The sequence below is a fragment of the Yoonia sp. R78084 genome, from assembly GCF_044595625.1.
Classification (GTDB): Bacteria; Pseudomonadota; Alphaproteobacteria; order Rhodobacterales; family Rhodobacteraceae; genus Yoonia.
This window is the reverse complement of the sequence record NZ_CP138993.1, coordinates 1,407,425-2,110,000: the sequence shown is the minus strand read 5'-3', so window position 1 is coordinate 2,110,000 and position 702,576 is coordinate 1,407,425. Positions and strand designations below refer to the sequence as shown.

Here is a 702,576-nt window from a genome sequence, read left to right as displayed (position 1 = left end):
CTGTCTGAACATCGGAGGACCACCTTCGAAGGCTAAGTACTCCTTACTGACCGATAGCGAACCAGTACCGTGAGGGAAAGGTGAAAAGCACCCCGACGAGGGGAGTGAAACAGTACCTGAAACCGAACGCCTACAATCAGTTGGAGGGCCCATGCGGCCTGACAGCGTACCTTTTGTATAATGGGTCATCGACTTAGTGTATCTAGCAAGCTTAAGCCGTTAGGTGTAGGCGCAGCGAAAGCGAGTCTTAATAGGGCGACTGAGTTAGATGCATTAGACCCGAAACCGAGTGATCTAGGCATGTCCAGGATGAAGGTAAGGTAACACTTACTGGAGGTCCGAACCCACACCTGTTGAAAAAGGTCGGGATGAGGTGTGCCTAGGGGTGAAAGGCCAATCAAACTCGGAGATAGCTGGTTCTCTGCGAAATCTATTTAGGTAGAGCGTCGGACGAATACCCTCGGGGGTAGAGCACTGAATGGGTAATGGGGGCCCACAGCCTTACTGATCCTAATCAAACTCCGAATACCGAGGAGTACTATCCGGCAGACACACAGCGGGTGCTAACGTCCGTTGTGGAGAGGGAAACAACCCTGACCTACGACTAAGGCCCCTAATTCATGGCTAAGTGGGAAAGCAGGTGGGACGACCAAAACAACCAGGAGGTTGGCTTAGAAGCAGCCATCCTTTAAAGATAGCGTAACAGCTCACTGGTCTAAATAAGTTGTCCTGCGGCGAAGATGTAACGGGGCTCAAGCCATGAGCCGAAGTCTAGGATGCACATAGTGCATGGTAGCAGAGCGTAGTGTGACATAATTCCATGCGTCCTTAACCGCCTCGGCGGTATTGGACGCAAGGAATTTTCTGTGAAGCCGGCCTGTGAGGGATCCGGTGGAGAGATCACTAGTGAGAATGATGACATGAGTAGCGACAAAGGGAGTGAGAGACTCCCTCGCCGAAAGTCCAAGGGTTCCTGCTTAAAGCTAATCTGAGCAGGGTAAGCCGACCCCTAAGGCGAGGCCGAAAGGCGTAGTCGATGGGAACCAGGTTAATATTCCTGGGCCAGGAGGATGTGACGGATCTCGAAGGTTGTTTTCCCTTATCGGATTGGGAAGGCTGCTGAGAGGTTCCTGGAAATAGCCCTCCGCTAGATCGTACCCTAAACCGACACAGGTGGACTGGTAGAGAATACCAAGGCGCTTGAGAGAACCACATTTAAGGAACTCGGCAAAATACCTCCGTAAGTTCGCGAGAAGGAGGCCCGTTCAGAAGGCAACTTTTGGGCGGGGGCACAAACCAGGGGGTGGCGACTGTTTACTAAAAACACAGGGCTCTGCGAAGTCGCAAGACGACGTATAGGGTCTGACGCCTGCCCGGTGCCTGAAGGTTAAAAGGAGGAGTGCAAGCTCCGAATTGAAGCCCAGGTAAACGGCGGCCGTAACTATAACGGTCCTAAGGTAGCGAAATTCCTTGTCGGGTAAGTTCCGACCTGCACGAATGGCGTAACGACTTCCCCGCTGTCTCAAATGTGGACTCAGCGAAATTGAATTTCCTGTCAAGATGCAGGATACCCGCGGTTAGACGGAAAGACCCCATGCACCTTTACTATAGCTTCGCATTGGCATCAGGCACAGTATGTGCAGGATAGGTGGTAGGCTTTGAAGCAGGGACGCCAGTCTCTGTGGAGCCTCCCTTGAGATACCACCCTTATTCTGCTTGATGTCTAACCGCGGCCCGTTATCCGGGTCCGGGACCCTGCGTGGTGGGTAGTTTGACTGGGGCGGTCGCCTCCCAAATTGTAACGGAGGCGCGCGAAGGTTGGCTCAGAGCGGTCGGAAATCGCTCGTTGAGTGCAATGGCAGAAGCCAGCCTGACTGCGAGACTGACAAGTCGAGCAGAGTCGAAAGACGGCCATAGTGATCCGGTGGTCCCGAGTGGAAGGGCCATCGCTCAACGGATAAAAGGTACGCTGGGGATAACAGGCTGATGGTGCCCAAGAGTCCATATCGACGGCACCGTTTGGCACCTCGATGTCGGCTCATCTCATCCTGGGGCTGGAGCAGGTCCCAAGGGTACGGCTGTTCGCCGTTTAAAGAGGTACGTGAGCTGGGTTTAGAACGTCGTGAGACAGTTCGGTCCCTATCTTCCGTGGGTGTAGGATATTTGAGAAGAGTTGCCCCTAGTACGAGAGGACCGGGGTGAACGATCCACTGGTGGATCTGTTGTCGTGCCAACGGCAGTGCAGAGTAGCTATGATCGGACAGGATAACCGCTGAAGGCATCTAAGCGGGAAGCCCCCTTCAAAACAAGATATCCCTGAGAGCCGAGGTAGACCACCTCGTCGATAGGCCAGAGATGTAAGCGGTGTAAGCCGTTCAGTTGACTGGTACTAATTGCTCGATAGGCTTGATTTGATCCAGTAATAGGTAGACTGGAAAAAATCAAAGTTCATACACACACAATCATCAGTATACGATGATCAAGGAACAACACGGTCGTGAAAACAACCAGCTGATGTTTTGTGCTTCTTTTTTGGTTTGGTGATCATAGCGCGAGCAAAACACCCGATCCCATCCCGAACTCGGCAGTTAAGTGCCGCAGCGCTGATGGTACTGCGTCTTAAGACGTGGGAGAGTAAGTCATTGCCAAACCTAATAAGAAGCACAATATCTCTCTAACGATGCACCTCAACACAATCAGAGGTGCGCCAATGCGCGGGATGTAGCAGACCGCCTGTGCGACAAACTCTTCTCAAGAGTTTGATTAACACAAACGCCTCGTCAGGATCACCTGATCAGGAACTGCAACACGGTAGCGCGGGATGGAGCAGCCCGGTAGCTCGTCAGGCTCATAACCTGAAGGTCGTAGGTTCAAATCCTACTCCCGCAACCAAATCTTACCAAACAAAATCAATATGTTAATGGCCACCCTCGGGTGGCAGCTTGCATTCGCAAAACAGCGCTGCATGTAATGTGGAAGAAGGCAAAACTCACGACAGTGTTGTCGAAACACCGGAAAGTAATATCCCCCAGCGCACTTCACCGCTGTGCCTTAAGCAAAGTCGGAAAACCAAGACCGCATTCAAACAAAGCAATAACAACGCGAGTGTGAGGCTAAATGAATAGCTGCCGCACCACAGACAGCCGACCCACCCACCCAATTCTCAGACGCATCTGCTAATAAATCCCACGTTTTGCGCCGGAAAAGCGCATTTCGCTCTTTTCAAGCCGCCCAGGATTACCCACAAGTTGAATGGCCAAAACACGGGGAGTTGCTGTGTCTCTCTTTATCATCGTTGCATTGCCATTCTTTGGTGCTCTCTTGCCTGGATTGATGAATCCTGCGGGACGAACCGCCTGTGCGGGGGTTACATTTACCGTCACCCTAGCCGCCTTTGTCGGTTTGCTGACCAACTTGCCTGCCGTCCTTGCAGGAGAAGTTGTGACAGCAGGTATCGACTGGATGCCTGCGCTTGGGCTGAATTTCACATTGATGCTCGATGGTCTGGGCTTCTTTTTTGCCCTGTTGATCCTTGGTATCGGTCTGCTCATTATCGCTTATGCGCGGCAGTATCTGAGCCGCAGTGACAACATGGGCGAGTTTTTTACCTATTTGCTGCTGTTTCAGGGCGCGATGGTCGGGATCGTACTGAGCGACAACATACTCTTGTTGCTGATTTTCTGGGAACTCACCTCGCTCTCGTCATTCCTGTTGATCGGGTATTGGAAGCATCTACCCGCAGGACGGCAGGGGGCGCGCATGGCGCTGGCCGTGACCGGGATGGGCGGGCTTGCGATGATCGGTGGCATGCTGATCCTTGGCCAGATCGTGGGCAGTTATGATCTGAGCGTTATCCTTCAGAACCGCGAGCTTATTCAGGCGGATCCGCTCTATCTGCCCGCGCTCATCCTGATTTTGCTGGGGTGCTTTGCGAAATCCGCGCAATTCCCGTTCCATTTCTGGCTACCGCACGCGATGGCCGCACCGACGCCGGTATCGGCCTATCTTCACTCTGCGACCATGGTGAAAGCCGGTATTTTCCTGATGGCACGCATGTGGCCGGTTTTGTCCGGTACGCCCGAGTGGTTTGTGATCGTCACCACGGCCGGGCTGGTGACGATGGTCTTGGGGGCGGTGATTGCCCTGTTCAAACATGACCTGAAGGCGCTGCTTGCCTTCTCCACCGTTAGCCATCTGGGTCTGATCACAATGCTCTTGGGAACCGGCACAGCGTTCGGGGCAATGGCTGCGGTGTTTCACATCCTGAACCACGCAACCTTCAAGGCTGCTTTGTTCATGTCCGCCGGCATTATCGACCACGAAGCACACACACGTGACATCAGGCGCTTGGGAGGCTTGCGCAGCCTGATGCCTGTGACCTTTGTCATCGTATCTCTCGCGGGTTTGTCCATGGCCGGCATCCCGCTGCTCAACGGCTTTTTATCCAAGGAAATGATGCTGGAAGAGGCCAACCACACGGTTCTGTTCAACAGCCCGTGGTTGGTGCCTGTGCTCGCGACGATCGGCGCGTTATTCTCGGCGGCTTATTCCTTCCGCCTGATCAGCCATGTCTTCTTTGGTCCGGTGCGCGATGATTATCCGGCCAAGCCGCATGACCCGCCCGCGGGCATGTGGTTGCCGCCTGCGCTCCTGATTGTTCCCGTCGTGCTGATCGGTGTGGCCCCGTTCCTGGCCGAGCCATTCGTCAAACTGGTGACGGCCGCGGTGCTGGGGGATGCTGCGGAAATGCCGTCGGCGCATCTGAAGATCTGGCATGGACTGGTGCCCGCGCTTTATATGTCGATCATTGCCGTTGTCGGTGGTTTGACCATGCTTGCCGTCTTCAAACCTGCCTTGCGCGTCTGGGATGCTTTGCCGCGCCCCGAAGCGAAAACGATTTTCGATGCGATCATTGCGGCAGCCGTCAAGCTGGCGCAGATGCTGGTCTTGCCGCTCCATAACGGCGCGTTTACCCGCTATGCCGCAATCGGCACCGTCACAATCGTTGTTGCCGGTTATTATGCATGGACGACCGGTACAGTGGGTGCGCCAGTTCATGCGTTGCAGACGCCTGACCCTGTCCTGCTCTCCGGATGGGGGATGCTGGTCGCCGCGACCATCGGTATGGTGTTCCTGCACCGCAACCGGTTCCTGTCACTGATCCTGATCGGGATTGTGGGGCTGATGGTCTCGATCGGGTTTGTGTTCCTGAGCGCCCCCGATCTTGCGATGACCCAGTTTACGGTCGAGGTGGTGACGATCATCCTGATGCTGCTTGCGCTGAACTTTCTGCCCAACCGGACCCCTGTTGAAAGCAGCGTGCTGCGCCGGATGCGTGATGTGGCGGTCGCCACGGCCGGAGGATTGGCGAGCTTCGCACTGGCCTATTACTACATCCTGCGCGATCCGGTGAGCACTTCGATTTCCGAGTTCCATCTGGCGAATTCCTACAAAGGTGGCGGCGGCACCAATGTGGTGAACGTCATTCTGGTGGATTTCCGTGGTTTTGATACTTTCGGCGAGATCATCGTACTCAGCATTGCAGCCTTGCTGATCTATGCGCTCACCGAAACCTTGCTGGGTGGCCCTGTCCGGGCGCGCCTTTTGAACCGCAAACCCGATCAGCCGCAGGCAGGCGGTGTCCACCCGATGATGATGGTGGTTCTGACGCGGGTCATGATGCCTATCGTGATGATGGTCGGCTTCTACATCTTCCTGAGCGGTCATAACGAACCGGGCGGCGGGTTTATCGCAGGTCTGATCGTTTCGATCGGTGTTGTCATGCAATATATGGCCAGTGGGTTTTCGTGGGCCTCCGCGCGCCTGAGGTACCCGTATCACGGGGTGATCGGGGCAGGGGTACTTGTTGCGGGCCTGACCGGTATCGGATCGTGGTTTGTCGATAAACCGTTCCTGACGTCGGCCTTCACCTATGTCCGCATCCCGCCCTTCGAGAAATTCGAACTGGCGACGGCTGCCCTGTTCGATGTCGGCGTGTTCCTTTCTGTAGTGGGCGCGGTGATGTTGTCACTCGAGAGCTTCTCACGGTTGGCGCGCCGCTCTGAATCAATTGAAAGCGAATACCCGATGGATATTGATCCTTCGCGAGAAGACCTGCCCACCCAAACCACGCGGGAGGGTGTGTAACATGGAATTTCTGATTGCTTCCGCCATTGGCATTATGACTGCTGCGGGAATTTATCTTGTGCTGCGTCTGCGGACGTTTCCGGTGATTTTGGGCATTTCGCTACTGACCTATGCGGTGAACGTCTTCTTGTTCACCTCGGGCCGCGTGATCGTCGGTGCTCCGCCCGTCCTGCGCGATAATGTCACGACATATACAGACCCGTTGCCTCAGGCCTTGGTTCTGACGGCGATCGTGATTTCCTTTGGCATGACAGCGGTGGTTGTCATGATAGGCTTGGGTGCCTTCCTTGGCTCTGATGATGACCATGTGGATGATCAACCCGACACGGCCAATGACAAGCCGGAGGGTTCAGCATGACCCATTGGCTTATTGCACCTGTTGTGCTGCCTGCGATGCTCGCGCCTTTCATCATCCTGGCGGCGCGTTTTCATATCGGTATCCAGCGCGTGTTCTCGATCGCCGGTGTTGTGATCCTTGTTGCGATATCCGGTGCTTTGGCATGGGCGACTGCTGACGGAAGCATCATGCTCTACCAGTTGGGCGACTGGTCAGCCCCTTTCGGAATCGTTCTGGTGGGTGACCGTTTGTCGACGATGATGATCCTGCTCACCTCGGTTCTGGCACTCTTTGTGCTGATTTACGCGGTCAGTTCCGGCTGGGATAACCGCGGCTGGCATTTTCATGCGCTTTTCCAGTTTCAGCTGATGGGGATCTTGGGGGCGTTTCTGACAGGGGACCTGTTCAACCTGTTCGTGTTCTTCGAAGTGCTGCTGATCGCCTCTTATGGGCTGATGATCCACGCGGGCGGCACGGTGCGTTTGCGCGCTGGTGTCCAATACGTGCTGTTCAACCTGATCGGATCAACGTTGTTCCTGTTCGCACTGGGGGCGATTTATGCGGAAACGGGCACGCTCAATATGGCTGATCTGGCTAATCGGGTCACGCTGATCAGTGCGGAAGAGACCGTTGGTATTCGCGTGGCCGCTGTGCTGCTTTTGCTGGTCTTTGCGATCAAGGCGGCGTTGGTGCCTCTGCACTTCTGGTTGCCGTCGAGCTATGCCGAGGCGCCAGCGCCGGTCGCGGCACTCTTTGCGATCATGACGAAAGTTGGCGCTTATGCGATCATCCGCGTCTATACCCTGATCTTCCCGCCTGATCTGGAAGTAACCGCCGGTTTGCATGACACGTGGCTGCTTCCGGCGGCCCTTGTCTCGCTGGCGATCGGGATGACGGGTGTGCTGGCGGCGAAACGCTTTGACAGACTGGTCGCCTTTTCGATCATCGGGTCAATGGGCATGGTGATGGTGTCCATTGCCCTGTTCACGCCCGAAGGGATCGCCGCTGCCCTTTACTACATTGTCCACTCGACGCTTGCAGGGGCTGCCCTGTTCCTGATTGTGGACCTGGTGCGATCCAGTCGTGCAAATCTTGAACTGACGCCACAAGCGCCTGTTGCAAGTGCGACCCTTACCGCCAGCCTGTTCTTTGTTGCGGCAATCGCCATGGCGGGCCTGCCACCGCTGTCAGGGTTTCTTGGAAAACTGCTGGTATTGGATGCCGCATTCGGCACAGATCATATGGTCTGGATCTGGGCAATTGTGCTGGGCTCAAGTCTGATCAGCATCGTGGGGTTTGCACGCGCTGGCAGCGTGTTGTTCTGGAAAGCACAAAGCGTGCAACCGCCCGGCGACGCAGCTAAAGTGACGGCACCTGCAACCATGTCTTATGTGGCGATAGGCGGGTTGATCTTGTGTTTGATCCTGCACACAGTTTTCGCAGGTCAGGTGCATCGGTACACCAATGCGATTGCGGCGCAGCTGTTTAGCCCCGCGCCCTATATCACGACAGTTGTCGATACACCGGGCAAACTGAGCGAACCAACGGAGGATCAATGACATGAGCCGCGCATTCTATTGGTTGATCCCGCACCCGCTTTTGACATTGATCCTGACGATCGTCTGGATACTCCTGCAAAACGAAATTTCGGCAGGGATGATGGTCTTTGGATTTATCTTGGGCATCATTATTCCTTGGGGCACCTCCGTGTGGTGGCCCGACACGCCAAAGAGCTTTCGTGTGGGTAAGATGGCTGTCTACAGTCTTGTGGTGATCTGGGACATCATCGTTGCCAATATCGAAGTCGCCTGGATCGTGCTGACAGTCCCGACATCAAAGCTCAAACCGGCATGGATCGTGGTGCCGCTTGAGCTGCGCGAGCCAGAAGCCATTACCATGCTCGCCGGGACCATCACGCTGACACCCGGGACTGTTTCGGCGGATCTATCCAGCGACGGGCGCAGCCTGCTGGTGCACGTCCTGCACACGGATGACCCTGATGCGATCCGCGATGATATCCTCACACGCTATGAGGCACGTCTATTGGAGATATTTGCATGATACTTGCAACGCAGTTTCTGAATATTGCCTTGGCGATCACCTTTCTTGCGCTCGCGCTGGGGCAGGTGATGTCGATGGTCCGTCTGGTCCTTGGTCCGACTTCGGGTGACCGCGTCCTTGCGCTTGATACGATGGTGATCAACGCGCTGGGGCTCGTGATTGTTCTGGGCATCTTCAAAGGCGTGCAAATCTATTTTGAGGTGGCCCTGCTGATTGCAATGTTGGGTTTCGTGTCGACCGTTGCCTTGGCACGTTTCATTTTGCGGGGGGACATCATCGAATGACGGCACAGATTATCGGAACCTACTTCGTTTGCCTGTCCTTGATCATCGGGTCCGGCTTTGTACTGGTCGGCGCCATTGGTTTGCTGAAGTTCAACGATCCCATGACACGCCTGCACGCGCCGACGAAGGTCGGGACGATCGGCATCGGTATGTTGCTGGTCGCGTCTATTATCCATTCCTTTGATATCGGGCAGCCATCCAGCCATGAGCTGCTGATTATGGTGTTTCTTTTTGTGACGGCGCCGATCTCGGCGAATTTCATCGCCAAGGTGAACATGCACCGTCAGGCCTGTGACACACCGCCACCGCCGGTGAATGGTGATACGTGGTCCACACTTGATGTTCCAGACGCGGAAAAAGACACCTGATCGCTGATCCTAGGCGTCCCGCTCCATGATCCATGCGACCTCGGGCGCAGGGACGAAGCGCCATTTGCGCTTGGGACCCGCCATAACATTGAGATAATACATCTCGAAGCCGTAGGGCGCACCGCAGGGGTGGTGCCCGCGTGGAACGCAGACAACGTCGCCGTCCGAGACGGCCATGGTTTCGTCTAGCTGGCCATCATCCGTATAGACCCGCTGGATACCAAAGCCCGAAGCAGGGTTCAGGCGGTGATAATAGGTTTCTTCCAGATAGGTGATGCGGGGGTAGTCGTCTTCGTCATGCCGGTGGCTGGGGTAGGAGGACCAATGCCCCGCCGGTGTGAAAACTTCGGTCACCAGCAGGCTATCGCAATAATCCTCGTTCTCCATCGCGATGTTGTTGATATGGCGGGTGTTTGTCCCCTTGCCACGTTCCGTCAGCGTAATGCCGTCAGGGCCAATGCGCCGCGCCGCGTGTCCGCCAATGCCAGGTGCGCTGCAAACTGCTATGACGCAGTCGGTCTGGGCCGTGGCCGCCCAGTCGCTGCCATTGGGCAGGTAAAGGCAATGTGGCGGGGTCTTTTCAAAAACATCCATCCGCTCGCCCAAGACACCCCAGTCCTGCCCCGCGCCCGTGATCTGCGCCTTCCCCTCAACCATCACCAGAATGACTTCGCGGTCACCTGTTGCCTCTGCTGAGGTATCGCCTGCCTTCAGCCGGTAAAGCGAAAAGCCGACATAACGCCACCCTGCGCTTTCAGGGGTGATCTGGTGCACTTTCCCACGCGTGCCAAAAGGTTTCTTCAGAAGGTCAGACATCGATAGTTCCTTATGCTTGTGGATCCGGCTTTATGAAAAATGCGTAGATGCAAATCAAACCAAGGCACAGGGCAAAGATGGCCCATCCTGGTGCGCCGAAAACAAGTTCAAACAGGCCATAGACCGCAATCACCGCCACTGTGGCAATCCGCCGGATCAAGGGGCGGAAAAACGGATGGTGGAGGCCAAGGAAGTCTATCATTGCGCGACAGCAAGCCCCGCTTTGGCACAGGCGGCGACAATATAGTCATAGCCCATCTTGGAATAGTCATAGGGCGGGGCTGCGGCAGGGTCTTGTTCCGCCTCGACAACGATCCAGCCGTTGTAATTCATTGATTTGAGCTTGGCCGTGACTGCATCAAAGTCGATACAGCCTTCGGGATCCCCCGGAACAGTAAAGACGCCGCCTGCAACAGCATCCAGAAAGCTCGCGTCCTTGGCATGGATCGCGTCCAGGACCGGCTGGCGGACGTCTTTGTAATGGACGTGATGCACACGCTCCGCCCATTTGTCCAAAACAGCGATCGGGTCAGCGCCGGCAAAATGCAAATGACCCGTGTCAAAAAGCAGGCCCAAGGCAGGATCAGAGCCTTCCATCAGCCAGTCGATATCCTCGGCATCCTGGATCATCGCCCCCATATGGTGGTGATAGGCGAGCTTGACGCCTTGCTCTTGGGACCATTTGGCAAGCTCGGAGAGTTTCGCGGCGTAGTCCAGCACCTCGTTCCGCGTCAGTTTTGGACGCGTGGACACCGGAACGCCCATTGCGCCCTGTATCGTGTTGGAACATTCGGCATAGACGATGCACGGCGCTTGCAGCGCTGCGAACTGTGCGACCTGTTCGGCGATCGCGTCCGCTTCTTGCGCGACGGTCGACACCATCAGGTTGCCGGAACACCAGCCGCCGCAAAGCGACACGCCATAGGCATCAAGGTATGTGCGAAGGCCTTCGGTGTCCGCGGGCATCCGGCGGCCCCGCTCAACGCCGCTGTAGCCGATGCGTGCGGCGTCTGCCATCGCGCCTTCGGTCGTGTAGTCTTTGGTAAGTTCGGGCAGATCATCATTCTGCCAGGCAATCAGTGAAATGCCCACTTTGACAGTCATTTAGTCAATCCTTTGGGATTTTTTGTTTTCGATATAGCCTGCATAGGCCGCGTTCACTTCGGCCCGCTCCGAGACTTCGGGGACACCGACATCCCACCAAGTGCCGCCATGTGGTGTGGACGGGTAGGGATCGGTATCAATGACGATGACATAGGGGCCCTTGATGTCGTGGCGTTTCGCCAAGGCCGCTTCCAGTTCGGCAATCGTGCCGACCTTGACCGACGTGGCCCCCATAGATGCCGCATGGGCCGCGAAATCGATTGACGAATTCTCTCCGCCTGTCGCGTGCGCCAGCAGATTGTTGAATTCCGCACCACCCGTGCCCATCTGCAACCGGTTGATGCAGCCATATCCACGGTTGTCAGTGACCACGACAGTAAATGAAACACTCAGCATCGCAGCGGTCGCCATTTCCGAATTCGCCATCATATAGGTGCCGTCTCCGGTAAAGCAGATCACATCGCGCGTGGGTTGGGCCATTTTGATGCCCATGGCGCCTGCAATCTCGTACCCCATGCAGCTAAAGCCGTATTCCATGTGGTAGGCGCCTGGCTTGTTGGCCTTCCATAGTTTATGCAGCTCGCCCGGCATGGTGCCTGCCGCACACATCGCCACGGTTTCTTCCGTTGCACCGCGCTGGACAGCACCAATAACCTGCATGTCTGTCGGCAGAGCATTACTTTCCGCTGGCGCATCGGTCAGCGGATCAACCTTGCCGAACCAATCGCCCTTCAACGCAGGCGCGGGTGCGGTCGCCTTGTAGCTGCCAATCGCGTCACCAAGTTCGGCAAGGCCCACTTTGGCATCGGCCATCAAAGGCATGGCACCATGTTTGGCCGCATCATAAGCGGCTGTATTCAGGCTGATGATTTTGCGTTGAGGATTGGCGAACAGGCCCCACGATCCGGTCGTGAAATCCTGAAACCGCGTGCCGACACCCAGCACGAGGTCGGCTTGCGCACAAACCGCATTTGCCGGCTCACCACCCGTCACGCCGATGGGCCCGAGGTTCAACGGATGGTCCCATGCCAGCGCCGATTTTCCGGCCTGCGTTTCCGCAACCGGAATACCGTGGGCTTCGGCAAAGGCCCGTAGGTCCTCACATGCATCCGCGTAATGCACACCACCCCCTGCAACAATCACGGGGTTCTTGGCACCTTTGATAGCCTCTGCCACGCGCGCCAACTCACCCAGATCAGGACGGATGCGGCGCTGGTGCCAGACCTGCGGCGCAAAGAAGCTTTCTGGGTAGTCAAAGGCCTCAGCCTGCACATCCTGACACATCGACAGGGTGACAGGGCCGCAATCCGCCGGATCCGTCATTGTGCGAAACGCCCGTGGCAGCGCGGTGAGCAGCTGTTCAGGGCGCGTGATGCGGTCGAAATACCGGCTGACCGGCTTGAAGCAATCATTCACGCTGACCGTGCCGTCATTGAAATCTTCAATCTGTTGCAGCACGGGATCCGGCCCGCGATTTGCGAAGACATCACCGGGCAAGAGCAACACAGGCAGGCGATTCACATGTGCAAGGCCCGCTGCGGTGACCATGTTCAACGCCCCCGGCCCGATAGAGGATGTCACGGCCATCGCGCGTTTGCGCTTCAACTGTTTGGCATAGGCGATGGCCGCATGGGCCATGGTCTGTTCATTGTGGCCTCGATAGGTGGTCAGGGTATCTTTGGCACCGTGCAGGGCCTCCCCGATACCGGCGACATTGCCGTGGCCGAAAATCGCCCAACAGCCAGCGATGAAGCAATCGCCATCCTCGTTGTGTTGCGCACCAATGTAGCGCACCAAAGCCTGCGCTGCGGTCAAGCGGATTGTCTTAGTCATTTTTTGCTCCTCAGGCGGCGTTTAGCCGGACATCTGCGCGCGCCTTGTCCCACGTCTTGCACAACCGATCAAAGCGGTCGGCCATTTGCGATACGGCTTCTGCATCAGTCATGTCGCCCTTCATCCAAGCACGTGCCGCATCGCCAAAGATTGTGCGCCCAACGGCAAAGCCTTTGACCAAGGGCTGTTTGGCCGCCAGTGCAAAGCTTTGTGCCAATTCATCCTCTGGCGCATCAAGGCCCAGCACCACGATCCCGCGGGTGCGTGGATCATTGGTTTCAATGGCATTGACGGCATTGGACCACGCGGCGTCTGTCTTGAAGGGCTCAAGCTTCCACCAGTCAGGATAGACGCCAGCATCATAGAACTGCTGGATCAATTGGGACGTCGTAGTGTCATCCACCGGACCAACTTTGGAGGGGATGATCTCCAACAGAAATTCAAGTCCATTGCGCCGTGCCGCTGTGAACAGTCGCTTTACGCGTTCTTCCTGCAAGGCGCGCAGGTCAGGCGTGTCGGTCGGGTGACAAAAGACCAGAAGCTTCACGATGTTCTCACGAGCCCATTCGCGGAACTGGCCGAAATCCTCGCCAAGCTCGGGTTCGAACGCAATCGGGCGGCTGCCGGGCCATTCGGTCGGGCGGCCAATCCAGAGACCAGAACCGGACGCGCGGTGCAGGGCAGAGCGGCCAATTCTGTTGTCACACAGGATACCATAACCGTCCTGGCCGTCCGCCACTTGCAGCGCTGCATCAAGGCAAAGCTCTTTGAACGCAGCCCCCTTTTGCGCGGAATAGCCTGGGATTTCTTCAAGCTGCGAGCGGTGATCAAAAGCAAAGGTGCGCACGTGATCCCATGTGTTGCCCGTGCGGGTGATACGCGTGCTTGTCCAGTGCACCTGTTCAAGTTCCGCGTCATTGCGCAAATCCGGTTGCTTGATGCCACGATCAAAGAAGAAATTCAGCTCTTCCCATGTAGGATAGGCAGGGGTGCATCCGTGACGGCTGACGGCAAAGGCACCACAGGCATTGGCGTATTTCAACGCAACGGGCCATTCTTCGCCATCGAGCCAGCCTTTGAGCAAGCCCGACATAAACCCGTCACCCGCCCCAAGGACGTTGAACACCTCGATCGGAAATCCGGGACCTGTTTCGCCATCATCAAGGCTGGCGGGAATGTCGCCGGTAAAGGCTGTCGCCCCAAGCGCACCGCGTTTGCACACCAAAGTTGCCCCCGTGACGGCACGCACAGCGCGCAGCGCCGCCAAGGTGTCGGTTGATCCACCTGCGATATGGAACTCTTCTTCGGTGCCGACGATCAGATCGAACAGATGCAGCGATGCCTGCAGCTTTTCGGTGACTGCCGCACTTTCGACAAAACGGCTTTCGCCGTCGCCATGACCTGCCACACCCCAAAGATTGGGGCGATAGTCGATGTCCAAAGCTGTTAACTGTCCGTTCTCGCGCGCGAGGTTCAGCGCCTTCAAGGTCGCGGCGGCCACTTGCTGGTTGCTCAGATGGGTCCCCGTGGCGACAATCGCACGCGCCCGTTTGATGAACTGCGGGTCAATGTCGTCTTCGGTCAGCCCCATATCGGCGCAATTCTCGCGGTAGAAAATCAGTGGAAACTGATCCTCGTCGCGGATGCCAAGCAAGACCAGAGCGGTCAGGCGATCCGCGTCGACTTTCACACCATCAATTGCCACGCCCTCGCGCTGAAGCTGTTCGGTAATGAAACGCCCCATGTGTTCATCGCCTACACCTGTGATAACGGCTGATTTCAGACCCAACCGTGCCGTGCCGCAGGCAATATTGGTGGGCGAGCCGCCGATGTATTTGTCAAATGACCCCATGTCTTCCAGACGGCCGCCGATCTGGGCGCCGTAAAGGTCAACCGATGAACGCCCGATCGTGATCAGATCCAGATCAGACATCTTCGATTCTCACCGGTTTGCCTTCCTTGGCCGAAAGCGTTGCCGCCTCTGCCATCGCCAGCGCGTTGACGCCATCCTGCAAGGTCACGGGCATCGCCGTACCCTTGGTCACTGCGGTTACAAAGCTATCCCATTCGGCGGTGTAGGCGGGCATATAGCGTTCCAGAAAAAAGAACGTGGGTTTCGCACCGGTAACACCCTGCTTGGTGGACTTGACCACAAGGTTTTCCAGCATGTTCTGGGCCTGCAACAACCCCTCAGAGCCTAGCACTTCAAGGCGTTGGTCATAGCCATAGGCCGCACGACGCGAATTCTTGATCACGGCGATCCGTCCATCGGCATAGGTCATAGTCACAACAGCCGTATCGACATCGCCCGCTTCGCCAATTGCGGTGTCAACAATGCTTGTCGCCGCAGCCGTCAGACTGACCGGTGTGGCACCCATGATAAACTGCGACATGTCGAAATCATGGATCATCATGTCGCGGAATAATCCGCCAGAGACGTTTACATAGGCCACAGGTGGCGGGGCAGGGTCGAATGAGGTGATGCTTAGGAGCTCGGCCTTGCCGATCTCGCCCGCGTCCAAGGCCGCTTTCAGCGCTCCGAAACTTGGGTCAAAGCGGCGGTTGAAGCCGATCATGACCGGTTGACCGGTTTCTGCCACGATCTTTTGGCAGGCGCGCGCGCGTTCAAGGCTGAGGTCCACCGGTTTTTCGCAAAGCACGGCTTTGCCTGCGGCTGTCGCTTTCTCCATCAGGTCCGAATGCGTATCGGTGGAGGTGGCAATCAGGATCGCATCAATCGCGGGGTCCGCGATAATGTCATCTGTGCTGCGGGCCTCACAGCCATATTCGGCCGCCAGTTTCTGGGCGTTTTCGGGGATAAAGTCCGATACCGCAACCAAAGTACTTCCACCATGCGCAGTGATCGCTTTTGCATGGACCCAGCCAATTCGGCCCGCGCCGAGGAGACCAACTTTCAACATAAGATTTGCCTTCGTTTTCGTCCCAAGGCAGCAGCCGGTTGGGCGTTGATGTAAATTGGAGCCGCACGGTGCCGGGCGGCTGTTGGTATCTGTTTACTGGCCCTGCTTGCCCAGTTCAGGCACGAGTTTGGCAAGTTCGTCGCCACCTGCCATCATATCGTGCAATTCGTCATATTCGATCTCGCCGCGTTTGGCCGTACCAAGTGTCTGACCACGGTTCAATACTGTAAAACGGTCACCCACAGCCAGCGCATGACGCACGTTATGCGTGATAAAAACAACCCCGATCCCCTGTTCGCGTACCTTATGCACGGTGCTCAGGACGTTGGCGGTCTGCCGCACACCCAACGCGGACGTCGGTTCGTCCAAAATCAGGACCTTTGCGCCGAAATAGACCGCACGGGCAATAGCCACTGTCTGACGCTCGCCACCCGACAGGGTGCCAACAGCCTGATCGGGGCCACGCAGGTTAATGCCCATTTTGCGCATTTCCTGCATGGTGATCTCATCTGCTTTTTGCTGATCGAGAAAGTTGATCCCGAATTTCTTTTTCACAGGTTCGTTGCCCATAAAGAAGTTGCGGCTGACGCTCATCAGCGGGATCATCGCAAGGTGCTGGTGTACCGTCGCAATTCCGGCTTCCATGGCATCCCGCGGGTCTTCAAAGGACATGGGCTTGCCTTCGAAAAAGATCTCTCCCGCGGTTGGCTTGTGAACCCCCGACATCGTCTTGATGAAGGTCGATTTACCCGCACCGTTGTCACCCAAAAGGCAGTGGCATTCGCCGGGGAAAACATCAACCGACACACCGGCCAGAGCAATGACAGAGCCAAAGTGTTTCTGAATGTTTTTCATCTGAATGATGGGATCAGACATATCAACGCTCTCCTGTGATGAGACGGCGGATGTAGGTGTTCAGGATCACAGCACCCAAGAGGATGGCGCCCAGGAACACGCGGAAAAGCGAGCTTTCAACACCGGCGAAAAACAGGCCCTGTTGTACGACGCCAAAGATCAGCGCGCCCAATGCGGCCCCGATGACCGACCCGTAGCCGCCCGTCAGAAGCGCGCCGCCGATCACGACGGCGATGATCGCCTCGAACTCTTTCAAAAGCCCACGGTCCGCACCTGCTGACCCGAACTCCATCACCTGACAGGTTGCAAAGACGGTCGCGCAGAATGCAGTGAACATGAACATCTGGATTTTGACCTTGGTCACCGGCACACCCGAGTTGCGGGCTGCTTCCGCGTCACCGCCGGCGGCAAAGATCCAGTTGCCAAAGCGTGTGCGGGTCAAAAGCACATGACCGAAGATAACCAGACCAAGGGCCCAGACGATCAGCATCGGAATGCCATCGACCACAGGTTCACCGGCACGGGTGCCGCGTTCGAACACGTCGATGATCCCCATGTCACCCAGCCATGTAAAGAGCGGGCCGCCTATTTTGCCGCCAAAGACAGGGGCGAGCCAATCGCCCTCAGCGGCCTCTTTGATGCCGCCGATGATTGTCTTGCGCTCGAACGTCTGTGGAAAAAAAATGGTAAAGCCGCGCAGAATAAACAGGAACGCCAAAGTAACAATGAAGCTTGGCAGGCCGGTCCGGATGACGATGAACCCGTTCAGTGCACCGATCGCGATGCAGATTGCAAAGGTCAGCAGGATCGCAATCCAGACAGGCCAGCTCAGGGTGACCGAGAAAATTGCAATCAACATGCCCGCGAACCCGATCATCGAGCCGACCGACAGATCGAACTCGCCCGCGATCATCAGCAAGCAGGCACCAACAGCGATAATCATGAACTGGGCCGATACGACAGACCAGTTCAGAATGCCCTGGGTGTTGAACATACCGCTATCAGAAGCGGTCAGCAGGAAGAATGTAAACACAGCGATGGTGCCGACAATTCCGCCGAGTTCTGGACGAATAAGAGCCTTGCGGATGAACGAGGTTTCCTTGATCCGCTCGTCTGCAACTCCCGCTTGGGTACTACCGGTCATGGCGCAGCATTCCTTTGTCAGATTTGGTGGGTTTTGTTGGTATCAGGGCGTCCGGAAAGGACGCCCTGAACCGCGTGTCGGTCAGGGCGCACCGCACCCTGGCACGACAGGGAGGAGACCTTAGCGGTACTCGCCGGCGAACTCTTCAATCTTCGCCAGGCCGTCAGCTGTCACAAAGCCGGGGCCAGAGTTGATGTTGTTACCGGGCAGAACGCCGTAACGGTGATAGTTCGCCAAGACGATCACGGGCAGATAGGCCTGCAGAAACGGCTGCTGGTCGATACCCCAGTTGATCACGCCGGACTTCAGGCCATTGACGATTTCTTCGCCCAGATCGAACGTCCCGAAGTAGATGTCACCAGCCATGCCGTTTTCCTCCAGCGCAAGGATGGTAGGATCAGCGGATGTCGGCCCGAGTGTCAGAACAGCTTCGGTTTCAGGGTTGGCAGACAGGTAGGCCAGAACCTTGTTCTTGATTTCCGCAGGGTCCTGACCGCTGTCGATCATCTGGTTGCCCAGTTCCACACCCAGACCATCTGCGAAGCCCTGGCAACGCTCTGTGGATGAAGGCGAGTTGATATAGTGGTTCACGCACAGGAACGAACTGATGCCATCGCCCGCCGCGCGCTGACCGGCCGCGAAACCTGCATCATATTCAGGCTGGCCCACATACATCAGCGCGCCCACTTCGCGGGCCTGATCCGGCGAACCGGAGTTGATGATGATGACATCAACACCACTATCGACAGCCGCGCGGATCGGACCGGACAGAACGTCATAGTCGGCCAGCGTTGTGATGATGCCGTCAGGGCCAGAGGCCGCAGCCTGTTCGATGATACGGGCCATGTCGGCCAAGTCACCCGTTGGCGGGTTGCGGTACTCGACCTCAACGCCCATTTGATCACCCGCAAGTGCGACGCCATTCTTGATGGTGTTCCACCAGCTATCGCTGTCTGGTGCGTGGCTGACCAGTACATATCTTTCGCCCTCGGCATGCGCCGGAGCGACAACACCGACGACAGCAAATGCTGCCGCAGCAATTGCGGTAAATGTCTTCTTCATGAGAACCTCCCGTTGTTTTCTCCCGGCCAGTTCCTCAGCTGACCGCACAGAAAGAATCATCTCTCCTGCAAATGGAATTATTATTCTATTTGAGGATTAATCAACATGAATTTGTCATTTATTGCGATCTTCGGGCGCCGGTTGCAACCGCCAATGAGATCGCCAGAGATAAAGTTGCCGAGAGGGAACGGAACGCGCCAAAGTCAATTTCCGAGACGATGAGCGGCACAAGAGATGTGCCTTTTATCGGCAAAGAAGGGGTGTCGCTCATCAGGATGACAGGCAGCCCGCGGCTCACCGCTTCATCCGCAAGTGCAATGGTTTCAGGACTGTAAGGCGCAAATGTGATCGCGACCAAAGCGTCTCCCTCACGCATGGCTTCGGCATGGGTCAAGCGCCCGCCACCACCATGCAATACACTGGGTATATGCAGCTTTTCAAAGGCGTAAGACAGATATGACGCAACAGGATATGCCCGTCGCATCCCTACCACATGGATCAATTGGGCCTGTGCGAGCGTTTCCACGGCCTGCTCCAGTGAAGCTTCGTTTACAGTTGCTGAAAGCTGTTCCAGGGATTTCCGGCCGGCTTCAACGAACTCTGCCAAAATTGCGGTCGGGCTGTCGTCGCCGGATTCGCGCAAGTTCTGAATACGTTCGTTGTAGTCGGGCATCTTTGGCTGGATCGTCTGCCGGACAAGCTTTTGCATGTCCGTATAGCCGCCAAAGCCGATGACCTGACAGAACCGCATAACGGCTGACGGCTGTACATTTGCCCTTTCGCTGATTTCGGCAACAGTGGAAAAGGCAATCTCGTGCGTATTCTGAAGAATGTAGTCGGCGCACTGGCGCAAACGCTTGGGCAATGTCTGCTGCAATTGCGCAATTCTGTCGGTGAGTTCCTCTAGGTTTTCCGGCGATCGGACTTCATCCATCTCTTGCGCTCCTCACGGGTTTTCAGTGAGGGTAGAATGAAGTCTCGAAAAATGGAATGCGTATTCCAGAGTGATCGCGCAGTTGCGCCTTCAGGTCAAACGAGAACTCAGGCCGCGCTGGGCCATCTTATGGGTCAAGCAGCGGCTGCCAGCGCGTCCAGACAGTGACCACGCATCGCCTGCAATCTACGGCTTGGCTTCGGAAATTGCCGTCAAAGCGTTGGCTATGGCCTGCATATATGTTTGGTCATCAACCCCCTGCGCGAGGGTCGGGAAGACGATGTTTGCAAGGCCAAGCTCGGCCGCGACAGCAAAAGCTTCTGCCGGGGGTGCGGCTTCCCAGATCAGGACCTGCGCGCCTGTTTGCGTGGCAAGTGCGACAAGGTCAGCCTGTTCTGCATCGGTCGGCATGGCGCCGGCTTCCCATTCCAGCGAAGAGATCGACAGGCCATAGCGCTGTGCCAGGTATTGATAGCGCGGGTGCGTTGCGATCATCGCGATGTCTTGCATGCCATCAAATGCGCCGGTGGCCTGCCTGTCCAACTCCGCAAGGTCCGCCCGCAACGCGTCGAGCCGCGTTGCGACCGCATCATCAGGTGCGATCCCGCGTGCTGTGATCGCCGCAGCAACGGCTTCGGCCTGCGCGATGGCCAGCATCGGGTCAAGCCAGGTGTAGGATGCCAACCCTTCGTGCGAATGTTCGTCGCCGTCACCATGGCTGTGTGTGATGCTTTCGGTGCGGATGAACTGGTCTTCGATTGCCGTGGTCGTATTCGCGACCTTGGCGCGCGGCAGGGAAACCCGATCAACCCAGGTGGCAAACCCCGCACCGTTCAACAGGATCAGATCGGCAGACTGGATCGTGCTGATATCGGCAATGGACGGGCGCCAGAAAGAAGGGTCAACATCCGCCGGAACCGGAAAAATGACCTCTGCCGCATCCCCTACGAGACGTTCGGCGAAATACTGTAGAGGATAATTCACAGCAACAACGCGCGGACGATCCTGTGCTGCGACAGAGCTTGCAACAAGAAATGTCATCACGACGGCAAGGAACGGTTTCAGCAGGGGCATGGTCATCAACTCTGGCAACTGCGTGCAATGTCGTCGGGTGTCACGATCCAGTAATTATCGTGGCTGCCGGTGTCGACTTCGATCACAAGACCGCCGGAATGGTCCACGCTGTCAAGCGGGATTGCGACGGTGCCATCCTCGTTGATCGGCAACGTGAGCAGCAAGGTGTTGTTGCCATCCAGCACGCGCACATCGGCGAGCATGACGGGATTTCCGTTTGAAAACTTGGCTTCGACTGTCACCATTTCGCAGTTGGTTGCGGCGAATACCGTCAACTGATGTGCCGCCGCCCCCATGGGGGCGACAGCACAAATGCTAGCCAAGGCAATGGCCCGGATCATTGTCCGGTCCATTCTTCGAAGTGAACCCAGATCACGGCGCCAAGTTCGACGGCCTTCTCTTCGCCCGATGTTTCTTCGACCAAAGTATAATCAGCGGTGTTCAGAGCGGCGAAACCCCACCAGCCATCGGATGGTGGCGCGTAGGTGAAGACACCGTTCTCATCGGCCTTGACCGTCTGCGTAATCATCAGCTCGTCCGGGACGGTCGCCCCTGCGCCATCATTGAAGAATTCGACCTCGACCTCTGCATAGGGCACGGCTTCGCCGTCCATCTTGACGATGCCCTGAAAGACGTTGTGCTCCCACAGGCCGAAGGGTTTGGACAGCGGGACAATCTCGGTTTTCAGGCCCAGTTCGGTATCCCAGCCCTCGTCGTCGCCATAGGCGGTCACATAGGTTTTTGTGTAGTGGATGATAAAGGCATCTTCGGCAGGTTCCCAATAGGGCTGTGGTTCCATCGCGAAGATATAGGTGCCGGGACGGTCCAGCGGATAATCAAGCGTGTAGCCCTGATCGTCCATCACGGTCGCACTTTCAAGATCGCCGAGCAGGTCCGTGGTGGTGCCCTCATGTGTGACCGAGAATGCCACAGGTGTATCAAGCATCATGCCGTCCATTTCGAACGGATGCGAGAACGACATCGTCAGCGCAACACTGCGTCCGTCTTCCTGACTGATCATCGGATCATTGGGAATAATCATGCCGTAATGGGCCAGGGCGGGCGTTGCAGCGATAATGCTGGCGAGTGATGCAGTGATAAAATGACGTTTCATGGAGCCTCCTAATGATCATGAACCGAGCGCGAGTAGCCAACCTACCCAGGCTTCTGAATTGCGCGACACGATGGCCGCGCCTGTTGCAGCAATAAGTGCTGAAAGAGATAGTAATGTGATTGTCTCGGCCGACAAGAGACGCAAAACCATGCCGCGACGCGCCCCCAGTTTGACGGCCGTTGCGATCTCGCGGGCCCGCAGGCGGTAGCTGAGGAACACGGCAAGCCCGATCGCGGCCAATGCGGCAATCGCGATAATCAGCGTGACCGCGTCGAGCAGCGCTTTGATCCTGAAAATACGGTCCACAAGGCTCTGGATCACGCCGGCGGGCTCGATCAGTTGGGCGGGGTTTTCGCTATCCAGATAGCGGCCCTTCAAGATTGTGCCAGACCGCGCGTCATTGGGCACCACGATCACGGCAGTGGTCGGGAAACCGTCCTGACTGCCATGAAAATGAAAGCTGTCGATATTCTCGTCAGTGATCCGTTGATATTGCACAACGGCCGCATTCGACAGTGCGGCGGTGCCTGCGGCGACCTCGGCCGCCGTCACCACGTCTTCATGTCCATGCCCAATACCCTGAATGACCCAGGCGGTTTTGATATCCACAAAAATTGCCTGATCATCAGGGGAATTGGTGGGTGCCAGAACGCCCACAATCGGCATCTCGAGGGGGTAGACACCATCCAGATCAAACAGGTTCTCAGGCGAGGACACCAGAGTGTCACCAACGCCTTTGCCAAGTGATTGTGCAACATCAGCGCCAATCACCGCATCACCAAGAATGGAAAGGCTACGCCCGTCCGACACGGTCAGGCCGCGAAAGTCGAAGTAGTCCAGCGTCGTGCCCACAATGCGGAACCCAGCCGATGAAAAAGCAGAATGCACAGGGATCGGCACCGCCAGCCCGCTGTCCCAGACCGCTTCAACCTCGCGCATAGTCACAGGGTCGGGCCTTTCGTCCGAAAAATAGAGGGCAGCCATTGTCAGGTCCAATTGCGATCCCCGGCTGCCCAACAACAGCGGCGTCGCATCGCCCCGCGCAACCAGCGCACGTTCGCTGGTGGACAGCAGGATCTGCGTTGCAATCGGAACAAACATGATCAGGGCTGCGACCAGTGTCAGCACAAGGCTGCGGCCCCAGTGATAGCGCAGATAGGCAAAAGCAAGGTAGAGCGCGTTCATGCGTCGGCCCCCTGTCTGAACTGCGCGAAATCCAGCACACGCTCGAACCGTGGCAAGAGTTCGTGGTCATGGGTTACGGCCAGAACGGCAGCACCCGCTTCGCTGGCCTGCTCAAACAGCAGATCAAGGATGCGGGCTTTGCTTTCAGGGTCAAGATTGCCAGTGGCCTCATCCGAAAGGATCAGTTTGGGCTGGGTCACCAAGGCGCGACAAATGGCGACGCGCTGTTGTTCACCCTGGCTCAGTGCGGTTGGATGACGGTCCAGTTTGTCGCCGATCCCGCAGGCTGCCGCCAAGGCTTCGGCCCTTTCGCGGGCGGCAGCGTTCAACGTCAGTGCGGGTGTGATCCGGTAAGGGTAGAGAATATTCTGCCGCGCCGACAGATAATCCAGCAGCGCAAAATCCTGAAACACAAAGCCGATTGTGCTGGCGCGAAAGCGGCGGCGTTCCACCTCGGAGAGGGTGGCGACATCGGTGCCTGCAACGTCGATCCGGCCCGCCTCTGGTGTCAGGATGCCCGCGATCAGGTTTAGGAGCGTGGTCTTGCCGCTGCCGCTTGGGCCCACGATGGCCACGCGTTCGCGGTCTCGCAGATGAAACGCAGGGATGCGCAGACCAAAGCTGGTCGCGCTATAGCGGAAAGAAAGGTTTTCAACGGTAATCATCAGTTGATTTGCGGGGCCAGAAAGGTTTCACCGGCGGCATCCCGATTGACTTCCAACAGTTCGAAATCGGTGATCCGCCAAGCCCCCTCGACGGGCGAGACCAAGAGGTCCGCGCTATAGGTATTGCCGCGCACATGCAGGTGTTCGGCATGTCCGACCGTGCCGATGACCTGCCATGAGGCGTCAATGGCCAATGCGGCACCATCGCGCGAAACGCGTGTGTTCAGCAGCTTGATTTCGTGGATTGTCTGATCTGCCTCTTCAAGGCCACCGCCCGCCATCGCGCCCACGCGCTCCAGATAAAGATACTCGAGGGCGTCGCCATGTGTAACACTGGCAAGCGTGTCATAGATCGCATCTTCTTGGGTCTGGCCGAATGCATCATAAACCACCAACAGCAACGCGGGCGTCAGGCGCCAGAACTCTGTACGCGCCTCTTCAATGGTCATCGGATCAAGGCCGGGTGCGGCAAACGCGTCGGTTTCCGACACCGCATCCCGCATCGGCAACATGAGAAACGCACCAACTGCTGCGGCGCCCAAGACGGCAAGACCGGAAAAAAGAGGAATTCGGTTCATCGTCCGCGCGCGTCCGTGTGAAAAATCAGCTATCCCAATAATTTGTCGCATAGCGGCAGGGACTGCAAGCAGGCAACATCACAATGTCGGCATCCACAGCGCGGTAAAGGGCCACTCAGGGGTCAGATCTGTGCGAGGCGCGCAGAACAAGCGGACATTCCATCCGCTCTGTCACAACCAGCTGTGCGTCTGGCGAAAGAAGCTGTTCGACACACCATTGGCCCATTTCACGGTGAGGCAAGAGCACGGTTGAGAGGGCAGGGGAAAGGTGCTGTGCAATTTCCTGATCGTCATAGCCCATCACGGCGACAGACTTGCCAACCTGGACCCCCAGTTCCTTGAGTGCTTCATAGCAGCCCACTGCCGTCAGATCGTTCGCACAGAAAATTGCATCTGGCGGCACGGATGCCTGCATCAGTTTCAGCGTCGCGTCACGCCCTCCACTTGGTAGAAAATTCCCTTCCATGATCAAAGACGGATCAACGGGAATGCGTGCCGCGCGCAACGCCCGCTCATAGCCTTCCATCCTTTGATCCGATGCCTCCATCCACGGCTCACCCGAGATAAAGGCGATCCGGCGGTGCCCTGCGGCAAGCAAGGCTTCCGTCGCGACCTCGCCGCCGCGGCGTTCGGCGGGCACCACAGACGAATACTGTTTGTCATGATCATAGCAATTCAAGAGAACGGCGCGGTGCCGCGCCAACCCTTGCGGAGGGACCAGTTGGCGCGTCAGGATCGATCCGTAGACAACACCGATTGCATTGTCGCCGGACCACTTTTTCAGCACCTCGGTCTCGTAGTTCTTGTCGCCGCCAGTCATGACGACCTCTACGATCAGATCATTTTTCCACGCTTCTTCCTGAACACCCTCGATTGATATCGCGGCAAAAGGGCTGGTCGCGATCTCATCAATCATCAGGCCGATGACACCGGTCCGGTTCGACTTGGGCGGGCGGCCAGCGCCGCGGGGGCGGTAGCCAAGTTCATCGACCGCCTGCATGACGCGCTTGCGCGTTTCGCGGCTGATGCGCATGTCCTCCAAGCCGTTCAACACAAAAGAAACAGTGGACTGGGAGACGCCCGCATGCAGGGCAACATCCTTCATTGTTACCCGCGTCGGGGTCTCTTTCTCGGTCAATTTCATTCCAGATCCGATTTCCCTTGTCGGATGCTAATAAATATTGCTAATAATATTAGCACAAGAGGAATCGGCATAGCTCTGGGGGAGGGAGAGATGCGGACCAGAACTTCAAGACGAATGACCCAAACGCAGGCGGCCTATACGTTGCTGCTCCCGTTTCTGGTGGTCTATGCCCTTTTCCTGATTTACCCCTTCTTTCGCGGGGTCTGGATCAGCCTGCATGACTGGAACCTGCTTGCTGTCGCGTTCAACCCTGACGCCAAGGAATTTGTTGGCCTGCGCAACTACGAGCGCGTGATGTGGGGCCGCAATATCGAATGGTCGCTGTTTGCAGCGCCATTCTGGCAGGTCCTTGGCCTGATTGGACTGGCGCTGTCGGTCCTGTTGCGCTTTGGGGGCAAGTTAAGCCGTTTCAATGCGATTGCCCTTGGTGTGGCGTCGGTCTTGCTGATCGTTATCCCCGGTTTTCACGCGGGCGAGGGTGGTCGCTGGTTTGACCGCAGGTTTTGGCCCACCGTTGGCAATACGCTCGTCTTTGTCGGTTTGGCAGTGCCGGGCGTGACGATCTCCGCGCTCTTGCTTGCGGCTGCCGTCAATCGTGAAACCCGCGCCATGTCCATGCTGCGCACGCTGTTTTTCCTGAGCCAGGTTCTCTCTGTAACTGTTGTGACATTGATCTGGCAGATCATGTTTTCGCCCCGTCAGGGCCTGATCGCAAACATCACCCAAGCGGTGGGTGGCACGCCGATCAACTGGCTGACCGACCAGCAATTCGCCATGGCCGCCATTGTGATCGCCACAATCTGGTGGAGCCTCGGGATCGCGATGATCCTCTTTCTCGCAGGTTTGCAGGATATTTCGAAAGACCTTTATGAAGCGGCGGCGCTTGATAACGCCACGGGCGCGCGGGCGTTCTGGTACATCACCCTGCCAAACCTCAAGCGCACCATCACGGTTGTCGTGATTTTGCAGATCATCCTGCACTTTCAGGTTTTCGGGCAATCGCATCTGATGACCCAAGGCGGGCCGAATGACAGCACACAGGTCCTTGTCCGCTACATCTACCAGACGGGGTTCCGCGATAGCGAGCTTGGTCGGGCAAGTGCGATGGCGGTCTTTCTTTTTGTCATCATGGGCTGCTTTTCCATCATCCAGTTTGTTGTAGGGCGGGAGAAACCGGAATGAACCGTTCATATTACTGGCTCGTCACAGCGCTCGCCATTCCCGCTTTCATCTGGCTTGTCCCGACCGTCTGGATGGTCTCGCTCTCTTTCCAGCCCAATGATGTTCTGGCGCGGACGACGTCCTCCACTGCCTTCGGGCTGATCCCTTTGCCGTTTACATGGGACAACTACGCCGCCCTTTTCAGTTTCGGACAAACACCTGCATGGTTTTTGAATTCTTTGATCGTTGCCGTCGGCATGACGCTCGGCGTGCTCGCGGTCTCAACGACAGCGGGCTACGCGCTTGCACGGCTAGAGTTCCCGTTCAAGAAGACGATCACCGTGATTTGCCTCATCGGGCTGATGGTGCCGGAACAGGCTGTTTTCATTCCGCTTTACACGATGTTCGCTGATTTCGGCTGGCATAACAGCTATCACGCGCTGATCCTGCCGCGCATGGCCGTGCCGATCGGTGTTTTCCTGATGATGCAGTTCTTTCGTGCGATCCCGGAAGACATCGAAGAGGCCGCACGGCTTGATGGCGTCACATGGCTCAGGATTTTCTGGTACGTCATGCTGCCGCTCGCGCGGCCTGCCATGATGACCTTGGCGATCCTGACGTTTCTTTATGCGTGGAACGATTACCTGTGGCCACTCGTCAGCGCCCAGCAGCGTGAATACTTCACGATCACTTTGGGCCTTGCGTCCATCCAATCCAACTTCGCGCAATCGGAAGGGCTGGGCCGTGTCATGGCCTCGGGCGTTATCGCGTCCCTGCCGGTTGTCATCCTGTTCCTGATTTTCCAGCGGTACGTGGTGCAAGCCATGACCGTGGGCGGATCAAAGGGCTAACCGCACATTCTAGGGAGGAATACCATGAAACATGTGCTACTCATCGCGGCCGCAACCGCGCTCATTGCCACCGAAAGTGTGGCGCAGGAGATCACACTCGGCCGCTTTTTCGGCGCCTGCGAGGATGCAGGCACCGACACCACGACAAGCGCGGGCGAGGCTTGCATCATCCAGTCGATCATCAATGCTGCTGATGCGGAACTGGACGGGATCAGCATCAACACGCTGCCGACCGACTGGGGCAACTACTACGACCAGATCAAGGCGGCCTACGCCGGTGGCACGCCGCCCGATGTGCACGTCATGCACCGCCACCGCATCCCTGAATTTGCCGGTCTGGGGGCGCTCGCTGAGATTTCCGGTGAGCTGGAAGCGGCAGGCATCGACGCATCCGACTGGTCCCCTGCGGCACTTGATGCAGTCAGCTACAATGGCGGGATCTACGGCGTCCCGATGGATTTCCACGCCAACCTCTGGCATGTGAACATGGACATCATGGAAGCAGCCGGATTGGTCGAGAACGGCGCGCCCGTATTGCCAACATCTCCGGCCGAAATGATGGAACATGCGGCAATGGTCAAAGAGGCCACCGGTCAGGACTATCTGGCAGCAGACTTTGCACAGTTCCCGATTGGTGTGCGTCTGGTGCTTGCCCTGATGTGGCAGCAAAACGCGAACATCTTTACAGATGACGGCACCGCCACAATCAACACCGAAGCCGGCAAGAACGCCATTGAAGCGATCACACAGCTCTTCGACGCTGGCTACGCCAACCCGCAGCTCAACTATGCGGACAGCCAGCAGGCTTTCCTGAACGGCGAGGCTGCGGTTCTTGTGAACGGCACATGGGTCGTGGACTTTTACAGCGCAGAGGCTGCGAAAGAAGAGGTGGCGCTTGATAACTACTATGTTGCCGACTTCCCAACACTCTTTGAAACAGGCGCAACCTGGGCGGACAGCCACATGTGGGCAATCCCTGCATCGCTGGAAGGGGCCGAGCGCGAAGCGGCGCTGAAAGTGCTGGCTTTCATCAATGATCACAACATCGACTGGGCGCGTACCGGCCACATGTCTGTGCGTCAGTCTGTGGTGGACAGCGAAGCCTATCAGTCATTGCCACACCGCGATGAATACACAGGCACCGCCGCCATCGCCAGGGACACGCCACCATCCGAGCGTTATGGCGCAATCCAGGATGTGCTGAACCGCGAATTGCAGGCCATCTGGCTGACCGACAAACCGGTGGAAGCGGCCCTGCAGGATGCAGAGTTCGAGGTGCAGGACTTGCTTGATCGCTAGGCACGCCGCCCTGTCGCTCCGATCTCTTGGGTCGGGGCGACGTCTTCACTATTCTAGCTTTACGGACACGCGCATGGACCGCTGGACAACCAAAGACGCAAACGCATGGTGGGACGCCCAACCTTGGGTATGTGGGTTTAACTACTTGCCATCCACGGCGGTGAATTTTCTCGAGATGTGGCACGCAGACAGCTTTGATCTGCCAACAATCACACGGGAACTGCAATGGGCGGCAGACATCGGCTTCAATGCGATGCGGGTCAATCTCCACCCGCTTTTCTGGGAGCACGACCGCGCCGGTTTTCTGGAGCGTATCGACAGCCTGCTGGCGGTTGCAGACCAGTGCAGGATCAAGACCGCGCTCTGTCTTTTTGATGACTGCGGTTTTGGTGGGGTCGAACCTGTCTATGGTCCACAGCCGGATCCGATTGCGGGGGTGCATAACAGCCGCGCGATTGCCAGTCCGGGGCGCGATGTGGTCATGGATGCCGAACGGCATGACACCCTGCGGGCCTATGTCATCGGCGTTGTGCGCGCTTTCCGGAATGACCGGCGGATCCTGTTCTGGGACATCTACAATGAACCCGGCAACAGGATGCAATTCAGCAAAGACGGCTTTTCGCGCTACCCCCGTGATCTCGAAAGCCATTCGCTTGCCTTGATGGAAAGCGCCTTTGCATGGGCGCGCTCGCAATATCCCATGCAGCCTTTGACGGTTGCTGCCTGGACAACACCATTGCCGGGCGAGGCGGCACACCCCTATCAGACAGAAATTGACCGCAGCGCATTGCTGCATTCAGACATCATCACGTTCCACGCCTATTGGCGCACCGATCAGGTAGAGCGCTTTATTGATTATCTGTCCGTTCTCGATCGTCCGATGCTCTGTACCGAATGGATGGCACGGGCGGTGGACAGCACAATTCCCGACCAGTTGCCCATGTACCACGACCGCAAGGTGGGTTGCTTCCAATGGGGATTGGTGCAGGGCCGCTCACAAACGCATCTGGCTTGGCCCCATGATCTCGTGCGCGCCCATGGAGGGCACGCAACGGATGATCTTTGGTTCCATGACCTGCTTTATCCAGATGGCAGGGCTTATGAGGCCCGTGAAGTCGAGACGATCCGCACCCTCACAAAGGGCCACCAAAACCAGTCTATCAAAGGAGCCTGATATGTCCGGTGTCACGATGCACAGCATCATCAAGAAATATGGCGACGTTCAGGTTATTCACGGCATCGATCTTGAGATTGATGATGGTGAGTTCTGTGTTTTCGTTGGTCCTTCCGGCTGCGGGAAGTCAACCTTGCTGCGCATGGTCGCCGGGTTGGAGGAAACGACCGAAGGCCAGATGCATATCGGTGCCCGTGATGTGACACGGCTTGACCCCTCGGACCGTGGCGTGGCGATGGTGTTCCAGACCTACGCCCTTTACCCGCATATGACCGTCAAGGAGAACATGGGCTTTGGGTTGCGCATGAACAAACACCCCAAGGACGTGATCGCGGCCAAAGTGGCCGAGGCCTCGCGCATTTTGAAACTGGATGACTATCTTGACCGCAAACCCGCCGCTCTGTCAGGCGGGCAACGTCAGCGCGTGTCCATCGGACGCGCCATCGTGCGCGGGCCGGACGTATTCTTGTTCGACGAGCCGCTGTCCAATCTTGATGCCGAGCTGCGTGTGGAAATGCGGGTGGAAATCGCGCGTCTGCATAAGGAAATCGGCGCAACGATGATCTACGTCACGCATGATCAGGTCGAGGCAATGACGCTGGCCGATAAAATCGTTGTGCTTCGCTTGGGGCGAATTGAACAGGTCGGCGCACCGATGGAGCTTTACCGCGACCCCGACAACAAGTTTGTCGCGGGTTTCATTGGTAGCCCCGCAATGAATTTTCTGGATGGAACAATCACCGAAGCGGGTGTGAAAATAAATAGTCTCAAGCAGACCGTGCCGACCGGTCTCGCAGGTGGCCACAGGGGGCGGCGTGTCACTGTGGGTCTGCGCCCCGAGCATCTGACGATTGATCCGGCGGGTGACGCCGTGACCGTCGATCTGGTTGAAAGCCTTGGTGGGGTCTCATATGCCTATTTGCTCACGGAAGATGGCGAGCGGATTGTCGTCGAGGAACGTGGCGATAAGCGTGTTTCGGAAGGCCAGCGCGTTGGTCTGACCTTCGAGACGAAAAGACTGTATCTGTTCGATCCGGAAACCGAGCAGCGTATCCGCGACTAAGTCTTTGGGCGCGTGCCATATGCGGGATTATTGCCCGAAGAAAAGGCCTGCTTGGGCTGCCAAGTGCTGTGCCGTCCCATTACCGTTCAAGGCATGCGGGCCCTCTGTTAACGACAGGGGCGCTAGGCGTGGTCCAAAAGCGTCTGTACCGCAGAGAAATCTATCAGAGTTGTGATTTCGACAGGATTGAGCGGGCGCCCAAGTCTTTCTTCCAGAGACAAGACAATGCGAAAATGTGCCAGACTATCCCATTCCGTGGTCGTCATCAGGCTCGTTTCTGCGGTGATGCTCTCTTCGCTCACACCAAGCGCTTTGGCGATGATCGAGACGGCCTCACTGTGCATCTGTCTTGTCCTGTCCATTGCGTTTCTTTTGCCAGTCTTCTGCCAGCATCTCGTAATAGATTGTATCGCAATGTTCGTCTGTGACGGGGGATAGCCACGCCTTGCGATCATAGCCGATCATGCGGAACCCCATCTTGTTGTAATTGTAGATTGAACTGAAGTTGCGACTGAGCACACGCCCCTGAAACCGGACAACGCGGTCAGAGGCGCTAAAGTGATCCATGAGTCCTGTACGGACCTCTTCAAAGACATCCTTGCCCCACCAACTCCGCGCATGGATGACGAGTGCAAGGCTTGCATTGCCTGACCTGTCGATGGTCACCCTATGCGTGCCGATCGTGCCTTTGATCTCTTTCGCAACAATCGCATGAAAGAACCGCGAGTGACCATCTGGCCGCCCGATGACCTTGACCCACTGAAAATCGGTGTAGGCTGCCTTGGGCATCATCAGGTTATGCAGAATTTCACTGTCGGTCCGCCACGGTGCTGTGGATTTGATGGCTTGCTGACGCGTACAGTTCACCAGATTGAAGCGATCGGTAATAATCGGCTTGCACAGATAGGGATCAGGGGGCTCTTTTCGGCGCATGAGTTTCAGGACCATTTGGCAATCATCCTTGCTTTGACATCAACTCTTGCAATCTTACCGCGGTCATTCTTGGGGATTTCACCAACAATTTCAATCTTGGAAGGCACCGCGTCCGCCCGCGCGTTCTCTCGGCACCACAGGATCAGATCCTGTGCAAGCAGATCGGGGGTGCGTGCCCGGACGATCGCTGCGACGCGCTCGCCTGAAACGGCATCCGGAATACCGAAACTACATGCTTCCGCAACGTCTGGATGTGACTCAAGCAGCATGTCAACTTCTTCGGCAAGGACCTTGATCCCCGCGATGTTGATTTCGTTCTTGCTGCGTCCGACCAGCCGGAGTGACTGGTCAGCCGAGAGCTGCCCCAGATCGCCTGTCAGCAAAAAACCGTCCATCATCGTTTCGCGCGTCTTGTCTGCATCGCGCCAGAAACCCAGCATCTGGCCCGGGCTCTTGACGGCGATTTCCCCCTCGCCAGTGACATGCAGATGCCCGTCGCGGAGAACCCTGAATTCACCACCCCAAGGGCGGCCGACATAGCCGTCGGTGCTTTCGGTTTCAGCGAAGGCTCCGCCGGAAATCCAGTTTGCGGTTTCTGTCATCCCGTATGTGTTAAAGACATTTCCGGTCCCGCACCATTCACCGATTTTCCGCCACAGGTCCGCCGATAGCGGCGCTGAACCAACGTGGACGCGCTGCATCGGCGCTTTTGGCGGGGGTGATATTGCCAGAAGCATACGCCAGAATGATGGAACGGAACTGAAGAACGTAATCCCGTTGCTATCGAGAGTGGCCCCAAAAGAGGAAAGTTCGTTCATCTGCACCTTGGGCCAAAGAAAGAGATGCTGTCCTGCGTAGAGTGCCGTGAGCGCGTTTCCAATCAGCCCGTGGCCGAAGAACAGGGGCAGGGTGCAAAGGGTCCGCTGCAGCGCCGCTGGACCGATCGCCTTGAGGTTTTCTTCAAGTCGCGCCTGCAGTCCGGCAAGACTATGGGTCACGCCTTTGGGCACGCCTGTCGTGCCAGACGTCATCAAAATGAGTGCGGCGTTCTTGATGTCATCATCGCGAGGATCAAAGGCAAGGGGCTGAACCGCGTGGCCGTCTTCAAGCCATAGCGATGCGCCAGTGCTCTGCGATCACATTTCCCCGTTCCTTGTCTTTGATGTCCGGATTGACCATGACAGCGCATTTGCCGCACTGCCAGACAGCAAAGAGGCTGACAAGGCAGTCGATGGGGTCATTTATCGCAATGACGATGCGGGCAGGGCTTGGCGGTATGTGCTTTTTGATCTCCGTTGCACGGGCATCAACCAGCTGCCCGAACGCGGGACGATCAACCGTACGACCGGACCTGACACAGGTCATGCGCGCGGGTCCAGATATGAGGTTGCGCAAGGCGTCGTCTACTTCTGCCATCGATTTGAAACGCCCATTTTGCCATCCTAGTGTCAGCGTGCCTCAGGCCTGATAGGTTGAAACCTTCATGTGCCGTTGTCTTCACTATCGTTAACTTTTTCTTGCTTCAAGTAAGCCCGCTGCTTAGCATAACACGCGACAGTACTTTAAAAGAAAGGGAGAAGGGTATGTTTAAGGGAATTAAGGCTACGCTCACCGCAGCAACGGCCATTGCGTTGTCGGGAACAGCTGCAACGGCTGGTGGCTTGGCCGACGAGATCGTAGAAGCGCCCGTCGTCGTAGAAGATCCGGTCGAGGTTGCACCTGCTGCCGGCAGTATTCCCAGCTGGGTTATTCCTGTTGCTGTTGTGGCGCTGTTTGTCGGTCTGGCCTCGCGTGACAGTGGCGACAGCGGCGGCGAAAGCGAAAGCGAGCCTGACGAAAAGGAGTTTACTCCAATCGAAAAGTTCTAGGATAAAGCGACTGCACAGCGCGGATTGACTAGCCTTGTCCTGAATCCAATAATGGATGATAAGACAGCAGCTTAGCTGTCAAGATCGTACAGACCTCCGGCGTTCCCGCCGGGGGTTTTCTTTTGGTGGCGGCCTCTAGAGTCCTGATTGTAACAGTCGTTTGACGGCTGCACGATCCTGTTCGGCGGTTGCAGATATCGCCTGAAACCCGTGCGAAATTGTAATGGTGCACAGGGCAGGGCGCAGCCGTCCGCAGCGGAGTCCAGCAAGGTTTGCTGCGCGCATGAAACAGTGCGGCCATGACGTGCGGCGTATGTCCGCATGTCGCGCGCAAGTGTTTCATACTGTTTGACGCGCGGCGCGAAAACCAATAGCCAGTTAGTCACCAGGGGCGCCGAAAGGCTGAGATGTACCCTTTGAACCTGAACCAGATAATGCTGGCGGAGGGAGGTCGTATGTTTCTTTGCGCTGCATACATAGTCCCTCTTTTTGCCTGCAAAAAAGAGGAATGACCATGGCCGCGCACGACCTCCTGACTGCCCTTAGAGCCCAAAAACCCCTCGTGCATTGCATGACAAACTATGTGGCGATGAATATCGCGGCAAACGTCGTTTTGGCGGCGGGTGCCTCGCCTGCGATGGTCCACGCAGCCGAAGAAGTGGCCGAGTTCACCCCGCTTTGCGGCGCGCTTTCAATCAATATCGGGACAATTTCCGCGCCATGGTTTGCCAGTATGACAGAGGCGGCGGCAGTGGCAAACACACACAACATTCCGTGGGTTCTGGATCCGGTGGCGCATTTCATCTCGGCGTATCGCCGGGGAGCTGCACAGAAACTTCTGGCCCAGCGTCCCGCGATTGTCCGTGGCAATGCGTCAGAAATACTGGCGCTTGCGGGCGAAGTCGGTGCTGGCAAAGGTGTAGATAGCGGGGATAGTGTGTCGGCTGCTCAGGGCGCTGCAAAGGCGCTTGCGATGCAGTTTGACACAGTTGTAGCTGTCACAGGGCCCGTTGATTACCTGACCGATGGCAAGCGAGAGGCAGAGGTCTCGGGTGGCTCGGCCCTAATGCCACAGGTCACCGCGCTGGGCTGTTCGCAGACCGCATTGATGGGGGCCTACGCTGCGACCGGTTCCGCCTTTGATGCAGCACTTGCAGCCCTTGCGCATTTCAAAGTCGCAGGAAGCGCCGCCGCAAAGCGTGCGCATGGGCCTGGCAGTTTTCAGATGCATTTCCTCGATGCACTCGCCACTGCCCAGCCGGACGATCTGGCGGGGGTCATCGGCTGATGGGGACCCTCAGAAATCAATTGCGTCTCTATTTGGTCACCGATCCGCGGCTTTGCGCGGGGATCGGCGTTGTGGAGAATGTTCGCCGCGCTGTGGCGGGCGGTGTGACCATGGTGCAGTTGCGCGATAAACACGCCACCACCGCCCAGCGGACCGATCTGGCTGTCGCCCTGAAAACAGCTTTGCAAGGGTCAGGCGTGCCGCTTGTGATCAATGATGATGTCGTGGCGGCTGCGGCGGCCAACGCGGATGGCGCGCATATCGGGCAGGGGGATATCTCGCCTGCACAGGCGCGCGCGATCATGGGTCCGGGCAAAATACTCGGGCTGTCGTGCGAAACGCCGCAAGCGGTGCGTGATGCTGATCCGTCTTTGGTGGACTACCTCGGTCTGGGCCCTGTGTTTGGCACGGCCACAAAGACCGATCATGCGCAGCCGATAGGTTTCGACGGTTTGGCGCAGCTGGTCGCGTTGTCATCGTTGCCGAACGTAGCGATTGGCGGTCTGAAGCCCGATCATATCAGCGGTGTTCTTGCCAGCGGTGCAGATGGCATGGCCGTTGTCTCCGCCATTTGCGGCCAGCCTGACCCATGCATCGCATCCCGTGCATTCGCGACGTTCCAACCGGAGGGCCGCGCATGATACCCAACGTGCTGAGTATTGCCGGGTCCGACCCGTCGGGCGGGGCCGGCATTCAGGCCGACATCAAGGCGATTTCCGCCAATGGCGCGTTTGCGATGGCCGCCATCACGGCTTTGACGGCGCAGAATACGACAGGTGTCGAGAGCATCCATCTTGTACCACCCGCCTTTGTCCACGACCAGATCGCAACCATCTTTGCCGATATCCGCGTGGACGCCATCAAGATCGGGATGATCGCCAACGCGGATATTGCAGCCGCAGTGGCGGACGCACTGGCCAGATACAAGGGGACTCCAATTGTGCTTGATCCTGTGATGATCGCGAAAGGGGGTGCGGCATTGCTGCAACCGGACGCAGTCAGAACGCTGCGTGACGTGCTCTTGCCGATGGCTGCGGTGCTGACGCCGAACTTGCCCGAAGCGGCGCATTTGCTGGGCGCTGCCCCTGCGAGCACGCGTGATGCGATGGCAGCGCAAGGCAAGGCGCTCTGTGATCTGGGTGCGACCGCCGTGTTAATGAAAGGCGGTCATCTTGAGGGGCCGGACAGCCCCGATTGCCTTGTGACCAATGACGATGTGACGTGGTTTGAGGGCCTGCGCACCGCAACGGCAAATACCCACGGTACCGGCTGTACGCTCTCGTCTGCCTTGGCGGCACATCTCGCCAAAGGGCTCAGCGTCGCGCAGGCCACATCCGCCGCCAAATCCTATGTCGCAACAGCCATTGAGCGGTCTGGTGATTTGTCCGTCGGCAAAGGCCACGGCCCCACACACCATTTTGTCAGCCTTTACCCCAAATCAGAGTGAGTATGCTATGAGAACCACTATTTTAACCACTGCAAATCACATTGGCCGCTGTGCGACATACGGGACGGTTACGGCTGATGTGGGTCAGTTCCCGTCACGCCATCCTGCTGATAATACCCACTCTCTGGGGGCCGTGGCATGACCGGTTCCGTTTATGGTGAAACCTTTGCCCATTGGCGGGCCGGTTGCCCGGGTCCATGGCGCGACTATACCCATCATGCCTTTGTCGAAGGTCTGCGGAACGGTTCTTTATCGCGCGCATCTTTCCTGCATTACCTTGTACAGGACTATGTCTTCCTTGTGCATTTTGCGCGGGCGTGGTCCCTCGCCGTGGTCAAGGCCCAGACGCTGGACGAGATGAAGATTTGTGCGGGCACAGTTGATGCTTTGGTCAATCACGAGATGGCGCTGCATGTGACAACATGTGCCGCCCAAGGCATTGATGGGGCGGCACTCTTTGGCGCAGTCGAGGAATTCGAAAACCTTGCCTACACGCGATATGTGATGGACGCAGGGCTGCAAGGCGATTTCCTTGATCTGATGGCAGCACTTGCCCCATGTTGCTTTGGTTACGGGGAAATCGGCCTGCGGCTTGCACGCTCGGCTGCCCCGGACACGCCCTATCGCGACTGGATCAACACTTACAGCGACCCGGAATATCAAACCGTGATGGCGTCAGTCGGTCAGATGATAGATGGTGCAATCGCACAGCGATTGGGCCCCGACCCAACCACATCCCAGCGCTGGCCGAACCTTCAGGCACGGTTCACAACAGCAACCCGGCTCGAGGTTGCGTTTTGGGATATGGGACTGCGCGGCGGGTGACCTGCCACCGGACTTTCATACAATTGCGACCGGAGCCAAGTGATTGCGCCGGAGTATCTTCAACGTGCCCCAAAATGTGAGCCAAGCTTTCAGCGCGAAAACAGGGGAGGAAGGCTGGCTGGGATGGTAGGATTCGAACCTACGGTACACTGTACCAAAAACAGTTGCCTTACCACTTGGCTACATCCCATCAGCGTGGGGCTAGATACTGCGAAGGCGGGATTGGTTCAAGCCCGTTTTGCAAAGAAATGTGCTATTCTTTCATGCTGTCCTGACGCAGCAAATCTTCGGTGATTTCTTCCTGCCTTTCAGCGTCCACAATCCGGTCCAAAGCGGCGTCTTCACTGGCCTCGACAGTTTCCACCTGCGTGCTTTCCTGAAGCTCTTGCGGGAGCGCTTTAGTCTCTCTCGTCAGTTGAATGGCCTGCGTCGCATCGGGAATCACAATGCCGGCGGCTTGTATGGCAAGCTTTACCTGCCGCAGCGCTTCACCTTTGGCACGCACGATGGATGTCTCGTTCTGGTCAACCCAGCCAGTCACCACAAGCTCGACACCAGAGGCGTGCAACGCCTCGATCCAGGTTTGTGCGGCAGGTTCCTCCAAGATGAAAGGAAGCTCCTGCACCGTCTGTTCCACCATCGCGCGCGCCGCTTGCAGGTCGGTATCCCGCTCAACCATGATCGAGAACATGAACCGGCGCTCGGCGTTCTGGGTGTAATTGATAATCCGGCTCTTGAAGACAGACGAATTGGGTATCCGGATGTGGTTGCCGTCAAAGGACAAAAGAATCGTCGCGCGGCTGGTCAGGCGGATGACCTTGCCGATATCGCCGTTGATCTCGACCGTGTCATTGGGGCGGAACGGTTGGCGGAATGACAGCATGACCGAGGCGATAAAATTCTCCACCGTGTCGCGCACCGCAAAGCCCAATGCCAGACCGATGATACCCGCGGCACCCAAAATTGTGCTCAGAAGTGCTGTGGCATTGAGGATATCAAGCGCGATGACGATACCAAAGATCACAAAAGCGATGCGCAAAAGCTGGCGGTAGATCTCGGCGATAAAGGTATTGGGCGCGAGCCGTTCCCACGGTTGGCGCATCCGCGCCAGTGCAAAGCCCAAAAACACCACAAGCGCAAAGGCCGCGCCAGCGATCAGCGCAAGCGGCACAAAGGCAATAAACTGGTCCAGACGCGCCCTGAACCGGTCGATTGCGGGGTTCAGCCTGTCGCCGATATCGGTTGTTTCGGTCACCTGGTTGCGCACGGCCACGACACCGGCAACACGCGCGGCCAGCGGATCAAGAGCAACCGCCTCAACTGCAGAGGTGGTTGTGCCCCGCAGTGTCACCACACCTTCGCTGACCGTGACGGTCACGTCTTCATAGTTGCCCAGTTCGCCAAGAATTTCACGGATGCGCAGGGCGATGGCCGCGTCCTGCTGGGCAGAGGTTTCGGTGGCAATCGGGCCGGTGGCCTCTTGCGCCGGAGCAGGCAGCGCTACCGCAAAAAACAGTGCGAAAAGGAGGAAAAGGCGCATGTGAGTAATCCAGCTGACAATGCGCCCTTATAGCAAGGAAAATCGCTCTGTCACACGCGCAGAGGTTCCGCCTTGGCAAGTGCGTCAAACGCCATCAGGCTCTTGATCACGCCGTCCATCTGATCCAGCGGGATCATATTCGGTCCATCGGACGGGGCATTGTCGGGGTCTTCGTGTGTTTCGATAAACACCGCTGCGATCCCCAAGGACACGGCCGCGCGGGCCATCACAGGGGCAAATTCGCGCTGTCCGCCCGATGATCCGCCCATGCCACCAGGCTGCTGGACCGAGTGGGTCGCATCCATAACCACCGGATAGCCGGTGCGCGCCATAATCGGCAAAGACCGCATATCCGCCACTAGCGTGTTGTAACCGAACGAAGACCCGCGTTCGGTCAGCAAAATCCGTTTGTTGCCTGTGCTTTCAATCTTGGACACGACATTGGGCATATCCCAAGGTGCAAGGAACTGACCCTTCTTGATGTTGATCACCGCGCCGGTTTCGCCGGCAGCGAGCAACAGATCCGTCTGGCGGCACAGGAACGCGGGTATCTGCATCACGTCGCAGACCGCGGCAACCGTCGTGCATTGCTCGGGGCTGTGGATATCCGTCAGAACGGGGCAGCCGATGCTGTCCTTGACCGACTGCATGACCTTGAGGCCCTCATCCATGCCAAGGCCGCGCTTGCCGCTCAGCGAGGTGCGGTTGGCTTTGTCGTAGGAGCCTTTGAAGATAAATTGCGCGCCATGGGCGGCACAGATTTCGGCCATCTTGCCTGCGATCATCTGCGCGTGGTCGATACCTTCGAGCTGGCAGGGGCCCGCAATCACCAAAAGCGGGTTATCATTGCTGACCGAAAGATCGCCGATTTGTACGTTATGCATCAAGAGCTTACCTGTTCGCGGAGGATCGAAGCGGTGATCGAAATCATCAGGTAGATGCCTGAAAAGATCAAAAACGCGAGGACCGTGTTTTCAAAAGCACGTGGATAGCTGGCCTGATCGGGAATGACCGGCCGCACGCTTTGCGACAGGTAACGGACCTGACGGTTGGCTTCAATGCGGGCCGTTTCCATTTGTGTCAATGCCTGCTGCACCATGGCCGTCTGGAATGCGTAATTCTCTTCGGCTGTGCGCAATTCTGTATTCCGTGCCGCCAAAGACACTTCTTCGCCCGCGCCGCCGACAAGCTGGTCGCGCAATTCAGCGATCAGGTTATCGATATTGGCGATCTGGTCGCGCAAGGACTGTACTTGCACTTCGCTTGGCCGGTCCACGTTCAGGCGGGATTGCAGAACAAGCTCCAGACGCTGTTTTTCGCTCTCAAGCGAGTTGATCTGCCCCATGCGGGCGGCACTCTCGCTTTGCGGGTCGATCTGGCGCACGTCCTCTTGAATGGCAAGCCATGTGGCAAGCGCATCCGCGCGGCGCTGTTCGGCCTCTTCATAGCTTTGCAGCGCGCCACGCATCTGGTCTTCGCGCAGACGCGCGGTCAACTGATCCACCTGTTCTTCGGCGTAACCGATCAGTGCTTGCGAAAACTCATAGCTTTTGACGGGATCCGCGGCGATCACTTCCATCCGGATCAATCCCTCGGTGGGGTCGTAGCTGATCTTCACATGGTTGCTGTAAAGACCGAATGCCGCTTCGTTCGTGGCGTTCTCTTCCAGACGTTGAATGGAATCAATCGCGGGGTCCGAAAAATGTTCCTTGAACCCGAAATCGGCATCGAGCCGCAGCATCGCTTCGCGCGATGCCAGATAGGATTGCACTGCAATACTGTCCTGCTGGGTTGCCATGGACGTGCCCTGAAACAGCGTGGCAAGTCCGGTCGGGCCGCCGCCTTGGGGTTGTGCCTGCTGGATCACGATTTCGGAATTCGTGGCATACATCGGAGTGGCAATCTTGTAGAAATACCAGCCGACAAGAAAGGTGGGCAGAAAGACAAAGAACGACAGCCGCGTGAACAGCAGGGCAAGCTTGCGTCTGCGCCGCCGCGCGATGTCGCGCTGGATTTGGAGAATCTCCGATGCATGCCGGTTCAGGGTCGCGGCACTATTGGTTGAAGGGAGAGAGATGCCCTCCTCTTGGGTCGTATCCGGCAACTGGATGCGCCCGCTCCGGCCGGGGATTTTCGCACTATCGGGTTTAACCAGTTCAAGTATCGAACTGCGCTGGAACGGATCAATCCCTGCCGCACGCAATTGCCGCACGGCATCATAATCTGACGAGGCCTGAAACCCGTTCTTGACCGCAACGCGCCGCGCCATCCGCAACTGCCGCCCTGTCAGCCCCTCTTTGCTGATCGCGGCAATCTGCTCAGCGTGGGAAGGGGCCTTCACCTCTTCGGATGCGTCTACGCTCGGCTCCTGCTCTTGCGCTTCATCCGTCTTGCGCCGGATGCGGAATTTTTTAACCTTGGGTTTGGTAGTCATAAAGCACGCGCGCCTCTTCCAAGGTGTCAAACATATGCAGTTGCCCGTTTTTGAGCACCGCGGCGGATTTACAAAGCCGTTCCAATGTGGCCGGCTGGTGCGAAACAATAATCACTGTCGCTTTTTCCAATCTTTGCCGCAGGATTTCACCTGCTTTGCGGTTGAATTCCGCATCGGTCGCACCGGGCATCCCTTCGTCAATCAGGTAGATATCAAAATCCAGCGCCAAAAGCAGCGCAAAAGAGAAACGTTGTTTCATGCCCGATGAATAAGTGCCCAGCGGCATGTCAAAATATTCTTCCAGACCGCAAAGCCACCGACAGAAAGCTTCGACATAATCGGGGTCCAGACCATAGAGGCGGGCGATGAAGCGGCTGTTTTCCATCGCCGACTGGGTGCCGTCCGTGCCCCCCATAAAGCCCAAAGGAAACGAGATCCGGCAACCGCGACGGATTGTGCCCTCATCGGGTTTTTCCAGACCGGACATCATGTTGATCAGCGTTGTCTTGCCGGTCCCGTTGGGGGCCAGAATCCCCAGTGAATTGCCCAGCTCCACGCGGAAAGAGGCGCGATCAAGGATGACCTTGCGCTGCGTCCCTGTCCAAAAGGATTTGCTCACTTCTGCAAATTCAAGCATGCCGTTTCCGCTCTTGCCCGCTGACCGGTGCGTATTTTTCTTACAGGCAAGGTATTAACATGCCTACGCCGTTTTCCATACAGCGACTTTGTGGCATCAATATAGCGACAATTGCGTGAGCGGGCATGCGCCGCATCATCAGGCCGAGAGCGTACCTTGAGAAATCTCCAATACGAAATTTCCGCATGTCGGATTTGCGCTGATCGTTTTGCGCAGACGAAAACACGGCACAGCCCGCGCCCCGTGGTGTGGTTTCAGAACAGCCCCCGGATTCTGATTGCAGGTCAGGCACCCGGATTGCGTGTGCATGAAGCAGGCAGGCCGTTTGCCGACCGTTCTGGCGACCGTTTGCGCGATTGGTTGGGGATGGACAGCGCCGGCTTTTATGACCGCGAAAGGGTTGCGATCGTCCCGATGGCGTTTTGCTTTCCCGGATATGACGCAAAGGGCGCTGATCTGCCGCCGCCTGCCATCTGCGGAGCCACATGGCATGACCGCGTGATGGCGGCCCTCGGCGATGTGCCGCTGACGATCCTTGTCGGCGGTTACGCGCATCGCTGGCACCTTGGACCGCAGAAATCCGTCACTGCGACGGTGGCAGGGTGGCGCGGCCTTGCGCCGCGTGTCTTCCCCTTGCCTCATCCGTCGTGGCGCAATACCGCTTGGCTCAAGAAGAATGCGTGGTTTGAAACGGACCTGCTGCCGTCATTACGCAAAGCTGTGAAAGATGAATTACAATGACCGACCTTGATCTGGCCCATGCCGCAATGGAAGCGGCCCCCGATGACGACACCGCGCGCCTGCGGTTTTACGAACGCCTTGCCGATACCGAACTGTTCATGCTGCTCGGCGCCGAGGCGGAAGGCGACCAGATCACGCCCGAGCTTTTCGACATCGAAGACCAGCGCTTCGCCCTTGTTTTCGACCGCGAAGAGCGGTTGTCGCAATTTGTCGGCCGCGCTGCACCCTATGCAGGCATCCCGGGCCGCGCCTTGGCGCAAATGCTGGCAGGGCAGGGGATCGGTCTGGCGCTCAACCTCGAAGTCGCGCCTTCTGCCATGCTGATCCCGGCCGAGGCCATTGATTGGCTGGTGCAAACCCTGTCACACGGGCCCGACGAGACCGAGGCCCGCCTGACCGAAGTCTTGGCCCCCAAAGGCCTGCCCGAGGCGGTCGTTACCGGGCTTGATCGCAAACTGGCGATCGCCGCAGGGCTGGCGCGTTTCGCCTATCTTGCCGCCGCCACCTATGAAGACGGTGCGCGCGGCCATGTTCTGGCCTTCGTCGATGCGCTGGAAGGGGCGGAAAAGGCGCTGGCCTCCGCCGCAAGCGAGGCGCTGACCTTCTCGGGCATTGAGGCAGGCATGATGGATGTGCTCTTTGTGCGCGCCGCCGATCCGCTGGCCGCACATCTGGCACGCGTCGGATTGCGCTTTGATTTGCCCGTGCTGGAAGCACCGCAAACCCCGGGCAGCGCACCGGGGATGGACCCCGCGAAACCGCCGAAACTGCGCTAGTAGCCGCGCGCGCGATCCACCAGATAGTGAAACGGCTGGCCCGCTTCACCGCGCACGATGTTGTCCACGATCACTTGGGCTGCGGTCTCGGGGCGTGTGGTGGATGCGATATGCGGCGTCACCGTCACCTGCGGATGCGCCCAAAACGCATGCTCCGCCGGCAGCGGTTCAATGCGGAACACATCCAGCGTTGCATGGGCAATCTGGCCCGCATCCAAAGCGGCCAGAAGTGCTGCATCATCAATCAGCGGCCCACGGCCCGGGTTGATGACGAAACCGCCCTTCGCCATCAGCGCCAGGGTCTCGGCGTTCAGAATATTCGTCGTTTCCGGCGTTTGCGGCAGCAAAAGCACGACAATCTGCGCGTCGGTCAGCGCCTCGCGCAGCCCGTCATCGCCGTGCAAGCAGCGCAGACCGGTGATATTTTTGGGATTGCGGCTCCACCCTGTCACTGGAAAGCCCAAAGCCGCAAGCGCCTGACCGCAGGCTGCCCCCAAGGCACCGATCCCGAGGATCGTCACGGGGCGTTTGGCGGCCACAGGCGGAAAGCTGTCATCGCGCCATACACCATCCTGTCCAAAGATATGGGTATCCATCCCCAGATGATGGCGCAGCGTATGCCCTGTCACCCATTCCACCATCCCCGCTGTCAGGCTCTCATCCACCAATCGGCAGAGCGGTTGCGTCAGGGTTTCATTGTTCACAATCGTCTCGACCCCCGCCCAAAGACCCATTACCGCCTTGGTTTTTGTATAGGGGCGAAAGTCCGTCACGGGCCCGTTAGGGGCAAAGATGATGTAGTCGACATCCCGCGGCGCGTGCGTGCGCGACAGGTTTGCGGACAGGCCAGCCTCGGTCAGGGCTGCATTCAGCGGCCCTTCATATTCCTCCCACGCGGCAGGTTTGGCAGAGAAAAGGATATTCAGCATCAGCGTGGCCTATGGATATGGGCGCTCTGAACAAGGCCGAAAGCCACCAGCAGGACCAGCATGGCGGACCCGCCATAGCTGACCAGCGGCAAGGGCACACCGACGACAGGGGCAAGGCCCATCACCATCGCCATGTTCACAGCAAAGAAGAGAAAGAAGGTCATCGCGACACCGAGCGTCAGCAAAGAGGCAAAGCGGTCACGGTTGCCCATCGCCGAAATGATGCAGAAAACGACGATCAGCAGATAGAGCACCAGCAAGGTGAAAGCACCGACAAAGCCGAATTCCTCAGCCAGGGTCGTGAAGATAAAATCGGTATGTTTTTCGGGCAGGAAATTTAGCCGCGATTGTGTGCCTTGCATGAAACCCCGTCCGGTCCACCCACCAGAGCCCAACGCAATCTTGGCCTGCGTGATGTGATAGCCCGCACCCAAGGGGTCATTTGCAGGGTCCAGAAAGGTATCAATCCGGCGATACTGGTAATCCTGCAAAAGCTGCCACGGTGTGCCGCGGCTTTGCAGGGCAGCGACAACAGCGGCGATCCCGCCCCCGCCCACGGTTGCAAAATAGGCCCAATGGACCCCTGCAAGGAACATCACCGTGGCGCCACCGATAAGCAGCAAAAGCGCTGTCCCCAGATCTGGTTGGCGCAAAACCAGCAGTGTTGGCACGACAATGATGACCACCGGCACGACCACCCAAAGCGGATGCGAGGTTCTCTTGTTGGGCAGCCAGTCATAGTAAGCGGCGAGAAACATCACCAAGGTGATTTTCATCAACTCCGAAGGCTGCAAGCGCATGAAACCCAGATCAATCCAGCGCTGGGCGCCCATGCGTACCTCGCCGAAAAACTCAACGCCTAGGAGCAAAACCAACGATCCGCCATAGGCGACAAAGGCCATGTTGCGCCAGAACCAGATCGGCACCATCGCCACGATCAGCATCAGGACCATGCCAAGCGCAAAACGCTGCATCTGGGGTTCGACCCAAGGCGTCATCGACCCGCCTGCGACCGAATAAAGCATGAGAAAACCGGCACTTGCGACCGCAATGAGCAACAGAATAATCGCCCAGTTCAGGTGCAGCACCTTGCGAAATCCGGTCGGGACATACTTGGTGTTATACTCAAGATAGCTCATACGCGGCTGCGCCCTGTTGCACCCTGCGGAACACGGGCTTCAATCCGGCGTTGTTGCTCGGCGATGCGGTCACGAACTGCGGCGGGATAGGCCTCAAGCGGGGGCGGGCCGCCATATTGGGCCTGCAACAGAATATCACGCGCAATCGGTGCCGCAGCCGCCGATCCGCCACCGCCATGTTCCACGACGACCGATACGGCATAGCGCGGGTTGTCAAAAGGCGCATAGCCCACAAAAAGCGCGTGGTCGCGGCGTTCCCACGGCAGATCTTCGTTACGGGTCACACCGGCGGCGCGTTCTTCGGGCGTGATGCGGCGCACCTGACTTGTGCCGGTCTTGCCAGCCATCTTGTGCGCTTCGTCAATAATCCGCGATCCGTAGGCAGTCCCTCGCCGGTGGTTGCACACATCCTCCATCGACGCGCGAATGCGGCGCAGTGTGTTTTCATTCAACCCGAGACTTTCGCCCAAGCCGGAGGGTTGCTCGACCCCGTCAATCAGCCGGATCAGGCGCGGTGTCACGACACGGCCCGTGGCAAGCCGCGCTGTCATCACGGCAAGCTGTAAGGGCGAGGACAGCACATAGCCCTGTCCGATCGAAGCGTTGACGGTATCCCCGATCCGCCACTCTTCGCCACGCACGCGCGCTTTCCATTCCTTATCGGGTGCCAGCCCTTCGGCCACCGCCGAGAGGGGCAGATCATGGCGCACGCCCAAGCCCAGCTTGCGGGCCATCTCTGCCATCTTGTCGATGCCGACGCGCTGGGCGATCTCATAATAGTAACAGTCGCAGCTTTGCTTGAGGCTTTCGTGCAGGTTCATATTGCCGTGGCCACCACGTTTCCAGCAGTGGAACCGGATGTTGAAAACATCCGTATAGCCCGGGCAATAAACCGTCTCATCAGGGGTGACGACACCCGCCTCCATCGCCGCCAGAACCGTCACCATCTTGAAAGTCGAACCCGGAGGATAGGTGCCTTGCACCGCTTTTGCGGCGAGCGGGCGGTATTTGTCTTCGTTCAGCGCAGTCCAGTCCGCCACGGAAATACCGCGCACAAAAAGGTTGGGATCAAAGGCAGGCGCAGACGCGATGGCGCGCAAATCACCATTCTCAAGGTCGATGACAACAGCACCGGCGCTTTCATTGTCCAGCCGCGCCTGCACATAGCTTTGCAGCCGGCTATCCAGCGTCAGTTGCACATCCTTGCCCGGATCACCCTCTTGGCGGTCAAGCTCGCGCATGATGCGGCCTGCGGCATTCACCTCGATCCGGCGCGTGCCCGCAGTGCCGCGCAGCGTGCGTTCCAGCCGGTTTTCCGCACCTGTCTTGCCGATCTGGAACTTCGGGATTTGCAGCAGGGGATCAGGATCATCAATCCGGCTGAGATCATAATCACTCACAGGGCCGACGTATCCGACAACATGGGCCAGATCAGCCCCCCAGGGGTAAACGCGGCTCAGGCCAACTTCGGCCTGAATACCGGGCAGGGCAGGGGTATTGAGGTTGATCTGTGCCACATCTTCCCAAGAAAGACGGTCTGCAATCGTGACCGGCACAAAAGGCGATCGACGGCGCATCTCTTCCATCGCCCGCGCAAGATCACGCGGGTCGATTTCGACAATCTCGGTCAGCTTGGCCAAAACCTCGCCCACGTCGCCCGCATCTTCGCGGACCATGACGACGCGGTAATTCTGCTCATTTGCGGCGATCGGAATACCGTTACGATCAAAGATCAGACCGCGCGACGGGGGAAGCAGACGAATGTTGATCCGGTTTTCCTCGGCCAAGAGGCGGAACTGGTCGGCCTGTTCGACCTGCAAGGACTGCATCCGCCAGCCCAGGGCCCCCACGATCCCAAGCTGGACACCGCCCACAACCAGCGCGCGGCGACTGACAGTGCGTGCGCCTGCAATCACATCTTTGGGTGCGCGCTTCATAGAACCTGTCCCTTACTGCCAACTTCACCCGGTGACATGCGTGACACCCCGAAAACGAAATGCGCTGCGATAAGCACGATAGGATAAACCAGAATAGTCGCGACCATTTCAATCAATGTCGGCGCCAAAGGTGCCACTGGCGCCATAACCACCACGAGCACGATACGGTTGATCACGGTGATGGCAACAATCCCGAAGGCGATTGTGCCCCATTCGACCAGGAAAGGCATCGTACGGAATTCGCGATGCTGGCGGCGGATCGTCTCGGAGAGCACAACAACCAGTGCCGCCCAAAGCCCCGGCGGGCGCAGGAACAGAAAGTCAGTCAAAAGCATGATCATCGCAATGATGAAGACAGGAACATAGCTTGGCTTGCGCGCGACCCAGGCAAGTGTCGCCGCCAGTAGCACATCCGGTGCGGCCCAAAGCGAAGGGCGCATATCCAGCGGCACCAAATCAAGCACGATCAACACAAAGGCCAATGCGATAAAGACAAGCCTGTTCGACCACGTTTTGCTGTCCGCCCATTCAGCCATCGCCAAACTCCGATGCGTTCAATGCGGCAGGGTTGATGGCTGCGGGGCCAAAGAACTCGGCCTCGGGCGCAAGCAGATTTCCCGGATCGCCGATGCGTTCGTGGGGTTGCGAGCGCAGAACACGCAAGAATTCCAGTCTTTGATAATCGGCCGCCAGACGGACCCGCAACCGGTTGTCCGTGCCCAAAGCAACCTGACCCACCAACAGATCAGCCGGAAACACACCGCCATCACCGGACGAGACAACCCTGTCACCGGGCCGGACAAGGGCTGCATCCTCCAGAAACTCCAGTGGCGGGTTTAGGGAATTGTCGCCGGCAAGAATAGCGCGTTGACCAGAGGGTTGGATGGTAACGGGGATGCGGCTCGAGGTATCTGTCAGCAACATCACACGGCTGCTGTTTTGCCCGACACCCGCAATCCGGCCCACCAGCCCGATGGCATCCATCGTGGGCCAGCCATCAAGAATGCCGTCGCGCGCGCCAACATTCACGAGAACCGATTGGCGGAAGGGCGATCCGCTATCTGTAATCACGACACCCGTGACAACAGTGAGTTTCGGATCAAGGCTCACGTTATTCAGATCAAGCAGCTTCGCGTTTTCCTGTTCCAGCTGTAGTGCGGCCTCGCGCCATGCGCGCATCTGCTGCAGCTCGCGGCGCAAATCCTGATTTTGGGCGCGCAGTTGCTGATAGCTTTGAAAATCGCTCACCAGATTGGCGGCGCCGGTGATCGGGGCCATCGCCCAATTGAAAGACGGCACAACAGCATCAACGGTGGCCGCGCGCAGCCTTTCGACGCGCGGACTGTCGATCCGCCATACCAGAAAAAGACCGACAAGCGCCAAGACCAACACCCCAACCAGCAATCTGCGGATCGGGCCAATAAAGTCTTCACTATTCTTGTCGCGTGCCAAGGGCGGATATTCCCTCGCTATCTGTTAGCTGTCGTAGTCTATCACATGCCGCAGCTGTTTTTCATATTCCAGTGCGCGGCCCGTGCCTAAGGCTACACAATTGAGTGACTCGTCGGCGACAGAAATCGCCAGACCCGTCTGTTCGCGCAGCGCCAGATCAAGCTGGCCCAGCAAGGCACCGCCTCCCGTCAGCATCACACCACGGTCCACGATGTCGGCGGCAAGATCCGGCGGTGTGGCCTCTAGCGCGGTCATCACAGCCTCGCAGATTTGCTGCACTGGTTCGGCCAGCGCCTCGGCGACCTGCGCCTGACTGATTTCGGTTTCCTTCGGCACGCCGTTCAGCAGATCACGGCCACGGATATGCATCGACTGGCCGCGCCCATCGTCGGGCATACGGGCGGTTCCGATTGATGTCTTGATCCGTTCCGCAGTGCTCTCACCGATTAACAAGTTATGCTGACGGCGCAGATAGTTGATAATCGCCTCATCCATCCGGTCGCCACCAACGCGCACCGAGCGGGCGTAAACGATGTCGCCCAAGGACAGGACCGCCACCTCGGTCGTACCGCCACCGATATCAACAACCATGTTTCCGGTCGGATCGGTGATCGGCATGCCGGCCCCGATGGCGGCGGCAATCGGTTCGGCAATCAGACCGGCACGGCGCGCACCGGCAGAGAGAACAGACTGGCGGATCGCACGTTTTTCGACAGGCGTTGCACCGTGCGGGACACAGACGATGATCTTGGGTTTCGAAAAGGTCGAGCGGCGGTGCACCTTGCGGATGAAGTATTTGATCATCTCTTCGGCGGTATCAAAATCCGCGATCACACCGTCGCGCATCGGACGGATCGCCTCGATGCTGCCGGGCGTGCGGCCCAGCATCAATTTGGCATCCTCGCCCACCGCAAGGACCTTCTTGACGCCGTCCTTGACGTGGTAGGCCACCACAGACGGTTCAGACAAAACGATGCCCTTGCCTTTGACATAGACCAGCGTGTTCGCCGTGCCGAGGTCAATCGCCATATCTGATGAAAACAATCCGCCAAAGCCTGCCATTTGAGAGGTCGTCCCGATAATAAAGTGGTTGTCCCGCTCCACTGCGCACTGGCGGGTTTCAGTTGGTTATAAAGACACTCTCGAAGGGATAGAAGCCCTCCATTTTCGAAACGCGGCGGCAATCTGCCACTTGTGATTTATCAATCTGAGAATGATAAAATTTGCCCCAAAATGCCCACTGGTTATACTTTTGCAATATCGTGTGTGATATCGGGTCCTGTCATCTTTATGACCCTTGCCGCCGAACGACAAACGGCGACCCAAGTCAATGGATCGCCGTTTGTTCATTGAGTCGGTGCAGATTGCCTCAGGTGTCCTTGTAGCTGACACCCTTTACGTCATATCCGGGCTCTGATTGTTCGCGGCGCACAAGCAGGCGGTTCAGCGCGTTGATATAGGCTTTGGCACTTGCCACTACGGTATCGGTATCGGCCGATTGTCCCGTCGCGATGCGGCCCTCTTCTTCCATCCGGACCGAGACTGTCGCCTGCGCATCGGTACCCTCGGTCACTGCGCTGACCTGATACAGTTGCAGGCGCGCACCATGCGGGAACAATGCTTTGACGGCGTTGAAAGTCGCATCCACCGGACCGTCACCTGTGGCCGATGTTTCAACATCGGCGCCGTCAATTTCCATCACCATATCGGCTGTCTGGGGGCCTTGGGTGCCGCAGACAACACGCAGGGATTTCAGCTTCAGCCGGTCCTCGGCGCTGTCGTTTTGATAGACCAGCGCCATCAGGTCATCGTCAAAGACTTCCTTCTTGCGGTCTGCCAGATCCTTGAAGCGCACAAAGATATCGTTCAACTGGTTGTCCGCCAGATCAAACCCCAGCTCCGCCAGTTTCGCACGCAGTGCTGCACGGCCCGAGTGTTTGCCCAAGGGCAGGGATGTCCCCGCCAGACCCACATCCTCGGGTTTCATCACCTCGAATGTCTCGCGGTTCTTCAGCATGCCGTCCTGGTGAATGCCGCTCTCATGGGCAAAGGCGTTCTTGCCGACGATGGCTTTGTTGAACTGCACCGCAAAGCCCGACACTGTCGCCACGCGGCGCGAGATATTCATGATCTTCCGCGTATCAATCTTGGTGGTGTAGGGCATGATGTCATGGCGCACTTTGAGCGCCATCACGACCTCTTCCAGCGCGGTATTGCCCGCACGTTCGCCCAGACCGTTGATGGTACACTCGATCTGGCGTGCACCACCCTCGACGGCTGCCAATGAGTTGGCGGTCGCCATCCCAAGGTCGTTGTGGCAGTGGGTTGCGAAAATCACGTCATCCGCACCCGGCACATTTGCGATCAGGCGGCGGATCAGATCGGCGCTTTCGCGCGGCGCGGTGTACCCAACTGTATCAGGAATATTGATCGTGGTGGCACCCGCCTTGATCGCAATCTCGACCACACGGCACAGGTAATCCCATTCGGTCCGTGTCGCATCCATCGGCGACCACTGCACGTTGTCACACAGGTTGCGCGCATGGGTGACCGTATCGTGAATACGCTCGGCCATTTCATCCATGGTCAGGTTCGGGATCGCACGGTGCAGCGGGGATGTGCCGATAAACGTGTGGATGCGCGGAGATTTCGCGTGTTTCACTGCTTCCCAGCAGCGATCGATATCCTTGTAGTTGGCGCGCGACAGACCGCAAATAGTGGCGGATTTCGACAGTTTCGCAATCTCGCTCACCGCCTGAAAATCACCTTCCGAGGCAATCGGGAAACCCGCCTCGATAATATCAACGCCCATCTCGTCCAGCAGTTCGGCGATTTCGAGCTTTTCGTTATGGGTCATGGTCGCGCCCGGAGATTGCTCGCCGTCGCGCAATGTGGTGTCGAAAATCAACACTTCGTTCGATTTGGTCATTTTGGTATTCCTTTTGTCCTTAGCATATCTTGGCGCGTTTCACCCTCTGAGCGGTCGCGCCGACAGGCACGCTCAGAGGCAGCTAAGGAGTAGGATGTCGCGCGAAAGCAGCCCTTTGGAGGCAGCAGAAGTGATATGTGCACGGTTCATCATGCGCGCGACTATAGACACGATTTCCGTGATGAAAACCCCGAAATGCCATCCCGGGCGCGGAAATTACGCCCTAAAACATCAGGCAATCGGATTCCGGTGGCAGTGGCGGGGCACCGTCGGGCAGGGTGGGCTGGTAATCAAAGGCCGCAATGCTGGCGCCGCTGTCAAAGGCGATAAAGACCTGGTTTGATCCGGGGCGGATCGATATTCCTTCCGGGTCCCGCCCATACGGCAGCAGAGACGTGGTGCCCAACAGTTCACCATCGGCGTTGAATTCATAAAGGCTATTGGTGCCTTCCATGTCATCCACGATCAGCAAATGCCCTGTGCGCGTGTCCCGTGCGATGCCTTGCGCCTCGGACAGGGGCGGGTTCAAGGACATCGTGTTGATTTGTCGCTCCACTTGGCCTGTGGGCGACAGCCATGTCATGCGTTCGGGATCATCCTCGACTGTCACGATCATGCCATCGTCATCAATCACCATACCTTCGGTATCGGCCCAGCCCTGACTTGATGCGAAAGGGGCCTCAAGTGCGACACCATCCTTGCTGATCCGCTGGAAATTCCCGAAACCGTCCGCGACCAGCAGGTGGTTGTCCTCAACAGTCACGGCCTTGATACGGTTCAGATCACTTTGAAAGCGGCGCAATTCATCGCCCTGCAAGGTCACCAGCAGCACCTCGCGGCTTTCATTCGCAATCCACAGGCCGCAGAACGTGGGGTCGTAATCAAGGCTGGAGGGCCGCGCGAGGTCGTAGCTCGTCTGGAACGTCAGCTCCAGCGCCGCCGCAGGGTTGGCCAGCAAGGCCAGCAGTGGAATTACCTGACGCATGGGTCTTCCTCCTTGTCCCTTCCAAAGGTGGCGCTAAATCGCGGCAAGTCAAAGGAGAAGAACATGCGTGCATTGGTGATCGGGGCAACAGGCGGCATCGGGGCGGCGGTCACAGCCCAACTACAGGGCGATGGCTGGGACGTCACCGGCCTGTCACGGTCGGTTGATGGCTTCGATGTTGGCAACCCGGCCTCGGTAGAACGCTGCATGGCGGCGCAAGAAGGCCCGTTCGATCTGATCTTCATCGCGCTTGGGATCCTTGCCCCGCTTTGGGGCACACCGGAGAAATCCCTCTCTGCGATCAAGTCCGAGGACATGGCAGCGGTCTTTACCGTCAACGCCATCGGTCCGGCGCTGATCCTGCGCCACGCCGCGCGCCTTTTGTCCAAAGACGACCGCGGGGTGATCGCCACGCTTTCGGCACGGGTCGGCTCGATCGGGGATAACAAGATCGGCGGCTGGTATTCCTACCGCGCGTCCAAGGCGGCGCTGAACCAGATCGTGCATGGCGCCGCAATCGAACTGGGCAGGTCGCACAAGCAATCCATCTGCGTAGCCCTCCACCCCGGCACGGTCGCGACATCATTTACTGCGGATTATGCAGGCCGCCACAAAACCGTGGAACCACAGGACGCCGCGAAAAACCTGTTGAACGTCATCGCGAACCTGACCCCTGACAACACAGGCGGCTTTTATGATTACGCCGGTCAGGAGATTGTCTGGTGAGGCTGCTTCTCGTTCTGGGAGACCAACTCTCGCCCAACCTGTCGGTGCTGCAAAAAGGCGATAAGGCCCAAGACGTCGTGGTCATGGCCGAGGTCGCGGACGAGGCGTCCTATGTGCCCCATCACCCCAAGAAAATCGCCTTTACTTTTGCTGCCATGCGCAAATTCGCGCAAACCCTGCGCGATGATGGCTGGACTGTCGCCTACACCCCGCTTGATGATCCCCATAACAGCGGCTCCATCACTGGCGAGCTGATCCGCCGCGCGTCCGAACATGACGCTGCCGGTGTCGTCTACACCGAACCGGGTGAATGGCGGCTGATCGCGGCCTTGGGGGACATGCCGCTGAAAACCCACTGCCTGCCGGACACCCGCTTTATCGCGTCCCATCAGGAATTCGATGATTGGGCCGAGGGGCGTAAACAGTTGCGGATGGAGTATTTCTACCGCGAGATGCGCCGCAAAACCGGCCTCCTGATAGACGGCGATCAGCCTGAGGGCGGCAAGTGGAACTATGACCACGACAACCGCAAACCGGCCCCCGATCAGGTCACCTATGGCGGGCCGATGCAGTTTACGCCGGACGACACGACCAAAGAGGTGCTGGCGCTGGTCGCGGACCGTTTCGGTGACAACTTCGGCGATCTGGAACCTTTCTGGTTCGCCACCGACACCGGACAGGCGCGCCAGCATCTGGCCCATTGGATCAAGGGCGGTTTGCCCAATTTCGGTGACTTTCAGGATGCCATGCTTGATGACAACCGTTTTCTCTATCACGCGGTGATCGGGCTTTATATCAATGCGGGCCTGCTTGATCCTCTGGAGGTCTGCCAGAAAGTCGCACAGGCCTACCGCGACGGTGACGCGCCGCTGAACGCGGTCGAAGGGTTTATCCGGCAAATCATCGGCTGGCGCGAATATGTGCGCGGCATCTATTTCCGCGAAGGCCCCGACTACACCGCCCGCAATGCCCTGGGCCATGACCGTGCGCTGCCCGCGATGTACTGGGGTGCGGAGACCAAGATGAACTGCATGTCCAAGGCGATCGGACAAACCAAGGCCGAGGCCTATGCCCACCACATCCAGCGTCTTATGGTGACGGGTAATTTCGCGCTGCTTGCCGGCATTGACCCCGCGCAGGTCCATGAATGGTATCTTGCGGTCTATGCCGACGCCTACGAATGGGTCGAGGCACCGAATGTCATCGGGATGAGCCAGTTTGCCGATGACGGGATCATCGCCTCCAAACCCTATATTTCGTCAGGCAATTACATCCACAAAATGTCCGACCACTGTGGTGCCTGCGCCTACCGCGTGCAGGACAAAACAGGGGACAAAGCCTGCCCGTTCAACCTGCTTTACTGGCACTTCCTTGACCGCCACCGCGACCGTTTCGAGGGTAACCCGCGCATGGGCAACATGTACCGCGTCTGGGACCGCATGGATGACGCGCGCCGCGAAACAGTCCTGTCCGAAGCCGAAGGGTTCCTCAAGAAGCTGGAAGCGGGTGAAAAGGTCTAGAGGCAGTGACAATCAAACGCGGCAACGGGTGCAGGTCTTTCAGAAAGCTTTGCGCCGAGCGATTTTTAGCGCATTCAGCCAATTACACTGTGGCAAGCGCGTTCACTGTTGATCCTGGATTGTCGCAAGGTAGAAGACCAACTCAAGCACACGGGCTTGTGCTGTAGGCATTCCGCTACGACCAGTCCCAAATTCCCCTTCTTGGGCAATGATATCAGCGTTAAATCTGTTTCCCCAGATTGGCATTTCGCTGGTTCCATGACCACGGTTCTGATCAGCGTCAGCGATGACTTCATAAACGCGTTTGAAAGGAAACTGCCCGCCATTTCGCTCTGAAAGTCCCGTCAGGTCAGAGGGCGCGGTCTTCAAGAAGTCGAGAATTGGGCCATTGCCGGTTCCATCCGCACCATGGCAAGCTGCGCAGTTCGCCATAAACGACGCCTCTCCTATTTCTTGCGCGGCTGACGCACCAGGAATGGCAAGGATGACTGCCATCGCCGAAAGAAAACGTTTTGTATGGTCGATCATTGCCTTCTCCAATTCCAGTAGATGAGTTTTCCAATGAAATTTCAGGCTAGCTAGTTCTTGATGATCGCGTGTTGATTTTTATCAATGCGTAGGCGCCGCACTCAGACGTTTGCAGCTTTGCCCGTGGTCCGGTCATAGAGATGGTCTGCATGCTGCACGAACGGCTGTCTTCGGCAGGGCCCTGAGCTGGGTTATCTGCGCATAGACTGGCAGCTCTTGGCATTTCCAATGCGACCTGAACAAAAGCAAAAGGGCCAGAGAAACCCCTGACCCTTCGCTATCTTTATCCGGTATCTTTAGTTGCCGGTCGTCTCTGACACCAAAGCGCCGTCTGACCAGATGCCAACGCTTTCCTGCCCTGTGGCATAGCGCATCGTGCCTTCGCCTTCGCGGCGGCCACGGACGAAGCCACCCTCATAGACGTCGCCATTGGCATAGGTCGCAACACCTGTGCCGTTGATCACACCGTCCTGCCATTGGCCGACATAGGTAAAGCCATCGGGCAGGGTGATTTCACCCTGACCGTTACGCTGTCCGTTCAGGAACTCGCCCACATAGACCGCGCCATCGGCGTAAACCGCCCGGCCCAGACCGTTGCGCTGGCCCTCGGACCACTGGCCTTCATAGACATAGCCGTCAGCATAGGTCATTTTGCCTTGGCCATGGTTGCGGGCATTCAGGAACTCGCCCTCATAGACCAGACCGTTGCCAAGCGTCGCAACACCAACGCCGTTGATCACGCCGGCGTCCCATTCACCTTCATAGGTCGACCCGTCTGTATAGGTGATTTTGCCGGTGCCATCGGCAAGGCTGTTCACAAAGGTGCCGACGTAAACAGAGCCGTCCGGATAGGTCACTTCGCCTTGGCCTTCAATGCGGCCTTCAACCCACTCACCCACATAAACATACCCATCTGTACCACGGAAAGTGCCTGTTCCATGCCGCAGATCGTTCACAAAGGTCCCTTCATAGACGTCGCCGTTGGCATAGGTGGCCACGCCTTCGCCTTCACGTTTGCCATCGACGAAATTTGCCACATAGACATCACCGTTAGGCTGCGTGAGTGTGCCAGCACCCTGAATGCGCCCATCGACCCATTCGCCGGTGTAGACCAGGCCGTCCGCCATGGTCATGGTGCCGGTGCCATCGCGTTCGCCGGCTCTGAGCGTACCTTCATAGACGGCACCATCCGGATAGGTGATCTTGCCCTCACCTTCCTTCTCGCCATTCACCCACGCGCCTTCATAGATATAGCCGCCGGGGCTGGTCATGGTGCCGATGCCGTTATGCATCGCGTTGCGGAATTCACCTTCGTAGACAACACCGTTGGCATATTCGGCAATGCCTTGCCCGGTAATGTTGCCATCGACCCATTCGCCTTCAAATGTGCCGCCGTCAGCAAATATGATTCGACCCTGGCCTTCGGGCTTGCCTGCGACAAAAGCCCCCTCGTAAACAGACCCGTTGGGGAATATGGCTCTGCCTTGGCCGCGGATTTCACCTGCAACCCACTGGCCGGTGTATTCATACCCGTTCGGAAGCCGGTAGGTGCCGGTGCCATCCTGCTTGCCATCGACGAAGGTTCCTTCATAGACACCGCCGTCATCATATTGTTTTGTCTGGACATCCTGGGCGAACCCGCTGGAAGCGATGGTTGCGGCCAATATCGCAATAGTCGCAGTCTTTGGTAGTACAAACATCGTCATCCGTCTCTCCGTTCACTTCCGTGTATCTGCAGCTTATGAGAGGAGTTGCCGCCTGACAACGGCCTTGGGCCGAAGTCGTCTAACGGCTTTCCCCCGCGCTTCTTTCTGCTACATGCATGCCAAGGCTTTTGGACAAAACTATGACAAAATTATTTCGCCTTACAATGGCGCAGCTCAACCCGACCTTGGGCGACATCGCGGGCAACGCCGATCAGGCGCGTGCGGCGTGGTCGGCGGGCAAAGCCGCTGATGCCGATCTTGTCGTGCTGCCCGAGATGTTTCTGGTCGGCTACCAGACCCAGGATCTGATCATGAAACCGGCCTTTGTCGCTGATGCGATGGCGCATCTGACGCAGCTTGCCAAAGACTGTGCCGACGGCCCCGCCCTGTCGATCGGTGGCCCTGCGCTGGAAGACGGCCGGCTTTACAATGCCTATTTCACGCTGCGCGGTGGCAAGATTGTTGCCCGTGCCCGCAAACACTTCCTGCCCAACTTCAACGTCTTTGACGAAGTCCGCCTGTTCAAAAGCGCCGATATCGCAGGCCCCTTTGCGCTGCCTGACGGCCCGCGCATCGGCCACCCCATTTGCGAAGATGCTTGGTACCCCGATGTCTGTGAAGCCATGGTCGAAAGTGGCGCCGAGATTTTGGTGGTGCCCAATGGCTCGCCCTATTTCCGCGATAAATTTAACATCCGCATGCAGACCATGCTGAACCGCGTGATCGAAAACGATGTGCCGCTCGTCTACCTCAACATGGTCGGCGGACAGGACGACCAGATGTTTGACGGCGGCTCCTTCGTGCTCAATCGTGGCGGCAAATTGGCGGTGCAACTGCCTGTGATGGATGCCACCATCACACATGTCGATTTCGAACGCACCGATGACGGGTGGGTGGCCAAAGAGGGCGAGAAAGCATTGCTGCCGGATACGCTTGAGCAGGACTACCGCGTGATGGTCGAAGCCTTGCGCGACTACATGCGCAAGACCGGTTTCAAAAAGGTCCTGCTGGGCCTGTCGGGCGGGATCGACAGCGCCATCGTCGCTTCCATTGCCGTCGATGCGCTGGGCGCGGGCAATGTGCGCTGCGTGATGCTCCCCTCCGAATACACTTCCCAAGGCTCGCTCGATGATGCCGCCGCTGCCGCCAAGGCTTTGGGTTGCACCTACGACACAATCAGCATCGCAGGCCCGCGCGCTGCGGTAACCGAGGCGCTCGCGCCACTCTTCGCGGGGCTTGCGCCCGACCTGACCGAGGAAAACATCCAGTCCCGTATCAGGGGCCTTCTGCTGATGGCACAATCCAACAAATTCGGAGAAATGCTGCTGACCACCGGCAACAAATCCGAGGTCGCCGTTGGCTACGCCACGATCTACGGCGACATGGCGGGCGGCTATAACCCGATCAAGGACATGTATAAAACGCGCGTCTTTGCCGCCTGCCGCTGGCGCAATGCCAATCACCGCGACTGGATGTGTGGCCCTGCCGGCACGGTGATCCCCGAAGCCATCATCGACAAACCCCCTTCGGCGGAGCTGCGCCCTGACCAGAAAGACGAAGACAGCCTGCCGCCCTATGATGTGCTGGACGGGATATTGGCAATGCTGGTGGATCAAGAGGCCTCGGTCGCCGATTGCGTGGCGGCCGGTTACGCGCGCGAAACTGTCAAACGGGTCGAACACCTGATCTACATCAGCGAATACAAGCGCTTCCAGTCGGCCCCCGGTCCACGGTTGTCGGCGCGCGCCTTCTGGCTTGACCGGCGCTATCCGATCGTGAACCGTTGGCGTGATGACAGCTGACACGCATATCACCGAGAGTTTCCGTATCCGTCGCGTGGGTGGCGGCCTTCTGATCTTTATCGGGCTGCCGCTGACATTGATCACTGTGCGCTTCTTCGCGTGGTCCTGGGCGCAAAACATGCTGGCCGTCCTGTTTGCTCTGACCGGTCCAGCATTGGTTTTAGCCGGACTTTGGGCCGCCTTCCCAAGGCGCAAACCTATGCTGCGTCTCACAGTTAGCGATGATCGAATCACGATCCATTCGCTACCTGCCACCATCCCCCTTGACGCACTTCAAAGTATCCGCCACGCCAGACCCGTCTTGGCAAAACACAATCTCCTCATCTTCAAAACACAAACACGCGAAATCACTTTCAACGTGATAAATCTGACCCATGAGGCGCCTGACATTATCAACCTGATAGGTATGCGCCTTGAAATGCTGGGGCGCTTTCTGCGCGAAACCCGTTCTGATGTGCTCGGCGCGCGCACAGGCCTCTGGGAGGTCGTCACGGGCGCCGCCTTTGAGCAAAGGCCCTAATCTGCTAAAGTGCGGTATGCCAGCGAACAAGACACAAGCCACCGATCAGGATGTGCGCGCCTTTTTGGCAGCCATCACACACCCCACACGAGCGGCCGATGCGCAAACGCTCGACAGGTTGTTCCGGCAAATTACAGGCTGGCACCCCACAATATGGGGAGACAGCATCATCGGCTATGGCCGCTACGACTATCGGTACGACAGCGGGCGTGGCGGCTCATTTCTGGCAACGGGGTTCAGCCCGCGAAATCCAGCCTCTCCGTCTACATCATGCCCGGCTATGCGGATTTCGGCAGCATCCTTGCAAGGCTAGGCAAACACAAAGCCGGCAAATCTTGCCTGACGATCAACACGCTCTCGGACATCGACATAGACGTGCTCGCCGAACTGATCAGCGCGGGCCTAAAAGACCTCAACACCAGATGGCCGGTCAGTCCCGGCTAACCTGCTTTCCATGTCCAATCAAACTTCGGGGTGAGGCGCAGCCGAGGGGCAGCGCCCCTCCAGCTACCCCTCAACTGGACATCGCGCGCATCTCATGGTCAAAGCCCCTTCAACAGGAGATGCACCCATGACCACCACCAGATTCGCCCCATCACCCACCGGTTGGATCCATATCGGCAACCTGCGCGCCGCACTTTTCAACTATGCGATTGCCCGCCAGAACGGGGGCACCTTCATCCTGCGCATTGACGACACCGATGGCGAACGCTCCAAGCCCGAATATGTGGAGGGCCTGAAAGAAGACCTGACATGGCTCGGTTTCACCTGGGACCGCGTGGAACATCAATCCGCGCGCATGGAAAACTATCTGGCAGCCAAGCAGAAACTGATCGACATGGGGCGGCTCTATGAATGCTTCGAGACGCCGACCGAGCTCGACCTCAAGCGCAAGAAGCAGCTCAACATGGGCAAACCCCCGGTCTATGACCGCGCGGCTCTGGCGCTCTCGGAGGATGAAAAAAACGCACTGCGCGCTGAACGCGGTTCGCATTGGCGCTTCAAACTCGATCACAAACGCATCGAATGGACCGACGGCATCATCGGCGACATCTCGATCGACGCGGCCTCGGTCAGCGATCCTGTGCTTTTCAAGAACGACGGCCAGATCCTCTACACGCTGGCCTCGGTGGTCGATGATACCGAAATGGACATCACCGATATCGTGCGCGGCTCTGACCACGTGACAAACACGGCCACCCAAATCCAGATGATCGAAGCACTGGGCGGCACCGTGCCGACATTTGCGCACCATTCGCTCCTGACCGGCCCGCAAGGCGAGGCGCTCTCCAAACAACTCGGCACCTTGGCATTGCGCGATCTGCGCAAACAAGGCATCGCGCCACAGGCGATCCTGTCGCTGATGGCGCGTCTCGGCTCGTCCGAGCCTGTGGAACTGCGCACGAATATCGACGAGGTTGTCGCCCATTTCGATCTGTCGAAATTCGGCTCGGCCCCTACCAAATTCGACGCAGCCGATCTGATCCCGCTCACCGCCCGCCATCTGGCCACGCTCAAGGCCGGTGATGTGGCCGATGTCCTGACATCGGCTGGCGTGCCCGCCGCTCTGGCCGAGCCTTTCTGGCAGCTTGTACGCGACAACATCAACAGCCTCGACGAGGTTGCCGATTGGTGGGCGCTCATGCGCGATGGTGCCGCGCCGCTGGTTGACGACGAAGACCGCGATTTCGTGGCGCAGGCTTTCGCCATGTTGCCCCCCATGCCCTACACTGCAGACACATGGGGCACGTGGACCACTGCTGTGAAAGAGGCCACAGGCCGCAAGGGCAAGACCCTTTTCATGCCCCTGCGCAAAGCCGTCACCGGCCGCGCCCGCGGTCCTGAAATGGCCGAACTCATGCCGCTTTTGCAAAAGGCGCCCAAGCTGGATTGAGGGACAAGGAAAGGGTAGCACGATGCCTGCTCAGGCGTGCCCCTTTCTGCGGGACAAAGCCACCTTTTTCGGCACCTACTGCACCGCATTTGGCAAGGCAGTGTGTCAGTGAGCCATTCTTGACTGTCTACATCGATGCTTTACCAATCCTACGTGGTCCAGAGTGGGGTATCCGGCAAGGTACGACTATTGTGTCCATGATTGTGTTTCCGCAGCCATCGCCTTGAGCCACAGAATGTCAAAGCCGGCGATGATGCGATAACCCTTCGCGAAAAGCGCATCAGCCTGTGACTTTGCAAGGCCAACGTTGCCTAGCGGGATACCTGCCGCGTTTGCGGCTTTTTCTACCTTTGCAATGGCCGCAAGAAAATCTGGGTGGTCGAACTGGCCCGAAATGCCCAAATCTGTCGATAGGTCGAATTGCGCCGGAATAATCGCATCAATCCCCGGCACCGCACATATCGCCTCAATGTTTTCAATCGCATCCCGTGTCTCGACCAGTAAACAGCAAACCAGACGACCATCGACGGTTCCGCGGTAGTCCATGAGTGACGTCCCCCAACGGGAATGTGCGAGGAATGGCCCGAAACCTCGCGTGCCATTTGGCGGGTAACGCAGCGAGGTGACAGCACGGGCAGCATCTTCGGCACTACGGATCAACGGAAACACAATACCTTCAGCACCAAGATCCAGCACACGTTTTACCTGTGCCGCATCGTTTACTGTGACCCGGACAAGCGGAGCACATGACGTGCCGGCAGTTGCTGCGATCATTGCATGGGCCGACGCGTAATCAATCGCCCCATGTTCCAGATCAATTATGACCGCGTCGCTGCCAGCGGCTGCCATCGCTTGGGTCACGGTTGCAGAGGGTATGGTGCAGACATGCGCCGTCAGTCGTTTGCTGGGATCGGACAACTTTTCTTTGAATGTCATAGGCTGGGATTGCATGGGGGCCTCAATTGAACGGTGCTGTCATGAATGTCGTTGGTGGCCACGTTCGCGGTTGAAACAGAACTTATCAAGCGTCTTGTTGCGCCAGCGTTCAAAGCTGACGTGCACTGCGCCGCGCTGCTTCTGCTATTTGCGTATAACCCGCCTTGTCATCCCCCCGTCCTGCGCGTCATGGTGACGGTGACGCATGATGCAAGGCACCCCCGCATGGCCGACACCCAGGCAAAATTTACCCAAGGCAGCCTTTTCGGCCACATCTCTGTGATGTCCCTGACCGCCTCGGTCGGCCTCATGGCGGTGTTTCTGGTCGATTTTGTCGACATGATCTTCATCTCCATGCTGGGCAAGGCCGAGCTCGCGGCGGCGGTCGGCTATGCCGGTGCTATCCTGTTTTTCACCACCTCCTTCGGCATCGGTATGGCGATTGCGGCAGGGGCCCTCGTTGCCCGCGCGCTGGGCGCTGGCGCACGCGAAGAGGCCCGCCGCCGCGCCACCAACGCGCTGATCTATGGTGTCATTTTCGGTGCTGTCTTCGCGGCCCTTGTCTGGATGAACCTCGCCACATTCGCGGCCCTGCTCGGTGCCTCGGGCGAAACACTTGACCTTGCCGTCCACTATCTGCAGATCATCGTGCCCTCGCTGCCATTCCTGATGATCGGTATGATCGGTGGTGCAATCCTGCGTGCGCATGGCGATGCGCGCCGTGCCATGATGGCGACAATCTGGGGCGGTTTGGTCAACGCAGTCCTTGATCCGATCCTGATCTTCGGTCTTGATCTCGAACTGACAGGGGCCGCCATGGCCAGCGTTTGTGCGCGGGTGGCCATCGCCGTGACGGCGCTGCTGCCCCTGATCCGTCACTACGGCGGCTTTGACAGGCCCACCCCAGCCAGCCTGAAAATCGACCTTGCCCCGATCCTTGCCATCGCCTTTCCCGCGATCCTGACGCAACTGGCCACCCCGATCGGGCAGGCCTATGTCACCCGGGCAATGGCGCAATTCGGTGAAGAGGCCGTGGCAGGTATGGCCATCGTCGCGCGTATGTCGCCCGTGGGCTTTGCGGTGATCTTCGCGCTTTCAGGGGCCATCGGGCCCATTATCGGACAAAATGCAGGCGCCGGACTGCATGACCGCGTGCGTGGTGCGTTCCGCGACGGGCTGCTTTTTACCGCCATCGTGGTGGTGGTGGTCTCGGGGTTGTTTTTCCTTGCCCGCCCCGCGATCCAGATGCTGTTCAGTCTCGACAACGGTGTAGCTCTGACCATCGTGTTCCTCTTTGCGGGCCCGCTGTCGCTGATGTTCTTTTTCAACGGCGTCATCTTTGTGGCCAATGCCGCCTTCAATAACCTTGGACACCCTTTCTATTCGACAATCGTCAACTGGGGCCGCCATACCCTCGGGACGATCCCCTTCGTGATGGTGGGTGCCGCATGGTTCGGTGCGCCGGGCGTACTGATCGGGCAATATCTCGGTGGCGCTGTCTTTGCGATCATCGCTTTTTGGCTGGCGCGAAAGGTGATTGCAGATCAGGGGGAGAACCCCGAAAAGGGCGAACCCTTTGCAAGACAGGCACGTCTCTTTAGCCTACTTCATCACCGCCGCTAGATGCGCATCGACAAGCGCTGTCTCACGGGCGGTCAGAAGCTGATGGCGGGGATAGAGCGGGGCCGCACGGTCATCAAGAACCGGCATGGTCCAGCCATCGGTTGCCTCAAAGAAATGCGCAACGCCCGCCACGCCATGGACGCGCAGATAGCCCTGCACAACAACGTCCAGATAGCTGCGCAAGATGGGATGATCCGCAGCGTCTGACAGATGCGCGGGCTTGACCTGATAGACGGCTGTTTGCGCTATGTCGCCGTGATGCTGGATGGCGCTGGTCACATCATGGCGCTGATATGCGGCCTCGCGTTGGTCAAGGGCCAGCCAATCGGCTCCTGGCACGCACGCAATCACCCCGTGCAGCGCGGTATCAGGGCAGGGGACGACCGACAAAAAGGCTGCCTTGCGCAGGTTTGTCCGCTGCCAGACGCGCCGCCAACCGTGCAGAACTGCCGGACGCGGATCATCGTAGCTGTGGGTGGCAAGGTTGACGAGGCTGCCGTACCCGAAAAAAGCCGGATCGCTCATTCGCGCGCCCGCAGCACCTGCGCCGGTTTTGCGGCAAGTGGGCCCCACGCAAAGGCCAGCCCCGCCAGCAGCGATGCCAGAACGCCGCCGCCGATGATCAGCAGGGCATTGGACCAGATCACGGTATAGCTTGTGTCCATGATAAAGGTCGAAACAGCCCAGCCGCCTAGGATACCTGCGCCAAGTGCCACACTTCCTGCGGCAAACCCGAGGATCGCCGCACGCAAGGCAAAGCTCAGCATGATCCGCCCGCGCGAGGCACCGAGCGTTTTCAGCACCGCCGCTTCAAAGGTCCGCGCCCGCTCACCGGCCGCCGCAGCCCCGATCAGCACCAGAAACCCTGTAACAAGCGTGATCAACGCGCCATAGCGCGTCGCGGCCGAGATACCGCCCACCAGTTCGATCACCTGATCAATGGCATCACGAATACGGATCGCAGTAATGTTGGGATAGGCCGTCGCCAGATCGCGCAGGATCGCGGCCTCGGCCTCTGGCGTGGCATAAACGGTTGAAATCCAGCTATGCGGCGCCCCCGCCAGAGCGCGCTGGTTCATCGCGAGCACAAAGCCGATCCCTGCATCTTCCCAACTGACATTGCGAAAACTCGTCACTTCGCCGGTGATGTCACGGCCCAGAATGTTCACAGTCATCATGTCGCCCAGTTGCAGGCCGATCTCTGCCGCTTCTTCGGCAGCAAAGCTGATCTGGGGCGGCCCGTCATACCCTTCAGGCCACCATTCCCCTGCGGTGATCTCGGTGCCACTAGGCTGTGCATCGGCATAGGTGATCCCGCGGTCCCCGCGCACGACCCAGTGACCACCGGCCACCTCTTCTGCGGGGCGGCCATTGATCTGCGTGATAATCCCGCGCAGCATGGGTGCGGTGTCATAGCGGCTGACTGCGTCATCGGCATCAAGCCGCGCACCAAAACCTTCGATCTGGTCAGGCTGGATATCCACAAAGAAATAACTGGGTGCCACAGCAGGCAAATCATCCGAAAACGATGTGCGCAGGTTCCCGTCAATCTGGCCGACCGCCGCCAGCACAGTCAGGCCCAGCCCCAGTGATAGCACGACCGATGTTGCCTCACCCCCGCGCGCGCCAATCGCGCCAAAGGCCAGACGCAGGGCAGGGCGGCCGCGTGTCGGTTTGCGAAACCGCCGTGCAATCCAGCGAATGGAGACAGCGGCAAGCACCAGAATGGCCAGCGCCCCCGCAATTCCGCCTGCGGTCCAGAGCGTCAGGAACACGGTGCCGGAAAACAGGATCGCGGCCCCGATCAATCCGGCCAGCAACACGGCAATCGCCACCAGATAGCGCGGTGCGGGCAGGGTGGCACTGGCTGCAAAGGCATCACGAAACAGGGTTGCAGCGCGAATGTCCTCGGTCTTGGCCAGTGGCCAAAGGGTAAAGATCAGTGCCGCCAGCAGGCCATAGACCGCTGCTTCGAAAAGCGGTGCAGGATATACGGTAAAGACCGCAGGAATAGGCAATTGTGCCTCAATCACAGGGCCAAGCAGCACAGGCAGCCCCGCGCCAATCACGAGCCCCAGCACCACGCCTGTAAGGGTCAACACGCCGATCTGTATGAAATAGGTCTGAAAGATCACCCTCCGGGTCGCCCCAAGCGTTTTCAGCGTGGCAATGACTTGTGTCTTGCCTGCCAGATAGGCCCGCACCGCGGCCGACACACCCACGCCACCCACAGCCAGACCTGACAGCCCCACAAGGATCAGAAACGCGCCGATCCGGTCCACGAATTGCGCGACACCGCCCGCACCACGGCGGCTATCGCGCCAGCGCAATCCGCTGTCACGAAACTGGGCCTCGGCGCTGTCTTCCAGTGCTTGCAGGTCTGCGCCCTCGGGCAAATCCAGCCGGTATTGCGTGGAAAACAACGTCCCCTCGACGATCAGACCCGAGTTTGCCAGATCCGCAGTCTTCACAATCGTGCGTGGCCCAAGACCGAAACCACCCGCGGCATTATCCGGATAGCGATCCAGAATGGCCCGCAGGGTAAAATCCTGTTCGCCCAACCTGAAACGATCACCGGGCGCAAGGGCCAGCCGATCAGCCAGCACCCGCTCCATGACCCCGCCATGATCGGCCAGCGCTTCTGCCAGCGGGATCGGCGGATCAAGCGTCACCTGACCAATCAAAGGATAGCGATCATCGACCGCGCGAATTTGCGTGAGCCCGCGCTCTGCCGCGCCACCGCGTTCCACCACGGCCATCGAGCGGAAATCAACCGTTTCCGACACACGTGTTGCAATGCTGTTCAGCCAGGCCAGTTCCTCTGCGCGCGCGAACCGATAGGTAAATTCAACCTCCGCATCGCCGCCCAAGAGCGCCGCACCATCCCGCGCCAACCCCGCCTCAATGCCTGCACGCACGGTGCCAACAGCCGCGATTGCCGCGACACCCAGCGCCAGACATGCCAGAAACACACGAAAACCGCGCAAGCCACCGCGCAATTCGCGCGCGGCAAACCGTGATGCAATCGCAAGGCTCATTCCGCAGCCTTCGCAACAGGGCTGTCGATGCGCCCGTCACGCAGACGGATCACACGGTCACAACGCGCGGCCAGTTCATTGGCGTGTGTCACCAAAATCAAGGTCGCCCCGTGGCGGTCCCGCAGATCAAACAGCAGATTGATAATGGCAGCGCCGTTCGTTTCATCCAGATTGCCCGTCGGCTCATCCGCCAGCAAAATCTTGGGACGCGGGGCCGAGGCGCGCGCCAGAGCCACCCGCTGCTGCTCACCGCCCGACATCTGGTTGGGGTAATGATCCATGCGATTGCCAAGCCCCACAGCCTCCAATTCGGCGGCCGCCCGCGCAAATGCGTCCTTCGCGCCGGCCAGTTCCAGCGGGGTTGCGACATTTTCAAGCGCCGTCATTGTCGGGATCAGGTGGAAAGACTGGAACACGACCCCCATATGGTCTCTACGAAAGAGGGCAAGCTGGTCTTCGTTCATCGCCGTCAGATCCTGGCCCAGTGCCGTGATTGTGCCCGATGTCGCCTGTTCCAGCCCGCCCATCAACATAAGGAGCGATGACTTGCCCGATCCACTTGGCCCTACCAGCCCCAGCGTCTCGCCGCTGGCCACCTCAAGCGAGATGTCATGCAGAATGTCGACGCGGCCTGCGTTGCCGTCCAGCGACAGGTGCGCATGGGAAATGGAGAGAACGGGATCGGTCATCGCGGGTGCCTTTTGTCGTATCAATGCCTTTGCATATGGGGCCGTTTTGCGCTGCAGCAACCTTCTCGCGGCGGTTTTGCTGACCACAACGTTGGCACAGGCCGAGACCGTCACAGTCGCGGCTCTGGGCGACAGCCTGACACAGGGCTATGGGCTGCCGCAGGCTGATGGCTTTGTGCCGCAACTCCAAACTTGGCTGGCAGATCAGGGCGCGGATGTGAACGTAATCAACGCAGGTGTGTCGGGCGACACCACAGCAGGCGGGCTCAGCCGTGTCGGCTGGACACTCACCCCCGAGGTTGACGCGATGATCGTGGCCTTGGGCGGCAATGACTATCTGCGCGGTCTTGATCCGGCGATCAGCCGCGCGAACCTCGACGGTATTCTTGCGGCAGGGCAAGAGGCGGGCGTGGCAATGCTTTTGGTGGGGCTGACGGTCGGGGGCAACTATGGGCAGGACTACAAGCAGGATTTCGAAAACATGTATGCCGATCTTGCCGCAAAATACGACGTTCCCCTTTACCCCGACTTTCTGGGCGCATTGCGCGCAGAGGCGGGCACGCAAGATGCCGCGCGCGCATATTTGCAAGCCGACGGAATTCACCCCAACCGTGAAGGTGTTTCCCTGATCACGGCCGCCATCGGGCCGTCTGTGCTCGCGCTTGTGAATGCCGTGCCATAGCCGGTCGGGGGCAGAACCCCGTCACATGCAAAAAATGGGCGCCAAATGCAGGCGCCCATCGAACATACAGATTAATCAGCCCACTTTAGTCGGCGAGGGTCAGGTTCACAGCGCTTTCGCGCCCGTCGCGGCCTGCTTCGATGTCAAAGTTGACCTTCTGGTCATCCTTGAGACCTGTCAGACCCGACCGCTCGACAGCTGAAATATGGACGAAAACATCCTTGCTGCCGCCGTCGGGTGCGATAAAGCCATAACCTTTGGTAGTGTTGAACCATTTGACAGTGCCTGAAGCCATGTCCTTGTTTCCTTTATATTCTCCGCTCGCGGGACTGCAGCGGACCGGCTCGGTCAAACGTGATCGAGAGACTGGGCCGTAAGTGGAAACAGTGGTCGATAGGTCAACGTTGCACACCAATGATGCCACATTATCCGTATAAAATCAAGGAAACTTGGATGATTGTGCGCTCTCGGCGTACAATGGGTGGCGAGCGCGCGCTAGGGCGCGCGCTACAGCCGTCTTTTCAAAATTCGCTTACGCGAGTGCGAGGTTCACAGCGGATTCGCGACCATCACGGCCAGCTTCGATGTCAAAAGTAACTTTTTGATCATCCTGCAGGCCTGTCAGGCCAGAACGCTCAACAGCGGAGATGTGAACGAAAACGTCCTTGGATCCGCCATCAGGTGCGATAAAGCCGAAGCCTTTAGTTGTGTTGAACCATTTCACGGTGCCAGTAGCCATCGTGTTTTTCCTTTAGTATCAGTGCTGTCCGCGATATTGCGACAGCTCGGCTTAGTCAGTGTCAAAATCGAGAGACTGTAGCCGAAAGGGAAAACAGTGGTCGAGTTGCATAACGTCTGCACCCCGCGTGTGAGGGGTAGCACCGCAAAAAGCAAGTGAATTCTCAAGAAAAACGCCGATAAGCGAAAAATGACCGGCGTCTTGTCATCCTTGCCTGGCTAGCGCGGTCCGGATGGATTGATCTGGCGCCGTGACGGGCGGATGGCAGTTATGACGACATGGTCCCGGCCATTCCGGCGCCGCCTATACTGTTTGCGATTCACCAGATCAGGGCCTTCAGGCGCACAGGCCTCTTGTCATGAAATTACCGTATAGTTCCGCCCTTTTGCGTTGGAATGTTGGCAATCATGCCCGAACGACATTATAGTCCACAGATCGGCGACAGTATTAAGGCTTTTTTGGGTCTTTTGGCGTCGTCAACTTGCTTTGGCCGCCAATAAGGTGACACATATAACGAAAGAGACCTTGGCGTCTCTCGTAGGACCAGTTGGATCTGTTTGATCAAAGGATGACGTTATGACCGTGAAAGAGATTAACCAGGCGTTGGAAAGCTGCCTGACAAGCAAAAGCAATTACGCAGGTCTTGTGCATAACCTTTACGAATTGGAATGCTCTGACGAATTGATCGAAGCAATCGTTGTCGGCGCATTGGGTGAAACGGTCCGGAGCCGGATTGCACCACTGATCACCATGGTGCGTGCCTATGAAAACCTCACGTCATCCGAGCAAATCGACATGCTCTATTCCATCGTGGACAAGCAGGACGCGCGTTCACAGAGCGATGCACTCGACAAACGCCTGACAGCCTAAACCGGTCCGGCGACATCGTGTTTCCCCGTCGTTACGCAGATCGGGGAAACTCTGGCCCGGTGGCCCGTTCAATGTACCACGATAGCCCGCGCTTGTTGCCACAGCGCTTGCAGACAAAGTCCTTGGCGACGGTCTCAAGCGGGAGATGTTCGTGAAAGCGCGCATAGATGACATGGGGTGCCACCCGATAGGCCTTGTGGCAGGCTGGGCAGGATACCACCAGTAAATCACGTCCGGTCAGGTGATGGACCCTGACGGCGAACTTCAATCCAAGCGTGACTGGTTCATATGGCATTCCGCAAAACTACAAGAATGTTCATGTTGTGTTCTAGCCCAAATCTCGTATCCTCATGCAAAAAAGATCAGCCATCTGTCAGGTGTTGTCCGCGTGGCCCAAGCGGCACCGTCATCCTGCGTCACTATCCGCATTGACGAGGCGCAAAAACCCCACCATATCCCAGTTATGACAGACCTTTCGCACATCCGTAATTTCTCGATCGTTGCCCATATCGACCACGGGAAATCGACCCTCGCAGACCGCCTGATCCAATCCACCAATACGGTGGCGGAACGGGATATGAAGGCGCAGCTTCTTGATAGCATGGATATCGAGCGCGAGCGCGGTATCACGATCAAGGCCAACACGGTGCGGATCGACTATGTCGCCGACAACGGCAAGAAATACGTTCTCAACCTGATCGACACCCCCGGTCACGTGGACTTCGCCTATGAGGTTTCGCGCTCGATGCGCGCGGTCGAAGGCTCGCTTCTGGTGGTCGACAGCACCCAAGGGGTCGAGGCGCAGACGCTGGCCAACGTGTATCAGGCCATCGACGCCGACCACGAAATCGTGCCGGTCCTGAACAAGATCGACCTGCCCGCGTCAGAATGTGACCGTGTTGCCGAACAGATCGAAGACGTGATCGGCATCGATGCCTCTGGCGCGATCCGCGTCAGCGCGAAAACCGGCATCGGCATCCACGAGACACTCGAAGCCATCGTCAACCTGCTGCCCGCCCCCACAGGCGACCGCGATGCGCCGCTCAAGGCGATGCTGGTCGATAGCTGGTACGACAGCTACCTCGGCGTCATCGTGCTGGTGCGCATCATCGACGGGGTGATGAAGAAAAACGACCGCGTGAAATTCATGTCCAACGGGGCTGTCCACGGCATCGACAAGATCGGCGTCTTCCGGCCCCAGATGCAGGACGTGGCTGAACTCGGGCCCGGTGAGATCGGCTTTATCACAGGCTCGATCAAACAGGTGCGCGACACCCGCGTCGGCGACACCATCACATCCGAGAAAAAGGGCGTCGAAAAAGCACTCCCCGGCTTTAAACCCGCGCAACCGGTGGTCTTCTGCGGGCTCTTCCCCGTGGACAGCTCCGAATTCGAGGACCTGCGCGACGCCATAGACAAGCTCGCCCTGAACGACGCCTCTTTCAGCCACGAGATGGAAACATCCGCCGCCCTCGGCTTCGGCTTCCGCTGCGGCTTCCTCGGGCTGCTGCACCTCGAAGTGATCCGCGACCGGATCGAGCGCGAATATGACATCGAGCTGATCACGACCGCGCCTTCCGTGGTCTACCACGTCTATATGCGCGACGGCGAGATGATCGAACTGCACAACCCCGCCGACATGCCCGACCTGACCCATGTGGACCATATCGAGGAACCGCGCATCAAGGCGACGATCCTTGTGCCCGATGACTATCTGGGCGATGTGCTGAAACTCTGCCAGGACCGCCGCGGCGTGCAGTTGGACCTGACCTATGCAGGCTCCCGCGCGATGGTGGTGTACGATCTGCCACTGAACGAGGTGGTGTTTGATTTCTACGACCGCCTGAAATCCGTGACCAAGGGCTATGCGTCATTCGATTACCAGATGACAGGCTACCAGCAGGACAATCTGGTGAAAATGTCGGTGCTGGTGAACGACGAACCTGTCGATGCGCTCTCCATGATGGTGCACCGCGACCGTGCCGAGATGCGGGGCCGCGCGATGGTGGAAAAGCTCAAAGACCTGATCCCCCGCCACATGTTCAAAATCCCGATCCAGGCGGCCATCGGCGGTAAAGTCATCGCCCGCGAAACGCTCTCTGCACTGCGCAAGGACGTGACCGCCAAATGCTATGGCGGCGACGCGACGCGCAAACGCAAACTGCTGGACAAGCAGAAGGCCGGTAAGAAAAAGATGCGGCAGTTCGGGAAAGTCGATATCCCGCAGGAAGCGTTTATTTCGGCGCTGAAGATGGACAGCTAAGCTGGCTATTTTTGGAGCGCGTGCGGGGAGGGGATTGCGCAATGAAATGCGGCCGCAATCGGTTGCTGGTTGGGCATGGGACGGTTTTGTAGGTGGATGCGTGAGCGGGTAATGCCACGGAAGCTAGCAAAAAAGGCTTATTCGGTTTGGTTGGGCCTTGTGCGGAGTCCCTTACTAGTTTTGTTCAGCCACCGATGTTTAGCATAGTACAACGTTGACACTGCATTTTGCTTAAACGCTACATGTTGAACTGGTGCTTTCTCCTTATATACTTTGATACATTGTCAATTTCAGGGAAAAGTGTTCGACCGTTAATATTGAGTATATCAAGTTCCGCGATGAGGTTTTGCTTGTTGTCTTTTGGAATTGAATATTGCGTTACATCAATAGATGTAGATTTTTCTAACGCTTTAAAACGCAACAAACCCGCTGCCAAGAATGCTCCTGACTGTGCGATGAGTCTTGGGTGGCTCCTCTTTGGCCAAACAAAGAAATATCTGGTTAGATCGGAGGGACGGACGTCGTTCAGGAAGTAAGGCTTCTCTACTCGAACAAATTGAACCAGACGTTTTACTTCGGGCTGTGCGTTGAACCATTTCTTAAATTTCTTCGTTTGTATGCCACCTCTTTTATCTCTTTCAGGCGATTGGAGGTAGCGACCTATCCGCTCACGCTCTTCGAAGTCAAGTCTAGCAAGGTTTGATATGAGGCTCATTCGATCGCTATCAAATTGAAGTATTCTATCTAGCTTGATTACTGAAAAGCCGAAGACTTTGCCATCCTTCTCTTGCGAGTCTGAGCAGGCAAAATAAAGTGCTACCAAAGGGTTTAAGGATACGTCGAGAAGGCGGGTTGGTAGTTGATAATGCTGAGCTCGCACCAATTTTTCGAACATGGTTTGATCGTTTTCAAAGTTTGTTGGTGAGTCGGTAAGTAGCTCTCTAACAGATGCCTCTTCCGCATGACTGACGTAGTCATCTCGGTATACTCCGGGTATTGGTTTCCAGCGATAATAAGACTGTCCCCGGTAACACATCAGTGCACCGTCTGTCTTATCATTCATAATAAGATCTATGAATTGGCTGACGCTTTGAATTTCGACATATTTCTTTCTCATCAGCCAATCCAGTATTCTGTACGCTCGACTACGCCTCAAGTTGTACATTTATTTTGCAGAACGGCACGCTGTTTTCTAAGAAACCGTAGGTTGGTGAAACCCACGCGCCCGACAAACAACCCCTCACGCGTGGGTTTCACCCACCCCGCACCTCCCGCCACCCATCCTCATCCACCGCCTTCAACCGCGCGAGCGCCGCTTCGGCCTCGGCCCGCAGCGCCTCTTTCGCGTCGGCTTTCACCGTCTCGACTTCCGCCACCAACGCGTCGATCTCGGGCAGGGGCGTGTCTGTCGCGGCCGAGAGCGCCTGCAGGGCCTCCAGCACTTTGCCGAGTTGTTTGCCGTAGCTCGCGACCTCGCGCACGACCTTTTCCTCGATCGCGGGGCTGCCTTTGATGTCGGGGGACAGAAAGCGCGGCGTGATCTCTTGGGTCACGTCACCGGAAAAGGGCGCGCGGAAAATCGGGGACCAGATGTCAAACGGGGTCGGCATGGCAATACTCCTGATGAAAAATACCGGAAGTATCGCTGCGGTGCAGAAAATCTGTCAAGTGGGCAGGCGGGCTGCCCTTGCCCCGCCCTTAGAGCGAGCGGTCGATGGCCGCGCCCGCGTTGGTGATATCACGCCCAACCCCTTGCACGGTTTCACAAGCAGCAAGACCAAGGATGGCGATGATCAGGGCGATACGGGTCATGGAAGGCTCCTTCGAGAGTGATGTTTTGGCAATCCTAGCACCGCCCCCCGCCGTGGCAAGAGAGTGCATCGCGTATGTACAGGGTGTGTACGCTCTGTGTACAGGATGTTTACGCCAGAAATGCGCTAACCGCCGCTGCGAACTCGCGCGGTTTTTCCGCATGCAGCCAGTGCCCCGCGCCGGGAATTTTGGCAAAGACCGCATTCGGGAAAAGCGCCTTGATCTGCGGCCGTGCCTCGCGCTGGACATAGGGCGAATTGGCCCCCGACAGGAAAAGCGTCGGCCCGTCGAATTGCCCTGAGATTTCCGGAAATCCGATGATCTTGTCCATCTCGGCGGCCAGCACATCCAGATTAAGCCGCCAGCGTTTCTCTTTCATATCAAGGCTTTGGAGCAGAAAATCCGCGACACCCGGTTCCAGCCCTGTCAGCTGCGCCTTGGCGTCCCCGCGGCTTTCGATACCTGCCAGATCAACGCGCCGCATCGCCGCAATCGGCCCCATCTGGCTATGGGTATAGGTCACAGGCGCGATATCGGCCACGATCAGCCGGTTCACAAGCGCAGGCTGCGTCAGCGCCAGCACCATCGCCGCCTTGCCCCCCATAGAATGTCCAATGACATCAGTGGGTTGCGTGATAACCTCGGCCAGATCGGCCGCCATATCAGGATAGCTGTGACTGTCATACCATGCGCTGCCCGCATGATTGCGCATATCAACGGTGATCACGGGCCGCGTGGCCGACAACCGCTTGGCAATCACCCCCCAGTTCCGCGCGGACCCGAACAGCCCATGCGCGATCAGCAAAGGTGTGCCCGCAGGCCCGTCATATGTCACCGTGTTCAACATGCATCTACTTGCTACCTGTCTGTGCCATCGTGTGCCAGAGGGATTGAGCAAATTTCCGACACGCACTAACGGTTGCCCCATGGCAGAAACGATGCGTCAATTGGTGGATGAGGTGCGTGCCGCGTTGCAGGACAAGCTGCGCGTCCGCGGGCGTACGTTGGAAAAGCAGCTCCGCAGGGCAGGGCGTCAATTGCCCCGCCACGTCCGCAATGATGCCACCTATTTGGCGCAGGCTGTGGCGTTGAGTGACAACCCCAAACTTGCGCGCATGATCGATATGGCCAAGGCAAAAAAGGCCCATCGCAATATACTGGCCCATCTGGAGACGGTCGATATTGGCGCGCAAAGACGCAATGCCGCACTGAATATGCTGGCATCGGTCATGTTTGCATTGCTGGTGACGGGGGTTCTGCTGCTCGGCGTGATGTGGCTGCGCGGCTTTATCTAGGCAGCGGGCGTGCTGCCCGGCGTTGCCGCCGGGCTGCTTGATCTTTTACAGGTTCGGATAAATCGGGAAGCGGTCACAGAGCGCTTCGACTTCGGCGCGAACTTTGGTTTCGACGTCACCGTTGCCGTCCTCACCATTGGCGGCCAGACCTTCGGTCACTTCCACGATCCAGTCTGCGATCTGGCGGAATTCAGGCTCGCCAAAGCCGCGTGTCGTACCGGCGGGTGACCCCAGACGGATACCGGATGTGACCATCGGGCTTTCCGGATCAAAGGGGATGCCGTTTTTATTGCAGGTGATATGGGCGCGCTCCAACGCCTTCTCGGTCGCGTTGCCTTTGACGCCTTTGGGGCGCAAATCAACCAGCATCAGGTGCGTGTCGGTGCCGCCGGTGACAATATCAAGGCCACCTTTCATCAGCTGGTCGGCCAGCGCTTGGGCGTTTTTGACAACCTGTTCCTGATAGGTCTTGAATTCAGGGCGCAGTGCCTCGCCAAAGGCGACAGCCTTGCCTGCGATCACATGCATCAGAGGGCCGCCCTGAATGCCCGGGAAGATGGCCGAGTTGAACTTCTTCGCCAGTGCCTCGTCATTGGTCAGGATCATACCGCCGCGAGGGCCGCGCAGGGTTTTGTGGGTTGTCGTGGTCGCCACATGCGCATGGGGGAAGGGCGAGGGGTAAAGCCCCGCTGCCACAAGACCTGCGAAATGCGCCATATCCACCAGAAGGTAGGCCCCGACGCTATCCGCGATTTCGCGCATTTTTGCAAAGTCGATGATGCGCGGAATGGCCGAGCCGCCGGCGATGATCAGCTTGGGCTGATGTTCGGTTGCCAGTTCCTGCACCTGATCATAATCCAGCAGGCTGTCCTGCTGACGCACACCGTATTGGATGGCGTTATAAATTTTGCCTGACTGGTTCGGTTTTGCACCATGTGTCAGGTGGCCACCCGCATCAAGCGACATGCCAAGGATGGTGTCGCCCGGTTTGATCAGCGCCTGAAACACACCCTGGTTAGCCTGAGACCCGGAATTGGGTTGCACATTGGCAAAACTGCAGCCGAAGAGTTCGCAAGCGCGCTCAATGGCGAGGTTCTCGGCCACATCCACGTGCTCGCAGCCGCCGTAATAGCGCCGGCCGGGGTAGCCTTCGGCGTATTTGTTGGTCATCACGCCGCCTTGCGCTTCCATCACGGCGGCACTGACGATGTTTTCCGACGCGATCAGTTCGATCTCTTTGCGCTGGCGTTTCAGCTCTGCCTGCATCGCGGCGTGCAGCGCCGGATCGCGCGTTTCCAGTGTTTCGGTGAAAAATCCGTTGTCGCGGACAGTGACGTTCATGGGTGCATCCCCCCTAAAGGTGCCAAAAAATAACAGACTTGCGCCCTCTTACCCTAGGTCGTGCCGCGCCAAAAGCATCAAAACGACCAAGATGTTTATGAGCGCGCCATTAAGGGTTTCGTATCGGCGGCTTGCGTTTCGGGTCCGATCACCGCACAACTTATCGGAACTGAAAGGTTTTTATGTCATGCCGCGCCCCAAGATCGCCTTTGTCGCCAGTCCCGTGCCGATTGCACAAAACGCCTTGCGCGCTTTGGCCGCAAAGCATGGGGACGTGCCGCAGGATGAAGCTGATGTGATCGTTGCCCTCGGGGGGGATGGTTTCATGCTCCAGACCCTGCATGCCACGCAGGGACTGGATGTGCCTGTCTACGGGATGAACCGCGGCACTGTCGGGTTCTTGATGAATGAATATCACGCCGACGATCTGCAGACGCGGCTGGATGAGGCCGAGGAGGAGGTTATCAACCCGCTGACCATGACCGCGCTGACCGTTGATGGCGCGATGCATGAGGCGCTGGCAATCAACGAGGTCAGCCTGCTGCGCGCGGGCCCACAGGCGGCGAAACTGCGGATTACTGTGGATGGCAAGCTGCGCATGAATGAGCTTGTTTGCGATGGCGCGCTGGTGGCAACGCCTGCGGGGTCAACGGCCTACAACTACTCCGCCCACGGGCCGATCCTGCCCATCGGGTCGGACGTGCTGGCGCTGACGGCAATGGCCGCCTTCCGCCCCCGCCGCTGGCGCGGGGCGCTGTTGCCGAAACGGGCCGTCGTGCGGTTTGATGTGATTGATCCGGGCAAACGCCCCGTGATGGCCGATGCCGACGGGAAATCGGTGCGCAACGTGGTGAGTGTGGAAATTCATTCAGAGCCCAGCATCCGCCACCGGATCCTGTTTGATCCGGGGCATGGGCTGGAGGAACGGTTAATTAGGGAGCAGTTTGCCTGAACCCACGGGCCATGAGGCGCGGATGGAGAACTGCAATGCTGGCATAGTTGGCCTTTTCATTTCTCACAAAATCAGCCTCACAGCACAACCGGCCGGCGCAGTCCGGCCATCGCCCGACCTCCCCCAGGAGGGCGATTTTGCAACACTTTCAAAGGTATCCAACCCCGCTTTTGCGGCACGCCCCCGTGCCTCTGACGCCGCACAGCCCTCCAGGTCGGACGATGGCTGGACTGCGCCTCGGGTGCGAAGCCGCCATGCCCGACCTAACCCCGAGCATACCCCAACGGCTTCAACGCGTCCCTGATCTCATCCAGAATGGCCGGATCATCGATTGTCGCAGGCATCTTGAAGTCTTCGCCATCGGCGATCTTTACCATCGTGCCGCGCAGGATCTTGCCGGATCGCGTCTTGGGCAGACGGTCCACCACGGCGACCAGTTTGAACGCAGCCACGGGGCCGATCGTATCGCGCACCCGTTTGACGCAATCTTTCACGATCTGTTCCGGCGTCGTTTCACAGCCTTTGTTGAGGCAGACAAACCCCATGGGCAGTTGCCCTTTAAGCTCGTCTGTCACCCCGATCACGGCGCATTCACCGATGTCGGGATGCCCCGCGAGCACCTCTTCCATCGCACCCGTCGAAAGCCGGTGCCCCGCCACGTTGATCACATCATCCGTGCGCGCCATGATGTAGAGGTACCCGTCCTCGTCGATCATGCCCGCATCGCCGGTTTCATAGTAACCCGGGAAGGTCGTCAGGTAGGATTTCACAAAGCGGTCTTCGGCGTTCCAGAGCGTCGGCAACGTGCCGGGGGGAAGCGGCAGTTTGACAGCAATGGCACCCAATTCGCCGGGTTTCATCGGGTGGCCAGCTTCGTCCAGAATCTGCACGTCATAGCCCGGCATCGCGACAGTGGGCGAACCGATCTTGACGGGCAGCGCCTCGATCCCTGCAGGGTTGCCCGCGATGGTGTAGCCGGTCTCGGTTTGCCACCAGTGGTCATAGACCGGCACGCCCATAATACGCTGGGCCCATTGAATCGTGTCAGGGTCCGCACGCTCACCTGCCAGATACAGCGCGCGCAGGCCGGAAATATCGTAGTTCTTGATCAACTCGCCCTTGGGATCCTCGCGTTTGATCGCGCGGAATGCTGTGGGGGCGGTGAAGAAGGATTTGACGTTATATTCTTCAATGACGCGCCAGAAGGTGCCTGCGTCGGGTGTGCCTACCGGTTTGCCCTCGAAGACGACGGTGGTGTTGCCGTGGATCAAGGGCGCGTAGCAGATATAGGAATGGCCCACGACCCAGCCCACATCCGAGGCAGCCCAGAAAACTTCGCCGGGATCGACGTTGTAGATTGCCTTCATCGTCCAGTTCAGCGCCACAAGGTGGCCTGCGGTGGGGCGGACCACACCTTTGGGCGCGCCGGTCGTGCCCGAGGTGTAGAGGATATAGGCGGGATGATCGCCTTTGACGGGCACACATTCAGCAGGTTCAACACCGGCCTGAAACCCGTGCCAGTCGTAATCACGCCCCTCGATCAAGGCGGCAACTTCCTGTTCGCGTTGAAAGATGACGCAGAAATCGGGCTTATGCGTCGCCATCTCTATGGCTCCGTCCAGCAAAGGCTTGTAATGCACGACGCGCCCCGGCTCGATCCCGCAGGACCCTGCGATGATCGCCTTAGGGGTAGCGTCATCAATGCGCACCGCCAGTTCGTTGGCCGCAAAGCCACCAAATACAACCGAGTGGATCGCGCCCAGTCGCGCACAAGCAAGCATTGCCTCGAGCGCTTCTGGGATCATCGGCATGTAGATGATGACGCGGTCACCTTTTTCGACGCCTTTGGCGCGCAAGGCCCCCGCAAGCGAGGCCACGCGCGTCTGCAATTCCGCATAGGTGATCGTGTGCTTGGTATGGGTGACGGGGCTGTCATAGATGATTGCCAACTGTTCGCCGCGCCCGTTTTCCACATGGCGGTCAACGGCGTTGTAACAGGTGTTCACCTTGGCATCGGTGAACCAGCGGTAAAGCGGGGCCTTGCTGTCATCAAGCGCCTTTGTCGGGGGGGTGACCCAGTCGATTGATTTGGACTGCTCCATCCAGAAACCTTCCGGATCGTTCTGCCACGCGCCGTAAACCTCAGCATATCCCATGTCGTCCTCCCAAACGTATTGGCAGGATTGTTACGGTTCGGGTCAAGCCTCTGCAAGCATCGCTGCGGCGCAAATGACCGATCTAGTCAAAAACTTAACTAGCCGTAATGCGCCACGGGTGTCCCTGCAATGGCGGACATGTTCAAAAGGCCGCGCGCGGTGATGGATGGTGTCACGATATGACAGCGGTTGCCCATCCCCATCAGGATCGGCCCGACCTCGAGCCCGCCCCCCTTCATCTTCAGGATATTGCGCACGCCAGAGGCGGCATCTGTGTTGGCAAACACAAGGGTGTTGGCGGCCCCCGGAAGGTGCGCCGCAGGGAAGACGCGGTTGCGCAGTTCCACATCCAAAGCGGCATCGACATGCATTTCGCCCTCATAGGCAAAATCACGTGGCGCACTGTCGAGGATTTCCATCGCCGCGCGCATGCGGCGTCCGCTGTCGCTTTCAAGATTGCCGAACTGGCTGTGCGAACACAGTGCGATTTTTGGATCAACACCAAAGCGGCGCACGTGCCGTGCCGCTCCGATCACGGTCTCGGCGATTTGGGCGGGCGTTGGTTCGGGATGCACTTGGGTGTCGGCAATAAAGAGCGGGCCATCCTCAAGGATCATCAACGACAGACCCGCAATGGGGTGATAGCCGTCAGTGCCCAGCACCTGACTGACGTAGTTGAGGTGCCAGAGATACTGGCCGAATGTGCCACAGATCATGCTGTCAGCCTCGCCGCGTTGCACCATGACGGCGGCAATCGCGGTGCTGTTGGTGCGCATCACGGCCTTGGCCAGATCAGGGGTCACCCCCCGACGGGCCATCAGATCGTGATAGGTGCCCCAATAATCCCGATAGCGTGGATCGTCCTGGGGGTTCACGATGCTGAAATCCACACCCGGTCTGATTTTCAGGCCCGCGCGTTCGCAGCGTGCCGCGATCACCTCGGGACGGCCGATCAGGATGGGCGTATCTGTGGTTTCTTCCATAATCGCCTGAGAGGCACGCAGCACGCGCTCGTCCTCGCCCTCGGCAAAGACGATCTGGCGGGTGACTGTGCGCGCAGCCTCGAACACAGGACGCATGATCATGGCGGATTTGAACACGGAACCGTCAAGTGCCGCCTTATAGGCCTGCATATCGTCGACAGGGCGGGTGGCGACACCTGTTTCAATCGCGGCACCGGCCACGGCGCTGGCGACAACACCCATCAGGCGCGGATCAAAGGGTTTCGGGATCAAATAATCGGCCCCGAAGGTCAGTTTCTCGCCTTGATAGGCCGCCGCGGCCTCGGCGCTTGTTGTGGCGCGGGCAAGTGCGGCGATGCCTTCGACGCAGGCAATCTTCATCTCGTCGTTGATCTCGGTCGCGCCAACATCCAGCGCCCCGCGGAAGATGAAAGGGAAGCACAAGACGTTGTTGACCTGGTTTGGAAAGTCGCTGCGCCCCGTGGCGATGATCGCGTTGGGGTTCACTGCGCGGGCTGCTTCGGGGTCAATTTCAGGGTTGGGGTTGGCCAATGCAAAAATGATCGGGCGTTCGGCCATTTTGGCAACCATCTCGGGCTTGAGAACGCCAGGTCCGGACAATCCAAGGAACAGGTCAGCGCCTTCAATCACTTCGGCCAGCGTTGCAGGCGTTGTCCCTTGGGCGTATTCGGCCTTTTGTGGCGTCATGTCTTTTTCGCGGCCTTCGTAGACAAGGCCCTCGATATCGCAAAGGTAGACATTCTCGCGCTTCACGCCCAGTTTCAGCAGCATATTCAGACAGGCAATGCCCGCCGCACCGCCGCCCGTGCTGACGATCTTGATCTCTTCGAATGTTTTGCCGGCGATCCGCAAAGCATTGGTCGCCGCGGCACCGACAACAATTGCTGTGCCATGCTGGTCATCGTGGAAAACGGGGATATTCATCCGCTCGCGGCAGATTTTCTCGACGATAAAGCAATCAGGGGCCTTGATGTCTTCAAGGTTGATCGCGCCGAATGTCGGCTCAAGCGCGCATACGATATCGGCGAGCTTTTCCGGGTCGGGCTCATTCAGTTCGATATCAAAGCAATCGATATTGGCGAATTTCTTGAATAGAACCGCCTTGCCTTCCATCACCGGTTTGGAGGCCAGCGCACCGATGTTGCCAAGGCCCAAGACGGCCGTGCCATTTGTGACAACCGCCACCAGATTGCCGCGCGAGGTATAGTCGCGGGCGGTGTCGGGATCATTCTTGATCTCGATACAGGCCTCGGCAACACCGGGTGAGTAGGCGCGCGCAAGATCGCGGCCTGTGGCCAGTGGCTTTGTGGCGCGGATTTCGAGTTTTCCGGGCTTGGGGTACTTATGATAGTGAAGTGCGGCCTCTCTCAGGCTGTCTTTTGCATCGTCTGTCATAGCGTCCTCCAAATATGGTTTAACGTTAAACCATTTTCCCTTGTCCCTACGGAAAGCACAGCGCGGGGTCAATTGCGTAGCGCCTACTCTTGCAAATATTTTGCGACAAGGACAGGGTGCAAAAGATGACAGAGTTGAATGAAATACGTGCCGAGCTGTGCCTGCCAACAACTGACCTGCGGGCTGATCTCGGGTTTTTCGGCGGCACCTTGGGGATGCGGCTCGATATGATTTATCCTGCCGATGACCCCTCCGTGGCGGTCTATTCCGGTCACGGTGTGCGGGTGCGGCTTGATCAGGGCACCGGCGATAGCCCTGGCCTTTTGCGTATTCTGACGGATGATGCAGGATTTGCGGATGGGCAAAAGACGCTGACATCCCCGGGTGGCACACGGGTTGAGGTGCATCCGCTGCACCCGCCCTTGGAACTGCCGCCAACCGATCACGCCTTTGTCGTCCGCCGCCTTGCGGATCAGGCACCTTGGGTGATTGGCCGCGCAGGTATGCAATATCGTGACCTGATCCCGACCCGTTTGGGCGGGTCGATCATTGCCAGCCATATTCGTATTCCAGACGGCGGGCCGGTTCCGGATATGGTGCATTTTCACAAGGTCGGGTTTCAGTTGATCTTCTGCTACCGTGGCTGGGTCGATGTGGTCTATGAGGACCAAGGTCCCCCGATCCGCCTGACCGCAGGTGATTGCTTTATCCAGCCCCCCGAAATCCGCCACCGCGTGCTGGAAGCCTCGGACGGGATTGAAGTGATCGAAATCGGTGTGCCCGCAGAACACATCACCGAGATTGATCACGACATGACGTTGCCGACACCGCACCTGCGGCCTGATCGCGAATGGCAGGGACAGAAGTTTGTCTTCAACGAAGGGGCCAAGGCCGCGTGGGAGCCTGCCCGCCTGCCAGGTTTCATCGCGCGTGACACGACAATTGCGACAAATACGAAAGGCGTTGCAGGTGTACATGTCCTGCGCAAAGGCGCGGGCGATCCGGTCTGGTCCAGCCATGATGCCGACATCCATTTTACTTTTGTGATGGAAGGCACGATGACATTGGAAGGAGAGGGCAAAGACCCGTTCGCCTTGTCCCCCGGTGATGCCTTTGTGATCCCGCCGGGTATGCAGACGCGCTATGCCGATCCCTCGGATGATCTGGAGCTACTTGAAGTCACCTTGCCGGGCGTCTTTACGACGACCTAAGCCTCTTGCATCCGCACGCGGTCCGTCACACTCTGGACACCATCAATACCGGAGGCCTTATGTCATTGATTGATCACGCGCGCGCGGTTCGCGAAAACGCCTATGCGCCATATTCGAAATTCAAAGTCGGGGCGGCGCTGCGGGCGACCTCGGGTGCTGTGCATGTCGGCTGCAATGTCGAGAACGTGGCCTATCCCGAAGGCACCTGCGCCGAGGCTGGCGCGATTGCCGCGATGATTGCGGCAGGCGATACCGCTATCGCTGAAATCGCTGTGATTGCCGACAGCCCCAAACCCGTCAGCCCCTGTGGCGGATGTCGCCAGAAGATCGCGGAATTCGCCAAGGGCGATGTCAAAGTCACCCTGACAACTATGGATGGAACAGTGCATGAAACCACGGTCGCAACCCTGTTGCCGGGCAGTTTCGACGCAGACTATATGAGCCGCGTCTGACATGGACGCCCGTGCTATCATCGCCGCAGTCAGGGACAAGAGGGCCCCCACGCAGGAGGAACTGACATGGTTCGCCAAAGGGTTGGCCAGTGGTGCGGTCAGTGACGCGCAAGCGGGTGCTTTTGCCATGGCGGTGGTGTTGAACGGGCTGGGTGATGCGGGCCGCACGGCGCTGACGATCGGGATGCGCGATAGTGGCGACGTGATGACCTGGGATTTGCCGGGCCCCGTGATTGACAAACATTCAACCGGCGGTGTTGGCGATTGTGTGTCGCTGATCCTTGCGCCGGTGCTGGCGGCCTGCGGCGTCTATGTCCCGATGATTTCAGGGCGTGGTTTGGGGCATACCGGCGGCACGCTGGACAAGCTTGAAGCGATCCCGGGTGTGAACATCAACGTCTCTGAAAAGCAGTTGCGCCTGATCACCCGCGAGGTGGGTTGCGCGATTGTCAGTGCGACCGGCCAGATTGCCCCTGCCGACCGCCGCCTTTACGCGGTCCGCGATGTGACGGCGACTGTCGAGAGCATTGATCTGATCACTGCGTCGATCCTGTCCAAGAAGCTGGCGGCGGGGCTGGATAGCCTGATACTGGACGTCAAATGTGGTACGGGTGCGTTTATGAAAACGCATGATGAGGCGCGTGCGCTGGCACGGGCGCTGGTAACTGCCGCCAATGGTGCGGGTTGTACCTCGGCGGCAATGATCACGGATATGAATGAACCTCTGGCCCCCGCGCTGGGTAATGCGGTCGAGGTGGCGATCTGTATGGAAGTACTGGCGGGCAATACAGAGGTCGCACCGCGGCTCTATGACCTGACCGTCGGGCTGTGTACCCAGCTTTTGATGATGCAGGGCGAAGAGACCGCCCCTGCCGTGCAGCGCGTCAAGGAGGCCCTCAGCAGCGGTGCCGCGATGGAGCGGTTTTCCCAGATGATTGCAGCCTTGGGCGGCCCGCCCGATATGGCGCAGGACTGGCATACGCATTTGCCCAAGGCGCCTGTTGTGGGCGATGTGACCGCGCCTGCGTCGGGCTATATCTCGGCCATTGATGGTGAGGCGCTGGGCCTTGCGGTCGTGGCCCTCGGGGGCGGACGGAATGTGGAGACCGATCAGGTTGATCCGGCGGTGGGTCTGACCGAGGTCGTCCGGCTTGGTGCAAAAGTTTCGCGCGGCGATCCACTTTGCGTGGTTCATGCCGCTGATGAGGATGCGGCCATTGCCGCGGCGATGGCGGTTCAGGCCGCCATGACAATCGGTGAGGCGGTCACCCCCGGCCCGCTGGTTATTGAAGGAATGACCTGATGGCACGCGCCTTTTTGATCGTCATTGACAGCGTCGGGATCGGCGGGGCACCGGACGCGGACCAGTTTTTCAATGGTCAACTGCCCGATACAGGTGCCAATACCGTCGGTCACATTGCGCGGGATGTCGGCCTCAATGTGCCGACACTTGAGGCGCTGGGTTTGGGTGCTGCGGTAAAGCTCGCCTCGGGCGAGGCAGCGGTCGGTCTGGATGCCACCCCAACAGGCGCATGGGGCGCTGCAACGGAAATCTCGCGCGGGAAGGATACGCCGTCAGGCCATTGGGAACTCGCCGGTGTGCCTGTGCCATGGGACTGGCATGTGTTTCCCGATGCCGACCCTGCCTTTCCACCGGAGCTTACTGCGCTGATCTGTGAACTGGCGGGGACCGAAGGTATCTTGGGCAATCGTCATGCATCGGGCACGGCGGTGCTGGATGAAGAGGGCGAAGCACACCTGCGCACGGGCTGGCCGATTTGTTATACATCGGCCGATAGCGTGCTTCAGATCGCCGCCCATGAAGAGGCGTTCGGGTTAGAGCGGCTGATCAAGCTCTGCCATGACCTTGCCCCCGCCGTGCATGATATGCGGGTCGGGCGGGTCATCGCCCGCCCGTTCCTTGGCGAAGTCGGCAATTTCAAACGCACTGCCAACCGCAAGGATTTCGCGATCGCGCCGCCGTCACCCACGATTTGCGATTATGTCCATGATGCAAGGCGCACTGTGCATGCGGTCGGAAAGATCGGCGATATCTTCTCGATGCGGGGGATTGATGATCTGCGCAAAGGGCGGGATGCGGCCCTGATGGGGCATATCCATGATTTGGCGGACGCGGCGGCGGACGGGGATTTTGTTTTTGCCAATCTGGTCGAATTCGACAGCGAATACGGACATCGGCGCGACGCGGCTGGATACCGCGACCATTTGCAGTGGTTTGACGGGGAACTGGCGGCACTTTTGCCCAAACTGAAACCCGATGATCTGTTGATCGTCACCGCAGACCATGGCAATGACCCCACATGGGCTGGCACTGATCACACGCGTGAACGCGTGCCGGTTTTGGTGCATGGCTTGGGCGCGCGCGCGCTGGGCCAGCTGCAATTTGTTGACGTGGCCGCCACCGTTGCCGCCCATTTGAATGTGCCTTACGCAGGCCAAGGAAAGAGCTTTTTATGAGTTTTCGCACCCTCCCCAAAGTCGAGCTGCATACACATCTCGAAGGTTGCGCGCCGCCGGATTTTATCAAAGGGCTGGCTGCGGAAAAGAAGATAGATATCAGCAAGATATTCACGGCTGACGGCGGCTATGCCTTTCGCGATTTCGACCATTTCCTGAAGGTCTATGAGGCGGCGTGCACGACACTGCAAACGCCTGATGATTTTCGCCGCCTCACCATGGCCGTGCTGGAAGAAACGGCCTTTCACGGTGTCGTCTATATGGAAACCTTTGTGTCCCCTGATTTTTGCGGCGGTGGCGATCTGGCAGCTTGGAAAGATTACCTTGCCGCGATGGAAGATGCAGCAGCCGAAGGTGAAGAGAAGCTGGGGATAACCCTGAAAGGGATTGTGACAGGTATCCGCCATTTCGGGCCCGAGGCCTGCAAACCCGCCGCACGCTGCGCCGCCGAAACTTACGGTGATTTCATCGTGGGCTATGGCATGGCCGGCGGCGAAATGGTCGGACGCCCCGGCGACTATCGCTATAGCTTTGACATGGCACGCGAGGCGGGGATGCCGCTGACCTGCCATGCGGGCGAATGGGGTGGGGCGGCGATGGTGTCTGAAACCCTGCGCGAATTGAAAGTATCGCGCATTGGTCACGGGATAGGGGCGATTACCGATCCTGCGCTGATTGAAGAGATCGCCGAGAAAGAGATCGTGCTCGAGGTCTGCCCGGGCTCGAATGTGGTTCTGAAAGCTGTCAAAGACTGGGACAGCCACCCGATTGCGAAACTGCGTGACGCCGGTGTGAAGGTGACTGTTTCAACAGATGACCCGCCCTTCTTTCACACGACGATGACCGACGAATACGAGATGCTGCACCGCACCTTTGGCTGGGATGAGGACGATTTCAGAGCCCTGAACGAAACGGCCATTGCCGCAGCCTTTTGCAATGACGCCACCAAAGCTCGCATCACCAAAAAACTGGAGCCCGCCACATGACCGAACATGTCACCCACGTCACCCACCCGTTGGTCCAGCATAAGCTGACATTGATGCGCCAGAGTGATACATCGACGGCCTTGTTCCGCCAACTGTTGCGTGAAATCAGTCAGTTGCTGGCCTATGAGGTGACCCGTGGTCTGCCGATGACAACCAAACGTATCGACACGCCGCTGGAACCAATGGATGCGCCGGTGATTGACGGCAAGAAGCTGGCACTTGTGTCGATCCTGCGGGCGGGGAACGGGCTTCTGGATGGGGTATTGGAATTGATCCCGTCTGCTCGTGTCGGTTTTGTCGGCCTTTACCGCGATGAGGAAACACTCAAGCCGGTACAGTATTATTTCAAGGTGCCAACAGAACTCGAAGACCGTTTGGTCATTGCCGTCGATCCGATGTTGGCAACCGGCAATTCCTCTGTTGCGGCGATTGACCTGTTGAAACAGGCAGGGGCAACAAATATCCGGTTCCTTTGCCTGCTGGCCGCACCCGAAGGGATAGCGCGCATGCGTGAGGCCCATCCCGATGTCCCGATTGTTACAGCGGCAATTGATAGCCATCTCAACGAGAAAGGCTATATCGTGCCGGGCCTTGGCGATGCCGGTGACCGGATGTTCGGGACAAAGTAACGCCTAGATATTGCAGATATTCTGTAGGCTGACCCAGTCGCTATCTGTCAGGATGAGGGGGGCGGTCTGACCGTCAAGCGGATCAGGGCCGAGGTCCGGCATATTGCCACTGCGGGCATCTGCTGCCGCCAGATAGGGGCCTTGAGGTATCTGCGCTGCGGCCAGTGTCTGGCTTAAAACTGCGGCATCTGGTGTGGCCGCAGGGCCTGCCAGCAGAGTTGCCGCATTGTCGCGCAGGATCGCATCAGGGATTTCGCCGGTTGTCAGCAGACGGAATGTGGTGCCAAGCCCCGCTTGTTGCAGCAAGGCTTCCAGCGGATCCATGTGCAGAACCGAGGCGCGCGCGGCAAGAATAAAACCTGCGGCAACCGCCGGATCATCCGAAAGCTGCAACACCCCGTAATCGAGCGCCACGATGCTACCCGGCAAAGCCAACGCGCCTTGCGCAAGCGCGGGCACCACAATGATCCGCGCTGCGGTTTGCGGCCCGAAAAGCCGCCGTGCAAGACGTCCCGCCGCGGCATTTGCCCGTGGCGACTGACAGGCCGCACCGGTCTCTTCCTGCACATAGCCCAGAAGTTTCGTTCCGATCTCCATGCGCTTGGGGGCTGGCACCACAGCAAGGGTCTGCCGTGTCAACGCACCGGGTAGCCAGAAGATGGCCAAGAGCAAGGTCACAACGATCAGCCCAGCCGTCAGCCAATGGCGCAGGGTTCCCGGATGGGGGCGCGATTTTGCGAGGGCCTTACGCACTTCCTCGATCGCATCAATCATGGTGATGTCAGCGATTTCCAGTATCTCGCTGGCCTCTTCGTCTGGCGCGTAGATCGCAGGAGTCTCCTCGGGGTTTTGCCGGATCAACGCAGGCAGCGACCAATGGGCCAAAGGACGCCCCGTGGCATCCGCAATCACAAGTGTCGCATCGCCGAACGACAGCGTGACATCGCGGCGCTGCCCTTCCGGCTCAGACCGCCAGAGCGCTTCGCTTTCCAGCCGTACGTATCGGTCCAGTGCCGTCATCTGCTCTATGCCCTTTTGGTCACAGCGTACCGATTTCGGACTGGGTTGTCATGTCGGAAACAACCAGCGGGTGGTATCATGCGGCGCACGACCTGATGCCTCCGGCGGAAGTTTGATTGGACATGGAAAGTGGAAAGGTTGCGCGCTGGCCGGTTGCCCGGTCCAGGCTGATCTTTTCAGATCCCCGCCAGCGCGACTTTCCACGTCACGGTCATCAACGCTTCCGCCTGTACCGTAGCCGCGAGTTTAGAGTTGCTTGGTTAACGAAGCCTTGATTTTCCATGTCCAATCAAACTTCCGCCGGAGGCATCCTGCCGCCTGCCTAAAACGTCTTCGCCAGATTGCGGAGTTCAAACTTCTGGATTTTTCCGGTCGATGTTTTGGGCAGTTCCTGGAACACGACTTTCTTGGGGCATTTGAACCCTGCCAACCGTGTTCGCGTAAATGCGATGATATCTGCTTCTTCCGCGCTGGCGCCATCCTTCAGTTCGACAAAAGCACAGGGGACTTCGCCCCATTTGTCGTCCGGCTTGGCGACCACTGCACAGAGGTTCACTGCCGGGTGGTGCATCAGTGCACCCTCGACTTCGACCGAACTGATATTCTCACCGCCGGAAATGATGATGTCCTTGGCACGGTCGGAGATTTGCATCGCCCCGCCCGGGTGCTGGATTGCGAGGTCCTCGGAATGGAAATACCCGCCTGCAAAGGCCTTTTCCGTGGCTTGGGGGTTCTTGAGATAGCCTTTCATCACAGCGTTCCCGCGCATGACGATCTCGCCTTGTGTCGCTCCGTCACGCGGGACTTGCCGCATGTGTTCATCGACCACGGTCACATCTTCCATGATTGGAAAGCCGACGCCCTGGCGTGCCTTGATCGCCGCCTGGTCGGCTTCGGGCAGCGCATCCCATGCGTCATCCCAGATACATTCCGTGACGTGCCCGTATGTCTCGGTCAGCCCATAGACCTGTTTCACGTTGAACCCCAGTTTGCCGATCGCGGCCAGCGTTGCAGGGGCAGGGGGCGCGCCGGCAGTAAAGACCTCAACCACATGATCAAAGGTGCGGCGTTCGGCGTCTTTCGCGTTTACCAGCAGGTTGAGAACGATTGGCGCGCCGCCAAAATGCGTGATCTTTTCATCGCCAATCGCGTCGTAAATTGCCTTGGCCGTTATATCGCGACAACAGATCGCTGTGCCGCCCAAGGCGGGCAGCATCCACGTGTGGTTCCAGCCGTTGCAGTGAAAAAGCGGGACGATTTGTAGGTAGCGCAGAAAGAGCGGCAACTCCCAGCTGATCGGTGTGCCCATCGTCATCAGGTATGCACCACGGTGGTGATAAACCACGCCTTTGGGGCGGCCGGTGGTGCCGGATGTATAATTGAGCGCGAGGCTTTCCCATTCGTTCTCAGGGAGGATCCATGCGAACTCCGGATCACCTGTTGCCAGAAAATCCTCATAGTTCTGCTGCGCGCCCATTGCATGGACACCGGCCTGATCATCCGGCACTTCGATGATCATGGGGGCAGGGCCCTCCATCAGGTCAACTGCGGCCATGGCAAGCGGCAGGAACTGGCTGTCTACCAAAGCGACCTTCGCTTCGCCGTGGTCAAAGATATAGGCCACCGTATCCACATCCAGACGGGTGTTGATTGTATTCAGGACGGCACCACAGGCGGGAACACCAAAGGCTGCTTCGGATTGCGCAGGGATATTGGGAAGGAGTGTTGCCACAACGTCACCCGGTTGCACGCCAACCTTGGTCAGCGCCGAGGCCAGCCGCGAGACCCGCCGGTAATATTGGGCATAGGTTATTCTGGTCTTGCCATAGACCACCGCTTCACGATCAGCAAAGATCAGTGCGGCGCGCTGCAAATGCGACAAAGGCGTCAGCGGGACATAGTTCGCCGCCCGCTTTTCAAGCCCGGTTTCATCGCGCATCCAACCCATGACATGATCCTCCCGCAGATTGTCTTTGGACGGTGAGTATTGCGCTATGTTGTTGACTTGGAAAGTGGGAATTGGCCTGCGAGGGGTCCGCGGGATTGCCCTCCGTGCATCAATACTTAGTTGAATTGCTAACTATAGGTTCGAAGGCAGTGCTTTGTAGCGAAGCTTTCATCTTGAAATGCGCAATTCAAAGCATTGATTCTGAGAGAAAAATATTATGGCGCACCCCATGGGCGGGGTGCGCCATAATCGTTCAGGCCGCTTGGGCTGCTGCGCCGAAGCGCTTGTAGAACTCTTGCCCTTTATCAGCCATTTCACGCAACAGAGCAGGTGTTGTGAAACGTGCGCCGAATTCTTCGGTCAGCTGATCGCACCGCTCGGCGGCATAGGGTGCGCCGATGATGTCGAGCCAGCTGAACGGCCCGCCCGACCAAGGAGCAAAGCCCCAGCCGAGGATCGCACCCACATCGCCTTCGCGGATGTCTTCCAGCACGCCTTCTTCGAGCGCGCGGACCGCCTCCAGCACTTGCGCAAAGAGCAGACGGTGCTGCACGGTTGTCAGGTCTGGCTGTTCGTCCGCGACAGGATACTGCGCGGCAAGCCCATCCCACAGGCCCAGACGCTTGCCCTTGTCATCGTAGCTGTAGAAGCCCGCGTTGGATTTGCGGCCCAGACGGTTCTGGTCGAACATCCAGAACAGCACTTCATCGACTTCGCCATCGGGGTAGGCATCGCCCATCGCAGCTTTTGTCGCCTTGGCGATCTTCACACCTAGGTCGACAGAGGTTTCATCAACCAGTTGCAGCGGGCCCAGTGGCATGCCGACGAGCTTGGCCGCATTCTCGATCAGGGCCGGTTCCACCCCTTCCTTCACCATCCGAATGCCTTCGTTGATGTAAGGAATGATGCAGCGGTTGGCGTAGAAGAACCGTTCGTCATTGACGACAATCGGGGTTTTCTTGATCTGGCGCACATAGTCGAGCGCTTTGGCCACGGCCACATTGCCGGTCTCTTTGCCTTTGATGATCTCGACCAGCAGCATCTTGTCCACGGGGCTGAAGAAGTGGATGCCGATGAATTTCTCGGCGTCCACCGATGCCTTGGCCAGTTCGGTGATCGGCAGGGTCGATGTGTTGGTCGCAAAGATGCAGTCAGGGCCAGTGACGGCCTGCACCTTGGCAGTGACGTCGGCTTTGACGCCCACATCTTCGAACACGGCCTCGACGATCAGATCGCAGCCCTTTAGCGCGTCATAATCGGTGGTGGCGTTGATCAGGCCAAGGACGGTGTCTTTCTTCTCTTGGGTCACCTTCTTGCGGGCCATGCCCTTGTCCAGATGTGCCTCGGTATAGGACTTGCCCTTGTCTGCGGCCTCTTGCGTACTGTCGATCAGGACAACTTCGATGCCAGCCAGCGCCGAGACCATCGCAATGCCTGCACCCATCATGCCTGCGCCAATGACGCCGACCTTTTTGACCTTCTGGTCGGGGGCTTGGGGGCGGTTGGCCCCCTTTTCCAAAGCTTCCTTGTTGATGAAAAGGCTGCGGATCATAGCCGAGGACGAGGGGTTCATCAGGACATTGGTGAACCAGCGCGCTTCGATTTTCAGGGCCGTGTCAAAAGGCACCAGCGCCCCTTCGTAGACGGCGGATAGCAGGGCCTTGGCCGCAGGGTAAACGCCCTGGGTCTTGCCGTTGACCATTGCCGATGCGCCCACGAAGGTCATGAAACCGGCAGGGTGGTATGGTGCGCCGCCAGGCATTTTATAGCCCTTTTCATCCCATGGCTTGACGATATTCGGCTCGGACAGAACCCATGCTTTCGCCGCGGACAGCAGTTCGTCTGCGGGAACCACCTCGTCAATGACGCCAGCCGCTTTCGCCTTTTGCGGGTCGTTCAGCTTACCCTCAAGCAAGAGCGGCGATGCACCCATTGCGCCCAGCTTACGCGACAGACGTGTCGTGCCGCCAGCACCGGGAAAAATACCGACCATGATTTCCGGCAGGCCGATCTTGGCCTTGGGGTTGTCGGCAGCAAAAATGCGGTGACAAGCCAGCGGCACTTCAAGGCCGATACCAAGGGCTGTGCCGGGCAGGGCGGCTGCGATCGGCTTGCCGCCTTTGTTGGTCTTTGGGTCCATACCAGCGCGTTCGATCTTGCGCAGGATCGCGTGCATCCCCATCAGGCCGTCAAACAGGCCGCGCGCAGGATCGTCTCCTGCGCTGTCTTTCATCTTGGCGATGATGTTCAGGTCCATGCCGCCCGCAAAAGAGCCCTCTTTGCCGGACGTGATGATGACACCCTTGATGCCGTCATCTGCCAGCGCCTGATCAATCAGTGCGTCCAGATCGGTAAACCCTTGCTGGTTCATCACGTTCATGGATTTGCCTTGCGTATCCCAGACAATCGTTGCGACGCCATCGGCGTCAGTGGTCATGGTAAAGTCGGTCATTTCATTCTCCAAATCCGGGAGGTTATTGTTCAGTCCGCGCCGGGCGCGGTGTATCTTTGAGTGTGGCGCCTTGGCGAAAGGCCATCGCCTGCCACGAGGTATCGTTGATGGCATTCTCGGACGATGTGACCCGCCATGTGCCTTCGATGAATTCCAAGGTTGCCCAGACCTCATAGGGATCACGCAACCGGTTGCCGTTGCGCAAGAACTCGGTGGTGTGTGACGCGATGATTTTAGTTGGCGTCAATACCGCAGCACCGGTGCAGATCCGGATGAAATCGGTCACACCAAGCCCTTTCAGGTAACCGCGAAACGCGTCAAAGGCCTCTTTCATCTGGGCACAGGTCGTGATCAGCTGCTCATTTCCTTTGGTGCTGTATCGATGGGGGACATGTAAGGCGTTCTGAAAAGCGTCGAAATCATTCTCGAAATAGGCAGCGCAGATTTTGTCCAGCAGGTGCTGGTAAATTTCGACTGCCATTTCTTCGGTGATTTGCGACGCCATTGGTTACACCCGCTCGATGATGGTCGCGGCCCCCATACCTGAAGCAATACACAGCGTAGCAAGGCCTGTGCCTTGGCCCGTGCGCTCCAGTTCGTCCAGCAATGTGCCGATGATGATCGCACCGGTCGCGCCCAGCGGGTGACCCATCGCGATGGAACCGCCGTTGACGTTGACCTTGCTGTTGTCCACATCAAAGGCCTGCATGAAGCGCAGGACGACCGATGCGAACGCCTCGTTGACCTCGAAGAGATCAATGTCGCTGATGCTCATGCCGGAATCCTTGAGGATTTTTTCGGTCACAGGAACAGGGCCTGTCAGCATGATCGTCGGATCGGTCCCGATCTTGGCAGTCGCCTTGATCCGTGCGCGCGGTTTGAGGCCCATCGCCTCGCCCCATTCCTTGGACCCGATCAGCACGCCAGCGGCGCCATCCACGATCCCCGAAGAGTTGCCCGCATGGTGGATATGGTTGATCCGCTCCAGATGCGGGTACTTCATCAGCGCGACCTTGTCGAAGCCGGGCATGACTTCGCCCATGGCCTGAAACGCAGGGTTCAGTGAACCCAGTGTTTGCATGTTCGTCTCGGGGCGCATGTATTCGTCGTGATCCAGAATGGCCAAACCGTTGATATCGCGCACAGTGACGACGGATTTATCAAAGCGCTTGTCGTCCCAAGCGGCTTTCGCGCGCTTCTGGCTTTCCATCGCAAGCTGGTCGGCATCATCACGGCTGAACCCATATTCGGTGGCGATGATATCGGCAGAGATGCCTTGCGGGACAAAATACGTCTCCATCGCAATCGACGGATCAACGGCAATGGCCGCGCCATCCGAACCCATGGCAACACGACCCATCATCTCGACACCACCGGCGATATAGGCCTGACCTGCACCGCCCTTCACCTGATTGGCGGCAAGGTTCACCGCTTCCATGCCCGAGGCACAGAACCGGTTGATCGCGAGGCCGGGGATGGACTGATCCAGATCCGAGGCCAGCACGGCCGTGCGCGCAAGACAGCCGCCCTGTTCGCCGACTTGGGTGACGTTGCCCCAGATCACATCTTCAACGGCGTGACCCTCAAGGTTGTTGCGCTCTTTCAGCGCGTTCAGCACGCCTGCGGACAGGCGCGCAGATGTCACCTCGTGCAGGCTTCCGTCCTTGCGGCCCTTACCGCGCGGGGTGCGGATGGCATCATAGATATAGGCTTCGGTCATAGTGTCCTCCGGTTACGCAGGCGCAGGAAAGGCGCGCTGCATCAATTCATAAGGTGGTTTCCAACCGGGCTGGGCGGCGATGGCATCAAGCCAGCGGTTGATATTGGGGTAATCGGCACGGTCAAATGTGAACGGCTCGGGGTAAAACAGGTAGCCTGCGCAACTCAGGTCTGCGACGGTGATGTCATCACCGGCAAGCCACGCGTGATTGCTCAACTGATCGTCCAGCGTTTTGAGTGCGCTGGCCAGACGTCCCGCCAGAAAGGCGATGACATCGGCATTGCGTTTCTCTTCCGGCAGATAGTTCATTTGGAACCGCAGAATGCCTGCAATGCTCGAGACTTTGTGGTTGTCAAAGAACATCCACCGCAGCACTTCACGGCGTGCATCGGCGGAACGGCCGCCCATCTTGCCGGTCTTTGAGCTGAGGTAATCAAGGATCACGCCTGATTGCGTCAGGGTCAGGTCACCGTCTACCAGCACGGGCGCTTCGCCCATGATGTTCAATTCCCGGTATTCCGGACTGCGGCTCTCGCCTTTGAAGAAGTCGATGAAAACCGGCTCCCATTCGACATCCATCATCGAGAGCGCCATCGCGACCTTGTACGAATGGCCGCTTTCGCCAAAGCAATGCAGTTTCATGGTCATAGTGTAGGCCTCCCAACCCGTATCGGGGAATTCTGCGGGCAGAAATCCATTGAGGGCGCACCAAAAGCGGCGCGCCCTCAAAGAGCTTAGAAGTTCGCAGCCTCAAGCGCCATGACAGTATCGCCGCCGGTGTTGATGCGCGCGAGGTGCATCGCAGTGGCAGGTAGTTGGCGTGCCATGTAATAGCGGCCGGTCGCGATCTTGGTTTCATAGAACCCGGTGTCGGATGCGCCGCTTTCTAGTGCTTCCATTGCCGCTTTCGCCATGCGCGCCCACATCAGGCCAAGGCAGACATGACCCATCATGTGCATGAAGTCATATGACCCCGACAGCGCATTGTTCGGCTTGGTCGCGTTCTGCATGAAGTACATGCCAGCGGCCTGAAGATCCTTTGACGCCGCTTTGAGTGGCACCAAGAAGTCCTTGTTCAGGGCCTCATTGCCTTCGTTTTCCTTGATGAAGGTTTTGATCATCTCGAAGAACGCCATCACATGCTTGCCGCCATTCAGCGCCAGCTTGCGACCCACGAGGTCAAGCGCCTGCACGCCGTTGGCACCTTCATAGATCATCGCGATCCGCGCATCACGGGCGTATTGGGACATGCCCCATTCTTCGATATAGCCGTGGCCGCCGTACACCTGCTGTGCGGCTGTGGCGTATTCAAAGCCTTTGTCGGTCAGGAAGCCTTTGATCACAGGCGTCATCAATGAGATCAGGCCATCGGCATCCGCGTCTTGGTTCTTATGCGCGCGATCGATCAGATAGGCGCCCCAATAAGTGAATGCGCGTGCGCCCTCGACGAATGACTTCTGGTCCATCAGGTTACGGCGAATATCAGGGTGCACGATCAGCGGATCGGCAGGCCCGTCAGGGTTCTTGGCGCCGGTCACATCGCGCCCTTGCAGGCGGTCGTTGGCATAGGCCACGGCATTCTGATAGGCACTTTCGGCCTGGGCATAGCCCTGCAGGCCAACACCCAGACGCGCTTCGTTCATCATTGTGAACATGGCGCGCATGCCCTTGTGCTCTTCGCCGACAAGGAAACCGGTCGCTTCGTCATAGTTCATCACACAGGTCGAGTTGCCGTGGATGCCCATCTTTTCTTCGATCTTGCCCACGGACACGCCGTTGCGTGCACCCAGCGAGCCATCCTCGTTGACCATGAACTTGGGGACGATGAAGAGCGACACACCTTTGATGCCCTCAGGCCCGCCCTGAATTTTGGCCAGAACAAGGTGGATGATGTTTTCGGCCATGTCGTGCTCACCAGCCGAGATAAAGATCTTCTGACCAGAGATTTTGTAGGATCCGTCACCGTTCGGCACGGCCTTGGTGCGCATCAGGCCCAGATCGGTACCGCAATGCGGCTCGGTCAGGTTCATTGTGCCGGTCCACTCACAGGTGGTCAGCTTGGGCAGGTAGGTCTGCTTTTGCGCGTCAGACCCGTGCGCATAGATCGCGGAATAGGCGCCGTGTGTCAGGCCCTGATACATGTTGAACGCCATATTCGCGGACACAAACGGCTCCTGTGCGGCTGTGTGCATGACATATGGAAGGCCCTGACCGCCATACTCGGGGTCACAGTCCATGGCGGTCCAGCCGCCCTCTTTCATCTGCTGGAAGGCTTCTTTGAAACCAGTTGGCGTGCGCACGACACCGTTTTCCAGCACACAGCCCTCTTTGTCGCCGACCACGTTCAGCGGATGCAGCACTTCAGAGGCCACTTTGCCCGCCTCTTCGACCACAGCGGCGGTAAAGTCGCGGTCAAGGTCCTCAAAGCCCGGAATGTCCTGTTCGCTGACTTTCAACAGGTCATGCAGTACAAACTGGATGTCTTTGGTGGGTGCATTGTAGATTGGCATCTGAAGTCTCCGGTTGGTCGTTTTGGGGCGGCGCCTATGTGTCAGGCAGCCGCCGTTTTTTCTTTGGCCAGTTGGGCAAGCTTTTCAGCGCCCCAGGCCATCTGTTCTTTCAACTCGCCAATCGCCTCTTCCAACTCGGCCTTCTGGGCCTCCATGTCGGCAAGGTGGCGCTCGGCAAGAACATAGGTCTTTGACAGTTGCGCTTCTTGCCCGTCGTCCATGTGATAGAGGTCAAGCAATTGGCGGATTTCTTCCAACGAGAAGCCAAAGCGTTTGCCGCGCAAAATCAACTTCAGGCGCGCGCGGTCGCGTTTGGTGAAAAGGCGGCGCTGGCCTTCCCGAATTGGAAAAAGCAGTTCTTTGGCTTCGTAAAAACGAAGCGTGCGTGGTGTGACATCAAAGGCGTCACACATCTGACGGATATTCAATGTATCGGTCGTCATCACTCATATCTTTCTGTGCATGGGGTTAACGAATGCCACGCAACTGCAAAGGATATAGACAGCATACAAGTAAAGTTGACGCGCACGTAAACGTAACGTGGCGTCACGGTTCGGTTGACGAAAGGTCAGGAAAGATGACGCTGGGTGATGCGCAATAAAAAAACGGGGAAAACGCGGCGTTTTTCCCTCTAAACCGTAATTTTTACTGGTGTTGCTGAGTCGCGTTGACGGGCGCTGTCGCCTATCCGAGGGTCTTTGCCGTCTCGTCCCGCAGGTTCTTGAGTTCGGCAATCGTATCTTCAAGCTGCTTTTTCTGCTCGGCAAGCTCGACCAGTTGCTTGTCCGCCAGTGTCACCCATTCGTGCATCTGCGCCTCGGTGCCCTGATGTTCGTAGATCAAGAGCCATTGGCGGATATCCTCCAACGAAAAGCCGAACCGCCGTCCGCGCAGGATCAGTGTCATGCGCGCGAGTTCTTTTGCGCCATAAAAGCGCGACCGTCCTTCGCGTTCGGGCCGCAAGAGTTCGATATACTCATAGTAGCGCAAAGTGCGCGGTGTGACGTCGAATTTCGCGCACATCTCTTTAAATGACAGCCGTGTTTCGGACATCTGCTTCTCCCTCGGCGCAATGGTAGCGGCAACAAAGAAACGGGGCAATATGGATTGCTAGCCACCAGGCGCGTAGAGGTGGTCAAAACCGCAATTCAGCGTTACCCATCTCAAGAACCTTTCAGGAGCACACATGTCTGATGCGCAGAAAACCCGCCGCGATAAATTGGCCCGCCAGTTTATTGCCGCAATCCCGCATGCCCAGGCCTTGGGGATGCAGGTGACCGAAATTGATGACGGCAAGGCTGTGATCGCCATGGATTATGATGCCCGTTTCATCGGTGATCCCGAAACCGGGGTCATCCACGGGGGCGCTGTTTCGGCGTTGATGGATACCTGCGCAGGGGCGGCCGTGATGGCGCATCCGGCGGCAGCGCTTGCGACGGCGACGCTGGATTTGCGCATCGACTACATGCGCCCCGCCACTCCCGGTGACCGGATCACGGCAACAGCCGAGTGTTATCACGTGACCCGTTCGGTCGCCTTTGTGCGCGCCACGGCCGTGGATGCCGACCCGTCGCGCCCTGTCGCCACGGCTACAGGGGCCTTTACGATCGAAAGGGGCAAATCATGAGCCGCCGCCCTGAACCTGTGCAGGTCATCAAGCAGCGCCGTGATGCGACCCTTGCTGCGCTGGTCGCCGGCGTGCCTTACATCCAGTTTCTGGGTATTCGGATTGACCGGCGCGGCGATGAGCTTACCGCTATTTTGCCCTATGACGACAAGCTGATCGGCAACCCGATGTTGCCTGCCTTGCACGGCGGTGTCACGGCCGCCTTTCTGGAAGTGACCGCGATTGTTGAACTGAGTTGGGCCATGATCTGGGAGGATATGGAGGCGGGCAAGTACACGGACGATACGCCGCGCATTCAACTGCCCAAGACAATCGACTTTACCGTCGATTATCTACGCTCGGGCCTGCCGCGTGATGCCTATGCGCGCGCGCGCGTCAACCGTTCGGGCCGCCGCTATGCCTCTGTCCATGTCGAGACATGGCAGGATAACCGCAGCCGTCTTTTTGCCTCTGCCACGGGTCATTTCCTGATGCCCGAACGCGATGGCTAGCGCACTCACCCACAAACGGGTGCTTGCGATTGCCTTGCCGATTGTGCTGTCGAACGCGACGGTTCCGATTTTGGGGGCCGTGGACACAGGTGTTGTCGGACAATTGGGCGAAGCCGCACCGATTGGCGCGGTGGGCATCGGCGCGATCATCCTGTCTGCGGTCTACTGGATTTTCGGTTTCCTACGCATGGGGACCACGGGTCTGACATCTCAGGCAAGTGGGGCAGGGGACAGGGATGAGGTCGATGCGCTTTTGGCGCGCGCGCTCTTGATCGGCATATCGGCGGGCCTTGTGATGATCATCGCGCAGGTCGCGATTTTCAACGCTGCCTTCTGGATATCCCCTGCAAGCGCCGAGGTGGAAGCCTTGGCACGCGCCTATATGGTCATCCGCGTCTGGTCTGCCCCTGCCACAATTGCGCTTTATGGTATTACCGGCTGGCTGATCGCGCAGGAACGCACGCGGGCGGTGCTGGTCATTCAGGTGGGGATGAATGGTGCCAATATTGCCCTGAGTTTCTGGCTTGGCCTGCAACTGGGCTGGGGTGTTGAGGGTGTGGCTTGGGCCACGTTCATAGCCGAATGGGGCGGTCTGGTGTTGGGGCTGTGGTTTTGCCGCGGTGTCTTTGGGCGTGCGGCCTGGTTGTCGGCGGCGCGGGTGTTTGATCTGGTCCGGCTGAAGCACATGGCGCTGGTGAATTCCGACATCCTGATCCGCTCTGTTTTGTTGCAGGCGATCTTTGTGAGCTTCCTGTTCTTCGGCGCGGACTTTGGCGATGTGCAATTGGCTGCTAACCAGATCCTGATGCAGTTTTTGCAGGTCACCGCCTACGCGCTTGACGGGTTCGCTTTCTCTGCAGAGGCGCTCGTCGGTCAGGCGCTGGGCGCCCGTGCGCGGGCCGCTTTGCGGCGCAGTGCGGTGTTGAGCAGTCTGTGGGGCGGCATTGTTTGTGCAATCCTGGCGCTGAGTTTCGCGCTTTTTGGCGGGCGTGTGATTGATATTATGACAACTGCACCCGAAGTGCGCGAGGTCGCGCGCATTTACCTGCCCTATATGGTGCTGGCCCCGATTGTGGGCGTTGCGGCATGGATGCTGGACGGGATTTTCATAGGTGCCACCCGCACCAAGGATATGCGCAATATGATGGTGATTTCTGCGCTGGTCTATTTCACCACGGTGTTGCCGCTGATGGCGCTGTTCCAGAACCACGGGCTCTGGATGGGCTTGTTGCTCAATTTCGTGGTGCGCGGTGCAACGCTGGCGTGGAAATACCCCGCGCTCGAGGCCGAGGCCGACAGACCACGCTCAGGTCCAGTCGCCGCGCCCTGATCCCACAGCGTCGGCGACAGTCGCGAAACCATCGCGTTGCAGCAGAGTGTCGAGGCCTTGTGCGATCTCACCTGCGAGAGAAATGCCGCCGTAGACAAGGGCTGTGTAAAGCTGTACCGCAGAGGCCCCTGCGCGGATTTTCTGATAGGCCTGTTCCGCCGATCCAACGCCGCCCACACCGATAATCGGCAGTCTCGTCAGCCCTGCCAGTTGCGCGAGCACCCGCGTGGATTTTTCAAACAGCGGTTGGCCGGAGAGCCCGCCCATTTCCGCCTTATGCGGCCCATGCAGACCCGCGCGATCCAGCGTGGTGTTCGTGGCGATGATGGCGTCGATGCCCGAAGCATTTGCGACCTCGGCCACTTCTGCAAGTTCGTCGGTGCTCAGGTCCGGTGCGATTTTCAGGAAAACAGGGATCGGGTTAGCCAGCGTGGCGCGTGCCTGCATCACCCCGTCAAGCAGTGCGGCAAGCGCGGCTTTGCCCTGCAGATCGCGCAGCTTTTCCGTGTTGGGCGAGGAGACATTGACCGTCGCGAAATCCACGACCGGACCACAACGCGTCAACACCGTTGCGAAATCTGCGGCCTTGTCGGCACTATCCTTGTTGGCCCCGAGGTTCAGGCCGATCACGGCACCTTTAGGCCGTTGGGCAAGGCGGGTGGCAATCGCCTCCATCCCGTCGTTGTTGAACCCGAAGCGGTTTATCGCGGCCTGATCCTGGGTCAGGCGAAAGAGGCGGGGTTTCGGATTGCCGGGCTGGGCGCGAGGCGTGGCGGCACCAACCTCAAGAAAGCCAAAGCCGGTGCGTGAAAGCGCATGCAGCGCTGTTGCGTTCTTGTCAAAACCGGCGGCAAGACCGACAGGGTTTAGCAGGTCCAGTCCGGCCAAGGTGGTGCGCAATCGCGGGGACGTAACGGGACCGCTGCGCGGACCAAGCCCGGCGTTCAACGCCTTGAGCGCAAGCCCGTGGGCCGTCTCGGGGTCAAGCAGGCGCAGCGCGGGCAGACCGATTTGTTCTAGCGCTTTCATCACAACTCCGGAAACTGATGCACGCCGTCAACCACAGGCAATGGCTTGCTCCACACCACATCATCCATGCGCAGGGTGCGGTAAAGATGCGGGAACAGTACGTTTTCGCGGGCTGGCTCCCATTTCAGCGGGTCCAGCGTGTCGGCCTCGACCGCCAAGAGCACCAGTCCTTCAACACCGGCAAAGTATTTGGCCGCCGTCTCGGCCACGGTCGCTGCGGTCGAGAAATGGATATAGCCATCCGCGACATCAATCGGTGCACCGACAGTTTCGCCGTCGGCCTGCAGTGTGGCCCATTCATCGGCCCGGAATATTTTATAAATCAGCATGCGGGTGTCATGGCTATTACACATGCGTTGGTCAAGCATCCACGCACAGTCAGTTGACGCAAGGGCCACTAAACTAGGCATTTATTAAATTTGACTCTCGCAAATCGCCTCGCCACTCTGACAACATTCCAACCTTGGGGGACCTAGACCTATGATGTTACGTATCATGACAACGACCTGTGCCATGGCCATGATGGCAAGCACAGCTATGGCCGAATACACTTTGCACGTTATTCACACCAATGACCTGCACAGCCGGATCGAGCCGATCAACCGTTTCGATTCGACCTGTAATGCCGAAGATAACGCGGCTGGCGAATGCTTTGGCGGGATCGCACGGGTCATTACGAAAATCAACGAACTGCGCGAGGAACTGGCAGGCGAAAACGTCATTCTGCTTGATGCGGGCGACCAGTATCAGGGCAGCCTGATGTACACGACCTATAAGGGTGATGTGGAAGCCGAATTCATGGAACTGATCGGCTATGATGTGATGGCTGTTGGCAACCACGAATTCGATGACGGTGACGAAGGTCTGCGCAAACTGACCGACGCGGTTTCCTTCCCTGTCATCTCCGGCAATATCGACGTCTCAAGCTCGAATATTCTGGCAGGCCAGGTCGACAACCATGTTGTTCTCGAAGTCGGAGGCGAGCGGATCGGCATCATCTCGGCACTGGCTGTTGATACGGCCGAGACATCCAGCCCGTCGGACGCGGTGATTTTCACGCCCGAGACCGAGAGCCTTGCGGCGGACGTCGCGGCTCTGGAAGCGGACGGTGTGACCAAGATTATCGCGCTTAACCACGTTGGTGTGACGAAGGATATGGCGATTGCCGAAAGCGTCGCAGGCATTGATGCGGTTGTGGGTGGCCACTCGCATACGCTGTTTTCAAACACCGAAGAAGGCGCGATGGCCTATCCGACGATGGTTGGTGATGTGCCCGTTGTGCAGGCCTATGCCTATTCAAAATACATCGGTCATCTGACACTGGTGTTCGACGACGCCGGCAATCTTACATCTGCGACGGGTGATACATATCTGCTGGATGCCAGCGTGGCGGAAGATGAAGCCGCGGTTGCGCGTGTCGCCGAACTGGCCGGTCCTATCGAGGTCATGAAGACCCGCATTGTCGCCGAGGCTGCAGATGTGATTACCGGTGACCGCGAAGTCTGCCGTGCGATGGAATGCCCGATGGGCAACCTTGTGGCGGATGCGATGCTTGATCGTGTCAAGGATCAGGGTATCCAGATCGCAATCCAGAACGGTGGCGGCCTGCGCGCAACCATCGACGCCGGTGAAGTGACCATGGGCGAAGTGCTGTCGGTGCTTCCTTTCCAGAACACGCTGTCGACCTTCCAGGTGACTGGCGCAGATATCGTCGCGGCGCTTGAAAACGGTGTTGGCCAGATTGAAGAGGGTGCAGGCCGCTTCCCTCAGGTCGCAGGCATGTCCTTTACGGTTGATGCTGCTGCAGCGCCCGGTTCGCGTATTTCTGATGTGATGGTCGGCGGCGCGCCGATTGATCTGGCAGCGACCTACGGCGTGGTTTCAAACAACTACGTGCGCAATGGTGGTGATGGCTACAGCATGTTCGAGGATGCAATGAATGCCTATGACTATGGTCCCGACCTCGCTGATGTGACGGCAGAGTACCTTGCCGCGAACGCACCCTATCAGCCTTATACGGACGGTCGCATTACCATGCGTTAGGCCCGATAGGTTGAAAATCAGATGCGCTGCGGGGAACCGTGGCGCATTTTTTGTTTCGGTGTGTAAAGGATTAATCAAACTTCATTCTTGACGCGCGCAAAGAAATTGTTTCCGATGGAAAAAGTGCGCTCGGTACAAAGGATGGGTCGCGATGGCCGAGAAAAAGATCAAGAATATGGAAGAGTTTTCAGCCGTCAGCGGTATTTCGCGGCCGACGGTGTCAAAGTTCTTCAACAACCCAGACAGCGTGCGCCAATCGACCCGTGCCAAGATCGAAGCGGCGGTCGAGAAATACGACTACCGACCCAATATTTTCGCGATGAACCAGAACCGCAAGCTGACTAAGAATGTCGGGATTGTGGTCCCATTGCTGACAGACCCGTATTTCGCCGAAATCGCGCGCAACCTGGAACAGCGCTGTCTTGATGCGGGCTATCGGCCCACGCTGTTCAGCGCGCATGGCGATCCTGCTCTCGAAGTCGAGGTTCTCGACAACCTTCGGTCGATGAAGCCGGCAGGTGTTCTATTGGCACCCTTAGGGCGCGCATCGGACCGCGTCGCCTTGGAGAAATTCTGTCGGGATGTGCCGACTTTGATTTTTGACAGTAGCGTGGATCAACTGGGTCTGGCCTTTGTCGGATCGGATAACTTTCAGTTTACATCGCACATTACGGACTATCTGTGCCGCACCGGTGAGCCTCCATGCTTCTTCGAGATGAAGACACCCGCAAACCCCAACGCGCACAGGCGCAGGCAAGCCTATCTGACCGCCATGGAAACCTTCGGCTATACGCCGCAGGTGATTTCGGTTGAAGGTGAAGGCTGGGGCTTTGAGGAGATCGGGCGTCTGGGGGGGCATGATGCCTTGGCGAACCGGAGCTTTGGCACCAATACGGTCCTGTGCAGCAATGACCGTTTGGCGATCGGTCTTTTAACGGCCTGTTATGAACGGAACGTCCGTGTGGGGCGCGGACCTGACTGTACAATTCGTGTGGCCGGGCAGGACGGGCATCCGCATTCACGCTATACCTGCCCGCCGCTCACGACGATTTCACATGACTATGACGCCGTTTCGAAGCGTGCCGCCGAGGCGCTTTTTGAGGCGATCGACGGCGATGTATCACCTTGGAAAAGCACGCGAATAGAGGGCAAGCTCGTCCTGCGGGACTCGGCCTAGCCTCCAAATACTTTACGCGCGTAAAAATTTAGTTGACGGCGCGTTGTTCTTTCCCTTAGCGTGGGTTCATCACATCCAATAGGGAGGAACACCGGATGTCTTTGAAGAGCACTCTTTGTGCTGCCACTGCGCTTACGCTGGTCACAGCTGGCGGCGCTTTCGCAGACGCACACTCCGCAACGATCACCATCGCGACCGTGAACAACGGCGACATGATCCGTATGCAGGGTTACACCGATCAATTCACTGCAGAAACAGGGATCGCCGTTGAATGGGTGACGCTGGAAGAAAACGTTCTGCGCCAGCGCGTCACAACTGACATCACCACAAACGGTGGTCAGTTCGACATCATGACTATCGGCATGTACGAAACACCGATCTGGGGTGCAAACGGCTGGCTGGTTGCGCTGGATGATCTGTCCGCAGAATACGATGCGGCCGATATCCTGCCTGCGATGGCCGGTGGTCTGTCCTATGACGGGACACTTTTTGCAGCGCCATTCTACGGCGAAAGCTCAATGGTCATGTATCGCACAGACCTGATGGAAGCAGCCGGTCTGGAAATGCCAACTGCGCCGACATGGACATTCATCCGCGAAGCCGCGGCTGCGATGACTGACCGCGACGCGGAAATCAACGGTATCTGCCTGCGCGGCAAGGCCGGTTGGGGCGAGGGCGGTGCTTTCATCACAGCAATGTCCAACTCTTTCGGCGCACGCTGGTTCGACATGGACTGGAACGCACAGTTCGACACAGAAGCTTGGGCGAACACGCTGAACTTCTTCAAGGGCATGATGGACGAAAGCGGCCCTGCCGGTTACGCGACCAACGGCTTTAACGAAAACCTGTCGCTGTTCAACCAGGGCAAGTGCGGCATGTGGATTGACGCGACTGTTGCGGCATCCTTCGTGACAGGCGCTGACTCGACTGTTGCTGACAGCGTTGGTTTCGCACTGGCACCTGACAACGGTCTGGGCAAGCGTTCCAACTGGCTCTGGGCATGGGCGCTGGCAATTCCTGCGGGCACACAGCAGGAAGCAGAAGCCAAGCAGTTCATCGAGTGGGCCACGTCCAAGGACTACATCGAGCTGGTTGCAGCCAACGAAGGCTGGGCAAACGTTCCTCCCGGTGCGCGTACATCCCTGTACGAAAACCCCAACTACCAGGCGGTGCCTTTCGCGCAGATGACGCTAGACTCGATCCTGTCGGCTGATCCGAACAACTCGACCGTTGAGCCAAGCCCATATGTTGGTGTTCAGTTCGCTGCGATCCCGGAGTTTGCAGGCATTGCGTCGGAAGTAAGCCAGGAATTCTCTGCCGCATATGCTGGTCAGCAGACTGTCGAAGAGGCGCTCGCCAAAGCACAGGCGATCACCAACGAAGCAATGGAAGCTGCTGGCTACCGCTAGCACTCCTCCCAGGCCAAGGGGCAGTACCCGTAGCTGCCCCTTGGTACAAAACCCTTCTGCACTTACACTTTCACCTGACAACAACGCGTAATTATTCCGTGGTTGTGACCAGAGGAGATGCATCCAAATGGCGACCAAAGCTTCCCGATCCGCTGCCAGACTAATGATGGCACCCGCTGTGATCCTGCTCTTGGGCTGGATGTTGGTTCCCCTCATTATGACCTTGTGGTTCTCGTTCCGTGTCTATCTGCCGCTGCGTGGCGGTGACCAAGGCTGGGCCGGATTTGACAACTACACCCGCTTTGTGACCTCGAGCGCCTTCTGGCCCTCGGTCCAGACCACCCTGATTATTGTGCTGGGTGTCTTGGTAATCACTGTCGTCTTCGGCATCTTGATCGCACTCTTGCTGGATCAGCCGATCTGGGGGCAGGGCGTTGTCCGTATCCTTGTCATCGCGCCGTTCTTTGTCATGCCGACTGTGTCGGCACTGGTGTGGAAGAACATGTTCATGGATCCTGTGAACGGTCTTTTCGCCCATCTGTGGCGCTTTTTCGGGGCCGAGCCTGTCAGTTGGTTGTCCGATGCCTCGCTGCCCTCGATTATCATGATTGTCAGCTGGCAGTGGCTGCCGTTTGCCACGCTTATTCTGCTCACGGCTGTGCAGTCGCTGGACAGTGAACAACTCGAAGCCGCCGAAATGGATGGCGCACCCTGGCACAAACGCTTCTGGTTCCTTGTGCTGCCGCATCTCAGCCGCGCGATTACGATTGTGATCCTGATCCAGACCATCTTCCTGCTTGCGATCTTTGCCGAGATTTTCGTGACCACAGGGGGCGCTTTTGGAACACGGACGCTGTCATATCTTATCTTCCAGCGTGTGCTGGAAAGCCAGAACATTGGTCTTGGTTCCGCCGGTGGTGTCTACGCCATCATCCTTGCAAACATCGTCGCGATCTTCCTGATGCGGATCGTCGGTAAGAACCTGGATTAATATCATGGCACGTTCTGTTACCCCCCGCCGGAAGCTGATCAATACCACCATCGCCTGGGCGATTGGCCTGCTCATCTTCTTTCCGATACTTTGGACGATCCTGACCAGCTTCAAGACCGAGGCACAGGCGATTGCCGCGCCACCGATCTTTCTCGGGTTTGAGTGGACGCTTGAAAACTATCGTGTTGTGTTGGAGCGCTCGGACTATGCCCGTTTCTTGTGGAACTCGATCATCATCGCCGGTTTGTCCACGCTGATTGGTGTTGCAATTGCGGTGCCTGCCGCGTGGTCGATGGCCTTTGTGCCATCCAAGCGGACGAAAGACATCCTGCTCTGGATGCTCTCGACCAAGATGTTGCCTGCGGTGGGTGTGCTTTATCCGATCTACCTGCTGTTCATCCAGCTGGGACTTCTGGATAGCCGCGCCGGTCTGGTGGTCGTCCTGATGCTGATCAACCTGCCGATCATCGTCTGGATGCTCTATACTTACTTCAAGGAAATTCCCGGTGAAATCCTCGAGGCGGCCCGGATGGACGGTGCGACCTTGCCACAGGAATTGCTCTATGTGCTGACGCCAATGGCCATTCCGGGCATTGCATCAACTATGTTGCTCAACTTCATTCTGGCATGGAACGAAGCCTTCTGGACCCTCAACCTGACAGCCGTCAATGCAGCACCATTGACCGCCTTTATCGCCAGCTATTCCAGCCCCGAGGGTCTGTTCTTTGCCAAGCTTAGCGCGGCCTCGACCATGGCGATTGCGCCGATCCTCATCCTTGGCTGGTTCAGCCAGAAACAACTTGTCCGCGGCCTGACGTTCGGCGCGGTGAAATAAGGAACTGTAGACATGGGACAAATCGAACTGAAGCAGGTGACCAAGTCTTTTGGCGACGTACAGGTCATTCCACCGCTTGATCTGACCATCCACGATGGCGAGTTCACGGTCTTTGTCGGCCCATCTGGCTGCGGTAAATCCACGCTTTTGCGGCTGATCGCAGGGCTTGAGGATATCTCATCGGGCCATATCGAGATTGACGGCAAGGATGCCACCGATCTGGTACCCGCCAAGCGCGGCCTTGCGATGGTGTTCCAGTCCTATGCGCTTTACCCGCATATGTCGGTGCGCAAGAACATCGCTTTCCCATTGCGCATGGCCAAGATGGACCCCGCCGAAATTGACCGTCGTGTGAATGCCGCCGCCGAGGTGTTGAACCTCGCTGATTACATTGACCGGCGTCCGGGGCAGTTGTCCGGTGGTCAGCGTCAGCGCGTGGCGATTGGCCGTGCGATTGTGCGCGAACCTTCGGCCTTCCTGTTTGACGAACCTTTGTCCAACCTTGACGCGGCTTTGCGTGTGGGTATGCGGATGGAAATTTCCGAGCTGCATAAAAAGCTCAAGACGACCATGGTTTACGTGACCCACGATCAGGTTGAAGCCATGACAATGGCCGATAAAATCGTGGTCTTGCAGGCCGGTGTGATCGAACAGGTCGGTTCTCCGCTCGAACTCTACCGCCGCCCGCGCAACACCTTTGTGGCAGGCTTTATTGGCTCGCCTAAAATGAACCTGATCGACGGTGAAGAGGCTGCCAAACATGACGCCACCACGATCGGAATTCGTCCTGAACATATCGACGTGGTCGAAAGCGGCGGCATGTGGCAGGGCACTGTTGGCGTGGCTGAACACCTCGGCTCTGACACCTTTTTCCATATCCATAACACCGGTCTGACGGAGACAATCACCGTGCGTGCCATTGGTGATATCAACCTGACACATGGTGACACGATCCATCTGAACCCGCGCATGAAGGAACTGCACCGCTTTGATGCCCAAGGCCTGCGGATCGACTGATGCAACTGGCCGGGAAAACTGCGCTGATTACAGGGGCCGGCCGTGGCATCGGGCTTGCCTTTGCCAAGGCTTACACGGCTGAAGGCGCGCGCGTTGCGATTGCGGATATTGATCTTGCGCGGGCGCAGGCGGCGGCATCTGAAATCAAAGGGGCCGTCGCTGTAAAGATGGATGTGTCTGATCAGGCCAGCATCGAAGCGGCGGTTGCCGAGGCGGCCAATGCACTGGGGCAGATTGATATTCTGATCAACAACGCCGCTATTTTTACGGCAGCCCCGATTGCCGAGATCACGCGCGCCGACTATCAGCGGGTCTTCGATATCAACGTCGCGGGCACGCTTTTTACGATGCAGGCCGTTGCAACCCATATGATCGAGCGCGGTGTCAAAGGCCGCATCATCAACATGGCGTCGCAGGCAGGCAGGCGGGGTGAAGCCCTTGTTGCGGTCTACTGCGCATCCAAGGCGGCAGTCATCAGCCTGACGCAATCGGCAGGGCTGAACCTGATCGCCCACGGGATCAACGTCAACGCCATCGCACCCGGAGTGGTGGACGGCGAACACTGGGAGGGGGTGGATGCGTTTTTTGCCAAATACGAAGGCAAGGCCCCCGGGCAGAAGAAAAAAGAAGTGGGCGAGGCGGTACCTTTTGGCCGGATGGGCACTGCCGAGGACCTGACAGGGATGGCCGTCTTTCTGGCCAGCGATGCGGCAAATTATATCGTTGCGCAGACTTACAACGTCGATGGCGGGAATTGGATGAGTTGATGAATATCCGGCAGAGAACCGATCTGGTGAAACTGAGTGATCAGACGCTTGCAGAGCTGCCTGAGGATATCTTGCGGCCAACCTACGACCGCTCCGCGCTTACGGCGGGGATCGTCCATATCGGTCTGGGCAATTTCCATCGCGGGCATCAGGCATGGTACTTGCATTGCCTGATGCAAAAGGGACTGGCTCATGACTGGGCGATTGTCGGTGCTGGCGTGCGTGCTGGCGACGCGGCGCAGCGTGAACGATTGGCCGCACAGGATTACCTGACCACACTGATTGCCTTGGATCCGGCAGGAAGCACAGCCGAGGTTGTCGGTTCCATGATCGATTTCGTGCCGGTCGAGGAAAGCAACGCCGCGCTGATTACGCAGATGGCCGACCCTGCAATCCGCATTGTCGCGCTGACCGTGACCGAAGGCGGCTATTATCTGGATCCCGCCACCAAGGGATTTGATGCCGAGCACCCTGATATCCTGCATGACGCAAAGACGCCGGACGCACCGGTCACCGCTTTTGGCGCGATGATCGCGGCCCTTAAGAAGCGCCGTGCCGCGGGGGTTGGCCCTTTCACCTGCCTGTGTTGTGACAACCTGCAAGGCAATGGCGGGATCCTGCGCCAAACGGTGGTATCCTTGGCGCGCCTTTCTGATCCGAACCTCGCGGACTGGATCAATGACAACGCCAGTTTCCCCAACTCGATGGTCGATTGCATCGTCCCTGCGACGGGTCCGAATGAGCTCGCACTCGTGCGCAGCCTCGGCATTGATGACGCCTGCCCTGTGACGCACGAGACCTTTCGCCAGTGGGTGATCGAGGATGATTTTTGCGCTGGCCGGCCTGATTGGGACCTTGTTGGTGCGACCTTCACCGATGATGTGCATGACTTTGAGGCGATGAAGATCCGCGTGCTGAACGGCGGTCACCAGATCATTGCGAACGCGGGCGAGTTGCTGTCGATCGAGACGATCTCGGGATGTATGGCCAATGACGATATTCGCACGCTCTTTGAAAAGGTTGCTACTTCAGAGATCCTGCCGCACCTCAAAGCGGTGCCCGGCATGGAACCCAATGCCTATGTTGATCTGATCTCGCGCCGGTTCTCCAACACACGGATCGTCGACACGACGCGGCGTGTGGCCTTTGACGGCTCATCGCGGCATCCCGGATTCCTTATCCCGTCCATTCAGGACGGATTGGCGGCAGGCACGCCCGTTGCAGGGCTTGCATTGGTTGAGGCAATCTGGGCGCGCATGTGTGCAGGCCTGCGCGAAGATGGCAGCGAGATTGCACCGAATGATCCCAATTGGGATACGTTACAGTCATTGGCGCAATATGCGCGCGAAAATCCGGCGCTGTGGCTCAAGCAGACAAAGTACTACGGCACACTCGGTCATGAGGCACGTTTCGCCGATGCCTTTGCGGCGTGGCTCGACATGCTCTGGACAAAAGGCACGACGGCAACGATCCGCGCCTATCTCACGGTTGCGGGCTAGATTTTCCTCTCTTGCATCACGATGATGGAGCTTCGGATATTTGTCTTGCAGAGCAAGACAGCCAAAGCAGGGTGCCGCAATGACGATGGCTGACATACAAGGTGGAAATCCCGGAGCCGCAGACGCACAGGGTTTCTGGATGGACGATGCGCGTCATCGCGCGTGGCTTGGTGCCCAAAGTGAAAGCCAGTTGAGATTTTTCGCTGCCAGTGCAGGGGACGCGCCGGGCTTTTCAATGCTGGATCACGGCGGCGAAGTGCTGGGTTCGGATGTGCAGGAACTGCATGCGACCACGCGCATGATCCACGCCTACAGCCTTGGCCACTTGCGCGGGTATCAAGGGGCAGACCGGATCATTGATCAGGGCATGGCCTATATTGCAAGTCACCACAAAGACCCTGTGCATGGCGGCTATTTTTGGGCGCTGTCGGACAAGGGCGTGCATGATGAACGCAAGCTGGCTTATGGCCACGTCTTTGTATTGCTGGCCGCGAGCAGCGCAAAGATCGCGGGTCATCCAGAGGCCGATGCGCTTTTGGCGGATATCGCCGAGGTGCTTGACCAAAGGTTCTGGGAGGAAGACGCCGGTCTGTTCAGCGACGAATGGAACCGCGACTGGACCCCGTTTTCCACCTATCGCGGGATGAATGCCAATATGCACGGTGTCGAGGCTTTGCTGGCAGCTTATGAAGCGACGGGTGAGGCCCTGTTTCTTGACCGTGCCGGACGTATCCTCGATTTTTTCGTCTACCAGATGGCATCGCAGAATGCGTGGCGTTTGCCCGAGCATTATACGAACGATTGGAAGATTGATCGTGCCTACGCGGGCAATCATATGTTCCGCCCCGCAGGCACCACGCCGGGCCATTCGTTTGAACTGGGGCGTTTGGCGCTCCAGCACTGGGATTTGTCTGGGCGGCCTGCGAACGGCGCACGCAAAGCTGCGCGCAAACTGATTGAACGTGCCCTTGCCGATGCATGGCTGCCGGAGGGTGGCTTGGCCTATACGCTTGATTTTGAAGGAAAGGTTGCCGATGGATCGCGGTTCTGGTGGCCCGTTACCGAGGCGATTGGTGCGATGGCGGCCCTGATTGTCATGGACCGAAGCCCAGCCGATGAAATCTGGTACAGGCGGTTGTGGGCTTTCGCGGATGCGCATTTCATCGATCACGCGCGCGGCGGCTGGTATCCTGCCATTGACGACCATGGCCAGCCCACAAGTTCAATCTTCACCGGCAAGCCTGATATCTACCATTCATTGCAGGCCTGTTTGTTGCCTTTGGCGGGTCGTCTGTCACGTCTGGTGCTTGCACCCGGGACGTAAGTCGGGTCATGTAGCGTTAGCGCTAACCCTTTTGGTTGACGTAGCGTGGTGGCACTGCTTGAGTCAGCCTCGTTAGGTAGCAGTGTCTTGCATGTAAAGAAATTCGTCGGAGTGACACCATGACAAATTCTGATCGCGTCGATAGACCGGATTTTCTGACGCAGGATGTACTGGTGGCGCTGAATGGCGGGGGACACGCGGCGCCCTATGAGGTCTTGGGGCCGCATAAAAGTGGCCGGAAACGCTGGATTGTCACGTTCCAGCCCGCAGCGGTTGAGGTTTTTGCCACTGTTGCAGGGAAAGACACCCCTCTGGCGCGTATTGCGGGCGATGTTTTTGCGGCACCTGTGGCAGGCAAAACCTATACGCTGACCATGCGCTACCCAGACGGCAGCACCTTTACCACACGCGATCCCTATGCCTTTGATCCGGTACTCAGCGATGTCGATGAATACCTGATCGGTGAAGGCACCCATAAAGAGCTTTGGCGCGCTTTGGGCGCGCATGTGATGAAACATCAGGGTGTTGCGGGTACCCATTTCGCGGTCTGGGCCCCCAACGCCCAACGCGTCAGCGTGATTGGCGATTTCAATACATGGGACGGACGCCGCCACGCTTTGCGACCCGTAGGGCAGACCGGTGTGTGGGAGATTTTTATCCCCCAGGTTGGCGATGGTGCCCTTTACAAATATCAGGTCACCGGGGCTGATGGACAGACCCGCGACAAAGCCGATCCGATGGGGTTTGGCTCGCAACATCCGCCCGAACAGGCGTCGGTCGTGCGTGATCTGGCGGGCTATGGCTGGAAAGATGCCCAATGGATGAAGTCGCGCGCTGCGCGTGCTGACCGGGCCAGCCCGATGACGATCTATGAGGTGCATCTGGGCTCTTGGCGGCGGCGCTATGATGATGGTGGGCGGCCGCTGAGCTATAAGGAACATGCCCGCGATCTGATCGCTTATGCGAAATACATGGGCTTTACCCATATCGAACTGCTGCCTGTCTCCGAGTTTCCTTTTGACGGATCATGGGGCTATCAGCCTGTAGGGCTTTATGCACCCACAATCCGATTTGGTCCCCCGAATGAATTCCGTGATCTGGTGGATACAGCCCATGCCGAAGGCATCGGCGTCCTGCTGGACTGGGTGCCGGGGCATTTCCCGACGGATGCGCATGGTCTCGCGAAATTTGATGGCACGGCGCTTTATGAACATGCCGACCCCCGCGAAGGGTTCCATCAGGACTGGAACACGTTGATCCCGAATTACGGGCGGCGCGAAGTGAAGAATTACCTTCTGGCCAACGCGCTTTATTGGCTTGAGGAATACCATCTTGACGGACTCCGTGTCGATGCTGTGGCGTCCATGCTCTACCGCGATTATTCCCGCGCCGATGGCGAATGGGTGCCCAACAAAGACGGCGGGCGCGAGAATTACGAGGCGATCGCCTTTTTGCAGGATATGAACATTGCAGCCTATGGGGCTGATGCCAGCATCATGACCGTGGCCGAGGAAAGCACATCATTCCCCGGTGTGTCGCAGCCGGTGCATGCGGGTGGGCTTGGGTTCGGGTACAAATGGAACATGGGGTGGATGAACGACACCCTGCGCTACATGGAAAAAGACCCGATCTATCGCCAGTATGATCACCATCTGATGACTTTCCCGATTGATTGGGCCTTTACCGAGAATTTCATCCTGCCGATCAGCCATGATGAGGTGGTCCATGGCAAAGGCTCTATGATCGCCAAAATGCCCGGAACCGAATGGGAAAAATTCGCCAACCTGCGTGCCTATTATGCTTTCATGTGGACTCAACCGGGCAAGAAGCTTTTGTTCATGGGGTGCGAGTTCGCCCAGCCCGAAGAATGGAACCACGACGCGGAGTTGAATTGGGGTGCGGCCGAACAGCCCGCCAACAAAGGCGTGCAGCAATTGGTGCGTGACCTGAACAGGCTGTACCGTGAAACGCCCAGCCTGCACGTCAAAGACTGCGAAGCGGCGGGTTTCCAGTGGATTAGCAATGATCCGAGCCAATCGACAATTGCTTTTCTGCGCCGTGGCAACGCGGGTGATGCACCTGTTGTAGTGGTTTGCAACTTTACGCCCGTGACCCGTGAGGGCTTTCAGGTCGGCGTGCCAGAGGCCGGTTTCTGGGAGGAAGTGCTGAATACTGACGCCGCAGTCTATGGCGGTGACAACCGTGGTAATCTGGGAGGATGCACGACGGAAAATAGCCCCGCTGACGGGCAGGCGCAGTCGATCCGGCTGACGCTGCCGCCCTTGTCGGTGGTCGTTCTGCGTAAGCAAACTACGTAAAATTAAAGATAAAAGAGGGGGAGACGACATGCCAACAAAGCGTATCACACAAAGATCTATGGTTTTCGTGCTGGCAGGGGGACGGGGAAGCCGCCTGAAGGAACTGACCGACCGCCGCGTCAAACCTGCGGTGCCGTTTGGCGGCAAGGCACGAATTATTGACTTTGCCCTGTCGAATGCCGTCAATTCCGGCATCCGCAAAATGGCGATTGCCACGCAGTACAAAGCGCACAGCCTGATCCGTCATACCCAGCGCGGCTGGAACTTTTTCCGTGCTGAACGCAACGAGTTTCTCGATGTGCTGCCCGCCTCCCAGCGCGGAGGCAATGAAAGCTGGTACAAAGGCACTGCCGATGCCGTGACCCAGAACATCGATATCGTGGACAGCTACAACGTGGACTATGTGATCATCCTTGCGGGCGATCATATCTACAAGATGGATTATGAAATCATGCTGCGCCAGCACGTGGAAACTGGTGCAGATGTCACCGTGGGTTGTCTGACTGTTCCGCGTCAGGAGGCCACGGCCTTTGGTGTCATGGATACCGACGCCGAGGGGCGGATCACCAGTTTTCTGGAAAAACCGGCCGATCCGCCGGGCATGCCCGACAACCCCGATATGGCGCTGGCGTCGATGGGGATTTATGTCTTTGATTGGAAATTCCTGCGTGATCTGCTGATCAAAGACGCCGAAGACCCCAATTCCTCGAATGATTTCGGCAACGATCTCATCCCCGATATCGTCAAGAACGGCAAAGCCATGGCGCACCGTTTCGACGAAAGCTGCGTCCGCGCCGACGGCGCGCCGGCCTATTGGAAAGACGTCGGAACCGTTGATGCCTTCTGGCAGGCCCATATCGACCTGACCAATTTCACGCCCGAGCTTGATCTCTGGGACAAGAACTGGCCGATCTGGACCTATAACGAGAGCGTGCCGCCTGCAAAATTCATCCATGATGAACGCGACAGGCGCGGGATGGCGATTTCGTCGATGGTATCGGGCGGCTGCATCATATCAGGGACAGAGGTGCGCAATTCGGTGCTTTTCACCAATGTGCACACCAATTCCTACGCCGTGCTGGATCACGCTATTATATTGCCTGATGTCGTCGTCCACCGCTCGGCCAGACTGCGTCAGGTCGTTGTCGATGGTGGTGTTGTGATCCCCGAGGGTCTTGTGGTGGGTGAGGACCCGCATGAGGATGCCAAGTGGTTCCGTGTCACTGACCGCGGTATCACCCTGATTACCCAGGATATGCTGAACAAAAGGGCCGCTGCTTTATGACCAAAGCCCTCTTTGTCGTCTCGGAATGCGCGCCGCTGGTAAAAACCGGCGGTCTGGCTGATGTGGCGGGCGCATTGCCCGGCGCATTGGCGCAGCACGGTGTGGCTGTGCGTGTTCTACTTCCCGGATACCGTGTGGTGCTGGGACAGATTGGCAAGGCAAAGGTGGTAGCGACCTACAAAGACCTGTTTGGCGGCGCGGCGAAACTGCGCGCCTGCAACATCGCGGGTGTCGATCTGCTGATCCTTGACGCCCCGCATCTTTATGATCGCGATGGTGCGATTTATGGCGATGCAACGGGCCGTGACTGGCCGGATAACCCCGAACGCTTTGCAGCGCTTTGCAAAGTGGGCGCAATGATCGCGGCCGAAGGGGTGGACGGCTGGATGCCTGACATCGTGCATGGTCATGACTGGCAAGCGGGCCTTACGCCTGAATATATGCGGGACTTGAGCGTTGATGTGCCCTTTGTTTTTACGATCCACAACATCGCCTTCCACGGGAATGTGGATGCAGGCAAGCTGAAAGCACTTGGTCTTGATCCTGCGCGCTTTACGACTGAGGGCTTTGAATTCTGGGGGCAGATATCGGCACTCAAGGCGGGGTTGGTCGGTGCTGCCAAGATCAATACGGTCTCGCAAACCTATGCAGAAGAGTTGCTGACGCCTGAATTCGGCATCGGCATGGACGGCGTTTTACGGATGCGACAGGCGGACCTTTCGGGGATCGTTAACGGGATTGATTTGGATGCGTGGAATCCGCAGATCGATCCGAATATCACACGATACAAAACGGCAAGCGGGAAAGACGCTAACAAGAAAGCGCTCCGCAAAACCTTCGGGCTTGGCAAATCGGATGGTCCGCTCTGTGTTCTCGTTTCCCGCCTGACCGAGCAGAAGGGGATTGATCTGTTGTTGGAGGCGCTGCCTGCACTGTTGGATCGCGGCGGTCAGTTAGCGCTTCTGGGTTCGGGTGATCCCAAGCTTGAGGTGGCTTTATTGGAAGCCGCAGCAAGTCACCCAAATGTTGCTGTCAAAATCGGCTATGACGAAGCGCTGTCCCACAAAATGATGGCAGGGGGCGATGCAATCCTTGTGCCTTCACGGTTCGAACCCTGCGGCCTGACCCAGCTTTACGGGTTGCGCTATGGCACCGTGCCACTGGTGGCGCTGACTGGTGGTCTGGCCGATACGGTGATCAATGCTTCACCCGCAGCCCTTGCGCGTGGTGTCGCAACTGGCGTCCAGTTCTTTCCGATCAATGCACAGGCGCTGGCCAATGCGTTCACCCGCCTTGGCGATCTTTACGCGGACGGCAAAACGTGGAAAGCGATGCAGCGCAACGCCATGAAACAACCTGTCGGCTGGGAGACCTCGGCCTTGGCGTATAAAGCCATCTATGCAGACCTGACAGAGGCAAAACCTTGAACCTTGGACCTTTCGCAATCCGGCCCGGTCGTCCGACACCTCTTGGGGCAACGGTGGACCCTGACGGCGTAAACTTTGCAATTTTTTCGCGCCATGCCACCAAGGTGATGCTGTGTTTGTTTGATGAGAATGGCGTTGAGAACCAGATCATCACGCTGCCCGAACGGGAAGGCCATGTCTGGCACGGCTATTTCCCCGGTATGAAGGCAGGCCAGCAATACGGTGTCCGGATGGACGGGCCATATGCGCCCGAAGAGGGGCACCGCTTTAATCCGTACAAACTTTTGATTGATCCCTACGCCAAGCAACTGACGGGTCATCCGACGTGGCATAATGCGCTCTTCGGATATCAAACGGGGCATAAAGACAAGGACCTCAGTTTCGACAAGACCGACAGCGCGCCTTACATGCCGCGCTGTGTCGTTGTTGATCCAACGTTCAACTGGAACAACGCGAACGAGCCCCACCATGCGATGGAAAGCACAGTCATCTACGAGGCCCATGTCAAAGGCCTGACAGCCGGTCGTCCCGATATTCCCAATCGCGGAACCTATCTGGCGATGGCCTCGGACCCAATCCTTGAGCATCTTAATAATCTTGGTGTTACAGCCGTCGAGCTTTTGCCGGTCCAGGCCTTTATCAACGACAAATTCCTGCTGGATCGTGGGCTGACGAACTATTGGGGCTATATGACGTATGGGTTCTTCGCCCCCGATCCACGCTATATGCAAGGCACGGATATTGCTGAGTTCCAGCAGATGGTGCGCCGCTTCCATTCCGCGGGCATCGAGGTGATTTTGGACGTGGTCTATAACCACACCGCCGAAGGCTCAGAGCTTGGGCCGACACTGATGTTCCGGGGACTGGATAACGCCAGCTACTACCGTCTGGCCGATAACCCGCGTTATTACATTGATGATGCGGGCTGCGGGAATACACTCGATTTCGAAAACCCCTTTGTGATCCGGCTTGTGATGGACAGTCTGCGCTACTGGGTTGAAGTCATGCATGTGGATGGCTTCCGCTTTGATCTTTGCACAGCACTTGGGCGCACCGCACGGGGGTTCGAACGCGACGGGCCGTTCTTCCGTGCGATTGGCCAAGACCCTGTGCTGAACAAGGTCAAGCTGATCGCAGAGCCTTGGGATATCGGGCCGGGGGGATATCAACTTGGTGCATACCCGGCACCCTTTGCAGAATGGAACGACAAATACCGCGACAATGTGCGTGAATTCTGGCGCGGGGATGCGGGTAAGGTTCCTGACATGGCGGAACGGCTCACAGGCTCTGCGCCCTATTTTGACCATGACGGGCGGGCCGCGACATCGTCTCTGAATTTCCTGACGGCGCATGACGGTTTCACCCTTCACGATACCGTCAGCTACAGCCGGAAGCACAACAAGGCCAATGGCGAGGATGACCGCGACGGTCATGCGCACAACTATTCGGACAATATGGGTATTGAAGGGCCAACCAAGGACGCGGATATCAATGCCGCCCGTATGCGCCGCAAGCGCAATATGATGGCCACATTGATGCTGTCCCAAGGCACGCCGATGGTGCTGGCGGGGGATGAGCTCAGCAATTCGCAAGGTGGCAACAACAATGCCTATTGTCAGGACAACGAGATCGGCTGGGTCAACTGGCCCGACAAAGAAGACCCGTTCTTTACCTTCTGCCTGCAGGCGATTGCCTTTCGCAAAATGCATCCGCTGTTGCGCCAGACCCGCTTTCTGCATTCGCGCCAGCGCCTGATTGATGGCGAGCCTGATCTGTTCTGGCGGCGTGTCGATGGCAAGGCGATGAGCCAATATGATTGGGACGACGCGGGCCTCGATACATTGGTGGTTGAAATGCGCATGGCGTCGGGATCACCGGAATATGTCAAACGTGAAGGCGCTTTGTTGGTCGTTCTGAACCGTGGGGAGGCGGTTGAGATTACGGCACCCGAGTTGCCAGAAGGCGACCAGTGGGTGCGCCGCTTTGATACGAGCCAGGAGGATGCCATTAAAGTGACGCCGGGGCTCACCGTCGCGGCAGACAGCGTTGTGGTATTTTCACACGAAAGCGCAGAGAGGTAATCTGCGACAACGACGAAAGGGAGGACGAGATATGCCGATGCAAAATGTACGGACCACTCCGATCGAAGGGCAAAAGCCTGGAACCAGTGGGTTGCGCAAGAAGACAGCCGTGTTCCGCCGTCCGCATTTTCTGGAAAACTATGTCCAGGCGATCTTTGACGGGATCGGCGGTGTCGTGGACAAGACCCTGGTCGTGGGTGGCGATGGGCGGTTCTTCAATGATGACGCGGTTCAGATCATTTTGCGCATGGCCTCTGCGAATGGTGCCGCGAAATGCATCGTCGGGCAGGGCGGTATTCTGTCCACGCCTGCTGCGTCGCATATGATCCGTCTGCGCAAAGCGGATGGTGGTTTGATCCTTTCGGCCAGCCATAACCCCGGTGGTGCGGATGCGGATTTCGGGTTGAAATACAATGGACCGAACGGTGGCCCCGCTTCCGAGGCCGTCACCGATAAGATTTACGAATGCACCAAGACGCTTGACCTTTACCGTATTGTTGCGGCCGCGGATATCGACCTTGGCGCGCTGGGCGAACAATCAGTCGAAGGGATGAAAGTCGAGATCGTTGATCCGGTCGCCGACTATGCGGCTCTCATGCAAACAATCGTTGATTTCGACAATATCCGTGCGCTCTTTGCCGGTGGTTTTACCATGTGCTTTGACGCCATGCATGCGGTCACGGGGCCTTACGCCCACGCGATCCTTGAGGGAATGCTGGGTGCGCCGAAGGGCACGGTCATCAACGGCATTCCAAGCCCCGATTTCGGCAAGGGCCACCCTGACCCCAACCCGATCTGGGCCAAGACTTTGATGGACAAGATGTATGGCCCGGGCGCACCTGATTTCGGTGCCGCTTCTGACGGGGACGGTGACCGCAATATGATCGTGGGGCGAGGGGCCTATGTCACACCGTCCGACAGTCTGGCGCTCTTGACAGCCAAGGCGCATCTGGCCCCGGCCTACCGGGGTGGTCTTGCTGGTGTGGCACGCTCGATGCCGACTTCGCGTGCGGTGGACCGTGTGGCGGAAAGCCTCGGGATTGATTGCTTTGAAACGCCGACGGGGTGGAAGTTCTTTGGCAACCTGCTGGATGCGGGCAAGGTCACGCTCTGCGGCGAGGAAAGCGCCGGTACAGGTTCGGATCACTTGCGCGAGAAAGACGGGCTTTGGGCGGTGCTGTTATGGCTGAATATTCTGGCCGAGACCGGGCAATCCGTGTCTGACCTGATGGCGGATCTGTGGAAGGCGCACGGGCGTTGCTATTACGCGCGCCACGATTATGAGGATGTCGAAAGCGCGCCCGCCCATCAGATGATGGATGGTCTGCGCAGTAGGCTGGCCACTCTGGGAGGCAGCGAGATCGGTGGGCTGACCGTCTCAGAAGCTGATGAATTCGCCTATCTCGACCCCGTTGATGGCTCAAAATCCACAGGCCAGGGCATCCGGATCAATTTTGAAGGCGGCGCGCGTGCGGTGTTCCGCCTGTCAGGAACGGGCACGCAGGGTGCAACGATCCGGCTTTATCTAGAACAGTTGATGACCGATCCGGACCGTTTGATGGACGATCCGGAACAGGTGCTGGCTGCGGTGCGCGATGCGGCACTTGGCCTGTCGGATTTGCAGGCGCTCACCGGACGCGACGCGCCCGATGTGATCACCTAGAGCGGCGCTTTCGGCCCGTGCTTGAGGTAGGCAAAACCGTTGCCTTCCAGCGTCAGCGTATCCACATTGATGCTGGCCGCTTGTCCCACGGCAATCTCTGCGGGGGCGTTCAACGCAAGCGCGTGGGTGTCCTTGGAGAGGTTGAAAACACAGGTCAGCGTTTCGTCCTCGGCTTGGCGGGTGAAGGCCAAAAGCGGTTCGGGCAGGTTGATGAACGTGGTCTTGCCGCGTGTCAGCGCGGGGCTGTTTTTGCGGTAGGCAATCATGTCCTTGTAGTAGGACAGGATGCTGTCCGGCCCTTGCTGCTGATCCACCGCTTTCGCGGCTTGTGGGGCCTTGACGGGCAGCCAAGGCTTACCGGTTGAAAAGCCCGCGTTCGGCGCGTCCTTTTCCCAGACCATCGGTGTGCGGCAGCCGTCGCGGCCTTTGACCGACGGCCAGAACCGCAATGCGGGCGGATCGGTCAGCTCGTGATATTCCATTTCGGTTTCGGTCTGGCCCAGCTCTTCGCCCTGATAGATGCCGATTGTGCCTTCAAAGGACATCAGCATCGCACAGGCGAACCGCGCCATACTGTCTTCTGACACCGCATGCTCGGCCCAGCGGGTCACCTGACGCGGTACGTCGTGGTTGCTGAAGGACCAGTAAGGGTGGCCGTCGGGCGCGCCGCGCTGGAAGCCTTCGATGCAATTGCGGAAATGCTCGGCGTTAAAATCAGGGCCCAGCATCGCAAAGCTGTAGGCCATGTGCAGACGGGTATTGCCAGCGGTATATTCGCCCATAATCTCGATAGAGCGGTGGCCCATTTCGCCCACCTCGCCGACCATCATTATGTCATCGTATTGGTCGGTCAGTTTGCGCAGCTTTTCCAGAAACCCGAGGTTTTCGGGCCGTGTCTTGTTGTAGAGGTTCCGCTGCATCCCATAGAGATCGGTCGCCATCACCTGCGGGCGTGTTTGTGCCGGCGGGTTTGAGCGCAACTCTTTGTCGTGGAAATAATAGTTGACCGTATCAAGACGGAACCCGTCAAGGCCGCGATCCAGCCAGAATTTGCAGGTCTCGAGGATTGCCTCAACGACATCAGGGTTATGGAAGTTCAGATCAGGCTGCGAGGTCAGAAAGTTGTGCTGATAATACTGCCCGCGCTGGGGGTCGAATTCCCAAGCGGGACCGCCAAAATGGCTATGCCAGTTTGTAGGCGGCGAACCATCGGGCAGCGGATCAGCCCAGACGTACCAGTCTGATTTGTCGTTATCGCGGCTCAGGCGCGATTGCTTGAACCATTCGTGTTTGTCCGACGTATGCGACAGCACCTGATCGACGATCACCTTCAGCCCGCGTGCATGGGCCTCTGTGATCAAGGTATCAAAGGCGGCCAGATCACCGAACAGCGGATCCACGGCCAGATAGTCGGACACATCATAGCCCATATCGGCCTGAGGCGATTTGAAGATCGGCGACAGCCAGATGCAATCGACCCCCAGTTCCGCGATATGGTCCAGGCGGCTTGTGATGCCGCGCAGATCCCCGACGCCATCGCCGGTGCTGTCCTGATACGACCGCGGATAGACCTGATAAATCACGGCACTTCGCCACCATTCGCGCATGATGCGGCTCCTTGTTTTAGCGCTAACATTCCTGAATTGCGTAGTGCGAAACACGCAAGAGGTAAACCGTCTCGGATGTAAGGCCACAGGATTTATTGCCGCGGGTGATAAATTGCCTGTTGTGGCGTGTTTTACCTCTGCGCGTTCTCTATGCTGCAGTGGGTTCGCTGCCAATCCAGCAGGCAGTTTACAGGTTTCCTGCGCAATAATTGTGCATCTGGCAAAAGCCGTCTCGCATCCCCTCTGTAGACCTGCCTTCGCCGCGCAGACTATGCGCAAACTCTAAGCGAAATAAGAATCTCCGGAGCATCAGATTAACCGTCCCGTCCATATCACGCCGCAAGACGCGCAAGCCGTGCAACCGCGTGCGCGGGGCAGTGCCTCTTTGACTGTGGCAGGGGACGTGAATGGGCGAACAGGGCTTGTTGATCTGCGCCATGCGGGATCGTCCAAACTGGTTTTTCCGCGCAATTTCAACAAAGGGCTGGAAGCAATCCTTGTGAACACCGCAGGCGGGATCACGGGAGGCGACCAATATACGCTTGAGGCGACGGTACGGGCTGGCGGGAGGATGACACTGACCACACAGGCTGCCGAGCGCGCCTATCGCGCGCAAGTCAGCGAAATTGGCCGCGTTGAAACCACCCTGACGGTCGACGCAGATGCTACGCTTCACTGGCTTCCTCAGGAATTGATCCTCTTTGATCATTGCGCCCTGCGGCGGCGTTTGCAGATTGATCTGCATGGCAACGCGAACCTGCTGATGGTTGAGCCCGTCGTGCTGGGGCGTGCTGCGATGAAAGAAACACTCCGCCAGATCTACTTTGAGGACCGTATCCGCATCGATCGTGATGGTGCGCCGATCTATATCGACGGCATAGATTTTTCTGGTGACGCAGCCGCCCATGTTGCCCGCCGTGCGATTGCGGATGGTGCACGTGCAATGGCGAGTCTTGTCTTGGTCCGCCCGGATGCCGCTGCGCAACTGGACGTCCTGCGCGCCATGTTGCCGCCCACTGCAGGTGCCAGCCTGCTGGCCGATGATGTGCTGGTCATACGCCAGCTGGCCGAAGACAGCTTTGTGTTGCGCCGTGATCTGATGCCGATCCTCAGCCATCTGACGAACAATTCCCTGCCCATTTCATGGAGGCTTTGAGCCATGCAACTGACCCCCCGCGAAAAAGACAAATTGCTGATCGCCATGGCCGCCGAGGTGGCGCGCAAGCGGCTGGCGCGCGGTGTGAAACTCAACCATCCCGAGGCAATTGCCCTGATCACCGATGCGGTCGTTGAGGGCGCGCGCGATGGTCGCTCCGTTGCCGATATGATGGAGGCGGGCGGGCGCGTCATTACCAAAGACCAGTGCATGGAAGGGATCGCCGAGATGATCCACGAAGTGCAGGTCGAGGCCACGTTTCCCGACGGCACAAAGCTTGTCACAGTTCACAACCCAATCAGGTAGGCGCATATGATCCCCGGAGAACTCTTTCCCGCTGACGGCAATCTTGTTTTGAACGCAGGTGCGGCCGCAATCACCCTGATGGTAGCCAATACAGGTGACAGGCCCGTGCAGGTCGGCAGCCATTACCATTTTGCCGAGACCAACCCTGCGCTCGATTTTGATCGTGCTGCGGCACGCGGTATGCGTCTTGATATCGCATCCGGCACCGCTGTGCGCTTTGAACCGGGCCAGCGCCGCGAGGTGCAGCTGATCCCGATCAGCGGCGCACGGCGCATTTTCGGCTTTAACCAACAAATCATGGGGGACCTGTAATGCCTGTTGAGATTTCCCGCGCCCATTACGCCGCTATGTACGGACCAACCAGGGGCGACAAGCTGCGCCTTGCCGATACCGATCTGGTGATCGAGGTTGAGCGCGATCTGACCACCTATGGCGAAGAGGTCAAATTCGGGGGCGGCAAGGTGATCCGCGATGGTATGGGCCAATCACAGGTCACGCGTGCCGGTGGTGCGGTTGATACCGTCATAACCAACGCGCTGATCGTCGATCACTCCGGTATCTACAAGGCTGATGTTGCGCTCAAAGACGGGTTGATCCACGCCATCGGCAAGGCAGGCAACCCTGATACCCAGCCCGGCGTTGATATTATCGTGGGCCCTGGGACCGAGGTGATTGCGGGTGAGGGGCGTATCCTGACCGCAGGCGGCATGGACAGCCATATCCACTTTATCTGCCCCCAGCAGATGGAGGATTCCTTGCATTCCGGTGTCACCACCTGCTTTGGTGGCGGTACGGGGCCAGCGCATGGCACATTGGCCACCACCTGCACACCCGGTCCGTGGCATATCGGGCGGATGCTGCAAAGCTTTGATGGTATTGCAATGAACATCGGCCTGTCGGGCAAGGGCAATGCCAGCCAACCCGAGGCTTTGGTCGAAATGGTCAAAGGTGGCGCCTGTGCGCTGAAACTCCACGAGGATTGGGGCACAACACCTGCCGCAATTGATTGCTGTCTGTCGGTGGCCGATGACATGGATGTGCAGGTCATGATCCACACCGATACGCTGAATGAATCGGGCTTTGTGGAACACACCGTCGGCGCGATCAAAGGCCGGACGATCCATGCCTTCCATACTGAGGGCGCAGGTGGCGGCCATGCCCCTGATATCATCAAGATTTGTGGTGATGCCAATGTGCTGCCGTCCTCGACCAACCCGACACGGCCTTTCACCGTCAATACGCTGGAAGAGCATCTGGACATGCTCATGGTCTGTCACCACCTCGACAAATCCATCCCCGAGGATATCGCCTTTGCGGAAAGCCGTATCCGCCGTGAAACCATCGCTGCCGAGGATATCCTGCATGACATGGGCGCGTTTTCGATCATCGCCTCGGATAGCCAAGCAATGGGCCGCGTGGGTGAGGTGATTATCCGCACATGGCAGACCGCCGATAAGATGAAAAAGCAGCGCGGGCGGCTGGCCGAGGAAACCGGCGAGAACGATAATTTCCGTGTGCGCCGCTACATCGCGAAATACACGATCAACCCCGCGATTGCCCAAGGTGTCAGCCACGTACTGGGTGATATCAGCGTCGGCAAACGGGCCGATCTGGTGTTGTGGTCGCCCGCGTTTTTCGGGGTGAAGCCCGAGATGGTGCTGATGGGCGGTATGATTGTCGTGGCGCAAATGGGTGATCCCAACGCCTCGATCCCGACGCCACAGCCCGTTTATACGCGGCCCATGTTCGGGTCTTATGGTAGCGCGCTGCGACATACGTCTGTCAGCTTTATTTCCGGTGCGGCAGAGGCTGCCGGTTTGCGGGACCAATTGGGTCTTGCCAAGCAAACTGTCGCGATCAAGAACGTGCGCAAGATCGGCAAAGCGGATATGGTCCTGAACGCGGCCTTGCCGAAAATCGACGTGCACCCCGAAACCTACGAGGTGCGCGCTGATGGTGTCTTGCTAACCTGTGAACCTGCCGAAAGCTTGCCGATGGCGCAGCGTTATTTCATGTTCTGAGGGGCACCATGCAACAGTTACCAATCGCGCGAACCATTCACCACGCGGGCCATTGGTCCGGCTCTGCCGCGCAATGCGAACTTGATTATGCCGCGCGGTTCCTGCGCCGCAAACGGCTGATGACCACCACCGGCGAGCCTTTCCTGATTGATCTGGCGCAGACGATGTCGCTGGATCATGGGGACGCTCTGGAACTGGACGACGGGCGGTTGGTTGAAATCATAGCCGCCCAAGAGGAGCTCTACCGCATCACCGCAAGCGACCTGACACGCGTGGCGTGGCATGTGGGCAACCGCCATACGCCTTGCCAGATTGCGGATGATCACCTGTTGATACAGGCCGATCCGGTGATCGGACATATGCTGGAACATGTCGGTGCCACGGTCACACCTGTTACGGCAGCATTTACCCCCGAAGGTGGCGCATATGGCCACGGACGCACCCATTCCCACGAACATGTCGCCACTGCCCATGACCACTAACCGCGACATCCTGACCTTGGCGCAATGGCTGTCGCCCGCCTTTCCCGTGGGGGCCTTTGCCTATTCGCACGGGCTTGAGGCCGCGGTTCGGGCGGGGTGGGTTGCCTCGGGCGATGATCTGGCAGCATGGCTGGCGGATGTGATCGCCCATGGCAGCGGGCGCAATGATTGTATCCTGTTACGCGCGGGCTATGAGGCCGAAGGACCGGAGGCGCTGGCCGAGGTCAACGCGATCGCAAAGGCAACGGCCGCATCAGGCGAACGGCAGTTGGAGCAGGTCTTGCAAGGAGCTGCCTTTTGCAAAACCACTGGTGCGATCTGGGGTGCTCAGGGTGCTGAATACCTTTATCCCGTCGCCGTTGGTGCTGCCGCCGCAGAGCTACGGATTGACGTCACCCTAACCGCTGCCATGTATCTGCACGCCGTCACCAGCAATCTGATTGCCGCCGCGCAACGTCTGATGCCGCTAGGCCAGACCGAAGGGCAGGCGGTGCTCTTCGCGCTTGCGCCGCTATGCGAAGAGGTGGCACAAGCCACGGCCGCGCTCGGATGCGATGACTTACAAAGCACCGCCTTTCTGTCCGATATCGCCGCCATGCGGCACGAAACACTTCAACCAAGGATTTTCCGGTCATGACGGCTATGAATGGACCGCTTCGCGTGGGTATCGGCGGCCCTGTCGGGGCAGGCAAGACAACGCTGACGGCAGCATTGGCGCGTGCGCTGCATCCCACCTATTCCATCGGCGTGATTACCAACGATATTTACACACAGGAAGACGCCGAGGCCCTGATGCGAATGCAAATTCTGCCGCAAGACCGTGTGATCGGCGTGGAAACGGGCGGCTGCCCGCATACGGCGATCCGCGAGGATGCCTCGATCAATCTGGCGGCAGTGGCCGAGATGCAAAAGCGCCACGCCGTGCTTGATCTGGTGCTGATCGAAAGCGGCGGTGACAATCTCTCTGCCACGTTCAGTCCCGAACTGGCGGACCTGACGATCTATGTGATCGACGTCGCGGCAGGCGAGGAAATCCCCCGCAAAGGTGGCCCTGCGATCACGCGGTCCGATCTGCTGGTGATCAACAAGACCGATCTGGCCCCCCACGTGGGCGCTTCATTGGACGTGATGGACCGTGACAGCAAGCGGATGCGCGGGGATGGTCCGTTTGTGTTTTGTGCACTTCGCCACGGTAAAGGCGTCGATGCCGTTGTGGACTTTATCAAAGAGGCAGGCGGGCTTAGTGCGTCAGCATAGGGTAGAGCGAGACCACCAAGAGAACGGCCATCGTCACGTTGAAGACCCTTAGGCGCCGTGCGGTGCCGAGCCAGCGGCGCACCTGTACGCCCATCCATGCCCAAACGGTGACGGACGGCAGGTTCACGGCGGCAAAGACGACGGCGACCATCACAGAGCCGACAATCAATCCGCGATCTTGCGGCGCATAGGCGCTGATCGCGGTGATCGCCATGAACCACGCTTTGGGGTTGACCCATTGAAAGGCTGCGGCCTGAAGGAAAGTGAACGGTTTGCCCGTCACCTCTTTTGCCTCAGGCGGGACAGCGTTGGCGATTTTCCACGCCAGCCACAGCATATAGGTGGCGCTGAGCACCTTTAGCGCGATGTTCAGCACTGGATAGGTCATGAAAATCTGCAGCAAGACAATGCCGACCATCGCCACCATAAACGCATGGCCAAGGGAAATCCCCAGCATATGCGGCAATGTGCGCCGCAACCCGTAGTTTGCGCCCGAGGCCATGAGCATCAGATTGTTCGGCCCCGGTGTGACCGAGCTTGCAAAGGCAAAGCCGACAAGTGCGATGAGGATTTCATAAGTCATAAGCAATATTGCGCGACAACCGGCACAATGAAATTGCCAAGTTGTGCGTTTTTACAATATCTCTGCAACTTATGATGAAAATTGATTCAATTAACCATAATATATTGCGCTGTCTTTCTCGTGACGGGCGGATCAGCAATATCGAACTTGCGGACCGGGTCGGCCTGTCGCCGTCGGCTTGCTTACGACGCGTACAGGAACTGGAAAAATCGGGCGTGATCAAGGGCTACCGGGCGCGTCTGGACCCCGCCCAGACCGGTCGCGCTTTTGTGGTTTATGTTGCCGTTGGCCTGTCGGAACATACAAAGGCTGCGCAAACGGCATTTGAACAGGCGATGGAACGCACCGATGAGGTAACTGAATGTCACAATGTCGCCGGGGCGTTCGAATACATGCTGCGTGTCGAGGTTGCGGACTTGCGCGCCTATAAGGCGTTTCACACTGATATATTGGGAACTGTGCCGCATGTGCGTTCGATCACGAGCTATATGGTGATGGGGTCGCCGAAAGACGTGCGCGCATAAAAAAACGGCCATGCCCGGGAGGAGGTGGACATGACCGTCTTTATTTATCAGCGCCTCCTTGCGTCTCGGGAGGAGAAGAAGCAAGGCGCGTCCTCGCTGGCGTTGCTCGGGAGGAGGTGAGCGCGGCCTGCGGTATCATCGGTTCCACCCGGGAGGAGGATGGGCGGTTCCGAAACTGGTGTGATAAAGCGGCGGCACCCGGGAGGAGGTGGATGCCGCCACCTTATTGCTGACCCAAAGCCTCGGGAGGAGGTGAAGCGATGGGCCTTGGTTCAAATCTGCCTAAAGGGAGGAGGTAGCAGATCTGAATTCGTGAATTACTTTCCGTATGCGGCCTCATAGGCGACAGACTGGATCATGCTGCGCGACATGCCCAGATCGGCAAGGTCACGCGAAGACAGGCTTTGCAGTTCACTCAGCGTTTGATTGTAAACGCGGCGCTTGGCGGCTTTCACCGCAAGCTCGGCGCGGAATGAAGCGATGCGCTCACCCAAGGAAGTGCCAGCGAAGAATGTTTCGGTACGAACGGTCATTTTACTACTCTATTATCTGTTTGCTCTGCGACTTCTGCCGCTGTGTTGTGGCCAAGATGTATGATTATGCTGCAGTTGCACAATAGTTCTTTCTGCAATGCAGCTATGCGGTAAATGCATAAGCACTCCTGACCTATTGTTATGAAACTGTCACAAAATTAAGCATCGGCGCCCGAGGCCTTGCGCTCCGACATAAACCTGCCAAAGGTTGGCGCGAATTTGAACACAAACGAAACAAGGGTCCTGTAATGGCTGTCACACGCGATGAAATTTTAGGCGCTCTGTCCCGACTCACTTTGCCCGGTGGAGAGGATCTCGTGTCGCGTGACATGATCCGCGCCTTGACGATTGAGAGTGGTGCCGTTCGTTTCGTGATTGAGGCGGCTGATCCGGCCGAGGCCGCCAAAATGGACGGGGTCCGCCGCGCAGCCGAAGATATCGTGCGCCGTTTGCCCGGTGTTGAGGCGGTCTCTGTGGTGCTCACGGCGCATGGTCCGGCACCAAAACCCGCCGCGCCGCCCTCGCTGAAGGTCGGGCGTCACCCGACGCCGCAGGCTGGACCTGTAAAGGTGTCCGGTGTCGATCGCATTCTGGCGATTGGTTCAGGCAAGGGCGGGGTCGGTAAATCTACTGTGTCTTCCAATCTTGCGGTTGCACTTGCGCGCGAGGGGCGTCGGGTGGGCCTGCTGGACGCGGATATCTATGGCCCGTCGCAGCCCCGCATGATGGGCGTGAACAAGCGCCCCGGCAGCCCGGATGGCAAGACCATCATTCCGCTGCAGGCGCATGGCGTCACGATGATGTCCATTGGTCTGATGCTGGAGGAAGGAAAGGCTGTTGTCTGGCGCGGACCGATGTTGATGGGGGCTTTACAGCAGATGCTGGGACAGGTCCAGTGGGGCGAACTCGACGTGCTGATCGTCGATCTGCCGCCCGGGACAGGTGATGTGCAATTGACACTGTGCCAGAAAACCGAATTGACCGGAGCGGTTGTCGTCAGCACCCCGCAGGATGTGGCGTTGATTGATGCGCGCAAGGCGCTCGATATGTTCAACAACCTTGGCACACCGGTTCTGGGGTTGATCGAGAATATGTCGACCTTCCACTGTCCGAACTGCGGGCATGAATCGCAGATATTCGGTCATGGCGGTGTTGCTGCCGAGGCCGAAAGGATTGGAGTGCCGTTTCTGGGTTCATTGCCGATTGATCTTGATACGCGGCTTGCAGGCGACGGTGGGACGCCGATTGCGGCGGGCGACGGGCCGATGGCCGATGCCTACCGTGCCTTGGCGCGGCGCTTTATCGAAGGTGGCATGGCCTGATGATCCGCAAGGCCGAGGCTGCGGATTTCGATGCCATCTGGCCGCTGCTGCATGATGTCTTTCGCGCAGGCGATACCTATGCGGTCGATCCTGCAATCAGCAAGGAGGACGCGCTGCGCTATTGGACGGGTGGTGTGGCCTGTTACGTGGTCGAGGACGCGCGGGGGATCATCGGCACCTACTATATCAAGACAAACCAGGCTGGCGGCGGCGCGCATATCTGCAACTGCGGCTACATCGTGGCACCCGCCGCGCGCGGGCAGGGACTGGCCGCGAAGATGTGCGTGCACAGCCAGAACGCGGCCCGCGCGCTGGGCTACCTGGCGATGCAATTCAATTTTGTCCTTGCCAGCAATACCGGCGCTGTCCAGCTGTGGCATCGGTTGGGTTTTACCACGGTTGGTACGATCCCCGATGCGTTTGCGCATCCGGCACAGGGCTTTGTTGACGCCTATGTCATGCATAAACGGCTGAGTGATTAGCGCGACGGCGATGAAAACCGCGTCAGACCGCCAGCAAGCGGGTCCGGCTCTCTCTTTCTAGATTCACTTCGGGATTTCATGGAATCCGGTCCTAATACGAATCGGAATTCGTTGAGATTCGGCGGAAAACGGGGTTAAAGTGAACGTCTCGCCCGTCTTTAACAGCGGCGGCTACCGGTCGTATCTGAAAAAAGTGCCGTTTTGCGGCTCATCGTCGAAATCATTTTTGCGCACTAGATATTGTGCCATGTTCACAATTTTTTCCCACAAATATGATCTATCCGCTCAATTTTTTCTAGATGTTGTTCGCGGCATAGCCTTGAAACACCATGTAGTACCATAAAATCCCAAAAAACTGTTGATCGAAGCGGCAACTGGTGCCACAACTGTTTCACGGTAATGACGAACACGACTTCAAAGGGGCAAATTAAGAACCCCAACCGGCAAAAGCAGGTTTCATACAGGCTTCGCCATTACCGAAACTAGATCCGGCGCGTGAGCGAGCAGACATCCCCCCAGGTGGCACGCGCAGTCGGACTTCCCGTAAGGGACGAGACGGCGGATTGATCAGTGGCAGCAGATCAATCCGCCGTTTTCACATCTAAGGCAAATTCGGGGGTGTAAGGACGCAAGGGGCAGTGGATCAAAGTTTCACGGGCACACACACCCAGAAGGTGGACGGAAAGGGGCGCATGTCGATCCCTGCAGATTTCCGCCGTGTGCTTGAAGCGGGCGATCCTGACTGGGCTCCAGGCCTTTTTCCCCGCATGTATCTGCTTTACGGCGATCACCTGAAAAATAACCTGCAGGGCTATACGGTTGATGAATTCAACGCGCTGGCGGCCCAGATCAAGGCCTTGCCGCGCGGTTCGGAACGCAAGCGCAAGCTGTCGCTTCTGATTATCGGTCAGTCCATCAAGCTGGACGTTGATAAAGACGGGCGCACCGTCATGCCGATCAAACAGCGCGAAAAACTGGGCCTGACCGATGGCGAACTGACGTTCGTGGGCCTCGGTGACTATTTCGAAATCTGGAAAGCAGACGTCTTTGGCGCGGTGTCCGAAGGGGTCACCGGCTGGCTGGGCGAGCAGGGGGAAGACTTTGACCCGCTCATCCTATTGGATGAATGACCCATGTCTGCTGCCGCTGAAAAATCACCGCATATCCCTGTACTGATCAGACCGCTCATTGCAGCGGTCTCGCCTGTTTCCGGGGTCTGGCTGGATGGTACATTTGGTAACGGTGGCTATACGCGCGCATTGCTGGCAGCGGGGGCGGATAAAGTCATCGGCGTGGACCGTGACCCGCTGGCCTTCGAGATGGCGGCGGACTGGATCGGCGACTATGGCGACCGGATTGAAACGGTCGCGGGCGTCTTTTCGAAACTGGATGAATATGGCACCGATCTCGATGGTGTCGTGCTCGATCTCGGGGTCAGTTCCATGCAGCTTGATCTGGCCGAACGTGGCTTTTCCTTTATGCGTGATGGGCCGCTTGATATGCGGATGTCGCAGGACGGGCCTTCTGCCGCTGATCTTTGCAATTCGGCTGATGAAGCCGAGTTGGCCGACATCATCTATCTTTACGGCGAAGAGCGCGCATCCCGGCGGATCGCCAAGGCGATTGTTGCAGCGCGTCCGCTGACGACAACACTACAACTGGCCAAGATCGTTGAGGGCTGTCTGCCGCGCGCAAAACCCGGCCAATCACATCCCGCGACGCGCACCTTTCAGGCGCTGCGCATTGCGGTGAACAACGAATACGGCGAATTGGCCGAGGGCCTGATGGCTGCTGAACGCGCCTTGAAACCCGGTGGCCAACTGGCCGTTGTCACCTTCCATTCCGTCGAAGACCGCATGGTGAAACGGTTCTTGCAGGCACGTTCCGGCAATACGGCTAACGCAAACCGTTATGCACCAGAAACGGAACAGGTGACGCCTGCTTGGCGCATCGAGAAGCGCAAGGCGATCGGACCGGATGAACAGGAACTGGCCGAGAACCCACGGTCGCGTTCGGCCAAGTTGCGCGTGGCCATCCGCACAGATGCGCCAGCCGAAGCGATTGATCCGGCGCTCTTGGGGATGCCGATGAAAAAGAAGAAAGGGGGCCGGTAAGTGCGGGGTTTGTTTTATGTTTTGACAGCTATGGCCGTCATGGGGCTCGCGTTTTGGGCCTATCACGAGAATTACAAGACCCAGGCGGCAATCGCGGAAGTGCGTGACCTGCACGGGCAAATCGGCGCGGCACACGAACGTATCAGCATGTTGCGTGCCGAATGGGCCTATCTGAACCGTCCCGACCGTCTGGCCGATCTGGCGGATCTGAATTTTGATCGTCTGGGTCTGCTGCCCCTGATGCCCGATGCTTTTGGCGCCGTGGACCAGATCATCTATCCGCTGCCGCCGATCCTGCCGATCACAAACCCGATCGAACTGTCGTATGATCAATTGAAAGCGATGGAGAACGATCTGTGAGCCGTATTCCCCTTCGCCCGCTGGCCCGTATCCTCAATGCCCGTGCACGGGGCGAAAACCCCGACGCGATCGAAGCCGAAAACCGCGCCCGCCGGCATGAGGCGATGGCCGACAAACAGCGCCAGCGTGCCGAAGGGCGTCTGCTGGTGCTGGGTCTTGCGTTTTTCTGTGCCTTCGGGGTGATCGGTCTGCGGATGGGGACTTTGGCTTCGTCTGTGCCGGAAGAGCCGCGCGCCTCGGCGGTCGGTAACCCGATTATCGGTCAGCGCTCTGATATCGTTGACAGAAACGGGCGCATTCTGGCCACGAACCTGCAGACCCATTCGCTTTACGCGCACCCGCGCGACATGATTGATCCGGCCAATGCCGCCAAAGGTCTGGCCGAGATTTTCCCCGAACTTGATGAAGACGAGCTGCTCAAGGATTTCCAGGGCGACCGCCGTTTCCTATGGATCAGGCGCCAGATCAGCCCCGAACAGATGCAGGCCGTGCATGACATTGGTTCGCCCGGTCTGCTTTTCGGGCCGCGTGAAATGCGGCTTTATCCCAACGGCCCGCTGGCTGCACATATTCTGGGTGGTGCCAGCTATGGCCGTGAAGGTGTCGCCAGTGCCGAAGTCATCGGTGTGGCCGGGGTTGAGCGCCAGTTCGACAGCTACTTGCGCGATCCTGCAAACGAAGGTGCGCCGCTGCAATTGTCGCTTGATCTGACAGTGCAGGCCGCAGCCGAGCAGGTGCTTGCAGGTGGCATGTCGATCATGAATGCCAAAGGGGCTGCGTCGGTCTTGATGGATATCCACACCGGCGAGATTATTTCGATGGTGTCACTGCCGGACTTTGACCCCAACAACCGTCCGCGTGTCCTGACAACAGGTGACCAATCGGACAGCCCTTTGTTCAACCGTGCAGTGCAGGGCGTTTACGAGCTTGGCTCGGTCTTCAAGATATTCACGACCGCCCAAGCGATGGAGCTTGGGCTTGTGAGCGCCAATACGATGATCGACACGCAAGGCCCCCTCACATGGGGCCGGTTCCGCATCCGTGACTTTCATGATTATGGACCGGAGCTCAGCACCACGGACGTGATTGTCGAGAGCTCGAACATCGGGACGGCGCGGATCGCGATGCAGATTGGCGCCGAACGCCAGCGCGCATTTCTGGATTCGCTTGGATTTCTGGAACCAACACCGCTGGAAATGATCGAGGCCCCGACCGGTCGCCCCTTGCTGCCGCCCAACTGGTCCGAGATTTCGACGATGACCATTTCTTACGGCCACGGTCTGTCTTCTTCTCCGGTCCATCTGGCGGCGGGATATGCGTCGCTCTTGAACGGCGGCACTCGCGTCACGCCGACCTTGCTGCGCCGGACGTCGACAGAACCAGGCCCGCGGGTGGTGTCCGAAGCCGTAAGTGCGGCGTCGCGCAGCATGCTGCGTCAGGTGGTTGAGCGCGGAACCGCCTCTTTCGCAGAGGTCGAGGGTTATGCTGTAGGTGGCAAAACGGGAACTGCAGACAAGCCGCGCGCCGCAGGTGGCGGATACTATGATGATAAGGTCATCTCGACCTTTGCATCTGTGTTCCCTGCCAATGATCCGCAGTACGTTCTGGTCGTCACGCTTGACGAGCCATCAGAGAATTCAGGCGCAGAGCCGCGCCGCACTGCGGGCTGGACTGCGGTCCCGATTGCGGCCGAAATGATCCGGCGGACCGCACCTCTTTTGGGGCTGCGACCACAAGTAGACAGGCCTCAGCAGGTCGGTGTAACACTGACCTCAAACTGATCGAGGGCGGGCAATGAAATCACTGGCGGAACTTGGGCTGACAGCACGCGGTGGTGCTGAGGCGCAGATCACGGGGCTGGCCGTGGATAGCCGCGAGGTAAAGCCGGGGTATCTCTTTGCCGCATTGCCGGGCGCGCGCGTGCACGGAGGCGAGTTTATCCAATACGCATTGCGCATGAAGGCCGCAGCGATCCTGACCGATGCGCAAGGCGCCGAGATTGCCGCCAAAGAGTTGGTTGGTAGCGATGTTGCGCTGATCGTGGCGCAAGACCCGCGCGCGACGCTTGCGCAAGCGGCGTCACTTTGGTTTGGCGCACATCCCGCCACGGTTGTTGCTGTTACCGGCACCAACGGCAAGACATCTGTGACGACATTTTGCCGCCAGATCTGGGAAGAACTGGATTTGCCTGGTGTGAACCTTGGCACGACTGGCGTAGAGGGCGCGTGGAACCACCCGCTGAAACACACAACGCCCGAGCCGATCACGCTGCATCGTGTGCTGGCCGAGGCGGCAAAAAACGGCATCACCCATGTCGCGATGGAGGCCTCATCGCACGGCTTGGACCAGCGCAGGCTGGATGGCGTTATTTTGGCCGCCGCCGGTTTTTCGAACTTCAGTCAGGATCACCTTGATTATCATGAAACCTTCGAGGCCTACTTCGATGCCAAAATGGGGCTGTTTCGTCGCGTCCTCTCCGAGGACGGTGTCGCAGTGATCAATCTGGACGACCCCAAAGGCCCCGAGGTTGCAGCAATCTGCGCCGCCCGCGGCCAGGAGGTGATCGGCGTAGGCCGCCACCCCGATGCGCGCTTACGCCTGACCGGACAGCGCTTTGATGCCACCGGGCAGGACCTGCTGTTTGAATGGCAAGGCCGTTCGCGCCAGACCCGGCTGGAACTGCTCGGCGGATTTCAGGCTGACAATGTGTTGCTTGCTGCCGCTTTGGTGATCGCGGCAGGCGCTGATGCGGCGGATGTCTTTGACACTCTGCAATATCTGACGACCGTGCGGGGCCGGATGGAGCTTGCAGCGACACGCGAAAGCGGCGCTGCGGTATTTGTAGATTATGCCCATACGCCTGATGCAATTGAAACCGCCCTGAAGGCGATGCGCCCGCATGTGATGGGGCGGATCGTTGTCATTATCGGCGCAGGTGGTGACCGCGATGTGGGCAAGCGGCCTTTGATGGGGGCGGCAGCGGCGCGCAATGCGGATACGGTCATTGTGACCGATGACAACCCGCGCTCTGAGGACCCCGCCGCAATCAGGTCAGCCGTGATGGCGGGCGCACTGAACGCAGGCGGCACGCAAAGCATCAGTGAAGTGGGCGACCGTGCCGAGGCAATTTTGCGCGGCATAGATATGCTGGGGGCAGGGGATGCCTTGTTGATTGCGGGAAAGGGCCACGAAACAGGCCAGACCGTGGGGGACACGGTGCTACCATTTGACGATGTGGAACAGGCCAGCGTGGCCGTCGCCGCTTTGGAGGGTTGGGTATGACCCCGCTCTGGACCTCAGCCGAGGCGGCTGCGGCGACGGGTGGACATGTCACCCAACAATGGCAAGCAACTGGCGTTTCGATTGACACGCGGACCTTGCAGAAGGGCGATCTTTTCGTCGCACTGGCCGATGTGCGCGATGGCCATGATTTTGTCGCGCAAGCCTTGGAGAAAGGTGCCGCTGCCGCTTTGGTGACGCATGTCCCTGATGGTGTGGCCGCCGACGCGCCGCTTTTGATCGTACCGGATGTGTTGGATGCATTGGGCGCCATGGGCCGCGCCGCCCGTGTGCGCACGGCTGCGAAAGTTGTCGCGATCACCGGTTCTGTCGGTAAGACATCGACTAAAGAGATGCTGCGCGCTGTGCTGGCGCGCCAAGGCAAATGCCACGCGGCAGAGGCCTCATATAACAACCATTGGGGTGTTCCCTTGACCTTGGCAAGGATGCCTGCCGATACCGACTATGCTGTGATCGAAATCGGGATGAGCAACCCTGGTGAGATCACGCCTTTGTCGCAAATGGCGCGCCCGCATGTGGCGATGGTGACGACGGTGGCAGCGGCGCATCTTGCGTCATTCGAAAGCCTTGCGGGCATTGCAGTGGAAAAAGCCTGCATCATGGACGGGCTGGAGGCGGGTGGTATTGCGGTCCTGAATGCGGATATCGAGACCAGCCACATTTTGCAGGACCATGCCAAGGCACTCGGTGCCAAACAGGTGCTTTTTGGTGAGACTGCAACTGACTGGGTCGTCAAAGACGTGCGCATCGCAGGCGATGTCACGGTTATCACCGCCACAGGCGATGGCGTGGATTATCTGTTCAAACTCTCTGTCCCCGGCCGCCACTTTGCGATGAACGCCGTGGGTGTGCTTGCTGTGGTCGAGGCGCTCGGGGCCGATCCGGTGGCGGCGTCACTTGATATCGCCGCTTGGGTGCCGCCTGCGGGGCGGGGCACGCGCGAAATCATTGTCACAGATATGGCCAATGACGGCGAAAGCCTCGAGCTGCTTGATGATGCTTTCAACGCGAACCCCACATCGCTTGCCGCGTCGCTTGAGGTGCTCGCGGCGTCCTCACCGTCAGATAACGTGGGGCGGATCATCAAGGGGCGGCGTGTGGCGATCTTGGGTGATATGCTGGAACTGGGCACCGCCGAGGTCGCAATGCACCGCGACATGGCGCAAAACGAACACCTGAAGTCACTTGACCTGATCCATTGCGCGGGTCCGCTTATGCGCCACCTCTGGGAGTCGCTGCCGGAAGAACAACGGGGCCGCTGGGCCGAAACGGCGGCAGAGCTTGTTCCGCAAGCGTCGCAACTGGTGGATGCCGGCGATGTTGTGCTGGTCAAGGGCTCAAAGGGCAGCAAAGTCAGCCTGATTGTTGACGCCATCCGAAAACTGGGGCATCGCCGCCTGTAACAAGATTAAGGTATCAAAATGCTCTATTGGCTTACGGCACTTTCGGACGGCGGCGACTTTTTCAACCTGTTCCGCTATATCACTTTCCGAGCAGGTGGGGCGTTTATGACGGCGCTGCTGTTTGGTTTTGTCTTCGGCCCCCCGTTGATCAACGTGCTGCGGCGCAAGCAGGGCAAGGGTCAACCGATCCGTGATGATGGCCCCGAAGGGCATTTTGTGAAGGCAGGCACGCCAACGATGGGTGGTTTGCTGATCGTGGGTGCGCTGACATTCTCGACACTGCTTTGGGCGCGGCTGGATAATCCCTTTGTCTGGATGGTACTTTTCGTCACGCTGTCTTTCGCAGCCATCGGTTTTGCGGACGACTATGCAAAGGTGTCCAAGCAGAACACCTCGGGCGTGTCAGGCAAGGTGCGGATTTTATTGGGAATTCTGATCGCAGGTATCGCGGGATATTGGGCGGCTGCCTATCATCCCGATGATCTGACCAACCAGCTGGCGCTGCCGATCTTCAAGGATACTCTGATCAATCTGGGCATCCTGTTTATTCCCTTCGCGATTGTGGTGATTGTCGGGGCGGCCAATGCGGTGAACCTCACCGACGGGCTGGACGGGCTTGCTATCATGCCGGTGATGATCGCTGCAGGCACATTTGGCGTGATTGCCTATGCTGTCGGACGCACCGATTTTACCGAATATCTGGACGTGCACTATGTGCCGCAAACCGGCGAAATCCTGATCTTTACCATGGGCCTGATCGGGGGCGGTCTGGGCTTTTTGTGGTACAATGCGCCACCGGCAGCGGTCTTTATGGGCGATACAGGCTCGCTTGCCTTGGGCGGTGCGCTGGGTGCGATTGCTGTGGCCACGAAGCACGAGATCGTGCTCGCGATTGTTGGGGGGCTTTTTGTGGTCGAGGCGCTCTCGGTCATCATTCAGGTGCTCTATTTCAAGCGCACCGGCAAGCGCGTGTTCCTGATGGCTCCGATCCACCATCACTATGAGAAGAAAGGCTGGGCCGAGCCGCAGATTGTGATCCGGTTCTGGATCATCTCGCTGATCCTCGCGATGATCGGCCTTGCGACGCTGAAGGTGCGGTAATGATACCGGTTCAGGGATATGCGGGCCAGACTGTGGCTGTTCTGGGTCTGGGGCGGTCCGGGCGCGCAACAGCTGCGGCATTGCAGGAAGGCGGCGCGCATCCGGTTGTTTGGGATGACAGCGCAGTGGCCCGCGATGCGGCAGAGGAAGCTGGTTTTAATCTGCGTGACCTGACCAAGCCGCGTGCTTTTGAAGGCGTTTCTCTTCTTGTTGTCAGCCCTGGCATTCCGCATCTTTACCCCGCCCCGAACCCTGTGATCGCGGCGGCATGGGATGCAGACGTGCCGGTGGATAACGACATCGGCTTGTTCTTTCGGTCCTTTGCGACCGCAGAATGGGAAGACTTTGAAACAATGCCGCGCGTGATTGCCGTGACGGGCTCGAACGGGAAATCAACGACTTCGGCATTGATCCACCATATTCTGGTCGAGAACGGCCGTCCCGCTCAATTGGCGGGCAATATCGGGCGCGGTGTTCTTGATATCGAACCTGCGCATGATGGCGAAGTGGTGGTGCTGGAACTCTCTTCATACCAGACCGATCTCGCGCGCAGCCTGACGCCGGATGTGGCGGTTTTCACAAACCTTAGCCCCGATCACCTTGACCGTCATGCGGGTCCAGGCGGGTATTTCGCCGCCAAACGCCGCCTTTTTGCAGAAGGCGGGCCGGATCGTGCGATCATCGGTGTGGATGAGGTCGAAGGGCGCTACATGGCCAATCAACTGAGCGAAGGGCCGGGGGATGACCGCGTGATCCGGATTTCCTCGGGCCAGAAGCTGACGGGTGAGGGCTGGAACGTCTTTGCGCGCAAGGGGTTTCTGGCCGAGCACCGCAAAGGACGGCAGATCGGGTCGATTGATCTGCGCGCGATTGCGGGATTGCCGGGCGCGCATAACCATCAAAATGCCTGTGCGGCCTATGCGGCGTGCCGGACTTTGGGGTTGGGGCCCAAGGGGATCGAAGCTGCGATGCAAAGCTATCCCGGATTGCCGCATCGCAGTCAGGTGGTTGCCGTTAAAGATGGCGTCACCTTTGTAAATGACAGCAAGGCGACGAACGTGGATAGTGCCGCCAAGGCGCTGGCGGCTTTCCCGAAGATCCGCTGGATTTGCGGTGGTTTGCAGAAAGAGGGCGGGCTTGACGGTCTGCTGCCGTATCTGGACCACGTCAGTAAAGCCTATGTCATCGGGCGCGAGGCCGAGAGTTTTGCCCGCCAGTTGACCGGCTCGGATGTAGAGGTTTGCGGCACGATGGCCAAGGCTGTGGCGCAGGCAGCGGCTGATGCCGAGGCCGGAGAAGTCGTACTCTTGGCGCCTGCGGCGGCATCGTTTGATCAGTATGACAGTTTTGAGCGGCGCGGCGAGGATTTCATCCGTTGTGTGACAGAAGCGGTGGGGTAAGGTGGATTGAAATCCACCTTACGGGTTGGCAATGGCTTGCCCCGCCGCCCATCCCGAGGACCATGCCCACTGGAAATTATAGCCGCCCAGCCAGCCGGTGACATCCACGCATTCACCAATGAAATAAAGTCCTGGCACTGATTTTGCGGTCATGGTTTTGGACGATAGCGCGTCTGTATCAACGCCGCCCAAAGTCACCTCTGCCGTGCGGTAGCCCTCTGATCCGGCGGGCGTCAGGGTCCAGTCGGCCAGTCTCTCGCAAAGTGCATTCAGCTTTGCATCACTTTGATCGGCGATATTGCCGTCAAGCGGCAACTCTGCCTTGAGGTGATCCACAAGTCGGGCAGGCAGGTGTTGCGCCAGTACAGTGGTCAGCGCTTTGCGCCCGTCGCTTTGGCGATGGCTTTGCAGTCCTGCCAGAAGATCGCCTTTGGGGATCAGGTTCACGCTGATCGTCTCGCCCTCGTGCCAATATGATGAGGCTTGCAATACCGCAGGCCCCGAAAGGCCGCGGTGGGTGAAGAGGATCGCTTCGTCAAAGCTGGCGTCATTGGCCGATACGCGCGCATGGGTTGCGACACCTGCAAGCGGTTTGAATCTTTCATCCGAGAAGGTCAGCGGCACCAGCCCCGGACGCGGGTCGATCACGGGCAGGCCGAACTGTGTCGCGATCTGGTAGCCCAGCCCCGTCGCGCCCATTTTCGGGATGGATTTGCCGCCACACGCCACGACCAGATTGCGTGCGGTTACCGTTTGATTGCGTCCTTCACGGGTCAGGGTCGCGCGAAAGCCACTGCCGTCGTGGCTGATCTCGCTCACAGCGGTTTGCAGCCAAAGCTGCGCACCGGCCTTGTCCATTTCGGCGCGCAGCATTGCGATAATGTCTTTGGCACTGTTGTCGCAGAAAAGCTGCCCCAGCGTTTTTTCATGCCATGCGATCCGGTATCGGTCGACCAGCGCAATGAAATCCCACTGCGTATAGCGCCCGAGGGCAGATTTGCAGAAGTGTCTGTTCTGACTGATGAAGTTCTGCGGGCTGGCATAGAGGTTCGTGAAATTGCACCGTCCGCCGCCCGAGATCCGGATCTTTTCACCGGCCGCTTTCGCATGATCGACAACGAGCACGCCGGGCCCTGCGTGGGCCGCGCACATCATGCCTGCAGCACCTGCGCCGATGATCAGAGTTTCTACCTTCATAGCGGCCCATATGGCGCAAGCGCTGCGGGAGATCAAATTCAGAAAATTTGATCATGCCTCCGGCGGAAGTTTGATCGGACATGGAAAGTGGCAGGCAGCGGTTTTTCAGTGGAATCGTGGTCAATTGACGGTTAAGGTACCAGCAGACCCGGCAAACGGGCGATATAGGCAAGTGAGCGGTGATCCATGACGGAAATGGTCTATGGGACGGTCCCGGTGCAGTCCGGCGACCCGGTTCTGCCCCGATGGTGGCGGACAATTGATAAATGGACAATGTCCTGCATCCTGATCCTTTTCGGGATCGGGTTGTTACTGGGCCTGGCCTCGTCGCCGCCTCTGGCTGCCCGAAACGGGCTGGAGCCGTTTCACTACGTCACCCGACAGGCGATTTTTGGCGGCATGGCAATGATCGTGATGTTTGTCGTCTCGATGATGTCGCCGACACTGGTGCGGCGTCTGGCGGTCTTGGGGTTCCTGTGCGCCTTTGTGGCTTTGGCCTTTTTGCCGGTCTTTGGTACCGATTTCGGCAAGGGGGCAACCCGCTGGTATTCGCTGGGCTTTGCCTCGGTGCAGCCGTCCGAGTTTCTCAAGCCCGGTTTTGTGGTGATGGCGGCGTGGCTTTTGGCGGCGTCCCAGCAATTAGGCGGACCGCCAGGCAAGGCTTATTCCTTTGTGCTGACGATCATGATCGTTCTGATGCTGGCGCTGCAGCCCGATTTCGGGCAAGCGGCACTGATCCTCTTTGCCTGGGGTGTGATGTATTTCGTGGCGGGTGCGCCAATGCTATTGCTGATTGTTCTGGCTGGTCTCGTCGTCTTTGGCGGAACCATCGCCTATAGTTATTCCGAGCACTTTGCCCGCCGTATCGACGGCTTTCTGTCGCCTGACCTCGACCCAAATACGCAGTTGGGTTATGCGACAAATGCAATCCGTGAGGGCGGATTTTTCGGCGTGGGTGTCGGCGAAGGTCAAGTGAAATGGTCGCTGCCTGACGCGCATACCGATTTCATTATTGCGGTTGCTGCTGAAGAATACGGGCTGATCTGCGTTTTGGTGATTATTGCGCTTTACGCCGTGATTGTGGTGCGCTCTTTGCTGCGGCTGATGAAAGAGCGCGACGTGTTTATCCGCCTTGCAGGCACGGGGCTGGTTTGCATCTTCGGGGTGCAGGCGATGATCAACATGGGCGTTGCTGTGCGCTTGTTGCCTGCCAAGGGGATGACCCTGCCTTTCGTGTCCTATGGCGGTTCGTCCCTGATCGCGGGCGGGATCGCGGTGGGCATGCTTTTGGCGTTCACGCGCAGCAGACCGCAAGGCGAAATGGCCGATATCCTGATGCGCAGGGCAAACCGCTGATGGCGCCGCTTCTGATCATTGCCGCTGGTGGCACAGGCGGGCATATGTTTCCGGCACAGGCCCTGGCCGAAGCCATGCTTGAAAAAGGCTGGCGTGTGCATCTTTCCACGGATGCGCGTGGGGCGCGGTACACGGGTGGTTTCCCTGATGCGGTCAAGGTCAATGTCGTCGGTAGCGCGACTTTTGCCCGTGGCGGGATAGTGCAAAAGCTGGTGGTGCCCTTCCGGATTATGGCGGGCATTGCTGCGGCCAAATGGCGGATGTTGCGTGACCGTCCGGCGGTTGTTGTGGGCTTTGGCGGTTACCCTGCGATCCCGGCCATGACTGCCGCATGGGTGCTGCGTGTCCCGCGCATGATCCACGAACAAAATGGCGTGCTTGGGCGCGTGAACCAGCTTTTTGCTAAGCGGGTGAACCAGATCGCCTGTGGCACATGGCCGACTGAGTTGCCGGGTGCGGTGGAGGGTGTGCATACCGGAAATCCTGTGCGGGCGGCGATTTTGGAACATGCCGGTTCGCCCTATATTCCGCCGGGTGATTACCCCATGTCGATCCTCGTCATGGGGGGGTCGCAGGGTGCGCGGATCATGTCCGATATCGTGCCCCCCGCAATCGCAGCCTTGCCGGAACACATCCGCCGCAATATCCGGGTCAGCCATCAGGCACGCCCTGAGGATCTTGACCGGGTCTCTGCCTATTACGAGGCCGAGTTGATTTCGGCGCAGGTCCAGACCTTTTTTGATGACGTGCCGCGCCGGATGGCGGATGCACAACTGGTGATTTCCCGTTCGGGGGCTTCAACCGTTGCGGATGTCAGTATCATTGGCCGCCCGGCGATCTGGGTGCCTTACGCCGGTGCGATCCGGGATGAGCAGACCGCAAACGCGCGCCAGCTTGTCGAGGCGGGGGCGGCGGTGCTGATGCCTGAGGCGGAATTCGAGGTGGCGACTTTGACGGCCAAGCTGACCGAGCAGTTGTCCGATGAGAAGGGCATGCTGCAAATGGCCCAAAAAGCACTGGCCTGTGGTGTGCCGGACGCCACGACGCGGCTTGTACAATTGGTTGAAAATCTGGCAGAGGCGGGAAAGAAATAATGGATGGGAACCCTGTGATGAGCGCTGCAACCAAACTGCCACTTGATGTGGGCCCGATTCATTTTGTGGGCATTGGCGGGATCGGGATGTCCGGCATTGCCGAGGTGTTGTTGAACCACGGCTATACGGTTCAGGGGTCTGATCTGAAGGCATCGAAAATCACGGATCGCCTGAAATCACTGGGCGCGATCATCTTTGAGGGCCAGCGCGCCGAAAACCTTGACGGCGCGGAGGTTGTTGTCATTTCCTCTGCCATCAAACCGGGTAATCCCGAGCTGGATGAGGCCCGTGCCAAAGGGCTGCCTGTTGTGCGCCGCGCCGAAATGCTGGCCGAATTGATGCGCCTCAAATCGAATGTCGCGGTTGCCGGAACCCATGGCAAGACGACGACCACTACCATGGTTGCGGCACTTTTGGATGAGGGCGGGATTGATCCGACAGTCATCAATGGCGGCATTATCCATGCCTATGGCTCGAACGCACGTATGGGGCAGGGCGAGTGGATGGTGGTTGAGGCCGACGAGAGCGACGGGACATTCAACCGTTTGCCCGCGACCATCGCGATTGTCACGAATATCGACCCCGAACATATGGAGCATTGGGGAACGGAAGAGGCGCTGCACAAGGGCTTCTACGACTTTGTGTCGAATATTCCGTTCTACGGGCTCGCTGTCTGTTGCACGGACGATTCTGATGTGCAGTCTTTGGTGGGCAAAATTACCGACCGCCGTGTGGTCACCTATGGCTTCAATGCCCAGGCCGATATCCGCGCCATAAACCTCACTTATGCAGCAGGTGTCGCGCATTTTGATATCGCGCTTCAGGCCGAAGGTGCGCTGATCGAGGATTGCGAATTGCCAATGCCGGGTGACCATAATGTCTCGAACGCGTTGTCGGCTGTGGCCGTCGCCCGTCATCTTGGCATGAAGAAAGAGGAAATCCGCGCGGCGCTGAAAGGGTTCAAGGGCGTGAACCGCCGCTTTACGAAAGTGGGCGAAGTGAATGGCGTGACAATCATTGATGATTACGGGCATCACCCTGTTGAAATCGCCGCCGTTTTGAAAGCGGCGCGTCAGGCCACCGACGGGCGCGTGATTGCTGTGCACCAACCCCACCGTTTTACCCGCCTGTCACATCACTTTGATGAGTTCTGTGCCTGCTTCAACGACGCAGATGTGGTGGGGATCGCCGAGGTCTTTTCGGCAGGCGAAGCCCCGATTGAAGGTGCGAGCCACCGTGATCTTGTCGCCGGTCTGATCCGGCATGGCCACCGTCACGCCCGTGTCGTGGAAAGCGAAGACGATCTGGAACGACTTGTCCGCGAACAGGCCGGTCCGGGTGATATGGTCGTCTGCCTCGGGGCAGGGACGATCAGCACTTGGGCGAACGCATTGCCGGCCCGCCTGAACGCGTGACAGACCCGGTCATTCTGATCGGGCTTTGGGTCGTGCTGGCCTTTGCCTTGTCGGCATTCCCTTCAAACGACAATCATTGGCGGCGGGCCTATGTGCTGCTGGCAATCGGAGCGCCGCTTCTGGTTTGGATTGCAATCCAGCACGGGCTTTTCATGGGATTGCTGGGTTTGGCAGTTGGAAGCCTCGTGCTGCGCTGGCCGGTCTACTATCTGTGGCGCTGGATCAAGAACAACATCGCGAGGTCATAGATGGCGGATCTTTGGATATTCCTTGGCATGCTGCTCTGCGCGATGATCCCTTTCGCCGCGTTGACAAGGTTCATGCGGGCGGGGCGGTCCGGCCTGTCACTCAGTATTGCGTCGGCCATCGGTGCCGTGCTGGTCATCGCGATTTATGCGAGCGGCCGTCCCTTTGGAGTTGATCCTGTACTTGCCATGACTGTTGCGATGCTCGCCTGTGTGCCTGCGCTTCTGGGCGCTATGGCCGGGGCGCTTCTGGGATGGTTGCTGCGCCGTCGGGATGACCGTCTGCTATAATAGGCGGCTGCGCTATCGCATAGATTTCCGTAAGCGCTGAAAATAGTCATTGAACATCGTTCATAATTCGCGTAAATATTGAACATTGTTCACAAAAGGGTAGAATCATGGGTAGCGAAGAAATTGCATTGATCGGGATCGGGTGTGGCAGCTTTCTTATTCCGCTGGTGCTGAGCTTTTTGGCAGGTTTGCGCAGAAGCAAGATGGCACTGGCCGCGATGACCTTCCTTTGGGCGGGATTTACCGTGGTCATGTTTTATCAGCTAAGCATCACCGGAGGATGGGATGCGCTTCTTTACATCCTTCTGCTGCTCTTTGTCAGTGCACCGGCGGCAGTGGGCGGACTGATTGGCGGCCTTGTCGGATGGGCCAGAGCAGATCAGGCTCACCCAATAGAAGGAACACCTGCTGTTTTAGCCAGCGGTGTTGATGAGAAAGGATCAACGGCATGACCTTTGGTGACTTTATGGCTTACGGGATCCCATTTTCCATCTTTCTTGCCACAGGCTTTGGCAACTACTGTTTGGCCAAGCGCCACCTCACCACTGGCATCAAGATCTACTGGATTGTCTGGGCACTTTTCACGGTTGGCATGCTTTTTGGCATGGCCGCACTAGGAAGTTGGGACGGACTGCTTTATGTCGCGCTCCTGATCGGCATCAGCGCACCTTCGGGGCTTGGCGGCGTAGTTGGTGCCTTGGTCGGAAGGGCAAAGCAAGAGAGAGCAGAGGATGATCAGACTCCCTGAAGTGCGGGGCACATTGACGGCCAATCGCCCGCTGGCCGATTTGACGTGGATGCGCGTGGGCGGCCCTGCCGAGGTGCTGTTTCAGCCTGCCGATATGCAGGATCTGTCCGATTTTCTGGCGGCTCTTGATCCTGCGGTTCCGGTGTTCCCGATGGGTGTCGGCAGCAACTTGATCGTCCGCGATGGCGGGATCAGCGGTGTGGTGATCCGCATGGGGCGTGGCTTTAACGGGATCGAGGTCAGTGACGATGCAGTTATCGCAGGGGCGGCGGCGCTTGATGCGCATGTGGCGCGCAGGGCTGCCGATGCCGGTTTCGATCTGACGTTCCTGCGCACGATCCCCGGCACAATCGGCGGGGCGGTGCGCATGAATGCCGGTTGCTATGGCAGCTATATGGCGGATGTGCTGCGCGCGGTCACCCTGGTGCTGCGTGACGGGACAATCACCGAACTGTCGGTTGATGCGCTGCAACTTGCCTATCGCCAAAGCGACCTGCCTGCGGGGGCAGTGATCGTCTCGGCCACGCTTGCACCGCCCAAAGCCGCGCCTGTGGACCTGCACCAGCGGATGACAGAACAACTGGCCAAACGCGACGAGACCCAACCGACCAAGGACCGTACAGCGGGGTCTACGTTCCGCAATCCAGCCGGTTTTTCCTCAACGGGGCAGGCTGATGACGTGCATGATATGAAGGCCTGGAAAGTGATTGATGACGCGGGCATGCGCGGCGCGCAATTGGGCGGGGCGGTGATGAATACCAAGCATTCCAACTTTCTGACGAACGCAGGTGATGCGACCGCCGCCGACCTTGAGGATTTGGGCGAATGGGTGCGGAAAAAGGTTTACGATTCCCAAGGGATTACGCTACAATGGGAAATCATGCGGGTCGGTGATCGTTTGGGCGCAGACACCGCAAAATAATTGGCCAAAAAGGCCGCGATCCGAGGCAAGGATCAAATCAATATGACAGGTCACAAAAGACCTGCGTTTAAGGCGGTAGGGTATGTCGAGCAGGACAAACCCGAAAGTTGTTGTTCTGATGGGTGGCCCATCGGCTGAACGCGAAGTGTCGCTCAGCTCGGGCCGTGAATGTGCAGCGGCTTTGCGGGAAGCAGAATGTGACGTTATCGAGGTCGATGCCGGCCCCGACGTCGCTGCGCGTTTGATCGAGATCGCACCCGATGTTGTCTTTAATGCGCTCCACGGGCGCTGGGGCGAGGACGGCGCGATACAGGGCGTTCTGGAATGGCTGAGAATTCCCTACACACATTCGGGTATTCTGGCCTCTGCGCTGACATTGGATAAGCAGCGCACGAAGGACGTATACCGCAAGGTAGGTCTGCCGGTCGTTGAGAGTATCTTAGCCTCCGCCGATGCCGTGCGCGCGGCCCATGTTATGCCGCCGCCCTATGTTGTGAAGCCCTATAACGAAGGGTCGAGCGTCGGCATCTATATCGTGGATGAAGCCGCAAACGGCCCGCCGCAACTGTCCGATGATATGCCAGAGAAGGTCATGGTCGAAGCCTTTGCGCCCGGCCGTGAGTTGACCACGACAGTGATGGGCGACCGTGCGCTGACGGTCACCGATATCATCACCGATGGCTGGTATGACTATCACGCCAAATATGCGCCCGGCGGATCACGGCACGAATTACCCGCCAAAGTGCCGGCCGAGATTTTCGATGCCTGCATGGAATACGCCCTGCGTGCGCATCAGGCCTTGGGCTGCCGCGGTGTCAGCCGGACCGATTTTCGCTGGGATGAGAGCCGCGGGCTTGACGGGCTGATCCTTCTGGAAACAAACACCCAGCCGGGGATGACGCCCACGTCTCTGACGCCAGAGCAGGCCGCCCATGTGGGTATTTCCTTCCCTGAACTGTGCCGCTGGATGGTGGAGGACGCATCATGCGATCGCTGATCCGCCGCACCTCTCCCGATGCGCTGCCGCGTGATCCCGCACCCTCACGCATGGGGTACCGTTATCAGCGGATGATGCTGACACCGGGGTTTCGCGGGACCGTGCGGATCGGGGTGCCGATCCTGTTGATCCTGATCATTGCGGGGTCGTGGTATTCCAAACCCGAAAACCGCGCAGCGCTTGCCGCGACAATCGCAGAAACAAAACAGAGCTTTCAGGAGCGCCCGCAATTCATGGTGCAAAGCATGAATGTCGTGGGCGGCGATTTGGCAGTGCTGACAGAAGTGGCCGCGCTGCTGCCTTCTGAATTCCCCGTGTCGTCCTTTGATCTCGACCTCGAAAAAATCCGTGCAGATATCGAAGCACTGGACCCGATCAAGTCCGCCTCGGTCCGCGTGGGGCAGGGCGGTGCTCTGGACGTGCAGTTGAACCCGCGTGTGCCTGTGGCGCTTTGGCGGGATGGCACAGTGCTGCGCTTGATTGATGCCGATGGCGTGCAGTCCGGCGAAATCATGGCACGGGCCGACCGTCTTGATTTGCCCCTGATCGCAGGGGACGGGGCCGAAGACAACATCGCCGAGGCGCTGCGTCTCTTTGCGGCAGCTGGCCCCTTGATTGACCGCGTGCGCGGCCTTGTCCGTATGGGCGAGCGGCGCTGGGACATGGTACTGGACCGCGAGCAGCGGATCCTTCTGCCCAGCGAGAACCCCGTTGCTGCCCTTGATCGGGTGATCGCGCTGAATGACGCGCAGGATATGTTGAGCCGCGATGTCGCCGTCGTGGATATGCGCAATACAAAAAGACCCACACTCCGGATGAACGAAGAAGCCGCAGAGGCGCTGCGCCGGGGAAATACAACAATAAGCACAAATGAGGCAGGTAACTAAATGGGCGATCTCTACGACAGCCAGCGGGCAATGCGGCAAATGCGTAAGGCGGCGATGCAGCGGGGCGTCGTGGCCATTCTGGATGTGGGCACTTCCAAAATCGCCTGTCTGGTACTGCGCTTCGACGGGCCCGAGCAGTTTCGCAGCAGCGATGGTGTCGGCTCACTTGCGGGCCAATCGCAGTTTCGCGTGATCGGTGCCGCGACCACACGGTCGCGCGGTGTGCGCTTTGGCGAGATTGACGCGATGCAGGAAACCGAGCGCGCCATCCGCACGGCGGTACAGGCCGCTCAGAAAATGGCGAATGTACGGGTGGATCACGTCATCGCCTGTTTGTCGGGCGCGCGTCCGCGGTCTTACGGGCTTGACGGTACACTCGATGTCAGCGGCGGCATGGTGACTGAACAGGATATCAGTCAGGTCATGGCGTCTTGTGATGTGCCTGATTATGGCGCGGACCGCGAAGTCTTGCACGCGCAGCCGGTGAATTTTGCGCTGGATCACCGCTCAGGTCTGGCTGACCCGCGTGGTCAGGTTGGTAATCAGCTCAAAACCGATATGCATATGCTGACGGTGGATGCCACGGCGATCCATAACCTCTTTTACTGCATCAAGCGCTGCGATCTGGAACTCGCGGGGCTTGCATCTTCGGCCTATGTCTCGGGCATGTCGTCTTTGGTCGAGGACGAGCAGGAACTGGGTGCGGCTTGTATTGATCTGGGCGGTGGGTCGACCGGTATCTCGGTCTTTATCAAGAAGCATATGATCTTTGCCGATAGCGTTCGGATGGGTGGGGAGCACGTGACCTCTGATATCTCGATGGGTCTGCAAATCCCTGCGGCAACGGCTGAACGGATCAAGACATTTTATGGTGGCGTTGTGGCGACCGGGATGGATGACCGTGAAATGATCGAGATAGGTGGCGACACCGGCGATTGGGAACATGACCGCCGCACGGTCAGCCGCGCCGAATTGATCGGCATTATGCGCCCCCGTGTCGAAGAAATTCTGGAAGAGGTGCGCGAGCGTCTGGACGCGGCGGGCTTTGAACACCTGCCGGGCCAGCAGATCGTGTTGACTGGTGGCGGCAGCCAGATTCCGGGTCTTGATGGATTGGCCAGCAAAATTCTGGGCCAACAGGTCCGTTTGGGGCGTCCGTTGCGCGTACAGGGGTTGCCACAAGCCGCCATTGGCCCCGCGTTTTCCAGTGCTGTCGGCCTGACGCTTTTTGCGGCCAACCCGCAAGATGAATGGTGGGATTTCGAGATTCCCGCAGAGAATTATCCCGCGAGATCGCTCAAAAGAGCGGTCAAATGGTTTAAGGACAACTGGTAATGCGCAAGATATTGCCCATTGGCCGAAATCCGGCAGTAAAGCGAAGGTTTTTGTCCAGATTTGGTGGCAATTTTGTGTTTTTGTCGTGACCTTTCGGCATCACTTGGTTATCATGAGTCTCAATAAGCAGTAACGGCCCGCGGGCACGGGCAATTTTAAAACAGGCGGATCGCGTTATGACATTGAACCTCTCCCTTCCGGGACATGAAGAACTGAAGCCACGGATTACTGTGTTTGGTGTTGGTGGCGCGGGCGGCAACGCCGTGAACAACATGATCGAGCAAGAGCTTGATGGCACTGAGTTCGTTGTCGCGAATACGGACGCACAAGCGCTGCAGCAATCGCGTGCCGCGGCGAAAATCCAGATGGGTCTGAAAGTCACCGAAGGTTTGGGTGCTGGCGCGCGTGCATCTGTCGGTGCGGCCGCTGCAGAAGAGAGCATCGAGCAGATCGTTGACCACCTTGCCGGCGCACATATGTGTTTCATCACTGCAGGCATGGGTGGGGGTACCGGTACCGGTGCCGCCCCGATCATCGCACAGGCTGCGCGTGAACTGGGTGTTTTGACTGTCGGCGTTGTGACCAAGCCCTTCCAGTTCGAAGGCGCAAAGCGCATGAAGCAAGCTGAAGAAGGCGTTGAAGCCCTTCAGAAAGTTGTCGACACGCTGATCATCATTCCGAACCAGAACCTGTTCCGTCTGGCCAATGAAAATACGACATTCACCGAAGCCTTCGCGCTGGCCGATGATGTCCTGTACCAGGGCGTCAAGGGCGTAACCGATCTGATGGTGCGTCCCGGCCTGATCAACCTCGACTTTGCGGACGTGCGCGCCGTGATGGACGAGATGGGCAAGGCGATGATGGGCACAGGCGAAGCCGAGGGCGAGAACCGTGCCATTCAGGCCGCCGAAAAGGCCATCGCGAACCCGCTTCTGGACGAGATTTCGCTGGAAGGTGCAAAGGGCGTGCTGATCAACATCACAGGTGGCTATGATCTGACACTCTTTGAACTCGACGAAGCCGCCAACAAGATCCGCGAAAAGGTTGATGGCGACGCAAACATCATCGTCGGTTCGACACTTGATCCAAGCATGGAAGGCCGGATGCGCGTGTCTGTTGTTGCAACAGGGATTGACGCGCTGGCCAAGACGACAGTGACACCTGTGCCGCGTCGCTCCATGGCGGCACCGCTCGCACCTGTTGCAGAAGTTGCCGCACACGTCGAAGAGACCTTGCACGAGGCGCCGGCTGCGGCTGCTGCCGAACCTGTCGCGCAAGAGCGGACGCTTTTCGAGGAATTCGAAGCACCTGCGCCGGTGCAGCAACCTGCTGCTGCAGCCTATCAGCCGGCACCACAGCCGCAGGCCGTGGCGGATGATCTGCCACCACCGGCATACACCCCGCGCCAAGAGCCGGAAATGACCGAAGCCGACAACTTTGTTGCACCACGTGCGGCAGCGGCCCCGGGCACACCGTCACCAGAGGCGCTCGCGCGGTTGCAGGCGGCTGTGAACCGCGTTCCAAACAATGCTGGCGCGGCACCTCAACAGCGCGCATCCGCACCGGCCGCTACGGCAACGGAAGCAGACAAACCGCGGTTCGGGATCAACTCTCTGATCAACCGTATGACAGGCGCGCAGGCCGAAACAGCAGCACGTCAGCCGGCACGGGCACAGCCGCAGGTGACCGCAATCCGTGAAGAGCCAGAGCACAACGAAGAGCAGGATAAGATCGAAATTCCTGCATTCTTGCGCCGTCAGGCAAACTGATCTCTGCATATATGTTGCTTTGACGTGACGTCGAAGTTGATAGGAAGGCCGCCATTGTGCGGCCTTTTTTCATTTGTTTCGAATGGCTTGTGCGATCAAAAGTGAATCTGCGACCGTTTGTAACACAAGTGTTTCAGTCCGTCGCAAAGAGTGAGTTGAGTGATCTGATGTCGCAGCCTAATTGAGGGTAGCGTAAAAATGCTGCAAGGGCGAAATAGGCGTGCAAACGACACTGAAATCCGACGTTGTTTTTGAGGGCACCGGTTTGCACTCTGGCGAAGCTGTGCGTGTCGTTCTCAAACCCGCAGCGGCAAATACGGGTGTCGTCTTTCGGCGCACAGATATTGCGGGGCAACCGAAACTGCCAGCCGATTTTCGCAATGTGATTGTATCACCGCTGAATACCCGCCTCAGCAATGACACCGGTGTTATCGTTTCGACCATCGAGCACCTGATGGCGGCATTGGCTGGCTGTGGTGTGCATAACGTCCTAATCGACATTGACGGCCCTGAAGTGCCAATTCTTGATGGCAGCGCGGCCAGCTTTGTACGCGGGATCGTGGCGGCGGGTCTGGTGCGCTTGTCCGCACCGCTGAAAGCGATTGAAATCCTGCGCGATGTCGAAGTGGTCGAGGGCGAAGCACGCGCAAAGCTGTCGCCCTCCACGACGCTGCAGATTGATTTTGAAATTGCCTTTGCCGATGCCGCGATTGGCCGTCAGCAGAAGATGTTGAATATGGCCAATGGTGCCTTTGTACGCGAACTCTGCGACAGCCGGACGTTCTGCCGCTCTGCGGATGTTGATGCAATGCGCGCAAATGGTCTTGCCTTGGGTGGCACCTATGAGAATGCGGTCGTTTTTGATGGCGATAAGGTTCTGACACCCGGTGGTTTGCGCCACGCAGATGAGGCCGTGCGTCACAAAATGCTTGATGCCTTGGGCGATCTTTACACCGCTGGTGCACCGATCCTCGGGCGCTACACCGGTTCGCGCGCGGGCCATGCAATGACGAACAAGCTTTTGCATGCCTTGTTCGATCAACCTGACGCGTGGCGTTTCGTGACCTGTGACGTACAGATCGCTGCCCGTTTGCCAGGTGTCGGCGTTAGTCTGGCCGATCTGGACGCAGTCGCCTAAATTCAGTCTCCCACTGACAGTTGATCACCCGTGCTGTCAAAAGGCATTTTGCACCCGATTTTTCTATGTTAGACCAAGGCGGAACGACGCGGGGCTACTCCGCAGGTCAAGCAGCCATTGTGTGAGTGAGGACGCGAAAATGTCAGTCAAGAAGGGCACCGCCAGCCGTTGGGTGTTTCGTGTTGGCGCCGTCGTCAGCTTGGCCGTTTTGGTGGCCTGTAGTGGCGAAGGAAGCGGTGAACCGCTTGATAGTCTCAGCGCGCAGGCCATTTTTGAACGCGGTGAGCGGCAAATCGCGAACGGCAATCCCGATGATGCAGCCTTTACCTTTGGCGAAATTGAGCGGCTTTACCCCTATTCGGAATTCGCAGAGCGTGCGCTGATCATGCAGGCCTTTGCCTATCACCGCGATGAGGACTACCCCAACAGCCGCGCGTCTGCGCAGCGTTACCTTGATTTCTATCCCGCCGAAGAAGATGCTGCCTATGCGGCCTACCTCTTGGCACTTTCCTACTACGACCAGATTGATGAGATCGGTCGCGATCAGGGTCTGACCTTTCAGGCCCTGCAGGCCCTGCGCCGCGTGATCGAACAGTATCCAGACAGTGAATATGCGCGCACATCGGTGCTCAAATTTGATCTTGCCTTCGACCATCTTGCCGCAAAAGAGATGGAGATCGGGCGCTTCTACCTCAAGCGCGGTCACTATGTTGCAGCCGCCAACCGGTTCCGCACGGTGGTTGAGGATTTCCAGACCACAACCCACACGCCCGAGGCGCTGCACCGTCTGGTGGAAAGCTACCTGTCTTTGGGTCTTGTGGAAGAGGCGCAAACCGCAGGCGCGATTCTGGGCTATAACTACCAATCAAGTGAATGGTACGAATCCAGTTTTGCTTTGCTGACTGGCAGGGGTCTGGCCGCCGAGGCTGCGGGCGACAACTGGCTGGCCTCGATTTACCGGCAGGTGTTGCTCGGTGAGTGGTTGTAAACATCGCGGGGCCATCCCCGTCCTTTGGACTGTGACATGCTCCGCGGATTAGACATCAGGGACATGCTGATCATTGACCGTCTGGAACTTGCGTTTCAGCCGGGGTTGAACGTGCTGACTGGTGAAACCGGTGCGGGCAAATCCATCTTGCTTGATGCTTTGGGCTTTGTGTTGGGCTGGCGCGGTCGTGCCGAACTGGTCAGGCAGGGGGCAGAACAGGGCGAGGTGACGGCCTGGTTCGATCTGCCCGCGGGTCATGCGGCCCATGCCGTGCTGGAACAGGCGGGGATTGCAGCCGAGGATGAGCTGATCCTGCGCCGGATCAACACCCGTGACGGGCGCAAAACGGCATGGGTGAACGACCGCCGCGTGAGTGGCGAGGTGCTGCGCAACCTTTCCGAGACACTGGTTGAATTGCACGGACAGCACGATGACCGCGGTTTGCTGAACCCGCGTGGTCACCGCCAGATGCTGGACAGCTACGCGGACCTTGGCGCGGTTCTGGACACGACGCGGGACAGCTGGCGCGCGTTGTCCGCAGCACTGCGCAAGCTTGAAGCCACAGAAGCAAAGATTGCCGAGGCGCGCGCGGAAGAGGATTTTCTGCGCCACGCCGTCGCAGAACTGGATGCTTTGGCACCAGAAGCCGGCGAGGAAGCCACGCTTGATACGCAACGCCGGCTGATGCAAGCCGCTGAAAAAATCCGTACCGATATTGCAAAGGCGGCCGAGGCGCTGGGACTGCAAGGTGCCGAAGGCTTGGTTGGTGATGCGTCGCGCTGGTTGCAAGGTGTGGCAGGCGATGCCGAAGGGCGGCTGGATGCGCCGCTCGAGGCGCTTGAGCGCGTGATGATCGGGCTGGATGAGGCGCAGCGGCAGGTGTCGGATTGTCTGGACGCCTTGTCTTTCAACACATCTGAATTGGAGGAGGTGGAGGAGCGCCTTTTTGCCATCCGTGGTCTTGCACGCAAACATGGCGTTCTGCCTGATGACCTGAGCGACTTTGCAGATGAATTGCGCGGCCGTTTGGCGGTCCTGGATGATGGCGCGCGCGATCTGGCGACGCAGAAGGCGGCAGTGAAGGCGGCAAAGGCCGCTTATGATGATGCAGCCCAAACCTTGCGAAAACGTCGCGAGACAGCTGCCGCGCAGCTCGATGCTGCAATGGCCAAGGAACTGGCCCCGCTGAAGATGGAACGCGCGGTTTTTGCCACGCTGATCTCGGAAGCAGACCAACCGGGACCGGAAGGGATCGACACAGTGGCCTTCACGGTGGCCACCAACCCGGGTGCACCCGCAGGCCCCTTGAACAAAATCGCCTCAGGCGGCGAGCTGAGCCGCTTCCTTTTGGCCTTGAAGGTCTGCCTCACGCAGGAAGCAGGCGGGCTGACGATGATCTTTGACGAAATCGATCGCGGTGTAGGTGGTGCGACCGCTGATGCCGTCGGGCGACGGTTGGCAGAGCTTGCGGCAGACGGGCAGGTGCTGGTGGTGACACACTCGCCCCAGGTGGCGGCGCTTGGTGGGCATCACTGGCGCGTCGAGAAACAACAGACCGCTGATATGACCCGCTCGACTGTTGTGCCCTTGGATGCAGATGCGCGGGTGGATGAAATTGCCAGAATGTTGTCAGGGGACAAGGTGACAGAGGCGGCTAAGGACGCTGCACGCGCGCTGATTAACACCTGAAATCGAAGTGGGCGCCGCAATCAAGCGACGCCCTGAACATTCACCGGTTACCATTCCCACTCGTACTTGCATGTCTCGGCCACTCACCTCCTCGACATACATTGTTCATTTTCCGAGAGCCTTGATCGGCCCTCAAATACCAACAAGTGCTTTGCAATATTTCTGAGCAAGCACTCTGCTACTCACCACAGTCCGAGGCCGAAACACGCCTCTTGACGTAAAGGTAACAGACTGGCACGCCCGAGCAACCTGTACCAAAGTATATCAATATTGCTGACCTAACTATCGAAGGTTGCAATTTTGGCCTGATGTCGGGGGCGAGAATTTTTCTGATACATTGTAAATAATGCATCAAAACAACTTAATATTGATACTTGGCTGCTTCGCCGTGAACTTTTCATGCCGTATTTCAGTACGACATGGAAAATGATATTTTAGACGGCTTATTCATCCACAGGTAGATTTTCTACGGCATGTCGGTGCAATCCAAACCGTTGCATGTTTTTCGCAAGATAGCGTTCATCACCGCAATCTTGCAGTAGCGAATCCGGCAGTCAGCGCGAATCGTGCCTGAATTTCCGCTTGGAAGCCCTTGGCGCATGACTTAGACCTGCAGGGGCGGTCATGAAGCAGGGGCCGCAAGTTGCATGTCCGCCAAAGCCACCGGCAAGAGAGCAAACTTGATGGGGAAGTCAGCCAGAGCGTTGCTAGAGCAAGGGATTGCTGGTGTGGCGACGGCTTGCAAAGATGCCGCAGTGGTCATGAAGACCCACGGTCCCAACCAAATACAGTTCTGGTTCATCGCATTGGCGATCGGGATCGCGGCGGGGTTTGCCGCTGTGTTGTTCCGGCTCGGGATTTATGCAATTCAAACAACCGCCTACGGGACCGATGATGTTCTGACGCTGCATTCGTTTGCCGCTGGGCTGGCATGGTATCAAGTGTTGCTCATTCCCATCTGCGGTGGCCTGATCGTTGGCGTGATCCTTGACCGTTTTACGGACGATGGTCGCGTCCGCTCGGTGGCTGATGTGATCGAGGGTGCCGCATTGTCGGAAGGTCGCGTCGAAGTGCGGCGCGGCCTTGCTTCTGCGGCGGCTTCGATGATTACCCTATCAACGGGCGGCTCGTCTGGCCGGGAAGGGCCGGTCGTCCACCTTGCAGCAGTAATTTCGACAGCCGTGTGTCGCTGGATCAACGCCAACGGCATCACCGGGCGCGATCTTTTGGGATGCGCCGTCGCGGCCGCTGTTTCCGCCAGCTTTAACGCGCCCATTGCAGGGGCGCTCTTTGCGCTGGAAGTTGTCTTGCGGCACTTTGCTGTGCATGCCTTTGCCCCGATTGTTATCGCCTCTGCCGCAGGGACCGTCATCAACCGTTTGACCTTCGGGGATGTGACGGAATTTACGCTCTCGGGCCAGAACGCGCTGGCGTTTTATGTCGAACTGCCTGCCTTTCTCATTCTTGGGCTGGTTTGCGGGTTTGTTGCGGTGGCATTGATCAAGGCGATCTTCTGGGCCGAAGATCTTGGCACTTACCTGCAAAGGGAAACCGGCATTCCCCGCTACCTGCGGCCCGCGATTGCGGGCGCACTTCTGGGCGGGCTTGCCATCTGGTGGCCGCACATCATTGGCGTGGGTTACGAGACGACCTCTTTGGCGCTGACAGGCGAGTTGTTGTGGCATGAAGCAATCGTCTTTGCTGTGCTCAAGGTTGTTGCCGTGGCGATCACCATGGGCGGACGCATGGGGGGCGGGGTGTTTTCGCCCTCGCTCATGGTGGGCGCGCTGACCGGCCTTGCATTCGGTATTATCGCAACGGCGATCTTTCCAAACGTGTCGGGCAGCGGCACGCTCTATGCGCTCGCGGGTATGGGGGCCGTTGCCGCAGCTGTCCTTGGTGCGCCAATATCGACGACGCTGATCGTGTTCGAATTGACAGGTGACTGGCAGACAGGTCTGGCTGTCATGGTCGCTGTCTCGCTCTCGTCGGCACTGTCGTCGCGTTTGATTGACCGGTCGTTCTTTCTGACCCAGTTGGAACGGCGCAACGTACATCTGGCGGCAGGGCCACAGGCCTATTTGCTTGCGACCTTCAAGGTCTCCTCGATCATGCGAGAGATGGACGCCAAGAATGCGGCAGAAGAGGACGCGTGCTGGGATATGATCCGCGACGGCGTCTATATTGACGGGAACGCCACGCTGGAACAGGCCATGCCCATGTTTGACGGCGGGGGGCACCGCTTTATCCCTGTGGTCACGCTGGGTGGCGAAGATGCCCCACCAGAGCTTTGGGGGGCTTTGTTCCATGTCGATGCTCTGCGCGCGATGAACCGTGCCTTGTCAGAGACAGCCGCCGAGGAACACTCCTAGACCTGTTCGACCGCTACTTTGTCGGTATAGAAGGCCAGATGCTCTTTGATCTGGGCAACAGCGTCTTTGGGGTTTTCGTACGACCACGCCGCATTTGCGATCGGCCCGCTTTTTGCTTCAATCGTAAAGAAGCTGGCCTCACCCTTGTAGGGACAGGTCGACCTCAGGTCCGTGCGCTCAAGAAATGCCATCGCAAGATCAGCGCGGGGGAAGTAGATCACCGGCGGGTAATCCCCCTCGACAAGTTCAAGCGCATTTGTGCTTTCGCCAATCACAGCGCCCGCTGCGCGCACGACCCAAGTCCCCGTTGCAGGACGAATTTTGATATGATCAGCCATGGTCGCTTCCTTTTCATTAGACGACCTGCCACGGGAACACCCAAGCAGGTTCAGTATGCCTAGCAGTACGCTATCTCAGAGTGGCGCGCAGGCTTTTGCCAGCCAATCCCGGGTGTGTGTATCCAGTCGCGGCGCCAGAAGCGCAAATGTATCGCTATGATAACGATCAATCCAGTCCCGTTCTGCATTTGTCAGTAGGTCGGCGTCAATCAGACGCCTGTCGAACGGAACATAGGTCAGCGTTTCAAAAGACAACATCTCGCGCGCGTCAGCACCGGCCAGGTCAGGGGCATCAACCGTAACGATCAGGTTTTCAATGCGAATCCCAAACGCGCCTTCACGGTAATAACCCGGTTCATTGGACAGGATCATACCCGCCTTGAGTGCCACTTCGGACCGCCGCGATATGCCCTGCGGGCCTTCATGTACGCTCAGATAACTGCCAACACCGTGGCCGGTACCGTGGTCATAATCCATGCCCGCCATCCACAGCGGTGCGCGCGCCAGCGCATCAAGATGTTGCCCGCCCACGCCTTGGGGAAAACGGATACGGCTGATCGCGATCATACCTTGCAGCACGCGGGTATAGCAGGCGCGTTGTTCTTCCGTCGGTGTGCCAATCGCGATTGTGCGCGTGATATCGGTTGTGCCGTCGATATACTGGCCACCACTGTCGACCAGCAACAACTCGCCGTTCTGGACAGGCCGGTTCGTCTTCTCGCTGACGCGGTAGTGGACAATCGCACCGTTCGGGCCGGACCCGCAGATCGTCTCGAAACTGATGTCGCGTAGCGCATTTGTCTGCGTGCGAAACCCTTCCAGCGCTTTGACCACATCAATCTCGGTGAGACCGCCTTTCGGCGCTTCGGCATCGAGCCACGAAAGAAACTGCACCATCGCCACCGCGTCACGCGTGTGGGCGGCCTTTGAACCGGCAATCTCGGTCGCGTTCTTGCACGCTTTGGGGATGATGCAAGGATCTTGGCCGTGTACAACGTCACAGCCCGCCTCCTTGAGGGTGGACGCCACGATGTCGGGGCAGGTCCGCGTGTCGATCAGGACCTTACCCTGAAGGTTGGTCAGTGCCGGTATGAAATCACCAGAGTCATGCACAGTCACATCCGGACCCAGATGCTCTGCAATCTCGGCGGTTTTGCCGGCACCGGCAAAAAGATCAACGCGGCCGCTCTGGTGAAGGATCGCAAAGGCCTGTGGCACGGGATTGCGTGCAATATCCGTGCCGCGGATGTTCAAGAGCCAGGCGATGCTGTCGGGCAATGTCAGCACCGCCGCAGTCTCTTTCAGTGCAGCCGAAAGGCGCGCCCGTTTTGCGTCATGGGCCTCGCCCGCATGTTCGAGCGCGTGGGCTGTGAAAGGGGCTGATGGGGCGGCAGGTTGATCCGCCCAGATCGCATCGACCAGATTGTCGGTTGCCACCAGTTCAAAACCGGAAAGTTTTTCCCGCAACCCCGCAATCTCGGAGACCGTGTGCAACCATGGATCATAGGCCAGTTTGCCACCCTCCGGCCTTTGCGCGGGCAACCAGTCTGCCAGTTGCGTCTCGGGCCAATGGACAGGGGTGAAATCATCCGCGACCTGCGCACGGACCTGCACGCGGTAACGACCGTCAATAAACACACCCGCCACGTCAGAGAGCACAGCACAAAAACCTGCCGATCCGGAAAAGCCTGTCAGCCATTCCAGACGCGCATCACGCGGGGCGACATATTCGCCCTGATGGGCATCGGCACGAGGGACGAGAAAGACATCAACGCCGCGTTGCGCCATCAAGGCGCGCAGAGATGCCAGCCGTGGTGGGCCTTGTTCAGGTGAAGATGACGCTTCAAAGCTTTGAAACATTTCAAAAATCCCACTCTTCTTTATGTTTGCTTACGTGCTGGATACCTGCGGCGGTCCAATCACACCCTAGCTGGCCCGGCGCATCCCCAACACACGGGCGCGTTTGCGCGGATCGCTGTCAAAGAGGCTCGCGAGCTGCTCGGTCATCGCGCCAGCAAGCTGTTCGACATCGGTGATTGTCACCGCGCGTTCGTAATAGCGGGTGACATCATGCCCGATGCCCACTGCAACAAGCTCGACCGCCTTGCGTTTCTCGACCATCGCGATGACGTCGCGCAGGTGCTTTTCAAGATAATTGGCAGGGTTCACAGACAGGGTTGAATCGTCAACCGGCGCACCATCGGAAATCACCATCAGGATTTTTCGCTGCTCTTGGCGGCCAACGAGACGACGGTAGGCCCATTCCAGCGCCTCACCGTCGATATTCTCTTTCAGAAGGCCCTCTTTCATCATCAGCCCAAGGTTGGGCCGTGTCCGGCGCCAAGGTGCATCTGCGGATTTATAGACGATATGGCGCAGGTCGTTCAGACGGCCCGGGGTGGCGACGCGCCCGTCGCCCAGCCATTTTTCACGGCTCTGTCCGCCTTTCCATGCTTTGGTGGTAAAGCCCAGGATCTCGACCTTCACGTCACAGCGTTCCAAGGTGCGTGCCATTACATCAGCGCAGATCGCCGCGATCGAGATAGGACGCCCGCGCATAGAGCCTGAGTTATCCAGCAAAAGGGTCACGACAGTATCACGGAAATCGGTGTCTTTCTCCACCTTGAAGGACAATGGCGTCGTTGGTGATGCCACGACACGCGCAAGGCGGCCGGCGTCAAGAATGCCCTCTTCGCGGTCGAATTCCCAAGACCGGTTCTGCTGGGCCTGCAGGCGACGTTGCAGTTTATTGGCCAAACGTGACACGGCACCTTTCAGCGGCTCAAGCTGCTGGTCAAGATACGCGCGCAGGCGTTCCAGCTCGACCGGTTCGGCCAGATCTTCGGCGGCGATTTCTTCGTCAAACTCGGTGGTGAACACGCGGTAATCAGGATCGGCATCCGATACAGGCTGCGGGGCAGGCGGTTCCAGCGGGGCCTCGCCCTCGGGCATCTCGGCCTCTTCGCCCATTTCGGCGTCGGCCTGATCATCCATGCTGACCTGCGCCTGGCTCGCGTCCTGACTGTCCTCCTGGCTCTGCTCGGGCGTGCCTTCGGCCTCTTCGCCTTCGCTGTCATCCTCGCCGGTGCTATCGGGTTCGTCCTGATCGTCGCTGCCTTCTTCGGCCTCATCTTCCTGATCATCATCAAGGTTGTCGGGATCGTCACCCAATTGATCGCCATAGCCCATATCGCTGATCAGCTGGCGTGCGAATTTCGCAAATGCCTGCTGGTCATTCAGGGTGTCTTTCAGGTCTTCCAAGGTGTCGCCGCAGTGATCCTCGATAAAGCCCCGCCAGAGCTCCATGACGTTCTGCGCACCTTTGGGCAGGTCACGTCCCGTGGCAAGGTGGCGGATCAGATAGCCCGCAGCAACCGCCAAAGGCGCGTCGGATGCTTGGGTGATCTGGTCATAGCCCTTGCGCATCGCCTCATTACCGATCTTGGCGTCAATGTTGCCTGCGGTACCCGGCATATGCTGCGCACCAACGGCTTCGATGCGGGCTGTCTCCATCGCCTCATAGAGGTCTTGCGCCATCTGGCCCTGCGGCATGTAGCGTGCCGAAACCTTGGGGTCGTGGAATTTGTGCCGCAATGCATAGGCATCGGCTGTGCCGCGCGCCAAAAGCACCTCGTCCCGTGTCATGCGGCGCGAGACCTGCGGCAGACGGATCGTGTCTGCTGTCTGGCCTGCTGGATCAACCGAATAGGTGACGGCCAAGTCTGGATCGTCCGCCATGACTTTCGTCGCTTCGGCGAGCGCTTTCTTGAACGGGTCAGCGGGATTGTCAGATGGCTTTTGCATAGCACCGATAAAGCACCGGATGCGCGCAGGAGCAAGAGGGACAGCACATCTATCCTATTTTTGCACAGGTGCTGTGTTGTGGTGTGCCTGTGCGGGGCAGGGGGCACTGCCTAAGTCCATGACACAACAATTCAACGCCCGGAGATTACCATGACTGTAAAACCAAAAATTGCCCTCATTATCGGTTCCACGCGCCAGACCCGTTTCGCCGATAAACCCGCCGCCTGGATGCTGAAACAGGCACAGGCGCGCGATGATATGGAGGTCGAGCTTGTTGACCTGCGCGACTATGACCTGCCGCTGTTTGATGAGGCCGCAAGCAACCTGTGGATGCCATCAAGCGATGAGCGCGCCGTCAAATGGCAGGACAAGATCGGCGAATTCGACGGCTATATCTTTGTCGTCGCCGAATATAACCGCTCGATCACCGGCGCTTTGAAGAATGCGCTGGATCAGGCCTACAAGGAGTGGAACCGCAAGCCGATGGCGGCAATTGGTTATGGTGCCTTGGGTGCGGCCCGCGCTGTCGAACACCTGCGCACCATCGCCGTCGAATTGCAGATGGTGCCAACGCGTAACGCCGTCCACATCGGTGGGAGCGATTTCTTTGCCGTGCACCCGATGGGCGCAAATGCCGAGATCGACACAATCGCGGATCACCTGTCGGCCTCAGTGACCGCAACGCTGGATGATGTCGTCTGGTGGGCCAATGCCACGAAGGCCGCACGCGGCTAAATATTTGGTGCAGGGCGGGTCATGATCTGCCCTGCGCCACAACTTTGGCGGAACTACTCGACCGGATCGATTGCGAATGTGATTTTCGCCTCAGGCGCGATTTCAAAAGGGTCTTCGGCCAGCTCGTGCAGCGTGACCAGTTCGGCAACACCGGGCAAGATTGCGCCTGTGTCGTCGACGAAGGCCAGGCGCGGGCGGTAGGTTTTTCCACCGATCTCGATTTCGCCTTCATCGAAAAGATAGGCCAATTCGGTCAAAATCCCTTCGACGTTCGCTTTGGCGATGTCCTCGGGCATGTTTTCGGCGAAGAGGGGCAGCAACACCTGCGCCATCAAGGCTGTTGTCGACTCAGCAAGGTCTTCATGGCTTGGTACATAATCTGCTGGCAGTTCTGCCCCGATTCTCATCTTCATGATTGGCTCCGGTCTGTTTCGTGTTGCCCCGATATCATGCGTAGAAAAGACACTTCGTTAAGACAAGCGTTTGTTTTCGGCCTGCCCCGGCAATCTAGCTGAGCAAAAGCCCCGTACATTCCTGTTCAAGGCGGCCTGCTTGAGTGCGTGCCCATGCGGCATCGCGGGTGTCGTTGTTAAAGCTTGCGCGGCTCAAAAGCGCGGCTTGGGCCACCTTCGCAGAGATGCGCCATTGCAACACTTCGCCCCCGCGCTCTGCGGGCATGACCGCCTCGACCAGTTCAAGCACAGCGTCGCGGAGGTCTTCGGTGTGTTCCGAGGCGGGGCCATCAAACATCCACTGATGTTCCATCACGGCTGACAGACGGCCGGCGCAGGTGGCAAAGGTTCTTAATTGTTCATCAGGATCAATGGGTTGTGCAATAGCAAACGGCGCGCTGAGGAGCGCTGCCGTCAGGGCCAGACTATGTGCAATAGTTTTCATACCGCTCATACATCAAGCATGACGGTAAATTTACTGCCTATCAATCAGGCATTTTGAAAACTAATTATCCGCTGCGTACGGCGGAGCGTGCCTTGTCCTTTACCCGAGGCTCAGGCTCGCAGCACTTTCTGGCAGTTCTTCGTCGAAGCAGCGCTGATAGAACTCGGCAACGGTCTGGCGCTCGAGCTCGTCACATTTGTTGAGGAACGACAGGCGGAAGGCGTAGCCCACATTCTGGAAGATGCGCGTGTTCTCGGCCCAGGCCAGAACGGTCCGTGGTGACATGACGGTCGACAAATCGCCGTTCATAAAGGCGGTCCGTGTCAGGTCTGCGACAGTCACCATCTGGCTGATCGTCTTGCGGCCCTTCTCTGTATTGAAGTGCGGCGACTTGGACAGGATGATCGCGGCCTCGGCGTCGTGGCTAAGATAGTTCAGCGTTGCAACAAGGGACCAGCGGTCCATCTGTGCCTGGTTGATTTGCTGGGTGCCGTGGTAAAGGCCGGTCGTGTCCCCCAGACCAACGGTGTTCGCCGTGGCAAAAAGGCGGAAATAGGGGTTGGGCGTGATGATCTCGTTCTGATCCATCAGCGTCAGCTTGCCGTCGGTTTCCAAAACGCGCTGGATCACGAACATCACGTCGGCACGGCCCGCGTCATATTCATCAAACACGATTGCAACAGGGTTGCGCAGCGCCCATGGCAGGATGCCTTCGTGGAATTCCGTGACCTGTACGCCGTCGCGAAGTTTGATAGCGTCCTTACCAATCAGGTCGATCCGGCTGATATGGCTATCGAGGTTTACGCGCACGCACGGCCAGTTCAGGCGTGCTGCGACCTGTTCGATGTGGGTCGATTTGCCGGTGCCGTGATAGCCTTGGATCATTACGCGGCGGTTATAGCCAAAACCTGCAAGGATCGCCAAAGTCGTATCGGGATCAAACTTGTAGGTGCTGTCGATTTCAGGCACGCGATCGGTCCGCTCGGCGAACCCCTTGATATGCATATCGCTGTCGATGCCAAAAACTTCGCGGACCGAGATTTCTTCGGTGGGTTTTGCTTGCATGTCAGTCATACCATCCGCCATTTTTGGAGCCTTTGTATTTCGTCAAACCTTCTGACGACCGAGATGCAACATAACGCGCGCCTCTGCAAGGGAAAGGGCGCATTGGTCTGGTGGGACGCCCAAGACTGGACGGAGAAGGGCTGACAACTGCCGTGATTGCCCGATGCTGAATGCTTGATTCGAGCCGTGGATCGTCTCGCAAGCGTGTTTTGCGTAGGAGAGTTAACGAAGCATTTACAAAGAAGCGTTCCGGTCAAGTCAGCCATTTCTAATTGAAGCACAAAGAACCCCAAGAGAGCGCATTGTTCATAAATACGTTTCAATCTTTGCTTCTTTCTTGAAAATTGTGACATTTTGTGGCAATTTCATGCCTATAGATGATGCTAAGGTTGTGACAAATTACACAGATCCAACCCTAAGTTCCTGTGTAAAGAGTCGGTATATTAAAGAGTAATGGGAGCCAACGCGATGTTTACGCGTTTCGCAGAAAAATTCTATCTAACAAGAGACCGGCGGCCTTACGCCTTTGGCTGCGCGGCAATTGTCGCACTAACGTCGCTTGTGACCGTTTTGATCATGATCGGGCTTGATGAACCTTACACGCTTCAATTCACAGCATCGAATGCCACCTATTGGGTGATCTTTGCTGGCGCGCTGAGCGGTGCGATTGCGCTTTACCTTGCGCGTGGCTGGATGGGGGCTTTGGGCGCTCTGGGCTTTGCCAGAGCCATTGTCGGCAGCCTCGCAATTGCAGTGATTGCTTCCATCGTGGCCGGAACGCTGATTGTACCCGCCGGCGGCACAATTTACGCCCCGGTTCTGATGGTTTCGGCGTTTCTTGCCAAGCCATGGATCGCTGCCATCTGGTTTGCGGGCACGCTCGGTGCGCACTATCTCATGGCGTCCGTGCAGGACGATCAGGACTACGGTTACACACGGCCAACCGGTCGGCTTGCCACCGAAGAATTGAGTTCATTGTCACGCGCGAACCTGTACCGTCGCAATTGACCTGATGAACAATTCTATAATGACGATGAAAGGCGCCTGCGGGCGCCTTTAGTCTTTGTCGCGAAAGTTGCGGCTGACCTTGATCTGATCCCAGGCCCAGACAACCTCTGACAGTTGTTCTTCCTGGCTGCGGTCGCCGCCGTTCATGTCAGGGTGCAGAACCTTAATCAAAGCCTTATAGGCTTTGCGTATTTCCTGCTTGGACATGTTGTCCTTTGCATCGAGGATCTCAACCGCGCGCCGCTCTGTCGGAGGCAGTTTGCGCCCAACAGCAGCACCACGGCCCGGATTGCGTGTTGCGTTCTCACCCAGCACCTGATGCGGGTCATCCACACCCAAACGCGCCCATGCGGCCTCTTCTACTGTGCGTTTAAATGGCTTGGTCGGGCGGTCCCACACACGGTCGCTGTCCATCTGTGCCGCCAATTCCGCCTCTGATGTGGTATCGAAGAAATTCCACTTCAGATTGTATTCGCGGACGTGCTGCTGACAGAACCAGAAGTAATCATCCAGAACATCAGGCGATTTCGGCGCACGATACTTGCCTGCCTCTTCACAGCCCTCATGATCACAAACCCGCGTCGATGTCTCGGACGCACCGGACATGCCACGCCGCCCGCGCGGGTTCTTCTTCTTCGAACTCGACACGGACATGTCGAAACCAAAGGGATCATCTTTCTTCATTCTGTCTCTTACCTTTTCAACTCGGAGAAGTAACATTAAACTCTGCAGCAGAAGATTGAAGAGGGCAGAGGAAAAATAATGGCACTTGAAACAGAAATTCGCGCAGCACTTGGCGAACTTGCGCCCGAGCATCTAGACGTGATCAACGAAAGTGCCTTGCACAGCGGACATTCCGGCGACGACGGATCAGGCGAAAGCCATTGGCGTATCGTAATCAAAGCCGCCAGTCTGGACGATATGTCGCGTATCGCACGCCACCGCGCGATCCACAGCGCACTGGGTCAGGATATTATCGGGCGGATTCACGCCCTCGCAATCGATATTCAGTAACTACTGGGCCGCAACGTCGGGCGCGGGGGGCGCAGGCTTTTCTGCCTCCGGCTTTGCGACGATTTTCTTTGCTACCGCTGGTGCAGGGGGCGGCGCACTCACCGCTGGAGCAGGGGCGGAAGGTCTGGCGACCGCTTTCGCACGGCGAAAGACCAGCATGTTCTGATAGACGGTGGTTTTGCTCATCAGACCTTCGCGCTGTTCGCTTGGCAGCGTATCCGCACGCAAATATTCCCAACCGTCGCGGGCAAGGTCGTTCATTGCGGTTTCCAGCGCCAGCGCAAACCGGTCTTCTGCGGTTTTCACGCCTTTGGCTTTCAGTCCGCGCAGGGGGGCGGGAACGACTTTGTACTCATAGGTCATGGCAATACCCTTAATTTATCCTGACGGATGTACCAAAACTGGCGGTGGCTGCCAACGCATTCCGCGTTCCGGGGCATTAAATCCCCAGTTTCGCCGATACGATTTCGTTTACAGCCGCAGGGTTTGCCTTGCCGCCGGTTGCTTTCATGACCTGGCCGACAAACCAGCCCACCAGTTTCGGGTTCGCCTGCGCCTTTTCCACCTGTGCGGGGTTGGCGGCGATAATTTCATCCACCGCAGCCTCGATCGCACCCGTATCAGTCACCTGCTTCATGCCTTCGGTTTCGACAATTTCGGCAGGGTTACGACCCGTTGTGTAGCAAATCTCGAACACATCCTTGGCAATCTTGCCGCTGATGTCGCCTGACTTGATCAGCCCGATCAGTTCACCCAGCTGCGCCGCCGAGACGGGGCTTTCCTCGATCCCGTGGTCCTCTTTCTTGAGACGACCGAACAGTTCATTGATGACCCAGTTCGCGGCCAGTTTGCCGTCGCGCCCTTCGGCGACTTTCTCGAAATATTCCGCGTTTACCACTTCGGCGGTCAGCACCGAGGCGTCATAGTCAGACAGGCCAAAATCATTGATAAACCTTGCCTTTTTCTGGTCAGGCAGTTCCGGCAAGGCTGCCTTGATGTCATCCACCCATGCCTGCTCGATCTCCAAAGGCAACAAATCGGGATCGGGGAAGTAGCGGTAATCATGCGCCTCTTCCTTGGACCGCATGGACCGTGTCTCGTTCTTGTCCGGATCATAAAGGCGGGTTTCCTGCACCACCTCTTTGCCGTCCTCGATCAATGCAATCTGGCGGCGGGCCTCATAATCAATCGCCATCTGGATAAAGCGCATCGAGTTCATGTTCTTGATCTCGCAGCGGGTGCCAAGGTGGCTGAAATCCTGCGTCGCCTGATATTTCTCGTAGTCACCGGGGCGGCAGACCGACACGTTCACATCGGCGCGCAGGTTGCCGTTCTGCATGTTGCCGTCGCAGGTGCCCAAGTACCGCAGGATCTGACGCAGTTTCAGCACATAGGCCGCGGCCTCTTCCGGGCCGCGAATGTCGGGGCGGCTGACGATCTCCATCAGCGCCACACCGGTGCGGTTGAGGTCCACAAAAGACATATGCGGGTCCATGTCGTGAATGGATTTGCCCGCATCCTGTTCAAGATGTATGCGCTCGATCCGTACGCGGCGCGCCTGACCGTTGCCCATCTCAACCAGCACCTCACCTTCGCCCACAATCGGGTGGTAAAGCTGGGAAATCTGATAGCCTTGCGGCAGGTCTGGGTAGAAATAGTTCTTGCGGTCAAAGGCCGACACCAGATTGATCTGTGCGTTCAGCCCCAGACCTGTCTTCACCGCCTGCGCCACGCAACCTTCGTTAATCACCGGCAACATCCCGGGCATGCCCGCATCAACGAATGCCACATTGCTGTTGGGTTCTGCGCCGAATTGCGTTGACGCGCCCGAGAAAAGCTTGGCTTTGGTCGCAACCTGCGCGTGCACCTCAAGTCCGATCACCAGTTCCCAATCACTGGTGGCACCAGCAATCACTTTGGGGGTCGGGGCTTCATAGGTGAGGTCGAGCATCAGGCGCTTCCTTTTACTTGGGATACGTTCATGTAAAAGAAGGCGGGGGCAGCTTCAAGAGAACATCATGGCTCTAGTCAAGTTGTGTACGGCGTGCCCAAGCGCGCGATGTTGATACAAGGTTCACCGCAGGCGCGTGTTTGCCGCCCAAAGCGAGCGTGGCCTTGCGCAACATGGCAATCCCGTCTTCTGAATTACGCGGGATTGCTGCGGCAGAAATCGGCTCGCCCACGGTGACCTGAAAGGGCTGTCGTGCTTTGTTCAGGGTCTCGTGGAAAAGGGTGATGTCGCGCATCGTCGGGTGGATCTTGTCAAACAAATAAAAGAGCGCGGAATTGCGGGCCTGAATGTTGACGGGGATCACGGGAACATCAAATTTGTGCGCCAGCATAGCAGCCGATGCCATCCACGGACGCTCATGCAGACGCAGGCCGCGCCGTTTTGCCAGACGCCCCGAGGGAAAGATGATCCCAAGGCGGCCAGCGGCGGTGGCATCGCGCACATAAGCCATTGTTGCACGGGTCTTGGCGTGGCTGCGTAGTTCTTTGCGCCATTCAACAGGCGCGATCATCGTGTCCATCTGCGGAAAAACCCGCAGGATATCGCGATTGGCAAAGAAATAGGCATCAGGCCGCTTTGCCGCGATCAAGCCATGCAGGATGATCCCGTCGGCGATCCCCGTGGGGTGGTTGGCAACGATAAGCGCAGGTCCATGGGTTGGAATATGTCCAAGGCCGCTGGCCGTCACCATTGTTGAGAGGCGCGCGGCCATTTGATCCATGATCTCGTTGGCGGGCGCGTCTTTCAGGGATGTGGCGATTTCAACGGTTTTATCGTACCCCAGCAACCGGTGCAGGCAGCGTTTGGCAATACCTGTGCCAGGCCTGTCGCTATACAGCCAAGGTGCGCGTTCAGCGATCAGCGGTTCAATGCGGTGTTCCATTGCTTATCCTTGCGCTGCGTGATGTGACGTGACTACGACAAAATGACGAAGGCTTTGTAACGGCAATGACTTGCGTCAATGGGCCTGATCCTCGGCGACATTCAGCCTAGCAGTCGTGTCACCATCTCGTTTGTATCGCCAGACAGTCCTGACGTTCCTGCAATGCGTTCCAATGCCACGCGGATTTTCCTCTGCCTCTCCATATCATAGCGTTTCCATGTATCAAAGGCCGTGATCATCCGTGCGGTCGTTTGCGGGTTCAGAGGATCAAGCCTGATCAGCCAATCGGCCAGCAGATTATACCCCGCGCCAGAGCGGTGATGAAACCCGGCTGTATTCACGCGCAATCCGCCAAAGACCGCACGAAAGCGGTTGGGGTTCTTGATATCAAAATCGGGATGCACCGTCAGTCTTTCTGCCGTGGCCGCCGCTTGGTCCGCAGGGGCAAGGCTGACCTGCAGCGCAAACCATTTGTCCATGACAAGCCTGTCGTGACCCCACTGCGCCGCAAAGGCCGCCAGTTCGTTTTCGCCTTTCGCGATTTGCAGCAATGCCCGCAACGCGCCCAGTTGCTGGGTCATGTTGTCGGCACTGGCGAATTGCTGGGCCGCAGCCTTGCCGCCATCAAGCTTGCTTTGCAGCGCCAACACAGCATTACCCAAAGCGCGTTTGCCTGCGGGTTCCGCATCAGGCGTGTAGGGGCCTTCTACGGTCATGTCGGCGTAAATGCGGGGCAGGGTGTCTTGCAGATGTTGGGCGATGTGCAGCTTCAGCGTTTCATGTACATCATTGATCACGGCGGGGTCGGGGGTGTGGCCTGCGTCAAACAGTGCCTGTGCGGTGTCCTCTTCGCTGGGCAGGCGCAGGACCAGTGCGCGGAACGCAGGATCCAGTGTGTCATCGCGCAGCACAGCCGCAAGGCCGTTAAGGAAACCCGTGTCAGGTGTGGCGTTATCGCAGACCATACGCATGAGCAGGTCTTGCGCCAATGTGCGGCCCGCGTCCCAGCGGTTGAACGGATCGGTGTCGTGGGCCAGCAGGAAGGCGCGTTCGGCGTTTGTCTTGTCATGTTTAACAATCACAGGGGCCGAGAAATTCCGCAGAATGGACGCCGTTGGTTTGCCGGACAGTCCCGCGAAGCTGAAGGTCTGTTCCGCTTGCGTCATTTCCAGAACAGTGGTCGGCACCACCTCGGCACCGTTTTCATTGAGCAGCCCCACAGCGATCGGCAGCACGAGCGGTTTTTTCGTATCTTGACCGGGCGTTGGCGGCGTTTCCTGACGCAGATGCAGCTGATACGTGCCATCCGCGTAGCTTTCATTCACGGTCAGGCGCGGTGTACCGGCCTGACTGTACCACCGGGCGAACTGGCGCAGGTCGCGTCCGGTGACGTCTTCGAACACGCGCAGCCAGTCTTCGATGGTGGCGGCGTCGCCATCATGGCGGTCGAAATAAAGATCAAGCGCTTTGGCATAGTCCGCATCGCCCACCAGAAGCTTCAGCATGCCGATGACTTCCGCGCCCTTCTCGTAAACGGTGGCGGTGTAAAAATTGTTGATCTCGACAAAACTGTCGGGACGGACCGGATGCGCCAGGGGGCCGTTGTCTTCGCGGAACTGATGCGCGCGCAGGACCATGGCATCGTCAATCCGTTTGACCGCGTGACTGCGCATATCGCCGGTGAACTGCTGGTCGCGGAACACCGTCAGACCCTCTTTCAGGCAAAGCTGGAACCAGTCACGACAGGTGATCCGGTTGCCGGTCCAATTGTGGAAATACTCATGGGCAATGATTGCCTCGATCCGCTCGAAATCTGCATCTGTGGCGGTTTCGGGCGAGGCAAGCACGGCAGAAGCGTTGAAGATGTTCAGACCCTTGTTCTCCATCGCGCCCATGTTGAAATCATCGACCGCGACGATATTGAACAGATCAAGATCGTATTCGCGGCCATAGACCTCTTCATCCCAAGCCATGGATTTTTTCAGCGCTTCCATGCCAAAGGCGCGCTTGGCCTCATCACCCCCGGGGCGGACCCAGATATTCAGGTCAACCTTGCGGCCAGACCGCGTCGTGAAACTGTCGGACAGTGCGACCAGATCACCGGCGACAAGCGCAAAAAGATACGCAGGCTTGGGCCAGGGATCGTGCCATTCGGCCCAACCCTCACCCTGTGCAACAGGGTTTCCGTTTGACAGCAGTACCGGCAGATCGCCCTCAATCCGCACGGTAAAGACGGCCATCACATCGGGGCGGTCGGGGTAGTAGGTAATCTTGCGAAAACCCTCGGCCTCGCATTGGGTGCAATACATGCCATTGGACATATAGAGCCCTTCAAGCGATGTGTTGGTGCTGGGGCTGATCTCGACCTCGGCTTCAAAGACAAAGGGGGCATCGGGCGCATTATAGCGCAGGCCCTCGGCGCTGAGATCGGGGGTAATCGGTGCGCCGTCAATCCTGGCGCCGATAAAGCGCAAGTCCTGCCCGTGCAGAAAAAATTCCTTGCTGGTGGCATCCGGGTTTGGCCGGAATGCGATGCGTGAGATGACTCGGGTGTCGGTCGCCCCAAGTTTGAACGTCAAATGGACACTGTCGACCAGATAGGCCGGCGGGGTGTAGTCGGACAGATAGATCGTCTGTGGGGCCGGGTTTTTCATGGTGGTATCCTTACTGGTTTGTCCAAAGCTAGGACGCCAAGTGCGGATGTTCCACCGTCAATCGGGTGCAACAAAATTTTTGATAATCCCCAGTGTCGCTATATCTTTATGTCATGCCAAAAATGCGCCGCAAAGCTGACCTACCCCAAAAAACCTGTGCCACCTGTGGTAGGCCTTTTGCATGGCGCAAGAAATGGGCCAAGGTGTGGGACGAGGTCCGCTATTGCTCGGATCGCTGCAAATCGGGCCGCACGGCCGCGCCCCGCTGATTTGCGCGCAGAAATCTTGCCGCTGTTTGTTGCCTATCGGAAACTTTCGCACTAACTCGTTGCGCGAAGGCATGTGTGTGCCGCCGTATGCAGACCGCTAAGGGGAACTTGTTATGACAGACCGCATTGAAAAGCACGGGCTTAAGGTGGCCGCAGAGCTTGCCGATTTTATCGACGCACGCGCGCTTGAAGGAACGGGCATCTCAAGTGACCAATTCTGGACAGGCTTTGCCAGCTTGGTCGAGAAAATGACCCCGCGCAACCGGGCGGCATTGGCCAAGCGTGAGGAACTGCAAGAAACCATCGATGCGTGGCATGTGGCCCGTCGTGGCGTTCAGCTGGACCGGACCGAATATGAGGCGTTCCTGCGCGAGATCGGGTATCTGGTCCCAGAAGGGGATGACTTCACGATTGAAACCGAAAACGTCGATCCAGAAATTGCGACGGTTCCCGGCCCCCAGCTTGTTGTGCCGATCACCAATGCCCGCTTTGCGCTGAATGCGGCCAATGCCCGCTGGGGTAGCCTTTATGATGCGTTCTACGGCACCGATGCGATGGGCGTGCAGCCCCCGAAAGGCCCCTATGACCGCGGCCACGGTGCCCGCGTTGTTGCCCGTGCCCGTGTTTTCCTTGATGAGGCATTTCCGATTGTCGGGACCAGCCACGCTGATGTGTCGCGCTACTATGTCCATGACGGCGCCTTGCTGGTGGATGACCAGCCCCTGCGCGAACCCGAGAAATTCGTAGGTTACCGTGGCAATCCCAAAGCACCGGATGCGATTGTGCTACGCAACAACGGCCTTCACGTGGAACTGGTCTTTGACCGCGCGCATCCCATTGGTAGCCGTGATCAGGCGCTGCTCGCGGATGTCCGTCTGGAAAGCGCGGTTTCTGCGATCATGGATTGCGAAGACAGTGTCGCTTGTGTGGATGCCGAAGATAAGGTCGAAGCCTATAGCAACTGGCTGGGTCTGATGCAGGGCAACCTGACGTCCGAATTCGAAAAGGGCGGCAAGACGATGACCCGCCGTCTGGCTGATGACATCACCTATACTGCCGCGGGCGGGGGCGAACTGACCCTGAAAGGCCGCGCGCTCTTGTGGATCCGCAACGTGGGTCACCTGATGACGAACCCGGCAATCCTTGATGCCAACGGTGATGAGGTGTTCGAGGGGCTGATGGACGCGATGATCACCGTTATGATCGCGATGCATGACCTCAAGCGCGATGGCGGCAACTCGGCCCTTGGCTCGGTCTATGTCGTGAAACCCAAAATGCATGGCCCCGACGAAGTTGCCCTGACAAATGACATCTTTGAAATGGTCGAAGACGCGCTGGGCCTGCCGCGCGACACCGTCAAGATCGGCATCATGGATGAGGAACGTCGCACGACGGTCAACCTGAAAGAATGTATCCGTGCGGCGAAATCACGGGTGGCCTTTATCAACACCGGTTTCCTTGATCGTACCGGCGACGAAATCCACACCTCAATGGAGGCGGGGCCGTTCAGCCGTAAGGACTTTATCAAGCGCAAACAGTGGATTGGCGCCTATGAGGACCAGAACGTCGATATCGGTCTGGAATGTGGTTTTTCGGGTAAAGCGCAGATCGGCAAAGGCATGTGGGCCATGCCCGATATGATGGCCGCGATGCTGGAACAAAAAATTGCGCATCCGCAATCCGGTGCGAACTGCGCGTGGGTGCCCAGCCCGACAGCGGCGACATTGCATGCGCTGCATTATCACAAGGTTGACGTGATGGCGGTGCAGAACAAACTGCGCAAAGGCGGACGCCGCGCCTATGTGTCCTCTATTCTGGATATTCCGCTGGCACAGTACCAGCGCTGGACCAATGCGCAGAAGATCAAGGAAGTTGAAAACAACGCCCAAGGTATTCTGGGCTATGTCGTGCGCTGGATTGATCAGGGCGTGGGCTGTTCCAAAGTGCCGGACATCAACAACGTCGGCCTGATGGAAGACCGCGCCACCTGCCGGATTTCCAGCCAAGCGCTGGCCAACTGGCTGCACCATGATGTTGTGAGCGAGGAACAGGTCATGGAGGCGATGCGCAAGATGGCGGCTGTGGTCGATGAGCAGAACGCAGGCGATCCGGCCTATCGTCCGATGGCCCCCGAATATAACGGGATTGCATTTCAGGCCGCCTGTGATCTGGTGTTCAAAGGTCGCATCCAGCCGTCAGGCTATACCGAACCTGTGCTGCACCAGCGCCGGTTGGAGCTCAAGGCGCAGCGCAATCATTGAGGACGCGTGGGTTTCACCCACCCTACGAGGAAGGAAAAGAAATGGCTGAAATCTCGGCAAACAAAGCCCGTACGATCATCCGCAAGGCGCTCGCTAAAGGTGACGAAATGGGGTTCAAACCGCTTTCCGTTGTGATCCTTGATGCGGGCGGGCATGTGAAAGCATTCGAACGCGCGGATGGTGCGGCGCCCGGGCGTTTCGGGATCGCCCATGGCAAGGCCTATGGTTCGGTCATGCTTGGCATGGCAGGCACCGCGCAGATGGCACGCGCCGAGCAGCAGGCCTATTTCATGGCCGCTGTGAATGGTGTTTACGGCGGGCAGGTCGTGCCTGTGCCAGGTGGCGTTCTGGTCCGTGACAAACGCGGTGCCGTCATCGGCGCTGTAGGTGTCACCGGCGATACCTCGGACAATGATGTGATTGCCGCAATGGCAGGGATCGAGGCCGCAGGCCTGATCGGCGAAGCCTGATTTTCGTCAAAGCCCCGAAAATTTCGCATATGCTGCCGAAAAAAGCGGCATATGCGCCATAGTGGGCGTTTCAGCACTGCGGACCATCTTTCAAAACCGCCACAGAGACGCTAATTTCGCGGAGAACTGAAAGGGTACCAAATGGCGCGTCCTGTTGTCGGCATTATCTCGAATTCACATCTGATCAATGACCAGTATCTGGTACAGGGTGCGGGTGCGATGAACGTGCAGGCTTTGTCGCGTGTGTCCGGCGTCGTGCCAGTCATCATTCCGGTCGAACCTGATCTGGTGCATATCGAAGAGCTGATGACATCCTGTGACGGCTTTTTCTTTCCAGGTGGGCGCCCGAATGTGCACCCCGAAGAATACGGCGAAGAAGAAACCGAGGCACATGGCACATTCGAGCGGAACCGTGACCGTCTGACCCTGCCGCTGATCCGCGCTTGTGTGGCACGTGGCCAACCGGTCATGGGCGTCTGCCTTGGTTTTCAGGAAATGAATGTCGCGATGGGTGGCTCGCTGTACCCTGAAATCCGCGATCTGCCGGGGCGCGATAACCACCGGATGCCCCCTGATGGGACATTGGAAGAAAAGTTCGAACTGCGCCATGAGGTTACGCTGACCGAAGGCGGGCCGTTTCACCGGCTGTTCGGCCGTCACAAAGTCATGACCAACACATTGCACGGGCAGGGTATCAAAGAACCGGGGCCACGCATTGTGATCGACGGACACGCGCCCGATGGCACGCCCGAGGCGATTTATGTCAAAGATGCGCCAGGGTTCACCATGTCCGTCCAGTGGCACCCAGAATGGAACGCCGCAGATGATCCGGTGTCGCGGCCACTGTTTGAGGCCTTTGGCGATGCATGCCGCGCATGGGCATCCGGTGGGCTGCGCAAAGCAGGCTAACTGATTTCGATCAATCAGGCGTCACGCGCACTTTGCTATGGTCCCACCAGCAGCAAGGAGCATCACAATGAATATTCTGATCGCCTATGCCTCGACCGAGGGGCAGACCCGCAAGATCGCACGTTATGCCGCTGATTATCTGAACGGGCAGGGGCATACTGTTGAACTTGTAGGCGCTGAAGACGCCAAAGACGCGGAGTTGGCCCGTTTCGATGCGGTCTTGCTCGCAGGGTCGGTTCATGCGGGCAAATATCAAAAACCGCTGGTGGCCTTGGCCAAGAATAAAGCGCGTGATCTGGCCCACGTGCGATCTGCTTTTATGTCAGTCTCATTGGCCGCTGCCGGTGATGACCCCGATGACTGGCAAGGCTTGTCGGACTGCGTGGCACGCTTTGCGGAAAAGACAGGCTGGACACCCCCGACCGTGATGCATGTCGCAGGGGCGTTCCGTTTCTCGGAATATGATTTCTTCAAATCATGGGCAATGCGTTGGATCGCAGCAACAAAAGACCAAGAGGTGAAGCCGGGGCAGGACAAGGAATACACCGACTGGGCGGCCCTGAAAAAGACGCTCGATGGGTGGCTGGCAGGCGGGTAAGCCCCGCCCGCGCCTCATAAAATCAAGTCAAAGGTCTTGATCAGCGGCAATTCCCGCGCACGCGTGCCTGTCAGATCGAACAAAGCGTTCCCCAAAGCAGGCATGGATGGCGGCGTGCCGGGTTCACCTGCCCCGCCCATGAAGGGGTTGGTTTCCAGCAGGCGCACTTCGAATTCCGGCACCGTGTGCATCCGCATCGCGTCATAGTCATAGAAGTTGCCTTGCTCGACCATGCCATCCGCAAAGGTGATCTCTTCCTGCATCGCCGCAGAGAAACCGTAGATCGCCCCGGAAGTCATCTGCGCCTCGACGATACTTGGGTCCAGCACCGTGCCCAGATCGGCCGCGATCCAGCATTTGTTGATACTGATGCCGCGCCCTGTGTCCTCGACCTCAACGACCTGCGCAACGGGCGTGCCGAACGAAAAGCTGAAGGCCACACCGCGCCCGATATTGGCGGGCGTTTGGCCGGTCCAGCCCGCCATCTCGCCCACTGCTTCGATCACGCCGGCAGACGGGGCGTGTTCGGCGCGCGCCAGATCCAGCCGGAATTGCAGCGGGTCGGTGCCAGCGGCATGGGCCATCTCGTCAATGAAAGTATCCAGCATAAAGCCGTTGATCGAGGCCCCTACCGAGCGCCAGAACCCGATCGGCACGTCGATATTCGTCAGGTGACCGGCGATGCGGAAATGGGGGATTGCATAGGGTTGGTCGGCGGCCCCTTCCACATGCAACCGGTCAGGGCCGGGGGGCACCGCACCGGTCTGGCGCAGCGAAGAGCTGTGAAACACCGAAGGTGCGGCGACCTTGCCGTCCACCAGCACCGCCTTGCCATCCTGCACCACACCGCGGAACTGCGCGATGGCCGCGGGTCGGTAAAAATCGCGCCGCATGTCTTCCTCACGGCTCCAGATCATACGGATCGGCGTGTCAGGCATGGCGGCGGCGATGCGCGCGGCAAGCACCGAGAAGTCCATCTCGCCACGGCGCCCGAAACCGCCACCCAGATAGGTTGTGTGCAGCGTCACCTGTTCCGGTGTCAGACCCACAGCCTTTGCACAGGCATCGCGGATCATCGTGGGTGCCTGATTGCCCGACCAGACCTCAAGCTTGTCACCGGTGTAAAGGGCCGTCGCACTCATCGGCTCCATGGTGGCATGGGCAAGCCAGGGCACATAGTATTCTGCCGCAATTTCAGTGCCTTCCACGGCGCTTGTCACGTCGCCATCATCGCGCACCATGCTGTCGGCATCTTCATCGAGAGACGCCGCAATTGCAGCACGCAGCCCCTCGGTATCGGCAGGATAATTCGCAGGCGTCCATGTGATATCAACCGCATCGGCCGCCTGCATCGCAAGCCATGTATTGCTGGCAATCACCGCGATCCCGTCGCCCAGATCAACAATCGCCTCGACCCCGTCCATGTCGCGGGCGGCGCTGTCGTCATAGCTGTCCATGCCCGCACGCGTCGGGCTCATACGGACGGTGGCGAATTTCATGCCGTCCAAACGGGTGTCGGTGGCAAACTTAGCCGTTCCGGTAACTTTTCCAACCATGTCAAGGCGGGGCATGGATTTGCCAAGATATTTCCATGTCGCAGGATCACGCAATGCCACGTCAGGGGGCGTGATGCCCGCCAATGCCTCGGCCAGATCACTATAGGCGATGGTCGTGCCATCGGGGGCAATCACGGTGCTGTTTTCGGTCCGCAGGTCGCTGGCAGGCACACCAAGCCGTTCCGCGGCTGCCAGTTTCAGCGCCTCGCGCGCCGACGCGCCCGCATGGCGCATCCGCTCGTAGAAATCCTTCATCGAGGTTGATCCGCCGGTCGCCTGCAGGTCCAGCAATTTGCCCACCTTGCCCACCTGTTCGCGCATCGCGTGCTTGAACGGCGTGTCCTTGTAATGCGCGCCCGGGATCGCCATGCCCAGAAAGACCGAGTTGTAATACGCCTGTGCCGGTGGGCCGTGCAGCACGGTGATGTCTTCCCATGCCACGTCGAGTTCCTCGGCGGCCAAAGCCGCCAGCGTGGTCTGCACCCCCTGGCCCATTTCCGCGCGGGGCGCGATCAGAGTCACACCGTCGCGGGTGATCAGCACGAAAGGGTTCAGCGTCGCCTCGCCGTCGCCAGCCACCAGCGGGTTCGGCGCGTCCTTGTTGATCTGGTAGATGCCAAAGGCGGCACCACCCACGATCGCGGCAGAGCCGATCAGGAACGTCCGGCGAGCGATTGTCTTGAGACGACCCATCTTATGTCTCCTCTGACAGACGCTGGGCGGCATCTTTGATCGCCGCGCGAATACGGGGGTAGGTGCCGCAGCGGCACAGGTTGCCTTGCATCGCATCGTCAATGTCCTGATCGGTCGGGGCAGGCGTTTGCGCGAGAAGGGCCGCCGCGTTCATGATCTGGCCCGACTGGCAATAGCCGCATTGCGCCACCTGATGATCGACCCATGCCTGCTGGATCGTGGCCATCGCGTCAGGTGTGCCAAGCCCTTCGATCGTTGTCACCTCGCCCCAGACATCGGCCAAAGCCACCTGACAGGACCGCACCGCTTCGCCGTCAATATGAACGGTACAGGCGCCACAGGCGGCCACGCCACAGCCGAACTTGGTACCCGTCAGCCCGATTTCGTCGCGCAAGACCCACAACAGAGGCACATTTTCAGGTAAATCCACGTCATGCGCGGTGCCGTTGATGGTGAGGCGAGTGGCCATGATACTGCTCCAAATGTGAACTGGATAGTTTAGTTTAGGTCAGATATTTGTCCCGTGCAATGGGCTGTGTCGTGGCGTCATTTACGCGAGGCGCAACCCCTTGATGTCACCCAGAAGGGCGGGAATTCTATCCTTGAACCGGAAGAACCCGTGTGTGGCATGCGGCCAGGCCGCACTATCGTAAGGCCGGATGATTTTGCAGAGACGGACATCCTTCAGCGCATCACGCGTCGGGCCGGTTGGTATGTAGGGGGTGACGATTTGCTCGATGTTATGCGCCGCCACCCAATCCGCCACAGTTTCGGGCGTGACCTGCGCGATTGACCCCAGTTTGTCGGCATAGCGCGCTGCTGCATCTTTTTGTGCATCAGTCACAAATGCCGTGACATTGTCGCTCACCGTTAATGGGCTGCGCGCGGCGGTTGTTTGCACCATCGCCACTGTGCAGGGCTGGACCTGCTGGGCCAGCCATCCCGGTGACAGATCTTCTTCGGTGATCAAGAGCCCCGTGCGTAATGCGGGATCGAAGCTATCCGACACAGGTATAGCCCCGCGCGGCGGCGCGGGTGGTCCTTCCAACGGTGCCGCAAAAGTCGCAAGGCCCTTGGGATCAAACCACCCTTCGGTGTATTTCGCGATATTGTCGGGACGCGCCAGATAGGTCTTGCCAACCGTCTGCAACCCGCCGACCCAGCGCCAAGACAGGGTATTGGAGGCCGGATCGCCATCCAGCAGGTGCCGCATGAAAAAATCCGCGCCCAAAGTCCACGGCAGGCGCAATGTGAATATCCAGATCGAAGCAAACCACATCCGCGCGTGATTATGCAGATATCCGGTGTCCGCCAACTGCCGCGCCCAGTGGTCAAAGCAATCAATGCCGGTCTCACCTTTGCAGGCCGCCTCCCAATCCTGCCGCAGGCCGCTTTCTGTCTGAATGCGGTTCAATGCGCCGTTCAGATCGGCGCGGTACATGTCCCAGACGGCAGGGCGCAATTCAAGCCAGCCCTTCCAGTAGGTGCGCCAATAGACCTCTTGGATGAATTTTTCTGCCGCAGTGGCGCTATGGCGGGCCAGAACGGTCTTGAGCACATCTTCTTCGGTGATCATCCGGTGCCGGATATAGGGCGACAGGGCCGACACATGGGCCATGTCGTCATAATTGCGTTTGCCCGCATAATCGCGCCCCGCCTTTGGGGCGAAGGCGTTGAGACGGGACAGGGCTGCGGCATAAGTCGGATCAAACATGCAGTGGAGCTAAGGCGCGTGCACGCGCTTTCAAGCGACAGTCTGTCGCGAATATCGCTGTGGTGTTCTTGACACCGGCGAAAGGGCAGGACAACGCTGCCTGCATGGTTGATTTACGCCCCGTGGGATATGTGATCGGTCTGCTGGTGGCATCGCTTGGCCTGACCATGCTGGTCCCATTGGCGATTGATCTAATGGCAGGCAATGGACATTGGTTTGTCTTCTTCGAAAGCGCGGTCATCACGATCGTGACCGGGGGCCTGATTGCGCTTGCCTGTGCAAATGGCGTGTCAGAAGGGCTGAGCCTGCGGCAAACCTTTCTGCTGACGTCGCTTGTCTGGCTGATGTTGCCCGTTTTCGGGGCGATCCCCTTTATGCTGGGTGCGACAGACGCCAGTTTCACGAACGCCTTTTTTGAGGCGATGTCTGGCCTGACCACCACGGGGGCCACCGTCTTGACGGGGATCGAAAACCTGCCTGACGGGCTCAAACTCTGGCGCGGTATCCTGCAATGGCTGGGTGGGGTCGGGATCATTGTGGTCGCGATGGTCTTTCTGCCCGAACTACGCGTGGGTGGCATGCAGATCTTCCGGTCAGAAGCATTTGATACGATGGGAAAAATCCTGCCCCGAGCAGGTCAGATCGCAAGCCGTATTTCCGTGATTTATATTATTCTGACTATCAGCTGCGCGCTGGCTTATTCTGTGACCGGCATGGTGCCCTTTGATGCCATCGTCCATGCAATGACCACGGTCTCGACGGGGGGAATGGCGAATTCGGATGCCTCTTTCGGGCTTTACGGTGCGGGCGCGCATTATGTGGGCGCGGTCTTCATGGTGCTCGCGGCATTGCCGTTTGTGCGCTACGTTCAACTGATCGCCGGCACCGCACAGCCGCTTTGGCAAGATACGCAGATTCATACGTTTTTCTGGATTGTTCTTGTCACCGTTCTGCTGATGACGTCGTGGGTCTGGGGACGTGAAGGGGTTATGTCAGAGATCGCTTTTCGTGAGGCGCTATTTAACATCACGTCAATCATTTCAGGGACCGGTTATTCCAGTGCCGATTATATGACATGGGGAACGTTCCCTGTCGTCCTGTTCTTCTTCATCGGCCTGATCGGGGGCTGTGCGGGCTCAACCTCTTGTTCGGTCAAAGTGTTCCGCTACCAGCTGGTTTTTGCCGCGATCAAAAGCCAGATCCGCCAAATCCATTCCCCACATGGTATGTTCACCCCACGCTATGACGGACGCCCGATCAGTGAGGATGTGCTGAACTCGGTGATTGCGTTTCTGGTGGCATTTATTCTTGCTTTGGGGGGCACTGCGGTGCTGCTGGGGCTGACAGGCCTGGACTTTATCACGTCGGTTTCGGGTGCTGCCGCAGCCATTGCCAACATTGGCCCGGGTCTCGGGACCGAGATCGGACCGGCAGGCAACTATGCGAACATCAACGATACCGCGAAATGGATTTTGGCGATTGCCATGTTCGTGGGGCGCTTGGAAATCATGGTTGTGTTGACGATCCTGACGATCAAATTCTGGAGAAACTGATGACGACACGTCCCCTTGGTGCGCAAATTTCACATATGCTCAGGGCTCGCGGGGTGGATACCATCTTTGGCATCCCTGGTGTGCATAATCAGGAAATGTATCGCGGCATCGAAGAGGCGGGGATCACCCATGTGCTGGCGCGTCATGAACAGGGCGCTGGCTTTATGGCCGACGGCTATGCCCGCGCGACGGGCAAGGTGGGGGTGGCCTATGTGATATCGGGGCCGGGCCTGTGCAATATCATGACTCCGATGGGTCAGGCCTATTCGGATAGCGTGCCGATGCTGGTGATTTCGTCGGTGCTGGATGAGACCGAGGCCAAACGCGGCCAGTTGCACCAGATGAAAGATCAGGAAGGGGCGGCAGCGACCGTTTGCGATTGGTCCGTCACTGCACGGTCGGCCGAGGCAAGCTATCAGCTGATTGACCGTGCACTGACCGAACTTGCGACCGGTGTGCCATCACCCAAACACATTCAGGTCCCGATTGCGCAGCTCGAAGCCAATGCCGCCCCTGCGCCTGAGCGTGCGGATGAGTGGCCCTACCGCCCCGCAGCGGCCCCCCTGCAGCAAATATCCCTGATCGACCAACTGAATGCGTCCAAGCGCCCGCTCTTTATTTTTGGCGGTGGTGCGGCACATGGGGTGGAGCGCTGGATGCCGCATTTTCAGCGTTTGAATGCGGCCTCTTTCACGACCTACGCCGGACGCGGGATCATTCCCGATGACAGCCCGCTGCACTTTGGCGCAACGCTTGCCCGCGCCGGAAGCGAGGCCGTGATCGCCTCGGCTGATCTTGTGGTCGCTGTCGGAACGCGGCTGAGCGAGGTCGATCTGTGGCGCGATCATCTGGGCCATACGGCACCGCTGGTCCGGATTGATCTGGACCCCGAGAGCCTTTCAGACCGCCACAATGCCGATACCCGCATCCTTGCCGATGCCAGTGCGCATCTGACCGAAAGCCTGATCCAGATGGAAGGCGTCAAAAAGACCACATGGACTGCCGAAGAGGTCAGATCCACCCGTGCCCGCTGGCGGGCCGAGCTTGATGCCGAACGGCCCGGTATCCTGCCTGTCGCGGATGCGCTCAAAGAAGCGGTCCCTGCCGACACCATGTTTTTTTCCGATATGACCCAATTCGCCTATGCCGCCAAAGAGGTCTATCCGATGGACCGCCCCGGACACTGGCACCACCCCTACGGTTTTGGCACACTGGGTTACGCGTTGCCCGCGGCGATCGGCGGCAAGATCGGGGTTGGCGACCAGCCTGTTATCGCCATTTTGGGTGACTATGGCTTTCAATACACCGTGCAGGAACTGGCCGTCGCGGTTGAACTGGGTCTTACCCTGCCCATTATCATCTGGGACAACGGCAAGTTGGGCGAGATCGAGGACAGCATGGTGCGCGCCCAGATCGCGCCGAACGCGGTGATCCAGCGCAACCCTGATTTCCTCAAGCTGGCAGAGGCCTATGGCGCCGCAGCAATCCAACCTGCAAATCTGGACGCATTCAAAGCGGCCGTTCAGACGGCCCTTGCCACAAAAGGCCCGACTGTGATTCGGGTCATGTCGGATATCGCGCTTACCAGCAGCTGACCAATACGGTGACATTCGCGGCTTTTTCGGTCAGTGCATGGGCTGACAGGGCAGGGCCAGCGTCATTGCGCGTTGGCGTGATGTTCAGTGTCTCAAGCGTCGCTATGATCATCTCGGCATCCAGCGCGAATTGCACGTCCGCAGGCAAGGTCTGACCGCCATCGCCATTGCGAGGCAACAGCATGCCCAGCACATTGCCGCCCTGATCCAGTACAGGACCGCCCGCATTGCTGGGCTGGGTAGCGACCGAGAGGCGCGCGATCCGGTCATCACCCGTCAGGTCGCGGATATCTTCCAGCGTGCCAAAGGTCAGTGTCGGTGCATTCAGGGCGCCGTTGAAGGGATAGCCCGCCACTGCCACCGGATCTTTCAGGCGCGGTGTCCGCGGTTGGAACGCAGCGACTTCGATAGGTGACAAGGCCTCAAGCGGGCGCAGGAGCGCAAAGCCGAGAGCGGGGTCGCTGGCCAGCACTTCGGCCTCTGTATCGCGGTCAAAGGTGATCCGCGCGCAGCTCTCCACCGCTTCCGGCGTCGTGACGACCAGGCCATCGCGGGATACATAAAACCCAGACCGTGACAGTTTCGGCTGCCGCACCGAAAGCCCTGCGATCATATCTATGGCCTGATCCTCACTGGCGGGCACAAGGTTCGGATCAAGCGTGCCGTCCAGCCGTGCGAAACTGGAATTCATCAGATCCAGCACACGCGCACGACGCCGGTCGTCACCTGCGGGCCAGACCAGCACAAAGCCCTTGATCTCGCCGTCCTGCAAGCTGGCAGTGGCATAGGAATGGATATCGTCGCCGATCCCTTCGATGGTAAAGCTATTGCCCTGCAGCCTGCGCGGTCCCTCGGTCGGCATGATGTCGAGAACCTGCAAGACCTCGTAGAGCCCTCTCAGACGTCCCGCATCACCAGGCTGCGAGATCATCAGCACCCGCGCGGCAGAGAGATCACCTTGACCATCGTATTGGGCAAAGGGTGGCTGATACTCTGTGAAAGCCACCGCAACCGTAGGCAGTTGCATTTGAATGCCTGCGGCATCATCACGCACAAGCTGCATATCCAGACCGGCGATCACAGCATTGTATTGCAACAATAGCAGCGCACGCTGGCGGGCCGTCAGAACCCCCGTCGGCTCTTGATTATAGGCGCTCTGCCAAGCAGCCATGGCACTGCGCGTGCCGCGCCCGAATGCGCCATCAATCGCTGAATTGTAAAAACCGGCCCACCGCAGTGCCAATTGCAATTCTTCACGCGCCTCACGCGGCAAGGCGGCCTCGGATGCGCGGGCCTGACCGAGTGTTTCTTCGGGCGCGTTCAGGTCCACCTGCGGCAAGGCGGGTAGCTCTGGTGCGCGGTCCGGTGCGGTTGACACAGTGGATGCTTGCGCGCCGCCAATTGGCCAGAACTGCTGCTCGAAACGGCGTCCGTTTTGCAGGTAGCTGTCAGAGGGGATTTGTCCGCTGCTCAGCAGGCGGGATAACTCGGCGCGGGCAAGACTTTCGCTATACGGCCCTAGCACAATGCCATAGAAGCCGCGCCCCAGATAATACCCTTCAACATCACTGAAGCGCCGCGCGTAAAAGCGTGCGCGCTCTGTCGCTTCGGTCAGTGTCTGTCGCGCCTCGATCTGTACCCAATAGCGGTCCTGTGCCTGGGCCTGCATGGCAGAAACGAAAATGACGAGTGCGACGACGAATGCCCTGAACATGGAAAACCTCGGAAGTAAAAAACCCTTTCGCTTGTGGTGGCGGCCAATACGCCGCTGCGCAAGCCAAACTCTGGGCAAACCGCGTGTTCACGCACAAAAAAATCCGCAGGCGTTGCCCAATTGACCCTGTCGGCCCAGCACCCTATTGAGCGCACAAAGCACTTGAAGGGTTTTGAGATGGCAGACAAACCACGCAGTTTTCAGGAAATCATCCTGCGGCTCCAGACATATTGGGCGAGCAAAGGCTGTGCGATCCTGCAACCTTACGACATGGAAGTGGGGGCAGGGACATTCCACCCTGCCACGACCCTGCGCGCGCTGGGCAGCAAGCCTTGGGCGGCAGCCTATGTTCAGCCCTCGCGCCGTCCGACCGATGGCCGCTATGGTGAAAACCCCAACCGTTTGCAGCATTATTACCAATATCAGGTGCTGATCAAACCCTCGCCGCCCGACATGCAGGACCTCTATCTGGGTTCGCTTGAGGCGATCGGCATTGATGCAACCCTGCATGACATCCGCTTTGTCGAGGATGACTGGGAAAGCCCGACGCTCGGCGCATGGGGTCTTGGCTGGGAAGTCTGGTGTGACGGCATGGAAGTCAGCCAGTTCACCTATTTCCAGCAGGTCGGCGGGCATGACTGCAAACCTGTCTCGGGCGAGCTGACCTACGGGCTGGAGCGTCTGGCGATGTATGTGCTGGGCGTTGATCACGTGATGGACATGCCCTTCAACGACCCGCAAACGCCAATCCCGCTGACCTATGGCGATATCTTCAAACAGACCGAGCAGGAATATTCGCGCTGGAACTTCGACGTGGCCGACACTGCCGTGTTGTTGCAACATTTCGTGGATGCCGAGGCCGAGTGCCAGCGTATCTTGGATGCCCCCGCAACGGACCCCAAGACAGGCGCAAAAATCATTATGGCGCACCCCGCCTATGACCAGTGCATCAAGGCAAGCCACGTCTTCAATCTGCTCGACGCGCGCGGCGTGATCTCAGTGACAGAACGGCAGGCTTATATCGGACGGGTTCGGGCGCTGGCTAAGGCCTGCGCCGATGCCTTCGTGCAAACCGAAGCAGGCGGGGCGGCGGCGTGATTGCAAAACATCAAACATCGGGCACGCTAGAACGAGGCCCGGCGACCCGCCGCGTCAAAGAGGCACCGCGCAGAGCTGCCTTTTTTCAAAAGATTTTGCGTCGCATGACGGGTGCGTCAATGGCACGCTGGGCGACACGGGCATCTGCCATGACAGGGCGCGCTGATATTCGGTTTTCCTATGATCCCGACAAGGCGATCTATATCTGCCATGACGGCGGCGCGCACGCCTTTGCGCATCCACGCCGTCTTTGGACTCTGTTTGATGGAAGAGACATGCGCGGCAACCGTCTGGCCTATCAATATATGCTGGATCAGTTGGATTTTGCGCCGAACGACTGGATTGTTGATGTGGGGGCGAATACAGGTGATTTGACGTTGCTGTTTTCCGCAATCGATTGCCCAGTGAATTATATCGGTTTTGAACCCTCACCAGGCGAATTTCGGGCATTGGAATATAATCTGGAAGCCAATCTCGCACTGAAAGAGAAAACGGCGCACCATCTAGCGCTCTGGCACGACGACTCGGCTGAATTGGTCTTCTACCTCAAGTCGGCAAAGGGCGATTCGTCACTGTTTCCGATTGAGGGCGCCACCGAGGAAATAAAAGTACCAAGCGCACGCTTGGACAAAGTGCTGCCAGTGAGGAAATACAAACTTCTCAAACTCGAAGCTGAAGGCGCAGAACCAGAAATTCTGGAAGGGGCTGAGGGCATCATCCGGCATTTTGAATATGTTGCGGCAGATGTCGGGTTTGAGCGCGGTGTCACATCGGAATCGACGCTTCCGGCGGTCACCAATTATCTGTTGGCGCGCGGATTCGAGGTTTGCGCTTACAACGGCTCAAGGACCTGTCTGTTGTTCCGCAATACAGAGTTGGAACACACATGAGCGTGGCGCGTATCTTTATTGTGGGCATGCTTTTGGCGGCGGCTGTGCTTGGCGGTGTGCTCTACTACCAGCAGGTCTACGCCTATTATGATGAGGTGCAGGCAAGCGGTGACGCCGTGCGCCTGACCTCTGTCAGCACCGGTGAAGCCGAACCGATAATGGTGGAAAACTTCCAAGGCATCGACGCGATCAGCAGCCCGCTGCGCTACCGGGCCTGCTTTGAAACCACGCTCAGCCTTGCGATGCTGACAGAGACGTTTGAAATCGTAGATAACGCCGAACCGCGTGTGGCACCCCGCTGGTTCGATTGCTTTGATGCAGCCCAGATCGGGGCAGACCTGCGCACCGATGCCATTGCCTTCATGGGCGTTGAAAACATCGTATACGGGATCGACCGGATTGTTGCCATTTACCCCGACGGGCGGGGTTATGCGTGGCACCAGATCAATGAATGCGGCGAAGTTGTTTTTGACGGCAACCGCCCGCCCGAAGACTGCCCCCCAATTCCAGAAAGCACCGAGTGATGCCTGATCTTCTGATTGAACTCTTCTCCGAGGAAATCCCCGCGCGGATGCAAACCCGCGCCGCCGACGACCTGCGCAAGCTGGTGACGGACGGTCTGGTCGAGGCAGGGCTGACCTATGCGGGTGCAGCCGCCTTTTCGACGCCGCGCCACCTGACACTGTCGATTGAAGGGCTGACGGCGGAAAGCAAGGCAGTGCGCGAAGAGCGCAAGGGGCCAAAAGTGGGTGCGCCGGATCAGGCGATTGAAGGCTTTTTGCGCGGTGCAGGCGTGGCCCGCGAAGACCTTGAAGTACGCAACGACAAAAAGGGCCAGGTCTATTTTGCGGTGATCGAAAAACCGGGGCGGATGGCGGCGGATATCATTGCCGAAGTGCTGGAACAGACAGTGCGCAATTTCCCTTGGCCCAAGTCGATGCGCTGGGGTGATGGCCCGCTGAAATGGGTGCGCCCGCTGCATTCCATCCTGTGCATCCTCAGTGACGAGGCAGGCGCGCAGATCGTGCCGCTGGATGTTGACGGGATCACATCGGGCAACACCACGCGCGGGCACCGTTTCCTTTCGCCAGGTGCATTTTCCGTCACGAATTTCGATGATTACGAGGCGAAGTTGAAGCGCGCCAAGGTCATCTTGCGGGCAGACGAGCGCGCCGAGGCGATCTGGCATGACGCCACCCATCAGGCCTTTGCGCTGGGGCTTGAGGTGGTCGAGGACCGTGGTCTGCTGGCCGAGGTTGCGGGGCTGGTCGAATGGCCTGTGGTCCTGCTGGGGCAGATTGATGACGCCTTCCTTGGCCTGCCTCCCGAGGTGCTGCAAACCTCGATGAAAGAGCACCAGAAATTCTTTTCCGTGCGCAACCCCAAGACGGGCCGGATCGAACGTTTCGTGACCGTTGCCAACATGGAAACCGCCGACAACGGTGCGACCATTCTGGCGGGCAACCAGAAGGTGCTGTCGGCGCGCCTGTCGGATGCGAAATTCTTCTGGGAAAACGATCTGCGCACGGTCGAACGGCAGGGGATGAAGGCGTGGACAGATCAACTCGCCAACGTGACCTTCCACGCGAAACTCGGCTCACAGGCCGAACGGATCGAACGCATCGCGGCCCTTGCGCGCGAAATCGCCCCGCATGTGGGCGCCAAGCCCGATCTGGCGGAAGAGGCCGCACGGATCGCCAAGGCCGATCTGGCCTCTGAAATGGTCTATGAATTCCCCGAATTGCAGGGGCTGATGGGGCAGTATTATGCCAAGGCCGCAGGGCATGATGACGGCGTGCCAGAGGCCTGTCTGGAACACTGGCAACCACTGGGCCCGTCTGATGATGTGCCGACCGCGCCGGTGTCTGTGGCCGTGGCGCTGGCCGACAAGATCGACACGCTGACAGGCTTTTGGGCGATTGATGAGAAGCCGACGGGGAGCAAGGACCCCTTCGCGCTGCGCAGGGCCGCGCTGGGGGTTATTCGGTTGGTTTTGGAGAATGGTGTTCGTCTCAATAAAACATTACTTGCGACGGCTTTCGTGCAGAACGAGGGCGATCACTTTGTGCAAACATATGCAGAACCTTTTTCGCATGATTTTGAAGATGATGATCTAAAGCTGTTCCGAAAATCTCTGCGTACAAAGGATGGCTGGATCAATTTTGATATGGCGCAAAAGATACTGATCAACTTTCAGGCGTATTCAAGTTACGGTTCAGAGCCAGAAATTGAAGCAGCGAGAAAGCGTGAACAAATAGAACAAGGTTCGCTTGAACAAGTCTCCGACCTCCTCTCCTTCTTCCACGACCGCCTCAAAGTTTTCTTGCGTGACAAAGGCATCCGCCACGACATCATCGACGCCTGCATTGCGATGCCGGGCAATGACGACCTGACGCTGCTGGTCAAACGGGCCGAGGCATTGGCTGCGACACTTGCCACCGATGACGGTGAAAACCTCATTCAGGGCTTCAAGCGCGCCAACAACATCCTGACGCAGGCCGAGGAAAAGGACGGGGTGGAATATTCCTATGGCGCGGACATCAAATTCGCCGAAGACGATGCCGAAAAGGCACTTTTCGCCGCTCTTGATGCTGCAGATGCAAAAATTGCGCCCGCGATGAAAGAAGAGGATTTCAGCACTGCAATGACTGCTATGGCAGCACTGCGTGGCCCGATTGATGCTTTTTTCACCGATGTGCAGGTGAACGCGGAAAGCGAGATCTTGCGCCGCAATCGTCTTAACCTGTTGTCACGTATCAGAAATATCTGCCTCAGCGTCGCCGATCTGACGAAAATCGAAGGCTAGACACAAAATATGTAAACTTATGTGTACAGCGCGCCAGATTTCCTTCTATGCTGCAACTGAACAATAGATCGGTGCCGCAGTGCAGCAACAGTCAACATATGGGCCATTGACGCTTATCACGCCAACTGCGGCCATGAAGGCCTCGGTCCATGGCGGGCGGGCGAAGTGTCTGCAGCGGCTGGTGCGTCTGGATATGCCGGTGCCGGTGACGGTCGCCCTGTCATTCGATGCGGTCCATGCGGCGGCCATTGGCAATCTGCCCGATATGGACACCCTGCTGGCCCCCTTTGGCGATGCACCGCTTCTGTCTGTGCGCCCGTCCAGTCAGGACCCCGATTGGGGTGGCCCCAGCGCGATCCTGAATGTCGGAATGAATGATGCCCGCCTTGCCGAACTGACCCAGCGGATCGGGGCCGCAGCCGCGACGAAACTCTACCTGCGTTTTGTGCAGTCCTACGCGATCCATGTGGCGCGTCTTGATCCTGATGAATTCTACCTGCCCGATGTGGCCGATGCCGCCAGTCTGAAAACCATGCTCGACACGTTCGAGTTTGAAACGGATGAACCCTTTCCGCAGGACCCCGCTGTGCAATTGGCCGAAGTGCTGCGTTCCATGGCCCGTGCGTGGGATGGGACCACCGCGCGACTGCTGCGGCAGGCCAAGGGGGCGCCGGCAAATGCAGGGCTCGGGCTTGTCGTACAAGCAATGGCCTTGGGAACAGGGCAGGGCGAATGTGGTCAGGGTGTGATGCAGTTTGTGGATTCCACGTCCGGCGCGCCCAAGATTATTGGCCGCTATCTGAGCGCCAGCAGAAGCGACGCCTATGATCTTGGCCCCGATGCCGAGGGCGCGCTTTATCTGACACGTGACGCGCGTGGTCCGGCACTTGAGGATATCTGCCCCGATCAATACGCCCAGCTTGTGTCATATGGCGATATCTGCCGCCGCCGTCTGCGCGAAGAGATGGAAATCAAATTCACGTTGCAAGACGGTGTCCTGCAGATTTTGGATGCCGTGCGCGTCCAGCGCAGTTCGCGCGCGTCGGTGCGGATCGCCGTGGCCTTGGCCGAAGACGGTGTGATCCCCCGCGAGGAAGCGGTCATGCGCGTGCAGCCGTCAGCCCTGTCAGAGTTGTTGCACAGGCAGGTCGATCCGGATGCAAAACGTGACGTGATCGTCGGCGGGATCGCGGCCAGCCCGGGTGCGGCCACGGGCCGGATAGTGCTGACCGCGCACGAGGCACAAGCCAGTGCCGCGCGCGGCGAGGCCTGCGTTCTGGTGCGGCGAGAAACCACGCCGGAGGACATTCGCGGCATGCATGCCGCCCACGCGGTCCTGACGATGCGGGGCGGCGTGACCAGCCACGCCGCTGTGATCGGGCGGGGGATCGGTTTGCCCTGCGTTGTGGGGGCGTCTGACCTGACGATTGACCGCAAGAATGGCGTGATTACGGCCCCCGACGGGCGGCAGTTCAGGGCGGGTGACATCATTACGGTGGATGGCAGCCGTGGTCAGGTTCTGGCCGGTGAGCCGCCGATGCTGGAAGCCGCTCTTGATGGCGCCTTCCAGACCTTGCTGGAATGGGCTGATGATTTTCGCGATATCGGGGTGCGCGCCAATGCCGACACCCCCGCCGACGCGCAAACCGCCCGCAACTTTGCCGCCGAGGGTATCGGGCTGTGCCGCACCGAGCATATGTTCTTTGAAGGCGACCGTCTTGGCGTGATGCGCGAGATGATCTTTGCCGAAGAGAGCGACGACCGCAAAGAGGTGCTCGACCGCCTTTTGCCGATGCAGCGCGCCGATTTTCAGGCCCTCTTCGAGATCATGGCAGGCAAGAACGTGTGCGTGCGCCTGTTCGACCCACCGCTGCACGAGTTTCTACCTTCCGATAAAGCAGGCATGCGTGATCTGGCCGAACAGGTCGCTTTGCCGCTGCCGGATGTGATCGAGCGGATTGATGCGCTGGCCGAATATAACCCGATGCTGGGGATGCGTGGCGTGCGTCTGGGAATCGCTATTCCCGAGATTTACGACATGCAGACCCGTGCCATCTTTGAGGCTTTGGTGGCTGTCGGGAAGAAAGGCATCTCGATCAATGTCGAGATCATGATCCCGCTTGTCAGTGCCATGCGCGAAGTCGAGCTGCAAAAGGCGCGGATCACCGGGGTAGCAAACGCTGTCAGGGCGAAAAGCAAAGCGGATTTCACTTATCGGCTCGGCGTCATGGTTGAGACCCCGCGTGCGGCACTGCGCGCACAGGATATTGTCGAGCATGCCGAATTTTTATCCTTTGGCACCAATGACCTGACCCAGATGACCTATGGTCTGTCACGCGACGATGCGGGCCGCTTCATGTCGTCTTATGTGCAGCAGGGCGTCTATGTCGAAGACCCGTTCCATACGCTGGATATCGAAGGTGTGGGCGAATTGATTTCTATCGGCGCGGCGCGTGGCCGGTTGGGCCGCAGCGATGTTGTCTTGTCGCTTTGCGGCGAGCATGGGGGCGATCGTTCGGCGATCGCGTTCTGTCGTGCCCAGCAGTTCGATTACATTTCCTGCTCCCCTTTCCGGGTGCCGGTGGCGCGCCTGACGGCGGCGCAGCTCGCTTTGGCCGATAAGGTGTCACCGTAATACAACGCTGCATTTAGTGGTGAAAGCGCGGCAATCCACTGCATATTGTGGCGTTAAGGCCGCACCCTGTGCGTAATCTTGCCGGTTTTGGACCGTTCGGGCCCAAGGGGTAGACCTTCGCGGTTGTTTCCCCTAAAGACTGCCGCGCTGGCGCGGAGCTAACCCGCGAAGTTTCCTGGGTGGGAAGAATGACTGTATTGAAGGCGATTATCGCCGCATGTTTTGCGGCTGTTATTTCTGTTGGGGCAACATCAGCCTTTGCAGATGAAGTGATGGCAAGCCGTTTGGAAGCCATCCTGGGTCAAGAACGTCAGGCTTTATCGGTCGTGCCTGACAGCCGTTTGAGCATGTTGACCAGTCTGCCGCCTGCACAAGAGCGTGGCGTCGAAACACAGACCGGGTTGGTCTATGATCGTGATTATCTGGCCGAGTTGCCTGCCGCAGATGGCGGATCAGAATGGCAATGTCTGGCTGAAGCTCTCTACTTCGAAGCACGTGGCGAATCTGTCCGCGGGATGTTCGCAGTTGGCGAAGTCATCATGAACCGCGTTGACAGCAGTGCCTATCCGGATTCGCTTTGCGCAGTGATTAATCAGGGTACAGGCCGCCGCTACGCTTGCCAGTTTACCTATACATGTGATGGCAAACCCGAAGTGATTGCCGAGCCCCGTTCGTGGGAGCGTGTCGGTAAGGTCGCCCGTATGTTGATTGATGGTGCACCGCGCGCATTGACCGGTGGTGCGACACACTACCATACCAAAGCCGTCAACCCTTCTTGGGCACAGCGTTTTCCGCGTACTGCTTCCATCGGGTTCCATTACTTCTATCGCCAGCCTGTGCGCACGGCATCAATGTAAGTCGCATGATTGCGGACGAGCGTCGCGCCTGACGCTTGCCGCACCGCGTCGGCCCTTGTATCCCACACGGGTAACTTGACGTGTTGGACGCCCCCATGACTGATGATATCCGCCTTGCCTTTGCCCACCCAAGCGAGAGGGCAGAGGCCAGTAGCAGCATCCCTTATGATCGCATTTCACTCCGCGACTATGTGGTCGAGGTCGAGATTGGCGCGTTTCAACAAGAGCGCGGAACGTTACAGCGCGTCCGATTCAATGTTGTGGTCGAAGTCCTGCCGCTCAGCGGGCCTATTGATGACGATGTCGACCGTATCTTGTCTTATGACAAAGTAACCGAAGCGATCAGCAGCGAGCTGGAAGCCGAGCGGATCAATCTGCTTGAAACGCTCGCGGCGCGCGTGGCTGAGCGCATTCTGCTCGAGCCTCAGGCAGAACGTGTTTTCGTACGGATTGAGAAACTGGACCGTGGTCCGTTCTCGCTCGGGGTTGAGATCGTCCGTGCGCGCGATGGTGTCGATCCGGGTGGGCAAACTCATGTGGCCGCTCCGCATCCGCGCATTGTCTATTTGTCGAATGCTGCGGTTGAGAGCCCGCAGATCGGGGATTGGATTGACCAATTGGCAGCAATGGACGCGCCGCTCATCCTTTGCGTCGGGCCTGCTGACGTGCCTGCGCCTCAGGCGGAAAATGCCCTTGCCCAACGCCGGATTGATCTGCTGGCGATCGAACAAAATGCATGGAGTTTGGCCGCGCGCGACCGCCGCTGCATGGTTGTCAATTCGCGGACGGAACTGGATTGGGCAATGAAGAATGGCCAGATCTGTATCTGGGCCCCCTCCAAGATCGTTCTTGATGCAGTTGATGGTCCCTCTGCAAGTCCGCGCGATGCCGTAGCCCTCGTGGCATGGTTTGCCGACGAGATGCAGGCGAAGGAATTGCTTGTCATCGGCCAGCCTGCGCCGCAAACGGATGTGCCTGTCCGTGCCGTTCCATCAGAGACCTTTGACCTGTCATGACCCAGTATTATCGCCCGATTGCGCGCTTTGGTGAGACGCCGACACCCCAAAGCTTTCCACTGGCGGGTGGTCTGTGCTGGTTTGATACCGTTGCGGTTCACACGCGCGGCGGCGGTGTCCGGTCCATTCCTGCGGGCGACGTGCCTGCAGAAGTGCTGGAAAACCTGATACGCGCGCGCACGCCTGTCGCGGGTATGGCGATGACTGGCCCGCGTATCATGGGTATTTTGAATGTCACGCCCGATAGCTTCTCCGATGGCGGGCAATTCAATGCACCCGACCTTGCACTGGCACATGCGCTTGCAATGCAAGAAGAGGGCGCCGAGATCATCGATGTGGGCGGTGAAAGCACACGTCCCGGTGCGGCCGAGGTGCAGACTGCCGAGGAAATCGCGCGGACAGCCCCTGTGATTGCAGCCATTCGCGCGCAGAGCAATGTGCCGATCTCGATTGATACGCGCAAATCCGATGTGGGATTGGCAGCAGTTGAGGCGGGTGCGACCCTGATCAATGATGTGGCGGCTTTTACCTTTGATCCGAAATTGGCCGCGGTCGCAGCCGCAGCCAGAGTTCCGGTTTGTGTCATGCACGCCAAAGGGTCGCCCGAGACAATGCAGAACGATCCCACCTATGATGATGTGCTGCTCGATGTCTATGACTTCCTCAGCACGCGGGTTGAGGCCGCTGTGGGCGCAGGGATTGCGCGTGACCAGATTATCGTGGACCCCGGGATCGGGTTTGGCAAAACGCTTGAACACAACCTGATTCTCTTGCGCGGTATCGCACTTTTCCACGCGCTTGGCTGTCCGGTGCTGCTGGGCGCGTCGCGCAAGCGGTTTATCGGAACAATCGGCGGCGGCAAGGACGCATCGGACCGCGTGAGCGGATCTGTGGCAGTCGCTCTTTTTGCCGCAAGGCGGGGCGTGCAAATCTTGCGCGTTCACGATATCTTCGCAACAAAGCAAGCACTAGACTTGGAATGGGCAATTGGCGGGGCGGCAATGACATGACACGGAAACTCTTTGGCACCGACGGTGTGCGCGGCAAGGCAAATACCTTTCCCATGACCGCAGAAATGGCGCTCAAGATCGGTGCCGCTGCAGGGCGCTATTTTCGCAATGACGGGTCCAACGGGCACCGCGTGGTGATTGGCAAAGACACGCGTTTGTCCGGTTATATGTTTGAAAACGCGTTGACCGCCGGTCTGACCAGCACGGGCATGAACGTACTGCTCTTGGGGCCTGTGCCGACGCCGGCTGTTGGCCTTTTGACAACGTCTATGCGCGCCGATCTGGGCATCATGATTTCCGCCAGCCACAACCCGCACCATGACAACGGGATCAAATTCTTTGGCCCTGACGGTTTCAAGCTCTCGGATGAGGCAGAAGCCGAGATTGAAGCGATTATCAGCGGGACCATCGAACCGGCGCAGGCGCAGAATATCGGGCGCGCCAAGCGGATCGACGATGGCCGTTTCCGCTATGCCGAGCGGATCAAATCGACATTTCCGTCAGGTATGCGGCTTGATGGTCTGAAGGTGGTGATTGACTGCGCGAATGGTGCCGCCTACCGCGTCGCCCCCGAGGTATTGTGGGAACTTGGCGCAACGGTGATCCCTGTGGGTGTGTCACCTGACGGTTTTAACATCAACGAAGGCTGCGGCTCGACAAACACGGCTGCTGCTGCGGCAAAAGTGGTGGCCGAGGGCGCGCATGTGGGGATATGCCTTGATGGCGATGCGGACCGCGTGATGATCCTCGATGAAAATGGCGCAGTGGCCGATGGTGATCAGCTGATGGCGCTGATGGCGGGCCGCTGGGCGGATCAAGAGCGCCTGAACGGTGGTACTTTGGTTGCAACCGTGATGTCCAATCTCGGGCTTGAGCGGTATCTGGATGGGCGCGGTTTGCGCCTTGAGCGCACAGCTGTCGGTGACCGCTATGTGGTTGAGGCGATGCGCGCGAACGGCTGGAACCTTGGCGGCGAACAATCCGGCCATATTGTGATGACCGATTACGCGACGACCGGTGATGGTCTTCTGGCGGGCCTGCAATTTCTGGCCGCAATGATCGAAACTGGACTGCCTGCCAGCGCGCTGACCAAGAGCTTTGAAACTGTGCCCCAGATGCTCAAGAACGTGCGCTTTGCGGCGGGCCAGGACCCGTTGGGCGCAGAGCTTGTCCAGAAATCTATCGCAGATGCGGAAGCCAAGCTGCAAGGCAAGGGTCGTCTCTTGATCCGCAAGTCGGGCACCGAACCACTCATCCGTGTGATGGCGGAATGCGAGGATGATGCGCTCTTGGCGCAGGTCGTGGACGGGATCGTGGCCGAGGTCGAGGCTGCGGTCTAGCGCAGCAGCAGCTTGCGCAGATTGCTCCACTGGCTGATGGCAAGGCCAAAGAGGATCAAACCCAGTGCCACGAAGAACCGCAGCGGCAGCACCTCGCTGAGCACGATTGCGCCAAAGAACATCGACCAGAGCGGCACCTGATAGTTCACCAGTGTCATGAAAATCGCGCCCGCTGACCGGATCGTTGCCACGCGGATCAGGGCCGCCAATGCTGTCGGGATGAAGCCGAGGAAAATAATCGCAATGGTCGGGCGCATGTCCCCGATCGCGGGGACCCCTTCGATGAGCAGCATCGCAGGGATCAAGGCGACCGAACCCACCGTCAGCAAGAGTGCGGCCATTGTGATCGGATCAATCGGCGGGCAGCGACGGGTCATGATACTGGACACCGCATAGGATACCGAGGCTGCGACGCATGCGATTTGCCCCAGCGGTTCCCACCCTGTGCCGATACGCAGAACACCGGGGCCAATCAGGACGGTCGCCCCGATAAAGCCCGTGATCACGCCAAGTGTATTGCGCAGGCTCATCTTTTCGTCGGTGAAAAGATGCGCCAGCGGCAGCACAAAGAGCGGCAGCGCGGCCATGGAGATACCGGCAAAGGCGGAAGGCACATACTGCTGCCCCCAGCTGAGCAGGGCAAAGGGCAGTGCGGTATTCATCAGGCCAATGGCCACCAGATAGCGGGTCATCACAGGAGTAAAGACCGGCAAAGGACGGTTCAAAACTCGCATCAATAACAGCAGTGCAATCGCCCCGAGTGTTGTACGGGCACAGGCCACGGTCAGCGGGCCGTATCCTTCCAGCGCGATGGCAACAACCATGAAGGTCGCCCCCCAGATCAATCCGAGAAGGACGATGGAAAGCCAGTTTGCTGGTGTGGGTTGCGCGGTCATGGTGGGGCCTTTTCAAGACAAAAGGCCCGGACAGTGCCCGGGCCTTTCGGTGCGTAAGGTGGATCATGATCCACCTTACATGTCGATCAGTTTTTCGCTTTGTCGACCATTTTGCCTGCGGAAATCCAGGGCATCATCGCGCGCAGTTTCTCACCGACCTGCTCGATCTGGTGCTCGTCGTTGATGCGGCGTGTAGCCTTGAAGTAGGGCTGGCCAACGGCGTTTTCCTGCATGAAGTCACGCACGAATTTACCGGTCTGGATGTCGGACAACACGTCTTTCATGCGCTTCTTGGTTTCCTCATAAGGCAGGATGCGCGGACCAGAGACATATTCCCCATACTCGGCTGTGTTCGAGATGGAGTAGTTCATGTTCGCGATACCGCCTTCGTAGATCAGGTCCACGATCAGTTTCACTTCGTGCAGACACTCGAAATAGGCCATCTCGGGCTCGTATCCGGCCTCGACCAGTGTTTCAAAGCCCATGCGGATCAATTCGACCAGACCACCGCAGAGAACAGCCTGTTCGCCAAAGAGGTCGGTTTCACATTCCTGACGGAAGTTCGTTTCGATGATGCCGGAGCGTCCGCCACCGATGGCAGAGCAGTAGGACAGGCCGATTTCCATCGCCTTGCCGGATGCATCGTTGTGGACCGCTACAAGGCAGGGCACGCCGCCACCTTTGGTGTACTCGCCGCGCACGGTGTGGCCGGGGCCTTTTGGTGCCATCATGATGACGTCAACGCCGGGCTTGGGTTCGATCAGGCCGAAGTGTACGTTCAGGCCGTGGGCGAACGCGATGGCCGAACCCTCTTTGAGGTTGTCGTGGACGTATTTCTTATAGGTTTCTGCCTGCAGCTCGTCGGGCATTGTGAACATGATCACATCACACCATGCTGCGGCTTCCGCGATGCCCATCACGGTGAGGCCTTCGCCTTCGGCTTTGGCCGCAGAAGGAGAGCCTTCGCGCAGCGCCACAACAAGGTTCTTGGCACCGCTGTCACGCAGGTTCAGCGCGTGCGCGTGCCCTTGTGAGCCATAGCCCAGAATGGCAACTTTTTTGTCTTTGATCAGGTTCACATCGCAATCGCGATCGTAATAAACGCGCATAGTCGTCGTCCTTTATGTGGTTTCTGGGGTGGGTATAACGTATCTCCCGCCTGAAAATAGTGTTGTTCCTTGAGTATTTTTGGCAAGATGATGATTGTTATGCGTATTCTATTCGAATAGTGTAATTTTTATGCTTGATGATACTGATCGCCGCATTTTGCGCCTTTTGCAGGCAGAACCCGCGACCGCGATGCCGGAACTGGCCGAGGCAACGGGGCTGACACCCGCACGCGCGATGCGACGCGTGGACCGTTTGCGTGAAGACCGGATTATTCAGGGGAGCCATGCCATCATTCATTGGCCCGCATTAGGTTATGCTGTCTCGGTCAGTTTGCGTATTACACTGGACAAGACGGTAGCGCGCGCCTTTGACGAGTTCATTTCGGCCGCACGGGCGGTGCCAGAAGTCATCGAAATCCAGACCTTTCTGGGGCGTGTTGATGTACGCCTTTCGTTGATAGCAAAGGATCTGTCTGATTATCAGCGTATTTACCGCGAAGAGGTCCTGACCTTGCCGCATATCGCGGACATCGAGGCACTGATGACCGTCGCATCGGTGAAGTCTGACGAAAGCCTGCCGCTATGACGCTGGATGATCTCGACTTCGCGATCCTGCGCGCGCTTTCGGCAAACACGGATCAATCGACAACACAGTTGGGTCAGAAGCTCGGGCTCAGCCAGCCTGCGACGTGGCGGCGGATCCGTCGCCTGCAGGAAGCGGGGGTGATCGCGGGGCGCAGGCTTGTGCTGGATGCCGAAAAACTGGGGTTCGGCGTGACGGTATTTCTGGGCGTCAAATTGGCCACCAAGGGGCGTGTGAGCCTTGAGGATTTTGAGCGCGCGGTGGGGGCCATTCCCGAAGTGCAGACAGTCGATCACGTGCTGGGTCTCTATGACTACCGTCTGCGCGTCGTGGCCCGCGATCTGGCTGATTTCGAACGTGTCTTGCGGCGCCGCATCATGACGATGCCGGGTGTCGGTAACGTCGAAGCAAATGTGCTCTTGTCAGAAGAACGCAGGCCGGGGCCAATTTAGGCAGGCGCCGCTTGCTTTGTGCCGGTTCTGCACATAGCCATACGGATAAGCAGCTAGGAGATGGCAATGGACAACGCAATTTCAGGGGTCGACCCGGACGGTTTGATGGAGTTCTCGGTGGTTTTTACCGACCGGTCACTCAACCACATGTCGAAGGTTTTTCAAGGTGTGATGACCGATATCTCGGACATGCTCTGCGAGGTCTACAATGCCGATAGCGTGGCCATCGTGCCGGGCGGTGGCACCTACGCAATGGAGGCCGTTGCGCGCCAGTTCGGTGCCGATGCCCATGCCTTTGTGGTCCGCAACGGATGGTTTTCCTATCGCTGGAGCCAGATCTTTGAAGCAGGCAAGTTTGCGGCCAAGACAACAGTGATGAAGGCGCGGCAGGCGGGCAATGATACGCGCGCGCCATTTGCACCGGCACCGATTGAAGATGTCACAGCCGCAATCAGGGATGCGCGCCCTGATGTTGTGTTCGCCCCCCATGTGGAAACCTCTGCCGGGATCATCCTGCCGGACGGCTATATCAAAGCGCTTGCCGATGCGGCTCATGACGTGGGTGCGCTGATGGTGCTCGATTGTATCGCCTCGGGCTGTGCGTGGGTAGATATGAAAGCAACCGGCGTTGATGTGCTGATCTCGGCACCGCAAAAGGGGTGGTCGTCCACGCCTTCTGCGGGACTTGTGATGTTGTCGGCACGTGCCGAGGCACGGATGGCGGAAACCACTTCCAATTCATTCACCGTCGACCTGAAGAAATGGCACAGCATCATGCAGGCCTACCTGAATGGCGGTCACGCCTATCACGCAACAATGCCGACCGATGGCTTGCGGGCTTTCCGTGATACAATGCTCGAAACCCGAGAATTCGGTTTTGATAAACTCAAAGAGGCGCAATGGGCCTTGGGCGATGCTGTGCGCAAGGTGCTGGCCGATAAGGGGATCAGATCGGTTGCCGCCGAAGGGTTCGGTGCGCCGGGTGTCGTGGTCAGCTATACCGACGATCCGGCCATCCAGAATGGGTCGAAATTTGCCGCCGAAGGCATGCAAATTGCCGCTGGTGTACCGCTGCAATGTGACGAGCCAGACGATTTCCGCACATTCCGCCTTGGCCTTTTCGGGCTGGACAAGCTCTATGATGTGGACGCCACGCTGGCGCGTCTGGTGCCTGTGCTGGACAAGGTGCTTTAGCGCGCCCCAAGGCCCAACTGCATCAGAGTCTGCCGGACGGGCGTAGCACCATACAGTGCCTCAATCCCTTTGGCGCGAAGCGACTGCATCATCGGGCTTCCGGCAATTGACGCGCGATTGAGCGCGTCAATCCCTGTCACCCGCAACTTGATGTCGGGATGGCGTTTGCGGGCATAGGTATCAAGCATCGCAGGTGCACCCAGTTGGTCGGGTGCCGCTGCCGCGAGATCAAGCAGACAGGACAGATCACGCAACGACATGTTGAGACCCTGCGCGCCGATGGGTGGCATCACATGCGCGGCCTCCGCCACAAGCGCCGTGCGCGGCGCGGTCAGGTGGTCGGCGATCTGGCTTATGATGGGCCACAGGGTCCGCTTGCTGGCGAGTTTCAGGGGCCCGTAAAGATAAGCGGAGCGGTCGTTTGCCGCAGCCTCGAACGCCGTTTCCGGCAGGGCATGCAAACGGTTGGCTTCAGCGCCGCCTTCCATCCAAACCACGGCAGAGCAGGGCTTGCCCTCGTGGTCCGGCAAAGGCACCAGCGTGAATGGCCCGCCAGAGCGATGGATTTCGGTTGAGACATTGTTGTGCGGCGCATCATGGGTGACGGCAAAGGTCAGTGCCTTTTGCCCGTATCGCATTGTTTTCACGCCAATTCCGGCGCTCTCGCGCACGGCTGATCCGCGCCCGTCAGCCCCGATGACAAGTTTCGCGGAAAGCTGGCTGTTATCCGAGAGCGTCACCAGCGCCTCATGACTGCGCGCCACCATGCGGGCAAAGCCGACACCTGCGCGGAAATCGACATTCGGCAGCTCAGTCAGCCGCGCAACCATTTCGCGCCGCAAAAGCCAGTTGGGCAGGTTCCATCCGAAGGGCTGGTCCGAAATATCGGCGGCATTGAAATCGCGGGTGACATGTTTGTCGGTCCCGATATCAACGATCCGCATGACCTGAAGCGGCGCAGCAAAGGGCGCCAGCCGCGTCCACAGCCCTGCGGCTTCCAGAAACTGCTGGGCGGGCTGCAAAAATGCGGTGGTCCGCAAATCGGACCCTTCCGCATCGCTGGTGGTCACGGGGGGCGTGGGGTCAACGATCGTTACGTCAAAGCCCGCGGTGCCAAAGGCGGCTGCTGCGGTCAGGCCTGCAACTCCGCCACCACTGATCACGATATCTGTTGTTTTGCGTTCCATGGGAAAGACATAGGCCGCTTGGCCGCGCCCTGAAAGGGCTAGCGCGTAAGCTGCGACAAGAAATCCGTCAGATGATCGGTATGATGGTGGATATGTGGGGCAGGAAGGGGCGTGTCGTGTACGTGCACCGTTCGCATTCCCAAGGCATGGGGCACCGCCAGATTGCGGGCTTCGTCCTCGAACATGGCGGATTTTGTCGGGGCTAGCCCGTCTTTTGCAAACACACGGGAAAAGGCGTCTTGCCCCGGTTTCGCTTTGAAATCAGCATGCTCAACGCCGTAGACGGCGTCAAACTGGCGTGTCAGGCCACGGGCGGCCAGAACACGTTTTGCATGGTTTTCCGAGCCGTTGGTAAAGACAATTTTCCGCCCCGGCAGTGCGGCAATCGCAGAAGCCAGCAGCCCGTCTTCTTCCAGATGTGAAATGTCGATGTTATGTACATCCGCAAGAAAATGATGCGGATCGACATCGTGATTGTCGATCAAGCCAAGCAGGGTCGAGCCGTAGTCGTTCCAGTATTGCTTGCAAAGGTCCAGCGCACGCGGCTGATCGTGCCCCGTCAATCGTGCGACATAGGCCGCAAAACGCGCGTCCATCTGACCGAAAAGATCAGCGGACGGCGGATAAAGTGTATTATCGAGATCGAAGACCCATGTGTCTACATGGCTAAAGTGATTGGCTACCATACGCGCACACTATGATGGGCGGAAGCGCGCTTCAATCGCTTTGGCTTGATTGCAGGGCAGGCAGAGGCATATGGTGAAACAGTTACGAAAGGTCCGACCCGATGCAAGATACCCGCGTGTCCCAGAAAGACGCCTACGCCCTGATCCTCGAAGCAATCGATAGCCATATCTACAAGCCGGGTGACCGCCTTGTGGAAAGCGAATTGGCCGAACGGTTTGGCGTATCGCGCACCCCGATCCGCGAGGCACTGCAACGGCTTGAGACGCAATCGCTGCTGACGCGGGACGGACGGTCGCTGATTGTGGCATCTCTGGATCATTCGCAACTGTCCGAGCTCTATGTCGTGCGCGGTGAACTGGAAGGGCTTGCCGCCCGCCTTGCGGCCCGCCACGCGGCCCCGGAAGAGGTGAAGGTGCTGCGCGATATGCTCGAGGCCGATCAGAAACTGGTTGGTGATCCAAAGGCCATGAGCCGTGCGAACCGCCGCTTTCACAAGCAAATCCACCTCGCCTCGCACAACCGTTTTCTGGTCCAGCAACTGGATCTGGTGCATCGGTCCATGGCGCTCTTGGCGACGACGTCAATTGCGGCCGAGGGGCGGGGGGCGGAAACGCTGCGCGAACATGCGGCCATTGTCAAAGCGATTGAGGATGGCGACGGCGATGCGGCCTATCAGGCGCTGCGCGACCACATCTCACAGGCTTTTGTCACGCGTCTGAAACTGGACGCAGAGGCTGTGGAAGCTGCAGAATAACCCCGAACTGCAGCCCACACCGGTAAAGTGCACGAAGCAAAATTAACACCGTCGACTCACATGACGGCTTCGTGTGAGCAATTTGAACAAAATAAGTTAACCAGAGGTTAATCGCTCATCGCCTCGGCAAATCTTTCGAACAGATAATAGCTGTCCTGCGGACCGGGGCTGGCCTCTGGGTGGTATTGCACGCTGAAAACCGGCCGGTTTGCGATGCGAATACCGCAGTTGCTGCCATCAAACAGCGACACATGGGTTTCCTCGACACCTTCAGGCAGCGTCTGGCTATCAACGGTAAAGCCATGGTTCATCGAGGTAATTTCGACCTTGCCGGTCTCCATGTCTTTGACAGGATGGTTTGCACCGTGGTGGCCGTGGTTCATCTTGATCGTCTTGGCACCGACCGCAAGCGCCAGCATCTGGTGCCCGAGGCAGATGCCAAAGACCGGCAGGTTGGCATTAAGCACACCCTTGATCATGGGGACGGCGTAGACACCTGTCGCGGCAGGATCGCCGGGACCGTTCGACAGGAAAACCCCATCAGGGTTCAACGCCAATACGTCTTCGGCGGTGGCCGTCGCGGGCAACACGGTGACATCGCAGCCAGCACTTGCCAGACAGCGCAGGATGTTGCGTTTGGCACCAAAATCAATCGCGACAACCTTATGCTTGGGTGCTGTCTGCGGCTTGTAGCCTTCGGGCCAAGCCCACCGCATCTCATTCCACTGATAGGACTGGGCACAGGTCACTTCCTTGGCGAGGTCCAGCCCTTCCAACCCCGGGAATGCGCGGGCTTTCTTCACCAGAGCAGCAATATCGAACTGTCCGTCCGGGTTATGGGCCAGTGCCACATGCGGCGCGCCTTGCTGGCGGATCGCCCGCGTCAGACGCCGTGTATCGACGCCGCCCATCCCGATCCGGTTACGTTTGGTCAACCATGCGGTCAGCTCTTCGGTCGCACGCCAGTTTGATGCCTGCGTCGGATCCCATTTGACGACCATGCCCGCTGCAACAGGATCAGCGGTTTCATCGTCTTCGGGGTTGACGCCCGTGTTGCCGATGTGCGGGAAGGTAAAGGTCACGACCTGTCCCGCATAGGACGGGTCTGTCATGATTTCCTGATAGCCGGTCATGGCGGTGTTAAAGCAAAGCTCGGCCACGGTTTCGCCGGTGGCGCCAAAGCCCATCCCATAGAAGATCGTACCGTCCGCGAGTGCCAAACAGGCTGTTGGTTTCTGCGCCATAATCGATCTCCCCAGATGTCAAATTGGTGCGGGTGTACGCAGGCCGGCGGCGCGGGTCAAGGCCGGATTGCGCCCTTGCAAACAAGGGTGACGTTGCGCACTGGGCGCTTGTCACGCTGGCGGGTTCACACTATGTTAGCGGTTCGTTTGACGTCAGATGTACGGGACACATTTATGGACATGCGTGACAGGGTCTCAGCGGCCCTTAAAGATGCGATGCGCGCGAAAGAAGCAGATCGCCTATCAACGCTGCGGTTGATCAATGCCGCAATCAAGGACAAAGACATCGCAGCGCGCGGCACAGGCGATGATGAAGGCGGGGTGTCGAACGAAGGCATTCTGGCAATCTTGGGCCGGATGGTAAAGCAACGTCAGGAAAGCGCGCGTGCCTATGAAGAAGGTGGGCGGCTTGAGCTGGCAGAGAAAGAGCTGTCAGAGATCAAGATCATCGAGGAATTCCTGCCCAAGCAATTGAGCAAAGACGAAGCCGAAGCGGCCGTTGACGCAGCAATTGCCGAAGTTGGTGCCGAAAGCATCCGCGACATGGGTAAAGTCATGGCCGCACTCAAGGCCAAGTACACAGGACGTATGGATTTCGGCAAAGCCGGGCCGATGGTCAAAGACCGGTTGGGGTAACCGGCTCGCGCCCTGCGCGGAGCGCGATTTGTAGCTCATCAAAAAGGACAAGGCGTTCTTCGGAATCGAGGAACGCACCGATCTCGACCTCGCGGTCCCCGCCGCGCAGGGTGATATAGTTTTCAACCGGCCCGCCTTTGGGGTGCAAGTGGGCTGTCACCCAATAGCGGTTGGCCTCCCATTGCTGCACATCGCCTTTGGGATTGTGCCGCGTCAGGTAGGCGCGGGCTTCATCCACGGTCAGTTCTTCCAACACCTCGCCACGCCGGTAGCTGACGTGTAGCGCGTACCACACCCCTGCGAGCATCATCCCGAAGAACGGCAGAAGCCCCCAAAGCACCGCTTGCCCCAGAAGTGTGAGCAGGGGGAGCGACACGAGCGCGGCGGTGCCGCCGATGAACAAGACAAAGTCTTTGCGCAGCAGTGAGCGGTACGGCCACAGGCTCAGTTGCCAAAGGCGATCATTATGGGGCGGGGTCGGGGTCCATTCGTAAGGCATGACGCAGTTGTAATGCGCGCCGCGCCGCCGTCAAACCGATAGAATGCCGCATGTCTGTCGCGGCAAAAAAAGAAAGCCCCGCGCGATGGCGGGGCTTTCTTTTTTCTTATCAAAGCAACGTCTAATGCGCGTGCTTTTTGTCCCAGTCAGACTGCTTTGGCAGCGTCTCGAACGTGTGCTCTGGTGGCGGGCTTGGCAGTGTCCACTCCAGTGTGTCCGCATATTCGTTCCAAGGGTTGTTCTCGGTGACGCGCTTGCCCTTTGTCAGGGTCCAGACCATCACACCGATGAAGAACAGGAAGGACGCGAAGGACAAGAATGCACCCCAGCTGGAGACATAGTTCCAGTAGGCGAATGCCTCGGGATAGTCGATGTAGCGGCGTGGCATACCCTGACGGCCCAGGAAGTGCTGTGGGAAGAAGGTCAGGTTGGCACCGACGAACATCGCCCAGAAGTGCAGCTTGCCTGCCCACTCAGGGTACATGCGGCCCGACATTTTCGGCAGGTAGAAATAGATACCCGCGAAGATCGAGAAGACCGCACCGAGCGACATCACATAGTGGAAGTGCGCCACAACATAGTAGGTGTCGTGATATACACGGTCCACACCGGCCTGAGACAGCACGATGCCGGTCACACCGCCCAAGGTGAACAGGAACAGGAAGCCCATCGCCCAGAGCATTGGTGTTTTGAACTCAACCGACCCACCCCACATCGTGGCGATCCAGCTGAATATCTTCACACCTGTCGGTACCGCGATCACCATCGTGGCCAGCATGAAGTAGGACTGCTGTGTCAGCGACATGCCCACGGTGTACATGTGGTGCGCCCAGACGACGAAGCCTAGAACACCGATTGCGACCATCGCATAAACCATCGGCAGGTAGCCGAAGATCGGCTTGCGGCTGAAGGTTGCAATGATGTGGCTGATGATGCCAAAGCCTGGGATGATGATGATGTAAACCTCGGGGTGACCGAAGAACCACAGAATGTGCTGGTAGAGAACAGGGTCACCACCGCCTTCAGGCTGGAAGAACGTCGTGCCGAAGTTCCGGTCCGTCAGCAACATTGTGATCGCGCCAGCCAGAACGGGCAGGGCGAGAAGGATCAACCATGCAGTCACAAAGATCGACCATGCAAAGAGCGGCACTTTGTGCAGCGTCATGCCCGGTGCGCGCATGTTCAGGAAGGTTGTGATCATGTTGATCGCGCCAAGGATCGAAGACGCACCTGACAGGTGAACCGCGAAGATCGCAAGGTCCATCGACATGCCTGTCTCGGAGGTCGAAAGCGGGGCATACATAACCCAACCAACGCCGGAACCGGCCTGACCGTTACCACCTGGTGCCAGCATCGACGCGATGCCAAGAGATGCACCAGCGACGAACATCCAGTAGGACAGGTTGTTCAGGCGGGGGAACGCCATATCCGGTGCACCGATCTGCAACGGCATAAAGTAGTTACCGAAACCACCGAAAAGGGCCGGAATAACCACGAAGAACATCATCAGGACACCGTGATAGGTGATCAGAACGTTCCAGAGGTGGCCGTTTGGCGTACATTCACCTGCGGCTGCCGCGGTAAAGCGTGCACCTTCAAGGCACATGTACTGCACGCCGGGCTCCATAAGCTCCATGCGCATGTAGACGGTGAACGCCACCGAGACAAAGCCCAAGAAACCTGCGGTAAACAGGTACAAGATGCCGATATCTTTGTGGTTTGTGGACATAAACCAGCGGGTGAAGAAACCGCGCTCGTCTTCGTGTGCATCGCCGTGGATGGCTGCGTCTGCCATTTTGGCTCTCCTCGTATTGGCTACTTTTGATGTCGCCGAGTCGTTGCCCGACGCACATTTGCGTTGGTTCTAATGGGTTGATGCTAAAGGGGCAACAAAGGATGCGTCTCTTTGCATGGGTTAATTTGGCGCAGGGGGGAGATGAATGCATCTGTTGCGCTGACAGGCGAAGCGATTTCCGCTAGGCTGGGCCGGAATTTGGAGGTCACGCATGGCAGACAAAACCCCGCCGTTTACGATTGGCATCGAAGAAGAATACCTGCTGGTCGATCAGACGACGTTTGCTTTGGCGCAAGCGCCAGACAGTCTGATTGCGGCCTGCAAGAAAGACCTGGAGGGGCAGGTCAGCCCGGAATTCCTGCAGTGCCAGATCGAAATCGGGACGGGGGTTTGCCAGACAATCGGAGAGGCGCGCCGTGATCTGGCGCATCTGCGCCACACCGTGGCGCGCCATGCTGCGGACTATGGGTTAGCGCCCATCGCCGCCTCATGCCATCCGTTTGCGGACTGGAAAGAGCAGCATCACACCGACAAGGAACGCTATCACCAACTGCGCCGTGACCTTGCCGGCGTTGCACGGCGGATGCTGATCTGCGGGATGCATGTCCATGTGGGCATCCCTGATCAGGACATGCGGATCAATTTGGTCAATCAGCTCAAGTACTTTCTGCCGCATCTTCATGCGCTGTCCACCTCTTCGCCCTATTGGCAGGGTGAGGATACAGGCATGAATTCCTATCGTCTCACGGTCTTTGACAATCTGCCCCGCACCGGCCTGCCGCCCGCGATGGCGGACTGGGCCGAGTTTTCGTCAACGGTTGACACGTTGATTGACCTTGGGCTGATCGAGGACGCTTCAAAAATCTGGTGGGACCTGCGCCCTTCGTCGAAATTCCCCACAATTGAATCCCGCATTTGCGACGTCGCCCCGCGCATGGAGGTTACGCTGACATTGGCGGCGCTGACGCAGTGCCTGACGCGGATGCTGTGGCGGAGGTCGCGAACGGGCGAGGATTGGCCTTTGGTCCAGAATTTCATGGTGGAAGAGAACCGTTGGCGCGCCCAGCGTTATGGCACCTCGGAGGGGTTGATCGACTTTGGCCGCAAGGCGTTGATCCCGTTTTCGCAAGCGGTAGACGAAATTCTCGCGTTGATCGCAGAGGATGCTGTCGCGCTTGAATGTGAGGCCGAGGTGAAAGCCGCCCGCGAGATCGTGGCCAATGGCACCAGCGCAGACCATCAACGCGAAGTCTTTTCCCAAGCCAAACAGGCGGGTGCGACAGACAAGGAAGCACTCAGCGCTGTCGCTGCGTCATTGGTGGCGGATTTCGCAGTAGATCTATAGCATAGACCGTCTCGGGGCCAAGCAACGAAAGCTGCTAAAACGGTGCGCCGTATCTTATCATAGCCCATTTGAAAAGAATAAGCCCGATTGAAAACAACGCGGCTTGTTTAACCCAGAAAAACATGATCAGCCACACACCTGTCGCGGTCAGGACGCTCCAATAGAGTTGATCATAATATGCGCCCAGACCCATCGGTTCGATCAGGAAAGAAATCTCGGAAATCGGCCGCAGGAAGACCCCGAAAATGCCGCTCAATCCAATGGTCAGGAATACCGCCCCGACAAACATTGTGATTGCCTGGGAGAGCATGAAAGTTACTTTTTCGTAGACTGAACGCGACATCGTCACACCAATGCTTTCGGGAGGCATGGTACGGTCGCTAGCATACTAAATTATGGACGTAAACGCTGGCTGAAACAGTTTAGGGTTGTTTTATTGACTTCTGCCGGCTTTGAACAACGCACAGTTAGACATGCTTTTCGCGTGCTGGAGATTCATCACATTTGTTCATTGCGCACGGACGTTGTGAAGACGGGCCGATCAACACGACGACGGCCAAAAGTACGATGAGAAACAATTCAAACATTTAACAAACTCCGAGTACGCAACGCCCGTGATTCTTCTGAGAGCGTCGATCTACGCATGGTCTTAAACGCTGCATACAAAAAAGCATACCTATCCTAAAGGTCAGTAAAATATAGTAAATTTGGCATTCTCGCCACAATGGCGCCCGCCTTGCGCCGTAATCTAGGTGTTTGCCCAAAGAAAGCCAGAATGCGACTGCGCAATCGGCAAAAAAATGCATACGCGCTGACGCATGCTTGTCTCGCGCATTCCGATGAGCTGCTGTGGTCTGGCGGCTGAAGGGATAGGCTATGGGCCAAAATGACGGTGAAAAGTCTGCCTTAACGCCACGTCCACATCATCCATTGTAACCGGCAACCCTAGGTCGACGAGCGATGTCACGCCGTGATCACGAATCCCGCAGGGAACGATACCCTCAAAGTGGCTCAGATCGGGTTCTACATTGATTGACATGCCGTGAAACGACACCCACTTGCGCAGGCGGATACCAAGGGCTGCGATTTTGTCTTCTGCACATGAGCCGTCAGCGTTTTGCGGTTTTTCGGGTCGTTCCACCCAGACACCGACGCGTCCTTCACGGATTTCGCCTTTGATGTTGAAAGTCTCGAGTGTCGCGATCACCCATGCCTCAAGATCTTTGACGAACCGGCGCACGTCATGCCCGCGTTTGCCGACATCCAGCATAACATAAACCACCCGCTGCCCCGGGCCGTGGTAGGTGTATTCGCCACCGCGCCGCGCCTCAAAAACAGGAAAACGGTCCGGATCGACCAGATCTTCAGGTTTTGCCGAGGTGCCGGAGGTATAAAGCGGGGGGTGTTCAAGCAGCCAGATACACTCATCCGCGGTGCCATCAATAATGCCCGCAACACGGGTTTCCATAAAGGACAGCGCCTCTTGGTAATCGGTCAGCCCGTCTGTTGTGATCCATTCCACCATGCATGTGAGGTAACGCCGGCATGTTGCGTTGAAAAGGGGGTGTTTTCCCTCTTGGCATCGCAAAACGCCTCGTCTATGAGTGCCGCACTTACCAAGCTAGTGGTCTTGCGGTCGTGGCGGAATTGGTAGACGCGCAGCGTTGAGGTCGCTGTGAGGTAACACTCGTGGGGGTTCGAGTCCCCCGACCGCACCAGTCTTTGTCCTGATTGTTGATCGGACAGGCGCCGTAAGCCCCATATACATTACTTGTCGCGTCCCGGCTCACTTTGGTCGTTCGAAAATAATGCGATCTTGTTGCCATGTGGGTCGCGCAGGTAGCCAACGTAAAAATGCGGACCATAGGACGCGCGAAAACCCGGTTTGCCCTCGTCCGTTCCGCCGGCGGCTAAAGCTGCTGCATGAAGGGTGCGCACCTGCGCCTGATTGCGCGCCTCGAATGCGATCATTGTCCCGTTCCCGGCAGTGGCAGGTTGCCCGTCGAAGGGCGCTTTGACATAGAAGTCCGGTAGCGCAACGGACTGCCCCGGTTGTTTGGGCAAGATGTAACTCAAGTCACCGTGAAATTCTTCCAGCGCATAACCAAGGTCTGGCAAAAAGGCCGAGTAAAACTGTTCTGCGCGCGCGATGTCGTCAGCACCAACGGTAACATAGGCAATCATCGTGTGCTCCTTCTTGCGCCTTGGGCGCTTGGCACTGGTTTGGCACAGTTTGTCATGCCCGATCAATCCTGTGCGGCGAACCGGCACTTATGTCGGGTTGGCCTCTAGCCATGCCCCGCTTTCAATTCCGTCCAGCGTCCAGTTCCCGACACGCCATCGCACCAGCCGCAATGTCGGAAAGCCGATATGCGCCGTCATCCGCCGCACCTGACGGTTCCGCCCTTCGCTGATGGTCACCTCGATCCATGTATCCGGCACAGATTTGCGAAACCGAACGGGCGGATCACGTTCCCACAAAGCGGGCGGATCAATCAGGCGGACCTTTGCGGGGCGGGTGGGGCCGTCTTTGAGCGTGACGCCTTCGCGCAGCGGGGCGATGTCTTTGTCCGTTGGCGCGCCTTCGACCTGTACCAGATAGGTCTTGCTCATCTTGTTTTTGGGGTCAGCGATGCGGGCCTGCAACTTCCCGTCGTCGGTCAGCACCAAGAGCCCCTCGCTATCGCGGTCCAGCCGCCCCGCAGGATAGACCCCGGGCACGTCCACAAAAGAAGAAAGCGTGGGCCGTGGTGTCGGGCTTTTCGCGTCTGTGAACTGCGACAGCACGCCAAAAGGTTTGTTCAGAAGGATCACACGCGACATGCGCCTGACTAACGCAAGCGGTGCCATGCCGTCCATGGTCTTGTGCGTTTCGGTTGTCGTTGTCAGTTCGGTGCCGTCACGTGCGCTGCGCAAACGCCAAACAAGCCTGCGGTATACAGATGTACTCTGGTAACATATTATAAATGAATAACTTTTTGATTTACTTGCGCGCAAACGCGACTAGATTGAAGATCATTGATGAGTAAAAAGGCGCGCCAATGCCCCCAATCGCCGACCACCCCTTGCGCTATGCGATGGCGAATGAGTTGCACGCCCGGCCGTTTCCCGCTGTCGGAGCCCCCAGCCGTGCGGCCTTTCTTGCGATCAAACCTGCCAGCAACGCCGCGGGCCGTGATCGCGGGGCGGACCGTACCCATCTGATTGATCTGCTCGACAGATTTGGCGCGCAGCATCCCCAGCCCGATGCGACCCATTATTTCGGAAAGATCGGACGCCATCATCTGAAATGGGAAAGTCATACCGAGTTTGTCACCTACACGATCTTCGGCGAGGGTGTCGCGGATCAGCCTTTCGACGCCGCAACCTTTTCAATCTTTCCCCAAGACTGGCTTGAGGCCGCACCCGGTGTGCGCGTCACATCCGCGCTGATCCGCATCGAAGTGGCCGATGGGGATGACGGGATCATCGAGAAAGCGCGCGACTGGTTTGTTCCTGAAAGCCTGGCCATCAGTCGGGTGATCGAGAATGATCTGGTTGTTGCGGGTGATTTCCGCATTGATCACGCCGGACACACGCGTTTTGCCGTCTTTGCGCGGCCCCATGTCGGCAACCGTCGTGTGGGCCGCGTTGTCCAGCGTCTGTGCGAGATCGAGACCTATAAATCCATGTCCATGCTGGGTCTGAGCCGCGCGCGTGAACTGGGCCCGCGGATGGCGGCCTTCGATGAAAAGCTCACAGGTCTTCTCGAGGATATGCGTGGATCAGAGGGTGATCCGGCCAAGGTTCTGCAGTCCTTGCTCGAAGTGTCGGCCGAGATTGAGAATACGATCGCGCAAACCTCGTTTCGTTTTGGCGCCACCGTGGCCTACGAGAAGATCGTAAACCAGCGGATCGAAGTCCTGCGCGAAACCCGTTTTGAAGGGCGTCAGACCTTTAGCGAATTCATGATGCGCCGGTTTGACCCTGCGATGCGGACCGTGAATTCAACCAAAGAGCGGCTGAACGCGATGTCGGACCGTGCCCTGCGTGCCGGTGATCTCTTGCGCACGCGGGTGGATGTGGAACGCTCGGCACAAAACCAGGAACTGCTGACCAGCATGGACAAACGCGCCGACCTCCAGCTGCGTCTCCAGCGCACGGTTGAGGGGCTGTCGGTTGTTGCAATCAGCTACTACGCCGTCAATCTGGTGCTCTATGTCATCGCGCCGATCAGTGAGCCTCTGGGCATCGGCAAGGTGCTGATGGCCGCTCTTGCAACGCCGGTTGTTCTGCTGTTCGTCTGGCTGATGATCAATCGCATCCGCAAACATATGGAATAATCCGTCGCACTTGTGCGCGAAGGAAACCATGGTAACACTTTGCCAAGATAGGGGTGGAGGTACTATGCGCATTGTCTTGGGATTGGTTGCCATCATCGGCGCGGACGCCGCTTTTGCGGACGGGCTGCCCGCACCTTTGACCGATGCGGATTTCGCCCCCGTGCGTGAGGTCGAGGCCCGTTTGGGCCAGCTTTTGTTCTACGATCCCATCTTGTCCGGCAACCGCAATGTCTCATGCGGCACCTGTCATCATCCGGCGTTCGGCACCGGTGACGGCTTGTCGCTGGGTCTTGGCGATGGTGGCATCGGTTTGGGCCCGAAACGTGTGGCTGACCCTGACAATATGCCGGAACAGCGGATCCCGCGAAACGCGCCGGCTCTCTTCAACCTCGGCGCATATGAGTTCACGGTGCTCTTCCATGATGGCCGGATCGAGGTCGACCCCGACCGCCCCGGTGGACTGCGGACACCACTTGATGCGGATATGGTTACTGGCTTTGCCTCGCTGCTTTCCGCACAAACCATGTTTCCGGTGCTCAGCCCCGATGAAATGGCCGGTCACTACAGCGAAAATGAAATTTCCCAAGCGGTGCGGCGCGGCGTCATCACAGGGCAGGGTGGCGCATGGGACCTGATCTCGCAGCGGGTACGCGACATTCCCGCCTACGCCGACAGCTTTATTGCGACCTATGACCATATCGCGACGCCCGATCAAATCACCTTCGCCGATATCTCGAACGCCATCGCGGCCTTTATGGAATTCGAGTGGCGCTCTGATAATGCCCCTTTCGATGCGGTGCTGCGCGGCGAAGCCACGTTGCCCGAACCCGCCGCCACCGGCATGAACCTGTTTTACGGTGACGCAGGATGTGCAAGCTGCCACAGCGGCCCGTTCCTGACCGATCATGAGTTTCACGCAATGGGCGCCCCCCAGATCGGTCCCGGCAAGGCCGCGCGCTTTGAAAGCCACGCCCGCGATGAAGGCCGTTTCCGCGTAACAGGTGATCCTGCCGATCTCTACGCCTTCCGTACGCCGTCGTTGCGCAACGTGGCCTTGACCGGCCCTTACGGTCATGCTGGCGCGCACCGCGATTTGCGCAGCTTTATTGAAGCACATCTCGATCCGGTTGCGGCGCTGGGAACCTATGATGTCAGCAATGCGGTCCTGCCCGCGCTTCCCGTAGATGACACGCGCGGCTTGGCGGATAGCCCTGCAATCGCGCAGGCCGTCACCTACGCTCCCCGCCAGATCACTGATGCACAGATCACGTCCTTGGTGGCGTTTCTGGACGCGCTCACTGACCCCGCCGCGATTGATGGAAAACTGGGCATTCCTGACGCCGTGCCAAGCGGGCTGCCGATAGACCAGCCCTGACCCTTATTATCAGCCCCTAAATATCCCCGCCGGAGGCATCTTTCCGCGCGTCAGCGCGTCAACCGCACCCGCTGATTTGCTTGGGCCTGATGGCTGGTTTGCTGCCCATCCGGCCAGACTACGGTCACTGTGACAGTCTCTGCCGTACCCAAGCCGAAGTGCAACGGCAATGCTTTGCCACCGCCATGCCCGCCACCGACGGTCAGTTGCTGGCTTTGGCGGTTTCCTTCCGCTTCCACCACGACAGTCGCACCCACAGCATTCATATTGCCGCCGGGCTGGGTGAGCGCAATCTCCAGCCAGTTTCCGGAGTCCGGAGTGACATTGCGGTAAAGCTCCATCGGCGCACGCCGGTTCACAACCACAAGATCCAGACGCCCGTCACCGTCAAAATCGGCCAATGCCGCGCCGCGCGCGCGCTCTTTGGTCGCAACACCTGCAATCGCTGCAGTCTCGCGAAAGGTGCCATCGGCATTTTGCATCAACAGGTTATTGGGGTCCTGGATCGCCAGCCCCGGCATCTGGTCGACGTTGCCTTTAGCGATGAACAGATCCGCGCGCCCGTCGTTGTCTACATCCGCAAACTCTGCGTGCCAGCCTGTCGAGGGGCGGCCGTCATCGCCGGTATGGGGGCGCTGGGCATAGGTACCGATCGTGAAAGGGGCAGCAGCATAGGTGCCGTCCTCTTGGGCCAATTGCATCAATTGATCGCCCATGGAGGTCAGCATGACCTCATCGCGCCCGTCACCGGTCAGATCACGGCTCGCGATGCCCATGCCCCAGAGCGAGACGTTCTTCCATCCGTCATCGGCGCCCAGAAAACGCTGCTCGGCGATATCCCACATCTGCTCATAGCCTTTGCGGACATAGTAGTGCCGGTCGTTCGAGAGCCGCAGGGTCGGGCGTCCGCGTGCATCATTGGCCGCCAATATCGACAGAGGGCAGAAACCCGGGGTCAGCGGGGTGCTCTGATAACCTGATGCGCCGGGACGCAGGATCATATTGTCATCGCAAGCCCCGAAAGGTCCCTCAGGATCGGCACGGTCTACATAATTGCCTACGGCCATGACAGGTTTGCCGTCATCCTCCCACCAGGCGGTGAAAGCGGTCGACCACGCATCATCTTGAGGAAGCTCATTGCTGGCGGTAAAGCGGCAATTACCCCCACCCATCAACAACTGGTTTTGGCCAACGCGCAGCACGAAGAGGTCCATTGCCCCATCTGCGTTTACATCCAGCGGATAGGCTCCGGTGACGCCTGTCAGTTCAGGTACCCCGCCTTTGGAGAACGTAAAATCTCCGCGGTTGACCATCAGTTGCGCGGGGTTTGCACCACCCGCGGCAAAGAGATCAGGCAGTGCATCGCCGTTGCAGTCGAAGACCGCAACGCCACCGCCGACGAAATGCTCCCACTCTCCGCCATAGATATGTTCCGGCAAACCCGCCGAGCGATCCTCGAACAAGGGGTCTGCCGCAACCGGTGCGGCTGCGACAAGCAGCGCCAAGAGCCGGATCATCCGCGGGCCTCTCCCAATGCAGCGGCCGTGACGGCCTCAAGCGCCAGCGCCGTGGCACCGCGCGCCCAGATCATGCCGCCCCAGGCGTGGACTTCGACCTCGCAAGGCGTGCGCCCGTCGCTCAGGGTCAGTTTCTGCATCTCGGCCAACACCTCTTTGGAATAGAGATAGTCATATTGCATCCGCTCGCCCGACAGGATGATCAGGCCGGGATCGAAGAGCTGGATCACGTTGGAGAGCCCCAGCGACAGATACCGTCCCGCACGGCGAAAGATCGTGCGCGCGGCCTCATTGCCGGATTTGGCCTGTGCGAAAAGCGCATCCAGCATCACATAGGGGCTTTGCGGGGTGCGGGGGTTGCGATCCAGCGCCGTCGCAGCCTCACGCGCCAATGCGTAATCCGCGAGATAGGCCTCAAGACAGCCGCGCTGGCCGCAGCGGCATAGCGCACCATCAAGCTGCACCTTTGTGTGGCCCAGTTCCAGCCCCATGCCGCGCGCGCCGCGAAACAGCCTGTTGTCCAGCACAAGGCCCATACCGACGCCATTCTCGATTGTGACGACAACAAAATCCGCAATTGTGCGACCGGCCCCGAACCATAGCTCTGCAAGGCTGAGCACATTCGTATCGTTGTCCACGTAAACCGGCATGCCAAACCGCGCCATAAAGGCAGTGCGGATATCAACCTCTGTTTCAATCAGGAAGGGTGACCAAGTTACGGTGCCCGTGTCGTGGTCCACAATGCCAGGAATACCCATACCGACTGCCGAAATCTCTGGCAGGCTCATGTCCGCATCCTTAAGGACGCGGTCAATCAGGATATCAATTTCTTCCAGAACCGTATCGAGCGATTTGCGCCCGGGCGATGAGGGCAGGGTGGCATCTGCAACGGGGCGACCTGCAAAATCAGAGAGCACGGCAGAGTGCGTTTCATCCGAAAGTTTTATCCCGATGACGTAGCGTGCCTCTGGCACGACCTCGAGCGCAACGGGCGGGCGCCCGCGGCCGCTTTCACGGGGCAGGCCTTCGACTTCGCGCAAAAGCCCCGCGCAGATCAGGTCGGCAGTCAGCGTTGTGGCTGATCCGGCACTAATGTTGAGTGCGCGGGTGACATCGGTGCGTGCGGCACGCCCCGTCGCGCGGACGTGTTCGAAGACTTGTTGTCGCAACGGCTTGGCGTCGGGCGAATCTGACGCCAACAATGGACCACAGCCGTTCGGACCTCCCGATTCGTCGTTTTGGTCAGCCATATTGTCGTACATAGTTTAATCTCTGAATTAATAGGCCTGCCGCGCATCCTAAAATTCGCTCGCTTTTGTACAGTGCCTAAAAATTTTGCGTGTTCAAAGCGTTTTTTTCACAATTCGCGTCAATTTTTATTTTGACAACTGAATTTAATAAGTCATTCTAACGACCGTAGGGTCAAATGGCCCACGCCCCAATGCATGGGGCACACTATGGGAGGAAAACATGCATAAATCCGTTATCGCGGCAGCAATTGTGGCTGCCGGTTTCAGCACGTCTGCCTTTGCTGACGCCCACGGCATCACTGTCGGCGTAAGCTGGTCGGACTTTCAGGAAGAGCGCTGGAAAACTGACGAAGCAGCGATGCTTGGTGCGCTGGAAGCCGCTGGCGCTAGCTACCTGTCTGCCGATGCGCAGTCGTCCGCTACAAAGCAGCTGGCCGACGTTGAAAGCCTGATCACACAGGGTGTTGATGCCCTGATTATCCTTGCACAGGACGGCGCGTCCATCGGCCCGGCACTTGATGCTGCCGAAGCTGCCGGCATTCCTGTCATCGGTTATGACCGTCTGATCGAAGACCCGCGCGCATTCTACCTGACATTTGACAACGTCGAAGTTGGCCGGATGCAGGCGCGTGCCGTGTTCGATCTGGCGCCCGAGGGCAACTACGTCATGATCAAGGGCTCGCCAACCGATCCGAACTCCGACTTCCTGCGTGGCGGTCAGCAAGAGGTGCTGCAAGCTGCCATCGACAGCGGTGCGATCACCATCGTTGGTGAGACATACACCGATGGCTGGCAGCCTGCGAACGCACAGCGCAACATGGAGCAGATCCTGACACAGACCAACAACGAAGTTGACGCTGTTGTGTCTTCCAACGACGGCATGGCCGGCGGTGTTGTTGCGGCTCTGGCCTCTCAGGGTATGGACGGTATTCCTGTCTCTGGTCAGGACGGCGACCACGCGGCACTGAACCGTGTTGCACTGGGTACACAGACCGTATCGGTCTGGAAAGACAGCCGTGCGCTGGGCCGCAATGCAGGCGAAATCGCTGTTGCATTGGCCAATGGCACAGCTATGGCTGACATCGAAGGGTCTGCCACATTCACATCACCCGGTGGTGTTGAAGTGAACTCCATGTTGCTGGCACCTTTGCCAATCACGCAAGACAACCTGGACGTTGTTCTGGAAGCTGGCTGGATTGAAAAAGACGTGCTCTGCCAAGGTGTGACAGGCCTCGCAGTCTGCGAATAATCTGAACCTACAAACAAAGGCCCCATCCGCAGTGTCGGGTGGGGCTTTCTTACAAGCCAACCCTGCCACGGGTTGAAAGGGGAGGGAACCAATGTCTGGCGGACTTGGTAAGCTAATCAAAACATTGCAAATCGACACGCGGCTCTTGGGCATGATCGGCGCATTCGTAATCATTGCGCTGGTGTTCCACGTTGCAACGGGGGGGACGTTCTTGACCCCGCGCAACCTGTTTACGCTGACATTGCAGACCGCATCGGTCGCGGTGATGGCCACGGGGATGGTGTTTGTCATCGTCACCCGCAACATTGACCTGTCCATCGGGTCCCTGCTGGGGATCGTTGGCATGATCATGGGTGTCATTCAGGTGCAAATCCTGCCTGATATCGTCGGTTTCGGCAGTCCCTCCATCTGGATCATTACCGTCATCGCGGGCCTTTTGCTTGGCGCTGCTATTGGCGCGTTCCAAGGCTGGTTGATCGGTTACCTTCTGATCCCGTCCTTTATTGTCACCTTGGGCGGCCTGTTGATCTGGCGCGGTGGTGCTTGGTGGGTGTCCAAGGGCACAACCATTTCACCGCTTGATCCCAATTTCATCATGCTTGGCGGTGCGACCGGTACGATTGGTGTCACGGCAAGCTGGGCGCTGGCGATCGTTGGATCCATTCTGACAATCCTTTTTCTGATCAACACACGGCGCAAACACATCAGCCATGGCTTTGCGGTCAAACCGATGTGGGCCGAGTATGCCCTGGGCGCGATCCTTGTGGGTGCGATTTGCGGGATTACCGCGATCATGAACGCCTATATGGTCCCGACCCGTATTCTGGAGCGCCGCTTTGCTGCCGAAGGGCTCGAGATGCCCGAAGGCTATACCGAAGCCTACGGTTTCCCCATCTCGGTCCTGATCGTTCTGGCTGTCGCCATCGGTATGACGATCATCGCCAAGAAAACGCGCTTTGGCCGTTATATCTTTGCGATGGGTGGCAACCCAGACGCGGCAGAACTGTCAGGCATCAATACGCGTTTGCTGACGGTCAAGGTCTTTGCCCTGATGGGCGCGCTGACAGCAATTGCTGCCGTCATCGCCTCGGCCCGTCTGGGATCTGCCGGATCATCCTTGGGTGAGCTGGACGAATTGCGCGTGATCGCGGCGGCCGTCATCGGCGGCACTGCCCTAGCAGGGGGCGTCGGCACGATCTATGGCGCAATCCTTGGCGCATTGATCATGCAGGCACTCGTGTCCGGCATGGGCATGGTGGGCGTTGATTCACCACTGCAGAATATGATCGTGGGTGGCGTTCTCATCATCGCTGTCTGGATCGACATCATCTACCGCCGTAAAACAGGAGACGCATAATGAGCACCCCACTTTTGGAAATGCGCAATATCTCGATCCATTTTGGCGGGATCAAAGCAGTCGACAATGTGTCTATCGACGTGATGCCGGGCGAAGTTGTGGGCCTTTTGGGCCACAACGGGGCGGGTAAATCGACGCTGATCAAGATTCTCTCGGGTGCGTACAAGAAAGACGCCGGCGAGATTTTTGTCGACGGCAAGAAGGTTGAAATCAACAGCCCGATTGATGCGCGTATGCACAATATCGAGACGATCTATCAGACACTTGCCTTGTCGGATAACCTGGATGCGGCCTCGAACCTGTTCCTGGGTCGTGAGATCACAACCAAGTTCGGTTTGCTGGATGATACCGCGATGGAAGCGGAATCGCGCAAGATCATGGCGCGTCTGAACCCGAACTTTCAGCGTTTCTCGGAACCCGTCCGCTCGTTGTCCGGTGGCCAGCGCCAGTCCGTGGCGATTGCCCGTGCGGTCTATTTCAACGCGCGCATCCTGATCATGGACGAACCGACTGCGGCACTTGGTGTGCATGAAACGGCGATGGTTGCGGACCTGATCAAAGAGCTGAAAGCGCAAGGTCTGGGCATCTTCCTGATCAGCCACGACACGCGTGAAATGATGGAACTCTGCGACCGTGTGTCGGTGATGAAGAACGGCCAGTTGATCGGGACCGAGCGCGTCGAGGACGTGACCGAGGATGATATCCTGTCAATGATCATCATGGGCAAAAATCCCAAACGGGCCGCCTAATGTTCATTGGCCTTGATCTGGGAACATCGGGTCTCAAGGCTGTTTTGATCAACGATAGTCAGGCGATTGTCGCGGAAGCGACAGCGCCGCTGACTGCGGCACGTCCTCAGATGGGTTGGTCAGAGCAGGATCCTGCGACATGGCTGGATGCCGCAGATGCCGTCATGCAGGCCCTCGCTGGGCATGTCTCATTGGCGCAGGTGCGCGGCATCGGTTTGTCGGGGCAAATGCATGGTGCGACCTTGCTGGACCGCGATGATGCAGTGCTGCGCCCGTGCATCCTGTGGAACGATACGCGCGCGGCTGTGGAAGCGGCAGCGCTGGACGCCGATCCAAGGTTCCGTGCGTTGACTGGCAATATTGTCTTTCCGGGTTTCACCGCGCCGAAACTTGTCTGGGTGGCCAAACACGAGCCGGAAATCTTTGCAAAAACGGCCCGTGTGCTCTTGCCCAAGGACTATCTGCGCCTTTGGCTGACGGGCGAGGCCGTGGCCGAGATGTCGGATGCCGCGGGCACAAGCTGGTTTGATGTCGGTAAACGCGACTGGTCGGATGATCTCTTGGCCGCGACCGGCATGTCGCGTGCGCAGATGCCGCGCCTGGTCGAAGGCTCTGAGGTATCGGGGCAGTTGCGCGATAAGCTGGCCGAGCGCTGGGGCTTGCCCAAAGGTGTCGTTGTGGCAGGTGGCGGCGGTGACAATGCCGCGAGTGCCGTGGGCGTCGGTGTGGTCAGAGCAGGCGATGCGTTTGTGTCGCTTGGCACATCTGGCGTGTTGTTTGCGGCTTCGGATGCCTATCAGCCGGATGCGGCGACCGCCGTGCACACATTCTGTCACGCCCTTCCGGATACATGGCACCAGATGGGTGTGATCCTTGCCGCCGCCGATGCGCTGAACTGGTTTGCGAGGATCATGGATAAACCCTCGGCCACCCTGACGGGTGTTCTCGGGGATTTGCAGGCGCCGGGACGTACATTGTTTTTGCCGTATTTGGGCGGCGAGCGCACACCACACAATGATGCCAATATCCGGGGATCGTTCCTGCATCTGGACCACGGCACCGATCAGTTGGCGATGACGCGGGCTGTGCTGGAAGGTGTCACACATGCAATCCGCGACTGCTATGACGCGCTGTCGGCCACAGGCACGCAGATCAACCGCCTGATCGCGGTCGGGGGCGGGTCGAAATCGGACTATTGGGTGCGGGCGATCGCCACCTCTCTGGAGATCCCGGTGCAACTGCCTGTCGCAGGTGATTTTGGCGGTGCATTCGGCGCGGCCCGCCTCGGCATGATGGCCGCAACTGGTGCAGGGGTCGAGATTGCAACCGCCCCGCAGATTGCCCGCACGATTGATCCCGATCCCTCACTCACCGGCGCCTTTCACGAGGCGCACACAAGATACCGCGCAAGTTATGGCGCGTTGAAAGGACTGACATGACCGATTTTTTCAAGGGCATCCCCGCCATCACCTATGAAGGCCCGTCGACAGACAATGATTTTGCCTTCCGCCACTACAACCCCGACGAGGTGGTGATGGGCAAGGCGATGAAGGACCATCTGCGTTTTGCGGCCGCCTATTGGCATTCCTTTGCATGGCCCGGTGGCGACCCTTTCGGTGGACAGACCTTCGAGCGTCCATGGTTCGGCGACAGCATGGATGCCGCGCGGATGAAGGCCGATGTGGCCTTCGAGATGTTCCAGATCCTTGGCGTGCCGTATTTCTGTTTCCACGACGCCGATGTGCGGCCTGAAGGGGCGAGCTTTGCCGAGAGCACAAAGAATCTTGAGGCCATCGTCGATTGCTTTGCCGAGAAGATGGAGGCGACCGGCGTCAAGCTGCTGTGGGGTACGGCGAACCTCTTTTCGCACCGCCGCTTCATGGCAGGAGCCGCGACTAACCCTGACCCTGATGTATTCGCCTACTCAGCGGCCACCATTAAGACCTGCATGGATGCGACCATGAAACTTGGTGGTGAAAACTACGTCCTTTGGGGCGGGCGGGAAGGCTACGAGACGCTGCTGAACACCGACATGGGCCGCGAACGCCAGCAGGCGGGGGCCATGTTGCAGATGGTCGTGGATTACAAACACAAAATGGGCTTCAAAGGCGCGATCCTGATCGAACCAAAGCCGCAGGAACCCACAAAACATCAGTATGATTATGATGTGGCGACGGTCTATGGCTTCCTGAAAGACTTTGGTCTTGAGGGCGAGGTGCAGATGAATATCGAACAGGGCCACGCGATCCTTGCGGGCCATTCTTTTGAACATGAGCTGGCCCTGGCGCGCGAATTGGGGATTTTCGGCTCGATCGACATGAACCGCAACGACTATCAAAGTGGCTGGGATACCGACCAGTTCCCAAACAACGTGCCCGAGATGGCGTTGGCCTACTACGAAGTGCTGCGAGCTGGAGGTTTCACCACAGGCGGGACGAACTTTGACGCCAAACTGCGCCGCCAGTCGCTGGATGCAGAGGATCTGATCCTCGCGCATGTGGGCGGGATGGATGCCTGTGCGGCGGGCCTGAAAGCGGCTGCGGCGATGCTGGAGGACGGCAAACTCGAGGCTGCACGCAACGCCCGTTATGCAGGTTGGGATACCGCTGAAGGGAAGGCGCTGCTGGCCAGTGATCTGGACAGCATCACGGCCAAGGTGCAGGCCGAGGGCATCAACCCCGAACCCCGTTCCGGCCGTCAGGAGCGGTTGGAAAATCTGGTGAACCGCTACCTGTGATCCCGCACTCTTGTGCCGCCTGCCGCCCGTGCCTAACGTGGCTGCGGGTGGCAGAGGTGTAACAGCGTGATCGGCACAATCTTCAGGACTTTCGGGCGTAGATACATGGATGTGTCATTGCGCGCCGGTGCCGACTATGTGGTCCGTATTGTCGAGCGTCCCGGGGTGTGGATGGATGACGCCGCACTTTCCGCGCTGAGCGCTGATCTGCGCCAAGTGGCGGCGCGCACGCTCGATGCGGGCAGCCTGACTTATGGCGTGTTTTCAGGGGATAAGTCGCGGATGGAAGCGGTGATCATCACGCTGGTCTCGCGCCGCGATGGCACCCCCGTTGCATTCAACGCACTGGCGGCAATGACGTTGGACACGGCCCCGCACCCGATCGAAGTCTTGCATCTCGGTCTGGTCATGGTGGACCCCGACGAGCGATCCAAGAACCTGTCATGGGTGCTTTATGGCCTGACCTGTTTTCTGATCTTTTTCCGCCGCCAGTTCCGCCCTGTCTGGGTCTCCAACGTCACGCAAGTCCCCGCTGTCGTGGGTATGGTCAGCGAGATGTTTTCCGATGTCTGGCCCAGCCCGAACAAGGGGCGGCGCACGCTGACACACCTGCTCCTGGCGCGCGAGATCATGGCGACCCAGCGGCATGTTTTCGGAGTGGGCGCGGATGCGGGGTTTGATGAAGAGCGCTTTGTCATTACCGATGCCTATACCGGCGGGTCGGATGATCTGAAAAAGACATGGGAGAGCGCGCCCAAGCACCGCGATTCGCGCTATAACGCTTTTTGCCAAGAGGCGCTGGACTATGCCCGTGGCGATGACGTGCTGCAACTGGGCCAGATGGATGTGGCGGCAATGCGCACATACCTGACACGCGAAGTGCCGAAATCCGCGGTGATCGGATTGCTGCTGACGGGGGGGATCGTGGCGCTCAGACGTATTGTTTTGCCAGCGATCCATTGGGCCGATAGCACGCAGGAATGGGGGCACCTGCGCCCCTACGCGCGGCGCAACGGATGATTGCCGCTGCCACGATCATGATGCAGCTTTTCCTGTCTGCGGCGGCGTTGACGGGACTCTTTGTGTTGCAAACCGTGCTGACGCGCCGTGATCGCGATGATCCGATCAACCAGCGGTTTCTGTTTGGCGTGCGGGTCACGATGGTGCTTTTTGCGGGGCGCGCGCTGATGATCCTCACAGGGATTGAGGCGTTTCGTATTCTCACCCTGCTTGGAGCTGCAATCATTCCTTTGGCGGTCTTGATCCTGACCGAGGGCTTGTTGCGCCGCCACGCGCCGCCATTGGTCAAGGCGGTGATCGGGGGCGGGGCTGTGGTCTTTGCGGTATCTTCGCTGTGGTATTCAGGCAGCATTGATCCCACGCGGCTGTTTGCGCTTTTGGGGTTTCAGTTACTGGGGTTTGTGATGTCGGGGTGGCTGATCATAAGTCGCGACAAGGCCTCGTTATCTGTCACCGAAAACGCAATGGTCGTGCGCTTGGGGCTGTCGTTGATCCTGTTCATACCGCTTGCGGCAGGTGATTTTCTGCTGCTTTCCGTTGGGTTGCCGATCCAGTTTTCGGCGCTGGGGGTGCTGATCCTATGCTGGTTGGCCATCGGATTGGGGCGTCCACATATCGGGCATCGCGCAACGCTTGCAAACCTTGGCGTGATGGTTGTGGCGGCCTGTGGTGTGGGGGCGATGATTGCCACTTTCGCACAGATGGGGCGTGATGGATATCTACTTTCCATTGCCGCGATCATGACCACGCTCTTTGTCGTGGCGATCCTGAATGATGCGCGCGCGCTGCGTCTGGAAGAACAGAGCGTTGGTTTGTTGCGCCAGCTTGCTGTGGCGCGCACCGATGATCCGATGACGTTCCTGCGCGATCTGCAAGACCATCCACTTGTCGAAGGCGCGGTTGTCGTCAGCGAAGAGAGCCTGCAGGGTTTGCAGGATGATGTGCTGGACCGGATTTTCGCAGCCGCCCCCGTCTTGCGCAGAAGCGACCCGCCGCAATTGGGACCAGTGGCCGATGATCATATCGCCTATCTGTTCGCGCGCTATTCTGCGACCCATGTGATGTTGGCGGCTTCGCGCCCAAGGGTGCTGGTCGCATTGGCGATGCCTTCGCTTGGCGCGTCGCCTTCGGCAGAGTTGGAATTGCAGATCGTGCAGCGTATGGCGGCCTTGATAGCCATGAGGAAAGGGGATCGTGATGAAGGATGACCGCGCAGAGGTGTTGCGGATTTTTCAGGCGGGCGTGAAGGCGGCCGATCCGTATCTGGCGGTTTCGGAGGCTTTGGAAGATGTATCTGTCCCTGCCTTGATCGTCGCGGTGGGCAAGGCTGCCCGGTCGATGGCCAAGGCGGCCTTGGTGCGGTTTGCAGGTGTGAAATGCCTCGTGGTGACGAACTACGAGAACGCCAGTGATCTGGATGGGGCGGTGGTGATGGCAGCGGGGCATCCCGTGCCCGATGAAAACGGCGCAGCGGCAGCGAAGGCCGTAATTGCAGCCTTGGATGCGGTGGAGGGTCCGGTGCTGGCGCTGATATCGGGGGGCGGGTCAGCTCTGTTGCCTGCGCCTGCAGGGGCGTTGACCCTTGCTGATAAAGCACGGGTGAATGACCTTCTGCTGAGATCGGGTCTTGATATCGTGGCGATGAACCTGATCCGCCAGCAGTTGTCTGACCTGAAAGGTGGCGGGTTTCTGCGTCATGCGGCCCCTTCGAAAGTAACGGCGCTGATCCTGTCAGATGTGATCGGCGATGATCTATCGGCCATTGCGAGCGGTCCGACGGTTGGACCGATCGGGACAGCAGAGCAGGCAACGGCTTTGTTGCAGGCGCATGGGTTGTGGGAGGACCTGCCGGAGGTCGTGCGTGATCATCTACGTCAGGCAGCACCGCCCGCGCCCTTGCCGGAGGCCCGCAACATATTGGTGGGGTCGAACGGGAAAAGCGTGGCAGCGATGCAAGTTGCAGCCCCCGAAGCCCACGTGATTGCGACACCCATCACAGGTGATGTGGCGGATGCAGCGCGGATGATTTGTGATCAGGCGGTTGTCGGCACGACTGTTTGGGGAGGTGAAACCACCGTCGTTCTGCGCGGTACGGGACGCGGGGGACGCAATCAGGAACTGGCGTTGCGGATCGCGCAGGAGGCCGCGCTGCGCGGCTGGACAGACTGGACCTGCCTGCAAGCGGGCAGTGATGGCCGTGACGGGCCGACCGATGCAGCGGGGGGAATTGTCGATCAAGATACTCTTGGCAGGATTGGTAATCTGGACAGGCTGTTGGCAAATAACGACAGCTATGCCGCGCTGAAAGCTGCGGGTGATCTTCTGATAACAGATGCGACGGGCACCAACGTGGCCGACCTCGGGGTGATGATCCGGCGGGGCTAGGCACTCTACGGCGGTGTCGGAGCCTCCGGCGGGGATATTTTCGGGCCAATAATAACAGGTTGTAGCGAATTCAATCGACGGGGAGGCCGCTGGGGACGGTGTCAGGGCGGCCCATCGGGCGGGTCTGGGCGGCTTCGCCGGTCAGCGCGTTCAGGAAGGCGATGAGGTCTGTGATTTCTGCTTCGGTCAAAGCAATGGGGCGCATGTCGATCGCGGCAGATTGTCGTGCTATTTCCAAACGGTCCTGGCGGATCGCGAAGTCAGCCGCGGCGAGCCAGGGAATTTCGGGCAGGTTGGCTTGTGCCGGTGTCCATGCCGCACCCGTGCCCATGGGGTCGGCGTGGTGGCGGATGATACCGTCCAATGTGGCATAGGCACCGTTGTGGCCGTAGGGCGCGGTCAGGGCCACATTGCGCAATGAGGGTGTCCTGAACTTATAGGCATCCTGCGGCAGGTTGGTTTCGGCCATACGGCCCACATCGCGCGAAATCTGATCCCAGGGCCGCGTGCGCCCGGGGCCGAAAGCGGGCAGGCCGAGCGCATGGAAACTCTGATCGGTAAAAAGCGGCCCTGCGTGACAGGATGCGCAGCGACCCGTGAAGAAAAGTTGACGGCCCCGTTCGGCGTCCTCGGGCAGTGGCGTGCCCGCAAGCCATTTGTCGTAGGGGCTATCGTAGGATTGCCATTCGCTGATGATGAAAGCGCCCAAAGCATTGCCGATTTCCACGATGGTTACATCAGCGGGTTCTTCAATGTGGTCAAAGGCCTGGACAAACATGTCGCCATAAGCAGGGATCGTGCGCACGCGTTTGGCAAGGATCGGCCAGGCCACATCAATGCGGTCATGCGTGGCGCCTGCGATTTCGTTTTCGCGGGGGTTTCCGGCCATCTCGAATTGCGACACCATGGGAAAAAGTGCCTGTGCAGCCACGAGGTTATCAAGGCCCGCCGGCAGCCATTCCTCGGCGGGGGAATCGTAGCCGTTGCCGTAGATATCCGAGCGCGTCAGACGGCCGTCATGGAACAGCGTCTCAATGTCGTTATGTCCGAGATTCCAAAGGCTTGGCGCGTTGCGGGGAATGCGTTTGCGGATCGCGTCGGGCCCTGATCCGGCGGTGCGTTCGGGGCCGACGCCGATGCCGCCTTCGCCGATCCCGAGCGAGAGGCCGTCACCGCCTGCGTGATCGTGGTGGTGACAGGTCCCGCAGGAGATATTCTTGTTTCCTGACAGTATCTTATCGTAAAAAAGAAGCTGGCCGATGCGGGCTTGATCCGGGTCGACTTGGATGTAATCATCGGGACTTATCCCCTGTGCCGTCGCCAGACTGGTGCCCAGAAAGAGCCAAAGGACCGCCGTATGGAACGCGTACACAACCTGTACACAACCTGTACATACATTTGTGCAGCCTTGTTGTTTTTTTCGGCACCTGCGCAGGCCGATATGGAAGTGGCGCGCGATCTGATGGAGGCGGGCGACTATGCCGAGGCGCGCGCGCTCTTTGAGGTTTATGCGCGGTCCGGCAACGCCGAGGCTGAAGAGTTGATCGGCGTCATGTACGCGCTTGGCCTGGGTGTCGCACGCGATGACGAGCGGGCGTTTGACTGGTATCTGCGGGCGTCTTTGAAAGGGCATCCTGGCGCACAATCCGGCTTGGGGTGGTACTATGAAGTGGGCCGGGGCATTCCCGCGCCTGATATGGTAAGAGCGTATCTTTGGTACGCATTATCGGCAATAGGCGGGGACCCTGATGCGCTGGATTCGCTGGAATTGATCACCCCGCGTCTGACGCCGGAAGAACGCGCGCGGGCGGAAGTGCTGATTGATGACTACAAAGGCTGGATGTATCCGTTTCGCTGAAGGGGTGGATATTTCCCAACAAAAACAGGATTTTTGTTTGTTTTCAGTGGCGCAAAGAGCGTGAAGACCGGTATATACCTTCGGTTTATTTCGCTGGTCTAAACCTTTGCTCGATTGAGAGGCCTTGTTTTTTTGGGCCAAGGTGATGGCACTCACCTGCCGCGTTCGAGTGGCAATACTTCACGCCAAGGTGCGCAATACCGTACCGAGGACAAAGAAGAGAAAGACAGGATACGATGACAGACAAGACAACTTCAGTTTCACGCCGCCAGCTTTTGACACGGATCGGCGGCTTGGCCGCCGCCGCTTATACGGTTCCTGCATTTACAACGATGTCGATGGCGCATGCTTCGGACGGGGCCTCTGCACCTTCCTCTAACAGCCCGGCAAGCGCACCGAGCAACCCCAGCGCACCAAGTGACCCCAGTGGCCCAAGCAACCCGAGCTCACCAAGCAGCCCGAGCACACCAAGCATGTCTTCCGGCCCAAGCGACTCTTCCACCGATGCGAATGGTTGCGCTGCGGGGACAAGCTGGGATGGCAGCACATACAATTCCAACGGAAAGGTTTGCACGCCCGACTAAGATGAATGTGTCCTTACACATCGCTTTGGTCAGTCTGACCCGTGTGGGAAGGTTGACCCATATCGCGGCCCCTGCAAAGGGGCCGCTTTGCCATGGCTGACAGTCCAGTCCAGTCTCTTGGGTTTGCCGGTCTGGATACACCCTTGCGTGTTGCCAATCCTGCTGTCGTGCGTCCTTTGCTGGATCCGGTGATGGCGGCTTGGCCCTTCACCGTGACCGAAAATGACCCGCCAGCCTCCGCTGCGTTTGCAACGATCAGTCCGGCAGAGACGGGTAAGTGGCGGCTCGAAGCGCCGCTGGCGGCCAAACCGGTCACCGAATATGATCCGGTAAACGCGATCTGTGATCTTGTGGTCGAAATGTCGTGGGAACGCCTGCGCAGTCGTCCGGATCTCTTGTGCCTGCATGCTGCTGCGCTCACTTTCAACGACCGCCTCGTGATCTTTCCCAATGCCCGCCGTGCCGGCAAAAGCCTGTTGTCCGCGACGCTGGCACAGCGGGGGCATGCGGTCTTCTCTGATGATTTTGTCCCCTTACAGATCACGCCGCAAACCGGTGCGATCAGCGGGATCGCCAATGGCATTGCGCCGCGTTTGCGTCTGCCTTTGCCGGATAATCTCTCTGCAACAATGCACAGTTGGATCATGGACAGGATTGCCGTGCGGAATAAGCAATACGGGTATCTGACGGATATTGATTTGCCGCAATCAGGCACGACCGCACCGGTTGGTGCGATTGTTGTGCTTGAGGGCGATCCGGCGATGACAGAGCCTGCGTCGCTGACGCCAGTGACCCAAGAAGAGGCGATGGCCTCGCTGGTTACACAGAATTTTGGCCGTCAGGTGCATGCCGGGGCCATTTTGCGGGTGGCGGAGGCATTGACCCGCACGGTGCCTGTGCTGCGGTTGCGCTATAACAGCGTTGAGGATGCAGCGGCGCTTTTGCATGAGACCCCTCTCTTGCGTGATCTGCCTGCGGCGCAGATGGCAGAGGCGGATATGTCTGCAACCTTGCCGCTGGCGCCGCTGGACCTTCCGGATGTGGTAGTAGACAGGCCGGTTGATCTTGATTGCCACTTTGCAAAACTGCCGGACTTTACCGCCCTCGAGGCCGGCACTGCTTTGTATCTTGCCGACGGCGACGGTTTCGCGATCCATCGGTTGAACCCGGTCTCTGCGATCATCTGGACACTGCTGGATGAGGGGCTGACCGGTGCCGAGATGGTTGAGGTCCTGCAGGGATTATACGTTGAAATCTCGCAGGAGCAGCTTCGTTCAGATGTTGCGGGCGCATTGGCGTTCTTGTGGCAGCAACGGCTCATTGCGCCGTCCTGACCCCGCGCGACGGGAGAGTCCGGTGGGGGCAAGGTGCAGGACATACACCAAACCTGTCTGACTGGCCCACCGAACAAAAAAGGCCGCCCCGATGGAGCGGCCTTTCGTTTTTTCCGTGCCGGACCTTAGTTCAGGTCGCTGGCATAATCAGCGGCCAGTTCGGCCTCGACCTCGGCTGTGGCTGCGATCAGCGCGTCCAGCATCTCACTGCCGCCGTCCACGTTTTCACGGAACCATGCATATACGGGGGCTGCGGCTTCTGCGAAGGCCGCTTTCTCTTCCGGGCTTGGCACATAGATGTCGCCGCCACCTGCAACGAAAGCTTCATAGGCTTCGATGGATTTGCGCTTGGGGGATGCGAAGGTTGCCTGCTGTAGCGCAGAGAAACCGTCAACCACAACGCGGCGCAGGTCTTCTGGCATGGCCATGAAGTTGTCGTTGTTCATCCACCACAGCGCACCCATGTAGGAGTGGCCGTCCAGTGTAAGGTATTGCAGACCCGCATCAGGGAACTTCATGCCCATGATGTCGGTGATGCCATTGGCTGTACCTTCAACAACGCCAGTTTGCAGCGATGTGAACAGCTCTGGCCACGGGATCGGTGTCGCAGAGGCACCCATGGCTTCGACCAGTTGCACAGGCAGATCGGCCACAACGGTACGCAGTTTCAGGCCGGCCAAATCGCTTGGCCCCTGCACGCGGCGTTCGGTGTTGGCAAAGTTGCGCCAGCCGCCGGTGTTGCCGACGGTCATCAGGCGCACGGTGTTGCCGCTGTCCTCAAGCGCCTTGTCGCGCAGGGTGCGGACGAAATCACCTGACAGAACGGCCTCGGCCACGCGGTCGGATGACATCAGGTAAGGCAGGTCAAGCACTTGCACATAGGGGAAGATGCCTGCGGCACCGCCGGATGTGGAAATGTAGACGTCGATGGAGCCTTCAGAGACACCTTCGAGGCATTCCGCACCGGTCGCGCACAGCTGGGTGCCGATGAAGAGTTCCACGGCAATGCGTCCGTTCGAGGCCGCTTCGACGTAGTTTTTGAACACAACCAGACCATCATAGTCCTCGTCGTTCTCGTTCGAGTTGGCCGTGGCGCGGATTGTGAAATCCTGTGCCCAGGCCGCCAGCGGGGTCGCCAGCAGTGCGGCGGTGGCCGCGATTTTTGTGAACTGTCTCAGCATTATTCTCTCCCTGTTGATGCTGTTAGTTGATGCCCGGTGGTGGGCTAATGCAGGCGCTAAACCCGACTTCGGGGCCGCAGCCCAAGAAGCCTGCAAGGTAAGGCACTGTCATGGAAATGGCGGGGATGTAGGTGATCAGGAAGATCACCAGAATTTCCACCGCAAGGAATGGCAGGATCGCTTTGGCGATGGTTTCAACCCGTTCGCCCGACACCGTACTGGCCACGAATAGGACAAGCCCCATGGGCGGCGTGGCCAACCCCACGGTCAGGTTCACGCTCATGATGATGGCAAAGTGGACGGGGTGCACGCCAAGGTCCACAAAGATCGGCCCGAGGATTGGTCCCAGAATGATGATCGCGGGCCCTGCATCAAGGAACATGCCCACGATAAAGAGCAGGATGTTGATCAGGAACAAAAGCATCAGCGGGTTTTCTGACAGCGACAGGATATAGTCGCTGAGGATCTGCGGGGCGTATGACAGGGATACGACAGTCTTGAAGGCAACTGCCGCCCCCACCAACAGGAGCACCGCCGAGGTGGCCAGCGCCGAACGCGTCAGCACCTCGCCCAGATCGCGCAACTTCATGGAGCGCAGTACAAAGAAGCTGACGATCAGCGCATAGGCCACGGCCACGGCAGAGGCCTCGGTCGGGGTGAAGACACCCACAAGGATGCCGCCCAGAATGATGATGGGGGTTTGCAGAGGCGCGATGGCCTTCTTGCAGACCATGCGGAAATCATGGGTCACGCGCTTGCGGTAGCCCATCAGCATGAAATGGGCGGCGATCAGCAGCAGGCCGAAGACGACCCAGAGGTTGAGGTTATGCACCTTGTCGCCGGCCTCGTTGATTGAAGACAAACCGACAAGGCCCGACAGCCCAGCGTAAAGCGCCATCAGGAGGCCTGCCAGATTGATCCGCACGAGCGCAAAGCTGACCCAGTATTCAATCGGCGTGATCGTCTGGTTCTTGGTGACGATCCGCTCTGCCTTGGGCAGGTCATAGCGGTCGGCCATCAGGCGGACCATCACCATCAACCCGACGCCGACCATGATGCCCGGCACGATACCCGCAAGGAAGAGCGAGGCCACGCTTTCGCCCATCACATAGGCGTAGATGATCATGATGCCCGATGGCGGGATGATCGGGCCGATGACCGATGAGGCGGCGGTGATCGCGGCGGCGAATTTGCGGGTGTAGCCGTTTTTCTCCATCGCGGGGATCATGGTGGAGCCGATGGCAGAGGTATCTGCAACGGCAGAACCGGAAAGGCCCGCGAACAGCATGGATGACAGGATGTTCACATGGGCCAGACCGCCGCGCAAATGGCCCATGAAGGCCTGCGCGAATTCAACCAGCCGCAGGGTAATGCCCCCACGGTTCATAATCTCGCCTGCCAGCATAAAGAAGGGCAGCGCCATCAGCGGGAAGCTGTCCATGCCGTTGTAAAGGTTGCGATAAAGCCCTGCGACGACATTGCGGTTGTCACCTTCGAGCATGATCAGTGCGAAAGGTGAGGCCAGCAATGCAAAGACCACTGGCAGGCCGATCATGATCAGGACAAGGAAAAGGGGAAGGAACCATAAAAGCATCAGTCGGCTCCCTGAAAGTCATCGGCATTGAGCGGTGTGAGGCGGTCGCCCTGGCCCAAGAGCTTGATGATCTGGCGGATGATCAATTCCACATTCACAAGGATCAACAGGTTCACGCCTACAAAGAGCGATGCGTATTGATAGTTGTTCTGGAACTTGGCACCGCATTTGCCGATCTCGATCCCGAAGGGCCAGCGCAGCGAGGACGAACACCCACGCCCTGAAAGCGTCTGGACATGGTTGTTCAGCCCGCGTTCCCACGCGATGACAAGCACCCAAAGGGCGATGCCAAGGATCAGCAGCGTGAGCAGGCCGGAAACAACACGGGGCAGGGCGCGTTCAAGCATATCGATCGATACAAACCCGCCCATGCGGAATGCCAGCGGCGCCATCAACCCCGTCATCCACAGCATACCAAAGCGCGCGCCTTCTTCGGTCCAGTTCGGGGCATCGCTGAGCACATAGCGGAAGAAGACCTGCCCCAGGATCAGCGCGACCATGATGGCGAGGGCGATCACCGCGATCACCTTGCCGATGGCAAGGACCACGGTGTTGAACCGTTCAAGCGGCCATAAAAGACCAAACAGGACCGACATCGGCTCCTCCCCTGTTTCATGTGCGGGCTTGCGCCCTTGTGTTCTTGGGGCTTTGCCCCCGCCGCATGCTGCGGCTCCCCCAGAGTATTTAGGGCAAAATGATAAGTTCAGGTCGCGCTAAACTCTCCGTATTTTCCTGCGTGAAAGACGAGCGGTTCGCCGCCACGGTGGTGGGCTTTGGTGACGCGGCCCACAACAATGACGTGGTCGCCAGCGTCATGCGAGGCCTCGAGATTGCACTCGAACGTGGCAAGCGCGCCTTCAATGATCGGCATGCCGCAGTGCGACAGATGCGTCGGCACGTCTTTGATCGCGGTCTTGGATTTGATGATTGCCGCACAGATATCGCGCTGGTCCGCTGCCATTACATGGACGGCAAAGCGGCGCGAGCCTGCAAAATGTTCAAACCGCCGCGAGGATTTCGCAGGCGACCACAGCACCAGTGGCGGATCGAGTGACACGCTGGCAAAGCTGTTGGCAACGATGGCAACCGGTCCTTCGGGGCTATCGGTGGTGATGATGGTCACACCGGTGACGAAGGTGCCCAAGGCACCGCGAAAGCTGTCGCTGTCAGTGCTGGGGTCGAATGTGGCGATCGTGCCTGCGTCCATTATGGTACCTCTGCGCCAAGTGCGGCTGTGTAAAGTTCGAACCATGTTTCACGGTCCATATTCACTTTCAAAGCGTCTGAGAGTGATTTGATACGATTGATATTATTCGTGCCCATGACCGGCATGATGTTTGCCGGATGCGCCAGTAACCATGCCACTGCGACGGCGGCATTGTCTACGCCATTCTCGGCCGCCACTTTGGCCAGCGCGTCCTGGGCCGCGCCTGTGCCTGTCATCAGGCTGCCGCCACCCAAGGGCGACCATGCCATGATCGGGATATTGCGCTCTTGCAGGTAGGCGACATCGCCGTTGGTAAACCCTGCATGCGCGGTCAGCGACAGTTCGATCTGGTTGGTCACCAGCCGCGTTTTCATGGCCGATTGCAGCAGGGTCCAGTCGTGCAGTTTGAAGTTGGACACACCGATCGAGCGGACCTTGCCGGAGGCTACGACCTCATCCAGTGCCGCTCCGGTTTCATGGTGGTCCATCATCGGATCGGGGCGGTGAATCAGCAGGGTGTCGATCTTGTCGATGTTCATCAGCCGCAGGGAATGGTCCACGGACGCCACGATATGCGCGCGGCTGGTGTCATAGTATTTCACCCGCGCGTCCGCATAGCGCCCTGCGGGGGCGACGATATCGCATTTTGTGACGATCTCGATCTGGTCCTTCAGCGCAGGGGCCGCTTTGAGAGCATTGCCCAGAACCTCTTCGGCCTCATAGCCGCCGTAGATATCGGCCTGATCCATCGTGGTGATACCTTGGGCAAGGCAGGCTTCGATCTTGGCCTGAACATGCGCAACAGAAGTGTCGTTGTCGTCGCTAAGCCGCCACATGCCATAGACGATACGGCTGAAGGAAAGGTCGTTGGTGATCGAGATACGGGTCATTAACGGCGGGGTCCTGTTCCTAGGGGTGTTGCGGGTGTTTCGGCCGGGACACGCCCGTAGGCGTGGGGGAGCGAGCAGGTTTTCAGATGCGGCATGACGCGGGCGCCAAAGTGTTCGGCCTCGTCGATATGCGGGTAGCCCGAAAAGATGAAAGCACGGATGCCCATCTTTTGATAGGCTTCGATTTTGGACATGACCTGATCGGTCGAGCCGACCAATGCCGCACCGCAGCCCGAACGGGCGCGGCCTACGCCGGTCCAGAGACCGGGTTCGGTGTAGCCGTATTTATCCGCCAGTTCGCGGGCCCGCGACTGATGTGCGACACCCAGCGAAATGCTGTCATGGGCGCGGTCGCGGATCAGTTTGCCGTATTCATCATCCAGCTTGGAGGCGATGTAGTCGGCGTATTCCTTCGCTTCTGCTTCGGTATCGCGCACGATCATATGGACGCGCAGCCCGTAGTCGAGTGTCCGGCCATGTTCGGCCGCGCGGGCGTGCACGTCTTTCATGCGCTGTTCCAGCATGTCGGTGGTTTCGGGCCACATCAGATAGACATCGCATTGCGCGCCGCAAAGTTCGAGAGCCGCAGGCGAGTAGCCGCCAAAGTACAAGAGCGGCCCGCCGTTCTGCTGATAGGGTTTGGCGGGATCGGTGGTGAGTTTGGAGATCTGGTAGATCTCGCCGTCATAGCTGACTTCATCCTGCGTCCAGCATTTGCGAAGGATTTCAACAACCTCGTGGCTCCGTTTATAGCGGAAAGCACTGTCTGCGACTTCGCCTGGGAAGTCCGAGCTGATGACGTTGAGCGTCAGGCGCCCTTTGAGCATGTGATCGAGTGTCGCAATGGTGCGGGCAAGCATGATCGGTTGCACTTCGCCACAGCGGATCGCGGCGAGGAAATTGATCTTTTCGGTGAGCGGGGCCATGCCTGCGACAAAGGACAGCGTGTCTTGACCGACCTGATAGGACGAAGGGGCGAGGATGTTGCGGAACCCTTGTTTTTCAGCCGTGAGCGCGATGTCGCGGCAGTGCTCCCATGAGGAGCGCAGTTCGCCGTCAGGCACGCCCAGAAACTGGTAATCGTCCGAACAGAGCGCGGAAAACCATGACACTTCCGCAGCATCCAGATCGGGGCTGGTGATGGGCACGATGGTCATTGATTCTCCTCCCCAGAAGATCGTGTTTCCACTTGCCTAGCACGCAAATATCTGTGCAACAATAGTGTATCAATTTTCATGTGTCGGCTCGGGGAGGTGCCGCCATGGCGACAACCTCTGCACTGCCGAAGTTCATTCAGTTGAGTGAAATGCTGATCCGAGAGATTGCCGCGGGGCATCTGGCGGATGGTGCGCGATTACCACCCGAGCGCGAGATGGCGGATGAATTGGGCGTGGCCGTGGGGACGTTGCGCAAGGCGCTTGCAGATGTCGAGGCCAAGGGATTGCTGGACCGTGTGCAGGGGTCGGGCAACTATGTGCGCCACCGCCCTGCGGTGAATTCGGTCTATGCGTTTTTCCGGCTGGAGCTGCTCAAGGGGGGTGGTTTGCCGACTGCAAAGGTGCTGTCTGTCGATCGCTTGGCCAAGCCGATGGGCTTTGCGCGCTTGGGTGGTGATCCGCAGGGTCACCGGATCAGGCGTTTGCGGTCGCTGGATGGCGTGTTGGTCGCGCTCGAGGAGATCTGGCTGGATGGGGCGGCGCGTGACCGGATCGCTGTGTCGGATCTGTCGGACTCGCTCTATCACTTCTACCGCCATGAACTGGGTGTGGTGATTGCATCGGTCGAAGACCGGATCGGCGTTGATGTGGTGCCCGATTGGGTGCCAGCCGCCTTTCATCTGCGCCCCGGCGCACCTGTGGGTTATATCGAGCGGGTCAGCCTGACCGCCACCAAAGACCCCGCAGAATTTTCGCGCACTTGGTATGACGCCAAGCGCGCCAACTACATCTCTCGTATGGGCAAAGGTTAAGCAACGTGGATACGGTAAACTACGGCCTGATTGGCTGCGGCATGATGGGTCGCGAACATATCTTGAATATCAATCTGCTGCCACAAGGCCGCGTGTCGGTGGTTTATGATCCGGTGGCGGAGCTCGCAGAATCAGCCGCGACCTTGGCGGAAAACGCCCATGTTGCGGGGTCGATTGAAGAGCTACTGGCCTTTGAGAATCTGGATGCGGTGGTGATCGTCAGCCCGAATTACCTGCATGTCCAGCAACTCCAGCAGATCGTGGCGACCCGCCCGCTGCCGATCCTGTGTGAAAAGCCGCTTTACACTGACCCCGCCGATGCGCCCGTGTTGGAGGCGCTGTTCAAGGATTATCCGCATCCCGTCTGGGTGGCGATGGAATACCGCTATATGCCTCCAGTCGCGGCCCTGATTGCACAGGCCGAACAGGCCACCGGTGGCATCAAGATGCTGACGATCCGCGAGCATCGGTTTCCGTTCCTGCCGAAGATCGGCGACTGGAACCGGTTCAACGCCAAGACCGGTGGGACCTTGGTGGAAAAGTGCTGTCACTTCTTTGACCTGATGCGCCTGATTTTGCAGGATGAACCGGTGCGTGTGATGGCGAGTGCGGGGCAGTCGCTGAACCATATTGACGAGCGCTATGATGGTCAGGCGCCGGATATCTGGGACAACGGCTATGTGATCCTGGACTTCGCCAAGGGCGCGCGCGCCATGCTGGAATTGTGCATGTTCGCCGAAGGGTCCAAGTATCAGGAAGAGATCAGCGCCGTGGGGCCGAAAGGCAAGATCGAGGCGCTGGTGCCGGGGCCGGGGCGGTTCTGGCCGCAACTGCTGGGCGCGCCGCCGGTGCCGCAGATGATCATCAGCCCGCGTGCGCCCAAGGGCCCGTATGTGTCGGAAATTCCGGTTGACCCCACTTTGCTGGAAGCGGGCGATCACAACGGATCGACCTTCTATCAGCATCAGCGTTTCAATGCGGTCATGCGCGGTGAAGGTGACGTCGAAGTCACCCTTGCCGACGGGGCAAGGGCGGTTGCGATCGGGATGGCCGCGCAGGAGAGCGCGCGGACGGGACAGGCGGTGACGCTCTAGCTGTCCGCAATCATGTTGGAGGTGGCTGCCTCACAGGCGGCCCCTTCACATGAGACCATCGCCGCAGGAAGGCGCATTTCGCCGTTTTCTGTCATGATGATATAGGCTCCTTCGGCGAAGCCCATATACTGTCCGACAACTGTGAAGTTTTGCTCCTTCAACGTCAGTGAGATCTGTTCTGCACTGACGCCTGAAGGGGAGATGAGTGCGATGGCACCCAACATCATTGTACCAATGATACCGTTTACTGATTTCAACATTTTACTCGCCAATTTTCTAATTTTTTACACATCAACAAGGTCCACCTATTGAACCCGCACTGACCGCGTCAATGAAATAATGCCCAAAAATATCATTCCCTTACCTAAAGGACAGCCGCATCATTTTTTGCACGAAAAACGGCCTGAATGCTGCCGCAATTGGGCATTGAAACGCCATATTTTATTGGGTCTAGGGGCGTTTTTCGGTGATCAGCCGTATAGGTGAGTCGCAGCCAAGGACCGCTGCAGTCTAGCCATGATCGGGCAGGTCGATCCTGAGCCCGTCAGATCCGACAAACAACGTCCCGTCGAAATGACCGGCCACAGCCTTGTGCCAGTCTTCAACGCCGTAGGCGGGGTCATCCGAGGGCAGCAGATGCGACAGGGCCAGCCGCTTGACGCCGGCATTTGCGGCTGTTCTCGCGGCTGCATCGGCGGGGCTGTGGGAACGCAGCAAGTGTTCCATCAGTTTTTCCGAGCCGTTGCCGACACGTTCGGTCAGTGCCGGAAGCGCCTGTTCCAGCATCGCTTCATGGATCAGAAGGTCTGCGCCGCGCGCGAAATCCTCAAGTGCTGCGATGGGTGCGGTGTCGCCTGAAAAGACCACATGGGTGTCGGCGGATTTGAAAGAGAAGGCAAAGCAATCAATCAAAGGCGGGTGGACTGTGCGCATCGCTGTGACTGTCACGCCGCCATGTTCCATGACGTGGCCTGCGTCGATATCGTGCAACTTAACCAGCACGCGTAGGTCAGGGCGGCCTTCGTCGGCGATCCGCAGGTCGATGTCGGCTTTCATAGAGGCCAGAAAGCTGTCCCAATAGGTCTTGATCCCGACCGGCCCATAGATATCGACCTGAGTTTTCAAGCCTGCCGTCCATGCGGTGTGGATGAGCGGGCCGAGTTCAAGGTAATGATCGGAGTGCAGATGGCTGATGAAGATCAGCGAGATGTCCTTGAGTTGCATCCCTTGATCGACCAGCCCTTTGGTCACGCCCAATCCGCAATCCACGACCATGCGTTGCCCGTTGATGCAAAAGAGGTTGGCCGTCGGCATGGAGGACCCAGGCCGGATGGCAGGGCCGCCTTTGGTGCCCAAAAGCACGACGTAGTTTTCGGACATGCTGGCTCCTTTTCGATCCCTTGATCCATTATGGAGGGCAGGCGCCGTGAAGCAAGCACCGCCGCGCACGGTGCCTGCAATTCTTTCAGGCGGCTACGGTGCGCCTGCCGGGGCGCAGGTACCAATACCAGACGCGGTAGGCCTCAAGTGCGATCAGCGGGACGAAGTGGGCCATCGCCGGCGCAATGCCGCCCCAGTCGTGCAGGGCTGCCCAGTGGATCAGGGTCAGCACGGCGGCGGCATATGTCCAGCGTTGCAGCCATTTCCACCATGTGCCCATCTTGCGCACGAAGTAATCCATCGACGTCAGGGCAAGGGGAATAAAGACGATAAACGCGATCCAGCCTGTCCAGATGTAGAGCCGCGAGAGTTCGCGAGTCACGCTCGCAAACGAGCCTTTGTCGATCAGGTAGAACACGGTATGCAAGAGCGCGTAACCGAAGGCCGCAACACCCAGATAGCGGCGGTTCTTTTTGAGCCACTGCGGCCCGCGCCACCCTTTCAAGAGCATTGCCAGCGGTGTGGCCATCAGGGTGACGATCAGAAAGCGGGCGGAAAACTCGCCCGTGGGATGGACCAGAATATGAAAGACCCGGGGATCATCCGAGGTGAGGGCTTCATAGCTCATCAGCACGGCAGGCAGGGCAAAGAGCGCCCAGAGCCAATAGGGGTGCAGGGCAGAAAGGGTTTTGCGCATAATCTCATCCTTGAAATGTCGTATTTGCTGGGGATTACACGCAAGGGCGCTGGCTTTCCGTCGCGGGAAAGTCCGAAAAATCAACTTTTCAAACTTGTTTAGGCTCTTGGTGGCCTTATCCGATCCGCGTGATCCGCGTTGCCAAATCATGCGCAACCGACAGGCTGCGCGCCGTGACTTCGGCCATTTGTGGCAGGATCATCCACTCCAGCACCCATGCCGCGCCAGAGCGTTCCTGTTCATGGATCAGCGCGTGGTGCATCCCGGCAAGCTGTGTCGCGTTGAACCGCGCATTGGTGACCAGCAGTTCGGCCAGCACGGGGTTCTGTTTATGCGGCATGGCAGAAGATGCGCCGCCGCCTTCCAAGCCGATCTCTTCGATACCCTGTTGTGCCATCAGACAAATATCCTGCCCCATCTTGCCGAGGCTTCCGGTGATCAGGGACAAGAGGTTGGCATAATCGGCGATATGGTCGCGCATCGCATGGGGCGCTTTGGACGGATTGTGCAGCCCAAGGTCAGCCGCCATGGCCGCGGCGATGGCATCGCCATGGTCGCCGAGAGCTGCCCGATCTCCGACGGCCCCGCCAAGGCTGAGCACCTCGATCTCGGGGCGCAGGCGGGAGAGCCGCAGCGCGTGCCGCGCCATAGGTTGCGACCACGTGGCGAGCCGTTCCGAAAAGGCGATGGGCAGGGCCGCCTGCATGCGGGTGCGCCCCATGATGGTGCGGTCGCGAAACTGGTCCGAGAGCGCGTCAAAATCGGCGGCCAAGGACGTGAGCCTGTCGCCAAGCAGATCGTTAAAGGCCTTGATGGTCAGGGCCAGCGCTGTGTCGACCACATCCTGCGACGTGGTGCCTGTATGGACCGCACCGGCATCCGGACCCGCGGCGCGTTTCAGTTGCGCTACCAATTCGGGGACAGGTACACCGTCGCGCATCGTGGCGGTGTTGATCGCATCAAGATCGGGTTTGAAATCGGTAATCAGCGCGGCGACCTTTATCGCCTGATCCATGCATATCTTGCCTGTGTGCCCCAAGGCGCGCGTAAAGGCTGCCTCGCATGCCAGCATATGCTGCATCTGCTGCGCCGGCCCCCAGATCGCGGCGGTTTCGCTGTCGCCGAGCAGACCATTCAGCCATGGATGATGCGTGAACCCTGTCATTGGATCCTCTTATGCACCGCAATGATCGCTTGGGCCACCGTTTTGGGGGCCTCGATACAGGGCAGGTGGCCGCAGTCCGCGATCACCTCAAAGGTTGCACCTTGGATCAGCGCGCTGAGGGCACGCACAAGGTCAGGTGGCGTTGACAGATCCGCGCTGCCTGCGATGCAGTGGGTGGGTACGGTGATGGTTCGGGTGGCCGCAGTTGAATCCGTGTCGCGCAGGGCGGCGCAGACGGCGGCATAGCCGTCGGCGGGGGTACGGGCCAGCATGTTGCGGTAAATCGCAAGGGCGGTGGGCTGTTCGGTCCTGAACTGCGCGCTGAACCACCGCTCAAGGATGGCAGGTGCCATTGCGCCGATCCCGTCAGTCTGGACCGCGGCAATCCGCGTGTTCCACATGGCCGCATCGCCGATTTTCGCGCCCGTACAGCACAGCACCAGCCCAGAAACGAGGTCGGGGCGCGTTGTTGCCAAACCCTGCGCAATCAAGCCACCGACGGAGACGCCGCATATAAGGGCAGAAGTCAGACCGGTGTGGTCCATCAGCGCGGCGACATCACCGACCAGATTTGGCATGGTGATATCATTGCCATCGCTGAGACCGTGGCCGCGTTTGTCGATACACAGCACAGGCGTCTCCGCGGGCAAGTGCGCGATCACCGCGTCCCAGATACGGAAATCCGTGCCGAGCGAGTTGAGAAAGACCACAGCACGCCCCTGGCCCGCGTGGAAGCGGTAGTGCAGGGTGGCCCCGTTGAGTGTTGCAAACATCATTGAGCGCGGTCCTGCGGGCTGATCATGCAGCGCTCTTTTGCAGGCCGAGAATCGCGCGCGCCTCTTGCCATGTGGCGACGGGGCGTTCGTATTTGTCGCACAGATCAACAGCGCGCTGCACCAATGCCGCATTCGACGGGGCCAGCGTGGTGCGATCAAGACGGATGTTGTCTTCAAGGCCGGTGCGGGTATGCCCACCCTTGGAGATGGCCCATTCATTCACCGTCAGTTGCGTAGGCCCGATGCCTGCGGCACACCACTGGGCATCAGGGGCCAGCCGTTTCAGGGTCTCGATGTAGAAGTCAAAGATCGGCTCATCTGCGGGCATCGCGTTTTTGACACCCATCACGAATTGTACGTAAAGTGGCCCCTTCAAGCGCCCGTCACCTGCCATGCGGGTGGCCTGGACAATATGGCTGAGGTCAAAGGCTTCGATTTCGGGTTTGACGTTATAGGCCAGCATTTCCGCCGCCAGCCAATCCACAAGATCGGGACTGTTTTCATAGACGCGCGTGGGAAAATTGTTGGAGCCAACCGAGAGTGACGCCATGTCGGGGGCCAAGGGCAGCATGCCGCCGCGTTCGCGCCCCGCGCCTGAACGCCCGCCCGTGGAAAGTTGCACGATCATGCCGGGGCAATGTGCCTCGATGCCTTCTTTCAGCCGCGCAAAGCGTTCTGGATCAGAGGTGGGTTTGCCTGCGTCATCGCGAACGTGGCAATGGGCGATAGTGGCACCGGCCTCGAATGCGGCATGGGTGCTTTCGATCTGTTCGGCGATCGTCACAGGCACTGCCGGATTGTCGGCTTGTGTCGGGACAGAGCCGGTGATGGCCACGCAGATGATACAGGGGTTTGTCATGGTCGGTTACACATCCAGAAAGACGGTTTCATTCTCGCCTTGCAGGCTGATGTTGAATTCATAGGTGTTTGCCTCGCCCTTGGCGATCAACGTGTCGCGGCGGTGCGCCTGTTCGATCAGGTTCAGCACCGGATCGCTGGGATTGGCACTCTCATCGTCAAAATACATCCGCGTGTTCAGGCCCACATTGATACCGCGCGCGACCAGCCAGAGGTTCAGGTGCGGTGCCGCCGTGCGCCCGTCCGTGCCGGTAACGGGGCCGGGCTTGACGGTCTCAAAGGTGAATTTGCCGGTGTCAAAATCGGGGATCACACGGCCCCAGCCGCGAAAACCCTCTTCGACATCGCCCGCACCGGCATAGATGCCTGCGGCATTGGCCTGCCAGATCTCGATCAGCACGTCCTTGACCGGCGCGCCTGTGCCGTCGGTCACGATACCTGTCACGGTGATCCGCTGGCCCTTGGCGTTGGGTCCGGCGATATCGCGGCCCAGTTCCTGTGCGTAGATATCAAACCCCGCATCACCGGGGGCGAGGCCGATATGTACATAGGGGCCTGCCGTCTGCGAGGCGGTTTCTTTGAGGTAGTCGAGTGATTGGGTCATATCAATTTCCCTCCGGACGGTTTTCAAAGAAGGTCGAACGCTGGCCGCGCAGGATGATGTCGAACTTATAGGCGATGCTGTCGAGCGGGACTGTCGCGTTGAGGTCGAGGGCTGCGACGAGTTGATCCACCGCGCGCTGGTCGGGGATGGATTTCACGATGGGGCATTTCGCGATCAGCGGGTCGCCTTCGAAGTACATCTGGGTAATCAGGCGCTGGGCAAAGGCCGTGCCGAAAACCGAAAAATGGATATGTGCCGGACGCCAGCTGTTGATCCAGTTGCGCCACGGGTAGGCGCCCGGTTTTACGGTGCGGAAGGTGTAATAGCCGTTCTCGTCTGTAAGGGTCCGGCCGCAGCCGCCGAAATTGGGGTCGATCGCGGCAAGGTAGCTGTCTTTCTTGTGCCGGTAGCGCCCGCCTGCATTGGCTTGCCAGATTTCCACAAGCGTGTTGGGCACTGGACGCCAGTTTTCATCCAGAACACGGCCATGCAGGATAATCCGTTCGCCGATGGGATCACCGGATTTGGCGTAGTTGCGCAACAGGTCATTGTCGATGGCGTCGATGTCGTTGTGGCCGAAGGTCGGGCCTGTGAGTTCGCTGGGCGAGCCCTCGAGCGACAAAAGCGCGTTCTTCGGGGACCGGCCGAGGCTGGTCTTGTAATCCGGTGCCAGTGCAGGGGGGTGCCATTCGCGGTCGCGTTGGTAAAGCGGTGATGTCATGTCTGATCCCCTTCCATTTCGGCATAGGTTTGTTTGGCAAGCTTGATCGCGTGATTGGCCGCAGGCACGCCCGCGTAGATCGCGACATGCTGAAAGGCCTCGATCACGTCCTGTTTGCTGGCACCGGTGCGCGCTGTCGCGCGGATATGCATCGGGATTTCCTCAAAGTTCTTGGTCGCAGCCAGCAGCGCCAGTGTGATCATCGACCGTTCACGCTGCGTGATCGCATCTGACGCCCAGACCGTGCCCCAGGCGGCTTCGGTGATCAGCGTCTGGAACGGCAGATCAAAGTCGGTCTTGGCGGCTTCTGCCTTATCCACATGCGCGTTGCCCAGAACGGCACGCCGTGTCGCCATGCCTGTGTCAAACCGGTCTGTCATTGTGATCCTCCGTCGTGAGTGAATGTCAGACGCGCGCGTAAATCAATACGGCAAGCCCACATAGTTTTCAGCCATCGCCTTTTGCGCGGCTTTGTTGGACCGCAGGAATTCGAGATCGGCGACCTGCATTTTCAGATCGAATTCGGATTGATCGGGATAGCGGTGCATCAGAGACGAGAACCACCAGCTAAAGCGCTCGGCCTTCCAGACGCGGGCGAGGGCCTTTTGCGAATAGCTGTCGATGCCGTCAGTGCTGCCGTTGGCGTAGAATTCGGTCAGGCCGTCATAGAGGTAATGGACATCAGAGGCCGCTGTGTTCAGGCCCTTGGCCCCCGTGGGCGGTACGATATGGGCGGCGTCACCGCACAGGAACAAGCGCCCCCAGCGCATCGGTTCGGTCACGAAGGACCGCAGGGGCGCGATGGATTTCTCGATCGACGGGCCTGTGACCAGATTTGCCGCCTGATCGGCAGGGATACGGCGTTTCAGCTCTTCCCAGAAGGCCGCGTCCGTCCAGTCCTCGGGTTTGTCGCTGAGCGAGCACTGGATGTAGTAGCGGCTGAGGTTTTCGTTGCGCATCGAGCAAAGAGCAAAGCCGCGCGGTGAATTGGCGTAGATCAGTTCGTGGTTAACGGGGGGCGTCTCCGACAGAATGCCAAGCCAGCCAAAGGGATAGACCTTTTCATATTCGCGCCGCACATCCAGTGGAATTGTCTGGCGGCTGACCCCATGGAACCCGTCACAGCCTGCGATGAAATCACACTCAAGGCGCCGCTCTTGGCCATCAACCATATAGGTGATGGAGGGGGCGTCAGTGTCGGCGTCGTGGATCACCACGTCTTCGACGTTGAATTCAATCTGCCCACCTGCTTTTTCGCGCGCATCATAAAGGTCACGCGTCACGTCGGTCTGGCCGTAAACGACAACAGGTGTGCCTGTGTGTTCGGTGAAATCGACGCGGAACATCTCATCGCCGTAAGAAATCAGTGTGCCGTCATGCAGGATCCCCTCTGCATGGAGGCGGTCGGCACAGCCTGCTTCTTCCATGAGTTTGACCAGACCCTGCTCAAGCACGCCGGCACGAATGCGCCCCAGAACGTAGTCGCGCGTCTTGCGTTCCAACACGACGCTTTCAATGCCGCGTGTGTGCAGCAATTGAGACAATAAAAGACCCGATGGTCCGCCACCGATGATCGCCACTTGCGTTTTCATGTTTGAAATGCCTCCTGCGAAAGGGAATGGCATATTGAAACGGTGATGAAAATTGATTATTCGCGTCATTTAGTTGCTATTTTGGGAAACTAAATGGATCACAGGATCAAATTTCGCCATCTCAACGCGTTCAGTGCGATTGCCCGTGCGGGCAGTCTGAAGGTCGCGGCAGAGCAGTTGCACCTGACCCAGCCTGCGATCTCAAAAGCACTCAAAGAGCTGGAAGAGATTATTGGCGTCGTATTGCTGGAACGCAGCCGTGCGGGCGTGAAACTGACGGCAGAGGGCGATACGTTCCTGCAATTCGCCGAACAAAGCACTTCGGCCTTGCGACATGGATTGCGTAGCGTGCGGGCGACGGGGTTGTCGGCGGGAAAGCTGCGCATCGGGGCGCTGCCCAGTGTGGCCTCACATCTTTTACCGCAGGCGGTGTCGGATTTTGGTGCGCGCAGCCCTGATACGCTGATTGAGTTGCATGAGGGGCCGCATCAGGACCTGACGACGCGGTTGCGCAGCGGGGGGCTTGATCTGGTTGTGGGGCGATTGGGGCGGCCTGAAACGATGACGGGCCTCGAATTTTTGCAACTTTACACCGAAGCAGTGGTAGTCGTCGCACAGCCCGAAAGCCCCGCCTTGGCTGTCCGCCAATTCGCAGAGCTTGATGCGTTTCGCGTTCTTTATCCACCGCAAGACTTTGCCATTCGGTCGCTCGTGGCGCGTTTGCTGATTTCGCAAGGGGTGCCGCTGTTTCGGGACCGGATTGAGTCTGCCTCATCTGCTTTCGGGCGGGCCGTCACGCTGGCCGATCCCAACACTGTTTGGGTGATCAGCTACGGCGTTGTGGCCGCTGATCTGGCCGAGGGGCGATTGGTGGCGCTTGATCTGGATACATCGGCCACCACGGGGGCCGTGGGGGTGATGTCGCGCGCCGAAGAGGTGCGTTCAGTTGCGGCGCGGGCGTTTATCAGTGCGCTGGTACGTGCGGTGCCGGAGTAGGCGCAATCGTCGGCGGCGCTGCATTCAGCCGGTCGATGGCAAAGCCTGCGGCGGCTTTGTAATCGGCCATAAAGGCCGCACGCTCAGCGGCGGGGATCACGTCGTCGATATTGTCGAACACACCGCCACAGCGGTCATCCAGCAGATTGAGCAGGCCAAACGGCCCTGCGCCGCGGTTGCGCAGGATCAAGGCAGAAACAGGTGCGCAAAGCTGCGCGTCATAGGCCGCAAGCGCCGCAGGGGTCACGCCATGCGCCAGCATTTGTGCACCGATCACGCGGGCGTCGACGATGGCCTGGCTCGCCCCGTTGGACCCTGTGGGATACATTGCATGGGCTGCGTCACCCATCAAGCCTACGGGTCCATCGACCCAAGTGGGGATCGGATCGCGGTCGATCATGGGGTTTTCATAGGCATTGTCGGTGCGCGCTAGCATGGCAGGGACATCAAGCCAGTCGTACCGGAATTGATCAAAATGGTGCGCGAAGCTGTCCACGTCGACCGGGCGGAACCAGCCTTGTTCCTGCCAGCCGCCTGCGTTGTCACGCGTCACTTCGGCGATCCAGTTGATCAGGGCTGTGCCGTCTGCGGCGGGGGCCGAGATCGGATAGATCACCATGCGGTGTTCATGCGTGCCCAGCCCGATGAAGGATGATCCGGTGCGCATCGGTTTAGCGCGGATGGTGCCACGCCACATGACAGCACCGCCCCAATTGATGGGCGGTTGGTCAGGGTGCATCTGGGCGCGGATGGCCGAATGGATGCCGTCGGCCCCGATCAGAAGCTTGGCTTTGAGGTCTCGGGTCGTGCCGTCTGCATCGCATAGTTCTGCGATCACGCCGTTTTCCGTCGTGCGATAGCCTGTGACACGCGTACCAAGGATCACGGCATCGGCCCCCAACCGTTCCACGACCTTGCGGTACAGCAGCATATGGAATTCACCGCGATAGGCTGCGTATTGCGGCCATTTGTATCCGGCCTCGGTGCCACGGGGTTCGGCGTAGACTTCCTTGCCGTTCAGCCCCACCAAGGCCCATTCGCGTGCGGGCACGCCAACGGTATCAAGATCGGTGGCCGTGATGCCCAGATCGAAGAGTTCGCGCACGGCGTTGGGTTGAATGTTGATGCCCACGCCCAAAGGCTGCATGACAGGTGCGGCCTCGATCACGCGGCAGGACACCCCGATCTGGTGCAGCGTCAGCGCCATGGTCAGCCCGCCGATGCCGCCGCCTGCGATAATGACGTCTGGGTTGGTCATGGGGTGATCCTTCTAGCGTGCTGTTTGCGCAAGGCGCAGCAGGTCTTGGGGGGCATGGTGATGGTGTGCCACATGGGCGATCTGCGTCCAAGAGGCTGCGCAGAACAATTGCGCTGTTTCCTGCGCGAAAGCGTGGGCCTGGGGAAGGGGATCGGCGGCGCGGGTCATCTCTGCCCGCCAGCCTTGCCAAGCGTCAAGACGGGCCAGAACCGTCTTTGATCCATGTGCAAGTTCGGTGATCAGCTCTGCGAATTCATCTGCGCCGCCCCCCGGGCGCAGGCCGCGTGTGGCGATGCTGCGTTCGTGGATACCGTTTGCGCCTTCGTAGATCGCGCAGATGCGGGCGTCCCGCCAGATCTGGTCAAGCCCGTATTCGGTCAGGTAACCATAGCCGCCCAAGATCTGGATCCCGAGATCAGCGGCGCGGATGCCTGCCTCGGAGCCGAAAACCTTGCACAGCGGGGTCAGGAAATCGCCAAGCGCAGGACGGTCGTTGCGTGCAAGCGCCACCAGCGCGATGTGGCACATGGCCCGCGCGCCCATGGCAAGTCTGCGCTGTTCGTTCAGCATCCGCAGCACATCGGCATGATGATGCAGTTGTGCGGGCGCGCCATCTGCCTGACGGCCTTGTGTGCGCTCGGCGGCATAGGCGGCGGCGATCTCGGCGGCTCGGCTGGCGTGGGCGACCCCTTGCAGCGCCACATCAATTCGGGCGTGGTTCATCAGGGTGAACATAGCCGCAAGCCCTTGGCCTTCCGCGCCGATCAGTTCTGCCCCTGCGCCGTCAAAGCGCATCTGGCAGGTGGGCGAGGCGTGCAGCCCCATTTTGTCTTCGATCCGAGTGACGCTGACCTGTGCCTGTGCGGGGCAAAGGTAGAGCGAAAGGCCCTTCATCCCCGAATCTGCAGGCCCGCTGCGCGCCAGCACCAGATGCAGGATATCGGCGGACATGTCCTGATCGCCGCCAGAGATGAAGATCTTTTCGCCGGTGATTGTCCAGCCATCGCCTGTGTTTTCAGCACGGCAGCGGATGGCGGACAGATCAGACCCCGCCTGTGCTTCGGTCAGACACATGGTGGAGAGCGTATCGCCCGAGGCGAGTTTGGGAATCCAGTGGTCCTGCTGGGCGGGGCTGCCGTATTTCAGCAGTGTCGTAATCGCGCCGGGGACCAGATTGCAGACCATTTGCAGCGCGTGGTTGGCGCCGGAAAACACCTCGGATACTGCCGCCGCGATCAGTGGCGAGGCTGCCATGCCGCCAAACCGTTCGGGCGCTGTCAGGCCTTGCCAGCCATCGCCCGCAAGCTGCGCATAGGCTGCGCCAAAGCCTTCGGGCATCCGCACGCGGCCATTGACCAGCTGTGCATGCTGCTGGTCGCCGATGGCGTTGAGCGGGGCGATGACGCCTTCGGCGAAGCCTGCGAAATGGCCCAGAATATCGCCTGCAAGCTCTGCGTCCCAGTCATCAAGCCTGTTGGCCTGTGCGACATGGTTGAGCGAAAAGAGGATGTCTTCGGTGGGGGCTTTGAAGGCTGTCATGGGCGGCGCTATTTCAGCAAGACAGGGATTTGCACGGGGCCGCGAAAGCCAAAACCGCGCCAGATGACGGCGTCAGTGTCGGGAATTTCCATGTCGGGGAACCGGTCAAACAGGATCGGCAGCATCACCTTGCCAACCGCGCGACGTGCGACATGCGTACCTTGGCAGAAATGCGGGCCGTTTCCAAAGGATTGATGGGGGTTCTTGTCACGGTAGACCTGAAACGCCTCGCCGTTGTCGTAGAGCTCTTCATCGCGGTTGGCGCTGGCTTGGATGGTCATGACCGTGTCACCCTTGGGAATCAGATAGCCGCGAATTTCCGTGTCCTCGGTGACGAGCCTTGATGAGGCCGAGATCGGGGCGACCCAGCGCACGCCTTCTTCAAAGGCTTTGTCCCAACCGTCGTTGCGCTTGACCTCTTCCAACTGGTCGGGGTTGGTCAACAACCCGTAAAGGATGGTGTTGAGCGCATCGCGCGGTTCGTTGATCCCGCCGCCGATGGCGATTTTGATGTTGGCGTAGATTTGCGACATCGCGATCGGATCGTCGGCGTTCAGCATGACCGAAAAGGCCGAGTTGTTGGGCGCGGCGCGGTGGCGGTCCTGAATGCTGTCGAGCAACGCATCAATCGCGTCATTGGCGCGGTCGCTGCGCGCAAAAGGCGCGTCGCGCCAGCCAAAGTTGCCCGCCCCTTCGATCAGCGCTTGCGACCATTCGAGCATGTCTTCATCGCTGGCCTCTTCCATCCCCAGCAGGATCGCAAGGCCGCGCGCGGCGTAGGCACCCGACAGGATTGAAAAGAGGTCAACCACCTCGCCGCGCGGCAGGCGGCCGACATAATCACGTGCGATTTCCTCGTAGCGGGGCATCCAGTCGTTCTGGATCACCCGTGCCGCAAAGGCGGGGGCCATGGCCATCCGTTCGCGGCGGTGTTCTTCGCCGTCCTTGCGCATCAGGGTATGGGCGCGGAAGGCGCGTTTCATGGGGGTGTTTGGGTCGTCCGAGCTGAAGATCTCGGGGTTGTCTTTGACGTATTTGGTATCGGCAGCTTTGGTCAGAAGGGTGCGCCCTGCCGCTTTGACGCGTAGCACAGGGGCCTCGGCGCGCAGACGGCGGTAGATCGGAAACGGATCGCGGTCCAACTGTTCCAGCGTGATCGTATCGTCCAGAGGTGCTTGTTTAGTCATTGTCGCAACCTTTCCGGTGTGGGGGCCTAAACGCTTTCACCCAAAATGCGCAGGGCGTTTTCCTTCAGGATCAGGGGGCGGACCTCGTCTTTGAAGGGCGCGTTTTCGAAATCTGCCAACCAGCGGTCCGGTGTGATCGCGGGCCAGTCGGAGCCGAACAGCATCTTCTTTTTCAGGATCGAATTGGCATAGCGGATGAAGGTTTCGGGAAAGTATTTGGGCGACCAGCCGGACATGTCATAATAGACATTGGGCTTGTGCTGGGCGACGGCGAGGCCTTCTTCGGTCCACGGGAAAGACGGGTGGGCCAGCACGATGGGCATGTCGGGGAAATCAACCGCCACATCATCAAGGTGCATGGGGTTGGAATACTTCAGCCGCATTCCCATGCCGCCGCGCATGCCGGACCCAACACCGGTCTGGCCGGTGTGGAAAAGCGTGATCGCCCCTTCTTCGGCGCATGCTTCAAGCACGGCATAGGCGGTGTCGTGGTCGTTGGGAAAAAACCCCTGCATGGTGGGATGGAATTTGAAACCGCGCACGCCGAATTCGCGCACCAGACGGCGCACTTCGCGCGCGCCAGCCTTGCCCTTGTGCGGATCAACCGAGGCAAAAGGGATAAGGATGTCGTCGTTCTCGGCGCAGATTTTCGCGACTTCTTCGTTCGAATACCGCCGGAATCCCGTTTCGCGTTCTGCATCGACCGGAAAGATCACGGCGGCGATATTGCGTTCGCGGTAGTAGTTGGCGGTGTCCTGCACGGTGGGCAACATGCCCTGCGCGCCTGCGGGATTTTTGAAATAGGCAGCCATGCCAGCCTGAAATTCATTGTACCCGTCATCGCGATGGTTACAGCAGGGTTCTTCTGCGTGGGTGTGAAAATCAATTGCTTTCACCGAGGCGAAATCGACCATGTAATCCTCCCGCATGACCAGTCCGTGCAAAAAAAGATATACAGCAAAACTGTTAACCTATACAACAGTTTTCAGAATTGAGTTTTTTACGGAGAGAATGATGCGGTCTTCGGAGCTGGATACCTCTGTCACACGCGTTGACGTGGACGGCGATATTGCGACCATCGTTTTCAACCGTCCTGACAAGCGCAATGCAATGAACGACGCGCTTGTCGATGCGCTCGACGCTTTCTTCTCCAACCCGCCAGAGGGCGTGAATGCCGTTATTTTACGGGGTGAGGGCGGGCATTTCTGTTCCGGTCTTGATCTGGCCGAACATGAATGCCGCAAACCGATCCCCGGCGTTTTCCATTCACGCAACTGGCACCGTGTGTCCGAGTTGATCGAGTTCGGCGGGCTGCCTGTCATCTCGGTTCTGACCGGTGCGGTCATTGGTGGCGGGCTTGAAATTGCGACATCGACTCACGTGCGGATTGCGGAACCATCGGTGCGGTTTCAACTGCCCGAAGGAAGACGCGGCATCTTTGTGGGTGGCGGGGCGACTGTCCGGGTTGGCCGGATTCTGGGTGCTGACCGGATGCGCGAGATGATGTTGACGGGCCGCAGTTACGGGGCCGAGGATGGACTGGCGATGGGGCTGGCCCATTATGCCGTTGAAGAAGGCGAGGGTCTGGCCCTTGCGCAGAAGCTGGCGCGCCGGATTGCGGATAACGCGCCGTTTTCAAATTACCTGATGATCAATGCGATTTCGCGCATCGGGGATATGTCGCGGAGTGACGGGCTCTTTACCGAGAGCCTTGCGGCAGCAATGTCTCAGTCATCTGATGGCGCAAAAGAAGGGCTGCGCGCCTTTCTTGAGAAGCGGGAGCCAAAATTCAGGTGACAAGAGGCTGGATCAACGCGCAGTGTGAAAAACGCACGACGCACTAACTCAAAATCTTTGGGAGGAGATACCATGAAAAGAAGAGACTTTCTGAAAACCACTGCTGCCAGTGCGCTTGCCGCTGGTGTTGGCCCCAATCTGGCCTTTGCACAGGATGCGACCTTGCGGTTCCACCAGTTCCTGCCGCCTGTCGCACCGCTGCCTGCCGCTGCGTTCAAACCTTGGGGTGAGCGTCTTGAGGCGGCCTCGGGCGGGCGTTTGCGCATCCAGCACTTTGACGCGATGGCCCTTGGCGGGCGTCCGCCTGAATTGCTTGACCAGGCGCGTGACGGTGTTGTCGATATCGCGATGTCTGTTGTGGGCTACACCCCCGGACGATTCCCACGGACCGAGGTGTTCGAATTGCCTTTCATCATGAAAGATTCGATCGCCACCTCACTGGCATTCCAGCAGATGATCGAAGAAGACTTTGCTGAAAGCGAATACGGCGACTTCAAAGTGCTGGCCGGTTGGGTCCACGGCGCGGGCCTGATCCACTCGGAAGAGCCGATTACCCGGCTCGAGGATATGGCGGGCAAAACTCTGCGCGGTCCAACCCGCATCATCAACGATCTGCTGTCCGAGCTGGGTGCTGAACCCGTCGGTATGCCGCTGCCCGCAATCCCCGAGGCGCTGTCCAAAGGTGTCATCAACGGCACGGTTATTCCATGGGAAGTGACACCGTCGATCCGTTTGACGGAACTTGTCAGCAACCACACCGAATTCGGTGGACCAGAGGCGCTCTATACCGCGACGATCATCATGGTGATGAACAAGTCCGCTTATGAAGCGCTGCCAGATGATCTGCGTGAAATCCTCGATGCCGAAAGCGGTGCGGCGATGGCGCAGGCCTTCTCGCAAGTGATGTTCGACTACGATGCACCAGGTCGCGAGATTGCGGTGAATGCAGGCAACAACATCATCACGCTGGATGAAGCCGAGGTGGCGCGCTGGAAAGAAGCCGCACAGCCGGTCATCGACAGATGGGTTGCTGAAATGGATGCCAAAGGCATTGATGGTCAGGCGCTGATTGACCGCGCGAAACAGCTGATCGACGAGAAAACAGCGATGCTTGCGGGCTAGCAGTTTTAGCGATTGATCCGGGCGCCTGCAAAGACGCCCGGATTTTTGCTGCGCTTGGGAGGGTGCAATGTATGTGATGCTTTCACGAATGGCTGGTGTTGTGGCACGCCTTCTGGCGCTTGCGGGCGGTGCGTTGCTTGTGGCGATCGTGGTCCTGACGGTCGTGTCAATTGCCGGGCGCGCGTTGTTTTCAGCCGGTGTCTGCTGTGGCCCGATCCGTGGAATCTATGACTATACCGAGATTGCCGTTGGCGCCGCGATTTTTGCCTTTTTGCCGTGGTGTCAGTACATGAACTCCCATGCGGCTGTTGATCTGTTCAAATCGACATTGCCCGATGTCATGAACCGGTCTCTGAATGTTTTGATTGATGTGGGCATGCTGGTTCTGGCGACGCTGATTGCCCATCGGCTTTGGTTGGGCCTGCTGGATAAACAGCGTTATGGCGAAACCACCCTGATTGCCCAAATCCCTGTTTGGATCGGCTATGCCGCCTGTCTGGTGGGGGCAGTTGGTTTTGTGCTTGTCGCCGCATTTTGTGTGATCCGGTCCGCACGTGGGCTGATCTGGAAAAACGCCCAAATGGAGCCCTTGTCATGAGCGATCTTGCGCTGGCCCTGTGGTCGTTTCCGGCCCTTCTGCTTTTGGTGTTTTTGCGGGTTCCGATTGCCCTGTCGATGATGGCTGTCGGCGTCTGCGGTTCATATCTGATTTACGGCACCTCGCTGCCGGTGCTGAATGCGTTCAAGAATGTCACCTATGGCACGTTCTCGAACTATTCGTATTCGATTATTCCGTTGTTTTTGCTAATGGGCCAGTTTGCGACCCTGTCGGGCATGTCGGCCTCGCTGTTCCGTGCAGCTGAAAGTTTCCTTGGCCACCGCCGGGGCGGTGTGGCGATGTCGGCAATCGGTGCCTGTGCCGGCTTTGGTGCGATATGCGGCAGCTCTCTGGCAACCGCCGCCACGATGGGGCAGGTGGCACTGCCGGAGTTGAAGCGCTATGGATACCCCGGATCCTTGGCGACAGGCGCTTTGGCGGCAGGGGGGACCTTGGGGATCCTGATCCCGCCGTCAGTGATCCTCGTGATCTACGCCATTCTGGCCGAGCAAAATATCGAAAAGCTTTTCGTGGCCGCTCTGGTGCCGGGCATTCTGGCGGCACTCGGTTATATCATCGCGATTTCGGTCTGGATGCGCGTGTCGCCCAATTCCGCGATGGTCAAGGACCGCGTGCCGTGGTCTGAGCGTCTGGTCGCGCTGGGCAAGGTCTGGCCCGTCCTGACGATCTTTGTGGTCGTCGTAGGCGGTATCTATATCGGTGTCTTTACACCGACGGAAGCTGCAGCCGTGGGGGCCGCGGGCACGGGGCTGATCAGTATTCTTTCGGGGCAGATGACATGGGCGAAACTGGGCCAGGCGATCCTTGCGACCGCAAGCGCCTCGGCGATGATATATCTGATTATTCTGGGTGCGGGGTTCTACAACAGCTTCTTGGCACTCAGCCAATTGCCACAGGTCGCCGCAGCCTGGGTCGGGGATGCGGGGCTTTCGCCTTGGGTCGTTTTGGCCGTGGTCCTGTTCATGTATCTGATTTTCGGCTGTGTGATGGACAGCCTGTCGATGGTGCTTTTGACGGTGCCGATTATCTATCCGATTATGATCGTGCTGGATTTTGGCATGTCGCCGCAGGATTTCGGGCTGTGGTTCGGCATTCTGGTGCTGATCGTGGTCGAGGTCGGGCTCATCACGCCACCGGTGGGTCTGAACCTATTCATTATTAACGGGATGGCCAAGGACACGCCGATCAAGGAAACCTATAAAGGCGCGTTGCCATTCGTGATCACCGACCTGATCCGCGTGGTCATCCTGACCGCGTTTCCGGCGATTACGCTTTGGCTGGTCTGGTTTATCGACAGCTTCTAGACAGCGATGACCGCAGGATCATCGCTGTAAAGACGGGCGAGCGTCTCTGCGCGGTTGCTGCGCAGGGCGCGCTGGTTGAGCGAGCCTTTTTCGGTCACTTCGCCTTTGTCGAAACTGGGCTGTTCGGTCAGCACGATGATCCGCCGCACGCGGCTGGCAGATCCGGTGGCGGCCTTGGCGGCCGCTGCCAGTTTCTCGGTCAAGGCGGCGCGCAGCGCGATCGCATCCATCTGTGCGGCGGCGGGTGACAAAAGCACCATCGCGCCAAGTTGGGCCTCATCCTCGCCGGTGATCACAGCGTCACGGATCAGCCCGTCCATCGCATCGACCAATCCGGCGCGCACGGCACCGACGGCCACCCATGTGCCGGTGGAGAGTTTGAAGTTTTCCGCGATCCGCCCGTCAAAGAAGAACCCTTTCGAGAAATCATCGGGGTCAGCAGGGCGCAGGGCGTCGCCCATGCAGTAGTAGCCTTCTTCGTCAAATGCTTTGCTGGTCTGTTCGGGGTCGCCATAGTAGCCCGGAAAGATCGTGGGGCCTTTGATGCGCGCCTCGAGCTTGCCGCCATTGGGGACAAGTTTCAGCGCCAGCCCCCGCGAGATGACACCGACATTGCCGGATTTTTCCTGCGGTTCGGTGCAAGCCAGCGCGAAGGGTGCAGTCTCGGTCGCACCAAGCCCTGTGGCCAGCAATACTTCATGGCCGGTGGTCGCACGCCCTGCGGCGCGCAAACGGTCCCATGTGCGCTGGGCCATGCCCGCACCGGCATAGAACATCATGCCAAGCTTGCCAAAGAAGGTCTGCGCAAGGGCAGGGTCCGCCTCAAGCTGGTCAACCAGCATGTCGTAGCCCATGGGCACGTTGAAGTACCATGTGCAGGATATTTCGCGCAGGTTGCGCAGGGTTTCGTCAAACTTGCCCGGCACAGGGCGGCCATCGTCGATGTAGTAGCTGCCGCCATTTGTCATCACCAGATAGAACACCTTGTTACCTGCCGCGGTGTGGTTCCATGGGCCCCAGTCCAGAACGACGGGCGGTTCTTTGGTCAGGAAGCGGTAGCAATCGCGCACGACGGCCTGCATGGCACAGATCATGCGGTTGGTATTGATCACCGCCTTGGGTGATCCGGTAGACCCTGAGGTGAAGAGGTATTTTACCACCGTATCGGGGGTCAGATTGGTGCGGGCGGCTTCGGCGGGCGCGGGGTCTGTCGCAAGCAGGCTATCGAAGCTGACGGCCCCATCCACAAGGTTGCGCAGATTGATCACCTTGCGGTCTGGCGCGCTGATCGCGTCTAATGCCTTGGCGAATTGCCCCCCATCGTCGGCGAAAAGTGCGCCGGGATTAAGCAGCGTGGCGATATTGCGCAGCTTGGCGTGATCGGTCGAAACCAGCGCATAGGCGGGAGAGAGCGGCGCATAGGGCACACCTACGTAAGCGCAGGCCATGCCAAGAAGTGCATGTTCAAGGCTGTTCTCAGAGAGCACCAGCAGGGGGCGGTCTGGCCCAAGTCCCATGGCCAGCAGGCCCGCGCCAATCGCTTTGGCCATCGTGCGCCCTTGGGCATAGGTGATATGCCGCCAGTCGCCGCCATCCGCGCGGCGCGCAATCCAGGTGGTATCCGGGGTTTCTTCGGCCCATTTGTCGAGATAGTCGGCCAGTAATTGGGGGTGATCCGGCAGGTCGCCTTGCTGCCGGATGATGACCGTGCCGTCGTCGCGGCGTTCGTAGTCAAAAGCGGGGTTCCAGAAATCGGCGGAGGCAGAGGTCTGTGCCGTCATGGCCTTGGGTCTTTCTAGCGTGGTGCCATCCGGATTGCGCCATCCAGACGGATGACCTCACCGTTGAGCATCGGGTTGCGGGTGATGTGATCGACCAGTTCGCCGTATTCGGCGGGATCGCCCAGACGGGACGGGAACGGCACCTGTGCGCCAAGCGAGGCCTGCACTTCTTCGGGTAGTTCGCGCAGGAGCGGCGTGAGGAAAAGCCCCGGTGCGATGGTGCAAACGCGGATGCCCTTGTCGGCCAGATCGCGGGCCATCGGCAGGGTCATGCCCACGATGCCGCCTTTGCTCGCAGAGTAGGCCAACTGCCCGATCTGCCCGTCATAGGCCGCGACCGAGGCTGTGTTGATAATCACACCGCGCGCGCCATCCGCGTCAATCGGGTCTGCTGCCACCATACGCGCGGCCGCCTGACTGGCGCAATTGAAGCTGCCGATCAGGTTCACGCGGATCACGCGGTCGAACATATCTGCGTCGTGGGCTTCGCCGCGCGACACGGTTTTGGCTGCGGCAGCGATGCCTGCGCAATTGACCAGAACGCGGGTCGCGCCATGGGTGGCCTCGGCCTTGGCAATCCCGTCTGCGACAGATTGGGGGTTTGAAACATCGACGGCGGCAAATGTGCCGCCGACCTTGTCGGCCTGTGCTTGCCCCGCGGTCGCATTCATATCAAAGATCGTGACCTTCAGCCCGCTGGCTGCAAGTCTTTCAGCGGTTGCGGCCCCAAGGCCAGAGGCCGCACCTGTGACGATTGCGCCATGTCCCGACCAGTCCTGCATTACAGGCCCTCCTTATCTGTGAGGCGGATTTTTTTCAAAAGCTGCATCAGCGTTTCTTTGTCCGAAGCGGAGAGATCGGCCAGAAGGCGATCTTCATGTGCCTGAACCGTTGCCAGAGTGTCGTGATAGGCCAGTTGACCATCCGGCGTGGCAACCAGCGCCTGTATGCGGCGATCATCAGGCACAACGCTGCGCGTCAGAAAGTTGCGGCGTTCAAGTTCGTCAATGATGGCAACGAGGCCGGAGCGTTCGATCCCGAGCATCCTTGCGAGGCTGCTTTGGCTGATATTGGGGTGGGCGACGACCAGTGACAGCGCCGAGAAAGTGCGTGGCGAAAGCCCGCCCTCGCCAAGTGCTGCGCGAAAGTCCTTCTGGATTGCCACATAGGCCCGTTTCATGTTGTAGCCAATCAACGTCTCGAGATCTGAGACGACGGGTGTCGTGTCGGTCTTTATCTGTTTCGCAGCCGCGCGAGGTGCCATGATGTGCCTCCCTAAGTCTCTCGACAGACATAGCGTATATTGTTAAGTAGGTAAACAGTTTTGCACACGTGCCACAGAAAGGATGACTGTGATGAACTTGCCCGAACCAAAGCTTGTCTGGGTCACTGATCTGACGGTTCATCTGGACCCGATCCGCGCGATGGGGCAGGGCCGTGCTGGTGGGCGCCGGATCATACCGATTGTGGGCGGTACGATGGACGGCCCGCAACTGAAGGGCCGGATTCTGAACGTCGGGGCAGATTGGCAGACCATCTTTGCTGACGGTCTGGCGGAACTGGACACACGCTATGCGCTGGAAACCCATGACGGTGCCACGATCGAAATCGTGAACTACGGGTTTCGTCATGGCCCGCAAGAGGTGATCGCCGCTATTGCGCGCGGCGAGGACGTCGCGCCCGACAGCTATTACATGCGCACCCATGCAAGGCTGGAAACCGGCGATAGCCGCTACGGCTGGGTGAACCGCACACTGTTTGTCGGGGTCGGCGCGCGCAAAGAGCAAAGCGTGCTGATGCGGCTTTACGCGCTGATGTAGGCCGCACTAGAACCGGATCAGACGTGCGCTATTGCGCCAGAAGCGCGACCCGCGCATGAACAGCGTCATGGTCCGAGAGTGGGCGTCCGTTGGGATCGAGCGACGCCAGCACACCCTTTGACAGGCAAGTCACCCCACGCCCGCATATCCAGTCGAGCTTCATCTGGCGTGCCGGGTGCCGCGTGATCAGACTGGGGCGGGTCGTCATTCCGTCGGCCGTGAAGGACCAGTCGTAGCCTTCTGCTGCGGCATTGGCAAAGAGGGCTTCATCGCGCCAGTCAAAGTCGGGCGGCATGTGGTTGCCCGTGTTCAGGTCACCGCCGATCACAACCGGCAGACCGGGGGCAAAAGCATCGACTTTTGCCATCAGCAGGTCGAACTGTTTGGCGCGGTGCGCGCCATCCGCGTTGCTTTCAAGGTGGGTCGAGACAACGCATAACGGGCCGTTGATTGTCGGAACGACCGCTGCAATCGCATTGCGCCCACCCACACGTGGCTGGCCCGCATCACCGCCCGCGTCGGGGGTGAACCAATGGCCGTGATCGTCAAGGCGGATCATTGTTACTCTCTCAAAAGGGACAGCGCTGAGAATTGCGTTGCCGTGCCATCCGCACGCGTTGAAATCATCATCGCAAAACGCTTGCTCGGTCGGACCACCAAGATCCATCTCATAGAACTCCACCCCGAAGGCGTAGGTCATCCCAAGCGCCTGCGCCATGTCGGCTGTGGTATGGCGCTGCTTGGTACGGGCCATGCCGTGGTCCATTTCGGACAGCAGAACGATTTGCGGGGCAATGCCGGACAGATGGGCGGCGCTGTCTTGCGGAAAGAGGCAGCGTTCGAGGTTCCATGCAACAATGGGAAAATCTGCGGGAAGCCGTTGCGCGCGGGCAGTCCCGCCCTGTTGCACGGCGTTCAGCCCCGGCAGACTTGCCAGTAGGGCGCGATGCGCCGCAGAGGTGCGCGGTGCGGCCATGATCAGGCTGCGATCCGCGGCGCTGACGATCTGCAATGTATCCACTGTGGGGGTCATAGGCGCTTGCCGTCGGTGGCGTTGAAAAGGCAGACAGCATCAGGCCTGACCGACAGGCGCTGCAGGCCGGTTGCCGCTGCGATGTCGTTGCTGACATGCACCGTCACGGAATGCGCGCCAAGCGTGCCGTGCAGCAGCCGGTGCGCGCCAAGCTCTTCGATGATCTGCACGTCCATGGACAGCGGGCCGGTTGCATCAAGGATAAAGTCTTCGGGCCGGATGCCTGCCGTCACTGCACCCTGTGCCGGAGCGGCGCAGAGCGGCTGGTCGCCCAGCATGACCTGACCGTCCGTCATCTCTGCCGGAAACAGGTTCATCGGTGGTGCCCCCATGAACGCGGCCACAAAGGTGGATGCAGGGTTGTGATAGACCTCGGAGGGTGTGCCGATCTGTTCGATCCGGCCCGCGTTCATGACGATGATCCGGTCAGCCATCGTCATCGCCTCGACCTGATCGTGGGTGACGTAGATCGACGTGACACCAAGGCGGCGCTGCAAGGCCTTGATCTCGATCCGCATTTGATTGCGCAGTTTGGCGTCAAGGTTCGACAGGGGTTCATCAAAGAGAAACAGCGCCGGATCGCGCACGATGGCGCGACCCATGGCCACCCGCTGGCGCTGGCCGCCCGACAACTGGCTTGGCTTGCGATCAAGGTAGTCGCCAAGGTTCAGCAAGGCCGCCGCCTCATCGACTTTCTGCGCGATTGCCTGCTTGGATGTACCGCGGTTTTTCAGGCCGTAACCGATATTCTTGCGTACCGTCATATGTGGATACAGGGCGTAGTTCTGGAACACCATGGCGATGTCGCGTTCAGCGGGTTCGACGTTGTTCACCACGCGTCCCGCAATCTGCAATTCACCCGATGTGATGTCCTCAAGCCCTGCCACCATGCGCAAGAGCGTGGACTTGCCGCAGCCCGACGGGCCGACAAGGACCGTGAATTCGCCCTCGGCGATCTCAAAGCTGGTGGGGTGTAGCGCCTCGAACCCGTTAGGGTAGGTCTTGCCGATATTGTTGAGTTGCACCTGTGCCATGTTTATTGCCTATTTGTCGGATTCAGTGAGGCCCTTGACGAACCAGCTTTGGAAAAACACCACCACAAGAACCGGTGGAATGACGGCCACGAGGGCCAGAACATTGGAGCGCCCGAACTCGGGCACCACCGCACCTTCGAGAACCTGCACGATCTGTTTGATACCCCGCACAAGCGTGTACATGTCTTCATCTGTCGTGATCATCGTGGGCCAGAGGTATTGGTTCCAGCCATAGACGAACATGATGATGAACATGGCCGCGATCATCGTCTGGCTGAGCGGCACAAGGATATCGATGAAGAATTTCACAGGCCCTGCACCGTCGATGCGCGCGGCCTCGACCAGTTCTTCGGGGACTGAGCGGAAGAATTGCCGGAAAAAGAAGGTGGCCGTCGCAGAGGCGATCAGCGGGATGATCAGTCCTTGGTAGGTGTTGAGCATGCCAAGCCACTGCACCACCTCGTAAGAGGGCAGGATGCGGACTTCGAGCGGCAAAAGCAGCGTCGTAAAGATCAGCCAGAAGGCAAAAGTGGCAAAGCGCAGGCGGAAGTAGACGATGGCATAGGCTGCCATCATCCCGAGGACGATCTTGCCAAAAGCAAAGCCGATGCCAAGGATCATGCTATTCTTGAGCATCGACAGACCGGTGTTTTCACCGGAAAAGCCGGAGGCCTCGAACATTGCTTTGCGAAAATTGTCATCCAGCTGGTCGCCAATCGTCAGTGACGGGCCGGTGCGGATGATTTCGGTGTCCGGCACGGTTGTCATCTGCAACAGCATTAACAGCGGCAGTATCATGAACAGGCTGCCCGCAATGAGAACAGCGTGATCGAGCACGGTCGACAGCTTGAGGTTACGCATTTTTCCGACCCTTATGTATAGTGGATGCGTCTGTCGATCAGACGGAACTGGAAGATCGTGAGCGCCAGCACCAGCACCATGAGGATGACCGATTGAGCTGAAGACCCGCCAAGGTCATTGCCGCGAAAGCCGTCGACATAGACCTTGTAGACCAGTGTCATCGGGTTGTTGCCCGGCTCTCCTTTGACGACCGTGTCAACGATGCCGAAGGTGTCAAACAGCGAATAGGTGATGTTGATGATCAACAGAAAGAAACCGGTTGGTGCCAACAGTGGAAAGGTCACGTCCCAGAACCGCCTTGAGGCCGAGCCGTTATCAATCAAAGCGGCTTCGCGCACCGAACGCGGGATCGATTGCAGGCCGGACAGAAAGAAGATGAAGTTCACCGGTACCTGTTTCCAGACCGAGGCAAGGATCATCGAAAAGGCGGTATCGTTGAAGTTGACCCCGACCATGTAATCATGGCCGAAAAACCCGAAGAATTCGGTGAGCGGCCCCCAGCTTTGGTTGAACATTATGACGGCGATGAAGCCCGCCACCGGAGGGGCGACTGCATAAACCCACATCAGCAGGGTCCGGTAGGTGCGTGCGCCGCGCAGCACCTTGTCGGCCTTGACGGCAAGAACCAGGGCGATGGCCAGCGAAAAGAAGGTGACCAGCAATGAAAAGACCACGGTGAAGGACGCAATCCTGCGATACTCGCGACTGCCGAAAAGGTCGATGTAGTTTTGCAAGCCCACGAATGTGGAGCCAAAGCCGAAGGGGTCTTGCAGGTAGAACGAAGACTGCAAAGCCACGACCGTCGGCCAATAGAAAAAGACCGCGATGATCACAAGCTGGGGCAGCAAGAGCAGCACAGGTAAAGAGACAGTCGTAAATCCGGCCCGTTTCATAAGTGTTCCTTCTGGTACGTGAGAACGGCCGCCTTTTCCGGCGGCCGTTCGGGTATTATTGGATGATTTGGCGCTAGCCTTGGGTCTGCGCGAAGCGTGACAGAAGCTGATTGGCTTCTTCTTCGATCGTCGCAAAAGCGTCCTCGACCGATGTTTCACCGGTCAGGATGCGGCCGTATTCACGGTTCATCACGTCACGGATCTGCACGTAAAAGCCCATGCGGTACCCGCGGGTGTTTTCGCCTGCGGCAAGTGACAGCTGCTTGATGCCGATCTCAGCGGCAGGTTGCTCTGCGTAATAGCCTTCGGCAGCGGCCATCTCATAGGCGGCTTCGGTGATTGGCACGTAGCCCGTCTCCTTGTGCCACAACACCTGTGTTTCAGGCGCTGTCAGATACTCGAAGAACCGTGCTGTTGCTGCATTTTCCGCGTCAGATTTGCCGGACATGGCAAACAGCGCCGCGCCACCGATGAAGGTCTGCTTTGGCTCTGATGTGACGGCTTCCCAGTAGGGCAGGTAGGTTGCGGAGAAATCGAACCCTAGGTCCTTTTGTGCAAGACCGCCGAAGGACCCCGACGAGCCGAGCCAGATTGCAACCTTGCCCTCTTCGAATGGTGTCTGGTTGTCGCCCCAGCCGGTGCCATACCATTCAAAATAGCCCGCATCCTGCCATTCGGTCAGCGCGGTGAAATGGGCCTTGATGGCATCGTTGTTGACGAGGATCTGTGTGTCCAGACCGCCGTAGCCGTTGTCGTTTGTCGCGAAGGGCAGGTTGTGGCGGCTGTGGAAGTTTTCAGTGAAGATCCATGGCAGGTGGGATTGTGCCAGCGGGATATAGCCTGCGGCTGCCAGGGCCGGTGCAGTTGTTTCCTGGAACTCTTCCCATGTTGCGGGCGGTGTGACGCCGGCAGCTTCGAGCGCATCGACATTGTAGTACATGATGGGCGAGGAAGAGTTGAACGGCATGCCGATCATTTTGCCGTCGCTGTCGGCGAAGAAGTAACGCACGCCGGAAATGTAATCTTCGATGTTGAAGTCTACGCCGTTGTCGGACAGCAGATCCTGCACGGGGATCGTGGCACCTTTCGCGCCGATGACCGTTGCGGCACCGGCATCAAACACCTGCATGATGTGCGGCTGTTCGCCCGCACGGAACGCGGCGATACCAGCAGTCAGGGTTTCTTCATAAGTACCCTTGAACACAGGTGTCAGCCGGACATCATCCTGAGAGGCGTTGAAGTTCTCGGCGATCTGGTTGACGGATTCACCAAGAGCACCGCCCATGGCGTGCCAGAGCTCGATCTCGGTCTGCGCAGAGGCAGCTGTGGTCAGCGCAAGTGACATGACGGCGCTGGTAAGCGTAATACGGGACATTTACGTTCCTTCCATTGAACATTGCCGCTTGGGCAAAAAGAGATGGTTGTCTGTGGAAGGGGGCGCAAAACCTGTCTGGCAGAGCCGTCTGTCCGGCCGAATGAAACTACCGCAGCAGGGCCCCCACCCACACTACCAACGCTCCAATGGTCCCCGAAGGTCACGCGTATTTAACAAACATGCAAAGTTTTTGTAACATCGCAGAGGTTGTAGTGCGTGTGGTGCATTACTCGTGTCATACAACGGTTCAGGTCAGATTTTAAACCAGTAAGAAGGCACCACAATATACTGTAATTAATAAATAAAATGCGCCCGTGGAAGTGATCCACAGGCGCAATAGTGGTCTTGTTTACGGGTGTGGTCAGGGTTGTATTGCGAAGAACATCGTCTCACCTGAGTGGTCATCTACACCATCGTTGTCTGTCGAGACCCACATGGTCCCGTCGTCGGTGATGGCCAGACCCTCGACCTTGTCCAGAACGTAGCCGCCCGTGGAGGTCAGCGCAGGTAGCAGATCAACAACCAGTTCGGGCTCCAGAACCGCAGGGGTTTCGCCCAGTGCAACCATGCCATCCATCGCGCTCAGCGGCACGCTGGTGATCTGCTTGGTCACGGCACGCGCATCAAGCTGGTTGTCGCGCTCGATGAAGTAAACTCTGTCATCATGGGCTGTGATTTCGGACAGTCCCACCCAGCCTGTTGCGGGCACGGTCAGCGGATAATGGATGACGGACCATTCCTCGCTGTCGAGGTTATACCCCAACACCTTTGCGTGGTTTGCCGGATCATCGCGCCATTCGCGCTGCACGGCGATGTAAAGCATATCGCCCACCCGCGTGATGCCTTCGAACCCGAAGCGGGCTTCGACGGCAAGCAGTGCGTTGGGCAAGGTGATGAAGTCTTCAATCGCGCCATCAGATCCGACGTGGTAGATCGCGTGCGGGACAAGGCGGTCGGAGCGACCTTCGGACGCGATCCAGAAACCGCCCTCACCATCCAGCGTGATACCTTCCATGTCCATCAGCTGGGCCGGCTGGCCTTCGCGCGTGACACGGATGGCATCGACGATCTGCGCGGGTGTCTGGCTGACGTCGATGTGGAAGATTGTCGGCTGCATTGCGTAAAAGCTGTCGTTGACTGCGTAGATCGTCCCGTCCTCGGCAGCGACCTGACCGGAAATCGCCCCCCAACCGGTCAGCGTCTCCATGCCTGCGGATGTCAGATGCGGATAGGTGGCAGGCGCGTCCTGATATTCAAAGATCATGACATGGGCGCGCGGGCCCGCGTCGTCGGTCTCATTGGCAGAGATCAGCAGGTTACGTTCCGGAATGGTCACATAGCCTTCCGGCCCGATGCCCGATGGTAGCAATTGGGCCAACACGGGTGCGGCGGGGTCGGTGATGTCATAAACACCGACGACCGATGCGCGTTCCGCGCCGACGAAGACGTAAGGTGTGCCGCCGAAGGTATCGAAGGTCACGCTTTCGGGTTCCACACCCTTGTTGCCTGAACGTTCCTCAGGGTAGTGGCCGATCTGGATGATCGCATTTTCGAAATCCATCCCGCTTTCATAAACAAGGTCACCGTCCTGGCTGAAGATCGTCCAGCCGCGCGATCCACCGTCCATGTCGCCTTCGTTGGCCATGGCGAAATGGGTGTTGTCGATCCAAGTGATGCTGTCGGGTTCGCGCGGGACAGTGATGGTCTGGTCAAACACCAGCGCGCCTTCTTCTTCTGTATCGACGCCTTCAAGCGTTACTTCGCCGGCAGAGAAGTGGCTCAGCACCGCGCCCGCGGAGGACAGAACGACAATGTGGTTGTTTTCCTGCAGGGTGACCACAACTTCGTTTTCGGCGTTGATCGAGACAAACTCGGGCTCGGGGTCTTCGGGGGCGATATCGGCCAGACCGGTGATATCAGCGACGCGGGCTGTGGCGCAGTCGATCAGGCCGTCGGCGGTCAGGTCAACCATGAAGACAGAACCGGCAGGCATCTGGCCGACGCGACCATCGCCAAGGTCCTCGTCGCGTTCGTTTTCAATGGCCACTGCAAGGTATGACCCGTCCGGCGCGATGCCCACGCTGTCAGGCTGGCCCGGCAGGTCGCAACGGCCGACTTCCTGTTGTGTGGTCATGTCGATTTCGACAAGAAAGCCTGAGGGTTCAGTGTAGCTGGGGGATGTGTTCACACCGGCCAGCGCGTAGTTGCCGATAACGGCCACAGATGTCGGTTCGCCGTCGGGCGTGAATACACCGGCTGCGACAGGGTTTGCCGGATCGGTGATGTCGATGAAGCCGATCGAGGCGCCCGGGCTGTCTGTGTAGACCAAGGTCATGCCATCTTCGGAGGCCGCGATGATCTCGGCAGACGTCTCCTCCGCTTCGGGCAGGTTGTCTGCGACCATGAAAGAGGCGATGCGGTTGAAGTTCATGTCCTGCGCGAATGCGGGGGCCGCAAGCAGGGCAAGGGCGGACGTCATCGTCAGCGAGCGATAGGTCATTCGTTCTTCCTGTGTGATATCAAATTGACAGGCGGAAAATGACCTATGACCAAGAACAAAAAGTCACAGCTGTGCGACAGATTTGTAAAATCATGATGGAAAGGATGTGGCGGACGCTTCCGAAGCCAAGCCAATGGCGTGGTTCTTCATTCTTGCGGCCTCGTAAGGCGGCCTTGGCATCGGTTTAGCCTATGACACGGTTCTGGGGTGCAGCGACTGCCAGAGCGGACGGCGAGGGTCCCGACCCTAGGATAATGCGACCAAGGCACCGCGTGATTGAATAACCTTTGACGCCAGCTGCGCGCCACTTCTGACGGCCTCGGATAGTGGTGCGCTGCGGATTGCTGCGGCGAGAAAGCCTGCGTTGAAGCTGTCACCGGCGGCTGTCGTGTCGACCACGTCCTTCACGGCAACAGGGTCATGCCACGCCCCATGACCTCCGTCACAGGTGAACATCGCACCGGCACCGTTCTTGACCACAACTGTCTGCGCGCCTGCGGCGGCATAGCGCCATGCGGTTGCTTCGGGGGCGCGGTCGTTGAACCATGTGGCTTCATCTTCATGCGATGGCATGACCATCGTGCTGATCGCAGCACTCGCCATGATTTCATCGCGCATCTCTTGCGGATCGGACCAAAGCGCCGGCCGCAGATTGGGGTCGAAGACGATCTGACCCCCCCGCGCACGCAGCGCAACGAGGGCATCCCGCAGGTGGGCACGGTCTTGGGGCGGGAGGATCGCGAGGGTTATGCCAGAAAAATAGGCGTAGTCGGCATCTTTGAGGACTGCTTCCAACACTGTATTGTCCTGCGCCAGCGTGCGCGCAGCACTTTGTCCGCGCCAGTAGCTGAAACTGCGCTCACCGTTGTCCAACTGAATGAGATAAAGACCGACACTGCGGTCATTGCGCTGCACGATATGGTCAACGCCGAGCCCTGCTTGGCGCAGGAAGGCCAGCATTTGTCGGGATGCAGAATCGCCGCCCAAGGCTGTGAAATAATCCACCTGATGTTCCGCGCCGAGCAAGCCGCGCAGGTACCAAGCGGTGTTCATCGTATCGCCCGCGAATCCCATCTGGAACTGGCCGGTGATATCGGTGGGCGCCATTTCGATCATGCACTCACCGATGCAGACGGTGCGTGTCACGTGTCAGTTTCCTGAAAGAAGCTGTGTTGCTGTTTCTTGACCTCGTCGATCAGGACGACAATGCGCGACAGGTGTTCTGTCATCGCGGCTTCGGCAGCATCTGCATCGCCAGCTGAGATGGCATCCAGAATTGCGATATGTTCCTGAAGCGCCAACTGCTGGGAAGTTGTATTCAACGATAGCATGCGAATGCGGTCCATATGCGCCTTGCTTTCGTGGATCAGATCCCAAACGAAGCGGACATCGGCTAGCTCACAGATGGCGATATGGAATTCCTCATCCAGCGCATGGAACATGTCGCGGTCTTTTGCTGCGATGGCGTCTTTTTGGCGGGCGATCAAAGTATGCAAGGGGGCAAGGGCCTGCGCCGTTGCTGTTTCACATGCTTTGCGGCAGGTTTTGACTTCAAGTGCTGTGCGGATGAATTGCGCACGCAGCACGGCTTCTTCCGAGATCAGGCTGACAGTTGTCCCGCTTTGCGGGCGAATTTGCAGAAACCCTAGTTTGGCCAGCCGTTTGAACGCTTCCCGAACGGGTTGCCGCGAGACCCCCATCATCCTTGAAACTTCGGTTTCGGAAATCTTGGTTTGCGGGGGCAACTCCAGTGTCAGGATGCGTTGCTGGAGCGTGTCGAATACCTGATCTGCAACAGTGGGTTGTGGCTGCTGTCTGATCAAAGGCAAGGAAATGTCCATTGTCCCCGGTAGAATTGGACCGTTCATTGTCATGGCCGTCTCTCCATTCGGCAGGCTTTGTTCCATTATCCTGCAGAAAGTTCCAACATGCAACTAGGATATTAGTTGACAGATTTTTTACTGCAAACTAGGATACTAGTTAACGACGGGCCAAAAGCATGTCCGACGGCCGGGGGGATTGATGGCTTTACTTGACGAGAATCGTTTATTTCCGACGGATCCGGTGGTTCGTGGGCTGGCCCGTGAACTGTACGAAGGGGTCAAGCACCTGCCGATCATCAGCCCGCATGGCCATACCGATCCGCGCTGGTATGCCGAGAACGACGCATTTCCTGACCCTGCCAAACTGTTTGTCACGCCTGATCATTATGTTTTCAGGATGCTGCATAGTCAGGGTATCGCCCTTGAAGACCTCGGTGTGCCCCGCGTTGATGGCGGGCCGACGGAACAGGACCCGCGCAAAATCTGGTCGCTGTTTGCCAGCAACTATCATCTGTTCCGCGGTACACCGTCGCGCATTTGGATCGATCACGCGCTACAAGAGGTGTTCGGCGTGACAGAGCGCCTGTCGGCAGGGTCGGCGAACGCGATCTATGATCATATTGACGACTGTCTGAAGCAGGACGCATTTCGGCCGCGGGCCCTGTTTGAGAGATTCAACATCGAGGCGATCTCGACCACTGAAAGCGCCATTGATGATCTGAAGTGGCACAAGATGATCCGCGACAGCGGGTGGAGCGGCAATGTCGTGACGGCCTATCGTCCCGATTCTGTCATTGATCCGGAATTCGACGGGTTCGCGGACAACGTCGCAAAGATGGGTGACATGGCGGGCGAGGACACCACTTGTTGGTCTGGCTATCTGGCGGCACACCGCAATCGCCGCGCCTATTTCAAGCAGTTTGGCGCGACCTCTTCAGATCACGGTCATGCAAGCGCACGCACCGAAGATCTGCCGCAGGATGAAGCGGCGCAACTGTTTGATCGGGCGTTGCAGGGCAAATGCAGCGCCGAAGAGGCCGACCGCTTTCGCGGTCATATGCTGACCGAAATGGCGCGCATGTCGCTGGACGACGGGTTGGTTCTACAAATCCATCCGGGCGCAGTGCGCAACCATGCAGCGGGCGTGATGGCGCGCTTTGGCTGTGACAAGGGATACGATATTCCCATGCGGACCGATTATGTCACAGCCCTCCGCCCGCTTTTGAATGCGGTCGGTGGAGAGGCGGGGCTCACGATCATTCTATTCACGCTGGATGAGACATCCTATGCGCGCGAACTGGCCCCTTTGGCCGGTGTCTATCCTGCGCTGCGTCTGGGCCCGCCGTGGTGGTTTCATGACAGCTATGAGGGGATGATGCGGTTCCGTGAAATGGCGACGGAAACGGCCGGTTTTTACAACACAGTCGGGTTCAATGATGACACCCGCGCCTTTTGCTCAATTCCCGCGCGGCACGATGTGGCGCGCAGGGTTGACTGTTCGTTTCTTGCCACACTGGTCGCTACGGGCCGGTTGGACAGGGATGAAGCGCCCGAGGTTGCGTATGACCTCAGCTACCGGCTTGCAAAACAGGCCTACAAGCTCTGACGAGCATTTTCTGGGAGGAAAAAATGACTTACACCAAGACACTCGCTGCGGCCTTGCTGGCCACTGTCGCGACCGTCTCTATCGCGTCCGCCTGCGAGACGACACTGCGGTCGTCCGACACGCATCCTGACGGGTATCCCACGGTTGCGGCGGTCGCGGAAATGGGACGGCTCTTGGAAGAGCGTACCGGAGGCCGTTTGTGCATCGAAGTGTTCCACTCTGCCCAACTGGGCGAGGAAAAGGACACAATCGAACAAACACAGTTCGGCGTAATCGACATGAACCGTGTCTCGCTTGGGCCGTTTAACAACATTATCGAGGAAACGCAGATCCCGTCGCTGCCCTATATCTTCCGTTCGACCACGCATATGCACACGGTCATGGACGGTCCTGTCGGCCAGCAGATCCTTGATGCGTTCACCGATCACGATCTGGTTGGTCTGGCCTTCTACGATGGCGGATCGCGCAGTTTCTATAATTCCGAGCGCCCGATCAGATCAGTTGAAGATCTGGAGGGAATGAAGTTCCGCGTTATGCAGTCGGATATGTTTGTCGACATGGTTTCGGCGCTTGGGGCCAATGCCACACCGATGCCTTATGGTGAGGTTTATTCCTCGATCCAGACCGGCGTGATTGACGGGGCAGAGAACAACTGGCCGTCATATGACAGTTCAGGCCACTTCGAGGTGGCACCTTACTATACGCTCGACCAGCACCTGATCGTGCCCGAAGTCCTCGTCATGGCGAAATCCACCTTCGACGGGCTGAGCGCAGAGGATCAAGAGATCGTGCGGCAGGCTGCCAAGGACTCTGTCCCGGTCATGCGCGAGCTCTGGGCTGCGCGTGAAGCTGAATCCGAAGCACGCGTGCGTGCGGCGGGCGTCGAGATCATTGCTGATATCGACAAGACGCCGTTCATTGAAGCGATGGTGCCGGTCTACCAGAAGTATGTCACTTCGCCGGTATTGCAGCAAATGGTCGCCGATATTCAGGCCACCCAATAATCGCACAATCGGCCCGCCGCTTTCACGTGGCGGGCCGGTTTTCACGGGGAACATCATGCAGCGGACAATGGAAAAAATAGCGGTCTGGACAGGGCATCTTGCCCGGCTTGCCTTGTGGGCCGCAGGCATCGGGCTTGTTCTGATGACCTTGCTGATCGCCGCGCAGGTGGTGTGGCGCTATGTCCTGAACGACAGCATTGTCTGGACCGAACCCGCCTCTGTCATGATCATGGGGTGGTTCATCTTTCTGGGTGCTGCCGTGGGTATCCGCGAAGGCTACCACCTGTCCTTTGACGTTCTCCTTTATTTGCTCCCTTTGCGCGCCAAGCTGATCCTGTTCTCGATTTCGGACATTGCTGTGACGGCTTTCGGGGCCGGAATGATCTGGTACGGATGGCAACTGGCGGCGCGCACAGCAGGTAATATGCTGCCAAGCCTGGGGATATCGGGTGCGTTCGATTTCGCACCGATTGTCGCCGGTGGTGTCCTGATCGTTCTGTTTTCTATCGAGCGCGTGTTCCGCCGCGCGGCGGGCCTGCCCACGGCGCGTTTCGGCGACGATTCGGGGCCTGCGTAGCATGGAGCTTTATGTCCTCTTCGGGTCATTCGTTGTCCTGCTGCTGATTGGCACGCCTGTTGCGTTCTGCCTCGGGATCTCCAGCTTTGCGACGATCGCCTATCTGGACCTGCCGCCTGTTGTGGTGTTCCAGCGGTTGAATTCCGGCGTATCGGTCTTTGCCCTGATGGCCATTCCGTTTTTCATCTATGCAGGCGATCTGATGGTCCGTGGTGATATCGCGCGGCGCTTGGTGGCACTTGCCAGCGGTTTTGTCGGGCATCTCCGCGGCGGTCTGGGGCAGGTCAATGTGCTCTCGTCCGTCATGTTCGGCGGCGTGTCGGGGTCTGCGGCGGCGGATGCCAGCGCGGTGGGCGGCCTGATGGTCCCCCAGATGAAAGAGCGCGGCTATGACGTGGATTACGCCGTCAATATTACGGTTGTGTCGTCGATTATCGCGCTACTGCTTCCCCCGTCACACAATATGATCATCTATTCGATTGCCGCAGGCGGGCGTATTTCCATTGCCGACCTGTTCACTGCAGGGATCATTCCGGGCTTCTTGCTCGCGCTTCTGTTGATGCTGACCGCGTGGTGGGTTGCAAAGCGCAAGGATTACCCCGTCCAGCCCTTTCAGGGGTTTCGCATGATCGGCACGCTCTTTGTCTCGGCAGCACCGGGTCTGATCCTCGTGGCAATCATTTTTGGCGGGGTCCGTTCCGGTATCTTCACGGCTTCTGAATCGTCGAATATCGCGGTTGTCTACGCACTTTTGGTGACATTTTTTGTCTATCGCAGTCTGAGCTGGCACGACTTCAAAGAGGCCACATTCGCCGCCGTCCGTACCACGGCAATGGTTCTTCTGGTGATCGGCTGTGCCGCCTCTTTTGGCTGGCTGCTGGCCTATACCAAAGTGCCTGCTTCGATGGTCGCGCTGTTGCAGAACGTGTCGGACAATCCGATCGTGATCCTGCTGCTTTTGAACCTGATCCTGCTGATCCTTGGCACGTTCATGGATATGTCACCGCTGATCGTCATCACGACGCCGATCTTTCTGCCCGTTGCGACGGCCTTTGGCGTTGACCCGGTGCATTTCGGGGTAATCCTGATCCTTAACCTCGGCATCGGGCTGTGTACCCCGCCGGTGGGGGCCGTCCTCTTCGTGGGCTGCGCTGTTGGCCGGATTCCCGTCTGGGATGCGGTGCGCACAATCTGGCCCTTCTACGGGGCTGCGTTCTTTACCCTGATGCTTGTCACTTACATTCCTGCGCTGTCCCTGTGGTTGCCAGCGCTGTTCAGATGAGGCCCGCAATGTCCTATCCCGTCGTTCCAACCGACCCCGGCGTGACCCGCCAGATCCTTGCCGAGAACCCCCAGCTTATGGTGGTGGCTTTCAGGTTCGATGCGGGTGCCGAGGGCAAGCTGCACGCCCACCCCCATGTTCAGGCCACTTACGTCGAAAGCGGGCATTTCACCTTCACGGTTGATGGTGAGGTCCATGAGCTGGGTCCGGGCGACAGTCTTGTTATCCCATCCAATACACGCCACGGTTGTATTTGCGCCAAAGCGGGCAAACTGATCGACACTTTCACACCCCGTCGCGACGATTTCCTCTAAACCAGAAAGATCAAGAATATGCTGAGAACCGAAACCCGCCACGCCATTGATCCTGCCACGGCCAAAACGCTCGATACCGATCAGTTACGCGACCATTTCCACGTGGCCGGTTTGTTCGCGGATGGCGAGATCAATCTGGTCTATAGCCACTATGATCGCCTGATCCTGGGTTCAGCGGTGCCAGCAGGCAAGGCACTGACACTGGACAAGGTCGAGGCGACGGGAACGGCCACCATTCTGGAACGCCGCGAAATGGGCGTGCTCAACATTGGAGACACCGGCACAGTCAGCGTCGGTGGTGAGGACTATGAACTTGAGACTGGCGAGGTCCTGTATATCGGGATGGGCGCTGGGCCGGTCACATTCGCCGGTGCGGGGCGGTTCTATGTGCTGTCCGCACCTGCGCATCAGACCTATCCGACAACCCTGATCAGACTTAAGGATGCCCGCCGCGTCGAAATGGGCACGCGCGAGACCGCGAACGAGCGGGTGATTATTCAGTTCCTGCATCCCGAGGTCTGCAAATCCTGCCAATTGCTGATGGGCTATACGCAGTTCGCCGAAGGGTCGGTGTGGAACACCATGCCTGCGCATCTGCATGACCGCCGGATGGAGGCCTATCTTTATTTCCAGCTTCCCGAAAACCAGCGCGTTTTTCATCTGATGGGTGAACCCAGCCAGACCCGCCACATCGTGATGGCAAATGAGGAAGCGGTGATTTCGCCACCTTGGTCGATCCATGCAGGGGCCGGCACGTCGTCCTATACATTCTGCTGGGCGATGGCGGGCGACAACGTCGATTTCACGGATATGGATATGGTCGCCATGGGGGATTTGCGGTGAGCAACCCCTTTGATCTGACAGGCCGCCGCGCGCTGGTCACGGGTGCCAACACTGGCATCGGGCAGGCGATTGCCGTTGGGCTGGCGCAGGCCGGAGCAGAGGTGATCTGCGCCGGGCGTCGCACCTGTGATGAAACCGTGGGCATGATCTCGGATGCGGGCGGCAAGGCGTCGTCCGTGCGGGTTGATTTCGCTGACCCGATGGCGGGTCGGGAGCTCTTTGATGATCAGGCGATTGATATTCTGATCAATAACGCGGGTATCATCCGCCGCAACGACGCGGTCGACTTTACCGAAGAAGATTGGGACGCGGTTATGGATGTGAACCTCAAGGCGCTGTTCTTTACGACTCAGGCCTTTGCCAAGGCGGTCATGGCCCGTGGCGGCGCGGGCCGCGTCGTCAACATCGCGTCGCTTCTATCATTCCAAGGTGGTATCCGCGTGCCAAGCTATACCGCGTCGAAACACGGCGTGGCGGGGCTGACAAAGCTGCTGGCCAACGAATGGGCGGCCAAGGGCATCAACGTGAATGCTGTAGCCCCCGGATATATCGAAACCAACAACACCGAAGCACTGCGCGCCGATCCGGATCGCAACAAAGCGATCCTTGAGCGTATTCCGGCAGGCCGCTGGGGTGAGGCCTCTGATATTGCAGGGGCTGCGGTCTATCTGTGTACGCCCGCAGCCGGCTATGTGCACGGTGCCGTTCTCAATGTCGATGGAGGCTGGCTTGCCCGCTGACGGTCAAACCTCTGCCGCCACGCGGCCCGCCACCGGGATCGTGCATCTCGGGCTTGGTGCGTTCTTTCGCGGCTTTGGTTGTGTTTATGTTGCTGATGCCATGGCCGCGTCAGGGGGTGACTGGGGCATTGCCGGTGTGTCGCTGCGCAGCCCCGCGACCCGCGATGCGCTGCGCCTGCGCGATTGGCGCTATACGTCTGTGACGCTGGCACCCGAAGGCGAAGCGCCGCGTGATATCAGTGTTTTGAACGATGTGCTCGTCGCGCCGGAAGACCCCGAAGCGGTGCTTGCGATCATGGCCGATCCTGCCGTGCGGATTGTCACGCTGACCGTGACCGAAAAGGGCTATTGCCATAATCCGGCCACCGGAGAGCTGAACCTCGACCACCCGGATATCCAACATGATCTGACGCAGGACCTGCCCGTTTCTGCACCGGGCTTTCTGGTGCGTGCGCTGGCGCGACGCAAGGCCAATGGCACGGCGCCGTTTACCGTGCTGACCTGCGATAACCTGCCAAAGAATGGCAAGCTGGTACGCGGCATGGTCCTGCAACTGGCCAGCCGGATTGACCCCGCGCTGGCGGACTGGATTGCGCAAGAGGGCAGGTTTCCCTCCACGATGGTGGATCGGATCACCCCCGCCACGACCGACGCCGACATTGCGCGTATCACGACACTGACCGGCACACCCGACGCAGCACCCGTGCTGCACGAGCCGTTTTCCCAATGGGCGGTTGAAGATGATTTCGTGGGCAACGCTCGCCCCGCCTTGGAAGATGCAGGGGTCGAGATGGTTGTGGATGTGACAGCGCATGAAGACATGAAGCTGCGGATGCTGAACGGCACCCATTCTGCACTGGCCTATACCGGCTATCTTGTCGGGCATGAAACAATTGCCGATACGGTCGCGGATCGCGACTTTGCCCGTTACGCGCGCGCCTTATGGGATGAGATCATGCCCGCTGTCACCGCGCCTGAAGGCGTCAGTCTGACTGACTATGCCGATGCGTTGATGAGCCGCTATGCCAATCCTGCAATCCGCCACCGGACATGGCAAATCGCGATGGACGGCAGCCAGAAACTGCCGCAGCGGATCCTTGGCACCGTAAGGGATAACCTTGACGCAGGCCGATCTGTCGAGGGGCTTTGCACGGCCATTGCAGCATGGATGCGCTATGTTAGCGGGACCGATGAGGCAGGCGAATGCATTGATGTGCGCGATCCGCTTGCCGACCGCCTGCATGCACTGGCGCAAGCACAGAACAGCCCTGCGGACATCGTCGCTGCCTTGCTGTCGGTCGAAGAGATATTCCCCGCTGATATGGCCGTGCGTCTGCAAGATCCGGTGACACGCGCGGCGACGGTCCTCTGGGACAAGGGCGTGCGCGCCGCCATCGCGAGGGGCGTATCATGATCGAAAGCTGGCGCTGGTATGGTGAATTCGACAGTATCTCTCTGGCAGAGGTGGCGCAGACGGGCGCACGCGGTATCGTTACCGCCCTGCATGACATCCCCTACGGCGAGGTCTGGCCGCAAGAGGCTATCGCGGCACGCAAGCGCCAGATCATGCAAGCGGGCTTTGACTGGGTCGTGGTCGAAAGCCTGCCAATCCATGAGCGCATCAAGAAAGGTGAGGGCGATCTGTCCGCCTTATTCGCAAACTACCGCCAGTCCATGGCCAACCTCGCAGCCGTAGGTGTAAAGACGATCTGCTACAACTTCATGCCGCTGCTGGATTGGACCCGCACCGATCTTGCCGCCCCCGTCACGGGTGGGGCCACGTGTTTGCGCTTCGATGCTGTCCGCATGGCTGCCTTCGAGGTCCATATGCTGGGTCGTCAAGCGGCCGAGGCCGCCTATTCCGACGCCGTCCTTGCGCAGGCGGGGGCGTGGTTTCAGGTGGCGAGCGACGACGAGCGCAAGGGTCTTTTGTCGGCGATCATGGCAGGTCTGCCCGGGGCTTTTGACCGTTACGATATTGCTGGTCTGAGGGTTGCGCTTGCGGCCTACGACGGGATTGATCGTGCGGCTTTACGCGCCAACTACAAGAGGTTTCTGGTCGAGGTTGTGCCCGCCGCCGAGGATTTGGGTATACGTCTTTGCGTGCATCCCGACGATCCGCCGCGCGACATTCTGGGCCTGCCGCGCATTGTCTCGGATGCCGACGATCTGGATTGGGTTTTGGAGGCTTATGACAGTCCTGCCAACGGGATTACGTTGTGTTCCGGCTCGCTTGGCGCAAACCCAAAAAATGATGTGCCCGCGATTGCGGCAAAGGTGGCCGACCGCATCCATTTTGCCCATCTGCGCAATGTGCGCAAAGACGCGGACGGATCGTTCGAGGAAGCAGCACATCTGGACGGTGACACCGATATGGTCGCTTTGATCCGCGTCTTGCTGGACGAAGAGACGCGCCGTCGCGACGCCGGCCGCGCGGATCACGCAATCCCGTTCCGGCCCGATCATGGCCACCACATGTTGTCGGACCTGACGCGCGATATGATCCCGGGCTATCCGCTGATCGGGCGTTTGCGGGGGCTGGCGGAATTGCGCGGTGTCATCAGGGCGTTGAACCATGCGTGAACCTTTGATCCTGCACCCCAACGATACCGTCGCGGTTTTGACCGAACGCGCGCTTGTCGGTGCTGATCCTTTGGGTCTTGGCGCGCCTTTGCCAGCGGCTATGGCATCAGGCCACAAGATCGCGCGGGTGGCGATGCCTGCGGGTGCGCCGGTTATCAAGTTCGGACAGTTTATCGGGCGTGCTTCGGTGGCGATTGCCGCAGGCGAACACGTGCACACGCACAATTGCGTCTTTGCCGAGCGCGATCAGGATTATGCCATCGGTGCGGACCTGAAGGCAGCTTTAGCGGCAGTCCCCCAGATGGAGGCGCTGCGTTTCGCGGGATATGCCCGCGCGGACGGCCGCGTTGGCACGCGTAACTACATTGCACTGGTGGCCACCGTGAATTGCTCGGCCACTGTGATCCGGCGCGCCGCAACCGAGATCGAGGCAAGCGGGCTGCTGGTAGATTATCACAATGTCGACGGAATCGTGGCGCTCGCGCATGGCTCCGGCTGCGGGATGGCGGACAGCGGACGCGGGTTCGACATCTTGAACCGTGTCTTGTGGGGCCACGCGACACACCCCAATGTCGGCGCGACAGTGTTCGTGGGTCTCGGTTGCGAGGTGATGCAAATTGCGCGGATGCAGGCGCGGTTCGGTGATGCGGGTACCGACCGCTTCCACGCGCTAACCATTCAGGATACCGGCGGCACGCGGGCCACGATTGACGCAATTAAGGCGCATGTGACGCAGATCTTGCCGCAGGTGAACGCGATCACCCGCACCAGCCAGCCGATGAGTGCCTTGCGTATCGCCCTGCAATGTGGCGGGTCGGACGGTTTTTCGAGCATCACTGCAAATCCGGCATTGGGCGTCGCCAGTGATCTGATCGTCGCACAGGGTGGTACCGCGATCCTGTCGGAAACGCCCGAGATTTACGGCGCAGAGCAGTTGTTGTTGCGCCGTGCAAGCAGCCGCGCGGTGGCTGACAAGCTGATCGCGCAGATCAGGTGGTGGGAAGACTATGCCGCGCAAAACGGCGGTTCAATGGACAACAACCCCAGTCCGGGCAACAAGCAGGGCGGCATCACGACGATCCTTGAAAAGTCGCTGGGGGCAGTGGCGAAGGGTGGTGCGACCCCGTTGGTGGCAGTCTATGACTATGCCGAACAGGTTACGGTGTCCGGTTTTGTCTTCATGGATACGCCCGGATATGACCCTGTGTCGGCGACCGGGCAAATCGCGGGGGGCGCCCAGATTGTCCTGTTCACCACCGGCCGCGGTTCGGCCTTTGGCTCGAAACCCGCACCTACCATCAAACTGGCCACTTCGGACCGCCTGTTCAGACAGATGCCGGACGATATGGACCTGAACACCGGTGACATCGTGTCAGGCGGGATCAGTCTGGCGGAAAAGGGCCAGCAGATATTCGACCTGATCCGCGCGACCGCTTCGGGCCAGACCACCAAGTCAGAGGCCTTGGGTCTTGGCGACAATGAATTCGTACCTTGGCAAATCGGAGCAGTGATGTGACCGCAACCCCTGTTACCATAGCCTACATCGGTGGCGGCTCGCTGAATTGGGCGACCAAGCTGATGGCCGATCTGGCCCATGACACGACGCTGGCGGCACAGGTGCGGCTTTATGATATCGACCACGCTGCTGCGGAAAGAAATGCCAAAATCGGGACGCGGTTCGCCGATGTCTCCAAGGGAACGCCGGCGCGCTATGCGGCCGTGCCCTCGATTGAGGAGGCATTAAGCGGGGCTGACGTCGTTGTCGTATCAATCCTGCCTGGCGCCTTCGATGATATGGCCTGCGACGTAGACATCCCCGCGCGCTATGGGATCAAGCAGGCCGTGGGCGATACCGTGGGTCCTGGCGGGTTTGTGCGGGCGCTGCGTGCCATTCCGATGATGATCTCGATTGCAGAAGCAATCCGCGCAAATGCGCCGCGCGCTTGGGTCTGCAATCTGACAAATCCCATGAGCGTGCTGACCGGTGCAATGTATCAGGCCTTTCCTGCGATCCGGTTGTGGGGCGAGTGCCACGAGGTGACGAAGCTGCGCCATCAGGTGGCGTGGATCGCGAACCAAGAGGCGGGCGCGGCGCGCTACAGCCACCGTGATGTTGAGGTCAACGTTTTGGGCATCAATCATTTTACCTTTGTCGATGCGATCGGCCTTGAAGGGCGCGATATGTTGCCCGCCTACCGCGCCTTCGCCGGTCAGCACGGCAACAGCGGCTGGTCCCCGCGCGAGATTGATCCGACGGACGAACATGATCTGTATTTCATGGACCGTAGCCGTGTGAAGTTCGACCTGTATCGCCGGTTTGGCATTCCCGCAGCCGCAGGCGACCGTCACCTGGCCGAGTTTATGCCGCAGGGCGAATACCTCGACTTGGCCGCAGATTGGGAGTTCACGCTGACGCCGGTGTCTTACCGCGTCCGTGACCGTGCAGAAAAGCGCGCACGTGCCGATGCTTTGGCGGCGGGGCAGGGCGTGCCCTATGCCGACCGGTCGGACGAGGCCCTCGTTGACCAGATCAAAGGGTTAATGGGTCTGGGCCAATTCGTCAGCAACGTGAACCTGCCCAACCGGGGGCAGATGGATGGTCTGCCGCTGGGCACGATTGTGGAAACCAATGCACTGTTCTCGTCTCTGGGTGTGACACCTTTGGTGGCCGGGCGGATGCCCGATGCTTTGCTGGCGATCACAGCGGATCATGCAGCGCGTCAATCTGCCTTGCTGCAGGCGGTTGGTGAAGGGCGCTGGGACGATCTGTTTGAGCTGTTCCGCACCGACCCGCTGGTGGTGCCACTCCCTGCGGAGACGGCGCGGCAAATGTTTGATGAAATGGTGCAGGCAACTGCACATCATTTACCCCGAGATCTGTTGAAGGAGGCATCGTAATGGGTGGTGACAGCAAGTTTTTGGGGATGGCCTATGTGTCGCCTTACATTATCGGGCTGTGCATATTCACAGCGTTTCCGTTCTTGGCATCGCTCTATCTGTCGTTCACGGATTACGATCTGTTGTCGACACCGGAGTGGGTTGGCCTTGATAACTACGAGCGTCTTTTCACCCGCGATCGCACGTTCAGCAAATCCCTGACCGTGACACTGCTTTATGTGTTCATGACCGTTCCGCTCAAGCTGGGCTTTGCGTTGCTGGTGGCGGTGGTGCTGAACTACAAACTCAAAGCGATCGGGTTTTTCCGCACGGCGTACTACGTCCCGTCGGTGCTGGGTGGGTCTATCGCGATTGCGGTCCTGTGGCGCTATATCTTTGCGGACGTGGGCCTTGTGAACATGGGGCTGACGGCCATCGGCATGGAGCCTGTCAACTGGTTTGGCGATCCGCAGAATGCTCTGTTCACCCTGACGCTTCTGCGCTGCTGGCAGTTCGGATCGGCGATGGTGATCTTTCTTGCCGCACTGCAATCGGTGGACAGATCGCTCTATGAGGCCTCCAGCATCGACGGTGCGACCAAGTGGCAGCAATTCCGCTATATCACCGTGCCGCTGATCACGCCGGTGATCTTTTTCAACCTGATCATGCAGACAGTGCAAGCGTTTCAGGAATTCAACGGCCCCTACATCATCACCGACGGTGGCCCGCTGAAAGCCACCTATCTGCTGCCGCTTTATATCTACGACAAGGCCTTCAAGAGTTTTGACATGGGCTATGCCTCTGCCATCGCCTGGATCTTGTTCGTGATCATCATGGTTTTGACCCTGATCGCCTTCTGGTCGTCGAAAAAGTGGGTCTATTACGCCGGCGACAAGAGGAGCTGAGACAATGGTATCCTTACCTGACCTAGAACCAATGCCCCTTGGCGAACGCACGCCTTCCGCGCAGGAACTCAAAATCCAGCGCGCGCAGCGCCGCGGTGCCATCATCCGCTATGTGATCCTGACGTTGTTCGGCCTTTTGATGCTGTATCCCTTGATCTGGCTGGTGGGCGCATCCTTCAAAACAAACGAGGAAATCTTCAGCTCGGCGTCATTCTGGCCGGAAAATCCAACCGTGCAGGGCTATATCGACGGCTGGGAAACGTCGACGCCCTATACCTTCGGGCGGTTCTTTCTGAATTCGCTTTATATTGTTATCCCCAAGATGCTGGGCACAGCAATCTCGTCAGTGATCGTGGCCTACGGCTTTGCCCGATTTGAATTTCCCGGCAAGAAGATACTGTTCGGCATTCTGATCGCCACGTTGCTGTTGCCCGATGTGGTTACGCGCATTCCGCAGTATCTGCTGTTCCGCGAGTTGGGCTGGCTTGACACCTATCTGCCGCTGTTCGTGCCGCAGTGGTTCGCGCTTGAGGCCTTTTTCGTCTTTATGCTGATCCAGTTCATGCGGTCGATCCCGCGGGACATGGAAGAGGCCGCGCGCGTCGACGGGGCCAACACCTTTCAGGTGCTTTGGTATGTCGTGGTGCCGATGCTCATGCCTGCCATCATTTCGGTCTGTCTGTTCCAGTTCATGTGGACCATGAACGACTTCCTTGGACCGCTGATCTACATCTCTTCGGTCGAGAATTATCCTGTCTCTCTGGCGCTGAAGCTCAGCATCGACACAACCGAGGCGTTCAACTGGAACCAGATCCTTGCAATGACTGTGCTCGCACTGACGCCGTCACTGATCGTGTTCTTCATCGCCCAGAAATATTTCATCGAGGGCATCTCAACTGGGGGGGTCAAAGGCTGATGGCTGATCTTCAACTTACATCTGTCGAAAAGATCTATGGCGGCGGTTTCAAGGCGGTGCATGGCATTGACCTGCATGTTGCGGACGGGGAGTTCATGGTGCTGGTCGGCCCGTCGGGATGTGCCAAATCCACCACATTGCGCATGATTGCAGGGCTGGAGACGATCACAGGCGGCGAAATCCGCATTGGTGAGAATGTCGTCAACGATCTCGTACCTGGCAAACGGGGGATCGCGATGGTGTTCCAGAACTACGCGCTTTACCCGCATATGAAGGTGCGACGGAACCTGTCGTTCGGTCTCAAGCTCAAACGTGAACCGTCAGCCAAAATTGAAAGCGCGACACACGAGGTCTCCGGTATTCTCGAGATCGAGGAGCTTCTGGACCGGTTGCCAAAGCAGTTGTCGGGCGGTCAGGCGCAGCGTGTCGCTGTCGGCCGTGCCCTGATCAAGTCGCCGGACGTGTTCTTGTTCGACGAGCCTCTGTCGAACCTTGATGCCAAATTACGCGCCTCGATGCGGATGCGCATTACCGACCTGCATAAGCGCCTGCGCGATGAAGGGCGCCCTGCGACCGTGGTCTACGTGACCCACGATCAGGTCGAGGCAATGACCATGGGCGACCGCATCTGCGTCATGAAAGATGGCCATATCATGCAGGTCGCCGATCCGGTGACACTCTATGAACGTCCTGCCAATGCTTTTGTTGCAGGGTTTATCGGGATGCCGGAAATGAACCTTGCGCCTGCGGTTCTGGCCAATGATGGCAAGCTGACGATTACGCTGGCCGGTCAGACGATTGCGGTGCCCAAGGGGCTGGCCGAACGGCTCGCGCCGCATGAAGGGCCTGTGACCTTCGGTATCCGTCCGCAACACGTCGAGATCGTGGATGCGGACACCGCCGATGCGTTCTCGGGGACGGTCCATAACATCGAGTTCATGGGACATGAAGTGAACCTGCATGTTCACGTGGGCGAGAGCAATTTCATTGCCGTTATACCGACCGACAAATTCGACACGGAAATCCAACGTGGTGACGCCGTCTGCCTACGACCTGACGGCGCACGTATTCATCTTTTCAACGCGGAAAGCGGTGCGAACATCTCGCTTGCCGACCAAACCACTGTCATAGGGAGGAACACATGACATATTTCAAGACATTTATCGCAGCAGCACTTGCCACAACGACTGTGGCCGGTACGGCATATGCCGAGGAATTGCGGATGAGCTGGTGGGGGGGCGATAGCCGCCATGAGGCCACTCAGGCGGCACTTCAGGTCTGTGGCGAGGCGCTGGGCCATACGATCAAGCCCGAATTCACCGGTTGGTCCGGCCACTTCGAAAAAGTCGCCACTCAGCTGGCGGGCGGCACCGAGGCCGACATCATGCAGATCAACTGGCCATGGTTGCCGATTTTCTCGGAAAACGGTGACGGCTTTGCCGATCTGCGGGACTTTTCCGACACCATCGACCTGTCGCAGTGGTCCGACGAAGAGCTTGAGGCGTCCAGCCGCAACGGTGCGTTGAACGGTCTGCCCGCGTCTGTTTCGGGCCGTATCTTCTTTTTCAACAAGACCACATTCGACAAGGCCGGTCTGGCGATCCCGACCACCTTTGAGGAACTCATGGCCGCAGGTCCGGTCTTTGCCGAAAAGCTGGGTGACAACTACTATCCGCTTGAAGGTATCGGTCTGGATGCCTCTTTGCTCATCCAGATGATCGTGACCCAGCAGACTGGCCGCTCCTTTATCAATCCTGAAACCAACGCGGTTCAGTGGTCACAGGACGAATTACAGGCTGGTATCGACATGTATCAGGCCATGGTCGACAACCATGTGATCAAGGGTTGGCCAGAGCGCGCAGCGCAAGGCAACATTGCCCTACATGAAAACGCCGACTGGACCTCTGGCCAGATCGCGGGCAGTTATCAGTGGGATACGACCTATTTCAAGATCTCTGATCCGCTGTCGGACGGGCAAGAGCTTGTGCCTGCAGGCCTGTTGCGGGTCGCGGGTGCGCAGAATGACGGTGTGTATCGGAAGCCGTCCATGGTCTTCTCGATTTCGGCCAATTCGCCGAACCAGCAGGCGGCCGCAGAAGTGCTGAACTGTCTGTTGACCCAACCCGAAGGGATTGCGGCGATGGGCTCGGCACGCGGCGTGCCATCGTCGGATGTGGCCGCGGCACAGCTACTTGAGAACGGCGGTATCAAGCAGATTCAGGTAGATGCGCAGAACATGGTGATGGAAGCCAATGCGCCAGCAATCAGCCCGTTTAATGAAGACCCGGATGTACGCGCGGGTATCGAAGACACGCTTGAACTGTTCGCCTACGGTGAATTGGACAGCGCAGAAGCCTCAGAAGAAATCCTGATGCTTGTGAATGAAGCGCTGGAAGACAAGTAAAAACAACTGCGGGCGCCGGTCTGGTCCGGCGTCCGCATTATGCCCCTTGGCAGGAAGAAACCGAACGTGCTGAGCGCCCTTGCAGTTACGCCTTACACGGTGACCGTTCTCATCCACGCAGATACGGCGCGGTATCATCTGGAAAGGCCCTTCTCATGGCGCCTTGAAGGGACGGAACTGCGCGGCGTTTCGGACATTGTTCCAGTATTTCTTGAAGGCCTCCTTCCAGACAGGGTTTATACCTTCTGGGCAGGTCAGGAGAAATTGTTCTTTCGCACGGCGCCCTGTGCGGGTTTGATCGACGCGGCTGATTATGGCGTCTCACCCGATGCAGCGGACAACGCCCCCGCCTTTGCCGCGGCGGTAGCCGCCGTTCCAATGGGCGGGACCTTGCGCGTGCCAGAAGGGCGCATCGCCAGCGGGCCGATATTTTTGAAATCAGACATGACCTTTTGGTTGCCGGAAGGCGCAACGCTTGCTGCTATAGCCGACCGCGCGGGCTGGCCGATCCTGCCCGACCATGACGCCGCTGGCCGCGTTGTCGGCACGTGGGAGGGGTTGCCCGCCGCGAGCTTTGCTTCGCCTGTCACGGCGATCGGGTGCAACAACCTTGCCATCACCGGACGCGGGACACTCGATGGCGGTGGAGACCGTGGTGATTGGTGGACATGGCCCAAGGAAACCCGCGAAGGTGCCCGCCGCCCGCGCACGCTGTTTCTGGCCCATTGCACCGATGTCGTCCTGTCCGGCATGGGGGTGTGCAATTCGCCATCCTGGACGGTGCATCTCTACCGTTGCGACCGTCTGACCGCCGCCGCCATGCGGATCACAAACCCTGCCGATAGCCCAAATACCGACGGGTTTGATCCCGAAAGCTGCACACAGGTGCAGGTGCGTGGTCTGCACATCAGCGTCGGAGACGATTGCATCGCAGTCAAGGCGGGAAAACGCGGAACGGGAGAGGACACGCGCGACGATCACATCGCTCCGACGCGGCATCTGACAATCGCGAACTGCCTGATGGAGGACGGCCACGGTGCGGTCGTCATGGGGTCGGAGATGAGCGGTGATATCACGGATGTAGACATCACGCGTTGTGAATTCAAAGGCACAGACCGCGGCTTGCGGATCAAGACGCGGCGTGGGCGCGGGGGGCAGGTCGCCCGCATAGCGATGGTTGATGTCGCGATGGACGGGGTGGGGACGGCCCTTGCCATCAATGCTTTCTACTATTGCGATGCGGACGGGAAATCGGCGGCGGTGCAATCGCGCGATCCCGCGCCGGTTGATGACACCACGCCGCTGATTGCCGACATTACTGTCACGAATGTCCAGTTGCGCGGTGTGCGCCACGCTGCGGGCGCATTCCTAGGCTTGCCCGAAGCGCCCCTGCGCGGGCTGCGCTTGACTGGCGTGACGGTGGGCTATGACGCCGACGCAGAGCCGGGCGAAACGCTTATGGCCTGTCATTTGCCCAGCGCCCGACACGCAGGATTGCTGCACCGGTTCGCGCAGATCGAAACGGATGCCGCTTTGACAGATTTGCTTGAGGATATGACCGATGTTGGCTGAGTTTCTGGATGACTACGCACGCAGCTATCAACCCTACAAGGGGGGGAAGTGGTGCTATGAGGATGGATGCCTCTATCGCGCATTGGAGCTGTGGCACGTCGAGACCGGAGAGGCGCGCTGGCTTGATCATCTGGACCGGCTTGCAGATCCTCAGATCGGCCCTGAGGGGGACCTTTTGGGCTACGGGCTCTCTGATTACAACATCGACAACATCCTGCCTGGCCGCACGCTGCTGTATCTGTATGGGCTGACGGGCGAGGCGCGGTACAGGAAGGCCGCTGATTTGCTGGCGCGCCAGTTGCAGACACATCCCCGCACGCAAAGCGGCGTTTATTGGCACAAACTCCGCTATCCTTGGCAGATCTGGCTGGACGGGTTGTATATGGGTCAGCCGTTCCGGATTGCACATGCGCAGTTGAGCGGGGATGAAGCCGGTGTCGCGGACAGCCTGGCGCAGCTTTCGACCGGGCTCAATACGCTTATTGATCCTGCAAGTGGCCTATATTGGCATGCATATGATGAAGCCCGCGAGCAGCCGTGGGCAGACCCCGGAACCGGGTTCAACAAGGCGTTCTGGGCCCGCGCTATCGGCTGGCTGGCGATGGCATTGGTGGATGTTGCGGATCTGGTGGGTGAGGATTTCGCCCCCTTGCGAGCGCGCACCTGCGCCCTTTTGGAAAAAATCGCGGCCTTGCGGGTTCCGGATGGTCTCTGGCTTCAGGTGATCGACCGGCCTGATCTTGAAGGCAACTATCAGGAAACCTCGGCCTCTGCGATGTTCACCTATGCGCTGTTGCGCGGGGCGCGCTTGGGCCTCAACGACATCGCCGACGGTTTGGCACCCTTGGTCATGGACAAGGCGCTGCGCCCCAAGGCGGGCGGCGGGCACGAGATGGTCGAGATTTGCGAGGTCGCCGGTCTTGGCTGGTACGAGAACCGCTTCCGGGATGGCAGCGCCGCGTATTATCTGACGGAGGCACGCGTCAAAGATGACGTCAAGGGCGTCGGGCCGCTGATGATGGCGGCGGCTTTGATGCAGCGCTGATGCGACCCCAGTTGAGCGAGGAAGAAGCGGACAGATTTCGCCGCAACAATGTCTTGCGTTACGTAAGGACAGCGGGAGCGGAGCGGGATGATCCATGGTCCCCGACGCCACTTGATGCAGCGGGGCTCACGCCGGACTATGTCGTTGGGCCGGGCGGTGGGTGCGCCTCAGTGCAAGAGGCGGTGAACCGTGCCTTGCGAGAACAGCGCAAGGGCCGCGTGATCATCGGCGTTACGGCGGGGCTTCATCGCGGACTTGTCTACGTGCCGCCTGCATCTCTTGCGGTGACCTTGCTTGGATTGGGGGCGTCTCCGTCCGATGTGGTTCTCGCCGAGAACATCGACGCCGAAATGCAGGGCTCTGAATTTACCCGCCGCTTTGCTGCACATTTTGCTGAGGCGCCTGAGAGTATCACAAAGCTCTATCGGCGCATCGCAGGTCTATCCCCGATCAGTACGGCCAATGCGTCTGTTGTGCGTGTCGAGAATGACGGCTTCCAGCTTTTGAATTTGACCGTTCAGAATACCTACAATTGCGACCGCTCTCGGGGCGGCGATCTGGCCGTGAATGCCCTTGGCCAATGCCGCAACGGCCAACATCAGGCGGTGGCGCTGCTGGTCGCGGGGGCGGATCGCGTGCAGGTCCAAAACGTTGCCCTGCGCAGTTTTCAGGACACGCTGTATCTGCAATCTCCCCGAAAGGGCGAAACTGTCCGGTCTTGCTTCACGGACTGTGAAATCGCAGGCGATGTGGACTTTATTTTTGGCCAGTCGACAGCATGGTTTGAGGGCTGCACCATCCGGTCTCTTGGTGGCCGTGCCGCGACGACATGGGCGACGGCACCAAGCACTGACATCCGCACATCCTATGGATTTGTGTTCGAAGACTGTGATTTCATTCATGATGGATGCGCCAAGGGAAGGCACTTTCTGGGCCGACAATGGTTTGAAGGAGTGCGCGCAACGCCGTTCGGGACGCCCGATATTGCGGGCTACCATGTCGTGATGGGCCACCAGTCTGCCTATGATCCCCCGCGTGGAACGATCAGCACTGCGACGCTGAACTCTGTTGGCAAATGCGTTATCATGCGCTCACGCATCGGAGATCATATCAATGGCGCTGTGCCGTGGGATGACTGGGGGGGCAATAGATGGAATCCCCGTTACCGGCCCGCGCTTTATTGCGCGCGAGCTATGATTGAATATCTGCAGGACTGGCTTGACGCGCAGGGGCAGGGCTATGCAGATTTGGACACCGATGCGCCGTTTCTTGCCGAGTATGTGAATTCGGGTAACGCTTCGTAAAGGCCGGTTTGGTAAGGCTTGCCATCTGATCCTAAGGCAGGTCCGCCAGTTGCCGAAGGCAGCGGCGCAGAATTGCGTTTTCCTCGGCTGTGAATTGCGCGGAAACTTCGCGATCAAACTCTCCCGCCTTTCCACACAGGGCCTCGTAGGCCTTGTATCCCTCTGGTGTCAGGCACAGGGTTTCAAAGCGGCGGTCATCTAGGTCTTTCTGACGCCTCAGAAAGCGGAGTCTTTCCAAAGCGCTGACAGCACGGCTCACTTTTGTTTTATGCGTCCGCGCACGGGCGCAGATATCACGCGCGGTCATGTCGCCGTAGCGGCCCAGATGAAACAGCACACGCCATTCGGTGCGGGTCATGCCGTATTGGGTCTTATAGCTGGTCTGGAACCCGCTGCTTGTGACCTCACCGGCAATATTCAGCAGATAGGGCAGGAAATCCTTGAGGTCGAAATGCGCGTCATCGTCCTCGGGGTGCGGGGCTCTCATAGGACATTTCCGTTGATAGTTACATTTTCAACTAATACCAAAGCGGTAGTTTCAAATGCAACGATTCGATCTGATCTGCCGGAAGGGGTTTCCATGAACAAGCAATCGCCGCGTTCCATGCAAGTCGCGCAATCTCCCGTCGGGACAACCGAGGGCTATATGCCGGGGTTCGGCAATGATTTTGAAACCGAGGCGCTGCCCGGCGCATTGCCGCAGGGCATGAACAGCCCGCAGAAATGCAACTACGGTTTGTATGGTGAGCAGTTGTCGGGAACGGCATTTACAGCCCCCAGCCATCAGAACGAACGTACATGGTGCTACCGCATCCGCCCGTCGGTCAAACACTCTGGCCGTTACAAGCGCATTGACGTCCCTTACTGGAAATCCGCACCGCATGTGATTGATGACGTCACCAGCCTCGGGCAGTACCGCTGGGACCCGCTGCCCCATGCCGAAAAGCCGCTGACGTGGGTGACAGGCATGCACACGATGACCACGGCGGGTGATGTGAACACGCAGGTCGGCATGGCGTCGCATGTCTATCTTGTGACGCAAAGCATGAAGGATGCATATTTTTATTCGGCAGACTCCGAATTGCTGGTGGTGCCGCAAGAAGGGCGCCTGCGGTTCTGTACGGAACTTGGCATTATTGATCTGGAACCCAAAGAGATCGCAATCCTGCCGCGGGGGCTGGTGTACCGTGTCGAAGTGATCGAGGGGCCTGCACGCGGTTTCGTGTGCGAAAACTACGGCCAGAAATTCGAACTGCCCGCGCGCGGGCCGATCGGGGCCAACTGCATGGCCAACCGGCGTGATTTTAAAACGCCTGTTGCCGCCTTTGAAGACCGCGAGGTGCCAAGCACGCTGACGATGAAATGGTGTGGGCAATTCCACGAAACCGAGATCGCCCAAAGCCCTTTGGATGTTGTGGCGTGGCACGGCAATTACGCGCCGGTCAAATATGACATGCGCAATTACTGCCCGATCGGGGCCATCCTGTTTGACCATCCCGATCCGTCGATCTTTACCGTACTGACGGCGCCATCCGGTGTGCCCGGCACGGCCAATATTGATTTTGTCCTGTTTCGCGAACGCTGGATGACAATGGAGGATACATTCCGCCCCCCTTGGTATCATAAGAACGTCATGTCCGAGCTGATGGGCAATATCTATGGCAAGTATGACGCCAAGCCGAACGGCTTTGCCCCCGGATCCATCAGCCTGCATAACATGATGATCCCGCATGGCCCCGACAAGGAAGCGTTCGAGCGGGCGTCGAACGCGGATCTCAAACCGGAGAAGCTCGATGAGACGATGTCGTTTATGTTCGAAACGCGTTTTCCGCAGCACCTGACGGCATTCGCCGCGAAAGAGGCACCGTTGCAGGACGATTACATTGATTGCTGGGCGTCGCTGGAAAAGAAATTCGACGGGACACCGGGCAAAAAATGACGCGCCGTGCATATCCAGACGTGAAAGGCTGCCGATGCCCTTGATGAAAAGCTGGGTGGCCAGCGCCAATTCCGCCGAGACACCTTTTCCACTGAACAACCTGCCATACGGCGTCTTTTCACTGGCGGACGAAGATCCGCGCTGCGGTGTCGCAATCGGGGATATGATCCTTGATATGGCGGCGCTCGAAGCGGCTGGACTGATTGAACTGGACGCGGAAGCGGTATTCGATCTGCCGTTCTGGAACCAGGTGATGGAACTGGGGCCAAGGGTTTGGGCTAATCTGCGCGCGCGCCTGCAAGAGATGCTGGCCGAGGGGTCTGGCGACCAAGCCACCATCACACCCTATCTGGTGCCACAGGCCGATGCGCAATTGCACATGCCGTTTATGGTGTCCGAGTACACCGATTTTTACGCCGGTCGCCAGCACGCGGAAAACATGGGCGCAATCCTGCGCGGATCCCCTGATCTGCCGGCAAATTGGCTGCACATTCCGATTGGTTACAATGGCCGTGCGTCATCGGTTGTGGTGTCGGGTACCGAGATAACCCGCCCCAATGGCCAGTCAAAGGCGCCGGATGCCGATATGCCGTCTTTTGGTCCGTCCAAACGGTTGGACATCGAGCTTGAAATGGGCGCGATTGTCGGCACACCCTCGGACTTTGGCGCGCCGGTCACAGTGGATCAGGCCGACGCCATGATCTTTGGCTTTGTTCTGCTCAACGACTGGTCGGCGCGTGATATTCAGGCGTGGGAGTACCAACCGCTCGGGCCGTTTCAGGGCAAGGCCTTCGGGACCTCGATCTCTCCGTGGATTGTGACGAAAGCCGCATTGGAACCGTTCCGGGTGCCGACACCCGCGCGCGAAAAAGGATTGCTGCCGTATCTGGATGGCACAATTGACGGGCTCTACGACATCGCGCTTGAGGTCCTGATGCAGCCCGAAGGTGCCACCAAAGCGACGTCGATCTGCAAGACCAACGCCAAGCGGCTGTATTATTCTGCTGCCGAGCAATTGTGCCACCATGCAAGCGGCGGCTGCGGTATGAATGCGGGTGATCTTTTGGGGTCGGGGACGATCTCGGGACCTGAAAAATCCGAATTCGGATCACTGATGGAACTCAGCTGGGCAGGGCGCACGCCGTTGACGCTCGACACCGGTGAGACACGCACATTCATTGAAGATAACGACACGTTGATCCTGCGCGGTGCCGCACTGGGTGACGGGTATCAAATCGGCTTCGGGACCTGCGAGGGCACGATCCGCCCTGCGGTCAAATTCCCTGCATAAGAGGACAAATAAAATGGCAAAAGCATTCGCATCCCAAGGGGATATGACCGAAAAGAAGATCACCTTTGACGAAGTCGGCGAAGGGCTTTGGGCCTTCACCGCCGAAGGCGATCCGAATTCGGGCGTGATCATCGGCGATGACAGCGTCATGATTGTCGAGGCGCAGGCAACGCCGCGGCTGGCCAACAAGGTCATCGAAAAGGTGCGCGAGATCACCGACAAACCGATCAGCCATGTTGTGCTGACCCATTACCACGCGGTGCGCGTGCTGGGGGCATCGGCCTATGGTGCCGATCAGATCATCATGTCCGATACCGCCCGCGCCATGGTTGTCGAGCGGGGTCAAGAGGATTGGGACAGTGAATTCCAACGTTTCCCGCGTCTTTTCGAGGGCCATGAATCCATCCCCGGCCTGACCTATCCGACCACGACCTTCAGCGATGCCATGACCGTCTATCTGGGTAAACGCCGTGTCGATATCAAACATATCGGCCGTGCCCATACGGCGGGTGATGCGATCATTCATGTGCCGGATCAGAACGTGATGTTCACAGGCGATATCGTGGAAGACCATTCCGCCTGTTATTGTGGCGACGGCTATTTCGGCGATTGGGGCCAGACGCTCGACAACATCAAGGCCTATGATGTGGATGCAATTGCACCGGGGCGCGGGGGGGCGTTGATCGGCAAAGAGGCTGTGGAGCGCGCCATCGAGAGCACCCGTGATTTCGTCGCAAGCACGTTTGAACCTGCCAAGAAGGTCGCCGTGCGGGGTGGTTCACTCAAAGACGCATGGGACGCCGTGCGCGCGGAATGTGATCCGAAATTCAGCGATTATGCAATCTACGAACACTGCCTGCCGTTCAACGTCAGCCGCGCCTATGACGAGGCCCGCGGGATCTGGCACCCGCGCATCTGGACCGACAAGCGTGATCTGGAAATGTGGGCGCAGTTACAGGGCTGAGGGTTCGTCAGGGGAGGTCAACATATGGTCGACGTGCGCTACGACATCGCATTCAAGCTCTATCCTTACGAAAAGGTGGCTGCCATAGGGGCCGCACCTCTGCGCCATCCCGTCGTCATCATCGGGGGCGGACCTGTGGGTATGGCTGCCGCCCTTGATCTGGGACGCAAGGGCACGCCGGTGCTGGTGCTTGATGACCATGAAGGGGTCGGGCAGGGCAGCCGTGCCATTTGTTTTGCCAAACGCACGCTCGAGATCTGCGACCGGTTGGGCGCGGGGCAGGCGATGGTCGACAAGGGCGTCGTCTGGAACGTGGGTAAAGTGTTTCATGGCGACCAGAAGGTCTTTGAATTCAACCTTCAACCCGAAGACGGGCATAAGGCGCCTGCCTTCATCAATCTGCAACAACCCTATTTCGAGAAGTTCCTTGTGGATGCCGTCCGCGAGGCCCAAAGCGAGGGTTGCCCCATCGAAATCAGGGGGCAGAACGCTGTCACCGGCATAACCGTGCATGAGGATTTTGTCAGTGTCGAAATCGACACGCCTGACGGGCCCTATCAGCTTGAGGCCGAATGGCTGATCGCCTGTGACGGTGCGCGTTCGCCCACCCGCGATATGTTGGGGTTGCGGTTTGACGGGCGCGTGTTCGAGGATAACTTCCTGATTGCCGACGTGAAAATGACAGCGGATTTCCCGACCGAGCGGTGGTTCTGGTTCGAGCCGCCTTTCAAGGACAGCGGCGCGTCGGCCTTGCTGCATAAACAACCCGATGACATCTGGCGCATTGATTTTCAGCTTGGATGGGACATTGACCGCGCCAAGGAACTGAAGCCCGAAAATATCCGTGCGCGGGTTGATGCGATGTTGGGTGAGGGGGCGGACTACGCGCTTGAGTGGACGTCGATTTATACATTCCAATGCCGCCGTATGGAAAGCTTCCGCCATGGACGCGTGTTGTTCGCAGGTGACAGCGCGCATCAGGTATCGCCATTTGGCGCACGTGGTGCCAATTCGGGCGTGCAGGATGCCGACAACCTCGCGTGGAAGCTTGATCTTGTCGTCAAAGGGTTGGCACCGGAGAGTTTACTCGACAGCTATTCCGAAGAGCGGGTGCATGGGGCGGATGAAAACATCCTCAATTCAACCCGCGCGACAGATTTTCTGACGCCGAAGACCGCGATCAGCAAGGTCTTCCGCAATGCCGTTCTTGAGTTGGCGCAGAAACACGCCTTTGCACGGCCCCTGGTCAATTCCGGCCGCCTGTCGGTTCCTTGTGCCTACGACGGGCTGTCGTTGAACGGGCCGGATGAACTGAACGGACCCGCGCGGAGCCGTGTCGGGGCCAGTTGTGCCGATGCGCCTATGGCGGATGGTTTTCTGTTGGAACAACTCGGCGGCGATTTCACGGTTTTGGCGCTGAACACCGCGCCGCCTGATGTTGCGGATGTCGATGGCATTGCAGTGCGGACGATCAGGCTGGACACGAGGCGGGATGATCCGACGGGGGCGCTTGCGGCAAGGTATCTGGGGGATGAACCCTGTGGTGTCTATCTGATCCGGCCCGACCAGCATGTCGTCGCGCGCTGGGCTGTGGCAGATGCCGCAGATATCAAGGCCGCCGTGCGGACGGCAACAGGACGGGGAGTATGACTTTGGAACTCAATCTTGCACCAAACATCAATGACCCTGACGGGTTTTACGATGAACTTCTCGGCGCGCATAACGGGCTGAGCAAAGAGGAAAGCGATGCGTTCAATGCGCGGTTGATCCTTGTTCTGGCCAACCATGTAGGCGACAGGAGCATTCTGCGCGCCGCGTTGGAAGCCGCGAAATAGCGCGGCTAAATCTCAGGTCGTCTTGGCGTTGCAACTGCCGCGGCCAAAGTATTCCGGCCTGTCAGGATTTTGCAAAAGCAGGCGCGTTCGACTTACAACGCGCAGCGATCAATCGGCGGAGTCGCGGATTTCAAGGATCGTTGTTTCGGACAGTTTCTGGATCAGGGTCTGCTCCACCTCGGTCATCACCTTGGACACACGATCATGCAGCGCATGTTCGACGCTGCATCCGTGCGCAGTGTCGTCAATTTGTGGCGCGGCCAGACGCTCATCAAGGGCAAGGTAGACATCTGCAAGCGTGATCTCTTGGGGCGGGCGTGCAAGGCGCCAACCGCCAGAATGACCCGCCTCGGACACCAGAAGCCCGGCCTGCCGTAAATTCCCCAGAACCCTGCGCACCACGACCGGGTTCGTGCCCGCATGGGCAGCAATATCGGCGGATTTGCGCAGAGTGTCGGGCGCATGGGCCATATGGCTGAGCGTGTGCAGGGCCAGTGACAAGCGGCTGTTGCGTTTCACGAGGTGATCTCCCGATATACGACCATTCACGTAACAATGTGAGTTGCGGGAATCGCGTAACTTCTCTAGTTACGGGAATCAACGCCCACATTGCAAGGAAGCCAGCCATGAACCAAGACCGTCTCCCCGTCACAGTCCTGTCAGGCTTCTTGGGTGCTGGCAAGACAACGCTGCTTAATCGCGTGCTGAACAATCGCGACGGGCGGCGCGTTGCGGTGATCGTGAACGATATGTCCGAAGTGAACATCGACGCCGATCTGGTGCGCGCCGATGGTGCGCTGTCGCGCACCGATGAGACGCTGGTCGAGATGTCGAACGGCTGTATCTGTTGCACGCTGCGCGATGATCTTCTGCAAGAGGTGCGCCGCCTCGCAGCTATGCGGCGCTTTGACTATCTGCTGATCGAATCCACCGGTATCTCTGAACCCTTGCCTGTCGCGGCCACCTTCGATTTCCGCGACGCGGCAGGACAAAGCCTTTCGGATGTGGCGCGGCTTGATACGATGGTGACGGTTGTCGATGCGGTGAACCTGTTGCGTGACTATGCCAGCCACGGTTTCCTGAGTGATCGGGGTGAGATGCTTGGCGCGGAGGACGACCGGACGCTGGTGAACCTGCTGGTCGAGCAGATCGAGTTTGCCGATGTGGTGATCCTGAACAAGATCGATGATGCCGGACCCGAGCGGACGGATGCCGCGCGCAAGATCATCCGCAGCCTGAACGCCGATGCACGGATCATCGAAACAAACCATGCCGACGTCGCAGCGGACGCGATCCTTGATACGGGTCTTTTTGATTTCGAAAAGGCGCATGAACATCCGATGTGGGCCAAGGAGCTTTACGGATTTGCCGACCATGTGCCGGAAACCGAGGAATACGGCGTTTCATCCTACGTCTACCGTGCCCGCCAACCCTTTGCGCCTGAAGGCATTCTCGCCGTTCTGAACGGCGATTTGCCCGGGGTCATCCGTGCCAAGGGCCATTTCTGGATCGCGACGCGGCCCGATTGGGTGGCCGAATTCTCGCTTGCGGGTGCGCTCTCGTCGGTCAAGCCGCTTGGCACATGGTGGGCGGCTGTGCCCCGCGACCGTTGGCCCGACGATGACAGCGCACGGGCCTATGCAGCACAACATTGGTCCGAGCCTTGGGGTGACCGGCGGCAGGAGATTGTCTTTATCGGTGCGGGGATCGACTGGCCTGCGATCCGGGCACGGTTGGACGCCTGCCTGGTGCCCGAGACTGTGGCGACCGGTCCTGACAGGCTGCCCGATCTGCCCGATCCTTTCCCGCTTTGGCGGCGTGCGGACGGACCATGACCGGCAATCTCGGCGAAACGGGTCTGAAGCGGAAAAGGCGCAGGCAGGATCCGATGCAGGCCTATGACGCCCTGCCGCCTGCATTGCGGGGGTGGCTGGCGGATGCCGCCTTGCCATGGTCGCCCGTGTCATGCCGCCGCATCTGGCAGCGCGCCCGTGCGCGGGGTGAACCGATCGAGGCCGTTCTGGCGCGCCTTGAGCGCGCGCAGGCGCACACCCTTGCCAAAGATCCGATCTTGCGTGCCTCTCGGGCGGGTCAAGAGCGCGGTCACAACCGGATCACGTCACGTGATCGGTATCCGTGACAACGCCGGTCCTGGCCGCCTCCCGCTAACGCCCCTCGATCTGGATCGAGAAACTGCGCCGCGCGCCTGCTGGCGGGGTTGGAAAGGGGCCTGCGCCGCGCACCAGTTGCAGCGCTGCCTGATCCAAGGCATCCGAGCCTGAAGTGCGGGCCAATGACACCGAGGCCAATCCGCCCTGCGGGCCGATGCTGAAGGAGACAACAGCAGCGCCACGCGCGCGCACACGCGGTTTACCCGCCTGTGACAGGATCCGCATGACCAGACCAGGGTAGTCGCTTGCCGCGGCATTTCCCGCAGCCTGCTGACGCCCGCCAGGCCCGCTTTGTTGCGCGACGGCGTCCTGATTTCCAGATGCTTCACCCGCCTGCGCGTTGCGATCTGCATTTCCCGGCGCGGGTCTTGCGGGTGGTTGCTGGCGGGGTGCCGCCACCTGCACGGGCGCCTGCGTTTCCGCAAAATCTGCGCGGCGTGCCTGAGGGCGCATTGAGCGTGCCACAGCAAGGCTGTCGGCGGTTTCGGCGACGATCCGTGCCGGTCGCGGTTGTACCGCTTCAGGCGTTGCGGAGGCGGTGTTGCGCATCACAGGCAAGGCTTGCGTGGGTACGATACGCTCGGGCGTTTCGCTTTCGGCAGTCGCGGTCACGTGTTCGGGTGGCACTGTCTCTGCTTCAACTGGCACGGCCTGATCGGCTGTCTGTGCCGGTGGTGTCTCTGTCGGTGGCGTTTCTCGGGCCGCTTCCGGTCGCGTAGCACTCAAGGTACCGGCCGCCATGTCTGCAAATGCGCTGCCCAGCCGGACCTCGGCGGCACCGCCGCCACCCTCGGTCTGTGGCGTTTCCGGCGCGACAAACGTAATGGCCAGCGCACCATGCGCAACAAGAGCCAGAGACAGGGCCACTAACTTGGCCGGACCGGCATGGCGCATTACTCCAACCCCTGTTCGGTAACAATCACAACGCGCTCCGCGCCTGCTGCGCGCAAGGCACGGCCTTGGGTGACCAGCATTGACGCCGGCAGATCACGGTCCGGGATGATACGCACGCGCGCGCGCGCCGTTTCGGGGAGGCTGGCGACAAAAGCTGCGGTCGAGGTGACGACTGCACCTTCATAGGTCATGCGCCCGTCGGCGTGCAAAACCAGCGCACCCGCGGGTGTGGCACCCGCAAGATCAGCGGTGCGAACCAGCCGCAGATCCTTGTCCAGCGGTGTGGCCAGTGTGCCTGCGACAAGAAAGAAGATCAGCATCAGAAAGACGATATTGATCAGCGCGATGGTCGGTTCGCGTTCGCTTCTGGTGCGGCGCCGTCTCATGTCGCCTCCAGAACCGTCACCGTGATGTGCGGGATCGCGCGGAGAGCCACAAGCAGATCTGTGAGCCGTTGTGCCGTCACATCAGCGCCGGTCGAGACTAGCACCCCAAGGGGGGTATCACCGGTCCTGTGCGTGGCCAATGCCGAGGGCAAGCGATCAAGTGCCGTTTCCGCGCCGTTCAGACGTAACGATACTGTGGCCAGTGACACAAAGACCGGACGTTCAGCGGATGCGGTACCACCAGAGCGGCCCACGGCAAATTCGACTTCGGAAAAGCGGGTGAAGGTTGAGGACAGCATGAAAAACAGAAGAAGCAGGAAGATGACATCAATCAGGGATGTCATCGACAGCCTGCGCCTGCGTCGCATGTTACGCATGGGCGGGCGCCCCTTGGAGGTGTATGACTTTACCAACACCAGAAGGCGACAGCACGGTATGCAGGGCCTTTTGCGCCAGCACGCGGTCTGCATCCATACGCGCCTCGAACCAGCTCAGCATGACCGAAGTGGGCATGGCGACGGCAAGGCCTGCGGCAGTGGTTAACAGGGCCACCCAGATACCACCTGCAAGGATCGCGGGGTCGACCTGGCTTCCTGCCTGCTGAAGCGCCTGAAACGCAGAAATCATGCCCAGAACTGTACCGAACAATCCCAGCAGTGGCGCAAGCTGTGCGACGGAATCGAGAAACCTGAAGCCGCTTTCCAGTCGGGCAAAACGCGCTTCGGCCTCTGCTTCGAGGCGGGCTGCATCTGTCTGGCCGTCAAGCGCCATGGTCACAAGCGGGACAAGGTAGCTGCGCGAGCGGCTGAGGTGATCGCGCGCGGCTATTCTGTCGCCGGTATCCCAGGCTGCGATGGCATCCTGCAGCGCCTTGTGGCGTCCGACACCTGCCGCCGTAAATTGCCAGAGTTTGAACAGAACCACCGTCAGAACCAGAACCGAAAGCACGCAAAGCAGCAGCACGACCGGTCCGCCAAGCGCTGCCAGCTGCCGTATACTCTCTTGAAGCTGGACGATCATCCCAGCACCTCGACATCGGTGCGGCTGTGAAGTACGAGCCCTTCGCTGCAAGCGCCTGCAGGCAGATTGTCTCCGGTGCAGGTTTCGGCGCCGTTGATCAGAAGGCTTCCCAATGACGCACAGGCAAGACCGGGCACCACAAATTGCCGCACGCGGGGCCGCGCCGCGGGCAGGGCGCCGAAATCAAAGAGTGTGAGCCGGTCAACACGTCCTTGCGTGTCAAAAAGCACCGCCTCATAGACCGCTTGCCCGATATCTTGGCCATGTCCGTTCTGGACAAGAAAACTGATCCTGCAGGCGTCTTCGACAGGCTCTACGGCATTGAGTTCGATAGAGATATGCGCGCCCTGCGCCTCTTGTGCGAGGGCAGGCGCAGCCGACAAACAGGCAGCCAGAATGAGAGCTGCACGCATTGATTTGAATTTGGACATTCTTCCAGCCTTCGATTTCCCGATGGGTCATCTGGCTGGGGCATCACGCCCTTGCTGGATGGCGCTTTGTTACCATCCAGCAGGTTCGTGTTCAATACCTGATTAAATTAGTATGTCTTTTTCTGCAGAGGCGCAGGACGAGGACCGTCCTGGCCGCTTCAGGCCAGGTGTGACCGCAGCATCCAGGCGAATTTCTCATGTACCTGGCCGCGCGCAATGCAGAGATCTTCGGTCAGCGTGTCACCATGACCTGCGGCAAGTTCACCTGCGCCTGCAATCGTTTCGGCCAGTGTTTCCTGCGCTTCCTTCATGAGGCGGATCATCTCTTCGGCCGTAGGCACACCGTCAACTTCCGCGACTTTGGAGCGTTTCAACATTCCGGCGAGCGTGCCCTCTGCATGGGCGTCGAGCGCCTTGATCCGTTCGGCCAGATCGTCCTGTCCGACGAAGTGGTCTTCGTAGATTTTCTGGAACAGATCATGCAGGGGGCCAAAGGCCATGCCGGTCACGTTCCAATGGAAGTTCTGTGCCAGCATCGTGGTCACTGCGGTTTCCGCAACGCATTGATTGAGTGCCTCGGCAATCTGTGTGGTTGCGTCGGTTGAGAGTGTCTGGGCGGTTTGGGTCAAGGGGGCCTCCTGCATCAAAAAAATAAATTTTGTGCTGGCTGGCGGTTAGCTGGCTTGCACCACCTTTATATATGGTGGAATTGCATCGGACAAGCAGTTTTAGAACGATTCTAAACTTGAGTAAAACTGTCAGTTACATTGCGTAGAAGGAACACCAGATTCCGGTGCGCATGCTTCGGAACACGCGAATTCAGAAGGAAAGTTGCGCTGACCTCATCGCCGTTCTTGAGGCTGCGGGCCAATGCGAGCAGCCACTTTTCATCAAACGAGGTTTCCTGCTCTCCGACACGAAAGAAAGCCGGGCGGCGTTGCAAAGCCTGGGACAGGCACCGCACCAGCACTTCGGCTGCCGCATGTCTTGCGATATTGCGGTTCGCCGATAGGGCGGCACAGGCACCGAAAAGCTCGATATACGCCTTGCACCGGTTGGTGCGCGCGACATCGCGCAAGTGGTCGATCAGTCCTTCCGAGGCATCCGAACCATCCGGCGCCAAAGCGCGTTTGGAAGAGATCTGACGAACGGATGCAGACATCTCGTCATGGTCCTTATTATTGGGACTTTTGCGGCGCAACCTATTCAAGCGGCCTTCCCGCCATCCAGCATCGTGAGGGTCACCTTTTTCTTGCGGCACCGCTTTTCATACGCCTGTTCCCAGTGTTTGTAGCGCCCCATGACGGACTGTTGGGCGACGACAAGCGCGACAAAGGCCTCGCGGTGTTTGTTCTTTTTCAAGGCCTTGAAGGTCGACTTTTGCGCTTTGGTCATGGAACATCCGATGCAATGGCCTTCGCGTTTGAATTTGCAGACGCTGATGCAGGGGCTGGGGATCTTGGACATGATAGGCTCGCTGGGTGATGGGCACGGTGCCCGTTCTGGCTGGGGCGTGTAGTTCAGTGAAGGGTACGGTCTTCGCGTCTGTGTCGGGGCAGGGGGGTGGCGGGCCCTGTTTGCACCATACGCTGCATCGCGAGGCCGACCCGCGCCGCCATAATGGCAACCGGTTCGGCATGGCGCGCAGGGACAATCAAGCTTGCGATCATCGCCGCCTCGCCCAGATCACCGCGCGCGGCTTCGCGGACAAGGGTTTGCAGGATCGCTTCGTCCGAACCGATACAGGTGCACCCAAGCCCGTGCCGGACAAGCGGCCTGCGGGCAAACCTGCACAGATCAGACAGCAGGCACTCGAAGTTACGCAGCTCTGCAAGCCCCTCAACGGGGCCAAAATTCTGCGCAAAACCGTTCCAGACTTCGGCCTGACTATCAGGACCCGCCATCCAGAACCGCACCGACATGATCAGTTCGGCTTCCCAAGGTGCGACGTCGGTCAAATGGCCGACCACGCTGGAGCCTGTGGTATGTGCGGTACCTGTCATTTGGTCAGGATCAGCTTGCCTGCGCGCGTGATGCGCAGGGTGTAGGTCTGGCCATCCAGCACAATGTCGGCCTTAAGGCCGTTGCGGATCAGATCGCGTGCGTCGTAGGTGTCCGTGTCAGCGGTCCGGTCGACTGGACTGGGGCGCGGCATTTTCTGCATCAGGCTCATCGACCCTCTCCTGCCGTGCGCATGCGATTGCGTTGCAAGTCGATCAGATGTTCAAGTGCAAATCCTTCTATCTGCGCGCTATCGGCACCGGATTGCACGATTTCGCGCCATGTAGAGCTGGCAGTTTCAGGCTTCTGGCTGGTTGCCCGGGAGACGGGTGTCATTGCGATTTCATCCTTATAGTTGACATCCGGGCTGCCGTTCGCGGTGGCTTGGACGGGCATCGAACGATGCCTTGCGGTATTCTGACTAAATAAGTCAGGTTATACACCATGCCTACAGTAATCCGACAGTTTTAGTCAAGAACATAGATGTGCCTAAACGGCTGCGGGGTTTCAGGCGTCATGCGCTTTGCAGTGGGTCGATTTTCTGGATTGCGGTGAACCCCTCAAAACGTGGCGCGCCCTCATGCAGCTTGCGGCTTTGACCCGCGCGGGCGTGTGAGGCGCGGAATTCTGCGCTGGTTGTCCATGCGCGGAAATGTGCCTCCGACTGCCACAGGGTATGCGAGGCATAGAGAATTTTCCCGTCGTCCTCGGGGCCCTTCAGCATGTGGAAGGACACGAAACCGTCCATGTCCTGCAATTTGCTTTCCCGGGTCAGCCAAAGCTCTTCGAATTCAGCGGCATTTTCCAAGGGTACAGTGAAACGGTTCATCGCGAGGTACATCTTTTTCTCCTTAGTTGGATGTCAGGGATTTGCAGGGGTCGTCACGTTCAGTGGGCGGGACGATGCGGACCTCGTTGAAAGGAAGTCCTGCGTCTTCTTCGACAAAGCCGATCGCATAGGTTGTCACCTCAGGGGCCGCTCTGGCGATCTTGGCGGGTACGCCCCAATCGGTGCGGGCGTGGCCGTTTCCGGCGATCACGGCGACGGGTGGTCCATAGGTTTCGAGCGCCTCAAGTGCGGCGCGGGCAAAAACCGCATCGCGGTAGCGCTGCACGGTGACCATACCCGCCATCATCGCAAACGGCATGGCTTCGCAATGCGCCTCGAATTGTAGTTGCATGCGTGTCTCTTGCTGGCTTTCCGGCAAAGCCACATCCAGACCGAAACGCGCGGCGTCTTCACCGAAAAGGGAAGTGGCACCATCACTGTAGACACTCTGGATCGCGTCGCGCGGGGCTGCAGCGCCGACGATGCGCGCCTCGCCCATGGCCTCAAAGATCGGTGCATAGGTCGGGAAATCACCCCAACCGCTCGCCTCCCAAGCGGCGGCGATCTGGGTCCGGTCGGCGTCGGCACGCGCGGCTTGCTCTGCGGTCAGCATCTCGAACACGACCGCGGTGGGCCGCAGGTCCTGCAGGGCGGCGGCTTGCCCCAGATGTGCAGCAGGGTTGTCATGGACCTCGCCAAGAATAACGATGTCGGCCACAGGTTCGGCCGCGGCAGGCAGGGCGAGCACCAATAACAGAGCAGTCAGTCGCATGGGGTTCCTTTCAGGCCGATGCCGCGTGAGGCAGAACAAAGGGGATGTTGGCGGGCGGTGGGGCCGAGACGCGCAAAGCGCAGCCGTAGGCGTCCGACAGTATCTCATCCGTCAGTACCTCTTGCGGCCGTCCGAAGGCCATGTGTTTGCCTGTCGCAAGCAGCGCGACACGGTCTGCATAAAGCGCTGTCAGGTTCAGATCATGCATCACCGCGATGACGCCACCACCCGCGCGGGCAAACCCGCGTGCGATGTCCATCACCTGGAGCTGGTGCGCGATATCGAGACTGGAAACCGGCTCATCCAGCAAGAGCCAGCGCGGTTGACCGTGCTCGAAAGGGGCCCAGACCTGCGCCAGAACACGGGCAAGCATGACCCGTTGCGCTTCGCCTCCGGACAATTCCTGAAAGGTCCTGTCAGCGTAATGCGCGAGACCGACGCGGGCCAGCGCCTGCATCGGCACCTCGGGTCTGTCTCCTGCGGTGCCTGATTGCAGGCCCAGCCGGACCACCTCAATGACTGTAAACGGAAATGCCAGACGCGACGCCTGGGGGAGGACAGCACGTTGTGCTGCAAGTTGCCAAGGCTTCATGCCGCGTATGTCCTGCCCGTTCAGGCTGACCGCACCGCGATAGGGCAGAGAGGCCGTGATCGCCCCGAGCAAGGTGGATTTGCCAGAGCCGTTGGGGCCAACGATGGCGGTCACTTCTCCGGGCAGGGCGGTCAGGCTCACGCCGCGCAGCGCCTCGCGCTTGCCGTATGAGACGCGGATATCTTCGGCAATCAGGCTCATAGTTCCACCAATCCGCGACGTTTGAGCAGGATCCACAAAAAGACCGGTGCGCCAAGGACGGCTGTCACGATCCCGATGGGCAGTTCTGCGGGGGCAATGACCACGCGCGCGATGACATCGGCGAGGATCAGCAGGGTCGCCCCCAGAAGCGCTGAATTCAGTAGCAGCGTCCGGTGATCCGGACCGGAGGCAAGACGCAGCAGATGCGGCACCACGATCCCGATAAACCCGATCCCGCCCGAAACAGCGACCGCCGCACCGGTGGCACCGGCGACGGCAAGGATGGCGATGGATTTCATGCGCTGCACATTGATGCCGATATGGGCGGCGGTCGCTTCGCCCAGGGCCAGCCCGTTAAGCCCGCGCCCCAGCATCATTGCCGTGCCAAGAGAAAGCAGGATCAAAGGAGCGGCTGACAGCACCTTGGCCCAGCTCGCACCCGCAAGCGAGCCTAGACCCCAGAAGGTCAGATCGCGCAGTTGTCTGTCATCGGCGATATAGACGAGGATGCCCGACAAGGCCCCTGCCAGCGCGCCAAGCGCGATGCCCGCCAGAAGCATCGTCGCCACAGATGTGCGCCCGTGCCGTGTGGAGACGCGATAGAGCAGGATGGTCGAGCCCCAGCCGCCCAGAAAGGCGGCAAAGGGCACAAGGTGGTTGCCTGCGCGGTCGATCATCCAGACGGGCAAGAGTGCGCCCAGCACGATGGCAAGGATCGCACCCAGCCCCGCACCGGCGCCTACGCCAACGATGCCCGGATCGGCCAGAGGATTGCGGAACAGACCTTGCATCGCAGCCCCTGATACGGCCAGGGCTGCACCGACCAGTATACCCATGGCAAGCCGGGGCAGGCGGATGTCAAACAGCACCACGCGCTCGATCTGGCTCAGCGTCTCACCCTGCGCCAGTTTTGCCAGCACGGATGACAGGGTTACGTCTGTTGCGCCAACCTGCAGATTCACAAGACAGGCCAGCCCCAAAGCAACCGCAAGAACCCAATGCAAGGCGCGGGCGTGGCTCAACCGGTCGCGCGGGACGACCCCGATATCCGATACGACAGTCACCGGTCAGGTTCCCTTTGCATAAAGCGCGTCGTTCAGCATCTGCACGGCCTGCGCCGTGCGCGGCCCGAAGCCCAGCATCAGCAGGCCATCCATGCGCACGATCGAACGCGTTTGCGCGGCGGGTGTCAACCGGACCGCAGGCATGGCGAACAATTCGTCATCTGCCAGCCCATGATCGCCGCCCCTGTCCATCATCAGGATCACATCGGGTGCGGCCAGCCCGACCGCTTCGTCGGTGATCTGTTTGTAGCCTTCGTAATCGGAGACCGCATTCACACCCCCCGCCATCCGGATCAGCGCGTCCGCTGCCGTGCCTGTACCAGAGGCATTGATCTTGCCGCCCTGCGTGGACAGCACAAAAAGCACGCGCTTCTTGTCATCCTCGGGACGTTCAGCGTCCGTGAGCGCCGCCACGAGATCGGCCTCAACTTCGGCCATTAATCCGGCAGCGTGTTCCGGCACACCAAGTGTCTCGCCCACGATCTCGATCTTGCGCAGGATGCCTGCAACGCTCAGGGCGTCGGGCACTTCGACAAGGGCGACATTCGCCGCGCGGATCACATCGAGCGCCTCTGGGGGGCCAGCGCCTTCCTCGGTCAGGATCAGTGATGGCCCAACCGAGAGCACACCTTCGGGAGAAAGGGCGCGCATGTAACCCACATCGGGCAGGTCGGCGACACTGGGTGGATAACTGGACGTTGTGTCGCGCGCCTTGAGGCGGTGCGCCTGACCAAGGGCTGCAATGATTTCGGTGACTGAACCGCCGATTGACAGCACATCGGCCTGTGCCTGCGGCGTATCTGCGTTTTGTTCGGCGTTGACGTCCATGGCAAGAAACGTGCTGCACAAAGCTGCGCATAATCCTGTCCGGAAGGCGGTTTTACGAGGCCAGTGTCTCATGCGGGCACCTCGACAAGCGTTGAAAGGCAATCCACGATCTGGCCCCATTCTGCGCGTGAATCGCGCCCCTCCTTGCCGACACCGAACACCTGAAAAATCATACCGCCTTCAGCATCGAAGGCTTCGACCGATACGGCAGGTCCGCGTTGCGTGGGTTTGTGCACGGCCCAGACCTCGGCCACCTTGTCGAGGCGCAGATGCAGGTTGAACCCGGGATCCATGACGTTCTGCCAAGGCCCCATCGGTTTCAGGCTATGGATCTTGCCGGTATGGATCTGGATGCAGCCACGGTTTCCGACAAAGATCATCACCTCGATCCCGGCATCGCGCACAGCCTGAAGCATCGTATCAGCGGCCTTCGGGGCAAGCTGGCGCACCCAAGGTGCACCGGCAATCCGGTAGGCCCCGAGCCGGTTCATCTTGAGTTTGGCACACAGGCGCAGGAATTGGTGCGTATCCGTCAGCTTTGCCCATTCTGCCCGCAGAATGTCGGCTTTGTCGGCGCGCGATTTCGGGCCCTCGACGGGCACGCGCGCCGCGACCACCTGACTGTCCGACTGATCAGCGACGGCCAGATCGGCGACAATTGCGGGCCATGCCGCGTGGTGTGATCCGTCGCGCAGATGGATTTTGTGCACCGCATCGCCTGCTGCATCGAAAATCTGCAAAGAGCGTCGCACGCCCTGCGCGGTCTCTGTCTCGACGGCGAAAGCATGCACCCAATGAGACGGAAAGATGCGCAGGTCGATATTCTCGGTCAGGGTCATCGCCGCATGATCGCCACGGTGGTAGTTGCCGTATGCGCCTACCTTTTCATGTACGCAGGCATCAACACGGGTCAGCGCCATGACTTCGCCCAAGGCTTCGGCTGCGGAAATGATCCGGTCGGGGTGGGCCGCGATTCGGGTAGTGCCATAGCCGATGCCGGCAGCAACGAGCTGCGCCTCGGCAATGCCTTGGGCGTCTGCCGCATCGCGAGCGCGCAATTTCGGGTTTTCCGCAAGAAAAGTGCGAATATCGGAAGGATTGGCAGCGCTATGCTGTGTCATGGGCGTCCTCGGATGTTTGTTTATGGTCCGATGGCTGCGCCCGAAAGACGTGGTGCGTGGCTGTCTAATTACTTGACTGTTTTAGTTGGGTAAGTTTAAAGCTGCAACCCGTTGCGGTACGTTGTAGCGCAAAATCATGAAAACTGCCGCGCCAGCCTTCGCAAGCTTCGGCCTGAAACACACGAAGGATGGCGCAATGCTTACCTCTTTGATGCGCGGCACGACCGCGCTTGTCTGCTTGTTGCTGGCCATGCCAGCCACGGCACAAGACAGTGATCCCGGCTTTCTGGGGACACTTATCCTCACCGGCGGTAAACGCGATCTCAGCTTTGGCACCGCGCTATCGCGGACGGTTGTTGGTGAAGAAGAGATCATGGACCGACAAGCCAGCACGGTCGCACAACTGATCGACAGCGTGCCGGGTGTCACCTTGGTGAACGGCACAACCCCGCAAGGGTCGGGTATCAATATCCGGGGCTTCGGCGCGAACACGACATTCGGTTCGGACCAGAAAATCGCGATCCAGATCGACGGCGCCTCGGTCGGGTCGGAAGAACTCTATCGCATCGGAACACAGCTTTTCACCGACCCGCTGCTCTATCGCGAAGTCGAGGTGTTGCGCGGGACTATCGGCAGCTTTGCCTATGGGTCCGGTATTGTCGGTGGGGTTGTGAGGCTGGAAACAAAGGACGCCTCCGATTTTACAGGGGGTGTCCCTGGCTTTGGGGGCTCACAGACCCTTTCGTTCAGCTCGAACGGCAGCGGTTTGGTCAGTTCGACCAACCTTGCATGGATGCCGACCGAAGGTGCCGAATTTCTGCTGAACTATACCCTGCGTGATCAGGACGACCTGACGGCAGGTGACGGGACGACGATCGGAAACAGCGCGTTCCGCACGCCTTCGTTCCTCGCGAAGGGCACATTCACCTTCGGGCAGGACGACGCACACTCCCTGATGTTCAGCCATTCAAGTACGGTCGCAGACGACAAGGATGTCCCCTATGACCAATTCGTGACGACGGCGGATTCCTTTGGTCGCGTAGACCGCCTGACCGAAACGACACAGACAGCTGTCGAGTATCGTTTTAACCCGGTCACGGATCTCGTCGATCTGCGCGCCAATCTCTCTTATGCCGATCAGGCTATCGACTCAGACTACATTCCCGGGTCCTCGCCTTTGGAAGGCACGCCGAGCTTCCCGTTCCTTCTCGAAACGGTAAATGCCGACCAACGCTATGAAACCGCCAAGCTGACCGTGACAAACCGCGCCTTGTTTGACACGGGCGCAATCGCGCACGACATGCTTGCAGGGGTCGAGGCGCAGCGCCGGACCCGTGCCGATAACGCGGCTGGCGGTGCGCCGGGTGGCACAAACGATCGTTTTGCCCTGTTTGTTGTTGATGAAATGAGCATGGGGCAATTCACGGTGACACCGGCCATGCGTTATGAAAGTTCCAGCATTGAAAGCGAAAACGACCTTGCCGGTGTTCCCGATACCTATGAAAAAGACGCCCTGATGGGTGGTCTGGCTCTGGCGTATGATTTTGGCGTGGGGCTCTCTGTCTTTGGCTCGGCGGCCTATACCGAAGGTCTGCCGATCATTGATGATCTGGGGACCAGCGACACCGCACAGCGGCGGATCGGCATGTCAGAGAAATCCAACACATTCGAGCTTGGGGCCGAATACACAAGCACAGATGTCTTTGCCAATGGTGACACCTTCACCATGCGCGGCAATCTCTATCGGACCGAACTTAGCGACATCACCAGTTACACGGTGGCAGGTTCGATGGCGACGGAACTGGACCGTGTGGAGTCGAGCGGGTTTGAACTGGAAGCCTCATACGGCACGGCAAGCGGCCTCTACGCCGATTTTGCCGGACATATCGGCGAGGGTACTGAATTCAACCCCGATGGCACCGATGCAACATGGCGCAACACGCCGGCGGATCGGGCGCAGGTGACTTTGGGCAGAAAATGGGAAGACCGCCTGGATCTGAGTTGGGAAATCATTCATGCGGTTGATCGCCGCGATGCCCTTGGCGATGATCTGCCGGACAGTACTGTGCACAACCTGCGTGCAACATGGACGCCCCAAGCCCAAGGATGGCTTGATGGCAGCGAACTGCGCCTCGGGGTCGAGAACGCTTTTGACGCTGATTATGTGGGACATCTGTCATCCCCCAGCAGGAAAGCGCCGGGCAGGTCGTTCAACGTGTCGCTGACGAAATCTTTCTAGGCGGGACAGGAAGTGTCTGGTCCGCCCTTATGAAGGGCGGGCCAATGACCGGTGTGAATGAAAACACCTCCGGGCTTACGACAAGCGTTTTACGATCATTTTCCATATGCCCTTGGGGTGTCATCGAACCGGTCGTCTTACGCGCGACCGGACAGATGGATGTCTTGCCGCAAACGGCTTTGACGCAGCAATTCCACCAGCTTTTCAAACAGTCCCGCGCGGGCGGAATTCTGTCGCCACGCAAGGACAACCTGTCGTGGGCAGGCGTCAGGAAGCGGGGTTAAGCGCACTGTGGACTTGGACACGATGCCGGCATCAACGGCCAGATTGGGCAAAAGCGTGACGCCAAGCCCCTCTGACACCATGGCGACCAGCGTTGTCAGGCTGGTCGCCGCAAAGGTCTCATCCTGGGCGAGGTTCCGGTCAGGATAAGCCTGAAGGGCGTGTCGCTGAAGGCAGTGACCTTTTTCCAGAAGCATCAGTTGGCCTGCGTCCTCCAGGGCGGAATGGCCTGTTGTTTGTGGACGTGGCGCGTTTGGCGGAGTGGCGAGTTGATAGCCGTCTTCGAACAAATGCGCGATTTCGAGCGATCCTGTGTCGAAGGGCAGGGCGATCAGGATCAGATCCAAACGCCCTGCGTTCAGGCCCTCGATCAAGGCTTCTGTCATTTCCTCGCGCAGGTAGAGCCGCAGGCCGGGAAACTGCACGCGGATCAGCGGCAGGGCCTGCGGGATCAGATAGGGGCCAATCGTGGGAATGGCCCCCAGCCGCAAGTCGCCCTCTTCGGGGTTTTGATGTGCGCGCGCCAAGTCCTCGATCTCTTTGGCATCCAGCAGCAGTGCACGGGCGCGGGCCACGATCTGCTCGCCCAGCGGAGTGAGCATCACACTGCGCCTTGTGCGCTCGATCAACTGCACGCCGAGACGGTCTTCGAGTTCCTTGATCCCCGCGCTCAGCGTCGGCTGGGTGACAAAGCTGATGTCCGCGGCGCGCGAAAAGCTGGCGGTATCAGCGACGGCAATCAGGAACTGAAGATGGCGGAGCGTAAACATATAGAGAAATCCTATTACTATAAGTAATATATTCAATTTCTCTTATAAGTAGCAAGTGACTACCTCTGGGTCATCGCAACGATCACCTGAAGGAACAAAGAAATGACTGACACAGTGACACCCACCGGCCCACGCCTGAACGAACCTGCCCCTGCCTTTGATGCGCCCACCACCGATGGTCGCAAAACGCTTGAGGACTATCGCGGCAAATGGTTGATCCTTTTCTCGCACCCCGCCGATTTTACGCCTGTGTGCACCACCGAATTTATAGCCTTTGCGAAAAAGCATGATGAATTCACCGCCATGAATACCGCACTGCTGGGTCTGTCGATCGACAGCCATTACAGCCACATCGCATGGATGCTGAACATCAAGGAAAAGTTCGGCGTGGAAATCCGGTTCCCGATCATTGCTGACCTGAATATGGCCGTCGCCCAAGCCTATGGAATGATCCAGCCGGGTGCATCTGATACGGCTGCTGTCCGCGCGACATTTATTATCGACCCCGAGGGCGTTCTGCGCGCGATGGTCTATTATCCGATGAATGCGGGCCGGTCAGTTGACGAAATCCACCGCCTGCTGGTGGCGTTGCAAACCGCAGACGCAAACCAGTGCGCAATGCCTGAAAACTGGAAGCCGGGTGATGAGGTCATCGTGCCGACACCGGCCACACCAGAGGCCGCAATGGCCCGTGCGGGTGAAGGGTATAATACGGTCGATTGGTATTTTTCGACACGCGCCCTTTGACGCTTTGCGGTTGGGCAGGGCGGGGTACCGCCCCGCCGGTTCACCGCAGCAAGCCGAAACAAACGTGAGGTTGCCGCGCAATGCGTGCGGCAATCACAGATAAAGGAGTAAACCCATGTCTAACCCTATCGTAAGACCTTTCTGGGACGCGCCGACAGGAAGCTGGCAGTACGTGTTCCACGACCCCGACACCATGCAAGGTGCCATCGTCGATCCTGTGCTGGATTTTGATCCGCTTGCCGGGGCCACATCGACAGCCAATGCCGAAAAGATCCTGGCCTACATTCAGGATGCAGGGATCGAGATCGTCTGGGTCCTCGACACCCACCCGCATGCTGATCACTTTTCCGCAGCACCATGGCTGGCTGAAAAGCTGGGGGCGCGAACAGGGATCGGCGCACGGGTGACCGGTGTGCAGAACCTGTGGAAGGATATCTACAACCTGCCGGCAGATTTTCCCGCCGACGGAAGCCAATGGGACCACCTGTTCGAGGATGGTGAGCAATTCATGGTCGGGAATGTGCCTGTGAAGGTCATGTTTTCGCCTGGCCATACTCTGGCATCCATCACCTATGTTGCCGGAGATGCGGCCTTTGTGCATGACACGCTCATGATGCCGGACAGCGGATCATCGCGCGCCGATTTTCCGGGCGGCAGTTCCAAGGCCCTCTATGACAGCATTCAGGCCATTCTGGCGCTGCCGGACAGTACCCGCGTCTTTGTCGGTCACGACTATGCGCCGGAGGGGCGTGATGCAGCCTGCGAAGCGACTGTTGCTGCGCATAAAGCATCCAACATCCATTTTCAGGATGATCCCTCCGAGGACGCCTTTCGTGCCGTGCGGGATGCCCGCGATCAGACCCTGCCTCTGCCGAAACTGATGCTGGCAGCACTTCAAGTGAACATCCGGGGTGGTCGGTTGCCCGAGGCGGAAGACAACGGACGATCCTATCTCAGGCTGCCGATGAACTACTTTGTTTCGCGCTAACGCTGCTTTTGCGCAGGGGTAAAACCCCTGCGCAAAGTGCCTATTTGATCTACATCAAGGAAACATTCCACATTTGGAATGTATTGTGGGCGCAATCATACAATTGCTGGAGTAAATGCAATGGACAGAAATCACACAAGACCCGCTGACACCTATTCACCGCTCTATTTTCTTGCGTCGCTTGGCGCAGGCGGGCTGAGCGTGACGTTCTTTATGTATCTTATGTTCTGGGTCCCTCATGTCGGGCGCCCCGTACCAATTTTCGAAGATCTGATGGCGGTCTTTGCCAACGGGGCATTGCCGCTTCAGGTGGCTGTTGTCGTTGCGATGGCGGGGATTGCCGTGTTTGCCTTTCTGAACGTCAAGTCCCTGATCTGGAACCTGTCCGCGCTCTCGCGCTTTCGCAAGACACCGCAATACGAAGCGCTGCGCGCGTCAAATGGTGAAACCACCTTGCTTGCCGGACCTTTGGCTGCGGCCATGACCGTCAATGCAATGTTCATTGTCGGGCTCGTCTTTGTGCCCGGCCTGTGGCTGGTGGTGGAATACCTGTTTCCTTTGGCTTTGATCGCGTTTCTTGCCATTGGTGTCTGGGCGCTGCTTTTGATCGGTGATTTTCTGGGGCGCGTTTTGACCAAAGGTGGCGTTTTCGATGTGACCGCGCACAACTCTTTTGCCCAGTTGTTGCCAGCCTTCGCCCTTGCGATGGTCGCCGTTGGTCTGGCAGCTCCGGCTGCCATGAGTGGGAACACGCTGGTTGTTGGCACGTCGCTTGTCCTGTCGACCTTCTTTGGAACAGCGGCCATCCTGTACACCGTCGTTGCCGCTATCACGGCTTTCAGCTCCATGTTGCACTATGGGACTGCCCGCGAAGCAGGGCCGACACTGATGGTGATCGTGCCGATCATGACCGTGCTGGGCATCATGTCCCTGCGTCAAAGCCACGGCTTGCATATCGGGTTTGACCTGCACCAGACTGCGGGTGAGACCATGTTCTTTCTTGCGCGCCTTTTGACTGTGCAGGTTCTGTTTCTGCTGCTCGGGATGCTGGTGCTGCGCCGTCAGGGATATTTCGCTGACTTTGTTCTAGGTGATAAGACTTCGCCCGGTTCATACGCGCTGGTCTGTCCCGGGGTTGCCTTGTCGGTGATGCTGCACTTCTTCATCAACAAGGGTCTGGTGGCTGCGGGGCTGATTGCCCAGTTCGGCATCGCATATTGGAGCCTGACAGCCATTGCACTGCTGGCCCAGATCCTGATGATCGCCCTGGTGTTCCGCCTGAACCGCCAGCACTTTTCCGCACGCGGATCCTCGGCCAGCATGGTGCCTGCCGAATAAAGCTCACCTGAAAAATGAATTACCCCCGCCTTGTTCAAACAGAGCGGGGGTAATTCATTTGCGAAACAACAGCTTCGTCATTGGGCCTGCGTTTCAGGCCACGATTGCTGGTTAGGCAGACAGGCCGCAAGACATGGGTGGTCTGGGCGCCATATCCAACAGCGCAGTCAGCCCGCAGTTGCCTTTTACAAGATCGGAAAGTGTCACCATATCCAGTTCGTGATAGAAGGCTTCGAGTGCCCGTGAAATGTAACTGCGCAGACGACAGGTTGGGGACAGGGGGCAAGAGTTGGCTTCCGTGTCAAAACATTCCGCGAAAGGCACCCCGCCCTCGAAGACGCGAAAGACAGCGCCGATCGAAATCTGGTCCATTGACCGCGCGAGACGGAGCCCGCCCGTGCGCCCGCGGATCGTTTCCACAAACCCGTTGCTCTGCAAAAGGTTGACGACCTGCAACAGGTGATGCGTCGATGCATTGCATTTTTCAGCAATCTCGGATGTGCGAACTGTCACGCCGTCGTTGACGGCGCAGGCCATCAGAATGCGGGCTGCAAGGTTCGTGCGAGTGGTGAGGCGCATATAAGTCCCATCAAGGATTCGTGTTTCACCACTTTGCTCTGCGTTGCGGAACATTTGTTTGATCTAGATCACGCCCTTACCAAGAAAACTTCTTTATCTGGTATTCAAGAATCAAGTTATGAGGTTTGCGTGGCGCATAAGAATGGCCTGACCGACGCACAGGACAAAACAATTGGCCCACGTGATTGGCTGTCACCTGGCCGGAGCCTTCAGAAAAAAGCGGCTGTTTTTGCAGTTTTGGCCAACCTTGTCTGGCCGGTGCAGGCAGGGCTGGTCGCCTTCGCGTTGGGTGGGCTGCTGACGGGGGAGCAAGTGTCCCCGTTTCTCGTGGCGGCGGGCTTTTTCATGCTTGGGGGGCTCCGTGTCATTCTGGGGGTCAAATCCGAAGCACTTGCGGAAACGGCCGCGCTGCGCGTGGTTCATGCGGCACGGTTGCAGATCGTGGCGTCCGAAGCGCGGCGTGCATCCGATAGTGCCTTTGGCGGTGCCGGTAGCATTTCAGCCCTGGCCGCGGAGAAGCTGGATCTTCTGATCCCTTACATCACCCGCTATGCATCGGCCCGCGCGCGCGTGATGATCTTACCGTTTGTCATCTTCGCCCTTGCGCTTTGGTTTTCATGGGCGGTCGCCGTGGTCCTGATGATATCGGGGCCATTGATCCCTGTCTTCATGGCACTTGTCGGACTGGCGGCCAAAGATGCCAGCCGCCGCCAGATGGCCGAGATTGGCACCCTCAACGATCTTCTGGTTGAGCGGTTGTCGGCACTTGTCGACATCCGTCTTTTGGGGGCAAGCAAACCGGTGCTTGATGGCTTCTCTGCGAAGGCAAGCGACTTGCGCCACCGCACGATGGCCGTCCTGCGGGTTGCGTTTCTATCCTCGACCGTGTTGGAGCTTTTTGCCGCGATTGGTGTTGCAATGGTTGCGGTGTTTGTCGGTTTCTCGCTTCTGGGGGCCCTTGAATTCGGCACTTGGGGTGGTCCGCTCACGCCGCAGGCCGGTATCTTCTTGCTGTTGTTGGCCCCTGAATTCTATCAGTCGATGCGCGATCTGGCCGCGGCATGGCATGACAAAGCCGCCGCTGATGCGGTGTTTGACGATTTAAGCGCATGGGACGGAGCCGAGACGCTGACCTTGCTGGGGCAGGGTGGGCCGGAAAGCCCGCTCAGCGGCCCTGCCAGCGTGTTATTGAATGGCTGCGCTTTGCCGGGTGGTGCCGTTTTGGATGATATTGCCATAGCGCCCGGCGAAACAGTTGCCCTGATGGGGCCAAGCGGGGCAGGCAAGACGTCTGTCCTGCGCATGATCGCTGGCCTGCTGCAGCCAGCATCGGGCAAGGTGACGGTGGCGGGGCGGCCGCTTGATCAAGATACGGCGGATGCATGGCGGGCCCGGATCGGATGGATGCCGCAGTCGCCGCATTTTCTCAATGCCAGTTTGCGCTACAATCTGACACTGGGGCGCGCGACCGATCCGACGCAGGCCTTGGAACTGGCGGCGGTCGGCGATGTTGTGGCCGGCCTGCCGCAGGGATTGCATACGCGGCTTGGCGAGACCGGTGGGGGCCTCTCGGGCGGCGAGGCGCGCCGCATCACATTGGCGCGGGCCATTCTTGGGGCGCCGGATGTCATTCTGGCGGATGAACCAACCGCTGATCTTGATGCAAAGACCGCGGCGGCAGTGACCCAAGGTCTGCTGACACAAGCGCAACGCGGTGCAACGCTGATCGTTGCGACCCATGATCGTAATCTCGCGGCAAAGATGGACCGGATCATCCGGATCGGAACCATGCCATGAAGGCTCTGTGGCGTATTTTCCGACTGATCCTGCGTGAACAGCCCACCTCTCTTTGGCGGGGTGCCGCGCTCAGCTTTGTTGTGCTCGCGATGGGGGCCGCTTTGCTTGGGCTGTCGGGCTGGTTTATCACAGCCGCCGCTGCTGCAGGTCTGGCAGGGACAGGTGCGGTCTTTGACGTTTTTCGCCCGTCCGCGATGGTGCGCTTTCTGGCGCTCGGCCGCGCTGCGGGACGTTACGGAGAGCGCGTGCTGACCCATGACGCCACACTTCGCGCGCTGGAATCGTTACGTGTGCGGTTGCTTGGCGGATTTGTTACGGCCTCATACGACAGAATGATCCGCACCCGCGGGGCACAGGCGCTCAACCGTTTGACGGCTGACATTGATGTTCTTGACGGGGTGGTGCTGCGGCTTGTGCTGCCGGTTCTGTCGGGGCTGCTCGTCCAAGCGGCTGTGTTCGTCGTACTCTGGGCCTTGATCGGACTGTCGGTCGCACTGTGGATTTTCGCGGGATACGTTTTGGGCAGCGCCGCGATCTTTTTATACGCGACGCGCAAGACCGCGTCTCTGTCCCGCCGCACAGAGGCGGCGGCCCAGGCGTTCCGGTCGCGCCTGATTGATCTGATCCGGGGGCGGCGCGATCTGGCCGTGCAGGGCAGATTGATTGCGCAGGCTGATTTCGCAGTGACGGCGGACAGCCGACGCCGCGCACTACAGGTACAACAAGACCGCGCCGAGCGTCTGACCGGTGCGGCGCTGCAAATGCTTGGGACGCTGGTCGCGGGTGGCACTCTTTGGCTAGGTATGACCAAGGCGCAAGCGGGCGAATTTGCGCCGGCATTCGCGGCCCTCGGGTTTTTTGCCGCTCTTGCATTGGCAGAAACGATTGCGCCTCTGCGCCGCGCCGCAAGCGATTTGGGGCGCATGGCAGAGGCGGCCAGACGTGTCTCTCGCGACATCAAGGTGTCACCCGCAGAGCGGCCGGTTTCTGCGGGGGCGGTCGGATATCTGAATATCCATGGTGTGCGGCTGACCCGTCCGTTTTCCAGCGTTCCTGTCTTTGACGATCTGACCCTTACTGTGGGTCCCCGTGAGACCGTCGCTCTGACCGGTCCGAGCGGGTCCGGGAAATCAACTCTGCTTTTGTCTGTTGCGGGCCTGCATCCGGTTGCGGCGGGCATGATGACGCTGGGCGGTTTGCCGGTCGCGGATTGGGATGAGCCGTCGTTGCGTGATACTGTCGTGCTCTTGCCGCAGCGCAGTGCTTTGATGGGTGGAACGATCGCAGAGGCGCTTCGCCTCGCGGCGCCTGAGAGCGACGATACCACACTGTGGCAGGTCCTCGATGCGGTTCAGCTTTTGGATGTCATTGAGGCAAGAGACGGGCTGCAAACCATGCTCGGTGCGCGTGGCGAAGGGTTATCGGGGGGCGAGGCGCGCCGATTGGTTTTGGCACGTGTTCTGCTACGTCGCCCAAAGGTTTTGCTGCTTGATGAACCAACGGAAGGGTTGGATGAAACCACTGCCCAAGCCGTACTCGAGGGTGTCCGCCGGTTCTTGCCCGATGCGGCCATCCTGATCGCGGCCCATCGCCGGATCGAGACCGCATTTGCGGATCGGACAGTGAGCCTCATTTAAGTTGTATATGAAATACATCTTATTGATCTAGATCAAGGCCCACCGGCTCTTCGCATCAGATACATTCCATAGTTGGAATTTGAAATCGGGGGGATTCGTCCCCCGATATCCGGAGCAAGAGATATGGAATTTGGGATCGTTGAACTGTCGCGCCTGCAATTTGCGCTGACAGCGATGTATCACTTCCTCTTCGTGCCGCTGACGCTGGGTCTGTCGATCCTCGTGGCGATCATGGAGACGGTCTATGTGATGACAAACCGCCCGATCTGGCGGCAAATGACGAAGTTTTGGGGCACACTTTTTGGGATCAACTTTGTTCTCGGGGTGGCAACGGGCATTACGATGGAATTCCAGTTCGGCATGAACTGGAGCTATTACAGCCACTATGTCGGCGACATCTTTGGCGCGCCTTTGGCGATCGAAGGTCTGATGGCCTTCTTCCTCGAGGCCACATTTGTCGGGCTATTCTTTTTCGGTTGGGACAAGCTGAGCAAAGTCGCCCACCTGACCGTGGCTTGGCTGGTTGCCATTGGCTCGAACTTCTCAGCGCTCTGGATCCTGATCGCCAATGGCTGGATGCAAAACCCGGTCGGGGCTGAATTCAACCCGATGACCATGCGTATGGAGATGACGGATTTCTTTGCCGTGCTCTTCAACGAGGTCGCGCAGGCGAAATTTGTGCACACTGTTTCGGCAGGCTATGTCACCGCGTCGGTCTTTGTGATCGGTGTCTCTGCCTGGTATCTGCTCAAGAGCCGCCACATCGAACTGGCCCGCCGGTCCATCACAGTGGCTGCCGCGTTCGGTCTGGCCTCTGCGTTCTCGGTTGTCCTGCTTGGTGACGAATCCGGTTATTCCGCGACACATAGCCAGAAGATGAAGCTCGCCGCGATTGAGGCAATGTGGGAAACCCACGAAGCACCCGCACCCTTTAACCTTGTCGGCTTTCCTGATCAGGAAACACGCGAGACACATTACGCCATCGAAATTCCATGGGCGATGGGCCTGATCGGAACACGGTCTTTGACCACCGAAATTCCCGGGATCAACGATCTGGTGGCGCAGGCCGAGGACCGTATCCGGTCCGGTGTCATTGCCTATGACGCTTTGATGGAGATCCGCGAGCAACGTGAAGCGGCGGCCCCTGCGGTCACTGCACAGTTCGAAGCGCATTCTGCCGATCTGGGCTTTGCCTTCTTGCTGAAACGCTATGTGGATGACCCGCGTGACGCGACCGAAGAGCAGATTGTTTTGGCCGCAAACGACACGGTGCCGACAGTCTGGCCGTTGTTCTGGGCTTTCCGGATCATGGTGGGCCTTGGGTTCGGGTTTATCGGCACCATGGCGTATTTTTTCTATCGCGCATCCTTCAAAGGCATGAACTTCCCGCGGCCCGCCCTGCATCTGGCGGTCTGGATGATCCCTGCACCATGGATTGCCGCCGAAATGGGCTGGTTCGTGGCTGAGTTTGGCCGCCAGCCTTGGACTGTGGACGGGGTTCTGCCCACTGCGATGTCCGTCTCGGCCCTGTCGATGACAGAAGTCGCGATCACACTGGCGGGTTTCATCATCTTCTACACGGTCCTGTTCATCATCGAGATGGGCCTGATGATCAAATACATCCGCAAGGGACCGTTCCAGGATGTTGAAGAAACCGACGCGTGGGTGGCGCGCCACCACGATCGCCTTGCCGGCCGTCGCAACGCAGACGCAATCGCCCAGCCCGAAATGCAGCCAGCGGAGTAACAGTTATGATCCTGCATGAATTAGTCAGCTATGAAGTACTGCGCGTGATCTGGTGGGGCCTGCTTGGGGTCTTGCTGATCGGATTTGCCCTTACGGACGGGTTCGACATGGGGGTTGGCACCCTGCTGCCCTTCGTCGGCAAGACCGATATCGAACGCCGCGTGGCGATCAACACGGTCGGCCCCGTTTGGGAAGGGAACCAGGTCTGGTTCATCTTGGGTGGCGGCGCGATCTTTGCCGCATGGCCGCCGCTCTATGCGGTCAGCTTTTCGGGCTTCTACCTTGCGATGTTTGTCATTCTCGCGGCCTTTATCGTACGTCCAGTCGCGTTCAAATACCGCTCCAAGCGGGATGATCCGCGTTGGCGTAATGCATGGGACTGGGCGCTGTTTGGCTCTGGTGCGGTGCCTGCGCTGCTTTTTGGGGTGGCTGTCGGCAATGTGATCCAGGGCGTGCCGTTCCACTTCACCGATGACCTGCACACGATCTACGAAGGTGCGTGGTACATGAAGTTCATCGGCCTGCTCGATCCGTTCTCGATCCTTGCGGGTGTGGTGTCTTTCGCCATGCTGGTGATGCATGGTGGCGCTTGGCTGACGCTGAAAGCTGAAGGTGTGGTGCAGACACGTGCCCGTGCGATTGGTTCGATTGCAGCACTGGTCGCCGTGGGGGCCTATGTGCTTGCGGGCCTGTGGATGGCTGTCGGGATCGACGGTTTCCGCATCGTTGGTGACTATGTAACGAACGGTCCGTCAAACCCGCTGCACTTCGAGGTTGAACGCACAGCAAGCTGGCTATCGGCCTATGGCGACCGGCCTTGGATCGTTGTGGCCCCAGTTATGGGGATCATGGGCGGACTGCTCACTTTTATCGGCCTGCGGGCAGGTCGTGAAGTCTCGACCTTGCTGTTCTCCAAAATGGCAATTCTTGGTGTGATCTCGTCTGTTGGCCTGACCATGTTCCCCTTCATCATGCCCAGCTCCAGCGATCCGCAATCGTCGCTGACCGTCTGGAACAGTTCGTCCTCGCACCTGACGTTGTTCATCATGCTGGTGGTTACGGCGATCTTTATGCCGCTGATCCTGATGTACACCGCCTGGGTCTACAAAGTGCTGTGGGGCAAGGTCACCGAGGACGATGTCTCGGAAAACTCCCACTCCGTTTACTGAAGAAAGGAAACCCCGATGTGGTATTTCGCTTGGCTCCTTGGCCTCCCGCTGGCCGCTATTTTCGCCGTTATGAATGCGATGTGGCTTGAGATGAAAGAAGACGAACAAACAATTGCTGAAGGTTCGGCAACCCGAATTCAGGATCGTCGATCCTGATTTGGCGGCGGTGCGGCGGCGGCCCTCCCCTTGTTGCCGCCGCACCTCCAACCCGACATTTCAACGCCAAAGAGTAGACCCATGACAGACACAGCGACGGATCATCAAAGCCACGCGCGGCTTGCCAACTTTCCGATCACACTCTTTGCTATTGGCATGGGAATGATGGGGCTGACGCTTAGCCTGCGTGCGGCAGAAACCACTTTTGACAGGACGCATATCGTTTCAATGGCGGTGCTTGCGCTGTCCGTGGCAATGCTGGCTGCCGTGGCGCTGGGCTATCTGGCCAAGGTGCTGCGCTATCCGGACAAGGTGGTCGGGGACTGGCGCCATCCGGTCAAAATCGCGTTCTTTCCAGCAATCTCGATTTCGCTGCTCCTTCTGGCGACAGCCCTTGTGGAGGTCGCACCACGCGTTGCCGCGCCACTATGGCTTTTCGCCACTGCCTTGCAGGGCGTTCTTGCCCTTGCGGTGATTTCTGCGTGGATCGGGCACCGTCCGTTCCAGACCGGCATGATGACACCGGCATGGTTCATTCCTGCGGTTGGTAACGTCATCGTGCCGCTTGCGGGGAGCCACTTTGGTTACATCGAAATTTCTTGGCTGTTCTTTTCGGGCGGTCTGATGTTCTGGGTGGTGCTGCTGACCTTGGTCATGAACCGCCTGATGTTCCACGATCCCATGCCGGGCAAGATGGTGCCCACGCTGATGATCCTTGTCGCACCGCCTGCTGTCGCGTTTACGGCATGGCTGCGTCTGGAGGGCGAAGTTGGCGCTTTCGGGCATTTCCTGCTCAGCGTGGCCTATGTCTTTGCGCTGCTGGTGACGACACAGGCTGCGAAGCTGCGCAAATTGCCTTTCGCCCTCTCGTGGTGGGCACTTTCGTTCCCGATCGCCGCACTTTCCATCGCCAGTTTCGGCTATGCGCAGGCCGTCGGATCCGCTGCACACCGGTTTATCGGGGCAAGCCTCTTGGTGCTCCTCATCGCGGTTGTGGCCCTTTTGATATTTCGCACAGCACTGGCCGTCCGCGCAGGTAAAATCTGCGTGCCGGAATGAGTTTTTGGTCCAAATACGTTCGCTTGCGCAACCTGTTTGCGCACGAACAAAAAGAAGGATGTCGAAATGAGCCACATGAATGAATTGAAAGCCTCGCGCCGCGCATTTCTGGCGCTTGCCGCAGGCGGGCTTGCAACAGCGGCGGCTGTCCGCCCGGCAAGGGCACAGGCGGTCCAAACCAGCGCCCGTATCGTGATCATCGGGGCAGGGGCCGCAGGCACGGCATTGGTCAACCGGCTGGTCAGACGGTTGGAGGGTGCCGATATCACGATCCTTGATCCCAGTGCCGAGCACCTCTATCAGCCTGGCCTGTCGCTGGTTGCGGCAGGCCTGAAGCCCGCGTCCTACACCCAGTCAAGAACCACGGATTGGTTGCCTGCGGGCATCACTCTGGTTCCAGAGGCCGCCGCTGCAATTGATCCGATCACCAAGGTTGTTGATACGTCCGGTGGACAATCCCTGTCTTACGACTTCCTGATTGTGGCGCCCGGTCTGGTGCTGGATCACGACGCCATCGAAGGGTTCTCGCTGGATATGGTCGGCACAAACGGCATCGGTGCGCTTTATGCCGGACCGCAATATGCGGCCAAAACATGGGAAGCAGCATCGCGGTTCGCGGAAGAGGGCGGTGCTGGTGTTTTCACGCGCCCTGCGACGGAAATGAAATGTGCGGGCGCGCCGCTCAAGCATACATTCCTGATCGAAGACATCGCCACCCGTACCGCTGGTGCGGGCAAGCATGAAATGCACTATGCCGCCAACAACAACAGTTTGTTTGGCGTGCCGATCGTCTCCGAGAAAGTGCGGATGCTGTTCGAGGACCGTGGGATCAACCCCCACTATAGTCATGTGCTGAAGGCCGTTGACGCGGGCCGCAAAATCGCAACCTTTGACACCCCCGACGGGGACACCGAGATGGCTTATGACTACCTTCACGTCATCCCGCCGCAACGCGCCCCTGACGTCATTCGGCAGTCGGGTTTGAGTTGGGCCGACAAGTGGACAGATCAGGGCTGGGTCGAGGTTGACCAACATACGCTCCGCCATCTGCGTTATCCCGATATCTTTGCGCTGGGCGATGTGGCGGGGGTGCCCAAAGGCAAGACTGCAGCTTCTGTGAAGTGGCAGGTCCCTGTCGTTGAAGATCACCTGATCGCAGCGATTGAAGGGCGTGACGCAAGCCTGATCTACGAGGGCTATACATCCTGCCCGCTGATCACCCGCGTCGGTCGCGCGATGCTCATTGAGTTCGACTACAACAACAACCTGACCCCGTCCTTTCCGGGTGTCATCGCACCTTTGGAAGAGCTCTGGATCAGTTGGTTGATGAAGGAAGTGGCGTTGAAAGCCACCTATAACGCCATGTTGCGCGGCAAGGCTTGAGGAGTAGCCAGATGGAACAACTGACTTTTGAAACAATGATCGCTGTCTTCGAAGAGATTTTCGGGCGCGGCCTGTTCTGGACCATGGTCGCGGCGGCGGCTGTCGTCACGCTGGCCTACCTCTATGTGCTGTTCCGCGACCGCGCGATGTCGATGCGCAAGTTCCTCATGGCGCAATTGTCCATGCCGATTGGCGCTGTTGCCGCTGTTGTCTTTGTGCAGGCCATGACGCACTCGCATCTGCGCGACATTGGCGGTCCTGTTGACGTGATTGTGCTGTTGGGTGTTGCCGCGATGGGGGCAATCGGGATTGCGATATTGGTCTATACCGCACAATCGCTGATCCGTGGAAAGACGGATGACGTCTAGTTGCCAAGCAGGAAGAGCGGCCTGGGCAAGCCTGGGCCGCAAAACTTGACCGCAAAGACCCCAACGGACAAACGATAAACCGTGCACGAATAGCATCGCACGAAAGCGGCGACGCCATTCCCGACCTTGCTCTTGAAACAGCGAAGCGATTGGAAGCCTTCAGACATAGGCAGGTGGTGATGCCAGTGTGGAGCGCGCATAAGGCTGGATGCGCGCTTGTCCTCTCGCGCTGCGGGGCTGGACTGTCCCAAGGCGCCTGCAGTATGTGTGCCCCATGACCCTGAGAACCGGACCACGCACCCGAGACGCTGGCTCAATGCCCAACAACGCAGCCACCGCGGCAGCGCGGTTATCTTGTGCCCCCATGATGGATGGTAGCGATTTAGTCGTGTTTTCATTTTGTTAGATCGTATCATGTGCAGCACATGTTGGTGTTTTGATCGCGCAATGTCTTGCTGCGTCGCGTTAGCTTCGGTTCGTCATGTGCGAAACGGCGAAACTCAATTCCCGAATTTCACTTGCCGAAATGTCAGCGAAATGCGCCGCGTTCGTTGGGACCTCTGAACTTTGACAAGATATGTCTTTGTGCCCTGGATGGCATGCGTCCAGTCATGGCGGGCTTCGCTAGCGATAACCAAAAGGCTGTCGGGCTGAAGCAGAAGATCCTTTTGCCGAGAAGACTTCTGTGAGGCAAAGCGTATCACACACTCCGAAAGCAAGCTCAGGGATGCTATCGTCTCCCCAAAGCAGGGTAGTCAGTCGATATGGGCATAGATGTCCTGTCCGGGCTGATATTCGTTGACGATGATCTGATCCGGAACGGCTTGAAAATGTCCTTCAGAGGTCAACCGTTCCGCCAGTTGCTGAAACAGGTCTGGCAGTAGCCCGAGATAGTCTTCTCGCCGGGCCTGCCGCGCCTTGTAGTCGTAGCGATAGCCGTAATGCTGGACGCGCCGCTTCAGATCGGTGCGCCAGGGCGCCGCGTCGATCTCACGGACGAGCCTTTCGGCCTCATCCTCCTGAATGTAATTTTCCAGATAGGTCAGCCCGTCCGGCCACTCATCCGGGGAAAATGAAAGTTGCGAACGCGGTGTGGCCATCGGCAGCAGACTCCTCGTTGGCCGTGTTCTGGTGTGTGTATCCATGGTACACTCGAAACGCTTCCAATGCTCATGCGGGTGGCGAAGTTAGATTTAGCCGCCACCTTGGCCAGCTTCTTTGTCGACACGGCCCGAGATCTGAGCGCCTAGTAAATGGCCTCTCGAAGCGTTGCGCCGGTCACATTCAGATCGCATTCTGTCGCGCTGGATTGCGTCTGCTTCGGTGGACAGGCTTCGAAATGGCGGATCTCAATTCTCCGGCGTCACCGGCCAGCGGTTAGTTCATCGTGGCAGGGAGCCACAAGGCAATGGCCGGAAAAGCCACGAGCAGGACGATCTTGACAAGGTCCGCACAAATGAAGGGGATGACACCTTTCATCACGCGCCCGATAGGTTGATCTGGCTGTAGGCTTTTCAGGACGAAGAGGTTTATTCCGAAAGGTGGCGTTATCAGTCCGATTTCGACGACCACCAGCATCAGGATGCCCCAATGATAAACGTCAAAACCAAGACCAACCACCAGCGGTGTAACCACGGGAACAGTGATAACCATGACGGCGAAACTGTCCATGACAGCGCCAAGCAGCAGGTAGAAAACCAACAGCACGGTCAGGATCACGATCGGCGTCGTGTCGATATCTGCAATAGCGCGCGCCAGCGTCTCGGGCGCTTGACCAAGATTGACGAAAAACGAAAAGATCAGCGCGCCGAAAATCAGACCATAAATCAGTGCCGTCGTGCCGGTGGTTTCTGACAGAACTTCAAGAAGTCGACCACGATTGAGCTTGCCACGGAGCAGCGCCAGCAGGAACGCGCCTACGGCCCCGACCGCCGCGCTTTCGGTTGCTGTAAAGAGGCCGCCGTAAAGGCCGCCGATCACAACACCAAAAAGGATGGCGACGGGTGCGGCGCCCCACAGAGCGGCCCCGAGCGGTTCAGGTTCGATCGCGACGGCAGGTGCGCGCGACGGGTCAAGGCGAAGCGTGATGAAGATGGCCGCAAAATAGAGAAGCAGCGCCAGCAACGCCGGCCCCATTGCCGCGATGAACAGGACGCCGATGGATTGTTCCGTGAGAAGCGCGAACAGGATGATCGCTCCGGATGGCGGCACGAGGGCACCAAGGGTTCCCCCGGCTGCGACAGTTCCTGAGGCCAGTGCCGGGTCGTATTTGTGTTTCGCCATTTCCGGCAGGGCGATACGTCCAAACGTTGCTGCCGTCGCGACAGACGATCCACTGACCGCGCCAAATCCAGCGCAGCCAAAGATTGTCGCATAGGCCAAGCCGCCTTTGATCCGCCCCAGAAGCGCGTTGGCAAGGCGATAAATGTCGTTTGAAATACCGGCAGCGACCGCGAAGCTGCCCATCATTAGAAACATCGGCAAGGTGGCGATCTGCCAGTTTGTCAGGAACTCCATCGCATCATTGGCGAAGACACGCCCCGTGGATTGCAAGCCGAGAACCAGTGCAGTTCCTGCGATGCCAAGCAGCGCTGTTGCCGCGGCCAGCGGCACCTGACAGAGCACCGCCAACCAAAGAAGGCCAAAGGCAATGACGACGAGAAGGCCGGGCTGACCTGCGGCCAATGATTGTAATGATGCAAGATCGAGGGCCGCCCAGATTGCGCCGCCAAGAACACTCGCGCCAAGTAGCGTCGCCATGCCGATCCCCACCCAGGTTGAACGTCCGGCCTGATTGGGTGGCGGACAAACAGCATCGCGGTAGAGTTTGGCCGCCTGTACAAAGGTGGCAAGTCCCATTGCAACCGCGGCGAATACATAGGTCGGCCCAAGCGGCCATTGCAGGATCAGTGTATCCCGGCCTTGTGCAACAAAGCGCATGCCCAGTTGCCAGACATAGTAGGTCAGTGCGGCGAAAAAGAGCAAAAGCGCGATCGACCCGGCCACCGCCAGCAGCCGCGACAGCGTTGGCCCGAAATGACCCGACATCAGATCCACCCTGAGATTCACGCGCCGCGACACACCCGCCGGCAAGGTGGCGGCAACCGCCATACCGAACATCTGGCCCATGATCTCGTTCAGGGCAGTCACCCCACCCAGACCGGTGGCACGAAGCGAGACGTCTGTGACGATCACCATCGCGCCTGCCAAAAGGCCCAGGACTGCGACACCGGACACCAGACCCGTCGCGCGATCAATCCATCGGTCAAACCTGTCGAGTCGCGCAAAAGGTTCAGTCATGGAAAACTGCGACAGCCCGGCACCATCCGGCCGAGGCGTTTGCCACCTTCACCGGCAGCGCCATTACCTCAAAACCTGAATGTGGCAGTTGGTCGAGGTTGGTCAGCTTTTCGATATGGCAATAGACACAGTCGGCGCCGGCCTTGTGGCCTTCCCAGAACAGAGAATAGTCGCCCGTTTCCTTCGCGTGCGCCGCCTGTCCGGCCAATGGCGGGTCCCAGCTCCATGCGTCGGTTCCGCAGACCCGCACCCCTTGTCCCGCCAGCCAAAGCGTTGCCTCGCGCCCGATGCCACAGCCAGCAGCCAGAAAGTCGGGCTGGCCGTAGCGCGCGCCGGCGCGGGTGTTGACCAGCACGATATCACCCGCCTGAAGGCTGTGACCAATTCGCTGCAGCTCGGCCTGAACCTCATCAGCCGTGACAACATGGCCGTCCGGCAGGGCGCGAAAATCCAGCTTCACGCCCGGACCGATACACCACTCCAGCGGCACCTCGTCGATCGTCATTGCGCGCTCTCCGCCGTTCATCGTCGGATGATAGTGCCAGGGTGCATCAAGATGCGTCCCGTTATGGGTGGTCATGTGGACGCGCTCAGAGGCGGGGCCAGCGCCCTCGATTTGCTTTTCGACCGGAATGCCAAACATGGCCTCGAATTCGGCAGCGCCAGCGGCATGGTCAAGATATTCGATGTTGGGCATCAAAGGGGGCGGGTCTGCGGGAACCCCATTTTCGATGGCGACAGACAGATCTATAATCCTGCGGGTCATGGTTTATCCCATCCTCGGTGCAAGGCCCTCGGCCTCAAGCGTTTGTTGCATCATGGACTCTTTGTTCAAAGCACGGCGCACAGCAGGGCGCGCATCCATCCGCTCTGTGTGGGCCAACCAAAGCGGGTAGGCGTCTGCGGGAAAGCCAGCACCTGTGATGCGGAATGAAACCCAATAGATATAGGCATCCATGATCGACCATTGCGCGCCATACCACCATTCGTTTTCGCCGAGCTTTGCCTCAACGACCGATGCCATCGGATGCATCGCCTCGATGGATTTTGCCTTGACCGAGGCAATGGCTTCAGCGCCTTCGGCCATGAACATCGGCACCCGCATGCGGCTGACGATGGGGTGCAGCGTGGCCGCGCAAAAGGCGAGATCGGCGGCAATCATGGCCTCTGCGTAGGGTGTGTCGGCTTCGGGCAGCAAGCCGCTATGACGGCTGGCCAAATACAGCGCGATGGCAATGTTTTCCGTGACAGGCCCGTCCGGCGACACAAGGCACGGCACTTTGCCTTTTGGGTTCAATGCCAGATAGTCGGGCTGTTTATGCGCGCCTTTCAGGAACCGGATCAGGTGCAGGTCGAAGGGTGCTTGCGCTTCTTCCAAGGCAATCAAGGGCACGCGGGAACAGGCACCAGGCGCGGCGTAAAGCGTATACATCAGATCGGTTCGCACATCAGCTTGATCGATTGTCCGGTCAGTTCGCCTGCATCGAAGGGCGGAATTTTACCCATCTGCATGTCACCGATACGGATCGAATTTTCGGCCACGAAAGCCACGCGATCAAACCGCCGCGCGCGATAGGCTTGAAAAGCGGTTTCGGTGTCATCGGCTCTGGCCAGCTCCTCCGCCAGAACAAGCCCGTCCTCGATGGCCATGCCGGCCCCCTGTGCCAGATGGGGTGTCGAAGCGTGCACCGCATCTCCAAGAAGCACGACCCGCCCCTTGTGCCAGGGATGATCCTTGAGGAAAATCACTTCCATCGGACGCGCCACAACGCCTTCGTCATCCGTTATCTGATCGAGCAGTGCCGAAATCTGCGGCGGTGCCATCTTCGTCCGCGCGCGCATTGCTGCCGCTGCCCCCTGAGTCGGCAATGTCATGCCCTCCTCCTCCTGAGAGACGAGAAACATATACATCAGGTCATCGGTCATCGGCACGAGCCCTGCATTGCAGGGGCCCGCGAAAATTTCGATCCCCTCAAGGCTGGCAGGGCGTGGCAGGTTGTAGCGCCAGACCCATTGACCGGTGTATTCTGGCTTGGGCGCGTCTGGCACAATCGCCGCACGCGTCGCCGAGAAGATGCCGTCGGCGCCGACAACGATGTCATAGCGACCCGATGTGCCGTCTGAAAAAGTGACATCCACACCTTCGCCATCGTCCTCCATGCGAACGATGGTCAGTCCGAGCCGCACCTTGGCGCCGAGCCGTTTTGCCTCATCGCCCAAAACCTGTTGCAAATCCCGCCGGCGAATACCGGCATTGGAGGGGTGCTGTGGCCCTGCCAAGCGCGGCGTTTCGAACCTTGCGCTCTGCATGCCGTCCGGCCCCGCGTAGATTGTTGTCGTGGAAAAGCCGCTACCCTTCGCGAGATAGGCCTCAAGCACACCGATGTCATTCATGGCGCGGACGACATTCATCTGCTGGATTATGCCTACGCCGTAGACCGACCAATTCGGATCCCGTTCGATGATCTCTACAGGATATCCTTTGCGACGCAGCGCGATGGCTGCTGTTAGCCCGCCGATGCCCCCACCGACGACCAGAACAGAGTCCAGATCCATAGTTAAGCTCCTCCCAATTGAAAGCACACTAGCGATTGGAGCGGCATTTCAAAAATTGAAAGACACAATCCGTTGTATTCATATTATGAATGACTTGTCAGGTTTCCAGCCGCTCTCTCAAACACATCGCGGATCCACATGATTCCCGGATCGTGTTCGCGATAGCTGTGCCATTGCATCATCTGCCGGAACACAGGGGCGTCGAACGGCAGCGGGTGGATGACAAGGTCGCTGGTCTGACGGGCGATCTCTGCCAGACTGCGGTGCACCGTCGCAATGCGTCCGGTATTGACCACAAGGTGCGGCAGCGCCGAGAAGGAAAAGGTCGAAAGTTCTACGTTTCGCGTGATCCCTGCCCGTTCCAGAATCAAGGACTCGGCCGGTTTGCCGTCCGAGGATTGGGGCACCATGATAGCATGTGGGAGGGTCTTGTAGGCCTCAAGGTCGATATGGGCCTTGGAATGTGGGCCCTTGCCACAGGCCAGCACGACATACTGATCCTCGAACAACAGTGTGGAGGGATGATTGGGGGAGATGAAGATGTCTGGCGTGATCAAAAGGTCGGCATCGCCGCGCTCTAGGGTCAGAAAGGGGGATTCACTTTGGGCCAGCAGGTTAAGTCTGACCCGCGCCTCTTGACGATCCATCTCTGCCACCACATGCGGCATCAGCACGCGCAGCGTAAAGTCAGACACCAGAACATTGAATTTTCGGGTCGAGACGGTCGGGTCGAATTCCGGCTGTGTGTCGATTGTTGCTTCAATCCGTACAAGGATGTCCCTGATTGCCGGCTTCATGGCTTCGGCGCGCGGGGTCAGTTCCATGCGTTTGCCAACCTGTACCAGCAGCGGGTCGTCAAAATAGGTTCGCAACCGTGTCAGTGCGTTGGACATGGCAGATTGGCTCATGAACATCTTGTCGGCTGCGGCGCTCACCGAGGTCAGCGTCATCATGTGATCAAGTGCCACAAGCAGGTTGAGGTCAAGTTTCTTAAATCGCAAGGTCCACCTCTGCATTCACCAGATCAATGTATTATATCCAGTATTACAATTTTAGAAATGCTAGAAGAGGTTCTATCCTCACGTCAACCAAGCATGAGGGTATGAATATGCGAATTATCGGGGCCGACGAATTGGTCTTTGGCGTGGATGATCTGAACGCTTGCAAACAATATTTGCGAGATTTCGGGTTGGAAGAAAGCGGCGAGGGCCGGTTTGAGGCGCTTGACGGGACCGCCCTGACGGTGCGTGCAAAGGACGATCCGTCGCTCCCGGCACCTTTGCCGACGGCGACCATGTTGCGCCAGACAGTTTGGGGTGTAGAAGACGCGGCCACGATTGATGCAATCGAGGCGGAGCTGTCGAAGGATCGTGACGTTGTGCGCGATACGTCAGGCCGGATCTGTTGCCGGGACGATCTCGGATTCGAGATCGCGTTTCAGGTGACCACGCGCAAAGAGATGGATCTGCCGCCGGAACTGATCAATTCGCCCGGCGCGGCCCCCGGCAGGCCGGCGAATGTTGTTGGCGCCAATGAGGACGCCGAGGCCAAGCCGCGCACGCTTTCGCATGTCGTGTATTTCGTACCCGATATGGACAAGGGAGCCAACTTCTACATCGACCGGTTGGGCTTTGTGGTGACAGACAAGTTTGCCAACACCGGCCCGTTTCTGCGGCCGCAAGCCAATGACGATCACCACGTGCTGTTCATGATCCAGACGCCTGAGTACATGCAAGGTTTGGAACACGTGGCGTTTCACATGCAAGGGCCGACCGAGCTGATGCTGGCGGGGTCGCGCATGGTGAAGAAGGGATACGAGAGTTTCTGGGGGCCAGGACGGCACAAGTTCGGTTCAAACTGGTTCTGGTACTTCAACTCGCCGCTTGGCACCCATGTGGAATACGATGCGGACATGGACAAGCATGATGGCGACTGGATTCATCGCGAAGAGCCGATGTCAAAGGAAAGCGCACAGATGTTCCTTTTTGAGAACGTCGCGAAATGGGCTCCGACTGGCGGGCCTCCTGATAAGTCGTGATTGTTCTGTGTCAACTTGGTGATATCGCTGACGGCAGATCCAAGGGCGTGTTGCCCAACGATCGTGGCCGCGATCGTGTGCTTCTGGTGCGGCAGGGAAGCCGTATTTACGGCTATATAAACAACTGCCCGCATTATGACCGCGCGCCGCTGGGATGGAAGCGGGACGAATTCCTGTCCGGAGACGGCAGCCACATCATGTGCGCAGCCCATGGCGCTTTGTTCAGGATCACGGATGGGGCCTGTGCGCTGGGTCCGTGCTTGGGTCAAAGCCTCACGCCTGTTGCCCTGCGTGTCGTGGACGGGGCTGTGATAATCGATGCGGAACCCGTGAAATAGTATTCACACTATCAATGCAACTTCTTGATAAAATAAATTTTATCAATTCACCCCTTAGCCGTAGGCTACTTGACAGCACGATTTTTGAGTTTCTGGGAGGAAAACATGAACGTCAAGACAACAACACTTTCGATCATCGCGGCAATGGCGCCACTTATGGCGAATGCGCAAGATCTGGTCTTTGCCAGCACCAACGCAGAGCCGGTCCCGATCAACCGGTTCTTCGAGCAATGGGTTGAAAAGGTCAATGCAGAGGCCGGCGGTGCGGTGAATATCGACCTGCGCCACGGGCCGACACTGGCCAACCATACCAATTTCTATGACCGTGTGGTGGACGGCGTGGTCGACATGTCTTGGGGCATGTCCGTGTTCAATCCAGGCAAGTTCCGCAATTCCTTGGTGATGACAATCCCGTTCTTTGTGGAAAGCTCCGAGCAGGGATCGCTGGCGGCGTGCCGCATGTATGAAAACGGCGCGTTTGGCGAGGATTACGAGGGCTTGAAGCCGCTTCTGTTCGCCAATTTCCCACAGTCTTCGTTGCACACGGCGGACACACCAATCACCGACGGTCTGGAATCCATGGCAGGCCTGAACATTATCGCGACGTCCCCACCGGCCGTCGAGATTACCAAGGGGAACGAAGGTACGCCATTGTCCGTCAACATCACTGAAGCCTATGAAGCTCTCCAGCGTGGTACGGCAGACGGCATGATCATGAGCTTTACAGCCTTTCCTGCGTTCAAGCTTGGGGATGTTCTCAAACATCACTATGTTGCCCCGTTGGGCGGCGCGTTGGGCGCTGTTTTCATGACGGAAGAGAGTTACAATGCTCTGTCCGATGACGCCAGGGCGGCCATTGACGCGCATTCGACCTGCGAGGCGTCGCGTGAACTTGGGGCTTTTGTCGATGACTGGAACAACGGTGCAATGGAAGCGCTTCGGAATACCGAGGGGCACACCTTCAGTCAGATGACGCCTGAAGAAGTGCAAGGCATCATCGGTTATGTCGGTGACGAGATTCTGGCCAGTTTTGCAGAGGCGTTCCCGGGTGGGCAGCCCCTTGTGAACGAGCTTTTGACCCAGTTGGAGGCCGCAAAGTAAGGCCTTTTGGTCGCTCCCAAGGCAGGGGCCGTCTTCGGGCGGCCCCTGACGTTGACGGACGTCAGGTTTTCCGCGTCGCGCCCGAGAGGGATCAACTACCAAAAAATTTTTCAATGGCTGGCTTGTCAATAGATTGCAGCCCGATCGACTGCGAGGAGACACGATGTTCCGCTTTTTCCCAACCAATTACCCGTGGGATCTGTCCGTAAACCTGTCTATCGAGATGGGGGCCAAAATGGGCGAAATTCAAGAGATGTGCGGACCGCTGGCGGAGGCGGCCAAGGCGCGGGATGCTGAAGGGACCGCCATGTTCCGCCAGACATGGGTGACCATGGCGGACAAGTTGCTGGAGCTCGCCCGTGACGATCTGGACCACGGGCGTAAGATTTCAGGGGGTGAAAAGTACATTCGCGCCGCCAATTACATGATGACGGCCGAGCGTTTGCTGGCGCATGGCTCGGATGGGCGCCTTGCCCTTTATGAGCGTTTGCAGGACACGTTCTACATGGGGCTGAAGCTTTCGGGTTCTCGCGCCGAGAAAGTGACCATTCCTTACGACGACAACCATCTGACGGGAATTTTCTACCCCGCCGAAAATGTCCAAGGTCGGCAACCTGTGCTGGTCCAGCTCAACGGGCTCGACAGCACAAAGGAAATGAAATTCCTCGTCGGTCTGCCGGAATGGCTGGCCAAGCGCGGCGTCGCTTCGCTTGTTGTCGACCAACCCGGAACCGGCGACGCGCTGCGCCTGCGCAACCTGACCGCGCGCTATGACAGCGAGCACTGGGCCTCGAAAATTTTCGATTATCTCGAAACCCGCGAGGATGTCGATCCTGCGCGGATCGGGTGCGAGGGCGTCTCGCTTGGCGGCTATTACTGCCCGCGCGCCGTGGCCTTTGAGCCGCGTTTCGCTATGGGGGTTGTCTGGGGCGCCAACCACGACTGGCGCGACGTGCAAAAGCGCCGGAAAGAGGCCGAGGGCGATTTCCCTGTGCCGCATTACTGGGGCCATGTGCGCTGGGTGTTCGGGGCAGAGACGGATGAAGAGTTCATGGAAAAGGCGGAAGACATGCACCTGCATGGCGTGTTGGACCGCATCAAGGTGCCGTTTCTTGTGACCCATGGCAAACACGACAGCCAGATTCCGCTGAAATGGGCCCATGAAACCTATGACCAACTGGTCAACAGCCCCAAACGCGAATTGAAAATTTTCGACGAGCGCACCGGCGGTGTGCAGCATTCCAGCTTTGACAACTCGGCCAATGCGGGGGCTTATATCGCCGACTGGGTTGCCGAGGTCTTGGGCGGCCACACCGCATGAACCCTTTGGTCGGTTTTCAGGTCGATCCGGGCGATCTGGCCTTCGTGGGGCAGGGTCTTGAACGCCCCGAGTGTATTCTGGCCGAGCGCGATGGCACGCTTTGGAGCGCGGACGGACGCGGGGGCGTAGTGCGGATTGACCCTGATGGCACGCAAGCGCTGATCCTACAGGGCGCGCCCAACAAGGCGGCCGACTTCGAAAGTCGTCTGGTACAGGCCGAAGGGAGCTTGCCCAACGGTCTGGCGTTCGATGTCGACGGGTCGATCCTGATTGCGAACTGGGGCTCCGAGCGGTTGGAGCGCATGTCGCGGGATGGCCTTCGTACTGAGGTGCTGCTGGACCAGATCGACGGTCAGCGGATCGGCAAGGCGAATTTTGTCACCCGTGACAGCAAGGGCCGGTTGTGGCTGACCGTGACGACCCAGCTTCAACCATGGACCGATCATGTGAAAACCCATTCGCGCGATGGCTATATCGCGCTGATTGACGAAAAGGGCCCGCGGATCGTGGCCGATGGCCTGTGCGGCACCAACGAGCTGCGCTTCGATGCCTCCGAAGACTGGCTTTATGTGGCCGAGACCACGGATCGCAAGGTGACGCGCTTTCGAGTGGATGGCGACACGTTGACCGACCGCGAGACCTATGGTCCTTCGCGTTTGCCCGGTTTCAATGATGGCATCGCTTTTGATGCCTATGGCAATCTGTGGACGACGCTGATCATGACCGACCGGCTGGTCGCGATCACGCCGGAGGGTGATTTGCTCACGATCCTTGATCTGGGCGGAGATCCCAAGGCGCTTGCCGCCTTGGACGCCGCGTGGGAAGCGGGAAAGGTCACGCCTGAATTGATGGGGGCGGCAGGCGGTGATGTCTGCCGTTGGATGGCCTCACTAACCTTTGGCGGACCGGATCTGACGACCGTTTATCTCGGTTCGTTGCAGGGCAACCGTATTCCGTATTTCACATCGCCCGTGGCGGGCCTGCCATTGTTGGGTTGGTGAGATGATCGTCACCGTCATCGGGGCAGGGGGCTTTGTGGGGCAAAGGGTTGTCCGCCACCTGGTCGCGCGTGAGGATGTCGCCGAGGTTCGGGCGGTCGATCGGGCCAATCTTGAGCATCTCTCTGGGGTCCAGTGTTTCAAGGGCGATTTTTCCGACCCGTCTGTTCGGCACGCGGCGGTCAAAGGGGCCGACGGGGTGATCCACCTTGCCGCCGTTCTGGGCGGTTCGGCGGAGGCGGACCCGGGCCTGGCCCGTCGCGTCAATGTCGATGCCACGCTCGATCTGATCGAGGAGCTAAGAGGCTCGGATACGCGCTTTGTCTTTGCCTCCACCATTGCCGCCTTTGGAAAACCGCTGCCCGATCCGGTGACGGATGACACACCGCTCGCGCCCAGCATGCTCTATGGTGCGCAAAAGGTGATGATCGAGGTGGCCCTGTCAAATTTTGCAAGACGCGGCTGGCTGGACGCGGTGTCACTGCGCCCTTCGGGCGTCATGGCGCGCGACGGCGCGGACGCGGCTCTGAAATCGGCCTTCATGTCTCGGCTTTTCTATAGCGTGGGGCGTGGCGAGGACATCACCTTACCTGTGGCCGAAGACAGCCGGACATGGTTGGCCTCGGTCGACAATGTGGCGCGGAATTTTGTGCATGCGGTGATGATGCCGGACCTTGGTGAAAACCGTGCGCTGACCCTGCCGGCGCTCTGCCTGAGTTACGGCGAGCTGGTGGCGGCCTTGTTCCGGCGCTTTCCGGACAGCCGGTCAACCGTGCGCTATCAGCCGGAGGCGGAGGTCGTCGGGCTGTTCGGGCAGGCCCCCCGACTGGTGACACAAACCGCCGACGCCCTCGGTTTCAGCCGTGATTTGAATGCCGACGCGCTTGTGCGCGACGCAATGGAGGATATCAGATGAGATTTGCGACCCTGCCCAACGGCACCCCCGACGGAGAGCTGCATGTTGTCAGCCGAGACAACACGCGCAGCGCCCCCTGCAAGGCGGCAACCACGCTGCAAGATGCGCTTGAGCGTTGGGACAGCCTGCAAGAGGCGCTCAAGGAAGAATACGACGACCTCTGCGCAGCCGGTGGCGTGCCGTTTGATCCGGCAAGGGCGCTTGCGCCGCTGCCACGGGCGTGGCAATGGCTGGATGCTTCGGCCTATGACAGTCACGGCAAACTGATGGACAAGGCATTCAAAGTTATTGCCGAGAAAATCCCCGGCAAGCCGCTGATGTATCAGGGCGTGTCGGATGAATTTTACAGTGCGACACAGGACGTGCCGTTTCCAACCGAAGACGACGGGATCGACTTTGAGGGCGAGTTCGGAGTGATCACGACAGCCGTACCGATGGGCACCCGGAACACGGAAGGCCACATTGCGCTGTTGATCCAGCTGAACGACTGGTCGTTGCGCAAACTGGCTCCCGCCGAGATGAAAACTGGCTTTGGTTGGCTTCAGGCTAAACCCAAATGTTCGGTTGCCCCTGTTGCGATTACGCCGGATGAATTGGGTGTGGCGTGGCGCGACTGCCGTGTGGACCTGCCGCTGCATGTGCAATGGAACGGCGAGACATTCGGGAAACCGCAAGGCTACCATATGTCGTTTGGCATGGATGAGTTGGTGGCGCATGCAGCCTATTCCCGCGCCTTGCCCGCTGGCACGATGATTGGCACCGGAACCGTGTCCAATGATAGTTACCGCGAGGTCGGCTCGGCCTGCATCGCCGAACGCCGTGGGATCGAAATTGTCGACCATGGTGAGCCTCGAACGCCGTTCATGTCCTTTGGCGATCATGTGCGCATGGAATGCACCGCCGCCGATGGCGGCCCGCTCTTTGGACCGATCGAACAAAAAGTCGTGCGCGGGTGACGCCACGCAGCTTCGCCGCGCGATATTGGTGGCTGATGCCGTGACCGGTAAAAGCCGACCTTCACTGCGCGCGTGGTCAATGATCTGGTTGCGGTCGCAAGCGGACTTTTGCAGTTGTGACTAGTTCTAACGGAGCGGTCCTTTGCGAGTTCAGCAAGGTGCCAATTATTAAGCGGCGTATATCGCCGAAGTGATCATTTAATGCGGCAAGGATCGGCGCTGCAGAGGGCCGCTTGTGCGGCAAACTGATCAGGCACACAAAATGCGGGGCAATGCAACGACTCAAAAAAGGCCTGCCGAACCGGCGAGCCTATCGAAGATATCAAGCGCGGAACTAGGAGATCGTAATCAAACCACGCGTATTTGCATGGGGTGTGCAACGGTATTTGAACTTTCCAGCACCACCAAACGTCATCTTGCCTTCCCAAGCTAATTGCGACCAGAGTCAACCAGCTTGGCAATGCCGACAGCGGGTATCGCGGTTACCATCAGACCGCGCAAAGTATGAAGTCACGCGGAAAACGATGGTGCTTGAAAAGTGACTTCCGGGATATGCGCGACCTCAAAAGCATTAACGTGACCAAATGCTTCGAATAATGCAACGGTCGCCAATGCTGAACTCGACCTGAATCGGCTAAACTCACTGTCACCGCACGGGAAAAACGCTGGTGGATGCTGCGTCGCGGCGGTCGCACAGGCACATGGCTCGGTCAAGGCCTACCTCGACCAGGTAGCGCTAAACTCAGCGCGCGACCACCACGGGGCGACCGGCATGATGCAGTACCTCGAACGGTGTATCGAAGACCGCGCCAAGCGTTACGGGGGTTAGGATCTTGCGGCTCTCGTCCTGTGCCACGACCCGCCCGTCCTTCAGGGCAACGACTCGGTCCGCCCAGCCAGCGGCGGCATTTATGTCGTGCAGCACTATCACGACGCTGCGGCCGGCGCCCCGCGACAACTCATGTAGACGCGCCATGAGGTCGCGCGCATGGCGCGGATCGAGCGCGTTCAGTGGCTCGTCCAGCAAGAGCCACGGCGTGTCCTGCGCCCAGGTCATCGCAATGAAGGCGCGCTGGCGCTGACCGCCAGAAAGCGTTTCGATCTGGCGTGCGGCCAGATCATGAAGCCCGAAGGCAGAAAGCGCCGTTTCAACGATCTCCGCATCATGTTGCGAGGCACGTCCGCGATGATGCGGCCAGCGCCCGAAGGCTACAAGCTCGCGCACGGTCAGGCGGCTGATCACCGTGGGTGATTGCTGCAGCAGCGCAATGGCGCGCGCGCGCTCCGGTCCTGAAGATGCAAACGGGTCAAGCCTGTCGATCCTCACCTTACCCGACGTCGGTTGCAGAAGCCCAGCGATGCAATGCAGCAGTGTTGACTTGCCCGCACCGTTAGGGCCGATCAACGCAGTGATCCCGCCTTCTGGCAAGGACAGGTCGATGCTGCGCAGGATTTCGGCCGAACCGACACGCAAAGTCAACTTTGAAACCGTGATCATGTGCGTACCTTTCTCAGAACGAGGGCGAGGAACAGTATCCCACCCAGGAATTCCACCACCACTGCCAACGCTGACTGCTGGTGCAGCAGGCGTTCAAATACGAACTGCCCAGCAACAAGGATGAGTGCCCCGATCAGCGCTGCGGCGGGGATCAGCACGGCATGCCTATGCGTATTTGTGATCTGTCGCGCGAGGCTGGCCGCAAGCAGGCCAAGGAAGGTGATCGGCCCCACCAGTGCGGTCGAGACCGAGACCAACACCGCAATCAGCATTAGCGTCACGATCACCACACGGTTATGGTCAAGTCCCAAACCCAGTGCCGTGCTGCGCCCCAGCCCCGCCACATCCAGCGCTGGCGCCATGCGCAGCGCAGCGATCATCGCCAGACCAAGGCACAGCGCGGCAGTGGCAAGCTGCTCGGGATCGACCCACCCGAAAGAGGCGAACATTGCCTGTTGCACGACGGCGAATTCCGAGGGGTCCAGCAGTCGCTGCACCATGCCTGCTAGCCCCCGCAACAGCACGCCAATGATGACACCGGTCAGGACCATCCGGGTTACATCGCCCGCATCGCGTCGCAACAGCAGGCTAAAAAGCGCCGTCGCCGCGATGACCAACACAAGCGTCTCAAGCGTAAATCTGAACATGCCGGGGATCTGCGCCAATCCCACGCCGCCCAGTGTGGCCACAAGCAGTGTCTGCATCAGCACAAAGAGCGCATCAAAACCCACGATACCCGGCGTCAGCAGCCGGTTCATTGTGATAGTCTGAAAGAGGATAGTTGCTGCTCCGGTGGCAGCCCCCACGCAAATCAGTGCGGCCAGCTTCATCACACGCAATTCAAGGATAACGCCATAGGGTGCGCGCAACTGCCACCCCAGCAAGCCTGCGCCACAAATGCCAAGCCCAAGCCAAAGATACAACAGACGCCGCTCAGCCATGGGACCGGCGCGGTGCTGCGTGTAAAAGCCAAAGAAAAACGGCCGCTCCGAAAACGGCAAAGACCGTGGCGGCAGGAATCTCGAAGGGGTAGCGGATCAAACGCCCGATCACGTCGGCTGCGAGAACCAGCGCCCCGCCCGCTACGGCCACAAGAGGAAGATTGGCGCGCAGGTTGTCACCGCGCCAGCGCGACACCAGGTTCGGCGCGACGAGACCTACAAAGGGGAAGGCGCCCACAGTGACAAGTACGAGCGCGGTCAGCGCCGCAACGATTGTCAGGCCAAGCGCCCGCGTCCGTGCGTAATCAAGGCCAAGCGAACGCGCCTGCCGTTCGCCGAGACCCAGCAGGGTGATGCGGTCGGCGCTGGCATAGAGTAGCGCAGCCAGAACCGCGACCGCCCACAGCCATTCGTATCGCCCCATCATGACGCCAGAAAATTCGCCCAGCATCCAGATGCCCAGATATTGCATCAGATCGGCTGACCAGGCAAACCAGGTGGCTGCAGCGCCGATGATCCCGCCATAGATCAGTCCGACGATGGGCAGGAGCATCGGATCTTGGCGCGGCACGCGATCAGCAAGCAGAAGAAACCCCGCCATGCCCAAAAGCCCAGAAGCGGCGGCGACAAGCATCTTACCCGCCACGGCGAGCCCCGGCATCACCAGCGTGACCACTAGCAGGCCCAGCATGGCCGCTTCTGGCGTGCCGGTCAGTGACGGCTCTACCAGTCGGTTCTGCACCGCTTGCTGCACAACGACCCCAGCAAGTGCGAGCCCCGCGCCAGCCAGCAGCGCGGCGGCCGTACGCGGGATCCGGCTGACCATAAGCAGCCAGCCGCCGTCTTCAGACAGCGAAGCCGCACCAAGCGCGAGGCTCGCCATGATGAGCATGGCCAGCGCTGCTGGAAGCCAGAGGCGGTACATCGTTTGATCAGTTGCCGTCGGCGCCGAAGGCCATGACTATCTGGTCAAGCGTTTGCATCATTGAAGACGCGCCGCCGCCGGCAATATAAAGCGGTGTAGCGTCGAGATAAAGTATGCGCCCGCTCTGTGCTGCCTTAGTCCCTGCGATCAACGGATTGTCCAGCGTCGCAGCACCTGCTTCAGTTTCGGCACCGATGGCGGCACCGCGGTCGACCACCAATAACCAGTCGGGATCGGCTTCCGCCACAAATTCGAAGGAGACCGCCTGGCCATGTGTTTCGGTTTCGAGCCCCTCGACTGCCTCGGGCAGGCCGATCTCGGCATGCAGCCAACCAAAGCGGCTATTGGCACCATAGGCGGAAATTTTGCCACCATTTGTCAGCAGAATGAGTGCATCGCCTTTATTTGCTACAGCGTCCTGAGCTTCTGCGAACTTGGTGTCGAGTGATTGAGCAAGCGCCTCGGCCCTGTCTTCTACAGAGAAGAGAGTGCCATAAGCGGCAATGCGCGCGCGTGCCTGCGCGCCAATGGCCTCGCCTGAGATCGTCATGTCGATGGTAGGCGCGAAACCTGACAGGGCTTCGATCTGAGTGGAAGATCTGCCACCCGCCACGATGAGGTCAGGTTGCATAACCGCCAGCGCCTCGAAATCCGGCTCGAACAGCGTTCCGATGACTGTTGCCTGTGCCGCGACCGGGGCAAGGCTGTTAAGGTATACTTTGTCAGTGACTCCGGCAACAGTGATCCCGAGGGCGGCAAGCGTATCAAGTGCTGCAATGTCGAAGACCGCCACAGTTTGGGGATTGGCGGGCAATGTCGTGGGCCCGAGCGCTGTTTCGATAGTCACGTCCTGGGAAAATGCCGGTAGAGCCATCGCGATTGCGAGACAGCCACCGAGAAGAGTAATGCGCATAACACTAGTTCCTTTGAGTTTGGCGCGTGGCTGGCTCTCGGCGTGGCTGAGCGTAGTTTGGGCAGGTTTACGGATTGCACTCTATGCTTGCAAGTCATATTCTGACAAAAATAGTCGGAAAGGATGTTAAATGCCGATAGTGGAAACCGCCCGCTTTGAGACGCCTCATGGATCGAAATACCTGCAGCAACTCTGCAAACACCTCGCACACAAGATATCAGTGGAGTATGACGACCGCAAAGGCAGTGCCGCCCTACCGACCGGACCAGCAAGCCTGACAGCTGACGAAGCCGCGCTCTTGGTCGAGATCAGCGCAGAAGACGAGGCCGGGTTGGAGCGTGCACGTCACATCATCGACCACCACCTCAAGCGCTTTGCCTTTCGCGAAGCATTCGACGGCATGGACTGGAAGCGCGCCAATTCTGCAACCTGAGCAATTGTAAAGGCGAACCCTACGCAGTCACGGTGGGCGGGCGGTCGATCTGCAATGCGGCCTCTTGAAGAAACAGGACGGCATCCTGCACCGCCTTCACAGTTGTCTCAGGTCGCCAAAGACATCCAAGAAAGGGTTGGGTCTGTGTCAAGTCGGATTGAATCTCGACCAACTCTCCGCTTTGCAACCAAGGCAACATGATCGAACGCGGCATGAGCGACAGGCGCCTACCACCTTCAAGCAGCTCCCGCGTTAGCTCGGGGATATGTGCGTTGATCCGGCAGAGCCGGAGAACGGGCCAACCATGTCGCTTGAAGGCATCTTCGAGCCGTGCGCGCGCTGCGGATCCGACACGGTGGTCGAGCCAAACGGCCTCACCGAACGCGCGAGCATCCACCTTGCCCTGTCCGGCAAGCGGATGCGACGGATGTGCGATCACCGTCAGTCGATCCTCGACACAGTCAACAAATTGCCAACCCTCCGGAACCACCAGCGGCCGGCGCGTGCAGATCACGTCAAATTCACCTAAGGCAAGACCTGACGCAATTGTTTCGATGACGGGTTCGACAATCTGCAGATGCGTATCAGGAAATCGTTGGTTGAACTCTTCGAGACGTCCTAGAAGCATCGCTCCCGCCGCTGCTTGGGTCGCCGCAATGCGGATAAACCCATCGCCGTACTCTATGCGGCTTGACATGCGCTCTGCCGCGTCATCGAGGGTCGACAAGATCGACTGCGCTGCAGGAAGCAGTTCCTTCGCGGCAGCGGTGGGCACCACGCCTCGGGCATGGCGATGAAACAAATCCGTATCGATCAGCCTCTCAAGCTCGGCGACCATCTGTGAGATGGCTGGTTGCGTCATATGAAGCGCCGCCGCAGCACGCCGCATGCTGCCCAGTTCGGCAAGGGCGACGAGTATCTGCATATGGCGGAACTTGGCGCGTAGCATGAAACGGTTGCGCAGGGCGGTGGCAGTGAGAGTCAAGACATGCAGCTTTCTTATCGACTATTTTAATAAGTTATCACGGCGGTGAGGCGAAACAATAGCTGATGGACCGCTTATCCAATATCCCTTTGATGCGGGTAAAAACCGCGAGAAAGCGGCAAGATCAATTGCGGGAAAGGACCCTTCGGAAATGAGACAGCATTTCATCTTTACATTCCTGGCCTTTCTCCTGTCTGCGCAAAATGCTCCGGCACAGCAAGAGCAGGCAACGATGGATCAGGCCCTTTTGCACGCGCGCAATGGACTTGACGCAGCAACAGACTTTCCAGGCTATGCGTCGCTTTGCGATCTTGAGGCACGCATCCGGAACGTGAACGCTCCACGTGAGCGCGCGCCGCGCCCTGCAGGTTCGACCCAGCAGCGGGAGCGCAGTTTCGGCCCGCAACCAATTCCACCAACACAGATTTTTGACAATCTCTGGATTCTTGGCACAGAGTCAGTGGTGGCCTTCCTTTACGGTTCGCCCGCAGGATATATCCTCATCGACGGACTGAACAACGATGCCGAAGCAGAGGAATATGTATTCAAAGGATTGCCCGAGGCAGGGATAGATCCGGCCGCAATCAAGGCGGTTCTGGTAACGCATGGCCATGGTGACCATTATGGCGGCGCTGATCTCGTCGCAGAACGGCTTGGCATTGATATCCTTATGACGCAGGAAGATTGGGATCTCGTGGCAGGCTTCGGCGTACATCCCCGCTTCGGACCGCCTCCAAAGCTAGGTGGTGTGGTGACTGATGGAGAGATCCTGTCATTTGGCGAATCGACGCTGCAAATCTTTGTCACGCCTGGACATACCCCTGGCACGATCTCGCCAGTCCTTGAGTTGTATGACGGTGACCGCGTTCACCGCGCTCTACTTTGGGGTGGCACCGGTTTTAACTTTGGGCGCTTTGCGTCCATTTTCCGGCAATACGCCGATTCCGCCCAAAAGGCGCGCGCCATCGCGCGGGAGAAAGGAATCGATGTCCTGCTCTCGGCCCACCCACGGCGCGACGGTACACTTGAAAAGCTCGCGCGATTGACAGACCGCGCGCCGGACACAGCGCACCCTTTCGTTTCCGGAGAAGAGGGATTAGCGCTCTTCACCGTGCTTGAGCAATGCGCGCTGGCACAGGGGGCACGGATCGAAGTTGAAGGACCCTAAGCGATAAGCTAAACCTATACCTAAACACGGTTATTAATATCTCCGATTGTCCCGTCTGCTTGCCGACAGCGTCACTGCTGGACTAGTCACCCTACATCATCCAGGCAACGCCCTCTGCGCGCGACACCCAGACATTTCATACAGAAACGAGGGTCTATCATGGGCGGCGCAGCCACTTCTATCTATGCAACCATTGCCAGCCTTGCGCTGTCTTCCCTTTCCAATCACGCCGCAGCACAAGAGGCCGAACCCTTCGATCTGGGGACACTGATCCTGTCGGCTGCGGGCATCGCAGTTGATCCGTTGACCGCGCCTGCCAGCGTGACCGTCGTCACTGGCGAACAGCTCGAGGCAGCAGGGCTGACCGATCTGACCGATGCAATAAGCGGCGTACCCGGCGTTGCTGTCGCAGGCGGCAGCGATGCTGAGAACATCTTCATCCGCGGGATGCCATCGGAATACACACTGCTTCTGATCGATGGGCAACGGCTCAACTCGCGCCAGTCGCGCACCAATGGCAGCGGCGGTGTGGACCAGTATTTCATCCCGCCCGTATCGGCCATCGAACGGATCGAGGTCGTGCGCGGTCCGATGTCCTCGCTTTATGGCTCTGACGCGATCGGTGGCGTTGTCAATGTCATCACCAAGCCAGTCGCCCCAGAATGGACCGGCTCGGTGTCGGTCGAAATGAAAACCCCGTCTGATGAAGAAGACAGCGCACAGCGGCAACTATCCTATTACCTCAGCGGCCCTATCGGAGGCGAAACGCTCGGATTGCAGGTTTGGGGTAGGCGGCTTGATCGCGAGGGTTCAACCCGGATCGAAGACGGCGCCATTGTAGGTGCCGATGCGCGCAGCGTGAATGACTACACTGCGCGGCTGACCTGGCTTCCCGCACAGGATCATGAGGTCTTCCTACAGTTCGGCATGACCGACATGAACCGCGAAAGCGATAGCATCGCACGCGGTGTCTCCGAATTCGACGACCTGCGCCAAACGACTTCGCTTGGCTATGATGGTGTACTTCAAAGTTGGGACATCACGGCATTGCTGGCGCGCGAAGAAGCCCAACGCGAGACATCGACATCACGCACCGATCGCAAGCCCGAGATCGCTACAACGACCCTTGACATCAAGGCATCGGATGAACGTGATTGGTACGGCAACCATGCGCTGACCTTTGGTCTGCAGATATTGCGCGCCGAGATAACCGACCAGAACCTTGGCCTTGGGCAAACCGACAACACCGCGTTTGAAAACACCCAATGGGCCTTGTTCGGCGAGGACGTCTGGAGTGTCACTGACCGTTTTACGCTCACCTTCGGGGCTCGTTTAACTCAGGATGAACGCTTCGGCGGCAAGCTAACGCCGCGAACCTATGCAACCTATGCCTTGAATGATAGCCTCGTCCTCGCTGGCGGTATTGCGACCGGCTACAAGACGCCCGAACTTCGGGAATCGGTCGCGGACTACTATTCCTGTACCGGCGGAAGCTGCACACAGGCCGTCGTACCTGGCAATCCTGACCTCGCACCAGAACAAAGCATAAGCTACGAATTAGGACTGCGCTTCGACAACGGTCTAACGACGGCGGGTATCGTGGCCTACAAAACCGACTTTCGAGATCGCATCGACAGTCGCGACACCGGCACACAGTTTAGCGGCCAGACCGACCTTTTCGAGTGGTACAACACTGGCAAAGCCCGCGCACAAGGGATTGAAATCACCGCAAGCCATGCCGTCTTAGATGGTTTTGAGGTCGGTGGCAGCTATACCTACACGGAGTCCGAACAGCTAACCGGTGACCTGCAGGGCGAGCCTTTCGCGCGTACTCCCTTGCACCAGGCGAGCCTGCGGCTCGACTGGCAAAGCAAGGTAGAAGGTCTCGATCTTTGGGCAGCTGCCAACCACGTCGGCGACAGCAGCATGGCAAGCATCGTACGCGGGGCAAAGGTGGTCGAAGAGTACGACAGTTACAACACGCTAGACCTGGGCCTTACCTACAGTCTTAACGACACGCTCACCTTCCGTGGCGCGCTGTTCAACGTCACCGATACAAGGATCACGAACGAAGATCACGGATCGGCGAAAAACGGGCTTACCGTCCTGCTTGGTATCTCAACCGAATTCTGAACTGAGTGTGGGAATAGACTGATACACTTTAGCGGCATTATTAAGTTGTTTGGGCGTATTTTTGGCTCTGTTGCAAACGGTTGATGAGGACGGAGTTGTACTGTCGTTTTGCGGGCTCATGCAGCGCGTTGCTGCTCGATGAAGGCCATGGCCTCTGACATGACGCGGGGGCCAACACCGAAAGCCCGCTCAATCATTCGTTTCTTGCCGATAGGATCGCGTTTCAGATTGAAAGCCCTGGCCTGGCCTTTTCGTAAAGCGCGCATCACCTCAAACCCCTTGATCGTGATGTCGGCTGTTTTCATCGTCTTAAAGCCACGCACCGGTTTAATCAGCTGTTTCAGCTTGCCATGATCCGCTGCGAAGACGTTGTTCAGATACTTGAGCTGCCGGTGTTCAACATCCTTCGAGCATTTGCCTTCCTTCTTCAGCTCAGCCAACGCGGAGGCATAGGCGAGGCCTTGTCAGTATTGATCACGCGCGGCTAATCCCAACCTTCCAAGCCTTGCCCAGAAAGCGTTTAGCGGCTTTGGTGTTGCGGGTGGAAGATAGATAGAAATCGATGGTGCAGCCGAGCTTGTCGACCCCTCGATACAGGTAGGCCCACTTGACCAGGGGCCTTGATATAGGTCTCGTCAAACCGCCAGTTGTCAGACATTGGTCGCCGCCACTGCCAACGCATGCGGCGCTCCATTTCGGCGGCTTACTCTTGCAACCGAAGGTGGATCGTGCTGTGATAACTCCGAAGGCCACGTTCGGCCATCATGGTTTCGAGGTCGCGATAGCTGATGCCATAGCGGCAATACCAACGCACCGCCCAAAGTACGACTTCATCAGTGAAATGACGCCCTTTGAAATCCTTCATAGCTAAACTCCGCCGATCACGGCCCGGTCAGTTTTCCCAAACAAGCAAAGGTTTGCAACAAAGCTGTCCATCTGTTCGCCAGTTACTTATCTGTTACTTCGCGCATCTATCACGCGCATAATCGTGGATATATTTCGCCCCAAGCGCGACCACCAATTTGGGAGAATTTTATTATGTCATTGATCATTACAGGCGTCTTGGATGGCCCGCTCACCGGCGGATTGCCGAAAGCGGTCGAGATTTTCGTGACCAAGGACATCGCCGACCTTTCGATCTATGGCATCGGCTCAGCCAATAATGGCGGTGGATCGGACGGTGAGGAATTCACCTTTCCCAGCGTTGCTGTCACTGCCGGAACATATCTTTATGTCGCGTCAGAAGTCGCGGGTTTTACCGAATTCATGGGATTTGCGCCCGACTACACGGCGGGTGCTTTGTCGATCAACGGCGATGACGCCATTGAGCTTTATCAGAACGGTTCAGTGATCGACCTCTTTGGCGACGTCAACGTCGATGGCAGCGGCCAGCCTTGGGAGTATCTTGATGGTTGGGCTGCGCGCAATCCGGGTGCCACCGCCAGCCCCGTTTTCGATATTGCAGAATGGAGCTTTTCCGGCCCAAACGCCTTTGACAATCAGGTCAGCAATGCCACTGCGACAACGCCCTTCCCGACCGCATCCTTTGAAGACGTTGTGACCGACCCAACATTCACGATCAACGAAATTGACGCCGACCAGGACGGCACCGACAGTGCAGAGTTCATCGAGATCTACGATGGCGGCGTCGGCAATGCCGCGCTCGATGGTCTGACGGTCGTTCTTTACAACGGGAACGGTGATGCGGCCTATGACACGATCTCGCTCGACGGGTTTTCGACCAATGCAGATGGATATTTTGTGATCGGGTCTGCTAATGTGCCCAACGTCGATCTGATCGCATTCACAACCAATGGATTGCAAAATGGCGCGGATGCTGTTGCGCTTTATGATGGCCCTGCGCCTACTGCGGCGACGACGGACAACCTGCTGGATGCGATTGTCTACGGCACAAACGATGCCGACGACACCGAGCTGTTGACGGCACTTGGCCAGACCTTACAGGCCAACGAAAGCGCGAATGGAAATTCAACCGGTGACGCAATCGCGCGCCAACCTGACGGAACGGGTGACTTTGTCGCCCAAACACCCACGCCGGGCGCCAGCAACACAGTTGAACCTCCCGTTGAGATCACTTTGATCAGTGAAATTCAGGGCAGTGGCGGCACCGGTGATATGGCGCAGATTGGCGTGGATGACCGCAGTGCGCTCGAAGGTGAAACCGTGACGGTGCGCGCCATTGTGACAGCCGACTTTCAGGATGGTCTGTTCGGCAGCATGGGCGATCTGAACGGGTTCTACATTCAGGAAGAAGAGATCGACTACGATTTTAATGACCTGACCTCGGAAGGGATCTTTATCTTCGATGGTGCCGCCCCATTGGTCGATGTCAACGTTGGTGATCTGGTGGAAATCACAGGCACCGTGACAGAGAACTTTGGTCAGACACAGATCACGGCCACAACGGTCGCTGTGCTTGATACCGACCAGATGTTGCCCGATGCAGTTGAGGTGACGTTCCCGACCGCCAGCGTGATGCTGGATGACGACGGTAATTATGTCGCCAACCTGGAAGCCTACGAAGGCATGCTGGTCAATATCTCGCAGGATATGACGGTTTCAGAACTGTTCAATCTGGATCGCTTTGGCGAATACACCGTCAGCGCCGATGGACGGCCGGTGCAATTTACCCAAGACAACGCGCCGGATGTCGCAGGATACGATCAGCACCTGCAGGACCTGGCCGCGGGCCAGATCACACTGGATGACGCGCTGTCGGGGCAGAACCCTGACGTTCTGAACATCATTGACGGGAACGACGGGGTTCTGACCGCTGATGATGTTTTCCGCATGGGCGATACGATTTCGTCGATTGAAGGTGTCGTCGGCTATGGCTTTGACGAATTTCGCATCCATGCACCCGAAGGTGATTATGAGCAGGGCAATCCCCGTCCGGAAACCCCGGAAGACCTTGGCGGCAATTTCAAGGTCGCCAGCCTGAACGTGCTCAATTACTTCACCACGATTGATGCGCCAGGTGTAACAACCGACAACGGGTCTGACCCGCGCGGTGCTGACACAGCAGAAGAGTTTGAACGTCAAGCGGACAAACTTGTGAACGCCATTATCGCCATCGACGCGGATGTGCTGGGATTGGTCGAAATCGAGAACGATTTTGCAGGCGACACATTCGCGATCAAAGACATCGTGGATCGCGTCAACGCCGCACTTGGGTCAGAGGTCTATGCCTTTGTCGATCCGGGTCAGGAATTTGTTGGTGGCGATGCGATTTCCAACGGCATGATCTACAAGGTGGACGAGGTTGGCTTGCGGGGTGACATGGCCATCCTCGAAACCTTTGACGGGCGCAACTTCCTTGACCCGTTGGACGCTGGCCGCGACCTGAACCGTCCCGCAATCGCGCAAACATTCGAGGACCTCGATACCGGCCAGACCATCACGATCTCGGTCAATCACCTCAAATCCAAAGGGTCGCTGTCCGGGCTGGCGGCTGATGAGGATCAGGGGGACGGTCAGGGCAACAACAACGCGACCCGCACCGAGGCCGCCGATATTCTTGCCGCTTGGCTGAACAGTGACCCGACCGGCCAAGGCTCAGAGAACACACTGATCCTCGGCGATCTGAACGCCTATGCGCAGGAAGATCCGCTGACAGTGCTGGCCGATGCAGGCTTTGCTGATCTGGCGGCGGCAGAGTTGGGTAATGAGGCCTATTCCTTCGTGTTTGACGGCCAGATCGGCACATTGGACTACGCCCTTGCCAATGGAGCCCTCGCCGACAACCTCGTCGGGGTGACAGAATGGCATATCAATGCCGATGAGGCCGATGCATTCGACTACAACCTCGATTTTGGGCGCGATCCGTCGCTTTTCGACGGCGACAGTGCGTACCGCAACTCCGACCATGATCCGGTGATCGTCTCGTTCCAGTTTGATCCGGTCTATAACCAGATTGCAGGAACGGACAGGCGAGATTTCCTGTTCGGCACCGAAGGCAGGGATGAGATTGACGGCATGAATGGCAGAGACTTCATCTTTGCAGGCTCAGGGGATGACCTGATCAGCGGCGGGCGCGGGCGGGACAAAATCTTGGCTGGCAGCGGAAACGATGAAATCGACGGTGGAGATGGCAACGATCTGGTCTTGGCCGGAGCCGGGGATGACATCATCATCAGTGGCAATGGCAAACGCGACATCACATGGGGCGGTGAAGGCGCGGATACGTTCGTCTTCTCGGCAGCTTTGGCTGAAGACGGGTCAAGGGATAAGACTATCATCATGGATTTCGATGTCACGGAGGACGTGATCGACCTTGGCGGCGCTGAAATCGCTGATATCCGCGAGACCCATGGCGCCGTCCGGATTACACTGGCGGGGGGCAACGACATCATTGATCTCAAGGGTGTGTCCGACTTTGATGATATCGTTTTCGAGAACGAGTTCGTTTTTGTCTGAGTGCCAAAAGCAATGATGCCACTTTAACGTTCACGCGGTGGAAGGTGCCGAAGAAAGGCGTGCTCTGCTGCGCGATCGTGTAGATTGCATCATTTCTTGTGGGATTCCCTTAATTTCGGATGCTTGGCCGCACCAGAAATTTGCGGCTCAATGCAAGAGCGCTTTTTCCGGTTCGTGCCGGAGGGCTGGGCCTTTTGCCGGGGCAACGTCTCTGGCTACTTTGCGGGACAAAACAGACCTTCGTTTTTCCCGCTTCGCTCATGCAGCATTTCCACGCACGCGCAACACGGAAATTTTGGCGGCGCAGCGATTTGCACCGAACCAGTCATTCAAACGAGTCGAAAACGGTCGATGCAAAACCGTCCTTTCGCTGCGCCCGGCATGACCTCGAAGGACGCAGGACAAAGTGAGCTTTCGAAACGATCGTGCGAACGCTCGCCTTAGGAAACAGGTCGACTTCAGTAACGAGCAGAGTTGCCATTGTAAACAATTATAAGTTGCTTTGGCGGAAGCGGTTAGTATGGTCATCGAACATCCCACCTGAAGCTAAGTTGGCAAGTCGGAGGACGGGGGGCTAGGATGGCGAGGGCTGGAGGAGCCAACGCTGCGTATTCAAATGCTCGGATGGTCCAACGAATGGAGGGGAAATTCCGGCACTAGGGAGGAAGACTATGAAAAAGCCAAATTGGAATGTGTCACTCGCGACGCTGACCGCGTCGGTTGTTATTGCCTCAACTGCGTCGGGCGACGAATTGCCAACATTGGGGGCGGCCTCGCCTTCTTCTCTTGAGGTTTGTGAAACACTGGCTGCTGATTTTGATTTTCAAAACACTGTTCTGACAGAGGTTAGCCGTGTCGCAGCAGCAGAGGGAGACCCGGAATATTGCCTCGTCACCGGCGAAATGAATGATCGCACCGGCCCAATCGATGGCGCTGATTACGGATCAATATTCGAGATGCGTTTGCCCACAGAGTGGAACGGCCGCTTTCTGTATCAGGCCAACGGGGGCGTTGATGGAAACGTCGCTGATGCTGTCGGGCGCATTGGCAGCCCGCAAGAGACGGGTTTGCAAAAGGGGTTTGCGGTCATCAGCTCTGACGCAGGGCATCCAACGCGATCAGCCAGTTTTGGTGTCGATCCACAGGCGCGTTTGGACTATGGTTATCAGGCCGTTGGTTACCTGACCCCAATGGCCAAAGCCCTGATCGAGGCGGCGTATGGCAGGGGGCCAGACCGCTCTTATATCGGAGGAAGCTCCAACGGGGGGCGTCATGCGATGGTCGCAGCCGCGCGCTATGGCGCCCAATATGATGGGTTCCTCGCGCTGTATCCGGGTGTCAAACTGCCCAGAGCAGCATTGTATCAAATCTGGGGTGCCCAACAGTGGGACGACGTTGCGACCGAATTCGCAACGCCGACCGATCCCGACACGGGACTTGCGACAGCGCTGACTGGTGCCGAACGACAGGTCATCGCAGATGCGATGAATGGCCAGTGCGACGCACTTGATGGAATCGAAGATGGCATGATTTTGAACACGCTTGCCTGTCAGGATGCGTTCAGTCCCATGCGCGATATCCCGGTTTGCGAGGGGAACCGCGACGGGACCTGTCTGTCAGTGGCCCAGATCGACATATTGCAGCGGGTCTTTGCCGGTGGGCAGACGTCCGACGGGCGCGACATCTACAGTGACTGGTATTTCGATAGCGGCATTGCATCGCAAAATTGGGCGGATTGGAAGTTTAAATATTCGACCGACAACCGCCGCGATGCGGTCGCGCTCAGCTATATCTTCATGACACCGCCGCAGCCGGTTCAGCCCGACCCTGAGAGCACGTATGCTTTCAGCACATCGCAAGACATTGGCGCAGCTTTGGATGCGATCTATGCCAGCGACGAGACATACACCGAAAGCGCGTGGGAGTTTATGACGCCCCCTGATCCGACCAATCTGGATACGATCCGCGACCGTGGCGCAAAATTGCTCGTCATTCACGGTGTATCGGATCCGGTGTTCTCTGCCAAAGATACAGCAGCTTGGTTCGAAGAACTTGATGCACAGTACAGTGGCAGCGCTGAAGAACTTGCGCGGTTCTTCCTTGTTCCTGGCATGGGCCATGGAACCGGTGGGCCATCGACGTCAAGCTATGATGGCCTTGATGCAATCGTTGCTTGGGTTGAGCGTGGAGAAGCGCCTGACGTGATCATTGCACAACCGGATGCCCGAAATGCAGACGTGCCCGAAAACTGGTCGGCGACCCGCAGCCGTCCGCTGTGCCTTTATCCCGCCAGCGCGTTCTATACAGGTGGCGACATCGAACGTGCCGAAAGCTTCGAATGTCGGTAAAATTCGGAATAGACTTGAAGTGAGCGCCCCAGCCGCATTCACGTAGGCTAAGGCGCTGATCGGTCTCTGCAAGTTAAAGTGAGAAGCGTTTCGCTGATTTTGGTCGGAACTTGCACATGGGCCCCTTGTTGACGTCGAAGAGTAACACGCTTTGGCCTCGTCACAGTCATTCGCCGCACCAAGCGCGAACGTCCGCTTTCCGAAGCGCGTCGCGGATGAGGATGATCCAGGTTTGAAACACGACCAGTAAAGGTCCAGAAGTAGGATCGGAGGCAGCCCGGCCCTGTTACCGCCGAATGCTTGTCGTTTCACAGGGCAGGGTGGCAGGGCGGGCACAATGTGCGTATGTTGTGCACTATGGGTCGTCCTAGGTTCTGGCGTGCCCGAGGAGATCGATTAATGCCCAACAACGCAGCCACCGCGGCAGCGAGACTGTCTTGCGCGCCCATGATGGACTGGACGGACCGCCATTGCCGGTTTTTCCACCGCCTGATGTCGCGGCACGCGTTGCTTTACACGGAAATGGTGACGGCACCGGCTGTGGTGCATGGCGACAAAGAACGCTTGTTGGGGTTTGATGCGCGCGAGCAGCCTGTCGCACTTCAGTTGGGCGGGTCTGATCCGGCGCAGCTGGCGCAAGCGGCGCGGATTGCCGAAGACTTTGGCTATGCCGAGATCAACCTCAATTGCGGTTGCCCGTCCGACCGTGTCCAGTCAGGCAGTTTTGGCGCCATCTTGATGGAAAACCCCGCTTTGGTGGCCGAATGTGTCGCCGCGATGATCGCGGCCGTCCGCGTTCCTGTGACCGTCAAGTGCCGGATCGGCGTGGATGATCAGGATCCGGCTCTGGTGCTGCCCGACTTTCTGGCGCAGGTGTCGGCGGCGGGGGTGGACAGGTTTTCGGTGCATGCGCGCAAGGCGTGGTTGCAAGGGCTCAGCCCCAAAGAGAACCGCGACATCCCGCCATTGAATTATGATTTAGTGATGGAAATGAAGGGGTTATTTCCCCATCTTCATATCAGCGTCAATGGTGGTATTGCCACATTGGACGATACGGTGGGTTTCCTCGATCGCGGGTTGGATGGCGTCATGATCGGGCGTGCGGCCTATCATACACCTGCGGATATCCTGCTCGAGGCGGATGCGCGTATCTTTGACGATCCCTTAGGGCGGACAGCCGAAGAGGTTGTGCATCTGATGTTGCCCTATATCGCGGATCACCTTGCAAAGGGCGGCCGTTTGGGGCAGGTCACGCGCCATATGTTGGGGCTGTTTCAGGGCCGCCCCGGTGCGCGGGGTTGGCGCAGGCATTTGTCCGAGAACGCCCATGTCGACGGGGCAGGGCCGGATGTTGTCTTGACCGCCCTCGAACACGTGACGCGGCTCGCGGCCTAAAGGAAAAATATATGGACGATGTGATGCTGCTGGCCACAATGGCGGGCCTTCTTTTGGTGCTGGGTGCGGTTGCCGGCGTGTTGGCGGGCCTCTTCGGTGTGGGCGGAGGTATCATCCTTGTGCCGGCGTTCTTCTATGTCTTTGGCCAGCTTGGCTATGACAGCCCCGAACTGATGCAGATCTGTTTGGGCACTTCATTGGCGACGATCATTGTGACGTCGCTGCGCTCGGTTGCGGCACACCACAAAAAGGGCGCCGTTGACTGGGCAATCTTGAAGGGCTGGGGGGCTGGTATTGCCATCGGTGCCGTTGTCGGCGTGCTTGTGGCGACATCGCTGCGCTCGGGGACGTTGCAAGCGATCTTTGGCGTGCTGGGCGTTTTTGTGGGTGCCTATATCACTTTTGGACGCGAGCGCTGGCGTCTGGGAACACAAATGCCCGGTGGGGTCTTGCGGGCGCTCATTTCTCCGGTGATCGGGTTTTTGTCGGTCCTTGTCGGTATTGGAGGAGGCTCTTTCGGCGTGCCAACGATGACATTGTTCAACGTGCCAATCCACCGCGCTGTGGCGACGGCTGCGGGGTTCGGTGTCATCATCGCAGTCCCTTCGGTCATAGGATTTCTCTTGGTCGATATCGCTGTGGTGCCGCCCTTTACCATCGGAGCGGTGAACTTTCTTGCCTTCGGTCTGGTGGTGACGATGACCCTGATTACGGCACCATGGGGGGCTGCATTGGCGCACCGGATGGATGCCAAACCACTCAAGCGTATCTTTGGTGTTTTCCTGATCCTGGTTGCGCTGAATATGTTGCGTAAAGCGTTGGGATGGTAGGGCCGGACGGCTTTCGCGTCTTTCCGCATGATCCTGCGGTGGCGCGGTGGGTCGCGGCTGCAAAACTGGCCGCCATCGAGGTGCTTGCCGGTGGTGCCGATCGGCGCCATGGCAACACTTGGTTTGTCGGGGTCGATGCCTTGCCCAATGCCCCTGACGGGAGCATCGGTGGCGTGCCTCTGGCGGGTGCTTGGCAAGCCCACGTAAAGGCGCCGCCCACTTGGCACCGCGCGCAGCTTTCTGTTGTTTTTCCGGGGTATCCGCAACAGGACCCCGGCGAAAGTGACGCTGCACATCGGTTCCGGCGGGATCGTGATGCCGCGCATGTGGACGGGCTTTTGCCGGAAGGGCCGCAAAAGCGGCGGCATCTGCGCGAACCACACGGGTTTATTCTGGGACTGCCGCTTGATGAGGTGCGTGCCAGCCCGCTAGTGGTCTGGCGCGGCAGCCAAGACATCATGCGTGCGGCGTTCCGTGCGGCTTTTGCAGGTATCCCGCCTGCGCAATGGGGTGAAGTGGATGTCACCGAGGTCTATCAGGATGCGCGCCGCAAGGTTTTCGCGACCTGTGACAGGGTCGAAGTTGTTGCCGAACCCGGTCAGGCGGTCTTGCTTGATCGTCATATTCTGCATGGTGTCGCACCTTGGACGCAGGATGCAGATGGCGAGATGCGTATGGTCGCCTATTTTCGGCCGCAGATCGATTTTGCGGACTGGCTCTAGGCCTTGAGCCGGTTGAAATCCTTCAGCGATTTACCAGGTTCGTCGACAAAGAGGCTTGGCAGAATACGCTGGCTGGTGATCTGGTCGACCCTGATTTCATCGAATTGCGCAGTGGTTTCACACCAGACGACGCAGGTCCAAAGGCGGCCCCAGTAATCAAGCTGTAGCGGCCGCACGATGCGCTTTTTGTTGTCCATGACAAGTTCCAGTTTCTGCCGCGTCCGCATGGCCTGACGCAGGATCGGCAGATGCTGAAAGCCCCGCGCGGCATCGGCAAACGGATAGATTGCAAAGCCATAGCCGCTGGGTGCGCGTCCGCGGTCTTCGGGCATTACGGCATCAATCTTGCCCGAAAGGGCGCGGGCAGCCGAAGAAAGCTCGGGGTCGTTGCTTTGGATCACGGCGCTTAGTCCCAGATGCAGGGCCTCGACCTCGGTCATGGTCAGGTTCAGCGGTGGCAGGGTGATGGCGGCGGTCACGCGGTAGCCGATCCCGCGTTCGCCCTCAATCGGGACACCGGATGCAGCGAGCGTTTCCATGTCACGGTAAATCGTGCGCAGCGACACATCGGTTGCCTGCGCGAGATCACTGGCGCGGTGCAGTGATCCGTCCCGCATGATTTGGACAAGACGCATGAGACGGTCGGCGCGGCGCATGATTTTCCTTTCGATTCGGCCCAGTTTTGTCAATTTTCTGGCAACTGACAAGTTTTTGTCACAAGTATCAAAAAACCCTTGCAAAAAAGGCTCTTCAAGCCATCAAAATTGCCAGTTCCCGCTTCCCTTGTCGCGCATCCGGCCCTATTTGTCCTAAATAGAGAACGAAATGACGCAGGGCGCGCCCGCGCTATAGGAGAAGAGACATGCTTAACAATATCGGCCTTCCCGGCCTTCTTTTGATCGCTGTTGTGGTTCTGGTTCTGTTTGGCCGCGGCAAGATTTCCAGCCTGATGGGCGAAGTCGGCAAAGGTATCACAGCGTTCAAGAAGGGCGTTGATGACGGCAAGAAAGAGATCGAGGACGGCATGGCCGAGGCCAAAGACGTGACCCCTGCAGAAGAAAAAGACAAAGTCTGATCGCTTTGCCGCATAATAAGGACTGCGTCTGATGTTTGGTCTTGGCTGGAGCGAATTGCTTGTTGTCGGCATTGTGGCCCTGATCGTGATCGGGCCCAAGGACTTGCCAGGTTTGTTCCGCACGATGGGGCAATTTACCGGTAAGGCGCGGATGATGGCACGCGAGTTTTCGCGCGCGATGGAGCAGGCCGCCGATGATTCAGGCGTCAAGGATATCTCCAAAACGCTGAATGCGGCAGCCAACCCCAAGAAATTCGGCGTCGACAAGATCAAGGAAGCGACCGGTGTCACCGAGACACCTTTGTCGCCCGAACGTCAGGCCGCAAAAGAGAAGATGAGCAAGGCGATGGGTGATGCAGCGCTTGCCCGCCAGGCGCGTGAGGCAGAAGAGGCCGCCGCGAAGGCCGCGGCTGAGGCCCCCAAACCCGAGACGCCCGCACCAGAGGCCAAGACATGAGCGCCCAAGACGAGATTGAAGACAGCGCAGCGCCGCTGCTGGAACACCTGACCGAGCTGCGCTCGCGGCTGATCTATTCCGTGATGGCTTTCCTCGTGGGCATGATCATCTGCTTCTCTTTTGGCGGCGCGCTCTTGGATTTTCTGCTAGGGCCGATCGAGCGCACCATGCGGTCCTTGGGCAACCCCAATCCGGTAATGCAATACACGGCGCCGCAAGAGTATTTCTTTACCCTGATCCGCATTTCGGTTGTGGGCGGGCTGGCGCTGTCCTTTCCGGTGATCGCTTATCAGCTCTGGCGTTTTGTGGCGCCCGGCCTTTACCGCAATGAAAAGAACGCGTTTTTGCCGTTCATTATCGCCTCGCCTGTGTTGTTCCTGATCGGGGCGGCCTTTGCGCATTACATCGTCGTCCCGCTGGCGATGGCGTTTTTCCTTGGTTTTGCAGATTTGCCCTCTTTCGTGCAGGCCATCGCGGCAGAGGCCGTGCCCAACCCCGGAAGCGCCCTTCTGCCGGGGGCAGGCGGCGGGCTGTCATTGCCGAGCGTTGCGCCTGATCTGAGCCAACAGGGTGTCGATATTGTCTTTAACGGCAAGGTGAACGAGACGCTCGATATCACGCTGAAAATGATCGTGGCCTTTGGCGTCTGTTTCCAGCTGCCTGTGCTGCTGACCCTGATGGGATCAGCCGGATTGGCCAGTTCGCGCGGCCTGCGCGGGACGCGCAAATACGCTGTTGTCGGCATCCTGATTGTTGCCGCCCTTGTCACACCACCTGATGTCACGACGCAGTTGATCCTCTTTGTCGTCGTCTATGGCCTGTATGAGATTTCAATCCATCTGGTCGCTGCTGTCGAGCGCAAGAAAGACCGCGCCGCCCGTGCTGAAGGCATCATTGGCGAAAACGAGAGCCTCTTTGACATCGACGAGGATGATCTGTCAGATGGCGAGGCTGCGGCTGATCAGGGTACCAAAGGGTGAGCAAGAAGGCCCTGAAACGGATCGCTGCCGCGCTTGAGCGTATCAGTCCGGCCCCCATCGGCACCCCTGATTTCGGCGCGGCCTCGGCCTTTGTCTGGCATCCTGATCCTGATCGCCTTGTCCCTGTCGCGCGGGTGAACCGCGTCGGTGTTGAACTGCTGGTTGGCGTTGACCGGTCGCGCGACACACTGATGGCCAATACGGTGCAGTTTGCCGCCGGATTGCCTGCGAACAATGCCCTGTTGTGGGGTGCGCGGGGAATGGGAAAATCGAGCCTTGTCAAAGCGGTACATGGCGCTGTGAATGCAGATTATGCGGGATTGAAGATTGTCGAGGTCCAGCGTGAGGACCTGCCCAGCATCGGCCGCTGCCTCAACCTGCTGCGCGGCGCGTCTGAGCGGTTTATCATGTTTTGCGATGACCTGTCGTTCGGGCACGACGATGCACATTACAAGTCGCTCAAGGCTGTTCTGGATGGCGGGATCGAAGGGCGCCCTGATAATGTCGTGCTCTATGCGACATCCAACCGGCGGCACCTCATGCCACGGGATATGATCGAGAACGAACGCTCATCCGCGATTTCGCCGTCAGAGGCGGTGGAAGAGAAGGTATCGCTGTCGGATCGCTTTGGCCTGTGGCTCGGGTTCCACCCCTGCGATCAGGACGAGTATCTGACGATGATCCGCGGCTATTGCGATGCCTATGGTGTGGCGATTGATGACGCGACATTGCGGGCCGAGGCCATCGAATGGCAGGCCACGCGTGGCAGCCGCTCGGGCAGGGTGGCCTGGCAGTATTTCACGGACCTGGCCGGCAGGCGCGGTGTGAGCCTTTCGTAAGGTGGATCATGATCCACCTTACGTGGCTCGGCCCTTATTGCAGGAAATCATTCGGATCGAGGCTTTGCAGGCCACGGCGCACTTCAAAGTGCAAGAAGCTGGGGTTTGCGGCCCGTACCTTGCCGATCACCTGACCGCGTGACACGCTGTCGTCCTTGCTGACGGTCAGATTGTCCATCTGTGTATAGACTGTCAGCAGGCCGTCACTGTGCTTAAGCACAACAATCGCGCCGCCACTGGTATCTGTGGTTACAGCGGCAACGGTGCCCGAACCGGCGGCCCGCACGTCCGATCCGGCGGATGCGCCAATATCAATGCCTTCGTTGGTGCCGGGCGCGTAATCGCGGATGATCGACCCCTGGATCGGCATGATAAAGCGCGCGTCACTGCTTGCGGGCTGTGCTGTTGTCGTGCCCAGATCCGGCGTCGCGGGAACGACGGCCGCGGCTACAGGGGCGGCTGGCGTTTCACTTGGCAGCGGGAGTGCTGCACTCGGTGGTACAGGTGTCGCGGTGCCAACGCCCGGGGCTGTTACAGCCGCAGAGGCTGCCGCCGGTGCAGGCGCGCTGCCGCCTTGCGGGATCAGCAGATACTGGCCCTCGCGAATTGTGAATTCGGTATTGAGACCGTTCCATTCAGCGATGTTGGTGACAGGGACGTTATAGAGCCGCGAGATCGAGAACACGGTTTCACCGCGCTGCACCTGATGGCGAATTGGCTCGGTGCCGCGCACGACAGGTGCGGCGGTGGTCGTCGCTGCCGGCGCAATTGGCGTGGCCGTCACGGTGCCAGCCGCATCAGCGCGGTCAAGCGCTGTTGTAGCCACAGCCGTAACATCAAGCGGTTGGATCGGTCCGGTGCCGATGGCGCCGGTGGCAGGCGAAGGTTCGGTGACGCGCGACGGCAGGGCGATGATCTCATCGCGGCGCAGGATCACGTCAGGCCCGATCCCGTTATACTCCGCCAACTCATCGGCATCGAGCCCCAGCCGGATCGCAATGCCGCGAATGGTGTCATCGCGGCGCGCCACAACAACCTGATAATTGGGATAGGAAATCACGCCACGATCATCGGGGCGCGGCCTGCCGGGCAGGCTTTGTACCGCTGCGGATGTATCAAATCCGTTGCCGATATCACGCAGGTCGGCGTCAAAGCCGTCACATGCCGCGAGTGCTGCCAATGTCATCCCTGTCAATGCAATGCGTCTTACAGGGTAATTCCTGTTCGCCATCCTACCGCTCCTTTGCCTAAGTCGCCCCTTATCTATGGGATCATACTATATTTTGGGGTAGTTTACTCTTGTCCGAGCCCTTCTAGCAAGGGCACAAAGCGGACAGCGCGCAATTCATCGTATTCGAGCCCTGTTTCCGTGCGCGTCACGCGGATCAGGCTTTGCACTGCGTCGGATTGACCGACAGGCAGAACCATGATCCCCCCGACCCGCAATTGCGCCAAAAGAGGACCCGGGGGGTCCTCTGCTGCGGCGGTCAGCAGGATGCGGTCAAAGGGGGCCTGTTCGGCAAACCCGTGGCTGCCATCGGCGGTGAAAGCCGTGATGTTGGTGATATCATTGGCTTCAAATACCGCGCGCGCGGCCTGCACCAGACGGCGATAGCGATCCACCGTATAGACGCGCCGTGCCAGTTTGCTGAGGATCGCGGCTTGATACCCTGATCCTGTGCCAATTTCGAGAACCTTGTCGCGCGGGGTGATCTGGAGGGCCTGCGTCATCAACCCCACAACAGAGGGCTGGCTGATGGTCTGTCCGCAGGCAATCGGCAGCGGCATATCATCATAGGCACGATCCGCGAAAGTGCCCTTCACGTAATCGGCGCGGTCGACCTGTTCCATCGCTGTCAGCACCCGCGTGTCCGTCACGCCCTTGCTGCGTAAGGCGTAGAGGAACTGCATCTTGGTGGCGGCATCGAATGTCACTTGAGCACGTCTTTCAGGGTCTCAACCATTGTGTAGTCAGTCAGGTCCACACGCATCGGTGTGATCGAGACATAGCCGTCAAGGTTGGCTGCGGCATCCGTTCCGGGGCCTGTCGGCTCATGCTGGGGGCCGCCACGGACCCACAGGAACTTACGCCCTGTGGGCGAGGTCTGTGCCTCGGCGCGGAAACGTGTGTTGAGCCGGAACCCTTGGGTCGTGGCCTGCATGCCTTTGACCTTTTCGGCAGGAATGGGGGGAAAGTTCACGTTGTAGAAAACCTGATAATCCGCATCGTCCCAAAGCGTGTCGTTCATAAGCTTTCGCACAACTTCTGCTCCATGCGCCGCTGCGGCCTCAAATGGATTTTCCAGATTGGTATTTTCCGGGCCGTAAAACTGCGACAAAGCAATGGAACGCACGCCTTGCAGCGCCCCTTCGATGCACGCGCCGATCGTGCCGGAGTAAAGCGTGTTTTCAGCGGCATTATTGCCCCGATTGACGCCTGAGAGGATCAAATCAGGGGCCTGATCCTTCAGCACATCATGGATCCCTGCAAGCACACAGTCCGCAGGCGAGCCTTCTGCCGCAAAGCGCCGGGGTTCGAGTTCCGTGATCATTGTGGGGTGGGTGTAACTGATACAGTGGCCGACACCCGATTGCTCAAAGGCAGGGGCCACGGTCCAGACTTCGCCCTTTGGTCCTGCGATCTCATGGGCGATCTCGGTCAGGACCCTCAGCCCGGGTGCGTTGATGCCGTCGTCATTGGTGATGAGAATGCGCATGCCGCCGCCTTTTTACTGTCGCCACGTTCCTAAGCCGTGACGCGGTGGGCGGCAAGCGCGGAACGCGCCGACAAGGCGTGTTCAGGTCAGACCGTAGACAAGCGGTCACGGTTTAGGCAGTCGCACCCTCAAGGATCGCAGGCAAAAGCCGTGCGGCCTCGTCTGCGGGGCTGGACAGGGCATTGCGATCCTCGCCGGGATAGAAGCGCGCGCGGGTCGCGGTTGGCATGGGCGCAGGCGTCAGCACATCCACACGCGGTCCGGTCTTGGCGGTTTCCGCGGCCCAGCTGCGCGCAAGGGCAATCTGCGCTGCTTTTGTTGCGCCGTACGCACCAAAGAACTGATCGCCGCCACGCGGGTCATTGAAAAAGACGGCTTTGCCTGTTTGCCCCAAGAGTGGGCTGACATAGGCGATCAGCCGCGATGTGGCCTCGATATTGACGGTCATGGATTTCGCGAGATCCTTCGGCCCGATATGGCCTGCAGGCGCCAACGGCGCCGCATGAATGGCCGTATGCAGCCAAAGATCAAGGCTCCCCCAGCGATCAAAGATGCCACGGCAAAGCTGCTGCATTGCTTCATCAATGCTAATGTCCATGGGTGCCAGCGTCGCCTGTCCGCCAGCCGCCTGAATGGCGTCGTCAAGCTCTTCCAGCGCGCCGACGGTTTTGCCGACGGCGATGATGTGATGGGTGGGGGCAAGGGCCTTGGCCAAGGCTGCCCCAAGGCCGCGCGATGCGCCGGTGATGAGTGCTGTTTTTGTCATGGCGCGGTCATGTGCCGAACTGCGCCCGAGGTCAAGCATTAGCTGTGCGGCAACCCCAAGGATTGGGTCCGACCCCAGCGATCTGTGAGCAGAACCTGCGCATCACCAATCGCCGTGATCTGCACGCCGAATGCGCTATCACCAACCTGCACCCGTGCGATCTCGCCACGCGAAGACCGTAGCAAGGCGGCAATCCCGTCATGCGCGTCCATCAGGCCGATAACCGACAATTCACGCAAATCAAGCGTGTCGGGCAGTGTTGCTTTTTGCCCGGGAAGGGGGGAGGTCGTTGTCTCGTCTGCCATACGTCACTGTTTCAACGTTAAGAATTTCTTACGCCGCCTTGCCAGAACAGGACCGGAAATAAAAGGGGCTGGTATGACGCACCGCAAAACCCTGCGCATCTTGCGCGGCTATACGCGCATTGCCGCAGCGGGGGTCATTCTGCGGCTGTCTTGGCCTCGAAACCCTGCTCGATCATATCGGAGGGGGCGACGGGATATTCGCCAGAAAAACATGCATCACAATAGGCGGGTGCCTTGGGATCGCGCCCGCCCGCTTCGCCCACCGCACGGTAAAGCCCGTCGAGTGAAATGAATTTGAGGCTGTCCACACCCAGATGTGTGCGCATTTCCTCCTCGGACATCGTCGCCGCCAGCAGCTTTTCGCGCTGCGGCGTGTCCACACCATAAAAACAGGGCCAGGCGGTGGGGGGTGATGCAATCCGGAAATGCACCTCGGCGGCCCCTGCATCAAGGATCATTTCCTTGATCTTGCGGCTGGTGGTGCCGCGCACAACGCTGTCATCCACCAATATCACCCGCTTGCCTTTGATCAGGGCGCGGTTGACGTTGAGTTTCAGACGCACACCCATGTTGCGGATGCTCTCGGTCGGTTCGATAAACGTGCGGCCCATGTATTGGTTGCGGATGATGCCCATCGCATAGGGAATACCCGATTGCAGCGAATACCCGATGGCTGCGGGTGTGCCGCTGTCAGGAACGGGGCAGACAAGATCCGCCTCGACGGGCGCTTCTTTGGCCAGTTCGCGACCGATGTTCTCGCGTGTCTCATACACTGAACGCCCGCCCTGAATGCTGTCGGGGCGGCTGAAATACACGTGCTCGAAGATGCAGAAACGGGACCGGGCAGGGCGGAAAGGATAGTGGCTGGACACACCCTTTTCGGTGATCACGACCATCTCGCCTGGTTTGATTTCGCGCACGAACTCGGCCCCGATGATATCCAGCGCGCAGGTTTCCGACGAGAGCGCCCAGCCTTCGCCGATCTTGCCCAGCACCAGCGGGCGCACGCCCAGCGGGTCACGGCAGCCGATCAGCTTGGTGCGTGTCATGGCCACGATGGAAAACGCGCCTTCGACTTTGCGCAGCGCTTCTTCCATGCGGTCAGGGATCGTGCGGCCCATGGAGCGCGCCATCAGGTGGATGATGCATTCGCTGTCGGACGAGCTTTGAAAGATCGACCCCCGTTCGATCAACTCGCGGCGCAGGGACAGCGCATTGGTGATATTCCCGTTATGGGCAATTGCCGCGCCCCCCATGGAAAATTCACCAAAGAAGGGCTGCACATCGCGCATCGCGGTCTGGCCCTTGGAGCCAGCGGTCGAATAGCGCACATGCCCGATGCCGATTGTGCCGGGCAGGCGTTCCATCATGGATGCCGAGGTAAAGTTATCGCGCACCAGCCCCATGCGGCGCTGTTGGTTGAAACCTGTTTCGGGAGCATGCGTGACAATGCCTCCCGCTTCTTGGCCCCGGTGTTGCAGGGCGTGCAGGCCGAGGGCTACAAAGTTGGAGGCGTCAGTGACACCAACGACACCAAAGACGCCGCATTCCTCCCGTAGCTTATCATCGTCGAAAGGATGGGCGGGGGGCATCTGTGTGGACAAGAGGTCAGCTCCGAATCCGAGTATGGGCGGTTGTCCCTGTCTTAGTAGGTCCAAGGCCGCGTGTCACGGAACGATCATCGCCTAGACGCTAAAAACATGGCTGCCATCGCCGCTGAAACAGTTCCTGTTAAGGCTTGCGCGCAGGATCATCCGGTGTGCGGCAAGGAATTGCGCACCAAAAAGATATGCATATTGAAATCGGCACCACGCCGCATAGTTTAGAAATATGACAATGCTCACAGCCTTATACTTTTTCGTCCCTGTCGTGATTTTCTTAATCATGGTGGTCGTTGCTTACCGTAAGATCGGCCCTGATCGCCCAACGCGATTTGACGAAGATATCAACCAAGCAGCGCAGCAGGCGTGGCAAGCAGGTCGCGAGGATGCACAGATGCGCCATGGCGACCGTTATGATCGGTAAGCCTTTCCAACGCCCCTAACGGAAAAGGCCACCGACAAAGCGGTGGTCTCTCAGATGTCTTTGGTTCGTGCGCCTTACTCGGTCGGAACGGTTGGCTCAACCGGTGCATCCGGTGCGCCACAGCTTCCGACCAGCTGCTGGTACTGTTCAGTGATCCAGCCCAAGGCCTGCTCGGGGTTTTGCTGTTCGATCTGGCCCGTCAATTGGGCAAAGACCTCGGCCGAGCGGCTGTCATCAATTGCGGCGAACTGCTGGGTGGCGAAAATTGTGTCGTAAACAAAGAACGCGACCGCAACCAACAGAATGCCGCGCAACACGCCAAAGAAGAAACCAAGCCCCTGATCAATGCCACCCAATGCAGACCGCTGCACGACAGTTGAAAAGAGCGGTGTGAAGATGGACACAACGACCAGTGCCACCGCAAAAACGGCTGCAAACGCCGCGATGATGGCCAACTCACAGCTGTCGCCAATGAAGTCGCCCAAAATCGGGATCTGGCGGATCAGCGGTTCGACCTGATCGGCAAAAATGAATGCAACGACGGTCGCGCCGATCCAGCCGACAATCGCCATGGCTTCGCGGACGAAACCCCGACTGTAAGCCAAGACGCCAGACACCAAAATAATGATTGCGACGCCTGCGTCGACAAGTGTGAAACCTTCCATGGTCCGTCTCCTGCGATTGGCGCTATCTTGCGCCAAATACCTCTTCTACAAATCCAGCCAAGTCTGTCGCATTGCGCAGGCTTATGCCGTCCACGCGGGGCTGCTTGGCCTGTTGTGGTATTATCGCAGTTGTAAAACCAAGTTTTTGTGCTTCTTTCAATCTATTTTCAGTTTGCACCACAGGACGGAGCGCGCCAGACAAACTGATTTCACCGAAAATCACGGCTTCCGAGGGGAGCGCAGCATCTTCGCGTGCAGAGACGAGGGCGGCGGCCACAGCAAGGTCTGCGCCGGGCTCCGAGATGCGCAAACCCCCTGCTACATTGAGATAAACGTCCAATCCGGTGAAAGGGACACCGCAGCGCGATTCGAGCACGGCAAGGATCATGGCAAGCCGTCCGCCATCCCATCCGACGACCGAACGGCGGGGTTGGCTGTGTGGCGAAGGTGCCACAAGTGCCTGTATCTCGCAGAGCATGGGACGGCTGCCTTCAATGCCTGCAAACACGACCGAGCCAGGGGCAGGGGTGCCGCGTTCGGACAGGAACAGAGCCGAAGGATTCTTGACTTCCGCCAGGCCCTTGCCGGTCATTTCAAAGACGCCGATCTCGTCAGCGGGGCCGAAACGGTTCTTGACCGAACGTAATATACGGAACTGATGGCCGCGCTCGCCCTCAAAATAAAGCACGGTATCGACCATATGTTCGACAACCCGGGGGCCCGCGATGGTGCCGTCTTTCGTGACATGCCCCACCATCACCACGGCCATGCCGTTGCGTTTCGCAAAAGTCGTCAACTCATGCGCCGATGAACGCACCTGGCTGACGCTGCCCGGTGCGCTGTCGACGTTGTCAGCCCACATCGTCTGGATGGAATCGATGATCGCGAGGTCAGGTTTTTCGGCCTCAAGCGTCGTCAGGATATCGCGCAGGTTCGTTTCCGACGCGAGCATGACAGGGCTTTTCTCTAGCCCCAGACGACGGGCGCGCATCTGCACTTGCGCGTTCGATTCCTCGCCAGAAATATAGATGACTTTCAGGCCGTTACGGGCAAACCTTGCAGCAGCCTGTAAAAGAAGCGTTGATTTGCCGATGCCGGGATCGCCGCCCACAAGTAGGGCAGACGCCTTGACCAGACCACCGCCCAAGACGCGGTCCAATTCTCCGACGCCCGCTTGGGTGCGGGGCGGCTCTTTCTCCTGTGTTTCCAGATCGGTGAGCGCGATCGTCTTGCCACGGATTGCGCCCAGTGATTTGCCTTTGGGACCGCTGGACAGGGCCTTGGATTCACTGATTGTGTTCCATGCCTGACAGGCATCGCATTGCCCCGACCATTTGCGAAAGGACGCGCCACATTCAGAGCAGGAAAAGGTGAGATCTTTGGCCATGTTCACCTTTTGGACCAAAAGGTGAACCTTGGCAATGATGCTTAGGCTTTCGCCTTGCCCTGCGGTGTGAGGGCCGAGATGACGATTGAGGCCAGAATACAAGCGGTGAACAGGTAAAGCCCCCAACCTGTTTCGATCTTGCCGATCCCGACGCCCTTGAACAGCACGATGTAGAGCGCAATCAGGAACACATCTGCCATCGCCAGCTTGCCGATCCATGACAGCACAGGCAACGTCTTGTCTTTCAACAGGTCGAAATGCACCAGCGCGATGCCGATGGTCTTAAGGTAGGGTGCGAACATTGCAAAGGCTGTCACCAGCAGTGCCAACGCAACATCACTTTCCCAAAGCGCCTGCATGCCCGAGATGACACTGATTTCGCTGAGGCCGAAAACGGGCAACAACCCTGCGCGCATCAGTGGCGCAAACCAAGCAATCGGAAAGAGAACAAGAAGGGCAAGGTTCGCGATGCGCAATATGTTCAGCATAATAAATCCTAGATATGACTAGGGGTTAAGTAATGAAGCTCGTGCTTTGAGACAAGTTTATTTGCCAAAAGTCTTGCGATTGTAGCGCGCACCGAGCTGTGTGAGCACCTCATACCCGATGGTATTTGCGGCGCGTGCCAGATCATCCACGGTCTGCTGCGGGCCGATCAGGGTCAGCTTGCTGGGTGTTTCTGGCAGGTCGGTGACGTCGATCGTCAGCAGGTCCATCGACACCCGTCCAACCAGCGGGCAGGCGGTGTCGCCATGATAAAGCGTGGCCTTGTCGGACAGGATTCGTGCGATGCCGTCCGCATAACCACCGGATACGGTCGCAATCCGCGAGGGACGGGCCGCTTGCCATGCATTGGCATAACCGACGACTTCACCCTCGGCCACGTCACGCACTTGCACCACTGGCAAATCCAGTTCGATCACGGGTGTCGCATTCTCGAAAGGTAGGCCGCCGTAAAGACCGATCCCCGGACGCGTCAGGTCAAAGTGATATTCAGGTCCTAGCAGGATACCGCCCGTTGCCGCCAGAGAGCGGGGCGCTGTGATCCCGTCGGTCATCTTCTTGAACTGGTCGAGTTGATAGGGGTTCATCGGATGGTCGGGTTCATCGGCACAAGCCAGATGCGACATGACCAAACGTGGGTCTTGCGACAGGGCCACTTCGGCCACGGCCGCCCATTCCTGCATTTCCATGCCCAACCTGTTCATGCCGGTATCAAGCTGGATGCCGAAAGGGTGGCCGGGCAGGGCTTCGAAATGGAGCGTCAGTTGTTCGACAGAATTCAACATCGGCGTCAGGCCCAGATCGCGGATCAGCGCCGTATCGCCCTTCATGTGACCGGAGAACACACAGATTTCGGGTTTTGGGCCCAGTTCTTCGCGGATCGCCACGGCTTCTTCGGCAACGGCCACAAAAAACTGGCGCACGCCTTCCTTGAACAGCGCCTTCGCGACATTCCCTGACCCAAGTCCATAACCATTGGCTTTGACTACTGCACCGGTTTTGCAATTTGTCATTGCATCCAGTGCGCGCCAATTGGCGACAACGGCGTCAAGGTCAATAATCAGGCGTCCAGTACTCATGGCGACCTTTTGTCAGGGGTGTTCGCGTGGGGCAAGTGTTTTGCGAACGCAGACCTGTTATTCTGGGCAGTCGCCCAACCCGTTCAGTGCATCTACCATTTCCATCGCCCGTTCCAGCGGCATGGCTTGGGTGATCGCAAAGCCGGTTTCAATGGGGGCCTGAACAGCGATGTTCTCAAACGATTGTCCGCAGACTGTGAAGGTGACGGACTGATTGACGTGGGTTCGGGTGAACAGCGCGAAGGCAGCCGTGGCCTCTTCATTCATAGCAATAGCCACTTGCGCGGTCTCGTCGGTTTCTCCCGAAAGTCCTGCACGCACGTCAGGCTGGAACAGCCGCAGATCGCCCAGAAATCCGGTAAAGCGCACCAGATAGTCTTGCGAAGTTTGCGCCGCAGCGGGCGGTGCCAACAGGGCCAATACAAATACAAGCCGTTTGATAATGCGTTCCTTTCTAGAACTGCTGGTCGTCCCCTTGTTGCCAGGGTTTGACCAAATTGCCGAACCGCGTGAACTCTGCGGTAAACGAAAGCTCGACCGTGCCAATCGGGCCGTGCCGTTGTTTGCCCACAATAACCTCGGCTTTGCCATGAAGGCTCGACATTTTTTCCTGCCAGGCTGCGATTGCTTCCATATTGTGGTCTTCAGGTTTCTCACGCTCGACATAGTATTCACCACGGTAAACGAACATAACAACATCCGCATCCTGCTCGATAGAGCCGGATTCGCGCAAGTCCGAAAGCTGTGGGCGCTTATCTTCCCGGCTCTCAACCTGACGTGAAAGCTGGGACAGCGCGATGACAGGAATGTTCAATTCCTTGGCGATGGCTTTGAGGCCCATCGAGATTTCACCGATTTCCTGCACACGGTTGTCGGACGTGCCGCGCACGAGCTGCAAGTAGTCCACGATCAACAGGTCGAGCCCGTGTGTCCGCTTGAGCCGCCGCGCGCGTGCCGCCAGTTGCGAAATCGGGATCGCGGCAGTGTCGTCGATAAACAGCGGGCAGGATTCAAGCTCTTTGGCGGCATCCACGAAGCGACGGAATTCGCCCTCGGTCATGTCACCTTGGCGGATTTTATGGGACGAGATTTCGGAGGCTTCCGCCAGAATGCGCCCTGCAAGCTGCTCTGCACTCATCTCGAGCGAGAAGAACCCGACGACGCCACCGTCGACTGCGCCTTCGGTGCCGTCCTGCAACTGGCCTTTGCGGTAGGCTTTGGCGACATTGTAGGCGATGTTGGTCGCAAGTGAGGTTTTCCCCATCGAAGGGCGACCGGCAAGGATCAGAAGGTCGGATTTATGCAGGCCGCCCAGTTTCTTGTCCATATCCACAAGACCGGTCGAAATCCCCGCAAGCCCGCCATCGCGTTGATAGGCGGTATTGGCGACATTCACAGCCTCGGTGACGGCAGCAAGGAACGACTGAAAGCCCTTCTCCGACACACCCTGTTCGGCCAGCGAATAGAGCGCCTGTTCGGCCTCGACAATCTGTTCGCGGGGTTCGTGATCGACATCGACCTTGGCGGCCTTGTCGGTGATGTCACGACCCAGTTTGATCAATTCGCGCCGCGTGGCCAGATCATAGATCATCTGCGCATAGTCGCGCGCGGCGAAGGCGGAAATCGCAGCCCCTGCAAGGCGGGCAAGATAGGGCGGGCCACCCAGTTCCTTCAGACCTTCGTCGTCTTCCATGAACGCCTTGAGTGTCACGGGGCTCGCCAGCATGTTGCGGCCAATGCGCGTGGCGGCGGTTTCGAAGATGCGCGCATGAACCGGATCGTAGAAATGTTTGGGCCCAATGATCGACGCTACACGGTCAAACACATCGTTGTTGGTCAGAATAGCACCCAGAAGCTGCTGTTCGGCTTCAATGGAGTGCGGCATCAAGTCGGCGTCGGCTTCTTGAACGCCGGAGGCATTAAAAGTTGTTATTTCATTCATTGCTGCTCACCTGTTCCCGTGGGCGTCCTAGCAGTTCAGGCCTGCGCTACGCCAGCCAAATAGCTGTGGATACTCTCGGATAACTTTCCAAGAGCATCACGGATTATGCCGATTCGATCAACATGTAGCGCCAGTGCCATCACCGCCGTCAGGATATGCGCCGATCCCTCTGCATTTTATACACAGCTGTGGAAAAGAAAATTACGCGGGTGTCCAGCCGGCCGGATCTTTCAGATAGGCCTCGACCGCAGTGAGTGTCGCGTCGTCATAGGCGCCGCGCGCTTTGGCCTCGGCCAAGACATCCCACCATGTGCACAGCGAAATCAATTGCACGCCGTGATCGGCCAGTGTTTGTTCCACGCCTTCGAAAATACCGTAGTAGAAGATCACGGCAGTCGCCGAACAGGTCGCACCTGTCTCGCGGATCGCGTCTACGAAAGAGAGTTTCGAGCCGCCATCAGTGGTCAGGTCTTCGACCAGAATGACACGCTGGCCTTCGGTCATTACACCTTCGATCCGCGCGTTGCGCCCGTATCCTTTAGGTTTCTTGCGCACATAGGTCATCGGCAGGGCCAGCCGTTCCGCCACCAGCGCCCCAAAGGGGATACCCGCCGTCTCACCGCCTGCGACGTTGTCAAAGGCCTCGAACCCGGCTTCGCGCATGATCGATACCGCCATGAAATCCATCAGCGTAGACCGGATGCGCGGGAAGGAAATCAGCTTGCGGCAATCCACATATGTCGGGGCCTTTTTGCCCGAGGCATGGGTAAAAGGTTCGGACGCGTTGAAGTCAATCGCACCGATTTCAAGCAACATACCGGCGGTGAGGCGGGCGATCTCTTCTTTGGCGGGAAAAGAGGTGGGGATCATCGGGTGGCCTTTCTATTCTTCGACACGCCAGTGCAGGTCAAATCCGGGGTCAAAGACGGTGACAGGCCCGTCCTCGGTGTCGATATGGGCGGGATAGCTGACAGGATCGCCCTTGGTCAGGGTGATCGTGTCTTCGTTCGGTGTCAGTCCATAAAAGCGCGGGCCGTTGAGTGAAGCAAAGTCTTCCAGCTTGTTGATCTTACCGGCTGCATCAAAGACTTCGGCCAGACAGGACATGGTGTTTGGCGCGGTAAAGATACCCGCACAGCCGCAAGACTGCAGTTTCAGCGCATCGGTATGGGGCGCGCTGTCAGTACCAAGGAAGAACCGTTTGTCGCCCGAAACGGCGGCCTGCACCAAGGCGATGCGGTGCGCTTCGCGTTTCGCGACCGGCAGGCAATAGAAATGCGGTTTGATCCCGCCCGCCAGAATATGGTTGCGGTTGATAATCAGGTGGTGGGTCGTGATTGTTGCAGCAAGGTTCTTGCTGCTGTCGCGCACGTAATCCACTGCGTCTTGGGTGGTGACATGCTCCATCACGACCTTCAGGTCGGGCACTTTCTTGCGCAGCGGTTTCAGGATTCTGTCGATAAATGTCGCTTCGCGGTCGAAGATATCAATCTCGTGATCTGTCACCTCGCCATGCACACAAAGCGGCATGCCGATCTCGGCCATGACCTCAAGCACAGGGCGTACTTTTTCAAAGTCGCGCACGCCGGATGCAGAGTTTGTCGTCGCCCCTGCGGGATAGAGTTTCACCGCAGTCGCAATCCCTGCGGCGTGGGCTGCGCGCACATCTTTGGGGTCGGTCGCTTCTGTCAGATACAGCGTCATCAGCGGGGTGAACGTGTCGCCCTCGGGGATGGCCGCAAGGATACGGTCGCGATAGGCGGCAGCATGTGCCGCGGTCACAACAGGGGGCACCAGATTTGGCATAATGATCGCGCGTGCGAAATGCCGTGTGGTTTCTGGCAAAACCGCCCGCAGCATGGCACCGTCACGCAGGTGCAAATGCCAATCATCAGGGCGGCGGATGGTGAGGCGGGTCAGGTTTCTATCTGGCATGTTTTCCGATTACACCGTTGCGCCGCAGGACGCCATAGCCCTTTCGCGCGCAAACCGCTTTCCTGAATGCCCTTGCACAGCCTGCGGCAATTCATGATATTTCCGGCCAAGACACTGGTTCAAGGGAGAGACAGGATGCTTGGATTTCTGATTGCGGCCGCCGCCGGGTTTCTGACACCACAGATCGAGGGCCCCGTTGCAGCGCCGATCGTCAAAACGCTTGAGGGCTATTTTGAAGTCACACCGGCAGAAAAGCGTCTTGTGGCCTTCATGGTGGCGCTGCTTGGCGCGGCAATCATCGCCGCTGCTTTTGATAGCGGATCGGTCTTCGGGATCATTATCGGCGCGATCCTGGGTTATTTCGGCACGCGGATCTTCAATGTGCTGAAAAAGGTGATCGAAGGCCGCCAAGACGCGGGCTAAACACGCTGGCATGCGTTTGCTGCAATGCAGCAATGCAGGTTTGGCTGTTTTCATGGCGGTTAGGGCGTCTATCTAACGGGGGAAACAAATGATCCCGATAGGACAGCCATTATGGCCAGACATACTTCTTCCCACACGGCGCCGTTGCCGTTCCTTGCTTTCTTCGGCGCCATCGCAAGCGCTGTTTCTCGGCTTTTGGCCGCGCAAAACCGGTCCGCACAGGTGCTTCGTTTGCAAAAGCTCAGTGATGACGAATTGGCCGATATCGGTCTGAGCCGTGACACAATCCTGCGACACGTCTATCGCGATACCTACTACGTGTGAATGTCTTCGTTCGGCGTGAGTTCTTCACGCTTGTCGATGAAGAACGCTTTGTGGCCACGCCGGATCATGTATTCACAAACGATCAGGCCCAAACGGGGATGGCCCGTCACCACCAAACGGCGCACGAGCGCACGGACATAGGTAGGGTCATAACGCCGAGCGCGTAACAGCCGCGTGAAACGGCGACGATCCAGCATATCATCCATGGCCAGTTTGATGATCACGTCATGGATGCCCATGCGGTCAAACGCCTGATCCAGATCATCACCCAGCAGCGGGCAGGGCAGGGCGATCACTTGAGGCCGCCGGAAGAGTGCCGCGTGGCAGGCATCAAGCCGCTGGATCGGGTCATAGGCAATAAAAACCTTGTCCGCTGCATCAATCATCTCGGGTGCATAGCCGTAGCGGTCGTTAAAGTTCTTCCGGCGCACGTGTTTGTAACGCGGGTCCCAGCCGGCCAGTTCCGCATCAAGCGTCGCCTGGGGGCGCAGCGCGATGACCGTCGCACCCGGTGCAGTCACCGAATAAGCTGCGGCAGCGTATGACGCACCGCCGCCGCCACCATGAAAGATGATCTTTTCGAACTGGTCGAAAAATCCTTCATCGACCAGCCGGTCAAAGAATTCATAAACATGGTGATCGCGAAACCAGCTCTCCTTGAACGAAAACAGTGACAGCAGCGACCAGCCTTCGTGGCGGGTATAGGCAAAGCCGCGCGGTTCCGCATCGAGGTTATTCTCGCGGACCAGTTGCGCGTTCTCAAAGGTGACCAAAAGCTTGTTTCCGGCCTCGAGAAAGCCCGCGCAATGCTCGCGTCCAAGCTGCTCGAAGAAGCCGTGATCTTCGCAAAAATCGTCTATCCGACCCAACCAATCGTTGGCGCTCAGGTCCGTCAGACTGATATCGATGGCTAACTGCCCGTCATTCATACTCATTACCCCGGGGGCGGAACAACACCCGCCCCTGTCACCTGAGTATATACAAATCGGGCAGTAAAATAAGCAACAAAGACAGGTTTAATGTTGCGCTGCTGGCCTAAAAGAAGGCCTGCAGCCCCGTTTGTGCACGGCCAAGGATCAATGCGTGCACGTCATGCGTGCCCTCGTAGGTATTTACCGTTTCGAGGTTCACCATATGACGCATGATTTGGAAATCTTCGCTGATTCCATTCCCGCCATGCATGTCCCGCGAGGCCCGCGCGACATCCAGTGCCTTGCCACAGTTGTTCCGCTTCATCATGCTGATCATTTCTGGAGCGGCTTTGCCTGCTTCCATCAGGCGGCCCAGTTGCAGCGCGGATTGCAGCCCAAGTGTGATCTCGGTTTGCATATCCGCCAGCTTCTTTTGGAAAAGCTGGGTCTGTGCCAACGGCTTGCCGAATTGCTTGCGGTCGAGCCCGTATTGGCGCGCAGCATGCCAGCACGCTTCGGCCGCGCCCATCACACCCCAAGCAATGCCGTAGCGCGCGCGGTTCAGACAGCCGAACGGCCCTTTCAGACCTTGGACGCCCGGCAGCAGGGCATCTTCACCCACGGCGACGTTATCCATCACGATTTCACCGGTCACAGAGGCACGCAGGCTGAGCTTGCCGCCGATTTTCGGGGCCGACAGGCCTTTCATGCCTTTTTCCAGCACAAAACCACGGATCTTGCCGCCATGTGCCTCGGATTTGGCCCAGACGACAAAGACATCGGCGATCGGCGCGTTGCTGATCCACATCTTTGATCCGCTGATCACATAGCCATCATCAGTCTTTTTCGCTGTGGTCTTCATACCGGCAGGATCGCTACCTGCATCTGGTTCGGTCAGGCCGAAACAGCCGATCAGCGTGCCCGCCGCAAGCCCGGGCAGGTATTTCTGGCGCTGTTCCTCGCTTCCGTATGCGTGGATCGGATACATCACCAGCGAGGATTGCACCGACATCATGGACCGATAACCGCTGTCCACCCGCTCGACCTCGCGCGCGACAAGGCCGTAGGTGACATAGCCCGCGCCCAGACCGCCATATTCTTCAGGGATCGTCAGGCCGAGCAAGCCTGCGGCGCCCATTTCTGCAAAGATATCAGGATCAACGGTCGCATCGCGATAGGCGGCTGTCACGCGCGGTTGCAGCGTATTTTGCGCAAACTCATTGGCCGCATCGCGCAACATGCGCTCGTCCTCGGTCAGCTGGTCTTCAAGGCGCAGCGGATCGGACCAGTCGAATGGTCCAAGGTCAGGACCGAAACCTGTGGCTTTGATTGGCGTGGAATTGTTCATTGTCTTTGCTCCCAACTTGTCGCGCGCAGGGTAGGACGTCTGCGGGTCAGGGGCAATGGACGGCTTGACGCGGCGGTGCGGGGATGCAGTTCTAAGGCATGGGAGGATCACAGAATGGCATTTGCAGACATTGATGAGGTGCAGGCCGCACTGGCGGCAGAAAATTACGTCTGCGGGAGGGCATTGGCGACGGTGGTGTTTCTGAGCCTCAAACTGGGCCGTCCGCTGTTTCTGGAAGGCGAGGCAGGGACCGGCAAGACCGAGATTGCCAAGGTGATCGCGCAGGCTTTGGGCCGCCGTTTGATCCGGTTGCAATGCTATGAGGGGTTGGATGCGTCTTCGGCGGTTTACGAGTGGAACTTTGCCGAACAGATGATCGCGATCCGCACTGCCGAGGCCGCAGGCGGCACTGACCGGGATATGCTGAAGTCCGAGCTTTTCACCGAAGATTACCTGATTGAAAGACCGCTCTTACAGGCCATGCGCCCGCAACCGGGTGGCGCGCCGGTGCTCTTGATTGACGAAATCGACCGGACCGACGCCCCGTTTGAAGCGTTCCTGCTTGAGGCGTTGAGTGATTTTCAGGTGACGATCCCCGAACTTGGCACGGTCACTGCACCGGAACCGCCCATTGTGATCCTGACCTCGAACCGGACCCGCGAAGTCCATGATGCGCTCAAGCGACGGTGTCTCTATCATTGGGTCGATTACCCCGATTTTGACCGTGAAATCGAAATTCTCCATGCCCGCGCACCCGAGGCCTCTGAGTCCTTGTCGCGCGAAATTGTGGCCTTCGTCCAGCGGTTACGCGAAGAGGATCTGTTCAAAAAGCCCGGCGTTGCGGAAACAATCGACTGGGCCAAATGTTTGCTGGCTCTGGATGTGATTGACCTGTCACCGGCCACCATTGCCGATACATTGGGGGCGATCCTCAAGTATCAGGACGATATCCAGAGGCTACAGGGGTCCGAGGCCAAACGTATCCTTGATGCCGCCAAGGCCGATCTGGAAAAGGCGTGATGGTCCAATACCCCGCACTGACCCTGCCGGATGAGCCCAAACTGGCGCAGAACATCACGCATTTCGCGCGTGCCCTGCGCCGTGCGGGGCTTTCGATTGGTACGGGGCGGGTGATTGATGCGATCCATGCAGTCAGTGCAGTGGGGTTCTCGCAAAGGCAGGATTTCTTTTGGACGTTGCATGCCTGTTTTGTCAGCAAACCCGAGGAACATCTGATCTTTGCCCAGCTATTCCGGCTTTATTGGCGTGATCCGGAGTACCTTGAACATATGATGTCATTCCTGCGCCCGATGGTGCGCGGCACACAGGAGGAACGCGCAGCAGCTCCGGCTGAAAAACGCGCGGCCGAGGCGCTGCTTGACGGGGAAGAACGCCCGCTACCGCCGCAACCCGACACCGCTGATGAGATCGAAATTGACATTGATGCGACGCAAACCGCATCGGCAGAAGAACGGTTGCGGACACTGGACTTCGAGTTGATGAGCAACGCGGAAATGAACGCGGCAAAGGCGGTTCTGGCAAAGCTCTCCTTGCCTGTGCCGCCGGTCCTCAGCCGCAGGACTGCGCGGCTGGCGGGGACGTTACCCGACTGGCAGGGAACGATGCGACAGGCCATGCGCAAAGGTGGCGAAGTCACTGATTTTGCAACGAAACGGCGCAAGCTGCGGTATCCGAACCTTGTTGTGCTTTGCGATATATCCGGCTCGATGTCGCAATATTCGCGCGCAGTTTTGCAGTTCGTCCATGCCGTGTCGAACCGGCAGGGGCAGGGTTGGGCGCAGGTCCATGCATTTACCTTTGGCACACGGCTGACAAACATCACCCGCCACTTGCGCAGGCGCGATGTGGATGCGGCTCTTGCAGCGGCTGGGGCCGAGGCGCAGGATTGGCAAGGCGGTACACGGATCGGGGCCTGTTTGCATGACTTCAACCGCGACTGGTCGCGCCGCGTCGTGGGGCAGGGCGCGGTTGTACTGTTGATCACCGACGGGCTTGACCGTGACGCAGGCCACGATCTGGGCCGCGAAATGGAGCGCCTGCGGCTGTCCTCGCGCCAGTTGATCTGGTTGAACCCATTGCTGCGCTGGGACGGGTTTGCGCCCAAGGCCAAAGGGATCATGCAGATGCTGCCGCATTGTTCGAGTTTTCGCGCAGGCCACAATATCGCGTCGCTGGCAGGCTTGGCAGAGGCGCTGTCACGTCCTGACGATACTGGCGAAAAAGCGCGCCTGCTGGCGCGATTGTGATGCGGCCAGTGTTGAGCTGTGATAAAGCAGGCAGCATGCGAACGAGGGTATGGCTACCATGACAGATGACATCAATGACCTGCCGAAACTGGCGCTTGAATGGTACCGCGCAGGCCGTGGTGTTGCGATCGCGACAGTCGTGCAGACCTGGGGCTCTGCTCCGCGTCCTGTGGGCAGCCAACTGGTGATTGATGCCGATGGCGCAATGGAGGGGTCCGTGTCGGGGGGCTGTGTCGAAGGGGCCGTAATCACCGAGGCGATTGACGCCATTGCCGACGGCGAACAGCGCTTGCTGAGCTTTGGCGTGAGCGATGATGAGGCTTTTGCCGTCGGTTTGGCCTGTGGCGGTGAAATCAAGGTGCTGATCGAGCCTGTGGGCCCTGTGATGCCGGTTGATATTCTTGAACGGCTGGCCGATGCGCGCGCTGAGGCCACTCCTGTCGTCTACGTCACCGATATTATCGCAAGCCGCCCGCGGTTGCAGGCGGCGTGGACTTATCCTGACCGGCAGCGCACCGATACGTCAGGGATTGAAGAGGACGGGCGCACCTTTGTGGCCGTGCATAACCCGCCTTTGCGTATGGTCATTGTCGGGGCTGTGCATATTGCCCAGCATCTGGTGCCTATGGCGCGGGCCTGCGGGTACCGGCCGATCCTGATTGATCCGCGTCCGGCCTTTGGATCGCAGGCACGGTTTCCGGACGAAACCATCCTTGATGACTGGCCGGATGAGGCCCTGCGCGCGCTCAGGATTGATGCCCGCACGGCGGTGATCACGCTCACCCATGATCCAAAGCTGGACGATCCCGCGATTGTGACGGTGCTGGAATCCGAGGCTTTCTATCTGGGTTGCCTTGGATCGACGCGCACCCATGCCAAAAGGGTCGCGCGCCTCAAAGAGGTGGGTTTCACCGATGAAGAGATCGGCCGCATCCATGCGCCGATCGGGCTTGATCTTGGGGGGCGCCAGCCTGCTGAAATTGCGGTGAGCATCATGGCAGAGGTGACGCAGGCCTTGCGGAAAAAACCGTGAAATTCGGACCTGTCCCGACACAAGAGGCGGCGGGCGCCGTCTTGGCGCATTCCGTGCCGGTGAAGGCGGGGGCGCTGCGCAAAGGGCAGATCCTCTCTGATGCGGATATCGCAGCCTTGCTGGCGGCGGGACACGCGCAGGTGATCGTCGCGCGCTATGATCCCGGTGATCTGAACGAGAACACCGCAGCAGCACAGTTTGCTGCAGCGATTGCAGGCGCTGGGCTGCACATCAGCAAAGCCGCGACAGGGCGCGTGAACCTCTTTGCCAAAGGCCCCGGTATTGTGCAGATCGACGCCGCGCGGATTGACGCCGCAAATGCCGTCAATCCGATGATCACGGTTGCCACAGTCCTACCACTGCAACGGGTAGAGGAAGGGGCGATGGTCGCGACAATCAAGATTATTTCCTATGCCGTTCCTGCCGATGATGTGACGGCTGCCTGTGCGGCTGGCAATCGGGCATTGGCGCTGTTGTCGCCCCGCGTGACGACGGCGAGCCTGATTGAAACCGATATTGGCAAACCACCCGCAACCAAAGGCAGGCGCGCACTGGCGTCACGGTTGTCACGATTGGGCGTCACGCTGACCCCCCGCGTGATTGTGCCGCATGCGCAAACGCCCTTGGCGGAAGCCATCAAGGGGGCGGAAGGCGAGGTGATCTTTATCCTCACCGCCTCAGCCACGTCGGACGTCGAAGATGTGGGGCCTTCGGCGTTGCGGCAGGCGGGTGGCAAGGTCACGCAATTCGGGATGCCTGTTGATCCGGGGAACCTGTTATTCCTAGGAAACCATGGGGAAAAACCCGTTGTCGGCTTGCCTGGATGCGCGCGTTCGCCGGCCTTGAACGGGGCTGATTGGGTGCTGGAGCGGGTGATCTGCGGCCTCAGCCCGACACCTGCCGATTTTACCAAGATGGGCGTCGGGGGACTGCTCAAAGAAATCCCGTCCCGCCCCAAACCACGCGCCAATCTCTAGGTACAAATCCCCGTTACTTTGCAGGTGCAGCGGAAGTAGGGTGTTCTCAAGTCTCGTTTGGCGTGTTTAACTCATTCCAAAGCACATAAGTTTTTGGGAGGAAACAATGGCGTCGGTAACTATGACCGTGAACGGAAAATCCGTGTCGGGTGAAGTGGAGGGCCGCACGTTGATGTCGGATTTCCTGCGCAATGACCTGCGACTGACAGGCACGCACGTGGGGTGTGACACCTCGCAATGTGGTGCCTGTGTCATCCATGTAAACGGCGAGGCGGTGAAAGCCTGTACGATGTTCGCGGTTGAAGCGGATGGGGCCGAGGTGGCGACCATCGAAGGGCAGGCGAATGCAGACGGATCGCTGAATGTGATCCAGCAGGCGTTTCAGGATCACCATGGACTGCAATGTGGTTTCTGTACGCCCGGGATGGTGATGTCTGCGGCGGCATTGCTGAAAGAGAACCCGACACCCACGGAACGCGAAGTCCGTGAATATCTGGAAGGCAACATCTGCCGCTGCACCGGATACCACAACATCGTCAAAGCGATCATGGCCGCATCCGGTCAGGATGTGTCGGCCATCGCCGCCGAGTAAGCAAATTTTCGAGAAAAATTTGGGGCCAATTTTTCGATGAAAAATTGCGGCTCCGACAGGGAGGAATGAGAATGCCAAAAGATGGTGGAATAGGTGCCAGCACAACGCGCCGCGAGGACGTGCGCTTTCTGACTGGGAAGGGAAAATACACCGCAGACATCAATGTCTTTGGCCAGGCGGCGGCGATTTTCGTCCGCTCGACCGTGGCCAATGGTGTCATCAAATCCATTGATACATCGGCGGCAGAGAGCATGCCCGGTGTACTGGCGGTCTTTACCGGCGCGGATTTCGTCGATGTTGGGGGCAACCCTGCAGGCTGGCTGATCAACAGCCGCGACGGCGAGCCGATGAAAGAGCCCAAGCGCCCGGTGCTGGCCCATGGCAAGGTGCGCCATGTGGGTGATGCCTATGCCGCTGTCATCGCTGAGACCGAACAGCAGGCCCGCGACGCCGCCGAGGAGATCATTGCCGATATCGAGGAGCTGCCTGCGATCATCAACATGGCTGACGCCTTGGCGGGTGACAATCTTGTGCATGACGAGATCGGCACCAACCAGTGTTTCGACTGGGGCTGGATCGAGGACAACCGTGCCGCCACCGATGAGGCGATCAAGAACGCACCGCATGTGACGACGCTGGAACTTGTGAATAACCGTCTGGTGCCCAACGCGATGGAGCCACGGGCCTCGATCGGGACTTATGACGCGGCAGGCGATTCCTATCTGCTGCAAACGACTTCGCAGAACCCGCACCTGACGCGGTTGCTGATCTCGGCATTTGTTTTGGGTATTCCCGAAAACAAGCTGACCGTCATTGCCCCTGATGTGGGTGGCGGTTTCGGCTCGAAAATCTACCACTACGGTGAAGAAGCGCTTGTGCTGGCGGCCTCGAAAAAGGTTGGACGGCCTGTGAAATGGGTGGCCGATCGCACCGAAAGCTTCCTGAGCGATGCGCATGGGCGTGACCACGTGACCAAGATTGAACTGGCCTGCGAAAAGGACGGCACCTTTATTGCTTTCCGTACCACCACGCTGGCCAATGTGGGGGCGTATCTGTCGAACTTCTCGACCGCGACGCCGACCTTCCTGCATGGCACCTTGATGGCGGGTAACTATACGGTGCCCAACGTTTATGTGAATCTCAAAGCAGTGTTCACCAATACCGCCCCAGTGGACGCCTATCGCGGGGCCGGGCGGCCAGAGGCGACCTATTCGATTGAACGCGTCATCGACATGGCGGCTCGCGAACTGGGGATGGACCCCGTGGAACTGCGGCGCAAGAACTTTATCAAGCGCGAGCAGTTTCCTTTCACCAGTGCGGCCGGACTGGAGTACGACAGCGGCGACTATGATGCGCTGATGGACAAGATGGAGGCAATTGTAGATCGCAAGGCCTTTGAAGAGCGCCGCAAGGCGAGCGAGGCGAAAGGCAAGCTGCGCGGTCTGGGCATCAATGCCTATGTCGAAGCCTGCGGTATTGCGCCCTCAAATCTTGTTGGCGTGCTTGGGTCCCGTGTGGGCCTGTATGATGCCGCCACGGTACGCGTGAACGCGACTGGCAACCTCAGTGTCATGGTGGGCGCGCATAGTCACGGGCAGGGACATGAGACGGTGTTCCCGCAGATCGTGGCGGATATGTTGGGGATTGATCCTGCAGCGGTCGATATCGTGCATGGTGATACTTCGAAAATTCCATTCGGGATGGGCACTTACGGATCCCGCAGCCTCGCGGTTTGCGGATCGGCCATGGTCCGTGCGACCGAGAAGATCATCGCCAAGGCCAAGAAGATCGCAGCGCATATGTTGGAAGCTTCTGCCAATGATGTGGATTTCGCCGAAGGGCAGTTCACGGTCAAAGGCACGGATAAGTCCGTCAGCTTTGGTGAGGTCGCGCTCAAGGCCTATATCCCGCACAACTATCCGCTTGAGGATATTGAGCCGGGACTGGAGGAGACAGCCTTCTATGATCCGGCCAACTTTACCTATCCGTCAGGCGCCTATGCCTGTGAGGTGGAGGTTGATCCAGAGACTGGCAAGGTCACGATTGAACGCTTTACCGCCTGTGATGATTTTGGCAACGTCATGAACCCGATGATCGTCAGCGGACAGGTGCATGGCGGTGTTGTTCAGGGTATCGGGCAGGCCCTGCTGGAAAACACCACCTACGACGAAAACGGCCAGCTTTTGTCGGCAAGTTACATGGATTACGTCATGCCACGCGCCGATGATCTGCCGTTTATCGCGGTCAGTCATGATGGTGGGACGCCCTGCACGCATAATCCTCTGGGGGCCAAAGGCTGTGGCGAAGGCGGTGCGATCGGATCGCCACCTACGGTCGTGAATGCGGTGATTGATGCGCTGCAATCGGGCGGCAAGAACGTGACCCATATCGACATGCCTTTGACGCCTGCGCGCGTCTGGGCCGCCATGAACAACGCATAAGGGAGACCACAGATGTATGCTTTTGATATTGAACGGCCTTCCACGATTGCGGATGCGGTCAAAGCGTTGAAAGAAGAGGACGCGCAGGCGCTGGGCGGGGGGCAGACACTGATCCCCACGCTGAAGCAGCGCCTGGCGATGCCCTCTGCCTTGGTCAGTCTGACGGGCATTGGCGAGATGAAAGGCGTGTGTCTGGCCGATGACGGTGCGGTTTGCATCGGGGGCGCGACCAACCATGCCACTGTCGCCAAAGAGGCGGCAGCGCATTATCCGGGGTTGGCGGGGCTGGCCGCCAATATTGGTGATCCTGCGGTGCGCAACCGTGGCACCATCGGCGGATCGCTTGCCAACAATGACCCGTCCGCTTGCTATCCTGCGGCGGCATTGGGATCAGGCGCCACGATCATCACCAACGCGCGCGAGATTGCGGCGGACGACTATTTTCAGGGGATGTTCGAGACCGCCCTTGAAGAAGGCGAAGTGATTACCGAAGTGCGCTTTCCGGTGCCTGAAAAATCGCACTACCAGAAATTCGTGCAGCCCGCATCGCGTTTTGCCTTGGTGGGTGTCTTTGTGGCGAAATACGCGGATGGCGTCCGTGTGGCCGTAACAGGGGCCTCTGAAAACGGGGTCTTCCGCTGGAGTGAGGCAGAAGCCGCATTGTCGGCGGACTTCTCGGCCGCGGCACTTGACGGGCTGACTGTGCCCGCTGATGAGATGATCGCGGATTTGCACGGCTCGCCGGACTATCGCGCACATCTGGTCAAAGTCATGACGGGCCGGGCGGTTACTGCTGCGGCCTGAACCAAAAAGCCCCCGCGATTGCGGGGGCTTTTTTCAATTCCAGACGTTCCGGTCTTACTTCGTCAGTGGTCCGATCAGCATAACCATCTGACGGCCTTCCATTTTCGGGAAGTTCTCGACCTTGCCGGCTTCTTTGGTATCTTCGGCAACACGCTCCAACAATTGACGGCCCAATTCCTGGTGCGCCATCTCGCGGCCGCGGAACCGCAGGGTGATCTTTACCTTGTCGCCGTTTTCAAGAAACTTGAAAACATTGCGCATTTTCACTTGGTAGTCGTTGATATCCGTGTTCGGACGGAATTTGACTTCCTTGATCTCGATGATCTTCTGCTTCTTACGCGCCTCAGCTTCTTTCTTCTGAGTCTCGTACTTGAACTTGCCGTAGTCCATGATCTTGCAAACCGGCGGGTTGGCGTTTGGTGAGATTTCCACCAAGTCCAGGCCAGCTTCGTCGGCCATTTCCATTGCACGTGCGGGAGTTACAACGCCCACATTTTCGCCATCCGCCCCGATCAGGCGGATTTCATCCGATCTGATACGCTCGTTAATACGTGGGCCGGTTTCGCGTTGTGGTGGTGCGTTATGAGGTCTGCGTCCTATGGTCTTTATCCTTGCGTTGTTCCAAAAAGGTAAGGGGCAAACTAAACCTCTCGCTGGTTACCTTCAACCCGGAAAAGATGCGGTTTTCCGCCGATTTTTCCCCTGCGATTGCACTTTCTCATTCACTGCCCATCTGACATACCGCACAGCAAGGCCCAGTGGGGGCCCAAATATATCAATTTGGAAGGAGATGACCCATGCGTGCGATCATTATTCTCGTCGTTTTGGCGGTCGCTGGTTTTTTTGGATACCAATATGCAGCCCAAGGGCGGACACCGGGTGAGGCCGTTGGTGTCTTAACAGGGGCCACACAAGAAGCAGAACGCGCCGCTGCAGAGGCGCAAGCCGCCGCCGAGGCTGAAGCTGCAGAAGCAGCGGCATTGGCAGCCGAGCAAGCCGCTGCAGCGGAAGCTGCGGCAGAAGCCGAAGCCGCTGCTGCACAAGAAGCGGCAGAGCAAGCCGCTGCCGAAGCAGAAGCACTTGCCGCTGAACAAGCTGCCGCTCTCGAAGCTGCAGCGCAGGCCGCTGCTGAAGAGGCCGCAGCTGCAGCACAAGCCGCCATCGATTCCGCAACTGCTGCGGGCGATCAGGCAGCGGATGCTGTCCAGGGCGCGCTGGATAGCGCAACGGACGCAGCAACTGATGCCGTCAACGCGCTGAGTGGTACAACCGAAGAAGCCGTTGATGCCATGACCGAGGACGCAGCCCCGGCAGAAGCTGACGCCACACCGGACGCTATGCTGTCCGAGGACGGCGAAGTGCTGACCGTCGAAGGCTTCGACTTTGATAGCGTTCTGGAGATCGTGCAGAACTCCGAACTGTCTCAGATGCAGAAGACAGTATTGACCACGTCGCTGGAAGGCGCGCGTAACCAGCCGGAATTGCTTCAGCCTGTGCTTGAAAGCATCCGTGAAGCGCTTGGCATGTAAACCCGTGATAGCAACAAACAAAGAAGGCCGCGTGATCACTCACGCGGCCTTTTTCTTTGTCTTAACGGCGGCTTAGTCGAGGAATGCTTTTTCCACGACGTAATGCTGTGGGTTCGAATTTGCCCCTTCAACCAGCCCGTATTCTTCCAGCATGTCCTTGAGCTCAAGATTGAAGGCAAGGTTGCCGCAGATCATTGCGCGGTCGGTTTCGGGCGACAGTGGCGGTACGCCCAGATCGGCAAATGCCTCGCCCGAGCGCATCAGGTCGGTGATCCGGCCCATCTTGGGGCTCTCTTCGCGGGTGGTTGTGGGGTAGTATTTGATCTTTTTCCAGAACCCTTCGCCGATCACTTCGTTCAGCAATTCGTCGGTTTTCAACGCCTCGATCAGGTCGCGGCCGTAGGTCAATTCACCGACTTCACGGCAGGTGTGGGTGATGATCACCTCGTCATAATCTTCGTAGGTCTGCGGTTCGCGCAGCAATGACGCGAATGGCGCAAAGCCTGTGCCGGTGGCAAAGAACCAGATTCGCTTTCCGGGCAAAAGAGCGTCATGCACCAGCGTGCCCACAGGTTTGGGGCGCAGGATCAGTTCATCACCGGGCTGGATATGTTGCAGGCGGGATGTCAGCGGGCCGTCTTGCACCTTGATCGAATAGAACTCCAACTCTTCATCCCAAGAGGGCGACGCGATGGAATAGGCGCGCAGCAGCGGCTTTTGCTTGCCGGTTTTGGGGTCGGGATCGCCCATCAGGCCAATCATCACAAACTCGCCCGACCGGAACCGCAGCGAGGCAGGCCGCGTTACCCGAAAGGAAAACAGACGGTCCGTGTAGTGCTTTACTTCGGTCACGGTCTGCGCGTCAGGCAGGGTGGGCACGGCTTTGGCGGTATCTAAAGTCACAGGTTTTTGCTCGGTCATATCATTCATGGCAGCCCTGATAGGGCCGCCCTCCGGTTTAGTCGTTGATCTGGATCAGGGAAAGGGGTGCGGGTCTATTCTTTGCCGATTAGCCGCGCAAACGGGCCTGATAGTGGTGCTTTTGCCAGTCTGCACGGTAGAGCCATTGCTCTTCGGGCTGGCGTGCGGCGAGGGCGTCATCAATCTCGATCTCGTCAAAGCCGGACCGGCGCGCCATCGCGTATTGATCGGCCAGCACATGACCCTTGGCGCGCAAGCGTCCCTGATAGCCCGCCCGCCGCAACAGTGCCGCAAGCGTAAAGCCGCGCCCGTCTGCCGAGGATGGAAAGTCAATCCGGATCATCTTGGCCTGTGTCAGATCGGCCAAGGCGTCAGGTGACGTGTCGGACGGCAGGTCGATGCCATAGCCGCAATCATTTGCGGCTTTTTCACCCAAGCCGACAAAACCTGCGGTGAAATCATCCGTTTGAAACCCGCGGTCTGTTATAATCACACTCATGCTGCCTGTCCTTGTCGTACGGCTTTGCCATTCTCAAAATGAATCCCGCATTCGGTTTTGTCGCTACCACGCCAGCGCCCTGCGCGCGGGTCTTCATGGTCGCTCACGCGGGTGGTGCAGGGCAAACAGCCGATGGAGGGATAGCCTTTGGCCACCAGCGGATGGCGTGGCAGGTTGTGATCGGTAATGTAAGCGTTCAGATCGGCAGAACTCCACTGGACAAGCGGGTTGATCTTGATCTTGCGGCCGTCCTTTTCAAACAGCGGGAGCGACGCACGACTGCCGCCTTGAAACTGTTTACGGCCCGTGATCCAGCCGTCAAAACCCTCAAGCGCCTCAGCCAAGGGCCGGGTCTTGCGCAGATCACAGCAGGCGTCTTTGTCGGCCTGATGCAAAAGCCCGTCCACATCCTCGGTCAGCACCGCGTTGCGGTTTGGCGTAATCACGCGCACATCACGCAGGCCAAGATGTTCCGCGACCTCTTTTTGATAGGCCAGTGTTTCCGCGAACAGCATTTCGGTATCGAGGAAAATGACCGCCGCGTCCTTGTCGATCTCGGACAGCATGTGCAAGAGCACGACACTCTCGGCCCCGAAGGATGACACCAAAGCAATTTTGCCAAGTTCCACATCATCCAACGCATGGCGCAGCACAGTTTGCGCATCACTCTTGCGGTGCAGGATATTGCGACGTTCAACGAGTTCTTTAAGCGGCATTTGCTTTATCCTCTCGTGGGTAAAGGATGGCTTTGAAAGGCTCCATTCCCAGACGGCGATAGGCCTGCAGGAAGGTTTCATCCGCGTCTTGGCGCAGCGACAGGTAACCAGTCACAAGGCGTTCGATGGCAGGCACGATTTCATCCGCAGAAAAGCCGGGACCGGCGCGTTCACCGATTGTCGTGGTCTCGGTCCCGTCACCGCCCAGCGTGATCTGGTAGTTTTCCACGCCCGCACGGTCGAGGCCAAGGATACCGATGTGGCCCACATGGTGGTGCCCGCAAGCGTTGATGCAGCCCGAGATTTTGATCTTCAACTGGCCGATTTCGTGCTCGATCTTGAGCTCGTCGAAACGGGTCGCGATCTCTTGTGCAATGGGGATCGAACGGGCGGTGGCCAGCGCGCAGTAATCCATGCCGGGGCAGGCGATGATATCGGACGCAAGGCCGATATTGGCCGTCGCCAGATCCGCCTCACGCAGTGCCGCATAGACCGCAGGCAGGTCGGATCTATGCACATGGGGCAGGATGACGTTCTGCTCGTGGCTGATGCGCAATTCACCGTGACCGTATTGCTCGGCCAGATCGGCCATCACGCGCATCTGGTCCGAGGTCGCATCGCCCGGCGTGGCACCGTGTTTCTTGATGCTGATCGACACGATGGCATAGCCTTCGGCCTTGTGCGCGGCGAGGTTTGTGTCGCTCCATGACCGGAAGGCGGGGTTTGCAAGGCGCGCGGCCTCATACCCGTCAGTGGATTTCGTCACAAAGGCGGGTGGCGCAAAGGCGGCCTCAATCTCGGCCAGCAGTGCTTGGTCGTGGCCTGTGAAATCAGTGCGGATATCGGCAAAGCGGGCTTCGACCAGCTCTTGTATCTTTTCCAGCCCGTTTTCATGCACCGTGATCTTGATCCGCGCTTTATACTTATTGTCGCGGCGGCCCAGCAGGTTGTAGACGCTGACGATCGCCTCGCAATACGGCAGCAGATCGGCCTTGGGCAGGAACGCCCGCAGCATCTTGCCCACCATCGGCGTGCGGCCAAGACCACCACCGACGATAACCTCAAAGCCCGGCTCGCCCGCGTCATTGCGGACCATGCGCAAACCGATGTCATGCGCTTTGGTCACTGCGCGATCATGCGCCGCACCGGTCACGGCGATCTTGAACTTGCGCGGCAGGAACTGGAACTCTGGGTGATCCGTGGACCACTGGCGCAGCAATTCGGCAATCGCGCGCGGATCCTCGATCTCATCGGCAGCCGCACCGGCAAAATGATCGGCGGTCACATTGCGGATCGTGTTGCCCGAGGTCTGGATTGCATGCATGCCGACATCGGCCAGCGCATCAAGCATATCCGGCACATCCTGCAGCTTGGGCCAGTTATACTGGATGTTCTGGCGTGTGGTGAAGTGGCCATAGCCCTTGTCCCAACGGTCCGCGATATAGGCAAGCTGGCGCATCTGCGCGGGGTTCAGCGTGCCATACGGCACCGCGACCCGCAGCATATAAGCGTGCAATTGCAGATAAAGACCGTTCATCAGGCGCAACGGCTTGAATTCATCTTCGGTGAGTGACCCGTCAATGCGGCGTTCCACTTGCGCGCGGAATTGGGCGACGCGGGTGCGCACGAAGGCTTCGTCAAAATCGGTGTAGGTATACATGATTACAGTTCCACTTGCTTGCCGTGGGCGTAGTTTGAAGGACCGCGTGTGCGGAATTCTTCGCGGAAATGGGTCGGCGCAGGGCCGTCTTCGGTGGCTTTGGCATCCGCCAGATAGGCCCCTGCGATTTCATCCCTGCGCGATTGCGCCTCAAGCAGGCGAAGCTCGGCGTGGGCCTCATCTGTCAGCAGCTCGGCTTCGCGGATGTCGCGTGTCCATGTGTCATCCTCTGCCAACCAGACGGCATCGCCTTCCAGCAAGGCGTTGGCGGTGACCACTTTGGGTGTGAATGTACGGGCCATTATGCAAATTCCTTTTGGCTGATCGCCAATGCTGCGGCGTCACGGGGGGCAAGGCCGAGGAAGGTGATGGCCGGGCCTTGCAAATTGGCTTGGGTCAGGGTGGGTTCGAGTTCGGCCAGCGTGGTCGCGATGATCTGTTGATCGGCGCGGCTGACGTTTTCGATAATCGTCACAGGTGTTGCCGGATCAGCGCCATGCATCAGCAAGCGGCCCTGGATAAAACGGGCCGATTTCTTGCCCATGTAGATCGCCGCCACTTCACCGGGGGCGGCCAATGCTCGCCAGTCGTGATCGGCATAGCCTTTGGTGTCATGCCCCGTGATAAGGCGCACCGCTGAGTTGCGCCCGCGCTTGGTCAGGCTTTGCCCGATGTTGGCGACAGCGGCAGAAGCCGCCGTGATGCCCGGGATGATGGTGTAGGGGATGTCATGCGCCGCGATTGCGGCGATTTCTTCGTCCAAGCGGCCAAAGACTGTGGGATCGCCGGCTTTCAGGCGCACGACATGGTGGCCGTCCAGCGCGTGTTGCACGATCAGCGCGTCGATATCGGACTGCGCCATCGCTTTGCCAAAGCCTTCTTTGCCTGCGTCGATGATAATTGCTTCGCGGCGGGCAAGTTCCAGAATCTCGGGCGTTACCAACCGGTCGTGAATAACAACATCGGCCTTATCCAGCGCATTGCGGGCCTTCAGCGTCAGAAGTTCCGGATCACCGGGGCCTGCGCCGACAAGATCGACGGAACCGGATTTCCGCTCCTGCATGATGTGGCTGTCCAGAAGCGTCTCCAGTGCGGGGACAACCGCGTGTTCACCTGCATCGGCCAACGCCTTGGGGCCTGTGCCGAAATAAAAGGCCGACCAGAAATCACGGCGCTTGCGGCCCATCGGCAGCACATCAACCGCGTGGCGGAAGGTTTTGCCGATCCGCGCAAGCACACCCAGCGATGTAGGCAGCCGTGCTTCCAGATCGGCTTTGATCGCGCGCGCCAAAACAGGGGCGGCACCCTCTGTCCCGATTGCGATTGTCACCGGATCACGATCCACAATGGCCGGGGTAATGAACTGGCTGTCAGCAAGGTTGTCGACGATATTGACCAACGCACCCTCGGCATGGGCAATCGCAGCCACGCGGGCGTCTTCGGCGTCATCCTCGTTGGCGCCATAGAACAGCGCAGCGCAAATTGCGTCACCTGGCTCCATGGCGCGCTCGATGATCCGCAGCTTGCCCTGATCGGCCCATTTGCGGATATCGGGTGCGATCTCGGCGGCGATGACGGTCAGATGCGCCTCGGTCTTCATCAGCAAACGCAGCTTGGCCATTGCGGCATCACCACCGCCTGACAGAACGATGCGGCGGCCTTCGACGGCAAGGAAGATCGGGAAATGCTTCATAGCGAACCTCAAATTTCTTAGCTTCAATATAGAACATCGTTCTGCTATTTGCCTCCCCATGATGCCAGTTAAGGACATATGTTCTGCCTTGCTGCGAATTTGGACTGCCTGTCCTATGATTGAGGGGATTTAAGAATGTCGGTACGCATAGACGCCACAGACCGGAAGATTTTAGCGGCACTTCAGGCGGATGCGGCGCAATCGCTGGACGATATCGCCAAGGCTGTGGGGTCCTCCAAGACGCCTGTTTGGAATCGCATTCGCAAATTGCGTGAGGCGGGGGTGATCGGCCAGCACACAGTCTTGCTCGATGCCGAGGCGCTTGGGTTTGAGGCCTGTTTCTTTGTTCTGATCCGCACGTCCGAGCATGATGCCGAGTGGCAGGGGCGGTTCCTCAAGGCATTGAAGTCACGACCTGAAGTGCAAGAGGCGCATCGTTTGGCGGGGGATATTGACTATATTTTAAAGGTGCGCGTGCGCAATGCGCGGGCCTATGACACGTTCTATCAAGCCCTGATTTCCGAGGTGAAAGTGCATAATGTGACAGCACTTTTGTCGATGGAAGAGATTAAGTCGACCGTGGCTCTACCACTCTAAAATGAACGATGTTCAATATTTTTGTTGACGGCGCAATTCCGGCTCTCTAGATATGTGAACAATGTTCATATTTGGAGAGACACCATGCGAACGATAAAGATCACAGTCACCCTCGCGACACTTGCTTTGGCAGCAGCCTGTGCTGCACCCAGCGCACAGCATACTGCCCAATCCGCCAACCACATCGCGGAAGCCGCCAGTCATGGCGCGGCGGCGGTGGCATCAGGTGCCGCGACTGTTTCGGCGGTGCCGATCATCGCGACAGGAGCTGCGCTTTCAGTAACCGGCGCGGCAATTGAGAGCGTCGGGACCACCTCTGTGGCGGTTGGTAGCGACGTGTTGGAGGCGGGACTGGGCACCTGCCAGACCATGCAAACGGCAACATGTGTAGCGGCTGATGGCCCGCCACGGTTGGACTAGGGGGAGGCCATGATGAAACGTCTTTTTATTATTCTTGTGTCGGCGATAGCTGCCTTCACCACGCCGTCTTTCGCAGGTAGCAGTGCAGCCGGCAACCCCGTTCTGCCCGCCGATGAGGTCGCCAGTTTCGCCAACCGTGTGCAGCGCGATCTTGCGTCGCGCGGCGCCAATGTGGCCATTGTTTCGCGGGTCGGGCGTGATCCGTCCGTCCTGCCGGACGGGATCAACTATACTCATGTCGCTTTTTGGGTTTTCGCGCAGATCACCCGCGCTGACGGCTCAACGGGGCAGGGGTACCGCGTCTATAATCTCTACCAGCGCGAAGGTGATCTGACCCAGAGCGACCTTGTCCAAGACACACCTGCCGATTTCTTTGCTGGAGCGCATAGTCTGGACGCCGGTGTGATCATCCCTGATCCGCGCCTGCAGCGCAAACTGCTGGCCGTGATTGACAGCCCGACCTATGCCGCCCTGCACAACGCCAACTATTCGGTGCTGGCCAATCCGCGCACGGCACAGTTTCAGAACTGCACCGAGCATACGTTGGATGTGGTGATGGCAGCCCTCTACGACACGGATGATCGCGCCCAAATAAAAGCCAATATCGCCGCCTATTTTGCACCACAGCCCGTGCCAATCAACGGATTGCAACGCCTTTTGGCGCCCGCTGCGTCACAGGCGCTGACCACGGTCGATCATGGTGCGCAGGTCGGTACAGCAACCTTCGGCTCCATCGCGCGGTTCATGGGCGATAATGACCTTGCAGCAGAGATTTACCGGATCACGCCCACGGCGCTGACACGGTTCTGACCCTAACGGCTGGTGGAGACCATCAGCCGTTCCAGCCCGTGAAAGTGATACACATCGCCATAGACCGGAGCTTCGGTCAGGCGCAGATCGGGGCAGCGTTCAAACAGGACCTCAAGGGCGATCTGAAGCTCAAGACGGGCCAGTGGCGCGCCAACGCAGAAGTGGATGCCGCCCCCGAAACTTGTGTTCTGCGGGCCTTTGCGGGTCGGATCAAAGGAATCAGCGTCCGTATAGACCTGCGAATCGCGGTTTGCAGAGCCCAGCAGACAGGCGATCTGGTCACCGCGCTTGAAGGACTGGCCGCCCAGGGTCACATCCTCATAAACCCAGCGCGTGAACAGATGCAGGGGCGGATCGTAGCGGATCACTTCTTCGACCAAGGCTTCGTCGATCTCGCGCAGACCCTGTTCCAGCAGCGTCTTGGTGCCATTGCCCAAAGTATGCACTGTCGCCTCGTGCCCTGCATTCAAAAGCAGGATGCAGGTGCTGATCAACTCATCCTCGCTCAGACGAGCGCCGTCTTCTTCGGCGGCAATAAGGGTCGAGATCAGATCATCGGCAGGAGTCTTGCGGCGGACCTGAATGTAGCCGCGCATGAAGGCGACAAAATCATTTGTGGCGGCTACAGCGGCTGCCTCGATCTTTGGGGTGCGGCGGGCCTGATACATTGCCACCATGGCGTTGGACCAGCGTAGCAAATCATCGGCGCGTTCTTCGGGAACACCGAGAAGGCGCGCGATAATGACCACCGGCACTGGTTGGGCATAATAAGTTAGCAAATCAAAGGGTTGATTTGGAAACCTATCAATCAACTCATGGCAGAGTTGGCGGATGTCAGGGCCGAGTGCGGCGACTGTTCTGCTCGTAAACGCACGCAGAACAAGGGATCGCAGACGGGTGTGGCGTGGCGGTTCAATCGCCAGCATCGAATGGTCCTCAACGTCATAAAACGGCCGAAGATGTGTGGGGATATCGGGTGCAAGTTCAGGTGGACATTCGCGCCCCATCCGTTTGTCGCGTAGCACTGCATGCACCATCTTATGCGACACAGCACAGGCCATCTCAAAGTCGTCCCACCAGATGAAATCACCTGCACCACGGGCCTGCGCATAGAACGGATATGGGTCTTGAACAAAGGCCGGATCAGTGGGGGATTTTTGAAATTTTTGCATGTCAGAACATTTGTCCGACCGCCCTGCAGATTGCAAGCGGCAGCGAAATATTTGCATGTCATGCTGCACCTGCGCCGCGACGTTCTGACGCGGTATGCGGCCAGTTTTCCCATGTTAACATGCATACAGTTGGATACAAATAGTCGTCGGGAACAGATGACATTGTGAATTCCGTAGCCAACATGGGAGGGACGTTCATGGCCAACGCGCCTATGGACGAGAACGCGTTTGATCGCTCAGAGTATCGTAGGGCCGACCGCCATTTCCGGTTGGTCGGAGAGAAACTGCCGGAAGAGGCTGTCTCGGCCCTTGCGCGCGAAGTTGTAAGGCGTCTTGCTTTTCGAATGCCACATGCGTTGAAAAAAGAAGATTTGCCAACGAAGTCAGATATCGAGCAGTTGTGTGGCGCATTGCTGTCGAAAACTGATGATGCGGCAGACAACTTTATTCTGTCGGCGCGACGCGACGGTGTTGCGCTTGAGGCGATCTATCTGGGCTATGTGGCAGGTGCTGCCCGCCGCTTGGGCGAGATGTGGGACAATGACGATATTTCGTTCATTGATGTCACACTGGCCTGCGGCAAGCTCTATCGCATCATCCGTGGCCTGCGCCATGTGATTGCCCCCGGAATTTTCGGCGACAGGGACGACTGGCCTGCGATGTTCGCGCTGGTGCCAGGTGAAACCCACACGATCGGGATCGAGATCGCCACTGATGTGTTCCGCCGTGAGGGCTGGGATGTGGATATGATGGTGGCGCTGGATCATGACACGCTCATCGAACAGTCGGAGCGGCGCAACTACAAAGCTATTGTGCTGGTTGCCAATTCCGACGGGATGATCGAAGCGCTGACACGGTTGGTGCTGGCCTTGCGTATCTCGCAACCGCTGGCGCATGTGATTGTGGCGGGCAATATCCTGACGCACCATGCGGATATCATTGATGTGGTCGGTGCGGATGCTGTGATGGAAGACATCGAAACCGCGGTCCATACACTGCGTGATCTGATCAATATCGACGCGGGCTAGGCCTTTTCGAGTGCCGAAATGATGGGCGAGAAAGCCTCGGCGGTCAGGCTGGCCCCGCCAACTAGGGCACCGTTCACATTTGGCACGGCAAAGATCTCTGCGGCGTTACTGCCTTTGACAGAGCCGCCATAGAGCAGTGACATTTCTGTCCCGTCACTAAAGCGGTCTTGCAGGCGTTTGCGTATATGGGCGTGGACTTTGGCAATCTGGTCGTTTGACGGCACTTTTCCGGTACCGATCGCCCAGACGGGTTCGTAGGCAATGACCGTATTCAGCGCATCCGCTGTTGCCGGTAGCGAGCCTGCAAGCTGCCGATCAATGACATCAAGCGTTGTGCCGTTTTCACGCTCGTCGAGTGTTTCTCCGATGCAGATGACCGCAATGAGCCCCGCATTATAGGCCGCTTGCGCCTTTGCCGCGACCAGCGCGTCGGTTTCCCCGTGGTCAGTGCGGCGTTCGGAGTGACCCAGCAGCACATAACTGGCCCCGGCGTCTGCAAGCATTTCAGCGCTGATGTCGCCGGTATGTGCGCCCGCCTGAGCTGTGTGGCAATCCTGACCGCCGATATCAAATGGCGTGTCTTCGCAGGCGGAAATCAGGGTGAAGGGGGGGCAGATCAGGATCGCGATATCCGCATCGCCATGTTTGTCTTCGAGCTTCTCTAATTCGGCCAGTGTGCTTTGCGTCCCGTTCATCTTCCAGTTACCTGCGGCGATCTTACGGGGCATAGCGGCGTCCTTATTCCGGTAAAGCAAGAGTGCGTTTAGCTAACTCGCAGGCCTCTTGGCCCACGTCAAGGGCAGCCACGGCATTGGACCCGCAGCACCGCAGTGAATTGACAGGTCACCGACATTTTTCGGAACAGGCCGGCCGTCGCGGGTGGCTCTTGCCGGAACGCGCAAAAGGACTCTCTGCGCGCTTGCTCAGCTGGTGGAAAGGTTCTCGTCAAACTTGATCAACTCGCCGCAACCACATGCGTCAACAACGTTGGGATTGCGGAATTTGAAGCCCGCTTCGAGGAGTGAGACTTCGTAATCAATCTCCGTGCCGAAAAGGAACATCTGCGCCATTGGCGCAATCATGACACGTGCGCCATCCTGTTCGACCACCTCATCCAGCGGATCAACCTCGGTCACATAGTCCATGGTGTATTCCATGCCCGCACAGCCGCCTTTCTTGACGCCGATGCGCAAGCCCTGATGACCGTCTTTTGCCATCAGCTTGGCGATTTGTGCCGCGGCTTTGTCGGTGATGGTAACCGCTTGTTTGCCTGGAATGCCGAACATGAAGTGCTCCTTTGCATCCAATGTAGGTGAGATGGACCGCGCACTCAAGGTGCGGCTGTGCCAATGCCAGAGAATGTGATCAGGCTGGCGGCAGTTTACATGAAGCCCAGTTCAAGACGCGCTTCGTCTGACATCATATCCATACCCCATTGCGGCTCGAACGTCATCTCGACATCAACCTGTTTCACGCCCGGCAGGGGTTCAACTGCATCGGCGACCCATCCGGGCATTTCACCAGCCACAGGACAACCCGGGGCAGTCAGGGTCATGATGATGTTAACGGCGTTATCTTCCGAGATATCAATCGTGTAGATCAAACCCAGATCATAGATGTTCACCGGAATTTCAGGGTCGTAGACAGATTGGCAGGCCTTGACGACATCCTCGTAAAGGGGGTGATCGGTCGTTGATGGCGCAATCATTGGCGCACCTTCAAGCTGAGCGTTACTATCTGTCATGGTCTTGGTTCCCGCAATTCCTGAGCAAACATATAGGGATTGGGCGCGGGGGCGTAAAGGGGGTGCGAGGCAAAGTGCCAGATCGATGACACGGTCGGTCGGGGCAACGCGGGCCCGTACAGCCAAAATTGGCGCAGGATCAATGACGCCGTGTCTTAAAGGGCCATAAAGCGACCCAGTTCACGGTGTTCCAGTCGATTGTTTCTGGGGGCAGTTTCTTAATCAGTTCGCGCCTGCATTGCTGCGCATCCTTTGGGCAGGCGCTGGCGGAGCGCATCACCGCGACCAGTCTTTCGATATCGAGGTTGACCGGGACATCGCCCTTGGCGCAGTGCTGCGGGCGGATCGCCTTTGTTTGTTTTTGTTGCACGGGCTCTTGAACGGGGGGGACCGGTGCGAAGGTATGTGGGAACATTTTCATCAGACAGAACTTTCACTAGTACACTTACGGCCCAGTTGCATGTCCATGCCAAGGTTCGGCACATTCTTCGCCGGGATCGATAGACGCGATGGCAACTGCCAAAGCGCCGAGTTTGCAGCGAATATACAAGCGGTCTATTCGCTGCGGCAGACTGTGGCGACCACGCGATTGAGGCGGAAGCCACTGGTTGCAGCCTGATCAGTAAATTTCAGGAATAACTGAAAGACATTTACTCATCATAAGGCGCTGCGTTCTATTCGAGAGGCTAATTTTGATAAGCAATGATCAAGATATAACAATTTCTATGTATGAAGTACACCTGACCTAAAGACTAGTAAGCAGTTGTAATCATGTCATTTTTGACATATTTTCACCCGTTTTTCGCCGCAATCCCCCACATTGCCGCCATCCTAGGCAGCATTTGGGTCTGCATTATTGCTCTGCCTGTCGTGTCCTTCAGCGGGCAACAGGCGCCTGATGCGCTCAGACTGACCTTGCGGGGTTACTCATCCGAAGGAGGCCTGCCAAAAACCGAAGCCCCTTGGCAAATTCAGCGATATCGGGGAAGAGGGGCGTATGACCCAACGCTTTTCATTCGCCCTGACCGCCACTGATGGCAAAGCCCGCACCGGCGTAATCTCAACCCCGCGCGGGGATATTCGCACGCCTGCATTTATGCCTGTTGGCACCGCCGCCACCGTCAAGGCAATGATGCCTGAAAGTGTCGCTGCGACCGGTGCTGATATCTTGCTCGGCAATACCTATCACCTGATGCTGCGCCCCACGGCGGAGCGGATCGACCGCCTTGGTGGTCTGCACAAATTCATGAATTGGGACAAACCGATCCTGACCGACAGCGGTGGTTTTCAGGTCATGAGCCTTGCCGATTTGCGCAAGCTGACCGAGAAGGGCGTGACCTTCAAAAGCCATATTGACGGCTCCAAACATGAGCTGACGCCCGAGCGCTCGATGGAGATACAAAAGCTACTCGGGTCCGACATTGTGATGTGCTTTGACGAATGTCCGGCACTGCCCGCTGATCGCAAACGTATTGCCGAAAGCATGGAATTGTCGATGCGGTGGGCGCAGCGGTCGCGTGATGCCTTTGGTGACAGGCCGGGCCATGCGCTTTTTGGCATCCAGCAAGGCGGCTTGGAAGAAGATCTGCGCGCGCAGAGTGCCGAAGCGTTGAAAGCTGTCGAGTTTGATGGCTACGCTGTGGGCGGTTTGGCCGTGGGCGAAGGGCAGGAGGCGATGTTCGGCGTGCTTGATTTCGCACCTGACCAATTGCCCGTCGATAAACCCCGCTATCTGATGGGCGTGGGCAAGCCCGACGATATCGTAGGTGCTGTCAAACGCGGGATTGATATGATGGACTGTGTGCTTCCCAGCAGGTCCGGCCGCACCGGCCAGTTGTTCACCCGCCGCGGTGTGATCAATATCAAGAACGCGCGCCATGCGGATGACCCCCGGCCACTAGATGAACATTGCACATGTCCGGCTTGTTCCCATTATTCCCGCGCTTATCTGCACCATGTGTTCCGTGCGCAGGAAATGATTTCCGGTATGCTTCTGACATGGCATAACCTGCATTATTTCCAGGAGATCATGCAGGGGATGCGTGATGCGATTGCAGCAGGCCGCTTTGCAGACTGGGAGGCCGAATTCCACGCCACCCGTGCGCTTGGGGATATCGCGCCGCTGTGACCCAGTCATCGGTTCTCATTAACGCAAGTGACGTAACACTTGCGGGAACGTTGGTTGTTCCGGATGCGGCTAAAGCGGTTGTTATTTTTGTGCATGGCTCTGGCCCGATGGATCGGGATGAGAACAGTAAAGGCGCGAAGCTGAATATCTTCAATACCTTGGCGGACGCGTTCTTTAATATTGGCGTTGCGTCCCTGCGGTACGACAAGCGCGGCGTCGGGGCCTCTGGCGGGGATTTCAAACGCTTGCACCAGTCTGAAATGGTGGCGGATCTCATAGCTTGCATAGCGTGGGTGCAGAGCCACGGTCTGGGGCCTGTCTATCTGTGCGGTCACTCCGAAGGAACGGCCATTGCACCCGCTGCCGCGGCACAGGCCGATGTTGCCGGATTGGTTTTGCTCTGTCCTTATCTGACGCCTGGTCCGGATTTGTTGCGCTGGCAGGCGCAAAAAGCGCAAGCCGATATCGCGGGTCTGACGGGGATCACAGGGGTGCTCGCACGGCTAATCACCAAGGTGTTTGGTGGTCCTGTTGCATTACAGGAAAAGCTGATTGCGCGGGTGCTGGGCAGCAGTGCCGATTTCGTCTGGCTGGCGGGAAAGCGTGTTCCGGCGCGCTGGTTGCGTGATTTCCTGAAGGCAGATGTGGCGGCACTTCACCGGACAAACCAGCGCCCCACCTTGGTTTTGGCGGCCGGACGTGACTGTCAGTGCCCGCCTGCGGATGCAGCAAAAATCGCGCAGATGAACCCGCAGGCGCGTCTGGCGCAGATTGATGACTTGTCGCACCTCTTGCGTGCGACCTCTGAAGCCGGCTTTATGGACTACAAAAGACAATTGTCTCAGCCGATGGACCCGCGTGTGGCAGACTTCGTCTGCGCGTGGCTTGCCGAGAAGACGTAAGCTCACCACAGGCGACGTGCCACGAGCATCGCATATTTTGCGGAAAACTTTTCGTCTTTGCAGGTTGCGGTCACATCGCGGGACAGGCAATCTGCGACAAACACATCAGATGTCTGTTGAAACCAATCAAGGTTCACCCCACATATTGATGCCAAGAGGAGACGCTCCATGTTGCCGCTAAAGCGGGACCGGCGCGTCTTGCCGAGAAAAGGAAAAGAGCATGCAAGAACCGTTGAGTTCATCCTATCCCGTCCTGCCGTTGCGCGACATTGTGGTGTTTCCACATATGATCGTGCCGCTTTTCGTGGGCCGTGATAAATCTGTCCGCGCCCTTGAAGAGGTGATGCAGGACGACAAGCAGATTTTGCTGTCCAGTCAGGTCGACCCCGGTGAGGACGACCCCAAAGAGGACGGCATCTACAAGACAGGCGTTCTGGCCAATGTGCTGCAGCTGCTGAAGCTGCCGGACGGTACCGTGAAGGTGCTGGTCGAGGGCCGTGCGCGCGTCAAGATCACAGGTTTTGTTGCCAACGACAGCTTCTTTGAGGCGTCATGTGAATACCTGACTGAAACCGATGGCGATCCTGCCGAGATCGAGGCGCTTGTGCGCAATGTCTCGGCCGAGTTCGAGCGTTATGCGAAGGTCAAGAAAAACATCCCCGAAGAGGCCATGGCCGCTGTCGGCGATGCGACCGAGCCTGCGAAACTGGCGGACCTTGTTGCCGGTCATCTGGGTATTGAAGTCGAACAAAAGCAGGGGCTTTTGGAAACGCTTTCCGTGTCCGAGCGGCTGGAAAAGGTCTTTGGCATGATGCAGGGCGAAATGTCCGTGCTGCAGGTCGAGAAAAAGATCAAGACCCGCGTCAAATCCCAGATGGAGCGCACCCAGCGTGAGTACTATTTGAATGAGCAAATGAAGGCCATTCAGAAAGAATTGGGCGATGGTGAGGACGGCCAAAACGAGGTGGATGAGCTTGAGGCGAAAATCGCCGAGACCAAGCTGTCCAAAGAGGCCCGCGAAAAGGTGGATGCCGAGCTGAAGAAGCTCAAGAACATGTCGCCGATGAGCGCCGAAGCCACTGTTGTGCGCAACTATCTGGACTGGATTTTGGGCGTGCCATGGGGCACCAAATCCCGCACGAAAAAGGACCTGCACAAAGCGCAGGCGATCCTTGATGCGGATCACTACGGTCTTGAGAAGGTCAAGGAACGCATTGTCGAATACCTTGCGGTGCAACAACGCTCTGCCAAACTAAAGGGCCCGATCATGTGTCTGGTCGGCCCTCCGGGTGTGGGTAAGACGTCGTTGGGCAAGTCGGTCGCCAAGGCCACAGGGCGCGAGTTTATCCGCATCAGCCTTGGTGGTGTGCGTGACGAATTTGAAGATCCGCGGTCACCGCCGGACCTATATCGGCTCGATGCCCGGCAAGATCATTCAGGCGCTGAAAAAGGCGAAGACCACGAACCCGCTCATCCTGCTCGACGAGATCGACAAGATGGGTCAGGATTTCCGTGGTGACCCTGCATCGGCAATGCTTGAGGTGTTGGACCCTGAACAGAACAGCACATTCGTCGATCACTATCTGGAGGTCGAATATGACCTTTCGAACGTGATGTTCCTGACGACGGCGAACTCCTACAACATGCCCGGGCCGCTTCTGGACCGGATGGAGATCATTTCGCTCTCGGGTTATACCGAGGACGAAAAGGTGGAAATCGCCAAGCAGCACCTGTTGCCGAAGGTCATGAAAAACCACGGTTTGAAGGCCAAGGAATTCTCGGTCTCCGATGACGCATTGCTGGCCATGGTGCGGGTCTATACCCGTGAAGCCGGCGTGCGGAACATGGAACGTGAGCTGGCCAAGGTCGCTCGCAAGGCTGTGACCATGATCGTCAAGAAAGAAGCAGATGTGATCGAAGTCACGGCTGCCAATCTTTCCGACTTCCTCGGCGTGGAAAAGTACCGCTTCGGTCTTGCCGAAGAAAGCGATCAGGTCGGTGTTGTGACGGGTCTGGCTTGGACCTCTGTGGGTGGCGAGCTTCTCAATATCGAAGCGCTGCGCCTGCCGGGTAAAGGCCGGATGAAAACCACCGGTAAGCTGGGCGATGTGATGAAGGAATCGATTGATGCGGCGTCATCCTATGTGCGCTCTATCGCGCCCGAAATCGGGGTGAAGCCGCCGAAATTCGATACCATCGACATTCACGTCCACGTGCCGGACGGGGCGACACCAAAGGACGGGCCAAGTGCCGGTCTGGCGATGGTGACGTCGATTGTGTCGGTGCTGACGGGTATTCCGGTCCGCAAGGATATCGCCATGACGGGTGAGGTGTCTTTGCGCGGCAACGCGATGCCGATCGGTGGTTTGAAGGAAAAACTGCTGGCGGCGCTGCGTGGGGGTATCACCACAGTGCTGATCCCGCAGGACAACGCCAAAGACCTGCCCGATATCCCGGACAACGTGAAAGAGGGGCTGACCATCATCCCTGTCAGACATGTCTCTGAGGTGCTGGAACATGCGCTGGTCCGCAAGCCCGAGCCGATCGAGTGGGACGAGGCCGCGGAAGAGGCAGCCGCCGCCGCACTCAAGGCGCAGGACGGCGGTGAAGGCGCGCGCGCGCACTAAGTTCGGAACATCGTCTAAAACAATGAGGCGCCCTTGCTTGCAAGGGCGCCTTTTGCATGTGCTATCTGCTTGACGTTGCTGGCCGCAAGGGACGTAATGCCGCCAACTAGTAAAGGGATGAACGCACATGGCACGGACGCCGAAAGAAGAGCCGGAAACTGCGAAAACTGATGAGGCAATGCTCAAAAAGCCGGAACTGCTTGATGCAGTGGTGGCGCGCACGCACCTCAAGAAGCGGGATGTGAAACCCGCCGTTGAGGCCGCTTTGGCCGTGCTGGGCGAGGCACTGCGCGACGGGCAGGTCGTGAACCTGCCGCCTTTGGGCAAGCTGCGTGTGGTCAAGACAAAACCACTCGATGGTGGTGCTGCCGTTGTCACGCTGAAATTACGGACACCGAAGGATGCTACTGTGGCTGCCTCGTCCGATCCTGACGACGCGTGAACGAGGCACCGTTTTACCCGCAATGAGCTTTCCTGAACTCTATATCCTGCGCCACGGCGAAACGACGTGGAACGCCGAAAACCGGATGCAGGGGGATTTGAACTCGCCCCTGACTGACAAAGGCCTGCGCGATGCGGCAAAGCAGGGTGTAATTCTCGGTGCGCGCGATTTGACGGGCTTTGTGTTTCTTACCAGTCCGCAGGGCCGTGCGTTCCAGACGGCAGGAATTGCTCTGGCAGGGATTGCGGATCATATCCGCACCGATGATCGTTTGCGCGAAATCGGGGTCGGGGATTGGTCGGGGCGCCTGCGCCATGAGCTGCCCATGCCGAAGGGCAAAGACCCGTTCATGGCGCAATATGAAATCGCTCCGAACGGCGAAGGCTTTGCGCGGCTCAAGCAGCGATGCCTTGATTTTCTGGCAGATTTGCGCGGGCCGGCGGTGCTTGTCACGCATGGGATCACCAGCAGCATGATCCGTGGTCTGGTCGTGGGCGAAAAGGCCCATGCGCAGCGTAACAGCCATGGCGGGCAGGGCTGTGTTTACCACCTCAAAGATGGCGAACAATTCCTCTTGGAATAGGCTTGCACTACCCTGAACACTCGTCTAAATGATGCCGCATCGGGTGATTAGCTCAGTTGGTAGAGCGCTTCCTTTACACGGAAGATGTCGGGAGTTCGAGCCTCTCATCACCCACCATTCTTCATGACATCAAAGTGATACCGCGCTTGAAGGTGATTTGGCTTTCAATAGCACACTGATCGGCCACCCATTTGATCGTATCATGCCCTTTGGACCTGTGATCGCGGCTTTGACACGCAGCATCCTGCTTTTGGATTTCACCGCGGCGATGTGCCGAGCGTCGCGCTGCGTATGATACTGATCGCGCTGCTCGTGCCGTCAATCAGCGGGACAGGACAAGAGGCGCCGATCTTGGCCGCAAGACCTGCCAAAGGACCGCCGCCCATCACGATGCTCGTGGCGCCACGCTGCTGCATTTCGGAACATAGCTGGCCAAGTTCACGCCTGTATCGGCATTGCACCGTGCCGGGATCGCCGAAATCATTTATCGCGAGCGCATCAACGCCAATCAGTTGGCCCCCGACACCTGCCTCTTTCGCTTTGTCCGTCAACCCCGGGACAAGGCTTTGGCCAAATGTCACGATGCCGAAGGGTCCGCCAAGGGCGCCTGCGACGGCAAAAGCCGCGGTGGCGATCCCGATGACGGGGACATCCGGCCGCAGCGCACGGACTTCTTCTGCGCCCGTATTGCCGAAAGATGCCAGCACAATTCCGTCGCAGGGAGCGTTGTAGGCTTTCACAGTCTCGACCACAGCACGGCTGGCCAGTTCGGCATCTTGCGGTGTCACAATCAGTTCAGGGCCGAATGACGGGCATATCGTCGTGAAATGGTCGTTAGGCTCTGCTGCGGCATTTGCGGCCTCTCTGATGCGGTCAGTTACACCTTTGGAGGTGTTTGGGTTGATGATCAGCAAACGCATCAGAGGATGACCGATGGCAGCCAGAGAGACAGCGCAGGAAACAGATTGATCAGCAACAGGGCAATCAGCATGGCCCCGATGAACATCAGCATCGAAGGGATGATCTTGGCGATGGAAATCTTGGCGATGGCGCAGGTGATCAAGACAACCGAGGCAACCGGTGGGGTCTGTTGCCCGATCCCGAGGTTGATTGTCAGGATCAAACCGAAATGCACGCGGTCAATGCCCAGCTGATCTGCCAGTGGCAGGAAAATGGGCACCAGCATCAGGATTGCAGGTGTGCCATGAATGATTGTGCCGGCCAACAGAAAGAAGATGTTGATGACAAGCAGAACAACCCAGTAGTTGTCGGAAAGACCCAGAATGGCCTCTGCGATGTCCTGCGGAATGCGCTGGTTGGTCAGATACCAACCCAAGAGTGTGGACGTTGCGACGATAAACATCAGCATCGCCGAGCGCTTGCCGGCAATACGCAGCGTATCGACAACAGTGCCCATGCGCACCGTCCGGTAAACACCCATCGCCAAGACGATCGACCAGAAGGCAGCAATGGCACCGGCTTCTGTCGCTGTGAAGACACCGCCAAGGATGCCCGCCAGCACAAGTATCGGCAGGGTGAGCGGAAGGGCGGCGTCCTTACCTGTTTCAAGCACACGCGCGAATGAGAACGCGCCTTCGGTCGGGTAGCCGCGCTTGACGGAAATTGCATAGGCCGTGCCCATCAGAAGCGCGCAGACAAGCAGTCCCGGCACAATCCCGGCGGCAAACAGTTCGGCAATCGACGCATTGGCGACATAGGCATAGAGGATCAGGTTCAGGCTGGGCGGCACGATGATCGCCATTGTGGCCGATGTCGAAGTCACAGCCGCCGCAAATGCGACCGGGTAACCGCGCTTTTTCATCTGCGGGATCATGACTGATCCGATCGCGGCCGCGTCCGATGTCGCTGTGCCCGAAATCTCGGAAAAGAACAGCGATGTCAGAATGTTGACATGCGCCAGACCACCCCGGATATGTCCGACGAGTGAGGAAGCAAAGGCGATCAGTTTCTCCGCGATCTTGCCCTGGTTCATGATCTCGCCCGCGATCATGAACAAAAGAGCAGCCACAAGCAGATAGTTGTTCGCACCACCAAAGGGGATCAGACCAATGATCTGCGGCATGACCGCCGGATCGAGAATGATCATGGTTGCGGCCGTAACACCCAACACAAAGGCGATCGGCAGGCCTGCGATAAGCAGGGTGACAAGCAGGATGAGAATCATCCATCCGGGATCAAGAAACATCAGGCGTCACTTTCGGGCAAAAGGTCCAAAGGGTCGATACGGCCGGACACGATGCCGACCAGCCTTACCGCACAAAACAGAGTAATCAGGGCGCCGCCAAAGGGCATTGCCCCACGGAACAGGGCCATCGGGGCGTCAACAGAGATCAAGGAGCGCGCGCCAAAGCTGGCTGCGGCAATCCCGCCGTACCACGCGAGAAGCAGCCCGAAGAACCCCATCAGGATCAGGTTCAAAGCGGTGACGACGCGCATCATCTTTGGTGGCATGACACGCAAAACCGCATCAAACCCCAAATGTTCATTGGTCCGCGTCAGGTAAGCTGCGCCGATGAATGTCAGCATTGCCAAGAGATGGGCTGGCAATTCCTCACCCCATGACACGCTGTCGTTCAGAACGAACCGGGCGAAGACCGCCCAGTTCAATAAAAAGAGCAGAAGGCCGGCAAGACCGATCACAACCACATCCAGCACGGCACCAAGCCAGCGGTCCAATTGCGAGAAAAAGGCGTCAAAACGGTCCATGCGTGCTCTCCTGTCCCGCTTTACTCGATACCGAGAGCGGTTTTGGTCGCTGCGATCATATCCGCGCCGATCACGTCAACGAAGGTCGGGCTTTCATAGAGCGGTGCGGCAGCACTTTGGAACGCGGCAAAGTCAATCTCGTTAATCGCGATCCGGTCAGAGAGGGCTGCGATGGTTTCAGCGTCGGTTGTCTCGCCCCATGCAAACGACCACGGTGCTACCTCTTGGGCTACGGAAATCACGGTTGCGCGCAGCTCGTCGTCCAGTGATGCAAGGAAGGGTTCGCCGATCATCAGAAACGTGGGCAGATAGACGTGGTTGGACAGCGACATATAGTCCTGCACTTCGAAGAGCTTGGCCGTATCAACAACGTTTGCGGGGTTTTCCTGCCCGTCAATTGTGCCCTGATCCAGAGCGGAATAGACCTCTCCAAACGAAAGTGGTGTGGCGTTGGCACCCAATGTATTAAACATTTCAACGCGCTGGCGGTTGGTGGGTGTGCGGATTTTGAGACCGTCAAGGTCGGCCGGCGTTACAATCGGGCGCACGTTATTGGTGATCTGGCGAAAGCCGTTGTCCCACATTGCGGCCAATACCATTCCGGTACCATTGAACCCGTCAGCCAACATCTCGCCCGCAGGGCTGTCGATGAAGGTTTGCACTGCTGCGCGGTCCTCGAACAGATAGGGCAGATCAAAAATTGATGTGCGTGTATTGATTTGCGCGACAGCAGATGCCGACAAAGAGGCCTGATGCGTGCCGAAACCGAGGCCTTGAAGAACGTCTTCTTCCTTGCCCAACGTGTTGGACATGAAAATCTGGACGTCGATTTCGCCGGGTGCAGCGGCCTCAAGTCGCTGCTCGTATTCCAGCAGGAAGACATGCGCGAAAGAGCCTTCGGGCAATGATGAATTGATCTGCATCACAGCTTCTGCGCTGGCAACGGCTGGTAGAAATGCGGCGCTTGCCACGGCGAATAATTGGGTACGGGAGAAAGTCATGCTTTTTTCCTTTGCAACGGGTTGGGATCGAAGAGAATCGAGGATTACGTCTGGAAAAAGATTTTCTTAGTAACGCATACAAGAAAACAATTTTTCTTGTATTTGCCCTAAGTTTTCATGCGCTGCCTCATTTTGCGGCAGCGTTTTTGCGCTTTTCTCTGGAAATGATCAGGTTTTGTACAAGTTCCGCGACGCCCTGCAGGGTCTGGGGCGCGCTGGCTTATAGTTCGTCAAACCGTCTGTGGCCGTCTTCGATGGCTGCCATCCGGCTTCGGCCTGATGCGCCGGACAGCGCGATTGTGCGCGCAGCAACAAGATTACACACGGCCATGGTACTGACGTGGTTCATCAATGGACCGTCGGCAGAGGTTACGCATGTCATCTGCCACCGCGCGCCAACGGTTTCAGGGCTGGGTCGGTCTTCGATCACCGCAAGGGCGGCTCCAGCGTGCACGACCGCATCCGCCACTGCGGCAAGGAGCTTTGGTTTGCGGCGCAAGGCGATAAGCACGACAACGTCCTGCGGCGACAAGGATGCAAGGCTTTCCGCCAGCGTTTCCCCCGCTCTGGGCATCACGCTGACATTTGCCAAGACCTGCGATGTCTGCCAGCCCAGATATTGCGCAAAGGGCTGGCCCGCACGAAACCCGACAAACCAGACCCGCGGCGCGGCGATAAGCGCCTCTGCAAGATCGTCGATCAACGCATCATCTATCGCACCATAGGTCAGTTCAAGGTTCTGCTGGCTTGTTTCGAAATGCGCAGCAACCGCGCCACCGCGTTGCGGGGTTTCAGACGAAAAGCGCAGCAAAGCCGTTCCTGCGCGCTGTTCATCCCTGACCGCGCGGCGCGCTTCGTCAAACGACCCATAGCCGATCCGCCGTACAAAGCGCGACACGGTGGCGTTGGATACATTCGCAAGCTCGGCAATTTCGGTTGCGGTATAGCCCGCCATCTCGCCCGGGAAATCCAGCACAAGTTCAGCAAGCTTGTGTTCGCTCGGATGCAGTTCCGGCAAGGCGTCGCGTACGCGCAACAAGAATGGCTTGGTCACATCTGTGGTCATATGTGCAAAATGCGTTGAGTTGGTGGCGAGGTAAACAGATTAAAGTTGTTAGTCAGGATTATTTGCTCTTGTCGGGAAAGGCGCGATACGCATGACCAAGACATGCTAGCAGCGCATAAGTTTGGATTCTGTTACCCCTGAGAGCAGCAAGAGGCGATTAAGATATGATGCCGGTCTCTCCCGCTCGGGTTTGACAGCTGCCTTTCACCTGCCCTTAGGCACCCCCTTTTAAGCGTGTTGGGGCCAGTTCTGCGCAATTTTGCACATATCGTATAAAATGAGTGGCGTAGTATATTTCAGCGCACATGTTAAATTGGCTAAGACATAAATAATGGAGCACAGAGATGAGCTGGAATCCGAGTTTGAATACGCACAACCCGACCGGTGACGCGATTGATGCGATCGACACCGTCATCGTCTCCCGTGCCCGTGATCTGGGTGGGTTTGAAGTGCGCCGCGCTTTGCCCGCACCTCGCCGGCAAATGGTTGGGCCCTTTATTTTCTTTGACCAGATGGGTCCGGCCGAGTTTCTGACGGGCGAGGGCATTGATGTGCGCCCGCATCCGCATATCGGTTTGGCGACCGTCACCTATCTGCATAGCGGGACGATACATCACCGCGATAGTCTGGGGACGGACCAGTGGATCGAAGCAGGCGATGTGAACCTGATGGTGGCGGGTCACGGGATCACCCATTCGGAACGCATTGATGGAATCCAGCGGATGAAGCCGCAGCGGATGTTTGGCATCCAGTCATGGATCGCGCTGCCCAAAGGGGCCGAGGATCGCGAAGCGGGTTTCATCCATGCGCCCAAGGAGGAATTGCCCTTCATGGAAGGTGAGGGCAAGCAGGTGCGCCTGATTATGGGCGAGGCTTATGGCGAACGCGCGCCTGTCGAGACGCCGTCTGAAATGTTCTACCTCGATGCAGTGCTGGAACCTTTTGCGGCTATGCCGCTGCCGGACAACCACGAAGACCGTGGGGCCTATGTGCTTGAAGGAGAAGTGGAAATCGCGGGTCAGGTGTTTGATCAGGGCAAGATGGTCACCTTCCGGCCTGGTGACCGGATCAGCATGAAAGCGGGGCCTTGGGGGGCCCGTGTGATGTTGCTTGGTGGGGCGACCATGGAAGGCGACCGTTATATCTGGTGGAACTTTGTGGCGTCGAGCAAGGAACGCATTGAGGAGGCCAAAGAGGCCTGGCGCAAGGGAGATTGGCAGAATGGCCGCTTTCAATTGCCCCCCGGTGATGACACGGAATTTATTCCGCTGCCTGAGCGTTAAGGGCGCTTGACGGGGCGGGTTTGCGCACTTAGAAGCAGCGCACGTTCAGCGCTTGCTGGACAAGCAGATGCGCGGTTGTAGCTCAGTTGGTTAGAGTACCGGCCTGTCACGCCGGGGGTCGCGGGTTCGAGCCCCGTCAACCGCGCCACTGCCTTTCCCCCACTGATCAGAAGATGACGCAACGCCCTTGGCGGCACCGTGGCCTTGGACTGCGTTTACCTTTTTTCCTGGCAAAAATCAGGTACACAAGCCGTGCAGCATCCGTACACAACCTGTACACACAAAGGCGGACATCCGTGCAGGTTAACGCACCGCGCGCGGTGAATTCTGACCAAGATGTAAATTCTGTCGGACCATTTCGGAAAAACCACACTGCGATGAAGATTCGGCGTTGACGCCCCGCGCATCCGCGACTATTCCGCCCCCTACGCGCGGTTGTAGCTCAGTTGGTTAGAGTACCGGCCTGTCACGCCGGGGGTCGCGGGTTCGAGCCCCGTCAACCGCGCCATTTTCCCAAGTTGCTGCTTAAAAGGTGGGTCATGGCCCACCTTCTTTTTGACGCGCGCTTATTCCAGTTCCGACGAGCGGGCCCAGAGGTTGATCGCTTCCTCGGAACTGATCTCGTCGATCTGTTTCAACTCTGCCTCGGTAAAGTCGAGGTTGTCGATGGCACCTGCGCAATCAATGATTTGTTCGGGCCGTGACGCACCGATCAGTGCTGTGGTCACGCGACCGCCGCGCAGGACCCATGCGATGGCCATTTGCGCAAGGGTTTGCCCCCGTGCCTGTGCCATGTCATTGAGCGCGCGCACGCTCGCGAGCGAGCTTTCGTTGATCATGCCGTCGAGAAGCGATTTGCCTTGTGTCGCACGGCTGCCTTCGGGAATGCCGCCCAGATATTTTGACGTCAGGATGCCTTGTGCCAATGGTGTGAAGGCGATGGAGCCAACGCCCAGATCATCCAGCGTATCCAAGAGCCCGTCATGCTCGACCCAGCGGTTCAGCAGGTTGTAGGACGGCTGGTGGATCAGGCAGGGCGTGCCGAGGTCTTTGAGGATCGCCACTGCCTCGCGTGTGCGTTGGGAATTGTAGCTCGAGATGCCCGCATAAAGCGCGCGGCCTGAACGCACGATATGATCAAGCGCGCCCATAGTCTCTTCCAGCGGAGTATCGGGATCGAAGCGGTGCGAGTAGAAGATGTCGACGTAATCCAGCCCCATCCGTTGCAGCGATTGGTCACAGGATGCGATCAGGTATTTGCGTGATCCCCATTCGCCGTAAGGGCCGGGCCACATGTCGTAGCCTGCTTTGCTTGAAATGATCAGTTCGTCGCGGTGGCCGTTGAAGTCGGTCTTGAGGATGTCGCCAAAGGCCTCTTCTGCCGACCCTGCGGGTGGGCCGTAGTTATTGGCCAGATCGAAATGTGTGATCCCCAGATCAAACGCCGTCTGGCACATGGCGCGCTTGGTGGCGTGCGGTGTGTCCTCGCCGAAGTTGTGCCACAGGCCAAGGCTGATGGCGGGGAGTTGCACACCCGAATTGCCACAGCGGCGGTAGACCATTTTGTCATAGCGGTCAGCGGCCGGGTGGTAGGGGGATGTGCTCATATACGGGGGGCGTGATGTATTACTCATGCGCCTAACATGGGCGAATGCGGGGGCATGTCAAACGGATCATGCCCCCGCGCTGTCTTAGCTTGTCATCGCGTGCAGGATACGTGCCCAGCTGCGGATGCCTTTGTGAAAGGACGACAGATCGAATTTCTCGTTCGGGGAATGCAGCCCGTCATCGTCTTTGCCAAAGCCGATCAACATCGTGTCCATGTCGAGGATTTCCTTGAAGTGCCCCGCAATTGGGATCGACCCGCCGCCGCCGGTAAAGGCCGCCGCGTTCGGCCATTCATCCGAGAGCGCCTTGCGGGCCTGTGCAAAGGCCGGATGCGTGGTGGTCATCACCGAGGCCTTGCTCGCGCCGTGGTCTTTGAAGCTGACGCTGCAATCGGCGGGCAGCATATCCTGCACCATTTTCCGGAAGGCTTTACGGATTTCGTGGGGATCCTGTGTGCCGACAAGCCGGAAGCTGATCTTTGCGGAGGCCTTGGACGGCAGCACGGTTTTGAAGCCATCGCCGGTATAGCCCGACCAGATCCCGTTCACCTCGCAGGTGGGACGTGACCAGATCATTTCCAGCGGGCGGCGGCCTTTCTCGCCTGCAGGCTCGGAGAGACCGACTTCGCCCAGAAAGCTCTCGTGATCGAATTTCAGGTCGTCCCAAGCGGCCGCGAGTTCGTTCGAAAGCTCGGGCACGCCTTCATAGAAACCGGGCACGGTGATCCGGCCCTCATCGTCGTGGAGTGCCGCGATGATGCGCGCCAGCACGCGGGCAGGGTTCATAGCGACCCCGCCGTACATGCCTGAATGCAGGTCGCGGCTTGGGCCTGTGATGGTCAGCTCTTCGCCCAAGAGACCGCGCAGTTGCGTCATGATCGCGGGTGTGTTTTCGTCGAAGAGCGAGGTGTCCGAGATCAGCGCGATATCGGCGGTCAGCTCGGCGCGGTTTTCTTCCATGAAAGGGGTCAATGAGGGCGAGCCAGATTCTTCTTCGCCTTCAAAGAACATCGAAATATTGGCGGGCAGGGTGCCATGTACGGCTTTCCATGCACGGCAGGCCTCGACAAAGGTCATCAGCTGGCCTTTGTCGTCCGCGGCACCACGACCGCGGATAACCTTGCCCTTTGGCGTTTCCTCGATGCGGGGATCAAAAGGGTCGTTGTCCCAAAGCTCAAGTGGATCAACGGGTTGCACGTCATAGTGTCCGTAGAACAGTAAGTGCGGCGCGTCCCCGCTGGAGTGGCCGACGACCATCGGATGGCCGGGTGTCGGCCGCTTGGAGGCGTCAAAACCGATGGATTTCAGATCCGCCACAAGCCAGTCAGCGGCCCTGTCACAGTCTGCCTTGAAGGCAGGGTCGGTCGAGATCGAGGGGATGCGCAGCAGTTCAAACAGGCGCTCTGTGGCTTGGGGGAGATCTGCGTCGATCCGTGCAAGGACGGGGTCTAGGGTCATATTGGGCCTCATATTTAGGATTTTGGCGCAGGGTTGTCGGAAACCGGCGCAACGTCAATGGGGGCGCTGAAAGGGGCGCTGCCCCTCGCGCCTTTGGCGCTCACCCCGAAGTTTGAGGAGACATGGAAAGTTGTTGATGCAGATCAATGAACCCGCCGGGGGTGCCCTTCAAAAAGGGACGGAAAGGGGGGTGACACTTTGTAACGGCTTGTCCCGTGCGGTTGTGCCCTATATGACGCTTAGAACGATTCAAAAACCGCTGCAAAAAGTGGCTTTTGGTCCGACAAAGAGGACGAAAGACGTGGATTATAACGCCAAGTTGGACACTGCGATCGAACGGTTGCACACCGAGGGTCGCTACCGGACCTTCATTGATATCGAGCGCAAACGCGGTCAATTCCCCCATGCGACGTGGCGTAAGCCTGACGGATCAGAGGCGCCAGTTACCGTGTGGTGCGGGAATGATTATCTGGGTATGGGGCAGCATCCTGTCGTTCTGGCCGCTATGCACGAGGCAATCGAGGCCACTGGCGCGGGGTCGGGCGGTACACGTAATATTTCTGGCACAACGGTTTATCACAAGCGTCTTGAGGCCGAGCTGGCCGACCTGCACCACAAGGAGGCGGCGCTGCTGTTTACCTCGGCTTATATCGCGAATGATGCGACGCTGAGCACTTTGCCAAAGTTGTTTCCGGGTCTGATTATCTATTCCGACGCTTTGAACCATGCGTCGATGATCGAAGGTGTGCGCCGCAACGGGGGCGCCAAGCGGATTTTCCGCCATAATGACGTAGCGCACCTGCGCGAACTGCTTGCGGCTGATGATCCTGATGCGCCAAAGCTGATTGCTTTTGAATCAATTTATTCGATGGATGGTGATTTCGGACCGATCAGGGACATCTGCGATCTGGCCGATGAATTCGGTGCGCTGACCTATATCGACGAGGTGCATGCAGTAGGCATGTACGGACCGCGCGGGGCAGGCGTTGCCGAGCGTGATGGTCTGATGGGCCGGATTGATATCATCAACGGCACTTTAGCCAAGGCATATGGTGTGATGGGTGGCTACATCGCCGCCAGCGCGAAAATGTGTGACGCCATCCGCTCTTACGCGCCGGGGTTCATCTTTACGACATCGCTGCCGCCTGCTGTTGCAGCGGGTGCTGCGGCATCCGTCGCCCATCTGAAGACAGATCAGGCGCTGCGCGTCCAGCACCAGACCCAGGCGAAAATCCTCAAGCTGCGTCTGAAGGGAATGGGCCTGCCGATTATTGATCACGGCAGCCATATCGTGCCGCTGATTGTCGGGGATCCGGTCCATACGAAGAAGCTGTCCGATATGCTCTTGTCCGACTTTGGCATCTACGTGCAGCCGATCAATTTCCCGACCGTCCCGCGTGGCACCGAGCGTTTGCGCTTCACCCCGTCGCCGGTGCATGGTCCGCGCGAAATGGATGCATTGGTAGGCGCTTTGGATGGATTGTGGTCACATTGTGCGCTGAATCGTGCTGAGTTGGCCGGTTAACACTATATACACCTGTGCATAACTCTTTGTGACGTGCTAACGTCTTGATAGGCGCAGGCTTTGTTTCGATTCGTTGAACGGTACGCGCTTAGGGGCATTAAGCGACGGGACAGTCGATGATCGGGAAGACCTTCAAGCGTGCGGACGCGTCGGAGGACGCAGAGGCAAGAGGCTTTGACGCCTATGACCTGCGCTTGGGTGACGTGATGCGTGGCGAGCGTGCGACATTGGGCAAAAGCCTTCTGGATGTGCAGCGCGAGCTGAAAATCAAAGCAGCCTATATCGCAGCCATCGAGAATGCAGACCCTTCTGCTTTTGACACGCCCGGTTTTATTGCGGGTTATGTGCGCTCTTATGCACGCTACCTTGGCATGGACCCCGAACAGGCGTTTGCAGGCTTTTGTGCTGAAAGCGGGTTTGCCACCGCGCACGGGATGTCGGCTGAGGCCTCTTCTCTGAAGGGCAAGACCTATGATCCTGCAGGTGTACCGCTGGGCAAGGATATTTTCTCTGCTTCCGCCACGCCTTTTATACCGGCAGGCGATGCAATGCTGGCCGGTATCGAACCGCGCGCCATTGGCTCTGTTCTGGTGCTGGTTGCGTTGATTGGCGGTCTGGGCTTTGGCGGATGGACAGTGCTGCAGGAAGTCCAGAAGGTGCAATTCGCACCTGTAGAGCAGACACCCGTTGTTGTTTCGGATCTTGATCCGCTGGCCGGTGCCACAAATGCGATCGAGCCGAGCGATGCCTTGGCCGGATTTGAAGCGCCTTCCGCGCAGTCTCTGGATCGTCTTTATCGCCCTCAGGCGTTGGATGTGCCTGTGCTGGTTGCGCGTGATGCGCCGATTTCCAGTTTGCGGCGTGACAGCATTGGCGCAATCCTGCCGCAGGAAGACCGCGCCTTGTCACCTGATTTGCAGTTGGCAGAAACGGTGACCACCGAAACCTTGCCACCGGTGCAAGTGGTCGAGCCTGACGTACCGGAACTGCAACTTGTTGCTGTGCGTCCCGCATGGGTGCGTATCCGCGCCGCCGATGGCACAATTATTTATGAAGGCGTGATGGAGCCGGGGCAAAACTTTGTTGTGCCTGCGACCGAAGAGCCCGCAACGCTGCGTGTTGGTGAAAGTGGTGCTTTGTACTTTGCGGTCAACGGTGTGCACTACGGCCCTGTCGGCCCATCGGGCGTGGTGACGTCCAATGTGGCGCTGAGCACCGACAACCTGACGCAAACCTATGCCGTAGCGGATTTGAGCGCAGATGAAGATCTGGCCGAAATCGTGAATGTGGCCGAGGTTGTCGCAGAGGAATAGCGCGACTGTCGCTTGATGATGTGCGCCTGCCGACATAGGTTGGGCGCAACGCTAACGCATCTGAAAGTCGATCTGACATGTCCCTGAACCATATCCGTCCGTGGCGCAATATCTACCGCCGCAAGTCGCGCCAGATCATGGTGGGTAATGTCCCCGTCGGGGGGGATGCGCCGATTACCGTGCAAACCATGACGAACACGCTGACCACGGATGTCAAAGCAACCATCGCGCAGGTGCAGGCCGCCGCCGATGCCGGTGCCGATATCGTGCGTATTTCTGTGCCGGATGAGGCGTCAAGCGCTGCCTTGAAAGAGATTGTGCGCGAAGTGTCCGTGCCGATCGTGGCCGATATTCATTTCCATTATAAGCGCGGCATCGAGGCCGCAGAGGCGGGGGCTGCGTGCCTGCGCATTAATCCTGGCAATATCGGGGATGAAAAGCGCGTCAAAGAGGTGATCAAGGCCGCGCGGGACCATAATTGTTCCATCCGGATTGGCGTTAACGCGGGGTCGCTGGAAAAGCACTTACTGGATAAATACGGCGAGCCTTGTCCCGATGCGATGGTGGAAAGCGGGCTGGATCACATCAAGATCCTGCAGGATAACGATTTCCACGAATTCAAGATTTCGTGCAAAGCCTCTGATGTCTTCATGGCCGCCGCGGCCTATCAGCAATTGGCCGATGCCACCGACGCGCCGATCCATTTGGGGATCACCGAGGCGGGCGGTCTGACCTCTGGCACCATCAAATCGGCGATTGGGCTGGGAAATCTGCTCTGGATGGGGATCGGTGATACGATCCGTGTCAGCCTTTCTGCCGATCCGGTCGAAGAGGTGAAGGTCGGTTACGAGATCCTGAAATCTCTGGGTCTGCGCCACCGCGGTGTGAACATTATCTCTTGTCCGTCCTGTGCGCGGCAGGGATTTGATGTGATCAAGACGGTCGAGGCGCTTGAAAAGCGTCTTGAGCACATCAAAACGCCGATGTCGCTGTCGATTATTGGCTGTGTCGTGAACGGCCCCGGAGAGGCGCTGATGACCGATGTGGGCTTTACGGGCGGCGGGGCAGGGTCCGGCATGGTCTATCTTGCAGGCAAGCAGAGCCACAAGCAGTCCAACGAGGATATGGTCGATCATATCGTCGAACAGGTCGAGAAAAAGGCCGCTGAACTGGAAGCGCAAGCCGCAGCGGCGGAGTAGGCGCAGGTTGCGCGGCCTGCCTGTCTTGCTGGTTTTGCTGCTTGGCAGTTCTGCCGCATCTGCGCAAACCTGCCCTGATTTTTACCGTTTTGTAGATTTTGGCCTGACAGGCGGCGATGGCGTGACCTATCGCGGCGGCATCGTGCTGCGCGCCGAAGGGTTTGGTGGTGCGCCCTTGCTGCTGACCGCGCAGACCCTTTGCCGTGATGTACGTGATCTGGCGGTGGACGGGCGCGGCAATCCGATCCCTGTGGTCAGTTCGGTTGCCTATGATCCTGCGGCGGCTGGGATTGCACTGCGCGATTTGCGCGTTGCGCTCTGGCCTGATGCCCTTGCCGAAGCGCAAGAGGCGGCAACGGCACATCTGGCGGCGGTCTATAATCCCAATATGACGGTGACGCGCGGAGAGGATTACCTCTGTGCACTGGCGCCAACCGGCGCGGTCAGCTGTCAGGTGCAGCCGCCTTTTCCAAATCAGGCGCCTGTCGTGGCCTATTGTGACGCGGGGCTGTGCCGGATGCCAGTGATGGCGATCAATGCAACTTTGGCCGTCAATGCGACATGGGCCAGTGACGTGGCCGATCCCGCAGCGATCGGCACGCAAGTGTCGCAAAAGGCGCGGCAGATACATGATTTTCTGGTGCCACTTTCGGCGGCCTTCTAGCGGGCCATTGACCTTGACCGCCTGACAGGGGCAAACAGGCACCTAAACATAAGAGGCAGGCTATGCGACGCTCAGACAGAGGTAATGTCGATCCTTTCATCGTGATGGACGTGATGGAGGCCGCGCGTCAGGCCGAGGCGGCAGGACGGCATATTATTCATATGGAAGTGGGCCAGCCGGGCACCGGTGCGCCGGAGGCAGCGAAAGCGCGATTGGTTCAGGATCTGGCAGACCCCTTGGGGTACACGGTGGCGCTGGGTTTGCCGGAATTGAAAGCGCGCGTGGCCCAGCATTATGCCGATTGGTACGGGGTGACGCTTGATCCGGCGCGCGTGGTGATCACCAGCGGGGCTTCGGGTGCGTTCCTGCTCGCGTTTTCGGCGTTGTTTGACAATGACGCGCGGGTCGGGCTGGGCACGCCGTGCTATCCGTCCTATCGCCAGATTTTACGGGCCGTGGGCCTGACCCCGATTGATATTCCCACGACATTTGCGCAGCGTTTTCAGCCGGCACCTGCCGATGTGGCAGCGCATGATCTGGACGGGCTGATCGTCGCCTCGCCCGCGAACCCGACGGGGACGATGCTGGAGCGTGACGGTTTGGCCGAATTGGCGGCGGCCTGTGCAGCACAGGGTGCTGCGTTCATTTCAGACGAGATCTATCACGGGATTGATTATGATGTGGCCCCTGTCTCGGCGTTGCAGGTCACCGATGACGTCTATGTCGTGAATTCCTTCTCCAAGTATTTCTCGATGACCGGTTGGCGTGTGGGCTGGATGATTGTGCCCGAGGATCACATCCGGCAGGTCGAGCGTCTGGCGCAGAATATGTTCATCTGTGCGCCCCATGCCGCCCAGCGGCTGGCTTTGCATGCGATGGATTGCACGGTGGAGCTTGAAGCGAACAAGGCTGTGTACCGCGCCAATCGGGCACTGATGATTGAAGGGTTGCAGGCCGCTGGCCTGACCCGTTTTGCGCCGCCTGACGGGGCGTTTTATGTCTATGTGGATGTGTCGGAATACACAGATGATGCCTTGGCATTTGCTGCCGAGATTTTGGAAAAGGCAGGCGTTGCCGTCACGCCGGGACTTGATTTTGATGCCGCACGCGGCCACCACTGGTTGCGGTTTTCCTATGCGCGCTCCACGGCGGATATCACCGAAGGGCTGGACCGGCTGGCGCGGTTTATGCAGGGGCGGCGGGCATGATCCGCTGGCTGCTGTCTTTCCTCTTTATCGCCAATCTGGCCACCGCTCAGGTCACGGTCGACCCTGAGCGCACCAGCGTCAGCGACGGCTGGTGGACGCTTAAGGTTGCCATGGGGCTGGACCGGATCACGCCTTACCGCGTGTTCACGCTGGATGATCCGCGCCGTCTGGTTCTGGATGTGGAAGGGGCCTCGTTTGCGGGGCTTGATGCCGCTGCGGTATTGTCGGGCGATCGGGCAACAGATGTGCGCTTTGGCCCGCTGCGCCCCGGGTGGTCGCGGATGGTGGTTGATCTGGCTGAACCCCTTGTCATTGCCGAGGCGGGCATGGCGCGCACCGATGCGGGCGCTGATCTGAAAATCGTGCTGGAGCGTGCGAGCGCCGATGAATTTGCCGCCGCCGCAGGCGCGCCACCCGATCCGGGCTGGGATGTTGTGACAGGGTTTGATCCCGATGCCGCCGCAGCCCTTGCTGCGAGTGAGGATTTCATCGTGGTGATTGATCCCGGACATGGCGGCATTGACCCCGGTGCCTTTCAGGGCGGCATCAAAGAGGCCGATCTGATGCTGATCCTTGCGGCCGAGCTTGCGGTCATGTTGAACGCGCAAGAGGGCGTGCTGGCGGTGCTGACCCGCAAGGATGACGTCTTTGTCCCACTCTCGGCGCGGATGACATTTGCGCGGCAGGTGGGCGCGGACCTCTTTTTGTCGCTGCATGCGGATGCCTTGGGCGAAGAAGACGTGCGGGGGGCCTCGGTCTACACGCTTTCATCCGATGGTGGCGATGCTGCGGCCCAGCGGATCGTCGAACGCCATGAACGCGGTGATCTTTTGGCGGGTGTTGATCTGAACGACGCCGAGGACCGCGTGGCGACCGCGCTGATGGATTTGGCGCGCGCCCGCACGGGACCAGAGGGGGTGCGGATTGCCGACGCACTTGCGGCGGCGATGCAGGCGCAGGGCGTTCCGATGAATACCCGTCCGCGCCGCGAAGGGCAGTTTGTGGTGCTGACGGCGGCGGATTTTCCCAGTGTGCTGATCGAGGCGGGGTTCTTGTCGAATGCGCAGGACCGCGCGTTTCTGGCAACCCCCGAAGGACGGGCACGGATTGCCCGCGCGATCCGCGACACCGTGGTGCTTTTGGCGCGGTAAAGACCAGCGGCCTGCTGCTCAAAAAGTGACCGAATTGCAGGCATCTTCTGGCCGAACGTGGCATTTGGCCTTTTGACCCTAGGGGGTGGAGCGCGTATAACGGCGCCTGAAACTATCAGGACTGGGTTCCCTTTCGTGTTGCGCTTTATTCTTTCTTTCTTCGGCGGCTTGTTCACACTGCTGACGCTCGGGGCCTTTATGGGGGCGCTGGCGATTGGTGCTGTGCTCTATATGTATGGCCGCGACCTGCCGAGTTATGAGACCCTGTCGCAGTACACGCCCAAGACAATCAGCCGGATTTATTCTGGTGAGGGGCAGATTATCGACGAATTTGCGGTCGAGCGTCGTCTGTTCACCCCCGCCGAGGAAATTCCCGATATCGTCAAGCAGGCCTTCATTTCTGCCGAGGACAAGAATTTCTATGAACATGGCGGTTATGACGCCATGGGTATGGTGTCGGCCTTTGTGGATGCGGTGGAATCGCGCGGCGAAAACCTGCGCGGGGCGTCCACGATCACCCAGCAGGTGATGAAGAACTTCCTTCTGGATGGGTCACGTTCGGTCGAGCGCAAGATCAAAGAGATCATTCTGGCGGTACGCATTGAGGGGGCAATGCCCAAAGAGCGTATTCTGGAACTCTATCTGAACGAGATTTTTCTGGGCCAGAACAGTTTTGGCGTAACCGCTGCCGCGCTGACCTATTTCAACAAGCCTCTGACCGAACTGACCCCGGGCGAGGCGGCTTATCTTGCGTCTTTGCCGAAGGCGCCGAGCAACCGTCACCCTGTGCGCGACCGTGACGCCGCTGTCTTTTGGCGCAACAACACCCTGCGCGAGATGTTCGAGAACGGCTATATCGACGAAGAGACCTATGAGACCGAGCGCGCAGCCCCGCTTCTGTCTGTGCAGGGCGGAGATTATGAGGATTTCCGCGAGACATTGCCCGAGCGGGATTATTTCACTGATGAAATCCGCCGCCAACTGAGCCAGAACTTCGGGGAAGAGGAATTCTTCTCGGGCGGTTTGTCGATCCGTGCGACCATCGATCCCGAGTTGCAGGTGACTGCGGCCCATTCCCTGCAGCGCGCACTGGAGGAGTATGACCGCGCGCAGGGCGCTTGGCGCGGCACCGAACTGACGATTCCGCAAGAAGCTTTGGCCAACGAAGAGGACTGGCGCGCAGCCCTTGCCGGTCTGAACGTGCCCCGCAGCATTGATCTGGACGGTCAGTGGTATCCGGCGGTGATCCGCGAGGTGGCCGAGAACACGCTCACGATCGGCATTGAAGGTGTGGAAGAGACAGAGGCCGAACCCTTTGTGGTGCCGCGTGTCGATATCCGTTGGCTGGTGGGTGATTTCTTTGACAATTTCACGCCCGGTGACGTGGTTCACGTGCGTCGTTTGCTGGACGGCGACGGCAATTTTGAACGCTGGTCCTTGCGACAGGTGCCCGAGGTGCAGGGCGGGTTTATGGCGATGGACGTCAACACCGGCCGTGTGATCGCGATGCAGGGCGGCTTCAGCTATGAAAGCTCTGTATTCAACCGCGCCACACAGGCGCAGCGCCAGCCCGGATCATCGTTCAAGCCGTTTGTCTATGCGGCGGCTTTGGACAGCGGCTATTCGCCAGCCACGATCATTGTAGACGCACCGATCACGATCAACACACCGCAGGGCACATGGCGTCCGCGCAATTCATCCAACCAGTTCTATGGCCCCACACCAATGCGGACGGGGATCGAGCGGTCGCGGAACCTGATGACGATCCGTCTGGCCCAAGAGATCGGGATTGATACGGTCGGGCGCTATGCGGAACGCTTTGGCGTCTACGAGGATATGAACCGCGTACTTGCGGCCTCGCTCGGGTCCGATGAGACCACTTTGTTCAAGATGGTTGCCGCTTATGCGATGTTCGCCAATGGTGGTGAACGGGTCGAGCCGACGCTGGTGGACCGCGTGCAGGACCGTTACGGCCACACGGTTTACCGCCATGACCAGCGCACCTGTCTTGATTGCGATCAGGCCAATCTGCCTAACGGTGACGGGCCGCGGATCATGTCGAACCGCGACCGTGTGATGAATGAAATCACCGCCTATCAGCTGACCTCGATGATGCAGGGTGTTGTGCAGCGCGGCACCGCGAGCGGCACTGTAAACCTGCCTGTGCCGATTGCGGGCAAGACCGGTACGACCAATGACGCCAAAGATGTGTGGTTCGTCGGCTTTTCGTCCAATATCGTCGCAGGGTGCTACATCGGCTATGATACGCCGCGCACCTTGGGCCGTGGTGCCTCGGGTGGCGGGTTCTGTGGGCCGGTTTTCAACCGGTTCATGCAAGAAGCGATCGAGAAATACGGCTCGGGGTCCTTCCGTGTGCCTGCCAATTGCCAGTTCATCAATATCGACCGTTTCAGCGGCGCACGCCTGCCTGATGATGCTGCGGGCGATAATGTCGTACGCGAATGTTTCCGCCCCGGCGAGGAGCCTTTGTTTGGCATCATGTTTGATGGCGGTTTTGCCATGGCGGCCGATTTGCCGCTCTTTGATGAAGCCCAGGCCGCACAGCGTCAGGTGACCACATCAACGGGTGAAACCGCGACTGTGGGTGATAAGGCGACCTTCGGGACGCTGTCTTCGGGTGGTCTTTACTGACCATGTGCTTGTCGCGCTCCTAAGGGCGCGCTAAGACCGCATCACCAAATATCATTGACGAACAACAGGTGCCCCATGCGCGCGGAAATGCAAAATACTATTGCGGCCATTCAAAAGTCGCTTGCCTTGCTAGCGCAGCGGATGGACCGCGAAACAGCGCCCCACCGCCTGGAAGAATTCAACGCGCGCGTTGAGGACCCGACCCTTTGGGATGATCCCGAAGGCGCACAAAAGCTGATGCGCGAACGTCAGTTGTTGCTGGACGCTATGACCGGCTATGACAGCATCCAGACCGAATTGTCCGACAACATCGAATTGATCGAGATGGGCGAAATGGAGGACGACGCCGAGATCGTCGCCGAGGCCGAAGCCGCTCTGACCGCGCTGGCTGAAAAGGCCGCCAAGAAAGAGTTGGAGGCCCTGCTGGATGGCGAGGCTGACGGCAATGACACCTTCCTTGAAATCAACGCCGGGGCCGGTGGCACCGAAAGCTGTGACTGGGCCAATATGCTGGCGCGGATGTATGTGCGGTGGGCCGAAAAGAAGGGCTATAAGGTTGAACTGCAGTCCGAACAGCCCGGCGACGAGGCGGGGATCAAATCGGCCGCCTATAAGATCAGCGGGCACAATGCCTATGGCTGGTTGAAGTCTGAAAGCGGTGTGCACCGTCTGGTGCGGATTTCGCCTTTTGACAGCGCCGCCAAGCGCCATACGTCTTTTACCTCGGTCAAGGTCTATCCGGTTGTCGATGACAACATCGAGATCGAGGTGAGCCCCTCGGATATCCGCATTGATACCTACCGGTCCTCCGGTGCAGGTGGTCAGCACGTGAACACCACCGACTCGGCCGTGCGGATCACGCACATGCCCACAGGGATCGTCGTGACAAGCTCCGAGAAATCGCAGCACCAGAACCGCGATATCGCGATGAAGGCATTAAAGTCGCGCCTTTATCAGATCGAGTTGGACAAGCGTTCGGCCCTCGTGAACGAGGCACATGAGAACGCCGGTGATGCGGGCTGGGGCAACCAGATCCGGTCTTATGTCCTGCAGCCCTATCAGATGGTGAAAGATCTGCGCACGAACTATGAAACTTCCGACACCAAAGGTGTGCTGGACGGTGATCTGGACGGGTTCATGGCGGCCACTCTGGCGATGGCTGTATCGGGCAAGAGCCGCGCGGAAGCGAACGCCGAATAAGCTTGGTGCTTGCCAAAGTCGCGCCTGCGCGCTTGGATAGCGCATGGGAGATTTTCTAGAATGGACTGCGCATGACCTGATCGCCGCCTTACGGGGTGGCGGGCTGAGTGCGGCCGATGTGATGCAGGCGACGCTCGCGCGGATTGACGCGGAGAATCCGCATTACAACGCCATTGTGTCGTTGCGCGACCCGGAGGTGCTCTTGCAAGAGGCCCGCGCAGCCGATCAGGCCGATAGCAAAGGGCCGCTGCATGGTGTGCCCGTGGCGGTCAAGGATCTGGCCGATGTGGGCGGGATGCCGACATCGCAGGGCTCGCCCCTTTTTGCAGGCCAAATTGCCCCCGAAAGCGAGATCATGGTGCAGCGGATGCAGGATGCGGGCGCCATTGTGATCGGCAAGACCAATACGCCTGAATTCGGATTGGGCAGCCATACATATAACCCGGTCTTCGGCGCGACCCAGAACGCACTTTTGCCGGGCTGTTCGGCAGGGGGGTCATCTGGCGGCGCGGCTGTGGCACTGGCGCGGCATATGATCTGTCTGGCGGACGGGTCTGACGCGATGGGCAGTTTGCGCAATCCGGCGGGTTGGAACGGTGTGTATGGAATGCGCCCCACGTGGGGGCGTTTGCCTGGGGCACCAGCGGGCGATTTGTTCATGCATCAGCTCGCGACCAATGGGCCGATGGCACGGACCCCGCGCGACCTGGCGCTTTTGCTTGGCGTGCAGTCGGGGCCTGATCCGCGCGTGGCCTTTGGCTTGCCGAAGGCGGATTATACGGACGCGCTTGATGGCGATGTCGCAGGCCGCAAAATCGCATGGCTGGCCGATTGGGGCGGCGCCTATCCGATGGAAGAGGGTGTGTTGGCTGCGGCGCAGGCCGGTGTCGCACGGTTTGAGGAGTTGGGCTGTACCGTCGAGGCAATCGCGCCCCCCTTTGATGCAGCGGCACTCTGGGAGGCATGGACGGTGCTGCGGGCGTGGTATCAGGCGGCGAAATTCGGCGCGATCTATGACGATACGCAACGCCGGGATCTGCTTAAGCCCGAAGCCGTGTGGGAGGTTGAGAAGGGCCGTGCCCTGACGGGTACAGCAATTCAACAGGCAAGCACCCTACGGTCGGATTGGTACCGCGCTGCGCAGGGGTTGTTTGACCGTTATGACGCCTTTGTGCTGCCTACGGCGCAGTGTTGGCCGTTTCCGGTGGACTGGGACTGGCCCAAGCAGATTGGTGGCTTGCAGATGGATACCTATCACCGCTGGATGGAGGTGGTCATTCCGGTCAGCCTGATCGGGCTGCCTTGCGTGGCGGTGCCCATGGCGGGGGCACGGCCGATGGGTTTGCAGATTGCTGGGCGTCGCGGTGACGACCTTGGTGTGCTACAATTGGGGGAAGCATGGCACAGAGTGACATCATAGAAGCAGAGCCGGCGGTCGTTCTGAGACAGTTGACACTGTCGGACATAACGGCGGTCTTGCGGGCGGGTGTGCGCGATTTCCGCCGTGCGCCGCAGTTCGGTCTGTTTTTTAGCGCCGTCTATGTGGTGGGTGGATTTCTGCTGATCTGGGTCGGGGCAGGGCATGTGAGCTGGACCTTGGCCACATCACTTGGCTTTCCGCTGGTTGCACCGTTTGCGGCGGCAGGGCTTTACGAAGTCAGCCGCCGGATGGAGGCGGGCCAACCGCTGGAATGGCGCGCAATCTTGGGGATCGTCTGGAACGAGCGCACAAGACAACTGCCGTGGCTGGGCGCGATCATCGTGATTTACTTTCTGTTCTGGACCTTTCTGGCCCATATGATCTTTGCCCTGTTCATGGGGCTGTCGACGATGACCAATATCAGCGAAAGTCTGGAAGTGTTTCTGACGCCAAGCGGCTTGATGATGATCGCAGTGGAGTTGGGGGTGGGGGCAGTGCTGGCGTTCTTGCTGTTTTCCATGACAGTGGTGAGCCTGCCATTGGTGCTGGACCGCGAGGTCGATTTCGTCACGGCGATGCTGACCAGTATAAAGGCCGTGCGCGAGAACCTGTTTGTGATGCTGGTCTGGGCGATGATCATCGCCGTGCTGTCATTGCTTGCGCTTTTGCCGTGGTTTCTGGGGCTGATGGTGGTGCTGCCCATTCTGGGCCATGCGACGTGGCATCTTTATCGCAAAGTCGTTGCCTGAAACGAAAAGGGCGCCCCGAAGGACGCCCTGAAATAGAGTATCTTGTGTCTTACGACTTGGTGTCGGTCGCGGCCGTTGTCGGCATCTTCTTGGACCCAGTGGACAATGGATCGTCCTGACGCTGCACGGACCCTTCGAAGTGCGCACCGCTCTCAATCGCGATGGTCTTGTGGATGATATCACCCTCGACCCGTGCGGTTGATGTCAGGCGGACCTTGAGGCCGCGCACACGGCCAACAACACGGCCGTTGACGACAACATCGTCTGCAACCACTTCGCCTTTGACGGTGGCACCTTCGCCGACGGTCAGCAGGTGGGCGCGAATGTCGCCCTCAACCTGACCTTCAACCTGAATGTCACCGGTTGTCTTCAGGTTGCCGGTGATCAGCAGATCAGAGCTCAGCACAGACGGAGCCGGCTTTGCCTTTGGCGTTGCAGATGCCTTGAAATCAGAACCTGCGGGCTTGGCTGTGTCCGTCCCTTTGGAGGTGTCAGTTTCGGACGCTGCTGGTCCGGGTTCGTTGATTTTGGATTTAGAAAACATCTTGTCCAGCTCTTATATAAGTCATGGGGTTGACGGGGTTGCCGTTCACACGGACCTCGTAGTGAAGGTGGGGTCCGGTCGAGCGACCAGAATTCCCCATAGCACCAATTCGCTCGCCGCGCGAGACCCTTTGGCCGACGCGTACATCCATTGCGTTAAGATGGGCATAACGCGTCTCGATGCCAAAGTCATGTTGGATCTTGATCAAACGCCCGTATCCGGACGACCAACCCGCATGGGTGATCACACCATCGGCGGTGGCGTAGATTGGTGTGCCGATCGGACCGGCAAAATCAGTACCTGCATGTAACCGCCCCCAGCGTGGCCCAAAACCGGAGGTATAGCGAAAGTTCGACTTTACGGGGATCGAGAAGGGCGCCTTTTCAGCGGCGATCCGGTAAAGGTTGATGCGGTCCATGGCCGTCAGGATCGCATTGGCGCGCAGTGCATCGGGGTCAGGATCACCGCCGCGCGTCGAGAACTGGATCGGGGTGAGCGGACCTCCCATGCCGGAATAGCCACGGCGCACCTGTTCGATCAGATTGTCCGGGTTCATGCCTGCTGCGCGGAACATGTCGTCTAGCGGTTCGACAGAGACCAGCATCGCCTCTTCCAACTGGCGGAAGATCTGGTCGTTGCGTTCCTGCAGGAGCCGCAGTTCAAGCTGCATTTCTTCGGCCTGCGCGATGGCGAATTCCGCATCGGCGGCGATCTGGTCGCGCTCTGACGCGGTATCCGCAAGGGCCGAAGCCAACAGCCCGACGGTGCCTGCCGCGTCATCGCTGATCGAGGCGGACCCTTCATTCTGGTTTTCGGACGACAGGGTCGCAACCTCGCGGCGGGCTTCTTCGCGGGCGCGCATTGTGTCGCGCAACGTGGCCTGAACAACTTCAAGGCCGGTTTCAAGTTCGCGGCGTTTTTCTTCGGTGGCAAGCAATTCCGACTGCATGATCGAGATCTGTTGCAGCGCGGAGGTAAAGCGTTCCTGTGCGGCGAGTGCCTCCATCGCGCGGGCGTCACGTTCGGCGGAAAGCGCGTTCAGGCGTTGTTCGTAAGTGAGCTGGTCGCGCTGCGCCTGTGCACGGAAATTTCCGGCACCGATACTGTCCATCAATAAAATAGCAGTGGCGATGATTGTCCAGGCGACGACGATGATGCTGCCGGTCCATGCCACCAGCTGTGTTTCGGATGTCAGACGGATAAAGCGCGTCTCACTGTCGGAGCGCAGGAACAAACGTCTTTCAGGGAAAAACCGTTCCAAAACGCCATGAATGCGTGCTGTTATGCGTGATCTCACGTTGGTGCCTGTCCTGTCCTGTTAGCTTGCGCCGGTGCCTCGCCAGCAGTGATCCGTTCCCGTTTAAGTGCCTCTGCCGCGGGCTGCAAGAAATTTGCGGGATTTTTATGCCAAGATCCCGCGCTTAATCGTGGCTGGGCGGGGTTTTGCCGATGTCAGGAAGAACCCGCCGAAACAGCGCCCGTTCCGGCGAGCGGCCAGTAGAAATCGGGGGGGATTCCGGCCTCTGCGCGCTTTTCTTCGTTGAAGGGCGGTTTGAGATTGCCGTGGAAATACTTGCGGACCAGATCGTGGAACACGCCGGTCGGGTCAAGGTCATGGCGGCCACACAGGAAGTGGAACCATTTGGACCCGTAGGCCACGTGGTGAACCTCTTCGGCGTAGATCGTTTCAAGCGCTGCAACTGCAGAGCTGAGCTTGGCCTGTTTGAAGATCTTGATCATCCCGGGCGTCACATCCAGCCCGCGCGCCTCAAGCACCATGGGCACGACCGCAAGCCGGCCCATCAGATCGTCCACGGTATCTTCTGCCGCGCGCCACATGCCGGCGTGGGCGGGCAGGGCACCATAGTGGCTGCCAAGCTCTTCAAGGCAGTCGCACATCAGGTTGAAGTGTTTGGATTCCTCATCTGCCGCTTTGACCCAATCATCATAATAGCCCAAGGGCAGCTTTGTGTCCGAGAACCGCGCGATGATATCCCAGTGCAGATCGACAGCATTGAGTTCGATATGCGCGACGGCGTGCAGGAGCGCGATGCGCCCCGCCTCGGTGCCCGGTTTGCGGTGGGGGACGTCGCGTGGATCAAGGAGTTCCGGCTGGTCTGGCCGCGCAGGGCGCAAGGGCGGCGTCGCTGTCCCGATTTCGATGACTTCACCTGCGGCGCGTGCCGCTTGCCAACGCGCGGCGTATTGGCGCGACAGGGCGGTCTTGGCGCGGCCGTCGGCGGTAGTCAGTACCGCGACGGCCATCTCTGTGAGGGTCACGCCGCGCGGACCGCTTCGAGTACGGCTTCGACGTGGCCGGGGACTTTGACCTTTCGCCACGCTTGGGCAATCTTGCCATCCGCACCGATCAGATAGGTTGCCCGCTCGATGCCCATGTAGGTCTTGCCATACATGCTCTTTTCCACCCAGGTGCCATAACGCTCGCACACGTCGCCGTCCTCATCCGACAAAAGCGCGATTTTCAGGTCATGTTTGGCCACGAATTTATCGTGCTTTTTGACGCTGTCTTTGGACACGCCGAGCACGATGGTGTCTTCGGCTGCAAATGCCTCAACCATGTCGGTAAAGCCGATGGCCTCTTTCGTGCAGCCGGGGGTGTCGTCTTTGGGGTAGAAATAGAGTACGACCTTTTTGCCTTTGAAATCGGAAAGGTTCACGATCTCACCACCGTCGCGGGGCAGGCTGAAGTCGGGGGCGGTGTCACCGATTGCGGGCTGTGTCATGGGGGCGTCCTTATTTGCGTTTCACTTTCCTGGTTTTGTTTTAGGTCATGACAGGCAAAGATAAAGAGCAAAGCGCGCGCCGTGCTGCGCAAGATAAGGCCATAATGACCGAAGAGACCGATCCGAAACCGACCAAGCCCGCACGGCCCAAGGGAATGCGCCCTTGGGTGTTCTGGCTGCGTGCGGTGTTTGTGGTCTGCATGATGCCCCTTGTTTTTCTGGCCGCAGCCGCCGTCATGGTCATTGACCGCGATATTACCGCACCCAGCTGGATCACGGATCGGATCGAGGCGCGGGCTGATGCGCTCTTGGAGGGTGGAAGTCTTGAGTTCGGGGCGATGACCGTGCGGATCGGCCGTGACCTGCACCCGACCGTGCGCCTTGTGGACACGCGGCTGGTGGATGCCGGCGGGTTAACGCTCACGCGGGTGCCGCTGGTTGAGGGCGGGATTTCGCCGCGCGGATTGATTCTGCAACAGGAGGTCCTGATGCAGAACGTGCGCCTGATCGGTGCGCAGGTGAATTTGCGTCGTGCGCGCGACGGCTCGGTGTCTTTTGCGCTGACGGCTGGGGGCGGGGATCTGGGGCAGGCGCGGTCTTTGCCTGAATTGCTTGAACAGTTTGACCGCGTTTTCGAACGCCCCGCACTTGAGGCGCTTGAAACCGTGCGGGCGGACGGGTTGATCGTGAATTTTGATGATGCGCGGGCGGGGCGGAGCTGGGTTGTTGATGGCGGCAGTGTGGCGCTTGATTTGCGCGGAGGCGAGACGGCGATCAATGGCAGTTTTTCGTTGTTGTCGGGCCGCGCTGATGTGACAGGGGTGGCCCTGTCCTATCTCAGCCCGCGCGGCAGCCGTGCTGCGCAGGTGGGCATTAACCTGACCAATGCCGAGGCGAGCGATATTGCAGCGCAATCCCCTGCGCTGCGGTGGTTGCAAGGCGTCGAGGCCCCGATCACCGCCGCTTTGCGCACCGAGCTTGATGAAGACGGCGCCCTTGGGCCGCTCAATGCTTTCCTTGAAATCGGTACCGGTGTTTTGCAGCCGAACCCCGCGACCGAGCCTATCGCCTTTGATGATGCCAAGGCCTATTTCACCTATGATCCGGTGCGCGATCTGATCGCCTTCAGCGAGGTGTCGCTGGAAACCGCTTGGGGCAGTTTGCGTGCCGAAGGTGACGCATACTTGCGCGAATTCCGCGATGGCTTGCCGCGGGCCTCATTGGCGCAATTCCGTTTTCGCGATGTGGCGCTGAACCCGCCGGGTTTCTTTGACGCACCACCTGAGATTACAGAAGCGTCGATTGATATGCGGCTGCGGTTCGAGCCGTTCTCGGTCGAAATCGGGCAGGCGGTAATGACGGATGGCGATGTGCGGCTGGATGCAAGTGGCGCCTTGGCGGCAACTGACGCGGGCTGGCAATTGGCGCTGGATGCGCAGGTTGCAGCAATCACGCCCGAGCGGCTTGTGTCCTTCTGGCCGGTAAACATGAAACCCGGATCACGGCAATGGGTGTCCAACAACCTGACAGACGGGCGGTTGTTTGACGTGGATATGGGGCTGCGGATCGCGCCCGAGCGTGCGGCACAATTCGCGGTGGATTTTGAATTCGAAGGCACCTCGATCAAGTTTTTGCGCAACATCCCACCCGTCACCGGTGCGCGCGGTTCTGCCAGTATCGCGGACAGCCAGTTGGTTGTCGGATTGGATGATGGTGTCGTGAATGCGCCACAGGGCGGGCCGATGCAATTGGCCGGATCGGATTTCACCATTGTGGATATGCGGCTGAACCCGTCGCCTGCAATCCTGAACCTGAAGGTTGACAGCTCTCTGACCGCCGCTCTGTCTGTGCTCAATCAAGAGCCTTTTGCCTACATGGACAAAGCCAATCTGCCGGTGACCCTCGGCGACGGGCGGGCCCTAACAGAGGGTCAGATCACGTGGCCTTTGCAACCGCGCCCCGCACCGGGAACCGTTCTTTTCGAGATGACATCGCAGTTGCGCAACGTGCGCAGCGATGTGCTGATTGCGGGTCGCAGTTTTGCGGCCCCCCGTCTGACCGTGACGGCCAGCAGGCGCGGCGTGAATATCGCGGGTCCCGTGCGTGTTGGCGATGTGACCGGCGTTGGCGAATGGGACCAGCGGTTTGGCGATCCTGACCGTCCTGGCAGCCGTGTGACGGCGAATGTGGCACTATCGCAGGCATTTCTGGATGAGTTCAACATCACACTGCCGCCCGGCACGATCCGGGGCAATGGTACAGGTGCGCTTGCGATTGATTTGCAGCGTGGGCGCCCCCCCGCCTTCAGTTTACGCTCCGATTTGCAGGGTCTGACGGTGGCGATCCCTGCGGTCGGGTGGTCCAAAGGGCCCGGAACGTCCGGGAACCTGCTGATTGCGGGAACTCTGGGCGCGGTGCCTTCTATCGACACGCTCGAGATTGCTGGCGGCGGCCTGCAGGCGGCGGGGCGCATTACGCTGGATCCTTCAGGGGCGCTGCAGACCGCACAGTTCACCCAGTTCCGCGTCGGCGATTGGTTCAATGCGCCGCTGACGCTGCGCGGACGCGGTGCGGGCCAACCGCTGGGCGTCGAGATTACCGGCGGCACGCTTGATCTGCGCAACGCAGCTTTCGGCGGCGGGCAGCAGAATGGCGGGCCTGTGGAGATTGCGCTGGATCGCTTGCAGGTGACCGAAGGGGTGGCCCTGACGAACTTCCGCGGCGATTTTCGCGGTCAGGGCGGATTTCGGGGCGAGTTTAGCGGGCAGATCAACGGTGAAACCGCAATTGCAGGCACGGTCGCGCCGCGCGACGGGCGCTCTGCGGTGCAGTTGCGCAGCGATGATGCGGGCGGTGTTCTGCGCGCGGCAGGGTTGATGCGCAACGCGGTGGGTGGCACGGCTGAGTTGACGCTTCTGCCCGCGATCGGGCCGGGGACCTTTGACGGAACCCTGCGGGTACGCGACATCCGTGTGCGCGATGCGCCTGCAATTGCGGCCTTGCTGGATGCGATCAGCGTCGTCGGGCTGTTGCAGCAGCTGGACGGGCAGGGGCTGGCCTTTGACGAAATGGATGCGCGGTTCCGTTTGACGCCCCAACAGGTGATCGTGTCGCAGGCAAGTGCGGTCGGTCCGGGGCTTGGCATTTCGGTGGACGGCCTCTACACGCTGGCCAATAAACAGATTGATCTGCAGGGCGTCGTGTCACCATTTTATCTGGTCAACAGTATCGGTTCTTTCCTGACCCGCAGGGGTGAGGGATTGATCGGGTTCAACTTCAACATTGGCGGCACGTCTGACGCGCCGCAGGTGGCTGTGAACCCGTTGTCGGCGCTGACACCGGGGATGTTCCGCGAGATCTTTCGCAGGCCAGCACCGGAACTTTCCCAATGAAACTGAGCGACTTTGACTTTGACCTGCCTGAAGAATTGATTGCCACACGGCCAGCGCGCCCGCGCTCGTCAGCACGGCTCTTGCTGGCGCAGGGGACGGCCATCGAGGACCGGATTGTCAATCAACTCCCAGACATTTTACAGCCTGGCGACCGGTTGATCCTGAACGATACCAAAGTGATCCCTGCGCGTCTGTTCGGCGTCCGTCATCGCAGTGGCGAGGCGGGCGAGACTGCTGCGAAAATGGATGTCACCTTGCTGGAACCGCGGGCGGATGGCGCGTGGTCTGCGCTGATCAAACCGCTGAAAAAGGTGCGCGATGGCGAGGTGATTGTCTTCTCGGATGAATTAAGCGCCGAAGTTGTCGGGCGCGGTGACGGGCAGGGGTATCTGCAATTCAACCTCAAGGGTGATGATTTCGATGCGGCGCTGAATGCGGTGGGGGCGATGCCTTTGCCGCCCTATATCGCAGGTAAACGGCCAGCGGACGAGGCGGACAAGCAGGATTACCAGACCTATTGGGCGCGTCATAGCGGGGCGGTGGCGGCACCGACAGCGTCACTGCACTTTGATGGCCCCTTGCTCGCGGCGCTGGCGGCGCGGGGTGTGGAATTCACCCATGTCACATTGCATGTGGGGGCGGGGACGTTTTTGCCGGTGAAGGTGGACGATGTGCGCGATCACAAGATGCACGCCGAATGGGGCGAGGTCACGCAGCAAGCAGCGGCAGAGATGAACGCGACGAAGGCCGCAGGCCACCGCGTGATCCCTGTCGGTACAACGGCGCTGCGCCTGATCGAGAGCGCAGTGAAAGACGGAAAGATGAAGCCCTGGACGGGACCTACCGATATTTTCATCACCCCGGGCTTCCGGTTCCAGATGGCGGACGGGTTGATGACAAATTTCCATTTGCCGAAATCAACGCTGATGATGCTGGTGTCGGCACTGATGGGCACGGATAACATTCGTGCGATTTATGACCATGCGATTGCGGAAAAATACCGCTTCTTTTCCTATGGTGACAGCTCGCTTCTCTTGCCCGCGCAAGAGGGCGTGAATGGTTGAGGCCCTGTCGCTTCTGTGATGAATTCTTAGGAGAATCGTGACATTGCACGGTTCTTGCTGTGCTGAAAGGGCGTGTCATGTTTCAGGTATTTACCGGCTCTTGGGCTTTGTTCGTCGGCATGTTCATGTTGATGGTGGGCAATGGTCTGCAAGGCACGCTTCTGGGTCTGCGCGGCGAGGCAGAGGGGTTCAGCACCTTCGAACTCTCGATCGTCATGTCGGCCTATTTCTTGGGGTTCTTGTTCAGTTCGCGCTACACGCCCGAGCTGATCCGCCGTGTCGGACACGTGCGGGTGTTCGCAGCCCTCGGGTCGATGATTTCGGCGGTGCTTGTGGCCTATCCGGTGCTGATCGAGCCTTGGGCATGGACCATTGGCCGCGTGATCATCGGGTTCTGCTTTTGTGGCGTGTATATCACCGCTGAAAGCTGGCTGAATGATGCGTCCAGCAATGAAAACCGTGGCAAATCCCTGTCGCTCTACATGATCACGCAGATGGCGGGGATCGTGTTTGCCCAGTGGATTGTCAGCCAGGGGGATGTTTCGGGCTATGTCCTGTTCATCATCCCGTCCATTCTGGTGTCTCTGGCCTTTGCGCCTGTGCTTTTGTCGGTGCGCCCGATGCCTGCCTTTGCATCCACCAAACCGATGAAGCTGCGTGATTTGATCAACGCCTCGCCGCTGGCCTGTTTCGGGATGTTCATGCTGGGCGGCGTGTTTTCGGCGCAGTTCGGCATGTCGGCGGTGTACGGCAGCCGCGTGGGGCTGACAGTGTCCGAAATCTCGTTGTTTATTTCGGCCATTTATATTGCAGCACTTGTCTTGCAGTACCCGATCGGGTGGCTGTCTGACCGCATGGACCGGCGGGCCCTGATCGTGTGGATTTCCCTGTTCGGTGCGGCGGGATCAATGATCGCCTTCCTTGTGCCCGGCCACTATGTGCTGATCGTGATAAGCGGGGCCATTGTGGGCGGCATGTCGAACCCGCTCTATGCGCTGCTGATCGCCTATGCCAACGACTATCTCGAGAAAGAGGATATGGCGGCGGCCTCGGGCGGGTTGTTGTTCATTAACGGGGTGGGGGCCATTGCGGGCCCGCTGACTGTGGGCTTCATTATGGATAGCATCGGTGACAACGGGTTCTGGCTGTTTACAGCCGTCCTGATGGCGTCTGTCGGATTTTATGGCATCTACCGCGCAACACAGCGGAGCCGCGAACATCTTGAGACCGAGAGCGTGACTGTCCCCTATGCGCCGGTCTCCGCGGCTTCCACACCTGTTGCGGCCGAACTGGCGCAAGAGATGTATATCGAAGAGGTTGAACTCGAAGAAGAGGCGACACAAACGTGATCTTGCGGCACCAAGCCGACCTCTCATGTCATTTCGCAAGATGATGTGACCTTCTAAACACTTGTCAGGCACCAATTAGTCTGTTTGCAATGGGACAGGAGTGAGGATCATCAAGGAGCGGTGCCGTGGTAACCCCCCAAGAGGTGTTGGCGTTTTGGCTGGACGAATGTACGCCTGCCGACTGGTATAAGAGTGATCCTGCGTTTGACGCATTGATCCGGGACAGGTTTGGGGTGGCGTGGCAGGAAGCGACCGAAGGCGCTTACGGTCTTTGGCTCACATATCCATCGGGCGTCCTGGCCTATATCATTCTGACCGATCAGTTTCCGCGCAATATGTTCCGCGGGAAAGGCGAGGCCTTTGCCACGGACGGAATTGCGCGTGCGGCTGCCAAGATGGCGATTGATCGCGACTGGGATCTGAAGATTGACGAGCCTGCACGCCAGTTTTTCTATCTGCCCCTTATGCATTCGGAGAATCTGTCGGATCAGGATCGTGCCGTCCGCCTGATTCACACGCGGATGCCGGAGCATGGAGCGGGCAATCGTGATCATGCCTGCGCGCACCGCGCTGTGATCCGCGATTTTGGCCGGTTTCCCTATCGCAATGATGCCCTGGGGCGCAAAACAACGCCGGCCGAACAGGCGTTTCTGGATGAAGGCGGCTATGGTGCGGCCTATCGCGCGCAGCAGGAAGCTGCAAAATAGCGCCGTTGCGCCAACCGGTTGGCTGTTATGACCTAAGGTCACTGGAGGTCGTCCGGAAAATAGTTTAGTGTTCAACTAAATTTCGAATTGGAGGGCCACCCATGGCTGCACAGAACTTTGACCTGATTGTAATTGGTGCCGGACCGGGCGGCTATGTGGCGGCAATCCGTGCCTCGCAGCTTGGCATGAAGGTTGCCATTGTCGAGCGCGAGAACCTTGGCGGGATTTGTCTGAACTGGGGCTGTATTCCCACCAAGGCGATGCTCCGGTCATCGGAAGTCTTTCACCTGATGCACCGTGCCAAAGAATTCGGCCTCAAGGCGACCGGCGTTGATTATGATCTGGATGCGGTGGTCAAGCGCAGCCGCGCGGTTGCGGGGCAGTTGTCGGGCGGGATCGGTCATCTGATGAAGAAGAACAAAGTGACCGTCTTCATGGGTGAGGCCACGATCCCAGCCAAAGGCAAAGTCACCGTGAAGGGCGAAAAGGGCACGGATGAGCTGACAGCCAAGAACATCGTGCTGGCGACAGGCGCACGGGCACGCGAGTTGCCAGGCCTCGAGGCCGATGGTGATCTGGTCTGGACCTACCGCCATGCGCTCCAGCCCAAAAAGATGCCAAAGAAGCTTCTGGTGATCGGCTCGGGCGCGATCGGGATTGAATTTGCCAGCTTCTACAACACGCTGGGCGCTGACACGACTGTGGTCGAAGTCATGGACCGCGTGCTGCCTGTGGAAGACGCCGAGATCTCGGCCTTTGCCAAGAAGCAATTCGTCAAGCAGGGCATGAAGATCATGGAGAAATCAACGGTCAAGCAACTTGATCGTGGCAAAGGCAAAGTCACTGCCCATATCGAGACAGGTGGCAAGACCGAGAAAATGGAATTCGATACGGTCATTTCCGCTGTGGGGATTGTGGGCAATGTGGAAGGTCTGGGGCTGGAAGAACTGGGCGTGAAGATTGACCGCACCCATGTGATCACCGATGAGTTCTGCCGCACCGGTGTTGAAGGGCTTTATGCGATTGGTGATATCGCGGGCGCGCCATGGCTGGCGCATAAGGCCAGCCACGAAGGGGTGATGGTGGCCGACCTGATTGCGGGTAAACACGCGCATCCGGTCAAGCCGGAAAGCATCGCGGGCTGTACCTATTGCCATCCGCAGGTTGCGTCAGTCGGCTATACCGAGGCGAAGGCCAAAGAACTGGGCTATGACATCAAGGTCGGGCGGTTCCCGTTCATCGGCAACGGCAAGGCGATTGCCCTTGGTGAGCCGGAGGGCATGATCAAGACAGTGTTTGATGCCAAAACAGGTGAGTTGTTGGGCGCGCATATGGTGGGTGCCGAAGTGACCGAGCTGATTCAGGGCTATGTTGTGGGGCGTCAGCTCGAGACGACCGAGGAAGACCTGATGAACACCGTCTTCCCGCATCCGACGCTATCGGAGATGATGCATGAAAGCGTGCTGGATGCCTATGACCGTGTGATCCACATGTAAGGTGGATCGAGATCCACCTTACGCCATGCAAAACCCGCCCCTTGCTGAAAAGGGCGGGTTTTTTGGTGCCAGTAGAAAGCCTAGTTCGGCAGCATCGCAGCGAAACCTGTGTAGGCGCGCATGCCTGCATCGGCCATCATGGTTGCCTCACCGGTGGTCAGGTCGATGCTGTAAAGACCGGATGTATCCGCACCTTCGAGCATCAGAATGGCATAGGCCATGTTTTCGCCTTCGGCAGGCGAGACAATTTCAAAACCGCCCATGATCGACAGATCGGCAACTGCACCGTCAATCGTGATCGGAGCGACCGTGGTCAGAGTACCCGCGTTATTGGCAAGTGTGACCAACGCATTGGTTTCGGCATCCAGCGCGTATTGCGCGGTTTCTGATGCTGTCATGCCGTTGATGGCGTTGGTGTAGGCGTTGGCAAAGATCATGGCTGCACTGCCTTCGTTGGCATCACCGGCGGCATAGGCCAGATCGGTAAAACGCAGGACCGAGTTTGCGCGCGCGTCCATGTCACCAAAGCCCATGGGGAAATAGACAAGGTTCACCCCATCGGTCGTGACGGCGCGCACCGCGTCGATCTGGTTGTTAAAATCAAAGCCCATCGCCGCATCTGCACCGATCATCACCTCGGGGGCGACAGTGTTCTCCATGGCCGTGACTGCGCCGGTGACGGTGTCGATCCCGTAGACCATGCCGTCACGGGTGATTCCGATCACATCTCCGGTAACAGGGCGGTAGGCGATAGCGTCGACAGGGGTGGAGAGATCAACAGATGCGCCTGCCTCGACAAGGCCGGGAAACATCACAAGCGTGCGGCCGTCGTTCGTCAGGCCATAGCCCGAGGCAGGGCTTGCGTGGCCTGCGGCAAATGCGGGGGCAGCGAGGATTGTGAGAGCTGCTGCGGAAATCAGTGTCTTTTTCATGGTCGTTTTCCTTTCGGTTTGCGTCGGCTGCTGGGCCTGACTTGACATAAGGAATCCAATCTAACTCATTGAAAGTAAATAGATTAAACTTTATTGTGAAAGTGAAACTATCGGCTTCGCGCTTGCGTGTATCCTCGCTGTTTGTGCCTGATGGCGTGGCTGTTTTTTGCCAAGCTGCGTGAAGGCTGGTCTGTCCTTTGGCGAAGATTTCTGCAAAATGTTTCACGAATGTTCCCAAGACGGGCTGGCGGTTCGCTTCGGGACTGCTATCTGATGTCTGTAGGCTCTGGGGGTCGAGATGGCTGAACTGAAGAATATCGAAGTGCGCGGTGCGCGTGAGCATAACCTGAAGAACATCGACGTGGATATTCCGCGCGACCAGTTGGTCGTGATCACGGGCCTGTCGGGGTCTGGCAAATCGTCTTTGGCGTTCGACACGATCTATGCCGAAGGGCAGCGGCGCTATGTTGAGTCGCTTTCGGCCTATGCGCGCCAGTTTCTGGATATGATGGAAAAGCCGGATGTCGATCACATCAGCGGCCTGTCCCCCGCGATTTCGATCGAGCAGAAGACAACATCAAAGAACCCGCGCTCGACCGTCGGCACCATTACCGAGATTTACGACTACCTGCGCCTGCTTTTTGCCCGTGCCGGCACCCCTTACAGCCCCGCCACCGGCCTGCCGATCGAAGCACAACAGGTGCAGGATATGGTCGACCGCGTCATGGCGCTGGAAGAAGGGACGCGTGGCTATCTGCTCGCGCCGATCATTCGGGACCGCAAGGGCGAGTATCGCAAGGAGTTCCTGGATCTGCGCAAGCAGGGCTTTCAGCGCGTCAAAGTGGATGGGCAGTTCTACGAGCTGGATGAACCGCCGACGCTGGATAAGAAATTCCGCCACGATATTGATGTGGTTGTTGACCGGATTGTTGTGCGCGAAGGGCTTGAGACACGATTGGCCGACAGTTTCCGCACAGCACTGGATCTGGCGGATGGAATCGCAATTCTCGAAACCGCGCCCAAAGAGGGTGAACCCGAGCGTCTGACCTTTTCGGAGAATTTTGCCTGTCCTGTGTCCGGCTTCACCATCCCAGAAATCGAGCCACGGCTGTTTTCGTTCAATGCGCCCTTCGGGGCTTGCCCTTCTTGTGACGGTCTGGGCGTTGAGCTGTTTTTCGATGAACAACTTGTTGTGCCCGATGTGACCCTGAAAATTGCTGATGGCGCTCTGGCCCCGTGGCGCAAGGGCAAGAGCCCGTATTTCCTGCAAACTATCGAGTTGATCGCCAAACACTACGGCTTTAACAAAAACGCCCGCTGGAAAGATCTCGACCCGAAGATACAGCAGGTGTTCCTGTACGGTTCCGGCAAGGAAGAGATCAAGTTCCGTTACGATGAAGGCGGTCGCGTCTATCAGGTTGAACGCGCGTTCGAGGGCGTGATCCCGAATATGGAACGCCGCTATCGCGAGACGGACAGCAACTGGATCCGCGAAGAGTTCGAGAATTTCCAGAACAACCGCAATTGCGGCACTTGTGGCGGCTACCGTCTGCGCGAAGAGGCCTTGGCGGTCAAGATTGGCGGCTTGCACGTGGGGCAGGTCGTGAAGATGTCGATCAAAGAGGCCTATGACTGGTGTCAGGATGTGCCGTCGTCACTCAGCAAGCAGAAAAACGAAATTGCCGCTGCGATCCTGAAGGAAATCCGCGAGCGTTTGGGTTTCTTGAATAACGTTGGTCTTGAATATCTGACCCTGTCGCGCAATTCCGGCACGTTGTCGGGTGGTGAAAGCCAGCGCATCAGGCTGGCCAGCCAGATCGGCTCGGGCCTGCAAGGTGTGCTTTACGTGCTGGATGAGCCGTCAATCGGCCTGCACCAGCGCGACAACGACCGTTTGCTGACGACGTTGAAGAACCTGCGCGATCAGGGCAATACCGTGATCGTTGTGGAACATGACGAAGAGGCGATCCGCGAGGCGGATTACGTCTTTGATATTGGCCCCGGGGCAGGGGTGCATGGCGGTCAGGTCGTGGCCCAAGGGACGCCCGCCGAGATTATGGCGAATGAGGCGTCTGTGACCGGTCAGTACCTGATCGGGGCGCGTGAAATTGCGGTCCCTGCCAAACGCCGGAAGGGCAAGGGCAAGAAGCTGACGGTGGTCAAGGCCACCGGCAACAACCTGCAGAATGTGACCGTGGATTTCCCGCTGGGGCAGTTCGTCTGTGTCACCGGTGTCTCGGGCGGGGGGAAGTCGACCCTGACAATCGAGACGCTGTTCAAGAATGCGTCGATGAAGTTGAACGGTGCGCGCCAGACGCCGGGCCCGTGCGAGACGATCAAAGGGTTCGAGCATCTGGACAAGGTGATCGACATTGACCAGCGCCCCATCGGGCGCACGCCACGCTCGAACCCTGCCACCTATACGGGGGCCTTTACGCCTATCAGGGAATGGTTCGCCGGTATGCCCGAAGCGAAGGCGCGGGGGTACAAACCGGGGCGGTTCAGTTTCAACGTCAAAGGCGGGCGCTGTGAGGCCTGTCAGGGTGACGGTGTTATCAAGATCGAGATGCACTTCCTGCCGGATGTCTATGTGACCTGCGAAACCTGCAAGGGCGCGCGCTATAACCGCGAGACGCTGGAGATCAAGTTCAAGGGCATGTCGATTGCCGATGTGCTGGATATGACCGTTGAGGATGCGCAGACCTTCTTTACCGCCGTGCCGTCGATCCGTGAAAAGATGGATGCGCTGATGCGTGTGGGGCTGGGCTACATCAAGGTGGGCCAGCAAGCGACGACGCTGTCAGGCGGGGAAGCGCAGCGCGTGAAGCTGTCCAAGGAACTGGCGCGGCGGTCGACGGGGCGCACGCTCTATATTCTGGACGAACCGACAACTGGTCTGCATTTCGAAGATGTGCGCAAGCTGTTGGAAGTGCTGCACGAATTGGTCGATCAGGGCAACTCGGTGATTGTGATCGAACACAACCTCGATGTGGTGAAAACCGCTGACCATATCATCGACATCGGACCCGAGGGTGGTGATGGCGGTGGTCAGGTTGTTGCCACGGGAACGCCCGAGGAAGTGGCAGAGGTGCCCGAAAGTCATACGGGCCGATATCTCAAAGAGATGCTCTCGGCCCGTAAAGTTGCTGCTGAGTGATCAGTCGTAATTGTAACTGAAGGTAAAGACCTCACCGTCGCTGGTGGTGACTGTGCGGGCATAGATCTCTGGCACGGGGCCGTCATCGACAAGCCCTGCAACAGTGACTTCAGCACCTACGGAAACCGGAACGAGGTTAGGTCCAAGATAAACCTCGATCTCGCCGCTTGGGTCGCGCAGGATGAAGGTGTCCTCGTCCGCGATACGGTCGACCACGCCGGTGATCGTCACTTGCGTGTCAGGCTGCAGGTCTGCAATTGTCAGTTCGGCAAGCGCAAATGAGGGCGATGCCAGCAGAAGGGCGGTAACAATAGCTTTTGTTTTCATGGCTTAATCCAGTGCCACGCCAAGCAGAATAACTGCCACCGCAGCGGCAAGGGCAAATACCCAACCGGGTGCGCTGACGGTGATGTCTTTCTTCAACCAGTGGGACACTGACGAAGCGTTAAGGGTGGTTATCTTGTTGTCTTGCACGGTAATCTCCTTTTTCCTGACTGAATGTGTCGGAAATCGGAGGCGCCCAGATCATTTTCAAGATGACTCACTTTTTTGTCAGTGGCACTGCGCCGCTGACTAGCGGATTCCCGCCTATCACGGTGTTTGTCGGCTATGCGGTCACAGCCGACCCTAGCTGCGCTTGCGCGTTTCAAATCGCGGCAGCATGGCGGAGAAGTCCTTGCCCCGCCCGTCCTCATCATCCACAAAATGTGCATAGAGATCGCGTGCGGCCAGCCCCATTGGTGTATCGGCATCGACGGCCTCGGCTGCCATCTGGCTCAGGTTCAGATCTTTGAGCATCAGTTCGGCAGCAAAGCCCGGTTTGTATCCGTTGTCTGCGGGGCTCTGCGGGCCAATCCCCGGGGCGGGGCAATAGGCATTCACGCTCCATGATGCTCCGGATGACGTGCTGACCACATCGAACATTGCCTGCCGGTCCAGCCCCAGTTTGTCGGCCAGCGCGAAAGCTTCGCAGGTGGCGATCATCGTGACGCCAAGGATCATGTTGTTGCAGATCTTGGCCGCCTGGCCGTTTCCTGACGGCCCGCAGTGCACCGCCTTCTGCCCCATGATCGCAAAGAGCGGTTCGACAGTGGCGAAGGCTGCGGCAGGGCCGCCCGCCATGAAGGTGAGCGTGCCGTTGACGGCCCCGCCGATGCCGCCTGACACGGGAGCGTCGATGGCAGAAAGGCCTGCGGCCTCGGCCTCTGCGGCTACGGCGCGCGCGCTTTCAACATCGACGGTCGAGCAGTCAAGGTGGATAGCCCCTGCCTTCATGGCGGGGTGAATTTCGGCTGCGACTGCACGCAGGATATCGCCGTTGGGCAGCATGGTGATGACGACGTCGGCGTCTTTTGCAGCCGCTGCGGCGCTTTGCGCAAGGGTCAGGCCGGCGGGTGCAGCGATGGTATCAAAGCCCACCACCTCATGCGATTTGGCGAGGTTTGCAGCCATGGGCGCGCCCATGTTGCCCAGTCCGATGAAACCGATTTTCATGTTGTTTCCTTCCATTGCAAGGCGTTTGGCCCGAGGTCTTGGGTCATTGCGGCGACGTCTTCATCTTTTACAGCCTCCCAACTGGCGTGCTGCCATTTCGGGCTGCGGTCACGGTCAATGATGGCCGCGCGGATGCCTTCGATAAAGTCCCCCTGTGCCACACAGCGATAAGTGTAGCGGAATTCGCGCTCCAAAGCCTCTTCGATGCCGGGGGTGCGGCGGGCGGCCTGTATGATCCTGACCGCGACAGCCATGCCCAACGGGGCGTTCCGGTCCATCAGCTTGCGCGCGTGGGTGATGGCAGGGCCGTCCGGCGTGGCCGCCATGGCTCGGTAGATGTCGGAAAGTGCAGCACCGCCAAAGCAGCTGTCGATTTCGGCTTGCCATGTGGCCAGCCGTGCGGGCGGCGTGGGTGCTGATGCGGCTTCGACCAAGGACGCGTCGCCCGTGCTGATCAGCGTCTCTTTCAGGTCCGCCCAACCCTCTTGCGGGATAAACTGGTCGGCGAAACCGGCGTAGAGCGCATCGCCGGTGTCCATACGGTCCCCGCTGAGCCCGAGGAATTCACCGCAATGCCCGGGTGCTTGTGCGAGGAGGAGTGAGCCGCCCACATCGGGGACAAGACCGATGCTGCACTCGGGCATGGCGATCTGGCTGTTTTCGCAGACGATACGGTGGGACGCATGACAGCCGACACCAACCCCGCCGCCCATGGTAAAGCCGTGCAGGAAGCTGACGACGGGCTTGGGATAGCGTCGGATCTTGGCATTGAGGCGATATTCGTCACGCCAAAAGCGGCGGCCATAGTCGAGATCGCCCTTTTGGCCAGAGGCGTACATTTCCGCAATGTCGCCGCCGGAACAAAAGGCGCGGTCGCCTGCGCCGTCGATGAGGATCAGGGCGACCTCGGGATCGGACCGCCATGCATCCAGTGCTGCCTCGATTGCCAGACACATATCCCATGTCAGCGCATTCAGTGCTTTGGGACGGTTCAGCGTGATGAGGCCTGCTTTGCCGGATTTGCGGATGATGATGTCAGTCACTTCGGTGGGCCCTTGTGAGGTTCCGGATCGGGGTCCGGGACGGCGTGAGTTACTGGATCATATGGCGCGCGGTGATCAGGCGCATGATTTCGTTGGTGCCTTCCAAAATCTGATGCACGCGCAGATCACGCACGATCTTTTCGACCCCGTAGTCAGCCAGATAGCCGTAGCCGCCATGCAATTGCAGGCACTGGTCGGCCACATTGCTACCTGTTTCGGTGCAGAGCTTCTTGGCCATGGCGCAGAATTTCGTGGCGTCCGGTGCGCCTGTGTCAAGCTTCCATGCCGCTTGGCGCAGGAAAGTGCGGGCCGATTGCAGGGCGATTTCCATATCGGCAAGCCGGAATTGTAGCCCCTGAAACTGGTCGATGGATTTGCCGAAGGCGCGGCGTTCGGCCATGTAGGCCACGGTTTGATCAAGGGCGGCTTGGGCGGCACCGATCGAACAAGCCGCGATATTCAGACGCCCGCCATCAAGGCCGGCCATGGCGTATTTGAAGCCTTGGCCTTCTTCGCCCAGCAGGTTCTCGGCAGGGGCAGGGCAGCTGTCCATCTGCACCTGCCGCGTGGGTTGCGAACGCCAGCCCATTTTATCCTCAAGCCCGCCGAAAGACAGACCAGCCGCACCATCCTCGACCACGATGGCGCTGATCCCTTTGGGGCCATCATCGCTTGTGCGCGCCATCACGATATAAGCGTCGGAATAGCCGCCACCCGAGATGAACGCTTTGGTGCCGGTCAGAAGATAGCCGGAATTGTCGCGTGCTGCTTTGGTCTTGAGTGCCGCCGCGTCCGAGCCTGACCCGGGTTCAGTGAGGCAGTAGGACAGGATCGTTTCCATGCTGAGCGCCTTTGGCAGCATGCGGTCCTTTAGCGCGTCGGTGCCATAGGCGTCAATCATGCGCGCGCACATGTTGTGGATCGACAGGAAGGCCGCGACAGAGGCGCAGGACTGCGACAGCGCCTCGAAGACCAATGTCGCATCAAGCCGCGACAGACCGGTGCCGCCGCGCTCTTCGGACACATAGAGCCCGCCGAAACCGAGTTCCGCAAGCTTGGGCCAGAGTGCTTTGGGGATGGTGCCTTCGGCCTCCCATGTGCGGGCATGGGGCGCGATATGTTCGGCACCGAAATCGCGGGCCATGTCGAAAATGGCAGACTGTTCTTCGGTCAGAGCGAAATCCATCTTTGCCTCCCGTCAAGGAATTGAACGCTTGTTCATATCTTGCGCGGAACAGATGTAGTTGGCAAGTCCTAGCTGAGGCGGACGGCTTGAAGGCGTGCAGATAATGACGTCATCCGTCTGCGCCGGTTGACCTACCCGAAAAGCCTTCACTGAAGAACCCGAACGTCGCAAGCGCCATCCCGTTCAAGCTGCTCGGGGGCATCGCCACGCGCCAAAGTCTTCACCATGTTGACAGCTTCGAGACCCCGGACCCTGTTGCGAGTCCGCGTTTGAGAAAGATCAAAACCCGTTGATGCCGGGTGAAGTAGTTCCTTTCGCAAGATACACCTATCAAAGAGGAGTACGGATATGGTTGAGAAATCCCACACCAGCGGCTTTTGGCCATCACTCTACGATCCATTTCGCCAACTGGGTGAACGTGTCTCGGAATGGCTGGCGCCCGCGTCCGAAGCTTCAGGAGATGATGATGCGTACCGCATTGCTGTCGAGCTGCCCGGCGTGGAAGAAAAGGACATCAACCTCAGTGTCGAGGACGGTGTCGTTCTGCTGAAGGGCGAAAAGCGCACCGAGCGCGAAGACAAGGGGGATACATGGTACTTTTCGGAGCGGCACTATGGCGCCTTCAGTCGTTCGTTTCGTCTGCCCCCTGACGCCCGCGGCGAAGATGTGGATGCCCAGCTCAAGGACGGTGTGTTGACCATCACCATTCCGAAGACGGCCCCGAAGCAACGGGAAGCCGCGAAGGTCGAGATCCGCAAGGGCTAATGCGAGAAGGAACTGCCGGAGCGGCATTTGAAAGGGCAATCGGCCTGACCAAGTGCTGCGTTGTTGCGCGCCGCTGTAGTGCGGGCAGCGTCTGTCTATGCGCAAAACGCCTGCACCTGGCGCTGGCCGGGCAAAGCAGCCGGCAGCAACCAAAAAGGCCCACCGTTTCCGGTGGGCCTTTGATGTTTTAGTCCATCAAGGGGATCGAGAACTCGCCGCCTTCTTTTATGCCCGATGGCCAGCGCGATGTGATCGTCTTGGTCCGTGTGTAGAACTTGAAAGCATCGGGGCCGTGCTGGTTGAGGTCGCCGAACATGGATTTCTTCCAGCCGCCGAAGGTGTGGTAGGCCAGCGGTACGGGGATCGGTACGTTCACACCGACCATGCCAATGTTGATGCGGTTGGCGAAATCGCGGGCGGTGTCACCGTCGCGGGTGAAGATCGCGGTGCCGTTGCCATATTCGTGGTCCATGGCAAGGCCGATGGCCTCTTCATAGGTTTTGGCGCGGATGGTCGACAGGACGGGGCCGAAGATTTCGGTCTTGTAGATGTCCATGTCCTTGGTGACGTTGTCAAAGAGGTGCGGGCCGACAAAGAAGCCGTCCTCGTATCCTTGCAGTTTGAAGTTACGGCCATCAACGACCAGTTTCGCGCCTTGGTCGATGCCGGTTTGCACCAGACGTTCGATGTTGGCCTTGGCGGCAGCAGTGACAACGGGGCCATAGTCCACGTCATTGCCTGCAGTATAGGGGCCGACCTTCAGCGCCTCGACTTTGGGGACGAGCTTCTCGAGCAGACGGTCAGCGGTCTCATCACCCACGGCCACAGCCACCGAAATCGCCATGCAGCGTTCGCCAGCAGCACCGTAGCCTGCGCCGACCAGCGCATCGGCGGCCTGATCCATGTCGGCGTCGGGCATAATGATCATGTGGTTCTTGGCACCACCAAAGCACTGCACGCGTTTGCCCTGCGCACAGCCTGTCCCGTAGATGTATTCCGCAATCGGCGTTGAACCCACGAAACCGACCGACTGGATCGTGTCGTCGTAAAGGATCGCGTCGACCGCTTCCTTGTCGCCGTTGACGACCTGCAGGATGCCTTTTGGCAGCCCTGCTTCTTCCATCAGTTCGGCCAGCATCAGCGGCACGGACGGGTCACGCTCGGAGGGTTTGAGGATAAAGGCGTTGCCGCAGGCGATGGCGGGGGCGAACATCCACATCGGGATCATGGCGGGGAAGTTGAAGGGCGTGATGCCGGCGGTGACACCCAAAGGCTGTTTCATCGAATACATGTCGATGCCGGGGCCTGCGCTGTCGGTGAATTCACCTTTCAGAAGCTGTGGCGCACCGATGCAGTATTCCACGACCTCAAGCCCACGGATCACGTCGCCTTTGGCGTCTGGCAGGGTTTTGCCGTGCTCGCGGCTGAGTGCCTCGGCCAGTTTGTCCATATCGCGGTTCAGAAGACCCACAAAGGCCATCATCACGCGGGCGCGGCGCTGGGGGTTCACTTTGGCCCATGCCGGTTGGGCTTTCGCCGCGATTTCAACGGCTTTCGCCATTTCGGCGGCGTTTGCGAGCGGCACTTTGGCCTGCACTTCGCCGGTGGCGGGGTTGAAGACGTCGGCAAAACGGCCGGACGTCCCTTTGACGTGTTCGCCGTTGATGTAGTGGGTCAACTCTTGCATGGGATCCTCCAAATGTTGGTTTGGTGCGATTATATCCTTGCGTTTTTCCGCGTAAAAGAACCAATATTCCAAAATCATTTTGCAAAAATGCAAGGGTGCTATGGAAAACTGGGATGATATGCGGGTGTTTCTGGCCGTCGCGCGGGCCGAGGGCCTGTCGGCGGCCGCACCTGTGCTGAAAATGGACCCCTCGACCTTGGGCCGCCGGATTGCGCGGCTTGAGCGCAATCTGGGTGCCGCGCTTTTTGTGAAATCTCCGCAGGGTTATGCGTTGACCGATCTGGGTGAACGGATGAAGGAACGCGCGGCCGAGGCCGAGGTGCATCTTGCACGGATTGCCGATGAGGGGCAGGGCGAACGTGCGGGGCTGACGGGGCAAATCCGGATCGGGGCGCCGGACGGGGCGGCGAATTACCTTTTGCCGCAGGTTTGCGCGGCTATTCAGGCAAGGAACCCTGATCTTGAGGTGCAAATTCTGGCGCTGCCTCGTGTCGTCAACCTGTCACGGCGCGAGGCAGATATGGCGATTACCGTCAGCCCGCCCGCCGCAGGGCGGCTGACAGTGCAGAAGATCACGGACTATCAGCTGCATCTTGCGATGCGTTCGGATGCGCCCCCTTTGCAGAGTCTGGCCGATCTGAAGGGGCGGCGGATCGTGGGTTATATTCCGGATATGATTTTCGACAAAGAGCTGGATTACCTCAGCGCGATTGATGTGGCTGGCGTGCAGATGGCGTCGAATTCCGTGGCGGTGCAGTTACAGATGATCCGGCAGGCGGGTGTCGGGATCGTGCATGATTTCGCGCTGCCCTTTGCGCCCGAGGTGCAGATGGTGTTGCCTGACCAAGTGGCGCTGACGCGGTCATTCTATCTGGTGCGGCATACCTCGGACCGGCGGCTTGACCGTTTGACGCGGTTTGCGCAGGCGCTGCGGGCGGGAATACAGGACGAAGTTGTGCGGCTCGAACGCACAGCACGCTTGACAGCTAGCCCCCCCGTTTGACACGCTGAAATTCCGGAGGAGAACCAAGGAGTTCCACCCATGTTAGTTTCCCAAATGTTGAAGTCGAAACCTGAGGTTGGTGTGATTTCGGTGACGCCCTCATCATCTGTGGCTGATGCGGCCAAGCTCTTGTCAGAGCACCGTATCGGTACCGTTGTCGTGTCTTCTGATGGTGCGGCTCTGGATGGCATCCTGTCCGAACGTGACATTGTGCGTGAATTGGGCAAACGGGGGGCGGCCTGTTTGAGTGATCCTGTCAGTGCGCTGATGACGGCAAAGCTGACCACCTGTACCCCGACGGATTCGGCGCTGGAGGTGCTGGAAATGATGACCGCCGGGCGGTTCCGCCACCTGCCGGTCATGGATGGGGGCCGTATGGTGGGCCTGATTTCTATCGGGGACGCTGTAAAGGGCCGCTTGTCGCAACTCGCGATGGAAAAAGAGTCGCTCGAAGGCATGATCATGGGCCACTAAGGCCCGCCTTGCATTCTGCTGCGCAATAATGTTGCTTGGCAAAAATTCAGAACACCAAGAGGTTTGCCATGCGCGTAGGACTTTATCCCGGTACCTTTGATCCGGTCACGCATGGACATCTTGATATCATCCGCCGTGCTGCCACGCTGGTGGATCGGCTTGTCATCGGTGTGGCGATCAACCGAGACAAAGGCCCGTTGTTCACCTTGGAGGAACGGGTCGAGATGATCGAGGCCGAGGTGAAGCTGCTTTCTGCAAAGAGCGGATGTGAAATCGTGGCCCATCCGTTTGAAAACCTGCTGATTGACTGTGCCCGCGACGTGGGGGCCTCGATGATTATTCGCGGTTTGCGTGCGGTGGCGGATTTTGAGTATGAATATCAGATGGTTGGTATGAACCGTGTGCTGGATAATTCAATCGAGACCGTGTTTCTGATGGCCGAGGCCCAGCATCAGGCGATTGCGTCCAAGCTGGTGAAAGAGATCGCGCGTCTTGGGGGGGATGTGTCTAAATTCGTGACACCCGCCGTCAACACCGCGTTGAAAGAGCGGTTCGGCGGTTGAGCTGGCTCTGGATGCTGGTTGGCACCTATCTGCTTTATGCTGCCGTGATGGTGGTTGCCCATCCCCGCATCATCTATCCTTTTGGTGCTGACGCCTTTGAGAACCCTGCGTTTCGTCAAGAGACGGTATCAGACCGTGATGTTTCTGTCGCGATCTCTGAGGGCCAAGATGACATGGCGGTGTTGTTCTTTATGGGGAACGGCGGGTCGCTGGCTTATTTCACCTATTCGCTGGATGCACATCAGGATGCGGGCAGGACCGTTGCGGCGCTGGAATACAGGGGCGGGGCCGGTATCGCGGGGCGCCCGTCCGAGCAGGGCCTCAAGGCCGATGCGCTGGCCGCCTATGATTGGCTCGCCGCACAGCACGACGGGCCGATTGCGGTGCACGGGTTTTCGCTGGGCACCGGGCTAGCCATTCATGTGGCGGCACGACGGGATGTGGCGGCGGTGTTGCTTGATGCGCCCTATCCCACGCTTTGTACATTGATGACCAAAGGGTCCTATCTGCCAGCCTGCTTTCTGCCTTTCGTGCAGAAGTGGCGGTCGCTGGACGATGTGCCTGCTCTGAATGCACCGGTTCTGATCCAGCACGGCACGGCCGATCAACTGATCCCCATCGGCTATGGTGCGCAACTGGCGAACGCGATGGATGTGGCGGGCCTGTCTGTCACCTTCCATGAGGTCGCAGGTGCCACCCATAACAATCTGGCCGGACAGGCGGGGTATCGGGACAGGATCAATGCTTTCCTGAACGGGCTGCCCAAAAACTAAAGCCGCACCCGAAGGCGCGGCCGGTCTTCTGTCCGTGATCGTAAGCGTTTAGCCGTAGATGCGTTTGGCTGCGATTTTCGCGGCGTCCTCACGGAACATGCCAAGGTCGATGGCTGTTTCCAGTGGCATTGAGGCCAGTTCATGCTTTAGGCGGCTATAGGCCACGCGTTTCTGGACGGCGGTGCGAACTATGTTCAATACGGTCATATGCGTGCTCCTTTGTGTGCGTTTTGCTTCATTCCGTGCACTACAGATAGCAATGCTGCAGCGCAGAACAACTGACAGTTAGCGCTAGCGGTTATGCATCTTTTGCATGGCGGTTTTTGCAAGTTGCACAAAAAAAAGCCGATCCAGGGGACCGGCTTTTTCACGTCTAAGGTGGCTGGATTAGATCAGCTTGCCCATCGCAACGGCTGTATCCGACATGCGGTTCGAGAAGCCCCATTCGTTGTCGTACCACGTCAGGATCCGCACCATGTTACCGTCCAGCACTTTGGTTTGATCCAGATGGAAAATCGAGGAATGGGGGTCGTGGTTGAAGTCCGAGCTGACCATCGGCAGGTCGGTATAGCCGAGGATTCCCTTCAACGGGCCATCGGCGGCGGCGATGATGGCGGCGTTCACCTCTTCGACGGTCGTGGCGCGGCTGGCCTCGAATGTCAGGTCCACGACCGACACATTGGGTGTTGGCACACGGATCGCCACACCGTCAAGTTTGCCGTTCAGTTCCGGCAGCACAAGGCCCACGGCTTTGGCCGCACCGGTCGAGGTGGGGATCATCGACAGGGCGGCGGCACGGGCGCGGTAAAGGTCTTTGTGCATCGTATCCAGCGTCGGCTGGTCGCCGGTGTAGCTGTGAATTGTAGTCATGAAACCTTTGGTGATGCCGATCGCATCGTTCAGCACTTTGGCCACGGGCGACAGACAATTCGTGGTGCAGGATGCGTTCGAGACGATGATATCGTCAGCCGTCAGCATCCCGTCATTCACGCCGTAAACGATTGTTTTGTCGGCATCCTTGCCGGGGGCCGAGATCAGAACACGGCTTGATCCGTTATCAAGATGCGCCTGGCAGGCCTCTTTGCTGGTGAAGATGCCGGTGCATTCCATCACAACATCCACGTTCGACCAAGGCAAGTCTGCGGGATTGCGGATGGCAGTCACCTCAATCGGTCCGCGGCCCACGTCGATGGTGGTTTCGGTTGTCGTCACCGTGGCGGGGAAGCGCCCGTGCACGCTGTCAAAGCGAAGCAGGTGTGCGTTGGTTTCGACCGGTCCCAGATCGTTGATCGCGACAACCTCGATATCGGTGCGCCCGCTTTCGACGATTGCCCGCAGGACGTTGCGGCCGATGCGGCCAAATCCGTTAATTGCTACTTTGACGGCCATGGTACTCTCCTCAGGGTCAATGTTGGCGCTAACATTGCGATTTATACGGAAAGGTCAACCGTTGATCGCCTTTAGCGCCAAAACGCGAGCCACTCGATAAGTTCGACAAATTTGCGCGAGAGAAACAGCGCATACGCCCCGTCGTACTGCAGGTAGTCAAAACCAAGCAAGGCGACCAAGAACAGACCAAGAAGAACAGCAATGGTATTTGTCATGGGCCGAGGTTTAGCCCAGATGCCACAAATGGCAAAGCCCGCGTGAGCGGGCTTGCAGCGTTTTGTGCCTTGCAGGTTGTGTTTAATGCAAGCGCCCCATGGTGGCCGCAACATCGGCCATACGTGCCGAAAAGCCCCATTCGTTGTCATACCATGCCAGCACCCGCACGGTGCGGCCGCCCACGACCTTGGTTTGATCCGGTGCAAAGATCGAACTTTCGGTGGTGTGGTTGAAGTCGATGCTGACCTTTGCCTCGTCGTCGTAGGACATCACCATGCCCATATAGCCAGAGGCCGCTTCGGCGACAATGGCGTTGACCTCGTCGACGGTGACGGACTTGCCGGCCTCGAACGTCAGGTCTACGGCGCTGACATTGGGGGTAGGGACGCGCATTGCCGTGCCGTCGAGCTTGCCTGCGAGTTCCGGCAGCACCTCGCCCAGTGCCTTGGCCGCACCGGTAGAGGTGGGGATCATCGCCATTGCGGCGGCACGCGCGCGGTAAAGATCGTTATGGCGGCGGTCCAGTGTCGGCTGGTCGCCGGTATAGCTGTGGATCGTTGTCATGATGCCGCGTTCAATGCCGATGGCATCATTCAGGACTTTGGCCAGCGGCGCCAGACAGTTGGTCGTGCAGGACCCGTTCGACACCATGTTTTCGGTTGCGATCAGTTCGCGGTGGTTCACGCCGTAAACGACGGTGCGGTCCACGTTCTTGGCGGGGGCCGAGATCAGAACCTTTTTCGCACCGCGCGTCAGGTGGATGTTGGATTTCAGACCATCGTTGAATTTGCCGGTACATTCCAGCACCACATCGACGCCATCCCAATCAAGCTCTTCGGGATCGTAGGTCGACATCACATCAATCGGGCCGCGGCCCAGATCCATTGTGTTGCCCTTCACAGTGATCGGGCTGCCAAAGCGGCCGTGCACACTGTCGTATTTCAGCAGATGTGCGTTGGTTTCAATCGGGCCGGTGGCGTTGATTTTGACGACCTGCACATCGTTGCGCGCGGCCTCGGTGATATGGGCCAAAGTGCAGCGTCCGATACGCCCGAACCCGTTAATCCCGATGGTCACTGTCATAGCTGAAGTTCCTTGCCGCTCTGTCGTCGTTGCAAGTGGTATACGCAGGTGTACGTCCGAGGGGAACGAAAAACGTTTTATTCATCAATATGTTAACGATAACAATTGGTGTTAGCGATAACGCGATTGCGGACCAAAGGGATGTTAACGCAAACAATCAGGGCGGCTGTCGAATCATGGTTTGATTGCGTAAGAAGGGGCAGCTGAAAGGACACCAGATGCATCCGCTCATTACGCAAGACCATATCGAGACCTACCAGCGCGACGGGGTTGTCCTGATCAAGGGCCTGTTTGCCGATTGGGTAGAGCCGCTGCGTGAAGGCATTGCCACCAATATGGCAGAGCCCGGGCCCTACGCCGCCGAAAACCTGCATGACGGTGAAGCAGGGCGTTTTTTCGACGATTACTGCAACTGGAACCGGATTTCCCCGTTTGAAGATGCTGCCCGCCATTCGCCTGCCGCCGAGGTGGCCGCAGATTTGATGGGGTCGCAGACCTGCCAGCTCTTCCATGATCATGTGCTGGTCAAAGAGCCCGGCACCTCGAAGCCGACGCCGTGGCATCAGGACAGCCCCTATTATTTTGTGGAAGGTCAGCAGACCGTGAGCTTCTGGTCGCCGCTTGATCCTGTGCGCGAAGCCTCGCTGCGCTGTGTCGCAGGATCGCACAAATGGCCCAAAGAGGTCTTGCCGACGCGGTGGCTGTCAGAGACGGATTTTTATCCCGATGACAAGGATTTCATGCCGGTACCCGATCCCGATGCGGAAGGGATGGAGATTGTTGAATTCGCGATGGAACCGGGCGATGCGGTGGCGTTTCACTACCGCATACTGCATGGGGCACGCGGCAATGAGGCCAAGGCGCGTCGCCGGGCTTTTTCCTTGCGTCTGCTGGGTGATGATGCGCGCTATGTCGCGCGTCCGGGTCCTACATCGCCACCGTTTCCGGGGCATGACATGGTGCCTGGGCAAAAGCTGCGCGAAGACTGGTTTCCTGTGCTGTTCAGCCGCGATTAGTCGAACCGTGCTTCGAGTGCTTCCAGCGTAAAGCTGCGCGGCACGTAACCTGCGTCGTCCGGATTGTCATTCGGGTCCGTGATGACGCAGGGCGCGCGGCACAGCTGGCGTGCGATGCGCAGCTCGTGGTCGATCAGCCACAGTCGTCCGCCGGGGGTACTGATATAACCGTCGATCCCCGTTTCGATATCGCCCCGCATGTCATCAAGCGAAGGCACCTCGTTGTCATAGACGTCCGAATAGCCGCCATGCGTGTGGTAAGAGGCAATGACGTTTGCTGCGGGGGCGGGCAGATCGCAATAGTCTTCCTGACCGGCCCTTGGCGCGGTTGCGGCCATCCCGCCATCCGTCGTGAGAAAGATATAGCCGCAATATTCGCGGCTCTGCGCAATCGACCGCGCCTGCACGCTGTTCAGCACCGTTCTTGCAAAAACGTCAACGTCGTCGGTTGATGCAACAATGGGCGGTGTGTCGGGCGTGCAGCTGACAAGCGCTACTAGCCCCATTGTCGCCACTGCGGTGCCGACTTTTATCCATGTCATCGCAGTGGCGTTCATTGCTTATTTGATCAAAGACTTGACCTTGGCGGCCGTATCCTCGGCGGTGATCCCGAATTCCTTGTACAGACGCTCGGCCGGGGCAGATGCGCCAAAGCCGTGCATGCCGACAAAGCCGGATTTTTCGCGCTTGCCGCGCTCGCCGAACAACCAGCGGTCCCAGCCAAAGCGGATGCCCGCCTCGATCGCGACGCGCACAGGGCCACCAGGCAGGACACGCTTGCGGTAGCTCTCTTCCTGCTCTTCGAAGAGTTCCCAGCACGGCATTGACACAACGCGGGTGCCGATCCCTTCAGCCTGCAACAGATCACGCGCGGCCAGCGCGATGCTGACCTCAGAGCCTGTGGCCAGCAGGATTGCTTGGCGCTTGCCCTCGGCATCGGCCAGCACATAGGCGCCCTGGGCGACCATGTTCTTGTTCTTATGCTCGGTGCGCACTGTTGGCAGGTTCTGACGGGTCAGGGCCAGCACGCTGGGCGTTTTCTGCGATGTGAGCGCGATTTCCCATGCCTCTGCGGTTTCCACCGTATCGGCAGGGCGGAAGACGTTCATGTTTGGCGTGGCCCGTAGCATGGCGAGGTGTTCGACAGGCTGGTGTGTGGGCCCGTCTTCGCCAAGACCGATGCTGTCATGTGTCATGACATAAGTCGTCGGCACGCCCATCAGCGCGGACAAACGCATCGCGCCGCGTGCATAATCTGTGAAGCACATGAACGTCCCGCCGTAGGCGCGCGCACCGCCGTGCAGCGCCATACCGTTCATGGCCGCTGCCATCCCGTGTTCGCGCACACCGTAATAGATGTAACGGCCTTTGCGGGTATCCGGGTGGAAGGTGCCCATGTCTTTGGTCAGCGTGTTGTTCGATCCTGTCAGGTCCGCCGAACCACCGATGGTTTCCTGCATGATCGGGTTGATGACTTCGAGAGTCATTTCGCTTGACTTGCGGGTTGCGACCGAAGGGGCGCCTTCGCTGATCTGCTTTTTCAGCGCGCGGATCGTGGCTGACAGGCGCTTGGGTGCCTCGCCTGCATAGATGCGCTTGAACTCGGCCTGTTTGTTGGCCGAGAGCGCGTTGAAACGGTCGTGCCATTCTTTATGGGCCTTGGCCCCGCGTGCGCCGATTTCGGCCCATTGCTTGAGCGCGTCAGCGGCGACTTCGAAATCACCCATCGGCGCGCCATAGGCTTCTTTCGCGGCTTTCAACTGGTCGGCGTTGGTCAGGGCGCCGTGGCCTTTGGAGGTGTCCTGTGCCGCATGGCCCAATGCGATATGGGTCTTGCAGGCGATTATCGACGGGCGGGGGTCGTTCTTGGCCGCGGTGATGGCCGCGTCGATGGCCTCTGGATCATGACCGTCGATGGACTGGACGTGCCAGCCCGAGGCCTCGAACCGCATCGGCTGGTTGGTGATGTCGGCGATATCGACGGTGCCGTCGATGGTGATGTTGTTGTTGTCCCAGAACACGATCAGATGCGAGAGTTTCTGCATACCGGCCAGCGCAATCGCTTCCTGGCTCACGCCCTCCATCAGGCAGCCGTCGCCGGCCATGACGTAGGTGTGGTGATCAATGATCTTTTTGCCCCATGTGGCGCGCTGGATTTCCTCTGCGATGGCGAAACCGACCGAATTGGCGATCCCCTGGCCAAGTGGACCCGTCGTTGTCTCAATCCCGCGCGCATGGCCGAATTCAGGGTGGCCTGCGGTGCGGGCACCCCATTGGCGGAAGTCCTTGATCTGCTCAAGCGGCATATCCTCGTATCCGGTCAGATACATCAGGGAATAGAGCAGCATCGAGCCGTGGCCTGCGGACAGGATAAAGCGGTCCCGATCTGGCCAGTGTGGTGCTTTGGGATCGAACTTGAGGTGTTTTTCAAATAGCACAGTTGCCACGTCGGCCATGCCCATCGGCATGCCGGAGTGGCCGGAGTTCGCTGCGGCGACCGCATCCAGCGTGAGGGTACGGATGGCGGTGGCTTTCATCCAGTGGTCGGGGTGTGCGGTGCGCAGGGCTGCAATATCCAAGTGATCAGGTCCTATTTACGAATGGTGAACGTCAGGCGTTGGCAGCGTCATATCAGGACCGAACCCAAGATCAAGCGTGACGGCTAAGTTACTCATATTCTTGGCACGCTGTGGTTTGCGGCAGGGCCATTGTTGGCATACGCTTGTTCTCAACAGGCACAATTCGGCTCTCTCGGCCGGGGCAGTCGGGCCGAAAAACAACTAGTTGCAAAGACGATGGCAAAGACGGGCACGCCTGTTGCGCCATGAAAGGACGGGCGGATGAGTGATATCAGTACATTGGAAAGCCGCATCACCGCAGCGCTAGACCGGATCAGGCAGGGCCTTGATGCCGCCGGTGGGCAGACTGCCGCCGATCCCGCGTTGCAAGCGGCGCTTGATCAGGAGCGCGCGCAAAATGCCGAACTGGTTGAACGTGTGCGTGTCCTGAAAGAGCGGCAGGATACGCAGGTAGCCAGCCTGACCCTGCGTGCAGAGACACAAAGCAAGCATCTGATGAAGCTGGACGAGGAGTTGCAGCAATTGCGCGCGTCGAATGTGCAGTTGCGCGAGATGAATGCAAAGCTGCGCGAGGCTGTGACCACAGGCCTTGCGCCGGAATTGCATGATGCGGCGATCAATGCCGAAATCGAGGCTCTGAGCGCACAGCGTTCTGCCGATGCGGCCGAGATTGATGCCATTCTGGACGAATTGAAGCCCCTGATCGAGGAGACATCCCATGCCGCAGGTTGAGATTGCTATCGGGGGGCGGACCTTTGAGGTCGCCTGTCAGGACGGTGAAGAGCATTTCCTGCATTCCGCTGCGGCGATGCTGGATGCGGAAGCCAGCCATCTGGCGGATCAGATTGGCCGGATGCCCGAGGGGCGCATGCTTTTGATGGCCGGTCTGATGCTGGCGGATAAGACCGCATCACTTGAAGACAAGGTGCGGCAGCTGGAAACAGAAGCGGCCAATATGCGCGCGCAGATGGAAAACCTGCAAAGCCAACCGGCACCTGCGCCCCTGCGTGTCGAGGTGCCTGTGGTGCCTGCGGCTGTGACGGATGCTTTGGCAGAGATCGCGGCGCGGGCCGAAGCTTTGGCGGATCAGGTCGAGGCGCGATAGACAAAAGGCGGGCAGGGCGCCCGCCTCTTTCTTTGTTAGCTGTTTGCTTCGCGGATCTTTTCGGCCGCGTCTTTATCGAAGGCGACACCGCTTTCTGAAAACAGCGTGTCGAGTTCGCCCGAAAGCGTCATTTCCGTGATAATGTCGCAGCCGCCGACGAATTCGCCTTTGACGTAAAGCTGCGGGATGGTCGGCCAGTCAGAGTAGTCCTTGATCCCCTGACGGATGTCGTCATCGGCCAGCACGTTCACATCGGCATATTCGACCCCCATGAAATTCAGAACGCCTGCGACACGGGACGAGAACCCGCACTGCGGCATGCTTTTGGTGCCTTTCATGAAAAGAACCACATCGTTGGTTGTGACGGTGTTTTTGATCTTGTCTTGGGCTGTCATGTTCTTCGGTCCTCTTGCTCGGCGTCAAAGTCTTTGAAGACTTTGGGCCAAATTTTTGAAAAATTTGGGCTAGTTGGGCGCTTTGGTTGTCAAAGCGAGCGCGTGTAACTCGCCATTGCTGCCATCCATCTTGCCTTTGAGCGCGGCATAGACGGCCCGTTGCTGTTGAACGCGGTTTTTGCCGCGAAAGCTTTCGTCGATGACTTCGGCAGCAAAATGGGACCCGTCGTCACCCTGCACGTTGATTGTGGCGTCAGGGAAGGTTTCGCGCAGGAGGGTCTCGATCTCGAAGGCGGTGATAGGCATTTGCGGTCCTTTTGGTCGGTTGGTTCTAAATTAGGGCCGCTTGCGCCGGGGGACAAGTGGGGATGCCTCCGGCGGGAGTATTTTGGGCAAGATGATAATCAGGCGACCGCGTTTTCAAATGAGGTGCGGAACATCCGGCTGAGTTCTGAGAGCGGTGCGCTCTGGCTGCCAAAGGTGATCTGGTCGCCGCCCACTTTGCCCACTGTCGCCAGTGGAACGCCTGCCTGACTGGCCGCGATCATCAGTGCTTCGGCCTGATCGAAGTTGCAGGCAATCAGGTAGCGCGCCTGATCCTCGCCAAAGAGGGTTGGTGTGTCTTCGGCATCCAGCGTGATCCCGACCCCTGCCGCCTCGGCCAACTCGAAGGCCGCAAGGGCCAGACCGCCGTCGCTGAGGTCGGTGCAAGCCTTGATATAGGCGTGGTTGGCGCGGATGAAATCACCATGCGCTTTCTCTGCGGCAAGATCGACGGGAGGCGCATCGCCTTCGGCGCGACCGTAAACTTCCGCAAGCAGCGCGGATTGCCCGAGGTGGCCTGCGGTTTCGCCAAGCACCAGCAGCACATGGCCTTCGCGGATATCGCCGGTGATCATGTGATCGGGGTGGTGGATGATACCGACGGCGCCGATGGTAGGCGTGGGCAGAATGCCCTTGCCGTCGGTTTCATTATAAAGTGACACGTTGCCCGATACGATCGGCATGTCGAGCGCTTTGACAGCCTCGCCGATACCTTGGATCGCGCCCACGAATTGCCCCATGATCTGGGGCTTTTCGGGGTTGCCGAAGTTCATGTTATCGGTCGTTGCCAAGGGGGTCGCACCCACGGCGGTCAGGTTGCGGTAGGCTTCGGCCACCGCCTGTTTGCCGCCTTCAACGGGGTTGGCTTTGACATAGCGGGGGGTTACGTCGCTGGTGAAGGCAAGCGATTTCTCGGTGCCATGGACCCGCACGATGCCCGAACCGGCACCGGGTGTGCGCGCGGTGTCGCCCATGACCTGCTGGTCATATTGCTCATAAACCCATTGTTTGCCTGCATAGTTGGGGCTGTTGATCAGCGCCTTCAGCCCGTCGATGGGATGCACACCCGGCACCTCGCCCAATGGGGCCGCAGGGGGTGTGGGTTCCCACGGGCGGTCGTATTCGGGGGCAGAGCCGGAGAGGGTGGCCAAGGGCAGATCGGCCATGATCTTGCCATTGTGCTCGATGATGAAACGATCTTCTGCGATTGTTTCGCCGACGATGGCAAAGTCGAGGTCCCATTTGACGAACACGGCGCGCGCCTCGGCCTCAAGCTCGGGCTTGAGCACCATCAACATGCGCTCCTGGCTTTCGGACAGCATCATCTCATATGCGGTCATATTCTCTTCACGCTGGGGAACGGCATTCAGGTTGAGTTTCACACCCAAACCGCCCTTGTCGCCCATTTCCACGGCAGAGCAAGTCAGACCAGCGGCGCCCATATCCTGGATCGAGATCACGGCGCCGGTGGCCATCAGCTCCAGCGTGGCCTCCATCAGGCGTTTTTCGGTGAAGGGATCGCCGACCTGCACGGTGGGGCGTTTTTCCTCGATGGTGTCGTCGAATTCGGCGCTGGCCATTGTCGCACCGCCGACACCGTCGCGGCCCGTCTTGGCGCCCAAATAAACCACAGGCATGCCAATGCCGGAGGCGGCGGAGTAGAAAATCTTGTCCGCATCCGCGAGGCCTGCGGCGAAGGCATTCACAAGGCAGTTGCCGTTATAGGCGGGATCAAAGCGCACTTCGCCGCCCACGGTGGGCACGCCAAAGCAGTTGCCATAGCCGCCGACACCGGCGACCACGCCGTTGACCAGCTGCCGAGTTTTGGGATGTGCCGGCTCGCCGAAGGAGAGCGAGTTCATCGCCGCAATCGGGCGGGCGCCCATGGTGAAGACATCACGCAGGATGCCGCCGACGCCTGTGGCTGCCCCCTGATAAGGTTCAATGTAGCTGGGGTGGTTGTGGCTTTCCATTTTGAAAACCACTGCTTGCCCGTCACCGATATCAACGACACCTGCGTTTTCTCCGGGGCCACAGATCACTTGGGGGCCTGTCGTTGGCAGGGTCCGCAGCCATTTCTTCGACGACTTGTAAGAGCAATGCTCGTTCCACATTGCCGAAAAAATGCCGAGTTCTGTAAAGGTGGGTTCGCGGTCTATGATCTCAAGGATGCGCTGATATTCATCAGGCGAAAGCCCATGGGCTGCGATCAGGTCTTCGGTGATTGCTGGCTCTTGCATCTTGGTCCCCCGCGCTTGAGTCGCGCGTGTTTTACGGGGTTGCGCGTAGGAGGGAAAGAGAGCTGTTGATTTGTGCGCTTTAGAAACATGAAGATGCAGTATTTCTGGAATGCCGGCACGGACCGCACGGCCCCAAAAAAATGCCGGGCACAAGGCCCGGCGAAGTCCAACAGGGAGGTGAAGGTGATGAGCGCTATCGCATCGTCGCCTTCGAGAGATCAAATAGGGTGCGTTTTTTGACCAATCAAGAAAAAATGGGTCAAATTTTCGCAATGCCGATATGTCCTCAATGCATAGCTTGCGGCTCGGTTTACATTCGTGAGGGGCTTTGGCGTTGTTTTTGAAGCCAAATTCTCCTTAGGGTTGTCTCGGGCTAGATTTCGACCGCTACGCGCATTTTCCGCCGATGCGTGAAAATCTCGTCCTGCACGAAGTCGCGAAAGGCCGCGATGCGTTTGGATTGCCGCAATTCTTCGGGATATGCGAGGAAAACGGGCACTTCGCCGCTTTCCAGATCCGGCAGGACGCGGACAAGATCAGGGAAATCCTCGGTCAGGTAGTCAGGAAGGACGCCGATGCCGATATTGTTGATGACGCCCTGTAGCACCCCGAAATAGTTGTTTACCGTAAAGGTATTGGGAATGTCATAGGTCATCAGGTGTTGCAGCAGTGTTGCCCCCGCAGCGACCTGAATGGAATTGAGGCTTTGACAGATCAGCCTGTGGTCAGAGATATCCGATATCTCGACTGGCGCTTTGTTGGTTTCCAGATAAGTTTTCGACGCATAGAGGCGCATCCTGACCGACATCAGCCGCTTGCGGATCAGGTCTGCCTGTGATGGCTCTTTCATGCGGATCGCCACGTCAGCCTCGCGCATGGGCAGGTCAAGGACGCGTTCTTCCAGCATCAGGTCGATTTTCAGATCAGGGTAGAGTTCGTAGAGCTTGGGTAGGCGCGGGGCGAGCCAGAGCGTGCCAAAGCCGGTGGTCGTGGTGACGCGCAATTCGCCAAATACTTCTTCTTCGCTGTCACGGATGCGTGCTGAGGCGGCCTCGAGCCGTTTGTTCATGCTTTTGGTGGCGTCAAACAACAATTCGCCCTGTTCCGTCAGGATCAGGCCGCGCGCATGGCGGTGAAACAGTGTTGTGTTGAGTGATTCTTCCAGCGCACGAATTTGTCTGCTGACCGCCGATTGCGACAGGTGCAGTGTATCTCCGGCGTGCGTCAGCGATCCCGCATCCGCGACGGCGTGAAAGATTCTTAGTTTATCCCAGTCCATAACGGCCTTTTTAAAAATAATTTCTTGTATTTGATTTACAGACATTACCCGAAACGGATGTTTTTATGCAAACCACGATCTGATTTATTTTGTGCTTTGTAGGTCAGTAATTTTGACCTATAGTTGAGGGGTATTCGACGCGCGGGGAGGTGCGGGATGACCCATCAGAATGTATCGCTCAATGATCGTTATGATTTGGATAAACACCAGATTTTGCTGAACGGCACGCAGGCGCTTGTACGTCTGATGCTGATGCAGCGCGCGCGGGACGAAAAGGCGGGGTTGAATACTGCAGGCTATGTGACCGGCTACCGCGGATCGCCGCTGGGTGCCGTTGATATGCAGATGACCCGCGCACGTGATGTGCTGGAACCCGCGCAGGTTACATTCCAGCCCGGATTGAACGAAGATCTTGCTGCGACCGCCCTTTGGGGCAGCCAGCAGGCAGAGCTTCGGGGTGAAGGCAAATACGACGGTGTCTTCGGCCTGTGGTACGGTAAAGGGCCGGGTGTGGACCGTTCGGGTGACGTGATGCGCCATGCCAATATGGCAGGCACGTCGCCACATGGCGGCGTGATCATGGCGATGGGCGATGACCATACCGGTGAAAGCTCGACCACGCTGCATCAATCGGACTGGGCGATGATTGATGCCTATATGCCGATTGTGTCGCCTGCAGGTGTGCAGGAAATTCTCGATTACGGGCTTTATGCGTGGGAGCTGTCACGCTTTGCCGGTGTCTGGGTGGGCCTGAAGACGATGAAAGACACAATCGAGGTCACGTCCGTGGTAGACGGTGATCCCGACCGGATGTCCTTTGTGCGCCCCGAGCTGGATTTGCCCGAAGGTGGTTTGAATATCCGCCTTGTCGATACGCCGCAGCTGCAAGAGGCGCGGATGATTGACCACAAACGCTTTGCCGCCGAAGCGTTCAGCAGGGCCAACAAGATGGACCAGCGCAAATGGGGCAAGCCCGGTGCAAAAATCGGCTTTGTTGCGGCTGGCAAGAACTGGCTGGATTTGCAGCACGCGCTGGCATTGCTGAATATTGATGAGGCTGAGGCCGAACGGCTGGGCATCACCACCTATAAGGTAGGTCAGGTCTGGCCGCTGGATATGGCGTCGTTCCATGAATGGGCCGAAGGGCTCGACCTGATTGTGGTGATCGAGGAAAAACGCAAGCTGATCGAAGTGCAGGTCAAAGAGGCGCTGTTTGACGACCGCAACGGGCGGCGCGTTTACGGCTGGCACAAGGGCGATGAACATTCCGCTGGGCGCCGCGAAGAGGTGTTCCAGACCAAGGCGGACTTGAACCCCATCGTGATCGCCGAAAAACTGGGCGGCATCTTGGTGGAAGAGGGCTGTGGGTCGGCGGGTGTTGAGGCAGGCCTTGCGCAACTGGCCGAGGCGCGCCGCGCCGACAACGCGCCCGAGATTGCGCAGCGGTTGCCCTATTTCTGTTCGGGCTGCCCGCATAACTCATCAACCAAAGTGCCCGAAGGATCGCGCGCTTACGCAGGTATTGGCTGTCACTACATGGTGCAGTGGATGGACCGCGAAACCGTGGGCTTCACGCAGATGGGGGGCGAGGGCGCGAACTGGGTCGGCGAGGCGCCGTTCTCGACCCGCGACCATGTGTTCCAGAACTTGGGCGACGGTACCTATAACCATTCAGGCGTGCAGGCCATTCGGTTCGCGCTGATGGCGGGAACCAATATCACCTACAAGATCCTCTATAATGACGCGGTGGCCATGACTGGCGGTCAGGGCAATGATGGCGGGCTGACGGCCGATCAGATTTGCCGTGAAATTCAGGCGATGGGGGTGCGCAACGTGGCCCTTGTCTATGATGAGAAAGAAGATATCGACCTTGCACGCTTTCCCAAGGGATTGGATGTGCATGAGCGGGCAGAGATGCCAATCGTCCAAGAGAAGTTCAGCAAATACAAGGGTGTGTCTGCCATAGTTTATGTCCAGACTTGCGCTGCCGAGAAACGCCGCCGCCGCAAGCGCGGGCAGTTTCCTGATCCTGACAAGCGGGTCTTTATCAATACCGACATTTGCGAGGGCTGCGGCGATTGCGGGGTGCAATCCAACTGTGTGTCCATCGTGCCTGTTGAAACGGAACTCGGCCGCAAGCGCGCGATTGACCAGTCGTCGTGCAACAAGGATTTCTCGTGTGTCAAAGGGTTCTGCCCGTCCTTTGTGACGATCGAAGGCGCGCAAATCCGCAAGGAGGCGACAGCGGATGTTGATCTGCCCGACATGCCGGACCCTGTGCTGCCTGCGATCAATGGCACCCATAATGTCGTGATTACGGGTGTTGGTGGCACCGGCGTTGTGACCATCGGCGCTGTGCTGGCGATGGCCGCGCATATCGACGGCAAAGGGGCGGGCATGATGGAGATGGCGGGGCTGGCCCAAAAGGGTGGTGCTGTGCATATCCATTGCCGGATCGGCGAGAAGCCGAGCGATATCAACGCGATCCGTGTCGCAACAGGTGAGTGTGACGCGCTGATTGGCGGTGATCTGGTTGTCTCTGCGGGTGCCAAAACGCTGGGGTTGATGAAAACGGGGCGCACCAAAGGTGTGGTAAACAGCCATGAGATCATCACTGGCGATTTCACCCGTAATACCGAATTCCGGCTGCCAAGTGATGAATTGAAGGTCTCGCTCGGGGCGCGTTTGTCGGATGGTTTGGCGATGTTTGATGCCTCCGATCTGGCCAAGGCGCTTTTGGGCGACAGCATCTATTCAAACATGATGGTCTTTGGGGCGGCATGGCAATTGGGCGCAATTCCAGTGGGTTACGATGCGATCTTGCAAGCGATTAAGCTGAATGGTGCTGCTGTGGAGCGCAATATCCGTGCCTTCGAATTGGGCCGCTGGGCCTATCTGCATCCGGCGGATGCGCAGGCTTTGCTGACGCCGAATGTTGTAGCATTGCCCAAATCCACGGCCGAGAAGATCGCCTTCCGCGAGGCGCATCTGGTGGCCTATCAGGGCAAGCGGTTGGCCAAGCGGTATCGTAAGATGGTGGACCGTTTCATGGATGACGGGATGCGCGCTGCGGTCGCAACAGGCTATCACAAGCTCTTGGCGTACAAGGATGAATACGAGGTGGCACGCCTGCTGACGCAGACCGAAGAAAAGGCAAAAGCCGAGTTTGATGGCGATCTGAAGCTGACCTATCACCTTGCCCCGCCCATGCTGACCAAGACAGGCCCAGACGGGCGGCCTGCCAAAAAGGAATTCGGCCAGCGCATGGCATGGGCGTTTCCGAAGCTTGCGAAGCTGAAATTTCTCCGTGGTACGCCCTTTGATCCGTTCGGGCGCACAGCCGAGCGCCGGATGGAGCGCGCATTGATCAAGGAATACGAGGCGGACATGGCCGAAGTCCTGCAAATCATGCGGCCTGACACGCGGGATGCGGCGATGGCCCTGGCGGCCTTGCCCCGTGAAATTCGTGGCTTTGGTCCGGTAAAAGAGACGAATGCGCGCAAGGCTGCCAAGCGCCGCGAAGAGCTTTTGGCGGTCTTGCGGGCGGCCCCGATGCAGCAGGCGGCGGAATAGTCACTTTGTCATGGTATTTTCGTATTTGGCAGGTAAACGACCCGGAATCGTTTCTTGGATAACCCTGCCATGCCTGCAACCGACCGTGATGCCGCCCGTGATATTACCTATGCCTCGTCCGCCAAGCGCCGTTCCGGGCGTGCGGTCATCCGTGTCATGGAGAACGCAACGGGGCGCTTGCGGCTGATCCGGAAGGCGAAAGGCTATGGCGCCGAGGTCGCGGCGGGGGCGGATTTCTGGGAGGTCATGTGCACCCGCTATGGTGTCGAACTGGATGTGATTGGCGGGTCGCTTGAGAATATCCCGCGCACGGGGCCGCTGATTGTGGTGTCCAACCATCCCTACGGGATACTTGATGGGCTGATGATGGGTCGTATCCTTTGCGAGCGCAGGCAGGGCGATTTTCGTGTGCTTGCGCACCGGATTTTCCGGCGGGCGGCCGATCTTGAACGGATTATCTTGCCGATTTCCTTTGATGAGACCAAAGAAGCCGCCAAGCTGAACCTTGAAACCCGCATGAAAGCAATTGCCTACCTGCAAGAGGGCGGCGCGATCGGCATTTTCCCGGGCGGGACGGTGTCCACTTCGGCCACGCCCTTTTCCAAGCCGATGGACCCCAGCTGGCGCACCTTTACCGCCAAGATGGTGGCGAAATCCGGGGCAACAGTGGTTCCGGTGTTTTTCGAAGGGCACAACAGCCGCCTGTTCCAACTGGCCAGCCACCTGCACAGCACCCTGCGCACGGGCATGTTCATCCGTGAATTCAAGGCCAAGATCAACAAACCCGTCCGCGTAGTCATCGGTGAACCGATCCCGCAAGCGACCTTGGAGCGTTTCAAAAAAGACCCCAAAGGATGCATGGATTTTCTGCGTAAAGCCACGTATGAGTTGAGCACAAGCCCGGTGGACCCGACCCACCTGGGGCATGAGTTCGAAGCGAAATACAAGGTACGCAGCAATGGCAGTGGGCATATTCGATAGTGGTCTTGGCGGGCTTACGGTGCTGGACGCTGTGGCCAAACGCCTGCCTGATCTTCCGCTTGTCTACATGGGTGACAGTGCGCATGCGCCTTACGGTGTGCGCACGCCGGATGATATTTACAACCTGACCACCAAATCCACGCAGCGCCTGTTTGATGCGGGCTGTGATCTGGTGATTTTGGCCTGCAACACGGCCTCGGCCGCCGCTTTGCGCCGGATGCAAGAGGGCTGGGTACCCGAAGGCAAGCGCGTTTTGGGCGTGTTTGTGCCGCTGATCGAGGCCTTGACCGAACGGCAATGGGGCGACAACTCGCCACCACGCGAAGTCGATGTGAAGCATGTCGCATTGTTTGCCACACCTGCCACGGTCTCAAGCCGCGCATTCCAGCGTGAACTGGCCTTCCGCGCGATCGGCGTGGATGTCGAGGCGCAGGCCTGTGGCGGTGTTGTCGATGCCATCGAAGATGGCGATATGATCCTTGCCGAGGCGTTGGTGCGCAGCCATGTGGATGCGCTCAAGCGCAAGATGCCGGAACCTGATGCGGCGGTACTGGGCTGTACCCATTACCCCCTGATGGAAGAGGCATTTCAGGCCGCCCTAGGCCCGCATGTTAAAGTCTTCAGTCAGGCCAATCTGGTCGCAGAGAGCCTTGCCGATTACCTGCAGCGCCGGCCCGAGATGGTCGGCCCGGGGATGGACTCTGCCTTTCTGACAACGGGTGATCCGGACCGCGTGTCCAATCGGGCGACCCAGTTTCTGCGACGGAAAATCACCTTTACCGCCGCATAACCGATTTCAAGACCTTTTCATCCTGAGGGATAACCAAATGACCTATAACGTCGCCATTCTGGGCGCTTCCGGCTATACCGGTGCCGAACTTGTCCGCCTCATCGCAACACACCCCGGCCTGCAAATCGTGGGCCTGTCGGGCAATTCCAAAGCGGGCATGGCCATGGCCGATGTATTCCCGCACCTGCGCCATCTTGATCTGCCTGTACTGACCACCATTGAGGACATGGATTTCGACGGAGTCGATCTGGTGTTCTGTGCTTTGCCACATGCCACATCGCAGGCCGTGATTGCGGAACTGCCCAAAACGCTCAAAATCGTTGATCTGTCCGCAGATTTCCGGCTGCGCGACCCTGCCGATTATGAAAAGTGGTACGGCAAAGCCCATGCGGCGACCGAAATGCAAAAAGAAGCGGTTTATGGCCTGACCGAGTTTTACCGTGAAGACATCAAAGCGGCGCGGCTGGTTGCGGGCACGGGCTGTAACGCGGCCACAGGCCAATATGTGCTGCGCCCGTTGATCGAGGCGGGCGTGATTGATCTGGATCAGATCATCCTTGATCTAAAAGCGGCAGTATCGGGCGCAGGGCGTAGTCTGAAGGAAAACCTGTTGCACGCAGAATTGTCAGAAGGGGCGCATGCCTATGCGGTCGGGGGGACACACCGGCACCTTGGTGAGTTCGATCAGGAATTCTCGGCCATTGCCGGTCGGCCTGTGAAGATCCAGTTCACGCCGCATCTGATTCCCGCCAACCGCGGCATTTTGGCCACCACCTATGTGCAAGGCGATCCTGACGTTATATATAATACGTTGAAAGCCGCTTATGCGGATGAGCCGTTTATTGAGGTACTACCGATGGGACAACATCCGTCGATCAAACATATCCGGGCATCGAATTTCTGTCATATCGGTGTCGTGGCCGACCGTATTCCGGGACGCGCGATCGTGATTGCAGCCCTTGATAACCTGACCAAGGGTTCTTCGGGGCAGGCGATCCAGAACGCCAACCTGATGCTGGGCTTGCCTGAAACAGAGGGCCTGATGATGGCGCCGGTGTTCCCATGACGGGTGGTCTCAAGAGCCTCAAGAAGCGCCGCCGCGTTCAGGTCATGTCGATGGCGGGGGTGAGTGTTGCGCTCGTTCTCGCGCTTCTCTGGTTCCTGCCTGATGACAGCTTCCAGTTCTTCCGCTCGCCTTCCGAAGTCACCGAAGCACCGCCGCCACCCAATGAGCGGTTCCGCATTGGCGGGTTGGTTGCTGAAGGCTCGCTCGTGCGCGGTCAGGGCGAGCAGGTCAGCTTTTCAGTGACGGATGGTGGCGCTGTGGTGCCTGTGGTCTACACCGGCATCCTGCCTGATCTGTTTGAAGAGGGTCAGGGCATGGTTGCGCAAGGGAACTACATCAACGGTCGCTTTGAAGCCGTTGAAATTCTTGCAAAACATGATGAGACCTACATGCCTTCCGAGGTGCTCGATGCGCTGAAGGAACAGGGTCTCTATGTTGATCCGGACGGTGCTATCGTCACGAATTAACGAATTGAGAGCAGGCTTTGCCCCATCCATACGGAAGGGGCGAATATGCCGACAGTCACCGAAATTGCCACAGATATCGTGGACCGCGAAGGCGGCTATGTAAACGACCCCGATGATCCCGGCGGGCCGACCAATTTTGGCGTAACAGTACATACCATGCGCCGTTTGGGGCTTGATCTGACGAAGGACGGCCAGATTGACAGCAGCGATGTGCGCGTGCTGACACGCGCCCATGCGGTGTCGATTTTTGTGGAACATTATTTTCGGGGGCCACGGATTGACCGTCTGCCTGTGCCGCTTCATGCCAGTGTTTTCGACATGTATGTGAACGCAGGGGCCAATGCGGTGAAAATCCTGCAACGCTTGCTGCGTGATATGCGGATTGAGGTGACCGTTGACGGGATCATCGGGCCTAAAACGATAGCGGCGGCCCGTCAGGCGATGGACGCTGCCCCCGATCATCTGGTTGATGCCTACGGGATTGCGCGGCGCAACTATTACTATGATCTGGCCGACAGGCGTCCGGCCAGCCGCAAATATGCGATGCGCCGTGACGGGGGCAAAGGCGGTTGGATCAAGCGGGCCGAGGAGTTCATCGCCGCCCGCTATCACCTGACAGAAGCACAACATAAAGCGAGGGTTGCACAATGGGTCTGATTCCAACCGTGATGTCGTTTCTCTTTGGTGATAATCGCAATGTGATCGTCGAGACGGCACAGATATTCCGTGAAAACGCGGAAAACGGGGCGGTGCGGGATGCGTCGGCACGCACAGACAGCCTGACACAGCTTGCCGCCGAGTTTGCGCGTCCGCAGCGCGGGCTCTTTGACCGGATCGTTGACGGGCTGAACCGTCTGCCGCGTCCTGCGCTTGCGTTGGGGACAATCTGGCTCTTTGCGATGGCGTTGCAAAACCCCACGCAGTTTGCAAAGGGGATGGAGGGCCTTGCGCTGGTGCCGGAACCACTCTGGTGGCTGATGGGGGCGATTGTAAGTTTTTATTTTGGCGCACGCCATCAGGTGAAATCGCAGGAATTTCAACGCTCTGTGGTGCAAAGCCTGAGTGTGTCAAAGGCGCTGCAGGCTCCGTCTGCACGGCCCGCCGATAATCCGGCACTGTCGGAATGGCAGGCCAAAAATGGAGAATAACTGGGCCAGCCAGCTCGAGCGCCGTATCGTCGCGCTTGAGATGCGTAATGCGGTGGATGAGGTGCACAGGGCCAATGTGGCCCGCCGTCTTGGGGCGATTGAAGACACGCTCAAATGGTTGGTACGGCTGGTGGTTGGCGGGCTGTTGATGGCCGGGCTGACCTATGCTGTGGGCGGTGGTCTGGCGCTATAGGCCTGCGCCAAAATGTACCGCATATGTGACCGCTCGGGTATGTTGCCTGCCAGATAAATGCGTTATCTATAGTTCATGTTGATAGAACTTGGACACTTCGCTCTGATTCTGGCTTTTGGCATTGCCATTTTCCAGATGATCGTGCCGATGATCGGCGCGCACCGTGGCAACGCAAGCTGGATGGCTATGGCCGAACCCGCGGCCACCGTACAATTCCTGCTCACCGCATTTTCCTTTGCGGTGCTGACATGGGCCTTTGTGACATCCGACTTTTCGTTGCAGCTGGTCTATCTGAACTCCCACACCGACAAACCGATGATCTACAAGATCACGGGTGTCTGGGGTAACCATGAGGGCTCGATGCTGCTCTGGATGGTGATCCTGACGCTCTTTGGCGCGTGCGCCGCTTGGTTTGGTGACGGTTTGCCGGCGCGATTGCGCGCAAGGGTGCTGTCGGTGCAGGCGGCAATAGGTGTCGCGTTTTTCGCTTTTGTTTTGTTCACCTCGAACCCGTTCCTGCGGTTGGAAGTTCCACCCCTGAACGGGCGCGACCTGAACCCGCTTTTGCAGGACCCAGGTTTGGCCTTTCACCCGCCGTTCCTGTACCTCGGCTACGTCGGCCTGAGCATGTCTTTCTCTTTCGCGATCGCCGCACTGATCGAGGGGCGCGTCGACGCCGCCTGGGGCCGCTGGGTCCGTCCGTGGACCTTGGCGGCCTGGATGTTCCTGACCGTTGGCATCGCGCTCGGCTCCTGGTGGGCCTATTATGAGCTGGGTTGGGGTGGTTTCTGGTTCTGGGATCCGGTCGAGAACGCTTCTTTCATGCCTTGGCTGATCGCAGCCGCGTTGCTGCACTCGGCCATTGTGGTGGAGAAACGCGAGGCGCTGAAAAGCTGGACAATTCTGCTGGCGATCATGGCCTTTGGCTTCTCGCTGCTTGGTGCGTTCATTGTACGCTCGGGCGTGCTGACCTCGGTGCATGCTTTTGCAAACGACCCGGAGCGGGGCATGCTGATCCTGATCATTCTCGCGGTATTTCTTGGGGGTGCGCTGACACTCTTTGCCTTCCGTGCAGGCGCGATGGAATCAAAAGGCGTCTTCTCGACCGTCAGCCGTGAAAGCGCGCTGATCCTGAACAACATTCTGTTGTCAGTAAGCTGCTTTGTAGTGTTCATCGGGACGATCTGGCCACTGGTGGCCGAGATGCTCTTTGACCGGACGCTTTCCGTGGGACCACCGTTCTTTGACGCGGCCTTTACACCCTTCATGGTGGCGCTGGCGATTGTCTTGCCGCTCGGGTCGCTTCTGGCATGGAAGCGCGGAAATCTGGCGCGGGCGTCAAAGTCACTGGTGGGTTGGCTTGTGCTATCTGTCGCCATTGCGGCACTCGTCTACGCTGTACAGAGCGGCAACTCGGCCTTGGGGCCGGTTGGTGTGGCGCTTGGTGTTTGGGTCGTCGGTGGCGCACTTCTTGATCTGTGGTTGCGCAGTGGCCGTGACGGTTTGATGTCGCGCCTGCGCCGCATCGCGCGCTTGCCGCGCGCGGATTGGGGCAAGGCGACGGCGCATATCGGGATGGGTGTGACGATCTTTGGCATCGCCGCGATGCTGGCGTGGCAAAAGGAAGATATCCGCGTGGCCCAGATCGGCGACGCATGGACCGTTGGCCAGTTCGAGTTCCGTCTTGATGACGTCAACCAACTACAAGGGCCGAACTATATGACCACGATGGCCGATATGTCGGTCTGGCGCGGCGATAGGCAGGTCGGCGATCTGCACCCTGAAAAGCGGTTCTATCCTGTCGCGAACATGCCCACGACCGAAGCCGCGATTTTGAACGGTTTTGTACGCGATATCTATGTTGTCGTAGGTGATCCGCAGGCAAATGGCGGCTGGGCGGTGCGCGTGTACCTCAAACCCTTTGCGAACTGGATTTGGGGCGGCGCGATCCTGATGGCGCTTGGCGGCTGCTTCTCGCTCTCTGACCGGCGTTTGCGGGTGGGCGCGGCTTCTGCCAAGAAAACCCCTGTCGGGGCGGTGCCTGCGGAATGAAGCGTCTTTTGCTCATTCTTCTTCTGCTCGGTGGGCCTGTCTGGTCCGTCGAGCCCAGTGAAATCCTTGACGATCCTGTTCTGGAAGAGCGCGCGCGGGATCTATCGCAAGGCCTGCGTTGTCCGGTTTGCCGCAACGAGAATATTGATGCCAGCAACGCGGCCCTGGCCAAAGAACTGCGGATCGTGCTGCGTGAACGACTGGTTGCCGGTGATACAGACGAAGAAGCGGTTGATTTTCTGGTTGCGCGCTATGGTGAGTTTGTTTTGCTGCGGCCGACGACCGAGGGTGCCAATATCCTGCTGTGGCTTGCGGCACCTGTGCTGCTGCTGATCGCACTGGGCGTCGGGTGGTCCACCATTCGCGCCAAACGCGAAACAGCGCCAGCCTTATCCGAGAGCGAACAAGCGGAACTGGAGAAAATACTGCGGTCGTGACGTGCCGTAGTGCTTTCCTAAACGGATCAGTTCACTAGAGTGTCGGGAAACTGTTAAGGGATCCCGCTCATGGACTATCAGGCCATTCACTTCGCCATTCGCAATTCTATCGCAGAGATTACGCTGAACCGCCCCGACATGATGAATGCGCTCAACACACAGATGCGCGCCGAGATCACCCACGCCTTCAAAGCCGCTGAAAAAGATGCGCGGGTGGTTGTCCTGACTGGGGCGGGCAGGGCGTTCTGTTCCGGTCAGGATCTTGGCGATGGCGGGAGCGCGGCGACGCTTGATCTGGAACGCACCCTGCGTGACGAATATGTGCCGATGCTGAAGGCGATCTTCGATTGCCGTGTCCCGACAATCGCGGCGGTGAACGGTCCCGCAGCCGGGGCCGGAGCGAACCTCGCACTGGCGGCGGATGTGGTCATTGCATCCGAGGATGCGTATTTCATTCAGGCCTTCACCCGCATCGGCCTGATCCCTGATGCCGGCGGCACCTATTGGTTACCGCGCCAGATGGGTGCTGCCAAGGCGATGGGGGCCGCCCTTTTTGCCGACAAGATCAGCGCGCAACAGGCGGAGCAGTGGGGAATGATCTATGAAACCGCCCCCGCCGCGACATTCAAAGACCATGTGGCCGGGCGCGCCGCCCATCTGGCACAGGGTCCGACGGTGGCTTACCGGCAGTTGAAAAAGGCCATTCGCGGGTCGTTCGAGAACTCATTGGACGAGCAACTGGCGCTGGAGGCAAAACTGCAAGGGCGCTGCGGCAAGACGCGTGATTTTCAGGAAGGTGTTGTCGCGTTCCTGGAAAAGCGGAAAGCGGTCTATGAAGGCCGCTGAAGCGCGAAATACACGCTGTCTGACCATTCCCCGTTTATCCAGTATGTCCGCTCTGCCCTGTGGGTTTCCTTGAACCCCAGTGATTTGAGGATACCAACAGAAGCTGCATTTCTGGGGTCTACTTCAGCGGTGAGTTGCGCGTGATCCGTGATGGCAAAGAGGTGCGGAATAATCGCGCCCATGGCCTCGGATATGATGCCTTGCCGCCAATAATCCGGATGCAGGATAAAGCCCACCTCATCGGCTTGATGCATGCCTGCGGTCCCGATCACGCGCCCGTCCTTTTCAATCACGAAGTAGGTCAGCAACCCGTCGGCATGGGCGATCAAACGGTCAAGGTTTTTCTGCGTGCGTGCGGGGCTGTCATGGGGTGGTGTTGACCAATAGCGCATGGCGCGCGGATCACTGAAGATCACATAGAGGTCCATCAGGTCGCCTTGCCCCGCGGCGCGTAGGGCCAAGCGTTTGGTCACAAGGGGCATGATTGAAAAGGGCCGCCCGAAGGCAGCCCCAAAGTCTTAGCGTTTTTCGATATCGACATATTTGCGTTCCATCTCGCCCAGATAAAGCTGGCGCGGACGGCCGATCTTCAACTGTGGATCGGCAAGCTGTTCGGCCCATTGCGAAATCCAGCCCACGGTACGGGCAACGGCAAAGATCGGGGTAAACATCGAAGTCGGGAAACCCATCGCCTCAAGGATGATGCCGGAATAGAAGTCGACGTTCGGGAACAGCTTCTTTTCGGCAAAATACGGATCGGCCAGCGCTTGTCTCTCAAGCTCTTTGGCGACTTGCAGCACGGGGTTGTTTTCGACACCCAGAAGCTCCAGCACCTCATCGGCACTTTGCTTCATCACAGTCGCGCGTGGGTCAAAGTTTTTATATACACGGTGGCCAAAGCCCATCAGACGGTATGGGTCGTTCTTGTCCTTGGCGCGTGCAATAAACTCAGGAATACGGTCGACGGTGCCGATTTCCTTGAGCATCTCAAGACAGGCCTGGTTTGCACCACCGTGCGCAGGGCCCCAAAGACAGGCGATACCAGCCGCGATGCAGGCAAACGGGTTGGCGCCAGAGGAAGAGGCCAGACGCACGGTCGAGGTCGATGCGTTTTGCTCGTGATCGGCGTGCAGCGTGAAAATACGGTCCATCGCGCGGGCAAGGATCGGATCAACGTGGTATTCCTGCGCGGGCACAGCAAAGCACATGTGCAGGAAGTTCGCGGCATAATCCAGATCGTTGCGTGGATACACAAACGGCTGGCCGATGGAGTACTTATAGGCCATCGCCGCAACGGTTGGCATCTTGGCGATCAGACGGATCGTGGCGACCTCGCGCTGGTGCGGGTCATTGATATCGGTGCTGTCGTGATAGAATGCAGACATCGCGCCGACGACACCCACCATCGTGGCCATCGGGTGCGCATCACGGCGGAAACCACGGAAGAAGTTGTGCATCTGTTCGTGGATCATCGTGTGATTGGTCACAAGGGATTCGAACTTTTCCAACTCAGTGGAAGAAGGCAGCTCACCATAAAGCAGCAGATAGCAGACTTCGAGGTAGTGCGACTGGGATGCCAGCTGGTCGATCGGATAGCCACGGTGCAGCAGGATACCCTCTTCGCCGTCGATAAAGGTAATGGTGCTGTCGCAGGCTGCTGTGGACGTAAAGCCAGGGTCGTAGGTGAACACGTCGGCTTGGGCGTAAAGCTTGCGGATATCAATCACGTCTGGTCCGCCTGTGGGGGAGTAGACGGGCAATTCGTAAGTCTTGCCTTTGAGCGTCAGCTTCGCGGTATCGGTAGTTTCAGCCATATTTCATTCCCTTTCGGTCCTGCGACCAATTCAGTCGCAGCAGCAGCATCAATCAACATTGGTTACCAGCGGATAATCACGCGTGTATGACGCAGATATTAGCGGCTGGCATCCTGCAGGCGGGCGATGGTTTCATCTTGCCCGAGGACCAACATCATGTCGAACACACTCGGTGAGACCGCGCGTCCAGCGAGAGCCGCCCGTAAAGGTCCGGCCAGCTTGCCTAGTTTCATGTCATGAGCTTCGGCAGTGGATGCGACGATCCCTTCCAGGATGTCACGAGACCAGCTAGCATTTTGCAACTGCGGCGTCAATTCTCCCAGTATACCACGGAATACATCCGTCAGATGGGCCGCAGCCTTCTCGTCCGGCACGATCGGGCGGGACGTCAGAACAAAGTGAGCCTTTTCAATCAGTTCCGGAAAGGTCTTGGCCCGTTCTTTAAGGCAGTACATCGCTTTCAGCATGCCATCTTTTTGTGTCTCGGTCAGCGGTTCAGCCGCTGTTGCCGCAAGGTAACCGTGCATTTCTTGCAGCAGTGCAGCATCGTCCGCGACCGCAATATGCTGACCACAGATATTTTCGAGCTTTTTGAAATCAAACCGTGCGGGTGATTTGCCGATTCCGTCCAGATCGAACCATTCCTTGGCCTGTGCGTCGGTGAAGAATTCATCATCCCCGTGGCTCCACCCCAGACGCGCCAGATAGTTGCGCATTCCGGCCGCAGGATACCCCAGCGCCTGATATTCGGCAGCGCCCGTCGCCCCGTGGCGTTTTGACAATTTCTTGCCGTCAGGGCCAAAGATCAGCGGGATATGGGCCAGCACCGGTTTCGCCCAGCCCATCGCCTCGTAGATCATGTTCTGGCGGAAGGCGTTGGCAAGGTGGTCGTCGCCACGGATCACATGGGTCACACCCATGTCATGATCGTCCACCACCACTGCCAGCATATAAACCGGTGTGCCGTCCGAGCGCAGCAGGATCATGTCGTCCAACTGGTCATTGGCGAATGTGACATTGCCTTGCACCTCATCGTGCAGCGTTGTTTGTCCCTCTCGCGGGGCCTTGATGCGGATCACGTAGGGTGCATCAGGATGGTCTGCTGCGGCCAGATCGCGCCAAGGCGAGCGGAAGAGGGTGGATGTTTTCTCTTCGCGGGCCTTTTCACGGAAAGCTTCGATTTCATCTTGGGTGCTGAAGCACTTATAGGCCGCGCCTTTGGCCAGCAGTTCGTGGGCAACAGCGGCGTGACGGTCGGCATTAGCGGCCTGGCTGGTTGGTTCGCCATCCCAGTCAAGGCCTAGCCATGTCAGACCATCAAGGATCGCCTGGCGGTTTTCGTCTGTGGAACGCGCTTTGTCTGTATCCTCGATCCGCAGCAGGAATGTGCCACCGTGTCCGCGGGCATAAAGCCAGTTAAACAAGGCCGTGCGCGCACCCCCGATGTGCAGGGCACCGGTGGGGGACGGGGCGAAGCGTGTGACAACAGACATGGGTATATTAACCTTTCGCTAACCAGCTTTCCGGTAAGATCCCGGCTTGGACGTGGGATAGAAGACTGCGGGGTGAAGGACAAGTGCGTGCGCGGATCGAAGACGCGCTTCTGGCGCAACGCGGGCAATTGATCGGCTGGGTGCCTGTGTGTCTCGGCGTTGGTATTGGCACCTATTTTGCACTGTCATTTGAACCTGGTGTCTTGCTTATGGCCGGTTTCACCATTGCTGCGGCCGGTTCGTTGCTTGCTTTACGTCTGGTGCCCACGGCTTTTGCGCCTTTGCTCATGGCCCTTGTTCTGGTGGTTGCAGGCGCGGGCGTTGCCAAGCTGCGTGTTGCGGCGGTCGAGGCGCCGATCCTGACCTTTCGCTATTATGGGGCAATCGAGGGCCGGATCGTGAATATTGATCGCTCGGCCAGCGATGCGGTGCGGCTGACGCTGGACCGGGTGGTTCTTGAACGCATGTCGCCTGACCGCACACCGCACCATGTGCGTGTGTCGGTCCACGGGCAACAACCGCTTGCGGTGTTTACCCCCGGTGATGTCATCATCCTGACGGGGCATCTCTCACCGCCCGCAGGGCCCGCGGAGCCGGGCGGCTTTGATTTTCAACGCCATGCGTGGTTCATGCAACTGGGTGCTGTGGGCTATACGCGCACCCCGGTCCTGCGTCGGGTAGCGGCGGATAACACCACGCTTGCCGCACGCCTTTTTGCGCTGCGCATGGCTCTATCGCGCGCGGTGCAAGCTTCCATCCCGGGCGAGGCGGGGGCCTTTGCCGCCGCCATAATGACCGGTGATCGCTCCGGTATGGGGCAAGAGACGTTGCGTGATTTGCGGACCTCCAATCTTGCGCATCTTTTGGCCATTTCCGGCCTGCATATGGGGCTTTTGACGGGCTTTATCTTTGCGGTCGTCCGGTATGGTTTGGCATTGATCCCCGGCATCGCCTTGCGCTGGCCCACCAAGAAGATCGCCGCAGTCTGTGCGCTGGCCGTGGGGGCGTTCTATCTGGCCCTCTCGGGGGGCAGCGTTTCCACAGAGCGCGCCTATATCATGGTTGCGGTTATGCTGGTTGCGGTCTTGCTGGGGCGCAAGGCGCTGACACTGCGCGCAGTTGCGATTGCGGCAATTCTCGTGCTGTTGTGGCAACCCGAGGCCCTGATCGGGCCGGGTTTCCAGATGTCATTTGCGGCCACTACGGCGCTTGTCGTGGCGTTCGGGGCGCTGCGAAAGGTTGATTTGCGCCGCCTGCCGCGATGGGCGCGAGCGGTCCTGTCCGTGATCCTGTCATCCTTTATTGCGGGGATTGCGACAGCACCTTTCGCTGCGGCACATTTCAACCAGATTGCCCATTACGGATTGATCGCCAATGTTCTGAGCGTGCCGTTGATGGGCGTTCTGGTGATGCCTGCGGCGGTGCTGGCGGTCTGCCTTGCGCCCTTGGGGCTGTGGTGGATCGGGCTTGGGTTGATGGACCTCGGCCTGCGCTGGATCCTGTGGGTGGCGCGGACCGTATCCGCACAAGAGGGGGCGTTGGGGCATGTTGTGGCGCCGGATTGGTATGTCTTGCCGCTCTTGGCCATTGGGCTTCTGGCGTGTGTGCTGATCGTGGGACGCGGGCGGTTGATCGGGGTTGCCGTCGTTTTGCTGGCCGCTGCGTTTTGGCAACAGACATCGCGCGCCGCGCTGCTTGTCGCCGATAGCGGTGCGCTGATTGGGCTGAATGGAGCGGAAGGGCGGGCGCTGTCCAAGCCCACTGGCAATGGTTTTGTGGCGGATATCTGGCTTGAGAATGATGGCGCGCCCGTGGCCCAAGAGGTGGCCGCCGCGCGTGACGGGCTCTTGACCGAGGGGCGTGTCACGCGGGCCGATCTGGGTGGATGGCAGGTTTTGCAGGTATCCGGCAAAACAGCTCTCGCGGAATTGCGGGACTGTGATGGGGCCGATGTGCTGATCAGCAACGAGATTGACGCAGGGACGCGTCCCTGCGCGGTCTATGATGTGGCGCGGTTGCGCAACACGGGCGCTTTGGCACTGGATGTGGCGGGGAATGGTGACTTGCGGATCACGACGGCACATCAAATCACAGGGCAGCGCCCATGGAACAGTTGGCAAGGACCATGGCCTGCGCCCGTCACGCTCCCTTATGCACAACAAAAAAGGGCCGCCGAAGCGACCCTTCCGAGATGAATTGGAGCGCCCCTAGTAGGTGCGGATCAGGCCGACCAATCGGCCTTGGACCTTGACCTGATCATCACGGAACACCCGTGTTTCATAGGCAGGGTTCGCAGCCTCAAGTGCGATAGCAGAGCCGTTGCGGCGGAACCGTTTCAGCGTGGCTTCATGGCCTTCAACAAGGGCCACGACGATATCACCGTTATCGGCAACGGAAGTTTCACGGATCACGACGACATCGCCGTCGTTGATGCCTGCCTCGATCATCGAATCGCCTTTGACTTCAAGCGCGTAGTGATCACCGCTGCCCAGCATGGACTGCGGCACAGAGACGTTGTGCGAGGCTTCGCTGATTGCCTCGATCGGGACACCTGCAGCAATGCGGCCCATCATCGGCAATTCGATCGCACCGGATTCAACGGCCATCGCGTCAGCGGGGGTGCTGTCGGGTTTGTCCCCGTCAATGACGCGCGGCTGGAAACCGGTCTTGCCCTGCATCGCATCCGGCAGTTTCACGATCTCAAGCGCACGGGCGCGGTGCGCCAAACGCCGGATGAAACCACGTTCTTCCAGTGCGGTAATCAGACGGTGGATACCGGACTTGGAGCGCAGATCGAGCGCTTCTTTCATTTCATCGAAACTGGGCGGGACACCATCGCGCTGGACACGCTTGTGAATGAACTCCAGAAGATCGAGCTGTTTTTTCGTCAACATATGACTGCTCCGTTGCCACGTTTTGCATATGTTCTATGCATGTTCTTGTTTTGTGTCAACTGATGGCTGTTCCGTGCGGATAGTCCGGGATGCTTCCGGCGGAAGTTTGATGGGACATGGAAAGTCCAGGTTCAGAGGCGGATGATTTCGATCTGGTCGCCAGTGTCGCGGGCGGAATCGTTGATCGGGCGCACGGCAAGGCAATTGGCCTCGGCCAGCACGGTGAGCAGCGCGCTGTCCTGACGGTCAAAAATCGTGACACCCTCAGGGCCGAGATGCGCGCGCATATAGTGTTCGCGGGGCCCGTTGGCGGGGGCGGGTTTGGCGAGAGGGTGGGTTTCGCGCAGGGCAGGGTACGCGCCCAGCCCCAGCATTTTGCGGATCACGGGGGCGAGAAACACATGCCCGCAGACCATGGCAGAGACAGGGTTGCCGGGCAGGCCGATCATTGTGGTGCGGCCCATGCGCCCTGCCATCAGCGGTTTGCCCGGGCGCATCGCGACTTTGTAAAAGGCGCGGTCCATACCTTTGTCGGCGGCGACTTCGCCCACCAGATCATGATCACCGACGGAGGCACCCCCGATTGTGACAATGAGGTCTGCATCCGCGGCCAGATCAAAGGCTAGCGCGAGCAACGCGCGGGTGTCGCGCGCAATCGGGAGCAGGCGCGGGTCAGCGCCAAGCTGGCGGATGAGCGCTGCGAGCCCGTAGCTGTTCGAGGCGATGATCTGATCGGGCCCCGGTGTCTCGCCCGGTTGGACGAGTTCATCGCCCGTTGCGATAATGGCGACCGATGGCCTGCGGGTGACAGACAAGGTCGCGATGTTCATCGACGCGAGCAGGGCGATATCGGACGGGGTGAGCACACGCGGCGCGCGGATGGCATCACCCGCCTTGAAATCGGCACCGGCAGGCCGCACGAAGGGGGTGTCAATGGCGCTGTCATCAAGGGTGATTGTATCGCCCTTACGGGTGACATTTTCCTGGATAATGACGTGATCTGTCCCGTCGGGCAAAGGGGCGCCGGTAAAGATACGCACGGCCTGCGCCGGACCAACCTGACCTTGCCATGCATGGCCAGCGGCAGCCTCGCCGATGACTTCATAGGTCTGGCCGGTTCTGATCGATGTGGCGTCGACCGCATAACCATCCATTGCGGAGGCGGCGAAAGGAGGCTGGTTGCGTGTGGCATATACGTCTTTTGCAAGCACGCGGCCATGCGCCTTGATCAGCGGGACGTCTTCGGCGTCCAGCGGTGAGGTGAGCGCGAAGAGATGGGAAAGGGCCTCGTCGACCGAAATCATGGGTTTTCGAACCGTCCCGATTTGCCGCCGTCCTTGAAGGTGAGCCGCACACCGCCGATTTCCATATCTTTTTGTACGGCTTTGACCATGTCGTAAACGGTCAGGGCTGCGATGTTGACGGCTGTCAGCGCCTCCATCTCGACACCGGTTTGACCGCCGGTTTTGACGGTAGCGGTAATCCGGATGCCGGGCAGGGTGGTGTCCGGGGTCAGATCAAGCGCGACCTTTGTGATCGGCAAAGGGTGGCAGAGCGGGATCAGATCGGCGGTTTTCTTGGCGCCCATGATTCCTGCGATCCGCGCGATGCCCAGCACATCACCTTTGTCGGCGCGGCCTTCGGTGATCAGAGCGAGCGTCGCGGGCGTCATCCTGATATAGCCTTCCGCAATCGCCGTGCGCGCGGTCACGGGTTTGTCCGAGACATCAACCATATGCGCTTTGCCGTCGGAATCGAAATGCGAAAGCCCTGACATCACAGGCGCCCTGTGGCGGGATTGGCAAGCAGGGTGCGGGTGGCTGTGGCCACATCATCCTGCCGCATCAGGCTTTCACCGATCAGGAACGCACGCGCGCCGTAGCGGGCCATATCAGCCAGTTCCTCGGGTGTGTTCAGGCCGCTTTCGCAGACGATCATGCGGTCTGCGGGCACCAGTTTTGACAGGGTGCGGGTGGTATCAAGCGTGGTTTCAAAGGTTTTGAGGTTGCGGTTGTTGATCCCCATCAGCGGAGACTTCAACAGCGTCGCGCGTTCCAGTTCTGCCGCGTCATGCACTTCGATCAGCACATCCATATCCCATGCAAAGGCGGCCTCTTCCAACTCTTGCGCCTGGGCGTCGCTCACGCTGGCCATGATGATCAGGATGCAGTCGGCGTGCAGGGCGCGGGCCTCGGCGACCTGATAGGTGTCATACATGAAATCCTTGCGCAGGGCGGGTAGATCGACGGCGCTGCGGGCCGCGGTCAGATAGCTGTCGTCGCCTTGGAAAGAGGGGCCGTCGGTGAGGACGGACAGGCAGGTGGCACCCCCGTCGGCATAAGCCTTGGCGAGCGCGGGCGGGTCGAAATCGGCACGGATCAAGCCCTTTGAAGGGCTGGCTTTCTTGATTTCTGCGATCAGGCCATAACCTTCACGTATGGCGCCTGCCAGCGCATCGGCGAAACCGCGTGTCGGCGGGGCTTCTTTGGCGCGGGCTTCGACCTCGGTCAGAGGAACCGCTGCTTTGCGCGCGGCCACATCGGCGAGTTTGTAGGTTTTGATCTTTTCGAGAATATCGCTCATGGGTCCGCCCAGTTGATTGGCTCTTGGCCTTGTTCAATAAGCCACTGGTTCACCTTTGAAAATGGGCGCGACCCGAAAAACCCGCGATGTACGGAAAGCGGGGACGGGTGCGGCGCGCGCAGGATCAGGTGATCGGGGCCAAGGTGTTTGGCATAGGCCTGTGCAGGTGCGCCCCACAGGATAAAGGCGCGGGGGTGATCGTCGAGACGTTTCAGCGCTTGGGTGACCAGCGTTGACCAGCCCAGTCGGGCGTGGGCTTTGGGCTGGCCCGGAGGCACCGTCAGCGCGGTATTGAGCAGCAAAACGCCCTGATCTGCCCAATCCTGAAGGCTAGTCTTCGTGCGGACATGGCCTGTATCGCTTTGAATTTCTTTGAAAATATTGCCCAGGCTGTCAAGGCGTCCGCCAAAGTCATCTGGAATAGAGAACGCCAGTCCATCGGCTTTGCCGGGGGTATGATAGGGGTCCTGGCCGAGGATCACGACACGGGTCTCATCGGGTTGGGTGCGTTTGAGGGCGGCAAAGGTCAGCGCGGGGGGCGGCAGCACATCCCCCTCAATCCGGGCGGCTATCTCCGGCAGGTCCTGTGTAAAAAACGGCAGATCATCCCACGCGCCAAGATCGGTCAGATCAAACATCACGCGGCAGAGGTAATCCGTGCCAGTGTTGCGAGCGCCTTTTTGGCTTTGCCGCTGTCGATGCTGTCGCGGGCGATTGCAACCCCTTCTTTGAGATCGCCTGCTTTGTCGGCCACGACCAAGGCGGCTGCGGCGTTCAAAAGCACGGCGTCACGGTACGCGCCTGTCTCGCCATCGAGTAAAGCAGAAAGGGTCGCGGCATTTTCTTCGGGCGTGCCCCCGATGATATCGCGGAAACTATGGACCGGAAGGCCCGCATCCTCGGGGTGGATTTCGCGGGACCTGATCTTGCCGTCCTCAAGGGCCGCAACAGCCGTGGGGCCGCAGATCGTGATCTCGTCGGTGCCGTCGCTCCCGTGCACGAGCCACGCTTTTTCGGTGCCAAGCTGTTGCAGGGTTTCGGCCATGGGAAAGATCAGGTCAGGAGCGAAAGCGCCGGTTAGCTGGCGCTTCACGCCTGCGGGGTTAGTCAATGGTCCCAGTATGTTAAAGATCGTTTTTGACCCTAATTCGACGCGGATGGGTCCCACATGTTTCATCGCCGGATGGTGTATCGGCGCCATCATAAAACCAATGCCTGCTTCTGCGATCGCTTTCTCTACCACCTCAGGGCCAACCATGACATTGATGCCGAGCGCACCCTGTACGTCTGCGGTGCCCGATTTCGAGGACAGGTTGCGGTTGCCGTGTTTGGCCACGGGTACGCCGGCACCAGCCACAACAAAGGCGGTCGCGGTCGAGATATTCAACGTGTGTTTGCCATCACCACCGGTGCCGACGATATCCATCGCACCTTCGGGGGCTTTGACGGGGATGCAATGCGCGCGCATCACTGCGGCGGCTGCGGCGTATTCGGAGACAAATTCGCCGCGCGCACGCAGCGCCATCAGAAACCCGCCAATTTGCGCAGGGGTCGCGGCCCCTTCAAAGAGATAGCCGAAGGCCTCTTCCGCCTGCGACCGCGACAGCGGGCCTTCGGAGGCTGCGAAAATCAGCGGCTTCATTGCGTCACTCATGCGGGCACCTTCGTGTTGGCAAGAAAGTTCTGGAGAAGCTGATGGCCGTGTTCGGACCGGATGCTTTCGGGGTGGAATTGCACGCCGTGGATCGGCAGGTCGCGGTGTTGCAGGCCCATGATGGTGCCGTCTTCCAGCTCTGCCGTGATCTCAAGGCAGTCGGGCAGGGTGGCGCGGTCCACCACCAGCGAATGATAGCGCGTGGCCTCAAACGGGCTTGGCAATCCGGCAAACAGCCCTTTGCCGGTATGATGCATCGCACCCATTTTGCCGTGAACGATCTCATGGCACCGCACGACATTGCCGCCGAAGGCCTCGCCGATTGCCTGATGCCCAAGGCAGACACCCATCAGCGGCATCTTCACCTCAGCTGCGGCATGCACGAGCGCGAGACAAATCCCCGCTTGGGCCGGATCACAAGGGCCGGGCGACAGCATGATTGCTTCGGGGCGCATGGCCATCGCTTCTTGTACATCAAGCGCGTCATTGCGTTTGACCACGACTTCCGCACCCAGCTCGCCCAGATAGTGGACCAGATTATAGGTAAAGCTGTCATAGTTATCGATCAGAAGCAGCATAGTAAAAACCCGCGCATGTGACAAAAAGGGCTACCGTTTCCGGTGAAGTGAACGGTATAAGCCCGCCATACATGGGCCGGGACGCAAGGGCACGTCAAGGTCGAAGAAAAAGGTGTGGGCAGATGAAGGGCTATGTAAAGGGCAGTCTCTGGGGGCTGATTTGCGGCTGCGTTGGTTTGGGTATCGTCTCGCTTGCCAATGAACAGCCGGATTTTGCAACCGGCCCTGCCGAACCGCAGTTGGCATCGCCTGACATGGTCCCTGCTGTGACGACAACGCAACTGCCCGTGCCGCTCCCCAGCAGCCCTGAAGATGTGCCGAATTTTGCAGACTCTGTCCCGCTGAGCGTTGCGACGCCGGATAGCGAGACCCCACCGGAGGTGTCGACGGAAACCGCCGAATTGCCCGTCGTAACGGCCGTGGAAGAGCCAGCGCCGCAAGCGGCAACGACGGCCACAGCACCTGTCTTGGCGGATGATGCCGTTGAGGCACTCGACGTGGCCCCGCCTGTGACCGCCGCACAGGATGATACACCAGCCGCTGTTGCGCCGCCTGTGATTGTTGTCGAGGATCAAGCCGAAGCGGTTGCTGCGGATGCTGAAACTACAGCGACCGCGCCAGCGGCAGAGCCCGCGCCTGAACCGCAAGAGGCGGCACCGGCAGCAGAGGACACCTCGCAAAACGAAGTTGCCGAGGTTCCGCAGGACACGCCGATGGAAGTTACAGCAAGTGATGAGCCTGTGAGCGAAGCTGCAGTTGAGACCGCGCAGGCTCCTGTCGCAGCCGAGACCGTCATGGTAACGCCGGAAGAAACACCTGTGCCCGAGCAAGAAAACACTGCCCCAGAGGACGAAGCGACGGTGCCAGAGCAAGCACCCGCCGCGTCAGACCAGCAGGTGATCGTGGCGCAAGCCTTGCCACAAGCATCAGGCGGGGTGCGGATCAACCGTCCGGGGGCAGAGCCGGAAGAGACCGAGACCGTCGCACCGACACCCGCCGAGGCCGACGTATTGCCAGATGATGCCCCTGCCTTGTTGCGCTTTGCGGCACCGTTTGAAGCGACAGAAGGCCTGCCGAAGATCGCCGTTGTGCTGGTCGATACCGATGCGATGGTGGATGCGGCTCCTGCACTCGCGGGCCTCGGTTTTGCGCCGACAGTTGCGATCAACGCGCTGGCCGACGGGGCAGGCGAGAAGATGGCGGCCTATCGCGCGGCGGGGCTTGAGGTGGCACTTCAGGCTGATCTTCCCTCGGGTGCGCGCCCTGCGGATGTGGAAGTGGCCTTCGAGGCGGCGTTCCAGCTCTTGCCCGAAGCCGCGATGCTGTTTTCATTGGGCGCAGGCGCGATCCAGGACCGCGCCGTCACTGCGCAGGTGATGCAGATATTGGCGGCTGACGGCCTTGGCTTTGTCACCGTCCAGCGTGGGCTGAGCGATGCGACACGCGCGGCGGAACAGGCCGGTGTGCCTGCCGCGACGATCCTGCGTGATCTTGATGGCGCGGATGAAGACAGCGGTGCCATTGCGCGCGCGTTGGATCAGGCCGCGTTCCGTGCGCGCCAGACCAGTGACGTTGTGATCATGGGGCGGATGACGCCGGACACACTCGCAGCGCTGCGCGACTGGGCGGCCGGGCTTGACCAGTCCACGCTTGCGATAGCGCCCGTCTCTGCGATCCTGCTTTCACAGGACGAATAAGAGCCAACGCCGGAGTTTCAGCCGGTAATGCGCTAGTTACCGCTGCCGCGAAACATCGTGGCGTCGGCGGCGGCCTTGCGGATGGCGTTCGATTTGTGAACCGTTTCCTGATATTCCGCCTCGGGGTCGCTGTCGTAGACCACACCGCCACCGGCCTGAATATATAGCTTTTCGTCCTGCAACACGGCGGTGCGCAGCGCGATACACATATCCATATCGCCGTTGGCGCTGAAGTATCCGCACCCGCCGCCGTAGACGCCGCGCTTTTCGGGTTCCAGCTCATCGATGATCTCCATCGCGCGGACCTTGGGTGCGCCCGAGACCGTGCCGGCAGGCATGCCTGCAAAGAAGGCGCTCAGCGCATCCTGATCATCGGCCAATTCACCCACCACGTTGGACACGATGTGCATGACGTGGCTGTAACGCTCGACGATGAATTGCTCGGTCGGGCGGACGGTGCCGATTTTGCTGACCTTGCCGGTGTCGTTGCGGCCCAGATCAAGCAGCATCAGATGCTCGGCCAGTTCTTTCTGGTCGGCCATCAGATCGGCTTCGTTCGCGTTGTCTTCTTCGGGGGTCGCACCGCGTGGGCGGGTGCCTGCGATAGGGCGGATCGTGACCTCTTTGCCGAAGACACGGACAAGAATTTCAGGGCTGGCCCCGATCACCTGAAAGCCACCGAAATTAAAAAAGAACATGAAAGGCGACGGGTTTGTGCGCCGCAGTGACCGGTAAAGCGCGAAAGGGGGCTCCACAAAGTCCTGCGTCCAGCGCTGGGACGGGACCACCTGAAAGATGTCACCGGCGCGGATGTATTCTTTGGCCTTCTCAACAGCGGCCAGATAGGCCTCATGCGCGAAATTCGATACAGGCGGTGCGACCTGTGCAGGTTCGGCCAGATCACGTGCTTCGCTGGGCATCGGGCGCTCAAGGGCGCGCTGTGCGTCCATCACACGCTCTGCTGCTTGCGCATAGGCCGCGCGGGCGGACACGCCCGGCGTCACATAGGCGGGCGCCACAAGGATTACATCGCCTTTGACCCCGTCCAGCACTGCAACAACCGAAGGGCGCAGCATCATCGCATCCGGCAGGCCAAGGGGGTCAGGGTTCATATCGGGAAGATGCTCGACCAGACGGATCATGTCATAGCCCAAATACCCGAAAAGCCCCGCAGATGCCGCAGGCAGGCCGTCAGGCAGATCAATGCGCAATTCGGCGATCAATGCCCGCAGGGCAGTCAGCGGGTCATCGGCCATGTCTTCGAATGCATCGTCATCAAAGCGGGCAGAGCGGTTGACCCGCGATGTGGTGCCGCGACATTCCCAGACCAGATCGGGGTTCATACCAACGATGGAATAGCGCCCGCGGACTTCGCCGCCCGTCACGCTTTCGAGCATGAAGGCGTTTTTGCCCGCGCCGGACAGTTTCAGCATCAAAGAGACAGGCGTGTCCAGATCGGCTGCGATCCGTGTGTAAACCACTTGACTAGCGCCCGCGTCATAGTGTGCGGCGAAACTGTTGTAATCGGGCAAGAGTGCCATAGGGCCGCCTTAGAATTGCGCGTTGACCGCGTTGATGGTTTGCTGGTTCAGCAATGTCTCGGTGCGTTGCTGCACTGATGTTGCATAAGCGTCAAAGATATCCTGTGCGATCCCGGCACGCGCGTTTTCGGCCAGCGCATCGCGCTGTGCGATGACTGACGGATCAGTCAGGTCAGGGGCTGCGATATTGTCCAGACGGACAATCAGGGCGCGATCAAAGGCGTCCACGACGCGAACCTCGCCAATCGACATGTCGAACAGCACATCATTGAAGTTAGGCGGTGTGCCTTCCACAAAGCTCCGGCGTGTCAGACCTTGCTCGATCACAGGGTCAAGGCCCAGCGTGTCAAAGCCCGTCAGGGGCAGGATATCAGCGGCAATCTCCTCGGCTCTTGCAAGGATTGCCTCCTGGCGGGCCTGGGCCTCCCACGCTTGCGCGACCGCTTCGCGTACATCCTCAAGCGGTTGCAGTGTCGGCGGGGTGATGCCGTCCAGTGTCAGCGCGAAAATACCGCCATCCGCAAGGTCGATGATTTCGGGGAAAGCACCTTCCTGCACGGTGGCCGCGGCATCGCGGAAGGCGTCATAGGCGGCAATCCCGTCAATCGTGTCTGGTGTCCAGTTCACGGTGCCAAGTTCCATTTCCGTGCGTTCGGCCAGATCGGCCATGGACGCGCCGCCCGCCAACAGGTCGATGATCGCATCGGTGCGGTCATTGATATAGTCACGTGCGGCATCTGCCGCCAATTCCTCGCGCAGGTCCGGTGTCGCCTCTTCCAGCGTCGTCACTTGCTCGGACAGCACAGCATTCATGCGGAACAGGGCAGGGCCCAGGTTCGAGTTGAACGGCCCCACGACCTCACCGGTATCGGCGGCAAAGACGCCGTCACCTGCGGCGCGCAGATCTTCCTTGCTTACATCACCAAGGTCGACGTCGGTGAGCGACAGGCCACGCTCTGCGACCAGTTCCTCAAAGGTGGCTTCGCCTGCGTTGAGCCGTGCCATTGCTTCTTCGGCACGGTCTGCATCCAGATAGACCAGACGCTCGACCAGACGGCGCTCGGGCTGGACGAATTCGGCAATCCGTTCATTGTACAGACGCTCTACCGCTTCATCAGGAACGACCATCTCGTCCAGAATCATCGTGGGCGTCAGCCACGCATAGGTAATATTGCGGGCTTCGGGCAGGGTGAATTCGGCGGGGTTTGCGTCATAATAGGCCTGCTGTGCGGCTTCCGTCGCACCCGGCACTGGCGCGGTCAGGTCTTCGGCGTCCACGACGGCCCAAGTGATATCACGGCTTTCGCTAATGTATTGCACCATGGCATCTGCATAGGCCTGCGGTGCCGGCACGCCGCTGACAACAGCGCCCTGCAGCAGGGTGCGGGCGGTTTCTTCGCGGATGCCGGCTTCGAACTCGGCTGCGGACTGGCCTGATTGCTGCAAGGCAAGGCGATAGGTCTCGCGGTTAAAGCCTCCGGCACCCTGAAAAGACGGGATCGCCCGCAGGCGTTCAAAAACGCGTTCGTCGCCGACAGAAATACCCAACTGGTCCGCTTCGTTATCAAGGGTGCGCAGCAAGACAACCTGACTAAGCGCAAGCTGGTCAATGCCGAAGGCCTGCGCCTGCTGGAAAGTAATCTGTTGGCCAAACTGGGCCGATACCGCGCGAATTTGATCGTTCAGGGCGCGCTGGTAAGAGGCGACGCTCACCTCTTTCTCACCCACTGTCCCGATGTTGCGGATGTTCCCGCTCAGGCCGCCCGAGCCAAAGCCTGCAAGGCCTACAAGAATAACGCCGACAATGATCCATGCGCCATAACGAGGTTTGTCTTTTTTAGCCATTTGTTGCCGCTCCACCCGCTGGTTTGCGTCTGAATAAGGGGCCGGACGCGGCGGTGCAAGGGCTAGAGTTCCAGCAGTGACAGCCTGTTGAAGAGCGTTTCGACACCCGCGCGGTCGATGTTGGCAAAAGCGATCCGCAACTGGCTGTCGCCGCCTGCGATATCATCGGGCATGAACATGGTGCCGGGCAGCAGCAGAACGCCGGCCTCCTTGACCAGAATCGGTGCGAGATCAGCGGAAGACATGGCAAACGGGTGCTTCACATAGGCAAAATATGCGCCACAGCCCAAAAGTTCCCAGCCTTTGTCCGCGAGCAGATGGAAATTCTCTTCAATCGCCGCGCGCCGGTCGAGGATTTCGATGCGCTCGCCGGCCAGCCACGCGCCGAGGTTCTGCATCCCCCAAAGGGCGGCACGTTGGCCCAGTTGGTTGGGGCAGATCGTGACGGTATCAAGAAATTTTTCGATTTCGGCCAAGCGGGCAGGGCTGGCGACAACGGCTCCAATGCGGTGACCGGTCAGGCGGTAGGCCTTTGAAAAGGAATAGAGCTGGATCAGCGTGTCGTCCCAGGCGGGATCGGCGAACAAATCATGTGGTGCGCCCGTGCGGCTGTCGAAGTCGCGGTAAGTTTCATCGACGATCAGGGCAATGCCATGCGCGCGGGCCAGATCACGGAAGGCGTGCAGGACGGCAGCGGGGTATTCCACACCGCAAGGGTTGTTGGGGCTGACCAAGGCAATGGCGCGGGTTTTGGCAGTGATCAGTTTCGCCGCATGATCTACTTGCGGGATCATGCCGTCGCCTGCCAGCAAAGGAACTGTTTTGACGCCCGACATATCCAGCCACATGCGGTGGTTGAAGTAGTACGGGACGGGGACAATCACCTCGTCACCCTCGGTGCAGAGTGTTGCGATCGCGGCTGCAAAGGCCTGATTGCAGCCTGACGTGATTGCAACCTGATCTGCGGCGATATTTCCGCCATAGCTGGTGCTCCACTGTGCGGCGACTTCCGCCCGCAGAGCGGGCAGGCCGAGGACAGGGCCGTAGAGATGCGCATCGGCGTCGTTCAGGACGATGTCTGCCATCGCTTCGCGCAAAGGTGCGGGGGGCGGATCGACAGGGGCCGCCTGACTGACGTTCAAAAGCGGGCGGTCAGCCGGATGGGTGACACCCGCAAGCCAGCGCCGCGCCTCCATGACAGGCGGAGGGAAAGTGGCGCTGGTGCGTGTGCCTGTCATAATGTGTTCCCGAAGTGCTGTTCAGTCTTTGCCGCGGTAGGGTTCGACGTATTGCAATGCCATGTCCCAAGGAAAGAAGATCCATGTGTCCTGGCTGACTTCGGTAATGAATGTGTCAACCTGCGGGCGGCCCTTGGGTTTTGCATAGACCGTTGCGAAATGCGCTTTGGGGTACATTTCGCGCACCAGTTCAAGGGTTTTGCCGCTATCTACCAGATCATCAATGATCAGAATCCCGGTGCCATCACCCATGAGTTCGGCATCAGGGGCCTTCAGCACGCTGGCCTCCGATTGGTCCTGATGGTCGTAGCTTTTGACGCTGATGGTATCGACGGTGCGGATATCCAGTTCGCGCGCGGCAATCATCGCGGGGGCCATGCCGCCCCGTGTGATTGCGACAACGGCGCGCCATGCGCCATTGTCGGGGCCTTTGCCGTCAAGGCGCCATGCCAAGGCACGGCTGTCACGATGGATCTGGTCCCAACTGATATGGAACCCTTTTTCATGTGGCAAACGGTCGGTCATAGCGCGCAGTCCTATTCTTTGGTGATATCGGGGGCGTCTACGGCCTTCATGCCGACGACATGATACCCTGCATCCACGTGCAGGACTTCGCCAGTTACAGCGCTGCCCAAATCTGACAACAAATAAAGCGCGGAATTGCCCACTTCTTCTTGCGTGACGGTGCGGCGCAGGGGCGAGTTATACTCGTTCCACTTCATGATGAGACGGAAATCACCGATGCCCGAAGCTGCCAGTGTCTTGATCGTGCCTGCGCTGATGGCGTTGACGCGAATCTTATCCTTACCCAGATCCTCGGCCAGATACCGGACCGAGGCCTCAAGCGCGGCTTTGGCCACGCCCATGACGTTGTAATGTGGCATGACTTTCTCGGCGCCATAATAGGTCAGCGTCAGGCAGGAACCACCATCTGTCATCATCTTTTCGGCGCGCTGCACAACGGCCGTAAAGGAATAAACCGAGATATCCATGGATGTCAGAAAGTTGCCGCGGGTGGTATCGACATAACGGCCGCGCAATTCGTTTTTATCTGAAAAACCAATTGCATGTACGATGAAGTCCAACTTGCCCCAACGCTCTTCCAATGCCGCAAAAAGTGCGTCAATCGAGCCTTCATCACCCACGTCACAAGGCAGGACAATGTCAGAGCCAACCGAAGCAGCAAGCGGGTCGACACGCTTTTTCAGCGCTTCGCCCTGATAAGAAAACGCAAGTTCCGCGCCGGCATCCGCACAGGCTTTGGCAATGCCCCAGGCAATAGATTTGTCGTTGGCGAGGCCCATGATCAGGCCACGTTTGCCCTTCATCAGTTCCGATGTCATTGCGCAAATTCCTTTGTTGTTTGCCTCTGGCTCATACTTCGTTTAGGCGATTGCGCGCGGGCCAGCAAGTATCTGAACAATGATGCAAAATGCTTGCCACTGTTCCTATTTCCCCATAGCGTGGCGGTGGGGGTTTTGTTTGGGGATCAGCTATGTCTGACCGTGGCGGCATTTTTGCGGGTACAGATCCGTTTGTTATTGCGCAGGAATGGCTTGACGCGGCGGCTGAAACGGAACCCAGTGATCCGAATGCGATCGCTCTTTCCTCGGTTGATCAGAACGGCATGCCGAACGTGCGCATGGTGCTTTTGAAGGATATCGAAGTAGACGCCTTCGTTTTTTACACTAATTATGAAAGCCAGAAGGCGCAAGAAATCGCGCAATCTGGGAAGGCTGCATTCGTTTTGCATTGGAAATCACTCGCAAGGCAGATACGGGTGCGGGGGCTTGTCTCGAAAGAGGATGGCCCAATCGCTGATGACTATTACAAGTCGCGTTCTCTTAAGAGCCGAATTGGAGCATGGGCATCACAACAGTCTCGTCCTTTGGCGTCGCGTGCGTCGCTGATGGCTGAGGTTGCAAAAGTAACGATACAAAAAGGTGCGGACCCGGAACGGCCACCTTTTTGGGGCGGTTTCCGGATTGTGCCTCTGGAAATCGAGTTTTGGTCTGATGGCGCATTTCGTTTGCACGACCGGTTTCGGTGGTCGCGCAGTGAAGTTGGCCAGGAGTGGGAGATTACCCGACTGTCACCGTAATGTCTTATGTGAAGGCTTATGGGCTAGTTTGGTTAACTCGACGTCTTGGTTGGGGCGATAGACAAATACGGATAGCGGCAAGTAAATTGCCGCTGTTCAAAAGGAAGACATGATGGAAACGCAGGATACCGGTACGCCGCGTAAGGTACTGGGCCAGGTGAAATGGTTCGATCCCACCAAGGGATTTGGGTTTGTTATCTCCGAGGAGGGCGGACCCGATATTTTGCTGCATGCGAATGTGTTGCGCAATTTCGGTCAGGGGTCCGTTGTGGACGGGTCTGAGATCACGATAATGGTGCAGGATACCCAGCGTGGATTGCAGGCAACGGAAGTGCTTTCAATCACACCGCCGGCCAGCGAAGAAGCGCTCCCGCTGCGCGATATGGTCGAGTTTACGGCCGAAGATATTGCCAGTCGGCCGATCGAGCCCGCTCGGGTGAAGTGGTTTGACAAGGGCAAGGGCTTTGGTTTTGCGAATGTCTTTGGCAATAGCGAAGATGTTTTTGTGCACGTCGAAGTGTTGCGGCGTTCTGGCTTGTCCGATCTGCAATCAGGCGAGGCAGTTGGATTGCGCATGGTAGATGGCGAACGTGGCCGCATGGCCATTGAAGTCATCGGCTGGGAGGCTGCAGCCAAGTGAAGCTAGCCAGTTTTGTGGGGGTGCTCATGGTGGCCGCTGCGCCACTTTGGGCCACATGTGCCGATGACCGGATCACGATCAGGGGCGAATTTGGTCAGGCGACCTTTACCATTGATGTGGCCGATGATGCGCGCGAACGCGCACAGGGGCTGATGTTTGTGGAAGAGCTGCCTTTGCTCTCGGGGATGCTCTTTATCTATGAGCAGCCCCAAAGCGTGAGCTTCTGGATGAAGAACACGCTGATTCCCCTCGATATGTTGTTCGCCAGCCCGACAGGTGAAATCCTGCATATCCATGAAAACGCGATTCCCGGAGACACGACGTCGATCTCGGGAGGCGAGGGTGTGCAGATGGTTTTGGAGATCAATGGCGGTCTTTCTTCCCGTTTGGGCATCGCTGCTGGCGACGTGATGCAGCACCCCAGCTTTGGGACAGACGCTATTTTGCCTTGTGCGAAAAACGAGGGCAATTAGGGCTTTTCAAATCAGTTTCGGGGGGCTAAAGACACGCCATGGTTCGGGGCGTAGCGCAGCCTGGTAGCGCATCTGTTTTGGGAACAGAGGGTCGGGAGTTCGAATCTCTCCGCCCCGACCATTTTCAGGAAAATGATCGTCTTGGATAGAACGCGGGAAGCTACAACCCGTTTGTGCGGTTTACTCTACCCTGCCTGAGGGGGTTCGGTGCTCGTGGAAGATACAACACCGTAGCGTCGAGATGCTTTGCCGAACAAATAGGGTACAACAGCGTATGCGCGCGTCATATGTTCAAGCCCGATCCCGATTGTCTTTTTACCAAGGGAACGATCGAAGGGGAGTGTCAAGGCGCCCGACGTGAGGGCGGCCAGTCCCTTCCCGATGCTTCTTATTGTGCGACGCGTGAGCATGATAGCCATGGGGCGCGGTTTTTTCAGTATGTGGTCTTTCCTATGCAGCGCGGCAATGTAATAGCCGCACATTTGCGTGCAAAGGGTCCGGTTTAAATGGTAGCGCAGTGTTAACCGATGTCCGCGTTGTTTTTCATAAACACGGGCGTTTGGCCAACCGGACAGGACGATTCCGTGCTGACGCTTAGCCCTGAGAAAGAACTCTGCGTCCTCTCCACCGATATGATTGAAATCGGGATGAAAACGTAAACCCAATCCGCCGTTACGTGCAAAGACTTCGCGCGAAATGGCATAGTTCCCAGTTGCAAGTACCCGTGGCGGTTTCCCTTCCGCTGGCTGCGCAAATTGGCGCTGAGGGATGAACGGACTGACCGCGTCAGAGAACATCAACTGGATATCGCTGAGCAATATCTTGGCCTCCATCTTGGATGTTCCCTGCATCCACTGAGCCAACCAGTCTTTGGCTACCGTGGCATCATCATCAACGCCGATCAGCCAATCGGCGCCGGTTTCTTCAGCCAGCTCAAAAAGCCGGTTGCGGGCATGAACAAGGCCTGTGCGCGGTTCGTGAACGATCCTGACATTGTAAGGGGTGCTCTTCCGGACACGATCTTGTGGAACTGAAGGTGTTGGATTGTTGTCGACGATGAGAATGACAACGTCGGCATCAATTTGGCCTGTCTGGGCGCCGATTGATTCAAGCAACTCAATCAACGGTTCAGTGCGCTGGAACGTGCAAATCCCGACAGCAACAAAAGGCCGCGAGGATATTCTCGCGGCCTTTTCGTTCTTACCAGATTCGTTCGCGCGCAATGCGAGCAAGGTTAGCGCAGGTCAGAGTAAGGGTCGCTGCCATCTTCTTCGTCGTCACCGCCGGACACAGCAACGCCGATCAGCACCAAAGCGATTGCCGCCGGGATGAGCCAGCTAGGCACGCTTGATTCTGCTGCGACGGGCTCGACCATCGGTGCAGTTTCGGTAATCGCATCGGCCAGACCGCCTGCGTATGCGGATACGCCAGCAACAAGCAGCGCGCCCAGAATGATCCAGAATTTGTTCATTGATTTTCTCCTAATCAATCGAGTTTCTTCGACATCTTGCACGTAAAGCGCACAAAGTCGCTGCAAACCGGCAAACTACACACCCAAGGCCTAGTCAATTGTTATCGCTGGCTGATCGTACAAGCTGTGACAGCCTGTGTTGATTTGACCACGTTTTTCTGTCGGGGGTTGCGCGCAACTGCATGCCCGATGAGAGCCAATAGGTCATACGGCGAAACGGAACCTTTCGCAGCGTGACTATCCTGCAACGGCCCGTCTGGGGTGCATTCCGCAGAGCCGATTCATATCATGCCTGCGCCGTGAGAGTTGACAGGTTGCTTGAAGCGGCATGGCTAAGTTTGCGAAGTCAAACAGTTTCTCGTAACGCGGCTGAATGCACAGATCTGTGGACAAGTTTGTGAGTGAATCACCTGCCCAAAAGGGCGGGCATGTGAGGACCGACAGGTCAATCAATTTAATCCACATTTTGTGTTAAAAAGCCGTTGACCCACGAGGGCTAGATGCGTCAGGTTGTGCAGGCCGACGAACACGACACAAGATGTGGTAGCGGCACGGGGACAGTTCAACAGGCGGGCGTAGCTATTCAGCGCCCAGAGACGTGCGCTCGATCTTGGATCGTAGGCAGTGTGGCGTCGACAGCTGACACGTTCTTTTCCGGATTGGTCGCGCAGGCGGCCTTGTTGAGAATTTAGCCGCAACGACGGCGCAGACTAGAATGGGGCAGACCAATGAAAATTGACCGTAATTTCACGAAAGCGAAAACAGGCGCCTATGGCGAGCTCGAGTTCAAGACGACGACGTCGGAGATTCGCAATCCCGACGGCACAGTTGTTTTCAAACTCGACAATTGTGAAATTCCGGCCGGTTGGAGCCAGGTTGCCTCTGACGTCATCGCGCAGAAGTATTTCCGCAAGGCGGGTGTGCCCTCCGAAGTGAAGCGCGTGAAGGAAAAGGGCGTGCCTGAGTTCCTGTGGCGCTCGGTTCCAGCAAAGGACGCAACATTTGGTGGTGAAACATCCGCCAAGCAGGTGTTCGACCGTTTGGCCGGTGCATGGACATATTGGGGCTGGAAGGGCGGCTATTTCACATCCGAGGATGACGCGCGCGCCTACTTCGACGAAATGCGTTATATGCTGGCGACACAGCGTGCCGCCCCCAACAGTCCGCAGTGGTTCAACACCGGCCTACACTGGGCTTACGGCATCGACGGCCCGGCACAGGGGCACTACTACGTCGATTACCAGACTGGCGAGCTGACAAAATCCGCATCCAGCTATGAGCACCCGCAGCCGCACGCTTGCTTTATTCAGTCTGTTGACGATGATCTGGTGAACGAAGGCGGCATCATGGACCTTTGGGTCCGCGAAGCGCGTCTGTTCAAATACGGCTCCGGCACAGGCACCAACTTCTCGTCGCTGCGCGGCGAGGGCGAGGCACTGTCTGGCGGTGGCAAATCATCCGGCCTGATGGGTTTTCTCAAAATCGGTGACCGCGCCGCCGGTGCGATCAAATCGGGCGGCACAACACGTCGTGCGGCCAAGATGGTGATCGTCGATGCCGACCACCCCGATATCCAGGAATTCATCAACTGGAAGGTCATTGAAGAGCAGAAAGTGGCGTCCATCGTTGCGGGCTCTAAAATGCACGCCCGTTACCTGAACGCGATCTTCGCGGCGATCAAATCATGGGACGGGCAGGAAGTTGCGGCCTATGATCCCAAGACAAACGAGACGCTGGCCGCCGCTGTCAAAGACGCGAAACGCTCTGCGATCCCCGAGACTTACATCAAGCGCGTGTTGGATTACGCCAAGCAGGGCTACACCAGCATCGAATTCCCGACCTATGACACCGACTGGGATTCGGAAGCGTATTCTTCGGTTTCCGGTCAGAACTCCAACAACTCGATCCGCGTAACCGATGCCTTCCTTAAGGCCGTTGAGGACGACGCCGACTGGAAACTGATCAACCGCAAGAACGGCGAGGTCGCCAAGATCATCAAAGCCCGTGAATTGTGGGAGCAGGTGGGCCATGCCGCATGGGCCTGTGCCGATCCGGGTATCCAGTACCACGACACGGTCAACGCTTGGCACACATGCCCCGAAGATGGTGAGATTCGCGGCTCAAACCCTTGTTCCGAATACATGTTCCTCGATGACACGGCCTGTAACCTTGCGTCGATGAACCTACTGACATTCTATTCGGACGGGAAGTTCCAAGCCGAAGACTATATGCACGCCACACGTCTGTGGACCGTAACATTGGAAATCAGCGTGATGATGGCGCAGTTCCCCTCCAAGGAAATCGCGCAGCGGTCCTATGACTTCAGAACGCTTGGTCTGGGTTACGCCAACATCGGTGGCCTTTTGATGAACATGGGCCTTGGCTATGACAGCGACGAAGGCCGCGCGATGGGTGCTGCCCTGACCGCGATCCTTTCGGGTGTCTCCTATGCCACCTCTGCCGAAATGGCAGGCGAGCTGGGCGCCTTCCCGGGTTATGCCAAGAACAGCAAGCATATGCTGCGCGTCATCAAAAACCACCGTCAGGCGGCCTTGGGCAAGAAAGACGGCTATGATGCACTGGAAGTGAAGCCTGTGCCGCTGGACCATGCAAATTGCCCTGATCAGCGTTTGATCGAACTGGCGGTTGGCAGCTGGGACGAGGCGCTGAAGCTGGGCAAAAAGCACGGCTACCGCAATGCGCAAGTGTCCGTTATCGCGCCTACAGGCACCATCGGTCTGGTCATGGACTGCGACACCACAGGGATCGAGCCGGACTTTGCGCTGGTGAAGTTCAAGAAACTGGCCGGTGGCGGTTACTTCAAGATCATTAACCAGTCGGTGCCAGCCGCCCTTGAGAAACTGGGCTATGGATCTGCGCAGATTGAAGAGATCATTGCCTATGCGGTCGGTCACGGTTCGATCGGGCAGGCGCCAGCGATCAACCACACCTCGCTGATCGGACACGGCTTTGGTCAGGCGGAACTGGATAAGGTCGAAGGCGCGCTGGCCTCGGCATTCGACATCCGCTTTGTCTTTAACCAGTGGACGCTTGGCGAAGAGTTCTGCACCAAGACGCTGGGTATCCCGACCGAAAAGCTGAACGATCCGACCTTCGATCTGCTGCGCCACCTCGGCTATTCCAAGCAGGATATCGAGGCCGCCAACGATCACGTCTGCGGAACCATGACGCTGGAAGGTGCCCCGTTCCTGAAAGAAGAGCACTATTCTGTATTCGATTGCGCCAACCCATGCGGGAAGAAAGGCAAACGTTATCTGAGCGTTGATAGCCACATCTACATGATGGCTGCGGCCCAGTCGTTCATCTCGGGTGCGATTTCCAAGACGATCAACATGCCGAACGATGCGACAATCGAGGACTGCCAGAAGGCCTATGAATTGTCGTGGTCATTGGGTGTGAAGGCGAATGCGCTCTACCGTGATGGCTCCAAACTGTCCCAGCCTCTGGCGGCAGCACTGGTCGAGGACGATGAGGACGCGCAAGAGATCCTGGAAAGCGGCAACCACCACGAGAAAGCCGCCGTTCTGGCCGAAAAGATCGTCGAGAAGATCATCGTGCAAGAGGTGCGCAACCGTGAGCGCGAAAAGATGCCCCAGCGCCGCAAGGGCTATACCCAAAAGGCGATTGTCGGCGGGCACAAGGTGTACCTGCGCACCGGTGAGTATGAGGATGGCCAGCTTGGTGAAATCTTCATCGACATGCACAAGGAAGGTGCCGGTTTCCGCGCCATGATGAACAACTTTGCCATCGCGGTATCGGTTGGTCTTCAGTACGGTGTGCCCCTTGAGGAATTCGTGGATGCCTTCACATTTACCAAGTTCGAGCCCGCAGGCATGGTTCAGGGCAACGACAGCATCAAGAATGCAACGTCGATCCTTGACTACATCTTCCGCGAACTGGCTGTGTCCTACCTCGACCGCACCGATCTGGCGCACGTCAAGCCGGAGGGCGCATCGTTTGACGATATCGGCCGTGGCGAGGAAGAGGGCGTGTCCAACGTGAAAACACCGACCGAAAGTGCGGCTTCACGCTCGCTCGAGGTGCTCAAGCAGATCTCGTCCACAGGTTACCTGCGCAAGCGGATGCCGCAGGATCTGGTCGCCTTGCAAGGCGGCGTTCGTCTGGCGCCGGTGGACAGCAGCATTGACCCTGTTGCGACCCTGCAAACCATCGTCAGCGAAAGCGTGACATCAACGACCGCCACAGCAACAATCTCGGCCCGCGACAAGGCCAAGATGCAGGGCTATGAGGGCGATCCTTGCGGCGAGTGCGGCAACTACACGCTGGTGCGCAACGGCACCTGCATGAAGTGCAACACATGCGGCGGGACAAGCGGCTGTAGCTAAGATTTTTCGACGAAAAATCTTATGCGCGCAGAAGGAATTTCGGCGAAATTCCTTCGCTGATGAAGAGCTTCGGAGCGGGTGCGCTCGCTCCGGCGCGGATTGGGCCGCAGGCAAACAAACCGAGCGGTATAATGAGTGAGCCTGATCAGCGAAACTCGGGGGGAGCATGCGCTCCCCCTTTTTTATTCTGGAGACTAGCGCGGGATATCCACGCCGGGTGCGGCGAGCGTGAAGCCTGCGAATTCAAACCCGGGTGAAACGGTGCAGCCGACGAGTGTCCAGTCTCCTGTCGTGGCCGCCATCTGCCAGTGACCTTCGGGCACGATGGCTTGCGGCAGCTGTCCTGCGGCAAGGTCCGGTCCCAGCATGTGGTCAGTGGCTGGCCCGTCAAGGGTGGGGGCCAATGACAAAACCAGCGGCGCGCCTGCGTAGTAGTGCCAGATCTCCACCGCATCGACCGCGTGCCAATGGCTGGCCTGTCCGGCCTTCAGCAGGAAATAGATGCAAGTGCCCGTGGCGCGCCCCTCATTCTCCGCGACCCAGGTTTGGCGGTAATACCCGCCTTCAGGATGCGGGGCGAGGTCGAGCTGGGCGATGATCTCGTCAGCGGTCATGTCAGGCATGGTACGTGGGGTGCTGTGTCTGGAGAATGATGGCCGTGCAGGCGCGGATCGGGGAACACCTCGACTGCGGTCTGATAGGGGACAAACCCTGCTTTCTGGTAAAAACCCAAAGCACGCGGATCGTCCCAGTTGCAGGTATGCACGAAGAATCGGCGGATCTTGCGGGCAAAGGCGCGGGCTTGCGCCAGTGCCATCATCGGGCCGCCAAGCCCTTGGCCTGTCGCCTCTTTCACGATACCAAAATAGGCCAGCTCACATTCATTCTCCGGGCGGAAATCAAGCTCGGCAAGGCCAATAGCCGCGCCGTTCTTGCGGACCACCCATGTCTCGGTCCTGTCGTCGCTCAGGATCGCCGCCAATGCAGCATCATCCATGACGAGGCGCAGGGTCCAAAGCCAAGGCTCACCGACCGCGCGAAACAGTGCGCGGTAGCTGTCGTTGTCCATCCGCTCGCGCGTGGCGGTCACCCCATCGGGAAAGGGCTTTGGCGTCATCGCGGGGGCTGTCATCTGCAGATAGGTGACAACCGCCGCGACGTGTCCTTGCGGGATAGGGTGCATCCCTTCGGTGATCATCCTTTCAGGATGCTCCGGCCAGCATAGACAGCCGTTTCGCCCAGCATTTCTTCGATGCGCATCAACTGGTTATACTTTGCCAGACGGTCGGAACGAGACAGCGAGCCAGTCTTGATCTGGCCGCAGTTGGTAGCAACCGCAAGGTCGGCAATGGTCGCATCCTCGGTCTCACCCGACCGGTGCGACATCACGTTGGTGAACTTTGCACGGTGCGCCATATCGACGGCCTGCAATGTCTCGGTCAGCGTGCCGATCTGGTTGACCTTGACCAGCATGGAATTGGCAGAGCCTTTGGCGATACCGTCGGCCAGACGGGCAGGGTTGGTGACAAAAAGGTCGTCGCCCACAAGCTGCACCTTGTCGCCAATCATATCGGTCAGCGTCTTCCAGCCGTCCCAGTCATCTTCGGACATCCCGTCTTCAATGCTGATGATGGGGTAATCTTCGACCAGTTTGGCAAGATAGGCCGCGTTTTCGGCGGATGTCAGGGACACGCCTTCGCCGACCATCTCGTATTTGCCGTCTTTGTAGTACTCAGTCGCGGCGCAATCGAGCGCGAGGTAGATATCCTTGCCCGGCTCATAGCCTGCCTTTTTGATCGACGTCATGATGAAATCAAGTGCCACACGGGTGCTGGCAAGGTTCGGCGCAAAGCCACCCTCATCGCCGATGCCTGTGTTGTGACCCGCGGCAGAGAGTTCCTTTTTCAGCGTATGGAACACCTCGGACCCCATGCGCACGGCTTCGCGGATGTTTTCCGCAGCGACCGGCATGATCATGAATTCCTGAATATCAATAGGGTTATCAGCATGTTCGCCGCCATTGATGATGTTCATCATGGGCACGGGCAGGGTGCGGGCAGAGGTGCCGCCGATGTAGCGGAACAGCGGCTGTGCGGTAAAATCTGCCGCAGCTTTCGCCACCGCCATGGACACGCCAAGGATCGCATTTGCGCCAAGGCGGGCTTTGTTCGGTGTGCCGTCCAGTTCGATCATCGCCATGTCGATGGCGACCTGCTCGGTCGCATCAAAGCCAAGGATCGCTTGGGCGATTTCGCCGTTCACGGCCGCCACGGCCTCAAGCACGCCTTTGCCCATGTAGCGGGACTTGTCGCCATCGCGCTTTTCGACCGCTTCATGCGCGCCTGTTGATGCGCCCGAAGGGACAGCGGCGCGGCCCATGGTGCCGTCTTCCAAAATCACGTCAACCTCGACGGTCGGGTTGCCCCGGCTGTCCAGAATTTCGCGGGCGTGGATGTCGATGATCGTGCTCATGGGGATGCTCCTGAGGGCGGGTGTTAGCGTTATCAGCGCTTCTATAGCGCGGGTCCGGGTTGAAGGGAAGCGCGGTGCAGGCGGGCCTCGCGCCACAAGGTATAGATGCCGGTGGCCATGATGATCGCCGCCCCGATGACCGTGGGCATATCGGGAACTTCGCGGAACATCAGATAGCCGACAATCAGTGCAAAGATCATACGGCTGTAACGGAATGACGAAATAATGCCTGCATTGCCGCCACGGGTTGCCGCGAGGATCGCGAGATAAGCAATCATGCCCACCACGATGGTGCCGAAAAGGATCAGCGATTGATACGCATCCGGCATGACAAAGCTTTGCCCGCGCAAGACTGTGACCAGCAAACCTGCTGGCACGATCAGGGCAAAGGTGTGGGTTGCAAGTTGCGGGCCATTCAGTTTCACGGTCAGGCTGCGGGTAATAAGATCACGCGCCGCAAGCCCCAGCATCCCCGCGACCGCCAGCAGGGTGGCGGGGGTAAAGCCTTCCATGCCGGGGCGGATGATGATCAGCACGCCAATGAACCCGATCACAATCGCGACCCACCGCCGCCAGCCGACCGCTTGTCCAAGAAAGAGCGCGGCCCCAAGGGTGACCACCAGTGGTGTGGCTTGAATGACCGCTGAAGCCGTTGTGAGCGGCACAAGCGCCAGCGAGGTGGCGAAAAGGATTGAGCCTGCGGTGTCGGAGGCACTGCGCAGCAGGACTTTGCGATTGAGATAGTCCGGCTGCCATAGCGCATCACCCTTGATCGCAGACCAGACCAGAAAACCGATCAACCCGCCAAAACAGGCAATGGAAATGATCTGTCCCACGGGCATATCCGCCGCCAACAGCTTGATCATGCCGTCCTCGACGGCAAAGCAGAGCATCGCAAAGACCATGAAGCCTGCGCCGCGGATATTGTCCACGCTTAGTCGTCCTTATCTGTGAGGGGAACCGCGTAGAGCTCGAGCCGGTGTCCCATCAAACGGTACCCCAGTTTCGCCGCGATCCGTTCCTGAAGCTCTTCGATTTCAGGGTCTACAAATTCGATCACCTCGCCCGAATGCACATCAATCAGGTGGTCATGGTGTTCGCGGTCCGCGGCCTCATAGCGCGCACGGCCGTCGCCGAATTCATGCTTTTCAAGGATACCGGTCTCTTCAAACAGTTTGACTGTGCGGTAAACCGTTGCCAGTGAAATCCGCGCATCGACCGCTGAGGCACGGTTGTAAAGCTCTTCGACGTCCGGATGATCCTCCGCTTCCTGCAATACCGCAGCAATCGTGCGCCTCTGGTCTGTCATCCGCAGCCCGTTGGCTTCGCAGCGCTCAAGAATGGTCGTCGTCATACCGGCCTCTTTTTGTCCTGATGTTCTGATAACGGGGCAAGCCGCCGGTTTCCAGAAGATTAGACCACAAGCGTGCCTTGCATCGTCCGTACAGCTTTGCCCGCGATCGTGACGGCAACAGGATTGCCATGGCGTGTGGTGGCGGAAATATTGGACGGGCGGCCCATCTTTTCGCCCTGCAGGATCTCAAGCGTCAGGTCTTGGCCCAGTTCCTCGGTCAGCAATGCTGCCAGCGTGGCTGCCGCACTTCCTGTGGCGGGGTCTTCGGGGATATTGTCAAGCGGTGCGAACATGCGTGCGTCAACGTGGTTGCCGTCGCGGACATAGGCATAAAGAGCGAAATCTATGCTGGCAGGGTAGGTCTTGGCCCCTTGCCGGATATGGTCAACCGAAGGCGCGCAGGCATCCAGATCGTCTTTGCTGCGCAGAGCAACCAGCACGAAAGGCAGCCCGATTGTGGCTTGCAAAGGGGCATGTGTGGTCAGATCAATCGCCGATTTCTCCAGCCCAAGCGCCTGTGCGACTAATGCCGGATCGGGGGTCGCAAGCCGCGTGAGCGGTGCGTTGATTGTGAACGCGGCGCTATCGCCTGCAAACTCACAGATGATCGGGCCAATGCCCAGTTCAAGGGTCAGCGGGCCTTCGTGGCCTGCATCGCGCAGCGCGATTGCCGTGCCGATGGTGGGATGACCCGCGAAAGGGATCTCCATTGTCGGGGTGAAGATGCGCACCTTTGCAGTATGTGCGGGATCCTTTGGCGGATACACAAAGGTCACTTCCGAGAAGTTGAATTCGCGCGCGATCTTTTGCAGATTTGCCTCGGGCAGCCCCCGCGCATCAGGAAAAACCGCGAGCTGATTGCCGCCAAAAGCCGTGTCGGTAAAGACGTCGTAGACCAGATAATCCGTCATTGCTTTACCTCTGCCTTCCGCTAGCCCAGTTGCACCAAAGCGTGACGTTTCTTACCCGCGCTCAGCTTGATCGGTGTGGCAAGCTGGCTTGCATCCACCATCAGGCCCGCATCGGTCAGCGGTTCATCATTCAACCGCGCACCGTTTTCGGCGATAAGGCGTTTGGCCTCTTTCCCGCTTTTGGCAAGGCCCGATTTCACAATCAACTGCACGATAGACATACCACCGCCCAACTCATCGCCTGTTAACGTGAGCGTCGGCAGATCATCACCGACGCCGCCCTTCTCGAAGACTTCGCGCGCGGTCGCTTCCGCTGCCTGGGCAGCCTCGGCGCCGTGCAATAGGGTTGTGACCTCATTGGCCAGAATAATCTTGGCCGCGTTGATCTCGGAGCCTTCCAGCGCGCCGAGGCGTTCACATTCCTCAACAGGCAGTTCGGTAAATAATTTCAAGAACTTGCCTGTGTCGGCATCAGTTGTATTGCGCCAGAACTGCCAGAATTCGTAAGGCGACAGCATATCGCCGTTCAGCCAGATCGCACCGCCTTGGGACTTGCCCATTTTGCGCCCGTCCGATGTGGTCAGCAGCGGTGTGGTCATGCCGTAGATTTCCTGATCCAGCACGCGCCGCGTGAGGTCGATCCCGTTGACGATATTGCCCCACTGGTCCGAGCCGCCCATTTGCAAAAGGCAGCCATAGCGGCGGTTCAGTTCAAGAAAATCATAGGCTTGCAGGATCATGTAGTTGAATTCGAGGAACGAAAGTGACTGTTCGCGGTCCAGCCGTGATTTCACGCTTTCGAAAGACAGCATCCGGTTCACGGAAAAATGCCGCCCGATATCCCGCAGGAAAGAGAGGTAGTTCAACCCGTCAAGCCATTCGGCATTGTTGAGCATGATCGCGTCTTTCGGACCGTCGCCATAGGTCAGGTATTGCGCAAAGACTTTCTGCATGCCTGCAATGTTGTCGGCAATCGCCGCATCGTCCAGCAAGGGGCGTTCATCCGCACGGAACGACGGATCGCCCACCTTGGTGGTGCCGCCGCCCATCAGGGTGATCGGCTTGTGTCCGCATTTTTGCAACCAGCGCAGCACCATGATGTTCATCAGGTGCCCGACATGCAGCGATTTGGCGGTGGCGTCATAGCCGATATAGGCAGGCACGACCCCTTTGCTCAGCGCCTCGTCAAGGCCCTGATAATCCGTGCAGTCGGCCAGAAAGCCGCGCTGCATCATGACGTTCATGAATTCGGATTTCGGATGGTAGGTCATTGGCTTGTTCCCGGCATTGTCTCGGTGCACTCTATAGTGAGGACGAAGGCATAGGGAAAGTACATGTTGCAAGATGGCGTGATCACGGTGCTTGGCACCATGTCGGGCACCTCGCTTGACGGGGTGGATGCGGCGGTTTTGCATACCGATGGCAGGCAGATTGCGGGTTTCGGGCCCAGTGCCTACCGGCCCTACAGTGCCGCAGAACAAGCGGTCCTCAAGGCGCATTTGGGCCGCTGGCAGGACGCGGATTGCAGCAAGGCGGCACAGATTGTCGAAGACGCCCATATCGCTGTGATGGCACCTTTCGCGGATATCCAGCTTGCGGGGTTTCATGGGCAGACCCTTGCCCATGATCCCGGTGGGCGCGGTACCCATCAATGCGGCGACGGGGCGCGGCTGGCGGCGGCCTTGGGGTATCCTGTGGTGTGGGATTTTCGCACCGCCGATGTGGCGGCTGGCGGGCAGGGGGCGCCGCTGGCGCCTTTCTATCACTTTGCATTGGCCAAGTGGATCAAAGCGCAAGCACCGGTCGCCTTTCTGAACCTTGGCGGCGTCGGCAATATCACATGGGTCAATCCTGCCTGCGCCGCGCCCGAAGACCCCGCGGCCCTGCTGGCCTTTGATACCGGCCCTGCAAATGCGCCGATGAATGACCTGATGCGCCTGCGCCACGGGGTGGGTTATGACGCGGACGGCGTACTGGCGGCGCAGGGGCAGGCGGATGCCGGTATCCTTGCGGCCTTCATGGCCCATCCGTATTTCACCAAATCCGCCCCCAAATCGCTCGACCGCGACGCCTTTGACGGGTTGGTCCGGGCCGTTGCGGATTTACCTGACACCGATGCACTGGCCACACTTGCCGCAGCCGTGGTGCAATCTGTGGTCGCGGCCCTGGCCCTTTGCCCCACCATGCCCGCACAGCTTTTGGTCACCGGCGGCGGGCGGCACAACAAGACCGTCATGGCCGGTTTGGCGCGGGCGCTGTCCTGCGCAGTGACCTCGGTTAAATCCGTGGGTCTGGACGGCGATATGCTCGAAGCACAGGCCTTTGCCTATCTGGCGGTCAGGGCCGTGCGAGGGTATCCGTTATCAAGCCCGCAAACGACCGCTGTGCCGACCCCGCTGACGGGTGGGCGGCTGAGCACTTAGGCAAAGCCGACAAGTATAAACGATCACGAAATCGTGCGATTGATCTAAGGCAAAAGACGGGTACTTACCTGTTTTTCTTAGAAAATCGGCCAGTTTTGGCCGACGCAAAGCGCCGCGCTCCGCCAGTTTTGGCCGATGGCAGTCACAGCCGCGTGAGCCTGGTTGAATACGGCAAAGGAAGTGTCATCTGTGGCTCGTACAACAACCGAAAAACGGAGACTACAATGTTTATGACTTCAAAAATCGCCCGCACGAGCATGTTGGCTGCACCTTTGGCGATCGTCGCCGGTATGGCAACTGCTGGCGGACTGTCCGAGCCAGTTGCAGCACCTGCACCCGCACCTGTTGCTGTTGCGCCTGCCCCTGTGATGATGGGCAATGACTGGACCGGCTTTTATGTCGGTGGTCAGCTTGGTTATGGTCAACTGGATCCTAACGCGGCAACAACGCCATCCGAGCCTGACGGCGTGATCTACGGTGTCCATGCTGGCTACAACTATGATTTCGGCTCCATCGTCCTGGGTGGTGAGGTTGATTATGACCTGACAGATATCTCGTTCGATACGCCAAACTCTGATCTGGATGGCGTTGCACGCGCAAAAGCCAAACTTGGCTATGACGCAGGCGCATTCATGCCATACATCACCGCAGGCTACGCACAGGCGCAAACATCTGATGATCTTGACGGCGACACCGACGGCACATTTGCCGGTCTCGGCCTGTCCTACATGATGAGCGACTCCATCGTGTTGGGTGGTGAAGTTCTGCAGCACCAGTTTGAAGATGTTGCGGACAACGACGGCCTCGACGTCGATGCGACAACGCTGACGCTGCGTGCATCGTTCAAGTTCTAAGAACTGACCAAAAGGTATCCAACCGCACTGTCCCTTCCCCAAAAAACAATTGCATTGGATGCTTTTATGGGGCCTGTCAGAATTCTGACAGGCCCCATTTATTTTGGCTTGGGCCTGTCTATGTCAGCAGATCGTCAATGATATCGCTGCTGATGCCTTTCTGAAGCGCGGAAAAATCACCTGATCCGAACATGGCGGTCGCGGCATCATAGATCGCGCGGTGGGTGATCCGTGAAAGCGCAGAGCCAAGCGACAAGCGCGCCACCCCGATGTTTGCGAATTCAGTCTGGGTGTGGCGGTTGAAAGGCCCTGCAACCAGCGCATTGACCGGTGCTGTTGTAGCTTCACAAATCCGTGCCAGCGCGGCCATATCCGGTGGCAACGGGGCGTAAAGGCAATCTGCCCCCGCAGCCTCAAACGCCCGCAAACGGCGGATTGCTTCATCCGTGTCATAAGCGCCAGTCAGAATGCCGTCGGCGCGAGCTGTCAGCACAAAATCATGCGCTAAACCACGCGCAGCCGCCGCAGCCGCCGCAATCCGTTCGACGGCGAGTTCGAAATCATAGGCCGTCTGATCGGGAAGGGCGGTATCTTCGATGCAGATGCCAGCCAAACCTATCTCGGCGGCCATACGCACGGTCTCGGCGCAAGTCTCGGGATCATCGCCGAACCCGTTCTCGAAATCACCTTGCACAGGCAGCGGTGTGGCGCTGACAATATCCTGCGCATGCGCCAGTGCCTCGTCCCGAGTGAGGGTGCCGCCATCGGGCCGGCCGAGCGTAAAGGCATGGGCCGCCGACGATGTCGCAAGGGCCTTGGCCCCCATGTTCGCCATCATCTTGGCCGACCCGCCATCCCAGACGTTCACCATCAAAAGCGGATCACCTTTGATGTGCAGTGCGCGAAATGTAGCACCAATATCGGTCATGGCTGTCTCCTGTCAGCATAGTGTTTTTCAAGGTCGATCAGATATTGCTTGCGCCAAAGCCCGCCGCCATAGCCTGTCAGCGATCCATCCGCGCCAATCACGCGGTGGCACGGGATGACGATTGCGATCTGGTTGGCGCCATTTGCGCGGGCCACAGCGCGGGTGGCAAGCGGCGCACCGATGGCGGCGGCAATCGCGCTGTAACTGCGCGTTTCACCCGCCGGAATGGTGCGTAGGGTGGCCCAGACGTTGCGGGTGAAGGCGGTTCCATGCAGGGCAAGCGGCGTGGCAAACTGATCCGAGGTCTTGGCAAAAAATGCCTCAAGTTCCGCTTCGATCTGGTCATGTGTTGCAAAGCGCCCGATCCCGATGCTGCCCTTTGCCGCCTTGCGCAGCCGTTGCATTTCCGCAGGAAGGGCCCTGCGGTCTGCGAATTCCAGCAAGTGCAGCGCGCGGTTGTCGCAAACCGCAATCATATCGCCCAGCGGTGTTTTGATGTGGTCGGCGCGCAAAAGCGCATCCTTGGCAAGGCTGCCGGGGGCCACCCCCATCAATTTGCCAAAGGCCGCGCGAAAAGCGGAGGGGCTTTCAAAGCCCGCATCCAGCTGTGCGGCGATGACCGATCCGCTGCTCAGGGCTGTGAACCCCAATGCCAACCGCCTGCTGCGTGCCATTTCAAGGAATGTCAGCCCAAAGTGCCGTTTGAAGGCGCGGCGCACGGTTGACGGATCAAACCCCATGCGGGTGACATCTGCCTCGGACCAGCGTTGCTCCGGTTGTGTCTCAAGCGCTGCAAGCAGTGTCGTGACCGCCGGATCGCCCTGCGCCGCAGGTGACAGCGGGTGGCAGCGTTTGCAAGGGCGAAAACCTGCCTGAAGGCAGGCCGCTACATCATTGTAAAAATGACAATTTTCGCGCTTCGGTTTGCGCGCGGGACATGTCAGCCTGCAAAAGATACCTGTCGAGGACACGCCGACAAATGCCCGCCCGTCATAGTCGGGATCGCGCGCCAAAAGCGCATCATAGAGCGTGTCATCATCAGGCAGGTCAAACATCATGACCCGACGCTAGCCGATTCTATACCGCTGTGCCGCCTGAAATCGGGCGCCTATTGCGCAGCCAGGCCGCTGGCGAAACGGATCAGGCGATTGAGCGCATCTACATATTGATCATCCGCAATCGTCATCGCGACCCGCACATGGCCTGCCGCCGCCGCACCAAAGCTTTCGCCGGGCATCACCGCGATATGTTCGGCATCAAGCAGCGCATTTGCGAAGTCTTCACCGCTCATGCCGGTCGCGCGCAGGTCAAGCATCACATACATCGCACCCTGTGCAGGCACCGCGCGCACCACGTTCTGGCCTTCCAGCGCCTGCATTGTGAGCGCACGTCTGCGGCGGAAGGGGGCTGCGACCTCTTCCTCCACCGCATCACCCTGATTCAGTGCGAAATCTGCGGCGTCCTGAATGAAGCCAGCCACGCCATATGTCGTGTGTGTGGCAAGGTTGATAATCTGGCTGATCGTCTCGGTCGGGCCACAGATCCAGCCCACGCGACTGCCGGTCATGGCATGGCTTTTGGACATGGATCCCACGACAAGCGTGCGCTCTTCCATGCCGGGCAGGCTGCGGGGGCTGACATGGTGGCCTTCCCAGACCTGCGTGTCATAGACCTCATCCGAGATCAGCCACAGATCATTAGCGATGGAGGCCCCTGCAATGGCTGCGAGGGTCTCTTGCCCGTAGACAACACCTGTGGGGTTGTTGGGGGTGTTGACCAGCAAAGAGGCCGCGCCTTTCGTCGCCTCTTGTAGCGCCGCAGCGGTCGGTTGAAAGGCGGTGTCCGGTGTTGTCACGATCGCCTTGGGCACAGCACCTGCACCGCGGATCGTGCCCGGGTAGGTGGCATAGTAGGGGTCGATATAAACCGCGATGTCCCCGGGATCGCAGACAGCCATATGGGCTGCAAAGAGTGCGGCCTGTCCGCCTGGTGTGATCAGGATGTTTTCCGCAGTTGTGGGCACGCCGGTGCGCGCGGCAATTCTTGCGGCAACCGATTTGCGCAAAGCAAGTGTGCCCGGAACCATGGCATAGCCCGTATGGCCGCCCGTGGCCGACCTGTTCATCGCCTCCAGAATGGCAGGGCTGGTGCGGATATCATGTTCGCCAATGGTCAGTTCCGTGACAGAAATGCCCTCGGCGATCATGCGCCGCGCTTTGTAAAAGACGTCCCAGCCGTCAGAGCCGCCGCCGGTGATATTTGTGATGCGATGCGAGAGTTTCATGGGGCGCAGAGGAACCGCCTGCCACGGGGAGAGTCAAGTGGTTGTGGCGATGAGATTGCGCGGCCCGACACCTTCGGCCGCTTTCACATCGGCAGGGTTATAGAGCGCACAGGATTTCAGGCTCAGACAGCCGCAACCGATACAGCCGTCCAGCTTGTCACGCAGGTCCTCTAACGCAGCGATGCGCGCGTCGATATCCTTTCGGAAGGCGGCACTGATCCGTGTCCAGTCGGCTTTGGACGGTGCTTTGTGGTCGGGGAGGCGACGCAGATGGGGTGCGATTTCAGACAGGCTGAACCCCAGCTTTTGCGCGGCCATGACAAAGGACAAACGCCGGATGTCAGACCGCCCGTAGCGGCGATGACCGCCCTTGTTGCGCAGGGGTTTGACGATGTCGTGGGTCTCATAGAACCGGATGGCGGACACCGCCAATCCGGTCCGCGCGGCTAGGTCTCCGATGGTCAATCCCTGGGGCATGAAAATTAATCCTTGATCTCAAGTTAACTTGAGGAATGAAAACAGATTCGCACTCAATTGAACAGAGGAGAGAACTGATGCCAAACCACCGCACAACGCGCTATTGCGCAGACCCCGAGGCGCTTTCGGCCATGAAACGTGATGGCTTGGGCTGGGGGCATGACCTTGAATGTGGCTGTTTCCTTGCTGTTGCCCGCAGTACGGCACCCGGCCCATTTGCCCGCGTCATTGCGGCGTTCAAAAGGAGGACCTGAAGATGGCACAGCTTGAACATGTCAACGTCACCGTGTCGGACCCGAAGCGGACAGCGGCCATGCTGGTGGACCTTTTCGGCTGGCGCATCCGCTGGGAAGGGTCTGCCATGAACGGAGCGGGATATACCGTCCACGTCGGGACAGACGACAGCTATGTGGCCGTCTATGCGGGATCACAACCCGATCAGACAGTGCCGAAAACGGATGCAAGCTATCAGACACGCGGCGGGTTGAACCATCTGGGTGTCGTTGTGGATGATCTGGATGTGGTTGAGGCGAAGGTGAAGGCCCGGGGTTTCACACCGCACAGCCACGCCGACTATGAACCCGGTCGCCGGTTCTATTTTCACGACAGTGACGGGATCGAGATCGAGGTCGTCAGCTACGCCTGAGCAATCGCATCGCGGGTCTTTTTTGGCAGCGCTTTGAAGATGATGTCATATGACACGGCAATCCGATGGCGCAATTCATCTTCAGCGCTGGCAAAACTGACAAGCACCCAGCTTTTGTGGAAATAGGGGGCTTTGGTTGCAGCGCCTGCATCAATCAGCATGGCGGCGGTGTCTACGCTATCGGTCTTGACGCAGACACCGTCAATCCGGTCACCGAAACAGGCAAACATCTTGCCGCCCACCTTCCAGCTATCAAGCTCGGTTGCGGGGTCGGCGGCGGTGGCACCGGGCAGGACTGTGCAGATTTGGTTGACGAGGGCGCGTGACATGGCGCGAGGATGCCCGAGATGTGGGCGGTTTGGAAGGGTCCTTTGCGGCACTTTTTGCGCGTTTCACTGCAAGCGAAATACGATTGGCTTGAAAGCCCGCGCCGACACCAAGGACAGAAACCATGCCTACTCAAGCTGACAGCATGTTTGGAAGTGCTAGGTTCGTGTTCTTAAATGTTAAAATTCCTACGATCCGTTACCCCACTTGGACGAGCGGGATAACGGGGGACGTCTTCAAGTCCGCACTTTGTCTGGCAATGATTGGCCGCACAAAGCACGGCTCATCGGCTGATCATTTGTTTGCAGTACTCGGGCCGTCACCCTTGCCGCCCGGTTGCGGGAATGGATTGTCCGTCCGCTGACCATCCATAGGAGCAGCACGCGGTCCCGGATCGTTGTTGCCGCTATTGCCCGTAATGCCGTCCCAAGGACTGTTGCCGACAGGCTTAGCATTGCCGGGGTTACTGCCTTCCGGTTCCTCCGGCGGCGGTGGCGGTGGAGGGCAACCGTCGGGGCAACCATCTGCGAAGCTGGCTGAGGCCAATCCCAAGGATATGACGGTAAACGTGCTGAGCATCGTAGTTTTAAGAATATTCATCTTGCTTCCCTTTGCACTATCAAACGCGCCCAAGAAACGCTGGACGTATATAATTTTAGCAAAAACTGCATGAACGCTGAATTAACGGTCATTCTGGACGACGGTTTCGCGGTCCTTCCGACTTTGACCGGAAGGCGTTTTGCGTTGCCTTGCACGTGCGGTTCATCTGGGCTCAAACCTGACTTCCCCACTCAATCCAAGTTCATGTGGACGCAGTTGTTATGACCTGCTATCCCGTCTCCATGAAGAGTAACTGCATCATTACCTGCTGCATTATTATCTGCTGACATCTGTCGCGGGTTGCTCTTTCACGTTTCAAAACAAAACTGAACTTGGTAAGCCCGCGGCGTAACGCACGTGCGAGGCACCTATGACGACGATCCGCTTGAACAATACAAAGACCCGCCGCCGCGAGGACTTTGTCCCGATTGATCCGCAAAACGTGCGTTTGTACCTCTGCGGGCCGACGGTCTATGACCGCGCGCATATCGGGAACTTGCGGCCCTCGCTGGTGTTTGATGTGCTGTTCCGCCTTCTCAAAGAGGTCTATGGCGCGGATCACGTCACCTATGTGCGCAATTTCACGGATGTGGATGACAAGATCAACGCGCGTGCCGCCGAAACGGGCCGTGCCATTGGCGATATCACAGCAGAAACGATCCAGTGGTATCACGATGATCTCGATGCCGTGGGTCTGCAACGCCCCACACATGAGCCGCGCGCGACCGACCACATCCCGCAGATGATCGCGATGATTGAGGACTTGATCACCAAGGATCACGCCTATGAAGCCGAGGGGCATGTGCTCTTTGCGGTGGAAAGCTATGAGGCTTATGGCGCGCTTTCCGGCCGCTCCATTGACGATATGATCGCAGGTGCACGGGTCGAGGTGGCCCCCTACAAACGCAATCCGATGGATTTCGTCCTGTGGAAACCCTCGGGTGACGGTGTGCCGGGGTGGGACAGCCCTTGGGGCTATGGCCGCCCGGGCTGGCATATCGAATGCTCAGCCATGAGCCATGAATTGCTGGGCGAAAGCTTTGACATTCACGGCGGTGGCAACGATTTGCAATTCCCGCACCACGAAAACGAGATCGCGCAGTCCGCCTGCGCCCATCCGCAGGGTGAATTTGCCCGCTATTGGATTCATAACGAGATGCTGCAGGTCGAGGGCAAGAAGATGTCCAAGTCCTTGGGCAATTTCTTTACAATCCGCGACCTGCTGGATCAGGGTATCCCGGGCGAGGTGATCCGCCTTGTGATGCTGGGTACGCATTACAGCAAGACGATGGACTGGACCGAGGCCCGCCGCGCCGAGGCCGAAGGCACCTTGCGCAAATGGTACGGGATTTTACACGGGCATGGTTTTGGCCCCGAACTTATTGCCGCCCTGCGCGCTGAAGACAAATGGCAGCCTGATGCCGAATTTCTTGGTGTTTTGGCCAATGACCTGAATACCTCGGGCGCATTGGCACGGCTGCATGTGTTGTCCAAGGGGAAAACGCCGGTTGCGCTGGCAGGTTTTGCTTACGGCCTTCAAATGCTGGGGCTGGTGAACGACTGGGCCCACATCCCGCAATTCGACGGCGGCGAGGCCGGTGATGGTGTCGCCCCAGCGATTGCCGCGCGCGTTGATGCTTTGCTGGCCGAACGCGCCGCAGCGCGGGCTGCCAAGGATTGGGGGCGTGCCGATCAAGTGCGCGATATCCTCAATGCCGCAGGTGTGCAGGTCACGGACGTGGGCGGGCAGGCGACATGGGCGCCGGGTCCTGATTTCGACGCAGCCAAGCTGGAGGGGATGTGATGGCCAAAGAACGCCTCTACCTCTTCGACACAACGCTGCGCGACGGGGCGCAGACCCAGGGGGTGCAGTTTTCAGCTGGTGAAAAGCACCAGATCGCCGCTGTGCTGGACGGTCTGGGGATCGACTATATCGAAGGTGGCTGGCCCGGGGCGAACCCGACCGATACGGATTTTTTCGCCAATCCGCCGCAAACCAAAGCGACCTTCACCGCTTTTGGTATGACCAAGCGTAACGGACGCTCGGCTGAAAATGACGACGTGCTGGCGGCTGTGATGAATGCGGGCACGCCTGCAGTCTGTCTGGTGGGCAAGGCGCATGATTTCCATGTGACGACCGCATTGGGCATCAGCCTTGAAGACAACATCGAAAACGTGGCCGCCAGTTTTGCCCATATCAACGGGCAGGGGCGTGAAGGGTTGTTTGATGCCGAACACTTCTTTGATGGCTATAAGGCCAACCCTGACTATGCCTTGCAGGTCGTGCATGCAGCCTACAAGGCTGGCGCGCGCTGGATTGTGCTCTGCGATACCAATGGCGGTGTGCTGCCGCATGAAGTGTCGCAGATCGTCACGGAGGTGATTGCCAGCGGAATTCCGGGCGATCATCTGGCGATCCATACACACAACGACACCGAAAACGCGGTGGCCAATTCACTGGCGGCAGTGCTGGCGGGCGTGCGGCAGGTGCAAGGGACGCTGAACGGGCTGGGCGAACGCTGTGGCAATGCCAACCTGACAACGCTGATTCCGACGCTGTTGTTGAAAGAACCCTACGCCAGCCAGTTTGAAACCGGTGTCACGCCCGCGGCGCTCAAAGGTTTGCGCCGTGCGTCGCGCCTGCTGGATGATATTCTGAACCGTGTGCCTGCCAAACAGGCGCCCTACGTGGGGGCCTCGGCCTTTGCGCATAAATCGGGGCTGCATGCCTCGGCCATTGCCAAGGATCCCAGCACCTATGAACACGTCGACCCCGCGCTGGTCGGCAACACGCGGATCGTGCCCATGTCGAACCAGGCGGGGCAGTCCAACCTGCGCGCGCGTCTGCTAGAGGCAGGGCTGGAGGTCGCGGCCGATGATCCCGCCTTGGCGCGGATTGTCGAACGGGTCAAGGAACGCGAGGCGCAGGGCTATTCCTACGACACCGCACAGGCCAGTTTCGAGTTGCTCGCGCGTGAAGAATTGGGGACTTTGCCGCGTTTCTTCGAGGTTAAACGCTACCGTGTTACCGTCGAGCGGCGCAAGAACAAGCGCAACCAGATGGTGTCAATCTCCGAGGCGGTTGTTGTCACCAAGGTGCGCGGGCAGAAAATGCTGAACGTCAGTGAAAGCCAAGGTCCCGATGGGTCGGATCAAGGCCCCGTAAACGCGCTGTCACGTGCTTTGTCCAAAGACCTCGGCCCTTATCAGGACATCATCGACGATATGCAACTTGTTGATTTTAAAGTGCGTATTACCAATGGCGGCACTGAGGCTGTGACCCGTGTCATCATCGACAGCGAGGACGGCAAGGGCAGGTCGTGGTCGACTGTGGGGGTGAGTGCGAACATCGTGGATGCCTCTTTTGATGCGCTGATTGATGCGATCAACTGGAAACTGATCCGTGACGGCGCAAAGGCAGATGCATGAGCTTTGAGGCCTGCGCTGCACTGGTTGAAAAGGCCGATCCGCTGCGTTTTCGCGCGGCCATGGCAGCACCCGTGTCAGCGCGCAAGATCCTGTTTCCGCTCTATGCTTTCAACATCGAGGTCGCGCGTGCCCCTTGGGTGACACAAGAGACGATGATCGCCGAAATGCGCCTGCAATGGTGGCGCGATGCGCTGGAAGAAATAGCCGAGGGCAAGACACCACGCCGCCATGAGGTGGTGGATGCGCTGGCAGGGTGTCTGGATGCAGAAGGCGCGCGCTGTCTGGACGGTTTGGTCGCCGCGCGGCGCTGGGATATCTACAGCGAACCTTTCGAGGACCGCGCGCATTTTGATGAATATATCAATGCAACTTCGGCGCATCTGATGTGGACCGCCGCGCGTCTCTTGGGGCCCGCGGATGAAGGGTTCGTGCGTGATTTTGGATATGGCGTCGGGGTTGCGAATATTCTTCAGGCCTATCCCGCGCTCAATGGTCAGGGCCGCAAGCCTTTGGGCGATACAAGCGACGCCGCTATTGCGGAGTTGGCCGCCTCTGGTCAGGCGCGTCTGGATAAGGCGCGCAAAAGCCGCCGGTCTGTATCAAAGGCGGCAGGGGCTGCGTTGATTGCAGGCTATCATGCGCGGCCTGTGCTGCAACGGGTTCAGCGTGAACCGGCACGTGTTGTGGCGGATGCGCTTGACGTGAACCCTGCGCGCGACAGTCTGCGGTTCCTCAACGTCACCTTGCGCGGGTGGTGGCACTGAACAATTTTCGTCGAAAATTGTTGGCATCCCCAAGATTTTTCGACGAAAAATCTTGGTCTCTAGACCGCCATTCTGGGTTGCCGCACCAGCCAGATCAGTGACCCGCCAGCCAGCACGAGGAACGGAACCATCGCAAGGTTCACCGCATTCCAGCCCTCAACAGCGGTGCCGCCCGAGCAGTTCATCAAACCGCCCGAGGCCAGCGAAGCCACAGTCACCATGCCAAAGACGATCATGTCGTTCATGCCTTGCACTGCGCCGCGTTCTTCGGGGCGGTGCGCGCCTGCCAGCATTGTGGTGGCCCCGATAAAGCCAAAGTTCCAGCCAAGCCCCAAGAGGATCAGCGCAATGTAGAAATTGGTCAGCGCGACACCGGACAATGCCACGATCCCGGCGAAAGCAAGAATGACCAGCCCGAGCGAGACGATCCGCTCGACACCGAAACGCGCAATCAGGTGGCCGGTAAAGAAGGAGGGGGCGAACATCGCCAAGACATGGGCCGAGACGATGTCATTGGCGTTATCTGTGGTAAAGCCACAGCCCACCACCGCCAAAGGCGTCGAGGTCATGACAAGGTTCATCAAGGAATAGGAGACCATCGCGCAGATGATCGCGACAAGTACCCGCGGGTCGCGCAGCAGTTCAAGCCGCGAACGCCCGACCACCGCTGTGGTTTCTGGCTCGCGTCTGGTCCCCTTGGGCAGGTCGAGCCAGAGAAACAGGAGCATCCCCACGAGGTTCAGCAAAATGATGGCCATATAGGTCCCAAGGAAGGGCACCACATAGGCGTCCTGCACCAGCTTGTTGAGTTGCGGTCCGATCACCGCCGAGAGAAGCCCGCCGGCCATGACATAAGAGATCGCCTTCGGGCGGAACGCCTCCGAGGCGGTATCGGTTGCGGCAAAGCGGTAAAAGCCCTGTGCGGACATATAGATGCCGGTGAGATATGAGCCAGCCAGCAGAATAAGGAATGAGCCGGTGTAGAGACCGTAAGCCGAGACAGCTGCCCCCATTGCACCCGCAAAGGCCCCGATAAAAAAGCCAAAGCGGCGTCCGTTACGCTGCATCAAGGGGCTGATCCAGGGCGCTGTGGTCATGGACCCAAAGACAATGACCGAGATCGGCAGTGTGGCAAGGCATGGGTTCGAGGCCAATTGCCCGCCCACAAGTCCGCCCACAACAAAGATCATTGGAAGTTGCGCACCCAGAATGGCTTGGGCGAGCACCAGAACGGCCACATTGCGTTTGGCCCGCGTGTCATCAGCTATTATCATTTGGATATCGTTACGCCTGCGCCAGAGGCAGGGCAAGGCCCTGATTATGCTGCGTCAATAATATGGGCGAAGCTGCCGCTGACATTGTTTTGGATCAACCCCATTGCGGGCAAGGAGGCGCCTTCGGCATCGGCGGCTGTAAAAAGCGGCATGCCGCTGGCCTTGAGGGTCTTGGCATAGTGGAATTCATGCCCCTTCCATGTCCCCGCAAAGGGCCCCGCCAGCGCCTGCAGGTCGCGATAGCCCAGATGCAAGGCGCGCTTTTCAAAGGACGTTTCCAAGGCGAGAAGCCCAGCCATGGGATGGGCCGTGCCGTCTGCGTCAATCAGCACCTCACCCAAGGTCATATATCCCCCGCATTCGCCGTAGATCTGGGCGTTTGATCTGCGCAACGATCCCAGAAAGCGGGCGTTCGCCGCAAGGTGTCCGGCGTAGAGCTCCGGGTAGCCGCCGGGCAGATAGATAAGGTCTGTATCCGGTGCGTCCTCATCTGCGAGGGGCGAGAAGAACTGCAAGTCCGCCCCTGCGTCGCGCCAGTCTTGCAGCAGGTGCGGATAGCTAAAGGCAAAGGCCGCATCCTGGGCGATTGCAATGCGTTGGGCTGGAGGAACGGCTTTGTGGGACGGGCCGGATGCGTATGCTGTGGCGCGTAGCATCGTCTGGACTGTATCCATGTCGCAGTGATGCGTGATCAAGGCGGCGGCTGCGTCCAGATAGGCTTCAAGGTCAGGCCTTTCCTGCGCCTGCACCAGACCGAGATGCCGTGACGGCTGGCTCAGGGCCGCTGTGCGGGGAATAACGCCGAGGATAGGTACATTTGCAAGCGCGCGCCGGAGCATGGCTTCGTGTCGGGGCGACCCCACGTTGTTGAGGATCACGCCCACAATATGCACATCCGCGTCATGGGCGATGAACCCTTGGACCAAGGGCGCGACCGACCCTGCCATTTTGCCGGCATCCACGATCAGGATCACAGGCAGGCCCAGGATACGCGCAAGATCGGCAGTGGCACCTTTTCCGTCGGGGGGAGCCCCGTCAAACAGCCCCATCGCCCCTTCGATAACGAGTGGCAGGGGACCGGCGGCAAGTGACGTGATGCGCGCGGCGGTCATGGCCCATGCGTCAAGGTTCAGGCAGGGCTGTCCGCAGGCGGCTTCGTGAAAGCGCGGATCAATGTAATCCGGACCTGATTTTGCGCCCCGCACTGCGATGCCGCGGTTCGTGAGCGCACGCAGGATGCCCAAGGTGACGGTTGTTTTGCCGCTGCCGGAAGCAGGGGCTGCGACAATGAAGCTCATCGCGCAACGAGGCGCGGGGATGCCTCCGGCGGAAGTTTGATCGGACATGGAAAGTGCGGCGGCATCTGTGCCTCAGGCAGATTCAGCTGGGCGGCCACGGCCCAAGGGGTCAAGATTGCGCGGTGCGTTCCCTGCGGCCATGCCCTGCCAGTCGAGCACCTGCCGCATCAGCACCGATTGCCCGATGCAGATAATCGCGGGCGGCGCCAGTGCGGCGGCAGCGATGTCTTCGACGATGGTTCCGAGTGTGGTTTCGAGCACCTGTTGGTCTTCGGTCGTGGCAGTTGTAACCACAGCAACAGGTTCATGCAGGCTGCGTCCTGCAGTGATCAGTTGCTCGGCGATCTGGGCGATGTGTTTCATGCCCATATAGATGACGATGACCTGACTGCCTTTGGAGATGCTGGCCCAGTCAAGCGAACTCGGCGTATTGCCAGACTGGTCATGGCCGGTCACAAAGGTCACCGACTGGTTCACATCACGGTGGGTGACGGGGATACCCGCGTAGGCCAGCCCGCCGATCCCTGCAGAGATGCCCGGAATGATACGGATCGGAATATTATGCTGGACGAGTGTCTGGGCCTCTTCGCCGCCGCGCCCGAAGACAAAAGGATCGCCGCCTTTCAGACGCAGGACGCGTTTGCCCGCGCGCGCAAGATCAACCAGCCGCAGAGAGATGTCGCGCTGTTTGGCAGAGGGTTTGCCGCCGCGTTTGCCCGCATAGATATGTTCGGCCTGCGGGGCCCATGACAGGATTTGTTCCTGTACCAGCGCATCATAGATCACCACATCCGCCTGACGGAGTGCGTTGACCGCATGGAGCGTCAACAGCCCCGGGTCACCCGGACCCGCGCCACAAAGCCAGACCCAGCCGCGTTCCAGCGTGGGCCATGTATGGGAGGGAAGGGGGATATCAATGCTCATGTCCCCTTTATGCCGCCGATTGCGGGGCTTGGAAAGGTGGCAAACGACCTCGTATTGGTGATTGCCGTCACCGCCCGCCCTGCCTATCGTCGCGCGCAATGAGTGATGACACCACACCCCGATTGCGCCGTGGATGGACCACGGGAGCCTGTGCCACGGCGGCGACCAAGGCGGCTTTGATGCGTCTTTGGGGCGGTGCCTTTGTGCGCGAGGTGGGGATCGTGCTGCCCAAGGGCGAAACGCCGGTCTTTCCGCTGGCTTTGGCGGAGGCGGGCGCGGGCTGGGCGCGTGTGGGGATTACCAAAGATGCGGGCGACGATCCTGATGTCACGCATGGGGCGCTGATTGTCGTGTCGGTACGCCCGTCTGACGGGGGTATTGTTTTTCAGGCAGGCGAAGGAGTGGGGACCGTCACCAAACCCGGACTGCCGATTGGCGTGGGCGAGCCTGCGATCAATCCGGTGCCCCGTCAGATGATGACGGATGTTGTTGAAGAAATGGCAGCGCACTACGGGCAGCGCCCTGATGTGGTAATCGAGGTCTCTGTGCCGAGAGGTGCAGAGATTGCGCTCAAGACATGGAACCCGCGACTGGGCATTACGGGGGGGCTGTCGATCCTTGGGACGACAGGTGTTGTGCGGCCCTTCAGTTGTGCGGCCTGGATCGCCTCGATCCATCGCGGAATAGATGTGGCACGTGCGGCGGGTCTGACCCATGTGGCCGGATGCACGGGGGCCACATCGGAGGCAACTGTGCAGGCGCTTTATGCGCTGCCCGATCACGCGATGCTGGATATGGGCGATTTCGCGGGGGGGATGCTGAAGTATCTGGTCAAACACCCTATCGGGCGCGTCACGATTGGAGGCGGTATCGGCAAGATCACGAAACTGGCGCAAGGGGCGGTGGATTTGCACTCTGCGCGCAGTCAGGTGGATTTTGCAGGGCTTGCGGCGATGGTGGGTGATCCGCGCGTCGCAGAGGCGAACACTGCGCTTGAGGCCTATGAGATTGCAGGGCCTATGATGGCGCAAAAGGTTGCTGATCAGGCACTGGCGCAGGTGCAGGCGCGGTTCGGCGCGGCGGGGATTGCCTATGATATCATCATTATCGACCGCAAAGGCACGATTATCGCAAGGGCTGGCGCATGACCCTGTTGATCCTTGGCGGCACGGGAGAGGCGCGGCAGATCGCAGAGCACTTGCAGGGGTATGATGCGGTGATCTCGCTGGCCGGTGCAACACGGGCGCCGGCGGCGCAGTCTTTGCCGACACGGATCGGCGGCTTTGGCGGGGCGAACGGGTTTCGCGGATACCTGCAAGAGGCGGGCATCACGGCCGTTCTCGATGCGACGCATCCTTTTGCCCATCGCATCACAAAGCGAACTGCATCCATTTGCCAGTCACTAGGCCTGCCTTACGTGCAGTTCCTGCGCCCCCCATGGACGCCCGAGACGGGGGACAACTGGATCGAGATTACTTCGGAAACAGAGGCTGCGGCCCATATTCCAGAAGGCTCGGTTGTGTTCCTTGGCACGGGGCGTCAGACGCTGGACCGTTTTGCCAATCTGACCGGGCGCGAGGTGATCTGTCGCCAGATCGATCCGCCCGACAAGCCGTTTCCGTTTGCGGGCGGGCGGTTTCTGGTCGGGCGGCCACCGTTCTCGGTCGCTGATGAAGAGGCGCTCTTTAACGCGCTGGGCGTGCAGTATCTGGTGGTCAAGAACGCGGGCGGTGCAGCCAGCGGCACCAAGCTGACGGCTGCGCGGCAACTGGGTATTCCTGTGCTCATGATCGCGCGCCCACCGCAAGGCGATTGGCCTGTGGTCGCGACAGTGGAGGCCGCACGCGCTTGGGTGAAGGCCTTGTGAAAGAACGTGTGATCATCGGGGATGCCTGCATCGCAGAGGGGGCGGACTGGCTTGGCCGCAACGAGCCGCGGTTTGCGCGCGCCATGGACGGGTTGCCACCTTTGCCGCTGCGCCTGAAACCGGATGGCTTCGCGGAACTCCTCAGTGCGATTGTCAGCCAGCAGGTCAGCGTCGCTTCGGCCAATGCGATCTGGGCAAGGTTGCAGGGGGCAGGGATGACAGAACCGCATCCGGTGGCCGCCGCCCGCACGGATGAACTGCGCGCGCTGGGCCTGAGCCAGCAAAAGGCGCGCTATGCCCATGCTTTGGCCAGTGCCGGGATCGATTATGACGGCCTGCGCCAAATGAAAGCGCGTGATGTGATCAAGACCCTCACCGCTGTCCCCGGCATCGGTGCTTGGACAGCTGAGATATACGTGATGTTCTCGCTGGGTCGGGCCGATGTCTTTGCGCCGGGTGATCTTGCGTTGCAGGAGGCAGCACGTTTGATCTTTGATCTGCCCGCGCGCCCCAAAGAAAGGGAGCTGCGGGCGATGTCTGAGGCATGGTCGCCGTGGCGATCGGTTGCAGCCCGCATCTTGTGGGCCTACTACAAACACAGCAAACAAAGAGAAGGCATCAGATGACACGGGCTTTGGAAGCACAGCGGCGCGAACCGGTCTCGGGCGAGACCCGATCTTGTGTGGTTTTTCTGCATGGCTATGGCGCCAATGCGGCGGATTTGATCGGGTTGGCCGATCCGCTGGCCGAGCATATGCCGGATACGCTTTTCATTGCGCCTGACGCGCCGGAGGCCTGTATCGCAGCCCCGATGGGGCTGCAGTGGTTCCCGATCCCGTGGATTGACGGCTCAAGCGAGGAAGAAAGCCGCGCCGGTATGGAAAATGCGGCGGCTGATCTGGATGCTTTCCTTGATGGGGTGATGGTGGATGAGGACTTGCTGCCCGAGCAGGTCATTGTGCTTGGCTTTTCGCAGGGTACGATGATGGCGTTGCATGTGGTGCCGCGCCGTGAAGATGCCATTGCGGGGGTCGTTGCCTTTTCGGGGCGTCTGCTGGAACCCGAGGCACTTGCCGATGAGGTGCAAAGCCGACCACCGGTCCTGTTGATCCACGGTGATGCCGATGATGTTGTGCCGCCCCAATCGCTGCCGCAGGCGGCAGAGGCGCTGCAAGAAGCTGGCTGGACCGAGGTCTATGCCCATATCATGAAGGGCACGGGACATGGCATTGCACCTGACGGGCTTTCCGTGGCGCTGGCCTTCATGCGGGATCGTCTGGGTATGTCATAAGACCGGTCTTTGGCCGGGATGATGTTAATATTTCAGACCATGGTCCGATGATTGATCGGACCAATGCGTGTCATTCTTCGACCCTGGACCGATGTCGCGGGCGCGATTTGCGGCCATCTTCGTGACATCACCGCCCGGCAAGGGCCTTCACAGGAGAAGACATATGAAACTTTCCCAGCTTTTGATGACCACCTCGCTTTGTGCCGTTGTATCGGCAGCCCCTGCATTCGCACAAACGCGTGCATTCGCTGATGTTGATACCAATGGCGACAACACGCTGTCACGAAGTGAGCTGGAAACAGCCTTTGGTGCGGCAGGCGCAGATCTGTACCTGCGGCAGAACGACCGCGACAATGATGGCAGCGTCAGCATCGGCGAGGTCCGGCTGTCACAAGACGACGAATCCGACGATGACGAGAGCGATGAGTCGGATGAGAGCGACGAGTCCGACGAAAGCGACGAGTCGGATGAGAGCGACGAATCCGACGAGAGCGACGAGAGCGACGAGTCCGACGAAAGCGACGAGTCCGACGAAAGCGATGAATCAGACGAGAGCGATGAGTCTGACGAGAGCGACGAGTCGGACGACGATGACGAAGACGATGACGAAGACGATGACGAGAACGACGAGTCTGATGAAAGCGACGAGTCCGACGATGACTGATCTTTAAGGTCGGTTCTGAAAACGCCGGACTGCGGCAGCCACATTGCTGTGGCTGCCGCGATCTTGCCAAAAAACTTACGATAATAGGGCGATTACCATGGACACGCTTGCCATCACCAAATTCGAAAAACTGTTTTCCACGCCGGTGTTCCGTTTCAATCTTGCGGATTCAGCAGCGCTGAACAGAGACTTGCTCGCCGAGGGCGCCCGCCTGCGCAGCACATCCGAAGGCGTTGACAAGTCCAATCGCGGCGGTTGGCATTCCGCAGGTAATCTTTTTGAAAATGAGGCTGCTTGCATCCAGCGTTTGAAGTCCGAGGCGTTGATAGCCGTTGCCACTGCGTCAAGGAAAATCGGCGCCAAGGCTGATCTGGATGCGCTTGATGTGAAGCTCTTTGCGTGGATGAACGCCAATCCGCCCGGTGGCTTCAACGCCCCTCATACCCATCCGGGGGCGCATTGGTCAGGCGTCTATTATGTGGCTCAGCCCGAAGTCGACGAGGGTTCATCCGGCAAGATCGAGTTTCTTGATCCCCGCAGCGATTTGCCGAGCTGGCGTTTGCTCAAAGCACCCGCCTTCAATGCGAAAAAGGCAATCCGGCCCATGCCCGGAGAGATGATCCTGTTTCCGTCCTATCTCGTTCATTGGGTCTATCCCAATGAAGCGCCCGAAGAGCGGGTCACGATCGCCTTCAATGCGACCTATCGCAAACAGCGTAAAGCAGCGGTCAAGTAGACGTGTGGTGCCTCTCAGACGCGCCACACGCAGGCGCGGTGCTCTAGCCACCGTACCAGGGGGGATTGCAGCCTGTGCAAAGTCTGCCAAAAGTTGCGGCATTTGTCGCACATTCTGGGACTTGTCACATTTCTGACGCGATATATAGTCATTTTCAAGAAGACTGCGGGACTGCCGCTTTGTTTGGTCTCGCACAGCCTTGTTGGGGTGTGGCTTATGACGCAGACGGACTTCAGAACTGATTTTGTGCGCGAACCGGGTGCTCTGAAACACTATCCGGCGTTGGTTCTGAACGCAGATTATCGGCCCCTGTCATATTATCCGCTCTCGCTCTGGCCATGGCAGGAGGCGGTAAAGGCGGCCTGGCTCGACCGCGTCGATATCGTAAGCGAATATGACGAGGTGGTGCGCAGCCCATCGACCATCATCAGAATCCCGTCGGTTGTGGTGCTCAAGGACTATATCAAGCCGCAAAAGCAGGTGGCGTTTACCCGTTTCAACCTGTTCTTGCGGGATGAGTTTTGCTGCCAGTATTGCGGCGCACGTGGTGATCTGACGTTTGACCATGTTGTCCCGCGCGCCAGTGGCGGAATCACCAGTTGGGAAAATGTGGTGGCGGCCTGTTCGCCCTGCAACCTGCGCAAAGGGGCGCGGTCGCTCAAGCAATGCGGTATGAGCCTGCAAAAACCGCCACGCCGGCCTGTTGCTGAACAGTTGCATAACGTCGGGCGCAAATTTCCGCCCAATCATCTGCACGAAAGCTGGCTTGATTTTCTCTATTGGGATGCAGAACTCGAAGCGTAACTGCGCAGCAGTGCTAGACTTGGGCCACGCATCGGGTTAGGTAGGCCGCGTTAGCGCTAACGCAGCATCCTATGGGGGTTTATTTTGGTCTCTCGCGTCATTCCTGTCGATGAATTCGATCTCGTGATTTTTGGCGGCACCGGCGATCTGGCCCGGCGCAAGATCCTGCCCGGTCTGTTCCGGCGCTTTCTCTCGGGGCAAATGCCTGCCGGGTCACGGATTATCGGGGCTGCGCGGTCTGAATTGGAGGGCGACGGCTATCGCCAGATGATCGCGGATGCGGTGGCTGAATTTGGCGGCGAAGAATCCAGAAATAAGAAAGGCTTGGAGGCCTTTCTTAAGCAGCTTGAATATGTTGCGATTGACGCGCGCGGTGAGGGCGGTTGGTCCGATCTAGCAGCGATTGTCCGCCAGGACGTGGTGCAGGCGTTCTACTTTTCGGTTGCACCGTCCTTGTTTGGTGATCTGGCGGAACGGCTGCACACCAACAAGATTGCCAATGCGCAAAGCCGCATCGTGGTGGAAAAGCCCTTTGGCCGCGATCTTGAGACAGCGCGCGAATTGAACCAGACGCTGGCTGCGCATTTCGACGAAAGCCAGATTTACCGGATCGACCACTATCTGGGCAAAGAAACGGTACAGAACCTGATGGCCGTGCGCTTTGGCAACGTTCTGTTCGAGCCGCTTTGGAACAACCACTACGTCGATCACATTCAGATCACCGTGGCCGAAACCGTCGGTGTTGGCGGGCGTGGGGCCTATTACGACAAATCCGGCGCAATGCGGGATATGGTGCAGAACCACCTGATGCAACTTTTGTGCCTGATCGCGATGGAACCTCCGGGCCAGTTTGAAGCCGATGCAGTGCGTGACGAAAAGCTGAAGGTTATCAGGGCGCTACAATCCATAGATCATCATCATATCGTACGTGGCCAGTACGATGCAGGCCCCGATGGACCCAGCTATCGCGAAGACGCCGAAAACCCCCGCAGCTTTACCGAAAGCTTTATTGCCATGCGTTGCCATATCGCCAACTGGCGGTGGGCGGGTGTGCCGTTCTACTTGCGCACAGGTAAGCGGATGAAGGCGCGGTCTTCGGAAATTGCTGTGGTGTTCAAAGACCTCGGGCATACGATCTTTGAGGGTGATGAGGCCCGCCACCGCAATATTCTGGCGATCCGCTTGCAACCCAACGAAGGTATTGATTTGCAGGTGACGATCAAGGAACCAGGTCCGGGGGGCATGCGCCTGATTGATGTGCCGCTGGACATGACCTTTGCGGATGCCTTGGGCGACGGGGCCGAGGATGTGACGGACGCCTATGAGCGCCTGATCATGGATGTGATCCGTGGCAACCAGACGCTCTTTATGCGCGGTGACGAGGTTGAGGCGGCCTGGGCCTGGACCGATCCGCTGATCAATAGCTGGGAAGCACGAAATGACGTGCCCAAGCATTACGATGCAGGCTCAGCGGGGCCGGAGGATGCGATGATGTTGTTGCACCGTGATGGCCGGAAATGGCGTGAAATCAAGGGCTAAGCCATTCGGGCACGCGGCATGTTTGAATTGACCTGACCGAAGAAGAGGATTGGTCCTATGAAGCTCGTTGAATATCCGGACGCGGAAATGATGATGATGGATCTGGCTGATAAACTGGCCAGTGAGCTGTCAGCAGCCTTGCGCGCGAATGACTCCGCATCGCTCGCTGTGCCGGGCGGGACAACGCCGGGCCCAATCTTTGACAGCCTGTGTGCCGTTGATCTGGATTGGGCGCGTGTGCATGTGATGTTAACCGATGAACGTTGGGTGCCGGAAACCTCAGAGCGGTCGAATACGCGGTTATTGCGCGAAAGGTTGCTGACCGATCGCGCCGCTGCGGCGACCTATCTGCCGCTCTACGCCGATGCGGCGACACCTGAGGAAAAACTCCCTGAACTTGCGGCTAATCTTAGCCCCGCTTTGCCACTCTCGGTGGCACTCTTGGGGATGGGGGCGGATATGCACACGGCGTCCATTTTTCCCGGTGCCGACCAGCTTGATCTGGCATTGCACGGCAGTGATCGCTTGGTCGCCATGCGCGCGCCCGGTGCGCCAGAGCCGCGCATTACATTGTCTGCGGCGGTCCTGAACGCTGCAATGAGCCGGCACATTGTGATTGTTGGGGCGGAGAAACGCGCCGCGCTGGAAAAAGCGCGGCATCTGTCACCGGAAGAGGCGCCTGTGGCGGCCGTCTTGAACGGTGCAACGGTACACTGGGCGGAGGCATAAAAGATGTGGCGCAAACTGAAAGACCACCACGAGGCTGTTGCAAGCCGCCGGATCGAAACCATGCTGGATGCTGCACGCGCTGCTGATTTTGTGGCGCAAACGGGTGATATGCGGCTGGACTACGCCAAAACGAATATCGACGCCGAAGGCCGCGCCTTGCTGATTGCGCTGCTGGACGAAGCGGGCGTCGCAGAAAAGCGTGACGCGATGTTTGCGGGCGCGCCGATCAATGAAACTGAAGGCCGTGCCGTGCTGCACACCGCTTTGCGCAACCTTGATGGCGGGCCTGTGATGGTGGACGGTCAGGATGTCATGCCAGAGGTTCTGGACACGTTGGCGCGCATGGAAAGCTTTGCCAATGATGTGCGGAGCGGCCGTTTCAAAGGGCAGGGCGGCAAGATCACCGATGTAATCAACATCGGCATTGGCGGGTCCGATCTGGGGCCTGCGATGGCGGCACAGGCGCTGGCCCCTTATCACGACGGTCCGCGCTGCCATTTTGTCAGCAACGTGGACCCTGCGGATATTGCAGGCGTGTTGCGCGGCTGTGATCCGGCGACAACCTTGGTAATTGTGGCCTCCAAGACCTTTACCACGATTGAAACCATGACCAATGCGCGCACGGCACAAGCGTGGATGGGCCAAACCGTTTCAGATACAGGCGCACAGTTTGCGGCCCTTTCGACGGCCGCTGACAAGACGGCAGCCTTTGGCATTGATCCCGCGCGCGTCTTTGGCTTCGCCGACTGGGTCGGTGGCCGTTATTCTATGTGGGGGCCGATTGGCCTGTCCTTGATGATCGCTGTTGGCCCTGACGCATTCCGTGCCTTCCTGCGCGGCGCGCAATCCATGGACCGCCATTTCCAGGCAGCGCCCTGGCAGGAAAACCTGCCCGCAATGCTCGCTCTGGTCGGTATTTGGCACAACCAGATCTGCGGCCATGCCACGCGCGCTGTACTGCCCTACGATAACCTTCTGGCGCGTCTGCCCGCCTATTTACAGCAGCTCGAGATGGAAAGTAACGGCAAGGGCGTCAGCATGGACGGGGCCGATCTGTCCGTCGACAGTGGCCCCGTGGTCTGGGGTGAGCCAGGCACGAATGGCCAGCACGCTTTCTACCAGCTGATCCACCAGGGCACCCGCGTGATTCCTTGTGAATTCCTCGTGGCGGCGCGCGGACATGAGGATGATCTGCACCACCAACACCAACTTCTGGTGGCCAATTGTCTGGCCCAATCAGAGGCGCTGATGCGCGGGCGCTCATTGGACGAGGCGCGTGCAAAGGTGGCGGATAAATTCGAGGGTGCAGAGCTGGAGCGCCAGGCCCGCCACCGCGTGTTCAAGGGCAACCGCCCCTCAGTCACCATCGCCTATCCGCAACTGACACCCGAGGTGCTGGGCCAGATCGTGGCGCTTTATGAACACCGCGTCTTTGTCGAGGGCGTCGTGCTTGGCATCAATTCCTACGATCAATGGGGTGTGGAACTGGGCAAGGAACTTGCCACAGCCCTGCAACCTGTCGTGGAAGGGAAAGAGAGTGCGGCGGGCAAGGATGGCTCAACTGCCGCACTTGTTGACTTTCTTCAGATGCATGGGATGTCTTAGGCTGCGGGCTTTGTCATAAGCAGCGCGACACCTCACAAAGGACCACCACATGATCGTTGAAATGATCCCCTTCGCTGTCGCGGCCATCATCGTTGTTGCGATGTTGCTGGAAATCAGAACGGGACGTATCCCGAACTGGCTGACGGCGCTGCCGTTTGTTCTGTTTGCGGTGCTTCTGGTTGTGGCCGAGGACCGCACGCCACTCTACTGGCAGGTGGCACTGGCGGCAGGTGTGTTTCTTTTCGGGATTGTCATGTTCGCCATCGGTGGATCAGGGGCGGGCGCAGTGAAGCTGATGACAGGTGTCGCGCTCTTTGTGCCGGTGTCGAAAGCGGGCTACGCGGCGCTGATCTTCTTAGTGGTTTTCTTTGTCAGCACCTTCTTCTTTGTCCAGTTGCGCAAGATTTTCGGTTCTGAAAACAGCAAATGGCACCTGATGGCAAATGCTGTTCTTCCGCTGAGTTTTTCGATCGGCGTGGCGGGACTTTCAGGGATGTTTCTCCTCTAGGGTCTCGTTCGCGCGCGCTGAAAAGCCCTTGATATCGCGCGGTGTTCCCGTGACAGTCGGTCCATTCCGACCTAAATTTTTGGTGTGCTAGAATGCTCTCGACGACGCAACAACGCAAAGCTGCAAAAAGCTATGTTCTGGCCGCTTTGGAAGACGCAGGCCTGTCCCGCGACGATGACGACGGGCGTGCCTTTCACGCCCGTTTCGAGGCGCATTTCCCGCAGCTTTTTGACCTTTTCGCCACGCTCTATGGCGCCCATGAAAGCTGCCTCGATCAGTTGGCACAACTGATCGTGCTGGCGCAGACATCATGGCGGGACCGCGCGGATGATCTCAAGGCACTGGACACCGCGCGCGAGACGACCCCTGACTGGTTCCAGTCAAACCGGATGCTAGGCGCATTTTGCTATGTCGACCGTTACGCAGGCAATCTGGCCGGTCTGAAAGAGCATGTTCCCTATTTCCAGGAACTGGGGATCACATATCTGCACCTGATGCCGCTCTTTGATTGCCCCAAGGAGAACTCTGACGGTGGCTATGCTGTGTCGAGCTACCGTGAGGTGCGCGCCGATCTGGGGACAATGGCCGACCTGCGCAGGCTGGCCAAGGACCTGCGCGAAGCGGGGATATCGCTGGTTGTGGACTTTGTTTTCAACCACACCTCGAACGAACATGAATGGGCGCAAAAGGCGGCTGCGGGTGATCCGGAATATTCCGATTACTACTGGATTTTCAACGACCGCCGGATGCCCGACGCCTTTGAGCGCACCGTGCGCGAGGTCTTTCCGGACGACCACCCCGGGGCCTTTATCCAGATGGAAGATGGCCGCTGGATCTGGTCCACCTTCCATTCCTTCCAGTGGGACCTGAACTATTCCAATCCCGCCGTCTTCTGCGCCATGGCGGGGGAAATGCTGGCTTTGGCTAATCAGGGTGTTGACCTGATCCGCATGGACGCTGTGGCCTTCATCTGGAAACGGCTGGGCACCACCTGCGAGAGCCAGCCCGAGGCGCATTTGCTCTTGCGCGCCTTCAACGCAGTGTGCCGCATCGCGGCACCGTCGCTCTTGTTCAAATCCGAGGCGATCGTGCACCCAGACGAGGTGGTGTCCTATATCGACCCCGCGGAATGCCCGATTTCCTATAATCCGCTGCTTATGGCGCTGAGCTGGGAGGCTTTGGCCACACGCAAAGTGGAACTGATTGATCAGGCCATCACCCGCCGCCAGCCGATCAACGCAGACTGCGCATGGGTGAACTATGTGCGCAGCCATGACGACATCGGCTGGACATTTGCCGATGAGGACGCCGCCGAGCTGGATATTCTGGGCTTCGATCACCGGCGCTTCCTGAACAGTTTTTACACGAACCAGTTCGAAGGCAGCTTCGCGCGCGGTGTGCCGTTCCAGTACAACCCCAAGACCGGTGATTGCCGTGTGTGCGGTACGACCGCCTCACTGGCGGGGGTTGAGGCGGGGGACGCCGGCGGTATCGACCGGATGATCCTGCTTTATGGCATTGCGTTCTCGGCAGGGGGTATTCCGTTGTTGTCCCTGGGGGATGAGGTCGGCCAACTGAATGACGACGCCTACAAGCAGAACCCCGGACAGGCCAAGGATCAGCGCTGGGTCGGACGGCCCCTGCGGCCTGATGCGCTCTATGCGCAGCGGTTTGATCAAGACACTGATGCAGGCAAGATATTTGCGCGCATGAAACAGCTGATTGATGCGCGCCGTGCCGCACCGGGGCTGGCGGGCAACGCGATCAGACCGTTCCCGACGGATAACCCCCATGTGCTGGGATACGTGCGCAGCGGCGGCGGTCAGGAGATTTGCGTGCTGGCGAATTTCGCAGATGATGCCCAGGAAGTGGCTGCCGATCAGTTTCTTGATATGCCCCCCCGTATGACGGATCTGATCGCGGGAGAATCCTTTCACGTGCGCACCGGTGTGACGCTGGCCGCGCATCAGATACTTTGGCTGACACTGTCTGTCTGATTTGTCTGGAGCGGGTAACGGGAATCGAACCCGTAACTGAAGCTTGGGAAGCTTTCGTGATACCTTTTCACCATACCCGCGCAGCCGTTTGCATAAGCCGCACTGCGATGCGCGTCAATGGCTCTTCACATCGGCGGGGATCCGCTTTGCGCTCGCCGATCCGTGATTTGCGCCCATGGGCGCGCAGGCCTAACACAGCGTGGCACAACACAGAGGAATCCCACCATGTCAAAGACCCGCCGCACCGTGCTGGCCCAGATAACCGCCTTTGTTGGCGCCTTGGGTTTTGGCACGCAGGCCCGCGCGGCCACGCGCACACCCGCCGCGATGGAAGGGCCGTTCTATCCGACTCCGTCCATGCGTATGGCGGATGTGGACAACGATCTGGTCAAGGTGACGGGGCTGGTGCAAGAGGCGGGCGGCGAGGTGATCATCCTCAACGGGCGGGTGCTTGATACAGATGGGCAGCCGCGCGCGGGGGTGCGTGTCGAAATTTGGCAATGCGACATGAATGGGAAATACCTGCACGACGGCGACAGTCGTGATGTGGCCTATGATGCAGGCTTTCAAGGCTTTGGCCATGACATCACCGATGCCCAAGGGGAGTTTCGGTTTCGCACGATCAGGCCCACGGTATACCCGGGCCGCACGCCGCATATCCATGCCAAAGTGCTGGATGGATCATCCGAATTACTGACCACACAATTCTATCTGGCGGATCACCCCGAAAATGCGCGCGACCGATTGTTCAACCGCATGTCAGACGCGCAAAAAGCGCAGGTGACCATGATTTTCACCGCAGGCCCGGACGGGCCGGAAACGACGGTCGATATCGTCGTCTAGCGCGGCCGGCGCCGTCTGCGGCCGGCGTCACCGCCGCCACCCGTGTTATGATTGACCTGCGGGATCGCCACGATGCTGTTGAGGATCGGAAAGGGCTCGACCGCGTTGGGGATGTTTGAGGCATTCACAAAATGCTCTTGGAAGCGCGGTTCAATCGCGGTTTCGATCTTGTGGATGTTGTGCACGGTCTCTTCGATTTCGTGGCGTGCATCGGTATTCAAGAGCGCAATCCGCGCGCCGGTACCTGCGGCATTTCCCGCACTTGTCACCTTTTCCAGCGGCGCATCGGGTATCATCCCCAGCACCATCGCGTGTTTGGGGCTGATATGCGCGCCGAATGCCCCTGCGAGCACCACCCGGTCCACCTTGTCGACGCCAAATTTATCCATCAGCAGGCGCGCGCCCGAATAAAGCGCTGCCTTAGCCATCTGGATTTGGCGGATGTCCGTGTTGGTGACAGTGATTTTGGGACCGCCATTTTCGGTGCCATCATAAAGCAGGTAGGAATTCGTGCGCCCGTCCTGAAAACAATTGGGCGATCCGGTTTGCTCGGCCGAACCGATCAGGCCCGGTCCATCGACGATACCCGCCATGCGCATTTCGGCGATCACCTCGATGATACCTGACCCGCAGATACCGGTAATGCCCGTTTGCGCAATGGCGGCTTCGAACCCGTCTTCATCAGACCAGATATCGCTTCCGATCACTTGAAAACGCGGCAGTTTCGTGACCGGATCAATTGCGACATGTTCAATCGCACCCGGGGCTGCGCGCTGGCCGGAACTGATCTGCGCACCCTCAAAGGCGGGACCCGTGGGCGAGGAACAGGCGAGGACCTTTTCCTTGTTGCCCAGCAGGATTTCCGCATTGGTGCCCACGTCAACCACCAGCACAAGGTCATCGGATTTATCCGGTGCCTCGGACAGGGCGACCGCTGCCGCATCTGCGCCGACGTGGCCTGCGATACAGGGCAGGATATAGACCCGCGCGGCAGGGTGCAGGTTCAGATCAAGCTCGGTCGCGCGCAAAGAGATGGATTCGGACGTGGCCAGCGCGAAGGGTGCTTGGCCCAATTCGTAGGCGTCGATCCCCAAAAAGAGGTGATGCATCACAGGGTTACAGACAAAAACCGCGTCCATGATCAGATTGCGGTCAATGCCTGCCTCGGACGCGATTTGCACAAAGAGCGCGTTCATGCCTTCGCGCACCGCCTTGGTCATTTCGTCGGAACCGGTGGGGTTCATCATCCCGTAACTCACGCGGCTCATCAGGTCTTCGCCGAAACGGATTTGCGGGTTCATAATGCCGGATGAGGCGACAACCTCGCCGGATTGCAGATCACACAGGTGGGCGGCGATGGTCGTGGACCCAAGATCAACCGCCAGCCCGTAGAGCGTGCCTTCATAAAAGCCCGGCCAGATCTGGATGATCCGCGGGCTGAAGACCGCATCGCCCAGATGCACGGCCACGGTGACTTTCCATTCCCCTTTGCGCAGCGCTTTTTGCAGGGTTCTCAGCACGCCGAGATCGGCTTCCAGCGCAGGCAGGTTCCATTCGCGGCGCAGCGCGGCCACCAGCCGTTCCAGATCGCCCGAAGGGTCGTGCATGTCCGGTTCGGCCACTTCGACGTAGTAGAGTTTGGTCGAAGGGTTCATGATGATTTCACGCGCTTCGGCCCGTTTGCGTACGACCTGTTTATGCACTTGGCTTTCGGCGGGCACATCGATCACGACATCGCTTTGGATCGTTGCCTGACAGCCCAGACGCCGCCCTTTCTTCAGGCCCCGTTTGTCGTCATAGCGTTGCTCGACGCTGTTCCATTCCGAAAGCGCGTTATCGGCAACGGTCACACCATGTTTGGAAAATTCGCCATAGGACGGCGTGATCTGGCATTTCGAACAGATGCCGCGCCCGCCACAGACGCTATCAAGATCAACACCAAGCTGGCGCGCCGCTGTCAGGACCGGGGTGCCGACAGGGAAATTGCCCCGTTTGCCTGAGGGGGTGAAAATGACGAGAGGATCTTTGGACATGATATGCGCCTGTTTGTTCTTGTCGCGAATGTAGCGTCTGTCCGCATAAAGAGAAGGCCCGTATCCGTCATAATGACTATGAGCAGCGGCATCCTATTGCAGGACATCAGTGCCCAGCAGCCAGACGGACAAAGGCACAGGCAATGTCGCGACGATTATCGTCATTATTGCGTACCGGGTCTCGAACAACCGGCTGAGCCCGCCTGCCAGCATGATCCCGCCACCGCCACCAAGTGCCACATTGCCCGGCAGGTTGATCGCAAGCCCGAGCGTGACGTAGCGATAGTTGCAAAAGATCGGGGCAAGCCACTTGGGCAAACGGTCTTGCATCGCTTGCAGCCGGTCGTCGCGCGGTGTTTCGTGGATTCGTTGCAGCAAACGTGCAGGCCGCGCCAGATAGAAGTCCTCGCACCACCTTACAAGCCGCGCCATCGGTACGTATTGTCCGATGCAGAAGGCCAGCGCCAAGCCGCAGATCGTCGCGAAATACACGAACGGTGCCGCCTGCGCGCCTTCGAGCAGCAGAATGGCGATGCCAATCTCGACCCCCGGCACAAAGGGAATAGCGAGAAGGATCGCGTATCCAACCATCACGGTGATCAGCAGCCCGGTCATCATACGCGCGGCTTCGTCGGTTTCGAACAGCGCGATTTTCGCCATCAGGAAATCAATGCCCGTTTTTGCAAGATAAACGAGCACAAAAACCACCAGCAGCTTGGATGCCATGCGCGCGAACCGTTTGGCCGCTGTTCCGATTGTCGCGCCACTTTCTGCCATAAGCATGACAGTGGTCACATTCGTGGCCAGTCACAAGCTTGCTTTTCACCCAGTTAGGTCTTTCGGTTCTTCATTATCCATGCAATAGGGACGTGCCAACGATACCACGACAAAGGAGACTGGTTGATGGAGATTCGCGAGGCACTCACCTTTGATGATGTTCTGTTGGTGCCGGGGGCGTCCAGTGTGCTGCCATCCACGGCAGATACACGCACCCGCGTGACCCAATCCATCAGCATGAATATCCCGCTTTTGTCCAGTGCAATGGATACCGTGACCGAAAGTCGTATGGCGATTGCCATGGCGCAGGCGGGTGGGATTGGCGTGGTCCACAAGAACCTCAACATCGAGGAGCAGGCCAAGGAAATCCGCAGGGTCAAACGCTTTGTCTCAGGCACAGTCTACAACCCCGTCACCCTGCGCCCCGATCAAACGCTGGCCGATGCCAAAGCCCTGATGGAGCGTTACCGGATCACAGGTTTTCCCGTTGTCGGCGAAGGCGGCAAGGTTGTCGGCATCGTCACCAACCGTGACATGCGCTTTGCTCAAGATGACAACACACCTGTCAGTGTGATGATGACGACGGATAATCTGGCCATTCTGCGTGAACCGGCCGATCTGGACGAGGCGCGCTCGTTGATGCAATCGCGCCGGATTGAAAAGCTGTTGATCACCGATGACAAGGGCAAGCTGACCGGTCTGCTGACGCTCAAGGACAGCGAGCAGGCGGTGCTGAACCCGATGGCCTGCAAGGACGGGTTGGGCCGTTTGCGCGTCGCTGCGGCCTCTGGTGTGGGCGATGCCGGTTATGAGCGGACCCAGGCGCTGGTGGATGCAGGCGTTGATATGATCGTGATTGATACCGCCCATGGCCATTCCGAGGGTGTCGCCAAGGCTGTTGAGCGCGCCAAGATGCTGTCCAACGAGGTGCAGATCGTGGCCGGTAATATCGCAACGGCCGAGGCGGCGAAGGCGCTGATCGGCTCGGGTGCGGATGCAGTGAAAGTCGGTATCGGGCCGGGCTCGATTTGCACAACGCGCATGGTGGCGGGTGTCGGTGTGCCGCAACTGACCGCGATCATGGATTGCGCGGCTGGTGCAGGCGATGTGCCTGTCATTGCCGACGGCGGCATCAAATTCTCGGGCGATTTTGCCAAGGCGATTGCGGCGGGTGCGTCCTGCGCCATGGTCGGCTCAATGATCGCAGGCACAGACGAAAGCCCCGGCGAAGTGATCCTCTATCAAGGGCGGTCGTTCAAATCCTATCGCGGGATGGGCAGTCTCGGGGCGATGGCCAGCGGATCAGCCGACCGGTATTTCCAGAAAGAGGCTGCGAGTGACAAACTCGTGCCCGAGGGGATCGAGGGGCAGGTGCCTTACAAAGGTTCGGCCCATGCTGTTGTGCACCAACTTGTCGGCGGTCTGCGCGCGGCGATGGGCTATACCGGCTGTGCGACGATCGACGAGATGCGCAAGAATTGTACCTTCGTGAAAATCACCGGTGCGGGCCTGAAGGAAAGCCATGTTCATGACGTGCAGATCACCCGTGAAAGCCCGAATTACCGGATCGGCTAGGGCATGACCCCCGGCGCACGTGTGGCCGCCGCAATTGCGGTGCTGGACCAGATACAGGCGGGGGCTGTCGCAGAGCAGGCGCTGACAGCCTGGGCGCGGGGCAGCCGCTTTGCAGGCTCCAAGGACCGCTCTGCGGTGCGCGATCATGTTTTTGACGTGCTGCGTGCGAAACGCTCGCTCGGTGATGGCGCAGGTCGCGAATTGATGCAGCGTCTTGCCCAGCGTGAAAGCTGGCCCATGACCGAGCTGTTTTCCGGCGATGGCCACGCGCCCGACCCGCTCACGGCTGAAGAAATGGCGGTGCTTGATGCGCCGCTGACGCTTTCTGTCCCGGCCCGCTGCGATTTGCCGGATTGGCTCTGGCCGCTGTGGCAGGAAAGCCTGGGTGAACGCGCCAAAGCGGTCGCAATGGTGCAGCAGGGCCGTGCCGACGTCTTCTTGCGTGTGAATATGCGCAGAGGATCGGTGACTGCGGCCATGGATGCGCTTGCCAAAGACGGTGTGACCGTCGCGGCACATCCCGATGTTGCAGGCTGTTTGCGTGTCACCGGCAATCCGCGCCGTGTCAAAACCGCGGCGGCCTATCTGTCAGGGCTGGTCGAATTGCAGGATGCGGCATCGCAACGGGCTGTGCGCCGTATTGATGTGCCGGATGGTGCGCGTGTGCTGGATTATTGCGCCGGTGGCGGGGGCAAGGCGCTGGCCTTTGCCGATCTTTATGAGGCAACGGTTTTTGCCCATGATATTGCCCCGCAGCGGATGCGCGATCTGCCCGCCCGTGCGGCACGCGCCGGTGTGACGATTACGACTCTCCCGAGTGATGCGCTTGCCAAGGCGGGGAAATTTGATGTCGTGTTTTGCGACGCACCTTGCACCGGAAGCGGGACTTGGCGGCGCACGCCGGATGCAAAATGGCGCTTGGGGCCTGAAGATCTGGCGCATGTGATGCAATCACAGGATGAAGTGCTTAACGCTTCAGCCCCGCTTGTCGCGGATGCTGGCCTGCTGGTTTATGCAACCTGCTCGATCCTGTCAGATGAAAACAGCCACAGGGTTCAAGCCTTTTGCCAGCGTAATCCTGACTGGCATATCATTGAAGAGCATCAGGACCTTCCTGATGCAAACGGCGACGGCTTTTATACCTGCGCTCTGCGCAGAGGCTAATACAACCTAGAATTGCAATCAATCCTGTGCTATCTTGCATTAAGGTTAACTTAAGCGTTCTGCGTTTAATGTGCCTTATCGCGTAGTGAGGTGTGTGTATTGCCTTTTGATCAGTCGTTTGCAGCGGAGCGGCCCAAGGTGCCTGCAGGTTTGCCACCTATGCTGCATCTTCTTGTGGCAGGGTGTTTGTGCTTTGCCGTGGCCGTTACCATGCCTGTTCCTGCGCTTTACCCGGGTTTCGCAATATGCGGCGGCATTCTGATCGTCACGGCGGGTTTTGTGGGGTTCGCGCGCAAACTTGATCGTCGGGCAGCGCACCGGCTACGAGCGATGGCGCAAGCGATCATCACACATGATACGGGCGTAGGTTTTGTGACAGACGGGACCGGGCTTATCCGCTATGCGAACGCTGGCGCAATCGACCGTTTTGGTGCCACCGAAGGAACCAGACTGGCACAGGTGCTGGGTTCAATGCTGGCAAATCCGGTCAATGTTCTGACGCAGATTATTGCGCAGGCAGGTCCGACTGGCGCGAAAACAGAAGATATTGTGACCCGCGGTGGGCATTTCCGCTTGCGTGTTCTGATGATGGGTGAAGCTTGCCAGATCTGGTGGCTGGATGATCTGAGCGTTTCCGGACGGGCCAGGCGCGCACTGCGGAACCCCACAAGTTTTCCGATGCTGACGGTGGGACCAAGTGGTCAAATGATCCAGATGAACGATGGCTTTCGCAAATTGGTGGGGCCGTCTTTTCGGACCCTTGAAGACGTGTTTGACGAACTTCCGCTGCGGTCCGGTCATTCCTATGGTCTGCGCGGATTGCAGGGACGGATGGATGTAGTGCTGGCAATCACGGAAGGCAGCGATGAAACACGTGATATCTATATTCTTCCCGGCGCACCGGCCGCAGCGACACCGCCAATGTTCGAGCCAGGCTGGGAGGCGATTGAAAACCTGCCTGTGCCACTTTTGAAAATTGCACCGGATGGTGTGCTTTTGGCCTCGAACCGTGAGGCGCGACAGCTTTTGAACATCGGGGCGACGGGTGGTCGTCAGTTGGCCGATGTGCTTGACGGGCCGGGGCGGCCGATCAACGACTGGCTCGCCGAAGCACTGGCAGGACAGGCGGGGCATGTGTCACAGTTTCTCCACGGGCGCGGCGACAAACAGGATACCTTTGTGCAGGTCACGCTGAATACGGCTGGTTGCCCCGATGACTTGCATGTCATTGCCGTGTTGAACGATATCACAGAGCTGAAGTCACTTGAGGCACAATTTGTCCAAAGCCAGAAAATGCAGGCGATTGGTCAGCTCGCGGGTGGCGTGGCCCATGACTTCAACAATCTGCTGACCGCGATTTCGGGACATTGTGAACTCTTGCTCTGCAACCACGATGAACATGACCGTGACTACAGCGATTTGATCCAGATCCACCAGAATACCAACCGCGCCGCGAGCCTTGTCGGGCAACTGCTGGCGTTCTCGCGCAAACAAACCTTGCAACCCGAGGCGCTTGATCTGCGCGATACGCTGTCCGACCTGACGCATCTGTTGAACCGTCTTGTGGGTGAGAAAGTGTCGCTCAAGCTGGACCACGACCATCAATTGGCACGGATCAAGGCAGACAAACGTCAGCTGGAGCAGGTTTTGATGAACCTCGTTGTGAATGCGCGCGATGCGATGCAGGGGGCCGGTGAAATCCGTGTCGTGACGAAAAATATGCACCTCAAAAACCCATTGCACCGCGACCGTGCGACAGTTCCGGCAGGTGACTACGTCTTGGTCAAGGTGATCGACGAGGGACATGGTATTCCAAGCGATAAGCTGGAAAAAATCTTTGAACCCTTTGTTACGACCAAACGGGTCGGCGAGGGAACAGGGCTGGGGTTGTCCACAGCCTACGGGATTGTCAAACAGTCCGGCGGCTATATTTTTGTCGATAGCGAGGTTGGTGTCGGGGCCACGTTTTCATTGCTGTTCCCGAGCTATACGCCAAGAAAGGACGCGGCCGTGCCTGCAGCCCCTGTTGCAACCCAGCCCATCAGAACCAGCGCGGATGGCGTCGTGCTTTTGGTCGAGGACGAAGCGCCTGTGCGCGCCTTTGCTGCCCGCGCCCTGCGTCTGCGCGGCTACACTGTTCTGGAGGCGGATTGCGCCGAGGCCGCTTTGGAGCTCTTGGAAAACGAGGAACTGCACATCGACATCTTTGTGACCGACGTGATCATGCCCGGTCAGGATGGCCCGACATGGGTGCGTAAAGCGCTGCTGCAACGCCCGCAAACAAGGGTTGTTTTCGTGTCCGGCTATCCCGAAGACGCCTTTGATGATGGCCAGCCAGAGGTGCTTGGTGCCGCATTCCTGCCCAAGCCGTTCTCGCTCAAGGCTTTGACCGACACCGTGCAGGAACAGCTTCAGGGGTTACCCGCGCTTGAGACTGTCTGATGCTTGGCATCACGCCATCTATCGCCCGAGCGCGACCAGATGCGCGGCAGATCCGGTCAGGGCGGCATAGTCATCTTCGATCACATGGACCGCAAAATTGCTCATGAAGCCTGCAAAGCGGCCCTTGTCGCGAAACGCGTCACCAAAGCCGAATTGTGTAAGATGCGGCGCAAAAGCCCGCGCGACGCCGCCGGCCAGATAAACGCCGCCAAAGGGCAGCTGGATCAGCGACAGGTTGCCACAAACCGTGCCAAGGATACGCGTGAAGAGCTGGGCCGCCTCCACGGCGCGGGTGTCTGACCCGTCGGCACAGGCAGTCATGATCTCTTGTGCGCTGCGTTCCCGCGGATCATCCGCTTCACGCCCGAGGAATGCATACACACGCTCAAGCCCGCGACCGGAAAGGACATCTTCAACCGCAGGAAACCCGTGTGCTGTGGACACAAACTGGCACAGACGCAATTCCATCTCGTTGCGGATCGGCAGGTTCGCATGGCCGCTTTCAGACGGCGTAACAATGCGTCCGTGTTCAAGGTCATAGACCGGGGCCGCGTTAAAGCCGGTGCCCACACCGATCACAAGTTTCGCCGCATTCTGGCTGCTGTCAGGGCCCGGCAGAATCGTGCGAATATTTGCCGGATCAATATGCCCCAAGGCGTGGCCCTGTGCCTGCAAATCATTCAGGATCGCAACGGTTTCCGCCTTGGTGGCGCGCGCCAGCGTGTCCTTGTCGATTGTCCAGTCAAGGTTTGTCATCGTGGCGCGCCCATCGCGCACGGGGCCTGCTACGGCAACACAGGCAGCAATCGGATCAACCCCGCCTTCGTCGTCGATGTAGCGGCGCAGCACACTCTCAAGCCCGGGAAATTCACTGTTGCGATAGCGCCGGATCGTGCTGTCGATGATCTTGCGCCCTTCGGCCAAGGCCACACGCGTGTTGGTGCCGCCGATATCGGCAACCAGTGAATAGGTATCTGCGGGATGTGCCATGGTGTTCCTTATCGCGCAATCGCGGATTTGAGTGCGTGATAGGATGCTTTTGGTGTGCGCTTCAAGGTCCCAAAATCCACGTGAATAATGCCGAACCGCTTTTCGTAGCCGAAGGCCCATTCATAATTGTCCAGCAGTGACCAGTAAAAGAAGCCCTGCACATTCGCGCCTGCATCAATGGCGCGCTTTGTCGCCATGACGTGGTCATTGATGAATTGCGTGCGTTCGGGATCGGACACGGCGCCGTTTTCAAGATGGTCATCCCATGCCATGCCGTTCTCTGTCACAAAGATGGGCAAATCGCCGACATAGTCCTGCGATAGGCGCGTCAGGAAAGATTGCAGACCGTCCGGATAAATCTCCCATCCCATCTGGGTCTTGGCACCAGGGCCCTCCTCGGATGCCACATTTGGCCAAACCACGCTGGCATCATGGGTGACTTTGTGACGGGTGTAGTAGTTGACGCCAAGAAAATCGATCGGCTGGCTGATCTGCGCCATATCGTCCTGCCAGCCTGCCGGCATATGCGGAGCGAGACCCGCCAGCGCCTCTTCGGGGTAGGTGCCTTTGGTGACGGCTTCGATGAACCAGCGGTTGTTGATCGCGTCCATCGTGGCGGCGGCCTGTGCGGCCTCGGGCGTGCTGTCCTTGGGATCGGTGTGATCGAAATTGAGCACGATCCCGCAGTTTTTCATACCCTTGCCGCGCAGGCGCGCCATCGCCTCGCCATGGGCCAGATTGATGTGGTGCATCGCGCGTGCTGCTGCGCGGATATCCTTGAGGCCCGGCGCATGGTGGCCCAGAAAATGCGACAGATAAGAGATGCACCACGGCTCGTTGATCGTGGCGATCGCGTGGATCCGGTCGCCGATCCGGTCTGTAATCACATCTGTGAAATCACCGAAATACTTGCAGGTGTCACGGTTCATCCACCCCCCCTGATCGGCCAGAGCACTGGGCAGTTCCCAGTGATAGAGCGTCTGAAACGGCTGCAAGCCGCGTTCCAGCATGGCGTCCACCAAGCGGTCATAGAAATCGAGACCCGCGGGGTTGGGTGTGCGACCATCGGGCATAACCCGCGCCCATGACGTGGAAAAGCGGTAGGCATCCATGCCGGCGTCTTTCAGCAGATCAAGGTCTTCGGCAAAACGGTGATAGTGGTCGCAGGCCAAGGCGCCATCTTCGGCGCGCACCACATTGCCGGGGCCGGCCGCAAAAGTATCCCAATGGGTCGGGCCTGCACCGCCGAATTTATGACCCTCGATCTGGTAAGCCGCCGTGGCAGCCCCAAAGACGAAACCTTGGGGGAAATCTGAGCGTTTGAAGTCCATGTTAGTCCTTTCGCGGGGCAGGGCCGGTGGAATATCCGACAACCAGTTCCGCTTCTAGCAATTTGGTTTGTGGTGGGCGCGCGGGGTTCTCGATGGCGTCAAGCAGCATCTGGGCCAACTGGCGGCCTGCCTCGCGCACCGAAGACCTTGTCGCGGTAAAGATCGGGGTATCGCCGCCGTTCTTCAGATACGACAACACGTCGTCATGGCTGATGACGGAGACATCCTTGCCCATGACCAGCCCTTTTTCCTCGATTGCGCGGCGCACGCCAAGGGCGCTGATCATCGAGGAACACATGATTGCAGTTGGCGCGTCATCAAGCGCAAGCATCTGGCGTGCACTGACATAGCCGAAATCCTCGGTCATTTCACCAGACCGCATCAAGGCAGGATCGGGTGTCACACCGTGGTCGGACAGAGAGGCAGTATAGCCGTTGCGCCTGCGGTGGGCGAAATCCATGAACTCTAGACCGTTCACCAAACCGATCCGCTGATGCCCGAGATCGAACAGAAAATCTGTGGCGCGTTTGAACGCATTACGGTTGTTCATATCGAGCCACGCGTAAGGCGTTTCGTTCACAGATGCACGGCCATGCACAGCAAAGGGCAGGCCAAGTTTATGCAGCAGGGGAATGCGCGGGTCATCCATCACGGGACCATGCACTATCACGCCATCAACCGCGCGCCGGGATTTGAGCCCCTGATAAATCCGCCGCTCGTCTTCGTCGGGGACAATCGACAAAATCATTTCATATCCATTGCGCGAGTAGGTCTCGCCGGCACCAGCAATGAAGTCACCAAAGACAGGGTTCACCATCTCATGTTTGCTGGACAAAGGGATCACATGACCAATGGCCAGCGCCTTGCCGGTCGCCAGACCTTTGGCGCGTGTGGACGGGCTATAGTTGAAGGTGCGGGCAGCTTCTTCAACCCTGCGGCGTGTCGCGGTGCTGACCTCCGGGTAGCCGTTCAAAGCCCGGCTCACGGTTGTTTGGCTAAGCCCCAGATTTTGAGAAAGTTCTTTTAAATTCATGGGGTCAGGCGGTGATCCAAAGCGCTTTCAAGCATCAGGTTGACGTATGCGCGATCAAGGCAGGTCACGCGACTTGCCTTTTGAGTAGCATGATTTCTTGGAAATCCAAGGCAAATTTTAGCGCTAACAGTGCTGTATTGACAGACGCTTAAACTTGGCCGACTGTGAGCAAATCCAAAGCGCTTTGGAATTTTGATTCCTTGACGCGGAAGGGAATGATCGCACGAAAGTGCACTAAAGGACGCGTCCAGCTTGGCGCGATTGGGAGGAAATTCTATGATTACGAAACTGTATGCCAGCGTGGCAGCGGTCGCCTTGACTGCGAGTGCAGCAACTGCGGCAGGCCATCTCGCGTTTACACCGGGTGAAGGTGACTTCAGCTGGGACGCGTACAATGAGTGGGCGGCGAATGCGCCAGATCTGACCGGCCAGAACGTGACCGTCTTTGGTCCATGGCTGTCACCAGAGGACGACATTTTCCGTTCGATGATTGCCTACTTCACAGAAGCAACAGGCGCAAATGTGACATACACAGGTTCTGACGGCTTTGAGCAGCAGATCGTGATTGACGCAGAAGCAGGCAGCCCGCCGAATATCGCGGTATTCCCGCAGCCTGGTCTCGCAGCGAACATGGCGGCCCAAGGACTGTTGGACCCGCTCGGTCCGGACATGGCCTCCTGGGTTGCCGACAACTACGCCGCCGGTCAGTCCTGGGTTGATCTGGGCACCTATGCCGACGCCAATGGCGACGACCAGTTCTACGGGTTCTTCTACAACGTGAACGTCAAGTCGCTTGTCTGGTATGTGCCAGAGAACTTTGAAGATGCAGGTTATGATATTCCGGAAACCATGGAAGACCTGATCGCCCTGTCAGAGCAGATCATCGCGGACGGTGGCACACCTTGGTGCATCGGTCTGGGTTCGGGTCCTGCAACAGGTTGGCCCGCGACTGACTGGGTTGAGGACATCATGCTGCGCACACAATCCCCCGAGGATTATGATGCGTGGGTCGCAAATGAGCTGCCGTTCAATGATCCAAAGGTGATCGAAGCCATTGAAACATTCGGCATGTTTGCCAAGAATGACGCAATGGTTGCAGGCGGTTCCGCTGCGGTCGGTTCAACTGACTTCCGCGACAGCCCGGCAGGTCTGTTCTCGTCACCGCCTCAGTGCTACATGCACAAGCAGGCGTCGTTCATTCCGGCATTCATGCCCGAAGACGTTGTGATCGGTGAAGACGCAGACTTCTTCTACTTCCCATCCTTCGCAAGCAAAGATCTGGGTAACCCGGTTCTGGGCGGCGGTACCTTGATGGCTGTGACAGATGCGTCTGATGCGACAATGGCCTTCATGGAGTTCCTCCAGCAGCCGATCGCACACGAAGTGATGATGGCGCAGACAGGCTTCCTCACACCTCACTCTGGCGTGAACCTCGACACATATGCAGATGCAACGCTGCGTGGTCAGGGTGAAATCCTGCTGAACTCCACCACATTCCGTTTTGACGGGTCTGACCTGATGCCTGGCGCCATTGGTGCTGGTACATTCTGGACGGGTATGGTCGACTATGTGGGCGGTGCATCCGCGCAGGAAGTGGGCGATGCGATCCAGCAGAGCTGGGACGCGCTGAAGTAATCAGCCCAAGCTGACACGACATAGGGTTCGGGCGGGCAACTGTCCGGACCTTTTAGCGGCGCAACAGGCGGCCGCATGAAAGATACAGCGAAGGGGAGGGCGCTATGAATCCGGCATTACAGGGATTGATCACCATCATTATCGGGGTCGGGGGCTGCGTAGGTTACTTCTACGGCGCGAACCTCTTTCTTGATAAGGTGCTTTTCAAAGCAGAAGGTCCCAATGCGGGCCGCAATATCAACCGCGCCAATATGATCCGGCCTTGGGTGTTTCTGATGCCCGCCTTGCTGGCCCTGGGTCTTTATCTTGCCTATCCCGTCTTCGCGACACTCCGCCTCAGCTTCCTAGAGCGTTTGCCCGGCAACGAATATGCTTTTGTCGGTTTTGAGAATTACAGCAAGATGTTCGCCGAGCCGAAGTTCATGGAGGCGATGCTGAACAACGTCCTCTGGCTGGTCGTTGTGCCTGCCGCCGCGACTGCCTTTGGTTTGCTGGCTGCACAGCTGACCGACCGCCTGAAATGGGGCAATATCGCGAAATCCATCGTGTTTATGCCGATGGCGATCTCCTTTGTCGGTGCGGCCGTGATCTTTAAACTGGTCTATGAGGCCCGTCCTGAAGACGTGGCCCAGATCGGTATCTTGAACCATCTTTACCTGACCTTTGGCGGCGACGCGCCGGTGCAATGGTTGCAGGTGCCATTCTGGAACAATTTCTTCCTGATGGCCGTTCTGATCTGGATCCAGACCGGTTTTGCCATGGTGATCCTCTCTGCCGCCCTGCGCGGTATTCCAGAGGAAACGATCGAGGCCGCGGTCATCGACGGTGCCAACCCTTTCCAGATTTTCTTCAAGATCAAGGTGCCGCAGATTATGTCCACCATCGTGGTGGTCTGGACGACGATCACGATTGCCACGCTCAAGGTCTTTGACATCGTCTTCGCGATGACCAACGGCCAGTGGGAAACGCAGGTTCTGGCCAATTACATGTATGACAAGCTGTTCCGCGCCAACGATTGGGGCATGGGCTCGGCTTCGGCGATGATTATCATGCTGATGGTAACGCCGATCCTTGTCTGGAACGTCTATAACGCACGCAAGGAGATGCAGTAATGGATGCGATTGCAGGACGTAAGCCCGCCGTCGTATGGGCGCTGAACATCTCGGTTGTGGCGCTTGTGGCGCTGTGGTTGTTCCCGACTTTGGGGCTCTTGGTGTCGTCGTTCCGGACGGGTGACCAGATCACGGCATCGGGCTGGTGGTCGTCATTTTTGCCAGCCGAGCAGACGATCCAACTGCGCGTCGCGGACCCTGATGAGGCCCGTGTCGATCTGGGCAACGGCCGTTTCATGGTCGAAGGCAACATCTTTGAGGGTGAAAATTTCGAGGGTGAGCTGCGGTCTTGGGCCACATCCAGCCGCGATCTGGGCGCCTTCCAGCCCGGTGAAGTAAACGATCTGGGCGACGGTGAGACCCTGACAGTGCAGGCGGACGGCGCTTATGTCTGGGAAGGCAATGATGACCAGATCAGTGGCCGTGCACAGCGTGTGTTCCTTGATGTCACAACACCGCCGGATTTCACGCTGGATAACTACAGCTTCGTGCTCTTTGATGAAGATAACTCGGAAGGCATGGCCAAGGCGTTTATGAACACGCTGACGGTCGTCATCCCTGCCACGATCATCCCGATCCTGATTGCGGCCTTTGCGGCCTATGCACTGGCCTGGATGGATTTCCCGGGGCGCGCCTTGCTGATTGCGATCATCGTAGGGCTCTTGGTTGTGCCGCTGCAACTCGCGCTTATTCCGCTCCTGTCGCTGCACAACGCGATTGGCATCGGCAAAGGGTATTTGGGCACATGGCTTGCGCATACCGGTTTCGGCCTGCCTTTGGCGATCTATCTGTTGCGCAACTACATGGTCGGCCTGCCGCGCGATATCATCGAGAATGCCAAAGTGGATGGTGCGACGGATTTCCAGATCTTTACCAAGATTATCCTGCCACTCAGTTTTCCGGCACTCGCCTCCTTTGCGATCTTCCAATTTCTCTGGACATGGAACGACCTTCTGGTGGCCTTGGTGTTCCTGATTGACGCGACAGGTGAAACGACGGTCATGACCAAGCAGATCGTGGAATTGCTGGGCACCCGTGGCGGCGACTGGGAAATCCTTGCGACCTCGGCCTTTGTGTCGATCGCTGTGCCGCTCGCCGTCTTCTTTGCGATGCAAAAATACCTTGTCCGTGGTCTTCTGGCAGGGTCAGTCAAATAAAATCACGCGCCCCGGGCCAGTCCCGGGGCAACACTTACGCCCCCTGAGATATCCCGGATCAACACCCGGGCAGGGGCATGGAATAGGAACGACACATTATGACGACGGCGCTGGCCAATAATACCGAAATGGCTGTGGACCACGATTGGTGGCGGGGGGCGGTGATCTATCAGATTTACCCGCGCAGCTATCAGGACAGCAACGGCGACGGCATTGGCGATCTTTTGGGGATCGTGCAGCGCCTGCCTTACATCGCGTCGCTGGGTGTTGATGCGATCTGGATTTCGCCCTTCTTTATGTCTCCGATGAAAGACTTCGGCTATGACGTTAGCGACTATTGCGACGTTGACCCGATGTTTGGCTCGATTGCGGATTTTGATGCGGTTGTCGATACCGCACACCGTTTGGGCATCCGCGTGATGATTGATCTGGTCCTCAGCCACACGAGCGACCAGCACCCCTGGTTCGCCGAGAGCCGAAAGGACCGGACGAATGACAAATCCAACTGGTATGTTTGGGCCGACCCCAAGCCGGATGGCACGCCGCCGAACAACTGGCTGTCGATCTTTGGCGGCTCGGCATGGCAGTGGGACGCCCGGCGCGAGCAATACTATCTGCACAATTTCCTTGTGTCCCAGCCGGACCTGAACTTCCATGAACCGCAGGTGCAAGAGGCGTTGCTGGATGTCGCGCGGTTCTGGTTGAACCGCGGCTGTGATGGCTTCCGTCTGGATACCATCAATTTCTACATGCACGACGCGCAGCTGCGCGACAATCCACCTTTGCCCAAGGAAAAACGCAACGCCAATATCGCGCCTTCGGTGAACCCCTATAACCACCAGGAACATCTCTACTCCAAGAATCAGCCTGAGAACATTGATTTTCTACGCAAATTGCGGGCCGTGATGGAGCCCTATGGCGCCGCCGCCGTGGGTGAAGTGGGCGATGCGCAGCGCGGGCTTGAGATCATGGGCCAGTACACCGCTGGCGATGATCTGATGCAGATGTGCTATGCCTTCGAGTTTCTGGCCGCCGATCAACCAACCGCTGCACGCATCGTGGATGTGATGGGGCAGGTGGATGAAAAGGCCGCTGACGGCTGGGCCTGCTGGGCCTTTTCCAATCACGATGTGGTGCGCCATGCGACCCGCTGGCATTTGCCGCCAGCGGCGCAGCGCATGTTCGCGACGCTGATCATGTGTCTGCGCGGGTCGGTCTGTATCTATCAGGGTGAAGAGCTTGGCCTCCCAGAGGCCGATGTCGCCTTTGAAGACCTTCAAGACCCCTATGGCATCGAGTTCTGGCCGGAGTTCAAAGGCCGTGACGGCTGTCGTACGCCCATGGTCTGGGACAGTGACAACCAGAATGGCGGGTTCTCGGACGCGCGGCCGTGGTTGCCTGTGGCCTCCGAGCACCTGCATCTGTCGGTCAAGGCACAAGAGGACGAGCCCGGCGCCCTGTTGCACCACTACCGCAAGGCCATCGCTTTCCGGCATTCGCATCCGGCACTCAGCATCGGTGAACATGACCGCATGCAGTCAAAGGGTGATGTCGTCTATTTCACGCGGACTGCCGGTGCGCAGACGATATTCTGCGCTTTCAACGTCAGTGAAACACCATCCGATTTCGATCTGCCCGAGGGGAACTGGACACCGATAGGTGCCGAGTTGGGCAGTGCACATACATCTGCAGACGGAAGACTGCACCTTGGGCCGTGGCAGGTCTGCCTCGCGCTCAAGACATAATTATAAGGGGAGTGAGATATGGCTGATCTGATACTGACGGACGTTGCCAAGACCTATGGCGGTACGGTGGATGTGCTCAAGCACATCAATCTGGATATTAAGAAAGGGGAATTGATCGTCTTTGTTGGTCCGTCCGGTTGCGGCAAATCCACTTTGTTGCGGATGATTGCGGGTCTGGAAAAGATCACGGGCGGCGAGTTGCAGATTGACGGTCAGGTCGTCAATGACGTGCCCCCTGCGCAACGCGGGATTGCCATGGTGTTCCAGTCCTACGCGCTCTATCCGCATATGACCGTGCGCGATAACATGTCGTTCGCGCTCAAGCTTGCCAAGAAATCGCAGGCCGAGATCGATGAGGCGGTAAACCGTGCCGCAAAGATCCTGCAGCTGGATGATTATCTGGATCGTTTGCCCAAGGCACTGTCTGGTGGTCAGCGCCAGCGTGTCGCGATTGGCCGCTCGATCGTGCGTGACCCCAAGGTCTATCTCTTTGACGAGCCGCTTTCGAACCTTGACGCCGCCTTGCGTGTGGCCACACGGATCGAGATTGCCCAACTCAAGGAGTCGATGCCCGACAGCACGATGATCTACGTGACCCACGATCAGGTCGAGGCGATGACACTGGCCACCCGCATTGTGGTGCTGGCCAACAAGGGGATCGCCCAGGTCGGCACCCCGCTCGAGCTTTATGAACGCCCCGAGAATGAATTTGTGGCGCAGTTTATCGGCTCGCCAGCCATGAACCTACTGGCCGGTGAAATCGTGGAAACCGGCGCGCAAACCGTTGTCAAACTTGCCGGGGGTGGTCTGGTGAAATCGGCCGTGCCGACGCAGGCATCGGACAAGGGTTTGCAGGTGAACGTCGGTATTCGCCCCGAGGATATGGTTGAATCGTCGGGGGACGATTATGCCTTTGAAGGCAAGGTCAACATCACCGAAGCACTGGGTGAGGTTACTTTGCTCTATTTTGACAAGGTCGGTGACAATGACGCCGTCATTGGCAAGCTGCCCGGTATTCACGCTGATCTGCGCGGAAAATCCGTCCGTATGGCTGCGACACCTGAGAAGGTGCAGATATTCCACAACGGACAGTCGCTCTATTACAGATAAGGGTTCCTCCCGAGCGTAACGAGTTGCTTGTATTGCGCCGATGTGATCGCATCGGCGCAATTAATCATTGAGGTTCCACCATGCAAACACCCGTCAACCGACTGAAAGCCTCGCTTCAATCCGGTCAGATCCAGCACGGTATCTGGCTGACATCCGGCACAGCTGTCCTGGCCGAGCTCGCGGGGAACGCAGGCTTTGACTGGTGCCTGATTGATGGCGAACACGGGCCCAATACGGTGAGCGAAATGCTACCGCAATTGCAGGCGCTGGCCATCAGCGGCACACCCGCCGTCGTGCGGATCGCGAATGCCGAGGCGTGGATGGTCAAGCAGGTGCTTGATCTGGGGTGCCAGACTGTGCTGGTCCCAATGGTCGATGATGCGCAGACGGCGCAAAAGATGGCCCGTGCGATGCGCTATCCGCCCGAGGGTAATCGCGGGCTGGGGGCGGTTCTGGCGCGCGCGACAGGCTGGGGTGCGGTGCCGGACTATCCGCATAGCGCCAATGCGCAGGTTTGCCTGATGGTGCAGGCCGAAAGTGCTGCGGCCGTTGAGAATATTGACGCAATTGCCGCGACTGATGGTGTGGATGGTGTGTTTGTGGGGCCTGCGGATTTGTCGGCGGATATGGGCTATCCGGGCCAGCCTGATCATCCGGAAGTGGAAAAGGCCATAGACCACCTGATTGCACGCACAGTCGCTGCCGGCAAGATAGCAGGGATCATCACCTTTGATGAAAGCCGTTTTGCCGAATACGCTGAAAAAGGCGTGACATTCCTGGGTGTTGGTGGGGACATGGCGGTGCTCAACACCGCCCTGCGCGGACTTGCAGGGCGGGTGGGGCGCTAGCCAATTTCTGACACAGAAATTGCCGCCAAATCCTCAAAGAGGATTTGTCACAGACTTTCGTGAAAGTCTGTTCTTAACCGCGGCGACGGCGCCCTGTCCTTGCGCGTCCTTCGCCCTCTTTGGGGGCCACGCGGTTGAACTTGATCCATTCGGACCCTGAAGGGTCATTGTCCGTCAGGAAGTTGGCAGCACGGATCGCTTCCATCTCTTTGCCCGCACGTGGTTTGGTCGAGCCAAGGCCAAAAAGCGTCACGAATGTCTCGTCGTCAATGTCTTCCGGCAGGATGATCCCCGCAGCCAGAATCTCTGCTTTCTTTTCCGCGATCTTCTTGGGCCCGACCGGCAGTGCCACAGGGTTCATAATGGCCGAGGTCATGCCAGCAGTCATTGCCATCGGCAGGAACGCGTTATTGATGCCGTGACGGTTGGGCAGGCCAAAGCTGATGTTGGACGCGCCACAGGTCGTGTTCACGCCCAGTTCTTCGCGCAAGCGCCGCACCAGCGTAAAGACCTGCAAACCGGCTGTTCCCATCGCGCCAATCGGCATGACCAGCGGGTCGACCACGATATCATGGGCGGGAATGCCAAAATCCGCGGCGCGTTCTACGATCTTCTTGGCCACCGCAAAGCGCACGTCAGGGTCTTCGGAAATACCTGTGTCATCGTTTGAAATCGCCACCACCGGCACGTTGTATTTCTTCACCAGCGGCAGCACCAGTTCCAGCCGCTCTTCCTCGCCGGTGACAGAGTTCAGCAGGGGCCGCCCTTCGGCCGCAGCCAGACCGTTTTCCAAAGCGCCGGGAACCGAACTGTCGATGCAGAGCGGCACATCCACAATCGCCTGCACACGTTCGATCATTTCCTTCATCAAAGGCGGTTCGACAAAGTTGTTGTCCGCATAGCGCGGGTCTTCGGCCATCTTGTTGGAAAAAACCGCACCCGAGTTGATATCAAGGATATTCGCGCCTGCCGCGACCTGTGCGATGGCGTCCGCCTCGACGCGGGAGAAGTCGCCGCGTTCGAGTTCTTCGGCCAGAATTTTGCGGCCCGTGGGGTTGATCCGTTCACCAATCACGCAAAAGGGCTGGTCGAACCCGATAATGGCAGTCTTGGTTTTGGATTCAACAATCGTGCGTGTCATTATGAGCGGTCCTTAGGATTGAGATGCGGGAACGGCAGAAGCGCCGCCATTTTCGATGGCCCAGTTGGCGTTCGTCTTGATGCCGCCAAGGGGGAAGAAGTGGACGTTGGTGATATTGAAGTCCGGATTGGCCGCCTTATGCGCTGCCAGTTCCGTCAGGACCTCGGTTGGCTCATAGGGCAGCAGCAGCTTGGTCACATCCATCGCACGCTTTTGCAGCACCTTCAAAGAAGGCCCGACGCCGCAGGCAATCGCGAATTTGATCAGTGTTTGCAGCTTGGCCGGACCGGCAATGCCGATGTGAACGGGAATCGTGATGCCAGCGTCTTTCAGGGCGTCAGCCCAAGCGATAATGGGGCCTGCCTCAAAGGCGAACTGTGTGGCCAGCGCCATTTCGGCGTCGGTTGTTTCAGAGAATCTTTGTTTCCAGCGGAGCGCGTCCATGACGTTCTTGTCTGACCCGTCCTTGTCGATGTCGCGGTTGCCTTCGGGGTGACCTGCGACATGCAGGCGCTTGAAGCCAGCCTTGTCGAACAGTCCGCTTTCCAGCAGTTGCATGGAGGAATGATAGTCGCCATGCGGTGTTGCCACGCCACCGGCCAGCAACAGCGCCTGATCGACGCCCGCCTCGCCCTGATAGCGCGCAATCCAGTCGGCCAGTGTTGCTTCATCCTTGATGATGCGCGCGGGGAAGTGCGGCATCACCTTATAGCCGTCCGTGGCCAGCCGTTTAGCCGTTGCGACCATGTCTTCAATCGGCGTGCCCTCGATATGGGCGATATAGACCCGCGTGCCAGCGGGTAGCAGTTCGCGGAAGTCGTCCACCTTTTCGGCGGTGCGTGGCATCACTTCGATGGAATAATCCTTCAGGAAGGCTTCCATCTGGGCATTGACGGTCGGCGTGGCGACCTCTTTGGATTTGCGGAATGAGAGCAGTGACATAACGACCTCCGATAGGCGCGTGGGGAAAGGGGGCGGGGTCTTCAAGCCCAACCATCATTGGCAATGAGCGTCTTGATGCGCTCCAGGTCATATTCAGCATCGATCCTGGCGACAGTGGCTTCTGCTGCCTCTTGATCGGTGCCATCGACAGGAATGGGATCGGCCTTGCGGAAACCGGCCATGTAATCATCAGACACAGCCGCACCTGATTTCATCGCAGCGCGGTCAATCGCCTGTTCAAACCGTTCCGGCAGGGGCAGCTTCACCCCGCGCCGTCCACGGCCCACAATGACCTGCGCTGGCATGTCGCGCCAATAGACGATCGTGACGTCGGCCATATGTGATTCCTCTCGTTTCTCTTGCTCTCGTTCTATCATCGCCTTGCCCCCTTCAATGTCGGTTTTCGACCTCCATTGTGCAGTGAGCGACGACGCGTTTGCTATCCGATCCGCAGCGGGACGGCTATCGGCAGGCATCTTCAAATTTTGCATAATCGTTGTGAGCCGCGCGCGGGAATGCACGACAAGACTTGTGCAAAGTCCTTTCCCCGCCTAGCTTGAGGGTAACTCGAAAATGGAGGGCGTAGACAATGGCGCCCAAGCGTCCCGATGGTGCGGGCGCGTTCCCGAAAGCGGTCGATAGCCCCGCGCCGAATTCGCCTGATCCATCGCAGCTTTATGCGGCGCTGGATTTGGGCACAAATAGTTGCCGGATGTTGATTGCCCAACCCAAGGGCAGTCAATTCCATGTGGTCGACAGTTTTTCAAAGTCGGTGCAGTTGGGCCATGGTCTGGAAAGCACCGGCAGGTTGTCGCGCGCGTCGATGAACCGCACGATTTCGGCGATGCGCATCTGCCGCGAGAAACTCAAACGTCACGGCGTTGAACATATGCGTCTTGTCGCCACAGAGGCATGCCGGCGTGCGCTGAACGGCGACAGTTTTGTAGCGCAGGTGCGGCGCGAGACCGGCCTCAATCTGGAAATCATCAAACCCGAGGAAGAAGCGCGTCTTGCGGTGATCTCTTGCGCGCCTCTGGTCAGCGTCAACACCGAACAGCTTTTGGTGGTGGATATTGGCGGCGGGTCGACCGAACTGGTCTGGATTGATCTGACCAATGTGCCCAAGCGCGAACGCCCGCGCGCGATCATGCGGTTGCATGCGGGGTTCAAATCCGATCCCGGGCCTTTCGCTGCGGCCAAGGTCGTGGACTGGATTTCTGTGCCTTTGGGTGTCGCCACGCTGCGCGACCAGTTCCAGGATGTCGAAGACGACGCCGCACGTTTCGCGCTGATGAGTTGGTTTTTTGAAGAGAACCTTGAAGAATTTTCGCCCTATGCAGCCGCTCAGGCGCGCGAAGGATTTCAGATCATCGGCACCAGCGGCACGGTGACAACAGTCGCCGCGAGCCATCTGGGCCTGAAACGCTATGACCGCACCAAGGTCGACGGTTTGCGCATGACGACAGACCAGATTGACGCGGTGATCCGTGATTACCTCTTGCTGGGGCCCGCAGGACGCCGCAATGACCCGCGCATCGGCAAGGACAGGCAAGCCCTGATCATGTCGGGCTCGGCGATTTTGCAGGCGCTGATGCGGCTTTGGCCAACCGACCGGCTGTCTGTGGCGGACCGCGGCCTGCGGGAAGGGCTGCTTTATGCCCAGATGTCGGCGCATGGGGTCTTGGAAGACACCCCGTTTTAGGGTTAAGGCGCTGTCATGGTGAAACGTCCGACAAAAAAGAATACCTCCGGTCGCGGGCAACGCGATTTGCACGTGAAGGTAAAGACCGCCCGCGGGCGCAAGCTCAGCTCGACCCAATGGTTGCAGCGGCAGTTGAATGATCCTTACGTGAAGCGCGCCCAGGCCGAAGGCTATCGCGGGCGGGCGGCTTATAAAATCCTTGAACTGGACGATAAATACCGTTTCCTCGTTCCGGGTGCGCGCATCGTTGATCTGGGCTGTGCGCCAGGTGGTTGGCTGCAGGTGGCGGTCAAACGCGCCAATACGCTGGGTGAACGCACCAGCAAGGCGCAGGGCTTTGTTCTGGGTGTGGACCTGCAAGAGGTCGAACCGATTGCAGGGGCCGAAATTCACCAGCTCGATTTCATGGAAGACGACGCCGACGTGAAGGTCAAGGAATGGCTGGGCGGCAAGGCCAATGTGGTGATGTCCGACATGGCGGCCTCGGCCTCGGGGCACAAACAGACCGACCACAACCGCATTATCGCGCTCTGCGAGGCGGCAGCCTATTTCGCATTCGACGTGCTGGAAGAGGGCGGGACCTTTGTGGCCAAGGTTCTGGCAGGCGGGGCCGAGGGCGATTTGCAGAAGCTGCTGAAAGCGCGGTTCACCAAGGTTGCGAACGTCAAACCGCCTGCGTCACGGTCGGACAGTTCAGAGAAATTCGTGGTGGCAACAGGGTTCAAGGGCAGCGACGCCTAGGTTGGCTGCGTTGCGGCACCGGGCAGGCCTTTGTAAAGCAACTGCCAGTCTTCGTATGAAACCCATCTGACCTGCCGTCGGCCTGTTTCCAATAGTCATGGTCATAATTGGCCGACATCCTTAAGCTATGAATTCTTTGAACCCCGGGAGCGAAAAATGACTGATAGCATCAGCGAATTGGTGGACCGTATCCGCAGCATGGAAGAAGAGCTTGAACAAAAGCTTGAGCGCCGTCGTCGCGAGTTTCGCTACCATATCGAAAGGGGACGGGTCATATTCGAGCGCGAAGTGCGGCAACGGCATCAGATGCTCAAGCGAAAACTGTTGTCATATGTGGCCGGTGCACGCCCTCTTGTCATAGTGACCGCACCTGTCATCTATTCCGTCATCATCCCCTTTGTTTTGCTGGATCTGTTCGTCACACTTTATCAGGCGATATGTTTTCCGGTTTATCGGATCGAAAAGGTGCGTCGCGCCGATTTCATAACCTTCGATCGTAGGCATCTTTCCTATCTGAACGGGCTGGAAAAACTGAACTGCATGTACTGCTCTTACGGCAATGGTTTGTTGGCCTATTCTGCGGAGGTTGCTGGTCGCACCGAAAAATACTGGTGTCCGATCAAACACGCGAGACGGATGGCAGGCGTACATCGCTACTATCCCGAGTTTTTGGAATACGGGGACGCAGAGGGCTATCACAAGCACCAAAGATCATCTGATACCGCATCAACAAGACCATGACGTTTGCTGACGGTTCATTGGGCTCATATTTGTGGTTCCATTGCAGGCGCTTTACACCAAAGCCACCTTGGTCACCCAATCCGCACACCGGTTGATCAACGCCTCCGAGGGCACCCGATCCGTCACGAAATGGTCCACCTGCGCCAGTGATGCGATTTTCACAGGGGCTTTGCGTGTGAATTTCGTGCTGTCGGCCACAAGGATCGTCGCCCGCGCGGCCTTGATCACCTGTTGGCTCACCCGCACCTCTTCGGGGTCAAAGTCCAAGAGGTCGCCGCTCAGGTCGATGGCCGACGCGCCGATCACGGCGAAATCGACCTTGAACCGGTCAATGGCCAGCGCTGCAAGGTCGCCCACCAGCCCGCCGTCTGACCGCCGCAGGCTGCCGCCCGCCACCACCACATTGCAACTGGCGTTGCTGGCAAGGATGTTGGCCACGTTGAGGTTATTGGTCACCACCATCAGATTGCGGTGGGCATGAAGTGCGTGTGCCACTGCCTCGGTCGTGGTGCCGATGTTAAGGAACAGCGAGGCGTTGTCAGGAATAAGCTGTGCCGCCCTGCGGGCGATCCTGATCTTGATATCACGGTTCAGCGCGCGCCTGTCACCATAGCCGATGTTGCTGACACCCGAGGGCAGAACCGCCCCGCCGTGAATCCGCTCAAGCAGACCTGCCGCGCAAAGCTGACGCAGGTCGCGGCGGATGGTTTGTACCGCGACGCCAAGGTCGTGGGCCAGCGCAGTGGCCATGACCTTGCCCTCGGTTTGGGCGAGGGCGCGAATACGGGAGAGGCGGGTATCTGTGTCCATATGTTCGTTTAGGATATAAAGCGAACAGCAGAAACAAGAAAACCATAATTTATAAAGCGTAAGTCACTTTCGTGTCGTTTTCGTGTGTCATTCGGCGAACACTTGCGGCGTTGAGCCTTGCACCCTTGCGGCTGTCACGTCAAACGCAGGAAAAATTGCAAAGAGACAGATTATGAGCGCAGATTTCGACGTATTTATCATCGGTGGTGGCATCAATGGCTGCGGGATCGCACGCGATGCGGCGGGGCGCGGGCTGAAAGTGGGTCTGGCCGAGATGAACGACCTTGGTTCGGCCACATCATCGGCCTCGACCAAGCTGTTTCACGGGGGCCTGCGCTATCTGGAGTTCTTTGAGTTCGGCTTGGTGCGCAAGGCGCTGGTCGAACGCGAGGTCCTGCTGAAAAACATGCCCCATATCAGCTGGCCCATGCGCTTTGTGCTGCCTTACCACAAAGACATGCGGTTCGAGAATGACACGCCGACGTCCAAACTACTCTCGGCGGTCATGCCATGGATGAAGGGCAGACGGCCTGCATGGCTGATCCGGCTGGGGCTGTTTCTTTATGACAATTTGGGTGGCCGCAAAATCTTGCCGGGCACCAAAACGGTTGATCTGACAACTGCTGACACAGGCAAACCGCTGAAGGGCAAGTTTCAAAGGGCCTATGAATATTCCGATTGCTGGGTCGAAGATGCGCGCCTTGTCGTATTGAACGCGCGTGATGCGGAAAATCGCGGTGCCACGATCATGACGCGCACCAAAGTGATCAGCGCCGCGCGTGTTGATGGGCAATGGGAGATCGTGACCGAACAGGACGGCATCCAGCAAACTCATACGGCGCGTGCCTTGGTCAATGCGGGTGGGCCATGGGTTGAAAACATTGTGCGCGATGTCGCGCGGCTCAACACATCGGAAGGCGTGCGACTTGTGCGCGGCAGCCATATCGTGACCAAAAAACTGTTTGATCACGACAAGAGCTATTTTTTCCAGGGCGAAGACGGGCGGATCATCTTTGCGATCCCCTATGAGATGGATTTCACGCTGATTGGCACGACTGATGCCGAGCATGAGAACCTGTCGGAAAAGCCCTATGCGACAGAGGAAGAGCAGGACTACCTTTGCGCCTTCGCGTCACAATATTTCGAACAACCCGTCACCCGCGATGATGTGGTCTGGACCTATTCGGGCGTCCGCCCGCTCTACGATGACGGGGCAAAATCTGCGACGGCGGCCACCCGCGATTATGTGTTGTCACTGGATGAAAACGGTGCGCCGCTGCTGAATATCTTTGGCGGCAAGATCACGACCTACCGCAAATTGGCCGAGAATGCGCTCAAGAAGCTGATCCCGCTGATTGGTGGCGGCGATCCCTGGACGGCCGATGCGGCTTTGCCCGGGGGGGATTTCAAGGTCAAAGACCGTGACAAGCTGGTTGCTGATCTTATGTCGGATTATCCGTTCCTGACCGACCGCTGGGCGCTGCGCCTTATCAAGGCGTACGGCACCGAAGCGCGCGCCATTTTGGGCGAGGCATCGGCAGCAAAGGACCTTGGGCAGGATTTCGGTGCGACCTTGACCGAGGCCGAGGTGAAATGGCTGATGACCCGTGAATATGCGCGCACTGCCGAAGATGTTGTCTGGCGGCGCTCGAAACTGGGCCTGCGCCTGACGCCCGATCAGGTCGCAGGACTTGACGCATTCATGGCGGCTTGAAACAAAAAGACAAACGGGGGGAAACCATGACTTATATTCTGGCCATCGACCAAGGCACGACATCCAGCCGCGCGATCATTTTTGATGCAGAGATGCGGATCAAAGCGACCGCGCAAGAGGAATTCACCCAGCATTTCCCCAAATCGGGTTGGGTTGAACATGACCCGTCCGATATCTGGTCCTCTGTCGCCTCGACCTGCCGTGGTGCGATCGAAAAGGCGGGGATCACTGCCGCTGATGTTGCCGCAATCGGCATTACCAACCAGCGTGAGACCACGCTGGTCTGGGATAAGAAGACAGGCGAGCCGATACATAATGCCATTGTCTGGCAGGACCGCCGGACAGCCGCCTTTTGCGAGGAACTGCGCCGCGAAGGTTTTGAAGCAACGATCACGCAGAAAACGGGCCTTCTGGCTGATCCCTATTTTTCGGGCACCAAGCTGCGGTATATTCTGGAAACAGTGGAAGGCGCGAAAGATCGCGCCGCGGCGGGTGAGCTGCTTTTCGGCACTGTCGACAGCTACCTGATCTGGAAGCTGACAGGCGGCAAGCGGCATGTCACAGACGCCACAAATGCCGCGCGAACCATGCTTTACGATATTCGCAAAGGCCGGTGGAGCACCACGATCTGTGACCGCTTCGGTATTCCTGCCGCGATGCTGCCTGAGGTATTGGATTGCGCCGCCGATTTCGGCACGACGCGCGCCGATCTCTTTGGCAAAGAACTGCCAATTCTGGGCGTGGCAGGCGACCAGCAGGCCGCAACCATCGGGCAGGCCTGTTTTGAACCGGGTATGCTGAAATCGACTTATGGGACAGGGTGTTTTGCTTTGCTCAACACTGGCGACACATTGGTTGAGAGCCAGAAACGCCTGTTGGGAACGATTGCTTATCAGTTTGACGGCAATCCGACCTATGCGCTGGAAGGGTCGATCTTTATCGCAGGGGCGGTGGTGCAATGGCTCCGTGACGGTCTGAAAATCATCCGCGAGGCGAAAGAAACACAGCCGCTGGCAGAAACAGCCGATCAGGGACAGGAACTTTATATGGTGCCCGCCTTTACCGGCCTTGGCGCGCCGTATTGGGACGCCGAGGCGCGGGGGGCGATTTACGGTTTGACCCGCAATTCTGGGCCCGCCGAGTTTGCGCGCGCGGCCCTTGAAAGCGTTGGCTTTCAGACCCGTGACCTGCTTGAGGCAATGAAGAGTGACTGGCAAGCCTCTGATACGGATGGTGTTTTGCGCGTTGATGGTGGTATGAGCGCATCCGATTGGTCGATGCAGTTTCTGTCGGACATCATCGGCGCGCCGGTGGATCGGCCCACGGTGCTGGAGACCACAGCGCTGGGTGTCGCGTGGCTGGCAGGTATGCGCGCCGGTGTTTATCCCGATCAGGCAGGTTTTGCGGCGAACTGGATGCTGGACCAGCGGTTCGCGCCGCAGATGGATGAAGCCACGCGCGAACGCCGCTATGCAGGCTGGCAGGATGCGGTGCGGCGGACTTTGACGCAGGGCTAATCCGAACGCCGGGCCAATTCCCAGACTGCGAATTCTTCGGCGCGTTTGTCGCGCAGCTTTGCTTCGGTGTCGGGCGAGAGGGTCAGCGCCATCACAGGCGAGACGTTCTTTTGTTTCAGCTTGATCGTCATATCGAGCCGCTCTTCAAGATATGCAATCACCTTATCCCATTGCTCGTATTGGAAAAGGTGATCCGCGCCGATCTCGCCGTCATTGATGCGCAGGAACTTGTTTTGCGAGCCGACATTGGCAAAAGGCGCCGGATCACCTTTGCAGTATTCCAGCACAAAATCGTCGAAACTGATGTGCGCTGTGCTGTTTTCGTGTCCGATCAGATCAGGCCGCGTCCGGTAGCGATACCAGCTGCCCAGCCAGTCGATGGGATTGCGCACCACCGCCATTAATTCAGGGTCCTGCCCGCCAGCCTGTTTGAAGAAAGGCTTCAAGAATTGTTTGTAGCGATAGCACGGCGCATGCTTCAGATGCGGCGGATCACGCAGCACCAAGGATGCGCGCGGTGCCAAAGCGCCCTCAAGCGCAGTTGATCCGGTCTTTGGAACTGCCAGCAGCACCAGATTTTCTTTCCAGAAAACAAGCATTTGATCGCTGTCTTTCGTCTATATCCGAAACAATGCTAGGCCATAAACCATTCCTTAACCACCATTCGTTGAATGTGAACTATGAAAATTTGTGTTGCAATGTTCTGCTTTTGATCTCATTAACAAAGAGAACACAATGAGAACAAAAGCAGTGATTGCCGCCCTTGGGACGGCGTGAAATAAGGACAGGACAGATGGCAACGGCAGAACTCCTCAAAATGACTGACAAGAAAACAGCAGACAAAGAAAAAGCACTCGAAAGCGCGCTGGCACAGATCGAACGACAGTTCGGCAAAGGCTCGATCATGAAGCTGGGCGGCCAGAACCAGATGGCTGATATCGAGGCGACATCGACCGGTTCGCTGGGGCTGGATATCGCATTGGGGATTGGCGGTTTGCCCAAAGGCCGTGTGATTGAAATTTATGGCCCTGAATCATCGGGCAAAACGACGCTGACCCTGCATTCCATCGCGGAAGAGCAGAAAAAGGGCGGTGTTTGCGCTTTCGTCGACGCAGAGCACGCGCTTGATCCGCAATATGCCAAGAAGCTTGGCGTGAACCTTGATGAATTGCTGATTTCACAGCCCGATACGGGCGAACAGGCACTCGAGATTGTGGATACGCTGGTCCGCTCGGGTGCGGTGAGCCTTGTTGTTGTGGACTCTGTGGCGGCGCTGACACCGAAATCCGAACTCGAAGGCGATATGGGCGATAGCTCGGTCGGTGTGCACGCGCGTTTGATGTCTCAGGCGATGCGCAAGCTGACGGGGTCGATCAACCGGTCCGGCTGTATGGTGATCTTTATCAACCAGATTCGCATGAAGATCGGTGTGATGTTCGGCTCGCCCGAAACCACGACCGGTGGTAACGCGTTGAAATTCTATGCTTCTGTCCGTCTGGATATCCGCCGCATCGGCGCGATCAAGGACCGTGATGAAGTCGTGGGCAACGCGACCCGCGTCAAAGTGGTGAAGAACAAGGTGGCGCCACCGTTCAAACAGGTGGAATTCGACATCATGTACGGTGAAGGCATTTCCAAGACAGGCGAATTGCTTGATCTCGGTGTGAAGGCGGGGATTGTTGAGAAATCCGGTGCCTGGTTCAGCTATGGTGATGAGCGGATCGGGCAGGGGCGTGAGAACTCGAAGATTTTCCTGAAAGAAAATCCGGCGATCGCGCTCGAGATCGAGGATAAGATCCGCGCGGCGCACGGGCTTGAGTTCGATATGGCCGACGGGATTGATGGCGACGGCGATGATGACCTTGTCGAAGTCTAAGCGCCACAGGTGATTGACGCAAAGAAAGGGTGCCGCAGCAGCGGTGCCCTTTTTTGATGGCTGCCTCCAGCGGAAGTTTGATTGGACATGGAAAGTATCACCCCCGTTTGTTGGTGGACAGTGCCAAGAGGCGGGGCTATTTCTGCGGGCTAACAGACATATTTGCTTGAAAGTGCGCTATGACCAGTCTTGCCGACATCCGTTCGACCTTTCTGAATTACTTTGGTTCTCAGGATCATGAGATCGTGGCCTCAAGCCCGTTGGTGCCGCGCAATGACCCGACCTTGATGTTCGCGAACTCGGGTATGGTGCAGTTCAAGAACCTGTTCACGGGTGTCGAGACCCGCGATTATACGCGTGCCACCACCAGCCAGAAATGTGTGCGTGCCGGCGGCAAGCACAACGATCTTGATAATGTGGGCTACACAGCGCGCCACCATACGTTTTTCGAGATGCTGGGCAATTTCAGTTTCGGTGATTATTTCAAGGAAGAGGCGATCCCCTATGCCTGGGAATTGCTGACGCGTGAATTCGGCATCGACAAGGACCGCCTGTTGGTCACCGTCTATCACACCGATGACGAGGCCGCTGCGATCTGGAAGAAAGTGGCCGGTTTCTCGGATGACAAGATCATTCGTATCCCGACTGACGACAACTTCTGGCGCATGGGCCCGACCGGCCCCTGCGGCCCCTGCACCGAGATTTTTTACGATCACGGTGATCATATCTGGGGTGGCCCTCCGGGATCACCGGAAGAGGACGGCGACCGGTTCATCGAGATCTGGAACATCGTGTTCATGCAGAACGAACAGTTCGAGGACGGCACGCTCAAACCGCTTGAAATGCAGTCAATCGATACGGGCATGGGGCTGGAGCGTATTGGCGCTTTGCTGCAATGCAAACATGACAACTACGATACCGATCTGATGCGCGCACTGATCGAGGCCTCTGCACATGTGACCTCGACCGACCCGGATGGTCCCGGCAACACGCACCACCGCGTGATCGCCGACCACCTGCGGTCCACGTCCTTCCTGATTGCCGAAGGCGTGCTGCCATCGAATGAGGGGCGTGGTTACGTGCTGCGCCGGATCATGCGGCGCGCGATGCGCCATGCCCATCAACTGGGCGGCAAAGACCCCGTGATGCATAAACTTGTCCCGGCGCTGATCCAGCAGATGGGCGGGGCCTATCCTGAACTGGGGATCGGCCAGCGATTGATTGAGGAAACGCTGCTGAGCGAGGAAGTGCGTTTTAAACAAACGCTGGATCGGGGGTTGAAACTGCTTGACGACGAAATCAGCGGTCTGGCCGAAGGTGCGGCCTTGCCCGGTGCTGCGGCGTTCAAGCTTTATGACACCTACGGTTTCCCGCTTGATCTGACGCAGGACGCCCTGCGCGAAAAGGGACGCGCGGTTGATACAGCCGGGTTCGATGCCGCTATGGCAGAGCAGAAAGCCAAGGCGCGCGCCGCATGGTCCGGCACGGGTGAAGCCGCTGATAGTGCAATCTGGTTCGATATCGCGGATGCGCATGGCGCGACCGATTTTCTGGGGTATGAGACCGAGACTGCCGAAGGGCAGGTCGTGGCAATTGTCGATGAAGCAGGCAAGAGCATTGATGCGCTGAACGCGAAAGGTTCTGCGGGCTGGGTCGTCGTGAACCAGACACCTTTCTACGCGGAAAGCGGCGGTCAGGTGGGCGATCAGGGCTATGTGCGTGCACTCGTTGGTGACCCGGACGCGCGGGCGCCACAGTTTTCAGGCCATGTCTCTGACGTCAAGAAGATGCCGGGCGGTGTCTTTGCCCATTATCTGACGGTTGATCACGGTGAACTCTCTGTGGGCGAGCCTGTCCGCCTCGAAGTCGATCATATCAATCGGGGTAAAATCCGCGCCAACCACTCGGCGACGCACCTGCTGAATGAGGCACTGCGCGAGGTTCTGGGTGATCATATCGCACAGCGCGGGTCATTGAACGCACCCGATCGCCTGCGGTTTGATTTCAGTCATACCAAAGCTTTGAGCGCCGAAGAACTGGCGCAGGTCGAACATGATGTGAATGCGATCATCCGTCAGAACACCCCTGTCGAGACCCGTATCATGGCACCGGATGATGCCCGCGCCATGGGTGCGCAGGCGCTCTTTGGCGAGAAGTATGGCGACGAGGTGCGTGTTGTGTCGATGGGCCGGCAGGTGGGCTCGGGCAAGGGCGCTGACGGAAATACCTATTCGCTGGAACTTTGCGGCGGGACGCATGTGAAGCAACTGGGCGAGATCGGGGCCTTTGTGACCTTGGGGGATAGCGCATCAAGTGCCGGTGTCCGCCGGATCGAAGCGCTGACAGGGCAGGCGGCACTGGATTATCTGCGCGCGCAGGACGCTCGCCTGAACCAGGCGGCGGCCGTGTTGAAAGCACCGGCGTCGGAGGTGGCTGACCGGATCAAGGCGTTGATGGATGAACGCAAGGCGCTGGCCAACGAAGTGGCACAACTGCGCCGCGAAGTCGCCATGGGGGGCGGCGCGAAAGAGGCAGCACCCGCCGAGGTGATCAATGGTATCGCGTTTCAGGCACAGGTTCTCAGCGGTGTGACCGGCAAGGACCTGCCTGCGTTGATCGACGAGATGAAGGCATCAATGGAGAGCGGTGCAGTCGTGTTGATCGCCGATGCGGGTGGCAAGGCTGCTGTTGCGGTTGGTGTCACAGCGGATCTGACCGACCGTGTCTCGGCGGTGGATATCCTGCGGGCTGTCACACCCGAACTGGGCGGTAAAGGCGGCGGTGGGCGTCCTGATATGGCGCAGGGCGGTGGTGCTTCGGTTGAAAATGCTGATGCCGCGATTGCGGCGGCAAAGACTGTTTTGGAGGGATTGTAATGAGTGCACTCTGGATTGCCCATGTGAAGGTCACGGACGAGGCCGCTTATGGTGAATACGCCAAGCGCGCGACAGGTGCGATTGCCGCGCACGGCGGCGTATTTCTGGCCCGTGGCGGTGCTTATGAGCAGTTGGAAGGCCCGGATCGCCCACGCAACGTGGTTGCCCGCTTTCCCAGCCTGCAGGCCGCCCATGACTGCTATTACTCCGATGCTTACCAAGAGGCGCTGAGCTTTGCCAAAGGTGCCAGCCAGCGTGAATTAAGCATCGTCGAAGAGATCGCTTGAAAGGCCAGCTTGGCGACATGATGGCCCGCCACGCGCGGGTGGGCCGTCTGAAGTGGATCGGGCTGCGCAACGCGCGCTACGATCCGGTGGAAGTTGTGCAAAGTGCTGAAGTCACCATGGCCGGTCTGCTGGGTGATCACGGACGCGGAGGCAAGCGGGCGGTGACACTGATACAGGCAGAGCATCTGCCGGTCATCGCCGCCTTTTCGAACCTGTCAGAGATCCAGCCAGAGGTGCTACGGCGCAATTTGCTTGTTTCGGGGCTCAACCTGCTTGCGCTGCGCAAGGGGCTGCTGCGCGTCGGTGATGTGATCTTGGAAATCGAGGGGCCGTGTCCGCCTTGTTCACGCATGGAAAAAGCGTTGGGACCGGGCGGATATAACGCAATGCGCGGCCATGGCGGTTGGTACGCCAGCGTCGTGCAGTGCGGTGTTTTGCAGGTCGGTGACGCGGTGGAACCCGCGTCACCTTAAGTCAGTTAGCCTGCGCGTGACTGGCGCTTGCGCTCGTGCGGATCAAGGTAGCGCTTGCGCAGCCGGATTGCATTTGGCGTAACTTCGACCAGTTCATCGTCGTCGATATAGGCAATCGCCTGTTCCAGCGACATGGTCACAGGTGTGGTCAGGCGGACCGCTTCGTCGGTGCCAGAGGCCCGCACGTTGGTCAGCTTTTTGCCCTTCAGCGGGTTCACCTCAAGATCGTTCTCGCGGCTGTGCTCGCCGATGATCATGCCGGTGTAGACGGGTTCCTGCGCGCCGATGAACATCTTGCCGCGGTCCTCGAGGTTCCACAGGGCAAAGGCGACCGAAGTGCCGTTCTCCATCGAGATCAGAACACCCTGACGGCGGCCATCAATCTTGCCTTTGTAGGGGGTCATGCCGTGGAACAGGCGGTTCAGAACGCCGGAGCCGCGTGTGTCGGTCAGGAATTCACCGTGATACCCGATCAGGCCACGTGACGGCACATGCGCGATGATGCGGGTCTTGCCGGCGCCGGCCGGTTTCATCTCGACCAGATCGCCCTTGCGCGGGCCAGTGAGCTTCTCGACCACGACGCCGGTATATTCGTCATCCACGTCGATGGTCACTTCCTCGACGGGTTCCATGCGTTGCCCGTCTTGCTCGGAAAAGATGACCTGCGGGCGCGAGATGGAGAGCTCGAAACCTTCGCGGCGCATGTTTTCGATCAGAACGCCCATCTGCAATTCGCCACGGCCCGAGACCTCGAAGGCGTCGCCACCAGGGGTGTCTGCGATCTTGATTGCGACGTTGACTTCGCTTTCCTTCATCAGACGTTCGCGGATGACGCGGGACTGCACCTTTTTGCCGTCGCGACCAGCCAGCGGGCTGTCGTTGATGCCGAAGGTCACGGTGATGGTGGGCGGGTCAATCGGTTGCGCAGGGATCGGCACATCGATGCTGACATCACAGAGCGTGTCGGCCACGGTGGCCTTGGTCATGCCAGCGATGGTCACGATGTCACCGGCCTCGGCCACATCGATGGGCTGCTGGGACAGACCACGGAAGGCGAGGATCTTGGACACGCGGAACTGTTCGATTTTGTCGCCTGTACGCGATAGCGCCTTGATTGTATCACCTGCTTTCAGAGTGCCTGCCTCGACACGGCCCGTCAGAATACGGCCGATGAACGGGTCCGCTGAAAGGGTGGTCGCGAGCATCTGGAAGGGTTCATCCTTGCGGGTGATTTGCGCAGGGGTCGGCACGTGTTCGACAATCTTGTCAAAGAGCGCATCAAGATTTTCACGCGGTCCGTCGAGTTCTTCGTCACACCAACCCGAACGGCCCGAGGCGAACATGGTTGGGAAATCAAGCTGTTCGTCGGATGCCTCAAGGGCTGCGAACAGGTCAAAGACATCATCCACGGCGCGATCAGGTTCACCGTCAGGTTTGTCGACCTTGTTGACGACCACGATCGGGCGCAGACCAAGGGCCAGCGCTTTGGACGTCACGAATTTGGTCTGTGGCATCGGGCCTTCAGCGGCATCAACCAGCAGAACAACACCGTCCACCATCGACAGGATACGCTCGACCTCGCCGCCGAAATCGGCGTGACCGGGGGTGTCGACGATATTGATGCGGGTGCCTTTCCACTCGACCGAAGTACACTTCGCCAGAATAGTGATACCGCGTTCGCGCTCGATATCGTTGCTATCCATCGCGCGCTCTTGCGTCGCCTCGTTTTCGCGGTAAATCCCCGACTGTTTCAGTAGTTCGTCAACGAGGGTCGTCTTGCCGTGGTCAACGTGCGCGATGATCGCGATATTGCGAATGTCCATTGGTCTGCCTTTGTGCGGAAGTTGCCGCGCGGATACCGTGCAATTGCAGCAAAAGCTACCCCTTATTGTCGCAATCCTCTTTTCGCCGGCCGCGATGTTCCGTTTTCGTGGCATATGGGCCGTCAAAGCCGTCGCAAGCCGCACTGGAAATCTGCAGTATTGCGAAAAATTGCCTGCACTGAAATAAGGATGGGCGGGCCGCCAAGATTTGGCCACATAGTTATTTAAGATGCCGAAAAGAAATGTGTTTCAGGCCTGTTTGGGCGCAAGTAGACTTTAGGAATGACTATATGATTTCTCATCTCGTGAAACCTCTGTCTTTCGTCACATTTTTAACATTGTCCGCCTGTGGCGGCGGTGGCGGCGGTGGTGATGATAGCGGTGGTGGCTCCGGCGGAGGTGGTGGGGGCGTTGACCCAACGCCAGGGTCGAACGGCCTGCCATTTGGTGCGGTTGGGCAGACGCTGCCAGATGACGCCGTGGATCAGGCGATAACCATGCGCAGCGCAAGCTTTCAGTCAGGCGGTGCGCCGACTATTGAAAATGCGAGGATCACGGTTGATGCAGGGTTCTTTCAGGGCGACACGCCCAATCTTGATGGGACAATCACGATTTTTGGTAACTCAGCGCCAATCACCATCACGAACGGTCAGGGCGTTCTGGCAAGCGGCGAGACCGTGACACTCACCTATGAACCAAACCGCACAGGCGCCTATGCAGCCGCAATCGAAGCGTCCGTTGGTAGCTTGAACGACATTAACGGAGAAGCTGCCTATGTTTTCGGTTTTGAAACCGATCCTGCGACGATTGCGGCGCGCAGCGGCGGAACAGTGACCTATACCGGCGATTTTCAGTCTTTTGGATCTCTGGCGGGCGCGCCAAATTCCGACACGGAATATGCAGGCGGCATGACTGTCGCGGTCGACTTTACAGGCACAGGCAATGCCAGTGTCGCACTGGATGGCCAGGTGAATGGCGCAGGAAATGTCGACATGGGCGGCTCGCTCGGCTTGGCCGGAAACGGCTTTGCAGGCGGGCTGACATGCACCACGGGCTGTGTGAACAACGGATCAGAGATTGACGCAACCTTCTATGGCCCCAACGCGGATGAACTGGGCGGTGTGCTTGCCATAGATATAACGGTGACTGGTGTCGGGGCCTATGACGGGGTGGGGACGTTCGTCTTGCCGGCGGAATAGACCCGAGAGACTATGATCAATACAAGACAACCGCTCTTGCGCGCGGCTGTGCTGCGATGGCTCGCTCTAGACTGCAAGGAGCTAAAGATAGGTTGCGCTCCGCACCAAGACGACGGTTGCCATATAGCCTGCGCTAGTTCTGACATTAGTCGGGATTGAACCTCTCGCGGCTAAGGAAGTTGTAGTTGCCTACCCCCATCAGGCGTGCATTTTCGCTTTCAAGCGTTTCATCGAGAAGAAAGACACCGGCAAGGTTCTCAGCGTTTTCGCCATAGAACACGCCACCTATCTGGCTGTTGCCCGAACAAATGCCTACGCACTCAAGTTGGTTGACGCTTGTGCCAAATCCATTCCCCACGAGTGTTGTTTGTGTCAACGACATTTCTAGGTTGAAATCTTCATTATTGACTTGGAACTCTCCGCCTTCCAGCGAACGCATGGCGCCGCTGATCGTGCCGTCGCTACGCACATTGACCGTCAAAACCATACCTGCATCGTCAGTCGCAGCGGCATTGGTGCCGTCAAGATCGGCGACCGTGTAGGTCATTTCCATAACTCCGGCGTAAAGGGTTGAACCGGTCTCAGGCAGAATGATGTCCTGCAACTCTGGGTCTGTTTGTTGACCGATGATACTGCGCGAAGAACTGGCGGTGAATGCGGGATCGGCCAAGGTTTCGAGAATATCAATGTTGATAGTTTGCACATTTTCGTCGAGCAGTTCACTTGTACTGATGTTGTAGACTGTGCCATCAGCGGCAGTTGCGCGGAAGAAATCACCAGTTGGTGTGAACTCGAGCACCTCGCCGTTGAGGCGCAAGTACTGCCTGTTCTCGATAAGGATGACGCTGTTTTCAGTGATCTCAACGCTTGCCTGGCCGGTATCATCGATCACCAGATGTGCGAAACGCAATGTAATCTCATCTGTGATTTCGTCAGGGCCGCCTGCAAAGGGCAGGCCATTCTCTGACCCGCTACCCGCAACCGAGCCTGCGTTCAGTGCCGCATTACCCGCGAGTGTACGACTAACTGGTTGTGGACTGCCGTCGCCACCTCCGCCGCCCAAACAGGCAGACAACCCAAACGCCGCCACAATAAGCGGCCCACTTGTGTACACATTCATCAGCAACCCCAAAACCGACTAAAATGGAACTCAGGATTACCGATCATTGACGTTAGGGCAAGAATAAATTCAACAGTAAAATATCTTAGACAATCGCGCGCGTTTGCTGCGCAGCGAGATCGCGATTCGCTTCAAGATTACAGTTTTAAACTGAATACAATTATAAGATGATTAAAATATTTAAAATAATCGTATAAGTCTACAATACCGACAGCCTTTTAATGAATTAAGCCTTTTGCTCGACTACAATATGTTGAGATTTAGGCTTTCTGGCTCGTTTTGCTGAATTCTGGTTTCTCGAGGAGACTCCACGATCACAAAAGGGATAGGGTCACGTTACTTTATTTATTTTGGAGCGTAGCAATGTCGAAAACTTTGAAAATAACAACAACTGTCGGGCTGCTGATTGCGATGGGCGCATGTGGAGGATCTTCAAGCCCTGATCAAGTCTCGCGTGTAATCACTGGACCTGATGCGCTGAATATCGGAACAGAAAGCACGACAGAGACGGCCACTGGCCTTCCATTTGCTGTAGATTTTGATCCTGAAACAGATGAAATTTCGGGAAGTGTTACAGTTCGTCTGGTCCGGTTCGAAACTGATTATCAGACTGGCGTGACGCAAATCATAATTTCTGATGAAGTGTTGACAGTTCCCCCCGGCACAGAAGACTTTTCAGGTACGATCACTTACAAGGGCGAAACCATCACCCTTGTTGATAATGGCGATGGCAATGAGGGCGATTTAAGCAATGGTCAGACACTTTTTGGCTTTGTGAATCTTGAGGGCGATTTCGCGACCGCCATTAGTTTCTATACCTATGTTGAAGATGAGATTGGTTTCGATAGCGAGGGCTCTTTCATTCTTGGTTTTGAAACCAATCCTGATGATTTGCCTGGAGACTTGGGTATTACCAGATACACCGGCGCTTTTGCCGGGTATGGAAACATCATAGATTCAGATGGCGCTGTTTTTGCGCAGGAGGAGTTTATTGATGGGACTATTCTGGTCGATGTAAGCTTTTCTGATGGGGGTGTAAGTGGTGAATTGGACATAAACACTGATACACTAGGCGGCACGACATTCATCATGGACCCTACATCAATCGCAGGAAATGGTTTTTCAACCACGGCAACGACAGTGGCAGGGTGTGAAACCTGCAGCTCCAGCACACAAATAGGTGGCGCATTCTTTGGGCTGGGTGCTGAAGAGTTGGCTGGTCTCGCAGGTATCGACTTTACCGACACGCAAGGCGAAGAGGACCTCAGGCTGGTTGGAGCAGGTGCTTATGTCGCAACTCCAGATGATCTTGAGTAAAGGCCTCTTTAGTACATAATGACCATCTGACTTTTGTTCTTTTGGCATGGGCGGCATTTGCCGCCCATGTCTCTTTGCTACAGCGCCTTGTTCAGGTTCTCGTCGATCTTTTCAAGGAACCCCATGGTTGTCAGCCAGCCCTGATCGGGGCCGACCAGCAGCGCCAGATCCTTGGTCATGAAACCGCTTTCCACAGTGTCAACGACAACCTTTTCCAGTGTCTCGGCAAAGTTCATCAGTTGCGCATTGTCATCCAGTTTCGCGCGGTGCTTGAGCCCGCCGGTCCAGGCAAAAATCGACGCAATCGAATTGGTCGAGGTCGCTTGCCCTGCCTGATGCTGGCGGTAGTGGCGCGTAACAGTGCCGTGGGCGGCCTCGGCCTCGACGATCTTGCCATCGGGGGTCATCAACTGGCTGGTCATCAGGCCCAATGACCCGAACCCTTGCGCCACGGTGTCGGACTGCACATCGCCGTCATAGTTCTTGCAGGCCCAGACGAATTTGCCTGACCACTTCATCGCCGAGGCGACCATATCGTCAATCAGGCGGTGCTGGTATTCGATACCGGCTTGCGCGAACTTGTCTTTGAACTCTGCGTCAAACACCTCTTGGAAGAGGTCCTTGAAACGTCCGTCATAGGCCTTCAGGATCGTGTTCTTGGTCGAAAGATAGACCGGCCAGCCAAGGTTCAGACCATAGTTGAATGAGGCACGGGCGAAATCGATAATCGAATCGTCGAGATTGTACATGCCCATCGCCACACCTGCGCCGGGGCTGTCAAACACCTCTTTTTCAATCACGGTGCCATCGTCGCCCACGAATTTCATGGTCAGCTTGCCGGGGCCGGGCATCAGGAAATCGGTGGCTTTATACTGATCGCCAAAGGCATGGCGCCCGATCACAATCGGGTCGGTCCAGCCCGGCACAAGACGCGGCACGTTCTTGCAGATGATTGGCGCGCGGAAGACCACACCGCCCAGAATGTTGCGGATCGTCCCGTTGGGTGAGCGCCACATTTTCTTGAGGCCGAATTCCTCAACACGGTCTTCATCGGGCGTGATGGTTGCACATTTCACGCCAACGCCGATTTCCTTGATCTTTTCGGCGGCATCAATCGTGATCTGGTCGTTGGTCTCGTCGCGGACCTCCATCGCAAGATCGTAGTAGAGCAGGTCGATATCCAGATAGGGCAGGATCAGCTTTTGCTTGATAAAGTCCCACATGATGCGGGTCATCTCGTCACCGTCGAGTTCGACGATGGGGTTTTCTACCTTGATCTTTGACATAATGTGTCTCCGTGGCGCGGTTAATCTGCTGCAGCCATAGCGTATCACGCGTCACACGGGAAGCCCCGGTATGCATTCGTATACTGTTTGGGGAGATGGTAGGCCCGGCAGGACTTGAACCCGCAACCAAAGCGTTATGAGCGCTCTGCTCTAACCAATTGAGCTACAGGCCCCCTTGTGAAGATTGGAGTAGCAGACTGGACGGGTGGGTCAAGCGGCAGGGATTGAAAATTCCGCGCCACAGGGCCACCGCCGGTCCGCGCGCCAATTGTTGTTCCATTTGCCGAAATGATGCGGTAACGAACGCCAAACACGACAGGAGCCCTGCTATGACCAAGAAGAATGGCCTGACCTATGCTGATGCAGGGGTCGATATTGACGCCGGAAACACGTTGGTCGAGCGGATCAAACCCGCCGCCAAACGCACCGCACGGTCCGGCGTGATGGCGGGGCTGGGCGGCTTTGGCGCGCTCTTTGATCTCAAGGCTGCGGGCTACACCGATCCGGTTCTGGTGGCTGCGACCGACGGGGTTGGAACCAAGCTGCGGATCGCGATTGATACCGGCAATGTGGACACGATCGGCATTGATCTGGTGGCGATGTGCGTCAACGATCTGGTCTGCCAAGGGGCCGAGCCTCTGTTTTTCCTTGATTATTTTGCCACCGGCAAACTCGAACTCGATCAAGCGACACGTATCATCGAAGGCATCGCTGCTGGCTGCGAAGCTACCGGTTGCGCGCTGATTGGTGGCGAAACTGCAGAAATGCCGGGCATGTATCATGCGGGGGATTTTGATCTGGCCGGTTTTGCCGTGGGTGCGATGGAACGCGGCGCGGAATTGCCTGCAGGTGTGCAAGAGGGTGATGTTCTGCTGGGTCTTGCCTCGAACGGGGTGCATTCCAACGGCTATTCGCTGGTACGCCGCATCGTAGAAGTGTCCGGTCTGGGGTGGGACGACCCCGCGCCATTCGCGGATGACACGCTCGGTGCAGCGCTGCTGGCACCGACGCGGCTTTACGTCAAACAGGCGCTGGCGGCGGTGCGGGCAGGGGGCGTGCATGCGCTGGCCCATATCACCGGCGGTGGCCTGACCGAGAACCTGCCACGCGTGCTACCCGAGGGCACGGGCGCTGACATTGATCTGAACGCATGGGAATTGCCACCGGTGTTTCAGTGGCTGGCGCAAAAGGGCGGTATGGCCGAGGCCGAGATGTTGAAGACCTTCAATGCAGGCATCGGCATGGTGCTGGCGGTTGATGCAAACGAGGTTTCGAAAATCACCACAGTTTTGACCGACGCGGGCGAGACCGTCCATCAACTGGGCACAGTCACGGCGGGTGAGGGCGTGCGCTACACAGGCGCGCTTTTGTGACCAAAAGGGTTGCGATACTGATTTCGGGGGGCGGGTCAAATATGGTCGCGCTCGCGCAATCCATGCACGGGGATCACCCCGCGCGGCCCGTCTTGGTGATGTCCAATGATCCGCAGGCCGGTGGTCTTGCCAAAGCGCGGGCGATGAACATCCCGACTTTGGCGATTGATCACAAACCCTATGGCAAGGACCGTGCCGCGTTTGAAGCGGCTTTGCAAAAGGCTCTTGAGACGGCCAAGCCTGAAATCATCTGCCTTGCCGGGTTCATGCGCATCCTGACGCCGGAATTTACCGCGAAATGGGAAGGGCGGATGCTGAACATCCACCCGTCGCTCTTGCCCAAATATAAAGGGCTGCACACCCACGCGCGCGCGCTTGAGGCTGGAGATAGCGAACATGGATGTTCGGTGCATGAGGTGACCGCCGCGCTGGATGATGGCCCGATCCTGGGACAGGCGCGGATCGCTGTCCATGCGGGCGATACGCCTGAGACGCTGGCGACCCGTCTGCTCCCGCTGGAACACGCGCTTTACGTTGCTGTCTTGCGTCGCTTCGCAGCTGGTGACCGGACCCCTATCAATCTGGACGGGTGAAGCTGCACTTTTCATCGCGCAGGCTTTCGCTTATCAGTGAACGAACGATAATTGAAAGTGCGGTTTGCGGGCAGAGATGAAGACAATCACAACGACCGAGGACTTGGCGGCGTTCTGCCAAGAGGCTGCAAAACGCCCTTATGTAACCGTCGACACCGAGTTTCTGCGCGAACGCACCTATTATTCCAAGCTCTGCCTCATCCAGTTGGCTTATCAGGATGAGAAGGGCGCGGATGCCGCACTTGTTGACCCACTTGTCGAGGGGCTGTCGCTTGAGCCGCTCTATGCGCTTTTTCGCGACCAGGGCTGTGTGAAAGTGTTTCACGCGGCGCGACAGGATCTTGAAATTTTCTATGTTGATGCGGGCGTGATCCCAGAGCCGCTGTTCGACACGCAGGTCGCGGCCATGGTCTGCGGTTTTGGTGAACAGGTCGGCTATGAGACGCTGGTGCGCAAAATTGCGAAAGCCGATCTGGATAAATCCTCGCGCTTTACGGATTGGTCGCGCCGTCCGCTGACGGATGCGCAGGCAACATATGCGCTGGCTGATGTGACGCACCTACGTGACATTTATGAGTATCTGTCGGCGCGTCTGGCCAAATCAGGCCGCAGCAAATGGGTTGCCGAAGAAATGGCAGTTCTGAAAGACCCCGCCACCTACCAATCAGACCCCGAAGACGCATGGAAGCGCGTAAAGACGCGCACACAATCAGGCAAGTTTCTGGCGATCGTGCGGGAACTGGCACGCTTCCGTGAAGTATACGCGCAAAGCCGGGACATTCCGCGCAACCGTGTGTTCAAGGATGACGCGCTGGTTGAACTCGCGTCAACAAAACCACTGTCCGAGAACGATCTGGGCCGGTCCCGTTTATTGTTGCGTGAGGCCCGCAAGGGCGACATCGCCAATGGCATCTTGGCCGCAATCAAGGCGGGTATGGCCGTTGCACCCAAGGACATGCCCAAGGTTGATGGCGCGCGTGCGAAACTGCAGGTGAACCCCGCCTTGGCGGATATGCTGCGCGTGCTGTTGAAGGCCAAAACCGACGATGCCGAAGTTGCCACAAAGCTGATTGCAACTTCTGCCGATCTTGATGCGCTGGCTGCAGGCGAGCGTGATGTTGCAGCCCTGCGCGGTTGGCGGCGCGAGGTGTTTGGCAATGACGCGCTGGAGCTATGCGAAGGCCGCGTCGGATTGGCTGTGAAAGGTCAGAAGGTCATCACCGTCGCACTCTGATCTGGACGAGACAGGGGCGCGGACCTACATCTGCCCCAGAACCGAACCAAAGGGAAAACCATGGCGAACCCTGCCTTTGAAGACCTTGTCGAGACCTTTGAATTCCTTGACGACTGGGAAGACCGCTATCGCCACGTGATCGACATGGGCAAGGCGATGCCGCCGCTCGAAGACGCGCTGAAAGTGCCTGCCACCAAAGTGGACGGTTGCGCCAGTCAGGTCTGGCTGGTCCCCAAGATCGCGGACAACGTCTTCACCTTCCGAGGTGAAAGCGACGCGATGATCGTGCGCGGCCTGATTGCGGTGCTTTCAGCGCTTTACAACGAACAACCCGTCAGTGACGTGTTGAAAATTAATGCAGCGGCCGAGTTGGGCCGTCTGGGCCTGAACGATCATTTGTCCGCGCAACGCTCGAACGGGCTGCGTGCCATGGTCGAGCGTATTCGTGAAACCGCTGCGGCCGAAGCCTAGGCGATTGCCGTCAGCGTTGGCGTTAGATCGCCATAGCCGGTAAAGCGCCGCTCGAATTGCAGCCCGAGCTTTGCCGCGCAAGCCTCTGCTTTTGCGGTTAATTCCGGATCATCCGTCTGCGCCTGATAGACCAGTTTTTCGTAATTCCCGAAATACATGTCACGCAGTTCAGGGTGGCGGTCAAGCCCAAGGGGCTCCCATACAAAAGCATCGAACTGGCGCACCAGAAAATCGGTCAGGTAGAACGCGGTGATCTCGTCATGACCTGCAAACACCTCATTGCCCTCGAAAAACGAATAGCAATGTGGCCCCGCAACCATGCCGATCCCCAACTCGGCGCACGCGGCCTGTAATTGGCCGCCGGTGCCGCAATCTGCGTAAACGACGAAAAACGTCTCGTAAGCATCGCGATATTTCGCCACGGTTTCGCGGACCGCAGGAACGATTTTTTCAGGATGGTTGTGCAGGATCGCTGGCAGGCATTGGAGATCAAGGTGATCAAGGCCGTTTGCCGCTTTGATTGCCAGTATCTCGCGTGCCAATGCACCGCAGGCGATCAAAAGCACGCGCCCCTGTCCTTTGGGTGCGATTCCTTGGGTGGTCAGGATGGCATCAGTTGTCATTTCGGTCACTGTATCTGCGCCACAGATACGCCGCGCAGAGTGCAATCAGGCTAAGAATGGCCAAACCCGTCACAGGGGCTGCTTGCAGGCCGTCCAATGCAGCAAACGCGACAGCAATGGTGGCTGCAGCCGCAGCCATGACAAACACAAGTATAAAGATCAGTCGTTCAACGGGCATGTCGTTCTCCTACACTTCGCAGATAAGAACGACATACCCGCTTTGAAAGGTCAGACCGCCGCAGCAGCCTGATTATGCTTGCGCGCCATAAAGGTCTTGGCCGTTTCCACCGCGACCGCCGCATCACGGCAGTAAGCATCTGCACCAATGGCCTTGCCAAACTCTTCGTTCAGCGGCGCGCCACCGACGAGCACGACATAATCGTCGCGCATACCCTTTTCGACCATCGTGTCGATCACGACCTTCATATAGGGCATCGTGGTGGTCAGCAGGGCGGACATGCCAAGGATATCGGGTTTTTCGCTTTCCAAAGCATCCAGATAGGATTCGACCGCATTGTTGATCCCCAGATCGACAACCTCGAAACCGGCACCTTCCATCATCATGGACACAAGGTTCTTGCCGATATCATGGATGTCGCCCTTGACGGTTCCGATCACCATCTTGCCCACACGCGGCGCGCCAGTTTCGGCAAGCAGAGGTTTAAGGATAAACATCCCGCCCTTCATAGCATTGGCCGCCAGCAGCACTTCAGGCACAAACAGAATACCATCGCGGAAGTCGTTGCCGACAATGGTCATGCCGCCCACGAGCGCCTCGGTCAGAACGCGGTAAGGCTCCCAGCCACGTTCGATAAGGATATTCACCCCTTCCTCGATCTCTTCCTTCATTCCATCGTAAAGGTCATCGAACATCTGCGCGACGAGATCTTCGTCATTGAGTTCGGACAGGATGATGTCATCTTCTTCGTCGGACATGGCCAAGCCTTTGTATGAGTTTACACCGCAGTATTGCGCCGGATTGGAAAATTCTAGCGGTTGTTTTCCGACATGTCCAAGAACATGACCGACCTTGTGTTGCTGATGTTCGTGAATTGTTCTAATAAAGATTATGGAAGATTTGCCAGTTCAGAAATCACACCTGACGCCTGGTCGTGCAGCACTTTCTAATCCGGACAACCGGTATGACAGGTTGCACGCCGAGGCGGTTGATGACGGCTGGGCGCCAGAGCAGGACCTTCCGGTTTTGCGCACGGAAATCAACGATGAGGTGGCGCGCACGGTGATCACGCGCAATACATCGCCTGATCTGTCCTTCGACCGTTCGATCAATCCCTATCGCGGCTGCGAGCATGGCTGCATCTATTGCTTTGCACGCCCCAGCCATGCGTTTCTCGGCATGTCGCCGGGGTTGGATTTTGAAACCAGACTTGTCGCACGCCCTAATGCGGCCGCGCAGTTGCATAAAGAACTTTCAAACCCGCGCTATACACCGAAAACCATTGCGATCGGCACCAACACAGACCCCTATCAACCGGTTGAAAAATCCCGTGAAATCATGCGCCAGATCTTGGAAGTGCTGGACGCGTTCAACCATCCCGTTGCGATTGTCACGAAAGGCACCCTGATCACACGCGATAGCGATATTCTGGCACGTATGGCGGCCAAGGGGCTTGTCAGGGTGGGCATTTCGATCACGACGCTTGATCCCAAAACATCCCGCGCATTGGAACCGCGCGTGCCTGCGCCGGCGGCCAGACTGGGGACGATCCGCCAATTGACCGACGCAGGCATTCCCGTGCGCGTGATGGTGTCGCCGGTTATCCCCGCGCTGACCGATCACGAACTTGAGGCGATCCTGAAAGCCGCCAAAGACGCGGGCGCCGTTGCGGCCTCTTCCATCGTTCTACGCCTGCCACGCGAAGTGGCCACGCTGTTTCGCGATTGGCTGGCCGCCCATTATCCGGACCGTGCAGCGCGCATCATGGGACGCGTGCGGGAATTGCATGGTGGCAAGGACTATGACCCTGAATTTGGCAAACGCATGGTCGGGCAGGGCCCGTGGGCCAAGATGATGCAGCAACGTTTCAAGCTCGCCACCCGCAAACTGAACCTCGACCGCAGCCTGCCACCTTTGCGGACCGATCTCTTCGCCCGCCCCGCACAAAGTGGCGACCAGCTTTCGCTTTTCTGATGCAAATCCCGTTATTACTGGCCCGAAAATATCCCGGGGGAAGCCACCGCAGGTGGCCGGCGGCAGCGCCCCTAGCTGCGCCGCCGCCGTCCGCGCCGTGGCGATGCTTCCGGACCGGCGCCGTCTGTACCATCGGATTCCGAAGAAAACCCGCCCAAGGCCGCGGTGATATCTTCCAGTGTTGGCAGATCACCCTTCGGTCGCGTCTCAAGTGCGGCGCGCATCGCGCGCAGGTGTTCTGGTGTCGTGCCACAACAGCCGCCAATAATTGTGGCGCCACAGTCGCGGGCGAGGACAGCATAATCGGCCATCAATTCAGGCGTGCCATCATAATGGATGTGCCCGTCGTGGTACTTTGGAATACCGGCATTGCCCTTGGCGATAATGGGCAGCGTCGGGTGGGCTGCGGTAAACCCCAGCACCGTCCGCAACAGGTCTGACGCACCAACACCGCAGTTCGCGCCAAAGGCCAGCGGCTGATGCGCGAGCTTGCCGACCTTCTTGACCATATCGGCCGATGTCAGACCCATCATTGTACGCCCTGCGGTGTCGAAACTCATCGTGCCGCACCAAGGCATACCGGCCAGCGCAAAGGCCTCGGCCGCTGCGGCGTATTCTTCGGGGGCGCTGATCGTCTCGACCCAGAGCACATCCGCGCCGCCTTCTTTCAGACCCTCGGCCTGCTCGTGGAACATCTCGACTGCGATTTCATGGGTCAGGCTGCCCATCGGGGCCATAATCTCGCCCGTAGGGCCGACCGAGCCTGCAACAACGATGGTCCGGCCTGATGCATCAGCGACCTCACGGCCCAGTTCGGCGGCAGCTTTGTTCAACTCGCGCACGCGGCCCTCGGCAGCATGCAGTTTCAGACGTGATGCATTGCCTCCGAAGCTGTTGGTCAGGAAAATATCGCTGCCCGCATCCGCCGCACCTTTGTAAAGGGCTGTGATCTTGGCGGTTTCGTCGATATTCCACATCTCGGGCGCATCGCCCGACATTAGACCCATGTTGAACAGATTTGTCCCTGTCGCCCCGTCGGCCATCAGCCAGTCGTTGGTTTCAAGAAGCTTTGAGAGGGCATTGGTCATAGGGGGCTCCGGCTGTCGCGAGGGGATTGCTGTGCGGTGTCATGTCTGTGCATCAGATGCAAATTCAAAGAATGCATGGTCATTATGCAAGAAATGATAAAACCGCGCCAGTTGATGGCGCGGTCAGGGGACGTTTGGCATGGCCGCAGTCCGGCCTACACTTCTTTCATCAATTGCGCTTTGGCCTCGGCCAGAAATTCGACCATCTTCGTGCGGATGGTGGCCTCATCGGCCTTGTCGCCCAGATCACCGGACACCTTGCGATAAACATCTTCGTGCCCTGCTTCCTCGAAGTCGGACTTGACGACCTCTTTGGCATATTCAGCGGCTTCCTCACCCGTTTTTCCCAGCAGTTCTGCGGCCCAGAGACCAAGCAATTTGTTGCCGCGCGCTTCGGCTTTGAATTGCATTTCGGCATCATGGGCGAACTTGTTTTCAAACGCATTCTCGCGATCATCGAAGGTTGTCATGGATTTGGCCTCTTGATTTGGAAGATGTTGCTTATGATATGCCTCTCACGGTGCTTGCCCGCAAGGGGGGCTTGCACTATGACGCGCAGATGATGCGGTCCATGCCGGGCCGGAATGGGGCAAGGGGTCAGCATGTCACGTCGTAAAAAGATTTATGAAGGCAAGGCAAAGGTTCTTTATGAGGGCCCCGAGCCAGGCACTTTTGTGCAGTATTTCAAGGACGATGCCACTGCCTTCAATGCAGAGAAGAAGGCCGTGATCGAAGGGAAGGGCGTGTTGAACAACCGCCTGTCCGAGTATTTCATGACCGGACTGGGCCAGATCGGGATCCCCACACATTTCATCAAACGTCTCAATATGCGCGAGCAGTTGATCCGTCAGGCCGAGATTATCCCGCTTGAAGTGATCGTGCGTAACTTTGCTGCGGGGTCGATGGCCAAGCGTATGGGCATGGAAGAGGGCACGCCGCTGCCGCGCCCGATTGTCGAGTTCTCCTACAAGGACGACAAGCTGGGTGACCCGCTTGTGCCCGAGGAATACATCATCGCGTTCGGCTGGGCCTCGCAGCAGGAAATGGACGATATCGTCAGCCTTGCCTTGCGCGTGAACGATTGGATGTCGGGCGTGATGTACGGCGTCGGCATCAAGCTGATTGATTTCAAGATCGAGATCGGCCGTGTCTGGGACAATGAATTCCAACGCCTTATTCTGGCAGATGAGATTAGCCCCGACAGCTGCCGTCTTTGGGATATCGAAACAGGCCAGAAACTTGACAAGGACGTCTTCCGCCGTGACCTCGGAAGTCTGACCGACGCCTATACCGAAGTTGCAAAGCGCCTTGGCGTGATGCCGTCAAACGTCACCCACACGCCCAATAAACCCACATTGATCAACTAATCTTGCGACCCTAGCGAACAAAGGACCTGCCCATGAAAGCCCGCGTACATGTCATGCTCAAAAACGGTGTGCTGGACCCACAAGGCGAGGCAGTCCGCCACGCGCTTGGAACACTCGGCTTTGAGGGGGTCAACGGTGTGCGCCAAGGTAAGGTCATCGAGCTTGATCTGGCCGATGGCACATCAGAGGCCACGATCAACGAGATGTGCGAAAAGCTGCTCGCGAACACCGTGATCGAAAGCTACAGCGTCGAGGTGGTCTGATGCGCGCAGCGGTCATCGTTTTTCCCGGGTCCAATTGCGATCGCGACATGGCGGTTGCGCTGAAGGCGGCTGGTGGGGATGTCAGCATGGTCTGGCACAAGGACGCGAACCTGCCTGACAATGTCGATCTTGTTGCCATCCCCGGCGGTTTTTCCTTTGGCGACTACCTGCGTTGCGGTGCGATTGCGGCGCAATCCCCGATCTGTAAGGCCGTTGTCGCCCATGCCGACCGCGGCGGGTATGTGCTGGGCGTGTGCAACGGGTTTCAGGTTTTGACAGAAACAGGGCTTTTGCCGGGTGCGCTGATGCGCAACGCGAACCTGAAGTTCATCTGCAAAACCGTTGGTTTGAAAGTGGAAACATCAAACTCGGCCTTCACCGAGGGCTACAACGCCGGTGACAGCGTGGCATTCCCCGTGGCACACCATGACGGCAATTACACTGTCGATCCCGAGGGGCTGGCCGCGCTTGTCGCCGAGGATCGCATCGCGTTCACCTACGCTGACAACCCCAACGGGTCGATCAACAACATCGCAGGCGTGCTTTCTGCAAACCGCCGTGTGCTTGGCATGATGCCACACCCGGAACGCGCAGTGGATGCGGGCCACGGCGGCACCGACGGGCAGGCGCTTTTCCGCGGGTTGGTGGGGCAATTTGCCCAAGCGTGATCTGCTCGCTTGCCGCGTTGGGGCTGTGGCTCTAAACTCGGTACATGTTGCGTATGACTGATCTCGGCAGCGGCCGACGCCGCGGCAAATGGTACTTGCGGCTGGCTGTGCTGGTCGTTTGCCTGTTTGGCGTGATCGTGATCTATGTCTCCAACCAGCTTCTGACACAGCGTTTCACCGAGACAATCAGCAACCGCTCTGATGTGCGGCTGGCGCTCTATGTGACCAACCTGATGAACGAGTTGCAGCGCAATTCGGTTGTGCCGCAGCTTTTGTCGCGTGACCCTGATCTGATCAAGGCGCTGGAGGACAAGGATTACTCGCTCTCGACGGCACGGCTTTTGTCTTTCGTAGATGAAATCGGTGCGGCATCTTTGACGCTTTTGGATCGCGACGGGCGCGCAGTGGCCGCAACCGACCGCAACCGGATCGGGACAGACCATCGGCAAAACCCCTATTTTGTAGATGCCTTGCGCAGCAACCAGACCGTTTACACCACATTCCAGCGTGATGAAGGCGGTTTTGCCTATATTTACTCTCGGCGTGTTGAATTGGCGGGTACGCTGCTGGGTGTGATTATGGTCGAGGTCAACGGCCAACGGCTTGAAACCGGTTGGGCAGGGGTGTCTGACGCAGTGCTGGTGATGGACAGCGCAGGCACGATCATCATGGCCACCGAACCGCGCTGGCGTGGTTTGAATGAAGAAGAGGCCCTGGCGCGCCAATCCGCGCCCTCGGCTATCGAGCGTGCCATCCGCGCAACCCAAGGCTGGGGTGCCTTGCCGGCTGATGCGTATTTGCGCGGCGAGGCGGTCTTGCGGCGCGAAATGCGGGTGCCGCATCAGGGTTGGCGGATGGTCAGCTATACGACCTATGCTTCGGTGCGCGAGCGGGTGAACGGGATTCTCGCGCTCGAGGTTATGGGATTCGCGATCCTTCTGGCGCTCTTGTTCTGGGGCAGTTCACGGCGCACGGCGTCACGTCTGGTTTTCTTCCAGCGCGAGTCAGCAGAGCTTCGCGCATTGAACCGTCGCTTGCAGCGGGAAATCGCCGAGCGCGAGAAGGTCGAAAAGACATTGCAAGTGGCCGAACAGACCATCGCGCAGTCGTCCAAACTGGCGGCCTTGGGCGAGATGTCGGCGGCCGTGAGCCATGAGTTGAACCAGCCCTTGGCGGCGATGAAAACCTACCTCGCCGGCGCGCGTCTCTTGCTGCAGCGCGACCGCCCCGAAGAGGCGTTGTCATCGTTCCAGCGCATCGACGATCTGCTGGAACGGATGGGGGCGATTACGCGTCAGTTGAAGTCTTACGCCCGTAAGGGCGCGGAGGCGTTTGAGCCAGTAGATACAAGGGCTGCAGTGTCGACGGCGCTGTCCTTGATGGAGCCGCAACTCAAAACGCGGGCGGTCAATATCATCCGCACATTGCCCAACGAACCGGTCATGATTTTGGGCGATCGTCTGCGGCTGGAACAGGTGATTATCAACCTGCTGCGCAACGCGCTGGATGCCACCAAGCTATCGGCCAATCCGACCATCGAAATCCTGCTTGCGGCCGGTGATACGGTCAGCCTGCAAATCCGTGACAACGGCGCGGGGATCGACAATCTCGACGAATTATTCGAGCCATTCTACACGACCAAACAACCTGGTGATGGGGTGGGTCTCGGGCTTGCCATCTCCTCCGGGATCGTCAACGACTTGGGCGGGCGCCTGACTGCTCGCAATGCAGTTGATGGCGGGGCTATATTCGAGGTGCAACTGCCGACGTTAAGGCAGGATGTCGCCGCGGCAGAGTAAGGAAAATACCATGAGCAAAGTCATGAAGATTGCGATTGTCGATGACGAGAAAGATATGCGGCAGTCGATTTCACAGTGGTTGGCACTGTCTGGTTTTGACACCGAAACATTCGCGTCCGCAGAAGAGGCGCTGCGCGGTCTTGGCAGTGATTATCCAGGTATCGTTGTCAGCGACATCAAGATGCCGGGGATGGACGGCATGCAGTTTCTCAAAAAGCTCAAAGGCGTCGATAGCGCGTTACCTGTTATCATGATCACAGGCCACGGTGATGTACCCATGGCGGTTGAGGCGATGCGCGTTGGCGCATTCGATTTTCTTGAAAAGCCCTTCAACCCCGATCGCATGACCGAACTTGCGAAAAAGGCCACGACTGCACGGCGTTTGACCCTTGATAACCGTGCGCTGCGCCGCGAACTGTCCGATGGCTCCGCGCTGATCAAGAAACTGATCGGCCAGTCGGCCCCTATGGAACGGCTGAAAGAGGATATCCTCGATCTGGGGCAGGCGGACGGGCATGTGCTGGTCGAGGGCGAGACGGGGACCGGCAAAACGCTTGTCGCCCATGCGCTGCATGCAGTGGGAGCACGGGCCAACAAGAAGTTCGTGCTGCTCAGCTGTTCGGCCTATGACGAAGAGACGCTGGGCCGGATTATCTTTGGCCCTGCCAATGATGACGAACCGATCCCGGCGATGGAAGAAGCGCGCGGTGGCACGCTGGTGCTCGAAGACATCGAGGCGCTGAGCCATTCATTGCAGGCGCGTTTGCTGACCGCGATCAACAATCAGGGCACACCTGCCGAAACCCGCATCGTCGCGATCTGTAACCTGCAGGAACAGGACCAGACCTGCGAAAGCGTGCTGCGGCCCGACCTCTTTTACCGCCTTGCCGCCTTGCGCATCACAGTGCCGCCCCTGCGCCAGCGCGGCGAGGATATCCTGACGCTCTTTACCCGTCTGGGTGAGCAGTTCGCCGATGAATACGGCTGCGACGCGCCCGAGGTCAGCGCGCAGGAAGCAGCACAGCTTTTGCAGGCCCCGTGGCCAGGCAATGTGCGCCAGCTGATCAACGTCGCCGAGCGCGCAGTGCTCCAGAACCGCCGTGGCTCGGGCTCGATTGCGTCGCTTTTGATGGCGGACACGGATGAGACCAAACCCGCGATGACCACTGAAGGCAAACCGCTCAAGGAGTTTGTCGAAGCGTTCGAGCGGATGCTGATCGACAACACCATGCGGCGGCACAAGGGGTCGATCGTGGCGGTGATGGACGAGCTTTGCCTGCCACGCCGGACGCTGAACGAGAAGATGGCGAAGTACGGGCTACAGCGGTCTGACTATCTCTAGGGCCAAGCTGCGATAAATCCACGATGATTTTCGGCACCCTGCACACAGGCACTTGTGTTGGGGGCCGTTCCTCCCTTATGTATTGGGTACGGATGCTCGCGCGACAGTTGCGCGGTGACAGCCGATAGAGATTCTCTGTTTTTGTTTTTTGACCACACATCAAAACAAGACAGCTGATTTGATCCCCCGGGGTCAGGAGAACGCCACGGATCGTGCGACAACGCCGACTGGGCCATGAACGGGCCGCGCTTATGCGGGGTCGGAGAAGAAACGCGATGCAAAGCGCGCAAACATGCAGGCAAGATGCAGCCGCCCCAAGGGGCGCTGGCACAGCCCGCGCGCAGATCGCCATAATCAGACATATAACACGGAGCCCGGCACCCCCAGGGGCGCCACCGCGGTTATGTGCGAACGGACAAAATGCCAAAGAAAATGCTAATAGATGCCACACACGCGGAAGAAACCCGCGTTGTTGTGGTCGACGGAAACAAAGTCGAAGAATTTGATTTTGAAAGCCAGTTCAAGCGCCAGCTTGCCGGCAACATCTACCTCGCAAAGGTAACACGGGTTGAACCATCGCTGCAGGCAGCGTTTGTAGACTATGGCGGTAATCGCCATGGTTTTCTTGCGTTCTCGGAGATCCATCCCGATTACTACCAGATCCCGATTGCGGACCGCGAGGCACTGATCGCCGAAGAAAAAGCCTATGCCGAAAGCCTGAAAGCCGAAGCAGAGGCAGAGGACGAAAAGCCAAAACCAACGCGCCGCCGCCGCAGCAGATCGGCCGCCGCTAAAACAGCCAGCGATGACGCGGTCATCACATCCGAGGTGGAAACCGACGAGGAAGAGACATCCGGCGATATCGCGGGCATGGAAACCATTGATCTCGGAGACAGCGAAGAGGGCAGCTCACCTATGGAGCTGGTCGGCGAAACGCCTGTCGATACGCCTGCCGCTGACGAAGACCTCGATGATGACGAGGATGGTGACAGCGCAGACGCAGAGAGCAAAGACGACACCATCGAGAGCGTAGCGGAAGAGGACGACACGGACGAGGTGCGCCCTGTGCGCAAGCCGCGTCCGAAGCGCTATAAAATTCAAGAGGTTATCAAGGTTCGCCAGATCCTTTTGATTCAGGTCGTGAAAGAAGAGCGCGGCAATAAGGGTGCGGCGCTGACCACCTACCTTTCGCTGGCTGGCCGCTATTGTGTCCTGATGCCCAACACCGCGCGCGGTGGCGGTATCAGCCGCAAGATCACCAATGCTGCTGACCGCAAGAAGCTGAAAGAAATCGCCAACGACATGACCGTGCCTGAAGGCGCAGGTCTGATCATTCGTACGGCTGGTTCGCAACGCACCAAGGCTGAGATCAAGCGCGATTACGAATATCTGCAACGGATGTGGGAACAGATCCGTGAACTCACTCTGAAATCCACGGCCCCTGCAAAGATCTACGAAGAGGGCGATCTGATCAAACGGTCGATCCGCGATCTGTATTCCAAAGAGATCGACGAAGTGATCGTTGCGGGCGAGGCGGGGTACCGCACGGCCAAGGACTTCATGAAAATGATCATGCCGTCCCACGCAAAGAACGTGAAATACTATGCCGAACAGATGCCGCTTTATGCGCGGTATCAGGTTGAGGGATACCTCAATGGCATGTTCAACCCGACGGTCCAACTGCCGTCTGGCGGCTATATCGTGATCGGGATCACCGAGGCGCTGGTGGCCATCGACGTCAACTCTGGTCGCGCGACCAAAGAAGGCTCGATTGAACAGACCGCGCTCAAGACCAACCTTGAGGCCGCCGATGAGGTTGCGCGCCAGTTGCGCCTGCGTGACTTGGCCGGTCTGATCGTGATCGACTTTATCGACATGGACGAACGTCGTAACAACGCCGCTGTTGAAAAGCGTTTCAAAGACAAGCTCAAGACCGACCGTGCGCGCATTCAGGTGGGCCGGATTTCTGGCTTTGGACTGATGGAAATGTCCCGCCAGCGTCTGCGCCCCGGTATGCTTGAGGCCACAACCCAGATGTGTCCGCATTGTCATGGGACCGGCCTGCTGCGTTCGGACGACAACGTGGCACTTTCCATCCTGCGCGCACTTGAAGAAGAGGGCGTGCGCGGACGGTCCAAAGAGGTGCTGATCAAGGCGCCGATTTCGATTGCCAACTTCCTGATGAACAGCAAACGCGAACATATCGCTGATATCGAAGCGCGCTACGGCATGTCTGTCCGTATCGAATGTGATCCGACGCTCGTGTCGCCTGATTTTGCGATAGAGAAGTTCAAGACAGCCACACGTGTCGTCCCCGATGCTGCGCCGATCGTCGCATCAGCGGTCATGATGGATGATGACGATGTCGTCGCCGATGCAAATATCATCATCGACAGTGACGAAGAAGGCGATACGGGCACGTATACAGGCGATGGTGAAGACAAGCCCAAGCGCAAGCGCCGCAGGCGTCGGCGTCGTCGCAGTGGCAGTGGCAACAATGGTGAGAACCAGAATGGTGATCATCAGAACGGCGATGAGGAAAACGAAGACAACACTGCCGATGCTTCACAGCAGGAGGCAGATGCCGCGCCAACCGAAGACACACCTGCGCCGGAGGCGAAGCCCAAGCGCACGCGGAGTTGGAGCAAGAAGCCTTTGGAGACTGCAGCTGAGGCCGAAGCGGCACCGGTTGAGGACAAATCTGCCAAGGGCGCTGCCAAGGAGAAGCCTGCACCGAAAAAACGGACGACGTCCCGCAAGAAGGCGGATGTGGATTCAGAAGCATCTTCTACTGATGCGGCGCCAGAGGGTGAGGCCGTAGCGGTCGCGGAAAAACCCAAAAGTCGGAGCCGCGCCAAGCCGAAACCAAAGCCAACAGAAACGGCGAAACCTGCGGCGCAAGAACCGGCGGTTGAGCCCGCACCTGCGCCCGCTCCGGAGCCTGCGTCTGCGCAGGAAGCTGAACAACCCGCGCCGGAAGCCAAACCGGAACCTGTTCCTGCAACAGCGGAAGAGGTGACGCCGGAGAAGGCAAAGCCCAAGCGCAAGGGGTGGTGGTCGCTCGGCGGCTGATGTCCGCAAGTGTCGTCATCGCAGAACACTTCGGTTTTTTGGATGCGGCATTTGGACGGCAGAACGCGAAAAGTAGATTGGCGCTGTCTGATGGGCAGCGCCTTTTTGCGTCATGGACCAGTATATCAGACCGGCCGGCACATCCGTGCGCTGCCGTCGGTCACATGTACGCAGCCCTTGAAATCGCCGATAGAGTGGTCTTGGCGTGCGCGGCAGGGGATGCCGCCGTTGATCTGACTGAACTGAAACCTGATCAACGCATGATCGCCAACGTCGGCACGTGGCTCAGGCTTCTGGCTACGGCCTTACCGCAATCCCAAATCAGGCCTTTTTGATGAAATAAAGCTGCCCGTCGGTCGTGTCTTCTGTCGCAACCAAGGCATGGCCTGCCTCGGCGCAAAAGTGCGGGACGTCTACGATCGCCGCCGGATCATCGGCCAGCATACGCAGCACCTGACCAGATGCCAGAGCTTGCAAGCGTTTACGTGCTTTCAGCACGGGCAGCGGGCACAACAGCCCTTTGGCATCAAGATCAGCATCGTATGTCATAGCGTGGAGGTAGGCGCGATGTTTCAATTTGTCCACCAACTTGTGACAACTTGGACCGTGACCTTGTACGAAAGCTCGCTTAAGCAGGGGCAAAGGAAATGAAATGCTCGACACTGCTCTGATTTTTGACGCGGCTTTGCTGCCTGCGATGTTGATCGCCATGCTGGCGGGCATCCTGTCGTTCCTTAGCCCCTGTGTCCTGCCAGTCGTGCCGCCCTATCTTGCCTATATGGGCGGTGTATCTGTCAGCGAAATGGAAGAGACACGCGCAGCGCGCAAGCGCGTCTTTCTCTCGGCTGTTTTCTTTGTGCTGGGGCTGTCAACGATCTTCCTGCTTTTGGGCCTCGCGTTTTCGACAATGGGCCGGATGCTTTTGCAGGTGCAGGATTGGTTTATCATCGTCGCAGGCGCGATGATCATGGTCCTTGGCGCGCATTTCATTGGCGTGTTTCGGATCGGGTTTCTTGACAGGGAATTGCGCGTTGATGCGGGTGACAAGGGCGGATCGGCTTTCGGCGCCTATCTCTTGGGCCTTGCCTTTGCCTTTGGCTGGACACCCTGCCTTGGGCCGATCCTTGGCGCGATCCTCAGCCTTGCCGCCTCTGAAGCGGATGTCGCACGCGGGACTGTCTTACTGGCGGTCTATGCCTTCGGGCTGGGCATTCCGTTCTTACTTGTTGCGGCGTTCTTTCCGCGCCTCAAAGGGGTGATGGGCTGGATGAAGCGCCATATGGACCGGATCGAAAAGATCTCGGGCCTGTTGTTGTGGACCGTGGGCCTGATGATGATGACTGGTCAATTCGCGGCCTTCAGCTATTGGCTGCTTGAGCGGTTCCCGGCACTGGCTTTGATTGGCTAGGTCCTGCCCTTGGCTCTTATCCTTTCTTGCAGAACCCGCTAACCTGCGGTCGATAAGCCAAGAGGGGCAGGGATGAACGCGCAGGCAGGACAGGTCAGGAAACGGCGGGTATTCCATATCCCCGGCTATGACCCATTTCATCCACGCCGCTACCGCGAGCTTTACCGGACTGAGGGGGCCGCACAGGCCAAGATCAGTGGCTATGAAATCGGTGTGAAAGCAGGTACATCCGAGACCTCGTTCCGCTGGACCGTGGGTGCACGGATCGCAGGGCAGCCTGTCATGTCTCAAATCGATGTCTTGGTCTGGTCCGACATCGTGCGGGACAGCATGGCGCAATCCATTCCGGCAACCTACCTGCAACTGGTGCAAACCGCATGGACCTATATCAGCACCGGCACGCTGCGCCGTCTGATGTGGATGCGCAAAGGGCCGGTGATCGCAGCCCTTTATCCGGTGGTGATGCTGCTGTCACAACTGGCGCTGGCGATCGGAATCGGATCTTGGCTTGGCGGGTTTGCAGAATCTGTCGGGCAGGGCGGTCTTGCCTGGATCGGCTTTCCCGAAGGCGCGGTTTTCACAGGCCGTATATGGGGCCTCTGGGCCTTGGGTTGGCTTGTGATGATCGTGGTTGTGGTGGCGATCCTGCGCTGGTTCAAAGCGCGTGATAACAAGCTTTTTGCCTATTACCTCATGCATGACTACGCCTATTCGGCGCAGTTGCGGGGGCAAACGCCGCCCGCATTGGCTGCACGCATGCGCGAATTCCAGACGCTTATCGCGGCCGCCTTGAAAGAGGACGTGGATGAAGTGCTTGTCGTCGGACATTCATCGGGGGCACATTTGGCGGTGTCGATCCTTGCCGATTTGCTGCGTTCGGGGCGGGTGCCCGAGGGTGGGCCTGCCCTGGCGTTTCTGTCACTGGGGCAGGTGGTGCCGATGGTGTCGTTCCTGCCACGCGCCCGTGAGCTCAGGCGCGATCTGGCGGTCTTGTCCACGAGCGATAAGCTGACATGGGTCGATGTGTCGGCCCCCGGTGACGGATGCTGCTTTGCCCTGTGCGATCCGGTGGCGGTGTCTGGCGTCGCCCCTGACAACAAACGCTGGCCTTTGGTCATATCGGCGGCCTTCACCCAAAGCCTGACGCCTGCACGATGGAAAGCCCTGCGGTGGCGGTTCTTTCGACTGCATTTTCAGTATCTTTGCGCCTTTGACCGGCCCAAGGATTACGACTATTTCCAGATTACGGCGGGTCCCTTGACGCTTGCTGCGCGCTATGCCGGGCGGAAACCCTCCGGATCGCGCATTGATATCCCTGTGTCCAAATACACGTCGCAGGTGCCCTGATGCAGCTGCCGCCCAAACCTCCGTCGCGGCCTGAGAAAGTGTCGCTGTGGCGGTACATGCGCCTGTTCCGCAAGGATATTCTGTCGGCACAGCCGGCCAAGCTTTACCGCGCATGGATGGCCGAATTCCGCACGCCGTTCTTTCGCAGCTATCTGGTCAATGATCCGGAGCTGGTGAAAGAGGTGTTGGTGCGCAATCCTGATGCCTTTCCCAAATCCGACCGTATCGGTGCGGGGCTACGCCCTTTGCTGGGTGACAGTGTCTTTCTGACGAATGGGGACACGTGGAAACGCCAGCGTCGCATCATCGATCCTGCGTTCGAGGGGGGGCGGTTGCGCGATACCTATCCGGGCATATGTGATGCTGCCGATGCGGGCGTGGCGCGGCTTGCAGGCCTGCCGCCTGATGTGCCGCAAGAGATCGAGGCGATCACCAGCCATATTGCGGCCGACGTGATCTTTCGCACCCTGTTTTCGATTCCGATCGAGGACGAGACCGCGCAAGAGGTGTTTCATGCGTTTCGGGCCTATCAACGGACGCAGCCGATCCTGAACCTTGCCGCCTTTGTGCGTGGTCCCGCGTGGATGCCGCGGTTTTTCCGCTCTGAAACGCGGCGTAACGCACGCCACATTCGCGCACTGATTACAAAGCTGACCGAAGACCGTCTTGACCTGATTGCGGCAGGCAAAGCGCCGGATGATCTGGCGACAAAGATCCTCACGACCAAGGACCCCGTGACGGGCGATGTGTTTTCACGAGACGAGATGATTGATCAGGTGGCGATCTTCTTTCTGGCAGGGCATGAAACCAGTGCGGCGGTCATCGCTTGGGCGCTCTATCTTTTGGCGCTGTATCCTGAATGGCAAGACAGGCTGCGTGCTGAGGCGGACGGTTTTGACGGTGCGTTCGCCGATCTGTCAAAGCTGAAACACACCCGTGATGTGTTCCGCGAAACTCTGCGTCTTTATCCGGCGGTGCCCATGATGGTGCGGGAAGCATCCGAGGCGCAAGCGTTTCGCGGCCGCACAATCAAACGCGGTGCGCAGATTGTCCTGTCACCTTGGCATCTGCACCGGCACACGCGGCTTTGGGACAATCCGGATGGATTTGATCCTGCGCGTTGGGAGACCGAGAACGGCAAATCCTGCGCGCGTGATGCCTATGTCCCGTTTTCGGCTGGGCCGCGCATCTGTTCGGGTGCGGGGTTTGCACTGATCGAAGGGGTCGTGGTTCTGGCGCGTTTGCTAAAGGCCTATGAGTTTACGACGGTTGAAGGACGTATACCTGTTCCCGTCGCGCATCTGACGGTGCGTTCGACGGCAGGTATTTGGCTGCGAATCAGATCGCGCTAGGGATGCATTGTTGCGATTTTGCTTACAAATTGGGCAATTTGGGCGGTTTTGTCGGCAAGAGGTGCAGAGATTATGGCAAAATTATCTGAAGGTTAAGCGCCCATTTTTGTAATACGCATTTAAAAACAATGCTTTAAATGATGTTATCTAAATATGGCATTGCAACGGACATTTGCCGTGTTGCCTACATTGTGCCATCCTCGGATAAATAAAGAGTGTGGATTATTTAGGGGGATCGATGTCATGACTATTTCGCTGCCAGGTTCGTCTAGAAAAGGTCTCACAGGCCTGTTCAAGCGCAGCACTGAAACTGCTGCAAAGCGTCCGACTGCTAAGAAGCAGCTCGATGGTACGCAAATCGCGAAGCTGTTTGATAAGCAGGCCCGGACGGCAAAGCCGGTCAAGCCAGCGAAGCTGAGCGAAGGCGAGTTGAGTGCAAGTGAACAACTATCCAGCCTGCGTGGCGCGCTTTACTCGAAGAACTAGTCGTTCGCGAGCGCGCGCTCCAGCACAAAAATCCGTATCGCAGAGGCAAGCCCGAGATCACCTCGGGCTTCATCTATTTTAGCAGCCAGCCCATTGATTGTATCGCCATCCTGTTCCGCATAGCGGCGGAACGCATCCCAGAAGATATCTTCAAGGGATACGCTGGTGCGGTGCCCGCGCAGGGTCAAAGACCGTTTGACAGGGCGCCGGTGATCCATCACTCGTCTTCGAACTTGAGTTGGTCGAGGCGCTTACTGGCGTGCTGAGCTCGGGTGGCGTCCAGCACTTTTTCGGCCTTCGTGCGACCAAAGCGGACGGCATTTTCGTCCGCTGTGGCCTTTGCCTCGGCCCGCGTTTTCGCCTTGCGCACCTGATTGAGGTTCACAGGCTTCATTTTGGCCCGATCATGTCCTCGGGGCGCACGACCTTGTCAAAGGTCGCTTCATCCACAAAGCCCAGCTTGATCGCTTCTTCTTTGAGCGTCGTGCCGTTCTTATGCGCGGTTTTGGCGACCGTCGTGGCGTTGTCATAGCCGATGGTGGGGGCCAAAGCCGTGACCAGCATCAACGATTCCCGCATCAGTTTTTCGATCCGTGTCCGGTCGGCACGGATGCCGACAACACAGTTGTCGGTGAATGTGACCGAGGCGTCACCCAAAAGCTGCATGGATTGCAACACGTTATAGGCCATCATTGGCTTCATCACGTTCAGCTCAAAGTGCCCCTGCGAGCCTGCAAAACCGACGGCGGCATCATTGCCCATGACATGCGCGCAGACCTGCGTCAGCGCTTCAACCTGTGTGGGGTTCACCTTGCCCGGCATGATGGATGAGCCGGGCTCATTCTCTGGCAACATCAACTCGCCCAGACCACAGCGCGGGCCAGAGCCCAGCATGCGGATATCGGCGGCGATTTTGTAAAGGCTGACGGCGACGGTCTTCAGCGCACCCGACATTTCGACAAGCGCGTCATGCGCGGCCAGCGCCTCAAATTTGTTGGGGGCTGTCACGAAAGGCAGGCCGGTGATCTCGGCCATATGGGCGGCGACGGTTTCACCCCAGCCTTTTGGTGTATTCAGGCCGGTGCCCACAGCGGTGCCACCTTGTGCCAGCTCATAAATCGCGGGCAGGGCGGCCTTGATCCGGCGGATGCCCATGGCGACCTGATGGGTGTAGCCCGAGAATTCCTGACCCAATGTCAGTGGCGTGGCATCCATCGTATGTGTGCGGCCGATCTTGATGATATCATCAAATTCCGCCTGTTTTGCCGCCAGAGCGGCGTGGAGCTTCTCGAGCCCCGGCAGCAGCACGTCACGGGCTGTCATCGCCACGGCGATATGCATTGCGGTGGGGAAGGTATCGTTGGACGACTGGCCCATATTGCAGTGATCGTTTGGGTGCACCGGGTCTTTCGATCCGATCACACCGCCGAGCATTTCAATCGCGCGGTTTGATACCACCTCGTTGGCATTCATGTTCGATTGCGTGCCTGATCCCGTCTGCCAGACCACCAGAGGAAAATGATCATCGAGCTTGCCTGCCACTACTTCGGCGGCGGCCGCGATAATCGCATCGGCCAGTGCGGGGTCCAGTTTGCCACGCTCTTTGTTGGCCATGGCACAGGCCTGTTTGATCACACCCAAACCGCGCACGATGGCAACCGGCTGCTTTTCCCAGCCGATTGGGAAATTCATGATCGAGCGCTGCGTTTGTGCGCCCCAATAGCGGTCGCTGGGAACCTCCAGCGGGCCAAAACTGTCGGTTTCTGTACGTGTATCGGTCATGATGTTCCCCTTAGGCTTTTCGCATCTGACCTATAGGCAGCAGGGGGCGCTTGCGCAATATCGCATCACCGCCAGGGGCAGGTGATTACTTGCGAAATTGATCAAGGCTGACGACTTCTGCCTCCTTGGGCGCTTTGTCATCTTCTGGTTCGACCATTTCGTCCATCGGCGCCTCGGCCACCTCATCAGTGGTGTCATCTTCGTTTTGCGTCTCGAACCGCAGGCCGAATTCGACGGACGGGTCCACGAAAGTCTTGATCGCGTCATAGGGGATATAAAGCGTCTCGGGGTTATCCCCGAAGTTCAGCGTGATCGTAAAGCCTTCGTCAGTGACGTCCAGATTGTCAAACCAGTGCTGGATTACCACGGTCATTTCGCCGGGATAGCGGTCAGACAGCCAGTCGGCGATTTCCACGTCAGGGTGCATCGTGTCAAAGGTGATGAAGAAATGGTGCTCACCAGGGAGCCCTTTTTTCTGCACGTCTGTCAGGACCTCTTGGATCAACCCGCGCATGGCGCGGTGCATCAGATTTCCATAGTCGATCGTCGTCGTCACGGCTGTGCTCTCCTTGCGGTCTGATCACTAGCATACGGGATTCGATGCGGGTTGAAAGGGGGGCTGTCAGATCGTGCCGCTGATAGCTGCCGCTGCAAGGCTAAGTGCTGCCGAAATGAGCAAGACAAGCGGCAGCGGCCAATGACGCCAGAGCAAAAGCAGCCCTGTGATCGCGGCAAGGCCAAGGGCCAGCGGTTGCAGCGTGTTGGGGGCAGGCCAGATGAACTGCAAAGGGCCAAAAAAGACTGTATCAACCTGACTGAAAAAAACATGCAGGGCGAACCAGAGCGACAGATTGGCGATGACCCCGACAACCGCCGCTGTAATTGCAGCCAGGGCGCCACGCAGCCGTGGCCGCCCGTCCAGCCAGTCGATCAGGGGCGCGCCTGCGAAGATCCAGATAAAGCAGGGCACAAAGGTGACCCAAAGTGTGAGTGCGCCAGCCAGTAACGCCATCGCCGCGCCGCCTTCGGCCATGCCCGCGATCATCCCCACAAACTGGGTGACAAGGATCAGCGGACCCGGCGTTGTTTCTGCCAGTCCCAAAGCATCCATCATCTGGGCAGTGCTGAGCCAGCCAAAGGAGACCACGACCTCTTGGGTCATATAGGCAAGCACCGCATAGGCCCCGCCGAAGGTGACCACCGCAAGGGTCGAAAAGAAGATGCCGACATCCAGCAGAAACGCGTTGCCTGAGAGGGCGATCAGGCCAAAGGGTGCCGCCCAGATCAAACCGCCAATGAGCAAGACCGATAGGCTGGTGCGTAAGCTGCCAGAACGGATGGTCGGTGTTGTGACGGCACCAGTCTGGCCCAACGCGCCGATCAATGCGGCAAGGGCGATGACCAAGGGAAAGGGGAGGGCAAAGAAGAACAGTGCGACAAAGGCCGCAACGGCAAGAAAGAGATGCGCCCGCTTAACCAGCGCCCGCCGCGCGATCTTCAACAGCGCTTCTATAACGATGATCACAACGGTCGCCTTGACGCCCAGAAACAGCGCCTGCACGACGGGCAGGTTGCCGTAAGCGCCATAGGCCAAGGCCAGCACCATGATCACAAGCGCGCCCGGCAACACAAAAAGCCCGCCCCCGATCAGCCCGCCGATCATTCCCTGCCGCTTCCATCCGGCATAGGTGGCCAGCTGCATCGCCTCGGGGCCCGGCAACAACATGCAGAACGACAGCGCGCGCAGGAATTGCTCTTCGCTCAGCCAGTCGCGTTTCTCGACAAGTTCTTTGTGCATCAGGGCAATCTGTGCGGCAGGCCCACCAAAGGACAGCAGGCCGATGCGCCCGAAGACTGTGGCGAGCTCAGAGGTCATGCGCGCAGGTCCACCCCTAGCCAAAAATGCGGCTGATCTCGCGCAGGATCTTCGCGCGGATCGTTGCGGGATATTCGCGGTGGGTGCGTGCGGTCATGACAAAGCCGTCGCGGGTAATCACGGCACCGCGAAAAAAATTGGTGATCGCAAGACCCATGGATTCGATGGCTATGCCGTTGATCGTCACACCGGCACGTTCGGCCGCGGTGCGCGCGGCGCGCACATCCGAGCCGCCGTTCGGCGTGCCGTCCCCAGAAATATCAATGACCTTGCGGGCGCAATTCGGCACCTGATCGAAAAGCCGCAGGGAAAAGAAAACTGCTTCGGCTGGCGCGGTATCGGACAGGATAAAGGCGCGTTCCATTGCCCGCGCCTTCTGGGCGAAACTCTCGACATCCAGGGCGGTGCGCATCTGGGTCCATGGGATTGAGACCGCTTGCCGGTCAACACCGGACCATTGCACGACTGTGAGATAATTTTCCCCGGCCACCATCGTTTCCACAATCTCGGGGTCGCGCAGGGCGTCGGCCAAGCCGTCGGTTTGCAGCCGGTATTCGGCGCTGTCGATTGAATTCGAGACATCCATGGTCAGGATCAGCGCCGTATCGCAAGCCTGTGCTGTGACGGGCAGGGTGGAGATAAGGGACGCGAAGACAAACCGGATCATAGGGGGGATCGTGCGCAGAGCCACCGGTCAATGCAAGTGACAAGATCGCGCAGCGGCCTCAAAAAGGGGGGAAGGTGCAGGTTTCTGTTGCCAGGTACCTGCGGACCCCGCCTATGGTCGCAAAACCATAGGGCTTAAGGTTTCGATATTACGCACAGCTTACGCTGCGAGTGCCATCGGTGCTTTGTTGTCATTTGCAACTAGCTTTGTTGTACCGATAACGGTGGTAACTCACCGGGACAAAGCAAAACCCCTTTAGACGTTCGTCGATCCTATTTCGTCCCCATTGCTGCCAAATGAGCAGGTTTTGGTGGAGACGCCGGGTACCGCCCCCGGGTCCGATCCGCTTATTACGAGCGCGTTTATGTCCATAGTCCAGAAGGACGTCCTACACATAGGCCTCAGACACCCGTCCTGCAAGGGGGTGATGCATTGCGCCCGTCCGGATTTGCACCGTAAGATCGGCGCATGTGTAACCTTTATTCTCTCACCACTGCGCAATCCGCGATCGCGGATCTGGTCAATTTGTGGCGCGATGACACAGGCAATTTACCCCCGCTGACAGGCATTTACCCAGACTATCCCGCACCCGTGATCACGCAGACGCCCGAAGGCCGTGTGATGCAGATGATGCGCTGGGGGATGCCGTCGCCCGCGTTCGTCCTGAAAGGCAAGAAAACTGACAAGGGCGTGACCAATGTGCGCAACACCGCCTCACCCCATTGGCGCCGCTGGCTGGGCCCTGCGCACCGCTGCGTTGTGCCGTTCACCAGCTTTTCGGAATACCAGACCGTGAAAGGCGAAAAGCCCAAAACCGTCTGGTTTGCGCCCACAGGTCCGCAAAAAACGCTGTTCTTTGCGGGCATCTGGACGGAATGGACTTCGGTCCGGACGTTGAAGGAAGGCGAGACGACGAATAACCTCTTCGCCTTTCTCACGGTAGAACCGAATGCTGTTGTCGCGCCCATCCACCCCAAAGCCATGCCTGTGATCCTGCGCAGCCCCGAGGCCATTGCCCACTGGCTGGACGCCCCCGTGGAGGCCGCGCTGAAACTGCAACGGCCCTTCGCGGATGACGGGCTGGAGGTCGTGGAGGGGGCGGTTTAGGGGGCGGTGAGGGCGGACGTTCTTTCCGCCTGTCAAAAGGTCGCGCTACAAAGCAAACAGCCGACCTTCATATGATGAACGATGCCGCCATCGCCGCGCGCAGGCGTAGCAGCCAACCCTATCACATTATAGACAAATTCCTCCTTTTTTGAGCAAACTAGAGCGTGATGATTGCAAAGGGAGCAAAGATGGAAAAAGTCACAACTCGGATCAGCAAACCGGAAATTCTCGTTGATATCCTGAACCAACTTGCAGCGGGTGAAAACCAGAACGATGTTTGGCAAACCAGCGTCAAGATCGCGAGGGACATAGGTGCAGATGCGCTGAATGTCATCAGGTACCAAGCGGGTAACCCTATGCCGGTTTGGTTTCGTGTCTCGACACATGAGCGCGGCGGGATGGAAGAATATATCGCCAACGACTACATGAGCGTTGATCCCATTTTGGTCAGCTGGGCAGAAGGCACCATGAAAGATGTCGACCACATCTCGCTGCTTCAGCAGATGGAAGAATTGGAACTGTCAGAGAAAACACGTGAATGCTATGAGCACCTTCTCAAGTATGGACAGTCAGACTACATTACATTTCGTCTGAACGACAATCTTGATGACGGCGCAGAGGTGCTTGTCGTGTTCGCATGTACAGCTACTGTCGCAGAAGAGTTTAAGGCGGGAATTGATCTGCTGGCCGTTATCGCGAACCTGTTTGCGGTCTATAACGGTCCGCCAACGCCGAACCAATCGGTCGGCAAGGTCCCATTACTCTACGACTTTCTGACACCTCGGGAGAAGGATATCCTCACCTGCCTTGCCAAGGGTATGAACAATGCGCAGATCGCGCATCATATGGGTATTTCGGAAGTAACCGTGCGGATGCATACGACGAATGCGCGTAAGCGCATGGGTGCGACAACACGCGCTCAGGCCATTGCGCTTGCTTTGGTTCGGAACCTCATTTCAGCGTAACTCCAGCACACCTATCGCTTTCGATAGATTGATCGAAACCAGCCGCCGCCTTTTAGGTGTTTGTGTGGTTGATAGCTCTTCGCCCTAAATATGATCAATGCTTGGAGAATCCAGGCAAGGCAATGAATTTTGCGCGACCACAGAAGGTGGCGAAAGGGGCTCTCAAGCATCTGCAGAATAGAAAATGCTATGGAGACCAATGAGAATGAGAATGATGGTAAAGCCGATCGCAGGCGTTTGTATATTAATGCTCGCGGCGTGTGGCGGCGGGGGCGACAATGGCGGCGAGGACCTGATTGTATCGGACGGCCTTTTGCAACTTGAGTATCCGGCAGACATCGCGGAGCAGTTGGCAGGAACACCTTTTCTTGAGACTTTCAACAATCTTGAACGCGTGAATGAGACCGGGTTGGTAGACGCGGCGCCCACAGGAGACTCTATCTATAGCGGTACATTCGGTTTCCAACTGGATGATGCAGGTGCTCTGATTACTGGTGATTCTACGCTTACCGTAAACGGCGCTTCGACGAGTGTTGAAGCTGTGTTCGTGCCAACCGCAGTGACTGGCGGCCCGAACGATCCGACAGGGATTTCGGGTGAATTCAGGGGAGACACAGTTCTTGGAGCTGTAGAAGCCGGCTATTACTCTGGCGGTCTGAGCGGAGACATTACTGTTGAATATGGCGCAGACCCCAGCCAGACCTTTGATATCAGTGCGGACCTTCAGGGTGTGTTTGCGCAGGGTGGTGAAACCATTGGCAGCTTTGAAGGCCGGCTTGACTCTGATGCAACCATCGGAACGGACGCGCCCCTCGATACCTTTGGCGGTCTTTACTACGCTGTGGACTGAGCATAGCTCGCCGATCCGCTCTGGTGTGGGATTGCTGTAAACACGGTGAGAGCATCTTGGACACACGTAGAAGAGAGCGGAGCATTGATACCGCGTCATCGCTTTGATGACGCGGTAATTCTTTTTGAAGGTTCTGATTTGGAGCGACCACGCCCGTTTCAAGTACTGAAACATCTTTGTCGCGGTCTGTCACATCCGACTTATCATGGGCCTGAAATGATTGATGCAGATGGTTCGAATGCGGTGGCTACAAGGCAAATTCCCGCCCCCCCACACCCTCTATCCCAAATTCAAACCAATCGCACCCACACCCACCACAGCTTCCACTGCGAAATACGTCCATTTCTGCCGTGTCGCGCCGTCCAGCACCAGTGACGTCAACCGCCCCATGGCTGCCCCTGTCCAGCAAAAGCCAAGCATCAGATAGGCCTCGGGCGTGCCGAGCCACAGCGCACCCACCCCCATGCCCACAAAGAGCGCACCGGCCGAGGCGCGCACCTCGGACATGCCCATCGTGGTCGCGCCCCCCTTGAGGTCCAGCGCGCCCATCGTATAGCGCGGGGCCAGCCAGCCAAAGCAGCCCAGACCGATGCTGAGGATGGCAAAGATGATATTGAGGATGTCCATGGCGCTGCTTTCAGTTCAATTCTGTTTCAAAGTGGCGCAGTGGACCGCAACTTCAACCGCAAAAGCTAGGAGGCCTGCGAATACTGCGCTGCGATCCCCGCAAAACCGTCATAGCGTTGGGCAATAATGCGGGTCAGTGCGCGCCCTGCGGGTGTAATGCGGATGTGCCCTGCATCTTTGACAACCATTCCCGCGAAATCCTGCAAAATGGTGTCATGGATCGGGGCGAGTTCTGCTGCACCTGCGTGCTGCGCAAGCCGCTCCAGATCAATTGCGAAGTCGCACATCAGCATGTTGATCGCGGTGGCGCGCAGACGGTCCGCTGCTGTCATCTCATAGCCGCGATGCCCTGCAAGCTGGCCTGCCGCAACACGTTCGATATAGGCGGCGGTGGCCGAGGCGTTCTGCACATAGCCTTGCGCGAATTGCGAAATCGACGAGGCCCCGATCCCGATCAGGGTGGGGCAGGTGTCGTCTGTGTAGCCCTGGAAGTTGCGGCGCAGGTGGCCTGTCTTTGCCGCAATGGCAAGGCTGTCTGCGGGTTTGGCGAAATGGTCGATCCCGATGGGCTCATAGCCACTGCCGGTAAAGGCGGCTGCGGCCTGGCGCGCCAGATGATAGCGGTCTTCCTCGCCGGGCAGGGCTGCGTCAGGGATCAGTTTCTGGCGCTTGGAAAAGCTGGGCACATGGGCATAGCCGAAGAGTGCAATGCGATCAGGATCAAGCGCGCGCACCTTTGCGATGGTCGCGGCGAGCTTGGCTGCAGTCTGAAACGGCAGCCCATACACGAGGTCCGCATTCAGCGATGTGATCCCTGCTGCGCGCAGGCTGTCCACGCAGGCGCGGGTCTGGGCAAAGCTTTGCTTGCGTCCGATCGCCTCCTGGACGTCACGGGCGAAATCCTGAATGCCGATGCTTGCGCGGGTCATGCCCATCTCGGCCAGCGCTGCGATTTTGGCGTCGTCCACCAACGTGGGGTCAATCTCGACAGAGAAACTGAAATCGGGCGCAGGGGGGATCACGTCTTTGACTGCCTGCGCGAGGTCGCGGATCATCTCGGGCGGCAGGATCGTGGGCGTGCCACCACCCCAGTGCATCTGGCCCATAGTCACGCCCGCAGGCAGGGTCGCGCGCAGCAAAGCAAGCTCGTCCTTCACAACCTCAAGGTAATGCGCCACGGGTTTGAGCGTGCTTGTGCCTTGGGTCCGGCAGGCGCAAAACCAGCAAAGCCGTTCGCAAAACGGGATATGGATATAGACCGAGACAGGCGTTGCAGGATCAAGCGATTGCAGGCAACTGACCTGAAAGTCAGCCCCTTGCGCAGGGGTGAACGCTGTCGCCGGCGGATAGCTGGTGTAGCGGGGCACGCGGGCATCAAACAGGCCCATGCGGCGGAGGGTATCGAGATGTGTCATACAGCTCTTTTCGCCCATCGCCCGTCGGGTTTTGTTGCGCCAGATCAAGTGGCGCGTTTTTTCTAGCTGTTTTGCGCCATGAAACAGGCCGAGATTTCTGCGACCGCTTCTGCGGGCGTGTCACGGCGGAAGAAGGTTGCGAACCCTGTTTCGGGGAACATCAGATAGGTCTGCGTCGAGTGGTCGACGAGATAGTATTCGGGGTCACCCTCAACCGCGCGGTAGTAGGTCTTGTAGGCCTGGCTGGCCGCCTTGACCTGTTCAGGTGATCCGGTCAGCCCGATCATGTCCTCATGAAAGTTGTCGGTGAAATCGCGCACGACCTCGACCGTGTCGCGCTGTGGGTCAACCGAGATAAAGATGGTTCCCAGATCAAGCCCTTGCTCTTCCAGGATATAGGCGGCCTGTGCATTCCGCGCGGAATCCAGCGGGCAAACATCGGGGCAGAATGTGTAGCCGAAATAGACCAGTGTCGGTTTGGTGATCACATCGGCATCCGTCACGGTTTCGCCGGTTTCGGACACCAGTTCGAACGGCCCGCCAATGGCGCTGCCGGCGACGGCTGTGTCGCCGCATGGCGCCGGTGTGTTCTGGCTCTGCCACGTATAGACACCAAGTGCGGCGGCGGCGGCCAGTGTGACGGTTCCGAAGATCGCAGCTTTCATCAAATCCTCCGATGATGACGGGCTTTCGTGCTTTGGTGCGATCCTTACCTGTGTTTGTCTTGGATGGACAGCCACGGATCGCACAAGAGATGATCAAAAAACGGTGTGATCGGCGGCGTAAGGTGGATCAAGATCCACCTTACCTTAACCACGCTTTGACTGCCTTTCGGCAATCACATTCTGTGCCAACTCTTGGGTATAGGTTGCCAAGGCAGCCAGATGGGCGTCTGCGGCTTGCGCATCCTGCGTTTCGATCGCATCGGCGATGGATGTATGCAGGGCCACGATCTTTTCACGCGACCGCGCGCTGAAGGTGATCATATTCATCAATGGCTGCATCGCCTCGACCGCGCCGGCCAATTGGTAGGATAAAACAGGATTGCCCGCTGCATCCACCAGGGCGCGATGAAAGGCGACATCCGAGGCGCAAAAGGCCTCATCCGTCAGACCGGGCTGCAATTGGCGGTGTGCTTCGGCCCGCATAGTGGCAAGGTGGTCGGCGCTGCGCCGTGATGCCGAAAGCGGCGCGCAGGCGCGCTCCAGCGCATAGCGCGCCTCGCAGGCGGTGGCAAAGCTGACGTCATTCATTGAGAGCAGCAAGGTCGATGTGGTGATCTGTTGACCGTATGCGTCTTCGAACCGTAGCCGGTTCACAAAGGCCCCGCCTGTTGCGCCGCGCTGTGTGCGGATCAGCGATTGTGCAGCGAGCCGTTTCAGCGCCTCGCGCACGGTGGGTCGGGAAACATCGAACTGTTCGGCCATCTCCGCCTCTGACGGCAAACGTTCGTCCACCGGCAAAGCGCCAGAGATGATCGCGTCGCGGATAGCCTTGGCGATCTGGGCAGAGAGGTCTGCGGGGTTGTGCGGGTCAATTTTCATTTGTCAGACAATTAAACGTCTGACATATGATTGTGCAAGTCTTGAGTCGCAAACTGGTCGTCGGGAGAGCCACTTGTCGCATTTGATCAGATCATCGCTTTGGCTGCTCTTTTTCGGCACGATCCTGTTGTCTTGGCTGATGCTCTACATGATGGCGGTCGATATGGACCTTGATCTGCTGGGCCGTCCGGGGCCGATGGGGCAGGTGATGGCCGAGATGGACCCGCGCATGCCGATGGATATGCCCATGGCGCGTTTCGGCCCGCTGTTTGCGATGTGGGCTGTCATGATGGCCGCGATGATGTTGCCCACCTTGGTGCCGACGCTGACAACTTATGAAAAACTGATGGTCAGCGCCGATGGCACACGGGCAGGGTGGGTCGGTCTTTTGCTGGGCTACTTCGTCGTCTGGGTGGGCTTTGCTGCCGTGATCGCCGGACTTCAGTTGGCACTGCTTTTTGGCGGCGTGATCAATATGTTGGGGATTGCGCCGGTCTGGTTTTCCGCCGCCTTGCTGATCATCGTGGGGGCATTCCAGTTTACCCGCATCAAAGAGGTCTGCCACGGCGTGTGTCATGCCCCGATGACCTATTTTCTGGGGCACTGGAAAACCGGTTTCTCCGGCGGTTTGCGTATGGGGATCGGGCTCGGCGCATTTTGTGTGGTCTGTTGCTGGGGCTATATGGCGCTGGGGTTTGTGGGCGGCGTGATGAGCCTTGCTTGGATGGGTTTGGCAACGCTGCTGATGGTTTTTGAAAAACTGCCCGAAATCGGGCATCGTGTGATCAAGCCTGTCGGCGTGGTCTTGATTGCTGCCGGCCTTGGCTTAGCAATTTTTTAGAAGAGGGACGAGATATGGCTGACAAGACACGGGCCCCCGCAGATCGACTGCCGATTTCGCAGCGCATCGATCAACGGATGGAAAGCAATCCGCTGCGCCGCAAGATGAAACCGACAGAATGGGCGATCAAGGGTGAGTTGTTTCTGAACTGTTCTTGCACCGTGTTCTGCCCTTGCGTGGTCAGCCTTGGCGCACACCCACCCACTGAAGGGCACTGCCACGCATGGATGGCCATTGCCATTGATGAGGGGCACTTCGAGGGCGAGGACCTATCAGGTCTGAATGTTGGTCTGCTCGTCGATATTCCGGGCCGGATGGCCGAAGGCAACTGGAAAGTGGCCGCCTATGTGGATGAGCGGTCAACACAGAAAGCCTACAATGGCATTCTGAAGATTTTCAGCGGGCAGGCCGGGGGCACCACGGGTCTGTTCACCATGCTGGTGTCCGAGATTATCGGGGCTGAGCGCGAAAAGGTCGAGATCGTCCGCGAAGGAACCAAGCGTGGCATCTATATTGGCCGCAAAATACAGGGCGAGATCGAAATGATGGCGGGCAAGAGCCCTGACCATCCGGTGATGGTCAGCAATTCCAAATACTGGATGGGGCCTGATATCATCGCCGCCACAGGCACGAAATCCAAGGTGCGCGACTATGGCCGTGTCTGGGATTTTGGCGGCAAATCCGCCGAGATTTGCCCGATTGACTGGAAAGGTCCCAAGCCTTGATCACGCCAGAGTATTGCCGGACGATGGCGCGCTATAATGCGTGGCAGAATTCTGCTTTGCGCGAGATTGTCTTGACGATGGACAAAGCCGAGCTGCGCAAGGATCGCGGGGCGTTCTTTGGCTCGATCATGGGCACGCTCAATCATCTGCTGTGGGGCGATACCTTGTGGATCAGTCGTTTTGACGGCGGGGCCGGCACGGATGTGACGCTGAAGGAAAGCGTGGAAATGGCGGTGACGCCCGCTGTCTGGGCTGCGGATCGGTTCCGGATGGATGCGCGGATCGCGCTTTGGGCGCAAAGCGTCCAAGCGATTGATTTGGTGGGCAATCTGGACTGGTACTCTGGCGCGTTGGGCAGACAGATGTCCAAGCCGGTTGCGCTCTGTGTCATGCAAATGTTCAACCATCAAACCCATCATCGCGGGCAGGTTCATGCGATGATGACCGCGGCAGGGCACACACTGCCCGACACCGATCTTCCCTTTATCCCAGAGGATTTCTGATGGCTGTGATTGCACCTTCGCGCCGTGTCCGGCGCACCCCCTTTAGCGATGGCGTCGAAGCCGCCGGGGTCAAGGGATATACCGTCTATAACCATATGCTGCTGCCCACGGTGTTTCGCAGCGTGGTGGAGGATTATCACCACCTGAAGGCTGCCGTGCAGGTATGGGATGTGGCCTGTGAGCGGCAGGTGGAATTGCGCGGCCCGGATGCCGCACGCCTGATGCAGATGCTGACGCCACGCGATTTGCGCGGCATGTTGCCGGGGCAGTGTTTCTATGTGCCGATCGTGGATGAAACCGGCGGGATGCTCAATGATCCGGTCGCACTGAAACTGACCGAGGACCGCTGGTGGATTTCGATTGCCGACAGTGATCTGCTGTTTTGGGTCAAGGCCCTGGCCTATGGCTATCGCCTGGATGTTTTGGTGGATGAGCCGGATATTTCGCCTCTGGCGGTGCAGGGCCCGCTGGCCGATGATCTGATGGCGCGGGTCTTTGGGGATGCGGTGCGCGCGATCAAGTTTTTCCGCTTTGGCTGGTTTGATTTTAACGGGGTTAGCATGGCGGTAGCACGCTCGGGCTATTCCAAGCAGGGCGGGTTCGAGATCTACGTTGACGGTACAAAGAACGGGATGCCGTTGTGGAATGCACTTTTCGAGGCGGGTAAGGACCTTGATGTACACGCAGGTTGCCCCAATCTGATCGAGCGTATCGAAGGTGGGCTTTTGTCCTATGGCAATGATATGACCCGCGAGAACACGCCGCATGAATGCGGGCTTGGCCGGTTCTGTTCGACCCAGACCGCGATTGGCTGCGTGGGGCGCGATGCGCTTTTGCGGGTGGCCAAAGAGGGGCCCACGCAGCAGATCCGCGCGATCGCGATTGAGGGTGACATTCCGGTGTGCAACCAGGTTTGGCCATTGATCGCCAAGGGCAAACGGGTGGGCCAGATCACATCGGCTGCGGCATCGCCGGATTACGGGACCAATGTTGCCATTGGCATGGTGCGGATGACCCATTGGGACGAAGGCACGCAGCTTGAGGTGCAGACGCAGGATGGCCCGCGCGTGGCCACCGTGCACGAGAAATTCTGGATCTAGGTCCGGCTGCAGCGTCGGAGCCTCCGGCGGAAGTTTGAAGAGACATGGAAAGTGGGGGCCTCAGCCACCGAAATGAGAGGCCCCGAAATGAAAGGAATGACGATGTTTAAAGCTTTGATGGTCGAGAAAGATGCAGAAGGGAAAACCAGCGCATCTGTGCAAGAGCTGTCGCTGGAGCAGTTGCCAGAAGGTGATGTGACGGTTGCAGTGGAATATTCGACCGTGAACTACAAGGACGGGCTTTGCATCGGGCCGGGCGGTGGATTAGTGCGCAATTATCCCCATGTGCCGGGCATTGATATGGCGGGCACTGTCGAGGCGTCGGATGATCCGCGCTATCAGCCCGGAGACAAGGTTGTGCTGACCGGATGGCGCGTGGGCGAGGCCTATTGGGGCGGGTATTCCCAGAAGGCGCGGGTGAAAGCCGATTGGCTGGTACCACTGCCAGAAGGTCTTGATACACGTCAGGCGATGGCGGTGGGCACAGCGGGCTTTACGGCGATGCTGGCGGTGACGGCGCTTGAGGATCACGGGATCAAGGATGGTCCGGTCCTCGTCACAGGTGCGGCAGGTGGTGTTGGGTCCGTTGCGACAGCGATCCTGGCCAATCTGGGCCATGAGGTGGCGGCGGTAACAGGACGGCCCGAGACGGCCGATTACCTCAAATCCCTTGGTGCGACACAGATCGTGCCCCGCGAAGAGATCAATGCAATCACCCGTCGGCCACTGGAGGCCGAGACATGGGGCGGTTGTGTTGACGCGGTGGGTGGCGAGATGCTGGCGCGTGTCTTGGGGCAGATGAAATATGGTGCCTCTGTCTCTGCTGTGGGTTTGGCGGGCGGGGCCGGATTGCCTGCATCTGTCATCCCGTTCCTGTTGCGCGGTGTGAATCTTTTGGGGATCGACAGCGTGATGCAACCCTATGAGAACCGCGTCCGCGCCTGGGCGCGCATTGCCAAGGATTTGCCGATGGACAAGCTCGAGGCGATGATCCAGCCCGCGACGCTGTCAGACCTGCCTGCACTTGGGGCGGGCATCTTGCAAGGGCAGGTCAAAGGCCGTGTTGTGGTTGATGTGAACGCCTGATCCGTCCTGAAAAACCTGAAATCTGCAAGGCCGCCGAAAAAAAACTTCGGCGGCTTTTTTGTGTTCCATGGCAGGGGCTTAAGGCGGCTTTTTCCGAATGATGACAGCCAAATTAGAGTGAAATCCGGCCCACGTGGTTGTTTCACAGGGAGCCTGTTTGTTAGGCATGGTGTAAGAACAGGGGCTTAAACCCTGTCTTTGAAGATGAATATTCTGGCCGTTTGCCTGCGTGATGGTGCGTGTGTCAACGCCCGGAAAAGGAGGGGACGATGTATAGAAAAATCGTTGTGCCGATTGATTTGGCACATGCGGACCGGATGGAAGGCGCGATCACCATGGCGGCTGATCTGGCGAAGCTTTACGGTGCAACCGTGTGTTATCTGGGGGCGACAACACCAACGCCGTCGTCGGTTGCGCATTCCCCAGAGGAATACAAAGAGAAGCTCGCGGCTTTTGCGCTGAACGAGGCGCAGGCGCATGGCCAGGATGTCACGACCCACATGATCCTGTCCCATGACCCGACCGCCACGCTGGACGACGATCTGGTGAAGGCTGTGGATGAAATGGATGCCGATCTGGTTGTGATGGCGACGCATGTGCCGCACATCGGCGACCGGATCTGGGCTTCGAACGGCGGCAATCTGGCCCGCCGCACCAAGGCATCGGTTTGCCTTGTCCGCGCGCCTGCATAGGCCGGCGCCCGCAACAATCAGACGGAACAATAAAAAGGAAGCCAAGTTATGGCCACACAAGACGAAACCGATATGGGCATTCCGTTACCGGAAGGCGCCTCGGATATGATTGAGACCGATTACACGATCGGTCAGGACAATATTGAAACGCAGATCGGGCCATTCGGGCTTGATATTCACAACCCCGTCTTTCTGATTTCGGGGCTCTCGGTGGTGATCTTTGTGCTTTACGCGCTGATTGCACCGAACCAAGCCGCAGAGTTCTTTGGCTGGCTGCGGCCTGCTTTGACTTCGACGTTTGACGGGTTTTTCCTGACGGCGGCGAATATCTTTGTGATCTTCTGTCTGCTGCTCATCGTGTCGCCTTACGGATCGGTCCGTCTGGGCGGTGCAGACGCCACGCCCGACTACGGCTATCTGGGTTGGTTTGCGATGCTTTTTGCGGCAGGCATGGGCATTGGCCTGATGTTCTTTGGCGTGCTTGAGCCTGCCTATTACTTTGGCACGCCCTGGGGCGACGAACCTTTGGGCGCGGTACGTCCTTTTGCAGAGGATGGCACCCTGATTGCCGCCAATGTGGACGAGGCCAAGCGCATGGCGCTGGCGGCGACGTCCTATCACTGGGCGCTGCATCCTTGGGCGATCTACGCAGTTGTTGCCCTCGCACTAGCGCTGTTCAGCTATAACAAGGGCCTGCCGCTTTCGATCCGTTCGGCCTTCTATCCGATCCTTGGCGAGCGTGTCTGGGGCTGGTGGGGCCATGTGATCGACATCGTTGCCGTTTTTGCCACGCTCTTTGGTCTTGCGACATCGCTTGGCTTGGGTGCGCAGCAGGCGAATGCCGGTCTTGAGTTCGTTTATGGTATACCCAGCAGCGTCACGGCGCAGGTTGTTCTGATCGTTTTGATTACGCTTCTGGCGCTGATTTCGGTGATCCGCGGTCTTGACGGCGGAGTGAAGGTTCTGTCTGAGATCAATATGATGCTAGCCATCGGGCTGTTGCTCTTTGTGCTGTTCACCGCCGGTGCGGTGGGTATCTTTACCGACTTCTTCGCGACGCTTATGGCCTATGGTCAGGAAATCCTGCCGCTCTCCAATCCGATCGGGCGGTCTGATGACGGATATCGTGAAGGCTGGACAGCATTCTACTGGGCGTGGTGGATCAGCTGGTCACCATTTGTCGGCATGTTCATCGCACGTGTGTCCCGCGGACGCACCGTGCGTGAATTCCTGACCTGCGTTTTGATCATCCCGTCACTGGTGTGCATCTTCTGGATGACTGTCTTTGGTGGCACGGCGATCAACGATATGATCGCTAATGTGGATGTCAGCGCGGTAAAGGCCAATGTGATTGACAGCTATAGTCCGGAACTGTCGCTCTTTGCGATGCTGGAGAGCCTGCCCTTGGCATCGATTACATCGACCCTTGGGATTGTCTTGGTCATCGTGTTCTTTGTGACGTCCTCTGACAGCGGCAGTCTTGTGATCGACACGATCACGGCAGGGGGCAAGATCGACGCGCCTGTGCCGCAGCGTGTGTTCTGGTGTACCTTTGAGGGACTGGTGGCGATTGCGCTGTTGATCGGGGGTGGCCTTGGGTCGCTGCAGGCGATGGTCATTTCAACGGGACTGCCGTTTACGATTGTCCTTCTTTTGATGTGTTTTGCCATCTTCCGTGGCTTGCAAAGTGAACTGAAGGCCTAACGCGGCCAAATGTGAAAATGATTGGCTCCGATGCTTGCGCATCGGGGCCTTTTTCGTATCCATATGCGCATGACACTAGATATCGCATGGGTGCGCGCCCAATTTCCCGCCTTTGACCAGCCTTCATTGCAGGGGCAGGCCTTTTTTGAAAACGCTGGCGGGTCTTATACCTGCCGTCAGGTCATAGACCGCCTGTACCGCTTCTACACCGAACGCAAAGTGCAGCCCTATGCGCCCTATGCGGCGTCGCGCGTGGGTGGCGAGGAGATGGACGAAGCGCGCAGGCGCTTGGCCGAAATGCTAGGGGTTGCCACGCATGAAGTGTCTTTTGGGCCCTCGACCACGCAGAATACCTATGTGCTGGCACAAGCGGTGCGCAAATGGATCAAGCCGGGCCAGAGCATTGTCGTGACCAATCAGGATCACGAGGCCAATAGCGGCCCCTGGCGGAGGTTGGTTAAGGATGGCGTCAATATCCTTGAGTGGCAGATTGATCCCGAGACGGGCGAGTTGCACCCGGAGGACCTTGCCAAGCTCTTGGAGCAGGATGTGGCGCTTTTGGTGTTCCCGCATTGCTCGAATGTTGTGGGTGCGATCAATGATGTGGCCGGCATCTGCGCCCTGGCAAAATCCGCGGGCGCGCGGACCTGTGTGGATGGCGTATCCTATGCGCCGCATGGCTTTGCTGATGTCGGCGCGTTGGGCTGTGATGTCTATCTGTTCAGCGCCTACAAGACCTACGGACCCCATCAAGGCATTATGGTGATCCGTGAGGACTGGGGCATGGAGCTGCCCAATCAGGGGCACCATTTCAACGGTGACAGCCTTTACAAGCGGTTCACGCCTGCGGGTCCTGACCATGCGCAGGTCGCGGCCAGTGCAGGGATGGCCGATTATTTCGAGGCGATGTCCGTGCATCATGGTGGCGGCACAGGGGCAGCGGCTGCGCGCAAATCCCATGATCTGATGCGCGCGCAAGAGGTGGCTTTGTTGCAGCCCTTGCTGGATTACGTCTCGGCGAAAAACTCGGTACGGCTTATCGGTCCTGCGGACGCTCTGCGCCGCGCACCCACCGTTGCGCTGTCACTGGAAGCGGATGCTGAAGAGACAGCAGCGAAACTAGCGCCGCATGGGATTATGGCCGGTGGCGGCGATTTCTACGCGCAGCGTCCGTTGTCCGCAGTCGGTGTGGACCCTGCGAACGGCGTGTTGCGCGTCAGTTTCGTGCATTACACCACCAAAGACGAGGTTGACGCGCTGATGGGGGCGCTAGATCAGGTGCTATAAAGCAGGCAAGCCGTCCTGCGCGGAGATCTGATGAGCAAATCCCCTATTCTGATGTGGTTCCGACGCGATCTGCGTCTTGGTGATCACGAGGCGCTGACCGCGGCTTGTAAAGCCGGTCGTCCGGTTATTCCCGTCTTTATCTATGACGAAATCAGCGAAACTCTGGGGGCCGCACCAAAGATGCGCTTGGGTCTGTCGGTGGGTGATCTGGCGAAATCGTTGCAGGAAAAAGGCAGCCGTTTGATTTTGCGCCGTGGCGAGGCGCTGACGGTGTTGCGCGATCTGATTGCCGAGACAGGTGCAGGGGCTGTCTACTGGTCGCGGATGTATGATCCGGAGCACCGCGCGCGCGATACCGCTGTGAAAGCGGCACTCAAAGAAGACGGAGTCGAGGCGCAGAGCTTCAAAGGTCATGTGCTGTTCGAGCCCTGGACGGTCGAGACGAAAACCGGCGGGTTCTACAAAGTCTATACGCCGATGTGGAAATCCGTGCGCGACAATGAAGTGCCCGACGCGCTGCCAACCCCCGCCACGATCCCCGCACCTGACAGCTGGCCCGCCTCTGATGATCTGGCAGACTGGCGCATGGGCGCTGCCATGCAGCGTGGTGCAGATATTCTAACCTCGCATTGCACCGTGGGGGAAACCGCAGCCTCGCATCGTTTGGGCGCCTTTATTGCCCATCATGTCGATACTTACGTCAAGAACCGTGATCTGCCTGCTGTGGACGGCACCTCGGGGCTGTCGGAAAACCTGACCTACGGCGAAATCAGCCCGCGCAAATGCTGGCACGCGGGCTGGCGCGCGCTGCATGACGGCAAGGGCGATGCCGAGACATTCCTGAAAGAACTGGTCTGGCGCGAGTTCGCCTATCATCTGGCCTATCACACGCCGCGGATCATATCGGGCAATTGGAAAGAAGACTGGGACAGCTTTCCATGGAACACAGACGAACGGCTGGCGGAGGTTAAGGCCTGGAAGCAAGGGCGCACGGGTATTCGTTTTGTCGACGCCGCCATGCGCGAGATGTATGTGACCGGGCGGATGCACAACCGTGGCCGGATGATTGTAGCATCCTATCTGACCAAGCACCTTTTGTGTCACTGGAAGATCGGGCTGGATTGGTTTGCCGATTGCCTGATCGACTGGGACCCGTGCAGCAATGCAATGGGCTGGCAGTGGTCAGCAGGGTCGGGGCCCGATGCCACGCCCTATTTCCGCGTCTTCAATCCGGTGACGCAGCTGGATAAATTCGACAAGGATCGCGCATACGTCAAGAAATGGATTGCCGAGGGTACCAAAAGCCCGAGCGCGACAGCTTTGTCCTATTATGATATGATACCTCTCAGTTGGGGCATGACAGCGCAGGACCGCTACCCTGATCCGATTGTTCCGGCAGATGTGGGTCGAAAGCGTGCGCTTGATGCCTATCAGAGCCGCGGCTTCTGATTGCCCCGAGGTCAGTTGAAACTTTTTTGAACGTTCTCCGTGACTTCACCGTATCAAAGGTTAATTTGGGTGCAGACAGGCCGCGCAAACTGCCCGAGTGCCAAAGACGACGACAGGAAGAAAATATGATCTTAACGAGTACAGACGGCCAAACCGGTCTGCCCCGCTATTTTGCGCGGGTATTTGATCAGGTCAAAGACCTCCAGAAAGGCCGCGTTGATATCATTTTGCCCGATGGGCGCCATTTCCGTGCCGAGGGTGCGAAACCCGGTTATGTGGCCGAGGTGCATGTGCACAATCCCGACCTTTTCGCGCGGACGGTACGCGAAGGCGATATGGGGTTCTCCGAGGCCTATATGGATGGCTGGTGGACCACGCCCGATCTGATGGCGGTGATGGATTTCATGCATGATGAAGCCGATCATATTTACGATGGGTTCCCCGCACAAAGACTGATCCGCTTTTATGAGCGTGTCCGCTTCTGGATGCAGCGCAACTCGAAAACACAGGCACGCAAGAACATCAGCTATCATTACGATCTGGGCAATGATTTTTACGGACTCTGGCTTGACGATACGATGACCTATTCCTCGGCGATCTTCGAGACAGGTCAGGAAAGCACGGAAGCCGCCCAGATTGCCAAATACGCCAGCATGGTCGACCAGATGGGGGCCAAGGCGGGCGATCATGTGCTTGAGATCGGATGTGGCTGGGGCGGATTTGCCGAATATGCCGCCAAGGAACGCGGGATCAAGGTGACCGGCCTGACGATCAGTCAGGAACAGCATGACTATGCGGTGGCGCGGATGGCCAAGGCGGGTCTGTCCGACATGGTCGAGATCAAAATGCAGGATTACCGCGACGAAACAGGTCTTTACGACGGGATCGCCAGCATCGAAATGTTCGAAGCCGTGGGTGAACAATACTGGCCCAAGTACTTTGAAACGGTGCGTGAACGTCTCAAACCGGGCAAACACGCAACACTTCAGATCATCACCGTCAAAGACGAGCGCTGGGAGAGTTACCGCAAGGGCGTTGACTTTATCCAGAAGTACATCTTCCCCGGAGGTATGCTGCCAAGCCCGACTGTTTTGCGCCAAGAGGTTGAAAAAGCTGGATTAAATGTCAAAGGCTCGATTGAATTCGGCAAGAGCTACGCGCTGACCCTGCGCCGCTGGCACGAGACATTCAATGAAAAGTGGGATCAGGTTGCCGCTTTGGGGTTTGACGCGCGTTTCAAACGGATGTGGGATTTTTATCTGACCTCTTGTGCCGCGACATTTGATAGCAGAAACTGCGACGTAACGCAGATTACCGTGACGCGGCCAGGCTAACGCAGGGTCGTGCGCGTCAAGAGAGAGGACGCATGACATGCCAACTGCTGGACGTCTTGCCGGTGCAGTCATTTTTGCTTTGTTTGGTTGGTACCTTGCGGGCCTGACGATCCCGTTCTTTCCCGAGGCGAACGCGCCCACGTTCTGGCTTCCGGTGGTCAGTTTTATCGGACTTGTCGTGGGATGGCGGGTCTGCGGAAGCCGCGCCGGACACGGCTATAACCCAGCGGTAGGCATCGGGCTTACCTGTGGTGCGACGATCGCTTTTTGCGCGATTTTCGCTCTTTCGTTCAATAAGATGATCTCGAATGCGCTGCGCAACCGATATAACGACGGAACGATGGAAGCGGTCATTGATATCTTCAACCAGATGATCGCATACGCAATTATGTTCACTGATGTGACCCTGATTGCCACGGTTCTGATCGGCGGCGTCGTTTGTGCATGGATTACCGAATTCTTCGGTCAGCGTTTTCCCTAGCACATGGATCTTTTTGTTTACGGGACATTGCGGTCCCAGAAGTTAATGGCGGCTGTCGCCGGTGGTACAGTGCGTCGCGCTGTGCCGGCAGAGCTTTCGGGGTATGGCGTCTTTCCTGTGGACGGGAATGTGGTGCCTTTTATCGCGCCGCAGTTTGGTGCGACGGCGCAGGGGCTGGTCTACGAAGATCTCGACGATCAGCAAATAGCGCGTCTTGATCTTTATGAGGGTGCGTTCGGCTATCGTGTCGCAACGGTTGACGTGGCCACAGCGGCGGGGCCGCGTGCCGTCCAATGCTATCTGCCACCCGATGAGGCCGCACCCGGTGTCGGCGCTTGGTCGCTGGACGTGTGGGAGGCGGATCACCTCGCACCTGCCGTGCTTGCCGCAACAGAGCTGTTTTCCTACGACCCGCTGCCGTCGTTTGCGGCGGCACGCGGGATGTGGCCGATGATCGAGGCGCGGGCGTGGTCCAAATACCGCGCCAAAGCGGCCCCTGCCACGCGTCGTTTCCTGCCTGAACCTGCGGATTTCCAGATTACGGGTGCGCGCGCGCCGCAGGGCCGGTTTTTTCGCTTCGAAAGCGTCGATGTCAGGCATCGCAAATTTATAGGCGGACAATCGGACGTGTTGGTGCGCGAGGGGTTTATCGGGACAGATGCCGCTGTTGTCCTGCCTTACGATCCGGTTCGTGACAAGGTACTGTTGGTCGAGCAGGCCCGTCTGGGCCCGCGTTTGCGGCAAGACGCGAACCCGTGGATGTTAGAACCTGTTGCGGGCATCGTCGATGCGCGCGAGACGCCGCAGGCGGCCGCGTTGCGTGAATGCGAGGAAGAGGCGGGTGTGGTCGTCACGAGGCTGGAAGAGGCGGGGGCGTTTTATGTCTCACCCGGGGCCAGCACAGATTATTTCTATACCTATGTCGGGCTGTGCGATCTGCCGCAAACAAAGGCTTATCTGGGCGGGTTGGACGATGAGGCGGAGGACCTCAGGCTGCATCCGTTGGCTCTTGAAGATGCGCTGGCCCTTGCTGACAGCGGGGAAATCGCGACAGGTCCGGCGCTCTTTCTGCTCTACTGGATATTGCGCCACAAAGCGCGCCTGCGGGGCACTGCCTGACCTTGAGTTTGCTTGATGTTAGGCCCTTGCAGGCCTACACAGAGAGGAACAGATGAAAGGGCCGTGGAATGACAATTAAGACCGATCTCGCAGATGCCGTAGGGAACACGCCCCTGATCAAACTCCGGGCCGCATCCGAGGCGACGGGGTGCACCATTCTGGGCAAGGCCGAATTTCTGAACCCCGGCCAATCGGTCAAAGACCGCGCGGCCCTTTTCATGATCAAGGATGCGATTGCACGCGGTGATCTGAAACCCGGTGGCACGATTGTCGAGGGAACCGCAGGAAATACAGGCATAGGCCTTGCGCTTGTGGGTGCTTCGATGGGGTTCAAGACCGTGATTGTTATTCCTGAAACCCAGAGTCAGGAAAAGAAGGACATGATCCGCGTGGCCGGCGCGCAATTGGTCGAAGTGCCGGCGGTGCCTTATGCGAACCCCAACAACTATGTGAAATATTCGGCCCGTCTGGCTGCCGCGTTGAATGAAACCGAACCCAATGGCGCGGTTTGGGCCAACCAGTTTGATAATACTGCCAACCGGCAGGCCCATGTCGAAACGACTGCGCCCGAAATCTGGGCCCAGACCGACGGCAAGGTTGACGGGTTTACCTGCGCCTGCGGGTCTGGCGGCACATTGGCGGGTGTCGGGCAGGTGTTGCAGGCCAAAGGGGTCAAGGTCGGCCTGTCTGACCCAGATGGATCCGGGCTCTACAAGCTTTACACAGGTGAGGTTCCACCGGCGGGCGATTCCATCACTGAAGGCATCGGGCAGGGGCGGATCACCGCAAACCTCGAGGGATTTACCCCTGATTTTGCGTATAAAATCCCTGACTCTGAGGCGCTGCCGATTGTTTTTGATCTCTTGCAGCACGAAGGGCTGTGCATGGGTGGTTCCACCGGTATCAATATCGCGGGTGCGATCCGGCTCGCGCGCGAAATGGGGCCGGGGCATACGATCGTGACGATCCTGTGTGACTATGGCACGCGCTATCAGTCCAAGATTTTCAACCCCAGCTTCCTGCGTGGCAAGGGCCTTCCGTTTCCGGCATGGATGGAGCAGGAGGTAAATGTGCCCGAGGTTTTTGAAGCTGTATGACACGGGTCCTCGCGGCATTCTTTCTGATCGGGCTCTTTGCTGTCTTGCAGCCAGCAACTGCCATTGCGCAGGAGACGTCGCAGGCCGATGCGCCGGCTGAAACCGAAAGCGATGTTCCACCGGTCGAGACGGCACCTGTTGCGCAGTCTCCCTTGCCTGTCGATAGTCCGGTCGATGTAGTTTCAGAAGACATGGCCAGTTTTGAAAGACTGGCGCAGCGCGCAGAAGAGCTTGCCGGTCGTGATGATGTTTCTATGTTTGGTATCAGTAGGTTGCGCGCTGAACTTGTCGTCTGGCGTGATCGTTTCTTAGAACAAAGCAACGTCAATTCCGGGCGGATCGCCACGGTTGACGCACAGATTGCAGCGCTCGGCGTTGTGCCCGAAAGCGGCGAGGAAGCCCCTGCCGTTGCCGCCCGCCGCGCCGCATTGGTCGCCCAGCGCAACGCGCTCGAGGCACCCCGTTTGCTCGCGCAGGAGTTTTTGCCCGCGCGAATGGCCTGATCGGTGAATTCGACGCGATGTCCTTGCAGCAGCAGACTGCTGAATTGTCGGTGCGGGGGCCATCTCCGCTCAATCCCTCAAATATTGCTGAGGCTGTTACAGCCCTCTGGCAGCTTGTGGATGTCGTCGGGATCGAGATTGTGGCCGGTTTTAACGTCCGGCGTGAAAGCGGCGAGCTAGCCCGCGATTTGCCGCGTGTGGTGCTGCTTCTGGTTATTGGGGTTGCGTTGCTGAGTGTCGGGCGGGGTATCGTGACGCGCTGGCGCATGTCTTTGACGACACGACAGGGACGTTGGCGTCCCCTAACGCTATTTGTGGCGTCACTGATCCAGATTGCGGTGCCCATGCTGGGGCTTTTGGCAATGACCGAAGCGTTGCAGGCGCTTGATATCTTTGGCTTGCGCGGAGGAGATATTCTGGAAGCTATCCCGGAGGCCGGGTTCTATGTGATTTTTGGCTGGTGGCTGTCGCGCCTTGTTTTCCCTTTGGGCGAACACCCGGGGTATCTTGGCTATGATGCGCAAACCCGTGCCGCAGGACGGCGGGCCAGTAGCGCCCTTGCATGGGTGATGGCTTTCGGGACATTGGCGCAAGCCGGGTTTCGGACGTTGGATATGTCTCAGGGCGCGACGGCCGCTTTCGCATGGCCCGTGCTTGTAGTTCTGGGCCTTCTTTTCTGGCGGCTTGGTCGTGTCATCCGGACCAAACCTGAACAAAGGGAGGATACCGTCGCGTCAGCGGGGCGCATGCGCAATTTGCTGGGGCGCTTTGCAACCATCGTCGCGATTGTCGCTCCTGTGATTGCGGGGTTCGGGTACATTTCTGCCGCGATTGCTATTCTTGGACCCTCGATCGTCTCGGTCGCACTCGTCTCCTTGCTGTTTCTGTTGCAACAGATCGTCAGCGATCTGACGCAACCCCCCGATAACGGTGAAGATGTGCGTGGCCTTCACGCGCTGATCCCGGTCATGGTGAGTTTCGTTCTCTATATGCTCAGCCTGCCTGTTTTTGCGCTGATCTGGGGCGCGCGGGTCGATGACCTGACCGAAATCTGGGCCCGTTTCCGTGAAGGTTTCGCGATTGGCGAGACCCGCATTTCGCCAACCGATTTCCTGACCTTCGCGATTGTTTTTGCGGTGGGCTATCTGTTGACGCGCTTTATTCAAGGCACTTTACGGCGCACGGTATTGCCGCGCACGCGGCTTGATCTCGGCGGGCAGAACGCCATTGTCGCTGGTTTTGGGTATGTTGGTATCATGCTGGCGGCGCTTGTGGCGATCTCTACAGCGGGGATTGATCTGTCGAATTTTGCGATTGTGGCCGGTGCCTTGTCGGTCGGTATCGGCTTTGGCTTGCAGAACATCGTGTCGAATTTTGTATCGGGGATCATTTTGCTGATTGAACGTCCTGTCAGCGAAGGTGACTGGATCGAAGTCGGCAATCAAATGGGGTACGTACGGTCGATTTCTGTGCGGTCGACGCGGATCGAGACATTCGACCGGACCGATGTGATTATTCCCAATGCGGATCTGGTCAGCGGGCAGGTGACGAACTGGACCCGTGGCAATCTGGTGGGGCGCGTGATTGTGCCTGTTGGCGTGGCCTACGGCACGGATACCGACAAGGTGTCGGACATCCTGCGCGGCATCGCAGAGGCGCATCCACAGGTCATTATGACACCGCCGCCTGCGGTATTGTTCATCGGGTTTGGTGCGGATTCCCTTGATTTCGAGATCCGTGCGATCCTGCGTGACGTAAACTATGTCGTGGTCGTCAAATCTGAAATGAACCACGCGATTGCCAAGGCCTTTGCCGAAGAAGGCATCGAAATTCCCTTTGCCCAGCGTGATATATGGCTGCGGAACCCCGAAGTTTTGAAGGAGACCAAGACAACATGACCGAACTGCTGTTCCGTAAAGATGCCTATGCCCGCGAAGCGATTGGCACGGTCAAAGCCATCACGACGGAAGGCGGTATCGTGCTGGATGGGACACTCTTTTACCCCACCTCGGGGGGGCAGCCGGGGGATAGCGGGGCACTGCGCTGGAAAGGCGGCGAGATTGAGATCGCCACCACTGTCAAAGGTGACGGTGATGAAGTTGTGCTCATCCCCGCGGAACCTGCCGGTATGCCCGGGATCGGCCAGGAGGTGACGCAGGTCCTGAACTGGGACCGCCGTCTGCGTCACATGCGCGTGCATACCGCGCTGCATCTGCTCTCTGTCGTGATCCCGCTGCCGGTTTCGGGCGGGTCTATCGGGACGGATAAAGGCCGTCTGGATTTCGATATGCCCGAGGCACCAGAGGACAAAGAGGCGCTCGAGGCAGACCTGAATCGCCTGATCGCCTGCAATATGGATGTGACCGAAGAGTGGATCACCGACGCGGAACTTGATGCACAGCCGGATCTGGTGAAAACTATGTCTGTTCAGCCACCGCGCGGCAGCGGACAGATCCGCCTTGTGCGGATCGGCGTGGGCGAAGAAACCGCCGATTTGCAGCCTTGCGGTGGCACCCATGTCGCCAACACCGAAGAGATCGGGCGCGTGCGGATCGGCAAGATCGAAAAGAAGGGCCGCCAGAACCGGCGTGTCTATCTGCATCTGGAGTAGGCCTTTGCTGCGTGTGATACCCCTCTTGATCGTGATGCTCTGCGCGGGCCTTCCAGCGGCGGCCGAAACGCGCCATCCGGGCTGCACGATGGAACAGGCCAAAGTCGTTGATGCCGCCATTGCGACCGCCAAGGATCTCACGCTCAAGGCCGCAGTGGCGGTGGGCGACACGTCTGATTATCAACGCTGGTTCGGCACGTATTCGCAGGCCAACGCCGAGCGCGTCCGTGCCAGCCTCAAATCAGTGGTCACAGCGTTGCGTGGTGGTGCTGTGACGGCACAATGTGACGCGGCCACGGATGACGGATGCAGGGCGGGCGAATACGCCTGGGTCTTTGCCAACCAACCCTACCTGATGCACCTTTGCCCGTCATTTTTCACACTCCCGCCCCTGACTGCCCTGCGGCCGGGCGATCGCCGCTCAAATAACGGCACGCGCGAGGGGACGATCGTGCATGAGGTGTCGCATTTCCTGCATGTCGCAGACACCGAGGACCATTGCTATTCGCGCACCGAATGTTCGCGGATGGCGCAGAGGGATGCGCGCCGCGCGATCGAGAATGCGGATAGCTATCAGTATTTCACCGAGGATGTGACCTATTACGCGCGTCAGCCGATCGGGGACAAACCGCCGCCTGCGATGCGTTCTGACCGCTAGCCGCGCTTGATGTCCTGTCCGAAAAGATCGCGCTCGATCGGCTGATCCAGCATTTTCTCGGACTCCGGCAACCCCTCACGTGACAAAAGTACCGCGAATGGCCGCAGCTTGGGAACATGGCTGCAGACCACCAATAGCATCACCATGATCGGCACTGACAGGAACATGCCGGGGATGCCCCAGACAGCCCCCCAAAATGCCAGAGACAGGATGATCCCGAAGGATGACAGCCGCAGCGCGCGGCCCATCAGCATGGGGTCGATGATGCTGCCGTTCACGAACTGGATCACACCTGCAATACTGAAGACTGCAAGCGTTGTGGTGGCGTCTCCGATCTCGACATGGGCGACCAGCGCGATCAGCGCTGTGGCCACGATTGACCCGATGTTGGGGATGAAGTTGAGCACAAAGGTGATGATCCCGAGTGAGGTCGCCAGCTCCAGACCGAAGGCCTGTGCGAGAACAAAGATCATCGCACCGGTGATGGCGCTGATAACGGTCTTGACCAGCAGGTAATAGTTCACACGGTGGATGATGGACTGAATGATTTTGCCCACGCGTTCGGCCTGCGCCTTGTCGCCCACAAGACTCAGGAGTTTGGTTTCGAACCAGATCCGTTCGGCAAAAAGAAAACCGACGAAGAGAATGATCAGAACAGTGGCTTGGGTGACGCCGCTTGCCTGACTGGCGGCGCCGCGTAGGTAGTTTGAAATATCGACGGATCGCAGGGCGTTCAAGATCGCAAGTTCACTGTCTTCACCAAGCCATGCAAAAAGTGACGCGACAGCGGATGGGGCGCGTTCTGCATAAGACAGCGTTGTGACCAGCACCGTGTTGATCTGCGCCAGCAGGATCGAGGTCAGCGTCAGCAGGGCTGCTGCAATCAAGACCATGGCAGCGATGCTTGCGAGGGTGTTTGGCACGCGGAACGGGCCGATCCGCTGGCGGGCGATGAAATTGATGACATCGCTTGTCAGGCTGAAAAGAATGATCGCCGTGGCCAGCGAGATCAGGACAAACCGCGCTTGCACCAGCAAGAAAAGCACGACAGCGAAGGCGATTATCAGCAAAGCACCCGTTTGCAGACGTGCGGTCTCGCTGGGCCGTTCGGATTTGCCGGTTTTGGGCGGATCATGCAGCATACGTCGGGTGGCCTCTTATCGCGAACCTCTCATTTGTAGGGGTCGGGGAGGGCTGCGGTAAAGGGGGATCACAAACATATGTATAGGGTCTTGCAAAAGGGGTGGGGTTAGGGCTAAACCGCGCTCCACGGACAGGTGGCCGAGTGGTCGAAGGCGCACGCCTGGAAAGTGTGTAGGCGGGAGACCGTCTCCAGGGTTCGAATCCCTGTCTGTCCGCCACTTCCCCCCACCATTTGCGTGATTACTTTATTTGCCGATGTTCAGCTGACGTATGGTGCGTCGTCCAGTTCAATTAGGTGATTGGGTAAATCGTTGGTTTTCGGGCGATCGAGCGGAAAGTGTTTGATCAGCAAATCGCCCGCACCGCCGATAATGGACAAGAACCCGTTTTCCATGTTGTCGGCTTTGATTGCCGTTACAAAACCTGCGATCAGATCGTCCCAATCTGATTGCTGGACCCGTTCATTGATACCCCTGTCGGCAATGATCGTGACAAACCGTTCCTCCCACGAGACAAAGATCATGATTGCGTTGCGGGCAGGGGTTTCATGCAGGTTCTGGCGGAAGAATTGTTCCGTGCTGTAACGCGCGCAGTTTTGCTGTTGGAGCCATTTGGGTGTCACCCGATGCCGGAGCGGCGTCGCTGCAAACGCGACGGCGAGGATCGCAAAGACGACCGCCTGATGCTGAAACTGTAGAGTAAATCCGTAGAACCCAAAGAGCTGCGCAACCCCTTGCGCCAGTGGCAGCATCAACGCAAGAATTGCTGCTGTCAAAAGGGGATAGAGCACATAGCGCGCAGACCGCTTGGTCACGACGCAGACCAGTTCGCTGTCACAGATCTTTTCGACCTCGGCGATCCGGTTCTGGATCAGGGTTTTGGTGGCAGCATCAATCTTGAGCATATCTTGTCCTCACCAACTGCCCGAGGCGCCGCCGCCGCCAAAGAGGCCGCCACCACCCAAAAAACCGCCGCCAAATCCGAAGAAACGGCCGATGGCAAAGAAGGGCAGGAACAACAGGAAGAGAAACGATTCCCAGTTTGTCGGTTCGCGGTATTCTCCACCCAATGCCGCAATAATTGCCTGATGTCCCGCGACGATCCCGCCCTCAAGGTCATCATCACGGAAGCGCGGCAGGATTTCGTTGTCGATGATGCTTTGGGCAATCCGGTCCGGCAGCCTGTCTTCCAGTCCGCGCCCGACCTCGATCCGCACCCTGCGATCATTGGGGGCCACCAGGAGCAACACACCATTGTCCGCATTTGCCTGCCCGATGCCCCATGTATTCCCGAGCCAGCGCCCGTAGCGTTCAACTGTCCAGCCCGCAAGCGTGTTGACGGTCACGACCACAACCTGGTCGGTTGTTTGCGCCTCGAAGGCTTTGGCCGTGTCGGTCAGGCTCTTGATGGCCGAGATGCTCAAAATGCCGGCCTGATCCGTCACCCAGAACTGATCTTCAGGGGCGTTGTCAGGTGCTTGGGCGAATGCGGCCGTGAACCAGAGGAATGGCACCAGCACGCAGGCCCAAAACATTCTCGGGGAGAGACAAAAGACTGTCCTTCGCATGTCTGCCCTTTCGTCCGGCACTGTCTGTCCGGACCATACGACAAGGACATTGATTTTCATATACTTTTGCGTTGCTGCATGAACCTAGCTGCCGTTGCGTACCTCACGCACCCAGGCAACAAGTGTTGCGCGCGCCTCGGCGTCCATCTGGACGGCGTTGGGCGGGGGCATGGCATGGCTGACACCTGCTTGCAGGTAAATCTGGCTGGCATGGCGCGCCACATCGCTGGGGGTTTCCAGATAGACGCCTTTGGGCGCCCATTGCATATTGCCCCAGACGGGTTCGCGTGCGTGGCACATCGAACAATTGCCGATGACCGTGTTGTAGGCCGCATCAAACCCTTCGGCAGATGCGAACCATTCCTCATAAGCGGTCAGCGGGCGCGCCTCGGCCTCTTGCCATGTATCGCCCGTGCGCACTGTCGACAGCCATGCGATGATGATCATCAGCAACACGGTCACCGCCCATGTCCAATGCGGCCCTTTGCCGGTCTTGTGCATCGTGTTGAAGTAATGGCGAATTGTCACACCAGTCAGAAAGATCAGGCTTGCGATGATCCAGGAATACTCTGTGCCAAAGGCCAGCGGATAGTGGTTCGACAGCATCAAGAACACGACCGGCAAGGTCAGATAGTTGTTGTGGGTAGACCGCACCTTGGCGATCTTGCCGTATTTGGCATCGGGCGTGCGGCCCGCCTTAAGGTCAGCCACGACAATGCGCTGGTTCGGCATGATCTGGAAGAACACATTGGCGGTCATGATGGTGGCGGTGAAAGCGCCCAGATGCAGCAATGCTGCGCGCCCTGTGAAGACCTGGTTGTAGCCCCATGACATGGCCACAAGGATGACGAACAGCAGCAACATCAGCAGGGTCGGCTGCTCGCTCAGTTTCGATTTACACATCGCGTCATAGGCCAGCCAGCCGATTGTCAGCGATCCACCCGAGATCAGGATACCTTGCCAAAGTGCGAGATCGGCCTTGGTGGGATCCAGCAGGTAAAGCTCACCCCCGACCCAGTAAACAATCATCAAAAGCGCCGCACCGGATAGCCAAGTGGAGTAGCTTTGCCATTTATGCCACGTCAGATGTTCGGGCATCTGTGGCGGTGCGACCATGTATTTTTGCGTGTGGTAAAACCCGCCGCCGTGGACTTCCCATTCCTCGCCGGACACACCCTCGGGCATGTTTGGCGCGGGCTTCAGCATCAGATCAAGCGCGATGAAATAGAACGACGCGCCGATCCACGCCATGGCGGTAATGACATGCAGCCAGCGGACCGAAAAAGCGATCCAGTCCCAGAAAATAGCAAGATCATACATGGCGTGTCCCCGTTTTGGCGTTGGCGTCAGCCCATCCTATGCGAGCGCGGATTGTTCTGCTATTCCTTGCAGAGGCCAAACAGCATCAAAAAAAACAATCAAATGTCTTATCTCGACAATATCCGCACATTCGTCCGTGTCTATGAGCTTGGCAGCATGTCCGCCGCCGCGCGCGATCTGCGGATTTCGCCTGCGGTCACGTCTGCGCGGATTTCCCAGCTTGAGGGGCATCTGAGCGTGCGTCTGTTCCAGCGCACCACACGGAGCCTGACGCCGACCGAACAGGGCAGGGCGTTCTATGGTGGCGCTTGCGAGATTCTGGAAAGTGTCGCCAATGCCGAAACCCAAGTGGTCAATATCACTGAAAACCCCAAGGGCGCGCTTTATGTTGCGGCCCCGTTAGGGGTTGGCAGGCGTTTGATTGCGCCACATGTGCCGGACTTTCTGGCGCTTTATCCCGAAATCACCCTGCGACTGCGTCTGACCGATCGCAAAGTGGACCTGACGACGGAAGGTCTGGACCTCGCGTTCTTTCTGGGTGAGCCGGAAGATAGCAACCTGCGCATCCGCAAGATCGCTGACGTGCAGCGGATCTTGTGTGCCGCACCGGCCTATATTGCCAAGCGCGGAACCCCTGCCTCGGGCGACGATCTGATCGCGGACCGCCATGAATGCCTGAACCTGCGCTTTCCTGGTGCGTCGGAATTTCAATGGCGTCTGTTGACGCAAGAGGGACCAAAGAAGTTTCGGGTCCAAGGCCGCTACGAATCCGATGATGGCGATGTGCTGACCGATTGGGCGCTATCGGGGAACGGGATCGCGATGAAACCTGTCTTCGAAGTGGCCGAGCATATCAAGGCGGGCCGTTTGGTGCCTGTGGCAACGCAAACACCGCCCGTGCCGATCCAGATGGCGTGTCTGTTCACGCATAGGCGGCGGCAAGACCCAAAAACGCGTCTGTTTATGGATTTCGTGATCGACCGGATCAGCGCCGTTGTGCGCGGCGATCAGGACCCGCGGTAAGTGCTATAGCCGAAGGGCGACAGCAGCAGCGGCACGTGATAATGCGATGCTTCCGACATGCCAAAGCGGATCGGGATGATGTCCAGAAAACGCGGGTCTTCGGGCGGGGTGCCGATGGCATCAAGATAGGCCCCTGCGTGGAATACCAACTCATATGTACCGGTTACGAATTGATCCGCAGGCAGGATTTGTTCATCCGTGCGCCCGTCATCATTCGTGACCAAGGTCTTGAGCAGGGTGCGCGTCTCGCCCGCAATCGCAAAAAGCTCAATTTTGAGGCCTTGCGCCGGACAACCGCGCGCCGTGTCCAGAACATGTGTTGTCAGATAACCGCTCATTGCGCTGCTCCTTTGATGCTGTTCCACTTAGTGCCAGAAAGGCAGATGAAGCGCAAAGCGACGCAAACAAGAGGCTCTTTCGCATTTTTTTTGAAAAAGAAAATCATTGCTTTGCTTTATAGGAAATTAACTTTGAAGAGGAACATGGCTTGACCCGCTACCCCCGCGACATGACCGGATATGGACCGAACCCGCCCGCTGCCAACTGGCCGAACGGGGCAAAAATCGCTGTGCAGATCGTGCTGAATTACGAAGAAGGCGGCGAAAACAATATCTTGCACGGCGATGCTGCATCCGAGGCATTCCTGTCCGAGATAACCGGTGCATCACCTTGGCCCGGCCAGCGGCACTGGAACATGGAATCAATCTATGAATACGGGTCACGCGCCGGATTCTGGCGTCTGCACCGTCTTCTGCGCGATCTGCCGATTACCATTTATGGCGTCGCCACCGCCTTGGCCCGTGCGCCGGAACAGGTGGCCGCGATGCAGGCCGCAAACTGGGAAATTGCCAGCCACGGCTTGAAATGGGTCGAACATAAAGACATGCCCGAGGATGTGGAGCGCGCGCAGATCGCCGAAGCGATCCGCCTGCACACCGAAGTCACAGGTGCAGCCCCACGCGGTTGGTACACGGGCCGTTGTTCCAACAACACGGTGCGTCTGGTCGCGGAAACCGGCCAGTTCGCCTATGTCGCCGACAGCTACGCCGATGATCTGCCGTATTGGTCACGCTTTGGCCGCACTGACCAGTTGATCGTGCCCTATACAATGGACTGCAACGATATGCGCTTTGGCATTCAAGCAGGGTTCACCAATGGCGACCAGTTTGAAAGCTATCTGCGCGACAGTTTCGATATGCTCTACGCTGAAGGTGCCGCAGGTGCGCCCAAAATGCTGTCGATTGGTTTGCATTGCCGTCTGATGGGGCGTCCGGGCCGTGCCGCGGCATTGGCGCGGGTGATTAATTACTTCAAGTCGCACGATGATGTCTGGTTCGCCACCCGCGCACAGATTGCGGATCATTGGGCGGCGCAGCATCCTGCGCCAAACGATGTGCGCCCTTCTGAAATGGACCGCGACACTTTCGTTGCGGCCTTTGGCGGTATCTTCGAACACAGCCCGTGGATTGCCGAAGGCGCCCATGCGCTTGAATTGGGGCCGACCCATGACACCGCCGCCGGCGTGCACAGCGCGCTGGCGCGGGTGTTCCGTTCTGCATCCGAAGAGCAACGGCTGAATGTGCTCAAGGCGCACCCGGATCTGGCAGGCAAACTGGCGGCGGCGGGCAAGCTGACGGCGGAAAGCACGGCCGAGCAGGCGGGGGCAGGGCTTGACCTGCTGACCGACGACGAACGCGCGGCGTTTCAGTCGCTCAACGCGCAATACGTCGCGCGGCATGGTTTCCCTTTCATCATCGCGGTGAAGGATCACGACAAGGCCTCGATCCTTGCCGCATTTCACCGCCGGATAGAAAACGATCGCGACACGGAATTCGCCGAAGCCTGCCGTCAGGTTGAACGCATCGCGCAGTTGCGCCTGATCGAAAAGCTGGGCGCATGAGCACGGAATTGCATCTTGAACCGTTGACGAAAGAGGCGTTCGCACCGTTCGGTGATGTGTTGGCTGTGGCGGGTGACCCGGACAAGATCATTAATCAGGGGCTTTGTGGGCGCTATCACGACCGCGCAAATATCGACATTGTCGATGGGCGCGCAGGGATCAGCCTTTTCAAGGCTGAGGCGCGGCAGTTTCCGATCACGCTCGATATGATGGAACGCCACCCGCAGGGCAGCCAGGCCTTTTTGCCGATGAGTTTTGATCCTTTCGTTGTTGTCGTCGCGCCCGATGCGGGCGGCACACCAGGCCAGCCGCGCGCGTTTCTGACAAGCGCCGGACAGGGCATCAATTTTTCACGCGGCACATGGCACGGGGTTTTGACGCCCATCCATGCGCCTGGACTATTCGCTGTTGTAGACCGGATCGGGGAGGGTCCGAACCTGCAAGAGCATTGGTTCGACACACCATTCACCATTCTGGGGTGAGCAAGGATTTGCCAGCGGGAAGACTGGCGAAATCGTCCAAAGGGAGGGACAATACTATGGCTGACAACACAATCGGAACCCCGGAGCAGCTCCGCGATCCGAACTACACACCGGCACTTCATCGGGCCATTCCGCTCGGTATCCAGCATGTGCTGGCGATGTTTGTGTCCAACGTTACGCCTGCGATCATCATCGCAGGGGCGGCGGGTTTCGGGTTTGGTTCAGATGCGGGTGCCCAAGGGTTCCCCGACATGACCTATCTCATCCAGATGTCGATGCTGTTTGCCGGCATCGCGACATTGTTCCAGACCATCGGCTTTGGTCCCGTTGGTGCGCGTCTGCCCATCGTGCAGGGCACCAGTTTTGCCTTTATTCCCATCATGATCCCGCTTGTCGCTGGCAAAGGCGTTGATGCACTGCCTGCGCTTTTCGGCGGTGTGATGATCGGTGGCCTGTTTCACATGCTCATTGCCACCTTCATCGGCAAAATCCGCTTTGCGCTCCCGCCGCTGGTCACCGGTCTGGTCGTCACCATGATCGGTCTGGCACTGGTCAAGGTCGGCATCCAGTACGCCGCCGGTGGCGTGCCTGCGATCAATGCGCCTGAATATGGCTCGCTCCTGAACTGGTCTGCGGCTTTGGTTGTGATCTTTGTGACCCTCGGGCTCAAGTTCTATGCCAAGGGCATGCTGGCTGTTTCGGCTGTCGTGATCGGTATTCTTGTGGGCTATGTCTATGCGATGCTTATGGGGATGGTCACCGTTGAAGGGATCGCCGCAAGCTGGAACCGCGCTGCATCTATCGCATTCCCCAGCCCCTTCAAATACGGGTTCGAACTCAGCTTTGCCGCGATTATCGGGTTCTGCCTGATGGCCTTCGTCTCGGCGGTGGAAACCGTGGGCGATGTGTCGGGGATCACCAAAGGCGGTGCAGGGCGCGAAGCCACCGATAAGGAAATTACCGGCGCGACCTATGCCGACGGTTTCGGCACAGCCGTCGCTGGCGTGTTCGGCGGTTTTCCGAATACATCCTTTAGCCAGAACGTGGGCCTGATCGCCATGACCGGCGTGATGAGCCGCCATGTGGTGACCATCGGCGCGATCTTCCTGATCATCTGTGGCCTGATCCCCAAGGTGGGCGCTGTGATCAACACGGTCCCGATTGAGGTCTTGGGTGGCGGTGTCATCGTGATGTTCGGCATGGTGGTTGCAGCGGGTATCTCGATGCTTTCCGACGTCAATTGGAACCGCCGGAACATGGTGATCTTTGCGATTGCCCTGTCAATTGGTCTGGGGCTGCAACTTGATCCACTCGCGGTGCAATATTTGCCCGATACGCTGCGCATTTTGATGACATCCGGTCTGTTGCCTGCGGCAGTGATCGCCATCGTGCTGAACCTGATCCTGCCTGAGCAATTGTCGGACGAGGCGACCGAAGAAGTCTCGGGCGGTATGACAGGACATGGCCACGGGTCGTTGCCAAAGTCGTAAGAGCGCATGGCAGAAAGCAAAAAAAGCCCGGTCGGTTGACCGGGCTTTTTTTATTAGTTGGCTTCGCGGTCAGCCCAGCCTGCAAAGATCCGTTCGAGAAAGATCACCGCGTAGTAAAGAACGATACCGAGGAAGGCGAGCGCGATGAGCACGGCAAACATCAACGGATAATCTCCGTTGGTTTCGCCGGATTTGAACAACGCGCCAAGGCCGCGCCCGTGCGGGCTGACGATCTCCACAAGGTTGGTGCCGATAAAGGCCAAAGTGGCCGAGACCTTGAGCGCGCCAAAGAATTCCGGCAGTGTCTTGGGCAGGGCGATTTTCCAGAAAATCGTGGCTTTCGATGCGCCAAGTGCGCGCAGGATATCGCGGTATTCGGGCTCGAGCGTGGACAGCCCGATCCCGACGGATACGGCAATCGGAAAGAACGAGATCATAAAGGCCATCAGCACCGTGTTGAAATCATGCTGCCCGATGAAGAGCAGCGAAATGACAGGGACTAAGGTTGCTTTGGGGATTGCGTTAAAGCCGATCAGCAGCGGATAAAGCGCATCGCGCGCGATCCGTGAAAAGCCGATAATCATGCCAATGGCGGTGCCCACGATCACAGCAAGGAACAGACCCACCACCGTGCGCCAGAGCGTCTGCCAGCCCATCTCTAGAAACAGCTCTTTGTACTTCCAGAACGCAGGCGGCAGGTCGGACGGCGAGGCCATTTTGAAATTCGGCCAGCCATTGGCCCAGACAAGAAGCTCCCACAGCCCCAGAAAGACAATGATCGCGATGATCGGGGTGGCGATTTTACTGAACATCAGTGGTCAACCTCGCGGCCTTGGGCGATCTTGATCTGGTCGCGCAGGATATGCAGCATATCGGCGGCCTTGGGGGTGAAAAGCACATCCAGCGTGCGGTCGGCGGGCAGGTCCACGTCCATCACATATTGCGTGCGGGCAGGGCGCCCAGACAGCACAATAACCTGATCGCCCAGAAACACGCTTTCGCGCAGATCATGGGTGATCAGAACGGCCGTGAAAGGTTCTGCGGCGCGCAGATCACGCATGGTTTGCCAAAGGTCCTCGCGCGTGAATGCATCAAGCGCGCCAAAGGGTTCGTCCATGATCAGAACGTCAGGCTTATGCACCAGCGACCGGCAGAGCGAGGCCCGCTGACGCATGCCCCCCGAGAGTTCCGAGGGGCGTTTGTTTTCAAACCCGACCAGCCCCACCATTTCAAGCAGTTCCATCGCCCGCGCCTCGCGGTCCTTGCGCGGCATGCGCGGGGCCACGATTTCGAGCGGCAGAATGACGTTATCAAGGATCGTGCGCCATTCCAGCAGGACAGGGTTCTGAAACGCCATGCCCACGGTGTTGCGCGGGCCTTTGACGCGTTCGCCGTGAAGCCAGACCTCGCCCTCATCAGGGGTCATAAGGCCCGCAACAAGCCGCGTCAGCGTGGATTTCCCGCAACCCGAGGGGCCGACGACGGCGGCGAATGTACCTTCAGGCACGGTGACATCCAGACCGTCCAGAACCTCAAGCGGGCCATGGACGGTCTTATAGGCGTGCTTGACGCCCTTGATTTCTATGAGATTTTCGATGGTCTTCAGCCTTGATGGAAAAGGGCCGCTGCAATGTACAGCGGCCCGTTTGTTTATTGCAACATCAACATATCCGCTGTGGGCAGATAGCTTCCATCAAAATAGAGCGACGCATCGGGCGCGTTCACGAACTCATAGACCGATTTGGTCTGCTCGATCGCGTTTGCCATGCGCGCGTCATCAATCCCGCCCATGCCGTTGGCCATAACATAGTCGGTCAGCACATTGGCATCGATCGCCATTTGCAGGCGTTCGGTTTCAAGGGCGGCATCCGCAGCAGGGTTGCGTTCAATCAGGGCGGCAATCGCTGCATCCGGCATGGCAATCGCGTCTTTCCAACCCTTTGCGATGGCGGTCAGAAAACCGGTCACAAGCTCGGGGTTTGCCTCGGCAAAGTCGGTGTTCACGATGATCGCATTGCCGTAGAGGTCCACACCATAATCGGCCATCAACAGCACCGAAATATCATCCTCGGGAATGCCCAGACGCTTGAGGTTCAGTGTGGAAGAGAATGAAAAGCCGGTGATCGCGGCCACATTGCCTTCGGCCAACATCGGTTCGCGGGTCGGGAAGCCCACCGGCTCGACGGTGATTGCATCGACGTCCAATCCGGTCTCTGCGGCAAAGATCGGGAACTGCGCCCATGCGCCGTCAGGTGGCGGTGCGCCCAGAACTTTGCCTTCCAGATCAGAGGGAGCCTCAACACCCAGGGATTTGCGCCCAACCACGGCGAACGGCGGTTTGTCATAGACCATCATAACGGCGGTCACGGGTGCATCGGGGTTCTGGTCAAGGAACCGCATGAGCGAGTTGATATCGGCGAAACCTACAGGAAACGCCCCTGTTGCCACTTTTGGAATGGCGTCGAGTGAGCCCGCACCTTCGCTGATGGTGACGGTCAGGCCCGCATCCGCGAAATAGCCCGCATCAAGAGCATGGAAATAAGGTGCCGCTGGCCCTTCGAATTTCCAGTCCAGCGCAAAAGGCATATCGGTTTGCGCGATGGCGGGTGAGGCGAGCAGGCTTGCAGCAAGCGCAAGCATCTTTTTGTCGAAAATCATTGGCGTGTCCCGTGAAATTGTTAACCTTCAAAGGAATACCAAAGGCTGCCGACGCAATACAGGGATCACAGGTGTTAAAACCTTTTTAGTGCACGATCTTTAGATAGCTGCTCAAAAAATAGGCAATGAGGCCTGTGCCAGACCAACTTCCTACGCAGTTTTTGCGCTGCGACGCCTATCGCGCACCTCCGATGCGCAGGTTCATGTGCCGGTTCACATCCTTATAAAGCAGATAGCGGAACTTGCCCGGTCCACCGGCATAACAGGCCTGCGGGCAAAAGGCGCGCAGCCACATGTAATCACCCGCCTCGACCTCGACCCAGTCGTTGTTCAGCCGGTAGACAGCCTTGCCTTCAAGCACATAAAGGCCATGCTCCATCACATGGGTTTCCAAAAACGGAATAACCGCACCCGGTTCAAATGTGACGACGGTCACATGCATGTCATGGCGCAGGTCCGCGGGATCGACAAAACGCGTCGTTGCCCATTTCCCGTCAGTCCCCGGCATCACGGTGGGGGGCACATCACGATCGTTGGTGACGATGACGTCCGGCAGATCAAGCCCGGGGACCGGTTCATAGGCCTTGCGGATCCAGTGAAACCGCAACATCCCGTCGGTCGTGTTGTGCAAGGTCCATCCCGAAGCAGGCGGAAGATAGGCGTATCCACCCGGCACCATTTGATATGTTTGCCCTCCGACAGTCAGGGTTGCGGTGCCTTCGACGATAAAGAGCACGCCTTCGGCACCGGCATCTGCCTCCGGCTGATCCGAACCACCGCCTGGCCCGACCTCCATGATGTATTGCGAAAAAGTCTCGGCAAAACCGCTGAGGGGACGCGCGATGACCCAAAGGCGGGTATTTTCCCAAAAGGGTAGATAGCTGGTCACGATATCGCGCATCGTCCCTTTCGGTATGACGGCATAGGCATCTGTAAAGATCGCGCGATCTGTCAGGAGCTGGTCCTGGCTTGGATGTCCCCCGGTAGGGGCGTAATATTTGCCTGACATATCGGCTCCTGTCGGTTGTAATTGCATAGAAATATGGGGCTGCAAGGCATCAGACACCACCCGCTATCGTCAGACAAGGCTTATCGGATAAATTTGATAATGGCGCATGGATTTCAAACGGTATCGTATGATTGCGATGCCTTGATTGGTCATGCCCCAGGCGCTTGGGAGGCGTCAAAGGCGGCTTAAGCTGTTCTTAAACCCCATCGTTCATAACGCTGCCAAGCATTGCATATTCTGTGAGGGGCTAATGGGATTCTCGACTTCAATCGCACTATCGCGAAAACTACCGTCAATCATCGCTGCGCTTTGCGTGGTTGCCAGTGTCAGTATCGCCGTTGTTGGCTATCTGGATTTTCGACAGGCTGTGTTTCAGGATGCGCGCAAAAATTTCCGTATCCTGACGGAAAGCCGTGGCAACAGCTTGGTTGCATGGTTTGAAAACATGGGACGGAATGTTGCAGGCTATGCAAATGACCCGACGGTCGTCGCGGCCTTGGGCTCGTTTGGCAGCTCTTATGATCTGATGATTGATAGCGCCGGTTTGCGTGATGCCTATATCACGAATAACCCCAATCCGGCCGGCGAGCGTGACCAGTTTGATCAGGCGCCTGAATCTGTTCCTTACCACTTCCAGCACGGGCGTTTTCATCCGTATTTCCGCGATATTGCGAAGACCTCTGGCTACTATGATTTCTTTTTGTTCAATCGCCGTGGCGATCTGATGTACTCGGTCGAGAAAAACGGGGATTATGCGACAAACTTCGCTGACGGGCCCCACGCCGATAGCGGCCTTGCATCGGCATTCACTGCGGCGCGGGACGGCGAGCAGGGCCAGATATATTTTGCTGACTTTGCGGGATATGAGCCGGACGCCGGCAATGCCGCAGCATTTCTGGCGACACCGGTTTTCGATCAAAGCAATCAGCTGCTTGGGGTTGTGGCTGTTCAGGTGCCAACAGGTCAAATTGATGAAATATTCAATGATCCTCTCGGACTGGATGAGACCGGACGCATATATGCCATCGGTCCTGACAGGCGGACACGGAATGCGCCGCGCTTTGAGACCGGGGTCGGCCGTCTTTCGGATGTGTCGGACGCTGCCCAAGTCAATGCGATATTCAACGGTGGCGATACGTTTCAAGGTCTGACTACCGGGATTAGTGGTGATGATATGCTCTCCAAAGGCGCTTTGATTGACGTCTTCGGACAGACGTGGGCGATTATCGGTGAGATTGCCTCTGATGAAGTCCAGGCTCCTGTCATTGCGGCGCGAAACAAGATGATTCTCGTGACTGTGTTCGTTGCCGGTATTTCTGCGTTCTTGGGCTGGCTCACTGCGCGCTCGGTCGTGCGGCCGCTGGCGCGTCTTGGTGAGGCGATGGGCCGTGTTTCTGAAAAAGACTATGATGTTGATCTGTCGGATCAAAAACGTGGTGATGAAATCGGCAGTCTTTTCAATAGTCTGGACAATTTTCGTGAAAAATTGCGCGCGTCCGACCTGGCAGAGGAAGAACGCGAGGCACTGCAGGTGAAACAGGCAGAGGTCGTCAACCGGCTGAGTATCGCACTCACCAAACTTGCCGATGGTGATCTGCAACATAGGATCGAAACGCCATTTGATGGCGACTATGATCAGTTGCGCCAGGACTATAACCGCACCGTACTTAATCTGAACAAGACAATCGGGTCTGTTGTCATCCGCTCTGGGGCGATCCGACAGCGTTCGGACGGGATGAGCCGCGCCTCGGATGATTTGTCGCGCCGCACAGAGAATCAGGCCGCGACACTGGAAGAGACAGCCGCGGCACTGGACCAGATGACCGCCAGCGTCAAATCTGCGGCCGATGGTGCACGTCAGGTCAAAGAGGTTGTGGGCAGCGCACGTGATGACGCCGATAAGAGCGCGCCGGTGGTGAAAGATGCCGTGCATGCCATGACGGAAATTGAAGGGTCATCACAGGAAATATCACAGATTATCGGTGTCATTGACGACATTGCGTTCCAGACGAATCTGCTGGCGCTGAATGCGGGCGTTGAAGCGGCGCGCGCTGGCGAGGCGGGACGTGGTTTTGCCGTTGTCGCATCGGAGGTGCGTGCGCTTGCGCAGCGTTCCTCGGATGCAGCCAAACAGATCAAGTCACTGATCAGTGAAAGCTCCGGTCAGGTCGAGCGCGGTGTCACGCTTGTCGGGCAAGCCGGTGAGGTGCTGACGAAAATTGCAAGTCATATCAATCATATCTCTGATCTTGTCGCCGAAATTGCATCAGGTGCGGAAGAACAATCAATTGGTCTTGGCGAGATCAACATCGGTGTGACCCAACTTGACAAGGTGACACAGCAAAATGCGGCAATGGTGGAAGAAGCAACTGCTAGCAGCCACGCGTTGAATGGCGACGCCGCGCAACTTGAGGAACTGGTCACGCATTTCCGTCTGGATGAAACCGCCATCGGTGGTGCCGCGGTACAGGACAATATCATGCAATTTGTCCCGCAACCGGCACAGCATGCCCCCGACTTGCCTTCCTATCACGATGCAAGGCCCGCAGCGGCCAAGGTCAGTGGCGGGGGCAGTCCCCGTGACGATATCTGGCAGGACTTCTGATTTGCCCTGAACGCGTTTGATGAAATAGTATATCCGCGCGTTGCAATGCGACGCGCGGCATCCGCGTGTCGTCACGCGTGTTAAGGCCAATACAAACCTACAAATCTTCATTTATATGGGGAATTGGCTCCGACGGTAGGGATCGAACCTACGACCAATTGATTAACAGTCAACTGCTCTACCGCTGAGCTACGTCGGAACACTCGGGCCCATATAGCAATGCGATTCCGAGACGTCCAGAGGGTTTTGTGGTGTTTTTGCGAAACTTTTCAAATGCATCCGTTGCGCGCGTTTTGACCCATTAAAACACGGCGTCAGCGCGATTTTGAAAAAACATCCATGGCTTGGGGAGTGATTGCGATAGTCGCTTTATGTCACAGCGGCTAAAGTTGCTGGAATCATATGCAAATCACGGCATACGGGCTTGGCGCAGACGGGTCTCGGATTGTTTTGCAAAGCGTGGAAACAGTGAGGTCCTTTCCCTGATCTTGCTGCGATCTTGCACCGTGTCAGCGCGAAATCCGACAGACTGTCGCTCTGGCATGAACGGGTCCTGACCCTAGGCGCGCAGGGTGAATATTGCACCTGTTGCGAGCTGCGGTGCGGCACTGACTTTGCCGCGTTTGTAAAGGTCGACCAAATGCGCAAAGACGTTACGCTCTGCCGCTGTTGCCAGGCCAGCTGTAAGGTTCTCATAGATGGCTGACGTGATCATGGCGGGGGTTGCAGGTGTGTTGGCGAGTGTTGCAAGGATTTGCGCCTCACGCATTTTGCGGTGCGCGATCAACCACGCGAGCCGCGCCGCCGGTTGCGTGACCGGCGCACCATGCCCGGGATAATAGACACGCGCGTCGTGGCTCTGGAGCTTTGCGCAGGAGGACATAAAATCGCTCAGGTCCCCATCGGGTGGAGAGACCAGCGAACTGGCCCAGCCCATGACGTGATCGCCGGTAAAGATCGCGTCATTCCAGACAAAACAGAGGTGGTTCCCGATATGCCCTGGCGTGTGCAGGGCGGTGATGTCGCCCCAGGCACTAGACAGCATTTCGCCGTCCTTGAGTGTACGGTCAGGCGAAAACGCACGGTCAATGCCTTCGCCGCCACCGGCAAGCCCTTCTGCGGCCAGTTGTTGCATCACGGCACTGCGCCCTGCGCGACTGTCGCCAAACGCATAGGTCGGCGCGCCCAGTTTCTCACGCAAAGTTGCGGCAAGTGGAGAATGGTCCAGATGGCTGTGCGTGAGCAGGATATGTGACACCGGACGCCCCGCAATAGCCGCTTCCAGCGCCGCCAAATGTGCCGGATCGTCAGGCCCCGGATCAATGATGGCAAGCGTCTGCCGTCCCAGGATATATGTGTTGGTTCCCAGATAGGTCATGGGCGAAGGGTTTGGTGCCAGCACCAGTTGCAGGTCGTCGGACAGATCCAGCGGCTTGCCTGCAACGGGAGAAAATTCTCCCATCACAACCGCTTTCCGTTTCGTCCATGGCACGCTAGCGTGGCAAAATGTTCTTTGGTTGGCTCAAAAAATACATGCCGAGAGGCATTTACGCGCGCGCGGCGCTGATTTTGGTTCTGCCAATTCTGCTGCTGCAATTGCTTGTCTCTGTTGTCTTTATCCAGCGCCACTTTGAAGGTGTCACCCGGCTGATGACAAGTGCCGTCAACATTGAACTGCGTTTTTTGGTGGATACGGCAAATAGCGAGACGACAGTGGCAGGCGCACGCACAGCCCTCGCGCGGATTGATGGGCCGTTGGAAATAGACACCGTTTTGCCGGCAGACGATCTGATCACGCAGGATATTCTTCCCTTTGTCGACCTCACCGGCGGCACTGTCATTGAAACGCTGCGCGCGGGTGTGAGTGGTATTCTGGCTGTCTCGCTGGAACAGCGTAGCAGGGTGGTGGTTTGGGTGGATACCCGGCACGGGCCCTTGCGCATGGATTTGCGGCGCGCGCGCGTGTCTGCTTCAAATCCGCATCAACTGCTGGTGATCATGGTTGTATTGGGCGGTATCATGACGGCGATTGCCTATGTCTTTTTGCGCAACCAGCTCCGTCCGATCAAACGCATGGCCCGTGCTGCAACGGATTACGGCAAGGGACGGATCACCCCGTTCACACCAACCGGCGCAATTGAGGTCCGTGCTGCGGGAATGGCGTTTCTTGATATGCGCAACCGCCTTGAGCGCCAGACCCAAAGCCGCACAATGATGCTGTCGGGGGTGAGCCATGATTTGCGCACACCGCTGACCCGCCTGCGGTTGGGGCTTTCGATGCTGGACCCCGAGGATGCAGCGCCGCTCACGCATGACGTGGATGATATGGAGCGGCTCTTGGACGCATTTCTGGATTTTGCCCGCACCGATGCCGGCGACAGTCTTGAACCAACGATCCCGGGCCGTATCATTGCGGATGTCTTGGCTGATGCAACGCGGATGCAGCAGAATGTGACGCTGGGGGCGATTGAGGGCGCGGAGGAAGAAGTCAGTCTTCGCCCATTGGCCATCCGCCGTGCAATGGACAATCTGGTGGGCAATGCGCTGCGCTATGGTACACGGGCCGAAATCGGGGTCAGTGTGACGGATCGCGCGGTCCGGTTCTGGGTCGAGGATGACGGTCCCGGCATTCCGCCAGAGCGCTATGACGAGGCGCTAAGCCCTTTCGTCCGCCTTGATCCGGCGCGCAATCAGGACAAGGGCAGCGGTGTCGGCCTTGGTCTGTCGATCGTTGCCGATATCGCGCGCACCCATGGGGGGGTCCTGCGCCTTGGGGTGAGCGAAAGGCTCGGCGGGTTAAAGGCCGAGTTGGTTCTGGCGCGCTAGGGATTGTCCGCAGCGTCCTGCAGCATGGCATCGCTCCACGCGCTCAGAAACGCGTTTCTGTTCAGCCGATCAAGATAAACCAAGAGTGCGGGTCCAAGCCGGATCGGGCCATAGGCGCGGGCTTCGGGTGTCTCAGCGGCGCCCAAAGGCGGCAAGGCCCAAACGCGCGACTCGTCGCGCATACCTTCCTGCAAAAGGCGGTCTATAAAGAGCCCCGCGCTGGCCGTCTCCGTCGCCGTTGCCGGGATGAGTGCTGTACGGAGCATGACCGTGGCATAATCCTGAAGGTCCAGAATTTCCAACCGGTCATCGCGTGCGATCCGTTCGGCTGCATAGGACCCCAGAACATTATAGGCCAATGACAACCGGCCTGCGGCCACATCATCGATCATCTGCGCCGAACAGCAATAAAGTGCTGCACCCCGCAAACCCATCAGTTCGGACAGCCGCCAGTAGGTATCGGAATTGCGGGCCTCTTGGGTCGCGAAAAGATACCCCAGACCGCTACTGCGGACATCATAGGTTCCAATCGCATCCTGAAAAATCTCGGGGTTCTGGCGCAGTAGCGCGATCAGGTCTTGGCGGGTTGTCGGGCGTTCGATGCCTGCGAAAGTCTCGCGCGAGATGACCGCAACGGCGGGTTCTGCGGTGAAGGCAAAGACCTGATTGCGCCATTGTGCCCAGACGGGCAGGGCCTGCGTGACGGGGGATGTATAGGCCTGTGCCGCACCATCATTGGCCAGTTGGAATTGCAGGTCCATCGCCGATGAAATGGCGACATCAAATACCGCACCCTGCGTGAGGGCGCGATGCAACTCGGCGCTTGAGGTCACCGAATAGTCGATACCGATCGTGGGGTTTTCGGCCTGAAATGCCAGAATAAAGGGCTCGAAAACCTCCAGGTCACCGGTCGAGATCACTTTGATGACAACCTCACCGGTGCCGGGGTAGAATTTCTGGTCTTCAAGTTCCAAGGCGGCCAGCGGCCCGCCCAGACAGTGCAAGAGTGCTGCCGCAATCAGGCTGCGGGCAAGATCAGGGAAACGCATGCGCCTGCTCCATCTTCGGGAATTGTCAGTTCGATACGGCCACCATGGGCATCAAGCACTTCTTTTGCGATGGTGAGCCCAAGGCCGGATCCGACCACCTGATCGACGTTGGTGCCGCGCTGAAAGCGCGCGGTCAGATCCGGTAAAGAGGGCGCCGAAAACCCGCGCCCATGATCGCGCACCGTCAGGCGCCAGAATTTGTCGTCCATGCGGTCAAGGGTGACATTGATGTCGGTTTCCGCCGGCGAATATTTGACAGAGTTGTCCAGGACATTGCGCAGCGCGCTTTCCAGCAAAATCGCATCACCGCGCACATCAGCGGGGCCGCGGCAATTCAGGATGATCGCGATGTCTTTCATGTCGGCGGTCGGGGCAAGCCCGTCCGACACACGCGCTGCCAGTTCCGCCAGATCAACGTGGTCCTGCGCCAGCGCATCGGCACGAAAGCTGACCGTGGCATGATCCAGAAGCTGGCTGGCGGAACGTGAGCTTTCATCGACTGCACGGATGATCCGTCGCAACATTTGTTTTTCTTCTTCTTTTTCAACTGTATGCAGCGCCAGTTCTGCCTGCACCCGTACCGTTGCCAAGGGCGTGCGGACGCGGTGCGCAGCTTCGGCAATAAACTCCTCGGACCGCCGGATGGATTGTCCCAACCGCTCCATGAGACGGTTGAGAGCAATCAAAAGCGGTGACAGTTCCGCGGGAACCTGGCGGCGCAAGGGCCGCAAATCGGCCGGGCCGCGCCGCGACACAGCTTGTGCAAAGCTGTTGAGCGGCTTGAGTGCGTTGCCTGCAGCAACGGCCCCAAGCCCCACGGCAAGCACAAAGAGCGCCACGGAAAGCCCTGCGGCCGTTTGTGAAAGTTCCGAGCCGATCGCTTCTACTCCTGTGCGCGTCTGCGCGACAGTGACCAGAACGGGGACCGGCTGTTGGCCTGCCAGAACCGTGCGTTGGACGGTGACCGCACGGACCGTGTCATCGCGATAATTCATCGTGCGGACAGTCGCAGCGCCGGGCCGGCCGACCGGATTAACGGGTTCGGCCAGATCATCATAGCCGGTCAGCGTCACACCCTCGGCAGACACGCGGTAGAACACGCGGTCCTGACCGATCGCATCCAGCATCGCAAAGGCTGAATAGGGCAGTTCCAGCAGAATCGTGCCCTGTTCACTGCGCAACGCCTCGGCGATCGTGGTGGCCGAGGCGACAAGCACGTTGTCTTGGGTCTGTTCGGCCGCTTCGCGTGCGAAGGTCGTAACGGTCCACCATGACAGGATAGCCAGCACAGCGGCGACACCCGCAAGCAGGATCGTCAGGCGTTGGCCGATGGAGCGCCACCAGAACGGCAGCGAATTGGTGGTACTCATGGCCATGTCATCCGGTATCCGATACCGCGCACTGTTTCGATCTCGACCCCGGCCTCTTGAAGCCGCTTGCGCAGGCGGCCGACATAAACCTCGATTGCGTTTTCGCTCACTTCGGCATCCTGCGAGAACAGGCGGTCAAGCAGTTGGGTCTTGGACAGGATTTGCCCCTTGTTGCGCGCAAAGACTTCGAGCAGGCGCAGTTCGCGGTTGCGCAGGGGCTTTGTGTCGCCGTTTTGCTGCAGCGTCCCACCTGACGGGTCAAAGAGCGCCGTGCCAAGTGGAATAAGTGCGGGTGTCGGCGTGCCGCGACGGCGCAAAACTGCACGACATCTGGCTTCTAACTCTCCGAAATCAAATGGTTTTGTGATATAGTCATCAGCGCCCATATCAAGCGTATCCACGCGGTCGGACACTTGGCTGCGCGCGGTAAGCACAATCACCGGAAGTCGCTCGACTGTCCGTGTTTTGCGCAAAAATTCACGACCGTCACCATCGGGCAGCATCACATCAAGCAGCATCAGGTCATAGTCCGCAATGGCCAGCCATTCCTCGGCCTCGGCCAATGTCATGGCATGATCCACAGCATGCCCGTCAAGCGACAAGCGCGCGATCACGGCCTCTCCCAGTTCTTCGTTATCCTCAACGAGCAAAAAGCGCATTGATCGGTTTCTCCTCGGTCCGCACAGCCCCAAATCGGGACGTGCGTGAATTAATTCATCTGGTGTCAGGCTCGTGTCAGCTTCGCATGCGGTTATTTAGCATGGGCGGGGAAACCACGCCTGTCAAATGGGAGGAATACAGATGACAATGAACATGACCCGCCGGGTCGTGATGGCCGCTGCGGCCGTTACACTCGCTTTTACAAACCCAGCAACCGCTGGTGGCCATCAGGTGATGGACGAGATTAATTTCCTGATCCCCGGCGGTGCTGGTGGTGGTTGGGATGGCACTGCCCGTGGCACTGGTGAGGCGTTGACTGCTTCTGGCCTTGTCGGCACCGCATCTTACGAGAACATGTCCGGTGGCGGGGGCGGTGTTGCGATTGCCCACCTTATCGAAAATGCGGAATCACTGCAGAACACCATGATGGTGAATTCCACACCGATCATTATCCGCTCGCTCACAGGCGTGTTTCCACAAAGCTATCGTGATCTGACGCTCGTCGCGGGCACGATCGGTGACTATGCGGCAATTGTTGTCAGCACTGACAGTGCGATCCAGTCAATGGATGATCTGCTGGCAGCGTACCGCGAAGATGGCATGGGCTTTGCCATTGGCGGTGGGTCGGTGCCCGGCGGGCTTGACCACCTTGTAGCGGCATCTGTGATGCAGGCCGCTGGCGAAGACCCCACAGCGTTCAACTACATTCCATATGACGCGGGTGGCGCTGCCATGGCAGGTTTGCTGTCTGGTGAAATCCAGGCGCTCTCAACCGGCTTTTCCGAGGCGATTGCACTGGCCGACCAGGGCGAAGTCCGCATTCTTGGCGTGACATCCCCCGAACGGGTGCCGGCCTATGACAGCGCGCCCACAATGATCGAGCAGGGGCTTGATACCACATTCGTCAACTGGCGCGGTTTCTTTGCTGCACCCGGTTTGGCGGACGAACAGGTTGCGAAAATGCAGGCCGCCATTGCTGCGATGTACGACACACCCGAGTGGGAAGAAGTCCGCGCGCGTAACGGCTGGGTCAACATCTACAACAACGGTGATGATTTCCGTACATTCCTGGACAACCAAGAGCAGGAAATCGGTGACCTGATGCGGACACTCGGCTTTCTCTAAGAACTAAGCCGCAATACCTAACCGTCCCGCAATCGTGCGGGACGGTTTCACTATACGAATTTTCAGGGAGGGGAATTCATGGCGCTGGATCGTTGGATCGCGCTGATCTTTGTCTTATTTTGCTGCGTTTATGGCTATGCCGCATTCTTTACGATGGATCAGCTTCTTCCCCCCTTTATGCAACGTAACCCTGTGTGGCCCTCGACCTTTCCAAAGGTGCTGGCCGTTCTCGGGATTATCGTTGGTCTGGTTGTGCTTCTGGGTCTGGAAAAGACCGACGACAGCGACGCGGGCCCCTCGGCCACTGAAATCAACTATCGCCGTTTGCATGAATACAAACTCGGTCAGGCGCTGATGCTGCTGGCGCTGATGGTGCTTTACGCGCTGATGCTGCGGCCTGCGGGTTTTCTGATCTCGACCACCGTCTTTCTGGTGGCCGGCAGCGCGATCCTGGGTGAGCGCAAGTTTCACATCATGATCCCTGTTGCGGTCTTCGCCACGGGTTTTGTGTGGTATCTGGTCCAAGAGGTGCTTGGCATCTTCTTGCGGCCCTTTCCGTTTTTTATGGGGATGTAGGCAATGCTTGAAGGAATTTTGATTGGCCTTGAAGCGGCCTTTTCTGTCCAGAACATCCTGATGGTGGTGTTCGGTTGTCTGATCGGGACATTCATCGGCATGTTGCCGGGGCTGGGGCCGATGTCGATTATCGCCATCATGATCCCAGTGGCGATTACCTTGGGTGATCCGGCCGCGGCGCTGATCCTGCTGGCCGGTGTCTATTACGGTGCGATCTTTGGCGGCTCGACCTCGTCGATCCTGCTGAATGCGCCCGGCGTGGCAGGGACCGTCGCCACCAGCTTTGACGGCTATCCGATGGCGCGCAAAGGGCAGGCTGGCAAGGCGCTGACCATCGCCGCCGTCAGTAGTTTTGCGGGCGGTACGATCGGGGCGATCCTTTTGATGATCTTTGCGCCTGCGCTTTCATCCGTCGCGCTCTTGTTCCACTCGGCTGAGTACTTTGCACTCATGGTTGTGGGTCTTTCTGCCATCGCGGCCTTTGCGGGCACGGGTCAGGTCGGCAAGGCACTGATGATGACCCTGCTGGGTTTGATCCTTGCCACCGTGGGCGAGGGCGCGTTGTTCAGCATGCCGCGCTTTACCATGGGCATGATGGACCTGCAGTCCGGCATCAGCTTTATCACACTGGCCATGGCCATGTTTGCCCTGCCAGAGGCGCTTTTTCTCGTGCTGAACCCCGCCCGCGGGGCCAGCAATGCCGAAGGCGGTAGCAGCAAGATCACCAATCTGCGCTTTTCACGCGCCGAGGGGCGGGCGATGCTGCCGGTGATCGGGCGTCAGTCTATTCAGGGCTTTTTCATCGGTGTTCTGCCCGGTGCGGGGGCCACGATCGCGTCTTTCCTCGGCTATGCTGTGGAACGCAACCTTGCCAAAGGCGAAGAGCAGGCCGAATTCGGCAAAGGGTCCATCAAAGGTCTCGCTGCACCGGAAACGGCCAATAACGCGGCCTGTACCGGATCATTTGTGCCGCTGTTGACCTTGGGTATTCCGGGGTCGGGGACCACAGCGATCCTGCTGGGCGCGCTGATTGCATTGAATGTCACCCCCGGGCCGCGTCTGATGACGGACACGCCCGAGATTTTCTGGGCTGTCATTATCTCGATGTTCATCGGCAATCTGGTGCTCTTGGTGCTGAACCTGCCGCTGATCCCCTATATCGCCAAGATCCTGTCGATCCCGCGCAACTACCTGATCCCCTTCATTCTGTTTTTTACGCTGATGGGGGCCTATATCGGGCAGAATAATGCGACCGAGCTCTTGATCCTTGTCGGCTTTGGTGTGGTCGCCACGATCCTGCGGTTTGCGGATTATCCGCTGGCACCGCTCCTGATCGGGTTCATCCTTGGCACGATGCTGGAAGACAACTTTGCGCGCTCCATGCAGCTTTATCAGGGGCTTGGCTTTATCCTTGAGCGTCCGATGACCTTGGGCCTGCTGGTTTTGGCCCTTCTGCTGGTGCTTTTGCCCAGTTTCCGTGCACGCCGTGCGCGCAAGCGGGCGGAAGGTGTCGCCGACGGCGATTGATTATAGCAGGCGCGCAGATTTCGTTTTGGAATCTGCGCGTGGCGACCTAACACTTGGGCATGATCCTGTCCAAACCCCGTACACCCGAAATGGACGCAGGCCGCCACCATCGCGCGCGGCTGGGGTTTATCCTGATGTCCACCGATCTGGCCTGTGAGGCCGATTGCATGGATATGGCCCCCGATGGTGTGGCCGTCCATTTCACCCGTTTGAAAACGGATGATCACACCACCAATGAAACGCTGGCGCGACACATTGACGATATGGCCGATGCCGCCTCGCGCCTGCAGCCCGATATGCGCCCCGAGGTGATCAGCTATTGTTGCACCTCCGGCTCGATTATCTGCGGCGAGGAAAGCGTCTTTCGCGAAATCCGCAAAGGTGCGCCATGGGCCCAGCCTATGTGCATCGTCACCGGTGTGATGGATGCGTTGCGTGAAGTGGGCGCGCAAAAGATCGTTGTCGGCACGCCCTATCTGGACGAGATCAACACCGCCGAGGCCGCTTATCTGGCGCAAGCGGGTTTTGACGTGCTGGATATTCAGGGTTTGCAACTGGCAACCGGCGTTGAATTCGGGCGCGTCACCCCCGGCTACTGGAAGCAGTTTGCGCTGGACCTCGACCGCCCGGATGCAGATGCGATTTTTCTGTCCTGCAGCGGCATCCGCGCGCTTGAGGTCGTCGACGAGATCGAACAGATCGTAGGTAAGCCGGTCATTACCTCAAATCAGGCGCAGTTCTGGTCGTGTTTGCGCAGGGCAGGGATCATGGATGAACTGCAGGGGTTCGGGCAGATTTTCAAACACAGCGGACGCGCGATATCAGGCACGTTGCCCGGATGACGGCGCCATCGACACGCGGGTTTCCGGAGGCGGAATATCGCACGCGTACAACCCGCGCACAGGAAAAGATGGCGGAGCAGGGACTTGAGGGCCTGTTGCTGATGACCGAAGCAGAGGTCACTTATTTCACCGGCTTTCAAACCCTGTTCTGGCAAAGTCCGACACGGCCATGGTTTGTTTTTGTGCCGCAAGCAGGCAAGCCCGTTACGATCATCCCGGAAATCGGTGCGGCTCTTATGCGTCAGACATGGGTGGATGACATCCGCACATGGTGCGCGCCTTGTCCTGCGGATGACGGGATCAGCTTGCTGACTGAGCTTTTGGCGCCTTGCACAAAGATCGGGGTCATGCTGGGCCACGAGACACACCTGCGCATGCCTTTGGCAGATTGGAACAGGTTGATGGCGGCATTGCCGGGCCTTCAGGTCACCGACGCGGGGCCGCTGGTGCAAGGCCTGCGGATGGTGAAATCCGACGCTGAGATTGCGAAACTTGCCCAGATCTGCGCGATCGGGTCTGCGACTTTTGCGCAGGTGCCCGCGTTTGCGCAAGAAGGCACGCCGCTCGATGCTGTGTTCCGCGAGTTTCGGCGCGCCGCATTGGCGCAGGGGGCCGATGGTGCGCCCTATGTGGTGGGGGCAGCGGCACAGGGGGGCTACGCGGATGTGATCTCGCCGCCGGACGGCATACCGCTGGCAAAGGGCGATATCCTGATGCTGGACAGTGGCATGGTCTGTGACGGCTACTATTGCGATTTTGATCGCAACTGGGCAATCGGGCGGGCCGATGACATGGCCAAACGCGCCTATGACGTGCTGTGGCGTGCGACCCAAGCAGGGATTGCCGCTGCGCGCCCCGGAACCACCTGTCAGGCCCTTTGTGCCGCAATGAACGCAGTGATCGCCGAGATACAGGACAGCGGGGGTGACATCGGTCGTTTGGGGCACGGATTAGGACTGCAACTGACCGAGCAACCCTCGCTCGCGGGCTTTGACACGACGGTCTTGCAAGAGAATATGGTCATCACATTGGAACCCTCTGTGTCTTACGGTGACGGGCTGATGATGGTGCATGAAGAGAACATCGTGGTGACACCCGCAGGGGGGCGTTTGCTGACGACCCGCGCCGCGCCGGAACTGCCGATCATTTAGAGGTTTCGCATGCATCGAATCTCTTGCGCGCAGGTCGGGAACGGGGCAAGTTGCGTCGCAATCGACGTCGGGAGAACCAACCCAGTTGGTGCCGAAGGAGCAACCGCCCCGGAAACTCTCAGGCCACAGGACCGACGTAGGTAAGAAGACTCTGGAGAGTGGCAGGTTGCTGCCCGCCGAAGGGATAGCAATCTCAGGCATCAGGACAGAGGGGGCATCACGCACGTCGGCATCCGCTGCCGTGCCAACGTGGTGCCGTTTGATCGCAAGATCGTGTCGGCCGGAAAGAAGGAACGGCTTGGCAATGTCTGATCTGCACCAAACCCCGCTACATGCGCTGCACCTTTCGCTGGGGGCAAAAATGGTGCCTTTTGCAGGCTACGACATGCCTGTCCAATATCCGATGGGCGTGCTGCAGGAACATCTGCACACGCGGGCAAAGGCAGGCCTGTTTGACGTCAGCCACATGGGGCAGGTGCGCGTGACGGGTGCCGATTACGCCAGTGCGGCTGCGGCACTGGAGCGGCTGATCCCCGTGGATATTCTGGGTCTGGCTGAAAACCGTCAGCGCTATGGGTTTTTCACCAATGCTGAGGGCGGCATCCGTGATGATCTGATGCTGGCGAACCGTGGCGATCATGTTTTCATCGTTGTGAACGCCGCCTGCAAAGCAGACGATATTGCCTATATGCAAGCCGAACTGACCGATGTGTCCGTGACCGAAATCACCGACCGCGCGCTTTTGGCGCTGCAAGGTCCGGCGGCAGAGGCTGTGCTGTCCACCCTCGATCCGCGTGCCGCTGATATGCGCTTTATGGATGTCGCGACGCTCACACTCGCAGGTGCGGAATGCTGGGTCTCGCGGTCGGGCTATACCGGCGAGGATGGCTATGAAATCTCGGTTCCTGCGGATCATGCGGTGGCCTTGGCAGAGGCGCTATTGGCGCATGACGATGTGGCCCCCATCGGGTTGGGCGCGCGCGACAGTCTACGCCTTGAAGCGGGTCTTTGCCTTTACGGACATGATATCGACGCAGGAACAAACCCTGCCGAGGCCGCCCTTGGGTGGGCGATCCAGAAGGTCCGCTGCGCAGGCGGCGCACGCGCTGGCGGGTTTGTCGGCGCGGAAGTCGTTTTGCCCGCCCTTTCAGAGGGTGTTGCGCGCAAACGTGTGGGCCTGCTCCCGCAAGGTCGCGCGCCGATGCGCGAAGGTGTGCCGCTTTTTGCCAGCGAGGACGCTGCCACTCCGGTTGGCACGATCACATCGGGCGGTTTCGGCCCGACCGTCGGCGCACCTGTCGCTATGGGCTATCTGCCCACGGACCTGTCTGCAACCGGCACCACCGTCTGGGGCGAATTGCGCGGCAAACGGCTGCCGCTGACCGTCGCTGCACTGCCCTTCACCCCTGCCAATTTCAAACGCTAACACTGGAGAGCCCCGATGAAATACACCGAAGAACATGAATGGCTGCGCCCTGAAGACGACCTGATTGTCGTGGGTATCACCGAGCACGCCACAACCCAACTGGGCGATATCGTCTTTGTCGAATTGCCCGAAGTAGGCGCGACCGTGACTAAGGACGACGAGATCGTGGTGATCGAAAGCGTCAAGGCCGCCTCTGATATCCTTGCGCCACTGGACGGTGAAATTGTCGAGGTCAACACAGCCCTTGCTGACAATCCCGCCCTCGCAAACGAGGATGCCATCGGGGATGGCTGGTTCTTCAAGATCAAGCCGTCCGACCCGTCACAGATGGACGAGTACATGGACGAAGCAGCCTATAACGCAATGATCGCCTGAACACGCGCGGAGCCTGACATGCCTTTTACCCCGACCGATTATCTGCCCTATGACTTTGCCAATCGCCGCCATATCGGACCCTCGCAGGCCGAAATGGCGCAGATGCTGCAAGTGGTCGGGGCAAAAGACCTTGATGCGCTGATTGATGACACATTGCCTGCCGCAATCCGGCAGAAAGACCCGCTGGACTTCGGCAAGCCGCTGTCCGAGGCAGAGTTGCTGCGCCGTATGAAAAAGACGGCGCAAAAGAACAAGGTGCTGACGTCTTTGATCGGGCAGGGGTATCATGGCACGGTCACGCCCCCCGCAATCCAGCGCAATATTTTCGAAAACCCTGCGTGGTACACCGCCTATACGCCCTACCAGCCCGAGATTTCACAGGGCCGGCTTGAGGCATTGTTGAACTTCCAGACGATGGTGTCTGATCTGACAGGCCTTGAGATTGCCAATGCGTCCCTGCTGGACGAGGCAACCGCCTGCGCCGAGGCGATGACCATGGCGCAGCGTCTCGCCAAGAGCAAAGCCAAGGCGTTCTTTGTCGACGAAAACTGCCATCCGCAAAACATCGCCGTCATCCAGACCCGCGCCGCACCTTTGGGGATCGCGGTGATCGTGGGTGATCCGGACACACTGGATGCCGCGGCGGTCTTTGGCGGGATCTTCCAGTTTCCCGGCACCCACGGGCATTTGCGTGATTTCACCGATCAGATTGCGGCCCTGCATGCCGAAAACGCCATTGGTGTGATTGCGGCTGATCCGCTGTCACTGACCCTATTCAAAGAACCGGGTGCGATGGGCGCCGATATCGCCGTCGGCAGTACCCAGCGGTTTGGCGTGCCCATTGGCTCTGGCGGCCCGCATGCGGCCTATATGGCGACGAAAAAGGCCTATGCACGGTCTATGCCGGGCCGCATTGTGGGTGTGTCGATCGACAGTCACGGCAACCGCGCCTACCGGCTGTCCTTGCAGACCCGCGAACAGCACATCCGCCGCGAAAAGGCGACGTCCAACGTGTGTACCGCACAGGCGCTTTTGGCGGTGATGGCAGGGTTCTATGCCGTTTTCCATGGCCCCGAGGGGTTGAAAGCCATTGCCCAACGCATTCACCGCAAAACCGCGCGGCTGGTTGAGGGGCTGAAAGACGCGGGCTTTGACGTGCGTCCTGCCACTTTCTTTGACACGGTGACGGTCGATGTGGGGCCCTTGCAGGCGGCCGTCATGGCCGCGGCGGTGAACGAAGGGATCAACCTGCGCGCGGTGGGCAAAACCCAGGTGGGGATCACGCTGGATGAACGCACACGGTCCGAGACAATCGAGGCCGTCTGGCGCGCGTTTGGCATCACGCGGGCGGACAAGGATTATACGCCGCATTATCACATGCCCGAAAAGCTGATCCGCACGTCCGACTATCTGACGCATCCTGTGTTCCACATGAACCGTGCCGAGACGGAAATGATGCGCTATATGCGCCGCCTTGCGGATCGTGATTTGGCGCTGGACCGTGCGATGATCCCGCTGGGGTCGTGCACGATGAAGCTGAATTCCGCCGCCGAGATGATGCCGGTCTCCTGGGACGAATTCGCGCTGCTGCACCCCTATGCGCCCCGCGATCAGGCCGAAGGCTATCACGAAATGATCGACGATCTGTCCGCGAAACTCTGTGATGTGACCGGCTATGACGCGATCTCGATGCAGCCCAATTCCGGCGCGCAGGGCGAATATGCGGGGCTCTTGACGATTGCGCGCTATCACGCTGAGCAGGGGCAGGGGCACCGCAATATCTGCCTGATCCCGATGTCCGCGCATGGCACGAACCCTGCCTCGGCGCAGATGGTGGGCTGGACTGTGGTGCCGATCAAATCAGCTGCGAACGGTGATATTGATCTGGACGATTTCCGCGCCAAAGCCGCACAGCACGCCGACAACCTCGCTGGATGCATGATCACCTATCCCTCGACCCATGGCGTGTTCGAGGAAACCGTGACCGAGGTTTGCAAGATTACCCATGACCATGGTGGTCAGGTCTATATCGACGGGGCCAATATGAACGCTATGGTCGGCCTGTCGCGCCCTGGTGATCTTGGGGGTGATGTCAGCCACCTGAACCTGCACAAAACCTTCTGCATTCCCCATGGCGGCGGTGGCCCCGGTATGGGACCGATCGGCGTGAAAACCCACCTGATCCCGCATCTGCCCGGTGATCCCAATGGCGGGACAGGGGCGGTGTCGGCGGCGGCCTACGGCTCGCCCTCGCTTTTGCCGATCTCTTGGGCCTATTGCCTGATGATGGGCGGTGAAGGGCTGACGCAGGCGACGCGCGTTGCGATCCTGAACGCCAATTACATCGCCAAGCGGCTCGAAGGGGCGTTTGATGTGCTCTACAAAGGGCCAACCGGCCGCGTGGCGCATGAATGTATCATCGACACACGCCCCTTTGCGGATAGCGCAGGTGTGACAGTAGATGATATCGCCAAGCGCCTGATCGACAACGGTTTTCACGCCCCCACGATGAGCTGGCCTGTGGCCGGAACGCTGATGGTGGAACCCACGGAATCCGAAACCAAGGCCGAGCTTGACCGGTTTTGTGATGCGATGCTGGCGATCCGCGCCGAGATTGCCCAGATCGAGAACGGGCAGATCGACGCGGTCAACAACCCGCTCAAGAACGCCCCGCACACAATGGAAGACCTCGTGCTGGACTGGGACCGGCCCTATTCACGCGAAGTGGGGTGCTTTCCGCCCGGTGCCTTCCGGATCGACAAATACTGGCCACCGGTCAACCGCGTCGACAATGTCTGGGGCGACCGCAACCTGACCTGCACCTGCCCGCCGATGACAGACTATCTGGAAGCGGCAGAGTAGGGGCGGCATCAGGATCACCTAGCCGTAAAGCGCCGGCAGCCAACGGATGGTGCGCCGGCGCTTTTGGGCAGGTTTGTGCAACAGCCTTGCTGGAATCCCTGCGTTGGATCACATTGCAGGGACAGCCAGCGCCGCCAAACGTGTTCGGCTGAATATGGAGCACTGCAATGCACGATATCACGATCGCACTATGCGAGAGCCTGCCGCCCAAGGACGAACTCGATGATATTTTGTCCCAGTACTATGCGCTCATCGTGGTCCGGATGCGGGAGATGGGGTTTGAGATTGATCCCGCTGCGCCAAAGAGTGCGCTTGCCGAGTTCTGGGCGCATGCGGACGATTATTTGCCTCCGAACGGCTGTCTTGTGGTTGCGCGTAAAGGTGATGGACAGATCGTTGGCTGTGGCATGATGAAGCGCCTCGATCATGACACAGGCGAGTTGAAACGGGTTTTTGTCACCCGGGATGCGCGGGGAACCGGCACCGGCAGAGCATTGATCGTGGCGCGGGAACAAGCGGCGCGCAACATGGGGTTAAAGCGTCTGGTGGCAGATACGCTCACACCCAATGTCGAGATGCGCAGTCTTTATCCCAAGCTTGGGTTTGTGGAATTGGATGAACCTATCGAGACCACGACCTATAAGGACCAGCCCATGCTGCGCCCGCATTTACATTATTTCGCGAAAGACCTGTGAGTGCAGCAAGCGGCTTGTGTCTTGCGTTGTGGTGATAGTCTTTGCCTGTATCCGGCTGACAATGCTACCTCGTAACGCTGAGCGCCCAAGGCTTCGGGTGCGCCGATTGTGATTGAGCAGGTCCTGCCCGATTAATCAAGCAACCGGATGGCGGAGAGACAGGGATTCGAACCCTGGGTAGGCTTGCACCCACAACGGTTTTCGAGACCGCCCCGTTCGACCACTCCGGCACCTCTCCGCGGGGGTCAGGGCGGGGTGTTACTGTGGCGCGCGCGCCCGTGCAAGACCCAAAGCACGGATATCTGACATTTCCGTGGGGGGCCTTGGCAAAGAGCGGTCAGGGTGCATAACTTTCCCTGCAGGTTTTGTATTGATAGGATATGTGCATGTTCCGCTTCGCAGCCCCCTTCGCTTTCGCCGCGACCCTCACCGTCGCACCGCTTTGGGCGCAAGAAAAAGATGCCGATGCAGTCGATCAGCTGTTTGATGCGCTTGGCATGCCCGAGATGATCGAGATCATGCGTGAAGAGGGGCTGGCATATGGCGAGACGCTGGCCAGCGATATGCTGCCCGGCGGGACTTCTGCGGAATGGTCTATGGCGGTCTCTGCGATTTATGATCTCGAGATGATGACCGAGGAGGTCCGCGGTGTGCTGGGCGAGGCGCTTGAAGGCGACGATGTCGATGCCATGCTGGCGTTTTTCACCTCTGAGCAGGGCGCGCGTATTGTCGGGCTCGAGGTCAGCGCCCGCCGTGCTTTGCTCGATGATGCGGTCGAAGAGGCCAGTAAAGAGAACGCCGCACTTGCCGTGATGGATGAGACGCCCCGTTTTCAGATGGTGCAGGATTTTATTGATGCCAACGATTTAATAGAGGCCAATGTCATCGGATCGCTGAATTCCACCTACGCGTTTTACTCGGGGCTGATTGACGGCGGTGCTCTGCCTGCTGGCGTGACGCTTGAAACCGCGCTGCAGGACGTCTGGGCGCAGGAACCAACCGTGCGGGCTGACACAACCGAGTGGCTCTATTCGTTCCTGCTTATGGCCTATCAGCCGCTCTCGGATGACGAGTTGGAGGCCTATCTTGCCTTTTCACGCAGTGACGCAGGGCAGGATATGACGGACGCGCTCTTTGAGGCGTTCAACGGGATGTTCGACGATATTTCACGTGCGCTCGGTCTGGCTTCGTCGCGCTTTATGCTGACCCAAGAACTGTGATCCCTGCCTCTTGGAATCGCTGATTGGCAGGTTATGCTGGGCCGGCAATATCGAACAGAGGAGCCCGTCTTGCCTGCTTTCAAACCCGCGTTTTTTGCTCTTTTCCTGCTGGCCGCCTGCGATCAGACCGCTGCAATTGCCCCGCAGCCGGATTTGCCGGCGGATGATCCGCGTCAGGCAGAACTGCTCGCGGCGGAATGTACAATCTATTTTGCGGCCGTGGTAAAACTGGAAGCAGAAGGGCGCGCGGTCAATGGCAACCCCACACGGGGCTGTCCTGCGGAAGCGGCGGGCATTCCGGCCGATATCAATCCGATGGTCAGCGTACCGCCTGTAACCCCGGGCTATCCGCAAACGCTTTTTGATCGCATGGTCGCACGCGGCATTCCTGCCGATCTGGCCGGTGATATCGCGAAATCCAAGGCGTTCTGGGATCTGGTCGCCAAGCGGGACAGCCTGTTGGCGGATTTCTAGCTGCCATAGACCATCAGCGCAGTGACCAGTGCGCCCGGATTGGCCTGATACAGCCCCAAATTGGATTGAAGCTGAATGATACGGGTCGGCCGGTCGCGTGGCGGAATGCCTGCGGCCTCCATTGCTTCCGTCAGGGTAGGGCCGCCGCCACTGGCGATGTCAGAGATGATCGCGTCAAAGCTGGATTTTACGATGACTTCGACAGTCCCGCGGCGCTGCGTATAGGCGGCATTGTCAAAAAGGGTGCTGGCGCCGGTCACCGGTAACATCAACGGATTGCCGATGTGCCCGCCGTCCTGTGTGCAGGCCGACGTCAGGACAGTCGCGAGAACGAGCCAGCGCATGGGGATTTATCCTTCTTTTTATGTTGACTTATGGGGGCATTGGTCAGATATAGTGCGAACTCTGCAAGGGTATTGCGGGGTGATATGCGAAAACTCGCCCACGGGCGCGCTGTCCACAGGTACCAAACACCGGATCGACCCGGGGCCTCAGCGACGCGAAAGATAAAGGAAATACATATGTTTGCGGTTCTCAAAACCGGCGGCAAGCAGTACAAAGTGGCCTCTGGCGACGTACTTCGTGTCGAAAAGCTTGCAGCGAAAGCAGGCGACAAAGTTCAATTCAACGAGATTCTGATGGTCGGATCCACAGTGGGTACACCCACTGTTGAGGGTGCTGGCGTACAAGCCGAAGTCATCGACCAGATCAAAGGCGAAAAGACGATCAACTTCGTCAAGCGCCGTCGTAAGCACGGCAGCCAGCGCACCAAAGGCCACCGTCAGCAACTGACACTGGTCCGCATCGCCGAAATCCTTGAAAAAGGTGCCGACAAGTCCGGCGTCATGGCGGCTGTTTCCGGCGCGGGCATCGCGCATGTGACAGGCGCAAATGGCGCACCAACATCCAAAAAAGCGGCTGCGGCTGCTGCGCGTGCATCAACACCCAAGGCTGACAAGCCGAAGGCAGCTCCGAAAGCAAAAGCTGAGCCAAAAGCGGTTGCTGGCGCGGATGACCTGAAAAAGCTGTCTGGCGTTGGTCCGGCACTTGAGAAAAAGCTGCATGAAGCTGGCGTGACAACATTCGCCCAGATCGCAGCATGGACGGAAGCTGATGTGGCTGCTATGGACGAGAAACTGTCGTTCAAGGGCCGCATCGAACGTGAGGGCTGGATCGCGCAAGCGGTTGAGCTGGCAAAAGGCTAAGGAGAGACCAAATGGCACATAAAAAAGCAGGCGGTTCATCCCGTAACGGACGCGACTCAGCTGGTCGTCGTCTTGGTGTAAAGAAATACGGTGGCGAGACTGTCGTTCCCGGCAACATCATCATGCGTCAGCGTGGCACAAAGATGTGGCCAGGCATGGGCGTTGGCATGGGCAAGGATCACACGATCTTTGCAACCGTTGATGGCGCTGTGAAGTTCCACAAAGGCCTCAAGGGCCGCACCTTTATTTCGGTTCTTCCAGTGGCGGAGGCCGCTGAGTAAGCCGAAATTTCCAAAAGATACAATTGGAGGGATCGGTGAAAACCGGTCCCTTTTTTTGTTCATATTTCTGCCATCAAATAATTTTAGACGATGGCGCAGATGCAGTTGTTTTCGGGGAGGGAAACAATGAGACATGAAGAGATTACCGTTCAGGAAACCATAGAAGCCGCACGGTTCGTGCTGCGCCCGTGCCGCAAGTCTGACGCGGGTCTGATCGCGATGTATGCGAGTGACGACCGTGTCGCGCGCGGTACCCGTGCCATGCCCCATCCGCTGCCCCCCGGATCGGTTGAGGCGATGATTGAACGCGCAAGCCAGCCTGACCGCGACGAAGATGTCTGGGTCATTGACGGGTCTGCCTATGGACATGCCGAGGCACTCGGGCTGATCAGCCTTGCGCGCATGGACCGCGCGCAATCCGAGATTTTCTACTGGATTGCACCGGCTTTCTGGAACACGGGCTTCGCGACCGAGGCCGTGCGCACCCTGATTGCGGCCAACCCGCATCAGTCCGACCGGATTTTCGCCGAGGTGTTTCAGGACAACCCCGGCTCTGCCCGCGTGCTGACCAACTGCGGCTTTGATTATCTGGGCGATGCCGAAGCGTTTTCCGTGTCGCGCAAGGCCACTGTGCCCACTTGGACTTATACGCTCAAACTGGGGTCATGATCGTCTGACGCTTTGCAAACCAGATATCTGGATGCAGTATCCTGCCATCGCATGACACCAGCTAGGCCTCTTATGACCCCTGATTTGACCTATCGTGCACTCGGAGCCGACGATTTCGCAGCACTCCATGCCATGGCGTCCGACTGGTCGATCGTCCGCCAGTTGGGCCGCTGGCCGTGGCCCGCACAAGAGGCATTCACCCGCAGCAGGTGTAAACCCTATGCGGGTGACGGATTTGTCTGGGCCGTCTGCCTGGACGGGCGTCTGATCGGTACGATGGCTGTCACCGGCGGCGAGCTTGGCTATATGTTCGCGCCTGATGTGCAGGGGCGCGGGATCGCAACCAAGGCCGCCCGCGACGCGATCGCACATGCATTTGAAGACTACAATTTTGCAGCGCTGAAAGCCACGGTTTGGGTAGACAACGCGGGCTCTGCTGCTGTCTTGCGCAAATGCGGCTTCACCCTTTGGCAAACCTACTATGACCAAAGCCCGTCGCGCCTGCCGACCCTGACACACAGCTACCGTTTGTCCCGCGACACATGGGACCGCTTGAGAACTGCCGCGCAGTAGTTTATCGCGCTCCTGAACAGCCTCGGAAGGCCAAACACATGAAGTTTCTCGATCTTGCAAAGGTCTATATCCGCTCTGGCGCCGGTGGTGCGGGCTGCATCTCGTTCCGGCGCGAGAAATTCATGGAGTATGGCGGCCCTGACGGGGGCGATGGCGGCCGCGGGGGCGATGTGGTGGTTGAGGCGGTTGAGGGCCTGAACACCCTGATTGATTTCCGCTACCAGCAGCACTTTTTTGCGACGAACGGCCAGCACGGTATGGGCAGCCAGCGGACCGGGAAAGACGGTGAAACCAAGGTCCTGCGTGTGCCGGTCGGCACCGAGATCATTGATGAAGATGAGGAAACGGTGATCGCTGACCTCACCGAAGTAGGCCGGAAGATCGTGATTGCCAAAGGCGGCAATGGTGGCTGGGGCAACTTGCGCTTCAAAACCGCGACAAACCAGGCGCCCCGTCGCGCCAATCCGGGCCAAGAGGCGATTGAGCGCACGATCTGGCTACGCCTGAAACTGATCGCGGATGTGGGTTTGCTGGGGATGCCGAATGCCGGCAAATCGACTTTCCTTGCCGCTACATCTAACGCGCGGCCCAAAGTTGCCGACTATCCCTTCACAACGCTGATCCCCAATCTGGGCGTTGTCGGCATTGATGAGGTCGAATTTGTCGTGGCCGATATTCCTGGCCTCATTGAAGGCGCAAGCGAGGGGCGCGGCCTTGGTGATATGTTCCTTGGCCACGTTGAACGCTGTGCAGTGCTGCTACACCTGATTGACGGCACCTCGGGTGATCCGGCGGGCGACCTGACGACGATCATCAAAGAGCTTGAGGCCTATGGCGGTGCGCTTGCCGAGAAGCCGCGCATCACGGTGCTGAACAAAATCGACGCGCTTGATGAAGAAGAGCGGATCTTCCTGCGCGATGAGATCGCGGCTGTCGCCAAGGGCCCTGTCATGATGATGTCGGGTGTGACCGGCGAGGGTATTCCCGAAGTGCTGCGCGCCTTGCGGGCCGAGATTGACGACAACCGCCTGCGCCACCGCAAAGCGGAGGAGCAGGACGAAGGCGGGGATGCGCCATGGCAACCCTGACCGCGTCCAAGCGCCTTGTGGTCAAGATCGGCTCGGCGTTGCTGGTTGATGCGGCCACCGGCGCGCTTCGCCAGGACTGGCTCACTTCACTGGCTGACGATGTGGCACGCGTACGTGCACGCGGCACCGATGTAATCATTGTGTCGTCGGGGTCTATCGCCTTGGGGCGGGGCATTCTGGGCCTGCCGCTGACGTCGCTTGCGCTGGAACAATCGCAGGCGGCTGCCGCTGTCGGCCAGATCCGACTGGCGCGTGCCTATGAGGAGGCCTTAACGCCACATGGCATTATCACCGGACAAGTCCTTGTTACGCTTGAAGATTCACAGGACCGCAGGCGGTATCTCAACAGTCGCGCAACGATGGAAACGATGCTAGGTCTGGGCGTCACGCCGATCGTGAATGAAAACGACACAATCGCAACCGACGAAATCCGCTATGGCGATAACGACCGGTTAGCGGCGCAGGTCGCGGTGACAGTCGGGGCCGATCAACTGGTGCTTTTGTCGGATGTCGACGGGCTTTATACCGCCAACCCGAGGATTGATAGCGCCGCAAAACATATTGAAACTGTTGACAAATTGACGCCAGAGATCGAAGCGATGGCCGGTGATGTGGGGTCGGGCCTGTCCAAAGGCGGCATGATCACCAAACTGATTGCCGCGCGCATCGCGACCGAGGCGGGCTGTGCCATGGCCATTGCCTTGGGCACCGCATTGAACCCGCTTGCCAAGCTGGAAGACGGGGCAAGGGCCACTTGGTTTGCTGCACAAACCGATCCGCAGGCGGCACGCAAACGCTGGATTTCGGCAATGAAACCGCGTGGCACTGTGACGGTGGATGCGGGCGCACAAGATGCGTTGCACCATGGCAAGAGCCTGTTGCCCGCCGGTGTCACGCAGATCAGCGGCAGTTTCGGCCGCGGCGAGGTCGTGACAATCGTGGACTCTACCGGTGCGACTCTGGGCCAGGGCCTGATCCGGTATACCAGCGCCGAAGCACGCCAGATCATGGGGCGCCGTTCGGCCGAGATTGTGGAAATTTTGGGCTATGACGGCCGCGCGGCGCTGGTGCACCGCGACGACATGGTGCTGTAAGAGGAAAAGAGCATGGGTGATCAAGACATAGGCACGATGATGGCCAAGATCGGTGCGGATGCACGTGCCGCGTCGACCGTGCTGGCCACCGCTGGATCAGAGCGCAAATACGCGGCCCTCATTGGTGCGGCTGACGCGATCTGGGAAAACCGCATGGCGATCATGGACGCCAATGCCGAAGATCAGGTCTATGGCGAAGAAAAGGGGCTCAGCCCGGCCATGATGGACCGTTTGATGCTGGATGAGCCCCGCATCCGCGCTATGGCCGAGGGGCTGCGCAATGTGGCCGCCCAATCCGATCCGGTGGGCGAGGTGATGACCGAATGGGATATGCCCAGCGGTCTGCACATCCAGCGTGTGCGCACGCCTCTGGGTGTAATCGGCGTCATCTATGAAAGCCGCCCCAATGTGACGGCGGACGCAGGCGCGCTTTGCCTGCAGTCGGGTAATGCGGTCATTCTGCGCGGCGGGTCCGAGAGCTTTCATTCCTCCACAGCGATCCACGACTGCCTGCAAATCGGCTTGAAACAGGCAGGGCTCCCTGCAACGGCGATCCAGCTTGTACCGACCCGCGACCGCGCGGCGGTTTCGGCGATGCTGACCGCGACAGACCATATCGACGTGATTGTGCCACGCGGCGGCAAGGGGCTTGTCGGGTTGGTTCAGCGCGAAGCCTGCGTACCTGTCTTTGCCCATCTTGAAGGCATTTGCCATATCTACGTGGGCGCGACGGCTGATCCTGCAATGGCGGTCGAGATCGTTCTCAATGCCAAAACCCGGCGCACCGGCATCTGCGGGTCCATGGAATGCCTGTTGATCGACTGGCGTTTTTATACGCAACACGGCTCACTGCTGGTTGATGCCCTGCTGAAGGCCGGCGTTGATGTGCGCGCTGATGGTGAACTGGCCAAGATTGCGGGCACAACACCCGCGCAACCCGATGATTTCGGACAGGAGTTTCTGGATATGATTTGCGCGGCCAAGCTTGTCGATGGTGTCGACGAAGCGATTGCGCATATCCGCACTTACGGCTCAAACCACACAGATGCCATCATTACGGCCGATGATCAGGCCGCGGCACATTTCTTCAAAGAGCTGGATAGTGCGATCCTGATGCGCAACGCCTCGACCCAGTTTGCCGACGGTGCGGAATTCGGCATGGGCGCCGAGATAGGGATTGCGACAGGCAAATTGCATGCACGTGGGCCGGTCGGGGCGACGCAATTGACCAGCTTCAAATACCTTGTGACAGGAAACGGCGCGGTGCGCCGCTAGAACCGCGCGATCAGGTGGTCACTCATGTGGCGGAACTGCAAACGACGCTGCGCTTGCGCCAGCACATCGGGTAGAAGTGCAAATTGCACATGCGCCGCTGTGTATCTGAAGCCCATTTGTGGTGCGGTGATGTTATCCCACAACTCCTGATCCACGGCCAGCCGCGGCCCTTCGGCGCGCATGACCCACATATCGCCGTCCTGCGTGATCTGGATGTCACCGCCCAGTGGCATGGCGGATTCAAGCGCCTGCAACATCAAGAGCGCGGCCCGTACCAGACGGCGCGGCTGATCACCCGCGATCTTCCAGATATAATTGATCCTGCCACCGCTTGCCGTTGCCGCAAGGATCGAAAGAATCTCGGCACGGCTGACGGATTGCTCTTCGCTGGCCGCACCGTAGGCGATCCGGAAATACCGGATCCGTGCACTCGCGTTCTGTACGCTTTCGCTGATCAGGTCCATTTCGGCACCGGTATCGCCATCGGTCAGTGCCAAAAGCTCGACACCATTGCCGATTGCACCAATTGGGCTGATAAGATCATGGCAAATCCGTGATCCGACCAATGCTGCGAGATCAGGTTGCATCATGCAGCCTCCGTTGTAAGAGAGAGTAGATGTCAGATATAAATGCAATCTTTGAGCCTGGCGTGCTCGTGCGCCATCCCGACCAGCCGGAGTGGGGCGTCGGGCAGGTGCAGTCCAACATTGGCGACCGGATAACTGTTAACTTCAGGGAGATGGGCAAAATTGTCATTGATAGTCGGCGCGTCTTACTTGAACTCGTTAATGATTAAAGTACAACCTAAAGGAGAGTTGCGCAAGTCAGGTTCATATATCCTGTCAACGTGTCGCATTATGGTTGCTAAAAAGTTAACGGCTGCCGGGAATTCCACAAAAATGAAGGCTTTCCGAAAAAAATGACGCTGGTGCAATCGCCTGCATTTGAAACCCGTGTGAGCCGCGCGTCTCAGGACATCCGCGCCGCACAGCGCCTGCGCTATGAGGTTTTCATCGCAGAGTTGGGTGGGGCTGGTCCGATGGTCGATCACGTTGCCCGCTTGGAGTGTGATCAATTCGATGCCCATGCCGACCACATCCTGTTGCTGGATAAGACGCGCCCGAGAGACGATCAGATCGTTGGTGTTTACCGTGTGATGACGGCTGAAATGGCGCAGGCGGCAGGCGGCTTTTACTGCGAAACCGAGTATGATCTGACGCCGCTCTGCCAAAGCGGGCAACGCCTCTTGGAACTGGGGCGTTCTTGCCTGCATCGTGACTATCGTGGGGGGGCAGGCATGCTGCATCTTTGGCAGGCGCTTGCGGGTTATGTGGAAACCCACCAGATCGCGGTGCTTTTCGGGGTGGCCTCATTTCATGGGACTGACGTACAGGCGCTATCTTCCCCGCTTAGTCTCTTGTACCACAAACATCTGGCACCTGCGGGTCTGCGCGTCACGGCAAAAGGTCCGACAGCCGTGCCGATGAATATCCAGCCCCTCGACACGATCGACCGGATCTCTGCCGTGCGTGAAATACCTGCTTTGATCAAAGCCTATTTGCGCTTGGGCGGGAAAGTGGCACCTGATGCCTTTGTGGATCATGCCTTTAACACGGTTGATATCTGCCTGATCCTTGAGAAAGATGCGATTGATGGATTGCAGCGGGCCATTCTGGCCAAAGGCGGGGCAAATGGCTGAGACTTGGCAGAGCAAAAGCGCGCCGCCGGACTGCCGTTTGAGTGGTCTGGGCTGGCTCAGGGTCGTTCTGCGCGCGATCCCGTTGGGTGTTCTCGTCTTTGGTGGATTGCTGATCTTGCTTGCTGTCCGCCTAGTGGAGCGGCCGCTTTGCGGGCTGGGCCGGCCGGTGACGCCCTATATCACACAGTTTGTGTGCCGGATGTCCTTTGTGGTTCTGGGGATCAGATATACCTCGGAAGGTGCGCCAATGGCGGGTGCGGGGGCCGTGGTGGCAAACCATACCTCCTGGCTGGATATCTTCGCGCTGAACGCCCGCAAACGCATCTATTTTGTGTCGAAAGCCGAGGTTGCGGGCTGGCCCGGCATCGGATGGCTGGCGCGCGCGACAGGGACAGTGTTCATCCAGCGCGACCGCAGCGAAGTGCAAGGGCAGATCGCGGTGTTCCGCGAAAGGCTTGCAGGGGGTCATAAGCTGTTGTTTTTTCCCGAAGGCACCTCAACCGATGGCCTGCAGGTTCTGCCTTTCAAACCAGCCCTTTTTGCCGCCTTCTTCGATCCATCCTTGCGTCAGACGCTTCACATGCAGGCGGTGACGTTGCAGTATCACGCACCCGCCGGGGCCGACCCGCGGTTTTATGGCTGGTGGGGTGATATGGACTTCGGGCCGCATCTGCTGGCAACACTGGCCGCCGGCAAGCAAGGCAGTGTGCATGTGATTTACCACGCGCCCGTCAAGGTCGCAGATTATGCGGACCGCAAAGCTTTGGCAAAAGCAATGGAGGATCAGGTGCGTGCAGGTCTCGCGGCAGGCTCCTAGCCCAGCATCGCACGTCTGAGGGTGCCAAGGGTTCCTGCGGGGTTATCTGTGTTCCAGACCTCATCGCCGATCCCGAAGAAATCTGTGTGTGGGGACAGCGCGCGGATCAAACCCTCATCCAGCGCACCTTCTGCGACAACCGGCACTTCGATCATCAGGGACCACCACTCGAAAAGTTCCAGCTCCGCCTGACGTCCGTCACCAAGGGCCGTCTGGCCCACGGGACCAAAGCTGACGTAATCTGCGCCCAACTCACCGGCGGTCATGCCGTCATGGCGGGAATTGGTGCAGTAACAGCCCACGATGGCATCATCACCAAGGTCCTTGCGGACCTGACGGACCGACCGTGCGCCGTCTTGCAGGTGCACGCCGTCGAGACCAAGGCGTTCGACAAGCTGGATATGCGTATCAATCACCAGCGCCACATCGCGCGCATGGGTGACTTCACGCAGGGCGTCGGCGGCTTTGGCGATCCGCGCCTCATCGGTGGTGCCCAGCGCAAGGCGGACGCAGGCCACCTCGGTGCTGTCCAGACAGGCGGCCAATTCGGCCGGATAAGTCGAAAGATCGAATTCTGACGGGCTGATGAGGTAGATTTGCGGGTGGTCCTGGGCGTCCGACATGGGGGCGTTCCGATTTATTTGATGTTTCAGGGGCTTTTAGCGGGGAAAATCGGGCTTGGCTATGGGGGGCGTGCTGATGCGGTTCTTGCCTTGCACAGGCGCGCGGCGTATCAGGCGGCGATCTTATCAAAGGAAGTCTTATGCCCAGCGCCCAGCCTCAGCCTGCGTTCGTCCTGATCCGCCCCCAGATGGGTGAGAATATCGGTGCGGCGGCCCGTGGCATGTGGAATTTTGGACTGGACCGCATGCGGATCATTGATCCGCGCGATGGCTGGCCAAACCAGAAGGCTGTGGCGATGGCCAGCGGGGCAGGGCGACTGCTGGATGAGGCGCAGATCTATCCTGATACCGCTGCTGCCATTGCTGATTGTGATTATGTCTATGCCACCACGGCGCGGCCACGTGGGCTGACGAAACTGGTGCTGACACCCGAGGCTGCGATGCAGGATGCGCGCGCGCGGATCGGGCAGGGGCAGAAAGTGGCGGTGATGTTCGGCCCCGAACGCGCGGGCATGGAAAACGATGATATTGCACGCGCGAATGCGATTATCTCGGTGCCTGTGAACCCTGACTTTCCGTCGCTCAATCTGGCGCAATGTGTGTTGCTGACAGGCTATGAATGGCGGCGCGAGGCGGTTGCGGTTGATCCCGCCCGCGTGGATGCTGTGGGTGACTGGGCCGAGCAGATCGAGATTGAAAAGCTTGCCGCGCATTACGAAGAGCGGTTGGAAGATGCCGGGTTCTTTTATCCCGAACACAAGGCCGAGAACATGAAGATGAACCTGCGCAATATGTGGTCGCGCATGCCCATGACGCGGGCGGATGTGCAGATGCTGCATGGCATGATGCGCCAGATGGTTCGCTGGAAAGAGCGGGGGTAAGGTGGATTGAAATCCACCTTACATGTGGCACCCTGACGCTTGCGGTCGCCGCACGCGGGTTCTAGTTAAACGGTAACACCAAGCGGAGACCGATGATGGCAACCAAGCGCACAATATTCGAAGATGTCGGTGACACCCCCAAACAGACAGCCGCCCCCGGCGGGATTAACCGTGCAGGGCAGGGTGCGCGGCGCGCGATCCGCGCATGGTTGATGGCGCTCTTCGGTCTGGTTGTGGTGATGATCGTCGTGGGCGGTTTGACCCGCCTGACCGATAGTGGCCTGTCGATCACCGAATGGAAGCCCGTGACAGGGGCCATGCCGCCGATGTCAGAGGCCGCCTGGGAGGCTGAATTCGACAAATACCGTGCGATCCCCGAATACCAGTTGCAGAACCGTGGCATGACCATGGCCGAGTTCAAGGTGATCTACTGGTGGGAATGGGGCCACCGCCAGTTGGGCCGCTTTATCGGGCTGGTCTGGGCTGTGGGCTTTGTCGCCTTTGCTGCCTCCCGTAAGGTCCCCGCAGGCTGGACGCCGAAACTGTTGTTTATTGGCGCTTTGGGTGGCTTGCAGGGGTTTATCGGCTGGTGGATGGTGTCGTCAGGCCTTGAAGAGGGGATGTTGGACGTGGCCTCCTACCGGCTTGCCACACATCTTGGGTTGGCGTTCGTGATCTTCGGCTTTATCGCGTGGTACGTCTATCAGCTGGGCCGCAGCCAAGCCGATCTGCTGCAAGCGCGGCGCAGCGGGAATGCAGGCCTTGCGCGATTGAGCACGATCCTTGTCGGGTTTGCGTTCCTGCAAATCATCCTCGGCGCTTTGGTCGCGGGGATTGACGCGGGCCGCGCCTTCCCTGACTGGCCCCTGATGGCGGGCGGGTTCCTGCCGCCCGAGCCTTTGTCACTCACCCCGGTCTGGCGCAATTTCTTTGAGGACGCGGGACTTGTGCAATTCATGCACCGGATGGTGGGCTATGCGCTCTTTGCCTATACGATCTTCGTCTGGACCCGCGCACGCCGTTCGGCCAATGACACCACGCGCTTTACCTTCAACGCGATCATGGCGGTGATGACACTTCAGGTCGTGATCGGCATTGTGACGGTGATGTATTCCGCCCCGTGGCAGATCGCGATTGTGCATCAACTGGTGGCGGTGATCCTCTGGGCGCTGATCTTGCGGGGCCGTTTTGTGGCGCAGTATCCTGTACCACAAACCATCAAAGGGGCCTGATACCATGGGTGCATATACCGACCTTATGGCATTCCAGCGCGAGACCGAGGCGCTGTCACAGATCGCGGGCCGCCTTGGGTGGGATCAGGAAACCATGATGCCTGATGGTGCCACCCCCCAGCGTGCCGAAGAACATGCAGCGATGGCCAACATCCTGCATGCCCGCAGGATTGATCCGCGGATTGGGGAATGGCTGGAGACAGCGCAAGCCACCGATGATGTCGCCGCGGCCAACCTGCGCCACATCAAGCGAGATTATGAGCGCACCGCCAAAGTGCCCGCACGTCTTGCAGCGGAGCTTGCGAAAACCACGTCGCTTGCGCACCGCATTTGGGCGCGTGCGCGCGCCGAGGAAGACGTGGCCGCATTCTTGCCGATGTTGCAGAAAGTCGTTGATCTGCGCCGCGAGGAAGCGGCTGCCGTTGCAGGCAATACCGACGCCTATGATGCGCTGCTTGACGATTACGAACCGGGTGCAACGGGCGCGCGTCTGAGTGCGATGTTTGCGGCCTTGCGCCCGCGTCTTGTCGCGCTGCGTGCGGCGATTTTGGACAAACCGGTGCCTGCGCCGTTGAGCACACACTTTGATGAAGCCGCACAATTGGCGCTGTCGGAGAAGCTGGCCCTCAGCTTTGGCTACGGTCTTGCAAACGGACGGATTGACAAGGCGGTGCATCCGTTCTCATCAGGGTCCGGCCTTGATGTGCGGATCACGACGCGGACCAATCCGACGGATCCGTTCAACTGTTTTTATTCCACGATCCACGAGGTCGGCCATGCCGCCTATGAGCAGGGAATTGATGACGCGCATCTGCTGACCCCTTTGGGGCGTGGTGTGTCGATGGGCGTGCATGAAAGCCAGAGCCGGATTTACGAGAACCAGCTTGGCCGCAGCCGCGCCTATACGGGCTGGCTTTACGGGCAAATGCGCGATGCATTCGGTGATTTCGGAGTGGCCGACGAAGACACCTTTTATGCCACGGTCAACCGCGTCCATGACGGGTTTATCCGCACCGAAGCCGATGAAGTGCAGTATAATCTGCATGTGCTGCTGCGCTTTGATCTGGAACGCGCGCTGATTGCGGGGGATCTGGCGGTGAATGATCTGGAAGCGGCATGGAACGACCGCTTTCAGGCCGATTTCGGCTATGCGGTCGATAAACCCTCGAACGGTGTCTTGCAGGATGTGCACTGGTCCGAGGGGTTGTTCGGCTATTTCCCGACATACACGTTGGGCAATGTCTATGCAGGCTGTTTGCATGTGGCGTTGCGTGATGCGGTGCCTGATCTGGATGCAGATCTTGCGCGGGGTGATACATCGAAAGCAACGGGCTGGCTGCGCGCAAACCTGCAACAGTATGGCGGGCTACGCACGCCGGTTGCGACGATCACCCTTGCAACCGGTACAGCGCCCAGCGAGGCACCTTTGCTGGACTATCTGGAAGAGAAATTCAGCGCGATCTACCGGCTGTAGGTGTCGGAGCCTCCGGCGGGGATATTTTCGGGCCAGTAATAACGCAGGTTAGGACCAGTTCGGATCGCGCTTTTCCAGAAAGGCGTTGATGCCTTCGTTGGTGTCGTCGACCAGCATATTCTGGACCATGACATCGCCGGTATAGGCGTAGGCCTCTGCCGTTGTCATCTGGGCCTGCGCATAAAAGGCCTGTTTGCCGATCTTGACCGCCGAGGGCAGTTTCTTGGCGATGGCTTGGGCAAGCTCTTGGGCATCGCGCTCCAATGCATCGGTGTGGACAGCGCGGTTGATCAGGCCGAGGTCCTGTGCCTCGCGGGTGTTGATAAAGCGGCCCGTTGTCAGCATTTCAAAAGCAGCCTTGCGGTGGATATTGCGGGTCAGGGCCACCATGGGGGTGGAGCAGAACAGGCCGATATTCACGCCATTGACACCAAAACGCGTATCGTCAGAGGCCACAGCCAGATCGCAGGTTGCCACAAGCTGGCAACCGGCCGCCGTGGCGATGCCGTGGACCTGAGCGATGACAGGCTGGGGCATGGAATGAATCCGCTGCATCATCGCGGCACAGCGATCGAAGAGGTCCTTGAAATAGGCCGCACCCCCATCGGGCGATTGCCGTCCGGCCTGCATTTCCTTGAGGTCATGGCCCGCGCAGAACGCTTTGCCGGACCCCCGCAGGATCACGGCGTGAATGCTGCTGTCCTCTGCGATCTGATCAAACGCCCCGTGCAGGGCGGCCAGCATCGCATCCGAAAGGGCATTCAGACGCTCGGGCGCGTTCATCGTCAGGGTGGCGATATGGCCTGTGTCTTCGCGAAGCAGGATTGTCATTTTGTTCCTTTCGGTGTTGCTTGGGCGGAGCGTAATGCAGCGGAAGGCGATATGGAACACAAGATGGATATTCCCGGACTTCAATCCTTTCTGGTTGAAGCCTTTCCGCAGGTTGCCGGCGAAATTGAGGTGACCGATCTTGCAGAAGACGGGCTGACCGTGCGGCTGGCGGTGCAGGACCGGCATTTGCGCCCGGGTGGCACGGTGTCGGGGCCAACGATGTTCATGCTGGCGGATGTGGCCGTTTATCTTGCGATCCTGTCGCGGATCGGGCCGGTGGCGCTGGCGGTAACCACGAATTGCAGCATTGATTTCATGCGTAAACCGGCGGCAGGGGCAGATCTGACCTGTGTTGCGCACATGCACAAGGTGGGCCGGGTTTTGGCAGTCGGTGATGCGATGATTTATAGCGCCGGGCAGGCGGGTCCCGTGGCAAGGGCCAGTCTGACCTATGCGATACCGCCCAAAGGCTGATTAAAAATATCTTTGTCCAACACAACTTGCGATGTATCGTTTGACCACTTTTTTCAAAACTACCTTTGAGAGGCAAATAAATGGTCGAAACATCACCCGAATTCCACGCAAGACTGGCCGAAGCCGAAGCATTCCTTTTGGGCAACATTTCGGACGAAAACATACTTATGGGCGCGCAGGCCAACCCCGCTGCGGCGACCCGCGCTGCGGGTTTTGAGGTACCTGCGGAATACGAAACTGAATTCAACGAAATGTTTGCCATCACGATCGCGCCTGATCTTGCGATGGCGAAGGCCGCGATGGACAAAGGCCTGGATACCTGGCCAAGCCTAAAGTGCGGCGCCTGCCAAGTGACGTGTTTTGTGGTCGCCGGGGCAATCGTCGCCGTTGGTGCCGCAGCATTGGGGGGCTTGACCACAGGGTCATCATGCGTTGTCGGTCTGGCCCAACTGGTCGGGTGTTCCGCGCAAGCGGCCTTGACGTTTATCACGTCGCTGGGTGCAACGATTGCAAAGGGTGTTGGCGCCGTTGTTGCCGCGATCTGTGTCTGGGCGAGCATTTGCACCGCCAAAGATCTGAAGTAGTTTGGGGTATAGTAATACCTAAATTATAAGGCATTGATAATACATTATATTTCCTCCTCCAACGTGCTTGACTGCGTTGGAGGTCCGTCTATAACGCCCCAATCGAATGACACGTGGCGTGAGCCACTCCAAACTTTTGGTGGAATATGAAAACCTTTACCGCAACTCCTGCGGATATCGACAAGAAATGGATCCTGATCGACGCTGAGGGCGTTGTTTTGGGTCGTCTTGCCTCGATCATCGCAATGCGCTTGCGCGGCAAGCACAAGCCTTCTTTCACACCGCACATGGATATGGGCGACAACGTGATTGTCATCAACGCCGAGAAAATCCAGATGACTGGTAACAAGCGTGATGAGAAGTACTACTGGCACACCGGTCACCCCGGCGGCATCAAGTCCAAGACAAAGGCAGAAATCCTTGAAGGTGCGCACCCCGAGCGCGTCATCATGAAGGCCGTCCAGCGCATGCTGCCCGGTGGCAAACTGTCCCGTCAGCAGATGACACACCTGCGCGTTTTCGCAGGCGCTGAGCACGGTATGGAAGCCCAGAAGCCCGAAGTTCTGGACGTGAAGTCCATGAACAAAAAGAACACGAGGACTGCATAATGGCCGATCAAGTAAACTCGCTCGAAGAGCTGGGCCAAGTTGCAACAGGTGCCGAGGCACCAGCTGCAGCGGTCGAAGCAACTGTTACACGTGAGCCCGTCCGCGACCATCTGGGACGTTCCTATGCGACAGGCAAGCGCAAAGATGCGGTTGCCCGCGTCTGGATCAAGCCGGGTTCCGGCAAGGTCACAGTCAACGGCAAAGCCATGGACGCCTATTTCGCGCGTCCCGTTCTGCAGATGATCCTGCGCCAGCCATTTCAGGTTGCCGGTGTTGTTGACCAGTTCGACGTGATGGCAACTGTTGCCGGTGGCGGTCTGTCCGGTCAGGCCGGTGCGGTCAAGCACGGTGTGTCCAAAGCCCTTCAGCTTTATGATCCGACACTGCGCGCCGCACTCAAGGCCGCTGGCTTCCTGACACGCGACAGCCGTGTGGTCGAGCGTAAGAAGTACGGTAAAGCGAAAGCCCGTAAGAGCTTCCAGTTCTCCAAGCGTTAATCGCTGGACGGCAGAGATACGAAAGGGCGGTCCTTGGGGCCGCCCTTTTTGCATCTGAGCTGCGATTTGGAACTAGGTCCGCTTTGCGAGCCAGCTGCCGTTCGTTTCTGATGGTCAAATGACTGCTCGCAGCCCAAGGCTGAACGCCGACATTCGCCGCAGATGCAAAGTTTATGATCCGTTCTCGCCAAAGGTTTCATTTGTTGGAAAGCCGAAGTTTATGGAACTTCAACCAGTCGAGTATCCGCTTCAGGCAAAACAGCACTGTGTTCTTTCAATTGCCAGTTTGAAAGAATTGATAGTATTCCTCAAAATACCCCGTCCGTTTGAAGCGACTGGTGAAAGGTTGCCAGAACTAAGCGCGGTCTTTCAAAGCGTCCCTTTCTCATCATATACCCTATCTGCTCAGGCTTATGATCCAAGATGGAATTCTCCAATCGAAACGGCCTTTAGCAGTGCAGTCTCTGCTGCTTGAATGACCATGGCCTTGGGCGAGTCTGCGCGACTGACAAGTCCAAGCAACCGGCTTGGAACATCATCCCCCAAATGTAGCCTTGCCAAGGGAAGATGGTCGCTTTCGATGATGCATCTATTTGGCACGATGGAAATGCCGAGTCCGGCTGCGACCATGCTGGAAATGGCTTCAAGCCCTTCCAGTTCCATCACATCATTCACGGCTATCCCGTTCGCCTGCAGCCAACCTTCAATTTGCCGTCCCACAACCGCATCCCGATTAAAGCGAATGAATGGTTGGGATTGCAGTAATTCAAGCACGGGCAATTTTTCCGTGCTTTCGGTCACTAGCAGGACCAGATCTTCGGCAGCAATTTTGGAAAAGCGTAAAGATCTTGGTAGCAGATCCGGCTTGGAAATGACGGCGGCATGAATCTGTCCGCGTTCAATTTGCAACAAGAGTTGATTGGACAGGCCAGGCACAACCCGGACCCGAATGCCGGGGTGCGACATCTTGAGTTGGGTCAGAGCAAGCGGTACCAGACCAGTTAAGGTGGTTGGGACTGCGCCCAAGATCAGTTCACCAGCAACTTCAGCACCAGAGCGAACCTTGTCAGCGAGGCCGTCATAGACCGCGACGATGGCTTCGGCCTCTTCAACCAAGGCGAGGCCGGTTGGCGTGAACTTTGGCGATCTATGGGACCTTTCAAACAGCGCGAGTTGCCATGACGCCTCTAGATTGCGCATCTGTTGACTGACGGCTGCCGCAGTCAGGTTTTCAGCCTCGGCAGCGGCACGAAAACTACCATGCCGGTGAATTGAGATAAGCGTGCGGAGTGCGCGCATGCTCATGTCTGTGCGCCTTCCTGACAACGACATACTATAATAATAGTAAAATATTTCTTAAGTATGAGTCAAAATGTTATCGTTTTTATCAAATAATGTTCATGTCTATGCTGGGCGCAATTCAATAATTTCCGACCGAGAAAACTGGAGTTGTTATGGTTGCCCCGAAAACAAATGACTACAAACTGATCGTTGCAAAACCTTTTTGCCCAAACCTTGGTGCAGAGATTTATGGTGTTGATCTCAGTCAGGACGTCCCAGACGATCAGTTCGCTGAAATCCAGGACGCTTTCCTGAAATATCAGGTCCTGTTTTTCAAAGACCAGAAGGAAATTCCACCGGAGCAACACGTGAAGTTTGGCAAGCGATTTGGTCCATTGCATGCACACCCGGCAGCACCCACCATGGTTGGCCATCCAGAGATTTTCGAGATCCATGCAACGAAAGACTCCAAAATTGCGAATGGCGAATTCTGGCACTCTGACGTTTCGTGCGACGAAACTCCGCCGCTTGGAACGATGCTTCAAATCCATATCGCACCGCCGTGTGGCGGCGACACGATGTTCAGCGATATGTACGCCGCCTACGACGACCTGTCAGAGCCGATCAAATCAATGCTAGAGGGCCTGTCTGCACTGCATAGCTCTGAGCATATCTACAAGGGCAGGTATAGTGATCGCGGTAGGCAAGACACTGACATCGACTGCCCGCAGGCCGTGCACCCGATCGTCCGGACCCATCCCGATACGGGCAGGAAGTCGTTGTTTGTGAACCGTACTTTCACAACAAAGATCCTGGGGTTGTCGGATCGTGAGAGCGAAGCCTTGCTTGCCCTGCTGTTTGAGCATGCAGAGCATATAAATTATCAGATCCGCTTTCGCTGGACACTGAACGACATGGCGTTCTGGGATAATCGGTGTTGCATGCACCGCGCGATTTGGGACTATTGGCCGGCGGAACGAAAGGGACGCCGCGTCACCGTCAAGGGTGACCGGCCCAGATAGGGATCGCCGGACTTACGGTCAGGCAGACAATCCACAAGTAGCAAGGACAACATGATGCGCGCGGCAGTGGTAAGAGACTTCAACGATGATCTCTCAATTGAAAAGGTCGATGATCCGGTATGCCCAGATAATGGTGTTGTGCTCGAGGTTGCTGCTTGCGGCGTCTGTCGCTCTGATTATCACGGGTGGACAGGTACGCACCCCAAGGTCCAGAACGGTTCAATCCTCGGGCACGAATACTGCGGGACAGTTGTCGAGGCAGGACCAAATGCACGGCATAAAATCGGCGACCGCCTGATCGCGCCCTTTATTCTCGGCTGCGGTAGCTGTGCTGCCTGCTATACCGGCGTGTCAAACACCTGCGCCCACCAAATTGTTCCCGGGTTTGGCACACCTGGCGCTTATGCCGAGTATGTAGCCGTACCGTTCGACCACAACCTCGTTCATCTTCCCGAGACAATATCACCCGCACTTGCGGCTGGTCTTGGCTGTCGCGTGACAACCGCATGGCACGCCCTCACGGATCGGGCAAATGTAAGGGCAGGAGAATGGGTGGCCATTCACGGAACAGGCGGGATCGGCCTTTCGGCATTGCTCTTGGCCAAGATGCTAGGGGCGCGGGTCGTGGTCGTCGATATTGTTGACGAAAAATTGGATCACGCCATGCAACATGGCGCGGATGCTACCGTGAATGCAGCGAAGGTTGATGCCGCGACAGCAATCCATGACATTACTGGTGGCGGCGCGCAGGTCTCACTGGAAGCGCTCGGGATCGCGGCGACCACGAACGCGTCAGTGGAATGTCTTGGCACCCTTGGGCGGCACGTTCAGATTGGCATGCCGTCTGGCAGCGGTTTTATGGAAGTGAACATGCGTGCCATCTATTCAAAGCAACTTGCGTTTTTCGGGACACGCGGGATGCCGTCTTGGAAATACCCGGATCTTTTGGGCATGATTGAGCGTGGGGATGTGGACATAAGCCCGATGGTTGCTAGAGAGATTTCTCTGTCCGGCGCGACCGATGAGTTGCGCGCAATGACAGGTCCAACGTCTCCGGGAACTGCGGTCATTACGGATTTCCAGCACTAGATGTGACAGTCCAAAGGTTCCGGCGCAAAAGCTGGACACCGCTTGTAGGCTGTTGTTGCGCGACACTGGGTCAATTTGCCTGCATGGAAGTCGCGAAGACGGCACTTTCGCCGTTATGGCGACTATTTGATATCGTCCTTGCCATCGAAGACGGTCCGTAGAGCGGCGAGATAGGCAATTGTCGAGTCTGTTTCGGAGGCAAGTCCCATTGCGGCAGTGTCGGTTACCGAAAGTCGCCCATCTCTATCGCGTATCAGCCAACCTTTGTCTTGCAGAATGCCAACTTTTCGACGGACGGTCTCACGGGGAATTCCTGAAAACTCAGCAACTGACTGGATGTTGATTGGATATTGGCTGGAATGTCTACTGTCACTGCTGGTCATTTCCTCAGCCGACACCAACTGAGGCTTCCATGTTTCCGGCCGAGTCCGGCCTCCGATCACGGCAAGCACTAGCATCAGGTCCAGATCACCATCGAAGCGCTCACGTAGCTGGATGAGCAGCTTGGTAAAGCCGGCAAGGTGCACAGGCCAAATCTTGTCGAAATTGTTTCGGATAAACTGACTATTGCCCAATTATTAATCGCCTCGTTTGTATATGCGCGCGGACGCTCATTTTGGGCGCGAACTCTGTTGCATGTCAAGCGGGGCCGCTTATCATTTGGAATATGCGGTGCTTCGGGGGGAGGGGGACGGCAGACATGATGTTCTTTCGTATCATTGATAGCGGCTCAATATCATTTTGGGTTTCGGGACCGGTCGGGCGTTTGCGTGCCAGAAGCTCTCACAACTCTTCATCGGCAAATTTGACAGCGACAGTGGCTGTTATGGCAACGCTCGCCGCGACTGCAACGCGAGCAGATGACAGTGATCCCATGCTCTTGCACAGCGCCGACGGACTGGAAGTTCGCACTCATTTTCAGTTCGGACTGAATGCTGTGGTGGAAAAAGAGCTGTTTTGGGACCTTGCTGGCGTAACAGCGCCGACCGCCCCGTTTGAACCAAATACCGAATGGCTGGAGGCCTATATCAAACCCGGCGTGAGTTTTGAATATGCGCTCGAGACAGGTGCAACGCTCTACGGAAAATTGTCAGCGGTTGCGTCATATACGCTGGGCACTGATGCGTTTGACACGGGCGATACAGGGGCCACAACGCTCGAAGAGGCCTATCTGGCCTTGCGTGGTGATCTGGCGAACGGGATGTCCTATGACGTTTCTTTGGGTCCGCGTGAATTGGTTTTGGGCACGGGAATGCTGGTTGCAAACGGCGCGACCAGCGGGTTCGAACGGGGGGCACTGAAATTTGGCCCGCGCAAGGCTTGGGAAAGTGCGGCGATCGCGCGGCTGTCCCAAGGAAGCCTTACGGGAACGGCCTTTTATCTGGACCCCAACGAGATGCCGTCGAAAGACGCAAACAACGAGATCGCTGGTATTGATCTGCGATATGCAGGTCCACAGGGCGGATACCTCGGCGCGACGTTTGTCGAAGTACTGAATTCAAAGTCACCCTATCCGCAAGCAAACCCTGGCTCGGCCCCACCGAGTGTGATCGATGGCGCGCGCGAAGGCACGACTGCCTTAAATATATATGGCAAGACAGATCCATTTTCAGGTGTGTTGGAGAACTGGACATTTACCGGCGATGTAGCCATCGAACGCAATGACGCAATTGATCTCGAAGCATGGGCGGGCCGCGTCACCGCGGGATATGCATGGCAAGAATTGCCGTGGTCGCCCTCACTGACGTACAGCTATCAGACCTTCTCGGGTGATGATCCGGAGACACCAGAGCTTGAGCGGTTTGATCCATTGTTCTATCAGGGGAGCCCGAGTGCATGGGCTACGGGATCAAAGTCTGCATCCACGTTCATCAACTCCAACGTAAATGCGCACGCGCTCACGTTGCGGGTCCAGCCCAGTCCGATGGATACGCTGACACTGCGCTATGCCCATATTCGCGCCAATGAACTCAACAGCCCCGTCCAGTTTGGTCAGGCAACCCGGGTTGATGAAACTGGGAGTGTCGTCGTTGGCGTCACAGACGCACACCTCGCGGATGATGTCTTCCTTGAATACAGCCGCATCATCAATCCCAATACTTTTCTAACGTCGGGAATTTCGGCCTCTTTCCCGGGCGAAGGTATTAAGAATGTGGCCGGCAATGACGCACCAACTTGGACAGGAGTATTCATCAATGTTGTCTTCAACTACTAAACTCATTGGATTGGCAGCGGGGGTAGCAATGGCTACAATGTCTTCAACGGGTGCATTTGCGCAAAGCACACCCCTGAGTGCGCAAGAATCTGATCCAAACGTGATGGGCTGGATGCAAGGCTTCCCGCCGCCTGACGACAAGATGATTACGCAACCTGACAGTGTCTACTTCAGTTTCCCAAGGCTGCGCTGGTCGGTCTGCCACTTGCGCGAATTCCTGCCCTCTGAGGAAATCAGCCGCGGTATTGGCGCGCCTGTGCCGCTGACCTATCCGTCGCCATCCGATTTTGCCGATATGCGCGCGCAGATTGATGCGCTGACATTCATGCCGCAGAACAGCGACACCGAAATGACCTGGGAAGAGTCGCTCTACGCCAACTACACCGACGGTATGTTGATCCTGCACAAAGGTGAGGTCGTTTACGAGCGCTACTTCGGATGCCTCGAAGAGGACGGCAAGCACGCGATCATGTCGATGACCAAGTCATTTACCGGTCTTTTGGCTGAGATCATGGTAGTTGAAGGCACGCTTGATGACACCGCATTGGTCAGCGACGTCATTCCCGAGATTGGAGACAGTGCTTTTGCGTCGGCCACGGTTCGTCAGGTCATGGATATGACCACAGGCGTGAAGTATTCCGAGAACTATTCCGATCCAAATGCTGATATCTGGGTCTATTCCGCCGCCGCTAGCCCGCTGCCCAAGCCAGCAGATTATGAAGGGCCCAATGGATATTGGGAATACCTGCAGCAGGTTGAACCCGAGGGAAACCATGGCGATGAGTTCCACTACAAGACAATCAATTCCGACATGCTCGGTTGGATCATCAGCCGCGTGTCGGGAAAATCCGTGACCGAGCTTGCGTCTGAACGGCTGTGGCGCCGGATGGGTGTTGAACAGGACGCGTATCAGCTGGTCGACGGCAAGGGCGTACCCTTTGCTGGCGGCGGAATTTCCGCAGGTCTGCGGGATCTTGGCCGGCTCGGCCAGTTGATGCTGAATGAGGGTGAGCTAAACGGAGAACGGCTGTTCCCTGCTGAAGTCGCGCAAAACATCAGCGCCGGTGGCGACCGCTCCAAGTTTGGCACAGGCTTCCCGACTTTTGGTGCGGGCAGCTATACCAGCCAGTGGTGGGTGTTTCATAATGACCATGGTGCCTATGCCGCACGCGGTGTGCACGGTCAGACGATCTATGTTGACCCGACTGCAGAGATGGTGCTGGTGCGTTTGTCCTCTTTCCCGCAAGCGCCGAATGGGCTGATCGACCCGACCTCGCTGCCGGCCTACCAAGCTGTCGCCGAATTCTTGATGTCGCAGGAGTAATGGCGCCAGTTGCCGAAAGTCATGGCAGCTTGTTAACCATTGCCAAAAAGCGCGCGGGCCCATTTCGCCTGCGCGCAGTTATCAGGCCAATCACCGTTTGGTGGCGTTTCAGCGTTGCGATCGCGCGAACGGCCCAAGCGACCAACGCAGATGTTCTTCATCGCAGGCTTTTACCACCGCGCGCCACGACAACAGAAATGTCGTGCCGGCACGTCGCCGTGAACCGCCCGCCGGATGCGATCATGGATGAAACCGAACAGGGATCACCGGTTCCGCCGCAAGACATGGTGGCGTGTCGTCACAAGATTTTCTGCCGCACACCATCCGGGCCGGAGGAGAGTGTCCCCAGACAGGGCCGCAGATTTATGTCGAGGAGGTGGAGATGACTGTAGATACTTCACAACAAGGATCGGGATTGCAGCGATTGGACAAAGCGGCATTCGGCCTCATCTACGGCGCGATCATGGTTCTGAGTATCCTGTTGGCGGCCGGTGATCATCCAGATACGCCGATAAAGACAGCAGTCGTCCTTTTCGGGTCTGTTCTGGCAATCACGCTGGCAAAAGCCTTTGCCGAACTGATGGCAAATGCGCTTCAAACCAAAGAGCGCGTAACGCGAATTGCGTGGCATGCAGCTTGGCATCATAGCAGTCCCACGCTGGCCGTAGCGAATGTGCCTACGTTGTTCTTTCTTGCGGCTTCTGTGGGGTGGCTGAGTGCGCAGACTGCTGTCTTCCTGTCACAAGGCCTTTGCGTGGCGCTGCTGATGATCCTTGGATTGCGGGTTGGCTGGGTCATCGACGGACGCGTCATGCCAGCGGTTCTGGGTGGCGTCTTTGCAGGGTCGGCGGGCTTGGCTCTCGCTGTTCTGAAATTGGTAATCCATTGAAGTCGTTGCGCTCATTCCTCTATGCGGCAATGGCGCTACAACTGATCGCATGCACCTATGTGCCGTTTGATGTGCAGCGCGAAGTTTCTAGCGCAATCTCGCCCGAAGGCACGCGTGCGGCCCTCACAGCCACGCGATTGACGGGTGGTGGTGAGGAGGATGTCATTCTTGCGCCTCTGGCCGATGGAAACGACGCACTTGGCGCGCGACTTGGCATGATAGAGAGCGCCGAACGCTCGATAGATATCAAGACTTTCCTGATCAAGCCTGACATCGCAGGCACATTGGTCTGGCTTAAACTCTATGAGGCAGCAGAGCGTGGCGTGCGTATTCGGCTGCTTTTTGATGATGTCTTTACCAGCGCCAGAGACGAGCAGATCGCAACGCTTGACGCGCATCCCAATGTTGAAATCCGCGTCTTCAACCCTTTGTCGCGGAACAGCGTTTTAGCAGTGAACTTTCTGCTGGATTTCGGACGCGTGAACCGGCGGATGCACAACAAGGCATTTATCACTGACGGGTCATTCGCGATTATTGGCGGCCGGAACTACGCGGACGAATATTTCCAGATTGGCATAGATCATGAATTCGCGGATTTTGATCTTTTCGTGGCAGGGGAACCCGTGCGCGAACTCTCTTCCGCTTTTGATCTCTATTGGAACGATCCGTGGACTGTGTCGCTTTCGTCGTTCGCATCGTCAAACGATTTCCCAGCGGCGCAAGCTTTGCAGGCCTTTAGGGAAAGGGCAGACACGGATGAAGCCAAAATTTACCAACGCGCAATCGCATCTGGCTATCTTGCGGATCTAAGGGCGGGACGCGTGCCACTTTTTGAAGGCAGGGCGCGCGTTGTCGTCGATGATCCGGACAAACTTCGCGCACCTCCCGGGGTTGGTCCCTTTGCGGTTGGCAACGCCCTTTTGCAAACCATCAATCTGGCGCAGCAAGATGTTCTTGTGATGACACCCTATTTCGTACCCGAGGAATACGGCGCGTTGTTTTTTGAAGACCTTGTGGCGCGTGGGGTTCGTGTGCGTATTGCGACGAATTCGCTTGCCTCAACCAATCATGCCTATGTTCACGGCGCATATGCGCGGTACCGTGACAGGTTGTCAGCAGCAGGCGTTGAATTTATCGAGGCCCGCGCCGATGCTGCAATTCTGACCGGCTCTGCCGATGCGCCGCTTACCATGCACACCAAGCTTGTGATCGTGGATGACCGGTATCTTTTTGTCGGGTCGCCGAACTTTGATCCCAGATCTATCCGCCAGAATGCCGAGGTCGGAATGGTGATCGACAGCCCTGATCTGGCCTTGAGTATCCGTGAACGGGTTGACGAGATCGCCAAGGACTATGCCTTTCGCTATGAGACAGATTCAAACGGCGCCGCGATCTGGCGGTATGACGGTACACGACAGCAAGAGGTCTTCACACGTGAACCGCTGGCAAGCTTTTGGCAAACATTGATAGCGACCGTCGCGGGCCTCTTGCCGATTGAAAGCCAACTTTGACGGTCATTCATAGAAAGACGCTTTCGGGATGTATTGCACCCAAGGATAAGTACCAGCCGCAACCAGCTCTGAACCTTTTGCAGCGCGCCAATCAAACAACGCGGCACCAATGTGAAGCGATACATCGTTGCCCGCTTCGCCCAGGCCTGACGGGTTGTTTGCGCCATGTTACCTCTCAGGGACCGGGGGATTGAAGGAATGATATGTGCTCTGTGCGCATACTGGTGTCGTTAAAGATGTTCATTTGCAGTACAGTAGGCCAATATTCCCGTAACGCTGGCATATCTATGGGGAGATCGTCACTATGAACCTCGTTGCGCGGGCGATCGGCCCCTTTTCAATTCCGTGTTTTTTGATCGGCGTTTTGTTTTTTGCGGCCTCCCTGACACCATCGCTCATTCCGCGGAATCCTGAAGTGCAGGGCATTTTGGGCGGACTGGTTACAGCCTTGGGCTATCTATTGGGGCAATTCATTGCACTCGTGTGGCGCGCCTTGGACATGCCGGGATTGCCGAAGCGTCTGGCGCGGGGCGTGACCTTGCTTGCCGCAGTTTTGATTGTCGTTTTCTTCCTTTGGGTGCTCAGTTCAAGCCTGATTTGGCAAAACGACCTGCGCGAAAAAATGGGAATGGCACCCGCTGATGCGCTGAACCTCGTCAGAATTCTTGTTTTTGCGGCGCTGACGTTCGCCTTGGTCTTTGCCATGGGACGGATCGTTGCATCCTTCTTCCGGCTTGTGCGCGCAAGGCTCTATCGCGTGATGCCGCCACGGCGGGCAAATGTCGTCGGGTTGATTGTGGTTGCTGTGGTTTTGGTCGTGGTCACGCGGGACGGGATTCTTGATCGTGTGATTGCAGGACTTGATACCAGCTATGAGACCGCACAAGCCCTGTTTGAAGACGCACCACCCGCGCCAACCGACGCATGGAAAACCGGTAGCGATGCCTCGCTGATCGAATGGTCGGAGATCGGCTCGCCGGGGCGCGACTTCATCACCTCCGGACCGGACGCAGATGCGATTTCGGCGTTTACAGGGCGACCAGCGCTTGACCCGATCCGTGTCTATGTCGGCCGGGCGAACGGCGAAACACCTCTGGAGCGTGCCGAGCTTGCACTTGCAGAACTCAAGCGGCAAGGCGCTTTTGAACGAAGTGTTCTGATTATTGCGAGCCCTACAGGCACCGGTTGGATGGACCCTGGCTCGCACGATCCTGTTGAATATATGCATAATGGCGACATCGCCACGGTTGCAGCACAGTATTCATACCTTCAATCGCCACTGGCACTGGTTCTTGAAACCAATACCGGCCTGGAACAGGCTACCGCCTTGCAGGATGTGGTTCACGGCTATTGGAAGACACTGCCGAAGAACTCACGTCCCCGTATCTATGCGCACGGACTCAGCCTTGGTGCGTGGTCGTCCATGCATGCAACGAACCTGTTCCGCTTGCTGGATGACCCAATCGACGGAGCCTTCTGGGCGGGGCCGCCATTCCCCTCAAATTTCTGGAACTATGTACAGAACCAACGCGCCACTGGAAGCCCGTGGGTTTTGCCCAAAATCGGCGATGGATCATTGATACGCTATGCCTCGCATACGGCGGATGCATCTGAAGCGGTGGCAGAGTGGGGGGATATGCGGATTGTCTTCCTGCAGTACTCCAGTGATCCGGTGGTCTTCTACGATCCTGCTTCAATCTGGCGTGCGCCACCTTGGATGCGCGACCCGCCAGCCGAAGATATGTCCGAGCATTTCTTCTTCATGCCCGTCGTTTCGCAGTTTCAGCTTGCGCTTGATATGGCCTTGTCGTTCGGGTCACCCCCGGGACACGGGCACGCCTATTACGCGCAGGACTACATTGCCCCGTGGATACAGGTGACAAACCCAGAGGGATGGACCGATAGCGATACCAGACGGCTGAAAGCGCATTGCGACGTTGGATTTCAGTCCGGATGCTCGAATGATCTGCGCTAGTGGCGTTTCAAAGCAATTGTCCGACCAAAAACGCAAACTACTCCGGCCGCTGCGTGAAGTGCATTATGGCAGTGCCACCTGCATCCATAAAGACGAGCCCTGTCCGGTATCGCACATAGCTGGCCACGCGCGGTAAAGCCTCCAAGACACTTCTTTCAAGCGTCTCAACCGCGTCAGGGCAAGCCATCATCGTTCCTGCAAAATTTGCCGGAAATGAAATCTCGCGATCAAGTCGCAGTAATCGCCCCACGAAACGATTGCAGCCACCGAAAAGCGCAAAGTTCATTTCATCGTCAATGATAAGGGTTGCAGGGTCATCGTTCGACCACGGCTCACCTGCAACTTCGGTGACCGCCCATTCAACCCCTGAGATACGCTGCCGGGTAGGAGAGGCTGCTTCAGCTTCATCAATCGCGGAGAGGATCATCTGCAATGGTGCGTCCTGGGAAGCCGACAAAGGATCATACCTTTCAGTGCTCCGGAAAATCTGGACATCGCCAGACCAGATTGATGCTGCCAAAGAATACACGCCCTCCGGGTCAATTAGGTCCGCATCATAGTGCAGCATCATTTGCATAGGTACGCCAGTCATCCGGTATCGCTGCGATGCAAGCGTTTTCCCTGCTGCATCAGCGCGTGAAACATCAAACAATTCTAAATGAAGCTCAGCAAGAGGGGGAAGCGCGATGCGCTCCCGATATGAGACTTCGACTTCAATGGTCGTCTGGGCATATGCGAAGTTGATCGGCATGAAGAAACAAAAGAAAAAAGTGAGGCTCTGAATGACTCGCCGCATATCCACTCTCCTGTGCTTTTAGGGCACTCGTCGTTGACCGCCAGAACCAGATTTTCCTGCCCAGTGACTTGGACGAAGAAACGCTTGTGGCGGGAACTGAGTATGTCGAAAGTGTAACTCCATAGACGAACAGTGCAAGTGCGGGCTTTTTCGACCAAGAACTCTTTCTCGCCTGATCCACAAAGACTGATTTGCCAACAAGGTTGTTGCGTCGAGTCTGGGTCAGGGCTTCAAGATAGGTTAGCGAACCGGACCGTCGTCCCTTTGAGAAGTAATCGAACCCTCAGAAATGTTCCAAAACTCACATCGGGTCTTCTTTCATGAAGCTACAGTGCAGCGTTGAAGGCATGGGAAATGTTGCTAAGGGCCGAAGTGACCGAATAGTGGCCCAAAGTTCGCGCCTCTGCAAAGCCAGCTTCTTGCGCATTGCCACCATTCGAGCTGAGTGCATTATCAGCCGGACTGGCCTCAAGCAGCCGTCGCAATGAGCGTCGCGCATGCGTATGCGTTCATCATCGTTATTCGAACTGATAGGTCAGCCTTACCCCCACGGTCTCTAACCCCGGGTTCACCTCGGACAGATTGGCGTTCGAGCGGTGGTCTAGAAAGACCGAGAGACTGCCGACATCACCGAATTTGACACCAGCGCCAACCGATCCGCGCCATTGGAGCGGAAAGCCAAGGTCGGGGCCGTCACTTTGCAGGTAAATTCCGGGCATCACGGAGGCCTCGATATAGATCGGGCTGTCGCTGATGCGTTCGCTGGACCATTTGGCACCGGCACCGAACCATAGATCGTTGTCACTGGTGAGGCTGGCACCCACCGTCGGTTGGAACGCGCCAATGCGCTTGGGAAGATCGTAGCTGATGAACACCTCGTCGCCGATCACCTCTTCCTGAAAATAGGTATCACCGTATTGCAGGTTGATACGTGCCGGCTCCTCGCTTTGCTGAAAGCAATCTGTCGGGCAATCGTTCAGGTAGGTGTCGGTTGCGCTTACGATGATAAAAATCCAGGCAAACGTACTATCAGCCATTTGGGTCCTCACTGTCGGGTGCGATCAGGCCGAGCCCGCGCAGGTAGATGCCGATTCCTGTTTCAAGCAGGTCTTCGGGGGGAAAGGGGCTTTTGGTGCCGGGGCTGGCACGCGCAAAAAGCTCGACTACGCCATGTGACAGGGCCCAGATATGGGCGCTGAACATCTGGGGCGGCGGGCGCTTTTCGGCCGGAATATGTTGCGACAATTGTTCTGCCGCTTTTTCCAGAACGCCCATCGCGCGGGTGGCGACGGCATGCAGTTCGGATGAGCGGTTTATCGAAATGCCACTCTCGAACATCGCGATGTAGTGGCCGGGATATTTGCGCGCAAAGGCCAGATAGGCCCGTCCCGTGGCCTCGAACGCCTTCAGCGCCGAGGGTTGGCCATCGCCATAGGCGTATTCCATCAGATCGCCGAACATCTCGTAGCCTTGCAGCGCGGCCGCCGCGATCAGATCCTCGCGGCCCTCAAAATGGCGGTAGACGGCAGCAGGGGTCACACCGGCCTCGCGCGCCGCCTCGGACAGGGTAAACCCCGTCGGGCCGCGCTTTTCGATCAGCGTCAGACAGCCGTCGATCAGCGCCTCGCGCAGATTGCCGTGATGATACCCGCGTTTAGCCATGCCAGAGGTCAGGCCCCCCCAGGATCTTGTCGTCTGTGGGGGTGACGGCTGTCTCGTCCTTCATCGGGTAATCAAGCTGGCCCAACAGATGCCGGATCACCTGCACGCGTGCGCGGCGCTTGTCGTCTGAGCGGACAATCGTCCAGGGTGCATGCGCGGTATGGGTGCGCTCAAGCGTCTCCGCGATCGCGGCGGTGTAGGCGTCCCATTTGCTGAGGCCTTCGACGTCGATCCAGCTGAGCTTCCATTGTTTCAGCGGGTCTTTCTCGCGGTCAAGAAAGCGTTTGAGCTGTGTGGCACGCCCGACATTGAGCCAGATTTTGACCAGTGTGATCCCTTCATGGACCAGCATGTCTTCAAACTCGGGGACCTGCGCGAACCAGCGTTCACGCTGTTCCGGTGTGCAAAAGCCGAAAACATGTTCAACGACGCCGCGATTGTACCAGCTGCGGTCAAAGATCGTGATTTCACCTTTCGCGGGCAGATGGGCGATGTAGCGTTGGAAATACCATTGCGCGGCTTCCACGTCAGTTGGCTTGGAGAGTGCGACCAGTTTCGCGCCACGCGGATTAAGGTTCTCGCGCAAGCGTTTGATTGTGCCACCTTTTCCGGCTGCGTCACGCCCTTCAAAAACCACCGCGATCCGGCGTCCCGTTTCGCGCGCCCATGCCTGCATCCGGACCAGTTCGATTTGCAGGGCTGCCAGTTCGGCCTCGTATTCGCTGCGCTTCCAGCGGTCCTGATAGGGAAAGGCAGGGTTGATGATGTCATCCTTGTCGGCGGCTACAACCGCGTCACGCACGTCCGCAGGGGCATCTTCAGTAAAATAGCGGCTGATCCCGCCATCAAAAGGTAAATCCATGAAAACTCTCCCGAACCTCGCACGCCATATATGGGGGTTTGTGTCCAGAAGCGCAATTCGGCTTTCTGCGCATAGTGCCGGCTAGGGCTGGATACCCGCGCGCAGTGCTGCGCGGTCAATTGCGCTGATCGCGGCAAGCGGGTGCGCATGGTGTGGCATATGACCCACGCCGGGCAGGCGGGTTGTGTTCACTTGCGGGACGATTTTCGCGATCTCTTCGGCATGAATGTGGATCGGCACGGTTGTGTCTTCCTCGCCATGCAATATCTCAATCGGCAGCGTCAGCTCCCGATACCGCTGGGAGAGTTGCACCACATGCGGGCGCGATGTGTTCACCTGCCGCGTATTGGCGCGCATGCTGGATTGCCGCAGCGTCAGCCCGGCGCCGATGTAGTCTGCATAGCCTGCAGGCGCGCTCTGCGGGGCAAAGGTCGCTTCAATGCTGCTATCCACCACCGAAGGCGGCACAAAGGCCGAGATTGCCGGGATTGTGATGACACCGCCAAAGGCGCTGCCATTGACGGTATAGTATCTGTCCAACCCGCCTGGCCAGGGCATGGTGACGCCGGCAAAGGACACGATTGCCGAAGCATTCGCTGGGCTATCTTGATCCAAACCAGCAACGGCCCAGGCATAGGTCACGATCCCGCCAAAGCTGTGCCCTGCCACAATCGGATCTGTGATCCCGAGTTTTTCCGCGGCTTCACGCAGCATGGCCGCTTGCGCCTGCGGGCTGTCGCCCTCGGTCGCGGTCAGACCAGTGGCAATGCCGGGCACCCTGTCGGTATATCCCAATCCGGGGCGATCAAAGGCTGTGACCGTATAACGGTCTGTCAGCCGGTTCATCAGATCAAAGGTCCATTCGCGCAGGTTACCACCCGCACCATGCAACAGCACCAGATGCGGCCCGCTGCCGTCCTGGACGTAATGCACCTGTCCGCCGGTGACATCGACGAACTGACCCAGCGGCGGGTATTGCGTGGTTGCCTGCGCGGCGCGGTATTGCGAGATCACGGCGGTTGCGAGCGCTGTTACACCGAGAATGACGGAAAGGGTTTTAACTGCCAATTTTATCCAACTCAAAATGGGTGGTCTGGTAAATTTCGTTTATCCAGTTTCCATATAGGAGATGCGCGTGACTTCTCCACCTATTTTGAGGTTGTTTCGTAGGGTCATCACCCGGATAGTAATTCATAGGCACATTGATCGGCGTGCCATTGCTGATATCGCGGTCATATTCCTGCTTGAGCGTGCCGCTATCATATTCAAAATGATTGAAAATATAGAGCGCGCGATGTGCCGGGTCCTCGACAAGGGCAGGACCCGCGTCATCGCTGGTAATCAGCGTCTTCAGGCCGCCCGCGGCGTCGATTTCATCCTGACGCATCTCTGTCCAGCGGCTGACAGGGATCACGCAATCATCCGAGAACCCGCGCAAATAAGGTGAGGCAGGATCGGTGACATGGTGACGAAAACAGCCAAAGGCTTTGTGATCCAAGAGATGTTTCTGCACACCGTGGAAATAATTGATCATCGCCATCCCGCCCCAGCAAACGCCGAAGGTGGAATGCACATTGCTCTGGGTCCAGTCGAACACTTGTGTCAGTTCGTCCCAATAGGTCACATCATGGAACGGCAGGTGCTCGATCGGGGCGCCTGTGATGATCAGCCCGTCGAATTTCTCGTCCTTTACCTCTGAAAACGGGCGATAGAATTCTTCCATATGCTCGGCGGCGGTGTTCTTGGTCTGGTGCTCGGACATCCGCACAAGTGACAATTCAATCTGCAAAGGTGTTGCCCCGATCAGACGCGCGAACTGGTTCTCGGTCTGGATCTTTTTCGGCATCAGGTTCAGCAATGCAATCCGCAGCGGGCGGATGTCCTGACGGGAGGCAGTGTCTTCATCAAGCACCATAACGCCTTCGTTCGACAGAACGTTATAGGCGGGCAGGGCACTGGGCAGTTTAATAGGCATTGTTCACATCCAAGATAAGATGGCAGAGATAGGCGGCTTAGCCGCGCATCTCAAGAGCGTCAGCGATCATGCTGACAAAGCCCTCCGTATCCTTGACCTTCTCAACGGCATGTTGCGGGACGGTGATGCCCCATTTGTCCGCCATCGCCTGATAGCGCGGCTGGCGGTGCGCCAGTGCCTTGGCAAAGGCCCAACGGATGAAATCATCGGGGTTCACCTTGTCAGGGGCCACGTTGAATTCGATCAGATAGGCGTTCCATGTCTCCAACAGGAAGGCCGGATCATAGGACATCGGCTTGGGTTCGCGATCAAAGCGCCGGATCAGTTCAGCGGTATGCTCGTCGGTGCCCTTAATCCAGACCATCAGCGTCTTTGCGGCCAGATCGGTCATGATCGGATCATCGGGATCGTTCACATCGACCCATTCACAGATGGATCCGCCCGTGTCGCAGACAAAGTGCGGGTATTGATAAAGCCTGCTGGAGCGTTCGATGAAATGGCCCGTGTCATGCAGTGCGGCGATTTCAGCCTGCTGAAACTGGTCCTGACGGCGGGTGTACTCATCCCAAGGCAGGCCACCCAAATCAGGGTCACCCGGTTTGCCCAGATAGGATGACATCGGCCGCAGATCGTTGAATGAGATATTCGAGCCGATATAGATGCTGTCCGAGCGCAGGAGATCGCGCAGGAAGGGCACCTTCATGGCTTCGCGCTTGGCGTTATCCGCAATCAGCTCGCCCATGTACCGGGTCCCGATCCGGTAATCGATCGAGTAGTGAAACCAGTCACCTGTGCTGCGCAGCATGTTCGACAGATAGGTCTTGCCCAGACCGGACATGGCAAACAGCAGAACACGTTTTTGGGGGGCGTTACGCCACTCGGATGCGGATGTGTAAATCATGGCGCTTTGGGTAACGGTGTAGACAAAAATCCGCCAGTGATTTTTTCATTGGCATCTTTTTATCCACGGTTGGTGACTTCATCACTGATGCGGGCCAATAAGCGCGGTAGTCAGGCCCCGACGGTTTTCAAACACAGGATGAACCCCATGGCATATACCGAGAAATTTCAGGCGATGGCTGATGCCGCCCGCGCGCAGGTCGAAGAAGTCAAACCCGAAGATGTGGATGCGCTGATCGCGGCAGGTGCGGTGGCGCTCGATATTCGGGACAAGGAAGAGCATGACGCCTATCACATCCCCGGTTCGATCAATATCAGCCGCGGGAAGCTGGAGATGAATGTCGAAGGCGAAATCAGTGACCTCGACACCACCATCCTGTGCTATTGCAACGCCTATAACCGTGGTGCGCTCTCGGCGGCAACGCTGAAAAACATGGGTTATCGCAACGCCAAGTTCATCGCAGGCGGCTTGGGCGCTTACCGCAAACTCTAGACTTATCAGGTGCGGGCGGACCATTTGGTCCGCCCAAAGCCGTTACGCCAGAACGCCGGGCCAGTTGGCATCTGCCGCCGCGATATGGCCGGGAATATCGCGTTCCCAACGGCGGCGCACGCTGGTTGAGAAATTCAGGTAAAGCTTGTCGTCCACGATCGACCATGCCTCGGGCACAGTCGGTGCCGTATAGCCTTGGCTGACCGCATAGGCGCAATAACCGCCGTATTGCGGCGCATAACGGGCAGGATCAGCGGCAAATGCATCGCGGTTCTCGGCTGATGCGAAGAGCCATGTCGCACCCATATAATCAAACGTGATCTCGGGATTGCCCGCAACGGGGGCGCCTTGGGTGAAGTACCCGACAACATCAGAGCCATCCACGGCAATGCCGTTCTCGGCATAAACCTCGGGGGTGGCCGCCATGGCGCGGGGGGCAAAGGCGGCGAATGCGGGGGCAGCGATGGCTGCCGTCAAAAGGTGGCGTCGTGTGATCGTCATTGCGGGTATCCTCATGCTGAACTGGCATTTCCAATCCCAATAGGGGCATGTCGCCGCGCAAAAGCTAGGGGGCACACAGACATGTGACCTTTCGTTGCAAAATGCGCGATGTGTAATGTGGGCGTCTTAGGCGCCGCGCCAGATCCAGCCGCCACCCAGCACGCGTGTGCTGTCGGGGTCATAAAACACGCAGGCCTGTCCGGGCGAGACGCCTTGTTCGGCCACCAGCAGTTCCACCTCGGCTTCTGTCTCGGAGACCGGGCGCAACACCGCATCCGTTGGCGGACGGGTAGAGCGCACGCGCACCGCGATCTGGCGTTCTCCTATATCCATCAGGTTCCCGCCACCGATCCAGTTGATTTCACGGATCGGCACGCGGCGGGTGGCCAGCAGGTCTTTGGGGCCCACGACAACCTGCTTTTTGTCGACATCCAGTTTGACCACATAAAGCGGATCGGCAAGCCCGCCGATCCCCAGACCACGCCGTTGTCCGATGGTGTAGTGGATCACGCCCTTATGGGTGCCCAGTACATTGCCTTCAGTATCCACAATGTCACCCGGTGCCGCGGCACCCGGGCGCAGCTTCTCGATCACTGCCGCATAGTCACCATTGGGCACAAAGCAGATATCCTGACTGTCGGGTTTATCCGCCACGCTCAGCCCGTATTTGCCGGCAAGCGCGCGTGTTTCTTCCTTGGACGCATGATGTCCCAGCGGGAAGCGCAGGTAATCCAGCTGTTCCTGCGTCGTCGAGAACAGAAAATAGCTCTGGTCCTTGGTCGGATCCGCGGCGGCATGCAGTTCGGCCCCTTCAGCGCCCATTTTGCGCTGGATATAATGGCCGGTTGCCATGCAGTCGGCGTCAAGGTCCTTGGCGGTTTCCAGCAGGTCCTTGAATTTCACCCGTTCGTTGCAGCGGATGCAGGGCACGGGGGTGGCACCGCCCAGATAGCTGTCGGCGAATTCGTCCATCACCGCTTCGCGGAAGGTATTCTCGTAATCAAGCACGTAATGCGGGAAACCCATTTCTTCGGCCACACGGCGTGCGTCATGGATATCGCGGCCCGCGCAGCAGGCACCCTTTTTGGCCAAAGCCGCGCCATGGTCATAAAGTTGCAGGGTCACACCCACCACATCATAGCCCTCTTCGGCCAGTTTGGCGGCCACGACAGAGCTGTCGACGCCGCCGGACATGGCAACAACGACGCGCGTCTGTGCGGGCGGCTTAGCAAAGCCGAGCGAATTAAGCGGCGAATCAAGTGACATAGGGTGTTCCGGAAGCTTCGTTTACAGAGATAAATATAGGAAAATGCGATACACTCTCAAGGCCCCCCTATACCACTCATTAAACACTTCACCGGATATTTACCCCCGGAGTGACACAAAGGGGTGCAAATATGTACATTCGTAAAATCGAAGGACCAAGATCGGTAACCTTGCCTGATGGAACAGTGATGACGCGGGCGGACCTGCCCAGTCATAAAACAAGGCGCTGGGTTGCGTCACGCAAAGCCGCGGTGGTGCGGGCTGTGGGTGCGGGGCTGATCACACGCAAAGAAGCATTGGAAACCTACGCGCTTTCAGAAGACGAGTTTTCTGAGTGGGAGACAGCCGTGGACCAGCACGGAGAGGCGGCGTTGAAGGCCACGGCATTACAGCGCTATAGACAACTATAGGTTGTTTTTAGTAAAGGTACGGTGGGGGTAACGGCTAATTAACCTTTATTGGTTTAATTGAAGGCTACCGAACTCATAGCGGAGAACTGCCATGCGAGTCTTGCTGGTTGAAGACGACCACACAACGTCCAAAAGCATCGAATTGATGCTGACCCACGCCAATCTGAATGTGTACGCAACAGACATGGGGGAGGAAGGGATCGATCTGGCAAAGCTCTATGATTATGACCTGATTCTTCTGGACATCAATCTGCCAGATATGAACGGGCATGAGGTTTTGCGCCAGCTTCGGTTAAGCCGCATTGATACGCCTATATTGATCCTTTCAGGGGACGATGGGACAGAAAGCAAGCTAAAAGGCTTCGGTTTTGGTGCAGATGACTATCTGACAAAACCCTTCCACCGCGAAGAACTCGTGGCGCGTATTCATGCAATTATCCGGCGGTCCAAGGGACACGCGCAATCCATCATCAAAACCGGTCAGATTGCGGTGAACCTGGATGCCAAAACGGTTGAGGTCGAAGGCAGCACCGTGCATCTGACGGGCAAGGAATACCAGATGCTCGAACTTCTGAGCCTGCGCAAGGGTACAACCCTGACGAAAGAGATGTTTTTGAACCATCTATACGGCGGGATGGATGAACCCGAACTGAAGATCATTGATGTGTTCATCTGCAAACTGCGCAAAAAGCTCAGTGAAGCCACCAACGGTGACAATTATATCGAAACGGTCTGGGGGCGGGGTTACGTCCTGCGTGATCCGGACCCTGTTGCGTCCCATGCACCGATAGCAATCGGGGCGTAGGGTCCGGTCTGTTCTCTGCGCTCCGTCCCCGCTCATCCAGCACTGGACGCCGCTGTGCAGCCCGCCTAATTATGACGCACATCCCCCGTCACGGGGCGTCATTGGGTGGGGGGCCGGCATGGTTCAAGAGACAGCGCAACATCCGGAAACAGGCGACACACCCGTTGCGCAGCTCACCACAGCACAGGCGCGCGCAGAATTGGCTTGGCTGGCCGAACAGATCGCGGCGGCAAATACGGCCTATCACCGCGATGATGCGCCCGAGATCAGTGATGCAGATTATGATGCGTTAAAACAAAGAAACGCCGCGATTGAAGCGCATTTCCCGTCACTCAAACGCGCCGACAGCCCCAGTGATGTTGTTGGTGCCGAAGTCGCCGAAGGTTTCGGGAAAGTCCGCCACGCAGTGCGGATGTTGTCCCTTGGCAATGCCTTTGCGGATGAAGATGTGCACGAATTCGATACGCGCATTCGCAAATACCTCGGTTTGGATGCGGACACTGCATTGCGCTACACGGCCGAGCCAAAGATCGACGGTCTGTCACTTTCGTTGCGCTATGAAAACGGCGTGTTGATGCAGGCCGCAACACGTGGTGATGGCGAAACGGGTGAAAACGTGACCGCCAACGCCCGCACAATTGCCGATATTCCGAGCAAGATCACCGACGCGCCCGCCGTGCTCGAGGTGCGCGGTGAAGTCTACATGAGCCACGATGACTTTGCCGCACTCAACGCACGTCAGTCAGAGAGTGGCGGTAAGAAATTCGCAAATCCGCGCAACGCTGCCGCCGGATCATTGCGGCAACTGGACGCCGAAATCACAAAATCTCGGCCGTTGCGTTTCTTTGCCTACGCATGGGGTGAACTCTCGGCGCCTTTGGGTGACACGCAATCTGATGCAATCGCGCAACTGGCGTCTTTCGGTTTCGTCACGAACCCTTTGACGCGCACCTGCGACAGCCCCGACGAGTTGTTGCAACACTACAAAACGATCGAGGCGCAACGCGCAACGCTCGGCTATGACATCGACGGCGTGGTCTATAAGGTCGATGACCTCGCGCTGCAAAAACGCCTGGGATTCCGCTCAACGACCCCCCGTTGGGCGATTGCGCATAAATTCCCCGCCGAACTGGCCTGGACAAGACTGGAAGCCATCGACATCCAGGTGGGCCGCACCGGCGCGTTGTCACCCGTCGCACGACTGCAACCCGTCACCGTTGGCGGCGTGGTGGTGTCGAACGCCACGCTGCATAATGAAGACTATATCGCGGGGCGTGACGGGAACGGCGCACCGATCCGCGAGGGCCGTGATATCCGTGTGGGTGACTGGGTTCAGGTGTATCGCGCCGGTGATGTGATCCCGAAAATCAGTGACGTGGATCTGGCGCGCCGCCCTGAAGATGCGGTAGCCTATGTGATGCCGAAAACCTGTCCGGAATGTGGGTCGGATGCGATCCGCGAAGAGGGCGACGCCGTGCGCCGTTGCACCGGCGGCATCATCTGCCCTGCGCAAGCCGTTGAAAAGCTGAAGCATTTCGTCTCGCGCGCTGCCTTTGACATCGAGGGGCTTGGTGCCAAGCAGGTCGAGCAGTTCTACGCGGACGGCTGGATCACCACGCCTGCCGATATTTTCACCCTGCGTGCGCGCTATGGCACAGGGGTGCAGCAACTCAAAAACCGCGAGGGCTGGGGTGAAAAAAGCGCCAGCAATCTCTTTGATGCCATTGACGAGAAACGTGAAATTTCGCTCGCGCGCGTGATTTTCTCGCTCGGCATCCGGCATGTGGGCGAAAACAGCGCGGCCCTTTTGGCCAACCACTACACGTCTTGGGATGCGTTCGAGCAGGCCATGACCACTGCGGAAATCGGCGCGGGCGCTGCCTGGGAAGACCTGATCGGGATCGACGGTGTAGGCACTGTGATGGCCACATCGCTGGTGACGACCATGCAACAAGAGGCCGAGCGCGCGTCAATTAACCGTCTGATCGCAGAGCTTTCCGTGCAGGATGCAGAGGCGCGGGCCACCGATAGCCCGGTTGCGGGCAAGACTGTGGTCTTTACGGGCACACTCGAACGCATGACGCGGGCCGAGGCAAAAGCGCGCGCCGAAAGCCTTGGCGCCAAGGTGTCCGGCTCGGTCAGCGCAAAAACCGACATCCTGATCGCGGGGCCCGGTGCCGGGTCAAAGGCCAAGAAAGCGGCTGATCTTGGCGTCGAGACAATGGACGAAGACGCCTGGCTTGCCCTGATCGGCGACGCATGAGCGGGCGCCCCGAAATCCTTTTTCCGCTGTTCGCAGAACTGACGAAGCTTGACGGGATCGGCCCCAAATCGGCGCAAATCCTTGAGGCTGTGGGCATCGCCAAGCCGCTTGATATCCTGATGACATTGCCCGCCTCAGGCGTGGACCGGCACAGACGGGCCAGCATCCGTGAGATTGTGCCGCCCTCTGTCGCCACTGTCGAAGTGACGGTGGGCGAGCACCATCCGCCGCGCACGCGGGGGCGGCCTTACCGTGTGCACGTTGAAGATGCGGAAACCTCGTTTCAACTGGTCTTTTTTCATGCGCGCGGTGACTATCTGCAGCGGCTTCTGCCGACGGGCCAAAGGCGGGTTGTGTCTGGCAAGGTCGAGATTTTCGACGGGATCGCGCAGATCGTCCATCCTGATCACGTACTGCCCGTGGCCGAGGCGGCCGATATTCCGGCATTCGAACCGGTCTATCCGCTGCATGCCGGTATCACGCAAAAGGCGATGTGGAAGGCCACGCGCTCGGCGCTGTCTTTGCTGCCGGAGCTGGCGGAATGGATTGATCCGGCTTTGAAGGCACGCGAGAACTGGCCGGATTGGGCGGCGGCGATGCAGGCCGCACATAACCCGCAATCGACGTCCGATCTGTCGCCTCATGCGCTGGCGCGGGAACGACTGGCCTATGACGAGCTTTTTGCGCACCAGTTGACGCTGGCCTTGGCGCGGGCGGCCACACGGCGGGCCAAAGGGCGCGCGTCGCAGGCAACAGGTGTGCTGAGCACAAAGGTTCTCGAGGCTTTGCCCTACAAACCAACCGGTGCACAGAGCCATGCCATCGCTGAAATCGTCGCGGATCTGGCCACGCCTTTGCGGATGAACCGGCTGCTTCAGGGCGATGTCGGGTCAGGCAAAACGCTTGTTGCGTTGATGGCATTGCTGGCTGTGGTCGAGGCAGGCGGGCAGGGCGTGATGATGGCGCCTACCGAGATTCTGGCCCGCCAGCATCTGGACGGGTTGCGGCCTTTGGCGGAATCCGCAGGTGTGCGCTTGGACATCCTGACAGGGCGCGACAAGGGGGGCGCGCGTGCGGCCAAGCTTGACGCCCTTGCAAAGGGAGAAATCGATATCCTTGTCGGGACCCACGCGGTGTTTCAAAAAGACATCTCCTTCAAGGACTTGCGTCTTGCCGTCATTGACGAACAGCACCGTTTCGGGGTCGCGCAGCGGATGCAGTTGGGCGCCAAGGGGCAGGCCGTTGATGTGCTGGTGATGACAGCCACGCCCATTCCGCGTTCGCTCGCGCTCGCGCAATACGGGGATATGGATGTCTCCGTGCTTGATGAAAAACCGCCCGGCCGGACACCTGTGCAGACGGCATTGGTCTCGGCTGCGCGGATGGACGAGGTGGTGGAAAAGCTGCGCCATGCGGTTGCACAGGGACGGCAGGCCTATTGGGTGTGTCCCTTGGTCGAGGAAAGCGAAGTCGTTGATATGACCGCCGCCGAAGAGCGGTTCAAGCGATTGCGCGCCGCTTTGGGCGAGGGTGTTGTGGGGCTGGTGCATGGCCAGATGCCACCATCGGAAAAAGATGCGGCTATGGCGCGGTTTGTGGCTGGCGACACCAAGGTGCTTGTTGCAACTACAGTGATCGAGGTGGGCGTCAACGTGCCCAACGCCTCGATCATGATGATAGAACATGCAGACCGCTTTGGTCTGGCGCAATTGCATCAGCTGCGGGGCAGGGTCGGGCGGGGCGCTGCGGCATCGACCTGTTTGTTGATCTATCAAACCCCGTTGAGCGAAAGCGGCCGCCGGCGGCTGGAAATCCTGCGCGAAACCGAAGACGGTTTTCGTATTTCCGAAGAAGACCTGGCCATGCGCGGTGCGGGCGATGTGATTGGCACGGCACAATCCGGTATTCCACGGTTCAGAATTGCCGATCTTGAACGGCAGACAGGACAGATGGCGGTAGCCCAAACCGACGCACGCAAACTGCTCAATGACGACCCGAAACTGGAATCGCCCCGTGGCAAGGCCGCCAGAACGCTCCTTTGGCTGATGGAGCAGGACAAAGCGATCCGTTTAATATCAGTGGGTTAACCTTAAAAATCACAAAATGTTCTCAAATGTTCTATAAAAGTTCTTTACAGGTGGTTAATGATGTGAGAACAAAGTGGCAACAGAACATGAGGAGAACATACCAATGGCTGAAGAGATCAAATCCGTTATCGCACGTTCACGCGACACGATTGTCGCCGATGCGTTGGGCGTTGCCGCCCTCATGGTCATGTTGATTGTTGGGTTGGCCTTGCCCGGGCTGATCTGACCTGCCGAGACGATCACGGCCCGGTCTGTCACATTGCCCTGTCCCAAGAATGCAATGCTTGATGACCTGCCTGTCTGATATCCAGAGCGGGGGTTTTGCCTCTCCCCATGGAATACTGGATCGGGTCGTGATCGTTTTCAAACCTGCCGCCGCCATCTGCCCGGATGTGCGGCGGTTTTTTTATGCGCTGGCCTGTTGGCTGTGCAGGGCGTCCAAAGTGGCATCAAAGGCCAGCATGATCGACGCGTGACGGTTCTTATAGTCCTTGGCGGGTTGAAGAACCTCAAGATCGCCAAAGGGGGCGGCAGGGACAGGACCGTCGTGCTTCAGCATCGCATAGAGCGCATCACGACCGGCTTGTACCTGATCAAGGGTCAGCCCGACGATGTTCGCGCCAACCACAGCGGCCGCTGCCTGACCCAAAGCGCAGGCTTTCACGTCCTGCCCGTAGCCCGTAATCACACCATCGGTCAGTTCCAGATCAACGGTCACGGTCGAGCCACACAAAGGGGCCCGCTTTTTCGCGGTCGCTGTCGGATGGTCCAGACGCGTGGTGCGCGGCATATCCGCAGCCAGCGCCAGAATACGCCCCGAGTAGAGTTTGATCAGATCGTTTTCCGCCGACATCGAGTTGCCCTTTTTCTTACACCCCATTAGATAGTGCGGGCCGCCCCGCTTGCAAAGGTTTTTGATATGCCCTTCGATCCCGTGACCCTGCTTTATAACGACGCAGGCCTGATCCCCGCGATTGCACAAGATGCTGCAACCGGTGAGGTGCTGATGATGGCGTGGATGAACGCCGATGCGGTGGCGCAGACGCTTGAAACGGGGCGCGTCACCTATTGGTCGCGTTCACGTCAGGCCTTCTGGATCAAAGGTGAAACCAGCGGCCATACGCAGGAACTGGTGGATTTCCGCGTGGATTGTGACCGTGATTGCCTCTTGGTGCGGGTCAACCAGACGGGGCCTGCCTGTCACACTGGCGCGCGCAGCTGCTTTTTCACTGCCGTGCGCGATGGTAACGAGATCACTGATTAATCGCGCCAGCCGATCATGTCCTTGATGTCCTGCACGCTCAGACCTTCGGCACGGTATTTAGCCAGCGCCTTGGCGTGATCAATCTTTGCAAGCCGCTTGCCATCCGCGTCCGTAATCAGTGCGTGGTGATGATAGACTGGCGTTGGATAGTCCAAGAGCGCCTGCATCAGCACATGCAGCAGCGTCAAATCACGCAGATCCATGCCGCGCACCACATGTGTAATGCCCTGCAGCGCATCATCCACGACGCAGGCCAGATGATAGGCCGGATCGCCCGTATCCTTGCGCCGCAAGATCGGATCGCCGATGGTCCCCAGCAGCAAGTCATTGGTGATGTTTTTGGACGTGGTTGCGCCCGTCTCATCATATCCTAACGGCCTGTCGATCCGCGCCAAGGCCTTGGCGATATCCAGACGCAGCCCGTCACCGGGTTGTGCATCCGCCATACTGCGGTGACAACACGTGCCGGGGTAAACCAACCCGTCCGCACCCGGTTTGGCGCCTGCATCTGCAATCTGGCGGCGCGTACAGCTACAGGGATAAATCAGGCCTTCTTTGCCGAGCTGATCAAGAACCGCGTCATATTCCGCGTAATGGTCGGACTGGCAGCGCACCGGTGTCGGCCATGTCAGGCCAAGCCACGCGAGATCTTCATATATACCGGCCTCATGTGCAGGCCGCACCCGCGTGCTGTCGGTATCCTCGATCCGTAAGAGGGCGGTGCCACCCAGATCGCGGGCAACCTGCCAGACGGTCAACGCCGAATAGGCGTGTCCAAGATGCAAAGGGCCGGTGGGCGATGGGGCAAACCGCGTCAGCACGCTATTCGGCGGCGTCTAGCATCGTCTGGCCCAGCCACGCCTGCCAGTCAGTTTTGGCGCGGTCGGTATAGGCTTTGTAGCGCTCTTTGCGGCCACGCCGCCCGCTTTT

The 702,576-nt window shown here is 58.4% G+C and carries 678 protein-coding genes, 12 tRNA genes, 2 rRNA genes, 1 other RNA gene, 3 pseudogenes and 2 riboswitches (2 of these 698 only partly in view); of the genes and pseudogenes, 383 read left to right on the top strand and 313 right to left on the bottom strand.

Features of this window, described 5'->3' with window-relative positions:
• From SJY29_RS10710 to SJY29_RS10670, 9 genes are all read left to right on the top strand, one after another.
• A 23S ribosomal RNA gene (locus SJY29_RS10710) occupies nucleotides 1-2,414 on the top strand; it begins 417 nt to the left of the window's first position.
• Nucleotides 2,415-2,536: 122 nt separating this feature from the next.
• Nucleotides 2,537-2,651: ribosomal RNA gene (gene rrf, locus SJY29_RS10705) — 5S ribosomal RNA — on the top strand.
• 164 nt (nucleotides 2,652-2,815) lie between these two features.
• Nucleotides 2,816-2,892: transfer RNA gene (locus SJY29_RS10700), tRNA-Met, on the top strand.
• A 384-nt stretch (nucleotides 2,893-3,276) separates the two neighbouring features.
• Nucleotides 3,277-6,147, top strand: a complete 2,871-nt coding sequence (locus SJY29_RS10695; RefSeq protein ID WP_400088903.1) for a monovalent cation/H+ antiporter subunit A — start codon at nucleotides 3,277-3,279, stop codon at nucleotides 6,145-6,147.
• Between the two features lies 1 nt (nucleotide 6,148).
• The gene (locus SJY29_RS10690; protein ID WP_400082736.1) at nucleotides 6,149-6,505 is read left to right on the top strand and encodes a Na+/H+ antiporter subunit C; all 357 of its coding nucleotides are present in this window, start codon (nucleotides 6,149-6,151) and stop codon (nucleotides 6,503-6,505) included.
• Complete coding sequence (locus SJY29_RS10685) at nucleotides 6,502-8,043, top strand: monovalent cation/H+ antiporter subunit D (protein WP_400082734.1); 1,542 nt, start codon at nucleotides 6,502-6,504, stop codon at nucleotides 8,041-8,043. Before SJY29_RS10690 ends, SJY29_RS10685 begins: the two co-directional genes overlap by 4 nt.
• 1 nt (nucleotide 8,044) lies before the next feature.
• Nucleotides 8,045-8,545, top strand: coding sequence for a Na+/H+ antiporter subunit E (locus tag SJY29_RS10680; RefSeq protein ID WP_110279394.1), 501 nt, complete (start codon nucleotides 8,045-8,047; stop codon nucleotides 8,543-8,545).
• On the top strand, nucleotides 8,542-8,829 hold the full coding sequence (locus SJY29_RS10675) for a K+/H+ antiporter subunit F (protein WP_055291822.1): 288 nt from the start codon (nucleotides 8,542-8,544) through the stop codon (nucleotides 8,827-8,829). Before SJY29_RS10680 ends, SJY29_RS10675 begins: the two co-directional genes overlap by 4 nt.
• A complete protein-coding gene (locus tag SJY29_RS10670; protein WP_400082730.1) occupies nucleotides 8,826-9,197 on the top strand; it encodes a Na+/H+ antiporter subunit G in 372 nt (123 codons plus the stop codon). The genes SJY29_RS10675 and SJY29_RS10670 overlap by 4 nt, the downstream gene beginning before the upstream one ends.
• Nucleotides 9,198-9,206: 9 nt before the next feature.
• Here SJY29_RS10670 and iolB read toward each other — a convergent pair whose 3' ends face one another.
• The 16 genes from iolB to SJY29_RS10590 all read right to left on the bottom strand — a co-directional run bounded on the left by iolB (nucleotide 9,207) and on the right by SJY29_RS10590 (nucleotide 25,626).
• Nucleotides 9,207-10,013 carry a 5-deoxy-glucuronate isomerase gene (iolB, locus tag SJY29_RS10665; protein ID WP_400082727.1) on the bottom strand — a complete coding sequence of 269 codons (807 nt, stop codon included), beginning with the start codon at nucleotides 10,011-10,013 and terminating at the stop codon, nucleotides 9,207-9,209.
• Nucleotides 10,014-10,211: 198 nt separating this feature from the next.
• A complete protein-coding gene (gene iolE / locus SJY29_RS10660) occupies nucleotides 10,212-11,117 on the bottom strand; it encodes a myo-inosose-2 dehydratase (RefSeq protein WP_400082724.1) in 906 nt (301 codons plus the stop codon).
• On the bottom strand, nucleotides 11,118-12,950 hold the full coding sequence (gene iolD / locus SJY29_RS10655; protein ID WP_400082721.1) for a 3D-(3,5/4)-trihydroxycyclohexane-1,2-dione acylhydrolase (decyclizing): 1,833 nt from the start codon (nucleotides 12,948-12,950) through the stop codon (nucleotides 11,118-11,120).
• Between the two features lie 10 nt (nucleotides 12,951-12,960).
• Nucleotides 12,961-14,883 carry a 5-dehydro-2-deoxygluconokinase gene (gene iolC / locus SJY29_RS10650; protein ID WP_400082719.1) on the bottom strand — a complete coding sequence of 641 codons (1,923 nt, stop codon included), beginning with the start codon at nucleotides 14,881-14,883 and terminating at the stop codon, nucleotides 12,961-12,963.
• Nucleotides 14,876-15,871, bottom strand: a complete 996-nt coding sequence (iolG, locus tag SJY29_RS10645) for an inositol 2-dehydrogenase (protein ID WP_400082716.1) — start codon at nucleotides 15,869-15,871, stop codon at nucleotides 14,876-14,878. Before iolG ends, iolC begins: the two co-directional genes overlap by 8 nt.
• A gap of 93 nt (nucleotides 15,872-15,964) precedes the next feature.
• On the bottom strand, nucleotides 15,965-16,747 hold the full coding sequence (locus SJY29_RS10640; RefSeq protein ID WP_110279386.1) for an ATP-binding cassette domain-containing protein: 783 nt from the start codon (nucleotides 16,745-16,747) through the stop codon (nucleotides 15,965-15,967).
• 1 nt (nucleotide 16,748) lies between these two features.
• Nucleotides 16,749-17,870 (bottom strand): ABC transporter permease, encoded by a 1,122-nt coding sequence (locus tag SJY29_RS10635; RefSeq protein WP_400082713.1) that lies wholly within the window; start codon nucleotides 17,868-17,870, stop codon nucleotides 16,749-16,751.
• A 120-nt stretch (nucleotides 17,871-17,990) separates the two neighbouring features.
• Nucleotides 17,991-18,932, bottom strand: a complete 942-nt coding sequence (locus SJY29_RS10630; protein ID WP_110279384.1) for a sugar ABC transporter substrate-binding protein — start codon at nucleotides 18,930-18,932, stop codon at nucleotides 17,991-17,993.
• Nucleotides 18,933-19,050: 118 nt separating this feature from the next.
• Nucleotides 19,051-19,866 (bottom strand): MurR/RpiR family transcriptional regulator, encoded by an 816-nt coding sequence (locus SJY29_RS10625; protein ID WP_400082711.1) that lies wholly within the window; start codon nucleotides 19,864-19,866, stop codon nucleotides 19,051-19,053.
• A gap of 186 nt (nucleotides 19,867-20,052) precedes the next feature.
• On the bottom strand, nucleotides 20,053-20,946 hold the full coding sequence (locus tag SJY29_RS10620) for a metal ABC transporter substrate-binding protein (protein WP_400082708.1): 894 nt from the start codon (nucleotides 20,944-20,946) through the stop codon (nucleotides 20,053-20,055).
• Nucleotides 20,946-21,281: a hypothetical protein gene (locus SJY29_RS10615; protein WP_110279381.1), complete on the bottom strand. Its 336-nt coding sequence runs from the start codon at nucleotides 21,279-21,281 to the stop codon at nucleotides 20,946-20,948. Before SJY29_RS10615 ends, SJY29_RS10620 begins: the two co-directional genes overlap by 1 nt.
• Nucleotides 21,278-22,054 carry a DUF4198 domain-containing protein gene (locus SJY29_RS10610; protein WP_400082706.1) on the bottom strand — a complete coding sequence of 259 codons (777 nt, stop codon included), beginning with the start codon at nucleotides 22,052-22,054 and terminating at the stop codon, nucleotides 21,278-21,280. Before SJY29_RS10610 ends, SJY29_RS10615 begins: the two co-directional genes overlap by 4 nt.
• Before the next feature lie 15 nt (nucleotides 22,055-22,069).
• Nucleotides 22,070-23,239, bottom strand: a complete 1,170-nt coding sequence (locus tag SJY29_RS10605) for an ABC transporter permease (protein ID WP_400082703.1) — start codon at nucleotides 23,237-23,239, stop codon at nucleotides 22,070-22,072.
• Entirely contained in the window at nucleotides 23,236-23,904 is a 669-nt protein-coding gene (locus tag SJY29_RS10600) for an ABC transporter ATP-binding protein (RefSeq protein WP_400082700.1), read from the bottom strand. The genes SJY29_RS10605 and SJY29_RS10600 overlap by 4 nt, the downstream gene beginning before the upstream one ends.
• The gene (locus tag SJY29_RS10595; protein ID WP_327544937.1) at nucleotides 23,904-24,482 is read right to left on the bottom strand and encodes a hypothetical protein; all 579 of its coding nucleotides are present in this window, start codon (nucleotides 24,480-24,482) and stop codon (nucleotides 23,904-23,906) included. Before SJY29_RS10595 ends, SJY29_RS10600 begins: the two co-directional genes overlap by 1 nt.
• 115 nt (nucleotides 24,483-24,597) lie before the next feature.
• Nucleotides 24,598-25,626, bottom strand: coding sequence for a LacI family DNA-binding transcriptional regulator (locus SJY29_RS10590; protein ID WP_400082696.1), 1,029 nt, complete (start codon nucleotides 25,624-25,626; stop codon nucleotides 24,598-24,600).
• A 114-nt stretch (nucleotides 25,627-25,740) separates the two neighbouring features.
• On the opposite strand from SJY29_RS10590, the gene SJY29_RS10585 reads away from it, so the two are divergent.
• From SJY29_RS10585 to SJY29_RS10565, 5 genes are all read left to right on the top strand, one after another.
• Entirely contained in the window at nucleotides 25,741-26,808 is a 1,068-nt protein-coding gene (locus tag SJY29_RS10585; RefSeq protein ID WP_400082694.1) for a carbohydrate ABC transporter permease, read from the top strand.
• Nucleotides 26,805-27,638 (top strand): carbohydrate ABC transporter permease, encoded by an 834-nt coding sequence (locus tag SJY29_RS10580; RefSeq protein ID WP_400082691.1) that lies wholly within the window; start codon nucleotides 26,805-26,807, stop codon nucleotides 27,636-27,638. The genes SJY29_RS10585 and SJY29_RS10580 overlap by 4 nt, the downstream gene beginning before the upstream one ends.
• Before the next feature lie 24 nt (nucleotides 27,639-27,662).
• Nucleotides 27,663-28,937: an extracellular solute-binding protein gene (locus SJY29_RS10575; protein ID WP_400082688.1), complete on the top strand. Its 1,275-nt coding sequence runs from the start codon at nucleotides 27,663-27,665 to the stop codon at nucleotides 28,935-28,937.
• Nucleotides 28,938-29,010: 73 nt separating this feature from the next.
• Nucleotides 29,011-30,111, top strand: coding sequence for a hypothetical protein (locus SJY29_RS10570; protein ID WP_400082685.1), 1,101 nt, complete (start codon nucleotides 29,011-29,013; stop codon nucleotides 30,109-30,111).
• Between the two features lies 1 nt (nucleotide 30,112).
• The gene (locus tag SJY29_RS10565) at nucleotides 30,113-31,174 is read left to right on the top strand and encodes an ABC transporter ATP-binding protein (protein ID WP_400082682.1); all 1,062 of its coding nucleotides are present in this window, start codon (nucleotides 30,113-30,115) and stop codon (nucleotides 31,172-31,174) included.
• A 122-nt stretch (nucleotides 31,175-31,296) separates the two neighbouring features.
• On the opposite strand, the gene SJY29_RS10560 is transcribed toward SJY29_RS10565, so the two are convergent.
• From SJY29_RS10560 to SJY29_RS10540, 5 genes and pseudogenes are all read right to left on the bottom strand, one after another.
• Nucleotides 31,297-31,518: an acyl carrier protein gene (locus tag SJY29_RS10560; RefSeq protein WP_400082679.1), complete on the bottom strand. Its 222-nt coding sequence runs from the start codon at nucleotides 31,516-31,518 to the stop codon at nucleotides 31,297-31,299.
• Nucleotides 31,508-32,122, bottom strand: a complete 615-nt coding sequence (locus tag SJY29_RS10555; RefSeq protein WP_400082676.1) for a GNAT family N-acetyltransferase — start codon at nucleotides 32,120-32,122, stop codon at nucleotides 31,508-31,510. The genes SJY29_RS10560 and SJY29_RS10555 overlap by 11 nt, the downstream gene beginning before the upstream one ends.
• Nucleotides 32,113-32,376 (bottom strand): hypothetical protein, encoded by a 264-nt coding sequence (locus tag SJY29_RS10550; RefSeq protein WP_400088901.1) that lies wholly within the window; start codon nucleotides 32,374-32,376, stop codon nucleotides 32,113-32,115. The genes SJY29_RS10555 and SJY29_RS10550 overlap by 10 nt, the downstream gene beginning before the upstream one ends.
• Before the next feature lie 168 nt (nucleotides 32,377-32,544).
• Nucleotides 32,545-33,168, bottom strand: a pseudogene (locus SJY29_RS10545) (AMP-binding protein); the annotation flags it as partial.
• Nucleotides 33,169-33,211: 43 nt separating this feature from the next.
• Nucleotides 33,212-33,523 carry a hypothetical protein gene (locus SJY29_RS10540; protein ID WP_400082674.1) on the bottom strand — a complete coding sequence of 104 codons (312 nt, stop codon included), beginning with the start codon at nucleotides 33,521-33,523 and terminating at the stop codon, nucleotides 33,212-33,214.
• Nucleotides 33,524-33,690: 167 nt separating this feature from the next.
• Here SJY29_RS10540 and SJY29_RS10535 point away from each other — a divergent pair, with 167 nt between their 5' ends.
• From SJY29_RS10535 to SJY29_RS10515, 5 genes are all read left to right on the top strand, one after another.
• A complete protein-coding gene (locus SJY29_RS10535) occupies nucleotides 33,691-33,975 on the top strand; it encodes a hypothetical protein (protein WP_400082672.1) in 285 nt (94 codons plus the stop codon).
• Between the two features lie 377 nt (nucleotides 33,976-34,352).
• A riboswitch (TPP riboswitch) is annotated at nucleotides 34,353-34,441 on the top strand.
• A 48-nt stretch (nucleotides 34,442-34,489) separates the two neighbouring features.
• Nucleotides 34,490-35,263: a hydroxyethylthiazole kinase gene (gene thiM, locus SJY29_RS10530; RefSeq protein ID WP_400088899.1), complete on the top strand. Its 774-nt coding sequence runs from the start codon at nucleotides 34,490-34,492 to the stop codon at nucleotides 35,261-35,263.
• Complete coding sequence (gene thiE / locus SJY29_RS10525) at nucleotides 35,263-35,904, top strand: thiamine phosphate synthase (RefSeq protein ID WP_400082669.1); 642 nt, start codon at nucleotides 35,263-35,265, stop codon at nucleotides 35,902-35,904. Before thiM ends, thiE begins: the two co-directional genes overlap by 1 nt.
• The gene (gene thiD, locus SJY29_RS10520) at nucleotides 35,901-36,710 is read left to right on the top strand and encodes a bifunctional hydroxymethylpyrimidine kinase/phosphomethylpyrimidine kinase (protein ID WP_400082666.1); all 810 of its coding nucleotides are present in this window, start codon (nucleotides 35,901-35,903) and stop codon (nucleotides 36,708-36,710) included. The genes thiE and thiD overlap by 4 nt, the downstream gene beginning before the upstream one ends.
• Before the next feature lie 138 nt (nucleotides 36,711-36,848).
• On the top strand, nucleotides 36,849-37,535 hold the full coding sequence (locus tag SJY29_RS10515; RefSeq protein ID WP_400082664.1) for a TenA family protein: 687 nt from the start codon (nucleotides 36,849-36,851) through the stop codon (nucleotides 37,533-37,535).
• Between the two features lie 115 nt (nucleotides 37,536-37,650).
• On the opposite strand, the gene SJY29_RS10510 is transcribed toward SJY29_RS10515, so the two are convergent.
• The 5 genes from SJY29_RS10510 to SJY29_RS10490 form a co-directional block, all read right to left on the bottom strand.
• Nucleotides 37,651-37,725: transfer RNA gene (locus tag SJY29_RS10510), tRNA-Gln, on the bottom strand.
• 63 nt (nucleotides 37,726-37,788) lie between these two features.
• Nucleotides 37,789-39,075, bottom strand: coding sequence for a mechanosensitive ion channel family protein (locus SJY29_RS10505; RefSeq protein WP_400082661.1), 1,287 nt, complete (start codon nucleotides 39,073-39,075; stop codon nucleotides 37,789-37,791).
• A 50-nt stretch (nucleotides 39,076-39,125) separates the two neighbouring features.
• Complete coding sequence (kdsA, locus tag SJY29_RS10500) at nucleotides 39,126-39,959, bottom strand: 3-deoxy-8-phosphooctulonate synthase (protein ID WP_400082658.1); 834 nt, start codon at nucleotides 39,957-39,959, stop codon at nucleotides 39,126-39,128.
• Nucleotides 39,959-41,509, bottom strand: coding sequence for a capsule biosynthesis protein (locus tag SJY29_RS10495; protein ID WP_400082655.1), 1,551 nt, complete (start codon nucleotides 41,507-41,509; stop codon nucleotides 39,959-39,961). Before SJY29_RS10495 ends, kdsA begins: the two co-directional genes overlap by 1 nt.
• Nucleotides 41,487-42,146 carry an ABC transporter ATP-binding protein gene (locus SJY29_RS10490; RefSeq protein ID WP_110279362.1) on the bottom strand — a complete coding sequence of 220 codons (660 nt, stop codon included), beginning with the start codon at nucleotides 42,144-42,146 and terminating at the stop codon, nucleotides 41,487-41,489. Before SJY29_RS10490 ends, SJY29_RS10495 begins: the two co-directional genes overlap by 23 nt.
• A gap of 156 nt (nucleotides 42,147-42,302) precedes the next feature.
• Between SJY29_RS10490 and SJY29_RS10485 the strand changes: the two genes are divergently transcribed.
• Together SJY29_RS10485 and SJY29_RS10480 are read left to right on the top strand one after the other, a co-directional pair.
• The gene (locus tag SJY29_RS10485) at nucleotides 42,303-42,887 is read left to right on the top strand and encodes a uracil-DNA glycosylase family protein (protein ID WP_400082652.1); all 585 of its coding nucleotides are present in this window, start codon (nucleotides 42,303-42,305) and stop codon (nucleotides 42,885-42,887) included.
• Nucleotides 42,884-43,663: an SseB family protein gene (locus tag SJY29_RS10480; RefSeq protein WP_400082650.1), complete on the top strand. Its 780-nt coding sequence runs from the start codon at nucleotides 42,884-42,886 to the stop codon at nucleotides 43,661-43,663. The genes SJY29_RS10485 and SJY29_RS10480 overlap by 4 nt, the downstream gene beginning before the upstream one ends.
• Here the strand turns inward: SJY29_RS10480 and SJY29_RS10475 are convergent.
• From SJY29_RS10475 to SJY29_RS10440, 8 genes are all read right to left on the bottom strand, one after another.
• Nucleotides 43,660-44,592 carry a 2-hydroxyacid dehydrogenase gene (locus SJY29_RS10475; RefSeq protein ID WP_400082647.1) on the bottom strand — a complete coding sequence of 311 codons (933 nt, stop codon included), beginning with the start codon at nucleotides 44,590-44,592 and terminating at the stop codon, nucleotides 43,660-43,662. The two genes, SJY29_RS10480 and SJY29_RS10475, sit on opposite strands and share 4 nt — an antisense overlap.
• Nucleotides 44,592-45,731, bottom strand: coding sequence for a rod shape-determining protein RodA (gene rodA, locus SJY29_RS10470; RefSeq protein WP_400082646.1), 1,140 nt, complete (start codon nucleotides 45,729-45,731; stop codon nucleotides 44,592-44,594). The genes SJY29_RS10475 and rodA overlap by 1 nt, the downstream gene beginning before the upstream one ends.
• Nucleotides 45,728-47,668 carry a penicillin-binding protein 2 gene (mrdA, locus tag SJY29_RS10465; RefSeq protein ID WP_400082644.1) on the bottom strand — a complete coding sequence of 647 codons (1,941 nt, stop codon included), beginning with the start codon at nucleotides 47,666-47,668 and terminating at the stop codon, nucleotides 45,728-45,730. The genes rodA and mrdA overlap by 4 nt, the downstream gene beginning before the upstream one ends.
• On the bottom strand, nucleotides 47,665-48,204 hold the full coding sequence (locus tag SJY29_RS10460) for a rod shape-determining protein MreD (protein WP_400082641.1): 540 nt from the start codon (nucleotides 48,202-48,204) through the stop codon (nucleotides 47,665-47,667). The genes mrdA and SJY29_RS10460 overlap by 4 nt, the downstream gene beginning before the upstream one ends.
• Nucleotides 48,197-49,120: a rod shape-determining protein MreC gene (gene mreC / locus SJY29_RS10455; protein ID WP_110279356.1), complete on the bottom strand. Its 924-nt coding sequence runs from the start codon at nucleotides 49,118-49,120 to the stop codon at nucleotides 48,197-48,199. Before mreC ends, SJY29_RS10460 begins: the two co-directional genes overlap by 8 nt.
• Nucleotides 49,121-49,144: 24 nt before the next feature.
• Nucleotides 49,145-50,182: a rod shape-determining protein gene (locus SJY29_RS10450; RefSeq protein ID WP_055291896.1), complete on the bottom strand. Its 1,038-nt coding sequence runs from the start codon at nucleotides 50,180-50,182 to the stop codon at nucleotides 49,145-49,147.
• 307 nt (nucleotides 50,183-50,489) lie between these two features.
• Nucleotides 50,490-52,049, bottom strand: a complete 1,560-nt coding sequence (locus SJY29_RS10445) for a 2-isopropylmalate synthase (protein ID WP_110279354.1) — start codon at nucleotides 52,047-52,049, stop codon at nucleotides 50,490-50,492.
• A gap of 223 nt (nucleotides 52,050-52,272) precedes the next feature.
• A complete protein-coding gene (locus tag SJY29_RS10440) occupies nucleotides 52,273-53,034 on the bottom strand; it encodes a hypothetical protein (RefSeq protein WP_400082638.1) in 762 nt (253 codons plus the stop codon).
• Nucleotides 53,035-53,097: 63 nt separating this feature from the next.
• Here SJY29_RS10440 and SJY29_RS10435 point away from each other — a divergent pair, with 63 nt between their 5' ends.
• Nucleotides 53,098-53,760, top strand: a complete 663-nt coding sequence (locus SJY29_RS10435; RefSeq protein WP_400082636.1) for an SDR family NAD(P)-dependent oxidoreductase — start codon at nucleotides 53,098-53,100, stop codon at nucleotides 53,758-53,760.
• Nucleotides 53,757-55,280 carry a cryptochrome/photolyase family protein gene (locus SJY29_RS10430; protein ID WP_400082633.1) on the top strand — a complete coding sequence of 508 codons (1,524 nt, stop codon included), beginning with the start codon at nucleotides 53,757-53,759 and terminating at the stop codon, nucleotides 55,278-55,280. Before SJY29_RS10435 ends, SJY29_RS10430 begins: the two co-directional genes overlap by 4 nt.
• Before the next feature lie 102 nt (nucleotides 55,281-55,382).
• Here SJY29_RS10430 and SJY29_RS10425 read toward each other — a convergent pair whose 3' ends face one another.
• Both SJY29_RS10425 and SJY29_RS10420 read right to left on the bottom strand, forming a co-directional pair.
• Nucleotides 55,383-55,808 (bottom strand): cytochrome c, encoded by a 426-nt coding sequence (locus tag SJY29_RS10425; protein ID WP_110279350.1) that lies wholly within the window; start codon nucleotides 55,806-55,808, stop codon nucleotides 55,383-55,385.
• A gap of 296 nt (nucleotides 55,809-56,104) precedes the next feature.
• Entirely contained in the window at nucleotides 56,105-57,514 is a 1,410-nt protein-coding gene (locus SJY29_RS10420) for an MORN repeat-containing protein (RefSeq protein ID WP_400082630.1), read from the bottom strand.
• 140 nt (nucleotides 57,515-57,654) lie between these two features.
• On the opposite strand from SJY29_RS10420, the gene SJY29_RS10415 reads away from it, so the two are divergent.
• The 5 genes from SJY29_RS10415 to gltX (SJY29_RS10395) all read left to right on the top strand — a co-directional run bounded on the left by SJY29_RS10415 (nucleotide 57,655) and on the right by gltX (SJY29_RS10395) (nucleotide 61,730).
• Nucleotides 57,655-59,316 (top strand): NAD+ synthase, encoded by a 1,662-nt coding sequence (locus tag SJY29_RS10415; protein WP_400082627.1) that lies wholly within the window; start codon nucleotides 57,655-57,657, stop codon nucleotides 59,314-59,316.
• Nucleotides 59,306-59,836 carry a hypothetical protein gene (locus SJY29_RS10410; protein WP_400082625.1) on the top strand — a complete coding sequence of 177 codons (531 nt, stop codon included), beginning with the start codon at nucleotides 59,306-59,308 and terminating at the stop codon, nucleotides 59,834-59,836. Before SJY29_RS10415 ends, SJY29_RS10410 begins: the two co-directional genes overlap by 11 nt.
• 16 nt (nucleotides 59,837-59,852) lie before the next feature.
• The gene (locus SJY29_RS10405) at nucleotides 59,853-60,149 is read left to right on the top strand and encodes a hypothetical protein (protein WP_400088972.1); all 297 of its coding nucleotides are present in this window, start codon (nucleotides 59,853-59,855) and stop codon (nucleotides 60,147-60,149) included.
• The gene (locus tag SJY29_RS10400) at nucleotides 60,107-60,280 is read left to right on the top strand and encodes a DUF1801 domain-containing protein (RefSeq protein ID WP_400082622.1); all 174 of its coding nucleotides are present in this window, start codon (nucleotides 60,107-60,109) and stop codon (nucleotides 60,278-60,280) included. The genes SJY29_RS10405 and SJY29_RS10400 overlap by 43 nt, the downstream gene beginning before the upstream one ends.
• A gap of 127 nt (nucleotides 60,281-60,407) precedes the next feature.
• Entirely contained in the window at nucleotides 60,408-61,730 is a 1,323-nt protein-coding gene (gltX, locus tag SJY29_RS10395) for a glutamate--tRNA ligase (protein WP_400082620.1), read from the top strand.
• A gap of 186 nt (nucleotides 61,731-61,916) precedes the next feature.
• Here gltX (SJY29_RS10395) and SJY29_RS10390 read toward each other — a convergent pair whose 3' ends face one another.
• Complete coding sequence (locus tag SJY29_RS10390) at nucleotides 61,917-62,666, bottom strand: HpcH/HpaI aldolase/citrate lyase family protein (RefSeq protein ID WP_400082617.1); 750 nt, start codon at nucleotides 62,664-62,666, stop codon at nucleotides 61,917-61,919.
• Nucleotides 62,667-62,891: 225 nt separating this feature from the next.
• Here SJY29_RS10390 and SJY29_RS10385 point away from each other — a divergent pair, with 225 nt between their 5' ends.
• Entirely contained in the window at nucleotides 62,892-64,289 is a 1,398-nt protein-coding gene (locus SJY29_RS10385) for an MATE family efflux transporter (protein WP_400082614.1), read from the top strand.
• On the opposite strand, the gene SJY29_RS10380 is transcribed toward SJY29_RS10385, so the two are convergent.
• From SJY29_RS10380 to SJY29_RS10370, 3 genes are read right to left on the bottom strand one after another with little or no spacing between them, the layout of a single operon-like run.
• Nucleotides 64,269-64,814, bottom strand: coding sequence for a gamma-glutamylcyclotransferase (locus SJY29_RS10380; protein ID WP_400082612.1), 546 nt, complete (start codon nucleotides 64,812-64,814; stop codon nucleotides 64,269-64,271). The genes SJY29_RS10385 and SJY29_RS10380 overlap by 21 nt on opposite strands.
• Nucleotides 64,811-67,327, bottom strand: coding sequence for an ABC transporter permease (locus SJY29_RS10375; RefSeq protein ID WP_400082609.1), 2,517 nt, complete (start codon nucleotides 67,325-67,327; stop codon nucleotides 64,811-64,813). The genes SJY29_RS10380 and SJY29_RS10375 overlap by 4 nt, the downstream gene beginning before the upstream one ends.
• A complete protein-coding gene (locus tag SJY29_RS10370; RefSeq protein WP_110279343.1) occupies nucleotides 67,324-68,016 on the bottom strand; it encodes an ABC transporter ATP-binding protein in 693 nt (230 codons plus the stop codon). Before SJY29_RS10370 ends, SJY29_RS10375 begins: the two co-directional genes overlap by 4 nt.
• Here SJY29_RS10370 and SJY29_RS10365 point away from each other — a divergent pair.
• Nucleotides 67,994-68,698 (top strand): arylesterase, encoded by a 705-nt coding sequence (locus SJY29_RS10365; RefSeq protein WP_400082606.1) that lies wholly within the window; start codon nucleotides 67,994-67,996, stop codon nucleotides 68,696-68,698. The genes SJY29_RS10370 and SJY29_RS10365 overlap by 23 nt on opposite strands.
• 85 nt (nucleotides 68,699-68,783) lie before the next feature.
• Here the strand turns inward: SJY29_RS10365 and SJY29_RS10360 are convergent, their stop codons facing one another.
• Entirely contained in the window at nucleotides 68,784-68,993 is a 210-nt protein-coding gene (locus tag SJY29_RS10360) for a cold-shock protein (RefSeq protein WP_055291916.1), read from the bottom strand.
• A 237-nt stretch (nucleotides 68,994-69,230) separates the two neighbouring features.
• Entirely contained in the window at nucleotides 69,231-69,437 is a 207-nt protein-coding gene (locus SJY29_RS10355; protein WP_055687912.1) for a cold-shock protein, read from the bottom strand.
• Between the two features lie 576 nt (nucleotides 69,438-70,013).
• Between SJY29_RS10355 and SJY29_RS10350 the strand changes: the two genes are divergently transcribed.
• On the top strand, nucleotides 70,014-70,307 hold the full coding sequence (locus SJY29_RS10350; protein ID WP_110279341.1) for a hypothetical protein: 294 nt from the start codon (nucleotides 70,014-70,016) through the stop codon (nucleotides 70,305-70,307).
• Nucleotides 70,308-70,338: 31 nt separating this feature from the next.
• Here the strand turns inward: SJY29_RS10350 and SJY29_RS10345 are convergent, their stop codons facing one another.
• Nucleotides 70,339-70,602: a hypothetical protein gene (locus tag SJY29_RS10345; protein WP_400082602.1), complete on the bottom strand. Its 264-nt coding sequence runs from the start codon at nucleotides 70,600-70,602 to the stop codon at nucleotides 70,339-70,341.
• Nucleotides 70,603-70,770: 168 nt separating this feature from the next.
• Between SJY29_RS10345 and lepA the strand changes: the two genes are divergently transcribed.
• Nucleotides 70,771-72,570, top strand: coding sequence for a translation elongation factor 4 (gene lepA, locus SJY29_RS10340; protein WP_400082599.1), 1,800 nt, complete (start codon nucleotides 70,771-70,773; stop codon nucleotides 72,568-72,570).
• Nucleotides 72,571-72,808: 238 nt separating this feature from the next.
• Here lepA and SJY29_RS10335 read toward each other — a convergent pair whose 3' ends face one another.
• The 4 genes from SJY29_RS10335 to SJY29_RS10320 form a co-directional block, all read right to left on the bottom strand.
• On the bottom strand, nucleotides 72,809-73,687 hold the full coding sequence (locus SJY29_RS10335; protein WP_400082597.1) for an FRG domain-containing protein: 879 nt from the start codon (nucleotides 73,685-73,687) through the stop codon (nucleotides 72,809-72,811).
• A gap of 136 nt (nucleotides 73,688-73,823) precedes the next feature.
• Nucleotides 73,824-74,180, bottom strand: a complete 357-nt coding sequence (locus SJY29_RS10330; protein ID WP_400082594.1) for a hypothetical protein — start codon at nucleotides 74,178-74,180, stop codon at nucleotides 73,824-73,826.
• An 88-nt stretch (nucleotides 74,181-74,268) separates the two neighbouring features.
• Nucleotides 74,269-74,382 (bottom strand): entericidin A/B family lipoprotein, encoded by a 114-nt coding sequence (locus SJY29_RS10325; protein WP_055291933.1) that lies wholly within the window; start codon nucleotides 74,380-74,382, stop codon nucleotides 74,269-74,271.
• A gap of 109 nt (nucleotides 74,383-74,491) precedes the next feature.
• Nucleotides 74,492-75,229 carry an alpha/beta fold hydrolase gene (locus SJY29_RS10320; protein WP_400082591.1) on the bottom strand — a complete coding sequence of 246 codons (738 nt, stop codon included), beginning with the start codon at nucleotides 75,227-75,229 and terminating at the stop codon, nucleotides 74,492-74,494.
• A gap of 79 nt (nucleotides 75,230-75,308) precedes the next feature.
• On the opposite strand from SJY29_RS10320, the gene SJY29_RS10315 reads away from it, so the two are divergent.
• Nucleotides 75,309-75,677 (top strand): hypothetical protein, encoded by a 369-nt coding sequence (locus SJY29_RS10315; RefSeq protein ID WP_400082589.1) that lies wholly within the window; start codon nucleotides 75,309-75,311, stop codon nucleotides 75,675-75,677.
• 45 nt (nucleotides 75,678-75,722) lie between these two features.
• Here SJY29_RS10315 and glyA read toward each other — a convergent pair whose 3' ends face one another.
• On the bottom strand, nucleotides 75,723-77,018 hold the full coding sequence (gene glyA, locus SJY29_RS10310) for a serine hydroxymethyltransferase (RefSeq protein ID WP_400082586.1): 1,296 nt from the start codon (nucleotides 77,016-77,018) through the stop codon (nucleotides 75,723-75,725).
• A gap of 187 nt (nucleotides 77,019-77,205) precedes the next feature.
• On the opposite strand from glyA, the gene SJY29_RS10305 reads away from it, so the two are divergent.
• The gene (locus SJY29_RS10305) at nucleotides 77,206-77,970 is read left to right on the top strand and encodes an NAD kinase (RefSeq protein WP_400082584.1); all 765 of its coding nucleotides are present in this window, start codon (nucleotides 77,206-77,208) and stop codon (nucleotides 77,968-77,970) included.
• 263 nt (nucleotides 77,971-78,233) lie between these two features.
• Here SJY29_RS10305 and prpE read toward each other — a convergent pair whose 3' ends face one another.
• A complete protein-coding gene (prpE, locus tag SJY29_RS10300) occupies nucleotides 78,234-80,126 on the bottom strand; it encodes a propionate-CoA ligase PrpE (RefSeq protein ID WP_400082582.1) in 1,893 nt (630 codons plus the stop codon).
• A gap of 98 nt (nucleotides 80,127-80,224) precedes the next feature.
• On the bottom strand, nucleotides 80,225-82,504 hold the full coding sequence (locus SJY29_RS10295) for an NADP-dependent malic enzyme (protein WP_110279331.1): 2,280 nt from the start codon (nucleotides 82,502-82,504) through the stop codon (nucleotides 80,225-80,227).
• Nucleotides 82,505-82,629: 125 nt separating this feature from the next.
• Here SJY29_RS10295 and SJY29_RS10290 point away from each other — a divergent pair, with 125 nt between their 5' ends.
• Genes SJY29_RS10290 through upp form a run of 6 tightly spaced genes read left to right on the top strand, consistent with a single transcriptional unit; the run spans nucleotide 82,630 to nucleotide 88,260 of the window.
• Nucleotides 82,630-83,715: a cupin domain-containing protein gene (locus tag SJY29_RS10290; RefSeq protein WP_400082580.1), complete on the top strand. Its 1,086-nt coding sequence runs from the start codon at nucleotides 82,630-82,632 to the stop codon at nucleotides 83,713-83,715.
• Nucleotides 83,716-83,720: 5 nt separating this feature from the next.
• Complete coding sequence (locus SJY29_RS10285) at nucleotides 83,721-84,167, top strand: cytidine deaminase (RefSeq protein ID WP_400082578.1); 447 nt, start codon at nucleotides 83,721-83,723, stop codon at nucleotides 84,165-84,167.
• A 1-nt stretch (nucleotide 84,168) separates the two neighbouring features.
• On the top strand, nucleotides 84,169-85,470 hold the full coding sequence (locus tag SJY29_RS10280) for a thymidine phosphorylase (RefSeq protein ID WP_400082575.1): 1,302 nt from the start codon (nucleotides 84,169-84,171) through the stop codon (nucleotides 85,468-85,470).
• Nucleotides 85,470-86,645: a phosphopentomutase gene (locus SJY29_RS10275; RefSeq protein WP_400082572.1), complete on the top strand. Its 1,176-nt coding sequence runs from the start codon at nucleotides 85,470-85,472 to the stop codon at nucleotides 86,643-86,645. The genes SJY29_RS10280 and SJY29_RS10275 overlap by 1 nt, the downstream gene beginning before the upstream one ends.
• Nucleotides 86,642-87,631 (top strand): adenosine deaminase, encoded by a 990-nt coding sequence (locus SJY29_RS10270; protein ID WP_400082569.1) that lies wholly within the window; start codon nucleotides 86,642-86,644, stop codon nucleotides 87,629-87,631. The genes SJY29_RS10275 and SJY29_RS10270 overlap by 4 nt, the downstream gene beginning before the upstream one ends.
• Entirely contained in the window at nucleotides 87,628-88,260 is a 633-nt protein-coding gene (upp, locus tag SJY29_RS10265; protein WP_055687732.1) for a uracil phosphoribosyltransferase, read from the top strand. The genes SJY29_RS10270 and upp overlap by 4 nt, the downstream gene beginning before the upstream one ends.
• 3 nt (nucleotides 88,261-88,263) lie before the next feature.
• Here upp and SJY29_RS10260 read toward each other — a convergent pair whose 3' ends face one another.
• The 9 genes from SJY29_RS10260 to SJY29_RS10220 all read right to left on the bottom strand — a co-directional run bounded on the left by SJY29_RS10260 (nucleotide 88,264) and on the right by SJY29_RS10220 (nucleotide 98,963).
• A complete protein-coding gene (locus tag SJY29_RS10260; protein WP_400082566.1) occupies nucleotides 88,264-89,280 on the bottom strand; it encodes a hypothetical protein in 1,017 nt (338 codons plus the stop codon).
• A gap of 322 nt (nucleotides 89,281-89,602) precedes the next feature.
• Nucleotides 89,603-91,228 (bottom strand): AMP-binding protein, encoded by a 1,626-nt coding sequence (locus tag SJY29_RS10255; RefSeq protein ID WP_400082564.1) that lies wholly within the window; start codon nucleotides 91,226-91,228, stop codon nucleotides 89,603-89,605.
• Between the two features lie 253 nt (nucleotides 91,229-91,481).
• Nucleotides 91,482-93,680 carry a 3-hydroxyacyl-CoA dehydrogenase NAD-binding domain-containing protein gene (locus SJY29_RS10250; RefSeq protein WP_400082562.1) on the bottom strand — a complete coding sequence of 733 codons (2,199 nt, stop codon included), beginning with the start codon at nucleotides 93,678-93,680 and terminating at the stop codon, nucleotides 91,482-91,484.
• Nucleotides 93,681-93,702: 22 nt separating this feature from the next.
• Nucleotides 93,703-94,161 (bottom strand): hypothetical protein, encoded by a 459-nt coding sequence (locus SJY29_RS10245; RefSeq protein ID WP_400082559.1) that lies wholly within the window; start codon nucleotides 94,159-94,161, stop codon nucleotides 93,703-93,705.
• A gap of 27 nt (nucleotides 94,162-94,188) precedes the next feature.
• Nucleotides 94,189-95,400, bottom strand: coding sequence for an acetyl-CoA C-acetyltransferase (locus SJY29_RS10240; RefSeq protein ID WP_055291963.1), 1,212 nt, complete (start codon nucleotides 95,398-95,400; stop codon nucleotides 94,189-94,191).
• Nucleotides 95,401-95,412: 12 nt separating this feature from the next.
• Nucleotides 95,413-96,048, bottom strand: coding sequence for a glutathione S-transferase family protein (locus tag SJY29_RS10235; protein WP_400082557.1), 636 nt, complete (start codon nucleotides 96,046-96,048; stop codon nucleotides 95,413-95,415).
• Between the two features lie 86 nt (nucleotides 96,049-96,134).
• Nucleotides 96,135-97,910 (bottom strand): acyl-CoA dehydrogenase C-terminal domain-containing protein, encoded by a 1,776-nt coding sequence (locus SJY29_RS10230; protein WP_400082555.1) that lies wholly within the window; start codon nucleotides 97,908-97,910, stop codon nucleotides 96,135-96,137.
• A 41-nt stretch (nucleotides 97,911-97,951) separates the two neighbouring features.
• A complete protein-coding gene (locus SJY29_RS10225) occupies nucleotides 97,952-98,353 on the bottom strand; it encodes a MerR family DNA-binding transcriptional regulator (RefSeq protein WP_055291968.1) in 402 nt (133 codons plus the stop codon).
• A 241-nt stretch (nucleotides 98,354-98,594) separates the two neighbouring features.
• Nucleotides 98,595-98,963, bottom strand: a complete 369-nt coding sequence (locus SJY29_RS10220) for a MerR family DNA-binding transcriptional regulator (protein WP_400082552.1) — start codon at nucleotides 98,961-98,963, stop codon at nucleotides 98,595-98,597.
• Between the two features lie 133 nt (nucleotides 98,964-99,096).
• On the opposite strand from SJY29_RS10220, the gene SJY29_RS10215 reads away from it, so the two are divergent.
• The 3 genes from SJY29_RS10215 to SJY29_RS10205 are packed head-to-tail and all read left to right on the top strand — an operon-like array spanning nucleotide 99,097 to nucleotide 101,358.
• Nucleotides 99,097-99,537, top strand: coding sequence for a PaaI family thioesterase (locus tag SJY29_RS10215; protein ID WP_110279318.1), 441 nt, complete (start codon nucleotides 99,097-99,099; stop codon nucleotides 99,535-99,537).
• The gene (locus SJY29_RS10210) at nucleotides 99,534-100,028 is read left to right on the top strand and encodes a PaaI family thioesterase (protein WP_076657929.1); all 495 of its coding nucleotides are present in this window, start codon (nucleotides 99,534-99,536) and stop codon (nucleotides 100,026-100,028) included. Before SJY29_RS10215 ends, SJY29_RS10210 begins: the two co-directional genes overlap by 4 nt.
• Entirely contained in the window at nucleotides 100,021-101,358 is a 1,338-nt protein-coding gene (locus SJY29_RS10205; protein WP_400082547.1) for an MATE family efflux transporter, read from the top strand. Before SJY29_RS10210 ends, SJY29_RS10205 begins: the two co-directional genes overlap by 8 nt.
• Here the strand turns inward: SJY29_RS10205 and SJY29_RS10200 are convergent.
• Entirely contained in the window at nucleotides 101,335-102,387 is a 1,053-nt protein-coding gene (locus tag SJY29_RS10200) for a quinone-dependent dihydroorotate dehydrogenase (RefSeq protein WP_400082544.1), read from the bottom strand. The two genes, SJY29_RS10205 and SJY29_RS10200, sit on opposite strands and share 24 nt — an antisense overlap.
• The gene (locus tag SJY29_RS10195; RefSeq protein ID WP_076657932.1) at nucleotides 102,387-102,716 is read right to left on the bottom strand and encodes a DUF952 domain-containing protein; all 330 of its coding nucleotides are present in this window, start codon (nucleotides 102,714-102,716) and stop codon (nucleotides 102,387-102,389) included. The genes SJY29_RS10200 and SJY29_RS10195 overlap by 1 nt, the downstream gene beginning before the upstream one ends.
• Before the next feature lie 151 nt (nucleotides 102,717-102,867).
• Here SJY29_RS10195 and SJY29_RS10190 point away from each other — a divergent pair, with 151 nt between their 5' ends.
• The 14 genes from SJY29_RS10190 (at nucleotide 102,868) to SJY29_RS10125 (ending at nucleotide 122,223) form a co-directional block, all read left to right on the top strand.
• On the top strand, nucleotides 102,868-104,430 hold the full coding sequence (locus tag SJY29_RS10190) for a bifunctional metallophosphatase/5'-nucleotidase (RefSeq protein WP_400082540.1): 1,563 nt from the start codon (nucleotides 102,868-102,870) through the stop codon (nucleotides 104,428-104,430).
• Nucleotides 104,431-104,581: 151 nt separating this feature from the next.
• Entirely contained in the window at nucleotides 104,582-105,607 is a 1,026-nt protein-coding gene (locus SJY29_RS10185) for a LacI family DNA-binding transcriptional regulator (protein WP_110279312.1), read from the top strand.
• A 95-nt stretch (nucleotides 105,608-105,702) separates the two neighbouring features.
• A complete protein-coding gene (locus SJY29_RS10180; protein WP_055291981.1) occupies nucleotides 105,703-107,016 on the top strand; it encodes a sugar ABC transporter substrate-binding protein in 1,314 nt (437 codons plus the stop codon).
• Nucleotides 107,017-107,143: 127 nt separating this feature from the next.
• Complete coding sequence (locus SJY29_RS10175) at nucleotides 107,144-108,007, top strand: carbohydrate ABC transporter permease (RefSeq protein ID WP_055291983.1); 864 nt, start codon at nucleotides 107,144-107,146, stop codon at nucleotides 108,005-108,007.
• A 4-nt stretch (nucleotides 108,008-108,011) separates the two neighbouring features.
• Nucleotides 108,012-108,842, top strand: coding sequence for a carbohydrate ABC transporter permease (locus SJY29_RS10170; RefSeq protein ID WP_400082535.1), 831 nt, complete (start codon nucleotides 108,012-108,014; stop codon nucleotides 108,840-108,842).
• A gap of 12 nt (nucleotides 108,843-108,854) precedes the next feature.
• A complete protein-coding gene (locus SJY29_RS10165) occupies nucleotides 108,855-109,859 on the top strand; it encodes an ABC transporter ATP-binding protein (RefSeq protein ID WP_400082532.1) in 1,005 nt (334 codons plus the stop codon).
• On the top strand, nucleotides 109,856-110,626 hold the full coding sequence (locus SJY29_RS10160; protein ID WP_400088897.1) for an L-iditol 2-dehydrogenase: 771 nt from the start codon (nucleotides 109,856-109,858) through the stop codon (nucleotides 110,624-110,626). The genes SJY29_RS10165 and SJY29_RS10160 overlap by 4 nt, the downstream gene beginning before the upstream one ends.
• Entirely contained in the window at nucleotides 110,626-112,125 is a 1,500-nt protein-coding gene (locus SJY29_RS10155; RefSeq protein ID WP_400082529.1) for a mannitol dehydrogenase family protein, read from the top strand. Before SJY29_RS10160 ends, SJY29_RS10155 begins: the two co-directional genes overlap by 1 nt.
• Before the next feature lie 79 nt (nucleotides 112,126-112,204).
• On the top strand, nucleotides 112,205-113,449 hold the full coding sequence (locus SJY29_RS10150) for an AGE family epimerase/isomerase (protein ID WP_400082527.1): 1,245 nt from the start codon (nucleotides 112,205-112,207) through the stop codon (nucleotides 113,447-113,449).
• Between the two features lie 119 nt (nucleotides 113,450-113,568).
• The gene (glgB, locus tag SJY29_RS10145) at nucleotides 113,569-115,767 is read left to right on the top strand and encodes a 1,4-alpha-glucan branching protein GlgB (RefSeq protein WP_400082525.1); all 2,199 of its coding nucleotides are present in this window, start codon (nucleotides 113,569-113,571) and stop codon (nucleotides 115,765-115,767) included.
• A 28-nt stretch (nucleotides 115,768-115,795) separates the two neighbouring features.
• Nucleotides 115,796-117,052 (top strand): glucose-1-phosphate adenylyltransferase, encoded by a 1,257-nt coding sequence (gene glgC / locus SJY29_RS10140; RefSeq protein WP_400082523.1) that lies wholly within the window; start codon nucleotides 115,796-115,798, stop codon nucleotides 117,050-117,052.
• Nucleotides 117,049-118,479, top strand: a complete 1,431-nt coding sequence (glgA, locus tag SJY29_RS10135) for a glycogen synthase GlgA (RefSeq protein WP_400082520.1) — start codon at nucleotides 117,049-117,051, stop codon at nucleotides 118,477-118,479. The genes glgC and glgA overlap by 4 nt, the downstream gene beginning before the upstream one ends.
• Nucleotides 118,476-120,560 (top strand): glycogen debranching protein GlgX, encoded by a 2,085-nt coding sequence (glgX, locus tag SJY29_RS10130; protein WP_400082517.1) that lies wholly within the window; start codon nucleotides 118,476-118,478, stop codon nucleotides 120,558-120,560. The genes glgA and glgX overlap by 4 nt, the downstream gene beginning before the upstream one ends.
• Nucleotides 120,561-120,591: 31 nt before the next feature.
• Nucleotides 120,592-122,223 (top strand): alpha-D-glucose phosphate-specific phosphoglucomutase, encoded by a 1,632-nt coding sequence (locus SJY29_RS10125; protein ID WP_400082514.1) that lies wholly within the window; start codon nucleotides 120,592-120,594, stop codon nucleotides 122,221-122,223.
• On the opposite strand, the gene SJY29_RS10120 is transcribed toward SJY29_RS10125, so the two are convergent.
• A complete protein-coding gene (locus tag SJY29_RS10120; protein ID WP_400082511.1) occupies nucleotides 122,220-123,830 on the bottom strand; it encodes an alpha-glucosidase in 1,611 nt (536 codons plus the stop codon). The two genes, SJY29_RS10125 and SJY29_RS10120, sit on opposite strands and share 4 nt — an antisense overlap.
• A 403-nt stretch (nucleotides 123,831-124,233) precedes the next feature.
• On the opposite strand from SJY29_RS10120, the gene SJY29_RS10115 reads away from it, so the two are divergent.
• The 7 genes from SJY29_RS10115 to ureG are packed head-to-tail and all read left to right on the top strand — an operon-like array spanning nucleotide 124,234 to nucleotide 129,052.
• The gene (locus SJY29_RS10115) at nucleotides 124,234-124,986 is read left to right on the top strand and encodes an urease accessory protein UreD (RefSeq protein WP_400082508.1); all 753 of its coding nucleotides are present in this window, start codon (nucleotides 124,234-124,236) and stop codon (nucleotides 124,984-124,986) included.
• 3 nt (nucleotides 124,987-124,989) lie between these two features.
• Nucleotides 124,990-125,292, top strand: coding sequence for an urease subunit gamma (locus tag SJY29_RS10110; RefSeq protein ID WP_110279300.1), 303 nt, complete (start codon nucleotides 124,990-124,992; stop codon nucleotides 125,290-125,292).
• Nucleotides 125,293-125,298: 6 nt separating this feature from the next.
• Nucleotides 125,299-125,604, top strand: a complete 306-nt coding sequence (locus SJY29_RS10105) for an urease subunit beta (RefSeq protein WP_055292009.1) — start codon at nucleotides 125,299-125,301, stop codon at nucleotides 125,602-125,604.
• Nucleotides 125,604-127,313, top strand: coding sequence for an urease subunit alpha (gene ureC, locus SJY29_RS10100; protein ID WP_400082504.1), 1,710 nt, complete (start codon nucleotides 125,604-125,606; stop codon nucleotides 127,311-127,313). The genes SJY29_RS10105 and ureC overlap by 1 nt, the downstream gene beginning before the upstream one ends.
• 8 nt (nucleotides 127,314-127,321) lie before the next feature.
• On the top strand, nucleotides 127,322-127,795 hold the full coding sequence (locus SJY29_RS10095; RefSeq protein ID WP_400082501.1) for an urease accessory protein UreE: 474 nt from the start codon (nucleotides 127,322-127,324) through the stop codon (nucleotides 127,793-127,795).
• Nucleotides 127,785-128,432 carry an urease accessory protein UreF gene (locus SJY29_RS10090; protein WP_400082498.1) on the top strand — a complete coding sequence of 216 codons (648 nt, stop codon included), beginning with the start codon at nucleotides 127,785-127,787 and terminating at the stop codon, nucleotides 128,430-128,432. The genes SJY29_RS10095 and SJY29_RS10090 overlap by 11 nt, the downstream gene beginning before the upstream one ends.
• A complete protein-coding gene (gene ureG / locus SJY29_RS10085; protein WP_110279295.1) occupies nucleotides 128,429-129,052 on the top strand; it encodes an urease accessory protein UreG in 624 nt (207 codons plus the stop codon). The genes SJY29_RS10090 and ureG overlap by 4 nt, the downstream gene beginning before the upstream one ends.
• Here ureG and SJY29_RS10080 read toward each other — a convergent pair.
• Nucleotides 129,036-129,635, bottom strand: coding sequence for a LysE family translocator (locus SJY29_RS10080; protein WP_400082495.1), 600 nt, complete (start codon nucleotides 129,633-129,635; stop codon nucleotides 129,036-129,038). The genes ureG and SJY29_RS10080 overlap by 17 nt on opposite strands.
• Before the next feature lie 71 nt (nucleotides 129,636-129,706).
• Between SJY29_RS10080 and SJY29_RS10075 the strand changes: the two genes are divergently transcribed.
• A complete protein-coding gene (locus SJY29_RS10075; RefSeq protein WP_110279473.1) occupies nucleotides 129,707-130,159 on the top strand; it encodes an Lrp/AsnC family transcriptional regulator in 453 nt (150 codons plus the stop codon).
• Between the two features lie 317 nt (nucleotides 130,160-130,476).
• On the opposite strand, the gene SJY29_RS10070 is transcribed toward SJY29_RS10075, so the two are convergent.
• Nucleotides 130,477-130,692, bottom strand: coding sequence for a DUF1127 domain-containing protein (locus SJY29_RS10070; RefSeq protein ID WP_055292024.1), 216 nt, complete (start codon nucleotides 130,690-130,692; stop codon nucleotides 130,477-130,479).
• A gap of 248 nt (nucleotides 130,693-130,940) precedes the next feature.
• On the opposite strand from SJY29_RS10070, the gene SJY29_RS10065 reads away from it, so the two are divergent.
• The 10 genes from SJY29_RS10065 to murD all read left to right on the top strand — a co-directional run bounded on the left by SJY29_RS10065 (nucleotide 130,941) and on the right by murD (nucleotide 142,174).
• The gene (locus tag SJY29_RS10065) at nucleotides 130,941-132,014 is read left to right on the top strand and encodes an Mrp/NBP35 family ATP-binding protein (protein WP_400082492.1); all 1,074 of its coding nucleotides are present in this window, start codon (nucleotides 130,941-130,943) and stop codon (nucleotides 132,012-132,014) included.
• Entirely contained in the window at nucleotides 132,014-132,496 is a 483-nt protein-coding gene (locus SJY29_RS10060) for a GNAT family N-acetyltransferase (protein WP_400082489.1), read from the top strand. Before SJY29_RS10065 ends, SJY29_RS10060 begins: the two co-directional genes overlap by 1 nt.
• Nucleotides 132,497-133,134: 638 nt before the next feature.
• Nucleotides 133,135-133,626, top strand: a complete 492-nt coding sequence (locus SJY29_RS10055; RefSeq protein WP_400082487.1) for a division/cell wall cluster transcriptional repressor MraZ — start codon at nucleotides 133,135-133,137, stop codon at nucleotides 133,624-133,626.
• A gap of 3 nt (nucleotides 133,627-133,629) precedes the next feature.
• Entirely contained in the window at nucleotides 133,630-134,610 is a 981-nt protein-coding gene (gene rsmH / locus SJY29_RS10050) for a 16S rRNA (cytosine(1402)-N(4))-methyltransferase RsmH (protein ID WP_110279289.1), read from the top strand.
• Nucleotides 134,611-134,970 (top strand): cell division protein FtsL, encoded by a 360-nt coding sequence (locus SJY29_RS10045; RefSeq protein WP_181417138.1) that lies wholly within the window; start codon nucleotides 134,611-134,613, stop codon nucleotides 134,968-134,970.
• Complete coding sequence (locus tag SJY29_RS10040; RefSeq protein ID WP_400082482.1) at nucleotides 134,967-136,751, top strand: peptidoglycan D,D-transpeptidase FtsI family protein; 1,785 nt, start codon at nucleotides 134,967-134,969, stop codon at nucleotides 136,749-136,751. The genes SJY29_RS10045 and SJY29_RS10040 overlap by 4 nt, the downstream gene beginning before the upstream one ends.
• 13 nt (nucleotides 136,752-136,764) lie before the next feature.
• On the top strand, nucleotides 136,765-138,252 hold the full coding sequence (locus SJY29_RS10035) for a UDP-N-acetylmuramoyl-L-alanyl-D-glutamate--2,6-diaminopimelate ligase (protein WP_110279287.1): 1,488 nt from the start codon (nucleotides 136,765-136,767) through the stop codon (nucleotides 138,250-138,252).
• Complete coding sequence (murF, locus tag SJY29_RS10030; RefSeq protein ID WP_400082479.1) at nucleotides 138,249-139,673, top strand: UDP-N-acetylmuramoyl-tripeptide--D-alanyl-D-alanine ligase; 1,425 nt, start codon at nucleotides 138,249-138,251, stop codon at nucleotides 139,671-139,673. The genes SJY29_RS10035 and murF overlap by 4 nt, the downstream gene beginning before the upstream one ends.
• Nucleotides 139,674-139,691: 18 nt before the next feature.
• Nucleotides 139,692-140,774 (top strand): phospho-N-acetylmuramoyl-pentapeptide-transferase, encoded by a 1,083-nt coding sequence (gene mraY / locus SJY29_RS10025; protein WP_400082476.1) that lies wholly within the window; start codon nucleotides 139,692-139,694, stop codon nucleotides 140,772-140,774.
• The gene (murD, locus tag SJY29_RS10020) at nucleotides 140,774-142,174 is read left to right on the top strand and encodes a UDP-N-acetylmuramoyl-L-alanine--D-glutamate ligase (RefSeq protein ID WP_400082474.1); all 1,401 of its coding nucleotides are present in this window, start codon (nucleotides 140,774-140,776) and stop codon (nucleotides 142,172-142,174) included. The genes mraY and murD overlap by 1 nt, the downstream gene beginning before the upstream one ends.
• Nucleotides 142,175-142,192: 18 nt before the next feature.
• On the opposite strand, the gene SJY29_RS10015 is transcribed toward murD, so the two are convergent.
• Complete coding sequence (locus tag SJY29_RS10015; protein WP_400082471.1) at nucleotides 142,193-143,371, bottom strand: NAD(P)/FAD-dependent oxidoreductase; 1,179 nt, start codon at nucleotides 143,369-143,371, stop codon at nucleotides 142,193-142,195.
• Nucleotides 143,372-143,557: 186 nt separating this feature from the next.
• Between SJY29_RS10015 and ftsW the strand changes: the two genes are divergently transcribed.
• The 16 genes from ftsW (at nucleotide 143,558) to SJY29_RS09935 (ending at nucleotide 160,617) form a co-directional block, all read left to right on the top strand.
• A complete protein-coding gene (ftsW, locus tag SJY29_RS10010; protein ID WP_110279282.1) occupies nucleotides 143,558-144,727 on the top strand; it encodes a putative lipid II flippase FtsW in 1,170 nt (389 codons plus the stop codon).
• On the top strand, nucleotides 144,724-145,821 hold the full coding sequence (locus SJY29_RS10005) for a UDP-N-acetylglucosamine--N-acetylmuramyl-(pentapeptide) pyrophosphoryl-undecaprenol N-acetylglucosamine transferase (protein WP_400088895.1): 1,098 nt from the start codon (nucleotides 144,724-144,726) through the stop codon (nucleotides 145,819-145,821). The genes ftsW and SJY29_RS10005 overlap by 4 nt, the downstream gene beginning before the upstream one ends.
• Before the next feature lie 17 nt (nucleotides 145,822-145,838).
• Nucleotides 145,839-147,236, top strand: coding sequence for a UDP-N-acetylmuramate--L-alanine ligase (gene murC, locus SJY29_RS10000; RefSeq protein ID WP_400082467.1), 1,398 nt, complete (start codon nucleotides 145,839-145,841; stop codon nucleotides 147,234-147,236).
• Nucleotides 147,233-147,484 (top strand): DUF2484 family protein, encoded by a 252-nt coding sequence (locus SJY29_RS09995; protein WP_400082465.1) that lies wholly within the window; start codon nucleotides 147,233-147,235, stop codon nucleotides 147,482-147,484. Before murC ends, SJY29_RS09995 begins: the two co-directional genes overlap by 4 nt.
• Nucleotides 147,485-147,772, top strand: coding sequence for a UDP-N-acetylmuramate--alanine ligase (locus tag SJY29_RS09990; protein ID WP_400082463.1), 288 nt, complete (start codon nucleotides 147,485-147,487; stop codon nucleotides 147,770-147,772).
• Between the two features lie 107 nt (nucleotides 147,773-147,879).
• Nucleotides 147,880-148,224 carry a hypothetical protein gene (locus SJY29_RS09985; RefSeq protein WP_400082460.1) on the top strand — a complete coding sequence of 115 codons (345 nt, stop codon included), beginning with the start codon at nucleotides 147,880-147,882 and terminating at the stop codon, nucleotides 148,222-148,224.
• Nucleotides 148,221-148,520 (top strand): hypothetical protein, encoded by a 300-nt coding sequence (locus SJY29_RS09980; protein WP_400082458.1) that lies wholly within the window; start codon nucleotides 148,221-148,223, stop codon nucleotides 148,518-148,520. Before SJY29_RS09985 ends, SJY29_RS09980 begins: the two co-directional genes overlap by 4 nt.
• Nucleotides 148,504-149,442, top strand: coding sequence for a UDP-N-acetylmuramate dehydrogenase (gene murB, locus SJY29_RS09975; RefSeq protein WP_400082456.1), 939 nt, complete (start codon nucleotides 148,504-148,506; stop codon nucleotides 149,440-149,442). The genes SJY29_RS09980 and murB overlap by 17 nt, the downstream gene beginning before the upstream one ends.
• A gap of 118 nt (nucleotides 149,443-149,560) precedes the next feature.
• A complete protein-coding gene (locus SJY29_RS09970) occupies nucleotides 149,561-150,439 on the top strand; it encodes a D-alanine--D-alanine ligase (protein WP_400088893.1) in 879 nt (292 codons plus the stop codon).
• A complete protein-coding gene (locus SJY29_RS09965) occupies nucleotides 150,427-151,326 on the top strand; it encodes a cell division protein FtsQ/DivIB (protein ID WP_400082453.1) in 900 nt (299 codons plus the stop codon). Before SJY29_RS09970 ends, SJY29_RS09965 begins: the two co-directional genes overlap by 13 nt.
• The gene (ftsA, locus tag SJY29_RS09960; protein ID WP_400082450.1) at nucleotides 151,327-152,661 is read left to right on the top strand and encodes a cell division protein FtsA; all 1,335 of its coding nucleotides are present in this window, start codon (nucleotides 151,327-151,329) and stop codon (nucleotides 152,659-152,661) included.
• Nucleotides 152,662-152,837: 176 nt separating this feature from the next.
• Nucleotides 152,838-154,430, top strand: a complete 1,593-nt coding sequence (ftsZ, locus tag SJY29_RS09955) for a cell division protein FtsZ (RefSeq protein WP_400082448.1) — start codon at nucleotides 152,838-152,840, stop codon at nucleotides 154,428-154,430.
• A 220-nt stretch (nucleotides 154,431-154,650) separates the two neighbouring features.
• Nucleotides 154,651-155,568, top strand: coding sequence for a UDP-3-O-acyl-N-acetylglucosamine deacetylase (gene lpxC / locus SJY29_RS09950; RefSeq protein WP_400082445.1), 918 nt, complete (start codon nucleotides 154,651-154,653; stop codon nucleotides 155,566-155,568).
• Nucleotides 155,569-155,707: 139 nt separating this feature from the next.
• Complete coding sequence (locus tag SJY29_RS09945) at nucleotides 155,708-156,556, top strand: outer membrane protein assembly factor BamD (protein ID WP_400082442.1); 849 nt, start codon at nucleotides 155,708-155,710, stop codon at nucleotides 156,554-156,556.
• A gap of 36 nt (nucleotides 156,557-156,592) precedes the next feature.
• A complete protein-coding gene (gene recN / locus SJY29_RS09940) occupies nucleotides 156,593-158,245 on the top strand; it encodes a DNA repair protein RecN (protein ID WP_400082439.1) in 1,653 nt (550 codons plus the stop codon).
• A 761-nt stretch (nucleotides 158,246-159,006) separates the two neighbouring features.
• Nucleotides 159,007-160,617: a chloride channel protein gene (locus SJY29_RS09935; RefSeq protein WP_400082437.1), complete on the top strand. Its 1,611-nt coding sequence runs from the start codon at nucleotides 159,007-159,009 to the stop codon at nucleotides 160,615-160,617.
• On the opposite strand, the gene SJY29_RS09930 is transcribed toward SJY29_RS09935, so the two are convergent.
• The 3 genes from SJY29_RS09930 to cobT all read right to left on the bottom strand — a co-directional run bounded on the left by SJY29_RS09930 (nucleotide 160,614) and on the right by cobT (nucleotide 164,759).
• The gene (locus SJY29_RS09930; protein ID WP_400082435.1) at nucleotides 160,614-160,955 is read right to left on the bottom strand and encodes a DUF427 domain-containing protein; all 342 of its coding nucleotides are present in this window, start codon (nucleotides 160,953-160,955) and stop codon (nucleotides 160,614-160,616) included. The two genes, SJY29_RS09935 and SJY29_RS09930, sit on opposite strands and share 4 nt — an antisense overlap.
• Nucleotides 160,956-161,030: 75 nt before the next feature.
• Nucleotides 161,031-162,815, bottom strand: a complete 1,785-nt coding sequence (locus tag SJY29_RS09925) for an aminopeptidase P family protein (protein WP_400082433.1) — start codon at nucleotides 162,813-162,815, stop codon at nucleotides 161,031-161,033.
• Between the two features lie 66 nt (nucleotides 162,816-162,881).
• Nucleotides 162,882-164,759: a cobaltochelatase subunit CobT gene (gene cobT / locus SJY29_RS09920; RefSeq protein ID WP_110279266.1), complete on the bottom strand. Its 1,878-nt coding sequence runs from the start codon at nucleotides 164,757-164,759 to the stop codon at nucleotides 162,882-162,884.
• A 150-nt stretch (nucleotides 164,760-164,909) separates the two neighbouring features.
• On the opposite strand from cobT, the gene SJY29_RS09915 reads away from it, so the two are divergent.
• On the top strand, nucleotides 164,910-165,494 hold the full coding sequence (locus SJY29_RS09915) for an NADPH-dependent FMN reductase (RefSeq protein ID WP_400082430.1): 585 nt from the start codon (nucleotides 164,910-164,912) through the stop codon (nucleotides 165,492-165,494).
• Between the two features lie 53 nt (nucleotides 165,495-165,547).
• Here SJY29_RS09915 and SJY29_RS09910 read toward each other — a convergent pair whose 3' ends face one another.
• The 3 genes from SJY29_RS09910 to cobS form a co-directional block, all read right to left on the bottom strand.
• Nucleotides 165,548-165,907 carry a hypothetical protein gene (locus SJY29_RS09910; RefSeq protein WP_400082427.1) on the bottom strand — a complete coding sequence of 120 codons (360 nt, stop codon included), beginning with the start codon at nucleotides 165,905-165,907 and terminating at the stop codon, nucleotides 165,548-165,550.
• Between the two features lie 94 nt (nucleotides 165,908-166,001).
• Nucleotides 166,002-166,391: a hypothetical protein gene (locus SJY29_RS09905; protein WP_400082421.1), complete on the bottom strand. Its 390-nt coding sequence runs from the start codon at nucleotides 166,389-166,391 to the stop codon at nucleotides 166,002-166,004.
• 99 nt (nucleotides 166,392-166,490) lie between these two features.
• A complete protein-coding gene (gene cobS / locus SJY29_RS09900) occupies nucleotides 166,491-167,477 on the bottom strand; it encodes a cobaltochelatase subunit CobS (protein WP_055687866.1) in 987 nt (328 codons plus the stop codon).
• A 540-nt stretch (nucleotides 167,478-168,017) separates the two neighbouring features.
• Here cobS and SJY29_RS09895 point away from each other — a divergent pair.
• Nucleotides 168,018-168,464: a hypothetical protein gene (locus tag SJY29_RS09895; protein WP_400082418.1), complete on the top strand. Its 447-nt coding sequence runs from the start codon at nucleotides 168,018-168,020 to the stop codon at nucleotides 168,462-168,464.
• 48 nt (nucleotides 168,465-168,512) lie between these two features.
• Here SJY29_RS09895 and SJY29_RS09890 read toward each other — a convergent pair whose 3' ends face one another.
• Nucleotides 168,513-169,148 carry a J domain-containing protein gene (locus tag SJY29_RS09890; protein ID WP_055687868.1) on the bottom strand — a complete coding sequence of 212 codons (636 nt, stop codon included), beginning with the start codon at nucleotides 169,146-169,148 and terminating at the stop codon, nucleotides 168,513-168,515.
• A 78-nt stretch (nucleotides 169,149-169,226) separates the two neighbouring features.
• Here SJY29_RS09890 and SJY29_RS09885 point away from each other — a divergent pair, with 78 nt between their 5' ends.
• Nucleotides 169,227-169,478, top strand: a complete 252-nt coding sequence (locus SJY29_RS09885; protein WP_400082415.1) for a BolA family protein — start codon at nucleotides 169,227-169,229, stop codon at nucleotides 169,476-169,478.
• Here SJY29_RS09885 and SJY29_RS09880 read toward each other — a convergent pair whose 3' ends face one another.
• From SJY29_RS09880 to pepN, 4 genes are all read right to left on the bottom strand, one after another.
• A complete protein-coding gene (locus SJY29_RS09880; protein ID WP_400082414.1) occupies nucleotides 169,479-169,841 on the bottom strand; it encodes a DUF4177 domain-containing protein in 363 nt (120 codons plus the stop codon).
• 76 nt (nucleotides 169,842-169,917) lie between these two features.
• On the bottom strand, nucleotides 169,918-171,429 hold the full coding sequence (gene gatB, locus SJY29_RS09875) for an Asp-tRNA(Asn)/Glu-tRNA(Gln) amidotransferase subunit GatB (RefSeq protein ID WP_110279259.1): 1,512 nt from the start codon (nucleotides 171,427-171,429) through the stop codon (nucleotides 169,918-169,920).
• A 73-nt stretch (nucleotides 171,430-171,502) separates the two neighbouring features.
• Nucleotides 171,503-172,372 (bottom strand): 1-acyl-sn-glycerol-3-phosphate acyltransferase, encoded by an 870-nt coding sequence (locus SJY29_RS09870; RefSeq protein ID WP_400082411.1) that lies wholly within the window; start codon nucleotides 172,370-172,372, stop codon nucleotides 171,503-171,505.
• Between the two features lie 101 nt (nucleotides 172,373-172,473).
• A complete protein-coding gene (pepN, locus tag SJY29_RS09865; protein WP_400082408.1) occupies nucleotides 172,474-175,026 on the bottom strand; it encodes an aminopeptidase N in 2,553 nt (850 codons plus the stop codon).
• 113 nt (nucleotides 175,027-175,139) lie between these two features.
• Here pepN and SJY29_RS09860 point away from each other — a divergent pair, with 113 nt between their 5' ends.
• The 5 genes from SJY29_RS09860 to SJY29_RS09840 all read left to right on the top strand — a co-directional run bounded on the left by SJY29_RS09860 (nucleotide 175,140) and on the right by SJY29_RS09840 (nucleotide 179,533).
• Nucleotides 175,140-175,295, top strand: coding sequence for a DUF2256 domain-containing protein (locus SJY29_RS09860; protein WP_110279256.1), 156 nt, complete (start codon nucleotides 175,140-175,142; stop codon nucleotides 175,293-175,295).
• Nucleotides 175,296-175,408: 113 nt separating this feature from the next.
• Nucleotides 175,409-177,556, top strand: coding sequence for a malate synthase G (locus tag SJY29_RS09855; protein ID WP_400082405.1), 2,148 nt, complete (start codon nucleotides 175,409-175,411; stop codon nucleotides 177,554-177,556).
• Between the two features lie 41 nt (nucleotides 177,557-177,597).
• Complete coding sequence (locus SJY29_RS09850; protein WP_055292099.1) at nucleotides 177,598-178,026, top strand: heme-binding protein; 429 nt, start codon at nucleotides 177,598-177,600, stop codon at nucleotides 178,024-178,026.
• Nucleotides 178,027-178,167: 141 nt separating this feature from the next.
• Nucleotides 178,168-178,935 (top strand): gamma-glutamyl-gamma-aminobutyrate hydrolase family protein, encoded by a 768-nt coding sequence (locus tag SJY29_RS09845; protein ID WP_400082402.1) that lies wholly within the window; start codon nucleotides 178,168-178,170, stop codon nucleotides 178,933-178,935.
• A 67-nt stretch (nucleotides 178,936-179,002) separates the two neighbouring features.
• Nucleotides 179,003-179,533 (top strand): flavodoxin domain-containing protein, encoded by a 531-nt coding sequence (locus SJY29_RS09840; protein WP_400082400.1) that lies wholly within the window; start codon nucleotides 179,003-179,005, stop codon nucleotides 179,531-179,533.
• Between the two features lie 14 nt (nucleotides 179,534-179,547).
• Here SJY29_RS09840 and SJY29_RS09835 read toward each other — a convergent pair whose 3' ends face one another.
• The 3 genes from SJY29_RS09835 to SJY29_RS09825 all read right to left on the bottom strand — a co-directional run bounded on the left by SJY29_RS09835 (nucleotide 179,548) and on the right by SJY29_RS09825 (nucleotide 183,496).
• Nucleotides 179,548-181,782, bottom strand: a complete 2,235-nt coding sequence (locus tag SJY29_RS09835; protein WP_400082398.1) for a molybdopterin cofactor-binding domain-containing protein — start codon at nucleotides 181,780-181,782, stop codon at nucleotides 179,548-179,550.
• Between the two features lies 1 nt (nucleotide 181,783).
• Nucleotides 181,784-182,251: a (2Fe-2S)-binding protein gene (locus tag SJY29_RS09830; protein ID WP_055292106.1), complete on the bottom strand. Its 468-nt coding sequence runs from the start codon at nucleotides 182,249-182,251 to the stop codon at nucleotides 181,784-181,786.
• An 81-nt stretch (nucleotides 182,252-182,332) separates the two neighbouring features.
• Entirely contained in the window at nucleotides 182,333-183,496 is a 1,164-nt protein-coding gene (locus tag SJY29_RS09825) for an FAD-binding domain-containing protein (RefSeq protein WP_400082395.1), read from the bottom strand.
• A 104-nt stretch (nucleotides 183,497-183,600) separates the two neighbouring features.
• Between SJY29_RS09825 and SJY29_RS09820 the strand changes: the two genes are divergently transcribed.
• Nucleotides 183,601-185,049, top strand: a complete 1,449-nt coding sequence (locus tag SJY29_RS09820) for a TrkH family potassium uptake protein (RefSeq protein ID WP_400082392.1) — start codon at nucleotides 183,601-183,603, stop codon at nucleotides 185,047-185,049.
• On the top strand, nucleotides 185,049-186,644 hold the full coding sequence (locus SJY29_RS09815; RefSeq protein ID WP_400082389.1) for a 5-guanidino-2-oxopentanoate decarboxylase: 1,596 nt from the start codon (nucleotides 185,049-185,051) through the stop codon (nucleotides 186,642-186,644). Before SJY29_RS09820 ends, SJY29_RS09815 begins: the two co-directional genes overlap by 1 nt.
• Here the strand turns inward: SJY29_RS09815 and SJY29_RS09810 are convergent.
• Nucleotides 186,631-188,358 carry a serine protease gene (locus SJY29_RS09810; RefSeq protein WP_400082387.1) on the bottom strand — a complete coding sequence of 576 codons (1,728 nt, stop codon included), beginning with the start codon at nucleotides 188,356-188,358 and terminating at the stop codon, nucleotides 186,631-186,633. The two genes, SJY29_RS09815 and SJY29_RS09810, sit on opposite strands and share 14 nt — an antisense overlap.
• 177 nt (nucleotides 188,359-188,535) lie before the next feature.
• On the opposite strand from SJY29_RS09810, the gene SJY29_RS09805 reads away from it, so the two are divergent.
• The 9 genes from SJY29_RS09805 to glmM all read left to right on the top strand — a co-directional run bounded on the left by SJY29_RS09805 (nucleotide 188,536) and on the right by glmM (nucleotide 200,010).
• Nucleotides 188,536-189,456 carry a glycine--tRNA ligase subunit alpha gene (locus SJY29_RS09805; protein ID WP_400082384.1) on the top strand — a complete coding sequence of 307 codons (921 nt, stop codon included), beginning with the start codon at nucleotides 188,536-188,538 and terminating at the stop codon, nucleotides 189,454-189,456.
• Nucleotides 189,457-189,731: 275 nt separating this feature from the next.
• The gene (locus tag SJY29_RS09800) at nucleotides 189,732-190,346 is read left to right on the top strand and encodes an FkbM family methyltransferase (protein ID WP_400082382.1); all 615 of its coding nucleotides are present in this window, start codon (nucleotides 189,732-189,734) and stop codon (nucleotides 190,344-190,346) included.
• Between the two features lie 2 nt (nucleotides 190,347-190,348).
• On the top strand, nucleotides 190,349-190,870 hold the full coding sequence (locus tag SJY29_RS09795; RefSeq protein ID WP_400088891.1) for a DUF6446 family protein: 522 nt from the start codon (nucleotides 190,349-190,351) through the stop codon (nucleotides 190,868-190,870).
• On the top strand, nucleotides 190,870-193,152 hold the full coding sequence (gene glyS / locus SJY29_RS09790; protein WP_400082379.1) for a glycine--tRNA ligase subunit beta: 2,283 nt from the start codon (nucleotides 190,870-190,872) through the stop codon (nucleotides 193,150-193,152). The genes SJY29_RS09795 and glyS overlap by 1 nt, the downstream gene beginning before the upstream one ends.
• A gap of 79 nt (nucleotides 193,153-193,231) precedes the next feature.
• On the top strand, nucleotides 193,232-195,787 hold the full coding sequence (locus SJY29_RS09785; RefSeq protein WP_400082376.1) for a putative PEP-binding protein: 2,556 nt from the start codon (nucleotides 193,232-193,234) through the stop codon (nucleotides 195,785-195,787).
• 188 nt (nucleotides 195,788-195,975) lie between these two features.
• Nucleotides 195,976-196,644, top strand: coding sequence for a cell wall hydrolase (locus SJY29_RS09780; protein ID WP_400082373.1), 669 nt, complete (start codon nucleotides 195,976-195,978; stop codon nucleotides 196,642-196,644).
• A 95-nt stretch (nucleotides 196,645-196,739) separates the two neighbouring features.
• A complete protein-coding gene (locus SJY29_RS09775; RefSeq protein ID WP_400082370.1) occupies nucleotides 196,740-197,660 on the top strand; it encodes a dihydroneopterin aldolase in 921 nt (306 codons plus the stop codon).
• Complete coding sequence (gene folP, locus SJY29_RS09770) at nucleotides 197,657-198,670, top strand: dihydropteroate synthase (RefSeq protein WP_400082367.1); 1,014 nt, start codon at nucleotides 197,657-197,659, stop codon at nucleotides 198,668-198,670. The genes SJY29_RS09775 and folP overlap by 4 nt, the downstream gene beginning before the upstream one ends.
• Complete coding sequence (gene glmM, locus SJY29_RS09765; RefSeq protein ID WP_400082364.1) at nucleotides 198,667-200,010, top strand: phosphoglucosamine mutase; 1,344 nt, start codon at nucleotides 198,667-198,669, stop codon at nucleotides 200,008-200,010. Before folP ends, glmM begins: the two co-directional genes overlap by 4 nt.
• On the opposite strand, the gene SJY29_RS09760 is transcribed toward glmM, so the two are convergent.
• Both SJY29_RS09760 and ilvC read right to left on the bottom strand, forming a co-directional pair.
• The gene (locus SJY29_RS09760) at nucleotides 200,007-200,906 is read right to left on the bottom strand and encodes a DMT family transporter (protein ID WP_400082361.1); all 900 of its coding nucleotides are present in this window, start codon (nucleotides 200,904-200,906) and stop codon (nucleotides 200,007-200,009) included. The genes glmM and SJY29_RS09760 overlap by 4 nt on opposite strands.
• 86 nt (nucleotides 200,907-200,992) lie before the next feature.
• Nucleotides 200,993-202,015, bottom strand: a complete 1,023-nt coding sequence (ilvC, locus tag SJY29_RS09755) for a ketol-acid reductoisomerase (protein ID WP_400082358.1) — start codon at nucleotides 202,013-202,015, stop codon at nucleotides 200,993-200,995.
• A gap of 130 nt (nucleotides 202,016-202,145) precedes the next feature.
• Here ilvC and SJY29_RS09750 point away from each other — a divergent pair, with 130 nt between their 5' ends.
• From SJY29_RS09750 to SJY29_RS09740, 3 genes are all read left to right on the top strand, one after another.
• Nucleotides 202,146-202,601, top strand: a complete 456-nt coding sequence (locus SJY29_RS09750; protein ID WP_110279240.1) for an Lrp/AsnC family transcriptional regulator — start codon at nucleotides 202,146-202,148, stop codon at nucleotides 202,599-202,601.
• Nucleotides 202,598-203,050, top strand: coding sequence for an Lrp/AsnC family transcriptional regulator (locus SJY29_RS09745; protein ID WP_400082355.1), 453 nt, complete (start codon nucleotides 202,598-202,600; stop codon nucleotides 203,048-203,050). Before SJY29_RS09750 ends, SJY29_RS09745 begins: the two co-directional genes overlap by 4 nt.
• Nucleotides 203,051-203,116: 66 nt before the next feature.
• Nucleotides 203,117-204,244 carry an aminotransferase class V-fold PLP-dependent enzyme gene (locus tag SJY29_RS09740; protein ID WP_400082353.1) on the top strand — a complete coding sequence of 376 codons (1,128 nt, stop codon included), beginning with the start codon at nucleotides 203,117-203,119 and terminating at the stop codon, nucleotides 204,242-204,244.
• On the opposite strand, the gene SJY29_RS09735 is transcribed toward SJY29_RS09740, so the two are convergent.
• Nucleotides 204,241-205,431 carry a UbiH/UbiF family hydroxylase gene (locus tag SJY29_RS09735; protein ID WP_400082350.1) on the bottom strand — a complete coding sequence of 397 codons (1,191 nt, stop codon included), beginning with the start codon at nucleotides 205,429-205,431 and terminating at the stop codon, nucleotides 204,241-204,243. The genes SJY29_RS09740 and SJY29_RS09735 overlap by 4 nt on opposite strands.
• 38 nt (nucleotides 205,432-205,469) lie before the next feature.
• Nucleotides 205,470-206,117: a pyrimidine 5'-nucleotidase gene (locus tag SJY29_RS09730; RefSeq protein ID WP_400082347.1), complete on the bottom strand. Its 648-nt coding sequence runs from the start codon at nucleotides 206,115-206,117 to the stop codon at nucleotides 205,470-205,472.
• A 101-nt stretch (nucleotides 206,118-206,218) separates the two neighbouring features.
• On the opposite strand from SJY29_RS09730, the gene SJY29_RS09725 reads away from it, so the two are divergent.
• A complete protein-coding gene (locus SJY29_RS09725) occupies nucleotides 206,219-206,872 on the top strand; it encodes a GntR family transcriptional regulator (protein WP_110279236.1) in 654 nt (217 codons plus the stop codon).
• A 107-nt stretch (nucleotides 206,873-206,979) separates the two neighbouring features.
• Here the strand turns inward: SJY29_RS09725 and carA are convergent, their stop codons facing one another.
• On the bottom strand, nucleotides 206,980-208,116 hold the full coding sequence (gene carA / locus SJY29_RS09720) for a glutamine-hydrolyzing carbamoyl-phosphate synthase small subunit (RefSeq protein ID WP_400082344.1): 1,137 nt from the start codon (nucleotides 208,114-208,116) through the stop codon (nucleotides 206,980-206,982).
• Nucleotides 208,117-208,290: 174 nt separating this feature from the next.
• On the opposite strand from carA, the gene SJY29_RS09715 reads away from it, so the two are divergent.
• Nucleotides 208,291-208,752, top strand: coding sequence for a GatB/YqeY domain-containing protein (locus tag SJY29_RS09715; RefSeq protein WP_110279234.1), 462 nt, complete (start codon nucleotides 208,291-208,293; stop codon nucleotides 208,750-208,752).
• On the opposite strand, the gene SJY29_RS09710 is transcribed toward SJY29_RS09715, so the two are convergent.
• Nucleotides 208,733-209,251: a DUF2244 domain-containing protein gene (locus tag SJY29_RS09710; RefSeq protein WP_400082341.1), complete on the bottom strand. Its 519-nt coding sequence runs from the start codon at nucleotides 209,249-209,251 to the stop codon at nucleotides 208,733-208,735. The genes SJY29_RS09715 and SJY29_RS09710 overlap by 20 nt on opposite strands.
• Before the next feature lie 121 nt (nucleotides 209,252-209,372).
• Complete coding sequence (gene ctaD, locus SJY29_RS09705) at nucleotides 209,373-211,046, bottom strand: cytochrome c oxidase subunit I (RefSeq protein WP_110279232.1); 1,674 nt, start codon at nucleotides 211,044-211,046, stop codon at nucleotides 209,373-209,375.
• 211 nt (nucleotides 211,047-211,257) lie between these two features.
• On the opposite strand from ctaD, the gene SJY29_RS09700 reads away from it, so the two are divergent.
• On the top strand, nucleotides 211,258-212,391 hold the full coding sequence (locus tag SJY29_RS09700) for a carboxylate-amine ligase (protein WP_400082338.1): 1,134 nt from the start codon (nucleotides 211,258-211,260) through the stop codon (nucleotides 212,389-212,391).
• Nucleotides 212,392-212,425: 34 nt separating this feature from the next.
• On the opposite strand, the gene SJY29_RS09695 is transcribed toward SJY29_RS09700, so the two are convergent.
• Nucleotides 212,426-212,701, bottom strand: a complete 276-nt coding sequence (locus SJY29_RS09695; protein ID WP_400082335.1) for a hypothetical protein — start codon at nucleotides 212,699-212,701, stop codon at nucleotides 212,426-212,428.
• Nucleotides 212,702-213,265: 564 nt separating this feature from the next.
• On the bottom strand, nucleotides 213,266-213,916 hold the full coding sequence (lipB, locus tag SJY29_RS09690) for a lipoyl(octanoyl) transferase LipB (protein WP_400082332.1): 651 nt from the start codon (nucleotides 213,914-213,916) through the stop codon (nucleotides 213,266-213,268).
• Between the two features lie 107 nt (nucleotides 213,917-214,023).
• Between lipB and SJY29_RS09685 the strand changes: the two genes are divergently transcribed.
• Nucleotides 214,024-214,109, top strand: a tRNA-Leu gene (locus SJY29_RS09685).
• A 49-nt stretch (nucleotides 214,110-214,158) separates the two neighbouring features.
• Here the strand turns inward: SJY29_RS09685 and SJY29_RS09680 are convergent.
• Both SJY29_RS09680 and SJY29_RS09675 read right to left on the bottom strand, forming a co-directional pair.
• Nucleotides 214,159-214,575, bottom strand: coding sequence for a VOC family protein (locus SJY29_RS09680; protein ID WP_400082329.1), 417 nt, complete (start codon nucleotides 214,573-214,575; stop codon nucleotides 214,159-214,161).
• An 87-nt stretch (nucleotides 214,576-214,662) separates the two neighbouring features.
• On the bottom strand, nucleotides 214,663-215,214 hold the full coding sequence (locus SJY29_RS09675; RefSeq protein WP_400088889.1) for a pseudouridine synthase: 552 nt from the start codon (nucleotides 215,212-215,214) through the stop codon (nucleotides 214,663-214,665).
• 218 nt (nucleotides 215,215-215,432) lie between these two features.
• On the opposite strand from SJY29_RS09675, the gene SJY29_RS09670 reads away from it, so the two are divergent.
• Together SJY29_RS09670 and SJY29_RS09665 are read left to right on the top strand one after the other, a co-directional pair.
• Entirely contained in the window at nucleotides 215,433-216,713 is a 1,281-nt protein-coding gene (locus SJY29_RS09670) for a DUF3422 family protein (protein WP_400082326.1), read from the top strand.
• A 64-nt stretch (nucleotides 216,714-216,777) separates the two neighbouring features.
• Nucleotides 216,778-218,088: a cytochrome-c peroxidase gene (locus SJY29_RS09665; protein ID WP_400082323.1), complete on the top strand. Its 1,311-nt coding sequence runs from the start codon at nucleotides 216,778-216,780 to the stop codon at nucleotides 218,086-218,088.
• 50 nt (nucleotides 218,089-218,138) lie between these two features.
• Here SJY29_RS09665 and SJY29_RS09660 read toward each other — a convergent pair whose 3' ends face one another.
• Together SJY29_RS09660 and SJY29_RS09655 are read right to left on the bottom strand one after the other, a co-directional pair.
• Nucleotides 218,139-219,605, bottom strand: a complete 1,467-nt coding sequence (locus tag SJY29_RS09660; RefSeq protein ID WP_400082320.1) for a CRTAC1 family protein — start codon at nucleotides 219,603-219,605, stop codon at nucleotides 218,139-218,141.
• The gene (locus SJY29_RS09655; protein WP_400082317.1) at nucleotides 219,602-220,855 is read right to left on the bottom strand and encodes an ROK family protein; all 1,254 of its coding nucleotides are present in this window, start codon (nucleotides 220,853-220,855) and stop codon (nucleotides 219,602-219,604) included. The genes SJY29_RS09660 and SJY29_RS09655 overlap by 4 nt, the downstream gene beginning before the upstream one ends.
• A gap of 220 nt (nucleotides 220,856-221,075) precedes the next feature.
• Between SJY29_RS09655 and xylF the strand changes: the two genes are divergently transcribed.
• The 8 genes from xylF to SJY29_RS09615 all read left to right on the top strand — a co-directional run bounded on the left by xylF (nucleotide 221,076) and on the right by SJY29_RS09615 (nucleotide 230,352).
• Complete coding sequence (xylF, locus tag SJY29_RS09650; RefSeq protein WP_181417136.1) at nucleotides 221,076-222,104, top strand: D-xylose ABC transporter substrate-binding protein; 1,029 nt, start codon at nucleotides 221,076-221,078, stop codon at nucleotides 222,102-222,104.
• Between the two features lie 91 nt (nucleotides 222,105-222,195).
• Nucleotides 222,196-223,461, top strand: coding sequence for a sugar ABC transporter permease (locus SJY29_RS09645; protein WP_400082314.1), 1,266 nt, complete (start codon nucleotides 222,196-222,198; stop codon nucleotides 223,459-223,461).
• Entirely contained in the window at nucleotides 223,461-224,210 is a 750-nt protein-coding gene (locus SJY29_RS09640; protein ID WP_110279222.1) for an ATP-binding cassette domain-containing protein, read from the top strand. The genes SJY29_RS09645 and SJY29_RS09640 overlap by 1 nt, the downstream gene beginning before the upstream one ends.
• On the top strand, nucleotides 224,210-225,649 hold the full coding sequence (gene xylB, locus SJY29_RS09635) for a xylulokinase (RefSeq protein WP_400082311.1): 1,440 nt from the start codon (nucleotides 224,210-224,212) through the stop codon (nucleotides 225,647-225,649). The genes SJY29_RS09640 and xylB overlap by 1 nt, the downstream gene beginning before the upstream one ends.
• Entirely contained in the window at nucleotides 225,646-226,947 is a 1,302-nt protein-coding gene (xylA, locus tag SJY29_RS09630) for a xylose isomerase (protein ID WP_400082309.1), read from the top strand. The genes xylB and xylA overlap by 4 nt, the downstream gene beginning before the upstream one ends.
• Before the next feature lie 66 nt (nucleotides 226,948-227,013).
• A complete protein-coding gene (locus SJY29_RS09625) occupies nucleotides 227,014-227,967 on the top strand; it encodes a hypothetical protein (RefSeq protein WP_400082306.1) in 954 nt (317 codons plus the stop codon).
• Nucleotides 227,928-229,175, top strand: a complete 1,248-nt coding sequence (locus SJY29_RS09620) for a hypothetical protein (RefSeq protein WP_400082303.1) — start codon at nucleotides 227,928-227,930, stop codon at nucleotides 229,173-229,175. The genes SJY29_RS09625 and SJY29_RS09620 overlap by 40 nt, the downstream gene beginning before the upstream one ends.
• Complete coding sequence (locus tag SJY29_RS09615) at nucleotides 229,165-230,352, top strand: glycerate kinase (protein WP_400082301.1); 1,188 nt, start codon at nucleotides 229,165-229,167, stop codon at nucleotides 230,350-230,352. The genes SJY29_RS09620 and SJY29_RS09615 overlap by 11 nt, the downstream gene beginning before the upstream one ends.
• Nucleotides 230,353-230,422: 70 nt before the next feature.
• Here the strand turns inward: SJY29_RS09615 and SJY29_RS09610 are convergent, their stop codons facing one another.
• Nucleotides 230,423-231,676, bottom strand: a complete 1,254-nt coding sequence (locus SJY29_RS09610; RefSeq protein ID WP_400088887.1) for a cytochrome-c peroxidase — start codon at nucleotides 231,674-231,676, stop codon at nucleotides 230,423-230,425.
• A gap of 117 nt (nucleotides 231,677-231,793) precedes the next feature.
• Between SJY29_RS09610 and SJY29_RS09605 the strand changes: the two genes are divergently transcribed.
• Nucleotides 231,794-232,210: a tetratricopeptide repeat protein gene (locus SJY29_RS09605; RefSeq protein WP_110279461.1), complete on the top strand. Its 417-nt coding sequence runs from the start codon at nucleotides 231,794-231,796 to the stop codon at nucleotides 232,208-232,210.
• A 307-nt stretch (nucleotides 232,211-232,517) separates the two neighbouring features.
• Here SJY29_RS09605 and SJY29_RS09600 read toward each other — a convergent pair whose 3' ends face one another.
• Nucleotides 232,518-232,769 carry a hypothetical protein gene (locus SJY29_RS09600; protein ID WP_400082298.1) on the bottom strand — a complete coding sequence of 84 codons (252 nt, stop codon included), beginning with the start codon at nucleotides 232,767-232,769 and terminating at the stop codon, nucleotides 232,518-232,520.
• A gap of 117 nt (nucleotides 232,770-232,886) precedes the next feature.
• Here SJY29_RS09600 and SJY29_RS09595 point away from each other — a divergent pair, with 117 nt between their 5' ends.
• Nucleotides 232,887-234,128 (top strand): PqqD family peptide modification chaperone, encoded by a 1,242-nt coding sequence (locus SJY29_RS09595; protein WP_400082295.1) that lies wholly within the window; start codon nucleotides 232,887-232,889, stop codon nucleotides 234,126-234,128.
• 125 nt (nucleotides 234,129-234,253) lie between these two features.
• On the opposite strand, the gene dctP (SJY29_RS09590) is transcribed toward SJY29_RS09595, so the two are convergent.
• The 6 genes from dctP (SJY29_RS09590) to SJY29_RS09565 all read right to left on the bottom strand — a co-directional run bounded on the left by dctP (SJY29_RS09590) (nucleotide 234,254) and on the right by SJY29_RS09565 (nucleotide 240,157).
• A complete protein-coding gene (dctP, locus tag SJY29_RS09590; protein ID WP_400082292.1) occupies nucleotides 234,254-235,309 on the bottom strand; it encodes a TRAP transporter substrate-binding protein DctP in 1,056 nt (351 codons plus the stop codon).
• A gap of 22 nt (nucleotides 235,310-235,331) precedes the next feature.
• The gene (locus SJY29_RS09585) at nucleotides 235,332-236,903 is read right to left on the bottom strand and encodes a TRAP transporter large permease (protein ID WP_400082289.1); all 1,572 of its coding nucleotides are present in this window, start codon (nucleotides 236,901-236,903) and stop codon (nucleotides 235,332-235,334) included.
• Nucleotides 236,903-237,499, bottom strand: coding sequence for a TRAP transporter small permease (locus SJY29_RS09580; protein ID WP_055292205.1), 597 nt, complete (start codon nucleotides 237,497-237,499; stop codon nucleotides 236,903-236,905). Before SJY29_RS09580 ends, SJY29_RS09585 begins: the two co-directional genes overlap by 1 nt.
• A gap of 107 nt (nucleotides 237,500-237,606) precedes the next feature.
• A complete protein-coding gene (locus SJY29_RS09575) occupies nucleotides 237,607-238,110 on the bottom strand; it encodes a flavin reductase family protein (RefSeq protein WP_055292207.1) in 504 nt (167 codons plus the stop codon).
• Complete coding sequence (locus SJY29_RS09570) at nucleotides 238,110-239,000, bottom strand: aldo/keto reductase family oxidoreductase (RefSeq protein WP_400082285.1); 891 nt, start codon at nucleotides 238,998-239,000, stop codon at nucleotides 238,110-238,112. Before SJY29_RS09570 ends, SJY29_RS09575 begins: the two co-directional genes overlap by 1 nt.
• Entirely contained in the window at nucleotides 239,000-240,157 is a 1,158-nt protein-coding gene (locus SJY29_RS09565; RefSeq protein WP_400082282.1) for an LLM class flavin-dependent oxidoreductase, read from the bottom strand. Before SJY29_RS09565 ends, SJY29_RS09570 begins: the two co-directional genes overlap by 1 nt.
• Before the next feature lie 104 nt (nucleotides 240,158-240,261).
• On the opposite strand from SJY29_RS09565, the gene SJY29_RS09560 reads away from it, so the two are divergent.
• Nucleotides 240,262-240,969, top strand: a complete 708-nt coding sequence (locus SJY29_RS09560) for a GntR family transcriptional regulator (RefSeq protein WP_400082280.1) — start codon at nucleotides 240,262-240,264, stop codon at nucleotides 240,967-240,969.
• 5 nt (nucleotides 240,970-240,974) lie between these two features.
• A complete protein-coding gene (locus tag SJY29_RS09555; protein WP_400082278.1) occupies nucleotides 240,975-242,063 on the top strand; it encodes a Gfo/Idh/MocA family protein in 1,089 nt (362 codons plus the stop codon).
• Here the strand turns inward: SJY29_RS09555 and SJY29_RS09550 are convergent.
• The 10 genes from SJY29_RS09550 to pobA all read right to left on the bottom strand — a co-directional run bounded on the left by SJY29_RS09550 (nucleotide 242,060) and on the right by pobA (nucleotide 249,856).
• Nucleotides 242,060-242,323: a hypothetical protein gene (locus tag SJY29_RS09550; protein ID WP_400082275.1), complete on the bottom strand. Its 264-nt coding sequence runs from the start codon at nucleotides 242,321-242,323 to the stop codon at nucleotides 242,060-242,062. The two genes, SJY29_RS09555 and SJY29_RS09550, sit on opposite strands and share 4 nt — an antisense overlap.
• A 250-nt stretch (nucleotides 242,324-242,573) precedes the next feature.
• Nucleotides 242,574-243,443 carry an MBL fold metallo-hydrolase gene (locus tag SJY29_RS09545; RefSeq protein ID WP_400082272.1) on the bottom strand — a complete coding sequence of 290 codons (870 nt, stop codon included), beginning with the start codon at nucleotides 243,441-243,443 and terminating at the stop codon, nucleotides 242,574-242,576.
• Between the two features lie 85 nt (nucleotides 243,444-243,528).
• The gene (locus tag SJY29_RS09540; RefSeq protein ID WP_400082270.1) at nucleotides 243,529-244,140 is read right to left on the bottom strand and encodes a sulfite oxidase heme-binding subunit YedZ; all 612 of its coding nucleotides are present in this window, start codon (nucleotides 244,138-244,140) and stop codon (nucleotides 243,529-243,531) included.
• 115 nt (nucleotides 244,141-244,255) lie between these two features.
• Nucleotides 244,256-245,305: a 3-carboxy-cis,cis-muconate cycloisomerase gene (locus SJY29_RS09535; RefSeq protein ID WP_400082267.1), complete on the bottom strand. Its 1,050-nt coding sequence runs from the start codon at nucleotides 245,303-245,305 to the stop codon at nucleotides 244,256-244,258.
• Nucleotides 245,302-246,081: a 3-oxoadipate enol-lactonase gene (gene pcaD, locus SJY29_RS09530; protein WP_400082264.1), complete on the bottom strand. Its 780-nt coding sequence runs from the start codon at nucleotides 246,079-246,081 to the stop codon at nucleotides 245,302-245,304. Before pcaD ends, SJY29_RS09535 begins: the two co-directional genes overlap by 4 nt.
• Before the next feature lie 22 nt (nucleotides 246,082-246,103).
• A complete protein-coding gene (locus SJY29_RS09525; RefSeq protein ID WP_400082261.1) occupies nucleotides 246,104-246,940 on the bottom strand; it encodes a 3-keto-5-aminohexanoate cleavage protein in 837 nt (278 codons plus the stop codon).
• A 6-nt stretch (nucleotides 246,941-246,946) separates the two neighbouring features.
• Entirely contained in the window at nucleotides 246,947-247,543 is a 597-nt protein-coding gene (gene pcaG / locus SJY29_RS09520; RefSeq protein ID WP_400082259.1) for a protocatechuate 3,4-dioxygenase subunit alpha, read from the bottom strand.
• Between the two features lies 1 nt (nucleotide 247,544).
• Nucleotides 247,545-248,264, bottom strand: coding sequence for a protocatechuate 3,4-dioxygenase subunit beta (gene pcaH / locus SJY29_RS09515; protein WP_400082256.1), 720 nt, complete (start codon nucleotides 248,262-248,264; stop codon nucleotides 247,545-247,547).
• Nucleotides 248,261-248,644, bottom strand: coding sequence for a 4-carboxymuconolactone decarboxylase (gene pcaC, locus SJY29_RS09510; RefSeq protein WP_400082254.1), 384 nt, complete (start codon nucleotides 248,642-248,644; stop codon nucleotides 248,261-248,263). Before pcaC ends, pcaH begins: the two co-directional genes overlap by 4 nt.
• Before the next feature lie 42 nt (nucleotides 248,645-248,686).
• The gene (gene pobA, locus SJY29_RS09505; protein ID WP_400082252.1) at nucleotides 248,687-249,856 is read right to left on the bottom strand and encodes a 4-hydroxybenzoate 3-monooxygenase; all 1,170 of its coding nucleotides are present in this window, start codon (nucleotides 249,854-249,856) and stop codon (nucleotides 248,687-248,689) included.
• Nucleotides 249,857-249,949: 93 nt separating this feature from the next.
• Between pobA and pcaQ the strand changes: the two genes are divergently transcribed.
• Entirely contained in the window at nucleotides 249,950-250,852 is a 903-nt protein-coding gene (gene pcaQ, locus SJY29_RS09500; RefSeq protein ID WP_400082249.1) for a pca operon transcription factor PcaQ, read from the top strand.
• On the opposite strand, the gene SJY29_RS09495 is transcribed toward pcaQ, so the two are convergent.
• Genes SJY29_RS09495 through SJY29_RS09480 form a run of 4 tightly spaced genes read right to left on the bottom strand, consistent with a single transcriptional unit; the run spans nucleotide 250,821 to nucleotide 255,750 of the window.
• Nucleotides 250,821-252,110 (bottom strand): flavin-dependent oxidoreductase, encoded by a 1,290-nt coding sequence (locus tag SJY29_RS09495; protein ID WP_400082246.1) that lies wholly within the window; start codon nucleotides 252,108-252,110, stop codon nucleotides 250,821-250,823. The genes pcaQ and SJY29_RS09495 overlap by 32 nt on opposite strands.
• Nucleotides 252,111-252,122: 12 nt before the next feature.
• Entirely contained in the window at nucleotides 252,123-253,649 is a 1,527-nt protein-coding gene (locus SJY29_RS09490) for an acyl-CoA dehydrogenase family protein (RefSeq protein WP_400082243.1), read from the bottom strand.
• An 8-nt stretch (nucleotides 253,650-253,657) separates the two neighbouring features.
• On the bottom strand, nucleotides 253,658-254,836 hold the full coding sequence (locus SJY29_RS09485; protein ID WP_400082241.1) for a cytochrome P450: 1,179 nt from the start codon (nucleotides 254,834-254,836) through the stop codon (nucleotides 253,658-253,660).
• 26 nt (nucleotides 254,837-254,862) lie between these two features.
• Entirely contained in the window at nucleotides 254,863-255,750 is an 888-nt protein-coding gene (locus SJY29_RS09480) for an amidohydrolase family protein (RefSeq protein ID WP_400088885.1), read from the bottom strand.
• Nucleotides 255,751-255,847: 97 nt separating this feature from the next.
• On the opposite strand from SJY29_RS09480, the gene SJY29_RS09475 reads away from it, so the two are divergent.
• From SJY29_RS09475 to SJY29_RS09460, 4 genes are all read left to right on the top strand, one after another.
• Nucleotides 255,848-256,633 (top strand): crotonase/enoyl-CoA hydratase family protein, encoded by a 786-nt coding sequence (locus tag SJY29_RS09475; RefSeq protein ID WP_327544964.1) that lies wholly within the window; start codon nucleotides 255,848-255,850, stop codon nucleotides 256,631-256,633.
• A 72-nt stretch (nucleotides 256,634-256,705) separates the two neighbouring features.
• Nucleotides 256,706-257,755, top strand: coding sequence for a TRAP transporter substrate-binding protein DctP (dctP, locus tag SJY29_RS09470; RefSeq protein WP_400082238.1), 1,050 nt, complete (start codon nucleotides 256,706-256,708; stop codon nucleotides 257,753-257,755).
• A 76-nt stretch (nucleotides 257,756-257,831) separates the two neighbouring features.
• Nucleotides 257,832-258,353 (top strand): TRAP transporter small permease, encoded by a 522-nt coding sequence (locus SJY29_RS09465; protein ID WP_400082235.1) that lies wholly within the window; start codon nucleotides 257,832-257,834, stop codon nucleotides 258,351-258,353.
• Nucleotides 258,350-259,678 (top strand): TRAP transporter large permease, encoded by a 1,329-nt coding sequence (locus SJY29_RS09460; RefSeq protein WP_110279192.1) that lies wholly within the window; start codon nucleotides 258,350-258,352, stop codon nucleotides 259,676-259,678. The genes SJY29_RS09465 and SJY29_RS09460 overlap by 4 nt, the downstream gene beginning before the upstream one ends.
• Here SJY29_RS09460 and SJY29_RS09455 read toward each other — a convergent pair.
• From SJY29_RS09455 to SJY29_RS09445, 3 genes are read right to left on the bottom strand one after another with little or no spacing between them, the layout of a single operon-like run.
• Complete coding sequence (locus SJY29_RS09455) at nucleotides 259,675-261,459, bottom strand: feruloyl-CoA synthase (RefSeq protein WP_400082231.1); 1,785 nt, start codon at nucleotides 261,457-261,459, stop codon at nucleotides 259,675-259,677. The two genes, SJY29_RS09460 and SJY29_RS09455, sit on opposite strands and share 4 nt — an antisense overlap.
• Nucleotides 261,460-261,473: 14 nt before the next feature.
• The gene (locus tag SJY29_RS09450) at nucleotides 261,474-262,241 is read right to left on the bottom strand and encodes an SDR family NAD(P)-dependent oxidoreductase (RefSeq protein WP_400082228.1); all 768 of its coding nucleotides are present in this window, start codon (nucleotides 262,239-262,241) and stop codon (nucleotides 261,474-261,476) included.
• Entirely contained in the window at nucleotides 262,241-262,723 is a 483-nt protein-coding gene (locus SJY29_RS09445; RefSeq protein WP_400082225.1) for a MarR family winged helix-turn-helix transcriptional regulator, read from the bottom strand. The genes SJY29_RS09450 and SJY29_RS09445 overlap by 1 nt, the downstream gene beginning before the upstream one ends.
• Nucleotides 262,724-262,814: 91 nt before the next feature.
• Here SJY29_RS09445 and SJY29_RS09440 point away from each other — a divergent pair, with 91 nt between their 5' ends.
• Entirely contained in the window at nucleotides 262,815-263,279 is a 465-nt protein-coding gene (locus SJY29_RS09440) for a DUF3237 domain-containing protein (protein WP_400082222.1), read from the top strand.
• A gap of 28 nt (nucleotides 263,280-263,307) precedes the next feature.
• On the opposite strand, the gene SJY29_RS09435 is transcribed toward SJY29_RS09440, so the two are convergent.
• From SJY29_RS09435 to SJY29_RS09400, 8 genes are all read right to left on the bottom strand, one after another.
• Nucleotides 263,308-264,312, bottom strand: a complete 1,005-nt coding sequence (locus tag SJY29_RS09435; protein ID WP_400082219.1) for an endonuclease/exonuclease/phosphatase family protein — start codon at nucleotides 264,310-264,312, stop codon at nucleotides 263,308-263,310.
• Entirely contained in the window at nucleotides 264,309-265,346 is a 1,038-nt protein-coding gene (locus SJY29_RS09430; protein WP_400082216.1) for an ABC transporter ATP-binding protein, read from the bottom strand. The genes SJY29_RS09435 and SJY29_RS09430 overlap by 4 nt, the downstream gene beginning before the upstream one ends.
• Before the next feature lie 9 nt (nucleotides 265,347-265,355).
• On the bottom strand, nucleotides 265,356-266,207 hold the full coding sequence (locus SJY29_RS09425; RefSeq protein WP_400082213.1) for an ABC transporter permease subunit: 852 nt from the start codon (nucleotides 266,205-266,207) through the stop codon (nucleotides 265,356-265,358).
• A gap of 11 nt (nucleotides 266,208-266,218) precedes the next feature.
• The gene (locus SJY29_RS09420; RefSeq protein ID WP_076658071.1) at nucleotides 266,219-267,100 is read right to left on the bottom strand and encodes an ABC transporter permease subunit; all 882 of its coding nucleotides are present in this window, start codon (nucleotides 267,098-267,100) and stop codon (nucleotides 266,219-266,221) included.
• Nucleotides 267,101-267,173: 73 nt separating this feature from the next.
• Nucleotides 267,174-268,475, bottom strand: coding sequence for an extracellular solute-binding protein (locus tag SJY29_RS09415; RefSeq protein WP_400082210.1), 1,302 nt, complete (start codon nucleotides 268,473-268,475; stop codon nucleotides 267,174-267,176).
• 361 nt (nucleotides 268,476-268,836) lie between these two features.
• On the bottom strand, nucleotides 268,837-270,975 hold the full coding sequence (locus SJY29_RS09410) for an esterase-like activity of phytase family protein (protein ID WP_400082208.1): 2,139 nt from the start codon (nucleotides 270,973-270,975) through the stop codon (nucleotides 268,837-268,839).
• Between the two features lie 246 nt (nucleotides 270,976-271,221).
• A complete protein-coding gene (locus SJY29_RS09405) occupies nucleotides 271,222-272,121 on the bottom strand; it encodes a sugar kinase (protein WP_400082205.1) in 900 nt (299 codons plus the stop codon).
• Nucleotides 272,118-272,849, bottom strand: coding sequence for a GntR family transcriptional regulator (locus SJY29_RS09400; RefSeq protein WP_400082202.1), 732 nt, complete (start codon nucleotides 272,847-272,849; stop codon nucleotides 272,118-272,120). The genes SJY29_RS09405 and SJY29_RS09400 overlap by 4 nt, the downstream gene beginning before the upstream one ends.
• Before the next feature lie 148 nt (nucleotides 272,850-272,997).
• On the opposite strand from SJY29_RS09400, the gene uxaC reads away from it, so the two are divergent.
• The 18 genes from uxaC to SJY29_RS09310 all read left to right on the top strand — a co-directional run bounded on the left by uxaC (nucleotide 272,998) and on the right by SJY29_RS09310 (nucleotide 292,770).
• Nucleotides 272,998-274,404, top strand: a complete 1,407-nt coding sequence (gene uxaC, locus SJY29_RS09395; RefSeq protein WP_400082199.1) for a glucuronate isomerase — start codon at nucleotides 272,998-273,000, stop codon at nucleotides 274,402-274,404.
• A gap of 23 nt (nucleotides 274,405-274,427) precedes the next feature.
• On the top strand, nucleotides 274,428-275,408 hold the full coding sequence (locus SJY29_RS09390) for a TRAP transporter substrate-binding protein (RefSeq protein WP_400082196.1): 981 nt from the start codon (nucleotides 274,428-274,430) through the stop codon (nucleotides 275,406-275,408).
• A 67-nt stretch (nucleotides 275,409-275,475) separates the two neighbouring features.
• The gene (locus SJY29_RS09385; RefSeq protein WP_400082193.1) at nucleotides 275,476-275,985 is read left to right on the top strand and encodes a TRAP transporter small permease; all 510 of its coding nucleotides are present in this window, start codon (nucleotides 275,476-275,478) and stop codon (nucleotides 275,983-275,985) included.
• A gap of 1 nt (nucleotide 275,986) precedes the next feature.
• Entirely contained in the window at nucleotides 275,987-277,267 is a 1,281-nt protein-coding gene (locus SJY29_RS09380; RefSeq protein ID WP_400082190.1) for a TRAP transporter large permease, read from the top strand.
• 8 nt (nucleotides 277,268-277,275) lie between these two features.
• The gene (locus SJY29_RS09375; RefSeq protein WP_400082188.1) at nucleotides 277,276-277,581 is read left to right on the top strand and encodes a cupin domain-containing protein; all 306 of its coding nucleotides are present in this window, start codon (nucleotides 277,276-277,278) and stop codon (nucleotides 277,579-277,581) included.
• A gap of 18 nt (nucleotides 277,582-277,599) precedes the next feature.
• Nucleotides 277,600-278,424, top strand: a complete 825-nt coding sequence (kduI, locus tag SJY29_RS09370; RefSeq protein WP_400082185.1) for a 5-dehydro-4-deoxy-D-glucuronate isomerase — start codon at nucleotides 277,600-277,602, stop codon at nucleotides 278,422-278,424.
• Complete coding sequence (kduD, locus tag SJY29_RS09365) at nucleotides 278,421-279,164, top strand: 2-dehydro-3-deoxy-D-gluconate 5-dehydrogenase KduD (RefSeq protein WP_400082183.1); 744 nt, start codon at nucleotides 278,421-278,423, stop codon at nucleotides 279,162-279,164. The genes kduI and kduD overlap by 4 nt, the downstream gene beginning before the upstream one ends.
• Nucleotides 279,142-280,578: a mannitol dehydrogenase family protein gene (locus tag SJY29_RS09360; RefSeq protein ID WP_400088883.1), complete on the top strand. Its 1,437-nt coding sequence runs from the start codon at nucleotides 279,142-279,144 to the stop codon at nucleotides 280,576-280,578. The genes kduD and SJY29_RS09360 overlap by 23 nt, the downstream gene beginning before the upstream one ends.
• Nucleotides 280,575-281,747 carry a mannonate dehydratase gene (gene uxuA / locus SJY29_RS09355; protein WP_400082181.1) on the top strand — a complete coding sequence of 391 codons (1,173 nt, stop codon included), beginning with the start codon at nucleotides 280,575-280,577 and terminating at the stop codon, nucleotides 281,745-281,747. The genes SJY29_RS09360 and uxuA overlap by 4 nt, the downstream gene beginning before the upstream one ends.
• Complete coding sequence (locus tag SJY29_RS09350) at nucleotides 281,740-283,263, top strand: UxaA family hydrolase (RefSeq protein WP_400082178.1); 1,524 nt, start codon at nucleotides 281,740-281,742, stop codon at nucleotides 283,261-283,263. Before uxuA ends, SJY29_RS09350 begins: the two co-directional genes overlap by 8 nt.
• Nucleotides 283,260-284,645 (top strand): alpha-galactosidase, encoded by a 1,386-nt coding sequence (locus SJY29_RS09345; protein ID WP_400082176.1) that lies wholly within the window; start codon nucleotides 283,260-283,262, stop codon nucleotides 284,643-284,645. Before SJY29_RS09350 ends, SJY29_RS09345 begins: the two co-directional genes overlap by 4 nt.
• On the top strand, nucleotides 284,645-285,529 hold the full coding sequence (locus tag SJY29_RS09340) for a carbohydrate ABC transporter permease (protein WP_400082173.1): 885 nt from the start codon (nucleotides 284,645-284,647) through the stop codon (nucleotides 285,527-285,529). Before SJY29_RS09345 ends, SJY29_RS09340 begins: the two co-directional genes overlap by 1 nt.
• Nucleotides 285,530-285,533: 4 nt before the next feature.
• Complete coding sequence (locus tag SJY29_RS09335) at nucleotides 285,534-286,445, top strand: carbohydrate ABC transporter permease (protein WP_400082170.1); 912 nt, start codon at nucleotides 285,534-285,536, stop codon at nucleotides 286,443-286,445.
• Nucleotides 286,445-287,590 carry an ABC transporter ATP-binding protein gene (locus SJY29_RS09330; protein ID WP_400082167.1) on the top strand — a complete coding sequence of 382 codons (1,146 nt, stop codon included), beginning with the start codon at nucleotides 286,445-286,447 and terminating at the stop codon, nucleotides 287,588-287,590. Before SJY29_RS09335 ends, SJY29_RS09330 begins: the two co-directional genes overlap by 1 nt.
• Nucleotides 287,587-288,849, top strand: coding sequence for an extracellular solute-binding protein (locus SJY29_RS09325; RefSeq protein ID WP_400082164.1), 1,263 nt, complete (start codon nucleotides 287,587-287,589; stop codon nucleotides 288,847-288,849). Before SJY29_RS09330 ends, SJY29_RS09325 begins: the two co-directional genes overlap by 4 nt.
• A gap of 66 nt (nucleotides 288,850-288,915) precedes the next feature.
• Nucleotides 288,916-290,421 carry a glycoside hydrolase family 28 protein gene (locus SJY29_RS09320; RefSeq protein ID WP_400082161.1) on the top strand — a complete coding sequence of 502 codons (1,506 nt, stop codon included), beginning with the start codon at nucleotides 288,916-288,918 and terminating at the stop codon, nucleotides 290,419-290,421.
• Entirely contained in the window at nucleotides 290,411-291,466 is a 1,056-nt protein-coding gene (locus SJY29_RS09315) for a glycoside hydrolase family 105 protein (protein ID WP_400082158.1), read from the top strand. The genes SJY29_RS09320 and SJY29_RS09315 overlap by 11 nt, the downstream gene beginning before the upstream one ends.
• A complete protein-coding gene (locus SJY29_RS09310) occupies nucleotides 291,466-292,770 on the top strand; it encodes a pectinesterase family protein (protein ID WP_400082156.1) in 1,305 nt (434 codons plus the stop codon). Before SJY29_RS09315 ends, SJY29_RS09310 begins: the two co-directional genes overlap by 1 nt.
• A gap of 31 nt (nucleotides 292,771-292,801) precedes the next feature.
• Here SJY29_RS09310 and SJY29_RS09305 read toward each other — a convergent pair whose 3' ends face one another.
• Nucleotides 292,802-293,257 carry a MarR family winged helix-turn-helix transcriptional regulator gene (locus SJY29_RS09305; RefSeq protein WP_400082153.1) on the bottom strand — a complete coding sequence of 152 codons (456 nt, stop codon included), beginning with the start codon at nucleotides 293,255-293,257 and terminating at the stop codon, nucleotides 292,802-292,804.
• A gap of 93 nt (nucleotides 293,258-293,350) precedes the next feature.
• Here SJY29_RS09305 and hmgA point away from each other — a divergent pair, with 93 nt between their 5' ends.
• The 5 genes from hmgA to SJY29_RS09280 are packed head-to-tail and all read left to right on the top strand — an operon-like array spanning nucleotide 293,351 to nucleotide 298,799.
• Nucleotides 293,351-294,709, top strand: coding sequence for a homogentisate 1,2-dioxygenase (gene hmgA / locus SJY29_RS09300; protein WP_400082150.1), 1,359 nt, complete (start codon nucleotides 293,351-293,353; stop codon nucleotides 294,707-294,709).
• A gap of 34 nt (nucleotides 294,710-294,743) precedes the next feature.
• Entirely contained in the window at nucleotides 294,744-296,000 is a 1,257-nt protein-coding gene (gene fahA, locus SJY29_RS09295) for a fumarylacetoacetase (RefSeq protein WP_400082149.1), read from the top strand.
• Nucleotides 296,001-296,013: 13 nt separating this feature from the next.
• Nucleotides 296,014-296,964, top strand: a complete 951-nt coding sequence (locus tag SJY29_RS09290) for an MBL fold metallo-hydrolase (RefSeq protein ID WP_400082146.1) — start codon at nucleotides 296,014-296,016, stop codon at nucleotides 296,962-296,964.
• Between the two features lie 24 nt (nucleotides 296,965-296,988).
• On the top strand, nucleotides 296,989-298,614 hold the full coding sequence (locus SJY29_RS09285) for an FAD-dependent oxidoreductase (RefSeq protein ID WP_400082143.1): 1,626 nt from the start codon (nucleotides 296,989-296,991) through the stop codon (nucleotides 298,612-298,614).
• Nucleotides 298,611-298,799 (top strand): DUF2783 domain-containing protein, encoded by a 189-nt coding sequence (locus SJY29_RS09280; protein WP_400082140.1) that lies wholly within the window; start codon nucleotides 298,611-298,613, stop codon nucleotides 298,797-298,799. The genes SJY29_RS09285 and SJY29_RS09280 overlap by 4 nt, the downstream gene beginning before the upstream one ends.
• Nucleotides 298,800-298,907: 108 nt before the next feature.
• Here SJY29_RS09280 and SJY29_RS09275 read toward each other — a convergent pair whose 3' ends face one another.
• Nucleotides 298,908-299,318 (bottom strand): Rrf2 family transcriptional regulator, encoded by a 411-nt coding sequence (locus SJY29_RS09275; protein ID WP_400082138.1) that lies wholly within the window; start codon nucleotides 299,316-299,318, stop codon nucleotides 298,908-298,910.
• Nucleotides 299,319-299,425: 107 nt separating this feature from the next.
• On the opposite strand from SJY29_RS09275, the gene SJY29_RS09270 reads away from it, so the two are divergent.
• Both SJY29_RS09270 and SJY29_RS09265 read left to right on the top strand, forming a co-directional pair.
• Nucleotides 299,426-300,634: a GTP-binding protein gene (locus SJY29_RS09270; protein ID WP_400082135.1), complete on the top strand. Its 1,209-nt coding sequence runs from the start codon at nucleotides 299,426-299,428 to the stop codon at nucleotides 300,632-300,634.
• The gene (locus tag SJY29_RS09265) at nucleotides 300,631-300,939 is read left to right on the top strand and encodes a DUF6525 family protein (RefSeq protein ID WP_400082132.1); all 309 of its coding nucleotides are present in this window, start codon (nucleotides 300,631-300,633) and stop codon (nucleotides 300,937-300,939) included. Before SJY29_RS09270 ends, SJY29_RS09265 begins: the two co-directional genes overlap by 4 nt.
• Nucleotides 300,940-300,964: 25 nt before the next feature.
• On the opposite strand, the gene SJY29_RS09260 is transcribed toward SJY29_RS09265, so the two are convergent.
• The 17 genes from SJY29_RS09260 to SJY29_RS09180 form a co-directional block, all read right to left on the bottom strand.
• Nucleotides 300,965-301,864, bottom strand: coding sequence for a TonB family protein (locus tag SJY29_RS09260; RefSeq protein WP_400082130.1), 900 nt, complete (start codon nucleotides 301,862-301,864; stop codon nucleotides 300,965-300,967).
• Nucleotides 301,864-302,250, bottom strand: a complete 387-nt coding sequence (locus SJY29_RS09255; protein ID WP_400082127.1) for an ExbD/TolR family protein — start codon at nucleotides 302,248-302,250, stop codon at nucleotides 301,864-301,866. The genes SJY29_RS09260 and SJY29_RS09255 overlap by 1 nt, the downstream gene beginning before the upstream one ends.
• Nucleotides 302,247-302,627: a biopolymer transporter ExbD gene (locus SJY29_RS09250; protein ID WP_082436215.1), complete on the bottom strand. Its 381-nt coding sequence runs from the start codon at nucleotides 302,625-302,627 to the stop codon at nucleotides 302,247-302,249. Before SJY29_RS09250 ends, SJY29_RS09255 begins: the two co-directional genes overlap by 4 nt.
• Nucleotides 302,620-303,270, bottom strand: a complete 651-nt coding sequence (locus tag SJY29_RS09245) for a MotA/TolQ/ExbB proton channel family protein (protein WP_400082124.1) — start codon at nucleotides 303,268-303,270, stop codon at nucleotides 302,620-302,622. Before SJY29_RS09245 ends, SJY29_RS09250 begins: the two co-directional genes overlap by 8 nt.
• On the bottom strand, nucleotides 303,267-303,701 hold the full coding sequence (locus SJY29_RS09240; protein ID WP_400082121.1) for a hypothetical protein: 435 nt from the start codon (nucleotides 303,699-303,701) through the stop codon (nucleotides 303,267-303,269). Before SJY29_RS09240 ends, SJY29_RS09245 begins: the two co-directional genes overlap by 4 nt.
• 158 nt (nucleotides 303,702-303,859) lie before the next feature.
• Nucleotides 303,860-304,330: a Dps family protein gene (locus SJY29_RS09235; protein ID WP_400082118.1), complete on the bottom strand. Its 471-nt coding sequence runs from the start codon at nucleotides 304,328-304,330 to the stop codon at nucleotides 303,860-303,862.
• A gap of 110 nt (nucleotides 304,331-304,440) precedes the next feature.
• Nucleotides 304,441-304,911 (bottom strand): hypothetical protein, encoded by a 471-nt coding sequence (locus tag SJY29_RS09230; RefSeq protein ID WP_400082116.1) that lies wholly within the window; start codon nucleotides 304,909-304,911, stop codon nucleotides 304,441-304,443.
• Nucleotides 304,908-305,168, bottom strand: a complete 261-nt coding sequence (locus tag SJY29_RS09225; RefSeq protein WP_400082114.1) for a DUF1289 domain-containing protein — start codon at nucleotides 305,166-305,168, stop codon at nucleotides 304,908-304,910. The genes SJY29_RS09230 and SJY29_RS09225 overlap by 4 nt, the downstream gene beginning before the upstream one ends.
• Before the next feature lie 53 nt (nucleotides 305,169-305,221).
• On the bottom strand, nucleotides 305,222-305,704 hold the full coding sequence (locus SJY29_RS09220) for a hypothetical protein (protein WP_400082112.1): 483 nt from the start codon (nucleotides 305,702-305,704) through the stop codon (nucleotides 305,222-305,224).
• The gene (locus SJY29_RS09215; RefSeq protein ID WP_400088881.1) at nucleotides 305,701-305,865 is read right to left on the bottom strand and encodes a hemin uptake protein HemP; all 165 of its coding nucleotides are present in this window, start codon (nucleotides 305,863-305,865) and stop codon (nucleotides 305,701-305,703) included. The genes SJY29_RS09220 and SJY29_RS09215 overlap by 4 nt, the downstream gene beginning before the upstream one ends.
• 5 nt (nucleotides 305,866-305,870) lie before the next feature.
• A complete protein-coding gene (locus SJY29_RS09210) occupies nucleotides 305,871-306,098 on the bottom strand; it encodes a hypothetical protein (protein ID WP_400082109.1) in 228 nt (75 codons plus the stop codon).
• 118 nt (nucleotides 306,099-306,216) lie between these two features.
• Entirely contained in the window at nucleotides 306,217-306,543 is a 327-nt protein-coding gene (locus SJY29_RS09205; protein WP_400082107.1) for an antibiotic biosynthesis monooxygenase family protein, read from the bottom strand.
• Nucleotides 306,544-306,553: 10 nt separating this feature from the next.
• Nucleotides 306,554-307,303, bottom strand: coding sequence for a ChaN family lipoprotein (locus SJY29_RS09200; RefSeq protein WP_400082105.1), 750 nt, complete (start codon nucleotides 307,301-307,303; stop codon nucleotides 306,554-306,556).
• A 10-nt stretch (nucleotides 307,304-307,313) separates the two neighbouring features.
• Nucleotides 307,314-308,096 carry a heme ABC transporter ATP-binding protein gene (locus SJY29_RS09195; RefSeq protein ID WP_400082102.1) on the bottom strand — a complete coding sequence of 261 codons (783 nt, stop codon included), beginning with the start codon at nucleotides 308,094-308,096 and terminating at the stop codon, nucleotides 307,314-307,316.
• On the bottom strand, nucleotides 308,093-309,160 hold the full coding sequence (locus tag SJY29_RS09190) for a FecCD family ABC transporter permease (protein ID WP_400082099.1): 1,068 nt from the start codon (nucleotides 309,158-309,160) through the stop codon (nucleotides 308,093-308,095). The genes SJY29_RS09195 and SJY29_RS09190 overlap by 4 nt, the downstream gene beginning before the upstream one ends.
• Nucleotides 309,161-309,163: 3 nt before the next feature.
• Nucleotides 309,164-309,988: a hemin ABC transporter substrate-binding protein gene (locus tag SJY29_RS09185; RefSeq protein WP_400088879.1), complete on the bottom strand. Its 825-nt coding sequence runs from the start codon at nucleotides 309,986-309,988 to the stop codon at nucleotides 309,164-309,166.
• 68 nt (nucleotides 309,989-310,056) lie between these two features.
• A complete protein-coding gene (locus tag SJY29_RS09180; protein WP_400082096.1) occupies nucleotides 310,057-311,109 on the bottom strand; it encodes a hemin-degrading factor in 1,053 nt (350 codons plus the stop codon).
• Nucleotides 311,110-311,305: 196 nt separating this feature from the next.
• Between SJY29_RS09180 and SJY29_RS09175 the strand changes: the two genes are divergently transcribed.
• Nucleotides 311,306-313,348, top strand: coding sequence for a TonB-dependent receptor domain-containing protein (locus SJY29_RS09175; protein WP_400082094.1), 2,043 nt, complete (start codon nucleotides 311,306-311,308; stop codon nucleotides 313,346-313,348).
• A 137-nt stretch (nucleotides 313,349-313,485) separates the two neighbouring features.
• Here SJY29_RS09175 and SJY29_RS09170 read toward each other — a convergent pair whose 3' ends face one another.
• Entirely contained in the window at nucleotides 313,486-314,400 is a 915-nt protein-coding gene (locus SJY29_RS09170; RefSeq protein WP_400082091.1) for a LysR substrate-binding domain-containing protein, read from the bottom strand.
• Nucleotides 314,401-314,502: 102 nt separating this feature from the next.
• Here SJY29_RS09170 and SJY29_RS09165 point away from each other — a divergent pair, with 102 nt between their 5' ends.
• The 3 genes from SJY29_RS09165 (at nucleotide 314,503) to SJY29_RS09155 (ending at nucleotide 317,473) form a co-directional block, all read left to right on the top strand.
• Nucleotides 314,503-315,147, top strand: a complete 645-nt coding sequence (locus SJY29_RS09165) for a peroxiredoxin (protein WP_110279154.1) — start codon at nucleotides 314,503-314,505, stop codon at nucleotides 315,145-315,147.
• A gap of 115 nt (nucleotides 315,148-315,262) precedes the next feature.
• Nucleotides 315,263-316,135: an MBL fold metallo-hydrolase gene (locus tag SJY29_RS09160; RefSeq protein ID WP_400082088.1), complete on the top strand. Its 873-nt coding sequence runs from the start codon at nucleotides 315,263-315,265 to the stop codon at nucleotides 316,133-316,135.
• Between the two features lie 120 nt (nucleotides 316,136-316,255).
• Nucleotides 316,256-317,473, top strand: a complete 1,218-nt coding sequence (locus SJY29_RS09155) for a TsoY family (seleno)protein (RefSeq protein WP_400082085.1) — start codon at nucleotides 316,256-316,258, stop codon at nucleotides 317,471-317,473.
• Between the two features lie 111 nt (nucleotides 317,474-317,584).
• On the opposite strand, the gene SJY29_RS09150 is transcribed toward SJY29_RS09155, so the two are convergent.
• Complete coding sequence (locus tag SJY29_RS09150; RefSeq protein WP_400082082.1) at nucleotides 317,585-318,052, bottom strand: RrF2 family transcriptional regulator; 468 nt, start codon at nucleotides 318,050-318,052, stop codon at nucleotides 317,585-317,587.
• Between the two features lie 129 nt (nucleotides 318,053-318,181).
• Between SJY29_RS09150 and SJY29_RS09145 the strand changes: the two genes are divergently transcribed.
• From SJY29_RS09145 to SJY29_RS09110, 8 genes are all read left to right on the top strand, one after another.
• On the top strand, nucleotides 318,182-319,849 hold the full coding sequence (locus tag SJY29_RS09145) for an ABC transporter ATP-binding protein/permease (RefSeq protein WP_400082080.1): 1,668 nt from the start codon (nucleotides 318,182-318,184) through the stop codon (nucleotides 319,847-319,849).
• Entirely contained in the window at nucleotides 319,846-321,486 is a 1,641-nt protein-coding gene (locus tag SJY29_RS09140; protein ID WP_400082077.1) for an amino acid ABC transporter ATP-binding/permease protein, read from the top strand. The genes SJY29_RS09145 and SJY29_RS09140 overlap by 4 nt, the downstream gene beginning before the upstream one ends.
• Nucleotides 321,487-321,609: 123 nt before the next feature.
• Entirely contained in the window at nucleotides 321,610-323,232 is a 1,623-nt protein-coding gene (locus SJY29_RS09135; protein ID WP_400082074.1) for a cytochrome ubiquinol oxidase subunit I, read from the top strand.
• Between the two features lie 5 nt (nucleotides 323,233-323,237).
• A complete protein-coding gene (cydB, locus tag SJY29_RS09130) occupies nucleotides 323,238-324,401 on the top strand; it encodes a cytochrome d ubiquinol oxidase subunit II (RefSeq protein ID WP_400082071.1) in 1,164 nt (387 codons plus the stop codon).
• A gap of 15 nt (nucleotides 324,402-324,416) precedes the next feature.
• Nucleotides 324,417-324,557, top strand: coding sequence for a cytochrome bd-I oxidase subunit CydX (gene cydX / locus SJY29_RS09125; protein WP_110279148.1), 141 nt, complete (start codon nucleotides 324,417-324,419; stop codon nucleotides 324,555-324,557).
• A gap of 81 nt (nucleotides 324,558-324,638) precedes the next feature.
• Complete coding sequence (locus SJY29_RS09120; RefSeq protein ID WP_400082068.1) at nucleotides 324,639-325,616, top strand: SLAC1 anion channel family protein; 978 nt, start codon at nucleotides 324,639-324,641, stop codon at nucleotides 325,614-325,616.
• Nucleotides 325,617-325,682: 66 nt separating this feature from the next.
• Nucleotides 325,683-326,999, top strand: a complete 1,317-nt coding sequence (locus tag SJY29_RS09115) for an NAD(P)/FAD-dependent oxidoreductase (RefSeq protein ID WP_400082066.1) — start codon at nucleotides 325,683-325,685, stop codon at nucleotides 326,997-326,999.
• A gap of 11 nt (nucleotides 327,000-327,010) precedes the next feature.
• On the top strand, nucleotides 327,011-327,367 hold the full coding sequence (locus tag SJY29_RS09110) for a DUF5368 domain-containing protein (RefSeq protein ID WP_400082063.1): 357 nt from the start codon (nucleotides 327,011-327,013) through the stop codon (nucleotides 327,365-327,367).
• A 500-nt stretch (nucleotides 327,368-327,867) separates the two neighbouring features.
• Here SJY29_RS09110 and SJY29_RS09105 read toward each other — a convergent pair whose 3' ends face one another.
• From SJY29_RS09105 to SJY29_RS09075, 7 genes are all read right to left on the bottom strand, one after another.
• Nucleotides 327,868-328,101, bottom strand: coding sequence for an alpha-ketoglutarate-dependent dioxygenase AlkB (locus tag SJY29_RS09105; protein WP_400088878.1), 234 nt, complete (start codon nucleotides 328,099-328,101; stop codon nucleotides 327,868-327,870).
• Nucleotides 328,102-328,122: 21 nt separating this feature from the next.
• Nucleotides 328,123-328,467 (bottom strand): hypothetical protein, encoded by a 345-nt coding sequence (locus SJY29_RS09100; protein ID WP_400082060.1) that lies wholly within the window; start codon nucleotides 328,465-328,467, stop codon nucleotides 328,123-328,125.
• 277 nt (nucleotides 328,468-328,744) lie between these two features.
• On the bottom strand, nucleotides 328,745-330,667 hold the full coding sequence (locus SJY29_RS09095) for a TRAP transporter large permease subunit (protein ID WP_400082058.1): 1,923 nt from the start codon (nucleotides 330,665-330,667) through the stop codon (nucleotides 328,745-328,747).
• The gene (locus SJY29_RS09090) at nucleotides 330,660-331,433 is read right to left on the bottom strand and encodes a cyclase family protein (RefSeq protein ID WP_400082055.1); all 774 of its coding nucleotides are present in this window, start codon (nucleotides 331,431-331,433) and stop codon (nucleotides 330,660-330,662) included. Before SJY29_RS09090 ends, SJY29_RS09095 begins: the two co-directional genes overlap by 8 nt.
• Nucleotides 331,434-331,436: 3 nt before the next feature.
• The gene (locus SJY29_RS09085; protein WP_400082053.1) at nucleotides 331,437-332,099 is read right to left on the bottom strand and encodes a glutathione S-transferase family protein; all 663 of its coding nucleotides are present in this window, start codon (nucleotides 332,097-332,099) and stop codon (nucleotides 331,437-331,439) included.
• Nucleotides 332,099-333,223 (bottom strand): FAD-dependent oxidoreductase, encoded by a 1,125-nt coding sequence (locus SJY29_RS09080; RefSeq protein ID WP_400082050.1) that lies wholly within the window; start codon nucleotides 333,221-333,223, stop codon nucleotides 332,099-332,101. The genes SJY29_RS09085 and SJY29_RS09080 overlap by 1 nt, the downstream gene beginning before the upstream one ends.
• An 83-nt stretch (nucleotides 333,224-333,306) precedes the next feature.
• Nucleotides 333,307-334,224, bottom strand: a complete 918-nt coding sequence (locus SJY29_RS09075) for a LysR family transcriptional regulator (protein WP_400082048.1) — start codon at nucleotides 334,222-334,224, stop codon at nucleotides 333,307-333,309.
• A 101-nt stretch (nucleotides 334,225-334,325) separates the two neighbouring features.
• Here SJY29_RS09075 and SJY29_RS09070 point away from each other — a divergent pair, with 101 nt between their 5' ends.
• The 7 genes from SJY29_RS09070 (at nucleotide 334,326) to SJY29_RS09040 (ending at nucleotide 340,891) form a co-directional block, all read left to right on the top strand.
• Nucleotides 334,326-335,261: a VOC family protein gene (locus SJY29_RS09070; protein WP_400082045.1), complete on the top strand. Its 936-nt coding sequence runs from the start codon at nucleotides 334,326-334,328 to the stop codon at nucleotides 335,259-335,261.
• On the top strand, nucleotides 335,258-335,599 hold the full coding sequence (locus SJY29_RS09065) for a Rieske (2Fe-2S) protein (RefSeq protein WP_400082043.1): 342 nt from the start codon (nucleotides 335,258-335,260) through the stop codon (nucleotides 335,597-335,599). Before SJY29_RS09070 ends, SJY29_RS09065 begins: the two co-directional genes overlap by 4 nt.
• A 105-nt stretch (nucleotides 335,600-335,704) precedes the next feature.
• Complete coding sequence (gene dctP, locus SJY29_RS09060; RefSeq protein ID WP_400082040.1) at nucleotides 335,705-336,700, top strand: TRAP transporter substrate-binding protein DctP; 996 nt, start codon at nucleotides 335,705-335,707, stop codon at nucleotides 336,698-336,700.
• A 163-nt stretch (nucleotides 336,701-336,863) separates the two neighbouring features.
• Complete coding sequence (locus SJY29_RS09055; RefSeq protein WP_400082037.1) at nucleotides 336,864-338,021, top strand: alpha/beta hydrolase family protein; 1,158 nt, start codon at nucleotides 336,864-336,866, stop codon at nucleotides 338,019-338,021.
• Nucleotides 338,018-339,022 carry an SMP-30/gluconolactonase/LRE family protein gene (locus tag SJY29_RS09050; protein ID WP_400082034.1) on the top strand — a complete coding sequence of 335 codons (1,005 nt, stop codon included), beginning with the start codon at nucleotides 338,018-338,020 and terminating at the stop codon, nucleotides 339,020-339,022. The genes SJY29_RS09055 and SJY29_RS09050 overlap by 4 nt, the downstream gene beginning before the upstream one ends.
• A 1-nt stretch (nucleotide 339,023) precedes the next feature.
• Nucleotides 339,024-339,935: an NAD-dependent epimerase/dehydratase family protein gene (locus SJY29_RS09045; protein WP_400082031.1), complete on the top strand. Its 912-nt coding sequence runs from the start codon at nucleotides 339,024-339,026 to the stop codon at nucleotides 339,933-339,935.
• A complete protein-coding gene (locus SJY29_RS09040; RefSeq protein WP_400082028.1) occupies nucleotides 339,932-340,891 on the top strand; it encodes a fumarylacetoacetate hydrolase family protein in 960 nt (319 codons plus the stop codon). The genes SJY29_RS09045 and SJY29_RS09040 overlap by 4 nt, the downstream gene beginning before the upstream one ends.
• A 742-nt stretch (nucleotides 340,892-341,633) precedes the next feature.
• Here the strand turns inward: SJY29_RS09040 and SJY29_RS09035 are convergent.
• Genes SJY29_RS09035 through SJY29_RS09020 form a run of 4 tightly spaced genes read right to left on the bottom strand, consistent with a single transcriptional unit; the run spans nucleotide 341,634 to nucleotide 345,168 of the window.
• Entirely contained in the window at nucleotides 341,634-342,389 is a 756-nt protein-coding gene (locus tag SJY29_RS09035) for an ABC transporter ATP-binding protein (RefSeq protein ID WP_400082025.1), read from the bottom strand.
• Nucleotides 342,386-343,330, bottom strand: coding sequence for an iron chelate uptake ABC transporter family permease subunit (locus tag SJY29_RS09030; protein ID WP_400082023.1), 945 nt, complete (start codon nucleotides 343,328-343,330; stop codon nucleotides 342,386-342,388). The genes SJY29_RS09035 and SJY29_RS09030 overlap by 4 nt, the downstream gene beginning before the upstream one ends.
• Entirely contained in the window at nucleotides 343,323-344,255 is a 933-nt protein-coding gene (locus tag SJY29_RS09025) for an ABC transporter permease (RefSeq protein WP_400082021.1), read from the bottom strand. Before SJY29_RS09025 ends, SJY29_RS09030 begins: the two co-directional genes overlap by 8 nt.
• A 7-nt stretch (nucleotides 344,256-344,262) precedes the next feature.
• Entirely contained in the window at nucleotides 344,263-345,168 is a 906-nt protein-coding gene (locus tag SJY29_RS09020; protein ID WP_400082018.1) for a siderophore ABC transporter substrate-binding protein, read from the bottom strand.
• Between the two features lie 130 nt (nucleotides 345,169-345,298).
• Between SJY29_RS09020 and SJY29_RS09015 the strand changes: the two genes are divergently transcribed.
• Nucleotides 345,299-345,601 (top strand): DUF2218 domain-containing protein, encoded by a 303-nt coding sequence (locus SJY29_RS09015; RefSeq protein ID WP_400082015.1) that lies wholly within the window; start codon nucleotides 345,299-345,301, stop codon nucleotides 345,599-345,601.
• 19 nt (nucleotides 345,602-345,620) lie between these two features.
• On the opposite strand, the gene SJY29_RS09010 is transcribed toward SJY29_RS09015, so the two are convergent.
• Nucleotides 345,621-346,550 carry a LysR family transcriptional regulator gene (locus tag SJY29_RS09010; RefSeq protein ID WP_400082012.1) on the bottom strand — a complete coding sequence of 310 codons (930 nt, stop codon included), beginning with the start codon at nucleotides 346,548-346,550 and terminating at the stop codon, nucleotides 345,621-345,623.
• Between the two features lie 187 nt (nucleotides 346,551-346,737).
• Between SJY29_RS09010 and SJY29_RS09005 the strand changes: the two genes are divergently transcribed.
• Nucleotides 346,738-347,754 (top strand): MBL fold metallo-hydrolase, encoded by a 1,017-nt coding sequence (locus SJY29_RS09005; protein ID WP_400082010.1) that lies wholly within the window; start codon nucleotides 346,738-346,740, stop codon nucleotides 347,752-347,754.
• Nucleotides 347,755-347,913: 159 nt separating this feature from the next.
• Complete coding sequence (locus tag SJY29_RS09000; protein ID WP_400082007.1) at nucleotides 347,914-349,887, top strand: TonB-dependent receptor domain-containing protein; 1,974 nt, start codon at nucleotides 347,914-347,916, stop codon at nucleotides 349,885-349,887.
• 116 nt (nucleotides 349,888-350,003) lie between these two features.
• Here the strand turns inward: SJY29_RS09000 and SJY29_RS08995 are convergent.
• Nucleotides 350,004-350,752, bottom strand: a pseudogene (locus SJY29_RS08995) (IS6 family transposase).
• Nucleotides 350,753-350,925: 173 nt separating this feature from the next.
• Between SJY29_RS08995 and SJY29_RS08990 the strand changes: the two are divergent.
• The 5 genes from SJY29_RS08990 to SJY29_RS08970 all read left to right on the top strand — a co-directional run bounded on the left by SJY29_RS08990 (nucleotide 350,926) and on the right by SJY29_RS08970 (nucleotide 359,619).
• Nucleotides 350,926-354,324 (top strand): ExeM/NucH family extracellular endonuclease, encoded by a 3,399-nt coding sequence (locus SJY29_RS08990; protein ID WP_400082005.1) that lies wholly within the window; start codon nucleotides 350,926-350,928, stop codon nucleotides 354,322-354,324.
• A gap of 671 nt (nucleotides 354,325-354,995) precedes the next feature.
• Nucleotides 354,996-356,672, top strand: a complete 1,677-nt coding sequence (locus tag SJY29_RS08985; RefSeq protein WP_400082002.1) for a tannase/feruloyl esterase family alpha/beta hydrolase — start codon at nucleotides 354,996-354,998, stop codon at nucleotides 356,670-356,672.
• Between the two features lie 399 nt (nucleotides 356,673-357,071).
• A complete protein-coding gene (gene dusA, locus SJY29_RS08980) occupies nucleotides 357,072-358,067 on the top strand; it encodes a tRNA dihydrouridine(20/20a) synthase DusA (protein ID WP_400081999.1) in 996 nt (331 codons plus the stop codon).
• Between the two features lie 11 nt (nucleotides 358,068-358,078).
• Entirely contained in the window at nucleotides 358,079-358,897 is an 819-nt protein-coding gene (locus SJY29_RS08975; RefSeq protein ID WP_400081997.1) for a sulfite exporter TauE/SafE family protein, read from the top strand.
• Nucleotides 358,891-359,619: a hypothetical protein gene (locus tag SJY29_RS08970; RefSeq protein ID WP_400081994.1), complete on the top strand. Its 729-nt coding sequence runs from the start codon at nucleotides 358,891-358,893 to the stop codon at nucleotides 359,617-359,619. The genes SJY29_RS08975 and SJY29_RS08970 overlap by 7 nt, the downstream gene beginning before the upstream one ends.
• On the opposite strand, the gene SJY29_RS08965 is transcribed toward SJY29_RS08970, so the two are convergent.
• Nucleotides 359,616-360,275, bottom strand: coding sequence for a YafY family protein (locus SJY29_RS08965; RefSeq protein ID WP_110279453.1), 660 nt, complete (start codon nucleotides 360,273-360,275; stop codon nucleotides 359,616-359,618). The two genes, SJY29_RS08970 and SJY29_RS08965, sit on opposite strands and share 4 nt — an antisense overlap.
• A gap of 206 nt (nucleotides 360,276-360,481) precedes the next feature.
• On the opposite strand from SJY29_RS08965, the gene SJY29_RS08960 reads away from it, so the two are divergent.
• Genes SJY29_RS08960 through SJY29_RS08945 form a run of 4 tightly spaced genes read left to right on the top strand, consistent with a single transcriptional unit; the run spans nucleotide 360,482 to nucleotide 362,970 of the window.
• Entirely contained in the window at nucleotides 360,482-360,694 is a 213-nt protein-coding gene (locus tag SJY29_RS08960; protein ID WP_110279141.1) for a twin-arginine translocase TatA/TatE family subunit, read from the top strand.
• A 31-nt stretch (nucleotides 360,695-360,725) separates the two neighbouring features.
• Nucleotides 360,726-361,151 (top strand): Sec-independent protein translocase protein TatB, encoded by a 426-nt coding sequence (gene tatB / locus SJY29_RS08955; protein WP_400081990.1) that lies wholly within the window; start codon nucleotides 360,726-360,728, stop codon nucleotides 361,149-361,151.
• On the top strand, nucleotides 361,148-362,131 hold the full coding sequence (locus SJY29_RS08950) for a twin-arginine translocase subunit TatC (protein ID WP_400081988.1): 984 nt from the start codon (nucleotides 361,148-361,150) through the stop codon (nucleotides 362,129-362,131). The genes tatB and SJY29_RS08950 overlap by 4 nt, the downstream gene beginning before the upstream one ends.
• Entirely contained in the window at nucleotides 362,128-362,970 is an 843-nt protein-coding gene (locus SJY29_RS08945) for an ATP-binding protein (protein ID WP_400081985.1), read from the top strand. The genes SJY29_RS08950 and SJY29_RS08945 overlap by 4 nt, the downstream gene beginning before the upstream one ends.
• Nucleotides 362,971-363,004: 34 nt before the next feature.
• On the opposite strand, the gene SJY29_RS08940 is transcribed toward SJY29_RS08945, so the two are convergent.
• The 6 genes from SJY29_RS08940 to purF form a co-directional block, all read right to left on the bottom strand.
• Complete coding sequence (locus tag SJY29_RS08940; RefSeq protein WP_400081982.1) at nucleotides 363,005-364,201, bottom strand: peptidoglycan DD-metalloendopeptidase family protein; 1,197 nt, start codon at nucleotides 364,199-364,201, stop codon at nucleotides 363,005-363,007.
• Nucleotides 364,202-364,263: 62 nt separating this feature from the next.
• Nucleotides 364,264-364,905, bottom strand: a complete 642-nt coding sequence (locus tag SJY29_RS08935; protein ID WP_055292419.1) for a protein-L-isoaspartate(D-aspartate) O-methyltransferase — start codon at nucleotides 364,903-364,905, stop codon at nucleotides 364,264-364,266.
• Nucleotides 364,902-365,687: a 5'/3'-nucleotidase SurE gene (gene surE, locus SJY29_RS08930; protein ID WP_400081979.1), complete on the bottom strand. Its 786-nt coding sequence runs from the start codon at nucleotides 365,685-365,687 to the stop codon at nucleotides 364,902-364,904. The genes SJY29_RS08935 and surE overlap by 4 nt, the downstream gene beginning before the upstream one ends.
• A 112-nt stretch (nucleotides 365,688-365,799) precedes the next feature.
• Complete coding sequence (locus SJY29_RS08925; RefSeq protein ID WP_400081976.1) at nucleotides 365,800-366,453, bottom strand: SDR family NAD(P)-dependent oxidoreductase; 654 nt, start codon at nucleotides 366,451-366,453, stop codon at nucleotides 365,800-365,802.
• A gap of 38 nt (nucleotides 366,454-366,491) precedes the next feature.
• Nucleotides 366,492-366,758, bottom strand: coding sequence for a hypothetical protein (locus SJY29_RS08920; protein ID WP_110279134.1), 267 nt, complete (start codon nucleotides 366,756-366,758; stop codon nucleotides 366,492-366,494).
• Between the two features lie 134 nt (nucleotides 366,759-366,892).
• A complete protein-coding gene (gene purF, locus SJY29_RS08915; RefSeq protein ID WP_110279452.1) occupies nucleotides 366,893-368,350 on the bottom strand; it encodes an amidophosphoribosyltransferase in 1,458 nt (485 codons plus the stop codon).
• A 238-nt stretch (nucleotides 368,351-368,588) separates the two neighbouring features.
• Here purF and SJY29_RS08910 point away from each other — a divergent pair, with 238 nt between their 5' ends.
• Nucleotides 368,589-368,783 carry a hypothetical protein gene (locus tag SJY29_RS08910; protein ID WP_400081973.1) on the top strand — a complete coding sequence of 65 codons (195 nt, stop codon included), beginning with the start codon at nucleotides 368,589-368,591 and terminating at the stop codon, nucleotides 368,781-368,783.
• A gap of 74 nt (nucleotides 368,784-368,857) precedes the next feature.
• Here SJY29_RS08910 and SJY29_RS08905 read toward each other — a convergent pair whose 3' ends face one another.
• The 8 genes from SJY29_RS08905 to pyrC all read right to left on the bottom strand — a co-directional run bounded on the left by SJY29_RS08905 (nucleotide 368,858) and on the right by pyrC (nucleotide 376,295).
• A complete protein-coding gene (locus tag SJY29_RS08905) occupies nucleotides 368,858-369,448 on the bottom strand; it encodes a CvpA family protein (RefSeq protein WP_110279132.1) in 591 nt (196 codons plus the stop codon).
• Nucleotides 369,449-369,470: 22 nt separating this feature from the next.
• On the bottom strand, nucleotides 369,471-370,835 hold the full coding sequence (gene radA, locus SJY29_RS08900) for a DNA repair protein RadA (RefSeq protein WP_400081970.1): 1,365 nt from the start codon (nucleotides 370,833-370,835) through the stop codon (nucleotides 369,471-369,473).
• A 41-nt stretch (nucleotides 370,836-370,876) separates the two neighbouring features.
• Entirely contained in the window at nucleotides 370,877-371,323 is a 447-nt protein-coding gene (locus SJY29_RS08895; RefSeq protein WP_110279130.1) for a paraquat-inducible protein A, read from the bottom strand.
• 57 nt (nucleotides 371,324-371,380) lie between these two features.
• Nucleotides 371,381-372,418, bottom strand: a complete 1,038-nt coding sequence (gene alr / locus SJY29_RS08890) for an alanine racemase (protein WP_400081968.1) — start codon at nucleotides 372,416-372,418, stop codon at nucleotides 371,381-371,383.
• A 57-nt stretch (nucleotides 372,419-372,475) separates the two neighbouring features.
• Nucleotides 372,476-372,838, bottom strand: coding sequence for a hypothetical protein (locus SJY29_RS08885; RefSeq protein ID WP_400081965.1), 363 nt, complete (start codon nucleotides 372,836-372,838; stop codon nucleotides 372,476-372,478).
• 34 nt (nucleotides 372,839-372,872) lie between these two features.
• Complete coding sequence (locus SJY29_RS08880) at nucleotides 372,873-374,360, bottom strand: replicative DNA helicase (protein ID WP_110279127.1); 1,488 nt, start codon at nucleotides 374,358-374,360, stop codon at nucleotides 372,873-372,875.
• Nucleotides 374,361-374,561: 201 nt separating this feature from the next.
• Complete coding sequence (locus tag SJY29_RS08875; RefSeq protein ID WP_076658137.1) at nucleotides 374,562-375,230, bottom strand: orotate phosphoribosyltransferase; 669 nt, start codon at nucleotides 375,228-375,230, stop codon at nucleotides 374,562-374,564.
• A 12-nt stretch (nucleotides 375,231-375,242) separates the two neighbouring features.
• Entirely contained in the window at nucleotides 375,243-376,295 is a 1,053-nt protein-coding gene (gene pyrC / locus SJY29_RS08870) for a dihydroorotase (RefSeq protein WP_400081962.1), read from the bottom strand.
• A 135-nt stretch (nucleotides 376,296-376,430) separates the two neighbouring features.
• On the opposite strand from pyrC, the gene SJY29_RS08865 reads away from it, so the two are divergent.
• Both SJY29_RS08865 and SJY29_RS08860 read left to right on the top strand, forming a co-directional pair.
• Nucleotides 376,431-376,718, top strand: a complete 288-nt coding sequence (locus tag SJY29_RS08865) for a hypothetical protein (protein WP_110279124.1) — start codon at nucleotides 376,431-376,433, stop codon at nucleotides 376,716-376,718.
• Between the two features lie 111 nt (nucleotides 376,719-376,829).
• On the top strand, nucleotides 376,830-377,042 hold the full coding sequence (locus tag SJY29_RS08860; RefSeq protein WP_400081958.1) for a DUF1127 domain-containing protein: 213 nt from the start codon (nucleotides 376,830-376,832) through the stop codon (nucleotides 377,040-377,042).
• Here SJY29_RS08860 and SJY29_RS08855 read toward each other — a convergent pair.
• Together SJY29_RS08855 and SJY29_RS08850 are read right to left on the bottom strand one after the other, a co-directional pair.
• On the bottom strand, nucleotides 377,033-377,977 hold the full coding sequence (locus tag SJY29_RS08855; RefSeq protein WP_400081955.1) for a phosphoadenosine phosphosulfate reductase: 945 nt from the start codon (nucleotides 377,975-377,977) through the stop codon (nucleotides 377,033-377,035). The two genes, SJY29_RS08860 and SJY29_RS08855, sit on opposite strands and share 10 nt — an antisense overlap.
• Nucleotides 377,978-378,077: 100 nt before the next feature.
• Complete coding sequence (locus SJY29_RS08850) at nucleotides 378,078-379,301, bottom strand: acyl-CoA dehydrogenase (protein WP_400081953.1); 1,224 nt, start codon at nucleotides 379,299-379,301, stop codon at nucleotides 378,078-378,080.
• 114 nt (nucleotides 379,302-379,415) lie between these two features.
• Here SJY29_RS08850 and SJY29_RS08845 point away from each other — a divergent pair, with 114 nt between their 5' ends.
• The 7 genes from SJY29_RS08845 (at nucleotide 379,416) to SJY29_RS08815 (ending at nucleotide 387,415) form a co-directional block, all read left to right on the top strand.
• Nucleotides 379,416-380,321, top strand: a complete 906-nt coding sequence (locus SJY29_RS08845; protein WP_110279120.1) for a MoxR family ATPase — start codon at nucleotides 379,416-379,418, stop codon at nucleotides 380,319-380,321.
• Nucleotides 380,321-381,568, top strand: a complete 1,248-nt coding sequence (locus SJY29_RS08840; protein ID WP_400081950.1) for a VWA domain-containing protein — start codon at nucleotides 380,321-380,323, stop codon at nucleotides 381,566-381,568. Before SJY29_RS08845 ends, SJY29_RS08840 begins: the two co-directional genes overlap by 1 nt.
• A 58-nt stretch (nucleotides 381,569-381,626) precedes the next feature.
• The gene (locus SJY29_RS08835; protein ID WP_400088875.1) at nucleotides 381,627-382,601 is read left to right on the top strand and encodes an XdhC family protein; all 975 of its coding nucleotides are present in this window, start codon (nucleotides 381,627-381,629) and stop codon (nucleotides 382,599-382,601) included.
• Nucleotides 382,598-383,578: a molybdopterin-binding protein gene (locus tag SJY29_RS08830; RefSeq protein WP_400081947.1), complete on the top strand. Its 981-nt coding sequence runs from the start codon at nucleotides 382,598-382,600 to the stop codon at nucleotides 383,576-383,578. The genes SJY29_RS08835 and SJY29_RS08830 overlap by 4 nt, the downstream gene beginning before the upstream one ends.
• Nucleotides 383,579-383,684: 106 nt before the next feature.
• Complete coding sequence (locus SJY29_RS08825; protein WP_055292455.1) at nucleotides 383,685-384,170, top strand: (2Fe-2S)-binding protein; 486 nt, start codon at nucleotides 383,685-383,687, stop codon at nucleotides 384,168-384,170.
• A gap of 71 nt (nucleotides 384,171-384,241) precedes the next feature.
• Nucleotides 384,242-386,611 carry a xanthine dehydrogenase family protein molybdopterin-binding subunit gene (locus tag SJY29_RS08820; protein ID WP_400081944.1) on the top strand — a complete coding sequence of 790 codons (2,370 nt, stop codon included), beginning with the start codon at nucleotides 384,242-384,244 and terminating at the stop codon, nucleotides 386,609-386,611.
• Nucleotides 386,612-386,623: 12 nt separating this feature from the next.
• A complete protein-coding gene (locus tag SJY29_RS08815) occupies nucleotides 386,624-387,415 on the top strand; it encodes an FAD binding domain-containing protein (protein WP_400081942.1) in 792 nt (263 codons plus the stop codon).
• A gap of 54 nt (nucleotides 387,416-387,469) precedes the next feature.
• Here SJY29_RS08815 and infC read toward each other — a convergent pair whose 3' ends face one another.
• Entirely contained in the window at nucleotides 387,470-388,015 is a 546-nt protein-coding gene (infC, locus tag SJY29_RS08810) for a translation initiation factor IF-3 (RefSeq protein ID WP_110279113.1), read from the bottom strand.
• A 197-nt stretch (nucleotides 388,016-388,212) separates the two neighbouring features.
• Here infC and SJY29_RS08805 point away from each other — a divergent pair, with 197 nt between their 5' ends.
• Nucleotides 388,213-388,944, top strand: coding sequence for a hypothetical protein (locus tag SJY29_RS08805; protein WP_400081939.1), 732 nt, complete (start codon nucleotides 388,213-388,215; stop codon nucleotides 388,942-388,944).
• 72 nt (nucleotides 388,945-389,016) lie between these two features.
• Here the strand turns inward: SJY29_RS08805 and SJY29_RS08800 are convergent, their stop codons facing one another.
• The 6 genes from SJY29_RS08800 to cysG all read right to left on the bottom strand — a co-directional run bounded on the left by SJY29_RS08800 (nucleotide 389,017) and on the right by cysG (nucleotide 394,433).
• Complete coding sequence (locus tag SJY29_RS08800; RefSeq protein ID WP_400088873.1) at nucleotides 389,017-389,865, bottom strand: ferredoxin--NADP reductase; 849 nt, start codon at nucleotides 389,863-389,865, stop codon at nucleotides 389,017-389,019.
• Nucleotides 389,866-389,953: 88 nt separating this feature from the next.
• Nucleotides 389,954-390,364 (bottom strand): DUF934 domain-containing protein, encoded by a 411-nt coding sequence (locus tag SJY29_RS08795; protein WP_400081936.1) that lies wholly within the window; start codon nucleotides 390,362-390,364, stop codon nucleotides 389,954-389,956.
• Nucleotides 390,361-391,080: a phosphoadenylyl-sulfate reductase gene (locus SJY29_RS08790; protein WP_400081933.1), complete on the bottom strand. Its 720-nt coding sequence runs from the start codon at nucleotides 391,078-391,080 to the stop codon at nucleotides 390,361-390,363. The genes SJY29_RS08795 and SJY29_RS08790 overlap by 4 nt, the downstream gene beginning before the upstream one ends.
• Complete coding sequence (locus SJY29_RS08785; protein WP_400081930.1) at nucleotides 391,070-392,740, bottom strand: nitrite/sulfite reductase; 1,671 nt, start codon at nucleotides 392,738-392,740, stop codon at nucleotides 391,070-391,072. The genes SJY29_RS08790 and SJY29_RS08785 overlap by 11 nt, the downstream gene beginning before the upstream one ends.
• Nucleotides 392,741-392,742: 2 nt before the next feature.
• Entirely contained in the window at nucleotides 392,743-393,042 is a 300-nt protein-coding gene (locus tag SJY29_RS08780) for a DUF2849 domain-containing protein (protein WP_110279107.1), read from the bottom strand.
• Complete coding sequence (cysG, locus tag SJY29_RS08775; RefSeq protein ID WP_400081927.1) at nucleotides 393,042-394,433, bottom strand: siroheme synthase CysG; 1,392 nt, start codon at nucleotides 394,431-394,433, stop codon at nucleotides 393,042-393,044. The genes SJY29_RS08780 and cysG overlap by 1 nt, the downstream gene beginning before the upstream one ends.
• 135 nt (nucleotides 394,434-394,568) lie before the next feature.
• Between cysG and SJY29_RS08770 the strand changes: the two genes are divergently transcribed.
• From SJY29_RS08770 to SJY29_RS08760, 3 genes are all read left to right on the top strand, one after another.
• Nucleotides 394,569-395,030 carry an Lrp/AsnC family transcriptional regulator gene (locus tag SJY29_RS08770; protein WP_327542664.1) on the top strand — a complete coding sequence of 154 codons (462 nt, stop codon included), beginning with the start codon at nucleotides 394,569-394,571 and terminating at the stop codon, nucleotides 395,028-395,030.
• An 84-nt stretch (nucleotides 395,031-395,114) separates the two neighbouring features.
• Nucleotides 395,115-395,450 carry a hypothetical protein gene (locus SJY29_RS08765; protein ID WP_400081924.1) on the top strand — a complete coding sequence of 112 codons (336 nt, stop codon included), beginning with the start codon at nucleotides 395,115-395,117 and terminating at the stop codon, nucleotides 395,448-395,450.
• Nucleotides 395,451-395,459: 9 nt separating this feature from the next.
• A complete protein-coding gene (locus tag SJY29_RS08760; protein ID WP_400081922.1) occupies nucleotides 395,460-396,260 on the top strand; it encodes a DUF2145 domain-containing protein in 801 nt (266 codons plus the stop codon).
• 2 nt (nucleotides 396,261-396,262) lie between these two features.
• On the opposite strand, the gene SJY29_RS08755 is transcribed toward SJY29_RS08760, so the two are convergent.
• The gene (locus tag SJY29_RS08755) at nucleotides 396,263-397,432 is read right to left on the bottom strand and encodes a cytochrome P450 (protein WP_400081919.1); all 1,170 of its coding nucleotides are present in this window, start codon (nucleotides 397,430-397,432) and stop codon (nucleotides 396,263-396,265) included.
• Between the two features lie 197 nt (nucleotides 397,433-397,629).
• Here SJY29_RS08755 and SJY29_RS08750 point away from each other — a divergent pair, with 197 nt between their 5' ends.
• On the top strand, nucleotides 397,630-398,460 hold the full coding sequence (locus tag SJY29_RS08750) for a B12-binding domain-containing protein (protein WP_110279102.1): 831 nt from the start codon (nucleotides 397,630-397,632) through the stop codon (nucleotides 398,458-398,460).
• Here the strand turns inward: SJY29_RS08750 and tpiA are convergent.
• The 4 genes from tpiA to SJY29_RS08730 form a co-directional block, all read right to left on the bottom strand.
• Nucleotides 398,457-399,188 carry a triose-phosphate isomerase gene (tpiA, locus tag SJY29_RS08745; protein ID WP_400081916.1) on the bottom strand — a complete coding sequence of 244 codons (732 nt, stop codon included), beginning with the start codon at nucleotides 399,186-399,188 and terminating at the stop codon, nucleotides 398,457-398,459. The two genes, SJY29_RS08750 and tpiA, sit on opposite strands and share 4 nt — an antisense overlap.
• A 195-nt stretch (nucleotides 399,189-399,383) precedes the next feature.
• The gene (locus SJY29_RS08740; RefSeq protein ID WP_400081914.1) at nucleotides 399,384-399,746 is read right to left on the bottom strand and encodes a HesB/IscA family protein; all 363 of its coding nucleotides are present in this window, start codon (nucleotides 399,744-399,746) and stop codon (nucleotides 399,384-399,386) included.
• 95 nt (nucleotides 399,747-399,841) lie between these two features.
• Entirely contained in the window at nucleotides 399,842-400,204 is a 363-nt protein-coding gene (locus SJY29_RS08735; protein ID WP_110279099.1) for an SUF system Fe-S cluster assembly protein, read from the bottom strand.
• A gap of 139 nt (nucleotides 400,205-400,343) precedes the next feature.
• Entirely contained in the window at nucleotides 400,344-400,574 is a 231-nt protein-coding gene (locus tag SJY29_RS08730; RefSeq protein ID WP_400081911.1) for a hypothetical protein, read from the bottom strand.
• Nucleotides 400,575-401,201: 627 nt separating this feature from the next.
• Between SJY29_RS08730 and tgt the strand changes: the two genes are divergently transcribed.
• From tgt to SJY29_RS08700, 6 genes and pseudogenes are all read left to right on the top strand, one after another.
• Nucleotides 401,202-402,332: a tRNA guanosine(34) transglycosylase Tgt gene (tgt, locus tag SJY29_RS08725; RefSeq protein ID WP_400081908.1), complete on the top strand. Its 1,131-nt coding sequence runs from the start codon at nucleotides 401,202-401,204 to the stop codon at nucleotides 402,330-402,332.
• Complete coding sequence (locus SJY29_RS08720) at nucleotides 402,329-403,234, top strand: alpha/beta hydrolase (protein WP_400088791.1); 906 nt, start codon at nucleotides 402,329-402,331, stop codon at nucleotides 403,232-403,234. The genes tgt and SJY29_RS08720 overlap by 4 nt, the downstream gene beginning before the upstream one ends.
• A gap of 220 nt (nucleotides 403,235-403,454) precedes the next feature.
• Nucleotides 403,455-405,861: pseudogene (lon, locus tag SJY29_RS08715) on the top strand (endopeptidase La).
• A gap of 127 nt (nucleotides 405,862-405,988) precedes the next feature.
• On the top strand, nucleotides 405,989-406,303 hold the full coding sequence (locus SJY29_RS08710) for an HU family DNA-binding protein (RefSeq protein WP_400088789.1): 315 nt from the start codon (nucleotides 405,989-405,991) through the stop codon (nucleotides 406,301-406,303).
• A gap of 22 nt (nucleotides 406,304-406,325) precedes the next feature.
• Nucleotides 406,326-406,886, top strand: a complete 561-nt coding sequence (locus SJY29_RS08705; RefSeq protein ID WP_400088787.1) for a histidine phosphatase family protein — start codon at nucleotides 406,326-406,328, stop codon at nucleotides 406,884-406,886.
• Nucleotides 406,887-406,927: 41 nt separating this feature from the next.
• Nucleotides 406,928-407,003 (top strand) — tRNA-Val (locus tag SJY29_RS08700).
• A 140-nt stretch (nucleotides 407,004-407,143) separates the two neighbouring features.
• Here SJY29_RS08700 and SJY29_RS08695 read toward each other — a convergent pair.
• From SJY29_RS08695 to SJY29_RS08675, 5 genes are all read right to left on the bottom strand, one after another.
• Entirely contained in the window at nucleotides 407,144-407,806 is a 663-nt protein-coding gene (locus SJY29_RS08695; protein WP_400088785.1) for an aspartate/glutamate racemase family protein, read from the bottom strand.
• Complete coding sequence (locus SJY29_RS08690; RefSeq protein WP_110279092.1) at nucleotides 407,806-409,092, bottom strand: TRAP transporter large permease; 1,287 nt, start codon at nucleotides 409,090-409,092, stop codon at nucleotides 407,806-407,808. Before SJY29_RS08690 ends, SJY29_RS08695 begins: the two co-directional genes overlap by 1 nt.
• A complete protein-coding gene (locus tag SJY29_RS08685) occupies nucleotides 409,092-409,613 on the bottom strand; it encodes a TRAP transporter small permease (protein WP_400088782.1) in 522 nt (173 codons plus the stop codon). Before SJY29_RS08685 ends, SJY29_RS08690 begins: the two co-directional genes overlap by 1 nt.
• 20 nt (nucleotides 409,614-409,633) lie before the next feature.
• On the bottom strand, nucleotides 409,634-410,614 hold the full coding sequence (locus SJY29_RS08680; protein ID WP_400088780.1) for a TRAP transporter substrate-binding protein: 981 nt from the start codon (nucleotides 410,612-410,614) through the stop codon (nucleotides 409,634-409,636).
• 220 nt (nucleotides 410,615-410,834) lie between these two features.
• A complete protein-coding gene (locus SJY29_RS08675) occupies nucleotides 410,835-411,668 on the bottom strand; it encodes a MurR/RpiR family transcriptional regulator (RefSeq protein ID WP_400088778.1) in 834 nt (277 codons plus the stop codon).
• A gap of 356 nt (nucleotides 411,669-412,024) precedes the next feature.
• Here SJY29_RS08675 and SJY29_RS08670 point away from each other — a divergent pair, with 356 nt between their 5' ends.
• From SJY29_RS08670 to SJY29_RS08660, 3 genes are all read left to right on the top strand, one after another.
• Nucleotides 412,025-412,963: a pirin family protein gene (locus SJY29_RS08670; RefSeq protein WP_400088776.1), complete on the top strand. Its 939-nt coding sequence runs from the start codon at nucleotides 412,025-412,027 to the stop codon at nucleotides 412,961-412,963.
• A gap of 71 nt (nucleotides 412,964-413,034) precedes the next feature.
• A tRNA-Asp gene (locus SJY29_RS08665) sits at nucleotides 413,035-413,111 on the top strand.
• Between the two features lie 283 nt (nucleotides 413,112-413,394).
• Nucleotides 413,395-413,471, top strand: a tRNA-Asp gene (locus SJY29_RS08660).
• A gap of 58 nt (nucleotides 413,472-413,529) precedes the next feature.
• Here the strand turns inward: SJY29_RS08660 and mgrA are convergent.
• Entirely contained in the window at nucleotides 413,530-414,570 is a 1,041-nt protein-coding gene (mgrA, locus tag SJY29_RS08655; RefSeq protein WP_400088775.1) for an L-glyceraldehyde 3-phosphate reductase, read from the bottom strand.
• Between the two features lie 84 nt (nucleotides 414,571-414,654).
• A complete protein-coding gene (locus tag SJY29_RS08650; protein ID WP_400088773.1) occupies nucleotides 414,655-416,028 on the bottom strand; it encodes a M20/M25/M40 family metallo-hydrolase in 1,374 nt (457 codons plus the stop codon).
• A gap of 301 nt (nucleotides 416,029-416,329) precedes the next feature.
• Between SJY29_RS08650 and hemA the strand changes: the two genes are divergently transcribed.
• The 10 genes from hemA to SJY29_RS08600 all read left to right on the top strand — a co-directional run bounded on the left by hemA (nucleotide 416,330) and on the right by SJY29_RS08600 (nucleotide 429,109).
• Entirely contained in the window at nucleotides 416,330-417,553 is a 1,224-nt protein-coding gene (gene hemA / locus SJY29_RS08645; RefSeq protein ID WP_400088771.1) for a 5-aminolevulinate synthase, read from the top strand.
• 116 nt (nucleotides 417,554-417,669) lie between these two features.
• Nucleotides 417,670-418,866: a helix-turn-helix domain-containing protein gene (locus SJY29_RS08640; protein ID WP_400088769.1), complete on the top strand. Its 1,197-nt coding sequence runs from the start codon at nucleotides 417,670-417,672 to the stop codon at nucleotides 418,864-418,866.
• A gap of 77 nt (nucleotides 418,867-418,943) precedes the next feature.
• Nucleotides 418,944-420,065 (top strand): flavodoxin-dependent (E)-4-hydroxy-3-methylbut-2-enyl-diphosphate synthase, encoded by a 1,122-nt coding sequence (gene ispG, locus SJY29_RS08635; protein WP_076658169.1) that lies wholly within the window; start codon nucleotides 418,944-418,946, stop codon nucleotides 420,063-420,065.
• A 7-nt stretch (nucleotides 420,066-420,072) separates the two neighbouring features.
• Nucleotides 420,073-420,729, top strand: a complete 657-nt coding sequence (locus SJY29_RS08630) for a hypothetical protein (RefSeq protein ID WP_400088767.1) — start codon at nucleotides 420,073-420,075, stop codon at nucleotides 420,727-420,729.
• 62 nt (nucleotides 420,730-420,791) lie between these two features.
• Complete coding sequence (locus SJY29_RS08625; protein WP_400088765.1) at nucleotides 420,792-421,937, top strand: pyridoxal phosphate-dependent aminotransferase; 1,146 nt, start codon at nucleotides 420,792-420,794, stop codon at nucleotides 421,935-421,937.
• Entirely contained in the window at nucleotides 421,934-423,088 is a 1,155-nt protein-coding gene (locus tag SJY29_RS08620; protein ID WP_400088763.1) for an N-acetylmuramoyl-L-alanine amidase, read from the top strand. Before SJY29_RS08625 ends, SJY29_RS08620 begins: the two co-directional genes overlap by 4 nt.
• 135 nt (nucleotides 423,089-423,223) lie before the next feature.
• Complete coding sequence (locus tag SJY29_RS08615; protein ID WP_400088761.1) at nucleotides 423,224-425,740, top strand: penicillin-binding protein 1A; 2,517 nt, start codon at nucleotides 423,224-423,226, stop codon at nucleotides 425,738-425,740.
• A gap of 75 nt (nucleotides 425,741-425,815) precedes the next feature.
• On the top strand, nucleotides 425,816-426,940 hold the full coding sequence (gene prfB, locus SJY29_RS08610) for a peptide chain release factor 2 (RefSeq protein ID WP_055292520.1): 1,125 nt from the start codon (nucleotides 425,816-425,818) through the stop codon (nucleotides 426,938-426,940).
• A 43-nt stretch (nucleotides 426,941-426,983) separates the two neighbouring features.
• A complete protein-coding gene (locus tag SJY29_RS08605; RefSeq protein WP_400088758.1) occupies nucleotides 426,984-428,360 on the top strand; it encodes an amidase in 1,377 nt (458 codons plus the stop codon).
• The gene (locus tag SJY29_RS08600) at nucleotides 428,339-429,109 is read left to right on the top strand and encodes a DUF2189 domain-containing protein (RefSeq protein WP_400088757.1); all 771 of its coding nucleotides are present in this window, start codon (nucleotides 428,339-428,341) and stop codon (nucleotides 429,107-429,109) included. Before SJY29_RS08605 ends, SJY29_RS08600 begins: the two co-directional genes overlap by 22 nt.
• Nucleotides 429,110-429,158: 49 nt before the next feature.
• Here SJY29_RS08600 and SJY29_RS08595 read toward each other — a convergent pair whose 3' ends face one another.
• From SJY29_RS08595 to bcp, 4 genes are all read right to left on the bottom strand, one after another.
• Nucleotides 429,159-429,653: a polymer-forming cytoskeletal protein gene (locus SJY29_RS08595; RefSeq protein ID WP_400088755.1), complete on the bottom strand. Its 495-nt coding sequence runs from the start codon at nucleotides 429,651-429,653 to the stop codon at nucleotides 429,159-429,161.
• A complete protein-coding gene (locus SJY29_RS08590; protein ID WP_181417135.1) occupies nucleotides 429,643-430,950 on the bottom strand; it encodes a M23 family metallopeptidase in 1,308 nt (435 codons plus the stop codon). Before SJY29_RS08590 ends, SJY29_RS08595 begins: the two co-directional genes overlap by 11 nt.
• A 155-nt stretch (nucleotides 430,951-431,105) precedes the next feature.
• A complete protein-coding gene (locus SJY29_RS08585; protein ID WP_400088871.1) occupies nucleotides 431,106-431,918 on the bottom strand; it encodes a ferritin-like domain-containing protein in 813 nt (270 codons plus the stop codon).
• Nucleotides 431,919-431,929: 11 nt separating this feature from the next.
• Entirely contained in the window at nucleotides 431,930-432,397 is a 468-nt protein-coding gene (bcp, locus tag SJY29_RS08580) for a thioredoxin-dependent thiol peroxidase (RefSeq protein ID WP_400088753.1), read from the bottom strand.
• A gap of 47 nt (nucleotides 432,398-432,444) precedes the next feature.
• Here bcp and SJY29_RS08575 point away from each other — a divergent pair, with 47 nt between their 5' ends.
• The 5 genes from SJY29_RS08575 (at nucleotide 432,445) to lpdA (ending at nucleotide 440,405) form a co-directional block, all read left to right on the top strand.
• Nucleotides 432,445-435,789, top strand: a complete 3,345-nt coding sequence (locus tag SJY29_RS08575) for an AsmA-like C-terminal region-containing protein (protein ID WP_400088751.1) — start codon at nucleotides 432,445-432,447, stop codon at nucleotides 435,787-435,789.
• Entirely contained in the window at nucleotides 435,786-436,853 is a 1,068-nt protein-coding gene (gene queA / locus SJY29_RS08570; protein WP_400088749.1) for a tRNA preQ1(34) S-adenosylmethionine ribosyltransferase-isomerase QueA, read from the top strand. The genes SJY29_RS08575 and queA overlap by 4 nt, the downstream gene beginning before the upstream one ends.
• Before the next feature lie 77 nt (nucleotides 436,854-436,930).
• Complete coding sequence (locus SJY29_RS08565) at nucleotides 436,931-438,202, top strand: MFS transporter (protein ID WP_110279071.1); 1,272 nt, start codon at nucleotides 436,931-436,933, stop codon at nucleotides 438,200-438,202.
• A 125-nt stretch (nucleotides 438,203-438,327) separates the two neighbouring features.
• Entirely contained in the window at nucleotides 438,328-438,909 is a 582-nt protein-coding gene (locus tag SJY29_RS08560; protein WP_110279070.1) for a DUF924 family protein, read from the top strand.
• A 101-nt stretch (nucleotides 438,910-439,010) separates the two neighbouring features.
• Nucleotides 439,011-440,405, top strand: coding sequence for a dihydrolipoyl dehydrogenase (lpdA, locus tag SJY29_RS08555; RefSeq protein ID WP_400088747.1), 1,395 nt, complete (start codon nucleotides 439,011-439,013; stop codon nucleotides 440,403-440,405).
• A gap of 80 nt (nucleotides 440,406-440,485) precedes the next feature.
• On the opposite strand, the gene SJY29_RS08550 is transcribed toward lpdA, so the two are convergent.
• Nucleotides 440,486-441,337 (bottom strand): DUF4394 domain-containing protein, encoded by an 852-nt coding sequence (locus SJY29_RS08550; RefSeq protein WP_400088745.1) that lies wholly within the window; start codon nucleotides 441,335-441,337, stop codon nucleotides 440,486-440,488.
• Between the two features lie 298 nt (nucleotides 441,338-441,635).
• Here SJY29_RS08550 and uvrA point away from each other — a divergent pair, with 298 nt between their 5' ends.
• Nucleotides 441,636-444,494: an excinuclease ABC subunit UvrA gene (gene uvrA / locus SJY29_RS08545; RefSeq protein WP_400088743.1), complete on the top strand. Its 2,859-nt coding sequence runs from the start codon at nucleotides 441,636-441,638 to the stop codon at nucleotides 444,492-444,494.
• Here the strand turns inward: uvrA and SJY29_RS08540 are convergent, their stop codons facing one another.
• The 4 genes from SJY29_RS08540 to SJY29_RS08525 form a co-directional block, all read right to left on the bottom strand.
• Nucleotides 444,495-444,821, bottom strand: a complete 327-nt coding sequence (locus SJY29_RS08540; protein WP_400088741.1) for a hypothetical protein — start codon at nucleotides 444,819-444,821, stop codon at nucleotides 444,495-444,497. It lies immediately after the preceding gene.
• Nucleotides 444,822-445,121: 300 nt separating this feature from the next.
• Nucleotides 445,122-445,988, bottom strand: coding sequence for a 3-hydroxyisobutyrate dehydrogenase (mmsB, locus tag SJY29_RS08535; protein WP_400088739.1), 867 nt, complete (start codon nucleotides 445,986-445,988; stop codon nucleotides 445,122-445,124).
• The gene (locus SJY29_RS08530) at nucleotides 445,985-447,031 is read right to left on the bottom strand and encodes an enoyl-CoA hydratase/isomerase family protein (RefSeq protein ID WP_400088737.1); all 1,047 of its coding nucleotides are present in this window, start codon (nucleotides 447,029-447,031) and stop codon (nucleotides 445,985-445,987) included. Before SJY29_RS08530 ends, mmsB begins: the two co-directional genes overlap by 4 nt.
• A gap of 49 nt (nucleotides 447,032-447,080) precedes the next feature.
• The gene (locus SJY29_RS08525) at nucleotides 447,081-448,217 is read right to left on the bottom strand and encodes an acyl-CoA dehydrogenase family protein (protein ID WP_400088735.1); all 1,137 of its coding nucleotides are present in this window, start codon (nucleotides 448,215-448,217) and stop codon (nucleotides 447,081-447,083) included.
• Between the two features lie 348 nt (nucleotides 448,218-448,565).
• Here SJY29_RS08525 and SJY29_RS08520 point away from each other — a divergent pair, with 348 nt between their 5' ends.
• Nucleotides 448,566-448,982, top strand: a complete 417-nt coding sequence (locus SJY29_RS08520; RefSeq protein ID WP_110279062.1) for an Hsp20/alpha crystallin family protein — start codon at nucleotides 448,566-448,568, stop codon at nucleotides 448,980-448,982.
• A gap of 187 nt (nucleotides 448,983-449,169) precedes the next feature.
• Here the strand turns inward: SJY29_RS08520 and SJY29_RS08515 are convergent, their stop codons facing one another.
• Nucleotides 449,170-450,669 (bottom strand): CoA-acylating methylmalonate-semialdehyde dehydrogenase, encoded by a 1,500-nt coding sequence (locus SJY29_RS08515; RefSeq protein ID WP_110279061.1) that lies wholly within the window; start codon nucleotides 450,667-450,669, stop codon nucleotides 449,170-449,172.
• 100 nt (nucleotides 450,670-450,769) lie between these two features.
• Between SJY29_RS08515 and SJY29_RS08510 the strand changes: the two genes are divergently transcribed.
• The 4 genes from SJY29_RS08510 to SJY29_RS08495 all read left to right on the top strand — a co-directional run bounded on the left by SJY29_RS08510 (nucleotide 450,770) and on the right by SJY29_RS08495 (nucleotide 453,482).
• Nucleotides 450,770-451,672, top strand: coding sequence for a LysR family transcriptional regulator (locus tag SJY29_RS08510; protein ID WP_400088732.1), 903 nt, complete (start codon nucleotides 450,770-450,772; stop codon nucleotides 451,670-451,672).
• Between the two features lie 39 nt (nucleotides 451,673-451,711).
• On the top strand, nucleotides 451,712-452,146 hold the full coding sequence (locus SJY29_RS08505; protein WP_400088730.1) for a CBS domain-containing protein: 435 nt from the start codon (nucleotides 451,712-451,714) through the stop codon (nucleotides 452,144-452,146).
• Between the two features lie 68 nt (nucleotides 452,147-452,214).
• The gene (gene coaD / locus SJY29_RS08500) at nucleotides 452,215-452,709 is read left to right on the top strand and encodes a pantetheine-phosphate adenylyltransferase (RefSeq protein ID WP_400088728.1); all 495 of its coding nucleotides are present in this window, start codon (nucleotides 452,215-452,217) and stop codon (nucleotides 452,707-452,709) included.
• Nucleotides 452,706-453,482, top strand: coding sequence for an alpha/beta hydrolase (locus tag SJY29_RS08495; protein WP_400088726.1), 777 nt, complete (start codon nucleotides 452,706-452,708; stop codon nucleotides 453,480-453,482). The genes coaD and SJY29_RS08495 overlap by 4 nt, the downstream gene beginning before the upstream one ends.
• A gap of 48 nt (nucleotides 453,483-453,530) precedes the next feature.
• Here SJY29_RS08495 and SJY29_RS08490 read toward each other — a convergent pair whose 3' ends face one another.
• The 4 genes from SJY29_RS08490 to gap (SJY29_RS08475) form a co-directional block, all read right to left on the bottom strand.
• Nucleotides 453,531-453,689 (bottom strand): hypothetical protein, encoded by a 159-nt coding sequence (locus tag SJY29_RS08490; protein ID WP_400088724.1) that lies wholly within the window; start codon nucleotides 453,687-453,689, stop codon nucleotides 453,531-453,533.
• Between the two features lie 180 nt (nucleotides 453,690-453,869).
• Entirely contained in the window at nucleotides 453,870-454,871 is a 1,002-nt protein-coding gene (gap, locus tag SJY29_RS08485; RefSeq protein WP_110279056.1) for a type I glyceraldehyde-3-phosphate dehydrogenase, read from the bottom strand.
• Between the two features lie 71 nt (nucleotides 454,872-454,942).
• Nucleotides 454,943-455,086, bottom strand: a complete 144-nt coding sequence (locus SJY29_RS08480; protein ID WP_400088721.1) for a hypothetical protein — start codon at nucleotides 455,084-455,086, stop codon at nucleotides 454,943-454,945.
• Between the two features lie 82 nt (nucleotides 455,087-455,168).
• Nucleotides 455,169-456,170: a type I glyceraldehyde-3-phosphate dehydrogenase gene (gene gap, locus SJY29_RS08475; protein WP_400088719.1), complete on the bottom strand. Its 1,002-nt coding sequence runs from the start codon at nucleotides 456,168-456,170 to the stop codon at nucleotides 455,169-455,171.
• A gap of 218 nt (nucleotides 456,171-456,388) precedes the next feature.
• Between gap (SJY29_RS08475) and SJY29_RS08470 the strand changes: the two genes are divergently transcribed.
• Nucleotides 456,389-457,186: a phytanoyl-CoA dioxygenase family protein gene (locus SJY29_RS08470; protein WP_400088717.1), complete on the top strand. Its 798-nt coding sequence runs from the start codon at nucleotides 456,389-456,391 to the stop codon at nucleotides 457,184-457,186.
• Here the strand turns inward: SJY29_RS08470 and SJY29_RS08465 are convergent.
• Nucleotides 457,183-457,728: a DUF4329 domain-containing protein gene (locus tag SJY29_RS08465; protein ID WP_400088715.1), complete on the bottom strand. Its 546-nt coding sequence runs from the start codon at nucleotides 457,726-457,728 to the stop codon at nucleotides 457,183-457,185. The genes SJY29_RS08470 and SJY29_RS08465 overlap by 4 nt on opposite strands.
• 18 nt (nucleotides 457,729-457,746) lie before the next feature.
• Nucleotides 457,747-459,765: a transketolase gene (gene tkt, locus SJY29_RS08460; RefSeq protein WP_400088713.1), complete on the bottom strand. Its 2,019-nt coding sequence runs from the start codon at nucleotides 459,763-459,765 to the stop codon at nucleotides 457,747-457,749.
• 261 nt (nucleotides 459,766-460,026) lie between these two features.
• Here tkt and SJY29_RS08455 point away from each other — a divergent pair, with 261 nt between their 5' ends.
• Both SJY29_RS08455 and SJY29_RS08450 read left to right on the top strand, forming a co-directional pair.
• Nucleotides 460,027-460,497: a hypothetical protein gene (locus SJY29_RS08455; RefSeq protein WP_400088711.1), complete on the top strand. Its 471-nt coding sequence runs from the start codon at nucleotides 460,027-460,029 to the stop codon at nucleotides 460,495-460,497.
• Entirely contained in the window at nucleotides 460,484-460,870 is a 387-nt protein-coding gene (locus SJY29_RS08450; protein ID WP_110279050.1) for a cell division protein ZapA, read from the top strand. Before SJY29_RS08455 ends, SJY29_RS08450 begins: the two co-directional genes overlap by 14 nt.
• Nucleotides 460,871-460,905: 35 nt before the next feature.
• Here the strand turns inward: SJY29_RS08450 and grxD are convergent, their stop codons facing one another.
• The 4 genes from grxD to SJY29_RS08430 form a co-directional block, all read right to left on the bottom strand.
• Nucleotides 460,906-461,265: a Grx4 family monothiol glutaredoxin gene (gene grxD / locus SJY29_RS08445; RefSeq protein ID WP_400088709.1), complete on the bottom strand. Its 360-nt coding sequence runs from the start codon at nucleotides 461,263-461,265 to the stop codon at nucleotides 460,906-460,908.
• Nucleotides 461,266-461,334: 69 nt separating this feature from the next.
• The gene (locus SJY29_RS08440) at nucleotides 461,335-461,571 is read right to left on the bottom strand and encodes a BolA/IbaG family iron-sulfur metabolism protein (protein ID WP_110279048.1); all 237 of its coding nucleotides are present in this window, start codon (nucleotides 461,569-461,571) and stop codon (nucleotides 461,335-461,337) included.
• Nucleotides 461,572-461,669: 98 nt separating this feature from the next.
• Nucleotides 461,670-463,829 carry a phosphoribosylformylglycinamidine synthase subunit PurL gene (gene purL / locus SJY29_RS08435; protein ID WP_400088706.1) on the bottom strand — a complete coding sequence of 720 codons (2,160 nt, stop codon included), beginning with the start codon at nucleotides 463,827-463,829 and terminating at the stop codon, nucleotides 461,670-461,672.
• A 373-nt stretch (nucleotides 463,830-464,202) separates the two neighbouring features.
• Nucleotides 464,203-465,108 (bottom strand): LysR family transcriptional regulator, encoded by a 906-nt coding sequence (locus SJY29_RS08430; RefSeq protein WP_400088705.1) that lies wholly within the window; start codon nucleotides 465,106-465,108, stop codon nucleotides 464,203-464,205.
• 156 nt (nucleotides 465,109-465,264) lie between these two features.
• On the opposite strand from SJY29_RS08430, the gene SJY29_RS08425 reads away from it, so the two are divergent.
• The 11 genes from SJY29_RS08425 to SJY29_RS08375 all read left to right on the top strand — a co-directional run bounded on the left by SJY29_RS08425 (nucleotide 465,265) and on the right by SJY29_RS08375 (nucleotide 476,661).
• On the top strand, nucleotides 465,265-468,681 hold the full coding sequence (locus SJY29_RS08425; RefSeq protein WP_400088703.1) for an indolepyruvate ferredoxin oxidoreductase family protein: 3,417 nt from the start codon (nucleotides 465,265-465,267) through the stop codon (nucleotides 468,679-468,681).
• Between the two features lie 69 nt (nucleotides 468,682-468,750).
• Nucleotides 468,751-469,662 (top strand): lysophospholipid acyltransferase family protein, encoded by a 912-nt coding sequence (locus SJY29_RS08420; protein ID WP_400088702.1) that lies wholly within the window; start codon nucleotides 468,751-468,753, stop codon nucleotides 469,660-469,662.
• The gene (locus SJY29_RS08415) at nucleotides 469,640-470,452 is read left to right on the top strand and encodes a glutamate racemase (RefSeq protein WP_110279043.1); all 813 of its coding nucleotides are present in this window, start codon (nucleotides 469,640-469,642) and stop codon (nucleotides 470,450-470,452) included. Before SJY29_RS08420 ends, SJY29_RS08415 begins: the two co-directional genes overlap by 23 nt.
• Nucleotides 470,453-470,489: 37 nt before the next feature.
• Nucleotides 470,490-471,518, top strand: a complete 1,029-nt coding sequence (argC, locus tag SJY29_RS08410; RefSeq protein ID WP_110279042.1) for an N-acetyl-gamma-glutamyl-phosphate reductase — start codon at nucleotides 470,490-470,492, stop codon at nucleotides 471,516-471,518.
• Entirely contained in the window at nucleotides 471,515-471,985 is a 471-nt protein-coding gene (gene ccmE / locus SJY29_RS08405) for a cytochrome c maturation protein CcmE (RefSeq protein WP_110279041.1), read from the top strand. The genes argC and ccmE overlap by 4 nt, the downstream gene beginning before the upstream one ends.
• Nucleotides 471,986-472,030: 45 nt before the next feature.
• On the top strand, nucleotides 472,031-472,642 hold the full coding sequence (locus tag SJY29_RS08400) for a holin-associated N-acetylmuramidase (RefSeq protein ID WP_400088699.1): 612 nt from the start codon (nucleotides 472,031-472,033) through the stop codon (nucleotides 472,640-472,642).
• Nucleotides 472,633-473,133 (top strand): holin family protein, encoded by a 501-nt coding sequence (locus tag SJY29_RS08395; RefSeq protein WP_110279039.1) that lies wholly within the window; start codon nucleotides 472,633-472,635, stop codon nucleotides 473,131-473,133. The genes SJY29_RS08400 and SJY29_RS08395 overlap by 10 nt, the downstream gene beginning before the upstream one ends.
• The gene (locus SJY29_RS08390) at nucleotides 473,123-473,326 is read left to right on the top strand and encodes a pseudouridine synthase (RefSeq protein WP_400088697.1); all 204 of its coding nucleotides are present in this window, start codon (nucleotides 473,123-473,125) and stop codon (nucleotides 473,324-473,326) included. Before SJY29_RS08395 ends, SJY29_RS08390 begins: the two co-directional genes overlap by 11 nt.
• A gap of 75 nt (nucleotides 473,327-473,401) precedes the next feature.
• On the top strand, nucleotides 473,402-475,378 hold the full coding sequence (locus tag SJY29_RS08385) for a heme lyase CcmF/NrfE family subunit (protein ID WP_400088695.1): 1,977 nt from the start codon (nucleotides 473,402-473,404) through the stop codon (nucleotides 475,376-475,378).
• The gene (locus SJY29_RS08380) at nucleotides 475,375-475,815 is read left to right on the top strand and encodes a cytochrome c-type biogenesis protein (RefSeq protein ID WP_110279037.1); all 441 of its coding nucleotides are present in this window, start codon (nucleotides 475,375-475,377) and stop codon (nucleotides 475,813-475,815) included. Before SJY29_RS08385 ends, SJY29_RS08380 begins: the two co-directional genes overlap by 4 nt.
• A gap of 69 nt (nucleotides 475,816-475,884) precedes the next feature.
• Nucleotides 475,885-476,661 (top strand): enoyl-CoA hydratase-related protein, encoded by a 777-nt coding sequence (locus SJY29_RS08375; protein ID WP_400088693.1) that lies wholly within the window; start codon nucleotides 475,885-475,887, stop codon nucleotides 476,659-476,661.
• On the opposite strand, the gene SJY29_RS08370 is transcribed toward SJY29_RS08375, so the two are convergent.
• The 3 genes from SJY29_RS08370 to gltX (SJY29_RS08360) all read right to left on the bottom strand — a co-directional run bounded on the left by SJY29_RS08370 (nucleotide 476,646) and on the right by gltX (SJY29_RS08360) (nucleotide 479,968).
• Nucleotides 476,646-477,143 (bottom strand): GNAT family N-acetyltransferase, encoded by a 498-nt coding sequence (locus tag SJY29_RS08370; protein ID WP_400088691.1) that lies wholly within the window; start codon nucleotides 477,141-477,143, stop codon nucleotides 476,646-476,648. The two genes, SJY29_RS08375 and SJY29_RS08370, sit on opposite strands and share 16 nt — an antisense overlap.
• Before the next feature lie 36 nt (nucleotides 477,144-477,179).
• On the bottom strand, nucleotides 477,180-478,475 hold the full coding sequence (locus tag SJY29_RS08365; RefSeq protein WP_400088689.1) for a citrate synthase: 1,296 nt from the start codon (nucleotides 478,473-478,475) through the stop codon (nucleotides 477,180-477,182).
• A 98-nt stretch (nucleotides 478,476-478,573) separates the two neighbouring features.
• Nucleotides 478,574-479,968, bottom strand: a complete 1,395-nt coding sequence (gene gltX, locus SJY29_RS08360) for a glutamate--tRNA ligase (protein WP_400088687.1) — start codon at nucleotides 479,966-479,968, stop codon at nucleotides 478,574-478,576.
• An 83-nt stretch (nucleotides 479,969-480,051) separates the two neighbouring features.
• Here gltX (SJY29_RS08360) and SJY29_RS08355 point away from each other — a divergent pair, with 83 nt between their 5' ends.
• Nucleotides 480,052-482,163 (top strand): ComEC/Rec2 family competence protein, encoded by a 2,112-nt coding sequence (locus tag SJY29_RS08355; protein WP_400088685.1) that lies wholly within the window; start codon nucleotides 480,052-480,054, stop codon nucleotides 482,161-482,163.
• Between the two features lie 12 nt (nucleotides 482,164-482,175).
• Here SJY29_RS08355 and lexA read toward each other — a convergent pair whose 3' ends face one another.
• From lexA to SJY29_RS08320, 7 genes are all read right to left on the bottom strand, one after another.
• Entirely contained in the window at nucleotides 482,176-482,862 is a 687-nt protein-coding gene (lexA, locus tag SJY29_RS08350; protein WP_400088683.1) for a transcriptional repressor LexA, read from the bottom strand.
• 131 nt (nucleotides 482,863-482,993) lie between these two features.
• A complete protein-coding gene (gene glp / locus SJY29_RS08345; protein ID WP_400088681.1) occupies nucleotides 482,994-484,166 on the bottom strand; it encodes a gephyrin-like molybdotransferase Glp in 1,173 nt (390 codons plus the stop codon).
• A complete protein-coding gene (gene moaC / locus SJY29_RS08340; protein ID WP_076658214.1) occupies nucleotides 484,163-484,639 on the bottom strand; it encodes a cyclic pyranopterin monophosphate synthase MoaC in 477 nt (158 codons plus the stop codon). The genes glp and moaC overlap by 4 nt, the downstream gene beginning before the upstream one ends.
• Complete coding sequence (gene trpC / locus SJY29_RS08335) at nucleotides 484,639-485,445, bottom strand: indole-3-glycerol phosphate synthase TrpC (protein ID WP_400088679.1); 807 nt, start codon at nucleotides 485,443-485,445, stop codon at nucleotides 484,639-484,641. The genes moaC and trpC overlap by 1 nt, the downstream gene beginning before the upstream one ends.
• The gene (locus SJY29_RS08330) at nucleotides 485,442-486,083 is read right to left on the bottom strand and encodes a uracil-DNA glycosylase (RefSeq protein ID WP_400088677.1); all 642 of its coding nucleotides are present in this window, start codon (nucleotides 486,081-486,083) and stop codon (nucleotides 485,442-485,444) included. The genes trpC and SJY29_RS08330 overlap by 4 nt, the downstream gene beginning before the upstream one ends.
• A complete protein-coding gene (trpD, locus tag SJY29_RS08325) occupies nucleotides 486,083-487,099 on the bottom strand; it encodes an anthranilate phosphoribosyltransferase (RefSeq protein ID WP_400088675.1) in 1,017 nt (338 codons plus the stop codon). The genes SJY29_RS08330 and trpD overlap by 1 nt, the downstream gene beginning before the upstream one ends.
• A complete protein-coding gene (locus SJY29_RS08320; RefSeq protein WP_400088673.1) occupies nucleotides 487,096-487,677 on the bottom strand; it encodes an anthranilate synthase component II in 582 nt (193 codons plus the stop codon). Before SJY29_RS08320 ends, trpD begins: the two co-directional genes overlap by 4 nt.
• A gap of 122 nt (nucleotides 487,678-487,799) precedes the next feature.
• On the opposite strand from SJY29_RS08320, the gene SJY29_RS08315 reads away from it, so the two are divergent.
• A complete protein-coding gene (locus SJY29_RS08315) occupies nucleotides 487,800-489,374 on the top strand; it encodes a divergent polysaccharide deacetylase family protein (protein ID WP_400088672.1) in 1,575 nt (524 codons plus the stop codon).
• 32 nt (nucleotides 489,375-489,406) lie between these two features.
• On the opposite strand, the gene trpE is transcribed toward SJY29_RS08315, so the two are convergent.
• The 5 genes from trpE to fabI all read right to left on the bottom strand — a co-directional run bounded on the left by trpE (nucleotide 489,407) and on the right by fabI (nucleotide 495,341).
• Nucleotides 489,407-490,915 carry an anthranilate synthase component I gene (gene trpE / locus SJY29_RS08310; protein ID WP_400088671.1) on the bottom strand — a complete coding sequence of 503 codons (1,509 nt, stop codon included), beginning with the start codon at nucleotides 490,913-490,915 and terminating at the stop codon, nucleotides 489,407-489,409.
• 9 nt (nucleotides 490,916-490,924) lie between these two features.
• Entirely contained in the window at nucleotides 490,925-492,760 is a 1,836-nt protein-coding gene (locus tag SJY29_RS08305) for a peptidyl-prolyl cis-trans isomerase (RefSeq protein WP_400088669.1), read from the bottom strand.
• Nucleotides 492,761-492,822: 62 nt separating this feature from the next.
• A complete protein-coding gene (locus tag SJY29_RS08300) occupies nucleotides 492,823-493,998 on the bottom strand; it encodes an aminotransferase (protein ID WP_400088667.1) in 1,176 nt (391 codons plus the stop codon).
• Nucleotides 493,999-494,019: 21 nt separating this feature from the next.
• Nucleotides 494,020-494,523, bottom strand: a complete 504-nt coding sequence (gene gpt, locus SJY29_RS08295; protein ID WP_110279020.1) for a xanthine phosphoribosyltransferase — start codon at nucleotides 494,521-494,523, stop codon at nucleotides 494,020-494,022.
• 11 nt (nucleotides 494,524-494,534) lie between these two features.
• A complete protein-coding gene (fabI, locus tag SJY29_RS08290) occupies nucleotides 494,535-495,341 on the bottom strand; it encodes an enoyl-ACP reductase FabI (protein ID WP_400088665.1) in 807 nt (268 codons plus the stop codon).
• Between the two features lie 152 nt (nucleotides 495,342-495,493).
• Here fabI and pdxH point away from each other — a divergent pair, with 152 nt between their 5' ends.
• From pdxH to SJY29_RS08270, 4 genes are all read left to right on the top strand, one after another.
• A complete protein-coding gene (pdxH, locus tag SJY29_RS08285) occupies nucleotides 495,494-496,099 on the top strand; it encodes a pyridoxamine 5'-phosphate oxidase (protein ID WP_110279018.1) in 606 nt (201 codons plus the stop codon).
• A gap of 112 nt (nucleotides 496,100-496,211) precedes the next feature.
• Nucleotides 496,212-496,739, top strand: a complete 528-nt coding sequence (locus SJY29_RS08280) for a cold-shock protein (protein WP_400088868.1) — start codon at nucleotides 496,212-496,214, stop codon at nucleotides 496,737-496,739.
• A gap of 26 nt (nucleotides 496,740-496,765) precedes the next feature.
• Nucleotides 496,766-497,212, top strand: coding sequence for a DUF192 domain-containing protein (locus SJY29_RS08275; protein WP_110279016.1), 447 nt, complete (start codon nucleotides 496,766-496,768; stop codon nucleotides 497,210-497,212).
• Between the two features lie 44 nt (nucleotides 497,213-497,256).
• A tRNA-Pro gene (locus tag SJY29_RS08270) sits at nucleotides 497,257-497,333 on the top strand.
• A gap of 64 nt (nucleotides 497,334-497,397) precedes the next feature.
• Here SJY29_RS08270 and SJY29_RS08265 read toward each other — a convergent pair.
• Together SJY29_RS08265 and SJY29_RS08260 are read right to left on the bottom strand one after the other, a co-directional pair.
• Entirely contained in the window at nucleotides 497,398-498,444 is a 1,047-nt protein-coding gene (locus SJY29_RS08265; protein ID WP_400088662.1) for a glycosyltransferase family 2 protein, read from the bottom strand.
• A gap of 2 nt (nucleotides 498,445-498,446) precedes the next feature.
• Complete coding sequence (locus tag SJY29_RS08260; protein ID WP_400088660.1) at nucleotides 498,447-498,683, bottom strand: hypothetical protein; 237 nt, start codon at nucleotides 498,681-498,683, stop codon at nucleotides 498,447-498,449.
• A 728-nt stretch (nucleotides 498,684-499,411) separates the two neighbouring features.
• Between SJY29_RS08260 and SJY29_RS08255 the strand changes: the two genes are divergently transcribed.
• Nucleotides 499,412-503,050 carry a vitamin B12-dependent ribonucleotide reductase gene (locus SJY29_RS08255; protein ID WP_400088658.1) on the top strand — a complete coding sequence of 1,213 codons (3,639 nt, stop codon included), beginning with the start codon at nucleotides 499,412-499,414 and terminating at the stop codon, nucleotides 503,048-503,050.
• Between the two features lie 194 nt (nucleotides 503,051-503,244).
• Here SJY29_RS08255 and SJY29_RS08250 read toward each other — a convergent pair whose 3' ends face one another.
• From SJY29_RS08250 to tyrS, 7 genes are all read right to left on the bottom strand, one after another.
• Entirely contained in the window at nucleotides 503,245-503,664 is a 420-nt protein-coding gene (locus SJY29_RS08250) for a cupin domain-containing protein (RefSeq protein ID WP_400088656.1), read from the bottom strand.
• Nucleotides 503,661-504,182 (bottom strand): GNAT family N-acetyltransferase, encoded by a 522-nt coding sequence (locus SJY29_RS08245; RefSeq protein WP_400088654.1) that lies wholly within the window; start codon nucleotides 504,180-504,182, stop codon nucleotides 503,661-503,663. The genes SJY29_RS08250 and SJY29_RS08245 overlap by 4 nt, the downstream gene beginning before the upstream one ends.
• A 62-nt stretch (nucleotides 504,183-504,244) precedes the next feature.
• The gene (gene eno, locus SJY29_RS08240; RefSeq protein ID WP_400088651.1) at nucleotides 504,245-505,522 is read right to left on the bottom strand and encodes a phosphopyruvate hydratase; all 1,278 of its coding nucleotides are present in this window, start codon (nucleotides 505,520-505,522) and stop codon (nucleotides 504,245-504,247) included.
• Nucleotides 505,523-505,563: 41 nt separating this feature from the next.
• The gene (locus SJY29_RS08235; RefSeq protein ID WP_400088649.1) at nucleotides 505,564-506,454 is read right to left on the bottom strand and encodes a DMT family transporter; all 891 of its coding nucleotides are present in this window, start codon (nucleotides 506,452-506,454) and stop codon (nucleotides 505,564-505,566) included.
• A 2-nt stretch (nucleotides 506,455-506,456) separates the two neighbouring features.
• Nucleotides 506,457-506,876 carry a Fur family transcriptional regulator gene (locus tag SJY29_RS08230; protein WP_110279008.1) on the bottom strand — a complete coding sequence of 140 codons (420 nt, stop codon included), beginning with the start codon at nucleotides 506,874-506,876 and terminating at the stop codon, nucleotides 506,457-506,459.
• Nucleotides 506,877-506,935: 59 nt separating this feature from the next.
• Nucleotides 506,936-507,787, bottom strand: a complete 852-nt coding sequence (locus SJY29_RS08225) for a PhzF family phenazine biosynthesis protein (protein ID WP_400088647.1) — start codon at nucleotides 507,785-507,787, stop codon at nucleotides 506,936-506,938.
• A 20-nt stretch (nucleotides 507,788-507,807) separates the two neighbouring features.
• Nucleotides 507,808-509,058 carry a tyrosine--tRNA ligase gene (gene tyrS, locus SJY29_RS08220; RefSeq protein ID WP_400088645.1) on the bottom strand — a complete coding sequence of 417 codons (1,251 nt, stop codon included), beginning with the start codon at nucleotides 509,056-509,058 and terminating at the stop codon, nucleotides 507,808-507,810.
• A 63-nt stretch (nucleotides 509,059-509,121) separates the two neighbouring features.
• Between tyrS and SJY29_RS08215 the strand changes: the two genes are divergently transcribed.
• Both SJY29_RS08215 and SJY29_RS08210 read left to right on the top strand, forming a co-directional pair.
• A complete protein-coding gene (locus SJY29_RS08215) occupies nucleotides 509,122-510,210 on the top strand; it encodes an anhydro-N-acetylmuramic acid kinase (protein WP_400088643.1) in 1,089 nt (362 codons plus the stop codon).
• A 224-nt stretch (nucleotides 510,211-510,434) separates the two neighbouring features.
• On the top strand, nucleotides 510,435-511,064 hold the full coding sequence (locus tag SJY29_RS08210; protein WP_400088641.1) for an outer membrane protein: 630 nt from the start codon (nucleotides 510,435-510,437) through the stop codon (nucleotides 511,062-511,064).
• A 118-nt stretch (nucleotides 511,065-511,182) separates the two neighbouring features.
• Here the strand turns inward: SJY29_RS08210 and SJY29_RS08205 are convergent, their stop codons facing one another.
• Genes SJY29_RS08205 through soxR form a run of 4 tightly spaced genes read right to left on the bottom strand, consistent with a single transcriptional unit; the run spans nucleotide 511,183 to nucleotide 514,753 of the window.
• Complete coding sequence (locus tag SJY29_RS08205; RefSeq protein WP_400088639.1) at nucleotides 511,183-511,992, bottom strand: isocitrate lyase/phosphoenolpyruvate mutase family protein; 810 nt, start codon at nucleotides 511,990-511,992, stop codon at nucleotides 511,183-511,185.
• Complete coding sequence (locus SJY29_RS08200) at nucleotides 511,989-513,050, bottom strand: bifunctional transcriptional activator/DNA repair enzyme AdaA (protein ID WP_400088637.1); 1,062 nt, start codon at nucleotides 513,048-513,050, stop codon at nucleotides 511,989-511,991. Before SJY29_RS08200 ends, SJY29_RS08205 begins: the two co-directional genes overlap by 4 nt.
• Before the next feature lie 50 nt (nucleotides 513,051-513,100).
• On the bottom strand, nucleotides 513,101-514,276 hold the full coding sequence (locus SJY29_RS08195; protein WP_400088635.1) for a pyridoxal phosphate-dependent aminotransferase: 1,176 nt from the start codon (nucleotides 514,274-514,276) through the stop codon (nucleotides 513,101-513,103).
• 33 nt (nucleotides 514,277-514,309) lie between these two features.
• Entirely contained in the window at nucleotides 514,310-514,753 is a 444-nt protein-coding gene (soxR, locus tag SJY29_RS08190) for a redox-sensitive transcriptional activator SoxR (RefSeq protein ID WP_400088633.1), read from the bottom strand.
• A gap of 77 nt (nucleotides 514,754-514,830) precedes the next feature.
• Here soxR and SJY29_RS08185 point away from each other — a divergent pair, with 77 nt between their 5' ends.
• Nucleotides 514,831-515,007 (top strand): hypothetical protein, encoded by a 177-nt coding sequence (locus SJY29_RS08185; protein WP_400088631.1) that lies wholly within the window; start codon nucleotides 514,831-514,833, stop codon nucleotides 515,005-515,007.
• A 2-nt stretch (nucleotides 515,008-515,009) separates the two neighbouring features.
• The gene (locus SJY29_RS08180) at nucleotides 515,010-515,399 is read left to right on the top strand and encodes a VOC family protein (protein WP_400088629.1); all 390 of its coding nucleotides are present in this window, start codon (nucleotides 515,010-515,012) and stop codon (nucleotides 515,397-515,399) included.
• Here SJY29_RS08180 and SJY29_RS08175 read toward each other — a convergent pair.
• Nucleotides 515,390-515,728 (bottom strand): MmcQ/YjbR family DNA-binding protein, encoded by a 339-nt coding sequence (locus SJY29_RS08175; RefSeq protein WP_400088627.1) that lies wholly within the window; start codon nucleotides 515,726-515,728, stop codon nucleotides 515,390-515,392. The two genes, SJY29_RS08180 and SJY29_RS08175, sit on opposite strands and share 10 nt — an antisense overlap.
• A gap of 968 nt (nucleotides 515,729-516,696) precedes the next feature.
• On the opposite strand from SJY29_RS08175, the gene cysS reads away from it, so the two are divergent.
• The 3 genes from cysS to SJY29_RS08160 are packed head-to-tail and all read left to right on the top strand — an operon-like array spanning nucleotide 516,697 to nucleotide 520,519.
• A complete protein-coding gene (cysS, locus tag SJY29_RS08170) occupies nucleotides 516,697-518,130 on the top strand; it encodes a cysteine--tRNA ligase (RefSeq protein WP_400088625.1) in 1,434 nt (477 codons plus the stop codon).
• Nucleotides 518,130-519,755, top strand: a complete 1,626-nt coding sequence (cimA, locus tag SJY29_RS08165; RefSeq protein WP_400088623.1) for a citramalate synthase — start codon at nucleotides 518,130-518,132, stop codon at nucleotides 519,753-519,755. Before cysS ends, cimA begins: the two co-directional genes overlap by 1 nt.
• Complete coding sequence (locus SJY29_RS08160; RefSeq protein WP_400088622.1) at nucleotides 519,752-520,519, top strand: squalene/phytoene synthase family protein; 768 nt, start codon at nucleotides 519,752-519,754, stop codon at nucleotides 520,517-520,519. Before cimA ends, SJY29_RS08160 begins: the two co-directional genes overlap by 4 nt.
• A gap of 59 nt (nucleotides 520,520-520,578) precedes the next feature.
• On the opposite strand, the gene SJY29_RS08155 is transcribed toward SJY29_RS08160, so the two are convergent.
• The 3 genes from SJY29_RS08155 to cobA form a co-directional block, all read right to left on the bottom strand.
• Complete coding sequence (locus tag SJY29_RS08155; RefSeq protein WP_400088620.1) at nucleotides 520,579-521,793, bottom strand: MFS transporter; 1,215 nt, start codon at nucleotides 521,791-521,793, stop codon at nucleotides 520,579-520,581.
• Nucleotides 521,794-521,837: 44 nt separating this feature from the next.
• Nucleotides 521,838-523,091, bottom strand: coding sequence for a cobyrinate a,c-diamide synthase (locus SJY29_RS08150; RefSeq protein ID WP_400088618.1), 1,254 nt, complete (start codon nucleotides 523,089-523,091; stop codon nucleotides 521,838-521,840).
• Nucleotides 523,092-523,163: 72 nt separating this feature from the next.
• Nucleotides 523,164-524,015 carry a uroporphyrinogen-III C-methyltransferase gene (gene cobA / locus SJY29_RS08145; protein WP_400088616.1) on the bottom strand — a complete coding sequence of 284 codons (852 nt, stop codon included), beginning with the start codon at nucleotides 524,013-524,015 and terminating at the stop codon, nucleotides 523,164-523,166.
• 98 nt (nucleotides 524,016-524,113) lie between these two features.
• Here cobA and SJY29_RS08140 point away from each other — a divergent pair, with 98 nt between their 5' ends.
• The 12 genes from SJY29_RS08140 to SJY29_RS08085 all read left to right on the top strand — a co-directional run bounded on the left by SJY29_RS08140 (nucleotide 524,114) and on the right by SJY29_RS08085 (nucleotide 535,755).
• A complete protein-coding gene (locus tag SJY29_RS08140; protein WP_400088614.1) occupies nucleotides 524,114-525,163 on the top strand; it encodes a cobalt-precorrin-5B (C(1))-methyltransferase in 1,050 nt (349 codons plus the stop codon).
• Complete coding sequence (locus SJY29_RS08135; RefSeq protein ID WP_400088612.1) at nucleotides 525,160-525,882, top strand: cobalt-precorrin-6A reductase; 723 nt, start codon at nucleotides 525,160-525,162, stop codon at nucleotides 525,880-525,882. The genes SJY29_RS08140 and SJY29_RS08135 overlap by 4 nt, the downstream gene beginning before the upstream one ends.
• Nucleotides 525,864-526,508, top strand: a complete 645-nt coding sequence (locus tag SJY29_RS08130; RefSeq protein WP_400088610.1) for a DNA-3-methyladenine glycosylase family protein — start codon at nucleotides 525,864-525,866, stop codon at nucleotides 526,506-526,508. The genes SJY29_RS08135 and SJY29_RS08130 overlap by 19 nt, the downstream gene beginning before the upstream one ends.
• A complete protein-coding gene (locus SJY29_RS08125) occupies nucleotides 526,505-527,173 on the top strand; it encodes an alpha/beta hydrolase (protein WP_400088608.1) in 669 nt (222 codons plus the stop codon). Before SJY29_RS08130 ends, SJY29_RS08125 begins: the two co-directional genes overlap by 4 nt.
• A gap of 163 nt (nucleotides 527,174-527,336) precedes the next feature.
• The gene (locus tag SJY29_RS08120) at nucleotides 527,337-527,837 is read left to right on the top strand and encodes a hypothetical protein (RefSeq protein WP_400088606.1); all 501 of its coding nucleotides are present in this window, start codon (nucleotides 527,337-527,339) and stop codon (nucleotides 527,835-527,837) included.
• A 97-nt stretch (nucleotides 527,838-527,934) separates the two neighbouring features.
• Nucleotides 527,935-528,573 carry a TIGR02466 family protein gene (locus tag SJY29_RS08115; protein WP_400088604.1) on the top strand — a complete coding sequence of 213 codons (639 nt, stop codon included), beginning with the start codon at nucleotides 527,935-527,937 and terminating at the stop codon, nucleotides 528,571-528,573.
• A 216-nt stretch (nucleotides 528,574-528,789) separates the two neighbouring features.
• A complete protein-coding gene (locus tag SJY29_RS08110) occupies nucleotides 528,790-529,377 on the top strand; it encodes an HNH endonuclease (RefSeq protein WP_400088602.1) in 588 nt (195 codons plus the stop codon).
• Nucleotides 529,378-529,461: 84 nt separating this feature from the next.
• Nucleotides 529,462-530,916 (top strand): glucose-6-phosphate dehydrogenase, encoded by a 1,455-nt coding sequence (gene zwf / locus SJY29_RS08105; protein ID WP_400088600.1) that lies wholly within the window; start codon nucleotides 529,462-529,464, stop codon nucleotides 530,914-530,916.
• 57 nt (nucleotides 530,917-530,973) lie between these two features.
• Complete coding sequence (pgl, locus tag SJY29_RS08100; protein ID WP_400088598.1) at nucleotides 530,974-531,645, top strand: 6-phosphogluconolactonase; 672 nt, start codon at nucleotides 530,974-530,976, stop codon at nucleotides 531,643-531,645.
• A 3-nt stretch (nucleotides 531,646-531,648) separates the two neighbouring features.
• Nucleotides 531,649-533,250, top strand: a complete 1,602-nt coding sequence (gene pgi / locus SJY29_RS08095) for a glucose-6-phosphate isomerase (RefSeq protein WP_400088596.1) — start codon at nucleotides 531,649-531,651, stop codon at nucleotides 533,248-533,250.
• A 49-nt stretch (nucleotides 533,251-533,299) separates the two neighbouring features.
• The gene (locus tag SJY29_RS08090; protein ID WP_400088594.1) at nucleotides 533,300-533,758 is read left to right on the top strand and encodes a prepilin peptidase; all 459 of its coding nucleotides are present in this window, start codon (nucleotides 533,300-533,302) and stop codon (nucleotides 533,756-533,758) included.
• Between the two features lie 92 nt (nucleotides 533,759-533,850).
• Nucleotides 533,851-535,755 (top strand): alpha-amylase family glycosyl hydrolase, encoded by a 1,905-nt coding sequence (locus tag SJY29_RS08085; RefSeq protein ID WP_400088592.1) that lies wholly within the window; start codon nucleotides 533,851-533,853, stop codon nucleotides 535,753-535,755.
• A 6-nt stretch (nucleotides 535,756-535,761) separates the two neighbouring features.
• Here SJY29_RS08085 and SJY29_RS08080 read toward each other — a convergent pair.
• Nucleotides 535,762-535,835, bottom strand: a tRNA-Gly gene (locus SJY29_RS08080).
• Nucleotides 535,836-535,980: 145 nt separating this feature from the next.
• Here SJY29_RS08080 and SJY29_RS08075 point away from each other — a divergent pair.
• Nucleotides 535,981-536,598, top strand: coding sequence for a hypothetical protein (locus SJY29_RS08075; protein ID WP_400088590.1), 618 nt, complete (start codon nucleotides 535,981-535,983; stop codon nucleotides 536,596-536,598).
• Here the strand turns inward: SJY29_RS08075 and SJY29_RS08070 are convergent.
• Nucleotides 536,595-538,631 (bottom strand): ASKHA domain-containing protein, encoded by a 2,037-nt coding sequence (locus SJY29_RS08070; protein WP_400088589.1) that lies wholly within the window; start codon nucleotides 538,629-538,631, stop codon nucleotides 536,595-536,597. The genes SJY29_RS08075 and SJY29_RS08070 overlap by 4 nt on opposite strands.
• 93 nt (nucleotides 538,632-538,724) lie before the next feature.
• Nucleotides 538,725-539,426, bottom strand: a complete 702-nt coding sequence (locus SJY29_RS08065) for a hypothetical protein (protein WP_400088587.1) — start codon at nucleotides 539,424-539,426, stop codon at nucleotides 538,725-538,727.
• Between the two features lie 108 nt (nucleotides 539,427-539,534).
• Here SJY29_RS08065 and guaB point away from each other — a divergent pair, with 108 nt between their 5' ends.
• From guaB to SJY29_RS08050, 3 genes are all read left to right on the top strand, one after another.
• Entirely contained in the window at nucleotides 539,535-540,983 is a 1,449-nt protein-coding gene (gene guaB, locus SJY29_RS08060; RefSeq protein ID WP_400088585.1) for an IMP dehydrogenase, read from the top strand.
• A gap of 3 nt (nucleotides 540,984-540,986) precedes the next feature.
• Nucleotides 540,987-542,147: an RsmB/NOP family class I SAM-dependent RNA methyltransferase gene (locus tag SJY29_RS08055; protein ID WP_400088583.1), complete on the top strand. Its 1,161-nt coding sequence runs from the start codon at nucleotides 540,987-540,989 to the stop codon at nucleotides 542,145-542,147.
• 159 nt (nucleotides 542,148-542,306) lie between these two features.
• Entirely contained in the window at nucleotides 542,307-544,589 is a 2,283-nt protein-coding gene (locus SJY29_RS08050; RefSeq protein WP_400088581.1) for an ATP-binding protein, read from the top strand.
• An 18-nt stretch (nucleotides 544,590-544,607) separates the two neighbouring features.
• Here SJY29_RS08050 and SJY29_RS08045 read toward each other — a convergent pair whose 3' ends face one another.
• From SJY29_RS08045 to SJY29_RS08035, 3 genes are read right to left on the bottom strand one after another with little or no spacing between them, the layout of a single operon-like run.
• Entirely contained in the window at nucleotides 544,608-545,579 is a 972-nt protein-coding gene (locus SJY29_RS08045) for a glucokinase (protein ID WP_400088579.1), read from the bottom strand.
• Nucleotides 545,580-545,587: 8 nt separating this feature from the next.
• Entirely contained in the window at nucleotides 545,588-546,910 is a 1,323-nt protein-coding gene (locus tag SJY29_RS08040; protein WP_400088577.1) for a GH1 family beta-glucosidase, read from the bottom strand.
• A gap of 1 nt (nucleotide 546,911) precedes the next feature.
• On the bottom strand, nucleotides 546,912-547,943 hold the full coding sequence (locus tag SJY29_RS08035; protein WP_400088575.1) for a substrate-binding domain-containing protein: 1,032 nt from the start codon (nucleotides 547,941-547,943) through the stop codon (nucleotides 546,912-546,914).
• A 276-nt stretch (nucleotides 547,944-548,219) separates the two neighbouring features.
• Here SJY29_RS08035 and SJY29_RS08030 point away from each other — a divergent pair, with 276 nt between their 5' ends.
• The 6 genes from SJY29_RS08030 to SJY29_RS08005 all read left to right on the top strand — a co-directional run bounded on the left by SJY29_RS08030 (nucleotide 548,220) and on the right by SJY29_RS08005 (nucleotide 555,550).
• Nucleotides 548,220-549,578, top strand: coding sequence for an ABC transporter substrate-binding protein (locus SJY29_RS08030; protein WP_400088573.1), 1,359 nt, complete (start codon nucleotides 548,220-548,222; stop codon nucleotides 549,576-549,578).
• Between the two features lie 104 nt (nucleotides 549,579-549,682).
• Nucleotides 549,683-550,690: a carbohydrate ABC transporter permease gene (locus SJY29_RS08025; RefSeq protein WP_055292641.1), complete on the top strand. Its 1,008-nt coding sequence runs from the start codon at nucleotides 549,683-549,685 to the stop codon at nucleotides 550,688-550,690.
• Complete coding sequence (locus SJY29_RS08020) at nucleotides 550,690-551,847, top strand: carbohydrate ABC transporter permease (protein WP_400088571.1); 1,158 nt, start codon at nucleotides 550,690-550,692, stop codon at nucleotides 551,845-551,847. Before SJY29_RS08025 ends, SJY29_RS08020 begins: the two co-directional genes overlap by 1 nt.
• Nucleotides 551,848-551,975: 128 nt before the next feature.
• Entirely contained in the window at nucleotides 551,976-553,592 is a 1,617-nt protein-coding gene (locus SJY29_RS08015; protein WP_400088866.1) for an alpha-glucosidase, read from the top strand.
• Between the two features lie 18 nt (nucleotides 553,593-553,610).
• Nucleotides 553,611-554,702 (top strand): ABC transporter ATP-binding protein, encoded by a 1,092-nt coding sequence (locus SJY29_RS08010; protein ID WP_110278972.1) that lies wholly within the window; start codon nucleotides 553,611-553,613, stop codon nucleotides 554,700-554,702.
• A gap of 80 nt (nucleotides 554,703-554,782) precedes the next feature.
• Nucleotides 554,783-555,550, top strand: coding sequence for an HpcH/HpaI aldolase/citrate lyase family protein (locus SJY29_RS08005; RefSeq protein WP_400088569.1), 768 nt, complete (start codon nucleotides 554,783-554,785; stop codon nucleotides 555,548-555,550).
• A gap of 73 nt (nucleotides 555,551-555,623) precedes the next feature.
• Here the strand turns inward: SJY29_RS08005 and SJY29_RS08000 are convergent, their stop codons facing one another.
• Genes SJY29_RS08000 through SJY29_RS07990 form a run of 3 tightly spaced genes read right to left on the bottom strand, consistent with a single transcriptional unit; the run spans nucleotide 555,624 to nucleotide 557,971 of the window.
• Nucleotides 555,624-556,691: a methyltetrahydrofolate cobalamin methyltransferase gene (locus tag SJY29_RS08000; protein ID WP_055292645.1), complete on the bottom strand. Its 1,068-nt coding sequence runs from the start codon at nucleotides 556,689-556,691 to the stop codon at nucleotides 555,624-555,626.
• 12 nt (nucleotides 556,692-556,703) lie between these two features.
• Entirely contained in the window at nucleotides 556,704-557,633 is a 930-nt protein-coding gene (locus tag SJY29_RS07995; protein ID WP_400088567.1) for a methylenetetrahydrofolate reductase, read from the bottom strand.
• Nucleotides 557,634-557,674: 41 nt separating this feature from the next.
• Nucleotides 557,675-557,971 carry a virulence factor gene (locus SJY29_RS07990; RefSeq protein ID WP_400088565.1) on the bottom strand — a complete coding sequence of 99 codons (297 nt, stop codon included), beginning with the start codon at nucleotides 557,969-557,971 and terminating at the stop codon, nucleotides 557,675-557,677.
• Nucleotides 557,972-558,222: 251 nt separating this feature from the next.
• Here SJY29_RS07990 and SJY29_RS07985 point away from each other — a divergent pair, with 251 nt between their 5' ends.
• From SJY29_RS07985 to SJY29_RS07975, 3 genes are all read left to right on the top strand, one after another.
• Nucleotides 558,223-559,335: a Ppx/GppA phosphatase family protein gene (locus tag SJY29_RS07985; protein WP_110278967.1), complete on the top strand. Its 1,113-nt coding sequence runs from the start codon at nucleotides 558,223-558,225 to the stop codon at nucleotides 559,333-559,335.
• Nucleotides 559,336-559,350: 15 nt separating this feature from the next.
• Entirely contained in the window at nucleotides 559,351-560,076 is a 726-nt protein-coding gene (locus tag SJY29_RS07980) for an RlmE family RNA methyltransferase (RefSeq protein WP_110278966.1), read from the top strand.
• Nucleotides 560,077-560,256: 180 nt separating this feature from the next.
• Nucleotides 560,257-560,817 (top strand): hypothetical protein, encoded by a 561-nt coding sequence (locus SJY29_RS07975; RefSeq protein ID WP_400088562.1) that lies wholly within the window; start codon nucleotides 560,257-560,259, stop codon nucleotides 560,815-560,817.
• Nucleotides 560,818-560,868: 51 nt separating this feature from the next.
• Here the strand turns inward: SJY29_RS07975 and SJY29_RS07970 are convergent, their stop codons facing one another.
• On the bottom strand, nucleotides 560,869-561,627 hold the full coding sequence (locus SJY29_RS07970) for a DeoR/GlpR family DNA-binding transcription regulator (protein WP_400088561.1): 759 nt from the start codon (nucleotides 561,625-561,627) through the stop codon (nucleotides 560,869-560,871).
• A gap of 172 nt (nucleotides 561,628-561,799) precedes the next feature.
• Between SJY29_RS07970 and glpD the strand changes: the two genes are divergently transcribed.
• Nucleotides 561,800-563,341, top strand: a complete 1,542-nt coding sequence (gene glpD / locus SJY29_RS07965; RefSeq protein WP_400088559.1) for a glycerol-3-phosphate dehydrogenase — start codon at nucleotides 561,800-561,802, stop codon at nucleotides 563,339-563,341.
• 26 nt (nucleotides 563,342-563,367) lie between these two features.
• Entirely contained in the window at nucleotides 563,368-564,858 is a 1,491-nt protein-coding gene (gene glpK, locus SJY29_RS07960; protein WP_400088557.1) for a glycerol kinase GlpK, read from the top strand.
• On the opposite strand, the gene SJY29_RS07955 is transcribed toward glpK, so the two are convergent.
• Complete coding sequence (locus tag SJY29_RS07955) at nucleotides 564,855-565,457, bottom strand: gamma-glutamyl kinase (RefSeq protein ID WP_400088555.1); 603 nt, start codon at nucleotides 565,455-565,457, stop codon at nucleotides 564,855-564,857. The genes glpK and SJY29_RS07955 overlap by 4 nt on opposite strands.
• A gap of 194 nt (nucleotides 565,458-565,651) precedes the next feature.
• On the opposite strand from SJY29_RS07955, the gene recA reads away from it, so the two are divergent.
• The 4 genes from recA (at nucleotide 565,652) to SJY29_RS07935 (ending at nucleotide 570,370) form a co-directional block, all read left to right on the top strand.
• Entirely contained in the window at nucleotides 565,652-566,734 is a 1,083-nt protein-coding gene (gene recA, locus SJY29_RS07950) for a recombinase RecA (RefSeq protein WP_110278960.1), read from the top strand.
• A 179-nt stretch (nucleotides 566,735-566,913) separates the two neighbouring features.
• On the top strand, nucleotides 566,914-569,610 hold the full coding sequence (gene alaS / locus SJY29_RS07945; RefSeq protein ID WP_400088553.1) for an alanine--tRNA ligase: 2,697 nt from the start codon (nucleotides 566,914-566,916) through the stop codon (nucleotides 569,608-569,610).
• On the top strand, nucleotides 569,610-569,897 hold the full coding sequence (locus SJY29_RS07940) for a DUF1330 domain-containing protein (RefSeq protein WP_400088551.1): 288 nt from the start codon (nucleotides 569,610-569,612) through the stop codon (nucleotides 569,895-569,897). Before alaS ends, SJY29_RS07940 begins: the two co-directional genes overlap by 1 nt.
• Nucleotides 569,894-570,370, top strand: coding sequence for an MOSC domain-containing protein (locus tag SJY29_RS07935; RefSeq protein WP_400088549.1), 477 nt, complete (start codon nucleotides 569,894-569,896; stop codon nucleotides 570,368-570,370). Before SJY29_RS07940 ends, SJY29_RS07935 begins: the two co-directional genes overlap by 4 nt.
• Nucleotides 570,371-570,375: 5 nt before the next feature.
• Here SJY29_RS07935 and typA read toward each other — a convergent pair whose 3' ends face one another.
• Complete coding sequence (gene typA / locus SJY29_RS07930; protein ID WP_400088547.1) at nucleotides 570,376-572,193, bottom strand: translational GTPase TypA; 1,818 nt, start codon at nucleotides 572,191-572,193, stop codon at nucleotides 570,376-570,378.
• A 290-nt stretch (nucleotides 572,194-572,483) separates the two neighbouring features.
• Between typA and SJY29_RS07925 the strand changes: the two genes are divergently transcribed.
• Nucleotides 572,484-573,392, top strand: coding sequence for a hypothetical protein (locus tag SJY29_RS07925; RefSeq protein WP_400088546.1), 909 nt, complete (start codon nucleotides 572,484-572,486; stop codon nucleotides 573,390-573,392).
• 145 nt (nucleotides 573,393-573,537) lie between these two features.
• Here SJY29_RS07925 and SJY29_RS07920 read toward each other — a convergent pair whose 3' ends face one another.
• Complete coding sequence (locus SJY29_RS07920; protein ID WP_400088544.1) at nucleotides 573,538-574,512, bottom strand: transferrin-binding protein-like solute binding protein; 975 nt, start codon at nucleotides 574,510-574,512, stop codon at nucleotides 573,538-573,540.
• Between the two features lie 363 nt (nucleotides 574,513-574,875).
• On the opposite strand from SJY29_RS07920, the gene SJY29_RS07915 reads away from it, so the two are divergent.
• Nucleotides 574,876-575,829 (top strand): transferrin-binding protein-like solute binding protein, encoded by a 954-nt coding sequence (locus tag SJY29_RS07915; protein WP_400088542.1) that lies wholly within the window; start codon nucleotides 574,876-574,878, stop codon nucleotides 575,827-575,829.
• Between the two features lie 77 nt (nucleotides 575,830-575,906).
• Here the strand turns inward: SJY29_RS07915 and SJY29_RS07910 are convergent, their stop codons facing one another.
• On the bottom strand, nucleotides 575,907-577,115 hold the full coding sequence (locus tag SJY29_RS07910) for an NADP-dependent isocitrate dehydrogenase (protein WP_327543504.1): 1,209 nt from the start codon (nucleotides 577,113-577,115) through the stop codon (nucleotides 575,907-575,909).
• A gap of 96 nt (nucleotides 577,116-577,211) precedes the next feature.
• Nucleotides 577,212-577,288: transfer RNA gene (locus tag SJY29_RS07905), tRNA-Ile, on the bottom strand.
• 156 nt (nucleotides 577,289-577,444) lie between these two features.
• On the opposite strand from SJY29_RS07905, the gene purM reads away from it, so the two are divergent.
• The 4 genes from purM to SJY29_RS07885 all read left to right on the top strand — a co-directional run bounded on the left by purM (nucleotide 577,445) and on the right by SJY29_RS07885 (nucleotide 580,786).
• Nucleotides 577,445-578,488 (top strand): phosphoribosylformylglycinamidine cyclo-ligase, encoded by a 1,044-nt coding sequence (gene purM / locus SJY29_RS07900; protein WP_400088540.1) that lies wholly within the window; start codon nucleotides 577,445-577,447, stop codon nucleotides 578,486-578,488.
• Nucleotides 578,485-579,081 (top strand): phosphoribosylglycinamide formyltransferase, encoded by a 597-nt coding sequence (purN, locus tag SJY29_RS07895; protein WP_400088538.1) that lies wholly within the window; start codon nucleotides 578,485-578,487, stop codon nucleotides 579,079-579,081. Before purM ends, purN begins: the two co-directional genes overlap by 4 nt.
• A 76-nt stretch (nucleotides 579,082-579,157) precedes the next feature.
• Nucleotides 579,158-580,315, top strand: coding sequence for a ribonuclease D (rnd, locus tag SJY29_RS07890; RefSeq protein ID WP_400088536.1), 1,158 nt, complete (start codon nucleotides 579,158-579,160; stop codon nucleotides 580,313-580,315).
• 60 nt (nucleotides 580,316-580,375) lie between these two features.
• Complete coding sequence (locus tag SJY29_RS07885) at nucleotides 580,376-580,786, top strand: SufE family protein (protein WP_400088534.1); 411 nt, start codon at nucleotides 580,376-580,378, stop codon at nucleotides 580,784-580,786.
• Here SJY29_RS07885 and SJY29_RS07880 read toward each other — a convergent pair.
• Genes SJY29_RS07880 through SJY29_RS07870 form a run of 3 tightly spaced genes read right to left on the bottom strand, consistent with a single transcriptional unit; the run spans nucleotide 580,783 to nucleotide 582,345 of the window.
• Nucleotides 580,783-581,409, bottom strand: a complete 627-nt coding sequence (locus SJY29_RS07880) for a DUF1638 domain-containing protein (protein ID WP_400088532.1) — start codon at nucleotides 581,407-581,409, stop codon at nucleotides 580,783-580,785. The two genes, SJY29_RS07885 and SJY29_RS07880, sit on opposite strands and share 4 nt — an antisense overlap.
• On the bottom strand, nucleotides 581,399-581,587 hold the full coding sequence (locus SJY29_RS07875) for a hypothetical protein (protein WP_400088530.1): 189 nt from the start codon (nucleotides 581,585-581,587) through the stop codon (nucleotides 581,399-581,401). Before SJY29_RS07875 ends, SJY29_RS07880 begins: the two co-directional genes overlap by 11 nt.
• A 50-nt stretch (nucleotides 581,588-581,637) precedes the next feature.
• The gene (locus SJY29_RS07870) at nucleotides 581,638-582,345 is read right to left on the bottom strand and encodes a B12-binding domain-containing protein (protein WP_110278948.1); all 708 of its coding nucleotides are present in this window, start codon (nucleotides 582,343-582,345) and stop codon (nucleotides 581,638-581,640) included.
• Between the two features lie 133 nt (nucleotides 582,346-582,478).
• Here SJY29_RS07870 and SJY29_RS07865 point away from each other — a divergent pair, with 133 nt between their 5' ends.
• Entirely contained in the window at nucleotides 582,479-583,561 is a 1,083-nt protein-coding gene (locus tag SJY29_RS07865) for a PA0069 family radical SAM protein (RefSeq protein WP_400088527.1), read from the top strand.
• A 71-nt stretch (nucleotides 583,562-583,632) separates the two neighbouring features.
• Here the strand turns inward: SJY29_RS07865 and bmt are convergent, their stop codons facing one another.
• Both bmt and SJY29_RS07855 read right to left on the bottom strand, forming a co-directional pair.
• On the bottom strand, nucleotides 583,633-584,649 hold the full coding sequence (gene bmt / locus SJY29_RS07860; RefSeq protein ID WP_400088525.1) for a betaine--homocysteine S-methyltransferase: 1,017 nt from the start codon (nucleotides 584,647-584,649) through the stop codon (nucleotides 583,633-583,635).
• A 155-nt stretch (nucleotides 584,650-584,804) separates the two neighbouring features.
• A complete protein-coding gene (locus SJY29_RS07855; protein ID WP_110278945.1) occupies nucleotides 584,805-585,119 on the bottom strand; it encodes a DUF1476 domain-containing protein in 315 nt (104 codons plus the stop codon).
• 132 nt (nucleotides 585,120-585,251) lie between these two features.
• On the opposite strand from SJY29_RS07855, the gene purC reads away from it, so the two are divergent.
• The 6 genes from purC to SJY29_RS07825 all read left to right on the top strand — a co-directional run bounded on the left by purC (nucleotide 585,252) and on the right by SJY29_RS07825 (nucleotide 593,160).
• Nucleotides 585,252-586,016 carry a phosphoribosylaminoimidazolesuccinocarboxamide synthase gene (purC, locus tag SJY29_RS07850; protein WP_400088523.1) on the top strand — a complete coding sequence of 255 codons (765 nt, stop codon included), beginning with the start codon at nucleotides 585,252-585,254 and terminating at the stop codon, nucleotides 586,014-586,016.
• 32 nt (nucleotides 586,017-586,048) lie between these two features.
• Nucleotides 586,049-586,279, top strand: coding sequence for a phosphoribosylformylglycinamidine synthase subunit PurS (gene purS, locus SJY29_RS07845; RefSeq protein WP_400088521.1), 231 nt, complete (start codon nucleotides 586,049-586,051; stop codon nucleotides 586,277-586,279).
• On the top strand, nucleotides 586,279-586,947 hold the full coding sequence (gene purQ, locus SJY29_RS07840) for a phosphoribosylformylglycinamidine synthase subunit PurQ (RefSeq protein ID WP_400088519.1): 669 nt from the start codon (nucleotides 586,279-586,281) through the stop codon (nucleotides 586,945-586,947). Before purS ends, purQ begins: the two co-directional genes overlap by 1 nt.
• Before the next feature lie 53 nt (nucleotides 586,948-587,000).
• Nucleotides 587,001-588,746 carry an ATP-binding protein gene (locus SJY29_RS07835; protein WP_400088517.1) on the top strand — a complete coding sequence of 582 codons (1,746 nt, stop codon included), beginning with the start codon at nucleotides 587,001-587,003 and terminating at the stop codon, nucleotides 588,744-588,746.
• Between the two features lie 10 nt (nucleotides 588,747-588,756).
• Entirely contained in the window at nucleotides 588,757-590,088 is a 1,332-nt protein-coding gene (locus SJY29_RS07830) for a sigma-54-dependent transcriptional regulator (RefSeq protein WP_400088515.1), read from the top strand.
• Nucleotides 590,089-590,508: 420 nt separating this feature from the next.
• Nucleotides 590,509-593,160 carry an Rne/Rng family ribonuclease gene (locus tag SJY29_RS07825; RefSeq protein ID WP_400088513.1) on the top strand — a complete coding sequence of 884 codons (2,652 nt, stop codon included), beginning with the start codon at nucleotides 590,509-590,511 and terminating at the stop codon, nucleotides 593,158-593,160.
• A 321-nt stretch (nucleotides 593,161-593,481) separates the two neighbouring features.
• On the opposite strand, the gene SJY29_RS07820 is transcribed toward SJY29_RS07825, so the two are convergent.
• Complete coding sequence (locus tag SJY29_RS07820; protein WP_110278937.1) at nucleotides 593,482-593,709, bottom strand: sulfurtransferase TusA family protein; 228 nt, start codon at nucleotides 593,707-593,709, stop codon at nucleotides 593,482-593,484.
• A gap of 103 nt (nucleotides 593,710-593,812) precedes the next feature.
• Between SJY29_RS07820 and SJY29_RS07815 the strand changes: the two genes are divergently transcribed.
• From SJY29_RS07815 to SJY29_RS07800, 4 genes are all read left to right on the top strand, one after another.
• Complete coding sequence (locus SJY29_RS07815; protein ID WP_055292675.1) at nucleotides 593,813-594,568, top strand: cytochrome c biogenesis CcdA family protein; 756 nt, start codon at nucleotides 593,813-593,815, stop codon at nucleotides 594,566-594,568.
• Nucleotides 594,569-594,640: 72 nt separating this feature from the next.
• Entirely contained in the window at nucleotides 594,641-595,915 is a 1,275-nt protein-coding gene (locus tag SJY29_RS07810) for a hypothetical protein (RefSeq protein WP_400088510.1), read from the top strand.
• Nucleotides 595,915-597,267 (top strand): cytochrome P450, encoded by a 1,353-nt coding sequence (locus SJY29_RS07805; RefSeq protein ID WP_400088508.1) that lies wholly within the window; start codon nucleotides 595,915-595,917, stop codon nucleotides 597,265-597,267. The genes SJY29_RS07810 and SJY29_RS07805 overlap by 1 nt, the downstream gene beginning before the upstream one ends.
• A 153-nt stretch (nucleotides 597,268-597,420) precedes the next feature.
• The gene (locus SJY29_RS07800) at nucleotides 597,421-597,753 is read left to right on the top strand and encodes a hypothetical protein (RefSeq protein WP_400088506.1); all 333 of its coding nucleotides are present in this window, start codon (nucleotides 597,421-597,423) and stop codon (nucleotides 597,751-597,753) included.
• Here the strand turns inward: SJY29_RS07800 and SJY29_RS07795 are convergent.
• The 7 genes from SJY29_RS07795 to ssrA form a co-directional block, all read right to left on the bottom strand.
• A complete protein-coding gene (locus tag SJY29_RS07795; RefSeq protein ID WP_400088504.1) occupies nucleotides 597,750-597,971 on the bottom strand; it encodes a ribbon-helix-helix domain-containing protein in 222 nt (73 codons plus the stop codon). The genes SJY29_RS07800 and SJY29_RS07795 overlap by 4 nt on opposite strands.
• Nucleotides 597,971-598,147 carry a DUF4169 family protein gene (locus tag SJY29_RS07790; RefSeq protein WP_400088502.1) on the bottom strand — a complete coding sequence of 59 codons (177 nt, stop codon included), beginning with the start codon at nucleotides 598,145-598,147 and terminating at the stop codon, nucleotides 597,971-597,973. Before SJY29_RS07790 ends, SJY29_RS07795 begins: the two co-directional genes overlap by 1 nt.
• Entirely contained in the window at nucleotides 598,144-599,535 is a 1,392-nt protein-coding gene (gene fumC, locus SJY29_RS07785; protein WP_400088500.1) for a class II fumarate hydratase, read from the bottom strand. The genes SJY29_RS07790 and fumC overlap by 4 nt, the downstream gene beginning before the upstream one ends.
• A gap of 85 nt (nucleotides 599,536-599,620) precedes the next feature.
• Nucleotides 599,621-600,091, bottom strand: coding sequence for an SspB family protein (locus SJY29_RS07780; protein WP_400088498.1), 471 nt, complete (start codon nucleotides 600,089-600,091; stop codon nucleotides 599,621-599,623).
• Nucleotides 600,092-600,157: 66 nt separating this feature from the next.
• Nucleotides 600,158-601,411 carry a chromate efflux transporter gene (chrA, locus tag SJY29_RS07775; RefSeq protein ID WP_400088496.1) on the bottom strand — a complete coding sequence of 418 codons (1,254 nt, stop codon included), beginning with the start codon at nucleotides 601,409-601,411 and terminating at the stop codon, nucleotides 600,158-600,160.
• A 16-nt stretch (nucleotides 601,412-601,427) separates the two neighbouring features.
• Entirely contained in the window at nucleotides 601,428-602,078 is a 651-nt protein-coding gene (locus SJY29_RS07770; RefSeq protein ID WP_400088494.1) for a DUF1194 domain-containing protein, read from the bottom strand.
• A gap of 73 nt (nucleotides 602,079-602,151) precedes the next feature.
• Nucleotides 602,152-602,502: a transfer-messenger RNA gene (gene ssrA / locus SJY29_RS07765) on the bottom strand.
• A gap of 44 nt (nucleotides 602,503-602,546) precedes the next feature.
• Here ssrA and SJY29_RS07760 point away from each other — a divergent pair.
• From SJY29_RS07760 to SJY29_RS07750, 3 genes are all read left to right on the top strand, one after another.
• Nucleotides 602,547-603,185 carry an SOS response-associated peptidase gene (locus tag SJY29_RS07760; protein WP_400088492.1) on the top strand — a complete coding sequence of 213 codons (639 nt, stop codon included), beginning with the start codon at nucleotides 602,547-602,549 and terminating at the stop codon, nucleotides 603,183-603,185.
• Between the two features lie 188 nt (nucleotides 603,186-603,373).
• Entirely contained in the window at nucleotides 603,374-604,150 is a 777-nt protein-coding gene (locus SJY29_RS07755) for a helix-turn-helix transcriptional regulator (protein ID WP_400088490.1), read from the top strand.
• A 205-nt stretch (nucleotides 604,151-604,355) separates the two neighbouring features.
• Nucleotides 604,356-605,000, top strand: a complete 645-nt coding sequence (locus SJY29_RS07750; RefSeq protein WP_400088488.1) for a hypothetical protein — start codon at nucleotides 604,356-604,358, stop codon at nucleotides 604,998-605,000.
• Nucleotides 605,001-605,279: 279 nt separating this feature from the next.
• On the opposite strand, the gene SJY29_RS07745 is transcribed toward SJY29_RS07750, so the two are convergent.
• From SJY29_RS07745 to SJY29_RS07730, 4 genes are all read right to left on the bottom strand, one after another.
• Nucleotides 605,280-605,627 carry a DUF4345 family protein gene (locus SJY29_RS07745; RefSeq protein WP_400088486.1) on the bottom strand — a complete coding sequence of 116 codons (348 nt, stop codon included), beginning with the start codon at nucleotides 605,625-605,627 and terminating at the stop codon, nucleotides 605,280-605,282.
• A 65-nt stretch (nucleotides 605,628-605,692) separates the two neighbouring features.
• Nucleotides 605,693-607,042 (bottom strand): oxygen-independent coproporphyrinogen III oxidase, encoded by a 1,350-nt coding sequence (gene hemN, locus SJY29_RS07740; protein WP_400088484.1) that lies wholly within the window; start codon nucleotides 607,040-607,042, stop codon nucleotides 605,693-605,695.
• A 62-nt stretch (nucleotides 607,043-607,104) separates the two neighbouring features.
• Nucleotides 607,105-607,707, bottom strand: a complete 603-nt coding sequence (locus SJY29_RS07735) for an SCO family protein (protein WP_400088482.1) — start codon at nucleotides 607,705-607,707, stop codon at nucleotides 607,105-607,107.
• A gap of 144 nt (nucleotides 607,708-607,851) precedes the next feature.
• Complete coding sequence (locus tag SJY29_RS07730) at nucleotides 607,852-608,586, bottom strand: FadR/GntR family transcriptional regulator (RefSeq protein WP_400088480.1); 735 nt, start codon at nucleotides 608,584-608,586, stop codon at nucleotides 607,852-607,854.
• Between the two features lie 73 nt (nucleotides 608,587-608,659).
• Here SJY29_RS07730 and SJY29_RS07725 point away from each other — a divergent pair, with 73 nt between their 5' ends.
• The 17 genes from SJY29_RS07725 (at nucleotide 608,660) to SJY29_RS07645 (ending at nucleotide 625,776) form a co-directional block, all read left to right on the top strand.
• Nucleotides 608,660-609,427 carry a DUF2182 domain-containing protein gene (locus SJY29_RS07725; protein ID WP_400088478.1) on the top strand — a complete coding sequence of 256 codons (768 nt, stop codon included), beginning with the start codon at nucleotides 608,660-608,662 and terminating at the stop codon, nucleotides 609,425-609,427.
• 14 nt (nucleotides 609,428-609,441) lie between these two features.
• Nucleotides 609,442-610,152, top strand: coding sequence for a DUF1326 domain-containing protein (locus SJY29_RS07720; RefSeq protein WP_076658335.1), 711 nt, complete (start codon nucleotides 609,442-609,444; stop codon nucleotides 610,150-610,152).
• Nucleotides 610,149-610,655, top strand: a complete 507-nt coding sequence (locus SJY29_RS07715) for a DinB family protein (protein ID WP_321174397.1) — start codon at nucleotides 610,149-610,151, stop codon at nucleotides 610,653-610,655. The genes SJY29_RS07720 and SJY29_RS07715 overlap by 4 nt, the downstream gene beginning before the upstream one ends.
• Nucleotides 610,655-611,755 carry a dimethylsulfoniopropionate demethylase gene (locus SJY29_RS07710; RefSeq protein ID WP_400088476.1) on the top strand — a complete coding sequence of 367 codons (1,101 nt, stop codon included), beginning with the start codon at nucleotides 610,655-610,657 and terminating at the stop codon, nucleotides 611,753-611,755. The genes SJY29_RS07715 and SJY29_RS07710 overlap by 1 nt, the downstream gene beginning before the upstream one ends.
• A gap of 102 nt (nucleotides 611,756-611,857) precedes the next feature.
• A complete protein-coding gene (gene acuI, locus SJY29_RS07705; RefSeq protein WP_400088474.1) occupies nucleotides 611,858-612,841 on the top strand; it encodes an acryloyl-CoA reductase in 984 nt (327 codons plus the stop codon).
• 269 nt (nucleotides 612,842-613,110) lie between these two features.
• Complete coding sequence (locus SJY29_RS07700) at nucleotides 613,111-613,533, top strand: universal stress protein (protein ID WP_400088472.1); 423 nt, start codon at nucleotides 613,111-613,113, stop codon at nucleotides 613,531-613,533.
• Between the two features lie 48 nt (nucleotides 613,534-613,581).
• On the top strand, nucleotides 613,582-615,237 hold the full coding sequence (locus SJY29_RS07695; protein WP_400088470.1) for a BCCT family transporter: 1,656 nt from the start codon (nucleotides 613,582-613,584) through the stop codon (nucleotides 615,235-615,237).
• Nucleotides 615,238-615,306: 69 nt separating this feature from the next.
• On the top strand, nucleotides 615,307-616,524 hold the full coding sequence (locus SJY29_RS07690; RefSeq protein WP_400088468.1) for an aminotransferase class V-fold PLP-dependent enzyme: 1,218 nt from the start codon (nucleotides 615,307-615,309) through the stop codon (nucleotides 616,522-616,524).
• A gap of 30 nt (nucleotides 616,525-616,554) precedes the next feature.
• Nucleotides 616,555-617,973, top strand: a complete 1,419-nt coding sequence (locus SJY29_RS07685; RefSeq protein ID WP_400088466.1) for a cryptochrome/photolyase family protein — start codon at nucleotides 616,555-616,557, stop codon at nucleotides 617,971-617,973.
• Between the two features lie 125 nt (nucleotides 617,974-618,098).
• On the top strand, nucleotides 618,099-619,307 hold the full coding sequence (locus tag SJY29_RS07680; RefSeq protein ID WP_110278914.1) for a cyclopropane-fatty-acyl-phospholipid synthase family protein: 1,209 nt from the start codon (nucleotides 618,099-618,101) through the stop codon (nucleotides 619,305-619,307).
• A 37-nt stretch (nucleotides 619,308-619,344) separates the two neighbouring features.
• Nucleotides 619,345-619,788, top strand: coding sequence for a TrgA family protein (locus SJY29_RS07675; protein WP_400088464.1), 444 nt, complete (start codon nucleotides 619,345-619,347; stop codon nucleotides 619,786-619,788).
• Between the two features lie 3 nt (nucleotides 619,789-619,791).
• On the top strand, nucleotides 619,792-620,907 hold the full coding sequence (locus SJY29_RS07670; RefSeq protein ID WP_400088462.1) for an NUDIX domain-containing protein: 1,116 nt from the start codon (nucleotides 619,792-619,794) through the stop codon (nucleotides 620,905-620,907).
• A 68-nt stretch (nucleotides 620,908-620,975) separates the two neighbouring features.
• Nucleotides 620,976-622,004 (top strand): cysteine synthase A, encoded by a 1,029-nt coding sequence (locus tag SJY29_RS07665; RefSeq protein ID WP_400088460.1) that lies wholly within the window; start codon nucleotides 620,976-620,978, stop codon nucleotides 622,002-622,004.
• Nucleotides 622,001-622,507, top strand: coding sequence for a hypothetical protein (locus SJY29_RS07660; protein WP_400088458.1), 507 nt, complete (start codon nucleotides 622,001-622,003; stop codon nucleotides 622,505-622,507). The genes SJY29_RS07665 and SJY29_RS07660 overlap by 4 nt, the downstream gene beginning before the upstream one ends.
• A 23-nt stretch (nucleotides 622,508-622,530) precedes the next feature.
• Nucleotides 622,531-624,405 (top strand): mechanosensitive ion channel family protein, encoded by a 1,875-nt coding sequence (locus tag SJY29_RS07655; RefSeq protein ID WP_400088456.1) that lies wholly within the window; start codon nucleotides 622,531-622,533, stop codon nucleotides 624,403-624,405.
• Nucleotides 624,402-625,118 carry an alanyl-tRNA editing protein gene (locus SJY29_RS07650; protein ID WP_400088454.1) on the top strand — a complete coding sequence of 239 codons (717 nt, stop codon included), beginning with the start codon at nucleotides 624,402-624,404 and terminating at the stop codon, nucleotides 625,116-625,118. Before SJY29_RS07655 ends, SJY29_RS07650 begins: the two co-directional genes overlap by 4 nt.
• Nucleotides 625,119-625,131: 13 nt before the next feature.
• A complete protein-coding gene (locus SJY29_RS07645; RefSeq protein ID WP_400088864.1) occupies nucleotides 625,132-625,776 on the top strand; it encodes a M35 family metallo-endopeptidase in 645 nt (214 codons plus the stop codon).
• Here the strand turns inward: SJY29_RS07645 and SJY29_RS07640 are convergent.
• The gene (locus SJY29_RS07640) at nucleotides 625,773-626,918 is read right to left on the bottom strand and encodes an AI-2E family transporter (protein WP_400088452.1); all 1,146 of its coding nucleotides are present in this window, start codon (nucleotides 626,916-626,918) and stop codon (nucleotides 625,773-625,775) included. The two genes, SJY29_RS07645 and SJY29_RS07640, sit on opposite strands and share 4 nt — an antisense overlap.
• 129 nt (nucleotides 626,919-627,047) lie before the next feature.
• On the opposite strand from SJY29_RS07640, the gene SJY29_RS07635 reads away from it, so the two are divergent.
• A tRNA-Ser gene (locus SJY29_RS07635) sits at nucleotides 627,048-627,137 on the top strand.
• A 41-nt stretch (nucleotides 627,138-627,178) separates the two neighbouring features.
• Here SJY29_RS07635 and SJY29_RS07630 read toward each other — a convergent pair.
• The 3 genes from SJY29_RS07630 to SJY29_RS07620 form a co-directional block, all read right to left on the bottom strand.
• On the bottom strand, nucleotides 627,179-627,823 hold the full coding sequence (locus SJY29_RS07630; protein ID WP_400088450.1) for a TPM domain-containing protein: 645 nt from the start codon (nucleotides 627,821-627,823) through the stop codon (nucleotides 627,179-627,181).
• A gap of 9 nt (nucleotides 627,824-627,832) precedes the next feature.
• Nucleotides 627,833-628,453, bottom strand: coding sequence for a TPM domain-containing protein (locus SJY29_RS07625; RefSeq protein WP_400088448.1), 621 nt, complete (start codon nucleotides 628,451-628,453; stop codon nucleotides 627,833-627,835).
• A gap of 117 nt (nucleotides 628,454-628,570) precedes the next feature.
• Entirely contained in the window at nucleotides 628,571-629,806 is a 1,236-nt protein-coding gene (locus SJY29_RS07620) for a urate hydroxylase PuuD (RefSeq protein ID WP_400088446.1), read from the bottom strand.
• 102 nt (nucleotides 629,807-629,908) lie between these two features.
• On the opposite strand from SJY29_RS07620, the gene SJY29_RS07615 reads away from it, so the two are divergent.
• Nucleotides 629,909-630,829 (top strand): LysR family transcriptional regulator, encoded by a 921-nt coding sequence (locus SJY29_RS07615; RefSeq protein ID WP_400088444.1) that lies wholly within the window; start codon nucleotides 629,909-629,911, stop codon nucleotides 630,827-630,829.
• Here the strand turns inward: SJY29_RS07615 and uraH are convergent.
• Entirely contained in the window at nucleotides 630,814-631,167 is a 354-nt protein-coding gene (gene uraH, locus SJY29_RS07610) for a hydroxyisourate hydrolase (RefSeq protein WP_400088442.1), read from the bottom strand. The genes SJY29_RS07615 and uraH overlap by 16 nt on opposite strands.
• Nucleotides 631,168-631,316: 149 nt before the next feature.
• On the opposite strand from uraH, the gene puuE reads away from it, so the two are divergent.
• From puuE to SJY29_RS07595, 3 genes are read left to right on the top strand one after another with little or no spacing between them, the layout of a single operon-like run.
• Nucleotides 631,317-632,729: an allantoinase PuuE gene (puuE, locus tag SJY29_RS07605; RefSeq protein WP_400088440.1), complete on the top strand. Its 1,413-nt coding sequence runs from the start codon at nucleotides 631,317-631,319 to the stop codon at nucleotides 632,727-632,729.
• Entirely contained in the window at nucleotides 632,726-633,211 is a 486-nt protein-coding gene (locus tag SJY29_RS07600) for an ureidoglycolate lyase (RefSeq protein ID WP_400088438.1), read from the top strand. Before puuE ends, SJY29_RS07600 begins: the two co-directional genes overlap by 4 nt.
• Nucleotides 633,212-633,267: 56 nt before the next feature.
• The gene (locus SJY29_RS07595) at nucleotides 633,268-634,701 is read left to right on the top strand and encodes a nucleobase:cation symporter-2 family protein (protein ID WP_400088436.1); all 1,434 of its coding nucleotides are present in this window, start codon (nucleotides 633,268-633,270) and stop codon (nucleotides 634,699-634,701) included.
• A 53-nt stretch (nucleotides 634,702-634,754) separates the two neighbouring features.
• Here SJY29_RS07595 and SJY29_RS07590 read toward each other — a convergent pair whose 3' ends face one another.
• From SJY29_RS07590 to SJY29_RS07575, 4 genes are all read right to left on the bottom strand, one after another.
• The gene (locus SJY29_RS07590; RefSeq protein WP_400088435.1) at nucleotides 634,755-635,513 is read right to left on the bottom strand and encodes an ABC transporter permease; all 759 of its coding nucleotides are present in this window, start codon (nucleotides 635,511-635,513) and stop codon (nucleotides 634,755-634,757) included.
• Complete coding sequence (locus SJY29_RS07585) at nucleotides 635,513-636,298, bottom strand: ABC transporter ATP-binding protein (protein WP_400088862.1); 786 nt, start codon at nucleotides 636,296-636,298, stop codon at nucleotides 635,513-635,515. Before SJY29_RS07585 ends, SJY29_RS07590 begins: the two co-directional genes overlap by 1 nt.
• A 53-nt stretch (nucleotides 636,299-636,351) precedes the next feature.
• The gene (locus tag SJY29_RS07580; protein WP_400088433.1) at nucleotides 636,352-637,359 is read right to left on the bottom strand and encodes an ABC transporter substrate-binding protein; all 1,008 of its coding nucleotides are present in this window, start codon (nucleotides 637,357-637,359) and stop codon (nucleotides 636,352-636,354) included.
• A gap of 175 nt (nucleotides 637,360-637,534) precedes the next feature.
• On the bottom strand, nucleotides 637,535-638,368 hold the full coding sequence (locus SJY29_RS07575) for a bifunctional allantoicase/(S)-ureidoglycine aminohydrolase (protein ID WP_400088431.1): 834 nt from the start codon (nucleotides 638,366-638,368) through the stop codon (nucleotides 637,535-637,537).
• A gap of 250 nt (nucleotides 638,369-638,618) precedes the next feature.
• On the opposite strand from SJY29_RS07575, the gene SJY29_RS07570 reads away from it, so the two are divergent.
• Nucleotides 638,619-640,973, top strand: coding sequence for a methyl-accepting chemotaxis protein (locus tag SJY29_RS07570; RefSeq protein WP_400088429.1), 2,355 nt, complete (start codon nucleotides 638,619-638,621; stop codon nucleotides 640,971-640,973).
• A gap of 124 nt (nucleotides 640,974-641,097) precedes the next feature.
• Here the strand turns inward: SJY29_RS07570 and SJY29_RS07565 are convergent.
• Nucleotides 641,098-641,172 (bottom strand) — tRNA-Asn (locus SJY29_RS07565).
• Nucleotides 641,173-641,532: 360 nt separating this feature from the next.
• Nucleotides 641,533-642,435: an MBL fold metallo-hydrolase gene (locus tag SJY29_RS07560; RefSeq protein WP_400088427.1), complete on the bottom strand. Its 903-nt coding sequence runs from the start codon at nucleotides 642,433-642,435 to the stop codon at nucleotides 641,533-641,535.
• A gap of 44 nt (nucleotides 642,436-642,479) precedes the next feature.
• Here SJY29_RS07560 and SJY29_RS07555 point away from each other — a divergent pair, with 44 nt between their 5' ends.
• On the top strand, nucleotides 642,480-643,799 hold the full coding sequence (locus tag SJY29_RS07555) for an ATP-binding protein (RefSeq protein ID WP_400088425.1): 1,320 nt from the start codon (nucleotides 642,480-642,482) through the stop codon (nucleotides 643,797-643,799).
• Here SJY29_RS07555 and SJY29_RS07550 read toward each other — a convergent pair.
• Genes SJY29_RS07550 through SJY29_RS07540 form a run of 3 tightly spaced genes read right to left on the bottom strand, consistent with a single transcriptional unit; the run spans nucleotide 643,796 to nucleotide 646,877 of the window.
• Nucleotides 643,796-644,848 (bottom strand): extracellular solute-binding protein, encoded by a 1,053-nt coding sequence (locus SJY29_RS07550; protein WP_400088423.1) that lies wholly within the window; start codon nucleotides 644,846-644,848, stop codon nucleotides 643,796-643,798. The two genes, SJY29_RS07555 and SJY29_RS07550, sit on opposite strands and share 4 nt — an antisense overlap.
• Nucleotides 644,818-646,224 (bottom strand): sensor histidine kinase N-terminal domain-containing protein, encoded by a 1,407-nt coding sequence (locus tag SJY29_RS07545; protein ID WP_400088420.1) that lies wholly within the window; start codon nucleotides 646,222-646,224, stop codon nucleotides 644,818-644,820. The genes SJY29_RS07550 and SJY29_RS07545 overlap by 31 nt, the downstream gene beginning before the upstream one ends.
• Complete coding sequence (locus SJY29_RS07540; protein ID WP_110278882.1) at nucleotides 646,215-646,877, bottom strand: response regulator transcription factor; 663 nt, start codon at nucleotides 646,875-646,877, stop codon at nucleotides 646,215-646,217. Before SJY29_RS07540 ends, SJY29_RS07545 begins: the two co-directional genes overlap by 10 nt.
• A gap of 142 nt (nucleotides 646,878-647,019) precedes the next feature.
• Here SJY29_RS07540 and SJY29_RS07535 point away from each other — a divergent pair, with 142 nt between their 5' ends.
• The 9 genes from SJY29_RS07535 (at nucleotide 647,020) to SJY29_RS07495 (ending at nucleotide 657,457) form a co-directional block, all read left to right on the top strand.
• The gene (locus SJY29_RS07535) at nucleotides 647,020-648,003 is read left to right on the top strand and encodes a Bug family tripartite tricarboxylate transporter substrate binding protein (protein WP_400088417.1); all 984 of its coding nucleotides are present in this window, start codon (nucleotides 647,020-647,022) and stop codon (nucleotides 648,001-648,003) included.
• A 78-nt stretch (nucleotides 648,004-648,081) separates the two neighbouring features.
• The gene (locus tag SJY29_RS07530) at nucleotides 648,082-648,579 is read left to right on the top strand and encodes a tripartite tricarboxylate transporter TctB family protein (protein WP_110278880.1); all 498 of its coding nucleotides are present in this window, start codon (nucleotides 648,082-648,084) and stop codon (nucleotides 648,577-648,579) included.
• Nucleotides 648,580-648,582: 3 nt separating this feature from the next.
• Nucleotides 648,583-650,106 carry a tripartite tricarboxylate transporter permease gene (locus SJY29_RS07525; RefSeq protein ID WP_400088413.1) on the top strand — a complete coding sequence of 508 codons (1,524 nt, stop codon included), beginning with the start codon at nucleotides 648,583-648,585 and terminating at the stop codon, nucleotides 650,104-650,106.
• Between the two features lie 59 nt (nucleotides 650,107-650,165).
• Nucleotides 650,166-650,948: an arylmalonate decarboxylase gene (locus tag SJY29_RS07520; RefSeq protein ID WP_400088410.1), complete on the top strand. Its 783-nt coding sequence runs from the start codon at nucleotides 650,166-650,168 to the stop codon at nucleotides 650,946-650,948.
• The gene (locus SJY29_RS07515) at nucleotides 650,945-652,099 is read left to right on the top strand and encodes a M24 family metallopeptidase (protein ID WP_400088407.1); all 1,155 of its coding nucleotides are present in this window, start codon (nucleotides 650,945-650,947) and stop codon (nucleotides 652,097-652,099) included. Before SJY29_RS07520 ends, SJY29_RS07515 begins: the two co-directional genes overlap by 4 nt.
• Nucleotides 652,100-652,157: 58 nt before the next feature.
• A riboswitch (glycine riboswitch) is annotated at nucleotides 652,158-652,243 on the top strand.
• A 160-nt stretch (nucleotides 652,244-652,403) separates the two neighbouring features.
• Nucleotides 652,404-653,525 carry a glycine cleavage system aminomethyltransferase GcvT gene (gene gcvT, locus SJY29_RS07510; protein WP_400088404.1) on the top strand — a complete coding sequence of 374 codons (1,122 nt, stop codon included), beginning with the start codon at nucleotides 652,404-652,406 and terminating at the stop codon, nucleotides 653,523-653,525.
• Nucleotides 653,526-653,540: 15 nt separating this feature from the next.
• A complete protein-coding gene (gene gcvH, locus SJY29_RS07505) occupies nucleotides 653,541-653,900 on the top strand; it encodes a glycine cleavage system protein GcvH (RefSeq protein ID WP_055292739.1) in 360 nt (119 codons plus the stop codon).
• Between the two features lie 18 nt (nucleotides 653,901-653,918).
• Nucleotides 653,919-656,762, top strand: a complete 2,844-nt coding sequence (gene gcvP, locus SJY29_RS07500; protein ID WP_400088401.1) for an aminomethyl-transferring glycine dehydrogenase — start codon at nucleotides 653,919-653,921, stop codon at nucleotides 656,760-656,762.
• Between the two features lie 167 nt (nucleotides 656,763-656,929).
• On the top strand, nucleotides 656,930-657,457 hold the full coding sequence (locus SJY29_RS07495) for a GNAT family N-acetyltransferase (RefSeq protein ID WP_400088398.1): 528 nt from the start codon (nucleotides 656,930-656,932) through the stop codon (nucleotides 657,455-657,457).
• A 148-nt stretch (nucleotides 657,458-657,605) separates the two neighbouring features.
• Here SJY29_RS07495 and SJY29_RS07490 read toward each other — a convergent pair.
• A tRNA-Ser gene (locus tag SJY29_RS07490) sits at nucleotides 657,606-657,695 on the bottom strand.
• A gap of 148 nt (nucleotides 657,696-657,843) precedes the next feature.
• Here SJY29_RS07490 and SJY29_RS07485 point away from each other — a divergent pair.
• Nucleotides 657,844-658,677 carry a DUF2059 domain-containing protein gene (locus SJY29_RS07485; RefSeq protein ID WP_400088395.1) on the top strand — a complete coding sequence of 278 codons (834 nt, stop codon included), beginning with the start codon at nucleotides 657,844-657,846 and terminating at the stop codon, nucleotides 658,675-658,677.
• A gap of 69 nt (nucleotides 658,678-658,746) precedes the next feature.
• Nucleotides 658,747-659,151 (top strand): hypothetical protein, encoded by a 405-nt coding sequence (locus tag SJY29_RS07480; RefSeq protein ID WP_400088392.1) that lies wholly within the window; start codon nucleotides 658,747-658,749, stop codon nucleotides 659,149-659,151.
• Here SJY29_RS07480 and SJY29_RS07475 read toward each other — a convergent pair.
• On the bottom strand, nucleotides 659,148-659,495 hold the full coding sequence (locus tag SJY29_RS07475; RefSeq protein ID WP_400088389.1) for a hypothetical protein: 348 nt from the start codon (nucleotides 659,493-659,495) through the stop codon (nucleotides 659,148-659,150). The genes SJY29_RS07480 and SJY29_RS07475 overlap by 4 nt on opposite strands.
• Before the next feature lie 177 nt (nucleotides 659,496-659,672).
• Here SJY29_RS07475 and SJY29_RS07470 point away from each other — a divergent pair, with 177 nt between their 5' ends.
• The 7 genes from SJY29_RS07470 (at nucleotide 659,673) to SJY29_RS07440 (ending at nucleotide 665,336) form a co-directional block, all read left to right on the top strand.
• Nucleotides 659,673-660,356: a 50S ribosomal protein L21 gene (locus tag SJY29_RS07470; protein ID WP_400088386.1), complete on the top strand. Its 684-nt coding sequence runs from the start codon at nucleotides 659,673-659,675 to the stop codon at nucleotides 660,354-660,356.
• Between the two features lie 11 nt (nucleotides 660,357-660,367).
• Nucleotides 660,368-660,637, top strand: coding sequence for a 50S ribosomal protein L27 (gene rpmA / locus SJY29_RS07465; RefSeq protein WP_110278856.1), 270 nt, complete (start codon nucleotides 660,368-660,370; stop codon nucleotides 660,635-660,637).
• A gap of 126 nt (nucleotides 660,638-660,763) precedes the next feature.
• Complete coding sequence (locus SJY29_RS07460) at nucleotides 660,764-661,306, top strand: GNAT family N-acetyltransferase (protein WP_110278855.1); 543 nt, start codon at nucleotides 660,764-660,766, stop codon at nucleotides 661,304-661,306.
• 72 nt (nucleotides 661,307-661,378) lie between these two features.
• On the top strand, nucleotides 661,379-661,879 hold the full coding sequence (locus SJY29_RS07455; protein ID WP_400088382.1) for a GNAT family N-acetyltransferase: 501 nt from the start codon (nucleotides 661,379-661,381) through the stop codon (nucleotides 661,877-661,879).
• Nucleotides 661,880-661,917: 38 nt separating this feature from the next.
• A complete protein-coding gene (gene obgE / locus SJY29_RS07450; RefSeq protein WP_400088379.1) occupies nucleotides 661,918-662,967 on the top strand; it encodes a GTPase ObgE in 1,050 nt (349 codons plus the stop codon).
• On the top strand, nucleotides 662,955-664,061 hold the full coding sequence (gene proB / locus SJY29_RS07445) for a glutamate 5-kinase (protein ID WP_400088376.1): 1,107 nt from the start codon (nucleotides 662,955-662,957) through the stop codon (nucleotides 664,059-664,061). The genes obgE and proB overlap by 13 nt, the downstream gene beginning before the upstream one ends.
• Nucleotides 664,062-664,073: 12 nt before the next feature.
• The gene (locus tag SJY29_RS07440; protein WP_400088374.1) at nucleotides 664,074-665,336 is read left to right on the top strand and encodes a glutamate-5-semialdehyde dehydrogenase; all 1,263 of its coding nucleotides are present in this window, start codon (nucleotides 664,074-664,076) and stop codon (nucleotides 665,334-665,336) included.
• Here SJY29_RS07440 and SJY29_RS07435 read toward each other — a convergent pair.
• Nucleotides 665,333-665,926 (bottom strand): histidine phosphotransferase family protein, encoded by a 594-nt coding sequence (locus tag SJY29_RS07435; RefSeq protein ID WP_400088371.1) that lies wholly within the window; start codon nucleotides 665,924-665,926, stop codon nucleotides 665,333-665,335. The two genes, SJY29_RS07440 and SJY29_RS07435, sit on opposite strands and share 4 nt — an antisense overlap.
• Before the next feature lie 26 nt (nucleotides 665,927-665,952).
• On the opposite strand from SJY29_RS07435, the gene SJY29_RS07430 reads away from it, so the two are divergent.
• From SJY29_RS07430 to SJY29_RS07420, 3 genes are all read left to right on the top strand, one after another.
• A complete protein-coding gene (locus SJY29_RS07430) occupies nucleotides 665,953-666,132 on the top strand; it encodes a DUF3553 domain-containing protein (RefSeq protein WP_110278850.1) in 180 nt (59 codons plus the stop codon).
• 123 nt (nucleotides 666,133-666,255) lie between these two features.
• Nucleotides 666,256-667,035, top strand: a complete 780-nt coding sequence (locus tag SJY29_RS07425) for a GNAT family N-acetyltransferase (RefSeq protein ID WP_400088367.1) — start codon at nucleotides 666,256-666,258, stop codon at nucleotides 667,033-667,035.
• A complete protein-coding gene (locus SJY29_RS07420) occupies nucleotides 667,028-667,852 on the top strand; it encodes a lysophospholipid acyltransferase family protein (protein ID WP_400088364.1) in 825 nt (274 codons plus the stop codon). The genes SJY29_RS07425 and SJY29_RS07420 overlap by 8 nt, the downstream gene beginning before the upstream one ends.
• Here the strand turns inward: SJY29_RS07420 and SJY29_RS07415 are convergent.
• On the bottom strand, nucleotides 667,849-668,475 hold the full coding sequence (locus SJY29_RS07415; RefSeq protein ID WP_400088361.1) for a thiamine phosphate synthase: 627 nt from the start codon (nucleotides 668,473-668,475) through the stop codon (nucleotides 667,849-667,851). The genes SJY29_RS07420 and SJY29_RS07415 overlap by 4 nt on opposite strands.
• Nucleotides 668,476-668,615: 140 nt before the next feature.
• Between SJY29_RS07415 and SJY29_RS07410 the strand changes: the two genes are divergently transcribed.
• The 3 genes from SJY29_RS07410 to SJY29_RS07400 all read left to right on the top strand — a co-directional run bounded on the left by SJY29_RS07410 (nucleotide 668,616) and on the right by SJY29_RS07400 (nucleotide 672,062).
• Nucleotides 668,616-669,356 carry an RNA methyltransferase gene (locus SJY29_RS07410; protein ID WP_400088358.1) on the top strand — a complete coding sequence of 247 codons (741 nt, stop codon included), beginning with the start codon at nucleotides 668,616-668,618 and terminating at the stop codon, nucleotides 669,354-669,356.
• 95 nt (nucleotides 669,357-669,451) lie between these two features.
• Nucleotides 669,452-670,588, top strand: coding sequence for a heme A synthase (gene ctaA, locus SJY29_RS07405; protein WP_400088861.1), 1,137 nt, complete (start codon nucleotides 669,452-669,454; stop codon nucleotides 670,586-670,588).
• Nucleotides 670,589-670,592: 4 nt separating this feature from the next.
• Nucleotides 670,593-672,062, top strand: a complete 1,470-nt coding sequence (locus SJY29_RS07400) for a carboxypeptidase M32 (protein ID WP_400088355.1) — start codon at nucleotides 670,593-670,595, stop codon at nucleotides 672,060-672,062.
• A gap of 48 nt (nucleotides 672,063-672,110) precedes the next feature.
• Here the strand turns inward: SJY29_RS07400 and SJY29_RS07395 are convergent, their stop codons facing one another.
• On the bottom strand, nucleotides 672,111-672,929 hold the full coding sequence (locus SJY29_RS07395) for an enoyl-CoA hydratase (RefSeq protein ID WP_400088859.1): 819 nt from the start codon (nucleotides 672,927-672,929) through the stop codon (nucleotides 672,111-672,113).
• A gap of 15 nt (nucleotides 672,930-672,944) precedes the next feature.
• Between SJY29_RS07395 and SJY29_RS07390 the strand changes: the two genes are divergently transcribed.
• The 4 genes from SJY29_RS07390 to rpsI all read left to right on the top strand — a co-directional run bounded on the left by SJY29_RS07390 (nucleotide 672,945) and on the right by rpsI (nucleotide 675,056).
• Complete coding sequence (locus tag SJY29_RS07390) at nucleotides 672,945-673,367, top strand: PaaI family thioesterase (protein ID WP_400088352.1); 423 nt, start codon at nucleotides 672,945-672,947, stop codon at nucleotides 673,365-673,367.
• Nucleotides 673,368-673,447: 80 nt separating this feature from the next.
• Nucleotides 673,448-673,951 carry a hypothetical protein gene (locus SJY29_RS07385; RefSeq protein ID WP_342070987.1) on the top strand — a complete coding sequence of 168 codons (504 nt, stop codon included), beginning with the start codon at nucleotides 673,448-673,450 and terminating at the stop codon, nucleotides 673,949-673,951.
• A gap of 146 nt (nucleotides 673,952-674,097) precedes the next feature.
• Nucleotides 674,098-674,559 (top strand): 50S ribosomal protein L13, encoded by a 462-nt coding sequence (gene rplM, locus SJY29_RS07380; protein ID WP_055292774.1) that lies wholly within the window; start codon nucleotides 674,098-674,100, stop codon nucleotides 674,557-674,559.
• Nucleotides 674,559-675,056 carry a 30S ribosomal protein S9 gene (rpsI, locus tag SJY29_RS07375; RefSeq protein WP_110278841.1) on the top strand — a complete coding sequence of 166 codons (498 nt, stop codon included), beginning with the start codon at nucleotides 674,559-674,561 and terminating at the stop codon, nucleotides 675,054-675,056. Before rplM ends, rpsI begins: the two co-directional genes overlap by 1 nt.
• Before the next feature lie 411 nt (nucleotides 675,057-675,467).
• Here rpsI and SJY29_RS07370 read toward each other — a convergent pair whose 3' ends face one another.
• Entirely contained in the window at nucleotides 675,468-676,361 is an 894-nt protein-coding gene (locus SJY29_RS07370) for a LysR family transcriptional regulator (RefSeq protein ID WP_400088348.1), read from the bottom strand.
• A 149-nt stretch (nucleotides 676,362-676,510) separates the two neighbouring features.
• Here SJY29_RS07370 and SJY29_RS07365 point away from each other — a divergent pair, with 149 nt between their 5' ends.
• Entirely contained in the window at nucleotides 676,511-677,359 is an 849-nt protein-coding gene (locus SJY29_RS07365; protein ID WP_400088346.1) for a TauD/TfdA dioxygenase family protein, read from the top strand.
• A 54-nt stretch (nucleotides 677,360-677,413) separates the two neighbouring features.
• On the top strand, nucleotides 677,414-678,448 hold the full coding sequence (locus SJY29_RS07360) for a zinc-dependent alcohol dehydrogenase family protein (protein WP_400088858.1): 1,035 nt from the start codon (nucleotides 677,414-677,416) through the stop codon (nucleotides 678,446-678,448).
• Between the two features lie 122 nt (nucleotides 678,449-678,570).
• Here the strand turns inward: SJY29_RS07360 and SJY29_RS07355 are convergent, their stop codons facing one another.
• A complete protein-coding gene (locus tag SJY29_RS07355; RefSeq protein WP_400088343.1) occupies nucleotides 678,571-679,023 on the bottom strand; it encodes a hypothetical protein in 453 nt (150 codons plus the stop codon).
• 251 nt (nucleotides 679,024-679,274) lie between these two features.
• On the opposite strand from SJY29_RS07355, the gene SJY29_RS07350 reads away from it, so the two are divergent.
• The 5 genes from SJY29_RS07350 (at nucleotide 679,275) to SJY29_RS07330 (ending at nucleotide 686,362) form a co-directional block, all read left to right on the top strand.
• Nucleotides 679,275-680,663, top strand: a complete 1,389-nt coding sequence (locus tag SJY29_RS07350; RefSeq protein WP_400088340.1) for an alginate export family protein — start codon at nucleotides 679,275-679,277, stop codon at nucleotides 680,661-680,663.
• Nucleotides 680,644-681,987 carry a serine hydrolase domain-containing protein gene (locus SJY29_RS07345; protein ID WP_400088337.1) on the top strand — a complete coding sequence of 448 codons (1,344 nt, stop codon included), beginning with the start codon at nucleotides 680,644-680,646 and terminating at the stop codon, nucleotides 681,985-681,987. Before SJY29_RS07350 ends, SJY29_RS07345 begins: the two co-directional genes overlap by 20 nt.
• Nucleotides 681,988-682,369: 382 nt before the next feature.
• On the top strand, nucleotides 682,370-682,876 hold the full coding sequence (locus tag SJY29_RS07340) for a hypothetical protein (RefSeq protein WP_400088335.1): 507 nt from the start codon (nucleotides 682,370-682,372) through the stop codon (nucleotides 682,874-682,876).
• Nucleotides 682,873-684,387 (top strand): phospholipase D family protein, encoded by a 1,515-nt coding sequence (locus SJY29_RS07335; RefSeq protein ID WP_400088332.1) that lies wholly within the window; start codon nucleotides 682,873-682,875, stop codon nucleotides 684,385-684,387. The genes SJY29_RS07340 and SJY29_RS07335 overlap by 4 nt, the downstream gene beginning before the upstream one ends.
• Before the next feature lie 304 nt (nucleotides 684,388-684,691).
• Entirely contained in the window at nucleotides 684,692-686,362 is a 1,671-nt protein-coding gene (locus tag SJY29_RS07330) for an alpha/beta hydrolase (RefSeq protein WP_400088329.1), read from the top strand.
• Between the two features lie 37 nt (nucleotides 686,363-686,399).
• Here the strand turns inward: SJY29_RS07330 and SJY29_RS07325 are convergent, their stop codons facing one another.
• From SJY29_RS07325 to SJY29_RS07295, 7 genes are all read right to left on the bottom strand, one after another.
• A complete protein-coding gene (locus SJY29_RS07325; RefSeq protein ID WP_400088326.1) occupies nucleotides 686,400-687,158 on the bottom strand; it encodes a YbaY family lipoprotein in 759 nt (252 codons plus the stop codon).
• A 518-nt stretch (nucleotides 687,159-687,676) separates the two neighbouring features.
• Nucleotides 687,677-688,195: an acyloxyacyl hydrolase gene (locus tag SJY29_RS07320; RefSeq protein ID WP_400088323.1), complete on the bottom strand. Its 519-nt coding sequence runs from the start codon at nucleotides 688,193-688,195 to the stop codon at nucleotides 687,677-687,679.
• Nucleotides 688,188-688,820 (bottom strand): TetR/AcrR family transcriptional regulator, encoded by a 633-nt coding sequence (locus SJY29_RS07315; RefSeq protein WP_400088320.1) that lies wholly within the window; start codon nucleotides 688,818-688,820, stop codon nucleotides 688,188-688,190. The genes SJY29_RS07320 and SJY29_RS07315 overlap by 8 nt, the downstream gene beginning before the upstream one ends.
• Nucleotides 688,813-689,682, bottom strand: a complete 870-nt coding sequence (gene ppk2 / locus SJY29_RS07310) for a polyphosphate kinase 2 (RefSeq protein ID WP_400088317.1) — start codon at nucleotides 689,680-689,682, stop codon at nucleotides 688,813-688,815. The genes SJY29_RS07315 and ppk2 overlap by 8 nt, the downstream gene beginning before the upstream one ends.
• A gap of 81 nt (nucleotides 689,683-689,763) precedes the next feature.
• The gene (locus SJY29_RS07305) at nucleotides 689,764-690,750 is read right to left on the bottom strand and encodes an alpha/beta fold hydrolase (RefSeq protein ID WP_400088314.1); all 987 of its coding nucleotides are present in this window, start codon (nucleotides 690,748-690,750) and stop codon (nucleotides 689,764-689,766) included.
• Nucleotides 690,740-691,657, bottom strand: a complete 918-nt coding sequence (gene metA / locus SJY29_RS07300) for a homoserine O-succinyltransferase (protein WP_400088311.1) — start codon at nucleotides 691,655-691,657, stop codon at nucleotides 690,740-690,742. The genes SJY29_RS07305 and metA overlap by 11 nt, the downstream gene beginning before the upstream one ends.
• A 37-nt stretch (nucleotides 691,658-691,694) precedes the next feature.
• Nucleotides 691,695-692,558 (bottom strand): ATPase, encoded by an 864-nt coding sequence (locus SJY29_RS07295; RefSeq protein WP_400088308.1) that lies wholly within the window; start codon nucleotides 692,556-692,558, stop codon nucleotides 691,695-691,697.
• A gap of 147 nt (nucleotides 692,559-692,705) precedes the next feature.
• Between SJY29_RS07295 and SJY29_RS07290 the strand changes: the two genes are divergently transcribed.
• Nucleotides 692,706-693,050 carry a rhodanese-like domain-containing protein gene (locus tag SJY29_RS07290; protein ID WP_110278824.1) on the top strand — a complete coding sequence of 115 codons (345 nt, stop codon included), beginning with the start codon at nucleotides 692,706-692,708 and terminating at the stop codon, nucleotides 693,048-693,050.
• 42 nt (nucleotides 693,051-693,092) lie between these two features.
• Here SJY29_RS07290 and SJY29_RS07285 read toward each other — a convergent pair whose 3' ends face one another.
• Nucleotides 693,093-693,551, bottom strand: a complete 459-nt coding sequence (locus SJY29_RS07285; RefSeq protein ID WP_400088305.1) for a YHS domain-containing (seleno)protein — start codon at nucleotides 693,549-693,551, stop codon at nucleotides 693,093-693,095.
• A 126-nt stretch (nucleotides 693,552-693,677) separates the two neighbouring features.
• Nucleotides 693,678-694,817, bottom strand: a complete 1,140-nt coding sequence (gene mnmA / locus SJY29_RS07280) for a tRNA 2-thiouridine(34) synthase MnmA (RefSeq protein WP_400088303.1) — start codon at nucleotides 694,815-694,817, stop codon at nucleotides 693,678-693,680.
• A gap of 131 nt (nucleotides 694,818-694,948) precedes the next feature.
• On the opposite strand from mnmA, the gene SJY29_RS07275 reads away from it, so the two are divergent.
• From SJY29_RS07275 to SJY29_RS07255, 5 genes are all read left to right on the top strand, one after another.
• Entirely contained in the window at nucleotides 694,949-695,227 is a 279-nt protein-coding gene (locus SJY29_RS07275) for a DUF1153 domain-containing protein (protein WP_400088301.1), read from the top strand.
• A 91-nt stretch (nucleotides 695,228-695,318) separates the two neighbouring features.
• Nucleotides 695,319-696,032, top strand: coding sequence for a response regulator transcription factor CtrA (gene ctrA, locus SJY29_RS07270; RefSeq protein WP_400088298.1), 714 nt, complete (start codon nucleotides 695,319-695,321; stop codon nucleotides 696,030-696,032).
• Between the two features lie 118 nt (nucleotides 696,033-696,150).
• Nucleotides 696,151-698,295, top strand: coding sequence for an NAD-dependent DNA ligase LigA (gene ligA, locus SJY29_RS07265; protein ID WP_400088295.1), 2,145 nt, complete (start codon nucleotides 696,151-696,153; stop codon nucleotides 698,293-698,295).
• The gene (gene recG / locus SJY29_RS07260) at nucleotides 698,292-700,382 is read left to right on the top strand and encodes an ATP-dependent DNA helicase RecG (RefSeq protein WP_400088293.1); all 2,091 of its coding nucleotides are present in this window, start codon (nucleotides 698,292-698,294) and stop codon (nucleotides 700,380-700,382) included. Before ligA ends, recG begins: the two co-directional genes overlap by 4 nt.
• Before the next feature lie 103 nt (nucleotides 700,383-700,485).
• A complete protein-coding gene (locus SJY29_RS07255; RefSeq protein ID WP_278247265.1) occupies nucleotides 700,486-700,608 on the top strand; it encodes a hypothetical protein in 123 nt (40 codons plus the stop codon).
• Between the two features lie 180 nt (nucleotides 700,609-700,788).
• Here SJY29_RS07255 and SJY29_RS07250 read toward each other — a convergent pair whose 3' ends face one another.
• Entirely contained in the window at nucleotides 700,789-701,235 is a 447-nt protein-coding gene (locus SJY29_RS07250; protein ID WP_400088290.1) for an iron-sulfur cluster assembly scaffold protein, read from the bottom strand.
• A gap of 66 nt (nucleotides 701,236-701,301) precedes the next feature.
• Here SJY29_RS07250 and hisI point away from each other — a divergent pair, with 66 nt between their 5' ends.
• Entirely contained in the window at nucleotides 701,302-701,646 is a 345-nt protein-coding gene (hisI, locus tag SJY29_RS07245; protein ID WP_400088287.1) for a phosphoribosyl-AMP cyclohydrolase, read from the top strand.
• On the opposite strand, the gene gluQRS is transcribed toward hisI, so the two are convergent.
• Nucleotides 701,643-702,467: a tRNA glutamyl-Q(34) synthetase GluQRS gene (gene gluQRS, locus SJY29_RS07240; RefSeq protein WP_400088284.1), complete on the bottom strand. Its 825-nt coding sequence runs from the start codon at nucleotides 702,465-702,467 to the stop codon at nucleotides 701,643-701,645. The genes hisI and gluQRS overlap by 4 nt on opposite strands.
• A gap of 1 nt (nucleotide 702,468) precedes the next feature.
• Nucleotides 702,469-702,576, bottom strand: partial view of a methylenetetrahydrofolate--tRNA-(uracil(54)-C(5))-methyltransferase (FADH(2)-oxidizing) TrmFO gene (gene trmFO / locus SJY29_RS07235; protein WP_400088282.1) — the final stretch only. Its footprint extends 1,251 nt past the window's final position; 108 of the gene's 1,359 nt are visible here — the last part of the coding sequence; its start codon lies beyond the right edge, outside the window; its stop codon occupies nucleotides 702,469-702,471.

Coding starts and splice junctions, on each gene's coding strand:
- SJY29_RS10690 (WP_400082736.1), top strand. CDS start 6,149: ATGGAATTTCTGATTGCTTCCGCCATTGGCATTATGACTGCTGCGGGA.
- SJY29_RS10685 (WP_400082734.1), top strand. CDS start 6,502: ATGACCCATTGGCTTATTGCACCTGTTGTGCTGCCTGCGATGCTCGCG.
- SJY29_RS10680 (WP_110279394.1), top strand. CDS start 8,045: ATGAGCCGCGCATTCTATTGGTTGATCCCGCACCCGCTTTTGACATTG.
- SJY29_RS10675 (WP_055291822.1), top strand. CDS start 8,542: ATGATACTTGCAACGCAGTTTCTGAATATTGCCTTGGCGATCACCTTT.
- SJY29_RS10670 (WP_400082730.1), top strand. CDS start 8,826: ATGACGGCACAGATTATCGGAACCTACTTCGTTTGCCTGTCCTTGATC.
- iolB (WP_400082727.1), bottom strand. CDS start 10,013: ATGTCTGACCTTCTGAAGAAACCTTTTGGCACGCGTGGGAAAGTGCAC.
- iolE (WP_400082724.1), bottom strand. CDS start 11,117: ATGACTGTCAAAGTGGGCATTTCACTGATTGCCTGGCAGAATGATGAT.
- iolD (WP_400082721.1), bottom strand. CDS start 12,950: ATGACTAAGACAATCCGCTTGACCGCAGCGCAGGCTTTGGTGCGCTAC.
- iolC (WP_400082719.1), bottom strand. CDS start 14,883: ATGTCTGATCTGGATCTGATCACGATCGGGCGTTCATCGGTTGACCTT.
- iolG (WP_400082716.1), bottom strand. CDS start 15,871: ATGTTGAAAGTTGGTCTCCTCGGCGCGGGCCGAATTGGCTGGGTCCAT.
- SJY29_RS10640 (WP_110279386.1), bottom strand. CDS start 16,747: ATGTCTGATCCCATCATTCAGATGAAAAACATTCAGAAACACTTTGGC.
- SJY29_RS10635 (WP_400082713.1), bottom strand. CDS start 17,870: ATGACCGGTAGTACCCAAGCGGGAGTTGCAGACGAGCGGATCAAGGAA.
- SJY29_RS10630 (WP_110279384.1), bottom strand. CDS start 18,932: ATGAAGAAGACATTTACCGCAATTGCTGCGGCAGCATTTGCTGTCGTC.
- SJY29_RS10625 (WP_400082711.1), bottom strand. CDS start 19,866: ATGGATGAAGTCCGATCGCCGGAAAACCTAGAGGAACTCACCGACAGA.
- SJY29_RS10620 (WP_400082708.1), bottom strand. CDS start 20,946: ATGACCATGCCCCTGCTGAAACCGTTCCTTGCCGTCGTGATGACATTT.
- SJY29_RS10615 (WP_110279381.1), bottom strand. CDS start 21,281: ATGATCCGGGCCATTGCCTTGGCTAGCATTTGTGCTGTCGCCCCCATG.
- SJY29_RS10610 (WP_400082706.1), bottom strand. CDS start 22,054: ATGAAACGTCATTTTATCACTGCATCACTCGCCAGCATTATCGCTGCA.
- SJY29_RS10605 (WP_400082703.1), bottom strand. CDS start 23,239: ATGAACGCGCTCTACCTTGCTTTTGCCTATCTGCGCTATCACTGGGGC.
- SJY29_RS10600 (WP_400082700.1), bottom strand. CDS start 23,904: ATGATTACCGTTGAAAACCTTTCTTTCCGCTATAGCGCGACCAGCTTT.
- SJY29_RS10595 (WP_327544937.1), bottom strand. CDS start 24,482: ATGAACCGAATTCCTCTTTTTTCCGGTCTTGCCGTCTTGGGCGCCGCA.
- SJY29_RS10590 (WP_400082696.1), bottom strand. CDS start 25,626: ATGAAATTGACCGAGAAAGAGACCCCGACGCGGGTAACAATGAAGGAT.
- SJY29_RS10585 (WP_400082694.1), top strand. CDS start 25,741: ATGACCCAAACGCAGGCGGCCTATACGTTGCTGCTCCCGTTTCTGGTG.
- SJY29_RS10580 (WP_400082691.1), top strand. CDS start 26,805: ATGAACCGTTCATATTACTGGCTCGTCACAGCGCTCGCCATTCCCGCT.
- SJY29_RS10575 (WP_400082688.1), top strand. CDS start 27,663: ATGAAACATGTGCTACTCATCGCGGCCGCAACCGCGCTCATTGCCACC.
- SJY29_RS10570 (WP_400082685.1), top strand. CDS start 29,011: ATGGACCGCTGGACAACCAAAGACGCAAACGCATGGTGGGACGCCCAA.
- SJY29_RS10565 (WP_400082682.1), top strand. CDS start 30,113: ATGTCCGGTGTCACGATGCACAGCATCATCAAGAAATATGGCGACGTT.
- SJY29_RS10560 (WP_400082679.1), bottom strand. CDS start 31,518: ATGCACAGTGAGGCCGTCTCGATCATCGCCAAAGCGCTTGGTGTGAGC.
- SJY29_RS10555 (WP_400082676.1), bottom strand. CDS start 32,122: ATGGTCCTGAAACTCATGCGCCGAAAAGAGCCCCCTGATCCCTATCTG.
- SJY29_RS10550 (WP_400088901.1), bottom strand. CDS start 32,376: ATGCTGCTTGAGTCACATCCAGACGTTGCGGAAGCATGTAGTTTCGGT.
- SJY29_RS10540 (WP_400082674.1), bottom strand. CDS start 33,523: ATGGCAGAAGTAGACGACGCCTTGCGCAACCTCATATCTGGACCCGCG.
- SJY29_RS10535 (WP_400082672.1), top strand. CDS start 33,691: ATGTTTAAGGGAATTAAGGCTACGCTCACCGCAGCAACGGCCATTGCG.
- thiM (WP_400088899.1), top strand. CDS start 34,490: ATGGCCGCGCACGACCTCCTGACTGCCCTTAGAGCCCAAAAACCCCTC.
- thiE (WP_400082669.1), top strand. CDS start 35,263: ATGGGGACCCTCAGAAATCAATTGCGTCTCTATTTGGTCACCGATCCG.
- thiD (WP_400082666.1), top strand. CDS start 35,901: ATGATACCCAACGTGCTGAGTATTGCCGGGTCCGACCCGTCGGGCGGG.
- SJY29_RS10515 (WP_400082664.1), top strand. CDS start 36,849: ATGACCGGTTCCGTTTATGGTGAAACCTTTGCCCATTGGCGGGCCGGT.
- SJY29_RS10505 (WP_400082661.1), bottom strand. CDS start 39,075: ATGCGCCTTTTCCTCCTTTTCGCACTGTTTTTTGCGGTAGCGCTGCCT.
- kdsA (WP_400082658.1), bottom strand. CDS start 39,959: ATGCATAACGTACAAATCGGCGATCTTTCGGTCAGCAATGATAACCCG.
- SJY29_RS10495 (WP_400082655.1), bottom strand. CDS start 41,509: ATGACTACCAAACCCAAGGTTAAAAAATTCCGCATCCGGCGCAAGACG.
- SJY29_RS10490 (WP_110279362.1), bottom strand. CDS start 42,146: ATGCTTGAATTTGCAGAAGTGAGCAAATCCTTTTGGACAGGGACGCAG.
- SJY29_RS10480 (WP_400082650.1), top strand. CDS start 42,884: ATGACCGACCTTGATCTGGCCCATGCCGCAATGGAAGCGGCCCCCGAT.
- SJY29_RS10475 (WP_400082647.1), bottom strand. CDS start 44,592: ATGCTGAATATCCTTTTCTCTGCCAAACCTGCCGCGTGGGAGGAATAT.
- rodA (WP_400082646.1), bottom strand. CDS start 45,731: ATGAGCTATCTTGAGTATAACACCAAGTATGTCCCGACCGGATTTCGC.
- mrdA (WP_400082644.1), bottom strand. CDS start 47,668: ATGAAGCGCGCACCCAAAGATGTGATTGCAGGCGCACGCACTGTCAGT.
- SJY29_RS10460 (WP_400082641.1), bottom strand. CDS start 48,204: ATGGCTGAATGGGCGGACAGCAAAACGTGGTCGAACAGGCTTGTCTTT.
- SJY29_RS10450 (WP_055291896.1), bottom strand. CDS start 50,182: ATGGCAGGCTTTGGCGGATTGTTTTCATCAGATATGGCGATTGACCTC.
- SJY29_RS10445 (WP_110279354.1), bottom strand. CDS start 52,049: ATGACCAAATCGAACGAAGTGTTGATTTTCGACACCACATTGCGCGAC.
- SJY29_RS10440 (WP_400082638.1), bottom strand. CDS start 53,034: ATGCGTCAGGTAATTCCACTGCTGGCCTTGCTGGCCAACCCTGCGGCG.
- SJY29_RS10435 (WP_400082636.1), top strand. CDS start 53,098: ATGCGTGCATTGGTGATCGGGGCAACAGGCGGCATCGGGGCGGCGGTC.
- SJY29_RS10425 (WP_110279350.1), bottom strand. CDS start 55,808: ATGATCGACCATACAAAACGTTTTCTTTCGGCGATGGCAGTCATCCTT.
- SJY29_RS10420 (WP_400082630.1), bottom strand. CDS start 57,514: ATGACGATGTTTGTACTACCAAAGACTGCGACTATTGCGATATTGGCC.
- SJY29_RS10415 (WP_400082627.1), top strand. CDS start 57,655: ATGACAAAATTATTTCGCCTTACAATGGCGCAGCTCAACCCGACCTTG.
- SJY29_RS10410 (WP_400082625.1), top strand. CDS start 59,306: ATGACAGCTGACACGCATATCACCGAGAGTTTCCGTATCCGTCGCGTG.
- SJY29_RS10405 (WP_400088972.1), top strand. CDS start 59,853: ATGCCAGCGAACAAGACACAAGCCACCGATCAGGATGTGCGCGCCTTT.
- SJY29_RS10400 (WP_400082622.1), top strand. CDS start 60,107: ATGCCCGGCTATGCGGATTTCGGCAGCATCCTTGCAAGGCTAGGCAAA.
- gltX (WP_400082620.1), top strand. CDS start 60,408: ATGACCACCACCAGATTCGCCCCATCACCCACCGGTTGGATCCATATC.
- SJY29_RS10390 (WP_400082617.1), bottom strand. CDS start 62,666: ATGACATTCAAAGAAAAGTTGTCCGATCCCAGCAAACGACTGACGGCG.
- SJY29_RS10385 (WP_400082614.1), top strand. CDS start 62,892: ATGGCCGACACCCAGGCAAAATTTACCCAAGGCAGCCTTTTCGGCCAC.
- SJY29_RS10380 (WP_400082612.1), bottom strand. CDS start 64,814: ATGAGCGATCCGGCTTTTTTCGGGTACGGCAGCCTCGTCAACCTTGCC.
- SJY29_RS10375 (WP_400082609.1), bottom strand. CDS start 67,327: ATGAGCCTTGCGATTGCATCACGGTTTGCCGCGCGCGAATTGCGCGGT.
- SJY29_RS10365 (WP_400082606.1), top strand. CDS start 67,994: ATGGAGAGAACGGGATCGGTCATCGCGGGTGCCTTTTGTCGTATCAAT.
- SJY29_RS10370 (WP_110279343.1), bottom strand. CDS start 68,016: ATGACCGATCCCGTTCTCTCCATTTCCCATGCGCACCTGTCGCTGGAC.
- SJY29_RS10360 (WP_055291916.1), bottom strand. CDS start 68,993: ATGGCTTCAGGCACTGTCAAATGGTTCAACACTACCAAAGGTTATGGC.
- SJY29_RS10355 (WP_055687912.1), bottom strand. CDS start 69,437: ATGGCTACTGGCACCGTGAAATGGTTCAACACAACTAAAGGCTTCGGC.
- SJY29_RS10350 (WP_110279341.1), top strand. CDS start 70,014: ATGACCGTGAAAGAGATTAACCAGGCGTTGGAAAGCTGCCTGACAAGC.
- SJY29_RS10345 (WP_400082602.1), bottom strand. CDS start 70,602: ATGCCATATGAACCAGTCACGCTTGGATTGAAGTTCGCCGTCAGGGTC.
- lepA (WP_400082599.1), top strand. CDS start 70,771: ATGACAGACCTTTCGCACATCCGTAATTTCTCGATCGTTGCCCATATC.
- SJY29_RS10335 (WP_400082597.1), bottom strand. CDS start 73,687: ATGAGAAAGAAATATGTCGAAATTCAAAGCGTCAGCCAATTCATAGAT.
- SJY29_RS10330 (WP_400082594.1), bottom strand. CDS start 74,180: ATGCCGACCCCGTTTGACATCTGGTCCCCGATTTTCCGCGCGCCCTTT.
- SJY29_RS10325 (WP_055291933.1), bottom strand. CDS start 74,382: ATGACCCGTATCGCCCTGATCATCGCCATCCTTGGTCTTGCTGCTTGT.
- SJY29_RS10320 (WP_400082591.1), bottom strand. CDS start 75,229: ATGTTGAACACGGTGACATATGACGGGCCTGCGGGCACACCTTTGCTG.
- SJY29_RS10315 (WP_400082589.1), top strand. CDS start 75,309: ATGGCAGAAACGATGCGTCAATTGGTGGATGAGGTGCGTGCCGCGTTG.
- glyA (WP_400082586.1), bottom strand. CDS start 77,018: ATGAACGTCACTGTCCGCGACAACGGATTTTTCACCGAAACACTGGAA.
- SJY29_RS10305 (WP_400082584.1), top strand. CDS start 77,206: ATGCCGCGCCCCAAGATCGCCTTTGTCGCCAGTCCCGTGCCGATTGCA.
- prpE (WP_400082582.1), bottom strand. CDS start 80,126: ATGGGATATGCTGAGGTTTACGGCGCGTGGCAGAACGATCCGGAAGGT.
- SJY29_RS10295 (WP_110279331.1), bottom strand. CDS start 82,504: ATGACAGACGATGCAAAAGACAGCCTGAGAGAGGCCGCACTTCACTAT.
- SJY29_RS10290 (WP_400082580.1), top strand. CDS start 82,630: ATGACAGAGTTGAATGAAATACGTGCCGAGCTGTGCCTGCCAACAACT.
- SJY29_RS10280 (WP_400082575.1), top strand. CDS start 84,169: ATGGACGCCCGTGCTATCATCGCCGCAGTCAGGGACAAGAGGGCCCCC.
- SJY29_RS10275 (WP_400082572.1), top strand. CDS start 85,470: ATGGCACGCGCCTTTTTGATCGTCATTGACAGCGTCGGGATCGGCGGG.
- SJY29_RS10270 (WP_400082569.1), top strand. CDS start 86,642: ATGAGTTTTCGCACCCTCCCCAAAGTCGAGCTGCATACACATCTCGAA.
- upp (WP_055687732.1), top strand. CDS start 87,628: ATGACCGAACATGTCACCCACGTCACCCACCCGTTGGTCCAGCATAAG.
- SJY29_RS10260 (WP_400082566.1), bottom strand. CDS start 89,280: ATGACGGCACTGGACCGATACGTACGGCTGGAAAGCGAAGCGCTCTGG.
- SJY29_RS10255 (WP_400082564.1), bottom strand. CDS start 91,228: ATGGGTTGGATGCGCGATGAAACCGGGCTTGAAAAGCGGGCGGCGAAC.
- SJY29_RS10250 (WP_400082562.1), bottom strand. CDS start 93,680: ATGACCGACTTTACCATGACCACTGACGCCGATGGCGTCGCAACGATT.
- SJY29_RS10245 (WP_400082559.1), bottom strand. CDS start 94,161: ATGGCAGTCGAAATTTACCAGCACCTGCTGGACAAAATCTGCGCTGCC.
- SJY29_RS10240 (WP_055291963.1), bottom strand. CDS start 95,400: ATGACCGAAGCCTATATCTATGATGCCATCCGCACCCCGCGCGGTAAG.
- SJY29_RS10235 (WP_400082557.1), bottom strand. CDS start 96,048: ATGACCATGAAACTGCATTGCTTTGGCGAAAGCGGCCATTCGTACAAG.
- SJY29_RS10230 (WP_400082555.1), bottom strand. CDS start 97,910: ATGCCAATCTACAATGCACCCACCAAAGACATCCAGTTTGTACTGCAT.
- SJY29_RS10225 (WP_055291968.1), bottom strand. CDS start 98,353: ATGACGACCGATACATTGAATATCCGTCAGATGTGTGACGCCTTTGAT.
- SJY29_RS10220 (WP_400082552.1), bottom strand. CDS start 98,963: ATGTCCGAAACACGGCTGTCATTTAAAGAGATGTGCGCGAAATTCGAC.
- SJY29_RS10215 (WP_110279318.1), top strand. CDS start 99,097: ATGTCTGATGCGCAGAAAACCCGCCGCGATAAATTGGCCCGCCAGTTT.
- SJY29_RS10210 (WP_076657929.1), top strand. CDS start 99,534: ATGAGCCGCCGCCCTGAACCTGTGCAGGTCATCAAGCAGCGCCGTGAT.
- SJY29_RS10205 (WP_400082547.1), top strand. CDS start 100,021: ATGGCTAGCGCACTCACCCACAAACGGGTGCTTGCGATTGCCTTGCCG.
- SJY29_RS10200 (WP_400082544.1), bottom strand. CDS start 102,387: ATGAAAGCGCTAGAACAAATCGGTCTGCCCGCGCTGCGCCTGCTTGAC.
- SJY29_RS10195 (WP_076657932.1), bottom strand. CDS start 102,716: ATGCTGATTTATAAAATATTCCGGGCCGATGAATGGGCCACACTGCAG.
- SJY29_RS10190 (WP_400082540.1), top strand. CDS start 102,868: ATGATGTTACGTATCATGACAACGACCTGTGCCATGGCCATGATGGCA.
- SJY29_RS10185 (WP_110279312.1), top strand. CDS start 104,582: ATGGCCGAGAAAAAGATCAAGAATATGGAAGAGTTTTCAGCCGTCAGC.
- SJY29_RS10180 (WP_055291981.1), top strand. CDS start 105,703: ATGTCTTTGAAGAGCACTCTTTGTGCTGCCACTGCGCTTACGCTGGTC.
- SJY29_RS10175 (WP_055291983.1), top strand. CDS start 107,144: ATGGCGACCAAAGCTTCCCGATCCGCTGCCAGACTAATGATGGCACCC.
- SJY29_RS10170 (WP_400082535.1), top strand. CDS start 108,012: ATGGCACGTTCTGTTACCCCCCGCCGGAAGCTGATCAATACCACCATC.
- SJY29_RS10165 (WP_400082532.1), top strand. CDS start 108,855: ATGGGACAAATCGAACTGAAGCAGGTGACCAAGTCTTTTGGCGACGTA.
- SJY29_RS10155 (WP_400082529.1), top strand. CDS start 110,626: ATGAATATCCGGCAGAGAACCGATCTGGTGAAACTGAGTGATCAGACG.
- SJY29_RS10150 (WP_400082527.1), top strand. CDS start 112,205: ATGACGATGGCTGACATACAAGGTGGAAATCCCGGAGCCGCAGACGCA.
- glgB (WP_400082525.1), top strand. CDS start 113,569: ATGACAAATTCTGATCGCGTCGATAGACCGGATTTTCTGACGCAGGAT.
- glgC (WP_400082523.1), top strand. CDS start 115,796: ATGCCAACAAAGCGTATCACACAAAGATCTATGGTTTTCGTGCTGGCA.
- glgA (WP_400082520.1), top strand. CDS start 117,049: ATGACCAAAGCCCTCTTTGTCGTCTCGGAATGCGCGCCGCTGGTAAAA.
- SJY29_RS10125 (WP_400082514.1), top strand. CDS start 120,592: ATGCCGATGCAAAATGTACGGACCACTCCGATCGAAGGGCAAAAGCCT.
- SJY29_RS10120 (WP_400082511.1), bottom strand. CDS start 123,830: ATGCGCGAATGGTGGCGAAGTGCCGTGATTTATCAGGTCTATCCGCGG.
- SJY29_RS10110 (WP_110279300.1), top strand. CDS start 124,990: ATGCAACTGACCCCCCGCGAAAAAGACAAATTGCTGATCGCCATGGCC.
- SJY29_RS10105 (WP_055292009.1), top strand. CDS start 125,299: ATGATCCCCGGAGAACTCTTTCCCGCTGACGGCAATCTTGTTTTGAAC.
- ureC (WP_400082504.1), top strand. CDS start 125,604: ATGCCTGTTGAGATTTCCCGCGCCCATTACGCCGCTATGTACGGACCA.
- SJY29_RS10095 (WP_400082501.1), top strand. CDS start 127,322: ATGCAACAGTTACCAATCGCGCGAACCATTCACCACGCGGGCCATTGG.
- SJY29_RS10090 (WP_400082498.1), top strand. CDS start 127,785: ATGACCACTAACCGCGACATCCTGACCTTGGCGCAATGGCTGTCGCCC.
- ureG (WP_110279295.1), top strand. CDS start 128,429: ATGACGGCTATGAATGGACCGCTTCGCGTGGGTATCGGCGGCCCTGTC.
- SJY29_RS10080 (WP_400082495.1), bottom strand. CDS start 129,635: ATGACTTATGAAATCCTCATCGCACTTGTCGGCTTTGCCTTTGCAAGC.
- SJY29_RS10075 (WP_110279473.1), top strand. CDS start 129,707: ATGATGAAAATTGATTCAATTAACCATAATATATTGCGCTGTCTTTCT.
- SJY29_RS10070 (WP_055292024.1), bottom strand. CDS start 130,692: ATGACCGTTCGTACCGAAACATTCTTCGCTGGCACTTCCTTGGGTGAG.
- SJY29_RS10065 (WP_400082492.1), top strand. CDS start 130,941: ATGGCTGTCACACGCGATGAAATTTTAGGCGCTCTGTCCCGACTCACT.
- SJY29_RS10060 (WP_400082489.1), top strand. CDS start 132,014: ATGATCCGCAAGGCCGAGGCTGCGGATTTCGATGCCATCTGGCCGCTG.
- rsmH (WP_110279289.1), top strand. CDS start 133,630: ATGTCTGCTGCCGCTGAAAAATCACCGCATATCCCTGTACTGATCAGA.
- SJY29_RS10035 (WP_110279287.1), top strand. CDS start 136,765: ATGAAATCACTGGCGGAACTTGGGCTGACAGCACGCGGTGGTGCTGAG.
- murF (WP_400082479.1), top strand. CDS start 138,249: ATGACCCCGCTCTGGACCTCAGCCGAGGCGGCTGCGGCGACGGGTGGA.
- mraY (WP_400082476.1), top strand. CDS start 139,692: ATGCTCTATTGGCTTACGGCACTTTCGGACGGCGGCGACTTTTTCAAC.
- murD (WP_400082474.1), top strand. CDS start 140,774: ATGATACCGGTTCAGGGATATGCGGGCCAGACTGTGGCTGTTCTGGGT.
- SJY29_RS10015 (WP_400082471.1), bottom strand. CDS start 143,371: ATGAAGGTAGAAACTCTGATCATCGGCGCAGGTGCTGCAGGCATGATG.
- ftsW (WP_110279282.1), top strand. CDS start 143,558: ATGACGGAAATGGTCTATGGGACGGTCCCGGTGCAGTCCGGCGACCCG.
- murC (WP_400082467.1), top strand. CDS start 145,839: ATGAGCGCTGCAACCAAACTGCCACTTGATGTGGGCCCGATTCATTTT.
- SJY29_RS09990 (WP_400082463.1), top strand. CDS start 147,485: ATGGCGGATCTTTGGATATTCCTTGGCATGCTGCTCTGCGCGATGATC.
- SJY29_RS09985 (WP_400082460.1), top strand. CDS start 147,880: ATGGGTAGCGAAGAAATTGCATTGATCGGGATCGGGTGTGGCAGCTTT.
- SJY29_RS09980 (WP_400082458.1), top strand. CDS start 148,221: ATGACCTTTGGTGACTTTATGGCTTACGGGATCCCATTTTCCATCTTT.
- murB (WP_400082456.1), top strand. CDS start 148,504: ATGATCAGACTCCCTGAAGTGCGGGGCACATTGACGGCCAATCGCCCG.
- SJY29_RS09970 (WP_400088893.1), top strand. CDS start 149,561: ATGGGTGGCCCATCGGCTGAACGCGAAGTGTCGCTCAGCTCGGGCCGT.
- SJY29_RS09965 (WP_400082453.1), top strand. CDS start 150,427: ATGCGATCGCTGATCCGCCGCACCTCTCCCGATGCGCTGCCGCGTGAT.
- ftsA (WP_400082450.1), top strand. CDS start 151,327: ATGGGCGATCTCTACGACAGCCAGCGGGCAATGCGGCAAATGCGTAAG.
- ftsZ (WP_400082448.1), top strand. CDS start 152,838: ATGACATTGAACCTCTCCCTTCCGGGACATGAAGAACTGAAGCCACGG.
- SJY29_RS09945 (WP_400082442.1), top strand. CDS start 155,708: ATGTCAGTCAAGAAGGGCACCGCCAGCCGTTGGGTGTTTCGTGTTGGC.
- recN (WP_400082439.1), top strand. CDS start 156,593: ATGCTCCGCGGATTAGACATCAGGGACATGCTGATCATTGACCGTCTG.
- SJY29_RS09935 (WP_400082437.1), top strand. CDS start 159,007: ATGAAGACCCACGGTCCCAACCAAATACAGTTCTGGTTCATCGCATTG.
- SJY29_RS09930 (WP_400082435.1), bottom strand. CDS start 160,955: ATGGCTGATCATATCAAAATTCGTCCTGCAACGGGGACTTGGGTCGTG.
- SJY29_RS09925 (WP_400082433.1), bottom strand. CDS start 162,815: ATGTTTCAAAGCTTTGAAGCGTCATCTTCACCTGAACAAGGCCCACCA.
- cobT (WP_110279266.1), bottom strand. CDS start 164,759: ATGCAAAAGCCATCTGACAATCCCGCTGACCCGTTCAAGAAAGCGCTC.
- SJY29_RS09915 (WP_400082430.1), top strand. CDS start 164,910: ATGACTGTAAAACCAAAAATTGCCCTCATTATCGGTTCCACGCGCCAG.
- SJY29_RS09910 (WP_400082427.1), bottom strand. CDS start 165,907: ATGAAGATGAGAATCGGGGCAGAACTGCCAGCAGATTATGTACCAAGC.
- SJY29_RS09905 (WP_400082421.1), bottom strand. CDS start 166,391: ATGAAAACTATTGCACATAGTCTGGCCCTGACGGCAGCGCTCCTCAGC.
- cobS (WP_055687866.1), bottom strand. CDS start 167,477: ATGGCGGATGGTATGACTGACATGCAAGCAAAACCCACCGAAGAAATC.
- SJY29_RS09890 (WP_055687868.1), bottom strand. CDS start 169,148: ATGAAGAAAGATGATCCCTTTGGTTTCGACATGTCCGTGTCGAGTTCG.
- SJY29_RS09885 (WP_400082415.1), top strand. CDS start 169,227: ATGGCACTTGAAACAGAAATTCGCGCAGCACTTGGCGAACTTGCGCCC.
- SJY29_RS09880 (WP_400082414.1), bottom strand. CDS start 169,841: ATGACCTATGAGTACAAAGTCGTTCCCGCCCCCCTGCGCGGACTGAAA.
- gatB (WP_110279259.1), bottom strand. CDS start 171,429: ATGCTCGACCTCACCTATGAAGCCCCGACCCCCAAAGTGATTGCTGGT.
- SJY29_RS09870 (WP_400082411.1), bottom strand. CDS start 172,372: ATGGAACACCGCATTGAACCGCTGATCGCTGAACGCGCACCTTGGCTG.
- pepN (WP_400082408.1), bottom strand. CDS start 175,026: ATGAAAAACCCGGCCCCACAGACGATCTATCTGTCCGACTACACCCCG.
- SJY29_RS09860 (WP_110279256.1), top strand. CDS start 175,140: ATGCCAAAAATGCGCCGCAAAGCTGACCTACCCCAAAAAACCTGTGCC.
- SJY29_RS09855 (WP_400082405.1), top strand. CDS start 175,409: ATGACAGACCGCATTGAAAAGCACGGGCTTAAGGTGGCCGCAGAGCTT.
- SJY29_RS09850 (WP_055292099.1), top strand. CDS start 177,598: ATGGCTGAAATCTCGGCAAACAAAGCCCGTACGATCATCCGCAAGGCG.
- SJY29_RS09845 (WP_400082402.1), top strand. CDS start 178,168: ATGGCGCGTCCTGTTGTCGGCATTATCTCGAATTCACATCTGATCAAT.
- SJY29_RS09840 (WP_400082400.1), top strand. CDS start 179,003: ATGAATATTCTGATCGCCTATGCCTCGACCGAGGGGCAGACCCGCAAG.
- SJY29_RS09835 (WP_400082398.1), bottom strand. CDS start 181,782: ATGGGTCGTCTCAAGACAATCGCTCGCCGGACGTTCCTGATCGGCTCT.
- SJY29_RS09830 (WP_055292106.1), bottom strand. CDS start 182,251: ATGGCCACTCGCCTCACCATCAACGGCACCGCGCATGACGTGGATTTA.
- SJY29_RS09825 (WP_400082395.1), bottom strand. CDS start 183,496: ATGTTTGATCCGACTTATGCCGCAGCCCTGTCCCGTCTCAACGCCTTC.
- SJY29_RS09820 (WP_400082392.1), top strand. CDS start 183,601: ATGGTTGATTTACGCCCCGTGGGATATGTGATCGGTCTGCTGGTGGCA.
- SJY29_RS09815 (WP_400082389.1), top strand. CDS start 185,049: ATGACGACACGTCCCCTTGGTGCGCAAATTTCACATATGCTCAGGGCT.
- SJY29_RS09810 (WP_400082387.1), bottom strand. CDS start 188,358: ATGTTCAGGGCATTCGTCGTCGCACTCGTCATTTTCGTTTCTGCCATG.
- SJY29_RS09805 (WP_400082384.1), top strand. CDS start 188,536: ATGGCAGACAAACCACGCAGTTTTCAGGAAATCATCCTGCGGCTCCAG.
- SJY29_RS09800 (WP_400082382.1), top strand. CDS start 189,732: ATGCGCGGCAACCGTCTGGCCTATCAATATATGCTGGATCAGTTGGAT.
- glyS (WP_400082379.1), top strand. CDS start 190,870: ATGCCTGATCTTCTGATTGAACTCTTCTCCGAGGAAATCCCCGCGCGG.
- SJY29_RS09780 (WP_400082373.1), top strand. CDS start 195,976: ATGACTGTATTGAAGGCGATTATCGCCGCATGTTTTGCGGCTGTTATT.
- SJY29_RS09775 (WP_400082370.1), top strand. CDS start 196,740: ATGACTGATGATATCCGCCTTGCCTTTGCCCACCCAAGCGAGAGGGCA.
- folP (WP_400082367.1), top strand. CDS start 197,657: ATGACCCAGTATTATCGCCCGATTGCGCGCTTTGGTGAGACGCCGACA.
- glmM (WP_400082364.1), top strand. CDS start 198,667: ATGACACGGAAACTCTTTGGCACCGACGGTGTGCGCGGCAAGGCAAAT.
- SJY29_RS09760 (WP_400082361.1), bottom strand. CDS start 200,906: ATGACCGCGCAACCCACACCAGCAAACTGGCTTTCCATCGTCCTTCTC.
- ilvC (WP_400082358.1), bottom strand. CDS start 202,015: ATGCGCGTTTATTACGATCGCGATTGCGATGTGAACCTGATCAAAGAC.
- SJY29_RS09750 (WP_110279240.1), top strand. CDS start 202,146: ATGCTTGATGATACTGATCGCCGCATTTTGCGCCTTTTGCAGGCAGAA.
- SJY29_RS09745 (WP_400082355.1), top strand. CDS start 202,598: ATGACGCTGGATGATCTCGACTTCGCGATCCTGCGCGCGCTTTCGGCA.
- SJY29_RS09740 (WP_400082353.1), top strand. CDS start 203,117: ATGGACAACGCAATTTCAGGGGTCGACCCGGACGGTTTGATGGAGTTC.
- SJY29_RS09735 (WP_400082350.1), bottom strand. CDS start 205,431: ATGGAACGCAAAACAACAGATATCGTGATCAGTGGTGGCGGAGTTGCA.
- SJY29_RS09730 (WP_400082347.1), bottom strand. CDS start 206,117: ATGGTAGCCAATCACTTTAGCCATGTAGACACATGGGTCTTCGATCTC.
- SJY29_RS09725 (WP_110279236.1), top strand. CDS start 206,219: ATGCAAGATACCCGCGTGTCCCAGAAAGACGCCTACGCCCTGATCCTC.
- carA (WP_400082344.1), bottom strand. CDS start 208,116: ATGGCGCAGAAACCAACAGCCTGTTTGGCACTCGCGGACGGTACGATC.
- SJY29_RS09715 (WP_110279234.1), top strand. CDS start 208,291: ATGGACATGCGTGACAGGGTCTCAGCGGCCCTTAAAGATGCGATGCGC.
- SJY29_RS09710 (WP_400082341.1), bottom strand. CDS start 209,251: ATGCCTTACGAATGGACCCCGACCCCGCCCCATAATGATCGCCTTTGG.
- ctaD (WP_110279232.1), bottom strand. CDS start 211,046: ATGGCAGACGCAGCCATCCACGGCGATGCACACGAAGACGAGCGCGGT.
- SJY29_RS09700 (WP_400082338.1), top strand. CDS start 211,258: ATGGCAGACAAAACCCCGCCGTTTACGATTGGCATCGAAGAAGAATAC.
- SJY29_RS09695 (WP_400082335.1), bottom strand. CDS start 212,701: ATGCTCTCCCAGGCAATCACAATGTTTGTCGGGGCGGTATTCCTGACC.
- lipB (WP_400082332.1), bottom strand. CDS start 213,916: ATGGTGGAATGGATCACAACAGACGGGCTGACCGATTACCAAGAGGCG.
- SJY29_RS09680 (WP_400082329.1), bottom strand. CDS start 214,575: ATGATTGCCTATGTTACCGTTGGTGCTGACGACATCGCGCGCGCAGAA.
- SJY29_RS09675 (WP_400088889.1), bottom strand. CDS start 215,214: ATGTCGCGTGTGATCCTTCTGAACAAACCTTTTGGCGTGCTGTCGCAG.
- SJY29_RS09670 (WP_400082326.1), top strand. CDS start 215,433: ATGCCCCCAATCGCCGACCACCCCTTGCGCTATGCGATGGCGAATGAG.
- SJY29_RS09665 (WP_400082323.1), top strand. CDS start 216,778: ATGCGCATTGTCTTGGGATTGGTTGCCATCATCGGCGCGGACGCCGCT.
- SJY29_RS09660 (WP_400082320.1), bottom strand. CDS start 219,605: ATGATCCGGCTCTTGGCGCTGCTTGTCGCAGCCGCACCGGTTGCGGCA.
- SJY29_RS09655 (WP_400082317.1), bottom strand. CDS start 220,855: ATGGCTGACCAAAACGACGAATCGGGAGGTCCGAACGGCTGTGGTCCA.
- xylF (WP_181417136.1), top strand. CDS start 221,076: ATGCATAAATCCGTTATCGCGGCAGCAATTGTGGCTGCCGGTTTCAGC.
- SJY29_RS09645 (WP_400082314.1), top strand. CDS start 222,196: ATGTCTGGCGGACTTGGTAAGCTAATCAAAACATTGCAAATCGACACG.
- SJY29_RS09640 (WP_110279222.1), top strand. CDS start 223,461: ATGAGCACCCCACTTTTGGAAATGCGCAATATCTCGATCCATTTTGGC.
- xylB (WP_400082311.1), top strand. CDS start 224,210: ATGTTCATTGGCCTTGATCTGGGAACATCGGGTCTCAAGGCTGTTTTG.
- xylA (WP_400082309.1), top strand. CDS start 225,646: ATGACCGATTTTTTCAAGGGCATCCCCGCCATCACCTATGAAGGCCCG.
- SJY29_RS09620 (WP_400082303.1), top strand. CDS start 227,928: ATGGGGGCACCTGCGCCCCTACGCGCGGCGCAACGGATGATTGCCGCT.
- SJY29_RS09615 (WP_400082301.1), top strand. CDS start 229,165: ATGAAGGATGACCGCGCAGAGGTGTTGCGGATTTTTCAGGCGGGCGTG.
- SJY29_RS09605 (WP_110279461.1), top strand. CDS start 231,794: ATGGAAGTGGCGCGCGATCTGATGGAGGCGGGCGACTATGCCGAGGCG.
- SJY29_RS09595 (WP_400082295.1), top strand. CDS start 232,887: ATGGCTGACAGTCCAGTCCAGTCTCTTGGGTTTGCCGGTCTGGATACA.
- dctP (WP_400082292.1), bottom strand. CDS start 235,309: ATGCTGAGACAGTTCACAAAAATCGCGGCCACCGCCGCACTGCTGGCG.
- SJY29_RS09585 (WP_400082289.1), bottom strand. CDS start 236,903: ATGCTTTTATGGTTCCTTCCCCTTTTCCTTGTCCTGATCATGATCGGC.
- SJY29_RS09580 (WP_055292205.1), bottom strand. CDS start 237,499: ATGTCGGTCCTGTTTGGTCTTTTATGGCCGCTTGAACGGTTCAACACC.
- SJY29_RS09575 (WP_055292207.1), bottom strand. CDS start 238,110: ATGGACGCAGGCACGATCGCCACATTCGACCCCAGCACTGACAGCGAC.
- SJY29_RS09570 (WP_400082285.1), bottom strand. CDS start 239,000: ATGACCCGTATCTCGATCACCAACGACCTTTCCTTCAGCCGTATCGTC.
- SJY29_RS09565 (WP_400082282.1), bottom strand. CDS start 240,157: ATGACCATCGTGCCCATCACCAGCCCCGATCTGGATGCTGCGGAAGTG.
- SJY29_RS09560 (WP_400082280.1), top strand. CDS start 240,262: ATGGCGACAACCTCTGCACTGCCGAAGTTCATTCAGTTGAGTGAAATG.
- SJY29_RS09550 (WP_400082275.1), bottom strand. CDS start 242,323: ATGTTGAAATCAGTAAACGGTATCATTGGTACAATGATGTTGGGTGCC.
- SJY29_RS09545 (WP_400082272.1), bottom strand. CDS start 243,443: ATGTCCGAAAACTACGTCGTGCTTTTGGGCACCAAAGGCGGCCCTGCC.
- SJY29_RS09540 (WP_400082270.1), bottom strand. CDS start 244,140: ATGCGCAAAACCCTTTCTGCCCTGCACCCCTATTGGCTCTGGGCGCTC.
- SJY29_RS09535 (WP_400082267.1), bottom strand. CDS start 245,305: ATGACAGGGTTCACGCATCATCCATGGCTGAATGGTCTGCTCGGCGAC.
- pcaD (WP_400082264.1), bottom strand. CDS start 246,081: ATGATGTTTGCAACACTCAACGGGGCCACCCTGCACTACCGCTTCCAC.
- SJY29_RS09525 (WP_400082261.1), bottom strand. CDS start 246,940: ATGACAAACCCCTGTATCATCTGCGTGGCCATCACCGGCTCTGTCCCG.
- pcaG (WP_400082259.1), bottom strand. CDS start 247,543: ATGACCCAATCACTCGACTACCTCAAAGAAACCGCCTCGCAGACGGCA.
- pcaH (WP_400082256.1), bottom strand. CDS start 248,264: ATGACATCACCGCTTTACCAACGCGACCGCGAATGGCACCCCCCTGCA.
- pcaC (WP_400082254.1), bottom strand. CDS start 248,644: ATGACAGACCGGTTTGACACAGGCATGGCGACACGGCGTGCCGTTCTG.
- pobA (WP_400082252.1), bottom strand. CDS start 249,856: ATGAAAACGCAAGTGGCGATCATCGGTGGCGGACCATCGGGTCTTTTA.
- pcaQ (WP_400082249.1), top strand. CDS start 249,950: ATGGATCACAGGATCAAATTTCGCCATCTCAACGCGTTCAGTGCGATT.
- SJY29_RS09495 (WP_400082246.1), bottom strand. CDS start 252,110: ATGACCAACCCAGACGTCATTATCGCAGGCGGCGGCATCGGCGGGCTG.
- SJY29_RS09490 (WP_400082243.1), bottom strand. CDS start 253,649: ATGACAGCCTTCAAAGCCCCCACCGAAGACATCCTCTTTTCGCTCAAC.
- SJY29_RS09485 (WP_400082241.1), bottom strand. CDS start 254,836: ATGACTAAACAAGCACCTCTGGACGATACGATCACGCTGGAACAGTTG.
- SJY29_RS09480 (WP_400088885.1), bottom strand. CDS start 255,750: ATGGTCGATTTCGCCTCGGTGAAAGCAATTGATTTTCACACCCACGCA.
- SJY29_RS09475 (WP_327544964.1), top strand. CDS start 255,848: ATGATGCGGTCTTCGGAGCTGGATACCTCTGTCACACGCGTTGACGTG.
- dctP (WP_400082238.1), top strand. CDS start 256,706: ATGAAAAGAAGAGACTTTCTGAAAACCACTGCTGCCAGTGCGCTTGCC.
- SJY29_RS09465 (WP_400082235.1), top strand. CDS start 257,832: ATGCTTTCACGAATGGCTGGTGTTGTGGCACGCCTTCTGGCGCTTGCG.
- SJY29_RS09460 (WP_110279192.1), top strand. CDS start 258,350: ATGAGCGATCTTGCGCTGGCCCTGTGGTCGTTTCCGGCCCTTCTGCTT.
- SJY29_RS09455 (WP_400082231.1), bottom strand. CDS start 261,459: ATGACGGCACAGACCTCTGCCTCCGCCGATTTCTGGAACCCCGCTTTT.
- SJY29_RS09450 (WP_400082228.1), bottom strand. CDS start 262,241: ATGCAGGACTGGTCGGGACATGGCGCAATCGTCACAGGTGCGGCCTCT.
- SJY29_RS09445 (WP_400082225.1), bottom strand. CDS start 262,723: ATGGCACCTCGCGCGGCTGCGAAACAGATAAAGACCGACACGACACCC.
- SJY29_RS09440 (WP_400082222.1), top strand. CDS start 262,815: ATGAACTTGCCCGAACCAAAGCTTGTCTGGGTCACTGATCTGACGGTT.
- SJY29_RS09435 (WP_400082219.1), bottom strand. CDS start 264,312: ATGACCCCCACAGTGGATACATTGCAGATCGTCAGCGCCGCGGATCGC.
- SJY29_RS09430 (WP_400082216.1), bottom strand. CDS start 265,346: ATGGCACAGGTGCAACTCAACAATATCGGCAAGACCTACCCTAACGGG.
- SJY29_RS09425 (WP_400082213.1), bottom strand. CDS start 266,207: ATGCGTAACCTCAAGCTGTCGACCGTGCTCGATCACGCTGTTCTCATT.
- SJY29_RS09420 (WP_076658071.1), bottom strand. CDS start 267,100: ATGAAACGGGCCGGATTTACGACTGTCTCTTTACCTGTGCTGCTCTTG.
- SJY29_RS09415 (WP_400082210.1), bottom strand. CDS start 268,475: ATGTCCCGTATTACGCTTACCAGCGCCGTCATGTCACTTGCGCTGACC.
- SJY29_RS09410 (WP_400082208.1), bottom strand. CDS start 270,975: ATGACCTATCGCTCGCTGACGATGACGTCCGCCCTTGCCCTGCTTGCG.
- SJY29_RS09400 (WP_400082202.1), bottom strand. CDS start 272,849: ATGACAATGAACGGTCCAATTCTACCGGGGACAATGGACATTTCCTTG.
- uxaC (WP_400082199.1), top strand. CDS start 272,998: ATGGCTTTACTTGACGAGAATCGTTTATTTCCGACGGATCCGGTGGTT.
- SJY29_RS09390 (WP_400082196.1), top strand. CDS start 274,428: ATGACTTACACCAAGACACTCGCTGCGGCCTTGCTGGCCACTGTCGCG.
- SJY29_RS09385 (WP_400082193.1), top strand. CDS start 275,476: ATGGAAAAAATAGCGGTCTGGACAGGGCATCTTGCCCGGCTTGCCTTG.
- SJY29_RS09380 (WP_400082190.1), top strand. CDS start 275,987: ATGGAGCTTTATGTCCTCTTCGGGTCATTCGTTGTCCTGCTGCTGATT.
- SJY29_RS09375 (WP_400082188.1), top strand. CDS start 277,276: ATGTCCTATCCCGTCGTTCCAACCGACCCCGGCGTGACCCGCCAGATC.
- kduI (WP_400082185.1), top strand. CDS start 277,600: ATGCTGAGAACCGAAACCCGCCACGCCATTGATCCTGCCACGGCCAAA.
- SJY29_RS09360 (WP_400088883.1), top strand. CDS start 279,142: ATGGAGGCTGGCTTGCCCGCTGACGGTCAAACCTCTGCCGCCACGCGG.
- uxuA (WP_400082181.1), top strand. CDS start 280,575: ATGATCGAAAGCTGGCGCTGGTATGGTGAATTCGACAGTATCTCTCTG.
- SJY29_RS09350 (WP_400082178.1), top strand. CDS start 281,740: ATGCGTGAACCTTTGATCCTGCACCCCAACGATACCGTCGCGGTTTTG.
- SJY29_RS09340 (WP_400082173.1), top strand. CDS start 284,645: ATGGGTGGTGACAGCAAGTTTTTGGGGATGGCCTATGTGTCGCCTTAC.
- SJY29_RS09335 (WP_400082170.1), top strand. CDS start 285,534: ATGGTATCCTTACCTGACCTAGAACCAATGCCCCTTGGCGAACGCACG.
- SJY29_RS09330 (WP_400082167.1), top strand. CDS start 286,445: ATGGCTGATCTTCAACTTACATCTGTCGAAAAGATCTATGGCGGCGGT.
- SJY29_RS09325 (WP_400082164.1), top strand. CDS start 287,587: ATGACATATTTCAAGACATTTATCGCAGCAGCACTTGCCACAACGACT.
- SJY29_RS09315 (WP_400082158.1), top strand. CDS start 290,411: ATGTTGGCTGAGTTTCTGGATGACTACGCACGCAGCTATCAACCCTAC.
- SJY29_RS09310 (WP_400082156.1), top strand. CDS start 291,466: ATGCGACCCCAGTTGAGCGAGGAAGAAGCGGACAGATTTCGCCGCAAC.
- SJY29_RS09305 (WP_400082153.1), bottom strand. CDS start 293,257: ATGAGAGCCCCGCACCCCGAGGACGATGACGCGCATTTCGACCTCAAG.
- hmgA (WP_400082150.1), top strand. CDS start 293,351: ATGAACAAGCAATCGCCGCGTTCCATGCAAGTCGCGCAATCTCCCGTC.
- fahA (WP_400082149.1), top strand. CDS start 294,744: ATGCCCTTGATGAAAAGCTGGGTGGCCAGCGCCAATTCCGCCGAGACA.
- SJY29_RS09290 (WP_400082146.1), top strand. CDS start 296,014: ATGGCAAAAGCATTCGCATCCCAAGGGGATATGACCGAAAAGAAGATC.
- SJY29_RS09285 (WP_400082143.1), top strand. CDS start 296,989: ATGGTCGACGTGCGCTACGACATCGCATTCAAGCTCTATCCTTACGAA.
- SJY29_RS09280 (WP_400082140.1), top strand. CDS start 298,611: ATGACTTTGGAACTCAATCTTGCACCAAACATCAATGACCCTGACGGG.
- SJY29_RS09270 (WP_400082135.1), top strand. CDS start 299,426: ATGAACCAAGACCGTCTCCCCGTCACAGTCCTGTCAGGCTTCTTGGGT.
- SJY29_RS09265 (WP_400082132.1), top strand. CDS start 300,631: ATGACCGGCAATCTCGGCGAAACGGGTCTGAAGCGGAAAAGGCGCAGG.
- SJY29_RS09260 (WP_400082130.1), bottom strand. CDS start 301,864: ATGCGCCATGCCGGTCCGGCCAAGTTAGTGGCCCTGTCTCTGGCTCTT.
- SJY29_RS09255 (WP_400082127.1), bottom strand. CDS start 302,250: ATGAGACGGCGCCGCACCAGAAGCGAACGCGAACCGACCATCGCGCTG.
- SJY29_RS09250 (WP_082436215.1), bottom strand. CDS start 302,627: ATGCGTAACATGCGACGCAGGCGCAGGCTGTCGATGACATCCCTGATT.
- SJY29_RS09245 (WP_400082124.1), bottom strand. CDS start 303,270: ATGATCGTCCAGCTTCAAGAGAGTATACGGCAGCTGGCAGCGCTTGGC.
- SJY29_RS09240 (WP_400082121.1), bottom strand. CDS start 303,701: ATGTCCAAATTCAAATCAATGCGTGCAGCTCTCATTCTGGCTGCCTGT.
- SJY29_RS09225 (WP_400082114.1), bottom strand. CDS start 305,168: ATGTCCAAGATCCCCAGCCCCTGCATCAGCGTCTGCAAATTCAAACGC.
- SJY29_RS09220 (WP_400082112.1), bottom strand. CDS start 305,704: ATGACAGGTACCGCACATACCACAGGCTCCAGCGTGGTCGGCCATTTG.
- SJY29_RS09215 (WP_400088881.1), bottom strand. CDS start 305,865: ATGCAGAAAATGCCGCGCCCCAGTCCAGTCGACCGGACCGCTGACACG.
- SJY29_RS09210 (WP_400082109.1), bottom strand. CDS start 306,098: ATGCCCGTCCAAGCCACCGCGAACGGCAGCCCGGATGTCAACTATAAG.
- SJY29_RS09205 (WP_400082107.1), bottom strand. CDS start 306,543: ATGTACCTCGCGATGAACCGTTTCACTGTACCCTTGGAAAATGCCGCT.
- SJY29_RS09200 (WP_400082105.1), bottom strand. CDS start 307,303: ATGCGACTGACTGCTCTGTTATTGGTGCTCGCCCTGCCTGCCGCGGCC.
- SJY29_RS09195 (WP_400082102.1), bottom strand. CDS start 308,096: ATGAGCCTGATTGCCGAAGATATCCGCGTCTCATACGGCAAGCGCGAG.
- SJY29_RS09185 (WP_400088879.1), bottom strand. CDS start 309,988: ATGGACGTCAACGCCGAACAAAACGCAGATACGCCGCAGGCACAGGCC.
- SJY29_RS09180 (WP_400082096.1), bottom strand. CDS start 311,109: ATGACACAGCATAGCGCTGCCAATCCTTCCGATATTCGCACTTTTCTT.
- SJY29_RS09175 (WP_400082094.1), top strand. CDS start 311,306: ATGCTTACCTCTTTGATGCGCGGCACGACCGCGCTTGTCTGCTTGTTG.
- SJY29_RS09170 (WP_400082091.1), bottom strand. CDS start 314,400: ATGTTTACGCTCCGCCATCTTCAGTTCCTGATTGCCGTCGCTGATACC.
- SJY29_RS09165 (WP_110279154.1), top strand. CDS start 314,503: ATGACTGACACAGTGACACCCACCGGCCCACGCCTGAACGAACCTGCC.
- SJY29_RS09160 (WP_400082088.1), top strand. CDS start 315,263: ATGTCTAACCCTATCGTAAGACCTTTCTGGGACGCGCCGACAGGAAGC.
- SJY29_RS09155 (WP_400082085.1), top strand. CDS start 316,256: ATGGACAGAAATCACACAAGACCCGCTGACACCTATTCACCGCTCTAT.
- SJY29_RS09150 (WP_400082082.1), bottom strand. CDS start 318,052: ATGCGCCTCACCACTCGCACGAACCTTGCAGCCCGCATTCTGATGGCC.
- SJY29_RS09140 (WP_400082077.1), top strand. CDS start 319,846: ATGAAGGCTCTGTGGCGTATTTTCCGACTGATCCTGCGTGAACAGCCC.
- SJY29_RS09135 (WP_400082074.1), top strand. CDS start 321,610: ATGGAATTTGGGATCGTTGAACTGTCGCGCCTGCAATTTGCGCTGACA.
- cydB (WP_400082071.1), top strand. CDS start 323,238: ATGATCCTGCATGAATTAGTCAGCTATGAAGTACTGCGCGTGATCTGG.
- cydX (WP_110279148.1), top strand. CDS start 324,417: ATGTGGTATTTCGCTTGGCTCCTTGGCCTCCCGCTGGCCGCTATTTTC.
- SJY29_RS09120 (WP_400082068.1), top strand. CDS start 324,639: ATGACAGACACAGCGACGGATCATCAAAGCCACGCGCGGCTTGCCAAC.
- SJY29_RS09115 (WP_400082066.1), top strand. CDS start 325,683: ATGAGCCACATGAATGAATTGAAAGCCTCGCGCCGCGCATTTCTGGCG.
- SJY29_RS09110 (WP_400082063.1), top strand. CDS start 327,011: ATGGAACAACTGACTTTTGAAACAATGATCGCTGTCTTCGAAGAGATT.
- SJY29_RS09100 (WP_400082060.1), bottom strand. CDS start 328,467: ATGGCCACACCGCGTTCGCAACTTTCATTTTCCCCGGATGAGTGGCCG.
- SJY29_RS09095 (WP_400082058.1), bottom strand. CDS start 330,667: ATGACTGAACCTTTTGCGCGACTCGACAGGTTTGACCGATGGATTGAT.
- SJY29_RS09090 (WP_400082055.1), bottom strand. CDS start 331,433: ATGACCCGCAGGATTATAGATCTGTCTGTCGCCATCGAAAATGGGGTT.
- SJY29_RS09085 (WP_400082053.1), bottom strand. CDS start 332,099: ATGTATACGCTTTACGCCGCGCCTGGTGCCTGTTCCCGCGTGCCCTTG.
- SJY29_RS09080 (WP_400082050.1), bottom strand. CDS start 333,223: ATGGATCTGGACTCTGTTCTGGTCGTCGGTGGGGGCATCGGCGGGCTA.
- SJY29_RS09070 (WP_400082045.1), top strand. CDS start 334,326: ATGAATATGCGAATTATCGGGGCCGACGAATTGGTCTTTGGCGTGGAT.
- dctP (WP_400082040.1), top strand. CDS start 335,705: ATGAACGTCAAGACAACAACACTTTCGATCATCGCGGCAATGGCGCCA.
- SJY29_RS09055 (WP_400082037.1), top strand. CDS start 336,864: ATGTTCCGCTTTTTCCCAACCAATTACCCGTGGGATCTGTCCGTAAAC.
- SJY29_RS09050 (WP_400082034.1), top strand. CDS start 338,018: ATGAACCCTTTGGTCGGTTTTCAGGTCGATCCGGGCGATCTGGCCTTC.
- SJY29_RS09045 (WP_400082031.1), top strand. CDS start 339,024: ATGATCGTCACCGTCATCGGGGCAGGGGGCTTTGTGGGGCAAAGGGTT.
- SJY29_RS09040 (WP_400082028.1), top strand. CDS start 339,932: ATGAGATTTGCGACCCTGCCCAACGGCACCCCCGACGGAGAGCTGCAT.
- SJY29_RS09035 (WP_400082025.1), bottom strand. CDS start 342,389: ATGATCACGGTTTCAAAGTTGACTTTGCGTGTCGGTTCGGCCGAAATC.
- SJY29_RS09030 (WP_400082023.1), bottom strand. CDS start 343,330: ATGGCTGAGCGGCGTCTGTTGTATCTTTGGCTTGGGCTTGGCATTTGT.
- SJY29_RS09025 (WP_400082021.1), bottom strand. CDS start 344,255: ATGTACCGCCTCTGGCTTCCAGCAGCGCTGGCCATGCTCATCATGGCG.
- SJY29_RS09020 (WP_400082018.1), bottom strand. CDS start 345,168: ATGCGCATTACTCTTCTCGGTGGCTGTCTCGCAATCGCGATGGCTCTA.
- SJY29_RS09015 (WP_400082015.1), top strand. CDS start 345,299: ATGCCGATAGTGGAAACCGCCCGCTTTGAGACGCCTCATGGATCGAAA.
- SJY29_RS09010 (WP_400082012.1), bottom strand. CDS start 346,550: ATGCTACGCGCCAAGTTCCGCCATATGCAGATACTCGTCGCCCTTGCC.
- SJY29_RS09005 (WP_400082010.1), top strand. CDS start 346,738: ATGAGACAGCATTTCATCTTTACATTCCTGGCCTTTCTCCTGTCTGCG.
- SJY29_RS09000 (WP_400082007.1), top strand. CDS start 347,914: ATGGGCGGCGCAGCCACTTCTATCTATGCAACCATTGCCAGCCTTGCG.
- SJY29_RS08990 (WP_400082005.1), top strand. CDS start 350,926: ATGTCATTGATCATTACAGGCGTCTTGGATGGCCCGCTCACCGGCGGA.
- SJY29_RS08985 (WP_400082002.1), top strand. CDS start 354,996: ATGAAAAAGCCAAATTGGAATGTGTCACTCGCGACGCTGACCGCGTCG.
- dusA (WP_400081999.1), top strand. CDS start 357,072: ATGCCCAACAACGCAGCCACCGCGGCAGCGAGACTGTCTTGCGCGCCC.
- SJY29_RS08975 (WP_400081997.1), top strand. CDS start 358,079: ATGGACGATGTGATGCTGCTGGCCACAATGGCGGGCCTTCTTTTGGTG.
- SJY29_RS08970 (WP_400081994.1), top strand. CDS start 358,891: ATGGTAGGGCCGGACGGCTTTCGCGTCTTTCCGCATGATCCTGCGGTG.
- SJY29_RS08965 (WP_110279453.1), bottom strand. CDS start 360,275: ATGCGCCGCGCCGACCGTCTCATGCGTCTTGTCCAAATCATGCGGGAC.
- SJY29_RS08960 (WP_110279141.1), top strand. CDS start 360,482: ATGCTTAACAATATCGGCCTTCCCGGCCTTCTTTTGATCGCTGTTGTG.
- tatB (WP_400081990.1), top strand. CDS start 360,726: ATGTTTGGTCTTGGCTGGAGCGAATTGCTTGTTGTCGGCATTGTGGCC.
- SJY29_RS08950 (WP_400081988.1), top strand. CDS start 361,148: ATGAGCGCCCAAGACGAGATTGAAGACAGCGCAGCGCCGCTGCTGGAA.
- SJY29_RS08940 (WP_400081982.1), bottom strand. CDS start 364,201: ATGGCGAACAGGAATTACCCTGTAAGACGCATTGCATTGACAGGGATG.
- surE (WP_400081979.1), bottom strand. CDS start 365,687: ATGCGCATTCTCATCACCAATGACGACGGCATCAACGCACCCGGGCTG.
- SJY29_RS08925 (WP_400081976.1), bottom strand. CDS start 366,453: ATGACAAAAACAGCACTCATCACCGGCGCATCGCGCGGCCTTGGGGCA.
- SJY29_RS08920 (WP_110279134.1), bottom strand. CDS start 366,758: ATGGCAGACGAGACAACGACCTCCCCCCTTCCCGGGCAAAAAGCAACA.
- purF (WP_110279452.1), bottom strand. CDS start 368,350: ATGCCCCCCGCCCATCCTTTCGACGATGATAAGCTACGGGAGGAATGC.
- SJY29_RS08910 (WP_400081973.1), top strand. CDS start 368,589: ATGACAATGCTCACAGCCTTATACTTTTTCGTCCCTGTCGTGATTTTC.
- SJY29_RS08905 (WP_110279132.1), bottom strand. CDS start 369,448: ATGGAAGGTTTCACACTTGTCGACGCAGGCGTCGCAATCATTATTTTG.
- radA (WP_400081970.1), bottom strand. CDS start 370,835: ATGGCCAAAGATCTCACCTTTTCCTGCTCTGAATGTGGCGCGTCCTTT.
- SJY29_RS08895 (WP_110279130.1), bottom strand. CDS start 371,323: ATGCTGAACATATTGCGCATCGCGAACCTTGCCCTTCTTGTTCTCTTT.
- alr (WP_400081968.1), bottom strand. CDS start 372,418: ATGAGTACTGGACGCCTGATTATTGACCTTGACGCCGTTGTCGCCAAT.
- SJY29_RS08880 (WP_110279127.1), bottom strand. CDS start 374,360: ATGAATGAAATAACAACTTTTAATGCCTCCGGCGTTCAAGAAGCCGAC.
- SJY29_RS08875 (WP_076658137.1), bottom strand. CDS start 375,230: ATGATCCCCACCTCTTTTCCCGCCAAAGAAGAGATCGCCCGCCTCACC.
- pyrC (WP_400081962.1), bottom strand. CDS start 376,295: ATGCCAGATAGAAACCTGACCCGCCTCACCATCCGCCGCCCTGATGAT.
- SJY29_RS08865 (WP_110279124.1), top strand. CDS start 376,431: ATGCTTGGATTTCTGATTGCGGCCGCCGCCGGGTTTCTGACACCACAG.
- SJY29_RS08860 (WP_400081958.1), top strand. CDS start 376,830: ATGGCCAGACATACTTCTTCCCACACGGCGCCGTTGCCGTTCCTTGCT.
- SJY29_RS08855 (WP_400081955.1), bottom strand. CDS start 377,977: ATGAGTATGAATGACGGGCAGTTAGCCATCGATATCAGTCTGACGGAC.
- SJY29_RS08850 (WP_400081953.1), bottom strand. CDS start 379,301: ATGAACAATTCCACGCCAATCAAAGCCACAGGTTTCGGTCCTGACCTT.
- SJY29_RS08845 (WP_110279120.1), top strand. CDS start 379,416: ATGGCATTTGCAGACATTGATGAGGTGCAGGCCGCACTGGCGGCAGAA.
- SJY29_RS08840 (WP_400081950.1), top strand. CDS start 380,321: ATGGTCCAATACCCCGCACTGACCCTGCCGGATGAGCCCAAACTGGCG.
- SJY29_RS08835 (WP_400088875.1), top strand. CDS start 381,627: ATGACAGATGACATCAATGACCTGCCGAAACTGGCGCTTGAATGGTAC.
- SJY29_RS08825 (WP_055292455.1), top strand. CDS start 383,685: ATGGCGTCGGTAACTATGACCGTGAACGGAAAATCCGTGTCGGGTGAA.
- SJY29_RS08820 (WP_400081944.1), top strand. CDS start 384,242: ATGCCAAAAGATGGTGGAATAGGTGCCAGCACAACGCGCCGCGAGGAC.
- SJY29_RS08815 (WP_400081942.1), top strand. CDS start 386,624: ATGTATGCTTTTGATATTGAACGGCCTTCCACGATTGCGGATGCGGTC.
- SJY29_RS08805 (WP_400081939.1), top strand. CDS start 388,213: ATGCGTGCGATCATTATTCTCGTCGTTTTGGCGGTCGCTGGTTTTTTT.
- SJY29_RS08800 (WP_400088873.1), bottom strand. CDS start 389,865: ATGACCGAGCAAAAACCTGTGACTTTAGATACCGCCAAAGCCGTGCCC.
- SJY29_RS08795 (WP_400081936.1), bottom strand. CDS start 390,364: ATGAGTGTGATTATAACAGACCGCGGGTTTCAAACGGATGATTTCACC.
- SJY29_RS08790 (WP_400081933.1), bottom strand. CDS start 391,080: ATGCCGCTTAAAGAACTCGTTGAACGTCGCAATATCCTGCACCGCAAG.
- SJY29_RS08785 (WP_400081930.1), bottom strand. CDS start 392,740: ATGTATACCTACACCGATTTTGACGAAGCCTTCGTGCGCACCCGCGTC.
- SJY29_RS08780 (WP_110279107.1), bottom strand. CDS start 393,042: ATGGCCCGTACATTCACACCCAAAGTGGTCACCGCCAACGCCTTGCTG.
- cysG (WP_400081927.1), bottom strand. CDS start 394,433: ATGAAGCATTTCCCGATCTTCCTTGCCGTCGAAGGCCGCCGCATCGTT.
- SJY29_RS08770 (WP_327542664.1), top strand. CDS start 394,569: ATGTCGGTACGCATAGACGCCACAGACCGGAAGATTTTAGCGGCACTT.
- SJY29_RS08765 (WP_400081924.1), top strand. CDS start 395,115: ATGCGAACGATAAAGATCACAGTCACCCTCGCGACACTTGCTTTGGCA.
- SJY29_RS08760 (WP_400081922.1), top strand. CDS start 395,460: ATGATGAAACGTCTTTTTATTATTCTTGTGTCGGCGATAGCTGCCTTC.
- SJY29_RS08755 (WP_400081919.1), bottom strand. CDS start 397,432: ATGCAAAAATTTCAAAAATCCCCCACTGATCCGGCCTTTGTTCAAGAC.
- SJY29_RS08750 (WP_110279102.1), top strand. CDS start 397,630: ATGGCCAACGCGCCTATGGACGAGAACGCGTTTGATCGCTCAGAGTAT.
- tpiA (WP_400081916.1), bottom strand. CDS start 399,188: ATGCCCCGTAAGATCGCCGCAGGTAACTGGAAGATGAACGGGACGCAA.
- SJY29_RS08740 (WP_400081914.1), bottom strand. CDS start 399,746: ATGTTCGGCATTCCAGGCAAACAAGCGGTTACCATCACCGACAAAGCC.
- SJY29_RS08735 (WP_110279099.1), bottom strand. CDS start 400,204: ATGACAGATAGTAACGCTCAGCTTGAAGGTGCGCCAATGATTGCGCCA.
- tgt (WP_400081908.1), top strand. CDS start 401,202: ATGACCCAACGCTTTTCATTCGCCCTGACCGCCACTGATGGCAAAGCC.
- SJY29_RS08710 (WP_400088789.1), top strand. CDS start 405,989: ATGGCACGGACGCCGAAAGAAGAGCCGGAAACTGCGAAAACTGATGAG.
- SJY29_RS08705 (WP_400088787.1), top strand. CDS start 406,326: ATGAGCTTTCCTGAACTCTATATCCTGCGCCACGGCGAAACGACGTGG.
- SJY29_RS08695 (WP_400088785.1), bottom strand. CDS start 407,806: ATGCGTTTGCTGATCATCAACCCAAACACCTCCAAAGGTGTAACTGAC.
- SJY29_RS08690 (WP_110279092.1), bottom strand. CDS start 409,092: ATGTTTCTTGATCCCGGATGGATGATTCTCATCCTGCTTGTCACCCTG.
- SJY29_RS08685 (WP_400088782.1), bottom strand. CDS start 409,613: ATGGACCGTTTTGACGCCTTTTTCTCGCAATTGGACCGCTGGCTTGGT.
- SJY29_RS08680 (WP_400088780.1), bottom strand. CDS start 410,614: ATGACTTTCTCCCGTACCCAATTATTCGCCGTGGCAAGCGCCGCATTT.
- SJY29_RS08670 (WP_400088776.1), top strand. CDS start 412,025: ATGAGCTGGAATCCGAGTTTGAATACGCACAACCCGACCGGTGACGCG.
- mgrA (WP_400088775.1), bottom strand. CDS start 414,570: ATGAGCACATCCCCCTACCACCCGGCCGCTGACCGCTATGACAAAATG.
- SJY29_RS08650 (WP_400088773.1), bottom strand. CDS start 416,028: ATGACCCTAGACCCCGTCCTTGCACGGATCGACGCAGATCTCCCCCAA.
- SJY29_RS08640 (WP_400088769.1), top strand. CDS start 417,670: ATGATCGGGAAGACCTTCAAGCGTGCGGACGCGTCGGAGGACGCAGAG.
- ispG (WP_076658169.1), top strand. CDS start 418,944: ATGTCCCTGAACCATATCCGTCCGTGGCGCAATATCTACCGCCGCAAG.
- SJY29_RS08625 (WP_400088765.1), top strand. CDS start 420,792: ATGCGACGCTCAGACAGAGGTAATGTCGATCCTTTCATCGTGATGGAC.
- SJY29_RS08620 (WP_400088763.1), top strand. CDS start 421,934: ATGATCCGCTGGCTGCTGTCTTTCCTCTTTATCGCCAATCTGGCCACC.
- prfB (WP_055292520.1), top strand. CDS start 425,816: ATGCGCGCGGAAATGCAAAATACTATTGCGGCCATTCAAAAGTCGCTT.
- SJY29_RS08605 (WP_400088758.1), top strand. CDS start 426,984: ATGGGAGATTTTCTAGAATGGACTGCGCATGACCTGATCGCCGCCTTA.
- SJY29_RS08600 (WP_400088757.1), top strand. CDS start 428,339: ATGGCACAGAGTGACATCATAGAAGCAGAGCCGGCGGTCGTTCTGAGA.
- SJY29_RS08595 (WP_400088755.1), bottom strand. CDS start 429,653: ATGTTTTCTAAATCCAAAATCAACGAACCCGGACCAGCAGCGTCCGAA.
- SJY29_RS08585 (WP_400088871.1), bottom strand. CDS start 431,918: ATGGCCGTCGCGGTACTGACTACCGCCGACGGCCGCGCCAAGACCGCC.
- bcp (WP_400088753.1), bottom strand. CDS start 432,397: ATGACACAGCCCGCAATCGGTGACACCGCCCCCGACTTCAGCCTGCCC.
- SJY29_RS08575 (WP_400088751.1), top strand. CDS start 432,445: ATGACAGGCAAAGATAAAGAGCAAAGCGCGCGCCGTGCTGCGCAAGAT.
- queA (WP_400088749.1), top strand. CDS start 435,786: ATGAAACTGAGCGACTTTGACTTTGACCTGCCTGAAGAATTGATTGCC.
- SJY29_RS08565 (WP_110279071.1), top strand. CDS start 436,931: ATGTTTCAGGTATTTACCGGCTCTTGGGCTTTGTTCGTCGGCATGTTC.
- lpdA (WP_400088747.1), top strand. CDS start 439,011: ATGGCTGCACAGAACTTTGACCTGATTGTAATTGGTGCCGGACCGGGC.
- SJY29_RS08550 (WP_400088745.1), bottom strand. CDS start 441,337: ATGAAAAAGACACTGATTTCCGCAGCAGCTCTCACAATCCTCGCTGCC.
- uvrA (WP_400088743.1), top strand. CDS start 441,636: ATGGCTGAACTGAAGAATATCGAAGTGCGCGGTGCGCGTGAGCATAAC.
- SJY29_RS08540 (WP_400088741.1), bottom strand. CDS start 444,821: ATGAAAACAAAAGCTATTGTTACCGCCCTTCTGCTGGCATCGCCCTCA.
- mmsB (WP_400088739.1), bottom strand. CDS start 445,988: ATGAAAATCGGTTTCATCGGACTGGGCAACATGGGCGCGCCCATGGCT.
- SJY29_RS08525 (WP_400088735.1), bottom strand. CDS start 448,217: ATGGATTTCGCTCTGACCGAAGAACAGTCTGCCATTTTCGACATGGCC.
- SJY29_RS08520 (WP_110279062.1), top strand. CDS start 448,566: ATGGTTGAGAAATCCCACACCAGCGGCTTTTGGCCATCACTCTACGAT.
- SJY29_RS08515 (WP_110279061.1), bottom strand. CDS start 450,669: ATGCAAGAGTTGACCCACTACATCAACGGCGAACACGTCAAAGGGACG.
- SJY29_RS08510 (WP_400088732.1), top strand. CDS start 450,770: ATGGAAAACTGGGATGATATGCGGGTGTTTCTGGCCGTCGCGCGGGCC.
- SJY29_RS08505 (WP_400088730.1), top strand. CDS start 451,712: ATGTTAGTTTCCCAAATGTTGAAGTCGAAACCTGAGGTTGGTGTGATT.
- coaD (WP_400088728.1), top strand. CDS start 452,215: ATGCGCGTAGGACTTTATCCCGGTACCTTTGATCCGGTCACGCATGGA.
- SJY29_RS08490 (WP_400088724.1), bottom strand. CDS start 453,689: ATGACCGTATTGAACATAGTTCGCACCGCCGTCCAGAAACGCGTGGCC.
- gap (WP_110279056.1), bottom strand. CDS start 454,871: ATGGCCGTCAAAGTAGCAATTAACGGATTTGGCCGCATCGGCCGCAAC.
- SJY29_RS08480 (WP_400088721.1), bottom strand. CDS start 455,086: ATGACAAATACCATTGCTGTTCTTCTTGGTCTGTTCTTGGTCGCCTTG.
- gap (WP_400088719.1), bottom strand. CDS start 456,170: ATGACAGTGACCATCGGGATTAACGGGTTCGGGCGTATCGGACGCTGC.
- SJY29_RS08470 (WP_400088717.1), top strand. CDS start 456,389: ATGCATCCGCTCATTACGCAAGACCATATCGAGACCTACCAGCGCGAC.
- SJY29_RS08465 (WP_400088715.1), bottom strand. CDS start 457,728: ATGACATGGATAAAAGTCGGCACCGCAGTGGCGACAATGGGGCTAGTA.
- SJY29_RS08455 (WP_400088711.1), top strand. CDS start 460,027: ATGAGTGATATCAGTACATTGGAAAGCCGCATCACCGCAGCGCTAGAC.
- SJY29_RS08450 (WP_110279050.1), top strand. CDS start 460,484: ATGCCGCAGGTTGAGATTGCTATCGGGGGGCGGACCTTTGAGGTCGCC.
- grxD (WP_400088709.1), bottom strand. CDS start 461,265: ATGACAGCCCAAGACAAGATCAAAAACACCGTCACAACCAACGATGTG.
- SJY29_RS08440 (WP_110279048.1), bottom strand. CDS start 461,571: ATGCCTATCACCGCCTTCGAGATCGAGACCCTCCTGCGCGAAACCTTC.
- purL (WP_400088706.1), bottom strand. CDS start 463,829: ATGCAAGAGCCAGCAATCACCGAAGACCTGATCGCAGCCCATGGGCTT.
- SJY29_RS08430 (WP_400088705.1), bottom strand. CDS start 465,108: ATGGACTGGGATAAACTAAGAATCTTTCACGCCGTCGCGGATGCGGGA.
- SJY29_RS08425 (WP_400088703.1), top strand. CDS start 465,265: ATGACCCATCAGAATGTATCGCTCAATGATCGTTATGATTTGGATAAA.
- SJY29_RS08420 (WP_400088702.1), top strand. CDS start 468,751: ATGCCTGCAACCGACCGTGATGCCGCCCGTGATATTACCTATGCCTCG.
- SJY29_RS08415 (WP_110279043.1), top strand. CDS start 469,640: ATGGCAGTGGGCATATTCGATAGTGGTCTTGGCGGGCTTACGGTGCTG.
- argC (WP_110279042.1), top strand. CDS start 470,490: ATGACCTATAACGTCGCCATTCTGGGCGCTTCCGGCTATACCGGTGCC.
- ccmE (WP_110279041.1), top strand. CDS start 471,515: ATGACGGGTGGTCTCAAGAGCCTCAAGAAGCGCCGCCGCGTTCAGGTC.
- SJY29_RS08400 (WP_400088699.1), top strand. CDS start 472,031: ATGCCGACAGTCACCGAAATTGCCACAGATATCGTGGACCGCGAAGGC.
- SJY29_RS08395 (WP_110279039.1), top strand. CDS start 472,633: ATGGGTCTGATTCCAACCGTGATGTCGTTTCTCTTTGGTGATAATCGC.
- SJY29_RS08390 (WP_400088697.1), top strand. CDS start 473,123: ATGGAGAATAACTGGGCCAGCCAGCTCGAGCGCCGTATCGTCGCGCTT.
- SJY29_RS08385 (WP_400088695.1), top strand. CDS start 473,402: ATGTTGATAGAACTTGGACACTTCGCTCTGATTCTGGCTTTTGGCATT.
- SJY29_RS08380 (WP_110279037.1), top strand. CDS start 475,375: ATGAAGCGTCTTTTGCTCATTCTTCTTCTGCTCGGTGGGCCTGTCTGG.
- SJY29_RS08375 (WP_400088693.1), top strand. CDS start 475,885: ATGGACTATCAGGCCATTCACTTCGCCATTCGCAATTCTATCGCAGAG.
- SJY29_RS08370 (WP_400088691.1), bottom strand. CDS start 477,143: ATGCCCCTTGTGACCAAACGCTTGGCCCTACGCGCCGCGGGGCAAGGC.
- SJY29_RS08365 (WP_400088689.1), bottom strand. CDS start 478,475: ATGGCTGAAACTACCGATACCGCGAAGCTGACGCTCAAAGGCAAGACT.
- gltX (WP_400088687.1), bottom strand. CDS start 479,968: ATGTCTGTTGTCACACGCTTCGCCCCGTCCCCCACCGGTGCCCTGCAC.
- lexA (WP_400088683.1), bottom strand. CDS start 482,862: ATGTTGACGAAAAAACAGCTCGATCTTCTGGAGTTCATTCACAAGCGT.
- glp (WP_400088681.1), bottom strand. CDS start 484,166: ATGATTTCGGTCGACGAGGCCCTTTCCCATCTCTTCGCGCTCACCTCA.
- moaC (WP_076658214.1), bottom strand. CDS start 484,639: ATGTCAGGGCTTTCGCATTTCGATTCCGACGGCAAAGCGCATATGGTT.
- trpC (WP_400088679.1), bottom strand. CDS start 485,445: ATGAGCGATATTCTCGAAAAGATCAAAACCTACAAACTCGCCGATGTG.
- SJY29_RS08330 (WP_400088677.1), bottom strand. CDS start 486,083: ATGTTTGATCTGACCGATCTTGGCGCGTGGGATGATCTGCCGTTTTTT.
- trpD (WP_400088675.1), bottom strand. CDS start 487,099: ATGAGTGACGCAATGAAGCCGCTGATTTTCGCAGCCTCCGAAGGCCCG.
- SJY29_RS08320 (WP_400088673.1), bottom strand. CDS start 487,677: ATGCTGCTTCTGATCGATAACTATGACAGCTTTACCTATAATCTGGTC.
- SJY29_RS08315 (WP_400088672.1), top strand. CDS start 487,800: ATGAAGGGCTATGTAAAGGGCAGTCTCTGGGGGCTGATTTGCGGCTGC.
- trpE (WP_400088671.1), bottom strand. CDS start 490,915: ATGGCACTCTTGCCCGATTACAACAGTTTCGCCGCACACTATGACGCG.
- SJY29_RS08305 (WP_400088669.1), bottom strand. CDS start 492,760: ATGGCTAAAAAAGACAAACCTCGTTATGGCGCATGGATCATTGTCGGC.
- SJY29_RS08300 (WP_400088667.1), bottom strand. CDS start 493,998: ATGACAGGCACACGCACCAGCGCCACTTTCCCTCCGCCTGTCATGGAG.
- gpt (WP_110279020.1), bottom strand. CDS start 494,523: ATGACCGACCGTTTGCCACATGAAAAAGGGTTCCATATCAGTTGGGAC.
- fabI (WP_400088665.1), bottom strand. CDS start 495,341: ATGACATCGGAACTGATGAAGGGCAAACGTGGCCTGATCATGGGCCTC.
- pdxH (WP_110279018.1), top strand. CDS start 495,494: ATGTCTGACCGTGGCGGCATTTTTGCGGGTACAGATCCGTTTGTTATT.
- SJY29_RS08280 (WP_400088868.1), top strand. CDS start 496,212: ATGGAAACGCAGGATACCGGTACGCCGCGTAAGGTACTGGGCCAGGTG.
- SJY29_RS08275 (WP_110279016.1), top strand. CDS start 496,766: ATGGTGGCCGCTGCGCCACTTTGGGCCACATGTGCCGATGACCGGATC.
- SJY29_RS08260 (WP_400088660.1), bottom strand. CDS start 498,683: ATGAACAAATTCTGGATCATTCTGGGCGCGCTGCTTGTTGCTGGCGTA.
- SJY29_RS08255 (WP_400088658.1), top strand. CDS start 499,412: ATGAAAATTGACCGTAATTTCACGAAAGCGAAAACAGGCGCCTATGGC.
- SJY29_RS08250 (WP_400088656.1), bottom strand. CDS start 503,664: ATGACCGCTGACGAGATCATCGCCCAGCTCGACCTCGCCCCGCATCCT.
- SJY29_RS08245 (WP_400088654.1), bottom strand. CDS start 504,182: ATGACAGCCCCCGCGATGACGCCAAAGCCCTTTCCCGATGGGGTGACC.
- eno (WP_400088651.1), bottom strand. CDS start 505,522: ATGAGCACGATCATCGACATCCACGCCCGCGAAATTCTGGACAGCCGG.
- SJY29_RS08230 (WP_110279008.1), bottom strand. CDS start 506,876: ATGACGACGACCATTCTTGAGCGCTGCGAAGCCAACGGGCTGCGGATG.
- SJY29_RS08225 (WP_400088647.1), bottom strand. CDS start 507,787: ATGACGGATTATCTGGTCTACGACGTCTTTACCGACACGGCTTTTGGC.
- tyrS (WP_400088645.1), bottom strand. CDS start 509,058: ATGACCTACCATCCGAAATCCGAATTCATGAACGTCATGATGCAGCGC.
- SJY29_RS08215 (WP_400088643.1), top strand. CDS start 509,122: ATGTTGCAAGATGGCGTGATCACGGTGCTTGGCACCATGTCGGGCACC.
- SJY29_RS08210 (WP_400088641.1), top strand. CDS start 510,435: ATGTTTATGACTTCAAAAATCGCCCGCACGAGCATGTTGGCTGCACCT.
- SJY29_RS08205 (WP_400088639.1), bottom strand. CDS start 511,992: ATGACCGATATTGGTGCTACATTTCGCGCACTGCACATCAAAGGTGAT.
- SJY29_RS08200 (WP_400088637.1), bottom strand. CDS start 513,050: ATGATGTTTGACCTGCCTGATGATGACACGCTCTATGATGCGCTTTTG.
- SJY29_RS08195 (WP_400088635.1), bottom strand. CDS start 514,276: ATGAAACTCTCGCATCGCATCACAAATATCACCGGCGGCGGCTCTGAC.
- soxR (WP_400088633.1), bottom strand. CDS start 514,753: ATGCCCCAGGGATTGACCATCGGAGACCTAGCCGCGCGGACCGGATTG.
- SJY29_RS08185 (WP_400088631.1), top strand. CDS start 514,831: ATGCCAAACCACCGCACAACGCGCTATTGCGCAGACCCCGAGGCGCTT.
- SJY29_RS08180 (WP_400088629.1), top strand. CDS start 515,010: ATGGCACAGCTTGAACATGTCAACGTCACCGTGTCGGACCCGAAGCGG.
- SJY29_RS08175 (WP_400088627.1), bottom strand. CDS start 515,728: ATGTCACGCGCCCTCGTCAACCAAATCTGCACAGTCCTGCCCGGTGCC.
- cysS (WP_400088625.1), top strand. CDS start 516,697: ATGACGACGATCCGCTTGAACAATACAAAGACCCGCCGCCGCGAGGAC.
- cimA (WP_400088623.1), top strand. CDS start 518,130: ATGGCCAAAGAACGCCTCTACCTCTTCGACACAACGCTGCGCGACGGG.
- SJY29_RS08160 (WP_400088622.1), top strand. CDS start 519,752: ATGAGCTTTGAGGCCTGCGCTGCACTGGTTGAAAAGGCCGATCCGCTG.
- SJY29_RS08155 (WP_400088620.1), bottom strand. CDS start 521,793: ATGATAATAGCTGATGACACGCGGGCCAAACGCAATGTGGCCGTTCTG.
- SJY29_RS08150 (WP_400088618.1), bottom strand. CDS start 523,091: ATGAGCTTCATTGTCGCAGCCCCTGCTTCCGGCAGCGGCAAAACAACC.
- cobA (WP_400088616.1), bottom strand. CDS start 524,015: ATGAGCATTGATATCCCCCTTCCCTCCCATACATGGCCCACGCTGGAA.
- SJY29_RS08140 (WP_400088614.1), top strand. CDS start 524,114: ATGAGTGATGACACCACACCCCGATTGCGCCGTGGATGGACCACGGGA.
- SJY29_RS08135 (WP_400088612.1), top strand. CDS start 525,160: ATGACCCTGTTGATCCTTGGCGGCACGGGAGAGGCGCGGCAGATCGCA.
- SJY29_RS08125 (WP_400088608.1), top strand. CDS start 526,505: ATGACACGGGCTTTGGAAGCACAGCGGCGCGAACCGGTCTCGGGCGAG.
- SJY29_RS08120 (WP_400088606.1), top strand. CDS start 527,337: ATGAAACTTTCCCAGCTTTTGATGACCACCTCGCTTTGTGCCGTTGTA.
- SJY29_RS08115 (WP_400088604.1), top strand. CDS start 527,935: ATGGACACGCTTGCCATCACCAAATTCGAAAAACTGTTTTCCACGCCG.
- SJY29_RS08110 (WP_400088602.1), top strand. CDS start 528,790: ATGACGCAGACGGACTTCAGAACTGATTTTGTGCGCGAACCGGGTGCT.
- pgl (WP_400088598.1), top strand. CDS start 530,974: ATGAAGCTCGTTGAATATCCGGACGCGGAAATGATGATGATGGATCTG.
- pgi (WP_400088596.1), top strand. CDS start 531,649: ATGTGGCGCAAACTGAAAGACCACCACGAGGCTGTTGCAAGCCGCCGG.
- SJY29_RS08090 (WP_400088594.1), top strand. CDS start 533,300: ATGATCGTTGAAATGATCCCCTTCGCTGTCGCGGCCATCATCGTTGTT.
- SJY29_RS08085 (WP_400088592.1), top strand. CDS start 533,851: ATGCTCTCGACGACGCAACAACGCAAAGCTGCAAAAAGCTATGTTCTG.
- SJY29_RS08075 (WP_400088590.1), top strand. CDS start 535,981: ATGTCAAAGACCCGCCGCACCGTGCTGGCCCAGATAACCGCCTTTGTT.
- SJY29_RS08070 (WP_400088589.1), bottom strand. CDS start 538,631: ATGTCCAAAGATCCTCTCGTCATTTTCACCCCCTCAGGCAAACGGGGC.
- guaB (WP_400088585.1), top strand. CDS start 539,535: ATGGAGATTCGCGAGGCACTCACCTTTGATGATGTTCTGTTGGTGCCG.
- SJY29_RS08055 (WP_400088583.1), top strand. CDS start 540,987: ATGACCCCCGGCGCACGTGTGGCCGCCGCAATTGCGGTGCTGGACCAG.
- SJY29_RS08050 (WP_400088581.1), top strand. CDS start 542,307: ATGCTGCATCTTCTTGTGGCAGGGTGTTTGTGCTTTGCCGTGGCCGTT.
- SJY29_RS08045 (WP_400088579.1), bottom strand. CDS start 545,579: ATGGCACATCCCGCAGATACCTATTCACTGGTTGCCGATATCGGCGGC.
- SJY29_RS08040 (WP_400088577.1), bottom strand. CDS start 546,910: ATGGACTTCAAACGCTCAGATTTCCCCCAAGGTTTCGTCTTTGGGGCT.
- SJY29_RS08035 (WP_400088575.1), bottom strand. CDS start 547,943: ATGAATTTAAAAGAACTTTCTCAAAATCTGGGGCTTAGCCAAACAACC.
- SJY29_RS08030 (WP_400088573.1), top strand. CDS start 548,220: ATGATTACGAAACTGTATGCCAGCGTGGCAGCGGTCGCCTTGACTGCG.
- SJY29_RS08025 (WP_055292641.1), top strand. CDS start 549,683: ATGAATCCGGCATTACAGGGATTGATCACCATCATTATCGGGGTCGGG.
- SJY29_RS08020 (WP_400088571.1), top strand. CDS start 550,690: ATGGATGCGATTGCAGGACGTAAGCCCGCCGTCGTATGGGCGCTGAAC.
- SJY29_RS08015 (WP_400088866.1), top strand. CDS start 551,976: ATGGCTGTGGACCACGATTGGTGGCGGGGGGCGGTGATCTATCAGATT.
- SJY29_RS08010 (WP_110278972.1), top strand. CDS start 553,611: ATGGCTGATCTGATACTGACGGACGTTGCCAAGACCTATGGCGGTACG.
- SJY29_RS08005 (WP_400088569.1), top strand. CDS start 554,783: ATGCAAACACCCGTCAACCGACTGAAAGCCTCGCTTCAATCCGGTCAG.
- SJY29_RS08000 (WP_055292645.1), bottom strand. CDS start 556,691: ATGACACGCACGATTGTTGAATCCAAAACCAAGACTGCCATTATCGGG.
- SJY29_RS07995 (WP_400088567.1), bottom strand. CDS start 557,633: ATGTCACTGCTCTCATTCCGCAAATCCAAAGAGGTCGCCACGCCGACC.
- SJY29_RS07990 (WP_400088565.1), bottom strand. CDS start 557,971: ATGGCCGACGTCACGATCGTCTATTGGCGCGACATGCCAGCGCAGGTC.
- SJY29_RS07985 (WP_110278967.1), top strand. CDS start 558,223: ATGGCGCCCAAGCGTCCCGATGGTGCGGGCGCGTTCCCGAAAGCGGTC.
- SJY29_RS07980 (WP_110278966.1), top strand. CDS start 559,351: ATGGTGAAACGTCCGACAAAAAAGAATACCTCCGGTCGCGGGCAACGC.
- SJY29_RS07970 (WP_400088561.1), bottom strand. CDS start 561,627: ATGGACACAGATACCCGCCTCTCCCGTATTCGCGCCCTCGCCCAAACC.
- glpD (WP_400088559.1), top strand. CDS start 561,800: ATGAGCGCAGATTTCGACGTATTTATCATCGGTGGTGGCATCAATGGC.
- glpK (WP_400088557.1), top strand. CDS start 563,368: ATGACTTATATTCTGGCCATCGACCAAGGCACGACATCCAGCCGCGCG.
- SJY29_RS07955 (WP_400088555.1), bottom strand. CDS start 565,457: ATGCTTGTTTTCTGGAAAGAAAATCTGGTGCTGCTGGCAGTTCCAAAG.
- recA (WP_110278960.1), top strand. CDS start 565,652: ATGGCAACGGCAGAACTCCTCAAAATGACTGACAAGAAAACAGCAGAC.
- alaS (WP_400088553.1), top strand. CDS start 566,914: ATGACCAGTCTTGCCGACATCCGTTCGACCTTTCTGAATTACTTTGGT.
- SJY29_RS07940 (WP_400088551.1), top strand. CDS start 569,610: ATGAGTGCACTCTGGATTGCCCATGTGAAGGTCACGGACGAGGCCGCT.
- typA (WP_400088547.1), bottom strand. CDS start 572,193: ATGGACATTCGCAATATCGCGATCATCGCGCACGTTGACCACGGCAAG.
- SJY29_RS07925 (WP_400088546.1), top strand. CDS start 572,484: ATGATTTCTCATCTCGTGAAACCTCTGTCTTTCGTCACATTTTTAACA.
- SJY29_RS07920 (WP_400088544.1), bottom strand. CDS start 574,512: ATGAATGTGTACACAAGTGGGCCGCTTATTGTGGCGGCGTTTGGGTTG.
- SJY29_RS07915 (WP_400088542.1), top strand. CDS start 574,876: ATGTCGAAAACTTTGAAAATAACAACAACTGTCGGGCTGCTGATTGCG.
- SJY29_RS07910 (WP_327543504.1), bottom strand. CDS start 577,115: ATGTCAAAGATCAAGGTAGAAAACCCCATCGTCGAACTCGACGGTGAC.
- purM (WP_400088540.1), top strand. CDS start 577,445: ATGACCAAGAAGAATGGCCTGACCTATGCTGATGCAGGGGTCGATATT.
- rnd (WP_400088536.1), top strand. CDS start 579,158: ATGAAGACAATCACAACGACCGAGGACTTGGCGGCGTTCTGCCAAGAG.
- SJY29_RS07885 (WP_400088534.1), top strand. CDS start 580,376: ATGGCGAACCCTGCCTTTGAAGACCTTGTCGAGACCTTTGAATTCCTT.
- SJY29_RS07880 (WP_400088532.1), bottom strand. CDS start 581,409: ATGACAACTGATGCCATCCTGACCACCCAAGGAATCGCACCCAAAGGA.
- SJY29_RS07875 (WP_400088530.1), bottom strand. CDS start 581,587: ATGCCCGTTGAACGACTGATCTTTATACTTGTGTTTGTCATGGCTGCG.
- SJY29_RS07870 (WP_110278948.1), bottom strand. CDS start 582,345: ATGTCCGACGAAGAAGATGACATCATCCTGTCCGAACTCAATGACGAA.
- SJY29_RS07865 (WP_400088527.1), top strand. CDS start 582,479: ATGGAAGATTTGCCAGTTCAGAAATCACACCTGACGCCTGGTCGTGCA.
- bmt (WP_400088525.1), bottom strand. CDS start 584,649: ATGACCAATGCCCTCTCAAAGCTTCTTGAAACCAACGACTGGCTGATG.
- SJY29_RS07855 (WP_110278945.1), bottom strand. CDS start 585,119: ATGACAACCTTCGATGATCGCGAGAATGCGTTTGAAAACAAGTTCGCC.
- purC (WP_400088523.1), top strand. CDS start 585,252: ATGTCACGTCGTAAAAAGATTTATGAAGGCAAGGCAAAGGTTCTTTAT.
- purS (WP_400088521.1), top strand. CDS start 586,049: ATGAAAGCCCGCGTACATGTCATGCTCAAAAACGGTGTGCTGGACCCA.
- purQ (WP_400088519.1), top strand. CDS start 586,279: ATGCGCGCAGCGGTCATCGTTTTTCCCGGGTCCAATTGCGATCGCGAC.
- SJY29_RS07835 (WP_400088517.1), top strand. CDS start 587,001: ATGACTGATCTCGGCAGCGGCCGACGCCGCGGCAAATGGTACTTGCGG.
- SJY29_RS07830 (WP_400088515.1), top strand. CDS start 588,757: ATGAGCAAAGTCATGAAGATTGCGATTGTCGATGACGAGAAAGATATG.
- SJY29_RS07825 (WP_400088513.1), top strand. CDS start 590,509: ATGCCAAAGAAAATGCTAATAGATGCCACACACGCGGAAGAAACCCGC.
- SJY29_RS07820 (WP_110278937.1), bottom strand. CDS start 593,709: ATGACATACGATGCTGATCTTGATGCCAAAGGGCTGTTGTGCCCGCTG.
- SJY29_RS07815 (WP_055292675.1), top strand. CDS start 593,813: ATGCTCGACACTGCTCTGATTTTTGACGCGGCTTTGCTGCCTGCGATG.
- SJY29_RS07810 (WP_400088510.1), top strand. CDS start 594,641: ATGAACGCGCAGGCAGGACAGGTCAGGAAACGGCGGGTATTCCATATC.
- SJY29_RS07805 (WP_400088508.1), top strand. CDS start 595,915: ATGCAGCTGCCGCCCAAACCTCCGTCGCGGCCTGAGAAAGTGTCGCTG.
- SJY29_RS07800 (WP_400088506.1), top strand. CDS start 597,421: ATGGCATTGCAACGGACATTTGCCGTGTTGCCTACATTGTGCCATCCT.
- SJY29_RS07795 (WP_400088504.1), bottom strand. CDS start 597,971: ATGGATCACCGGCGCCCTGTCAAACGGTCTTTGACCCTGCGCGGGCAC.
- SJY29_RS07790 (WP_400088502.1), bottom strand. CDS start 598,147: ATGAAGCCTGTGAACCTCAATCAGGTGCGCAAGGCGAAAACGCGGGCC.
- fumC (WP_400088500.1), bottom strand. CDS start 599,535: ATGACCGATACACGTACAGAAACCGACAGTTTTGGCCCGCTGGAGGTT.
- chrA (WP_400088496.1), bottom strand. CDS start 601,411: ATGACCTCTGAGCTCGCCACAGTCTTCGGGCGCATCGGCCTGCTGTCC.
- SJY29_RS07770 (WP_400088494.1), bottom strand. CDS start 602,078: ATGATCCGGTTTGTCTTCGCGTCCCTTATCTCCACCCTGCCCGTCACA.
- SJY29_RS07760 (WP_400088492.1), top strand. CDS start 602,547: ATGTGTAACCTTTATTCTCTCACCACTGCGCAATCCGCGATCGCGGAT.
- SJY29_RS07755 (WP_400088490.1), top strand. CDS start 603,374: ATGGAAAAAGTCACAACTCGGATCAGCAAACCGGAAATTCTCGTTGAT.
- SJY29_RS07750 (WP_400088488.1), top strand. CDS start 604,356: ATGAGAATGATGGTAAAGCCGATCGCAGGCGTTTGTATATTAATGCTC.
- SJY29_RS07745 (WP_400088486.1), bottom strand. CDS start 605,627: ATGGACATCCTCAATATCATCTTTGCCATCCTCAGCATCGGTCTGGGC.
- hemN (WP_400088484.1), bottom strand. CDS start 607,042: ATGACACATCTCGATACCCTCCGCCGCATGGGCCTGTTTGATGCCCGC.
- SJY29_RS07735 (WP_400088482.1), bottom strand. CDS start 607,707: ATGAAAGCTGCGATCTTCGGAACCGTCACACTGGCCGCCGCCGCCGCA.
- SJY29_RS07730 (WP_400088480.1), bottom strand. CDS start 608,586: ATGAAAATTGACCCGCACAACCCCGCAGACCTCTCTGCCCAGATCGCC.
- SJY29_RS07720 (WP_076658335.1), top strand. CDS start 609,442: ATGGCTGACAAGACACGGGCCCCCGCAGATCGACTGCCGATTTCGCAG.
- SJY29_RS07710 (WP_400088476.1), top strand. CDS start 610,655: ATGGCTGTGATTGCACCTTCGCGCCGTGTCCGGCGCACCCCCTTTAGC.
- acuI (WP_400088474.1), top strand. CDS start 611,858: ATGTTTAAAGCTTTGATGGTCGAGAAAGATGCAGAAGGGAAAACCAGC.
- SJY29_RS07700 (WP_400088472.1), top strand. CDS start 613,111: ATGTATAGAAAAATCGTTGTGCCGATTGATTTGGCACATGCGGACCGG.
- SJY29_RS07695 (WP_400088470.1), top strand. CDS start 613,582: ATGGCCACACAAGACGAAACCGATATGGGCATTCCGTTACCGGAAGGC.
- SJY29_RS07690 (WP_400088468.1), top strand. CDS start 615,307: ATGACACTAGATATCGCATGGGTGCGCGCCCAATTTCCCGCCTTTGAC.
- SJY29_RS07685 (WP_400088466.1), top strand. CDS start 616,555: ATGAGCAAATCCCCTATTCTGATGTGGTTCCGACGCGATCTGCGTCTT.
- SJY29_RS07680 (WP_110278914.1), top strand. CDS start 618,099: ATGATCTTAACGAGTACAGACGGCCAAACCGGTCTGCCCCGCTATTTT.
- SJY29_RS07675 (WP_400088464.1), top strand. CDS start 619,345: ATGCCAACTGCTGGACGTCTTGCCGGTGCAGTCATTTTTGCTTTGTTT.
- SJY29_RS07670 (WP_400088462.1), top strand. CDS start 619,792: ATGGATCTTTTTGTTTACGGGACATTGCGGTCCCAGAAGTTAATGGCG.
- SJY29_RS07665 (WP_400088460.1), top strand. CDS start 620,976: ATGACAATTAAGACCGATCTCGCAGATGCCGTAGGGAACACGCCCCTG.
- SJY29_RS07660 (WP_400088458.1), top strand. CDS start 622,001: ATGACACGGGTCCTCGCGGCATTCTTTCTGATCGGGCTCTTTGCTGTC.
- SJY29_RS07650 (WP_400088454.1), top strand. CDS start 624,402: ATGACCGAACTGCTGTTCCGTAAAGATGCCTATGCCCGCGAAGCGATT.
- SJY29_RS07640 (WP_400088452.1), bottom strand. CDS start 626,918: ATGCTGCATGATCCGCCCAAAACCGGCAAATCCGAACGGCCCAGCGAG.
- SJY29_RS07630 (WP_400088450.1), bottom strand. CDS start 627,823: ATGCTCAAGATTGATGCTGCCACCAAAACCCTGATCCAGAACCGGATC.
- SJY29_RS07625 (WP_400088448.1), bottom strand. CDS start 628,453: ATGTTTTGGGCCTGCGTGCTGGTGCCATTCCTCTGGTTCACGGCCGCA.
- SJY29_RS07620 (WP_400088446.1), bottom strand. CDS start 629,806: ATGTATGATCTTGCTATTTTCTGGGACTGGATCGCTTTTTCGGTCCGC.
- SJY29_RS07615 (WP_400088444.1), top strand. CDS start 629,909: ATGTCTTATCTCGACAATATCCGCACATTCGTCCGTGTCTATGAGCTT.
- uraH (WP_400088442.1), bottom strand. CDS start 631,167: ATGAGCGGTTATCTGACAACACATGTTCTGGACACGGCGCGCGGTTGT.
- SJY29_RS07600 (WP_400088438.1), top strand. CDS start 632,726: ATGAGCACGGAATTGCATCTTGAACCGTTGACGAAAGAGGCGTTCGCA.
- SJY29_RS07595 (WP_400088436.1), top strand. CDS start 633,268: ATGGCTGACAACACAATCGGAACCCCGGAGCAGCTCCGCGATCCGAAC.
- SJY29_RS07590 (WP_400088435.1), bottom strand. CDS start 635,513: ATGTTCAGTAAAATCGCCACCCCGATCATCGCGATCATTGTCTTTCTG.
- SJY29_RS07580 (WP_400088433.1), bottom strand. CDS start 637,359: ATGATTTTCGACAAAAAGATGCTTGCGCTTGCTGCAAGCCTGCTCGCC.
- SJY29_RS07575 (WP_400088431.1), bottom strand. CDS start 638,368: ATGTCAGGCAAATATTACGCCCCTACCGGGGGACATCCAAGCCAGGAC.
- SJY29_RS07570 (WP_400088429.1), top strand. CDS start 638,619: ATGGGATTCTCGACTTCAATCGCACTATCGCGAAAACTACCGTCAATC.
- SJY29_RS07560 (WP_400088427.1), bottom strand. CDS start 642,435: ATGGGAGAATTTTCTCCCGTTGCAGGCAAGCCGCTGGATCTGTCCGAC.
- SJY29_RS07555 (WP_400088425.1), top strand. CDS start 642,480: ATGTTCTTTGGTTGGCTCAAAAAATACATGCCGAGAGGCATTTACGCG.
- SJY29_RS07550 (WP_400088423.1), bottom strand. CDS start 644,848: ATGCGTTTCCCTGATCTTGCCCGCAGCCTGATTGCGGCAGCACTCTTG.
- SJY29_RS07545 (WP_400088420.1), bottom strand. CDS start 646,224: ATGGCCATGAGTACCACCAATTCGCTGCCGTTCTGGTGGCGCTCCATC.
- SJY29_RS07540 (WP_110278882.1), bottom strand. CDS start 646,877: ATGCGCTTTTTGCTCGTTGAGGATAACGAAGAACTGGGAGAGGCCGTG.
- SJY29_RS07535 (WP_400088417.1), top strand. CDS start 647,020: ATGACAATGAACATGACCCGCCGGGTCGTGATGGCCGCTGCGGCCGTT.
- SJY29_RS07530 (WP_110278880.1), top strand. CDS start 648,082: ATGGCGCTGGATCGTTGGATCGCGCTGATCTTTGTCTTATTTTGCTGC.
- SJY29_RS07525 (WP_400088413.1), top strand. CDS start 648,583: ATGCTTGAAGGAATTTTGATTGGCCTTGAAGCGGCCTTTTCTGTCCAG.
- SJY29_RS07520 (WP_400088410.1), top strand. CDS start 650,166: ATGATCCTGTCCAAACCCCGTACACCCGAAATGGACGCAGGCCGCCAC.
- SJY29_RS07515 (WP_400088407.1), top strand. CDS start 650,945: ATGACGGCGCCATCGACACGCGGGTTTCCGGAGGCGGAATATCGCACG.
- gcvT (WP_400088404.1), top strand. CDS start 652,404: ATGTCTGATCTGCACCAAACCCCGCTACATGCGCTGCACCTTTCGCTG.
- gcvH (WP_055292739.1), top strand. CDS start 653,541: ATGAAATACACCGAAGAACATGAATGGCTGCGCCCTGAAGACGACCTG.
- gcvP (WP_400088401.1), top strand. CDS start 653,919: ATGCCTTTTACCCCGACCGATTATCTGCCCTATGACTTTGCCAATCGC.
- SJY29_RS07495 (WP_400088398.1), top strand. CDS start 656,930: ATGCACGATATCACGATCGCACTATGCGAGAGCCTGCCGCCCAAGGAC.
- SJY29_RS07485 (WP_400088395.1), top strand. CDS start 657,844: ATGTTCCGCTTCGCAGCCCCCTTCGCTTTCGCCGCGACCCTCACCGTC.
- SJY29_RS07475 (WP_400088389.1), bottom strand. CDS start 659,495: ATGCGCTGGCTCGTTCTCGCGACTGTCCTGACGTCGGCCTGCACACAG.
- SJY29_RS07470 (WP_400088386.1), top strand. CDS start 659,673: ATGTTTGCGGTTCTCAAAACCGGCGGCAAGCAGTACAAAGTGGCCTCT.
- rpmA (WP_110278856.1), top strand. CDS start 660,368: ATGGCACATAAAAAAGCAGGCGGTTCATCCCGTAACGGACGCGACTCA.
- SJY29_RS07460 (WP_110278855.1), top strand. CDS start 660,764: ATGAGACATGAAGAGATTACCGTTCAGGAAACCATAGAAGCCGCACGG.
- SJY29_RS07455 (WP_400088382.1), top strand. CDS start 661,379: ATGACCCCTGATTTGACCTATCGTGCACTCGGAGCCGACGATTTCGCA.
- obgE (WP_400088379.1), top strand. CDS start 661,918: ATGAAGTTTCTCGATCTTGCAAAGGTCTATATCCGCTCTGGCGCCGGT.
- proB (WP_400088376.1), top strand. CDS start 662,955: ATGGCAACCCTGACCGCGTCCAAGCGCCTTGTGGTCAAGATCGGCTCG.
- SJY29_RS07440 (WP_400088374.1), top strand. CDS start 664,074: ATGGGTGATCAAGACATAGGCACGATGATGGCCAAGATCGGTGCGGAT.
- SJY29_RS07435 (WP_400088371.1), bottom strand. CDS start 665,926: ATGATGCAACCTGATCTCGCAGCATTGGTCGGATCACGGATTTGCCAT.
- SJY29_RS07430 (WP_110278850.1), top strand. CDS start 665,953: ATGTCAGATATAAATGCAATCTTTGAGCCTGGCGTGCTCGTGCGCCAT.
- SJY29_RS07425 (WP_400088367.1), top strand. CDS start 666,256: ATGACGCTGGTGCAATCGCCTGCATTTGAAACCCGTGTGAGCCGCGCG.
- SJY29_RS07420 (WP_400088364.1), top strand. CDS start 667,028: ATGGCTGAGACTTGGCAGAGCAAAAGCGCGCCGCCGGACTGCCGTTTG.
- SJY29_RS07415 (WP_400088361.1), bottom strand. CDS start 668,475: ATGTCGGACGCCCAGGACCACCCGCAAATCTACCTCATCAGCCCGTCA.
- SJY29_RS07410 (WP_400088358.1), top strand. CDS start 668,616: ATGCCCAGCGCCCAGCCTCAGCCTGCGTTCGTCCTGATCCGCCCCCAG.
- ctaA (WP_400088861.1), top strand. CDS start 669,452: ATGGCAACCAAGCGCACAATATTCGAAGATGTCGGTGACACCCCCAAA.
- SJY29_RS07400 (WP_400088355.1), top strand. CDS start 670,593: ATGGGTGCATATACCGACCTTATGGCATTCCAGCGCGAGACCGAGGCG.
- SJY29_RS07390 (WP_400088352.1), top strand. CDS start 672,945: ATGGAACACAAGATGGATATTCCCGGACTTCAATCCTTTCTGGTTGAA.
- SJY29_RS07385 (WP_342070987.1), top strand. CDS start 673,448: ATGGTCGAAACATCACCCGAATTCCACGCAAGACTGGCCGAAGCCGAA.
- rplM (WP_055292774.1), top strand. CDS start 674,098: ATGAAAACCTTTACCGCAACTCCTGCGGATATCGACAAGAAATGGATC.
- rpsI (WP_110278841.1), top strand. CDS start 674,559: ATGGCCGATCAAGTAAACTCGCTCGAAGAGCTGGGCCAAGTTGCAACA.
- SJY29_RS07370 (WP_400088348.1), bottom strand. CDS start 676,361: ATGAGCATGCGCGCACTCCGCACGCTTATCTCAATTCACCGGCATGGT.
- SJY29_RS07365 (WP_400088346.1), top strand. CDS start 676,511: ATGGTTGCCCCGAAAACAAATGACTACAAACTGATCGTTGCAAAACCT.
- SJY29_RS07360 (WP_400088858.1), top strand. CDS start 677,414: ATGCGCGCGGCAGTGGTAAGAGACTTCAACGATGATCTCTCAATTGAA.
- SJY29_RS07350 (WP_400088340.1), top strand. CDS start 679,275: ATGGCAACGCTCGCCGCGACTGCAACGCGAGCAGATGACAGTGATCCC.
- SJY29_RS07345 (WP_400088337.1), top strand. CDS start 680,644: ATGTTGTCTTCAACTACTAAACTCATTGGATTGGCAGCGGGGGTAGCA.
- SJY29_RS07340 (WP_400088335.1), top strand. CDS start 682,370: ATGACTGTAGATACTTCACAACAAGGATCGGGATTGCAGCGATTGGAC.
- SJY29_RS07330 (WP_400088329.1), top strand. CDS start 684,692: ATGAACCTCGTTGCGCGGGCGATCGGCCCCTTTTCAATTCCGTGTTTT.
- SJY29_RS07325 (WP_400088326.1), bottom strand. CDS start 687,158: ATGCGGCGAGTCATTCAGAGCCTCACTTTTTTCTTTTGTTTCTTCATG.
- SJY29_RS07320 (WP_400088323.1), bottom strand. CDS start 688,195: ATGGCTGATAGTACGTTTGCCTGGATTTTTATCATCGTAAGCGCAACC.
- SJY29_RS07315 (WP_400088320.1), bottom strand. CDS start 688,820: ATGGCTAAACGCGGGTATCATCACGGCAATCTGCGCGAGGCGCTGATC.
- ppk2 (WP_400088317.1), bottom strand. CDS start 689,682: ATGGATTTACCTTTTGATGGCGGGATCAGCCGCTATTTTACTGAAGAT.
- metA (WP_400088311.1), bottom strand. CDS start 691,657: ATGCCTATTAAACTGCCCAGTGCCCTGCCCGCCTATAACGTTCTGTCG.
- SJY29_RS07295 (WP_400088308.1), bottom strand. CDS start 692,558: ATGATTTACACATCCGCATCCGAGTGGCGTAACGCCCCCCAAAAACGT.
- SJY29_RS07290 (WP_110278824.1), top strand. CDS start 692,706: ATGGCATATACCGAGAAATTTCAGGCGATGGCTGATGCCGCCCGCGCG.
- SJY29_RS07285 (WP_400088305.1), bottom strand. CDS start 693,551: ATGACGATCACACGACGCCACCTTTTGACGGCAGCCATCGCTGCCCCC.
- mnmA (WP_400088303.1), bottom strand. CDS start 694,817: ATGTCACTTGATTCGCCGCTTAATTCGCTCGGCTTTGCTAAGCCGCCC.
- SJY29_RS07275 (WP_400088301.1), top strand. CDS start 694,949: ATGTACATTCGTAAAATCGAAGGACCAAGATCGGTAACCTTGCCTGAT.
- ctrA (WP_400088298.1), top strand. CDS start 695,319: ATGCGAGTCTTGCTGGTTGAAGACGACCACACAACGTCCAAAAGCATC.
- ligA (WP_400088295.1), top strand. CDS start 696,151: ATGGTTCAAGAGACAGCGCAACATCCGGAAACAGGCGACACACCCGTT.
- recG (WP_400088293.1), top strand. CDS start 698,292: ATGAGCGGGCGCCCCGAAATCCTTTTTCCGCTGTTCGCAGAACTGACG.
- SJY29_RS07255 (WP_278247265.1), top strand. CDS start 700,486: ATGGCTGAAGAGATCAAATCCGTTATCGCACGTTCACGCGACACGATT.
- SJY29_RS07250 (WP_400088290.1), bottom strand. CDS start 701,235: ATGTCGGCGGAAAACGATCTGATCAAACTCTACTCGGGGCGTATTCTG.
- hisI (WP_400088287.1), top strand. CDS start 701,302: ATGCCCTTCGATCCCGTGACCCTGCTTTATAACGACGCAGGCCTGATC.